Origin of the sequence: Mesobacillus thioparans (assembly GCF_965138835.1) — a bacterium.
Taxonomy (GTDB): domain Bacteria; phylum Bacillota; class Bacilli; order Bacillales; family Cytobacillaceae; genus Mesobacillus; species Mesobacillus thioparans.
This window is the reverse complement of sequence record NZ_CBCSFH010000001.1, coordinates 1-884,418: the sequence shown is the minus strand read 5'-3', so window position 1 is coordinate 884,418 and position 884,418 is coordinate 1. Positions and strand designations below refer to the sequence as shown.

Sequence of the window (884,418 nt, the reverse complement as noted above, 5' to 3'; positions counted from 1 at the left end):
AGATTTCCCATAGCGCAAGCTAGTAAGAACCCTGAAAGATGATCAGGTTGATAGGTCAGAGGTGGAAGCGCGGTGACGTGTGGAGCTGACTGATACTAATCGTTCGAGGACTTAACCAAATGATTACTCATTTCTCTTGTTTTCTTCTTACACATTATCTAGTTTTGAGGGAATAAAGACTTTCACAAAGTGAAATATCTTTTAAAAATTCTCTTGCAAAATGCATAAAAGACAGTATAATAGATATTGTCTCTAAAAAAAATGTCTGGTGGCGATGGCGAGAAGGTCACACCCGTTCCCATACCGAACACGGAAGTTAAGTTTCTCAGCGCCGATGGTAGTTGGGGGTTTCCCCCTGTGAGAGTAGGACGCCGCCGGGCAAGATGCATTTTACATCTTGTTTCAAAGATACGGATCGTGTATCCAGGTCGGAGAAATTATCACTATTCCGCAGTAGCTCAGTGGTAGAGCACTCGGCTGTTAACCGAGCGGTCGTAGGTTCGAATCCTACCTGCGGAGCCAATTTGGAGAGCTGTCCGAGAGGTCGAAGGAGCACGATTGGAAATCGTGTAGACGGTCAACGCTGTCTCAAGGGTTCGAATCCCTTGCTCTCCGCCATAGAAATTATATATCTGGCCCCTTGGTCAAGCGGTTAAGACACCGCCCTTTCACGGCGGTAACACGGGTTCGAATCCCGTAGGGGTCACCATTCACTTTAACAAAGCAACTTAATAATGGAGGATTAGCTCAGCTGGGAGAGCATCTGCCTTACAAGCAGAGGGTCGGCGGTTCGATCCCGTCATCCTCCACCATATAATTTCAAGAATAATATTATCGTCGCGGGGTGGAGCAACGAGCGTTACTTCACTGTATGAACTGCGAGTTGTACCGATTGAGCTGCTGCTTGAATAAGCATCCTGAGATCGGGACAGTCATTGCTCACTAAGAGCATAAACCAAATAATATTTTTATTATCGTCGCGGGGTGGAGCAGTCCGGTAGCTCGTCGGGCTCATAACCCGAAGGTCGCAGGTTCAAATCCTGCCCCCGCAATCTGGTCCCGTGGTGTAGCGGTTAACATGCCTGCCTGTCACGCAGGAGATCGCCGGTTCGATCCCGGTCGGGACCGCCATTTTTAATTAGGCTCAGTAGCTCAGTCGGTAGAGCAAGTTGCTCACATCGTTGAATAAGCTTCTGCGGCAACTTGCGAGAAAGACCGTAAGGTCATTCGAGCAAAGGACATAAGCCTAACAAAGTTTAGGTAACAATATTATATTGGCTCAGTAGCTCAGTCGGTAGAGCAAAGGACTGAAAATCCTTGTGTCGGCGGTTCGATTCCGTCCTGAGCCACCATTAATAATTAATTCCTGGCTGATCAGGAAAATGAGTAAATGGGTTTTTCAACATCGGAAATGATGTTATAATGGAGGGGTAGCGAAGTGGCTAAACGCGGCGGACTGTAAATCCGCTCCCTCAGGGTTCGGCGGTTCGAATCCGTCCCCCTCCACCATTTAACACAGGGGTATAGTTTAAAGGTAGAACGAAGGTCTCCAAAACCTTTGGTGTGGGTTCGATTCCTACTACCCCTGCCAATTTTATAATGGCGATTGTGGCGAAGTGGTTAACGCACCTGATTGTGGTTCAGGCATTCGTGGGTTCGATTCCCATCAGTCGCCCCATTATAATTCACAAATGTAATAATAAGAGCATACAATATATTGGGCTATAGCCAAGCGGTAAGGCATCGCACTTTGACTGCGACATGCGTTGGTTCGAATCCAGCTAGCCCAGCCATTTTTGCGGAAGTAGTTCAGTGGTAGAATACAACCTTGCCAAGGTTGGGGTCGCGGGTTCGAATCCCGTCTTCCGCTCCAATATAATATGGCGGCATAGCCAAGTGGTAAGGCAAAGGTCTGCAAAACCTTTATTCACCGGTTCAAATCCGGTTGCCGCCTCCACTAATCATTTAGTGGCAATAGCAGTACATGAAATCTTCATATGCCGGTGTGGCGGAATTGGCAGACGCGCACGACTCAAAATCGTGTTCCTTCTGGAGTGTCGGTTCGACCCCGACCACCGGTACCATCTTTATTTTAAACAGGATTTCCTGTTTTCTTTATTTTCATAAGATGTATGCGGGTGTAGTTTAGTGGTAAAACCTCAGCCTTCCAAGCTGATGATGAGGGTTCGATTCCCTTCACCCGCTCCATACATACGTGACTAACGCAGCATTTCGTTTCTTGAAAACGACGTGCTGCGTTTTTTCTTTGACTTTGTTTTAACTGAATGTTGATTTCACAGTGTTTGAAAAATAAACGGAACATTTCCGTTTAAATTGAAAACGCCCCATATCTTTTTAAAGATAATGGGCGTTATTCCGTTTATTTCATCCAAATCAATGGATTTCGTATTATTTATAGCAGTTAACCGGAAGATCTCCGCCTATTTGTGCTTTCTAAACATACTCCCATGACAATACCTGGAAATTCTCCGCTTATAACATCCATTAAACTCTGCAATGCATGATTATCCGAGAAGAAAAAAAGATGTCTTAGCATCCCACGATTGTATAAGTACCTGTTCCTCCATGTATCTGGTTGAACATGTTCATCAGCGATTCGGTCATCTTTTCCTTGCCTTGTGCAGGCGATGATGGCCTTAAATAGACAATCTGCAGCGCATTAGTTGTTTTTTCTGTCACGGCGGTTCTTTCTGAATCGACAAATGGGCTGCCGAATGGTCCTTGTTCATCCGCTGAAATCAGCAGGTCGGCCAGGTTATTAGCGCGTCCATTCAAACCTGTGTATTCTTCGTTTTCTTCACCTATTTTAATCGTTACATCGCCCACTAGCTTATCCATGTCATAAACGCCTATTGGAATCTGATATTCAAGTGAGAAGAAATTATTCAAATCTATTGCACTATGTACAGATTGAAGATAGTTCTGCTTCGAAATCCTTCGGTAGAGGGCTTCGGCCGAGTGTCTATATCGGTTTGGGTCTTTCCCTGTTGTTTTGAATATTCCTCGCCACTCTTTGATCCCTTCAAGCTCCGTTACGTTTTTATCCAGAAGGTCAAAATAGATTGATTCCTGGAAGAGCTGCAGTCTGCCTTTCAACATTTGCGGAGACTTTCCTACTTGTATATTCTTATACTGTATCATCCCGATCGTAAATCCGGGAATGAGGTCACATATCGCCCTGGAAACTTGAATTTCCATTGATTCCACCTCCAAATCTGCTTTAAAATAGTTTATCATAAAAGAGATTTGCTTTTAAATTATTGGATTCATATATAGATATCAATTGGAAAGGAGGGATCCGCAATGGATACAGCAATTTTGAAGAAGGATATCATTGCTTACAGCAAAACGATCGGCATCGATAAAATTGGTTTTGCGGCACCATCGACTTTTGAAGAGATGAAGGTCCGGTTATACAGGCAGCAGGAACTTCATTATCAATCCGGATTTGAGGAAAAGGATATTGAAAAGAGAACGGAGCCTGGCTTGATTTTTGACACTCCTAAATCAATCATTTCGATTGCTCTCGCTTATCCTTCAAAAATGAAGACGAAAGTGATCAGCAAGAAGGGTGAAAGGCGGGGAATCTTCTGCCGGGCCTCCTGGGGAACTGATTACCACGCTATCCTTAGGGACAGGCTGAAAAAACTCGAGGAATATATTGCTTTGAAAGTTCCCGAAGCACGCTTCAAATCGATGGTCGATACCGGTGAACTCGTTGACAGGGCTGTCGCAGAACGTGCGGGAATCGGCTGGAGCGGCAAGAATTGTTCAATCATCACACCGGAGTTCGGCTCATACGTCTATCTGGGGGAAATGATCACGAATATCCCGTTTGAGCCTGATCATCCGATGGAAGACCTCTGCGGCAGCTGTAACAAGTGTGTGGATGTCTGTCCTACAGGTGCGCTTGTACAGGGCGGCCAGCTTGATGCGCAAAAATGCATCGCGTTCGTGACTCAAACCAAGGGATTTTTAGCGGATGAATTCAGGGAGAAGCTTGGAAACCGTTTATATGGATGTGATACTTGCCAGACGGTTTGTCCTGAGAACAAAGGGAAGGATTTTCACTTCCATGAAGAAATGGAACCAGACCCTGAGATTGCGAAACCACTGCTTAAGCCACTGTTGACGATGAGCAACCGGGAGTTCAAAGATAGGTTCGGACATGTTTCAGGATCCTGGAGAGGAAAGAAGCCTATCCAGCGTAATGCAATCATTGCGCTCGCTCATTATAAGGATGATACTGCAGTGCCGGAACTAATAGCTGTGATGAAGAATGACCCAAGACCAGTCTTAAGAGGAACTGCAGCCTGGGCTCTTGGTAAAATTGGAGGAAGCGAAGCGAAAGATGCTTTGACTCTTGCTGTCGCTAAGGAAGAAGATGAAGAAGTTTTGCTCGAAATCAGGAAAGGGCTGGATTTTTTTAAGGAAGATTCCCAAGTGAATATGACAATGTAGACCGAATGGATTTTACTTTAATCCATTCTTTTTTTATGCCTGAAATTCCTTAGCCCTTCATAAACATGATAGGTGAAGGGAGAGATGAGTATGCGTGATCAACTGCAGGAACTGCTGGAACAGCGTGTCCTTCAATGTGTATCCATGCCTCGAAATCAATTGCATGAGTGTCCGGGCATTGAGTTGAAAAAGCAGAGCTTTTCAAACAGGTCTGCTGAAATTGTAAAAGCAAAAGGAGATGGCAGGATTCGGCGAAAATTGGAAGAGAAGGAAAATGCATCTGTGTTATATGATGTCCACTTTCAGTATTTGATCAAACAAAGAGGATTATTTTACATGGAGGAGGAAGTGGAAAAGAGGCGGGCTGAATTTTATAAAGGTGTCCTCGTGAAAGATGAGAAATTGAAAGAGAGTGAGCGGACTGAAGCTGGTGAAGAATCGCTGCCGGTCTTTACGCAAGAAACCGACGGACAGGACAGGAAGGGATTCAGATATGACAGGTTAAAGGCTGTCCAGTATGCTGAACGCTGGTGGAATGACTATAATCCTGCATATAAGAAATTTGAGGTGGATTGCACGAATTATATCTCGCAATGCCTGAATGTAGGCGGGGCGCCGATGCGGGGCTATCCAAACCGAAGCAATGGCTGGTGGATGCAGAATAATAACTGGAGTTTCACCTGGTCTGTTGCAAATGCGTTGCGCTGGCATATTCCCGGTTCAAAGTTCGGTTTAAGGGGAAGAGAGGTAAGCAGTGCCGAAAAGCTGAAGCTTGGGGATGTGATCTGCTACGATTTCCAGGGGGATGGCCGATTTGACCATACAACTATAGTTACCGGGCATGACGCCGACGGAATGCCGCTTGTCAACGCCCATACGTATAACAGCCGAATGAGGTACTGGGCATATGAGGATTCGACTGCCTATACCCCGAATATAAAGTATAAGTTCTTGACGATTACTGATGATCGTGATGAATGAAGGGAAGCTTGTCCTGGTCCAATTCTTTTGCTGTGAGGGAGTGAAATGGTATAATAGCTGTAGTTTTGATTAGAGGTGAAAGTCATGGCATTGCATGTTGTATTATACCAGCCGCTCATTCCAGCAAACACGGGCAATATTGCGCGCACCTGCGCTGGTACCGATACCGAGCTTCACTTGATCAGGCCGTTGGGATTTTCGACGGATGATAAGATGCTGAAGCGTGCCGGGTTGGATTATTGGGAACACGTGAAGATTCATTACTATGATTCGCTCGAGGATTTTTATCAGCAGAACGAGGGCGGAGAATTCTTTTACGTGACCAAATTTGGCAAAAAGGCGCATTCTGATTTTGATTATAGTGCAGTCGACCAGGAGTTCTTCTTTATTTTTGGCCGGGAGACAACCGGACTTCCCAAAGAAGTAATCGAAAGCAATATGGAGAGATGCCTGAGGCTGCCTATGAATGAAAATATCCGTTCTTTAAATCTGTCCAATACAGCCGCTATCCTGATTTATGAGGCGTTAAGACAGCAGGGTTATCGCGATTTGCGCAAATATTAGGAGGCCTTTTCAGGTCTCCTTTTTGGCATCACCAGAATTTAAGAAGGAGCTGAGAGAAGAATGAACAAGGTAATCGAATCCATTTTAAACCATCGCTCGGTAAGGAGCTTTAAAAATAAGGCGCTGGAGCGCGAGCAGATAGAAGCGATTGTAAAAAGTGCACAGGCAGCGTCTACATCAAGCTTCATCCAGGCGTATTCAATCATTGGCGTAACGGACCAGAAGAAAAAGGACAAGCTGTCTGAGATTGCCGGCAATCAGGCATATGTTGCGGCTAATGGCCATTTCTTTGTGTTTTGTGCGGATCTTCACCGCCATAAGGTCTTAGCTGAGATGGAAAATGCTGATTTGAATGATTCGATCGAGAGCACGGAGAAATTCATGGTTGCCCTGATCGACGCCGCACTGGCTGCCCAGAATGCCGCAGTTGCTGCTGAATCAATGGGTCTTGGAATTTGCTATATAGGCGGAATCCGCAATGACCTGGAAGCTGTTAAGGAAGTCTTGAAGACGCCTGAACATGTGATTCCCCTGTTTGGCATGGCGGTAGGTTATCCTGACCAGGAGACGGATATAAAGCCTCGTCTTGCAATGGAACATGTCTATATGGAAAATGAGTATCAGCAAGATGAGAGTTTGTATGAGAAACAGCTGCAAGATTATAATGAAACGACCTCGCAATACTACCGGGAAAGAACCGGTGGCAAACGTGAGGACACATGGACTGGGCAGATGGCAAAAATGCTCGGGCGCAAATCACGGATGTATATGAAGGGGTTTGTGGAAAAGCAGAATTTGAATAAAAAATAATTATGAAAGGCTCTTTTCTCAAACTTTGTTGCTATTGGCTACAAAATAGAATTGAATTACCTAAGATTGTTCACACAATTCAGAACTATTATGAGAAAAGAGCTTGCAAACTTAGTACCGACCTACAAAATGGCTATTATCACGTTAAAATCGGCTTTAGGATTTTAACAACCATCTTTACGAAAACAGCCTTATGAAAAAATAAAAAGCTGCCGGGTGGCAGCTTTTTATTTTTTTGTGATTCCCGGCTTATCATCGTAACCTGCAGTGAAGATTGCAGATAAGAATGTAATAGTTACACCAATAATCAGAATCAATTTCATGTATGTAAGCCTCCCTTTTATTCGTCTTTGTCCATATAGAAATTATTATAGCCTATTATCTCCGAACTGTGAAGGATAGGCTCCTTTTTTGCATCGGGAATTAAAAAAGACCATCAGGACTGCCCAACGAATACGCATGTTCAAATTGTTTGCTGCATAGAATTTATTAATCGTCTCTTGATAACGCTACATGGGGAGGTCCATATGGATATTTTAAAAAAGATTGAAATGTATCGCCAGGATGAAGAGAAGCTAAAGTGGGAAGGGACGTTCAGGGAGTATCTGGAAATAGTGAAGGAACAGCCATGGGTTGCTCAATCGGCACATTCTCGTGTATATAATATGATTAAAGACGCAGGGATTGAAAACGATAAAAGCAAGAAGCGCTATTCCTTCTTCAATTCACAGTTATTTGGTCTGGAGGAAGCATTGGAGAGGCTTGTCGAGGAGTATTTTCATCCGGCAGCGAAACGACTGGATGTCAGGAAGCGGATCCTGCTCCTGATGGGACCTGTGAGCGGCGGGAAGTCAACCCTGGTCACAATGCTTAAAAGAGGATTGGAAGCTTATTCGCACACTGACAGGGGAGCAATTTACGCTATTAAGGGTTGCCCTATGCATGAAGATCCGCTGCATATGATCCCGCATCATCTCCGCAAGGATTTCTATGATGAATATGGCATCAGGATTGAAGGCAATCTGTCGCCGCTGAATATGATGCGACTTGAACAGGAATATGGCGGCAGGATTGAAGATGTCATTGTTGAAAGGATCTTTTTCTCTGAAGATAAGCGGACAGGGATTGGCACATTCAGTCCATCTGATCCGAAGTCCCAGGATATTGCCGATTTGACAGGAAGCATCGATTTCTCCACAATCGCGGAATATGGTTCTGAATCCGATCCGCGTGCCTATCGTTTTGATGGTGAATTGAATAAGGCCAACCGCGGGATGATGGAGTTCCAGGAAATGCTGAAGTGTGATGAGAAATTCCTCTGGCATTTGCTGAGCCTGACGCAGGAAGGCAATTTTAAAGCCGGAAGATTCGCATTGATCAGCGCTGATGAGCTGATTGTAGCTCACACGAATGAAACAGAATACCGTTCGTTCATCTCCAATAAAAAGAACGAAGCGCTCCATTCACGGATTATCGTAATGCCGATACCATATAACTTAAAAGTTTCCGAGGAAGAGAAAATCTATGACAAGATGATCAGGGAGAGTGACGTGAATGATGTCCACATCGCCCCGCATACTTTAAGGGTGGCTGCGATGTTCACGATTCTTACACGTTTGAAGGATCCGAAAAAAGGTGACATCGACCTAATCAAGAAGATGAGATTATATGATGGAGAGAGTGTCGAAGGCTACAACAGGGCGGATGTAGAGGAACTGAAAAAAGAGCATCAGGATGAGGGAATGAGCGGAATTGACCCTCGATATGTCATTAACCGGATTTCTTCTACGATCATCAGGAAGGAAGTCAAGACGATCAATGCTTTAGATGTTCTGAGATCACTTAAGGAAGGACTTGACCAGCACCCTTCCATTACAGCTGAGACAAGAGAACGTTACCTTAACTATATTTCGATCGCACGCAAGGAATACGATGACATCGCGAAAAAAGAAGTGCAAAAGGCATTCGTCTATTCATACGAAGAATCAGCTAAAACGCTTATGGATAATTACCTTGATAATGTCGAGGCGTATTGCAATAAAGCGAAGATGCGTGATCAGCTGACTGGCGAGGAAATCAATCCGGATGAGAAGCTGATGCGCTCGATTGAGGAACAGATTGGCATTTCTGAAAATGCGAAGAAAGCATTCCGTGAAGAGATTTTAATCAGGATTTCAGCGTATGCGCGCAAAGGCAAGAGGTTTGATTACAATTCTCATGATCGTCTGCGTGAAGCAATCCAGAAAAAGCTATTTGCTGATCTGAAGGATGTTGTGAAGATCACGACTTCAACGAAAACTCCAGATGAGACACAGCTGAAGAAAATCAATAATGTTGTTGCAAGGCTGATTGATGAGCATGGCTACAATTCCACATCCGCCAATGAATTGCTGCGGTATGTCGGTAGCTTGTTAAATAGATAGTCAGAAAGGACCTGCAGCTTGCAGGTCCTTTCAGCTTGATGTACATGGGTTTAATTATACTCTATAGAGGGAATAGTACAGGCAAGAGGTGATCATGATGGCTAAAAAAGACTTAGGAAAAGAAGAGTTACCAAAAGACTATGTCCCTAAAAATAGTTCCATGGCACACAACGAAGAGGAAATTGAAGATCTTGGCAAGCAAATGGAACATCGCCGAAGTGGCGAAGTGTTAAAAGAGGAATATGATAAAGTACCGGATCCGATTCAATTTGATAAAGCGAATGACAAGAAATAACCTTTGCGAATTATGCAAAGGTTATTTTTTTTCTTGTAATTGAATCGACTTAATGTGTCCCGTATTGAATGAAGTGTACAATCGGTATCCCAGCAGCACCGGGGGATTTCACAGATAAAATGGGCTTGTCCAGCGCCAGTATATAGGGATAATTGTCAAAATTATTTGTAAATTATTTTGTCTTCTTGCATAAGATAGAGTAATACATTTCCCCCCGTGGTGAATGGCCATCGGGATATTGTATGAAATAAGATTGTCGTATGTTACTAAAAATGAAAATTTCAAAGGAGGGGTTGAAAATGACCGATGAAAGCAATCACCAGTTTGTGATTTCCCAGGAAGATTGGTCCCTCCACCGCAAAGGACATGACGATCAACAGCGCCATCAGGAAAAGGTGCAGGAAGCCATAAAGAGCAATCTGCCTGATTTGATCACAGAAGAGAACATTATCATGTCCAACGGCAGGGATGTCGTAAAGATTCCGATCAGGTCACTGGATGAGTACAAAATCCGTTATAACTATGATAAGAACAAACATGTAGGCCAGGGCAACGGGGATACGAAGGTTGGGGATGTTGTCGCCCGGGATGGCTCAGGCCAGCAGCAGGGGCCAGGCAAAGGCCAGGGAGCAGGAGACCAGGCTGGAGAAGATTATTATGAAGCTGAAGTATCAATGATGGAAATTGAGGAGGCCCTATTCAAAGAGCTGGAGCTTCCAAACCTCAAGAAGAAGGAAGATCAGGAACATCTGGTAGAAAACATTGAATTCAACGACATCAGGAAGACGGGGCTCATGGGAAATATCGATAAAAAGCGCACGATGATGTCAGCATACAAACGGAATGCGATGACCGGTAAGCCCGCTTTCCATCCAATCTACAAGGAGGACTTGAAATTCAAGACCTGGAATGAGGTTGTGAAGCCAGACTCAAAGGCTGTTGTGCTTGCAATGATGGATACGAGCGGCAGTATGGGACTCTGGGAAAAATATATGGCGAGGAGCTTTTTCTTCTGGATGACCCGTTTCCTTCGCTCAAAATATGAAACGGTCGAAATTGAATTCATCGCCCATCATACCGAAGCAAAGGTCGTATCCGAGGAAGACTTTTTCTCTAAAGGAGAAAGCGGCGGTACCATTTGTTCATCCGCCTATCGAAAAGCTTTAGAACTTATTGAATTGAAATACAATCCGAGCAAGTTTAATATTTACCCATTCCACTTTTCCGATGGTGATAACCTGACCTCCGACAATGCCCGCTGTGTGAAATTAGTTGAAGAACTGATGAAGGTCTCCAATATGTTCGGTTATGGAGAAGTCAATCAGTACAACCGCCACTCGACCCTTATGTCCGCGTATAAAAACATTAAAGATGAACATTTCAGATACTATATCCTCAAGCAAAAAGCTGATGTATTCCATGCCATGAAGAGCTTTTTCAAACAAGAAGAAAATAAAATGTACGCCTAATAAAAATCGGCAGGGTAGGATCCCTTGCCGATTTTTCCTGTTTATCTGTTTTTATTGGTGTTGAGTCCTGCAATTAAGTACAATGGGCAGAATTTTACGATCGACGTAAAAAATAGAACCAGGCCGGCGATACCAAGGTATTTAAGACCGCCATCAGCTAAAAAGAAAAAGGATACCAGCAATAGCCCAAGAATGGCACGAATGATCCGATCAGTGTTTCCAACATTTTTCTTCAATACAGACACCCCTATTTAACTTTTTTATAAGTTAAATATATCCGTTTCACGCGTAATCTCCTGTGACTTTTCACACTCATTAAAATTTCAATTGTGTTCATCACTATGAAATTAGGAATCTGTTATTTTTCGATGCCGATTGCCTGGCTTCCCATCTGCGCCCATGCCTTTTCGAATGGTATGCGCGGAACAGCCTTGTATCCAGTGTCAGCCAGAGGGTCGTTGATATAAATTGATTGTTCGTCATAGCCGACAATCAGTACACTATGCTCTTTGTACGTGATCTTGACATCCCCGGTGTTGGTTTTCCAGGTAGTGAACTCGGATTCTGGCAGAGGGGCAAAAGTGGAATTAATGATCACCCAGACCGGCGATCCGCTGTCAAGCAGCTCACTCACTGCCTTGAAGGGCTGACGGGTTACATCCTTCACCTTCCCCGGAATGTAGTTCTCCGCAAGGTTGGCGACTGGTCCGTGGTAAACGCCATAACCCGATTTGCTGAATGTATAAATATCACCGACGAATCCATCATAAGGGTTGCTTCGGACATAATTCGCATCTCGGAAGGGGATTTTAAATATTTCCTTTGCTAAAGTCATCTTATCAACGGCAATTCCTTCATATTGAAGCAGCATGGTCAGACTTGTCACTTCACACCCGCGCTGTAGTTCGGGAAGCTGGCTTACATGTGGAACTCCGTCAATGATTATTTTTTCTTCCTTATTCGTAAAATTTTTAAGAAGATTTTTATCTTCGATCTCTTTATTCACAAGATGAGTTTCAGTACGGGTGATTTTTGGTGCTTCTTCAGTTTTTGCCTCTGCTGTCGGATTTTCAATCGACCGTATTTTCTCTGCACCGAGGAAGGTGACAAGGAAAATGGCTCCTATTGATAATGCCCTGACAAATAATTTTTCATTCAAAATATCGACTCCTTACTACATCTCTCTATCAATCTTATACAAGTTTCGACATTGGTTCAATAGACTAATAGATTCTTAATGGGACATGGGAAAATCAAATTGAAGCATAAACAAAGAAATCCGCTTTTTTCAAGCGGACATAATTGCAAAACAAATTTGTACTAAATAGATTTGTACATTTTTGTTGATGTTTCAGGCCATACTAACTCTGTTATGAGTCAATCTTTTTTAAAAAACGTTAAATTATGTTAGGGTATTAAAGTGTCAAATTATAGAAGGGAGTTTTATAATGAAAAAGGATTCATCTGTTTTTTTCATATCGACCGGGATTTTGCTCCTGATGGTCCTGTTCGGTGTGTTGGTACCAAAAAAACTTGAAGCAGTTACGGCCAATATCCAGGCTTTCATCACTGATTCTTTGGGATGGTATTATTTAATTCTTGTATCATTAATTGTTATTATTTGTCTCTATTTCCTCATAAGTCCATTGGGGAAAATCAGATTAGGCAAGCAGGATGACCGTCCGGAATTTTCGACGCTGACCTGGTATGCGATGCTGTTCAGTGCCGGCATGGGAATTGGGCTGGTTTTCTGGGGTACTGCCGAGCCGATCAGCCACTTCATGGTATCGACACCGACAGGAGTAGAGCCGGGAACGAACCAGGCTATTCGTGATTCAATGAGATTCACATTTTTCCATTGGGGCATCCATGCATGGGCCATTTATGGAATCGTCGCTTTAGTTCTTGCGTATTTCAATTTCCGCCATGGAAAGCCTGGACTGATCAGTGCCACGCTCGGACCGATTTTAGGCGACCGTACTGAAGGGGCCGCTGGAAAAATAGTCGATGTTATTTCTGTTGTCGCGACGGTGATCGGTGTGGCAACAACTTTAGGATTTGGAGCTGTACAAATTAACGGGGGACTTTCTTACCTGTTTGGAATACCTACTGGTTTCATGGCTCAATTGTTGATTGTCCTGGTTGTCACGGTATTGTTCATGATTTCTGCATGGAGCGGACTTGGAAAAGGCATCAAGATTTTGAGTAATGTAAACATGATACTGGCAGCAATATTGCTGTTAGCCATGCTGATCCTTGGACCAACACAATTCATCCTTAATTTATTCACGAACACAATCGGAACCTACTTGCAGAACCTGCCTTCAATGAGCTTCCGTATTTCACCGCTGAATGAAGATGTGCGTTCATGGATAAATGGCTGGACCATTTTCTATTGGGCCTGGTGGATTGCTTGGGCACCATTTGTAGGGATTTTTATAGCTCGAGTTTCTAAAGGCCGTACAATCAGGGAATTTGTATTCGGTGTGCTGCTTGTTCCTTCCCTGATCGGCTTCTTATGGTTTTCAGCATTTGGCGGGTCAGCGATTATGCTGGAGAATGAGGGGATTGCGAAGATTTCTGATTTGGCCACTGAAGAAGCACTATTTGGCGTGTTCGCAAATTATCCAATGAGCACACTGTTATCGGTTCTTGCAATGATCCTAATTGGGACATTCTTCATCACTTCTGCGGATTCAGGAACATTTGTTTTAGGTATGATGACGACGAATGGATCACTAACACCCGGCAATAAGATCAAATTCACATGGGGAATCATGCTTGCGGCAATTTCCCTGGTACTGCTATATTCTGGCGGATTACAGGCGCTGCAGAATACAATGATTGTCGCTGCGCTGCCATTCTCCGTCATCATGGCGATGATGGCCTTCAGCTTAATCAAAGCATTAAGTAAAGAGGCAAGAGAACTTGGAATCGGTAAAATTCCAAAGCGAAAGCAGTAATAATGAAAAAGGTATCCTTTCCAATGTGAGAGGATACCTTTTTTGTGCTTCCAAAATTCGAACTAAATGTTCAAAAGAGCCTAATCATATGTAAAGATGTGGAGATTCATGAACATTTTGCTCTTTTTTAAAATGTAAATGTTTTCATATGATTTTTTTGCTAAAATGAAAGTATTGAATTTAAGTCATTTCCAAAGGTGATCAGAATGGAAAAAGAAAAATTATTGAAGATAATCGAGGCGGCAAAGCTGTATTACCTGCTGGATTATAACCAGAATGATATTGCGAAAGAACTGGGCGTGTCGCGGCCGACAGTCTCGAGGTTCCTTCAGATTGCGAAGCAGGAGGGCATTGTTGATATAAAGATCATGGATCCGACTGAGGATGTGGAGAATCTGTCTTTGCAGCTTGAACAAAAGTTTGGGCTCAAAAAAGCGATCGTTACCCATATTCCTCAATATGAGGACAGTGTCATCAAAACCTATCTAGGGGAAAAAGCGGCTTCTTTTTTGAATGAAGTAGTTGAACATGATGATATCATCGGCGTTACCTGGGGGACGACCCTGTATCACGTAGCTCTGGAACTGAAGCAAAAGCCATGTAAGAATGTTAAGGTGGTCCAGTTGAAAGGAGGCGTCAGCCACTCTGAGACAAATACATATGCGAATGAAATCCTGTATTTGTTCGGCAAGGCCTTCAACAGTGCACCCCACCACCTGCCACTTCCTGCAATCGTCGATCATGTCGTGGTGAAGCAGGCAATGGAGGCGGACAGGCATATCAAAAAAATCCTCGAAATGGGGAAGCAGTCCAACATCGCCGTCTATACAATCGGGCCGATTAAATCTGAATCACTATTGTTCCAGTTAGGCTATTTTACAGAAGATGACCTGCAAGTCATCTATTCGAAAGCAGTGGGGGATATTTGTTCCCGGTTCTTCGACAAGGACGGAAAGGTTTGCAACGAAAATCTCAATGCGCGAACATTGGGGATCGAGCTGGAAGAATTAAAGAAGAAAAAGTATTCTATTTTAGTGGCAGGCGGAGCCCATAAAATTGAAGGTATTTATGGTGCATTAAAAGGGAAGTATACTAATGTGCTTGTAACAGACCAATTCACAGCAAAGTTCCTATTAGATAAGTAAAGGTAAAGCATTGTATTCATTAACAAAAGCCATAAGGAACAAACAAATACCCGGTAGGTTTTCAGCCTTGCGGGTATTTTTGTCGAAAAAATGAAAAGGGATTATTTTCATTTTACATTTGTTCAAAAACGTATTTACAAAAGTTCTGTAGTTCTGATATATTTGCTATAGAAAGTTTAAGTTAAGCAAATGTAAACGGTTTAGTGAAATTTTTTTCAATTCATTTGTAAACGTTAACAAATTACACAACAAGAGGTGGGTCACAATGAATATTTTATGGGGTCTGATGGGAATTGCAGTCGTTTTGGGAATCGCATTCATTTTCTCAAATAACAAAAAATCCATCAATTTGCGCACAATCCTTGGTGGATTGGCAATCCAATTCATCTTCGCTTTCGCAGTACTGAAGTGGGAAACAGGAAAGCTGTTATTGAAAAAGCTCTCACTTGGTGTCAATGAAATCGTCAACTATACTGACGCTGGTGTACAATTCCTGTTCGGCGGATTGTTCCAGGCTGAAAATATCGGTTTCGTATTTGCTTTCCAAGTATTGACTGTTGTTATCTTCTTCTCATCTTTAATATCTGTACTTTACTACCTTGGAATCATGCAAGTAATCATCAAGATCCTTGGTGGAGCGCTTTCTAAATTGCTGGGAACGAGCAAAGCTGAATCACTATCAGCTGCAGCTAACATTTTCGTAGGGCAGACTGAAGCACCGCTTGTTGTTAAGCCGTATATTGCAAAAATGACTCAGTCTGAGTTGTTCGCAATCATGGTTGGTGGCCTGGCTTCTGTAGCAGGTTCTGTATTGATTGGTTATTCACTGTTAGGTGTTCCATTGGAATACTTGCTCGCAGCAAGCTTCATGGCTGCTCCGGCAGGTTTGGTAATGGCGAAGATCATGATTCCGGAAACAGAGAAGTCAGTAACTTCGGATGAACTGAAAATGGAAAAAGACACTGATTCAGCTAACGTCATCGATGCAGCCGCAAAGGGTGCCAGCACAGGTCTTCAATTAGCATTGAATATCGGCGCCATGTTGCTTGCGTTCATCGCATTGATTGCTTTGATCAACGGAATCATTGGGTTCATTGGAGGATTCTTCGGAGCTGGAAACTTAACTCTTGAAATGATTCTTGGCTATTTATTTGCTCCACTTGCCTTCGCAATCGGAGTTCCATGGGATGAAGCGATCAAGGCTGGCGGATTCATCGGCCAAAAATTAATCTTGAATGAATTTGTTGCATACTCTTCATTCGGACCGCAAATCGGTGAATTATCTGCTAAAACAGTAGCAATCATCAGCTTTGCGCTTTGTGGTTTCGCAAACGTTTCTTCAATGGGAATCCTGCTTGGCGGACTTGGAAGCCTTGCTCCAGAACGCCGTTCAGACATTGCAAGAATGGGTGTAAGATCCATCATCGCTGGTATGCTTGCTTCATTATTAAGCGCAGCAATGGCAGGAATGTTGTTATAATAAATGATTGAAAAGGGAGGGACTTGGTCCTTCTCTTTTTTTGCTTTGAGTTATAATAGAGGAAAACCGAACGGAAAGCTGTGATGATGAATGTGTTTAATTTTATTTGCTTATAAAGCGCATCCCCAATATAAGCTGATTGTCGCTGCAAATAGGGATGAAGCATACAAACGTGCCACGGCCCCAGCGGCTTTTTGGGAGGATGCCCCAGAGCTGCTGGCCGGACGTGACCTTGAAAAAAAGGGCACCTGGATGGGCGTGACCACTTCAGGGAGATTTGCTGCGCTGACAAATTACCGCGATTCAAGTGAACAGACTGCTGGAAAAAGGACTCGTGGCGAACTTGTGGCCGATTATCTGAAGGGAATGGATGATCCCGGGACATATCTGCAGAAAATGGCACAACGGCGTCTCGAATATCCTGGGTATAATCTTTTGGCTGGTGACATGGAAGAACTTTATTACTATTCGAATCGTGGAAATCAGCCCGTGAAAATAGAGCCTGGCATCCATGGGGTAAGCAACCACCTGCTCAATACCGATTGGCCGAAGGTGGAAAAAGGTAAAACAGGGCTGAAGAAAATATTATCTGAGGATTCGTCCGATTTGGCAGAAGAATTGTTCAGCCACCTGGAAAATGCCGATCCTGCACCTGATCATACTTTGCCTTCAACAGGTGTTTCACTCGAGTGGGAACGATTGCTGTCACCGATGTTCATTAAAAGCGAAGGATACGGGACAAGAAGCTCGACTGTCATATTAATGAATGAGGAAGAAATCTATTTCAACGAACGGGTTTTCACAGAAGGTCAGCGAACAAACCAGGAATTTTTCATAACGCTGTAAACAAAACAGACAACCACTTGAATGGTTGTCTGTTTTGATGAAATGCTGCTTTTGGAAACCATTAGAAGGGAAGCAGAACATGTGAAAAAACACCCTTTCTAAGCAAAGCTTTTAGCAGCTGATATATATTCCATCCTTAAATTTTCAATGATTTTCCTGACTGGGAGGATTTCTTTTATTTCACCCACCCTGGCACCAGCAAATACAAGGCCGTTCTCTACATCCCCTGCAACCGAGGTAAGCAGAGAGTCTAGTGTACAAAATTGATAGGAGCAATTCTTCAGGCAATCTCGGCATTTTTTGATTCTTAGTTTATCTGAAGTAGTAATTAGCCTGGTAAAATGATTGGCAATAGCCCGCCCGTGCAATCCTACAGTTGTTTTTACCAGCTGTAGGTCCTCTTCTGCAGCGGAGACGTATTTTTCCTTAAAGCTTTGCGGAGCATCACATTCCTCGCTGGCCACGAACCTTGTGCCCATTTGGACACCGGATGCGCCAAGTGATAAGGCCCTGGCGATATCAGTACCTGTCATAATTCCTCCGGCAGCAATGACAGGAATCGATACAGACTCAATAATGTCGGGGAGTATTTCAAATAACGGCTTGTCTGTCCCTAGATGCCCGCCTGCCTCGAATCCCTCCACGACTACTGCGGATGCACCCAGGCGTTCCGAGATTTTAGCTAGCTTCGCGGACGAGACGATCGAGATGACAGGGATGCCTGCCTGTCTGCCCCAAGAATACATATCCCTTGAGATTCCTGCACCAGAGATGATGAAATCAACTTTTTCATCCAATGCAGCCTTCATTTTTTCAGCAAAGTCGTTCATAGCAAACAAGACATTAACGCCAATATAACCCTTGCTCTCTGTTAGCTCCCTGGCCTTCCTGATATGTAACCGTAATTCCTCGGTCGAGATCCCTGTTCCGGAAATGATGCCAATGCCGCCTGAGTTTGCCACGGCAGATGCTAATCCGCTCAGTGAAATTCCAACCCCCATTCCTCCTTGCATGATTGGAACACTTGTGACCATATGACCGATTTTAAGCTCTGGAAAATTCATTTTACTACCCCTTTCACCTTTATTCTTTTGCAGTTTAACATGTGGGGGAATAAAAAGAAGTGATTTTTAGCACCAGATAATAAGTTTAGGTATAATAATTTAGTCATAATTTTTTTGCGGAAAAAAACCGCAGAATTCAGATTCTGCGGCTAACTACTTGGGTACTAATTAAAAATCAAAGTTATCAGGATCCGGTCCTACACGCTCGTCTTTGTTCAAGCTGTTCAAACGGTCCATATCCTCGGAAAATAGTTCGAAGTCAAAGATATCTGCATTTTCGATAATGCGGTGTTCCTTGATGGATTTTGGAATTGTCACTACGCCAGTTTGCAAATCCCAGCGAAGGATGATTTGAGCCGGTGATTTTCCATGCTTTTCGGCAATTTCGACAATCGTCGGTTCTGACAGAAGTTCACCCTGTTTCAATGGTGACCATGCTTCCATTTGAATACCTTCGGCTTTACAGAATTCGAGCAGCTCGGTCTGGGCCAAATGTGGATGATATTCAACCTGATTGACCATTGGCTTAACTTCTGCATCCGCCATCAAATCTTTTAGATGATGGACGTGGAAATTGCTGACACCGATTGCGCGGACACGGCCGTCTTTATATAGCTTTTCAAGAGCTTTCCATGTTTCTTTATATTTACCCTCAACAGGCCAGTGAATCAGGTAAAGATCTAGATAATCAAGGCCCAGCTTTTCCATGCTTGTCTCAAAAGCCTGAAGAGTGGATTCATAACCCTGATCCGAATTCCATACCTTTGTCGTGATAAATAACTCTTCACGAGGAACCCCAGCTTCTTTGAGTGCCTGGCCTACACCTTCCTCATTCTTGTATACAGCAGCAGTATCGATGCTTTTATAGCCATTCTTAAGGGCAGCTTTGACAGACTCAACAACTTCCGAACCTTCCTTCACCTTGAACACACCAAGGCCAAACCAAGGCATCTCGACTCCGTTATGTAATTTAGTGGTATCCTGGAGATTTTTTGGCATCCCATGCGCCTCCTCTTCTTATTAATACTTTTCTATCTTCTCACATTTTCGGATTTCTAAAAAGCAATGGGATCTGGAGGGAGGATTAAGGGATAAGTGTGGTTGAACACACTTGAACTTAAGTACAGGGGCAAGAAAGCGTCGGAATTTTGACAGGTGAGGGGTGATAGGGGTAAAAGCTGTCAAAAAAGCTTGGTTATTTTGACAGGTTAGGGGCGTTGGCAGTNAAAGCTGTCAANAAAGCTTNGTNATTTTGACAGGTTTGAGGTGATAGCAGTGAAAGCTGTCAAGAAAGNGNNGTTATTTTGACAGGTAAGGGGTGATAGCAGTAAAAGCTGTCAAGAAANNGTGGTTATTTTGACAGGTNAGGGGTGATAGCAGTAAAAGCTGTCAAGNAATCGTGGTTATTTTGACAGGTTATTGGTGATAGCAGTGAAAGCTGTCAAGAAATCGTGGTTATTTTGACAGGTTAGGGGTGATAGCAGTAAAAGCTGTCAAAATCAGGATGGGTTCTCAGCATATACCTGATGGACAATTCAAAGATCTGCCCCCCAACAGTCTTTCGTTTTAAGAAATGGGGTAAATTCACTTTATACGGTCATGTTGTGTTTTTATCATAAGGAGGGGAAGTATATGATCATTAAAGTGTTGGGAACGGATTGTGAAGAAGCGAGGGGACTTGAGAATAATATTAATAGGGCGATCCAGGAAGCTGGGGTCGCGGCTTTTGTTGAGATGATACAAGATTGTAAGGAAATCGAAAGGTATTCAGTTAATCGTACACCTGCTGTGGTCATTGATGAAAAAGTGGTCTCATCTGGCAAGCAGTTATCAGTTGAGGAGATAATGAGACTATTCTAGGAAATGATCAGGCCTCATTCACGGCCTGATTATTTTCCAGAAATGCCTTTGTGGCCCATAGTGAAATGAGCAGAATCAGTTCGAATCCGTTGGTCGCAGCATCGCTTTCCACTGGAAAGGGAACAGCACTTCCAATTCCCATAAGAATGACCCCGATGGCCATCCATTTCCACTTCCTTTTTTTCCAAAGGATGATGCCGGCAATTAGCAAGGCGGCTGTCACGCCGATGATCATGATTGGCGGACCATGAGAGCCTGCAGATTCATAGCTTAACACTCCAAAAGAGCGGTCAGGCTCCAGCTTGAGGTCTATCGTATTTTGTACAAGCTCGGAAATGACCATGGCCACTGTGAGAAATCCCGCAAAAAGCAGTCCGCCTCGCCCTTTTAACCAACTGAGGTTTGTCTTGCTAGCTGCCGCCCATGAAAATATGATCAGTAGTGGTGTGAAAATGGCATGGAACCAAAAACGCAAGAAGTTCATGTTCTTTAAAAAAGCGCCTTCGCCAATCATGCCTCCTAACGCAAGAACCAGGTTGTCATAGATCAGGCCGAACGTAACGAGCAAAAGTACATTCATCCATCTGAAAAATCCGGATTTGATTGAAGCTTTTAGTCCCCACAGGAATAAAATTAAGTAGATGAGGGAATATAATGCGTAGATATAAGGGTCCATGGAACATGTTCCTCCCAGTCGAGTTTATACCATTGTTCCCGTTGGGCCATGAGTAAAAACATGTGTCAATGTTATTAACTTTTTTATAGTTTCTAACAAATAAATCGTATTCTTAAAAATTACTAATAGTTTTATGAGGAAACTTCATATATCATGGGAATTGTAAGCATATTCATTGCTATATTTTTGACGGAGAACAGGAGAGAACATGACGACATTAAATAACATTGCATGGGTAACCGACAGTACATCTTCACTATCAGAAGAATTCATAAAAGAAAACCATATATACGTTGTGCCTTTAAGCATTATTTTCGGCGAAGAAGCCTATTTGGAGGGCGTTGATATTACAGCAGAGGATTTTTATCCAAAGCTTGCGGCTTCAAAGGTCCTGCCGAAAACATCGCAGCCAGCCATCGGTGAGTTTGTTGAACTCTACCAGAAGCTCAAGGAGCAATACAAGCATGCGATTGCGATTCACGCCTCAAGTGCCCTTACAGGAACTTACCAAGCTTCAGTAGCTGCATCCAGCATGGTGGATTTCAAAGTGGATGTCATTGACTCGAAAATTGGTTCCTTTCCATTGGGACGAATGGTTGAAAAGGGGATTGAGCTTCAAAAGGAAGGCAAGTCATATGATGAAATCGTGTCCCATTTAAGGACGCTGCCTGACAAGGCCAATCTGTATATGGCACCAGGAAGCCTGGAGCAGCTCCATAAAGGGGGCCGGCTCTCGACAACCCAGGTGATCATCGGCAGCTTGATCAAGCTGAAGCTGATTGTCAGGTTCGATGATGGGAAGGTTGTTCTGTTTGATAAGATCAGGACAGAAAGGAAAGTGAAGGAGCGCCTGTTCCAAATTTTAGAGGAGGCCTCTGGCAATGTAAGGGAAGCGAGTGTCATTCATGGAAATGTGCAGCAATTGGCAAACGAATGGCAAGCAGAACTTCAGCAGCGATTCCCGGATATCTCTTTTACAACGACTACATTCAGTCCGGTTGCAGGCACGCATACAGGGCAGGGCACAATCGGATTGGCATGGGTGAATGAATAGAACTTAATGAAAAGGAATCAGCCCGTGCAGGGCTGATTCCTTTTTAAATTGAAAGCCCGCAAGCTTAATAGCTGCGGGCTCTGCGTTGTTATACATATATAAAATAGCCGACAAACAGGAATCCCAGGACATACATAATCGGGTGGACATCTCTGAGCTTGCCCATTCCAAGCATCATCAATGGGTATAGAATGAAACCAAGCGCAATTCCTGTTGCGACGCTGAAGGTGAGCGGCATCATGATGATGGTCACAAAGGCAGGAATGATGACGGCAAGGTTACTCCAGTCGATCTTGCTGATTTCAGTTGCCATCAGCGCCCCAACAATAATCAGGGCTGGTGCAGTAACTTCCGGTGTAATCACGGATAGTACGGGTGAGAAAAACATGGCTGCCCCAAAGCAGGCCGCAATGATGACGGAAGTGAAGCCGGTGCGGCCGCCGACCGCGATACCTGCTGAAGATTCCACGAATGAAGCTGTTGTTGAAGTTCCAAGAACAGCACCGGCAACCGCCGAACCAGCATCAGCAAGCAGGGCACGGCCTGCATTCGGGATTTTATTATCCTTCATCAATCCGGCCTGGCTAGCTACGGCAATCAGAGCGCCAGCTGTATCGAAGAACGCAACGAACAGGAATGTGAAAATGACGGCAAGCACATCTGGTGAGAAAATATCACCTAAATGGTTAAAAACAACACCGAAAGTAGGCGAGATGTCAGGGACAGTGCCCACAACGGAATTGGGTTTTTCAATCAAGCCAGTAAAAATCCCGATGATTGTGGCAACGACCATTCCGTAAAAAATACCGCCCCTGATTCCGCGGGCCATCATGATCACACTGATGATGAAGCCGAACAAGGCAAGCAATACAGGTCCTGATGTAAGATTGCCGATCGATACAAACGTCGCTTCGCTGCCAACGATGATACCAGCATTTTTCAAGCCGATGAATGCGACGAAAAAGCCGATTCCTGCTGCAATCGCATGCTTCAAATCCTGCGGGATGACATTGATGATCTTTTCACGGATTTTCAGAAGGCTGAGGATGACGAACAGGACACCCGCAATGAAGACTCCTGTAAGGGCGACCTCCCATTCAACCCCCATTCCGATGCTGACGCTAAAAGTGAAAAAGGAATTCAAACCCATGCTCGGCGCGATGCCGATCGGAAAATTGGCAAGCAGCCCGATGAGCAATGAGCCGATGATAGCGGAAAGAGCAGTAGCTGTAAACACCGCTCCCTTGTCCATGCCAGCCTGGCTTAGGATCATCGGGTTCACGACAAGAATGTACGCCATCGACAAGAACGTCGTAATCCCGGCAAGTGTCTCTTGTTTGTAATTCGTGTTTCGCTCTGCGAACTGGAAAAAGTTTTTCATATGTGCTGTCCCCCTGGTTGTTTTTTTGAAATAAAAAACTCCGGCAGTGAATGCTGCCGGAGTACCACAAAGGACAAATAGATGCTAAAAAAGAATAGCAAATATTTCAGTCCCTTGTAGTCACGCTTTTTACGGTAGCATGGTAGAAACGTCCGAGCCATATTCTCGAACATATACAAGGAAAAATTATAGATTTAAATAATACTAGAGATCGTATCAGTTATTTTTTCCTAGGTCAATTGGATTTCCGGAAGTTTATCTATTTGATTTTTTCTGATTATTAGGATGATAACTGTAACAGCGAAATTGATTCGATGGTTAAATCCCTGCACTGGTATCGAAAGTCTCGCCATTATGGAGTTTTGACAACTTTTTGAATGAAATATGTGAATAAAAAATGAACTAATTCGCAAAACACCCCTGTTTGGTTTGCAACTTACTATAATGATAGTGTAATCCAAACGGAGGTGCCGATAATGAACGTAACGACGATTATTGAGTTGGAAAATCGGGAAGTTGAAAAGATGGCTGGCGCAAAACTGGTTTTTACTCAGGAGCAGGTTGATGCAAATATCGTGGAGACATGTGTAGATTGCTTTAAATATGAAGGTTCAGATGAATGCCTGGATTCGGATGATGCGATGCAAAAGGTGTTTGAAACTTTGAAAGCTGAAGGATTGATTCCTGAGGCAGTACAGGATTTCTCCTATGAGATGCCATCATGTGAGCGATTGAGAAAAGATGTTTACGAAGAACAGGACATGCCGCAAAAGGTCGTCCTGAGTTTCGCAATATAAAGAATGATAAAAAAGGAGTTCATGATGAACTCCTTTTTTAAAAGATAAGAAAGTATAATTTTCACTACGAGAATTGTCCAGCTCCAGCGCCTAGCCCCTCGAGTCGCTTCGGTCCGCCCAATGAAGTCAAAGAGCGACTTCACTGGTCGGCCCTCCAGCGCTTGTCGGGGCTGACCAAGGCGCTTGCGCTTTTCTCATCGAAAACGTGACTTTTGTCAAAGAGAAGCTGGAAGGAAACTTATATAATACTAAAAGAAAGCGCTTTCAATAAAGGGGGTGTAGCCGTGAAGCGTGGGGCGGATATTACCATCATTACCGGCCATTTCGGAAGCGGCAAAACCGAATTATGTATCAATCTGGCGTTAGAGGCAGCAATGGAGACTGAGAGAGTAGCAGTTGCAGACCTTGATATCGTCAATCCTTATTATCGTGCCAGGGATGCGAGGGCTATGTTTTTGGATAAAGGAATTGAATTGATCGCACCTGCCGAAAGACTTGCTGCTGCGGATTTGCCGATTGTTCCTGGCGATTTGGGCAGAGTGATTTATGATCCGTCGTATAATCTGATTGTCGATGCTGGCGGGGATAAGGATGGTGCGATGGCACTGGGGCAATTTTACAACGATTGGAAAGAACTGAAGCCAGAAGTACTGTTCATCCTGAATGCCAACCGTCCTTATGTAAGTACACTGGAAGGTGCAATGGACACCTTGAAGAAAATTGAAAAGGCGTCAAGGTTGAAGATCACCGGTATCATCAATAATTCAAATGTTGGCAATGAAACCACGATGGAGGATGTGACAAAGGGTTTACAGCTTAGTTCTGCGCTATGTGATCAGCTGGGGATTCCACTTTTGTACACGGTGGTGCCGCGGCATTTGGCAACCGAAGCAGTCGATATTGAAACGGCATCGCGAGTGAAGGTGATCTCCAGGTACTTGAAATTGCCGTGGGAAATGTAAAGGAGGCATATGCGATGAAGCAGAGAGTTATTTTTAACGATGAGACTTGTAAATCATGCAAGTTGTGTGTAAACGCTTGTCCGACAAATGTGATCTATCTGGCTGATTACTTGAATGAAAAGGGATACCGGCCAGCGGTTGTCACAGATCAGGATAACTGCATCAGTTGCGGAAAGTGCGCTCAGATGTGTCCGGATTCCGTAATCACTGTCTATAGGCCTGAAAAAGTTCGTAAATCTGTTTAGCAAAGGAGAGGTGACAATGGGGAAAGTACTGATGAAGGGTAACGAGGTAATCGCGGAAGCTGCTGTCCATGCGGGCTGCAAGTATTTTTTCGGTTATCCGATTACTCCGCAGAGTGAGCTTGTAGCCTATATGGCAAGAAGGCTTCCCGAGGTTGGCGGGTTATTTTTACAGGCGGAAAGTGAAGTGGCTGCCATCAATATGGTCTATGGTGCAGCAGGAACCGGAGTGCGCGTGATGACATCTTCTTCAAGCCCTGGCTTCAGCCTGAAGCAGGAAGGCATTTCCTATCTGGTCGGGGCCGAGCTGCCGGCGCTGATCGTGAATGTTGTTCGCGGAGGCCCTGGGCTTGGGAACATCCAGCCGGCGCAATCGGACTATTTCCAGGTTACAAAGGGCGGAGGGCATGGGGACTATCATACACCAGTCCTGGCGCCATCAACACTTCAGGAAATCATTGACCTGACGGAAGCAGCATTTGATATTGCCGACCGCTATAGGACGCCTGTCATCCTGCTTGGCGACGGCATGCTCGGACAGATGATGGAACCGGTTGAATTCAAGGAACTGAAGGAAAGGGAGCCGGAACAGAAGGAGTGGGCGACGACAGGAACCCGCGGGGACGGCAAGCCGAGGGTCATCACATCACTGGAACTAAATGCTGATGCCCTCGAAAAACGCAATGAACATCTTCAGAAAAAATTCGCGTTGATCCAGCAAAATGAAGTCAGATATGAGACATATGAAACAGAAGATGCGGAATATATCGTAACAGCTTATGGCACCGCTGCAAGGATTGCTATGAATGCAATCAATAAAGCACGCAAGGATGGACTGAAAATCGGCATGATCCGGCCAATTACATTATGGCCGTTCCCTGAAGTGCCGTTCGTTGAAACTCGAGACAGGGTGAAGGGCTATCTTTCAGTAGAGATGAGTGCCGGGCAGATGGTTGAGGATGTCAGGCTGGCTGTCAATGGCAAAGCACCTGTTTCATTTTTCGGCCGTACTGGCGGGGTAGTGCCGACCCAGGAAGAAATCTATGATCAAATCATCAAGCTGGCCGGGGGTGTTGAGGTATGACGATGAAAACAGTGTTCGAGAAAACAGCGGGCCTGACGGATACCCAGACCCATTACTGTCCTGGCTGCACCCATGGGATCATCCACAGGATGGTTGGAGAAGTGCTGGAAGAAATGGGCATCCTGGAGGATACGGTCGGAGTTGCATCTGTAGGCTGCTCGGTGCTGTCCTTTGAATATTTCAATTGTGATATGACGCAGGCGGCACATGGCCGGGCTCCTGCCGTAGCAACCGGAATCAAGCGTGTCCTCCCAGACCGGTTTGTTTTTACCTATCAGGGAGATGGCGACCTGGCTTCGATTGGGATTGCCGAGGCTGTCCATGCGGCGGCACGGGGAGAAAACATTACCGTCATCTTCGTCAACAACGCGATTTATGGGATGACAGGCGGACAGATGGCGCCGACTACCCTGATTGGCCAGAAAACCACGACGACTCCATTTGGACGCAATGCGAGTGTCCAGGGACTGCCGATCCGGGTTAGTGAGATGCTGTCTACACTTGATGGGACGGCTTTTATCGAGCGGGTTTCAACACATGATGTTCCGAACATCATAAAAACAAAAAAAGCAATTCGCAAAGCGTTTGAAACACAGAAGCAGGGGTTAGGCTTCTCGATGGTCGAGGTACTTTCAAGCTGTCCGACGAACTGGGGTCTGGATCCTAACGAATCACTAGATTGGATCAAGGACAATATGGTGCCTGCTTATCCTCTTGGTGTTTATAGGGACTCGCAGAAAGGGGATGTGCGCTGATGGAAGAAATCCTGATTGCCGGCTTTGGCGGCCAGGGGGTCATGTCTATGGGCCAGCTGATCGCCTACGCCGGAATGACAGAGGGCAAGTTTGTCTCATGGCTGCCATCCTACGGCCCTGAGCAGCGAGGCGGCACTGCCAACTGTGCAGTGGTGGTCAGCGAGCAGCAGGTGGGCTCGCCGCTTGTATCAAGACCAACGACGGCCATAGTCCTGAATAATCCTTCTTATGAAAAATTCGAGCCAGTCGTAAGGGCCGGAGGATTGCTCATTGTAAACTCCTCATTGATTTCAAAAAGATCGGAAAGAACCGACATCAGGGTATTGAATATCAACGGAACCGACAAGGCCAATGAACTTGGCAACCCAAAAGTCGCCAACATGATTTTGCTCGGTGCATTTTTGGAGGAGACAGGAATCCTGTCCGACGCATCAATACTCGAAGCATTGAAAAAGGTGCTTGCTCCTGAAAAACATACCCTATTGGAAATCAATCGCAAGGCGCTGGAACTAGGGCGGTCATTGACGAAGGTAACTGCGCCTTAGGTTGTGCTGTCAAAACGGGGAATAGCCGGCAATAGGAGATGAATGAGTTTATTCAAATGTAATATGTGACCGAATAGGGATTGAACCCGGGAACACGGTCACATAAAAGATGTGACCGAAAAGGGTGCGAACTCTGGATCACGGTCACATAATAGGATCGTCCACAACTTCAAAAACCGCTGCCAGTTCTACAAGGGCAGCGGTTTTAACGATGGAAGTTATTCTTGAGCTAATAGTTCGAGTATGAGTGGAACCGCTCCCTGGAGTGAAGGGGCTTTTTGGTCTGCACTTGTTTCTTCTGTTCCAATGAAGACGGTTTTGCAGCCTGCTTTTTTTCCGGCTTCGATATCACGTTCGTGGTCGCCGACCATGACGCTTCCTTCCAGGTTGATGTCATGTCTGCTGGCAAGGTCCAGGAGCATGCCGGCGTTCGGTTTTCGGCACTCGCAACCGGCTTTTGGCTTGTGTGGGCAGTAGGCGACCTCTTTGATATGGCCGCCATGCTCCTTGATCATTTCAATCATGGTGTCATGGATTTCGTGCAGTCGTTTTTCTTTTAAAAAGCCGAGCCCGACGCCTCCTTGGTTCGTGACTACATAGATTTCATAACCAGCTTTGCTCAGTTCTGCGACCGCTTCGGCTGCCCCTTCCAGCAGGTAGAGGTCTTCAGGGGTGTTGACGAATTTTACACGGTCAGATAGTACTTCATTGAGGACACCGTCCCTGTCCAAAAATATTGCTTTCTTTTTCATGTTGATCCTCCATTGTTCACAATTGTCTTTTCGGCCTTCTGGTGCCTGGAAACATAACGATTGCCGGTGATCCAGAACCGCCATGGATAGTCCCTCGCTTCCCCGGAGTTATCGATGCCGATTCTTTTGCCTGATGAAATGCTGTCAGGAACCGGACCCTGAGTGATGAAAAGTGGCTTCTTCGTCAAAGGATGACCGTAATCTGACATATTGATACCGAGCGCTTTCGTCAGTTTTCCTGGACCATTGGTGAGATTGGCCGATTCTGGCATGCCTCGCCGTTTGACCATTAAATCCAATCCTGATAATGGTTCCACTCCACGGATTAATACAGCTTCTGGTTTGCCTGGCTCTCCACTGACAACATTGAATAAAGTATGGGTATGCATGACATAAGTATAGGCCAGCCCCGCCTGATGGAACATAATCTCAGTCCTCGCTGTCCTGCGATTATCATAACTGTGTGCCGCCTGATCCATCGGGCCAATATAGGCTTCAGTCTCGACAATGATTCCAGCGGCTGTCCCTTCTTCGGTTTCTTTTACCAGGATGCATCCAAGCAGGGAAGAAGCCAAATCAAGTGTTGGCTGTTGAAAAAAATCTGTGTCCAGCGGTTTGGAAAAATTAAATGTGCCTTCCATGAAATCTCCTCATCTAATCGTTTTTACCTTTATACCCTACTATAGGAAGAAACAAAATTATCTGGCGGAAAAAATAGCAGTCAAGGCAAAGATGGTTTATAGTAACGTTAAAGCTATTCCAGGTTTAGTTTTTTTAAAGGGAGTTTATATTATGTGGAAAAAATGGATATTGGCTGGAGTGGCTGCTGCAGTCATCCTCCTTCTTGTTCCTTACAGCCTGCCGCTCATCTTTGCTTTTCTGACTGCGGTCATGCTTGAAGGAACGGTCCAATGGATTATAAAAAGATTTTCGTTCCGGCGTCTCCAAGCTGTATTGGCTGTATTTATCGGATTTGTCATGCTGCTGGGTGTGATTGGATATAATCTAGTCTCCATCATCGCACACCAGGCCGTAGCATTATCAGAAAAGACGCCTACTTTTGTTAAGGATTTCTACAGGACAGCGATCCTGCCGCTGATGCATAAATGGGAATTCTACTCGAAAGATTTCCCAGTTGAAGTCATTGCTCAAATCGAGGAGACAACTGAAAAAAACATTAACGCACTTGATTCCTTTCTTCAGCAATTCATTGCTGGGATGATCAATCTGCTGGCGGCAATCCCAGGATTCATGATCGAATTTCTTGTGTTTTTGATTGCGTTCTTCTTGTTCAGTCTAGAACTTCCCAACCTGAAAAGGAAATTTGAATCCCATTTGAAGGACCAAACCCGTCAAAAGGTTTTTCTTGTCGGCAGCGAATTAAACAAGGCAGGAATCGGATTTTTAAAAGCTCAGATCATCCTGAGTTTTGTTACCTTTGTAATGGCCATGGCTGGCATGAGTATATTAGGTGTGAAGTATACTGGCCTCCTGTCTCTATTGATTGTGGCGGTTGATATCCTGCCGATCCTCGGGACAGGGTCCGTACTTGTTCCCTGGGCTGTCATTGCGATACTGCAGGATAACCATTTTCTCGGGATAGGTTTGATTATCCTGTTTTTCGTCATTACTGTTGTCAGGAGGGTGATTGAGCCCAAGATCTATTCTTCAAGCCTTGGTATTTCTCCGCTCGCCTCTTTGATCAGTATGTACATCGGCCTGAAGCTGATGGGTATTGCCGGTATTTTTATCGGGCCGATCGTCGTGATTATCTTTGAAACCTTAAGGAAAGCAAAGGTGATCAGGCTCAATTTCAAGATTTAATGATTAGCTCCGATTCTTGGATAGCATGATATGATTACGCATAAATTATGTTTGTTATCAAGAAGGAGGGACGCAGAATGAATGTGGGCAGGGCTAAGGAAATAGTTGATTCCGCGGATTTGATCAATGTGACATATGATGGCACACCTGTCATCATCCAGCATGTTGACGAAAAAACAATGATGGCAAGGGTGTATTCAAAATCTGAGCCGGAAGTTGAAAAAGACGTGCCAGTCATAAACTTAATAGAAGATTAAAAACGGGAGATGATTATATCTCCCGTTTTTCCGTATTATATAGCGGCAAATCGATTTTAAATATGGTTCCATGTTCCAATTTGCTTTTCACCTCGATACTGCCGTTCATTTCATTGATGATATTGTAGACGACCATCATGCCAAGTCCGGTGCCTTTTTCAGCTTTGGTGGATAAATACGGCTCCCCGAGTCTGGCAATTTGCTGCTGGCTCATGCCGCAGCCTGTATCCTTTATGGAGATGGTGGCCTGCTTGGTTTCCGTTGTGCTGCAGCTAATCACCAGATCCCCGCCGTTTGGCATCGCCTCTATGCCATTTTTGATGATATTCAATATACACTGGTGGAATTTAGAAGCTTCCCCGGAAATATACATTCCCTCGATCAAATCCTTTTTTATGCTGACCGAGAAATGATTGGCGTAAGGAACGATGAGTTCAAGTGCTTTTTCAATTTCATTCTTCACACTGATGGAAGAGGCTATTCCTGATTGTGGTTTGGCGAAAGTGAGATAATCCTTTATGATCGTCTCAGCTCGATCAAGTTCATCGATGGCAGTATTCAGATAATATAGCCTTTTTTCTTCCTCTATTGAGGGGTCCTTCAGCATCTGCAGAAAACCTCTCGTTACGGTAAGCGGATTGCGGACTTCATGGCTGACACTCGCAGCCAGCTGGGAAACGACTTCAATTTTATCGGATTTAATCACAGCGTTATGCAGGACAAGGTTTTGCTTCATAATTTCAATATAATAAACAATAATGAAAATCCCAACTGATAGAGTAATACCGTATATGACCATGAAATGAGGATCACTAGGGTCATTAAAGACCGCGGTCTTCATCAAAAAAATCAGGATGGTATATGAAATTGCAACAGCCACAACTGTATAAAGCTTTTTAGTGAGAGGGAAGTTCCGGAATTTAAGGGATATGTATGATATGAAAACGGTGACGGTCAGCATATTGAAGAAATTGACCCATACACCATTGCCGCCCATTGGAATCCTTACCAGGTCAACAATCATGAAAAGGAGGATGCTTACAATCGGACCGCCATAGAGGCCGCCAACGACTACAGGAATCAATCGTAAATCAAACATGAAATGACTGTTGAACATCAGCGTGAAAGTCATGCAAAAAACGATCTGCGTTCCTGCTAATAAGACAATCAACGGTTTGGCATGTTTTTGATATAATGTTTTAAATTTGTATATGATAACATATTGGAAAACAAACGTAGTGATCAGGATGAAGATTAGATTCAATACAAGAACTGTTAATAGGTCCATTTCTAAATCCCCAGTCATCATGTGGGCTAAGGCCCCGAGTGAAAAGACGAATTATTCGGATATATTACTTTTACTTTAACATAAAAGTTGCCTGGCGTTTTTATTTTTGGAACGATTTGTTAAAAAAATCTTTTTATTTAATTCCATGCTTCACTATCCAAATAAAATGCGAAGAAAAAAGTCGGGGGAATTATTTATACTTGCATATAAAATGATGATATAAAGTCACTTTATATGCTAGATTAAAATTAATATAATTATTAATTGCGCGATTTATTGAGGTGTGGAAATTGACCAATGAAAAATATCAGGTGCTCCTGTTTGAAAAAATAAAAACACAGATTTTTAAATGGTTTGATACGAACAATTCAGAAGTAATCAGAAACGAAGATGTTTATAGTTTTTTGCACTCTTTGAAAGGTACGTCAGGTACCATCCAGTTAGGAGGACTATATCACCTGTCCTCAAGACTTCTGGATCAGCTTGAAGTGAAAGGGAAAGAGCAATGGCGAAAGTGTGAGCTTCGGGAATTTTTGTTCGAACTCGTCAGCCTGAGTTATCAGTACGAACATTTCAAGGAAACTGACCTGAAAAAAGTTGAACCTTCGGATATTGAACTCCCTCTGGTTCAAATGATTTGTGAGGATGTCTCAATGCTGATTCTCCTTAAGGAAGCTATGGAGGAGAACGGCTGGATGGTGATGGCGAGTTCAGACCCGGAGAAAGCACTCTCACTTTATTACGATCTTCAACCTGATTGTCTGGTTATCGATATCGATTTTACTGAAGCGGACGGATTTCAGATATTGGAAAAAATTCAGCAGCACAATCATAAGCAATTTGTTCCCAAAGTGATCCTCAGCAATGAAAATAATCGTCACACAAGAATCAGGGCATATGAAATGGGCGCTGATGACTTTATTGGCAAGCCTATTGATATAGAGGAATTCAGTGTCAGGATCAAAAGACAATTGGAAAGAAAGCATATTTTCGACCAATCTGTCCTGATTGATGAACTGACAAAGGTATATAATAGAAGATTTCTTTTCGATACGCTTGAGCGTTACTTAAAAGATCTGGAACGTACAAATAGTGTATTCTCAATCGCACTTTTGGATTTGGATTATTTCAAAAATATTAACGACTCATATGGTCATCTCATTGGTGATAAAGTGCTTGAAGCATTTGCTGACTTTTTGAAAGCAAAACTTAGAGGCAGCGACATTGTCTTCCGATATGGAGGGGAGGAATTTGTCATCCTGCTTCCACGGACAAATAGTCAAGAAGCAATCGACGTCATCGACCGGGTCTTGCAAGAATTTAAAACAATTCAATTTCACGAACAGGGAAAGACTTTTAATGTCAGCTTTTCTGCAGGGGTCTTTATGGTAGACAACCCAGCATTGGGAAGCCAGGATACCCTAAAAATGGCTGATCATGCATTATATGAAGCAAAGGAAAAAGGACGCTCAAGAGTTCATGGGGCCAATGTATCCGAACAGTCTGCGAATAATATCCTTCATGTATCGGTCATAGACGATGATGCGATTATTCGTACGCTGCTGGTCAGGGTCCTTCAAACAATCGATACAGAAAAAATAGAACTTGATATTAAAGCCTTCGAAAATGGAGAGAAATTCTTTGAATCAGAGCGTCTTACCGACAAGGGCAAGCATTTTCTTATCCTCGATGGTGTCATGCCTGTCATGGATGGAATTGAGGTTCTGGACAAAGTGAAAAATACCGCCCAATCCCGAGGAGTCCATGTCCTGATGCTCACTGGGAGAAAGTCGGAATATGACATCGCGCGAGCATTGAAGCTCGGCGCAGACGATTATGTGACAAAGCCATTCAGCATAACGGAACTGCAGGCAAGAATCCAGAGGCTGATCAAAAGGATGTTTTAAATGATCATAAATGATGATATTAAGTTTTTACTGACAGTCTTTGAGTGGCTGGTGGCCATTCTTATGTTCTTGCTAATTTATCTGGTTGCCAGGAAGGCATCGGAAAATCGCCTGCGTGAAAAAGTCGAGGAGTATAAAGGCCAAATGAATGATAAGGTCCTCCATTCCGTGCTGACGGGGGAGTTCCTGAGGTCCTTACAGGCAGATACGAAAGCTAAAAAGCTGGCTATTGAAGAACTATTAAGCAGATATTCGGACATTCTAGAAGGAACTGAAGAAAAGAAGAACCTCAATCTGCTTGCAGAAAGCATGCTTGGAGGAGATTATCGAAGGGCTTTGTCAAGTTACAGATGGAGCACCCGGATGAATGCACTTTTTCATATCGAAGCCTTCCAGATGGAAAGTTTAAAGGAAGACATTCAAGTCATGCTTAAGCGAAACAGGGTTACTAAAAAGGAGAAAATAAAGGGATTATCTTTTCTTGCTCAAATTCAGCATAAGGAAATCTACAAATTCGTTACGGAAGATTATAAGGATCTCTCTTATCTAGAGTACAGAAATATCCTATCCAGGCTGGATGAAAAAGGGCTCGAACACTTTATGCTCGGGTATCATTCCTGTCAGCTTCAATTGAAATTTGCCATCATTGATCTTGTTGGATGGAAAAAGAATCTGGCCTACCTGAACTTTGTGGAATCAATATTTTCCAATAGCAATGGCGAGGAGCGTGTTCGGGCCTTGAAGGCTCTTGCGTCAATTGGCCATACGAGAAATGAAGATAATTTCATCCCATTGATGAGTTCACCGAATTGGGAAGAACGAATGCTAGCCGCTAGATTGGCTGGGGAAATGAAATGTGATAAAGCCATTCAAGAATTGGTACGGCTTCTTCAGGACCCATCATGGTGGGTCCGGTCACAGGCAGGTCAATCCATCACCCGTTTTCCAGAAGGGAAAAAAATCCTCCATCAGGTCATTGAGTCAAGCAGTGATCCCTTTGCGAAAGACATGGCTTGGGAATGGATGAACAAAGGAGTCTATCAGTCATGAATCTTCAGGACATCGGTATTTATTTTTCCTGGTTCATTTTAATCTACATGTTAATTGTCATCACCTTTTATTCTGTTGTCATGCTTATATCCGTCGTTCAGTTAAGAAAGGAATACAGGCTTGATAGGGAGAAATCTTTCGGGGATTTTGCGGAAGACATTTATACAAAACCCGTATCCATCATTGTTCCGGCCTATAACGAGGAAACAGGGATTGTCCACAGTATCCGCTCCCTGCTCAGTATCAATTATCCAGTGTTTGAAATCATTGTAGTGAACGATGGTTCATCAGACCGTACAGTGGATGTGCTGATTGAGCAGTATGATATGAAAGAAATCAAAAAAGTAATTCGCAGGCAGGTTAATTCAAAACCTATAAAAAAAATCTATCAATCTCAAATACTCCCTAATTTGTTCCTCGTTGACAAGGATAACGGGGGAAAAGCTGATGCGCTTAATGCCGGGCTGAACTTTTCTCATTATCCATATATTTGTTCACTGGATGGAGATTCGGTTCTTGAAAGTGACGCATTCTTAAAGGTTATGAAACCTATCATTGAGTCAAATGAAGAAGTCATTGCCTCAGGCGGAAGCATCCGGATTGCCAATGGGTGTGAAATAAGGAATGGAGAAGTGTTGAAAATTGGATTATCCAAGAATCCTCTGGTCATCATGCAGGTAATCGAATATTTACGGGCTTTTTTGATGGGAAGGATTGGCCTGAGCAGACATAATTTGTTGTTGATCATCTCCGGTGCTTTTGGAGTTTTCTCTAAGCACTGGGTAGTCCAAGCGGGAGGATATAGATCCGATACCGTCGGGGAAGATATGGAGCTTGTTGTCCGAATCCATCGACTTCTGAAAGAAACACGGAAAAAGAAAAAAATTGTCTATGTACCGGACCCAGTGTGCTGGACGGAGGTTCCGGAAAGTACGAAATATTTAAAGCGTCAACGGCGAAGATGGCATAGAGGGCTTTTTCAAAGCCTATGGATTCACCGGAAGCTGACATTCAATCCGAGATATGGACTGATAGGGTTTGTTTCCTTCCCGTATTTCTGGATAGTGGAATTCCTAGGTCCTATCGTCGAGCTGTCGGGATATATTTATATCGTTATTTCCCTGTTTGTTGGCGGCATTTATCTTGAGTTTGCAATATTAATATTCCTGTTATCTTGTTTATATGGATCGATTTTTTCAGCATTTGCGATTTTGCTGGAGGAATGGAGCCTTAGAAAATATCCCAGGATTTCCGATTTGCTTAAGCTATTCCTGTATTCATTGACAGAAACCATCTGGTATCGGCCGCTTACTGTGTTCTGGCGCTGCCAGGGAATCTGGCAAATGCTCCGGGGGGAAAGCGGCTGGGGCGAAATGAAAAGAAAAGGTGTATCACGATGAAATTAATTTTCGAGAAACAATCCCATGTAATTGTCCTGGCTTTCGTTTTCTTAACCATTGCTGCTCTTTCAAGTCCCTTTTGGCTTTGGCAATTGAAACCCGAAGAAACACTGGATATTTTGATTGTAGATAAAACAGTCCCCGACAAAGATTATCAGGAACATAAAGGACTTACATGGGTTTTAAACAATGAAAAGTATAAAAAATCAGATGGCACTCATTATTCGGCTGCCACAGACTATATTGGATTCAAGCATATGAATCCGGACAATTTTTCTGGAGAAAAAATCCCAGATGAACTTGACGAGTATAAGGTCATTTATCTTGCTGACCTTTACGGCGTCTACGAAGAAGAGTTCCGCGGTGAAAATGAAACAGGAAGAAGATCCAATCAGCTGTATGGGGGATTGCAGCTTGAAGATGTAAAAGTATTGGAAAGAGAGCTGCTCGAAGGAAATAAGACTTTGATTTCAGAATTCAACACTTTCGGCAGTCCAACTGAAGAATCAGTAAGGAAGGAAATGACCAATTTGCTCAATGTCCGGTGGAGTGGATGGACAGGTCGTTATTTCACCAAACTTGAGGGGAAAGAAGTACCAAGTTGGATTATCACACAATATGAATCTCAAACAAAGAAATGGGATTTTACCGGATCAGGATTTGTTTTTGTCAACGAAGAAGATTATGTTGCAGTTCTGGACCAGACAAAGCTTACAGGGAACGGGCTGGATTTCAAGCTAACTGACAATGGTAAGGATCACTTCAGCTCCGACCTGGATACGAGCTACACCTACTGGTTCGATATTGTAGAGCCATTGAATGACAATGAGGTACTTGCCAGCTATCACCTTCCAATCAAAGATAAGAACAAAGCCGAATTAGAGGAATATGGGATACCAGAGCAGTTTCCTGCTGTCATCCATCACCAGAATCAAAAATACTCTGCCTATTATTTTGCCGGGGATTATGCAGATGAGGCAGAGGTTCCGGATATCTATCAGACGAAAGGATTAACTTCCTGGAAAAAAGCCGTCGAAGGAAAACGGTCTTTTTACTGGTCTGCATATGTACCAATGATGAAAGAAATCCTTTCGAACGGCTTACATGAGTCTTCCCGGGCGGCAGTTGCTCCTAAAGTTGTCACTGCTCGTGATATACAATATAACAGCAGCAACTCGGCCAATTCGATTCAAATCCAAAAGAATGGTAAATGGGAGGACATCCTGATTAAAGGCGTAAATATCGGGATGGGAAAGCCGGGAGCCTTTCCGGGTGAAGCGGCTATCACAAAGGAAGAGTACTTCCGCTGGTTCAAGCAGATTGGCAGCATGAATGCCAATGCGATCCGAATTTACACGCTGCACCCTCCTGAGTTTTATCAAGCTTTCTATGAATATAATCAGCTAGCAAAAGAACCTTTATATTTATTCCATGGTGCATGGGCGAATGAAGAACTCATTGTTGAATCACAGGATGCGTTCTCTCCTGAAGTAGTGAAGGATTTCAAGCGAGAGCTGAAGCAAATGGTGGATATTGTTCATGGAAATGCAGATATACCGTCAAGTCCCGGCCACGCTTCAGGAAAATATGAATTTGATATTTCCCCATATATTCTGGGATATATAATAGGAATAGAGTGGGATCCCGGGGCTGTCCTGAGCACAAACAATATAAATGATGGGATGAATCTATTCTCAGGAACATATTTCAAGACGAAGAATGCAGAGCCGTTTGAAAACTGGCTTGCGTCAATGATGGACTACACAGCTGAATATGAAACAGAGCAATATCAGTGGCAGCACAGTATTAGCTTCACGAATTGGGTTACGACGGATTTACTGGAACATCCGAGTGAGCCGCTTGAAACGGAAGACATGGTTTCAGTGAATCCTAACCATATCCAAAAAAACAAAGAGTTCAAGGCCGGAATGTTTGCCTCATATCATGTTTATCCCTACTATCCGGACTTTTTGAATTTTGATGAAACCTATCAGAATTACAAGGATCACCAGGGAAGAACGAACCATTACGCCGGTTACTTGCGAGACCTGATCCAGGCACATGATATGCCAGTCCTAATCGCAGAATTTGGTGTGCCTTCATCGAGAGGCCAGACTCATAAAAACGATTCTGGAATGAACCAGGGCTTCTTGAGCGAACAGCAGCAGGGTGAAATGAACAGCTTCATGTTCAATTCGATTGTTAACGAAGACGCTGCTGGGGGGCTGGTGTTCGCATGGCAGGATGAATGGTTTAAACGGACATGGAACACGATGGAATATGATAATCCAAACCGGCGGTCATTTTGGGCTAATCGCCAAACTAATGAACAAAATTTTGGGCTTCTGAGCTTTGAGCCTGGCAAGAAAAGTTTGCCGATGCTGGTTGATGGCAGAAAAGGTGACTGGCAAAAGAAAGGGATTCAACCTCTTGGTTATTCAAAAAATGGAGCGATTGAGAAAGTGTTCGCTGCCTCAGATGAATCATCCGTCTATTTCAGAATTGATTTGGCAAATCCTCTTGACTGGCGGAAACAGACCGGATACCTTTTCCTGGATACCATTCCTGGTCAGGGGCAACATCGAATCAAATTGGAAGATGATAAGGAAATAAATTCTGAACCTGGAATTGATTTTATGATTGAGCTTAAAGGACCAGAAAGATCCAGAATTCTAGTCGACAGCTATTATGACCCTTTCTATTACCAGTATGGGAACACTCTGAAAATGATACCAGAGGAAAGCAAGGCCGATGAAAAAAACAATGGCATTTTCCATCCGATTCGCCTGGCGCTTAATAAGGAGATGACGCTTCCTGTAGGTGGGAAGAAGTTACCGTTCCAGTCCTATGAAACAGGCAAATTAAAATTTGGCACTGGTAATCCTGCTGATAATAAATTCGATTCGCTGACCGATATAAGTATAAGTAATGACAATAAGACCGTGGAAATCAGGATTCCATGGCAGCTGCTAAATGTTAAGGATCCAAGTACGAAAGAGATCCTTGACGATCTTTACAAAACAGGCTTGACGGGAAGTAAAAACATCGACAGAATTGGCCTGGCTGCGACATGGATCTCGTCGGGAGAGGATGTTAATTACATGCCTGCAGATCAATCCAGTATAGATAGAATGTTCTTCTACGATTGGAAAGGTTGGGAAGAGCCACAATACCATGAACGTCTAAAAGAATCCTATAACATCATGAAAGAAACTTTTAAAAATGCACTGAACGAGGAGAACAATCGATGAAACGAATTTTGCTGGCCGAGGACGAAGAAATCTTAAGAATGCTGATCATGGATACCCTTGAAGAAGAAGATTATCAGGTGGTTGAGGCTTGTGACGGCCAGGAAGCCTTGAGCTTTTTGAAGAATGGAAAATATGATTTGATTGTGCTTGATTATATGATGCCGGTCTATTCCGGTCTCGAAATCATTGTGAAAATAAGGCAGAATGGAATCAATAAGGATGTCCCGATCATGATGCTTTCGGCAAAAAGCCAGCTTTCGGAGCAGGAACAAGTGATGGCGGCAGGGGCAGATTACTTTATGGCCAAGCCATTCAGTCCGCTCGAACTATTAGGAAAAGTGAGAGACATCTTAAATGAACAAAATAAAATTCAATAAAAATAGCATCGTCCGCCGATACATTGTCATGATGTCGGTTTTCATTACGGCATTCCTGGTGCTGGCAGGAATACTGCTATATTCCTTTTACCAGCTGAATGAAGAATATACTTCAAAAAACAGTCAGCTTGAGAAAAAAGAACGTATTGTACAAAGGATGGAAGGGTTTTTTATACAGGCCTTCATGGATGCCCGCGGTTACTTTGCCTATGGCACGGAAGATTTAAAAGAGAACACACTGAAGCAAGAGCCGCTGATCTTGGAGTACTTGGAGCAGCTTAAAGAAATGGAAGAAGAATATAAGGACCAGGTATTCCTAAGTAAGATTGACGAATTCAGAGAATATTATTTTGTTGAAGCTTTGCCTAAAGCTCTTGAAAATTATGAAAATGGGGATGTTGAGGCCGTCAAAGCGACAGCGAATGGCGGAGCAACAAAGAAGATTACGGCCATTATGGCAGACATCAACGTATATAATGCTGAAATCAATAACCAAATCGATGAGAACTTTCAGGAACTAAAGAAAATCCAGTCATATGTCCAGATAGGTTTTGTTGCTTTTATACTCGTATTCTTGTTTGTACTGCTGCGGATCACGCGACTGATGTTCAGTGAGATTGCCAGGCCCCTAGCCGGTTTTGCAGCAGCTGCCAATGAGATTGCCTATGGAAGGGATGCGGTCATTGAGGTTGAAAAAGACCGCAATGATGAACTTGGGGTACTTTCGATCGCCTTCAATCGCATGGTGGAAGGAATCCAGGAGAACGAACAAAACCTGCTGGCACAAAATGAAGAGCTAGTGGCCCAACAAGATGAGCTTCATGCACAGCAACTGGAGCTTCAAGAGGCTCTTGAGGTTGTAAAAAACAATGAGCAAAAGCTAAGCAGCCGGAATGAGCTGATCAATAAATTGGCTAATTCACTTGATAAGCAAGAGGTCCTGGAAAGTGCGGTCTTGCATATGTGCCCGATCATCGGTGCTGAAAAAGGGATTATAGCATTTATCGATGACCCATCATATGCGTCATATGGAATATCACCTGAAGGAGTCAAACAATTCAGGGACAATCTTCTGTTCAGCGGTGTGATTGACCGGTTGCAGATGGATCGAAAGCCTTTTGCGATGAAAAGGCAAGCCGAGGAAGAGGAGAAGGGTTTCCATACAGATCATATGCTTTCGTTTGACCTGTATATTCCAATCTTTTTATCAGGGAGAAAACTGATTGCTGTAATGGCCTTCAGCCGTTATGATGTACCTTTCGATAGCCGGATGATGGATGAATACGAGGCATTGGCCAAAAATGTAGGCATTGCGATGGACAAAATCAACTTATATCAAGCATCTGAAGAAGCCAGACGCTTAAATCAAGAAATCCTTGATACAATCCAGGAGGGTGTCCAGTTGGTCAATACAGAGGGGAACATTCTCCAGGTCAACAAAAAGTTCTGTGAGCTATTCGGATGTCCGGATCAGCTTAAAGATTTGGATGATTGTTCCTGGGCAGAATGGATTCTCTTACTGGAGAATACAATTGAAGATTCTGATGATTTCATCGAGTTTTTGAAATTAGAAATTGCCAGCCAGGAAAAATTCCCTTCAATTGAGCTTCAATACATCTACAGAAACAAAGAAGGAAAGGTATTCAAGGTATACTGTGAAGGACTCTTCGATGGAAATATGAAGTTAGGTACGATATTCGTACATCGCAATATGACAAAGGAATATGAAGTAGACAGGATCAAATCAGAATTTGTCAGTACTGTCAGTCATGAACTCCGGACTCCTCTGGCAAGCATTCTTGGTTTTACGGAATTGATGCTGACCAGAGACCTAAAAGCGGACCGTCAGAAAAAATACCTATCCACGATCCACAATGAAGCAGGAAGGCTGACGTCTTTAATCAATGAATTTCTGGATATCCAGAGGATGGAATCTGGGAAGCAGGCTTACGAGAAGGCACAGATAGCTATGCTGCCAATTATCAGGAAGGTCATCGAGCTTCAGAAAGTGCAATCCGAAAGGCATGAATTAACACTGGAGTTCCTTGGCGGCCATGACCTAGTCGTGGGGGATGCTGGGAAATTGGAGCAGGCACTGACAAATTTAATCGGTAATGCCATAAAATATTCACCAGATGGCGGAGAAGTCAAGATCATTGTTTTTGAGAAAAACAGCATGCTGAACATAGAAATTCAGGATGAAGGCTTGGGCATTCCTCCTGAAGCAATGGATAAGGTGTTTGAAAAGTTCTACCGGGTGGATAATTCCGACCGCCGATCGATTGGAGGAACAGGTTTAGGACTTGCCATCGTCAAAGAAATCATCCATGTCCATGATGGAGAAATAGAGGTCAGGTCAAAATATGGAGAGGGAAGTACCTTCACAATCACTCTGCCTGTTTCATCCTTTGACTGACCATAAGAGAAAGGCGGCTGAAATGCCGTCTTTTCTGCTGAATGAGACATCATAAATCACCAAGGCACAGAATCGCTGGTCGCAGTCGTAATAGTGGAAGCAGGTTTAGGAGAGACGCTATACTTATTGTACTGAAATACAGTGAAGGAGGAGCCAATATGTCAAAAAACACCTTAACCCTTTTCACCCGCCCTATGTGAACGGACTGCCAGGAGGCGAAGGAGTTTCTTTCGCAGAATCATATACCTTATGAAGAAATCAATGTACAGGATGAACCTGAAAACGAAAAGCAACTTAAAGAGATGACTGGGACCGTAATTGTTCCAGCATTTATTTTTACAAACACAAAGCTGCTGTTCTTGAAAAACCAAAAAATCTTGATCGGCTTTGAAAATAACAGAAGTGAAGTGGAAAAACTGGTCGAAATGGTGAAGTAGGAGTTGGAATGACAGAGGAAGGTGCCGCCTGGTATGCAGGCGGGCACCTTCTTTTAATTATATCTGGAATGGAACAAAATACTCCATCATAAAATACTATATATAAATTTTCGATAAGGAGGATATTTTTAATTCCGAGTTGACTTATCAGAATACCTGTATTATATTGAACAAAATAGAAAAACTTGGGAGGGGAAATTATGACTACAGGATTTGTGATTTTGAACATTGCAATCATGCTGGGCATTATAGCTATTCTTTTTTACTTGCAAAAAAAGCATGTGTCTTTTTCCAAAAGGGTATTCATAGCACTTGGAATCGGAATCATCTTCGGTTTCTTACTGCAATTCATTTATGGGGCGGGCTCCGAAATCATCACCAAGAGTACGGACTGGTTCGCAATCGTTGGCAGCGGATACGTTAAATTCCTGCAGATGGTTGTCATGCCGCTTGTGTTCATTTCTATTCTTACTGCTTTTACAAAGCTGAAACTGACCAATAATATTGGCAAAATCAGTACGCTGATCCTTGGCCTGCTGGTGGGTACCACCGCTGTAGCGGCCGCTGTTGGGATTGCCACTGCTGTTGGCTTCGATCTGGAAGCAGTACAGATCACGCAGGGAGATGCCGAGCAGGCGCGTGCAGCTGCACTGGAAGAAACATATGGCGGGATTGAGGGACGCACAATGCCGCAGCAAATTCTCGATCTCCTGCCTGCCAATCCATTCCTGGACTTCACAGGTGCAAGACCGACGTCAACAATATCTGTGGTGATTTTCGCTGCATTCCTGGGGATCGCATTCCTTGGAGTCAGAAGGAAGTCTCCGGAGCAGGCAGAGCTGTTCGCTAAAATTGTCGATGCTTTTTATGCAGTCATCATGAGAGTCGTGACTTTGATCCTGAGGCTGACCCCGTACGGTGTTCTTGCCATCATGACTAAGACAGTCGCTTTAAGCGATTTTGATGCAATCCTGAAATTGGGTAAGTTCGTTGCCGCTTCTTATGTGGCGCTTGCAATCATGTTCATCATCCACTTGCTATTATTGACGATTGCTGGATTGAACCCAGTCACTTATGTCAAAAAAGCATTTCCTGTGCTTGCATTTGCTTTCACTTCAAGGACGAGTGCAGGGGCATTGCCATTGAATATTAAAACGCAGCGCTCACTTGGTGTTCCAGAGGGCATTGCGAACTTTGCCGGATCCTTCGGCCTATCAATCGGACAAAACGGCTGTGCCGGAATTTATCCTGCGATGCTGGCAGTCATGATTGCGCCGACCGTTGGGATCAATCCATTGTCTCCATCATTCCTGGCGACAGTGATTGTGATCGTGGCGATCAGTTCCTTCGGTGTAGCCGGTGTTGGCGGAGGAGCCACATTCGCTGCATTGCTCGTGCTCTCTGCATTGAACCTGCCAGTCGGCCTTGCTGGCTTGCTGATCTCAATCGAGCCATTGATTGATATGGGACGCACAGCTGTAAACGTCAGCGGATCGATGACTTCCGGTATCCTGACAAGCAGAATCACAAAAGAAATCGATTCATCCATCTATACTGACATGAATCAAAAAATCGAAGCGGAAGCTTAAACATGTAAAGAAGCCAGCCAAGAGTAATTTGGCTGGCTTTTATATTATGAAGACTTGCCTGGAGAGTTTAACTAAGGAAATTAGCCGATCATGAGACAGAAGTTAGGTAATATTCTCTCTTTTGATCACGCACAAAGAAGTCATCAATCCTACACAAGTGATCGTAAGCAGAGAAAAAATGAATTTTTCCATGCCAATCACTTTTAATCCCGAAACAACCACTAATCCATCCAATAGGAAAATGAGGATTCCGACATTCACAGGGAAAAATTTATGAATCAATTGGGCCAGTAAATCCATTCCGCCAGTGCTTGTTTCATAGCGAAGCATCAGACCGATTCCGCAACCGACCAATATGCCACCCATGATTGCACTTGGCAAAATACCTAAGTGGATTGCTTTTCCAACAGGCGCGAACAAATCGATGGAGATACTTGACATCATCAAACCGGTCAAGCTATGGAAAAAGTATTTTCGTTCCAGGATATATGCCAAAAAATATAGTGGAACACTCATGATGATCATGGTCAGTCCTGTGGGGAATCCATAAAAATAATGAATGATCAGCCCAACCCCAATCATCCCCCCGTCGAGAAGATGGTGCGGCACTAAAAAACCATTCACTCCTACTCCAAGCAATAAACTTCCCACGATCACAGCAAGAATTTTTCCTGTCATCCCTATCACCAGCCTTGTCCGTCTCACACTATTATTATTGTGAAAAGACAATCCTTAGAACAGGCGATAAAAAAAGAACCCGCCATTGGCAGGTTCGATCTTCAATAAAATATGCAAGCTTTTCCTTAGTGAGGCAGGAAAGCTAGCTGGTAAAAGAACAATACTGCGAATACATAAAGCAGTGGGTGGACCTCACGCCATCTTCCTTTAACTACTTTTAAAAGAGGATAGGAAATGAAGCCAAGTGCGATTCCTGTAGCGATGCTTGATGTAAGCGGCATGCTCAGGATTATCAGAAAGGCAGGGAATGCTTCATCAAGTTCATCCCAGCTGATTTTTGAGATGCTTCCCATCATCAGGCTTCCGACAATGATCAATGCCGGAGCAGTAATAGCAGACAAGCCGGAAACCGCGCTTACCAGCGGACCGAAGAATGCAGCGAGAATGAACAGTCCCGCTACTGTCAGTGAAGTAAGACCAGTCCGTCCGCCTGCCGCCACACCTGAAGAAGATTCAATGTAAGCAGTCGTCGGGCTTGTCCCGAACATAGCGCCGGCAGCAGTAGCAATCGAGTCGGAAAGCAGTGCTTCCCGGGCGCGCGGCATAGAATTGCCCTTCATCAATCCAGCCTGGTGAGCTACACCGATCATCGTACCTGTCGTATCAAAAATAGTCACAAGGATAAACGAAAAGACGACAGCATACAAGCTGTTGTGGATAACATCCATCAAGGCGGTCCAAGGATTCAGGACAATCATTCCTTCAGGAAGCGATGGCATCGCCATGAAACCGTCATTAAAACTCAGTTGGCCAGTGAAAAAGGCAATCATGGCCGTAACAACCATCCCAAGGAAAAGGGCGCCATTTATGTTCAGTACCATTAAGATAAGCGTGATTGCAAGTCCAATTAAGGCAAGAAGTGCAGAAGGGGAATGCAGATCACCTAGTGCAACCAGGTTTGTCGGATGTGCCGTGATGATCCCTGTCAGGCGCAAGCCGATAAAAGCAATGAAGAGGCCGATTCCGGCAGTGATTCCGTGTTTCAGGTTGACAGGAATTGCTTCAATCAATTTTTCGCGGAAAGATGTCAGCGAAAGGATGACAAAGATTAAACCTGCGATAAATACAGCGGCAAATGCTGTTTCATAAGTAATATTCTGATGGTTGCCGACAACGGAATAGGCGAAGTAAGCATTCAAGCCCATGCCCGGAGCGATGGCAATCGGATAATTAGCAAATAAGGCCATCCATAACGTACCGATGACTGCAGCGATGATGGTCGCTGTGAAAACCTGTGCAAAGGGAACACCAGCATCAGCAAGGATGATTGGATTGACGACTACGATATAAACCATCGTGAAGAAGGTTGTTAACCCAGCCATCATTTCAGTTTTTATGGTTGTGTTGTTCTCTTTTAATTTAAACATGAGTTCCTCCAAAATACGAACGTTTTTTAGACACAATAAATATAATATTCGTTATTAGCGATTTTTACAAGGGTGAATTTAAAGAAAATCAAATATTTAAGGATAGAGGATTGTTTTTATAGACTAATCGTCATATAAGCCATAGTGTTTCCTTAATCCGTTAAAAGTAGGATGCTGAATTTTTCCTTCTCATAAGGGTATCTCTCGGGCAAAAAGATGCCCTTATAAATGGGGTTACCTTCTCATAAGGGTATCTCTTGGGCAAAAAGATGCCCTTATGTATGGGATTAACTTCACATAAGGGTAACTCTCGGGCAAAAAGATGCCCTTATGTATGGGATTACCTTCACATAAGGGTATCTCTCGGGCAAAAAGATACCCTTATGTATGGGATTACCTTCACATAAGGGGATCTCTCGGGGATAAAGATACCCTTATGGATCGGTTAACCTTCACATAAGGGTAACTCTCGGGCAAAAAGATACCCTTATGTATGGGATTACCTTCACATAAGGGTATCTCTCGGGGATAAAGATACCCTTATGGATCGGTTAACCTTCACATAAGGGTATCTCTCGAGCATAAAGATACCCTTATGAATCGGATAACCTTCTCAAAAGGGTATCTCTCGAGCAAAAAGATACCCTTATGTATGGGATTACCTTCACATAAGGGTATCTCTCGGGCAAAAAGATGCCCTTATAAATGGGGTTACCTTCTCATAAGGGTAACTCTTGGGCAAAAAGATGCCCTTATGTATGGGATTAACTTCACATAAGGGTAACTCTCGGGCAAAAAGATGCCCTTACGAAAAAAGACTGCAAGCAAGGAAGCTTTCTCCTGGTTACGTCTGCAGTCTAAAAGGTTATCTATTATTAAAATAATCTCTCGTCAACAATAAGCCTCCAATGTAAAGCGTAAGTGCGAAATATGCCGGGAGCAGGTGGATAAAATCGATATAACCGATATAGAAATGTGTGAGGATCCCTGCTGCAAATGCTGGGATTCCACCGATCAGGAATGTTCTCCATACCCAGGCTGAACCTTCGTGGAAACCCCATAAAGCCAGCGTCAGCACCAACAGCCCCACGCTGAATAGTGCACTGCCAAAGCCTGCGCGGTCGTGAGCGATGACAGGAATCAGCTTTTCGTTCAGAGCATTAAGCTGATCTGGCGTCATGCAAATATATTGAACATCGGTATCGACAAAGACTGATGTCGCTCCAATCAAGGAAATCATGATTCCTCCCATAACAAAAGAGAAGCCGAGAACGACGAACAATAGCTGTCCATATACTGCTTTTTTCCAGGCGCGATGGTTGGTTCGGTTTTTAGAGGCAGGCGGTTCATTCGCACCTCGGGTCTTTCTGAAGCCAATTAGATAAACAGGGAGCAGGATCAGCCAAAACAATCCATGCAGCCAGTCGAAATAACCAAATCCAAGGAAAAGCAATATCCCGAGGAAGCCTGTGATTGCCCCGATATTGAATGCTCTCCTCGTCCAATGGATCCCGTGTCTGATCCCATGGCGGGCAAGCTGCATATAGATAAACCCGCCTGAAATCATCGTACCGGCCAGTGTCATCCGATCGTGGGACATGAATTTATAGAGATTGGCGTTATAGGCAATCAGTTCAAGCCTGCTCATTTGCATGAAGGCTTCATCATAGAACAGGATCACCTTCGTCAAACTATAGAACAGGACGATGGAGCCGCCCATCAAAATAAACAATCCAAACAGCCAATACCATTGCCATCCTGGAAGATTAACACTTTCTTCCTCGCGGATATCAAGCATAGCTTCCTGGATCCTTTTTGGCAACCCAGGTCCTGATGCGACATAGCCTCCAGACAGAAAGACAAGCTCTGCTCCTGCTTCGAAGAGTTCAAGTGCATCAGCCGGTTCGGCAACTCCTCCAGAAGTCACGACTGGTAAGGAGATGTCTGTCTTTATCCTCGTTATTGCATGGACCAGGGAGCTCGTTTGCTGTAAAGGCAGGGCCTTCATGCCTGATGTAAGTACACTGTCTTCCTCCACCATGATTCCATCTGCAATTTGACTTGCCGCCTTCAGTTTCGGAAGTGCTTCAATTACCTCCGAATGTCTTACTGCTATAAGAATCGGTCTATTATTCAACACTGCTTTTAATTGTGAAAGGTCTTCCGGGCTTTTTATGCAGTCAATTTCTATTACAAATGCATCCCCAATGTCTTTGAAATGTCTGGCAATCGTTCCTGGTTCCTCTAGTCGGATGAGGACGGGTACTCTCATTTGTTTCTTTTTCAAATTGTCGAGTGTGGCCGTAAGTCCAATCGTCTGAAGGTTTTCTGGCAGAAGCAGTGCATCTTCTGTAGGTGTAAGTGATGCAGCTGGAGCAGGCTCCCGTGGGGAAACAGTAACAGGACCAACTTCAATTGCACCAAATCCAAGATTTTGGAATGCATGAGTACCGGTTATTTTGGGATCGATTTTGCAGCTTAATCCAATCGGGCTTTCGAAATGCAGCCCAAACAGATTTCGCGCCAATTTTCCTGAAGGACCCATATGGCCGAGAAACTCGATGAATGATTTTCCTCCAGGAACATTGGCGATTGCCGACATTCCCCGGTGGATGAATTCCCTGCCCGCATTTCCAGGGAGCCTCGATAGCCAAGGTTTAAATAGCGGGTGATAGGACCAATCAGGCATAATGACCTCCTGAATTTCAAGCTTTTATTTTATTTTAACGTAAATAGTCATTTTCGTGGCACAGGGATAAGAATATTTTCCAATTGTTACTAACAAAATGATCTCGTGAAAGTGTACGGGCTTGCATCGCTATGTAGCAAAAGCCAAAGTTTCGTTGCATGTACCGCATAAAATTAAAAGCTTCTAGCTAAAATAGTGGAGAAAATGGATTGTGGAGGTTAGGAAAATGGATTTGAACAGAGTGAAGCAAATATTATCATCATCTGCAGAAATCGATGTTATCTATAATGGTGCATCTGTCTGGATTGATCATTTAAATGAAGATGGTCGGACCGCGACTGTTCACCTGCGTGGGCCACTGGAAGAGAGAACATCCGTGGAGATTTCGGATCTGCACGAAAGATCTTGATGTAAAAGGATTGCCAGAAGTTATCGCCGCCGGTATGCAAATAAATGTACGGCGGTTTTTTACTATGGCATAATATATATAATACCTATAGTGGTTTATCTTCCATCATTTAAAGGTATTTTAAAATCGAAAGGAGAGATCAAATATGTTCCATCATACAATTGAAGTGGACAAGACAATGGATGAAGCGGTATCGGCACTTGAAACAAGCCTGAAAAATGAGAAATTCGGTGTCCTGTGGTCACTGAATATGAAGGAAACACTGGCTGGCAAAGGTGTAGAGCTAGACGGGGACTATATGATCCTTGAAGTATGCAATCCACATGAAGCGAAACGAGTCCTTGAGAAAAGTCCGCTCGTGAGCTATTTCCTTCCATGCAAAATTGTCGTCTATAAAGAAAATGGTTCAACGAAGATTGGACTTCCGAAACCTACAGAACTGATTAAATTTGTAGATAATGAAGATCTCCAGGGAATTGCCTCAGACATTGAAAACAGGCTGATTGGAGCAATTGACAGCATTAGATAGACATCGAAGAATAAACAAAGAAAGCCGAGGGAACGTTCCCTCGGCTTTTTAAGTATTCTAGAACAAAGCATTCAAGATATAGTAGGAAATGGCTGCAACGGTTGCGGAAATAGGCAATGTAATGACCCATGTAATAATCATCCGCTGAGCTGTAGTCCATTTTACGCCTTTCACCCTGTGGGCAGATCCGACACCCAAAATTGCAGAGGAAATAACATGAGTCGTGCTGACAGGCAGATGGATATAGGTTGCACCAAAAATGATCAGTGCGCCAGTTAAATCTGCTGCAACACCATTCACCGGGCGGATTTTCATGATGTTTCCGCCGACGGTCTTAATGATCTTCCAGCCGCCTATTGAGGTGCCGAGACCCATAGCAGTGGCACAGGCAAGCTGAACCCACCACGGAATATCATTTGTGGTCAGATAATTATTTGCAATCAACGCCATGGTAATGATCCCCATGGCTTTTTGCGCATCATTCGTTCCATGTGTAAAAGATTGCAGGGCGGCAGTCGCAACTTGGAAATAGCGAAAATTCCTATTCGTTTTTGCGAGATTGTTGTTTCTGAATACAACTTTAAAAATACTGTAAATAATAAATCCTATCGCAAAAGCAAGGAGCGGTGAAATAATCAACGCTTGAAGGATTTTAAGGAAGCCACTGTAATTTAACGCACTAAATCCTGATGCTGCGATTGCCGCACCGGCAATGGAACCGATGATCGCATGGGAAGAACTGCTCGGAATGCCATAATACCATGTCAGCAGGTTCCAAAAGATCGCAGCAAGCAACGCAGCTAAAATGACGATTGAACCATTTTCAAGAGTGAAAGGATCCACAATATCTTTGGTGATCGTTTTAGCTACGCCAGTGAACGTCATGGCTCCAACAAAGTTCATGATGGCAGCCATAAGAATGGCATGCCGTGGTTTCAGAGCCTTTGTCGATACGGAAGTGGCGATTGCATTTGCTGTATCATGAAAACCATTAATGAAGTCAAATGCAAGAGCCCCGATAACAATCAATACTGTTACTAAAAATACTGCATCCATTTTTCAGGCTCCTTACGCGTTTTTCATGACGATGCTTTCAAGTGTGTTTGCAACATCCTGGCAGCTGTCTGCGATTTCTTCTAGACCTTCATATATTTCCTTATACTGTATGATTCTGATTGGGTCTTTTTCAACCGAGAATAAGTGTTTAATAGACTGGCGAAGGATTCCATCGCATTTTGACTCAAGATCTTTAATGCGGATGGCATGTTCCCTGATTTGCTTAAGTTTCTTGGTTGTCAAAAGCTGGACGGCCTGTTCAATCTCGAAACAAGCACTCTTGATTGCTGCCACGAACTGCATCATGAACTCATCCGCTTTCATGATTGAATACATATCAAACAGGTTAGCGCATTGCTCCATTCCATCAAGCACATCGTCCATAGTCATTGAAAGGGCGAGAATGTCTTCTCGTTCGATAGGAGTGATGAATGCATTATTAAGCTCCATGATCACTTCATGAATCAATGTATCACCTTTTGTCTCCATATCCTTCATCTTTTCAGTGAAGATTTTTAAATCGCTTGCATTGTTGAGTTTATAATCAGCAAAATATTCACTGCTTTCTTTCAGATTTACGGAAATATCCGTAAGCAAAATTGCAAACTTGTCCTTTTTTCTGAAAACCATTATGGTCCCCCCACTGTTATCTTAATAAATTTTAAGAGCGAAATTCATTTTAGCTTAAAGATGTCGAAATATGAAGATGTTTGCGAAAAAATTTACATAAATTTAATAAAAACCTTGTTTCGACTTTTACAATCTTAACAAGAGGTTAATATTAATTTCTTTGTTTTTAAACCTCTGAATAGCCCATTTTTAAAAATTTAAATTGTCCGGCTGTTTAGGACAATTTTTTGCCGGGAACTTAGACATTGAGTGGAGTTAAAATATCGGCCAATGTGCCGTTTATATAGATTTAGCGGCTGCCTGACCGGCAGCCGTTTTGATTTGTAATTGATTCTGCTCAGGGATAAAATGGATGGAAAGGAGGGATTTCATGGCGAACAATTTTGGCAAAATTAAATTACATAATGGAGTTGAAATGCCTGTTTTGGGTTTGGGTGTCTACAAGGTCGAGGATGGGACACAGATTGAAGAAACGATTCATTCAGCGCTTGATTTTGGCTACCGGCTGATTGATACGGCCTCTTTTTACGAGAATGAAGAAGGTGTAGGAAGAGCGATCAGGAATAGCAGCGTACCAAGGGAAGAATTGTTTATAACCACAAAGGTCTGGAATTCTGAACAGGGATATGAAAATACATTGCGTGCATTCGATCAAAGCATGGAGAAACTGGAGCTTGACTATCTTGATCTATATCTGGTGCACTGGCCTGTAAAAGGGATGTATTTGGAGACGTGGCGCGCCCTCGAAAAACTTTATCAAGACGGGAAAGTAAAAGCTATTGGCGTCAGCAATTTTAAGACCCACCATTTGAAAGATCTCCTAAGTAATTGTCAAGAAAGGCCAGTCATCAATCAGGTTGAACTGCATCCATTGCTATTGCAGGCGGAGCTGCGAAATTTCTGCAGTCAACAAGATATTGTAGTGGAAGCCTGGTCGCCGCTCTCCAGAGGAAGGTTCCTGGATGAACCTATATTGAGGAGCATCGCCGAACGCCATGGAAAAACTCCGGCCCAAATCATATTAAGGTGGCACCTGCAGCATGAGATTATACCGATTCCAAAATCGATCACGCCTTCAAGGCTGAAAGAAAACGCCGAGGTATTTGATTTCCAGCTTAGCCAGCAAGAGATGGCAGAGATTGATGGACTCAACAAAAATCAGCGTTTCGGAGCTGATCCCGATCATATCGATTTTTAATATAGGCTCACGGACTGAATTTTTTAACAGTCCGTTTTTTATTTTTAAAAATGGTTACACTATAACAGAGAAAAAACCCGAAGAGATGTTTAAAAAAGGATTTTGACATTGCAGGTTTTAAAACAATCTGAGGGTGGTAATGTAGGTGTACAAGCAGAAAACAACAAGAATCAACAACTCAGATTGACTGCTTGTCTGCTGCAGAATCTCATGTTTAACATCACAGTTAAAGAGGTAAGATAAGATTAGAGCAAGCTGATTAGCTCCCGGGAAGCAAACTTCATCAGCACAGCCTAATTTTATAAAAACTGCAGTAAAAAAATGGGTGTAGGAACACCTGGCACTACTACTTTACATTACATTCACATCATAAGGAGGAAGAACAATTATGTTAAGTTTTCTTTGGGCATTAATTATTGGTGGTATTATTGGTTGGTTAGCAGGACTAATCCTTGGAAGAGATATTCCAGGCGGAGTAATTGGCAACATCATCGCAGGTTTCGTAGGTGCTTGGATTGGACAAGCAATTCTAGGTGACTGGGGACCAGTAGTTGCTGACTTTGCGATTCTTCCAGCATTGATCGGTGCAATTGCACTAGTATTCATCGTGAGCCTTGTAATGAAGAGCATGCGCAAAGCTGACTAATTATAAGGTTAAAAAGCCCTTCCACTTCGGAAGGGCTTTTTTGTGTGCATAATGGAGAAGGGCACAAGTTCATTTTGAATGTGGCGTAAATATCCCCAACAAAATATCAAATTTCATATGGATCAATATTAATGAAAATCGGTTCCTCGTCGATAAAAGGAGCATGGCATATTATTTTTTCCTGTGTAAACGGGTGGATGAATTCCATCTTTACAGCATGCAATGCCTGCCGGTAAAAAGTGTCACTTCCTCCGTACAGTTTGTCGCCTGCGAGCGGGTGTCCAATGGCGCTGAAGTGAACACGGATTTGATGGGTCCTCCCAGTATCCAGTGAACACTGGAGGAGGGAAAGGTTTTTCTGGTTGAGTTTTTCCAACACTTTAAAATGGGTGACTGCCTTCTGGCCTGTTGCGGATACTCTCCTTCTGGTCGCGTGATGACGATCCCGACCGATCGGTTTGTCGATTGTTCCTTTTTTCTGCCTGATGATTCCATCTGCCAGTGCAACGTAGGTTCTTTTGATGGAACGTTCCTCCAGCATCTTGTCCAGGATGGCGGCAATGAGAGGATTTTTTGCAAAAAGGACCGCTCCCGTCGTATCCCGGTCAAGTCTGTGAATATGGCGCGGGCGGTTGGTCTCGCCGCTTGCCTGCATATGGAATGCAGCAGCGTTTGCGAGTGTGCCTGTCTGGCCGTCTTCATTTGGATGGGTGTCCATTCCCGCGGGCTTATTGAAGACGATCAGGTGATCATCCTCATGAATGACCTCGACATCCAAATACTCAGGGATGAACGTCGGTTCTTCATCAGTGAAAAGTTCTAGGCTTAATCGTTCATTTTTACGCAAAGGAAGGGTCCAATCAGGGACCTGCCCGTTTAACAGGACGCTTTTTTCCATGCGGAAGGTATGGACCAGTTTTTTCGGTGCCTTCCAGACCTCCTTGAAAAGGGTTTCCAGCGTGTGTTTTTCCCATTCTTCGGGAACCGTGATTTCAAACCAGTTGCCTCTTTTGTTTGTGTGAATCATCATAATCTCCTTGTTTGTGTATGTATAGGATAAGATTCCATTTTACATAGGTTTTGTCAACTTTTACCGCCTGCATGGGCATAATTACCACCCTGTTTAACGGAATGGATATGTTATTCTAAGAATATATTACGATTAGATTACAAAGGGTTAAAAAAGGTGGGTCGATCATTGAAAATTGTTTATGCGTCTACGCCCGGACAGGAAGAAAAAGTGGTGGAGCTTGCAAATTATTTTTACTCTGATATCTTTCCATTATACTTCACGGATGAAGACATACATGAATTCGAAAGACTTGAAGTGTTACATACCAGACCGGAACAGTTCGAGAGGTTCAGTACACTGGGAGATGCTTTCCAGGTCATTACAAGTATGCAGACTTTGATCTCGATCCTGGAGTCTGGCCATATTCCCGAAAAATATCAGTCCATGTTCCGCAAAAATGTTCAGATCTTGACGGACTATGGGATTTGCTTTCCCTTCAATTACAGTCAGTTCTCTGAATCGAATCATGTCCATTTAGAGTATATCAGTACTTATACGAAAGCCGCCAACAGACTATTGCTATAAGAAGAAAACGCCTGCGAATTCGCAGGCGTTTTTCGTTATTTCAGAGTGTTCTCATTGAACCAATCTTTAAAAGAGGCTTCTTCCTGATAGCCAACAATCCGGTTTACTTCTTTTCCATCCTTGTACTGGACAATGGTTGGAGTCGATTCGATTCCGTAGTCATTCCAGCCTTGTTCGAATTCGAGCAGGTTGTATTGTACTAGATCAACATCCATATCCTTTGCCAGGGGTGCGACCACCGGAGTCGTACGGACACAATGCGGGCATGTTGGGCTAAAGAAATAAACTGTAACATCTTCTCCCGCTTCAAGCTTCTTATCAAGTTCGTCAGGCAGGATGATGTTTTGATAGTTTGGGTCATCCAACTGTTTGACGGTTTCAGGATGAAGCGTATTTTTTCCATATGGATTGCCTTCAGATTTCTCCTCATTTTGCGCTTTATTGACAAAGAATAAAGCTGCGAACAATCCTATGATAATGACCAAAAAAATGATAAGCTTTTTCAACTTAAGCTTCCTCCTTCGATTTCTTCCATATAACCAGGCTTAATGAAAAAATGATGATGAATGCGGTCAAGGCCAGGAATGGGATAGAGATAAAACCAAACCAATTGATGTATTGGCCCGTGCAGGGAACTCTTCCGCAGGTAACAGCATTATCGGCCATGAATGGCACTTTTTGCAATGAATAATGGTAAAGCGATATGAGTCCGCCGACAGCAGCCATGATCATTGTATAAAAAGAGATTTTATAATCTTTTTTCACAACGGCTATCCCCAGAATCAAGGCAAAAGGATACATCAGGATCCTCTGGTACCAGCAGAGCAGGCATGGTTCATACTGGCGGATTTCCGAAAAATACAGGCTGCCAAACATCGCAATGATGGAAGTGGCCCATGCTGCAAATAATAAGGTTTCTCTTGAATCTTTTTTCGATTCTTGCAAGCTAATCTCCCCTAAGCTATGTAATCTCAATTTAAATAGTTTCTACGGTTAAAACAATGATCTCTCATTATATCTTAAGGAAAGTAATAAAATATATCAATTAACATTATGTGAAATATTTTTTTCAATGAATCAGGAGAAGCTAAAGAAAGAGTGTTATTCTTGTTCATTTCGGGGTATAGGGATATGATGTAGTGCTTTTTTACATAATTTATTTCTACAAGACGATTTAGTTCCTTAAGAAAGGGTGCAATATATGACTGAACTGGATTTATCGAAATTTGAAAAAAAAATGATCATCCGCAATACGAAGCTTGAAGATATTGATGAAATCATCAAAATGCAGAATAGCTGCTTTCCTGGAATGGACCCTTGGAAGCGTGACCAGCTGGAAAGCCATCTTGAAATCTTTCCGGAAGGACAGTTCGTGGCGGAATATGACGGCAAGGTGGTTGGTTCCTGTTCCAGCCTGATTATCAACTTCGATGAATACGATGACCGCCACAGCTGGGATGACATCACGGATGAAGGATATATCACCAACCATAACCCAGATGGCTATAATTTATATGGAATTGAAGTCATGACCCATCCTGAATTCAGGAGGATGAAGGTGGGCTACCGTCTGTATGAGGCAAGAAAAGACCTCGCCAGGCAGATGAACCTGAAGAGTATCATCATCGGCGGCCGCATCCCTAATTACCATCTGCACGCGGAAGAAATGTCACCTCGTGAATATGTTAGGCAGGTCGCGTCGCATAAAATCTACGATCCTGTTCTATCATTCCAGCTAAGGAATGATTTCATATTAATGAGGATCAATCCGAATTATTTGCCGGACGATCTTCAATCGAACAAATATGCAACATTGATGGAATGGAATAATGTCGATTACCATCCGAAATCGAAGCGCTTTTTTAAAACAAGTAACCCGGTCCGCATTTGCGTTGTTCAGTATATGATGAGGCAAATTGAATCTTTTGAAGACTTTGCCCACCAGGTTGAGTACTTTACCGATGTCGCTTCGGATGCCGGCTCAGATTTTGCGGTGTTTCCGGAAATTTTCACGACACAGCTCATGTCCTTCATGAATGAAAAGTCACCTTCGCTGGCAGTCCGCCATGTTGCCGAATACACGGAACAATATATTGAACTTTTTACTGACCTGGCAGTCCGCTACAATGTCAACATCATCGGCGGCTCTCACTTTGTAAAAGAAGAAGATGAAGAAATCTATAATATTTCCTATCTGTTCCGACGCGACGGCACAATCGATAAGCAATACAAGCTTCACATCACACCGAATGAACGCAGATGGTGGGGTATCAGCCGGGGCGATGAATTGAAGGTGTTCGATACTGACTGCGGCAAAATCGCTATCCAGATCTGTTATGATATCGAGTTCCCTGAGCTTGCGAGAATTGCGACGGATATGGGAGCAAAAATCATCTTCACTCCTTTCTGTACGGAAGATCGCCAGGGATACCTCCGGGTCCGATACTGTGCCCAGGCAAGAGCGGTCGAGAACCAGATCTATACTGTCATCTCGGGCACAGTCGGAAACCTGCCGCAAACAGAAAACATGGATATCCAGTACGCGCAGTCCGGCATCTTCGCTCCATCCGATTTTGAATTTGCAAGAGACGGAATCGTTGGCGAAACGAACCCGAACATCGAAATGGTCATGATCGGCGATGTCGACCTCGAGATCCTCCGCCGCCAGCGCCAGGACGGAACAGTTCGGCAGCTGAAAGACCGCAGACACGATATTTATCGTATCCAGTACAAAAAGTAAATAGGCTGCAACACCTGGGGAGAACACTGTGAATTCCCCGGGTGTTTTTGTTGTGGATTGGTTTATGACAGCTCAACGATGTATTGGTGCCTTAAATCTGCACAGGCCTGAAAAATAGGTAACCAATAGGGCCGATTGAGACCCTGAATCTCCAGAAACNGGANAAAGAGGACACCAATGAAGCCGATTGGAACCTNGAATCTCCAGAAACAGGAAAAAGAGGACACCAATGAAGCCGATTGGNACCCTNAATCTCCAAAAATAGGAAAAATAGGTCACCAATAGGGCCGACTGGTGTCCTGAATCTCCAGAAATCGGAAAAAGGGGTTACCAATAAACTCCTTCAATAAAGTTTTCACGAATAAAGCAAGCTTCTTCAAATAAAAATCAACAAATATTATCAAAGAAGCTCTATCTGTTTTATAATTAGCTTTAAGATTAAAATCTTATTTTTCAGGAGGTCATTCGATGGATTGGAAGATGAAAGCGGACAAGTGGCTTGGTTTTGCCGGGCTTGATCCGGAACTAAAAACCGAACTTGATTCATTTAAGCAAAACGAGAAGCATTTAGAGGAAGTTTTTTATAAAAACCTGGAATTCGGAACTGGCGGAATGCGCGGTGAAATTGGCGCTGGAACCAATCGAATGAACTTATATACAGTTCGCAAGGCATCAGCCGGACTGGCAGCATACATAGAAGAACAAGGGAATGAAGCGAAGCAGCGCGGTGTGGCAATTGCCTATGATTCGCGTCATAAATCACCCGAATTTGCGATGGAGGCTGCTAAGACACTGGCAACGCGCGGCATCCAGACATATGTTTTTGAAGAATTAAGGCCTACTCCGGAGCTGTCATTCGCGGTACGCCACCTTCACGCTTATGCGGGTATCGTCATAACTGCGAGCCATAACCCTCCAGAGTACAATGGCTATAAAGTATATGGCCCGGACGGTGGACAGCTGCCGCCTGAAAGTGCAGATGAAGTCATTGATAAAGTGAATGAAATTGAAAATGAATTGTCAATCGAGGTAATGGACGAGCAGGAGTTGAAGGAAAATGGCTTGATCAAAATGATTGGGCCGGAAGTGGATCGTGCCTATCTTGAAAAGCTGATGACCATTTCCGAAAATCCTACATTATCGGATGAAACCAATGTGAAAGTGGTCTTCACCCCATTGCATGGAACCGCCAATATGCCGGTGCGGAATATACTGACGAACTTGAAGTACCAGAATGTTGTAGTTGTTAAAGAGCAGGAGCTTCCGGATCCTGAATTTTCGACAGTGAAAAGCCCGAATCCTGAAGAACATGCTGCATTTGAACTGGCAATCCGCGAAGGAAAGAAAATCGATGCTGATGTGCTGATCGCAACCGACCCAGATGCGGACCGCCTTGGAATCGCTGTTAAAGATGGAGATGGAGAGTACACCGTGCTGACAGGGAACCAGACGGGAGCACTGCTGCTGCACTATATTCTTTCGCAAAAAAAGGAAAAAGAGACGCTGCAGGCAAATGGAATCGTGTTAAAGACCATCGTGACGTCCGAACTTGGGCGCAAAATCGCTTCGTCATTCGGACTTGAGACTATTGATGTCCTGACAGGCTTCAAGTTCATCGCTGAAAAAATCAAACAATATGAGGAAACGGGAGAGTATAAGTTCCTGTTCGGATATGAAGAGAGCTACGGATATCTGATCGGCGACTTTGCCCGCGATAAAGACGCCGTCCAGGCAGCGATGCTTGCTGTCGAAGTTTGTGCCTATTATAAAAAGAAGGGCATGTCTTTGTATGAAGCACTGTTAAGTGTTTTTGAGAAGTATGGCTATTATCAGGAAGGTCTACGTTCCCTTACGTTAAAAGGAAAAGAAGGGGCAGAATTGATCCAGAAAACGCTAGGAGTCTTCCGTCAGGAGCCGCTCCAGCAGCTTGGCCAATTGAAAGTCACGATGGTGGAAGACTATCTAACAGGTGTAAGAGTGAATGAAAACAATGAGGAGGAAAGAATCCAGCTTCCATCCTCCAATGTCATTAAATACTATCTTGAAGATGGTTCATGGATGTGTCTGCGTCCATCAGGAACCGAACCGAAAATCAAGTTTTATTTCGGTGTGAATGACAAAAGCCTTTTGGAAAGCAAGCAAAAACTCAAGCAGGTCGAACAGGATTTCATGGACCTTGTTGAAAAGAAAATGGAAGCTGCCAAAAAACTTTAAGCGATCCAGCAGGGCTTCCCGGAAAAACATGACTGGCTGACCAATGCGACAGTCAATTGGCATAAGCATAGACATTTGAAGATCGAATAAATCTTCAAACATTCAGAATTAAAATATTGCTTAAAATAATTCCAATCCGAAGAGAGACAGTCTCTCTTCGGTTTTTTTTTCCTTTACGACTTTTGACCGAGAGACTATCAGACTTTTTTAGAAAGCGCAATTTTTCGAATAAAGATATAATAGATGGAAATGGGGGGATTTGCATGGCAGAAAATAATGCTGATTCCAATGTCAGCATTCTAAAGGAAATTGCAGAGTTGCTGAATGAGGGAACGGATCTTGACCGCGTCCTGTCAGAGGTGCTTAGGAGGCTTTTACATATTACCGGCTTGGAGACAGGCTGGATTTTTCTGATTGACGGACAGGTCGAATATCAACTGGCTGCAAAGTCCAAGCTGCCACCTGCATTATCCCAGAATGATTTCGGCCCCATGTGTGAGGGCGGCTGCTGGTGTGTGGACCGCTATCAGGATGGAAGATTGAATAAAGCGACGAATATCTTTGAATGTAAAAGGCTTGAGGATGCAATCAATAATAAAACGGGTGATACGAATGGCTTGACGCATCATGCGACCGTTCCATTGAGAGCTGGTGATGAGAAGTTCGGCGTCATGAATGTCGGCTCTCCACATAAGACACATTTTACACAAGAGGAGCTTGCCTTGCTGGAAGCAGTCGCATTCCAGATCGGTACTGCCATAAAAAGAATAAAACTTGCCCAGCAGGAGCAGGAACTGGCGCTGGCAGCTGAGCGAAACCGCTTGGCGAGGGACCTGCATGATTCTGTGAATCAGCTTCTTTTTTCTTTGAGTCTTACAGCAAGGGCTGGCATTGAAATGGCAGGAACACGGGAACTGAAAGACACTTTTTCCTACATACAGGACCTTGCCCAGGAAGCGCAGGGGGAGATGAGGGCGCTGATCTGGCAATTGCGTCCCCGCGGCCTTGAGAACGGAATCATTTGCGCGCTTGCCGGCTATGCGGAGATGCTGGATTTACAGCTGGACACAAAAGTGACAGGTGTTGCAAGCCTGCCTGGAAAAGTGGAAGAAGCACTTTGGAGGATTGGGCAGGAAGCTTTGGCTAACTGCAAAAAGCATGCTGGGACGAATATGGTTGGATTTTCGCTTGATACGACGAGTGACCAGGTAGAAATGAAGATACAGGATGAAGGCTGCGGTTTTAATTTTTACCGTGAAAAAGAGCTTCCGTCACTCGGTTTGAAAAGTATGCAAACACGTGCTTCGTCACTTGGGGGGATGGTTGATATCAAAAGTAAACATGGGGAAGGAACCTTGATTACCGTAAGGATCCCCATTTAAAAGGAGGAACACGGAATGGCGATTAAAGTCCTGATTGCGGATGACCATCATGTTGTCAGGAGGGGATTGGCTTTCTTCCTGAGGACACAAGAACAGCTTGAAATCGTTGGGGAAGCAAGCAATGGCAAGGAAGCGGTTGAGCTCGCGGACACGCTGAAACCCGATATGATTTTAATGGATTTAATCATGCCGGAGATGAACGGCATTGAAGCGACGAAAATCATCAAAGCAAAAAGTCCCGAAATCAAAATCATGATGCTGACTAGCTATTCAGATCAAGAGCATGTCATACCAGCCATTGAAGCGGGAGCATCCGGGTATCAGCTGAAGGATATCCAGCCGGATGAACTTGTCAGGTCGATCATAAGGATCATGGAAGGAGAAAACCAGCTGCATCCAAAAGCAACGTCACTCGTCTTAAAGCATCTTTCCGGAAACAGCCGCTCTGTCAGAAGACCGATTGATGAGCTGACTAAACGGGAGCTTGAAGTGCTAAAGGAAATTGCCAGCGGAAAAAGCAATAAAGAGATCGCGGCTGCCTTGTTTATTACAGAAAAGACCGTCAAGACCCATGTTTCTAATGTCCTGGCAAAATTGGAGCTGGCAGACAGGACCCAGGCAGCTCTGTATGCAGTCCGTAACCGCCTTGTGGATCAGGAGCCCCCTTCGGCTTAACAGAAAATTCCTGGGTGAAAACAGCATAAAAGAGAACAAACACGGCACCTTAATAGAGGTGGCCGTGTTATTTTTTGGTGGAATTCTCGGTTAAATCAAGCCGGTTACAGCGGTTTCCAGGCAGTCATCGCCGGCGGCTTTGTTTGCGTGGTCGATGTATCTAAGCAGTGAATACAGGCTTCTTTCAATGACAGTGTAATCTTTTTCAAAGTTGTAAGCGTGGAGAAAATGTTCAATCTTTTTTGCCAGGAATTGATCCTCGGTCCTGACCATCAAAATGAGCAGGTTATCCCATTGGGACCGGTGCGTGTAATATAATGCGCGGTCATAATCCGTTTTGTTCATTGTCAATCCTCCTTATGAGGAGTTGATAATATTATATGGATTTGTGTCGGGAACTTCCTCAGAAAATGTTGGACAACCTTGTTTACTGGGATTTTTAATATTTACCTGTATATCCGGCAAATTAAATGAACCGTGGATGAACAAGAATGTGAAGAGTGAAAAGGAGTGTTTTTATGAAGAAATTTGTTGTCTCGATGGCGATAATCATGCTTCTATCAGCGGGATTCCTGAGTATCGGCACTAATGCGCAAAGACCTGATTATGAAAAGTATGGCCGGATCGCAACCGCAGTGATCAAAGAGGATTTCCCTGGTGAGGAGGTACAGGATTATAAGTACATGGGCCGGAAACAAATTGATGATCAGCAGGTGCTCGACTCCTTTCAGTACAAAGTCAATGTCAATGGGAAACCTGTCTTCATGACGGTGCAAATCACACATGATTTGAAAAATGACCGATTGGTAAGCCTTAGCGTTACTGAACAACCGCAACAGTAAAGTTTTTAACCTGTTCATCTTTCTCCTTTTTTTCTCATACATTGTTGTAAGAGCTGAAAGGGGGAGAGATGGTGTCGGAAGAGCAGAAGTCACTTGAATATGCCATTTCTGAAATTACTGAAATAGCCAGGGGATTTGGGCTGGATTTTTATCCGATGCGATATGAAATTTGTCCTGCCGAGATCATTTATACATTTGGGGCATACGGGATGCCAACAAGGTTTTCCCATTGGAGTTTCGGAAAACAGTTTCATAAAATGAAGCTTCATTATGACCTGGGCCTGTCGAAGATTTATGAACTGGTGATCAATTCGAATCCTTGTTATGCTTTCCTGCTTGATTCAAATTCGCTGATCCAGAATAAGCTGATTGTTGCCCATGTCCTCGCACACTGCGATTTTTTCAAAAATAATGTCCGTTTCCAGAATACGAAAAGGGACATGGTTGAAAGCATGGCTGCAACTGCGGAAAGGATCCGCCAATATGAAATCGACCATGGGAAACAGGCGGTCGAGTCATTCCTCGATGCGGTTTTAGCGATTGAAGAGCATATCGATCCTTCCTTGATGAGGCCAAAGCTCTCATGGTCAGCGGAAGATGATGAAGATGATGATGAGCCATTAACAGCAGCCAGTCCATATGATGATCTTTGGAATCTTGATACAAGTAATGCGAAACCTAAAGAAACGAATAAGAAAAAGAAATTCCCGCCAAGGCCAGAAAAAGATCTACTCTTGTTCATCGAAAGCTACAGCCGGGAGCTGGAGGATTGGCAGCGGGATATCCTGACGATGATGCGGGAGGAAATGCTTTATTTCTGGCCGCAGCTGGAGACGAAAATCATGAACGAAGGTTGGGCATCTTACTGGCACCAGCGGATTTTACGTGAGATGGACCTGACCAGCGGCGAGTCGATCGAGTTCGCCAAATTGAATGCGGGTGTCGTCCAGCCGTCAAAGACAGGAATCAATCCATACTATCTGGGCATCAAAATTTTTGAAGATATCGAAGAGCGGTATGATAATCCGACTGAGGAGATGAAACGCCGAGGTGTCAAACCAGGTTCAGGCAGGGAAAAAATGTTCGAAGTCAGGGAGATTGAATCGGATATTTCATTTTTACGCAATTATCTGACCAAGGATCTGGTCATGCGAGAGGATATGTACCTTTTCCAAAAACAGGGTAGGGAGTACAAGGTCGTGGACAAAGCCTGGGAGCAGGTCCGTGACCAGCTTGTAAGCATGAGGGTGAATGGCGGGTTTCCTTATCTGACTGTGACAGATGGCGATTACCTTAAAAACGGGGAGCTATATATCACGCACGGCTTTGAAGGGATTGAACTGGATATAAAGTACCTTGAAAAAGTCCTCCCATATATCCATCAGCTTTGGGGCAGGAAGTGCCATATCGAAACGATGGTCGAGGGCAGGGCAATGCTTTATACGTATGATGGCAAAGGAGTCCACCGCAAATATTTATAAGGCCCGGACAAAACCGCTGATTATCAGCGGTTTTTTATGTGTGAAAAACATAATAATAAGGTAAATAAAATAGACGAGCTTTTAATTGAACCATTTTCACAAATACGTCATAATAATATATATGAGCATATATTCATATATAAAAAGGGGGCTATCCAATGGGTCATAATCATTCACACGGCCACAGCCATGGTCATGGCCATAGTCATACAAACAATAAAAAGGCATTATTCTGGTCTTTCCTTTTAATCTCAGCTTTTATGATTGTAGAGGTCGTCGGAGGCGTTCTCACAAACAGTCTTGCACTTCTCTCCGATGCCGGACATATGCTTTCTGATGCGGCTGCACTTGGGCTGAGTTTGTTCGCGATGAAGCTTGGCGAAAAAAAAGCAACTCACGCCAAGACATACGGATTCAAACGCTTCGAAATTATCGCGGCGGCCCTTAATGGCCTGACTTTGATCATCATTTCGGTATATATCTTTGTAGAAGCCTATCATCGCCTCGCGGATCCACCAGAAGTACAGAGTCTTGGAATGCTGACCATTTCGGTCATTGGCTTGGTGGTCAATATTATCGCAGCCTGGATTTTAATGCGCGGTGACAAAGAGGAGAATCTGAACGTCAGGAGTGCTTTTCTTCATGTCATAGGCGATATGCTGGGTTCGGTTGGAGCAATCATTGCAGCGCTGCTTATCTACTTTTTTGGCTGGGGCCTGGCGGACCCGATTGCAAGTGTCGCAGTGGCAATCCTGATCATCATCAGCGGCTGGAGAGTTACGAAGGATAGCTTCCACGTCTTGATGGAAGGCACACCTGAACAGATTAAACTGCAGGAAGTGAAAGAGGAAATCATGAAGATTCCAGAAGTGAAAGATGTGCACGACGTCCATGTTTGGTCGATCACATCAGGAGTGTTCATGCTTAGCGGCCATATTGCCGTCGAAGGGGAAGGAGCACATGACCGTGTCCTGCGAGCTGCGCAGAAACTGTTGCATGACCGTTTTGCTATCGACCATAGTACGCTCCAGGTCGAAGCGGAGGAACACGGATGCCCGTGTGCACATGGGCCTTGTAATTGACATAGGAAAGCTCGGATCGCTGCATACTGAATCAAAGATCTTTTTTGATAAGGGTACAAGGATCGTGACAAGCTTTATCAAAAAGCATGCCAGCCAATTCAGCATCAGTGATGGCTGGCATGTTCTATGCTTTGCCGCAGCAGGTCAATGACATGTTCGTCATCATGGGTGTAATAAAGGGTTGTGCCCTCTCTCCTGAATTTGACGAGCCTGAGGTTTTTTAAAAAGCGCAATTGATGTGATACGGTTGATTGCAGCAACGACAGTTTTTCGGCGATTTCGTTGACAGAATGTTCTCCCTGGAACAGCAGGTGAAGAATCCTCAGCCGGGTCGGGTCTGAAAGCGCCTTGAAGGTTTGTGTTACCATGAATAAGGTTTCCTCATCCAATTCAGCAGCTTCCTTTTTCTTTTCTTTCAATCTCATCAGCCTCCCGCTTTCATTATACCTCATCGCTTGCCTGGTGGTAGCACGGCAGTGAAATCTGCCTGTTGAACCTTAATGAATAACTGTTCCCATTCACGAGGAAAGATAAGACAGGCAGAAAAGCAGTTGAGCATATAAAGGGGAAGCGAGACCATCACGTGATAAAATTTAGATGATATGAGTTGAAAGAGGGGATTGGAATGGAAGAGAACAAAACACTTGAATCCAGGTATATCCAGCAGCATCTTGCGAACGAAAGAACCTATCTAGCCTGGGTCAGGACATCCATTGCCATTGTTGGTATTGGTTTTTTAGCGTCAAGCCTCCATTTTAATAATATCAAGTCAGTGAGCCAGCTTGCCGACACGATCGCTGTATTTGTCAGCATTTTTTCCCTGCTGATCGGGCTTACCATCCTGTTCCTTGCGACCATTCATTATTTTTCAGTGCAAAAAAATATAAACAGCCAAACCTTCGCGTCGGCAAATAGTCTGATAAAAGTTTCAACAGCCATTATCTTCTTTATTTTCATTTTGCTTGGATTGTATTTAATATCCATTTTATTTTAATTATGAACCTTATTATTGTTAGATCATTGTGCTGTTTTTCTTTGGTTTTTTATGCGTGACAAGACCATCGTAATTGGTGATATACAGATCGATTTCTGGCTGGGTATCAAGACAATGAGATTTCAACAGCTGATAATAATTCACCTTGTTCGAAGGATCATATGGCAGCACCGGGTACTCCTTGTAGTCCTTCACATATTGATCGACTGCTCTTTGGACTTTATCGATTGCTATCGCAAGATCCTTTTCATCCTCGGAAAAAATATCGTAGGTTTCCTTTGACATGTAAAACCTTTGTGATGGGATCCCTTTCAGAATGGGAGCTAGCTGTTCCATATCAATGCTGTTATCATCCTTAGCAAGAATCGTTCGGTATACACCTTTTGGCAGTTGGTCAGAGTAGGTCCTGACTGCCTGTCTAATTTCTTCCACGCTGGTTTCTATGGTTGGCCAGGACTCTTTTGTTTCGTCACTGCCCTGCTTTCTCCTGAGTGCAAACGAAATTTGTACCAGTCCGGCAATTGTACCCATAATTGTGAATAAAGGATACAAGTTAGCCAAAAGGTCAAAAAGATAGCCGATTATTGGCCAGACGATGGCAGATAGAGCTTTCATGACACCTGTTCCATTGGACAAGGTTCCTCCTTCACCTCTTTTTTTTCCAGTTTTCATTTTTAACTCCTCCTTTCGAAAATCCGTGACTGCTTTTATGGTTGATGCGTTGCCTCCATTAGTTTCAGAGTACTTAAAGTTCCATGTTTTTAGCCGATAAATAGATATATGGAATATAGTTTTCATGGAAGAATTTGATGTGGATGATAGGGGCTGAACAATTGAAAAGAAAGATGTTCCTACTTTCATTATATAAAATATTGCCATCCAGTGGGATGTTCGGTTTGAAAATTTAGAAAATTATTCTTTTTCTTCCCTCACTTCATTGCCGTTTATTGTATAATATTGAAAAAGGTTTGTACTTTTATCCGGATATTGTCGTCCGCACTAAATTAACCTGCTTTAAATAAAGACAGAAACGAGGGGCAGGATGGAGATTCCCCATATGTATATATTTGACATAAAAACAATAGCTTTGACCGTGGTCTTTTTGGTCATTTCATCAATGATGGCTGTTGAATTCAGCAGGCAGGTCAAAAAAAATACGGAGAGAAAAAAACGAAGAATCGCTTTGTATTCAATGCTCCTTGCATTCACATTTTTGTTGACACATATTTTTGTGATCATTTCATCAGGCGTTCCCTTTTCTACGGGCAATTTCTATTCATTCTTGCTGCTGTTCTATGCGATTTGCTCGATAGGAGCATATGCAGCTTTCAGCCTGGCGCAAAGAGAGATCACCAATACGCCGCAGTACATATTGACCAGTTTACTGATTGCCTCGAGCATCATGATTGCAGAGTATACAGCCTTCTTTTTCATTTTCAGCGATGCGATTGAGATTCATTGGACTTTAACAGTATTAACGTCTTTAATGGTGTCAGTCACATCATTTTCGCTGCTCAGGTTCCTGATGCAGATTACAAATGAAGATATTTATGAGTTCATAAAAAAATATAAATATTGGGGTAGTGTCTCCGGGGGGATTGCACTGGGCGGCATCCCTTATATCGTCTTGTCTTCGATGTTGCCGATAACGGAAGGGGCAGGAATCCAATCATTTTTGGCTCCATTCATTTATATGGCCCTGGCTAATTTATTTTTTATGCTCGTCCCAGATCTTTTTGGCGAAAAATTGATCATGAAGAATGTCCAATCCCATTTATCTTTATTCAGCCACAATCCCGATTCGGTCTTCAGGGTCGATTTGGAGGGAAGTATTCGGAATGTGAACAAAGAGGCTGTTGAGCTGACAGGCTATACGGCGAATGAACTTACCGGACTCCATTTTATCGAGTTGATTGGGAGCAGCGAAGAAGGAAAGAAAATCAGAAAATATTACAGGAAGGTGCTGAGCGGTGAGACAAAGGTGATTGAAACCACCTTGAAAAAAGCGGATGCGACCTTCGCAGAAGTGAGGATCACCGCTGTCAGGATCATCGTGAAAAATACGACTGTCGGTGTTTTTGGAATTGTCAGGGACATTACGGAACAGAAAAAGGCGGATAGATTGATTGAGTATCTTGCCTACCATGATGAACTGACGAATTTGCCGAACAGGCGCAATTTAGAGAAAGTGATGGCCAGGTTATTCATTAAGGATGAAACTTTTTCGTTGATTTACCTTGATTTTGACCGTTTTAAAAGGATCAATGATACGTTTGGCCACTCGTTCGGGGATAAGATTCTCGTGCAGATCGGCAGGGAACTTGAAAAGGTGATACCAGAGAGCTGCCTGGTTGCGAGAATTGGCGGAGATGAATTCGCTATTCTTGTGACGGAAGGGAATAAGCCGGAAGTAGTCGCAGCAGATGTTGTCAAGGCCTTCCAGACCCCGCTATATGCTGGAGGAATGGAGTTCCTGATTACGGCAAGTCTTGGGATTGCCCATTTTCCGGATGATACTAACGATCTTGAACTGCTCCTGAAGTATGCGGATATGGCTATGTATAAAGCAAAAGAAAACGGAACGAATAATTTCCAGTTTTTTGATGAGAGTATGGCTGACCAGGATGTCAACAAGTTTGAGCTGGAGAATGACTTGCGCAATGCGATCAATAATGATTCGCTTACCGTTTTCTATCAGCCAAAGTACAATTCGAACACGAATGAAATAACCGGGGCTGAAGCATTAGCGAGGTGGAAGCATCCTCGACATGGAATGATCCCTCCTGGAGTGTTCATCCCGATTGCCGAGGAGGCAAATTTGATCGTTCCGCTCGAAAGGATGATTATCAGGCAGGTGTTCAGGCAGCTTGTCGCCTGGAAAGAGCAGAAGTACGAGGTTCCGCGGACATCGATCAATATCTCGATCATCCATTTTTATCAGGAGGATTTCGTGAAATTCATGCAGAAATCGCTCAATGAGTATGATTTAGTGGGGGAATTGATCGAAATCGAGGTCACTGAAAGCATCATGATCAAGAAGGAAGACAGCATCAATGAACAGCTTCAGGCCCTCAGGGAAATTGGGATTGAAGTGAGCATCGATGACTTTGGCACAGGGTACAGCTCATTGAGCTATCTGAGCAAGCTTTCAGTCGACCGTCTGAAAATCGATCAAAGCTTCGTTTCCCATTCCCAGGAAAACCGCGAAATTATTTCAACAATCGTTTCCATGGCAACGAACCTTAAATTGAAGGTCATTGCCGAGGGTGTGGAGACAGAATCACAGATCGATTTGCTCAAATCACTGGGCTGCCAGGAAGTCCAGGGCTATTATTATTCGCCGCCTTTGCCATCGAATGAATATGAAACGATGATGAACAGGGAGTTCCTGGCGAATTAGAGGATTCTTTTGACTGTTCATTTCACATGTGATACTATTCCTAATATGAAAAGTCTTCTAGGGTTCCGCAGCAGCATTGCTGGCCTGGTCCGAGAGAGGACGCACAGGGTACCTGTGTACACGGAGGGACAAAAACCCGGGAGATATCGAATGATATCTCCCGGGTTTTTTAATGAAGGCATATTTCACTTTGATTGCTGCTTTACCCAGATACAACCTAATCGGATGGGGAAAACTATTCATATTAACCCAGGAGCAGTTTTATCTTAGGCGTTAACGCAACAAAATTTATGAAAAGAGCCTTATGAAAGGAGAGATCATTATGGCTTGGATTTTTTTGGTGATAGCTGGCATATTTGAAGTGGTATGGGCAATTGGCCTGAAATATACAGAAGGATTTACCAAAGTCGTTCCGTCAGTAATTACAGTGATAGGGATGGCAATAAGCTTTTATTTTTTATCCATGGCAGTCAAGACCTTGCCGATAGGAACAGCTTATGCCATCTGGACAGGAATTGGCGCAGCAGGTGCCGTCATCCTGGGAATCATTTTGTTTGGGGAACCACGAAACTTTTTAAGGCTGATGTTTGTCGCCTTCATTTTAATCGGGATCATTGGCCTGAAGGCAACATCCGGGAGCAATTGATCATGCAAAAAGCAGGCTGGCATTTCATGCAGTCTGTTTTTTTTGAATGTGTATTTGCAAATTTCACCAATTTATATTATGATGCCGATAGGTACCTTTTATTACTAGGTAGGTGATAGGATGTTTAATCGTGAACTTTTAAAAGGGAGCACATCCCTGGTGCTGCTTCAGCTGCTTAATGAACGGGATATGTATGGTTATGAGCTCGTGAAAGAATTGGATAAGAGGAGTGACCATAGTCTGCAGGTAAAAGAGGGGACTCTTTATCCAGCACTGCATAAACTTGAAAAGCAGGAGTACATTGAATTCTATTGGCAGGAGCAGGAAAAAGGTCCGGCAAGGAAGTATTACCGCATTACGAATGAGGGCAGAGCAGTCCTTATAGAGAAAACGGAAGAGTGGCAGCATTTCGTCAATGTCATGAACAAAGTGATCAGGAGAACAAAAAATGATCCAGTTAAAGACTGAATTCCTCGCAGAGCTTGACAGGCACTTAGGGAAGCATGCAGACAAAGACCAAATTTTAACGGAATACGATATCCATATCACAGAGATGCTGGAGGACTTAAGTGACACTCAAAGGGGAGGGGAAGAAGTAATCTCGGAACTTTATTCAAGACTGGGAACTCCTCAAGAAATTGCAGCAAGCTGGCGTGAAGAATTAGCGATGACACCAATGAAAACTCAATGGGTTTTCATTAGTGCTAATCTGCTTTTCTTTGTTGGAGGCATCATACTGACCCTGGTACATAATCTTTTCGAGTTCTCTTTCATTGACATGGCATGGCAAAACCTAACTTCTATACCTGCCGTGATCATCTTTCTATATCTCTTCTTTTGGGCGCTGCTTGGGTATGAGATTGGCAAAGGATTTGGCCATAAGGGGAGAAGATTGATGAAAAAAACGTTTATCCTGTCTATCCTGCCGAATCTAATTCTTATGAACCTGACATTGCTTAAGCTGATACCGCATGATTGGTTCCAGCCGCTGCTGAGCCCGGCATTCATTGTTATTTGTATTCTTTTTACAGCGTTATTGTATCCGGTTTGTTGGATTGGATATAGATGGGGGAAAAAGGCTTCCATCTAATTTTTTTGATTCACTACATAGTATTTCTATGTATATAGAATTATAAGGTTGTATTTTTTTGATTACATACCTAGTTATTCTAGGCGAAAGGAAGAATAAAATGGAATTGAATTTTAAAAAAGGAGACTGGATTTTTTTTCTGGTCTGTCTTGCTCTGGGAATCCTGGCTGAAAGGTCTTTCCTGCATGGAAACATTGGCTTGTCCTATCCAGTGTTCATCACGGTTTTTTATGGAGTGTTTTTCTGGAGGTATCGTTCATTTACCTTTACAAATAAAAAACTTGGCCTTTTAATGATTGTTTCAATTTGGATGCTGTCCTCGAGCTTTTTCCTGCATTCGAATATGATTTTATATATCTTGAACTTTCTTGTGATTCCAGTTATGGTCATCATTCAATTGGTGCTTGTAACTTATCCGGTTCAGAATCAGTGGCACAGGTGGCCATTCGTCCAGAAGCTCTTTTTGACAGTCGGTGCAGCCATAGCCTATGTCTACAGGTTCTTAATGCATGTCGCTAAATTTTCTGTCAGAGGGCTTGAAGAAAAAAAGAGTGCAACGCTGCGAAAAGTATTGATTGGTGTGGGTATTTCATTACCGCTATTGTTTGTGATCGTCAACCTGCTAGTCTCTGCTGACCAGCAATTCGGAAACCTTCTAGGAGCTTTCCCTCGATGGCTTTTGGGATTGAAGATAGAAGAGGAAGTGGCGCGGACGGTTGCAGTCATCATTTATACATTGGCGATCTTTGGCCTGCTACAGGTGCTTAGGATTAAACAGCCGGTGCCTGCCGATGACCCGAAGCCAACTGGAAAAGTAGCATGGGATAGCGTGATCAGCTTGACAGTGCTCACTTTATTGAATATTGTTTACCTCCTATTTGTAGCAGTACAATTTCAATACTTTTTCGGTGAGACATTAAAGGCCGGATATACGTATGCTGAATTTGCCCGAAGAGGATTCTTTGAACTTCTTTTTGTAACGATGCTGAATTTATTGATCATTACTACGATTGTTTCTTATGTCGAAAAATCGTCTAAATTTATTACCCTGTTCATTCGCTCTCTTCTTTCCCTGCTCGTTACTTTCAGCGGAGTGATGCTGTATTCAGCATTTTTACGCCTGCTTATGTATGAAGAGGCGTATGGATTTACCTTTGCCAGGGTACTCGCCCATTCCTTCATGGTGTTCCTGCTCGTGGTTTTATGTTACTCCTTAATGAGGATTTGGATGGAAAGACTCTCGCTTGTTCGCTTTTACATCATAGCCGCAATCATTTTTTATACAGTAATCAACACAATCCAGCTTGACCAATATATTGTTGATCGCAATCTTGAGCGATACTCAGAAACTGGTAAGATCGACATTTATTATTTGAATTCGTTGTCTTATGAAGGCGTAGAGGGTCTTGTGGAGCTTTATAAGCTTAATCCGGGCCATCCAGGTCTTTCAGACTTGCTGCTGCAAAGGAAGCAAGAATTCCTGGATTCAGAAGAAAGTTGGAATTCAATCAATATCTCCAGGAGAAGCGCTGAAAAAGCAATCAAGGACCTGGAGATACAGTGATCTTGAAATGTGGCTAAAATCAAAACAAATGCCTGCTTTGTTACCAGTTTTGTAACATATCGATGTGACTAATGATGATAAAATAATCTTAAGCCAAATAAAGGGGAGCCATGTAAAGTGGAAGGATTATCTGAAGTCATTAACCTGATTAAAGGTATTGAGAGTTCAATTGACTCATTGCATAAAAGAGCTGAAAGCATGGAGAAAAGGCTCGAACGTCTAGAGAAAGTCGATAGTATTGAGCATCGTGTAACATCAAACCAGATCGATATAACAGATATAAAAGACGCTCTTGAAAGAATGGAAGAAATGCAAAGCGCCAAGATTGAAAATATGTTAAAAGAATTGCTGAGCAAGGCAGAAATCAAAAACAACTCAGAATTCACCACAATCCATAAACGCCTCGATTCACATCTGTTGAAGTTGGGAAGGGTCGAGGAAGAAATCCTGATGGTCCAGCAGGAAAAATAGATCTTGTAGAGATTGCCGATGGCAGTCTCTTTTTAATTTATATAGACCTCCACAAAACTTTCATAAATGTTCAAACCCTTGCCACGCGTGGGGTAAGTAGGAATTCCATACTTTTAAATGTTCAGTTGTTCACAAAAAATTTGCCTTTGCTGGTCTTGGACGAAGGATGCCGGAGTTATGATTAAGGTGTAATCAAACATGGTCTGTTACTTAATAGAGTCTATTTTTCGAGGTGAGTGCTTTGAAATACGATTTAGTCCTTCTCCATGCACCGAGTGTATATGATTTCCGGGAAAATGCATTGCTGGCTGGCCCAATCAGCGATGTCGTCCCATCATCTCCAGTATTTGAAATGTATCCGATTGGGCTGACAAGTATTGCCGAATATTTGGAGCGGCAGGGACTGCGTGTGAAAATCATCAATATCGCAAATCGGATGCTGATGGATGAAAGCTTCGATGTGGAAAAGAAGCTGAAAAAAATCAAGACACGTGCCTTTGGGATTGACCTGCACTGGCTGCCACATGCACATGGCAGCATCGAGCTTGCCAAGATTGTCAAAAATCTTCACCCTCAGACCCCCATCGTTTTTGGCGGACTTTCTGCAACCTATTACCATAAGGAATTAATAGAATATCCATTCATTGATTTTGTCATGAGAGGCGATTCTACGGAAAAATTGATGCTGCTGTTGATTAAGTATTTGAAATACGGCACCCATCAGCTTGGCGGGATTCCCAACTTGACATGGAAGGATGGCGATACTCCGGTTTACAATCCACTGAGCCATGTTCCGGACAGTCTGGATGAATTTGATATACCCGGTTACCGGTATACAATCAAATCTGTGTTCAAGTATAAAAACTTCCTGGATCCGCTGCCGTACAATGGCTGGCTCCAATATCCAAACACAGCGATCCTCACAGCAAAGGGATGTACCCAGGGGTGCCTGATTTGCGGAGGCTCCAAGCAATCCTATAAGGATAATTGCAACCGGAAAGTGCTCGCCAAACGTTCCCCGGAGAAATTGATTGAGGATATTTTGTTCATTCAGCGCTTCAGCAGGGCGCCGATCTTCATCCTTCATGATATCCGCCAGGCAGGCAAAGAGTATGTCGATGAATTTTTTGAGCGCCTCAGTGAAATCAACCTTAAAAACGAACTGGTTTTTGAACTGTTCCAGTATGCCAATGAAGCGTTTTTTGAAAAAATCGAGAAGGCAGTGTCGAAGTACAGCATCGAATTGACCCTCGAAACTCATGATGAAAAGATCCGCCGTTTTAATGGGAAATTCAACTGCACGAATGCAAAAGTAATCGAAACGCTTCAGGCTGCATTGAAGCATAGCTGCAAAAAGATTGATATATTCTTCATGGTTGGCATTCCCCATCAGGATTACCAGAGTGCACTTGATAATGTTGATTTTTGCGAGGAAATCCAGAATGCCTGCGGCGATAAACGCTTATCATACTTTGTCGCCCCACTAGCGCCGTTCCTTGATCCGGCAAGCCCGGCTTTTGAAAACCCTGAGAAATACGGCTATAAGAAATTCTGCCACACCATCGAAGACCATAGGAAAGCAATCACCCAGCCTTCGTGGAAATACATGCTAAGCTTTGAAACTGATTATATGACCAGGGATGAAATAGTCCAGTCAACCTATGAATCTGCAAAAAAACTGAATGCATTCAAATTGAAACATGGCCTAGTCGACAAGAAGACGCATGATGAGGTCAATGAGAAAATAGCCAGGTCACTGGAGTATATCGAAAAAATCGATCAAATCGTTTCGCTGCCCGAAGCAGAAAAAAATCGCCAGCTTGCCCTGCTCAGCAAAGAAATGGAGGAGGTCAACAAGTACAGTATCTGCGGAAAGCATGAACTGAAATGGGAAGTCAAAAAGCACTATGCAAATATCTTCTCACTGACTGCAATCGGGCTTGAACTATTGGCAGAGGACATTGTAATCAATGTAAGGCAGCGATTCAACGCTTATAATAAACGAATCGCAGAAGCCTCAAAAAGCAGAACATGAACCACCTTTTAAAGCCGTCAGCTCATCCTGACGGCTTTTTATCTTCCCTGAAAAAAGGGAGTTCCGAACGATATCCTCAATCGGACGTGCATGAAAAATGTTTAAAATAGCTCCAAATGTGAAACATGTAAAAGAAATATCAACAGAAAGTGACTTTCGGATGGAGGATGTCATCAATGATAGAATTTTTAAAAAGAGGAAACAAGTCATCCGGAATTGCTGCGCTAGGGAATACGTTCCTTGCCATCATTAAAGGAGTTGCAGCGGTGATCAGCGGCAGTGGGACAATGATGGCGACGACTTTGCACTCGGTTGCGGATGCATTGAATCAATTATTCGTTTTCATCGGCAGTTCCATTTCAGAGAAGGAAGCAACCAGAAAATTTCCGACCGGATTTGGCAGGGTAGTGAATTTATTTGTCCTCATTGCCGTCATCATTATCTCAATCATGGCGTATGAAACGGTCATAAAAGGCTGGGAACTGATCCAGCACCCAAAAGCCTCTTCGAATATGTGGCTGAATATCCTGATCATGACAGTTTCTTTACTAGTAGATGGCAGCATACTGGTTAAGGCAATGAAGGAAATCTCTCATGAAACCAGAAGCGAAGCAAAAGGTTTCGGGATTGTGCCACATGCTTTTAAAAATGTTAGTCTTGCCTCACCGCCGACTAGACTCGTATTCTATGAGGATTTAATTGCTTCTTTTGGGGCGCTGGTCGCTTTGGCTTCTATCGTATTTGCTCATGTGACAGGATTTTATCTGCTCGATGGGATTGGAACCTTGATAATTGGCATCCTGCTGATCGGGATAGCCCTTAAAATCGGTTATGAAAATACCGTTGGGCTGATTGGTGTGGCTGCACCAAAGGTTGTTGAAAACCGCATTGCCCAGCTAATCCTGTCCGATCCCGATGTGGTCGACATCAATACCTTAAGGATTGTCCAGGAGGGCAGACAATACCATGTTGAGAGCTACCTCGAGCTTAGGAAAGGGCTGACGCTGGCTGATGCAGATGATATCAAGTTCAGGGTGAGGGACAATGTACTGGCAGACCCGGACGTTGACGATGTGATCATGGGAATCATTGAAGCAGATGATGTTCAGACGTGGAAAATGTAAATAGACGATGAAAACCCCGGTCAGAAAAAATCTGGCCGGGGTCTTTGTTTTCCAATATGCTTATGAGACAACTTCCGTTTTATTCAAAAGAAAATTTTCGGAGGGTTTCTCTATTTCAGGCTGTTTTGTAACCTCAATATACTTGATGTGATGCTCTTCCATCTCGATAATTTTAAAATTGTACTTACCGAAGCTGACTACATCGCCCTGTTTTACTTCGTAATTCTCGGTAAGCATCCAGCCGCCAAGAGTATCAACGTCTTCATCATTGATATCAAGGGAAAAGAGGTCATTTGCCTCGCTTACAAGCAATTTGGCATCAATGATATAGTGGCTTTCCTTGATTTTACGGATCATTGGCACTTCATCCATGTCAAACTCATCACGAATTTCCCCGACAATTTCTTCAAGGATATCTTCTACGGTGACAAGTCCTGAAGTACCCCCGTATTCATCCATTAAAATCGCCATGTGTATGCGTTCCTTTTGCATTTTCACAAGCAAATCATGGATAGGGATGCTGTCGATCACGCGGATGATCGGACGAATATATGAATCTATCGCTTTTTTGGCGCGTCCCTGGTCATGGATGAGATCGGTCATGACTTCCTTGATGTTGACGAGGCCGACAATATGGTCCTTATCACCGTCAATGACAGGATAACGGGTGAATTTTTCTTCCTTTACAATCTGGAGGATTGTCTCCAGTGGATCTTCCAAAGACAGGGAAATGATTTCCGTACGCGGCACCATGATTTCCTTGGCAACACGATTGTCGAATTCGAAGATTTTATTTACATACTTAAACTCTGACTGGTTGATTTCACCACTTTTATAGCTTTCAGACAGGATAATGCGAAGTTCTTCCTCAGAATGTGCCAGATCATTTTCAGAGGCAGGCTTAAGTCCGACAAGTCCGACTGCAAGGCGGGCAGATCCGTTTAAAAGCCATATGAAAGGATACATGAGCTTGTAAAACAGGATCAATGGTCCTGCTGTATTCAGCGATACCCATTCTGCTTTTTGGATCGCCAATGTTTTTGGCGCCAATTCGCCGATGACGACGTGCAGGAAAGTAATGATTGCAAAGGCAATGCCTACTGCCAGGATTTGGCCCAATGATTCGGAGATATCCAGGCTGATGAATAAAGGCTTAAGCAAATCAGCAATTGCAGGTTCACCCAGCCAGCCAATGCCAAGGGCAGTAATCGTGATTCCAAGCTGGCATGCTGAAAGATATTCATCCAGATTTGAAATGACTTTTTTCGCCAGTACAGCCTTTTTGCTGCCTTCTTCTATTAATTGATCTATTCTGGAACTTCGCACTTTAACGATCGCAAATTCTGATACGACAAAAAATGCCGTTAAAGCAATTAAAATGGCTATCCAAACCAAGTTAAATATGTCCAAATAAGTTCCCTTAGCCTGCAATACTGCAGGTAAGGAGTCACCTCCCAGTAAACTGAAAATTAAGCGTTTCTCAAGCTAGAATTGTTTAAATGATTTTTTTCAAGATTCTGCAACGGCCCATTTCCGTGCGGCTGGATCAGCCAGGGCCTATCTCCTGTTATGCTGTTCCGCCCGCTCGGCAGCTGTTACATTCTTGATACGATAGTTTGCCCCATCATACCACCTCAGCTTTTCGATTTAAATTTAATTATACCATATTCAGATTAAGTCCGGGGAACATTAATGTGATTGATAATAATGTATGAAACTGAAGCATAATGTATGAAGTTTATGTTCAATTATATTGGAAAATTCAGATTTTAACAATTTAATGGATTTATAAAGTGTAGAAAAATTTCCCAATGTAATATTATTCCTTTTTATATTATGTTTTACAAATTTGATTTGAAACTTATTTAAATATTCAGTAAGATTAATGAAAGGAGGGTGGACATGAGTAATCTTTTATCCAGTCTGGAAAGCAAGCTGCATATGCATGGGAATAGGAATGACCAAATATGGGTGGAACCATCGGCCGATTTTATCTGCAAAAGAACGCCTGATGGTCTCATTAAGTATGTCACACCTGCCGTTCAATCGATGCTTGGCTATGCCCCGGATGAATTAGTCGGAAGACTGTACACCTTATTCGTCCATGCGGAAGATTATAAAAGGATTGCCAATATCGCCATGCCTGATGGGGAGGAGGTATGCAGCCTGACATACCGTTTAAAGCGTAAAGATGGAATATACATCTGGGTGACTTCCCAAATTTCCGTCACACGCCATCCCGAAACGTATGAACCTTTTGAGTTTATTTGCGTAACAAGTGATGTTTCCGCAAAAATCAAAGCGGAACATTTCATCCTAGAATATGAGAAATTGAATGTTGTAGGCCAGCTTGCAGCCGGAATCGCGCATGAAATTAAGAATCCTTTGACAAGTCTTAAGGGTTTCATCCAGCTTATGCAAGCCGGTCAGGAATTGAATCACGGCTACTTAGCAATCATGGAAGAAGAAATCAAACGCATTGAAGCTGTCTCAAAAGAGCTAATGCTGATGGCGAAACCGCACAAATCAGATTTCAAACCCTTCGATATGAATGATTTGGCTGATCATGCCATCACGCTCCTGATGGCAGAAGCAGCGAAGAAGTGTGTCGAAATTACCAGGAAATCAACACTTGAGGATGGAATGTTTCTTTGCGATGGGAACAAAATCAAGCAGGTGCTGATTAATTTGCTTATGAATGCGATTGATGCGATGGAGCTGCCTGGACAGATCACTGTCGGGATTTCAAAATCAAAGGAAATTTTGGACATTGTGGTCGCTGACACCGGAAAAGGAATTCCCGAGGAAGATCTTGATAAGATCGGAAAACCATTTTTTACGACGAAGGAAAACGGGAATGGTCTCGGCCTGATGATCTGCCATAAAATCATTGAAGAGCATAATGGAAAGATGCGTGTTGAATCGAGTTCAAAAGGGACAACCTTCACCATCAGTCTGCCTATCCAGTAAGTGTCCTGCCAGCAATAAACGGAGTCCATCACCAGTTCTGTGCCAGTTTTTTTTATAGCACCTGTCCCGAAGACACTGGGCAATCAGAGAAATTAACTACCGGTTTTTCCACTCCCTGGCCAAAAGTCCATATACAACCAGGTCATGAAAATTTCCATTCAAGTATTCTCCGTCACGAATGACTCCTTCCTGGGTAAAACCAAGCTTAACAGGGATTGCCCTGCTTCTATGATTGTCCTTCCCGCATCTTATTTCAATTCTGTTCAGTCGATGCCCATAAAAAGCGTGATCAATCATTGCCTTCACGGTCCTTACCGTGATTCCCCTGCCTTGCCAATTTTCCGCTATATAATAGCCGATGCTTGCCTGGGAGTTGTTCCAGTCAATAGCATGAAGGCTGATACTTCCTGCCAGTACCCCTCTGTAACGTATCCCAAAATGAAAACTGCTTCCTTCCCGAGAACTTTTCTCCCACATTTGAATCACAGTGGATATTTGACCGGGAGAATGGATTCCATCAACCCATGGCATCCATTTCCGCAGGTAGCTCCGGTTTGAATCCAGCAGCCAAAACAGTTCCCCGGCTACCCGTGTATCAAACAGATGCAGGCTTAATTCAGGATCGGCTTTTAAAGAAAACATGTAATACCTCCTCTAAGAACCAGCAATGGGAATTGTTGGCTCCTGGTTTATTGAGAAAGAAAGAGGGAATAAAACTTTACATTCTTTTTTTACTTTTTATTACTGGGAGGAAAAATATGAAGCTGACAACAAAGATATTGATAGGTCTTGGACTGGGTGCCATGACCGGGCTGATCCTTAACATCTTTTCACCTGAATTATTCACTGTTTTAGATAAATTCTTATTCACGCCGCTGGGCAAAATATTCATAAACTTAATCAGCATGCTTGTTGTCCCTATTGTCCTGTTTTCAATCATTCTTGGGACAGCGGGGCTGGGTGATCCGAAGAAGCTTGGCAGGATCGGCTTGAAAACAGTAGTTTTCTTTTTAGGGACTACCGCAATTGCGATTTCAATTGGTTTAGCTCTGTCTTTCCTTATCAAGCCAGGATTGATGGGGAATTTCGATACGAGCGGAGCTAAATTCAAGGCCGAAGAAGCACCGCCGGTAAGTGATACCTTCTTAAATCTTATTCCATCGAACCCGTTCGAAGCACTGACAACAGGCAATATGCTGCAAGTCATTGTTTTTGCGATATTCATTGGAATCGCCTTGACTGCCCTGGGTGAGAGGACAAAAGGGATCCTGAACCTTATTGAACAGGGCAATGAGATCATGATGTATTTAGTAGGACTGGTGATGAAGTTCGCTCCATACGGAACGTTTGGTTTGATAGCGACCGCAATCGGGAGCCAGGGAATCGACGCCATGAAGGCGATGGGTGTATACATGCTGGTTGTTGTTCTTGCTCTTGTTGTACATGCACTCATTACTTATGGCTCTGGTGTATATTTCCTTGGCAAGAAGAATCCATTCTGGTTCTTCAAGCAATTCTCCCCGGCGATGGGCGTTGCCTTCAGTACTTCAAGCAGTAACGCAACGCTTCCTGTATCAATGGAGACTGCACAGAAGAATCTTCGTGTGCCCGAATCTGTTTCAAGCTTTGTCCAGCCGCTGGGAGCGACGATCAATATGGACGGAACGGCAATCATGCAAGGTGTAGCAACCGTCTTTATTGCACAGGTTTATGGAGCTGACCTTACAATGGCAGAGCTTCTGACAGTCGTCTTGACGGCGGTTCTGGCCAGCATTGGTACGGCAGGTGTTCCAGGTGTAGGCTTGATCATGCTGGCTATGGTTCTCCAATCAGTAGGGTTGCCAGTCGAAGGCATCGGACTGATCCTTGGAATCGACCGCCTCCTTGATATGGCTCGTACAGCAGTGAATATCACAGGTGACGCAGCATGTGCACTCATTGTCTCTGAATCTGAAAAAACACATGCCGTAAAGGCCGATAAAAGACAAGTGACCAGTCCGGCGGACAGCCGATCAATTGAATATACTGAATGAATGAAAGACCCTGCCGCTGCCGGCAGGGTCTTTTGTGTGCTTAGTTTTCTGATTTTATCAATGGCAAAAGCATAATGAAAGAGGTTTTATCCGGCTCTGAAGAACAGGCGAGAATTCCTTTATGCTTCTCGATTATTTCACGGCAGACAAACAATCCCAGGCCAGTTCCGAGTGTTTTCGTCGTCACGAAAGGCTCGAAAATCGTTTTCAGCAGCTGGTCGGGAATGACCGGTCCATTATTGGAAATTTCGATTTTTATATGGGTATCATTTACGAAAAATCCCTTTATTTCAATTTTAGGGTCATCGCGGTACTGGCTAAGTACATCAATCGCATTAAAAATGATATTGATCAGTACTTGTCTGATTTCATCTGCATATCCATATAAGTCCATATCATCGACTACTTCCTTGACAATCCGTACATTGGTATCGAGGATGCTGGGATACAGGAAATTTAGGACCTCATCAATCATTCGGTTCAATGAGAAAAGAGATTTTTCCTTTCCAATGAGTTCTTTTTTAGAAAGAAGCAGAAATTGTGAAATCCGGAAATTGAGTTGGTCAAGCTCGCTGGATATGATATCAAGATACTTCATATCTTCATGCTCGGATCTCAATAACTGGATAAATCCCTGGATGGAAGTCAGGGGATTGCGAAATTCATGGATAAAACTTGATGTCATCTGGCCGAGCAATGTCAGCCGGTCCTTATGTGTCGAATCGATGAATTGGTTTTTTTCTTCGATGATCTTGTTTTTCTGTTCATTGTAATAGGATACAGCGTAATACAGGAAGGTGTCGAAACAGTAATTGATCCGGTTGATGGACTCCTGCATCTCATCCCACTCCATATTCAATTTGTGCAGATGCTTGTAGAGTACGGAGCGCCCTGAATTGACATTGTAGACAAAATCGCCAATATTGATGTCAGCCCGTACGCGTTCCTCTCCTACCATGAAAGCGAGTTTTTGGAGATGCTCTTCCAAATCTTCATTTGTCTTGGAGAAGACAGAGAGAATGATTCCATACATTTTCTCAGCATTCTTGGTTATTTTTTCTTTATATGGATCATCTTCCGAGACGATGATTTCAACAGTCCAGTCGGCAATGAGTTGTTCCCTTTCACTAGTCAGGAAGCTAAGCAAACGGTTATCCGTAATTGGCAGCATTTTATTAAGTCCCCCAGTTTTTCTTTTCGGTATTAAAGATTCGAGGTGAAGAGAGAAATCCCTTTGTCGAAAAATAAGAACATCCGCAGAAAAGCGTCGAATAGTCAAAAACGTGACAAAAGACCGATATTTCAGGTGAAATTTGTCTATTCTTCTTCGACATGGAAAGGGGGTCAGAATGTTTGACTTGTGATTACTGCGAAGAAGTAGTATATTCATAGTGTAGAAACTAAATAATAACCACAAGGGGAGCTGCCAAAGTGCAGCTGAGAGTGAGCGGCCGAGTTCTTACCCTTTGAACCTGTTAGTTAATGCTAGCGAAGGAATGTGGATGCGATAGGAAAGCAATCATGGGAATCCTATATCGATCCCCTGATTGCTTTTTTTGTTTCTGAAGCAGAAAAGGCGTGTTAGAAACGGACCTCATTCTGAAAAGAAGGAGGAACAAAACATGAAACAAAAACAAACTCTCTTTTTAGTGGAAATTGCCGTATTTTCCGCACTGGCTTATTTGCTGGATTTATTCTCGGGATTTTTATTTTCGAGAATCTGGCCGCAAGGAGGTTCGGTATCCATCGCGATGGTGCCGGTATTCCTGATGGCATTCCGCTGGGGAATCAAAGGTGGGGCAATCACCGGTTTGCTGCTGGGACTATTGCAATTCATCCTCGGCTTCTCGCAAATATTCCATCCTGTCCAGGGGATCATCGATTATTTGGTGGCCTTCACTGTATTAGGAGTTGCCGGTATTTTTGCAAAACAGATCCAAGAGAGCATCAAGAATGGAAATAAGAAGAAATGGATTGGCTTGATCATAGCGGGTACATTCATTGGAAGCCTGCTTCGCTTTATCGCTCATTTCTTTTCCGGATGGGTCTTTTTCGGAGTATGGGCTCCAGAAGGACAGCCGGCTTGGCTATATTCACTCATCTATAACGGAACCTATATGATTCCAAGCATGATTTTAAGTGCAATTATCATCGTTCTTGTCATCGGCTATGCTCCGTCGAGGATGGTCAAATCAACTCTTGCAAGCAATAAAATGTGATACCCAGGAGAGCTGGCAATGTTCAGCTCTCTTTTTAATACCTCAATTATACCATATATGGTATATAATGAGGTTGGATCTTTAATCGAGAAAAATTGTCAATTCTATGGAGTTTGCTGAATTTACCTCTGCGAAAACGGCTTTTTGTGATTTATGTCACAGTGAAAGAGATGATAAACTGTTTAAATAAAGATAATCATTCTCAATTAGTAAACCAATATCAATGATATTCTGGTAAAATGAATCTAAGAAACTAAAAAAAAAGGTGATGGCTATGCTGGGAAATTTAAAGACTGGTGAAAAAGGCCGGATCATGAATATTGCTGGAACTGACAAATTTGTCAGAAGAAGATTGCTTGATTTCGGGATTGCTGAAGGATCAGAAGTGTGCATAAAATGCATTCTTCCTTTTGGGGGCCCGGTCATGGTGGAATCATGCGGCCAATGCATCGGTATCCGCCGCAAGGAAGCCTTACGGATCGAAGTGGAGCGAGTATGATGAACATTGCGCTTATCGGCAATCCGAATACCGGTAAAACTTCATTATTCAATAACTTAACAGGTTCATATGAATATGTTGGCAACTGGAGCGGAGTAACGGTCGAAAAGAAAGTTGGCCTTTTCAAGAACGGAAAAGACCAGCTGATTGATTTACCTGGAGTGTATACCCTCAATCCATTGTCTAAGGATGAAGGGGTGGTAACGAATTTCTTCCTGGAGGAATCATTCGAGAAACTGTTGAATATCCTGGATGCGTCTCAATTAAGGCGGAACTTGCACCTGACATTGCAGCTGCTGGAATACGGCGCACCAATTACAGTCGGATTGAATATGCTGGACGTGGCAAAAAACAGGGGCATCCAAATTGATATTGATAGGTTGTCAGAATCATTGGGAGTACATGTTGCTCCTGTCGTGGCAAGATCAGGCAAGGGCTGTAACGAACTTGCTAAGCTTGTGACAGGAGAAGTCAAGGGTTCTGGCAAGCCTAACCTTGTGTATTATGGAAAAGCGATAGAAGAGGGCATCCTTCAGCTTGGGAAGAAGTTGAATGGAAGGACTCGGCATCCTGTTCGCTGGCTAGCCCTTCAGCTGTTTGAAGGAAATCCTTATGTTAAAAACTACCTGACTGGCTATTTGCCATTGGATGAAATTGAATCACTTGTCGCCTCTGTCGCTGATACAGAGCAGCAGCAGTCAGGCAACAAACAGGCACTTGAACAGGTGATCCACCGCAAAAGAAGTGAAGCGATCGATAAAATTGTATCTGCTGCCACAACTAAACCGGACAATGGAAAAATACCGTTGACTGAGAAGGTTGATATGGTGGTGACGAACAAGTTCCTTGGGATTCCAATCTTTCTTGTCATGATGTATCTCATGTTCATGCTTACCTTCGACTGGCTCGGCTTCCCGCTGTCAGATGTATTGGATACATTCCTGTCCGGACCTGTGACAGCTGGGATTACGGCAGCACTGACCTGGGCGGGGGCATCTTCATTCATAAAAGACCTCGTGCTTGATGGAATTGTTGCAGGGGTAGGCGGAGTCCTGGTCTTTGTACCGCAAATCTTCATTTTGTTCTTTTTCATTTCGCTGCTTGAGGACTCTGGATATATGGCGCGTGTAGCGCTGGTTATGGACAGGTTGATGGAATCTGTCGGCCTCAACGGCAAGGCATTCATTCCGATGATGATCGGGTTTGGCTGCAATGTGCCAGGCATCATGGCAGCAAGGACCATTGAGACACCAAAAGAGAGATTGATGACGATTCTGCTGACGCCGCTGATGTCATGCTCAGCAAGGCTTCCTGTCTATGCTTTGTTTGTCGGTGCATTTTTCACAGGGCATAAGGCTGCAGTCGTTCTGAGTTTGTATGTCCTCGGTGTGGTGGTCGCGCTTATTCTGGCCAAGGTTTTTTCAAAGACACTATTAAAAGGGGAAACCTCCGTCTTCGTCATTGAACTGCCTCCCTACAGAATGCCGCAAGCAAAAGCGCTTTGGAGAAGCACCTGGGATAAAGGGAAAGGATTCGTGAAAAAAGCGGGTACCTTCATCTTTGCAGGCTCTGTCCTCATCTGGCTGCTCGCCTATGCAGGTCCGGAAGGCGTGAATGTCAGCATGGATGAAAGCTATCTGGCGCTTCTGGGAGGATTCTTTGCGCCTCTATTCGCTCCTATAGGATTCGGAACCTGGCAGGCAAGTGCTTCACTGTTCACCGGTTTCCTGGCGAAAGAAGCGATTATTTCTACCATGAATATTATCTATTTCGTCCCAGATGAAGCGAGTCTCCAGGGATTGCTGGCTGTCCATTATACGCCGCTTGCTGCCTATAGCTTCATGGTGTTCATCCTGCTGTATATTCCATGCCTCGCGACGACAGCGACGATTTACAAAGAAACTGGCTCAAAACGCTGGACCGCTTTTTCAATCGGCTATGCCCTGGCCATCGCATATCTTTTGTCGCTGGCCATCTACCAGGGCGGACTGCTGATGGGATTTAGCTAAAGCTGGAAGGAGGAAGGATACATGATTGCCAATATTATAATCGGCGGGGCTATTTTCGGATATGCCGGCTGGGCCTTCTACCGATTCATCAAGAAATCCAAAGAAGGAAAATGTGCTGCCTGCTCCCTCCAAAGCTCCTGTTCAAGCAGCTGCAGCATTAGCCAGAAAAAACAAATCAAATAATAAACAGGGGGTTCAGAATCGATACATTCTGGACCCTATTTTTTTCATCCGGAAATAAATCATGAGGCTTTTCTATCATTTCAGAATTAAAAAGTAAAAAGTATTTTGAATTTCGAACAAACAAGTGTAAAATTACACTAATAGAACTAAAAAGGGATGAAGCGGATGACCAGAGATGAAATCATAAACAGGGTTTCGGAAAAAGTGAGGGTTCTGAGGGCGGAAGTTGGCTATACACAGGATAAGATGGCTGACATCATCGGAATCTCGAAAAAAACACTTGTCCAAATTGAAAAAGGCAGGGCACAAGCCGGTTGGTCAACAGTCGTGACAATCTGTGCTTTGTTCAGGGAAACGGAGACCATCCGATTTTTGTTCGGCAATGAACCACTTGAGGTCCTTGAAACGATTGCACATGAAGGTACGGATTACCGAAAGGAAAAGACTTTGGGAGGAAAAGTCTGGTGGCGGGAAGTCGCCAGGGATGGCGGCTTTGTCATGCAGCAAAATATCCTGAGCCAGCATTACAGGATTCTCGATGAGGATGATTTTAGGATTTTCAGCAGCTTCGAAGAAACTGAAACGAGGGAGCGCTTAGAGGAACTTGCAGTTGAAGCGATGAACGAATAATGGAAAACAGCCGGGCACATGTACCCGGCTGTTTTTCGTTATTTCGCGATAAGCACATGGCAATGAGCGTTATTGGCAACTTTTTGGCTGACGCCTCCGAGGAGCTTCCGCTTGATGCCTTCATTCCCTGACTGTCCGATGATGATCAGATCTGCATCGACATCCTTTGCGAATTCCAATATGCCCTCCGCCGGGCTTCCCTCAAGGATTGAAAAGTCAGTGTCAGTATTGAGGACCTCCAGCTCAGCCTTTGCGTTATTGAAGGCTGTTTCCGCGCTATGGGTTATGATTGCGTGCTCAGATTTCCCGAAAGCACCTTGTTCTGTTGCCAAAGGCGGCACCTGGACCCCGTCTGCGGGAAAGCTGTTAATCGGAAGCGGTTCGATAGGGCGGTCAGTCGAGTCGACCAGCTCATTTCTTACTTTTTCTTCATATACATGTCCGACATACAGTTTGACACCTTCCAGGTTTCTAATAAAATCCTTAGTCAGTTGGAGGGCCTTTCGTGCCCCATCAGAATCATCGTAAGCGAGAACCACGTTTTTTATTCCAGCCATATTCATCTACCTCCAGGATTTGAATTTATCAATTACAGTTCATTACCCTTTTTTAAAAATAATTAACGCTATAAAATCATCCAGCATACCCTCATATTTCATCAAAGACAGGCGAATTTTGTTATAAATCTTTCAATCAAAAGATAAGGAGTGGCCTGTATGGGAATGGACTCTCAAAAGGGAATGCATCCGACGATTCGGAAATGCCTGCAGCACCTTGATGTCATACAAGCAGATGATAAAACAAAGCAAATCGTTTATATGTATATGGAAAACCTTGTCCGCGAAAAGGACAAGGCTGCTGCCTATCAGGAGCAGACAATCGAAGATGAAATCCAGAATCAATGAAAAGGCCAATCGATCATTTGTCGATTGGTCTTTTGTTTGTTTTTATCCATATGGATAGTCAGTTACGAAGCCCTGCTGTCAGGATAGTGAAGTCGAAGGTATATCTAAACATTGGCGAATCAAGTCTTTTTTCCTTGTAATTAGCCAATTTGTGTTAATCCTTTTGAAAAATGGGTAAAAGAAAGTGTCATATTTCTAAACTATTTTTTAAAAGGTTGGGGTGCTCAGTGAGCAAAAATTCAATGGTAACAAATTTATTAAGAGGCTGGAAAAGGTTACATATGACCCAGGTACTTGTGTTGTCTGTTTCAACAGCAGTACTTGCATTCCTGAGTTTTTTCCATGTGTATTCAGAGGGTGCTGACATCAGCGCATTGAATGACGACATGGCCCAGTCCACTGTCATATACGATGCCAATGGGGAGGTCGCCAGCAAGATTTCGGCCTTGAAGAATGAAGGGATCAAGATTGAAGACGTTCCGGACCATGTCAAAAATGCGGTCGTCGCGATCGAGGATCACCGGTTTTATGAACATGACGGCGTGGACCTTGTTGGGATTTCACGGGCTTTTGTACAGAATGTCAAGGCAGGCAGCGTAGTCGAAGGCGGAAGCACGATCACACAGCAGCTGACAAAGAATGCATTGCTAACGAGTGAAAAGACATACAAACGAAAGCTCGAAGAATTTTTCATGGCAAGGGAAATCGAGAAGCAATATTCGAAAGATGAAATCATGCAAATGTATCTGAATCGCATTTATTTTGGAAATGGTTCATGGGGCGTCAAAGAGGCGGCAATGGGTTACTTTGGCAAGGAAGTGAAGGACCTTTCCATAAGCGAAGCTGCCATGCTCGCAGGCCTGATCAAGGCACCATCTGCACTTGATCCGCACAAGAACTATGATAAAGCGATTGAGAGAAGAAATCTCGTCCTGAAAATGATGAATACCCAGGGTTTTATCAAGGACGAGGAATACAAAAAAGCAGTTGGAGAAAAAATTGCCCTCAATGAAAAAGGTGGGGATCCGTTACGCGGCCGCTATCCATTCTATGTAGACAGTGTCATTGATGAAGCAATCAAAAAATATGGCCTGACCCAGGAAGATGTGTTGACGGGCGGGCTGCAAATCTATACCGAACTGGATGTAACGATGCAGACAGCAGTGGAAGCGACTTACGCGAAGGATGAATTGTTCCCTGAAGGTACGGAAAAACAAATCGTCCAAAGCGGGGCTGTATTGGTCGACCCTAAATCCGGCGGCATCCGTGCCCTGGTAGGCGGCCGTGGTGAGCATGTATTCCGCGGTTATAATCGTGCCACACAACTAAAGGCACAGCCTGGCTCGACAATGAAGCCTCTTGCTGTATATGCGCCTGCGGTTGAAGAAGGCTGGGGCGTGACGGACATGCTCAAGGACGAGGAGATGGAATTTAAAGATTACAAGCCTCATAACTATAATGATAAATACAAAGGCGAAGTACCGATGTATGAAGCATTACGAGATTCATTGAATGTACCTTCCGTTTGGCTCCTAGATGAAATAGGCATTGCCAAAGGAATGGAATCAGTGAAGAATTTTGGCATCAATCTTGATCCACAGAACGACCGCAATCTTGGTCTCGCACTCGGTGGCTTATCAACTGGAGTATCTCCGGTGACAATGGCAGAGGCATACTCAGCGTTTGCCAATAATGGAGAGCGGCATGAAGCGCATGCGATAACAAAGATCGTCGATAAGGAAGGCAATACAATCGCAGAGTACAAGGGAAAGAAAAGCAAGGCAATCTCAAAAGAAACCGCTGAAAAAATGACGACGATGCTTCTTGGTGTCGTCCAGGATGGAACGGGAAAAGGTGCACAAATCCCTGGCAGAGAATTAGCTGGAAAAACGGGTTCTACCCAAGTTCCGATCAAAGGAGTCAATGGGACGAAAGACCAGTGGTTTGTCGGATATACTCCACAGCTTGTCGGCGCTGTGTGGGTTGGTTATGACAAGACAGATCAAGAACATTATTTAACAACCACAAGCAGTGAAGGGGCCGCACTGGTTTTCAAGGACTTTATGTCAGAGGCCCTGAAAAATACAAAAGCAGAATCGTTCAATGTTCCTCCACTTTCAAAATATATAGAAGAACACAAGAAGGAACAGCGTGCAAAGTCTGTAAAAGAATTGGAATCAAGGGTCAAGAAGGAATCAGAAAAGCTCAAGAAGCAATGGGAAGAAGCAAAAAAGAAGCTGAACAAGAAGAAAGATGAACCAAAAGCCGATGCAAAACAGAAAGAAGAAGAAAAAGTAGAAAAAAAGGAAAAAGAGAAGGAAAAAAAGGAAAAAGACAAAACAACTGATTCTGCCGCTGCAGCTACCACTACTGACAGCAAGGATACAAAAGATTCAGGAGATACAAAGGATAATGGAGACGAAGGTGGCACAGGCGATACAGGAGATAACGGTGGTGCAGGTGACACAGGAGGTGACGGAGACGGAGACGCTGGTGACACAGGCGATACCGGTGGTGACGGAGATGCCGGTGATGCTGGTGATACAGGCGATACCGGTGGTGACGGAGATGCTGGTGATACAGGTGACAGCGGAGGAACTGGCGACAGTGGATCAGGTGATAAAGATAGCAAAAACTAAAATAAAACAGCGCAGGAATCCTGCGCTGTTTTATTTTTGTACCTTTTTCGGATCCACACCACAACCATCGCACAGAGTACTGTGAGGCAGAGGAGAATGAAGACCATCGAAAGGTTGGAAACTTCAATACAGCAATAGTCATCCTATCATCATGCGGAGTACATCAATTCCCAAGCCAACAATCTTATATGATTGCAGAACCCAAAAAATTAAATTCCCTTTCTGGCCAGGCTGATAACGGCATAAAAAAGAGACTGCACACGATTGGCAGTCCCTTTTAGGGAATCACTTATAATAATCTTAATAGGAAACCGATCACGACGATTGCGCCGACGATCATTAATATTGTTCTTACCACTAAACTTCACCTCGACTATAGTATGTTCTGTTGCTGTGATTATATTTGAAAAGATTCTGTAGTTTCGATCAGGCGCTTGCGTTTTACCCTAAGTACAGAAGCTTCGTTTGTTAGTAGTTTTGTGAGCTGGTTTAATTGAGGCTCAACATCTGTACCTTCCATTATGATTTTCAAAGTTGTATCTGGTTCTACAGTCAACAGGAATGATACAAGTTTGGACAATGATGTAGCCTCAACAGCCTTCTGACGGCTGTATAAGTAAGTGATACAATCCAGTTTATTCGCAGCCTGATAAATCTCAAGCATCTTCTTCATTGTAAATCTCTTTTGGACCATAACATTAGATGACATAATTTCTTTCATTTATAGTTAACTCCTTTAATTAATCTATTTAAGTAGGTTAGTTGAATATTACCCTGTATTTACAGCTTGAAAACCTTTAATGATTAAAATGGGCGATGTTTGCAGAATTGGGGCGTGTTCATGAAACTGCAGCAATGTCGCTAAATATAAGTATTGGTTACCCGAAACACCAGAAACAGGAAAAAGAGNTAACCAATGAGCCNTATTGGNGNCCTGAAACNCCANAAACANGAAAAAGAGGTANCCAATAAGCCGTATTGGAGCCCGAAAACACCAGAAACAGGAAAAAGAGGTAACCAATAATCCCGAATCAATGCGACTAGCGACAACTTTCCCTAAAAAAACACCAACCTCCTTCAGCATAAGACCTTGGTGCAAATTAAATCCGTCTCAAGAAGGAGAATGAAACGGTCAGGAGAAAGATTCTTGCCGCAATGAAGTTGCGATACTATGAAGATACTAAATGAGTTATGAGGAGAAAAACTTATGAAAAAATTTGCGGATATTTTCAGGAACGGCAGCTTCACCAAGTTGTTTTTGGCAAACTTCACGTCCCAAATGGGCAGTACGATCGGTTTGACGGCTTTCATGTTTTACTTGCTTGACCGGTTCAGTTCCCAGCCTGTGTATGCGACGGTTACTGAATTGATGTATTCTTTACCGATGCTGGCAGTGTTTTTTATGATCGGGGTTTTTGCTGACAGGATGGACCGGCAAAAGATAGCTGTTTATTGTGATTATATCAGCGCCGGTCTATCGCTTGCTTTGATTGCGGCCATTTTTGTTGGCTGGATGCCATTGGTCTTTGCGGTACTTTTTTTTAGGAGCGCCATTCAAAAGTTCTTTTTCCCGGCTGAGCATGGTATGGTTCAGGGAATCCTGAAAAAAGAGGATTATACGACTGCCGCAGGGTTGAACCAGCTTGTCATGAGTCTGTTCATGCTGTTCGGCAATGGTCTTGGAGTCCTGGCTTACTGGTCAATTGGGATCTACGGCGCTATCTTGATTGATACAATATCGTTCATCATCAGTGCATTGCTGATCCAGAAAGCTGAGGTATCGATGGAGGCTAGGCTTCCAAATGGTCCACATAAACTGAAGGACCTGAACATCAAGATGGTTCTCAAGGATTTTAAACTTGGATTCTCCTATGTGCTGAGCAGCAAATTGCTGTTCACGCTGATCATTGGCTTCTTCATTTTTGGAATCGTCAATGGGGGATTCTCAGTCATGCCGATCTTCATCCTGAAGTATAAGCTGGCCCCAGAATCTTATGAGCAATACTCGATTGTCATTGGACTCGTGTTTGGCATCGGTGTGTTGATTGGCAGCTTCGTCGCTTCATTGCTTTCACAAAAGGTTAAACTCTATCATCTCATTTCGGCGGGGCTTCTTATTAGCGGCAGCTCCACAGCTCTTGCTTCCCTTCCGAATAACATCTATCTTTTCCTCGGCATCCTCTTTATCTCGGCATTGGCATTGCCGCTAATAAATGTGGGGATTGGCGGATGGCTGCCAAGCATCATCGATCCGAAAATGATGGGCAGGGTACAAGGGCTGATCAGCCCGTTGACCATGCTGTCCCAGTCGCTGACGCTTGCTTTCATTGCCTATAGCTTCCCGGTTTTGCTGACAATCGAAATGCTTTATTGGATAGTTGGCGGCTGCCTGGTATTAGTTGGCATATTTTATATGATTGCTTTGCCAAAACTCGCAGATGGAACGAACGCGGGAGTCGAACAGACCGCAGCAGAATCGGGAGTTTAGTGGAAAGTCCTTTGCGGGCTTTTTTTTTTGCCAAAAAAAACTTTTTTGAACGAATCTTTACTTCAGCCGTCTTATAAATAAATTATAATAGATAGAGAAAATTTTTTGGGGTGGCGGGGAAAGCGAGGCATGCTTTTATGGATGAAATGGAGTTAATCATTGAAGCGAAAAAAGGTGACCACCGTTCGTTTGCTGTGCTGTTCAGGAATCATTATCCCCTGCTGGTAAAATATCTGATGAAAATCACGATGAATCCTGATCTTGCGGAAGAGTTAGCACAGGCGACAATGGCGAAATGTGTGGAAAAGCTTCACTTATTCAATGGAAAATCAAAGTTCTCATCATGGCTCATCAGCATTGCAACAAATATGTATATCGACCAGCATCGGAAGAAAAAGCGCGAAAGAGAGTGGAATGATGGGGAAGCGGCATCTCGCAAGCTTCAATGGCATATGGAATCCAGGAATGAGGAATGGACAGACGCCTTGGCGGCATTATCCAAACTCACGGATGAAATGAGGATTCCTCTTATTCTTAAGCATTATTATGGGTATTCATATGATGAAATAGGTGAAATCTTAAAAATCGCCGCTGGTACTGCAAAGTCTAGAGTCCACCACGGGCTTTTAGCCGTTAGAAGGGAGCTGAAAGTAGATGAAAAATCAAAAGGGAATCTCGTCAAACGATGAGCAAATGGATCAGGAATTTTTTGAAACCATCAGCGCAATTCATAATGGGCTGGACAAATTGGATTCCGTGGACCCTTATACTCCTGATGAAAAGTGGTTTGAGCAAATGGTGCTGAATCAGCAGGAAGTTCAAAGAAGGAAGTTCCTCCGGGAGCTGACGTGGTTCATATTATGTGCCGGGCTGATTCTTGCGATGGTCATCTTCACCATGCTGGAAGTGCCGGTATTGTTCTATTTGCTCCAGACAATTACAGTGGCTGTCGCTGCTTTTTCTGGCTATAAAGGAATGCAGAAGCAGGTGGGCAGCTGATGAACGAGGAACTGTCCCCACTCATGATTGCTGTCGTTGTATCAATCTTATTGATCCAGAGCATTTTTCTGTTTACCAATGCCCGTAAGCATGGCCATAATTATTGGCTATGGGGGATTTTGGGACTGATCCAGGCACCAATGCCGCTGCTTTTTTACATGTTGTTTGTACGAAAGATTTCGCGCAGGAAATCTGGAAACCATTAAAAATGATGAAAAATACCGAAAAGTTAGAATTGACATGATTGCCATTAAGGTGATAACCTTACAAAGGAATGGAAAATATAACTAAAAGGAGGGTTACTGACATGAACATTGTAAAAATCGCAAGCTACAAACAATTGAATATCTGTAACCCATCCTTTTACGATAATTGACTTGTTAATCACTTTTCTATGAAGCAGAAGGCATGGGTTGCGCATTAGCGTGACGTGTGCCTTTTTCTGTCTTTATCCTGTGAGAGAGGACATATCGCATGCCGCGATATGTCTTTTTTTTTGCTGACAAGGCTTCCATTCAAAAAACACTATGAGGAGGAAACAAAATGGCAAACGCAAATGTTAAGAAATTAGTAAAAGAGGAACATCTGGAAAGCGGCTAGCCTGTTTTTTTTGAGTAATTTAGCGGTTGAATTTTATTCCGAGAAATGTCCAGCTCCAGCGTCTAGCCCCTCGTGTCGCTTGTCTGGTTACGCCTCCTAGAAACTCCGAAACTTCAACTCCGTCGGCAGAAGCAAAAAGCGCTTCTTTGTCGGAGTCTCCAGTTTCTGCGTTTCTGGACAGTCGGCTACACATTTCGGTTTCGGTCCGCCCAATGAAGTCAAAGATCGACTTCACCGGTCGGCCCTCCAGCGCTTGTCGGGGCTGATCAAGCCGCTTGCGCTTTTCGAGGAGAGGAGAGTGATTGATCATGTTATCAGTATTAAAAAAGTTAAGCTGGTTTTTCAAGGAAAACTGGAAGAGATATAGTGTTGCGATTACCTTGCTTATTTTTGTCGGCGTACTTGATGTACTTCCGCCAAAAATCGTCGGGATGGCGATTGATTCCATCCAGCTTGGCTCAATCAACAAGTCAGTGATATTAAAGTATATTGGCGCGCTGGCGCTGATTACGGTGGTCTCATATTTCATAACGTATATTTGGATGTATCAGTTATTCGGCGGGGCCTTCCTGATTGAACGGAAGCTGAGGAGCCGTTTCATGAAGCATATGCTGAAGATGACTCCGACGTTTTTTGAAAAGAACCGGACAGGTGACTTGATGGCAAGGGCGACGAATGATTTGAAGGCCATTTCAATCACGGCCGGTTTTGGCGTCTTGACTCTGGTCGATTCAAGCATTTTTATGCTGACCATTCTGCTCACGATGGGCATTTTCATCAGCTGGGAGTTGACGCTTGTCTCGATTATCCCGCTGCCATTCATGGCCTATCTGATCAATATTTATGGGAAAAGGATTCATTCCAAGTTCACGTCTGCCCAGGATGCTTTCGGAGAGCTGAATGACAGGGTTCTTGAATCCGTTTCAGGTGTCAGGGTCATCAGGGCCTATGTGCAGGAAAAAGCGGATGAGTCCAAATTCCACGAGTTGACGGAAGATGTCTATCACAAAAATGTAGAAGTGGCAAAAATTGATTCATTGTTTGAACCTACGATCAAAATCCTTGTCGGGCTGAGCTATCTAATTGGCCTCGGATACGGAGCATTCCTCGTCTTCCAGCAGAAACTCACGCTGGGGGAGCTGGTGAGTTTTAATGTTTATTTGGGCATGCTCATCTGGCCGATGTTCGCAATAGGTGAACTGATCAATGTCATGCAGCGCGGCAACGCTTCACTAGACCGCCTTAATGAAACATTGTCCTACAAGGAAGACGTTGCTGATCCGGTTAAGCCGGTGGAGGGCAATGAACCAGAATTTTTACAGATGTCTGAGTTAACATTCAAATATCCTTCTTCTAAAGTGAACAATCTAGATCAAATCAAGCTGCATCTGAATCGCGGCCAAACGCTCGGTGTCGTCGGCAAGACAGGCAGCGGCAAAACGACTTTGATCAAACAGCTGCTCAGGGAATATCCTGAAGGCAGTGGGAACCTGCTTGTGTCCGGTGTGCCAATCCAGGAACATAGCCTCAGGCAGACAAGGAGCTGGATGGGGTATGTCCCACAGGAAAACATCCTTTTTTCCCGTTCAGTCAAAGAAAATATCCTGTTCGGAAATCCGATGGCCACTGAAAAGGATTTGCAGGATATCATCGATTTGGCAGCTTTCCGTAAGGATCTCGAAATGCTGCCAGAAGGTTTGGAAACTCTTGTCGGTGAAAAGGGAGTCGCGCTTTCAGGGGGGCAAAAACAGCGGATTTCGATTGCACGCGCTTTGATCAAGGATCCGGAAATCCTGATTCTTGATGACTCGCTTTCGGCAGTCGATGCCAAAACCGAAAAGAAGATCATTGATAATATCCGCAAAGAGCGGAATGCCAAAACAACAATCATCACCACGCATCGATTGTCTGCTGTGGAGCATGCCGACCATATCGTCGTCCTTGAAGACGGGAGAATCTTGGAGGAGGGTACGCATGAACAATTGATGGCGGCCCAGGGCTGGTATTACACTCAATATATCATGCAGCAGGCAGAGGCAGTCGAAGAGGAGGTGCACTCCGTATGAGTACAGGAAAAAGACTGTTCCAATATGCTTTAAATTATAAAAAGATCATTTTAATAGCGCTTGCGATGCTGACTGTCGCTGTCGTCGCTGATCTTGCCGGCCCGTTCATCGCCAAGCGGATGATCGACCACCATATCCTTGGGATTGAATCGGTCTGGCACAAGACGGACACAGGCAGCGGAGCTGTAAAGTATAAAGACAACTTTTACACAAAAGAAGAAGTTGAGGGAGAAAGTGACTCTGCTCAAATTCTTCAGGTAGGCAGAAACTTTGTGTTTGTTGATTCAGAGATTGAATTCGATGGCAGCCGAAGCTATGATGAGGGTCTTTTGACGATCAATAAAGGTTCAAGGGCAGCTCAATATGAAGCGAAACTGCTGTCTGGTGAGGAACTAATGGCTTTTTACCGGCCAGAAATCCCGCAAATCATTAAGCTGCTGTCCTTTTATTTCGGTCTGCTGGTGATTGCGGCAATTTTCCAGTATGGCCAGAGATTCTATTTGCAAAAGTCGGCCAACCGGATCATCCAGAAGCTGAGAGAGGATGTTTTCCGGCAGATCCAGCGGCTGCCGATCCGTTATTTTGATAACCTGCCCGCTGGAAAGGTCGTCGCCAGGATCACGAACGATACAGAGGCGATACGTGAACTGTACGTAACCGTCCTGTCCACGTTCTTTACAAGTTTCATTTATATCACCGGCATCTATATTGCCTTGTTCATCCTGAATGCGAAGCTTGCGGCCATCTGTTTGCTGTTATTGCCTGTTCTGTTTGTCTGGGCAAAACTGTACCGCAAATATGCATCGAAATACAATCATGTGATCCGCTCCCGGGTTAGCGACATCAATGGAGTGATCAATGAATCGATACAGGGGATGAGCATCATCCAGGCGTTCGGACGTGAAAAAGAAACGCAGCAGGATTTTGAGAAACTCAATAAAGAACATTTCACCTATCAAAATAAGCTGCTGAGCCTGAATTCTTCAACTTCCCATAATCTTGTCGCGGTGTTAAGAAATACTGTCTTCGTCGCGTTTATCTGGTATTTCGGCGGTGAGGCCCTGCAGCCTTCATCTGCTATTTCACTGGGTATGCTATATGCGTTCGTCGATTATATCAACAGGCTTTTCAATCCTGTCCAGGGAATCGTAAATCAATTGGCCAACCTTGAGCAGGCACTGGTTGCCGGGGAGAGAGTTTTCAAACTGATGGATGAGGAAGGAATCGATGTCAGTGAAAAAGAGATTACCCGCTATAAAGGAAATGTGACCTTCGATCAAGTATCCTTCGCCTATAAGGAATGCGAATATGTTTTGAAGGATCTCAGTTTCGAAGCGAAACAGGGGGAGACTGTCGCTCTCGTCGGCCATACAGGGTCAGGCAAGAGTTCAATCATGAACCTGCTGTTCCGATTCTATGATCCCCAGGAAGGTAAAATCCTGATCGACGGGAAGGACATTTCCGAAATGCCAAGGCAGACACTGAGAAAGCATATGGGCATTGTCCTGCAGGATCCGTTCCTCTTCACAGGGACAATCGCTTCCAATGTCAGCCTTGATCATCCCGATATTTCCCGGGAAGCCGTCGAAGAAGCACTGCAAAGTGTCGGAGCTGACCGAGTCCTGAAAAACCTTGAAAATGGGTATGATGAGCCGGTCATCGAGAAGGGGAGTACACTTTCAAGCGGGCAAAGACAATTGATCTCTTTTGCCAGGGCCCTGGCTTTCGATCCGGCGATCCTGATCCTTGATGAGGCAACCTCAAGCATCGATACCGAGACCGAAGCAATCATCCAGGAAGCGATGGATGTCCTGAAGGAAGGGAGAACGACCTTCATCATTGCCCACAGGCTGTCGACGATCCGCAATGCGGACCAAATCCTGGTGCTGGATCGCGGCCGGATTGTCGAAAAAGGCAATCATGATCAGCTGATGGAACTGAAAGGGAAATATTTTCAAATGTACCAGCTGCAGCTTGGGAACAAAGTCAAGGCAGGTTAAAAAGGAATCCACACTCAATAAAATGGGTGTGGATTTTTATACGTGCTCAACTGCAAACACCCTGTGCGTTACCTCACTATGTTTCCTGTTTTTGTCACAGAATGTTGCGAAACCGGTCCGTTGACTGTGGTTTTCCTGTGGTAATTTAATAATAATCATATTAATTTCAGGAGGTTGTTTAGATGGCGGAATTCACAGTAACCTTAAGCATCGCGAGCATCATGATCCTGGGCTATTATATCGGATATGCAATCTATAAAGCATAACCTGAGGGGAAAATAGACATAATGAAAAGCGGAAGCAGCACTTGATGACTGCTTCCGCTTTTTTCGTCTGCTTACATGCACTTTTCTGTCATTCAAGCTGTAAAAAAGGTATCCTGAAAGCGAAAATGTTTTAAATGCTTAGATAAGTTAATAATTAGATTGAGGAGGGATATTTTTGTCAGAGTATCGGATTGAAAAGGACACAATAGGCGAAATCAAGGTGCCATCAGATAAATACTGGGGCGCACAAACTCAGCGAAGCAAACAGAATTTCAAGATTGGTACAGAAAAAATGCCAATAGAAGTCATTTATGCTTTTGCCGAGGTGAAGAAAGCGGCAGCCAGGGTGAATGCTGCTTCTGGAAAGTTAACAGAAACAAAAGCAAAGGCGATCGAGAAGGCCTGTGATGAAATTCTTGCCGGGCAATTCGATACGCATTTTCCGCTGGTCGTATGGCAGACGGGAAGCGGAACTCAATCTAATATGAATGTCAATGAAGTAGTCGCCAGGAGAGCGAACGAACTGCTTGCGGAACAGCAGGAGGAGGAGAAGGTCCATCCGAATGATGATGTGAATATGTCGCAGAGTTCGAACGATACATTCCCGACAGCGATGCATATCGCCGCGGTAAAAAAGGTGAGTGCTGAAGTATTGCCTGCACTGGAGCTCCTGAGGGGGACGCTGAAGAAAAAGGAACAGGAATTCAATGAAATCATCAAAATCGGCAGGACCCATCTCCAAGATGCGACTCCATTGACATTGGGTCAGGAAATTAGCGGATGGAGAGCGATGCTTGAAAAAGATGAACAAATGATCGGGGACGGTCTCAAGTATGTGAGGGATCTGGCCATAGGCGGGACGGCTGTCGGAACAGGAATCAATGCAGCGAAGGACTTTGGTGACCAGGTAGCGAGCCAGCTTGCCGACCAGACTGGCGAAGCATTCCGTACTTCACCGAACAAATTCCAGGCGCTTACTTCCCATGACGAAATCGTCTTCCTTCATGGAGCTTTAAAGGGTCTGGCAGCAGACTTGATGAAAATTGCCAATGATGTGCGTTGGCTAGCCAGCGGCCCGAGAAGCGGGATTGGCGAGCTCTCGATACCGGCGAATGAACCAGGCAGCTCCATCATGCCCGGCAAAGTCAATCCAACGCAAAGTGAAGCATTGACTATGGTGGCAACCCAGGTTTTCGGGAATGATTCAACAGTCGGATTTGCCGCGAGTCAGGGTAATTTTGAGTTGAATGTATTCAAGCCTGTCATCATCTATAACTTCCTGCAAAGCGCAAGACTGCTGGCAGATGGAATGCGATCTTTCAATGATAACTGTGCAGAAGGAATTGAAGCGAATCTGGACGTGATTGCTGGCCATGTTCACCGCTCTCTCATGCTTGTCACATCCTTGAACCCGCATATTGGCTATGAAAAAGCAGCAGAAATCGCCAAGCTTGCTTTCAAGGAAAACACAACCTTGAAGGAAGCGGCTATCAAGACAGGATATTTAACATCAGAGCAATATGATGAGTGGGTCAAGCCTGAAAAAATGATTTGATGTTTTTCCACTTGGGCGCTCTCCAGGGTGCCAATATGGGAAGACAAAGTCATTGGACTGGACAATTGTAAAGGCCCCCTGATGAAGGGGGCCTTAGCCATTCTTATTTTATTGTTTAATGCAATTTAGCGTGCAGATCCGCCAAGTTGTTGCTCAGCCATTTGCACAAGGCGCTTAGTGATTTCTCCACCAACTGAACCGTTAGCACGAGAAGTTGTTTCGCCGCCAAGCTGTACGCCAAATTCTGTTGCGATTTCGTACTTCATTTGATCAAGAGCTTGTTGAACACCAGGAACTAATAATTGATTAGAGTTGTTACTACTAGCCATTAATATTTCCTCCTTTGTGTTTTTCAGAGTTGTATTTGGGTTAGTATTGGAGTCGAACCAATCATGGCTTTTGCCATGCCGCCTGGGTTTAACCCATGATGAGGAATTTGGATGGGCTAGCCGGAATTGCACCGGCGCGCGTCATAGCTGCCTTCTAGGCTTAACCCAATGTCTTTATTCGTTGCTTGAGCTGCGTTTTTTTCTTTGTTGCTGCTTTATTAATAACTAGTATGTTTTGTTTCAAAAAGTTTATGCGCTGATCAATAAAGGTAATTAATACCATTGTTATCGCCCTACATAACCAATTTTAATCAACACAAACTATGGTTATCGATACAGGAGAAAGGAAGGAAAAAGGATGGGGATGTGCCCGATTTGCAATGGCTTCAGGAACGTCACTCTGCCATGTGCAAGCTGCAGCGGCAGCATGGAGAACAGCGGGAGGGAAGCAGACTTTTATGATGACTACAGTCCGTATATGCCAATTGATCAAATGAAGCTCGAAGATGGATATCCTGCTGATTATGCAGAGGAGGAATGCCCGCACTTGTTCAAATGTCCAAGCTGCGGAGCAAGCCAGGTGTTTTTGATCAAAGAATGATCCATGGAGAAGAAAGCAAAAAAAGCAACCGCAATGGTTGCTTTTTCACCTATTATGGACGGATCCTTACTTCTGTTTCTGCATCGAAGAAGTGAACCTTGTTCATATCGAATGCCAATTCAATCACCTGACCTGGAGTTACATCTGTGCGGGAATCCACACGTGCTACGAAATCCTGGCCTTCTAATTGTGAGTAAATCATTGTTTCTGCACCAGTCAATTCTGAAACTTCAACCGTTGCTTTGATTGTAGCTCCCTGTGAAGCATCGATGAATACTGGCTCGTCGTGCAGGTCTTCAGGTCTTACGCCGAGAATGATGTCTTTGCCTACATATCCTTGTGCACGAAGAACTTTCATTTTTCCTTCTGGAACGGCGATTGAGGAACTGTTCATTGTGAACTTTCCTTCTTCAAGCTTTCCAGTGAAGAAGTTCATGGATGGAGATCCGATGAATCCGCCAACGAAGACGTTTTCTGGATTTTCATAAACTTCTTTTGGTGCTCCAACCTGCTGGATGATGCCGTCTTTCATGACTACCAGGCGTGTGGCCATTGTCATCGCTTCAGTCTGGTCATGTGTTACGTAAATAGTTGTTGTATCCAGACGGCGGTGAAGCTTGGCAATTTCAGCACGCATCTGTACACGAAGTTTTGCATCAAGGTTTGATAATGGTTCGTCCATCAAGAATACCTTTGCGTCTCGGACAATCGCACGGCCTAATGCAACACGCTGGCGCTGACCGCCAGAAAGTGCTTTTGGCTTGCGGTCCAGGTAAGGTTCAAGACCAAGAATCTTTGCTGCCTCTTTAACGCGGCGGTCGATTTCATCCTTCGGGAACTTGCGAAGCTTCAATCCGAATGCCATGTTATCATATACAGTCATATGCGGATATAGAGCGTAGTTCTGGAAAACCATCGCGATGTCACGGTCTTTAGGAGGAACGTCGTTCACTCGCTTTCCGTCGATATAGAAATCGCCCTTTGAGATTTCCTCAAGACCAGCAATCATACGAAGTGTAGTCGATTTACCACAGCCAGATGGGCCAACGAATACGATGAATTCCTTGTCTTCAATGTGCAGATTGAAATCTTCTACTGCAGTTACTTTGTTATCATAAATTTTATAAATATTGTCTAATTTTAACTCGGCCATTTTTTTAAAGCCTCCCTGAATGTTTGTCTACAAGAACAGTTTAGCGAAAAGGCCATCCATTAATCATCAGCAGGATGCACAAAAAAATGAAAGCCCTTTTATGCAATTTGTTCAAAGCGACGAAATCATCCCATTTCTTTATAAAGGCCGGCAAGATAAACAACGATGGCTGCATCAAAATCCTTCAGCTGGACTCCGGTTTTTTCGGTGAACTTCTCCAATCTGTACTGAAGGGTATTACGGTGTACATACAATTTTTTAGCTGCGAGGGAGACATTTGAATTGCTTTCCAGGAACGTTTTGATGGTCACCATCAACTCTTTGTCCTCTCCAAATGCCTCGAGGATCGAATGAGAGAGAATATCCTGTAAATGATCCGGGAGCTGGGTTGACAAAAGCATCGGAAAGGCTTTTTCAAAGGTGAAAACATCGCTGCGATTCGTCAGTTCCGTTAATTCCTGGAATACCTGCTTCTCTTTTGTGAAGAAGTCTGGGAGCTGCCGGGAAATTGTCTGGAATTTTCCGATATAAAAAGAGATTTTTATGAAGAAGTCGCTTTCGAATGTGGAAGAAATCGATTGAAGCTCGTCCATTTCTTCGATGATTTCCTTCTTTTCTTCAATGATCATCCCATAGGAGTCCTTCATCCAGAGAATAGTATGGTCAGGGAAAAAGCCCTGCAATGCTTCATTGATTTCTGCTGTTTCAATGTGTGCTGCCTGGAGCTGGAATTGGATGAAACGGACTTCGTCACTAGCAGCCGCCGGTATCGCTCCTTCACGGAAAAGAAAATCATTCCACGCAAGTGCTTTGCCAGAAAGGACAGTGTCAGGTTCAGTTTTAATATATTGAAGCAGATTCTTAAGCAAGTCGAGTTGATCTTCCGAAATATGTTCCTTTGGGATGCTGATCCACAATGGTTCAGGACTGTTTTGTTGGAACAAGTGAAAGTCAAGTGATGGATGTTCTGGAAAATGATTGTGCGTGACAGAATCAGGAAAATAAGCTAATATTTTATTAATCATATAAGTATCCTCAGATTTAGTTTGATAAAAGCTGACATATCTTTTATTATAACAGGTGTGGCTTTTAATTGTGAATTCACTCACGGGATAAACTGGTAGAAAAAAGGAAAAAATATTGGTATAATAGATACAATACGGGGTACCGTAAGAGAGAGGTGCAGGGAATTGGAATACACACCAGAGATGAAAAATCGCTTGAAGCGTTTGGAAGGCCAAGTTCGAGGCGTTATACGCATGATGGAAGAAGAAAACCACTGCAAGGATGTTGTTACACAATTATCGGCAGTCCGTTCGGCAGTAGACCGTGCGATTGGTTTCATCGTGGCAAAGAACTTGGAATCATGCATCACTGAAGCAGCAAAGGAAGGCAAAGAAGCCGACGAAGCGATCAAAGATGCAGTCAATATGATTGTTAAAAGCAGATAAGACACCAGCATCCTTTTTAGGATGTGGTGTCTTTTTTTTGTATAGGTAAATATAAAAGCATTCTTGTATGGATGCTACATATGGGAGTCTTAATCCAGCTCCAGCGCCTAGCCAGTTTTCTCCCCTGAATAAACTTCCTCGAGTATCTTGCGATAAGCGTTAGCTTTGAGCAGCTCGAGACGCTTGGCTAGCTGCGGCTCCTAACTCCTCGAGACGTTTCGGTCCTGTCAATGAAGTCAAAGAACGACTTCACTGTCAGGCCCTCCAGCGCTTGTCGGGGCTGAACAAGGCGCTTGCGCTTTTTGTTCTTCCCTACTTATTAGGCGGATCTTCAAGGGGAAGTTCATGGCTTTCCCCGATATTAGGGGTATCGTCCAATCGATGGACAGTCCCGCCTGCCATCCCTTCGTTGATCATCCTGTCAACATCGACATAGGCTTTGTCACGTCCCTCATATTGCAGGTCCTCGATGAACTTTTTTTCATCCTTATGATTCATGTTGTCCTCCTTCAAAGCTTTTACGCTTAGAATGCCGGAAAGAATCCAGAAACATACAGATTATTTGTCATACACATGGAAAAGCATCAGCTCATGGACCTGTTCCTTCACCTGGTCGAGATCCGTGTCCAAAGGCTGTTCGGAAGTCCATTGAATATCCCCGTTCTGATGATAGATTCCCGTGAACTTCTGTTTTTTATAATAAAAGGAAAAATGCCAGCCGGGCATTTCTTTATTTTCGAATAATGTCTTGAATTGGAAATGAGTGATCACTTCGATTCCCTCCTGTTCGATTGTCATTACTACTATTATATAGCAATAGAGGACAGGGGAGGGGGATCAATCAGAAAATCCGGTTTTTCGAAAATATAAATCCGCCAGTGCCATGATTCTTTTTTCTTCAATTTGCGATTCATCAAAGCTCATTGGTTTTGAGTTCACTTCAAAAATGGCATATTCTCCTTCTTCAGTGAGCCCGGCATCGAGGGAGAATTCACCGAAATAGCCCAATTCTTCTGTCAGCAGCTGTCCGATTTCCTTTACGGCCCAGGCGAAAAATGCATCATGCCGCGGATTTCTCACTTGAATGTATGGCAGAAATACTCCGCCATTCGGCACGTGTGTGGTCAAGTCTTGTTTCTCTGATTGGCGGATGCCGATGCCTGTTACTTCATAACCATTCAGTCCATCGTGCGCATGGACGCGGAAATCGAACCGCTTGCCGCCGATAGCTGCTGCCTTGATCTCTTTTTGGGCGATATAATCGTGTGTTAACAGCTGTTTCGATTTTGCCTTCCAGAATTCCTTCATTCCGGGATAAACATGGCGATGGGAATGGCTCTCAAACTCGATTTGCCCGTGCGTTTGCCGCAGCCGGAAAATCCCGATGCCCTTTGAGGAAGAGGCAGGCTTCAGATAGATCCCCTGATGCTTTTCAAGGAATGCTGCCAGTTGGATCATCGTCTTAACGGCAATGCTTTCAGGCATTAGCTGCCTAAGTTTTCGGTGTCTCGCGAAAATGGTGTACAGCTTGTTTTTGTTGATGAAGGACGGGTTGAAAAAAGGGATCCCCATTGCTGACAGATAATTCACCGCGTCTTTGAAAGCCGGCTGCTGTTCACCCTTTCGAAATGGCACGCGATTAAAGACAAGATGGGGCAGCGGCGTCTTTACTGAAATCCATTTATTGGCTTCAGGCAAAAGTGTGAGCCCAGTAAGGCCATCCTTAACGACTGTTTCTGGGGGGAAAACAACAGCCATTCCGTTACGTTTCACCAGCGCCTCCTGCAGTGATTTGAAAAGTGAACCATTGCCTGCGAGTGACATGTTTTTGTTCATGGAGGTCATGATTCCAACGAGCGGGCCGAGATTACCCTGCTTGTTTTTTAATGTGAACCGGTGGGTGTGCTGTGGGACAGAGCTTGAAGGGGTGGATCTGATTTTGATTTTATTAAAGCCAAAGCTGATGTTTTCCTCAGCTTTGGCTTCATAGGTCCATTCCTTTGATTCGGTATGATAGCGGAGATTCATTGGAAAAGATCCTCAGGAGCTGTAATGGCTTTTTCCGCTAAAAATATGCCAAAGGAAAGGGAGAGCTTTCGGGTGAGCAGATCGAAATTCTTCAGCTTCGGGTGCTTGAAAATCGATCGGCCTGGTTTTGAGTTTGCTTCGAACAGCCATACCTTTCCTGACTTATCCATCCCCAGATCAAAACCAATCTCGCCTATGATCCCTTCCATGTTTTTTTCTAAAATAGAGCTAAGGATCAGCGATGCCTCCGTGAGTTTCTTTTCACAGGACTTCCGTTCTTCCTGGTCCTCGAATAACTCATCAAGTGATTTTACAATGCCGCCGTTGTTCACGTGAGTCGTGACACTTCCCTGGCCAGCAATTTTTGCGGCAATCGCCGCCACCTGCCACTGTCCGTATTCATCTTTATTTGTATGCACCCTGAAGTCGATCAGCCGTTTTTCGGACCTCAGCAGGCTGATGCCCTGCTGGACGATCATATGTGATAGGTTGCGCTTGTAAAAGACCTTCTTCATCAGCTTTTCAAGACTGTCAAACTTCGTTAACTTGTTGACCCCTTCCTGGTCCCGGTATCGGCAATAATAATGTCCGTTATGTTTGTCAAACAGGATTTGGTGGATTCCCAGGCCAAGGCTCCCATTTGCTGGTTTGACATAGACATTTCCATAGTTTGAAAGCATCCTTTCAATAACAGAAAAAGAAGAGAATTGATGTGTTTCAGGCAGGTACTCGACGGCTCTTTCATCCTGCTGCAGCCGTTCGAATACGTCTAGCTTGCTGAAGAAGCCAGGGTTATACCATGGGATCAGATAATCAGTCTGCATTCTCGCTTTTAAGCTGCGCAGCTCGGATTTTCTCTCTGTCTTCCTGTTTGGAAGGCGGTCGTACACGACATTCGGGAAAGGAACTTTTATTCTTAACCATTCGCCATCCACGAAGAAATACCCGTCAATCAATCCTTGTTCCCAGTCGATATGTTCCTCGCCAAAAACAAACGGAAGGGCGCCGACTGTTTTATTGACCGAGAGCAGCTTTGCGAAGAACATCGACCGTTCTCCGATTGGCCTCAAAGGGTAGGGTGTGAAACCTGAAGTGAGGATGCCAATCAGCGGACCGATAAACAGCGTTTGCTGGTCAATGAAAACATGGAGCGGAACCGACAAATCCGGCATGGAGAGCTCCTTCTGCACATCATTGCTGAGGACGATCACTTTTCTCCCTTTTGGATGTGGAGCGACTGTGACATCCAGCAGCTTATTGCCAAAAGCAACCCTTCTGATGTCTTTACTATTGGGAAGGTCGGCAGGGATGAAGACAAGCTGCTTGGAGTGGGTGATGATTTCAACAGGATATTTTTTTCTCATAAATGCTGTCCCTCTCTTTCTGGCAGGTTTTCTGTAAGTGACAAGGCATATTCCAGCGGTGCTTTGTAGAGAACTTCCCTCAGGTCCGGATTGACTGAGGAGATGACTTTTCTGCCAGGCTTTGAATTCGTATCTAGCACCCATAGCGCTTTGTCTTTCGAGACTCCAATATCGATGCCCAGCTCGAATAACCTTGGGAAGGATGCTTCAAGGATGCCCGGCAGCATCGAGATGATTTCGTCTAATTCAAATGAGATGAATTTCCTAGTTCGGAGATCCAGCGAACCTGCATATTCTTCGAATGTCTGGATTCCAGCGCCTGCAGCCAGGTTTGACAGGATGCCATCCTTATGGCCGCGGCGTATGCCCTTTCCTCGAAGGAGCCATTTGTCTTCCCAGTCCTTTTGCAGCAGCACTCTGATATCAAAAGGGCAGTTTTCAGAATCTGAGAGTTCGAGATAAGGCTGCATCATGTATTCGTTATTACTGCAAAGTCTGTCCAGCCAGGCCTCTGTCTCACTGCTCGATAGAAATTCTTTCTCTGCCAATCTGCCATCAGCATCTGCAGAGATCGTAAATTTTCTGCCGGAATTTTTAATTTTATAGATTCCGGCGCCGCCAGAACCGAAAACAGGTTTTAAGATTGCAACATTCCACTTTTTCAGCTGCGCGATTACAGCTTTTCCGCTGGCCGCAAGGATGGTCTCTGGGATATAGGGAGCCAGTGCGGACCTGGAGAGGACCTCATAAATGGTCCATTTATTTGGCAGTCCATTTCCCAGGAAGGTAATATCCTTCCGGTTTTTTAGCCATTTCACGATGGCCATGGACTGCTTCGATTCAAGGTCATTACCATAAAAACAACGGTCATAAATCATCATCGGCAGAGGGAACTCTGCCTTTACCCACTTTCCTTTTTTGTGGTCGAATTTCTCTCCGGCCACGACTTCGGTAATCGGATGGATTTTTGCCGGAGAAAACCTGAAGCAGGTGAAAGTGTCTGGATTCGCCCGTCTGGCAATCTCGGTAAAATAAGTTGTTTCACTTTTCAGTGATCGTGACATCATTCCAAATGAAATCATCTGCATATCTCCTTTTGGGCTAAGGCCGACATAGTCCATAGCAATGGTCAATAATGGCCTTAGTTGAAGGTCTGATTTTTGAGCCGCGCTCCTCAAAATTCTTGGAGGGTTTGGAGTTGGCTTCAATCAGCCACAAGCTTCCTTTAATGTCGATCCCAATATCGATCCCAAGCTCTGCATGGTGTCCTTCGGCATGCCGGCTGATGGTTTCGGCGGTTTCAAGCGCCAGCTCTTTCATCAGTGCGAGTTGATGGCGGGCCTGTTCTTTCCCGAAAATCAAGGCCAGCGTGTAGGCAGGCTTCATGACTTCGCCGCCGCGCGCAATATTGGAAACAAAGAACTGTTCAGCTGAAACCCTGGCTACGATCGATGTCACCTTCCAGAACTGCTGGGCATTTTTGTGGCAGAGAACCCGGAAATCCATGGTACGGCCATTCAACTCTGACAGCTGCAACCCTTGCTGGATGATGCAAAGCCTTTTTTCCACCAAAGGTGCAATAGAGCGAGCCAGTTCGCTGACCTGTTGATACGAAGGTAAATCTTTTGACGGCAGCGAGGACAATGAGGCATGGATCATGCCGTCTGCCTTGATGAGCTGGATAATATTGCGCCCCTGGCTTCCATGTACAGGCTTGATGTAGAGCTCATCATACTGCTGAAGCATTTTTTCGAGCGTACTTTCGCTGTAAAGATGTGTTTCCGGTATGAAGGACTGCAAATGGTCCTCTATCATTAAAAATTCATGGATTTCCCACTTGGAAAGAAAACGATGATTAAATATCTTTATTCCCAGAGCATCCAATTTATTTAAAAAACCCTTAAATCCTTTGCTGAATTCAGTTCTGCGGGAAGAGACCCGGTTGTAGATGACATCAGGTAAGGGGAGGGATCCTTTTTTCCATTCCTCGGCATCCTGATCGTAAAAAAAGCCCTCGACTCCATCTTCAGAAAAGCCTTTCAGTGAAAAAACATAGAAGCTTCCACCTGATTCCGAAATCCCCTGGTGGAGCTCTTCGCAAAAGGAATGGACCTTGCCGAAGTCCGGTCCGCTGTCTTCTTTTATTTCAGTCAGCAAAGCGATGACGGGCTGTGTTGATTGGCCTTCAAATTTAGCTGGCGTCATAGCTTCTCCTCATTTTCTTTAGGCCGCTTATGGAAACAGCCTATTGTAAAATAGGCAAACACACATATAGCATGTTATGAATAGTGGTGATTATTGGTGATTTTCATCAGGTGGGAAGTTTCCTGATAACCTGAACTTTTGGCATTGAGTAACATAGTTTGTTATAGTGTAGTGGAGCGTTTAACGGAGAAGGAGTGATTTGAATGGCAGTCAATCTTTACGATTCAGCCTACGAATTAGAAAAAGCAATCAGGAACAGTACGGAATACACCGAATTGAGACGACTTTATGATGCTGTGAACAACGACCCATCGGCAAAAACAATGTTTGAGAACTTCCGCAATATCCAGCTGCAGCTTCAGGAAAAGCAAATGACTGGACAGGAAATCACACAGGAAGAGGTAGAACAGGCGCAAAAGACGGTTGCATTGGTCCAGCAGCATGAACTTATTTCCAAGCTTATGGAAGCAGAGCAAAGAATGAGCATGGTCATCGCCGAGCTTAACAAGATCATCATGAAGCCTCTTGAAGAGCTTTACGGAAATCCAAACCAGCAGCAATAAGATTGAAGGAACTCCCGGCCGGTAATGGCAGGGAGTTTTTTTACTGTTGATGAGATTATAAAAGTATTTTTGTGTGGATAAGTACATTTGGGAGTCTTAATCCAGCTCCAGCGCCTAGCCCCTCGAGACGCTTCGGTCCTGCCAATGAAGTCAAAGAACAACTTCACTGTCAGGCCCTCCAGCGCTTGTCGGGGGCTGAACAAGGCGCTTGCGCTTTTTATTACTATTTACCCCCTTGTTCTATTCTTGCGGTTTCTATCATACAAGTTAAATAAGGACAAAAACACCGAAGAAATGGGGGCATAAACATGATTTACCGTCTTCTTGCGCTTAACGTGGATGGCACGATTCTCCAATCAAATGGGAGGCTCCATAAATCCACCAGGGATGCGATCGAGTACGTCCAGCAAAAAGGAGTCTACGTGACTCTAGTAACATCCAGAAGCTTTCCATCAGCCAAAAAAGTGGCAAAAGCGCTGAAAATAAATTCATTGCTCGTAACACATCTTGGATCCTATATTTCGCACGATCTTCGCAGTGACCCTGTATTTGAAAAAAGGATCCCAGAGGATGTCACTTTCCAGCTTGTCAGGTTCCTCGAAAGCTTTCCGTGCCAGATCCGCTTGGTCCACGAAAAGTTTTCGCTGGCTAATAAATATAAATTGAATCACAACCTGCTGGCAAAAACGGTATTCACTTCAGGTGATCCGATTTTCTACTCACAGCAATTCACTGATTCTATCAGTGAAACCCTTGTCAATGATCCTGTGTCGCCGCCAAAGATCGAGGTATACTTCGAGTATGAAGATGACCTCGCAGATGCACAGCAGGCAATAAACGGGATGTTTTCAGAAGTCTCACTTTCCAGGCTGAATGACTACCGACTCGATATCATGCCAGAAGGTGTTTCCAAGTTGAACGGCCTGATCCAGCTGGGTGAGCATCTGGGAATCCCATTGAAAGAAATGGTGGCGATCGGGGATGGAACCGATGATATAGAAATGATCGAAGCGTGCGGCCTGGGCGTCGCGATGTGGAATGCATCTCCAGAAGTGAAAAAGGCTGCAGACTGGGTAACCCGCTCCAATAACCAGCACGGCGTCAGTTACATGGTAAAGGAACACTTCCGCAAACAGCAGCCAATCGAGTTCCTGCGAAAAATGAATATTATCAAAATGTAAAAATCGTAAGCATGCCTGAGTTCGAATAAATCAGGCATGCTTTTGTTGTATTTTTGTCAGAGGAGGAAAACTGGTAGCTTTTGCACTGCCTTGACCTGTGAATCATAATTCTAGGCTGTTTTCGGAAAGATTGTTGTTAAAATCCTAAAGCCGATTTTAACGGGATGATAGCCATTTTGTATGTCGGTACTAAGTTTGCAAGCTCTTTTCTCATAATAAGCGTTAATTGTGTGAATAATCTTAAGTAATTTAATTTTATATTGTAGGCAATAGCAACAAAGTTTGAGAAAAGAGCCTAATTCTATTACACTTATTGAAGCATGTTTAATTGAAAAGGTGATAATACATGAGAATTCATATAAAAGGTATTGATGATGAAAGGTTCCAGCGCCCGCTGGGATTGATAGCGAATCTTTTTTTCGAGGAATCAGAAGTGATCCTGGGTGAAGCAGGTTCGGAAGTTGACGCGGTAATAGAATTTGAGGTTCATACTGAAAAGACCACCATTGTAAGAGCAGTGCTGGCCACAAAGGATGGAGACGTTTTTGCTGCGCAGGCGGATAAGGAAAATCCAGCAGGCCTAACCGAAAAAGAGGAATTCAAGCTGCTTAAAACAGTTGTCTCGAGAGCTTATCTGAAAGTGCTGCAGGACTGGACAGGTATCATCCAGAAGTGGGGAATCCTCACCGGTGTCCGGCCGACGAAGCTCTTGCACAAGAAACTTCGTGAAGGGACGGAGCAGGAAACGGCCCATAAAGAGCTGAAGGAGCAGTACCTGATTTCTGATGAAAAAATCAAGCTCATGCAGGATATCGTTGACCGCCAGCTGGCTGTTCTTCCTGATCTGTACAATCTGAAAAATGGTGTCAGCATCTATATCGGCATCCCGTTCTGCCCGACCAAATGTGCCTATTGCACATTCCCGGCATACGCAATCAACGGACGCCAGGGATCAGTCGATTCGTTCCTTGGCGGTCTGCACTATGAAATTCGCCAAATCGGCGACTGGCTGAAGAAGAATGACATCAAGATCACGACTGTTTATTATGGAGGCGGTACGCCGACATCAATTACAGCGGAAGAAATGGACATGCTCTATGAAGAGGTCCAGCAATCCTTCCCGGATGTGCAGAATATCAGGGAAGTAACGGTGGAAGCCGGACGTCCAGATACTATTACTCCTGAAAAACTGGAAGTCCTGAAAAAATGGAACATCGACCGCATCAGCATCAATCCACAGTCATACATCCAGGAAACGTTGAAGGCGATTGGCCGCCATCATACTGTGGAAGAAACGATTGATAAATTCCATCTCGCCCGCGAAATGGGAATGAACAATATCAATATGGATCTGATCATCGGCCTTCCAGGTGAGGGAACGGAGGAATTCGCCCATACACTGGCAGAAACAAAGAAACTGATGCCAGAATCTCTGACAGTCCATACCCTTTCTTTTAAAAGGGCATCCGAGATGACAAGGAACAAACAGAAATATAAGGTTGCAGACCGCATTGAAATCGAAAAAATGATGAGCATGGCGGAAACATGGACCCAGGAGCATGACTATGTGCCATATTATCTTTACAGGCAAAAGAATATTCTCGGGAATCTGGAGAATGTGGGCTATGCTTTCGCCGGGCAGGAAAGCCTGTACAATATCATCATCATGGAGGAACAGCAGACGATCATCGGTCTGGGCTGCGGCGCTTCCAGCAAATTCATCGATCCGGATACAGGCGTGATCACCCAGTTTTCAAACCCGAAGGATCCGAAGTCATATAACGACAGCTTTGAAGAATATGCTGACAAAAAGATTGAAATTCTTGATTCCTTGTTCAACAAAGCGAAAATTTAACATGAAAAGCTCCCGGATATACTTTCGGGAGCTTTTTTCGGCTTGTTGATGTAAGGAGTAACTAATTCAGCGGCCTGGGAAATTCAAAATTCATCAGCTGGACCAGTGCATTTCTTTAAAAAGTCTAAATAGTAAGAAAAAGGTTTTTAAATATAACATCTCCCTATATAATGAATATATACGGACTATTGGAGGGGATGAAGGTGGCGATTGAATTTTCAACGGACACTGTAAAATTAGGAATTGACGGGTGTGTAGCTGTCCTGGAATTGAACAGGCCCGATTCACTGAACGCACTGGATGTGGAAATGATCCGGGGAATCACGATGAACCTGAAAGAAATCTGCAAATCGGATGAAATCGATATCGTGGTGATAAAAGGTGCAGGCCGTGCGTTTTCGGCTGGCGGGGATATCAAAACCATGCTTTCGAATGCAAATGAAAGCGATTTCTACCATGTGATGGACGATATCCACGACATGATTGTCACCCTGTATAGCATGCCAAAGTTAACAATCAGCGCTGTAACAGGTGCTGCGGCTGGCCTGGGCTTCAGCCTTGCGCTTGCGTCAGACTACATTATCGCAGAGCCGTCTAGCAAGATTGCGATGAACTTTATTGGCATTGGCTTGATTCCTGATGGCGGAGGCCACTTCTTCATGGAAGAAAGGCTCGGAGAAACAAAGGCGAAGCAGATGATTTGGGATGGCAAGACGCTATCAGCCACAGAGGCACTCAGTCTCGGGCTCGTTGATGCAGTACCGGAAGATGATTTTAAAACAGCGGTCGACCAGAAAGTAGAGGAATGGCTGAACAAACCGGTACAGGCAATGATCAAAACCAAGAAAATCCTTGCCGAAAAAAACCGCCCTTCACTTCTGAAAATTCTTGAGTTGGAAAAGTATGGCCAATTTAAAATGCGCCAGACAGAAGATCATCAAGAAGGCATTAAAGCGTTCCTCGAAAAGAGAAAGCCAAACTTCAAAGGTAAATAAAAAAGCGAAGAGGAAATGTCCTCTTCGCTTTTCTTATGATCTAAGGTTGTATAGATTTCACTTCGAGAATTGTCCAGCTCCAGCGCCTAGCCAGTTTTCTCCCCTGAATAAACTTCCTCGAGTATCTTGCGATAAGCGTTAGCTTTGAGCAGCTCGAGACGCTAGGCTAGCTGCGGCTCCTAACTCCTCGAGACGTTTCGGTCCTGCCAATGAAGTCAAAGAACGACTTGACTGTCAGGCCCTCCAACGCTGGGCGGGGCTGACCAAGGCGCTGCCGCTTTTCTTATGGATGAAACAATACGAGCTTTCCTCTTGGAGAAGTGCAGCGGTGTGTCTTGTCGCTTAGGTTTTTTTCTTCAAGCATTTTTGCGCCGATTTCTTTTGCTTCGTCATCGTTCCCGGCCTGGAAGGATTCGTCAATCAGTTTTTCGCCATTTGGTTCGAACGCTGTCAGTTTATAAGTATCCATAACAAATTCCCCTTTGTTATAAAATTCTGATGATTACTATTATTTTTGCATAATTTTTTTAAATATGCAAAACAAAAAAACATCAAGATATGAAACTATTTCCAATCTGCCATCGTAGTATTATATTGGAGAAGGAGGAGAGCGAGTATGGTATTACAGCTCGATCGTGTCACGAAGAGATTTGGAAGCTTTACAGCAGTGAACCAGCTTTCACTTAATATCCCGGAAAAGGAAATGTTCGGATTCCTCGGTGCGAATGGTGCCGGTAAAACAACGACTTTCCGGATGATTCTTGGCCTGCTGGACGCATCAGAAGGAATGATTTCATGGGACGGAAAGCCGATCAATTATGATACCAGCAGCATTATAGGCTACCTGCCGGAGGAGAGAGGGCTTTATCCAAAGCTCAAGGTCCGCGACCAGATTGTCTATCTTGCAAGACTAAGAGGCATGCAGAAACAGGCTGCCCTGAAAGAACTTGATTATTGGCTGAACCGCTTTAAGGTTCCTGAATATGCAGACAAAAAGGTAGAGGAGCTTTCGAAGGGCAACCAGCAGAAAATCCAGTTCATTGCAGCTGTCATCCATAAGCCGAAGCTGCTGATCCTTGATGAGCCATTCAGCGGCCTGGATCCCGTGAATGTCGAACAGCTGAAGGAAGCGGTAGTAGAATTGAAGAATTCAGGGACAACGATTGTTTTTGCAAGCCACCGGATGGAGCATGTCGAGGAAATGTGTGAGCATATATGCATCATGCATAAAGGCAGCCCTGTTGTCCACGGATCGCTCAAGGAGATCAAAAGATCCTTTGGGAAAAAGAACCTCATCATCCATGCAGATTTCGACCCAGCTTTCCTGAAGGAATATCCTGGCGTGACAAAGGCGAAGCTGACAGCTGAGGGAATCCATCTGCAGATTACTGGTGAGCAAGTGGCACAGGATATTTTGGAAGAAATAGTAGGGAAAGGGTTTATCCGCAAGTTCGTTCTTGAAGAACCGAGCCTGAATGATATTTTCATAGAGAAGGTAGGTGCTTCATATGAATAATTTTTTTATCATCCTGATGCATACATATATGACCAAGCTTAAAACCAAATCCTTTTTGGTTACAACGATCCTCACCGTAGCGATCATGCTGGCACTGACCAATATGACCAATATTATCGACTTTTTCAACAAAGGCGGCGACGCTGATAAAATTGCCGTGATTGATGGCACCGGACAGCTATACGATCCGCTCAAAGAGCAGATGAAGATAATCAATGATGAGCTTATACTGGAAAAGTATGATGGGAATGAAAAAGACGCCAGGAAAGCGGTCGAGGATGGGGAATATAAGGGGATTCTTGAAGTGAAATTGAATGGCGACGAGCTTCCAGCCGCTTCATACAAAGCGATGAGCATTGCTGATTCTGCCATTCCTGCAGACCTGCAGGCAGCCTTGCAGCAGCTGAAAACGGCTATCGCTTCTACCCAGATCAACATTGCTCCGGAACAATTGGAAAAATTATATGCACCAGTTGAATTCGAAAAAGCGGCTCTTGAAGAGGATGCCAAGACGGAAGAAGAATTGAATCAGGCTCGAGGGCTAGTCTACGTCCTGCTCTTTATCATTTATTTTGCCGTCATCATGTACGCGAACATGATCGCCATGGAAGTCGCAACTGAAAAATCTTCACGTGTGATGGAAATCATGATATCCAGTGTATCGCCGATCAAGCAAATGTTTGCGAAGATCCTTGGGATTGGGCTGTTAAGCTTGACCCAGCTCGCCGCCCTTCTGTTAGTCGGATATTTTTCGATCAAACAGAATCTGGAGAATATGGAAGGCGGATTCTTCGAGTTTTTCGGCTTTGGAAATGTAGCTGGGAGCACGATTGCATACGCAGTGATTTTCTTCATATTAGGCTATTTTCTGTATGCGACAATGGCCGCGTTCCTTGGTTCTCTCGTCAGCAGGATTGAAGACGTTCAGCAAATGATCACGCCGATGACACTGCTTGTGGTCGCCGGATTCATGATGGCGATGTTTGGCTTAGGACAGCCTGAGGCACCGTTCGTAAAATATACATCGTTCATTCCGTTTTTCTCGCCGATGCTGATGTTCCTGCGGGTCGGCATGCTCAATATTCCTTTCTGGGAAATCGCCCTTTCAATCGGCATCCTGGTAGCGACAATCGCTTTCCTGGCCGTATTCGGCGCGAGGGTGTACCGCGGTGGAGTGCTCATGTACGGCAAATCGAATTCCTTTAAGGATATTAAAAAGGCACTTCAGTTAACGAAAAACGAATAATCGAACAAAAGCCGCAATTCATTTTGGATTGAGGCTTTTTTATACAGGAATTCCGATATGCCGAGTTGAATATTTAATGATATTCATATTGCCAGTTGTCCATTTTAATGAAGGAGAGTGTTCGAGGTTGAAACATATCATTGCAATGGGGGGCGGGGGATTCTCGATGGAACCGGAGAACCCGCTTTTGGATTTATATATACTTGGTCAGTCGGAAAAACTGAAGCCTAAGGTTTGCTTTGTGCCAACTGCAAGCGGGGATGCGGATGGCTATATCGAGAGGTTTTATACCGCTTTCCAATCACATGAATGCATCCCTGCACATCTATCCTTATTCAGGCCGCCGTCGAGAGACCTGGAAGCCTTTGTGATGGATCAGGACATTATATATGTTGGGGGAGGCAGCACAAAGAATCTCCTTGTTCTTTGGAAGGAATGGGGATTGGACGTCATTCTGCGCAAGGCATGGGAGCAAGGCATCATCATGGCAGGAGTCAGTGCCGGCTCAATTTGCTGGTTTGAAGAAGGTGTGACGGATTCTTATGGTGACGGCATGGAGCCTTTGAAGAGCCTTGGTTTTTTAAAGGGAAGCAATTGTCCCCATTATGACGGGGAAGCGGAGCGGCGTCCGGCTTATGAACAATTTGTCGCTTCAGGAAAGATCGCTGGCGGATTTGCCGCCGATGATAGCGCCGCTTTGCATTTTATCGGTGAAGAACTGGCCAGGGCAGTGAGTTCAAGGCCTGACGCAAAGGCCTATCATGTTAGTCTGGAAAATGGGAAAGCCACAGAAAAAGTGCTGGATACAATCTATCTTGGTTAAAGCTGAACTGCAGTTCCGGAAAGGGACTGCAGTTTTTTTGCAGCAATCGGGATAAGAACGTGCATTCGTATTTTTTGAGTGTTAAAATAAAGATGAAATCATGAACGGAAAGGAATATTCCATGAAACAGGTGAAGTTTTTACATACAGCCGACCTCCATCTGGACAGTCCGATGGTCGGCCTGAGGCATTTGCCAAAAGCCATTTTTGACCGGCTTCAGGAGAGCACTTTTAAAGCATTGAGCAATTTGACGGATGCCGCGATCAAACAGGAAGTCGACTTTGTTGTGATTGCCGGTGATCTGTACGATGGTGAAGACAGAAGCATCCGCGCCCAGGCTTTTCTTCGAAAGGAAATGACCCGGCTATGCGAAAAGGGGATCAAGGTCTATGCGATCCATGGGAACCATGACCACCTCGGATCCCGGTTCATGACAATCGATTTTCCTGACAATGTTCATTTCTTCAAGGACAATGTCGACACTGCCGTCTTCAGCAAGGAGGATGGCACACTAGTCCATTTATACGGTTTCAGCTATCCAGAACGTCATGTAATGGAGCGGTGGATCGAGAAATATCCAAAGGCTGATGGCGCTGATTTTCACATTGGCATGCTGCACGGCCATTTCGAGGGGACCAGTGATCATGGAAAGTACGCACCCTTCAGATTAACTGATCTTATCGGCAAAGGTTATGATTACTGGGCCCTTGGCCATATTCATAAAAGAGCGGTTCTATCTCATCAGCCGTATATTGTCTATCCAGGAAACTCACAGGGGCGAAATAGAAAGGAGCTCGGGGACAAAGGAGCGTCAATTGTCCATTTAACGGAGTCAGGGACAGAAATTTCTTTCATTGAAAGTGCTGATGTGATCTGGGATGAAATCGTCATTGATGCCCAGGAAGCTTCCGGGTTCAATATTCTTTATGACCAATGCCTGGCTGCGATTGATCAAAAAAGGAGAGAAGAAAAAGGAGTTTTGCTGGAGATTCGGATTGAACGCTTGAATTCCGGTCTGTCAGAGGTGATTCCGAAGTTAGCCAGCGGTGAATTGCTTGAACTGCTTCAGGAGAACGAAAAGGATGAGGAGTATTTTGTCTGGGTCCACAGGCTTCAGTATTCACAAGAACTCGTGATTGACCGGGGGAACTTGATCAAGCAAAGTGATTTTTATGAAGAATTATTCAGGACGATAGAACAGTATGACGATGTATCTGAATCTTTGTCTCCTTTATTCCAGCACAGCCAGGCGCGAAGGCATTTGGATATGCTGTCTGAAAGCGATCAGGAACAAATGGTCAAGGATGCTGAGCATCTCCTTCTCCGGCAGATGCTGGAAAGCCAATGAAAGGAGGCAAAGTGATGAAACTTATTGAACTGCATATATACGGATACGGCAGGCTTGAAGATTATGTGATCGAGTCGTTGGACAATTTCGAGGTTTTTTATGGTGAAAATGAAGCTGGAAAGTCGACAATCATGTCATTCATCCACAGTATCCTGTTCGGTTTTCCGGCCAGGCAGAGTTCGGAAATCCGATATGAGCCGAAAAATACGCCTAAGTATGGCGGGAAGATCAAAGCCTTTTTTCCTGACAGAGGAATCGCAGTCATCGAAAGGGTGAAAGGAAAGGCAGCAGGAGATGTGACTGTATCGCTGGAAGATGGAACGATTGGCGGGGAAGAGCTGCTGAGGGATCTGTTAAAACGAATGGATAAAAGCATTTTTCAGGGAATCTATTCCTTTAATGTACATGGTCTGCAAAATATCCATGGGATGAAAGGGGAAGATCTCGGCAGATATTTATTTTCGGCCGGAACAATTGGAACAGATAAACTCTTCAATACGGAAAGCTATCTGCTAAAGGAAATGGAGCAGCGTTTCAAACCAGGCGGGAGACGGCCGCTGTTAAATGAGAAACTCAAGGAGCTGAAGGAAGTCCAGGCTTCCCTGAAAAATGCTGAGCAGCAGAATGCACAGTATTCACAATGGGTGCACGAGAAAGAAGCTCTTGAAATTAAAATCGCCTCGCTCGAGAGTGAAATTGGCTTGAAGGAACAAAAATTATTGAAGCTGCGTGAATATAAGCGAAACGAAAAGCTGGTCATTGAAGCTGCCTCATTGGAAAGAAAAATCGAGGAGATAAATCATACATTTTTTCCGGAAGACGGTCTTAGCCGGCTTGAGAAATTGAACGAGCAGATAAAGCAAACCCAGGCAAGAGTGCTGGCATTGAAGGAGAAGCAGCAACATTACCAGGACGCATTGGAAAATAACAAACCAGATTTGGAACTGCTTGCCATGGACACAGAAATCGATGCCCGAATCGAAAATCTTCCCTTATATGATCAGCTTAAACAGGAAAAAAGACTGTTGGAATCAAAACTTGAAGAAATAACCGAAGAAACCAGCCTGCTTAATGACCAGCTTCATGCAGATTTCGATGAAGAAAGGATCCAGGAAATCAATACAAGCATCTTTATTAAGGATGAGGCGGAAAAACTGCAACTGTCACAGCAAAGATTAAGTGATAAGAAGCTGCAGCTCGAGGAAGAGTTTGAAGAAGAAAAACGTACACTTGCTGAGCTGGAAGCAAATGCCGACCAGGTAAAAAGGCAATTGCTTGATGACGATAGACGGATTCAGCTGATGAGTGAATTGGACCTTCTTGAAAATAGAGAGAGAATCCAGACCGAATGGCAGCATGTCACAGACCAGATTAAAGAGGTCAAAGCCAGGGAGGCAACTGATAAAAAAAGAATGATTAAGCAACAAAAGAAAGCCCGTCAGCAATCGTTCCTTCTCGGGGGGATTTTCCTCATAGTCTTAATCTGGGGAATCGTTAACGGCACCTGGCTTTTAGCGGGTGTCGGAGCCGCTGGATTGATTTTTCTGGTTGTTGGCCTGCTGCAGTCTGCAGATGGAACAGAACAGGATCATTCTGCGGAATCTCAGGTCCTGTCAAAGTTGATTGAGCGGGAGAAATCGCTGAAAGAAGCGATGAACAGCCAGCCGGGAGGAAATCTGTTCTCCACTAAGAGTCTGTTGGCGAAGGATGAAGAAGCCCGGCTACTCGAAACTGAGCTGAATATTAAAATTGGCCAGCAGCAGCAGCGTTTTGATAAAGTCGTCCAGCAATTTGAAGCATGGGAAGCAGATAACGCCTCCCTAAAACAGAAAAAGGGCGAACTATTGAAGCAATTGGGGCTGTCAAAGAATGAAGGGGCGATCAAGTTATTGGATGCCTATCATTTACTGGAAAAGCAAAAAGCATATTTCCGTGAAAGAAAGCGAACCAGAGAAAACCTGAGGGCAGTGACTGAATCATTGGCCGAAATGGAAGACAGCTTGAAAGTGCTGGCCTTACGTTTCCTGCAAAATGGAAATCTTCCTCCGATGGAAGCAGCAGGCTTATTGAAGCGGGCTTTACGGGAAGCAATGGAGCAGCAGGCGAAGTATCGGGAATTGGCATCAAAACTGAGTGAACTAGGTGAAGAACTGGCAGGACTTGAAAAGGAGGAGCTCGTTCTCAGGAAAGAGAAGATGGGATTATTCGTTCAGGCTGAAAGTGATGATGAGGATGAATTCAGGCTGAAGGCGAAGAATGCTGAACTGCTGAAAGGCTGGAAAGCAAGGCAGGAGGATATCAATCATCAACTTTTTGCTTCAGGCATAGGCGACAAAGACAGGGAAGAAATTCTTACTGGTATTTCCCTTGAGGAACAAATTGAGGGGAATACCTTGAAGCTGGACGCGTGCAAGCGGGATTTGACGAAGCAATTCGATTCCATTGCCGATGTAAAGCACAAAATGAAGATGATCGAAGAGGGGGGCGTTTATAGCGAACTGCTCCATAAATATCATCAGCTGCAGCACGAATTTGCTGAAGATGCGAAGGAATGGGGAAGGTATGCAGTCGCGAGGGACTTGCTCTCGAGGACAATCGGGCGCTATAAAGATGAGCGGATGCCGAAGATGCTTGCCAAGGCAGAAAGTTTCCTTTATGTTCTGACGGATGGCAGCTATCGTAAAATCATACCCCAGCCTTTTGGCAGCGGTTTTCTGATTGAAAGGAAGGATCATGTATTATTTGAAGCGAATGAGCTAAGCCAGGCAACGGCAGAACAAGTGTATGTATCGATCAGGCTGGCGCTAGCCGCTGTCCACCATGACCGCTATCCGTTCCCCATCATCATTGATGACAGCTTTGTCAATTTTGATCATAACAGGACAGCGCGCATCATCCAGCTGCTTAGGGAAATGAGCAAAGAAAACCAGATCCTGATTTTCACATGCCATCGTCATCTGCTTGACCATTTTTCAGATAAAGAAATCGTGCATCTGGGAGAAAAAAGCAAAAATGCAGTTTGAAATAGAAGGGTCTGAGAATCAGAACAATAGATTCTGTATGTTATACTGTTGCAGAGAGGAGAGGTCGGTTAACAATGAATAAAGGAATTTTGAATCATGAAACAGGGGATCAGGTGGAGTTGTTTTTACTGGTCAAACACTCTTCAAAAGGGATTGCCAGCAACGGAAAACCATTTTTGACACTTATCCTCCAGGACCAGAGCGGGGATATCGAAGCGAAGCTATGGGATGTATCCGCAGAAGATGAAACGATGTATTGTGCGGAAAGCATTGTGAAGGTGCAGGGAGACATCCAGAACTACCGAGGACGCAATCAGCTGAAAATCAGGCAAATTCGGCCTGCTTCTGAAGCTGACTCTGTAAAACTATCCGATTTTCTTGAAACAGCTCCTGTCAGCCAGGATGAAATGAGCAGTAAGCTTACACAATATATCTTTGAAATGAAAAACCCTAATATCCAGAGAATCACCAGACATCTATTGAAAAAGAACATGAACGCATTCATGGAATTTCCGGCAGCGACAAAGAATCATCATGAATTCGTGTCCGGCCTTGCTTATCATGTGACATCGATGCTGGACCTTGCGAAGTCAATCGCAACACTCTACCCAAGTCTTGATAAAGATCTTTTGTACGCCGGAGTCATCCTGCATGATCTTGGAAAAGTCATAGAGCTTTCTGGACCTATATCAACGACATACACAGTAGAAGGCAATCTGCTTGGACATATATCGATCATGGTCAACGAAATTGGCAAGGCAGCGGATGAACTCGGGATTTCAGGTGAAGAAGTAATCATCCTTCAACATATGGTCCTATCCCATCACGGCAAAGCAGAATGGGGCAGTCCAAAACCTCCGATGATCAAAGAGGCGGAAATCCTGCACTACATCGACAACCTCGATGCGAAAATGAACATGCTCGACCGAGCCCTTTCCAGGGTGAAACCAGGCGAATTCTCAGAAAGAGTATTTGCACTCGATAATCGGTCATTCTATAAGCCTGTATTCCATAAGTAAAATACTAAATCCCCTGCCAAATTGTGCAGGGGTTTATTTTGCTTTTTACTAGAGGTCATATTTTAACAAATGCCACATATATTTTCTGTAAGAGTTCAATTTGGACAACCTTTAAATGGAGGGTATGAAGAATGTCAATTCCAATCTGGGTAATAGCAGTCGCAGCAGGAATCGTATTCAGCGCGTTCATGGCGGTCAAAACAGGAAAAGAGGAAAGAGAACAAGAAATGGAAAGCATTGAACGAGAGGGCGAGCTCTATATGAAACGGCTCGAACGGGAAAAAGAACGGCGTGATTCAGCAGAAGCATAATAAAAAGCACTGGCTCCGAAATTTTCGGAGCCAGTGCTTTTTTATGAAATCAGCCTGTCCAATTATGGCTGTGTTGGTGCTTCTGCTTCAGGGAACTCTGCAGCACCCTTAAGGTCTTTATCCTTAATTTTAACGTTAGCTGCATCAAGCTCACGCTTCAGTACTTCCTGGATTTTATTAGAGTCAAGCTGGGCTAGCTTTAAGTCATACTCTAATTTATCCTTCATTTTATCGTATGATTCTTTTTCTTTCTTCTCTGTTACTTTGATGATGTGGAAGCCGTGCTGTGACTTGACCGGTCCGCTGATTTCATTCACGTCAAGGGCATAGGCAGCCTCTTCGAATTCAGGAACCATTTTGCCAGGGCCAAAGAATCCAAGGTCTCCGCCATTGGCAGCTGAACCAGGGTCTTGTGAATATTCTTTCGCCAGGTCTTCAAACTTCGCGCCTTCATCAAGTTTTTTCTTGACTTCCTTCGCTGTTTCTTCATCTTTTACAAGGATATGGCTCGCCTTGATTTCAGGCTTGTACTCCTCATAGCTTTTCTTCACCTCAGCTTCACTGACCTTCACATCTTTAAGGGCAGCTTTCTCCATAAGAAGCTGGTCTTTAAGGACTGCTTTTAACTCTTCTTCATCCTTAAGCTGGTTCTGCTGAAGAACTAACTCAAAGTTATCTCCTAACTCTTCTTTAAGCTCGGCCACTTTTTGGTCAACTTCTTTGTCAGTTACCTTATAGTTCTCTGAAAGAACTTTCTGGTAAAGCAGTTCCTGGAGCGCCTGCTCCCCATATTTTTCCTTCATTGATTGATAAAGTTCTTCTTTGGTAATATTGCCTGCTTTTGATTCAACGATTACTTCAGAAGAATCCGCATTATCATTACTGCATGCGCCTAATCCCATAACTCCGGCTGCAACCGTGAGGGAAATGATCATTTTTTTCATGGTGAACAACTCCTAAACAGAAAATTCGAGTGGCCGTTTTTTATCCACAAAGTCTACTATACCATATTTTAAATTTTCTACAAAAATTTAACGCTGGATTTTTTTTACTATTTTAACGAATGGGCGGATATCTATACCCTTTGCTCCAGTGTGCATAGGATGTAGGGAAGAGAAAAAAGGAGGTATTTGAATATGGGCTTCTATAATTCGGGATTTGCTTTGATAGTTGTCTTGTTCATTTTGTTGATTGTTGCGGGGGCAGCTTACCTATAAACAAGAAAATGCATGGAAAGCAGGATAACTGCCTATGCGTAAATGAACTTGCTTGAATAAGATATCATAACCACTTTGGAAGGAGGTGTTAATATGGGTGCAGGATACGGCGGCGGCTTTGCGTTAATTGTCGTGTTATTCATTCTGTTAATCATCGTGGGTGCAGCTTGGCTTTAATTTCTAATTAGGATATGGGGGTCATCTCGCCCCCCATATTTCTGGGATGTTAAGGCAAGTTCTTTAAGCAGAAAGGAGGAACCTCAATGTCTGGAGGAGGCTGTGGATACGGCGGCGGCTTTGCATTGCTCGTTGTCTTGTTCATTCTGTTAATCATCATCGGTGCTTCGTGGCTGTAAAATCAGATGGGGCGTTGCTTTCTGCATGCCTTGATCAAACAAAAAGCTCAATATGGAGAATGAAAATAAAAAGCGGTGAGGATATCCTCACCGCTTAGTTTATGTAATCGTAATTCAAGATTTCAACTTCGGGAAATGTCTGGATCCAGAGCCAGGTGATTTTCGTCCCTGGTGGAGCTTTCCTCGAGTGTCTTGCGAAAAGCGTCAGCTCTTAGCAGCTCGAGACGCTTTTCGTATGTAGTCACGTATACAGGATTTCAACGAAAGATGAAATCAGCAAAATGGTAACTAGGATATTGATCGTCCTGAAAATTTTAGCATGTTTGTCTGCCGGGATTTCCTTCTGGATGCAGAGGGAGTCTGTTAGCTTATTTATATAGAAAAGGATGAAGGCTGCAAAAAGGACAAACACGAATAAAATGGAGATCATCGAAGAATCCCTCCTTATCAATCTTTTTATCTTAAATACAATAACAAATATTCAAGGAAAAAGATAGTTTTTTATATGGCATATGATTAGCAAGTTAGAGGAGGAGGGAGAATGTTTTTTTCATCTGCTGAGAAAAAATCCTTTTGGGAATGTGAGATAATGAGCAATTAAAGTGAAGAACGAAAAGCGGAAGGAGTGATTTTACATCCGCTTTATAAGATGTTGTCAGTTGGCAGCACAGCCCAACTGCAGCCAGAGGAAGTAAACATAGTTAGTGGGTCTTCGGAGTAATTCCTTCCTCTATTTACGGAGTTAAACTGTGTTTGTCTATCTTAAGCAAACTCCTTCTCGGCTGGATCGATCTTTTTTAGCGTACCGTCTTCGTCAGTGAACTTTCTGTCGATATTCGAAAAGGATTTTTCGAAGATTTCCATGAAATCGTCGCCATAAATATTCCTGACAATCGCCATGATCTCAATGATATCAGGAAACTTCCCATACAGTTCCTTTAATGGCATCGCACCTGAAAAAACAGCATTTTTATCAGGTTCATAGCTTTCCATCAAAGCGAGTAATATGCTTTCCCCTTCTTCAGTTAGCTGGATATACGTATTCCTTTTGTCGCTTTCCTTTTTGGAAAACTTTAAATAGCCACGTTCTTCAAGTTTCTTTGAAAAGTTGAAGGCAGTGGAAACATGCATCACGCCAAATTTGGCAACATCAGAGATTGAAGCACCATTCAAGTGATAAGCAATCCATAAAATATGATGCTCATTGATATTCAGGTCGAACGGCTTGATCCATTGCTGCCAATCCTTTTCGACAGACTTCCAAAGGGCTTTGCTTAACTGGGCAACTCTCTGGCTAAACATCATAGCTTCTTTCATAGTATAATTGTTATCTCCCATTCTCATATTCACCTACTTTATTGTTTCTATTTTCATTATGCCAATAAAACAAAAATTAATAAAGATATAAATTTACAAAATTTTTTGAATTTGTTATTTTCCCACTAAAGTCTGGCTTAATTATGTAAAAAATTCAGTGGCAAACACAAAAATGGCATTTGCATAATATATTTTTCTTTATGGTAAAGGAAAATCCTTCCCATCGTAAAAATTTTAGTTGGCGGGAAGGATTTCTCCTTTTATTTTTCTTCTGTGTTGGCTGCCAGTTCGGACTCCAAATCAGAAATGGATTCTTCAAGCTCCTTGATATCTTCCTGGAGAGCCTTTTTATTTTCTTCAGTTTCAAGCTTCCACTCCCAAAGAGCGGTTTTTACATCGGTGACAAAAGTCTGGATGGAAGCCTTTCCTTCCTTGGAAGCAGAGGCTACCGTGTTTGTTAATTCGAGAACGGATTCTTTTATATCCTTTAGGGACCCGATATATTCATCCTTATTTGCCTTAAGCGTCCTCCGGGTCTCATAACCAGGCTTTGGCGCGGTGAGCAGCGTAGCGATTCCGGCTGCTGCCCCTCCGACAAGCATTCCCATTAGAACTGATTTTGCTTTCATGTTTTGACCACCTCGTCATTTTTTCTGTATATGTTCGATAAAAAGATGGAAATTCCTCTATTCCTTCTATATTTAATTTCCTATTCTCGGGCAAATAAACGTTTTATGCTTCATAGGCTCAAATTAACAGGCATAAAGATAAATTAGGCACATGTACAGAGGATGGAGAGGAGGGGAGCGGGGATTTTTACTAGTATCGTATTTTTCATCAGTATTGCTTTCTTTTTGGGGGCAGTCCATAATCTCCTTGCGTTGAAGAAACCAGGCATGTATCCTCCGAAGATGCTCGTGCGGAAAAGGGCTGGCACGTTCGCAGGCGGGGGAGCCATTTTCCTATTGCTCGGGATAATCATTTATTCATTCCAGTAATGAAAAAAAGCCCCTTTCCTCAGTATGAGGAAAGGGGCTCTAATGTTTAATGCACTTCTGCAAGTTTAGCTCGTTTAAAGATATTGGTTGCCACTGGATAAAGAATGGCCATGAACACTGTGTTAAATGCAGCTGCAGGGAGAACGACTCCCGCGAAAAGGGCAATGAACGGTCCAGGAAGGCCCACTAGGAAGTAAGCTGATCCAAGGAAAACGATTCCGGATACTATGGTTCCGATTGCCGTCAGGCCAGCTGCAATATATACAGATGACTTGAAGTTTTTCAACGCCAGAAGGACTGCCATGAAGACAAATGCCGTTACAGGCTTGTCGATGATATTTGGAATAAGTCCGCCAGGGAATGTAGTAGTCAGCCCTGAAATCAGACCAGTTACAGCTCCAACCAAGAATACACTTTTCTTATCAGGAAACAGTATGATACCGAGGAACATCATGGTCAGCATCATATCAGGCTTCATTCCAAGGATAAAACCAGGCACTACAGTGTGCAGTACTGCACCCATCCCGACCAACAGTGATAAAGCTACAAGATTCTTCGTATTCAATTCTCATCTCTCCTCTGCTATTCTAGCTAACTATTGCTTCTCCTGCAGTGCTCTCAATGCCTGCAGCGAAAAGCTTGGTATCATTATAACACATATTTTAGTTGAGTAAAGGGATAATATTCTGTTAATTTCTTAGTCTGAAATCATTCATGAATTTCGCCAGTTTTTCGACATGCTCGGTCGGGACGGCATTGTAAATGGAAGCCCTGCAGCCTCCCACAGACCTGTGGCCAGCCAAACCAATAAATCCTGATTTCTCAGCCTCATGGAGGAAGGTGGAGGTCAAGTCTTCATTTTCCAGGGTATAGGTGATATTCATCAATGAACGGCTTTCTTTTTCCGCATGGCCTTTATAGAACCCATCGCTGCTGTCAATCGCATCATAAAGCAACGATGCCTTTTCTTTATTCTGCAATTCAAGCTGTTTGACTCCGCCAATTGATTCGGCCCATTCAAGGACAAGCATCAGGAAATAAACCGACAGAGTGGGTGGGGTGTTATAAAGTGATTTTGAATCAGCATGGACCTGATAATTGAGCATCGAAGGCAAATCTGGCCTGGAACGTTTGAGCAGATCCTTTTGGATGATCACCACGGTGACGCCAGATGGTCCAAGATTTTTCTGCGCACCAGCGTAGATAAGTCCATATGAAGGTACATGAAGAGGACGGCTTAAAATGTCACTCGACATATCCGCAATTAAAGGAACGTTTACCTTTTTAGGCAGGTCATGCCACTGGGTTCCATAAATCGTGTTGTTCGTCGTGATGTGAAGGTAGGAAGAGTCAGGGTGTACATCGATTTCTGTGAAGCTGGGGATTGATTTATAGTTGGAAGATTTAGATGAAGCGATTGCCGCTGCACTCCCGATTTTTTGCGCTTCCTTCAAAGCCTTTTCAGACCATGTGCCAGTCAGGACATAGCCTGCAGCCGATCCTTCTTCAAGAAGATTCATCGGAACCATGGTGAATTGAAGGCTTGCACCGCCCTGGAGGAAAAGTACTTCGTAATCATCCGGGATGTTGAGGAGGCCTCGCAGCAATGACTTTGTCACTTCATTGATTGCTTCGAATTGCTTGCTGCGGTGACTGAGTTCCATGACTCCCATCCCGCTATCCTGGTAATTCATCATTTCTTTTTCCGCCCTCGCCAGCACAGCCTCAGGCAAGGCGGCAGGCCCGGCATTAAAATTCAGTGCACGTTTCAAGATCATCCCTCCGGAAAAATAAAATACAGTGATTCTTTAATGTGTTAAAGTTATTATCATGCTACCAGAAAAAGAAGGGAATTTCTAATATTTTCAGAAAAGTTTAAAAAAATTTCAAGAAGTTCGTTTTGCATTACATATGACGAAAAGAGCAAGATAGCTGTATGGACAGGTTCCCCATTGCTTTCTAGAAAAGGTCTATCGGACAAACGCGAGGGGAGGAAGGCAGAAAGTGTCCGATAGGAAGGCTCTATCGGACAAACGCGAGGGGAGGAAGGCAGAAAGTGTCCGATAGGAAGGCCCTATCGGACAAACACAAAGTGGGTAGCCAGAAAATTGTCCAATATAACAGTTGTTTCTAGCCAACAAAAAAACTCCCGCATGTGCGGAAGTCTAGATTTTACTGTTGATTTCGGCAGCGATTTTCTGGTAATCCTCTGCACTGTACTGATCCTGATGTGTTTTCCAGACAGCCCCGAAACCGTCTCCATTGCCGTAGCGAGGAATCAGATGTATATGGAAGTGGAAGACAGACTGGCCGGCTGCTTCGCCGTTGTTCTGGAGAACATTCAGCCCGATTGGGTCATAGGCAGCCTTAATCGCATTGGCAACTTTTGGAACAGCCTTAAAAACATTCGCTGCTACTTCATCCGTTAATTCATAGACATTTTCCTTATGTACTTTAGGGATGACAAGTGTATGTCCTTTTGTTACCTGGCTGATATCGAGGAATGCCAGTACATTTTCGTCCTCATACACCTTGCTTGAGGGAATGTCGCCATTGATGATCTTGCAAAAAATACAATCACTCATATGTTCCACCCTTTCCATTAATGATGTTTCTGGTATTTTATCACATTTTGCCAATAAACATAAAGAAAGAAAGGACAGGATCCGCATGGAATCCTGTCCCCTGAAGGGAAAAACGATTTACTGTTCATTGACGTTCTCAGCAGGTTTACCTTTGATAAACACCTCATTTGTCAATTCATTTGAATTTACAAAAATGATGGGTTATTCAGTACCTGGTTCAATCGGACCATCCCCTGTCTGCTTTAGTCGGTTTCACAACTTATAAAGCGGGAAGTGATCTGCGACACACACCTCATTTCAAAATGTGGAGTAGTGTTACTGAACGGCTGGGTTTACATTCACGTAGCGCAATGCAACCATCCCCTTGTTTGAACGTTTAAATCAGTGTGCTTATAAATCGAATTTATGTCTTTAACAGACACCTCATTTCGAATTATTGCTTGTTTCCCCTTCAAAAATTATGATGCCCCGATTGCCAGCTTATATGCGAAAAAAGTTCACCTTTTAGTTGAAACTTTTCCTAAATGAGATCCATTTGTTAAAATAACGGTACACGACTACGAACTGGAAGGGCGTTGAACATGTCTTTATTGGAAATTAACCAGGTTACCGGCGGATACACGAGGAATCCGGTCCTGAAAAATGTTAGCTTCACTGTCAATAAAAATGAGATTGTTGGCCTGATTGGCCTGAACGGTGCCGGAAAAAGTACGACGATCAAGCATGTGATTGGTTTGATGGAACCTCATCAGGGTGATATCAGGATCAATGGCAGGACATTCATCGAAGGGAAGGAAGAGTATAGGAAGGAATTCACATTCGTACCTGAAACGCCTATTCTTTACGATGAATTGACGCTTGAAGAACATCTGCGTCTTACTGCAATGGCTTATGGTCTGGAGGAAAAAGAATATGAGCGGCGGATCGATTCTTTATTAAAGGAATTCAGGATGAGTAAAAGGCTGAAGTGGTTCCCGGCTCATTTTTCTAAAGGAATGAAGCAAAAGGTGATGATCATGTGTGCATTCCTTGTACAGCCTTCACTCTATATTGTGGATGAGCCGTTTGTCGGCCTGGATCCGCTCGGAATTCAATCTTTGCTGGATTTGATGGACAAAATGAAGCAGAACGGCGCAGGAATTTTGATGTCGACACATATTCTGGCCACAGCTGAACGATACTGCGATCGTTTTGTGATCCTGCATAATGGAGAAGTGAGGGCACAGGGGACACTTGAGGAGTTGCGGGAACAGTTCAATATGGCCGGTGCCACCCTTGATGACCTGTATATCCAGCTGACAAAGGAAGAAGACTATGTTTAATCCTCAAGACTTATGGAAGGAGCGCTTCGGGACTTTTGCGAAGGAAACCGGGAGCTACCTCCGCTATATCTTTAATGGCCATTTAGTGATTGTCGTCCTGTTTTTACTGGGAACAGCGGCATTCTATTATCAGGAATGGATAAAAACACTGCAGCCTGACTTTCCTGCAGCATGGATCATTGCCGTCATTCTAGCCACAGCCCTTACATACAGTCCTTTCCAGACATTCCTGACTGAAGCGGATAAGATCTTTCTCTTGCCGCTTGAAACAAGGCTGGCTAATTATTTCAGGAAATCGGTCCTATTCAGCCTGAGCCTGCAGTCATATCTTTTGCTGATGGTGCTTGCGGTGCTGATGCCTCTCCACGTAAAAGTGCATGATGCAGACTTTAAGTCGTTTTTTATCCTGCTGGCAGCCGCTATCCTGATCAAGCTGGTCAATCTATTGATCCGCTGGCATGTCCAGCATTATATTGAAACAAGCGTGAAATTGACCGACAGCATCTTCAGATTCTTTATCAACACAGTGCTGGTTTATTTCATTTTCTCCGGAGCACAATTGATTTTTACAGCAGTCCCAGCGCTGATTTTAGTTTTCCTTTATATGTACTTTAAAAAACAGACTGCCGAAAAGGGACTGAAGTGGGAGCAATTGATCGAGGATGAAGAGAGGCGGATGAACGCGTTTTATCGTGTCGCCAATATGTTCACAGATGTTCCGAAGCTTCGTGACCGGACAAGGAGGCGCAAATGGCTCGATTGGCTGGTCAATGTGATTCCTTACCGGCAGGATTTCGCATACAGCCATCTTTATATAAGGACATTCGCAAGAGCCGGTGATTATTTTGGCCTGCTCGTCCGTCTTACCGTAATTGGAGGAGCCGCTCTTTATTTCCTCACCTACGGACCAGGCCAAATTATATTGGCCCTGCTTTTCATGTATTTGACTGGTTTTCAACTCTTGCCGTTATGGAACCATCACCAAAACAAGCTTTGGGTCAGCCTTTATCCTTTACAGGAAGAATTAAGGCGGAAATCCTTTACTAGCCTGCTGCTGGGCATAATGAGTTTTCAGGCAGCCATATTTGCTGGCATCATCCTTATTAAAGGAGATCTGGTATTCGGCGCCATCGCAATGGCTGCTGGAGCCGCCTTTGCGTTGTTCTTTGTCTATTTTTACAGTCTCAACAAGCTTAAATCATGACCATGAATAAAACCTCTTCGTAATGGCTGCTGGCTTTATGGAGAGGTTTTTTTGAAACCAAGCTGTTTCCAATACGTAAATAGTGGTACGAAAAGGAGTGAAAGCTGTGAATGAGTATGAGCTGAAGGCATATGATGAGGTGGCCGCCTGGAAGCGGAAGCTGAATAAACGCTCAGGGATCTTGGCGCGCGCCTCCAAAAAAGCGCAGACAAAAGTGAATCAGCTGATTCCGGAAAAAGTCCATCAAATCCTTACGGAAAGTATTAAAAACATGGTCAAGGCCACACTTGCCGGCTCGAATATAACGACCAAAAAACAGCAGGGTACAGGCTTGACCCTGGCCAGCAAGGATGAATTGCTGAACAAGAAACTCGAAGGATATAAAAGGACGGCAGCCGTTGAAGGGGCAGGCACTGGTGCTGGCGGAATATTGCTTGGGATGGCAGACTTTCCGCTGCTATTATCGATCAAAATGAAATTCCTGTTCGAAGCTGCTTCAATTTATGGCTTTGACACTTCTAAATATGAGGAAAGGCTGTTTATCCTCTATGTATTCCAGCTGGCGTTTTCAAGCGATGCCCAAAGGAAAGAGACTTTGGATGTGCTTGAAAATTGGGAAAGCCGGAAATCGGAACTGCTGGAACTCGATTGGCAGCAATTTCAACAGGAGTATAGGGATTATATCGATTTTACGAAAATGCTGCAGCTGCTGCCGGGGATTGGAGCAGTGGTAGGTGCATATGCGAATTACAATCTGCTGGACCAGCTTGGAGAAACTGCGCAGAATGCCTACCGAATGAGGATCCTGCAAACGCCGCCACAGATGTGAGAGGCTAAAAGTGTGTTCCATCATTTTCGCGAAAAATTAATAGACTGCAGACAATTGAGTTTGTCTGCAGCCTAAATGAGTAAAAGTTTCTTTCTTACGCTAATGTTTCCTGATGGTTATGCTGTTTCTTCGTCTGATAGTTCAATGCCGCTGAGCAAAGCGTTTTTGCGGCGATGAGCATGGCTTTTTCGTCAATATCGAATCTTGGATGGTGGTGGGGATAAGATTCAGCACTTTCTGGTTTTGCTCCTGTGAAAAAGAACGTCCCTTTCACATGCTGCAGATAGTAGGCAAAGTCTTCTCCGCCCATTTGCAGATCACTTTCCTCAATTTTGGTCACTTCCGGCACCTTTGAAGCACAATCGATCAGGAACTCGGTTTCTGCGGCGTGGTTCACGACGGCAGGATAGCCCTTATCATATACATAATCATAGCTGCAATCGGTTGCTAGACATGTTCCGTGAACAACCTTATCGATTTCGCCTGCGATAAAATCGCGGGTGTTTTCATTGAATGTCCTCACTGTGCCAATCAGCCTGGCTTTATCGGCGATGACGTTGAATGCATTTTCTGCCACAAACGAGCCGACGGTCACGACGGCAGAATCGACGGGATCCACACGTCTGCTGACGATTTGCTGCAAGTTTGAAACCAGCTGTGCCCCAGCAACAATCGCATCCTTTGTTTTATGCGGCTGCGCACCATGTCCGCCTTTACCCTGGATGGAAATCTCAAAACGGTCGGCTGCTGCCATGATCGGTCCGATGCGATATTGGACAGTCCCCGTTGGTTCAGTGGCCCAAAGATGGGTGCCGAAAATAACGTCGACTCCCTCAAGGCAGCCGTCTTCAATCATCGTAATGGCTCCGCCTGGTGCATACTCCTCAGCGTGCTGGTGAATCATCACATAAGTTCCGTGAAGATTTTCCCTTGCTTCATGCAATACTTTTGCTAGGACAAGCAATGCCGCTGTATGGCCATCATGTCCGCATGCATGCATGACGCCAGGAACGAGCGATTTATATGGGACATCCTTCTCATCCTGGATCGGAAGGGCGTCGAAATCGGCTCTAAGCGCAACTGTTTTGCCCGGCTTGCCTCCATGGATTTTTGCCACGACACCATTGCCGCCAACATTGGTTCGTACCTCAACCCCAAGTTTTTCATAAAATGCTGCGATATACCTCGCCGTGTTCTCCTCCTGGAAAGACAACTCTGGATGCTGGTGCATAAAGCGGCGAATTTCTACCATTTCCGGATAAAGGTTTTCTAGTTTCCTGAAAAGCTGATCCTGCAATTGGTTCATCCCCTTATGTATAATAGTTTGATAATTTAAATAATTATACCATGATTATAGAATAAAAACATTCTAGAATAACAGCAAAAGAAGCCCCCTAGAGAGGGAGCTTCATATATAAACGGTGCCAGAGGATGGCAGCCAGTATTTTGCGGCTAAATCAGGAACATTGCCACAATTGTCGTTACAACTAGCCCAATGGTGACCGGCAGGAGATTTCGTCTTGCAAGCTCGAATGGATCCACACCGCAAATGGCCGCTGCCGGAATCAGTGCCCATGGAACGAGTGTGCCGCCGCCGACCCAGATAGCGGCAATCTGTCCGAGTGCGGTGAGGGTTGCTGCACCAGCGCCTATGGCAGTCGAGAAAATAGCAGCGACTGATCCAGCAAGCGAGATGCCGGAGAATCCTGAGCCATCCAGACCGGTGATGGCTCCTACAGCCGTGAGTGTGACGGCCCCGACTTCCGCGTTAAGGGGAACGACTGAGGCAAGCGCCACCCCTAAGTCATTGACAATGCCCTGTGACGCCTCAGGCAGGAACTCACCGATGATTTTCAAGAAGCCGGAGTCGCCGAGATAGAAGAATGCGGCAATCGGGATGACAGCCCCAAAAACCTTGAATCCAAACTGGAAGCCCTCGATCAAATAGCTGGTCGTTTTTTCAAGTCCTTTGTTCTTATGCGCTGCGAGAGAGATCAGGAGCAGGATGAAAATTGAGGTCCCGCCAACAAGCGCAGTCGCATCGCCGCCCTGAAGGTCAAGGATGGACATTGCGGCAACATCCGCTGCGAATAATACTGGTATCAGGAGAGCGAAGAATTTCTTTGCACCATCAGTCAGCAAGGTTGGATCGCTCGTTTGCTTTAATTCAACTTCAAGTGAACCGCTGCTTTTCAATTTGCCGCTTTTCATGTCTCTTTTTAACAAGTAGAATGCGGTCACCGTGGTGACAACGCCCATGACAATGACCAGCGGGATACTGGCCTGGACGACCGAACTGACGGGAATGCCGGCAGCATCGGCAGTCAGCTTTGGAGCAGCCTGGATGACAAAATCACCGGACAAGGCAATTCCGTGCCCAAAGAGGTTCATAGCGACCGCTACACCAAGGGCAGGCAGCCCGACTCTTACTGCGACTGGTAAAAGGACTGCCCCCATCAAGGCTACTGCTGGAGATGGCCAGAAAAACCAGGATATGCACATCATGACAATCCCAATCGTCCAATATGCCAGTGCGGGTGTTTTGATCAATTTGGCGAATGGCGATATCATCGCATCGTTGATTCCTGTTACTGTAAGCGTCCTGCTCATCGCCACAATGATGGATATGACGAGAATGGTAGGCAGAAGCTCGGTAATGGCATATATGAAACTATTGAATACACTGCTGACCGAGCCGCTTAACGAGCCAGTCGCGACGATTGCCAATAAAAAGATCCCGATGATCGATACAAGCGTTGTATCTCTTTTCATGACCATGAACCCGATGATCAGGAAGATGAATAAAACATATATCCAATGAAGTGCCGTTAATTCTACAACCATTGAGTATTTCTCCCTTCTGATTGACGTACTGTTTCCGTCTGCGCTGAATAGGCAGATTACCTAATTAAGTACTACAGAATATGATGGAAGCAGAAAGGTGTGAGCAGGATTGGTAAAAAAATTCTCAGTCCCGGGACGGAGGCAGAAAACTCCTTTGGAGGGGAGAAAAAAGCTGTTCCATTCCTTAAAATATGTATAACAAGCAAGTTTACTAGTGAAAAAGATAGGAAATAAAGGGATTTTTTTAGATGAACAAGAATAAGAGAACAGGAAAGCAAGAAAGAAGGGAAAAGTGTTGCGTACTCGATCGGTAAATCAAATAGCAACGGCTGTCGTACTGGCAGGTCTGGGAATCATCCTTTTGCTCGTTAATTTAGGTGTCATTTCCTTGGAAATAAAAGAACTATTTGTCGTCTCTTATCCTTTTTTGTTATTGGTGTATGGACTGGTGGCACTTCTTCAGAAGAAGTTCGGATGGGGATTGTTCATTATAGTTTTTTCATCGCTTCTGGTCATGGACCGTCTTGATGTGATCAGCTTCAACTTCCTCGATGTGTGGAAGCTTTGGCCGCTGTTCCTGATTTATTTTGGTGTAAGCATGCTGACCGGGAAACGGAAGTTTAAAATCATCTACCAAACAGAACTGCCATCAGCAACTAAACTTGGGGATTTTCCCGATACTGAAGGGAATTCCACAAAGAAAATCCGGGGAGCATCAATTGGCAAAGTCACATTCAAAGAGCCGAACTGGGCAGTTGAACCAATGGATCTCTACAATATGGTCGGCGAATACTTCATTGATTTCAGCAAAGGGTTCATACCTGACAAAGAAACACCGATCAGGGTGAAAGGCTGGGTGGGGGAAGTGAAAATGCTCGTTCCAGAGGGGGTTCCGGTAAAAGTCAATGCAGTTGTCGGAGTCGGTGAAGTAAAGCTGTTTGATTATGCTCAGGAACAAATCAAACATGTAATTGCTTATAAATCAGATGATTACGATGAAGCCGTCAGGAAATTGAACATCACGATTGAATTGAAGATCGGTTCTGTCAGAATCGACCGGGTGTAGAGGTGAGGAAAATGACAAGTATCCGATTATGGTTTATCCAGACTTTCTTAATGATGGCGTTCATCACTTCCCTGATTCTCTTCATTGGCCTGCAAATCTTCATTTTCATTGTGCCTGACAGCGGCGTAACGACTTCAATGACCTTTTGGTTATGGCTATACAGCTTCATCATCATGTCAGCTGTGGGATTCTACTTCAGCTTGAGGGGGAGTTACACAATCAAAGGGCGACTCAGCGACATTTTATTATTGATCGCCACCTTGCGCAGAGGGAAATTCACAGAACGGATTATCACCGATGAAAAAGATGAAATCGGCCTGATCTCGGAGGAGCTTAACCAACTGTCTGAGTATCTTCAGGAGCAGGTCCACTCCTTGCAAAAGCTGGCAGAGGAAAAAACAGAACTGTCCAGGACAGCCAAATCAGCGGCAATCATGGAGGAAAGGCAAAGACTTGCGAGGGACTTGCACGATGTGGTCAGCCAGCAGCTGTTTGCGCTCAGCATGATGTCATCCGCTTCACTGCGATGGTTCGATCAGGAACCTGAAAAAGCCAGGCAGCAACTGGAACAGATTTCCGAGATTGCAGGCAAGGCCCAGGGAGAAATGCGTGCGCTCCTGCTGCACCTGAGGCCCGTCCAATTAAGCGGGGAGAGCCTTTGCGAAGGAATCGTTAAGCTTATTCAGGAATTGAAGCAAAAAACCAATCTTGCATTTGAGGCTAGTATCGATGAAATCGAAAATATTTCACAGGCAGCAGAAGAGCATATTTTTCGGATCGTCCAGGAAGCGCTGTCCAACATCCTGCGCCATGCGGATGCCGCGAAAGTGAAAATTATGCTTGCAGAAGAGAATCATACAATCCATCTATATATAGGCGATGATGGGAAGGGTTTCGATATCCATGAAGAAAAGATGGCATCTTACGGCTTGAAAACAATGCGGGAGCGTTGTGAACAAATTGGCGGTACCTATAATATACGGTCAAAAGAAAATGAAGGTACATATATAGAAATCAGGATACCTGCCATGAGGAGGGAATAGTAATGGGGAAAATCAGAGTGGTTGTGGTGGATGATCATGAAATGGTCCGAAAAGGAATCCTTTCCTATTTGGAGACCGAGCCGGGAATCGAGATTGTCGGGGAGGCGGACTGTGGTTTCAAGGCTGTATCACTGGTGAAGGACGTGAAGCCGGATGTCGTCCTCATGGATCTTTTAATGGAGAAAGGAACAGGGATTGAAGCAACGAGGGAAATATTAAGCTTTTATCCTGAATGCAAAATCATCATCATTACAAGCTTTTACGATGATGATCAGGTTTTCCCAGCAATTGAGGCAGGGGCATTCAGTTATATGCTGAAAACAGCGACGGCAGCTGAAGTGATTGCTGCAATTGAAAAAGCAGCCAGGGGAGAAACAGTGATTGAACCTAAGGTAGCCAATAAAATGATGCGAAAGCTGAGGCCGCAAGAGCGAAAGCCCCATGACGAACTGACAGAACGCGAGCTGGATGTCCTGAAATGTATCGGGGAAGGCATGACAAACCAGCAGATCAGCGAAGAATTGTTCATTGGTGTGAAAACAGTAAAGACCCATGTCTCGAACATACTCGGGAAATTGGGTTTATCAGACAGGACGCAGGCTGCTGTTTATGCAAACCGGAACGGATTTATCAAGCTGCCATAAGGAGGGGAGGGTGCCATAGTTGGCATCCTCTTTTATATGTAGGCTGGGAGCCGGCGGGGCTATAAAATAGAAAAAAGGCGTCTCCATCGACAGGATGGGGACGCCAAATTGAGACAATCATTCACCTTCAATATAATATTTTGATACATATGAGGCACTTTCGAAAATATTAGGTTTTGCACCATCAATTCCTGTCTCTGTGCCGCGATTCTTATGTGCATGTGCATATGCCTTGGATTTTTGCCAGTTCTCAAATGAGCTTTCATTTTCCCAGATGGTCAGGATGATGTAGGTATTGGAGCTCAATGGACGCAGAACACGGATGGCGACAAATCCAGGTTCGTTCTCAATCATCCTTGGCCGGTTCAGGAAGCGGTCCTCAAAAAGCGGCCTTCCTTCATCGGTTACCGGGATATTATTAAATACAGCAAAACCTTCCCGGCCAAGTGTGCCGGCAGAATCAATCACTTCATATTTCCTTGGCGAGCTGAATAAGGTTTTCCCTTCCGTCTCATGGACAAGGATGGACGATTCATTGCTGTTCATCAGGACCATGTTCTCGCCCTGGTGTTTCTCTTTTAACTTCAATAGAAAATCCGCTGTACCCGAAGTAATGAATAAATTCATCTTTTCACCTCATTTTAATTAGTGGCTCTGTTGAAGCACGACTTTATTTTTACTCCTGCTGATTGTAGTGGAAGGCGCGTAGACTCTGCGGGCTTAGCTGGTCAGAAGAGACCCCGCAGGAGTAAAGCGACGAGGAGGCTCAGCGCCAGCCCCGAGGAAGAATTGTTTATGAAAAAGACGGCAGTTGGCCTTTTTCATATTCTTCCCGCGGAAAGCGAAGCGCCTGGAACGAAAATCAACAGTTTGGATTAACAGAGCCTTTCTTCCTTCTATTATAATGATTTTCACAGCTTAATCTATTTTCCCTATTCAATTGAATCTAAAAACATGAATTTCGTCTAATTTTCAACAATTTAAAGCGTTTGCTATGAAATAGAAGCGTAAAAACGATATAGTGTAGATAGTTTGTTTTTTTAAAAGATGAAAAGTTCTGTTTTCCGTTTGGAAAATAGGTGTTTTTTATTTCAATCCTTTTATATTACAATGGAATACAGACATTATTGAAAGGTGGACCACACTTAATGAGCAAGATAATCAATGATACATTCTTAAAAGCAGCAAGAGGGGAAAAAACCGACCATGTCCCTGTATGGTATATGAGACAAGCTGGCCGTTCACAGCCTGAATATAGAGAAATCAAAGAAAAATATTCCTTGTTCGAAATCACACATCAGCCTGAACTTTGCGCATATGTCACAAGGCTGCCGGTAGAGCAGTATGGTGTTGATGCTGCCATCCTTTACAAAGATATCATGACTCCGCTTCCAGCTATGGGCGTTGACGTCGAAATCAAATCAGGCATCGGGCCAGTAATCTCGAATCCTATAACATCATTGTCAGATGTGGAGAAATTGGGCACAATCAATCCGGAGTCTGACATCCCGTATGTTCTTGATACTATCAAGCTTCTAACAGAAGAGCAGCTGTCTGTCCCGTTGATCGGTTTTTCCGGAGCGCCGTTCACGCTTGCAAGCTATATGATCGAAGGCGGACCTTCAAAGAACTACAATAAGACAAAGGCGTTCATGTATGCACAGCCGGTAGCATGGTACGCGCTGATGGACAAGCTTGGCGATATGGTGATTACCTATGTCAAATCCCAAATCAAAGCTGGAGCTAAAGCAATCCAGATTTTTGATTCATGGGTAGGCGCATTGAATGTCCAGGATTACCGCATCTTTATCAAACCGGTCATGAACAGGATTTTCTCGGAACTGAAGAACGAGAATGTGCCTTTGATCATGTTTGGTGTTGGCGCAAGCCACCTTGCCATGGAATGGCATGACCTACCGCTTGATGTAGTGGGCCTTGATTGGCGCCTGCAGATCAGCGAAGCCCGTGAGTTAGGCATTAATAAAACGGTCATGGGAAATCTCGACCCTGCGATCCTGCTTGCACCTTGGGATGTAATTGAAGAGAAGGCGAAAGCAATCCTTGATCAGGGTATGGCACAGCCAGGCTACATCTTTAACCTGGGACACGGTGTCTTCCCATCAGTGAACCCTGAAACGCTGAAAAAATTGACTGCATTCATCCATGAATACTCTGCTTCAAAGCTGGGCAGATAGTTTCTATTCTCCATCAGAGCATTAGATTTGGAATATTAGAGCTATTTTTGGCAGAATAAAAGCTTAGAGACTGGAAAAAGAGGTGCAATCATGACGAAGAAGAAGATGGGTTTGCTAGTGATGGCATATGGTACACCCTACAAAGAAGAAGATATTGAACGTTACTATACACATATCCGCCACGGACGCCCGCCGGCACCCGAAATGCTAGAAGATCTAAGAAATCGTTATGAAGCGATTGGCGGCATTTCTCCGCTAGCGAAAATCACTGTGGAACAAGGCGAGAAACTGGAACAGCATCTGAACAGCATCCAGGATGAAATCGAATTCAAGATGTATCTTGGATTGAAGCATATCGAGCCTTTTATCGAAGACGCTGTGAAGAAAATGAATAATGACGGAATTGAAGAGGCGGTCAGCATCGTCCTTGCTCCGCATTTCTCAACCTTCAGTGTAAAATCCTATAATGGCCGTGCAAAGGAAGAGGCTGCCAAACTGGGCGGGCCTGAGATCGTTTCCGTAGAAAGCTGGTATGATGAGCCAAAATTCATCAAGTACTGGTCTGACCGAGTGGCAAAAGCGTTTGCAGAAATGCCTGCAGATGAGAAGGAAAAATCAGTCCTCATCGTTTCTGCCCACAGCCTTCCGGAGAAAATCCTCCAGATGGGCGATCCATATCCTGAACAATTGAAGGAAACAGCTGACTTGATCGCCAAGCAGGCCGGTGTAAAGAATTACGCAGTAGGCTGGCAAAGCGCCGGTAACACACCGGAACCTTGGCTTGGACCGGATGTCCAGGATTTGACGAGAGAGCTGTTTGAGGAGCATGGCTATAAGGCATTCGTTTATGTGCCAGCTGGATTTGTGTCCGAACATCTTGAAGTACTATATGACAATGACTATGAATGCAAGGTCGTGACGGATGAAATCGGGGCCAGCTATTATAGGCCGCCAATGCCGAATGCAGAGCCGGAATTCATTGACGCAATGGCAGATGTCATTTTAAAGAAGCTGTCATCTTCAAGCTAAAACTAGTAAAAGAAGGCGATCTACCGTGACAGATAAGAAAAGAGTTGTAATTATAGGAGGCGGGATCACTGGTCTGGCTGCTGCGTATTATTTGCAAAAGCATGCCAGGGAAAACCAGCTTCCTTTGGATGTAAAGCTGGTGGAAGCCTCCCACCGTGTTGGCGGGAAAATGCAGACTTATGTAAAAGATGGCTTTGTGATCGAAAGAGGGCCTGATTCCTTTCTTGAAAGAAAAGAAAGTGCAGGCCGTCTGGCAAGGGAAGTCGGCTTAGGCGATAAATTAGTCAATAACAGTACGGGTAAATCATACGTGCTCCTGAAAGACAAGCTCCACCCTATACCAGGCGGTGCTGTGATGGGGATCCCCACTCAGATCGGTCCGTTCGTTACGACTGGATTGTTTTCATGGCCGGGCAAATTCCGTGCTGCCGGGGACTTCTTCATGCCGCCTTCCAAGGTAGAGGGAGACCAGTCGCTTGGCGAGTTTTTCCGTCGCAGACTTGGCGATGAAGTAGTCGAGAACTTGATTGAGCCTTTGCTCTCTGGCATTTACGCCGGGGATATTGATAACATGAGTCTATTGTCAACATTCCCGCAGTTTTATCAGACAGAGCAAAAATACGGAAGCCTGATTCTGGGCACAAAAAAATCGACACCTGCTCCTAAAAAGAAACCTGCCGAAGCCGGGCAGGCGAAGAAAAAGGGGATGTTCCTGACCATCACGTCCGGTCTTCAGTCATTTGTTGATGCGATTGAGTCGAAGCTTGAGGCCGGTTCTGTCATCAAGGGAATCCGTGTCGATAAAGTGAGCAAGCAGGAGAATGGGTACCGTTTGAGGCTGAGCAGCGGTGAAACACTGGATGCAGACAGCATCCTTGTGGCTGCACCGCATGAAGCCGCCTTGCATATGTTCGCGGATCATGAACACATCTTCGACCTGTTCCGGGACATGCCTTCAACATCAGTGGCAACAGTGGCCATGGCATTTCCGGAAAGTGTCATAAAAGAAGATATCGATGGCACGGGTTTCGTTGTCTCAAGGAACGGTGATTACACGATCACAGCCTGCACGTGGACCCACAAAAAGTGGCCGCATACGACACCGGAGGGAAAAGTCCTGCTCCGCCTGTATGTCGGCAGACCAGGTGATGAAGCAATTGTCGAGCTGTCGGATGATGAAATCATCAAGATTGCATTGGAAGATTTGAATAAAACAATGGACATTCAGGCGCAGCCAGACTTTGCCGTCGTTTCCCGCTGGAAGGAAGCAATGCCCCAGTATACGGTCGGACATAAGCAAAGAGTGGCCAATCTGAAGAGTGGCCTTGAAAAGGAACTTCCCGGCGTCTTTGTCGGAGGAAGCTCTTTTGAAGGAGTCGGTCTTCCCGACTGCATCGACCAGGGGGAAGCCGCGGTCGAAAAAATCCTTGGATTCTTGCAGCTTAATTAAGAAAAGCGCAAGCGCCTTGGTCAGCCCCGACAAGCGCTGGAGGGCCGACCGGTGAAGTCGTTCTTTGACTTCATTGGGCGGACAGAAGCGACTCGAGGGGCTAGGCGCTGGAGCTAGAGAATTCTCGAAGGCTTTCTTATTAACAAATAAAAAACCCTTTTCTAAGGGTTTTTTATTTTACACACTTGCCATAGTGTAAAAGATGTGATAAATTTATTGGTGACGAAATGACCGTTTTTCTCATTTGGTCATTTTATGGGGGTGTAATCATGGCAATCGACCGGAGACAACAGATTATTGATGCGGCCAACAACTCTTTTTCGCTCTATGGCTATAAGGCGACGACCATCGATCAAGTCGCAAAGCTGGCGAATGTCGGAAAAGGTACGATCTATACTTTTTTCAAAAATAAGGAACAGCTTTTTGATGAAATCATTAATGGCCTGATCAAGGAAATGGGAGAGGTCGCAAATGAGGCTGTTGACCCATCAGATTCTTTTTACGAAAACGTCCACAGAGCATTATATCGACTGCTTGAGTTTCGTAAAAAACATCAACTGACGATCAAGCTTTCCCAGGAAGCAAGGGATATTGGGACACCAGCAGTATTAGAGGTCATGGATAAGCTGGAATCCGCCATTCTCCGCTTCATCAAAGAAAGGGTCATCCAGGCAATCCAAAAGGGTGAGATTAAGGAGTGCGATCCGGAAATCACTTCATTCATCATGATGAAGCTTTACATCGCACTGATTTTTGACTGGGAAAAGAAAAACAAGCCGCTGGAAAAAGCGCAAATATCAGAGCTTTTTGAGTTCTATATTTTCAAAGGATTGTCTCATTAGGAGGGGGTCCTTATTTTCAGCAATTGAATGACCAAATGAACAATATGGTCACTTCACTTCAATAAGGAGGATAATAATGAAAAATAAACTATTCACCCAAGAACTACTTGCCATTTTTCGGAATAAGAAGCTTCTCATTCCAATCATTGCCGTCTTGTTCATTCCGGTTCTGTACAGTGGAATGTTCCTATGGGCATTCTGGGATCCGTATGAGCATCTTTCCGACCTTCCTGTAGCTGTTGTCAACAGCGATTCAGGATCAGAAATTGACGGTGAGAAGCTTGAACTCGGTAATGACCTTGTAGATAAGCTAAGGGAAAGCAACGATTTTGGTTTTGACTTTGTATCGGAGGAAGAAGGGACAAAAGGACTTGAGCAGCAAAAATATTATATGCTCATAAAAATTCCGAAAGGTTTCTCTGAAAATGCAACAACTTTGATGGATGAACATCCAGAAAAGCTCGAACTCGTTTATATTCCTAATGAAAGCTTCAACTTCCTATCTGCTCAGATAGGCGGAACAGCAGCAGAAAAAATCAAGGCTTCCGTATCCGAAAAGGTTTCTGAAACCTATGCGGAAACGATGTTTGACAAAATCAGCGAACTGGCAGATGGACTTGGCCAGGCAAGTGACGGAGCTTCCGAACTGAATGACGGTGCGGTCAAGCTTAAGGATGGAAGCCAGGAGCTTTATGACAATCTATCCGTGCTAGCCAGCAAGTCGATTGACTTCAACCAGGGAATGAACTCAGCTGATTCCGGTGCCAAAGAGTTAGCAAATGGAGCAGGAAAGCTCGCTGGTGGGCTTGGTCAATTGGAGGAAGGGGAAACGAAGCTCGAGGATGCTTCGGGCCAACTTCTGGCAGGCCAGAAAGATTTACAGACAGGAGCTTCACAAGTAAAGGCAGGTTTAGACAAGGCAAACAGCAAGATCCCAGAATTGATTGAGGGTACTAAACAACTTGAACAGGGATCCGAGAATCTCGGCCAAAAAATGACAGCCTGGAAAAATGGGGCTGACAATGCAGCTGGCGGAGCAGCGCAAGTTCATGCCGGTATCCAAGAGCTGCAAAAACAAATGGAGGCAATGGCGCCTGCAATAGCTGCAAATCCTGAAAATAAGGAACTTGCTGGTTCTGTGCAAAAACTAGCCGAAGCGCTTAAAGCACTGGAAGCTGGCAGTGCAAGTGTTGAGAATGGGACAGCACAACTTTCAGACTCAGCAGGTAAACTGGCTGCAGGTTCTGGGGAATTATCAGCTGGCTTGAATAAAGTCATTGCCGGACAGGGCGATCTGCAGCAGGGAATCTCGAAACTGGCAGCAGGCAGCGGGCAAGTGGAAACTGGTGCTATGAAACTGGCAGCCGGCCATGAAGAATTCCATTCGGGTCTTCAGCTGTTCGGTGACAAGCTGAGTGAGGCGAAAGCTGGTTCTGTTGAACTGGCAAATGGAAGTTCCAAGCTCGTTGGCGGAATCGATCAGCTTGCAGCTGGTTCCGCAGCTATGACTGACGGAGCAGACAAACTGGCATCTGGTGCAGGGAAATTGTCTGAAGGAAACTCCAAGGTGGCGGATGGAACCTCCGAACTTGCTGAAAAGCTTAAGGATGGAGCAGAAAAAGCAAAGGTGAATCCAGATGAGGAAACCTACAATATGCTTGCTGCACCAGTAAAACTGGCGAATGAAACATTCAAGTCAGTTCCGAACTATGGAACAGGATTTGCACCATATTTCTTATCTCTTGGGTTATTTGTTGGTGCATTGCTGCTTTCGATCGTATTCCCATTAAGGGAACCGGCTGGAGTCCCTTCAAGCGGTGCAAGCTGGTTCTTCAGTAAATTTGGCATCCTGGCCGGGATTGGCATATTGCAGGCACTTGCAGCCGATGCCATCCTTCTCATGGGGCTGGGACTAGACGTAGAAAGCGTTCCGCTATTCGTGGTCTTCTCCATTATCACAAGCCTGACTTTTATCGCACTGATTCAGTTCCTTGTGACATTGTTAGGGGACCCTGGCCGTTTTGTTGCCATCGTCATCCTGATTTTGCAGCTTACGACAAGCGCAGGAACATTCCCATTGGAATTGATTCCAGGCTTCTTGCAGAAGTTCAACGCGTATTTGCCAATGACTTATTCAGTCCAAGGATTCAAAGCTGTCATCTCAAGCGGGGATTTCAGTTTCATGTGGCAAAATGCAGCAATTTTAGGCGGATATATTTTAGTCCTTGCAGCAGGCACAGCGGTTTATTTCCATTGGATGTTCAAAAGGAAATTTACCGTATTAGCAGAAGAATAAAAAAAGGAAGCCAGCTCTTGAAAGAAAGAGCTGGCTTTTCATTTGCAGTTGATCACTGCGGGAAAGGGATTGTATTACACCCGGAAAACCGGGGAAGGAAAACGAAGTTTAAAACTTTCCTGGATCCATGCAACCATCGCATTTATTTCCATAACATTCGTGCTGCTCATCAATTGTTTCTCCACACTCTACACACTGCTTCTTTGGCAAGTTACGAAAGAACTCTACGACATTATCAATCATGCTGTTCCCTCCAATTGAGTAGTTGTTTTGGTACAGTTATTATATTAATTGTATTGTATTATAACAGAGCGCGAGCCGTCAATCATAATTTTCTGAAAAAATACCTAATGTGAAAAAATGGGCAAAATGGAGTATAGTGAAATTAAAAGCATGATACAAGGAGGCAGATCATTGAAGCTGACAATAATAGGATTCTGGGGAGGATATCCCAAGGCAAATGCAGCGAGTACAGGATATTTGCTGGAACATGAAGGTTTTAAGCTGATGATCGATTTTGGCAGCGGAGTACTGGCAAAAATGCAAAATTATGTACAGCCGGAAGAACTGGATGCATTGGTGCTTTCCCACTATCATCCTGACCATGTTGCTGACATCGGAGTGCTTCAGCATGCACGCCTGATACAGGGGTTTCTGGGCAAGAAATCATCTCAGCTGCCGATTTACGGACATACACAGGACAAGCAGGAGTTTGCGAAGCTTACATATAAAAACATTACAAAAGGGGTTGCTTACAATCCGGCTAAAAAGCTTGAGATCGGGCCTTTCACCATCTCCTTTATCCCTGCAGTCCATCCGGTCCCATGTTATGCAATGCGCATCGAAGCTGGCGGCAATTCCCTGGTGTATACAGCCGATACTTCCTATAAGGAAGAGTTCATTCCATTTGCATCCGGCGCTGATTTATTGCTTTCAGAATGCAACTTCTACGGTAACCAGGATGGCAAGGGCGCAGGGCATATGAACAGCTTAGATAACGGAAAACTCGCTAACCATGCGGGTGTTAAGCAGCTGGTCCTGACACACCTGCCGCATTATGGTGAAATCGACCAGCTCGTGTCCGAGGCTTCAACACTATTTTCCGGTCCGATCACCCTCGCGAGGGAAGGACTTGAACTAACCTTATAAAAGGAGAATCAACCATGTTATTTATCGATAATAAAGGGATCACGGATCCAAGGATCAACCTGGCAATTGAAGAATATGCCTTAAAGAATCTGGATATCAATGAAACCTACTTGCTGTTTTATATAAATGAACCTTCCATCATCATTGGCAAAAACCAGAACACGATCGAAGAAATCAATACGGAGTATGTCGAGAAAAATGGCATCCATGTCGTCCGCAGGTTATCAGGAGGCGGAGCTGTGTACCATGACCTTGGCAATTTGAATTTCAGCTTTATCACGAAGGATGACGGAGAAAGCTTCCATAACTTCAGGAAGTTTACGGAGCCAGTGGTGAACGCTCTGCGGAAGCTCGGCGTCAATGCGGAGCTAAGCGGCAGGAATGACTTGCTGGCCGAAGGAAGGAAGATATCCGGAAACGCCCAATTTTCAACTAGAGGGCGGATGTTCAGCCATGGTACTTTGCTGTTTGATTCAGAAATCGAAAGTGTTGTATCAGCACTTAACGTTAAAAAGGAAAAAATTGAATCGAAAGGAATCAAATCCATCCGAAGCCGGGTGGCGAACATCTCCGAGTTCCTTACTGAAAAAGTGACAATTCAAGAGTTCCGTTCCCTGTTGTTAAAAAATATCTTTGAAGGAATGGAAGAAATCCCAGAGTATGTCCTGACAGAACAGGACTGGGAGAAAATCCACGAGCTTTCGAAGGAAAGATACCAGAACTGGGATTGGAATTATGGTAAGTCGCCAAAATTCAACCTGCAGCACTCACACCGGTTCCCGGTCGGCCAGATTGATGTCCGCTTCGAAGTGGACAAGGGTATGATCGAAAACTGTAAAATCTACGGAGATTTCTTCGGTGTTGGTGATGTCACAGAAATAGAGGACAAGCTGACAGGATTGAGGTATGAGAGGTCAGCACTTGCTGCAGCATTGGATGATGTTGACACCAAACATTATTTCGGAAATATTTCTAAGGAAGATTTCATAAATCTCATCTATTAAAAGATTGAACGCGATGTCGATGACACCGCGTTTTTTTGTTTTCTTTTATAAAAATGTTAGAAAACTTGGACATTTTCCTTGAACCCATAATTTTCTTTCAATATAATATATTTAGAAAACTTTTCATAAGTTTGGTGATTGAATTCACCGCAAAGGGGGAAGGGAGTTATATGAATCTTTCATCACAGCTTCATCACACTGCCTCAATGCTGGGCGATAAGCCGGCATATTTTTTCATGGACAAAGCAAGTACCTATGCTGAACTGGATGCTGCTGTTACGAAATTTGCATCTGGCCTTGAAAAATTAGGGGTTAAAAAAGGCGATCATATCGCTATGCTGCTAGGAAACTCTCCACATTTTGTCATCAGTTTGTACGGAGCGCTTAGACTCGGTGCAACAGTCATTCCCATCAATCCGATATACACCGCAGATGAAATTGGCTATATCCTGAATAATGGCGATGTCAAGGTAGTCGTAGGCCTTGATCTGATGCTGCCGCTTGCTGAGAAAATGCATCAGCATCTGCCGGCAGTAGAATACTTTGTCATTGCTGAAACAGGCCAGAGTCAGATGTCTGAAGAAGACATGTCCAAGCTTTCCTTAAGTCCAAAATTGAAACCGTTTACACATGTTGTCGGTTCCGGCGATCTTGGCTTTAAAGGTCCTGAGTTGGATGAAGACGATGTTGCCATCATTCTTTATACATCTGGAACGACCGGAAAGCCTAAGGGTGCTATGCTTACCCACAAAAACCTTTATAGCAACGCCAAGGATGTAAGCGATTACCTGAGAATGAACGAAGATGACAAGGTGATCACCGCCTTGCCGATGTTCCATGTCTTCTGTTTGACGGTGGCCCTTAATGCGCCATTGATGAACGGCGGCACATTGTTGATCGTCCCTAGGTTCAGCCCGGCAGAAGTGTTCAGGATTGCCAGGGAGCACGAGGCAACTGTATTTGCAGGCGTACCGACCATGTACAATTTCCTTTTCCAGTATCCAGAAGGAAATCCGGATGATCTTAAGTCACTAAGGCTGTGCATTTCCGGAGGTGCTTCCCTTCCAGTCGCGCTGCTTCAGAATTTTGAGCGCAAATTCAACGTCATGGTTTCAGAAGGATATGGTTTGTCTGAGGCGTCACCAGTCACCTGCTTCAATCCGCTTGACCGTCCGCGCAAGGCAGGTTCAATCGGAACCTCGATCGTGAATGTTGAAAACAAGGTCGTCAATGAAATGGGAGATGAAGTGGCTCCAGGTGAAGTTGGCGAATTGATCGTCCGCGGTCCGAACGTTATGGCAGGCTATTATAAGATGCCGGAAGAAACATCTGCTACGATCAGGGACGGATGGCTATATACAGGAGACCTCGCCCGCATGGACGAAGAAGGTTATTTTTACATCGTTGACCGCAAGAAGGACTTGATTCTTGTCGGCGGCTACAATGTATATCCGCGCGAAGTCGAAGAAGTATTGTACAACCATCCTGACGTAGTCGAAGTTGCGGTTCTCGGAGTGCCGGATCCGAATTTCGGCGAAGCAGTAAGATGCTATGTCGTCAGCAAGAATCCTGATTTGACCGAAGAGCAGCTGCTTGAATATTGCCGCGAGCATCTGGCGAAATACAAGGTCCCAAGCGCGATTGAATTCCTTAAGGAACTGCCGAAGAATACAACCGGGAAAATTTTAAGAAGAGCGCTGAAAAATCAGGTTCTGCAAGGAAAATAAAGCTTATCCAAAAGAGGCGGGCGCCCGTGCCTGCCTCTTTTTCAGAATTAGGAAGGAATTTTTACTTTCAGCTAGAATGTCAATGTAGAAGGAGCTGATCATGATGGGAAATATCGATTTCCGATTGGAAGGGCATGCCGCAATTGTGACGTTGAATCGCCCCGACGCATTAAATGCATTTAACTATGACACACTCGACGAGTTACAGCGTGTTATTGAAGAAATCAGGACAAACCGTGATGCAAGGGTAGTGATTTTTACCGGAGCGGGTGAGAAGGCATTCAGCGTGGGTGCAGACTTGAAAGAACGCCGCACACTTTCCGATGAGGAAGTGAAGCGCAATATCTATAAAATCGGCGAGGTATTCACGATGGCAGACAACCTGCCGCAGCCGACAATCGCAGCAATCAATGGATTTGCCTTCGGAGGCGGGATGGAGCTTGCGCTGGCCTGTGATTTCCGGATGGCTGCTGCAGGTACACAAATGGGATTGACGGAAACGAGCCTGGCGATCATTCCGGGAGCAGGCGGTACCCAGCGGCTCCCAAGGCTGATCGGGCAGGCAAAAGCACTTGAGTTAATTTTGACTGCGCGCCGGCTAAAAGCGGAGGAGGCACTGGAATACGGCCTCGTCACAGCTGTCGTCAAAAAAGAGAGCTTGCTTGAGGAATGCATGAAGTTTGCCGAAATGATGCTGGCGAACGGCCCTGTCGCACTGCAGCAGGCAAAGTACGCGGTCAAGCAGGGAATGAACGGAGACCTCCAGACAGGACTGCAAATCGAGCGGAAAGCCTATGAAGTGACAATCCCGACAGAAGACCGGCTGGAAGCACTGGCAGCCTTCAGTGAAAAACGGAAGCCGAATTTTCAAGGGAAGTAATCGTACACGGCCGCGGCCGTGTTTTTTGATTGTTGCGATCTTATTGCCAGGAAAAACTTAGTTCAGATACCTATTGTTACTTTCTTTTTTGCTTCAGCTTGCTAACCGGCAGGAAATCTTCCGCTGAAAAGTATTTCGATAAAAGAAATACTTTTCCAAGCTGTTGGAAGTATGTATAATATATTTTAATTGATTAAAGGATTTTATTTTATACATAGTAATAGAAAGGCGGGAAGGTCGTGGAAAGTACATTGGCTGTTAAGCAGGCAACAGATTTTAAAAAAGGAATTCAATCAGGGCTCAGCATTGCGATAGGCTATATGCCGATTGCACTTACCTTTGGCTTGATCGCCAAGACAACCGGACTTGCGCTCGGTGAGACGGTCATGATGAGCATGCTCGTATTTGCGGGTGCTGCACAATACATTTCCTTAAGCCTTCTGGCGCAGGGAATCGGAATTTTTGAAGTTGTTCTCACTACCTTTATCGTGAATATCCGCCATTTCCTTATGTCTGCGTCCTTGAATGAGAAGGCTGAAGAGGATACGGTTGGGGCGAGGATGAGCTATTCCTTCGGGATTACCGATGAGACGTTTTCCGTTGCGGCCACGCTGGAGGGCACAGTCAATGCCGGGTATATGTTCGGCTTGAATCTCACTGCCTACTCCAGCTGGGTAGTCTTTTCAGGATTAGGCTATCTTGTCGGGTCCGGATTGCCGCAGACGCTTCAGGAAAGCATGTCCGTCGCATTGTATGCGATGTTTGTCGGCTTATTGGTTCCATCGATGAAAACCAATGTGAAAGTTATATACCTGGCAGCACTCGCTGCAGCGTTCAATTCGATTTTCACAATGGCGCAATTGATGTCCACAGGCTGGTCCATTGTGCTGGCGACACTTTTGTCAGCGATTCTTGTCGAGGCTGTAGAAACGTTCAAGAAAGGCAGGGGGACAGAAGCGAATGAGTAAAGAAATCATCATTATGATCATAGGCATGGCCGTCGTGACCTATATACCGAGGATGCTCCCATTCGTGATGTTCCGGGGAAAGGAGCTGCCCCCATTTTTACAGGGCGTCCTGAAGAATGTCCCATATGCAACGCTTGGAGCGCTGATCTTCCCCGCAATTCTGTTCATCCAGGAAGACATCTGGTACGGCCTGATCGGTGCTGCGGCTGCTTTTATCGTAGCGTTTATGGGAGCGAACGTCATTGTCGTCGTCATCGGTTCCATTTCCGTTCTGACTTTATATTCTTATTTTTTCTAGATCTGCAGATGTGCAGGTCTTTTTATTTTGCAAACGGAGTAAAAAAAGGGCTGGTTTGCAGCAAAAATAAATGAAATGTTGACAAGATGAATGAATAGATTATAATTATCTTTATTAAATCCGACTAAACTAATAAGTTTTATGAGAATAGGGTGATTAGCTTGTTCATAGAGATCAACAATGTTCACAAACAGTATGCAGACAAAAATAATCACCAGGTTGATATTTTAAAAGATATTAATCTAGGAGTGGATAAAGGTGAGTTTGTATCAATCCTCGGGCCATCGGGGTGCGGAAAATCCACGCTGCTATCGATTGTGGCAGGATTGACCCCGGCAACCGGCGGAGAAATCCTAGTTGCTGGGAAACAAATTACAAAGCCGGGAAAAGACAGGGGAATGGTCTTTCAGCAGGCAGCGTTATTTCCCTGGCTGAATGTGCTTGAAAATGTCATTTTTCCATTGAAGAAAGACATGCCAAAGAAGCAGGCAGAGGAGGAAGCGAAGAAGTATTTACAGATGGTTCAGCTCAGCAATTATCTGTCGCATTATCCTCATGAACTGTCGGGAGGCATGCAGCAGCGGGTGGCAATTGCCAGGGCGCTTGCTATGAACCCTGATACCCTTCTGATGGATGAACCATTTGGAGCGCTCGATGAACAAACACGTTCGCGGCTTCATGGTCAATTGGAAACCATCTGGTCGGAGACGCAAAAAACGATTTTGTTCGTAACCCACAGCATCTCTGAATCCATTAAGCTCTCAGATCGGATCATCGTGATGGGAACAAAGCCGGGCGTGATCCTGAAGGATATTAAAGTGGAGATTCCAAGGCCGCGCCACGATCATAAAAAAGAAATGGTCGAACTTGAAGAATACATCATGGGCTTCCTGAAGAAGGAAATCGATAAAGTCATCAGGGAGGAGCTTGCACATGAATCCTAATATCAAAAGAATCATATTTTTCACAGCATTGATTGCGTTCTGGTATACAGGAAGCAAGCTTGAATGGTGGCTGCCGATCATCCTTCCATCCCCGGAAAAAGTTCTGGATGCTCTTATAACCGGATTCCAGGATAAAACCTTGATCTATGACCTCGTTGCCAGCTTCAAAAGGCTTGCAATCGGGCTTGGCCTATCGTTGTTAATCGGCACGGGTCTCGGCGTCTTGCTCGCGAAATCCAAAACAGCGGATGAGACACTCGGGACAGTCGTCCTGGCGCTTCAAAGCGTACCAAGCATTGTATGGCTTCCGTTAGCGATCATGTGGTTCGGAATGAACGAAAAGGCTGTTATTTTCGTGGTTGTTCTCGGGGGAACGTTTGTTATGACGCTCAATATAAGAGTGGGGATAAAAAACGTTTCACCACTGTTCATAAAAGCGGCCAAAACAATGGGCGTAAATGGCTGGGATTTATATAGAAGAGTCATTTTTCCAGCGGCAATTCCTTATGTGGTAACCGGATCGAGACTCGCATGGGCATTCGCCTGGCGGGCATTGATGGCCGGCGAACTATTGAGCACAGGCCCAGGACTTGGGTACACACTCCGGTTTGCCTCAGACTTCGGAAATATGGCACTGGTGATAGGAGTCATTTTCATCATTGGCATTATTGGAACAATCGTAGACCAGCTTATATTCCAGCGCATCGAAAAATCGGTGCTCAATCGCTGGGGACTTGAATCTTAAAAATCAGGAGGGAATCACATGAAAAAAGCTTCGATCTTTTTGGCATTTTTAATGGCATTTGCGGTGCTGCTTGCGGGCTGCGGCTCTGGAGGAGCATCAAAAACCACGGGTGAAAAGAAAAAAATCGTCATCGGTTATTTCCCTAACATCAATCACGTACCTGCTATGGTGGCGAAAGACAAGGGCTACTTTGAGCAGCAGCTTGGCGATGGAACAACAATCGAATACAAAACCTTCGCTGAAGGGGGTTCATTCATGACCGCACTGAAGACCGGCGAAATCGATGCCGGTCTTGTAGGACCAGGCCCTGCGATGAACAACTTCTCAACAGGTGCTGATGTTAAAATCATTGCGGGTGCATCCACTGGCGGCACAGTTGTTCTGGCAAGAAAGGGAGTTGAAATCAATTCAGCAGAAGACTTCGCGGGCAAAACCTTCATCACTCCAGGAGTTGGCTGCACACATGATGTCCAGTATGAAACCTATCTTGAAGCAGAAGGCATCACATCCCAGCGTATCGGCGGTACAATGAAGCATCTGACCGGCCAGCCGGCACAATACGCAGCTATGCTGAAGTCTGGCAAAATTGACATCGCTGTAGCCCCTGAACCATGGGCTGCCGTCATTGAAAAAGAAACAGGCGCAGAAGTCGTCATCGGCTGGGATGAAGTATCATTCGGCGAGACACTTCCTGCTTCCGTTATGGTCACTTCCGGTAAAATGATCGACGAACAGCCGGAAACCGTCCAAAAAATAATCGATGCCCACAAAGAGGCTGTCGATTTCATCAACGAAAATCCAGCAGAAGCTCAGGAAATCACAATTAAAGACATCAAAGAAACAACAGGCCAGGAGCTGGAAAAAGATGTCGTCGAGCTTGCCTGGGACCGAATTGGCTTTACCTATGAAGTCGATGCGCAAGCCATCCAGGATTTCTCAGACTCATCTTACGCGTTGAAATTTTTAAAAGATAAACCAGATTTCAAAACATTGATTGACGACAGCTTCCTTAAATAAAACCGAGAGTACCAGGGTTTTTCCCTGGTGCTTTTTTGTTGTTTGAGTAACTTTTAGAATAAAACGGGGCAATGCGGTATTTTTTGATCATGCCAAGCCGAAAGATACCCTTATGTAAGCCAATCCTCCGCTATAAGGGTACCATTCAAGGTGAAAGATACCCTTATGCAAGCGCTAACTCCTTCATAAGGGTACCATTCAAGGTGAAAGATACCCTTATGCAAGCCAATCCCCCTACATAAGGGTACCATTCAAGGTGAAAGATACCCTTATGTAAGCGATAACTCCTCGATAAGGGTACCATTCAAGGTGAAAGATACCCTTATGTAAGCCATTCCCTCGTTATAAGGGCACCATTCAAGGTGAAAGATACCCTTATGTAAGCGATAACTCCTCGATAAGGGTACCATTCAAGGTGAAAGATACCCTTATATAAGCGATAACTCCTCCATAAGGGTACCATTCCAGCGGAAAGATACCCTAATGCAAGCAGATCCCCCTTCATAAGGGTACCATTCCAGCGGAAAGATACCCTTATGCAAGCAGATCCCCCTTCATAAGGGTACCATTCCAGCGGAAAGATACCCTTATGCAAGCCGATGCCCCTTCATAAGGGCACCTTTCAAGGCAAAAGATACCCTTATGCAAACGATAACTCCTTCATAAGGGCATCAATCAAGGCGAAAGATACCCTTATGCACGCCAATTCCCCTTCATAAGGGCACAATTCAAGAAAAAGATTCCCTTATGCCTGTATTGAAGGATCATTTTCCCACAAAGCATAGGAGCTGAAGATTCACCCGCCCAGCAATAACTTGTTCTATTTTTAGGACAAAGGATTAAAATAGTTATAGACATGGTTGTACGTAAAAGGGGGATAAGCTATGGCGAGAAAGATGGGTTTTTACGGAGTGGTCGCCTATGTGCTCTATGGTTTCGCGGTATACTGGTATTTATTTTACTTTGCAGATAGTAATCTTCCATTTGAGTTTGAGGGTACGAGGGCTGACCCTGCAACATTCCTGAACGGGAGAGAGCTAATGCTGAGCGAGGAATACTCGAAGGTCAGGAATTTATTGTTCTTCCTGTCAACGCCCTTTGAGTGGCTATTTTACTTTTTGATTCTGCTGCTTGGGCTCTCGAAAGCTTTTAAGAGATGGGGAGAAGAGACATCGAAAAACAAGTATGGCCAGACAGCGATTTATGTAATCTGGCTTTCGTTTTTTGCTTATATCGCTACTTTCCCTCTAAGTTACATTAGTTACACTCTATCCAGGACCTATAATATATCCACTCAGTCCTTTGCTTCCTGGATGAAGGATGAATTGATCGATTTCTGGGTCAACTATGCCATGATGTTCGTGATCGTGATTGTCCTGTACTGGCTGATGAACAAGTTCAAGAGATACTGGTGGCTGTTCGGGTGGCTGCTTTCTGTTCCGTTCACTTTGTTTATCATGTTCCTGCAGCCTGTTGTCATCGACCCACTGTACAATGATTTCACCCCGTTGAAAAATAAAGAGCTGGAGACCAAGATCCTGGACCTTGCCGGGCAGGCGAAAATCCCTGCTGAGCATGTATTCGAGGTGGATATGGCAGAAAAGACGAATTCCCTTAATGCCTATGTGACAGGAATCGGCTCCAATTCACGGATTGTCCTCTGGGATACGACATTGAATAAATTGGATGATGACCAGATTTTGTTCATTATGGCCCATGAAATGGCACATTACGTAGAGAAACACATATATATCGGTATTGCTGGATACTTGTTGCTGTCCCTGTTCGGCCTGTATTTTGTCTCGAGATTGATGAATTGGGCAATCAAGCGATGGGGAAGGGAATTCAAACTGGAGCACCCTGGTGACTTGAGGTCGCTGCCATTGTTCCTGATGTTCCTTTCGATGATCATGTTTGCCGCAAGTCCTGTCTCCAACCTTGTGTCGCGCTACCAGGAAACTCGTGCAGATCGGTATGCAATCGAAATGACGGATAACACCGATGCGGCGATTTCATCCTTCCAGGAGCTGACAAAGGCGGGACTCAGTCAGGTTAATCCGCCATTGCTGGTGAAAATCTTCCGCTACGGACATCCAACGATGCTGGAGAGGATTTCGAGGCTTGAAGAGTACGAAGTGGAAAAACGAAATGAACTGGAAAATGAATAGGAAATGAAGAAACCCTCAAGCCGAGGGTTTCTTTTTTGCGCTGAACGTATTTTAAAATAATAAAAAATCCCCATTATAGGGGATTTCACTCATCTAAGTTCCAAATTGTTTGTTGAGATCCTTCAATTCTTCCGTCAATGTGAAAAACAGGATTTTGTCTCGGTCATCTATCGCTTTATCGATTCTTGTCATCAGTTTTTCTTTTTTGGTATTCAACTGAATTTCTGATATCAGCATGTCAACATACAGGTCCAGAACAAATGATTCTTTGGCTTTTATGCGTTTCATCACACTGGCCTTCATCGTTTCGGAATACGATTTTTCTTTCATTGACCTCACCTCTTAGACCTTTTTTATATTATATGGAGGATTGAAAAGATAATCAACTAAATTTTTATAATTTTTAGAAAATTTTTAACAGGATATTATTTGTGGCTAAAAATAGAACTTTTTCTGTTTTTAAAGAAAATTTTAGCAATTATGTTAAAATAGGGTGTAAGGTATTTTTAGGAGGTGAAGGAATGACAGGGAACTCAAGGAATTTAGTAGAAGAATATGAAATAAATCCTTTTACGATGATCATTTTACCTGAAGAATACGGCAGCAGGGTTTACTCCAGGGTGATTGAGCTGGAGGAGGAGTATGTTTCCCCTTTCAGGCCGATAGATATTATCAAAAAAAGCTGCAGATATTTTGGCAGCAGTTACGAAGGCAGGAAAGAAGGGACTAAACAGCTTACCGGGATTACCCATAAAACTCCGATCATTGTCGACCCTATAAGCTCCATCTATTTCATGCCGACAAGCTCACCCACAAAACCGGACTGCATTTGGGTATCGCACGAGCATGTGTTATTCCATAGGAAAGTGGATGCCCAAAGTACACAAGTTACCTTCAGGAACAAGAAGTCGATGATTCTGCCGGTATCCCATCATTCATTCGAAAATCAGCTGCTTCGCACATCCATGCTGCGCACGAAATTCATGCAGCGGATGAAAGAAACTGAACGGAAAGCACTGTACCTTCTGCATGGTCCTAAATTCAATGAATCGCAAGGCTATCCTCAGGTCAATCTCGTCAGTGAGGTATATAAAGATTAAGCTAAGGAGTCCGGTTGATCAGCCGGATTCTTTTTCAATTGTTCCTAATGTCGGCTTGAAGCGTTTGAAAAGGTAGTGGATCATCAATTCCTGGACTTTGTTGCGGATGCGCGGATTGAAGTAATTATGGTGCTCTTCGTATCCTTTATAAATGAAGAGGAACATGGTGAAGGCATCATCCCGTTTTACTTCCTCCACCTTCAGCTGATTCTTTTTAAGGTAGGTTTTCACTTGTGCGAGCTCTTTCTGTACGGCTTTCATTGTTTCTTCGATTAGCTCCAAATAAGGCTTCTTTAATTTAAATGGACTATTTTCAACGACAGAAAGATCCCGATTGAGCACGACCAGCACCATCGGCAAATAGATGGCCTGTTCCATCATATCGCGGTCTTTTTCAGGAATCCTTGTCATTTTGCTCTGCCCCTTTGATATAAAATAAGAACATCTGTTCGTAATTATCGTAATGGATTTTGATCAGGATTTCAAGAGGATAAAAAATTTTTCTTATATTAACATCCTTTCCAAAATGACAGTAAACTTACAGTATGGCTGAATAAGGCGCCAAAAAGTTCTTCGAATGAAGCAGGAGAAAATATTTCAGATATCGAAATAATAAGGAGAAGCATTAATTTTACAGTGGAAGGATGACTGGCAGGATGGAAAAAAGATTGATCAAGGCAGAAGATTTATTTGAATTGAAATCCGTTACGGATCCTCAGTTTTCGCCGGATGGCAAAAAGTGTGTGTTTGTGCAGACTGAGATGTTGGAGAAGAAGAATGATTATGCCTCCAATCTATGCATAATTGATATAGAAAATGGCGGGGAGCCGAGACAATGGACATATGGGGAAAACCGCAGCCAATCTCCACGATGGTCACCGGACGGATCGAAGCTCGCATTCGTTTCGAACCGCAGCGGCAAGAGTCAAATTTTTGTCCTGGATTCAGCGGGCGGCGAGGCAAAGCAGGTGACTGATTTCAAGAATGGTGCCAGTGGCCCGGTATGGTCACCGGACGGTAAAAAAATTGCTTGTTCCGTCTCTTTAAAGCCGGATGAGGACTTGTTTGAGAAAGCAGACGAGAAGAAGGAAGACAAGAAACCTCAACCATTCGTTGCTGTCGAAATGAAATATAAATCAGATGCTGCCGGCTTTTGGGATGGGAAGTACAGGCAGACTGTCATCGTGAATGTTGAAGATGGCGAGGCCGAGCTGGTTGCAAAAGGCGAAGCAGACTACCATATGCAGTGCTGGTCTCCTGACGGCAATAGCCTTTTATTGTCGGCAGATGAGTCTCCGGAACGGGATTTTTCGTTCAAGAGTGACCTATTGCTGCTGGACATCAAGTCGGGAGACAAGACGAAAATCACCAATGGCAAAGGGTATTATGGCAATGCTGTGTTTTCTGTAGATGGAAAATACCTGGGCTATACAGGGCATGAGCGTGAGTTTGAGAATGCAACATTGAACCAGTTATGGGTCCGGAACATGGAGACCGGGCAAGTGCAGTGCATCACGGAAAACATGGACATCCTTGTCGGTGACGCTGTTGCCGCTGACTTCCAGCAGGGAGCCAACAGTCCGGGATTGATTTGGGGTGAAGATAGTGAAAGCCTTTATTTCCTGGCGACCGACCAGGGTAACACTGTCTTATATTTCGCTAACCTGAATGGAGAAGTTTACCCAGCACTCCTGGACCAGCAGCATGTATATGGGTACACACTTGACCGGAAAAATCAGAGGATTGTCGCAGCGATCAGCAATCCCGTGCTTCCAGGCGAACTGTTCCAGCTGGAAGTAACCACTGGTGAAATGAAGCAGCTTACTTCAGTGAACGAAAAGTTCCTGGAATCAATCACTTTATCTCAGCCAGACCAGATTTCGTTCCCGGCCAGTGACGGCACGGCGCTCAACGGATGGATCATGAAGCCGGCTGGATATGAAGAGGGCCAAAAATATCCGCTAATCGTTGAAATCCATGGCGGCCCGCATGCAATGTATGCAAACTCTTATTTCAATGAGTTCCAGGTCCTCGCGGCAGAAGGCTATGGAGTCCTTTATATCAATCCACGCGGCAGCCAGGGCTATGGACAGCAGTTCGTCAATGCTGTGCGCGGGGATTATGGCGGAGGTGACTATCAGGATGTCATGGATGCTGTCGATTATGCGCTATCCAACTATGATTTCATCGACAAGGAACGATTGGGAGTGACCGGCGGCAGCTATGGCGGATTCATGACCAACTGGATCGTCGGCCATACAGACATGTTCAAGGCAGCCGTCACCCAGCGTTCTATTTCGAACTGGATCAGCTTCTATGGTGTCAGTGACATCGGCTACTATTTTACCGAGTGGCAGATTCAGTCGGACCTCAGTGACCTGGAAACATTATGGAAGCACTCACCGCTGGCCTATGCGGATAAAATCAATACTCCGCTATTGATTCTTCACAGTGAAAAGGACTATCGCTGTCCGATCGAACAGGCTGAGCAGCTATTCATCGCCTTGAAGAGGCAGGGAAAGGAAACGAAGTTCATCCGCTTCCCTGAATCGAACCACGAACTGTCAAGAAGCGGAAAGCCGAACCTGCGCTTGAGCAGGCTTGCAGCGATTGTGGACTGGTTCAATGGCCATCTGTAAAATTTGATTACTTACTACCCGCGGCAAATACTCATGCCGCGGATTTTTTTTGAAAAATTCGCCAGAAAAGTTTAAGGTTATAGTAAAAGTAGGAACATACTAATAAAGACGTTTGCAATTACTATAATTCGGAAGGAATTTTAATATGAGATCTGATAAGTATCAGCATAAGAAAAAAAGAAGAAAAATCAGGTGGTCCAGCATTTTCCTGGTGCTGTTCCTCATTGTCGGAGCTGTGATGCTCTATTCCTATATGCAGTACCGCTCGGGAGTGAGTGGTTCAAAAGAGGCTGCTGATCAAAATAAACAGGAGTACCATTTCAATGGCGAGCGGGACCGAAACGGACTGACAAATATCCTGCTGATCGGCAGTGATGCCAGAGGGAAGGAAACTTCACGTTCGGATACGATCATGATTGCCAGTTATAATCCGGATACGGGGTCGTATAAATTAACCTCGATCATGAGGGACTCATATGTGGAGATACCGGGACACGGGATGAATAAGATCAATTCGGCATTTGCGATAGGCGGGCCGGAATTATTAAGGCAGACGATTAAAGAAAACTTCGATGTCAATCTTCAATATTATTCGATCGTTGATTTTGAAGGGTTTGTCCGTCTGATTGATGAGGCATTTCCCGAAGGTATTGAGGTCAATGTAGAAAAGAGAATGTCAGAAAACATTGGAGTTACCCTGGAACCAGGTGTTCAAAGACTGGACGGGAAACATTTACTCGGATATGTTCGTTTCCGTCATGACGCAGTAGGGGATTTTGGCCGAGTCGAACGCCAGCAAAAGGTGATAAAAGAGGTCGGCAAGGAGTTTGCCAGCATCCAGACGCTGCCGAAGCTTCCTAAACTCGTAGGAGTCGTTGCTCCGTTCATCAATACAAATATGGACACGGGTGATATTTTATTTATGGGGAAGGGCCTGATTTCAAAGGATAATCGGAATATCGACACCATGAGGATTCCGGTTGAGGGCTCATTCGAAAACCAGAGAGTGAGCGGGGCAGGAGCAGTGCTTGCGATCAATGTAGAGGAAAACAAACGTGCCCTTGAAGAATTTTTAACTAAATAGACAGCAGTTGCTAATTAGAGGTGTACAATCGACTCTATGAGGTAAATAGAAAATAAATATAAGGATTTCTAAGATGCTCGCGGCCCCTGAAGAGTCATTAGTTGTTGGACAAGGAGATTTCAATGGATGTTGAATGGATAAAAGAATGGTTTACAATTGAACACATTAACGAACTGCTAAGGGAATACCGTTCCTTTGGTCCGCTTCCTGGGATTTTGCTGCCGATGCTTGAAGCATTTTTGCCATTCCTGCCTTTGTTTTTATTTGTCATGGCGAATGCGAATGCATTTGGGCTGTGGCTTGGGTTTCTCTTTTCCTGGATCGGGGCGGTACTCGGGGCACTGCTCGTATTTTTGATTTTTCGCAATTATGGACAGGGACGCCTTCTCAGGTTCTTGCAGCGGCACCCAAAAGTACAGAAGGGGATGAATTGGATCGAGCGCCATGGATTCGGGCCGATTTTCCTGATGCTGTGCTTCCCTTTCACTCCCTCTGCCCTCGTCAATATTGTCGCCGGGCTTTCGAAAATCAGCATGGCCCAGTATATGCTTGCTGTCATAACGGGAAAAATGGTGATGATTTTTACTATCAGCTTCGTTGGCTATGATATTCGGGCGTTAATCACCAATCCGGCACGGACTGCCCTCGTTCTGTTGGTAATTGCCCTCCTGTGGTATATCGGCAAAAGAATTGAAGTAAAAATGAATATGAGTGTTCAAAAAAAAGATGAATGAAAACAGGACCAGGTTGACAGGTGGTGGATGCAGAGGATGAGAGAAGCAATGAAAAGAGAAGGTGCCGAGTGGATCAAAGCTTTTTCGATTGGAATCATCTTATTTGTCTTCATAAGGATTTTCTTTTTTTCCAATTATGTCGTTGAAGGGGAGTCGATGCTCCCGACTTTGGAGGACGGCAATAAGGTCGTCGTCAACAAGTTGGGATATGAGACGGAGGATCTAGAGCGGTTTGATGTGATCGTCTTTCATGCAAATGAAAAAGAAGACTTTGTGAAGCGTGTGATCGGGCTGCCGGGAGACCGGATCGAGTATCGAAAGGACAGGTTATTCATCAATGGAAAAAAAGTGGATGAACCATTTTTGAAGCAGTACCGTGAGGAATCTCCAGGAGGTTATTTGACCGGCGATTTTACTCTTGCGGATTTGACTGGAGTGGAAAGGGTGCCGGAAGGGAAATTATTTGTGCTTGGTGATAACCGCCTTGGCAGCTGGGACAGCAGACAGTTTGGATTCATTTCGGAAAAGCAGTTGGTCGGAAAGGTCAATCTGCGCTATTGGCCGCTTGAAGAAATGGATATAAAGTTTTGAGATTTGCTCTTAAGTGGAAAGACTCGCCAAATTTCGAGTCTTTTTTTATTGTCCGTATGCTAGACTAGCATCATTATTATGAAAACAGGGCGGAGATTATATGCAGGGTACATTGCCATTGATCAAAACAAAACTGATTGTCCCCAGTTTGCAGGAACAATGGATCAGGCGTGCGGATTTTTCGAAAAAAATGAAAGCGATTACCGAAAAGCGGCTGACCATCATCCAGGCAGGCGCCGGTTATGGGAAAAGTACGGCTCTCGCCATGCATGTCAGGGACCAAAACGAACAATGCTGCTGGTATACAATCACTTCTTCCGATGACGATATTCTCCCGTTTTTATCCTATCTGACGGCCTCGATCCAAACACTGTTCCCTGAATTTGGCCATGAGTTAACAGCTTATATGAAAAAGATGGACCGTTATATAAGGGAAGAAGAATTGAGTATGCTCTCTTCGCTTTTCATTAACGAATCCTTGCAAATAACTGCTCCGATCATCGTCATCCTGGATGACTTCCACGCAATCGAACATTCCTACCATATCAATGTCTGGATGGAAAAGCTGTTTGAGCATATGCCAGACCATCTGCATCTTGTCATTTCGACCAGGACGAAGCCAGGTTGGAAGGTTCTTGCCAAAATGAAGGCAAGGAATGAGTTGAATGAGATTTCGAAAAGCGATTTGATTTTTGGCAAGGAAGAAATTGAATTACTTCTTTCTGATTATTACCAGATAACAATCAGTGATGAACAAATCGACCAATTGTATAACATTACCGAAGGATGGGTCATCGCGGTCGGGATGATCGCCCAGCAGCTTCCGCATCTGCAGAGTCTTGATGACCTCTTGACGGAGCCTGCAAAGTCACTGGAGGACTTGTTTCAATACCTGGTTCATGAAGTTTTTTCGAAACAGCCTCCGATGATTCAGCAGTTCCTTGAGCAGACATGCATCTTCGAGGAGATCAGTTCGGAAGTTTGCGATCACATCCTTGGCATGAATGGCTCGCTCCAGATGCTGCAGCAGCTGACAGCGAAAAATCTGTTCATTCACCAGGTTGGCGAGAACCAGTTCCGCTATCATGCCCTTTTCCGTGAGTTCCTCGAGAACCGGCTTGTCACTAACCGGCCGGAGCAGTACCATTATTTAATTTTGAATAGTGGACGTTATTTTGAAAAGAACGGGCAGTGGGAAGAGGCTTTATACTGTTATGAAAAGGCAGGCCAATATGATGCCGCGGCAGCGATCATGGATGAACAGGGATTGCAACTGCTTGAAAGGGGCAAGCTCGAGAATCTGCAGGACCGGCTCGCGAAAATCCCGGTGGAAGATAAAAACCGCTATTGTTCCCTGCAATTCCTAGAAGGTGAGGTTTATCGCTACCGGTCCATGTACCAGCAGGCGGAAAAATGCTATGAGAAGGCGATCCAAACAGCTGAAAGTACCGGGGATGTGGAGTGGGAAAGCAGGGCGCTTGAGGGGAAAGCAAAAATATACCTTGATACAATCCAGCCTCTGAAAGCGGAGCGGATCCTGGCGAGAGCAATCGAACTCAGGGAAACAGCCAAGCTTGAAGGTACAGCGAAGGAAACAGGCAGGCTGTACAGGCTCCTTGCCGAAAACCTGATCAATTCCGGGCAGGCATTGAAAGCTGAGAAATGGATTGAACGGGCAAGGTCGATGGGTGTGGAGATCGAAGACGGGCATCTCGAAGCGCGTCTGTATCTTAGGACCGGTCGATTCGCTGAGACCCGGAGGATTTTAAAAGATCTCATAGGAGTGGAAAAGCTCCAGCTGCCTCAATCTCATCGTGAAACAGACCTGCTGCTCGCGTTGATAGAAGCTTTTACAGGGAATGGCATGCAGGCGAAGATGCTGGCACAGTCGGGCATTCAGCATGGAATCAACAGCAAGGCGCCATTTGTGGAAGCCTGCGGCTGGATCAGGATGGGGCATGCCGTTCAGCTGATTGATCAATATGACCTGGAGCTGGCAGAAAAGTGCTATGAAACTGCCCTTGATATCATGGGCAGGCTGAGCATAGAAAGAGGTAAAGCGGAACCGCTGATGGGCCTTTGCATTCTCTATGGGTCAAGACGGGAATATGAGCGTTCTGCCGAGGTTGGAAGGAAGGCGCTGCTTGAAACGGAACAGGTGAAGGATGTTTGGCTTTCGGCCCTGATCACGCTTTGCATGGCAATCTCGGCGATATACAACGACAGGTCCAAGGAGGCAGCCGAATTCCTCAGGAAAGGAGAGGAATTATTCAATCAGTGCGGAGATGAGTATGGCAAGATGCTGCTGTCATTCTGGCATTCAGTCCATCATTTCACAACAGGTGATGAAGAAGGCTTCAAAACGTCATTCGGAAGCTTTTTGAAAAGGATGAAGACCGGTGGATATGAGTTTTTCCTGAAAAAGAAGACGACATTTGGCCCACGGGACTTGCAAATCCTCTCCCCGATGCTGATTCTGGCATTGAAGCTGTCAATTGTTCCGGCCTATACAGAGAAGCTGGTGGAGGATCTGAAAATACCACGCCTGAATGCCCATCCAGGATATACATTAAGGGTCCAGACTCTGGGCCAATTCCGGCTATGGCTTGGGGACAGGGAAGTGGAGGACAGGAGCTGGCAAAGAGGGAAGGCGAAAGAGCTCTTCCAGCTTTTCCTGACAAAAAGGAATCAGTTCCTGATGAAAGAAGATATCTTTCAGCTGCTGTGGCCAGCATATGAGGATAAGAATGCAGACCGGGATTTCAAAGTCGCCTTGAATGCTTTGAACAATGTCCTTGAACCTGCCCGGAAGGCAAGGGCTGCCCCTTTTTTCATCATCAGGGATGGAACCGGATATGGAATTAATCCTCATGCGGCAATAGAGCTGGATTCACGCTTTTTCGAAGAATGGGCAGAAATTGGTCTGGAAGAGAAGGACACGGAAAAATCAATGGAGGAACTGGAGCGGGCATTGCATTTATATAATGGCGATTATCTTCCGGAACGGAGATATGAAGACTGGTGCATCAATGAACGGGAAAGGCTGCTGGTCTATTTTTTGCGCAGTGCGGAAAAGTTGGCGCAGCTGAATGTTAGACGGGAAAATTATGACTCTGCCATCCACTGGTGCCAAAAAATCCTCCACAAGGATCGAACATGGGAGGAAGCTTACAGGCTTTTGATGTTTTGCTATTATCGAAAAAACAATCGTCCCCAGGCAATCCGGTGGTATCGCAAATGCTGCGAAGTCCTGGAAGAAGAGCTCGGTGTCACCCCGCTGGAACCGACCAGGCATATGTATGATATGATCATCGAAGGAACGGACGCTTGAGTCTCTGAGGAGGAGAAGAGAATGGAAAGACAGATTCATAGTTCGCTAAAGGTACTGCTAGTTTCAGATCTTGATAGAGCGAAGAAATTTTATCGTGATGTATTAGGCTGCGAGGTAACAGACTGGTGGGTGATCCGGGATGGTTTTACAGGGCTTGGAATCAAGCTGCTGCAAGCAAACGACCCAAAGGATGTCAGGCCCAATCCTCCGTCAAAAGGGTCAGGTACTGGCTTTGACCTATATTGTTATGTTGAGAATTGGAAGGCGTTGGATGAAATTTATTATGAATTTAAATCAAAGGGTGCTCCGATTGCAATCGAGCCGTGGGTAGATGAAAATAATGGACCCTGGAAGGAATTTGCCGTCAAGGATCTTGATGGCTACTGTATCGCTTTTGGCGGCACCGATGAAACACAAGTATAGGTTCCGCTTATACAACCATTAAAACCCTGTCAAAATAACTTTTCAGCATCAGCCATCTTGCGGGATAAGTCATGGCAAAGTCATCTATCGATTGATTTGAATACATCAGCAGGCAATCCAGCTGTCTTTTATGAAACCGCAAGTCATAGAGCAGGGCATGCGGAATGGAATAGTGATCATTCAACTGATATGGATTCAGCTTTACTGGCTTTACTTTTTCCTTGCGGATGAAATCAGCCAGGGCGTTTTGTTGGATTTTCAAGCTCTCATCCCGGGTACATCCATTTATATGAATCTGTTCATTAATCAAATAGATTGCTTCCATAAAAAAATCCCCTCCGTATTTTTAGGCATTTAGTCCAATTATCGCCATAAAAATAGGAGGGGATACTTTTTTATTTAAGCTCTTTTCTCAAACTTTGTTGCTATTGGCTGCAAAATAGGATTGATTGACCTAAGATTGTTCACACATTTAACGAATATTATGAGAAAAGAGCTTGNAAACTTAGTACCGACATACGAAATGGCTATTACCACGTTAAAATCGGCTTTAGGATTTTAACAACAATCTTTACGAAAACAGCCTTTATTTAGGCTCTTTTCTCAAACTTTGTTGCTATTGGCTGCAAAATAGGATTGATTGGCCTAAGATTGTTCACACATTTAACGACTATTATGAGAAAAGAGCTTGCAAACTTAGTACCGACNTACGAAATGGCTATTACCACGTTAAAATCGGCTTTAGGATTTTAACAACAATCTTTACGAAAACAGCCTTCATTAAAACTTCCAAAGAAAACCATTGACGATGCCTGGTTTTATAGATGATTCCCGCAATGATATTCGCGGGAATGAACAAAGGATTCGACTGCAGGTTCATGTGCAGGACTTCCTCCTGGACAGGCATTTCCTCATATATTTCACTCTGTTTTTGATTCCGCTTTTTCTTTAGTTCTTCCATATTTTTATGTACCTGTATTGAATCGGTGTCATGATCGCAGTTGTGATCAGCAATGGCAAACTGAAAAGGATGAAAGAATTCAGAATATTAAATCCGTTGAAGTTGTCCCCCTTTAATTTCTTATACGGTAAAATCCCTAGAAGTTTCATATTTTTCAAATTCGCTGTAACTCATTTGTAACTGCATTTTTTTAAGATGATGTCAAAGCTTGTGGCTTTGATGGAACATTTTAAAGGGGGAGAGAAAATGAAAGCGGGTAAACGGAATTTTGTTTTATCTTTTATGCTCATTTTGGTCCTGTTGTTCACGAGTGCCTGTGGCGGATCGGGAACGGAGAAGTCAGGTGGAACAGAAGGAAAAGAAGGGAAGGATGAACCGAAAAACACTGAACCAATCAAAATCGGAGTTCTGGCATCGCAAACAGGCGGTCTTGAGGCTTATGGCAAGCAGACACTTCGCGGGTTCGAGCTTGGTTTGGAATATGCTACTGGTGGAACCAATGAGGTAGCCGGCCGTAAAATCGAATTCATTGTCGAAGATACGGAAACAAAACCAGAGGTAGCAGTACAGAAAGCGACAAAACTGCTTGAAGAAGATAAAGTTGACTTCCTTGTCGGTTCATCAAGCTCTGGTGACACACTCGCCGTTCTGCCATTGGCTGAAGAATATGAAAAAATCATGATTGTAGAGCCAGCGGTAGCAGACAGCATTACCGGTTCTGAATTCAATGAATACATTTTCCGCACCGCAAGGAACTCTTCACAGGATGCTGTTGCCGGTGCTGCGGCAATTGCCAAGAAAGGCGTGAAAATCGCCACTCTTGCACCGGATTATTCATTTGGCCGTGATGGCGTCTCAGCCTTCAAGGAAGCAGCAGAAAAACTTGGCGCTGAAATCATCCATGAAGAATATGCAGATCCAGCGGCAACGGATTTCACTTCGAACATCCAGAAAATCATGGACCAGAAGCCGGATTACTTATTCGTCGTCTGGGCTGGCGCCAACTCACCGTGGAACCAGATTGCTGACATGAAGGTCCAAGAAAAAGGCATCAAAATCTCTACGGGTGCTCCTGATATCGCGGCACTTTCAACGATGGAGCCGCTGATTGGGATGGAAGGCTTCACTGTTTATTATCATGACCTTCCGCAAAATGACATCAATAAATGGCTAGTGGATGAACATAAAAAACGCTTTAACGGTGAACTGCCTGACCTGTTCACTCCAGGAGGCATGACAGCTGCAATGGCAATCGTAGAAGCGCTGAAGAAAACCGATGGCGACGCAGACTCCAAGAAACTGATCAAAACAATGGAAGGCATGAGCTTCGACACACCGAAAGGCAAGATGACCTTCCGGGAAGAGGACCATCAGGCGCTCCAGTCATTATATGCCATCAAGCTTGAGAAAAAGGATGGAGTCAACTATCCAGTACCTGTCCTGATCCGCGAACTGTCACCGGAAGAAACAGCTCCTCCGGTGCGGAACTAATCAGAAAAGCGGAAGCGCCTTGGTCATCCTCGACAAGCGCTGGAGGGCAGACCAGTGAAGTCGCTTTTTGACTTCATTGGGCGGACCGAAGCGTCTCGAGGGGATAGGCGCTGGAGCTAGACAATTCTCGAAGTGAATTTTACACTTTCGTTTTAAAAAGTAACATAATGAACTTCGGTAAATCAGCCGGAGTTCATTATGCTTTTACTCCAACATTCTAAGGGTGGTGAACCAAAGCATGACGGCAATTCTCGAAACAAAAGATCTTAGCATTACATTTGGCGGCCATACTGCGGTGGACTCTGTCAGCATCTCGGTACCCCCTAACCATTTCAAATCGATCATCGGGCCGAACGGTGCAGGGAAGACCACTTTTTTTAATCTGTTAAGCGGTCAGCTCATTCCGACTGAAGGACAGGTCTTTTTTAAGGGCAATGAGATTACCAGGCTGTCACCGACAAAAAGGACGAGGGCCGGAATCGGCCGCTCCTTCCAGATCACCAATGTCTTTCCGAACCTGACGGTGATGGAAAATGTCCGTCTTGCCGTGCAGTCGCATGAGGGAGTCCGCTACCAAATGCTAAAACATTTCCGTTCATATAATCAATTCGAGAAGCAGGCAGAGGAGTGGCTGAAGCTGGTGCTGCTTGATGACAGGAAGGATGCACTTGCAAGGAATCTTGCCCACGGGGAAAAAAGAAAGCTTGAGATCGCGATGCTGCTTGCCTTGAACACAGAAGTGCTCTTGCTCGATGAACCGACAGCAGGAATGTCACTGGAAGAGGTTCCGGCCATTCTTGATGTCATCCGTAAAATCAAACAGCGGGGAGACAGGACAATTGTATTGATCGAGCACAAGATGGATATGATCATGGATCTTTCTGATACGATCATGGTTTTGTTCAACGGAGCCTTGCTTGCTGACGGCACTCCAGAAGAAATCATGAAAAATGAGACCGTCCAGTCTGCGTATTTAGGAGGTTTGCACAGTGAGCACGCTGCTAAAGCTTGATCAAATACAAACATTCATCGGCCAGTACCATATCCTTCAAGGAGTATCTTTTGAGGTGCCGAAAGGGGAAGTGACGGTACTTCTTGGCCGTAATGGTGCCGGAAAGACAACGACCCTCAGGACCATCATGGGATTGAACCCTGCTGCCAAAGGATCTGTATTATTTAAAGGTGAGGAAATCAAGAGCCTGCCAACTTACACAATCGCCAATAAAGGAATCGGTTATGTGCCTGAGGACCAGGGGATTTTTGCTGACCTGACCGTCGAAGAGAATATCAAGGTGGCCGTCAAGAAGGAAAATGACGAAACACGGCAGCGGCTTGAATGGATACTGGATCTGTTCCCCGATTTGAAAAAGTTCTGGAACAAGCCTGGCGGACTGCTGAGCGGAGGGCAAAAACAGATGCTGTCGATTGCCAGGGCCTATGTAAATAATAACGAATTGCTGCTGATCGACGAGCCAAGCAAGGGCCTCGCTCCGATTGTCGTCGAGAAGGTCATGGAATCGATCCAGCAAATGAAAGAAAAAACGACCATCATCCTCGTGGAGCAGAATTTCATGATGGCCAGCACGATTGGAGACAGCTTCTACATTATCGATGATGGCAGGACCGTTACGAACGGTTCGATGAATGTCCTGCGGGAAGATGAGGAAATGAGAAGGAAATACCTCGGGATTGCCTGAGAAAGGGGGAAGCAAGTGTGGATGTTTTGATTAACCTGAGCCTTAACGGCCTTGCCACAGGAATGCTGATCTTCCTTCTGGCAGCCGGTCTCACCTTGATTTTTGGCCTGATGGATGTGCTTAACTTTGCCCACGGCGGCTTGTTTGCCTGGGGAGCCTACAGCGGGGTTTGGATTTATACATCAACCGGCAGCTTCTTTGCCGGGATCATCGGTGCCATCCTTACGGGAATGGTTCTTGGAATCGTAACTGAACGATGGATCATCAAGCCGGTTTACGGCAACCATGTACAGCAGATTTTGATCACGCTCGGTTTGATGCTTGTTTTATCCGAAATGTTAAAAGTGATCTGGGGACCGAACCAGATTTCAGCAGCAACGCCTGATTACCTGTCAGGCAGCTGGGAGTTTGGCGGAATCATCATCATCAAATACCGTATGTTCATCATTGCCGTCGGGTTCGTGGTGTTCCTCGCCGTCCAATATTTACTGAAAAGGACGAAGATCGGTCTCGTCGTCCGTGCGGGTGTCATGAACAAAGAAATGGTTCAGTCGCTGGGTATCAATATACAAAAGGTTTTCATGTTCGTGTTCATGATTGGCGCAGGAATGGCTGCCCTCGGCGGAATGCTGCTCGGTCCATACTCGGGTGTGATTTATGCGGATATGGGCATGGAGTTCGCCATCCTCGCATTCATCGTTGTCGTCATCGGAGGCATGGGAAGCTTCACAGGCTCGGTGATGGCGGCAATTTTAGTCGGTCTGTCAGGTTCTTTCATGGCCTATTATGTACCGGATCTGGCCCTGGCGGCGAATATGCTGCTGATGGCAGTCGTTCTGATTTTCAGGCCTCAGGGCTTGTTCGGGGCAAAGGGGTGAAGAGGAAGTGACAAAGATGTTTTCAAATCGCATGAACGTATTGTATTTACTTGCTGCCGTATTTTTGGCGGTCCTCCCTTTTGTCTATGACTCAAGAAGCATGCTCATCCTGCTCTCCCAGGTCTTCATTTTTGCCGTGCTTGCGATGAGCTACGACATCCTGCTTGGATACACGGGCATCGTCTCCTTCGGCCATGCGATGTTCTTCGGGATTGGTGCTTACACGGTTGGCATCTTCATGAAAAGATTCGAACCGGAAACAAGCTATTTCTTGCTGGCAGTATTGGTCACAATTTTACTGACAGCGGTTGTCAGTTATTTTGTCGGCCTGCTGACGCTAAGATTGAAAAGCCATTTTTACGCGATGCTGACACTGGCCTTTGCCGGATTGTTCCTCGTGCTAGCTGAAAAGTGGCGGACAGTCACGTATGGAAATGATGGGTTCACATTCCGGGTTCCTGATTTTTTAAAGGACCGGACGGATTTTTACCTGATTTGCCTTGGGTCCATGGTTGTTGTGTTCATCTTATTGAAAAGGTTCACGAACTCGCCGCTCGGAAAAGTGCTGCTGGCCATCCGTGAAAATGAGCAGAGGACAGAGTCACTGGGATACAGCGTCCTGCAGTATAAGGTCATCGCGAGTGTCGTGTCCGGAGTGATTGCCGGGATTGCAGGGATTTTGTATGCCGTTTCCCTCAGGTTTGTCAACACGAGCGTGTTCACAATGGATATCACCCTCGATGCCTTGCTGATGACGATCATTGGCGGAGTCGGGACACTTGTAGGTGCCATCATTGGCGCCGGGATCATTGAATTCTCCCACCACTGGCTGACAGCGCTGGCAAAGGTTCACTGGATCTTTGAAAGATGGATCATCTTCTTCGGAATCATTTATATTCTGGCTGTCATGTTCTTCCCGATGGGGATTGTCGGTTCCTTAAAGAAATTGAAATTCAGCAGGAAAAAGAAAGAACCTGCTTCTGTAAATTCGGATGCCGTCAGTCAGGGGAAGTCATGATGGGAATGCAGCAAGTCACCTCATTTGTGCTCCGCTTCCAGCTTACAGACATTGAAGTCGGAAGCGGCAAAAAATATTGGCGTGTCAAAGTCACCCATGTGCAGGATGAAAAAGAAGCCTTGTTCCAATCAATCGATGAGGCGATGGCCTATATCAAGGAAATTGTAGGAGAGTGCTAGTTTTTACAGGAAGAGCATGAGCAAGGAGGGCTGAATACGTGCAAATCGGGATTGTCAGTACAGGAATCTATCTTCCGGAAACGTATATAACAGGAGCGGAAATTGCCCGGGCAGCAGGAATTCCGGAAATGGTTGTGGAAGAAAAAATGGGAATCAAGAAAAAGCCTGTTCCCGGTCCGGAAGACCATACGTGCGAGATGGGAATCAGGGCTGCGAAGGTGGCAATCGAAAAAGCAGGGATCGACCCGATGGAGATCGACCTGGTGATCTATATCGGTGAGGAATACAAGGAATATCCATTATGGACTGCCGGAATCAAGCTTAAGGAAGAAATCGGTGCTTATAATGCCTGGGCATTTGATACCGCATTGCGTTGCGGGACGACAGTCATGGCATTGAAACTTGCCAGGAGCATGATGCTGTCAGATCCTGATATCAAAACTGTGCTGCTGGCAGGGGGCTACAGGAATGGGGATTTCATAGACTACGAGAATCCGAGGACCCGGTTCATGTACAATCTTGGCGCTGGCGGAGGGGCGATATTACTGAAAAAGGGCCATCAGGAAAACCTGCTGCTCGAAACAGAAATGATCACTGACGGGTCTTTTTCCGAGGATGTCGTCGTGGTTGCCGGAGGAACGAAAAATCCGCTTTCGGCAGAAAATCTGGAGCGGGGTCTTTATCAGCTTGATGTCCTCGATCCTCAGGGAATGAAAGAAAGGCTGGAGAAAAAGTCGATGGCCAACTTCCTGAAGGTCATCCGCCGGTCTGTGAAAAAAAGCGGTTTTTCAGAAAAAGATATTTCATACATTGGGATGCTGCATATGAAGCGTTCCGCGCACCAGTTTGTTTTACAGGAATTAGGACTAGGTGAAGCAAATTCTATTTATCTCGAAGACTATGGACATATCGGCCAGATTGATCAGATCCTATCGCTGGAACTGGCTGAAAGGGCAGGGAAGCTGAAGAACGGGGATGTTGTAGTCCTTGTTAGTGCCGGGATCGGCTATGCATGGGGAGCAACAACTATACGCTGGGGGAAGGGTGAAGCTTGAATGGAGAGAACGGCTGTCGAATTGAAAAAGGTTGAATTGCGAAATGGTGAAAGCATTGCTTATCGGGAACGGGACGGCAGTGTGAAAAACGTGCTGCTGATCCATGGGAACATGACATCGTCGAAGCATTGGGATGTGCTGATTGATCAGATGGATCCGGAGTATAAAGTGTACGGAATGGACCTGAGGGGATTCGGAGGCTCGAGTTATCGCAAGCCGATCATGTCGATCAAGGATTTTTCCGATGATGTAAAGCTGTTTGTCGATGAGATCGGCTTAAAGAACTTTGCGCTCGTTGGCTGGTCGACCGGGGGAGCGGTAGGAATGCAGTTTGCCGCTGATTACCCTGGCTATTGCGAGAAACTTGTACTGCTCGCGTCTGCTTCAACAAGGGGCTATCCTTTCTTCGGCACGAGTCCGGAAGGCTTGCCTGATCTGGACAACCGCCTTATGACGTATGAGGATGTTAAGGCGGATACCGGAAAAACGATCGCTGTCCAGACAGCTTACGACGAGCAGAATAGAGGGTTTTTAAAAGCGATGTGGAATATGTTGATTTATACCGAGCGTCAGCCGGAAGCAGCACATTATGAAGAGTATGTCGATGATATGCTGACACAGCGGAATCTGGCAGAGGTCTATCATTCTCTCAATAGTTTCAATATCAGCGGTGTCGATAACGGTTTAGGGATGGGGACAGACCAGGTGAAGGATATCCAGATTCCGGTCCTTGTCCTCCGTGGTGACCGTGATCTGGTTGTCACAAGCAAGATGGCCGACGAAATAGTCGAGGACTTTGCAGGTCGTGCAAGATTTGCAGAGTTGAAGAATTGCGGCCATTCACCACTTGTGGACGATCTGGATCAGCTGCTTCGGCAGATCGACGGATTTTTAGCAGAATAGGAAGGTGTATTTATGAGATTGCAAGATAAAGTAGCGATCATTACCGGTGCGGCAAATGGAATTGGCCTTGCCGCAGCGAAAACCTTTGCCCGTGAAGGTGCACGGGTGGCAATGGCAGATTTTGATGAGGAAACAGGATCTCAGCGCGCAGCTGAGCTTAAAGCAGAAGGCTATGATGCGGCCTTTTTCCAAGTGAACGTTGCTGATAAGGATAGCGTGGATGACATGGTAAAGGATGTTCTGAGTCATTTTGGCAAGATTGATATTCTTGTAAATAATGCAGGGATCACAAAAGACGGGATGCTGCACAAGCTTGCCGTGGAGGATTTCCAGAAAGTTGTCGATGTCAACCTGACAGGCGTCTTCCATTGCGCTCAGGCCGTTGTCCCGGCAATGGTCCAGCAGGGATCAGGAAGGATCATCAATACCTCTTCCGTTTCCGGCATTTACGGCAATGTCGGCCAGACCAACTACGCAGCAACCAAAGCAGGTGTCGTCGGAATGACGAAAACATGGGCAAAAGAGCTCGGCCGTAAAGGAATCAACGTCAACGCCGTCGCCCCAGGATTCATAGAGACCGGCATGACAGCCAAAGTACCGGATAAAGTGATCGAGCAAATGAAAATGCTCGTTCCGCTCGGCAGGCTCGGCTTGCCGGAGGATATCGCCGACGCTTATCTCTTCCTGGCCTCAGATGAATCAAAATATGTGAATGGCACCACCCTCCATGTGGATGGCGGAATCATGATGTAACGTTGAAAAAGCGCAGTTGCTGCGCTTTTTTATTTTGGGAAGGTTGGTGAATAAATATTTCGACCGGGGATACTTGCAGCAGCCGTTAAATAAATCATCGCAACCGTATAATAGATCGAGCTAACCGTTAAATAAATCATCGCAACCGTATAATAAAACGAGCCAACCGTTAAATAAATCCTCCAGCCGTGAAAAAACCTTCCAACTGGTAATAAAAATCGATACAACAAGTATTAAAACTAACTGTTCCCATTGCAAAGGGCCAAAAAGCTCCCTGAAATACCAAAAATGCATTGCACTTTCAACCTTTTCAGTCTGATGGGGTTAACTTCCCGCCAAAAGTGGTAAATGGTATAAAAAAGATTGAGGTGCTGTATATGGAAGAGCAAAAACAAAGGTATTACTTTAATATAGAAAGCGGCGAGGTGTTGGATACGCCAGCAGATCAGGAGGGGCATTTCTTCACTTTGATTGCGACAGGTGAGGAAATCAAGGATTTGCGAGAGTATCTGGAAGCGAACTATAAGGCGGACTGGGCGACTTACGGAAATTCCCATTTGCATCCTTTCTCAGACCCTGATCGCGAACACGCAGAATATGATATGGCCTTGAAGGAGATTTACGCAATGGTTTACAGGTTAGGTGATGCCGAGGCAAAGAATCATGTGAGAAGCATGGGCATTTTATCAGAGGAAGAGTTAATTAAATAAGCGATCCGGACACCATGGCCATAATGGCTGTGGTGTTTTTTGCGCTCGTGTAACTATCCTGTAACTTCCGCTCTTTAAAATAAAATTCATCACGTCGAGAGAGGGAGAGATTGCGGTGAGGTGGGAGCTCGATTGGCTTGACTCAAGAGCGAGATTGACACCGGACGCTGCTGCGATCGCCGCTGCCGGTACAGATCAGGAATGGTCGTACAGGGAAGTCAATGAACGAGCCAGGGCAATCGCGGCATGGCTGCAGGGAAAGGGTGTCAAAAAAGGCGACAGGATTGCACTGCTTGCGCCGAACGGGGTCAGTTATTTTGATCTATTGTTCGCCTGTGGGAAAATCGGTGCTATTTTTGTGCCATTGAACTGGAGGCTATCCGTGGAGGAATTAGCCTTTATCATACAAGACAGTGAACCGGCGCTGCTGGCGTTCCATTCGAAATTCACAAAAGAAGTGACGATGGTCTGGGATCAAGCCGGCGAGTGCATCCAGATTGATGGTTCACAGTATCAGGATTTGATTGCTGGTCCGAAGCAAATCCAGCTTGTCGAAAAACTGGATGAAGAAGACCCGCTGGCGATGATCTATACCGGAGGGACGACTGGAAAACCAAAAGGGGCCGTTCTGTCACATCGGGCGATCATTTGGAACAGCATTTCGACCATCGCGAGCTGGAATCTGACAGGAGCAGACAAAACGATTACCTATTTGCCTTTATTCCACACCGGCGGGTTGAATGCATTGTCGATCCCAATCCTGATGGCAGGTGGGACCGTCGTGCTTGCGGATGATTTTATTCCGGAAAAAGCGATTGAATTTTTGATCAGGCATAAATGCACGATCGTCTTATTTGTGCCGACGATGCACCATATGCTGGTAAAATCAGAAAAGTTTCAGCAAGCGGAATTCATGGATATGAAATTGTTTTTATCCGGAGGGGCTCCATGCCCGCTCGATATCTATGAAGCTTATAAACAGAAGGGGCTGGCTTTCAAAGAGGGATACGGATTAACTGAGGCTGGCCCGAATAATTTTTTCATTGATCCTTCCGATGCGGATATAAAAAGAGGATCGGTCGGCAAACCGATGTTATTCACATCCATCAAGGTCATTAGAGATGATGGAAGCGATGCGCCAGCCGGTGAGATCGGCGAATTGGCCATCCGTGGCAAGCATGCCTTCTCGTATTATTGGAAAAATGACAGTGCGACCGAAAATACCTGGAAGGACGGATCGCTTCACACCGGCGATCTTGCCAGACAGGATGAAGAAGGCTATTTCTATATCGTCGGCAGGAAAAAGGAGATGATCATCACAGGCGGAGAGAATGTCTATCCCCTGGAAATCGAGCACTGGCTAAGCTCACATCCCTCCATCCGCGAAGCAGCGGTAATAGGTGTGGTCGATGAGAAATGGGGTGAAGCCGTGACGGCGTTCATCGTCCTTGAAACAGAAGCAGCGCTAAACGGAGAGAAAATTAAGGAATATTGCCGAAAAAAGCTGGCTGGCTTTAAAGTGCCGAAACAAATCCACTTCATCACCCAGATGCCAAAAACGCATGTCGGGAAAATCGACAAGAAGCAGTTAAAGGAAATGGCCAGTGAAAAACAGAAGCCAGTCAGCTGAAAAAGGCAATTAATTTTATTTTGAACGAAAGACTTTCCAAGTTATTAGACAGAGAACCCAAGCAAAAGTATAAACCAAACTTTCTGAGACCAATCAAAAGCATTTCAGCCGGCATTCGCTGACAGGAATGCTTTTTCTTTTACAAAAACACATAAAATAATATTGAAGAGGAACAAGAGCGACAGTAACAGCATGACACCCTGAAACGGTAATACAGCGGCGACTGGGGGAGCGAGGCTTGCGCCGGTCAGGAGGATGAACGAATAGAGCGACAGTGCCTTCGCCCGCTGGCTGCTGCCGTAGAACCCAATCAGTGTAATGACGGTGGGGATGACTAGTGAGATGGATGAAACAAAAAAGATGGAGAGAATGATCAGTGCGCTGGTCGTGTGCAGAAATAGCAGGATGAACGCGCTTGTGGAGCCGATTGCCAGGCCGAACATCAGTGTCTTCAGTGCACCCCATCTGTCCATCAATGACCCGGTGAATAGTGACAGGATCGCACCGATCAATCCTAAGAGGCGGATCAGCAACAGGTCAGATGCAGGTCCGGCAAAGAAACGCCCTATACCATCATAGAAAGCGATAATTGCAAACAGGAGCGAAAAGGTGATGATGTAACACTTCATCAACCGCGGCTCTTTTAATAATTGAAAAAATATCGTCCCCAGCGGTTTTGGTTCGACAGGCTGTGGTGACGATTCTTTCAGCAGGAAAAAGGCGAAAGAAAACAGAATTAAATAAACGGCAGCAAAGAAATAGAAGACGGCATTCCAGGAGAAACGTTCAGCCAGGAAGGCGCTGGCGACCTGGCCGAAGATGCCGGCAATTAAAAAGCCAGTGTTGATCAGGACCACAAGGATGGTTCTTTGCCGTGCAGTGAATAGGTCATATGAATAGGCAAATGCAACCGAAGCAAAAGTAGCCAGAGTCAACCCCTGCAGAGAACGGGTGAACCACAGGCTGATGGAACCGGCAGAAAAGCCGACAGCACATGTAGCTATAGCCGAGGCCAGCAAACCGAACACGAGGATTTTTCTCCGGCCTGTATAATCCGATACCGGACCGAACGAGAGCAGGCCACAGGCATAAAGAAAGGTGAACAGCCCGCCTGCGAGGACAACATGCGATTCAGGTATTCCAAGGCTATTCGATAGCACTGAATAAACGGGTATCAGTGTGTAGATATTGCTGGCAACCATGATAGCGCACAGCGTCAGTAGGATGGAAGCTTTATAAAAAAAGCTTAACGATTTCATTTTCATCACCTGCCACCTACAATATATGCAGCAGCCCAGTCCGATGAAGGTTGTTCATTTACACCTGGGAAGTGGCAAAAATTAACGGGCTCTTTGCTTTCAAATCAGTCTGTAAAAAAGGTATAATGGTATACATATAGAACAATTGTTTGGCAGAAAAAAGGCGCATGGGAGAGAAGCGCCTTTTTCGATTTTAGCAGGTTGATGATTTCATAGATGATTGCTTTTTGAACATTGTAATTGGATCAACGATGGCTCCTGTGGCCCTGCGAATAAGAAACAGGCACCGTGCACGTCGTGAAAACAATTAAGTTAAGCATTGAAGGTTGTTATTTTACTAGAAGAAAGGGGAAGTCAGATGTCTGTACGTTTAGTACTGGGGCGCTCGGGGAGCGGGAAAACCGAGCTGATCATGAAGGAAATGAAGGACAGGCTGGTTTCGGACCCTCAGGGGGATCCGGTTGTCTATCTTGTTCCGGAACAAATGTCTTTCCTGTCAGAATACAGATTATCCACCGACCCAGACCTTGGGGGAATGATAAGGGCGCAGGTATTCAGCTTTCCGCGCCTGGCATGGAGGGTGCTTCAAGAGACGGGAGGCTACACACGCCAGCATTTGGACAGCGTCGGGATCAGCATGATGATCCGCAAAATCATTGAAGACAAGAAAGAGGACCTGAAGATTTTCCAGAAGGCCGCAGATAAAAATGGGTTTATCCAGCAGATGGAGCAAATGCTGATCGAGTTCAAACGCTATGCGATCAACCCGGAAGAGCTTGCCGGCAAAATGGCAGAAGGCTCGGGGGGCAACCAGGCGTTAACGGATAAGGTCCACGACCTGGAGCTTGTATATAGACAGTTCGAGGATGAGTTGTTTGGTAAATATATAGATTCCGAGGATTATTTCAAGCTGCTTGCCGAAAAAATCCCAGCTTCTGAATATTTGAAAAATGCGGAAGTATACATTGACGGTTTTTACAGCTTCACACCGCTTGAACTGATGATCATTGATCAGCTGATTGCCACATCCAAAAGAGTGACGATTGCACTGCCGGTTGACAGGGATTTCAGGCATGAACAGCCTGACGAGCTTCATTTATTCAGGCTGACAGGCGAGACCTGCCAGACACTCTATGACATGATCCGGACAAAAGGCTATGAGCAAGAAGAAAATGTCGTGCTGTCTGAACAGCGGCGCTGGCAGGATGAATCCCTGAAGCATCTTGAAAGGGAATTCGATTCAAGGCCGGCTGTTCCGTATTCAGGCGAGGCGTCGATCCATATCGCACAGGCAGCCAATAGACGTGCCGAGCTAGAAGGGGTTGCCCGGAAAATAATTGGCCTGGCAAGGGAAGATGGCTACCGCTACCGTGATATCGCGGTTTTGATGCGAGGCAGTGAATACCGTGAAGTGCTGGAAACGATTTTCGAAGACTACGGACTTCCATTCTTTATCGACCAGAAACGGAATATGCTTCACCATCCATTGGTCGAGCTTGTCCGTTCAAGCCTGGAGACGGTCCTTGGGAACTGGCGATATGAGCCGATTTTCCGCGCCGTAAAGACAGATTTGCTGTTCCCTGAGGGTGCGGACCTGAACAGGATGCGTGAACAGATGGACGTCCTGGAGAATTATGTGCTTGCATATGGGATCCAGGGAGATAAATGGACGAAAAAGGATCACTGGAAATACCGGAGAATCCGCGGGCTCGAGTATGACAGTGTGGCCCAGACGGATGCAGAGAAGCAGACTGAACAGGAACTGAATGACCTGAAGCAGTTAATCACTGCTCCGCTTCTGCGGATGGCACGCCGCCTGAAACGGGCGGACACGGGAAGAAAGCTTTCTGAAGCGGTCTATCTCTTCCTGGAGGAGCTGGATATTCCTGCAAAGCTCGAAGCATGGAGACTCTCGGCCGAGCAGGAAGGAAGGCTGATTGAGGCAAGGGAGAATGAGCAAGCCTGGAATGCCGTGATCAATCTTCTTGACCAGTTCGTCGAAATGTTGGGAGACAGCAAGGTGGCACCGAAGCAGTTCGTTTCAATCCTTGATGCTGGCTTTGAGTCACTCAGGTTTTCGCTGATTCCTCCGGCGATCGATCAGGTACTGGTTGCCGACATAGAGAAAACAAGGCTTGCCGATGTGAAGGTTGCTTTTGTCATTGGCGTGAACGAAGGGGTTCTTCCTGCGAAGATGACCGAGGAAGGGATATTTGCGGATGACGACCGTGAGCTTTTGCAATCAAAAGGCCTGAAGCTTGCTCCAAGCAGCCGTACAAAGCTGCTGGATGAGAGTTTTACGGCATATAAGGCTTTTGTGACGCCTTCTGAGCAGCTTTATATCAGCTATCCGATTGCCAATGAAGAGGGGAAAGCGCTAATGCCTTCTTCCTTCATCAAGCGGATTTCGGATTTGTTCCCAGGGCATCAGACGCATTTCTTCCTGCCAGATCCATCGGAAATGCCGGAAGCAGAGCAGCTTGAATATGCTGCCGGCGAAAATATTGCCTTATCCTACCTGACAGCGCAGCTTCAGTTGAAGAAGCGGAATTACCCTGTCTATGATTTCTGGTGGGATGTGTACGATTATTATATGAAGAACAGCCGCTGGGCAGATACGGCCCGGAAGGTTCTTTCCAGCTTGTTTTATGAAAACAATACGAAGCAGCTGCCGGAATCCGTCACGAAAGAATTGTATGGCGATGAAATCCAAGCCAGTGTCTCCAGGATGGAGCTGTTCAACAGCTGTCCATTCTCGCATTATGTCCAGCATGGCCTGAAGCTGCGTGACCGACAGATATTCCGGCTTGAAGCTCCGGATATCGGCGATCTTTTCCACGCAGCATTGAAGGAAATCGCCGAGACGGTGATGGAGCAGAACCTTAGCTGGGCCCAGCTTACAAGGGCACAGGCTGAAGAATTGGCAAGGGATGCTGTGCAAAAGCTTGCTCCAAAACTGCAGAATGAAATCTTGCTGAGCTCGAACAGGCATCATTATATCAGGCAAAAACTTCAGAATATCATCAGCCGCGCATCGCTTGTTTTGAGTGAGCATGCAAAGGTCAGCGGATTCTCGCCAGTCGGTCTGGAACTCGGCTTCGGCCGCCAGGGAAAACTGCCTCCGCTCGGCTTCTCGTTAAAAAACGGCACGAAGATGGAGCTGATGGGCCGGATTGACCGTGTCGATAAAGCAGAGGACGGCCAGGGTGTATACCTGAGGGTGATTGATTACAAATCAAGCGTAAAGGATGTCAATCTGACAGAGGTTTATTACGGGGTGGCACTACAGATGCTCACCTACCTGGATATCATTATCACCCATTCACCATTGCTTGTCGGGAAACAGGCCGACCCTGCAGGTGTACTCTATTTCCATGTGCACAACCCGATCGTCAATGCTTCGAAAATGCTGACACTCGATGAAATAGAAGAAGAAATCCTCAAACGGTTTAAAATGAACGGATTGCTGCTGAGCGATGAAAATGTCATTCGGATGATGGACAATGGGCTAGATACGGGCAGTTCACAGATTATCTCAGCAGGTTTTAAAAAGGATGGCAGTCTGCTGAAGAGCTCGAAGGTTGCCAGCCGTGAGGATTTTGACCATTTACGCCAATTTGTGCGCCATAAGTATGTGGAGACCGGCAACAGGATTGTCAGCGGGATCGTTGATGTTGCTCCTTACAAACTCAAGGACCGGGCACCTTGTACATTCTGTTCGTTCAAGCCGGTATGCCAGTTTGACCAGGCAGTTGAATCGAATGACTTCAGGAAGCTTCCAGTCATTAAAAAGGAAGACCTGCTTCAGGAACTGAGAAAAGATGAAAGCCTGAAGGCAGACGATGGGCTGGCAATCGACTCTGTCAGACTTGAGAAGATCAAGAAGCTGGACATTCTGTCAGAAATTGGAGAGGAGGAAGAAGACCTTGGCTAAAATGAATATACCGCCAGTACCGGAAGGCGCGACGTGGACGGAAGATCAGTGGAAGGCGATCATGGCCTCAGGAAAGGATATCCTTGTCGCTGCTGCGGCCGGATCCGGTAAAACGGCAGTCCTGGTCGAGCGGATCATCAGGAAAATCACTTCAGAGAACAATCCGATTGACGTCGATGAGCTGCTGGTCGTAACGTTCACAAATGCATCTGCGGCTGAAATGCGCCACAGGATTGGTGAAGCACTCGAAAAAGCAATCGACAGCAGCCCTGATTCAATACATCTGAAAAAGCAGCTGAGCCTGTTGAATCGAGCGTCGATTTCAACGCTCCATTCCTTTTGCCTTGAAGTCATCAGGAAATATTACTATCTGATCGATGTCGACCCAGGCTTCAGGATCGCAGACGAAACCGAGGGTCAGCTTTTGCGGGACGAAGTGATTGAGGATCTTTTTGAAGAAGAATACGGAAAGGCGGATAATCAGCCATTTTTCAATCTGGTGGATGCGTTCACGAATGACCGCAGCGATGAAGGCTTGAAGGATATTATCGCTGACTTGTTTGACTTTGCCAGGTCCAATCCTTCTCCCGATGATTATCTTGATTCCATCGTTTCCATGTACGACGCAGCAAGCAGCGCTGCGATAGAGGATCTGCCGTTCATGAAGGTGTTGATCTCAGATATCGAGCTTCAGCTTCAGGGAGCGAAACAGCTTCTTGAAAAAGCGCTGGACATCTCCAGGATGCCAGGCGGACCGGCACCAAGGTCTGTCAATTTTACAGAAGACCTTCATGTGATCGATACATTGCTGGCTGCCGGTGAACAATCGTGGGGAGAGATGTTTGAAGCAATCCAGCTTGCCAATTTCGGCAGGGCAAAGACATGCCGCGGCGATGATTACAATAAGGATCTCGTCGATAAGGCGGCCAAGCTCCGGGACCGGGCAAAGAAAATTGTCCAGGATTTAAGAAATGAACTCTTTTCCAGGAAGCCAGAAAGCTTCCTGAAGGATATGCAGGAAATGAAGCCGCTGATCGCCGTGCTGATCGACCTCGTAAAAGAATTCTCGCGCAGGTTTGGAGAAGTGAAGCAGGAGCGCGGCCTCGTGGATTTTTCAGACCTTGAGCATTACACCCTTGAGATACTGACTGCCAAAAGCAATGATGAAAGTGGTTCACTTGCACAGCCTTCAGAAGCTGCACTGGCCTACCGCAATAAATTCAAGGAAGTGCTGGTGGATGAATACCAGGACACGAATATGGTTCAGGAAGCCATCCTCCAGCTGGTGACGGCAGAAGGGGAAGCAGCAGGGAATCTGTTCATGGTCGGGGACGTTAAACAGTCGATTTACAAATTTCGTCTTGCTGAGCCAAACCTTTTCCTCGGAAAGTACAACAGGTTCACAGCTGAGGGCGAAGATACCGGCTTGAAAATTGATCTCGCCAAGAACTTCAGGAGCCGAAGCGAAGTACTGGACGGCACCAATTATTTATTCAAACAGATCATGGGTGTGAAAGTCGGCGAAATCCATTACGATGATAATGCTGAATTGAAGAAAGGGGCTCCTTATCCTGAGGAGGATCCCTTCCCAGTCGAGCTGTTGCTGATTGATAAGGGAGAAGGCGCCTCATCAGACTCTGATTCCTCAGAAGAGAATGATGTTGCGGATACTGAATTCGAAGCTGAGGACCTTGAGCAGTCCCAGCTCGAAGCAAGACTGATGGCCAAGCATATCAAGGATATGGTAGAAGAGCGCCGAGGTGTGTATAATCCAAAAACGAAAACATCGAAGCCCGTGAATTATCGCGATATCGTCATCCTTCTTCGCTCCATGACCTGGGCTCCTCAAATCATGGAGGAATTCAAGCAGCAGGGAATCCCGATCTACGCAAACCTTTCGACCGGCTATTTCCAGGCGACAGAGGTTGCCGTCATGCTTTCTTTGCTGAAAGTAATCGACAATCCTTATCAGGATATCCCGCTTGCTGCAGTGCTGAGGTCTCCGATTGTAGGCCTGGATGAAGAGGAACTGGCCGTCATCAGGATCAGCCAGAAAAGAGGCTCGTTCTACGAGGCGTTGACTGCATTCTGTATCCAGAAGCCGACAATGGAAAATGAAGCCCTCCATGATAAGACAAGTCGTTTCTTGGAAGGCTTGAAAAAATGGAGAACATCCGCAAGACAAGGATCTGTTTCGGATTTAATCTGGCAATTATACAGGGAAACGAGGTTCTTCGACTTTGCAGGAGGGATGCCAGGCGGAAAACAACGCCAGGCGAATCTCAGAGCGCTTTATGATCGCGCAAGACAATATGAAGTAACGAGCTTCCGAGGCTTGTTCCGCTTTTTGCGCTTCATTGAACGGATGAGGGAGCGTGGCGATGATCTTGGTGCAGCAAGGGCACTGGGAGAACAGGAGGATGTCGTCAGGATCATGACGATCCACAGCAGCAAAGGACTGGAATTCCCAGTCGTTTTCGTCGCAGGGCTTGCCCGGAATTTCAATACAATGGACTTGAAGAAATTCTACATGCTCGATAAGGAATTCGGCTTCGCGGCAAAGTACATCAATCCTGAGAAACGAATTTCGTTTCCATCCCTGCCGCAGCTGGCATTCAAACGGAAGCAGAAAATGGAAATGCTTGCCGAGGAGATGCGCGTCCTTTATGTTGCTTTGACTCGTGCGAAGGAAAAGCTATACCTGATTGGTTCTGTGAAGGATGCAGATAAAACGATCAGCAAGTGGCAGGACGAAGCAAGCCATCCGGACTGGCTCCTTGATGAATATTTAAGGGCATCGGCATCAGGCTATATCGACTGGATAGGGCCAGCTGTGATCCGTCACAAGGATTGTGAGTCGATCAGGGGAAGTCAGGCTAGCCTGCATCCTGCACTCGGCGAAGAAATCAGCTTCCATCCATCCCGCTGGAAAATCGAGACGATTACTGCTGAGGAGGTCGTTTCGTATGCAGAGGAGAAAGCGGAAGAGCGCGAGAGCCTGATGGATCTTGTAGCAGCCGGCAAGGCTGTAAATCAGGTTTCGGAACTGGCCGATAAGGTCAATGAACAGCTTTCATGGAAATATCACTATAAAGAAGCGGCCAATCATCGCTCGAAACAGTCGGTAACCGAGCTGAAGCGCAATCATGAAACAAGGGATGAGGAGAGCGGAACACAGATCGTCCGCAAGTTTACGAAGCCGATCCTCAACCGGCCAAGGTTCATGCAGGAAAAGATGCTCACACCAGCAGAACGGGGAACCGCGATGCATATGGTCATGCAGCATATCGATCTTTCCAAGCCGATTACAGAAGCCAGCCTTGAATCACAGCTGGAACAAATGGTCGAGAAGGAACTGCTCTTCCCGGAACAGAAGGAGGCAGTCGATCGAAAATGGATTCTTGCCTTCTTTGATACCGTGATTGGCCAGCGGCTCCTTGGAGCAAACAAGGTTCGACGTGAGGTTCCATTTTATCTTTCATTGCCGGCAAAAGAGGTTTACCCTGATTGGCAGGGAGAAAATGAGCCGATTTTCATTCAGGGGGTCATCGACTGTATTTTCGAGGATGAAAAGGGGACTGTCCTGCTCGACTTCAAGACAGATGGCATCCATGATCGCTATAAGGGCGGTTTCGAACAGGCAAAACCAATCTTGGTGGATCGTTATCGAATCCAGATCAGCCTTTATGCCAAAGCGATACAACAAGTATGGAAAAAGCCTGTTGAAGAGAAATATCTTTATTTCTTCGATGGCGGCCATCTTTTGGAAATGAATTAGCTCTTAATGAAAGGAACCGGTTGATTGTGTATACAATCCAGCCGGTTCCTCTTTTTTTAACGTGAGACAGAAACCCAACTGATTAAGTAAATCCATGATGGGGAAATTACCAACAAGGCTTGCTGAAGGGGGGGATGTCAAATGGCAAAGAAAAATCATATCAGTACTTGTGAGTTATGCTCCAGGAATGAAGTAGTGGTCACGGTCCATCATCTGACACCGAGGGAAATGGGAGGAGCCCACATGCCAACTGCCAGCATTTGCATTCCTTGCCATAAACAAATACATGCTTTATTCACGAATGAGGAGCTGGCTGCGAATTTATATAGTATTGAATTGCTCCGCTCCCATCCGGAATTGCAGAAATTCCTGAAATGGATAAAAAGGCAGCCTTCTACAAGGCTGCCGAGAATTACAAAATCAAATGCTCGAAAACGGAAAAAGCGTTAGTTATTCCCTACTGTCGGCTGGTCAATCAGGTTGGCATCGAGAACATTGCTGGCGCTAAGTCCATTATTCGCGACAATGATACCGCCAGTATTGAATCCACCCTGTCCAGCGACTGTCTTTGTATTGCTTTTCGGCGAGATGAACAGTGTGTCGCCAAACTGTACTGTCCCGCCACCGACATTAAAGATTTGGACTGGACCTATGATTGCTGGCATTGAAAACATCCTTTTCTGCTATTCTACTGGGCGGTATTCATAGCCGGTCAAGGCTATGAAACCAAATTCAGAATCGCCCAAAAGTAAATGTGAATGGGAGTGGCCTTAAACCTCGGCCTTGATAAAACCATATGCATGCATCAATCGTTTCGTTCCGGACGCGGCAGCAGCTGCCGGATATGCTTTACCCTCGATTCCATCGTAACATTGCAGGTATTCCCAAGATGTACAACCGAAGAAGAAGATACACCAATGATGTCAATATTTCTGACCTTTAAAATAGGGTTAATATTCTGCGTTGAACTCATCAGTGTTTCAACTTCCGGTTGAAATGCAATAGGTTCAAAGAAAATCGGGTAGGAAGTATATTCACCTTCTTCATCAAAAAAGATTTCCGCTTCTCTTTGAACTGCCAGGGCTTTTGATATACCTGTGATTTGCTGGGAATCTCCAATCTGAAACACCGATGATAGGATAACGGAGTCAATTTTTATATGATCGACGGATGCGATTCTCTTGATCATCATCAAATTTTTGGCGAAAGCGGGACAAATGGCCCGATTATGAGTGACTCAGCAGGAGTATCGAAGGTAGCTGCCAGATTGATGTTTTCTGCATCCCCGACCATTAACAGAGAGGAACTTGAAACCCCGATGATCCTGATGTCTCCAACACAAATATCCCGGTTATAGACTTGAAAGTTCATTCTGAATTACCTTCCTTTACGTTATCTGGCAAATTTTTAAGGAACAGGAATACCCCATTCTGGATTTCCTGCTTGAGAAGTTCAATCACCTGTTCATTCATCCCAGAGCTGATTCCGGGAGCATTCTGATTTGAAGACCTCTCTTTTAAATGTGCGGAAACTCTGCCAGATAACTGTTTTTTGATATCTTCTTTAATAAACGTGAAGTAGGAGTCATCTACACTGATTCCCAGCTTCTCTTGTGCTTCGCGATATATACTTTCTAAATCCGTTTCAAGATATTGATGCAGTGCCGTTTCGATTTCGACGGTTCTTTTAAACAACTGCTTTCCGGGATTTGGTACATTGACCGCTTTTTGATCAACTGAAAAGTCGTCTATTCCTTCCAGGTCAGTCGGATTCAGGCCAATATTCAAAGTCCCTTCGAGGGTTTCAACTTTCAACTGGTCGAATTTGTACTCGATATTTCCAACTTGAACCGGGGGACGTTCCTTCAACACCGCAATTTCTTGCTTCATTTCCAGAACCATCTTCTCCAGTCTGGCTATTTTTTTGTCCTGGTGCTCTACATATAAATGCATCTTTTTAACGTATTCATAAAATTCAGCATTCAAATGAATCACCTCGATTCGAACCAGTTTTTTAAAGTCAAGAACGTCCAACAGGAGAGGATAATGGGACAGCAGGTGTTTCAAGCAAGTTATGTGCGTAACCATCACCTGACATGCCAGTATAGATTTGCGAAGGATGAATCGCTTCTGGAGCTGGCTCCTTAAAGCCGCCGGTATTATAAAGATTGGAAATCGGCTTGATCATCCCGACACTGCCAATTTGCAGAACAGAAGAGTTCGTGATGCCTTCTACTTTTAAAAAATTGATATTGATTGATTGTTGTATATAAAAATTCATCCGAATCACCCGCATCATGCGTTAAAATAGTTTCCTTGATCAACACCGTCTTGATCATAGGTATTCGTTGCACTTTGATTATTGTATACGGTCAACCCGTCACCGGTATTGAATGAGCCAGCTCCGGAAAAAGTTTTTGCATTGGAAACCGGGCTAATACTGTAAACATCGCCAATGTGGAATACAGCGCTGTTTCCAAGGGAGATGACCTGTGCGACTCCTACAATTGCTGGCATTGAGCAACACCCTTTGTTTAGATTTCTCTATTATCCTATGTGCCCAGATGAAGAATGTGATTAAAATGCCTATAAGTTTCAGTCTTAATTTTGTTATATAACAGATGAAATTATATATAACAGGATGGAAGATATGTTAATATATTTATATATTTAGAATTTTTAATCTCATTGTATGAGGAGGCAGATTATGAACGTTCCATTGCTGTTGAACCAGTTTCTAGATCGAGCAGTCTCGCTTTATGGAGACAAGAAAGCCATTTTTTCAGAGGACAGGGCGCTTACATATTCCCAGTTGAATGAGAGGGTCAACCGGCTATCGGATGGACTGAGAAAGCTCGGCGTTTGCAAAGGTGACCGGATTGCCTACCTTGCGCCAAATTCGATTGAAATGCTTGAAGGTTTTTATGGTGTATTTCAGGTTGGAGGGGTGATGGTGCCTTTGAACATCCGCCTGAAACCGGAGGATTATCTGTTCATCCTAAATCACAGTGAGTCCAAAGTGTTATTTGTCGATCAAGATTTATACCATCTGGTCCAGCCGATTAAGGACCAGCTTGAAACCGTCAAGGAAATCATTGTCCACTACAAGGAAGACAGCAATGAGGAAACCGGATACGATGATTGGCTTTTACAGAATTCTCCTGAGGCATTAAAGCGGGAAGAGCTGGATGAGAATGACGTTTGCAGCCTCCTCTACACAAGTGGAACAACCGGAAATCCCAAAGGAGTCATGCTTACCCACAGGAACAATTATCTGCACGCTCTAAGCACGATGCATCATTTGCGTGTCAGCGATGAAGACGTCCTGCTCCATGTCCTGCCGATGTTCCATGTGAATGGCTGGGGGTCCCCATTTTATTACACAGCAAACGGCGCTTCTCAGGTCTGCTTCCGCAAAACGACTCCGGAGGCGATTTTCGGCGCCCTGGAAAAACATAAAGTCAGCGTGATGCATATGGCACCGACAGTTTTGAATGCGCTGCTCCAGTATTATGAAAAAAATGTCCCGAATATTGAGCAGCAGGTGCGTGTTGTCATCGCTGGATCCGCACCGCCGCCAGCATTCGTCACACGTGTCGAAAAAGAACTTGGCTGGGAGTTCATCCAGGTATACGGCATGACCGAATCATCCCCGTTAAGTACAATTTCAACGGTCCGGTCACACCTGAAGGAACTGCCATTGAATGAACAGTATCGGATGAAAGCGAAGGCGGGCATCTCGATGATCGGCTGCCAGGTGAAGGTTGTGAACGACTATGGTGAAGAGGTTGCACATAATGGCAAGGAAATCGGAGAAGTGATCACGAGAAGCAATGGAGTCATGAAAGGCTACTGGAAAAATGAAGAGGCGACAATGGAAACAATCCGCAATGGCTGGCTCCATACCGGTGACATGGCGACGGTAGACGAGTACGGGAATATTGATATTGTTGACCGTAAAAAAGATGTCATAATCAGTGGCGGAGAGAATATTTCTTCCATAGAAGTCGAGGGAACATTGTATGACCATCCAGCTGTCCTTGAGGCTGCAGTCATCGCCGTCCCACATGAAAAATGGGGGGAGACTCCGCATGCATATGTCGTTTTACGTGAGCATGAACAGATCACGGAAAAGGATCTTATTTCATTTTCCAGGGAGAAACTGGCCCATTTCAAAGCCATTACCGGGGTAACCTTTGTTAAAGAACTGCCAAAGACAGCTTCCGGTAAAATCCAAAAAGTCCACTTGCGGAATGAATATTGGGAAACGAAGGGCAAAGCCGGAAGATTCGTGAATTAATAGATTGTGGGGGGATGCCGATTCGTGGTATCTCCTTTTCTATCAAAACATATAAGCGCGGTTAGCGGCTTTCCGTGTTGCCTTCTCCGTTCCTTTTGCTATGTTCACTGATAGTGTGATATACATAGAATATATGTTAAACATTGGATGGAATGAGGGGGAAGATGGAGATTAACGAAAGGGCATCAGGGAGGATCGTTTCGATTGACCGGATGCGCGGCTTTTCTTTATTAGGGATTTTTCTTGTCAACATGATTTCATTTCACTCACCGTATTTTTATATTGATCCTGAGACATGGTGGGATGGAAATATCAATCTATTTACATACCGGATCATCGATGTGTTGATCCAGGCAAGTTTTTATCCGTTGTTTGCGATGTTGTTCGGATATGGGCTGGTGATCCTAAGAGAGCGTATCCTCGATAAAGGTCTGAAGTTCACTCCGCTTGCCTTTAGAAGGCTTTCGCTGCTGCTGCTGATTGGATGCATCCATGCTTTTTTCATCTGGGAAGGAGATATTCTCATAACCTATGCAGTTTGTGGATTTGTCTTTCTTTTATTCTTGAAATGGAGCGCCAAAAGGTTGATGATTGCAGGTTTGATCATTTATATCGTTCCAAATGTGCTTCTCGTGTTGATGCTCGGTGCAGCCTCGGCAGTGGAAGGCGGGGCGGAGTTTTCGATGTATGATGAACAGACGGCAGCCCAGGCATTAGCTGTCTATCAAACTGGCAGCTTCACCGAAGTGACAGAGCAAAGGATGACAGAGTGGTATGAAAATAATAATCTCATGGGGTTCTTCTTTTATTTGATCACCATTCTCCCTTTGTTCATGATTGGAGCAAGTGCAGCCAAGATGAGGTTGTTCGAACAAGTGCACAGGAATAAGAAAAAGATTGGCACAGCTGCAGCCATCCTTGCCAGCCTGGGTCTGTTGATCAAGACAGTTCCGTATTTTTATGAAAAAACATTGATGACCGATTATGCCCAGGATATTTTTGGCGGAGTGATGCTGGCGATGGCTTATGCACTGATCATTGCCTTACTTTCCGAGAACAGGAAAATGGACAGGATCCTGTATCCGCTCGAAGCTGCCGGCAGGCTGTCAATCAGCAATTATTTATTCCAGTCCATCTTCTCAACGATGATTTTTTACAGTTACGGACTCGGTTACTATGGCAATGTCTCAATATTCGCGGGAACATTGTTGGCTCTTGCCATCTATGCAAGTCAATTAGCTGTCAGCAGCTGGTGGGTTAAAAGGTTTTATTATGGACCGGTCGAATGGCTATGGCGAAGCTGTACATATTTAAAGAAACAGCGTTTTAAAAAGGGTGCAGCCTGATGGAGAAGATCATGATCATTGGCAACGGGGGTGCGGGAAAATCCACATTTGCCAGAAAGCTAGGAAAAGCTCTTGCTAAAAAGGTATACCATCTTGATGCATTGTATTGGAAACCAGGGTGGGAAACGACAGAAAAGGATGAGTGGAAGGTTCTTTTAACAGAAATCATGGCAAAAGATTCATGGATCATGGATGGAAACTATGGAAGCACAATCGAGATGAGAGCGAGTGCAGCGGACACGATCATCTTCCTCGATTATTCTACTGCAAGATGCCTCTATGGAATTTTCAAAAGGCGTATCATGTATCATGGGAAGTCCAGGCCTGATATGAATGAAGGCTGTGAAGAAAAGCTTGATTGGACCTTCATAAAGTGGGTGGCAAAATACAAGCGTAAAAAAGCACCTGGGATCATTGCATTCCTCGATGAGATGAAAACATCAGGTAAAAAAGTTTATCATTTTACAAATCCTCGGAATACAGAGCATTTCATAAACGAAACATTGATTAAAGGGGGAAGTTGAAGTGAAATTCGTAACGATTAAAAATGAAAAAGGCCAATGGATCGGTATCGTGAATGATGAAGAAAGTCATGTGTTGCCATTGCAGGAAGTCCAGGAAAAAATGGACAGCGATGTATTCATTCCGGCTGACATGGTTGAAGCAATTTCGCTCGGTGATAAGTTTTATTATGATGCTGAAAAGGCAGTCCAATGGGTGAAGGATCATAATCTTGAAAGTGAACTCTCCGTTCCGCTTTCATTTGTTGAACTGCTCGCACCGATTCCACGTCCGGCCAAGAATATTTTCTGTGTCGGGAAAAATTACGCGGAGCATGCGATCGAAATGGGCAGCAAGGAAGATATCCCCGAGCATGTCATGGTATTTACTAAAGCACCTACGACGGTCACCGCCCATGAACAAAAAATTTTAACCCATAGTGAATTGACGGAGCAATTGGACTATGAAGGTGAACTGGCAGTTGTCATCGGCAAAAAAGGGAAAGGAATTAAAAGGGAAGAAGCACTGGACTACGTTTTTGGCTACACAATCATAAATGATGTCACAGCGCGCGACCTCCAGTCTAAGCATAAACAGTTTTTCATCGGAAAAAGCCTTGATACGACCTGTCCGATGGGACCATGGATTGTCCACAAATCAGCAATCGCCAATCCGAATAAACTGGATATCAAGACAACGGTGAATGGTGAAGTAAGACAGGACTCCAATACAGAAAACTTCATTTTCCCTGTTGAAGAAGTCATTGCCGTGCTGTCTCAGGGAATGACACTTGAACCGGGGGACATCATTGCGACTGGAACACCGGCAGGAGTGGGCAAAGGCTTCAAGCCGCCAAGATTCTTAAGATCCGACGATACTGTTGAAATCACGGTGGAAGGGATTGGGACGTTGAGGAATACGATGGCATCGTGTTAATGGGCCATAACGGACTCTCTTTGAAAAAAAGAGGGTCTTTTTTATTATTTTATTATAATATTAAAAATATTTTTTATTTTCAGTAATTTTAGAAGGATTTTGTACCCGTATGTGAGAATAATACTTGTGGCAGTGATTGAATACTCATTCATTCACTTTAATATAAATATTATAGAACTTATGGGGGAGTAAGAATGAATTGGTTTAGCTTGTTCCTGGCCCAAATGTCACAGCTTGCATCGAGTAAGGCTGTCCTCTACTCGGTTATAGCAGCTTTATTGGTGCCAATCGTCTATGGGGGGATTCTTCTGTCACCAGATTGGGGACCGTATGATAATCTCTCCAACTTGCCAGTTGCTGTTGTCAATAATGACGCAGGTGCCATGTCCGATGATGGACCTCTGAATGTAGGGGAAGATTTAGTAGCAGACTTGAAGAAAAGTAGTGATCTGGGTTGGAGATTTGTAGATTCAGAGCAAGCTGAAAAAGGGTTGCGCAACTTTGATTATTACATGGTAATTGAAATCCCCGAGGACTTCTCAGAAAGAGTGACAACCGTCCTTGACTCTGATCCTAAAAAACTGGAGCTAAATTACATCCAGAATGAGGGCCTGAATTTCATGGCTGCACAGGTGACAAGGAATGCTGCGGAAAAATTAAGGGAAAAGCTAGCCAATAAAATAACCGAAAAGTATACGAATAATATATTCAACAGTCTTGGCGGCGTATCTGAAGGGTTTAAAACAGCTGCTGATGGTTCTGAAAAACTATATGATGGAGCAGGTGAACTACATGATGGTACCGGCCAGCTTTTAGCCAGCCTCAACGAAAAGTCGGAAGATATCTCCAAACTTGCGGCGGGAACTCTTGAACTGAAGAGCGGTACTGGGCAATTGGCAGGAACGTTGGCAGGAAAACAAAGAGATATCTCCAAGCTGGCGAATGGTTCGAAGGAGCTTGCCGCAGGTACTGCTCAATTGGCAGGAAGCTTGAAATCTAAACAAAGCGATATTACGAAGCTTGCAAACGGCTCAAAAGATTTGAAAAATGGGACTGGTCTGCTGTTAAGCTCTCTTAATGAAAAATCCGCAGACATTTCCAAGCTGGCGGACGGATCAGCAGATGTAAATGCAGGGACTGGATTGCTTCTGCAAAAGCTTAAGGACGGACAGCCGGGCATTACACAATTGGCTGCGGGAGGTAAGCAGTTAGAAGGAAAAATGCCGGAACTTAAGGCTGGTACAGAAAGTGTTTTAGCTGGACTGCAGGGAGCGCAGCAGGCTGTAAAAAACCAGATTGGTCCAGGGACTACGGCAGTTGCAGGCGGAATCAGCGAAGTGATAACAAATTCACAAAACCTGGGGAAAAACCTTCAGGGCCTGACTGCACTACTCGAAGCATATCTTGCTAAAAACCCGGGGTTGAGCACAGACATTGATTTCTTAACTATTCTTAAAACAAGCCAAGGAATCCGGGATGCAGCCACAAATCCTGAAAATGCTGCTAAATTGCAAGAACTGCAAGCTGGAGCGAACCAGATTGCAGCAGCGTTCAATGAAAAAATTCCTGCAGAACAGGGATCACTGGCATCTGGAATTAATCAACTGGCAGAGGGACAGAAATTAATCAACACTGGAGTAACTGATTTAGCTGCAAAAGCCCCAGCCCTGGCTGAGGGAACAGCAAGTGTAGCCGCAGGCTGGGATGAAATGATCACCAAGGTCGGATTGCTTCATGATGGAACATCTCAAATAGCTGCAGGAAATAATTCAGTCAATGCTGGATGGGGAACCATCACAGCAGGAGTCAAGGAGCTTGATGGGGGAGCAGCGCTGGTTTCAGCAGGAAATCAAACGGTAGATAAAGGCTGGAAGGAGCTCGCCGCAGGGGCAACTAAAATCAATACAGGAGCAGCACAGGTCAGCGATGGAAATGCTACCGTAGATAAGGGATGGCGTGAGCTGACAGCTGGTGCTTCCAAGATTCATGCAGGAGTGGTCCAAGTCAGCGACGGAAATGTAAGTGTCGAAAAAGGCTGGGGAGATCTGACAACAGGTGTGACAAAATTGGATGACGGAGCAGGAAAGCTATATGCCGGTAGTGGAGAATTGTCTTCAGGATTGAAGGATGGTGCAGAAGAAACCGGTAAAATCCAGCCGAATGAAAAAAATATCGACATGTTCGCTTCTCCAGTAGAACTGAACAATGACAAGGTCAATGGGTATTCACTTTACAGAGATTCTACAGCCCCTTATGTGATGTCTCTTGCATTATTTGTGGGGATCTTGCTAATGTCGATGTTCATCAATTTCAAAAAGCCTGAAGAATTTCACGTATCCACTATGAACTGGTTCATCGTTAAATTTATGAATCTAGCTTCCTTAGCTGTGATCCAGGCAGTCCTTCTGTCATTCGTCGTTCTCGTGGTGTTGGGATTGCATGTTACAAACCCGGCAGGATTCATCATATTTTCAGTAATCGTCAGTATAGTATTTGCTGCCATTGTGATGTTCTTTGCCTTATTTGGCAATATTGGACGCTTTATTCTATTTGCATTAATCGTCATGCAGCTTTCTACAACAGGAGCGAATCTTCCAATTGATATGCTGCCTGAAAACCTTCGCAGCTTAAGTGTATATTTGCCATTCACCTATTCGATTTCAGGATTCAAGGCATTGATTTCATTAAATGATTTTGGATTGTCGATGTTGAACCTGGGTGTGCTTCTTGGCTTTATGGCACTCTTCATGTTGCTGTCAGGGATGGTTTATATTTTCAGGACCAAAGCGGAACCTAAACAAACAGATTTGGCGGTATAATGATTGAAGGCGCCCATAATTGGGCGTCTTTATTTTGGGTGATCAAAATAACACCATATACTTATGATTTTCTTTTTCATTGTGGTATGATATTTGAGAATTTACTATTAGGAGGACGGGTACATGATACATGCCCATATGACAGCCTGGTTTTTGGCTTTGGTTTTATTCTTCGTGGCACTGGGACTACATAAAAGCGGTAAGGAAAAAGGCGCGAAAATTGTCCAGATGGTCCTTAGATTGTTTTACGTGCTGATTCTACTGACTGGCTTCTGGCTTCTTTTCAGCATCAATATCAACATCATGTATGTATTGAAAGCAGCAGTTGGCCTTTGGGTCATCTCTATGCTTGAAATGATCTTGATCCGTACAAGAAAGAACGAAAAGGCATCTGTTCTGTGGATTCAATTCATAGTAGCAATCCTGCTAGTCCTATATCTAGGTTTTTCACTTCCACTTGGAACACAAATGTTCTAAAAGGATTTGTCGAAAAATAGCTGTCCAGAAATGGGCAGCTTTTCTTTTTTTGACATATCTTCACTCGAAGAAATATGGTAATTTAAGAGATAAGGGATATTGGAGAAATATAGAATATGGAGAATGCAATGGCTACGACAAAAAGCTGCGTTTACGAAAATGACAGACAACTTAATAGCTTTATAGAGAGCAATTCATTCAAAGAAAGTGCCAATTTATTGGTGCAAATTTTTTATAGAGAAGCTGAAAAGCTTAAGCACCTTCAGAAATTGCTTAAGAAGCAGCTTCCTCTGTCTGCAGTGTTGAGCTGTGAGGCCAGGGGCAGCTTTCATGATGAACATCCTTATCTTGTCTCTTTTACTGTTTTCAACAAAAGTGAAATCAATTCAAGCCTCCACGACGAGCATACGATTAGCACATTGACTAATTTGCTGGCAACTACGCAACAGGACATCCTTCACCTTAATGAGAGCCTTGAGGTTTCCGAGCAATATTATCGTTCATTATTTGACAACAATGGCGATTTTGTCTACTCAACAGATCTAAACGGGAATTTCACAAGTGTTAACCGGGCATTCAGGCGAACGTTCGGCTATGAAGAAGCTGAGCTGATTGGCAGGTCTGCGCTTGATTTTATCAATCCGGAAGACGTACCTCGCGCAAAAATGCATTTCATTCAGGCGCTGAAAGGAAAAGACCAGACCTATACAATCGAGATCCAGATCAAGAGTGGCGAGGCCCAGTTTTTCCAGATAAAAAATATCCCCATCACGGTCAACGGAGCATGTGTTGGAACGTATGGGATCGGCAGGAATATCACCCGCCAAAAAAAGACAGAGGAAAGAATCATCCAGCTTGCCTACTATGACCAGGATACAGGTTTGCCGAACAGGATGAGATTCACGGAACAGCTAGAGGAAATGATTCACCGCGCTAAGCATAATAAAGAACTGCTTGCCGTCCTGGTCATTGATATTGACCGCTTCAAGATCATCAATGACAGTCTTGGGCATTATGCGGGTGACATTGTTTTGAAGGAGCTGGCTGAAAGAATACAGAACAAAATGCCGAAGGGAGCCTATCTGGGCAGGTTCAGCGGTGATAAATTCACGATGCAGCTGACAGAGGATGTCAATATTGACCAGACGACCAGGATGGCAAGAGAATTACAAAAGCTTATATCCATGCCTCTTTATCACCAGGACCAGGAGTTCATTGTCACGGCAAGTATTGGAATCAGCTCCTTTCCGGGAGATGGCCTTGATGAGCACACCCTGCTGAAAAATGCCGATATTGCGATGAACCGTTCCAAGAATCAGGGCGGGAATAAGATCACTTATTTTTCAACCGGAATGAATGACCAGGCAATGGTACGTCTGGAGCTGGAAAGCTACTTAAGGAAAGCTTTGCAGAAAAATGAGTTCCATCTCTGCTATCAGCCGCTGCTGGACTTGCAAACAGGAGAAATCACTTGTACAGAAGCCCTTATCCGCTGGCAGCATCCTCATCTTGGACTAGTCTCCCCGGCGCAGTTCATTCCGCTCGCCGAGGAAACGGGATTGATTGAGGAGATTGGCGCATGGGTTTTGACGACAGCATGTGCACAGACAAAATACTGGCAGCAAAATGGATTCCCGAATCTCGGCATTTCCGTAAATGTCTCTGCCTATCAATTTCAGCAGCATGCTTTCATCGGCCAGGTGATTGAGGCTCTGAATGTTTCCGGGCTTGACCCTGGGTACCTCTCTTTGGAACTGACAGAAAGCGCGATGCTGAAGGATATCGTCTACAGCATTTCTGTGATGAAGTCATTACAGGAGCTTGGAGTGAAGGTATCAATCGATGATTTCGGGACAGGATACTCGTCACTAAGCTATTTACGCAATTTGCCGATTGATACGCTTAAAATCGATCAGTCCTTCATCAATAATCTGCATGACGATCCTTCCGATATTGCCATCGTCAAGGCGATCATCACCATGGGCCAGGGACTTGCAGTGAAGATTGTTGCTGAGGGCGTAGAAACACATGAACAGATGAACATTTTGAGGGATCTTGATTGCCATTATGCACAAGGTTACTATATCGAGAAACCGCTCGACACGGATGCCTTCGAAAAAGGCTTCAGGACGGTAGAGAATGTTGCCTACACGGTAAAATAAACTGCGATTTCGTAAACTTGGATCCTTTCACATGCTGTTTTTGTTTCTAACGAATATACGCGCATGTCCTCGTTGTGAAGCATCTGCGAAAAGAGCAAATAAGAAAAAGCCTGCATTCATCACCCGGATGCAGGCTTATTTCCGTTTATGAAATCCTCTCGATCACGGTCCGCTTCCCGTTGTTCAAGGTCAGTTCGAACCGGTCATTCTGGATTTCAAAATAGTCAAAGTGGTGCTGAACACTGCAGATGTATTCTTCGTTGTCGAAAATCAAAAAATTCACTCCCGACCTTCCATTTTCATAATCGAGGAATGTCAGGTGATTATAACAATAGATACAATCATAGATGGAGAAATTCAACGAATTCAATGTATTGATGAACTGGATAAACGCTTCGTCATTCAGTTCATCCAACAGACGTTCGAAAGAGTAAATCAGCTGCTTCCTTATCCTGATCATTTCCTGGTCTACAAGCGAAAATGTTTCGTTGCCAGTCTGGATGCTTCCGTTATCAAGCAAAAACCCCTTGCACCACTTGCTGTTTCGATGGACTTCAACTTCCTGGTGGATAAATTCCTCAACTAGTGCGGCTTCATCCGTTTCTTCATCAAAGAAAACCCATTGTGAATTAATATATTCTACTGTCCCGGCATTGAAAGACCGGGGCTGGAATTCAATTAGATTGCTTCGTTGTTGTCGATTCATTTGGATCCTCCGTTTATTGTCGCTCACCTTCTTTGTAGACAGATTTTAGCGAATTTATAACATGATTTAAAAGTTAGGCGATTAACCAGTTTAGATCCTGCTGCATAAGATGAGTAATGCTTAAGCGATTACCGCGTTTGAGAACGTATTTCATTGATCGGCAAAAAGTTCCGCTGAGAAGGGATGATCATAAATGTGTGGAATAACAGGCTGGGTAGACTATCGGAAAAATTTGGATCATGAGCGCAAGACCATTGCAAAAATGGCGGAAACTTTAAGTAAAAGAGGTCCTGATGATACCAATGTATGGACTTCACAACATGCTGCGCTTGGCCATAAGAGGCTGGTGGTTGTCGACCCCGAGGGAGGCAAGCAGCCAATGACCAGAGCACAGGGAGACAGCCGTTATACCATTTGTTATAACGGAGAACTGTATAATACCGAGGACCTCAGAAAAGCACTGCTATTAAAAGGATATTCTTTTAACGGCCATTCTGATACAGAGGTTTTGCTTACTTCTTTCATGGAATGGAAGGAAAATTGCCTTGAGCATTTAAATGGGATTTTCGCCTTTGCCGTTTGGGATCATCAGGAGGAAAAGCTGTTCATCGGACGTGACCGGCTTGGCGTGAAGCCGCTCTTTTATATTGAAACAGCGTCTGGTCTTATGTTTGCTTCTGAGCAAAAGGCATTGCTGGCACATCCAGAGGTGAAGGCAGAAGTAGACAGGGAAGGACTTTGCGAGGTTTTTGGGCTCGGTCCATCCCGTTCACCGGGAGCAGGGATTTTTAAAAATATGAAGGAACTGCGTCCCGGGCATGGACTCATTTTTTCAAAAAATGGGCTGAAGGTATGGAGATACTGGAACGTGAAAAGTGAAGAACACAAAGACAGTCTTGAAGAAACTTCCGAGAAGGTACGTGACCTGTTCACAGACGCCGTAACAAGGCAGCTCGTTTCCGATGTACCGCTTTGTACATTCCTTTCCGGCGGATTGGATTCAAGTGCCATCACGGCGATTGCCGCGAATCATTATAAAGCGGAAGGCAAGGGGAGCCTGCATACCTACTCGATCGATTATGAAGGCAACGATCTGTTTTTCAAGGAAAATGAGTTCCAGCCTAATGCGGATGCCTTCTGGATCAATAAAATGACGGAAACATTCGGGACCATTCATCATAACAGCGTCATCTCTCAGCACGATCTGGCAGCCTATCTGACAGAAGCCGTGCATGTCAGGGACCTGCCGGGAATGGCAGACATCGATTCATCATTGCTCTGGTTCTGCCGTGAAATCAAACAGGATTTTACAGTCGGCCTTTCAGGTGAATGTGCCGATGAAATCTTTGGCGGCTATCCGTGGTTCCACCGGGAGGATGACCTGAACCGGCAGGGATTCCCGTGGATGCGGTCCATTAATGAAAGGCAGAATATGCTGAGAGACCACTGGCGGAACAAATTGAATCTTGAAGATTATATGATGTCGAAATTCAATGAGACGATTGCAGAGGTTCCGGTACTTGATGGGGAGAATCAAAGCGATGCCAAACGGAGACAATTATTCTATTTAAATATCATCTGGTTCATGACCACCCTGCTCGACAGGAAAGACCGGATGAGCATGGGTGCGAGCCTCGAAGTAAGGGTGCCGTTTGCCGACCATCGCCTTGTAGAATATGTCTGGAATATCCCATGGGAAATGAAGATGCACGGCAACCGGGAAAAAGGAATCCTGCGCAAGGCCTTAGAAGGCACATTGCCTGATGAAGTATTATACCGGAAAAAGAGTCCATACCCGAAGACCCACCATCCGGCCTATACCCAGGCAGTGCAGGGAATGCTGTCAGATTTTATGGTCGATTCAAACAGTGCACTGCACGAATTTTTTGATAGAGCGACTCTGCAAAAAATGATCGAAACCGAAGGCGCCTCCTTCAAAGTGCCATGGTTCGGCCAGCTGATGACCGGCCCGCAGCTACTGGCACAGCTTGCCCAGATTCATATCTGGTTCAGGGATTATAATATTAATATTGCAGATTAAAAAAGCAAGCCCTGGATGTAGGGCTTGCATCAGACTTCAGGCGAATTCGATTTGCCTGAAGTTTTTTAAGGAATTGGAAAAAATCGTTGATAATTACCAATTCGCTATATAAATCAAAAAGTCGCTATAAAAATGGAAAACTCGCTATATAAATTAAAAAGTCGCTATAAAAAGGAAAATCCGCTATAAAATTGATTCATTTGATATAAATGACTGAAAATATTTGTCCGATTTTCCCTTTTGAAGGTGAGCAAGAACAATTTCATTTAGAAATTACATAATTTTATTTACTAACAAGCGTACTTTGTTCTATTTTGCAGTAACAAACGACTTTTTCACCCAAACCCGGGATCTCCAGCGCCACAGCATGAGCAGGCCGCGGAGCCATTCGTCGGCGATGAAGGCGATCCAGATGCCGACGAGGCCCATCTCCAGATAGATTCCTAGAAAATAGGAGAGTGTCACGCTGACTCCCCACATTGAGAGGATTCCCATATATACCGGGAATTTCACATCGCCCGCAGCCCTTAATGAACTGATCAGGACAAGATTGAATGATCTGCCTGGTTCAAGGATGATGGTAAGCAGGATCAGGATGCTGCCGAGTTCGATGATGCTGAGGTTATCAGTGAAGATTCCCAGCAGGTTTTTTGAAAAGAAAGAAACGGTCACTGCTGCAGCGATCGATATCATGATCGCGAGTTTCAAACTTTGTAATGCTCGTTTATAGGCGTTCTCAATTTCTTTTGCTCCGACCATATGGCCAATCAAAATCTGTGTACCCTGGCTGATCGCGATACTGAAAAGGAATATGAACATCATGACATTTTGCGTATAAACCTTTGCAGTCAGTGCCTGGGTTCCAAGAGTTGCGATAAAATACGTGATTACCATTTGTGAGCCATTGTAGCTAAGGTGCTCGCCGGCAGAAGGGATCCCGATATTGAGCAGGTTCCTTAAATGTTTTTTTGGAAAGCTGAACAGCATTGACCATGGCAGCGATCCGGGGACCCGCTTTGTCATGACATAAATGGCCGCCAGCAATCCGATGATCCGGCTGACAGTGGTTGAAATCGCCACACCTTCAACCCCGAGTACAGGAAAACCGAAGGGACCGAAGATGAAGAAATAGTTCCCGATGACATTCAGCACGTTCATTCCGATGGTGACATACATGATATCACGTGTGAAACCATAGCTGCGAATGATGCTGCTGACGGTCATGATCAGTGACTGGATGAACGAAAATCCACCGACAATCCGCAGATAGGAATTGGCTTCATTAAATAATTCTGGAGGAAGGTCCATCAGCTTCAGCAATTGTTCGCTAAAAAGGAATACAGCCCCACTAAGGATCAAACCGAATACTAGGTTAGCCCCGATAGAGACAGTGGATACCTCACGGGCCTCATCGTTCCGTTCAGCGCCGAGGTTCTGGGCCACAAGGATGGCTGTGCCTGTGGCGATAAATCCGAACATGACGATGACCATGGACAGGATTTGGTTGGAAACCCCAACTGCAGCCACAGAATTATCCGAGTACTGCGACAGCATCAGCGTGTCCGCATTCCCCATCAGCATATATAGCAATATTTCAATGAAAAGAGGCCATGTAATGGCAAATAACGATAGTTTAGCAGTTTTTGTCTTCATGATTTTTTATCTCCAAGTTGTAATCCTTTTATTATACAGACATTGGGAGGGATTTGAAGTGAAAATCCTTCGTTTTTCGAAAAAAATTGTTGGAAGCAAATACAATAATTTATTAAATAGGATTCTGAAACCTCTTTTATTCCCGCCAAAGCCAAGTTTATGAAAAGTGCATAAAAAAAGAGAAAACCCCTTCCCAAAACAGGAGAGGGGCCCATTATTTAAAATTGGAACAACGCGAATCCGTTTGCGGCAATCGCAGCTGACAGATCGTCGCTTTCAGCTGCATATTCTTCACCAGTATAGATATTGGTGATTTTTTTTCCGCTTAAATTAAAAGGCAGGTGATAATTTGTTTCTTCATCGCTCATATTCACGACGACCAAGATAGTGGACTCGCCGTTGGATTTCGTATAAGCAAAACAGCTGTTATGGTAATCGGAAGGGATGAAGTGCAGCTCACCTTCATTCGCCAGAAGAGGATAATCCCGGCGGAGGCGGATCATCCTCTGGACGTGTCCGAACATATCCTTGTTCTGATCCTCTTCATTCCACTTCATGCATTCGCGGCAGCCTGGATCCTGCGCGCCGCTCATGCCGATTTCATCTCCATAATAGATACACGGTGTACCGATGTATGAAAGCAGCACGGTAAAGATTTGTTTTACCTTGTCTTCATCGCCGCCGCATTCGGTAAGGATCCTTGGTGTGTCGTGGCTGCCAATCAGGTTGAAGGCGACTTCATTGACGTTTTTCGGATACATATGGTTAACGGTCGTCATGTTTTCAATGAATTCTTTTACCGTAATCGAATTCCGGGCAAACAAATTCAGGATGTTGGTCGTGAATGGATAATTCATGACAGCGTCGAACTGGTCACCGCGGAGCCAAGGCATCGAATCATGCCAGATTTCACCAAGGATATACAGTTCCGGCTTAATAGCCTTTACTTCTGATCGGAATTTTCTCCAGAATGAGTGGTCGACTTCATTCGCAACATCCAGTCTCCAGCCATCAATATCGAATTCACGCACCCAGTAGCGTCCGACTTCGAGAAGGTATTCAATCACCTCTGGGTTTTCAGTATTCAGCTTTGGCATCGCTTTTTCAAAAGCGAATGTGTCATACTGTGGCTTCGGCTCTGTCACAACCGGGAACTCCCAAATATGGAACCAATCCTTATAAGGAGAGTCTTGGCCTTTTTCCAACACATCCTGGAACTGAGGGAAATAGAAACCGCTATGGTTGAACACAGCATCTAGCATGACCTTGATTCCTTTTTCATGGCAAACCTGGATCAAACGCTTTAGCGTATCCTTATCACCAAATTGGGGATCAAGCTCCATGTAATCGATCGTATCGTATTTATGGTTCGAATAAGCCTTGAAAATCGGCGTAAAATAGATACCGGATATGCCAAGATCCGCCAGATAGTCGATGTTCTGGATGACGCCTTCGAGGTCACCCCCGAAAAAGTTATCTCTTTCAGGTGCTGCACTGCCCCATGGCAGAGCACCTTCGGGATCATTTGATGGATCGCCATTTCCGAATCTCTCAGGGAAGATTTGATACCAGACAGTATCTTTCACCCAGGAAGGGGCCCGGAATACATCAATATTGTTCAAGTATGGAAAAGCATAATAGAAGCCAGTATCCTCTGGGGGTTCTGAATAAAAGCCCTTTTCGGTCAGATAAACGGTTTCAGTGCCATCGTTCAATACAAATCCATAGCGCATCCTTCTGTAAGGCGGCTTTATCGAGACGAACCAATAATCGAATAACTGATCGGAGCCACTTTTGATCATCGAAACGGTATTGAAGTTCCATTTTCCATCACACCAATCATATGGATCGCCATTTAATAGGGAAACTTCCATTATGTCATCCTTTTTCGTTCGGATACGGATATGTAGTTCTTCATTAGTGCAAGCGTATGCATAATTATCTTTAGGGCGGTGATAGATCGCTTCTTTTAACAAGGAGGAATCATTCCTTTCATTATCTAATCCAGATTAAAACAAGGGTAGACCACCTATTTTGAAATGTCAATTATAAAAAGTGCGATTCACAAAAAATTAACCAAATCTTGACCCAGTTTAAAAAAAATAAAAAAACTAGTTGTCAAAATGAATTAAGTCTTTATAATAAGAGGTAGGTTGTGCAATCGTTTTCATAGACTTGCAAACAACATTACAAACGTTTGCACAGATTGGGAGACAATCTGCACAATGAAAAGCAATTACACATTTTTAGGAGGGGTATACACATGAAAAAAGCATTGTCAATTTTCATGATGCTGGTCTTGATGATCGGTGCTCTTGCTGCTTGTGGACCTAAAGAAGAAAACAAAGGTTCAGAAGGCAAAGGCGAAAAAACAGAAGATGCTTCTAAACCAGAGAAGCTGGTAGTTTGGGAAGACAAAGATAAGTCTGGCTGGCTTGAAAAAGTAGCTGCTGACTTCGAAAAAGAAAACGGAATCAAAATCGAGTTCAAAGAAGTAGAAATGGCTACTAAAATGAAAGAGCAATTACGTCTTGACGGTCCTGCTGGAACTGGCCCGGACATCATCACACTACCGCATGATCAGATCGGTGAACTTGCTGTTCAAGGTCACATTGCTGAACTGAACGTTAGCGATGATGTGAAAAAGACTTTCTCTGAATCTTCAATCGCTGCACAAACTTTCGATGGTAAATTATACGGACTTCCAAAGTCTGCTGAAACTCCAGTTTTCATTTACAACAAAGCTCTTATGACTGAAGTTCCTGCTACAATGGAAGATCTTTATGAATTCGCAAAAGCTAACACAAAAGACGGAAAGTACGGTTTCCTTGCACTTTGGGATAACTTCTACTTTGCACATGCTCCAATCGGCGGTAACGGCGGATATGTATTCGGGGAAAAAGACGGAGCTCTTAACCCTCAAGATCTTGGCTTGAACAACGAAGGTGCTGTAAAAGGTACTGAGTACATCCAGAAGTGGTACGCTGAAAAGTTATTCCCTAACGGAATCATCGGTGAAAACGGCGGATCTGCTATGGACGGTCTTTTCAACGAAGGTAATGTTGCTTCTGTAATGAACGGACCATGGGCATTCGGCGGCATGAAAGATGCTGGAATCGATTTCGGTGTTGCTCCATTCCCTAAATTCGCTGATGGCACTCCAATGAAAACCTTCATGGGTGTTAAAGGCTGGCACGTATCTTCATACTCTAAGAACCAAAAATGGGCTACTAAGTTCCTTGAGTTCATCACAAACGACGAAAATGCGAAATACCGTTTCGAACAAACTAATGAAGTTCCAACAAACGTAGCACTTGTTGACGATCCAGCAATCGCTGAAAACGAAGGCGCTAAAGCTGTTGCACTTCAGACTCAAGACGCAGTTCCAATGCCAAACATCCCTGAAATGGGTGAAGTTTGGTCACCAATGGCTAGCGCATTGCAAACAGTTGTAACTGGCAAAGCAGAGCCAAAAGCAGCTCTTGATTCAGCTGTGAAGCAAATCGAACAGAACATCAAGCAAAACCACTCAAAATAATAGCATCAATAGATATTGCAGTACCTCCTGAGGGGGGTACTGTTGTATTTTCCAAAGGAAAATTCCAGTTTCTGTGTTTTTTGTAGGCTCTTTTCTTAAACTTTGTTGCTATTGCCTACAAAATAGGAGTGAATTACTTAAGATTAGTCACGCAATTAATGCTTATTGTGAGAAAAGAACTTTCAAACTTAGTACCGACATACAAGACTACTATGATCACGTTAAAATCGGCTTTAGGATTTAACAACAATCTTTACGAAAACAGCCTTTTTGTAAGAGGCACGTGAAAAGTCACAAAGATTACGAAAACTGCAGTAAAAAAGTCTTTCATTGAGCAAACGGTTGCGCTAGAATAGAGATAAGTTAATCAGGTGCTTCATGAGATTGAAAACAATAGATTTCGGTATAATACAGAAATGGAGCGATCTTCTGTATGAATGACAATGTATTCGTTCTCATAAAGCATCTGATGCTTTTAAGAAGGCGGATTATCGCAGAGTTGTTGTCATCACAGGCTTGGTTATTCAAAATAAACCAGCTGCAGTGTGAACCAGCAATGTTTTCGAAAAGAGCCTAATCAATTATAGAAAGAGAAAGGGGAATATAGGATGAAAGAGAAGTCCTATCAAACCAACCACCGCAGAATAGCAACAGCCCTTTCGATCATTCCGGGGCTAGGACAGCTTTACAACAAACAAATTCTAAAGGGAATCGCTTTCCTGATCTTGACGGGTGCATTCTTCGGAGTGTTTTCGGATCTGCTTAACATGGGATTATGGGGTCTGTTCACACTGGGAGAACAAACGCCTAGAGACCACTCGATTTTCTTGCTGGTAAAAGGAATCCTGGCAGTCATCGTCCTGCTTTTTGGAATCGGTTTCTATCTCTTTAACCTGAATGACGCATACAAAGTCGGATTGATCAGAGACTCAGGGGAACGCATCACTACTGTTAAGGAGCAATACAATAACCTGATCGACAATGGTTTCCCTTATCTGATCATGTCACCGGGTTTCCTGCTACTGATTTTCGTTGTAGTTTTCCCAATCATTTTCGTCGTACTGCTCGCATTCACAAACTATGATTTGTACCATTCACCGCCAGCCAAATTGGTTGATTGGGTCGGGCTTAAAAACTTCTTTGATTTGTTCCAATTGGAATCATGGCGTCAGACATTCTTCTCTGTACTATCATGGACAATCATTTGGACATTTGTTGCAACAACATTCCAGGTAGGTTTGGGAATGTTCCTGGCCATTCTTGTCAACCAGAAGGATGTGAAAGGGAAGGCAATCATCAGGACAGTTTTCATCCTTCCTTGGGCAGTGCCGGCATTCGTATCAATCCTTGTATTCGCTGGTATGTTCAACGAATCATTCGGTGCCATCAACCGCGACATCCTGGGGATGTTTGGAATTGACCCGATTCCATGGATGACTGAAGCAGTGTATACGAAAATTGCTTTGATCATGATTCAAACATGGCTTGGATTCCCATTCATTTTTGCAATGACGACTGGGGTACTTCAGTCCATTCCGGAAGAATTGTATGAAGCTGCCACTGTAGACGGTGCGACAAACTTCCAGAAGTTCAAAAATATCACATTGCCATTGGTGCTTTTCGCAACAGCACCGATCCTGATCACACAGTATACTTTCAACTTCAATAACTTTAATATCATTTATCTCTTTAACGGCGGTGGACCTGCAGTGCCAGGCGCAAATGCCGGCGGAACAGACATCCTGATTTCGTGGATTTACAGCCTGACAATGACATCTGCACAGTATTCAAAAGCTGCTGCCATCACCATGCTGCTTTCCTTGATCGTAATTGGTGTAGCATTATGGCAGTTCAAGAGAACGAAATCATTCCAAGAAGAGGATATGATGTAATATGAGTATCAAACGACAGAAATATATCAGACTGACACTAACATATCTTGTGATTTTGGCCATGTTTGCCATCATTATCTATCCGCTCCTCTGGATTGTCGGTTCCTCCTTCAATCCGGGGCAAAGTTTATCGGGTTCAAGCATCATCCCGAAAAATGCAACCCTTTCACACTATAAGGAGCTTTTCGATACGAACCAAAGTGCTTACCTTTACTGGTACTGGAATTCTCTGAAGGTGAGTGTCTTGACGATGGTGTTCACTGTCATCCTTGTCAGCTTGACAGCTTACTCATTCTCACGTTATCGCTTCATCGGACGTAAAAACAGCTTGATGACATTCCTGATCCTGCAAATGATTCCAAACTTTGCAGCATTGATCGCAATTTTCATCCTTGCTTTATTGACTGGCCTGCTTGACACTCACTTAGGCCTGATCCTTGTGTATGTCGGAGGAGCAATCCCGATGAACACATGGCTCATGAAGGGCTATCTTGATACAATCCCTAAGGAGCTCGATGAATCAGCCAAAATGGACGGTGCTGGACACCTGCGAATCTTTTTCCAGATTGTCATGCCGCTAGCGACTCCAATCATCGCGGTTGTAGCATTGTTCGCGTTCATCGCACCATTCGGGGATTTCATCCTTGCACGGATCCTGCTTAGGACAGAAGAAAAGTACACACTTGCTGTTGGACTCTACGACATGGTAGCCAAACAGTTCGGTGCGCAATTCACGACTTTCGCAGCCGGGGCTGTCCTGATTGCCGTACCAATCGCAATCCTCTTCCTGTCATTCCAGAAATACTTTGTTTCTGGTTTGACGGCTGGCGGAACAAAAGGATAATCTATTAGGGCAGACAATTTTTAAGCAAAGGCCGAATTCGGCCTTTGCTTAAATTATGAGGAGGAGCGGAGATGAAAAAAAAGTTCATCTTCATCTTGATTCCGTTTCTTCTTTTTTACGCCCTCCCAGTAGGCGCAGTTGAAAAAGAAGGACGAAAATGGCAGGATGAAACAATTTATTTCCTAATGGTTGACCGTTTTAACAACGGTGACAATAGCAATGATTTCGACGTAGATGCGAATGACCCAAAAGCTTATCATGGAGGCGACTTCCAGGGAGTCATTGACGAATTGGACTATATCAAGGATATGGGGTTCACTGCGATTTGGCTGACGCCTGTTTTTGATAATGCCGATAAAGGCTACCATGGGTATTGGATCAAGGACTTCTATAATACAGAAGAACACTTTGGAAGCGTTGACAAATTCAAAGAACTTGTAAAAGAAGCACACAAACGCGATATCAAAATCATCCTTGATTTTGTCGTTAACCATGTCGCTCCTGATCATGAGTGGGTGAATGATCCTGCCAAGCAGGACTGGTTCCATGAAAAGCAGGATATCATTGACTGGAACAACCAGGATGAGCTGGAGAATAACTGGCTGTATGGGCTGCCGGATTTAGCACAGGAAAACCCGGAAACAAGGAAATATCTGCTGGATGCTGCTAAATGGTGGATTGAAGAAACGGATATCGACGGTTACAGACTTGATACCGTCCGCCACGTCCCGGTTGATTTCTGGGAAGATTTTTCAAAAGAAGTGAAGAGCGTCAAAGACGATTTTTACCTGATCGGCGAGGTATGGTCGGAGGATCCAAATTATATCGCTAAATATGATCAGGCGGGGATTGACGGTTTTGTTGATTTTCCATTGAATGAACAGCTGCGTACGGCCTTTGAAAAACCGGATCAGACATTGGACTGGCTATTGACTACGGCGAAAAGAAATAATGCAATCTATGAAAATCCCGAGCTGATGGGGAACTTTATCGATAATCATGACATGGTCCGCTTCACCAGGAAAGCGGTACAGAACAGGAATCATCCAGGTACGAGATGGAAAATGGCGCTGACCTATATGTATACTGCTCCTGGAATTCCGATTGTTTATTATGGAAGTGAAATAGCGCTTGATGGCGGAGAAGATCCGGATAACCGCAGGCAAATGAGCTTCAGGGCAGATAAAGAATTGATTGATTATATCACGAAAATTGGTGAGCTTAGGAACGACCTGCCTTCTTTAAGAAGAGGGGATCTGGAAGTTCTTTACGAAAAGAAAGGAATGGCTGTCTTCAAGCGCACCTATCAGGATGAAACAGCAGTCATTGCCATCAATAATACATCAAATACCCAGCAAGTCACTTTGACTGCCGATCAGCTTGAGGATGACAAGGAATTGCGCGGTTTGCTTGCGAACGACCTTGTCAGGAGCAAGGATGGGGAGTATAACCTTGCTCTTGAACGGGAAAAAGCAGAAATCTATGTCCTCGCCGAGAAAACAGGGTTGAACATACCTTATATAGCGGCAATGGGTGCTGTATATGTTGCCTTCTTCGGCTTCATTTTCCTTCTTTTTAAAAGAAGAAAGAGAAGTAAAGAATAGGGAAAATCAGTCCAAAACTTGGCTTGAAAAAATAAGCAAAAAAACTGGACAAATCATTTATAATAAAGATAAGGAATTTTTCTGGCAAAAGGGAGGGGAACTTAATGGCTGTTACTATAAAAGATGTTGCGAAGGTAGCAAATGTCGCGCCTTCAACTGTCTCTCGTGTTATCGCCAATAGTCCCAGGATCAGCGAAAAAACGAAGGAAAGAGTCAGGGAGGTTATGGACCAGCTTGGGTATCACCCAAACTTTATCGCCAGAAGCCTTGCTAGCCAATCAACCAGGGCAATAGGGCTTGTCATGCCGAGCTCGACTGATGTTGTCTTTCAGAACCCATTCTTTCCCACTGTCCTGACAGGGTTGAGTGAGGGGGCACATGCCAAACAATATGCTCTCCACATGACTACAGGGAAGACAGACGATGAAATCTTCGATGGTGTTGTCGCGATGGTTCAGGGTGGCAGAGTGGATGGTGTGGTTCTTTTATACTCTAAGGTAGAAGACAGGGTCATCTCCTATCTAAAAGAACGGGACTTTCCATTTGTCGTGATCGGCAAGCCGTTCAAGGATGACGAAAATACCAGTTATGTTGACAATGATAACTTCAAAGCTGGAAAAGAAGTGACTGAGCATTTGATACAGCTTGGCCATGACCGTATTGCCTTCATCGGCGGGAATCTCGATCTTGTTGTGACAGTGGAGCGCTTGCTAGGCTATGAAAAAGCTTTGAGAAACTCAGGAATCCAATTAGTTGATGAGTACATCATTAATAATGAATTCCTTCGTGAAAGCGGGCAGGATGCGGTCGAAATGCTGTTATCACTGGAGCAACCTCCAACAGCAATGGTCGTTGCCGATGACCTGATGGCATTGGGTGTATTGAATAAGCTTGATGAAGTAGGAATTGTGGTACCTAAAGACATCTCGATTGTGAGTTTCAATAACGTTTTGATTGCTGAGATGGCAAGACCGCCTCTTACATCCGTCGATATCAACATCTTTGATCTTGGATACCAGGCAGCCAAGAGCCTGATTCAAAGGATCGAGAATCCGGATGAACCAATCAAGCGGATTATTATCCCATTCAAAATTGTTACAAGATATTCCTGCGACCGTCCAAAAGAGACACTCGTATAAGCGAAAAGAGGCAAAGCGCTGCTTTGCCTCTTTCTTTTATCCATTTACAATCGTTCCGCCGTTGACGTGGATGGTCTGTCCGCTTACATAGGTGGAGTCATCACTACCGAGATAGACATATGCCGGTGCTAGTTCGAACGGCTGGCCAGCTCGTCCCATTGGCGAATTCGTTCCAAATTTCGCTACTTCCTCCGCCGTGAAGGTTGATGGGATAAGAGGCGTCCAGATCGGACCTGGTGCCACACTGTTGACACGTATGCCCTGTGACGCAAGAGACATGGCAAGGGAGCGCGTGAAAGAAACGATCGCACCTTTTGTTGACGAGTAATCAATCAGCTTCTCATGGCCCTTATAGGCCGTGATTGAGGAAGTGTTGATGATGGTGCTGCCTTTTTTAAGGTGAGGCAGGACAGCCTTAGTCAAATGGAAGATCGAGAACACATTCGTACGGAACGTCTTCTCAAGCTGTTCTGCAGAAATATCAAGCAGGCTTTTTTGCGGATGCTGCTCAGCAGCGTTATTGACAAGGATGTCAATTTTGCCGAACTCATCAAGTGTTTTCTTGGCAGCTTCCTCACAGAACTGCTCGTTTCCTACGTCGCCTGCCACCAGCAGGCATTTTTGGCCTTCCGCCTCAATAAGCTCCTTCGTCGTTTTAGCGTCATTATTTTCCTCAAGATAGACAATCGCTACATCTGCACCCTCTTTTGCATAATAGATGGCCACCGATTTGCCAATGCCACTATCTCCACCGGTGATCAAAGCAACCTTGCCAGATAACTTCCCGGATCCTTTATAATTTTCATCTACAGATTTAGGTTCAGGGTTCATCTCCGGCTCCGTACCAGGCTGATGATCCTGATGCTGAGGCGGAAATCCCTGCTTATTCTTCTCGTTAGCCATAAAACACGTCACTCCTTCTATTTGATTCAACCCTTATTAAATTCCTTTAAAATCCAGAGAAAAAACATGGAAATTCCTTCATGGTGAGTTGGAATCCCTTAATTAAGGATTGAAATGGGGAAAAGAAGTGATTTCTGTCCTTGGTGAGGGCGGTGATGGACAAAAGCACAGAGAAGGAACAAATTTCTGTCCGTCATGAAGGGGATGATGGACAAAAACACCGAGAAGTAACAAATTTCCGTCCGTCATGAAGGGAATGATGGACAAAGACACCGAGAAGGGACAGATTTCTGTCCGTCATGAAGATGATGATGGACAAAAACACAGAGAAGGAACAGATTTCATTCCGTCATGAAGAGGATGATGGACAAAAACACCGAGCGAAAGCAAAATTCTGTCCATCGTAAAGACGCTGACGGCCGAAAAGACAGGAATTTTATTCACTAAAAAGCGGCCCCATATAAGGAGCCGCTTCAATTTATTACTGAATTTTGTTTTTAAAGATAGAGTATGTCTTATAACCGCCAGTGAGGTTCTTGACTTTGTATCCATTTTGCTGAAGGATTCTGGATGCAAGGTAGCCTCTCAATCCAACCTGGCAGGTGATCAGGATTATTTCGTCTTTTGGAAGCTCGTCAAGACGGCTGCGAAGGTCATCTAACGGGATGTTCTTTGAGCCTTCAATCCTGCCTTGTGCGTGTTCTTTTTCGGTACGGACGTCGATCATGAACGCGCCTTCCTTGATGAGGTCATCCACCTCATAGTGCTGGACAGTTTCAATTATACCGTCAACAATATTGGATGCTACGTAACCAGCCATATTCACTGGGTCTTTAGCAGAAGAGAATGGTGGTGCATAAGCAAGCTCAAGCTCCTGAAGGTCATAGACGCTCAATCCGCCTTTGATCGCAGTTGCAATGACATCAATTCGCTTGTCGACACCATCTTTACCGACTGCCTGTGCACCGAAGAGCTTGCCTGTTTCTCTGTCAAAGATGACTTTGAGGGAGATTTGCTCTGCACCAGGATAATAGCCGGCATGTGAGAGCGGGTGAATATGGACCACTTCATATGGAATGCCAATTCTGCGCAGTAGCTTTTCACTGTTACCAGTAGTAGCTGCTGTCAATTCGAATACTTTAACGATGGAAGTACCGAGTGTTCCAGGGTACGCGATTTTGCGTCCGTTGATGTGGTGTCCGACGATATGTGCCTGACGGTTAGCAGGCCATGCCAGCGGAATCATCGTAGGCTGGCCATTGATATAGTCAGTCACTTCGATCGCGTCTCCCATTGCATAGATGGATTCATCAGAAGTCTGCAGATATTCATTTACCTTGATACCGCCGCGTTCTCCAAGGTCCAAGCCAGCATCTGCTGCAAGTTTGTTTTCTGGACGTACTCCGATTGACAGGATGATCAATTCAGCATCAAGGATTTTGCCGCTTTCAAGGACAACCTTTGTGCCATTTTCCTGTACATCTGTAATTCCATCGCCAAGGATCAGCTCAACGCCATTCTTTCTTAGCTCATCTTCCACGATTGCCGCCAGTTCTGGATCAACCGGACCCATTACCTGTGGGAGCTTCTCTACAAGAGTGACATTCACTCCGGCATGGATCAGGTTTTCAGCCATTTCAAGACCGATGAAGCCTCCGCCGATCACGACTGCATTCTTTGGTTTGTTGTCTTCGAGATAGGCTTTGATTTTATCCATATCAGGAATGTTTCTAAGCGTGAATACATTTGCGCTCTTCAATCCTTCGATTGGAGGAACGATTGGTTTTGCTCCTGGTGATAAAACAAGTACATCATAGCTTTCAGTGTATTCTTCACCAGTTTGAACATGTTTGATAGAAACAGTTTTCTCTTTACGGTTGATTGCAGTGACTTCAGAAAAATTTCGGATATCCAAGTTGTAGCGTGCATTCATGCCTTCAACAGTTTGCAAAAGCAATTTCTTGCGGTCTTCAATCACACCGCTGATATGATAAGGCAGTCCGCAGTTTGCAAAAGAAATGAATTCTCCTCTTTCGAAAAGAACGATTTCCGCTTTTTCATCAAGTCTTCTAAGTTTGGTTGCAGTAGTTGCTCCACCTGCTACGCCGCCTACGATTACGATTTTTTTACCCATTGTATTGTCATCCTTTCGGTTGTGAAATTAATGTGTTTTATACCCCTACTGGTATATTAACGTGAAAACAGGGAAAATCCAATAGAACTTTGTGAAGGATTTGTGAAAGTTAATTCAAATTCCTTATTCCAAACAGATAAATGTCACACCGAAATAATATACATTCATTTTAACGTGTAAATAGGATAATACCTTAGGTGGTTTGTGAACCATTCATGAACAATTGGAATTCCTTTCTAAAGCAGTCGGATATAAAACAAAAACGGACCATGTTAAACAAAGTCCGTTTTTGTTAGCCTATTTAGTTTTTCCTTGGTATTAGCGATAATTCACGAATTGCACATCAACAGTCAGATCGGCTTCCTTGACGGCAGCAATGATTTTCTGCAGATCATCGCGATTCTTCCCTGTGACGCGGACCTGGTCATCCTGCACCTGGCTCTTGACCTTCAGGCCGCTGTTTTTAATAAGTGTGTTGATTTTTTTTGCGTTTTCCTTGTCAATGCCCTGTACCAGCTTTGCTCTTTGTCGCACGGTTCCTCCAGAAGCACGCTCTACTTTTCCGTAGTCGAGATTCTTGACAGGAATCCCGCGTTTGATCATTTTGCTGAATAGAACATCCTTCAACTGGTCAAGCTTAAATTCATCATCGGAAATCAGGACGAGTTCTTCCTTATCCAGCGATATATCGCTTTTGCTTCCTTTAAAATCGTAACGGGTCTGGATTTCCTTCATTGCTATGCTGATGGCATTGGTGACTTCGGACATCTCTACTTTGGATACAATATCAAATGAGCTTTCTTTGGACATGGTTACCTCCGGATTATGTATTTTAGGCAGCGCCGGAGACATTGATTGTCCAGGCGCTTTCGCTTTTGCTTACATTATAGTAAAATATAGCAGTTCAAACAACTTTGCGTAACTCAGAAAAGATGTTAATAACAAGGCAGGAGGGAATTTAATGTCCTTGAATGAATATACAGGTCAGACTCTGGAACTGACCGTAGCGAGAATCGTGGATTTCGGTTATTTTTTAACAGATGGAGAAGAGGATGTCTTGCTCCACTCGAATGATACCGACCGGACCTTTGAAGAAGGGGATAAGGTAGAGGTATTCCTGTTTGTGGAATCAAGGGGCAGGCTGGCTGCCACTACACAGATTCCTAAGGTGCAAGTAGGACAATATGAGTGGGTATCGGTTGTCGATGTCAAGGATGGACTCGGAGTATTCCTAGATATCGGTATCAGTAAAGACATTCTGCTGGGTGAGGAAGACTTGCCGGTTGTAAGGTCGGTTTGGCCTCAAAAGGGGGACTTGCTGTATATAACGCTCCGCGTGAATCGCAGTAATATGATATACGCTCGGATGGCGACAGACCCTGTTATCCAGGATATTTCTGTTGCGGCCGACAGAAGTGCTTTCAATAAGAATGTACACGGCTATGTTTACCGCACAGCAAGGGTTGGCAGCTGGATGATCACCGCTGAAGGGTACAAAGGCTTTATCCATGAGTCACAGCGCCCTACAGAACCGCGGATCGGCGAGAAGGTCGAAGGCAGGATCATCGATGTAAAGCCGGACGGTTCCGTCAATATTTCACTGCTCCCGCGTAAGCAGGAGGCTCTTGATGAAGATGCCGAGAAAATCATGGCTTACCTTGATCAGAGGAATGGAGCAATGCCTTATCATGACAAGAGCATGGCTGAGGATATCCAGGAACGCTTCGGCATGAGCAAAGGCTCTTTCAAGCGTGCATTGGGCAGACTGATGAAGGAAGGCAAGGTATATCAGGAAGAGAATTGGACATATAAAAAAGAAAAATAGAGCCGGCTGGCTCTATTTTTTTACAAATGATCTGTCTTCTTGGAATATTCGTTCTTGCCAGCCTTCCTGTTCTTTTCACGCATCATATTTTTTTCATGGCGAAGGGCATTGTTGTCTTTTGCTTTTTTATCGTTATCAGATGTATGCGGCATAATAAAAACTCCTTTCAGGTTAGGTACATTTTATTTTTCCTAAAACCTGAAAGGAGTATGTAGTTAAGATGGCTGTTTATTTAAAAAGAAAATGGCGATAGTCCCTGGGCCGGTATGGGAACCGACGGCGGCACCAATCGATGTGATATAGACATCTTTTGCATGTAGTTCTTCAGTGATCATCTTCTTCATTTCATTTGCTGTTTCGAGGTCATCCGCGTGGCTGATGCCGACTACCTGTGCCTCAAAAGCCACTCCGCGTTCCTTCATTACTTCGATGATCCTGCGCAACAGCTTCTTTTTGCCGCGGATTTTTTCCATTGGAACCAATTTGCCGTCTTCGACATTGAGCAATGGTTTAATATTCAGGAGCCCGCCGACAAAGGCAGATGCTTTTGACACACGGCCGCCCTTTGCAAGGTGATCGAGGTCATCCACGGAAAATAAATGTTCCATATGCTCGCTATGGAACTGCACCGCTTTTACAATTTCCTCTTTCGAGTGGTTTTCCTTAGCTAAGCGGACTGCCTCCATGACAACAAGGCCTTGTCCAAGGGAAGCGCATTTAGTATCGATTACCGACAAGTTAAAATCCGGGTATTCTTCCTTAACCTGTTCGGCGATCATTACTGCCGTCTGATATGTTCCTGACAGTTCAGAAGAGAATGCTATGTAAATTCCATCCTGCTTATTCTCGGCCAATTCCGTAAATACTTCTTTAAAACCAGCAGGAGAAGCCTGTGAGGTTTTTGGAAGGTTGCCAGCTCGTATGGAATCATAAACTTGCTTAGGCTGGATTGTTCTGAGATCTTCATACTCTGATCCATCAATATGGACTTTTAATGGGAATAAAATTGCGCCATTTTCTTCATAAAAATCCAATGGCAAATCACATGCACTGTCAGCCATGATTTTTACTGACATCACTTTCACCTGCTTTCAACCTTATATGATAATAGTTTATCGGGAATATCGCAAAAAGACAATTAAATATAGTGATTTTCGGCAAAATAGGGGTACAGGAAGAATAGAAAAGAAAAAGGGGGATTTACATGGTCTGGTTGGAAACAAAAAAAATCATCATCGTGGTGATCGGTGCATTCCTGAATGCGTTGTCACTGAATTTCTTCTTAATTCCGGCAAATGTTTATGCAAGCGGCTTTACCGGTATTGCACAGCTCATTTCGAGCATACTTGGTGAATTTGCGCCATTTAATATATCTACCGGAATCCTGCTTTTACTGTTGAATATTCCCGTCACGATTCTTGGCTGGATGAAAGTAGGGAAATCATTCACCTTCTATAGCTTCATTTCAGTATTGCTTTCATCATTCTTCCTTGAAGTCCTTCCTGTAAAAGAAGTATCGAGTGATATCCTGCTGAATGCTGTTTTTGGAGGAGTCATTGCTGCGCTGGGTGTAGGGCTGACCCTGAAATGGGGGGCTTCGACTGGAGGTATGGACATTATTGCGATGGTTCTTTCCCGCATGAAGGATCGTCCGGTTGGTACATATTTCTTTACATTGAATGGCATCATTATAATGACAGCGGGTTATATCTTCGGCTGGGAAAATGCACTCTACACACTTGTGGCTCTTTATGTGTCGACACGGGTGATCGATGCAATCCATACCCGTCATGAAAAATTGACAGCGATGATCGTGACCAAGAAATCGGATGAATTAAAGAAAGCCATCCATGATAAGCTTGTCCGCGGCATTACCTTGCTTCCTGCGAAAGGAGCGTTCTCAGGGGAACAGAAAGAAATGCTGATCATTGTTATTACAAGGTATGAATTGTATGACCTTGAACATATCATCAAGGAAGTGGATCCACATGCTTTCACCAATATTGTAGAGACAGCCGGGATTTTCGGGTTTTTCAGGCGTGAATAAAAGTAGGAACGGGGGTTTATGATGAAGAAAATCAGCTTGTTGATCATTTTGCTTTTGATAGCCGTTGCACCGGCACTGGCGATCGGGGAGGAGAAGCAGACACCTGAACAGTCGGAGTTCAGTTTTTACATCGACCCATTAGCCGGTCCTGAACATGCTGAGTTTGAGCTCACCTTGCAAAACCTGGGCGAAGAAAGTCTGGTCTTTGAATTTCCAACCTCACAGAAGTATGAAATCATCGTAAAGGATGACCAAAAGAATACAGTCTATCAATTTTCAGAGGGCAAGGCATTCGCACAGGCTTTTGAAAAACTGAAGCTGAAACCGCACGAGTCGATTAAATGGCGGGAAAGCTGGGATTATAAAAAGGGTGAATCCCGGGTCAAAGAAGGAGAATACACAGTCACTGCCCAGGTAAAAGCCATAAGCGTCAACGGAAAAGCTGTTATGGACAAACAGCAGTTGACCGATAAAAAACAAATGTATATTCCAGGTGAAAATCCGGTATTTAAAGGCATCCATCCTGAAGGCAGCAAAGGCTCGTACAAAATTTTTGGGGAAGCGAGGCCAATCGACGGGAAGTTCTTCTATACCGTCGAGGACGGGCATAACGAGCTGATTGCTGAAACAGAAATTGTCCAACACTCAAAATATCCGGCCTGGACTCCTTTTACAATAGAGATTACCTTACCTGAAAGCAAGCTTCCCAAAAACGGGTCGCTCATTTTGAATCTTTACGAACGCAGCAAGGAAGGCGAAATCATCCACACGTATCCAGTATTGCTCGAAAGATTTGTCCCAAGGAAATAATGCAAGACAAAAGCTGGCGGGAATCCCGCCAGCTTTTGCTGTTACTGGTTTTCAATTGAATTCAACTCGTCCTGGAATGACCGCAGCTGCTCTTTTTCCGCCATCGTTGTATTGGCATATGCGGAAGATAGAGCATTTTTCGCTGTGCTGATGGCTGCAGATTGTTCCGCAGGCTCCGCAGTCTGAGCTAATTGGACAGCCTTCCTAGCTTCCTGAAAAAGCCTGTTTCCCATTTAAATCCCCCCTAAAGAGGACTCTCTGACATTCGCCATCTTTTGAGCTTCAGCTTCGGCATACGTGGTGTGGTAAGGGATTCTTTGAGAATGCTTGGAGACAGTATCTACCCCTTGCTGTACAAAACGCTTGGATTTATTGCTTTTACCCATCGTTTTACCCCTCCATCTACGAGCGAATTTTGAAACAGCGAATCTGGCTGCTTCAGTCATAGTATGCTCTTTTAGTGGAAAAACACTCGGTATAGGACCAGGTTCGATTTGGCAGGTTCAGGCAATTATTATCCGTAAAAATGAATGGATATTTCCATCCAGCCTTGCTATCGGACAAACAGAAGGGAAAGGGCAGGAAAAGTGTCCGATAGAGCCCTTCTATCGGACAAATGGAAGCAGAGGGAAAGCAAAAATGTCCGATAGTATTCATTCCTATCGGACAAATCACTTCATATTATTCTATAGTGCTTTCAAATTGAGCAAGTCGTTCAAATAGACACCAATTCCGTCTTCTTCATTCGTCAGGGTCATGTCGTTGGCGATATTTTTTACATCGTCAACAGCATTGCCCATCGCGATGCCCCGGCCTGCATATTCCAGCATCTCTAAATCATTGTCTTCATCGCCAAATGCAATGATTCGTTCAGAAGGGATTTGGAAGTAATCTGATGCCTTTTTTAATCCGACAGCTTTATTCAGGCCGTTTTTGACGATTTCGACGACGTGGAAAGGTGCTGCCCAGCTTCTATGGTCGATTACTTCTGCATGCACTTCAGAAAGGTGGGCGCGGATCTTACGAACATGCTCCTCATCTGAATGGATCAGCATACTGGTCGGCGATGTTTTAAGGTACCTTCTTAGATCACCGGTTGTTATATTGGGGTTTCCCAGGTTGAATATGTCCATCAATTTTTCATCATGGTAATGCACATAGACATCATCGATCACTTCGGCGATGATATTGTAAAACTTAAAGTCATCGAGCGCTTCAACAATGTCCTTGGCAACATCGATTGAAAGTGGGGAGTGGTGTACACCCCAGCTGCTGTCAAGCGGATGGTGGATGAACGCTCCATTGAAATTGACAATCGGTGTGTCCAGTTGTAGCTCATGGTAATACATTTCACTCGAGCGGAATGGTCTCCCGGTAGCGATCATCACTACATGACCTTCTTCCCGAGCTTTTTTGATGACGCGTTTGTTCCGTTCGGAAATCTTTTTATCATCTGTAAGTAATGTACCGTCCAGGTCTAAAGCGATTAAATGTTTTTCAGCCATAAATACTCCTTCTTCTCTCTGTTTTTTAAATCCTATGCGTATGATTGGCTCTTTTTTCATAAGAGTTCTACAATACATATATTGGATGGTGGTTAATTAATCCTTATAACCACTATGGTAACCATTTTACATTTAAATTGTAAATAAATCATATTACATAGTTTAAAGCGCGGTAAAATTTAAGGTCCGTTCACACAATTTGGAGGTTTAATCAGTGATTTTAGTCGAAAAGAAACGCATTCAACATATTCCCGTTCTCCATATCGCAAAACAAAACCAATTTTCAGATAGAATGCCCCTGATTGTTTTTCTGCATGGTTTTACAAGCACAATGGAACGAAACATGCATTATGCCTATCTTTATGCGGAAAAAGGTTTCAGAGTGATCATGCCCGAGGCAAAATACCATGGAAGCCGCAGTGAGGGGTTGTCAGAGATAGAACTTGGCTTCCATTTCTGGGAAATTGTCATGTCCTCCATCGAAGAGCTTTCCGTGATCAAAGCAGAATTGGTTGAAGAAGGTCTCGTTGACCATACCAGGATTGGTGTAGCCGGAACATCGATGGGCGGGATCACCACTCTGGGTGCGATGGCAAAGTATGAGTGGATCACGGCTGGTGTCAGTCTAATGGGGAATCCGTCATACGAGCAGTTTGCTTTGTGGCAGCTGAATGAAATGGAAAAGCGGAATGTGAAAATCAACATATCGAAGGAAGAAATTTCAGATTTGCTCAATCAGCTGAAACAGTACGACCTCAGCCAGCAGCCGGAAAAACTGAATAATCGTCCGTTATTATTCTGGCATGGCCGGATGGATCCTGTTGTACCGTATGAAGCTGCCTATCATTTTTATGAGCAAAACAGGAAAAACTATGAGGGTACAGTAGGGATGTTTAAGTTCATCACAGATGAACATGCTGGGCACAATGTATCAAACGCTGGTGTAGAGGCTTCGGCAGAGTGGTTTGCAAAGCATATTTGATGCCTTCCGCTTTTAATGGGAATGATTCATTGTTATGATAGATACAGGAAAAGCATTAATAAAGGAGTGTTCACCGATGGATGAAGAATTAAAAGAGAGCATGATGGGTGCGCTTGAGATGGTCGTTGACCCTGAACTTGGCGTTGATATCGTTAATTTAGGGCTAGTATATGATGTTGATTTGAATGAGGAAGGGCTGGCAACTGTAACGATGACCCTGACTTCAATGGGCTGCCCGCTTGCCGGCACCATTGTCGAGCAGGTAAAACTGGCACTTGCCGACCTGCCTGAAATCAAAGATACAGAAGTGAATATTGTCTTCAATCCTCCATGGTCAAAAGACATGATGTCACGTTACGCGAAAATTGCACTTGGTGTTAGAGATTAATCAGCCTTTCGAAACAGCAGGAAATCTCCTGCTGTTTTTTATTTGTTTTAAAGACCTAGGTCACAAAATTGTCATAGAAAAAGACAGATTGGCCATGATTTATGTGAGTTAGTTCACTTATCCATGTTGGTAACACTTATATACTTCTTGTATAGAAGTACTTAAGGAGGCGCCAATATGTTTGATAGAGATTTTAACAAAGACCCATTCATTGTGATTTGGGAACTTACAAGAGCCTGCCAGTTGAAATGCCTGCACTGCCGTGCGGAGGCACAATATAGAAGAGATCCGCGTGAACTGTCTTTCGAAGAGGGAAAAGCGCTGATTGATCAAATATATGAAATGAATAATCCGATGCTCGTATTCACAGGGGGCGACCCATTGATGAGGGAGGACGTTTTTGATATCGCCGAATACGCTGTGAAAAAGGGTGTCCGTGTATCGATGACACCAAGTGCAACGCCGAATGTTACGAAGGAAGCGATCGAAAAGGCGAAAGCGGTCGGACTTTCACGTTGGGCGTTCAGCATTGATGGGCCGACAGCAGAAGTCCATGATCATTTCAGAGGTACTGCAGGCTCGTTTGATCTAACGATGGAAAGAATCAAGTATTTGCATGAGCTTGAAATTCCGATTCAGATCAATACTGTTATTTCCCGCTACAATATAGACTATTTAGATGAGATGGCAAAAATGGTAGAAGATTTGGATTGTGTGCTGTGGAGTGTTTTCTTCCTGGTACCGACAGGGCGAGGCCAGGAAAAAGACATGATATCTCCTGTAGAGCATGAGAAAGTGTTCCAGTGGCTCTATGATTTGAGCAAACGGGTGAAGTTCGACATTAAAACAACAGCTGCCCAGCACTATCGCCGGGTTGTCATACAGCAAAAAATGCGCGAGGCGAAGGACCATACAGATGAAATCAACTACTTGACGGCGCTGACAAACGAAGGCTTGACCGGTTCGATCGATGGTCTTGGCAGGGCACCAAAAGGCGTGAATGATGGAAATGGGTTTGTATTCATATCCCATACAGGCGATGTCTACCCGAGCGGTCTGCTTCCTGTCAAAGCGGGGAATGTAAGGGAACAGCCTCTTGCTGAAATTTACCGGGAGTCCCCTATATTCAAATCACTGCGGAATCCTGATGAATACAAAGGGAAATGCGGGGTTTGTGAGTTCAGGCATGTATGCGGCGGATCACGTTCAAGGGCATATGCAATGACAGGAGACTACCTGGAGAGCGAACCGTTCTGCGTGTATATACCGAAAGCGCTAAGAAAACAAAAGCAGGAAAGCTAACAAAAGCAGGGAAAAGGAATGAAAAAAAGCAGCTCCGCGACAAGCGGGCTGCCTCATTATAGAAAAGCGAGTGAAGCCCGGCTTCACTCGCTTTTTATGTTAATCGATTGAACAGAAAACCGCCGGACAATTTTCGCAGCCAATTTCCTTGCGCAAGTAATCTACATCATGGATCAGGATTTTCCCTTTTTTAATGGAAATGATCCCTTCACGCTTCAAGTCGTTGAGGATCCGGTTTGTACTTTCACGGGATGTGCCGCAGAAATTAGCCAGTTCCTGGTTTGTTAACGGCAGGTCAATCAGGATACCGGTATCTTTATGGATACCATAGCTGTTCGTCATCCTGATCAAAGTGGAAAACAGCGCACCCTTTTTCCCATTAAGCACTAAATCACGGAATTTGGTCTGTGTCTTACGGAAGTGGTCGCTCATCCATTTCATGAATTCAAATGCGAGGGATGGATTATGGAAAATCTCCTTCTCGATGACATCTTTTCGGATTGCCGCAATTTTTGCATCTTCAAGGATCAATGCGCTAAGGAGATATTTCGGAGCATCTGTAAACAAGGTCAATTCTCCGCATAGATCATTTTCCCCGCAAATCCTTAAGGCAAGTTCACGGCCATCCTGGGTGACTTTGCTTATCTGGACCTTACCGCCAAGAATCAAATAAAGCTCTTCTGCCTCCATGCCTTCCTGGAACAAGTATGTGCCCTTCTTAACTTTGAATGTCCGGTCCGCGAATTGGAGCAATTCTTTAATTTCTATTGAATGAGTCACTTTAGTTGTGTTTGGCATGGTCATCACCCTTTTTTAAAATTTAATCATCCGTGGCTTTTTGTTATTGAACCAATAATAACATGCGGATAGTGTTAACTTAATGACGCATAAGGAATTGTCAAAATCTCGTCACATTCTTCGTTTGTTTTGTTCACATTTTCGAAACAAAGTTACTCTAGCTATATTATATCGGTAAAAAAACGCAGTTGATTCTGATGTTTGAAGACAACTGTGACAGTTTATTGAACAAAGAAACAGGAGTGAAGTTCTTCACATCGAAATGACCTTGATTTTTTTACGATTTATATAATTAAGCAACAATCGTCAAAAAAACTAGAAGGGAGAAAAATCATGCGCACACAAAAAAAGCAACTGCCGCTTCAAACTCTTAGTCTTGTTGCCGGTTTTATGGTATGGGTCATATTATCCGCACTAATGCCGTTCATTAAAGAGGATTTGATGCTGACTGAGAACGAAATCGCGATGGTTACGGCCATCCCTGTCGTCCTTGGTTCGGTCTTGAGGATCCCTATTGGATACTGGACAAACAAATATGGGGCCCGAAAACTTTTTTCCATCAGCTTCGCATTCCTGCTGTTTCCGGTATATTTCATCAGTCTGGCAGATTCCTATATTGACCTGCTGATCGGCGGTTTGCTGGTCGGGGTAAGCGGGGCAATCTTTTCTGTCGGCGTAACCTCCCTACCGAAATATTATCCGAAAGAACGTCATGGATTCGTGAACGGGATTTACGGGGCCGGCAACCTGGGAACTGCAGTGACGACTTTTTCGGCACCGGTCATTGCATCACAGATTGGCTGGCAGTCGACAGTCAGGCTTTACATGGTGCTTTTGGCTGCATTTGCACTGCTGAACTTTTTTCTTGGTGACAAAAATGAACCGAAAGTTGCCACGCCCCTCGGGGAGCAAATCAAAAGTGTATACAGGAATCAGAAGCTCTGGGCATTGAGCCTGTTTTACTTCTTAACATTCGGATCATTTGTTGCCTTTACGATTTATCTGCCGAATTTTCTCGTGTCACATTTTGAGCTTGATAAGGTAGATGCCGGTATCAGGACCGCTGGATTCATTGCCCTTGCTACATTCTTCAGGCCGATTGGCGGCTGGCTGGGTGATAAATTCAACTCATTTGTCATCTTGATGGTTGTTTTTGCCGGCATGACCATTTCAGGTATTTTGCTTTCGTTCACGCCTTCCCTGACCCTTTATACAATTGGCTGCCTCGCAGTCGCGATCAGTGCGGGTGTCGGCAACGGCACAGTCTTCAAGCTTGTGCCGCTGTATTTTTCAAAACAAGCGGGGATCGTGAATGGAATCGTGTCTGCAATGGGTGGATTGGGAGGCTTCTTCCCGCCGCTTATGCTGGCCTTCCTGTTCAATCTGACCGGACATTATGCCATCGGTTTCATGGCGCTGTCACAGATTGCGCTTGCCAGCCTGATCATCGTCATCTGGATGTACTATCAGGAGAAATTGAGCCTTGCGAAAAATGTCATCGACCATACAGCAGAAGGAATCATGATTACGGATGTGAAGGGCATGATTGAAAAGGTAAATCAGGCTTTCACCACTGTAACTGGCTATAATGCTGAGGAAGTCATTGGGAAAAACCCGAGCGTCCTGCGTTCGGGAAAGCATGGGGATGCTTTTTACAAGGAAATGTGGAAATCTATTAATGAAACTGGATTCTGGCAGGGGGAAATCTGGAACAAAAAGAAGAACGGAGTCATTTATCCTGAAATGCTTACCATCAGTCCGGTAAAAAATGAGGCAGGAGAAATCAAGAACTTTGTCGGCATCTTCAGTGAGCTCCCTGCAAAAAACAAATAGACCTTATGAAGTCTGCATCAAACCCTTGATGCAGCCTTCTAATTTAGATAATATGACAACATAGTGACATTTCTCAATAAAAACACTATCCTGGCAGTTTTTATGTTGTAATATATATATAAGGGTAAAATCTACTATTCTAAATAGAGGACTATTGATGTTACTGTGAGAATATTAACAGTTAACAATATTTGTAGCTGTTACAATGTCAATAATCAAAACTTCTATAATTGGAGTTGACACAGATGGTAAAAGGCATAATTAAGGACAAATTAAATAGACCGCTCCGCGACTTGCGTATTTCGGTTATAGATCGCTGTAATTTCCGCTGTCAGTATTGCATGCCTGCCGAGATTTTCGGGCCTGACTTTGCATTTTTGCCTAAGAGTGAATTGCTGTCATATGAAGAAATTGAAAGAGTAGCAAAATTGTTCATTGAACTGGGTGTTGAGAAAATCAGGCTCACAGGCGGCGAGCCTCTGATGCGGAAAGACTTGCCGATCCTTGTCAAGAAGCTCAATCAGATTGAGGGACTTCAGGATATCGCTCTGACAACGAATGGCGTCATGCTGCCTAAGTACGCTGAAGAACTTTTTGCAGCAGGCTTGAAGCGCGTGAATATCAGCCTGGATAGTTTAAAGGATGAACTGTTCGGCGAAATCAATGGCCGAAATGTTGGAGTAGGGCCGGTACTTAAAGGTATCGAAGCGGCTAAAAAGGCTGGGTTGGGCGTTAAGATCAACATGGTCGTCAAGAAAGGCCTGAATGATTCTGAGATTCTTCCGATGGCAGAATTCTGTAAGAAGGAAGGCTTGGAGCTCCGTTATATCGAATACATGGATGTCGGAAGCACAAACGGCTGGAAAATGGATGACGTCATTACCAAAAAGCAGATCCATGGAATGCTCAGTCAGCACCACGAACTTGAACCAGTTGATCCTGATTATTATGGTGAGGTCGCTAAAAAGTACCGTTACACAGGTACGGATATCAATGTGGGCTTCATCTCTTCGGTTTCTGAGTCCTTCTGCTCCAGCTGTACAAGATCTCGGTTATCGGCGAATGGCCAGGTGTTCACGTGCCTCTTCAATGGCAATGGCCATGATATCCGTGACTTCATGCGTGCTGGTGCTAGTGATGAGGAACTTCGCGAACGAATCACGGATATCTGGAACCATCGAACGGACCGTTATTCGGATGAACGCACAGCCGAAACAGTCGCAAAGAGAAAGAAAATCGAAATGTCCTATATCGGCGGCTAAAGACTCCTTCGGGGGTCTTTTTCTGTTTCTCTAGCTTTTTATCATGGCTGGATCATCAGCTGCCCCTGTATTTTGGGTATACTATGTTTCCAACCAAAAGGTTTATGGGTATACATGAACTACGATAAAATTAGTTGGAGATGCCGGATGCTAAAAAGAAGAATTGAATTTATATTTGTATTTATTTTAATGGCGTGTCTTTATATTATCTTTTTCACTGGCTACGGCCAGGCAATTAAAATTGCGGCAATCGCAGTTTACTCCCTGATCCTGTTTGTCAGCATCTATTCATTGATGCTGGAGAACCGTTCGGCACAGCACACACTGATGTGGATGTACGTCATGCTTTTATTCCCTGTTGCCGGGTATTTCTTTTACTTATTCTCAGGGCAGCTGTATTTAAAAGGGTATCTGTATAAAAGCAAGCGGACCAGGGATCGCGACCAATGGGAAAAGCTGATGAGGAATGAAGAGGCGAGGGATCTCTCCTTCTTGAACGAAAATCAGCTTTGCTTTGCCAAGTATGCAAAGAATTCGGCATTAAGTCCGATTACGACCGCTTCTAAAGCAAAAATCCTCAAGAATGGCGATGAGACTTTTTCGGAATTGAAAAAGAAATTGCGGGAAGCGGAAAAATTCATCCATATGGAATACTATATTTTCAGGTCTGACCGGCTTGGTAGGGAAATCATCGACATCCTGAAAGAAAAAGCAAGGCATGGTGTTGAGGTTTTATTCATGTTCGATGCTGCCGGCAGCATGAAGATTGCCGCGACTGACCTAAAGGAAATGCAGGATGCAGGCGTCAAGGCAGCGCCGTTTTCACCGCTTAAATACGGGTTCTTCAATCAAAAATTCAATTTCCGGAACCACCGGAAAATTGTCATCATTGATGGGGAAATCGGATTTGTCGGCGGATTGAATGTGGGTGTGGAATATCTCGGCGAAGATGAAAAGATGGGTTTCTGGCGCGATACCCATATGATGCTTACAGGAGAAGCTGTCTATACTCTTCACAATGTCTTCCTGCTGGATTGGGAATATGTCAGCGGTGAAAGGGTCCTTGAGAACCATGTGGCCGAGAAAAAGCTGCATGAAAGCGATGAACTGGATGGGGCGATCCAGGTAGTGCCAAGCGGGCCGGACATGCAGCAGGGGATCATGAGTGATTTTTACTATACAATGATGTCCTGTGCAACGAAGTCAATCTGGATTGCCACTCCTTATTTCGTTCCTGACGAAGCGATCCGGACGGCATTGAGGGTTGCCGCGGCCAAAGGAATAGAAGTAAAGATCATGGTGCCGGAAATAAATGATAGTTATCTGACCCAATACGCGAGCCGTTCCTATTTTTCGGAACTTCTGCGGAATGGAGCGGAAATTTACTCTTATAAAAAAGGGTTTTTGCACCAGAAGGTCATCATTGTCGACGGGAATATTGCATCAATCGGAACGGCTAATATGGACATGAGAAGCTTCCATCTGAACTTTGAGGTGAATGTCTTCCTGCTTGGTACAAGTTCCATAAGGGATCTCGTGGCGCATTATGAAGCGGACATTGAGGATTCAGAGAAAATCAGCGCAGTCCAATACCATAAACGAGGACTTTGGGAAAGAACGAAAGAATCTTTTGCCCGTCTGTTTTCAGGTGCACTATAGGCGAATCAGAAAAATGGCCCCATCGTGATGATGGGGCCATTTTTTTGTACTTTTTCCTAGGCAATGAACCTCGGGAATAGAATATTATTCTCAAGATGTACATGCATGAATGTGTGTGATTCCAATGCTTCAAGTCGCTTGTAGACTAAACGGTATGTTCCGCATGCATCGATTGGCGGATTGAAATCTTCCGTGATTTCGCGCAATTGTTTCAGGATTGAGCCTGCGTGATCATGTTCTTTTTCCAATTCCTTGATTTCGGAAATGATTCCAGCACGCTTTTCATCGTCAGCACTCTCAAGTTCCAAAAGCAGCGGGAATACTGTGGCTTCTTCTTTTGCGGTATGCTCCAAAAGCTCCGTCTTTAAAGCATAAAAGAGTTCATATACCTTCCCTAATTCCTGGTGGCGTTCACCATGGACCTTCGCTACTTTGGTTACATATGGGCTTAGCATTTTCAGTTCTTCCTCAAGCTCACGGTGGTATTTATTCTTGATATGCTCGATCAATTCTTCTGAGTCTGTTTCGGTCCATACCTCCATGTTTTCGGCTGTGCCATTATGCTTTCTGTATAGCTCCTCAAGCTGGATCATCAACTCAGGAACATCAAGGTTCTGTTCCATCGCTGCTTCTGATAGCGGACGGTTGCCGCCACAGCAAAAGTCGAGTCTGTTTTTCTTGAATAAATCACTGGATTGAGGAAATATATTGACAATATCTTTAACTAGTGAATGTTGATCAAAAGGCATGTTCATTTTTAAGAACCTCCATTATAAAATTTATACTGTTTACATACTCAGCATAAAGGAAATGTAGTTACTACTTGGTGATGTGTATCACACTTCACAAAAAATCTACATATTTTTAATAGTTTTTATGAGAGAATACTGTGAGGTTTGTTATGTATTCAATTTTACATTACTCTTATAATGAAAAGGGTAATCAAACAAGTTAAGCCTGCAATAGGAGCTGATTATATGTTAGAAAAAAGGAACCCTATCCCGATCGGAGAGGCAGTCAAGAAAGTAATGGAGCACAAGAAGAATGGCTCCACTGAATATGTTTCAATAAATGAAAGTTTCGGACGCTATTTATCAGAGGACCTGAAAGCGACCAGCGATGTTCCGCATTTTGACAGGGCGCCTTACGATGGCTATGCAATCAGGTCAGTCGATTCAGCGGATGCTTCACAAAACCAGTCCGTGGAATTTGAAGTTGTGGACCATATTGGGGCAGGGATGCTTACGGATAAGGAACTGGGTCCTTTCCAGGCTGTCAGGATCATGACTGGTGCCCAGATGCCAGTCGGCGGCGATGCCGTGGTCATGCTTGAGCTTGCAAAGGAAATCGAGCGTGATGGTAAGAAGTATATGGAGACGAAACGCAAGCATAACAAAGGAGACAATGTTTCCTATCGCGGCGAGGATGCAAAGGAAGGGGAGGTGCTTGTACAAAAAGGCACGTTCATCAATCCTGGAATCCAGGCGATGCTGGCGACTTTTGGCTATGCCCAGGTCCCTGTTGCGAAAAAACCGGTGATCGGTCTTTATGCCACCGGAACTGAGCTGCTTGATGTCCATGAGCCGCTTGAACCGGGAAAAATCCGCAACAGCAATTCCTATATGATCTCTGCGCAAATCCTTCGGGCGGGAGCTGAAGTTAAATATTTCGGTCAGCTGCCTGATGACTTTGACACTTGTTTTGATGCTGTGAGCAAAGCGGTGGAGGAAGTGGACCTGTTCATTACGACAGGAGGAGTTTCGGTAGGGGATTACGATTATTTGCCGGAAATTTATGCAAAGCTTGGAGCGGAAGTATTGTTCAATAAAGTTGCGATGCGTCCGGGAAGCGTGACGACTGTGGCCCAGCTTGATGGCAAGCTGCTGTTTGGCCTTTCTGGAAATCCATCTGCCTGCTACGTGGGATTCGAATTGTTCGCACGGCCGATCATCAGGACGATGCTGTTCACCGATAAACCACACCTCAGGAAAGAAATGGCGATTCTGGATGCGAATTTCCCTAAAGCAAATCCATTCACAAGATTTGTCAGGAGTGCCCTGACAATCGAAAACGGGAAGCTGGCAGTAACACCGAGTGGTCTGGATAAGTCGAATATCATCATGAGCTTGGCGGGCGCTAATTCACTCATGATTCTCCCGGGCGGGACAAGAGGTTTCGAAGAAGGAACTGAGGTTGAGGTCCTGATGCTCGAGGATCATGTTGGCAGTGACTGGCCTTGGTAAAACCAGTTCTATTCCAGGTGGCGGGATACCAGAACAGCGGGAAGACGACACTCAGCCTCAGTTTGATTCAGCAACTATCTGGAGCAGGCCTTAAGGTTGCAACGGTCAAGCATCATGGACATGGAGGAAAGCCGGATATTGTCGAGGAAAAGGATTCCGGCCGGCATATGAGCGCTGGCGCCGCCGTCTCCCTTGTGGAGGGGGGAGGCAGGCTCGTTCTTCATGCCGAAAACGGAAAATGGTCGCTGGCTGAAGAAATAGAGCTTTTATCCTGCTTCAAGACAGATGTCATCCTGATAGAAGGTTACAAAAGAGAGGGCTATCCCAAAGCAGTCATCCTGAGGGACGAAGAAGATTTAGAGTTATTGGACGTTCTTGACAATATCAAGCTAGTCTTTTATCGTGACCAGAAACTGGCAGATCTGGCGAAAGAACTTTCCTATCCTGTTTTTCAAATCGACGATGACAGAGGAGTTAATTGGGTTCTTGATTATATCTTCAAGCAAGTTTAGGTGGAAAGTAATTCTTTCCGCCTGTTTTTATGTCAAATTTGTTAGGATGGGCGACTTTTATCACTGTCACTTCACACTTGCGCAGTTAGAATGTTAATGAGGTTCGAAGTTTGTGTAATTTGTGTGAGGTGAGAGCGGTGGAAATGCATCAGATGTTTTTATGGATTGTCTACCCTTATACGGTAGTTGCTATAGTTGGAATGGGCATAGTCTGGCGTTATGATGCGTCAAGGGGTGAGGAGTCACGCTCAACAGCAGGAAAGTTCCTTCTGTTGGTGGTAAAAGTCATGATGGCCGCGAGTACAGCGACCGGTCTTGCGATCGTGCTTTCGAGCAGCATGGCAGATGAACTAGTCCTTCTGTTGAGATGGCTGATCAGTCTTGCACAGCTGGAGCCAGATATAAGCTTGATCCTGGAAATTTCCGTTCTTTCAAAGATCCATTTTGTCGTTGTGTTCTTATTCCTGTTAAGTCTGGCATTTACAAAGGAAATTTACTACCTTTTTAAGCCACATCAATATTTGAAGAAAATCTATCTGAAGCTTCAATATGAAAAAAGAGGATGAACTCTTGAGCTGCACGCCATTGGTTTTCAAATTCACCTGATGGCATGCAGCTTATTTAATTTCTGGCTTCCTTTTTGACAGTTCGGTGTCAGTTGAATACAGAGCCTCCAAAATGTGATGTGTTTCACTTATGGAATCTTCCGGCTGTTTTATAGTTAAGGCAGGAACCAAAAGGGAGTGTTCATTCATGAATTTATTTATGCCAAAACAGCATGGAGCCTGGGCGATGTTGATTATCCCTTTCTGGCTTGGAACAGCGGCAAGTGAGATCGTCTGGCAGCATATCCCGTTCTTCATTGGGTGGCTATTACTATATTTGGGAACATATCCGCTTCTGTTGATGTTCAAGAAAAAGAAAATCCCGTTTTATCGTAAATGGGCGCTGATCTATATAGTCCCATCATTAGTGTTTTTAATGGTCCCGTTATTCACGACTCCATCGATCATGTTCTTCGGATTTGCGATGATTCCATTCTTCATCCTTAATGCCTATTTCTCGGCTAAAAATAAAGACAGGGCACTGATGAATGATCTTAGTGCAACCATTGTTTTTTCCATCGCTGGTCTTGCTAGCAGTTATCTGCCTGGTGCAGAAATCAATCAGCAGAGTGTTCTCGTTTTTGCATCATGTATTCTATTTTTCACAGGAAGCACATTCTATGTGAAAACGATGATTCGCGAAAAGAAGAACCATCAATTCAAATGGATTTCCTGGACCTATCATTTGCTGGTCCCGGTTTTGTGGCTGGCAGCCGGAGAAGCGATTGTCGCCGTTGCGGCAGTGCCAAGCCTGATCAGAGCCGTCGGATTTTACGGCAGGCCGCTTAGTGTCATGCAGGTGGGAATCTATGAAATCGTGAACGCAGCATTGTTTTTCATCATCATGCTTTTCGCCATCCTGTAAATGAAAGGAAAGCCGCCAGGATCCTGGCGGCTTTCTTTAGGTGATATAGAATTTAAATTCGATTGTAATAAAAAAGCTCGAGCACTTGTCGGCTTACTAAAGCACTGGTGCTTTTTCTTATTCGATATTGCATATTTCAATCGGGCAGTTTTCGCAGTCGATTTCACGTTTCAGGCGATGTAGCGCATGTATGGTTATATACCCTTTGTCGATGGTGATAATTTCCTGTTTCCTGAGCTCGCTCAATAATCGGTTCACGACTTCTCGTGATGTGCCGCAGAAGTTTGCAAGTTCCTGATTTGTCAAAGAAACATCGATTTTCAGCCCGTCCTCGGTCTTCACACCAAAGCTGTTCACTAGTCGGATCAGTGTTGAGTATAATGCACCTTTTTTTCCATGCAGAACCAGATCCCTGAACCTTGTTTGCGATTTGCGATGCTGGAGAGAGAGCCACTTCACGAGTTCCAGCGCCAATGCGCTATCCTTTGAGATTTCATCCTCGAGCTGGTCCTTCTTAATGACCGCAACACTTCCGCTTTCAGAAGCCCTGGCATTCAGTATATGCTGCGAGGCAGGACTGAACAATGTCAACTCGCCAACCAGTTCACCGGCAGAGCACATTCTGATTGTCAGCTCGCGCCCGTCGGGAATCATTTTGCTGATCTGGAATTTACCGCTCTGGATGATGTACAACTCATTCGCAGAATTTCCCTCTTCAAAAAGGAAGCTTCCTTTATCGATATTTTTAATTTTATGGACTTTTTCAAACAGCCTATTCATATTTGGTGACAAGGTTGCAGCCGTCAACATGTGAATACCACCTTTTAAAGGGGAGTTTATACACCCGTCCGTATCTGATACTAATATTATTATATTGTAAATCATACAAAATCATCAATCCAATTGTGAAATGTTCACATATTGTTAATAATTTAGTTGCCTTTTTAGAGTCAAGTTTTTATAATAAGAAGAACTCAACTAATATTTATAAATAAATATGTTTATTTATGCATATTCTGAAAGGAGGAAAAACGTGAAGGCAGCGATTATCGGAACGACAGGTTATGGGGGAGGCGAACTGATCCGCATTCTTAACAATCATCCATCTTTCACCATCCATTCAGTACATACAACACGGGATGAGAAACCAGTATCTGCAGAATACCCCCATTTGACAGGCATTTTTGACAAAGTCCTCACAAGCATTGATCCTGATAAAATCGTCGAGGAAGCAGACATCGTCTTCCTGGCAACACCATCTAAGGTTTCTGGAGAACTTGTCGAAAGATTTATTAATCAAGATATAAAAGTAATCGACCTGTCCGGTGACTTGAGATTAAAGGATTCCGAAACTTATAGAAAATGGTATAAGTATGAAGCAGTCTCCAACTCCATCCTGGGTGAAGCAGTCTATGGCCTTAGCGAATGGAACAGGGAGCAGATTGCCAATGCGGACATTCTGGCTAATCCAGGTTGCTATCCAACTGCGGCGCTTCTCGGGCTGGCCCCGGTACTGGCGGAAAAAGTAATTGATCCAAAAAGCATTATCATTGATGCGAAATCTGGCATATCTGGTGCAGGCAGGTCGCCATCGTTAGGCACTTTGTATGCTGAGTTGAATGAAAATTTCAAAATTTACAAAGTCAACGAACATCAGCATATCCCGGAAATTGAACAACAGTTAAGTCTTTGGAATGGGAATGAGGTGAAAATAACCTTCAGCACACATCTAATTCCTGTTACGAGAGGGATTATGACGACCATGTATGTGAACCTTAAGGAAGAATGGGATACTTTGAGATTGCTGGATTTATATGAGGAAACATATTCTCGGCACCCTTTTGTAAGAGTCAGGAAGGAAGGAATCTTTCCGGCCGTGAAAGAAGTGAAAGGTTCGAATTACTGTGATATCGGCTTGCATGCGGACATCAGGACTGGAAGGCTGACGATCGTTTCGGTCATCGATAATTTAATGAAAGGCGCTGCAGGGCAGGCGGTCCAAAACGCTAATATCATGTTTGGATTGGAAGAGACGGCGGGCCTTGAAATGATGCCCCTGTATCCATAAAGGAGGATTATATGTACCAGGCATTGACAGACCAGAAGTTGATCAAAGAGATTCCTGACGGGGGGATCTTGACTCCAAAGGGGTTCAAGTGCGGCGGAATTCATGCGGGATTACGTTATAACAAGCTTGATTTAGGAATGATTGTAAGCGAGGCAGCGGCAAACTGTGCAGCAGTATACACGACAAGCCATTTCCAGGCTGCTCCGCTCGTCGTTACGCAGGAGAGCATCTCAAGCGACGGAGTTCTTCAGGCAGTCGTCGTCAACAGTGCATGTGCGAATGCCTGCACGGGCGAACAGGGCTATAAGGATGCACTGAGGATGCGGGCGCTGGCAGCGGAAAAATTAGGGATTCCTGAAACTCATGTCGCTGTTGCTTCCACAGGAGTCATCGGTGAGTTCATGCAAATGGAAAAAATTGAAGCGGGAATCGCAAAACTTGCTGTCGGGAACGATTCCGAACATGCAAAGGACTTTCAGACAGCGATTCTGACTACCGACCTTGTCATGAAACACGCCTGTTACTCTGCTGATATCGATGGATTGACAGTGTCGGTTGGAGGAGCAGCAAAGGGCTCCGGCATGATTCATCCGAATATGGCCACGATGCTCGGGTTTTTAACGACAGATGCGAATATATCAAGTGCAGATCTGACTTATGCACTACAAGAAGTAACCAATACAACCTTCAACCAGATTACGGTTGATGGCGATACATCGACAAACGATATGGTCCTTGTCATGGCAAATGGAGCTGCGGGGAATGAGCCTTTGAACCGTGATCATCCCGAATGGCTGATTTTTGTTGAGCTGCTAAAAGAAAGCTGTGCCAGCCTGGCTAAACAAATCGCGAGGGATGGGGAAGGGGCCACTAAACTGATTGAAATATCCGTAAGCGGCGCAATGTCAGATGAAGAGGCACGGATGATTGGCAAGCAAATAGCCGGCTCAAACCTCGTCAAGACCGCGGTTTACGGAGCGGATGCCAACTGGGGGAGGATCATTGGGGCAATCGGCCAAAGCCAGGCAACGGTAAATCCAAAAACTGTGGACATTTCACTTGGCGATCTCATCATGCTGAAGGAGGGTACACCGATTGCTTTCGATGAAGAAATCGCAAGGGAGTACCTGATGAACGACAAGGTGGAAATTTTCGTGGATCTCCATCTTGGTGAAGGCAAGGGGATGGCCTGGGGCTGTGACCTTTCATATGATTATGTGAAAATAAATGCAAGCTATCGGACATAAAGGGGCGGATTCTTTGGAAACTGTAGTCATGAAATGCGGCGGAAGTGTGCTGGATGAACTTGATGATCAATTCTTTACGAGTCTTAAAGATTTGATGACGGACGGTTATTATCCGGTCATCGTCCATGGTGGCGGGCCAGCGATCAATTCGATGCTTGATTTATATAAGATTGCTGCGGACTTTAAGGATGGTCTTAGGGTGACGTGCGAGAAGACGATGAAAATCGTTGAAATGGTCCTGTCAGGCCAGACCAACAGGCATCTGTGTGGCCTATTGATGAAGCAGGGATTCAAGGTTCTTGGAATTAATGGAAGCGATGGTTCCTGCCTGCAGGCCGAATATATTGATAAACAAGGACTGGGGTATGTAGGGAATATCAATAACGTTAATATTGACCTGATCATGATGGCAATCGAGTCAGGTTATATACCGGTCATCACTCCGATCGGTATCGCAGAGGATGGCTGCAAGCTGAATATCAATGGTGATTATGCTGCCGCATCCGTGGCAAAAGCCCTGAAGGCAGAACGGTGTGCTTTTGTGACCAATGTCGATGGCATCCTGATCAATGGTGAGCTGGTTTCTGAAATAACTGATCATGAGATAGAAAGCTATATTTCTGATGGAAGCATATATGGCGGGATGATACCAAAGGTGAATTCAGCATTAACCGCCACAGCTGCGGGTGTAGAGAAAGTGATGATCATTTCTGGCAAAAAGCCATTCTATAAAAATAACTGCTGGCATGGAACAGCGATTGCCGCAAAGGAAGGAGTGTTAAAATGAGTCACTTATTCCCGACTTACCAGAGATGGGAGATTGAGCCTGCGAAAGCAAGCGGGTCGGTCATATATGGAAAAGATGGACTTGAATATCTTGATTTTACTTCTGGAATTGGTGTTTGCAACCTGGGTCATCGTCCTGAAGCTGTGGAACAGGCTGTCAAAGAACAGCTGGAATTATTCTGGCATGTATCGAATCTTTTCCCGCAAAGCATCCAGGAAGAAGCGGCAGAAAAACTTGCGAAAGCATCCGGTTTGGATTGCGTGTTTTTTGCCAACAGCGGTGCAGAGGCAAATGAAGCAGCAATAAAACTGGCTAAAAAAGCCACCGGGAGGAAAAAGATCATTACGTTCCTTCAATCCTTCCATGGTCGGACGTTTGCTGGCATGGCAGCGACAGGTCAGGAAAAAATCAAGCATGGCTTCGGGAGAATGCTCGAAACATTTGTTCACCTGCCATTCAATGACCTGGAAGCTCTCAAAAATGAAATAGATTCCGATACAGCAGCCGTCATGATTGAAATTGTCCAGGGTGAAGGCGGGATCCACGTCGTGAATGAAGAATTTATCAAAGAGGCGGGCAACATCTGCAAAGAGAATGGTGTGCTTCTCATTGTCGATGAAATCCAGACGGGAATCGGGCGTACAGGTAAGCCCTTTGCCTTTCAGCATTTTGGAATTTCACCCGATATCATAACGGTTGCAAAAGGGCTTGGAAATGGATTGCCGATTGGTGCAGCCGTCGGTAAAGCGGAACTCAGAGAACATTTTGGCCCGGGAAGCCATGGTTCAACATTCGGAGGGAACCCGATCAGTACCGCGGCTGCTTCTGCTGTGATGGATATTATCTTTGAGGATGAATTCCTTAAAGGAGTATCTGCCAAGGGTGACACATTATTTCAACTGCTTGATAAGGAACTTGGCGGCTTGGAAGTGGTAACTGAAATCAGGGGCATCGGATTGATGGCCGGTATTGAATTATCTGCTGCAGTCCAGCCATTTCTTTCAGAGCTTAGGAAATCAGGATTGATCGCTTTGCCTGCGGGTGAAAAGGTGATCAGGCTTCTTCCGCCGCTGAATGTTCGTACTGAGGATTTGCAAAAAGCAGTAAATATAATAAAAGAAATCCTGATAAAACAAACTGTGACAGCTTAAAAGCTGTATATTTTTTAAAATAAAATGAATAAAAATTAGCTAATATAAATAATTATTCAACTGGAGAGGTGACGAATGAAAGGATATTTGCATCTGGCTGACGGCAAGAAATTTCAGGGAGCCCTGCATGGATCGCTTCCTGAAGCAGGAATCGCCGGTGAAATCGTATTTTTTACAGGAATGACAGGTTATCAGGAGGTGCTGACAGATCCTTCCTATAAAAATCAAATCATCGTGTTCACTTACCCGCTGATTGGCAACTATGGCATCAATGCTGAGGATTTTGAAAGCAAGAAGCCTCATGTTGCAGCGGTGATCGTCTGTGAAGCTGCCAAAGAAGCTTACCATTATGAAGCTCAGCATTCTTTTACCGAGTACCTTGAGAAATGGAATATTCCTGTCCTAGAACATATTGATACCCGGGAACTTGTAAAAAACATCCGTCAAAATGGCACAATGCCAGCGGTCCTGGCAGCAAGCGCTGAAAGTACCATATGCTGTGACACAATAGAAAGCCTGAAAGTAAAAGAGGTTTCAATCAAGTCACCGGTAACGATTGGAAGGGGCAATACCCACATTGTATTGGTCGATTATGGCTTCAAAAAGTCGATAGCTGATTATCTAGTTAAACAAAAATGCCTTGTTACAATCGTTCCCTATGATTATAGTGCGGAACAAATTTCGGCGCTGAAGCCTGATGGGGTGCTTTTATCAAATGGACCAGGAGATCCGAAAGAGTTGGTTGATCAGCTGCTGGAGATCAGGAAAGTGGCCGAATATTATCCGGTATTGGGAATTTGTCTCGGACATCAGCTGGCGGCCCTTGCTTTCGGAGGGGATACGAGGAAAATGCTGTTTGGGCATCGGGGTGCAAACCAGCCTGTGTTCGATGTGACAGGAAACCGAGTATTCATGTCATCACAAAACCACAGCTATGCGGTCGATCAAGGTAGTATCGAGCATACAGGTTTGAAAATACGTTTCCTGAATAAAAATGACCAGTCCATCGAGGGTCTTTATCATGAAAAACTGCCGCTGATGACCGTACAATTCCATCCTGAAGCGAGTCCGGGTCCTGAAGACAGCATCTTCATATTCGAAGAATTCATCAAAACAGTCAAATACAGAAAGCGGAGAGAAGTCAGCTATGCCTAAGGATACAAGTATTAAATCAATATTGGTCATTGGATCTGGCCCGATCATCATCGGCCAGGCAGCAGAATTTGATTATGCAGGAACACAGGCCTGCATCGCCCTGAAGGAGGAAGGCTACCGGGTCATCCTTGTCAACAATAACCCTGCCACGGTCATGACGGACCATGTATTTGCTGATGCAGTTTATTTTGAGCCAATGACAGTGGAAAGCGTAGAAAATATCATCAAAAAAGAAAAGCCTGATGGCATTCTCGGCACACTGGGCGGCCAGGCAGGATTAAATCTGGTTTTCAAGCTGAGTGAAGAAGGAATCCTCGAAAAATACCGTCTGAAAGTACTTGGCACTTCAGTGTCGAGCATCAAGCAGGGGGAGGACAGGGAAGCATTCCGCAGCCTGATGCACAAGCTGAATGAGCCAGTGCCGGAAAGCGAAATCGTACAAAAGGTGGAAGAAGCGGCTGCTTTTGCAGAAAGAATCGGTTTTCCGCTGATTGTCCGTCCAGCCTATACACTTGGCGGCACGGGGGGCGGAATTGCCGATAACATGGATGAATTACTGGCCCTTGTGTCGGGGGGATTGAATGAGAGCCCGATCAACCAATGTCTGGTGGAAAGAAGCATTGCCGGCTTCAAAGAAATTGAATATGAAATGATGCGTGATTCCGCGGGAACATGTATAGCGATTTGCAATATGGAAAATATCGATCCGGTCGGGATCCATACGGGTGACTCGATTGTCGTAGCACCTTCCCAAACGCTGACTGACCGGGAGTATCAAATGCTCAGGACATCAGCTGTGAAAATCATTTCTGCCTTGGGAATTGTCGGCGGCTGCAATATCCAGTTTGCCCTGGATCCCGAAAGCAAGAAATACTACTTGATTGAAGTGAATCCACGGGTCAGCCGATCGTCGGCGCTCGCATCCAAAGCGACAGGATACCCGATTGCCCGAATGGCTGCAAAGCTGGCTGTTGGATATAACCTCGCAGAGATCAAGAACCCGGTAACGGGCAATACATTTGCCAGCTATGAGCCGGCGCTCGATTATGTAGTCGTGAAAATCCCGAAATGGCCGTTCGAACAATTCCCGCAAATCGACCGGACCCTAGGGACGCAAATGAAGGCAACCGGGGAAGCGATGGCGATTGACAGAAGCTTTGAGCGTGCATTCATCAAAGCCGTCAGGTCCCTTAACATCAAAACCATGGACTTGAAGCTGCCTGCTATTGGGGATTATTCCGTTGAAGAGTTGTACACCCTTGCAGACAATCAGACAGACCAGCGGATATTTGCTTTGCTGGAACTGATGCGCAAAGGCGAAGGAATGATGTGTCTCCATGAAAAAACCAAAATTGATTTGTTCTTCCTGGCTAAATTCAATTCATTGATTGAAGTGGAGAAGAAGATTGAAAAATACAAGATCGAGACCATTTCTGCATCCGAGCTAAGAGCCTTAAAAGAAAGAGGTTTCAGCGATGCCTATCTGGCAGCAGTTTGGAATGTTGCAGAGAAAGCTGTCAGGGAACTGCGCAAGCAGCATAGTATTAGGCCTGCCTATAAGATGGTCGATACATGCGCTGCTGAATTTGAATCGGCTTCCAATTATTTTTACTCGAGCTATCTTGGAGAAAATGAGGCGATTGCCAAAAGTCGAAAGCGGAAGGTCCTCGTAATCGGAAGCGGCCCGATCAGCATCGGTCAGGGAATTGAGTTTGACTATTGCTCGGTTCACGGCGTCTTTGCCCTTAAGGAAGAAGGTATCGAAACGATCATGATCAATAACAATCCTGAAACAGTCAGCACAGATTTTGCGATTTCCGACAGGCTGTATTTCGAGCCATTAGGATTGGAAGATATCTTGAATGTGATTGAGCTTGAAGGAATTGATGAAGTCATCGTACAGCTCGGCGGGCAGACGGCTTTAAATCTTGCCAAAGGGCTTGAAGAAGAGGGAGTACAGCTGCTGGGAACAACCTCCGGGATAATTGATGTTTTTGAAGACAGAGATGAATTCTACAAACTGCTCGATAAATTGGACATTCCCCGGGTAAAAGGCGAGACAGCTGCTGACGAAGAAGAATTGAGGAATGCAGTCGAGCGTCTGGGATACCCAGTGCTAATCCGGCCATCGTATGTCATTGGCGGGCTGAATATGGTCGTAATTCATAACCACCAGGAGTTAAGCAATGTTCTGGAAGCAGGAAATATACAGTATCCGATACTGGTTGATCAGTATCTTGAAGCAAGTGAGGCAGAACTTGATCTCGCGGCGGATGGGGAGCATATTCTGATTCCGGCGATCATCGAGCATATTGAAAAGACAGGTGTCCATTCAGGGGACAGTTTTTGTATGATCCCGGCCCAAAGCTTCCCGCAGAAGACGAAACAACAAATGGAAGAATATGCCAAGAGAATCGTGAGCAGTTTAAAATATAAGGGCTTAATGAATATTCAGTTCATTGTGAAAGGTGATGACGTGTATTTACTTGAAGTCAACCCACGTTCAAGCAGGACGATGCCGATCGTTAGCAAGGTAGCCGGAGTGGATTTAGTGAAAAAAGCGACAAAAATATTGCTTGGGAAATACTTTTTGTCGAAAGACGAGATCAAACTTGATTCTGATGCACCTTTTGTTTGTGTTAAACATCCGGTCTTTTCGAATTTCGCGCTAAAAGGGCTTGATAGCAAAACCGGTCCGCAAATGATATCGACGGGAGAAGGGATCAGTGTAGGATCTTCTTTTCAAGAAGCCATCAATAAAAGTTTTCATTCGCTAAATGGAAAGAGTGTCCACGGGACGATTGCCATTGCTGATAAAAAGATTTTATCTCAATTGGAAAACGAGTTCCCTACTGTACAGTTTGGGGATATCGACAATGTAACTGATAATAACTTAATCGCTGCCTTGTATTGTCCTGGGACTTTGAAAGAGGATATCGCTCTAAGGGAGTGGGCTGTAAAGAACAGGAAGATCGTTTTGACCCAAAAGGAAACATTATATGCTCTGTTAAAAAGCCAATCCGTGCAATCCTGGAATGTAAAATCCCTTGGAGAATGGCTGACACAAAAAAACGAGGAAGTGATTGTAAAATGACAACATTGCAGCAGCTTGATATTAATTTAAAAGGCAAGGATTTATTAACTCTTGCTCATCTAGAAAAACATGCGATCCTGGCATTGCTGGAAAAGGCGATGATCCTTAAGGAGAAGACCCTTAATAAGCAGTTTGATCAGCCGCTAAAAGGGAAGATCTTAGGAATGATTTTTGATAAATCATCGACTCGAACCAGGGTTTCATTCGAGGTCGGCATGATCCAGCTTGGAGGCAGTGCCTTATATCTAAATGGCAATGATCTTCAGCTGGGGAGAGGCGAATCGCTAAGCGATACAGCCCAGGTTCTTTCACAATACCTGGATGGCATCATGATCAGGACTTTTTCGCATAAATCCGTAGAGGAGCTGGCACAGCATGCCGATATACCTGTCATTAACGGATTGACCGATTTATATCACCCGTGCCAGGCTCTGGCCGATCTGATGACGATATACGAAAAGAAGGGAAAGCTGGAAGGACTGAAGCTTGCATATATCGGTGATGGCAACAATGTCGCCCATTCTCTGATGATTGCCTGCACAAAAGTAGGGATCAACATATCGCTTGGATGTCCAAACGGGTATTACCCAGATCGCAACATTACATCGCTTTGTGAAAGCTTTGCAGCAAAGAGTGGTGCAAAACTCGTCATTACGGAATCGCCAACAGAAGCTGTGGCAGAAGCAGATGTCATCTATACAGATGTCTGGACCAGCATGGGACAGGAAGCCGAAAATGAACAAAGATTGAAGGATTTTCAAGATTTCCAGGTGAATGCTGAATTGATGGCAGCAGCAAAAGAAGATTACCTTTTCATGCACTGCCTGCCGGCGCATCGAGGGGAAGAAGTAGCTGCAGATGTGATTGACGGACAGCACTCAGTTGTCATTGAGCAGGCAGGAAATCGACTTCACGCCCAAAAAGCGCTGCTGGTGGAAATCTTGAAAGACTAGAGGATACAAATAAAACCGGCTAAATAGCCGGTTTTTACTTTTTATATGTGAGCAACATAAATTATGAAAAGAGGATAACAGCTGCACCAACAATGAAGCAATAAATCGCAAAATACTTCAGGTTTCCACGGGCCATGATGTTCATGAACCATTTTAAAGAGAAGTAAGAGGCAATCAATGAAGCGATAAATGCAAAAAAGTATGGCAGTGCCAGATCCTTTAGATAAGGGTCTTGTAAAATGTCAGAAAAACCAAGGATCATGCCACCGAAACTGACAGGAATGTACAACAGGAAGGAAAACCTGAGTGCTGTCTCCTGTTTCATACCAAGAGCCATTGCCGCAACAATCGTTGCACCCGAACGGCTGATTCCAGGTATGAGGGCCACAGCCTGTGCGAGACCGACAATAATCGCATCCCTAAAACTTAAATCACCGTCATTTTTTCGTCCTCGCAAATTCCGGATCATCCAAAGTGCAAAGCCCGTAACCAATAACGTAATGCCGACTGTTTTTATCGAAGCAAGATTTTTCTCAATGAAGTCGCCAAAAAGGATGCCGATGACCCCTGCAGGAATCGTTCCGACAATCAGGTAGATAATGAACATAAAGTCGGATTTCGCTTCAGGATCTTTATTCTTAAGATATGCCAGTCCATTGACAATTAATCGCCAGATATCTTCCCGATAGATGAATAATACAGCAAATAATGAAGCAGTATTTACTAACAGCGCAAAACTCATACCCTTGATTTCAAGCCCGAAAAAATGCTCGGCTATTTCAAGATGGCCGCTTGACGAAACGGGAATAGGCTCAGTGATCCCCTGGAATAAGCCTAATAATATGTATTTAATCAAATCAAAAAAATTCTCCATAACGTTTTATGTTCCCCCATGTTTTTTTAAAACCCATACAAACTAATGTACAACATATCACTTATTTTTGGAAGGATAAAATAAGCATTAATACTTTAGCTGGAAAAGCAAATAATATAACAGCCGGAATACTTATGAAGGAGGAAGGCAAATGGGTCAAAGTCATCAGTTCCGTGCCGGACAAAAGGCACCCAATAATGGTATTTATATTGAGATCGGCGAAACGGGGAGCAATGTCAACAACCCGCAAAAAATCAAACTGAAAGCCGGGGACCGTTTTCCTGAAAACTCAAACCATAATCGCCACTGGTCGTATATGCCGAAATTCAAATAAAAGCAATGAAGCCATCCAGTGCGGATGGCTTTACTTTATGGGAAATTTTATTATAATGAACTTAAAGGTCAAAAAAGGTCAAAGGAGTGGTTGGGTTGGATTTGAATAGAATGACGGAAAGCCTGCAGCAGGCATTTGTATCAGCCCAGACCCTGGCTGTTCAATATAATCACCAGGAAGTGGATGATACCCATCTTTTGCTTTCATTACTTGGACAAGAGGGCAACCTGGCTGCAACCTTACTGACAGGTTTGGGGCTGAACCTCGTGAATTATCAAGAAAACTTAAATACTATCCTTGCAAAAAAACCACAAGTTTCAGGCAGTGGAGTGGAGCAGGGAAAATTATATATCACCTCGACATTGCAAAAGGTTTTGGCTCAAGGTGAAAAGGAAATGAAACAGTTTGAGGACGAATATCTGTCGGTTGAACACGTTTTACTGGCAGCACTCGAAATCGCTGGTTCCGAGGCAGGGTCTGCCTTGAGGAATTCAGGTATAACCAGGACAAAACTGTTGGCGAGGATCAAAGAGGTTAGGGGGAATCAAAGAGTGACTTCACAAAACCCAGAGGCAACTTATGAAGTTTTAAAGAAATATGGACGTGACCTAGTTGAGGAAGTCCGTTCGGGAAAGGTTGATCCGGTAATCGGCCGGGATAGTGAAATACGCAATGTCATCCGGATCCTGTCCAGGAAAACGAAAAACAATCCTGTTTTGATCGGGGAACCTGGCGTCGGCAAGACTGCGATCGTCGAAGGTCTCGCGCAAAGGATCGTGCGTAAAGATGTTCCAGAGGGCTTGAAGGATAAGACAGTATTCTCACTGGATATGAGCGCGCTGATTGCTGGTGCGAAGTTCCGGGGCGAATTCGAAGAGAGATTGAAAGCCGTTTTGAATGAAGTGAAAAAGAGCGAAGGGAAAATCCTGCTGTTCATCGATGAACTCCATACCATCGTGGGGGCAGGGAAGACAGAAGGTGCAATGGATGCAGGCAATATGCTGAAGCCTATGCTTGCCCGAGGGGAGCTTCACTGCATTGGAGCGACTACACTGGATGAACATCGAAAATATATTGAAAAAGATCCTGCATTGGAACGAAGATTCCAGCAGGTACTGGTTCAAGAACCGGACGTCGAGGATACCGTTTCAATTTTACGCGGATTGAAAGAAAGGTTCGAAATCCACCATGGGGTGAACATCCATGACAGAGCCCTTGTTGCAGCTGCCACATTATCTGATCGGTATATTACGGACAGGTTCCTGCCTGACAAGGCGATTGACCTTGTTGATGAGGCGTGTGCACTGATCCGTACGGAAATTGATTCAATGCCTTCCGAACTTGATGAGGTAACCAGAAGGGTCATGCAGCTGGAAATCGAAGAAGCTGCATTGACAAAGGAAAAAGATGATGCCAGCCGGGAACGCCTGGAAATTCTTCGTAAGGAACTCGCGAATTTGCGGGAAAAAGCGAATGGAATGAAGGCAAGATGGCAGCAGGAAAAAGAGGGAATCCATAAGGTCCAGGAAAAACGTGAACTGCTTGAAAAACTGCGCCGTGAACTGGAAAAGGCTGAAAATGACTATGACCTGAACAAGGCTGCTGAATTAAGGCATGGCCGTATTCCTGCACTGGAAAAAGAACTGAAGGAATTGGAAGTCGAAGTTAGCAATAATGAAGGTGAAAGGCTTCTCCGTGAAGAAGTCACCGAAGAAGAAATTGCCGGTATCGTGTCACGCTGGACCGGCATCCCTGTGATGAAACTTGTTGAAGGAGAGCGCGAAAAGCTTCTTAAGCTTGAGAGTATCCTGCATGAACGCGTCGTTGGACAGGATGAAGCGGTATCGCTTGTAGCCGATGCCGTCCTCCGGGCAAGAGCTGGCATCAAGGATCCAAACAGGCCGATTGGCTCGTTCATTTTTCTTGGGCCTACCGGAGTTGGTAAAACGGAGTTGGCGAAGACGCTGGCACAATCCTTGTTCGACAGTGAAGAGCATATCATCCGAATAGATATGTCTGAGTATATGGAAAAGCATGCAGTTTCAAGGCTGATCGGAGCGCCTCCTGGATATGTCGGGTATGAAGAGGGAGGACAGCTGACAGAGGCTGTCAGAAGGAACCCGTATTCTGTCATCCTTCTTGACGAAGTCGAAAAGGCTCATCCTGAAGTATTCAATATCCTACTTCAAATGCTGGATGATGGCAGGGTAACCGACTCGCAAGGAAGAACGGTCGACTTTAAGAACACTGTAATCATCATGACATCCAATATTGGTTCACACTACCTGCTTGAGAGGCAGGAAGGAGCTGAGGACATCACTTCGGAAACAAGGGACCTCGTCATGTCCCAGCTGCGGAGCCATTTCCGTCCTGAATTCCTGAATCGTGTCGATGAAATCATTTTGTTCAAGCCGCTTGCATTGAATGAAATCAAGATGATCGTCGGAAAGTTGGTTTCAACTCTGCAGGGTAGGCTGGCAGATCAGCAGATCCAGCTTAATATCACAGATGAAGCCAAAGAGTTTTTAGCTGAACATGGTTTCGATCCGGTCTATGGTGCCAGACCGTTGAAGCGATTCATCCAGAGAAGCGTGGAAACAAGGCTTGCAAAAGGAATTATCGCAGGCAGGATCAAAGAGAAGAGCCGGGTAGAGATAGGAATTGAAAATGGGGACATTGCGTTGGTAGTTGAATAATAAAGAAAAAAGTCATCCAACTGGATGACTTTTTTATGTACTTTAATGACCGTGCTTCTCTTCTGATCCGCTAGGAAGGACTGCAGGAATCACGAGGATGATAACAGTCGCCACAACAGCAAGGATCGTGCTTTGGGCCAGGTCCAATCCAACGCCAATCATAGCGCCGGCAACATAATTCAACATTAAAACAAGAAGGAAGGTCCAGAATAGAGTCCAGAAATATTTCACGATTTTCACCTCTTACATTATTAAATCTTTTCTCATCTTACCATAAGCCATCTAAATTATAAATGAAATTTAAACAAAATGAAAAGCGTTTTCATGTAATCATTCGATTTTTATGCTCCGGGGAAGTAGTATATAGATAATAGAATTCAACGGTCTTTTTAGGTCCCGCGCAAAGTGATATAATCCTCGATCCATCTAAAGGTTTTAATGGAAAAATGGGCAAACTCCCGTTCATTTCATGTTAAATAACATAAAGTATTATGAATAATCTATAGGGAAGGGGTTGGTAAAAATGGAGCGCCGGAACTTTAAACTGGATACCGAATGGAATGTGATCCATTATCCTGAAAGACCAAATGGTTTCGGTATCCTTGCGATAGGAGATGAACGACATTTTGTGAACGCCAGGAGCAGTTTTTGGACACAGAATGAAGGTAAACGTTCAATGCTGAACATATGGAAAAATAAGGGATACACTGTTTTTTACTCCAATCTTTACGGCAAGCATTGGGGCAGTGAGAAGGCTGTCGATTTGGCGATGAGATTATGCACTCATATTGACCGCAATGAAATTTTGAATCCTTCCTTCCATATAGTCGCTGAGGGCATGGGGGCCCTGGTTGCCTTGAAACTCCTAGCCATCAGCGATCACAAGGTCAGATCCCTGGTTCTGATCAACCCAATCCTCTCATTGACTACCCACCTGGAACAGGAAAAAGAGAATAAGTTTTTTTATAAAAAGATTGTCGGAGAACTTGAATCTGCTTACGAAACCGATATTGAACATCTTCTACAGCAACTTCATTGCGAGAAAACAGGCGCCGAAGGATTCGATAAAGAAACGCCGGTGAAAATCATTCAGGTGTTGTCTGGAAACAGAGCTTACAAACAATCGAATATCCTCAAGGACTTATCCATTGAATGGGAAAAAGACGGTTTGCCTATTACCATAACTTACGTGCTTCCCGAGAAAAAACTCCAGTTGGGCATGCAAATCGTACAATTTCTGTCAAAACATGAGCAAGTCCTGTAACTCCTTGCAAATATTTTCAATATTAGATTCATAGGATACAAGAGAGTATCTGCAAGGAGGAATTTAAATGGAAAGGGCAGCTATTTTTGGAGTGTACGACTTTGTAGGCTATAGTCTTTGTCGGAATTTACTTGATCTTGGCATGGAAGTTGAAGGAATCTATCCCGCTCGTGAAAAAGAGGATCATTATACAGAAGAAAAACGTTTGGAAATTGGCAGGAATGCAAACTTCTCAGAAATCAGTCTAATAGATTGGCAAGGTGAAAAAGCAGTTGATACCGTTTTTGTCGCTTTGTTTGAAGCTTTCCTCTATCAGGACCGCACACAGGATTATTTCGAGGGACTTTTGGCGATACTGGAGTCTCGGCAAGATAAAAAGCAGCAGACAGTTTTGCTCCTTCCCGCATTTATGGCCGAGGAAAAAGTGAACCTGAAAGAACTGCATTCCGGCTTGCACGACCTGATCAATAACACTAAGTCTTCCGTTCTCATAATCTATCTGCCGACGATCTTTGGACCATGGCAGCCTGAGAAGTTTTTTTTCCATAAGGCGATGAGTCAGGCAGAAAGAGACAAAGGCGAACCGGTAGTCGATCCATGGGAATGGACGGTGGATTGTGTATATATTGATGATGTAGTTGAATTCATCAGGAAAATGGCGGAATCCGGCGAACAGGGACAGTATTTACTTGCAAGCGGAGAACACGACAGATGGAAAGTATGCGCACGGGAATTGCTTGGCCAGGACCCAGACGTGCCTGAAAGCCGAATTGCGAAATTAAAGATAAAAAGGGCTATTAAAGTCAAGAAAGTGGAAAGGAACGAGGAAGTAAGCCTGGGCTTAAGCAAACAAAGGGAGCAATATAGCCGGATAAAAGACAGCAGAGTATGAAGGGATTTTCCATTAATACTTTTCAAACCATACTCCACAGAGTAAAATGGTAAAAGATTCTTTTATCGGTTCCATTTTAATAAAGCGAACACTGCAGGATCATATAGAAATAGAACAGTGGCGCAAAAAGGAGATGCATCGGATGCTGAAACGTTTCGGGCTGATATTGTTAAGCCTTCTTTTGCTTGGAGGATGCGGACAACCTCTTGCATCCGGGAAGGTGAAGAAAGTCGGTCTGCTGGTGCCTGAAACTATTGATGATCAGGTGTGGGGGACAAAGGGGTATCGGGGTCTTCTGCAAATCCAGACCCGTCTGGGGGTTGATGTTTTTTTCAAGGAAGGCATGAACTCTCAAGAAGCAGTGGAGGAAGCTGTAAAGGAGTTCGACCGTAAAGGTGTGAATCTGATCTATGGACATGGCAATGAATATGCTGCCTTTTTCAATAAGATATCAGAGGAATATCCTGATATCCATTTCATCAGTTTTAATGGCGATGCCAGAATGAAGAACACGACGAGCCTGAACTTTGAGGGATATGCCATGGGCTTTTTTGGAGGAATGGTCGCAAGCCATATGTCTAAAACAGGCAATATCGCAATCATTGCAGCATATGAATGGCAGCCTGAAGTCGAAGGTTTTTATGATGGAGCCATTTTTGAAAAAAAGGATATGAAGGTCGATATCCGCTATGTTGGACACTGGGATGATGAAAAGAAAGCGCTCGATGATCTCGACGAAGCTTTGAACGACGGAGCGGATGTCATTTATCCTGCTGGGGACGGTTTTAATGTTCCCGTTTTAGAAAAAGTGAAGGATAGCGGCTTTTATGTAATTGGCTATATTTCTGACCAATCCGATTTTGGTAAGTCGACCGTTCTGACAAGTACCGTTCAGCATGTTGACGACTTGTATGAATTAACCGCTGAGAAGTACAATAAGGACGAACTTGAATCTGGCAATTTATCATTCGATTTTCAGGACGGCGTGATCACCCTTGGGAAATTCAGCCCCGAGGTCGATTCAGATTACCGCAAGAAGCTGAACAGTTATATCAATACTTATAAAAACACCGGTAAATTACCCAATCAATGATTCAAGACTATAGGAGGCAAAGAAACATGCAAAATAATGACAAGACAATGGAATTCATGCAGATTGCGATGAAATACCTGCCAGAAGCGCAGCAGAAATTGCAGGAAGCAGGCATTGAGTTGACAATGGACAATCTCCAGCCATTTTTCACTTTATTCACAAATGTTATGAATGAAGCGTATGAACTGGGAAAAGCAGACGCTGCAAAAGAATAAGATGACACTAAAAGCTGAGGCATGCCTCAGCTTTTATCTTTATCAATGATCTGGTCAAAAAAAGGCTTTACTTTGCCCAGCAGGGGCTTAAGATCCCTGGCTGAAGTGATCAGGGTATCAACATGATACATCACTGCATCTAAATCAATCTGGTCAAGGTACTTGCTTAAAGGGGAAGAAGGCTCAGCTGGGTGGTCTTTGTTTTCTGCTATGTCCCTCTGGCCGCCAAACATGAAGCGGTCAAAATGATCGATTTCCTCTCCAGACCCCGCACTGGCTTCTTGGTCATTTCTTCTGAGCTTGAAACCAAACAGGTCTCTTGCTCTTTCATCCTCCATTTTCGTTCCCGCCTTTCTCTCTCTTTATCCTTGTAAAATTCAGCAGCTGGTGGCTGGCATGTGGCTATTTTCAGACGGAATGTCCTCACTGTCAGTCTATGAAGAATGTAGTCATCTGGACTGGGTAAAAGCGGAATTCTTATTTTTCAGTTGCAGGAGGAGAGCAGTTTCTGATAAAATTAGTACCAAGTCATAATAATTGATAATAATTAAATGGTGTTAAATAGACAGAAATCATAAGATAAAGGAGATGGGTCCCATGAATGCAGGGATAACTGGGGTTGGGCGATACTTACCGGAGAATATTGTAACAAACCTTGATTTGGAAAAAACGATGGACACTTCGGATGAGTGGATCCGCTCAAGGACGGGGATTGAAGAAAGAAGAATCGCGAATGATGATATGGATACATCGGAATTAGCTTATCGTGCTGCAGCAGATGCTATTAAAAATGCGGGTATTTCTGCTGAAGAACTTGACTTGATCTTGGTCGCTACAGTAACTCCTGATCAGCCTTTCCCAACAGTGTCATGCATGCTCCAGGACCAGCTTGGTGCGAAAAAGGCTGCAGCAATGGACTTGAGTGCCGCATGCGCCGGATTCATGTATGGGTTGGTAACCGCAAAACAATTTATCGAAGCGGGCACTTATAAGTATGCTTTAATAGTAGGTGTTGAAAAACTATCCAAGATCACGGACTGGAATGACCGGAATACTGCTGTACTTTTTGGAGACGGTGCCGGAGCTGTGGTGATGGGGCCGGTTTCAGACGGAAAAGGAGTGCTTTCGTTTGAATTGGGTTCAGACGGATCCGGCGGAAAATATCTGTATCAGGACGACTATATCGTGATGAACGGCCGCGAAGTCTTCAAGTTTGCGGTAAGGCAAATGGGTGAGAGCAGCATCAATGTCCTTGAAAAAGCGGGACTTTCGAAAGAAGATGTAGATTTCCTGATTCCCCACCAGGCGAATATCAGAATTATGGAAGCGGCCCGCCAGCGGCTGGAGCTTCCGATTGAGAAGATGTCAAAAACAGTCCATAAATACGGCAATACATCTGCCGCTTCAATTCCGATTTCACTGTTTGAAGAACTGGAAGCAGGAAAAATCAAAGAAGGCGATGTCGTGGTCATGGTTGGTTTTGGCGGCGGCTTGACATGGGGAGCAATCGCCATGCGTTGGGGTAAGTAAGCATATTAACTCGAATTAAAATAAGAGATCAGATAAAGGAGATGCAATGAATGATGGAGAAACGCAGAGTCGTAGTTACTGGAATCGGGGCTGTTACGCCTCTTGGCAATGACGCAGAATCTACCTGGAAAAATATTTTGGAAGGTGTATCGGGAATCGGTCCGGTCACAAGGCTTAATGCCGATGATTTCCCGGCAAAGGTCGCAGCGGAAGTAAAAGAATTCAATGTGGAAAACTTCATTGACCGGAAAGATGCCCGGAAGATGGACCGCTTCACACATTATGCCGTTGCTGCATCCTTGATGGCAGTCAAAGACGCGGAGCTGGAAATTACCGACGAAATTGCTCCAAGAGTTGGTGTATGGATTGGATCTGGAATCGGCGGAATGGAAACATTCGAGCAGCAGCATGAAACATTCATGAATAGAGGGTATCGCAGGGTCAGCCCATTCTTCGTGCCAATGATGATTCCTGATATGGCAACAGGACAGGTATCAATCACACTTGGAGCAAGAGGTTTCAACTCCTGTACAGTCACAGCGTGTGCGACTGGAACAAACTCGATTGGTGATGCGTTCAAGGTCATCCAGCGCGGTGACGCTGATGTAATGGTAACCGGCGGAGCAGAAGCACCAATAACAAAAATGTCTTTTGCAGGATTCTGTGCAAATACGGCCTTATCGACAAATCAAGATCCACAGAATGCAAGCAGGCCGTTCGATAAGGACCGCGATGGTTTTGTCATGGGTGAAGGCGCCGGAATTGTCGTCCTTGAGGATTTAGAGCACGCATTGGCCCGTGGAGCAAAAATCTATGCTGAAATCGTCGGCTACGGCGCAACGGGGGATGCATACCATATAACCGCACCAGCTCCAGAAGGTGAAGGCGGCGCAAGAGCGATGAAAATGGCTCTTGATGATGCAGGGCTAGCACCAGAAGAAGTTGGTTATATCAATGCACATGGAACAAGCACTGAATATAATGATAAATATGAAACAATGGCGATCAAGACCGTCTTTGGCGAACAGGCTTACAAGCTCGCAGTCAGTTCAACAAAGTCGATGACCGGCCACTTGCTGGGAGCTGCTGGAGGGATTGAAGCCATATTCACCATCCTGGCTTTGAAGGATGGGATCCTTCCGCCGACGATCAACCTTGAAACGCCAGATCCAGAGTGTGACCTTGATTATGTGCCAAACACCGCACGCAGGCAGCAAGTAACCGCAGCAATCAGCAATTCGCTCGGTTTTGGCGGACATAACGCAACCATCGCATTCAGAAAATATGAAGCTTAATGAAACCAGAGGCAACCCCTCTCGTAATAGAAGCAGAAATCCTATCCAGGGTTTCTGCTTTTTTTTGTCCAAATCCTATCCGGTCCTCTCATCCCTCTTTTATTTCATATTCTAAATTGCTTAAATCTCCCTAATATCATTGATAAAGAAATAAAGCTACTTAATGCTTCTTTTAAAAAAAGTAATGAAAGTGTAATAAAAGCACTTGCATTCTAATAATTAATAATTATCAGAATGTTTTATTTAGGCCGATAGACCATTTTTCCACTATCAAAACATTGAGATGGGCGGTGTGCAGGAAACGTGACAGCCTTATTGGAGCTAAAGAATTTAAAAACTTATTTTAAAAGGAAAAAGACAATGATTCCCGCTGTTGACGGGGTGGACCTTGTCATCAATAAAGGTGAAACTGTCGCACTTGTTGGAGAGTCGGGATCCGGAAAAAGTATCACATCTCTATCAATCATGCGATTGATTCCTAGTCCGCCAGGGGAAATTGTGGACGGGCAGATCCATTTTGATGGCCAGGATCTTGTGAACGCCACTGAGGACGAGATGTGCAAGATCCGTGGCAATGATATTTCGATGATTTTTCAGGAACCGATGACTTCACTGAATCCGGTGCTTACCATCGGAGAACAAATCACGGAAGTCCTGACATACCATCAGGGACTGAATCAGGCGATGGCCAGGCAGAAAGCGATCGAGATGCTGGAACTCGTTGGTTTTTCCCGCGCTAAGGAAATCATCAATGATTATCCTCATCGGCTGTCGGGAGGAATGCGCCAGCGGGTGATGATTGCGATGGCCATGAGCTGCAACCCAAAACTTTTGATTGCGGATGAGCCGACCACAGCATTGGACGTAACCATCCAGGCGCAAATCCTGGACTTGATGAAGGATTTGAGCACAAAGTTCGATACCTCGATCCTGATCATTACCCACGACCTTGGGGTGGTTTCCGAAGTCGCGGACCGGGTTGTCGTCATGTACGCAGGCCAGGTTGTGGAAGAAGCGATGGTGGAGGATCTGTTTGAAAATCCACTTCACCCCTATACCGATGGCCTGATGGGTTCCATACCTTCAATAGACGAAGACCATGCACGGCTTGTATCTATAGAAGGAAATGTGCCATCACCAGAGAAACTGCCAAAAGGCTGCCGTTTCGCACCTCGTTGCCCGCAAGCTTTTGAGCGCTGTTTCAGTGAAATGCCAAGCCTTGTCAAGAAATATAATACTCGTTCTGTAAGGTGCTTTCTACATGACAGCAAGGAGGTGGAGAAATGATCTCAACAAGTGAATCACTGGTAGACAAAACCACTGAAGATAGCTCCGAAACCTTGCTTGAATTACAGGACTTAAAAAAACACTTCCCGATTAAAGCTGGACTAATGCAAAAGACAGTTGGTCATATAAAAGCAGTTGACGGAATAAATTTGAAGGTGAAAAAAGGAGAGACGCTTGGGATTGTCGGAGAATCAGGCTGTGGCAAATCGACTGTAGGCCGAACGATTATCAGGCTCTATGAACCTACCGATGGCAAAATCATATTCAATGGCAAGGATATCTCCCATCTTTCAGAGAGTGACCTGAGAAGGGATGTACGCAAAAATATCCAGATGATCTTCCAGGATCCATTTGCTTCACTTAATCCGAGGAAAACCTTGAGGTCGATCATCAGGGAACCTCTCGATACCCATCATCTGTATAAAAACAAAGAAAGGGATCAGCATGTTGAGAGCTTATTGGAAAAGGTAGGCCTCAATGCATCCTTTATCAATCGATATCCGCATGAATTTTCCGGAGGTCAGCGCCAGAGAATCGGAATAGCCCGAACACTGGCATTGAACCCGGAATTGATTATAGCTGATGAAGCGGTTTCCGCCCTGGACGTCTCGATTCAGGCACAGATCATCAATTTGATGGAGGACCTTCAGGAAGAATTCGGGCTAACTTATATTTTTATCTCCCATGACCTGAGCGTTGTCAGGCATATTAGTGACAGGGTTGGAGTCATGTATTTAGGCAAAATGATGGAACTAGCTTCAAAAGCTGACCTTTATTCAGAACCGCTCCACCCTTATACACAGGCACTGCTGTCAGCTGTTCCGGTTCCAAGAAAGAAAGGCGCCATGAAGCGTGAGCGCATCATCCTGAAAGGCGAGCTTCCCAGTCCATCGAATCCACCCAAAGGGTGTGTATTCCATACAAGGTGTCCTGCTGCATTTGATCTGTGCAGACAGGTGGATCCTGAATTCAAAGAAGTCAAGAACAATCATTTTGTTGCCTGCCATTTATATACATAGGGCAGCTTCAGGATTGAAGGGAGGAGATAGGAATACCTTTCTGCTTGTCTATAATACTAGTGAAAATTTAAGGGGGAAATGATGTGAAATTAAGAAAAGCTTCATGGTTATTAATCAGTCTTACCCTGATCCTGTCGATTTTCCTTACTGCGTGTACTGGAAATTCAGCCGAGGATCCGAAAAAAACTCCTGGAGATGATGGCAAAAAAGAAGAGGAAGCTTCCGGACCGCAGCAGGGTGGGGATTTAATCATTGGTTCCACAGGGGCGCCTACCGTTTTCAACCCGCTTTATTCAACTGATACATCAAGCTCTGACATCGAAGGGTTCATTTATGACAGCCTTGTGTCTTCTGATACTGAATTCAATCCGACGATGAGCATGGCTGAGTCAATCGATATCTCTGAAGATGGGCTTACCTTTACAGCAAAATTGAAAAAGGGAATCAAATGGCATGACGGTGAGGAGTTCACTGCGGATGACGTCGTGTTCACCTTCAGCATCCCGAAAGACCCTGACTATAATGGCGAGCGCGGTTCAGCTTTCGAATCAATGGAATCAGTCAAGAAAATTGATGATTATACTGTTGAGTTCAAGCTGAACAAGAAGGATGCTTCGTTCTATCCGGTTTCACTGAGCTACTATATCCTGCCTGAACACATCCTTAAAGACGTACCTGTAGCCGAGCTTGGTGAACATGAATTCAATACGAAAAAGCCGATTGGTACTGGTCCATTCAAATTCGTTGAATGGAAAGACGGAGAGTATGTAAAGGTAGAAGCATTCGATGATTACTTTAAAGGACGCCCTTATCTTGATACGCTCACCTATAAAATCGTTCCTGATATGGATGCCATGATCGCACAAATCCAGGCTGGAGATATTCATTTTGCAGCTGGTGTGCCTGGAACTGACATTGACACAGTCAAGTCATTCCCGGGCGTGAAGGTTGAGTCAGGTCTTGCTCTTTCCTACACATATCTGGGATACAACCAGAAGAATGACCTGTTCAAAGATAAAAAAGTCCGTCAGGCCATTACACACGCAATCGACAGGGAAGCAATCGTAAATTCTGTCATGAACGGTGACGGTAAAGTCGCTGATGTTCCAGAAAGTCCACTTTCATTTGCATACAATGACGATGTTCCGAAATTTGGATATGATGTCGAGAAAGCAAAATCTTTACTGGCTGACGCAGGCTGGAAGGATACAGATGGTGACGGGATCCTTGATAAGGACGGCAAGAAATTCTCGTTCACGGTAAAAACAAACCAGGGTAACAAGGTAAGGGAAGACATTGTCGTCGTCCTTCAGGAGCAATTGAAGGAAGTCGGTATCGAAGCGAAGCCTGAAATCGTTGAATGGAGTGCGTTCATCGAGCAAATTTCAGCTCCGAACTGGAATTATGATGCGCTTGTCCTTGGCTGGAGCTTGTCGACATTCCCGGATCAGTATGACATTTTCCACTCTAGCCAGATGGAAAAAGGCTTGAACTTCGTATGGTATTCAAATCCTAAGGCAGATAAGCTGATGGAAGAAGCGAAGCAGATCCTTGACCAGGATGAATACAAAGCAGCATATGCTGAAATCTATAAGATGCTGGCAGAAGACCAGCCATACACATTCCTGTACTATCCAAATGTCCACAGGGTCATGCCGGCTAATCTGGAAGGCTATGTATTCCACGCGAAGGATGACTTTTACGAAATCTCTAAATGGTGGCTGAAAAAATAGGAATCAGGATGGAAGGGGAAGGGAGAGTCCCTTCCCCTTCAGGTTTTCAGTATCACTTGCTGACAAGCCGCTTGCGCTTTTCTTATTATCTCTTAATTTCAAAAGGAGAATTGCTATGCTATCTTATATCATTCGCCGAATCCTGATGGCCATTCCTTTGCTGCTGGGGATTACAATCGTCTCTTTCGCCATCATGAAGCTGGCCCCCGGGGATCCTGCCAGCTTGATGATGGATCCGACGATCAGCCCAGAGGACAAGGCCAGGTTCATGGAAAGATACGGACTCAATGACCCTATCCATATCCAGTATTTGAAGTGGCTCGGAGCCATGCTTCAAGGGGACTTTGGCACTTCATTGATCCGCAAAGGTGTCCCTGTAATAGAAATGATCATGAACAGGATGCCGAATACAATTCTGTTAATGGTCGTTTCAACCTTGCTTGCATTGCTGATTTCGATTCCATTTGGAGTGATATCGGCTACCAGACCGTATTCAAAGCTCGACTATTCAGTGACGATTACATCGTTCCTCGGCGTCGCAACACCAAACTTTTTCCTCGGCTTGATTCTGATCATGGTTTTTGCCGTTCAGAATAATTGGTTTCCGACAGGAGGGGTCGCGACCCTGAATGCACCTTTCAGTCTCTGGGACAGGATCCACCACTTAATCATGCCGGCATTTGTTCTGGCAGCCGCAGATATGGCGGGACTGACACGTTATACGAGGTCAAGCATGATGGAAGTGATCAAGCAGGATTATATGAGGACTGCGAGAGCAAAAGGCTTCAAGGAAAACAAAGTCATCTATAAACATGGGCTTCGAAATGGACTGATCCCGGTCATCACCATTTTTGGACTGATGATTCCTTCCTTCATTGGGGGAGCGGTCATTGTTGAAAAAATCTTTACCTGGCCAGGGATTGGCTTGTTGTTTGTGGATTCTGCATTCCAGCGGGATTATCCGGTAATCATGGGTCTGACCGTCATCTCAGCAGTGTTTGTCGTAATCGGGAATTTAATCGCGGATATCCTGTACGCAATTTTTGATCCAAGGATCGAGTATTAAGGGGAGGTAAACATGGCAAAACCAAATCTAGCTGGAAATTCTTCAGGCAGTCTGGAAATGCAGGGTGTCAACACTTCGCATGACACAATGCTTGGGATCATTGTCAGGAAATTTGTGAAAAACAAGCTTGCTGTTTTTGGAGGCATTTTTCTGATCATCATCATTGCTGCTGCCCTATTAGCGCCATTTATTGCCCCGTTTTCACCTTCCAAACAGAATCTGCTGATCAAATTGCAGGCGCCGAACAGTGAGCACTGGCTTGGGACTGACAGGTTTGGCAGGGATGTTTTTTCCAGACTCTTATATGGTGCCAGAATCTCTCTGCTGGTCGGCTTTGCATCCGTACTTGGATCGATTACGATCGGCACCTTTCTTGGAGCAGTTGCTGGCTATGTAGGCGGGATTGTCGATGCGATGATTATGAGGTTCGTCGATATCATCCTTTCGATCCCATCCATATTCCTGTTGATTACCTTGGTCACGATTTTCAAACCGGGAGTGGATAAACTGATATTAATCTTCGCGCTTCTGGGATGGACAACTACTGCCAGGTTAGTCAGAGGTGAATTCCTCTCCCTAAGGTCGAGGGAATTTGTCCTTGCATCCAAAACAATAGGAACAAAAACGCCTACGATCATTTTCTCTCATATCCTGCCCAATGCCATGGGCCCGATCATCGTCTCGGCCACTCTGGCAGTAGGATATGTAATCCTGGCAGAATCAGGTCTGAGCTATCTGGGACTTGGCATTCAGCCGCCGCACGCCAGCTGGGGAAATATGCTGCAGGACGCACAGAATTTCACTATCCTGTTAAAATCATGGTGGTATCCATTGGCACCGGGATTGATGATCCTGCTTACTGTCATATGCTTCAACTTTGTCGGGGATGGAATGAGGGATGCGCTTGACCCGAAGATTAACGAATGATTTGAGGCTGCTGAACCTTTTAAATTTCATTACCATGCTTGATCAAGTAAAGCCAGGATTCCCCCTGGTTTTTTTGTTGGGAAAATTTTCGGTGCTATTTAGGCGAATTCCAGAACGGCTCGCTGTGAACTTCATAATATAGCTGTAAAGTTGATTTCTACGGAGGGAGTAAGATGGGGTAGTCAGGACGGACGAATGGTTGGAAAAAGACTTCAACAGCCCTAAGATAATCTGTGAGAAACTCCTTGCTTATTTTGGAGGGGATGCTGATGCGAAAAAGATTTACACTTATTTGAAGAACTTTGGCATGTACAAGCCAGAACACAGGAGCAAAAAGACTTTTGAAGAATTAAAAGCAAAAAAGTACTGGTCAGCAACAGAAAAGATTTTCCGTAAATATCAAAGGAAATGGAAGGGTCCCGATATTCCGATTTTTATTTTCCCGATGGATGTCTCGAATTCCAGATTGATGAAAGAAGGGAAAGGGAAGTCAGGCTTATCTTTTATTGATAAAATGTTCATTTTCCTGACACCACTGGAAGATGTGAAAGAACTGGAGGCGCTCTTTGTTCACGAATATCATCATGTGTGCAGGATGCAGGCCCAAAAGAAAAGTCCTGATGAATACACCCTGCTCGATTCAATCATCCTGGAAGGGCTGGCTGAACATGCGGTCGCAACTCATTGCGGTCTTGAATATACAGGAGATTGGAGCAGGCGGTATTCGACAAAAACCCTCGCTGGATTCTGGGAGGAAGAGCTTGAAAAAAAGCTGTCATTAACCCGGAGCGACCGAGAACATGACCAAATCCTGTTCGGGCTGGGAAGCAGGCCGAGACTGCTAGGATATGCAATGGGATATGAAATTGTAAAACAATATAAGCAACATGGAAATTTTACTGATAAAGCATCCTTCTACTCACCTGCCAAGGAATTTACAAAGTTGCTAAAATTTTAAAATTTTACTAAGCCCAAAAAAACCCTGTTATTTCAGGGTTTTTTATTAATTTAGAAAAGTTTTAAATTTCCCAATTGAAAAATAAGTATTGCAAATGTAACAAATCTGTAATAACATTTTATTAAAATATATAGAATTTGCAGAATATTTTATTATTTAAATGTGAGAAGGTGTCCCAATGAGCAACTATTCAATACATAATGAAGCACCTTTGTTGGAAGTCAAAAACCTGGAAACAGCATTCAATATCGATGGTGAGTTTTATAACGCTGTAGACAAGGTGAGTTTTGCTGTCAAACCAAGACAGATTGTCGGGGTTGTTGGCGAATCAGGGTGCGGGAAGTCAGTAATGAGTCTTTCAGTCATGCAGCTTCTTCCTAAAGGAGTTGGCAAGATCCGCGGAGGCGAAATTGTTTTTGAAGGCGTTCATCTTGAGAAGATGTCCGAAAAAGAAATGAATAAAATTCGCGGCCGTGATATCTCAATGATTTTCCAGGAACCAATGACATCGATGAATCCGGTGTTCACGATTGGGTTCCAGCTGCAGGAAGTTTTGTTCAACCATACGAAAATTTCCAAAGCGGAAGCAAGGCAAAAGAGCATAGCATTATTGAAGAGCGTCGGCATTTCTCGTCCTGAAAAACTGGTTGATGAGTATCCGCATCAATTGTCCGGAGGAATGAGACAAAGGGTCATGATCGCCATGGCGATTGCGAACCAGCCTAAGCTTCTTATAGCGGACGAGCCTACCACGGCATTGGATGTTACTGTCCAGGCACAGATACTCGAGTTGCTTAAGAGCATCCAGGAAGTAAATGATATGTCTGTCATCATGATCACGCACGATCTTGGCGTTGTCGCAGAGATGTGTGACGAGGTTATCGTTATGTATGCGGGCAGGATCGTTGAACGGGCAGATGTTGACACACTTTTCTATAACCCTAAGCATCCATACACTGAGCTGATGATGGGCGCAATTCCGAAAATGGATGAGGATAAGGAAGAATTGAGCTCAATCAAAGGGATTGTACCATCACTTAAGAATATGCCGGCAACCGGTTGCCGATTTGCAAACCGCTGCCCGAAAGCAATGCCAGAGTGTACAAGCATCACTCCACAGCTTGGAGAGGTTGAACAAGGTCATGAAGTGGCGTGCATTCTATATGAAGCAAGTATGCCAAAAGAAGGAGTCAAGGCATAATGAGCAATGCAACTATGATAGATAAAGAGAATTTGCTGGAAATCAAGAATCTTAAAACCTACTATCCTGTCAAAGGCGGTTTCTTCAGACGTACCATCGGCAATGTCAAAGCAGTCGATGATGTATCATTTGAAATCAAGAAGGGTGAAACACTTGGACTTGTAGGAGAATCAGGCTGTGGTAAATCAACAACAGGAAGGACAATCATCCGCCTGCTGAACGCCACAGAGGGAGCAATCCTCTTTGAAGGAAAGGATATCACCAAACTCAGAGGCAAAACTCTCCAGGCGATTCGCCAGGATATCCAAATGGTTTTCCAGGATCCATATGCTTCGCTTAATCCAATGCAAATGGTGGGGGACATCGTTTCCGAACCTATCAGGAACTTCAAGAATGTCAGCATGAAGGACTTGAAGGATGAAGTAATGGAGTTATTGAACAAAGTAGGTCTTCCTGAAGATGCTTATTATAAATACGCCCACGAATTTTCCGGCGGACAAAGACAAAGGATCGGCATTGCCAGGGCGCTGGCGTTGAGACCCAAACTCATCATTGCGGATGAGCCGGTATCAGCCCTTGACGTTTCTGTACAATCCCAGGTTCTCAATCTTTTGAAAGAACTTCAGAAGGAATTCGATCTTACTTTCTTATTCATCGCTCATGACCTTAGTGTCGTTAAACATATGAGTGACCGGATCGGCGTTATGTACCTCGGCAATATGGTTGAAATTGCCGACCGCAACAGCATGTATGCTGAGCCGCTCCACCCATATACCCAGGCTTTGATCTCAGCCATTCCAATGCCGGATCCGCGCAGGAAAAAAGAAAGGATCGTTCTTGAGGGAGACGTGCCAAGCCCACTGAACCCGCCGACAGGATGTCCGTTCCACCCGCGCTGCCCGGCTGCGATGGCAGAGTGTTCCCAAGTGAAGCCAGCTTTAAAGGAGGTGAAGCCAGGACACCGAGTTGCTTGCCACCTTTACTAGGGCATAATTTTTACAAAAAATAAAAGAAAAACGGGGGGAAAACAATGAAGAAACCATTGTTATTGCTAGCGATGCTAGTATTGGTTCTATCGACATTCCTTGCTGCGTGCAGCGGAGGAGACAAAGAAAAGACATCAACAACACCGAAAGACGGCGACAAAGACAACGCTGCAGAAGAATCAGGACCGCAGGATGGCGGTACATTGACTTACGCTTTAAGCTCTGAGTTCAAAGGCCTTTTGAACTGGAACTTCTACGATGCTGACGGCGACGATGACATCATCGCATTCTTCGATGATCCATTGATCGACTATGATGAAAACCTTAAGGCTGAGCCAAACATCGCAAGCTGGAAAACTGATGACAATAAAGTTTTCACATTCACTTTTGAAAAAGGCGTTAAATGGCACAATGGCGAAGAACTGACAGTTAATGACTGGGTATTCGCTATTGAAACAATCGCTAAACTTGGTGGAGAACACCAGCGCTGGTCTAATGTTAACACAATCGAAGGTGCTAAGGAATTCAACGAAGGAAAGGCTGACAAAATCTCTGGTCTTGAAGTAGTTGATGACTATACTTTGAAAATCACTTTTGACAAAGCACGCGTAAACAACCTTGAGAATGTTTGGGCTTACCCGCTTTCTCGCAAGGAATTCGAAGGAATCGATCCTAAAGACATGGCTGCTTCTGAGCAGGTCCGCACTAAGCCTGTTGGAACAGGTGCTTACAAGGTAACAAAGGTTATCCCTGGTGAATCAGTAGAGCTTACTCGTAACGAAGACTACTGGAAAGGCAAGCCGCACATCGAAAAGATCATTGTTAAAGTTATCGATACTTCACTTACAACTGGTGAACTTAAGAATGGAACACTTGACATGACTCCATTCCACCCAACAGTTCTTCCTGAAATCGAAGCACTTGACAATGTTGAAGTAGTAAAATATCCTGGCTTATCTTACTACTATATCGGATTCAAACTTGGTAAATATGATGGAAAGAAAAACGTAATGGACAAGGATAAGTACGCTAGCAAAGAATTGCGTCAGGCTATGCTTTTCGCTATCAACCGCCAAGAGTGGGTAGATGCATTCTTTAGTGGATTAGGAAAGCCGCTTAACCGTCCAATCCCATCTTCACACTGGATTGCAGCAGATAACAAAGATATGCCGATCCAATACGAATACAACCCAGAAAAGGCGAAAGAAATCCTTGATAAAGCTGGTTATGTTGACAAAGACGGAGATGGATTCCGTGAAGATCCAAAAGGTGAGAAATTCACTGTTAAATTCTCTCACTATGCAACTGGAAACCCAACTTTCGAAGCACGTGCTAAAGCTATGACTCAGTACTGGGAAGAAGTTGGCTTGAAATCTGAGCTTCAAATGACAGATGTTAACCTTTACTATGATCAACTTGAAAAAGATGACCCAGCTCTAGAAGTATTCTACGGCGGATGGGGAACTGGCTCTGATCCGGATCCACTTCCACTTTGGGGCATTGAATCTGTATGGAACTACCCTCGTTGGGTAAATGAAGATGCTCAAAAGCTTCTTGAAGATGCTGTTGACCTTGAAGTTGTTGGAACTGACACTGATAAGCGTAAGCAACTGTATGCTGACTGGCAGAAGATTTTCAACGAAGAAGTACCAGCACTTCCAATCCTTGAACTAGAAGAAGTTATGGCTGTTTCTAAGCGTGTTCAAGGCGTTAAGTTCGACGTTTCTGGTTCTAACTCACCTCATGAATGGTGGATCAAGCAATAATAGCTAAGTACCACCTATTCAGTTAAGGAGAATGCATATGCTTAAGTACAGTTTACGGCGCATACTCGGAATGATTCCTATGCTTTTCCTTATCTCCATCGTAGTGTTTTCCCTGGCGAAACTTATGCCAGGGGACTCACTCAGTGGGGAGATTGATCCGAACAATACGGATCCGGCATACATACAAGAGATGCGTGAGAAGCTTGGTTACAACGACCCAGTCCACATTCAGTATTTCACATGGATTTCTAACTTCATGCAGGGAGATTTCGGGAAATCAACCCGCTATAAAATCCCGGCGAGTGAAATCATTTCAGAACGTTTGCCTAATACTATATTCCTAGGTTTTACCAGTATTTTAATCACTTATATTCTTGCGTTTATCATGGGTATCTATGCCGGCAGGAAGCCATATACAATAGGCGATAATGCCATAGGAACCGCGAACTATATAGGATTGGCACTCCCTTCATTCGTTGCGGGTGTGTTCGCAATCTATTTCTTTTCATTCACTTTAGGCTGGTTCCCTTCAAATGGATCGGTTGATATCTCCACGACAGAAGGAACAGCTGCATATTGGATCAGCAAATTACACCATGTTTTCTTGCCAGCACTTGTATTAGGTCTACTGAGTACCGCAAGCTATACGCAATTCCTGCGTAATGACATTATAGAAAACAGTCGTAAGGACTTTGTAAGAACGGCACGTGCTAAAGGAACACCTGAAAAGAAAATCTACAATCAGCACATTTTACGTAACTCAATCATCCCGCTGATTACATTCCTTGGATTTGATATCGTTGCACTTGTCGGTGGAGCAATCATCACCGAAACGATCTTCACTTATCCTGGAATCGGTCAATTATTCTTGAACTCTGTCAGTCAAAGAGACTATCCAGTCCTCATGACATTGACTATGATGTTCTCATTCTTGACTTTGTTTGGAAACCTGGTTGCAGATATCCTATATGGAATCGTTGATCCAAGGATCAGGCTGGATTAAGGAGGATGGCTATGGAAGTTTCTACAGCAAAAAATACACAGATTAACCTGAAGCCGGAAAAAGGGTTGTCTCCTTGGGCCATTGCTCGCAAGAAGTTCATTAAGAACAAGCTTGCGATGACAAGTCTGATCTTTTTGATCATCGTTACCGTTGTCTCTTTCCTGGCTCCATACATTACGACAATTGACATCACTAAAATCAATATCGGTCAAATGTCCTTGAAGCCATCTGCAGAGCACTGGCTCGGAACAGATAAAAATGGCCGGGATGTTTTTACGAGATTGTTGTACGGTGGAAGGGTATCATTACTAGTCGGAATTAGCTGTACGCTATTCGTTATCTTTTTTGGAACAATTGTAGGATCGATCTCAGGATATTTCGGCGGAATCGTGGACAGCATGCTGATGCGTTTTACAGATTTTGTCCTGAACTTCCCATTCCTGGTATTCGTTATCGTATTAGCTACAATTTTCTATGGTAAAATCAATGGTCTTGTTATCCTGATCATGGTTATCAGCTTGCTGAGCTGGGGCGGGGTAGCACGTATCGTCCGAAGCAAGATCCTGGCGGAGAAAGAAAATGAATACATTCTTGCAGCCATTTCGATCGGATGCTCACCATTTAAAGTCATCACAAAGCATTTGCTTCCAAACGTCCTTTCTACAATCATCGTACAAGCAACAATCCTGTTCGCTTCCATGATTGTCGCAGAAACCGGACTAAGCTTCCTCGGATTCGGTGTACCATCCGAAATTCCATCATGGGGCAACATGCTTGCATTCGCAAATGAACCAGACGTATTACAGGGAAAGCCGTGGATCTGGATTCCACCAGCCCTCGCCATCACACTGACGATTTTGTCCATCAACTTCGTAGGTGAAGGCCTGAAAGACGCATTGAATCCAAGATCACGCCGTTAAAAAATCTACCATACACAGGTAGATTTTTTATTTTGGCCAATTTCAGGATTGAAGTTGTACATGTTGCCGAAAGGGTGCCGGGTTCGGACAAAACAACATGCTTGAGTGTTTGAAATGTCCGAAGTGGTGCGGGTTCGGACAAAACAGCAAGCTGGAGTGCTCGAAATGTCCGAAGTCCTCCAAGTTCGGACTTCAATGTTAAAAGTAACCGGGGCAATTAGTATAGTTACCTCCCCCAACTGCATGTACAATTAATTCTGCTTCCTGTACTGTCTTATCCACTTCCTTCATATGTATATAAAAATGGACAGGCCGGGGTGAGTACGTTGTATGATTTGAATGTCAATTGTGAAAAGAGCCAATTTGATGATTTTTAGGTTGTTTGTTTTGACGATTGGTTTTAGTTTGGCTGTCTCTGGGGGAATCAGCACGATCGCGTATTTGAATATGATTACTGCGGGTCACGGTGTGGATGAGTATTTAGCTTTTATATCGGGGAGGGTGGAGTGTTATCTTCTTCCTGCAGGAATTGGAGTGATCTGGCTGAGTATATATTGGCCACATCATCATGATGATTAAATTGATCTTCCTTTTAAGGAATAATTTTACTGAGTGCTGCCCATACTGATGGACAAACAGTTTCTTGAAGTGAGGGGTTATAAATCATGTTGTATCTTCATGATGTCTGGGTAAACTGGTTCGAAGGGGAAGAGAACGGCTATAATGTCTGCCATTTTCATGAATGGCGCAAGGACGATGGAGTGGAGCTGCTTGACCAGGTGCCTCTTCTGAAAATTGACCATTTGTTATTTAATTACATTGAAAATGATTTATCAGAGTTGCCTCAACAGCTTCTGGATGACATTTACCGCAAGGCATACTTAAGGAAGAATCATGAACGCACGCAGCTTGATTATTGTTTCGTTGTTTCCGATGGGACAGGAATCCTTGCCGTGGATACAATCGGCTATAATATCCCGATTCGCAAAAGCCGCCTGATTCCGAGACAGGAACAGCTGGTTTATGAAATGATTGAAAACCAGGATACTATTCAGTACGGTTTCAATGACCAAACTGCTTTGAAAGATTTTCATATCTTATCGCCAGCCCCGGATTTGATGAGGGGATTGACCCGTAAGGAAAGACAATTGAAGCAGTTATTATTCATGGCGATGGACCAGTTGAACTCTTCAAAAAACGTCGCTGAAGTTCGCTACTGGTTCACAGAATGGAAACCTGAACAATATGAAGAGATCCAACAGCTTTGCTTTGAGGAAGTATGGGAAAGATTATATGATGAAACAAAATTCGGCTGGTCAGGTAAACATGAGAATTTCTGTGAAAATATCATAAAAGGACAGGCATTCTTCGAAAAATTATGGGAGATGGAGCACGGTCCGAAGGTAAATTAGGAGCTGATTAATTCAGCTCTTTTTATTTTCAATAAAAGAAGAAGGAGCTGATACAAACCAGCTCCTTTTCTTCTTATTTTCTTTTACGGCCAAGGCCCATGGCGTTTTCCATTTTCTTGACCATCTTGCTTGCGACTTGGTTTGCCTTTTCAGCGCCGATGTCGAGGATTTCATCCAGTTCTGTGGAATCAATCAGTTCATAGTACTTTTTCTGGATCGGTTCGATCACATCCACTACAACCTTAGCAAGATCTGCTTTAAAATCTCCGTAACCTTTACCTTCATAATACTTTTCAAGATCAGTAACAGATTTATCGGTCAGAATGGAGTAAATTGAAAGAAGGTTCGAGATGCCTGGTTTGTTTTCTTTATCGTATTTCACGATTCCTTCTGAATCAGTAACCGCACTCTTGATTTTCTTTTCAATTTGTTTAGGATCATCCAGCATAGAAATGAATGCCTTGTTGTTCAGGTCAGATTTGCTCATTTTTTTCATCGGGTCTTGCAGAGACATTACCCTTGCTCCGACTTTTGCAATCCGGACTTCAGGAATGGTGAAAATGTCGTTATATTTTTTATTAAAGCGTTCGGCCAGATCCCTTGTCAGTTCAAGATGCTGTTTCTGGTCTTCGCCGACAGGAACCAAATCCGTTCCATATAGAAGGATGTCAGCTGCCATAAGGGGCGGGTACGTCAAAAGCCCTGCTGAAACGGCTTCTTTCCCTGAAGATTTATCCTTGAATTGGGTCATTCTTTCTAATTCGCCGATATAAGCAACACATTGCATCATCCATCCTGCCTGAGCGTGTGCCGGAACCTCTGATTGAATGAACAGGGTCACTTTTTCAGGATCGATTCCGGACGCGATGTACAATGCTGCAAGGCTTTTGATATTTTTGCGGAGCTGCAACCGGTCCTGTGGTACAGTAATCGCATGCTGGTCAACGATACAGAAATAGCATTTATACTCATCCTGCAATTCTGTGAATTGCTTCATAGCCCCGATATAATTGCCAAGTGTAATCGTGCCGCTCGGCTGGATGCCGGAAAAAATGGTTTGCATAAAAAATTCCTCCTTCTATTATGGTTCCTCTTTCCGAAAGTTAAAGAAAAAAAGAACGCAAAAAAGACCATTCGTCCCCTAAATTGTAGGGACGAATGGTCCGTGTTGCCACCCTAATTACTCACGAATGAGTCACTCTGCCCATGCTTATGCAGCATGGCTTCCTTTAACGCAGGATTTACGCCTGGATCTACTTAGGTTCGAACCAGAAGCTCGGAAGTCCATTCCAAATGCCAGGCTGTTTGTTTCCACCGACCACAAACTCTCTGCTAAGCCTTGAACAATTGTACTATTCTTCTTCATTGCTTTTAAAGATTTATTAAAAATGATTATAATCATATTTTTCAACATTAGCAAGAGAATCAGGATTTTATTACAAATAGTAAACATAAAGTGCTGCCAGCATAAAAGCGAAGTTCATGATCCCGATGATTAAAAGGGGGTTCGCATTGAAGGTGACCAATTCAGAAAGAGGTGTCATTTCCTCAAAGGCCTTTTTTTTCCCGCCTTCTTCCTTCTTTGCAAATACCGTCCGGAACGAATTTGACATTGTGTCGAAAAAACCAGAGTTGATTGTGTAGACAATTAATGAGGTGAATAACAGTGCACTTGCAATATAAAAGGAAATATTAATATAAGTTAGCAAGGTTAAATTCCTGTAATAGATGTAAGAAAGGAAGAGGACGACTAATTGCGATGAAAAAAAACCTAAAAAAATTTTCCCAACTCTATTGCTCATTTTATTGATTCTCCCTTGAATTGTTATTTTGTAATAGTAATATCTGTAATATTTTCATCAAAAAACTGAAATATTACAATAGGCAACATATTGATTTTCTTGCATAAAAGCTTATAAGTCACCATTATACCATATATCAATAAGGGAATTTATTACTATTGTTTCAATGTTGTAAATTTTTCTCTCAAAAATATTGAACATTTAATTTAATCTATGTATAATAGGGAATGTAAAAAGTTTTCAGAAAACAACAAAAAAGAGGGGGCAAAACTTTGAAAAAGTCAAAATTTTCATTGCTATTAGTTTTGACTCTAGTATTCTCTTTATTTCTGACTGCGTGCAGCGGAGATGGAGATAAGGATACTGGAAAAGACAAGCCTAGTGACGAGGGCACAAAAGGCGAAGAAACTGCAAACGTACCACAGGAATTAAGAATGTTGGATTCTTCCGAGATCCCAACTATGGACACTGTCCTTGCTGAAGGTTCTACAAGTTTCACTTACATAAACAACGTAGGTGAAGGTCTTTACCGCCTTGACCAGAACCACAAGCCAGTACCGGCACTTTCTGATGGCGAGCCTGAAATCAATGAAGATAAGACTGTTTACAAATTCACACTTCGTGATTCAAAATGGTCTAACGGCGAGCCTGTAACAGCTCAAGATTTCGTGTATGCTTGGCAGCGCGCAATCGACCCTGCAACTGCTTCTCCATATGGTCCTTACATGATGGGCGGCAAAATCAAGGGTGCTGCTGAAATCACTGAAGCTGGAGCTAAAAAGAAAGATTACGACCTTAATACACTTGGCGTAAAAGCTCTTGACGAAAAGACTTTGGAAGTAACTCTTGATAAGCCTGTAGTATATTGGGCTGACCTATTCGCTTTCCCAACATTCTATCCGCAAAACCAGAAGTTTGTTGAAGAGAAAGGCGATGCTTTCGCAAGCAATGCTGAAAACTTACTTTACAACGGACCTTTCAAGATGACTAAGTGGGAAGGTACTGATGCCACTGAGTGGGTACTTGAAAAGAACGAAGGTTACTGGAATGCTGATGATGTAACTCTTGAAAAAATCACTGTAAACGTAGTAAAAGATTCAAACTCTGCTGTAAACGCATTTGAAGCTGGCGAAACAGACATGACTGGATTGCTTTCTTCTGATATCGTTCCATCATACGAAGGCGACGAGCGTATGCTTAGCTGGATGGAGCCAACTGTATTCTGGATCAAGTTGAACCAGAAGAACGAAGCTCTTAAAAACGTGAACATCCGTAAAGCAATCGCAATGGGCTTCAACAAAGAAGACCTTGCAAAGAGCATCCTGAACAATGGTTCAGTTGCTGCTAACTATTTCGTACCAAAAGATTTCGTAACTCTTAACGGTGAAGATTTCCGTGAAGCGAACGGCGACCTTGTTACTTTCAATGCTGAAGAAGCTAAGAAGGCTTGGGAAGCTGGACTTAAAGAACTTGGCAAAGATAAGCTAGAACTTCGCTACCTTGGTGGAGACACTGAAGCAGCAAAGAAAACTGATGCATACATCAAGAACCAATTGGAAACTAACCTTCCAGGTTTGACTATCAAACTTGAAAGTGTTCCTTTCGCAGTACGTCTAGAGCGTGACAACGCTATGGATTATGATCTTCAATTCGCTGGATGGGGTCCTGACTACGGTAACGCATTGTCGTTCACTGACCTTTGGATCACTGATGGCGGAAGCAACAGAATGGGATACTCTAACCCTAAATATGATCAGTTGATCAAGGATGCTCAAGGCAAGCTAGCAACTGATGAAAAAGCTCAATGGGAAGCTCAACAGGAAGCTGAAAGAATCATGCTTGCTGAAGACTTTGGTCTAGCACCAGTTTACCAGCGTGCTGCTAACATCCTATTGAACCCAGGTGTTAAAGGTCTTGCGATCTACAACTACGGTCCTGACTATAACTTCCAATGGGTTAAGATCACTGAAGCAGAATAATAACTAAAGCAGTTTCTTATTTCAGAGTGTAATAATTCTGATGATAGAAAGAGAGTATATCTAGATATACTCTCTTTTTCCCTGTAAGGCATTTGTCGAACAATAGGGAAAATTGAAATAATATAGGAGGTGCACACTATGGGAAAATACCTGGTTAAAAGGATTCTCTTTATGATTTTAACTCTTTTCATTATTGCGTCCATAACGTTTTTCTTAATGAAAATCATACCTGGTACGCCATTTGCGAGTGCAGCTAAATTGCCGCCTGCACAATTGCAAATAATGAAAGCTAAGTATGGATTGGACCAGCCAGTGCCTGTACAATATGCTAAATATATTGGCAACCTGCTGCAAGGAGATCTGGGTATTTCATTTCAATTCAATAACACACCGGTAACGGACCTAATGATCAAGCGTCTTGGACCATCCATGCAATTAGGAGCTCAGGCTATGATTGTTGGTACCGTATTAGGCATCATGCTCGGTATATTTGCCGCTCTTAGACAAAATACATGGGTAGATTATAGTGCAACATTTATTGCAGTTTTGGGTAAGGCTGTGCCAAACTTTGTTTTTGCTGGTCTTCTTCAATATTTTATAGCTGTAAAATTAGGCTGGTTCCCAGTGCTATTCTGGAAAGGATTTGAATATACAATCCTCCCAACCATCGCATTATCTATTTTCCCAATAGCAATTTCAGCCCGATTCATGAGAACAGAAATGATTGAAGTTTTAGGGTCGGATTACATTCTTCTTGCTAAAGCAAAAGGTGCAAGTTACTATGAAATCGCAGTTAAACATGCTTTGAGGAACGCTCTTATTCCTTTGGTAACTGTACTCGGACCTTTAGCTATCTCTTTAATGACAGGTTCACTAGTAGTAGAAAAGATATTTGCTATTCCAGGATTAGGAGAGCAGTTTGTAAAATCTATTTACGTTAATGATTACCCTGTTATCATGGGAACAACCATTTTATTTGCTGCTTTATTTGTAGTTATCATCCTTGTCGTGGATATTCTTTATGGAATCATCGATCCACGTATCAGGCTGTCTGGAGGTAATAAGTAATGGCTGATTTTGAAGCGAACATTTCAAAAGATCGTTTTAGGCCAGCAGAAATCGATTCGGCCAAAAGCGAGGAAATCAACAAGCCAAGCTTAACCTTCTGGCAAGATGCTTGGATGCGTGTGCGTAAAAACAAAGCTGCACTGGCAAGTTTAATTGTTATGGTTCTACTTGTTTTAATGGCCTTCGTTGGTCCTTTAATTAGTGGAAAAGATTTTGATACACAAAAAGTCAGCCATAATAATTTGCCGCCAAGAATCCAGGGACTTGAAAATATCAGTTGGCTCCCTTTTGATGGGGTTAAAGTAAATAAAGCCGGCAAAGAAATTAATATGTATGAAGTCAAAAAAGTAGACGAGTATTATTGGTTTGGTACTGACGCGTTAGGACGTGACCTTTTCACACGTACTTGGAAGGGTACCCAAATCTCTTTGTATATTGCTTTCCTTGCAGCGCTGATTGATATGATTATTGGTGTTGCCTATGGAGCGGTTTCAGGGTATTATGGCGGTCGTCTGGACAATGTCATGCAAAGGATCACAGAAGTCCTTGTTGGTATTCCTACAATGATCGTTGTAATATTAATGATTCTTGTACTTCAGCCGGGTATCATCTCAATTACTGTCGCTCTGACAATAACGGGTTGGGTTGGAATGGCACGTGTTGTCCGTGCACAGGTTTTAAAGCTTAAGGAACAAGAGTTTGTTCTTGCATCTAAAACATTAGGAAATTCTGATGGGAAAATCATTTCCAAACATTTACTTCCTAACCTTGCAGGTGTCATCATTATTAACACAATGTTTACTATTCCAAACGCGATTTTCTTTGAAGCATTCCTAAGCTTTATTGGACTTGGTCTGCAGGACCCATTAGCTTCATTGGGTACTTTAATTGATGAAGGATTTAAAGTATTAAGATTGCATCCACATGAGATGATCATCCCAGCTGTCATCATCAGTCTTATCATGATTACATTCAATATGCTGGCAGACGGATTGCGTGATGCGCTTGATCCGAAAATGCGCGATTAAAAGGGCAGGTGAATATAATGGAAAATATTTTAGAGGTTAAAGATTTAAATATCTCCTTCCATACATTTGCGGGCGAAGTAAAAGCAATCCGCGGTGTGAATTTTGAACTGAAAAAGGGAGAAACCCTTGCTATTGTTGGAGAGTCTGGTTCAGGTAAATCAGTAACGACAAAGGCAATCATGAGGTTGCTGCCTCCAGGCAATTCCGAAATCAAGCAGGGAGAAATTTTGTTTGAAGGTAAAGATCTGACAAACTTAACCGACAGACAGATGCAAAAAATCCGCGGTAAGGATATCTCTATGATTTTCCAGGATCCAATGACTTCCTTGAATCCAACAATGACTGTTGGCAAGCAAATCATGGAACCGCTGATCAAGCATCAAAACATGAGTACATCTGCGGCAAGGGAACGGGCTGTTCAGCTGTTGAAGCTAGTCGGTATTCCTAAGCCGGAATTAAGGGTCAAGCAATATCCTCACCAATTTTCCGGTGGTATGAGACAAAGGGTCGTCATCGCGATTGCATTAGCATGTAATCCAAAGGTCTTAATTGCTGATGAGCCAACAACGGCGTTGGATGTAACCATCCAGGCACAGATTCTGGAATTGATGAAGGATCTGCAGAAAAAGATTGATACTTCTATTATCTTCATTACTCATGACCTTGGTGTTGTTGCGAACGTAGCAGACAGGGTTGCTGTAATGTATGGTGGCAAGATAGTTGAAATTGGGACTGTTGACGAAGTGTTTTACAATCCGCAGCATCCTTATACATGGGGATTGATTAGTTCGATGCCAAGCCTTGATGCTAAGGAAGAAGAGTTATATGCAATTCCTGGTACACCGCCAAACTTATTGCATCCGCCAAAGGGTGATGCCTTTGCGCCACGAAATGAATATGCAATGCAAATTGATCTAGAAGAACAGCCTCCAATGTTTAAAGTGTCCGATACACATTATGCTGCTACATGGCTGTTGCATCCGGATGCTCCGAAGGTAGAACCACCGGAAGCTGTGAAGAGCAGAATGCGCAAATTCATGGGCATGAAATAAACTGTAGGAGGAGGACTGGCTGATGGAAAATAGAGAAAAACTTCTTGAAATAAAGAATCTGAAGCAATACTTCAATATTGGTCAACCAAATGAAGTAAAAGCGATTGACGGAATTACTTTTGATATCTTTAAAGGAGAGACTCTTGGACTGGTTGGAGAATCAGGCTGTGGTAAGTCCACAACTGGACGCACAATCATCAGGCTTTACGATGCAACAGATGGAGAGGTCCTTTACAAAGGTGAAAACGTACACGGCAAGAAAAGTAAAAAAGATTTAAAGAAATTCAACCGAAGCATGCAAATGATTTTTCAGGATCCTTATGCATCTCTGAATCCAAGGATGAAAGTATCCGATGTTATTGCTGAAGGCATCGATATTCATGGGCTGGCAAAAAGCAAGAAGGAAAGAATGGAAAGGGTATATGAGCTGCTTGAAACAGTTGGCTTAAATAGAGAGCACGCCAACCGTTATCCTCACGAGTTCTCTGGCGGTCAAAGACAGCGTATCGGAATTGCCCGTGCACTTGCTGTTCAGCCGGAATTTATTATTGCAGATGAACCTATTTCAGCACTTGATGTTTCCATTCAGGCTCAGGTTGTCAACCTGATGAAGAAATTACAGCGCGAAAAAGGGTTAACATACTTGTTTATTGCACACGATCTTTCAATGGTTAAATATATCAGTGACAGAATTGGTGTAATGTACTTTGGTAAGCTGGTTGAATTAACGACCGCTGAAGAATTGTACAAAAATCCACTGCATCCATATACACAATCATTGCTATCGGCGATTCCGCTTCCAGATCCAGAATCTGAACGTACACGCCGCCGCAAAACTTATGATCCGAATGTACATCTGTATGCAGATGGTGAAGAAGTGAAAATGCGTGAGGTTGTTCCAGGGCATTACGTTTACTGTTCTGAGAAAGAACTCAAACAATATCAGCAACAACATGTCAAATAATCAAAGCGATCTCTTACCCTGAGATCGCTTTTTTTGCTTAATCGAAATTCAGGGAAAAAAATTCCATATGAAAATATTACTCTATAATATCTAAATCTGTCGAAAGTGGGTAAAATAGATATTATAATGGAAAAAAATGCTCGTTCTGAAAGGAGAGATGTTTGTGCAATTCAAAAAAATCGCAGCAGCAGCGCTTATGGCTGCCTCTTTTTCGCAAGCAAGCGGAATGGCCTATGCTGAGACAAAAACTCATGACTCAGAAAAACTGCCTATCAGGGAACATCAGTCTTTGGTCAGGGAGATCCCGAACCAGATGCCGAGGTTCAAATTTGATTCCGGCTATCACTTTGAGTATCCGGATGCTGTAAGAGGAATCTATGTGACAGGCAATTCAGCAGGAGGAGAAAAGTTTACTAGTCTTACAAAATTGGTTGATAGCACCGATCTTAATGCGATGGTGATCGATATAAAAGACGATCATGGTTTTCTTACATACAAACCTGATGAAGACTCTCCATTTAACGATATCGGAAAGCCTTATATCAAGGACCCCAAAAAAATGATGAAAACGCTGGAAGAAAAGCAAATCTATCCAATTGCAAGGGTGGTTGTTTTTAAAGATTCGGCCCTGGCAACTAAAAAGCCTGAGTGGTCATATAAGGATGGAAATGAAGTTTGGAAGAATGGAAGAGGAGAATCCTTTGTAAACCCATTTGTCAAAGATGTTTGGGAATACAATGTACAAATTGCAAAAGAGGCTGCAAAAATGGGTTTTCAGGAAATCCAGTTTGACTATGTCCGCTTCCCTGAGGGATTCGAACGGCGCGACAGCACCCTGAAGTACTCAATGGGAGATTATCAGGATATTGAAATGGATAATGTCCAAAAACGTGTCAAAGCGGTTACTGAATTCGTGGCATATGCACGTGAAGAGTTAAAACCGTATGATGTGAAAGTATCAGTCGATATTTTCGGCTATACCGCAACCCTTCCGGAAGCACCTGGCATAGGACAGAATTTCTCGAAAATCTCAGAGAATGTCGATGTCATTTCTTCAATGATTTATCCTAGCCATTGGACTTCTTATTTCGGAATTGCGAAGCCAGACACCCAGCCATACCATCTTGTTGAGGAATACGCAAAGATGGAGAAAAACAAACTGGCTGAATTAAAGACTCCGCCTTTATCCCGTCCATGGCTTCAGGATTTTACAGCATCGTGGCTTGGAAGCGGAAATTACATTGTCTATGGAAAAAAAGAAGTCGAAGACCAGATAAGGGCACTCAAAGATCAAGGCATCAATGAGTACTTACTATGGAATGCCAGCAACAGATATTCACAGAATGTTGATTACACACCTTAACAAACAAGAACAAAAAGCCTGGAGAGGATGAATTGGTCCTTCCAGGCTTTTCATATTATTAGATAATCAGCATGATAATAAGTTATAATTAGATGGCATGTGGATTACTTCTTGCTGCCGCCAACATTTTTCCAGCCGTTTTGCAATCTGGTTGACTGATCGACGAATTCATTTCTTTTATTCCCACTGAAGAATCGAGTGCCTATTCCGTTAGTGATGACACCAATTGTTGCGGTAATTCCCACGATCAGCAAAGCAACGATAGTTAAATCCATTATGTAACCGCCCATGATAAACCTCCACCTTTTTTTTTCACAATTTCATGATTGTGGCAAATATAAATGCATGATACGTACATCTTTATTTTAAAAGAATTGTAAGCGTATTAAAAGAACTTTATTTAGAAAAAATAATACGAGCATTTTGATCATGATTATATAAGAAAAGCTGGGTGCTTATCGGGATGGAATAAAAATGAAAAGGAGATAAGCCATGCATTGGTATGAAAAATTAAATCAGTATTTCCCGATAGAGGAAATGAAATCAAAGGAGCATATGGAAACTCTTTTAAAGGAACGGCCGGAAATTTATCATAAGGATGAAGGCCCGGGTCATGTCCTCATGTATGTTGAAACAGATGACTTTGTATTCATCGATTATCTGTTTGTCGCAAAGGAAACTCGCGGACAGGGACTGGGACATAAGCTGATTGACAAGCTGAAAGCGAAAGGCAAGCCGATCATCCTCGAAGTGGAGCCGGTAAATTATGAAGACACAGACACTGAAAAGCGTCTTCGTTTCTATAAAAGGGAAGGGTTTGAGCATGCCCGCACGGTTGGATATAGACGGAGGTCGCTGGCAACAAATGAAATCAATGAAATGGAAATTCTTTATTGGTCGCCGAACGAAGCTTCCGAAGATTTAGTGTATGAGGCAATGAAAAAAACCTATAACATGATTCACACCTACAAAGACAAAACATTCTACGGCGAATCGTACCAGCCAGTAGATGAAGTTTTGACGGTAGAAAACAAACGGGACGATTTACTGGAAGATCTATAAACACCGGCGCAACCTTGGACAATGGCCATGGTTGCGTTTTCATTTTGAGGGTTGTAATTGAGAATTAAAAATTTTATAAAAAAGGGTTTCAGCAATCGAATAGCGGGTAAATATAAATAAATTGTGAATTTGTGATCTAACGGACATAATCGCTGGGAATTTTACGAATATTTATATAGATTGGAATCAGAGGGAGATGAAAATTATTCATTTTTATTGAAACTTTTTTCTGTTTCATTCGTTATATATAAAGAAGAACAAAATTTCTTACATAGTCACCCGCGTTAAATTTATGAAAAGGATACCTTTTATCCTCCTCATGGTGTATAATAAACAATATAAATTATAAAATTATACTTATTATTATTTAATAAATGACAGTTCATTTGAGGCAAATAATATATAAGTAAATCTTAAGGAGTGTGAATTACCAATGGTCACTTTATACACTTCACCAAGTTGTACTTCATGCAGAAAAGCAAAATCATGGCTTGAAGAACATGAAATCCCATACACTGAAAGAAACATATTTTCTGAGCCTTTATCAATTGATGAAATAAAGGAAATACTTCGTATGACAGAGGATGGGACGGATGAAATCATCTCAACTCGTTCGAAGACATTCCAAAAACTAGACGTGAACTTAGAGACAATGCCTTTGCAGGAATTGTTCGAAGTAATCAAAGAAAACCCAGGGTTACTTCGCCGCCCAATCATCATCGACGAAAAGCGCCTGCAGGTTGGTTATAATGAAGATGAAATCAGACGCTTCCTTCCGCGAAAAGTCCGCACTTTCCAATTGCGCGAAGCACAGCGCTTAGTCAATTAAATTATAAAGCTCCCAACTTTGGGGGCTTTTTTTGATTATATGCCTCTTATAGACCTCCGCCATTCACATTCAAATGTGTAAATGTCCTTAAAACAAAAACCATTCATAAAACCATTTTAAAATGATTCCTTTCAAGCTTCATCTCGGACAGTCAGACAAATTGAAATCAACCCAAATTTCTGCTAAAATATAAAGAATACTTTAATTTTATACCTCCATTGCTCTTGTTTGACTTCGTGGATTTCCGAATATGATACGAAGTAAACCCGTACAATGATAAATCTGCCTTTTGTAAAAATGGGTGCGTATTTTATTTCCAAAATGGCTGATTATAACATAAAATGAAAGTACAAGATTATTCTATTTACCTTCCTTTAATAAAAACAAGGTGATTCAGACTCATTTATTAAGGGTAAAAGATAAGGACCAACTGCTTTTGGGGGTATTTAGTCCCTTCAAATCTTTGCCTGGAAGGGAGAGAAAGCGAATGGAGATCGAACGTATTAATGAGAATACGGTTAAGTTCTATATTTCATATATGGACATCGAGGAACGCGGGTTTGACAGGGAAGAAATCTGGTATAACCGCGACCGCAGTGAGGAACTGTTCTGGGAGATGATGGATGAAGTCCATGCTGAAGAAGAGTTTACTGTAGAAGGTCCATTATGGATCCAGGTCCAGGCCCTGGAAAAAGGTCTGGAGGTTTTAGTGACGAAAGCTCAATTATCGAAGGACGGGCCAAAATTTGAACTGCCGCTTCCAAACGATAAATTGAAAGATATGCCAGTCGATGAGCGAATCGAAGAGCTGCTTGACCATCAATTCAATTCAAAAGGATTTGAAGATGAGGAGCATACTTACGAGGATGATCTTGAATTCTTATTGCACTTCAAGGATTTCGAGGACGTCATCTCGCTATCAAAACGGCCGGGAACTGATAAAATCAAAACAAGCTTGTACAGTTATAATGACAAGTATTATCTATACATTGAATTTCCTGAGCAGGATTTCGAAGACGAAGAAGAAATTGATAATATTCTGAGCGTCCTTCTTGAATATGGCCAGGAATCGAGCATGACAATTCATCGTCTTGATGAATACGGCAACAAGATTATCGACAATGATGTATTCAATGTAATAAGGAAGCATTTTTCCTGATTGCAGGGCCGATTTCAGAGATGAAATCGGCTTTTTTAATCCAGATCCAGCACATAGGTCTTCGGGGTTCATCGATGCGCTCATTGAAGCCGTATAACGACTCGGCCTTCCGGCGTATGTCTGCTCAAAGCGAGATGCTTGCACTTTTTTTGATATAATTTGTATGAATCTTATCACATAATAGAAACGTATATATACAGTTGATTGGAAATCAGAAGCAGGAAAACAGGTGGTTACCATGAAGAATACAGTTCGAATCTTAACGTTTTTATTCATTTTGGCAGGTATATATTATTTGTTTTATGAAAAACTTGATGCTGTTTATCTGGGTTACATAAGTATTTTCATGACATTGACGGTAATTTTTATCATCTTTGTCATCTTCCTTGAAAATCGTCATCCAGCCCAGACTTTGACATGGATTGTTGTCCTCGGCGGTTTTCCGGTAGTAGGTTTTATTTTTTATTTGTTATTTGGCCGGAACCATCGGAAGGAGAAAATGTTCCGCCGCAAGTACTTTCTCGATAAACAAACATTCTCGCGATTCGAAGGAGACAGCGAAAGAGTGAATAAAGCGAGAATGCTTGAAATGGAAGAAGATCACCGGCGATTGTTCAATCTTGCCCAGAATCTCGGGAATAGCCCTATTTCCTTTGCGACTTCGACAAAGGTGCTTACGAATGGCGAGGAAACTTTCGCCCATATTCTTGAAGAATTAAAAAAGGCCACCCATCATATCCATATGGAATATTATATCGTCCGTGATGATGAGATTGGCCATGAAATCAAGAATGTGCTGATTGAAAAAGCGAAAAAAGGCGTAAAGGTCCGGTTCCTGTATGATTCCGTTGGCTCATGGAAGCTTTCGAAAAATTATATCGCCGACTTGACTGACGCAGGTGTGGAAGTGGTCGAATTTGGTCCTGTCCGTCTACCGTTCCTGAACAGTAAGTTCAACTTCCGCAATCACCGTAAAATCATTGTGATTGACGGGACAGTCGGATTCGTCGGAGGTTTGAATATCGGCGATGAGTACCTGGGAAGGAATAAGGATTTTGGCTTCTGGCGTGACACTCATCTGATGGCAAAAGGAGAAGCAGTGCGAAGCCTGCAGCTGATTTTCCTGCAAGATTGGTACTACATGACGAATAACAGCCTTTTGACGGCAGAGTATTTGTCACCTGCGCTTGAAGACAACACTCATGGCGGAGTACAGATGATTGCAGGAGGGCCAGACAATGAGTGGAGCGTAATCAAGAATATCTTCTTCTCGATGATTTCCTCGGCAGACAAATCAGTTTGGATTGCGTCACCGTATTTTATCCCTGATGAAGATATTTTCAGCGCGATCAAAGTCGCTGCCCTAAGCGGACTTGACGTCAGGCTGCTTGTCCCGAAAAGACCTGATAAAAAGATTGTTTTCTTCGCTTCGAGGTCCTATTTCCCCGAACTCCTTGAAGCCGGGGTAAAGATCTACGAATATGAAAAAGGATTCATGCACAGTAAAATCGTCATTGTCGACGGCCAGCTTGCTTCGATTGGCACGTCCAATATGGATATGAGAAGCTTCCACTTGAACTTCGAGGTCAATGCTTTCCTTTATAAAACAAGCAGTACCTTGAAACTGGTCGAGGAGTACCAAAATGATATCCAGAAATCAAATGCAATCGACCTAAACGATTTCAGTAATCGAAATATCGGTTACAGGCTCCTCGAATCAACTTCGAGACTTCTGTCACCCATGCTCTAGCAGCCCGGATTTAATCCGGGTTTTTTCTGTGAACATTTTGTTAATCATTTAAGTCATTAAAGGTTTTCACTCCTGAATTCCCGAATAGTAAGTGGAGGAAGGAGGCGGAAAATTTGCTGGTGGCAAATAAATTGAATGGCGAAGTATTTTCGCTCGCGAACGGCGTGACCAAAGAAGAATTGGAGAAGGTCAGGTCCAGGGAAAAGTTCTTCTGTCCGGAATGCGGCGACGAAGTAATCATGAAGCTCGGCAACAAAAAAATCTGGCATTTCTCCCATACAGCAAGCGGAAGCTGCCAATATGAATATGATCGAGAATCAGAGTATCACCTTTCCGGTAAGCTTAAATTGTATGATTGGCTAAAGAAACAGGGAATTCCGGCCGAACTTGAAAAGTTTGATCAGCAGATGAGACAAAAACCGGATATCGCCTTTGATTGGAACGGACAAAAATATGCAATTGAATTTCAATGTTCAGTGATCCCAGCAGATATTTTTGATAAAAGGACGAAAACCTATTATGCACATGGTGTGATACCAATATGGATCGCAGCCGAAAACCTGATCAAACGCAAATCCCATATGGTTGTATCTGTGAACCAATTCCTCTATCTATATCTGCGAAAACATCACCAGGCCTGGAATATTCCCGCTTTTTGCCCAATCTCAGGCCAACTCATCAACCTGTTCGGTTCCATCCCCATTTCTACAAGAAAAACGATCACAAAACTTGAAGTGAAAAGTCTGAGGAATTCTTCAATAGAGGACCTGTTAAATCCAAAATCAAAGCCATTTCCATTTATAAAGATCTGGCAAACAGAAAATCAAAAGCTGAAATCCCGTTATCTGATGAATCCCGGGGCATGGCAAAATCGTTTCCTAAAAGAATTGTACCGTAATCGTTTAAGCTTACTAACTCTTTCCCCTGTCCTTGGACTGCCCGTCCACTCGAGCCCCTATATAGAAACACCATCCCTCATCTGGCAAACATACCTCTATCTCGATGTCTTCCGTCATCATAAAGCAGGGGACTTCATCCATTATGCAAAGATCAAGACAGCGTTTGCTGACCGGATTAATATAGGCGATATCAAGCTGAGGATCCTGCCCGCTGCCGGACAGGGAGATGCCTGGGTAGCTTTAGCAGAATATGTTTTTCTTTTAACCAGAATTGGGTACTTGGAAAAGATAGATACGAGGACGGTGAAGATGCTTAAGGTTATTCAATTTCCTTCCTCAATCAACAGCCAGATGGAGGCTGAAGCCGATTTTTTTGCTGAGTATGAAAATAAAATCGTTCAATCAGTATTCCAATAACATGAAAAAAGAAATTAAAGAGTAAAATAAGGAAGTTACCGAAAAAACTTTTCATCCCCTTCGTTTTTTTTGAAGGAAATGAGCAGATATTATCGAATATATGATAGTAGAAAAGTTTTTCGAATTCCGAAATTTTGTGAGGAGGATCCATATGTCAAATGAATCAGCAGTAAAAAAATTGCCATCAAGAGATGAGACTGCCACTGAGAATACGTGGAGACTTGAAGATATTTTCGCAAGTGATGATGCCTGGGAAAAAGAATTCAATGAAGTGAAAGGCATGATTCCTTCTGTCCAGGAGTATCAGGGGAAACTAGGGGAAAGTGCCGGCGAGCTGTACGATGCCCTTCAATTGCAGGATAAGCTGCTTGAGCGTCTTGGCAGACTATATACATATGCACACATGCGCTATGACCAGGATACTACGAATTCTTTTTATCAAGGACTGGATGACCGGATCAAGAATCTCTATTCCCAGGCAGGAAGCGCCCTGGCATATATTGTGCCGGAAATCCTCGCTGTCGAAGAAGAAACAATCAAAGGCTTCTTGCGGGAGAAAGAAGAGCTGAAGCTTTATGAGCATGCATTGGAGGAAATCAATCTCCAGCGGCCGCATGTCCTTTCTGCCGAAGAAGAAGCGTTGCTTGCACAGGCAGGAGAGGTAATGAGCTCACCTTCAAACACCTTTGGCATGCTTAACAATGCGGATCTGGAATTCCCATCAATCAAGGATGAGAATGGGGAAGATGTGGAAATCACTCATGGCCGTTACATCCGTTTCCTTGAAAGTGAGGATCGCAGAGTACGTGAGGATGCTTTTAAAGCGGTATACAAAACGTATGGCAGCTTCAAAAATACTTTCTCCAGCACATTGAGCGGGAATGTCAAGAAGGATAATTTCAATGCAAGAATCCGCAAATATGATTCTGCCAGGCATGCTGCATTATCTGCGAACAATATCCCTGAAAGTGTATATGAGAACCTTGTCAACACGGTGAATGACAACCTGCACCTGCTTCACAGATACGTGAAGCTACGCAGGAAGGTACTGGGTCTCGAGAAGCTCCATATGTATGACCTTTACACACCGCTTGTTAAGGATGTTAAAATGGAAATCCCTTATGGAGAAGCAAAAGAATACGTCCTAAAGGGTTTAGCGCCTCTTGGTGATGAATATAACAACATCCTTAAAGAAGGATTCGAAAATCGCTGGGTGGATGTGTATGAGAATAAAGGAAAGCGAAGCGGAGCCTACTCTTCAGGCGCATATGGCACAAATCCATATATCCTGATGAACTGGCAGGACAATGTGAATAACTTATTCACGCTTGCCCATGAGTTCGGACATTCCGTACACAGCTACTATACAAGGAAAACGCAGCCGTATCCTTACGGCAATTACTCCATTTTCGTTGCTGAAGTGGCGTCAACCTGCAATGAAGCGTTATTGAATGATTATATGCTTAAGACCATCGATGACGAGCAGAAGCGTCTGTACCTACTGAATCATTATCTTGAAGGCTTCCGTGGAACAGTTTTCAGACAGACGATGTTTGCTGAATTTGAACATATGATCCACCAGAAAGCCCAGAATAACGAAGCACTGACAGCTGATGCACTGACAAAGGATTATTATGAGCTCAACAAAAAGTACTTCGGTGAAGAAGATATCATCATTGATGAAGAAATCGGTCTTGAATGGTCCAGGATTCCGCATTTCTACTACAATTACTATGTTTACCAGTATGCGACAGGCTTCAGTGCAGCGACAGCGCTGAGCAAACAAATCCTTGAAGAAGGACAGCCAGCCGTAGAGCGCTATATTGAATTCTTGAAATCAGGAAGCTCGGATTACCCGATCGAAGTCCTGAAAAAAGCAGGCGTCGATATGACAAGTTCGGAACCAATCGAGGAAGCCTTGAAGGTGTTCGAAGAAAAACTAAACGAAATGGAAGCACTGCTGTCCTAATATGAAAAAACGGCTGCATCATTGCAGCCGGTTGCTTTTCGTCTTTAGAATCCTTTGAACTTTTTTCGGTTATTTAAGTATATCAGTAAAATAAAAAGGGAGAAAAACAAGAGAGGGGAGGTCAAGTACAAAGGGATAAGGTGCATCAATCCCCCGATATGGAGTACAAAAGAAAAAAGTATGAACAATGCTATAAGGAAGAGACCGATTTTACCCACAAACATCACTCCGGATCACTTTATAATTGATATATATGCTTCTGTCCAGATAAAGATGAATGGTATTTGACAATATTGTGAAATAACACACAAGTGTATTGTTAAGGTGGGAATTCCTATGGTATATTTATGGCGTGAAGTTGATCACAAGCAAACATTTACCCCTTTGTTTGACCGTGAAAAATTTCTCCCATCCCCTTTGTTCGTATAAAATAGAAAAAAGGCCTTGCAGTTGGAGAGCTGCAAGGCCTTTTTCTGCGTGCATTGTAATCATTCAAGACGGCAACACCGATCCACAAAAAAAATGACCGTGCACCTGCACGGTCATCCTTCTAGATATCGCCAGAACATCCCGTATTTTGCCGGGATTTGTTCGACCTGTTGCTTTAACATTAGCTTCTTTAATTCTTTTTCAGCCTGGGGTACTGTCATATCGTATACAACAGCCACTTCCTTGGAGGCAACCATTTTGTACTGCTGCAAAAAGTGTTCCAGGCTTGGCGGCTGGGCTGCGTCCGGTTTCTGCTGGAGCATTTCTTCGAGAATCTGCACGTATACCTCATATGGATAGAGTCCGGTAATCTTGATGCCTTCTTCCTCAACATTGGCATTGAAAAAGACAAGCGTCGGGATTTCCTGGACATCCATTTCATTCGTGATTTTCAAATCACACTGGAATGCCTTTGCTGCTGTTTCAGAATGGATATCTGTGACGAATTCCTCAACGTCTAAGCCGACGCTTCTGGCACAGTTTTTAAGCACTTCAAAATTCGAGACATTCTGTTTTTCAAGAAACAACACTTCCTGGAGCTTGCGCAGGAATCTGATTCCCTTCTTTTTTCCCTGCAGTTCCGCCGATTTGATGGCAATCGATGCTAAATAAGGCGACGAAACAGGGTTTTCAAACCAAAGGGTTCCGTCACAGGACATGCCTGTTCTGCTTGCTGTCTTTTCCCAAAGTTCCGCAATTGTTTCGTAGCGTTTTCTCCGGTTCATGTTCAGGGTGGCAAGACGGCCGCTCAATATATGCCTGATTGAAAAATACCTGCCATATTCGATGTGCAGCTTTTTAATGATTGGCTCAAGGGCCCAACATTCAGGACAAAGCGGATCGACGAACATATAAATTTCTATAGGCTTCTTATCTAAGCTATGGCAGTATTCCGATGGGTCATAGCTTAAAAGATTTTCACGGCTGAGTCTCATGAGTTCTCACCGATTTCTTCATCTGGTGTATTGATCATATGCTGTGCGGTAAGATTGAGCCTGGCGTAAAAATCCTCCCTGACAGAGCCTTCGAGTCCCACTTCATCCATGGCCTCTGTCATGCAGGACAGCCACGCTTTCGCCCTAGTCGGCGTAATTTCGAACGGCAGATGTCTGGCGCGAAGCATTGGATGGCCATGTTCATTCGTATATAAGGGCGGCCCGCCTAAATATTGAGTCAGGAACTGCTTTTGTTTACGGGCAGTTTCCGTTAAGTCGTCCGGGAAAATAGGAGCAAGATCAGGATGCAATCCAACGCGGTGGTAAAAAGCATCGACCAGCCGGTGAAGTGTCCCTTCGCCAATGGCTTCGAATGGTAAGGTCTTATTCTCAACCATATTGATAACTCCTTTAAAATAGATTTTAGAAATTTCATTCTGCTTTGATAGTTATGCTATTTATTGTAGCAATGCTAAATTTATATCTCAAACAAATCGGCTTGTGTTCCGCGAAAACTGTCTTTTAGGTTAATTGATTTCAGTTTGCTTTACTAATTTACACAAAAAAACCGCCTGTTACCACTGACAGGCGGGCGAAAATAGTGGAAATATTATCCTTTTAACTATAATAAACGTCGGTGACTTTCCTGACGTAGTTCTGTGTTTCCTTGAATGGGGGAATTCCCCCATATTTATCAACATTACCGGGGCCAGCATTATATGCTGCAAGCGCGAGCTCGATATCATTGTTGTATCTGTCTAGCATTTGCCGAAGATATTTAGCTCCTCCAATAATATTGTCTGCCGGGTCAAAGACATTCTTTACACCCAGGCCTCTCGCTGTTGAAGGCATCAATTGCATCAACCCGGAGGCGCCAGCGTGGCTCACCGCATTGGGATTAAAATTGGATTCCTTTTGAATGACGGATTTGATCAGCTTAGCTGGTATATTGAACATAGCAGCCGCCTGGTCGATCATTCCATCAAAATCAGCATTATTCCTGGCCGCTACCCTTGTCAGTTGAATGGGTGGGAGCATTTGTGCGATGTTCTGTTTGTTTATATCATATGAGCTGACCGCTGCCTGAGCACTTTCGAACAGCTCTTCCAGCCTTGTTGCCGTGGCGCCAAGAGCATTGCTCTGGTCATTTAGAATGCCAGAAAGCATATCCTGAAAAAGGCCGTTTCCTGATTGGCCTGGGGCCTTATTGAAATTTTGAAGCGCCTGCAATTCAAGCATGGCTTTTAACTGATCAACATTCATCATGATTCTCCTGCCTGGTCTATTCTCTTAAAAGATTGTACTTTTTAGCGTAAAAGCGTTTGATCTTATTATCGGTTTGTCGAACAGGTATTTTTAGTTCTGTGAGTAAATTGGAATAATTTCGAAATCCCTCAGACTCATTTGTCACTTCATATTCTAGCTCAAAATCTTCTGTATTTAAATAGTAACTATGGTCCAGGACCAGCAATCCTTCTTTGTACTCAACCTCTGCGCGCACCGTTGTCAGCGAGCCGAAGTATTGAAGATGTTCTATATCCGAAATTAAATTCGATACAGCGTCCCTAACTTCACCTTCAGGCAACTTGCCTGTTTTCAAGCTTTGTTCTGCCTGGTCTGCAGAAAGGTTCTGGTTCGTTTCGAGCAACCCCTGTTTGGCAGGCTGTTTTAGCGTCATTTCAAAAGCATTGCCTTTCTCCCTGATCCTGAGGGCAGATCCTTTTTCCTTCAATGAGAATGAAGGTGTATCAAAATAATGGTTGATCTGTTTTTTAAAGTGTTCCGGCTCCAGCTTGAAGTAATTTGCCAGGAAGTTGAATTCTTCCTCTGTCAGCATGTTCTTGAATTCGATCTCGATATTCTGGCTCACAACACTCCGCCCTTTCCAATAAGCTGTCCTTATTATCTCGCGAAATCCTGTTTGCTTCAATCTTTAGTAGAAAATGGTTCGATATGATAAAATAAAAAAGATTATGGAGGTTGAAAAAATGAGTAAAAAGATTATCGTTACAGATGCAAAAGTAGAAAAAGATGAGCTCCTGCTTTATACAGACTTGGAGACAAACATAACAAGCCTTTCAGCAACAGGGCAAATGCTTGTGGATTCTGATCAATTATCCTTTATTTATATTGTTGATAATGAAGATGGATATCAATATGTCACCATTCCCGAATCTGCCTGGAGTGCGATTCAGCAAGGGATCCAGGGCGGGCTTGAAGTGTTTTTAACAAATGCCAGCGGCAAGCTGAAATTGGAAAGCTTCCGTGGTGAAATGGAATATCTGATTGAAAATATAACAGGGAACAGCAACTATGGAGAGGAAATGGTCACGAAAGTAGAACAGGTTTTTGCGGCACCCTCCGCTTAAGCTTTCGTGAAAAGAACCGGATGAGGTGACTGATGTGAAACACTGGGATCAATTTTTAGAACCTTACAAGCACGCTGTTGAGGAATTGAAGGTAAAGCTTAAAGGAATCAGGAGCCAATATGAGCTTCATTCCGACCATTCCCCGATTGAATTCGTCACAGGAAGGGTAAAGCCTATTGCAAGCATACTCGATAAAGCCCATCAAAAGGGGATTTCACTTGATAAACTCGATTCCGAAATGCAGGATATCGCCGGGTTGAGAATCATGTGCCAGTTCGTGGACGACATTAAGACAGTGGTGGAACAGTTGAGGAGTCGGAATGATTTTGAAATCATTGAGGAGAGGGATTATATCTCGCATAAAAAGGCAAGCGGATACCGCTCCTACCATGTAGTCATCCGTTATCCAGTCCAGACGATAAGGGGAGAAAAGAATATCCTTGCCGAAATCCAGATCAGGACGCTGGCCATGAATTTCTGGGCAACGGTGGAGCATTCATTGAACTATAAATACAAGGGGCTTTTTCCAGAAGATATTAAAACCAGGCTGCAGCGGGCAGCAGAGGCTGCGTTCCGCCTTGATGAAGAGATGTCGACAATCAGGGGAGAAATTCAAGACGCACAAGCATTTTTCACACGTAAAAAAGAAATGCAGCAGGATGGGAAGAAATAGTTAAAATCCGATATGCAGGGGTGTTTGAAACATGAAATTTGCGATCACATCAAAGGGGGATTCCCGGTCCAATACTTTGATGCATAAAATGAGGACGTATCTTTTGGACTTTGATTTAGAATATGATGAAGACCAGCCAGACATCTGTATATCTGTCGGTGGGGATGGCACGCTTTTGTATGCCTTCCATCGCTATAGCAGCAGGCTGGATAAAACCGCATTCATTGGAGTACATACAGGGCACCTTGGCTTTTACGCCGACTGGGTCCCAGAAGAAATCGAAAAACTCGTCATCGCCATCGCCAAAACGCCGTACCAAGTTATCGAATATCCGCTGCTTGAAGTCATCATCAGATACCAGCATGGCGGCAGGGAAACCAGGTATCTTGCCTTGAATGAGTCCACAGTTAAATCAGTAGATGGTACGCTTGTCATGGATGTCGAAATCAGAGGCCAGCATTTCGAGCGCTTCCGTGGAGATGGTTTATGCGTTTCCACGCCATCCGGAAGCACAGCCTATAACAAAGCATTGGGCGGAGCCATCCTGCATCCATCTCTGAGAGCGGTCCAGGTAGCAGAAATGGCATCAATCAACAACCGAGTGTTCCGGACTGTGGGATCTCCATTGATCCTGCCTGACCACCATACTTGTACACTGAAACCTGTCAACAGGCCTGATTTCCAGGTGACAGTGGACCACTTGACTTTATTGCATAAAGATGTGAAATCAATCCAATTCCGGGTAGCGGATGAAAAAATCCGATTCGCCCGATTCCGCCCTTTCCCATTCTGGAAAAGGGTGCATGATTCGTTTATCTCTGATAGTGATTAAGGGTGATTCCGGCCTTAGGGCAGGACGGAAATGTCTTTTAATGGACATTTCGACACTTGGGTACGGCTGAAATGTCTAAGGAAAGTGTTTTAATGGACATTTCAGCACTCGAGCACGCCCAAAATGTCCAAGAAACGTGTTTTAATGGACATTTCAGCACTTGAGCACGCCCGAAATGTCCAAGAANCNTGTTTTAATGGACATTTCAACGCCCGAGCACGCCCGAAATGTCCAAGAAACGTGTTTTAATGGACATTTCAGCACTTGAGCACGCCCGAAGTGTCCAAGAANCNTGTTTTAATGGACATTTCAACGCCCGAGCACGCCCGAAATGTCCAAGAAACCCGTTTTAATGGACATTTCAGCACTCGAGCACGCCCGAAATGTCCAAGAAACGTGTTTTAATGGACATTTCAGCACTCGAGCACGCCCGAAATGTCCAAGAAACCCGTTTAATAGACATTTCTAACCCCGAGTACAGCCAAAATGTCTAAGAACTCGAATTTAATGGACACTTTGACATGTCATTAACGAAACAACGCAGACAGGAGCCGCTGATATGGCGAAAAACTTCACACTGGAATTTACTGCCGGGATGAGTGATGAGGGAAAGATGCTCAGGGAATTTCTCAAGCAGATGGAAATTTCTAAATCCGCCCTGACTGATATTAAGTTCAAGGGCGGATTCATTTCCGTTAATGGCCAGGAAGTAAATGTCCGGTACATATTGAAGGCAGATGATTCTGTCAGGATTGAGTTCCCTCGTGAAATTCCTTCTGAAGGGATGAAGGGGGAGAAGATTCCATTGTCGATTCTTTATGAGGATGAGTATTTGCTGGTGGTCAATAAGGCCGCCGGGATGAATACGATCCCTTCGAGGGAGCATCCTTATGGGAGTCTGGCCAGCGGATTGATCGGATATTATGAAGATAACGGAATATCCGCGACTACCCATATTGTTACGAGGCTTGACAGGGATACTTCCGGGCTTGTCCTGATTGCAAAACATAGTCATGTCCATCATTTGCTAAGCAAGCAGCAGCGCGCCGGCGGTGTAAATCGCAGCTATGAGGCATTTGCTGAAGGAATCGTCGAGCAGGATGAGGGTACAATTGAAGCCCCGATTGCGAGGAAACCCGACAGCATCATCGAAAGAGAAGTGCATCCCAGTGGACAATACGCTTGTACTCTCTACAAGGTTGGCGAACGATATGGGGACTTTACCCATACACACCTCAGGCTAAAGACAGGAAGGACCCATCAAATCAGGGTGCATATGAGCTTAATTGGCCATCCGCTGCTGGGGGATACTTTATATGGCGGCGATAAAAGTAAAATATCGAGACAGGCATTGCATTGCCGGGAACTCATTTTCACCCATCCTATTTTTCATAAAAAAATGCATTTTACCTCAAGTCTTCCATTGGATATGCAGGAAGTGCTGGATAAGGGCAAGTCGGTGTAAACACCGACTTGCCTTTTTACATTTTTCTCAAATATTTCATCAGATATTTCCCTTGAAAAAATCAAATCATAAGTGGGTAATAAATGATATATGAAGGAGGAAACAGCACTTGAACATCTATAAACACGGAAAAATAATGGCAGTCTCTGCTGTCATGTTATTAGGTCTTGCAGCATGTAATAACAATAACGATGAAGCGATGGATTTGCGCGACAACCGGGTGACTACCCTGGGGAAAGACCAGGCAAGCTATTGGGATAATGATGCGAACAGAATAAAGCAACAAAGACGCAGAGCTGAAATAAATGCTGCCGACAGAAATACGAATAGAGCAAAGATTAACCAAGCCGGCATTAATTCAACAAGCGAAATCATGCAAATGCCTGATGGGTATATCACAGTAGACCCTAACTCATACAGCACTGGGATCCCAAGTTCTAAATATCCTCATACCGAAATGATGCAAGGCAGGTTGACATTAACAGAAGGTCAACAGGCAGATCTGAATAAAATGTTTGAAGATTTACAGGGCCGCACCAATGTTGAACTCCCTGATTTCCAAAAGGGAGGAATTCCTGCACCAGCAGAGGGAGCAGCTCCTGCGCCACAACAGAAAGCACCAGCACCAGAGCAGGGAACTCCAGCACCAGAGCAAGGAGCAGCGCCAGCCCCAGCACCANAGCAAGGAGCAGCGCCAGCCCCAGCACCAGAGCAAGGAGCAACGCCGGCACCTGAACAGGGAGCAGCGCCAGCACCTGAACAGGAAGCTGCACCGGCACCACAAGAACGACAAGCACCACAGCAGGAAGCTGCACCTGCTCCTGAGCAAAAAGCTGCACCAAGCGGGACGGAGATCAGTGATTTTGAATCAAAAGTCATTGACCTGACAAACGAACAGCGCCGTAAAAATGGTCTGCCAAACCTGCAGCCCGATACAGCTTTGAGTAACGTTGCACAGGAAAAATCAAATGATATGCAGGCAAAGAATTATTTCTCACATACGAGCCCTACCTATGGGTCACCGTTCGATATGATGAGGGATTTTGGCGTTTCTTATAATTCAGCTGGAGAGAACATTGCGATGGGACAGCAAAGTGCTGAAGAGGTCGTCAATGCATGGATGAACAGCGAGGGACACCGAAAAAACATCTTAAGTCCGAATTTCACCCATATTGGTGTTGGCCATACAACACAAGGCAACTATTGGACACAGATGTTCATCGGAAAATAACCATGAATTAGCTAACCACCTATGCCAGGTGGTTAGCTTGTTTCTTATATGGGTATTGATTATATCTCCCTGAATTTTTCGGAAACAAAAGGCATGGTGGAAGGAACAGACAGTAATTCCATTTCTGGGTAACGAAGAGCAGACAGTTTACCGCCAAAAACAGCTCCTGTATCGATATTATAGGTATTATTTACAATCCTCGGCTCCTTCACCGGTGTATGGCCGTAAACAATGATTGCCTTCCCTTGATAATCCTTCGCCCAATCACGCCGTACGGGAGTTCCATCTGGATTATTCTGGCCAGTGATGTCACCATAAAGGACAAAGGTTTTAACTTTTGAATGGTTTTTACCTATATAGTCTTCACGAATACCTGCATGGGCTATGACAAGCCTGCCTTCATCGAGTACATGGTACAAAGGAGATGAGTCATATAAACGGAGGAATTTCTCACGAAATGAATATTTCTGTTTTGAATCCAATGACAGAAACTCCGCAACCGTTGTCTCCAGTCCATGAGTCGTCTGAACTTTATTTCCTGACAGATATCGATACAGCTTATTGCAATGGTTTCCGGGAACATAGAAAGCGGTCTTTTTTTCCACCACCAGTTCCAAAACCAGCTCGGCGGTCTTTATCGATTCTGGCCCACGGTCTGTCAAGTCCCCGACAAAAGCAAGCTGTCGGCCGTCCGGGTGGACCGGAAGGCCAGAACCCCAGTCATATCCAAGCTTCTGGGTGAGTTCTGCGAATTCAGCATAACAGCCATGGATATCGCCAATAATATCAAGTCTCATGGGCAGTCCTCCTTTTATATATTTATCATTCCCGCTTGCTGAAAAAAAGACAAGTTTTAAATTGAAAAAGGGAATATTAAAGCATAGACAGTTATCAATACCATTCGTATAAATCACGATTTCTCATCTCAATTTTACGTGAAAAAGTGTAGATAAAAGACAAAGATTTCAATAAATGCTAGTATAATGAAATGTACATAAAGGAAAGGGGGTAAGGTGTATGTCTGAAGAACGCCAAGAATCGGCATCGAGGCAGAAAATTAATTCTGAACTGCTGCTGGAAGCACTTTACTCTGAGAAGATTGATGATTTCCGAGCTGAATTTCTGGACCTGCATCCGTACGATCAGGCTGAATTTTTCAGTGAACTCGAAGACGAAGATCGTGCGAAAGTGTATAACTTCCTCTCACCTGAAGAGATGGCTGATCTGTTTGAGAACCTGGAAGCAGATGAAGAGGATTTTAAAGATGTATTGGCGCAAATGAATCCTAACTACGCAGCCGACATGCTGTCAAATATGTATGCCGATGACGCGGTGGATGTCCTGAATGAGCTGGATAAAGACCAGGTTGCCAGTTATTTGACGATCATGGATGAGGAAGCGGCACAGGAAATCAAGGACTTGCTGCATTATGAAGAATACACAGCAGGAAGTATCATGACGACAGAATTCATTGCGATTTCTGCCAACCAGACGGTCAGGTCGGCCATGTATATCCTGAAAAAAGAAGCACCCCGCGCCGAGACGATTTACTATATTTTTGTTGTCGATGAGGAAAAAAGGCTAGCTGGGGTCATTTCCTTAAGGGACTTGATTGTGGCGGATGACGAGACAATGATTGGAGAGGTCATGAATGACCGGGTAGTCTCTGTTTCAGTTGGAGAGGACCAGGAAGAAGTAGCGCGGATGATGCGGGATTACAATTTTCTCGCTCTTCCAGTCGTGGACTTTCAAAATCATCTCCTGGGAATCATCACGGTCGATGATATCATTGACGTCATGGAAGAAGAGGCATCCGATGACTACTCTAAGCTGGCAGGTATCGCGGACCTTGACACTGTTGACCGGAATCCATTGGCAGCTGCTAAGAAGCGTCTGCCATGGCTGATCATTTTACTCTTCCTCGGGATGTTCACAGCGAGCCTAATTGGAAGGTTTGAAGAAACCCTGGATCAGGTCGCGATCCTGGCCGTATTCATTCCGCTTATTGCAGGGATGGCTGGTAATACTGGTACCCAGGCGCTGGCGGTAGCTGTCAGGGGAATTGCCACTGGAGACCTTGAAAAAGAAAACAAATGGAGCATTATCCTTAGGGAAGCTGGTACTGGTTTGATAACCGGTGCGGTATGCGGAATCCTGGTTGCATTTGTCGTTTATTTTTGGAAAGGTGAATTTTTCCTCGGGGTTTTAGTCGGCATATCAATCTTTGTAACACTGATTTTCGCTACACTGGCAGGTTCGCTTGTTCCGCTGCTTATGCACAGATTGAAGATTGACCCTGCAGTTGCGTCCGGTCCGTTCATCACGACCATTAATGATATTATCAGTATTTTGATTTATTTTGGAATCGCTACAGCTTTTATGAGTTATCTTATTTAATATGTAATGAATTTCTGTCCGTAACTGGTTTGCGGTTAATTCCACTATATAAAGGGGGGATGAGGATGGAACAGCATGCTTCGATTACATCGCTCGTAATCGTCATTATTGTTGCATTTTTAACACCTATTATTTTGCACCGCTTGAAATTGAGTTTTATACCTGTCGTTGTTGCTGAGATCATCATGGGTTTAATCATCGGAAAAAGCGGATTCAATATTGTCCATGAAGATGCATGGCTCAGCACCCTGTCAACACTGGGATTCTTGTTCCTGATGTTCCTGAGTGGGTTGGAAATTGACTTCACTGCTTTTTCAGGGGGGAAAAAGAAACGCAATTCAAAAGCCAACAGCAAAAAAGAACCAAATACATTTGTCGTGGCTTCGGTCATATTTGTTGGGATTTTCATTGCTTCGCTTGGATTGTCTTATTTATTCGTCCTGGCTGGGTTCATTGAGAACGTATTCCTGATGACACTGATTATCTCGACAATCTCTCTTGGTGTCGTTGTTCCTACGCTGAAGGATGCACATTTGATGAAAACGAATATAGGGCAGGTCATTTTATTGGTTGCAGTCATTGCGGACCTTGCAACGATGATCCTGCTTGCTGTCTTTGTTTCCATTTATGATACTGGCGGTGGAAATACATGGCTGCTGCTTGTTCTTTTTGGCGCTGGCGTAGCACTTTATTTTATCGGCCGATCCTTTAAAAATCGGACCTTCATCAATGCATTGTCGACTGGTACCACGCAGATTGGCACCCGTGCAGTCTTTGCCTTGATCATCCTGCTGGTTGCCATCTCAGAAACAGTTGGCGCGGAAAATATCCTTGGCGCATTTCTCGCAGGTGTCCTTGTTTCCCTGCTGGCTCCAGACCAGGAAATGGTCCACAAACTTGACTCATTTGGCTATGGCTTCCTGATTCCGATTTTCTTCGTAATGGTTGGGGTAGACCTGGACTTATGGTCATTGTTCAGTGAGAAAAAGCTATTATTACTCATACCGCTGCTTCTCTTGGCCTTATTCTTGTCAAAAATGGTCCCGGTCTATCTTTTGAAAAAATGGTACGACACGAAAACGGTCCTCGCCGCGGGATTCCTGTTGACTTCCACATTGTCCCTCGTGATTGCTGCGGCAACTATAGGTGAAAGGATGGAGATGATCACTCCGGAAATGAGTGGAACATTGATCCTTGTGGCAGTCATCTCCAGTGTGCTGACGCCAATTTTGTTCAAAAAGTTGTTCCCGCAGGAAACATCAGAGGAAGTTAAAGTCAAGGTGGCTTTCATTGGGGCTAATCAGATGACACTCCCGGTCTCAAGGGCACTGCAATCTTCCTTATATGAGCCGGTCATCTTCCATACAAAGCAGGATAAAGCGGAAAAACTGGCGGACACAGTATTTGAGATCGTTGAGATAGAGAACTATGAAATCGAAACTCTTGAAAAAGCTGAAGTATATGAAGCGGATATCATTGTCATATCCACCGGGGATCCAGATCTTAACGCAACTATCGCGGTCAGTGCGAAAGAACGCGGAGTTGAACGTGTCATTGCGAGAATTGAAAGTCCGGATCTTGCAGAAAAAGCACAGGAAGAAGGAATCGAAATATTTTCGGTCCTTCGTTCAACAGAGTCACTATTGCGTGCGATGATTGAATCACCAGGTGTCATGACCATCCTGACCCATCAGGAGAATTCGCTGCATGAAATCAGGATGCTGAATGATCATTTTGATGGTATGACCCTCAGAAGGTTCCCGTTTACGGGAGATGTCATCTTTGTACGGATCCTGCGTGAAAACGATTCGATTGTGCCTCATGGGGATACTGAACTTAGACTGAATGACAGGTTGATTGTCACAGGTTCAAAAGAATATGTAGATGAACTGAAAAGAGAACTGGAATTCTGTTTTTGGTGCTGATTTGAAACTAAACCCGCCATCCAGGCGGGTTTTTCTTTTCAAATGAATAAATATGGTGTAGAATTAGCACTAGGTACTAATAACTTGTATTAACAGGGGGATATTTTAAACATGACTCTTTCATTGAACGGTAAAACATATGTAGTAATGGGTGTAGCCAATAAAAGAAGCATCGCCTGGGGCATTGCTCAATCTCTCCACAATGCCGGTGCGAATTTGATTTTCACTTATGCTGGTGAACGTCTTGAAAAAAGTGTCCGCGAATTAGCAGAATCACTTGATAAGAACTATTTGGTTTTGCCATGCGACGTAACAAGTGATGAAGATGTAGCTAAATGTTTTAAAGAAATCAAGGAAGCAGCAGGATCGATTTACGGGGTTGCCCACTGTATCGCATTCGCAAACAAGGAAGAGCTGCAGGGTGACTATTTGAATGTGACCCGCGATGGTTTCCTGCTGGCTCATAATATCAGTGCTTATTCACTTACTGCTGTTGCCAAGGAAGCGAAGGAGCTGATGGCAGAAGGTGGAAGCATCGTGACCTTAACTTATCTTGGCGGCGAGCGCGCGATCCAGAACTACAATGTCATGGGAGTGGCAAAGGCCTCACTTGATGCAAGTGTCCGCTATCTTGCTGCCGATTTAGGAAAGCATAATATCCGTGTGAATTCGATTTCAGCTGGCCCTATCCGCACTTTGTCTGCTAAGGGTGTAAGTGATTTCAACTCTATTTTGAAGGAGATCGAGGAGAAAGCTCCGCTTCGACGCAATACTACTCCGGAAGAAGTAGGCGATACCGCTGTATTCCTTTTCAGCGACATGTCACGCGGCATCACTGGCGAGAACATCCATGTCGATTCTGGATTCCATATTTTATAGAAACACATGGCCCGCAACCTGAGCGGGCCTTATTTTTTTCCTCGATTTATGACTCCTTTCAACCAAAGCCATAAACGATTCCGGCACCTATCCTGGGCGGCCGCATACATATATGGTGAGCGAAGTTTTGGAGGTGCCGTAAATGGGAAGAAAGCGGAATCGTAAGCAATCTCCTTTGTTTTACATCAATCAGCCTGTTATTGATCTGCCCCAACCCGATATGCAAAAGAATTATAGTATTAAAAGTGAACCCGAAACGTCTGAAGTTCTGCTAGACCAGGATAATAACCCAGTAAATGATGAAATGAATGTTGAAGCAATGGAATCCTCTAAAGAGGAAGTCAACCACCTAGCAGAAGAAGAAGAAAACATTAAAACTGACCAATCCAAGGTCTCAGGGAAAAGAAGTTTCAATGATTATACACTGGAGGAAAAAATCAAGCATTTAAAGCTTGTCCCTTCATCTGTAGCGAAGGTGAAATACGAATTCGTTACAGTCGAAAGGAAATATAAAGGTTACTTTTTGGAATTAAAAGGAGACATATTGTTCATACATTCTGTAACTTCAAGAAAGAAAAGTGTCGGTATCCCTAAAGAAGACTTAATCGACATCAAAAGGATTGGGTTATAAAAATAGGCTTACCATTTAAGGTAAGCCTGATTTTACAGCTTATGGCTTATTGTGCAGTACCAGGAAGGCTGGAAAGTGGTGAAGCAGCAACCGGGTCCAGACATGTGACTGCACAGAAGCAATCCAAGTCTACAGTCAGGCAGATTCCAGTCCTGAAGAATTCGTTTCTTGCTCCGCCAGTCTGGATTTGCTCACAAGGAGTGTCGAAGCCTCCTCCTTCGTCACCGCGTGTGGCCAGCAGCTCAAGTTTAGCGCAGCAGTTATCATCCACAGAAGTTACACGGAAGAAGAATGAGCGGAAGCAGTCAAGTCTTTGTGGTCCGCCGCCAGTTGTGCGGATGCGAGTTCCAAATCCTTCGAACGGTGCACAGTCACCGCAATACAGAATTAACGGGATTGTATCCAAATCTGTCGTAGGAGTTTGTGCACCTGCAAGCAATTCCTGGATAGACTTATGACAGCTGACATCACAATCGTTGTCTACATCCACTTCATCCTGTGCATCAGCAACTGCCCTTAGCACTTCGCACACACAGTTATCGCCATCATGTTTCTTATTTTTGCAACCCATAATAAGTTCATCTCCTTTTTGTTGATATGACCTTTTGTCCTTAATAGAATATGAATTGCCCCCTTAATTGTGTGGGTGTTTGTCTAATTTTCATCACTTTGCAACAAAAATTATGAAAATAGCGGACAGGCACGTGCCTATCCATAGGGAATTGCCCAGCATAAGCTGTATGGAAACCAAATAATACAGGTGGGTGAGAATGTGGAGAGTTGGCTGGATTTGTTTCTTTTGGGGATGGCGAGCTTCCGTTTGACGCGGCTGATCGTATATGATCTGATTACTGAATTTCTCCGTAAGCCATTCCATGAAAATGTGACGGAAACACTCGAGGATGGGAGTACGGAAACCTATATAGAGATAAAAGGGGTGGGTTTGAGATATTGGATCGGTGAGCTGTTAAGCTGTCATTGGTGCACAGGCATTTGGGCAGCGGCAATCTTGTATGTGGGATATGAGTTATATCCAGCAGTCGCGATGCCGGTGACCACGATATTAGCCATTGCGGGAATTGCCTCATTAATCCAGCATGTCTTTATTAAAGATTAACCAGCAGGAATTAGTGACTCCGTCCAGAACCCCTGAGGATACTTGTTCATAAGCTATCATATGGACTCTAAATGAAGGGGTTGTCATCATGGAGGAAAAACAAAAAACGGATAGCCAACAAAGTTCGACAAGCAATCAAGATAAAACAGACACAACCCGCAGGAGACGCAAAAAACGCGGCTGTGGCTGCGGCAAAAAGAGAAAGCAAGCGTAAAGTTATCGTCTGCCACCTACTGGCAGGCGATTTTTGTATTTTTACGATCATATGGAAATAAAACCCGCAATAAAAAATTCATAAATTAGGTTTTGGACGTGGAAAATAATTTTAACCAATCAGATACTGCATAGAAAGGGGTTACCGATGAATATTAAACAGAAAATAAAAATGATTGCAGTGCTGGGAATGTTTGTAACCGGTATTGCGGGATGCTCTTCCTTCGGTAAGACATCTCCAGAAAGCAGGGCTTCGATGATCCAGTCGGTCAATCCTGATCCGGGAGCGACCAATGATCTTGAGGATAAGGATCTCGAACTCGCTGCGAGAGTTAAAAAAGATATAGCTGGTCTCGATGAAATTTTCGATGTCGCCGTCATCGCCGGGAAAGATGATACGCTTGTTGCCTATAAAGTAAAGCACATGGAGCGGTTCCACATGAAGGCGATAGAAAAGGAAATCAATAAGATGCTGGAAAAAAACTATCCTGGTGAAAATTTCATCGTATCGAGTGACTTCAAGATTTTTATTGAGGCGGTCGAGCTGCGTGAAAGAATGAAAGATCCGGCCTATCCTGATAAGAAAGCCGAAAAGGAGCTCCAGCGGATTATTTCACTGAAAAAAGAAATGACTTAAGAAAGGATGGGTGTGATGGGGGATAAAAAGAATCAGAAGATGACTCCGGAACAGCAGCAATACCAGCAGCTTGAACAGAAGCACGAGCTCAAGCGGCCGGTATTGAAGAATTGCATCAAGGCTTTTTTGGTCGGCGGACTGATCTGCGTAATTGGACAAGCGATCACTTATTTTTATATTTACTTCTTTAATTTTACCGAACAGACAGCCGGGAATCCGACGGTGGCTACAATGATTTTCATCTCGATGCTTTTGACAGGCTTCGGAGTTTACGACCGTATCGGTCAGTTTGCCGGTGCAGGCAGTGCAGTTCCGGTCACTGGATTCGGGAACTCGGTAATATCGGCAGCGATAGAACACCGAACGGAAGGATTTGTCCTTGGTGTTGGGGGAAATATGTTCAAGCTTGCCGGGAGCGTCATATTGTTCGGCGTCTTTGCGGCCTTTGTCGTTGCGCTGATCAAGACTTTATTGACAATGATGGGGGTGATTTAAATGTTGACTGGAAAGCAGTCATGGCAATTCAACAATAACCCGGTCATTGAATCGTGGGGCAATTCTGGGGGGCCCTTTGAGGCAGAAGGAAAGCTTGCAGCAGATTTCGATGTCCTTCATGAAGATTTATGGATGGGGGAGGAATCTTATGAGAAAGCTCATCGAGTCTTGCTTGAAGAGGCAATCAAATCAGCTTTGCAAAAAGGAGAATTCCAAAAAGAAGATATGCAATTCATGCTCGCCGGTGATCTGATTAACCAAATCACACCCACGAGCTTTGCCGCAAGAACAATGGCGATTCCATATTTCGGGCTCTTTGGGGCATGTTCCACCTCAATGGAGGGACTCGCGCTTGCATCTTTTATCATCAACTATCAGGGAGCACAGAAGGTGGTAACAGGTGCATCCAGCCACAATTCCGCGGCGGAAAAACAATTCAGGTACCCGACTGAATATGGCGGACAAAAGCCTCCGACTGCACAGTGGACAGTCACAGGTGCCGGTGCGGCAGTTTTGACAGATAACTCGGATAAACGCGGGAAAATTGTCACCACATCGGCTACTATCGGCAAGGTAATCGATATGGGATTATCGGATCCGTTTAATATGGGGGGAGCAATGGCCCCAGCAGCTGCTGATACGATCATCAACCATTTCAAGGATTTAAATCGTCAGCCGTCCTATTACGATTTAATCGTCACGGGCGATCTCGGAAGGATTGGCCAGGCTACTACATACGACCTGTTGCAGCAGGCTGGGCTTGGCATAACGAGAGAGCAGTTTCAGGATTGCGGACTGTTGATCTACAAAGAGGATCAGCCTGTTCAGTCTGGCGGCAGTGGTGCCGGCTGCTCAGCTTCCGTCTTGTATGGCCACTTATTGAACCAAATGAAAAATGGCATCTATAGGAAGATACTTGTTGTAGCTACAGGAGCATTGCTTTCGCCCCTTTCATTCCAGCAGAATGAAACAATACCTTGTATTGCTCATGCTGTAGCGATTGAAATGAAATAGAAAGGAGGAATTGAATTGCTGCCAATGTTTTTCTGGGCTTTTGTTGTCGGAGGTTTGATTTGTTTGTTTGGACAGCTGCTGTTCGATATCGGAAAATTGACACCTGGCCATACGATGAGTTTGCTAGTAGTGATTGGAGCAATCCTTGATGGCTTTGGACTATATGAGCCTTTAATTGACTTTGCAGGAGCAGGTGCTACCATTCCAATCACCAGCTTCGGAAACTCGCTCGTTCACGGTGCGTTACAGGAAGCTGAGCAGCATGGGCTGGTTGGTGTTTTGACTGGAATGTTCGAAATTACAAGCTCTGGTATATCGGCTGCTGTCATCTTCGGTTTTATCGGGGCGCTGATTTTTAAACCTAAAGGCTGATTCTATTTGGTGTAAGGGATGATCCAATGCCGGATATCTTAAGTACAATAATAAGGTCCATCTTATTGATCATTGGTCTATTCATCATTACTAAGCTTCTTGGCAAAAAGCAGTTATCTAGCCTGTCATTTTTTGAATATATTGTAGGGATTACTGTCGGGGATATTGCCGGTACTTTGGCAATGGACCCAGGCCTGAGTCTAAGGGATGGGATTACAAGCCTGATAGTATGGTCATTTATCCCGTTCGTCATTTCATTGATTTCCTTGAGAAGCAGGGCTTTTCGCAGGATTGTGGAGGGTAAGTCGACAACCTTCATTGAACATGGCAATATCATTGAAAAAAATATGCGCAACGAAAAATACAGCCTTGATGAACTGCTGGAGCAGCTCCGCAAGAAAAGTGTTTTTAAAGTAGCGGATGTAGAGTTCGCATCACTTGATTCAAATGGAGAACTGAGTGTCCTGTTAAAAAAGGAAAAACAACCATTGAAGTATGAGGACATCATCCACATTAAAGGGGATGACAATGTTCCGGTATCCTTGATCATGGACGGGGAAATTATTGAGGAGAATCTTCAGAAGGCAAAAGTAAATAAAGAACAGCTTTTGAAAAGGATTAAAGAGCAAGGCTATGAACAAGAAGAAGTTTTTTATGCGGAAATCGACATAAAAGGAGATATCAGTATAGATCTCTACGATGAGAATCCAACTTCCTATTTTCCAGAATTTGACCAGGTGTAATCCTGTTCTGCAAAATTGGGTAGGGGCTCGCCCATACAAATCCCAAACACCTCTCATATATTGTTAATGAGTAATCAAAAGTGAGGTGAAGAAGAATGGGCTACGGTTTTGGCGGCTTTTGTGGCGGCGGTTACGGCGGCGGCTACGGCGGTGGCGGTTATTACGGCTCCACATTCGTATTGATCGTCGTTTTATTCATTTTGTTGATTATTGTAGGAGCAAGCTTCTGCAACTAATTAAAAACAATGGCGAAAGCTGTTCCGCGTCGGAACAGCTTTTGCTGTTAAGGGCAAATAAATGATTCGCTCATTCGCTTTCACCATTTTTGGCTTCCTTCATACTATAGAGTAGTTAAAGAAGGAGGCGTGATTTTATATGGATAATAATTTTTTCAAGAATATAGAAAAGAAGACTGGCGTCAATATGAAGGATGTATTTGAGCTGGCTAATTCATTACAAAATGCGAACTTTAAAGATGAGAAAACTGTAAGAGGGGTAATCCGCCGCGTGTCTCAATTGGCCAACAAGCCTGTGAACAAGGAAATGGAAGACAAGATTGTTGAGTCTATCGTAAAGGATGGGAAGCAGCTGGACTTCAGCCAGATTTCCAAGATGATCAACAAAAAATGATCACATTCTTGAATGCCAAATCAGGACCTGAGTTTCGATCCCCAGGTCCTGATTTGGCATTTTTCTTATTTAATAGAGCAAGTACATAAAAGGCTGGTCTCACACTTAAATTGCCTGGCTTTCAACAAGCAAGGCTTTAAATTCTGCCGAGGAAACGGGAAGGGCTGGCTTTCCTGCCCCGTCTCCGATGCGGGACGGAAATGAACAGCCTTTTTTCTGCCCTTGTAACCGCTACATAAAGCAGGCGCCTCTCTTCTTCAAGGGGCTGGCGGTCTCCATTCCGGTATGCATCCAAAGCATAATCATGCGGAATGCTTCCGTCCACTGTTCCGATTATATAGACATTTTTGAACTCCAGGCCCTTGGAGCGGTGGATGGTACTCAGTGTAATGGCGTCAGAAATTGTTTTACTGCTCCGTTTGATTTCAGCATTCATGGCGATTATATGGTCAGCATGCTCAATGAAATCTGCAACGGATGTAAAGTTTCGGGCTGCCACTTTCAGGTCACGTACATCATCAGAACCTTTTTCAAGCTGATTTCCTTCATTGCCGCGTTTTTTTATGAAATCCTGATAACCCAGGTCCTTTTCCACAATGTCAATGGCAGCGACAGGGGGCAGGGCTGACAGGGACCTGACTAGTGGGATCAGCTTCTTCAACTTTTGTTCCTGGAAGGTGAAGCCAGTTTTCACGTGAGTGAGGGCTTCAAGCATGGAACAATCATTCAGGATGCTGTTTGCCTGTAAATCCCGAAAGGTAGCCTGTTTCAAAAAAAGCGAAGGAAGGATATTCTTGATTGCTTCTGAATCATCGGGATTCAAACTAAGCCGCAAAAAAGAGAGCATTCCTTTTACCATGAAACGTTCATAGAAGGATTCGATATCCTGGTCAAGCCGGAATGGCAGACTTGAATTGGCCAGCCTCTCGAATACCGCCCGGCTTGCAGCATTAGTCCTGAATAAAATCGCAAAATCGCCTGGACGCTCTCCCTGTTCAATCCGTTCTTTGATGTCTGTCAGGATCATCGTCGCTTCTTCTTCTTCATCGTAAGGATGGAAGACGACCGGCGGGCATTCACCTGAAAATTGAGCACGCATTTCTTTTTCATGACGATTGAGATTAGCTGAAATCAGTGTGTTGGCCGTCTCGACTATCTCGTGAGGCGAACGATAATTTTGGTTCAGGATGATTACTTCAGTATTTTTAAAATCCGCCTTGAAGTTCAGCAGGTAGGCTGGGTCACTTCCCCTAAAAGAGTAGATTGACTGGTCATCATCACCAACCGCACATACATTTCCGTGTTTGTTTGACAACATCTTAACTAGCTCATATTGTACTTTATTAATATCCTGGAACTCATCGATTAACAGATATTGAAAACGATTCTGATAGATTTCCAGAAGGGCTGGCTGATCCATGAATAGTTTATAGCATCCAATGAGCATGTCATCAAAATCAAATAATTTTTGCCTGTCCTTAGCAGATTCATAGTCTTTATACAGCAACGCAACCTTCTCTTCCCATGGTGATTCCGGCTTAACTTCATGAGGCATGATCAATGTATTCTTCCATAGACCGATCTGCTGGAGGGCGAGGTCATAGGCAAATTCCTTTTCATCGAGCTGGATCTTTCTGCCAGCTTCCTTCAGGATCTGTTCCCGCTGCCATTCCTTTTTCATCAGCTTGTCCGATGACCATTTCTCACGTTCATGAAAACAAAGAATTCTGTAGAAGATGCTGTGGAACGTACCGGATATCAGCCGGTTAACTTTAGCTGGCGACATGTTCGGATAATAGGCAATCCGCTTTTTCATCTCAGCGGCCGCTTTCGCCGTAAAAGTAACAAGCATGATCGAACCTGGATCTATGTTTTGTTCTTCAAGCATGAAGGCAGTCCTCGCGGTAAGAACCCTTGTCTTCCCGCTTCCCGCCCCGGCCAGAATCAATAATGGTCCGTCTGTTGACACAACCGCCTTTTCCTGATTCCCGTCAAAATAGATACCGGACTGTTTAAGCTGTTTTATGTAATCCAACTTGATGCCCGGCGTAACCGGCGGGAGAGATGTGAAAGGGGAGGTTACCTTGACTTCCCGTGGAAATATGAATTTATCTTCTTTTTCTGCCTCTGCTGTAATGGAACGGGACTTTGGGATTTTAAATCCATTTCGCTCTATATATTCTGTTTTCTCCGATTGCGGAGCCGATGGTGCAGGCAAACTTTCTTCCTGACAATCTTCTTTTCCCGAAAGATGATGGTAGAAATGCGGATGTTCCTGAATGCCAAGATAAAGACGGACAGGGCTTCCGCATACAGAACATGCAAGCATTCCTTTTTTTCCGTCATCATATAGCTTTTGATAATCACTGCGATCATATTGGTCAAGGCTGATTAGCTGCTGGTTATACTTAGCTGTTTTCATGTTTTCCCTCATCTCCGGCCAAAAAATAGCACAATCTTTATCATACCAGAATAGAATTTTTAACAAAAGATGTTTTCAGAATCAAAAATAAAGCCTGTACAGTAATAATCATAATTCCAGCGAGAGGATAATATTTTTTTAAATAGTAGTTTGCAACGGTCATAAACAGGGAAAAAGAGAAGAAGATTATAGTAAGAAATATACTAATCGTAAATGGGGGGATATCAAAAATGGGATACATTCTTCCAGTGACAAATTATCAATATATACAATATGCTGAGCGGGAAATCGGATTGGATTATGACCCGTTTATGATTAATAGTGTTAATCGAATCCGGAAAGAAGATCCGGTGCTGAAGGGACAGAAACAGCAAGAACAAGAAACAGCGCCCCTGCAGAAGCAGAAGGAGCAGCAGCCGGTGTCACGCATGCAGCTGGCAGCATCCGATTCAAGTCTCCCTGGAATGGACAGAATTTATAAGAAAAAGGTAAATCCAATGGTTGTCAGCCAGGCATATGCTGAAATAACAGGTAAGGGAAGGCACTACAGCGAGTCAATTTAACTAGCTGCAGTGCTTTTTTTATACGAAAACCCCCATTCGAATCAGAATGGGGGTTTTAGAATCATATGGATTTTTTCATTGTCTTATGTGGGATCCCTGCATCCATGAATTCCTCTGAAACCGTTTCATAGCCCAACCTGCTGTAAAAGGGAATGGCGTGTGTCTGTGCATTCAACTTCAAGGTTTTGATGCCATGAGACCTGGCATAATCCTCTATTTTATTCATGACAGCGACACCGGCGCCGGTTTTGCGGTTTCCTTTGAGTACACAAATTCGCTCCACCTTGCCGACTCCATCCAACACACGGAACCTGCCAGCGCCTGCCGGCTTGCTGTTATCATCATATAAGACAAAATGGACAGAGTCCGATTCGAATTGATCGATTTCTTCTTCTTCAGGTACGTTTTGCTCATGAATGAAAACCGTCTTGCGTACTTCAAACGCGTCTGCTAATTCTTGTTCGCTGTTTACAATTTTTACTTCCACGATAATTTATTCCTTTCCAAGCCTGAACGTTTCATATACTGTCCAAGAACCGTTATCCAGCTGGTACAGCAAATGGATGCGGTCGGCAGTATCATCGAATTGGACTTTCGTCATTCTTAATGATCCATAGACATCGGAGTGCTCGTCGTCCGACATTTTCTGCCCAATGGTGATGTGAGGCACAAAGTTATACTCCTGATCTCCATCGAAGGCAGAATTAAGTTCATTATGGAGTGAGTCTAACTCTTCAGGTGATTCAACCTTCAGGTATATGACATTATTTACGGGTTTAAATGATCCAATCTTCTTGATGTTTACGTTGACTGGTTTGAAATTCCTGGCAATCGAATCGATTTTATTGGCGATTTCCTTGATTTCCTCTTCTGTCGCTTCGAATGGCGATTTCAAAGTGATATGTGGCGGAATTAATGCATAATGTGGATCATAGCGTCTTCTCATTGAATTAGCATAATCCTGGATTTTCTTTGATGGAAAAATGACAATACCGAATTTCATCTTAATACCCCCGTTTCATTTTAGTGTTGCATTTCGTTCAGTTAAGAAAACCGAAATTATGATTTACCATTCATTATAACAAATTTTCGAAATATATAATATAAAGAAGCATTCATCAGGAAAACATTCTTTTCAATGCCCGCTTGAGGTCTGGCTGCCAATGTGTCCATGTATGGTCCCCGCGGAATTCTTCATAAAAATAGCCATATCCTTTATCATTGAATATTTTTGAGAGCTCCCTGTTTGGCGTGAGGAAATCCTTGTTTTTGGATGATGACGTCTTAACAAATGTTTCCTGTTCGCCAACCGTGTGATATATATTCAGCAATTCAGGATGACTGAAGTTCTTGACGGCTGAAAATACTTCTTCATTTACATATGGTGATTGAAGCAGTACTTTCCCAAAGGTGTGCGGATACTGGAGTGCTGCCAGCAATGAAACAGTTGCTGCAAGGGAATCCCCGATCAATGCCCGGCCCATTCCCATCTGGTAAGTTGGATAGCGTTCATCCAGATAAGGGACAAGCTCATGAGCTAGGAAGCGGATATAGGCTTGGTGCTGTTCTCCTTTTGGATGGTATTTTTGGCGCCGGTCTTCGACAGAATCATAGGGGATTCCAACGATGATGATGTTTTCAATTTCCTTTTTGCTGAGGAATTCATCTGCAATCCTGCCAATCCGTCCCAATTGGAAGTAATCGCGGCCGTCCTGTGCGATCAGCAAAGAATATTTATACAATGGGGAATAATTGGCGGGCAGGTATACCAGCATTGTGATTGCTTCACCCAGTTCCTTGCTTTGGAGTGTGATTTCTTCTATTTTACCCATAGGAAAATCCATGTATTTACCTCCGAATCCTTTAATTTGCTATTTTTCTTTTTTACCGTCAAAACGATTTTAGCATATGTATTTTCAAAAAGCTTTTAAGGAAAAGTATTTAAGTAGACAAGAGAGTAGTTAGCAAGTAACATGTTTGACAATTGTGTGAAGTCTTATGGTAGAATTATGGTGAACAATTATATATCAAAGGGGGAATTCTGATGAAAAAAAGAAAGTTTCTTTTATTCACTGCGCTTGTGCTAGTACTTTCTATGGTGCTATCAGCTTGCGGCAGCAGCTCTGACGAAAAGGGCGGAGAAGGAAAATCACAAGAAAAACCTAAATTCATGAGCATCCTTACTGGCGGTACGGGTGGTACATACTTCCCGCTTGGCGGATCATTTGCCAAGATTGTGTCTGATGCAACAGGGATCGATACAAATGCGGAAACAACTGGTGCATCTGCTGAAAACATGCAGAGCATTAAAGATGGAAAAGGTGAAATCGCCTTCACTCAAACAGATATCGCTTCTTATGCAACTGAAGGAAAGCTGATGTTTGATGGAAACAAAATCGATAATATTAAAGCAATCGGTACGCTATATCCTGAAACAATCCAAATCGTTACAACTGAAAAATCCGGCATCAAATCTGTCGAAGACCTGAAAGGCAAGAAAGTATCAATCGGTGCACCTGGTTCAGGTACAGCAGCGAATGCTGAACAAATCCTTGAAGTTTACGGTCTTTCTCTGAAAGATATCCAAAAGCAGGACTTAAGTTTTGATGAATCAGTAAGCGGAATCAAAGACGGCAATATTGATGCAGCTTTCGTTACAGCGGGAACACCAACTGCAGCTGTTGAAGAATTATCTGCAACTGAAAAAGTTGTTATCGTTCCAGTCGATGCTGACAAAGCTGAAAAATTGATTGAGAAGTATCCTTACTATGCAAAAGAAACAGTCCCATCTGGAACTTACAAAATGGCTTCAGAAGTTCCGACTGTGGCAGTTTTGGCGATGTTAGTCGTAAAAGCTGACCTGTCTGATGAAGTGGTTTACGATATCACAAAATCGATTTTCGAGAACCTTGATCAGGTAACGCACGCAAAAGCAAAACAAATCAAGCTTGAAAATGCACTGAACGGAGTAGGAATCGACGTTCACCCAGGTGCACAGAAGTACTATGATGAAAAAGGCGTAAAGGCTGCAGAATAGTGGATTGAACATGACCGGACAGTGTCTCCCAAAGGCATTGCCCGGTCAATTCATCTTTTCAACTTATAGGTTTTTTTTTACAGTGAAAAGCCGAAGAGGACGACCACATGGGTTAAGGCCCAGGCAGGATAGACCGAACTTCCAACCGGTCTATTTTTTACTGTTTGTATACACGTACTTTATCGGAGAGACATTGGACAGGCGAGGCTATTAATATGAATAAATCCAAGTTAAAAATAAACATCTTCGTTCTGTTGACCCTCATCATTTTTTTAGCAATTATCTCAATCAATATCCCTTTCAAAAAAGCTCTGGTTTTTCTGCAACCGGAAAATAATGATATACTCTGCTATGTACCGATCAGCGCAGGGGACCGGTTTAAAATAAAATATACGCACTCAATCCACTTATCAGATGTGATTGAAAGCTATGAAATCACGAAGGATGATCATATTCGCCAGTATGAACTTGAATATGAGGATTTTGCTATAGGTATGCCATCTGAAGCTGCGAGCGGTGAAAAATTCGTAATAGAGGATGGGAAATACTTCATTAAAAATATGGCCAGGGAATTTCCTCAGTTTGACCTCCGCCTTGGCCAGGTGCGGGCTAATCATACCCTGGTTTATGGTGACTTATGGTACCCGCTGTCGAAGGCAATCGAGCCAGGTACGAGGGTACGAATAAAAGTTGAAAAAATTAGTTTATTGAAGCAATTGGAAGGAGTGAATATCCTTGACGACAAATGAAGAAATTTTATCTCAAGAAAAACAACAAGAGCTTCTGGAAAAATATGACCCGGAGGCTGCAACAAGAAAACTGGCAGGTAAAATGGGATGGATCGTTTTCTTTGGCCTCCTTGCATTCTCGGTATTCCAGTTATACACCTCCATTTTCGGTGTGCTGACAGCCCAGCTTCAGCGATCCATTCACCTGGGATTTGCGCTCGCCCTGATTTTCTTGCTGTTTCCGGCAAGCAAGAAAAATATCAGGTCAAAAAAGGTAGCTTGGTATGATCTGCTATTAGCAGTGGTGGCCGTTGCGATTGGCGCATATTGGCCAATGATGATTGACGAACTCGTCAACCGTGTTGGCCGACTGACACCTATGGACTTTTATATCGGATTGGCCGCAATCCTCCTTGTTCTCGAGGCAACTCGCAGGACAGTCGGATTGCCGATCACGATCATCGCAGCTTTATTCATGGTCTATGCCCTGTATGGACCTTATATGCCAGGGTTCCTTGCCCACCGGGGCCTGGACCTGGAGTCTCTTGTACAGACGATGTTCTTTACTACAGAAGGGATTTTAGGGACACCGCTTGGAGTTTCATCAACATTTATCTTCCTGTTCCTGTTGTTCGGTGCATTCCTCGTCAAGACGGGTGTAGGACAATATTTCAATGATCTCGCTGTTGCTGTTGCCGGAAAGAGTACGGGTGGACCAGCGAAAGTAGCGATTTTCTCATCCGCCCTTCAAGGGACAATCAGCGGAAGCTCGGTTGCAAACGTAGTTACATCAGGATCATTTACGATTCCGATGATGAAAAAACTAGGGTATCGCAAAGAGTTTGCTGGTGCGGTAGAGGCAGCTGCTTCAACTGGGGGACAACTTATGCCGCCGATCATGGGTGCGGCAGCATTCCTGATGGTTGAATTCATTGGCGGCGGAATCACATATTGGGATATCGCCAAGGCTGCTACGATTCCTGCCTTGTTATATTTCACAGGCATTTGGATCATGACACACTTTGAGGCCAAAAGGATCGGCCTGAGAGGCTTGACCGATGAAGAAATGCCTGACAGGAAAGAAGTTCTGAAAAAGATTTATCTGCTGTTGCCGATTCTGATTGTCATCTTATTGATGGTAAGCGGAATGAGTATCATGCGTGCTGCATTATGGTCAATCCTGTCTACAATCGTTGTCAGTGCATTCAGCAAAGAAACAAGAATTGGATTTAAAGATGCCATTGATGCACTTGTAGATGGTGCGCGAACAGCGCTTGGAGTTGCGGCAGCGACTGCGGCTGCAGGTATCATTGTAGGAGTGGTAACAAAAACTGGCCTGGGACTGAAGCTTGCAAATGGATTGCTTGATCTTTCAGGCGGGTACCTGATCCCAACCCTGATGCTGACAATGGTTGCCGCCATCGTTCTGGGGATGGGTTCGCCGACAACGGCCAACTATGTCATCACCTCGACAATCGCGGCACCGGCCATCATTTTACTGGGTGTTCCGGATCTTTCTGCTCACTTATTTGTGTTCTATTTCGGGATCATTGCCGATATCACCCCTCCGGTTGCGCTGGCAGCCTTTGCTGCAGCCGGTGTTTCAGGCGGGGAACCGTTGCGTACCGGTGTGAATTCGGCCAAGCTTGCAATTGCCGCGTTCATCATACCTTACATGTTTGTATTGTCTCCACAGCTGCTGATGATCGACACAACCTGGACTTACCTCATCTGGGTAGTATTTTCAGCGATTTCCGGGATGCTTGCAATCGGTGCTGGCATAATCGGTTTCTGGATGCGTAAATTGTATTGGTGGGAGAGAGTGGTCGGAATCGTAGGTGGAATTATGCTGATCTATCCAGAGGGAATGACAGATATAATCGGCCTTGGTCTATTCGTACTGCTTGTAGCGCTTCAGTTCCTCATCAAGGATAAAAGTACTGTCAAACCAAATACAGCCAATTAATGAATGATGGAAAGGAGTCCTTTACAAGGGCTTCTTTTTTTTAGCTGCTTTTAAGGAACTTCTGTTTGTCTGGCATCACAGATAGGATGTTTTCTTTTTTGAACAGACGGTCAGCCTTTCTGAGAAAACAATATGCTTTAAAAAAACCTTCATGGATTTCTCTTACGATTATCCGCCGCTGAGTAATTTGCTTATTTGCAGCCATATAAATCATATTCACAGGAATTTTTTCGACAAGGGACTTTTCAAGAAGAAGATTCAAAGTGTTTCACTCCTTTGAGTTATTAATTATATTATACCCGAACACTCGTTCTTTATTCAATTACTTTAGAACGTTTGTTCGTAATTTATTTCTAGGAATCATGATATAATTTAAAATGGAGGTGTAAAGATGGAGAGTGAGATGCTTAAGATATTTGATCCGCAGGGGACTTGCCTTGGCAAAGCCACGAGGCATGAAGCGCATAAAGCTGGACACTGGCACGAGACATTTCATTGCTGGTTCACAGAGAGAATCAACGGGAAAGACTTTCTTTATTTTCAAATCCGGAGTTCCGTCAAAAAAGACTATCCAGACTTGCTTGACATAACTGCTGCAGGACATCTCCTTGCTGATGAAATACCTGTTGACGGACTGAGAGAAGTGAAAGAGGAACTTGGCATAGACCTGGCTTTTGAAGATTTACATACACTAGGAACAATCCATGATACACTGGTCAGTCCGGGATTCATTGACCGGGAACTATGCCATGTCTATTTGTACAAGGAACATCAGCCATTTGAAAATTTCCGGCTGCAAAAAGAGGAGGTCTCAGGAATCATGACCACGAGCCTTTCAGATTTTGAAGCCCTGTGGTTTGCCAACCGGAAAATTACGGTGAAAGGCTTCCAGGCAGGTGAAAATGGCGAAAAGAAACTTCATGAAATGCAGGTGGCGAAAAAAGATTTTGTACCCCATGAAGATGACTATATTCAAAGGGTAATCCATGGGATAAGAAATTCATAATCTATGTATATTTTATGCTGAAATATTATTGACATTATGGTGAATTCAGTATATATTAATAAATGTCCTAATCAAACAGGACAGCCTATAACGATTCCTTAGCTCAGCTGGGAGAGCGCTACCTTGACAGGGTAGAGGTCGCTGGTTCGAACCCAGTAGGAATCATACTTTTGGAAAAGCCTCCATTCCTTATAGATGAAAGGATGGAGGCTTTTTTTGTTTTTTTCAACACTTCTTTTAAAAGTTTTTGCTTATATACCAGACAAGTAGGCGTGATTTAATCAGCCACTACCTTATCAAACCTTATTGCTGTTTACAGTACAAAAAGTTCAGTTAAGTTCAATGCTTAACTGAACTTTTTTATATTAGGTACTGATATTATACCCTTCTTACTATTTCCCGTTAATTTAGAGTCATAATTTCATTTGAATTAGAAAAAATAAGGATTAGGAAAGGAGGGATAGCAAATGTCTTTGAAAAAGTGCGTTACAGGATTGATTTTTTTTCTTGCAATGTTTTTGGTTGTGACAACTTTTGGCATACAAGGCGGTTTTGCCGAAACGGGTGTTATAACTAAACCAATGGAGAATGTTAAGGTGATTGAGGTTGAGTTGAACGATGATTACTTTAATCCCAAAGAGATCACCATTTCAAACGAAACAACTACAACATTGATATTGAAAAACAAAGGGAAGAAAGAGCATACCTTTACAGTGGAGAAGCTTGGAATTGACATCGAGCTCCAGCCAGGAAAAGCAAAAAACATTTCTGTGAAACCAGAACAGAAGGGTACTTATGAATTGAAATGCCGGTACCATTTCCAGGAAGGTATGGTTGGGAAGGTAAATGTTAATTAAAAAGCAGGTACAATAATGTACTGAGTACCCAAAAAGTTAGAGTGAAATCTAACTTTTTGGGGTCACATCAATGCTCCCTTTTAGGTTTAAAATAGTAAGGATAGTTCCGCTTCTAATGATTATAAATAAAATGTACGGTAAGGCATATATCATTTAAGAGGAGGTGGAAAGTTGTATTTTTTTAAGCCTATTTCTAATGAAGTGCGTCTACCCCAACAAATATTCAAAAAACGCACAAAAACGATGAAGCTTATTTTGGGGTCATTTTTCACTTGTATTGCCGTGATTCTCCAGGCTGCTGGCGGCTTTTTACCAGGTATAGGATTATTTTTAAGTCCGCTAGCCACTGCACCTATTTTGTTATGTTCCATGTTTTCCCTGCCACTCGGGTTAATGTGCTACTTTCTAACCATTATATTGTTATTTATCCTGCAGCCAAGTGAAGTAATTGTATTCCCCTTTACAACAGGATTGTTGGGCCTTGGCATAGGAGCAGCATTTTACTTTTTTAGGAAGAGATTAAGCATTATTGCGACAGGTACAATTTTTTTAATGTTAGGAATTATAATTCTGCTATTTATCTTCGACTTTCCCGTTTTAGGCCCAGTGGTTTCAGATTCCTTTTCATTTCTTACAACCGTAGGAATCCTTTTATTTGCTTTCCTTTATAGCTGGTTATGGGTTGAAATTGCATTAAACATACTTAAAAGGTTAAAAATGTATTTATAATTTAGTGTCTGCTAAATCCTCGTACTATTGCCTAGCAGGTAAAGCCCGCAGAAGTCAGATAGGGTTTAAGATTCAAGGAATGATTTCAAAAATAGTACCCTGGTTAAAGTCTGTCACTTTCATCGAGCCATAAACCCCCAAATATAATCTGGTTTGGTCTAGATTCGCTCCCAAACTAACATAATAAGCAGATTCAGATCCAAAATTGTAGTCAGTTTCAATAACACTATAATCATTTAGTTTATAGTCTGGCCTTACCCTAGTATAAGCTAATACTCCTTTAACTGGAGTGGTCGATTCTTCTTTGCGGGCCAAATCGGTAAACACAACGCTTCCGGTTAAAGCCGGGATTCCTTTCCCCATATATGGATGGACCCCTGTAAGGGCAGTTCCCCCAAACTTATCTGGTCGTGAATCTTCATGATAATAACTAGTTAATGGCTGAATTCGCCTAACTGATGTCTCAATTGCTTCGTTGTAATAAACAATGGTTTTCTCATCCGAATTCGAATTAGCAGAGCAGACATTAATAATTGAAGTAGGAAATGCACCTTCCCAACCACGCCAGCCGAAGTTAATATACATTTCCTTAGTGGTCCTGGAGTTCAATACAAGTTCAGTAACCGGTATCGCTCTATAATGAACGAATGAAAAAATCGATTCTGCCAAATCCTGTCCGACATTCCCAACATATTTAATATAATGATAATATAATTCCTTTGAAATGATATCCCTGGTATATTGCGAACTCCTTTGGCAATTACCGTAAGAATTTCCTGAATTGGTGCAGGCAGTTCATTAAAGCGAGTGACTACGTGTGGGTTATTGAAAGATGTATTTTTAATTACATCAATTTCAATTATTTTACCGGCGATTTCCATATCATCCTGACTCAAATTAAATGGATCATAGCCTAAACCGCCATCTCCTGTTGTAAAAACCAGTTTTCCTGTTTCAGGTGAAAAGTTTAAGCTATTGACACCATTATGATTAAAAAAGGGCCTTCTTAAGTTCAGCAATGTGCGTCTTTTTTGAGGCTGTCCATCCGCTTGGAGAATCCATTCTTCTACTGTATCTATATGATCAAATTGAACTTCTCTATTAACCCATTTTCGATTCAGGGTGTTTGGGTCACAAGGGTCAGGCATGAAAGTTTCAGGAAGTGCACCTGGCCCTTGTGACCCAGCTACTGAATAATGAAGATAGAATAGGCCGTTGTAATTAAAATGGGGATGAAATGCAAGCCCTAATAATCCCCGTTCATCATATCCACCACCTTGAACACCAAGTTTAAGGACTTGCGGTCGAATATCTAAAAAAGTTTTAATGTCTCCGTTACCTATATAAAAAATTTCTCCTATTTGGGTTGCAATAAATAATCTTTCAATTGAGTCTCCCGGTAAGATGGCTGTTTTTATAACGGTGGGTAAATTGATCTTGCTTACAATGGGGTGTAAACTTACCTTAACTTTTTCCAATTAATGATTCACCTCAGCTTATTTTTTTCTTTTATAAGAATATGGTCAGGAATCCTCTAACAGTACCAGAATAGGGTCTTGGATATTAGGTTAAGACTTTTTCAGCTATAAGCAGCAGAACCAGCAGAACCAGGTAAATAAAGCTCAGATGAGAAATTTGTTTGGCTGGAGCTTTTCCTCATCCATTTCATTATTTTATAAATGCAGGTGGCCTATATAAGCTTTCCTGTTAGTGAATTGAGTATAAACCTTTATGAACGAGAGATTGGAAACACGATTTTCTCCGCAAAGCTGTGATGAATGACTTATACTGCTTTTTAGTAAAATTTATCATTTCCCCTGAATGATTCAGTTATCAAAGGAAACCATTAAATTAGTACACATTTTTGGAGGGATACGATGAAAACTTCTGATTTGCTTGTTCAATGTTTGGAAACGGAAGGAGTGAGGTACGTTTTTGGGATATTTGGCAAGGAAGTATTAGATATAGCTGACTCATTGTCCAAGTCAACTTCGATCCAATATGTTCCTGTTCGCCACGAGCAGGGGGCGGCATTTATGGCGGATGTCTATGGGAGGGTATCAGGTAAACCTGGAGTTTGCCTGGCTACCTTGGGTCCTGGTGCCACAAATTTATTAACAGGAGTGGCAAGCGCCACATTGGATGGCTCACCTGTTGTAGCGATAACTGGACAAGCCGGTATGGAAAGGCAGCATAAGCAATCTCATCAATTTATTGATGTGGTGAAAATCTTTGAACCAGCAACGAAATGGTCAGTCCAAATTAAACAGTCAGAAACGGTTCCAGAAATAATCCATAATGCCTTTCGGAAAGCAGCAAGTGAAAAGCCTGGAGCGGTACTTGTAGAGTTACCAGAGAACCTGGCATCAGAAGCAATATCCAGAATAGCTATGCCTAAAAGAGCTGCTCCAATTGTCGTTCCATCGATGGAGGAAATCGAAGAAATAGAATTAATTCTTAAACAGTCTCAAAAACCTTTTATCCTGATTGGGAACGGTGTAATCAGGCAAGGGGCTAGCGAAGGAGTCCTGAGTTTTGTCGAACAGCTTCAAGCACCGGTCGCAAACAGTTTTATGTCTAAGGGGGTTTTACCAAAAAATCATCCTCTAAACTACTTTACCTTTGGGTTCAAAGACAATGATTTAGTATCAGAGGGAATAGCCGCTGCAGACTTATTGATTGTGATTGGATTGGATCTGATTGAAAGCCTCCCGAAAAACTGGAATAAAAATAAAGTTCCAGTTGTGCATATTCATTCTCAAGAGGCAGAATATGATGAATACTATCCAGTTCGCAGTCAATTAATCGGTGATGTGAAACATATCTTTAAGCTTTTGGAAAATAAGGATATTCTTTCAAAAGAATGGCTCCCCTCCAACAGTCTTAAAGAAAGGATATTGCAAGAAAGTCAAGTTTACTGGAATGAAGAAACGATAAGTAAACAGTCTCTAATGACCAGGAATATTCTCCATATAATCGAAAAGCATACTGACGAAAACACTATTGTCCTATCTGATGTTGGTGAACATAAAATGAAAATAGCACGTCACTTCCAACCTGACTGGCCAGGACAATTAATCATTTCAAATGGACTGGCATCCATGGGAATTGCGTTGCCCGGATCTATAGGGGCAAAATTGGCTGCGCCAAATAAAAATCTAATATGTATAACAGGAGACGGAGGACTCTTGATGAACATTGGGGAAATCGAAACAGCAAAAAGATTAGGATTAGCTTTTGTGATCATTTGTCTGAATGATTCGATGCTGAAAATTGAAAAACAGATGATGGAAAAGCAGTTTGGCCACAGTTATGGTGTAAATTTCAGCAATCCGGATTTTGTTCAACTAGCAGGCAGCTTCGGGATTAAGGGTGTTAGGGCGAATAACCTTATCGAGCTTGACAACCTTCTTGCCCATGAAGTCTCATCACAGGATGGAATTATATTGATTGATGTACCAATCAGTGAGTAAAACATTTAGAATACGGCCTAGGCTTAACCTATTAGCTATTATGTATGCCTAAACGAAGGCAAAGACAAATGACACACGAATTGTACATAAATCGGCCAGACTTAATTATTTCCTTGTTTAAAATTGAAATAGAATGAATAACTAAGCGATAAAACCTTAATCTGTCAGCACTCTATTTATTTCATGGAACAAGTATTTTTCAGCTTGATTTAGACAAGGCAGAGGTCGCTGGTTCGAATCCAGTAGGAATTATAAAGCAAAAAGCCTGTAAAAGTCATTTGTTACAGGCTTTTTTACTCTACAAGAATGCATGCAGCTATCACATCATATTAGGCGGCAAGTGCCGATCTTTCATTACAGCTGGGAGGGTGTCATGGATATATGGAGGAGCAGCTTTCAGCTCTGGCTTTGGTCCGAATGGAGCCAGTCCTGACACAATGACATGCTGTCCGATTCATTCCTCTCAGGATCGCCTTTATGAATGGATCCTTCGCTGCTTCTTCCTGGGCGCCAACAGGTGCTCCATCCAAAAGCCTGGCAATCATTGTCGAAAGCATTTCAATATGGGCCAGTTCCTCAGTCCCTGTATCCATCAGCAAATCTCGATACTTTCCATCGCCGCGTGTATTCCACCCCAGAAACAAATATTGAAGAGCAACAGAAATTTCCCCGAATTGCCCTCCAAGCACTTCCTGGAGTTTTTTGCCGTAGACAGGATCAGGTCTTTCGGGCTTCGCCTTGTATTGTAACTCTTTTATATGGAAAAAACATAAAATTCCTTCCCCAACAAAAATGCATTCCCTCTTTTCTTATGTTCTTTAGCCGATTAAGAAACTTGACTCCACGTAGGACTAATTGATCATTGCTCAGCGTATCAAGAATAAGTTTTCCCTGTTCTTCCTGAGTTGGTTTCCATCATTTATCCAGTGGAACAGCAATAGAATGGAAATGGATACTAAATATTTGACCCTGGAGAAGGAATGGAGGGGATGAAAGATTTATTTTTTTTATAGAAAAGGAAAATCGCAAATAGATATTATTAAAGAGAAATTACGAAAAAGGCAAAATACTCATATGACAAAGAAACCGTCAGCCGAGGAAAGTAAAATCATAAACACTATAATGGAAAAAACGAAAGAACTGAACAAGAACAATATTACCCGCACGAAAGCATATCTGGATTTTTATTTGCGGTACCCGGAAATCCACTGGTCGTTCCTCGCTCATATGGTTTCCCGCAATGGTGGGTGGAGCATGAGCGACTTAAAGGGGGAGCTATTATCCAGGCTGCTCTCGAAAAAGGAAAAACAGTCGTACTTTTCTTTTCTTGAGAGGGGAAATTGGCTTATTTTCCAGGATGCATATCCGCAGCTGATGCTCTATGAGGAAAGCGTCAGGAAAAAGGAGCCGCTATTTTGGATGCTTCCTTCCTTAAATGTCTCATTTTTTATTGAAACCATCTGGGATCATTGCTGGGAAGAACCGAATTCACCGCTGCTTACAGAGGCTTTGATCATCAATGAACAGAACTATATTGAGAGAAGGGTCATTCAAAACGAGGTTTTTATCAAAGAGGTATTCAATACGCTGGAGTTTGATCTGCAGGATATGTTGTCTTTCAATCAAATTCTATTTCCCTATTCAGATTATGGAATGTTGAAACTTGCGGGCCAGACAGTGAATCAGTTTGAGTCATTAACAGAACGGATACGACTGGGAAAGAGGCTGTACTCGATTCTTTTTGGGGAAGATGTCTTGAACAAAACGGTAGAGTGGGCGAAGGAGCACCCCCATACTGGTTCGAGGATGGATTATTGGCCTGATATTTTCAGTCGGGTCCATGAAGGGATTCCAAGCCTCCAATATAAGATGAAACTGAAGTCCTGCCAGCTTCGGCCCGGGGCCAGAAGAATCTTCAGCCCCACCCTGCAGGATGTATGGAAGGATGTTAAGCACGAAGCGGCCGAGGCTGGCGAGTGGTTCGTAGACTTCAGTATCCTGGACATGTTAAAAGAAATGGATGGACCAGGGATTGGCAATATAGAATCTGATTACTGTCAAACACTTGAGAAGCTGGAGTTGGCGGCTTTTGCGAAGAAGGTGCTTTCAATATTGGATTAAGTGATAAATGATGCGCTTGGTTTTCCTGAACGCAATTATTTTAATATGAAACTGAGTTACTAATATCAAGGATGATTCATCTCGTGCTGATGGTGCGGTGCAGGCTGAAGATCTTCAATCCATTGGTCTCCGAGGAGATTTCCTGATAAAAGGTAAAGTGCAAGGACAATAAAAAAGATTGCTGGTTTAATAAAGTCTTTCATCGATTTTATCATCGAAGAAGAATCGAGGAAAATTTTAAATAGGAACAATGCTGATATTGATAATGATAAAAAGATGTTAATGAAGATCAAAGATTTTTCAGGCAGCAGCATTTCGCCAAGCATAGCCCCCATCATGCCGCCCATAATACCTGACATAAGGCCCTCAATTGATGTGACCGTATTGCATGACGCGCCTAAAATGCAGCCGCTGACGCCTCCAATCAATATGGATAGGAGGGTAGAACTGAAAAGATCACCGCGATAGACAGCGCCTAACAGAATGCCCAAAGTTAAGCCGGTATTCATACCCAAGTACATCGTGATCATCATCCCATTCATTCCAGACAGCCTGGTTCTATGGCGATGCAGCAATAAGGTGGAAACCAATATAAGTGCAGTTAGGGATAAAAATATATAAGCAGTGAAAATGTTCATCATCACTCCTCCTCTTCACCATCATATGAAAAGGAAGGACAGACCATGCATGAGAAAAAGCACCTTCTTAGGACAGGTGCTACTTCGCGGTTAACCGGTCAATTTAGGCCATTTATGGTTGCGGATGACATGGTAAATGGAAAGGCCATCACTGTAATTTTCGTCTCCATAATCGACTGGCAGCAAAGAAAAGGTTGCAATCCAGACAGAGAAATAAGAATAACGGACCCAAATCGGGTGAGGTTCAATTATATTTTGTGAGATGAGCAGGTTAAGCACAAGTACAGATCCGAGATTGAAAATTACTCCTCCAGCATGTACAAGAAAGTGGCTGAGCCTGTTATTCCATTTTAATTGTTCGTATTCACAAAAGGCATCCAAAAAATACATGCTATTTAAGATGAATGGGCCTTTTTGGAAAATTATTCTTCCCCTTCCCAGCGAAAATTTGAATTTGCCGCCGAATAGCCATGCGAAGAAGGAATGCCCTAATTCATGGATGAGTGAGACTATAGGATAGATGAATAAAAGTGCAAGTAGAAAACCTGTAAAATCTGAAAAGCCGAACATGAAGTCAAATCCCCCTTCTTAGAAATTTAAGTTGTGATGTACAAGTAATACCCGGGAGAGGTGGTCATAAACGAACGGGAAGACTGTAAAATATGACATATCATCCTTATTATTGTCAGTGTTAAGCAATATAAACCAAATCCGCCTATACCCATCTCGGGAGGAAGAATAGGATAATACTGAACAAAAAATACAGGAGGGAAAACAATGTCCGATAAAAAATCAGGAAAGGTGATCCACGTTGATCATCTCACCATCCATGCTAAAGATGTAAACATCATTCATGAAAGGTCAAGAGAACACCATGGGGAAAGAAGACATCCTTTGGATTTTTTCGGTCCTGGAAGAAGACGGGAGCGCAACATTGAGGAAGACCACCATAGGAAGGATGAAAGCAGCAGCCATGAGGGACATGAAGAAAGGCGGGGAGGTTTTAGGTGGTTCTAGAAGGTTGTTAATGACCTGTGAAGCTAAAATTCTTTTGTGAAGAATCCCTTGGCTTTAAAGCTTGTATGGATGATAGAACAATGCAGGATAAATACCTTCTATATAAATATTACAGCCTGCAGGATTAAATCCGCAGGCTGCTTCTATTTATGCATTTTTAAGCTGGTGCATCTAGTTCGTCTTCTTCAATCCGCTTTTCATAGTGTTCGACATCTTTGCGAGCGTTGAAGCGGTCAGCTTTTTCGAGTGTGACTGTGATGTTGTAGTCGGGAATCCCGGCGTACTTCTCATAACGTCCTCTTGGCAGCAGGAAGTTTCCTTCCGGGAAGTGGACCTGCACGTTGCCGCGAGTGATGTCGACGAATTTCGCCCTACCCTGGAAAACACCAAAGCCATTGTACAGCACGATTCCTTCTCCTTCAGCGATGCTAAGGTCCTGGGCATCCTCTGCATTCATCAGGACATCATAGCGTCCTGCACCGTTAAGTGGGTCGACTTCATTATAGACCATCGAATTGAACTGTTTTCCCCGGCGGGAGGTAACGATGAATTGGCCTTCCTTTTTGCCCAGTTCTGGGATGTCAACAGAGATCAGGTTCCCTCTGCCGTCCGGAGTAGGGCAGGTGCCATCCTCACATAACCAGGCGCCGCCCCATTGGAAAACGTCTCCCGCTTTTTTCAGGTGTTGAATTCCGTCATAATTAGGATTCGCCAGGGCGATTTCATTCCTGATTTCCTGAGCATCTTTAAAGTTCACCAGATGAGCTGTCACAGGTTTCACCCGCTTCGCTAGATCAATGTAGATCTTCCATTCCGCACGAGCTTCTTCAACCTGGTTTTTGTTGCCCTCGATTTCCGGACTGAAATAAACCATTCTCTCTGTAGAAGTGGACGTGCCGCCGCCTTCCTGTTCATAGCGTGTTTTGGCAGGGAGCACAAGGACAGCCTCTTTCGCATCTACAAGAGTCGAAGTATTTAGGATGATATCCTGGTGGACACGGATGTCCAGGTCGGATAATGCTTTTTCCACAAAATTCGGGTCTGGCATCGTTTCGAGGAAATTGCCGCCCGATAAGTAGTACATCTTGATTTTTCGTTCATGGTCCTCAGGTAGCAGGATGTTCTCAAGCGTCACTCCGACAATATCTCCTTGCCAATCAGGAAGATCAAATCCCCATAGCTTTTCGATCCGCTTAATGTTGTCTCCGTAGAAATCACCGCCTGGCAGAACAAAAGGATCTGCCCCCATTTCGCCGCTGCCCTGGACTGAGGAATGACCGCGGAAAGGCATCAGCCCTGCATGCTTTCGGCCAAGGTGACCGCGGAGCAGCGCCAGATTTGCCACTTGTGAAATATTATCGGTTGCGAATGAATGCATCGTCAAACCAAGTGCCCACGCATATACTGCATTCTTGCTGTTTGCGAGCAGTTCCGCCAACTCGATAATGCGTTCCTGTGTAATGCCGGAGGAAGCAACAATATCGTCCCAGGATTGTTCCTGGACCTTGGATTTCATTTCCTCGTACCCATTCACATGTTCTTCGACAAATTGATGGTTGATTGCTGAACCGTGCTTCGATTCTTCCATTTCAAACCAGTGCTTCATGATTCCATGCATGAAGGCGATATCCCCGCCGATATTTACCTGGTAGAAATCATCTGCGATCTTAGTGCCGAAAAGAGCCGATTCAGGATTAGAAGGAATCCAATACTTGTCCATTGCAGGTTCTTTATATGGATTGACGACGATAATTTTCGTCCCTTTTTTCTTGGCTTCGAGCATGTACTTCGATGAAACGGGGGAGCTGTTCGATGCGACGCTGCCCCAGAATAATAAAACATCGGTGCCTATCCAGTCCTGGTAATTTGAAGTCGACGCCCCAACGCCGATTGAGCGTTTCAACGCTGTTTTCGAAGGGGAATGGCAAATCCGGCTGGCATTGTCGATATTATTCGTTCCGAGAAAGCGGGAAACTTTTCCCGCAACATAATAGGATTCATTTGTGATCCCACGGCTTGTCAGGTAAAAAGCGTACTGTTTCGGGTCAAGTTTTTTCATTTTCTCAGCAATCATGTCCATGGCTTCATCCCAGGTGATGCGGGAAAATTTGCGCTCACCCTTTCGGCGGATCATTGGATAGGGAATGCGTCCCAGCTTGCGCAGCTGGGTGCTGTCATATTTTCTGAGTTCGTCAATGTCGGCGTGGAGGATTTCCGGTTCGATGGCACCGGCAGTATTCAGCCTTAGAACATTCAATCTTGTCGTACAAATATGCGGGCCAGTCAAAGTCTGGTCATGCAGGCCGGACACACCAAGTGCACAGCCATCGCATACACCTTTAGTCAGGATGTTGGTGGCATATCCGAAGTTGTCCCTATTGTCCCATAGAGTTTTCATTGTATCCCTTATATGTTTCGGCTTCACCTTTCCTAGCCCAAACGGAATAGGGCTGACCCAATGCTTTGGTGCAGGCATTGCCACTTTTTTCTGTGGTCCTGGATGTTTAGTTTTTCCCAATTTGAAACACTCCCATTTTAAATCTTTAAGTCGAAAAAAAAACCACCGTTTTCCGAATTAATACTTCGGAAATAAACGGTGGTTAGTCTTTAGCAGGGTCGCTGCCAAGTGCCATACCTGATCAGTTGTTGAATTTCGCCTGGATGTCTTCATCAAAAACAAAGATGGACATTCCGAAATCCCGATCGATATCTATGTCTACAAATAGTTCGACAAGCTTGCAGCCAAGGAATTCTTCCATTTCAAGCGGAGGATTCTTCCGGTACATTTCTTTCACCATTTCCGTCCTGGCTGCTCGCAGTGCCTGCTTGCCTTCATTAGCAGATGCAATGAACTTTTCAACTGGCGATAAATTTCCTTCCATTTCGCATATCGCCCACTTTTTGCAGAAGGTAGTGGTTATTTTGCTAGGCCCTTTGCCCATATGCTTTTTGCGGAAAGAACGGACCAAGTTGCTGAACTCTGCCTCGTATTTATTCATGTTATCCTCCTGTCATCCATAGAGGTTATAAGATGATTGGTATTTTACCATACTGTGAGGCGCTTGAGCCAGATATTTCTTGAATCGAAGCTTTTTAATTCTTTAAGAAAAAATTAACCAGCCAATCTTTCATTTGCTTCATTTTGGTCGCGGAGCTTTTTGATATCACGGCGAATCAAGATGGAAACCGCCAGGGCGACAACGAACAGTCCGCTGAAGAATGTCAGGCTTGATGCATAGCTTCCGGTAGTATCCTTCATCCATGCTGAAAACATTGGTCCTGCCAAGCCGGCAGCAGCCCAGGCCGTAAGGATGTAACCATGAATCGCACCTAGCTGTTTCGTGCCAAAAATATCGCCGATGAAGGCCGGAATAGCTGAAAAACCGCCGCCGTACATTGTGTACACTACTGCCAGCATGATCTGAAAAAGAAATGCTTCTTTTGTATGCGGCAACAGCATGAACAATACAATTTGAGTCGCAAAGAAAATCGTATACGTATTCGGACGTCCGATATAGTCAGAAATCGAAGCCCATGCAATACGGCCGAAGCCGTTGAATAGACCCATGATGCCAACGAGTGCTGCAGCTTCAGCTGTTGTCAGGCCAATACTTTCTTCTGCCAAAGGTTTTGCAGCCGAAAGAATGGCAATCCCGCAGGTGACGTTGATGAACAGCATGATCCATAGGTAGTAAAAGCGGGAAGTCTTAATGGCTTCGTTTGCAGTCAGCTGTGAAAGATCCTTTTTAACCTTTACTTTTCCAGCTCTAGCTTTTTCCTTGAAACCTTCAGGAACCCAATCAACAGGCGGCTTTTCAAGATACAGTGATGATAATGTCATGATTATGAAATAAGCTGCGCCTAAAATGTAAAAAGTATTGGCAGTTCCAACAGACTTGATCAAAGAATCCATGATTGGGCTGCTGATGGCGGCCGCGAATCCAAAACCCATGATCGCAAGTCCCGTGGCAAGTCCGCGTCTGTCAGGAAACCATTTAACCAAAGTAGAGACAGGAGCAATATAACCAACTCCAAGTCCAATACCACCTAAGACACCATATGTAATATACAATAATGGCAATGATCCAAGATTAACAGCAAGTCCAGAACCTAGAATACCTGCTCCAAAAAAGACTGCTGCTAGAAGGCCGGCTTTCCTTGGTCCGTGTTTTTCAACAAAATGGCCCAAGAACGCAGCTGATAGTCCTAAAAATAAAATGGCAAGGCTGAATGTGAATTGCACTTGCTTCGAACTCCAGCCGAACTCCTCGATCAATGGGTTAGTAAAGTTACTCCAGGCATAAACTGACCCGATGGAAATATGGATGCCAACTGCAGATGCTGCAATCAGCCACCGATTCTTCGTGTTTTTCATACTTTTTCCCCTTTGCTTAGTTAATTTCAATCTGCACATGGCTAAAAGTGATTGTCTCGGAATCTCCCATCCTATGATTCCTGGTATGTACATTTGTGTTGTCATCAAGCGCTTATACAGCCTAAAAAAAACAGAAAACCGCCAATCCCTCCAGCACTGCATTAAATCACACAGTACTTCTGAAGAAAGATTGACGGTTAGATTAAGCAGGTATCGCTACTCAATGGCCAACAGTTAATCGCTTACATTCCCTAACACCTTAACCGAAGACAGGGACGCTATCTCGAATCAAAATGTTACAGATTTGTGAACTTCGAAAAAATTTTATCACTTCTCAAATGCAGATGCAACACCTTTTAGACTTACCAAATCAATTTTACACTACAGTCGTGTTGTAAATTTTTCTTGAGAAAACGAAAAGACTGTGTTTAGATTTTAAGTATTCTCAAATTCTCAAGATTCAGGTGAAGGCTATGTTGGAAAATATGAGTGATAAATACACGATTACGAAATATCATGATGGACAATTCCAGGATGTAGAGGATGTCATTGTGAATGAGTTCCCGTTGACGATTTTTGTGAACGAAATGGAGTTCGCAACCATGGTCTGCACTCCGACTCATTTTGAGGAAATGGTTGTCGGCTTCCTGGCATCCGAAGGGGTGATCCGATCCTATAACGACATCCATTCACTCAGCATTGACGAAAGCAGGGGTTATGCTTACGTCATGCTAAAAGTGAATATGACAACGAACCAGGAATATTATTCAAAACGTTTTATTGGCTCATGCTGCGGGAAAAGCCGGCAGTTTTATTTTCACAATGATGCGAGGACAGCAAAGACATCGATGTCCAAAACGAGAATCACCGCGGCCCAGAGCATTGAACTTATGAACCAGATGCAGAACAATTCACAGGTTTTCCTTGAAACTGGCGGCGTACATAATGCAGCCCTCTGCTCTCCTGAAGAAATTATCGCGGTGAGGACGGATATTGGGCGCCATAACGCCCTCGATAAATTATATGGATATAGTATTTTAAATAGGGTACCAGTTAGGAATAAAATCATCGTTTTCAGCGGCCGGATTTCCTCGGAGGTTTTGTTGAAGGCAGCGAAGATTGGCGTCGGGATCGTCCTCTCAAAATCCGCACCAACAGATTTGGCAATCAAACTGGCCAAGGATTTGAACATCACGGCAGTTGGTTTTATCAGAGGGAAATCGTTCAATGTCTATTCTTGTCCAGAGAGAATTGTAGATTAATAGCTTTAGTGCTTTTGTCGTGCCATCTAATAACTTCATAAAAAAAATTTAGTGAAGCCAGGCTCTTTTTTAAGGGTTCTGGCTTTTTCCAGTATAATGTAATATTTCCGCACACCTTGTCGTACAAAGAAGAATCGAGAGTATAGATGAGTATATGGTGGGAAAAGGGAGGCTCACCAAGCTGAGTGCAGGAGAAGGTGGAATATCCTATGATTTCACGAATTATCAGATAATTTGAATTTTGAAAGTATATTACACGATTGTTACAATTATATTCATAAACATATTTTTGGATGTTTAGATTTTCATTGCCCAAAAGTACAAAAGAACTGTTTTCTAAAATAATAGTTTACTGTATGAGCCAAGCGGGTATATGAATTTTAGGGTGAATGTTGCGGTTTTTCATACATAGTTTTTGAAGACCGATTAACAGAATAAATATTTAAAGAAAATAATGATTATGAGGGGGAGTTTTAAACAGTGAAAAAAATTTTAACATTATTCATTCTAATGGTGACCATGATCGGTCTCCTGGCTGCTTGTGGCAGTGATGAAAAAACTTCTGGCGAAGGCGGAATGGACCTGGCTGAGAAGGGTAAGTTCACTTTTGCGTCATCTGGTGAGTTTAAGCCGTTCAGCGTAACGGATGGAAGCGGCAAGATGACCGGTTTTGACATCGATGTTGCAGAAGCAGTCGCAAAGGAACTCGGCCTTGAACCAAACCAAAAGAAGTTCAAGTTTGCCAGTATCGTTGAAGGGGTTAAGTCAGGACGCTTTGATGCTGCTGTTGCCAGCCATACCATCAATGAGGATCGTTTGAAGGCAGTTGATTTTTCAACACCATATTACTATTCTGGTCCGCAGATCTTTGTCAGACCTGACAGCGATGTTGAGAAGCTTTCTGATTTAGAAGGATTGGAAATTGCTGTTTCAAAAGGTTCTACTTACGCAAAGACAGCTGAAGAAGTGACAGATAATATTGTGCTTTATGACAGTGACGTAACAGCTCTGGAAGCGTTGGCCAATGGAAGGCACGACGCTGTTATAACGGACTTTATTACAGGTAAGGAAGCAATGGGTGCCGGCCTTAAAATTGAGGGCAAGGAGCTTCTTGGCCGAAGCGAACAGGCAATTGCCATAGCCAAAGACAACGATGAATTACTGAAAAAAGTCAACGAAGCATTGGAAACCTTGAGAGAAAATGGAACGTTGAAAGAAATCAGTGAAAAATATTTCGGTGAAGACATCACGGCTAAACCGGAGTAATAGGTTGTCAACCTGGGACGAATGTGCGGTATTACTGCACATTCGTTTCTGCTTAAAAACGATGTTTGCCAACAAGAGCAAACAAATGAAGCACGATAATGAGCCCACAGGGAGTTGAATGAATTTTGCCAAGTCTATCGCATGTTATAGAAGTATTTTTTGACACATACGACATTTTCCTCAAAGGCATGCTGCTCACATTGCAAGTTACTGCAATCTCGATTTTCATTGCTATTTTCATAGGATTGTTTTTTGCTTTCTTAAAAATATCAGGAGTTAAAGTGCTGGAATGGATTGCGGATGTCTATATTTATCTGGTCAGGGGAACTCCGTTGATCGTCCAGATTTTCATCTTCTATTTTGGTATGACCAATCTGAACATTTCTGCATTCTGGTCAGTGGCCCTAGGTCTTGCTTTCCACAATGGTGCCTATATCGCCGAGATTTTCAGGGGAACCATCCAGTCCATTGACAAAGGACAGATGGAAGCCGGCCGCTCACTTGGGATGAGCAGGACCCTTACTATGAGAAGAATCATCCTTCCGCAGGCTTTCCGTCGTGCCCTGCCTCCACTTGGGAATCAATTCATAATTGGTCTCAAGGATTCATCATTAGCAGCTTTCATAGGAATGTATGAATTATTCAATGTAGCGACAACAAAAGGTGCAAATGACTTCGACAATATGACGTATTTGCTCATTGTTGCCGTTTACTATCTATTCCTTGTTTACCTGATTTCTGTTCTTGTTGGATTGATTGAGAAAAAACTATCGGTAAGTGATTAAGGGGGAAACTATGTTGGACGGACGAGATATGATCAATGTGAAAAAATTGAATAAATCATTTGGCGACCTTCATGTTTTGAAGGATGTTGATATAACTGTAAAAGAAAGCGACGTGGTCTGCCTGATTGGCGCAAGCGGATCTGGTAAAAGTACCTTGCTGCGCTGCCTGAATTTCCTGGAAATCAAAGATAATGGCCAAATTATCATTGAAGGCGAGGAAATAAATGCTGATAGCCATGATGTGAATAAAGTACGCCAGAAAATCGGCATGGTATTTCAGCACTTTAACCTGTTTCCTCACAAAAACGTAATCGAAAACATTATAGAGGCTCCAGTCCATGTGAAGGGTGTCAGCAGGGAACAGGCGATCAAGGAAGCAAAGGAACTGCTTGCAAAGGTCGGACTGGCTGATAAAGAAAAAGTGTATCCATCAAAGCTGTCAGGCGGACAGAAGCAGAGGGTTGCAATCGCCAGGGCCCTTGCGATGAAACCTGACATCATGTTGTTTGATGAGCCAACATCGGCACTTGACCCTGAATTGGTCGGAGAAGTTTTGGCGACCATGAATGAGCTTGCGGAAGAAGGCATGACCATGGTTGTCGTAACACATGAAATGGGTTTTGCCCGAGAAGTGGCTGACTGGGTCGTTTATATGCATGGAGGCCGGATCGTTGAAGTTGGACACCCAGAGGAATTCTTTGAGAATCCAACTGAAGAACGTACCCGTGAATTCTTAAGCAATACATTTTAATGGATGAACGCTTAGGTCACTAAGCGTTCATTTTGCTTTCTTAGGGGTAGGCTATCTTCGTAAACTACCTTGCTATACATAAAGAGTGAAAACCGAAGTGTATGGGTTTGAAAAACAACAATGCATGAAAATTAAGTTTCGCTGTGGATAATCAAGTGAAATAAATTGCAGAATAATTACATACACGAAGCTGCATATATGTTTCTATGCATAATTTAAGAGACTACATATTACATAACTGAAAATCACAGAACTTTTGGAGGGTGACATGCTCAAAAATATATTATCTAACTTTGTTTTTACCGTCTCAGCTGCTGTGATCTTATTGTTCGTCGTAGTCGGGGCTGCCATGCCAGGGAAGTTTGGAGATGTAGCTGGTAAGTTGTTTGGTTTTACAACGGTTAATTTCGGCTGGTTCTATTTGCTGGCTGTGTTCATTATTGTTTTGTTCTTGATTGGACTGGCTGTTAGTAAGTATGGGGCAATCCGGCTGGGCGGTGAAGGTGAGCGGCCTGAATTCTCGTTTTTCACCTGGATTGGCATGCTTTTTTCAGCTGGATTCGGGGCAGGTCTTGTATTCTGGGGAATCGCAGAACCTATGAGCCACTTTTTCAACACTCCGTTCGCAGACATTGAAGGAGAATCCCGCAGTGCAGCAAGAGTTGCCATGGGCTATTCCTTTTTCCACTGGGGACTTAGTCAATGGTCCGTTTTTGCGATTGTAGGACTGGTAATCGGGTTCCTGCAATTCCGTAAGCAAAAGAACGGTTTGGTCTCTACTGCTCTAGAGCCAATTACAGGCACAAAGCCAGCAGTGAAAAATACAATAGATACACTTGCGGTTGTCGCAACGGTCATGGGGATCGCAACATCTGTCGGGCTTGGTGTCCTGCAAATGAATGGCGGATTGAATGCTGTGTTGGGGACTGGCAATTCAATCGGCATCCAAATGATCATCATTTTAATCATCTTCATTGCCTATATGATTTCCTCTTCAACCGGACTCGATAAAGGGATTGCGATGCTGAGCAATCTAAATCTTGGGATAGCCCTGGTTCTGCTTGTGTTCGTCCTGATTGCCGGTCCAACGGTCTTTATTATGGAAAGCTTCACACTCGCGATCGGGGATTATTTTGCTAACTTCATCCAATACAGCCTAAGGCTGCAGCCTTACCAAGAAGGAACCTGGACAAGGGATTGGACTATTTTCTACTGGGCATGGGCGATTGCCTGGTCGCCATTTGTCGGCGCATTCGTTGCCCGGGTTTCAAAGGGAAGAACCATACGCGAATACATTTTTGGAGTAATGGTGATCCCACCTGTCATTGCCTGCCTTTGGATTGCGGCATTCGGCGGGACTGCATTATGGAATGACCTTCATAACGACACAGGTATTGCTGCGGCAGTAGATGCGGATTTAACCTCTGCTTTATTCAAGACATTTGAAGTCCTGCCGTTTACGACCGTTTTATCGGTCTTATCAATCATCTTGATTTTTACATTCCTGGTAACATCCGCTGACTCTGCAACCTATATACTGGCAAGCATGACTACTTCAGGCTCCTTGAACCCGCCGCGATTTGCAAAAATCGTCTGGGGTTCTCTGATGGCGGCGATTTCCGCAGTTCTCTTATATGCAGGCGGACTTGAAGCGTTACAGACAGCTTCATTGATTGCAGCACTTCCATTCACCGTCCTGCTGCTGCTGTTGATGTTCGCCATCCTTAAGCTTCTTAAGAAAGAACCATTGCCTATCAGGCCGGCAGATTTAAGGAGATTCAGGAGACTTGAGAAAGCGGCAAGCAAGGAACAGGAGCAAAACAAAAAGTGATACAAGCATTCTTTCAATAGAAATATTAAGCAGTTCCAGACTGCAGAGAAGCCCGATTTTTCCAGGCTCCTCTGCAGTCTTTAGTTTTGGGAAAATTAACAAAAAAACAGATATTTAAAGGAAAGGCAGAATATCCGATATAATAACCATGTAACCAATATGAAATCCTAACAAAGGATGTTTGCCAGCGATGTTTATTATAAATTTTGATTATCGCCCGAAAGTGTTTCGTAAAATATTCGATGTATTTGTTGATCATCTTTAAAATATACATGGTGTATCATCGTATTGGCGGTACCAACAATTATAGGAGGAAAGAGAATGAGATTATCGATTTCACAAATTAAAAAGAAAGCCCTGGCGTCACTGAAAGGAAAATGGGGCATTAGTGCCGCCTTAACGTTCATTATCTTCTTGATCTCGACAATACTGCCGGGCATTGTAGAGGTTATCTTGAGTGGCGGTGTTACTGAGTGGGCGAATCAGACTGACACCCCTCTCATTGCAGATATGGTTAATATTCTTGTCTCTTTTTTATTTATTCCATTGACAGTTGCCACCTACTGGTTCTTTCTGGTCATTGCCAGGTGGAATAACCCAAAGATTTCTGAAGTCTTTGCCGTATATAAACAATGGGAGCTCTCACTGAAGGTTATCGGAACTTCCATCCTCGTCGGAATCTTCACAATCCTATGGTCTTTATTATTAATTATCCCAGGGATTATCAAAGGAATTTCCTATTCCCAAGTATTCTTCCTGCTCAAGGATAATCCTCAGCTCTCGGCACTAGAAGCAATCACTGAAAGTAAAACCAGAATGAAGGGGTACAAATGGAAATACTTCCTCCTAAATCTTAGTTTTATAGGGTGGGCATTCATTGCGGTTTTCACCCTTGGAATTGGATTCTTGTGGCTGGCTCCGTATGTAAGCACGGCAAATGCGACTTTTTATAATGAACTGATCGCTCCACAAGATCATGAAGATGCAAAGTCTCCTGATCTGGCAATCTGATTTTTCAGGCTCAGCTAAATTATAGCTGGGCTTTTTTTGACAGCGCCTGGACAGTTAATCTCATTTGGAAAATGCCAGATTCGCTTCTGCTCATTTTAATTCCAAGCAAGATAACTCCGTGAAACTTTTCAGGAATATTAAAGGATAATCAAGGAAACTGGCGAATAGTAATAAGTTCAGAAAGTTAGAGGAACGGAGGAAAAACTAGTGTTTGATATGTCTACGATATTTCTGGTGGATCAGAAAGAAGGGTTTACTCCGAACATCAGCCATTTGGTGTCGATGATGAATTATACGCGGAAAACCACTCTTGAGGCGGTTGAGGGTCTTTCTGCCGAAGAATTGGATTATCTTGTACATGATGAAGCAAACTCTATCGGGATGCTGCTGGGCCATATGGCTGCTGTTGAACGCGTGTATCAAATTATCACATTTGAAAAGCGCTTCCCCACTGAAGAAGAGGAACGAACTCTTTCTCCTGGATTGGAACTCGGCGAGAAAGGAAAAGAAGCCTTCAAAGGGTTTCCGCTTGAGCATTATCTTGAGGAGCTTCAAACGGTGCGGAATGAAACGTTTGAAAAATTCATGTCACTATCAGATGCTTGGTTGTTTGAGCAGACCGACTGGTGGTGGAACCAGCCTGGGAACAATTACTTCAAATGGTTCCATGTGTTTGAAGACGAAATCAACCATCGCGGCCAGATCAGGATGATTAAAAAAATGTACAGTAAAGAACTTGTAAGATAACATATCCGATGCCTGCGGAGAGGGTCGCAGGTTGTTTTCATTGTATATTGATTGAATAGTCAGATAATAGTACAATGGATTTAAAAAAGGGGCTTTATAATGATGAAGCAATATAAGGACTTTCTGTTATTTCCCGATATCAGTATCTTGATGGTTTTAGTTTTAACTGGCATCGGGATGTCAATATGGAGAGGCGTGACATGGTCCATGTTGTTATTTTTCATGACCGGAATGATTACATTCGCTTTGAGCGAATATTTTACCCACCGTTTTTTCTTTCATATCAAAGCACCGAAAAAACCATTATTCTTAAGGTTCATGAAAAGGATCCACTATGACCACCACACTGACCCGAACGATCTAAAGCTGTTGTTCCTGCCATTGTGGTACAGCCTTCCCGGCTTTTTGATCTTGTCGTCTCTAATTTATCTAGTTACGTTTAATCTAAGTCTGACAATTGCGTTTGGCACCGGGCTGATGGCCATGCTGCTGGTCTATGAGTGGAAGCATTATGTTGCCCACCGGCCGATTAAGCCAAGAACCAAATTCGGACGTTGGGTGAAAAAAGTCCATATTCTTCATCACTATAAAAACGAAAATTTCTGGTATGGTGTCAGCACACCTTTTGCCGATTACTTATTCGGGACTTTCCGGAATGAGAAGGATGTTGAAACGAGCAAAACAGCAAAGGATTTGGAAAAACGGGCATTATAGAAGAAAGCCTGTTCCCTCTATTAGGGAGCAGGCTTTCATTATGGATGTAAAAAGAATGAACTATTTTTCTACAAATTTTTAAAGTTTTGAAACTTATTACCAGTCCAATCGTATTACATATCAAGAAATAAATGGAATAAGGGAGGGTTCCGATTTCGATTTTAACAAGGGGTGAGGATTATGGAGATGTTTGGTACGCCATTAGAAACGATTTATTTATATGGATTGGTGATCTCGGGTGTTGTCACGATTCTTTATTTATTTTTCGGTGATGCCCTAGAAGGAATTACAGAAGGAATTCCTTTCGTGAATCCGACCTTGATTTTTTCATTCGTGACGATTTTTTCTGCAGGTGGATATTTAGGAGAAATATTCACAAGTTTGAACAGCATATTGATTGCTGGAGTTTCAGCCATTATTGCTCTTATTCTTGTCACTTTATTGAATGTGTTTGTATTGATTCCTTTATCGAATGCCGAGGAGTCACTTGTCTATAAAGAGAGCGACTTGCGGGGAAGAATTGGAACCGTCATCACCGGAATTCCGTCAGATGGCTATGGAGAAGTCTTGATCGAGAATATTAGCGGCCGCATCTCCAAACCGGCAGTCAGCTTCAATAACAGCAATATTCCTTATGGAAAAAAAGTACTCGTGATCGATATTGAAAACGGGGTACTGCAAGTGAAACTATATGAAGAATTAGAGACTTATATTTAGGAGGAGAAGGTATGGATTTAATGTTTATTGTTATTGGTTTTGTAGTATTTTTAATCATCGCATTGGTCGCGGTTTTCGTTTCCAAGTATAAAACAGCGGGACCGGATGAAGCCCTGATTGTAACGGGCAGTTTCCTCGGCAGCCGCAATGTGCACACAGATGAATCGAATAATAAGATAAAAATCATCAGGGGCGGCGGTACGTTCATCTTCCCAGTGTTCCAGCAGTCACGTCCACTCAGCCTGCTGTCCAGCAAGCTTGAAGTAACGACTCCGGAAGTTTACACAGAGCAAGGCGTGCCAGTAATGGCGGATGGAACAGCTATAATCAAAATTGGCGGGTCCATCAGTGAAATTGCAACGGCAGCTGAACAGTTCCTTGGCAAGACAAAAGAAGACAGGGAAAATGAAGCGAAGGAAGTTCTGGAAGGCCACTTGCGGTCAATCTTGGGGTCGATGACTGTAGAAGAGATCTATAAAAACCGTGATAAATTCTCCCAGGAAGTCCAGCGTGTCGCTTCCCAGGACCTTGCAAAAATGGGGTTAGTGATCGTTTCGTTTACGATCAAAGATGTCCGAGATAAAAATGGATACCTTGATTCGCTTGGTAAACCTAGAATTGCCCAGGTAAAACGTGATGCAGATATCGCCACTGCTGATGCGGAAAAAGAAACACGCATCAAGAAGGCCGAAGCAGATAAAGAAGCCAAGAAAGCCGAATTTGAACGTGCGACTGAAATCGCCGAAGCTGAAAAAATCAATGGGTTGAAAATGGCTGAATTCCGCCGTGAGCAGGACATTGCCAAGGCCCGTGCCGACCAGGCTTATGATCTGGAAAATGCCCGTGCACAGCAGGAAGTAACAGAACAGGAAATGCAAGTCAAGATCATCGAGCGCCAAAAGCAAATCGAGCTCGAGGAAAAAGAAATCCTCCGCCGTGAGCGCCAGTATGATTCAGAGGTCAAGAAAAAAGCCGATGCCGACCGTTATTCTGTTGAGCAATCCGCAGCTGCTGACAAAGCCAAACAAATCGCTGAAGCTGATGCAAATAAATATCGTATCGAAGCGATGGCTCGTGCCGAAGCAGAAAAAGTCCGTATGGATGGTCTTGCGAAAGCGGAAGCAGAAAGAGCTAAGGGTGAATCAGAAGCTGAAATCATCCGCCTGAAAGGTCTTGCAGAAGCAGAAGCGAAAGAGAAAATCGCAGAAGCATTCGAACAGTTCGGCCAGGCCGCAATCCTCGACATGATCGTTAAAATGCTTCCTGAATACGCGAAGCAAGTTGCAGCACCACTTGGCAACATTGACAAGATCACAGTTGTCGATACTGGCGGAAGCGACGCCAATGGAGGAGCGAACAAGGTAACAGGCTATGCCACAAACCTGATGTCGACACTTCAAGAATCACTTAAAGCTTCATCTGGAATCGACGTAAAAGAATTGATCGAAAACTTCTCAGGAAAAGCGAATGTCAGGCACAGCATCGATTCATTGACTGATGGGATTCGCGAAACCAAGACGAAAGCTGTGAAACAACAGGAAGAATAAGATGAAAACCCGTCAGGAGCAATGATTCTTGGCGGTTTTTTTTTGTATTCAGGTTCACCTAACCAGAATATTAACGATGAAAAAGTTAACGGAAAATTCACATTAATAAAATGCGATTTGGATTAAAATGAACTTAAAGAAAGGAAGTGGATTATGTTACTTAAAAAAAGAAGTGAGTCTAAGGAATTAGTAGTAATGCGCTATCTAAACACGCGAATGGAGTTGCCTGCCGGTGATAAATTCCAGCTTGCAAATCTGGAAAAGGGATACAAAGGAGAGATTAAATTTGACCGGATGACGGAAAATCTCTCTGAGGAAAGGTATATCATTGATGACATTCTACTCCAGGTAAGTAATTCTTATTTTCAAATTGATAAGCTTATAATCTCGGGGGGATTGATACACCTATTGGATGTGAAATATCATGAAGGTGATTTCTACTGGGAATCAGATAAATTTTACTCATTGAAAAGTGGCAAAGAATACAAAAACCCAGTCATACAATTAAAGCGAAGCGAGACACTCTTTCGCCAACTCCTTCAAAACCTCAAATTAAATTACCTCGTCCAGGCTTCAGTCGTATTCAACAACCCTGAATTCACCCTTTACCAAGCCCCCATGGACCAACCAATCATTTTACCAACTCAGGTTAATCGCTTTTTAAAGGAACTTAACGATACACCCTCCAAGTTGGACGAGAACCATAAAATACTCGCCCAAAAACTGCTCTCATTACACCATGATAAAAATCCGTATACCACTCTGCCTGAATACGATTACGAACAATTGGAAAAGGGAATGCACTGCCGGGGGTGTGGGTCATTTAATACAGCTATAAAAAAACGGCATCTAGTCTGCGGAAAGTGTGGAAGCTCTGAAAATGTGGAACAAGCAATCTATCAGCAAATAGAAGAATTCAAGATACTCTTTCCAGAAAGAAAGGTTACGGCAGAAAGTATCTATGACTGGTGCAATATAGATCTGAATAAGAGAAGGATAACCAGAGTCTTAAAAAAGTTCTATACAGCAACAGGAACCACGTCGGATACTTACTACAAATAATGTGTAGATACAAATTGGGAGAGCCTAAGAAGCCATACTTTTGAAGGAGATACAGGTTCGGACAAAACATGGATGCAAAGCCTGGAAATTGTCTGAAGCAGGTACAGGTTCGGACAAAACAGAGAAGGAAAGCCNTNAATTTGTCNGAAGNAGGTACAGGTTCGGACAAAANAGAGAAGCCCAGCCATAAATTTGTCTGAAGTAGGTNCAGGTTCGGACAAAAAAGAGAACCCAAGCCGTCAATTTGTCTGAATCAGGTACAGGTTCGGACAAAACGGAGAAGCAAAGCCATAAATATGTCTGAAGCAGGTGCAGGTTCGGACAAAACGGAGAAGCAAAGCCATTATATTGTCCGAACCTGTACACAAACCGACCACTTTTTATGTAATGAAGTTAGCCTGTTGGACGACTAATGACCGATCAAATAAAAATCGCCCGAGCCCCCTCCAACCAGCTCAGGCGAAAACTAAACTAATATTCTCTCCCCTCAGGCTTCAGCCAACTATCAAAATATCCTTTTGCCTGTGGATGGCCGGCCTTTTCGAAGTGCGTGATCACATCGTGGCCAGATGCATTTTTATTTGTGTACTCGTTTACATATTGTTTCAAGGCTTTATCAACTTTACCGGCTTTGACCAGATAGTCCAGTTCTGCATACATATTGTAGCCTTGTATGCCCATCATGACGGCATAATCATTTAAATTCTTAAAGTCATTCAGTGGGCTGCTTATGTATTGGCCTTCTTTTTGGATTCTTGCGATTTCTTCCTGCTGTTTTATTTGCTCTTCGGCCGAACTACTGGCGAGGTAGCCTCTTGCGCCCATGTAAGATTTCATTGAATAGCTGGCGAGAGTTTCATTCACCCATGGTTCTTTGTATCCATTGCTTCCGACTAATCCTGACAGCCATTGCCGGACCACTCCGTCTGTCATGCTAAGAGAAGTGAAGCTATTATCTGAGAAATTGTAACCAGGTGAAAAAATCATTCCCTGGTATGCCATTTGTGGGTTGCTTTCCCCAGTCCGAATAATATCCAGTTCTTTATAAGGCAATAGTGAATCGTAAAATTCCTCGAAAAAATCGATGGATTGGCCCGCACCCATTGCATTCCTGTTTGCAGTCTGCTGTTTGTCAATGGAAGGGCGGTACCACACATTCACTAAAGTATCATTTTGAGTCATGAATCGTTCAATTTGGTAGTACTGTTTATCCAAAAGGACGACAGAAAAGTCACGAACATTGTCTACATTAACATGATATTGCTGATTATCACCTGCGTTTTCAATTTTAGCTTTAGCTTCTTCTGCATTCGATAGAATTTCGAATTTAGCAGCAGCATTGATTGTCACATCATAATTGGCAGTTTCACTGTAAAAAGGGGTGCCAATTGGCGAATAAGGATCCAGATTCCAGCCGTTTTTATCATATACAGCCTGTGTTGGCAGGAAGTTTCCCAGCCATACTGCTGCATAATCATAGCTTGCATTGCTATAATTCACGGGGAGCTGAAAATTGAATTGAATGTCCAGCTCGGCTGTTGCCTTGTCAGCCCAATTCACCATCTTGATTTCTAAAATCGTTCCATCAATACTGTAATCAGCTTTCTGGTCATTCACTTTGATCTCCTCGATGTCTATCCAGCCAGGCGTCGGTGATGGACCTCGGATAAATTCCCATTCGGGTCCATCAATCGGTTCTTTAAACTGGTTAGGATACAGGTGGAAATAAATTTTTCCCTGGTCAGCCCCGGTGGTATTGGTGGTGGAGACATGCAGATTGCCATTCAAGGTTGCATTACCATCTAGATAAGTCAACTCAGCTTTATAATTGACCGGCTCATGCTCCTTATTGGTATAACTGTAACTAAATAAGTCTTTAGCTTTTTCCGGTTCAGCTGATACTCCCACACTGCTTTCTTCTTTCTTTGCCTTTTCATTACCGACCAACTCAGCGTATGAAAATAAACCCGCCCAAAGTACGAGCGATGCCGTCAATAATGTTGTGAAGACAGGCTTAGGGTATTCTATTACATAGCCTGCAGCCTTTCCCACAACCTTATCGGTAATGCGGTAAACCTTATATCGATTCAAATAACTCCGTGCATTCCTGAGCTTTTCACGAATTACATCACTAATATATTTCTGCTCACCACACTCCTCTTCAGGCTTCTCTGGGACGCCAACCAATACGAATGTTTTAGAAAGGCCGATATCATCTGATTTAACAACATCAACTGCCGTCGATCCAGCCCTTTGCGTGGCAGGCACTATCCCCGCAATATGGTCCTCGATCCCTTTTTTCATCCAGTTCACGGTGATTGCAATGAATGCGATGATCAAGACCGGACTGTAAAACATCCATGGCGCTCTCCTGATCAACCAGAAGTTTTGCCCCGCCATACCGGCAAGTTCGTTCGATATTGTGCGATAGATCAGCCGTGGTTCATTCGTCAGTGCCGTCGGGTGGGGTCCGCCAAGGTATAATGAGAAAATCCCCAGGAATGTTAAAAGCTGAAGCACCGATAAAATCTGCTGGGTGAACAATAACAGTAAATGGGGCTTGATATTTGGCCAGACATGCCTGACCAAAGTATGGAATTTACTTGCGCCCATCAGTGTAGAGCTCAGTACATACGGCTGCTTTTCGATTTCTCCCATCATGTCCAGGATAAAGTAATAGACTCCAGGAAGACCAATCATCATTAAAACCAGTATTTGGTACTCTAATATTACTTTTGCAGAAATTCCTAGTGGCATTGCAGCCACAGGGATGATCAGGATGATTCCGGCCAGCAATGGCGGGATATATCTGAATGGCCAAAAGAAGGCACTGAAATACCGTTTTAAGCCTGGATACCATAATGTCGTCAGCAACGCCAGCAGAATACCTGCAAAGATCCGAACAAAAGTGATGCCGATTACTGCCCCGAGTGTGTATTTCACCCCTACCAGCACCAGGTTCACCATGCTCCTTGCGCCTAAATCGGTTCCAAGCGGGAAGGTCAGGGAAGGTGGCGCTGGAGGCGCTGCGACAAATTTGCCGTTCTTATCAAAAATTAACGGTTCGTTGCTTTCAGGCATAGGTTCAGTGAACCAGCTGACCGCGAACAATAGAATCAGGATCGCAGCACCGATTTTAAAGTTCCTGTGTTTCAGGTTATTGATATATTGAAGAAGTGCAAGGAATCTATAAAATAAGTATTTAATTCCGACACTCAACCCTTTTATCGCTTTGTTCGTATTCATGGTTTTAAGTTCCGTTAATAACCTGACAAAGCCAGTTTTAATATTCTGGGGATTGCCTTTCATCTTCACTAGCTTAAGGATTCTGTTCATATATTCAACCCCCGTGCTTTCCCGGCATTTTTACCGAAAAAAGTTACCAGTCTCTCCACAATGAACACTGGGAGCATAAATACACCAACATAAAATAATATGCTGGCCGGTGAAGCTCCTTGTTCCATCATAAGGTTATACAGTTCCTGTATGTAACCATCCAGGATGAACATGTGTTCCACGAGGACCAGATTCGTTAACACAAGGTAGATGATTGTCTTGAAGTGTATGGACACTATCGGCACTATATTACGGGTCAGATGGGTAAACAGGAGCTGCATTTTCGACAAACCTTTCGCCTGTCCCAGCAGTATATAGTGTTTTTCGAATTCTTCCTCCATTATTTTTATCAGGAATTGCGCAAGAAACAATGAAGGGAGAATGGAGTTGATGATCATAGGGAAAATAAGCGGTTCCTTCCCGGCCAGCCCATACATGGTAACTATGCGGATGTGAAATTCCCGGTATAGCGTGAACAAGACCATCTGAATCATGAAAATAATGAGTAAATCAGGCAATCCCTCAAAAAAGTTCAGGAAATGTTTGACCTTGGAGCGATGAGAATAAGAGAGGTGCATAAATGCATAAGCGATCAAACTTCCTATGAAAATAGTGAATAGCAGACTTACAAAAATGATTTCTATGGAATATGTATACCTGTCGATTACCGTTTCACGGAACCAGCCTTCGAAAAATTGCCAGCTGGATGGCTTGATTAACTGCGTGGATGTTTCTGCCAGCCCTTTAAAAAAAGCGGACAGTTTGATGCCAAGGTGCTCACTATCGCCTCCTCTGAATGTAAAAAGCGCAGGAAATGACATAAAAAAGAGCAGACCCGCTACCGAGGTCAGGGATAATAGGATGTAATGAACTAACTTCTTCATAAGTCCTCCTCTGGAAAAAATTTCATTATATTTTTATTCGACGTAGTAAAATTATGAAAGGTTGCAAAAATTTAGAAATATTTATTAATAATTTTGTGATAATTGAAAAAACAATGTAATATAGATTATAATAAACCGACTGGATAGTTTATTTAAAAAACAGGGGGAGATCTCATGGAACAAAAAGTGATGAATCAACCAATCATTTCAGCACTAGAAAAATTCACCGAGCTGGATGAAAAAATTTCACATTTTAATAGTATTTCAGGCTTGCTCAGCTGGGACCAGAAAGTAATTGCCCCAAAGAAGGGCCGGCCTATTTTCGCCAAAGCCAGCAGTACATTAAGAACAGAAGCGTTCAAGCTGTCCGTATCGGAGGGGATGGGGGAACTCTTAAGCACGCTTTCTTCTCCTGAAGCAGAAGCATATCTTGATGAAGCAGCAAAAGCGAAGGTTCGTGAAAGGCTGAATTTTTATAACCGATCCAAAAGTATCCCGGCAGAGATGATCAAGGAATTTTCCGTGCTGACATCACAGGCGAATGATGCCTGGGAAGAGGCAAGGGAGAATAATGATTTTCAGCATTATCTGCCATACCTCGAAAGAATTGTGGACTTTAAAAGGAAGTCTGTTGAGATCTATGGATATGAGAATCATCCATATGATGCGCTGCTTGATGAATATGAGCCAGGGCTGACAGTCGAGAAGCTGGATCCTTTGTTTGATAAATTAAGAAAATCCAGTACGAATTTGCTTAAACGGATTCAAAACGCAACATATGAGCCACGCGTGGATATTTTTGAACAGGCCTTTTCCGTAGCTAAACAAAAAGAGTTCAACCGATATATCCTGCCGCTGATTGGCTTTGATATGAATGCCGGCAGACTGGATGAGACCGTTCATCCATTCGCACAGACGGTCAATACGGGAGATGTCCGGATTACCACCCGATATTTAGAAAATAATGTTCGCTCGGCCATTTTCGGCACGATTCATGAAGCTGGCCATGGTATTTATGAGCAGAACATCGATCAGCAGTTCGAGGATTCTGTCCTGCAGGAAGGGGCATCTTTTGGAATTCATGAGTCCCAGTCACGCTTCCTTGAAAACATGGTTGGCAGAAGCGAGGAATTCTGGAAACACTTTTATCCAAAGCTTCAGGAGCATTACCCTGAACAGCTTGGAAATGTCGGACTGGATGAATTCTACCGTGCCGTCAATTCGGTCCAGCCTTCATTCATCCGAGTCGAAGCAGATGAGCTGACATATAATCTGCATATCATGGTCCGTTACGAAATTGAAAAGGCATTGATTGCTGGGGAAATAGAAGCGAAGGACCTTCCAGCAATATGGAACTCAAAAATGAATGAATACTTAGGAGTTACACCTTCCAATGACAGCGAGGGAGTACTTCAGGATATTCACTGGTCGTTTGGCGGCTTTGGTTATTTCCCATCGTATTCTTTAGGGAATTTGTATGCAGCGCAGATCCTTAACAAGATTAAAGCGGATATACCTGAGTTTTACGGCAGCATAGAAAAAGGTGACTTTGCCGTGATCCAAAAATGGTTGAAGGAAAACATCCATCAATATGGGATGCTATATACTCCTAACGAACTGATCGTGAAAGCCACCGGAGAAGAACTGAATGCGGATTATCTGGTGGAATATTTGGAAGAAAAGTACAGCAAAGTATACAAACTATAATAGAAGCTGGAAATAGGGGTTAAGAATATGGCGCCAATTGTTTCAGAGGAGTATAAGGAAAGGAAGCGGCAGGAAATTTTGCAGAGTGCCCTTGCTTGTTTTGCCAAGAAGGGATTTGAATCATCAACTGTGGATGACATTGTCTCACAATCTGGCCTGAGCAAAGGGGCGATCTACAATTATTTCAAGAGCAAGGATGAAATTTACCTCGCCCTGATGGATGGCCAAACGAAAGAATCAGGCACAAAATTCTCGAAGGCAATTGCTGAACGACGGACTGCTTTGGAAAAGCTTGACTTTCTGGTTGATGCCTATCTGGATAATGACCCTAACGAGTTCGACAACAAAGACCAGGCACTTGTACATTTCGAGTTCAGGCTATATTCAACACGAAATCCTGAGTTAAAGGAAGTTTTGACAGAGAGATACAAAGATTTCTTTGTTGAATTGTTAACGGGAATCATCAAGGAAGGTCAGGAAGCAGGAGAATTCAACATTCAGCTTGAACCAGCCACTTATGCCGATATTTTTTGGGCGATGGTGAATGGAGTCACCTTGCAGGCGACGATCCTGAATGACTATGCATATAAAAGCATCTTAAAAGAGATGCGAACTATGTTCGTGGAAAAATTAAAGGCATAAGTAAAAAACCAGTGAGGTGCTCACTGGTTTTTTACTTTAAATCTAAGGCATTTTGTTTATAAGCTGATTTTTCTTTTAGCAGTTTTTTCAGCAGTGGTTTATTTTTCCGTGCAGATAAAATGTAAAGGAAATCACCTGCCATGATCACTGTAGTGCCTGTCGGTGCAATCAGTTTGCCATTGCGGATAATCGCATTTACAAGTGAGCCTTCTGGCAAGGAAATTTCCATCAATGTTTTTCCGACGATCGCATTGTCACTTTCCATTTCATATTCGATCATTTCAGCATCCGCTTTTCCAAGTGAGATTAGTTCAAGTGATTGCATTGGTGTTGTTTTCTTTGGTCCGTTCAATCCAAGTTTATTCGCTAACATGGGAATGGTGGCTCCCTGAATCAGGGCGCTTGTCAAAACGACGAAGAAGACAACATTGAAAATCTGATGGCTATCCTCGATTCCTGCCAGCAGTGGAAAGGTGGCCAGGATGATTGGGACTGCGCCTTTCAGTCCAGCCCAGGAAAGGAAAATCCGGTCTTTTATGGAATAATCCATTTTTATGGTCGAGATAAATACCGCTGCAGGCCTTGCTATTACCATCAGAATTAAGGATAGTAAAATTCCTTTTATTAAAATAGCCGGGTTGAATAGCTCAGAAGGGAATACGAGCAATCCAAGAATGACAAACATAAGGATTTGCATCATCCAGGCAAAGCCTTCTGAAAAACGGAAAATGGACTGGCGATATGCAATCTCCGCATTCCCGATGATGATCGCTGCAATGTATACAGCCAATAGGCCGCTGCCATTCAAGAACGCTGTCACTCCATAGGTCAGTAATGCAAAGGCAGTGGCAAAAACCGGGTACAGGCCGCTTGAATCAAGATTAATGGAGTTTAGCGCCTTAACTGCGACACGGCCAAATAGGATCCCTAAAATCAGCCCTAGTCCCATCTGTAAGAAGAAATCCCCGATCAGTTTCAGGATACTTGCATCAGGCAGGGTAATAAGTTCGATCATGGCAACAGTCAGAAACACAGCCATTGGATCATTTGATCCGGATTCTGCTTCGAGAGTCGATCCTAGTTTTGAAGAAATATTGTGGCCTTTGAGGACGGCGAAGACTGCCGCAGCGTCAGTTGACCCAACGATTGCCCCAAATAATATCGCTTCCAGCCAATCAACGCCCAGGATCATTTTCGCAGCGACGGCAACTATTCCAGAGGTAATTAACACTCCAAGCGTTGCCAGAGACAATGAAGGAACGATCACTGGCCTGACGTCTTTCCAATTTGTTTGCAAGCCGCCTTCAAACAGGATGATGACGAGAGCAATGACACCAATCATTTGCGCCATTGCTGCATTATCAAAATAGATGATGCCAAGGACATCGCTGCCCATGACCATCCCGACCATGATGAATAAAATTAGTGAGGGAACCCCCAGTCTGGTCGAAAATCTGGTCGTGATTACTCCGACAATGAATAAGAAAGCTAAAAGTAAAATGAACGAATCGGTACTCAGAACACTTTCATTCAATGAAAGACCCCCTTATAAGTTTATATTAATTGTGACTGTAACTGGCTGCTGGTCTAATCCGATGAAATGCATCGTTTCAGATGGAGATGAATGCTGAAGTCTTTTCTGGATAAGAGAAATGGCGACACCCTGGGAATAGGCATGGTAACCAAATGTCTTCCTGAGTGTGGTCATTCCGACAGGTTCCATCACCCCGGCCTCTTTTGCAGCTGCATTGATGATTCGGTAGGCCTGTTGTCTTGTTATTGGTTCGGAAGTTTTTCGTGATCTGAAAAGATAATCTGCACTATTCAGGGAATTTTCATTTAGATATCTTTTAAGAACCTTCCTTATTGATGCGTTTATATAGATAGGGGGATTGCTGTAATGGGGAATTGAAAGAAATGCTGCTACTTCTCTTTTTTCGTTGCAGACATCATCGACACGAAGGCTCAAAAGTTCCTGAAGCTTGATGCCGGTATTGATGCCCAGCAAGAAAAGACAATAATCCCTGCTGGAATGTGCCTCAAGATATCTCTTCATTTGATCAATGCGATTTTTGGATGTAATGGGGCTTACCGCCTGCATAATTTCACCACCTTATGTAACTTAATTATAAACTATTTTGGATTTTGTAACATATAAAATGCTTGGGAAGAGTTTTTTTGTTAAGACCTTGCCTAATGTTATAATGAATAGAATCATAAAAATTCGTCATTAATCTGGAGGCAATTATGCTAACTTTCGAACAAAAACTTTCAATCATTGAATCTTTTCCGGAACTGGAACGAAAAAGTGTTTCTTTGGGCCGTGTTAACTTTCATTATGCAGATAGCATTTACGACAAGAAAAATGTTGTATACCACTTACATCCAAATGGAAATGGGTTTGTCTATGGGGAATTTTTAGAAGGCTATGACTTCGATGCGAAGGGCATGGTGAATATCCGCGATTTCACTGCGAAAGAGCTAAAGTCGATCATAGAACTTTCGATTAAGTCGCTTTCACCTGACAGTACTATTGAATCAGCTATCATCGAGGACAATGAAGAAGAACGCTGGATCAATGCAGAAAACCACACACTGATTCTTGTCCATGAAGATGATATGTGGAATGTGTATGCTGGCCTGAACCTGGATGGTACATTTCTTTCTTACAATGAAGCCAAACAATATTTAGAAGAAGAAGGATTCAGGAAAAGATAAAAAGGATGCCCGCGGGCATCCTTTTTATTAGCTCTTTTCTCAAACTTTGTTGCTATTGACTACAAAATAGAATTAAATTACCCAAGATTAGTCACCCAATTAACGCTTATTATGAGAAAAGAGCTTGCAAACTTACTACCGTCATACAAAATGGCTATTAATCGGCTTTAGGATTTTAACAACGATCCTTACGAAAACAGCCTTTTATTATGAACTTTTTTCAGCAGAAGCTTACAATTTAAAACTTCCAGTCAGCTTTTCTAACTCCAATGCGGTTTTCTGGAGGATTTTAGTCGTTTCATTCACATTTTCCGCGACTTTCAACTGTTCCTGTGTAGATTGGTCTGTCTGGCTTGTACCTGCGGCAATTTGCTGGGATGCCTGTGAGACCGTATCGAGCGAGTTGGTGATTTGTTCAATGGCAATGACTTGCTGTTCGATTGCCGAAGCAATATTGCTGGAGTTGTCCTCAATCTCCAATGTTGTTTCATAGATTTCTTTAAGTGTATCCTTGGCGTGAACGGAAAGATTTTTATTGTATTGTACAGCTTCTTTTGTCTTGCTGATGTAAGCTACTGCATTTCGGGTGTTTTGAACATTTTCGTTAACGATGGTAATGATCGTTGAAGCTGATTTTGCGCTTTCTTCAGCAAGTTTCCTGACTTCGTTTGCGACTACCGCAAAACCTTTGCCATGTTCACCGGCCCTTGCAGCTTCTATGGCTGCGTTCAATGCAAGCAGGTTTGTCTGGTCAGAGATCGTGTTGATGATTTTAACAAACTGGGTGATTTTATCGGACTGTTTTTCCAGTTCGGTGATGATATCAGCCAGCTGATTGGTATTCTCGTCTACTGATTCCAGTCCTTCCAGCATTTCGTCGATTCTTTTCGTGCCTTCCCTGGATGTCGCAGTTGAATTTTTGGCGATATAGCTTGCTTGTTGTGCAGAAGCGTTGATTTCTTCGATCCCTGCGTTGATTTCCTCCAAAGTTGCCTGCATTTCCTCAATATTGGCATTTTGCTCCTGTGTGCTTGCCGCTGCCTGCTGGTTGGCTGCAGTCAATTCTCTGATCGCTTCCACGGAACTGGAAGACACCCTGGATAACCCCATTGTTTCGTTGGTTACTTCTTTAGTACTGGACTGTACCTGTGATACCAATGTGCGGAGGGAAGCAGTCATGATATTGATGCTTTCAGCCAGTGCACCAATCTCATCCTTTGAATGTACCTTAATGTCTTCCTGAGACAAATCACCATTAGCGATATTAGAAGTTAAATTTTTGATTTTGTTCAATGGCTTAATCAGTCTTGAAACAAGGAAATACATTGCTGCGCTTGAAAGGAGCAGGATAATGATGGATAGAACCCAAATTCCTGCAACTTCTCCATTGATCTTTTTATTGATTTGGGAAACATCGAATTCGACACCATATAAAGCGATGGTTTTTCCGCTCATATCGTTGATTGGCGCAAATCCGGTCATTTTTTCTCCTGTTCCCGATTTATATATTTCAGTGGTCGTTCTTTTGTTTTCCTTGAAAGCCTCCAGGGCGGCACGATCAAACTCTTTACCGCCTGAATACTGTGAGCCATATGTGAGTTCATCAGCCATCATGGCAGAATTCATAGTCGGGATGATGAATTTATCGCCATTCATGGTGATTAAATAAAGATTATGTATTAAGGGGTTCTCCTTCAGAATTTGATTCATTTGCTTTTGCATCGAAGTAACGCCAGGATTATTTTTAGATGGATTGCTGATGATCGTCTGGGCTTTACCGGCTGAAACCTGATCCGATAATAAGCTTGCAATCGTGGTGAGTTCTGCCTCCATTGAATCGAAATTACTGGACTTGATCGTATGCTGGGCATAGAACGTTGTTGTCATTGCAAGGACAAGTATCGAGATGATACTCCAGGATACAATTTTCAGTTTTAGACTCATATTCCTGTTGAGCAGTATACTGCCTGACTTTTTCTTTACCAATGTCTTCTTGACAGTGTTCTTCTTTTTCTTAAAGCGCAAATTGTCCACTCCCTCTGGTCTTCATAGACGAAATTATCGTTATTGTTATTTTCGGCAAAATTAGAAAATTGTTAAGCAAAAAGTACTGAAAAATGGTCGGATATTCAAAAAAAGATTAGGAATATGGGTCAAAAGTATTCAAAAACATTATCCTGATATATTAAGGCGTAATATCAAATACTAGGGATGTAATGATTCACGTTTTTTCCATATTATGCGTTAGCTGTTCCATATACGGGTATAATTTAAAAAATGATTCTATCCAATTTTCAGAAGTAAATGCATTAGGAGGTGAATGCCTTACAAACTGTAGGGCTTGCCCATTGATTATTACGAATTTGCTGTTACTTATCCTATTGATCGCATTGACCGGCTTTTTCGTGGCGACGGAGTTTGCGATTGTTAAAGTCAGGAGTTCAAGGATTGATCAGCTGATTGCTGAAGGAAAGAACGGTGCACAGTCTGCCAAACATGTGATTACGCATCTTGATGAATATCTCTCTGCCTGTCAGCTGGGAATCACGATTACCGCTCTTGGCCTTGGGTGGTTAGGGGAACCGACAGTCGAGGCGCTTCTCCATCCCATTTTTGAAAGCTTTAATCTAAATGCGTCATTATCCGGTCTTTTATCGTTCGCAATCGCATTTGCTTCAATCACTTTTTTGCATGTGGTCGTTGGGGAATTAGCTCCAAAAACGGTCGCCATCCAAAAAGCTGAATCCATCACAATGGCATTTTCAAAGCCAATCATCTTGTTTTATAAGATTATGTACCCCTTCATCTGGGCGCTGAATGGATCTGCCAGGCTCCTTGTCGGACTGTTTGGGTTGAAGCCAGCCTCAGAGCATGAAATGGCCCATTCCGAGGAAGAGCTGCGCATTCTTTTATCGGAAAGCTATGAAAGTGGAGAAATAAACCAGAATGAATTGAACTTCGTAAACAATATTTTTGAATTTGATGAACGGATCGCCAAGGAAATCATGGTCCCAAGAACTGAGATCGTTACGTTTGATATTACGGATGACATTGAAAAGATAATAGATGTGATCCAGAAAGAGAAATATACTCGTTATCCCGTGATCGATGGTGAAAAGGATAATATAGTAGGGATGATCAACATAAAGGAAATACTGACTGCCAAACTGACTCAAAAGGAACTTCAAAAAGAATCGATACTGTCCTCGTTCATTAAGCCCGTCATAAGAGTGATCGAGACGATCCCCATCCATGATTTGCTTGTGAAGATGCAGAAAGAACGCATTCACATGGCCATTCTGATCGATGAGTACGGAGGAACATCCGGCCTTGTGACCGTTGAGGATATCCTTGAAGAAATCGTCGGGGATATCCGTGATGAATTTGACGTGGACGAAATCGCGGAAATTAGAAAAGTGAAAGAAGACCATTATCTTTTCAGCTCAAGAGTGTTGATTGATGAAGTGAATGACCTGCTTGGTATCCATATTTCTGAAGAAGATGTCGATACAATTGGCGGCTGGTTCATGACAAAGAATATTGATGCCAAAATTGGCGACGAGATCGAGGAAGAAGGATACCTTTTCAGAATCATTGAAATTGATGAATATCATATCGCATATTTAGAGGTAACCAGGATCGAGGCTGAAATTAAACCGGTGTAAACCGGTTTTTTTCTATGTTATCGAATCTTCTCTTCAGGACTTTCATTTTGACTGCTTTTCCTGGATGTGGCTAATTTTGGCATATTTAATATTGTTTGAGGGGTTGACCATCCGGGGTAAGAATACACTACCGGTGCAGCCGGATGTAACTTACATTGAATTGGAGGAATTTAAAATGACTAAAAAAGTAGTTGGAGTTTATGATAATCAAACAGAATTAATTGAAGCGATTGAAGAGCATAAAAACAAGGGATATGCAGTGCAGGATTTTTCGATTATTGGGGATACAAATGACATTACCACTGCATTGGAAAGCAGGACAGGTGTAACGACGGAAAACCTTGGAACAGATAGGGAAGAACATCGAGAAGGAGGATTCTGGCAGAGCCTGATGACTGCATTCGATGCAGACCGAAATCTTGGCGGCAATGAACCGACTATTTCCGACCGTCTTGTTGGCCTTGGATTGACAGATGACGCTGCAAGGGAATATGAAGAGGATGTACGAGCTGGCCGTATCATTTTATTAGCAGAAACCAATGCTTCCGGCCTTGATGCTGCAGACACAGGCTATGTGGCGGATACATCCGTGACAGGAAACTATACTGATACAGACACATCCCTGACAGGTAACTATGAGAATACGGATGCAACTGTGACAGGAAACTATAAGGATACAGACACACCCGTCACAGGAAACTATGACGGTACAGATGAACAAACATTGAAATTAAGGGAAGAACAGCTGGATGTTTCCAAGGAACGTGTCCAGGCAGGAGAGGTCGAGGTGCACAAGGAAGTAGTCGAAGACCAGCAGAAGGTCAACATTCCGGTTACACGTGAGGAAGTATACATTGAAAAACGGGAGGTGAATGAAGCCGTTTCTGGCACTGACGCTACAATCGAAGATGATGAAACAATCCGCGTGCCGATCATGGAAGAAAAAGTTGAGGTCACTAAGAAGCCTGTTGTTTCTGAAGAGCTTGTCATCGGCAAGCGTGAAGTGACAGATACTGAACAGGTTGTCGAAAGTGTCAAGCGTGAGGAGGCTCATCTTGATTCGGATGACGACAGGGTCGTGAATGGCGGGGATCTTAACCGCAATGAGTTAAGGAATGATACGGATCTTGATCGCAATGACTTAAGAAACGATACGAATCTTAATCGTAATGAGTTCAGTAACGATACTGACCTTAATCGCAACGAATATAGGACCGATACGAATCTTGACCGCAATGGATTGAGAAATGATACGGACCTTAACCGAAATGAATTAAGAAACGATACAAATTTGGATCGTGACGGTTACAAAGATAAATAAGAAGATAAAAAAGAAAAGACGCCACAAGGGCGTCTTTTCTGCGTATTGAGGCGACTGACTGTACGCCACATCGTACATTTCCAATGAAGGAGTGTCAGTCGGCTTACACAATTCAGCTCATCGCTTGATTAATATATCATTTTAATTCATTGGACGCAAGAGGAATTTTTAGGAAGGAACCATCAGGTTTCAGTCCCTGGACCAATGGGGTAAGAAAAAGGGAAAACAAACAGAGAAAGGACACATCATGAAAAACAATAAGATTATTTTCACATTGGTAGTTGTATTTTTTTTGCTGGCTGCAGTCAGCATTTACGGGAAGACACAGGAAAAAAAGGAAGATGAGAGGCTGGTCATTGCATTCGGTGACTCGCTCACTTATGGTTATGGAGATGAAAAAGGTTCTGGATACATCGATACTCTTAATGCAAGACTTAATGATCAGAGCGAAGAAAAATTCACCTTTGATAACGAAGCTATTTATGGTCTTGAATCATCAGGAATCCTTGCACAAATGTCAGATGTCGGTATAAGAGGGAAAATTGATGAAGCAGATTATTTTATTGTTTATATCGGTACGAATGATTTGATTAACAGCAACGGTGGAAATTTAAAAAACCTGAAGCAAGAAGAAATTGCTAAAGGCAAGGAAGACTATCTGAAAAATCTGGATGCCATCATCAATATATTGACTGAAAAAAATGAGCAAGCACCGATCTTGCTTCTTGGACTTTATAATCCCTATCCCGACAGCAAGACAATCGAGGCTGTGATAGATGAATGGAATAATGATATCAATAATTTGATCAAAGACGAAAAACGCATCGTTTACATTCCAACCAATGACTTGTTTAAAGGAAAAAATAAAAAGCAGTATTTCAGTGATTCCCTCCATCTAAATGATAAAGGGTACAAGCTGGTCTCTGATCGTATTTTAGAAAAATACCAGTTCGAATAGGAATATGCCTGGCAAAATCATTGCCAGGTTTTTTTCAATTTCTCAATACATGAAACCTGAGGTGGTTCGAATTCGTACTATAATAGACTGAAAGAATAATTGAAAGGATTTTTACCGTGAAAACTAAATTATTCGGGAATGCTTCCGTCACTTTCCTGTTGGTTCTGGTTGTACTGGTCCTGTATTATCAGTTCCTGACAAGGCCAGAGATCAATGACGACGTTCCATTGCCTGAAGACCTCCATCCTATTGTCTTAGAGAATAAGGAGATGCTGGTTCAAAAAGCTGCTGATTCAGGGATCAGGATCATTGTGACAGATGGATTCAGGAGTTTCCAGGAACAGGATTCTTTATATGAAAAGGGAAGGACGGCAGACGGGCAAATTGTCACCCATGCAAAAGGCGGCGATTCTTATCATAATTTTGGGCTGGCAATTGACTTTGCGTTATTGAATCAGCAAGGTAATGCCTTATGGGATACTGCCTATGACGGCAATGGGAATGGAAAGTCCGATTGGATGGAGGTAATAGCTATTGCCAAGGGGCTTGGATTCCAATGGGGTGGAGATTGGAAGCATTTTAAGGATTATCCGCATTTAGAAATGAGATTTGGACTGACAATAGATGATTTGAAAAGAGGCAAACGCCCTCCGGGAGACTCGCTGACAGCATCACAAAATTAAACAAAAGCATCGGATATAGTTCCCTGTGAACTGCTCCGATGCTTTATTTGTTATTTTTGATGGGTGGCAGCAGAAACCTTTGAATAAGGCTTTCCAATCTTAAGGAATTGCTTGATCACGAGGCTGGGTCCTCCGAGCACGAAGAGGTAGCGCGCCTCAATGACCTGTTTCATCACAGCAGCGAATGTACCTGAGATTTTCAAGCCGAAGACCTTTCCAACAGCTGCCTTGTTTCCGATGGAAGCTACTGTGCCTTTATGATGATACTCGAAAGTTTTTAAGGTTTCCCCTCGAAGGCTAGCTATAATATTCGGACCGCAAAGTTCAGCCTGCTGAATGGCCACCTGTGCAGTTGGAGGAAGGGCATTTTTCTCATCCTTCATGAATAGCGCGGCATCGCCGATACAAAAGACATTTTCTACAGCTTTTACCCTTAAAAATTCATCGACCGGAATGCGTCCTCTTGAAGTTGGCAAGTCCAGTTTTTCCAGGAGGGTATTGCCGCGGACACCACCAGACCAGATCAATGTCCGGGACGGGAGTACTTCTCCATTGTCCAATTCAATGGAAGTTGGAGAACATTCAAGTATTTTTGTGGATGTCATTAATTCAACGTTGTTCTTCATTAAATAATTGGTTGTAAATTTAATCGCTTCTTGATCAAAACCTGGCAGAACTGTTGGAGAAGCTTCGATATTGATGATTCTTGTTTCGGATAAAGGAATATTATATGTGCGGCAAAGCTTTGGTAATGCTTCAACAAGTTCGCCAACCATTTCAATTCCAGTAAAGCCTGCCCCGGCAACCGCAATTGTCAGTCTTGAAGGATCAGAATCTTCCTTGTAAGCAGCCATCTGCCTTAGAATATGGTTGTAAATTGCTTTCGTGCTTTGGAAGCTTTTAATCTTAAAAGCATTTTCTTCTACACCTGGTATGCCAAAAGTAGTGACATCAAAACCAAGTGAAATCAGCAAGTAGTCATACTCGATTTCATCACCTGAATCGAGCCGGACTTTCTTTTCTTTGAAGTCGACATCCTGTACGTTTCCTTTTTTGAAATGTACCTTATCTGTTTTTAGCAGCTCAGGGATATGCAGTGTGATTTTGTCGTCCGAGGCCGTACCTGCACCAGTCTTATGCAGCTGGGTAGAAATATAATGGTAATCATGTTTATTGATCAACGTAACTTCGGCTTCACCGTTCCTGAGAGATTTTTCAAGCTGGCGGCTTGTAATCAGTCCGCCATATCCTGCACCTAGTATGACGATTTTGGGAGTACTCATTGTATTTCCTTCTTTCCGGCTAAATATTGTGAATAAATTCACATGGTGGAGCAAAAAAATAAAACACGTTGTTGGTTATCGAGATTTTTTTGTGAAAATATTCACATTCTTTATATCAATAGATTACAATAATACTATTTTGATATCAAGTCATATAATGCGATAGTTTTTACAAATGTTTGACAAAATACATCAAGTTCTTGACTGTAAAAAAAGAAAATGGAGAGGGGGATGCTCCCACTCTCCGCTTAATGTTTATAAGTATAAAACTTCAGGCTCGCCATTGTCGTTCATCAATCGAATACTATCAGGTTTTATTTCCAGTATGATGAAATCAGGGTCATTCGGGCTTTCAATCCATTTCTTCATTCTTTCGTTCCAGAATTTATCCTTCAAGCTTTGTTCTCCCCTGATCGCAGCCTTGCCCTGTACCTCAATATAGGCATCACCCATTCCATCCCCTTCATAGCCAAGCAGGATATGGACATTGTCATTCTTTTCAATTTCTTCAGCTTTATAAGTTTCCTTGCTTGTCGGGGTATACATTGTCAAGTCCTCATGGAAAAAAGTCATATAGCGTGTGTGTGGCTTATTATCCACTACTGTCGCAAGGGTCCCTACCTTAGACTCACCGAGGACCTTGGTGATTTTTTCTTTTAAAAGTTGATGATCCATATTGTTTCCTCCTTTGTATTTACGTACTTACTATTCTCTTCTTTAGCCAGGATAAACCAAAAAGCCCTGGAATCCCAGGGCGGTTACTATAAATCATTGTCAGTATCAACATTGTACTTCTTTTCACTTGAAGACGAATCCTTTGAATGATGTCCGTCTTTTTCTTCTTGCTTTTCCTGATTGAGGTCTTCCATTGGGATTGGGTCAACTGTCAATTCACTTTCGAATTGATCATGTAGGCTTTTCTTCCGGGTCTCATACTGTTCCGGGTTGTCCATGTTTTGAGTATTATCTACTGCTATGGGCTTTTTATCATCTTTTTTCACAACTTTTCACCTCTCTGGATAATGTCATAAGGATCTCGCATTTAAAGCTTAATTCTCAGATTGCTTCTTTTCCTGAGGTTTTACTGGATCCCTTTGAGGTTCAACATCCTTATTGTGTGCTTGTTTGTTCTCCTGTTCTGGTGATCCATCATTGTGTTTTTCTTCTGACATGAGAAAACCTCCTTTTACAAAGAAAATACCCTTTCACATGAATTCAAAACAATCTGCGGCTAAACACCTCATTAGTGCCTCCAATTAACAATTCTGTCCAATGTCTTTTAAGCCGGAAACCTTCATATAGTTAGAATGTATGTTTAATAATCGGAAGATGGAGGGGGAGCGTGATGATTATCATCCGGTTTCCAGATGCTGCAGGCAAGCAAAAGTTGCAGAATCTGTCTGGGAAGCAGAGGGAAATATACGACCATCTGGATCAAAGCCTGACTTTGTTTGAATATGACTCAACCTTTCAGCTCCTTTTTGAAATCAGTCTCAGGGAACAGATCATTGAAGCGGCACTGAAACTGAAAGAAGCTTCGGTGGCATTCACTTCGTTCAAATACTCTAAATTCAATCCCATTTATTGGACAAAAGGACCAAGAGGGTATCTTTTGAATCCCAATGTGCGCCCGTCTGATGCCATAGCGGATATTTTTGAAAACGGAGAGGAGTATGGCTTTGAATGCTCTACGGCGATGGTGATCATTTTTTACAAAGCTGTCCTCGAATCCATCAGGATTACGGATTTTAACTATCTGTTCAGGGGATTGCTTGTATGGAACTGGAATTATGACCCTGATTTAGCAATCATTACGCTGGAAGGGAGTGAGTTCATTCCCGGCGACGTGGTCTATTTCATGAATCCTGATTTTGAATTGCCAATCTGGCGCGGGGAAAACGCTGTTGTCCTTGGCAAGGGGTTGTATTATGGACATGGAATAGGAATTGGAACTGCTGACGAAATGATTGAGGCTCTAAATACGCTCCGAAAAAAGGGCTCGACAACATCTGCCTATATGCTTAAGCAGCATAGCAGGCTGAACTTTAAGTACTTGTCCCAGTTCTCCGGCAGATAATCCCAGAGAATAGTAAAAGGCTGGCTGGATTGCCGGTCTTTTTTTCTGCTTCTTTCTCCTCATTTTTTTAAAATGGATTTCTTATAGAATGTACGAGGCATAGTTTTAAAAATAGGGGGAATATAAAAAGAGACTTATTCTATACGTTTCTAGGTTCCGGATATGGAATTTATAGGCAGTTAAAAAGGGAGTTTTGGATATGAGATTATCAGAAGTGCTTGAAGCCCTCAGCGGCAGTTTGAAAAAATACATAAATGATTCAGATCCTAATTTGACAGGTATTCAAATGGATTCACGCAAGGTGAAGCCAGGGGATTTGTTTGTTGCGATTTCTGGTTTTCAAATTGATGGCCACCAGTTTATTCAAGAAGCGATTGACAAAGGAGCCGCTGCGGTCATTGGCGAACATGACCTTGAACTGGCTGTGCCCTATATCCAGGTATTTGACAGCCGGCTGGCTCTTGGAAGGGCGGCAAGCGCTTATTATCACCATCCGTCTAGGAAGCATACGGTGATTGGCGTCACAGGAACAAACGGCAAAACGACGGTCTCATATATTCTAAAGCATATTCTTGAGCACGCCGGAAGAAGCTGCTCTTTGCTCGGTACGGTGTCTTATATTATAAATGATGAAGTGTACAAGCCCTCGAATACCACTCCCGATGCATTGCAAATCCAGGAATTGATGGCAGCCAGCAATGATGAATTTGTTGTTCTTGAGGTATCTTCACATGCCTTGAAGCAATACAGAATTGAAGGATTGGAACTGGATTATGGTTTGTTCACGAACCTTTCCCATGATCATCTGGATTATCATCCGACGATTGAAGATTATTTCGAGGCCAAAACGCTTATGTACAATTACATGAAGCAAGAAGGGTCAGCAGTTGTCAGCAAGTTGTGCGAGTGGGGAGACAAGCTGGCCGATTTGTTGAGCGCCAAAGAGATTCCTGTCTATTCGATGGGTGATCACGAGTCAGATGATTTAAAAATAGAGAATATCAAACTAAACGGTGCAACCAGGTTTGAAGTGAGAGTGGGAGGGGTTGTTTATCCTTTGACATTGCCTTCTCCGGGGCTGCACAATGTCTATAATGCTGCGATGGCCTTTTTGACGGCAATTAAAATTGGCATTCATCCTGATGTGATTGCGGAGGCATTGAAGACATTCCCAGGAGTTCCTGGAAGGTTCGAAATGATCCCGCATCCAGATGGTGCAACCTTCATTGTCGATTATGCCCATACGACAGATGCCATTGAATATTGTCTGCATGCTGCACAGGAGCATGATGCCGCGAAGATAAAGCATATATTCGGTTTTCGCGGAGAGCGGGACAAAACGAAAAGGGAGGATATGGTCAGAGCGTCTGCGGAAATGAGTGATGAATTCATTTTGACATTTGATGACCTGAACGGTGTTTCTGTTGAGGAAATGGAGAATGAGTTAAAGGAGTTGAATGATCGGTTCGGGATGAATAAGGGAAGGATCATCACCGACAGGACGCTGGCCATCCAGGAAGCATGGGAAAACGCAAACCCCGGGGAATGGATCCTCATCACCGGCAAAGGACCTGAGGAATATCAGACAATGTATGAACTCCCAACCACCTCTGATAAAGATACGCTGTTATACTTACAAAAACAGCAAGAAAAAGAAAAAATAATCGGGTGAACGATCCGCAGGCTGTAAAAACTAAGCCTGCGGATTTTTTGAAAACTTAACCCACTTGCCAGTAATTGACACAATTTAGCCTTCTATTCATGACAAAAATATGAAATGTGAAGCAGAGCACTCCAAATATTTTCCACCATCTTTTATCATATAAGTAAAGGAACATCAGTCACGACTTCGCGAGAGGAGGTACTCAATATGGATAAAGTCGATATTTATAAAATGCTTGAAGAGGTAAAAGAGCCGATGCTTGGAGTCGATATTGTGAACCTTGGCCTCGTTTACGAAGTCAGTGTCAAGGACGATCGTGATGTGGAAATCGTGATGACTACCAGGAATGAGAATTGTATGCTTGCCGATTATATTGCCCTCTCTGCCCGGGAACATTTGACGGACCAGATGAAAATCCTCGAGCATATCGACATCAAAATGGTTTCCGCCCCAAAATGGACGAAGGACCGGATGACGAGATATGCAAAGTTTTTGCTGGACCTATAATATGCACATGCGAGATAAGATTGAAGCTCATACTGCGATCTTTTTTGCTTCTTTATGGATGAAAGTTGTCTTGGAATTTCTTCCATACCCCAATATAAGTTTACATTTGAACGAATTGTCTTTTAGAATGTGAGTTGGGGGAAAAATGGAGGCATCAATTATGATTTATAAAAAGATATCAGGAATCAGTATGTGGAAATTGAACAGGACATTAAAGAAACTGGCGTTTGCAAGGATGGAACTTGAGAAACAGATGCGGAAGGAACTGATCGTCGTCCTGTTGGAGCCAAAAAAGGATAATGTGCTTGCCAGTCCGGAGGAGAAAAAGGAAATTGAAAGGACTGTGCAGGAATTAAGCGGCTTTGAGACATTGAGGATCTGCCTGCTTGAAGATTGCAAGCCGGTATACATGGAAAAAATGACGAACAACGGAATATCAAGATGGCTGGAAATACCAGTGAATCCTTTGATTACATATGAATTTTTGTATGAGAACCAGGAAAACCAGGTGCAAAAAATTGGATAATGAGATGCAAAAAGAGGACCTACCGGGGTTCTCTTTTTTATTTTTAAATGGGCTAGTATTTTTTTTGGTGTTTAATTGCACAAATGTCCCGGGTTGAATAGGATATAGGGACACAAAAAAAGGAGGTTGTTACGATGTCAGATGGATGCGGCTACGGCGGAGGTTTTGCTTTGCTTGTTGTTTTGTTCATTCTTTTAATCATTATCGGAGCGTCTTGGGGTTTCGGTTATTAAAGTAAACTTCATTAGGAGGTTATAAAATGTACGGATATGGCGGATGCTGCGGATATGGCGGCTACGGCGTAGGAGGGGCTGGATACGGCAGCGGATTTGTATTGATCGTTGTGCTGTTTATCCTCTTGATCATCGTCGGCTGCTCATGCTATCGCTAATAATTATACTTTAAGCGCAGAGGTCACTCCAGATCAGCGCTTAAATTAGAAAAGATTGGAATGAATGATAAAAAGATGCTTGAGCCATTGGTTCAAGCATCTTTTTAATGCAAACTTTGGTTAAAAAGCACGATGAAAAATTATTGAATTCCTGTTATTTTTAGTTAAATTAAAAATATTCCGAAAATAGTGTTGCTTTTTTCGTGCTTGTTCGTCTAACTGTCTGAATAAGGGGGGAGAAATTTGAGCGATTATTACAGCATTCATTTCCAAAAGGTATACGAGGAGTACAGTGATAAGGTATTTGGCTATTTGTTGCTATTGACCGGAAAGAAGGAAGTCGCGGAAGATTTAACCCAGGAAACCTTTCTAAGAGTGTACAAGAACATCCATCAATTCAATGGAGACTCGCAAATTTTCACATGGCTGGTGAAAATAGCGCGAAATGTGGCGATTGACCACTTAAGGAGAGGGAGAAGGCTGCGTTTTTTTTCATTGGACCAGTTTTCTGTTCAATCAAGTCTGCCTTCTCCAGTAGAGATTATCGTAAAAGGAGAAAAGACATCGCTTCTTTATAAAGCGATCAAGGCATTGAAGCTAAGCTATCAGGAAGTGTTGATACTAAGGAAAATCAAGGAGTTTTCAATCAGGGAAACCGCTTTGATTCTTGGATGGAGCGAAAGCAAAGTGAAGATCACCACTTCGAGGGCAATGGCCGCCCTAAAAAAAGAGTTGAAGAGAAGAGGGGAACTAATTGAGGAAATCATTTGAACTAGAAGATCGCTTCAGTAATCTTAATAAGATACCAAGGTCGGAAATCCAAAAAAGGAAAACCTTTAATACAATCCTTCAAAACGGAAAGCCTGAAAGGCAACTGCACTGCATAATTAAAAATTGGACAGGCAGTTTCCTGACATTTGTAATGATCCTGTCCTGCGCTGCTTTCCTTTTCACTGAAGTCCAAACACCGGCACAAGATGTTCAAAGTGCTATCAAACCAGCGCAAATACTCGCGTCAAGCGTTCCGGTCATTTCGTATTTAACTAAATCCGATTCTGCAGACATGTTCAAACTTCACTCGAACTTGACCAGAAAGGGAGTAACCATTGTAGATGACGCCTTCTGGATGGAGACACTGAATAAGACAGTCAACGGCCATGGCAGCGTGGAGCAGCACCCATCATCTGACCAGGTGTATGATATATTGTTGATCTATGAAAACAGGAAGCCAGATAAATGCAAATTATGGATTGTCGATGACACGGTTTTTATCAAAAGAATAAAAGGACCACGCGTTTATACAATTGAAAAAGATAATTCCGAAAAAGTGATTGCAATGATCAGGGATATGGAAAAACAGGTTCAGTTTTGAGCCTTTTTTTTTTATGTTCAGATGAACCTTTCGAACTATTTTCAAGAAAAAACGTTTAGGGAGCCGAAGTAGGTGGTAATAGTGGGGTTGTACTTATAAATCAACTTGAATATACAGGGGGATCAGAGATGAAAAGGGGTCTAGCAGTACTTGCAGCAGCAGCCATGCTTATCGGCTTGCTGGCTGGATGCTCAGGGGAGCAAAGCGCAGAAGCGGAAAAAACGAAAGACGGGAAGGTAGTTGTTGATTTCTGGACATTCTGGGGGTCGGAAACACGCCGGCCGATCATTGAAAAGATCATTGACGATTACAACAATTCCCAGGATAAAGTTTTTGTTAAGCACACATTCCTGCCATGGGGTGATATCTGGACGAAGAATCTTGCGTCCGTTGCAGCAGGCAACCCGGCAGATGTCATCGTTAATGATATCAACACTGTTGCCCAGCGTGCTGAGAACAAGCAGGTTGAGGATTTAAGCGAGTATGTTGATGGTTCATTCAAGCAGCAGTTTTATCCACATCTTTGGGACACGGTTGAACATGAAGGAAAGACATACGCGGTACCTTTCAATACGGATACGCGCCTTCTTTTTTATAACAAAAAAGCTTTCGAGGAAGCAGGACTTGATCCCGAAAAGCCGCCAGCAACATGGGCTGAACTTGAAGAATATGCTCAAAAGTTAGATGTGAAAAATGGCAATAAATATGATCGCGTCGGTTTCTATCCACTTTGGGGAAGTCTTGGTGCTTCCAGTTGGATGATAAATGCAGATAATGGGAAAGGCTTCATCGAGGATGGAGAGCTGGCTATCAACACGCCAAAAAAAGTGGAAGCACTCAACTGGATTCTTGATTGGAAAGAGCGTCTTGGTGAAAAGACAGTACAGGCTTTTCAGGCGGAATTCGGAAGTGAGCAGTCCAATCCTTTCATCGCAGGAAAAGTAGCGATGTGGGTTGATGTCGGCACATTCTATACTCAATTACGAGATTATGGTCAGGACGTTGAATTTGGCGTTGCACCTATCCCAGCTAAAGAAGAAGGAAAAGGGAATTGGTCAGAAGGCGGCGGATTCGTAGTTGAAGTGCCAAAAGGATCCAAGCATCCAAAAGAAGCAATGGACTTCATAAAATATTTGACAGATGTGGAAGCACAGAAATATTGGGCAGTCAAAAACTATGACAATGTAGCGAATAAAGAAGCAGCCGAAGCAGCTCTGAACGAACTTGAAGGGCCGGATAAAATGGTCTATGAAGCTTCTGTCAAGAATCTGGATCAAACAAAGATGTTCCCGGTACCGGTTGAATATCCAGATTATCAGAGCAGATTGAATCCGCATATCGACAATGCCTTATTAGGGAAAACTTCTCCTGAAAAAGCATTGAAAAAAGCGGAAGAAGATATTGAAAAAATGAAGAAGTAAGGCAAGGAAAAGAGAAGGCGCGTTCCGCCCTTCTCTTTTTGATAAGGTTCTTTGGCATGGCTGGAAAGAGGTTTAGTTCCTTTTTCTGAATTATCGACCATTTACATTCAAATGCAACAAGGGGGTTTAGGAAGTATGAAGTCTTCGGAAAGTACATTAGTGCATACAGAAGCTGGGTCAAAAGTAACAGGGGAACGCAAAAGCAAAGAGGCCGCGAAAAGAAGGGGCCTTAGTAAACAAGCAAAGGATAATCTGGCTGGTTATTTATTCATCTCCCCATGGATCATAGGATTTCTCGGCCTGACTTTGGGGCCATTGCTGTTCAGTCTGGCTGCTAGTTTTACAGATTACAATATTACTTCAAAAATGAATTACATCGGTTTGGAAAACTATAAACGTATGTTTACAATGGACGATTTATTCCGCACTTCTCTTTTTAATACTCTTTATTATGTTATTTTCTCGGTGCCATTGACGACTGCGGGAGCAATTATCCTGGCTGTCCTGCTGAATCAGAAGATCAAGGGGATGAAGTTTTTCAGGACAATTTATTATCTGCCAGCTGTCTTATCCGGTGTGGCAGTATACTTCCTTTGGATGCAGCTCTTGAGTCCGTCGACCGGCCTGGTGAATACAATGCTTGCCTGGTTCGGGATCGATGGTCCTGCCTGGCTGTTTGATCCGGAATGGACCAAGCCTGCATTGCTGTTGATGAAAATGTGGAGTGTAGGCGGAGGGATGCTGCTATACCTTGCCATCATGCAGGGGGTTTCGCCCCAGATGTATGAAGCGGCAGACATTGAGGGAGCTTCACCTTGGCAAAAGTTTTTTCATATCACCTTGCCAATGATTTCCCCAATCATCTTTTTTGATGTCATCACAAGTACCATCGGGGCTTTCCAAATCTTCCAGGAAGCATATGTCATGACCGAGAACGGAAGCGGCGGCCCTGGAAATTCGCTATTATTCTATAATCTGCATATGTGGAACAATGCCTTTGAAATCTTTGACATGGGATATGCTTCGGCAATGGCATGGCTGTTGTTCATCATTGTGATGATCCTGACAGCAGTCAATATGAAACTCGGGAAAAGATGGGTGCATTATGAAGGGGGTGACGGAAAATGAGTACTGTGACCGCGCCAAAATTTTATGAGACTAAAAAGTTCAAAGATAGGGTTAGGATGACATTTGTGACATTGCTGCTATTAGCCGGCAGTACGCTGATACTGCTGCCATTATGGTGGATGATTTCGACTTCATTGAAGTCACCTGCTGAGATTGCGCAGTATCCTCCGACATTTTTCCCTAAGGAGTTCAATTTCAACAATTATATCAAAGCCTGGCAGACAGCGCCTTTTACTCGTTGGGCTTTGAATACGCTCTACCTTGCGACCGTCGGCACGATCGGAAGTGTGGTTGTCAACTCATTGGTTGCTTATGGCTTTGCAAAAATCAAATTCAAGGGCAGAAATATTCTATTTGTCCTCGTTCTCTCAACGATGCTAATCCCTGGATTTGTAACGATGGTTCCGCAATATATGCTGTTTTCCAAGCTTGGCTGGGTGAACACATACCTGCCTTTGCTGGTGCCGGCATTCCTCGGCAGTGCCTTTTTCATTTTCCTGCTCCGACAGTTCATGATGGGAATCCCGAATGAACTGATTGAGGCTGCCGTACTTGATGGAGCGGGCCATTTGCAGATCTGGTGGCACATCATGCTTCCTTTGACAAAGCCCGCTTTGATTACAGTAGCAATTTTCTCTTTTAATGGTGCTTGGAATGACCTGTTGGGGCCGCTGCTGTATATCAACGATGAAAGCAAGTACACTTTGCAGATTGGTCTGCAGACATTCAAAGGGACTGTCCAGACACAGTGGCATTACTTGATGGCAATGTCTGTCACGGTATTGCTCCCAGTCATTCTGTTATTCTTCTTTTTCCAAAAGTACTTCATTGAAGGCTCGAATATCTCATCCGGAACAAAGGGATGAAAAAAAGGATGCTGAAAAAATTCAGCATCCTTTTTTAAGGTTAATTAGTTACCGGGCAGGTGGTGAGCCATACGCCAGAGACACAGGTTCTATAACCATTATAGTAGGCATATTTTGTGCATTGCCAGCATGTGTAGCCCTCAGGGTTGATACCGGTCTTGCTTTTATAATCCTCTGTTGGATTATTCCTGTTCGAATTTTGTGCAGAAGAGGCGATGACAGAACCAGAGAAAACAAGCAACAAAACAAATGTCAACATGAATAGCTTTTGCATGATTCTTCCCCCTTATTAATTAATAATCAATAGAATATAGTAAACTTTGTAAAAAATTTACTATTACTTTAAGGTACGGAAGTGATCAATGAAATAGAATAGGACAAAATGTTTATTCGCCAAAAGCCATCTTTTGTACCGGGAATTTTCCCAAGAAAAAAGCCCGTGAAATTCGGGCTAGTTCAGGGTTGGTGTATTGTTTTCAGATAGAGTTTCTTCTATGATGACCTGGTTTCCTCCCTGATTTTCCTTCCAGAAACGGAATTTTTCCAAATCGTTGGTGATTTGTTTCAGAACGAATCCGATCACGGCAGCATCATCGACTATTCCAAGCCCGATGATAAAATCCGGTATCAGATCGATCGGAGAGACAAAATAAATGATAGCAGCAATGATGGTCATGAGTGATCCAGTTGGGATCTTCCGGTATTCTCCTCGTCGCCAGGCTCCGACTAAATCGAACAAAAGCTGGAGGTTGTCCCAACTTTCAGCAAGAGCCCCTTTGTTCTCATCAGCCTTTTTGCCGGCATCCTTTATTAGAGTATCTGTTTTTTCTGGCCGCTTGATATACTCTTTAGCTTTGGACTCAAATCTTTTATAGCCTTCTTCCAGTTTTTTTGTCCCTAACATGGAAAACATCCTTCCGTCTCAATTTCATTATTCTATATTTTTACCCTTTAACTTAGGCAATCAAAACAAATCTGTCAGCTGGTAATTTTTTTCACAAGCAGCATTCATCTCGCGGTGGCGGTTTTTATTGGTACGTTTGGGGAATGTAAAGGATGAATAAAATTATTGACTTATCTTGTATATACAAGTAAAATGAGAGCGTAAACATGATGTATATACAAGTGTTCTGAATCACAGCAATTTTTTTATATTTAATGAAAACGGTAACAGGAGGAGAGGTACTATGGATCGTAAAGCAGTTGAACAGATTGTTGAGGCTGTCGGCGGCAAAGAGAATATTTCCGCAGCTACTCATTGTGTGACAAGGCTTCGTTTTGCTTTAAAGGATGAAGGAAAAGTAAACAAGGATGAGCTGGAGAATAATGATCTTGTTAAAGGGTCGTTTTCTGCAAACGGACAATACCAGGTAGTCATTGGCCAGGGGCTTGTCGATAAGGTATATGCAGAAATGGTAGCGATTACGGGAATTGGGGAAGCCTCAAAACAAGATATCAAAGATGCGGCGGCGCAAAACTTGAACCCGCTGCAAAGGGCGATCAAGACACTTGCCGATATCTTCATTCCAATCCTGCCGGCGATCGTGACTGCCGGTCTATTAATGGGAATCAATAATATCCTGACAGGTAAGGATATTTTCTTTGAAGGAAAAGCGTTAATCGATGTATATACTGGATGGGCAGATTTTGCGAGCATCATCAACTTAATTGCCAATACGGCGTTCGTATTCCTGCCTGGTTTGATTGGCTGGAGTGCAGTCAATAAGTTCGGCGGAAATCCGCTTCTTGGTATTGTACTCGGACTCATGCTCGTCCATCCTGATTTGCTGAATGCCTGGGGATACGGGGAAGCGCAACAGAAAGGCGATATCCCTGCGTGGAATTTGTTTGGATTGACCATAGAGAAAGTCGGTTATCAGGGACAAGTATTGCCGGTCTTGCTGGCTTCCTATGTACTGGCGAAAATGGAGATCTTTTTGCGAAAGAAGATACCTGATGCATTCCAACTGCTGACAGTTGCTCCAATTTCGTTGCTTGTAACTGGATTTTTATCATTCATCGTGATCGGACCAATCACTTTTGCAATCGGAAACCTGATCACTGACGGTGTAGTCGGTATTTTCGATGCAGTGCCGGCAATTGGCGGATTGATTTACGGCGGTCTATATGCACCGCTTGTCATTACGGGTATGCACCATACCTTCCTTGCGGTTGATTTGCAGTTGATTGGTACAATTGGCGGAACATTCCTCTGGCCGATGGTCGCACTTTCAAACATCGCTCAGGGATCAGCGGCTTTTGCAATGATGTTCGCTGAAAAAGATAATGAAAAATTAAAAGGTCTTTCCATGACTTCAGCCATTTCTGCATGGCTTGGAATTACCGAGCCTGCCATGTTCGGTGTGAACCTGCGCTACAGATATCCGTTCATTGCGGCCATCATCGGTTCAGCAATTGCGGGAGTTGTCATCACGCTTCGCGGTGTAATGGCACCTTCGATTGGTGTCGGCGGTCTGCCTGCATTCCTGTCAATCTTCACAGAATTCTGGGGAGTATTCTTCATCGGAATGGGCATCGCGCTTGTAGTGCCATTTGTACTGACATTCATAATGGCCAAGACCAGAAAAAAGAAAGAAGCATAATTAATTGATTGATTGATTGATTGATCCTAATGGAGGTGGAAGTTTTATCATGACTGAACCATGGTGGAAAAAGTCGGTTGTCTATCAAATCTATCCGAAAAGTTTTTATGATACGACCGGCAATGGAACAGGCGACCTACCGGGGATTATCGCCAAACTGGATTATTTGAAGGAACTGGGTGTGGATGTAATCTGGCTTACGCCAATCTATGATTCACCTCAGCGGGATAACGGCTACGATATTAAGGATTATTTCAAGATATATGAAGAATATGGCACGATGGAAGACTTTGACCGACTTCTTGAAGAGGCCCATCAGCGCGGAATCAAGCTGATCATGGATATCGTTGTGAACCACTCGTCAACTGAGAATGAGTGGTTCCAGGATGCAAGGAAATCCAAGGACAGTCCATACCGGAATTATTATATTTGGAAAGACCCTAAAGAAGATGGAAGTGCCCCGACGAATTGGGAATCCAAGTTTGGCGGAAATGCCTGGCAGTACGATGAAGCGACCGGACAATACTATCTTCATTTATTCGATGTGACCCAGGCAGATTTGAACTGGGAAAATGAACAGCTTCGCAATGATGTATATGAAATGATGCATTTCTGGTTCAAGAAAGGCGTCGACGGCTTCAGGCTTGATGTCATCAATTTGATATCAAAGGATCAGGACTTCCCGGATGACTACGGTTCTGTGCCTCCTGGAGATGGCCGTAAATTTTACACGGATGGTCCGCGAGTACATGAGTATCTTCAGGAAATGAATCGGGAGGTATTCTCTAAGTATGACAGCATGACGGTCGGCGAGATGTCTTCGACAACGATTGAGAACTGCATCAAATACTCGAATCCAGAGCGAAATGAATTGAGCATGACATTCAATTTCCATCACTTGAAAGTCGATTATGAAAATGGTGATAAATGGACCCTCGCTGATTTTGATTTCCTCGCCTTAAAGCGGATTTTATCTGTATGGCAGGAAGAAATGCATAATGGCGGCGGCTGGAATGCGCTGTTCTGGTGCAACCATGATCAGCCGCGCATTGTCTCCCGTTATGGGAATGATGATGAATACCACCGTGAATCTGCCAAAATGCTTGGGACGGCAATCCATATGATGCAGGGTACTCCATATATTTATCAGGGGGAAGAAATCGGGATGACCAATCCTTATTTTGAAAAAATTGAGGATTACCGCGATGTAGAATCCTTGAATATGTATCAGATCAAAAAGGAAGAAGGAATGCCTGAAGAGGAAATCCTGAAAATCCTTCAGAGCAAGTCTCGTGACAACTCACGGACCCCTGTCCAGTGGAATGCCGAGGAACATGCAGGATTTACAAAAGGGACTCCATGGATTGATGCAGCGAAAAATTATCAGAGTGTGAATGTTGAAAATGCTCTCGCAGATGAAAATTCAGTGTTTTATCATTATAAGAAGCTGATCCAGCTGCGAAAGCAATACGATATCATCACCTATGGCGATTACCAGCTGATTCATGAAGAACATCCCGATATATTCGCATATGTCAGGAACGGACAGGATGAAAAGCTGCTTGTCGTGAACAACTTTTATGGAAAAGATACCGTGTTTGAATTGCCGGATACAGTACAAGCTGATGGCTATCATGCTGAAATCCTGCTTTCCAACTATGATGATACGAGTAAAGATATGTCACGGGTAAATCTTCGTCCATATGAATCCGTAGTGTATCACTTAACGAAATAAATGCTTGGTGGAGGCCTGATTGAGGCCTCCTTTTTTCTATTTATTGGAAAACGTAGAGAATAAGGATGTAACCGTAGAGATTATTATTCAGAAGGTCGTAGAGATTATGGTCGTAATTGTAGAGATTAATTGCAAAACTGTAGAGATTATGAGCTAAAGCGTAGAGATTGGACCGGCATTAAAGAAGTTCCTTATCAGGATACCTATTAATTCTCAACGAAAGTGTGCTGTTTGATGGAAAACGTACATTTTACCAGTGTGCTCCTGCATGTTTGATAACCTTTTCGGAGTGGAAAAAGCTAATATATTAATCCAATACGAAAAGGGGTTTGCAAAATGGTACCGATTCAATCAAATATAGATGGTAAAGAGATCACAATGGGAGATTTGAAGAAAAACCTTGAGCCGCTCGGCTTCACGGTGAATGGCAACTGGGAATATGACCATGCTTATATCGATTACAAGATGAACGATGACCATGGTGATCAGCAGTATGTCAGGATTCCTTTAAAGTCAACGGGCGGCCCGCTTGATGATGAGGGAACATTCGTCCAGATTGGGACACCGTTCCTCCTGGATCATCAATTTGAGACAGATGTGGACGAGGAAGGGAACGTAGGCGCGCTGACTGGTTCTTTCGACCAGTTCAAATCACCCGCCGACAAGGACGCTCCATTTCCGGAAGAACTTGTAGAACGCGGAAAAGTATTGATCAGCAAAGCTGAACAGGCTCTGGGCACTTTATAAGTAATAAAGACAGCTTCCGATTAGGGGAGCTGTCTATTCTTTTGTCATGGCTCTGTTAAACCAAATGTTGTTTTTACACCTGTTGATTGTACTGGAAGGCGCGTAGACTCCTGCGGGCGCAGCTGGTCAGGTGAGACCCCGCAGGAGCAAAGCGACGAGGAGGCTCAGCGCCAGCCCCGCGGAAAGCGAAGCGCCTGGAACGAAAATCAACAGTCTTGTTTGACAGAGCCATTGGAATTAGAAAAAATGATATACTAAAAAGCATAAGTTGTGATCTGGAGCGTGAGTATGTCAATGGAGAATAAGTTATATTATCAAGATGCTTACATAAAAAGCTTTACTGCAAAGCTGGTCAGGCAGGGTGCGGATGAGTCAGGCAGGAATTATGCGGTATTAACTCAAACAGCCTTTTACCCGACAGGCGGCGGACAGCCATTCGATACTGGCAGCCTCAATGGTGTAAAAGTAGTGGATGTCGAGGAGATTGACGGAGAGATACGCCATTACATAAAAGCACCACTCGATGAAGGCATGCCAATTGAAGGGGAAATTGATTGGAACCGCCGGTTTGACCATATGCAGCAGCATGCAGGACAGCATATTCTTTCGGCCGTTTTCGAGGAACTATATGGCTATAAAACGGTCAGTTTCCATTTAGGGAAAGATACCCTCACTATTGACCTGGTTACGGAAAATCTGTCTGTACAAGAAGCTGGAAGGGTAGAAGAACTGGCTAACCAGGTAATCCTCGAAAACCGTCACATCATCACTAAATGGGTCGATGAAGACGAACTAAAGCAATATAAACTCAGGAAAGCACTTTCAGTATCGGACAATATCAGGCTCGTCATCATACCTGAATTCGATTATAACGGCTGCGGAGGAACACATCCAAACAGCACAGCACAAGTCGGCCACTTGAAAATCCTCGGATGGGAACGACAGAAGAAAGTCATCCGTGTCGAGTTTGTATGTGGACAAAGAGTGTTGAACAAGCTCGGGCAAAAGCATGAAATCCTTAAAGAGCTGTCGGTATTGCTGAATGCACCTGAACAGGATATGGTTTCTGCTGTTAACAGGCTGCTTGGCCAGAAGAAAATATCCGAAAAATCATTCGAGGAAATGAAAGACCAATTATTAAAATATGAAGCAGCCGAATTGGCTGCGGCAAGCCAGGGAGAAATCATCAGCCATTTGTATCAAGGTAGAAGCATCCAGGAACTGCAAAAGCTTGCAAGGCTGCTCACTGCACTGGCTGAAGACAAGGTAATCATACTGGTGGCAGAGAACGAAGACAAACTCCAATTTGTATTTGCCCGGGGGAAGGATGCACCTGGTAACTTAAAAGAGTTGTCAGCCCATGCCCTGTCAATGATTGACGGCAAAGGCGGAGGCAGCGACCAGCTTGTGCAAGGGGGAGGCAGCCTGATTCCAGGCGACGAATTCATCAGGGAGATTTGTAAGAATATCCAGTAATTTGATCACATAATGAAAAAAATAGTTTGAATTTAGGTTAAATGACCCGGTTCTTAAGAAGTGATTTTAGCAGTGAAGGATGCTTTCGAATCAATATTTTTCAAATAACCTAAAAAACACCAACTAATAACCTATTTTTTACAGTGCAATTGGTTATAGATGAAAGTTTTACCATTTAAAAATAGGTTTAACTCCCTCATAATGGAATTCAACCAGAGAAATAGGGGGAATCAGAATGTATGAAATTGAGAGAGGATCTGTAGAAGAGGCAATCATGATCCTGCAAAATCTCGGTCTTAAAGTGAATGAATACGAGAAGACGAATTTAATGATTCCAGTAGACAAATATAAAGAGTTATTGGAATTCACGATTGCAGTAGCCAGGAAAACGAATGATATCACGGTCACAATCGATGAACTCATGAACGATATAGAAGCGAGAATGTAAAAACAGAAGAGCAGCCGAACGGCTGCTCTTCTATTTGGTCTGGGTTTTATCGATATACTCAAACAGGAACGACTGGCCATTCCGGTAAAAGCGAGGATCATAGACTCCAATTTTCTCCCCATCATCGACGATGACCACAAATGGCGACCATTCGTAAAGCGTCTTTGCTTCAGGCTTCTTCGCAAACAGCCTATCCAGGTCTGTTTCCTCAGCAGAGGTAAGTTCGTATTGCAGCTTTCTGTCGGTAAACAGATTATCCTGAAAAATTTTAACATCGCTTTCGTTTTTCGCTATCACTGTATATGTCCAGGGAATGAAGCCAGCTGAAAGGGCAATTTGCTTATAATCATTTTCATACTGATTATAGATTAACCAGCCCTGGACACTCTGGACAACAATGTGCAGCGCAATGAAAACCCATGCTAATTTAAAATAATAAGGGCCTTTCGCTTTATTTTTCCGGGAAGCAATGAAGGCCGTGCCAAGGATGACCCAGAATACAAAATCAATGATCGGGATCGTGCCGAAAGTGAGTCTAATGTTTGAATATGGTTCGAGATAGCCTGTTCCCCAGGCATTGAACAAATCACTCGTATCATGGATAAAGACGGCCAGCCAGCCCAGGGAAAATAATTTAGGATCTTTTATTTTAAATAAGAGAAAAGACAGCAGCACAAACAATAATGACCAGACTGGCGTCAGAAACACAGAGTGGGTGATGCCCCTGTGCCACATCTGATAAAGTCCTTCATTATCCCAAAATTGGGAAATGACGTCTATGTCGGGAATCTGGCTCGCCCCAACAGCTGTCAGCAAATAGGCACGCTTTTGCGTTTTCTCCATATGTTTTTTATCAACGGCGGCATATAAGGCTAAACCGAATAAAGTATGGGTAATTGAATCCACTTTTGCACCTCCTGAAACTTCATTATAATGCTTGCCGGGAAATATTTAAAAGTTCTGATATGCAATTGCAGGATTGCAAACTTTCCGTCAGAAAGATAAGATTAATTTTATGAGGAATTTTGCCTTTAAAGAGAAAGGAAACATCAAATCATGAAAAAATTACAAGATGAAGTATTATCGCGCAGAACGTTTGCGATTATATCCCACCCGGATGCCGGGAAAACGACGCTTACGGAGAAACTGCTGTTATTCGGCGGTGCAATCCGTGATGCTGGTACTGTGAAAGCGAAGAAAACAGGGAAGTTTGCGACGAGTGACTGGATGGAAATCGAGAAGCAGCGCGGAATTTCGGTAACCTCCAGTGTCATGCAATTCGATTATGACGGCTTCAAGGTGAACATCCTTGACACACCTGGTCACCAGGATTTCTCCGAGGACACCTACAGAACATTGACAGCTGTTGACAGTGCTGTGATGATCATCGACTCAGCAAAAGGGATTGAGGACCAGACGCTCAAGCTCTTCAAGGTCTGCCGCATGAGAGGGATCCCGATCTTCACTTTTATCAACAAGCTTGATCGCCAGGGTAAAGCGCCACTGGAATTATTAGCTGAACTTGAAGAAGTTCTTGGCATTGAATCATATCCAATGAACTGGCCGATTGGAATGGGAAAAGAGTTCCTCGGAATCTATGACCGTTTCAACAACCGGATCGAACAATTCCGGGTTGATGAAGACAAGCGTTTTATTTCTTTGAATGAAGAAGGCGAAATTGATGGGGACCATTCCATGAAAGAGTCTTCGTTGTATGACCAGACCTTAGAGGAAATCATGCTATTGGATGAAGCGGGAAATGAATTTTCAAAGGAACGGATTGTCGACGGCACCCTAACGCCGGTATTCTTCGGCAGTGCCTTGACGACTTTCGGTGTCCAGACATTCCTTGATTCCTATCTGCAATTTGCGCCTTCACCACAGCCAAGGAACTCTACGGCAGGAGAAATTGATCCTAAATCTGAGGAATTCTCAGGGTTTATTTTTAAAATCCAGGCCAACATGAACCCGGCCCACCGTGACAGGATTGCTTTCCTGCGCATTTGTTCTGGGAAGTTCGAGCGGGGAATGACTGTTCAGCTTAGCCGGACCGGAAAAACGATGAAACTTGCACAGTCTACCCAGTTCATGGCTGATGACCGCAGTACTGTTGAGGAAGCTGTAGCCGGCGACATCATCGGACTGTACGATCCAGGCACATACCAGATTGGCGATACAATCGTATCTGGCAAGGAAGGATTCCTATATGAAAAACTTCCGCAATTCACGCCTGAACTTTTTGTCAGGGTTTCAGCCAAGAACGTCATGAAACAAAAGCACTTCCATAAAGGAATCCAGCAGCTTGTCCAGGAAGGAGCCATCCAGCTGTTCAAGACATTGAAGACGGAAGAGTACCTCCTCGGTGCTGTCGGACAGCTCCAGTTCGAAGTATTCGAAGCCCGGATGCGGAATGAATATAATGTCGAAGTCCTTATGGAAAGACAAGGATCGAAAATCGCCCGCTGGATCGAAGGCGACGATGTGAACGAGAACCTGTCCAGCTCTCGAAGCCTGCTAGTGGCGGACCGCTTTGACAAAAAAGTATTCTTGTTCGAAAATGAATTTGCCTTAAGATGGTTCCAGGATAAGAACCCGGAAGTAAAACTTTATAATCCTATGGATGTATCTTAAGAAATCGAGTCGGCATTAATGGCCGGCTCTTTTTTTATGGATTTGGAATAGTACAAGCCACAGTTTTTTCTTGACGTGCTATTACTTTCATAATATAGTAATAGTATTCTATAACGCTTTTATGCATAAAAGCGTTTAAGTGGAAAAGATATATAGTGCTGACAGAACTTAGTAGAATCCCCGCGAGCAGCAAAAAGAAACTGGATGGGAGCTGAAAATCCAGGCGGTGGCAGATTCGAATTACACCTGTCTCAAAAAGCGCTTTTAATGAAGTGGGTAAACAAAAGTGTTTGCCAATTAGGGTGGTACCGCGGAGCTCCTTCGTCCCTAGTGTAGAGGAGTTTTTTGCAATTTACGACTAATTGGAGGAATCAGCATGATCCATCAAAATGAATCAATTACATTGAAAACATCCGAGGCGGCAGCGGTAATAATATTACTACTGGCTGGTATAAGCTATGGCATGATCAAACTTGAACTGATGCCTCATATTCCCGTCATAATGGGAATCATGGCGCTGATGATTTATGGATTATTGAAAAAAATAAAGATGGCCGATCTGGAAAAAAGTATGGTTGAAGGTGCGAAGGCAGGCCTTGGGGCTGTAATGATATTTTTCTTTATCGGGATGCTTGTCAGCAGCTGGATTGCTGCTGGTACCATTCCGACCCTGATATTTTTTGCATTTGATCTGGTCACTGGCAAATGGTTCTACGCAATTGTCTTTATCATCACATCCATAGTTGGTTTGAGCATAGGCAGTTCGTTGACCACTTCAGCGGTAATTGGGGTAGCCTTCATCACTGTTAGCGAAGCTCTTGGTTTCTCCCTGGCTATCACAGCAGGTGCAGTGATTTCAGGTGCCTTCCTGGGTGATAAAATGTCGCCGCTCTCTGATACGACGGTTCTGGCTTCATCCACTGTAAAGGTGGACTTGTTCGAACATATAAAAAATATGTCATGGACAACAGTCCCTGCGTTCTTCATTTCTCTAATTTTGTTTGGGATTCTATCACCTGACCTCAAGTCAGCGGATTTCACACAACTAGCGAATTTGCAGAACACCCTGGTAAAGATGAATCTTGTACACTGGTACTCTTTCATTCCGCTGGCTGTAATAGTGGTCTTGGCTTTAAAAAAGGTGTCATCAATTTTAACCCTGGCAGCAGGGACCCTCACAGCCATGGCAATCAGTATGTTCATTGTCCCTATGCAAGAATGGGGGGGCCTTCCTGGAATTTTATATTCCGGATATGTTTCGGAAAGCGGGAATGCTCAGCTGGATTCACTGTTATCAAGGGGCGGAATCGAAAGCATGTTTTTTTCCATATCACTTGTCCTGCTTGCCTTGAGCATGGGCGGATTGTTGTTCAAGCTTGGCGTCCTTCCCGCCTTATTGCAAGGGCTTGCCGGAAGTCTTGAAAAGGGGCCGGTACTCATCGGTTCAACTGCATTGTCTGCTCTAGGGATCAACTTGCTGATCGGTGAGCAATACCTCTCGATCCTTTTGACAGGGAATACCTTTGCAGACCATTTTGAAAAAGCGGGACTTCATCCGAAAAACCTGTCCCGTGTCCTCGAAGATGCAGGGACAGTCACAAATCCGCTTGTCCCCTGGAGTGTGTGCGGAGTCTTCCTCAGCAGCGTCCTCGGAGTCAGTACAATGGAGTATGTTCCGTTTGCATTCTTTTGCCTGCTGTCACCGGTTTTGACCCTTGCCGCAGGATTCACCGGAATAACATTATCAAAGATTGGGAAAAACGCGGTGGCTTAGGCTTCCGCGTTTTTTTAAATTTGGTTATGTGCCCGAAACCCAAGAGAATTGGAGATTTGGGTAATATAAAACCAGATTATGTACCCGAAACTCAGAGGAACGTAGGAATTGGGGAACATAANNCAAAATTATCTGCCCGTAACCACAAAAAACGATCAAGTTGGGGCACATCCCTAATGATAAATCATGGCGCAGTCAGGGTCTTAAAGTTTCATTAATCCGCTCATTCATTTAAAATGGAGGGTATGTTAAAAATTGTTCATATACATTGTATATTGGATAGTTGAATTATCCTTGATGCTTCACTATATTAAGAATGGTATCTTTTAAAAAATGTCCGGTCAGTCATAAGGTTTTACCGCCGAAAGGAGTTAGCGTATGAAAATCAGCAATTTTTCGATCAGGAGACCTGTTTTTACATTGGTTACGATGTTTTTGGTCTTGATTCTTGGGGTGGTTTCTTTGATGAGGATTCCTCTGAAACTCATTCCGGATATAAATCCGCCTGTTGGCGTGGTCGTGACCAATTACCAGGGAGCCAGTCCTGAAGAGGTCATGGAAAAGGTGACGAAGCCTTTGGAAGCGAATCTGGCCACGTTACCGGGAATCAAGACGATGACATCGACTTCACAGGAGGGTGCAAACCTGATTTTGATGCAGTTTTCCTGGACAACCAATATAGATGATATCCAGGATGAAGTCATCCAAAGGCTGGATATGACGCCTATTCCGGACGATGCGAATAAACCGAGGTTCATGAAGTTCGACCCGTCCCAGTTTCCCATCATCCAGCTATCGTTGAGCTCTGGAAAGGACGAATCTGCGCTTAGGGAACTCGCGGAAGAGCTTGAGCTGGAACTGACCAAGGTCGAAGGGGTCGCCAGTATCAATTTATCAGGTACTTCCGTTCGTGAAGTGCGGGTGGAACTGGACCAGGAGAAGTTGCGGGATTATAAACTGAGTCAGTCGGATATTGTTGACCTGATCAGGGCTAATGATGTTTCCATGCCAGGCGATACGATTTTGACAGACGGCAAAGAATTGACGACGAGGATCATCAGCAGTCTGGATTCATTGGACACATTGAAGAATCTGACGGTGTTCACCAATCCGGTGACGAAACAGAAGGTCAAACTGGCGGATGTCGGAAAGGTCGAACTGCAAAAGCAGGATGACCGGACGATTACGAGGACGAATCAGACCCCATCCGTGCTGCTGAGTGTCCTTCAACAATCTGATGCGAATACGGCAGAGGTTTCCAAAGCGTTCCTTGATGAACTGGAAACCTTGCTTAAAAAAGATAAATACGCTGGAATTAAGTCAGATGTACTCTTTGACCAGGGCGATTATATAAAACTTGCGATCGGCAATATTTCAAACTCGCTGATTGTCGGGGGACTTTTGGCGATGCTGGTGCTGTTCTTCTTCCTGAGAAATGTGAAGAGTCCGCTCATCATCGGGATTGCCATTCCGTATTCGGTTATTTTTACGTTCGTATTAATGTTTTTCGCTGATTTTACATTGAATATCATGACGCTTGGCGGCCTGGCACTCGGGATTGGGATGCTTGTGGATAATGCCATTGTCGTCATTGAAAATATTTACCGGCATCTGTCGATGGGCAAGGATCCGAAAACAGCAGCCAGAGATGGTTCCAGGGAAGTCGGAGCCGCAATAACTGCTTCGACTTTGACAACAGTTGCGGTGTTCTTGCCGGTAGTATTCATTTCTGGAATCATTGGGGAACTGTTCACAGAGTTTGCATTGACAATCTCGTTCAGTCTGTTTGCTTCATTAGTGGTGGCGTTGACAGTTGTCCCGATGCTGGCAAGCAGGCTGCTCAAGGCTCCGAAGAAAAATGTGGAAGCGAGAAGGCAGCGCTCCAGCTCGATGAGAGGATTGGAGAAATCGATTAGATGGGCTCTGCGTCATCGTTTTGCCGTCATTCTGATCACACTGCTGATGCTTGCCGGAGGCGGTTATGGGGTGACAACTGTCGGAACGCAGTTCATCCCGCCGACAGACGAAGGATTTTTCAGCATCAGGGTGAACCTAGAGAATGGGTCGGCGTTGACCGAGACAGAAAAAGTGCTGGCAGCTTTGGAGGATAAGCTGAAAGAGGAAGAAGATGTCGATGTATACGTGAGTTTGGTCGGCACAACCCAGGAGGCTTCCTTCAGAGGCACAACGAATGCGAATGTCGGGGAATTGTACGTGAAAATGGATGAGCTTGACGAAAGGGAAATCAGTACTTTCAAGTTTGTCGATGATGTGAAAAAGGATCTTGAGCAAGCTGCTGCTGAGGCAAACAGCAGTGCTGAGCTGAGTTTCAATCTCCAGTCCACATCAGGTTCAGCCCCAAACACACTTACATTCAGTGTTCGTGATTCCAGTGAAAAAAGGCTGAATGAATCGGTTGACAAAATATATGATTCCCTGAAGGAATTGGACGATGTCAATGAACTGACAACAAGCAAGAATGATACAGTCGAAGAGGTACAGATCACTGTTGACAGGGAAAAGGCACTCGTTCAGGGTCTGGCACCAGCGCAAGTTGCGATGGTTGTCAACAATGTGACAAGAGGGGATATGGCCACCCAAATGCCTGGAGAGGATGAAGAGATTCTCGGTGTCTATGTAGAATATGACAGCGATGTAACCCAGAATATCGCTAATCTAAAGAAGCTCCTGATTAAGAAGCCGGATGGCAATTATGTCTCACTTGGCCAGATTGCCAATATAGAGACCGGCAGCGGTCCTGTTAAAATCCAGAGAATCAATCAGCAGGGTGCGGTTGAATTAACAATGAAATACAAGTCTTCAACAAACCTTGGCGATATGTCCAAGCAAGTGGACAAAAAAATAGAAGAACTTGATTTGCCAGATGAAACCGAGATTGTATTCAGTGGGGACAGGGAACTGCTCGAATCCTCAATTGATGATTTGCTGCTTGCGTTCGTTCTCGCGATCATCCTGATCTATCTTGTCATGGCTGCCCAGTTTGAATCACTGAAGTATCCATTTGTCATCATGTTCACTGTGCCGCTGATGGTGATTGGTGTCGCGATTGCATTGACCGCAACCCAAACTCCAGTCAGCTTGACGGTTATTATCGGAATCATTGTCCTCGCAGGGATTGTCGTGAACAACGCGATTGTGATCGTCGATTATATCAATCAGAAGAAAGAACGCGGTCTGAATCCGCATGAGGCAATTGTTTTATCAGTAAAAGACCGGGCACGTCCAATCCTGATGACCGCGTTAACCACAATACTTGGATTGATCCCGCTTGCTCTCGGAATCGGGGAAGGGACAGAAATCAATCAGCCAATGGGAATCACCGTTATTGGAGGATTGATCAGCAGTACATTCCTGACACTATTCGTAATTCCGGTGGTCTACAGCTTTTTTGACAAGGACTATCGCAGAAGGAATAAAATGTATGCAACTCCAGATGGCCATCTTGTACCGGCCTATCTGCTGAAAGAGCATACAGAGTCTGAATATGAAGCTGGAACCGAACAGCGGACCGATACCTTCCAGAAGGGGAAATACACGAATGAAGAGATGGCAGGTATGCTTGAAGAACTTCTTCAACAGATAAAAGAAGAAGACTCGATTCAGGATTTTAGAAGAAGAAGATAAATGTGATGCCTGGCTGGAGTTAGCCGGGCATTTTCTTTTGTTCATTCAGTCCCAGCGCTTCCAGGGGCTGAACAAATTGCAACACGGGGCTGAGTACTTCACGATAAACGAGGGACTTCCGTAAGCAATCATACCCGATATCCATCGTATTTTTCAGAATAGTCAGCAAAGTTATTGCGGTTGTAAGCGCTTATCGGTAAAATATAGCTAATTACCGTTGAGGAGGACGTTCATGGAATACGGATATTTTTTCACTGGCTTTCCAGGGTTCATCAGCAATCAATTAATCAGGGAAGTGTTAAGGAGAAATGAGGGAAAAGGAAGGGTAAGTGTCCTGGTTTTGCCTGCTATGGCTGAGAAGGCAGAGGCGGAGCGGGCCTCTATTGTTCGGGATTTTAGCCTTGACGAGAGTCAATTCGAGGTGGTTACAGGTGATATAACGGTCCCAGGATTGGGCATTGATCCGGAAAAGGCTGATCAGCTTGCGCAGTCGGTCACCCATGTTTTCCACCTTGCAGCTATATATGATCTGGCAGTTCCAAAGGACATCGCTTACCGGGTGAATGTGGATGGAACCAGGAATGTGAATGACTGGGTGAAAGAACTTGAAAATATCCAGCGCTATACGTATTTCAGCACGGCTTATGTGGCTGGAAGCCGTGAGGGAATCCTATATGAAGACGAATTAATCAGGCCACCTGGCTTCAAGAACTTCTATGAGGAAACTAAATATGAAGCTGAAGTACTGGTGGACTCCCTGAAGTCAGAGGTTCCTGTCACCATCATCAGGCCAGGCATTGTAAAAGGGCATTCGAAAACAGGGGAGACGATAAAATTTGATGGCCCGTATTTCATCATGAATTTCATCGACCGGCTTCGGTTCATGCCTTTCCTGCCAAAGCTTGGAAAGGGCGATACAGTTGTCAATCTGGTACCTGTGGATTATATTATTGAAGCGACTACCTATTTGACATTTGCAGATGACGGGGCAGGCAAGACGTATCACCTTACGGATCCGAAACCATACAAAGTATCGGAGCTGTATGAAATGATGATGTTTGAATTGTTGAACAAGCAGCCGATCGGTTCCGTGCCTTTGTCGCTGGCGAAAGCGGGGCTTCAATTCAGGGGCTTGAGAAGGTATCTTGGGGTTGAAAAGGAAGCGCTCGATTATTTTACCTGGAAAGGCCGTTTCGACTCTTCCCAGGCCCAGGAAGACCTTAAGTGTTCAGGAATCCAATGCCCGGATTTCAGGGAAGGGATTGCGGCAATGGCAGCCTTTTACCGGGAAAATAAGCATAAGCCGCATTATCAAATAAACATAGTATAAAGACTTGAAAATATAGGCAGGTGAATGAATGTGCATCCAGTTGAAGAAGTACGGAGAATACCGGTTACATCCCCGGCAACAGGAAAAATAATTGCTGAAATCGAAGAGACGCCTGTACATGAAGTGCCGTTCTTTTACGAGCAGGGCAGGAAGGCATTCGCCAGTTGGAGTACTATGCCTATTCCAAATCGGATCGGTTTTTTAAGAAAGCTCAAACAGATGATAGTGAATGAGATGGAGGAGATTGCAAGGGTGATCTCTGATGATACAGGCAAGGTATTGACCGAATCAATCGTGGCTGATATTATGCCGACACTTGATGCGATCGACCATATCATCAGGCATGCTGAAAAGGTCCTGGGCAGGCAGAAAGTCAGGACACCATTGCTTCTGTTCGGCAAGAAATCATTCATCGAGTATATGCCTCGCGGAGTGGTGCTTGTGATTTCTCCATGGAATTATCCTTTGCAGCTGGCGATGGTTCCGATGATAAGTGCCCTGGCGGGTGGGAACTCTGTTATTTTAAAGCCCTCAGAGGTAACCCCGCTGGTCGGAAAGTATATCGAAGACCTTTTCAAGCGTTCAGGGTTCCCTGAAGGCACCATACAGGTGGCCCACGGTGGAAAAGAAGTAGGGGCCGCCTTCACTGCCGGGAAGCCAGATTATATCTTTTTCACAGGCTCTGTACGCACAGGAAAAATCATTCAGCAGCAGGCAGCTAAGGATTTAATCCCGACTACCCTTGAACTGGGAGGGAAGGATCCAATGATCGTATTCGGTGATGCCAACCTTGACAGGGCAGCAAAGGCAGCTGCATGGGGAGCTTTTACAAACAGCGGCCAGGTTTGCATGAGTGCGGAGAGGCTGTATGTTGAACGAACGGTTTATCCTGAATTCCTTGAGAAATTGCAGGGTGAAGTGCATTCACTGAGGCAAGGTGATGATATCGATGCAGATGTGGGGTCGATGACCTTTCCTGCCCAGAAGAACGTAGTTAGGGAGCAGCTGGATGAAGCCCTTCAGCGCGGAGCAAAATTGGTGACAGGGCTTAAACCCGAAGACTGGAAGGAAGGCATGTACCTGCCGCCAACAGTTGTTACGGACGTGGAACAGGATATGAAAATCATCCAGGACGAGACTTTCGGTCCTTTGCTTCCCGTGGTTCCGTTCGATACAGAAGAAGAGGCCATTGCCTATGCGAATGGCACTGCTTATGGGTTGAATGCAAGTGTTTGGACAAGGGACAGGGAGAAAGCGCGCCGCGTTTCTTCACGCCTTGTATCCGGCGCTGTCGTGATCAATGATGTCATCATCACTGTAGCCAATCATGGACTCCCGTTCGGTGGTGCAAAGGAAAGTGGCATTGGGCGATATCATTCTGAGGCAGGGCTGAGGATTTTTTGCCATGAAAAAGCCATCATGGAGGACAAAGGTTTCTTGAATTCAGAAATTCAATGGTATCCCTATAAAGGAAAGTATCCATTGTTCCTGAACCTATTCAAGAGTTATTTTTCAGAGAAAAGAGACTGGGTCACCTTTGCCAGGAACTATATCTCATTGCTAAGAAACAATAAGTAAATGGACACCGTCCCTATGATGCAGGGACGGTGTTTATTTTGATATTTCGCCGGATTTCCACGTAGATTTCCTGTTATTTTAGAATATTTTTTAACAATTAACTGGAAAAATGATAATTCAAGGCTCAATTTGGACAATCTAAAACAAGTAGAACAACGAAAAGGATATCAAAGACCTAATTCTTCACTGGACTTTGTAGGACATTGAAGAAATTTGGCAATCATACAAGGATAGCCCAATAAATTGTTTAAAGGATGAATCTTGTCGTGGCGATAAAAAAGAAATTAACCAAACTAGAAGCGGTAATGTGGAGCATCGCACTGCCTGGATTTGCCCAATTGCTGACGGGCAATCTTGTGAAGGGTATATTATTTGTTTTACTCGAGTTCCTTGTTAACGTGAAAAGTAATTTCAACGAAGGAATAATGTACAGCTTCCTTGGTGAGACGGGCATGGCCATGCAGGTGATGGATTTTCAATGGTTGATGTTTTACCCCTGTCTATATATGTTCGCCATATGGGATGCATATAGGAGCGTGATGCCGGAGGATGAAAAAATCACGTTTTTGCCTTTCGTTTTTTCGGCCTACTTCGTGACTGTTGGTTTGATGATCTCCCCGAAGATCAAGATGTTCGGGATTTTTCCCGGTCCTGTATTCCTGCCGATGATATTTGTCATTCCGGGTGTGCTTATTGGTCTTTTTATCAGGAAATTGGTTTTAAGGTACTATATCGATTGAACAGCGCTACATACTGCCCAGAAGAAATGGGGACAGATCTGGCCATTCCATAAATTAATAAAAGGCTGTTTTTGCATTGATTGTTGCTATGGTGATAGCAGCAAATTTTAAGGTAGAGCCTAAAAAAAAGAGTATATATGTTAATTCCGGTCGATAACTGACTGGAATTTTTTTATTTTTTTCAGCGAAACCCCCATAACCTTTCGAGTGCAAACGTAACCATGTAATGAAAAAAGCGGCCGCTCTTAAATACACATGAGGTGAACAGAGAATGAAAAAATTATCTAACCAAGAGATGAAGAAAATCGCAAAGAGTACTCTAGCTTTAGTGCTTGCTGGAACATTCACTTTTTCCCCAGTTGCAATGGCAGAAGAAAACCATTCTGATTTGGAAACGGTAGAAATGCAAAATGTCAGCCCGGAAGAAATTGAAGAAGCAAAATCCCAGGTGGAAGAACTGGAAGAAATAAATCCAACTTTGATCCCTGGAGACTTTTTCTACTTTGCGAAAATAGCATTAGAGAAAATCAGGCTTGCTTTTACATTCGATCAGTCTGAAGAAGCAGAATTGCTTGCTTCATACGCATCAGAACGATTAGCAGAAGCGGGGGCGCTGTTCGCTGAAGGAAAAGAAGAAGAAGCCCTTAAAGTGATCGAAGCGGCTGTTCAATATATGGAATCATCACAGGACATTGTCGACCAGGAAACCTCAAAAGATTCAGAAGAGGACATGGACGTTGACAATGGTGAAGATGGAACTGTTTCTGAAGAAGAAGGTGAAGAAACAGGAGATGAGGAGTCTGTTGACAAAGAGGGAAAACCAGCTGACGATGTTGATGCTGATGATCAAGGGGAAGAAAACGCAGACGAAGCTACAGAAGATGAAGTGGTTGCAGATGAAGACGAAGCTGTAAGTGAAAATCCTTTTGAGGAAATTGAAGGTATGCTCAGGCAGAACATCATTGCCTTAAAAGCGGCTATGGAGCATGTCGGCAATGAAAATGCAAAAGCTCAGCTTCAAAAGAACATTGACAAGACATACGCCAAGATGGCAAAGAAATTAGCAAAAATAGAAGAAAAGTATGGTGAAAAGCCAGAAGAAGAAAAGGAAACTGCTGAATCAGTCGAACTAGAACCAGTGGTAGAGCCGGACCTTCTTCCTGCGGATGAAACACCTGAAATCGAAGACCATGATGCAGACACTGAGAAAACAATGCCTGCTGATGATGATACTGTAGTTGCAGCTCCTGTGAAGGCTGGAAAAGGCAAAGCGAAGCAGGAACACAAGGCTGAAAAGGCTGCTGTGAAACAGGAGCGTAAAGAAGCTAAGCAACAGATGAAAGAAGAGAAGCACCTTGCTAAGCAAGTGAAGAAAGAAGAAAAGCGCCAGGCTAAGCAAGTAAAAAAAGAAGAAAAGCATCAGCCTGGGCAAGGGAAGAAAGAAGAAAAGAAAACAAGCAAAGCACAGCACGGGAATGGCCCTGGAAAAGGGCATGACAAAAATTAATACAGTTTGAACAATAGACTCGAAAAGATAGCCTGAAGCGGCTATCTTTTCACTGCCTAACCACAATAGATAAATTGACAGATATGATATAATGTGTGGAGGAAATGAGGTGAGGCTATTGCTAAGTTTATTGTTCATGGCAAAGAAAAAGCGCAGGCCGCTGGAAGAAACTGTTGAGAAAATCCACCAGGGGGATGCTGCACTTAGAGAAGAATTAATCGATTCTTACAAACCTTTTATTGCCAAGACTGTATCGTCTGTCTGCAAGAGGTACATACATGAGTCTGACGATGAATTTAGCATTGGCCTCATCGCCTTTAATGAGGCAATCCAGAAATATTCATCCGAAAAAGGAAATTCATTATTGAGTTTTGCAGAAGTCATGATCAAGCGCAGGGTGATTGATTATATCCGCCAGCAGAGCCGGAATCAAAACCTGAGCTTTAACCTTTCTAATGATCCGAATGAGGATGAGCAGCACCGCTCGACTCTTGAAGATGAACTTTCACTTGATGAGTTCCGGAAAAAGACAGAGCAGGAACTTAGAAGAGATGAAATCATCCAATTCCAAACGATATTATCTGATTTTGATTTGTCATTCCAGGACTTGCTGGAGCAGTCACCAAAGCATGCCGATGCCCGGAAAAATGCCATGCTCGTCGCAAAGGCGATGGTGGAAAATGAAGAGTTGAAAGGCTTGCTGCTAGAGAAAAAACGACTGCCAATCAAGCAATTGGAAGAAATGGTCAAAGTCAGCAGAAAAACAATAGAGAGAAACAGAAAATATATTATTGCCATTGCACTTATTTTAATTGGGGATTATGTGTATTTAAAGGATTATATTAAAGGGGTGCTGGAGACATGAGAAAAGGAGTAATCCTTGAAATCAATGATCTTTACCTAACATTGTTGACCCCCGAAGGCGAGTTTTTACGGGCCCGAAAGCTTCAACAAGATTATCAGGTAGGAGAAGAAATTCATTTTTTTCCTGAATCGGAAAAAGTAAAGCGAAAAAGATTTGACGTTTCATTTTTAAATAGTGTGAAGGTAAAAACGGTTATGCTGGCTGCTGTACTTATGCTCGTTATGGCTGCCGTTCTGCCTGTTTATCAGGACGGACAGGTTTATGCATATATGTCGATCGATGTAAATCCCAGCATAGAAATGGCCGTCAATGAAGATTTGAAGGTTCTTCAATTGAAAGGATACAATCCTGAAGGGAAGCAAATCATCAAGGAAATAGAAGGCTGGAAGAAGAAAGATGCTGGCATTGTGGCAAAGATGGTCCTTGATAAAATCGAAGCGCAAGGCTACTTCAAAACAAAGCATGAAGTCGTCATCGCCACAGTCCATACTGCAAAAGCAAAGAAGACTGTGGACCAGAAATTGGAACAAAAAATTGCTGGAATCAAAAAGACAACGAATGATGAAGACCTGAACCTTAAGGTTATGGAAGCAACGAATGAAGACAGGGAGAAGGCAATTAAGCAGGGCGTTTCGACCGGTGTGTATAAAGAAAAGCAAAAATCCCCAGTGCCAAAGCCAGTTTCAAAACCGGCTGTAAATGATAAGAAAACTGAGCCGAAGCCGGAAAAGAAGGTCCCAGTCCAACAGCCTGTAAGACAGGAGCCAGAGCAAGAAAAGAAGGAAGCACCCGGACAGCTAAAGAAAGACAAACCTGAGCCTCCAAAAGGCAATCCAAATTCAGAGCAGAGAAGGAACCCAGCTTCTGATAAAAATAAAGAGAAGAACAATTCGGGAATGAATGGCAATGGCCATTCTAATAACAAACATGTTAATAATAACAGCAATAAGCCCGATTACAACGGACACAAGTTCAATAATGGAAAAAACCAGAAAACCCACCAGAACCCAAAAGCGCATCAAAACCAGAAAGTGAACCAAAACCAGAAAGTGAACCAAAACCAGAAAAATGACCAAAGAGGGAAATCCGGGAACAAAAAAGATAACCCGGGAAAAAAATAACGAAATACAAAAGTCCGGAATTCATTTCCGGACTTTTTTCCATGTGATATTCAGTTTTGGGGTGTATTATTGTTGTTTTTGTCCTGATAGCTGTGCCTGCGCCTGCTGAACTAAACGTTTGGTGATTTCTCCTCCAACTGATCCGTTTGCTCTGGAAACAGTGTCTGAGCCCAGACTAACGCCGAATTCCTGTGCGATTTCATATTTCACCTGATCCATGAATTGCTCTACCCCAGGAACCAGCAATTTATTTGAATTTCGAGCCATGTTATCATCTCCTTTTTTAGGTATACAGAGAATGTTCTCTGTATGAATAGTTTGGACATTGCGCGCGAGTTCATGAATGGTAACTTTTATATCATGGATATTTTTGAACAGATCTACAAAATGCAAACTGGACAATTTCTCTTGAAAGCTGAAGAAATTCATCCAAAGTCGAGTATCAATATGAAAGGTAGATGGGAACTGCAGGAAAACTCTTTATTAATACCTTGAATTTCTTTATTATAGGTAGTAATGAACTGAGCTGAAAGGATATAAGTATGTGGATTAATATAAGAAGAAGGTTAAACAAATTATCTCCGGCACAAATTATTGTCGCGTATTATTTAATTGCAGTAATGGTTTCCATGAGTTTACTGAGCCTGCCTGTTGCCATTCAGCCCGGTGCAAAATGGACATTTATGGATGCCTTGTTCACTGCGGCAAGTGCTGTCAGTGTAACAGGCCTTTCGGTAGTCATCATTCACGACACCTTCACTGTTCCAGGAATCTTCATCCTTATGTTTGTGCTGCAGTTTGGCGGTATAGGCGTCATGGCGCTTGGCACCTTTTTTTGGCTGATCATCAGGAAGAAAATCGGCTTGAAAGAACGCAGGTTGATCATGATGGACCAGAACCAGACCAATATGTCCGGACTTGTTAAGATGCTGAAGGATATCCTGATCATCATCGTGATCATTGAATTGATGGGTGCTCTGCTTCTGGGATTGTATTTTCTGAAATACTTCCCAACATGGCAGGAGGCTTTTCTTCACGGTTTGTTTGCATCCGTAAGTGCTACAACCAATGGAGGCTTTGATATTACCGGTGCCTCCCTGATTCCGTACGCCCAGGATTATTTTGTTGTGACCATCAATATTCTTTTGATTACACTCGGGGCAATTGGTTTCCCTGTGTTGGTGGAGGTCAAAAGCTTCCTTTTCAGGAGAAAAAAACAAGGGCCTTTTCATTTTTCACTTTTCCTGAAAATCACAACGCTGATGTTTTTGATTCTCCTGATTTTCGGTACAATCGCTATTTGGGGTCTGGAATACAATCACTTCTTCTCCGATAAGTCGTGGCTAGATTCGTTCTTTTATGCTTTTTTTCAATCGGCGACAACAAGAAGTGGCGGTCTGTCCACAATGGATGTCAATGATTTTACTGACCCGACACTGTTCCTGATGGCAGCCTTGATGTTTATTGGGGCTTCACCAAGCTCTGTCGGCGGCGGGATCCGTACGACCACTTTTGCACTGAACCTCTTGTTCTTGTATCATTTTGCCCGAGGAAGAAGAGCCATCAAAATCTTCAACAGGGAACTGCACCAGGATGACATCATCAAATCCCTGGTTGTTTCCATTATGGCTGTCATTATTTGTTTTCTTGCTGTCATTATCATGATGGTGACAGAGGACCATGAACAGCTTGCGATCATTTTTGAAGTGGCGTCTGCATTTGGGACTACAGGGTTATCGATGGGAATCACACCCGATCTATCAAATATCGGCAAATTGGTGCTGATCATCCTGATGTTCATCGGAAGAGTAGGCGTCATTTCTTTCCTGCTGATCATTGGCGGAAAAACGACCAAGGAAAGCATTGCTTTTCCCAAGGAACGTGTGATAATTGGATAATGCAAAAAATCCGGGAAATTTCCCGGATTTTTTTAATCCTGGCCCTTGCTCACGTCTTTTGTAGGGTGCATGAATGGAAATCCTTGTGGTTTTCGCTTTTCCTCTAGCAGCTCCCTGTTTTCTGCTGTATTCCAGCCGATATCATTGGTAGGGTGTATCCAGTCTTCGCCAGCCATGACAGCAGGGTCCGTCTCATCCGACCAATTTTCCAGCGGTGAATCTTCAGATGCGTACAGGCTGTCTCCAATGATCACACCATGTTCGTTCTTGAAAGGTGCCTTCATTTCTATTCCAGTATCCTTGAAACTTGGAGCATTGATTTGATGAGGCAGTGTTTCCTCGATATCCAAAGGTTTCAGTTCACGATTTTTCTTCGCCATTTCTGCTCCTCCTTTTTTATGTTTAGCTTTTGTTGTAGGAAGCTTTTTATAAGACAGTTCCGTTTGTAAAATAAGGTAATCGAAACTGTACATAGCAAATCGCCGATTGAAAAAAATAAAGGATGGAGGTGGTTAGAATGGCAAAACGGAAGGCAGAAAGAAATGCTGTGGAAAAATATACAAACACACCTAAGAAAAATCTTCAGGAAAGTGAGTTTTCTGCTGAATTTGCCCATGGTGAGGACCCAGGGAAATTTGCGAACAGGAATTCAAAGCAGGGCAGGAAAGGACGAGCATGATGAAAAAGCATGAATTACGGCACCAAAAGCCTTTGAACGTTGAATTCGGCATGGAATTCGGCGATATGAACGCAGGGAAGTTTTATGAAAAGCCTTTTGCCGGTAAAAAGGCGAAAAGTAAAGCTGAAAAAGACTGCAAATAGAAAAAGCCGGCTGAATCAAGCCGGCTTAAAGTTTTCCTTTTTAAAAGGGAAGAAATAAGGTTTTTCAGATTTAGAATCAAAATAAACAAGGATGTGTGACGGTGAATTTTCAATAATTCCGTCTTCTGCCAGCTTTTCCAGATTGATCATGATATCCTCAAGCAGGGTATGTTTGTACAAATCCTTTTCATTAAGCTGCAAATCCAGGAACTTTTGGCCGAGGGTTCCAGGATTCTTGATGATTTCCCTGTAAAGTTCTGAACGCTGCTGCTTATCCGATGCCAGCTCCCACCATGGCTTGCGGGGCTTATATTTCATGCTCGCGAGATAATCGTATTTCATAAGGCTTACAATCTGCTCCAGTTGATCCACACCCTTTTCCTTGAGGAACTGGTATAGCCTTTTATATAAGTCTTCAAGCTGGTGACCGATCCTTGACCATCCTTTTGTTTCCCAATATGATCCGAATTCCTGGAAGAAGTCGAATGGGGATGGGAAGACGCTGGTGACCAGGAATTCAACGGTATGGTCCATCCTGTGATCATTCCAATATTTCTCAAGCACATCCTCAACCTGCTTGATCTTAATGATATCATTGAAATCAAGTACATTATTACCGAGGATTTCATATGGAGAATGGTCCATATAGATATAATCATGCTCAGGAGCTCTCAGCCTCAAGCCAGTCCCCCTCAGCATCTTCAGGAAGCCTAGCTGCAATTCTTCCGGCCTCATCGCAAACACATCATTGAAGGTTTTCTTGAACGATTGATAATCCTCTTCCGGCAAACCGGCGATCAAATCAAGGTGCTGGTCAATCTTGCCGCCTTCCTTGACCATTGTGACAGTCCGTTTCAGTTTATCGAAATTCTGTTTTCTCATGACAAGTTCATTTGTATAATCATTCGTGGACTGGACTCCGATTTCAAAGCGGAATAATCCTGCAGGAGCTTCCTCGTTCAGGAAGGCAATGACCTCAGGCCGCATGATGTCGGCAGTGATTTCGAATTGGAATACGGTCCCGGGGAGATGTTCATCGATCAGGAATCGGAACATTTCCATTGCGTAGCTCCTGCTGATATTGAAGGTCCTGTCCACAAACTTAATGGTCTTCGCACCTTTTTCCATTAAATAGCGGATGTCATCCTTGACCTTTTCCCTGTCAAAGTAACGGACCCCCACTTCAATGGAAGAGAGGCAGAATTGACAGCTGAATGGGCAGCCGCGGCTCGTTTCAATATAAGTGACCCTTTTGGCAAGATGGGCAACATCTTCTTCAAAGCGGTAAGGTGAGGGTAGTTCTTTTAAATCCAGCTTATTGCGCTGAGGGTTCAGCTTGATGCTGCCATCATGCCTGTAGGCTATGCCAGGTACTTCTGAAAAGTCATGTCCTGTTGAAACTCCTGTAAGAAGCTGTTTGAAAGTCTGTTCTCCCTCGCCGATGACAATCACATCGAACTCTGGCACTTCTTTCATCCAATCCTGGACATCATAAGTAACTTCAGGGCCGCCAACGACGATCAAGATGTCGGGATTGACTTTCTTGATCATTTTAATGACTTTGATCGTTTCTTCGATATTCCAAATATAGCAGCTGAAACCGATCAGATCAGGTTTCTTTTGAATCAGATCTGATACGATGTTGATCACAGGGTCTTTAATGGTGTATTCAACAATCTTCGCATCGAATTCTGGCTGAGCATATGCCTTAAGGTATCTGATAGCAAGATTCGTGTGTATATACTTCGCGTTTAGCGTTGTTAAGACGATATTCATGAAAAAAATCTCCTTTTAAAAAATCCACAGCAAGTCAATCTCCAATTATATCTCAGTTTAGACAAAAAAGACAGGCTGAATCCTGTTGAAGAAAAAGGAAAGAGCCATTCTCGGTGAATGGCTCTTTCCTTTTTTTGGCATATTACTGGCTCAACAGCTTCCGGCGATAGAAGCGTACGATGGCTGCAAACCTGATTTTTAGGCGGTTGATCCTGGATGTCTTGAATTCGATCAGCGGCTGGGCGAGAGCGGCCGCATATTTGCTTGAAAGCAAGAAAGTCAGTACCAGGGCGATGAATGCCAGCAGGATAAAACGTTCGGGACTGTGGAAAAAGTTCTGGACCTCGCTTTCGCGGAAGGTTCGGACAAAAAATCCATGCAGTAAATACACATAAAGTGTATTTTTCCCAAGGTCAGTAAAGAAATATTGCTTCTTTGGCACGATTGTCAGGAAACTGAATACCATCAGCAAACTTAAGAGGTAAAAACTTAAGCGTGTAAACATACTTGAAATCGATGCTGCTTCCATCATTGAATAAGGCTTAGAACCAAGGAGCCATTTATAGTCGATCTCAGGATTAAGGTAGAATCCTAAAAATACAACTGTGAAGGCAACAAGTGCTCCAATTTTAAAGGAAGGCCTGGTCAATATCTTGATATGGTCCTTCGTTAAGTGGTATCCAAGCAGAAACAACGGAAAGAACACGAATGTCCTGGAGAGACTTAAATAATTGGATATCCAGTCAACATAGCCCACGCCAAGTCCCAGTCCAAAAGCGATTAAAAGGCCGATTGGTGCGCTAAGCCTTGCAAAGCCAATCAACATGAGGTGCCAGCAGAACAAGCTGATCAAAAACCACAATGACCAGTGCGGATTCAGCGGATCGATCGTAAAGGTCGATTTGCTGTAGAGAAAATAGTAAAAAATTGAATAGATAAGCTGAAAAATGAAATATGGCAGAATTAATTTCTTTGCTATTTTCATTACATAACCCTTTTTATTGAAGCCTCTTGCGAAAAAGCCTGAAACAAGGATGAAGGCTGGCATATGGAATGTATAGATAACTTTATAAATATTGTAAATCATTTCATTGTCTTCAATGAACGAGCGCAAAAGATGGCCAAATACGACGAAAAAAATCAAGATGAACTTGGCGTTGTCAAAGTAGTAATCTCGTTGTTTCATATTTCCTCCCTTAATTAGAGACCCCCAAATAATCCTCAGTTATTTTTACCCTTTCCAGGTTAAAGACAAACCAGGCAATTTGCTCAAAATCAAGGATTCGATTCCTCTTTCAGGAGTGATTTCCTGAATCAGGATTTAATGCTGTATTAATACAATTTTATCTCTGTTATATAATATAAATCCATTATAGCATACGGATTAATTGAAATATTTTTGGGTGTGTTCTAATAAAAAAATGCAAATGTTTGATATATGTCACAGCTTAATAATTTTATTATCTATAAAATTAAAAGTGGGGAATGTTCAAATTCAATCACCTTAACAACAAAATGGGGAGGGAGATTATGTCTATCTTACCGAAGAAGAACGAATTAGGCTTTTATGAGATCCGACTTGAATCGATCGGAGGGCTTGGCGCAAACCTGGCCGGAAAGATGCTTGCCGAGGCAGGAGTCCTAGGTCTTGGGCTGAATGGGTCCAACTTTTCATCATATGGATCCGAAAAAAAAGGGTCGCCAGTGAAAAGTTTTGTGCGGTTCTGTGATCCGGAAACTGAAATAAGGGTACACAGTCCGATTGAAGAACCGCATGTCGTCGGGGTATTTCATGAAGCGCTCTATAAAATGGTTGATGTTGTCAGTGGTTTACGTCCGGATGGAATCCTGCTCGTGAATTCAACAAGGGATTTTGATGAAATCAAAAAAGATCTACAGCTGGAATATGGCACGCTAGCAATCGTCGATGCTCTTTCAATCGCAGTCGAAGAAAAAACAAAAGTGAATACAGCCATGCTTGGAGCATTGTATCGCATCATCGACTTCCTTGACCCGGAAGCAATGAAGAATGTCATCCGGAAAACCTTTGAAAAAAAATATCCTCACTTAGTCGAACCGAACATCAGGACGTTCGAGAGGGGTTATAATGCAGTTCAGTTCAAGACATACGAACTTGAAGAAGGTGCACAGGGCAAGGAATTCAAGCGGTCCATGCCGCTGCTGGGATATACAACGCAGGACATCGGCGGCGTCATCACCGCTCAGGCAAACAGTATCCTCAAAGATTTAAGCGGTTCCAGGCAGGGATTCTTGCCGCAATTCAACAAGGCGGATTGCATTAACTGCGCAGCTTGCGACACTGCTTGCCCTGATTATTGCTTTGTCTGGGAGGAAGGCGAAGACAAGCGCGGCCGAAAGCAAATGTTCCTGAAGGGAATCGATTATCAATATTGCAAAGGATGCCTGAAGTGCGTCGAAGCATGCCCGACAACAGCTTTAAGCGATCTGCGGGAAATGATTGGCTACGCAGAAGAAAATCAAGTGAAACATAACTATCCTTATGTGACTGGAGGGGTTTCTTGATGTCCATTCTTGAAGAAAATGTAAAAGCAATGAGCACAGCAGAACAGGTGACCACTTTTGAATCGGGAAATGAAATGGCGGCAATGGCAGCAGCTCAAATCAATTATCATATCATGGGCTATTTTCCAATAACCCCTTCAACTGAAGTCGCTCAGTATCTGGATCTGATGAAAGCCAGGGGAGAGCATGATATCAAATTGATCCCGGCCGATGGCGAGCATGGATCCGCTGGTATCTGTTATGGTGCTGCGGCAACAGGAGCGCGTGTGTTCAACGCAACAAGCGCTAACGGCCTGATGTATATGCTTGAGCAGCTGCCTGTCCAATCAGGAACGCGTTACCCGATGGTGCTGAACCTTGTTACCAGGTCGATCAGCGGCCCGCTCGATATCCGCGGCGACCATTCGGATCTGTATTTTGCCTTGAATACAGGATGGGTGATCCTGACAGCCCGGACTCCACAGGCAGTATATGATATGAATATCATGGCTCTGAAAATAGCAGAGCATTCAGATGTCCGCCTGCCGGTAATGGTTGCCTATGATGGCTTCTTTACATCCCATCAGAAGCGGAAGGTAAATTATTTTAAGGACCGTGCAGTTGTCCAGAAATTCGTTGGGGAGGCACCGACTGAATACAATTTTGCCCGAGATCCTAGGAAGCCGTTAACAATCGGAGCGCACATGAATGGCGACGACTTGATGAATAACCATTTCCAGCAATCAGAAGCCATTTACAGGGCTAAAGATGTTTATAAAGAAGTGGCTGCAGAATATGCAAAACTATCAGGGAGGAACTATGACATCCTTGACCTGTATAAAATGGAGGATGCAGATGTCGCATTGTTCCTCCTGAATTCCGCTGCGGAGTCTGCAAAGGATGTCGTTGATAGGCTGAGGGAGCAAGGAATCAAGGCCGGTGTCATCAGCCCCAATATCATCCGTCCATTCCCTGCAAAGGAAATCAGGGAAGCTTTAAAGAATGTGAAATCCCTGTTGGTTGGGGAAAGAGCTGATTCTTACGGCGGCCACGGTCCGAACCTGACGCATGAAATCAAGTCCGCGCTTCAGGAAGACAGGGACAATGAAACCATCGTCCAGAGCAGGGTGTTCGGCCTGGGCGGCAAGGACTTTTATGCAGATGATGCGGAAGCATTTTTCGCGATGGCGATTGATGCAATGGAAAAAGGTTACGCTGAAAAGCCGTTCGATTACTATGGTCATGTTCCCGGTGAACCTGAAAAAACGCTGAAGCCTGTGATTGAGCCTCAGCATGGCGATGTCTATAAATCAGGACTGATCCAGGTTACAAAGGATGAAGAGAAGAACAAACTGAACGTCAAAATCCCTCCTTTAAGGGCATTGACTTCAAAGCCAAAGCGAATAGCCTCAGGTCATGGCGCATGTCCTGGCTGCGGTATATTCGGCGGCCTTGAAATGTTCTTCAAAGGCATAGAAGGAGACCTGGTCATCCTGTTCCAGACAGGATGTGCATATGTAGTTACAACAGCATATCCTCACACATCTCATAAGCAGACGACGATCCATAACCTGTTCCAGAACGGGGCAGCAACATTGTCTGGTACGCTTGAAGCATTCCTTGAATTGAAGCGTCGCGGTGAAATCGAAGTGTCAGCAGATGCGACATTCGTGATGGTAACCGGTGATGGCGGAATGGATATCGGCATGGGTTCGGCTATCGGCACAGCCCTTCGCGGCCACAAGCTGATCATGCTTGAATATGATAATGAAGGATATATGAATACCGGTTCCCAGCTTTCCTATTCCACACCGTTTGGGCACATGACCAGCACTTCGAATGTTGGCAAGGCACAAAAAGGAAAGGCGTTCCACCATAAGGATACTGCCCAGATCATGGCATCGACCAATATACCTTATGTCTTCACGGGTACAGAGGCATTCCCTCAGGATCTTTTGAAAAAGGCTGCGAAGGCACAGTGGTATGCCCAGAATGTCGGAACTGTGTACGGAAAGCTGCTGATCACTTGCCCGCTAAACTGGAAATCCGAAGATCGCTATGGACAGACAATCGTCGAAGCAGCAGTAAACTCCAACTTCTTCCCGCTTTATGAAGTGGAGCAGGGCGTCACGAACATAACGTATGACCCTGAAGCAAAAAACAAGAAAATTCCTCTGTCAGATTGGCTGAAATATATGGGAAAAACAAAGCATTTGTTAAAAGAAGAAAACAAAGACATGCTTGTTGAATTCGAAGAAGAAGTCGAAAAAAGATGGCAGCGCATTAAGGCGAAGCACGAAAACGAATATTTATAAGACTTAAAGAAGCCGGGGCCTCCCGGCTTTTTTCATTTTTTCCGTGTCTGCAGAAAACCTCGTTAATAAACAGGAAAAAATCACGAAATTAAAGGGATTTTTAACATCGATGTAGAAATTACTAGAAAAATGGGAATCTGACAAGGAGGCTTTCTGGTGGGGAGTGCTAATGGACAGGATGATATTAAGGCACTGAAGGAAAAAATAGCCGCTTTAGAACAAGAAAATTCCTTATTAAAAGAGATCGCAAAAGACCAGCAAGCAGCCACAAACTGCTCTTTAGACGTGGCACCGGATGATAGTCATATAACTTTCGATGAAAGATTTCTCGAAGACAGAGGTTTATTAAAAAGTTTATTTAGAGAAGCGCTTGACGGCATAGTATTCTGGAGGAAATGCGGGCAGGTGATTGCTGCGAATGAAGCGACCTGCAACATTTTCGGTCTTACTCTGGATGAATTACTGAAACACAGGATTTCAGATTTTATTTATCAAAAAGATGAAAAATATCAGGCAATGAAAAGAAGTATCGAAGAAAAAGGCGCCTTGCGAGAGGAAGCGGTCTTCATGCTGCCAAACGGGGAAAAGCGGCTTTTGGAATTCACCGTCAAGCTCAATGCTGGGGACGGGTACCATATGACCATTGTGCGGGATGCAAGTGACCGTTACCGGATGGAACAGGAAATCCGCAAAAGTGAGGAAAGATTCAGGAAAATCTTCGAAGGATCGATCGAGGGCATGATTCTTTGGAATGAAAATTGCAAACGCTATGAAATCAATCCTTCCGGTATGGCGATGCTTGGATTGAAGTCTGAAGACCTAGAAGAAGAAAGTTTCCGGAAACTTTTCATCAGCCTTGGATTACCCGAGGGATTGCTTGATGAAAAATTTTTCGAGCTGTTGCGGAAAGGAAAGCTTGATGGGAGGATTGCCATCCCTTATGAAGATGGTGGTTTGGAGCATTTCGAGTACACGGTGACACGGCACCTGGTCGATAGCCTGAATTTGATTATTTTCAGGAATATCACTGAAAAAGTCGAAATGGAGACACAACTTCGAAAATCTGATACTTTGAATATACTTGGTGAGCTGGCGGCCGGTATAGCGCATGAAATCCGAAATCCAATGACTGCGCTCAAAGGATTCATCCAGCTTCTCGAGAACAGCACGGGTGACCAGTATTCCCTCTATTTCCAGGTAATCAAGTCCGAACTCCAGAGGATAGACTCGATCATCAATGAGTTCCTCATCCTTGCCAAGCCTCAAGTTATTAAATATGTCAAGGAAGATATCTCGAAGATCATGAAGGAGACCGTTGACCTTCTCACAGCGCAGGCAGTCCTTCATGACGTCCAGTTCAGGACATCTTATGATGAAAGTTTACCAAATCTACTTTGTGAACCGAACCAGTTGAAAAAGGTATTTATCAATATCCTGAAAAATGCCATCGAAGTCATGCCAAAAGGCGGATTCGTAAACGTTTCAATCAATAAGGCACCAGGGAACATGTTACATATTTCAATCAAGGATGAGGGCGAAGGTATTCCTGCCGATAAAATTGAAAAGCTCGGGGAACCATTCTACACAACAAAAGAAAGAGGAACCGGCCTTGGACTGATGGTCAGTTTCAAGATCATTGAAGAACATGGAGGCACGATAGAAGTGGAAAGTGAAGTTGGGCACGGGACAACTTTCCAACTGTATTTGCCAATCACTGAAGAAACGTCTGATTGAATCATTGATCAGACGTTTTTTTATGTAGTTTCTCAGGAGGGATGAGCTTTGTGAAGGAAAGAGGCCGCTTGCTACTGAAAACTTTTCAAAAAAAGCTTTTAATATTCTGGAAAATATTATATATTAGATATATACCTAATTAGATGTATGTAAAATATACAGGAGTGATATAATGCAGCTGGATAGAATAGTCGCTTTTCATAAAGCAATGGGCGACCCAACGAGGATCAGGATTGTTGCGCTGCTGGCCCGAGGCCCGCTTCATGGCCAGGCAATCGCCGGGAAATTAGGCCTTACGCCACCCACGATCACCCATCATATTAAAAAGTTGCGTGATGTCAATGTGATCATTGAGCGCAGGGATAAGAACACAATTTATTTCCATTTGAACGAGTCGGTCATCAAGCAGCAGACCCAGTCGCTTGGCAGGCTGATCATGAAAAAGGAAGAGGAGGTGGAAGCATTGATCGATCAGAATATCGAAAGGCAGAAGGTCATTGAAAATTTCATGACCAAAGAAGGTAAATTGAAAAATATCCCGGCCCAGAGGAAGAAGAAACTGCTGATTTTTGAATACATGGTCCGAGGCTTAAAAGTGGGTAAAAAATACCCGGAGAAAGAGCTGAACGAATATATTAAAAAGTTTCACGAAGACTATGCCACGATCAGGCGTGAGTTCATCATCAATCACTATATGTATCGTGAGAAGGGGATTTATGAATTGAACCCCGAGGAGATGTGGGCAAAACCAGAGTGATGGTTCCGATGTCTCAGCGAAAAAACCGCCAAAGGGGTTCCCAGGCGGTTTTTTAGGCTGGTTTCATGGATTAATACAATTCAGGCCGACGGTCAGTGAAAATAGGGATTTTGCTTCTAGCCTCTTTCACCTGGTCAAGGTCGATTTCCGCGAAAAGGATTTCTTCGCCTTCTCCGCCTTCAGCGATCACGTCACCCCATGGACCAATGACCATTGAATGGCCGGCAAAAGTATTGTTGGGGTCTGCGCCGGCACGGTTGCAGGCAATGACAAAGCACTGGTTTTCAATGGCACGGGCAATCAGCAAAGCGCGCCAGTGTTCTAGACGCTGGATCGGCCATTCTGCGACAATGAAGAGTGCTTCTACATCCTGGAGGGCATGGGCACGCACCCATTCAGGGAAACGGATGTCATAGCAAATCAGCCCTGCAAATTTATGGCCATCCAAAGAGAACAACCCTTTATCCTTCCCGGCTGCGAGATATAGGTGCTCATCCATGAGCCGGAACAGATGAAGCTTGCTGTATTTCCCGGCAAACTCACCTTCCTTGTCAAAAATGAGCATTGTATTTTCAATCCCCGCTTCGGTTTTGTTGGCGACGGAACCGCCAATAAAATGGGTTTGATGCTTCAGAGCTGCTTCATGGAAAAAAACTTTGGCCTCCTGTGCCCCTTCATCGGCTGTACCATCCAAATTGGCCAGGTCATATCCTGTTGTCCATAGCTCGGGGAGGACTACGATATCTGGTTTTTGAGAACTTGCCATGTCAATCATCCGGGATGCAGCATGATAGTTTTTTTCAGGGTTTCCAAAAGCAATATCCATTTGCAGGCATGCTATCTTGAATTTCATATAAGGTCAACTCCATACTTTCTGAAAATTATATCTTTACAAGTTACTATTTACGTTATATCATTTGTGACTAGAATTTCAAATTAAAAATTTCAAATATATAAAATTATTAAGCAGGTGAGAGAATGGAATTCGAACAGTCTGAGTTATTAAAAAGCCTGCCGAGACAGTTTTTTGCTTCACTCGTGCAAAAGGTGGGCTCATATACTGAAAAAGGAGCCGATGTCATCAACCTTGGACAGGGAAATCCTGACCAGCCGACACCAGACCATATTGTGAACAGATTAAAAACAGCTGCAGAAAATCCGCTGAACCACAAATATTCACCTTTCCGGGGCTTGCGTTCGTTAAAAGTAGCGGCAGCTGGGTTTTATAAAAGGGAATATGGCGTTGAACTTGACCCTGAAGAGGAAATTGCCATCCTGTTTGGCGGCAAGGCTGGCCTGGTTGAAATTCCTCAATGCTTGTTGAACCCTGGAGACTCGATACTTGTTCCGGATCCTGGCTATCCAGATTACTGGTCAGGAGTGGAGCTGGCAAGGGCAGAGATAATAAAAATGCCGCTAAGGGAAGAAAATGGCTTCCTTCCTGACTACTCAGAGTTGAGCTCAGAAGAACTCGCAAAGGCAAAATTGATGTTCCTGAATTACCCTAATAACCCTACTGGTGCAGTTGCGAATAAGGAATTCTTTGACGAAACAATAGAGCGGGCACAAAAAAACAAAATATGTATTGTGCACGATTTTGCCTATGGAGCGATTGGCTTTGACGGAAAACGCCCATATAGCTTTTTGCAGTCAGAGGGTGCGAAGGATGTCGGCATCGAGATTTATACTTTGTCAAAGACGTATAATATGGCAGGATGGCGAGTTGGCTTTGCTGCAGGCAACAAGAGTGTGATTGCCGCGATTAATTTACTGCAGGACCATATGTATGTCAGCTTGTTTGGTGCTATCCAGGAGGCGGCAGCCGAAGCATTGCTCGGATCACAGGAATGTGTGACGGAATTGAGTGATTTGTATGAATCAAGAAAGAACATACTCATTGACGGTTTGACGAATATCGGCTGGAAGGTCACTGCTCCGAAAGGGTCCTTTTTTGCCTGGCTTAAAATTCCAGAAGAATTCACCTCATCAGTGGATTTTGCTGACTTCCTCCTGGAAAAAGCACATATTGCCGTTGCACCGGGAATTGGCTTCGGCGAGCATGGGGAAGGCTATGTGCGGGTAGGACTTCTCACATCTGAACAGAGATTGAAGGAAGCAGTCAGCAGAATTGAAAACTTAGGAATTTTCAAAAAAAATATTGACAATGATTTGTGAACCTGACATAATCCTAATTAATAAATTTACTTTAACCAATTAAATAACTTAATTAAATTATTTTCTTATCAAGAGCAGGCGGAGGGACGAGCCCGATGAAGCCCGGCAACCGATCCAGCATAATGCTGGACACGGTGCTAATTCTTGCAGCGAAAGCTGAAAGATAAGAAGAGTTTAGTGAACGTCCTAACCTCTTCTTTTTGAAGAGGTTTTTTTTATGCCCCTGATTGACGGGGAAGAACAAGTTTTGGAAGGGGAAGATCTTCATGAGTGAAATTACAGCAACATACATAGTTCGTGACGCTAAGCATAATCCAGAGAAAAAAGCCGAGGGCATCGCACTTGGTTTGACAGTGGGTTCCTGGACAGACCTGCCGGAACTGGACCAAAGACAATTAAAAAAGCATAAAGGCAGAGTCGTTTCTGTTGAAGGAACCGGTCTGGATGTCAATTCGGATACAGTGGCGACCATCAAGATCGCATATCCGGCGGTCAATTTTTCTCCAGACCTGCCGGCCATTCTCACAACGGTATTTGGCAAGCTGTCGCTCGACGGAAAGATTAAGCTTGTCGATCTCGAATTCGGGGATGAATTGAAGAAAGCTTTTCCTGGTCCGCGATTCGGGATTGAAGGAATCCGCAATAAACTCGGAGTTTATGACAGGCCATTGCTAATGAGTATCTTCAAAGGTGTGATCGGCCGCGACCTTCCATTCCTGCTAGACCAGCTTAAAAAGCAAAGCCTGGGCGGAGTCGACCTGATCAAGGATGATGAAATCTTGTTTGAAAACGAGCTTGCTCCTTTTGAAAAGCGAATCATATCCGGTAAGCAGGTCCTTGCAGAAGTCTATGAAACTACCGGACACAGAACCCTGTATGCCGCCAATCTGACAGGCAGGACGACACAGCTGCGAGACAAGGCCAGAAAGGCAGCCGAGCTGGGAGCGGACGCATTGCTGTTCAATGTTTTTGCCTACGGACTTGATGTGCTGCAGGAGCTTAGGGAAGATGAAGAGATCGCTATTCCAATCATGGCCCATCCTGCCGTAAGCGGTGCGTTGACAGCTGCGGATGAATATGGTTTTTCCCATTCATTGCTGCTTGGGAAGCTTCTCCGCTATGCAGGTGCTGATTTCTCCTTGTTCCCATCTCCTTACGGCAGCGTTGCACTTGAAAAACAGCAGGCGCTTTCCATTGCTGAGGCATTGACCGCCGAGGATCAGTTCATGAGAACATTCCCTGTCCCATCTGCAGGAATCCATCCAGGCATGGTGCCTCTTCTTATTGAGGATTTTGGTTTGGATTCGATCATCAATGCTGGCGGCGGTGTTCATGGACACCCGGGCGGAGCTGAGGGCGGCGGAAAGGCCTTCAGGCAGGCAATTGAAACAGTTCTTGAAGGTAAAACACTTGAGGAAGGTGCCCTGGAATTCGAAGAACTGAAGTCAGCGTTAGATCTTTGGGGCTTAGCTAAGGCGGTGGCAAAATGAGCCAGCCAGTCATTTTCTGCGACTTCGATGGGACCGTGACCGAAAAGGATAATATTATAGCCATCATGAACGAGTTTGCTCCGGACGGCTGGGAAGAACAGAAGGAAGGGGTGCTGAATCGCACGATTTCCATCAGGGAAGGAGTCGGGAAAATGTTCTCCCTCCTTCCGGTCAGTCTGAAAGATGAAATCATTGAGTTTGCCATAAAGAATGCGAGGATCCGTCCCGGGTTCCAGGAATTCCTTGATTTTGCAGCAGAGGAAGGGATCCCAGTCTATATCGTCAGCGGCGGCATTGACTTTTTCATCGAACCGATCATTAATTCATTCGGACCGCTAGCCGGGGTCTTTTGCAATGGCTCTGATTTTTCCGGTGAAACAATAAAAATTGAATGGCCGAACAGCTGTGATGATCAATGTTCAAATGATTGCGGATGCTGTAAGCCATCCATTATGAGGAAGCTGGAGCATGACGGGATCAAAAAAATAGTCATCGGCGATTCCGTCACAGACCTTGAAGCGGCAAAACAGGCAGATATGGTATTTGCGCGAGATTACTTAAAAGATAAATGCGAAGAATGGAAGATTCCATATACGCCTTTCGGGACATTCCATGATTGTGTCGAAGCTCTTAAAATTCAGACAGGGGTGAGAGGATGAGCATTTTAGAAACAAAGTGGGAAGATCTGGCTGAAGTGAAAGCCGAATTGGCTGAGCGTGACTGGTTCATGGGAACGAGCGGGAATCTCGCGATCAAAGTCGCGGACGAACCGGTGCAATTCCTTGTGACTGCAAGTGGAAAAGATAAACGGAAAAGAACGGATGAGGATTTTTTGCTCGTTGACCAATTTGGACGGCCGGCAGAAGAAACGCACTTGAAGCCATCTGCCGAGACACTGCTCCATGTTGAGGTCTACAAGAAGACCAATGCCGGCTGCAGCCTGCACGTCCATACTATTGACAACAATGTGATTTCCGAGGTGTACGGTGACAGGGGGGAGATACAGTTCAAGGACCAGGAACTGATTAAGGCTTTTGATCTTTGGGAGGAAGATGCTGTTCTCAAAATTCCCATTATTCCAAATCATGCCCATATTCCAACACTGGCTAAAGCATTTTCCGAACACGTAAAAGGTGACACTGGAGCTGTACTGATCCGCAATCATGGTATTACCGTCTGGGGAAGGAATGCTTTTGAGGCGAAGAAAATCCTTGAAGCGACGGAGTTTTTATTCCGTTATCAATTAAGACTGCTTGAACATAAACCATTCCAACTGTTCAAAGTGGTGTAAATAAACGAATAAACAAAGCGACCTAAAAAAAGGAGAGATTCACATGGCATACATCGTAAAGCAGAGCACGCAGGAAAGAATTGTTGAGGAACAGCAAGTAGAAGCATTCCTGAATTCAAAGGAAGTCATTTATGAAAAATGGGAAATCGATAAGCTGCCAGCCAGCCTTCAGGAAAAGTTCCTGTTATCAGACGAAGAAAAACAGCAGATCCTTGATGTTTTCAAGACTGAAATTGATGATATCTCGGTACGAAGAGGTTATAAAGCACAGGACGTCATTTCGCTGTCTGACAATACGCCGAATCTTGACCAGCTGCTTGCCAATTTCAAGCAGGAGCACCACCATACAGATGATGAAGTAAGGTTCATTGTCAGCGGGCATGGTGTGTTCGTGATCCAGGGCAAAGACGGGGAATTCTTTGAAGTATTCCTGAATCCCGGAGACTTAATCTCTGTTCCTGAAAATACCCGCCATTATTTCACGCTACAGGATGACCGACAGGTAGTGGCAGTAAGGATTTTCGTGACGACTGAAGGCTGGGTGCCAATTTACGAAGATGAAAAAGCAAGCCAGTCATCATAAAAATTTGCAAACTTTGTCGAACAAAAAAAATTCAGGAATGAAAATTGTCTTATTTTGCGATTCTATTTACATTCATCCAGGCATTTGCAATAATTCTTCAAGTAATCTATTTATTTTATTAAGCAATTAAAGTAGTAGAGGAGATTTTTGAAGTGTATCAAACGCAAAATGCTTTAATGGGAGAAATTGATCGCGTCAGGGAAATGATGATTGCTGCTGCCGGGGAAACTGGATATACAAGTGATGAAACAGTGCGACTCAGCCAAGAACTAGACACCTTGATTTATGAATATCAGGCATTATGCAGGGAAACAGAAGTACAGCGTAAAAAAACAAGACTTCTTTTCAGACAGATCATCCTGCTTACAAAAAAACAATATATCTTGTCACATGCTTAAATACTCATATAAAGAATCAGGCCACCGCTGGCCATGGCGGTGGCTATTATATTTTAGCGGCCCCTTCGTCCCAGCTCTCAAAGTATTCCACCCTATTTCAAGGAAATCCACTAATGAAAAGCACGATTCAAAAAAATGTAACAATTTGCTCAAAATTTCACGAGAAAATGACTTTGTGTGATTTTTATCATATTTTTATAAGCTTATTTTATATATTTTTAACATAGAAAGGTTTATATCATCACATTCGCAATTACCTCGACATTATGTTGATTTCAAGATCATCCTTTTGATTTTATTCATTTGCTTCAATGATTAATCACATCCATGATTTTTAACCTCAAATCTTACTATCTTTTTAATCTTTGTTTTTCACTTTTCTAAATGTTGGTACTATGCTTGTAATGCGATTCATATATCGTACTACACAGCTTTTTATTTTTATAAGGCCGTGAGGGGATGTTCAGCTTCTTTAAAGATATGGTGAATTTCAGACATCATGGCCGTTTCATAAATAGTTGTTTCCTGGGTTATTCGTTCCTTCAGATGTAGATAGACGAACAGCAAAGTGATGGAAGATTTGTGTCCCTCTCTTTTAATGAGAACGAACTATAGAGGAAAACAGCTAAAAGTAACCGCTTACATGTTAATAGTTTTTCAAACCAAGGAGGGGAATAGAGAATATGCACATTGTCGTATGTGTCAAGCAAGTGCCCGATACAAAGATCATTAAAATCAATCCTAAGACGAATACCCTGGACAGGAGGAGCGCACCGGCAATCCTGAATCCTTATGATGCCCATGCTGTCCAGGAAGCGGTCAAGATCAAAAATAAAACTGGAGGAACGATTTCCGTTTTGTCCATGGGACCGCCCCAGGCAGTCGCCGTCATCAAGAAGAGCGTTGAAATTGGCGCAGATCAGGGTTACTTGATCTCTGACAGAGCGTTCGCCGGTGCAGATACACTGGCTACAAGCTATGCACTTTCCAAAGCGCTCGAGAAAATCTCGAAGGATAATCCAATCGACCTTGTGATCTGCGGTAAGCATGCGATCGATGGCGATACGGGCCAGGTTGGACCAGGGATTGCCCGGCGTCTTGATATACCACCGATTACCAATGTTATAGAAGTTTCAGAGGTTAATAAGGATGAAAAATATGTCCATATCAAACGGAAGCAAATCGATGGCTATGAGGTCCTGCAATCTCAGCTTCCATGTCTATTGACAGTCGAAAAAGAGATCAATGACATCGAGTATGCTCCGATGCCGAACATGATCATGGCTGCACGCTATGAACCTGTCATATGGTCAGTGAATGATCTTGAGGATGTAGATAAAACTCAGCTTGGTCTTAAGGGATCTCCAACGATCGTTGGGAAAATGTTCAGCCCGCCTAAGCTGGAAGGCGGAAAAAGACTGGAAGGAAGCCCGGATTCACAGGTGGAACAGCTGATGGGAATTTTGATGGAGCGAAAAGATTTATTGAAATTAAATACAGCCAACTCTTGATTCCGATTTTGAAGGGGGAATAAAAGGATGCTAGAAAACCAGGGAGTCTGGGTATTCATTGAAGTAAATGATGGGAAAATCGAAGGAGTGTCACTGGAATTGCTTGGTGCCGGAAGGAAGCTTGCAGACAAGCTGGAAGTTCCGTTAGCGGGTGTAATGCTTGGCGAAGGTGTCATGCCTCTTGCAAACGAAGTGATTTATGCTGGGGCAGATCAGGTATATGTAGTTGACCACCCCGTCCTGAAGGATTACCGGACAGAGTCATTCATGAAAGGTGTTTGTATACTGGCTGAAAAATATAAGCCTGAGATTTTCCTTTATGGTGCGACACCAAATGGAAAAGACTTGGCCAGTGCGGTTGCGACAGATTTAAGCACAGGGTTGACTGCCGATACAACAATGCTTGATGTAGATGTGGAAAAAAGGCTTCTTGAGGCAAGCCGTCCGGCATTCGGCGGGAATATCATGGCCACAATCCTATGTAAAAAACATCGGCCGCAAATGGCGACTGTGCGCCCTAAAGTCATGAAGGCCCTTGAACCAGACACTGGCCGTAAGGGAGTCATCATTGAGGAAGAACTCGAACTCAGGGAAGAGGATATGCGCACAAAAGTAATTAAAATTGTGAAGGACGTAACAAAAAAAGCAAGTCTGGCAGAAGCGCATGTCATCGTGGCAGGCGGAAAGGGCATGGGTGATATACAGGGTTTCCAGCTGATCCATGAACTGGCCGAAGTCATCGGTGCAAGCGTCGGCGGTACGAGGGATGTTGTTGAAGCAGGCTGGCTGAAGCATGACCAGCAAGTCGGACAGACGGGGGAGACCGTCACACCAAAGATTTACTTTGCAATCGGAATATCTGGAGCGATCCAGCACGTGGAGGGCATGAAAAATTCAGAATTGATCATTGCCATCAACAAGGATCCGAATGCACCGATTTTCGATGTCGCCACTTACGGCATAGTCGGTGATGCATTGGAAATTGTTCCAAAGCTGATCAAGCAGTTCAAAGAGCTCAGCAAAGAGAAGGGCGGGGAAATGAGCTATGTCTGAAAAATTTGATGTAATCATCGTAGGAGCCGGCCCTGCAGGAACATCATGTGCCTACAACTGTGCCAAAAACGGATTGAAAACATTGTTGATTGAACGCGGGGAGTATCCAGGCTCAAAGAACGTCATGGGTGGAGTACTTTACCGGAAGCAGATGGAAGACATCATTCCGGAGTTCTGGAAGGAAGCGCCGCTGGAAAGGCCCGTCGTTGAACAGCGGTTCTGGATGATGGATAAGGAATCAGTCGTCCAGCTAGGATATAAAGGTCTTGAATGGGCTGCCGAACCATATAATAACTTTACAGTACTGCGTGCCCAGTTTGACCAGTGGTTCGCAAAGAAGGCTGTCGAACAAGGGGCATTATTGATAAATGAAACAGTTGTTACCGAATGTATCGTTGAAAACGGAAAGGTGGTAGGCGTCCGTACCGACCGTCCAGATGGTGAAGTTTTTGCAGATGTCGTCGTGCTGGCAGACGGAGTCAACTCCCTGCTTTCCAAGCAGCTTGGCTTCCATCGTGAATTCCGCCCTGATGAGGTTGCCCTGACGGTTATGGAAGTCATCAATCTGCCGAAGGACAAAATCAATGAACGCTTCAACCTTGAAGGCAACCACGGGACGACAATCGAGATATTCGGAGATTCAACGAAAGGCAACCTTGGAACAGCCTTCTTATATACGAATAAAGAAAGCTTGAATATCGGGGTAGGCACCACTCTTTCCAGCATGATCAAAGCAAAGCTAAAACCTTACGAATTGCTGGATTACCTGAAGAAGCACCCAATGGTCCGTCCATATCTTGAAGGAGGAGAGTCTGCTGAATATCTTGCCCACTTGATTCCTGAAGGAGGCTTCAATTCCGTGCCGAGGGTTGCCGGTAACGGCGTGCTTGTCGTAGGTGACGCAGCCCAGCTGGTCAATGCCATCCACCGTGAGGGGTCCAATATGGCAATGGCTTCAGGGCAAATGGCTGCAGAAGCCATCGTTGATGCCAAAAAAGATGGAGACTTCAGTGAGAGGAGCCTGAACCGTTATAAGGAAGCCCTCTTCGGAAGCTTCATCATTAAAGACCTGGAAAAATACAAGGATGCAGCACACACCTTCGAGACATACCCGCAATATTTCAAGGAATACCTGCCGATGATGAATAAGGCGATGAGCAAATTCTTCACAGTCGATGGGACACCAAAGAGGGAGAAGCAAAAAGAAATCATGCGCAGCGTAACGGCGGAAAAAGGAACCTTTAAGGTAATGCAAGATATCTATCGTGCCTGGAAGGCGGTGAAATAATGTCAACAACAAACATCGAGGAAAAACAATTTCTTTTAAGGTTTAAGTGTGACACGAAATCGCATCTGACCGTCCTGGATCATGATGTCTGCATGACGCAGTGCCCTGATAAGCTTTGCACCGTATTTTGTCCGGCTGAAGTCTATAAATGGGAAGGGAAACGGATGCAGGTAGGCTATGAAGGCTGCCACGAATGCGGAAGCTGCCGGATCGGATGCCCATACCAGAACATTAAATGGGAATATCCAAAAGGCGGCCACGGAATCGTATTCAGGCTCGCGTAATATAAAAAAGCAAAAAAGCTGGCGACTGCATTAATGGTCGCCAGCTTTTGCTTTTTAAGTCGTTTCCTGCAATCAAAGAAACATCGAAGAAATATTGAGAATACATGTTAAATCCATTCTACAAGGGGTTATCTATGTAATTAAATGTTCTATATTCATCATATGTATGTTAATTCACAAGTGGGTGCAAAAAAGAGTGAAGCCAAAGGGTTGGGGTTTAGAGGGGGAGGTTAACTGATTTTTTCTTGCTGCTGTATCAAATGAAGTTCGTCGTTGCGGATTTCTTTTTCTATCGTCCGCGCTGCAAGCATGGCATCATCAAAGCGATCATACATTTCGGAAGCGTACACTGGTTTGCCGCCATCATAGATTCCCGATGAGTCTGATTTATAAATGGTGACATTCCAATGGAAAGATTCTTTGCCTTCTACCTGATGGCCCTGCAGCCCGATCATCAAATGGGTATAGAACAAGTCAGGCTGGATCCCGAGGAAGGATTCCTGGTCACATAGCCCTGCGGGGACAAGTGATTTACGATAAAATTCACGATATAAAGAGTTCTGCAATGTACGTTCACTCCTTTTACATTAAGCTATAAATTCATTATATGTAACGATCCTGGATATTTGAAGGCTAATTGTTAAAATTTTTAGAAATTTTAACGAAGTGTCATATTTCTTTCACAAATACCCTCGTGAAACCAAATTTGTGATTCCTATCACAACGTATAGCTTGATTGGTTTTTATAATGAAGATATCAAAATGTATAGGAGGCCGGTTGACATGACAGGCTGTATGAGCGGTTTGAACCAGGATTCAAGTTTTACATTAAGTGAAGGACTTCAACAGCTAAAGAATGAACACCCTCCATTATTGGATATGCTTGCGGACCTTTTGGAGCTTTCAAAAAGTGTTGAAGAAGGTGTACAAATGCAGGAAAGCTTTGCGAAACTGAAAGAGCAGGTCGTTGAATTCCTCGCTGAGCTGGAGCCTCATTCTGAGCGGGAAGAGGGCGTTTTGTTCGAGATGATGGCTGCTTATATCGGAAGGGAAATGGGACCAATAGCGGTGATGGAATATGAACATGATCAGGCAAAACGGTTCATCGGCACTTTCCTTCACAACACAAAGGCTGGCACTGCAGGACTCACAGCAGAGCAGATGGTTGCCAATGCACAGTTGATCAAAAATGCAAACTTCACATTGGTGAGCCATTTCTCAAAGGAAGAGAGCATCCTGTTCCCTATGGCAGAAAATATGTTCAGCGAAGAAGAAAAGCAGGAATTGGCTCAGCGCATCAACTTAATAAAATGACAAAAAAAGGGTGAAGCAGCGATTGCTTCACCCTTATCATGTAAAATTAAGCCTTTGTGATTGTGACCAGCTTAATGTCTTTTGTATCGAATTTATAAAAAACATCATCTTCACCGGTGAATTCAATCAAGCCTTCCTGGTCTTTGGCATCCTGGATGGCTTCAGAAATGTTTTCCACCTCGATTGGCCGTGAAACTTCAAAATCTTTTTCGAAAAAATAATTAATCTTAAACTTAGACATGATAATCTCCCTTCAATTCATCCTCACTATCTTTCTTTCCTTAACAGGAGCATGCCTAAACATAAAAAAAGCAGATGGAAAATTTTAATTGCCGATATTTTTTTACTTATTCCACTCTGCCAGTTGTTGGTCTGTCGGAAGGAATGTGGTCAGGATTCCAAGCAGGGGCAGGAATCCGACGCAGATTATCATCATTGGCATCCCGATCAAGTCAGCGAGATACCCAAGGCCGACAGACCCGATGGCGCCCATGCCGAATGCCAGTCCTACTGTCAGTCCGGCCATTGTTCCGATCTTGCCGGGAACAAGTTCCTGGGCATATACGACCGTGACTGAAAAGCTGGACATCAGGATAAAGCCGCTAATGGTCAACAGGAAGACCGCAACCGGAAGTGGCATGAATGGGATGATGGCCGACAAAGGGGCAGTCGCCATCATCGAAAGGAAAATGATTTTCTTCTTTCCAAAACGATCGGCAAGCGGGCCGCCAAAGAATGTACCGAACGCCCCTGCAACAAGGAAAGCAAACAGGAACATTTGTGCTTGCTTAATCGATAGCCCATATTTTTCAATCGCATAAAAAGCATAGAAATTCGTCATGCCTGAGATATACCAGGACCTTGCAAAGATCAAGAATAATATAAGGACAAGGGCGATTTTAATATTCCTGGAAATGCCTTTATTGATTTTATTGCTGGCTTTTCTGGTTCTTGCGGCGATTTTTTCAAAATCCAATTTGCGGTTGTACCATGTCGCGATATAGATGAGCAGACCAACGGCAATAGCAGCTACAAGCGTAAACCACACAGCTCCGAATTGGCCTAGCGGAACTAAAATCAAGGCAGTGATGAGCGGGGCAAGTGCCTGCCCGGAATTTCCGCCAACCTGATATATGGATTGTGCAAGGCCCCTGCGAGGACCAGCAGCCATATAGGCCACGCGCGAGCCTTCTGGATGGAAGACAGCTGAACCGAGGCCGATGAATAATACAGACAGAATGACCAATTCGAAACTAGACGCAAATGCCAGGCCGAGTACACCGAACATCGTCGAAGTAAGGCCGAGCGGAAGGGCGAATGGCATCGGTTTTTTGTCGGTTGCCATCCCAATCAAAGGCTGGAGGATGGAAGAAACGATGTTCAAGGAAAAAGCAATCATTCCAAGCTGGGTAAAAGAAAGGCCCATCGATTTCTCGAGGATCGGGAACATCGCCGGAATGACGGACTGGATGGAATCGTTCAATAAATGTACCAATCCGATGATAAAAAGTATCTTATATGCTGTCTCATTTTGATTTTGCATTCTTGCTCTGACAGCAGCTGCTGTTTGGCTCATGTTTTTCTCCTTTAAAAATTATTTCGGTTTCCTACATATCATTTTACAAAAAAAGTTACCAGATAAAAATAGCTTTTCAATTAAAATTTATGGTCTAATATAACTTGAGAATATACAGATTATTTAAAGGGGGAGATGGATACATGGAACAGACCGTGAATTCATTGATGACCGGGGATCTGCTGAATGATTTCCTGGAGCGTTTCGGATTAGAGGAAAAAGTGAAAAAGCTAGGGGATTTCGAGAATTATGTTTTTGAAACCTATAGAGAGGGACAGCCGTATATTTTGCGGATCACTCATAATACCCATCGCAATAAGGATGAGATTCTATCCGAACTCGACTGGATGAGACATTTATACCGTGAAGGCCTGTATGTGCCGGAGGTCTTTCCTTCGTTAAGCGGAAGTCTGGTTGAAGAAGCAGCAGCAGAGGATAGCAGTATTTTTTACGGATGTTTATACTCAAAAGCAGAGGGAAAGGCTGTCTCTGTCCGTTCAGAGGAGTTCAATCATGTACTGTTTGAAAAGTGGGGGGAAACGACGGGAAGGATGCACAGGGCAACCAGGGACTATCAGCCATCCGAAGGCATCAAAAGACGCAGCAGCTGGGATGAAGATGACCTACTTCAGGTTGAAAAGTATTATCCTGCTGAAGAGCGGGAATTGATCCAGAATGCACAAGTGGTAATCTCGGCTATTTCATCGCTTCCGAAAAATATCGATAATTTTGGAGTCATCCATACCGATATCCATTCCGGCAATTTCTTTTATGATGGGGAAGAGATTCATTTGTTTGATTTTGATGATGCCAGTTACCATTGGTTTGCATCCGACATCGCCATTCCTTTGTATTATTCCTTGCTTTATCCGATTCCCGCCAGTGAAAAAGAGGAGCGTCAGCGTTTTGGGCAAGCGTTTCTGGATTCATTCATCAAGGGGTACCAGAAAGGGAATCGGCTCCCGGAAGGATGGAAAGAGCAGGTCCCACTGTTCCTGATGCTTAGGGATGTTGTCCTGTATGCAGTCTTGCAAAAAAAAATCGCGCCAGAGGACAGAGACGAAAAATTGCTGGCGATGATGGATGAGATTGCGGAACGAATTAAATGTAAAGAGCCAATAATGGCAATCAGCTGAAGAATGGATCAACACAAAAAACACCAGAGAAACCGCTGCTGGTGTTTTCCTGTTTTTAATCGGAACCTTAGAAAGGAATAGATGCTGCTGCTTACCAGCCGCGGCTTGCTCCACCGCCGCCAGAGGAACCGCCTCCTCCTCCCCGGGGTCCACCACCACCGCCTCCGCCGCCTCTAGAAATGATCGACAAAAGCAAATAGGTAAGGGTACCGCCAAAGAAGGTGAAATCAAGGATGATTACGCCGATGACAATGATGATTAGCAGCCAGGAAGGAATGGGCAGATCCTGTTGCTGCTCGCCAGACTTCGGGGCGCTGCCATATTCGTTCGTACCTGATACCTCGTTTGCGAGTGCCTGGTACGTATTCATCACTGCCAGGTTTGGCTGGTTATTCTTCAGGTGGGGGATCGCATATTCATCAAGGATTCTCCCTGCCTTGCCATCGGGAATGACACCCTCAAGGCCATAACCAACCTCAATCCTGATTTTCTTTTCCTGCATGGCCATCACAAGCAGGACGCCATTATCATTTTCTTTCGTTCCGAGGCCAAATTTACGGTAGGCATCAACTGAAAATTCCTCGATGCTTCTCTCTCCAATTGAGTCTACCGTTAGAACAGCAATCTGTGATGTTGTCTGGTCATCTATCGAGCGGCCAATGGTTCGTAATTGGATTTCTTCATTTTCACTTAAAATGTTCGCGAAATCCTGGACATAGATATCTCCAACAGGTGCCGGTATCTCATTTGGTGCCGCGATTGCACCGGAAGGAAGCAGCAAGAGCAGGATGCCAAGCAGTACTGCCAAGCCGGGGAATCTATTGTGAGTCATCATCAGCCTCCAAAGTCAACCTCAGGGGCTTCCTGTGCCCGAGGGTCTGCTTTGAAATATTCCTTTTCGTCAAATCCTGTTATGTTTGCGATAAGGGCACCTGGAAATTGTTTAACCTTTTTATTATATATGGACACCTGGTCGTTATAATCCTTCCTCGCCACTGCCAGTCTGTTTTCGGTGCCGGCAAGTTCGTCCATCAATTGTGTGAATTGCTTGTCAGCTTTCAGGTCTGGATAGTTTTCCACCACAACTAACAATCTGCTCAATGCACCTGACAATTCAGCATTCGCGGTTGCCTGCTCTTCTGGTGTATTTGCGCCAGCCAGCCTTGCGCGGGCATCAGAGATCGATTGAATCACTTCTTTTTCATGTGATGCATATCCTTTGACTGAATTCACCAGATTCGGGATCAAGTCCAGCCTTCTCTGCAGCTGGTTCTCTACCTGGGCGTAGGCCCGATCGACATTCTCTTCTTCAGCGACAAAGTTATTGTAGCTGCCAACCCCCATCATGATGAAAATACCCAGTATTACCAATAAACCAATAACAATTCCTAACCCTTTTTTCATCCAAGACACTCCCAATTTTTTTGTTGTAGGCGATTTTCTTAAAAAGCGAAAATACCTTCAGTCTGTACAGATGACCGTATTTTTCCCTCATTATACAGGTTTTTAAACTTGTTGTAATTGATAATCTATTTTGGTGTTTCGCTCAGATGATGAAATGAAATAGTTTTTCATGATAAAATTAAGGGAATTACTGATAAAAACAACAAATTCAGATATACTCTAGTTATGGATTAGTCGTTAAAGGTAAAGGAATGAAGTGACGCATGAACAATGAGACAGAAAAATCTTTAAAATTATTTATCGTATTGTCCAGAGCATACCGGGCAGTTAACGAAAAAGTGAACAAAGTCATTCAAAAGAATGGACTGAACCCAACCGAGTTCGCCGTCCTCGAGCTTCTATACCATAAAGGGGAGCAGCCATTGCAGCAAATCGGCGGTAAGATCCTGCTGGCAAGCGGCAGTATCACCTATGTAGTCGATAAGCTCGAAGAAAAGGGTTTCTTGAATCGGGTTGCCTGTCCTAAAGATAGAAGGGTGACATACGCCAAAATCTCTGAAGACGGGAAAAAATTGATAGAAGAAATTTTTCCTGAACACAGTGCTTTGATTCACGAATTAATGGACAGCCTGTCAAACGCTGAAAAAGGCACTGCGATTGAGCTGTTAAAAAAACTGGGGCTTTCGGTAAGCAAATATTAAAAAGACGGCTAATGCCGTTTTTTTTGTTATCCTGGCAAAAATATTTAGAAAAGACATGTCATAAAACAGGAAAAAAGGGGCTTTCCGTAGAATAGGATGGAGATGGGGTGGATTTTCACCCTTATATAGATAAAGGGGGCAATACAATGAGATTCGAGGAATATACATATACACGACCGAATTTGGACGAAGTGACTGCCAAATTCGATCAGCTGCTCGAAGAATTCAAGAATGCCGGATCGGTTGAAGATCAAAGTGTGGCAATGGATGGGATCAACGAGTTGCGAAATGATGTTGGAACGATGTTCAATCTTTGCTATATCCGTCATTCGATTGATACGGATGATGAATTCTATAAGCAAGAACAGGATTTTCTTGATGAATTGGCACCAGAGGTAGAAGGTCTTGTGACAAAATATTATGAAGCACTTGTATCATCTCCATACCGTGACGAGCTTGAAGCGAAGTGGGGTAAGCAGCTGTTTGCTCTTGCTGACGCACAATTGAAGCAATTTTCACCTGAGATTGTTCCTTTGATGCAAAAGGAGAACAGGTTGTCCACTCAATATACAAAGCTTGTTGCTTCTGCCAAAATCATGTTCGAGGGCGAAGAAAGGACACTTGCTCAGCTTGATCCATTTACAGAGTCAAAAGACCGTGAAACAAGGAAAAAAGCCAGTGAAGCAAAATTCGCCTTCTTCTCCGAGCATGGCGAAGAATTTGACCGCATTTATGATGAGCTAGTCAAAGTAAGGACGGAAATGGCACATAAGCTTGGCTACAGCAACTTTGTCGAGCTGGCTTACTACCGGATGTTCCGTACCGATTATGACAGCAGCATGGTAGCGGCATTCCGTGATCAGGTCCATAAATACATCGTACCGGTCGCGACCAAGCTGAAGGATCGCCAGAAAAATCGGATCGGCGTCGATGAATTGAAATATTATGATGAGCCATTTGGTTTCAAGACGGGTAATGCTGCACCAAAGGGCAGCCCGGAATGGATCATTGAAAACGGCCAGAAGATGTATGATGAACTTTCCGCTGAAACAGGTGAGTTCTTCAAATATATGAACGACAATAACCTGATGGATCTCGTTGCCAAGAAAGGGAAAGCCGGCGGGGGCTACTGCACTTATATTGAAAACTATAAGTCACCGTTCATATTCTCGAATTTCAATGGAACATCCGGGGACATTGATGTCCTGACACACGAAGCGGGGCATGCCTTCCAGGTTTACTCAAGCCGCCATTTCGAGATTCCCGAATACAATTGGCCAACATATGAAGCATGTGAAATACACTCAATGAGCATGGAATTCTTCACATGGCCATGGATGGATTTATTTTTCAAAGAAGATACCGATAAATACAAATTCTCTCACCTGAGCAGCGGCTTACTGTTCCTGCCATATGGTGTTTCTGTAGACGAATTCCAGCACTGGGTTTACGAAAACCCTGAGGCGACACCTGCAGAGAGAAAACAGCAATGGCGCGAAATCGAGAAAAAATATCAGCCGCATAAAGATTATGATGGCAATGCCTATCTGGAAGAAGGTGGATTCTGGCAGCGTCAGGGCCATATTTATAACTCCCCATTCTACTATATTGATTACACGCTTGCACAAATATGTGCATTCCAATTCTGGAAGCGCTCAAGGGAAAACAAGGAAGAAGCGTGGAAAGATTACGCACGCCTTTGCCAGCTCGGCGGAAGCATGGCATTCACCGATCTTGTGAAGGAAGCGAACCTGATTTCACCGTTTGAAGAAGGCTGTGTCGAGTCAGTGATTGGCGAAATCGACAGCTGGCTGGAATCAGTCGAGGACAGTGAACTGTAAAAAGGAAAATGACGCCTGAGGGCAAGATTATAGACTGCAGCCAAACTTGATGGAAATCCAGTTTGGCTGCAGTTTTTTTTGTTTCTGTCTGCCTGCAATTGCGTTTTCTGGGATAAAAGGGGAGAGGTTATTGGTGCCCACTTTTTGAGGACCAGAAGAAAATAGGTAATCAATAGCCCTAATTGGTGCACACATTTTGAGGATTAGAAGAAAATAGGTCACCATTAGTCCATATTGGAACCCACTTTTGCGGATCAGGAGAAAATAGTTCACCATTAGCCCATGTTGGTGCCCACTTTTAAAGAATCCGACAAAAATAGGTCATCAATAGCCCTCCTGATAAATGAGCGCTAGAGGATTCGTGGCTTTTGGAATACAACATCTCTCGGATGGGGCATAACATGTTTTCCATCATGCTAATTCAATAAGAAAAGCCCGCAACGATATGCGGGCTTCACTTTTACATATTGCGCTCTTTTTTCACCTGTCTGAAAAAGAAGATTTCATAGATCACTGGGATCAGAATCAATGTCAGCAGGGTGGAGGAGGTGAGTCCTCCGATTACGGTTACTGCCAGCCCTTTTGAAATCAGGGTGCCTGATGAGGTAGTCAGTGCCAATGGAATCAATGCCGCGATTGTCGCAAAAGCGGTCATCAGGATTGGGCGGAGCCTTGTGATTCCTGCCTCGATCAACGCTTCACGTACAGGCATTCCTTTTTCAGTTCGGTTCTGGCCAATTCGGTCGACCATGACAATGGCATTGGTCGTAACGATTCCGATCAGCATCAGCAAGCCGATCATCACACTGACTGACATTGGCTCATCGGCAATCCACAATCCCAGCAGGGAACCGATTGGGACGAAGATCAGCGATGACAGGATGATGAACGGGATCCTTGCCTGCCCGAAGGTAATCAGCATCGTCAAGTAGACAAGCCCGATGGCCACAACCATGGCGATGCCCAGTTGAGTGAAGGTTTCAATCGTTTCATCGCTTCCACCGCCGCCTTCAAGGGAGACGCCATCTGGAAGGTCGAGGTCATTGTTGACACCGTCAATGACAGCGGTTGAAACGGCCCTGATGTCATTAGAATCGATCTGGGCAGAAACCCGGGCGAAGATTTTGCCATCCAGTTTCTGAATGGAGGTAAATGCTTCTGTCTCGGTGATCTTGGCGATTTCTGTGATTGGAACTGGTCCTTGCTGGGTGAAAATCATTGTATTCTTTAAATCTTCGATTGTTTCGGACTGCTCATCATAAGTAATCGAAACTTTTCGATCCTCGCCATCGAGCTGCATGGTGCCTGCATCAACGGGTTTTGTTTTATCAGTGATCGTGCCGAGAATCTGAAAGCCGGAGAGACCCAGTTGTGCTGTCTTCTCAGGGTTGATATCAACAAGTACCTGTTTCTGTTTTTCAGAAAAATTGTTAGACACGTATTTTAAGTCGTTCTGTTTGTTCATATAATCTTCGACTTTTGCTGCTGCATCCTGTAAGGCAGAAAGATCAGTAGAATATAAGTCGATATTTACATTGTTATTGGAAGGAGGACCTCCTGTTGACTGTTCCTGAATACCTATCTTTGCATCCGGTTCGATGGATAGGACGGTTTCTTCCATTTCTTTTTCGAGCATTGGAATGAATTCAGACACACTCACGCCTTCTCCAAGACTGATAAAATAGTTCGCCTGATTCTGGCGTTTTAGACCAGTCTGGAAGTCACGGCTTCCGATTCCAACGGTTACATCATTGATTTCTTTTTGTTCAGCGAACATATTCTCGACTTTCAACGAAATTTCATTCGTTTTTTCCAGTGTGGTTGAAGAAGGCAGCTGGAATGTAGCCACAAGCAGCTTTTGCTCTTCGTTCGGTATGAACGTGAAACCAAGTCCTTTGACAAGGAACCCTGAACCCGCAAGCAAAGCAATCGACAGGAAGATCACAAGCGTTTTATGGCTCAGGGACCACCTGATGGAAGAAGCATATGCTCTTTGGATTGCACCTTCTTTTTCTTCCTTTGGCACCCTCTTAAAAGAGAATTTAGCCAGGATCGGTACGATCGTGACGGCAACAATCAATGAAGCGAGCAGTGAAAATACTATCGTCAGTGCGAAAGGCAAGAAGAATTCTCCTGTGATTCCGCCGACAAGGCCGAGCGGCAAGAAAACTACAACGGTTGTAATCGTGGATGAGGTGATGGCCTTCAGGATTTCCTTTGTGGAATCCTGAATCAGATCATCTGTCATGCCCTGATTAGTTTTCCGTACTCTCCGGAAGATATTCTCAATGACGACGATGCTGTCATCGACGACACGTCCTACTGCCACAGCCATTCCGCCTAGGGTCATGATATTCAATGAAATATCAAGCTGGTTCAGGAAAATCGATGAAATCAGTAAGGACAGCGGGATGGAAACAATCGCGATAATCGTCGCCCGGAAATTCCTCAGGAAAATCAATACGGCAACTGAAGCGAACAGGGCCCCGAGCAATCCTTCCTTGACGAGCGTATTGACCGATTTTTCAATTCCTTCAGCAGAATCAAAGCCAATTGCGTATTCGAGGCGATCATCATAACTGTCAATGACAGATAAAACCTTCTCGGCAACCTCAACTGTATTCGCGTCCTGTTTTTTTGTAATAGCCATTGATAATGATTCTTTTTCGTTATAACGGGTAATTTCCGGTTTCTCGGTTACAACATCGATTGTAGCAATCTGACTCAGTTTTACCGGAGGAGCATCTGGTGCGAATTTTGATTTGATGACCAGATTTTCAAGCTCATTGATTTTTTCTATCTTTTCCTGCACCCGTACTGGCACCTGGATTTCGTTTTCATTCAGGTTTCCTGCAGGGAAGCTCAATCTTTTGGAATCGATTGTTTCTTTAATCTCATTCAAACTGAGCGCCAGCTGGGCTGCTTTTTTCTGGTCAACGGTGATCTGAAGGATATCTTCTGTCATGCCGCCAACAGAAACACTATTGATTCCCTGGATTTTATTCAATTCAGGAATGATTTCTTCGTTCACCAGCTGCTCCAGATCTTGATCACCTTTAGCGAACAATGAAATATTGAAGATCGGGAAAGTGCCAAACGAGAACCTGTTTACACTTGTCTGTACATTCTCAGGCAGTCCGGCTTCCTTAATGAAGGTGTTGACCTGCTGTTCAGCATCATCCAGCTGAGCATCAAAAGGGAATTCCAGATTGATGATAGCGATGCTTTCGAATGATGAGCTTTGCATTTTTTTAATGCCATCTATGCCTTTGAATTTTGTTTCTAGCTTCTCGGTTACTTGTTCATTGATATCCTGCGGAGATGCTCCTGGATAGATGACTTCCACAGAAAGCTGAGGAAATTCGATATTTGGCAGCAAGTCAACCTTTAGCCTGGTGAAGGAATATAGACCGCCAAGTATCAGTAAAAATGAAATGATGAATACGGCGAATGCATTTTTAAGACTGAATCTTGTCAAAAACCCCATTAATGATTACCTCTTTTCTATATAAAGCTATGACTCTATTCTATATGTCTTATATGTAGTTTTCATTTTTAAACTGTAAAAAAATAAAAAAAACCCGAAGCAGCTATACTTCGGGCATCAAATCATCATTATTTTTGCTTGATGGTAATCTGGTCATTTTCGATGACTGCTTCCAACTGGTTTGAATCTGGTGCTTCAAGGATGAAATCGGCAATTGAATCCTCCAGCTGTTCCTGGATGGAGCGACGGAGCGGGCGGGCACCGAATGCTGGATGGTATCCAAGTTCAGTAAGCTTTTCCTTCACTTCCAACGTCACTTCCAGGTTGATGTTCTGCTCTGCAAGTGTTCCTTTCAGTTCAGCAAGCATTAAGTCAACGATCTGGAGAAGGTGTTCCTTCTCGAGAGACTTGAATTCTATGATACTGTCGAAGCGGTTCAGGAATTCCGGCTTGAAGAATCCGCCAAGTGACTCGAGAATGCTTGATTCATTGACAGCATTACTTTGGTCAAAACCCACCTTGATGGTTTTATGGCCAACACCTGCGTTGCTTGTCATGATGATGACGGTATCTTTAAAGCTTACAGTCCGACCTTGGCTGTCAGTCAGACGCCCATCTTCGAGAATTTGCAAGAACATATGCTGTACATCAGGATGAGCTTTTTCGATTTCGTCCAGTAAAATGATGCTGTAGGGATTGCGTCGGACTTTTTCAGTCAACTGGCCAGCTTCGTCGTGGCCTACATACCCTGGAGGAGAACCAATCAGCTTCGATACGCTGTGCTTTTCCATATACTCACTCATGTCAAGACGGACCATTGCATCCTTTGAACCAAATAATTCCTCTGCCAAAGTCTTAGTCAGCTCCGTCTTACCGACACCAGTTGGGCCGACGAACAGGAATGAACCAATCGGACGGTTCTTTGATTTCAAACCTGCACGGCTGCGGCGGATTGCCTTGGCCACCTTTTTTACGGCGTCTTCTTGCCCGATGACCTTGCTGTTGAGGTTCGATGTTAGATTCTTCATTTTTTCCTGCTCATCTTCTTGAAGCTTGCCGACTGGAATGCCGGTCTTCTGCTCAATGATTTCCTGGATATGCTGGATGGTGACGATAGGGCGTTCAATATTGCTGTCATCATTGATCGCTTTTTCCAGCTTGATTTCTTCATCACGGAGCTTCGCGGCAGTTTCATAGTCTTCCTGCTTCAAGGCTTCTTCTTTTTCCCTTGCAATGGCAGCAAGGCGGTTCTCTGCATCATTTTTGTCTGTGTAGTCTGAGACAAGGTTCAGCCTGGAGCCTGCTTCATCCATTAAATCAATGGCTTTATCAGGAAGAAAACGGTCCTGGATGTAGCGATGAGAAAGCTGAACACAAGCATTTATTGCAACCTCATCAAAGTTAACCTGATGGAAGTCCTCATACTTGGATTGGATTCCTTTCAGGATCAGAATTGCTTCGTCCACTGTCGGTTCTAAAACATGGACCGGCTGGAAACGTCTTTCAAGCGCAGCATCTTTTTCGATTTGCCGGTATTCCTTCAGGGTTGTCGCACCGACTACCTGGAGTTCGCCGCGAGCAAGTGCGGGCTTAAGGATATTGCCTGCATCCATTGAGCCTTCTGCCGAGCCTGCACCAACAAGCTGGTGGATTTCATCGATGAATAGGATGATATTTTTTCGCGCTTGAAGTTCAGAAATCAATTGTTTCATCCGTTCTTCAAATTGGCCGCGGATTCCTGTGTTCGATACCATTGACGCGACATCAAGAAGATAGACTTCCTTATGCTTCAATTTCTCCGGTACAGAACCTTCAACAATCTTCAAGGCAAGTCCTTCGGCGATCGCTGTTTTACCAACACCTGGCTCACCGATCAATACTGGATTGTTTTTATTTCTTCTATTTAGAATTTCGATGACACGCTTCACTTCTTCGTCACGGCCAATTACCGGATCAATCAACCCTGTTTTGGCGATGTGAGTCAGGTTTTTGCCGTATTGGTCAATAAAGCCGTTCCCGCCCCCAGTTGACTTAGGTGCAGCAGCTTTGGAATTGTTAGGATCAGGGTTCATATTTCCAGGGACTTGTTTGAACATATCATTAAATGGCGAGCCCCCTAAGCCGTTAAATCCGGATATAGGGCTGCCGAATGAAGAACCTAATTTTTCTTTCTCTTTTATATAGCAGTCTTCACAGAGCATTAAATGCTTCTGGTTACCATTTAAGCTTACTTTCAATTGGATATTCGCATGTTTTTCCTGGCAATTTTGGCAAAGCATTTAAATTCCTCCTTCAAATTTATAAACATTTAACTTTGACCTAAGCAGTATTTGACTTTGACTAACTTTGATCAATATACCTTAATTATACTTTGACCTATTTTGACTTTCAAGTTGTTTGCCCATGGGAATTTATGGTAATTAAAAAAACTTCAGTTATACTCTCAACCTTGGAAAGGCCGGTTTTACTTTTTGAGGTGAAAGCAACTGCGTTCCTAAAGGAGCTTAATAAAAAGCTCGTCATGGTTTGTCTTTCCTTACATATATTGAAAAAGAGGGAGGGGAACGCTTTGAAAACAAATTGGGGTGCGGCCTTTCAAATTGCCGCCGTTTATGTCGGCACTGTGGTAGGAGCCGGCTTTGCGACCGGAAGGGAAATCGTTGAATTCTTCTCGCGATTTGGCTTGTTTGGGTTAATTGGAGTATTCATGGCTGGATACATTCTTACATATATGGGTGCAAAACTAATGCGGATTGCTGCGGCCATTGGAGCCAGTTCTTATGAAGAAATGAACGTCCATTTATTCGGCAGTTTTTTTGGAAGGATCATCAATATAATGATGCTATTCATGCTGCTTGGTGTATGCGCTGTTATGCTTTCAGGTGCAGGAGCAGTTTTTGAGGAGCAGCTCGGATTGACCAAATCACTAGGCATCTTCATTACCATTGCATTGTCGCTAGCTGTCATGGTAGTCGGATTGAAGGGCGTTTTTGCCGTAAATACATTTGTTGTGCCAATGATGATTCTCTTCAGCCTTATTCTTTTCTTCCTGTCCGTCAGATTACCAGGTTTCATCAATCAGATTGTGTTCATTCCATTTGCCGAGGACGGCTGGAAGGCAGTTATTGGCCCGTTTTCCTATACTGCCCTGAACCTGTCTCTCGCCCAGGCAGTGCTGGTGCCTGTAGCGGCAGAGATGAAGGATGATAATACAGTGAAGTGGGGAGGTATCCTTGGAGGGATTGCACTGACGTTGATCTTGCTTTCAAGTCACCTGACTTTGATCATGCTCCCGGGATTCGATACATTCGAGATTCCTATGGCAGTGGTCATGAAGCAGCTGGCAGCCGGGCTTTACTGGATATTTGTCTTAATTGTATACGGTGAGATCTTCACCTCCGTGATCGGCAATATTTATGGTCTGGAAAGGCAAATCAAAAAACATATCAAACTGCCAAGCATGCTCATCGTCTCTTTTCTATTCCTGATCTGTTATTTCATCAGCTTGATTGATTATGGAACACTACTTTCATTCCTGTATCCCGTTTTTGGCTATATCAGTTTAGTTTTCATCATTCTGCTATGGATGAAGCCAGTCAATCCGAAAAAGCGATAAAAAAAGAAGGGGTGATGCCCCTTCTTTTTTTGATCATTTTTCTTCCTTCATAATTGTCTTTGCCATCTGGATGAAAGCATCACGGTGGTCAGCGCCTTCTTTGGTGAAAAGAGTAAGTTTCAAAGGCTGTTCTTCATTTTTAATGAGGAAAGTGGTGACAATGTCACCTTCGTTTTTTGTTTCCATTCCCCAGGCATTGGTGAAAAATGGATCCTCAGGAGTTTCAGTTTCTTCTACCTCATCACCGACTGCAGCCAGCTGAGCCTTTGCATTTTCTTCAACCATTGGCCATTCTGCATCTGCCGGAAGCAATTCAATCCTCATAAAGATACTGTCATCCTCAGTCAACATCAGGACATCCTTGTTTGGTTCTTCAGCTGTCAATTCATAATCAGGCAAAACATACATTGAATAATTTTGGTTATCATTATACTTCAGAAAACCGGTTTGCTGTTGCTGTTCTCCGTTCAATGTATATTCAAGGTTCTGTTCCATGATCCGGATCAGGCCCGCATCCTTGTTCTTTTCCTTTTCTGCCGCTTGCTGATCTTGGTTCGATGTAGCTGGGGCGGATGCCTGCTGTGATTCAGGTGCCTGCTTTTCTGCTTTTTCTGACTGTTCACCTGAGCCGCAACCAGTGATGAATAATGCTGATAAGCCAATGAGTGCGATTGGTTTTACTAATTTTTTCATGTCAAATTACCCCCTGTCATTTCATTTGCTGCATTCTACAATTTTAGACGAAATAATAGAACGAATGTTACAATCCCTTAAAAAAATAACACGGACAAGGCTTTCCAGACAATAATGAAAATGACCCACGAGCCAACGTGGGTCATTTTCAATGCTACCCTAAAGGCAGGAAAACAAATAATAATAAATCAAAGACAATATGGGATACAATCACGAGCGGCAGGCTTCGTTTCCAGGCATATAAGAGACTCCATGCCAGGCCGGCGATCACTGCAGCTAAAATCAGGATGAGCTGTCCGGAATAAAAATGGACTGAAGCATATAAAAGCACAGATAAACCAATTGTCATTTTCATTCCAAAGTTTTGGCCCAGGCGTTTTTGGATAAATCCACGCCAGAAAATTTCCTCACCCGGGGCGATAATCAAAACAAGGACGATATAATGCCAGAATAATTCAGGAGAAAACCTGCTGTACAGGCGCGTAATTTGACCTGAAAAAGGCAGGTTGAGCAATTCGATGAATAAGCTTCCGAACCAGAAAAGGCCAAACAAACCTGCACCTGAAACAATACCTATCGTTAAATAAGAAAGTGTGGACGCTTTGTCCTCAATTTCCTCATGAATGATTGAAAAGCTGATAAGAATAAGCATTGAAGCTGTGAATATATACCAGAATACATTTTTATCCTCGAAGGTAAAAAACATAAGAAGATGTGCGATCAAAATGCCCAAAATCAGTCTGGGATCCGCCATCCATTTCTTCATTCTCGATAAACCCCTTTCCAGAAACAAAATTTATTGTACCAAATAATTCATGAAAGTTGTAAGGAAATGATTTCTACAAGATGGGGAATGTTAAGACAGAACGAAAAACGATGGGAGGGAAAATCATGTCTCAATCCAAACACGAGAAAGAGCGTAATTGGACAGTCCGTAAACAGGACCAGCATCCACATGGGAAAGTCAAGTCCTTCAAGGAATTGGCTGGCAAGGAAACAAAAGAATAGGTCATTTGTGCACATCTGAAAAAGGCAGGATGTTAAAAGAATGTATAACAAAGAAGAAAAAGCAGCCAAGGCTGCTTTTAACTTCCTGCGTTAGATATATTAATAGGCTGTTTCTTTTACAATTTTATAGTTTTTATGGTTGATTACCGTGCGCTGGTCTAATTCCAGATCCCTGAAATTGTTCATATAAGTCAAATCAACAATGACAGAATTCTCATTGACCTTTTCTACAACACCCTGTAATCCTTCTTTGAATTCGATTACATTTCCAACATCGGCTTTCTTCAAATAACCTCGCTCCTTCGTTATATTTCGAATTACTAACATTTTGCCTTAAATATCTTGAAGCGTAAAGGAAAAATTTTAAATGTTCACGAAATTTTCATATCTAAAAGTTAGAAAATTCAATTTATAATGTTCATTATATATAAAAATAACAATTCCATCCAGAGAAAAATTTGATTATTATTATTCAAATCGACAACTGACCTGTAGGAATTTGCAAATTCAACAATAGGAGATAAAATGGTTTTAGCTTAAACCTGATAAGGGGTGTTTAATATGGACAAGGAACAAGCTGAAAGGATGCTTGAAAGTTTGCAAAATAGAGAGGTTGAAGAAATCTTTGTTGCAAAGCAGGATTTTATGATTTTCCGGGAAGTGATTGTGAAAAGGAAAGATTTTAAACAATTCAGGGGTATTGCCCAAAGAGGCGGGGATGTCATTTATCAATATATGGATGAACCAAGAAGCTGACCCGATTTCAATGTTAATGAGTAAAATGCACTATACCTATTAGTGGAATAGTAGTAAAATATTAACATAGACTGATGAGGTGATCGCAGATGGAGACTATATGCCGCAAGAAAATAAAGGAAGACATCGAACAAAAACGCAGAGAAATGATATCCTCGGCAAAAGAAACAGGTTTTCTCAGCGTACAGACCATATCAGTCAGCCAGGAACTTGATCGCCTGTTAAATATTTTTCAGGAAAAAGTTCAGGCTTTGCCAAAATGAATGTTATAGGACACTTAAATCAGTGTCCTTTTTGCATATTGAATTACTTGAAAATTCACATATTTACCTGCTGATGATAAACTTCTCATAGGCTTATAAGAGAGATAAAACTATTATAGGGGGATTTGGGATGGAGTTGAGAGACAAGCTTGAACAGCTTAAGGAGGAAGTGAGTAAGATTGTAATAGGACGTGACCGGGAAGTGGAGATGATGTTGATTTCCCTACTGAATGACGGCCATATCCTTATGGAGAGTGTTCCGGGGACTGGAAAAACGCTTCTTGCGAAAACATTCGCAAACGTTATAGCCGGAAAGTTTTCCAGGGTACAATTTACACCGGATGTATTGCCAAGTGACATAACGGGCATCCAATTCTACAATCCGAAGCTTCAGGAGTTTGAATTAAAACCAGGCCCTGTGCTCACCAATATCCTGCTTGCCGATGAAATTAACCGTGCAACACCAAGGACTCAGTCCAGTCTGCTGGAAGCAATGGAGGAACATCAGGTCACAATTGATGGGCATACAATTCCGTTGAAAACTCCTTTCCTGGTAATAGCAACACAAAATCCGGTGGAGTCACAGCAAGGTACGTTCCAGCTGCCTGTTGCCCAGATGGACCGGTTCTTCATCAAACTTTCTCTTGGGTATCCAGATGCGAAAGAAGAAAGGGAAATGATCAAGAAGCACAGGTTCGGCACGGCAGCTGCAGAGATTAATGCTGTTTTAAAAGAGGAAGATTTCCGCTATCTTAAGCAGCAAATGAAGAATGTCAAATTGACCGATGTGGTTGAAGAGTATTTGGTGAAAATCACAAGGGAAACAAGGAATCATGGTTCAATTGAATTAGGAATCAGTCCGCGTGGAACGCTTGCTTTAGTAAAAGCTGCTCAAGGCAGGGCACTCGTACAGGGACGAAACTATGTGCTGCCGAATGATGTGAAGGACATGGCTCCATTTGTCCTGGCTCACAGAATCTATCTGTCTGCCGAGGCATCCCTGACGATGACACCGGAAAAAGTGGTAGAGGATTTGCTGGAATCAATCCCGCTTCCGGTTGAAGCTGAGGTTTAAAGCCATGCAATGGAAAAAAACTGTTATCGAGGATCGCTTTTTATCCATTCTGGTTTTCCTCGGCATTTTATTGATGGTCGCAAGCTTTTACATGAATTCATGGCTGATTTTCGGTGCAGGCCTTCTGATCCTCTTTTTGGCAATCGCCAACTCCTATTATTTAAAACATATAGGAGAAGGGCTGTACTTTGAAAACAATCGGAATCGCAACCGGTTTTTCATTGGAGACAGCGGGGAGTGGGACCTTCAGTTTTTCAATCAGGGCCTGCCAATCATGAAAGGGAATCTCTCGATCTATTTTGACAGTCCAGTTGTCCCAGCTTCAGCTGAATATCATATCCATCAATCAAGAGTAGATGTCAGCCTGCCATTTTCGATCGGACAAAAAGAGAAAATCAATATTCATATTCCTTTTCGTGCTGAAAAGCGAGGTCTATCGAAAATCAGGAAACTTGAGCTGCATATCCCGCATTTTTTCGGCTTCGGAGACACGATACTGGAGTTTACTGATGTGATCAATATGGAGACTCTTGTCTATCCGCAGCGGATAGCGGTTAATAATATTGATCGCCATAAATCTGTCAGGCCAGGAAGCAGTCCATCGATTTTCTCTGTTTTTGAGGATAATATGGGGCCGATCGGGACAAGGGATTATTTGCCGACAGACAGCTTTAACAGGATTAACTGGAAAGCAAGCGCGAGGCGAATGACCTTGCAGACAAAGGAATTTGAAAGAATCAATGAGGCAGGAGCTGTTATGTTGATCAATGTCACTGATGGATATTCGGTAACCAGTAAGCTTGAATTTTTAATGAGCAGTATAGCAGAGATGGGTTACTTTTTTCATCGCAACAACATCCCCTTCTCCCTTTGCATGAACATCAGGTCTGCTGGATCGACACCTTTTACCTATCTTCCATTAGGAACTGGAAAGGATCATCTCCAAAAGCTTCTGGATTTACTGGCGATTGCTGATTTTCATTCACCTACGATTCCTTATGAACAAATGCTGTTCTTCTATAAAAGGCATATGCCGGCGGCACCATTCATGGTTCATGCCGGAATTCACACACACCGGACAGATGGATATATGCAGGAGTGGTCAAGGGAAGGGGTGCAGCTTTTCGAATTGCGAGAGCATGATGAAGGCGGATACCTTGAGCCGCTAAAACCCAATTTAAAGGATGTGGCAGGCAAATGAATTTCCGTGTCTTGCATGTCTTTTTTCGCTTTTATATCGAATGGACCTTTGCGGGCCTGATTTTTGTAATCATGCATTTGCTATCCTCACAGCAGATCCCATTGGCTGCAGCGATGGGAATTAGCGCAACAGGCTCTTTGATTTTTGCGACCCTGTTGGACCAAAAACCGAATATAGCAAGGCCTATATATGTGCTGGTCATCTTACCGTTGATTCTGGTGCTTGGCAATGCAAGCGGCCTGTCTCTTTTTTACACAGGAGTCATCGCTGTACTGGTCTTTTGGAGAACCTTGAAATTCCACGAGGATTCCACAAGTCATTCTGAAAGTGTTTGGCTTGTCGTCACATTCCTCGTAGGTTTATTCGTTTCACCCCTTGGTTATTATTATGGCGGAAGCTATTTAACTCAGATCGCTTTTCTCTTGATCTTTCAGTTGCTGTTTGTCTTATCGGGACAATTTTTGCTGAAGTGGATGGATATTGAAACGGCTTCAAAAAGACTGTTCGCAGTCACTTTTTCCAGACTTCTTGGTGGAATCTTGCTTCTGGTTGCGATGTTGGCCTTTGGCAGGAATCTTCTAAAGGAAGTATTCTTTTTTGTCCTGCAGGCAATCGGATGGATTCTTTCCTTCTTGTTATATCCACTTTTCTCCTGGATTGCCTCACCTGCTTTACAGGAAAGGGCAAGTAAAGTCCTTTCAAACAGAAAGCCGCCTGTTGAAGACGATCCTACTTTCGAAAATGCCAAGCTTGGCTTTGATCCGAATTTCTGGGGACCCATCCTATTTGCGGTGGCAGTCATAATCGCTTTTTATTTTATTTATAAAAAGTCGAGCTTATTTAAGAAAGAAAACGGAACAGGTCAAATTCAGGTGGGTTATGTCACCACAGCCTCCTTGGATGATTCTTCACTGAACAACCTGCTATCAAGAAAACGGACTTCCGTGCCGGCCAATCAAATAAGGAGAGAGATCTTTCAACTGGAAAAATTCGCTCACAAAAGAGAGTTGGGCAGACTCAACCATGAAGCAATCAGCGAGTGGTTCGACAGGATCGGCATTCACTGTGATCACAGGACCATCCAGGCATATGAAAAAATCAGATATGGTGATGACAGGGAGGAACATATTGAAGCCTGGTTCAAAGAGGAAATCAAGAGCATCAAAAAACAGTTCATTGCACTTGAAAAACTTTACAAAGAAGAAAATAAAACAGGACTGAAAGGTACCTTAAGAAATGTTTTAAAACGAAATTAAAATCTTTTGTCACAATTTCGTTAAAATGAAAACGTTTTACTAAAAAAAATGCGTAAAACCTTTAAAAATCAAGGTTTTTTCATTGTCTAGACAAGAGTGAAATGCTATTCTTTTGTGTGGGATGCCAATCCATATTTCTGAGGAAATGATTGGAAACAATATATGGTGTGAAAGAACTGTACAAATGGGTAAAATACAAATATCATTTTGGCCAGGCCAGATTTTGACCTTTCGCTGAATTGAACCATTTAGTTTGGAAGGCATCATGTATGGTCATCTTAAACATCTATTTTAAAGGAGATTGATCTAGTATGGTACAAAAACAATTCAAGGTTGTTGCTGAAACAGGAATCCATGCTCGCCCTGCTACAATGCTTGTTCAGGCTGCAAGTAAGTTCGATTCAGAAATCCACTTAGAATATAAAGAAAAAAAGGTAAACCTTAAGTCAATCATGGGTGTAATGTCATTAGGAATCGGCCAGGGTGCAGATATCTCGATCATCGCAGAAGGAAGCGACGAGCAAGATGCTCTTAACACGCTTGAAGAAACTCTTAAAAGAGAAGGTTTAGCTGAATAATGGGCTTTCTCCAGGGGATTGCCGCTTCAAATGGCATTGCAATCGCTAAAGCCTATAAGCTTGTCGAGCCCGATTTTTCATTCGAAAAAAAATCTGTAGATGCCCCTGCTGAAGAGGTTGCCCGATTCCAGGCAGCGCTTCAGACAGCAAAATCTGAGCTCGAAAAGATCCGTGATCACGCCGGTACAGCTTTGGGTGCAGATAAAGCAGCGATTTTTGATGCACATCTTCTAGTTTTAAGTGATCCAGAACTGATTTCACCCATCGAAGATAAAATCACTACTGAAAACGTAAATGCGGAACACGCATTGAAGGAAACAGCTGATATGTTCATCGGCATGTTCGAATCCATGGACAATGAATATATGAAAGAACGTGCTGCAGATATTCGTGATGTAACCAAGCGGGTCCTGGCACATCTTTTGGGGATCCAAATTCCTAATCCGAGCATGATAGCCGAAGAAGTTGTCATTGTGGCCGAGGATTTGACTCCGTCCGATACTGCACAGTTGAACCGTCAGTTTGTAAAGGGTTTTACAACCAATATTGGCGGGCGTACATCACATTCCGCAATCATGGCTCGTTCCATGGAAATTCCTGCTGTTGTGGGCACGAAGGCAGCTACAGAAGAAATCAATAATGGCGATATCGTCGTTGTGGATGGATTGAAAGGTGAAGTCCATTTCAATCCGACTCCTGAGGTGCTTGAAGCGTACAAAAAGGTTCAGGAAGATTACGAGAAGCAAAAGGCAGAATGGGCAAAGCTTGTTAATGAAAAATCAGTAACAGCAGATGGCCATCATGTCGAACTTGCTGCGAATATCGGCACACCTAAAGACCTAAAAGGTGTTGTGGAAAATGGCGGCGAGGGAGTTGGACTGTACCGTACGGAATTCCTCTATATGGACAGGGATCAGCTTCCTACCGAAGAAGAACAATATACAGCATATAAGGCTGTTCTTGAAGGAATGGAAGGCAAGCCGGTTGTTGTCCGCACATTGGATATCGGCGGTGATAAAGAGCTTCCTTACCTTGATCTGCCAAAAGAAATGAATCCATTCCTTGGTTTCAGGGCGATCCGTCTTTGCCTTGAAGAAGTGGATATTTTCCGTACGCAACTGCGCGCTCTGTTGCGTGCCAGTGTACATGGCAACCTGAAAATCATGTTCCCGATGATTGCTACTCTTAATGAATTCAGGGAAGCAAAAGCAATGCTCGAAGAAGAGAAAGCTAAGCTTGTTCAGGAAGGCATCAAGGTTGCCGACCACATCGAACTTGGAATCATGGTCGAAATCCCTTCCACGGCTGTCCTTGCTGATCAGTTTGCGAAGGAAGTCGATTTCTTCAGCATTGGAACAAACGACCTGATTCAATATACGATGGCTGCTGACAGGATGAACCAGCAAGTATCTTACCTATATCAGCCGTACAATCCTTCCATCCTTCGGCTTGTGAAAATGGTCATCGAAGCCGCACATAAAGAAGGGAAATGGGCTGGTATGTGTGGAGAAATGGCTGGGGATGAAACGGCGATTCCAATCCTGATTGGGCTTGGTCTTGACGAGTTCTCCATGAGTGCTTCTTCCATCCTGAAGGCACGCACTTTGATCAGGAACTTGAACAAAGACGATATGGAAAAGCTTGCTTCTGAGGTGTTGAACATGAGCACAACAGAGGAAGTAGTAGAAGCAGTAAACAAAGCAGTGGTTTTGTAATATATTTGTAATATATAAAATGTTTTAACCTATATCAGGCGGGTATATATGAGTAAGCACTTTGGTTAGACTGAAAGTAAGCTAATCATTCTCATTTTCCCCCAGATTTGGCCGGCTGTTAATCAGCCGGCATTTTTTTATGAAAAAAAGCAAATTTACCTAGATTAAATTGGCGGGAAGTCTGGCAGTTGGGCTTCGAGAAATAGGGAAGAACAAGTTCGGACAGGTTTACATGTGAAAGCAGAAAAGCTGTCCGAAGCAAGAGCAAGTTGGGACAGGTTTGAAGGAAAAAACAGAAAAGCTGTCCGAAGCCAGGGCAAGTTCGGACAGGTTTGGAGAAAAAAGCAGAAAAGCTGTCTGAAGTCAGGGCAGCTTCTAAGCTTTAAAAGGGTTTTTCCACTCCATAAGCATTCCATAATTCAATGATTCTTCATCCTCCAAATAATTGGCTACAGGTTTTACCGGGGTACGGCCGCAGCGGAGCAGAAACGAAACGACTGGATCCTTCAATTCACCATCAAGTATTTTCTCTACATACTGGTCTATCGGCATCTGTGCAGCATAATGGTGATAACCCGGCATCCTTCCGCCACCCAAAAGTCTATCCAGTCCTAAATAAACTACTGTTTCATACATGGATTGCATCATCCATTTTCCAAGGCCCAGTTTTCGGTAGGCCGGGCTGATACAAATATCGACTATGTAAAGTGTATTGCCATTTGGGTCGTGATTCCGGATATAGCCATTATCTGTGATATCAGCCCAAGAATGATCTTCATCCCCATCTTTCAAATCAACAATCAGGCCAGTGATGGAGCCTGCAATCCTGCTATCGATTTCAACACATATCGCTCCTTCAGGGAACAAGCTGATGTGATTCGTCAGCTGATCTTCATTCCACCACAGGTCTTCTGGAAACGGCGGAGGGAAGGCTTCCTGCTGGACGCGGATTAACTTGGCAAAATCTTCCCTCGAATAATTCCTGATTGTCGCCTTGACCGGTTTATTATTGTCGTAAACATACATCTCTTTATAAAACATGTTCACACCTCGATAAGTCGTTATAACCACAGTATAAAAAGTTTGGGCAGCCAAGGTCAACTAGTGGTCCATTAATAAATATTTGAGCAAATTAATGTTTGAAGAGACCAAAGAAGGGGTAATATAAGGAGGCGCATAAAAATGGTAGATCGCTCTGGAGGCCGGGATTAATTTCTCGGCCTTTTTTAATTCTAATGTTAGAATATATTTAAAATTAAAAAGGGAAGAAGGAGTACATATGCTATCAAAAGAAGATACAGTGATTGGGTTCATCGGAACTGGTGTGATGGGGAAAAGCATGGCCGGTCATCTGCTTGATGCAGGCTATCAGCTTACTGTCTACACCAGAACAAAAGAAAAGGCAGCTGAATTGCTGGAAAAAGGCGCAGTCTGGTCAGAGTCACCACGTGAGGTTGCGCAAAAAGCAGACGTTATTTTTACTATTGTCGGTTACCCGTCAGATGTAGAAGAAGTTTATTTGGGCGAGGATGGACTCATCGGCAATGCGAAGCCAGGCAGTTATCTGATTGATATGACGACATCGACCCCATCCCTTGCAGTGAAAATTCATGAAAAAGCGAAAGAAAAAGGAATCCATGCGATTGATGCACCTGTTTCCGGCGGTGATGTCGGTGCGCGTGAAGCAAGGCTGGCGATCATGGTCGGCAGCGATGACGAGGCTTTCCTGGAAGTGGAACCGCTGCTTAATTTATTGGGCACGAATATAGTGCATCAGGGAGAGCCAGGTGCTGGCCAGCACACAAAGATGGCCAACCAGATTGCGATTGCTTCGAATATGATCGGTGTTTGTGAGGCAATCATCTACGCCGAGAGGGCCGGACTTGATCCAGAGACGGTATTGAAAAGCATTTCGACCGGTGCTGCAGGCAGCTGGTCACTGTCAAACCTGGCACCAAGGATGATAGCAGGCAATTTCGAGCCTGGTTTCTTCATCAAACATTTCATCAAGGACATGAAAATCGCCCTCGATGAAGCGAAACGGATGGACATGGAAGTGCCTGGCCTCTCGATGGCTCTTTCATTGTATGAGCAGCTCGCGGAAAAAGGCGAGGAAAACAGTGGCACGCAGGCGTTATATAATTACTGGAAACAATCATAATATTTGCTAGTCATAGACCCCTCCTTTGGTAAAGATACTAAACCTAAAGGAGGGGATTTCTATGGCTAAAAGGACAAAAAAGAATGATCCGCAGCAAAAGAACAAAAAGGGTTTCGACTCAGCTGTCATTGATTCTGAGTTCTCACATGAAATTGGCAGTGCAGCGACAAATAAAATCCATAAAGATAAAGCAAAAAAAGAGAAAGCTCCTAAGAATAACGGAAAATACAAGGGATAATAAAAAGCCGTTCCTGCTGGTGAGGAACGGCTTTCAAATTATTGTCGTAAATATCTTTCCAGACGGTCTAGTCCTTCTTTAAGCGTGTCCATTGAATAGGCATAGGAAAGGCGGAAATAACCCTCTCCAAATTCAGAGAAAGCACTTCCTGGAACAACTGCGAGCTTTGCTTCTTTGACTAAATCCATGCAAAAATCAAATGAAGAAATATTGTTTGCCGGAATTTTAATGAAAAAGTAGAACGCTCCTTCAGGCTTGATGACATCAAGGTTCATGGATTGGAGTCTTTTGAATACATAATCGCGCCTAATGGCATACTCCTCTTTCATTGGCAATGCGTCATCGATCCCCGCCGTCAAAGCCTCCAATGCAGCCATTTGTGAAATCGAAGTTGCACAAGTCACATTGTATTGATGTACTTTCAGAATATGTTTCGCCAGATATTCAGGCGCAAAAAGCATTCCTATCCGCCAGCCTGTCATCGAGTGGGATTTGGAAAGCCCGTTAATGACAATTGTCTTTTCCTTCAGGAATTGGGCAATAGAGACATGTTTCTGCTCGTAAACCAGTTCACTGTATATTTCATCAGCCAGTACAAAAATATCCTTATCCATCAGAAGTTGTGCAATTTCTTGGAGCTCGCTCTCATTCAGGCTGACCCCGGTAGGATTCGATGGGTATGGAAGGACGATACACCTTGTTTTTTCGGTAACCAGGCTCTCAATCAGTTCGACAGTCATCCGGAATCCAGTATTCCTGATATCCGCATAGATTGGAGTGGCACCGCAAAGCTTTATGATCGGTTCGTATCCTGGATAAACCGGTCCGGGAATGATGACTTCACAACCCTCCTCAAGGATGGTCCTAAAGGTGATATCAATCGCCTCACTCGCGCCTACGGTAATAATTGTTTCATGTTCAGCTGAATAGGAAACATGATATTTCCTTTTGTAAAAGTCTGCCGAGGCCTCTCTTAGCTGAATCAGCCCGGCGTTATGGGTATATGTAGTGATATTCTCCTCTATGGCCTGCTTGCCTGCATCTTTAACATGTTCTGGTGTTGGAAAGTCAGGCTGGCCGATGGTCAAAGAGACCATATCTTCCACATGCGCAACCATGTTGAAAAACTTCCTGATGCCTGATATCTCTATATTTTTTACCCGATTATTTATTAAATGTTCCACGAAAGACATCCCTCCAATGTTCCTTTTTATTTTACCATGTTAAAGGGGAAAGTTGTAAAATCCTAAGTGATGAAAAAAGGGTAAATGAACAAAGCAGCGAATATTATCTAGTTAGAATAGGAAAGGGGTGTTCCAATTGGAATTGCAACAAATCCAAAAACATTATTCAGAGTTCGATAGCTGGATCCAATCATTGAGGAACCTTGATGACAGTGAGTGGCATAAGCCTCTTGGTGAGGGAAAGTGGACGGTAGCTGCGGTAGTATCCCATCTGCTCTTCTGGGATGAATTTTCATTGAAGGAACGTTTTCCGTATTTTAAGGAAGATGCCGTTTTGCCATCTTTCCCTGATTTCCAGGATGTCAACGACAGGGCGCGTGAATATGCTGAAAAGAAAGCGTCAAAGGATCAAATCCTTGAGGAACTTCTTGCTGTCCGTCACCAGTTCCGTGAAATGCTTAAAAAAATGGATCAAGATGCGCTTGCCGTGTCCTTCAAGATTTCCGATCATCAAATGACGACTGGTACATATTTTGCTGACTTTATCTGGCATGACCTCCACCATCAAAAACAAGTAGACGCTGTGTTAGGAAGGACAATCGCAAATTGATTTTCTGTGGGCAAATCACTTTGGTTTGCCCTCTTTTTATTTCCCCTGAAATTGTTGTGAATTGCAGGCTTTGGTCCTTTTTGCTTAAGGCTGTTTTCGTAAAGAATGTTGTTAAAATCCCAAAGCCGATTTTAACGTGATAATAAGCTATTCTGTAGTTCGGAATAAAGTGTGCAGGCTCTTTTCTCTTAATTATCTATAATTTTGTGAAGAAATATATGTCATACAATCCAATTTTGTAACTAAAAAAACAAAGTTTGAGAAAAGAGCTTAGCTTAAAGGTTTTATCTAACCTGCCGATAATAGGTATATAGTACCCATTTTAATATAGAGAAGGTTGAACATGATGAATGATAATGGAATTTTACTAGAATCGGGAACGAATGAACTGGAAATTGTCGAGTTTGGCATCGGCCAGAATAAGTTTGCCATAAATGTTATGAAAGTGAAAGAAATCCTCAATCCGGTGGCGGTCGTGGAGATCCCGCAGTCGCATCCATTTGTAGAGGGAATCATGGAACTCAGGGGTGAAGTGCTTCCTGTCATCAATGTGGCAGCTGCTTTAGGACTGAAACAGTCTTCCCAGTCGCAGACGGATAAGTTCATTGTTGCAGAATTCAATCAGCAAAAGACGGTATTCCACGTGCATACTGTTTCACAGATCCATCGCATTTCATGGACTCAGATCGAGAAACCATCCGATCTCTATCAGGGACAGGAGAGCCAGGTGATCGGTGTGATCAAGCTCGCAGGAGAGATGGTGCTTTTCCTGGACTTTGAAAAAATCCTTCTTGAGATCAATCCCGATTCCGGGGTGAAAATCAGTGATGTCAAGAAGCTTGGTCCGAGGGAACGTTCCCTGAAAAAAATCGTGATTGCCGAAGATTCTGCAATGCTGAGAAAAATGCTTCATGACACTTTAAGTGAAGCAGGATTCGAGAACCTCGAGTTCTTTGAGAATGGCCAGGATGCAATTTCCTATCTTGAACACCTGGCAGGAAACCCACAAGAGTTCCCGGGTGCAGTCCAGCTGGTGATCACGGATATTGAAATGCCGCAGATGGATGGCCATCACCTCACCAAGAGGATAAAGGAGCATCCTATCCTGTCAGGCCTGCCGGTGATCATTTTTTCTTCGTTAATCACGAATGAACTGCGTCATAAGGGAAATGTTGTCGGTGCGGATGCCCAGATCAGCAAGCCGGAAATCGCTCAGCTGGTCCTGAAGATTGATGAATTGATCGTTTAGGAATAGCGGATTTAGTGGAGAAAAAAAGAAAGCTGGGCTCCCAGCTTTCTTTTATGGATATCTTTCGCCTAGTTTTTTGAAAACAGGCTTTACATATTTTCTAGTCCTGTCAGAAGTGGAAGCTTCCGGGGCCTCTTTTAACCCTGTATAGGATGACAATATTTTTTTTGCATTGGTCAATGATATCGATGCGCGCGGGTTCCTGACAGACTGGTCAAGCTTTCCCAGGTGGGGCAGCTGCTCAAAATCCTGTTTAGTTGGCGGGATATGGAATGTGTAATCCCCGCAAACCACCAGTACGTCTGACTGCTGCTGGCTGTTCCTTGGGTTGTTTGAGAAATGCAGGCCGGTTTTTCTGGCTTTCCCGTCCTTGATCATTTTTTTAATCGCATCATGTTTTAACTGATAAAGAAATTTCGGGTTAGGAGCAGTCTTGGCATGACGGTTCACTGTGAAGATAGCTTGCGAGAGGTTCTCGATCGTTGGACGGAGTTGGGGAATATTGTTCCTTTCATTTTTCAATTGGTTAGGCTCCTTTCTTAGTTAGGACATATGAAGTCCTTTTCAACCATGATTCTATTATAACCTTTATATGGCTATTTGAGAAATAGAAGCCTTTGGAGATAAGGATTATTAAGGTCTGATTATTACTTTTGTTCCATTTGGTACCTGCCTGGCCAATTCGAGAACATCTTTGTTATGCATTCTTATACACCCTTTTGAGACAGACTTGCCGATTGAAGCCGGGTTATTGGTTCCATGGATCCCGTATCCAAGTTTGGAAAGCGATAACCACATAACGCCATAAGGTCCTCCAGGGTTTGGTTCTCTGTTGACAATGACAAATTCTCCGACCGGGGTCTGTGTCAGCATTTTTCCGATGCCGACTGGATAGGTCTTCACGAGGCTGCCTGATCTGGATAAGCTGAGCCTTTTACCGGATAATGATACCGAGATTGAATATGGGATTGAAGCTGGATCAGGAAGTCCGGGAATGAAAATTCGCTGACCTGGATAAATGATCGCCGGGTTGGTGATCCCTGGATTGCCCGATAGGATTTGCCCGAGTGGGCGGCGGTAATTTGCTGCAATGACAGCTAAAGTCTCGCCCCTTTTAACAATATGATACATACAATCGCCTCCTCTTCTTAGCATATGCTGGTTGGGTGGGAAGGGTTTCTGTCGCTTCAGGGTGTCGATTTTTAGCGAAAATATGTAAATATTTAAAAAATAGTATCGTTTTTCCTTTTTCAAACAGGTAAAATAGGAGTATAAAACTATTTCGGATCATGGACCAGGTACGAATGTACTTCTGGAATGAGGATGGTTGGATGAATCAGATGAAGCAAACACGAATGACGACAAGGAGGAGCATACCTGCTCCAAATAAAATAGAACAGATGATTTCGGATATCATCTTTAAACATGTGAAGGATCTTGTTTTTATCATGAAGGTAGAACCAGGATTTCAATTCCGTTACTTATTTGCGAATGAAAACGGCCTTCTCCATGCAGGCTTGAACCCGTGCGATATTGGCAAGACAATGGAGGAAGTATTGTCGCTTGACCGCTTTAGCCCATTGCAAAAGCAATATGTAAAAGCTGTGAAGGGCGGAGAGGAAATCGTTTTCCATGATGAAGTCGATCTGGAAAATGAAAAACAGGTTTTGGGTGAAACGCTCCTGACCCCTGTCAAGAATGTGTCAGGGGAAGTGCAATATGTTGTAGCAGTCACCAGGGATATCACCGAAACGCTAAAGGAAAAGAACAGGTTGATTGACAGTGAGCAGCGCTATCGTTCACTCATTGACCATAATCTGGATGCTGTCTTTTCGATTGATCTGAAAGGGAAGATCCTTGATGTCAACCCTGCTGCGCAACTAATGACAGGCTATACAGTAAAGCAGCTCAAATCGAGGAAAATCACCAGTTTGATTTGTGATTCCGATTTGCTTCCATTCCAGGAATTGTTGACGGAAACGAAACTTGGAAATGCAAAGGAATCACTTGATTGCCGCTTCATGCACCGGAAAGGAAATTTCCTGACTGTTCATTTGAAGACCATCCCAATCGTGATCCATTCTGAGATAAGGGGCATGTATATCATCATCAGGGATCTTTCCGAGCAGGCTAAAAACACCGAGTTGATCAGATATATGGCATTCCATGACCAACTTACAGGCCTGCACAACAGAAGGGCACTTCTCGACCATCTGGATAATCTTGTGAAAAACAAACGGAAGCAAAGGACTCCGTTCGCCCTTCTCTTTCTTGATATCGATCGGTTCAAGTACCTGAATGATACATTGGGACATCTTGTAGGAGACCAGATTTTAAAACAGGTGGCCGATCGGCTGGTCGAAATCCAAAAAGAAAACTGTACTGTTTACAGACAGGGTGGAGATGAATTCACCATTGTCCTGGAGGAAACAGGCAGAATGGCCGCAGGTGAATTTGCCCAGAAAATATTATCAAGATTCAATGAGTCTTTTTATTTCAATTCCCAGGAGTATTATATAACACCGAGCATCGGAATCAGTCTATATCCCAACGACGGCAAGGATGCTGAATCATTGATCAAGTATGCGGATGAAGCATTATATAGTGTCAAAGACAAAGGGAAAGCCCACTACCAGTTTTATCGTTCAGACATGCAATCCACAGGCATCAATGTCATTACTCTTGAAGCCCATTTACGGAAAGCGATCGAGAGGGAAGAACTGGAACTGTATTATCAGCCTCAAGTGGACCTTACCACCAACGAGATATCCAGCTTTGAAGCTTTGCTTCGATGGAACAGCAGTGAATTGGGCTTTATTTCCCCGGCCGAATTCATTCCGCTCGCAGAAGATACCGGGTTGATCATTCCTATCGGCAACTGGGTAATTGACCAGGCATGCCGGCAGATAAAGGAATGGTCGGCGAAGTCAGGGAGGCCGATCAGGATTGCGGTCAATATATCTCCGAAGCAATTTTTGCAGCTGGATCTAGTCAGGGTGATCAAAAGTGCGATTGAGCGGCACAGTATAGACCCTTGCCTTCTGGAAATAGAGATCACTGAAGGTGCGATGCAGGATACGAAAGAGACGATCCCGACGCTGAAACGCTTGAAAAATCTGGGGATCAAGATATCAGTAGATGATTTTGGGACTGGCTATTCATCACTAAGTTATTTAAAGCAGTTTCCTATTGACGTATTGAAGATAGATCAAAGTTTCATAGGGGATATAAAGTACAACGGCAAGGATGCCGCCATCATCACAACCATTATCCACCTGGGAAAAAGCCTTGGCATGGAAGTGATTGCCGAAGGTGTTGAAGAACAGAGCCAGGTGGAATTCCTGACAAAGGCAGATTGCGAAAAAGCCCAGGGATTCTATTTTGCCAGACCGTTGAAGAAGGAAGAAGCAGAAGAAAAATTCATCGTGAAATCGAAAACAAGCAGCTGATCAGCTGCTTGTTTTTTCGTGGCGGAATGTAAATAATGTTAGTTCTGGCTGTGACAAAAACCTGAATGGAAGCCGGGTTGTCCCCAGCCCGCGATTGACATAAAGTCTCAATTCCTTGTTGGCTCCTGCGTCATAAAAGCCTTCCACATATTTTTCGGCAAACGGCGGGGTGACCAGTGGACCATAAAAGGGTATCTGGATTTGTCCGCCATGGCTGTGTCCGCTCAGCTGCAATTGGATAGCATATTGTGCTGCTTCATCTGCTTTGTCAGGGGCATGGGATAAGAGGATGGTGTATGAGTCTTCAGGGATTGTGGACATAGCCTCTGCCACATCGGGCTTTCCAAGCATGGCATCGTCAATGCCAGAAATCCAGATTGAACTGCCATCGAGAAGCTTTATAGAGGAGGCCTCGTTCATCAACAAGGTGAACCCAGACTGTTCCATGATTTGTTTATATAAATCGGAACCGTATCCTCCATGATCGTGATTTCCGTATACAGCAAATTTTCCGAAGGGAGCCTCAAGCTCGCTTAGCAAGGAAATGATTTTCTGTTTCTTACCTGAAAAGTTCCTGGGGTCATCGAGTAAATCGCCTGTGAAAAAAATCAAATCCGGGCCCTGACCATTGATCTCGGCAACCAGCTTCGCAAGCTGCTCAATTGTATATTGGAAACCAATATGAGTGTCGCTGAATTGGATGATTCTCATGCCATCGAACCCGGCAGGCAGCATGGCGCTCCTAATTGTATGGCGCGTGACATCGAGCATCCTCGGTTCGACTTCACGGGCATAGAAATAGCCGCCAGTGGTTAGTCCTGCTGCAGTCAGAATCGAGCCGACAGTCCTTTTTATAAACTTCCTCCTGGTGATTTGTTCAGACATAAAAATACCAACCTATCTCCGGATTTTCTCTACTATACTAGCAAACAAACCTTGAAAAAAGAAGTGCCATTTTCGGGAAGGAACTCTTTTGTGTGTTTCTTGAACATGACTTCAGGGAAGAGAAAGGAGAAGCATGACTTGTCCTTTCCGCAAAAAGAGGTGTTGTTGATGAAATATTATGATATGAGAATGGAAATGATGTTCATACCGATGAAAAATGGCTATTTAAAAGTTTATGTTTCAGGTTTTGACCGTTTAGGAACCTGGGGGAACTCGATCGCTGTCTTTAACGGTGTCTCGGCAACTGCAAATGGTTTCAATAAAAAACGGACAATCGTCCATTCAATTGCCAAGCTTCATAAATCGCTTGAGAAGAAAAGCAGAGGAAGTTAAAAGGGACAAAGCCGAAATGAAGTCCAGCCCTGTCCATGTTTTAACGGTAACTGACTGCTCTTGACTGCATTGCTTTCCATGTTTCGATAAACCGCTGTCTGTCAACGGCCACTTGTTTTCGGCCTGATAAAGGATCGTTCAAATAGACAGTAGTGTCATTGAAACCAACAAGGACGACTGCGTGTAAGTCGAGTGGCGTTTTTATGACTTCGCTGCCATGTGTCCAGGATTCCCAGCGGTCCGGAAGACGATAGTCTCCTGTCGTCCAAACGACAGCTGGATAACCGGAACCCACATGATTCAAAACAGTCTCAAAGTCTTTGCCGGTCAAATTCACTGCGCGGCCTGGAAGATAATGATTGATTAAATCTTCCATAGGCCGATCAAAAACTGCATATCCTGCTCGTTTCCCTGTCATATCTCCAACAAAGCCTTCTGCTGGATCACCCCAGCTTAGGATATCCCCATTCGCAGATCGCTTCAGCGGATCATTATCCTTTTTAATTTCATTAAAAAGCTTCATTTTATTTGTATCAGCTCCGGCATACTTCAGCACCATCGCCAGGCTGGTCACTTCACAACCATATTTCAATTCCGGATTTTGTTTGATCAAGGGTACATTCATCAGTACATTTTTAGCACGCTGTTGCTGCATCTCTGGTTTCGGGACCGCCAGTTCCTGAATCTGTGCAGGAACCTTTTTGATAACGATTGGTTCATGGTCTGACTTGAGTGTCTGGATTTGTTCATCGGCGGGCGAGCCGTGGCTGCATCCAAGCAATGGAAGAAGAATGCCAATGAAATGCCACGGTTTCATGTCATCATCCTTCCATAAGCTCTGTTATTATTTTTCGTCATCTGGATGCTTTTATGACTTGTGGAAAATGGAAACAGTGTAACTGAGGGAATCATATTGTGGTAAAATCGTTCATATCAAAATAATGGATAGGTGCACGGCATAGAACGTGAAGGGGGGTTCGATTTTTTTGGATGCTCTTGATATATTAACTGACCTTGAGCATGTGGTTCCGTATTTTCAGCCGATTTTCAATGCGGAAGAGCATAAAATCATTGGATACGAAATTTTGGGCCGTTATGTTGGCGCTCAGGAAGAAATAAGCCTGGGATCTTTTTTTGAGGATGACACGATACCGGAAGAATACCGTATTGAAGTTGAGAATGTCGTTTTCAGCAAAGCGCTGGAACTGGCCTCTTGCTCAGGTGGTGGCGACCTTCTTTGGTTCGTGAACAGGGATGCGGAATTGTTGATGCTGGATGACGGAGAAGGTTTTTTGCAATTGATCCTGTCCTTCCAGGAAAAAGGAATCCGTCCCGACCATATTGTCCTTGAAATTTCCGATCGCCATGTGCAGAGCCATATTGAACATTTGCTCAATTACTATAAAACCTATGGAATTAAAATCGCGATTGATAAAGTAGGAAGCGAAAGCAGTTATCTAAACCGTATAGCAGGAATTGAACCAGAGATACTGAAAATTGACATGTCCTCACTCCGCTCCAATAACGCCGGCCCGGCTTACCTGGATGTCCTTCACTCATTATCCATCCTTGCCCGTAAAATTGGCGCAGCTATATTGTTTGAGAACATTGAAACACCTTATCAGCTGCAATTTGCCTGGAAGAATGGAGGCAGGTTCTATCAAGGATTTTACTTGCAAAAACCCGATCATGAATTAGTGGACCGAGACATTCTCAAGGATAAGCTGAAGGACGAAATCCACGGGTTTATTTTTTCCGAGAAGAAGCGCCTTCAGTCTTTTTATGATTTGCGGATTGAATTGAACGGCAGGTTCCAGGAACTGATCAGCAAATATAAAAAAGATCAAAGTCCAAGTGAAGTACTAATGGCTTTCGGCGTTCGCATGGATGGGGTTGCCTTCCGGATGTACATTTGTGATGAAGACGGATTCCAGCGTTCGCCTAATCTCTATAAGGCAGGCGATGCGTGGGTCCTGCAGCCGGAATATGAAAATAAAAACTGGAGTTGGCGCCCATACTTCCTGGAGAATATCATCCGCATGAGAAGCGGAAAGAAGGGAATCCTGTCAGATCGCTACAGTGACATTGAAACAGGAGAAGTCATCAGGACTTTTTCACTGTCGTTTAACGAAAATGAATTCTTGTTTGTCGATTTATGTGCCTCTTTTTTGCATGTAAGGGAAGGGTTATTTTGACAGCTGGTATGACGAATAGGAAAGCGGATTAAGCACAATTTATATATACAGCCTTCTATAAAGGGGGATTTATATGAGTATCTATACAACCATGCTTTTATTAGCAGGTGCGGGTGTGCTGGCTGGCGGACTGTTCTATACCTGGGCATTTGGCAAGGGACAGAAAAGAACGCAGGGAAATCTCGATTCCCAGGTTCCAGGAGCCGTCCAGGAGCACGCCTATATCCGCAATCCAATCTTTTTAACCTATATCATTGTCCTTACAATTGCCTTGTTGTTCGTCGTTTATTTTGCAGTGACCACAGCCAGGTATTAACCTCCAAGTTTGGGGGTTATTTTTTTGCCCTGATAAACCAACAATTTTTTCACTATTTGCGTTAGTTCGAGTCAGTATAGGGTAATTTGAAAATAGAAGGCCACTTTTTATGTCAAATGCTGAAGTTATTTTACGATGGAATTTCATAATCATATAGGGAAAATGTTGGTAAAATTGTATGTACCAGTCATCAAGAAAGAGGGGGAGAAAATGGACAAGCACTCATTGCTATTATTCGTATTATTATTTGGATTTTTAGTTTTGTTGTTACCAGCCAATGCCTACGCCCAATCAGACCTGCAGGGCAGGGACGAAATTTTCGAATTCCTCGGGGAAGCTTTTGAATCGCAAGTTTCGTTAAGTGAGAGCGGCAGGACAATGGAGGAGATTGACAGCATCCTTAATCCTTATTTTACAGATGCGTACAAATCAAATTTCATTGAAGAAAACGTTGTCGGACAGGAGAATGAATTCCAGACTTATGGAACAGATTTTGCTCCATATTACATCCCTTTTTATGCTTTTTCTGAAAAGACCAAAGTGGTGGAAATGGAATCAGAGATTTATGTTGTGGAGTTTTTCCCTGCGACCACAGAAGGCCCGGTAGGGTATGAAGATCATTATGAAGGATTGAAGCTTGTCAAAGAAAAGGAAGGGTGGAAGGTTGCTGAATATTTGTATGACCAGGTGCCCCAGGAAGTAATCAATCAGGCATATCCTGAAAAAATGAAGAATCAGCAGGCTGCGAAACCCGAAAATGACGATGAGCCGTTCATTGGTGAAATTGTCTTCGGACCGAATTTCTCCACCTTGAAAACCTTCATGGAATTAGGAGTGGTATTCCGGAACGAAAGCAGGACTATCTTATTCGGGCTACTATAAGGGGCAGCAGGGGTGCACAAAAGTGCACCCCTGCTTTATTGTTTGCTGTTTCCCATAGATTGCTGCTTTCTTATTCTTTTATCTCCAGTACTTTTTTTAACCGCTCCAGATCGAACCCTGTGATGATTTCTTCCCCTATTACGATCGTAGGTGTCGAGTAGGAGTTGTAAGTGTGTGTTAGCTCCTGCCTGCTTCTTTCATCTTCATTGATGTTTTTCTCGGTAAATGAGAATCCAAATTCAGTCAGGAACATTTTAATGATTTTACAGGGAGGGCAATCGTGTTGCGTATATACGATGATGTCGTTCATGTTAATGCGTTCCTCCATTCAGTTTCATCAGGTAATGTGCAAGTCCCATCGAACTCACATTGATGTCAAGGTACAGCAGCTCATAGATGTGATGGTTGTCTGCCAGGCCTTGCTTTCGTAAGTGAGACTGTACTTTATCATAAAGATTTTTGGTAATATTTTCGACAAGTCTTATACGTTGATTTTCATCCGCAAAAACCTGTTTTGCTTCCTCGAGGAAAACATGGAGCCAATTCTCAACCTGCCTGAATGCTTCGGCCGGATTTTCAGACATGCCATAATGACCAAAATAGATTCTTTCGATTCCCAAGTCCATGAATCTGCTTATGGAGTGTAGCATTTTTTCAGGATCGAACTGGTTCGGCGAAGTTGTGGGAAGGTAGAATTCAATCCCTTCGCGGTCAAGCTGTGGATAGTAAATTCCGGCGGTATCCCCAGAAAATATTCCTTTCGTTAAGGGATGATAGACACCCAGGTGATGGTTGGCATGGCCGGGAGTATCTAGAAACTCCAGTGTCAGCTTCTCGCTGATCTTAAGTGTATCGCCCTTGCCTTTGACTATCAAGCGATCCTCCGGCACTTCAACGATTGGATCGAATAAGTCTGAAAACTTATCGCCATAAACCGCCTTTGCTCCCTGAATCAATCTGGATGGGTCAGCAAGATGCCTTGCCCCCTTGGGATGGACAATGACCATTGCATTTGGGCAGTGCGTCAGCATCAAACCTGCACCGCCAGCATGGTCGAGATGGATATGTGTAAGAATTATGTATGAAATATCTTCCGGGGAGATCCCAAGTGAATTCAAGCCTTCAAGAATATAGGGAATGGATGGACTGGCGGAAGTTTCAATCAGGGTAATCTCATCCTCAGCCAATACATAGGTTCCTGTACGTTCTTCCATCTTCAGGTCGTGATCATCGATTAAATAGACATTTTGTGATATTTGTAAGGGCTTTTTCAAAAAATCACTCCATTTCTCAAAGCTTTTACTTGTACATCGTCTGACATTATTTTATTCTGTTAATATTGACATGTAAAGAATTGTGTATAGAAAATTCTGAAATCATTTTACATGGATATAAATAAGCCAATTGCAAAATCTATTGTTAAGTTATTGGTTTTTGTCTTGAAAGGAGAGGGAGCATAATGTCACAGCTTCAGGGTATAATCACTCGTTTGAAGAATTTGCAAGAGCAGTCCAATGGAGGAGAACCTGCTCAACGCTTTTTTGAAGTGAATGGGGATCGCAAATGTCAGGTTACATACCATCCAAAAACGGAAACATATGAATTGGAAGTATACAATGACAAGGAAAAACCGAAGAAATACCAGTTCGATAACATCGACATGATTACGATTGAGATCTTTGACCTTATTCAGTAATCGCTCCATAACAAAAGGACCCATTTTTTGTGGTCCTTTTTTGTTCTTATAGGAAATAATAAAATCAATGTGGTTATCTGAATCCAGCTTCAGCGCCTGGTCACTTGAGACGCTTGCGCTTGTTATTGCAAAGAGCAAACGAATTAAAAGCACCACTAAATAATTTATGATAAAATGAAATGGAAAGAAATCCATTTTAGGGAGTTTTCGCCATGATAAGTCTTTACAGCGGTGAATTTTTGGGATTATCGGTTAAGGACCTGATGATTCCTTCTGAACGTGTAGCCCACGTCCAAGTCGGCAATAGTCTTGAGCACGCCCTCCTTGTCCTGACAAAGAGCGGATATACTGCCATTCCTGTACTGGATCCGCATTATCGTTTATTGGGATTGATCAGTACACCTATTATAATGGACTCCATTCTCGGACTAGAGAGAATTGAATTTGAACAGCTGGATACGAAAAAAGTTCAAAACGCGATGAATACAGAAATCCCCAGGATCAATGTCAATTCCACATTGCAATCTTCGCTGGATCTGCTGGTTGACCACCCGTTTTTATGCATTGAAGATGAATCAGGGATCTTTGAAGGAATTCTGACAAGACGGACCGTTTTGCTGAAACTGTCGAATCAGGTAAAAAGAAATAATAGAAAATAGTGCCTGAGGCAGCTCCCGGATACGGGAGCTGAATTTTTTACTTTTTGAGGTGTGTTTATGGGACAAGCTGAACAAAGGACGACGAAAAAAGAAACGAAGCGGCCTTACGTCCTGGCAACAGTCATGCTCGCCATGTTCATGGGAGCTGTGGAAGGGACCATTGTTTCCACCGCGATGCCGGCGATTGTCGGTGATCTAGGCGGTTTTGCTTTATATAGCTGGGTTTTCTCAGCTTACTTACTTATGAATGCTGTTACAGTCCTGATTTATGGGAAACTTTCAGATTTATTCGGAAGGAAACCTATTCTGACTTTTGGAATCATTATATTCTTGATCGGCTCCATCCTGTCCGGGACGGCAGAAACGATGGAGATGCTGATTTTATACCGGTTCATCCAGGGATTTGGCGCAGGTGCTGTCATGCCGATTGCCACAACCATCGTCGGGGACATCTATTCCAAGGAGGAAAGGGCAAAGGTACAGGGATACCTCTCAAGTGTGTGGGGAATTTCCGCCGTATCAGGTCCGGCACTTGGCGGCCTTCTTGTGGAATATGCAAGCTGGAGATACGTGTTTTGGATCAATGTCCCGCTTGGCATCCTGGCAATCGCGGGCCTTTGGTTATATCTTCATGAAAATATCGAGAAAAAGAAGCATAAGATCGATTATCCTGGAGCGATACTCCTGACAATCTCGATTAGTTCATTGATGATTGTCCTTGTAGAAGCTGGGGCGAACTGGGCCTGGGCTTCACCGGAAACCATCGGCTTGATCAGTCTGAGCGTCCTCGGATTCATTTTCTTCATTCTTCAGGAGAGAAGGGCAGAGGAGCCCATGATGCCATTCAATATCTGGCGGGAACAGTCCATCTTCATTGCAAATATGACTTCTTTGACTACAGGCGTCATGCTGATTGGCATCTCAAGCTTTTTGCCGGCATTCGTCCAGGGTGTCATGGAAAGGTCGCCGATTATAGCAGGCTTCACGCTGACAGCAATGTCGATTGGTTGGCCAATTGCTTCAGCTGCCAGTGGACGGCTGTTACTGAGTATCGGCTATCGTAAAACTTCCCTTTTTGGCGGGGTATCGCTGATCCTGGGAAGCATACTGTTTGTCACCTTGACACCTGAAGCTGGCCCGTTATGGGCTGCGGCAGGCTCGTTTTTCGTGGGTGTAGGGATGGGGCTGACAAGTACGGCTTTCATCGTTTCCATTCAAAATACGGTAGCCTGGCAGCAAAGAGGTATCGCCACAGCAGCCAATATGTTCATGAGGAATCTGGGGAATACAGTTGGTGCGGCCTTGCTCGGGGGCGTCCTCAACAGCAGCATCCTCAGCTATATGAAAAAGAATGGGGCAGATGGCCAGGATCTTTCAATTGATGCCGCTAATGTGCTGCTCAATGAGGCAGAACGGCAAAAGCTATCGGCTGGTATGAAAACGATGCTCCAGGACGCGCTGACAAACGCACTGCATTCGGTCTATATCGTTGTGTTCATATTCGCAATTGTCAGCTTGCTGTTCATCTTTTTCTTGCCAAAAGAAGAAAAAACTGCAGATTGATTTCATCTGCAGTTTTTTGTTTATAAAATAATCGATGCGAATGGTACTATATATATGAAAAACATTTAAAGAGGGTAAGCGATGTCATCAATTTCTGAATTCCATTTATTATCAGTGCTTGCACAGGAAATGAATATGAGGAAGGCGGCAGAAAGGCTGTTTGTCTCCCAGCCAGCCTTATCCCAACGCCTGCAATCAATCGAGAAGGACTGGGGCACGAAACTGTTCCTTCGCTCACAGAAGGGGCTGACTTTGACACCTTCAGGGGAAGTCGTACTCCAATTTGTCAATGAGACCATCGCCAGGGAAGAAAAGGCAAGGGAAAGCATCCATGCATTAAACTCCGAGGTGTATGGAACCCTTAAAATAGCAGTGGCGTCTATTGTCGGGCAAAATTGGCTGCCGCAGGTATTGAAGAAATATGTAAGCCGTTATCCACAGGCGAAAATCTCACTTGTCACCGGATGGAGCAGTGAAATATCCAGGGCACTGTATGAGGACCAAGTCCATATCGGAATCATCAGGGGAACCCCAGACTGGAAGGGTGTGAAGATCCACCTTTTCAAAGACAACCTGTACCTGGTTGACACGGAGATTACCAGTCCGGAGCAAGTCCTGGATACAGACCGGCCGTTCGTCCAATTTAAAAGTGATTCGAATTACTATCAGGAAATCCAGGATTGGTGGCTGCGGCAATTCCAGACAGCCCCTAAAAGAACAATCATAGTCGACCAGATCGAAACATGTAAGCAAATGACTTTCAATGGGATTGGCTATGCCATCCTGCCGGCCATTACACTAAATGGGGCTGAAAAGGATATCTTCAAAGTACCGCTCCATGATGAAAACAATGAACCGTTAGGAAGGGACACCTGGCTCCTGGGCTACGAATCAGCCTTCCAGTTAAAACAGGTACAGGCTTTCATTGAAATCGTCAAGGATCATATAGTTGATTCCAAGAAAAACGATAATTAGTTTTTCTTGTTTTAAAAACTTTTGTTTGTTAAAGTAATTTTTAGAAAAGGCTGTTTTCATATTCGATTGCTTTTGTACATATTAGCAAGTCGTCGACCAGAAGAGCCTGTGACAACACATACATAATTGGAGGTTAAGTAAATGAAAATGATGGATGCGAACGAAATTATTTCGTTCATTCAAAATAGCAAAAAAGCAACACCGGTGAAAGTTTATATCAAGGGAGATCTTGAAGGAATCGACTTTGGCGAGAATTCAAAAACTTTCATCTCTGGCAACAGCGGTGTCATCTTTGGTGAATGGGCTGAAATCAATCCGGCACTTGAAGCGAACCAGGCGAAAATCGAAGAGTTCGTCGTTGAAAATGACCGCAGGAACTCAGCCATCCCATTGCTTGATATGAAGAACATCAAAGCGCGCATTGAACCGGGCGCCATCATCAGGGACCAGGTTGAAATCGGTGATAACGCCGTAATTATGATGGGAGCATCCATCAACATCGGTGCCGTTATTGGCGAAGGCACCATGATTGATATGAATGTCGTTTTAGGCGGACGTGCCACAGTCGGAAAGAACTGCCATATCGGTGCAGGTTCAGTTCTTGCGGGTGTCATTGAGCCACCTTCAGCGAAGCCTGTCGTGGTTGAGGACGATGTAGTCATCGGTGCGAACGCAGTAGTTCTTGAAGGCGTAACGGTTGGAAAGGGTGCAGTTGTAGCTGCAGGCGCCATTGTCATCGACGATGTGCCTCCATACACAGTCGTAGCTGGAACACCAGCGCGCGTCATCAAGGAAATCGATGAAAAAACGAAATCAAAAACTGAAATTAAGCAGGAACTTCGCCAGCTTTAATAGCAAGCAGGAAAGAAAGCGTGGATAATTGGTCCGCGCTTTCTTTTATAAGGAGAGAATGATATGAACTGGGACGCGTTGATTAAAATTAGAAGAGATTTGCATCAGATTCCTGAACTCGGTTTCAAGGAATTCAAGACGCAGACTTATCTCCTTGATTATCTGAAGACTCTTTCACCTGACCGTATTGAGGTAAAGACCTGGAAAACTGGAATATTCGTCAAAATCAAAGGGATGAATCCGAAAAAGACGATCGGATACAGGGCAGATATCGACGGGCTGCCGATTACAGAAGCAACAGGGCTTGAATTCCAGTCCCTCCACCAGGGACAAATGCATGCTTGCGGCCATGATCTCCATATGACAATCGCGCTTGGGCTGATAACCTACTTTGTTGAAAACCCGATTGATGATCATTTGCTGTTTATTTTCCAGCCTGCGGAAGAAGGTCCGGGCGGCGCCGAACCAATGCTCAATACAGATATCATGCGTGAATGGAAACCGGATATGATCATTGCCCTGCACATTGCCCCTGAATACCCGGTTGGAACAATCGCAACAAGGGAAGGGCTGTTATTCGCGAACACTTCTGAACTGTTCATTGATCTGGAGGGGAAAGGTGGGCATGCTGCTTATCCTCATCAAACGAATGATATGGTTGTCGCTGCATGTGCACTTGTCAGCCAGCTTCAGTCGGTTGTCTCGCGGAATGTCGACCCACTCGACAGTGCGGTGATCACCATCGGCAAAATCACCGGTGGAACCGTACAGAATATCATCGCTGAAACTGCAAGGCTGGAAGGGACGATCAGGACGCTTTCTGTAGAATCAATGGCTAGAGTAAAGGAAAGGATTGAGGCACTCGTCAAAGGCATCGAAGTTGGCTATCAATGCAAAACGTCCATTGACTATGGAGCTATGTACCATCAGGTTTATAACCATGAAGAAATAGCCCGTGACTTTATCGCCTTTGCTGAAAAAAAGGAAAACATCGAAGTGGTCGTCTGCAATGAAGCGATGACTGGGGAAGACTTTGGCTATATGCTCAAAGAAATTCCGGGAATCATGTTCTGGCTTGGTGTTGACTCCGGATACGGCCTGCATCACTCAAGGCTGAATCCAGATGAAGAGGCGATCAAGACCGCCGTTCATTTATTGTCAGAGTATATTCAATATAAAAGTAAATAGATAGTGAATCTATCATTCAAAAAAGAGGTGTTCAATATGAGACTGCGTCAGCCCATGCCTGAAATATCAGGAGCCACTGAATGGCTGAATGGTGAGGTTTCCAGAGAACAGCTGGTCGGCAAAAAGCCTGCGCTGATCCACTTCTGGTCGATCAGCTGCCATCTATGCAAGGTGGCAATGCCTATGGTGAATGAACTCCGTGATACTTATGAAGACAAGTTGAATGTGATGGCTGTCCATATGCCCCGCTCAGAGCATGACATGAAAATGGATGAAATCAAACAGGCAGCAGCAGAGCATCAGATCAGCCAGCCCATCTTCATCGATGACGAGCTTAAATTGACGGATGCATTTGAAAACCAGTACGTCCCTGCCTACTATCTTTTCGATAAAAACGGTCTGTTAAGGCATTTTCAGGCAGGAGGAAGCGGAATGAAGATGCTTGAGAAACGGCTGGTCAGACTAATCGACGAAATAGAAAACAGCGATTGATGGTTGATCAACTCCTTACTCTTTCCGTCCCGGTATATCGGACATTTTTACAGAATTCCGGTGAGAACGTCCTATAGAGCCAGTCTAATGGACACTTTTGAAGGAAATCGCCAAGAGAATGTCCGATAAAGGCAGTCTAACGGACACTTTTTAAGGAAACCGTCGTGAGTACGTCCGATAGAGCCAGTCTAATGGACACTTTTGAAGGAATCGCCAAGAGAATGTCCGATAGAGCCAGTCTAATGGACACTTTTGGAGGAATCGCCAAGAGAATGTCCGATAGAGCCAGTCTAACGGACACTTTTTAAGGAAACCGTCATAAGAATGTCCGATAGAGCCTTCTATCGGACATTTTGCATTCATTCCTTTCGTTAGGGCAAGTGTCCGATTGCTCCGCTAAAACGGCTATTTATTATTTCACTTTCCTAGACCACAAAAAATCCCACACTCAAACTTCCTGTTCGTAAAATCAGATAATTCCTATATACAAAAAAATAAAAAAATTCTCAAAAAAGGCTGGAAAAATATTTCGAAACTCGATATATTAATGTATACGTGCCTTTTCTATTTGTTAAGCTTTTCCAAAGGGGGGAAATGAATGGAGACATTCAAAAAACTGAAAGAGTACTATTGGCCTTACAAAAATTACTTTATATGGTCGATTTTATTTATGTTGATCGTAACGGCTATCACGGTGGTCTATCCGATGATCCTGCAGCTTACGATTGACGAAGCCGTCATTGGCGGTAAGTATGACATGATTCCGCTCCTTGCGGGGGGATTCGTGGGATCTATGATCGTAAAAGGGGTTTGTACTTATATTTATCAATATACAGGGGACCTTTTCGGAATCCACTCTGTATATAAACTAAGGAATTCGCTTTATGAAAAGCTGCAATTTCTTTCCTTCCGATACTATGACAATGCGAAGACAGGGGATCTGATGTCACGGCTTACCGCTGATGTAGAGGGGTTCCGCTTTTTCCTAAGCTTCGGATTCTCAGAATTGATTCGTTTTGTCCTTTTGATCGGCATAAGTTTTTCGGTGATGTTCTATTACTCCATTCCACTGACGCTGGTGACGCTTGCGACCCTTCCTTTTCTTGCTGTGGTCGTCTATAAGTTCGACAAGGCAGTCCACCCTGCTTTCAGGGGAATCCGAAAATCATTTGGGAAACTGAATACTAAAGTACAGGAAAATATCAGCGGAATCAACACGGTAAAATCCCTGTCTCGTGAAGATTATGAGATTGGCAGATTCAATGATTCGAACGGCAATTATAAGGATCAATATCTATTCACATCTGAAATTTGGGCGAAGTATTTCCCGCTAATGGAGTTTCTCGGTAATTTGAGTGTTGTTCTGTTATTGGGTTACGGTGGTTTCCTAGTCATGGACGGATCACTCCTGCCTGGAGAGTTGGTCGCTTTTTACAGCCTTGTCTGGTACATCATGTGGCCAATCATGAACCTTGGATTCGTGGTGAATCTATTTTCGCAATCAAAGGCATCCGGTGAAAGATTATTGGAAATCCTTGAGGCTGACGATGAAATTGAAGAGAAGAGGGAAGCTCTTCAGATAGAGAAGCTTTCTGGGGAAGTGGAATTCGACCAGGTCACACTCCGTTATGGTGATGATGAAAATGCAGCGTTATATGATATTTCCTTCAAGGCAAAGCCAGGGCAGACAATCGGGCTGATTGGATCGACAGGGTCAGGGAAAACAAGCATAACCCAGCTGATGACAAGATTCTATGAGCCAGTTTCAGGCCAGGTTCTTATTGATGGCCGGGATATCAAGGAATATTCAGTTCGCTCACTCAGAAGCAATATCGGAATTGTCCTGCAGGAATCCTTCCTGTTTTCATCATCGATCAAAGCTAATATATCCTATGGAAACCCCGATGCGACCATGGATGAAATCATCGCAGCTGCCAAAAGGGCTCAGGCGCATAGCTTCATCATGGAGCTTCCGGATCAATATGATACGATTCTTGGCGAAAGAGGCATGGGACTTTCAGGAGGCCAAAAGCAACGGATCGCGATCGCCAGGGCAATTTGTGTCAATCCAAGCATTTTAATCCTGGATGATGCCACCAGTGCGGTTGATATGGAAACAGAGTTCAAAATCCAGAAAGCATTATTGGAAGTCATGAAGGGGCGGACGACGTTCATCATCGCACACCGTATTTCCTCTCTCAAACATGCAGATGAAATTCTTGTGCTCGAAAATGGATCGATTGCCGAGCGCGGGACCCATGAGCAATTGATCAAGAATGGCGGATCGTATCAAAAGATTTATGATATCCAGTTCAAAGACCGCCAAAAGGTGTCGCAAACTGGATGATGTCATTAGTCGTAATCAGCCAATCTCTAACAAACAGGAATTCAGGGGGGAAGGTTATTGAGCAGGAAAAGCAATTCTCAAGTTCTAAAAAGATTTCACTATTCTACTGACCAGATTATCGATAAGCCGTTTAACTGGAAACAGATGCTGCGGCTTTTCAGCTATATGATTCCATATAATAAGACGCTTGTGCCGCTGTCGATTGTGATGGTCCTGATCACAACAGCGGTAAGGCTCGTGATCCCAATACTGATTGGGATCTACACACTTGACAGGGCAGTGAAGAACAAGGATGCCACGATGCTTTTCTGGCTGGTCGCTATCATCGGAGGCTTGTATTCTGCGTCTTATGTCGCGAATATTTTCCGGATACGGTGGATGAATCAATTAGGCCAAAATGTCATTTATGATTTGCGGAAGCACTTGTTCACTCATGTGCAAAACCTTTCCCATCGATTTTTCGACCAGCGATCGGCTGGTTCGATACTGGTAAGGATCATGAATGACATCAATTCTCTGCAGGAATTGTTCACCAATGGTGTCATCAACCTGCTGATGGATATGGTTCTCCTGATTGGGATCTTCTTTATCCTGTTCTCGCTGAGTCCACAGCTAACATTGGCAATCATGATCATTTTGCCAATCATGTTCCTGATCTCGACTAAGCTGAGGAAGAATATCAGGCGCTCATGGCAGGATGTGCGCATGAAGCAATCAAAGCTGAATTCTCACTTGAATGAAAGCATACAGGGCATAAGGGTCACACAATCATTCACCCAGGAAAAAGAAAACATGGCCTTCTTTGATGGTGTCAATGATGAGACCTTCCAAAGCTGGAAGTCGGCTTCACAGAAAAATGCCATGTTCCGTCCGATGGTTGAATTGACAAATGCTCTTGGGACCGCAGTGCTGATCTGGTACGGAGCAAGCCTGATCCAAAATGATACCATCTCCATCGGGGTGTTCGTATCGTTTGCTTTCTATCTGGGGATGTTCTGGGAGCCTATCTCAAGGTTGGGGCAGGTGTATAACCAGCTGTTGATGGGAATGGCATCGTCTGAACGAATCTTTGAATTTCTTGATGAAAAGCCTATTGTCTCTGAAACAGATAATCCAATTGAACTGGATGACATGCGCGGTGACATAAAATTTGATAATGTTGTATTTTCTTATGATGAGAAACGGACTGCACTAAAAGGGATAAGCCTCGAAATGCAAGCCGGCCAGACCGTTGCTTTGGTAGGGCATACAGGTTCAGGAAAAACGACCATCGCCAATCTGATCAGCCGGTTCTATGATCCGACAGCGGGTAAGGTTTTGATTGATGGATATGACCTTAAAGATATTTCGATTGGCAGCCTGAGAAAACATATCAGCATCGTGTTGCAGGATACCTTCATTTTTTCCGGAACGATATACGATAACATCCTTTTCGGCAGACCGGATGCAACAGAAAAAGAAGTAAGGGCTGCTGCTGAAGCAGTAGGGGCTTCGGATTTCATTGAGAAACTGCCGAATGGCTATAAAACAGAGGTTGAAGAGCGCGGGAATATCCTCTCGGTTGGGGAACGGCAGCTTCTGTCGTTCGCCAGGGCATTGCTGGCGAATCCCCGGATCCTGATTATGGATGAAGCAACAGCAAGCATCGATACGGAAACAGAGGTGAAAATCCAGAAAGCCCTCAAGACATTGTTGAAAGGCAGGACTGCAATCATCATCGCCCACAGATTGTCGACCATCAGGGAAGCGGATAATATTTTCGTCTTGGAGAATGGTTTGATCATTGAGCGCGGCAATCATGACCAGCTGATGGAGATTCAGGGCGAATATCATCACCTTGTAAAAGCCCAATTCAATATGCTGGATGCAGGATAGAAAGTCTTCTTTTTGAAGGCTTTCTTTTTTTTGTAACATATATACAAAATTGCCGTCTATTACATAAAGATATGTATTCAAGGGGGACTTTCATTGTTGAAAAAGAATCTGCTATTGTTTATTTCGTTAATATTTTTGCTTGCCGGCTGCAGCGGGGGGACATCCAGTGAAAAAAGTGAAATGGACGAATCTGGAAATTCTGCCGAACTGGACAATGTCAGTGAGGACCGGGTCAGTTTTTCAGAAGGAAAAGAACAGGAACAGAACACTGGAGAAAAATCGAAATCCGATACTCGGGCGGGTGTGTCAGAAAAGGAAGCTGTAAGCCAGCGAATGGTCATTTTTAATGCGGAATTGGATATCACTGTGAAAAAATTTGAAAATGCGCGAAATGCACTCGAAGAGAAGGCCGGACGCTACAATGGTTATATTGTACAATCTGATTCAAACCGTTACGATGATAATCAGCAAAGCGGGACGATGACGTTCAGGATTCCTCAGGAGCATTTTCATGCGTTTTTGAATGATGCCGAGGGTTTGTCAGTCAAGGTCAATAATCGAAGAGTGAGCGGGCAGGATGTTACCGAGGAATATGTTGACCTCGAATCACGATTGAAATCGAAAAAGGCAGTGGAAGCCAGGCTGTTAGAATTCATGAAGGAAGCGCAAAAAACCGACGACCTGCTGAAGATATCATCAGATTTAGCGCAAGTCCAGGAAGACATCGATCAGATTGCAGGAAGAAAGAAATTCCTCGAAAATCAGACAGCCTATTCAACGGTGACGATCATTTTGCAGGAAAATCTTGTAGCGGTTCCGAAAATCGATAATGAAAATCTAAATACATGGCAGAAAATCAAAAAGCAATTCGCAGATAACATTAATATTTTGCTTGCTGCAGGCTCAGGAATCATTGTGTTCTTTGCAGGCAATCTCCCTATCCTCCTGATCGTAGGGATAATAGTTGCAGGTATCATTTATTTTGTCAGGAAGAAGAATAAGCCTCGCCAACAAAATAATATAGATTCAAATGGTTAAAAAAAGGCACTTCTCTCAAACTTTGTTGCTTTTGGCAGCAAAATTGAATTGAAAAACATATATTTCTACACAAAATTAAAGCTAATTAAGAGAAAAGAGCCTGCACACTTAATTCCGAACTAAAAAGTGGCTTATGGTCACGTTAAAATCGGTTTTAGGATTTTAACAACAATCTTTACGAAAACAGCTTTAAAAAAACCGTTGCGATAATCGCAACGGTTTTTTTTGCTATACCTCCATGATGATCGGCAGGATCATTGGGCGGCGTTTTGTCTTTTCGTATAGGAAAGGTGCAAGTGTATCAGTGATTTCATTTTTTATTTCAGACCACTGAGTAGTTTTTCTTTCCATCACTTTATTCAAGTGTTTACTGATCAAGCTTTGCGCATCATTGATCAGATCCCCGGATTCCCTCATATAGACAAATCCGCGTGAAATCAAATCTGGGCCAGCGGCAATCTTGAATTCCTTCATATTGATGCTTACGACTACAACGACAAGGCCTTCCTCCGAAAGAATACGTCGGTCGCGAAGGACGATGTTGCCGATGTCGCCTACACCGCTTCCGTCAATATACACATTGCCAGAAGGAATTTTGCCAGCGACACTCACTTCATTGTCGCCAAGAGCCAGAACTTCGCCATTATCCATAATGAAGCAGTTTTCTTCAGGCACTCCACAGTCGGCAGCAAGTTTGCTATGCATCTTCTGCATGCGGAATTCACCATGGATTGGCATGAAGTATTTTGGTTTGATCAGTCGCAGCATCAGTTTCTGCTCTTCCTGGCCGCCGTGGCCGGAAGTATGGATGTCATTCAATGAACCATGGATGACATCAGCACCTGCACGGGACAGCATGTTGATGGTCCTGTTGACGCTGATGGTATTTCCAGGGATCGGGGATGACGAGAATACGACTGTATCGCCAGGCTGAATCTGGATTTGGCGGTGTGTACCGTTCGCAATACGAGATAAAGCGGCCATTGGCTCGCCCTGGCTTCCGGTACAAAGGATCGTCACCTGGTTGGCAGGCATCCTGTTGATTTGCTGCGCATCGATGAAAGTATCCTTTGGAGCCGTGATATAGCCCAGTTCTTGCCCAATCGTGATCGCTGATTCCATGCTTCTGCCGAACACGGCAACTTTTCTGCCGTTTGCGACTGCTGCTTCGGTAACTTGCTGCAATCTATGTATGTTCGACGCAAAAGTAGCGAAAATCACCCGTCCATCCACTTTTCGGAAAATATCATGTATGCTCTCACCTACACGGCGTTCAGACATTGTAAAATGAGGCACCTCGGCATTTGTGCTGTCAGAAAGCAAGCAGAGCACGCCTTCTTTGCCGATTTCAGCCATTTTCGTCAAATTGGCTGGCTCACCTACTGGGGTGAAATCAAATTTAAAGTCACCAGTGTGGACGATTTGTCCAGGAGGTGTTTTTACAACGATCCCGTATGAATCTGGAATACTATGTGTCGTCCTGAAGAACGTAACCGATGTCTTGCGGAATTTGATGATATCATCTTCCTTGATCTCAATCAGTTTCGCTTTTCGAAGCAGGCCATGTTCTTCAAGCTTGTTCTTAATCAGGCCGAGCGCCAGTTTGCCGCCGTAGATCGGGACATTGATTTCACGAAGCAAGTAGGGAATGCCGCCGATGTGATCTTCATGGCCATGGGTAATGAAAAGGCCTTTGATCTTGTCCTCATTTTTTACAAGATAGGAATAGTCAGGGATGACATAATCAATTCCCAGCAATTCATCTTCAGGGAATTTAATGCCTGCATCAATCAAAATGATTTCATCCTGAAACTGCACGCCATACGTGTTCTTGCCGATCTCACCCAATCCACCGAGTGCAAAAACGGCTGTTTGGTCATTTTTTACGAATTTCATAAATTATTCGATCTCCAATACTTCAAAGTCTTCTTTTTGCTTTTCATACTCAAAGTAATTACCCTTAACTGCCTCGACATATTCGACATTATACTGGCGGTCAGCAATTTTAGTCCGTACTTCTCTTTCCGAGTCGGCTTCAACATAAATCGTCTGTGTCTTTTCGCGAACTGGTACTTGCTTGTTGGATTCCTGGAAGTAAACTTTAAAAATCATTAAAAATCTCTCTCCTTAAATATACTTTTCTATTTTACAGGATGTTCTTCATAAAACTGATTTCATCCACTGTCCATTCTGGCTGGATTTACAGTAAATACTATGCCAGAGTGTCGGGTGGCATTGAAATCAATTCGAACTCAGTCCTATATAAAAATGACAATGTTACCATTGTTATTATCAACCGTGCCGTGTTTTCCGCTATTAACCAATTTACAATAAGGAAGGAGCCCTTCGCAAGTTTGAAGGGCTCAAAAAGTTAAGCGATTGTTTTTTTACGAAGCAAATCTTTCCACTGTTTCAAAAGCTTTTTCCTTAGCTTCTTTAACATAGTGGATCATCTCCTTAATTCTTATTTTAAACTATCCTTGTCCAAAGTAAAGTAAACAAGGAAAAGTTTAGCAAAGATAATTTTTCAAATTCCTATCTTTTTGTTTATATTATATGATGAAATAGCAAATTTTTTCATGGATATTGATGGAATTACATAAATTGTCATTTATTTGACACAGTTTTATGCTGCGTTTTTCTGTACATGAACTCATCGATTTGATAGACTACCGAGATTACATAATTCTGCCCAAGAGGTAGGAAAATACATTCAAGCAGAGCATTGAAGGAGAATATTTCATGAGCAAAATCGTATTTTTTGATATTGATGGGACACTTTTGGACCATGATAAAAATTTGCCTGCCTCCACAAAAGAGGCACTTGAAAAGCTGAAGGAAAATGGGGTATTCGTGGCGATTGCGACGGGAAGGGCTCCATTTATGTTCGAAAATCTCAGGAAAGAGCTGGATATCGATTCTTTCGTAAGCTTTAATGGCCAATATGTTGTGTTTGAGGGAGAGCCCATTTACCAAAACCCACTGAACAATCATAAATTAGAGCAGCTTTACCTTGAAGCTTCAGACAAGGGTCACCCGGTCGTATTTATGAACCATCAGACGATGAAGTCCTCTGTAAAACACCACAATTTCATCGAAACAAGCCTGGGGGGATTGAAATTTGCCCATCCGGAACAGGATGACCGTTTTTATGTTGACAAGGACCTGTTCCAAACCCTTTTGTTCTGTGAAGAAGGGATGGAGGAATTCTACCGGGAGAATTATCCGGAATTCACCTTTATCAGATGGCATCCGTATTCAGTCGATATCCTTCCTGCGGGTGGTTCCAAAGCAGAAGGCATAAAGAAGATGGTCGAACGCTTAGGTTTCAATCCCGAGGATGTCTATGCATTTGGAGATGGCCTGAATGACCTTGAAATGCTGAAAGCGGCAGGAACAGGAGTTGCCATGGGCAACGCTGTACCGCAACTGAAGGAATTGGCGAATATGGTCACCAGCGATGTCGATGACAACGGTATATGGAATGGATTGAAAGAGTTGAAATTGATTTAGGGTAGGGGAATTCAAGATTAAAAGCAACGATCAATGTGAAAACAGCTTAACAAAAAAAGCCGAATCTGGATAGATTCGGCTTTTATCGTTCTACCGGGGTAGCATCTGGGACTTCGGCAAATGGATCCTGCTTATTGATATGGTCATAGAACATGATGCCATTGAGATGGTCGATTTCATGCTGGAATACGATAGCGGGAAGGCCTTTGAGGCGGATTTTCACTTCATTTCCTTCAAGGTCGAATCCTTTTACGGTTATTCGTGCATACCTGGGAACATATCCAGGGATCGACTCATCCACCGAGAGGCAGCCCTCACCAGCAGTCAGATACGATTTTTCCACTGAATGACTGATGATCTTAGGATTGAAAAGGGCATAGCTGATCAAGCTGTCTTTCTCATCTGACAAATGGACAGCGATCATTCGTTTAGTAACATTTATTTGCGGACCAGCAAGACCGATGCCCGGGCGAAGACCGTGTCTCTGGGCTACCTCAGGATCCTGGCTGTTCTTAACATATTCAATCAGGCTTTGGAGTATTGCTTTATCTTCCTGTGAAGGAGGCATGGAAACTTCTTCTGCGACTTTTCGAAGCGCAGGATGTCCATCACGAACGATATCATCCATCGTCAACATATATTTCACCTCTAGTATGTAATAATGTTAAGTCTAACAAATGTATGATGAAAAGTTAACTAGAAAACATGAAAAGGGAGAGGGATATGCATCCCTTCTCCCTTCACTTTTTCCAATTAGAACTTCCAGCATGCGCATCCGACGATGATCAGAAGGATAAACAACACAACAATCAAAGCGAATCCACCGCGATAACCTACTCCTGCAACAGGATAGCCACAACCATATCCGTATCCGTACATATGGAAACCTCCTCTATTGTATGATTCGCCCGCAATTCGGGTCGATTGCTATAGCCTATGCAAAAGAAACAAGAAGGTATAGGCTCATGCCCAAAGCATAAATTGCTTTATGGTTGAATATATTTAGGGAAAGGACAAACTTATTCCACTCCTGTTATGGAAAACACGAAATTTCATATCTATTGTCAAAACTCGCCGCAATCGCTATAGTAAAATTGGTATCTATGAGGAGGTTATTATTTTGTCCATAATGAAAAAAATAAGTTTGGCTATTATCATGATGGCTGGAGTTTTTAGTCTTGCAGGGTGTTTGGACAAGCAATCACCGGAGGAAAAGATGTTCGAAGAGCTTGAAAAGGTGGTTTCAATTGAAAAGACATTTGAGGATCAACAGGATCCGCTTGTAGAACTGGAAAAGAAGGAAAAGGAAATATATGAAAAGATCATATCTTTAGGAATGAAGGAATATGACGAAATTGTAAAGCTGGCTGATGAGGCATTGGCTAATGCCGACAAACGGGCTGAGCATATTGATAAGGAAAAAGAAAGTATCGACGAATCCCAAAAAGAATTCAAGAACATCGACCCAATTATCGAAGAGATTGAGGATTCCAGCCTCAAGAAGCAGGCAAATGAATTAAAGGCGACGATGAATGAACGGTATGAAATACATGAGGACCTCTACAAAAACTACAAACAGGGACTTCAATATGACAAAGAGCTTTATGAAATGCTGAAGGACAAGGAATTGAGCTTTGACAAGCTGGAAGAGCAAATCAATAAAGTCAATGAAATTTATGAAACGGTCCTCAAGGACAATCAGGAATTCAATGACAAAACAGATCAGTACAATAAAGAAAAACTGGCCTTTTATAAAAAAGCTGGAATAGAAGTAAGCCCGGATAAGAAAGAATAAGAACAGAACCAAAACCGCTTTGGAATCAAAAGCGGTTTTTTTTGCTTTTGGCTTGAAAGGGAGCGGATCTTGCTTTGCACTCCGGATTATTTAATGGATACAAACCTGATGTTCAGCATTAATACAGTTTGAATTAAAAGTAATTTATTATAGTACAGCCATTGCAGAAGAGTAATACAGTTACTTTTTCAGGATAATAACATAATGATGGTGATTAAAATTAAAAAAGATAAAACATAGTATTTGACGGAGGTATTTTCCTGATGTAAACTAAAAAACGAATGAGCGAATTGTATTACTCTGTTTATTGATTTTACTAATACAGAATTCAGGAAGCAGTAATGGAGAAATATAAGTTTTTTTATTGTGCATCTGTGGAAAACTATATAATGGTGTGTTCACAGGTTGATCCAGCAAAAATGCTTGGACCCCTTGTGTTCTGCTGTAAATAAGATGAACAGTTCAGCTCAAGATGTATTATAGAAACCCGGGGGAATTTATCCTCATTTTGGGTAACCTAATTTTTGTATATTTAATAAAATTTATGAGTTAGAAAGGAAGAGGTGGCTCTGATGGCATCTAAAACGAAAAACAACACTATTGATGCAAAGAAGCAGCTCGAAAAGATCGAAAGCCAATTTGAAATGTTCCAGATTTTAAATGAAGAAGGCGAAGTCGTTAATGAAGCGGCAATGCCTGAACTTTCGGACGAGCAATTACAAGAATTAATGAAGCGTATGGTTTATACAAGAATTTTGGACCAGCGTTCAATTTCATTGAACCGCCAGGGACGCCTTGGTTTCTACGCTCCAACAGCAGGGCAGGAAGCTTCCCAGCTTGCATCCCAATTCGCACTTGAAAAAGAAGACTTTATTCTTCCAGGATACCGTGATGTACCTCAGATGATCTGGCATGGCCTTCCGCTTACACAGGCATTCTTGTTCTCACGCGGCCACTTCAAGGGCAATCAGATTCCTGAAGGTGTAAACGTCATTTCACCTCAAATCATCATTGGTGCTCAATATATCCAGGCTGCAGGTGTTGCGCTTGGCATGAAAAAACGCGGAGCTCAAGCAGTAGCTGTAACGTACACAGGTGACGGCGGTTCATCACAGGGTGATTTCTACGAGGGAATCAACTTTGCGGGTGCGTATAAAGCTCCAGCAATCTTCTTCGTCCAGAATAACCGTTTTGCGATTTCAACTCCGGTTGAAAAGCAGACTTCTGCACAGACAATTGCTCAAAAAGCTGTTGCTGCAGGTATCCCTGGTATTCAGGTGGATGGAATGGACCCGCTTGCAGTTTATGCTGTAACTCTTGAAGCACGCCAGCGCGCTGTAAACGGAGAAGGTCCTACTTTGATTGAAACGATGACTTACCGTTATGGTCCTCATACCATGGCAGGTGATGACCCAACTCGTTACCGTACATCAGATTTGGACAATGAATGGGAAAAGAAAGATCCATTGGTTCGTTTCCGCAAGTTCCTTGAGAAGAAAAATCTTTGGACTGAAGAGTTGGAAAACGAAACAATCGAAAGAGCAAAAGAAGAAATCAAAAACGCTATCAAAGAAGCGGATGATACTCCTAAGCAAAAGGTAACTGACCTTATGGAAATCATGTATGAAGAAATGCCTGACTACTTAAAAGAACAGTATGAAATATATAAAGAGAAGGAGTCGAAGTAAGCCATGGCTCAAATGACTATGATTCAAGCAATTACAGACGCTCTTCGCGTAGAATTGAAAAATGATCCCAACGTCCTTGTATTCGGGGAAGACGTTGGCGTAAACGGCGGTGTATTCCGTGCGACTGAAGGCCTTCAAAATGAATTTGGTGAAGATCGTGTATTCGATACACCACTGGCGGAATCCGGTATCGGCGGATTGGCGATTGGTCTTGCGCTTCAAGGTTATCGTCCAGTTCCTGAAATCCAGTTCTTTGGTTTCGTTTTTGAAGTAATGGACTCCATTGCAGGGCAAATGGCTCGTATGCGTTACCGCTCTGGCGGCCGCTACAGCTCACCAGTGACGATCCGTTCACCATTCGGAGGAGGCGTACATACTCCAGAGATGCACGCTGACAGCCTTGAAGGAATGGTCGCACAACAGCCTGGCCTAAAAGTTGTCATTCCTTCAACTCCTTATGACGCAAAAGGATTATTGATTTCTGCGATCCGCGATAATGATCCTGTCATTTTCCTTGAGCACATGAAGCTTTATCGCTCATTCCGTCAAGAAGTTCCTGAAGAAGAGTACACAATTCCTCTTGGAAAAGCAGAAGTTAAGCGTGAAGGTAAAGACCTTTCCATCATCACTTACGGAGCAATGGTCCATGAATCACTGAAGGCAGCAGAAGAACTTGAAAAAGAAGGTCATTCTGTAGAAGTAATCGACTTAAGGACTGTAATGCCTTTCGATATCGAAACAATTGTCGCTTCAGTTGAAAAAACAGGAAGAGCGATTGTTGTGCAGGAAGCACAGAAACAAGCTGGTATGGCTGGACAGATCGTTGCCGAAATCAACGATCGCGCAATCCTTAGCCTTGAAGCTCCGGTATTGCGTGTAGCAGCTCCGGATACAGTATTTGCATTCTCTCAAGCAGAATCTGTTTGGCTCCCTAACTATAAAGATGTAATCGAAACAGCTAAGAAAGTACTTGAATTTTAATTAAGCAAACATGATCGAATAAACTTAGGAGGGTGAATTCCATTGGCATTCCAATTTAAGCTGCCAGATATCGGCGAAGGTATTCACGAAGGTGAAATCGTCAAATGGTTCGTAAAACCTGGCGATAAAGTTCAGGAAGACGATGTACTATGCGAAGTGCAGAATGATAAAGCGGTAGTTGAAATTCCTTCACCTGTCGCTGGTACAGTTGAAGAAGTTTTAGTTGAAGAAGGAACAGTTGCAACAGTAGGACAAGTCCTTGTGACATTCGATGCACCAGGATACGAGCATCTTAAATTCAAAGGTGAAGACGAAGATGCACCAGCTGAGCAGCCTAAACAAGAAAAGACAGAAGCTCAGGTACAGTCTACATTAGAGTCTGGCCAGGAAGTTAAAAAAGAAGCAGCAGAAGCTCCTGCACCTGCTGGCGGAACTGGCGCTGGCGCAGCAGCTGCACCACAGTCGGAAGTAGACCCTGACCGCCGAATCGTGGCAATGCCATCTGTCCGTAAATATGCACGTGAAAAAGGTGTTGATATTCGCCAGGTTGCTGGATCAGGCAAGAATGGCCGCATTATCAAAGCTGATGTCGACAACTTCCTAAGCGGAGGGGCTCCGGCAGCTGCACCACAAGCAGATCAAGCGCAGGCAGCTCATGCTGAAGAAGCACCTAAAGCTGCAGCGGCTCAGGCTATCCCAGAAGGACAATATCCTGAAACTCGTGAAAAGATGAGCGGTATCAGAAAAGCGATTGCCAAGGCAATGGTTAACTCTAAGCATACAGCTCCGCACGTTACATTAATGGACGAAGTGGATGTAACGGGGCTTGTTGCACACCGCAAGAAGTTCAAAGAAGTTGCTGCCGGAAAAGGAATCAAGCTTACATTCCTTCCATATGTGGTAAAAGCATTAACAAGTGCGCTTCGTGAATATCCAGCATTGAACACATCATTGGATGATGCTACAAGCGAAATCGTTCACAAGCACTATTACAACATCGGTATCGCTGCGGATACAGACAAAGGATTGCTTGTACCGGTCGTTAAAGATGCTGACCGTAAGTCTGTCTTCTCAATCTCTAATGAGATCAACGAACTTGCAGGAAAAGCTCGCGATGGCAAACTAGCACCAGATGAAATGAAAGGTGCATCTTGCACAATCACAAATATCGGTTCTGCCGGCGGACAATGGTTCACTCCGGTCATCAACCATCCGGAGGTTGCAATCCTTGGAATTGGCCGCATCGCAGAAAAGCCTGTAGTTAAAGATGGAGAAATCGTTGCTGCTCCTGTACTTGCACTTTCTCTAAGCTTCGATCACCGCATGATCGACGGTGCAACTGCACAGCATGCATTGAATCACATCAAGCGCCTGTTGAACGATCCAGAACTATTGTTAATGGAGGGGTAATAAATGGTAGTAGGAGATTTTCCAATCGAAACTGATACTCTTGTCATTGGTGCCGGACCTGGCGGATATGTGGCAGCGATTCGCGCTGCCCAGCTGGGCCAGAAAGTAACAATCGTAGAAAAAGCGACTTTGGGCGGTGTCTGCCTGAACGTCGGCTGTATTCCTTCTAAAGCTTTGATTTCTGCTGGACACAGATTTGAAAATGCAAAGCACTCAGAAGATATGGGCGTTATAGCTGAAAACGTTACGCTTGATTTTTCAAAAGTACAAGAGTTCAAAGCTGGAGTAGTCAAGAAATTGACTGGCGGTGTTGAAGGCTTATTGAAAGGCAACAAAATCGATATCGTTAAAGGCGAAGCGTACTTTGTGGATGCCAACACGATTCGTGTTATGGATGAAAATTCAGCACAGACATATACTTTCAAGAACGCTATCCTTGCTACTGGATCACGTCCAATCGAGATCCCGGCTTTCAAATTCTCTAAGCGTGTGCTTGATTCCACTGGTGCATTGAATCTTCAGGAACTTCCTGAGAGCATCGTTGTCATCGGCGGCGGATATATCGGCACAGAGCTTGGCGGTGCGTACGCAAGCTTCGGCACGAAGGTTACGATCCTTGAAGGCGCAGACGAAATCCTCAATGGTTTCGAGAAGCAAATGTCATCACTTGTGAAAAAGAACCTTAAGAAAAAGGGTGCTGAAGTGATCACGAAGGCACTTGCTAAAGGTGTTGAAGAAACTGACACTGGCGTAACTGTGACTTATGAAGTTAAAGGTGAAGTACAAAAAGTCGAAGCAGATTACGTATTTGTCATGGTAGGCAGAAAGCCTAACACTGACGAGTTGGGTCTTGAGCAAGTCGGAATTGAAATGACAGAACGTGGTGTCATCAAAATCGACAAGCAATGCCGTACCAATGTCAGCAACATCTACGCTATCGGAGACATCGTTGAAGGACCGCCGCTTGCTCATAAAGCATCTTACGAAGGTAAAATCGCTGCTGAGGCAATTGCTGGACATCCTTCAGAGATCGATTACCTTGCAATCCCGGCAGTCGTTTTCTCTGATCCGGAATTAGCTTCTGTTGGTTACTCAGAAAAAGAAGCAAAAGATGCTGGCTTAGACGTGAAAGCAGCGAAGTTCCCATTTGCAGCGAACGGCCGTGCACTTTCACTTAACCAGACAGATGGCTTCCTGAAGCTGATTACACGCAAAGAAGATGATATTGTAGTTGGTGCACAAATCGCTGGCCCTAATGCTTCCGATATGATTGCTGAACTTGGTTTGGCAATTGAAGCAGGCATGACAGCTGAAGACCTTGCAATGACCATCCACGCTCACCCAACATTAGGTGAAATTACGATGGAAGCTGCAGAAGTTGCGCTAGGAAATCCAATTCATATCGTAAAATAAAACAAAAAAATCCTTCCCAATCTGGGAAGGATTTTTTTAATCATTATTCAAAACAGCAGAGATGGGTTCTATGATCTGTTCTTTGGTGACACTTCCATTTACATTCGCGAGGACCTGGTCACGATGGACAATCAGGATGGCGGGGAACTTTTTCTCTTTAAGAAGATCATGGTACTGGTTAGCATTTGAAGCTGGAATGACAACAATGTTATTAAATTCTGCCGGGTATTCCTTCTTTAACTCTATGATTGCGTCATAGTAGGAAGATTCCTGCTTGTAATTCTTTTCATCTGAAAAGAAGACAACCTGCTTTATATCCTCATTCAGCACCAGTTTGTCTGAATTGTTGACTGGATTGCATGAAGCCGTGAGAAAAAGGAACGTAGCGACAAAAACAAAAGATAAGCCTTTCATTTATCTTTGCCTCACTTTTTTCTTATTATTTTTCCTCTGGGATAACTAGTTGTCCATATTCTATCACAGCAATTTCCAAAAGAATGGAATGTTATTGAATTGTTACATAAATGAAAAATATCCTTCCAAACAGTACATATACTAGTAAAAAGAATGGATGTTTAGCAGTTTGCAGGTCGGGAAAGATAAATTAGACATGGTGGTGGAGGGTTTGAAGGTGTATACGGTTTTATTGCTTCAATCACTCATATGGAGTGGGTATACCTTGACGGAATGGCTATCCAAACATGACCATCCGATTTATAATGGTATTATGTTCATTGTATTTTTTTATCTGGCAATAATAATCGGCAATTTTTTTATGAAGTCGGCAAGAAAAACTTTCTTGGTCACCATATTAAGTCTTGCTCTTTATGTGTCTTTCCATTTCACAATGTCTCTCATTGCATAATATTGTCCAGAGGGAATGCCATATAACCATCATTGTCAGCAAGGAAATTCCAACAGGAGGGGACAGTTTTGAATCGAACGTTTACACTGATGCTTACGGCATCTTTATTGCTAGCTGGCTGCAGTGCGGCTGAAAATGCCGCAAAACCAAAAGAGACTGATGAAGTAAACAAAGAACAAATCGACGCAGAGGAAGGCGCTGAGAGCGCAACGGAAAGCAGCGAAGCAGAGGAGGCAGAAGAAGCAACAGAAGAACAAGTTCCCGAGAGCACCGAAGTGGAACAAAGCACACCGAAGTATCGGATGAAAACGGATTTTTCGATAGAGAATATTGAAAATCCTGATGAAAAGATTGTTTTGTTGACGATTGACGACGCTCCTGATAAAAATGCTCTCGAAATGGCAAAGACGTTGAAGGAATTAGGAGTGAAAGCAATATTTTTCGTGAATGGGCATTTTCTTGATACGCCTGAAGAAGGAGAAGTCTTAAAGGAAATCCATCAGATGGGTTTCATGATTGGCAACCATACATATAATCACAAGTCATTGAAGGATTTATCAGAAGAACAGCAAAGAAAGGAAATCGTAGACCTGAATGATCGGGTGGAAGAGCTGATCGGCGAAAGACCGCAATTTTTCAGGGCGCCATTTGGGATGAATACGGATTACAGCAAGAAGCTCGCTGCTGACGAAAAAATGCTGGTGATGAACTGGACCTACGGATATGATTGGGAAAAAGACTATCAATCCAAGGAAGCATTGACTGATATCATGGTGAATTCACCATATCTGCGAAATGGCGGGAATTTGCTGATGCATGACAGGAAATGGACAAGCGAGGCATTGGGGGATATCGTGAAGGGGCTTCAAGACAAAGGCTATACTATTGTCGATCCTTCACTGATTGAAACTCCTGCAAATAGCGAAACGGCTGCTCAATAGCAGCCGTTTCGTTTTGGATTTCAGGAATTATTTACGAGGGTAAAAGTACATGATTCTTCCATTGAATAAATGCAGTTCACCCTGAAGTTTCTTCCCGATGAATTTGCTGAATTCATTTGCTTTTCCCTTATCGCCAGCAGTTGCAGTTGGAGGAAGGGTGATTTGTATGTATGATTGTTCGCGTTCCGAACCATCCTCATTGACAACGTTTTCTTTGTCGACACCAATCAGGATTGCATGATAACGGTCCTGGGAGGATTCAAGGTAAAACCAAGCACCTTTGCCATCTGCTTTTTCCTTCAGTTCATATGGGAAGGCTGAGTTTTCATAATTCCAGTCCACCTGATCGCCTGTTTTCGAGGTGATTTCTTTGTAGTAATTAAATAAATCTTTCAGTTCTTCTGTGGAAATGGCTTGCTGAGATGATGATGGAACAAGTTTTATATAAGCATTACTAGACATCGTCCAATCCCCTTTTCCTATCTATTCCTTCCCATTTTATCACTCCTGAAAAAGTGTTGACAATAGAATAAAAGCTTTTTAGCTTTACATGCACTTGCCTTTTTGTCAAAATTGAATTATAATAATATTCTAAATATTTAATTTTAAGGAGGAGGCATATGGAACTATTCGAAAAGCTTTATGATGAGCACGAAAAGGTTCATGTCAGGTTTGTGGGGTTCACCACGTATGACACCCGTTATGACTTTGGGATCGTGTATACCAATATGTTTTTCGGAAAACCGCTTGTAGTCTGCATGCAGACAGGGCGTTCAGCACTCCTCGACCCAAAGGACATAGAAGACGTAGAATATTTACAGAAAGCATTCCATATTACAGAAGTCCGGCAGGCTGAGGACCTAGCGCTGTTTTTTAATGAAGAATTGCCGACAGCCCCTTTCCAGACTCAATACGAATAAGAGTGTGAAGCGAACAGGCCTGCAGCAGGTCTGTTTTAATTTTGGGCAAAAATATTTTATAAAGAACCCCCCCTTTGGCGATTTTAATCAAGGATTCCTGCACGCTTATTAGCATAATTAGAAAAAATAGTACTGAAGATTAAAAGTGTCATACTAATTGCCCTGAATACATAAAAATAGTTTGAGTGCAGCAAAAAATACCTTTAAATAATAAAAGTGTTATACAATTTAGGCTTGAAATCTTAATAGTGTTATATTATTATATATTTAGAAGTTAATGAAGCGCTTTCAAAATTCAAAATGAAAAGGGGTTTGAAAAGATGGGCACGATCGTTTGTCAAACTTGCAATTCTACAATTGACCATTTCGAAGATGAGAAAGTAACAGTATTATATTCAAAAAAATGCAACTGCTGCGACCATGAAGGTGCAGAGGAAAGATAAGAATAGACAAAAGGGCATGCGCGATGGCATGCCCTTCTTTTTTGGTTAGGAAATTATAAAAGTATTTTGTGTGAATAACTACATATGGGAGTCTTAATCCAGATCCAGCGCCTAGCCCCTCGAGACGCTTGGCTAGCTGCGGCTCCTAACTCCTCGAGACGTTTCGGTCCTGCCAATGAAGTCAAAGAACGACTTCACTGTCAGGCCCTCCAGCGCTTGTCGGGGCTGAACAAGGCGCTTGCGCTTTTTTTGTTCTTATCTGATCGCTTTGTGTTCCTTGATCACTCGGAATGATTTAAGTTCATCATCCTCAGGTCCTTGTACAGGAAGCCCGGCTTCCATATTGGTCTTGATATATACAAGGTTTTCTTTGGTGATGATTTCGCCCGGTATGAATATTGGGATTCCTGGAGGATACACCATAACGAATTCAGCAATGATCCGTCCTTCTGATTCCTCGACAGGAACAACCTCTGTATCAGCATAAAATGCGTCTCTAGGCGTCAAAGCCAATAGTGGAATATCAGGAAGCATAACTTCGGCATGGACTTTTTCAGCCAGGTGGTGGAATTCCTTAGAAAGCTCACGCAATGCCTGAACAAGAATCTCTGCTTCTTTCTGCGTGTCACCAGGTGTGATGATGCACAGGATATTATATAAATCTGAAAGTTCAACTTCGATATTATATTTTTCACGAAGCCAGTTTTCAACCTCGTACCCAGTGATATTCAAATCTTTGATGCTGATGAGTACTTTTGTAGGATCAAAATCAAAGGTGGCATTTGTTCCAAGCAGGTCTTCACCAGGACAGTAGAGATGTTCAATTTCATTTACTTGTCCCCGGATCCATTGCGCCAATTTAATCGTCCTGCCGATGATTTCTCTTCCTTCAATGGCAAGCCTTCTCCGCGCTGTATCCAACGATGCAAGCAGCAGATAGGAAGTGGATGTGGTCGTCAGCATGCTGATAATGGATTGGACACGCTTGGCCGAAACCAGGCCTTCTTTTACATTCAGGATAGAGCTTTGGGTCATCGAACCGCCAAGCTTGTGCACGCTGGTGGCAGCCATATCGGCACCTGCCTGCATTGCTGACAGCGGGAGATCCTCATGGAAATGGATATGGACCCCATGAGCCTCATCCACCAATACCGGTACATCATAAGAATGAGCAATCTCAACAATCTTCTTTAAATCGGCTGCAAAACCGAAATAGGTTGGATTGATCACCAGCAAACCTTTTGCATCCGGATGCTGTTCAAGAGCCTTTTCAACGGAATCTGTTGAGATGCCGTGGGAAATACCCAACTTCTTATCGATCTCTGGGTGAATGAAGATCGGAATGGCGCCGGAAAAAACGATGGCAGACATGATTGATTTGTGCACGTTACGCGGAACGATGATTTTATCCCCAGGTCCGCAGACCGTCATGATCATCGTCATGATCGCGCCGCTTGTGCCCTGTACTGAAAAGAAAGTGTGGTCCGCGCCGAAAGCTTCAGCCGCCAGCTCCTGTGCCTGCTTGATGATTCCTTTAGGTGAATGGAGATCGTCAAGCGGTCCGATATTGATCAAGTCGATGGACAGGGCATTATCGCCGATGAATTCACGGAACTCAGGATCAATCCCGCTGCCTTTCTTATGGCCGGGTATATGAAATTGGATCGGATTCTTTTCTGCGTGTTTCAACAGGCTAGTAAATAGTGGTGTTTCGTTTTGTGACAATTGATGATCACACCTCTTTAATGTATTGGATTCCCTTTTTATAGGTTAATATAATTTTTCAGCTTTTAAAAAAATAAAACACATGCATTATAGCACTAAACAGGGTGTTTGCAAAGAATTTCATAATAACCAGAAAAACGGCATTCCTTCTACAAGAAAACAGGAAATAGAGCTTCTATTAGAGAAGTATTAATGATTCAACATGTGAAGGAGAGGTACTATGAACTGGAAAACAGATGTAACGAGCCTATTAGGAATACAATACCCGATTATCCAGGGAGGACTCGCTTATCTTGCATATTCTGAGCTTGCTGCTGCGGTATCGAATGCAGGAGGATTGGGCCAGATCACCGCGATGTCACTTCCTGACCCGGATGCATTGAGAAGGGAGATACATAAGGTAAGGGAGCTGACTGATCAGCCATTTGGAGTCAACTTTGCCATCGGCCAGCATGGAAGGCCTTTTTCGCATTACCTGGATGTCGCGATTGAAGAAGATGTTCCGGTTATTTCCATGACAGGAGGCAACCCGGCGCCAATCTTTGAACAGTTGAAAGGAACTTCTATAAAAAAATTGGTTCTGGTGGCAGCGAAGCGGCAGGCACAAAAAGCGGAAGAGCTGGGAGCAGACGCAGTTATGGTTGTCGGACAGGAAGGGGGCGGCCATCTTGGGAAGAGCGATATTGGAACGATGGTGCTGATTCCAGCTGTAGTCGATGCAGTCAGCATCCCGGTCATCGCTTCTGGTGGAATTGGAGATGGACGCGGCCTGATGGCAGCATTAAGCCTAGGGGCAGAGGGAATTGAGATGGGTACCCGCTTCATCGCTACAAAAGAATGCGTCCATGCGAATGAACTGTACAAGCAAAAGCTGGTGGAAGGAAGCGAAAATGATACGACTGTAATAAAAAAAACGCTTGGCATGCCGGCAAGAGCGATTGCCAATCCATTGACTGAAAGAATCCTTGAGATAGAGAAGCAAGGCGGTGGCTATGACGATCTAAAGGAATTGATAAGCGGGACTGCAAACCGAAAATATATCTATAATGGTGATGATGAAAATGGTTTTGGCTGGGCTGGACAGGTGATGGGATTGATCAAGGACTCGCCTACAGTCGCAGAGCTGTTTGATAGGATCATCAAAGAAGCAGAAGCTATCAGGACAACATGGAGGAGTTAAGGGGCTGCGGTGCTTGCGCTACCAGATAAATAACGGTACAATCGATTAACATAATAAAGGTGGCAGGGGCAGGCAGTTCCCTGGCACAGGAAAAAAGCAGGTGAGCACACATGGAATACCAGTATCCAATCGACCACACATGGTCGACTGATGAAATTGTCGATGTCATCCATTTTTACGAATGCATTGAAAAAGCATATGAAAAAGGAATTGAGCGCGACACTCTGCTTCTGGCATACAGACGATTTAAAGAAATCGTCCCGGGAAAAGCCCAGGAAAAGACACTTTTCAATGAATTTGAAGAAGTCAGCGGTTATGTCTCTTACCAGGCAGTTAAAGAAATCAAGCAAACCGGAACAGGCGAGAAGATCAATGTCGCCCCTAAAAAGACCAAAAGATGATTTGTTGAAACCAAAGAAAGAGCCCATGCTAAATGGGCTCTTTCTTATTGTCCAGCTCCGTCTGCCAATTCTTTGGAAAACTTGTCGAAAATGGGCGGTCGCCTGCGCATTTCATGGTTTATGCGATTCTATATAGGGGTAATGTTTCTTTAAATACAAACTCAATTTTTGAAAGCATTTCATCACCGCTTAACTTAATGGCTTCCTCGCGAGGAATGTTCAATCCGCAAAGGATTTCAGCCTTTTTTACAGTTTGGAGTCGCTGGAACATTGCCAGAAGATCTTCATTGGAAAGCTCGCCATGCATCGTGGCTTCCGGCTTCATATGATCGCCTGACCAATAGAAGTTCTTAGGAGTGCGGGCAAAAATAGAATGAAGATCCTTTTCAAGCTTTTTCCCGATTGCTTCCTTTTCAGGTGCTTCGTAGATCACGGCGAACCAGATGAAGACATGGGTTTCCCAGAGGCCAATTTGGAAATGAGGAAGCATTTTATATCCTCTTGGATTGCTTGCGAAAGCGACCCAAGTATCCTTAGGCGGGTTCTTTGTCCTTCTGGCATGTTTGGCGACATGATAATGCATTTCTTCGCCGGCAATATTTGAAAGCGTCGGGGCGAAGTGCTGGCCCAGTTGCTCCAGTTTAGGGCGGATCTGGGATTTTAAAGCCTCCATTCGTTCATCGAGACCGTCAATTTCAAAAACATCAAAATCTGCTTTTTCGAATCCTTGGAATGACAAAATAAAAACCTCCTAGTACTTTGTCAAATATTGTAGCAAAAGCTTATGAAAAATAGAAGCGGCAGGACTTTTCGGAGACCTGGGTAAACGCACATATTTGTACCACAGGCAGTTGGAGCTTCATACAATGAATAAAAAACTAGAAATTAATAGAGGAGTGTAAATAATGAAACAACTCATAAATTCAACGAGAAAAAGAAATGGTGAGCTGCAGAGAACAGCTGTACTTCGACTGGAAATGGATTATGAATTAGCGACACTTTTTGATGCAATGACTGAATCAGATAAACCGAAAATGAAAGAATGTAAACAGAAACTAGAAAGAATCAGACAAGAATTATTGCGTTTAAAGGCTTTGTAAGCAATAAACGCAAGGTGAAAGAAGAAGTTGGCAAATGCTTATTCAAACGGAATACTGCGGCAATCCAGACACTTGACGAACTCCTGTAATGCAGACGGAGTTCGTTTCTTATGTTTCTGAACTTGATCTGCTTGCATGTAATACACATGACAAGGGAAACCCTAATACTTGATGGAAATAGCGAAAATCCGATAAGCTAAAATAGATTCCTCATATAGTAAAAAATATTGGAACGGGGGAAAACTGAATGGGATATAACCTGAAAGAAATTGATACATATGCGAAAAACTGGATAAAAGAGGCTGGAGAGAACATCAGGGCTTCGTTTCCCAAAACATTGAATGTGACGTCCAAGTCGAATCCGAATGATCTTGTGACGGATATAGATCAAGCAACAGAGCAATATTTCATCAATAAAATCAAAGGGACATACCCTGACCACAAAATCTTAGGTGAAGAAGGGTATGGTGATGAGATCACCAGTTTATCTGGGGTGGTCTGGATAATAGACCCAATCGATGGAACAATGAATTTCATCCATCAGCAGCGGAACTTTGCAATCTCCATTGGCATTTACATCGATGGTGAAGGAATGATCGGTCTCATCTATGATGTCGTCCATGATGAACTTTACCATTGCATAAAGGGAAATGGCGTTTATCTAAACGAAAAGCCGATTCCTCAACTTACAGAAGCGAAAGTCAGTGAATCCATCCTTGCACTCAATGCAACCTGGGTCGCTCCAAATAAACGGATCGATCATCAATTGCTGATCCCTCTTGTCAAAGATGTAAGAGGGACCCGTTCCTATGGTTCAGCGGCGATGGAAATGGTCTATGTTGCTACTGGCAGGATTGATGCCTATATGACCCCAAGGCTTGCACCATGGGATATTGCTGCAGGGATCATCATGATCAAGGAGCTTGGCGGAGAGGCCACAGACCTCAGGGGAGAAGAGCTGGATATGCTGAAGCAGAATTCCTTGTTTGTGTCGAAACCTGGCCTGCATGGAGATATTTTGCGTAACTACCTGAAGGATGGAAAATGGTGAACCTGGCTTGGCGTCCATATTCAAGTTCTTATTCAGTTTTTTTACAGGAACTTGCGGAATCCAGCCGGAAATGGATGGAAAATGAGTTGAAAGGTCTGGATCTGCCTGATTATTTAATGCAGTATGAGGAACTGTCAGGTGAATGGAGGGTCTGGGAAAAAAGAGGCATCCCTGTTTCAGTCACTTTCCATGTGGAATCTGCTCCCTCCAATCAAAAGCCGTGGCTGGGTACGATCCTGGTAAAAGCAGATGAACGGAGAAGTGGAATCGCATCGACGATCCTGGACGAGCTTTCGGCTGAATTGAAAGCAAGCGGACATAAAGCTCTCTTCGCTGCAATTTTGATCGATGAATATGAATGGTCCAATTTTTTGACTGATTGCGGGTTTGAACAATTCAAAACAGAAGAAAATGAGGGCGAGACCTTTTTGATCATGGTCCGCCCTCTCGGTTGACCGGCTGCCAAACCAGCCGGTTTTATTTTTATCCTAAAGCTCTCCTGCTTCTCTCATCTGCTTTTTTTTCTTAAAACCGAAGCCCATTACAAACACAAGGGCGATGACACAGAAGATAGCACCGGCAATGCTTCGTTCACCGATGGCGATTCCTATCCCAATCATGCATGAAGCAGCTGCAAATGCGAAAAATAATAATGGCCATTTTATCTGTTTCAAAGGTGATTCCCCCATTCGACAATTAGTGCAATTAATAATATATTTAATTGTACAATAAAATGCTTTTAGGTTTCTACACTTATTGTGTTATAATATGTAAGTTGTGTAAAAAGCCAAAAGATAAATTATGATATTAAAGGCAGGGTGACTTTTTTGAAATTAAGAGAAGATATTAGAAATATAGCGATCATTGCCCACGTTGACCATGGTAAAACGACATTGGTCGACCAGCTTCTGAAGCAATCAGGTACTTTCCGTACAAATGAGCATGTCGAAGAGCGCGCAATGGATTCAAATGATTTGGAAAGAGAACGGGGAATCACGATCCTCGCGAAAAATACAGCAATTTCCTATAAAGATACACGTATTAACATTCTTGATACTCCTGGACACGCTGACTTTGGCGGCGAGGTTGAGCGTATCATGAAAATGGTTGACGGCGTCTTGCTTGTTGTCGATGCATACGAAGGCTGCATGCCGCAAACACGCTTTGTTTTGAAGAAGGCACTTGAACAGCATTTGACACCAATCGTGGTCGTGAACAAGATTGACCGTGATTTTGCTCGTCCTGCTGAGGTTGTTGATGAAGTCATTGACTTGTTTATCGAACTAGGTGCAGATGAGGATCAGCTTGAATTCCCAGTTGTTTATGCTTCTGCAATCAACGGAACAGCAAGCATGGACCCTGAAAAACAGGATGAAAATATGCAGTCATTATACGAGTCAATCATTGACCACATCCCTGCACCTGTTGATAACCGTGAAGAGCCTCTACAATTCCAGGTTGCCCTTCTTGACTATAATGACTATGTAGGTAGAATCGGTATCGGCCGTGTTTTCCGCGGTACAATGAAGGTTGGCCAGCAGGTAGCATTGATGAAGCTTGACGGTTCAGTTAAGCAATTCAGGGTTACAAAGATTTTTGGTTTCTTCGGACTGAAGCGCCAGGAAATCCAGGAAGCAAATGCTGGTGATCTAATTGCGGTTTCCGGAATGGAAGACATCAATGTTGGTGAAACGGTATGTCCATTCGACAATCAGGATCCACTTCCGGTTTTACGAATCGATGAGCCTACGCTGCAAATGACATTCCTAGTCAACAACAGTCCTTTCGCAGGACGCGAGGGTAAATACCTTACTGCGAGGAAAATCGAAGAAAGACTTCGCGCTCAGCTGCAAACGGACGTTAGTCTTAGAGTAGACAATACGGACTCACCTGATGAATGGATCGTTTCAGGCCGTGGTGAATTGCACCTGTCTATCCTGATCGAAAACATGCGCCGTGAAGGTTATGAACTTCAAGTATCAAAGCCTGAAGTTATCGTACGAGTAATTGATGGAGTAAGAAGTGAACCGGTAGAACGCGTTCAAATCGATGTTCCTGAAGAACACACTGGTTCCATTATGGAATCAATCGGTGCACGTAAAGGCGAAATGCTCGATATGATCAACAATGGAAGCGGCCAGGTTCGATTGATCTTCAACGTGCCGGCACGCGGACTGATCGGTTACACAACAGAATTTTTAACATTGACTCGCGGATATGGTATCATTAACCATACATTCGACAGCTATCAGCCAATGCTTCAGGGCCAGGTAGGCGGACGCCGCCAGGGTGTTCTCGTATCAATGGAATCCGGAAAATCATCTACTTATGGTATCATGCAGGTAGAAGACCGCGGAACGATTTTCGTTGAGCCAGGTACTGAAATTTATGAGGGCATGATTGTCGGTGAACACACTCGTGAAAATGACATCACAGTCAATATCACGAAGGTTAAGGCAGCAACAAATATCCGTTCTGCAAATAAAGACCAGACTTCTGTCATCAAGAAGCCAAGAATCATGACACTAGAAGAATCATTAGAGTACTTGAACGATGACGAGTATTGCGAAGTAACACCAGAATCAATCAGACTCCGCAAAAAGATTCTTGATAAGAATGAGCGCGAAAGACAGGCTAAAAAGAAGAAATTTGCTGAGGCTTAATTAAGTAGGGGGAAGAAGTATGGATGTAAGCCAAAGATTGTCATTTTTTGCAGCATTATTCAGGGTAGATGAAAATCCGACGGTTGGAATGTGGATGCTGTATCTCACAATTGCCGCTCTGAGCATCCTCGTTTATAAACTTGGATTTGCACAGAAGCTGCCAGTCCTGAAGAGTGTCATCATCTACGCATTTCTATTGCTGGGCTCTACAGTCCTGACCTTCCTCGCTATTTTCCTTCCCATTGCGGAAGGACTTGTGGTCGCTGCGCTCATCCTGATCATTTACAAGCTCAGGCTGCGCCAGCATAAAAAAGCAGAAGCAAACGTCAAATAGGAGTTGGGGAAATGAAATCACTCCAGGATGCAATATACAATTGGCTGACCATCAAAATCGTCAGCGACGCCCGGCCAGAAGATACAGCAGCAGCAGACACGACTCAACTGTTCGAGCAAATCCTTGCCGAAGAACATAAAGTCGAATCAAAAGAACTAAAACGGGACGCACTGATGTATTATGTCACAGTCGTGCAGGAAGGGAACTCCAAAGAGTACCGCTTCCCACGCGACCTGATCGAAGTCATGCTTGATCAAATCAGGCAGGAACCAGACAAATATGCGAACTACCCGGAAGAAGAATAGTGAAAAATCCGCCCAGAAATGGGCGGATTTTTTGCTGTTGAATAGAATTATGTGGGTTTGGATTTACTGATATAGCTGGGGCAGCGGCTAAGAATATAAAATAAAGACAGGTTGGTGGCTCAAAGCGGAAAAGTTGTCAAATAAGCATCGGATTCAGACAGGTTTGTGGCGCAAAGCAGAAAAGCTGTCAAAATAACGCGCTGATTCAGACAGGTTTGAGGTTCAAAGCAGAAAAGCTGTCTAAATAAGCACCGGATTCAGACAGGTTTGAGGTTCAAAGCAGAAAAGCTGTCAAAATAACGCGCTGATTCAGACAGGTTTGAGGAGAAAAGCCGAAAAGCTGTCTAAATAAGCACCGGATTCGGACAGGTTTGAGGTTCAAAGCAGAAAAGCTGTCAAAATAACGCCTAGATTCAGACAGGTTGGAGGCTAGAAGCGACAAAGCTGTCAAAAATACACCCGGCTTCGGACAGGTTCACAGTGCAAAGCAGAAAAGCTGTCAAAACACCACCAGGATTCAGACAGATTCCAGGCTACAACCCCAAAAGCTGTCTGAATCACCTTCAACAGATCTCGCCCCTACTATTATCAAGGGGTGCAAATCATCAAATATTGATCACCAGTCATCTTTCTCAACACGGCTGCGATACAGTTTGAAATTTCCGGTCGCAATCCGGTTGTTCGTTTTCTCGGCAATCCTTTTACTGCAGGGTTCACACATATATGTATGGATCGGGCGGTTACGTAGTCTTTTCGCCTGAAGGGTATCGCTGTTGATATTTTCGATTTTGTCGCATAATACACATTTGACTCTCATACTGGCACCTCTTATCAATAATTAGCTTACATAGCCTATTTGAGTTTGGATTATATTATAGTATATCATTGTTTAAAGCCGGAAAAAGGGGAATCGTTTGATTTGCCCCAAAATAACGGTTCGTAGTACTATTATGATAGTTTAAGGAGGGTGAATATGGCAAATCAAGTAGAACCAAAGTTAATTAAACCATTGTTCGATGAACTTCAAAAAGAGCGTTTTGTCACCTTGGCAACAGTGGACCATGAAACAGGCGGCCCTAATGTCAGCGCGATTTCATGGGTGCTTGCAAAGGACGAGGCAACTCTATATTTCGCAGTGGATAACCGCTCTCGAATCATCGAGAACATTAAAAGCAATGATAAGGCAGTCATCAACCTGATTGCAAATGAATCTACATATTCAATCAGCGGCACAGCGAGTGTCAAGCAGGAAAAGCTTGAAGGAGTACCGTTAAAGCTGGCTCTGGTAGAAATCAGTATCAGTGAAGTCAGGGACGTTATGTTTTACGGTTCGAAAATCGTTGCAGAACCTCAATACGATAAGACATACGATAAGGATGCAGCAGCGCGTCTTGACAATCAAGTAATGGATGCCATGAGAAAAGCTTAGTCAATAGACTAAGCTTTTTTTGTACCTTATTTATGATAGTTCGACTGTTTCTGCTGATCTTTTTCCAGCTGTTTCTTTTCGCCCTGATCAAGTTTCTTCTTCGGATCCTCTGTTGGACTATTCGTTTGCGGTTCAATCATGTCGGCAGGCACCTCTGGCATGACCCTGCCGGTGATATCCGCCAGTTCATTTAGTATTCCGATGATAGGCTTGCCATTCTTAATATCCTGTCCGATTTCCTTCAATCTTGCAGTGATGTCCGGGTCTGCCACGACAACTGCACTGGCACCGTGCGGGTCTTTCCTTAAAGCCTCAGCCACTGTATATTTGACTGTGTCCACTTCTGACCGCTCCATATTATCATTCACATCGATTCCGACGATCGCATACCGTCCTATCACTACCGCCGCGGCATCATCTACATCCGGAACATTTGTAGTCAAATCGACCAGATGGCGTGAGATCTTCTGACCGGATTGGCGGTCGACTCCTTCAATCGCACTATTCTGCACCTTGACCTTATGATTTCGATCGTTATCATTTGCGCTGTTCTGTCCATTGCATGCAGTCAATAGAAAAATTAGCGAGATAGCAGCAATCCATCTTATCATCATCAAATCCCTCCGGATATTTATTCTAAAAATAACACTAAACAATCTGCATCGTTATATAAAAAAAGAAATGCTCAAAGGTTATTGTGCAAAATATCTTCTATCTTTATTCAGAAAGTCATATATTTTACCAAAGTCCCGGCCAAGGCTGCCAAGTTGGCCTGAGCCGAGATCAAGAAGGCGGGAGGCATCAATTTGAGTAAAATATACGTACTGGATACAAACGTCTTATTACAGGATCCGCATGCAATCTTTTCCTTTCAAGACAATGAAGTTGTCATACCTGCTGTAGTTCTGGAGGAAGTGGATTCAAAGAAAAGATATATGGATGAAATCGGGCGCAATGCACGCCAGGTTTCGAGGCTTATAGACGGAATGAGGGAGACAGGGAAGCTTCACGAAAAAATCAATCTGGAAGGCGGAGGGACGCTCAGGATTGAGTTAAATCATCGTTCGTTCCATCAGCTTCAGGAAATATTTGTTGAAAAAACCAATGACAACCGGATACTGGCAGTGGCAAAAAACCTGAGTCTGGAAGAAGAAACAAAAGAAGATGGACGCCCGGTCATCCTGGTCAGCAAAGACGCGCTTGTAAGGGTAAAAGCAGATGCGATCGGCCTGATAGCAGAGGATTTCTTAAGCGACAGAGTTGTGGAACTGAACCATCTATATTCCGGCTATGCAGAGATATATCTGGAAATTGAAGTGCTTAACCGTTTTTATACAAAAGGAGAACTTGATTTCTCAGAACTAAAGGGACAAAACTTTTTTTATCCAAATCAGTTTGTGATCATGAAGGATATTCTTGGGAGTTCCGCATCGGCAATTGGGATGGTCGATACGAAGAATAAAAAAGTCAAAAAGCTTGTGTTCGATCAAGAGGGGAAACATTCATGGGGAATCAGGCCGAGAAATGTTCAGCAAATCATGGCAATGGAATTGCTTTTGCGGCAAGACATCCCTCTGATCACCCTGATTGGCCGGGCGGGAACGGGCAAAACTTTGCTCGCTTTAGCGACAGGTTTGCTCCAGACTGAAGATTTGAACATATTTAAGAAGTTGCTTGTCGCACGGCCGATTGTGCCTGTTGGCAAGGATCTTGGTTTTTTGCCAGGTGAAAAACAGGAGAAACTCAGGCCATGGATGCAGCCTATCTACGATAACTTGGAGTTCCTTTTCAATACGAAAAAACCGGGAGAGCTGGATGCAATCCTCGCAGGTATGGGTTCAATCGAGGTAGAAGCATTGACTTATATAAGGGGAAGAAGTATCCCTGACCAGTTCATCATCATTGATGAAGCACAGAACTTAACAAAGCATGAGATCAAGACGATCCTCACAAGGGTAGGGGAGCGGAGCAAGATCGTCCTGATGGGCGACCCTGACCAAATCGACCATCCATATCTGGATGCCTATAATAACGGATTAACGTATGTGGTTGAGAAATTCAAGGATCAGCAGATTTCCGGGCATGTCCAGCTTGTCAAAGGTGAAAGGTCGCCGCTTGCCCAGCTGGCTGCTGATATCTTAAAGTAGCATGAAGCTGAACAAATCATCGTGCAGCAAGATACAGCATAAGCAAAAATAAAAAACGGGCACCCTGCTGGATGCCCGTTCGTGTACCATACATATCATTGGACAGTAAAACCGGTTACATTCTTGATCGGGTGGTCTTGATTGGAGCCATCCCTGAAGTAAATATGCAATGGTCCGTCTTCCCTTAATGGCTTGCCGTCTTTTGAAAAACCGAGTATGATATCGGCTGCTTCTTCAAGAGGAATCACTGCCTGTTCGTTTTCACCGTATTCAATGACAATCTGCTTTGCCTCCTGCTCTGGTTCTGCGTTATCAAGAAATGGTTTCAAAGGAATCCCGAAAGTGCCTGTCAGGACTTTTTCTTTTTCGAATTTCACTTCAGTCTTGAGTGTCGGCGGATAAACGGCACCTTCCATGATTTCACGGTCCCAATGCCTGGAAACAGACTTTGTGTACTCCTCAAGATGATCTTCGCTTGCCTTCTCATCAATGAAATATGTATTCAAATCCACTTTTCTATCATCAAAAATCCATACACCAGAGTCCAAGGTGATTTTATATTTAACTTTTCCTTTGATAGGGATGATGGTTTCCATAATTTCCTCCTGCCTTTGTTCTGCTTGTTATTCTTTAAGTATAGCGATATTTGTCAGGGATGTCATTTTAGCTATACCGAATAGAAAAACCAATTAATTCTGTGTCCCTAATATTCTTGCATTTTTGTCCGCTTAAGGGTAAAATTTATAGATAGGATTGGGTAATCGCTCGGAAACGGGGGGATCAAGTTGGCGTCTGATATGATTATTAACCATCAGGAAAAAGCCCATGCCTTGTTAAAGGCTGACGCTGATAAAATATTAAAGCTGATCAAAGTGCAAATGGATAACCTCACAATGCCTCAATGCCCTCTTTATGAAGAGGTTTTGGATACGCAAATGTTTGGATTATCAAGAGAGATAGACTTTGCAGTAAGGCTCGGCTTAATCGAAGAATCAGATGGTAAAGTTATTCTTGACCAATTGGAAAGAGAACTTTCCATTTTGCATGAAGCTTCGTTAAAAAAATAAACCCTAAAAACTCAAACTTATCCTGAGGTGGATGTTTGGGTTTTTTTGTTTAAAGCTGTTTTCGTAAAGATTGTTGTTAAAATCCTAAAGCCGATTTTAACGTGATAATAGTCATTTTGTAGGTCGGTACTAAGTTTGCAAGCTCTTTTCTTATAATAAGCGTTAATTGTGTGACTAATCTTAGGTAAATCAATCCTATTTTGTAGGCAATAGCAACAAAGTTTGAGAAAAGAGTCTTGTTTAAAGTGAATAAGGAAACCCGTCGGAAATTTCCTTAGAAAATAACAGAGGCATGACTTTATTACATTTCGTTATAACTTTTCCTTAAACAAAGGCAGGATATTTCAACTTATAGTAGAATAGATTAAACAACTTAGAAGATGGGGAAGAGAGAATGTTAAAAAAAATACTGAAATCCTATGACTATTCATTGATCATTGTTGTGGTGCTCTTATGCTTGTTCGGACTTGTCATGGTTTACAGTGCCAGCATGGTCACCGCCATTCAAAGGTATGACTATCCAAGTGATTTTTTCTTTCAAAAACAAAAATTTAATTTGTTAGTTGCTTCTGTGTTGTTCATCACTACGGCATTATTCCCCTATAAGGCGATGAAAAGCACTAAATTATTGCTCCCGATGGTCGTGTTCATCCTGGGAGGACTAAGTGCATTGTTTTTATTTGGGAAGGTGACGAACAATGCTCTCAGTTGGTTTGAACTTGGTGCAAGAAGCCTTCAGCCATCAGAGTTTGCTAAATTGAGCGTGATTATTTACTTATCTGCGGTATATGCAAAAAAGCAGGCCTACATAAACCAGTTCAATAAAGGAGTAGTTCCGCCCCTTGTTTATTTGCTTCTGGTTTGCATGCTGGTTGCCATCCAGCCAGACTTCGGTACGGCAGCGATTATTTTTGGGATTGCTGCCACAATCATTATCTCTTCTGGAATGAGTTTAAGAAACATTACCAAGCTGATCGTATTCGGGCTGGCATTTCTGACGCCTTTTGTTATTTTCCTTCAGGATGAGATCTTCTCGGAAACAAGGCTGGGCAGAATTACTGCGTACAGCAATCCGTTCACAGACGAACAAAATACAGGGTACCATCTTGCCAATTCCTATTATGCAATTGGTTCAGGAGGACTTAAAGGACTAGGCCTTGGCGAAAGCGTGCAGAAGCTTGGATACCTTCCAGAGCCGCACACAGACTTCATCATCGCTGTCATCTCCGAGGAGTTAGGAATCTTTGGGGTAGGATTCGTGTTGCTGAGCCTGGGGTTCATCGTGTTGAAGGGTATCCATATCGGACTGAAGTGTAAAGATCCATTTGGAAGCTTGCTGGCAATAGGGATTTCGAGCATGATCGGGATCCAGTCGTTTGTCAACCTCGGTGGAGCTTCCGGCGTCATTCCGCTGACCGGGGTGCCGCTGCCATTTGTGAGCTATGGTGGTTCCTCTTTACTCCAGCTGGCCATAGCAACGGGAATTCTCGTCAATGTTTCGATGTTTGTTAATTACGAAGAGAAATACAAAAAGGACAAGACGTCCCAGCCAAAACCCGCTCCAGCGATGGTAAACCAGAACACATTCAAGTTCAGGTCGTAAATATAGGCTGTTTTCGTAAAGATTGTTGTTAAAATCCTAAAGCCGATTTTAACGTGATAATAACCCATTTTGTAGTTCGGAATTAAGTGTGCAGGCTCTTTTCTTCTTAATTAGCTCTAATTTTGTGAAGATATATATGTCTTTCAATTCAATTTTGTAGCCAAAAACAACAAAGTTTGAGAAAAGAGCCTAAATATAAAACAAAGAAGCTGCAGCGATCATTCGCTGCAGCTTCTTATTTTACAGTAGCCGTAGATAAGTCGGCGGCTGATTTATTCTGGACTCTTGCGGCATTTTTCTTGCTTCTCGATACAAGAAGGATGAAGTAACTGAAGACTCCAAACAATACTGAAATAAAGAAAGCATGTGCCAGTGCGATATACAAATTAAGTCTTGTATAAATGATCAGCGCTCCGGCTGTAACCTGAAGTGAAACGAGCACCATGGAGATGATCCAGCCCCAATATAATACCCTCTCGTGTTTGTAATGCTTTACGGTAATATATGTTACATAGGCGATCCAGATAAAAATGAATCCCGCTGCTGCCCGGTGACCCATCTGCACCCATTCATACAGGTTGGTCGGCAGGACGGAGCCGCCATTCGTACATAATGGCCAATCCTTGCAAACGAGGCTTGCATTCGTGTGTCTTACAAGTGCTCCGGTATAGACAACAATATAACTGTATACTGAAAGCCCGATAATATGGAACCTCATTCTCTTATCAATCACCAATTTTTCAGCCTCGAACTTCTTATCTACCTCAAAAATGAGCATAGTCAGCAGAAGGACGGCTGCGAAAGAAATAAGAGATATGCCGAAGTGAAGCGCGAGAACAAAATCGGATTGTCCCCAAACGACAGCTGCGGCGCCAATCAATGCCTGCAGAACAAGAAAGAAAAATGATAAAACAGCCAGGAACTTTGTTTCTCGTATATGGCCGATAGCCTTCCATGTCCAAATAGATAAGATAAGTACCATGAAACCGACGCTGCCCGACACCAATCTGTGGGCAAGTTCAATTACCAGTTCGGGAGTAATATCAGTAGGAACGAATTCACCGTTACATAACGGCCAGGACCTGCCACAGCCCATCCCGGATCCTGTTTTGGTAACCAGTGCTCCCCCGAGTAAAACAAAAAGCATCCCAATCGTGGTTAAAACAGCAAGCCACTTTAGGGAACGATTCATAATCATCACCTGCTCATTCAAAGTTCGATAAGTTGTCAAATTATAAACTTGACATGTATAATGAAAGAAACTTGTACAAAATAAAAAATTCTATTCCTATAATAACGAAGTTTGGCGAAAAAGAATAGAAAACAATACTTAAGATACTACACAATATATGTGTTTTTTTCAATACCAACTGTACGGGATGGACAATGAGATGTTTTACCGGTAAAATTCTCATGGCAACATCATCCCTGACAGAATGACAGACTACATACCAGCTTTATTGCATTCAAGAAAATATTATCCAAGAATATGTAAAACCACGTCTCCGACGGTCCTTTTAATAAACATCCAATTCTAATGAAAATTCCTTGCAATAAAAATGATCTTTATGGATAATGGCGGTAAGACACAAATTAGTCAAATTTTGTTCAAAAAAAATTCACAAAAAAGTTGTGAAGTGTGATTTAATATACAACGTAGGCTTTATTTTTCTACACAAACATTTAACAGCCTTTACACGTTGAGAATAGTGAAAACTATCTGGGATATAAATTTGAAAATACTCTTCTTTTTTTTGTAAAAATTCGTGTCAGGAATTTGGAAGAAAAGGAGATGGAGGAGGATATGGATGTCTAATTCAAAAGCTTTATCAGAAGCTGTATTGGAAAATGGACAGCCTGCAGTTGCGGAGAAGACGATGATGAAAGATTTTCTTGCACTAATCAAAGTAGGGATAGTAAATTCCAATGCGATGACAACTTTTACCGGGTTATGGCTCGCACTTCATTTTAGCGGTGCTCGATTCTTGGATAATATTGATTTAATCCTTGCGACGCTGATTGGTTCATCCTTGATCGTTGCCGGTTCATGCAGCCTGAATAATTATATCGACCGGGATATCGACCATTTGATGGAGCGGACAAAAGACCGCCCAACAGTCACCGGGAAAGTCCAGCCGGGAAAAGTGGCGTTGTTGAGCTTTTTGCTGATTGGCATCGGCACAGGCTTCTTGCTTACTACAACCATTACAGCTGCTGTAATCGGGCTGTTTGGAGTTTTTAGTTATGTTGTTCTATATACATTGTGGTCAAAAAGGCAATTTGTTTCCAACACTATTGTCGGCAGTATTTCAGGGGCTGTTCCGCCTTTAATTGGCTGGGCTGCAGTTGACGCAAACCTTGATATCATGGCCTGGATGCTTTTTGCCATCGTTTTTGTATGGCAGCCTCCGCATTTCTATGCCTTGGCCATGAGGAGAGCGGAAGAATACCGCGCAGCTGGGATTCCAATGCTTCCTGTCGTTAAAGGCTTCAAGGCGACGAAGAAATCGATTTACCTTTGGATTACGGCTTTATTGCCGCTTCCATTCTTCCTTCCTGAGCTTGGTATCTCATTCATGGTTCTGGCAACCGTCCTGAATATTGGTTGGATTGTATTGGGAATCTATCTAGAAAAGCTTAAAGATGATATTAAATGGGCAAAACTGATGTTTGTATATTCATTACAATACTTAACTGTCATGTTTGTCGCTATGGTAATTGTCACACTTATCTAACCTTCGTTAGGAGATTCACTCTTTGTTGAGAGAGGATTTTTCCATATATTTTAAAACCAAATTAATAAGATTTTTTACGAAAGAGGGGTTTAATTAAGCTATGAAGATGCTTGCTAAATGGCGTCTGCTATCATTGATCACATTGATGGCATTAGTCTTGTCAGGCTGTGGTGAGCCTTACTTGTCTGCTTTAAAACCTGCAGGTCAAGTTGCTCAATCCCAGTATGAACTCATGTTGTTGAGCACGGCGATTATGGTGGGAGTAATTGCTGTCGTCACAGTCATTTTTATTTATGTTGTCATGAAGTTCCGCAGGAAAAACGACAACGAAATTCCAAAGCAGGTTGAAGGAAGCCACAAGCTGGAGATCCTTTGGACTGTTATTCCGATCTTATTGCTTCTAATTCTAGCTGTCCCAACAGTTGCTGCAACATTCAAGTTTGCAGATGTGTCACCAATGGAAAAGAAAAATGCTGATGGAAAGACGGATGCTCTAGTAGTAAATGTCCGTGCAAATCTTTATTGGTGGGAATTCGAATATCCAAACGAAGAAATCATCACTAGCCAGGAATTGGTAGTGCCGACAGATGAAAAGGTTTACTTTAACCTGAAAGCATCTGATGTCAAGCACTCTTTCTGGATTCCTTCTGCCGGAGGAAAGATGGATACGAATACCGACAACGTCAATAAGTTCTGGCTTGAGTTTGATGGTAAAAAAGCTGATGAAGTGGGCGGACTTTTCTTCGGAAAATGTGCTGAACTTTGCGGCCCTTCACACGCATTGATGGACTTCAAAGTAAAGGCTATGCCTCGTGCTGAATTCGATCAATGGGTAGCAAGCATGAAAGCAGTAGAAGAACCTGCTAAGGCTGAAACAGCAACTGCTCAGCAAGGACAGGAAATCTTCAATAACAGCTGTATTGGTTGCCATGCAGTAACTCCTGCAAACACGGCTCCTGAAGCAGCACGCGTTGGTCCTAACCTGTCTAACTTCGGTGAACGTTCCCGTGTAGCTGGTGTTCTTGACCATTCTAAAGAAAATGTGAAGAAATGGCTTGAAGACCCAGAGGCTTATAAGCCAGCAAATAAGATGACTGGAAAGTATCCTGAACTCTCTCCAGAAGAGCTAGACGCATTGGCAGAGTATCTGATGGGCTTGAAAGTCCAGAAATAAAAGGGGATATGTTTGAAAGGGAGGTAAAACTGTGAGTACCTATACTCAGAAAAAAGGATTCGGCGCAACGTTATGGGACTTCCTGACAACGGTTGACCATAAGAAAATTGCCATCCTTTATCTAATCGCTGGCGGATTCTTCTTCCTTCTCGGAGGGCTTGAAGCGTTATTTATCCGTATCCAGCTTGCTGTACCAAATAACGATTTTGTTAGCGCGGGATTCTATAACGAAATCCTGACGATGCACGGAACGACGATGATCTTCCTTGCAGCGATGCCGCTTGTTTTTGCATTCATGAATGCCGTAATGCCACTCCAGATTGGTGCGCGTGACGTTGCGTTCCCATTCTTGAACTCTTTAGGATTCTGGTTATTCTTCTTTGGTGGAGTATTCCTTAACCTTTCATGGTTCCTTGGAGGAGCTCCAGATGCTGGTTGGACTTCTTACGCTTCATTATCGATCGCGTCTGAAACACATGGTATCGACTTTTACGCACTTGGTTTGCAGATTTCAGGTGCGGGTACACTAATCGGGGGGATTAACTTCCTCGTAACGATTGTTAACATGCGTGCACCGGGAATGACATATATGAGAATGCCGATGTTCACATGGACAACATTTGTAACATCTGCTTTGATCCTGTTCGCATTCCCTCCATTGACTGTTGGTCTTTTCTTATTGATTTTCGACCGTATGTTCGGTTCGAATTTCTTCCATGTAGCTAATGGCGGTAATACGATCATCTGGGAACACCTTTTCTGGATCTTTGGTCATCCGGAAGTTTATATCTTGATTTTGCCGGCTTTCGGTATTTTCTCTGAGATTTTCGCAATCTTCTCTAGAAAACGTCTATTTGGTTACTCATCCATGGTATTCGCGACTGTATTGATCGGTTTCCTTGGATTCATGGTTTGGGCTCACCATATGTTTACAACGGGTCTCGGACCAATTGCAAATGCGATTTTCGCTGTTGCAACAATGGCAATTGGTGTCCCAACAGGTATTAAAATTTTCAACTGGCTGTTCACGATGTGGGGAGGAAGCATTAAGTTCACAACTCCAATGCTTTGGGCAGTAGCCTTCATTCCTTCGTTTGTTGCTGGTGGTGTAACTGGTGTCATGCTTGCTTCTGCTGCTGCTGACTATCAGTATCACGACACGTATTTCGTTGTCGCTCACTTCCACTACGTAATCGTCGGTGGTGTTGTATTCGCGCTATTTGCAGGTGCTCACCTGTACTGGCCAAAAATGTTCGGAACAATGCTAAACGAAACTCTTGGAAAAATCACTTTCTGGTTATTCCTGATTGGTTTCCATTTAACATTCTTCATCCAGCACTTCCTTGGATTGATGGGGATGCCACGTCGTATCTTCACATTCCTTCCAGGACAGGGTCTTGAAACTGGAAACTTGATCAGTTCAATCGGTGCTGCATTCATGGCAGTAGCTGTTATCGTACTTTTGATCAATGTAGTGATTACAACTGTTAAAAACGAAAAGGTTGGGAATGACCCTTGGGGAGATGGCCGTACACTTGAGTGGGCTATCGCTTCACCGCCGCCATTCTACAACTTCAAACAGCTTCCGCTTGTACGCGGTCTTGATGCATACTGGCTTGAGAAAATGGAAGGCAAAAAGGCTATGACGCCTGCTGAACCACTTGGCGATATCCATATGCCGAATAATTCTTTCATTCCATTCGTAATCGCACTTGGCCTATTCATCGCAGCGTTCGGTGCAATGTACCGCGCTGAGACTAGCTGGGGCTTACTGGTACTGATTCTCGGAATGGCTGTAACATTAGGAGCAATGTTCGTACGCTCCATTAAAGATGATCATGGTTTCCATATTCATAAAGAAGACTTGATGGATGATGAAGATGATAAGGGGGTAAAGGCATAATGCAAGCTGAAGAAAAATTCACATATGAAACATGGCCTGCCGAGCCTGAAAAAGCAACCCTCGAAGCAAAGAACAAATTTTTGGGCTTTTGGTTCTTCCTTGGTGGAGAAACCGTTTTGTTCGCAACATTATTCGCGACTTACCTTGCATTGAAGGATAAAGTTCCGAGCGCTGACCATGCACTCGCAAAAGATATTTTCGAAATACCACTTGCTTTTGCAGCGACAATGCTGCTTTTAACAAGTTCTTTGACAAGTGTATATGCTATGTATCATATGAAGAATTTCAATTTCAAAAAGATGCAGCTTTGGCTTGGATTGACTGTTCTGCTTGGAGCAGCTTTCCTTGGACTTGAAATTTATGAGTTCAATCACTATGTACACGAATTTGGGCATACTTTTACTAGCAGTGCTTTCGGTTCTGCCTTCTATACTCTAGTAGGCTTCCACGGAGGTCACGTAGCATTTGGTTTGCTGTGGATCACGACTTTGATGGTCCGTAACTCCAAGCGTGGACTGAATCTCTATAACGCTCCTAAGTTTTATGTGGCCAGCCTTTACTGGCACTTCATCGACGTTGTATGGGTATTCATCTTCACGGTTGTATATCTAATGGGAATGGTGGGATAAACTGATGGCTAATCAACAACCAAGTTCAGGGAACCCAAGAGTGGACGTCGAATATCGCCGCAAAAAAAGCGCCGAAGAGATGAGATACCAAATCGTTTCCTTTGCATTGATGATTTTCTTGACACTTGTTGCCTTTGCTGCAGTTGGATATGAAGGATTCTCAGGCTGGTTCACAGTTCCGTTCATCCTGTTGCTTGCTGTAGTTCAAGTGATTTTCCAACTTTACTATTTCATGCACATGAGTCATAAAGGACATGAAGCTCCATCATTATTCCTGTATTCAGGAGTGCTTGTGGGTGCAGTAACGATCCTTGCTTTCAGTACAATCATCTGGTGGTAAACAAAAATATGACTTGAGGAGAAAATCGGCTGACTCAGCCGATTTTTTCTATGATAGTCGCTAGATTTGCATTTAATGGAAGTGCCGTTTCATTGATGTTGCATACCAATGGAAGTATAATGAGAGTAAAGTTCTAAAACATGACGGGGTGAAAAAAGATGCTTACTCTAGATATATTCGGATTCAGAGCCCTGTGGAGCCCGGTATTTTTGCTTGTGCTGGCTGCTCTATTAGCTGCTTATTATCTAATTGTGTTTAAATACTATGGTCGTTTTAAGGAAGGTACACGTGCAACACGAAAACAGGCTGTCTACTTTACCTCAGCGATAATTGTGCTGTATATCATCAAAGGCTCACCTGTTGATTTGATGGCCCATATCATGTTTTATATGCACATGATTCAAATGGCAATCCTTTACTTAGTCGTGCCGCCTCTATTGATTTTCGGCCTGCCTGATTGGCTGTGGAGGTCATTTCTTTCCCTTAAGGCTGTCGATCCGTTGTTCCGCTTTTTCACCAAGCCGCTGATTGCCTTGATCTTGTTTAATGGGATATTCTCGATTTACCATATTCCATTGATCTTTGACTTTGTCAAAACGGATATGTGGCTGCATGCAGGTTACACGGCAATACTATTTATACTTGCAATGTTCATGTGGTGGCCTTTAGTCAACAAATTGGAAGAGTACCAAACATTATCAGGCGTAAAAAAGATGGGATATATCTTTGCAGACGGTATATTGATCACCCCGGCATGCGCTCTTATCATTTTTGCGGATACACCAATGTATGCAACTTTTTCAGATCCGAATGCCTGGGGAGAAGCCCTGAAACTATGCGTACCGCCTTCAACGCTTTCTACCTTGAACCTGAGTGGTCCCGAAACCTTCAGTTCCATTTCGCTTTTGCATGACCAGCAGCTAGGCGGAGTAATTATGAAGGTCATTCAGGAAATTGTATATGGCATTTTCCTTGGATATGCGTTCTTCCAATGGTTCAGGAATGAAGAGGAACATCAGGCCGAACAGGATGCAATCAATCTTGCCAGCGCACCACAGCCAGTAAAATGAAATGATTTGTAAAAGCTTCCTTTTTTATGGAAGCTTTTATTTTTCACTTGATTTTTCACATTAATAAGCCAATCAAAGATTGAAAAATAGAGGCTTGTAACCTACAATTAACCTTATGGAGAAATAATGATTGAGAGGGAAAGTGAAATGTCGAATTTACCGATTCTGCCTACGATCAGCACGACGTTTATCGTGCTTAGTGCAATTACAGTGGCAATTGGCTGGGCCCAGATAAAACAAAGGAAGATTGAAAAGCACCGCAAGACAATGACTCTTGCCGGCATATTTGCGATCATCTTTTTTGTGATTTATGCTACAAGGACAATTTTCATTGGCAACACATCTTTTGGAGGGCCTGATGATATCAAAATCTATTACACAGTTTTTTTGATCTTCCATATCACACTTGCAACAATTGGTGCAGTGCTAGGAATCATCTCTCTCTATACAGGCTACAAGAACAAACTTGAACGCCATCGCAAGCTTGGGCCAGTCACAAGCATTGTCTGGTTTTTCACAGGAATAACAGGTGTCGCTGTTTATCTGCTTCTATATGTCTTTTATAAGGGCGGAGACACTACTTCAGTAATCAAAGCAATACTAGGGACATAATCACCAAAAACATTGCGTACAGCAATGTTTTTTCTTTTGCAGGTATTTCCTTTTCTGAAGGCGAATTTATTAAGTTGTATAAAGGGGGATTTAGCTGCATGGAAATAAGAGTGTTAACATCAGAAGATTATTTGAAGTCAATGAAATTATCAGAATATGCTTTTCAATATAAAGTGCCGGAAACTGATATACCTAAAAGACTGGAAACATTGAAAAAACATCGTTTGTTAGGAATTTTTGAAGGCGATGAGCTGGCTTCAAAGCTGCACATCCTATCGCTGAAAGTATTGCTTGGGGAAACAGAATGGAAAATGGGCGGAATCGCCGGAGTAGCAACATATCCTGAGCACCGGCGCAAAGGATATGTGAATGCCTTGATGAGAAAAGCGCTTGCTGATATGAATCAAGATGATTGTATTGTTTCTTTCCTTCATCCGTTCCAAATAGATTTCTACAGAAGGTTTGGCTGGGAAATCATTACAGATAACAGGAAAGTGACAGTGGAAAAAATCAATTTGCATCCAGTGGATCCTCAACCAGGAAAGATTGAGCGACATACAGAGAAGGGCCACACCGGAGAGATCGAAAAGGTGTACCGCCAATATGCTGCCATGCATAACGGGATGTTGGCAAGGGATGCTGAATGGTGGAAATCCAGTGTATACGGATCACAATTCGCCGCTGTTTATTACGATTCAGGAAATGTGGCAGCTGGATATCTCTTATATGAGGTTAAGGATAATATCATGAAGGTGGAGGAATACGTATCATTGACAAATGAAGCGAGAAAAGGACTCTGGAACTTCATTTGCCAGCATGATTCGATGGTGGACAAGGTGGAAGTGATGTTGTCCGTTCATGATCCGTTTCCGTATTTTTTAAAAGAGCCAAAACTGAAAACAGAAGTCTCGCCATATTTCATGGGAAGGATCGTCAATGCTGAAAAAGCTCTGTCCAGCTATCCATTCTTGCACAGCGACACTGACAGGAAAGTGTTCATTCACCTAGATGACCCCACTGCTCCCTGGAATACAGGCTCCTATTTAATCAGCCGTGAAGGAATCAAATTCTATCCTGTGAAAGAAGGCAGTTCCTGCGTTACTGAACCAAAACGAGGACTGCATATGAGCATCAATTCATTGACAGCTATATTGTTTGGTTACAAGCGGCCTCAGGAACTTTATGACCTCGAACTATTAAAAGGGGACATCGATGAAGTTAAACAGCTTGAGCAAATCACTCCCGCATTCAAGCCATTCTTTTATGACTTCTTTTAATTGTATTAACATAAAGCAGCAAAAACCCGGGTATTGACCCGGGTTTTTTGTGGTTAAATTTTGAATTTTAATTTGATGATGCCTGCTTCTTTCGCCGAGTTGAAAGCGATTAGCAGCAACGGCCCGATGATAAAGCCCATGAACCCAAAAAGCTTCAAGCCGAGATACATGGCTATCAATGTTGATAGCGGAGAAAGTCCAATCTGGCTGCCCATCACCTTTGGTTCGACTGTTCGCCTGATGATCAGCAAGATGACAGCCAGAACTGCAAGCTGGGTACCCAGGCCAATGTTTCCGGTGGCAAGGTGGAAAATAGACCACGGAGCAAGGATGACGATTGAACCGATCAGCGGGATGAAATCAATCATCCAGATGACTGCTGACATGACAATCGCGTATTCTGGCGTGATGAAAAGCAAACCGATCAATGCAACAATGAATATAATCACGCTGACCAGAAATTGGGCTTTTAGAAACCCGAACACTACATATGACAGGCGGGAAGTCATGAAGTGAACCTTGTCCGCCGTCCTTTCGGTTAAGTGACTATAAACACTTTTTCTTAAAGATGGAAGTTCCAGTAAGAAAAGGAATAGTGATATCAAATAGACAAGGAAGCTGATCAGGAAATTCGGAATATATGTCAACAATGCCTTTAAATTATCTATATTGATGAAAGCGATCATATCATTCTTGAGTTTATTCAAAAAGTCCTCAGCTCGGTTGCTGATTTCAGTGACTACCTCTCTGGGCAGGTCATTCGCGGCTTCTACAAACCTGTTTTCAGCCTTATACCAGGCATTGGTGATTTCATTTATATAGACAGGTGTATTATCAATAAGGTCGATTGCTTCTGTGACTGCGGTCGTTGTGAGGAAATAACCTGCAACCACGATCAGCAGGACAAATAGAAGGAAAATGACAAGAACAGCCAGCCTCCTGCCGCTCTTCAGCCTTTTTTGGAAATATACGACTGCCGGCTCAAGGAAAAGGGCAGTGATCAGTGCAGCGATCAATGGAATTGACACCGGAAGGATAATATACAGGATCGCTGCCACCAAAATGGTGATTAATGCAATAATAATCGTTCGTTTCGTGAAAATACCGGACAATTGGAACTCCTTTCTATACTCTTGAGGAGTATCTAGCTCTAAAAACAGTCAGTTATAGTCAAATCTGCAAAAAAACCTAAAAATTCCTTAACAATTAAATTATAGTACGCATTTAATATAAGAAACAACAAAAATCAGTTGTGCCAATTCGATTTTATTAAACTTTGCATTCCCGGACGGCCTGCTATTGCTGTAATGAGATGGGCAGTTAGTCATTCCCTGTCTATATGCCAGAAAATCATGTTTGATAACCAAAACCACTAGGGGTGAGGCAATGGAGAATTCTGGTAACATCATTCCTGCTCAATTTCAAGAGTTGTGCCGTGCCATTTGTGCGATTGTCCATGCCAATATCGATGAAGACGGATTTTTTTATCAATCTGTTATTAAAACAAGAATGCCCGCATTCCGGAGATCTGCTTTTAGCGATAATGGGGTGAAGTGTGAACTGAATCAGGGAAATGTGAATATAAAGGTATTTGTCAATGCTATGCTTGGGGAGCACTCGATCTATCATAATGCAAAGGAGCTTCAGCGCCGCATAGCAGAAGAAATCATCCTGTATACTTCTTTTTTGCCGAAAAAAATTGATGTGATCATCACTGGAGTAAAAGGAAAAAAGACGCAATGAAAGCGTCTTTTTTCCTTTTAAACTTAGATAGCAAATTTCTCGACTTCAGCTTTCACTTCATTCAGAAGCTTTTCACACTGGCTAACCAATGATTTAGGGAAGTGTTCACCTTCACCGTATTCAACACCATGTGGATAATAATGTTTGCCCAGCAGTGGAGTCATCAATTGAATGATGGCTTTGTGTGCTCCAACATCACCCTCGTGGATATGGCCCTGGACACGCAGATAATATGTACCTTCTTTGACAACCAGCTTTTTGTCATAAGTTACTCGCTCGTAATCCCATTGACCTTCACGTACAAGACCGTGCTCAAGCATAACCTCATCTAGACGGTTTAAATCGGCCTTCAGACTTTCGATACCTGTATTTTCGAATTTCATCCTTTTCCCTCCTAAAAACACACTGCAAAATTTACGCTTATAATAGAGTATATCTCAAATTTAATAATAGTAAAAATATGATTAAGTTGCAATGAATATAAAAGCGTTTTTAAGTGTTTTCATGAATTATTCACTTAAGCACACGGCAAGAATGCGAAATTCGTGTTTTTGGCATAATTAGCAAAATCCCGGCAACCATAATATCGAGAAGGTTAAGCATTGATCCATAAGGAGGAAAATAGTAGTGCGAAAAATCCGTGATATTATGACAACCGATGTAGAGGCATGTACCCTGCTGGATAATGTGTACGAAGTAGCAGTTAAAATGAAGGAACTGAATGTAGGAGCCATTCCCATTGTTGACTACGATAAACTTGTAGGCATGATCACCGATCGTGATATTGTCATCAGAGGAATCGCTGAAAAACACCCGCCTTCTTCAAAAGTTGAAAGTGTCATGAGTGACCATCTTGTTACCGCTACACCTGATATGTCCTCAAAAGAAGCAACGGCCCTGATGGCGGAACACCAGATCAGAAGGCTGCCTGTAGTCGAAGGGGACAAATTGGTAGGGATAGTAGCACTTGGTGATTTTGCTGTCGATGAACTGACTGATGAGCAGGCACACCAGGCTCTAACACAAATCTCTGAACCGGAAAATCACATGCAATAATTGTGGAAAGGCACTCACTTGGGTGCCTTTTTGCCTTAGCCAGAGCCGCAGAAGAATTATGGTGGATTCAATGTTGATAGACAGATTCTGGAGTGGAGAAAGAAAAGTGACCAACCTGTTAAAATGGCATGATTTTTATGGTGCGGATGGAACAGTTCTATTAAAAAGATCAGTATAAATGGTATAATAAAATCTAAAACGCTCATATAGTATAGAGAGATGAGCGTTTGCTGCTGGCAAGCTAAACGCTCAAAAAGGGGGGATCCATCTGCGAACAATTGGAAGAATATTAATTTTTGCCGCAATATTTCTATTTATAGGTTTATACATGGGTTATAACAAGGAAGAGAATGATGGATTGGTCATCGAACAGAACTCGACTCCCAAAGTGGATGAATCTCTTAAAAAGGATTCTGTGGAACAAAATATCAGTGAAGGAATTGAACAGCCCGGGCAAGGTGTAGCTGCTCTATTAGGGAAAGATATTGATGAACTTAAAAAGATGCTAGGCAATCCTTCGAGAGTTGACTTATCGGCTTATGGTTTTCACTGGTGGATATTCAACACCGACCCTGATCAATATATACAGGCTGGTGTCCTGAATGGCAAGGTTGTGACCGCCTATGGGATAGGCCCTAAGGTTGATGTACTGCCATTTAAAATTGGCCAGCCGATTGAAGAAGTTTTTTCAATGAATGTGATTGTACCAGAAGTGACATTCGAATATAATGGAAGCTCCTATAAATTCGAGCTATCGGAACAGGATATGAACACAAGGCCAGTCATCAAGATGGGCGACTATTTCGTACAGCTTTATATCGATAAATTCACAAGCTCTGTTTCCAGCATCCGGTATATGGACAAGGAAACGATCATCAAACAGCGGCCGTATGAAATGGTCTACAGGGGAACGCTGATCGAACCTCCTGTGTTATCCGAAGGGGACTGGGTCAGGATTGAAGCAGGGCTGGAGAAACAAATACTCGACATCACCAATGCCATCAGATCGAGACATGAACTTCAGCTACTGGAGTGGGACGAAAAAACGGCCGAGGTCGCCTATGCCCATAGCAAAGACATGGCTATCGAAGACTATTTTTCTCATGAGTCGGAAAAATACGGAGATCTGTCAGAAAGACTAAAAGCCGCAGATATATTATATGAAGTCGCCGGGGAAAACATCGCAGCAAACTATACAGATGCCCCAGCAGTAGTAGAAGGCTGGCTGAATAGTGAATCCCACCGTGAGGCACTGTTGAATGACGAATTCTCCCATCTTGGAGTAGGAGTATATCAAAAGCATTATACCCAGAACTTTTTGAAAATGTGGAATCAACAGTAATGGCAATCTTAATTATTCATATAATCATTAAAAGAAGGAGCATGCCATGGACGTCATGCCCCTTCCAGCAGGGTTCGGAATGGAATCATTCCGGGCTCTTTTTTTATTTTGTCTTAGGAGAAAAGCAGTTCTAACTCTGTGCGACTTCGGACAACTTTTGTGCTCTCAGGAGAAAAGCTGTCCGAACTAGAGGTGACTTCGGACAACTTAGGTGTTCGCAGGAGAAAAGCTGTCCGAACTAGAGGTGACTTCGGACAACTTATGAGCTCTCAGGAGAAAAGCTGTCCGAACTAGAGGTGACTTCAGACAGCTTTAGTGCTCCCAGAGGAAAAGCTGTCCGAACTACGGTCAACTTCAGACAGCTTTAGTGCTCCCAGAGGAAAAGCTGTCCGAACTACGGTCAACTTCAGACAGCTTTAATGCTCCCAGAGGAAAAGCTGTCCGAACTACGGTCAACTTCAGACAGCTTTAGTGCTCTCAGATGAAAAACTGTCCGAACTAGGGTCAACTTCGGACAGCTTTAGTGCTCCCAGAGGAAAAGCTGTCCGAACTACGGTCAACTTCAGACAGCTTTAGTGCTCCCAGAGGAAAAGCTGTCTGAACTAGGGGCAACTTCAGACAACTTTTGTGCTCTCAGACGAAAAGCTGTCCGAACAAGAGGTGACTTCGGACAACTTTGGTGTTCTCAGGAGAAAAGTTGTCCGAACAAGAGGTGACTTCGGACAACTTTGGTGATCTCAGGAGAAAAGCTGTCCGAACTGGAGGTGACTTCGGACAACTTTTGTGTTCTCAGGAGAAAAGCTGTCGGAACTGGAGGTGACTTCGGACAACTTTTGTGTTCTCAGGAGAAAAGCTGTCCGAACAAGAGGTGACTTCAGACAGCTTTAGTGCTCCCAGAGGAAAAGCTGTCCGAACTACGGTCAACTTCAGACAGCTTTAGTGCTCCCAGAGGAAAAGCTGTCCGAACTACGGTCAACTTCGGACAACTTTTGTGCTCTCAGACGAAAAGCTGTCCGAACCAATTAAGCTGCTTTTGCCAGTTCTTGAGCCGGTCCTGTGAAAAGTGTCAGCGACTGGAACCGAAAGCAAAAACTCGGATGAAAAACAAAAAAACTGCAGCTAACTCGGTTATCCTCGAGTTAATCTACAGTTTGAAAGCCCCACTAGTCTTTCCTGACCACCCGGTTGATGGAAAAGTAGCCATGCTTCCAGTTTCCATACAGATGCACGTTTTCTCCTTCCCTGAAGGTGGGAGGGATTGCCCCTTTTCTAAGAGGTGTTACTTTTTTTACCGTCAATTCTTTTAATCCGGTGTTGATTTTCAAAACGGCCACATGGTTGAATCGGTGATAGTAAAAACGTTCTTTGTGTTCAGTGACTTCATTGATTTTTCCGCTGACGACTGCTTCTTCTGGAATTTCCTCCAAAGCAATCCATTCCTGCTCATTTCGCTGCATTTCTTTTTTGGTCAGCCAATAAAAATAGGCAAGGATCAATGGAATCGCGATTGCTGTAACCATATATTAACCCCTTATTTATGCTGTTTCTCGATTACGAAAAAGCTTCCTGAAGAATGGGCTATTCTTTTGCCATCAGACCGGAATACGTCAGCTTCAAGGACGACGGTGCTCCGGCCTTTATGGATCAGCGAGGCCTTGCAATGGAGCTTGTCGCCGATTCCCGGTGCAAGGAAATGGATGTTAAGCTGTGATGTCACTGCTGCGTAGCCTTCCGGCAGCAGTCGGTTCGCCAGTGTCCCCATCGCTGTATCCAGTACAGTGGCGGTAAATCCGCCATGGACGATCCCTAGTGTATTGTCGAGCACGCTTGTAATCGGAATATCAATTTCGCACGTCTGGTCATCAAGTCTCCTGTCCATATGCAGCAGGCCATCGATATACGTACTGTTCTTGCCGCTTAATTTATTTTTGACTCCGGCCAGCACCGTTTTAAGTGCCTCTAATTCCTGTTCGCCCGATAGCGAGATGCATTCGTCCAAAAGTTGGTGCAAATCTTTTTCCACTATATTTATACCTCTTTCTAAATGGCTCTGTTTCTCGAATTCTTGCTCTGAATCATTATTTTAGCAAAGCCTTTTATTATGTTCTCTATTTTAACAATTTTGTTTTCATTTTGGAACTATTCAACGTTATCCTTCACCTTTCTTGGCGGATTTCATATGCTATTATAGGCATTTGTTACACTGTGAGGTGAAAGGCATGGCCAAAAAGAAACTCCACCCCTCTGTTGAAAAGTTCAAGGAATTTGTCAAAGCACACCCGGAACTGGCGCAGGAAGTACGTAAGGGTGAAACGACCTGGCAGGAAATGTTCGAGGATTGGTACTTGCTTGGTGAAGACGATCCACGATGGAATACAAAATCGGACAATAAAAAGGACAAGAAAAATGATGAGAAGGATCAGAAAACGGACTGGCTCGGTACCATCATGGGAGCAGTGAAGAATATGGACCCTGCGCAGGTACAAGGACAGATTAGCAATATCAGCCAGGCACTTGGGGCAATCCAGGGGGTGCTTTCCCAGTTCCAGGGGAAATCAGGCGGATCTTCAGGGGCAAGTAACTCAGGTCCAGCCCACCCCTTTTCATTCAGGAAAGATTAGAATGGAGGCGTAAGCATGCGAAAAGATGTCATGGACCAATTGCGATCAAATAAGGAATTGATTGAGTTCGTCCGAGCCCAGCCCCACTGGTACAGGAAGCTGAGCAGGGATCCAAGGGATTTGCATTCAGCCCAAATTGCTTCGCTGCATCATTTCGAAAAAACGATCCCTCATAAGGTCCAGAAGTTCTCCAACAATGTACAGATGGCGTCAATGATGATGCATATGTTCTCGAGCATGAATTCAAAATCATGATTAAGCTTCCTTCTCCAAGAAGGGAGCTTTGTTTTTCCAAACTGTAAAAGCCTTCGGACCAGATTCTTTCGCTTTTCTGGCAGTTTCATGGTAAAATGAGGTTCGGAGGTGATTCAGCATTGCTTGCTGTTACATCAGAAAGAGTACTATTATTGGAAGAAGCTGAACAATTGGTCAGCATGATTTTACAGTCTGATATTGCCGAATATTATCGGGAATGTTTATATAATGTTAAAAACAATGCGGAGACAAAAAGGAAGGTCCGTGAATTTGTGGATATGAAGGAACGCTATGAAGAGGTTCAGCGTTTCGGAAAATACCATCCTGATTATAAGGAAGTCATGGGCAAGATTCGCCTTGTTAAAAGAGAGCTCGATATGGATGAGGTAGTTGCCGAATTCAAGAAAGCGGAGAATGATTTACAAAGCCTTCTGGATGAGGTGAGCGTAATCATCGGCCGATCCGTTTCCGACAGCGTGAAGGTGCCGACCGGAAACCCGTTCTTTGAGAGCTCATGTAGCGGCGGCTGCGGCAGCGGTGGAAGCTGTGGATGCTCCGCATAAGATGAAAAGCATGGGTTTTTCCCATGCTTTTTGCTTAACTTAAAACTAGTATATGGGAAAAAATGATTGATGATTGAAAAAACTGGTTTTTGTATGCTAGACTAGTACAAAGCAAACGTTTACCGAAGGGGAAAAGAATATGATAGGACAGAGGCAGGGAATCATCGTCTGGCTGTATTCACTGAAACAGGCGAAGATGCTCAGAAGATTTGGCAATGTTCATTTTGTCTCAAAAAAGTTGAAATATGCCGTGATTTATTGCAATCTCGACGAGGCAGAGGGGCTTATGGAAAAGATCAAGTCATATTCATTCGTTAAAAAGGTGGAGCCTTCTTATAAACCATTCTTAAAGATGGAGTTTGAAAATTCTTCCCCTGACAAGGCAAAAGAATATGATTATAAGATGGGAATATAGTATTCATTTTAAAAAAGGCGGGGAATTCCCCGCCTTTTTTTTGCATGTCATGCTATTGTAGCGGCGGAATGTAATGGTTAAGTCTTAAGATGCCAATCAGATGCTGATAGTATAATTCCTTTTCGGCAAACATCGTGGATGGTTTGGCATCGAATTGAATGATTGTCTTGTCCAGTTCATCAGCCAGCTCATTGAACATGTCAAACCGCTTGTTCTTTAAGGTATGCGGGTTGGGTATGCCCTCCCTGCAGATATATAATGCCTGGAAATCCCCTGGGTTTGTGGGCTTAAGTACTACAATGAGGGAACTTACATCTTTATCATTTATTTTTGTATGGATTGCCATCAAGTGCATCAACCGATGTCGGTTTGCCCTGGCGGTTTCCATCAACTCGTATAGATCTGAATATCCTTCTCCAAGCTCGATAAAACGCTGAATCACTTTTTATATCCCCTTCCAACTTATCATTCCATCATACTTTACCATTTGCAGAGATGAATTTGAAGCAGTTCTGTTCATGGAGAATATAAAAATTCCCCTTACTCTCAGTCTTCGTTTTTGCTATTTTAATAGTAGGAGAAGATTGGAGAGTTATGAAAATGAAAAAACTAATGATCCTGATGACCACAGGATTTTTCTTCATGATTTGTGCAGCACTGTTGTGGCAGTGGAAAACTTTCTCAGAGAGTAAGCCTGTGAGCGTCGGATCCCCTGAAGGAATCACTCATGTTGCTGCCGTGAAACTGGATGCTGATGGATTTAGTATAGAGCAGACATATAGTAATCTGGATTCAGAACTGAAATATCATGCCATACTTCCGGCAAAGGCTATAGGCGTAACGTGCAGCAATGATAAAGGAAAACCTTGTGGCAATGAATGGACGAAAACAAATAAACTGGTTTTTGAGTACAGTATAGACTCTCCGCGAGGCAGTTCGATCCTCTTAAAGGATTGGCTGGTTGTTCTGGAGAAAACAGAGATTAAAAATACCAGAGTTGAAGTGGTCGATCAGTTTTTCAAAAAAGGGACCTGGGCCGCTGGACTTCCTCAGAGAGGCTATAAGCAGTTGGAACTTCTGCATTACTATGTATTTGAAGGCGTGAATCCTGCTCCCGCGTTGTATTGGCAGGAAAAGCCGCTATCAAAACGTTCTCTTCAAAACGGAATTGATTATTATTCTTCCCGGGCTGACCAGCTCATTTACCAGTTTGACAGTCTGGAGAAAATCGGCAGGAATCAGCATTTGACTGTAATCTTGCAAAATAACCAAGAAGCTCAGCAAGGGAATGGCCTGCTTATAGCAGGGAACCAGCACACTGAAAAGGAAATCGAACAGCTGGCGGCGGAGGCCCTTTTATCAGCAAAATTCAGGCCGGATGAGCCGGCATCAGCTTCGATTATCGATGTAATGGCTTCATTGGTGATAAAGCAGGAGCCTGGTGATCCTAAAAGCAAAAGATTGATGGAGGAACTGAACAACAACCTTGATGCAAAAGAATTGGCCGATTTTATTTCCTATTTTTCGCTGGCCGGAGCATTGGATATGGAAACCCTTGATGGGTATTTGTCTAAGCTGAAAGGGCTGGAGACCAACTTTTTCACATTGATTAGCCGAACGGATAAAGAGGTGCCATCTCTATATTTTACTGACCCAAGGAGAGTCGTCGTTAATGGAGTTGAAAAACCGGGTCTGGATGTGGTCATTAAAAATGGAAGGTCATTGTATCCATTAGCGGAAACGATGGACGCGCTTGGATACGTAACCAAAGCAGGTCCAGGCCTTGTGCCGCTTGAAATATCCTCCGCAGAGAGGACCTATGCTTTCAACTTGAACAATAATACGTTCACGATAGATGGCGAGAGCTTCGGGCTCCTAAAGAAACCTTTCCAGCAGCTGAATGGAGAATGGTATTTGGAGAAAGAATGGCTGAAGGCGATTTTTAAAATAGGAATTATCGAAAAGCAGGGAAGAATTCTGCTTGAACAATCGCACTAAATTCATCACTGGCATCCCTCCATTTCATGGAAGGGAGTACTCTTTTTCCTTTAGAACAGTGAACAAAAACAAAGCCTTGAGCCATTCAGGCTCAAGGCTTCCTTCTATGCACTGCAAGAGTGCTGAAGGCAAAGGGAGAGGAGAAACCGGAGGAAGAACTTATGGGGAAACGTAAGTCTTCTCCGCGGTTGGCAACAACATCCTCAAATTGATGTTGTTAAGCAACATTATTTCCATAATAGGAAGGGATATACACTCATTTGGTTAATTTTTTGAATGTGTGGTAGGATAAGGGAGTAATTTATACGTACATAGTAAAAAGCTTACATATTTGAGGAGTAATGAAATGAGAGTTGTATCAGGTGATTTGAAGGGCCGGGTCCTGAAAGCGGTACCCGGGACGTCTACAAGGCCTACTACTGATAAAGTGAAGGAAGCCTTGTTTAATATGATCGGTCCTTATTTTGCAGGAGGTCTGGGCCTTGACTTATTTGCCGGCAGTGGCGGTCTTGGAATTGAGGCACTCAGCAGAGGACTGGATCAGGTCATTTTTATCGATCGTGAAGGAAAGGCAATTCAGGTGATTAATGAGAACCTTAAATCCTGCGATCTGGAAGATAAGGCAGAAGTTTACCGTAATGACGCTGTCAGGGCCTTGAAAGCCATCCAGAAAAGAGAGCTGGTTTTCGATTATATTTTCCTGGACCCTCCTTACAAAAAACAACAGCTGGTCAAGCTCCTGGAAATGATTGAACAACAGGGACTTATCCATACGGAAGGTTTGATTGTCTGTGAGCATGCTTCAGAGATCAGGCTGCCTGAAAGAATAGGGAAACTGGTCCAAACCAGAAATGAGAAATATGGTATTATCGGAATAACTCTTTATAACGTTCATGAAGATGAGGGGGAAGTATAAGTGGCAAGAGTTGCTGTTTGTCCGGGCAGTTTCGACCCGATCACATACGGGCACTTGGATATCATCACAAGAGCTGCGAAGGTATTCGATGAACTGTATGTGGTCGTTTTGAATAATTCTTCCAAGAAACCGCTTTTTTCAGTAGAAGAAAGAATTGAGCTGATCGATCAGGTCACAAAGAATATCCCGAATGTAAAAGTGGATTCATTCCAGGGCCTGCTTGTCGAATATGCAGAGAGCGTCAATGCAAATGCCATTATCAGGGGTTTGCGCGCTGTTTCTGATTTTGAATATGAAATGCAAATCACTTCGATGAACAGGGTTTTGAATGACAAAATTGAGACCTTTTTCATCATGACGAATAACCAGTACTCCTTCCTGAGCTCAAGCATCGTTAAAGAGGTTGCGAAATATGACGGAAAAATCTCCGAATTGGTTCCTGCTGAGGTAGAGGAAGCGCTGCTGAAAAAATTCAATGAAGACAAAAAATAACGGGCAGAGATGCCCGTTATTTTTCTTGCAGGATACGGTTTCCGAGAATCCAAATGTAAATGAGCAAGCTGCCGATCGTAATCAGCGGCCCGGCCGTCGCCAGGAGGCTGTATGCGTCGGCCAGGCGGCTTCCCTCTGAAGCGAGATACTCCATTACCGGCAGGGCATTTGATGGCTGGCCATCCTGGAAAAAGCGTTCATAAACCGGTTTCCAAAGGATGAATGCATAAAAAGCAGCAAAGAATCCATGGATGATCCGGGCGAAAAAGAAAGGCTGGAAGCGGATGTCTGTCTGGGCGAGGATGCTTGCCACCTGTGCCTGAACGCTAAAACCGCTGAATGCAAGTATGAAGCTTGTTATGACGGCCTGATGCATCAAAGTTGCATCCTGGACCTGGCTGGTCATCTGGCTGCCCAGGGTGATCTCGAACAGGCCAGAGATAAATGGAAGGCTAAGCATGTCTGTCATCCCCATCATTCCGAGCATGATTTCAAGGAATTTGGCAAGGAAACCAGTAATGTGAATGTGGAATAACAGTTTATTGATAACCGAAAACAAGATGATGAAGCCGCCGATCATCAGCAGGGTCTGGATGGAAGACGTCACTGCATCACCGAGAAGTTTGCCAATCGGGCGGTTGTCCTTGATCCTTGTTCTGTGCAACGCTGCAAAGGCATCCCTGATGGACAAATTCCGTTCCTTATCCTTAGTAGTGCTTTCTTCGCTCCTCCCGTAGAACCTCATAATCAAACCTACGCTGATATTCCCAAGATAATGAGCCAGAGCGAGTATGACCCCAAGCTGGACATTGTAAAAGAAACCAACTGATACAGCACCGAATATGAAGAGGGGATTGGATGAATTTGTGAATGAAACTAATCTTTCTGCTTCAATTTTCGTCAGCTGCCCTTCCTGACGCATCCTTGCCGTCAGCTTGGCTCCTGCTGGAAAGCCCGAAGCCATTCCCATCGCCCAGACAAACCCGCCGACACCAGGTACCTTGAATAGAGGCCTCATCAAAGGTTCGAGAAGGACACCGATAAAACGGACGACACCAAACCCGATCAGCATTTCGGAAACGATGAAAAAAGGAAGGAGCGAAGGGAAGACAATTTCCCACCACATATTCAATCCCCTGATGGATGCGTCAAAGGATTCCTGGGGAAAGGCAATGAGCGAAACAGCCAGAAAGGTGACGGAGGCTGCAAGGAAAAGGGTTTTTAATCTTGATTTTAGCACTTAAAATTCTCCTTCCTGCGGTCGTGCTGTGAAACTTTTTTAAACAGTGGTAAAATAGAGGGAAACTCACCAGTGGGGTAATTTTCCATCCATCCCCTTATATGTACCTGGTCACTTAAGTGAAAAGCCCTGAGACTGGGCCAGTTTTTAATTATATTTTTTAACTGGAACATGATTAGTTGTCAGCCTTGTCCTCATATAAATCAATATACTCGCTGAACTTCAAATTAGACCAAGTTTAGCAGGTATCGATAAAAACATGGTTTTAAGGGAGGAAAAAGCTTTGGCAGGACCAAAGATCGGTTTAGCCCTGGGTTCAGGAGGGGCAAGAGGTTTTGCCCACCTGGGTGTTATAAAAGTTCTTCGGGATGAAGACATTCCCATTGATTTGATAGCCGGCAGCAGCATGGGGGCGCTTGTGGCATCATTCTACGGAGCAGGACTCGATGTTGAACGGCTCTATAAACTTTCCCGTGTATTCAAACGGAAATACTATCTCGATTTCACAGTGCCAAAGATGGGGTTTATCGCTGGGAAAAGAGTGAAGGAACTCATCAGGATCTTTACTCATGGCAAAATGATTGAGGAGCTGGATATTCCGATTGGAATTGTTGCAACAGATCTCATGTCGGGGGAAAAGGTGGTATTCAAGGAAGGCCCTGTGGCTGAAGCTGTAAGGGCAAGTATTGCAATCCCGGGAATTTTTGTGCCCGAGAAACTTGGGGGCAGATTATTCGTCGATGGAGGCGTTGTCGACCGGATCCCTGTTTCTGTCGCCAAGGAGATGGGAGCAGATATCGTCATCGCCGTTGATGTCTCAAGCGTGAAAATCAATGAGGATGTTACCTCTATTTTTGACGTCATCATGCAAAGTATCGATATCATGCAGATGGAGCTGGTCGCGAATCGGGAGGTTGCTTCCGATGTGATGCTCCGCCCGCCAGTTGAAATGTTCAATTCAAAAGCATTCACCAATATAGAAGAAATCATTGAGATTGGCGAAGAAGAAGCGAGGAAACATATAGATAAGATCAAACAATGCATTGGTCAATGGAAGGAGCCGCAAACAGAATGAGCAGAAAAAGGTCCATAGGGATTTCTATATTGGCAGCGATTTTAATCATGATCAGTGCTCTTTTTTACCTGCCATACTATGTAACAAAACCCGGAATGGCAAAAGAGCTGGAACCGATTGTCGAGGTAGAAGGCGGGTATAATGGCGAGGAAGGTGATTTCATGCTAACAACCGTCAGGATGGGCAGAGCCAATATATATGCCTACCTCATCGCCAAGTTAAGCAAATACCAGGAAATTTACCCAGTTGAAGATATAAGGGCCGAGGATGAAACGGATGAAGAGTACAATATCCGCCAGCTTCACATGATGGATAACTCTAAGACGTCAGCGATCGAAGTTGCTTATAAAAAGGCTGGGAAACCAGTGGAATATACTTATAAAGGAGTCTATGTACTAAGGACGATGGAGGGGATGCCGGCTCATGGCAAACTAAAGCCTGGCGACCTTGTATTCAAGGTGGACGGCAATCCCTTTTTATCATCCGAGGAATTTATTAAATATATCAGTTCGAAAAAACCGGGAGATACCGTCCAGCTTTCTTATAAGCGCAACGGAAAGTCCAATCAGGTGAAGATTCCACTGAAGGCACTTGATGATGGAAGTAATCGTCCAGTAGTAGGAATCCAGCTTGTGGATGACAAGGAAATTGATGTGGAACCGGATGTAACCGTGGAATCAGAGGAAATCGGCGGGCCGTCTGCAGGGCTGATGTTCTCCCTGGAGATTTACAATCAATTGGTTGAGGAAGATTTGACAAAAGGATATGAAATAGCTGGCACGGGGACAATGAGTACCGATGGAACCGTTGGAAGGATCGGCGGAATCCAGCAAAAAGTAGTAGCAGCTGATAAGGCGGATGCTGAAATCTTCTTTGCGCCATTTGAAAAAGGTGCAAAAGGCTCCAATTATGAAGAAGCACTTATTGCTGCAAAAGATATCAAAACAAAAATGAAAATCGTTCCAGTCGATACGTTTGAAGAAGCCGTATCCTATCTGGAGAATCTAAAAGAAAAATCACGCTGAGGCAGCGTGATTTTTTCTTAGCTTTTTAACATGATAGGCGGCTGGGCGAATTCTTCTGCCAGCAATTTTTCCTGGCCGCTGCCGTTTTGGCTAAGCGCATAGATTCTGGCGGCTCTCGTATCCAGTGTAAGATCAGGGTGTGAAAATGCTGAAAGCTTAGACACGAGAGGCAGGCTGAGATCCTTTTTCCTGATGTTCAAGTAGGCTCGCCCTTTTTCGGAAGCCCCTAATAACCTCAGGTAATCTACTTTGTATTTGGCGGTTTTCATTTGATCTTTTCTTGTATTGGTTAAAATGTGGAGACAGACTCTTTGCAGCCTTGTCCATGTATAACGCTTGGTCTTAATGGATTCCATGAATTGCTGGAAGCTGTTTGCGGCTGCCGCAGCCGCAAGCAATCTATTTTCCAGACCTTCTTCCACCTCATAGAACTCGTTCAATTCCTCAGGGGTGCTTTGCAGCAGCCTGTATTTTAAGAAAGGCCAGTAATTTTCCCAGGAATGGAATCCTCCAAACTCTTCCTTATAGCTGATCAGCTGTCTGTATGTCGAGTCTGGGACATATTGGCGGATGGCTTCCATTTCGCCTGAAGCCCCGAATAACGCCCTGCGAATGCTGGTCGCACTGGAAATCGTCGCTGAAGCAAAATGCTCATCATGGTAGCCAGCGCTTTTTCTGGTGATTGTCTGTGCCGTCATCTGGCTTTCCTGCCTGAGCATAGCTTGGATATAATGCATCCCCAAAATGTTATTCGGCTTTGATATATCAATGAAGCTTTCTGAAGGAGCGAGTGATTGAAATGCCAGTGCTATTGACTTTGGATAGCTATTTCCTTCAGCAGCATAAAATCTGATCTTTTCCTGAAAAAGATCATTGTTTGCCTCGAGGAATCTGACCGTCTGCCTGAAGGCTTCGAGATCTCCTGATTCACTTCCGAAGCACAATGTGTCACAGCCTGCTTCAGTCAGGATTGAGACAGCTCCTTCTGCGAAGATTTCAGCATGCTGAGTCGCAAACCGGTAGGGAAGTTCAAATACAATATCTACACCAGCATCGAGAGCCATTTTCGTCCTTGCCCACTTTGAAACAAGTGCAGGTTCACCGCGCTGAAGGAAATTCCCGCTCATGGCGGCGATGGCAATATCAGCTCCCGACTGTTCTTTAGCTTGCTGTAAATGGAATAGATGGCCATTATGGAAAGGATTATATTCAACGACGACACCAACAGCTTTCATTCTAGTACTCCTTCGTGTTATGATGGGTATTGCATTGTTTTGAAGTTTAGATTAATGTATTTATGTAAATTATAGTGTAAAGAAAAAATATTGACAAATGATTATGCGAAGGGCTATAATTACCTTTGTTGCCTTGGGGTGATTCTATGAAATGGACAATAAGTCAGATACAAAAACATCGAAATAAGGACTTTCTGATTGACGAGTATGTTCGGATGGACTCAATTAAGGAAACAGAACCGACGATCCGTGAGGTATCTCCCATCCATTTAACTGGAAGGGCGGATATCAGTGCCACGAGAGTGACATTCCATATCCGGATTGATGGTCATCTGATTCTGCCTTGTTCCCGGACACTGGTTGATGTAAAATATCCAATTGATGTGGAAACAATTGAAACTTTCATGCTAAACAGCTACGACTATGAAGCTGAAGAGGAAGTTCATCAAGTAACAGGCGATGTCATTGATCTTGAACCCATCATCAGGGAAATCTTGCTGGTCGAAGTGCCGATGCAAGTATTCTGTGATGATAGCGCTGGTCAAGAAGGCGCACCCCAGTCAGGTAAGGATTGGGAAGTAATCGAGGAACAGGAGAAATCCGAAAAACTTGATCCCCGGCTTGCCGGACTTGCAAAATTCTTTGAGGATTCTGAGGATTCCTCTGACTAATGAATTAAAAAAGAGCGTGGAGGTCCAGAAAAGGACTGGCCTTCATAAACTTTCTTATTCCTTTTAAGGAGGTGGGAAGAATGGCTGTACCATTTAGAAGAACGTCTAAAACTGCGAAAAGAAAACGCCGTACTCATTTTAAATTACAAGTTCCGGGTATGGTAGCATGCCCTAACTGCGGTGAAATGAAACTTGCTCACCGTGTGTGCAAAGCTTGCGGAACATACAAAGGAAAAGAAGTTGTAAACGACTAATTTTCACTCAGAAAAAGCACAGGATGCCGATGCATCTCTGTGCTTTTTTGTCTTAATTTGCTCCTTTATACAGAAAATTGATACAATTTAAAGGACTAGTTTTTTAGGAGGAGCAGGATGGATTCATGCATAATTTCAAAAGAAAAAGACGGGGTGCTGCTTTTTACGATCAACAGGCCCCGCATGAGGAATGCGATTAATTTTGACGTAATGGCAGGGCTGGAGTCAGCGATCGAAATGGCTGCAGATCAGGATGTTAAAATATTCGCCATCACAGGGGCCGGTGAGCAGGCCTTCTGTTCCGGAGGGGATTTAACTGCCTTCCATCAATTGAAGACAGAGGAGCAGGCGTACGGGATGCTTTCGAGGATGTCGGGAGTTTTATATAAGCTGCTGACACTGCCAAAACCAACTATTGCGATCGTTAATGGCTCTGCAGTAGGAGGAGGATGTGAAATAGCATCTGCCTGCGATTTCCGGATTGGAAAAGAGGGGATGAAAGCTGGATTCGTCCAGGCGAACCTGGCAATCACTACCGGATGGGGAGGGGGCACGATCCTCCTGGAAAGGCTTCCTAAAACTGCGTTTAGGATGCTGCTGGATGCAAGGGTCCACGATGCGGAAGAACTGATGGGACTTGGTTTCCTGGATCATATCTATAAAGAAGATCCTATCGATGCATGTCTTTCATTCATGAAAGGAAGCCTGAGTAAAGAGACAACAGTTTTAGAAGCCTATAAATCGTTAGTGAATAAAAAATGGGAGCAATTATCAATGAGAGAAAGGATGGAAGCGGAAGCCGCAAAATGTGCCGTGCTATGGGGAGAAGAAGCCCATCATAAGAAGGTGGACGAATTCATGAGCAAAAAAAATAAAAATAATTGATTGCTATTGGATGATATCAGTCTATCTTTCCTATTAGATGCATAAGAATGAATAAAAAACAATAGGAGGGATTTTCTGATGCCACTAACCCGTCAGGATGCCTGGTCACAGGACGAAGACTTATTGCTTGCTGAAGTAGTATTGCGAAATATCCGCGAAGGCGGCACGCAATTAAAAGCTTTTGAGGAAGTAGGGAAGCAGCTGTCAAGAACGGCTGCGGCCTGCGGTTTCCGTTGGAATTCCTATGTGAGAAAGCAATATAAATCAGGTATTGAACTAGCTAAGAAACAGCGAAAAGAAGCAAAAAAACAGGCGAAATCACAATCTCCTGCTGAAGAGATACAGGCTCCAGCAAGCGAAACGCCAAGCGCGGCCGAGGACAAACAGGTAAAACAATCGTCTCTCAGCATTGAAGCAGTAAAACAGTATCTTGACGACCTCTATGAAAAAGCGGGAGCTTTCAACAGTCAGGATGATCAGAAAGAAAAGATCCGCGGCCTGGAAAAGCAAATCTATTACTTGTCTGCTGAAAATGAAAAATTAGAGACAAAGCTCCGGTCGATGGAAGAAGATTATCGAGCCCTGATCGATATCATGGACCGGGCAAAAAAAAGAGTAGGCCCTAAAGGCGATGAAAAACAGCAGAAAATGAACTTTCAGGTAGAGGGAAAAGGAAACCTGGAGAAGGTTGAAAAGTAAAGAATGAGAAGCGCCTGCCATGTCTGGCAGGCGCTATTTTCATATTATTACTGCCCTTGTTCAGTTACACCGGCAGGATACCAGACAAGTGGATTTTCCCCACGGTCCCGCTCGACATCATAATGAACAGGCGTGAAGCCCATCTTTTCCCAGAAGTCCTGGGACTTGACTCTAGGGTTCGTCTTGATTGGCAAACCAAAACTTTTAGCAAATTCCACGAGCGCTTTTCCATAACCTTTGCCCTGGTAATCCGGAAGCACTTCAAGCTTCCAAAGTTCCAGATAATCCTGCGAAGGTTCAAAGTAGCGGTCAAATTGTTTCTTGACTTGATATAGGCTCATGCGTGCGACAAGCTTGTCGCCGAAATAAATGCCGTAGAACGGAGAATCACTATCATTTTCCACAATATTCGCTTCCAGATCCTCCAGCATTGAAAGCTCCTGGTGCCCGTACTCCTTGAATTTCTTGAATTCTTCCAGTGTTTTATAATTGATTTTAAGTTTCTCCACTTTTTTCACCATAATGCACTCCCCTTATCAAGCCGCCAATCAATGATTGAACATGCGCTTTTCCTAATTCTGAAAAAGGCAGCTGAAATTATTGTTTTTTAAGTTCTGTTTTTATTATATTATAAAAACATGAAAAATTCTGCATTTGAATTTTAGAAAGCGGTTCCAATTTTTGCAGGAAAAACACAGAATATTGTAGAATTTTATATAGTGAGCGTATTTTTTTACGGGAAAGGGGAAAAAGCGTGCAAAAAATATTGATTGCAAACAGAGGGGAAATAGCGCTTCGCATAATCCGTACTTGCCGTGAGCTTGGGGTGAAAACAGTGGCTGTCTATTCTGATGCTGATCAGGAGCTGCCATTTGTTAAAGAAGCTGATAGCGCTTTCCGGATTGGTGAGCCGCCTGTTCAGAAGTCTTATCTCAATTCAGATGAAATTTTGAGGATTGCAAAAGAAGAAAAAGTGGATGGCATCCATCCTGGTTATGGCTTTTTATCGGAAAACGCAGAGTTTGCCCGAAAAGTGAAAGAGGCAGGTTTGACCTTCATCGGTCCTGCTCCTGATACGATTGAAAAAATGGGCGATAAAATCGTCGCCAGATCTACGATGGAAGCTGCTGGTGTACCGGTAGTGCCCGGCAGTGACCAGGGAGTGAAAACGCTTGAGGACGCTGTCGCACTTGCAGAAGGAATTGGCTACCCTGTCATGCTGAAGGCAAGCGGCGGCGGAGGCGGGATCGGCATGGTGCTCTGTGAAAATGAGCAAGCGCTCGCTAAGAATTACGAGTCTACTAAAGGCAGGGCCAAGGCATACTTTGGCTCAGATGAAGTATTCATTGAAAAATACATCAAGAATGCCCGCCATGTTGAGGTGCAGATTTTTGGCGACAGCCACGGCAATCATGTACATATGTTCGAACGTGATTGCTCCATCCAGCGCCGTCACCAAAAAGTGATTGAAGAGGCACCTTCACCATTCTTACGGGAAGAAACGCGGCAAAAGATGTATGAAACAGCAGTGACAGCTGCCAGGGCCGTGGATTATGTGAACGCCGGCACGGTTGAATTCATTGTAGATGAAAATGAGAATTTCTACTTCCTCGAAATGAATACAAGATTGCAGGTAGAGCATCCGGTTACCGAAACAATAACCGGCCTCGACCTTGTGAAGTGGCAAATCCTCGTTGCTCGAGGGGAAAAATTGCCTCTGCTGCAGGATGAAATCGAGAAGAATGGGTCAGCGATTGAATTTCGTCTTTATGCGGAAGACCCAGTCAGGTTCTTGCCATCACCAGGTAAAATCACTGAGTTTTCATGGGAGGATCGCGAAGGAGTTCGAGTCGATGCCGGTTATGAATCAGGTTCGACAGTAACACCTTATTATGATCCAATGGTGGCGAAATGCATCGCTGCGGGAGCGACCCGCGAAGAAGCGATCCAGATTGCCCAGGAATTTTTTGCAAAAATGAAGCTCGAAGGAATTAAATCGAACGCTCCATTGTTTGTGGAAATCTTAGGTGAAGAAGGCTTTAAATCAGGAGAATACACAACAGCATACTTAACAGAAAGAAAATTGGCATCTAAATAGAGGAGGAAATGGATTATGAAAGAAATTACAGCAACGATGGCAGGTACAGTATTGAATGTAATGGTGACAGCGGGTGATTCTGTTGCGGAAGGCCAGGAAGTATTGATGCTCGAATCAATGAAAATGGAAATTCCTGTTGAAAGCCAGGCTGCAGGTACAGTGGCAGAAGTCAAGGTGAACATCGGCGATTTTGTCAATGAAGGCGATGTCTTGCTTGTAATGGAATAATTGGATTGTTAACGATGGAATTAAGGCCCCCTTATGAAGAAGGGATAAGGCTTCAAACGGGGGCAAATAACGTTCAAATGGACTTATGGAGTGAGAAAGCTCCATCACATAAGGTTTAGGAGGGGAACAATGACGACTGCAAAGACTTTAACGGATACATTACAGGAGAAAGTCCAGCAAATTGAAGCTGGCGGCCATCAGAAATACCATGACAAGCTGGCTGAGCAAAATAAGATGTTTGTAAGAGATCGCCTGAATCTATTATTTGATGAAGGAGTTTATGAGGAGGATGGCAAATTCGCCAATTTCCAGGCTGGCGATCTTCCTGCGGATGGAGTCGTGACTGCTATTGGCAAGATCGGCGGTCAGACTGTCTGTGTCATGGCGAATGATTCAACAGTAAAAGCAGGTTCATGGGGTGCCAGGACGGTTGAGAAAATCATCAGGATCCAGGAAACTGCAGAAAAGCTGAACGTGCCTTTATTGTATCTTGTCGACTCGGCAGGAGCCCGTATTACTGATCAGCTAGATATGTTCCCGAATAGAAGGGGAGCAGGAAAGATTTTTTATAATCAGGTGAAATTGTCCGGTGTGATCCCGCAAATCTGCCTTCTATTCGGGCCATCAGCAGCTGGCGGCGCCTATATTCCTGCGTTCTGTGACATCGTGATCATGGTCGACCAGAATGCTTCGATGTATCTTGGTTCTCCAAGGATGGCGGAAAAAGTCATTGGCGAAAAGGTCACATTGGAAGAAATGGGCGGCGCCCGCATGCACTGCTCTGTGAGCGGAGTAGGCGATATGCTTGTCTACAGTGAGCAGGAAGCCATTGAAGCGGCGAAGCGATATTTGAGTTACTTCCCTGCAAACTTCCAATCCAAAACAGAATTGGTTGAAGGAGTGGCTCCAAAGGCAGGAAGAAGCCTTGAAGAGATTGTCCCTTTGAATCAGAATGCTCCTTTCGACATGTATGAAGGAATCGAGGCGTTGATCGATGAGGGCAGTTTCTTCGAAATCAAAAAGCTGTTCGCCCCTGAAATCATAACCGGCCTTGCCCGCATCGACGGACGTGCAGTAGGAATCATTGCGAACCAGCCAAAGGTGAAAGGTGGAGTTTTATTCGTTGATTCGGCCGATAAGGCAGCAAAATTCATTACACTATGCGATGCCTTCCATATTCCATTGCTGTTCCTTGCCGATGTGCCAGGCTTCATGATTGGAACAAAGGTTGAAAGAGCGGGAATCATCCGCCACGGTGCGAAGCTGATTGCGGCGATGAGTTCGGCTACAGTACCAAAAATTTCTGTAGTTGTCCGAAAAGCATACGGTGCAGGCTTGTATGCGATGGCTGGGCCAGCATTCGAACCGGATTGCTGTATCGCGCTGCCGACTGCGCAAATTGCGGTCATGGGCCCTGAAGCAGCAGTGAACGCGGTATATTCGAATAAAATCAATCAAATACAAGACCCGAAAGAAAAAATCGCTTTTGTCCAGGAAAAGCACCAGGAATACAAAGAGAGCATTGACATCTATAAGCTTGCTTCCGAACTGATCGTGGACGATATCGTCGCTGCGAACGATTTGAGGAACGCGCTGATCGATCGCTTCAAATTATATGAAACAAAGGACATGGAGTTCAGCGTCAGGAAACATCCTGTCTATCCTGTCTAACAAAATGAAACGGAGATCCTAGAGGGTCTCCGTTTCATTTTGTTGGCATCTATCAAATTAAATGAAAAATCCTTAATCCTTTCTTCCTAAGCAGCAAATGTTTCTGCTAAAATATGACTTAAGATCTTTTATTGCTCAATAACAAGTGATAGATTTTCAGGAGATTCGCAAGCTGTTGCTGCGATGTTTCCTTCAATGAGGGGTTTTTATGAAGATAGCGGTAATTGGCGGCGGTTCATTAGGTTTATTATTCTCCTATTACATGAGTAAAAAGAACGATGTTTGTATCTATACAAGGACAAAGGAGCAAGCAGACCTGATCAAAAAAAATGGACTGCATCTTATAAATGGCGGCATAGCACAGCCGCCGCTTAAAGTTTCGGCTGCTCCTGTACAGGATTGGAAAGGCAATGAAGAACTTGCGATTGTAGCACTGAAGCAATATCAGCTCCCTGGGCTAATGGCTGTGCTAAAGGCGAATGCAAGAAGCAGCGTCCTTTTCCTTCAAAACGGCTACGGACATATTAAGTTGCTTTCGGAGATTTCAGCGCCTGATGTATTTGTGGGATCGGTCGAACACGGAGCAGTAAGAGCAAATGATTACACCGTTCATCATAATGGCATCGGAGTCACCAGAACGGCAGTATTCCGGGGGGATGCCAATCTTCTTCAAGAAATATCGTCGGTGGTGCCTGCCGATTTTCCAGTTCTTCTTGAACCAGACTATAAAGAAATGCTTATCAAGAAGCTGGTAGTCAATGCTGTGATCAACCCATTGACTGCGGTCCTGAAAGTCAGGAATGGTGAGCTGATAACTAATTCATTCTACTTTGAAATTTTCAAGCAGATGTTTGAGGAGTGTGCCCTTGTCCTTGGGCTGGAACATCACGAAGAGTACCTTCAGAACCTGATGTCGGTATGCGAAAAAACGGCAAATAACCATTCGTCCATGTATAAGGATGTTGAAAATGGCAGACAAACAGAAATTGATGCCATCCTTGGCTACTTGCTCGAATTATCAATAAGCAAAAATATCAAAGCTCCATTAATACATAACTATTATCATTGCATCAAGGGGAAGGAGCAAGAAAGGGAGGGAGCATGATGCCTGGATTCTTCTCCGCACTTGTTGCCGCATTGATCACAGTACCGATAATCGGGTACCTGGCTGTGTTCATCATCACAAAACAAATCACAGGGAACCACCGTCGTTCCGTCAATCTGGCCATTGACTTCAGCACTTTTTTGCTTGTCTTGTCTGTCCATTTTTTGATTCTTACCATATGGGGAAAATCCTTTTTGTGGCTTATTCTGATCATTTTGTTCGGCTTGGCGGCAATTTTCGTCTGGATTCATTGGCATTATAAAGAAGAAATCGTCCTGCCTAAAGTTTTCAAGGGTTTTTGGCGATTTAATTTTCTGCTTTTCAGTTCGGCCTATATCATTCTTGTGCTATTCGGATTGTATAAGCGGTTAATGTTCCTGTTTGCTTGACCCGATGTTGGACCCGGCTTTGCGGAGGTCCAGCATTTTTTTGATTTCTTCATGCCAAAATGGAGAGCAGAAACCATCTGCATAGCATGCTGACTAATCCCGGCTGATGGTTCGGTTCCTCCTAATCTAAAAAAAACCTTGATTTTAGAAATTTCGAAAGGCAAAGTTTTTTTCTTTTCATTTCAAACAATGCTATACTCATTACAGTAAAAATTGTTAACGAGAAAGGAAGTACAAGTTAATGGAGATGTTGAATCTCTCTCTTCCGGCTGCGAACCGGTTTGCGACAGATTACCTTGCTGGAAGCCCTGAACTTCAGCGCTTCTTTCATTATAATTTTACAGATAATCATTCATATGTTCATCGCCTGGATGAATTGAAAAATAGAAGTTTCATGAGACATGAACTTGCAGATCATATTCAGTCATTCATGTCCAGATATGCAGAATCCGACCGAATTGCCGAAAATATCGAGAAACTCAGGAAAGAAAACAGCGTTGCCGTCATTGGAGGCCAGCAGGCTGGTATCCTTACAGGGCCGCTGTATACGATTCATAAAGTGATATCGATTATCAAGCTTGCAGAACAAAAAGAGCAGGAGCTTGGTGTACCGGTCGTCCCGGTTTTCTGGATTGCAGGCGAAGATCACGACTACCAGGAAGTCAATCATGTATACGTCATGAAGGGCAACAGGCAGGAGAAATGGGTTTATCCCGAAAAGAATCTCGAGAAAAAGATGATTTCCGAAGTTTGTATCAACCGTGACCTGTGTTATTCCTGGGTTGAGGAAATCATTGAAACCTACGGCGAAACAAAATACACAAAAGATATATTATCCTTTGCCCTTGAATCATTGAAGAAGGCAGAATCCTTCGTGGACTTTTTCGCTACGATCATCATGGAGCTTTTCAAGGATTCAGGCTTGCTGATTGTTGATTCAGGTAATAAAGACCTGCGCAAGCTGGAAAAAGAATATTTTATCGATCAAATCAAAAACCACCGTGAAATCACTTCCGCAGTCCTAGGCCAGCAGGAAAAGACCAAAGCGGCAGGCTTTTCAAATATGATTGATATCAATGAAAATACAGCCAACCTGTTCTTTTATGATGAACATGTAAATGAACGGATCCTGCTCCAATTCGACCCACAAAGTGGAGGGTTTGCAGGTAAAAATGGCGAAGTCAGCTTCACATATGATGAACTGTTGGAGATTGCGAATGAATTCCCGGAAAAACTCAGCAATAATGTCGTGACCCGTCCATTAATGCAGGAATGGCTTTTCCCGACGCTTGCCTTCATTGGCGGCCCTGGTGAGATTGCCTACTGGGCTGAGCTGAAACTTGTCTTCGAACATTTCGGTGTCCAGATGCCTCCGCTCGTTCCGAGATTGAACATCACCTTCCTGGAAGGGTCGATTGAATCCGACCTGGATGAATTGAAACTGGATTTGAAAGAAGTCCTCATTTCAGGCACAAGCGGACATGAGTTAAAATTCATCGATTCATTGAAGGATCGCGAAGTAGAAGAATTATTCGGTCAGGTTAAAGGGATGCTGGCAGATCAATATCAAGTCATCCGTGAAAAATCCAATGGAATTGATCCGGTATTATTGCCGATGCTGCAGAAGAATGAATCCATCCTGCTGAATCAGATCAAATTCATGGAGGATAAAATTGTTGAGGCGATCTGCCGCAAGAATGATCATATCCTGCGAAAATTCTCGAGAGTGGAGAATGCACTCAGACCAGGCGGTGCACCGCAGGAAAGGGTATGGAATCCTTTCTATTACCTGAATAAATACGGTTTGGATCTCGTTCCGGAATTATTGAAATTGCAGTATAGCTTCGACGGTACCCATAAAATCATAAAATTGTAAGATGCAGCTCCATCCTTTTTGGATGGGGCTTATTTTTATTCCTGGTTGATTTCTTAAAATGCGGAAGAATGTGCGATTTTCGCAGGGGCTGGTGCAATTAATGTTGATGAGTATGCAATTAATAGAAGTCATCGCGCAATAATCGGCCTTGACTGTGCAATCAGCATGAATTTCACTGCAATTAATTAATGCATGTCCAGTAACTGGAAGTGAAAAAAACAAAAAAAGTATGAATTGACGAAGGAATTTAGGGTGGTGGGGAGAATATTTAAAATATGGTGGTGAAAAGTGGGGGAATGTGGTACATTGTATTTAGAAAGTGGGGGTAGTGGCATGTTCATGGGTGAATACCATCATAATGTTGATAGCAAAGGCCGATTGATCATCCCTGCCAAGGTCCGTGAAAACCTGGGAGAAATGTTCATTCTTACCCGTGGGCTTGACCAGTGTTTATTTGGCTACCCAGTTTCTGAATGGTCAGTGATTGAAGAAAAGCTAAAAGGACTTCCGCTGACTAAAAAAGATGCACGTGCATTTACCCGTTTTTTCTTTTCGGGTGCTACCGAGAGTGAAATTGACAAACAGGGGAGAGTCAATATCCCTTCCCCGCTGATGCAATACGCCAAGCTTGAGAAAGAATGTGTGATTTTAGGTGTTTCCAATCGAATTGAAATTTGGAGCAAAGCCATCTGGGAAGAATATTTCGCAGAATCTGAGGAATCTTTTGCTGAAATTGCGGAAAATATGATTGGATTTGATATTTAAGGGTAACATTATTCTGATATAATATTACCTGCTCCTCGATTGGAAAGGTGGATCATGATGTTCAAACATACAACAGTTTTACTGGAAGAAACAGTAGACGGGCTCAAAATCAAGCCTGACGGTACATACGTGGATTGCACTCTCGGTGGCGCAGGCCACAGTGAATTAATTTTGTCCAGGCTTTCGGAAAACGGAAAGCTGTACGCTTTCGACCAGGACGATGTCGCGATTGCGAATGCGAAAGAAAAGCTTGCTGCCTATGGCGACAGGCTGACAATCATTAAGAGCAATTTCCTTTACTTGCAGGAAGAGCTTGAAAAATTGGGTGTAACAGAAGTGGACGGAATTCTTTACGATTTGGGAGTTTCCTCACCTCAGTTAGATACTCCGGAACGCGGCTTCAGCTATCACCACGACGCTCCGCTTGATATGCGGATGGATCAGGATGCAGCATTGTCCGCTTATGATGTCATTAACGAATGGCCATATGAAAAATTGGTCAAAATCTTTTTCCAATACGGAGAAGAGAAGTTCTCAAAGCAGATTGCCCGCAAGATTGAGGCTGCAAGGGAAAACAAGCACATTGAAACCACCGGTGAACTTGTCGAGTTGATCAAGGATACAATTCCCGCACCTGCAAGGAGAAAAGGCGGACATCCCGCCAAAAGAATTTTCCAGGCAGTCAGGATCGCGGTCAATGATGAACTTGGCGTATTTGAAAAGTCACTGGAGCAGGCCATCGAGCTTCTATCCATAGGAGGAAGGATCAGTGTGATTACCTTCCACTCACTCGAAGACAGGATCTGTAAGGTGACCTTGAAAAAAGCGAGTGAAACACCACCGCTCCCGCACGGGCTGCCAATCATCCCTGAGGAATTCCAGCCTAAATTGAAATTGATTACAAGAAAACCAATCCTTCCGTCCGAGGAAGAGCTCGAGTTCAACAACCGGGCAAGATCGGCAAAATTGCGGATCGCTGAAAAAGTAAAAAAGTAATAAAAATATAAAAATTTCAGGAGGGAAAATGATGAGCAATCTGGCTACAAAATTGCAGCAGGAACAGCAGCATCGTACAGTCCAGGCACCAGCACAAGCACCGGCGAAAGCACCTGCGAGACGAAATTCGATTTTAACGCCCGGTGAAAAATTCCTGATGTTCGTCTTCGGAGCAATTGTCTGCTTCGGTGCAACATTCATGGTATCAAAACAGGCAGCCATTTATGAAGTCAACAAAGAAATCCAGATTATTGAAGGCGATATTCAGGAGCAGCAAAAGACAAATAGTGACCTTGAAGTCCAGATTAGCGAATTAAGTACCTATGAAAGAATCAAACAAGTGACAGAAAAACTTGGCCTAACATTGAATGAAAACAATGTTAAAGGTGTGGAAAACTAATGATCAAGAAACAGCCAAATATGAATGCAGGAGCAGCGGTATTATTCGTAATATTCAGCCTGCTCTTTTTTATCTTGATTTTCAGGTTTGTCTCCATCCAGGTCACAGGTGAAGTTCATGGACAGGCACTGGCAGCAAGAGCTCAGCAAAAATACTCGAATGAAAAGACAATCGAAGCGGTGAGAGGGACGATTTTTGACCGCAAAGGTGAAGTGGTTGCAGAGGATACCACTTCCTATACCATGGTCGCCATCCTTGATAAATCGGTGACAACGAATAAAAAGAAGCCGAAACATGTGAACGATCCTGCAAAAACAGCTGCTGTGCTGGCGAAATATATTGATATGAGTGAGTCAGACATATACAAAAGACTGACAAAAGAAAAAGCATGGCAGGTTGAATTCGGCAAGGCTGGACGGGATATTTCCCACCAGACGAAGCGGGAAATCGAAGAGGAGAAGCTTCCTGGAATTACTTTTTTAAGAGATTCAAAGAGATTTTACCCAAATGGGATGTTTTCATCGCATTTAGTCGGCTTTGTCGAAAAGGAAGAAACAGATGATAAAAAGACGGTGACTAAAGGAAAACTCGGCATCGAAAAAACCTGGAATGATGAATTGACTGGTGAAAATGGGTCCATCAGCTTCAAAAGTGATTTGTGGGGGTTCCTGCTTCCGGATGATAAAGAGAAAGTGACCCCGGCAAAAGATGGCCATGATATTTATTTGACGATTGACAAAAAAATCCAGACGTTTGTTGAAGATGCTGTCGATCGGGTTGATAAAGAATATAAGCCGAAGAAAATCCTGGTGGTGGTTGCAGACCCGAAATCTGGTGACATTCTCGCGATGGCGCAGCGGCCAAGCTTCCACCCGACAACCAGGGAAGGGTTGGATAAGAGCTGGCATAACGAGATTGTTGAAACTCCGATTGAGCCAGGATCGACAATGAAGATTTTTACTCTTGCGGCGGCGATTCAAGAGAAGAAGTGGAATCCGAATGAACGCTATAAATCGGGTTCCTATAAAGTTACTGAGAACTCGGTGGCGATTGGAGATCATAACAACCGGCAGGGGTGGGGAGCGATTTCTTATCTCGAAGGCATACAACGATCTTCAAATGTTGCCGTTGCAAAGCTTGTTAATGAAAAAATCGGCACGGATAAATTCCGGGAATACTTGACTGAATTTGGTTTTGATCAGCCGACTGGCATTGACCTCCCAAATGAAGCAGTTGGTAAAATTCAGTATAAATGGCCGGTTGAAAAAGTAACAGTCGCTTATGGCCAGGGTTCGACGTTTACACCTATTCAACTAATCCAGGCTGCAACCGCAGTAGCGAATGATGGGAAGATGATGAAGCCGCGGGTGATCGACAAGATTGTTGATCCAAATACAGGAGAGGTCATCAAAAAAGATGAGCCCAAATCTGTTGGCCAGCCTATCTCCGCTGCGACAGCGAAGGAAGTAAGAGAAGTATTGGGTACTGTTATAACAGGTGAACATGGTACAGGAAAGTCCTATGCAATCGATGGATATGAGGTTGCCGGAAAAACCGGAACCGCCAATCTTACCGAAAATGGGAAGTATCTGGGCGGCGCAAGTGATTACCTGTTTTCATTCCTGGGGATGGCTCCAAAGGACGATCCTAAGCTGATTGTCTATGTTGCAGTCCAGCAGCCGGAAATCGACCATTATTTCAAAGGCTCAATCCCGACTTCCATGATCTTTAAGCCTGTTATGCAGAGCAGCCTGCAGTACTTGAATATCAAGCCGGCGTCCATGGACAAGGCATATTCAAGCCCAGTTCCCGATGTTACAGGAATGGAACCGGGTGAAGCGAAGAAGCTGCTTGACTCCAAGGGGTTTGAGACCGTAGTGATTGGTGACGGAAATCAAGTACAGGAGCAATTGCCAAAAGGGGACATTGTCGCCCTTGAAGGGGAAAAGATCCTCCTAAAAGCATCCGGGGTGATGACATATCCTGACCTGACAGAATGGTCGCTAAGGGATGTCATGAAGCTTACCCAGATAACAGGGATTAAGCTGAATAAAGCCGGAAGTGGATACGTGACAAAACAGAGCATGAAACCAGGCTTGCCAATCAATGAAGGTGAAAACCTCATTGTCGAGCTCGAAACACCGCTCCAGCAATTCGAGAACTCCCTGAAAAAAGAAGAAGATAGCGAAGAAACAGAGGAAGTTGGCGGCTGAGCCCTTCCTCTGTTTTTTTTGTAAAAATAATCGACCGAAGTAGGTGCAGGTTCAGGTTCGACCAGCTTTTCGCCGGCAAGTAAGTAAGTAGTCCGAAGTTACGCCAGGTTCAGACAGCTTTACGCCGGTAAGCGCAAAAGTTGTCCGAAGTAGCCTCAGGTTCGGACAGCTTTACGCCGGTAAGCGCGAAAGCTGTCCGAAGTAGCCTCAGGTTCGGACAGCTTTACGCACGTAAGCACAAAAGTTGTCAGAAGTAGCCTCAGGTTCGGACAGCTTTACGCCGGTAAGCACGAAAGCTGTCCGAAGTAGCCTCAGGTTCGGNCAGCTTTTCGCACGTAAGCACAAAAGTTGTCNGAAGTAGCCTCAGGTTCGGACAGCTTTTCGCNNGTAAGCACAAAAGTTGTCTGAAGTAGCCTCTAGTTCGGACAGCTTTTCAACGGTAGGCACAAAAGTTGTCCGAAGTAGCCTCGAGTTCGGCCAGCTTTTCGCCGGTAAGCCCGAAAGTTGTCCGAAGTAGCCTCAGGTTCGGACAGCTTTTCAACGGTAAGCAACAAAGTTGTCTGAAGTTACGCAGGTTAAGCCCAACCCCCGCCTTCTATCTCAAAATCCATTCAAAGCACCTCCTGATGCCGCATCCGCGCAAGCTTGTCTCGACTTCTTGTTATATTCAAAATCGTACAAGCATATATTTGAACGAGTGTCATGGTTTTCATTGGAACAATTAAAGGGGAGGTTCGTTCAATATATGCGTGTATCAAATGTGACGGTCAGAAAAAGGCTGGCTCTCGTTCTGCTGATCGGGATTTTGGTGTTTTTCATCATAGATGTCCGGCTTGGCTATGTACAGTTCATGCTTGGTGATTTTTTGACAGGTAAGGCTAAGGACTCCTGGAGCAGGAATGTTCCGTTCGAACCTCAACGCGGGGAAATCACGGACAGGAATGGTGTGGCGCTTGCAACGAATATCAGTGCCCCGACTGTGTATGTGGTACCTCGCCAGGTGAAGGATCCTGAGGCGGCTGCGGAAATATTGGCGAAGGTGCTGGATATGCCGAAGGAAAAGGCCTACCAGCATATCACAAAAAAAGCCATGATCGAGAGAATACCAGAGGGCAGGAAAATATCGCACGAAAAAGCAAAAGAAATCAGGGCACTAGATATAAAAGGCGTGTATATAGGTGATGATTCCAAACGTCATTACCCATATGGAAGCTACCTGTCCCATGTGCTTGGTTTTGCGGGGGTAGATAACCAGGGGTTGATGGGGCTGGAACTCTACTATGACAAGGAGTTAAAAGGGAAAAAGGGATCTGTGCAGTTCTATGCAGATGCAAAACAGCAGCGGATGCACAATATGGCTGATGATTACGAGCCGCCGGTGGACGGGCTTGACCTGAAGCTGACGATCGACAGCCGGGTCCAGACAATTGTTGAGAGGGAATTGGATATCGCCCAGGCTAAATACAATCCGGATGGAATCATTGCGATTGCGATGAACCCTAAAAACGGGGAAATCCTTGCGATGTCCAGCAGACCGGATTTTGATCCTGCGAATTTCCGCAATGTCGCGCCTGAAGTCTATAACAGGAACTTGCCGATTTGGAGTACCTATGAACCTGGGTCGACATTCAAGATCGTGACCCTCGCGGCTGCTCTCCAGGAAGGAAAGGTCGACCTGGAAAAGGATCACTTCCATGATTCTGGTTCCGTCGAGGTGGCAGGCGCAAGGATTCGCTGCTGGAAAAAGGGTGGCCACGGAAGCCAATCCTTCCTTGAAGTTGTTGAGAATTCATGCAACCCAGGATTCGTCGAGCTAGGTGACAGGCTGGGGAAGGAAAAACTGTTCAAATATGTTAAGGATTTTGGGTTTGGTGAGAAAACAGGAATCGATCTCCAGGGAGAGGGGAAGGGGATTCTTTTTAACCTGGATAGAGTCGGACCGATTGAACAGGCAACAACGGCGTTCGGTCAGGGTGTGTCTGTGACACCGATTCAGCAGGTTGCTGCAGTTTCAGCCGCGGTTAATGGCGGTATACTTTATACACCGTATATTGCCAAAGAATTGATTGACCCAATTACTGGGGAGGTCGTCATGAAAAAGACACCGCAGGCAAAAAGAAGAGTCATTTCGGAAGAAACGTCGAAGGAAATCAGGCATGCGCTTGAAAGTGTCGTTGCCAAGGGTTCGGGCAAAAACGCCTATGTAGACTCTTACAGGGTTGGCGGCAAGACAGGAACAGCGCAGAAAGCAAAAGATGGACGTTACCTTGAAAATAACCATATCGTTTCCTTCATAGGATTTGCGCCTGCGGACGATCCGCAAATTGTGATTTATGTCGCCGTTGACAATCCAAAGGGGACTGTCCAGTTCGGCGGAGTTGTTGCCGCTCCGATTGTCGGGGATATCATGGAAGACAGCCTGAGAGCGATGGAGGTACCACCGAGGAAGGAACAGATCGAGAAAGAACTCACATGGCTGGATACACCTATGGTGGAAGTTCCTGACCTGATCGGCTTATCCAAGACCGAACTGAGGCAGCAGTTGATCAATTTGAAACTTGATATCGCAGGGGATGGGGAAAAGGTAGTCAAACAGCTCCCTTCTCCAGGAGTGAAAATCAAGGAAGGGTCCACGATAAGGGTATATATGAATGATTGACCTGAATCCGTTGATTTAGGGAATAGACGCTAGCAGGCGGCGGCAGGATCGAGATCCGCCGCTGCTTTTGTATGCAGAACATCTTCAAACTCCTAGATTTGCATTCTGCTCAGTATCCTGCTGTAAGGAACCTCCTTGCTAAAAATTGCAGACCACCCTTCCTGTTTTTGGCTTATTTGCTTTTTCAAGAGAGGATAGAAAGAAGTACTGCTCTCGGGAAGCTTTCAGGTGATGTTCCTAGATCGGATAAACAAAATATTCTAAAAAACCAGATACATTTTCTTCCCTTTTGGTGTGAAGAGCGTTCAATAAAAAGGGCTTGTACTTTTCACCTCAACAATGGCTAATTTTAGCCTAATCATGTAAAATAGGAGTCGCCATGTTGTTTGAGAGGATTTGATATTTATGAAATTACACGAATTGATCGGTTATTTGCACCCGTTCGTGGATTACAAGGGAGAAAATCCCGAAATTACTTCGATTGAAAATGATAACCGCCGAGTGACGCCTGGAAGTTTATTCATTTGCATAAAAGGCTATACAGTTGATGGCCATGATTTTGCAGCCGCGGCTGTGAAAAATGGAGCTGCAGCTGTTCTTGCTGAGCGTGAGCTTCCTGTCAATGTACCGGTGATTGTTGTAAAGGACACGATGAGGGCGATGGCAGTGCTTGCCGATGCTTTTTACGGTCAGCCGAGCCAGAAGCTGCATATGGTTGGGATTACAGGGACGAACGGAAAAACGACAACGAGCCATATTATTGAAAAGATTTTTAAGGATGCCGGGCAAATAACCGGTTTAATCGGCACGATGTATACAAAAATCGGCGAACAGACCTTTGAAGTGAAGAACACCACGCCAGAAAGTCTGACACTTCAGAAGACGTTCAAGAAAATGGTAGACGAACAAGTCGATACCGCTGTGATGGAGGTATCCTCACACGCACTCGTATACGGCCGTGTCCATGGTACAGATTATAATGTTGCTGTGTTTACGAATTTGACCCAGGACCATCTCGATTACCATAAGACCATGGATGAATATAAGAAGGCAAAAGGCCTGCTGTTTTCGCAGCTTGGCAATGCTTTTAACCATGAAAACCCGAAATTCGCGGTCTTGAATGCAGATGATCCGGCAAGTGAGGAATTCGCGATGCTGACCACTGCCCATTTATTGACCTATGGTATTGATAATCATGCGGATCTGCAGGCAACCAATATCTCAATGACTGCCAGCGGCACATCATTTGATTTAGTCAGTCCATTTGGTGTAAGAAAAGTGAACATTCAGCTGATCGGCAAATTCAGCATCTACAATGTTCTTGCAAGTATTGGCGCTGCTCTTGTATCCGGAATTTCCCTTGAGGTCATCATTGACTCTGTTGAAAGTGTCAAAGGAGTTTCCGGAAGGTTCGAAGTAGTTGATGCAGGACAGGATTTCTCTGTCATTGTAGACTATGCCCACACTCCGGACAGTCTGGAAAATGTCCTCAAGACCGTGCAGCAGTTTGCTCAAAAGAAGATTTATTGTGTAGTTGGCTGCGGCGGTGATCGCGACCGCACGAAACGGCCGCTCATGGCGAAAATCGCCTGTGAGTATTCAACAGATGCCATTTTCACCTCTGATAACCCCCGCAGCGAGGATCCGGAGGAAATCATCAAGGATATGGAAGAAGGAGTCAAGGGAGAAGTTTATACTTCGATCATCGACAGAAAAGAAGCGATCCACCATGCCATAAAAAATGCCGGTGCTGGAGATGTAATCCTGATTGCGGGTAAGGGACATGAAACGTATCAGCAAATAGGAGACAGAACGTTTGAATTTGATGACAGGATTGTAGCGCGTGAGGCGATAGAGGAGAGGTAATATGCTGACATACCAGGAAGTTTCGAGACTGTTTTCCAAGGCGACTGGAATTAAAGAGGATATGATCCGCTTTCACACTGTAAGCAGCCTGGCGGAGGCTGAACAGCCAAAGGGACTGTTTGTTCCGGTATCAGAACAATCCGGAACACTGCAGGAAGCAATTTCGAACGGTGCCGTGGCAGCGCTATGGCCTGAGGGAGTAAAAGTGCCGGCATATGCTCCAAATCACTTCCCGATTTTTTATACACAAGATAATTTGAAAGGCTTAGAGGAAATCATGAATTCATATTATAACTATTTATCACAACACGAAGAAACCAGGGAAAGAACGAAATTCATTTTCCCTGACAAAGGACTTCTTAATGAAGCGGATGAAACATATGATATAGCTGTGATGGCCGAAAAGATCAATGGATACGGCAGCAATCAGAGTAAGGCAGGTGAGGAATAAAATGCTGGAGCAAGTTATCTTTTTCACAATCTTGATGGGTTTTCTAATAACGGTCCTGCTATCGCCAGTATTCATTCCTTTCCTGAGAAGGCTTAAATTCGGCCAGAGCATCAGAGAGGAAGGACCGAAATCACACCAGAAAAAGACAGGAACACCGACAATGGGCGGTGTCATGATTTTAATTTCGATTTCGATCACGACACTTGTTATGACTGGGAAGTTCTCACAGCCATCTGTGGAAACCTACCTCTTGCTATTTGTCACTCTGGGATTCGGGCTCCTCGGTTTCATGGATGATTTTATCAAGGTCGTCATGAAACGTAATCTTGGTTTGACGTCCAAGCAAAAATTGCTTGGCCAAATCATTATTTCCGTCATATTTTTCTTCATATTCAACCAAAGTGATTTTTCAACAGTAGTCAGCATCCCTTTAACCAATCTTTCCTTCGATCTCGGGTGGGGATATGCACTGTTCATCATTTTTTGGATGGTCGGCTTTTCAAATGCTGTTAACCTGACGGACGGGCTTGACGGGCTGGTTTCCGGTACAGCAGCAATCGCATTTGGCGCATTTGCTGTCCTGGCCTGGAACCAATCGCAATATGAGCTGTCGATTTTTTCCGTTGCGGTTGTAGGCGCAGTTCTTGGATTCCTTGTCTTTAACGCCCATCCAGCGAAAGTGTTCATGGGAGATACCGGTTCTCTTGCTTTGGGCGGTGCGATTGCAACTGTTGCCATCCTGGCGAAGCTTGAAATCATCCTGATCATCATTGGCGGTATCTTCGTCATCGAAACATTATCCGTGATCCTTCAGGTTATTTCATTCAAGACAACAGGAAAAAGGATTTTCAGGATGAGTCCGCTGCATCACCACTATGAATTGATTGGGTGGTCGGAATGGCGGGTGGTCGTGACCTTCTGGACGGTCGGCCTTCTTTTTGCGATCCTAGGAATTTATATTGAGGTGTGGATCTAGATGAAACATATTAAAACCTATCAACATAAAAAAATTCTTGTACTTGGCCTTGCCAAGAGCGGAGTCAGCGCTGCTGCTTTGCTACATAAACTGGGCGCTTTCGTTACAGTCAATGACAGCAAGCCATTATCTGAAAACCCGGAAGCGCAGGGATTGCTTGAACAGGGAATCAAGGTTGTCTGCGGAAGTCACCCGATTGAATTGATGGACGAAGGGTTCGAACTGGTCGTCAAGAATCCGGGAATCCCGTATTATAATCCAATGATCCAAAAGGCAGAAGAAAACGGGATACCGATCATTACTGAAGTTGAACTTGCTTATCAGATATCCGAGGCACCACTTGTAGGCATCACTGGTACAAACGGTAAAACCACGACAACGACACTGATTTTTGAAATGCTTGAAGCCGGCAACAAAAAGCCGCTGATCGCAGGTAATATCGGCACGGTTGCTTCGGGTGTTGCCCAGGATGCAACTGAGGAAAATACAATCGTCATCGAACTTTCCTCTTTTCAGCTTATGGGAGTCGATCATTTCAGGCCGAAGATTGCCGTGATAACCAATTTGTACGATGCGCATCTTGATTATCATGGTACAAGGGATGAATATATTGCAGCGAAAGCGCTGATCACGAAGAACCAGACCGAGGAAGACTATTTGATCGTGAACGCAGATCAGGAAGAAGTCATGAACATCGCTCGTACTTCGAAAGCTCAGATTGTGCCTTTTTCGACGAAAAAAGTCCTGGACAGCGGAGCTTATGTTAAGGATGGCTGGATTTGCTTCAACGGTGAACAAATCATGGAAACGAAGGATATTGTATTACCGGGTAAGCATAATCTCGAGAATATCCTGTCTGCTGTAGCGGCGACATTGCTCTCTGGTGCTGATCAAGATGGAATCTATAAGGTGCTTACATCCTTTGCTGGTGTCCGCCACCGGCTTCAATATGTCGACAATATCGCCGGCCGGAAATTTTATAATGACTCAAAGGCAACGAATATCCTGGCAACTGAAAATGCCCTTGCGGCTTTTGCGGATCCAATTGTGCTGCTTGCCGGCGGACTGGACAGAGGGAATACATTTGATGAACTGATCCCCTCTTTGAAAAACGTCAAGGCGCTGATCACTTTTGGACAGACTGCAGAAAAAGTAGGACAGGCTGGGCGTGAGGCAGGAATAAAAACAATCCTCACCGTCGATAATGTGGAAAAGGCCGTTCCCGTGGCATTTGAACATTCAGTACCTGGAGATGTCATCCTGCTCTCACCGGCATGTGCCAGCTGGGACCAATATAAAACTTTTGAAGTCAGGGGAGACATGTTTATAGAGGCCGTGCATAAGCTTAAGTAAGGGCTTGTCTTGAACAACATGACTCAGGTGCCTGGCCACATGCAGGCTGGATGGGAAGCGGCATATGAGCCCTAAATCATACAGCCGAGGTGTATTGCTTTGCCAACGAAAAAAACGACTCCAGACATATTCCTGATGATTGTTACCTTTGCGCTTTTGACTGTGGGACTGATCATGGTATACAGCGCAAGTGCTGTCTGGGCAGACTATAAGTTTAATGACTCTTTCTTTTTTGCGAAACGGCAAATGCTGTTTGCGGGAGTTGGAATCATTGCGATGTTTTTTATCATGAATATTGACTACTGGACGTGGCGGACATGGTCAAAGGTCATCCTGATTGTCTGTTTTGTCCTGTTGATCCTGGTATTGATCCCCGGTATCGGGAATGTGCGGAATGGATCAAGGAGCTGGATTGGCGTAGGCGCCTTTTCGGTACAGCCCTCAGAGTTCATGAAAATTGCGATGATCGCTTATCTCGCTAAATTTTTGTCAGAGAACCAGAAAGCGATCACTTCGTTCAAAAAGGGGCTCGTCCCTTCATTAGGACTCGTCTTTTTGGCATTCGGCCTGATCATGCTGCAGCCGGACCTCGGTACGGGAACAGTCATGGTCGGCACTTCAGTTGTCATCATTTTTATCGCTGGAGCAAGGATCAGTCATTTCGTGGGTCTGGGACTCCTCGGTGTTGCAGGTTTTGTTGGCTTGATTGCGTCTGCGCCTTACAGGATCAAACGGATCACTTCCTTCCTTGACCCGTGGCAGGATCCGCTTGGGAGCGGATTTCAAATGATTCAATCACTCTATGCCATAGGGCCTGGAGGATTGTTCGGACTGGGGCTGGGCCAGAGCCGGCAGAAGTTCTTTTATCTTCCGGAGCCTCAGACAGATTTTATCTTCGCGATTCTTGCAGAAGAACTTGGATTCATTGGAGGTTCATTGATTCTTCTTTTATTCTCACTGCTGCTCTGGAGGGGAATCAGGATTGCGCTCGGGGCACCGGATTTGTTCGGTACATTTCTTGCGACTGGGATCATTGCGATGATTGCGATCCAGGTCATGATCAATATTGGAGTTGTTACGGGCCTCATGCCTGTAACGGGCATCACGCTCCCTTTCCTCAGCTACGGGGGCTCTTCCCTGACATTGATGCTGATGGCGGTTGGAGTGCTGCTGAATATCAGCCGCCACTCCAGGTATTAAGCTATTCACAAACAAAAGACCCTGCATCAGGGTCTTTTGTTTGTGGTAGAGTATTTTTGAGATCAATACATGATTTTACCGTCAACGATCATGACCTGATATGGTTTGCATTAATTAAGACATAATCGCTGAATATGTTAGGAATATAGATATGTTCATGCTATATTACATTTAAATAACAATATCTTTAAAAACTGTACTGGAGTTTAGAATATAGTAGAATAGGGTAAAACCGGGGAGTGCCTTTTAAAGGACAGTTTTTGACGATTATTTCTGCCATTACCCATGAATGTGAAGTGTGTCAGTATGCCAAACACATGGCTGGAAGGAATAAAAAAAAGAGATAAGTTGCTGAGGTGTGGAAAATGAAGATTGCAGTTAGCGGCGGCGGTACAGGAGGACACATTTATCCTGCGCTTGCACTGATCAGGGAGATTCAAAAAAAGGATGAAAAAGTCGAGTTTCTCTACATAGGAACAGAAAAGGGACTTGAAAGCAAGCTCGTGCCGAGGGAGAATGTTCCTTTTAAATCAATACATATTACAGGCTTTAAACGAAAAATATCTTTTGAAAATGTAAAAACAGTAATGCGATTCCTGAAGGGCGTCAGGGATAGTAAAAAGATGCTGAAGGAATTCAACCCAGATGTTGTCATCGGGACAGGCGGATATGTGTGTGGCCCGGTTGTCTATGCTGCCGCAAAAATGGGCATACCAACCATTATCCATGAACAAAACAGCATTCCGGGATTGACCAATAAATTCCTTAGCCGCTACGTTGATAAGATCGCAATCTGCTTCGAGGATGCTCGTCAGTTCTTCCCGGAACAAAAGGTCGAATTGACAGGCAATCCCCGGGCATCTGAAGTATTGGGACAGGACGGGATCAAGGGAAGGCTATCAGCAGGACTTAAGCTGAAGGTTCCAACAGTGCTTATCTTCGGTGGAAGCAGAGGTGCAAGGCCGATTAATGAAGCAGTCGTTAAAAGCCTTACAGAATTAAGCAGTAAGCCATACCAAGTATTATATGTGACAGGTGATGTGCATTTCGAAGAAGTCCAGAAAGAAGTGGAATTGGTCGGGAATCCAGAAAATGTGATCATCAAGCCATTCATCCACAATATGCCCGAAGTGCTGGCCGGTGTTGATTTAACCGTAGCAAGGGCAGGAGCGACTACACTTGCTGAACTGACATCTCTGGGAATACCAAGCGTACTGATTCCAAGCCCATATGTAACAGACAATCACCAGGAAAAGAATGCTCGCGCACTGAGTGAGAACGGAGCTGCACGGCTTTTGCTTGAAAAGGACCTGACTGGGCCGAAGCTGGTAGAGAGTATTGATCAGATACTTGGACAGGAACTGAAACTGGCAGATATGAAAAAAGCAGCGAAGAAACTTGGTATACCCGATGCAGCCCAAAGGCTCTATCGTTTGATGGAGGAACTGGCGGCAAAGTAGCCTATAGGCATGGAGCTGCATAAACTGGTTGATAAAAGGCTGTATCGTGAAAGGAAGGTAATTAATTTGAAGGATCTAGCTATCAAACTTAGAGAAATGAATGTCGGATCGTTAAAGGAAAACGAGCCGCTCGCAAACCATACATCCATGAAAATTGGCGGTCCCGCAGACTTACTTATTGAGCCTTCGTCAATAGAAAATCTGAAAAAGGCAGTGGAAGCCATCAAGGAATCAGGAGTCAAATTGACAGTGATCGGCAGAGGGTCCAATCTCCTTGTTTCAGACAAAGGAATTGAGGGAGCAGTTATTAAACTTGGTTCCGGGCTTGATGATCTGGAGATTGAAGGTACAAAAGTGACCGTTGGAGGCGGCCTTTCACTTGTGAACTTTGCGATTACCATCAGCCGCAAAGGTCTGTCAGGACTTGAATTCGCCGGAGGAATTCCTGGATCAATCGGCGGCGCTGTATATATGAATGCAGGGGCCCACGGGTCAGATATCTCACAAATCCTCGAAAAAGCATATGTTTTATTTGAGGATGGTTCCCTCGAATGGCTTTCAAAGGAAGAAATGAGATTTTCCTACCGGACCTCAGTCCTTCAAAAGGAAAGACCTGGAATCGTGGTTGCTGCGGTATTCCAGCTGAAGGAAGGGAATAAGGAGGAAATCGTGGCAGAGCTGCAGAAAAACAAGGATTATCGCAAAGAGACCCAGCCATACAATTTTCCAAGCTGCGGCAGTGTTTTTAGGAATCCCCTTCCTGACCATGCGGGTAATTTAATTGAAAAATCTGGCTTGAAGGGTCATCAGATCGGCGGTGCACAAATCTCTGAACTTCATGCGAATTTCATTGTGAATAAAGGAAATGCCAAAGCTGAGGATGTACTCGGCCTGATTCAGCATGTCAAGGATACAGTCCTTGATTTGCACGGTGTGAAAATGGAGACAGAGGTAGAAATTATCGGCCGGAAATAGCGGAAAATGATTCAGGGCTGTCAAATTTTGTGATATAATATTTCATTAGATTAGGATGCAAAGACGGCATGAAACTACCTCGTGCCGTTGGTCTTTCTAACGATATTAATGGACAAGGCACAATCCTGATGAAATACGATAAATGATGGCTTTAACCTGCGAGACTGTAATCATAGATGTTTTCCTTTAAGGAATGGGTTCAGCCGATAAAGAGGGGATCGATAATGGATAAGGGGAAAATCGTCTCAATTGAAGACCGGATTCCTAAGCTGAAACATCAGAGGCGGAAGAAGGCCAATCGCAGGCTGATCATGCTGCTTGCTTTATTTTTCATTTTGATTGCAGGTATTATTTATTTCCAGTCACCATTGAGTAAGGTGAAGGAGATCACTGTTTCAGGAAATCATTCCTATACTTCAAAGCAAATCATCGGAAAAAGCGGGTTGTCACTGGAGTCGAATATCTGGAAGGTCGATAGGGGAGAGATTGAAAAGAAGCTCGAGAAAATCGAGGAAGTCGAGAAAGCGACTGTCAATGTCAAATTGCCCAATAGAGTGACTATCAAGGTTAAGGAATACGACAGGCTTGCTTACATATCGGAAGGGAAAGGTTTCTACCCAGTCCTTGAAAATGGACATATACTCGGTAAAAAACAAATCGAGGAAATTCCTGTGAATGCACCAATCCTGATAGGTTTTAAAGAAGGAAAGGTACTGGATGAAATGCTTGCTTCCCTTAAAGAATTACCTGAGGTAGTCATCAATTCAATTTCTGAGATCCACTCAAACCCGGTGAAAACGGACAAATACCTTGTTAAGCTGTATATGAACGATGGCTTTGAAGTGAATGCGACACTCAGGACTTTTTCGGAAAAAATGGCGCATTATCCTTCAATAGTCAGCCAGCTAGACCCTGATAAAAAGGGAGTGATTGATCTCGAAGTTGGCTCTTATTTTAAAGCATATGAAGCAGAGGAAGCTGAAGAAGTTGAAATTGAACAAGAAAATGAACAGTAACCGTGTAGTTCTTTCAATCGTTTTCCTGGTCCTGGGCTTCATGGTCGCTTTTTCATTCCGCGTCACCCAGGATGACGGGGACAATGGCAAGAGATTGACGGACAGGCAGTGGAAGCAGCACCTGAGCCTGAGGAACCAGTTGATTGAAGAAGAAGAAAAGAACCGTGAACTTCAAAAAGAATTGAACGCCAAGCAGGAAAAGGTAAGGGAAATTGAAACCAGCCTGTCAAAGGAAGCACAAGTGTTTTTCAACATGGCGGAAGACGCTGAAAAATACCGGATGTTCCTCGGCAAAGTAAAGGTCCAAGGAAAAGGTGTGAAAGTGACTCTCGCTGATGGAGAGTATGATCCAGACGAAGAGAATATCAATAATTATCTTGTCCACGAACATCATGTTTTCAAGGTGATTAATGAGCTCTATATCTCAGGAGCAGCGGCAATCTCTGTGAACGGTCAAAGAATCGCGCACAATTCTTATATTTTATGTACTGGCCCTGTGATCACGGTTGATGGCTACCAGCATCCTGCCCCTTTTGAAATCACTGCGATTGGTGACCCCGATGTCCTATCCTCCGCGCTAAATATTACCGGTGGGGTTAAAGACCAGCTGGTTAATGACCAGATTGTTTTTTCAATGGAAAAAATGACGGATATTACGATGGAGCCAATACTGGGAAAATGACGTTGGCCGTCTTTTCAATTGGTGAGAAGAAAATGCCTTTTGTGGCATCTTGAAAGAAAGAAATAAGAAGGCCTTAAAGAAAGCAAGGTGAAATACAATGGGCCGACCTAAGAATCTCAGCTTCAGCTTGATCGCTGCTATTATCGGTTTAATGGTCGCCATTCAGTTCCAAACTGTCAGGGAACCCAAAGTCAGGGATACACGTGACACGTGGCAGCTTCGGGAAGATTTAATGAAAGAGAAGGCAATGCAGTCCAGGCTGCTCCTCGAAATCAGATCGAACGAAGAAAAAATTGCCAAATACGAAACTGAACGGCAGCAAAGCAAAGAAGAAGTGCTGCGTGAAACACTCGCCGAATTGAAGGATGAAGCAGGCCTTGCTGAGGTTAAAGGTCCTGGACTCTCCTTGTCGATTGAACCAGCTTTCAACCTGATTGTCGAAGGGGACAAAGCCCCTTCTGTTTCTCCCGACCTGCTGAAGCGGCTCTTGAATGAGTTGAATATGTATGGCGCAAAGCATGTTTCAGTCGATGGGGAGAGAGTCATCAATACTACTGTCATTCGGGATATCAACAGGGTGACGAAAATAAACAACCATCCCCTGAACCGTTTTCCTATTGAAGTGAAAGTCGTTGTGGAGAATGGGGATGCAGCTGAAAAATTATACAACCGTATGAAGGTTTCAACAGTGGCCGAGGATTTTTTCATTGATAATCTGGAAGTTAAAGTGAACAGGCCTGTGGGAGACATGGTCGTGCCTGCTTATCAGGATACAATCAGGATCAGGTACATGGAGTCCGCCAAAACAGATAAAGGGGGAGACAACGGATAATGTGGCTTCCAATAATGGGGTTGATCATCGGTGCCATCATAGGCTTGCTGACCGATATCCGCATCCCTGAAGAATACTCGAATTATTTATCGATTGCGATCCTTGCAGCCCTCGATACATTGTTTGGCGGGATCCGTGCCCAGCTTCAAAATATTTATGATGAAAAAGTTTTTGTATCTGGTTTCTTTTTTAATATAGTATTGGCAGCAAGTTTAGCTTTTCTAGGTGTTCATCTTGGTGTAGACTTGTATTTAGCAGCAGTTTTTGCCTTCGGGGTTAGGCTGTTTCAGAATATAGCGGTCATCAGAAGAATAATATTGACAAAATGGTCAACGACAAGTGAAAAGTAGAAAAAAAAATGGTATTTTAAAAGGGAAATATTTAATTGTGACGAATAAAGTAATGTAATTAAAAAAGAAACGCAATTAGATAACAAAGTGGAAATTGTTGTTCAAACATTAGGAATTGTTGAAGGAGGTGCCACAGAATGAACAGCAATGATATATACGTCAGTCTTGACATCGGTACATCCAGTGTTAAGGTTATCATTGGGGAAATGGTCAATGACACATTGAATATAATTGGTGTTGGCAATGTGAAGTCCGAAGGGTTAAGGAAGGGCTCCATTGTTGATATAGATGAAACCGTTCATTCTATTAAAAGGGCAATTGAACAGGCTGAAAGAATGATAGGTTTGAAGATTAACCAGGTGATTGTAGGTGTCACCGGAAATCATGTTTCACTTTTGCCATGCCATGGTGTGGTTGCGGTTTCCAGCGACAATCGCGAAATTACAAATGAGGATGTTGCGAGAGTCATTGATGCTGCACAGGTGGTTTCAATCCCGCCTGAGCGAGAGATAATAGACGTGATTCCAAAGCAATTTATCGTTGACGGTCTTGATGAGATCAATGATCCAAGAGGCATGATCGGTGTCAGGCTTGAAATGGAAGGAACGATCATTACCGGTTCAAAGACAATCTTACATAATACTCTTCGTTGTGTTGAGCGTGCTGGACTTGAAATTGTTGATATCGGCCTTCAGCCGCTTGCTGCAGGTGCATTCGCACTTTCAAAGGATGAAAAGAATATGGGTGTCGCGATGATTGATATCGGCGGCGGTTCTACGACAGTCGCTGTGTTCGAAAACGGACACTTAAGAGGTACATCTGTCATACCGGTTGGAGGGGACCATATTACAAAGGACCTTTCAATTGGTTTGCGCACAACGACCGAAGAAGCGGATCAATTGAAATTAAAGCATGGACATGCTTTTTATGACCATGCTTCTGAAGAAGAGGTATTCGAAGTATCCATCATCGGCAGTGACCAGCAGCAGCAGTTCAACCAGCTGGAAGTGGCCGACATCATTGAAGCGAGAATGGAAGAAATCTTTTCCCTTGTCCAGGATGAGTTGAAAAACATGAACATCAGGGACCTGCCTGGCGGGTTTGTCCTTACAGGGGGAACAGCCAATATGCAGGGAGTCCTGGAGCTTGCCCAGGATATTTTCCAGAGCAGGGTAAGAATCGCTATTCCGGACTATATTGGCGTCAGGGAACCTCAATATACGACTGCTGTAGGCTTGATCCAATTTGCTTATAGAAACGCAAAATTAAAAGGGAAGAAAATGGAAGCTGCTTTTAGTGAATTAGAACCGAAAGAAAAAAGAGCTCAAAAACAGCCGCATCCAAAATCGAAGCCTGAGAAACAGCCTGAAGAAAAAGTCACCTCAAGAATGAAAAAATTTCTTGGCTACTTTTTTGAATAATCAGAGCTAACAGGAAATCGACGAATTAGGAGGATTTGTCATGTTGGAATTTGATACAAATTTAGATTCACTTGCTACTATAAAAGTTATCGGTGTTGGCGGCGGCGGAAATAATGCGGTTAACCGAATGATCGAACACGGTGTTCAGGGTGTGGAATTCATTGCGGTTAATACAGACGCACAGGCGTTGAACCTTTCCAAAGCTGAAATCAGAATGCAAATCGGTGCAAAGCTTACCCGCGGTCTTGGCGCTGGTGCCAATCCTGAAGTAGGGAAGAAGGCTGCCGAAGAAAGCAAAGAACAAATTGAAGAAGTGCTAAAAGGCGCTGACATGGTGTTCGTTACTGCCGGCATGGGTGGAGGAACAGGAACAGGTGCTGCACCGGTAATTGCACAGATCGCTAAGGATCTTGGAGCGTTAACGGTAGGTGTTGTTACACGCCCATTCACTTTTGAAGGCCGCAAGCGTGCTGGACAAGCTGGCGGTGGAATAGGTGCAATGAAGGAAGCGGTAGACACACTGATCGTCATTCCAAACGACCGCTTGCTTGAGATTGTCGACAAAAGTACACCTATGCTTGAAGCGTTCCGTGAAGCGGATAACGTTCTTCGCCAGGGTGTTCAGGGTATTTCTGACCTAATTGCTACTCCTGGTTTGATCAACCTTGACTTTGCTGACGTAAAAACAATCATGTCCAATAAAGGTTCAGCCCTAATGGGTATTGGGGTTGCTGCAGGTGAAAACCGTGCTACTGAAGCAGCCAAAAAAGCAATTTCATCTCCATTGCTTGAAACATCACTTGATGGAGCCCAGGGCGTGCTGATGAACATTACAGGCGGCACTAATCTGAGCCTTTATGAAGTTCAGGAAGCGGCTGATATTGTTGCTACTGCTTCTGACCAGGATGTAAACATGATCTTCGGTTCCGTCATTAATGAAACATTGAAAGATGAAATCATTGTCACTGTGATCGCTACAGGCTTCAATGAGGAAGTCGTCCAGCCAAAACCGACAAGACCTGGTTTTGGGGGCCAGCAGAAGCCAGGCCTGGGCGCCCTCAAGCGCGAACAGCCAAAACGCGAAGAAATTCAGCAGGAAACACCACGAAGCAATCAATCTTCACAGGGTGATGATGCTCTGGATATTCCAACATTCCTGCGCAACCGCAACAGAAGAAGTTAATTATACGACACAAGACATATGGGGCATAGCCGTAACGGCTATGCCTTTTTTATTTGCAGCAAATCTACCATGGGATTTTAAAATTGTTGTTAGCACAACAAATAAGAATGTGAAGAAGTAGTCATACATACTATCAAATCAAGGTTCTTTAAACGTGTGGCACGAAAAATCAGAAAATTGACAAAATCCGAACGGATAAGTGAAAATCTCTGTTGTTTTGGTGCCAGAATGTGACAGACTTCATATCTCAATGACGATATACTTTTTCGTAACGGAATGATAGAGCAAGAGGCAATCTTGTATCATTTGCAGCGATCTTGCTCGGTGCCTATCGTATTGCCATTAGAAAATCCCGGGTCATGGGAATTCAGCAAGAATCTGCGCAGCTGATCCTTGTGGCTGGAGAAAATGTGTCGAAGGGGCATAAAGGCGCCTGCTATTCTGTACAGGGGGATGAGAGGTGAAGGTCTATCTGGATGTAATCTGGGCGTTGAATCTTTTATTTGATACGTTCCTTCTATATTTGACTGCCATCATCCTGAAGAGGCAGATCAAGCTCTGGCGTTTGGCGGCAGGAGGAGCTATTGGTTCATTGCTCATTATATTATCGATAACGCCATTTCATGCGGCAGCCGGACATCCGGCCGGGAAATTGCTCTTTTCGATTTTGATGGTACTAGCAGCTTTTGGCTATAAAAGAATGCGTTTTTTCATTAAAGCACTTATGACATTTTATGTCGCGACTTTCCTGCTTGGCGGTACTTTGACAGGTGTCCATTATTTCATCCAATTTGATATGGATTTGGCTTCAAATGTCGCTATGAACCATATTAAAGGATTTGGCGACCCTGTCAGCTGGCTGTTTGTGTTATTGGGTTTTCCGCTGGCCTGGCATTTTTCCAGACGGAATATAGAACAGTTTGAAATGACTAAGATTCAATATGATTCACTTGCTGATGTGGAAGTGGAATTCATGGAGATGCATTTTAAGGTGAGGGGATTGATTGACAGCGGTAACCAGCTGTATGACCCGATTTCTAAATTACCGGTCATGATTTTATCCATCAACCACTGTTTGGACAGCATACCAGAAGAAATTAAAAAGATAGCCGAGAACCCTGATTGTGTCTTGTCAGGGGATGGACAATTTTCACAGAAGTTAGAGAATCGGATGAGAATCATTCCATGCAAAGTCGTCGGACAAGAGCACCAGTTAATCATCGCCTTTCAGCCTGAACAAATCAGCATCAACACGGACGAGGGCATTTACAGGGCAGAAAAGAGCCTGATATCCTTCACTATCCAGGAATTATCGGGAGATGGAAGCTTCCAGTCCATTATCCATCCTAAAATGCTTGCGGGTATGGCAAGGTCAGCGCAGTCGGTGAAGGTAAGCTAATATTACTATACTCAGAAATACATAATTTAGAAGGAGGACAATCAATGAAAAATTTACGGCTGCGATTATCCTATTACTGGTATAAGTTATTAATTAAACTAGGCTTGAAAACAGATGAAATATATTATATCGGCGGTAGCGAAGCGTTGCCCCCTCCTTTAACGAAAGAAGAGGAAGAAGTGCTGTTGAACAAACTTCCAAACGGGGATAAAGCAGCGAGGTCGATTCTGATCGAGAGAAATCTGCGGCTGGTCGTTTACATTGCCCGTAAATTCGAGAACACTGGAATAAACATTGAAGACCTGATCAGTATCGGCACAATCGGGCTGATCAAGGCGGTCAATACATTCAACCCTGAGAAGAAAATCAAGCTGGCTACCTATGCCTCCAGGTGCATCGAAAATGAAATCCTTATGTATCTGCGGAGGAATAATAAACTTCGTTCGGAGGTTTCTTTCGATGAACCGCTGAATATCGATTGGGATGGAAATGAACTGCTTTTGTCCGATGTTCTTGGTACGGATGATGATATCATAACGAAGGATCTTGAATCGAATGTCGATAAAAAGTTGCTGGTAAAAGCACTGCAGCAGCTTTCCGACCGTGAAAAGCAGATCATGGAATTGCGTTTTGGCCTTGGCAGCGGCGAGGAAAAGACACAAAAGGATGTAGCCGATATGCTGGGTATTTCGCAGTCTTATATTTCCCGTCTGGAAAAGAGAATCATTAAACGCTTAAGAAAAGAATTCAATAAAATGGTATAGCAGAAAAATTTTCTCAACAAAAATTTTCACTTTAAAATATTGATAACTAAGCGGTTTGTCTGGCAGATTCTGTCTTTTTAAGTACCAGCCTCACGGTAATCAGTGCATATTTTTCCTTCCTGCGGAGATACTGAATTTTGACAGCAGCTCCTGTGAGGAGGGAAAAGATTGACACGAAACAAAGTTGAAATTTGCGGTGTTGATACATCAAAGCTTCCCGTTCTGAAAAACGAGGAAATGAGAAAACTTTTTAGAGAGATGCAAAGCGGTGACATCACAGCAAGAGAAAAACTAGTGAATGGGAACCTAAGGCTTGTTTTGAGTGTGATCCAGCGTTTTAACAACCGGGGCGAGTTTGTCGACGATCTGTTTCAGGTCGGGTGTATAGGCCTTATGAAGTCCATTGATAATTTTGATCTGGGACAGAATGTAAAGTTTTCAACCTATGCCGTCCCGATGATCATCGGTGAAATCAGACGGTATTTAAGAGATAATAATCCAATCAGAGTCTCTCGATCACTCAGGGATATAGCGTACAAAGCACTTCAAGTACGCGAAAGGCTGATGAGTGAGGCTTCCAGGGAGCCGACTGCTGAAGAAATTGCAAAGGTCCTTGAAGTACCGCATGAAGAGATTGTTTTCGCCCTCGATGCAATCCAGGACCCCGTTTCATTATTCGAGCCGATCTATAATGACGGCGGAGATCCAATCTTTGTGATGGACCAATTAAGTGATGAACGGAACAAGGATACGAACTGGATTGAGGAGATTGCCCTGAAAGAAGGGATGAGACGCCTAAATGAAAGGGAAAAATTGATTTTAAGGAAAAGGTTCTTCCAGGGCAAGACACAAATGGAGGTTGCCGATGAAATCGGTATTTCTCAGGCACAAGTATCCCGCCTTGAAAAAGCAGCCATCAAACAAATGAATAAGAATATCCAGAGCTAAGCTGCCTTAAAGGGCAGCTTTTTCAATTTTTGGAGGCTCTCCGGCAATCATAGATCTTTTCCTGATTCATATAATGCTATAAGGGGCAGAAAACGCCACAGTGAAATCCGGAGGGATCTGAATGGTAAAGGTTACCGAGTTTCAAGTGAAAGACGTCGTGAATGTATCGGATGGTAAAAGACTAGGGAGCATTGAGGATTTTGAAATCAATCTGAATACCGGGAAAATCGAGGCGGTCGTCATCGGGAGTTCCGGCAAGGTGCTGGGTTTCTTCGGGAAGGAAGATGAAGTTGTCATTCCATGGAGGAATATCCTGAAAATAGGTGAAGATGTCATTTTGGTCCGCTATAAGGACAGTGGGGAATATCTCCAGCAGGGTGATGGTGACGAGTAGCACCGTAATACTGTTGTATTGCGGGTTGTATGTGATAAACTAGACAAAAACGTGTGAGGTAGAAAGTTATGGAGCCATTCATCTTAGGAAGTCAGGAATTTTTTAGAATAAAAGAGTGGATGGAGCGATTTCCTGGACTTGAGGCTGGGTTCACGACAAAGAATGGCGGAGTGAGCCAGCTTCAGGCTTTTTCAGGGTTGAACTTCGGCTTCCATGTCGGTGATGAGCATTCATCTGTCTGCGAAAATCGTCTCCTTCTGGCTGAAAAAATCGATTTTCCGCTTTCGAGCTGGGTCGGCGCGGAACAGACACATGACATCCGGATTGGAAAAATCGACAAAGCCGATCAGGGAAAAGGCTCAAGCGATTATGAATCTTCTTTTGCCGGGACGGATGGTTTTCTGACATCAGAGCAGGGCATCCTGTTGACGCTTTGTTATGCAGACTGTGTACCGCTTTACTTTATCGATCCAGAAACCAGGTTGATCGGCGTCGCGCATGCTGGGTGGAAAGGCACGGTGCAGGGAATTGCAGCTGAAATGATCAGCAAATTTAAGCAAAATGGTGCGAAAGAAGAAAAAATTTCTGCCATTATAGGCCCATCAATATGCAAAAAATGTTATATTGTTGATGAGAGAGTCGTCAACTTAGTGAAAAATATACTAGATGGTGTCGAGAACATGCCATATAATCAAGTTAGTGAAGGTCAATATTCTCTCGATTTGAAAGAATTAAACCGCCAGATTTTGATGAAAGCCGGATTGAAAGCGGGAAACATAGAAGTAACCGATTATTGTACAAGCTGCCATGGTGAGCACTTTTATTCCCATAGAAGGGATGAAGGGAATGCTGGCCGAATGATGGCGTACATTGGCTGGAAGGAGGATAGCCGTCCATAATGAATGTTGCAGAGAATCTGGAGGTTATCCAGAGGGAAATAGTAAATGCCTGTAAAGACGCGGGCCGGAACGCAGATGAGGTGAAAATCATCGCCGTGACGAAATATGTCTCCCCGAAGAGGGCGCAGGAAGCGATCGACGCAGGTGTGCTCCATCTCGGTGAAAACAGGAACGAGGGATTGCTCGATAAAATCAGCCATCTGCAGGACAAGCCTGTTTGGCATTTCATCGGAACATTGCAGACTAGAAAAGTAAAAAACATTATAGATCATGTTACATATATACATTCACTGGACAGGCTGTCACTGGCAAAAGAAATTAACAAGCGTGCTGGTTCAAAGGTGAACTGCCTCATCCAGGTCAACGCATCTGGGGAAGAGAGCAAGCATGGCCTCGATCCAGAGGATGTTATCGCCTTTGTTCAGGACTTGAAGCAGTACACCAATATCGAAGTAAGCGGATTGATGACGATGGCACCATTGACTGAAGACGAACAAGTAATAAGGGATTCCTTCAGGAAACTGAAAATCCTGCAGTCTGAGATACAGAAGCTTGAACTGAAGTATGCTCCATGCCATGAACTGTCGATGGGAATGTCGAATGATTTTAAAATAGCGGTTGAGGAAGGTTCCACTATGGTGCGAATCGGAACAGCCCTGGTAGGCAATGAATCGGAGGTGCAATAATATGAGCTTAAAATCAAAAATTAAGACATTTTTTTTCCTTGAAGATGAATATGACTATAATGATGAGGAAATGCTCGAAGAAGAAATTGAACCGCTCAAGTCTAACAAACAGCCAGTCCAGCAAAAACAGAATGTGGTAAGCCTTCAGAGTGTGCAAAAATCGTCAAAGGTAATCCTGATGGAACCAAGGATGTATGCCGAAGCCCAGGAAATTGCAGACCATCTGAAGAACCGCCGGGCTGTGGTCGTGAATTTGCAGCGAATCGAGCAGGACCAGGCAAGGAGGATTGTCGATTTCCTCAGCGGAACCGTTTATGCAATCAGCGGTGATATCCAGCGGATCGGCATGAATATCTTTTTATGTACCCCGGATAATGTGGAAGTGACAGGGAATATTTCTGAGCTGATGCAGGAGCGGGATTACCAAGAGTCGAGGTGGTAGGTTAATGGATATAGTGATTGGATTAATAGCTCAATTAGTGGGGATTTATCAGTGGGCATTGATAATTTATATTTTCATGTCCTGGTTCCCAAATGCAAGGGAAACAGCAATCGGACAATTTTTGGCCCGGATTTGCGAGCCGTTTTTGGAGCCGTTCCGCAGGATCGTGCCTTCCATTGGCATGATTGACATTTCGCCAATCGTGGCGTTCCTGGTATTGCGATTTGCCGTAAGCGGCTTATACCAGTTGGCCGCATGGTTTTAATAGGGTCAATTTCCTGCAGGGTCTGATACAGGCCCTGCTTATTTTCTATCAAGGTCTTAAAGGAGTACAGTATGAGTATCTACCAGCATTTCCGTCCTGAGGAACGGGAATTTATCGACCAGGTGATTAACTGGAAAGAATATGTAGAACAAAATTATGCCCCAAAGCTGACGGACTTTTTGGACCCAAGGGAGCAGCAAATACTTGGGACTGTCATCGGTAAACATCCTGATGTGAAATGGGAATTGTTTGGAGGCGCTGCGGCAACTGAGAGAAAACGGGCATTTCTATTTCCGGAGTATTTGGAGGCGAAACAAGAGGATTTCCAGGTAAAGCTCTTTGGCATTGATTATGCTAAGAAGTTTGTGAACATCGAACATCGTCAAGTACTCGGAAGCCTGATGTCCCTCGGTTTAAAGAGGGGGAAGTTCGGAGACATACTGATTGATGGCGACAAGGTCCAGTTTTTTGCAGCTGCCGAAATAGCCGACTATATCAGGCTGCAGCTTGAATCTGTCGGCAGGGCATCCATCAGCCTCACAGAGCTTCCACTCGAAGTGGCAGCATCAATTGATGATGAATGGAATGAAATGAATACCACAGTCTCATCATTGCGACTGGATACCGTAATGTCGGCGCTATTCAATCTTTCCAGGCAAAAATCCCAGCTGTTGATCCAGCATGGACATGTGAAAGTCAATTGGACAGCTGTCGAGAATACCGCATTCGAGTGTGGGGAGGCTGACGTCATCTCTGCACGTGGCTATGGTCGCGCGAAAATCATCACGATAGAAGGAAAAACAAAAAAAGATAAATATCGAGTTATTGCCGGGAGAAAAAAATAATTATATAGTAAAGAAGAAGGATTTTTAGTGTTTTTGTCGAATCATAGCTTTAAGTACATAAAGGATGAAACTAAATGGGAGGTGGCGTAATGCCTTTAACGCCGTTAGATATACACAACAAAGAATTCAATAAGGGATTTCGCGGGTATGATGAAGATGAAGTGAATGAGTTCCTTGATCAGGTCATCAAGGACTACGAACTAATAATCCGTGAAAAAAAGGAAATGGAAGAAAAGCTGAATGAAATGAATTCCAGGCTTGGCCATTTTACAAATATAGAAGAAACCTTGAATAAATCAATCGTTATTGCCCAGGAAGCTGGGGAAGAAGTCCGCCGCAATGCTCAAAAAGAGGCAAAGCTGATCGTTAAGGAAGCGGAAAAGAACGCAGACAGGATCATCAATGAATCATTGTCAAAGGCACGTAAAATTGCTTTGGAAATCGAAGAATTGAAGAAGCAGTCCAAAGTATTCAGGACAAGATTCAAGATGCTGATCGAAGCACAGCTTGATATGCTTAACACTGATGACTGGGATCACCTGCTTGAATATGAATTGGATTCAACAGAATTAAAAGCGACAGCGAGAGAAGAAGAAGACTCACTGGCTTGACGCAGGCACGCTGTTTCGCATATAATTTCATAACAAAGTGCAATAGATGAAAGAAACGATGACAGGGACAGTATGGCGTTCCAGTTGCTTGCTTTTTCAGCGAAATGGGGAAGGTGGAAGCCCATTGCAAGCGGATAGCCAGAAGATCACCCGGTAGTTCCGAGCTGAACATCCTGACAGGATCAGTAAGTGCAGGCGTGACATTCGCGTTAAGGATGCTAAGAGGATAGGACGGTTCAAGTCTTATCTATTTAGGGTGGTACCGCGGGAATACAAACCTTCTCGTCCCTTTTTAGGGATGAGGAGGTTTTTTATTTTTTCTGGATCATTTTTTTCATGAATTTGCAACGGTAATAATAGGAGGATCATAAAATGGAGTACAAAGACACTTTACTCATGCCAAAGACCGAGTTTCCAATGCGCGGAAACCTTCCGAACAGGGAACCTGAAATCCAGGCAAAATGGGAAGAAATGAATATTTATGAAAAGGTTCAAAAACACACGGCAGATCGCCCGCTGTTCATCCTGCATGATGGACCTCCATACGCAAACGGTGATATCCATATGGGCCACGCACTGAATAAAATCCTCAAAGATTTTATCGTCCGTTATAAATCAATGAGCGGTTTTTGCTCGCCATACGTACCTGGCTGGGACACTCATGGATTGCCGATCGAGCAGGCATTGACAAACAAAGGTGTAAAGCGCAAGGAAATGACAGTAGCGGAGTTCAGGAAGCTTTGTGAAGAGTATGCTTACCAGCAGATTGACAACCAGCGTGAACAGTTCAAGCGTTTGGGTGTTCGTGGTGACTGGGATAACCCATATATCACTTTGAAGCCAGAATACGAGGCACAACAAATCAAAGTATTCGGCGAAATGGCGAAAAAGGGATACATCTATAAAGGCAAGAAGCCGGTTTACTGGTCTCCATCAAGTGAATCTGCACTTGCAGAAGCTGAAATCGAGTATCAGGATAAGCGTTCTGCTTCCATCTACGTTGGCTTCCCTGTAAAAGACGGAAAGGGAGTTCTTGACCAGGATGTTGAAATCATCATCTGGACGACTACTCCATGGACGATCCCAGCAAACCTTGGAATCTCAGTACATCCTGAGTTGACATACGTTGTCGTAGAAGCTGATGGAAGGAAATTCCTCGTAGCTGAAGAATTGCTTGAGGCTGTTACGAACGAAATCGGGTGGGAAAATGCTGTGACACTTAAGAAAGTTGCTGGTAAAGAACTAGAAGGTGTTCTTGCGAAGCATCCATTGTACGGTCGCGATTCCCTTGTCATGCTAGGTGACCATGTAACGACCGATGCTGGTACAGGATGTGTCCACACTGCACCTGGACACGGGGAAGATGATTTCCATGTCGGCCAGAAGTATGGTCTTGAAGTTTTATGCCCGGTTGATGACAAAGGAGTCATGACAGCTGAAGCTGAAGGTTTTGAAGGTTTATTCTACGATCAGGCAAACAAGCCAATAACAGAAAAGCTTGAAGAAGCAGGCGCATTACTGAAGCTGAGCTTCATCACTCACTCTTATCCGCATGACTGGAGAACAAAGAAACCTGTCATCTTCCGTGCAACAGCACAGTGGTTCGCATCCATCAAGGACTTCCGCGGAGAATTGCTAAAAGCTGTTGAAGAAACGAAATGGGTTCCGGCATGGGGCGAGACTAGACTATTCAATATGGTGCGTGACCGCGGTGACTGGTGTATTTCCCGTCAGCGTGCATGGGGCGTTCCGATTCCGGTATTCTACGCTGAGAACGGCCAGGAAATCATCACGGATGAAACAATCGAGCATGTATCAAACCTCTTCCGTGAACACGGTTCAAACATCTGGTTCAAAAAAGAAGCGAAGGAATTGCTGCCTGAAGGCTTCAACCATCCTGGCAGCCCGAATGGCCAGTTTACGAAAGAAACTGACATCATGGATGTTTGGTTCGATTCGGGATCATCCCACCAGGCAGTGCTTGTCGAGCGTGATGACCTGCAGCGTCCTGCAGACCTTTACCTTGAAGGTTCTGACCAGTACCGCGGCTGGTTCAACTCATCTCTATCAACTGGAGTAGCTGTCACAGGCAAAGCACCATACAAAGGCGTATTGAGCCATGGTTTTGCTCTTGATGGCGAAGGCCGCAAGATGAGTAAATCAATCGGTAACGTCGTTGTTCCTGCCAAGGTCATGAATCAGCTTGGAGCAGACATCCTCCGTCTATGGGTTGCATCCGTCGATTATCAATCCGATGTACGTGTTTCTGATCCGATCCTTAAACAGGTTGCTGAAGTATACCGTAAAATCCGCAATACGTTCAGATTCCTGCTTGGAAACCTGTCAGACTTCAACCCAGAAACTGATGCGGTGCCATTCGAACAGCTGCGTGAAGTTGACCAGTTCATGCTTGTGAAACTTAATAAATTGATCAAATATGTGCGGAATGCCTATGACAATTATGAATTCGCGGGTGTATACCATGCGGTAAACAACTTCTGTACGTTAGACTTGAGTGCATTCTATCTTGATTTTGCGAAAGATGTCCTTTACATCGAGGCAGCTGATAACCAGGAGCGCCGCGCAATCCAGACCGTATTGCACGAAAGCTTGCTTGCATTGGTGAAGCTGACTGCTCCAATCCTGTCTCATACTGCTGACGAAGTTTGGGCTTTCATACCTTCTGCCAAGGAAGACAGCGTCCAGCTGACAGATATGCCTGAAGCAAAAGAAGTCGCAAACGCTGAAGCACTTGAGAAGAAGTGGAATGCATTCATGAAACTTCGTGATGATGTCCTGAAAGCTCTGGAAGAAGCAAGAAATGGAAAAGTAATCGGAAAGTCACTGACTGCCAAAGTATCTTTATATGTCAATGACAGCACGAAAGAACTTCTTGACTCCATTTCGGAAAACTTAAGCCAGCTGTTCATCGTTTCAGATTTCGAGGTTGCCGGAAGCTACGACCAGGCGCCTGAAAATGCGATCAAGCTTGAGAATGCAGCGATTGTTGTCACAAAAGCGGAAGGCGAAACATGCGAAAGATGCTGGGTTGTCACTCCGGAAGTTGGCAAGGTGGAAGGACATCCAACACTTTGCGAACGCTGTGCAACGGTTGTAAAAGAAAATTACTAATTAATATATTTAAAACTCCGGGTTTTCGAACCCGGAGTTTTTTTATCCATGCCAAATATCTTCCTTCTCCGGTAAAACTTTAACTGAGTCAGCAAAAGGCAACGGGAAATAATAGCTGTAAACAGGAACGGGGGCAGATATATGAAAGGTAATCTTGATTACATTTACAGCGAGCTCCGCGAAACAAGAACAGAATTGTTGACGTACCTGAATTATGGCCAGAAGGATGAAAGGATTTTACAATTTATTAAAGATGAACTTCGCGATATCGAATCAGCACTGGAGAAAATGGATAATGGCGAGTATGGAAAATGTGAAATATCGGGAGAATACCTGCCATATGAGTTTTTGCAGACAATCCCAACAGCAAGGTCTGCAGGTGAATTGGAGCAAATAGAACAATACTGCAGGAAACCGATCTATTCGTGATTGATTTTTGTCTATCAGCACTGAAATGTGCATGGTTAAAGCTGGGAACTGCGAAAAATCATTGAAAATTTCCAAGTCGCCAATAAAAATCGATTATCGCCAATAAACCGGGCAATATCGCCAATAAAATAAAATTTTCGCAAAAAAAACAATTAAAATCGCCAATAAAAAAAAGCAGTTCAAATACCGTAAAGATCGGCAGAACATACAGCTGCTTTTAACTGAATATTTCCGTAACAGGTGTTTTACCAGCTAAGAATCCCAGCAACTATACTAAAACTGATAATATCTGTCGTTTTAATTCTATATGTGCTAAAATGCAAAGGTAATGTATGAATTGCTTTTGATGTGGAGGGTACCTTTGTGTTTTATTACATACTTGCGCTGTTTGTAATTTTGCTTGATCAGTTCACTAAGTGGTTAATTGTTAAAAACATGGAGCTTGGAGATAGCATAAAGGTTATTGAGAATTTCTTGTATATCACTTCTCACCGCAACCGTGGTGCTGCATGGGGGATCCTGCAAGGGCAAATGTGGTTCTTTTATGTCATTACCATTGCAGTGGTGCTTGGCCTTGTCATTTATATTCAAAAGGCAGCTAAGGGTAAGCTGCTGCTGGGAGTTTCGCTTGGTTTCATGCTAGGCGGGGCGATTGGGAATTTTATCGACAGGGTATACCGGAAAGAAGTCGTTGATTTTGTCAACACTTATATTTTTGGATACGATTTCCCTATTTTCAATATCGCAGACTCCGCACTTGTCATTGGAGTGGGTCTGTTGATGATTGATATGATCAGGGAAGAGAGAGAGGCGAAAAAGAAAGCTTATGGAGAAAATGGAACACACCATCAGTGAGGAACAAGCTGGTGACAGGATAGATAAAGTCGTATCAACATTGGACCCCGAGTGGTCAAGAAGCCAGGTCCAGCAATGGATCAAGGAAGGCAATGTTCTGGTAAACGGAGCGCAAGTAAAAACAAACTATAAGTGCAGCCTGGATGACAATCTTGAAATCAGCATTCCGGAACCTGAAATCCTGGATGTCATTCCTGAAGAGATGGATCTTGAAATTTATTACGAGGACCATGATGTCCTTGTAGTAAACAAGCCTAAAGGGATGGTTGTCCACCCTGCACCAGGCCATATGACCGGCACGCTTGTGAATGGCCTTATGGCGCATTGCAAGGATCTGTCAGGAATCAATGGTGTATTGCGCCCAGGTATCGTCCACAGGATCGATAAGGATACATCAGGCCTGCTGATGGTCGCAAAAAATGACATGGCACATGAGAGCCTGGTTAACCAGCTTGTCGCTAAATCGGTTACCCGAAAATATAAAGCTCTTGTCCATGGAAATATCCAGCATGACCATGGTACCATCGACGCTCCGCTTGGACGTGACACGAAGGACCGCCAGAGCATGACAGTTGTCGATAATGGAAAACATGCTGTGACGCATTTCAATGTGCTCGAGCGTTTCCAAGACTTCACTTTGGTTGAGTGCCAGCTGGAAACAGGCAGGACTCACCAGATTCGTGTCCATATGAAATACATCGGTTATCCTCTTGCAGGAGATCCGAAATATGGCCCTAAAAAGACACTTGATCTTGGCGGACAGGCACTGCATGCCGGAATACTTGGATTTGATCACCCGAGAACAGCTGAGTATCTTGAATTTGAAGCGCCGATTCCTGAATATTTCACAGAGCTTTTGAATGAATTAAGAGAAAATCGTTGACAAAGTTCAACAAGTATCTTAAGATGACTATAGTTTAATAAGTCCTTTAAAGACAGTCCCGTGAGGCTGAGAAGGAAACGGATCTGCAACAGGCATAATTGTATGCCTTGCTGCAAATGACTCTACACGTTTACCCTCTTGCTGGAACTGGCAGGAGGGTTTTTTACTTAAATCCGTTTTCAAACCATAGAAAGAGAAGGAGTGAAAACAAATGTCTGAAAAAGCGGTTGTCCTGGACAACCAGGGAATTCGCCGGGCGTTGACAAGGATTGCCCATGAAATTATTGAAAGAAACAAAGGGATCGAACATTGTGTCCTGGTTGGCATCCGTACTAGGGGGATTTACATCGCCAACAGGCTCGCAGAGAGGATCCGCGAGATCGAAGGGGCGGAAATGCCGGTGGGGGAACTTGATATCACCCTGTACCGCGATGACCTGACTACGAAAACGATCGACCAAGAGCCTGAAGTAAAAGGCTCGGATATTCCGGTCGACATATCGAACAAAAAAGTCATCCTTGTGGACGATGTACTCTACACAGGCAGGACAGTCCGCGCCGCGATGGATGCGTTGATTGACATTGGCCGTCCCGCGACCATCCAGCTTGCAGTGCTGGTTGACAGAGGACACAGGGAGCTGCCGATCCGGGCAGACTTTGTAGGCAAAAACATCCCGACCTCAAGTTCGGAAAAAATTGTGGTTGAACTGCAGGAAGTGGATGAAGAAGATCGCGTAACCATTTTTGAAAAATAAATAGTGCCCTTTTAATAACAGTCCAGAGAGGCTGGAAAGGGGGAGCATATCGCCGATGGCTTTGTGCGGGCTTTTTTACCCACCCTCTTTGCATCCACTCACTGGCAAAGAGGGTTTTCTTTTAACTAAAAGAGAGGGGACAATAAAGATGAATGACAAACCAATCCTGGACATTAAAGACGTTCCATCACCCTTCCAATGGGTGACCTTAAGCCTACAGCACTTATTCGCCATGTTCGGCGCAACGATCCTTGTACCATATCTGGTCGGGTTAAGCCCGGCAATCGCCTTGATCTCAAGCGGACTTGGGACGATCGCCTTCCTGATCATCACCAAATTCCAGGTACCAGCTTACCTGGGATCCTCCTTCGCTTTTATCACACCCGTAATCGCGGCCAAAGCAGGCGGCGGACCGGGAGCAGCCATGGTCGGGACATTCCTTGCAGGCCTTGTATATGGAATTGTCGCCTTGATCATCAAGAAAGCCGGCTACCGCTGGATCATGCGCCTGCTTCCTCCAGTAGTAGTTGGACCGGTCATCATTGTAATTGGTCTCTCACTGGCAGGTGTCGCAGTTGATATGGCGATGAATCAGCCTGGTACCAGCAATTACAGCCTGATCCATTTTTCAGCAGCTTTGGTGACACTGGCAGCAACGATCATCTTCACGATTTATGGTAAAGGAATGCTGAGCATGATTCCGATACTGGGCGGGATTGTCGTCGGATACCTATACTCCATGGCAATCGGAATCGTCGACTTAAGCGGGGTAAAAGCTGCAAAAATCTTTGAAATGCCCGATTTCATCTTCCCGTTTGTCAATTACGATGTCAGCATCAGCGGCAAACTCGTCATGCTGATGGTTCCAGTAGCAATCGTAACAATATCAGAGCATATCGGCCACCAGCTTGTACTGAGCAAGGTTGTCGGAAAAGATTATATTAAAGATCCTGGCCTGCACCGCTCCATCCTTGGGGACGGAATGGCAACGATGATTTCCGGACTGATCGGCGGCCCGCCAAAGACAACTTACGGCGAAAATATCGGTGTACTGGCAATCACAAGAGTATACAGTGTCTATGTCCTGCTTGGAGCAGCCGTCATCGCGACAGTCTTCGGTTTCATCGGTAAAATCACTGCACTGATCAGCTCGATTCCTACACCAGTAATGGGCGGCGTGTCCATCCTGCTGTTCGGAATCATCGCCTCATCAGGTTTGAGAATGCTGGTAGACAGCAAAATTGACTTTGGCAATACCCGCAATCTAGTCGTCTCATCGGTCATCCTTGTGATCGGAATCGGCGGAGCTTTCATCAAGGTAAATGAAAACTTCGAAATCCACGGTATGGCATTAGCTGCATTGATTGGTGTCATCCTGAACATTGTCCTGCCTGGACGCCCAGAAATCCAGGAAGATATGTTTGAACTTGAATCTGAAAAAAAAACTGAGTTAAAGAACGATGTAGCATAGTTCCACCTTTTAAAAAGGTCCAGAGAGGCCTGAAAGGGTGTTATGAGCGAACCGGCTTATTCAGCGTACACATAAACTCGCGATCTTGCGGATTTATGCCGGATAGTTCATGTTAAAGCACCCTGTTGAACAGACAGGGTGCTTTTTTTATACATAAGGAGGCGGGATGGTTATGAAATGGGATCTGCTGACAACATCGAAGCTGAGCACAACTGAAATACAGGAAATCCTCAAAAGTGCATCGGGTTTTGCCAGGGGGGAAAGCTGGCAGCCAAAGAACAGGCTTTTTATCAGTAATTTGTTTTTTGAACCGAGCACACGGACAAAAACAAGTTTCGAGATCGCGGAACGAAAGTTGGGGCTCGAGGTGATTCCATTCGAGGTACAGACGTCAAGCGTCTTAAAAGGCGAGACATTGTACGATACCGTCAGGACACTTGAAGCGATCGGAACGGACGCCGTCGTGATCAGGCACAGTGCTGACAACTATTTCGCTGAGCTGGAAAAAGGCATCTCAATCCCGATCATCAATGGCGGCGATGGCAGGGGGCATCATCCTACTCAATCCTTGCTTGACCTGATGACTATTCAGCAGGAATTCGGAAGCTTCACAGGTCTGAAAGTAGCCATCATCGGGGATATCCTTCACAGCCGGGTCGCAAGATCCAATGCCGATGCCCTGGTGAGACTCGGAGCCAGCGTCATTTTTTCAGGACCTGAAGATTGGGTGGACATTCAAGGTCTCCCTCAAGGCTGTGAGTATATGGAAGTGGATGATGCAATCCGGGAGGCAGATGTTGTCATGCTGCTCCGTGTCCAGCATGAACGGCATGACGGAAAGCTCCTTTTTGAAAAAAATGATTACCATAATCGCTTCGGCTTAACGGTCGAACGAGAAAAGCAGATGAAAAAAGAAAGTATCATACTACATCCCGCACCGGTAAATCGCGGAGTGGAAATAGCAGATGGATTGGTGGAGTGTTCCAGATCAAGGATCTTCAAGCAGATGGAAAATGGTGTATACATCAGAATGGCTGTATTGAAAAGGGCACTTGAAAACAGGAATGGGGGAAGGGAAGATGTCAATGCTAATCAAAAATGGCAAGCTACTTACTGAAAACGGGTTTGAAAAAGTTGATATTTTAATAGAAAATGGAAAAATTTCAAAAGTAGAACCACAAATTTCCACTGATGCAGAAGAAATGATCGATGCAGCCGGAAAGCTTGTCGCACCAGGGCTGATTGACCTGCATATCCACCTTCGTGAGCCAGGCGGCGAAAAGAAAGAAACAATTGCGACCGGAACACTTGCAGCGGCGAAAGGCGGATTTACAACCGTGGCTGCCATGCCGAACACTAGGCCCGTACCGGACAATAAAACCCAGATGGAATGGCTGCAGGAAAGGATCCATGAAACTGCTTCTGTAAGGGTGTTGCCATATGCTTCGATCACTGTTCGCCAACTGGGCCAGGAGCTCACCAATTTCGCTGAACTGAAAGAAGTAGGTGCCTTCGCACTGACTGATGACGGAGTAGGAGTCCAGTCAGCAGGAATGATGCTTGAAGCGATGAAAAGAGCTGCAAAGCTTGATATGGCTGTCGTCGCTCACTGTGAGGACAATACACTGATCAACAAAGGCTCGCTTCATGAGGGGAAAAAAGCTGCAGAACTGGGAATCAACGGAATCCCTTCAGTATGCGAGTCGGTACATATCGCCAGGGATATCCTGCTTGCTGAAGAAGCTGGCTGCCATTACCATGTCTGCCATATCAGCACGAAGGAATCCGTCAGGACGGTGCGTGATGCGAAACGATATGGCATCAAAGTCACCGCAGAAGTTACACCGCACCATTTGCTGTTAAGTGAAGAGGATATACCTGGAAATGATGCCAATTTTAAAATGAATCCTCCGCTAAGGAGCAAAGCAGATCAGGATGCTTTAGTCGAAGGATTGCTCGATGGCACGATCGATTTTATCGCTACAGACCACGCGCCGCATACCAGCGGGGAAAAGGCGGAGGGAATCGAACTTGCGCCATTCGGGATTGTCGGGCTGGAAACGGCATTCCCGCTTCTATATACACATCTTGTTGAAAAAAATGTCCTCACACTAAAGGAACTGGTTGACTTTTTGACCGTCAAGCCTGCAAAAGCATTCGGGCTGCCATATGGGGAATTGAAGCCTGGTAGTGCTGCAGACGTCGTATTGATTGACCTGGAACAGGAAAAAGAAATCAATCCAGATGAATTTTTATCAAAAGGAAAGAATACACCGTTCGGCGGCTGGAACTGTAAGGGATGGCCTGTGCTGACGATCGCTGAAGGAAAGATAGTCTGGGAAAAGGGAGTTGTTAAGGCATGAAGAAGCAGCTGATATTGGAAGATGGAACAGTTTTTGTGGGAAAAGGCTTTGGAAGTGAAACAGAGACGACAGGTGAGGTTGTTTTCAATACCGGTATGACCGGCTATCAGGAAATCCTGTCAGATCCATCCTACTGCGGCCAAATCGTGACCTTGACCTATCCCTTGATTGGAAATTACGGAATCAACAGGGATGATTTTGAGTCGATCAACCCGGCAGTTCAAGGATTAATCGTCAAGGAAAATGCTGAGTTCCCTTCTAACTGGCGTACTGAACTGTCTTTGCACGATTACCTCAAAATGAAAAAAATTCCCGGGATTGCCGGAATCGACACTAGGAAACTGACAAAAATCATTCGCCAGCATGGCACATTGAAGGGCATGATTTGCGGTATCGAGGAGGATGCCGAAGAGATTGTCGCAAAACTGAGAATGAAAGACCTGCCTAATGATCAGGTGAAGCAAGTTTCGACGAAAACTCCATATCCAAGTCCTGGACGCGGCCACCGGATCGTCCTGGTCGATTTTGGGCTGAAACACGGAATCTTAAGGGAGCTGAATAACCGTGACTGCGATGTGATTGTCGTTCCATACAATACGACTGCCGAAGAGATTCTCAGCCTTAGCCCGGATGGCATCATGCTGTCAAATGGACCTGGGGATCCAAAGGACGTCCCGGAGGCAATCGAAATGATCCAGGGCTTGCTAGGCAAGGTGCCGCTGTTTGGGATCTGCCTTGGGCATCAGCTGTTCGCGCTTGCATGCGGGGCCAATACCGAAAAAATGAAATTCGGCCATCGAGGTTCAAACCATCCAGTTAAGGATCTGCGGATAGGAAAAGTGGCACTAACATCGCAGAATCATGGATACACGGTAAAAGCAGATTCAGTAACGGGAACAGACTTGGAGGTCACACATATTGCCCTTAATGATGGCACCATCGAAGGCCTCGCACATAAAAATGTCGCGGCATTCACAGTCCAGTATCATCCCGAGGCATCACCAGGACCGGAGGATGCAAATGGCTTGTTCAATCAATTCATGGAGTTAGTTGAAGCAGAAAAAAAGGAGGCTGTCGCACATGCCAAAGCGTAAAGATGTACAGACAATTTTAGTCATAGGTTCAGGGCCGATCATCATCGGCCAGGCGGCGGAATTCGATTATGCAGGCACACAGGCCTGTATCGCATTGAGGGAGGAAGGCTACAAGGTCATCCTTGTCAATTCCAATCCGGCGACCATCATGACGGATACGGAAATCGCCGATGTCGTTTATATAGAACCCCTTACCCTGGAGTTTGTATCAAGAATTATCCGTAAGGAGCGCCCGGATGCACTCCTTCCTACCCTTGGCGGCCAGACCGGCTTGAACCTGGCTGTCGAACTGGCCAATGCCGGAGTATTGGAAGAATGCGGCGTACAAATCCTCGGAACCAAGCTTGAAGCGATCAACCAGGCTGAGGACAGGGAGCTGTTCAGGAGTCTGATGCACGAGCTGGGACAGCCGGTTCCAGACAGCGAAATCATCCACAGCCTTGAAGAGGCGTATGCATTCGTTGAACAGATCGGTTATCCGGTGATTGTCCGACCTGCTTTTACAATGGGAGGAACTGGCGGCGGAATCTGCAGCAATGAAAAAGAATTGATTGAAATCGTGACAAGCGGTATTAAAAACAGCCCGGTAGGACAATGCCTGCTGGAGAAAAGCATAGCCGGATACAAGGAAATTGAGTATGAAGTGATGCGTGACAGCAATGATAATGCCATTGTAGTGTGCAATATGGAGAATTTCGATCCAGTTGGCGTCCACACAGGGGATTCAATCGTCGTCGCACCAAGCCAGACATTAAGTGACCGTGAATACCAGCTGCTCAGGAACGCAAGCCTGAAAATCATCAGGGCACTCAAAATCGAGGGCGGCTGCAATGTGCAGCTGGCACTTGACCCAGACAGCTTCAATTACTATGTAATCGAGGTGAACCCACGTGTCAGCCGGTCGTCTGCACTGGCTTCCAAGGCGACAGGATACCCGATTGCCAAGCTGGCTGCAAAGATCGCGATAGGGTTGACACTCGATGAAATGCTGAATCCGGTCACAGGCAAAACATATGCCTGCTTTGAACCGGCACTGGATTATGTCGTGACCAAAATCCCGCGTTGGCCATTCGATAAGTTCGAATCTGCCAACCGTACACTCGGAACGCAAATGAAAGCTACCGGAGAAGTCATGGCAATTGGCAGGAATTTTGAAGAATCCTTGCTAAAGGCGATTCGTTCGCTTGAAGCGGATGTCACTCACCTTTCGTTGAACAATAAAGATGAAATCGATGATGCCTTGCTTGAAAAAAGGATCCGCAAGGCCGGGGATGAGCGGCTATTTTATCTGGCGGAAGCGATCAGGAGAGGAATTACAATCGAAACTCTGCATAGCTGGAGCAAAATCGACTTATTCTTCCTATATAAATTAGAGAAATTAATAGCTTTCGAAGAGGAACTGGCAGCACAGCCATTCGAGCTCGAAACAGCCAAGACTGCAAAACAAAAAGGTTTTGCCGATAAGGTCATCGCCAACTTGTGGAAGGTGACAGAAAAAGAAGTATACCATTGGCGCTTAGATAATAAGCTGATTCCCGTCTTCAAGATGGTCGACACTTGTGCAGCTGAATTCGAATCTGGCACTCCATATTTCTATGGCACATATGAAGAAGAGAATGAATCGATTGTGACGGAAAAGCCAAGCGTCATCGTACTGGGGTCTGGTCCAATCAGGATCGGCCAGGGAATCGAATTCGACTATGCAACCGTCCACTCTGTCAAAGCCATCAAAGAGGCAGGTTATGAGGCGATCATAGTCAATAACAACCCGGAAACGGTGTCTACCGATTTCAGCATCTCTGATAAATTGTACTTTGAACCACTTACAATTGAAGATGTCATGAACATCGTGAACCTGGAGAAGCCGATTGGCGCGGTTGTCCAATTCGGGGGACAGACAGCTATCAATCTAGCATCGAAGCTGGTGGACAGAGGCGTGAAAATCCTAGGCACAAGCCTTGAGGACCTCGATCGTGCCGAAGACAGAGACAAATTTGAACATGCGCTTTCAGACCTGGACATTCCACTGCCAAAAGGAAGCACGGCAAAATCAGTCGAAGAAGCAGCCGCAATCGCTGCAAAAATCGGGTATCCAGTTCTCGTCCGCCCATCCTATGTACTCGGCGGCAGAGCCATGGAAATCGTCTATAAGGAAGAAGAGCTTCTCCATTATATGAAAAATGCTGTCAAAGTGAATCCGGAGTATCCTGTCCTGATCGACCGCTACTTGACTGGTAAAGAAGTTGAGGTTGATGCGATTTCCGATGGCAAAAATGTATTGATTCCTGGGATCATGGAGCACATCGAAAGAGCCGGCGTCCACTCAGGCGATTCAATCGGCGTCTATCCGCCGCAAAGTCTGAGTGAAGAAATTAAGCAAAAGCTGGTATCTTACACGATCGATCTTGCAAGGGGACTTAACATCATCGGCTTGCTGAACATCCAGTATGTAATCGCGAATGAAGAGGTTTTTGTCCTGGAAGTCAATCCGCGTTCAAGCAGGACGGTTCCATTCCTGAGCAAGATCACGAATGTGCCAATGGCCAAAATCGCGACAAAAGTGATCCTTGGACAGAGCATCGAAGACCAGGGCTACCAGACAGGACTTGTACCAGAGCAAGAGGGAGTGTTTGTCAAAGTACCGGTGTTTTCCTTTGAGAAACTGCGCCGAGTCGACATCACGCTTGGACCAGAAATGAAATCGACAGGGGAAGTAATGGGCAAGGATACAACACTTGAAAAAGCTCTGTATAAAGGTATGATCGCTGCCGGAATGAAATTCAAGGAGTTCGGAACTGTGCTGCTGACAGTGGCGGATAAAGATAAAGAAGAGGCACTGGTTTTAGCCAGAAGGTTCTCGAGTATCGGCTATCAGCTGATGGCTACCGAGGGCACGGCAAAATACCTTCAAGATAACGGAATCAAAGTCAAAACAGTCGGCAAGATTGGCTCTCAAGGCCAGAACCTGATTGATGTCATCCGTAAAGGCGAAGCCCAGATGGTCATCAATACGCTGACAAAAGGAAAACAGCCTGAACGCGATGGCTTCAGGATCCGCCGTGAATCAGTTGAAAATGGTGTACCTTGCCTGACTTCACTGGATACAGCAAAAGCGATATTAAGAGTCATTGAATCAATGACCTTCTCTGCGGATGCCCTAAAACCGATGGAGGCAGCCAAAGAAGGTGTCCTCTCATGATCAGGCAGGAAATCTGCAAAGTGGTCAGCAACAGACAAATTGCCGACAATATCTTTGAACTAGTGCTGAGAGGTAATCTATCCGCAGAGATGAACCAGCCTGGACAATTTGTCCATGTAAAGACTGCTGAAGGATTCGATCCACTCCTGCGCCGTCCGATCAGCATTGCTTCAATCAATGATGGAACATTCACAATCATATACAGAAGGCAGGGAAGAGGCACTTCCCTGCTTGCCGAAAAATACGCCGGAATGCCGGTCGATGTCCTCGGCCCGCTGGGAAATGGGTTCCCGGTGGGGGAGGCAATGCCCGGGCAAACCGCAATCCTGGTTGGGGGCGGAGTTGGAGTACCTCCTATGTACGAGCTGGCTAAACAGCTTGCCAAAAACGGGGTGAAGGTGATCAGCATTATCGGGTTCCAATCAGCAGATGCTGTTTTTTATGAAAAAGAGCTTGGCGATTTTGGCGAAGTGTATGTCGCGACCGTTGATGGGTCTCACGGGAGGAAAGGGTTTGTGACAGATATTCTTGAAGGCCTCAACGCGGATATTATTTACGCTTGCGGTCCGACTCCTATGCTTAGAGCAATCGAGAATGGAAATTATGCGGCGAAAACCTACCTGTCGCTCGAAGAACGGATGGGCTGCGGCATCGGCGCGTGCTTCGCCTGTGTTTGCCATACGCAAGACGATCCAAAAGGATTCTCATATAAAAAGGTTTGCAGCGACGGACCGGTATTTAAAGCAGGGGAGGTTGTCATATGAGTTCACTATCAATCGAGCTGCCTGGACTTCATCTGAAGAATCCAGTCATGCCTGCATCGGGCTGTTTCGGCTTTGGCAGGGAGTTCAGCCAGCTGTACGACCTGAGTCTGCTTGGGGCCATCATGATCAAAGCAACTACTCCCGAACCACGCTTTGGAAATCCTACCCCAAGGGTCGCGGAAACACCAGGCGGGATGCTGAATGCCATCGGCCTGCAAAACCCTGGTCTTGAAAAGGTGTTCAATGAGGAACTGCCTTGGCTCGATCAATTTCATGTTCCGATCATTGCAAACATAGCCGGTTCTACGGAAGATGATTACGTCGCTGTCGCTGAACAGCTGTCAAAGGCACCGAATGTAAGCGCGCTTGAACTGAACATCTCCTGTCCGAATGTCAAAACTGGCGGAATCGCTTTTGGTACTGATCCTGAAATGGCAAAGGCGCTGACAAAAAAGGTAAAAGAAGTATCCGAAGTGCCTGTATATGTGAAGCTTTCCCCTAATGTTACTGACATCGTCAGCATAGCGAAGGCCGTTGAGAATGGCGGGGCTGACGGAATCACAATGATCAATACATTGCTTGGAATGAGACTCGACCTGGCTACAGGTCAGCCGATCCTTGCGAATAAGACGGGAGGGTTATCCGGCCCATCTGTAAAACCAGTAGCCATCAGGATGATTTATGAAGTCAGCCAGCACGTATCCATCCCGGTCATCGGCATGGGCGGCATCCAGTCAGCTGAGGACGTGGTTGAATTTTTCCTTGCGGGAGCAAGTGCGGCCGCAGTAGGAACCCAGAATTTCGTTGATCCATTCATTTGCCCGAAAATCATTGAAGAATTGCCTGAACTACTGACCAGGCTGGGTGCAGAACATATTTCCGAGTTGACGGGAAGGAGCTGGAAGAAGAATGAAAGACTCGCTTATTATCGCCCTTGATTTTCCAGACAAGGGACAGGTGCTGGATTTTCTTGTGCCATTCGGAACTGAACAGCTTTTTGTCAAAGTTGGAATGGAACTCTTTTATTCCGAGGGACCATCCATCATTGAGGAGTTAAAAAAGCAGAACCATAAAATTTTCCTCGATTTGAAGCTTCATGACATTCCCAATACAGTGAAAAGTGCGATGAAGGTCCTGGCGGGTTTAGGCTGTGACCTTGTCAATGTCCACGCTGCTGGCGGTTCGGAAATGATGGCAGCGGCTCTCGAAGGTCTGGATGCAGGCACGCCATCGGGTCTTAAGCGCCCTGAATGTATTGCTGTAACACAGCTGACAAGTACATCCGCAGTCCAGGTCAATGAGGAACAGCTAATCGGTGTTTCCTTGCAGGAATCCGTGCTGAATTACGCGGAATTAGCGAAAAAGGCAGGTTTGGATGGAGTTGTCTGTTCACCACATGAAGCCGGCATGATTCATGGCCGCTTAGGAACGAAATTCCTTACCGTCACACCGGGAATCCGTCCAGTGGAAAGCGGGCAGCAGGACCAGAAGCGGACAGCAACCCCTGGGTTCGCCAGAGAACAAGGAATCTCGGCAATCGTCGTTGGCAGGCCGATCACCCTTGCTGTGGACCCTCTTGAGAGCTACCTTAAGATTAAAAATGACTGGAAGGGTGTAAGAATATGAAAAAAGAAATCGCAGAATCGTTGCTTGAAATTGAGGCGGTAAGCTTGCAGCCAGATCATCCATTCACATGGTCGTCAGGACTGAAATCACCTATCTACTGTGACAATAGACTGACACTCTCTTATCCTGAAGTCCGGAGAAAAGTGGCCGAGGGATTGAAGGATCTCATCGAGCTGCATTTCCCGGAGACAGACATGGTTGCGGGAACAGCTACTGCCGGAATCCCTCACGCTGCCTGGGTTAGTGAACTGCTGGATCTTCCAATGTGTTATGTCCGTTCTAAAGCAAAGGGACATGGAAAAGGCAATCAGATTGAAGGCAAGGTGACAGAAGGGCAGAAGGTTGTGGTCGTAGAGGATTTGATTTCAACTGGAGGCAGTGTGATCGAAGCCGTACAGGCGTTGCGGAACGCCGGCTGTCAGGTGCTTGGAGTAGTCTCGATTTTTACATACCAACTGGAAAAAGGAGAACAGCAGCTGAAATCGGACAATATTGAAGCCTACTCCTTGACCGATTTCAGTACACTGGCAAAAATCGCAGAACAAAAAGGATTGATCACGCAGGAGAACCTAATCAGTCTGGAAGAATGGAAACAGGATCCAGCTGAATGGGGAACAGCTAAAAACTCCTGATCCACGCCAAAACAGAAGAGAACCTGCCGGGCTTGCCGGCAGGTTCTTCTATCTCTACATTAAATTATAAAACCATTTTTGTGTGGATAACTACATAAGGGAGTCTTAATCCAGCTCCAGCGCCTAGCCCCTCGAGACGCTTGTCTAGTGTCGCCTCCTAGAAACTCCGAAACTTCAACTCCGCCCGCAGAAGCAAAAAGCGCTTCTTTGTCGGAGTCTCCAGTTTCTGCGTTTCTGGGCAGTCGGCTATACTTTTCGATTTCGGTCCTGCCAATGAAGTCAAAGAACGACTTCACTGGCAGGCCCTCCAGCGCTTGTCGGGGCTGAACAAGGCGCTTGCGCTTTTTGTTCTTCATTGCTTCAATTTCAAAATCACATCTTCATCCGGTGTGACATAAACGGTCTGCTGCTGTTCATAAATGACGAATCCAGGTTTTGCACCGGCCGGCTTCTTAACATGGCGGACCCTGGTGAAATCGACTGGAACGGAGCTTGAATTCCTTGCTTTGCTGAAATAAGCAGCAATCTGGGCAGCCTCAAGGATGACATCTTCAGCCGGCTCTTTGCTTCGGATCACGACATGTGATCCGGGAATGTCTTTTGTGTGCAGCCAGATTTCATCCCGGGCTGCAACTTTATTCGTCAAATAATCATTTTGCTTATTATTTTTCCCGACGAGGATGTCTGTTCCGTCAGTGGAACGATATTTTTCAAGGACAGGTTTCATGTTCTGTTTATTTTTACTGCCTTTATTCTGTCTCGCCCGGATATATCCGCCTTCGACCAATTCCTCCCTGATCTCTTCAATATCCTTTGGCGAAGCTGCTTCAACCTGCTGCAGCAGGGAATCGAAATAGGCAACTTCGTCCTGTGCCAGGCGAATTTGCTCTTTTACGATATTTACGGAGTTCTTGGCCTTTTGATACTTCGTAAAATATTTTTGTGCATTTTCCGATGGCGTTTTCCGCGGATCCAAAGGAATGGTGATGGAAGCTCCGTCCTCATCATAATAATTAACGACCGAAATCTCTTTCATTCCCTTTTGTGCCATAAAGATATTCGCGGTCAGTAATTCTCCGAAAAGCTGGAACTGCTCTGCCTTTTTCGCATCCTCCAGGGTTGCTTCAAGCTTCTTGATTTTCTTCTCGTTCTTTTCTTTTTCATTCGCCAGCAGACGTTCAAGGTCATTTCCCTGTTGCTTGACACGGTCGCGCTCAGCTTTTCCAAAATAATAGCGGTCAAGCAGCTGGCTCAGCGTTTCGAAGGATTTTGTCTCTCCCTGCAAATGTTCAAGCGGGAGCAGGTAAAAGGCCTCCTTGTTGCTTCCATAGGTTACAGCCGGCTTGTAATGATGATTTTTCATCTCTTCCATCATGGCGACAAAAGCTTTTGGAAGGGTTGTCCGGTTGACGAGCCCTGCCTTGAAGGTGATTTCTCTTGCAAGAACCGGCGATACCCCCGCAAAATTTGCAACCAGCTGCTTATCGATTTTACCCGCGTTGAAATCAACCACGCGAAGAACATCTTCTTCCACAGCTTCAAGCGGGTTCAGTTTTTCCTGTTGAGGAGGCATAATGTATTCCTGGCCAGGCATGATCGCCCGGTGTGAATTCACAGCGAAAGAAATATGCTTGATGCTGTCAAGAATGACATTCCTGTTCTTATCCACAATGATGATGTTGCTGTGGCGCCCCATGATCTCGACAATCAGCTGTTTGTATGAAATATCGCCGATTTCATTCCGGCCTTTCACTTCGAAAATGATCATCCGGTCAAGTCCTGCCTGCTTGATATCTTCGATGATGAAGCCCTCAAGATGTTTTCGCAACAGCATGCAGAACATTGGAGGCTCATTGGGATTATCATATTGCTCATTGGTGATCTGGACCCTGGCATAGCTCGGATGAGCAGACAGCAGCAGCTTGTGGTTGACACCGTTCGCTCTCACCGCAAGGATGATTTCGTTTTTAAATGGCTGGTGTATTTTATTGATCCTTCCCCCTTTAAGCATCGAGGAAAGTTCGTGTGTGATCGCTCTAGTAAATAATCCGTCAAATGACATTTGAATTACATCCTTTTCTATTATCTGGCATGTCGTGGTAAAAGCAGGTTATTTGTTTGGTTCAGGTTTTATATTGTCCAGCTCCAGCGCCTAGCCCCTCAAGACGTTTCGGTCCCAATGAAGTCAAAGAGCGACTTCAATGGTCGGCGCTCCAACGCTTGTCGGGGCTGACCAAGGCGCTTCCGCTTTTATATTGTCCAGCTCCAGCGCCTAGCCCCTCGAGACGTTTCGGTCCGCCCAATGAAGTCAAAGAGCGACTTCAATGGTCGGCCCTCCAACGCTTGTCGGGGCTGACCAAGGCGCTTCCGCTTTTATATTGTCCAGCTGCGGCTCCTAACTCCTCGAGTCGCTTCGGTCCTGCCAATGAAGTCAAAGAACGACTTCACTGGCAGGCCCTCCAGCGCTTGTCGGAGTTAAGCAGTCACCTCCGCTTTTATATCTATTAAACATCTTATCATTTTTTTGGACAGGGCTGAATAAGCTTTCTTTAGAGTAGGACAAACAAGGAGGAAGTGTGATGGCCCCATGAAGTTCCATGAGATGAATGAACAGGAAATTGCTAGTGCCTTAAGAACAGATTTTACAGAAGGATTGGATGAAAAGGAAGTAAAACGCAGACGCGAACAGCATGGGTATAATGCTCTGGCGGAAGGCGAAAAGCAATCCGCTTTGTTGTTATTCTTCAGCCAGTTCAAGGATTTTATGGTGCTAGTCCTTTTGGCGGCAACGTTAATATCAGGCCTTCTAGGTGAAATGGTCGATGCAATCGCGATCATCGCCATCGTTCTGGTAAATGGAATATTGGGATTTTTCCAGGAAAGGAAGGCGGAGAAATCACTTGATGCCTTGAAGGAACTTTCTGCACCACAGGTCCATGTGTTAAGGGATCGTGAGTGGATCAAGATTCCATCCAAGGAAGTCGTACCAGGAGATATCCTGAAATTTACAAGCGGCGACAGGATCGGCGCGGATATCCGTCTGATTGAATCCTGGAGTCTTGAGATTGAGGAATCAGCACTGACTGGGGAATCAGTTCCAGTCCAAAAAAGCACTACGCCATTAAGGATTCCGAACCCGGGGCTTGGCGATATGGAGAATATGGGTTTCATGGGTACGATGGTCACAAGGGGAAGTGGTACCGGTGTGGTCGTTGCTACCGGAATGAAAACGGCAATGGGCCAAATCGCCGACTTGCTGCAAACCGCTGAAGCCCAGGAAACACCTCTTCAGCGAAGACTGGAGCAATTGGGGAAAATCCTGATTACAGCTGCACTATTCCTGACATTGCTCGTTGTAGGGATCGGTGTTCTTCAAGGGCATGATCTGTATACCATGTTCCTGGCAGGAGTCAGCCTTGCTGTGGCAGCGATTCCGGAAGGGCTGCCGGCCATCGTCACTGTTGCATTGTCACTGGGTGTCCAGAGGATGATCAGAAAGAATGCAATCGTCCGGAAATTGCCTGCAGTGGAGACGCTCGGCTGTGCATCTGTCATCTGCTCGGATAAGACAGGAACGATGACGCAAAACAAAATGACCGTTACCCATTTATGGAGCGGCAGCAAAACCTGGAGAGTGGATGGGGGCGGTTATTCCCCGACAGGCTTGTTTTTCCACCAAGACAAAAGTATCGATCCACAAAGCGAAAAATCACTTCAACAGCTGCTGACCTTCGGGATGCTGTGCAATCATGCCGAGATGGTTGAAAAAGAAGGCGAGTACACAATCGATGGCGACCCGACCGAAGGAGCGCTGCTGGTTGCCGCTATGAAGGCAGGATTCAATAAGAAAAGTCTTCTAGAGCAATTTGAAATCGTCAATGAGTTCCCATTCGATTCGAAGCGGAAAATGATGAGTATGATTGTCAAGGATAAAACAGGAAGAAAGTTTGCTGTCGTCAAGGGAGCACCGGATGTCTTGATCGGATTGAGTGACAGCATTCTCTGGGAAGAAAGACAGCAGCGGTTAACGAAGGAATTGACTGCAAAAGTCCAGGGAGCGATCGACGAACTGGCAGGGAACGCATTAAGGACCATTGCAATTGCGTTCAAGCCAATTCCACAGGGAACTGTGATCCTCCATGAAAACGAAGCTGAAAAGGAATTGACTTTCATCGGTCTGCAAGGCATGATCGATCCGCCTCGCCCTGAAGTGAAGACGGCTGTGAAAGAATGCCGTGATGCAGGTATCAAAACTGTCATGATCACAGGAGATCATGTCATCACGGCAAAGGCAATCGCCAAGCAGTTGGGGATTTTAACAAAAGACAGCAAGGTTATCGAAGGCAAGGCTTTAACGGAAATGTCTGTTTCTGAGCTTGAGGATATTGTTGACGATGTTTCGGTTTTTGCCCGAGTATCGCCGGAGCATAAATTGAAAATCGTAAAGGCACTGCAAAACAGAGGGCATATCGTAGCGATGACAGGTGACGGGGTGAACGATGCACCGGCCATCAAAGCGGCAGATATTGGTGTGGCGATGGGAATTACGGGTACAGATGTCGCGAAGGAAGCTTCATCACTTGTACTCCTGGACGATAACTTTGCCACCATCAAAGCTGCAATCAAAGAAGGCCGAAATATCTATGAAAACATCCGGAAGTTCATCCGCTATCTTCTTGCCTCGAATGTAGGCGAGATTTTGGTCATGCTCTTCGCGATGATTCTTGGGTTGCCACTCCCGCTCGTTCCGATTCAAATCCTCTGGGTGAACCTGGTGACAGACGGACTGCCAGCAATGGCTCTGGGGCTTGATCAGCCGGAGGACGATGTGATGAAGAGAAATCCACGTCATCCCAAGGAAGGCGTGTTCTCACGCGGATTAGGGTGGAAGGTTGTTTCGAGGGGATTCCTGATTGGTCTTGTAACGTTGATCGCCTTCATGGTTGTATATAAAAGGAATCCTGATGAGCTTATTTACGCCCAGACGATTGCCTTCACAACCCTAGTCATGGCCCAGCTCATCCATGTGTTTGACTGCCGGAGTGAAAAATCGATCTTTGCACGCAATCCATTCGGGAACAAATATCTAGTCTGGGCAGTGATCTCCTCGCTGGTTTTGGTCCTTGGCGTCATTTATTCACCTGTCTTGCAGCCGATTTTCCATACTGTGCCGATCTTGCCGACTGACTGGCTGCTGATTATAGGCTTATCAGCCGTTCCAACATTTTTGCTCGCCGGGACATTTTTTGCAAGAAAAACAAAGAGAAATATGATATAATCCGTTAGGTAATAGAGAAGGCTCTATTGCCTTTCTTTTTTTTTACATATATTACCCGTTCCATGGGTCAACAGGAAACTCGACTTTTTGGAGAGATTGGATGTGTCTGGAATGGTCGTCAGTATGACTGGGTTTGGCAGGAGCAAGGCAGAATCTGAACGTTGCAGTGTCACGGTCGAGGTGAAGACGGTCAATCACCGTTTTTGTGAATTTCATATTCGGATGCCGCGGCAACTGCTGAAAACAGAAGAAAAAATCAAGAAGAAACTTGGCGAACATATAAAAAGAGGGAGAGTCGAAGTATTTGTCACTTTGGAAGGCGAAGGGGTCGTCAGCCGGAGTGTACATATTGACTGGGAAGCCCTTGACGAATTTGTCGATAACATATCCGAGATTAAAAACAGGTACAGTTTAACTGGAGACTTAGAAATCCGTGATATTGTCAGCAGGGATGACATCATCCATATTGAAGAAAAGGAAGCCGAGAATGACGAGCTGGATATGCTGGTCCTCTCTGCGGTTGATGAGGCCGGCCATAAGCTGCTAGAAATGCGCAGGCATGAAGGTGCAGCTCTTCAAAAGGATGTCTTGAAATATATAAGTCTGATGTCAAATCATATTTTGCGTGTAAAGCAGTTTGCTCCTGATGTTGTGGAGCAGTATCGTGAGAGGCTGAGAAAGAAGATGGCTGACTTCCTTGCAGGCGATGCAGCTGATGACAGGATCATGACTGAAGCAGCTTTTTTTGCTGATAAAGCGGATATAAGCGAAGAGATTGCCAGGCTGGAAAGTCATCTGAGCCAATTCAATGAAATCCTTAAGGTGGATGAGCCCCTGGGAAGGAAGCTTGATTTCCTGCTCCAGGAAATGAATCGAGAAGTCAACACGATTGGATCCAAAGCGAATGATTCAAAGATTGCCAGGGAAGTTGTCGAGATGAAAAGTCTCCTTGAAAAGGTTAAGGAACAAGTGCAAAATATAGAGTAGCGTTTAGAAAAGGCCGTGAAGGGCCAAAATAATTAACTGATGATTGGGGGACCATCATGGCAATTAAGCTTATCAACATAGGCTTCGGCAATATTGTTTCAGCTAACAGGATCATTTCAATCGTAAGTCCTGAATCGGCTCCGATCAAACGGATCATCCAGGATGCGCGTGACCGGGGATCTCTAATAGATGCTACATATGGAAGAAGGACAAGGGCTGTCATCGTCATGGACAGCGACCATGTCATTCTCTCTGCGGTACAGCCGGAAACGGTGGCACACCGCTTGAATGACCGGGATGATATTATTGATGAAGGGTAGGACGTCTTAATGCAGGAAAAAGGATTGTTGATTGTGCTTTCAGGACCATCCGGGGTAGGAAAAGGTACGGTGCGGAAAGAGTTATTTTCCCAGCCGGATACTGCTTTTGAATATTCCGTGTCCGCGACAACGCGGCTTCCGCGTGAAGGAGAACGGAATGGAGTCGATTATTTCTTTAAAACTAGGGAAGAATTTGAAGGGATGATCAGGGAGGACCAATTGCTTGAGTATGCAGAGTTTGTAGGTAATTACTACGGTACTCCTGTTGAATACGTCCGTGAAACTCTTGATGCGGGGAAGGATGTTTTTCTTGAAATAGAAGTTCAGGGAGCGAGCCAGGTAAGGAAGAAATTCCCTGAGGGCCTGTTCATCTTCCTTGCGCCGCCTAGCCTTTCAGAACTGGAAAGCCGAATCGTTACAAGGGGAACTGAGACGGAAGATATCATCAGAGGCAGAATGAAAGCTGCAAGAGAAGAACTGGAAATGATGGAATTATATGACTATGTTGTTGAAAACGACCAGGTCGAGAGAGCAGCCGCGCGTGTCAAGTCGATTGTCGTTGCTGAACACTGCCGCCGGGAACGAGTTCAACACCGTTATAAAAAAATGCTGGAGGTAGAATAAATGCTTTATCCTTCTATTGATTCTTTAATGACTAAAATTGACTCAAAGTATTCGCTAGTATCGGTTGCGGCCAAACGTGCACGCAGCATGCAGGTTCATATGGACCCAAAAATTGAAAAGTATGTTTCCAACAAATTCGTCGGAAAAGCACTTGAAGAAATCAACGCAGAAAAGCTTCACTTCAAGACAGCCGGAAGCCACGAAGAGCTCAATATCAACGAATAACACCGCGATAACAACCTATTTATTGGGTTGTTATTTTTTTGTTTAGCGGATTTATGTTGTGGCCGAATCTTGCCTATTTCATGCGTATTCTGTGAAAAAATGTTATAGTTCTATCATAATGATAGATTGTTATAAAATGGGGGTTCTCTGACATGCTGAACGGTAAAAAGATTCTATTGGGCGTAACCGGCGGGATTGCTGTATATAAAGGCGCTGCGCTGACTAGCAAATTGACCCAGGCTGGTGCAGAGGTAAAAGTAATCCTGAGTGAATCAGCAGCGAAATTTGTCACTCCGCTCACCTTCCAGGCTTTGTCCAGAAGTGAGGTTTATACAGATACTTTCGATGAAAAAAAACCTGAAAATATCGCTCATATCCATTTGGCGGATTGGGCTGACCTGATCATCGTTGCGCCTGCTACAGCCAATATCATCGGCAAGCTGGCCAACGGAATCGCTGACAATATGATTTCGACGACATTGCTGGCAGCGACTGCTCCTGTATGGATTGCCCCTGCCATGAATGTCCATATGTACCAGCATCCAGCTGTTACAAAAAATATGGACACGCTCAGGAGCTTCGGCTATGAATTCATTGAACCAGGCGAAGGCTATCTGGCATGTGGATACACAGGGAAAGGCCGCCTGGAGGAACCGGAGACGATTGTGGAGCGAGCCAGCCAGTTTTTTAAAACTGAAAGTAGGGATCTTTCTGGAAAGACTGTTTTGATCACTGCCGGTCCTACAAGGGAAAAAATCGATCCCGTCAGGTTCCTGACCAATCATTCAACCGGCAAAATGGGTTATGCCATTGCCGGGGAAGCAGTAAGGATGGGAGCGAAAGTCATCCTCGTTTCCGGTCCGGTTTCACTTGCTCCGCCAAAAGGAGCAGAAGTCATCAAAGTTGAAAGCGCCGAGGAAATGTATCAGACAGCACTCGCACACTTTGCGGAAGCGGATGTCCTGATTGGAACCGCGGCTGTAGCAGATTACCGGCCTAAATATATATTTGATGAAAAGATGAAGAAAAAAGAAGGCGACCAGGCTCTTGAACTTGAACGGACGAAGGACATCCTTTTTGAACTGGGACAAAGAAAAGAGGCGCAGGTCATCGTTGGATTTGCAGCGGAAACCAATGATGTCGAAAAGCATGCTATGGGCAAACTCACGAGGAAAAATGCTGACATGATCGTGGCAAATGATGTCAAGCAGGCAGGGGCCGGTTTCGGAGCCGATACGAATATTGTCACCATTTATAAGAAAGATGGCAGTAAGGACGAGCTGCCCCTGATGGCTAAAACGGAGGTTGCCCGCCGGCTCCTCTCAGAAGTCGTCCTGCTTTTAAAAAAGGATGAAAGCAAATGAATATAGCAAGTGTTATCGTCGATGTACCTGCAAAGCAGACAGACAAAACGTTTGACTATAAAATCCCTGATCATCTCCTGGATGTCATAAAGCCTGGAACAAGGGTCATCGTGCCCTTTGGACCGCGTAAAATCCAGGGATTTGTTACAGAACTCAAAGATCAGTCCAGTTTTTCGAAGCTGCGGTCCATCGTTGAACCGCTGGATTTGACTCCGGTATTGAATGAGGAGCTTCTGCAGTTGGGGGAATGGCTGACAGAACACACATTAAGCTATAAAATTTCCTCTTACCAGGTAATGCTGCCAGCTGCCCTTAAAGCAAAATATGAAAAAAAAATCATGCTGGCTAAAGGTACTGTTGTAAGCGAACTGCCAGGGAATCTTGCGGAGTCCTTCAAAGAAAAAAGTGAACTCAAATGGGACGATGCCGTTGCTAAGGGGCTTGTCCAGCAGCTGCAAAAGGAAGCAGCTGCCGGCAGGATTGATGTTGTCTATCAAGTAAAGGACAGGGTGCGCAAGAAACGGCTCAAACATGTCTATCCTGCAATTGTTCCAGAAGAACTGAAAGAAGCAAGAAACAAGCTTTCATCACAGGCTTCAGGACAGCAGGCTGTGATTGATTTCTTTCTGGAGCATCCTGAACCTGTGGAACAGAGGCTGCTCCTCTCCACTCTTGGAATCTCCCAGGCATCGATTACATCGCTCGCCAAAAAGGAGATTGTGAAAGTCGAAGAGCTGGAGGTTTACAGAGATCCTTATGCAGAGCGGAAATTCGAACGTAAAACAGCCCTTGAATTGACTGCTGAGCAAGAAAATGCTATCATTCCAATTCTTTCTTCGATTGAAAAGGAGCTTCATGAAGTCTTCCTTTTATATGGAGTCACAGGGAGCGGCAAGACGGAAATCTATTTGCAGTCGATCCAGGAGGTCTTGCGCAAGGGCAAAGAAGCAATCGTGCTTGTGCCAGAAATCTCATTGACTCCCCAAATGGTCACCCGTTTCAAGGAGCGGTTCGGCGACCTGGTTGCTGTCATGCACAGCGGACTTTCTGCAGGTGAGAAATATGATGAGTGGCGGAAAATCCAGCGCAAGGAAGTCAAGGTTGTCGTAGGGGCAAGGTCAGCTATTTTTGCTCCATTCGAGAACCTGGGTATCATCATCATTGATGAAGAGCATGAAACAAGCTACAAGCAGGAAGAAAATCCGCGCTACCATGCCAGGGATGTTGCGATTCAGCGTGCTAAAACGTATGCATGTCCGGTCGTTCTCGGAAGCGCAACGCCATCACTCGAATCCTTTGCCAGGGCGCAAAAAGGCCGATACACTTTGCTGTCTCTGCCGAAAAGGATGAACAACCAGGCCCTGCCTGCGGTTGAGATCGTTGATATGCGGGAGGAGCTGCGAACTGGCAATCGCTCGATGTTTTCGGTTAAGCTATTCGAAAAAATTAAAGACCGGATTGAGAGAAAGGAACAGACTGTCCTGTTCCTTAATAAACGAGGACATTCCTCTTTTGTGATGTGCCGTGATTGCGGCTACGTGATGAATTGTCCACATTGCGATATCACGCTGACTTATCACCGATACAATGAACAGATGAAATGCCATTACTGCGGGTATGAAGACAGGGTGCCGACAATTTGCCCTGAATGTAATAGTGAACATATCCGCTATTTCGGGACCGGCACCCAAAAAGTCGAGGAAGAACTGCTCAAGCTGATTCCTGAAGCGAGGATCATCAGGATGGATGTCGATACGACGGGACGCAAGGGGTCTCACGAGAAGCTCTTGACTGCTTTCCAGGAAGGGCAGGCAGATATATTATTAGGAACCCAGATGATTGCAAAGGGCCTTGATTTTCCCAATATTACGCTTGTAGGCGTGCTTTCGGCAGACACGATGCTGAACCTGCCTGATTTCCGATCTTCGGAAAAAACATTCCAGCTTCTGACCCAGGTCAGCGGTCGTGCTGGAAGGCACAAGCTTCCGGGTGAGGTGGTCATTCAGACTTATACACCTGAGCACTATAGTGTTGAGCTGGCAGGGACCCAGGATTACGACCGATTTTACCAGCAGGAAATGCTGATGCGGAAGGTACATCAATACCCGCCGTTTTATTATCTTTCCCTTGTGACGGTCAGTCATGAAGAGTTGATGAAAGTGGTATCGGTCACCGAGAAAATTGCTAAATTCATCACTTCCAGACTGTCAAAGGATGCAGTGGTACTCGGTCCGGTTGCATCACCGATCCCTCGCATCAACGATAGATATCGTTATCAATGTCTGATAAAATACAAAAAGGAACCAGAACTTAGCACAGCGCTAAAAACCATACTGGATCAATACCAGCAGGAAATGGGATCAGGCGGGCTGCAGATTTCCGTCGACCTGAACCCTTACATCCTGATGTAATGATTCATTTTTTGGAAGACTGTTTTCGTAAAGGTTGTTGTTAAAATCTTAAAGCCGATTTTAACGTGATAATAGCTATTTTGAATGTCTTACTACTAAGTTTGCAAGCTCTATTCTCATAATAGTTGTTAATTAGGTGAATAATCTTAGGTAATTATCCTATTTTGCAGGCAATAGCAACAAAGTTTGAGAATAGAGCCCTATGGAAATATGAAAGTTTACGGTAAAAGCTGATTGAACAAGCTAATACTATATTTAAATGGAATTATTGGAGGATTTATTTTGGCAGTTAGGAAAATAGTTACCTACCCGGCAGAAATTTTGGAGCAGGAGTGCGAAACAGTCACCGTATTTGATAAAAAGCTGGCCAAACTGCTGGATGATATGTACGAAACAATGATTGAGTTTGATGGAGTCGGCCTCGCCGCCCCTCAGATTGATATAAAGAAACAAATTGCGATTGTCGATATCGATGATGAGCATGGGACGATTGAGATGATCAACCCGGTGGTCCTTGAAACCAGTGGCGAGCAGACCGGTCCGGAAGGATGCTTGAGTTTTCCAGGCTTATACGGTGAAGTAACCAGGCCGAATCAGGTGAAAGTGAGAGCCCAAAACCGTAAGGGGAAGACCTTTGAAATCGAAGCAGAAGAGTTTTTAGCAAGGGCGATCCTGCATGAAATCGACCATCTGCACGGTGTGTTATTTACCACGAAAGTGTCTAAATATATGGAAGAAGCTGATCTAGAGGAGTTGAACCAGGAATGACAAGAATCGTATTTATGGGAACTCCAGACTTTTCAGTACCGGTTTTGCGAAGACTGGTAGAGGAAGGTTACGAGGTGGTCGGTGTCGTCACGCAGCCTGATCGCCCTGTTGGCAGGAAACGGGTCCTGACTCCGCCTCCTGTCAAAGCGGAAGCAGTGAAACATGGCATCCCGGTCTACCAGCCGGAAAAAATCCGCCAGAAGGAAGAATTGGATAAAATCTTAGCACTTGAACCAGATTTAATTGTCACGGCGGCATTTGGGCAGATTTTGCCAAACCAGCTGCTGGAAGCACCAAAGTATGGCTGTATCAATGTCCATGCCTCTCTGTTGCCGGAACTGCGCGGAGGTGCACCAATCCATTACGCAATCATCGAGGGAAAAGAGAAAACGGGAATCACGATTATGTATATGGTTGAAAAGCTTGACGCAGGCGACATCCTGACACAAGTCGAAGTTCCGATCACGGAAACTGATACAGTTGGTTCATTGCACGATAAAATGAGCCCTGCCGGGGCAGACCTTTTATCTGAGACGGTTCCCAAGCTTTTAAATGGGGAGATCAATTCAGTTCCGCAAAATGATGCCGAAGCGACTTTTGCTTGGAATATCAAGCGTGAACAGGAGAAAATCGACTGGACCAAACCGGGACGCCAAATCTATAACCATATCCGCGGCATGAATCCCTGGCCTGTTGCCTATACGACAATGGATGGTGCGGTGATGAAGATCTGGAGTTCGGTGAAGACGGACTATAAAGGAAGCGGACAAGCCGGGACTATCGTCAAGATTGAAGATGACGGCTTTATCGTAGCAACCGGAGATGAAACAGCCATTAAGATTACAGAGCTTCAGCCCGCTGGCAAGAAAAAGATGGACGCTAAACAATTCCTGCTTGGGGCAGGGTCGAACTTTGAGCCCGGCGTCAGGTTAGGAGACTGGAATGAGTAAAAAGAAAAATGTCAGGGATACTGCAGTGCAGCTCCTGGAAACAATCGAAAAGAACCAGGCATACAGCAATTTGCTTCTGAACAATGCGATTGAAAAAAATGAAATCAATCCTATCGATGTTGGCTTGTTGACTGAGTTGGTGTACGGGACTTTACAACGAAAGATGACTCTCGATTTCTACCTTAAGCCATTCATCGAGAAAAACAAGAAGTTGCAAACATGGGTGGTCAATCTGTTGCGGATGACTGTTTATCAGATGGTGTATTTAGATAAAATACCAGACAGGGCAGCAATTTTCGAAGCAGTTGAAATTTCCAAGCGTCGGGGACATAAAGGAATTGCGAGTCTGGTGAACGGCGTCCTTAGGAGCATTCAGCGGAATGGACTTCCGTCTCTTGATTCGATTACCGATCCTGCGGAAAGAATATCTATTGAGACAAGCCACCCGATATGGTTAGTCAGAAGGTGGGTCGGCCAGTTCGGAATTGAAAAGACCAAGGAAATGTGTGAAGTGAACCTGACTGCCCCGCTGCAGACAGGAAGAGTCAATTTGACAAGGATTTCCCGTGAGGAATGCCTGGAATTGCTGGCGGAAGAAGGCTTTGAAGTGGAACCCAGCCCGATACTGCCGGAAGCAATCAAATGCCTCCGAGGCAATCTCGCCTCTTCAAAGGCATTTAAATATGGTTTGTTGACAATTCAGGATGAGAGTTCTATGCTGGTTGCCCACGCACTCGGCATTGAGGAAGAGGAAGTGATCCTCGATGCATGTGCGGCACCAGGGGGGAAATCCTCTCATATTGCAGAGAAGCTTGGCAACAGCGGTAAAGTGATCTCACTGGACCTTCACGAGCATAAGGTCAAGCTGATTTCCCAGAATGCCGAACGTCTCGGCCTCGAAAATATTGAAGCACAAAAAATGGACAGCCGAGAGGCATCGCAAAGATTCGAGCATGAATCGATTGACCGTGTTTTGCTTGATGCTCCCTGCTCAGGATTGGGCGTAATGAGACGGAAGCCTGATATGAAATATACGAAGAAAGAACAGGATCTCAGCCAGTTGAAAACAATCCAGCTGAGCCTTCTGGAATCAGTCGCGCCATTGCTTAAAGATGGCGGTACGCTTGTCTATAGCACTTGCACAGTAGATCGGGAAGAAAACCAGGAAGTAATAGAAATATTTTTACGCGAGCACCCTGAATTCTCAGGAGATCCAACACTTGCAGAAAGAATGCCAGAGGCAATCAGGCCATTGATCAACGGCTTCGATGTCCAGATTCTTCCTCAGGATTTTGGCTCTGATGGGTTTTATATTGCTTGTTTGAGAAAGAAGGTAGAATAACATGGAACAGGAAAAATCAACTAGAACATCAGCAGCACAAGAATCAGTCAAGAAATCCATTTATTCACTTCAGCTTCACGAACTGAAAGACTGGCTGAAGGAACAAGGAGATAAGCCATTCAGGGCAGAACAAATCTTTGACTGGCTGTACAAGAAGAGAGCTGCCTCATTCGAGGATATGTCCAATCTGTCAAAGGCTTTACGGGACAAGCTGGAACAGCATTTTGTGCTGACAACCCTGAGTACGATCATCCAGCAGACATCATCAGACGGAACCATCAAGTTCCTGTTTGAACTGCATGACGGCGTATCAATTGAAACAGTGCTTATGAGGCATGAATATGGAAATTCCGTATGTGTGACAACACAGGTTGGCTGCCGAATTGGCTGTACGTTCTGTGCTTCGACACTTGGCGGCTTGAAAAGGAATCTGGAAGCAGGAGAAATCGTTGCCCAGGTCGTAAAGGTACAACAGGCTCTTGATGAAACAGACGAGAGAGTAAGCTCGATCGTCATCATGGGAATCGGTGAACCGTTCGATAACTACGACAATATGCTTTCATTCCTGAAAATCATGAACCATGAAAAAGGCATGAACATCGGAGCCCGACATATTACCGTATCAACCAGCGGGATCATTCCGAAGATTTATGAATTTGCGGATGAAAACATGCAAATCAATTTTGCGATCTCACTGCATGCACCAAATACCGAGCTTCGCAGCAGATTGATGCCGATCAACCGTGCATACAAGCTTCCTGACCTAATGGATGCGGTCCGTTATTATGTCAACAAAACAGGGCGCAGGATCAGCTTCGAATATGGTCTTTTTGGCGGCGTGAATGATCAGGTGGAGCACGCCGAAGAGCTTGCGAATCTGGTAAAAGGCTTAAAGTGCCATATCAATTTAATTCCGGTCAACTATGTACCTGAACGCGATTACGTAAGAACACCTAAGAGCCAGATCTTCAAATTCGAGCGCACTCTTCGCGACCGCGGAGTGAATGTAACAATAAGAAGAGAACAAGGGCATGACATTGAAGCAGCTTGCGGACAACTTCGGGCAAAAGAAAGAAAAGAAGAGACGAGGTGACAAGATGAAGGCTGTTTTCATGACAGACAGGGGAAAGGTCCGGCTGCATAATGAAGACAATGGCGGCATCTTTATGAACTCTCACGGACAGCGCCTTGCCATCGTAGCAGATGGCATGGGCGGCCACCGTGCGGGAGATGTAGCCAGTGAAATGACAATCCAGCATCTGAAGGTTCTCTGGGAAAAGTCAACGAAGATACATACAGCAGAACAAGCAGAACAGTGGCTGCAGCAATCTGTTTCACAAGTGAATCAAGAAATTTATCAGCATTCATTAAATCATACGGAATGTGAAGGCATGGGCACGACCATAGTTGCTGCCATTTGCACCAACCTGTTTGCAACCGTCGTGAATATCGGTGACAGCCGCTGTTATTTACAGAATGAAACAGGGTTCAAACAATTGACGGAGGATCATTCCCTTGTCAATGAACTAGTACGTTCCGGACAGATTTCGAAAGAAGATGCAGAGCATCATCCTCGTAAAAATGTTCTATTAAGGGCCCTTGGAACAGAAGAATCCGTGGAGATGGACATTAAGACCATCATCTTTGAAGAGGAAGACATGCTATTGCTTTGTTCGGATGGGCTATCCAATAAAGTGACCGAGGAAGAAATGGAAAGCATCATCAACGACAAGAGCATGTCCATGGAAGAGAAAGCGGCAGAATACATCAAAAGGGCCAATCAGTATGGCGGCGAAGATAATATAACTCTTGCTATCGTCGAATACCAGGAATTCAACGAGGGCAGGTGAATAATATGATCATCGGAAAAAGAATCAGCGGTCGTTATAAAATCAAGGATATGATCGGCGGCGGTGGCATGGCGAATGTCTACCTTGCACATGACATGATCCTTGACAGGGATGTTGCGGTCAAGATGCTCCGTCTTGATTTTGCCAATGATGATGAATTCATCCGCAGGTTCCATAGAGAGGCACAATCTGCAACGAGCCTTACCCAACAGAACATCGTCAGTATATATGATGTCGGGGAAGAGGACGGACTATACTATATCGTGATGGAATATGTCGATGGCCAGACACTGAAGCAATACATACAGCAGCATGCACCAGTTCCTGTTGAGGAAGCACTGGACATCATGAAACAGCTGACATCCGCGATTTCACATGCCCATCACAATCATATTGTCCATCGTGATATCAAGCCGCATAATATTTTGATCGACAGCAGCGGTACTGTGAAAATCACCGATTTTGGGATTGCAATGGCATTGAGTGCTACAAGCATCACGCAAACAAATTCGGTGCTCGGATCGGTGCATTATCTGTCACCTGAACAAGCGAGAGGCGGCATGGCAAACAAGAAATCGGATATCTACTCAATCGGGATCGTCATGTTCGAATTGCTGACGGGGAGACTGCCGTTTTCTGGTGAATCTGCTGTTTCCATCGCATTGAAGCATCTTCAGTCGGAAACACCTTCTTTAAAAAGATGGAATCCGCAAATTCCACAGAGTGTTGAGAATATCGTGCTCAAGGCCACTGCGAAGGATCCATTCCATCGATACGACGATGTAGATGAAATGGAAGAGGATTTAAGGACAGCGCTTGACAGCAACCGTCTGAATGAGAGCAAGTTTGTCATACCGGAGGACGATGAAGCGACCAAAGCGATTCCTATTATAACGAATGACCGGCCTTATCATAATCTTGATGAAACGATTATCCGCAAAGATGCGCTAAATAACAATGAACAGCAAACTAAAGACAAACCTGTGAAAAAGAAGAAAAAGAAATGGCCAATCATTTTAACTGTTTTGTTTTTGCTCATTCTTTCTGCGGGTATTGTCATGGTGACCATAGGGCCAGACCTTTTTGGGCCAAAAGAGAAGGACGTCCCGGACGTTACCGGAATGGAAGTCGATGAAGCAGTTGCCGAATTGATGTCTGCCGGATTCATCATTGGTGACAAAAAAGAAATCAGTGATCAGGAAATCGAAAAAGATCATGTCATACGGACCAATCCAAAGGCCGGTAAGATGATGAAAGAGGGCAATAAAATTGATCTTTATATCAGTACCGGCAAGGAAGAAATTGAGTTATCGGATTATACAGGCAGAATGTACGATGATGTGGTGAGGCTGCTCGAAGCAAAGAACTTTGGAAAACCTGTAAAAAATGAAATCCATGATGACAGTGAACCTGGCACGATCTTAAAACAATTTCCTCCGGGCGGGGAGTTTGTCATCCCTGATGAAACGGAAATGGAATTCACCGTCAGTATTGGACCAGAATTGATAAAACTTGAAGACCTGAGCGGTTACAATGAAAAAGCGCTCAATAATTATATCCAGATGTATGGTTTTGACAAAGAGAGCACGGAAGATTTCCATGAAAGTGTTCCTGAGGGGGCAGTCATTTCCCAAGAACCAGCACCTGGAACTGAGCTGAAAAAAGGAAGTAAAGTTAAAGTTGTCATTTCTAAAGGTCCTGAGCAGATACCACCTAAGGTCGTCAAGGAAAAGATCAATATTCAATATGAGCCTGCAGAGCCGGACCAAGAGCAATCCATTCAGATTTATGTCGATGATTTGGAGCACAGCATTTCAGTTCCCTATGACTCATTTGTAATAACAGAAAACAGGGAATATGAAATCGAACTCAGGATTCCGGCAGGCGGAAAAGCATCCTATATGGTAATGCGGGATAACAATATGATCCTTAGTGATGAGGTCCCATATCCAGAAGACTAACAGACAGGGAGTGTTGCTATGCCTGAGGGCAAAATTATCAAGGCGCTGAGCGGGTTTTATTATGTTGCCAATGAGGATGGTGTAGTGCAATGCCGCGGCAGAGGGATCTTTCGCAAGAATAAGGTTACACCCCTTGTTGGTGACGAGGTGGTTTTTCAGGCTGAGAATGACACGGAAGGTTATATCCTGGAAGTCAAGGGGCGCAAAAATGAACTGGTCCGTCCGCCGATTGCGAATGTTGACCAGGCCATCCTTGTTTTTTCAGCTGTTGAACCCGGCTTCAGTACAGCCTTGCTAGACCGTTTTTTGGTTCTCGTGGAATATAACCAGATTGAACCCCTAATCTGCATTACGAAAATGGATTTGACCAGTGAAGAGGAGAAAACCCGTCTCGAAGAATATGCAGGAGATTATCGGAACGCTGGCTATGAAGTTATTTTTACTTCCTCTGAAACTTCTGAGGGTCTGGAAAAATTAAGACCCCATATTGAAGGGAAGATTTCTGTATTTGCCGGTCAATCTGGAGTTGGGAAGTCATCGCTGCTTAATGCCATCCGACCAGACCTGGAGTTGAAAACCGATGATATTTCTTCCCATCTAGGACGGGGGAAACATACAACAAGGCATGTTGAATTGATTACCGTCAACAATGGTCTCGTAGCGGACACACCGGGCTTCAGTTCACTGGAGTTTACTGATATTGAGGCAGAGGAGCTGAATTCATGCTTCCCGGACATCGCTGAGATCAGCGAGGATTGCAAGTTCCGCGGCTGTCTTCACATGGCAGAGCCCAAATGTGCAGTCAAAGCAGCAGTCGAGTCAGGAACTCTGCCTGAATACAGGTATGAGCATTATAGAGACTTTTTGTTAGAAATCAAAGATAGAAAGCCGAGGTATTGATTAATGGTTAAGATCGCACCTTCAATCTTATCAGCCGACTTTGCCCGTCTTGGCGAAGAAATAAAGGATGTCGAGCGTGGCGGAGCCGATTATATCCATGTGGATGTAATGGATGGGCATTTCGTGCCGAATATCACGATCGGACCCCTGATTGTCGAGGCAATCAGGCCGGTTACAAAGCTTCCCCTTGACGTTCACCTGATGATCGAGAACCCGGACCAATATATCGAAGCATTTGCCAAGGCAGGTGCCAATTATATCACCGTCCATGTGGAAGCATGCAGGCATCTGCACAGGACCATCCAATTGATTAAATCAACAGGGGTCAAGGCAGGCGTCGTCTTAAATCCTGCTACACCAGTAGAAAGCCTGAAGCATATTATCGAGGATATTGACATGGTTCTGCTTATGTCAGTCAATCCTGGGTTTGGCGGGCAGAAGTTCATCTCTTCAATTCTTCCAAAAATCAGGCACGTCAAAGAACTGGCTGATTCACTGAATCCAGGCCTGGAAATCGAGGTCGACGGCGGAGTGAACGAGGAGACAGCGAAGCTTGTGATTGAAGCAGGGGCGAATGTTCTGGTAGCGGGTTCGGCAATCTTCAATAAAGAAGACAGAGAAGCCGCGATCTCAAGCTTGAGACCATAAAGAAAAGCCAGCCTTACAGAGGCTGGCTTTTCTTCAATAAAGGGAATCTGTAACCTGAAATAAAGGAGATCTTTAAATGAAAATTAACCTGGTAGCTGGCGGACCGCGGAAGCTGATACCTGATTTCCATCTTTACGAAGAGGAAAATGTGATTTGGGTAGGGATCGATAGGGGTGTATTCTATTTATTAGAAGCAGGGGTCCATCCCACGGCAGCATTTGGGGATTTTGATTCCGTTTCCGAACAAGAAATGGCAAGCATTGAAAAGGCGGTTGCTGACCTGAAAAAATTCAAGCCTGAAAAAGATGAAACGGATTTGGAGCTGGCACTAAACTGGGCTATTGGCCAGAACCCGGAGTCGATTGCAATATTTGGCGCGACAGGGGGCCGCATTGACCATTTCATGGCCAATGTCCAGCTGCTTGTCAGGCCTCTTGAGGAGGGTGCTCCTGCCCTTATCCAGATCATCGATACACAAAATATTTTATATATAAAAAAACCAGGCAACTACACAGTTGAGCCGATTGATGAGTTTAAGTATATTTCCTTCCTTCCAGTCACACCGTCAGTCTCCGGACTTTCGCTTGAAAATTTCAAATACCCATTAAATGATTGTCATATTCCGATGGGCTCCACACTATGTATTAGTAATGAACTTATTAGAGGTCATGGTACTTTTTCTTTTTCCGAAGGCATATTATTAGTAGTAAGGAGCAGGGATTGAAATGTCTTCATTAGCTCAGCGTTCTTTTCGGGTTTGTGATTTCTTCTCCTGAAAGGAGCAAATTTTGTATACCCGGGAATATACTATAGGGATACAGAAAGAAGACTGGTTTGTGAGAGATGGTGAGGAGGGACGGTATGAGATTCTATACAATCAAACTGCCTAGATTTTTGGGTGGCCTCGTACGGGCGATGTTAGGTGCATTTAAAAAGGATTAAAAACCATTTTAGCGTGAAGGATAATCAAAGATTGAAAACCGATATGCAAGCATTTGGCACCCTGGTGACGGGGTGCTGTTATTTTTTCATGAAATGGGCAGAATGAACAGAAGGATGGACGTACTGGATTCCGGTAATAAAAAAAAGGCACCCTTTAAGGATGCCGTGCAGTTTCCTTCCGGCTGATTGAGCCAGGCAGTACATCTGCGGTTTTTAATTATACGCGTTCAACTTTACCTGATCTTAAAGCTCTTGCAGATACCCAAACACGCTTAGGCTTACCGTCTACAAGAATACGTACTTTTTGAAGGTTAGCACCCCATGTACGCTTGTTAGCGTTCATTGCGTGGGAGCGTGCGTTACCAGAACGAGTTGATTTACCAGTTACTACACATTTACGTGGCATATGATTTCCCTCCTAACTGACAAAAGCGGTTACTATTTTTTACTGCAATTATTTGCATATCGTCAGAATTGCGAATGAAACATGATAACCTCTTCTCTGACATACTTTAATAATTTATCATAGAAATTTCCCATTTGCAATACTTCCGGCAAAAGCTATAAAGAAAAAAACCTTGACATATAGTTAAGATTCTTGCTGAATAATAAAGGGAAGGGCAGAATAACTTTAAAAATTGATTAGCTTATAGTAAAATAACTGTAGCATAATGCTATTTTTTCCAAAGGGGGAACGAGTCATGTCCATCGAGCTAAAAACGAAGTACGGACAAATTGATATATCAAATGATGTCATTGCAACAATTGCAGGCGGTGCAGCAGTTGATTGTTATGGTATTGTCGGGATGGCTTCAAAGAATCAGATCAAGGACGGATTAACAGATATCCTGCGCAGGGAGAATTTCACACGCGGAGTCATCGTTCGCCAGGAAAACGAAGAAGTACATATCGATATGTATATTATTGTGAGCTATGGGACGAAAATTTCCGAGGTTGCCCACAATGTCCAATCAAAGGTTAAGTACACTCTTGATAAAACTGTAGGGCTGGCAGTTGACTCGGTCAATATTTACGTTCAGGGAGTTCGTGTAACGAACCCGTAAGAGGAGGAAAGATTTGTGTCTATTAATGTTCTAGACGGAAAACGTTTTGCGGAGATGGTGATTCAGGGTGCCAACCATTTGGCGGCGAATGCCAAGTATGTCGACGCGTTGAACGTCTTCCCTGTTCCTGATGGTGATACGGGAACAAATATGAATTTATCCATGACTTCCGGTGCCAAGGAAGTAAAGAACAATGTACAGGAACATATCGGGAAGGTAGGTTCCGCGCTTGCCAAAGGTTTGCTTATGGGAGCAAGGGGCAACTCAGGAGTCATCCTTTCCCAACTGTTCCGCGGATTTGCGAAAGCCATTGAAACAAAGCCGACCGTTACATCTGTTGAATTTGCAGCTGCTTTAAACGCGGGTGTGGAGACTGCCTATAAGGCAGTCATGAAACCGGTTGAGGGTACGATCTTAACAGTGGCCAAAGATGCTGCAAGGCATGCTGTTGCAGCAGCACCAAACCACGACAGCATTGATGGACTTATGGAAGAGGTTCTTAAAGAAGCAAAGGCTTCATTGAATCGCACACCAGATTTGCTGCCGGTCCTGAAGGAAGTTGGAGTAGTGGACAGTGGCGGACAAGGACTTGTCTTCGTTTATGAAGGCTTCCTTGCAGAATTGAAGGGTGAGAAGCTTCCTGATTCCCCATCTGCCATGCCTAACATGAATGATCTTGTCAGCGCTGAACATCATAAGAGCGTGCAGAGCCACATGAATACAGAGGACATCGAATTTGGCTATTGTACTGAATTCATGGTCAGGCTTGAAGGGAAAGAAGCATTCTCTGAAGAGGATTTCCGTCAGGATTTGAGCAAATATGGAGACTCTCTTCTTGTCATTTCCGATGAAGAGGTCGTAAAAGTACATATCCACTCAGAACAGCCTGGCGATGTTCTGTCATATGGACAAAAGTATGGAAGCCTCATCAATATGAAAATCGAAAATATGCGCCAGCAGCATACGGATATTATCGGTGAACCGACAACACCTTTGCGTACACAGACGACTGCGTCAAAGAAAGAAAAGCAGGAATACGGAATCGTCGCTGTCTCGATGGGATCCGGCATTGCTGAGCTTTTCCGCAGCATTGGTGCAAACGCCGTGATCGAAGGCGGCCAGACGATGAACCCGAGCACCGAGGACATCATCAAAGCTGTCAAAGAGGTCAATGCACGAAAGGTCATCATCCTGCCGAACAATAAAAACATCATCATGGCTGCAGAACAGGCTGCTGAGGTAGCAGAGGAAGAAGTGGTGGTCATCCCTTCAAAAACTGTGCCGCAGGGAATGACAGCATTGCTCTCATTCAATCCATCAGCCGATCCGGCAGCAAATAAAGATGTGATGTCAGAAGCGATGCAGCATGTGAAGACGGGCCAGCTGACTTATGCAGTCCGTGACACGAGCATCGATGGACTTGAGATCTCAACTGGAGATTTCATGGGCCTTGCCGATGGAAAGATTGTCTTGAAAGATCAGGATAAAGTCAAAGCAGCGAAAGAATTGCTGGACCAGATGATCGATGAAGACACGGAAATCCTGACCATCCTTAAAGGGGAAGACGCATCAGATGATGATGTCAATTCCATTGTTGAGTTTGTTGAAGGAAAATATGGCGACGTAGAAATTGAAGTCCATAACGGCGAACAGCCATTATACGCCTTCATCTTCGCAATCGAATAAATAATTCCGGTATGTGAGACTCTCAGGCTGGACAAATAAAATTGCTATATGATACTAAGAAATAGAAGGGGATTCCCCTTCTATTTCGTTTTGTTTATAACAGGATTGTCTCCAGTAACATATATGAAAAGAGAAACGTAAGAGCAGCTGAAGGATCAGATGTATATGGTGGCCAGGTAAAAGTGGAAAAAGCAGAGGAATTGCCTGGCCTTGTCTGACCTCCGGGCAAATTGATACAAAAATAGCACTCCAGAAACAGCGTAAGGAGGGGGAGCGGCAGCACCGATTGGCCGGAAGCTGGAGGCCAAGGGTTTCGGCACACCGCTTGAACAATGTGAATGAACAATTAAAGCAACCAGTAACAGCAATCAAGGGAATCGGCAGTGAAATGGCGGAGACTCTGGCGGATATGCACATCAGGACTGTCGGTGATTTGCTCGAATACTTCCCGTATCGGTATGAAGATTATCGGCTTAAGGATCTGGCGGAAGTAAAGCATGACGAAAGAGTCACGGTAGAGGGCAAAGTTCACAGTGAGCCGGCACTCGTTTATTACGGACGCAAAAAGAATCGGCTTACTGTCAGGCTGCTAGTGGGCCGTTACTTAATCATTGTTACTTTCTTCAACCAGCCTTATTTAAAACAAAAAATCACCATCGGAGAGACGATTACAGTCACGGGGAAATGGGACCAGCACAGACAGACGATCACTGCAAGCCAAATGTCTGTGGGAGAGAGAGCTCAAAGCCAGGATTTCGAACCGGTTTATGCAGTAAAAGGAAAAATGACCGTTAAAACGATCAGGAGGCTGATCAAGCAGGCTTTTTCCCAGTTCGGGCATGAGATAGAGGAGGTTTTGCCTTCTGAGCTCCTGCAAAAATATAAGCTGCTGAACCGCAGGGATGCCTTAAGAATCATGCACCTTCCTTCTGGTTCTGATGAGATGAAGCAGGCGAGAAGGCGATTTGTTTATGAGGAGTTCCTTTTATTCCAGCTTAAGATGCAGTCTTTGCGGAAACTGGAACGGGAGCAGAGTCCGGGGATTGTCTTTTCCTATCAATTGGACAAGCTGAAAGAATTCATTAGCGGGCTGCCATTCCCGTTAACAGGAGCCCAAAAACGGGTAGTCAATGAGATCCTCGGGGACATGAAATCGCCTTACCGTATGAACCGTCTTCTTCAAGGTGATGTTGGTTCAGGTAAAACGGTAGTCGCAGCGATTGCCCTGTATGCAGCAAAAACAGCTGGCTATCAAGGTGCCTTGATGGTCCCGACGGAAATATTGGCTGAACAACACTCCCAGTCCCTGACCCAGTTGCTTGAGCCGTTCGGTGTAAAAGCGGCCCTGCTGACAAGCTCGGTAAAGGGAAAGCGCAGGAGAGAAATGCTTGAGCAATTGAAGAACGGGGAAATTGATGTCCTGATTGGCACGCATGCCTTGATTCAGGACGAAGTCGACTTTAAAAGCCTCGGACTCGTAATCACAGATGAGCAGCATCGGTTTGGAGTTGAACAAAGGCGAGTTCTTAGGGAGAAAGGTGAAAATCCGGATGTCCTGTTCATGACCGCGACACCAATCCCGAGGACATTGGCAATCACGGTCTTTGGTGAAATGGATGTCTCGGTGATCGATGAAATGCCGGCTGGCCGCAAGACAATCGAAACGTATTGGGCTAAGCATGAGATGCTTGAGCGGGTGCTATCCTTCATGGAAAAGGAACTGGCTAAAGGGAGACAGGCATATGTGATCTGTCCATTGATTGAGGAGTCAGATAAGCTTGATGTCCAGAATGCCATCGATGTCCACAGCACCCTGAGCTTCTATTTTAAGGACCGTTATCAAGTCGGATTGATGCATGGCCGTCTTCATTCAGATGAAAAAGACCAGGTAATGAAGGCGTTCAGTGAAAATGAAGTCCAAGTGCTCGTCTCCACGACCGTCGTCGAAGTGGGTGTGAATGTCCCAAATGCCACGGTGATGCTCATATATGATGCAGAAAGATTTGGCCTGTCCCAGCTCCACCAGCTTAGAGGCAGGGTTGGCCGCGGCAGTGACCAATCATATTGCATTTTGCTCGCCGACCCGAAAAGTGAAGTCGGGAAAGAACGCATGAAAATCATGTCTGAAACCAATGATGGTTTTGTTCTAAGTGAAAAGGACCTTGAGCTGCGCGGCCCTGGAGATTTCTTTGGGAAAAAACAAAGCGGCCTGCCTGAATTCAAAGTGGCGGACATGGTCCATGATTACCGCGCTTTGGAAACAGCTAGGAATGATGCCTCCTTGCTGGTGCAGTCAGAAGCGTTCTGGCAAAGCGAAAATTATCGGGCATTGCGCGAGTATCTTACAGAGTCTGGTGCCCTGGCAAATGAAAAACTGGATTGATTCAACCCAATCTATTTATTTTTAGAAGAATGATAGAGCGGAAGCAGTCATCTGCTTCCGTTTTTTAATAGTTAAGAAAGTATAAAATTCACTTCGAAGATTGTTCAGTTCCAACACTTGTCGGGGCTGACCAAGGCGCTTGCGCTTTTCTGATATAAATATTTCTTCTTGCAATCTTTTTTTATAATATATATACTACTATTAGTACCTAGTCTTAATAGCTCGGGCGGTGTTTTTTAGATGAAACGCAACAAAAAAGAACGGCAGTCACTGCTGACTGATACGATAAAAGATAATCCATTCATTACAGATGAAGAGCTGGCTGAAAAATTTGCTGTCAGCATTCAGACGATAAGGCTGGACAGACTCGAATTGTCTATTCCTGAACTTAGGGAGAGGATCAAGAACGTTGCTGAAAAACGTTTTGAAGATGAAGTCCGTTCATTACCACTCGAAGAAGTGATTGGAGAAATAATAGATATTGAGCTTGATCAAAATGCGATTTCCATACTTGATATAAAAAGAGAACATGTTTTCAAACGGAATAAAATCGCCAGAGGCCACCATTTATTTGCCCAGGCGAATTCTTTGGCTGTTGCTGTGATCAATGATGAATTGGCGCTGACAGCAAAATCGAACATCCAGTTTACCAGATCGGTTAAAGAAGGTGAACGGGTCATCGCCAAAGCGAGGGTCACAAAAATCGATAGTGATAATGGGCGGACAATCGTAGAAGTGATGAGTTACGTCAATAATGAACTTGTCTTCAAAGGTGAATTTGAAATGTATAGATCAAATAATGATAAGTAAGGGATGAAAAGCAATGAGGCTTGCAGTAGATGCGATGGGCGGAGACAATGCACCAAAAGAAATCGTCCTTGGCGCAATGAAAGCAGTAGAAAACTTCAAAGACATACAGATCCTCCTTGTCGGTGACGAGAAAAAAATCAGGGAGCATTTGACGACCGAAGAGAGGGTTGAAATCCTGCATACCGAAGAGGTCATCCTTGGAACAGATGAACCTGTGCGGGCTGTTCGCCGTAAAAAAACAGCTTCTTTGGTTCTTGCAGCACAGCAGGTAGCAGACGGGAAGGCAGATGCCTGCATTTCAGCCGGAAACACGGGAGCATTGATGGCTGCCGGATTGTTTGTAGTCGGCCGGATCAATGGAATAGAGCGGCCGGCACTTGCTCCGACACTTCCGACGATTGGCGGCGAAGGCTTCCTGCTTCTCGATGTAGGGGCAAATGCTGATGCCAAGCCAGAGCATCTTGTCCAATATGCGATCATGGGTTCGATTTACAGTGAGAAAGCAAGGGGGATTGAACGCCCGCGGGTTGGACTTCTGAATATCGGCACAGAAGAAAAGAAGGGGAATGAACTGGTAAGAAGCACCTTCGATTTACTGAAACAGGCAGATATCAATTTCATCGGCAATGTGGAATCGAGAGACTTGCTCGATGGTGTGGCAGATGTGGTCGTTGCAGACGGATTCACTGGCAATATGGTGCTGAAGACAATTGAAGGAACGGCAATGTCAGTGTTTAAAATGCTGAAATCAGCCCTGACTTCAAGCTTCAAGAGTAAGATGGCTGCTGCAGTCCTGAAGCCTGACCTCGTTCAGTTGAAAAATAAGATGGATTATACCGAATATGGTGGTGCCGGATTGTTCGGATTAAAGGCTCCAGTCATTAAGGCACATGGATCTTCGGATGCGAATGCCGTTTTCAATTCCATCCGACAGGCTAGAGAAATGGTCGAAAAAGATGTTTCAGGTACGATCAGGGCGGCGGTTGAAAAGACCGGAGGCGTCATTCAGTAGGATCGATTGGATAAAATAAACGATAAAGGGGAATCTTTCATGGGGAAAATCGCGTTTTTATTTCCAGGACAAGGGTCACAGACAGTAGGCATGGGACAGGCACTTGCACAGTCGGAGCAGGAAGTGTCTGAAACATTTACAAAAGCGGATGAAGTCCTTGGGGAGTCTTTGAGTCATTTGATTTTTGAAGGCCCGCAGGAGAAGCTGACGCTCACGACAAATGCTCAGCCTGCATTGCTGACGACAAGCATCGCCATCTTGGAATATTTCAGCCAGTTTGGGATCAAACCGGATTTTACCGCAGGCCATAGCCTTGGGGAATATTCGGCACTTGTCGCATCGGGCGCCTTATCTTTTGAGGATGCTGTTCATGCTGTCCGCAAACGTGGTGAATTCATGGAAGAAGCGGTGCCAAATGGAGAAGGCACGATGGCAGCCGTTCTTGGCATGGACCGCGATAAGCTAATGGATGTGACCGAGACTGTTTCGGCGGGTGGGAATCCTGTTCAGCTGGCCAACTTGAATTGCCCGGGGCAAATTGTCATCTCGGGTTCCAAAGCTGGTGTGGAAGAAGCAGCTGTCAAAGCGAAGGAAGCCGGAGCCAAACGGGTCATTCCTTTGGATGTGAGCGGGCCGTTCCATTCCTCACTAATGAAACCGGCAGCTGAAAGATTTGAAGCTGTCCTCGACAGTATTTCACTGAAGGATGCCTCGATCCCGGTAATCGGCAATGTGACCGCCGAACCGATGACAGAAGCAGCCGAAATCAAAAAGAGACTGGTAGAACAGCTCTATTCTCCGGTACTTTGGGAGGATTCCGTCTCAAAGATGCTTGAACTCGGAGTTGATACTTTTATAGAAATCGGACCTGGAAAGGTATTATCCGGTCTAGTAAAAAAAGTGAACCGTTCTGCAAGGACATTTGCTATCTATGATGCAGAAACTTGTGGAGCTGCGGTGACAGCATTGAAGGAGGAGAAGGAATGAGACTAGAAGGTAAAATAGCGCTCGTAACAGGCGCTTCGCGTGGAATTGGCAGGGAAATCGCCTTTGAACTTGCCCGGGAAGGTGCCTCGGTTGCTGTCAATTATGCCGGCAGCGAAGCGAAAGCGCTGGAAGTGGTCGATGGCATCAAAGCGATGGGACGGGATGCTTTTGCGATTCAGGCCGATGTTTCCAGTTCCGACTCAGTCACTGAGATGGTAAAAGAAACAATCGAACATTTCGGGAAGCTTGACATACTCGTCAACAATGCGGGTATTACAAAAGATAACCTGTTGATGAGAATGAAAGAATCCGAATGGGATGATGTCATCAATATTAACCTTAAAGGGGTCTTCCTTTGCACGAAAGCCGTCACAAGGCAAATGATGAAGCAAAGAAGCGGCAGGATCATCAATATTTCATCGATTGTCGGTGTCAGCGGTAATCCTGGGCAGGCGAATTACGTTGCGGCAAAATCCGGAGTGATCGGACTGACGAAAACAACTGCGAAGGAATTATCGTCAAGAGGAATCACTGTCAACGCCATTGCGCCAGGCTTTATCACGACTGACATGACTGATAAGCTGAATGAAGAAGTCAAGTCGGAAATGCTGAAGCAGATTCCATTGGCGCGTTTTGGAGAGCCAAAGGATATTGCCCGGACTGTTATCTTCCTCGCATCTGAAGACGGTGCCTATATGACAGGCCAAACACTCCACGTCGATGGCGGCATGGTCATGTAGAGTTTGGAACAAAAATAAAGTTTTGGCAGCCATTTATTAATTAGATAAAATCATCTATAATGGCTTGAGGGGAGGTGAACGAGCATGGCAGACGTTTTAGAACGCGTAACAAAAATTATTGTTGACCGTTTGGGAGTTGATGAATCTCAAGTAACTTTAGAAGCATCTTTTAAAGATGATCTAGGTGCTGATTCCCTTGATGTTGTTGAATTGGTCATGGAATTGGAAGACGAATTCGACATGGAAATTTCCGATGATGACGCTGAGAAAATCGGTACAGTTGGTGACGCTGTGAACTACATAAATAGCCAAGTGTAATTGTTGAGTTTACTGAGAAGCTCCGTTTTTAAAAAACGGGGCTTTCTTCTGTAAATAAAGCTCTTGGCTCTCATTGATAAGGAATCTGCTGGAATCAAACCAAGTTTTTTTGCTTTATGGACAATATTTTTTGTAAACTGTTAGTAGTCTGTATAGAATTGCAAAATCGGCAATTCATGTAATGACAGCTTTAATTTATGAGCAAGGTGGAATAAATCATGCGCAATAATGGCAGAGAAAGAGAAAAAAAGAATATCCGCGCAAAGGACCTGAAATTCAAAGAATTCCAGGATAGAATCGGAATTCATTTTGAGAATGACAAGCTATTAAAACAGGCTTTTACCCATTCATCCTATGTGAATGAGCATCGCAGGAAACCCCATGAGGATAATGAAAGACTGGAATTTCTCGGGGACGCTGTGTTGGAACTGACTGTATCCCAATTTTTATTTAAAAAATACCCGATGATGAGCGAGGGTGAATTGACAAAGCTTCGGGCTGCTGTCGTTTGTGAACCGTCGCTTGTGGCCTTTGCCAATGAATTGGTCTTTGGTGAACTGGTGTTACTGGGCAAAGGTGAGGAGATGACAGGCGGAAGGACAAGGCCAGCACTTCTGGCTGATGTTTTCGAGGCATTCATCGGCGCTTTGTACCTTGATAAAGGAATCGATACAGTCACGACATTTCTGGAAGAAATCGTCTTTCCAAAAATCAATGCCGGTGCTTTTTCTCATGTGATGGATTTTAAGAGCCAGCTTCAGGAACTCGTCCAGCGCGATGCCGCAGGCTCGCTGGAATACAAAATCATGAAGGAGATTGGCCCAGCGCACAGCAGGGAGTTCGAATCCCGTGTTTACCTGAATGGCCAAGAGTTGGGTACTGGTACAGGCCGCTCCAAGAAGGAAGCGGAGCAGCATGCTGCCCAGATGGCTCTTGAAAAGCTGAAGTCCCACATAGAGGCTGCTCCGGAACAGGACGGAAAATAGGCCACAAGGCTTTTTAAAGCAATTTAACTGATTCCACTAGGAGAAAAGTCCAACTGCGTTTAGCCAGTTTCACCCACGAGCTGGCTCTAGGGAATGCTGCAAAAAACTTATGTTGGTGCAGCTCGAGTTGCTTTTCTAATGACATCTCAGAAAAAGTTTAACAGGAAAGGGAGAGCCATATTGTTTTTAAAAAGATTAGATGTGGTCGGCTTTAAATCGTTCGCCGAGAGAATCTCTGTGGAATTCGTTCCAGGCGTGACCGCTGTCGTGGGACCGAATGGAAGCGGTAAGAGCAATATCACCGATTCCATTCGCTGGGTCCTGGGGGAACAATCAGCCCGGTCACTCCGGGGCGCAAAAATGGAAGACATCATTTTTGCCGGCAGTGATTCACGGAAACCGCTGAATTTTGCAGAAGTTACATTAACCCTCGACAACGAGGACCAGTCATTACCGCTTGATTACAACGAAGTGAGCGTAACAAGGCGTGTATACCGTTCAGGAGACAGCGAATATTTAATCAATAAACAGAATTGCAGGCTGAAGGATATTGTCGATTTATTCATGGATTCCGGACTTGGCCGCGAAGCCTTCTCGATCATCAGCCAGGGAAGAGTTGAAGAAATCCTTAACAGCAAGCCTGAAGAACGACGGACGATCTTTGAGGAAGCGGCTGGTGTCCTAAAGTATAAGTCCCGGAAGAAAAAAGCGGAAAGCAAGCTATTTGAAACCCAGGAGAACTTGAACCGTGTAACCGACATCATCCATGAGCTGGAAGGCCAGGTCGAGCCATTAAAAATCCAGGCTTCGATTGCTAAGGATTATCTTCAGCAAAAGGAAGAACTGGAAAAGATCGAAGTAGCGCTGACAGCGTATGAAATCGAGGATTTGCATGCCAGGTGGGAACAGCTTTCCAGGCAGCTGGAGCAGCATAAAGAAGATGAGATCAAACAGTCGGCCGTTCTGCAGAAAAAAGAAGCGGAAATTGAAAAAATGAGAGATCAGTTAGCTGCACTGGATGAATCGGTCAGCGACCTTCAGAATGTCCTTCTGCATGCAAGCGAGGAGCTTGAAAAGCTGGAAGGCAGAAGGGAAGTCCTCAAGGAACGAAAAAAGAATGCATCACAAAATAAAGGCCAGCTTGAAAAGAATATTGAGGAACTGACATACTCGATTTCCAGACTTGAAGAACAGAAGGCAGAATATGAGCAATCTGTATCTGAGCTGGCGGCTGAGGCGGCTGCACTGCAGAAAGAGCTCAAGGAAAAGCAAGAGCAATTAACGCTCTATAGCGAAGATGTCGAGCTAAAGATCGATTCAATCAAAAGTGATTATATCGAGGTACTGAACGAGCAAGCCGGTGCCAAAAATGAAAAAATCTATATCGGGCAGCAGCTGCAGCAGCATGCAGCCAAGGGGTCTAGACTGGATCATGATAATGATCGGTTTGTATCGATCCGCGATGAAATCAACGATAAAAAAGCAGGGATCGAGAAGAAGGCTGCTTCTGCACAGCTAGAATTGGAAGAGCAGGCAAAGCTCTATTTTGAAGAACAAAGGAAACTTGAATCTCTGAGAAGCAATTATGAGAAGCAAGAAAAAACACTTTATCAAGCCTATCAGTTCCTCCAGCAGGCGAAATCAAAGAAAGAAATGCTCGAGGAAATGGAAGAAGACTATTCAGGCTTCTTCCAGGGAGTAAAAGAGGTGTTGAAAGCAAGAAATACCCGTCTTCATGGGGTAGAGGGAGCCATTGCTGAACTGATTCATGTGCCCAAGCAATATGAAACGGCAATTGAAACGGCTCTTGGCGGAGCAATGCAGCATATTGTCGTCCAGACGGAAGAAAATGCACGGACTGCGATCCAGTATCTTAAGCAAAAATCATTCGGGAGGGCAACCTTCCTGCCCCTCAGCATCATCAAGGGCAAGTATCTGGCGAGCTCACAGCTTTCGCTTCTTTCAGGACACAGCGCCTATATCGGAACTGCCGCTGATTTGATCCAGAATGATCAAAAATATGCCGAGGTCATCAAGAACCTCCTCGGTAATGTCGTGATTGCCAGGGATCTGAAAGGTGCAAACGAAATAGCGAAAATGCTGCAATACCGCAGCAGGATCGTCACCCTTGAAGGCGATGTAGTCAACCCTGGCGGATCAATGACCGGCGGTGCAGTGAAGCAAAAATCATCATCCTTATTAAGCCGTAAAGGTGAATTGGAGGATTTGACCACAAAGCTTGCTGACATGGAAGAGAAAACCAGAACGCTGGAATCACGGGTGAAAGCATTGAAGGCTGACACGCAATCAAGCGAAGCGAGGCTTGAAGAACTCAGGAAAACCGGAGAAGAGCTTCGCTTCAGACAGCAGGCCCTGAAAGGCGATCTCCGCGAGGTCGAGCTGGAACAGAAAAATATCAATGAGCGTCTGTCGGTCTATGATTCGGAAAAGACTCAGCTTGATACAGACAAGGAAAAGCTTGAATCAAGATTGGTCGAACTGGATGAGCTGCTGGCAAAGTATCAGCAGACACTGCTTCAATATGATAAAGAAATAGAAAGACTGACAGAGCTGAAAAACTCGAATTCTACCTCCAAGGATACGCTTGTTTCTGAGATAGGTGATTTGAAAATCAGCCTCGCTGCAAAGAAAGAACAGCTTTCGCATGTGAAGGAGAAACTGGATTCGGCAAGCTTACAGGCAGAAGAGCAATCAGAAAAATTGTCTGTGCTGAAAGAAGACCTGTCCCTTCTTTCTTCGGAGATGACTGATAGCTCCTCTGGTGAAACTCAGCTGGAGGAAGCAGCTAAGCGGAAGTTCCAGGATAAAAATGAAACACTGAAGCTGATTGCATCCAGAAGACATGAGCGACTGGAGCTGCAGAACAGACTTGAGGACGATGAATTGGAGTCGAAGGAGCTTAGAAGGCTGCAAAAAGGCATCAATGAAGTGCTCAAGGATGAGGAAGTGAAATTGAACAGGCTTGATGTTGAACTGGACAATAAGCTTGCCCATCTTCGCGAAGAGTACCTGCTTTCCTATGAGGGTGCCAAGGAGCAGTATCCGCTGACAATCCCGGCTGATGAAGCGAGAAGGAAAGTGAAGCTGATCAAACTGGCGATTGACGAGCTCGGGACTGTCAATCTTGGCGCCATTGAAGAATATGAGCGGGTATCTGAGCGTTATGAATTCCTGCTGGAGCAGAAGAATGACCTTCAGGAAGCTAAAGACACTCTATTCCTTGTCATCGAAGAAATGGACCATGAAATGAAAAAGCGTTTCGAGCAAACATTCACGGGAATCCGCTCACACTTCGAGCCGGTATTCCAGGCATTGTTCGGCGGCGGAAGAGCAGACCTGCGGCTGACCCAGCCTGATGATCTGTTGAACACAGGTGTTGAAATTGTCGCACAGCCACCGGGGAAAAAGCTTCAAAACCTCGGGCTGCTGTCTGGCGGTGAGCGCGCATTGACGGCAATTGCACTGCTGTTCTCAATCCTGAAGGTACGCCCAGTCCCATTCTGCATCCTCGATGAAGTGGAAGCGGCATTGGATGAAGCCAATGTGTACCGATTCGCTCAATACTTGAAAAAATACCGTGATGAAACGCAATTTATCGTCATCACCCACCGCAAGGGTACAATGGAGGAAGCGGATGTACTGTATGGTGTCACTATGCAGGAATCGGGTGTCTCCAAGCTTGTGTCCGTCCGGCTGGAAGATTCGAAAGAACTTGTGAAAATGTAATGAGAGAGGCGATGGACCGTGAGTTTTTTTAAGAAGTTAAAAGAAAAATTTACGACACAGACAGAGAGTGTCACAGAGAAATTCCGCGAAGGCTTGACGAAAACGAGAGATAATTTCTCGAATAAAGTGAATGACCTTGTATCCCGTTATCGCAAGGTCGATGAAGAATTTTTCGAAGAGCTTGAAGAAATCCTCATCCAGGCGGATGTTGGTTTTGAAACGGTGATGGAGTTAGTCGAAGAGCTGAAGAAAGAGGTTAAGCGCCGCAACATCCAGGACACGAAAGATGTGCAGGGTGTCATTTCCGAGAAGCTTGTTGAAATCTATGAAAACGGATCTGCCGATGAATCCTTCCAGCTGAATATCCAGGAAGATGGATTGACAGTTATCTTATTTGTTGGTGTCAATGGCGTCGGCAAAACAACGACCATCGGTAAACTGGCCCATAAATTCAAGAGTGAAGGAAAGAATGTCCTTCTTGCTGCAGGGGATACATTCCGTGCAGGAGCTATCGAGCAGCTTGAGGTCTGGGGAGAGCGTGTCGGAGTGGATGTCATCAAGCAGGCAGAAGGTTCCGACCCTGCGGCTGTCATGTATGATGCTGTCCAGTCAGCGAAATCACGTAAAGCTGATATCCTGATTTGTGATACGGCCGGACGTCTTCAAAACAAGGTCAACCTGATGAAGGAGCTTGAGAAGGTTAAGCGTGTCATTGAACGAGAAGTGACCGGCGCTCCTCATGAGGTATTGCTCGTATTGGATGCCACCACCGGCCAGAACGCACTGATCCAGGCCAAGACGTTCAAGGAAGCGACAGATGTCAGCGGCATCGTTCTGACCAAGCTTGACGGGACTGCGAAGGGTGGTATTGTCCTTGCCATCCGCAATGAACTGAATATCCCGGTGAAGTTTGTCGGTCTTGGCGAAAAGATGGATGACCTCCAGGAATTCGACCCTGAAAGATATGTTTATGGCCTGTTTGCTGACCTTGTCGAGGAAGATGAAATGGCGGAAGAATCTTGATTTACAGGCGAATTGCTGTAAAGAACTTATCTTGACAGGGAAGATGAACCTGTGTAAACTCTTAATGTAAAGGTTTTTCACTTAACATGGGGGAATTGAAATGCTTGAGAAAACGAACCGCATGAATTATTTGTATGATTTTTATCAGGCATTACTGACTCCAAAACAAAGCAGTTATATGGCTCTATACTATCTTGATGATTACTCTCTTGGAGAAATTGCCGAAGAGTATGATGTTAGCCGCCAGGCTGTATATGACAACATCAAACGTACCGAAGCGATGCTTGAGGAGTACGAAGAGAAGTTGTTGTTGTTCGAAAAATTCCAGAAACGAAGCGAGCTAATCACAAAAATGAAACAGCTTGCGAGCGATGGAGAGAACAGCGTTTTAGCTGAAATGATAGCCGAGCTTGAGAAATTAGACTAGGGAGGCACATGATATGGCATTTGAAGGATTGGCCGACCGACTGCAAAATACAATGCAAAAGATCCGCGGAAAAGGCAAGGTCACAGAAGCGGATGTAAAAGAAATGATGCGAGAGGTCCGTCTGGCACTTCTTGAAGCCGACGTTAACTTTAAGGTTGTCAAAGACTTCGTGAAGAAGGTCACTGAAAGGGCCATTGGCCAGGAGGTCGTAAAGAGCCTGACTCCGGGCCAGCAGGTCATCAAGGTTGTTAAAGAAGAACTAACCGAGTTGATGGGCGGAGAACAAAGCAAGATTGCTGCCTCCAATCGCCCGCCGACTGTGATCATGATGGTCGGGCTTCAAGGTGCAGGTAAAACGACAACAACCGGAAAGCTGGCAAATCTCCTTCGCAAAAAATATAACCGCAAGCCATTGCTTGTAGCGGCTGATATCTACCGCCCTGCTGCCATTAAGCAGCTAGAGACACTCGGCAAGCAATTGAGCATGCCGGTATTCTCGCTGGGAGACCAGGTCAGCCCGGTTGAAATTGCTAAGCAGGCAATTGCCAAAGCGAAGGAAGACCACAATGATTATGTCCTCATCGATACGGCAGGCCGTCTTCATGTGGATGAAAACCTGATGGATGAGCTTAAGCAAATCAAGGAGCTTACCAAACCAGACGAAATCTTCCTTGTCGTCGATGCGATGACAGGACAGGATGCCGTCAATGTTGCCCAGAGCTTCAATGAACAGCTCGGCCTGACTGGTGTCGTCCTGACGAAGCTGGACGGTGATACACGAGGCGGTGCTGCGCTTTCCATCCGCGCCGTCACCAATACGCCGATTAAATTTGTCGGTCTCGGTGAAAAGCTGGATGCCCTGGAAGCATTCCACCCTGAAAGGATGGCGTCCAGGATCCTGGGAATGGGTGACGTGCTGACTCTGATCGAGAAGGCACAGGCAAACGTCGATGAAGAAAAGGCGAAAGAACTTGAGAAGAAAATGCGTACTGCATCATTTACCCTCGATGACTTCCTGGATCAGCTTGGCCAGGTGAGGAAGATGGGACCATTGGATGAAATCCTGAAAATGATGCCTGGTGCGAATAAAATCAAGGGCATGAACAATCTTCAAATCGACGAGAAGCAAATCTCGCATGTCGAGGCGATCATCCAGTCGATGACCGCCAACGAAAAAACTCATCCGGAAATCATCAATGCCAACAGGCGCAAACGGATCGCGAAAGGAAGCGGGACCTCCATCCAGGAAGTGAACCGTCTTCTGAAGCAATTCGAAGATATGAAAAAGATGATGAAACAGATGACGAACATGCAGCAAAAAGGCAAGAAAAAAGGCGGTTTCAAGCTGCCGTTCAACCCTTTTTAACTTGTAAATTCAGGTATTTTCAGTCTGTAAAGAAAAAACCCTTTACAAGCTGTTTTCAATTTGGTATTATTCTATCTTGTGTGAAACTATTCGGAGGTGCTTATTTAAAATGGCAGTAAAAATTCGTTTAAAGCGTATGGGAGCTAAGAAGTCTCCTTTCTATCGTATTGTAGTAGCTGATTCCCGTTCACCACGTGACGGCCGTTTCATCGAGTCTGTAGGAACTTACAACCCTGTTGCTCAACCAGCTGTGGTTGAACTTAACGAAGAGTTGGTTCTTAAGTGGCTTAACGACGGAGCTAAACCATCTGATACAGTGCGTAACTTGTTCTCTAAGCAAGGTATCATGGAAAAATTCCACAACTCAAAGCTTAGCAAGTAATTGTGGACACGCCCATGAAAGAATTAATCGAGACGATCGTGAAGCCACTTGTTGATTTTCCTGAAGATGTCCATGTAAATGAACATGAAGAGGATCAGCGCGTTACCTATAAGCTTTCCGTCAACAAAAGTGATATGGGCAAAGTTATTGGGAAGCAGGGACGCGTTGCAAAGGCGATTCGAACAGTAGTCTATGCAGCAGGGTCATCACAGCAAAAGAAGATTTTCTTGGAAATCGTCGAATGACAATCAGCTGCGCAAGCAGAAGGTAGTTAACTCTATAATGATTGTTCTGAAGGGAGGGGTAACCCTCCTTTTTTCTATTTGCAGGAAATAAGGTATAATAGATAATTGATATTGCAGTGACCACTAGGTTGAATTGTTATCTGTGCAACATAATAGGCTGTGACCAGGTTGGCTTTAAGGAGGGAATGCTTTGAAGGTACTGCAAACAATCATTGTCAAACAGGTACTGACAGAAGAAAGCAAGGAAAAAATCCACCAAAAATACCACTCCAGAAAGCTTCAGCTGCAGAAGGAATGCGATCAACTGAGATTTGAACTGAAGAAGCTAGAAAAATCAAAGAAGTTTTCGCCTGAAACATTGAAAAAGCATTTTGAACAAGAAATAAAAGTCCATAAAGAGAAAATCAAGCTCCTGGATTTTCAAATAGAACAACTACATATTCTTCCGCTTGGGAGTGAAATTAAAGAGACGGAGCTTCAAGGGATTGTCGAAGTTAGTGTTGGCGATCAATGGGATGAGTTTCTTTCAGGAAAGACTATTATTGTGAAAGATGGCATCGTGGCCGAAATACGCGAGAGGTGATTGTGAAATGGAAAAGTATTTTAATGTCGGAAAGATCGTAAATACGCATGGCATTCGCGGCGAGGTTAGGGTGATTTCAAGGACCGACTTTCCAGAGGAACGCTATAAGATAGGGAATACATTATTGTTATTCATGCCGGGTTCCAAAGAGCCGGAGGAATTGATCGTTAAAAGCCACAGAACCCATAAAAATTTCAACCTGCTGACATTTGAAGGTTTCGACAATGTCAATCAGGTTGAAAGATTGAGGGACGGCATCCTTAAGGTTCCAGAAACACAGCGCGGCACACTTGAGGAAGGCGAGTTTTATTTCCAGGATATCATCGGCTGCACCATGTTTACAACTGAGGGTGAAGAGCTCGGCAAAGTCATCGAAATCCTCACTCCTGGTGCCAATGATGTCTGGGTTGTTAAGGGAAGCAAAGGCAAGGAACTTCTGATCCCTTATATTGAGGACATCGTGAAAAAAGTCGATGTCAAAGAAAAGATGATTGTGATTGAACCGATGGAAGGGCTCCTCTCATGATGAATATCGATGTTCTGTCCATTTTCCCGGAAATGTTCGAGGGCGTGTTGGGCCAGTCGATCTTAAAAAAGGCGGCTGAAAAGGGAGCGGCCAAGTATAATGTCGTCAACTTCCGTGATTATGCCGATAACAAGCATCAGACCGTCGATGATTATCCATATGGAGGGGGCGCCGGAATGGTCTTGAAGCCCCAGCCTATATTTGATGCCGTAGCTGGCTTAAAAGAACGTGCGAAAAGCACTTCGCCAAGAGTCATCCTCATGTGTCCCCAGGGAGAAAGGTATACCCAGAAGAAAGCGGAGGAGTTGGCGAAAGAAGAGCACTTGATTTTCATCTGCGGCCATTACGAGGGATATGACGAACGTATCCGTGAACATGTCATCACCGATGAGATTTCAATCGGAGATTACGTCCTGACCGGAGGAGAGCTTGGAGCGATGGTTGTCATCGACAGTGTCGTAAGGCTGCTTCCCGGTGTGCTCGGCAGTGAAGAGTCCCATATCCAGGATTCTTTCAGCACAGGCCTTCTCGAGCACCCACACTATACAAGACCGGCAGAATTCCGGGGCATGAAGGTTCCGGATGTGCTCGTCTCCGGCAACCATAAGCTGATTGAGGAGTGGCGGATGAAAGAAAGCTTGAGAAGGACGCTGAACCGGAGGCCTGATTTACTCGAGGATGCAGATTTGTCGGACCAGCAAAAAAAATGGCTGGATGAGCTGATAAAACTTAATGAATAATATTGCAGTGAGTGCCTGTTTATGTTAAGATACTTCTTGTGGCTAAAAGCAATCGTGCTATAGGTCACTTATAACAATGTTCCGCTGCAATGAAAGTGTGCAAGAGCATTCGTGGGAGGAGTTGAAAACGATGCAACAATTAATCGAAGAAATCACAAAAGCACAACTTCGCACTGATCTTCCATCTTTCCGTCCTGGTGACACAGTACGTGTACACGTTAAGGTTGTTGAAGGAACTCGCGAACGTATCCAGTTGTTTGAAGGTGTAGTGATTAAGCGTCGTGGTGGTGGAATCAGCGAAACTTTTACAGTTCGTAAGATCTCTTACGGAGTAGGCGTTGAGCGTACTTTCCCTGTTAACACACCTAAAATTGCGAAGCTTGAAGTTATCCGCCGCGGTAAAGTCCGCCGTGCGAAACTTTACTACCTGCGTAACCTGCGCGGTAAGAAAGCTCGTATCAAAGAAATTCGATAAGAATGAATGTCAAAAAGGAGCTTGCCTAGCCAAGCTCCTTTTTCATTACAAAATCCCGGAATTAAAATTTATTTAAAAAAATCATCGCCCATCGTGTTTATCTTGACTGACTTATGTAAAATAAAGTTATGTACTCAAACTACATTTATTTTGGAATGGTGGGAAAAGAATGGCCGAAAAAAAGAAGAATGAACTTTGGGAATGGACAAAAGCACTGCTGATTGCTGTCGTGCTGGCAGCCGTGATCCGCTACTTTTTATTTGCCCCGATCGTAGTGGACGGATTATCGATGATGCCGACTCTCCATGACCAGGACCGGATGATCGTGAATAAGTTGAGCTATAAGGTCGGTGAGCCTGAAAGATTCGATATCATTGTCTTTCATGCACCCGAAAACAAAGATTACATAAAAAGAGTCATCGGCCTTCCAGGCGATAAAATAGAATACAAAAATGACACGCTGTATGTGAATGGCAAAGCATATGAAGAACCATACTTGGAAGAATATAAAAAACAAGTCATCGATGGGCCACTCACAGACCCATTCACGCTGGAAGAGAAGATTGGCAGGGAAACGGTCCCTGAAGGCCATCTTTTCGTCATGGGCGATAACCGCCGTTTCAGCAAGGACAGCCGGCACATTGGCACAGTGCCATTCGAAAAAGTGCTCGGAAAAACTAACGTCATATACTGGCCAATCGAGGATTTACGCACAATAGACTAGTAAATCAACTGGCGCCGTATTGAAAGATGCAAACAGATAGGAGGTGGCTGCTATGACGATCCAATGGTTTCCAGGCCATATGGCCAAGGCTCGCAGAGAGGTCACGGAAAAATTAAAGCTTGTCGATGTCATATTTGAACTGGTGGATGCCAGGATACCTTACTCATCCCGGAATCCGATGATTGATGAAATCATCCAGCATAAACCCAGAATAGTTTTATTGAACAAAGCGGATATGGCCGACAAAGCTGTCACAGATAAGTGGCTTCGCTATTATCGCGAAAAAGGAATTACCGCACTTGCGATCAACTCACAAGCTGGGACGGGATTGAAGCAAATTGTCCAGGAATCAAAGGTCCTGCTGAAGGATAAATTTGACAGGCTGAAATCCAAAGGAGTCAAACCGAGAGCGATTCGGGCGATGATTGTCGGCATTCCGAACGCAGGGAAGTCAACATTGATCAATCGCCTTGCCGGGAAAAATATCGCACAGACCGGGAACAGACCGGGTGTGACGAAAGCCCAGCAGTGGATCAAGGTAGGAAAAGAACTTGAACTCCTTGATACGCCGGGAATCCTCTGGCCGAAGTTTGAGGATCAGGAAGTAGGGACCAAGCTCGCCGTAACAGGGGCGATCAAGGATACCATCCTGAATCTTCAGGACCTGGCTGTATATGCTTTGAGGTTCTTGGAAAAACATTATCCAGAACGTCTTCAGGAGAGGTACAAGCTGTCTGAACTTCCAGAGGAGATCGTGGAGCTATTTGATCAAATCGGTGATTTTCGAGGCTGCAGAATGCCTGGCGGCTACGTGGATTATGATAAAGTCGCCGAGCTTGTGATCAGGGAGATACGAACAGAAAAATTGGGTCCACTTTCCTTTGAACGCCCTGAGGATCTAAACAAAGTAGATGAGATAGAAAGTTAAACCTGAAAATAAAGGTCCTGAGCCCAGGGCCTTTATTTTTGGTTTAGACTGCCGATACATAATAAAGAAGCATTTTAGGAGAAATTTTTATGGAGAAATATACAGTTGGTGAAATTGAACAGCAGCTTTTCGGGAAAGAGAAAGTAAACAAAGAAACCGTGAAAGAGTTAAAAAAGGATGGCCGCAAAGGGGTGCAGCAGCTTATCCTGAAGTGGGAAAAGCAAGAAGAGCAAAAAAAGAAAATACACAGCCAGTTCATCGAGATGACTTCATTTGAAAGACAGTATCAGACCCAGGGTTACCAGTACATCGCAGGGATAGATGAAGCAGGACGCGGGCCGCTTGCTGGACCGGTTGTGGCTGGTGCTGTCATCCTGCCGAAGGACTTTTACCTTCCGGGCCTGAATGATTCTAAGAAACTGACAGAAGCGAAAAGGGAAGAATACTTCAAAATCATTCAGGACGAAGCCCTAGCTATCGGGGTCGGAATCATCGAAGCGGCAGAGATAGATGAAATCAACATACTTCAGGCCAGCAAAAAAGCGATGCTTCATGCAGTAGCCCAATTGGGAATCAATCCTGATTTTCTTTTAATTGATGCAGTCAAGCTGGATACGCCTTATCCTTATGAAGCACTGATCAAAGGGGATGCCAGAAGTATTTCAATAGCGGCAGCCTCAATCATTGCTAAAGTGACGCGTGACCGGCTGATGAGGGAGCTTGGAATACTATTCCCGCAATATGGCTTCCAGGCAAATATGGGTTATGGAACCGCAGAACATTTGAACGCCTTAAGGGAATACGGTGTAACAGACCATCACCGGAAAACATTCGCTCCCGTAAGAGAGTGTATCAAGTAGAACTTGGCAAAGCGGGTGAACCATGGAAACAGGAGCACTGAAAAGTTTATTTAACCAAAAAACAACGCAGCAGACAAAAATAGCCGAATTGCGACCAGGGCAGATTATCAATGGGAAAATCGTAAAGCTTTATCCTGATCAAGTAGCGGAGGTTCAAATCGGGAATCAGAAAATGGTAGCTCAGTTAGAAGTGCCGTTATCTGCAAACGAACGCTATTGGTTTCAGGTTCTGCCCGGTGAAGGAAAGGTCCACTTGAAGCTGATCAGTTCAAGCGCCGATGAGAAGGGCCAGCCAGGAAACCTGACCAGGATCCTATCTGAATTCGGCTTGCAGCCAACAAAGGAAAATCTGGATCTTGCCCATTTTTTCATCAAGGAACAACTTCCTGTCAATAGTGAGCTTCTTAAACTCGCATCAGAGTGGTTAAAGGCGGTCGATTCCCGGACTGCAGGACAGGATGCCATTAAGATGCTGCTGACAAGGGGCATGCCTGTAACCAGGGCTGCTTTTGAGGCACTTTATACAGCGACGAAGGAACAGTCCCTGGTCGTGCTTATGGAACAGCTCGGAACTTCCCTGGAGGCAGCAGATGAGACAGATACAGTTGCAAGCCTGAGAAAGCTATTGAATGAGATGCTGCCAGCAAACAGGGATAGATCCTCAGCAGCCGCGCTGAAACATCTCGCTGCAGTATGGCTCAGCGGCAATGGCAAGGTAAACGAAGCTGCACTTCAGCTGCTACAACAGTTTGAGGCGGTACCAGCGAAACTCGATGAACGCGCGGTTTTGCAAAAGCTGTTATCGAACCTTCAAAACCTTGATGCAGAAGAGAATCTGCCAGAAGGATTGAAGCTAATAAAAACGGTGTTGACGCTCATGGAGAAAGGTGACAATTTGTCCGCAAAACAAATGTTGGCAAGAATCATCACGGATAAAAGCTTTCCTGTTGACGATATCGCAGATTCGCTTCATTTCATTTTCAACAGGACAAATGGCAAAGAAACATCTGGGCAACCAGGACTGCTGTCCATTAAACAGTTATTATCACAATTGGATGTCAGCGGAAAACTGCCCCTACTGCTCAAGGAGGAGGCAGACTGGGGACAAGCAGGGTTGAAACTGCTAGAGGCTGCAGGAAGACAGCAGCAAGCAAGTAAAGGGGGCATACATGCCCAGCTGTTATCGGAAGCGGCTGGCAAAGCAGAGCCGGCACCTGCACTTCAGGAAAATGGATTAGTTCTTCTGTCGGATGCAAGGATAAAAGGGTTCCTTTCTGCCCTCGGGCTTTCTTACGAACACCATCTTAGTGAAGTCATGAAGGATGGCGAGGTGGGGAAAACGCAAGTCCCAGATACGCTTAAATCACTGACACTTCGATTGTTGGCTGAAAATCCTCCACAGGCTGTCAGAGATGCTGCAGAACCGCTGTTAAATAAACTGACCAGCTTCCAGCTGCTGTCACAGGAAGCAGGCCCCATTCAACAGCTTGTGGTCCAAGTCCCGTTATTACTGGGAGGGAAGACAAGTGAACTCTCGATGCAGTGGAGTGGAAAAAGGACTGAAGACGGCAAGATAGACGCTGATTTCTGTCGTGTCCTCTTTTACCTGAACCTACAGCACCTTGACGATACCATTATCGATATGCAGGTCCAGAATCGAGTCATGAGCATACAGATTTTCAATGATCAGCCTAATTTGAAGAAAATGGCCGAACAGCTGACGCCGCTATTGAAAAAGAAGTTATCTGAACTGGAATATAAATTATCGTCCGTTCACTTCCATGTCCCTGGAACTTCGAAGCCTGGCAGTAATCAGCGCAGTCTCACAGACTTATACGGCCAAAAAGAATATTACGGAGTGGATATTAAAATATGAAAACTCCAAAGCATACAAGAAAGACAGCAGTAGCACTCGGGTATAACGCAGGAAGCATGGAAGCACCGAAAGTGATGGCGAAGGGAAAGGGCCTAGTTGCTGAGCAAATCATCGAAAAAGCAAAGAATCATGACATCCCCATCCAGGAAGATCCTTCACTTGTGGAAGTTTTGTCGCAGCTGGAATTAAATGAAAGAATACCAGAAGAATTATACCAGGCAGTGGCCGAGGTTTTTTCCTTTATCTATCATCTTGACCAGCAGGCAGGAAAATAAATTAATATTTTCGATCAGAACAAAAATAGTTTTTTGGGTCGGGAATTTCAAGACTAAAAGCCGGGAAAGGTTATTCTCCCGGCTTTTTCGCATAGCATAAAATCACGATGATACTTTTTTACAATATTTAAAAAGGGCAAATATTTGAATCATAAAGGTAGACAATCAATATTTCATTATATAAAATGAAAGCGCAGTCTATTTTTTAAAAATTTAAATGAATTATATTTTCTACTTAGGGAATCATTTTCAGGCCGTCTGATGGCCATGAAACGAACTGATTTTCCTAATAGATAGGAGGATGGGAAATGAATGTCCATGAGTATCAAGGAAAAGAAATCCTCAGAAAATATGGGGTAAAAGTACCTAATGGGAAGGTTGCTTTTACAGTTGATGAAGCTGTTGAAGCAGCTAAAGAGCTTGGTTCGTCAGTAGTAGTCGTAAAAGCTCAGATCCATGCCGGCGGAAGGGGTAAAGCTGGCGGTGTCAAGGTTGCCAAGAACCTTGATGAAGTACGTACATATGCTTCTGAGATCTTAGGCAAGACACTGGTCACTCACCAGACTGGTCCAGAAGGCAAGGAAGTTAAGCGCCTGTTGATCGAAGAAGGCTGTGACATCAAGAAGGAGTACTATGTAGGACTTGTTCTTGACCGTGCTACTTCCCGTGTTGTACTAATGGCTTCAGAAGAAGGCGGAACGGAAATCGAAGAGGTTGCAGAAGCAACTCCTGAGAAAATCTTCAAAGAAGAGATCGATCCTGTTGTAGGCCTAATGCCATACCAGGCTCGCCGCATTGCGTTCAATATCAACATCCCTAAAGAGCTTGTCAACCAGGCTGTTAAGTTCATGATGGGTCTTTACAACGCTTATATTGAAAAAGATTGCTCAATTGCAGAGATCAACCCACTTGTTGTTACAGGCGACGGACAGGTTATGGCGCTTGATGCTAAATTGAATTTTGACGCGAATGCTCTATACCGCCAAAAAGATATTCTTGAATACCGTGACCTTGAGGAAGAAGATGCAAAGGAAATCGAGGCTTCAAAGTATGACCTAAGCTATATTTCCCTTGATGGAAACATCGGCTGCATGGTTAACGGTGCCGGACTTGCGATGGCAACGATGGACATCGTCAAGCATTACGGCGGCGACCCGGCCAACTTCCTTGATGTTGGGGGCGGTGCAACTGCAGAGAAAGTAACGGAAGCATTCAAAATCATCCTTTCAGATCCAAATGTTAAGGGTATCTTTGTTAATATCTTCGGCGGCATCATGAAATGTGACGTCATCGCTACGGGTGTCGTGGAAGCAGCCAAGCAGGTCGGCCTTGAAGTTCCGCTTGTAGTCCGCCTGGAAGGTACTAATGTTGATCTTGGAAAACAGATTCTGAACGAGTCTGGCTTGAATATCATTGCTGCTGAATCTATGGCAGACGGCGCTGAAAAAATCGTTTCATTAGTTAAGTAGGATCGAAAGGAGAGAATTTGACGTGAGCGTATTCATTAATAAAGATACAAAGGTCATTGTTCAAGGGATTACGGGTTCTACAGCCCTTTTCCATACAAAACAAATGCTTGAATATGGTACAAAAATTGTTGGGGGAACATCTCCGGGCAAGGGCGGTAAAGAAGTAGAAGGCGTTCCTGTATTCAACACTGTAAAAGAAGCTGTTGAATCTACCGGTGCTAACGCGTCTGTCATCTATGTACCAGCTCCTTTCGCAGCAGATGCGATCATCGAGGCTGTGGATGCTGAGCTTGATCTGGCAATCTGTATCACTGAACATATCCCGGTATTGGATATGGTCAAGGTAAAACGGTATATGGAAGGCAAGAAGACTCGCCTGGTAGGCCCTAACTGCCCTGGTGTCATCACTCCTGAAGAGTGCAAAATCGGCATCATGCCTGGTTATATCCATACTAAAGGACATGTCGGTGTTGTATCCCGTTCCGGAACATTGACGTATGAAGCTGTACATCAGTTGACACAGGCTGGAATCGGCCAGTCTACCGCTGTAGGTATCGGCGGAGACCCTGTCAACGGCACAAACTTCATCGATGTTTTAAAAGCATTCAATGAAGATCCAGAAACATACGCTGTCATCATGATTGGTGAAATCGGCGGAACTGCTGAAGAAGAAGCGGCTGAGTGGGTCAAGGCTAACATGACCAAACCAGTTGTCGGCTTCATCGGCGGAAGAACTGCACCTCCAGGAAAGCGCATGGGCCATGCTGGTGCAATCATTTCTGGCGGAAAAGGTACAGCAGACGAAAAGATCCGTGTCATGAACGAATGCGGTATCCAGGTTGCTGATACTCCTTCCGTAATGGGTGAAACGCTGATCGGCGTATTGAAGGAACAAGGTTTGTACGAAAAGTGCAAAACACACTAATATAATCAATCAGGCAGTCCCTCTGAACAGAGGGGCTGTTTATTAATCCGGGGGAGAAGAAAATGGACGAAGTTAAAAGGAAACTGATCCAGCTTGTCCACAGCAGACATGCCAGCTGGAAAGCGATCTACTCAATCCTGAAATACCATACATCCGGTAATATTAATGAAGAAACTTTCTATGACCTCGATCATCATCCTCGAATAAAACAACTCCAACGAGACCATCTGTTAATTTCTGCCGAACGACTTATTTACCAATACACCTCACAGAACATCCATCTGGTTACCATTCTTGATGATGAATATCCTGAAAGACTCAAGACAATCTATCAGCCACCCTGGGTACTTTTTGCAAAGGGGGACCTCTCACTGTTAAAAATGAACAAGACCCTGGCTGTCGTTGGCTCCAGGAATGCGACAGAATATGGATTTAAGTCAATTGATTACTTGTTTCCCTTATTGATAGAGAAGAACACCCTGATTGTCAGTGGACTTGCCAAAGGGATTGATGCGCATGCCCATAAGTCGGCGATCAAGCTTGGCGGAAACACAATCGGCGTCATTGCCGGAGGTTTTCATCATCTGTATCCGAAAGAAAATAGCAAGCTCGCAGAATATATGATGAAAGAGCAGCTGGTGTTATCGGAATATCCACCTGAGACTTACCCGGCGAAATGGCATTTTCCGATGCGCAACAGGATTATCAGCGGCCTGTCTGAGGGTACACTGGTTATTGAGGCAAGGAAGAAGAGCGGCTCATTAATCACCGCTGATTTTGCCTTGAATGATGGCCGAAATGTGTTTGCTGTTCCCGGAAGTATTCTGACACCAGATTCCGACGGAGTCCACTATTTGATTCAACAAGGTGCCAAATTGATCAAAAGTCCAGAAGACATCCTCGAGGAACTTGGAAACTAATGTGGAATGATAACAAAAGAATTGTATATAATGCTTAAAAAAAAGCAGGAAATATCGAGGGTGTAGAAGAATGTTTTGAGTAATAGAGGTGGCTGAAATTGGCCCTTTTTGGAAGAAGTTTGCGAATTTAGATCAGAAATTGCAACAAAAAGGTTGAAATAATTTTCAATCTGTTATACATTTTGCATCAGGTATTTTAAAATCCCCAAATTAGATGAAACCGTTTACTTTTAGGGTGAATTTGACAATTTTAAGATATGTATATAATAATTAATGATAATTTTATACCTCTAAGGAGGACAATTGGATGTCGGAATTTTTAGTAATCGTCGAATCGCCGGCAAAGGCTAAGACGATCGAGCGTTATCTAGGAAAAAAATATAAAGTGAAAGCTTCCATGGGCCACTTGATAGATTTGCCCAAAAGCCAAATGGGAATCGATACGGAAAATAACTATAACCCAAAATACATTACAATCAGGGGCAAGGGTCCTGTACTGAAAGAATTGAAAACTGCCGCAAAAAAGGCAAAGAAAGTCTATCTCGCGGCTGACCCCGACAGAGAAGGGGAAGCGATTGCCTGGCATCTAGCACAAAGCCTTGCCGTTGATGTTCATTCCGATTGCCGGGTAGTATTCAATGAGATTACCAAGGACGCCATCAAGGAATCTTTCAAACACCCAAGGGCGATCAATATGGACCTTGTAGACGCCCAGCAGGCACGACGTGCATTAGACAGGCTGGTGGGATACAATATCAGCCCGCTACTCTGGAAAAAAGTAAAGAAAGGGCTGAGCGCAGGGCGCGTTCAATCCGTCGCGCTAAGGATGATCATCGACCGTGAAAAAGAAATCGCGGCATTCGAGCCGGAGGAATATTGGACAATCGGTGCTGAATTCCTCAAAGGCAAAAATGCTTTCGAAGCTTCCTTCTATGGAATTGGCAAACAAAAAGCAGAATTGAAGTCTGAGGACGATGTGAAAAACATCCTCAAGCAAGTGAAGGGGAACAAATTCTCAGTAGATTCAGTGACGAAGAAGGAAAGAAAGAGAAACCCTGCACCACCATTCATCACTTCTTCATTGCAGCAAGAAGCAGCAAGAAAACTTAACTTCCGCGCCAAGAAGACTATGATGCTTGCCCAGCAGCTTTATGAAGGAATCGATCTCGGGAAAGAAGGAACAGTCGGTTTGATTACATATATGAGAACGGACTCTACGAGGATTTCCGAGCTTGCCCAGGGAGAGGCAAGAGAGTATATCATTGGCGAATATGGTGAAAAGTTCGTCCAAACCGAGCCAAGAAAAGAGAAGAAACAGTCAAACGCCCAAGATGCTCACGAAGCGATCAGGCCGACGAGCACTTTGAAAGTTCCAGAGAAGATAAAGGAATTTCTCTCAAGGGACCAGTACAGGCTTTACAAGCTGATCTGGGAACGCTTCGTGGCCAGCCAGATGGCTTCTGCGGTCATGGATACGATGAGCGTCGATTTAAGGAATGGGGAAATTACTTTCCGTGCGACAGGATCGAAGGTTAAATTCCCTGGTTTCATGAAGGTGTATGTTGAAGGATCGGATGACCAGGTTGAGGAAAAAGACAAATTCCTTCCTGACCTTAAGGAAGGAGACGAGGTCACCAAGAAAGATATCGAACCGAAGCAGCACTTTACCCAGCCGCCTCCAAGGTATACGGAAGCCAGGCTCGTCAGGACGCTTGAAGAAATGGGAATCGGCCGGCCGTCAACATATGCGCCAACACTCGATACCATCCAGAAAAGAGGATATGTATCCCTCGATAATAAGCGATTTGTGCCGACAGAACTTGGCGAGGTCATCCATGAATTGATGATTGAGTTCTTCCCGGAAATCTTGGATCTCGAGTTCACAGCCAAAATGGAGGAGAATCTTGACCATGTCGAGGAAGGTAAAATCAATTGGGTCAAGGTCATTGATGATTTCTATCGGGATTTTGAAAAGAGCCTTGAAGTAGCTGAGAAAGAAATGCAGGAAATCGAAATCAAGGATGAGCCTGCCGGCGAGGATTGTGACCAATGCGGTTCGCCGATGGTATTTAAGATGGGCCGGTACGGCAAGTTCATGGCCTGCAGCAATTTCCCGGAATGCCGGAACACGAAGGCAATTGTCAAAGATATCGGAGTCAAATGCCCGAAATGTGAAGAAGGAAACATCATCGAGCGAAAAAGCAAGAAACGCCGCATCTTCTTTGGCTGTGACCGCTATCCTGAATGCGACTTCCTATCCTGGGACAAACCGCTTGCAAGAAAATGCCCGAAATGCGAAAATATGCTTGTTGAGAAGAAGCTTAAAAAGGGTGTCCAGGTTCAGTGTACAGAATGTGATTACAAAGAAGAACCACAAAGCTAGAGTGAGCCATAGGCTCACTCTTTATGTTTGTAAAGAAGTTGTCGGGGCTGACCAAGGCGCTTCCGTTTTTATAAAATGAAACTTTTTTCTTTCTTTTTCGTAAATAAAGGTGCAAAATGATACAGGTGTCAGGGAAAAGTAAGTAAGATGGAGTATATAATAGAAGCTTTATGTTAAGGCAGATGGTATAATAAGCTTTTTGATCATGCTGTAATAGGAATCGGCCTGATCTTGAAGCATTACATACTGCAAAAAGCTGATTTTACACTAATCGATGACTTTTAATGCAATGGAGGAAATAGATATGACGGAAGCAACAGTAAATGTCATTGGTGCCGGTCTTGCCGGAAGTGAAGCTGCATGGCAGCTTGCCGAGAGAGGTATCAAAGTCAACTTGTATGAAATGAGGCCGGTAAAGCAGACACCTGCCCACCATACTGATAAATTTGCTGAGCTCGTGTGCAGTAATTCTTTGCGCGCGAATACTTTGACAAATGCGGTAGGAGTATTAAAGGAAGAAATGAGAATCCTAAACTCTGTCATCATCGGAGCAGCTGATGCATGTGCTGTACCAGCTGGAGGTGCTCTGGCAGTCGACCGTCATGAGTTTGCCGCTCACGTAACGAATTCTGTTAAAGAACATCCTAATGTAACGGTCTTTAATGAAGAAATCACTGAAATTCCGGAAGGGCCCACAGTCATTGCCACAGGACCATTGACCACAGCTGATTTGTCTGAACAATTGAAGCAGCTGACCGGAGAAGAATATCTATATTTTTATGATGCTGCTGCGCCGATCATTGAAAAGGATAGTATCGATATGGATAAAGTTTATCTGAAGTCCAGATATGATAAAGGGGAAGCTGCCTACCTTAATTGTCCGATGACGGAAGAGGAATTCGACAAATTTTACGAAGCCTTGATCTCCGCTGAAACGGTGCCTTTGAAGGAATTCGAAAAAGAGATCTTTTTTGAAGGGTGCATGCCTATCGAGGTAATGGCTCAACGTGGTCGAAAAACGATGTTGTTTGGTCCGTTGAAGCCAGTCGGTCTTGAGGATCCAAGAACAGGAAAAAGGCCATATGCTGTTATCCAGCTGCGCCAGGATGATGCTGCAGGCACCCTATACAATATAGTCGGCTTCCAGACACATTTGAAATGGGGTCCTCAAAAAGAGGTACTCAACTTGATACCTGGTCTGGAGAATGCTGAAATTGTCCGATATGGTGTCATGCACCGCAACACGTTCATCAACTCTCCAAAAGTCCTTAAAGCAACGTATCAATTCAGGAACAGAGAGGATTTGTTCTTTGCTGGACAAATGACCGGTGTTGAGGGTTATGTAGAATCTGCTGCCAGCGGGCTGATTGCAGGAATCAATGCGGCGCGCCTTGTCAAAGGAGAAGATCCGGTTGAGTTCCCTCATGAAACAGCGATGGGCAGCATGGCGAGATATATTACAACAACCAACGCGAAAAATTTCCAGCCGATGAACGCAAACTTTGGTCTTTTCCCTGATCTTCCGGAGAAAATAAGGGCCAAGCAGGAACGTAATGAAAAGCATGCTTCCAGAGCATTGGAAACAATTCAGAAATTTGTGAAAAATTTGTAATTTTTATTGCGAGGGCTATATAAATATGATACTATTTAGTAGCCCTTGTGAGGTGAAATGATGGAAGCAAATGTGAACAATTCTTTAAAGTTATTTATTGAATATTTACAAATCGAGAAAAACTACTCACAATATACAATTGAACATTATCAACATGATATTAGGGAATTTTTCTTGTTCATGTCTGAACAAGGGCTGACAAGTCTGGATGATGTAGAGTATGCTGACACAAGAATTTACCTTACAAAGTTATTTGACCAGCAGCTTTCCAGAAAATCGGTCGCACGGAAAATTTCCTGCATGCGCAGCTTTTATAAGTTTTTGCTCCGAGAGAAGATGGTCGGTGATAATCCATTTTCACTTGTATCCATCCCGAAACTGGAAAAGCGCCTGCCAGATTTTTTTTATGAAGAGGAACTATCGCAGCTATTCAATGCATGTGAATCCGAGACAGCATTAGGGAAAAGGAACAAGGCTCTGCTGGAATTGCTTTATGCGACCGGAATCCGTGTAGGTGAGTGCTGTAAAATCCAGGTGAAGGAAATGGATTTATCGCTTTCGACTGTTTTGATTCATGGAAAAAGGAAAAAGGATCGATATGTGCCCTTCGGGAGTTTTGCTCAGGATGCGATTGAAGACTACATAAAGAATGGAAGGCCGGATCTGCTCAAGGGAAAGGATGACCATGGCCATTTGTTCGTGAATTTCCGTGGTGGGCCACTTACAGACAGGGGAATCAGGGAAGTCCTGAATAAACTGATCGAAAAGTCTGCCCTTACAGGGAAGATCCATCCGCATAAATTGCGTCATACCTTTGCGACACATATGATGAGCAATGGAGCAGATATGAGGACTGTCCAGGAGCTGCTCGGCCATGCCTTCCTGTCTTCGACACAGGTATATACCCATGTTACAAAGGAACACTTACGCAGTATTTATATGTCACACCACCCGAGGGCATAAGCCAAAAGGAGGACGAAAAGATGTCGGAATTCCATTCCACAACGATATTTGCTGTTCAACATAAAGGGCAATGCGCCATGTCAGGCGATGGTCAGGTTACCATGGGCAATGCCGTAGTGATGAAACACACAGCGAAGAAGGTCCGGAAGTTGTTTAATGGTAAAGTAATCGCAGGTTTTGCCGGTTCGGTAGCGGATGCGTTCACCTTGTTTGAAAAGTTCGAAGGCAAGCTGGAGGAATATAACGGCAATCTTCAAAGGGCTGCCGTGGAACTCGCCAAACAGTGGAGGAGTGACAAAGTCCTCCGACAGCTTGAAGCCATGCTGATTGTCATGAATGAAAGTGATATGCTTCTCATTTCCGGAACTGGTGAAGTAATCGAACCGGATGACGGCATTCTTGCAATTGGTTCGGGCGGGAATTACGCTTTGTCTGCTGGCCGTGCATTAAAGCAATATGCTGGAGAACATTTGACAGCTAAAGAAATCGCGAAGTCTTCATTGGAAATTGCAGCTGATATTTGTGTCTACACAAACCACAATATCATTGTGGAAGAACTGTAATGAAAAAAGGAGTGATGAGTGTGAAACAAACAACAAATTTAACTCCAAGGCAGATCGTTGAAAAGCTGGACCAGTATATAATCGGGCAAAAGGATGCAAAAAAAGCGGTGGCAGTAGCCCTTAGGAACAGATACCGCCGTGGATTGCTCGCTGAGGATATCAGAGATGAAATCATTCCCAAGAACATCCTGATGATTGGACCTACAGGAGTAGGTAAAACGGAGATAGCCAGAAGGATGGCTAAATTGGTTGGCGCTCCTTTCGTTAAGGTTGAGGCGACTAAATTTACCGAAGTCGGCTATGTCGGACGTGATGTCGAGTCAATGGTCAGGGATCTGGTCGAAACTTCAATCAGACTTGTAAAAGAAGAAAAGATGGAGAAAGTCAAGGAACCGGCGGAAGAGAATGCAAACCGCCGCCTGGTAGAGTTGCTTGTCCCATCAGCGAAAAAATCAGTAAACTACAAAAATCCTCTGGAAATGCTCTTTGGCGGCAGCCAGCAGCAGCCTGAGCAAGAAACAAATCAGTCTGAGGATATGGGGTTATTTGAAAAACGGAAAGTCATCAAGCAAAGGCTCGAACAAGGAGAGCTTGAAGATGAGCTGGTAACAGTTGAAGTCGATGAGCAAGCGCCTTCGATGTTTGATATGCTTCAGGGTTCAGGAATGGAACAAATGGGCATGAACATGCAGGATGCCTTAAGTGGCCTGATGCCGAAGAAACGGAAGAAACGAAAGCTTCCAGTACGAGAGGCAAGGAAATTGCTGATCAATGAGGAAGCCCAAAAACTGATCGATATGGATGAAGTAACCCAGGAAGCAACATCCCGCGCTGAGCAGGCAGGTATCATTTTCATTGATGAAATTGACAAGATTGCCAGCAAGAATTCCGGCGGTTCTAGTGCTGATGTTTCCCGGGAAGGTGTGCAAAGGGACATCCTGCCGGTCGTGGAAGGGTCGACAGTCAATACGAAATATGGTCCGGTAAAAACAGACCACATCTTATTCGTAGCTGCAGGCGCTTTCCATATGGCAAAACCTTCCGATCTGATACCTGAACTGCAAGGCCGTTTCCCGATCAGGGTAGAGCTGACAAAACTGACCGTCGAGGATTTCTACAGAATCCTCGTTGAGCCAGACAATGCACTGACAAAGCAATATGAAGCTTTATTGGAAACTGAAGGTATACAAATTGAATTTTCTGACGATGCTATTCGTAAGATAGCTGAAGTCGCATACGAAGTGAACCAGAATACAGATAATATTGGAGCGAGAAGACTGCAGACGATCCTTGAGAAGCTTCTTGAAGATCTGAGCTTTGAAGCCCCGGATATCAATCTGGAAAAGGTAGCGATCACCCCGCAATATGTTGAAGAAAAATTGGGCGCAATCTCAAGAAATAAAGATTTGAGCCAGTTCATCTTATAAAGGTATTTCGTTTTAATGCATACGCAATAGGGTAGACAAATAAAGGCTGCCTATTATGCTGAAGCATTAAAACTAGCCAGTATTAAAATAAATGTTATTTGTTTGAAGCAAATAGGAGGAAGAAATAATGGACTTACTATCAAAAACTAGAAAAATTAATGCACTGCTCCAAAAAGCTGCGGGTAAACCGGTGAATTTCAAAGAAATGTCAGAGACACTAAGTGAAGTAATCGAGGCGAATATCTTTGTTGTAAGCCGCAGAGGGAAGCTGCTTGGCTTCGCCATCAACCAGCAAATCGAGAACGAGCGCATGGTTAAAATGCTTGAAGATCGTCAATTCCCTGAAGAGTATACAAAGAATCTTTTCAATATCCAGGAGACTTCTCCGAACTTGGACGTTGACAGTGAGTACACAGCATTCCCTGTCGAAAACAGAGAGCTTTTCAAGAATGGATTAACAACGATCGTGCCAATCATCGGTGGCGGTGAGCGACTCGGTACATTGATCCTTGCTCGTCTGCAAGAACAGTTCCATGATGATGATTTAATCCTGGCTGAATACGGTGCAACTGTTGTTGGGATGGAAATCCTCCGTGAAAAGGCAGAGGAAATCGAGGGTGAAGCACGCAGCAAGGCTGTCGTACAGATGGCAATCAGCTCACTATCCTACAGCGAACTTGAAGCAATAGAGCATATCTTTGAAGAGCTTAACGGCAAAGAAGGCTTGCTTGTTGCATCTAAAATCGCTGATCGAGTCGGCATCACTCGTTCAGTTATCGTAAACGCATTGCGCAAGCTTGAAAGCGCAGGCGTCATTGAATCACGTTCTTTAGGAATGAAAGGAACATACATTAAAGTACTGAACGATAAGTTCTTGTTTGAACTTGAAAAACTAAAGAATAACTAAAAAGAAAATCCGCTGATTCCAGCGGATTTTTTTTTTGCAGATTTGAACATTCATTCAAGAAAGATTCACGGCTGAATTATTACAAAAAGATTTCGATTTTTTTACACAGCGCAATTCATCAGCAGTTTATAAATGTTAAAAATAAAGAAAATAATGGAAGGAAATAAAATAAATGATAGTCATTTAATCCTAATGGTTTGAGATTTGAGTGATATTAACTAATCCTAAACTCCTGTTTCTATTTGAATTTTCTTTGAAAAATTGGTGAGTTTTTATAAAAATATCAATAAAAGTAAACGTATAGGCCTTTTGGCCTGTTTTGTAAAATGAGCATTATGCATGATAAAAATTAACGGAAAGTACATAGACAGATTATTTCAGATTCTTTACAATTAGGGATAGAATGACGGAATTCACCAAGGAATTACAAATTTCAGCAAAATATGCCTGTTTTGTAAATTGAGAGGTGCAAAAAATGAAATTGTTTTCTAATACTGTGTCAACGCTGGAACATGCGCTGAACTACTCTTCTGCAAAGCAGAAAGTTATTTCTCAAAATATTGCTAATGTTGATACGCCGAATTATAAAGCGAAGGATGTGTCTTTCAAAGCGGTATTCCAGGAAGCGATGGGGCAATCCTTTCAAGCACGTAAATCGGACTCCCGGCACTATGATTTCAGCAGCAGGCCAAGCCATAAGGCTGGAGTCATCAACAAATCGAACGTCAATTATAACGAAAATGGGAATAGCGTTGATTTGGATAAAGAAATGGCCGATATGGCAACGAATCAAATTTACTTCAATGCACTGACCGAGAGGATCAATGGGAAATTCAATACGCTTCAAACTGTGATCAGGGGAGGTAAATAGGGATGACAATCTTTCATAGCATGAACACGACAGCCTCTGCGTTAACGGCTCAGCGTCTGCGAATGGACGTCATTTCCTCCAATATGGCGAATGTCGATTCCACCAGAGGAGTCAATGGAGAACCTTACCGCAGGAAGATGGTCGTCATGCAGCCTAAGGAAGGAAGCTTCTCTTCATTCCTCAATAAAGCAATGGGAAGTCCAGACGGCTCTGGCGCAGGAGATGGAGTGAAAGTAACAAGAATCATAGAGGACAGGGAAAACCCGCTTAAAATGGTATATGATCCGGAGCATCCCGATGCTGATGCAGATGGTTATGTTGCATATCCCAATGTCGATCCATTAAGAGAGATGGTGGACTTGATAAGCGCGACCCGCTCATATGAAGCAAACGTCACGGTTTTCAACGCATCCAAGGGCATGATGATGAAAGCACTTGAAATCGGAAAGTAAGGAGATAACTAAATGAACTCAGCTGGGATCAATGCAATAACCCAAATGGTCAGACCATTTGAAACAAAAGGGTCTACTCCCACACCTACACCATACGAAGCACAGAAAAGTTTTTCGTCCGTACTTAAGCAATCAATTGAAAATTTAAATGAAACTCAGCTTCAATCCGATGCACTGACAGAAAAACTGGCCCGCGGAGAGAATGTTGACCTTCACCAGGTGATGATCGCAAGCCAGAAGGCAAGCATAACACTTCAGGCAACCATGGAAGTCAGAAACAAAGTGATCGAAGCATATCAAGAAATGATGAGAATGCAAGTTTAATATTATTGGCTAAAAACTAAGATTAGAGCGGTTATTAGCTGTATAAAAAGAAGAGACTTAATAACCGGGGGATTGAAATGAAAGAAACCGTTCAAAAGTATATACATACAATGAAGGATTTCTGGCAGGGGCGCACCAGAAAGCAGAAAATAACTATTGGCGCGTCAATCATCTTCGTGTTGACAGTTGCCGTGCTTACAGCATTTTTTGCAACAAGGACTTCCCTTGTCCCGCTTTATAGCAATCTTTCACCTGCGGAGACAGGAACAATCAAAGAAAGCCTGGATGCCAGGGGCATTAAATCAGAAATCACTGACGGCGGAAAAACCATCATGGTTCCCGAAGAGGCAGTCGACAGCCTGAAGGTTGAGCTGGCAGCAGAAGGGATTCCCAAATCAGGCAGCATTGATTACTCCTTCTTTAGCCAGAACGCAGGCATGGGCATGACAGATAATGAGTTCAATGTGCTGAAACTTGAAGCGATGCAAACGGAATTGGCCAATCTGATGAAAGGCATCGATGGAGTAAATGATGCCAAGGTAATGATCAACCTGCCCGAAAAAGGGATATTCGTCAGCGATAATGCGGAGCCAGCTTCGGCATCCATCGTCCTTAATACAAGTCCAGGCTATCAATTCAAGGACGAACAGATCACTGCCTTGTACCATCTGGTAGCCAAAAGTGTTCCGAATCTTCCTACTGATAATATCGTCATCATGAATCAGTTTTTTGAGTATTTTGATTTAAAAAATGAAAAAAATTCCAGTGGCGCTACCTTTGCATCACAACATGAAATTAAAAAGGAAATTGAAAGAGACGTGCAGAGGCAGGTCCAGAATATGCTCGGCACCCTTATGGGCCATGACAAGGTCGTGGTCTCAGTCACTGCCGATATAGACTTTACCCAGGAAAACAGGGAAGAAAACATCGTAGAGCCAGTTGATAAAGAAAATATGGAAGGGATTGCAATCAGCGCACAGCGGATTACAGAAACCTTCACCGGCAATGCTGACCAGGCCGGAGGGATTCCTGAGGGTGGCAATCCTGGGGAAACGACTGGTTCCCAATATCTCGAGGGAGCGACCGGGAACGGCGATTACGAACGAGTCGAAGAAACAATTAATAATGAGGTAAGCAGGATCCGTAAAGAGATAACCGAAAGTCCTTACAAGGTCCGCGACTTGGGAATTCAGGTTATGGTAGAACCGCCGACTCCTGATGATCCTAACTCATTGCCTCAGGAACGAAAAGAGGATATCACAAAAATCCTCGGTACGATTATCAGGACAACCATTGATAAAGATGCTCTTGGAACAGAGCTGACAGATCAGGCGATCGAGGACAAGGTTGTCGTTTCTGTCCAGCCGTTCAACGGAAAGGTCACCTTCGATAATAAGGTTGTCGAAAAACTCCCTTGGTGGGTTTACCTGATCGGCGGATTATTGCTCGCGGCAATCGTGATCCTGTTGCTGCTATTCATGAGATCCAGAAAGAATAGAGTGGAAGAAGAAGAGTATGTAATGGAAGAGAAGTATGAACCAATTCGTGTTCCTGATGTGAACAGGGAATTTGAAACAGAAGGCACAATGAAGAAGAAACAGCTGGAAAAAATGGCAAAAGAAAAACCAGAGGATTTCGCGAAGCTGTTGCGCACATGGATTTCTGAGGATTAGGAGGAGGACCAACCGTGAGGAAAGACCAAAAAGAATTAACCGGAAAACAAAAGGCAGCAATCCTCCTGATCTCACTTGGACCGGATGTTTCTGCTTCAGTTTATAAGCATTTAAGTGAAGAAGAAATCGAAAAACTGACCCTGGAAATATCCGGAGTTAAAAAAGTCGATTCCATTGCGAAGGAAGAGATCATGGAGGAATTCCATAATATCGCTTTGGCACAGGATTATATCACCCAGGGCGGGATTGGATATGCAAAGACGGTCCTTGAAAAGGCATTGGGAACAGACCAGGCGGCTGTGATCATAAACAGGCTGACGTCTTCTCTCCAGGTGAGGCCGTTTGATTTCGCCCGCAAAGCTGATGCCGGACAGATACTGAATTTCATTCAAAATGAGCATCCGCAAACAATCGCACTTATCCTTTCTTATTTGGACTCTGCCCAGGCTGGCCAGATTTTATCGGAACTGCCTCAGGAAGTGCAGGCTGATATCGCCCGCCGTATTGCGGTCATGGACAGTACCTCACCAGAAATCATCAATGAGGTGGAGCAAATCCTTGAAAGAAAACTGTCGGCTACCGTCACTCAGGACTATACACAAACCGGCGGCATCGAAGCTGTGGTCGATGTATTGAACGGTGTCGACCGTGCAACCGAGCGCACGATCCTTGATGCACTGGAAATCCAGGATCCTGAATTGGCAGAGGAAATCAAAAAGCGGATGTTTGTATTCGAAGATATCGTCACATTGGATAATCGCGCCATCCAGCGTGTCATCCGCGATTGTGAAAATGAGGATCTCATGCTTGCCCTTAAGGTTTCAAGTGATGAGGTTAAAGAAATTGTCTTCAAAAATATGTCCAAGCGAATGGTGGAAACCTTCCAGGATGAAATGGAATACATGGGCCCAGTGAGGCTGCGTGATGTGGAAGAGGCACAATCAAGGATTGTCGCCATCATCCGACGCTTGGAGGAAGCCGGTGAAATCGTCATCGCCCGCGGCGGAGGAGATGATATCATTGTCTAGGCTGATTAAGTCACAGTATACCAGTGCTATGCAAGCAGAAAAGAAAGTCATCTCGATCAGGATGCTGGAAACTTCTGCAGAAGCGGATGCTTCATCTCCCGTATTCACTCATACAGAGGAAGAGAGGAAGAAAATCCTCGACCATGCTGCGAAGGAAGCAGATTACATTGTGTCAAAGGCAAAGGAAGAAGCAGATTTTATCCGTCAGCAAATTGAGCTTGAGAAGCAGGAGTGGGAGCAGCAAAGGAACATGCTTGCTGATGAAGCCAGGCAATCCGGTCTTGAACAAGGGTATCAGGAAGGCAGACAGCAAGGCTACGAAGAATACCGTCAGACCATTATGTTCGCACAAGAAACGGTTGATGCAGCGAAACAGGACTACCAGAACCATATTGACTCATCGGAAAAAGTGATTCTCGATCTTGGGGTTAAAATCGCAGGGAAGATCATTGGAGAAAAGCTGGCTGCAGATGATGGGTTCCTTCCACTTGTGAAAAGAGCCTTGAAAAATGCAAGAGATTATAAGGATATTCAGCTTCATGTCCATCCAACCCATTACCAGGAATTGCTTGCCCACAAAGAGGAATTGATCGCTATTTTTCCAAAAGAGATTGTGTTCTACATCTTCCCAGATGATGAACTGGAAGAAACGGCATGCATGATCGAATCTGAAAATGGCAGGATTGATGCTAGTGTGGACAGCCAGTTGGAGGAAATCAAGAATAAACTGTTCGAGATTCTGGAGAGTGAACTATAGTGAAGGCTGAGGATTTATTGCATCATGTCGACTCGTTGGATAGCTTCAAGCGTTATGGCAGGGTCAAGCGGGTAGTTGGCTTGATGATCGAATCTCAAGGTCCGGAAAGTTCAATCGGAGATGTTTGTTTCATCCATGTAGGCACAAAGAAGAAACGGAAAATTCAGGCTGAGGTCGTCGGATTTAAAGATGAAAATGTTATTCTGATGCCTTATACATCTCTTCATGATATCTCGCCTGGAAGTCTTGTGGAAACTACAATGAAACCACTTGAAATAAAAGCTGGACCGGGTTTGATTGGGAAAGTCGTTGATTCTCTGGGAGTCCCATTGGATCAATCCAGTCTTCCTAAAGGACTTGCACCGGTTCCAACGGAGCAAGATCCACCCAACCCTTTGAGCAGGCCGCCAATCTCAGAACCAATCGAAGTTGGGGTCAGGATGATTGACAGTCTGCTGACAGTTGGCAATGGCCAGCGTGTTGGGATATTTGCGGGTAGTGGTGTTGGAAAAAGCACCTTGCTTGGCATGATTGCCAGGAACACAACAGCGGATTTGAATGTCATCGGGCTGATTGGGGAACGGGGAAGGGAAGTCAGGGAATTCATTGAACGCGATTTAGGTCCTGAAGGTTTAAAGCGTTCGATTGTAGTTGTCGCAACATCAGATCAGCCGGCGTTGATGCGGATCAAAGGGGCTTATACAGCAACAGCAATCGCAGAATATTTTCGCGATAAAGGCCTGAATGTCATGCTCATGATGGACTCTGTTACAAGGGTCGCGATGGCACAGCGTGAAGTTGGCCTTGCGGTCGGCGAACCTCCAACGACAAAAGGTTACACTCCATCGGTGTTCGCGATTCTCTCTAGGCTTCTTGAAAGGACTGGAACCAATGAATTAGGGTCAATCACCGGATTCTACACTGTACTTGTTGACGGAGATGACATGAATGAGCCGATTGCAGATACAGTACGGGGGATATTGGATGGCCATTTTGTTCTGGACAGGGACTTAGCCAATAAAGGCCAGTACCCTGCGGTGAATGTCCTAAAAAGCATCAGCAGGATCATGAACAATATTGTCAGCGATGAGCATGTAAAGGCAGCTGAGAGATTGAGGGAATTATTAAGCACCTATATTAACTCTGAAGATTTGATCAATATCGGTGCATATAAGAAAGGCACATCAGCGGAAATCGATGAAGCAATAATAAGACACCCTCAAATACTTAACTTCTTGAAGCAGAGTACGAATGAAAAGGTCTCAATCAATGAGAGTGTAGAGGCTCTATTGCAGCTAGTAAGGAAAGGTTGATCGTTCGATGCGTTATCAATACAAATTTGATAAAATCCTTTCTCTTAAGTCAAGAGAAATGGACGAGGCACAAGTCGTATATCAGGAATCAGTCAAAAAGTTCGAAGATGCGGCTGAAAGTCTTTATGAACTCTTGAAGAAAAAAGAGGATTTAGAAACTTTCCAGTCAGACAGGCTTCTCGGTGGTTTGCCTGTCCAGGAAATACGACATCATCAACAATTCATCGGCAATCTTGAAAAATCGATTGCCCATTATCAAAAAGTTGTGATGAACGCGAGAAATATGATGAACTTTCAGCAAATGCAACTGATGGAAAAAAACAGGGAAGTCAAAAAGTACGAAAAAATCAAAGAGAAAGACCATCTCCAGTTCATAGCGAATGAAAAGTATGCCGAGAGCCGGATGATGGACGAAGTCTCGATTCAGCAATACATGAACCGGGAAATTAGGTGATTAAATGGCAGAGAGTATGGAGGAAAAAGAAAACCAGCGTGAGAGTAAGTTCCAGGGATTTTTGCTCGTAGTAGCAATCCCGATTTTATTTGCGATTGTCGTTGCTTTGGTTACCCTTTCCTTTCTCGGAATCAATATTTTTGAAACAGCAAAGGATATTGGCGGAAAGGTCCCATTCCTATCAGAGATCGTGAAAGAGGAGAAGCAGCCATCCGTTGAGGAGTTCCAAAAGAATATCGTCAGTCTTGAAGCAGAGATAAAAGATCGTGAAGCAAAAGTTGAACAGCTTCAGTCCAAAATCGACAGCAGGGATACACAGCTTAAAAGGATTGAGCTCGAGAAAGCCCAGCTTCAGGCACAGATAGAGGAATTGACTGCAATCCAGGAAGAAAATAAACGAGCCTTCCGTGAAATTGTTAAGACGTATGAAACAATGTCAGCCAAGAGTGCGGCACCGATTATTTCCAAGATGAAAACAGAGGAAGCGGTAAAAATCCTGTCAAATATTAAACCCGAATCACTTGCTGCAATCATGGAGAAACTTCCAGCAGATGAAGCTGCTAAGTATACGGAATTATTGACGAACGAAACGGGAAGGAATTAATAGCCGCATTTTTGAAAGGAGGTGAAAATATGGAAATTGGAGGTCTTGGGTTCTTTAATAGTGTCGCGGCCGTGAAACAGCCTGCATCAGGCAACAATGAAAATGGCGGCGGTTTTGCCGGCATGATGGCAGCGGTCCTATCCGGAGCAAATGGCACAAAGACTGCTGACATATCAGGACAGGATTCGAAATCATTAGAGAGCCTGGCAGATTTGGCTGGATTTTTGAACACTGAGGACCTATTGGATTTGGAAGATGGACTGAAGCTGATGGAATCTCTAATGGCAGATTCAGAAAATCTATTAGGACAAGCTCTTTCCCATTTTGGAATCAGCGTGGATCAAGTTCAGCTTCTACTCGAGAAATGGTCTGGGATCAATGAGGGAAAAACAGAAAATGTTCCTGAAGATGAATTGCTGGCGTCTCTTGCAGCGATGCTCGCTGGTATCGCAAATTTGCCGAAAAATGAACTTGTCGCAAAGATTGATAGCAAAGATGTTGAGACCATCAAGGCTTTAAAGCTGTTTGAACTGATGTCGAAATATGCTGACGGCTATGAAACCAAGGAGGCTGCATCGCTGAAAGTATCAATGCAGAATCTTGGTGAAGGTTTGACCAGCCTTTTGAAAGCTGACAACGGAAGTGGCCGAACAGATTATCTGCAAAATCGATTTACCCAGTTAGCCAGAGAGTTAAACCTGTTGAGTGCAAAAAAGACTGCTTTTTCGGAAACGTATAGTTTTTCCGAGACGGGAACATCCATTAAGACCGATGGCCAAACAGGAGCTGTCACATTCCTCCCGCAAATGGCAAGAGCTGAACAGCTGACATTGATGATGAATAGTCCTGAAAGACCGGTTTCGGCAGAGCAATTGATGAAACAATTCGAGTCCATACTCTCCAGGTCCCAATTCATCAATAGCGGCGGAACACAAAAACTATTCATTAAATTGTTTCCGGAACACCTTGGCAGCATTCGGGTAGAGCTTTTCCAAAAGGACCAGACGATGATGGCAAGGATCATTACAACTTCTGGCACCGCTAAAGAAACGCTGGAGTCCCAGATCAACGGTCTTAAACAGGCTTTTGCTGCACAAAACCTTTCAGTCGATAGAATCGAAGTATCTCAGCAACAGGCGCAACAAGAACGTTTCCCTAATAGAGATTCCCAGCATCAGGAAAGACAGCAGGACAACAGGGAGCCGGAAAAATCAGAAGATCAAGGGAATTTTACCCTTTCCTTCGAGGAAGCACTGCTAAATACAGAAGCATAGGAGAAAGACAATGGTAAATTCAATTAATTCTTCTTATCTGCTATCAAATCTTCAAAAAAACAGGAAAGCCGGTTCGGATATTCTCGGAAAAGATGATTTTTTGAAGATCCTGATGACCCAGCTTCAGAACCAGGACCCAATGAATCCGATGCAGGATAAAGATTTCATAGCCCAAATGGCCACATTCTCTACTCTCGAGCAAATTACGAATATGGGGAAATCAATCGACCGGTTTGTACAGGCAGAACAGCAAAACAAAATGATTTCTTACAGCCAGTTTGTAGGCAAGGAAATCACATGGCATAAGATTGATGAAGCAGATGGCAAGGAGAGAATCCAGCAAGGAACTGGAAAGGTTGCCTCTGTCCAGTTCAAGGAAGATACCGTTTCATTTATTCTGGAGGATGGTACCGTCCTGGAGCCTTCCAACATTTCGCAAATCAATGAGCTATCAAGTGAAAACCATATGCTGCAGGCAAGCATGTTGATTGGCAAATCCATTACCTACCTGGATGAAAATAAACAAGAGAAAACAGCTAATGTCCTGTCTGTATCCTTCAAAAATGGAAAGACAGCCTATTTGCTCGATGATGAAAATCAAACAAGTATCATATCTTCACAAATCACTAAAATTCAATGACCTAAGGAAGTGGTGTAATGGATAAAACAAATTTTCGTCCACTTCATTCACTGCCTGTCAACAGGACAAACCAAAAACCTGTAAAAGCCAATAAGTTTACGCAAACACCTTTTTCCTTGCAATTGCAAAATGCCATCCAATCAAAGAATGGACTGACAATTAGCAAGCATGCAACTGAACGGCTGGAGCAGCGGGGAATCAGCATATCCCAGGAACGCTGGAACAGGATTGAGGAGAAAGTCAGTCAGGCAAAGGCCAAGGGCGTGAGTGATTCGCTTGTCCTGCTGAAAGACGCAGCGCTGATTGTCAGTGCGAAAAACAACACCGTCATCACCGCGATGGGAAGGCAGGAAGCGGCAGAACAAATCTTCACCAATATAAATGGAACAATCGTTATGGAAAATTAAAATACTGAATGGCTGGACCTTCATGGAGGCCTGGGCTGTGGACCGATTGAAGCAGCCCCTAAATCGAAAGGAGTTTTACTAGTTATGCTTCGTTCAATGTACTCAGGAATCAGCGGAATGAAAAACTTCCAGACAAAACTTGATGTCATCGGAAACAACATCGCCAATGTAAATACATTCGGCTTCAAAAAAGGCCGTGTCACATTTAAGGATACTATGAATCAAACCATCTCCGGAGCTAGTGCAGCGACGCAGAATAAAGGCGGAAAGAACCCGATGCAGGTAGGTCTGGGTTCAACAATCGCCAGCATCGATATGATCGATACTCAATCAAGCTTGCAAACCACAGGACGTGCGCTTGACCTTGCTATATCGGGAGATGGCTACTTCGTCGTGAAGCAAGGACAAGCCCAGATGTATACACGTGCCGGAAACTTTTATCTGGATGATAATGGGACGCTCGTAACTGGCGATGGGTTGAAGGTACAATCTTATAACAAAATTGGACAGCTGGAAGATATCACTGTAAACGTTAATGCATTATTGCCTGCTAAAGTTACTACGGAGTTAGAAATGAAAGGTAATCTGCCTAAAGATGCAAAAGGAGCTTCTGAACTGCTTCAGCAATTTAAGGTAGTGGATAATGATGGAATTGAGCATGTGTTGGATATGACTATAAGTCCTGACACAGCTAATGGGGGCGCGGCTAGTGGTAATTGGAAAATATCATTCATTGATAAGTCACTTCCTTTAGACCCTAACTATAAACCTGTAGAAATTAAGGTTCCTAGTAATGGTATTGAGAATGTTAATTTATCAATTAACAAAAATGGTGTTGCTACTCCTTTCACAGTTAAACTTCCACTTCAAGGTCTAACAATAGAAGGCGGCAGCATGGACGCTAACGTATACCCTGACGGCAACACCCAGGGTGCTCTTGAAAGCTTCAATATCGGATCTACTGGTGAAATCAACGGAGTATTCTCGAATGGATTAGTCCTCACTCTTGGACAACTTGCACTCGCTAAATTCAGCAACCCGTCAGGTCTGACGAAAGCAGCAAACAATACATTCCAGGAATCTGTGAACTCGGGTACAGCAAACATCAATGTGGCTGGTGAAGGTCGCGGATCGATCGCGGCTGGTGCACTTGAAATGTCAAATGTGGATCTCTCTGAAGAGTTCACAGAAATGATTACGGCTCAGCGCGGTTTCCAGGCGAATACAAGAATCATTACTACATCTGATGAAATCCTCCAGGAGCTCGTGAACTTAAAACGATAGATTAAGAGAGGAGCAGGGCTGAAAGGGCGATCCTTTTGGCCCCTGTGGATAATAGTGATAAAAGTAACGAAATTGAATGGTAAATCGTTCATGATCAATTCATTATTTATTGAAACGATTGAGGCTTTTCCGGATACGACGATCACGCTTACCAATGGCCGAAAGTATGTTGTCAGGGAAAGTGAAAAAGATGTGGCGATTTTAATCAAGGAATATTACCAGAGTATCGGCCTGATGGGAGGCCGATTGTTGGAGGAACGGGATCATGAAGAATAATAAACTGGTAATGATTATGACAGTCATGCTGGTAGCCATCCTGCTCGTAGGGACAGTCGCAGTTGTAGCAGTCATGAAGCTTAAAGCTGGTGATGGCGAGAAGGAACCAAGCATTGAAGAGGTGCTGGAAGCTTCGGTAGATATACCAGAGGTAACAACGAACCTTGCTTCGAATGATTTCATCAAGATTTCATTCAAGATTGAAACAGATGGCAAAAAAGCAAAGGCAGAACTCGAGAAGAGGGATTTCCAGGTCAAGAACCTGATTATCTATGAACTATCCGAGAAGAAGGCAGAAGAACTGCAAGGCAAGGAAGGCAAGATGAACCTTGAAGAATCTCTCAAAGTGAAGTTGAATGACCTGATGCAGGATGGAAAAATCAAGAAGGTCTACATAACAGGTTCTCTCCTCCAGTAACAGAATGAAAATTATTACCGTAAACGTATGGAGGTGAAGAGAATGTCGGGAGAGGTATTATCGCAAAGTGAAATAGATGCTTTGCTGTCCGCCCTGTCAACAGGAGAAATGGATGCGGATGAACTAAAGAAGGAACAGGTAGAAAAAAGGGTGAAAGTCTATGATTTCCGGAGAGCGTTGCGCTTCTCAAAGGATCAAATCCGCAGCCTGACCCGGATTCACGAAAACTTTGCCAGGCTGTTGACTACTTTTTTCTCTGCGCAGTTAAGAACATATGTCAATATCAGTGTAGCATCAGCCGACCAGATTCCTTATGAAGAATTCATTCGGTCGATTCCGAAAATGACGATATTGAATGCATTCGATGTAGAACCGCTTGAAGGCAGGATCCTCATGGAAGTCAATCCGAACATTGCTTATGCCATGATGGATCGTCTGCTTGGCGGAAGGGGCACAAGCCACAACAAAGTTGATAGTTTGACAGAGATCGAAACCAAGATTATGTCGAACATGTTTGAAAAAGCTTTTGAGAATTTCAGGGAGGCATGGGGTTCGATTTCAGATATCGATCCTCAGCTTTCGGAATTTGAAATCAATCCGCAGTTTTTGCAAATGGTTTCTCCAAACGAAACTGTCGTTGTCATTTCCTTGAATACGACGATTGGAGAAGCGAGCGGAATGATCAATATATGTATCCCGCATGTAGTCCTTGAACCGATCATACCTAAACTGTCAGTGAAATATTGGATGCAGTCGGATAAGAAACAAAGCTTACCTATCGAAAATTCAGTACTGCAGAAAGAAATCCAAAAGGCTGATGTTTCAGTTACAGCAGAGATAGGATCGTCTGAAATTTCGATCCAGGATTTCCTGATGCTGGATATCGGTGATGTGATTGAATTGAATCAGCAGATTGACCAGCCTTTACTGATAAAAGTCGGAGATATCCCTAAATTTGTAGGACAGCCAGGGAAATTGAACAAAAAGTTAGCCATTCAAGTGTTTGATACATTTAAGGGGGGAGACGATGATGGTGAGCGATGACATGTTATCTCAAGATGAAATTGATGCGCTTCTGAGGGGAACATCTGATGAGGCGGAAGAAACTGAAAGTGTGATTGATGTAGATGACTATTTTTCTTTTATGGAGAGAGACGCTCTTGGAGAAATAGGGAATATTTCATTCGGCAGCTCGGCTACGGCACTGTCCACGCTGTTGAACCAAAAGGTTGAAATCAATACACCTACGGTGACAGTGGTACACAAGTCGAAGCTCGAAGATGAATTCCCAGATCCGTATGTGGCCGTTCAGGTCCATTATACAGAAGGATTCATCGGCAGCAATATGCTTGTGATCCAGCAAAATGACGCAGCGATCATTGCAGACTTAATGCTCGGCGGAGATGGAATGAATCCAAGGGAATTGCTTGATGAGATCCAGCTTAGTGCAGTCCAGGAAGCAATGAACCAAATGATGGGTTCAGCAGCAACCTCGATGTCGACTGTGTTCAGCAAGAGGGTAGATATTTCGCCTCCAAATATCAATCTATTAAATGTGATTGAAGGAGAAGGTACAGATTCTATTCCTGCAGATGATATTTTAGTGAAGGTATCATTCTCTTTGAAAATTGGAAGTTTAATTGATTCAAACATCATGCAGCTTCTGCCGGTAACTTTTGCGAAAAGCCTTGTTGATGAATTATTGAACCCAGGTGGTTCAGGTACCGTACAGCAAGAAGATGCTGCACCTCCAATACCGCAGCTCAGCCAGCCATCGGCAGTGCAAAGCAATCCTTATGAACAAGAGCAGCACCAAAATGCAGCTCAACCTCAGGCGTTCCAGCAGCCGGAATATCAGCACCAGCAGGAACAGGTCTATTACCAGCCTCAGGCACAGCAAAATATGCCGCAAGGATTTGGATACAATCCACAACCGATGCAGCAGGGGCCACAGCATTATGGCGGCGGCAATGTGATGGCCGGTAGCCAGCCGACGGTCCAGCCGGCAGTCTTCTCAAGTTTCGAGACAGTGCAAGGCCAGCAGGCTGAAACAAAGAACCTGGATATGCTGCTTGATATTCCCTTACAGGTGACTGTGGAATTGGGAAGGACGAAACGTTCCGTAAGAGACATCCTTGAACTTGGTTCCGGTTCGATCATTGAATTGGATAAACTGGCAGGCGAGCCAGTCGATATCCTGGTGAACAACCGCTTGATTGCCCAAGGGGAAGTAGTTGTCATAGATGAGAATTTTGGAGTCCGGGTTACAGATATTATCAGCCAGAGCGATCGAATTAAAAAATTGAAATAATCTACAGGAGGAATTCCAATGGCTAACAAAATTTTAGTCGTAGACGATGCGGCTTTCATGAGAATGATGATCAAGGATATTTTGACCAAGAACGGATTTGAGGTGGTTGCGGAAGCAGCTGATGGAGCCCAGGCGCTTGAAAAATATAAAGAGTTCCAGCCGGATCTTGTCACAATGGATATTACAATGCCGGAGATGGACGGAATTACTTCTTTGAAAGAAATCAAGAAAATCAATCCCAATGCAAAGGTCATCATGTGTTCTGCAATGGGCCAGCAGGCAATGGTCATTGATGCCATCCAGGCAGGAGCAAAAGATTTCATCGTGAAGCCATTCCAGGCAGATCGTGTTATTGAAGCGATTTCCAAGACATTAGGATAATGGACTTATTTATCTATTTTAGAGGGTGCGGCAATTGTTAAGACTAATCAGAACTGCCTCGGCCATTCTTATCTTATTAGCTGCTCTGTTCAGTCCAGTTGGCATGACTAACGCAGAGCAGCTGAATAAAAGTGTGAAGGATTGCTTGAAAGACCAGTCTTGTAATGATGGACAGGCAGATAAAACAACAAAAATATCAGACGATGAAAGATCCTCTCAGGTAGGGGTAAGTTTCCTGGATTTTGTCAGGATGATCCTTGCTACAGTCTTTGTGGCAGCATTAATATATTTTCTTCTCAAATTCATCAATAAGAAAAGTATGTCATACAAAAGCTCTCAGCTTGTTGAGAACCTTGGTGGCACAAGCCTCGGAGCCAACAGGTCTGTCCAGATCGTAAAGGCGGGAAACCGGCTTTTGATTGTAGGTGTGGGAGAAAATATTCAGCTGTTGAGAGAAATAGACGATCCAGAAGAGTACGATCAAGTCATCCAGGAGTATAACAATAAAATGGAACAGCTCATGCAGCCAAGCGATATTGTGACAAAGTTGCTTAAAAGAGCGAAAAAAGATGGCAGCGATCCACAAAGTTCCAACTTTTCCGCATTGCTTAAGAGCCAGCTGAATGACATGGCAAGCGGACGAAAGAAGATGCTTGAGGAGATACAAAAGAAAGGGTCAAAGAAAGATGAATGAGTTCATGGAGTTTTTCAACAGCAGTGATCCAGAAAGTGTATCTACATCAGTAAAACTGATGCTCTTGCTGACTGTCCTTTCGATTGCGCCTGGCATCTTGATTCTAATGACCAGTTTTACAAGGATCATCATCGTTCTTTCCTTTGTCAGAACGGCGCTTGCCACTCAGCAAATGCCGCCTAACCAGGTGCTGGTAGGCCTTGCGATGTTCCTGTCATTCTTCATCATGGCACCTACGTTCCAGGAAGTGAATGAACAGGCACTGACGCCGTTATTTAATGATGAAATCAATTTGGAGCAGGCATATGACAGGGCATCCATCCCTTTCAAGGAGTTCATGAGCGCACATACGAGACAGAAGGACCTGGCATTATTCCTTCAATATGCCAAGGCGGACACCCCTGAATCTGTGCAGGACATTCCCTTGACGGCACTGGTCCCGGCTTTTGCGATCAGTGAAATCAAAACGGCATTCCAGATTGGTTTTATGATTTTCATCCCTTTCCTTGTGATTGATATGGTAGTGGCAAGTGTCCTGATGTCAATGGGGATGATGATGCTGCCGCCGGTAATGATTTCTCTGCCGTTTAAGATCCTCCTGTTTGTCATGGTGGATGGCTGGTATTTGGTCGTGAAATCATTATTACAAAGTTTTTAAGCAGGTGATTGATAATGACAGCAGAATCGGTAATTTCAATAGCCGAACGAGGGATTTATACAGTTTTAATGATATCAGGACCATTGTTGATTTTGGCGCTTGTAGTTGGATTAGTTGTCAGTATTTTTCAGGCAACCACACAAATACAGGAACAGACACTTGCTTTCGTCCCGAAGATTGTTGCAGTCCTCATCGGTGTTATTTTTTTCGGACCATGGATGCTCAGCCATATGCTTTCCTATGCAACAGAGATCTTTTCAAATCTTACAAGGTTCGTAGGCTGATGGAATGCTAGATTTCATTCCTTTGTTTCCGGCTTTCCTGCTGATTTTTGTCCGGGTGACTTCATTCTTCCTGATGATGCCGTTATTTTCATATCGGACGATTCCGGCAACACATAAAATCGGTCTTGGTTTCATGCTATCCATTATCATGTTTTCCTCAATCGGTGCCCCTGAGGTGGAGATTGACAGCGTCTATTTCACGTTAGTGATCAAGGAGGCACTGGTTGGATTATTCATCGGGTTCATTGCAGCGTTGATGATGTCTGCCATCCAGATTGCCGGCGGCTTCATAGATTTCCAGATGGGATTTGCGATCGCGAATGTCATCGATCCCCAAACAGGAGCACAGAGTCCGTTGATGGGACAATATTTATATACAATCGCCTTATTGTTTTTGCTGACCGTCAATGGCCATCATTTACTGATGGACGGTATTTTTTACAGTTATAATTTCATACCGATTGATCAGCTGATGATTCCATTCGGCAATGAAAACATTGCCGAATTCGTGATTCTTTCATTCAATAAGATGTTCATCATAGCCTTCCAGATGTCCCTGCCTGTTGTGGGCACACTGTTTCTGGTAGACGTTGCACTGGGGATCGTGGCAAGGACCGTTCCGCAGCTGAATATATTCGTTGTTGGCCTGCCAATTAAAATCGGAGTCAGTTTTCTGGTCCTTATAGCGGTGATGGGTGTGCTGATTGCGGTCACATCGGATCTTGTTTCGACAACACTCGCGACGATGCGGGGTTTGATGGAACTGATGGGGAGAGCATAATATGAATTTTTTGACATTGGACCTTCAATTTTTCGCAGGTGAAAAAACTGAAAAAGCGACTCCCAAAAAAAGGCAGGATGCCCGGAAAAAAGGGCAGGTGGCCAAAAGCCAGGATGTCAATACGGCGATCGTCCTGCTTGCTGTGTTCCTGTTTTTGATGTTTTTTGGAAGGACGATGGCTGAGAGATTGATTGGAGTGCTCCGTCACGCACTGCAAAACTATATGTTCATGGAATTGACTGCAAATAATATTGAATCGATTGTGATTGAAATACTTGGTGAACTGGTCTTTTTCCTTGGGCCGGTCATGGCCATTGCCTTGATCGCAGGGGTAGCCGCCAATTATATGCAGGTCGGCTTTATGTTTTCCACTGAGGCTATCCAGATGAAACTGGAGAAAATCAATCCGATCAGCGGCTTCAAAAGGATTTTCTCGATGAGGGCGATTGTCGAAATGCTTAAATCGATCCTTAAAATCACCTTCATTGGATTGATTGCTTTTTCCGTCCTCTGGATGAAGATGGATGAAGTGTTGCTGCTGGCCAATAAAAGCGTCGGTGCCGCAATCGCCACGATTGCCGGGCTAACACTTCAAATGGGGCTTTTTGCTTCCGGAGCATTGCTATTTTTATCATTATTGGACTATTTGTACCAAAAATATGATTATGAAAAAAGTATCCGTATGTCTAAGCAAGATATGAAGGATGAGTATAAGAACATTGAGGGTGACCCGCTCATCAAATCAAAGATCAAGCAAAAGCAAAGAGAGATGGCAATGCGGCGGATGATGCAAGAAGTCCCTAAAGCAGATGTGGTCATTACAAATCCCACACACTACGCAATTGCGTTGAAGTATGATGAACAGAAGTCGGATGCCCCGGTTGTAGTTGCCAAAGGCGTTGATTTTGTTGCCCAGAAAATTAAACTGATTGCCAAAGAAAACGAAATCATGACTGTTGAAAATCGCCCGTTAGCCAGGGCCTTATACAGTCAGGCTGAAATCGGCGATGCCATCCCTGAGGAGTTTTTTAAGGCTGTTGCCGAGATTCTGGCTTATGTGTATCAAACAAAAAATAAAGTGCTGTAATTGTCAAGGTATGCAGTGTTTAGGAGAGAAGTAGTATGTCAGCAAGAGACCTGTCCGTCCTGCTTAGTGTCATTTTAATCGTAGCCATGTTGATCATTCCATTTCCGTCATGGCTGTTAAGTGTCCTGATCATGGTAAATATCTCGATCGCACTGCTGGTGCTTTTGAACACAATGAATATGACCGAGCCGCTGCAGTTTTCTGTATTTCCTTCACTGCTGCTGTTGCTGACCTTATTCCGACTTGGTCTGAATGTATCGACGACCAGGTCAATCCTGTCTAAAGGGGAAGCTGGAGGCGTTGTGGAAACATTCGGGACATTCGTAGTTGGCGGCAATGTTGTCGTCGGTATGGTGGTATTCCTGATTTTGATCATCATCCAGTTTGTCGTCATCACAAAAGGGTCCGAGCGTGTATCAGAAGTGGCAGCAAGATTCACCCTTGATGCGATGCCCGGAAAGCAAATGAGTATCGATGCCGATTTGAATGCAGGAATGATTTCTGAACAGCAGGCACGCGAACGACGTGAAAAAGTCAGCAGGGAAGCAGACTTCTACGGAGCAATGGATGGTGCGAGCAAATTCGTCAAAGGCGACGCCATTGCGGGAATCATCATCGTCCTGATCAACTTGATTTTCGGTATTGTCATAGGCATGACCCAGCAGGGATTGGGCATAGGCGATGCAGCGACGAAATATTCACTTCTGACTGTCGGTGATGGGATTGTCAGCCAAATTCCAGCATTATTGATTTCAACTGCGACAGGTATCGTCGTAACACGGGCAGCATCTGATGGTAATCTGGGAATGGATATTACTGGACAATTATTAGCCTATCCGAAGATGCTCTACGTAGCAGGTGCGACAATTTTCCTTCTCGGACTTTTCACCCCTATTCACGATATGCTGACAATCCCGATTGCAGCTTTGATGGTATTTGGCGGTTATTCATTCTCGCGCATCACTGAACCTGATCAACAGCAGCTTCAGGAGATGGAAGAAGATATCCAGATGGATGAAATGAAGAGCCCGGAAAGTGTTGTCAATCTGTTGAATGTGGATCCTATAGAATTTGAATTTGGCTATGGCTTGATTCCACTGGCAGACGCCAACCAGGGGGGAGACCTTCTTGACAGGATTGTCATGATCAGGAGACAGCTTGCCATCGAACTGGGACTCGTGATCCCTGTAGTCAGGATCCGTGATAATATCCAGCTTCAGCCGAATGAATACAGGCTGAAAATCAAAGGAAATGAATTGGCAAGAGGTGAATTGCTGCTCGATCATTATCTCGCCATGAGCCCTGGAATCGAGGACGAATCAATTGAGGGAATCGATACGGTAGAACCTAGCTTTGGCTTGCCGGCTAAATGGATTACTGAAGAGATGAAGGAGCAGGCTGAAATTTTTGGCTATACGGTAGTTGATCCACCTTCAGTCGTTTCCACTCACATTACGGAAGTGATCAAGGCAAATGCCCACGAACTTCTTGGTCGACAGGAAACAAAGCAGCTGATTGACCACCTTCGGGAGAGTTATCCAATTCTGGTGGAGGAAGCTACGCCAAATCCTCTTTCAGTCGGCGAAATCCAGAAGGTGCTTGGCAAGCTTCTTAAGGAGAACGTCTCAATCAGGAACCTGCCGATCATCTTTGAAACACTTGCGGATTATGGAAAGGTCACAACAGATACAGATATCCTTGCCGAGTATGTACGCCAGGCACTTGCAAGGCAGATTACGAACCAGTATTCCAGAAACGGAGAAACACTTAAGGTCATCACATTGTCAGGCAGGGTAGAAAAAATGATTGCCGAAGGTGTCCAGCAAACGGAACACGGGAATTATCTATCGCTTGATCCAGCGGTTTCCCAGGGAATCCTTGAATCTGTTGCAAGCCAGGTGGAGCAGCTGAGCATCATGGAACAGACGCCGATCATCCTCTGCTCTCCAGCAGTAAGGATGTATGTGCGCCAGTTGACTGAAAGATACTTTGCTCAGATCCCGGTATTGTCCTATAACGAACTTGAAGCGAATGTCGAAGTCCAAAGTGTCGGAGTGGTGAATATAGAATGAAAGTAAAAAAATATACAGCTTCATCCATGCCAGAGGCAATGAAACAGGTTAGGTCCGAGCTTGGCAGCGATGCAGTGATCCTGAATTCACGCGTCGTACAGACAGGAGGCTTCATGGGCTTCTTCAAGAAAAACAGCATTGAGGTCATCGCCGCAATTGATCCAGACACTGAGATGGCTCCAAAAACCGTCAGTTTGGATAAACCGAAGGCATATACTCAGCCTTCGATAAAAGCAGAAGGACCTAAAACGGATTTCAACCACGATAAAAAGAGAACTGGGTTGTCGTTAACTCCAGTGGCGGACAAAGAATTGCTAAAGGAAATATCCCAGCTGAAAGAGATGCTGAAATCATCAGGCAGCACAGATGCAATTTCACTACCGGAGCCTGTCAGCAGACATCTCCATCACTTAAGGAATCAGGATGTGGATCAGCATATCATCGATGAATTATCTGGAGTCCTGCTTGAAAAATGGTATCTGAACGGAGCGGCAGCAAGTGAAGATGACGTTGCTGAATGGAGTGCTGAAGCCATTCAGCAAAGGTTGGCTGAGCTTTCTTTCGGAGGGGTTTCCTTCAAAAAGAAGTTCGTCAATGTGATTGGACCGACAGGCGTAGGAAAAACGACTACACTGGCAAAAATCGCAGCGGAATGTGTTCTGAAGCATCAAAAGAGTGTGGCTTTCATTACGACGGACACCTATCGGATCGCTGCAATCGAGCAGCTGAAGACATATGCGAAAATTCTCGATGTGCCGATCGAGGTTTGCTACAACCTGGATGATTTCAAAGCGGCGACCGGGAAGTTTTCGCAATATGACGTGGTCTTTATTGATACAGCTGGACGGAATTTCAGGAATCAAAAATATGTGGATGATTTGAAAGATGTCATAGATTTTAATGAGGAAATGGAAACCTTCTTGGTATTGGCGCTAACATCAAAACAAAAGGATATGGAGGAAATACGCAAACAATTTTCCCTTATCCATATCAACAAATATATCTTCACTAAACTTGATGAAACATCCGTTTATGGTTCAATGCTCAATATGGCAGACAAGTTTTCGACGGGGATTGCCTATTTGACCAATGGACAGGATGTTCCGGATGACTTAATCGGTGCCAGCCCTGAGATTACAGCCAATACGATTATTGGAGCAAACAACTATGAGTGACCAGGCAGAAAAGCTAAGAAACCGGTTAAGGACGAATATTCAAACCAATGAAGCAAAGACCCTTGCTGTGGTAAGCGGAAAGGGAGGAGTTGGGAAATCGAATTTTTCCCTTAACTTTTCGATTTCACTGGCAAAACAGGGGAAAAAGGTATTGTTGTTCGACTTGGATATCGGAATGGGAAACATCGAGATTTTAATGGGCAAGCATTCTTCGTTGTCAATCGCAGACTTCCTTGCAGGAACAGCGTCGATGGAAGAAGTTATTTTTCAAGGCCCCCATGGTGTTGAATATATTTCAGGCGGGACTGGCTTGAGCCAGCTGATCAGGATGGATAAGGAAAGTGTCGAATATTTCATCTCAAGCTTAAGCGATGTATTAAAAAAATATGATTATCTTATTTTTGATATGGGAGCGGGTTTGAATGAAGAAACTCTCTCGATCCTTCTATCAGTAAACGAAATTTTCGTGATTACCACAACTGAGCCGACCTCCTTGATGGATGCCTATGCCACCATGAAATACATCCATCTAGCCGATTCCGGGCTGCCCTTTTATCTAGTCGTCAACAGGGCTGGATCTGTAAAGGAAGGCAACGAAACGATGGCAAGGCTTGAGGATGTACTTGAAAAATTTCTTGGCAGGACACCAATCAAGCTCGGGATGCTTCCGGATGATAAAACCGTCCAGGAAGCAGTAAAACGGCAAATTCCTTTTGTATTGTTCAATGAACGGTCACAAGCTTCAAAGGGAATGGGCGAAATTATCGAAAAATATATCAATAAAGAGAGCTACAATGCCGAAAAGAGAGATAACAGGAGTTTTACAGCTAGATTGAAGCAATTCCTTTTCGAAAGGTAGTGGTCGAGTGGCAAAAATTAGAGTTCTCATCGTAGATGATTCAGCTTTCATGCGGAAGCTGATCAACGACTTTCTATCAGAACACCATGAGATTGAAGTTATTGGCTCGGCGCGGAACGGAGAGGATGCAATCAAGAAATTCCGGGAAATGCGCCCCGACGTTATAACACTTGATGTCGAAATGCCAAAGCTAAATGGTCTCGAAGTTTTGAAAGTGATCATGGAGGAACGCCCGCTGCCTGTAGTCATGCTATCAAGCACGACAAAAGAAGGCGCGGACACGACGCTGCAGGCAATCCAGGCAGGTGCAGTGGATTTCGTGGCAAAGCCTTCAGGTTCCATATCGATTGATCTACATAAAATCAAAACAGAATTAATCCAGAAAGTGTTGTCTGCAAGCAAGGCGAATCTATCAAAAATAAACAGCCAGAACGAGCCAAGAATGGCCAGAAAACCGCTTGCCGATCCAGCACAACAAAAGAAAAACGCATCAGGAGATCTTTACAGCAAAAGGTTCAGTCAAGAATCAAAAAAAATCGTATGCATCGGAACTTCGACAGGAGGGCCGAGGGCTCTGCAGCAAGTTTTAACAGCTCTCCCAAAAGATATAGGGGTGCCAGTGCTTGTTGTTCAGCACATGCCGCCCGGCTTTACAAAGTCCCTGGCCAGCCGGCTGGATTCCTTGAGCCAGATTTCCGTCAAGGAAGCGGAAGACGGAGAACTCCTGCAAAAAGGCACAGCATATATTGCTCCCGGCGGATTTCATCTTGAGGTCAAGAATGTTGGTCCGGCACTGGCAATCAGCCTTGGGCAATCTCCACCGCGAAATGGCCATCGGCCTTCCGTGGATGTAATGTTCGAGTCGGTCAGTGCCATCAAGAATTACTCAAAGATCGCAGTCATCATGACCGGGATGGGTGCGGATGGCTCGAGAGGACTTGTTGAATTAAAGAAGAATGGCGTCGTAAAGGCGATTGCCGAATCGCAAGAAACATCGATTGTATTCGGGATGCCAAAAGCAGCGATTGCAACGAACATGGTTGACGAAGTGGCAAATGTCGATCATATTGCAGAAACGATCATGCAATATATTTAATGCCGGAGGTGCGGTGCACATGGAATTAAATCAATATCTTGAAGTGTTTATCGAAGAAAGTAAAGAACATTTACAGAGCTGTAATGAGCAACTGCTGGAGCTGGAGAAGAATCCCCAGGATCTATCGATCATTAATGAAATTTTCAGATCTGCCCATACCTTAAAAGGGATGTCTGCGACGATGGGATATGAAGATCTCGCAAGCCTGACGCATCAAATGGAAAATGTCCTGGACGCAATCCGCAATAATCGTTTGTTCACGACCCCTGAAATCCTCGATGTCATTTTTATGGCTGTTGATCATCTCGAGGAGATGGTAGAGTCGATTGCAGGCGGAGGAGATGGGAAAAAGGACGTCACCGAAACAGTTGAAAAGCTGAAGTTGATCGAAAAAGGAGAGCCTTTGTCACAGTCGGCGAATTCTGAAGTAGCGGCTGCGGCAACCATGGAAGCTACCCCAAAATCGAGCTATGATGAATTTGAAATGACAGTTTTAAAGCAGTCTAAAGAGCAGGGATTCGGTGTGTATGAAATTGAAATCGGATTGCGTGAGGATTGCCTGCTGAAAGCTGCACGGGTGTACATGGTATTTGAAGTATTAGAAAAAATCGGAGAGGTCATCAAAGCGAATCCTTCAGTTGAACAGTTAGAGGAAGAGCAATTTGATGACGAGTTTTCTGTAACGTTCATCTCCAGGGAAAATCCTGAGGATATCAAGGGCAAGATCATGAAGGTTTCTGAGGTTGTCAAAACGGATGTTAGGCCAATCGAATTCAATGAAGAAAATCCAGACGTAAATATCGTATCGCCTGAAAAAACAATCAACGCAGATACCGCAAATACGCCTGCCGCTGATCCGTCTCCAGCCAATCTCATTCAGGAAGCGTCGCCTGAAAAAGAGGCTAAGAGCAGTGTTAAACAACAGACAAGCAGCAGCAAAACAATTCGAGTAAATATCGAACGGCTCGACATCCTGATGAATCTATTCGAAGAATTAGTCATCGACCGCGGAAGATTGGAGCAAATATCCAAGGAATTGGAGAATGGTGAACTGACCGAGACGGTAGAGCGGATGTCAAGGATTTCAGGAGACTTGCAGAATATCATTCTGAATATGCGGATGGTGCAGGTGGAAACAGTATTCAATCGTTTCCCGAGAATGATCCGTCAGCTTGCGAGGGACTTGAATAAAAAAATCAACCTTGAAATCGTCGGAGCTGAGACAGAATTAGACCGTACTGTAATTGATGAAATCGGCGACCCACTTGTGCACTTACTGCGAAATTCTGTAGACCATGGCATCGAATCGCCGGAAATCCGCAGGGCCAAAGGCAAAAATGAGGAAGGAACCGTTGTGCTGCGCGCGTTCCACAGCGGAAACCACGTGTTCATTGAAATTGAAGACGATGGTGCAGGAATTAACAGGGAAAAAATATTGCAGAAGGCCATCAGCAAGGGAATCATAACGGAGCAATCCGCTGCTGGGTTTACGGATAAACAAGCCTATGAATTGATTCTTTCATCAGGTTTTTCTACAGCTGAAACCATTTCGGATATCTCAGGCCGCGGAGTAGGGCTGGATGTTGTGAAAAATACGATTGAATCACTGGGAGGTTCTATTTCGATTGATTCAAGGGAGAATCAGGGAACGATCTTCTCGATTCAGCTTCCGCTTACATTATCGATCATTTCGGTGATGTTAGTGGAAATCCAGAAGGAAAAATTCGCTATTCCGCTGTCTTCGATCATTGAGACAGCAATTATAAAGGATTCTGAAATCATGAATGCCCATAATCAAAAGGTGATCGATTTCAGAGGCAAGGTCGTGCCGCTGCTATTCCTAAAAGACATCTTCGAGGTTCCTTATGAAGGTGAGGAAGATCAATTCCACTCTGTCATAATCGTACGAAAAGGAGATAAAATGGCCGGATTGATTGTCGACTCCTTCATCGGCCAGCAGGAAGTAGTCCTTAAATCACTGGGAAATTACTTAACCAATGTATTTGCGATTTCCGGAGCAACGATTCTTGGTGATGGCCAGGTAGCATTGATTGTCGATTGCAACGCATTGATTAAATAGATTCCTTGACATGATTAAGACGATATTTTAGGAGTGATGAAGATGGCTGAAACTCTGGTTTCGGATTTGAAAGTAATCGTTTTTCAATTGAATGAAAAAGAATATGCGGTCCCTGTGAGCCAGGTGAAATCGATTGAAAAAATCATGCATATCACAAGAGTGCCTCATGCGAACCCATTCGTGAAAGGGGTTATGAACCTTAGAGGTGTGGTGACCCCGCTATTGGATCTGCGCGTAAGATTCGGCATGGAGCAACAAAATTATTCCGACAGTACCCGAGTTATCATTGTTGCGGACGATGATAAAGAAGTCGGTCTGATCGTGGATGGAGCGAACGATGTCATCGATATACCTTCAAGCATGATCGAACCTCCTCCAGAAGTGGTAGGTCTGGCTGCAGAGGGTTTCATTAAAGGGGTTGCGAACCTCGAAAGAAGATTATTGATCCTAATCGATTTGGATAAAATCCTTGAGTCCGATAAAGTAAAAGCTTTATAGGCAGGAAGGGAATCAGGCTATGACTTTTCTAAAAAATATTTCGGACATTCACCTTGATATTTTAAAAGAGGTTGGAAATATTGGGGCTGGCCATGCTGCTACAGCCTTATCGACTTTAATGAATAAAAAGATTGATATGACAGTGCCCAGTGTCAGGGTAGTGTCTTTCGACGAAGTGATGGAACTGGCAGGAGGCGCTGATAATGTCGTAGCGAGCGTTTTCCTCAGGATCGAGGGGGAGGCTCCAGGGAGTATGTTTTTTATCCTTCCGCTCCCCCAGGCAGAAAAATATATCCGCCAGCTGACAAAGAACCAGTCATTCACATTTTCCGATGTCCAGGACAATGACATTGAGCTGGCCATGTCGGCACTTCAGGAATTAGGGAATATTTTATCGGGTTCCTATCTGTCTTCTTTGTCCGATTTCACGCATTTGAGCCTGTATCCATCTGTTCCTGCCCTTAGTGTTGATATGGTGGGGGCAGTCATCACTTTCGGGCTGCTGGAATTATCGCAGGTAAGTGATTATGCGATTGTGATTGACACGGCCCTGGATGAAGAAGATGCCAAGCTGCCAGAAAGCGTGAGGGGCCATTTCTTCTTATTGCCTGACCCGGATTCATTCCATATCATTTTTTCGGCACTGGGAGTAAAGGTCGATGCATAAAACAGCAGAAATCATTAAAGTAGGCATTGCTGACATGAATATCGTGAAAGCACCTGACTTGATTCGGACCACTGGTCTGGGGTCATGTGTCGGTGTTGTGCTCTATGATCAGGCGAAAGAACTGGCAGGCATGGCTCATGTTATGCTGCCGGATTCCTCCCTGTCGCGCACAGAGCCGCTGAACAAGGCGAAATTCGCCAATACTGCGATCAAGGAATTATTCGAAATCTTGATGAAGTCAGGGGCAAGACAGGCAGTCATTAAAGCGAAGATTGCCGGCGGCGCCCAAATGTTCCAATTTTCAGGCAGCAGCGACATGATGAGAATTGGCCCCAGGAATGTAGAGGCAGTTTTACAGGAGTTGAAAGAACTCCGGATTCCGGTCATAGCCCACGATGTAGGCGGAAATAGCGGCAGGACCATTGAATTCGATCCGAAGACTGGTTTAATGCAAATCAGGACTGTGAATAAAGGGAATAGTGAGATTTGAATTGGAAAGCAGCATAGAATAATGCGTGATGCGCGTGAGGAGGATGACAATGGTACGAGGATCCACTTCGGAAGAACAGGTAACATGGGATAAATGGGTACAATCCCGTGATCCGGATGCGGGGAATTTGCTGATAAAAAAATATATGCCACTTGTTTCCTACCATGTGCAAAGAATCTCTGTAAGTCTTCCGAAAAGCGTTTCCAGGGATGATTTAAGAAGTCTGGGAATGATTGGCTTATATGATGCTCTGGAAAAATTCGATCCAAACAGGGATCTGAAGTTCGATACATATTCTTCATTTCGGATTCGCGGGGCGATTTTGGACGGATTGAGAAAGGAAGACTGGCTCCCAAGAAGTACCCGGGAAAAAGCAAAGAAAATAGATGCAGCAATTGAGAGACTCGAACAGCGATTCATGCGAAATGCGACCATCGAGGAAATCGCCAGTGAATTGAATATGGATGAAACTGAAATATATACGACAATAAATGAACATTTTTTCGCGAATGTACTCTCGATAGATGAGCATCCGAATGAAAATGATGAACGTGACAATCAGTCATTCGTGATCAAGGACGACAAGGCTGATATCCCCGAAGAAAAGCTCATTAAATCCGAGATGCTCGAAGAGGTTGCAGAAAAGATCTCGAAATTGAATGATAAAGAGCAACTAGTGCTGAGTTTATTTTACAAAGAAGAATTGACATTGACGGAAATAGGGCAAGTCATGAACTTGTCTACCTCCAGGATTTCACAGATTCATTCGAAGGCAATCTTTAAATTGAGAAAATGGCTGGAGTCAGCCTGATAGAAGGCAGGAGATGGGTGTGGCGACGGAATATATACTGAGGATATCCAATGACAGGCTTTCCGCTGAACTGGAACTCGATATCCACGACCATGAGTATTCTATATCTGTTGGAAATCTAATGAGTATCCTGGAGAAGGAGAGTATAATTTTCGGTATTAAAATGGATGTTTTGGCGCAAATTGCCGAAAGTCCTGCTTCCGTTGAATATCCCGTGATCATTGCGAATGGTATGCCGAATTTGGATGGAGAAGATTCCTATTTACGCAGTGAACTGGAACAAACCGGCTTGAATGAACAGAAAGTGTTTAATTTCCGTTCGGTCTTGCAGATCCCCTCTGTAAAAAAAAGGCAGCTACTTGCAACTGTTGTTCCACCTGTCGATGGAACACCGGGGAAGGATGTAACCGGGAGGGTTGTTCCTGCAAAGCCAGGCCGCCCGCTAAGGATCAAAGCAGGGAAAAATGTGATTTTTGAGTCAGGCCAATTCTATGCAGCCTGTGATGGACAGGTCAGTATTACCCAAAAATCGATTTCCGTCAATCCTGTTTACGAGGTCAAAGGTGACCTTGATTTGAGAACAGGGAATTTGGACTTTGTTGGCAATATCGTCATTAAAGGCAATGTTCCCAGCGGTTATGAACTGAAAGCAGGCGGTGACATCATCGTTGATGGACTTGTTGAAGCAGCCAATCTCCAGGCAGGAGGCAATATTGTCATTAAAGGCGGAGTTGCTGGAGCGCTGAAGGGGAAGGTGACCGCTGATGGGAGTGTATTCGCGAATTTCCTTAATCAGGCCAATGTAAAAGCTGGGCAGGATATCATCGTCAAGTCGTCCATACTGCACAGTAAATTGACAGCTGCCGGAAATGTGGACTGCCATACCGGAACCATCATCGGAGGAACAATTTCGGCTGCGCGGGATATTTCGGTCAAGGAATTGGGCAATGAGCTTTTTACCAAAACAGAGTTAGCTGTTGGCTGGGATCCATTGCTTGAGAAATCAGAACAGGAAACAAATGCATCGATTGAAACTGCCAAAATGAATATACGGAAACTGACAGAAATTGAACTCAAGCTTGCAGAACTTGGCAGGCGGGCAGGTACACTGACGAACGAGCAGAGGCAAATGATTGCGAAACAGCGGAATACCAGGCTGAAAGTTGAACAATCCCTGGGGGAACTGCTGGCGGATCTTGAGTTTTTGCAGCTTGAAAAACAGGATCGGCTGAATTCATGCTTATCCGTATATGATAAAGTATTCCCTAACACAAAGGTGTATTTCGGCAAATATGCATTCCTGACAAACCAGATATACAAAAAGGTGAGCTTCTATCTTGATAATAGTGAGATAATGATTCATCCTATTGCAAAAGTCGAAACTTCACAAATAAGGAAGTGACATGATGAGCCTCAAAGCAATCGAAATGCAGATTGCTCTTCCGAGGACACATGATGCCGGCAAAATACAGGAGCAACTTCAACAGCGGGGACAGCATCTTCAGGAACATGCGGCACAAAGTGTGACGAAGGAAGATGATTTAAAACGCAAGACGGTGGTTAAAAACGCCCAGAAGCAGGAAGCACGCCTGAATCAGGAGGACGGCCGCTCAGGCCGCCAACAGCAAAATGGCAGGAATGGTCAAAAGAACAAGGATGACCAAAACGTACAGCCTCACCACCCATATAAAGGGAAGGTGATTGATTACAGCGGATAGAGGGATATTATGACCACTTTTCTACTACTCTTAAGCCTCATATTGAACGCGGCAGCAATCTTCGCAATTATCCTATTATATTTACGCCAAAACCGGCTTGTGGAAGCAGAAAAAAAGCAGGGAAAAATCATCAGCGAAATGGAAGAGATCTTCTCGTCCTATCTTTTTGAATTGAAGGAAGAGAATGATAAGTTTCTTGAGTTAATGGCGAACACCAATGTACAAATACAGCAAGACGATGCAGGAAAGCCTGTTGATGAAGCAGCTGATATGGGATCATTTCAGTCCCTGGATCACACTGACGATGAAGTCCGACTGCAGCGCCCAGGCAAAGGGATATCCTATCATGCTGCAAGACAGGCATATAACAAAAACAGTGAAACAATCAACGTGCCCAATGAAGATACGGATGAGGTTGATTTCGACAGCACCGAGCCAGTGATTTCAGTTCCTGAAGCAAATGAAATGAGCTTTGTAGAAAAGGTTGCGGCCATGAGAAAGCAGGGGCTGACGATCGAAGAAATTGCCAGGGAGCTGGATAAAGGGAAAACCGAGATCGAACTTTTACTTAAATTTCGGCAAAATAAGCAAGAATAACTTGAATGTCCTTTTTATTTATGCTATATTATCTCATGGTGTTAATACACACGTTCATTGATTTGGCCAGATGGTGCTGTTACGTCAGTTCCTGGCTGAAGATGAGATGGACGGAGGAAATCAAAACCATTAGGAGGAAACACAATGTCAGTAATTTCTATGAAGCAACTGCTTGAAGCTGGTGTACACTTCGGTCACCAGACTCGCCGTTGGAACCCAAAGATGAAGAAGTATATCTTCACTGAGCGTAACGGCATCTACATCATCGACCTTCAAAAGACTGTTAAGAAGGTTGAAGAAGCTTACAATTACGTGAAGGAGCTTGCTGGAAACGGCGGTACAGTTCTTTTCGTAGGTACAAAGAAACAAGCTCAGGATTCTGTTAAAGAAGAAGCAACACGCTCTGGTATGTACTATGTGAACCAGCGCTGGTTGGGTGGAACTTTAACAAACTTCGAAACAATCCAAAAGCGTATCTCTCGTCTTAAGAACATTGAAAGAATGTCTGAAGATGGAACTTTTGAAGTACTTCCTAAAAAAGAAGTAGTTCAATTGAAGAAAGAGCAAGAGCGTTTAGAAAAGTTCTTGGGCGGAATCAAGGACATGAAGGGCCTTCCAGATGCTCTTTTCATCATTGACCCACGCAAAGAGCGCATCGCTGTTGCTGAAGCACACAAATTGAACATTCCTATCGTGGGAATTGTTGATACAAACTGTGATCCAGACGAAATCGACGTAGTTATCCCTGCGAACGATGACGCGATCCGCGCAGTTAAATTGCTTACATCTAAAATGGCTGATGCTATTATCGAAGCGAAGCAAGGCGAAGAAACTACAGAAGCTGTAGAAGCTTAATTTTAAAAAAGGTGATATAGGGAAGCACCCTTTATCACCTTTTTTTAAGACTTATATTCCGTATGGCCCCCAAGTGGGTTTATATTGGCGAAATCAAGTTAAAATAAAGTATAGTTACATATAACCGAGATTTTAGGAGGAATTTCATTATGGCAATTACTGCACAGATGGTTAAAGAATTGCGCGAAAAAACTGGCGCTGGTATGATGGATTGCAAAAAGGCACTTCAGGAAACAAACGGTGACATGGAACAAGCGATCGATTTCCTTCGTGAAAAAGGGATTGCGAAAGCTGCTAAGAAAGCAGACCGCATTGCTGCTGAAGGTACAACTTACATCCTTGTAGAAGGCAATGAAGCTGTAATCCTTGAAGTGAACTCTGAAACGGATTTCGTAGCAAAGAACGAAGGCTTCCAGGTTCTTGTTAAGGAAATCGCTGAGCACCTTCTTAAAAACAAGCCTGCATCTGTTGAAGAAGCTAACGCTCAAACAATGGAAAACGGCGAAACAGTTGAAGGCCGCATTCATTCTGCTATGGCTAAAATTGGTGAAAAGTTATCTCTTCGCCGTTTTGAAGTCAAGACTAAAACTGACAGCGATGCATTCGGTGCATACCTTCACATGGGCGGCCGCATTGGCGTATTGTCCGTTCTTGAAGGAACTACTGACGAAGCAGCTGCTAAAGACATTTCCATGCACATCGCTGCATTGAACCCTAAATATGTATCACGTGACGAAGTATCCCAAGAAGAAGTTGAGCATGAGCGTCAAATCCTTACTCAACAAGCTCTTAACGAAGGCAAGCCAGAAAATATCGTTGCTAAAATGGTTGAAGGCCGCCTAAGCAAATATTTCGAAGATGTTTGTGTTCTTGACCAGGCTTTCGTTAAGAATCCTGATCAAAAAGTACGCCAGTTTGTTGAATCAAAAGGCGGAACACTTCGTGAGTTTACTCGTTACGAAGTAGGCGAAGGCATCGAAAAGCGTGAAGATAACTTTGCTGAAGAAGTAATGAACCAAGTAAACAAGAAATAATTTTAACTAGCCTATGTAATTGCAGGGAACACTACAGTGTTCCCTGTTTTTGGACATAGCTTTAGTTAGGCTTTTTAACGTGAGCATACACTTGTATTCGTGAAGCCTAAATTTACATATGGAGGTACCCTATGACAAGCCCTAAATACAAAAGAGTTGTTTTAAAGTTAAGTGGAGAAGCATTAGCCGGAGAACAAGGATTTGGCATCAATCCGTCGGTAATCAAAAATGTTGCAGACCAGGTAAAGGAGATTGCTGAACTGGATGTGGAAGTCGCTGTAGTAGTAGGCGGAGGAAACATCTGGAGAGGCAAAATCGGTGAAGAAATGGGAATGGACAGAGCGACGGCAGACTATATGGGCATGCTTGCTACCGTCATGAATTCCCTGTCATTGCAGGACAGTCTGGAACTAGCGGGAATCGAGACGAGGGTTCAAACTTCCATCGAAATGCGACAGGTTGCAGAACCGTATATCAGAAGAAGAGCAATAAGACATCTCGAGAAGAAACGCGTAGTCATTTTTGCAGCAGGAACCGGAAATCCGTACTTCTCAACGGACACTACAGCTGCCTTGCGCGCTGCTGAGATCGAAGCGGATGTGATCCTTATGGCTAAGAATAACGTAGATGGCGTGTACTCAGCTGATCCGCGAGTTGACAAGAACGCTACTAAATATGAAGAACTTTCATACCTCGATGTGCTCAAGGAAGGTCTCGCTGTCATGGATTCAACAGCTTCATCTTTGTGTATGGATAATGATATCCCGTTGATTGTATTCTCAATCATGGAAAAAGGTAATATTAAACGAGCAGTTATGGGCGAAACAATCGGAACAACAGTGAGGGGGAAAAATTAATGCCAAAACAAGCCATTGCTAACTCAAAAGAAAGAATGTCAAAAGCGATTCAATCTTACACTCGCGAACTTGCGAGCATCCGTGCAGGGAGAGCTAGCGCATCTCTGCTAGATAGAATCCAGGTCGACTATTATGGAGCGCCGACTCCAGTCAATCAACTTGCTGGTATCTCAGTTCCTGAAGCTCGTCTTTTAGTTATCCAGCCATACGATAAGTCAATCCTTGGTGAAATCGAAAAAGCAATCCTTAAATCTGACTTGGGACTGAATCCTTCCAACGATGGATCCATTATCAGAATCGCGATCCCTCAGTTGACTGAGGAACGCCGTAAAGAACTGGCGAAGCTCGTTAAGAAGGAAGCTGAAGAGGCAAAGGTCGCTGTCAGGAACGTCCGCCGTGATGGAAACGAAGACCTGAAAAAACTCGAGAAAAACGGAGAAATCACCGAAGATGATCTTCGCGGATATTCTGATGATATTCAAAAGCTTACTGATGAACATATCGCCAAAATCGATCAGATTGCAAAAGACAAAGAAAAAGAAATCATGGAAGTTTAATTCCAGGCAGTGCACGTCATCGAAAACCCTCTGTTTTCCAGGGGGTTTTTTCTCTATACATAATAGTGGCACATCAGGTGCTGACAGATGTCTTCGCGATTGAAGATTTCAGCAATTTTCCTAATGAACAAACAAATTTTCGCAAAGTAAATGAAACGATGAGTTTACGTAAACGGCCTGAATGATAGAATATAATAATATTGGCTGTATTATTCTGTTTCAACCCTGAACAACATAGTCTGTATATAAGGCTGCTATTGATCTGGCGCAGACTGAAGGAAATAATATCACGCATAGTCCATCCGTTTATAGAGATATCTTCATTCTTTTTTGGTATGATAGTGGCATATGGAAAAGAAAGAGAGAAGACCAGGATTACTCTATGGCTTTTGGTGAGCAGTCCAGCTTCAGCACCAAACTTTTCCGGGAAGAATCAGCCAGGCTGATTGGTGCTAAAGATAATCTTTTGGGGGAGCTGTCACAATGTTAAACAAAATGAATCCGTGGAAGAAGGATCCAAGTCCTTCCGGTTTCCAAGAGCGTAAACTTCAGATAAAAGACCATCAAGTTCCGTCCCATGTGGCAATCATCATGGATGGGAACGGGCGCTGGGCCAAAAAACGAGCATTGCCCCGTGTAGCTGGCCATCATGAAGGAATGAAGGTTGTCCGCAAAATAACCAAGCTAGCCAATGAACTTGGGGTCAAGACGCTGACTGTATATGCGTTCTCTACCGAAAACTGGAAAAGGCCGAAAATGGAAGTCGATTTCCTGATGAAGCTTCCGGAAGAATTCCTGGGTACCTTTCTTCCTGAATTGATTGAAGAAAATGTCCGGGTCGATATGATCGGATATATGGATAAGCTTCCTGAGCATACGAAAAAAGCGGTCGGGAAAGCGATGGAGGATACTAAGGACAATACAGGCCTTGTGCTGAACTTTGCCCTTAATTACGGGAGCAGGGCAGAAATTTTAGATGGTGTCAAAAAAGTGATGGAAGATGTCAAAAATGGCAAGCTTTCGGAAGATGATTTAACCGAAGAAGCGTTTTCTTCCTACTTGATGACCAGGGAGTTGGGTGACCCCGATTTGCTGATCAGGACAAGTGGAGAAATCCGATTGAGCAATTTCATGCTTTGGCAGCTTGCCTATACCGAGTTCTGGTTCACGGACGTCCTTTGGCCAGACTTTAACGAAAAACATTTTATTGAAGCAGTAGAAGCATTCCAGGGCCGCCAGCGGCGTTTTGGAGGAGTATAAAAAAGGTGTGAATAAGTAAATGAAGCAAAGAATCATTACAGCAATCATAGCAGCAGCTATCTTTCTTCCAGTCGTGATTTTCGGAGGCTGGCCATTCATTGCAATGGTATATTTAATCGCTTCCGTTGCCTTATATGAAGCGCTGAAAATGAAGCAGTTGAATCTTTTCTCGGTGCCGGGGATTCTCTCCCTGATCCTATTATGGATTTTCCTGATTCCCAGTCAGTACAGCAGCTTTCTAGATGAGATAGATTATACAAAATTAGAGCTTTTCTTCCTTGGAGTACTTTTGTTTTTGACTTACACTGTCATTACAAAAAACCGCTTCACTTTTGAAGATGTAGCCTTTTCGATTATGTCGACTCTTTATGTCGGACTTGGTTTTTACTTCTTCATTGAAACCCGTGAAGCCAACCTGATCTATGTATTTTATTCTCTATTTATCATTTGGGCGACCGATTCAGGGGCATATTTTATCGGAAGGGCTATTGGCAAACGTAAGCTTTGGCCAGAAATCAGCCCAAACAAGACAACAGAGGGCTTTTTTGGCGGTATAGCATCCGCGCTGGTTGTTGCTCTGCTGTTCAGCATATTCGGTGAAATGGAAGTATCGGCGATCATCCTGTTGGCTGCGACGGCATTCTTATCAGTTTTTGGACAAATAGGGGATCTTGTCGAGTCTGCGCTCAAACGCCATTACAATGTAAAAGACTCAGGAAACATCCTTCCTGGACATGGCGGCATGCTAGACAGGTTTGACAGCCTGCTGTTTGTCTGGCCATTAATCCACTTAATCCATCTGCTGTAATTGACTTTCAGGCAGAATGAACTAAAAGCATGATCATTACGGGTGTGTACTTTACCCGTTTAAGATATTAGGAGTGAAAGAATTGTGAAGAGAATCAGCTTGTTGGGTGCGACAGGATCGATTGGAATCCAGACACTGGATGTCATCAGGGAGCATCCTGAGGAGTTCAAACTCGTTTCGATGTCTGCCGGCCGGAACATGGAGCTTTGCAGACAGATCATCAATGAATTTCAGCCGGAACTGGTTTCGGTACAAGAGAAGGATGACGCTGAACGTTTAAAGCCGGAATTCCCATCTGTAAAAATAGTATATGGCCTGGAAGGCCTTGAAGAAACCGCAGTCTTTCCTAAGGCGGATGTACTTGTCAATGCAGTGCTTGGCAGTGTAGGGCTAAAGCCGACACTCGAAGCAATCCGATCAGGCAAAACCATTGCGATTGCCAATAAGGAAACGCTTGTGACGGCAGGCCATATCGTTATGGAAGAAGCAAGACGGCATAATGTGGCCATCCTTCCGGTCGACAGTGAACACTCTGCGATCTTTCAGGCTTTACAGGGTGAAAAAGAAAAAAATATTGAACGGTTGATCCTTACAGCATCTGGTGGAAGCTTCAGGGACCGCACGAGGGAAGAACTGCATGGTGTGACAAAGTCAGATGCTCTTAACCATCCAAACTGGTCGATGGGAGCAAAAATTACGATTGATTCTGCGACAATGATGAACAAAGGGTTGGAGGTCATTGAAGCACACTGGCTATTTTCTCTTCCCTATGACGATATTTCAGTTCTGCTTCATCGTGAGAGCATCATCCATTCAATGGTTGAATTCCATGACACCAGTATCATCGCCCAGCTCGGGACACCAGATATGAAAGTGCCAATTCAGTATGCTCTTACATACCCTGACCGGCTCCCGTTTGTGTCAGGAACAAGGCTGAACCTGGCCGAAATAGGAAAGCTCCACTTCAAGGAGATGGATCTTGAGCGCTTCCGCTGCCTGAAATTCGCTTATGATGCCGGGCGGGCAGGAGGCACGATGCCGGCGGTGATGAATGCCGCAAACGAAGCAGCGGTTGCCGCCTTTTTGGAAGACAGAATCACTTTCCTGCAAATAGAAGAACTCATAGAAAGAGCAATGGAAAACCATAGCATCATCGAAACACCAGGCCTGGAAACAATTCAACAGGTTGACAGAGAGACAAGAAACTTTGTAAATTCGCTAGTATAAAGGTGAGTCTCACAAAGTGGATTCTATCCTTAAAAAAGGTGGTTAGATAATTTGAATACAGTTATTGCATTCATTGTCATTTTTGGCGCCCTTGTATTCTTCCATGAACTTGGGCATCTGATATTCGCCAAACGGGCCGGTATCCTGTGCCGTGAATTCGCGATTGGATTCGGGCCTAAAGTCTTCTCGCATAAGAAAAATGAAACGGTCTATACGATCCGTCTCCTTCCTATCGGAGGATTTGTGAGAATGGCTGGCGAAGACCCGGAAATGATAGAAATCAAGCCAGGACACAGAGTGGGTTTGCTTTTTAATAAGAGTGATGAAGTCCAAAAAATTATTCTTACGAACAAGGAAAAGTATGCTGATGCAAGAATCATCGAAGTTGAAAAAGCGGATATTGAACATGAGCTTTTTCTTAAAGGCTACGAGGAGGGAGAGGACGACAGCCTGCTGAAATCCTTTCCAGTCAGTAAAACCGCCGTACTGGTCGAAAACGGTGTAGAAACACAGATTGCTCCATTTGACAGGCAATTCGCTTCAAAGACGCTTGGTCAAAGGACGATGGCAATTTTCGCAGGACCGATGATGAATTTTATCCTGGCAATGGTCATTTTTATTATCATCGCCCTGTTTCAGGGGATACCTTCAAATGAACCGATACTTGGAAAGCTTACACCTGACGGCAGTGCCCTTAAAGCGGGGCTTCAGGAAGGTGATATTGTCAACAGCATTGAAGGGTCAGAAGTATCAAGCTGGCAGGATGTTGTCGAGATCATTCGCAAAAGCCCTGGAAATGAACTGGACTTTTCGATTATTCGCGAAGGAAAGAGTATGGAGCTGCCAGTCACACCTGAAGCAAAAGACGTAGAAGGTGAAAAAATCGGTTTGATCGGGGTTTACAGTCCTGTAGAGAAATCGCCGTTAAAATCAATCACATATGGCATCAAAGAAACATATTACTGGACAACCGAAATCTTCTCAATGCTTGGCAAACTGCTGACTGGTCAATTTTCAATAGATGCTTTGTCAGGACCGGTAGGGATTTATGTTTCCACTGATACTGTGGCCAAGTCAGGAATCTTCTATCTTATGAAATGGGCTGGGATCCTCAGCATCAACCTCGGAATTATGAACTTGCTTCCATTCCCGGCTCTGGATGGGGGCAGGCTGACCTTCTTTGCAGTCGAGGCACTTAGAGGAAAACCGATTGATAAACAAAAAGAAGGCATGGTCCACTTCATTGGATTCGCATTATTGATGCTGCTGATGCTTGTGGTCACATGGAATGATATCCAAAGGTTTTTCCTGTAAAGAACAATTTAAATCAACTTCCTGCCCGGGACCATCGGGCAGGAACATTTTTTCGAAAGATATGAAATTATCATAATGAGGTGTTATTCAATGAAGCAAAGTATGTCGCTTATCCCTACTTTAAGAGAAGTACCAGCCGACGCAGATGTTAAAAGCCATCAGCTGTTGCTAAGAGCGGGATTCATCCGTCAAAACGCTAGCGGTGTCTATACATACATGCCTTTGGGGCGAAAAGTCCTGCAAAAAGTGGAGGCAATCATCAGGGAAGAAATGAACCATGCAGGTGCAGCAGAGGTATTTATGCCTGCGCTCCAGCAAGCGGAACTATGGCAGGAATCAGGCCGCTGGTATTCATATGGCCCTGAGCTGATGAGATTAAAAGACAGGCACGATCGTGAGTTCGCCCTCGGCGCAACTCATGAGGAAGTCATCACCAGCCTTGTCCGTGATGAGGTAAAATCTTATAAGCGCCTGCCGCTGACACTTTACCAGATCCAGACGAAATTCCGCGACGAAAAGCGTCCAAGATTCGGACTCCTTCGCGGCCGCGAATTCATCATGAAGGATGCATATTCCTTCCATGCAACTCAGGAAAGTCTTGATGAGGTATATGAGCGCATCTTCCAGGCATACTCCAATGTGTTCAGCCGCTGTGGCCTGAATTTCCGTGCGGTCATTGCTGATTCAGGAGCAATGGGTGGAAAGGACACCCATGAGTTCATGGTTCTTTCAGAGATTGGTGAGGATACTATTGCCTACTCGGATACTTCCGAATATGCTGCCAATATCGAAATGACACCTGTAACGGCTGTTTATGAGAAGAGCAATGAGCCAGTTAAGGAACTTGCGAAGGTACACACTGAAAACAAGAAGACAATCGAAGAAGTGTCTTCCTTCCTTAATGTTGAAGCGAAAGATTGCATCAAGTCCTTGCTGTTCAAAGTGGATGATCGCTATGTCCTTGTTTTAGTCCGCGGCGATCATGATGTGAACGATATCAAGTTGAAAAATCACTTAGAAGCTTCAGTTGTAGAGCTTGCAGACACTGCGACAACCAAAGAGGTCCTTGGCTGCTCAGTAGGATCATTAGGACCAGTCCGAGTCGACAGCGTCGAGGTAATTGCCGACAATGCCGTACAGGCAATGGTCAATGGAGTCTGTGGAGCCAATGAAGAAGATTATCATTATACAAATGTTAATCCCGAACGCGACTTCAAGGTTGCAGCCTATACCGACCTGCGCTTCATCAAGGAAGGAGACCCTTCTCCAGATGGACAGGGAACAATCGTCTTCGCGAAGGGGATTGAAGTCGGGCATGTATTCAAGCTTGGCACGAGATATAGTGAGGCGATGAATGCTGAAATCCTTGATGAAAATGGAAGGTCAAAGCCGATGATCATGGGCTGTTATGGTATCGGGGTATCCCGTACAATGGCGGCAGTCGCGGAGCAGTTCAATGACGAAAACGGACTTGTATGGCCAACGAATATCTCTCCATTCGATGTCCATCTTATCGCTATCAACATGAAGGACAGTGCCCAGGCAGAACTGGCTGAAGAACTGTATTCCAGCCTGCAGCAAGCAGGTATGGAAATCCTGATGGATGATCGACAGGAGCGCCCAGGAGTGAAATTCGCTGATTCAGACCTGATTGGTTTGCCTGTAAGGGTTACAGTCGGCAAGAAAGCAAGCGAAGGAATCGTTGAAGTCAAAATCCGTAAAAACGGCGAAATGCAGGAAGTTCATAAAGACGACCTGGCGGAATCTTTGAAGAATATCTTAAAAGAACTATAAGCAGAAGGCGGATCCTTTTTAAAGGGTCCGCTTTTTTAAGATTCTCGATGTTAACTGGAGTGTTTTAGCAAAAATTGGAAAATGGCGCAATTTTAGTAGTTTTTTGATGTATTTTTGCTTTGCTTTGAAAGATTAATGCACATATTTAAGAAAATATTAGCTTTTCTTAAGAAATTATCACTCATGTTTAAGAAATAATTTTTCCAGTACGCGTAATCTCCTCTTGCATCCGCGTAAACCACCCATATGCAGCCTCTTCACTCCCTAAGCGCCATCTCTTCACTTCACATTGTCAAAATTCTTTACATTCTCTCAATAATTCGTAGAGTTTGTGTACAATCTGGATAAAATATATTTTTATTGATTAGGAGAAATGGAAATATCAAACACAGGTAACGGTACAAACAATTTATGTTATAATAACCTTTGCTATTAAACACGGAGATATCCAACTAGAGTTGTTTTTAAACGGGCAAATTCGCCCGATAGATAGAATTCAAGCTTTTCAGATGGGAGAGAAAATAAACATGAGTGATCTTTCGTCAGGGAAAAAAGAAAGGTTTCAGCTCCTGCTGCAGCAGCTGCAGCTTACAGAAGACGCCATTGTCAGGCAGTTTGAAAATGCTGAAATTGACCGGGTCATAATCGAAAAGCAGGCAAGGAAATGGCATTTCTTTTTCCAATTTGAAAGAATCATTCCTTGTCAGCTTTTTAGCAGCTTCGCAGAAAAACTGGAGCAGACTTTTTCACATATTGCAAAAATATCCTACTCGGTGAAAGTGCTGGAGCAGTCGATCAGCGAACAGCAAATCCTTGATTACTGGAAGGTTAGCATCAAGGAAATCGACGGAATCGCACCTCCATTGTTGAAACTCCTGAATGAACAGGTACCGAAAGTCCAGGGAACCAAAATCATTTTAACAGCCAGGAATGAAGCAGAAGGGCTGGCTGTTAAAAGGAAATATGGAGGCATTATTGCCGATATCTATCAAGGCTTCGGTTTTCCGACATTGACGGTGGATACTGTCGTCAGTGAAGAACAAACTTCAGACGAATATGAAAAATTCATGAAGGCAAAAGAGAAGGAAGACCAGGAACGCGGATTAATGGCGATGATTGAAATGCAGAAGAAGGAAGCGGAAAAAGCGCAGGGTGATGGACCAGCACAGGATGGGCCAGTAACCATCGGGCTGACAATCAAAGATGATGCTGATTTCCGCAAGCTTGAGGACATCGTCGATGAAGAGCGCCGCGTAGCCGTCGAGGGATATGTATTCTTTGCCGAGACAAAAGAGCTTCGCAGCGGCAGGACGCTACTGACTTTCAAGATTACCGATTACACCAGTTCTATCATGGTCAAAATGTTCTCTCGAGATAAGGAAGATGCTGCTATCTACCAGCGCATATCAAAAGGAATGTGGCTGAAGGTAAGGGGAAGCATCCAGAACGACACCTTTGTCCGTGATCTAGTCATGATCGGAAATGACGTGAATGAAATCAAACCTAAAGGAAGAATCGATTCTGCGCCAGAAGGGGAAAAAAGAGTCGAGCTTCACCTGCACAGTCCGATGAGCCAGATGGATGCAGTCACTCCTGTAAGCTCACTGGTCGCCCAGGCGGCTAAGTGGGGACATAAAGCCGTTGCGATCACGGACCACGCAGTCGTCCAATCATACCCGGAGGCATATGGCGCCGGAAAGAAAAATGATATCAAAATCCTTTATGGAGTCGAAATTAACCTCGTCGACGATGGGGTGCCGATTGCCTATAATGACGCACATCGATTGCTTGCTGAAGATACGTATGTCGTTTTTGACGTCGAGACTACTGGTCTCTCAGCCGTATACGATACAATCATCGAACTTGCAGCGGTCAAAATACGGGGCGGGGAAATCATTGACCGATTCGAATCCTTCGCCAATCCACATCATCGATTGTCTGCCACGACGATCAACCTGACCGGCATAACCGATGATATGGTCCGAAATGCACCGGAGGTTAGTGAAGTCCTGCAAAGATTCCATGATTGGACAGAAGATAGTGTCCTCGTTGCCCACAATGCATCATTCGATATGGGATTTCTGAATGTCGGCTATAAAAAGATCGGGATAGGAAAAGCTCCTAATCCAGTCATCGATACATTGGAGTTAGGCCGCTTCCTGTATCCTGACATGAAGAACCATAGATTGAATACCCTTGCCAAGAAATTCGATATTGAATTGACACAGCATCACCGTGCGATTTATGATGCCGAAGCAACTGGGTACCTATTATTGAAAATGCTGAAGGATGCTTCTGAAAAAGGACTGGAATACCATGACCAGCTTAATGACAATATGGGTCAGGGGAAAGCTTTCCAGAGAGCGCGTCCACATCATGCAACATTGCTCGCCCAGAATGAAGTTGGCATGAAAAATATTTTTAAATTAGTATCAATTGCACATATTGATTATTTTTACCGCGTGCCACGGATTCCGAGATCTGTTTTAAATAAACACCGAGAAGGTATCCTCATAGGATCGGGCTGCGATAAAGGTGAAGTATTCGAGGGAATGATGCAAAAAGGACCAGAAGAGGTTGAAGAGGCAGCACATTTCTATGACTATCTAGAAGTTCATCCCAAAGCTGTTTACGCCCATCTTTTAGAGTTGGAATTGGTGCGTGACCAAAAAGCGCTAGAAGATATAATTACAAATATCGTCAAGCTCGGTGAAAAGCTTGAACTGCCCGTAGTAGCTACAGGAAATGTACACTACTTGAATGAGAATGATAAAATATACCGCAAAATTCTCGTCAATTCCCAGGGTGGCGCAAATCCTCTGAACCGCCATGAGCTTCCTGACGTGCATTTCAGGACCACGAATGAAATGCTGGACGCCTTTAAGTTTTTGGGTGAGGAAAAAGCAAAAGAGATTGTCGTTGAAAATACGAACAAGATTGCAGACATGATCGATGTCATAAAACCGATCAAAGACGATCTTTACACTCCGAAAATTGAAGGCGCCGATGAAGAAATGCGCAGCATGAGTTACGGAATGGCCCGCAGCATTTATGGGGAGGACCTTCCTGAAATCGTTGAAGCTCGTCTTGAAAAAGAATTGAAGAGTATCATCGACAACGGATTTGCTGTTATCTATTTGATTTCTCATAAGCTAGTTAAAAAGTCATTGGATGATGGCTATCTAGTAGGTTCCCGTGGTTCGGTAGGTTCTTCCTTTGTTGCGACGATGACCGAAATCACAGAGGTCAATCCGCTTCCGCCGCATTATGTATGTCCTAAGTGCAAGAAGTCGGAGTTCTTCAATGATGGATCGGTCGGTTCAGGGTTCGACCTTCCTGACAAGGACTGTCCGGATTGCGGTATTAAATATAAAAAAGACGGTCACGACATTCCGTTTGAAACCTTCCTTGGCTTCAAAGGGGACAAGGTGCCCGATATCGACTTGAACTTCTCGGGTGAATACCAGCCGCGCGCCCATAACTACACGAAAGTCCTATTTGGTGAGGATTATGTTTACCGCGCAGGAACAATTGGTACAGTTGCGGATAAAACAGCATATGGTTATGTAAAAGGCTACCAGGGGGACAATAATCTCCAGCTTCGCGGGGCAGAAATAGACCGCCTTGCATCTGGATGCACAGGTGTCAAACGGACTACCGGACAGCACCCTGGCGGAATCATCGTAGTGCCGGATTACATGGATATTTTTGATTTTTCGCCGATCCAATTCCCGGCTGACAGCAGCACGTCGGAGTGGAAAACAACTCATTTCGATTTCCACTCGATACATGATAACTTGTTGAAGCTGGATATTCTCGGTCACGATGACCCGACCGTAATCAGGATGCTTCAGGATTTAAGCGGAATTGACCCTAAGACAATTCCAACTGACGACCCTGAAGTCATGAAGATATTCAGTGGTACAGAATCTATCGGTGTTACAGCGGAACAAATCATGTCGAAGACTGGATCGCTTGGGATTCCGGAGTTCGGTACACGCTTCGTGCGCCAGATGCTTGAAGATACGAAACCGACAACATTCTCGGAGCTTGTCCAGATCTCCGGGCTTTCCCACGGAACGGACGTATGGCTCGGCAATGCCCAGGAATTGATCCATAACAATATCTGTAACCTTAGCGAGGTAATCGGCTGCCGTGATGATATCATGGTTTACCTGATCTACCAGGGCCTTGAGCCGGCATTTGCCTTTAAGATCATGGAATCTGTCCGTAAAGGTAAAGGCCTGACGGACGAAATGGAAGAGGAAATGCGGAAAAACAAGGTGCCGGAATGGTATATTGATTCCTGTAAAAAGATCAAGTATATGTTCCCTAAAGCCCACGCGGCTGCTTATGTTTTGATGGCTGTACGGATTGCGTATTTCAAAGTGCACCATCCGCTCATGTATTATGCAGCATACTTCACAGTCAGGGCAGATGACTTTGATGTTGACGCAATGGTTCGCGGATCAGAGAGCATCCGGGCAGTGATCGAGGAGATCAGTGCCAAGGGACTTGAAGCATCCACAAAGGAAAAGAACCTGATGACCGTCATGGAACTGGCGCTTGAAATGTGTGAACGCGGTTTTGGGTTCGCGAAAGTGGATTTATACAAATCAAGTGCAACAGAATTCATCATTGAAGGCGATAAATTGATTCCGCCGTTCAATGCGATCCCCGGACTCGGTACAAACGCTGCAATCAACATCGTCAAGTCGCGTGAACAAGGAGAGTTCCTGTCAAAAGAAGACCTCCAGCAGCGCGGGAAGATTTCAAAGACAATCCTGGAATACCTCGACAATCATGGCTGCCTGGAAGGAATGCCCGACCAGAACCAATTGTCCTTATTCTAAAGCAGTTCCATCAGGATAATATCTCTTCGAATGAATAAAATAGACTCCGGTCACGGAGTCTATTTTTATTAGACAAAAAACCATTGGTTAACTGCATGAAATCAACGTTAAGACACCCTTTATTTGCAATAAATATCTGGTTATGTTATATTTTTATTGGAAATACTAAGGATAACTCTGGCAGATGAGAGTGGGGCAACCCGCTCTTTCTTGTTTGTTAAGCACTTTTTCGTGGGATAATAACCAAAAAAGTATGAACTCATGTTATGTCAAAGGAGGGATTTTATGAGCAAGGTTACAGAAGTAGTGGAAGAGCTAGTAACTCCCATCTTAAATGAAAATAACTTGGAATTGGTAGACATTGAATACGTCAAAGAGGGAAAGAACTGGTTCCTGCGCGTATACATTGATAAGGACAACGGAATTGATATCGAGGAATGCGGCATCGTCAGTGAGCGCCTTAGCGAGAAGCTTGATGCCATTGATCCAATCCCGCATAACTACTTTTTGGAAGTCTCCTCACCAGGTGCAGAACGGCCTTTGAAAAAGGAAAAAGATTATCAAAAAGCCATCGGCAAGAATGTTTTTATTAAGACGTATGAACCTATTGACGGGGAAAAGGCGTTCGAAGGCGTCCTGGCCGATTATAATGGTGAAACCGTAACTGTGGAAATGAAAATTAAAACCCGCAAGAAAACAGTTGAAATACCTTTTGATAAGATTGCCAGCGCAAGGCTTGCAGTCACTTTTTCATAATCTGACCAGAAAAATCTTCAGTTAAATATTTTAAAGGCCGATTTGGATCATTCAGGTTACATAGTTTCTGAAAAAAGCCTTAAAAAGATGGGTAGTTAAAAAAGGGGGATTTATATCTCATGAGCAGCGAATTGTTGGATGCTCTTACAATTCTTGAAAAAGAAAAGGGAATTTCGAGGGACGTATTAATTGATGCAATCGAAGCAGCACTTATTTCTGCGTATCGCCGCAACTTCAACCAGGCCCAGAACGTTCGTATCGATTTGAATTTGGGTAATGGTTCAATGCGTGTTTTTGCCAGAAAGGAAGTTGTTGACGAAGTCTTCGATCCACGCCTGGAGATTTCCATTGAAGAAGCACAGAAAATCAATCCTAACTATGTGGTAGAAGATGTTGTTGAACTGGAAGTCACGCCAAAGGACTTTGGCCGAATTGCTGCCCAGACTGCCAAACAAGTGGTCACCCAGCGTGTCCGTGAAGCTGAAAGAGGCATCATCTATTCTGAATTCATCGATCGTGAAGAAGATATCATGACAGGCATCGTACAGCGTCAGGATCCAAAGTTCATCTATGTGAGCCTTGGTAAAATCGAAGCGATCCTGCCAGCGAATGAGCAAATGCCTAACGAACATTACAAGCCTCATGACCGCATCAAAGTTTTCATCACCAAGGTTGAAAAAACCACTAAAGGTCCACAAATTTTCGTTTCCAGAACCCACCCGGGACTGTTGAAGAGGCTTTTCGAAATTGAAGTACCTGAAATTTATGACGGCACTGTTGAAATAAAGTCAGTTGCACGTGAAGCAGGAGACCGTTCAAAGATCTCTGTCCATTCTGATAACACAGAAGTGGACCCAGTTGGTTCATGTGTCGGTCCTCGCGGAAATCGTGTTCAGGCTGTCGTCAATGAACTTAAAGGCGAAAAGATAGACATCGTAAAGTGGTCTGAGGATCCAGTAGTATTTGTTGCAAATGCATTGAGCCCTTCAAAGGTACTCGATGTCATTGTCAATGAAGAAGAAAAAGCGACAACGGTCATTGTTCCTGACTATCAACTGTCACTGGCGATCGGAAAGCGCGGACAAAACGCACGTCTTGCCGCCAAGCTGACTGGATGGAAAATTGACATCAAGGCAGAAACTGACGCAAGGGAGTCCGGGATTTATCCGCGCGACAATGAGCCGCTTTTGACTGCTGATGATGATTATGAAGATGAAGACATCGATTAATGTGAGGTGAATGATCGTGAACAGACAGAAGAAGGTTCCTATGCGAAAATGTGTCGCTACCGGTGAAATGAGACCGAAAAAAGAACTAGTTCGCATCGTTCGCTCCAAAGAAGGAGAAGTCTCCGTCGATCTGACAGGCAAGAAATCGGGCCGCGGAGCTTACCTTTCAAAAGATAAAGAAGCAGTGGAATTAGCAAGGAAACGAAATATATTGTCCAAGCAGCTTGAAACCCAAGTGGACGATGCAATATATGATGAGCTGAATGACCTCATCGAAAAGGAGAGCAGACGATCCTGATGAATTCTAATCAATGGATGTCACTGCTTGGTTTAGCCAATCGAGCGCGGAAAATTATTTCAGGGGAAGAGCTTTCCGTCAAAGAAATCAGAAGCGGAAAAGCGAAACTCATTTTGCTTTCAGCGGATGCATCCGCAAATACTACAAAGAAGATTACCGACAAGTGCAATTCCTATAACGTTCCCTGCAAGGTGGTTCAGGACAGGTACCAGCTTGGCCAGGCGATTGGGAAGGATGCCCGTGTTGTAGTAGCCCTGTTGGACGAGGGTTTTGCAAAAAAACTGTTGACGTTGCTCGATTAATTCTAGCGGGGGTGAAGATATGAGTAAAACACGCGTTTATGAATATGCAAAAAAGCATAATTTATCGAGTAAAGACGTGATTGTAAAATTAAAAGAAATGAACATCGAGGTTTCCAACCATATGACGGCAATGGAAGAGGATACTGTCAAGAAGCTTGATTCGATATACCAAAAGAAAGATGGCAATCAGCCAGCGAAAAAGCCGCAACAAAATCAATCAAAGGCTCCTCAGGGCGACAAACAAGGCCAGAACCGCAACCAGGGCGGCCAAAAGCCAAATCAGGGCCAGAATCGCAATCAAGCCCAAAGCCAGCAAAGAAACAATAATGGCCAGCAAAAACCTCAGCTAAAGACGACTGCCAGCGCATTTTCTGATGACGAGCGTCGTGCGACAACACCTGAGAAGGTAAAAACTTCAGCGACAGCTAAAAAGCCGGGCAATTCACAGCCGTTCAATAAGAACAACAACAAGAACAAACAAAACAACAGGAACAGAAACCAGCAGAACCAAAATAAAGGCAGACAGAACCAGCAGCAAGCGCCACAGCAGCCGAAAAAAGTTAAAGAACTTCCCTCAAAGATCACTTTCAGCGAATCTTTGACAGTTGCTGAACTAGGTAAAAAACTTAACCGTGAGCCATCGGAAATCATCAAGAAATTATTTATGCTTGGTGTCATGGCTACAATCAACCAGGACCTGGACAAGGATGCAATTGAATTGATTGCGACTGATTATGGTGTTGAAGTTGAAGAAGAAATCAAGATTGATGCAACTGACCTTGAGGTATACTTCACAGAAGATGATGAAGCTTCAATGGTGGAAAGACCATCAGTTGTTACGATTATGGGTCACGTTGACCATGGTAAAACAACTTTGCTTGATTCCATCCGCAACACGAAAGTGACTGCAGGTGAAGCAGGCGGTATCACTCAGCACATCGGTGCTTATCAGGTTGAAGACAACGGCAAAAAAATCACATTCCTTGATACACCAGGTCACGCAGCGTTCACGACAATGCGAGCTCGTGGAGCAAAGATTACTGATATTACAATCCTTGTCGTAGCAGCAGATGACGGTGTCAAGCCACAGACAGTAGAAGCATTGAACCATGCGAAAGCTGCTGAGGTACCGATCATCGTAGCGGTAAACAAAATGGATAAAGAGTCTGCAAACCCTGACCGAGTCATGCAGGAATTGACAGAGTATGGGCTGGTACCAGAAGCATGGGGCGGCGAAACAATTTTCGTTCCAATTTCCGCGCTTACTGGCGAAGGTATCGACAGCTTGCTTGAAATGATTCTGCTTGTTGGTGAAGTGGAAGAATACAAAGCTAATCCAAACAGAAACGCAATCGGTACTGTTATTGAAGCACAGCTTGATAAAGGCCGTGGATCTGTTGCCACATTGCTTGTACAGAATGGTACATTGAAGATTGGCGACCCGATTGTTGTCGGAAACACATTCGGTCGTGTCCGTGCGATGGTAAATGATTTAGGACGCCGCGTTAAAGAAGCTGGTCCATCAGCGCCAGTTGAAATTACTGGTCTTAACGATGTTCCTCAGGCTGGTGACCGTTTTGTTGTATTTGAAGACGAAAAAACAGCACGCCAGATTGGTGAAGTACGTTCACAAGAAGCATTGCAGGCACAGCGCAGTGAAAAAACGCGCGTCAGCCTCGATACATTGTTTGAACATATGAAACAAGGGGAAATGAAAGATCTAAATCTAATTATTAAAGCCGACGTCCAAGGTTCAGTTGAAGCACTTGCAGCAGCATTGCAGAAACTGGATGTGGAAGGTGTAAATGTAAGAATCATTCACACTGGTGTTGGTGCGATCAATGAGTCTGACATCACACTTGCAGCAGCTTCCAATGGTATCGTCATCGGTTTCAACGTCCGTCCAGATAATAATGCGAAACGTGCAGCAGAGTCTGAAAGCGTCGATATCCGACTTCACCGTATTATCTATAAGGTGATCGAAGAAATCGAATCAGCGATGAAGGGTATGCTAGATCCGGTTTATGCTGAGAAAATCATTGGCCAGGCTGAAGTACGCCAGACTTTCAAAGTATCAAAAATCGGAACGATTGCCGGCTCTTATGTTACTGATGGAAAGATCACGCGTGACAGCGGCGTTCGCTTGATTCGTGACGGAGTCGTCATTTTTGAAGGGGAAGTCGATGCGCTGAAGCGTTTCAAAGATGATGCCAAGGAAGTAGCACAGGGATATGAGTGCGGTATTACCATTAAAAACTTCAAAGACGTCAAGGAAGGCGATGTAATTGAAGCATATATCATGGAAGAAGTGGAACGTTAATGGTAGTAGGCTTAGCAGCCTGTGAGTGCATCATCTATGATGCTCATTCTCTAAAAGAAAAGAGAGCTGTACTGCAGCGGATTATCACAAGGCTGAAGCAAAAGTTCAACGTCTCAGTTTCGGAAGTTGAGCATCACGATGTCTGGCAGCGGACAACAATTGCGATTGCCGCTGTCTCGTCATCAAAGGTGGCGACCGAAAGAGAGCTTCACAATGCCTTGAAAATGATTGATTCTTTTCCAGAGATCGAACGTACCATCACCGACATAGAATGGCTTTGATTAAAGAGGTGATTGAAAATGGGTCATAGAGTAAATCGTGTTGGCGAACAAATGAAAAAAGAATTAGGCGATATCATCAGCCGTAAAATCAAGGATCCGCGAGTAGGTTTCGTGACCGTGACAGATGTCCAGGTTACCGGGGACCTCCAGCAGGCGAAAGTGTATATCTCTGTTTTAGGAGACGAACAACAGAGGGAAGACACTCTAAAAGGATTGGCAAAGGCCAAAGGCTTCATCAGGACAGAAATCGGCCAGCGAATCCGTCTTAGAAAAACACCTGAGCTGATCTTTGAATTTGATGAAACAATGGCATACGGAAATCGCATCAATTCGCTGATCCATGAGCTGCAAAGAGAAGAACAGCCTGGAGAAGAAGAACAAGATAAAGATACTGACTAATGTTTATATAGTCAGGAAATTTAACCGAAAAAAATGGATAGACAAAACGTCTATCCATTTTTTTCGAGATTTTTTATTTTTAATACATAGAAACTCAAGGAGGAAGGGATATGGAAGGGATTCTGCCTCTTTTTAAACCAGCTGGAATGACTTCGCATGATTGTGTGTTCAAGCTCAGGAAGCTGCTTAGGACTAAGAAGGTGGGCCATACAGGTACCTTGGACCCCGATGTTACGGGGGTTCTGCCAATCTGTGTCGGCAAGGCAACAAAAATAGCAGAATATATTACAGATGCAGGAAAAGCTTATGAGGGTGAAGTCACCCTTGGATTCACCACAACCACCGAAGATGCTTCAGGAGAAAAAGTGGATGAAAAGCCAGTGGACCGGACGATCACAAAAAAGGAAATAAAAAATGTCCTTCAGTCACTTGTGGGTGAAATTGAACAGACTCCACCCATGTATTCGGCGGTAAAAGTGAATGGGAAGAAACTTTATGAATATGCGAGACAGGGAATCGAGGTCGAGCGGCCAACAAGGAAAGTGACAATCTATAGCATCGAGCTGCTCGATGATCGGGATGCATATGAAGGTGAGCAAGTCAGCTTTAAATTCAGGGTATCATGCAGCAAAGGTACATACATCCGGACCCTGGCTGTAACGATTGGTGAGAAATTAGGGTATCCGGCACATATGTCTTCGCTGGTCAGAATCCAGTCTGCATCCTTTTCTTTGGAAGATTGCTTTACATTCGGACAGCTTGAGGAAATGGCGGAGGAAGCAAGGCTTGAAGCGGCCTTATACCCTTTGGAGACTGGTATTTCTTATTTGCCGAAATATCGCATTAATGATAAAGTAGCAGAGAAAGTGAAAAATGGGGCATTGCTTCAAATTCCAAAGGAACTTGAAGGGGTTGAAGGCCCTGTTGTAGCAGAAACAGAAGACGGAAAAGCGCTCGCCATTTACAGGGCACATCCAACCAAACATGGGATGATGAAACCTGACAAAGTATTGAGAAATGAGCAATAAAAAGTATTGCCGCATTAGGATACAAAATCAGCGATCAATATTAAGTCCTGATTGAAAGAGCAGCTAGGTCAGAAAAGGTGAGTTAAATCGTGGAATTGATTAAGCTAAACCATCCTCATGGGTATAAAATAGAAGACTTTCCGGCAATGGCCATCGCATTAGGCTATTTCGACGGAGTCCACCTGGGCCACCAACGGGTGATCTGGGAAGCGAAAAAAGTGGCTGAAGACAAAGGGATCAAGAGTGCGGTCATGACATTTGATCCCCACCCTTCTGTCGTGCTCGGTAAAAGCGTGCAACATGTGGAATATATCACTCCATTGGAAGAAAAAGCACGATTGATTGAAGAAATGGGAGTCGATTACTTATTTGTGATTAGTTTCACGACTGAGTTCTCTGGTCTATTGCCCCAGGAGTTCATAGACCAATATGTCATTGGGCTGAATGTCCATCACGTCGTTGCCGGCTTTGACTATTCGTATGGGAAGATGGGGAAGGGAAATATGGAAACAATCCAGTTCCATTCCAGGTCGAAATTTGATTTTACGGTAGTGTCCAAATTGTCAACTCCAAAGGACGAAAAGGTAAGCTCTACCATAATCCGCGGTTTCTTACGGGATGGAAAAGTTGATGATATGCCCGAATTGCTTGGCAGATATTATACAACAAGCGGGATTGTTATCAATGGAGAGCGAAGAGGACGCACAATCGGTTTTCCAACAGCGAACGTGCTGATGGATGACCAATACATCCTCCCGCCGACAGGTGTGTATGCTGTGAAAATCCAGGTTAACGGCAAATGGCATGAAGGTGTCTGCAATGTCGGCTATAAACCGACCTTCCATCAGGAGAAAAAAGCAAAACCATCGATAGAGGTCCATATCTTTCAATTCAATAAAGAAATTTACGGGGAATCAGCAAGCATCGAGTGGCACCTCCGGCTTAGAAGTGAACGAAAATTTGAGGGGATCCAGCAGCTTGTCGCCCAAATCGAAAAAGATAAGCAAGAAGCAATCCTTTACTTTGAAAAAAACAAGGGTTAGACTTGCTTTTTGTCGTAAAAAGATGTATTCTTATTAACGTATCAAAAACCAACCTTTGCTTGGCAAGTCGAGTCACCGACGCTTGCTCGGTAACAGGGGATTATTAAATTGGAGGTGAACACGGATGGCAATCACAAAAGCACGTAAAAACGAACTTATCAATGAATTCAAGGTTCACGAAAGTGACACTGGATCTCCAGAAGTTCAAATCGCTGTCCTTACTGCAGAAATCAACACATTGAACGATCACTTACGCGTTCACAAAAAGGACCACCACTCACGTCGCGGTCTTCTAAAGATGGTAGGTAAGCGTCGTAATCTTTTGACTTACCTTCGTAACAAGGATGTTGCTCGTTACCGCGAGTTAATCAACAAGCTTGGTCTACGTAGATAGTCTGTAAAAGCGGGATTTATCCCGCTTTTTTATTAGGCAATTTTTTTGTCCTTTACATAACCTTTGATTGATATGAAGTACTCTTTTTTTGGAGATAATATAACATAAAAGACTTTTTAACTTGACTCGCTTTAAAGTCCTGTTGATGGACGAGCTTACATCATGGGCGGGATAAGGCAGTTTATGGTTTTATCATTGTTTATTAAGGTATATTGGTTATATGACAAGCATGTTTAAATAAATACCCGGGTACAGCCAGGGTGTATTTAATGGTAGAGAGGGGCTAAAAAAGCATGGTACAAGAAAAACAAAGTTTTTCCTTTGACTGGGCAGGGCGCAAGCTGACAGTCGAAATCGGACAGCTAGCGAAGCAGGCGAATGGTGCAGTCCTAGTCCGTTATGGAGATACAGCTGTATTAAGTACAGCAACTGCGTCAAAAGAACCGAAGAATCTGGATTTCTTCCCTTTGACTGTGAATTATGAAGAAAGATTATATGCTGTCGGGAAAATCCCTGGCGGTTTCATTAAGCGAGAAGGCCGACCTAGCGAGAAAGCGATCCTTGCAAGCCGTTTGATCGACCGTCCAATCCGTCCGTTATTCCCGGATGGATTCCGTAATGATGTCCAGGTAATCAGCATTGTCATGAGTGTCGATCAAAACTGTTCATCTGAAATGGCTGCAATGTTTGGTTCATCTTTGGCACTTTCAGTTTCTGATATCCCATTTGGAGGACCAATCGCTGGTGTTACTGTCGGAAGGATCGATGGTAAATTCGTAGTCAATCCGTCTGTTGAAGAAACAGAAAAAAGTGATATGCACCTGGTAGTGGCAGGTACAATGGATGCAATCAACATGGTTGAAGCAGGCGCTGAAGAGGTACCTGAAGAAGTGATGCTCGAAGCAATCATGTTCGGACATGACGAAATCAAGCGTTTGATTGCGTTCCAACAGGAAATCGTCGCACAGGTTGGAAAAGAAAAAAGAGAAATTAAACTTTTTGAATTAGATAAAGAGCTTGAAGCTGAAGTTCGCGGAGTATGTGAGCAGGATATGATTTCTGCAATCCAGGTACAGGAAAAGCACGCTCGCGAAGATGCGATCAAAGAAGTGAAGAATGCTGTCGTTACCCGCTATGAAGAGCAGGAAGCGGATGATGACAAGCTTAAGCAAGTGAAACAAATCCTTGATAAAATTGTCAAAGGCGAAGTTCGCCGCTTGATTACAGAAGAAAAAGTACGTCCAGACGGCCGTGGAGTCGATGAAATCCGACCGCTTTCTTCTGAAGTAGGCTTGCTTCCTAGAACACATGGTTCTGGATTGTTCACAAGGGGACAAACTCAGGCACTAAGCATCTGTACGCTTGGCGCAATGGGTGATGTTCAGATCCTGGACGGTCTTGGAATCGAAGAAGAAAAACGATTTATGCACCATTACAATTTCCCGTTATTCTCTGTTGGTGAAACAGGTCCAATCCGTGGGCCGGGACGACGTGAAATCGGGCACGGAGCACTTGGTGAAAGAGCTCTTGAGCCTGTCATTCCGAATGAGAAAGATTTCCCGTACACTGTCCGTCTTGTATCTGAAGTACTTGAATCAAATGGTTCTACTTCGCAAGCAAGTATTTGTGCTAGCACATTAGCACTTATGGATGCAGGGGTGCCAATCAAAGCTCCGGTTGCGGGTATTGCAATGGGTCTGATCAAATCTGGAGAACATTATTCTATTCTTTCGGATATCCAGGGTATGGAAGACCACCTTGGAGATATGGACTTTAAAGTTGCTGGAACCGCAAAAGGTGTAACAGCCTTGCAGATGGATATCAAGATTGAAGGATTATCCCGTGAGATTCTTGAAGAAGCATTACAACAGGCGAAAAAAGGCCGCATGCATATTCTTGAATCCATGCTGGCAACGATCAAAGAACCACGTGAACAGCTTTCAAAATATGCACCAAAAATCATCACTATGTGGATTAAACCTGATAAAATCCGTGACGTCATTGGGCCAAGCGGTAAACAAATCAACAAGATCATCGAAGAAACTGGCGTAAAAATTGATATCGAACAAGATGGTACGGTATTTATTGGCTCAGTAGATGAAGAAATGATTCAAAGAGCGAAGAAGATCATTGAAGACATTGTCCGTGAAGTTGAAGTTGGAGAAATGTACCTTGGAAAGGTCCGCCGTATTGAAAAGTTCGGTGCGTTTGTGGAAATCTTCCCTGGTAAAGATGGTCTGGTCCATATCTCTGAGCTTGCTGAAGAACGAGTGGGCAAAGTTGAAGATGTTCTGAAGCTTGGCGATGAACTCCTTGTTAAGGTCACCGAAATTGACAAACAAGGAAGAGTAAATCTTTCACGCAAAGCAGTATTAAAGGAACAGCGCGAAAAAGCTGAAAAACAATCATAATAGTGCACAAAAAGGCCGGGGAACCCCCGGCCTTTTTGTGTATGTGAGCAAATCACTCTCGTTCTACCTTGTCCTGCTGCTTCATAAAGTAAAATAAGGCCCTCTGTGATCGATGTCCGACACCATAAAGCTTTGGAGGCCTAAGAGAAGAGGAGGCACAAAGAATGAGGATGAGAATGAGAATGAGAAAATTGGCACTGGTTTTTGTCATGCTGATTGCAGCCTGGACCATGGTGAATAATCCATTTTCCCATACATATGTAGCAGGTCTTAAAACGGGGACAATGGCTGTATCTGGACATGAAGATTCCTTGATGGCTGAAATTGAAATGAAGGCTGAGGAATATGAGGTTGAACCTTCTGACGCGAGGAAGGATCCAGTCTGGAAAGTTATCCCTGGTTATAACGGATTAAAAGTTGATGTGAAAAAATCATATGAAAAGATGAAAAAAGATGGGAAATTCAATCCGGATAAGCTTGTCTTTGAACAGGTACCGCCTGAAATCCATTTACGTGACTTGCCGCCACAGGCTGTCTACAAAGGACATCCTGAAAAGCCGATGGTCAGTTTTATCATCAATGTGGCATGGGGGAATGAGTATCTCACCGGAATGCTTGCAACATTGAAAAAGCATAATGTCACCGCAAGTTTTTTCCTGGAGGGAAGATGGGTAAAAAATAATCCAGGGTTGGCAAAAATGATTGCCGATGCAGGGCATGAAATCGGCAACCACTCTTTCACACATCCGGATATGAAACAACTATCAGGCGCTAAAATCAATGAAGAAATCCGTAAGACCAACGAGGTCATTGAGGCAGTTACAGGTGTACAGACTAAATGGTTTGCCCCTCCCAGCGGTTCTTATAAAGACGAAGTGGTTCAAATTGCCGCAGCCCATCAATTAGGCACTGTGATGTGGAGCGTGGATACAATCGACTGGCAGAAACCCAGCCAGGAAAAGCTGATCAGCAGGGTAATGGGGAAGGTTCATAATGGTGCGCTGATTCTGATGCATCCAACGGAGTCGACTGCTTCATCGCTTGACCAGCTGATTACGCAAATCAAGGCGAAGGGATTGCAAATTGGGACAGTATCTGAAATGTTAAGTGAAAAAAGGATCGTACCTGCAAAAAACATGAAAGAATAGCATTGTATTTGGAAAAAGTAAGTTAAATGGACTATACTAAGTAAATGCAGTAGTTTTAGCAGCAGGTTCCAGAGGAGGAATATAATGATAAAGAAATATACATGCCAAAACGGTGTAAGAATTGTACTTGAAGAAATCCCGACAGTCCGTTCGGTAGCAATCGGAGTCTGGATCGGTACAGGATCCCGTAATGAAAATCCTGAGAACAACGGAATTTCCCATTTCCTTGAACATATGTTTTTTAAAGGTACAAAGACGAGATCTGCCAGAGACATCGCCGAGTCATTCGACAGCATTGGCGGACAGGTGAATGCCTTCACCTCAAAGGAATACACTTGCTATTACGCAAAAGTACTAGATAATCATGCACAGTATGCCCTCGAGGTATTGGCCGATATGTTCTTCCATTCTACTTTTGATTCGGAAGAATTGAATAAAGAAAAGAATGTAGTCAATGAAGAAATCAAGATGTATGAAGATACTCCTGATGATATCGTCCATGATTTGCTCAGTCAGGCCATCTATGGCAATCATCCGCTAGCGTATCCAATCCTTGGGACTGAGGAAACGCTCCAAAGCTTTACAGGAGAAAAATTGGAGCAGTACATGCATGATATGTATAGACCGGAAAATGTGGTTATTTCAATTGCAGGCAATGTCCCTGAATCGTTCATTAAAAGTGCAGAAAAATTCTTTGGCTCATACGAAGCAAGCAAAGAAAAGATGGAATACATCAAACCGGAATTCCATTCGAAACAAGTATCCCGCAAGAAAGAGACGGAGCAAGCCCACCTTTGTCTTGGATTCGAAGGGCTTCAAATCGGCCATTCTGACGTGTACAACCTGATCGTCCTGAATAATGTACTCGGCGGCAGCATGAGCAGCAGGTTATTCCAGGATGTCCGGGAACAACGCGGCCTTGCCTATTCGGTATTTTCCTATCATTCCGCATACCGGGATAGCGGAATGGTGACCATTTATGGCGGTACAGGTGCGAATCAGCTGAACGTCCTGTATGAAACAATCCAGGAAACATTGGCGAAGCTTCGCGCTGATGGAATAACGGAGAAAGAACTTAATAACAGCAAGGAACAACTTAAAGGCAGTCTGATGTTAAGCCTTGAGAGCACAAATAGCCGCATGAGCAGGAATGGGAAAAATGAGCTTCTGCTCGGAAGACACCGTTCCCTTGATGAAATCGTCGAACAAATTGACCAGGTGACAAAGGAACGTGTTGACGGCATGGCCAATGATATCTTCACGGATCAATACTCCGTTTCCCTGATCAGTCCGAGCGGCGAGCTCCCAACCCAATAAAAAATACCCAGGACAGCAGTTTCTTCAAGAAGCTGCTGTTTTTATATTCTAAAAAGGCAGCCGCAATGATACATATAGAATAAGGACAAAGTGACGGGGAGGTTCATCATGAAACTGAGTGAACTTGGCGGCAAAGAAATTGTCGACGTGAAAAGGGCTGAAAGATTAGGGGTACTTGGTCAAACAGATTTGGAAATCAATGAAAGAACCGGGCAGATCGAAGCATTGATCATTCCATCATTGAAATGGTTTGGCCTCCGCAAGCAATCCGGAGAGGTAAGGGTACCGTGGAAGCACATCAAGAAAATAGGTTCGGATATGATCATCATTGACATACCAGATCATGAAGAATAAAAGCGGGCTTAATGCCGGCTTATTTTTTTTGCGGATGAAAGGATGATTGAATTCGCCGTCGAATGAACGGCATTTCTTTCATGGAAAACTCACCTATTCCGCGTTTGATACATATGATGTTGAAGTAGTTCATGTTGAATAGAAATTTTTAATCCAGGATTAATGGAAAAGAAGGTGATTGTTCTCATGCTGACAGGAATGCAAATCGCGGTTATCGGCGGTGATGCGAGACAGCTGGAGATTATTCGCAAGCTGACAGAGCTTGATGCAAAGCTTTCTTTAATAGGCTTCGAGCAGTTGGACCATGCTTTCACAGGTGCCTCAAAAGAAAAGATAGATGAAGTGGATTTTTCAGTACAGGATGCGTTGATCCTGCCTGTTCCCGGAACCAGCCTTGAGGGTCAGGTCGAAACCATTTTTTCAAATGAAAGAGTAGTGCTCATAAAAGAAATGCTTGAACGGACTCCAGAACACTGTACGGTTTATTCTGGCATCTCAAACGCGTACTTGACCGGGATTGCCAGCCAGGCAAACCGCAAACTGGTACAGCTTTTCTCCCGGGATGATGTAGCCATCTATAACTCGATTCCAACGGTGGAAGGAACGATCATGATGGCAATCCAGCACACAGATTTTACGATTCATGGTTCCAGGGTCGCTGTTCTCGGACTTGGCAGAGTAGGGATGAGTGTTGCGAGAACCTTCCATGCGCTTGGAGCAAAGGTTAAAGTAGGTGCCCGGAAAAGCGAGCATATTGCAAGGATTACGGAAATGGGATTAGAACCTTTCCTTTTATCAGACATAAGCAAGGCAGTTTCAGATAGCGATATTTGCATTAATACCATTCCACATCAAATCGTTACAGCTTCCGTCATTTCGAGGATGCCTGCACATACGCTGATCATTGACCTTGCATCCAAACCAGGTGGAACGGATTTTCGCTATGCAGAAAAACGCGGAATCAAAGCTTTGCTTGCGCCAGGTTTGCCGGGAATCGTAGCACCAAAAACAGCCGGGCAGATTTTAGCGAATGTTCTTTCTCAACTGCTTATGGAAGACTTTTCTAACCGAAAGGAGAAAGAAGTATGAGTTTACAAGGAAAAAAGATCGGATTTGGATTGACAGGTTCGCATTGTACGTACGACGCTGTTTTTCCGGAAATAGAAAAATTAGTGAATGCTGGTGCAGAGGTTTTGCCTGTTGTCACATTCACCGTCAAAAATACAGAAACACGTTTTGGAAAGGGAGAGGATTGGGTACAGCGGATTGAAGAGCTTACTGGCAATAAGGTGATCGACTCGATTGTGAAGGCAGAGCCTCTTGGCCCGAAGATCCCGCTGGATTGCATGGTCATTGCACCTCTTACCGGCAACTCCATGAGCAAATTCGCAAATGCCATGACAGATTCTCCAGTTCTGATGGCGGCGAAAGCAACCTTAAGAAACCAAAAGCCAGTAGTGCTTGGCATTTCCACGAACGATGCTTTGGGACTCAATGGTGTTAATCTGATGAGGCTGATGGCAACCAAGAATATTTACATGATTCCTTTCGGCCAGGATGACCCGGTAAAAAAACCAAATTCAATGGTTGCGAGAATGGAGATGCTCTCTGAGACAGTTCTGGAAGCGATGGAAGGCAAGCAGCTTCAGCCAGTGCTGGTTGAGCGTTATAAAGACTAAGGGATTTTCGGGAAGGATACCGTCAAATCAGCAAAATCGATGACAAATGAGAGGGTTATACAAACTGGAAACGCTTTTCTCCGGCAGTGAAGCAAAATGTTTCTTTCCTTAACGATTGAATATGATAAAATATAGGATAATATACAAGGCGGTTTTTAAGAAAAGGGTTCTATTTTCTAGTAAACAGAGAATAGTCAGCAATCTGCGCCTGGCCTGTTTCCATCCCGTGAGAGCCTACTCGGATATCTTGCGGAAAGCATTGAATCGAGATGCTGGAAATGTATCGGGGCTGACCGCAGCGTTTGCGCTTTTCATTACCGCCGTAATACTTATGTTCAAACAACCGGCATGTGCCGGATATGAAAACGATAATGGCAGTGGAAGGGGAAACAGTTTATGTCAGAGAGAAAAGGTTACCGAGTAGCAGTAGTGGGAGCAACAGGGGCTGTTGGCCAGCAAATGATCCAGACACTTGAGAACAGGGATTTTCCTGTTTCAGAACTTTTATTGCTGTCTTCAGCTAGATCTGCTGGTACTAAGTTTCAATATAAAGGAAAAGAAATAACGGTCCAGGAAGCAAAACCTGAAAGCTTTAAAGGGGTGGATATTGCTCTTTTCAGTGCTGGAGGAAGTGTCTCGAAACAATTGGCGCCGGAAGCAGTAAAACGTGGAGCGATTGTTGTCGACAATACAAGTGCTTTCAGGATGGATGAGAATACCCCGCTGGTTGTACCAGAAGTGAACGAAGAAGATTTGCATAATCATAATGGAATCATTGCCAATCCGAACTGCTCGACGATCCAGATGGTGGTAGCATTGGAGCCGCTGCGCAAGAAATACGGTCTGGATAAAATCATCGTCTCAACCTATCAGGCAGTATCTGGTGCAGGTGCAGCAGCGGTGGAGGAGCTGGAAGAACAAACTCGCGCAATCCTTGATGGCAAAGAGTATGAGCCAAAGCTCCTTCCTGTCAAGTCTGCGGATAAGCATTACCAGATTGCCTTCAATGCAATCCCGCAAATTGATACATTCGTTGAGAATGGATTCACATATGAAGAAATGAAAATGATCAATGAAACGAAGAAAATCATGCATATGCCTGAGCTTCAGGTTGCAGCTACATGTGTGCGCCTGCCTGTAGGCACAGGCCATTCAGAATCAGTGTATATTGAAATAGGAGAAGGCGGAGTGACCGCATCAGAAGTAAAGGAATTACTGGCGAATTCACCTGGAGTAGTGCTTCAGGACGATCCAGAACAGCAATTATATCCAATGCCTGCATTCTCTGTCGGTAAAAATGATGTATTCGTGGGCCGGATCAGGAAGGACCTTGATCACGATAAAGGCTTCCATATGTGGGTCGTATCAGATAACCTCCTTAAAGGCGCTGCGTGGAACTCTGTCCAGATTGCTGAAAGCCTTGTGAAGCTGGGACTTGTAAAATAAATAGGCTCTTTTCATAAACTTTGTTGCTATTGCCTACAAAATAGGATTGAATGACATAATGTTATTCACACAATTAAAGCTTATTATGAGAAAAGAGCTTGCAAACTTAGTACCGACATTCAAAATGGCTATTATCGCGTTAAAATCGGCTTTAGGATTTTAACAACAATCTTTACGAAAACAGCCAATAATAATTTATCTTAATTGGTTAATGACAGAATTTCTGAGGTGTTACGATGAAAATAATCGTTCAAAAATTTGGCGGTACGTCTGTTCGTGATGAGCAAAGCCGCAGTCACGCAATAGGCCATATCAAAAATGCAATTGAAGATGGTTACAAAGCAGTTGTGGTTGTCTCGGCGATGGGCAGGAAAGGTGATCCTTACGCCACAGACACCCTCCTCAGCCTGATTGGCGGCAATGAGAGCAAAATCAGCAAGCGAGAGTATGACCTGCTGCTGTCATGCGGGGAAACGATTTCGAGTGTCGTTTTTACCAATATGCTGATTGAAAATGGCATCAATGCAACGGCGTTGACCGGTGCACAGGCAGGGTTCAGGACGAACAGTGAGCATACGAACGCAAGGATCCTGGATATGAAGTGTGACCGTTTGCTGCGGGAACTGGACCATGTTGATGTTGTCGTTGTAGCTGGATTCCAGGGAGCAGCCAAAAATGGAGACGTGACAACGATCGGAAGAGGCGGCAGTGATACGTCCGCAGCTGCGTTAGGCGCAGCCCTGAATGCTGAATGGATCGATATTTTCACCGATGTGGAAGGAATCATGACAGCAGATCCCCGCATTGCTGATAATGCACGGCCACTTTCAGTGGTGACCTATACAGAGGTTTGCAATATGGCATACCAGGGCGCGAAGGTCATCCACCCTCGTGCTGTGGAAATTGCCATGCAGGCAAAAGTGCCGATCAGGATCAGGTCAACCTATTCTGATGGCCTTGGAACATTGGTCACAACGCTTAATCGTGAAAATAAAGGCACTGATATCAAGGAGCGTCCTGTTACAGGCATCGCCCATGTTTCGAATGTCAGCCAAATCAAAGTTTTTGCCAAAAAGGATCAATACAATCTACAATCAGAAGTGTTCAAGGCAATGGCTAACGAAAACATAAGCGTCGATTTCATCAATATTTCTCCGAATGGCGTAGTATATACGGTACTGGATGAAATGACAGACCGGGCGGTAAAAGTCCTCGAAGGATTAGGCCACACTCCGCAAATCGAGAAGAATTGTGCGAAGGTCTCTGTCGTAGGCGCAGGGATGGCAGGTGTTCCGGGTGTGACTTCGAAGATTGTCACAGCATTATCCGAAAAGGGCATTCGCATCCTCCAATCCGCTGACAGCCACACAACCATTTGGGTTCTGGTCAAACAGGAGGACTTGGGAAAGGCAGTGAATGCACTTCATGATGCTTTCCAGCTCGAAGAAGAAACAATAGAGTTCGAAAGGCACGATATATAAAATGGCTTTCAGTCCTTGCCGGCTGAAGCTTTCGAGAATAGGAGTGAACAGGAATGGTTCAATTCGGAAGAGTATCTACAGCAATGGTGACCCCGTTTGATCATAAAGGTCACATTGATTTCGCAAAAACAACCCAGCTAATAAACCATTTGATTACGAACGGCACCGATTCACTTGTGGTTGCAGGGACTACAGGTGAGTCTCCCACTCTTTCAAAGGAAGAAAAAATCGCCTTATTTCAGCACGTCGTTAAAGTTGTGGACAAAAGAGTCCCTGTCATTGCTGGAACAGGCAGCAACAACACTTATGCTACGATCGAATTGACGAAAAAAGCCGAAGAAATCGGTGTGGACGCGGTGATGATCGTTGCCCCGTATTATAACAAGCCAAACCAGGAAGGTCTCTATCTGCATTTCAAGGCAGCAGCTGAAGCTACTTCGTTGCCAGTGATGGTGTATAACATCCCGGGCAGGTCAGTAGTCAACATCCTGCCTGAAACGGTGATCAAGCTGGCAGAAATCCCGAATATCGTAGCTGTCAAGGAAGCGAGCGGCGACCTGAACGCGATGACAAAAATCATTGCCAGCACACCTGATGATTTCCTTCTTTACAGCGGTGACGACGGGTTGACACTCCCAGTGCTTGCAATCGGCGGGTCCGGTATCGTCTCGGTAGCATCACATGTGATCGGTAACGAAATGCAGGCAATGGTTGAATCATTCTTCAGCGGAAGAAACGAGGATGCAGCCAAACTGCACCAGCGTCTCCTTCCAATCATGCAAGGCCTGTTTGCCGCACCAAGCCCTGGACCAGTCAAAACCGCATTGCAGCTGAAAGGACTCGACGTCGGCTCAGTGCGCTTGCCAATGGTTCCATTGACAGAACAAGAAAGAACAGCGGTAGCGAAATTATTCGAATAGAACAAAGGCCAGCCTGAAGAGGCTGTCCTTTTTTATTGTTTAGAGCAAAAACTTTTTTTTTCGTAACTCAAGCACACTTACTGTAAACGCTATTTTTTACCAGTAACAATCAACCAAGTTTTTATAAATACAGATGCCATCTTCTTGGTTAAGAAAAGGGCTTACACTCGCTTGATCTGCATTGATGCAAATCTGGGATTGAGTACAAATTAAGATATTAAAGTACTGATCCGCATTTCCAGGACGAATGAGATTAAGCTTAACATCGAGGTCTGGTCAAGAGAATGTCCAATAGAGCCATTCTAACGGACACTTTTNNGGAAAATCNTCANGAGTTTGTCCAANANANGTCTTCTAANGGACACTTTCTGGGGAAATGTCCTGGTTTTGTCCGATAGAACCATTCAAATGCCTATCAGCTTTATAAAAATAACGGATGTCCATATGTAACAGTTATTAAAGTAAACATGCTGAACGATGCGTTTGCGCTTTTTGTTCCTGTATTTAAGTTTTTTCATTTTTTTCCAGCCCTGGGTATAGCCATCCTCTAATGATCGAGAGCTGCAGAATAAAGTTGTAAAGGCTTTCAGTCATCAAGTATAATGATTTTAACAAATATCGTTCGGGAAACACTAAATAGGAGGAGCAGGGAATTGATAAAAAAGATAAATGAAAATATAAAAATCATTGCGCTTGGTGGCGTAGGGGAAATCGGCAAGAATATGTATGTCACCGAAGTGGACAATGATATTTTTGTGGTGGATGCCGGGTTGATGTTTCCGGAAGATGAAATGCTGGGAATTGACATTGTCATTCCGGACTTTACATACTTGATTGCTAATAAGGAGAGAGTAAAAGCGATTTTCCTGACTCATGGCCATGAAGACCATATCGGAGCGCTGACCTACCTCCTGCGGAAAATCAACGTACCTGTATATGGAACGAAGCTAACCCTTGCACTTGTAAAGGAAAAAATGAAGGAGCAGGAATTTGCCGGCAAAGTTGAATTTCATGAAATTACGGCAGATACCGAACTGGACTTTGGCGTGGTTTCCGTTTCATTTTTCAGGACAAATCATAGTATTCCCGACTCAGTCGGAATTTGCATCCATACATCAGAAGGGGCAATCGTACATACAGGTGACTTTAAATTCGACCAGGCAGCAGCCCCACTGTATAAACCGGATATCGGCAGGATGGCTGCCATTGGCGAACGAGGAGTGCTCTGTCTTCTGTCGGACAGCACAGAAGCCGAAAGGCCAGGTTACACTCCTTCTGAAACCACCGTCGTTGAAGAGCTATCCAATGTTTTTTATAATGCACAGGGCAGGATCATTGCCGCCTGCTTTGCTTCTGATCTAAACAGGATCCAGCATCTTTTCAATAGTGCAGCTTTGCATGGCCGCAAGGTAGCGGTGGTAGGAAAAAGCTTGGAAAAAGTGTATGATATCGCGTTGGAGCTCGGCTATCTCCAAGTTGAAAGTGACTTGCTCATTAAGCTAGAGGATCTTAAAAGGTTTGGCGATGAAGAAGTGGTTATTTTAACGACAGGCAGCCAGGGTGAGCCTATTGAAGCCCTGCAGAAAATGGCTAAGCAAGGACATCCTCAGGTGAATATCCGTGAAGGGGATACAGTCCTGTTCGCTGCCTCCCCGCTTAGGGGAAGTGAAGTATCCATCTACAAAACGATGGATATGCTTTTCCGCGCAGGTGCAAACGTAGTGGCGAGCAGGAAAAGCGTCCAGGTTTCAAGCCATGGAAGCCAGGAAGAACTGAAATTTATGATCAACCTGATGAATCCTAAATTCTTCGTTCCAGTGCACGGTGAATATAAGATGCTGAAAGCACATAAAAAAGTGGCACAGTCCTGTGGAATTCCGGAAGAGAATATATTCATACCTGACCGTGGAGACGTAATTGAGGTTTCAGGCGGAAAAATGAAGTCCACAGAAAAAGTGCAGGCAGGGAACATCTTGATTGATGGAATCGGAGTAGGAGATGTAGGGAACATTGTCCTTCGTGACCGCAGACTGCTTTCACAGGATGGTGTCCTGATTGTTGTTGTAACCCTGAATAAAATCGAGAAGAAAATCGCTGCCGGCCCGGAAATTATTTCGCGCGGGTTCGTCTACGTTCGCGAATCGGAAAAACTGATGGCCGAGTCAGCCACGCTTATAAGGGAAATCGTTGAAAAAAAACTTTTAAAAGAACCATTCGACTGGAATGGCTCGAAGCAGGATATCCGCGATTCCCTGCATCAATATTTATTCGAAAAAACAAAACGCCGCCCGATGATCATGCCGATTTTAATGGAAGTTAAATAATCAATGTAAAGTACTGGCTTCTGCCAGTGCTTTTTTGTGCTGGTTGATTTTTCGGATGAAAACATCCTTCGACAAAACTGCTTCCGGAATGAAATTGATGATGATGTTCATACTAAAATTATCATGCCTGAAGGGAGCATACAAGGATGGAAAAGGAAATGAACATGAACATGAACAGTGCAGAAACCCAGGAAGGACAGCAAGGACAAGAGGGGGAACAGGAAAATAAACCATCAGGCCTTCTTGAAAAGATCCAGCAGCTGGGCCAGACGAATGTACCGCAGCTGTCCCAGGATTCGAAAATCCATTGCTTGACGATTGTAGGCCAAATCGAAGGCCATATGCAGCTGCCGCCCCACAACAAGACGACAAAGTATGAACATCTTATCCCGCAGCTTGTTGCCATTGAGCAGAACCAGAATATCGAGGGCCTTCTGGTCATCCTTAACACGGTTGGTGGAGACGTTGAAGCGGGTCTTGCCATTTCAGAGATGCTTGCTTCCCTTTCGAAGCCGACAGTCTCAATCGTGTTGGGAGGAGGCCATTCAATCGGTGTGCCGATTGCAGTTTCCTGTGATTACTCTTTTATCGCTGAAACAGCGACGATGACCATTCATCCAATCAGATTGACCGGCCTGGTAATTGGGGTTCCTGCAACCTTTGAATACCTGGACAAAATGCAAGAGAGAGTTGTTAATTTCGTGACGAAGCATTCGAACATTCCTGAGGAAAAATTCAAAGAGCTTATGTTTGCCAAAGGAAACCTGACCAGAGACATTGGAACAAATGTCGTTGGACAAGATGCAGTAGAAATGGGCTTGATCCATGAAGTGGGCGGCATCGGACAGGCAATGAAGAAGCTTAATGAACTGATCGATATAAACAAGCCAAAGACAGAAGTGATCGTACAATGATCTTGTATACAATGATGCCACATGAACAGGTATTCCCTTATACCGAAGAAGCAGCGTCCAATCAGGTAATGATATCCTACAATGGAATCCCGCTAATGGCTGAATGGACAGAAAACCAGGAATACAGGGTAGTCAGGGTAATGAGTACTGACCCCAATCACTATATGGACCCGATATGCAGACCTGGGGCGACCCTTTCACTTACCTAGACTGTTTCTGTTTCGCAGTTTATAAAACGAAGTGCCGTTTCAACTGGTAATTATGATATAATATGGTTACACTCAGCATTGGGCAGCCGGATAGGCTGCTTTTCTTCTTACTGAAGTTTGAAGGTGAAATTTATTGATTATGCTGTAAGTGAAGCTATATAGATCAGGTGATATAATGGCCAAAAAGAAAAGACGGCAATCGAGAAAGAAGAGTGCAGTAAAAACAACCGTTCAATATGAACTTTCCGGGTTAGCCCTGCTCGCATTGGCCATCATCGCGATGGCAAATCTGGGCGCAGTCGGAAGAACAATCGTGATGTTTTTCCGCTTTTTCTTCGGCGAATGGTATATGCTCAGTCTTGTTGGACTGGTTGTATTTAGCATCTTTATCATGTGGAAAAGAAGACTCCCATTCATTTTCCACACCAAATTGATTGGTACATATTTAATTATGAGTGCGATTTTGCTGCTCAGTCATGTGACGTTGTTTGAACTCTTATCCAATGGCGGAAAGTTTGAAGACCCGAGTGTCATCAAGAATACCTTTGATTTATTTGTCATGGAGGCGAAAGGCGAGACTAGCACAACAGATCTAGGCGGAGGAATGATCGGCGCAGTGATGTTTGCCTTGTTTTACTATTTATTCGATGCCGCAGGCTCCCAGCTGATTGCATTTCTTTTGATCATCATTGGTGCGATTCTCGTAACTGGCAGGACATTTACTGAAGTTGCAGCTAAAATCGTTGCGCCGATTGGCGGCTTCATCAGAGATCAATGGCTTTCATTCATTGAGGACCTGAAGCAATGGAAAGAAAATCAGCAGCAAAAGAAATCAGTCCAAAACAAAGAAGCTAAAAAGGCTAAAAATGAAGGTAAGCAGACAATCATGGAAGAGGAATCTGCGGAGAGGACCATTGACATTCCAGTGGAACCGGCTCCAGAACCAATCATCTCCAGCTTTGCAGAGCGAGCATATGCTGCTCCGGCAGAAACATCAGTACAGCAGCCGCAAAAGAAAGCGAAAGCTGATAACGATTCCGCAGAAGATGGGGAAGACTTGCAGCAGCCGATAACTTTTACAGAGGTAGAGAATACCTCATATGAGCTGCCGCCGATTGATTTATTGAAACTGCCAAATAAGACCGACCAAAGCGGCGAATATGAGATGATCCATGCAAATGCGGCGAAGCTCGAGCGGACATTCCATAGTTTTGGGGTGAAAGCCAGGGTTACCCAGGTGCATCTTGGGCCCGCCGTTACGAAATATGAAGTCCATCCAGATGTCGGAGTGAAGGTCAGCAGGATTGTGAGCCTGAATGACGACCTGGCGCTTGCCCTGGCTGCCAAGGATATCAGGATCGAGGCGCCAATTCCAGGTAAATCCGCTATCGGGATAGAAGTTCCGAACTCTGAGGTGGCAGTGGTTTCTTTACGGGAGGTCATTGAATCAAAGCAGAACAATAAACCTGGGTCAAAGCTCCAGATTGGACTTGGACGAGATATTACAGGAGAAGCAGTGCTGGCAGAATTGAATAAGATGCCCCATCTACTCGTTGCCGGAGCGACAGGCAGCGGAAAGAGTGTCTGTATTAACGGCATCATCACAAGTATCCTGATGAGGGCTAAGCCTCATGAGGTCAAGCTGATGATGATTGACCCCAAAATGGTTGAACTGAATGTCTATAATGGTGTCCCTCATTTGCTTGCGCCAGTGGTAACGGATGCGAAAAAAGCATCACAGGCACTCAAAAAAGTGGTCAATGAGATGGAAAGGCGTTACGAGCTCTTCTCACATACCGGAACAAGAAACATAGAAGGCTATAATGAATATATCAAGCGGTACAATAATGAGGAAGAAGCCAACCAGCCGCTCCTGCCTTTCATTGTAGTCATCGTGGACGAGCTTGCAGACTTAATGATGGTTGCATCCTCTGATGTCGAGGATTCGATTACACGGCTGGCACAGATGGCACGTGCTGCAGGAATCCATTTGATCATCGCTACCCAAAGGCCTTCTGTCGATGTTATTACCGGCGTGATCAAAGCGAACATTCCTTCAAGAATTGCGTTTGCCGTATCCTCCATGACAGACTCGAGGACAATCCTTGATATGGGCGGTGCAGAGAAGCTGCTGGGAAGAGGGGACATGCTTTTCCTTCCGGTTGGCGCGTCGAAGCCTGTAAGGGTACAGGGAGCATTTTTATCCGATGAAGAGGTAGAAGAGGTAGTGAACTATGTAATCGGACAACAGAAGGCACAGTACCAAGAGGAAATGATTCCTGAGGATGTTCCAGAGAATACTTCTGAAGTCGAGGATGATTTATACAGTGATGCGGTGGACCTTGTCGTAGAGATGCAGACGGCCTCTGTTTCTATGCTGCAGAGAAGGTTCAGGATCGGATATTCACGTGCTGCCAGACTGATTGATGAGATGGAGCTTCGCGGAATTGTCGGGCCATATGAAGGCAGCAAACCACGGACCGTTCTCGTAGCTAAGTCTGAGGAAGCATGATGAATAATCTGGAATATGAAAAAAGTCGGATGCGTGCATCCGGCTTTTTTTGTTCGGACTAGGAAAATAGTATTTGATATGAATAATAGTGTCATACTATTAAAAACGCTTTCAAACTACAATCATACCAGAAAAATAGGTTTATTGTCCCGGAAAAAATGACAATTTTGGTCTTTCTAGCTTTTTTCGACAAAATGTTGAAACGCTATTTATTTATCCTTCAAAAAGTGTTATAGTATTTTCGATTAGTAGGAATGCTATACATCAGAGGTCTGATGTCTTTGAGCAAAGGGTTGGAGGAAAGCCTCATGTCGATCAAATCAGATAACCGGCACCTGTATTTACAAGTAATCGATCATCTGAAGCAGGACATTCAAAAGGGTGTTTATAAAGAAAGAGAAAAACTCCCATCTGAATTCGATCTTGCCAAACAGCTTGGCGTAAGCAGAGCTACACTAAGGGAAGCGTTGCGGATCCTTGAAGAAGAAAATGTCATTATCCGCCGTCATGGTGTAGGGACTTTCGTTAATGCCAAACCATTGTTTTCATCAGGAATCGAGCAGCTTAACAGTGTAACCGCAATGATTGAACAGGCCGGGATGAAGCCAGGGACCATCTTTTTGAATTCAACGACAACCGGGCCAACGGAAGAGGATATCCGTCGTTTTTCATGTTCCATCGATGATGAAATCACTTTGATTGAACGAGTTCGGACCGCAAATGGGGAGCCAGTTGTCTATTGTCTGGACAAAATCCCCGGAAACATCCTGTCCGGTGACTTTTCACATGAAGATGAATCACTGCTTCATCTGCTTGAAGTCATGTCGAACCGGAAAGTTACATATGCGGTCGCGCAAATCGAGCCGATAGGCTACCATGAAAAGATTTCACCCATACTGGAATGTGAACCTGAAACAGCCCTGCTTGTTTTAAAGCAGATGCATTTCGATGAAAATGACGTGCCGATCCTTTATTCGGTAAATTACTTTAAAGCCGATAAGTTCAGTTTCCATGTCCTGAGAAAAAGAGTTTAATTTTTTCAGAGTTATGAAAACGCTATCTGTTCGGTTTTACAGAACATTCCTGCGAAATCCAACAAACATTCTCTGGGGGGTACAAACCTTGAAAAAGCGTAAATTTGGTTTGGTAATGTCATTGCTTTTAGCAGCAGGCACAATGTTAGCCGGCTGTGGCAGCGATAGCGATGATAAAGGCAGCGACAATGGCAAAAAGTCAGATTTAAAAGTTGGTATGGTAACTGATGCTGGTACAATTGATGATAAATCATTCAACCAGGGAACATGGGAAGGGATCCTGAAGGCTAAAGACGAATTCGGTGTAGACTCTAAGTACCTTAAGCCTGCAGGAACTACTGAAGCTGAGTACTTAAAAGAAATGGGTAACCTTTACGACGCTGGATATAAGTTCATCGTTACACCAGGCTTTAAGTTCGAAACTGCTGTTTTCCAAGCCCAAGATAAATATAAAGATGCTAAGTTCGTCATTCTTGACGGAAATCCACATAATGGAGACTACAACCCTGTGGTAAAAGATAACACAGTTGCTGTATTCTTCGCAGAGCACGAATCAGGCTTCCTTGCTGGTGTAGCAGCTGCTCTTGAATTAAAAGACGGTGAAGCTGGCTTCATCGGCGGTATGGAAATCCCTGCTGTACAGAAGTTCAACTGGGGCTTCCAGCAAGGTCTTAAGTACGCAAACGAAAACCTGGGAACAAACGTAGCAATCAAGAAAGAAAACGTTATTTACCAAGGTTCATTTGATAACGCTGCTGCTGGCGGACAAATTGCTGCTCAATACTATGACCGTGGCGTGGATGTAATCTTCACAGCTGCTGGCGGTGTTGGAGTAGGCGCTATTAAAGAAGCCAAGGACCGTGCTAAGTCAGGCGAAAAAGTTTGGATCGTTGGTGTAGACGTTGACCAGTACGAAGATGGTAAGTACGAAGGCGACAAGTCAGTAATCCTGACTTCTGCAATGAAGAAGCTTGACCAGGTTTCTTATGACATGGTCCAGGCTGAACTAGATGGCAAATTCCCTGGCGGAAAGACTCTTACTTTCGATGCCAAGAACGATGGTATCGGTCTTCCTGAAAAGAACCCTAACCTAAGCGATGAAACAGTTAGCAAGGTTAAAGAGGTTTATGAAAAAATCAAGTCTGAAGAAGTTAAAGTCTCTGCTGAACAAGGAGATTTGTTTAAGTAAAATAGAGTGAAAGAGACGGTTCTTTCCGTCTCTTTTCTCTATTAACGTCTAAACGGTAAAATTTTGAAATAATGACTTGAATATTTTCAATCTTTCAAAATTCTTTTACTATGTTACCTGAAGTTCTGTTCCAGTATAGGGGACTCCCTATTTTAAAAAGGTATAGAGTCTAATACAAAGGTGAGTGCTACTATGAGTTATGTTGTAGAAATGTTAAATATCCGGAAAGAGTTCCCGGGTATCGTAGCCAACGATAATATCACCCTTACATTAAAAAAAGGGGAAATCCATGCACTATTAGGGGAAAATGGTGCAGGTAAATCAACCTTGATGGGTGTTTTATTCGGGATGTATCAGCCTGAGCTAGGCATGATTAAAGTGAATGGAAAAGAAGTGCGCATCACGAATCCTAATGTGGCTAACCGTTTAGGAATTGGGATGGTGCACCAGCACTTTAAACTGGTTGAAAATTTTACCGTAACAGAAAATATCATACTGGGCAGCGAGCCGCTTAAAGGCATGGTGCTTGATATCGACAAAGCAGCAAAAAGAATAGAAGAATTATCAAAGCATTACGGATTGAATGTAGATCCTCACGCCAAAATTGAAGATATTTCAGTAGGTATGCAGCAAAGGGTAGAAATCTTAAAGATGCTTTACAGAGAAGCAGACGTCTTGATATTGGATGAACCAACAGCTGTTCTTACACCAGCAGAAATTGATGAATTAATGAAGATTATGCGCAATCTTATTAAAGAAGGAAAGTCTATCATCATAATTACTCATAAACTGAAAGAAATTAAAGCAGTAGCTGACCGCTGTACGGTAATTCGCCGTGGAAAGGGAATCGGCACTGTCAATGTGGCTGAAGCAAGTGAGGCAAGCCTTGCAGAAATGATGGTAGGACGCCATGTTTCATTCAAAGTGGATAAGAAAGAAAGTACTCCTGGAGAGGTAGTACTTAAAATAGATTCTCTATCTGTGAAAAACAATAGAAAAGTAATGGGGCTTAAAGATTTCTCACTTGAAGTTCGTACTGGTGAGATCGTAGGACTCGCCGGGGTCGAAGGCAATGGCCAAACGGAGCTCATTGAAGCAATTACAGGTTTAAGAAAAGCGGAATCAGGCTCCATCCAAATTGATGGCAAAGAGATCATCGACTTGCCTGTTCGTGAAAGACTTGAAAAAGGAATGAGCCATATTCCTGAAGACAGGCACAAACGGGGACTGGTTCTGGATTATTCCTTACAGGAAAATATGGTTCTGCAAATCTATAACAAGAAGCCTTTCTCGAAAAATGGCATCCTGAACAAAAACGCTATGAAAACGTATGCTCAAAACATCCTGACAAACTTTGATGTCCGTTCAGGCGAGGGTGCAGTCTCGATTGCAAGGACACTATCAGGCGGCAATCAGCAAAAAGCGATCATCGGAAGGGAACTTGAGCTGGATCCAAAGCTTCTGATTTGTGTACAGCCTACTCGCGGTCTGGACGTAGGATCCATTGAATATATCCATAAGAGAATCGTAGAACACCGTGATAAAGGGAATGCAGTATTGCTTGTTTCTCTTGAGCTGGATGAAATCTTGCAGCTATCCGACCGTATTGCCATCGTTAACAACGGTGAACTGGTCGGAACAGTGATTGCAGCTGAAACGAACGAAAATGAAGTTGGTCTAATGATGGCAGGCGTGGCTAAGGAGAGAAGCATATGAGACATACCATCGTATCTATAATATCCATTTTATTAGGACTGGTGGCCGGGGGGATCCTGATGCTCTTCATCGGAAGCAACCCGATCGAAGGCTATTCCTATCTTCTTCAAGGAGCCTTGAAAAACCTTGAGCGTATCGGGAATACATTAGCGACGGCAACTCCACTGGTATTTACCGGTCTGTCCGTTGCTTTTGCATTCCGTACTGGTTTGTTCAACATTGGTGCTTCCGGACAGATGTTAGTTGGTGGCTTACTGGCTTCAGCTGTTGGTCTGACATATGACTTTTCAAGACCAGTCCTTCTTTTGGTCATGATTTTGGTTGGGATGCTTGGCGGAGCGCTTTGGGCATTCGTTCCTGGATTGCTGAAGGCAAAGTTCAATGTTCATGAGGTTGTATCGACAATCATGATGAACTGGATTGCTTATTGGACAATCTATTATGTGATTCCTGGATACTTCAAAGGGGAATTCCTTGAGACTGAATCCAAGAAGCTGGCAGAATCCGCTACCCTGCGTACACCTTGGCTGACAGATATGTTCCAGGGATCATACATCAATCTCGGCTTATTCCTGGCTGTTATTGCAGTAATCATCATTGCATTCATTATCGATAAAACGACTTTAGGTTATGAGTTAAAGGCTGTAGGTTTTAATAGATTTGCAGCTGAATATGCAGGCATGAAGGTAAATCGCAATATCATTTTATCAATGTTGATTTCAGGTGCTCTAGCCGGACTCGGAGGAGTAGCGCTTTACACAGGTAATGCTTCAAGTATCCAAATCGGGATCCTGCCATCACAGGGATATGATGGAATTGCAGTCGCATTGCTAGGAGCGAATAATCCAATTGGTGTATTCTTCGCCGCTGTATTATTCGGTATCCTTTATTCCGGAACAGGCTTTATGAATGCGATGACTGAAATCCCGCCTGAATTGGCGAACACAATCATTGCCATCATTATCTACTTTGCAGCGACAAGTGTACTGATTGAGCGCATGCTGAACAAATTCAAGAAGAGAAGCTCAAACCGAAAAGACAAAAGTGGTCCTGTAGTCGAGAAGGGAGATTCCTAAGATGTGGCATATTATAGAACAAATATTTCCTTACGCGATTGTCTTTACAATTCCTCTTCTGATTACAGCCCTGGGCGGTCTTTTTAGTGAGCGAAGCGGAATTGTCAATATTGCCCTTGAAGGATTAATGATTATTGGTGCTTTCTCTGGCGCTTTATCCATACATTATTTGAGCGGGGTAATCGAAAACAATACACTCGTTCTTTGGCTGGGATTATTGGCTGCTGTAGTAGCAGGCATCCTGTTTTCAATTTTGCATGCATTTGCGAGCATTAACTTGAATGCAGACCAAATCATCAGTGGTACGGCAATCAATTTGATTGCGACTGCCTTGACGATTTTCCTTGCGAGAAATATGACAGGAAGCGGTAATATCCGCATCACCAGCGGTTTCACACCGTCCAATGTTCCATTCTTGTCTGATATCCCGGTTATTGGAGATCTTTTCTTTACAAAAACATATCCGACTACCTGGTTTGTATTGGCAATTCTTTTTATCAGTTCGTTTGTCCTTTACAAAACAAAATTCGGCCTGCGCCTGAGATCATGTGGTGAATTCCCACAGGCAGCAGAGGCGGCAGGAATAAATGTTCGCAGAATCCGTTATAGCGGAGTACTGATTTCCGGTGCTTTTGCTGGTCTGGGCGGAGCTTTGATCATTGTGACTTACGCTGGTGAATTCACTGGTACTGTATCTGGTCTTGGTTTCCTTGCATTGGCCTCCTTGATCTTCGGTCAGTGGAAGCCGCTTGGCGTATTGGCAGCCACATTCTTCTTTGGTTTTGCCAGTACAATTGCGAACGTATCACAGGTTATTCCCGAATTGGCTGTCATCCCGCCAATTCTCCTGAAGATTTTCCCTTATGTCGTAACGCTGATCGCGTTGGTCATCTTCTCTAAGTCTTCACAGGCTCCAAAAGCCGTCGGTGAAACGTTCGACAGCGGAAAACGATAAGTTTAGACAAAGAGGTGCCTTTATAAAGGTGCCTCTTTTTTACATTCATGCGGTAGATCATTTTTTTAAAATTTTTAAAAATGATAACTTTTCAATAAAAAAAGGAAAATGCATATTAAATTTAGAATTTTGTAAACTGTTATGGTAGAATAAAGGAAAATGCTGGTTAAAAATAATAGCGGTAAGAGGTCTATAAGATGAAGCTATCATTATATTTGGATGACCGTGAAACAGAGAAGATTTTTTCTTATTTACGCTGGATTTTCCTTGGTATAGGTGTCCTTGTTTTTTATTACCCACCTCTCGCTGACAGACTGGATTTTACGGAAGAGTCCTTCCCGCTTCTTTTAGCAGTGGGATTCATTTATATGGCCTCAGCCCAGATTGCCCTGATCAAGCTGCCTCCTGGCAATGAATATTTTTCACTGCTGACAAAAGCAGGTATTGTATTCGACTATATTGCACTCATCTGGCTGCTCGTCTTAACCAGGGGAATCATGTCTCCGCTATTTCCGATTTCATACTTGCTTGTCATGCATGCGACGATTTATTGGAGAACAAAGGGTGCGATTTTGTCCTCTGCCTTTTTAACTCTTGGATACAGCACCATTTATGTTGCGCAGGGCCATTTCGAGTTCTATACTTCCTTTGTGTTTATCCTGAACCTCGCGTTCATCTGGGTCGTAGGTGTGTTTGGTTCCCTTATTGTCATAAGGGAAAGAAAGCATCTCAAGCAAAAGGAAATTTTCCATGGACTGATGTTCACCGATTATCTCACGGGTCTATACAACCATCGGCACTTCCAGGAACAGTTGAGGATGCTTACTGTCAATAAGGAAGATTTCATGCTTGTCATGGGGGATATTGATTATTTTAAGCAGGTGAATGACCAATTTGGCCACTTGACTGGTGATGGAATATTGAAGCGGATAGGATTGATTTTTCAAGAATTGGCCGATCGCCATTCCGCACAGGCATTTCGTTATGGTGGAGAAGAGTTTGCGTTCCTGCTTCCTTTAATGGATGAAATGAAACAAATTGCCTTTTTTGAAGATCTATATTCAATTCTGGCGGCTGAGGAATTTACCGAGGATTGTAAAACCGTTACGATGAGCTTCGGGATCGCTTCTTCCAAAACAGAGGCATTGCCTGATAAGCTATTAGGCTATACAGATCAGCTCTTGTACAGTGCGAAGGCTGCTGGCAGGAATCAGGTGAAATTTGAAACAGGTTATACATATCGGTTTGCTGCTGCTGATTCAGAGGTTGCCGCGGCAAAGCTAGACCAATAAGAAGCTCCCCATTTTGAGGGGAGCTTTTGCTTTCAAATGTAATTGAATTGGCAATTGCTTGAATTAGACAATTAAGGAAAGGTATAGTTAGAGTGTATTTAAAGGAATATTAAATATGGGCCTCTCAACGTATACATATAATAAAGATGTTTTGAAGGATTTCAAATAGTGAAGAATGAATAGTGAAATACTACTCATCGCGTTCCCACTAAAGGAGGATTTAAATGGCTGTCATTTCAGAAACAATCAAGGATATGAAGGGTTACAAGCTTCACATCGTAAAAACAGCAAAGTTCAAGACAAACACAATTGTCTGGAAGATGAAAACACCTTTGACGAGCGAAAACGTAACAAAACGTGCTTTGCTTCCTTATGTGCTCCAGAGCAGCTCAAAGGCATACGAGTCAACGTCAAAGCTGCGCTCCTATTTAGATGAACTTTATGGTGCAAATCTTTATGTTGATGTATCCAAGAAAGGGGAGTACCAGGTCATTAGCTTCTCGCTAGAAATCGCGAATGAAAAATTCCTTAGTGACCCAGAGCCTTTACTGAAAAAAGGGATGGAACTGATCGCGGAAATCCTCGTGAACCCTCTGGCGGAAAACGAGGCTTTTGATAAAGATACGGTCGAGAAGGAAAAGCGCACGCTTAAACAGAGAATCCAGGCTGTTTATGATGATAAAATGCGCTACTCCAATTTCAGGCTTGTTCAGGAAATGTGTGAAGGTGAGCCGTATGCATTGCATGTGAATGGAGAAATAGACGATATTCCCCGGATTAATGAGAGGAATTTGTATGAGTATTACAAACAGGCTTTTGCTGAAGATGAAATGGACTTATACATTATCGGCGATGTGAATGAAGACGAAGTCCAATCTGCTGCTGGCGAACTGCTTCAATTCGAGGATCGGGTCCCTGTGAATGCGGGAACACATCAAGCGGGCAGCAAGGAAGTAAAGACTGTAAAAGACAGGGAAGATGTCAAACAAGGCAAGCTGAATATCGGCTACCGGACAAATGTGCTGTATGGAGATAAGGATTATTACGCACTGCAAGTCTTCAATGGTATTTTTGGCGGATTTTCACATTCCAAGTTATTCTTGAATGTCCGCGAAAAAAACAGCCTCGCTTATTATGTCGCAAGCCGTCTTGAAAGCCATAAAGGTTTGATGATGGTCATGTCTGGGATAGAATTCGAAAATTTTGAGCTTGCTGTTAAAATAATCCGTGAACAAATGGAAGCCATGCAAGCCGGCGATTTTACCGATCAGGAAGTTGAACAGACAAAAGCTGTGATCGAAAATCAAATGCTTGAAACAATGGATACAGCAAGAGGAATGGTCGAGGTCCTGTATCACAATGTTGTCTCCGGTCAAAATGTAAATCTCGACGACTGGCTGCAGGGAATGAGTAAAACCACAAAAGAAGAAATCGCAGATGTAGCCAAAAAGGTCCAGCTTGACACGGTTTACTTCTTAACTGGATTGGAGGCGGACAAATAATGGAGAAGATCACTTTTGAACAGCTTCAGGAAGAAATGTACTATGAAAAGCTGGATAATGGACTTGATGTCTACATTCTTCCGAAAAAAGGATTCAACAAAACCTATGCTACTTTTACAACGAAATACGGATCAATCGATAATCACTTCCTTCCTCCCGGAAAGGATGAATACGTCAAGGTCCCTGATGGCATCGCCCACTTCCTTGAGCATAAATTATTCGAAAAGGAAGATGGAGATGTATTTCAGCAGTTCAGCAAGCAGGGAGCATCTGCGAATGCCTTCACATCATTCACGAGGACAGCATATCTATTTTCAAGTACCTCAAATGTGGAGAAAAACCTTAAAACACTGATTGACTTCGTTCAAGAGCCTTATTTCACGGAGAAAACAGTTGAGAAGGAAAAGGGGATCATCGGGCAGGAAATCACGATGTATGATGACAATCCTGATTGGAGGCTGTATTTCGGGCTTATACAGAATATGTATAAAAACCACCCTGTAAGCATCGATATCGCGGGTACCATTGAATCGATCTCCCATATAACGAAAGATATGCTGTATGAATGCTATGAAACATTCTACCATCCAAGCAATATGCTGCTGTTTGTCGTTGGTCCTGTCAATCCCGATGAGATCATGGGTTTGATCAAAGACAACCAGAGCAAGAAGGACTATAAGAACAAGCCTGAAATCCAGCGGAAATTTGATGCGGAACAGGCTGGAGTCGCTGAAAAGAAACAGGTACTTAAAATGAATGTCCAAACATCAAAATGCCTTGTTGGAATCAAAGCAGGCAACCCGACTGAATCAGGCAGCGAAATGCTGAAGAATGAGCTTTCGGTAAACGTTCTGCTCGATATGCTTTTTGGGAAAAGCTCCGAAAACTACACAGAATTGTACAGTTCAGGACTGATTGATGACACGTTTTCCTATGACTATTCACAGGAGCAAGGCTTTGGTTTTGCGATGGTTGGCGGGGACACAAATGAGCCAGATGTGCTGGCCAGCAAGCTAGAAGAGATGCTGAAGGAAGCGAAGTCTGGTCAGGGACTTACTGCAGATAGTCTTGAAAGGACAAAAAAGAAAAAGATTGGTGCATTCCTAAGGGCAGTGAATTCACCAGAATATATCGCAAATCAATTCACGCGTTACGCTTTCAATGATATGGATTTGTTCGATGTGGTTCCAGTACTTGAAAGCCTGACGATGGACGATCTTAACCAGGCAGCAGATCGGCTGATATCAGAAGACCGATTCACAGTCTGCCAGGTAGTGCCGAAGGGGAAGTAACAGACATAGTAAATGTGTGCGCCGGGGAATACCGGCGCATATTTAATTAGAATATTGGAGAGGTAAAAAGATATGAAAAAATTCGCACTCGTAACTGGTGCAAGCGGGGCAATCGGCAAAGCAATCTCCATCAGACTGGCATCCGCAGGTTATTCACTCTATCTGCACTACAATCAGAATCAGCAGGGAATCGATGAGCTGCTCCGCAAGATTGGCTCATTTGGCGGGGAATATATACCGGTCAAGGCCGATTTGGCCTCAAAGACTGGATACCTTGATTTAGCAAACCAGATATTTTCGATCGATGCCATCGTACATAATGCCGGAAATGCTTTATATGGCCTTCTCGAAGACTTGGAAGAAGAAGAAACAGATGCCTTGATCCAAATCCATGTCACGGCTCCGCTTCTATTAACAAAAAAGCTAATTCCAAAATTGCGGCAGAAACAAAATGGGAGTATTGTGATCGTCTCATCGATATGGGGCCAGACAGGAGCGTCGTATGAGGTGGCCTACTCAACGGTAAAGGGAGCGCAGCTGGCATTTGCGAAAGCCCTTAGCAAAGAGCTGGCACCTTCTAAGATTAGGGTGAATGCAGTTGCGCCAGGGGCAATCCAGACTCCAATGGTGGAAGGATTCACCCTCGAGGAGCTTGAAGCGATGGCTTCAGAAATCCCTTCAGGCCGTCTTGGCACCCCTGAGGAAGTGGCCAATGGAGTGGATTTTCTTTTATCGGAGCAATCCTCCTATATTACCGGACAGGTTCTGGCAATCAATGGCGGCTGGCTGACCTGAACCATTTGTGACAAATTTTCAAATCCTGCGCTGCGATGAATAATTCTCCGGAAACGAATGCAAAATAACCTTGTACTATTTTAGACAAGGAGGTTGTAAATATGTCTGTACTGGAAAATTGGAATCAGTGGAAAGACTTCCTGGGAGACCGTCTTCATCAGGCGCAGGATCAAGGAATGCATAAAGAAGTAATGGGTGATCTTGCCTACCAGATCGGTGACTATCTTGCAAAGAACGTCGACCCTAAAAACGAACAGGAAAGAGTTCTTTCAGACCTTTGGTCAGTGGCAAGCCCAGATGAACAGCACGCTATCGCCACGATGATGGTAAAGCTTGTTCAAAACAACGGAAGTAAATAGGAGAGTTTGATGAAGAGGGGACTTATATTCCTCTCTTTTTTTATTTTAAACATTCCCTAGCAGACCCTTTGGGCCAGTTTTCATTTCTGGCTTGTTTTTCCTTTCATCTTCTTTGAAAATCATATATTATAGAAGCTAGATATTCGATGTCAAAATGTGTCGCAATTATTGGCTGAAAGCAGAGGAGGAGAATGATGGAAAAGAAAGAATGGTACTTGGAATATGAAATAATGATTAACCGTCCAGGACTGCTAGGTGATATTTCCTCTTTGCTTGGAATGCTGTCCATCAATATTGTAACGATCAATGGTGTGGATGAAGGCAGGCGTGGCCTTTTGATCCTTGCGAAAGACGATGACCAAATTGAGAGACTTGAGTCAATTTTAAATACTATGGATACAATAAGGGTAATTAAAATCAGGGAGCCAAAGCTGCGTGACCGGATGGCGGTCAGACATGGCAGATACATACAACGTGATGCTGACGATAAAAAAACATTCCGGTTTGTGAGGGATGAGCTTGGACTGCTTGTCGATTTTATGGCAGAATTGTTTAAGATGGAGGGCCACAAACTGATTGGCATCCGCGGAATGCCGCGCGTCGGCAAGACAGAATCGGTTGTGGCATCGAGTGTATGTGCCAATAAAAGATGGCTGTTCGTTTCCTCTACATTATTGAAGCAGACGATCCGCAATCAGTTGATTGAAGATGAATACAATGCTGATAACTTGTTTATCATCGATGGCATCGTATCAACAAGGAGAGCCAATGAAAAGCACTGGCAGCTTGTCAGGGAAATCATGCGTCTTCCTGCAGTCAAGGTAGTCGAACATCCTGATATTTTTGTACAGAACACGGAATATACATTGGATGATTTTGATTATATTATCGAATTAAGAAATAATCCCGAAGAGGAAATCGTATATGATATGGTCCAGAAGAATCACATGTTCACTGATTCTGATTTTGGAGGATTTGATTTTTAACAGTATTGGAAGGTGTTATCGTGTCTGAGTTAGGAATTATTTTAAAGGAAGCCCGTGAAGCAAAAGGTCTCAGCCTGGACGAACTGCAATCGATCACGAAAATTCAAAAGCGTTATCTCCTGGGCATTGAAGAGGGAAACTATTCAATGATGCCAGGTAAATTCTACGTGCGGGCATTCATCAAACAATATGCCGAAGCCGTGGGCCTTGATCCGGACCAGCTTTTTGAACAGCATAAATCCGAAATCCCATCTACATACAATGAAGAGTTGCCAGAACAGCTTTCCCGAGTACAATCGAGGAAGAGTCTTTCACCAGAAACTTCTAAGGTTCTGAATGTACTTCCGAAAATATTGATTATCATCTTCATTATTGGCGCGATTGCTCTCGTGTGGTATTTGATTGTCAAAAACGCAGGCGATGACGCAGGTCATCCAGCCGACACCAATAAGAGCCAGCCAATAGTTGAAGAGCCAGCTGGGAGTTCGGATGAATCCGCAGATAACTCTTCAAACGAAGAAGATGCGGCTGAAGAGGAACCTGCTGCTGAAGAAGCAGCACCTGAAACTCCTGCACAAGAGCTGGCAGTCGCTTCGAACAGTGGCAAAAATACGGTTTACGAACTTAAGAATACCGATCAATTTGTTATCAAGATCGTTTCACTGGGAGAAACGTGGGTCGGCCTTTCCAATGGCTCTGGGAAATCGATCTTCCAGGGTGTGCTCGTTAAGGACAAGAATGAAAGCCAGACAGAGGATATGACCGGTGAAACAGAAGCGGTCATAAATGTCGGGCGCGCACCTGATACGGAAATTTACGTAAATGACCAGAAGCTTGAGTACGAAGTTCCGCCAGAAAAAGTGATGACTCAGCTGATCACGATCAAGTTTGTAAAATAGCAACAAAATAATATTGCAGCCCGATTACAAACTGCTGCAGCAAAAATGCCCGTATGGACGTTTGTTTATACGGGCTATACTATTAGTGCCCGGTGCCGGGGTTAGTCGGTGCAGTTCGAGGTGCTTGCGACAGGCATATTTAATGTCGTTTTTTACATATTGGATATAATGAAGAAGTCAGCCAAATGGCTGTGTAATTTACATCTGGAGGAATAAGGATATGAACTTGCCAAATAAAATTACGGTTTCACGAATTTTATTGATTCCGTTATTCATGATCGTGATGATTGTTCCATTTTCCTGGGGCGAGATTGCCTTGCTTGGAACGACAATGCCGGTCACTCATTTAGTAGGGGCGTTGATTTATATTTTCGCTTCTGTTACAGACTGGGTGGATGGTTATCTTGCACGGAAACACAATCTCGTTACGAATCTGGGGAAATTCCTTGATCCGCTGGCGGATAAACTGCTGGTCTCCTCGGCATTGATCGTGCTTGTTGAACTTGGGTATGCCCCAGCATGGATCGTCATCATCATCATCAGCAGGGAGTTTGCCGTGACAGGGCTTCGTTTATTGCTTGCAGGAGGCGGCGAGGTTGTTGCGGCCAAAATGCCTGGAAAAATCAAAATGTGGGCGCAAACTGTCGCAATCTCCGCTTTGTTGCTGCATAATATCATTTTTGAAGCTTTCTCAATCCCATTTGCCGATTTCGCTTTATGGGTGGCAATGTTCTTCACAATCTGGTCTGGATGGGACTATTTTGCCAAGAACAAGCAAATTTTCAGCAATTCTAAATAATTCATTTGCCAGGAGGATGTCTAATGAATGCAGAAATCATAGCAGTTGGATCTGAATTGCTGCTTGGGCAAATTGTCAACACAAACGCCAGGTTCCTGTCGAGGCAGCTTGCAGATCTCGGAGTCAATGTTTTCTATCACACGGTTGTCGGTGATAATTCTGATAGGCTCAAAAGTGCAATTAAAATTGCCCAGGAACGTGCAGAACTGATCATTTTCACTGGCGGTCTTGGGCCAACCAAAGACGACCTTACCAAAGATACGATTGCCGCTCAGCTCGGAAAGAAATTGGTGCTTGATGAGGAGGCCATGAGGTCGATCGAACTGTACTTTGAAAAAACGAACAGGGTAATGACCGATAATAACAGGAAGCAGGCTTTAGTGATTGAAGAATCCATTATCCTTAAAAATGAAAATGGCATGGCTCCGGGCATGTTCCTGACAACTGCTGACCATAAGTATATGCTTTTGCCAGGTCCTCCTTCTGAAATGGAGCCCATGTTCATGAAATATGGCCAGGCAGCCATTGCTGGCATATATGGCAGCCAGGCAAGGATTGAATCAAGGGTGCTTCGCTTCTTTGGAATCGGTGAGGCAGCATTGGAAGCACAAATAGAGGATCTAATCGATCAGCAGAGCAACCCGACTATTGCTCCGCTGGCAGGGGATGGCGAAGTCACTCTGAGGCTTACAGCAAGAGATGATGCCGCGGGCACTGCCCAGTCATTGATTGATAAAGTCGAAGCGGCAATCATGGACAGAGTCGGCGAGTATTTTTATGGTTACGACGAAACCTCGCTAATATTGGAACTTTCCAAACTATTAAAAAGCAAGAACTTGACGATATCAGCAGCCGAAAGCCTGACAGGCGGGTTGTTCCAGCAGGAACTGACCTCTGTTTCAGGAGCTAGCGGCCTTTTCAAGGGCGGGATTGTCTGCTACTCTAATGAAGCTAAAATAGGGCTTGTGAATGTCAGCCCTGCAACGATAGAAAAGTTCGGGGCTGTAAGCAGGGAATGTGCAGAAGAGCTGGCAGTTAATATTGCAGCGGTTTCCAACTCGGATATCGGCATCAGCTTTACCGGTGTGGCAGGCCCGGATTCCCTTGAAGGCCATCCGGCTGGAACGGTTTTCATCGGTGTATATGTAAAGGGGCTGCCAGTCCATGGGGAAAAACTGAGCTTGAGCGGTTCCCGGACAGCAATCAGGAACAGGTCAGTTAAGTTTGGCTGCCAGCTGCTAATTCATAGATTAACAGAAACACGGAAGTGATTTGCTTCTGTGTTTTTTTATTATTTCACCGGAAAACCGAATAGGCAGAGTTCTTGCCGAAATTGTGTTTTAAACGGTCTATTCCTGTTCAAAACCAGTGAAAAAACCTATGAAAATTCAATTTTCAGGATTATTCCTGCTTCAAAAAAAACGAATAAACGTTCGATTTTTTGATAGACAAACAGCATGGAAAAAGGTATAGTAATAGTAGGCTTTAAATAAGAGATTTGCGGACAGGCAGTATGCTGTTTCGTTTTTATATAAAAGGAGGAAGATTGAGTGAGTGATCGTCAAGCGGCATTAGATATGGCATTAAAACAAATCGAAAAGCAATTTGGTAAAGGCTCGGTTATGAAGTTGGGTGAGAAGACTGACACTAAGGTTTCTACATCCCCTAGTGGTTCCCTTGCGCTGGATGTAGCACTGGGAATAGGCGGTTATCCTCGCGGACGTGTTATTGAGATCTATGGACCTGAAAGTTCAGGTAAAACAACTGTTGCGCTTCATGCGATTGCTGAAGTACAGGCTAATGGAGGCCAGGCGGCGTTCATCGACGCTGAACATGCGCTGGATCCTGTATATGCACAGAAGCTCGGTGTAAACATCGATGAACTTCTTCTTTCACAGCCGGATACAGGAGAGCAGGCGCTGGAAATCGCTGAAGCTCTTGTGCGAAGTGGAGCGATTGATATTATCGTTGTTGACTCCGTTGCAGCTCTTGTTCCTAAGGCTGAAATTGAAGGTGAAATGGGTGATTCCCACGTCGGACTTCAAGCTCGTTTGATGTCACAGGCACTTCGTAAACTTTCCGGAGCAATCAACAAATCGAAGACTCTCGCCATCTTCATCAACCAGATTCGTGAAAAAGTTGGCGTTATGTTCGGTAATCCTGAAACTACACCTGGCGGCCGCGCTTTAAAGTTCTATTCAAGTGTGCGTCTTGAAGTGCGCCGTGCAGAAACATTGAAGCAGGGCAATGAAATGGTCGGTAACAAAACGAAGATCAAAGTTGTCAAGAACAAGGTTGCTCCGCCGTTCCGTACAGCTGAAGTGGATATCATGTACGGCGAAGGGATTTCCAAAGAAGGGGAAATCATCGACATTGGTTCAGAGCTTGATATCGTCGACAAGAGCGGTTCATGGTATTCCTATAACGGTGAACGTCTTGGACAGGGAAGGGAAAATGCAAAGATCTTCCTTAAAGAAAACCCGTCCCTCCGTCTTGAAATCCAGAAGAAGATCCGTGACCACTACGGTCTCGATGGCGAATTCTCTGTGACTGAAACAGACGAAGACCAGGAAGAACTTCCACTGGATTAATAGATTTAGAATAAGAGTCATCAAGGTCTCCTCAATACCAGGAGGCCTTTTTGGTATGAATTTCCCGCAAAAATATGAATTGATTGAATAATTAAGCAAAATCCAAGGTATCCTTATGGGACAAACCCTTGACAATAAAATTTGGCAGCTTTACAATTAAAAATGTATATTTTACATTTTCATGGTATTAAAAACGTTTAAAAGCATTAGAGCTGTATGTTGATGCTTGTAACAATGTACATGCCGACACTTTAAAAAACGTAACACAAGTTCATAGCAAGAGGAGGTGAAAATGATGGATCTAATTATTTCAATCATCTCCATTTTGCTTGGCCTATTCGTCGGTGCAGTTGTTGGCTATTTTTATCGTAAATCCGTTGCGGAAGCAAAAATTGCAGGTGCCAAAAACGCCGCAGAACAAATTGTTGAAGATGCGAAGCGTGAAGCAGAGGCTATGAAGAAAGAATCCCTGCTGGAGGCTAAGGATGAAAATCACAAACTGCGCACTGAAGCAGAGCGTGAGATTCGTGAACGAAGAAATGAACTGCAAAAACAAGAAAATCGTTTATTGCAAAAAGAGGAGAATCTTGATCGAAAAGATGATTCGTTGAACAAACGAGAGAATCTTTTAGAGAGAAAAGATGACGCTCTTACCAAAAGACAACAGCATATTGAAGAGATGGAAAGCAAAGTGGACGAGATGGTACGAAATCAGCAGGCTGAACTGGAACGCATCTCGAGCTTAACGCGTGATGAGGCTAAATCCATCATTTTGGAGCGTACTGAGCAAGAACTTGCTCACGACATTGCATTAATGATTAAGGAAAACGAAAACAGGGCGAAAGAAGAATCCGATAAGAAAGCGAAAGAAGTACTTTCACTTGCCATCCAAAGATGCGCAGCTGACCATGTCGCTGAAACGACTGTGTCGGTCGTGAATCTTCCGAATGATGAAATGAAAGGACGCATTATCGGACGTGAGGGACGGAATATCCGCACCCTGGAAACGTTGACGGGAATAGACCTCATAATTGATGATACTCCGGAAGCTGTTATATTATCCGGATTTGACCCAATCAGACGTGAAACAGCCCGATTAGCTCTTGAAAAGCTTGTCCAGGATGGACGTATTCATCCGGCCCGAATCGAAGAAATGGTTGAGAAGGCACGCCGAGAAGTGGATGAACATATTCGTGAGGTTGGGGAACAGACGACCTTCGAAGTGGGAGTACATGGGCTGCATCCAGACCTGATCAAAATTCTTGGCCGCTTGAAGTATCGTACAAGCTACGGACAGAATGTTCTAAAGCATTCCATGGAAGTAGCCCAATTGTCTGGATTGCTTGCTGCAGAGCTAGGTGAAGATGAAACACTGGCTCGCAGGGCAGGACTCCTGCATGACATTGGAAAGGCAATCGACCATGAAGTAGAAGGCAGCCACGTTGAAATCGGCGTGGAACTGGCTACGAAGTACAAGGAGCACCCTGTTGTCATCAACAGTATTGCATCCCACCATGGCGATACCGAGCCTACTTCAATCATCGCAGTTTTAGTTGCTGCTGCTGATGCATTATCAGCTGCAAGGCCAGGTGCCCGCAGCGAAGCGCTTGAAAATTATATCCGCCGTCTTGAAAGACTCGAAGAAATCTCGGAATCCTATGAAGGAGTCGAGAAATCATTCGCCATTCAGGCGGGAAGAGAAATCAGGATCATGGTTAGACCTGATCAAATCGATGACTTGCAGGCACACCGCCTCGCCCGTGATATCCGCAAGAAAATCGAGGAAGAACTCGATTATCCGGGACATATCAAGGTTACAGTCATCCGTGAAACACGTGCAGTTGAATACGCAAAATAAAGCAAAGCGGTGCCTAGGCGCCGCTTTTTATATTGTGGTCACTTTGCTGGTTTTCCTCTAATCTCGATGTTATGATACAATTTTTATATAAATAACTTAAAGGCAGGAATGAATATTAATGAGAATTTTATTTGTAGGGGATGTTGTAGGTTCCCCTGGCAGGGATATGGTTACTGAATACCTGCCTAAACTAAAAGGGAAATTTCGTCCGACTGTAACAATCATAAATGGTGAAAACGCAGCGAGCGGCAAAGGCATTACCGAAAAGATTTACCGCCAATTTCTCGAGCAGGGCGCACAGGCTGTCACTTTAGGCAACCATGCCTGGGATAATCGTGATATTTTTGAATTTATTGATTCTGCTAAATATCTCGTCAGGCCTGCTAATTTTCCGGAAGAGGTTCCTGGGAAAGGAATTGTTTATTTAAAGATCAACCAGGAAGAGCTGGCAATCATAAATTTGCAGGGCCGTACATTCCTCGCGCCAATAGACTGCCCATTCAAGAAAGCAGATGAATTGATCGAGGAAGCGAGAAAACGGACTTCACTTATTTTCGTCGATTTCCATGCAGAGGCAACAAGCGAAAAGCAGGCAATGGGCTGGTATCTTGATGGAAGGGTTTCTGCTGTGGTCGGAACCCATACGCATGTGCAGACTGCCGATGACCGAATTCTGCCTTCTGGTACCGCATTTCTGACCGATGTAGGCATGACAGGACCGTATGACGGCATATTGGGAGTAGAAAAGGAAGCAGTGCTAAGAAGGTTTATGACAAGCCTGCCAACCCGTTTCGAAGTAGCCAAGGACGGAAGGAACCAGCTATCAGCAGTATTGATCGATTTGGATAAGAAAACTGGCAAAGCAGTGAAAATACAGAAAATCCTTATTAATGATGATCACCCTTTTTATGAATAGCTAATTTTTTAACAAGCCTATATGACTGCAGTAGAACTTATTCGAGTTTTGCTGCAGTTTTTTATATGCGCTGAATTGGGTAATTAGGAGACGTATTGAATTTGGGGAAAGATACCCTTATGAAGAGNGANNAGTGCNNATAAGGNCANCATTCCNNCNGAAAGATACCCTTATGAAGGAGAAAGCCCCCGCATAAGGTCACCATTCCGCCCGAAAGATACCCTTATCAAGAGTAAAATCCCCGCATAAGGACACCATTCCCCCAAAAAAAGCACCTCCCTGAAGATCCGCCCGCTTAAAAAGGGAATCTACCGAAGATCCATCCCATCCCTTAAAAGTCACCTATAAAAACCGAATCATCGGCATCACTTGCAATGCTTTTTTTTAACTGAAGGTCATATGTGGGCTTCCTCCTGAATATAGTAGCAGTGGAACAGACTAACCTGGATGTCCACATGGGGCATCTAGTACGGGATAAAATAAGGAGGAGCCAGGAATGGATATATTAAAAGTTTCAGCAAAATCTAATCCTAATTCTGTAGCTGGTGCGCTTGCTGGAGTACTGCGCGAAAGAGGGGGCGCAGAAATTCAGGCAATTGGGGCGGGTGCATTAAATCAGGCCGTTAAGGCAGTAGCGATCGCAAGAGGGTTCGTAGCACCTAGCGGCGTTGATTTAATTTGCATCCCGGCATTTACTGATATCCTGATTGATGGCGAAGAGCGGACAGCCATTAAATTGATTGTTGAACCCCGATAATCTTAAACAAAACATATAGGGAATGGATATACTCGCCTGTTTGCATGTGCAAGCAGGTTTCTTTTATTTTCTTGTATAATAGGCGCAAGGGGGAGTTCTTTTGAAAATTTATGATGGTCATTGTGATGTTCTCTATAAATTATTTATGGACCCGACGCTTGATTATGTAAATGCATCGGAATTACAGGTCAATTTGGAAAAGTTAAATGCTTCTGGTACGAAGGTACAGTTGTTTGCCATTTATGTACCGGAATCGGTTCATCCAGATCTGAAATTCGAAGCCGCACTTACGATGGTGGATTTATTTTACGAAAAACTTCTATCGCCAAATCCCCAAATGAAGCTGGTGGCAAACAGGGCTGATATAAAGGGTCTTGCTGAACAGGAGATAGGGGCCGTGCTTACTCTCGAAGGGTGTGATGCCATTGGACAGGATCTCTTGAAGTTGCGCACGCTGATACGACTTGGAGTCCGTTCGGTAGGATTGACGTGGAACTTTGGAAATTATTGCGCGGACGGGGCTATGGAGGAACGGGGGGCCGGGCTGACGAAATTTGGCCGGCAGGTTGTCCAGCTGCTTAATGAAACGGGAACAGCCTGTGATGTCTCCCATCTATCCGAGAGGGGATTCTGGGATGTGCTGGAAGTTTCAGACCGTGTGTTTGCGTCTCATTCAAACAGTTTTAAAATATGCCAGCATCCGCGGAACTTGAGGGATGACCAAATCAAAGCGCTGATCGAGCGGGATTCTGTCATGGGCATCACCTTTGTCCCGGAATTCCTATCAGGTAAAAAGGAATCGGCATCGATTGATGATATACTCCGCCATCTCGAACATGTCTGTGCTCTCGGCGGCGAGAATCATGTAGGCTTCGGTTCCGATTTTGACGGTATAGATTTCACGGTGAAGAATCTATCCGGAAATGATCAATATGAGAACCTTTGGAACGAATTGCAAAAATATTATTCTGATATACAAGTTAGAAAGTTCCTTTTTGACAATATGGCTACCAAACTTCCGTTGCAAAATGGCTGAAATCAATAGACACAACAGGATTCAGGCCATGAAAAAAGGGGACGGCGAGCAGGAAACTTAAAATATTTTAACAAATAAAAAAATATTCATATTTTCGTCAATAATTATTCTGAAAGGGTTGCTTTTTTTTTCACATAGGTCTAGAATTGAAAGCGTTTAGTACCATCCATTTACTAGATTTGACAGTGATTTTTCAAGAGATACCCGCTAAATTCTAGTGAATTACTTGGAAAAGTGCTACACTTAATAACGAAGCGTTTTTACATATTTTTTTACGTATCTAAAGGGGTGTAAGAGATGATCAATCAACTTTCATGGAAAGTTGGCGGACAGCAGGGAGAAGGAATTGAATCTACCGGGGAAATTTTCTCTATTGCTTTGAACCGTCTAGGCTACTACTTGTATGGCTACCGTCACTTTTCATCACGTATCAAGGGCGGACACACAAATAACAAGATTCGAGTAAGCACTACAGAGGTTCGATCTATTTCTGACGATTTAGATATTCTTGTAGCTTTCGACCAGGAAACGATCGATGTGAACTACAAGGAATTGCATGAGAGAGGCGTCATTTTAGCTGATGCGAAGTTTGACCCTAAAAAGCCAGAAGATACTCAAGCTGCATTGTATGCGGTTCCATTTACGGAAATGGCTACAGAACTTGGAACATCTCTTATGAAGAACATGGTCGCAATTGGTGCGACAAGCGCAATCCTTGACCTGGATATCCAGGTGTTCGAGGAAGTCGTCCAGGAAATCTTCGGACGCAAAGGACAACAGGTTGTCGATAAAAACATGGAAGCCATTAAAGCTGGCTACGAATATACGAAGGAAAAACTGGCTGGTGCTGAGACAATGCAGCTTGAGAAGGCTGATGGTCAAAAACGCCTGTTCATGATCGGCAATGACGCAATCGCGATGGGAGCAGTAGCAGGTGGATGCCGTTTCATGGCTGCATATCCAATCACACCGGCTTCAGAAATCATGGAATATCTGATTAAGAAGCTGCCTGCTCTTGGCGGAACTGTCATCCAGACAGAAGATGAAATCGCTGCAGCAACAATGGCGATCGGCGCCAACTATGGCGGTGTCCGTGCGATCACTGCTTCCGCAGGACCTGGCCTTTCATTGAAAATGGAAGCGATCGGCCTTGCCGGAATCACTGAAACTCCGCTTGTTATCGTTGATACACAGCGCGGCGGCCCATCAACAGGTCTTCCTACTAAACAGGAACAATCAGACCTTATGGCGATGATTTATGGTACACACGGTGAAATTCCTAAGATTGTCATGGCTCCAAGTACAGTCCAGGAAGCATTCTATGATGCAGCTGAAGCGTTCAACCTTGCTGAAGAATATCAGTGCCCGGTTATCCTCCTGACTGACCTTCAGCTTTCACTTGGAAAGCAGACGGTTGAGCCGCTTAACTTTGATAAAGTGGAAATCCGCCGTGGCAAGCTGGCGAATGAAGAACTTCCTGAAATTGAAAACAAAGGCTACTTCAAGCGTTATGAAGTAACAGAAGATGGCGTTTCGCCACGTGTAATCCCAGGCATGAAGAACGGAATTCACCATGTGACTGGTGTTGAGCATGATGAAACAGGAAAGCCTTCAGAATCTGCTGCGAACCGTATTGCCCAGATGGATAAGCGTTTCCGCAAAGTCAGCAATCTGAAGTTCGATACGCCAATCCATAAAAATGCTCCGCATGAGGAAGCTGATCTGTTAATCGTAGGTTTCAACTCTACAAGAGGTGCAATCGAAGAGGCTATGGGAAGACTTGAGAACGATGGTTTGAAAGTAAACCACGCTCATGTACGTTTGATTCACCCATTCCCTGCAGATGAAATGATGCAGCTTGTAAACTCTGCTAAGAAAGTGGCAGTTATTGAAAACAATGCGACAGGACAGCTGGCAAACATCATGAAGATGAACGTCGGAGGACATGACAAGATCCACAAGATCCTCAAGTACGACGGAAATCCATTCTTGCCGCAGGAAGTCCACACAAAATGCAAGGAGTTGTTCTAGGATGGCGACTTTTAAAGAATTTCGCAATAATGTAAAACCAAACTGGTGCCCAGGCTGCGGCGACTTCTCTGTACAAGCTGCCATGCAGCGTGCTGCTGCCAACGTTGGCCTTGAGCCTGAAAACCTGGCTGTTATCTCTGGTATTGGCTGTTCTGGCCGTATCTCTGGATATATCAATTCTTACGGCTTCCACGGAATCCATGGCCGTGCACTTCCAATTGCACAGGGCGTTAAGATGGCGAACCGTGATTTGACTGTTATCGCTTCAGGCGGGGACGGAGACGGCTTCGCGATCGGTATGGGACATACAGTCCATGCGATCCGCCGTAACATCAATATCACTTACATCGTCATGGACAACCAGATTTACGGTCTGACAAAGGGACAAACTTCCCCGCGTTCGGCTGCTGGGTTCAAGACAAAGTCAACTCCAGCGGGTTCTATTGAGCAAGCAATCTCACCTATGGAATTGGCATTGACAGCCGGTGCTACATTCGTCGCACAAAGCTTCTCAACAGACCTGAAAGACTTGACAGCTCTTATTGAAGCTGGAATCAAGCATGAAGGTTTCTCACTCATCAACGTATTCAGCCCTTGTGTGACATACAACAAGGTGAACACTTACGATTGGTTCAAGGAAAACCTGACAAAGCTGAGCGACGTTGAAGGATACGATCCATCAAATCGTGAAGCTGCCATGCAGACTTTGATGGAACATAACGGACTGGTTACAGGCCTAATCTATCAAAATACTGAGCGAAAATCTTATCAGGAGCTGGTTAGCGGCTATTCTGAAACTCCGCTTTCAAAAGCAGACCTTAAGCTTGATCAGGCTCATTTTGATAAGCTTGTTGCTGAATTCATGTAATGAATCAGCTCGATTGAATAAAACCCCAATCACTGGATTGGGGTTTTATTTTTCAATGATAATAGGAAGCTTGAAACATGCGATTTTTAAGCTGGCAGTGATAAGAATCACTACCACAATGGAAGCAATAAGGTAATATGGTTGAGTCGGCTTTTTTTATCATGAATGCTGTATTTCTAATGCCTGCTATTGTGTTCATTGATTCAAGAGTTTATACTATTATAATGTGTATATTTAATAATTTCAGGGTAGAATAGCGCCCTTTTTGCAAGTAGAATGCCGTTCGGCAGGCTTCCCTGGACAATAACGGAAGGTGCCTGCACGCTTTCTAATGAAAGGAGATCTGTCATGAACGAAAACCAACGCTTGGAAGGACAGCAAGTACAAACTGAAAATTCTTCGGACAAAAAATCCAGCAAGGATTATAGTAAGTACTTTGAAACTGTATATACAGCTCCTTCTTTGAAGGATGCGAAAAAGCGCGGAAAAGAAGAGGTAACGTACCATAAGGACTTTGACATCCCCGAGGAATTCATCGGGATGGGTCAAGGCCGCAAATTCTATATCCGTACGTATGGATGCCAGATGAACGAACATGATACTGAAGTCATGGCTGGTATTTTTCTTGGTTTGGGATATGAGCCTACTGACAGTGTCGAGGATGCGAATGTCATTCTGCTGAATACATGCGCGATCCGGGAAAATGCAGAAAACAAGGTGTTTGGTGAGCTTGGTCATTTGAAACATCTTAAGCGGGAAAAACCAGACCTTCTGCTGGGAGTATGCGGCTGCATGTCCCAGGAAGAATCTGTCGTTAACAAAATCCTGAAAACCTATAACCAGGTTGATATGATTTTTGGAACGCATAATATCCATCGCCTGCCAAATATCCTTCAGGAAGCATACATGTCCAAAGAGATGGTCGTTGAAGTTTGGTCGAAGGAAGGGGACGTAATCGAAAACCTTCCGAAGGTACGCCGCGGCAACATCAAAGCATGGGTTAACATCATGTATGGCTGCGATAAGTTCTGCACATACTGCATCGTGCCTTATACACGAGGCAAAGAGCGAAGCCGCCGTCCTGAGGACATCATCCAGGAAGTCCGTCAGCTTGCGGCACAGGGCTATCAGGAAATTACCCTGCTTGGCCAGAACGTAAACGCATATGGTAAGGATTTTACAGACATCGAGTATGGTCTAGGTGACTTGATGGATGAAATGCGCAAGATCGATATCCCACGTGTCCGTTTTACAACCAGCCATCCTCGTGATTTTGACGATTACCTGATAGAAGTCCTGGCCAAAGGCGGAAACCTGATGGACCATATCCATCTTCCAGTGCAATCAGGTTCTACCGATGTACTGAAAATTATGGCCCGGAAGTATACTCGTGAACAGTATCTTGAACTTGTTCGCAAGATCAAAGCTGCCATTCCGAATGTCACATTAACTACAGATATTATCGTGGGCTATCCAAATGAGACGGACGAGCAATTCGAGGAAACTATGTCACTTGTTCGTGAAGTAGGATATGAAGCAGCTTATACATTCATTTACTCTCCAAGGGAAGGCACACCTGCCGCGAAAATGCAGGATAATGTTCCGATGGTAGTGAAGAAGGCGCGATTGCAGCGTCTGAATGCACTTGTGAATGAACAGTCTGCCCAGTCGATGAAAAAGTATCAGGACCAGATTGTAGAGGTACTGGTCGAAGGGGAAAGCAAAAACAATCCTGATGTACTTGCAGGATATACAAGCAAGATGAAGCTTGTCAATTTTGTCGGGCCTAAGTCGGCAATCGGCAAAATCGTCAAGGTAAAGATCACGAATGCAAAAACATGGTCTTTAAACGGGGAAATGGTAGTAGAAAACGAACCAGTTGAGGTGAATTAAGTTGGCTAAATACAATAAAGATGACATTATCGCGCGCTCAAGAGAAATCGCACGAATGATTGCGGAAACAGAAGAAGTGGACTTTTTCAAGCGCGCAGAAGCACAAATCCATGAAAATGAAAAAGTAAGAACGCTCATTTCTTCTATAAAAGGTCTCCAAAAACAAGCTGTGAACTTCCAGCATTACGGAAAAACAGAAGCTTTGAAAAAGACCGAAGAAAAAATCGCTTCTCTGGAAGCTCAGCTTGACGCAATTCCGGTAGTGCAGGAATTCAAGCAATCGCAGATTGACGTAAATGACCTGCTGCAGATGGTGGCAACGACAATTTCCAATACTGTTACAGATGAAATCGTCGTTTCAACCGGAGGAGATATCCTCCGCGGCGAAACAGGCGCTTCCCTTCAGAACGGAGCAAGCTGCCACACTCACGAACATTAAATCACTAGTTTATAACAAGGCATCTGTTTTATGGCAGGTGTCTTTTTTATGGATAAAAAGGGCTTTCCCTATGTCACTTTAAAATCAATAATTTTTCCTTCTTCCCCCTGGTTCTCACCCAAAACATTCTCCGGTGACTGCTCAAATCTATTGCCCATCATCTTTCATCAATCGGGAACATTCATCGCCTGTGGGCATACAATGAACTATGCCTAAGTTTTTAACAGCGGTTCTAAAATTAATCGCACACTAGTCTAATATCACGCATAGGATGAATTGAAAAAGATTGAGGAGGTTTCGCTCGCATGGGAGATTACAGAGAGATTATTACGAAAGCCGTCGTAGCGAAAGGACGTAAATTCACACAGTCCAATCATACGATCAACCCATCGCATCATCCAAGCAGCATTCTTGGCGCTTGGGTCATAAACCATAAGTACAAGGCAAAGAAAGTAGGGAAAGTGGTTGAGGTAAACGGGTCTTACGAAGCCAACATCTGGTACTCCTTTGATGATAATACAAAAACAGAAGTAGTCACGGAGAAAGTAACTTACTGCGACGTCATCAAGCTTAAGTACCGTGATCAGGATTGCATGGATGACCATGATGTGCTCGTTGAAGTCCTTCAGCAGCCAAACTGCATCGAAGCCGTTATTTCGCCAAATGGCAACAAAATCATCGTTCACGTCGAGAGGGAATTCCTTGTCGAAGTCATCGGTGAAACAAAGGTTTGCGTCGTCACTCATCCAGGTGGATGTGACTGTGATGATGACGAGTGGGGCCACGGAGTCGATGATGATGAGTTTGAAGACTTGAATCCAGACTTCCTTCTGGGTGAGGAAGAATAACATCGAACTAGGAAGCTTGTACTTCCTAGTTTTTTTTACGTTAAAAACCTTAAAAAAGCAGCATCCTCGCCGGCTCACAGGGTGGATGCTGCTTCACTGCGAAAGTCTTATAAGAAGAAGTTCGGTTCTTCAACAGAGCTGCATATTGGACAGGTTTCTTTTGTGTCCCAGGAATGGAAAAGGGAATGGCATCTTTTACAGCTATTTTTGATTACAGGAAATGTATCTTCGGTACTTTTGTGGATGTTGTAATGGATTTGCACCGAATTCGTTTTGCAAATATCACTGCAAAGACCGCAGCCGCTGCAGTTATGGTCTGTAAGTTTCAGTGAATCATCCACAAAGCTGAATACATTAGAAGGACAAATTGCAAAACAGGCCTCGCATAAAGTACAATCTTCCTGTTTCAAGCTTACTTCATAAAATGACCACCCTGAATATAGGTTAGAAGTTTTGAAGCTGCTTTCATTGAAACGCCATTTAATAGGAGTCATAGAAGAAAGAAGAGTCTTTTTGCTGTCTGAAGTAAGCTTTGCAAAAAGCGCACGTCTTGATATTCTCGACTGCTCCTCTTTTTCCAGCTTCACTTCGTTGACAATGGACAGTCGCTCTAATTCCATTTCCTCGAGAATTGCATTTGTCTGTTTGACCTTCTCCATTATCTCGCCACGCATCAAAGCGTCATGGACAACTCGTATTCCCTTCTTATGATAGTAAAGAAGTTCAACAACTGTTGGTAAAGCAGAATCCCCCTCCAATAAAAGAAAGTTTCGAATGGTCCTCCTGACGGGTGATTGCCCTTTGATCGCCTGGACTGGGCAAACCGTGATACACATGCCGCATGTTGTGCATGATTCTTTGCTAATATATATGTCTCCATTTTCCACACATATGGATTCTGTGGGGCATTCACCTATACAGGCTGTACAGGAACTTAAGTGGCTGATCTTTCTAGTACAGGCGGAAGAGATCTCCATTTCATAACTCAGGCTTTCAATCCAATTGCCAATTAGAGACATTCAAGGTCACCTCAATATTCTTTAATCCTACACTATCATTCTACGATTAAAGTCTTTTAAAAAAGGCGTGTTCGTCAGAAATTCATATAGATGTAAAGGAATGTTCACAGACCCTCTAGCATGAAAAGCGAAAAAAAGTAGTACTGAGCAGACATAGAACATTAATTTGTGGGAATTTTAGTGAAACTCCTCCAATCTTATTAGGTGAAATCCTTTACATACTAAGAGGCTATTCTCCACAGAATGTTTATTGTTTCACAAACTTGGTTGCCATATAGTGAAGATGTAATGAAAGGTGGTGTAACCAGATGGTTGAAACAATCAATAAAAAAGCCGGGAAAGCGTTGGTTTTTACCATTTTTGCAAATCTATATAAACCTCCTGCTTTGGAGTTTTGGGCTCAAATCGAGCAGAACCATTTACTGAAAGACCTTGTGGAAATGGTCAATGATTTGTATGGATTCGAAAGTTCATTAGATGGAATCTTGCCAGATGACTACGAGCATTTTTGCACTATACATAAAAAGGCGATCGGGTATGCAGAAGAGAAAGCCGTTTTTCCGATAGAATCGCTCTATAAACGATGGACACAGGATGAAACTTGTACTCTGCCTTTTGCACGTGAAAAGGGTTACCTGCAAGGTGATTCTGCGATGCATATTATGTTCATTCTAAATGAGCTGCAAATGGAGATTCCTTCTCTGTACCGGGGCATTCCTGATCATTTGTCCATTTTGCTAGAACTGGCAGCATACTTCATCGACCATGCTCCTGAAAATTCCAGTAGAGAGTTCATTGAGGATCACCTGGATTGGCTGGCCGAATTTGAGATTCAACTAAAAGAAAAAGCAGCCCATCCTTTTTATGAAGAGATTACTGGTTTTTTAATAAAAGTAATTGAAGCTCAGCAAAAAATGAGTGATTAAAAGGGCTGTTACCTAAAGGTGGTGATGCTTTCAGTGCGAGCGATGAGACGATTGCAAGGAGGAAAGGCTGGTTTAAAACTGTACAAGATTTACGAAGCTTCCTGCCTGGCTGAAGGCGGAAAAGGGTCAAGACAAAAAGGAGGGCTAGAATAATGCTAGATACAAAACTATCAAGGCGCAGATTCATTAAAGCTTCAGCAGCGACTGCTGCCCTGGCATCTGCGGGTACTGTCGGATTTAATGAATGGTCCAAAGAATATGTAAAAGCTGGTGCTAACACGGAAATTAAAGAAATTGCCAGTACATGCAATGCCTGCTCGAGCAAATGCGGAATGGTCGGGCACATCAAGAATGGACGTCTTTGGAAGCTTACAGGGCATCCGGATCATCCATCCGTTTTCCAAAGGCAAGCTTTGTGCCAGAGGTCATGGATATGCGACGGTTGTTTATTCTCAAGACAGGCTGACCCAGCCATTGAAACGGGTTGGAAAGAATAAATTCGAGCCTATTACCTGGGATCAGGCGTATAAAGAAATTGCTGAAAAATTGACAAAGATCATCAAAGAGCATGGTCCGCAGGCAGTGGCGCTCACAGAAGACCCAAGGGCTTCTGGGAAATTCTATTCTCCGCGCTTCATCAATGCGCTTGGCTCGGCAAATTATTATACACATCATGTCGTTTGTTCTAACTCACGAGATGCCGGTTTCCTCCATACGGTTGGAGTAACTGCTACGAGTGCTGACATCAGCAATGCAAAATATATCATGTTCATTGGCAGGAGCTACGGTGATGGAATCCGTCCGAGTTCTGTCCAGTCATTGGCAGCTGCCCGGGACAATGGAGCAAAGATTGTTATTGTGGATCCGCGATTGAATAACACAGGCAATCTCGCCACTGAATGGCTGGCCATTCGTCCAGGGACAGACCTTGCCCTTGTGCTGGCGATGTCACATGTTTTAATCAAGGAAAACCTCCATGATTTCGCGTTCATTAAAAAGTATACAATCGGTTTTGAAGCATATGCAAAAGAATTGGTTAAGTACACGCCTCAATGGGCTGAAGGCATCACTGGGATTCCTGCTGACGATATCACCCGCATTGCAATCGAAATGGGTAAAGCGAAGCCGAAAGCTCTAATCGAACAATCGTGGAGAGGCGCGTTTGGCTGCAACTATGAAAATAGCACAGAAACCGGCCGTGCCGTCGCCATGTTCAATGCTTTACTAGGAAATTACCAGCAAAAAGGCGGAAGTATTTTTGGAGCTAAACCTCATATGGGAACTTTAGATGAGGCGAAATATCCAAACCCGAAAGAGCCAGAGGCACCAAAGGCCGGCAAAAAGGAATTTCCACTTGCCTATCATAGTAACGGTGTTGCAACGATCGTCGCGAAAGAAGCCCTTTCAAAAATGGATCTTGTGGTTGCGATTGATGTCCAAATGTCTGAAACGGCTCAATTGGCGCACTATGTCCTTCCGGAAGTCACCTATATCGAGCGTGATGAGGTAATTGAAGAGTTACCTGGTAAAGTGCCGGGCATCGCTTTGAGACAGAAAATGGTCGATAAAGTCCATCCGGAGACAAAACCAATCCATGAGATNTACACAGAGTTAGCGAAAGCTTGCGGTGTCGGCCAATATTTCAATTTCACTCTGGATGAATTGAACAAAGCGATGCTTGCCCCGACAGGTATTTCATATAAGCAACTGAGGGAAAAAGGAACCATCATGTTCCCTGCCGAGGAAATTGCGATGGGGGAAATGCCGAAATTAAAGACCCCATCTGGAAAAATTGAATTTTTCAGTGAAACGTATAAAGAGGCCGGCTTTAACCCCATAGTCGAATGGATCGAGCCTAAAGTAAGTCCTGCAGATGATTCGTTCAGGTTGATCACAGGCAAGCAGGCGATCCACAGCCACACCCAAACTGCGAATATCCCAATTTTGATGCAGATTACTAAAGATTATGATTTAGAAAGAATCTGGATTAATCCTGTACGTGCAAAAAAGCTGGGAATAAAGGATGGCGATATGGTCGAAGTGAAATCCAGTGAAGCCACAAGCAAAGTCCGCGCGAAAGTAACTGAAAAAATCCATCCAGAAGCAATATTTGTTCCAAGCCACTACGGTATAACATCCAAGGATTTAAAAACCGGCTACGGGGTGGGCTTTGGCTACATGGAGCATGTACCGTTCGATTTTGAAAAATGGAGCGGATCAGGAAATATCCACGAAGTAATCGTGAAGGTTAGGAAGGTGAATGGCTGATGGCACGCTATGGAATGGTAATAGACACAAGAAAATGCGTCGGCTGTTACGCATGCCGGGTAAGCTGCCAGATGCAGAATGAACTTCCCGTGGAAGAATCCTTTATTAAATTTTACGAAAAAGAAACTGGTGTTTTCCCTAACGTCAAGAATGAAATCATCCCAGTGCAATGTCAGCACTGTGAAGATGCACCATGTGTAAGTGTCTGCCCGACTAAGGCTACCTACACGACAGATGAAGGCATTGTACTCGTAGACTCTGAAAAATGTATAGGCTGCAAGTATTGTATGGTAGCTTGCCATTATGGTGCCAGAACACAGAGTCACGAGACGGGAGTAGTGGAAAAATGTCGTTTCTGTACTGAGCTTGTTGCGGAAGGAAAGCAGCCTGCCTGTGTGACTACTTGTATTAGCAACGCCCGGATATTCGGTGACCTAGATGATCCGAACAGTGAAGTATCAAAGGCTATTGTGAAATTGAATGCGAAGCCTTTAAGACCGGATTTAGGAAAGGCAAAAATTTACTACGTGAGGTGATTATAATGGTTTGGGGAACGATTATCGCAGCTTATTTATTCCTGGCCGGTCTAAGTGCCGGGGCGTTTTTAACATCTTCCTATGCTGCAAGGAAATACCCTGATGCGGTTGCCGTCCGTTTTGTCGGCAGGCTGATCAGTCCAATCCTGATGGGAATAGGTCTTTTGCTTCTCATCGTCGATGCCGAGGCAGGTCTGAAAGATCCATTGCGCTTCATCTATCTATTTACGAATTTCAATTCAGTCATGACAATCGGAACTTACTTCATCAGCTTTTTCATGATGGCTGCCGCCTACATGGCCTTGATGGAATTATTGAAAAAGGACACAAACAAAATCATTGAGTATATCGGCATGGTATTTGCGGTGGCAACTGCGATTTACACTGGCTTCCTGATTGGTGTCATCGGTGCTGTACCACTTTGGAACACGGCCATTTTGCCCATCCTGTTTGTAGTATCTGCCTTCTCAACCGGAATTGCCGGCACAATGCTAGTGGCCTCTTTTATCGATAAGAAGGTCATCCATCATGTGATGTCCATCAAAAAAATCCACTTTACGCTGCTGATTTCGGAAGTCTTCCTGATCTTCACGATGTTCCTGATTACATCTTCCACCAACGAATCGGCTGCCCAATCTGTATCCATGCTGCTGACTGGTGAATACAGTGCTGTTTTCTGGATTGGTTTGATTGCGATCGGGCTGATGCTGCCAATCATCATCGAAGGCCTGGAGTTATTCAACTTTAAAAATTTGAACACCAGCCAGGCGGGATTGGAGGTTGCAGCAGGAGGTTCAAATAGAATTACCGCAACCCTCATAACCGAGAGTGCCGTCCTCGCAGGAGGCTTCATCCTTCGTTATCTATTGCTCGCTGCAGCAGTACCGGTCATCTTTTTATAAGAGTAAAAGAACAAGCGTGAGGTCTTGAAATAAGACTTCACGCTTTTTAATTTGTCTGTTTTTCTCTTCGGACGAAAAAAGCATAATCAGTTGAAAATGTCCGAAGTAACGGTATGTTCGGACAAAACCCCGGCATCAACAGCTAGAAATGTCCGAAGTAGGTGTAAGTTCGGACAAAATTTATGCGTCAGCAGTAGGAAATGTCCGAAGTAGGTGCAAGTTCGGACAAAATTCCAGCATCAACAGCTCGCCGGCTGCAGAAGAAGGACCTCCCAAAACCAAAACCATAGCTAAACCGATTCCCAGGTTCAACTTATTGACATTTAAAGGGATTTCTAGCGATAATATCTTAAAATGCACCTCATGAACTGAGGGGATATGAATATGATAATCTTTGGTAAAAAGGAAGCAGACATCTATTACAAATGGAGACCAGGTGTATATGGATTAATTTTGGACGATAGAAATCAAATCGCCTTGATCCGGACAGATGAAGGGATGTATTTCCTTCCGGGTGGCGGCCTGGAGGATGGTGAAACTCACGAAGAATGTCTCGTCAGGGAAGTAATAGAAGAAACAGGGATGATTCCTGAAGTCGGTGAATGGATTGGCACTGCGAATCAATATTTTTACTCGATTAATGATCAACAGCATTATTTTTCAAAAGGAGATTTCTATCTAGCTCATATTGCAGGAGAGACGGAAGGCCCTGCTGAATTGGACCATCATCTAGAATGGAAAGAGCCTGAAGCGGCCCTCAAACAACTTTTCCACGAGCACCAGCGCTGGGCAGTCAGAAGAGTCCTTAGAAGAAAAAGAAGTCACCAGGCGCATCCACTATGATTATTAGTGTTATAGGGTGAAACCCGTGTATTTGGGACAATCAAACACCCCAAATTACCTCTTTTCTTTCACTCCTTCTTAGTGTTAATGTTAGCTTAATCACCTTTTCCTTAATTATTTATAGTTTGATGGAAGCCATAAGTGGGAAAATATTTCTTATACCAGGAAAGTATAATGAGGGTGATTATGAATATCAACTATGAATTTCAGATCTTCTACGAAGAATTGAGAAAGCTGAAGAAAGATTTTCAGCGTTGTGAAGACATGTCAATTAAGAAATCAATTGCCAATGATATTGAACTTTTGGAAAATGTGCTTAAAGTAATCTGAAAAAATGAAGCAGGAGATATACTATGGATAAACAAATTACTGAACCAGAATTCCTATCTTTCTGTGAAACTGCCACGCCAATCGAGGTAGTTGAAAAGCTCACGAACCATAACATCCGCGGACTTGAGAATATTGCGCTTCGTTCGATTTCAACGCGGAACAAGCTTCCGGCTAATGTTGTGAATCTTTTAGTTGCATATTTTTACGATCACTATGGTAACCAGGTATATAATCGGAATGACCTGGCACGGCTTTATGATTACTGGGGTTCAAAGGACGTCAGGACAATGGCCAAGGCCGTTGAAATGGTCCAGCAGGAGGATATTGAGGAAGTCCTTAAGACATTAAAATAAGTGGTTTTGGGAACAGACTGTATTCAGTCTGTTTTTTTTTGAAGGAAAATAGCCTTTAAACTTGAAATGATATAGAAAACATAGAAAGCAGGGTGGTAATTTGCTAAAGGATTCCCAAATAAAAATTGCAGATATGGATGATGGCCAAAAGGTAGTGAAATTTTTAAAACAAATCGCACAGTGGATGTTCGACAATGATATCAATCAATGGAGATACCTTCTTAGTGGCGGCGACGATGAAGAAATCCTGGAAGCAGTAAACAATAAGGAAACTTATATCGTTTTACATGATGATGAACTGATTGCCACCTTCACCATTTCGGAAAATCAGAGTGAATGGGACCAACATATATTTGGTGAAGATGCTGCCCAGGATTCATTATATTTGCACCGATTGGCCATTTCTCCAGAATTGATCGGAACAGGAGTGGGAGGAGAACTTTTGGGGTGGATTTTTAAAAATATAACTGCAGACAAATCCTTTCTTAAAATAGATTGCGTTGCGGATAACAGGAAATTGAATCGGTTCTATAGGGGCCACGGTTTTGAATACATTGGCGAAACTGACCACCATAGCAAATACCAGAAAAAACTATACCGTTGAATCAAAAGGTCCTTTTTGGGCCTTTTTTTGCTGAAGCCATTCGAAGATTTCACTCAATGTTAATAATCGAAAGACTTTAGGTGCAAGAAGAGAGGGTACAATGGAGTTGTAAAGAGACCGCAGTTGTGAGGGATTGTTATGTTGATGCAAACAGAATTTTTGGCAGACATTGTTAATCACCTGCCTGAGGGTATGATTGTCATGGACACAGAGCGAAGGATCCATTACCTCAATGAGAAGGCTCTACATATGACGGGTTGGAAGCTTGGAGATACGGTGCCATACTGTACCTATTGCCAGGAACGTGAAGTGAATGACGGTGAGAACCGCTGCATTCTTACAGCTGATGAGCCCATACCTTCTTTTAACTCCCATCTGGCTGTATATGAAGGACTTGAAGAGTTTGAAATGTCATTAAAAAAATTGATGATCGCCGACAGAACTTATTATGTGCTCCGGATCAGACAGCCTGTCAAAAATGAAAACAGTGAACGGGCCCGGTTCCATGAGCTGCTTGTCCAGGAAACCCTGCTTGCCCAGGAGGCGGAGCGAAAAAGGATTGCTAGGGAATTGCATGACCACATCGGGCAAAGCGTTTACAGCATTTTCCTTGGGCTGGAAGTCATAAAACAGGGAATCAATGATGAGAAATATCAGCATCACCTTTTCAATATGATGAATGTCATGGAAAAAACGCTTGATAATATCAAACAGCTGACCAAAAGCCTCCGTCCTGAAATTGTCTATGATATCGGCCTCGAAAAATCTCTGCGACAGGCAGTAAAGGACTGGCGAAAACTTTATCAGATAGAGATTTTTCTGGAATTGGCACTGGACAAAGAACAGGAGCTCGATCCCGAGAAACAGCTTCATTTATTCAGGATCATCCAAGAAAGTATCACCAATGCGGTTCGCCACGGAAAAGCAACCTATGTCTCCATTCATTTAAAAACCTATTATCAATATGTCTTCTTCAACTTATACGACAACGGGAATGGATTTTTGGCGGAAGGCTGTAGTAAGAAAGGACTTGGCCTTAAACATATGTATGAGCGCTGCAAAATGCTTGATGGAGATATCAAATGGCTCAGTAAAGAAGGCGGCCCGACAAGAGTGGAAGGATTTGTTTCCTTGGTCAAGCCGGAAGGAGAGAGGGAAAGTGAACTTAATGATTGTCGATGACCACGAGATTGTCAGGGATGGATTAAGCATGCTCCTTCAGCAATCATATTGCATCGATGGAAGGGTCTGTGCCTGTGATGGTTACGAAGCTGTGAAAGCTGCTGAACATTTTCCGGCAGACCTTGTCCTGCTGGACCTCTCAATGCCGGGCGGATTGGATGGGATGTCAACTCTCGAAAGGTTGAGGAAATTACTGCCTGAGTCCAAGATTGTCATCTTCTCGATGCACGATGATATCGGCTACCAGAAAAAAGCTTATGAGGCAGGAGCTGACGGTTTCTTAATCAAACAGCTGAAGCGGGATGACCTCATCCAGTCTCTGGATCAAATCCTGGCAAACCAGAAGGTGTTCGATACACATGTGTGGGAAGATGATTCAGAAGGGAATCATTTCAATTTGGTCGATCTCCCGATAACGAAGCGTGAAAAGGAAGTTTTCGTCCTTACAGTTAAAGGCTATTCACAGAAGGATATTGCTGAAAGGCTGGATATATCGGTTAAAACCGTCGAAAACCACCGGCAAAAAATCGGAGAGAAGCTGGGTACCCACAAACGGTATGAGTGGGTAGAAACGGCCAGGAAATACAATGTATTCCAAACTTAAACAGGGCATTTAAATGTCCTGTTTTTTTGTTCTCTGCAGTTCAATCCTGAATCCATTGTAATTATTTCAGGAAAAGTTCATATTTTTATTGGGAATTATTTCATGTGGAGAAGATATTTGAGATAATGAAAGAATAATAGTCCGAAAGCAGGTGTTTTGTTTTGCAAGTACTTCAAGTGAATCAGGTAACGAAGAGATTCAAAGACTTTGAGGCTGTTAAAGATGTCTCTTTTTCTGTTAATAAAGGTGAATCATTTGGCCTTCTTGGGCCTAATGGTGCTGGTAAGACAACGACAATCCAGATGGTTTCAGGACTGTTTCCGCCAAGTTCGGGAAACATTGAGATTGCTGGTATTGATATGGTCAGGCAGCCAAAAAAGGGCCAGGGATATTTAGGCATTGTCCCTCAGGAAATTGCTCTCTATCAAACAATGAGTGCAAGGGAAAACCTTGCTTTTTGGGGAAGGATGTACGGTCTAAAGGGACAAAACCTGCAAAAAAGGATTAACGATGTGCTGGAAATCATCGGGCTGGCTGACCGGGAGAAGGAAAAGGTTGAGACTTTTTCGGGTGGAATGAAGCGAAGAGTCAATATTGGTGCTGCCATTTTACATAACCCTGAATTATTAATAATGGATGAGCCTACTGTGGGTATCGATCCCCAGTCGCGGAGCCATATTCTTGAAACAGTAAAAAAGCTGAATCAGGAAGGAATGACTGTCATTTATACAAGTCATTATATGGAGGAAGTCGAGTACCTTTGTGAAAAAATTGGCATTATGGATCATGGGAAATTCATCACTTCCGGAACGATCTCTGAATTAAGAGAAACAATCGGTGATCGTTGCCGAATTGTCATGAATTTTTCGGGAGATCATCAACATGAAGAAATGAAGAAGACCCTGAGTCCATTAGTGCCTGAACAAGATCTGGCTATTAAAGATAGTGAACTAGCCATCTTCCATAATGAGCCGCAAAAAGTCTTGAGTGAATTGATACAGACAGTTACTGGAGCGGGCTATGAAATCACATCTGTCGAGATCGTTGAACCGAATCTTGAAAGTGTCTTTCTCCATTTGACTGGACGAAGCTTAAGGGACTGAGGGGGGATTATCATGGGATTTTGGTGGCTGGCATTGAAGGATGCGCTCTTGATAGGAAGAGATAAAAAAGCGTTGCTGACACTTATCTTCATGCCGATTTTATTGATTGGTATTCTTGGTGCAGCATTCGGCAATATGATGGGGAATGATGAAGAGGCTCCTATTAAGAAATTCAAGATCGGGATTGTCAATCTTGATGAAGGGGCACTTGGCAAGGTTTTAGAGGATGAAGTCTTCAAGGAAGGACTGCCTGATCTTATCTCTGCTGAGGCAAAGGGCGAAACCGAATTGAAAGATCAATTAAAGCAGCAGGAAATCTCTGTAGGAGTCATCCTTCCTCGAAGTTTTTCGAATCATATCATTTTAGGTGAAGAATCAAAGGTTAGAATCATCTCCATCCCGTCCGCTGTCATCCAGTCAACGATCGTGGAGAGCATTGTGCTGCAATTTGCACAGGGTGCTGCTGTAAATGTGGCAGCCGTAAAGACATCGAGTCCGCCAGACTCTGGTAAGTCCATTCCTGCATTGGCCACAACTGACAGTGACTCATTCGAACTTGTCGAAGAGGTGGGTGTGAAGCAGGAACAGAAGCCTGTTGGCTCGTTCCAGTATTATGCAGCAGGTATGGGAGTGATGTTCTTGCTTATGACCGTCATTACAGGTGTAAGCGCGATGATTGAAGAGAAGGAACAAGACGTTTACAATCGCCTGCTGATCACTAAATTAACAAATACTGAATACCTTGGAGGCAAATTCATCGGTTTGCTGTTCATGTCGTCGATCCAATTTTTCATCATCATCATCGGAACAAGATACCTGTACGGCGTTGATTGGGGAGATTCGATGCTGGGTGTCATGGCAGTTGGGCTGTCATTCGTTTTTAGCGCATGCGGGCTGGGAGTCCTTCTGGGCACGCTTGTTAAAACAGAGAAAACGTTCAATGCGGCAGGTATGCTTGGCACACAAATCATGGCGGCTGTTGGGGGGAGCATGGTCCCGTTATATATTTTTCCGGATTGGATGAACTCAGTCGTGAAAATCCTACCTAATGCCCTTGCCCTCCAGACGTTCCTTGAGCTGATGACCGGCGCAGATGTGTGGCAAGTATTGGCGGAAGCGGGTATTTTAATCGCCATCGGAGTCGGTGCGCTTGTACTTGCGTTCGTATCCCTTTCGGTAAAAGGGAGGGCTTCACATGCTTAAAGTGAGTTCCATTGCGATGTTGCATCTGAAAAACATGTTCAAGACACCTTCTGCCATCATATTAATGTTTGGGATGCCAATGATGTTCAGCTTGATTTTTGGAGGAATTGGCTCGGATGGCTCCTCTGAAAAAAATAAGCCAGTAGTCATGGTCGTAGAATCAAAAGAGGATGCGAATGCTTCGATCATGAAGCTTTTATCCTCAAACAGCCAGTACAAATGGCAGCTGGCTGATGAAAAACAAGCAAGAGATTCGGTCGAAAACCAGACAGCAATCGCCGCTGTGGTCATGGCCGAATCGATGATCGGGAATTATGACCAGGAAAAACCACTTTTTCAAATGATTGTCCAAAGGAAGACCCAGGAGTATCTTGCCTTGAATAATTATGTCAAAGGAGTCGGAAGGACAGTTGCCCAGTCATTTGAAATCAACGCTAGTCAGGGAATGGATACAGCGTTTGAAATGATCGGCGAAGTGGCAGAGAAGGAACCTGTCAAAGTCAGCAGGGAAATATCCAAAAAAGAAGAATCAGAATCAGAGTCAGTCGGGATGTTGGCGATTGGTTTTACCATCATGTTCATGATGTTTGGAATTTCTGGTGCTGCTTCGGCCATCCTTGACGAGAGGATCGGCGGAACCTGGCAGCGGCTGCTCACATCACCTGCTGCAAAAGCGCAGGTGATGTCAGGGTATTTAATATCATACTTCTTGATGGGAGCCATTCAATTATCCGTCCTGATGGCGGTGATGAGTCTGATTTATGGTTCTTCATGGGGAAGTCTAGTGTATTTCGTTCCATTTGCGGCATTGGTGATCATTACGATCGTAGGCTTTGGCTTGATGATGGCAGGCCTTGTGAAAACAAGACAACAGTCGGGGGCACTGAGTGCGGTGCTGATTGTCAGTACATGCATGCTCGGCGGAGTCTATTGGCCGCTCGAGATCGTTCCGGAATTCATGCAGCAGATTGCCAAAGCAGTGCCTCAGAGCTGGATGATCACAGGATTCCGTGAAATCGTCAGCGGCAGCCTTTATACCCCGGCGATCGTAAACTCCACATTAGTATTGCTTGCTTTCAGTACGATTTTTTTTACCATCGGTTTAAGGAAAATGAAATTTGATTGAAGATTGCCAGTCCATTTATGGACTGGTAATTCTTTTTAAGTGGATTCTATCGAAAATTATATTTCGTCGAGTTATAATAGATATTTAGAGTAAGAGTCGAAACAGCGAGCTCTTTCGATTGCGATTAAAGGTGAAAGAGTGCAGAAACATTTAAACAGAGACGGTGTATTGTCCGCAATTAAAAACAAGCAATTGAAATGGCAAAAGCGGGACACCTTTTACACAGTACAATAACGCAAAGTGAATTTTGGAGGATAATATGGCTGCATATACCCCTATGATCAAACAATACCTGCAAGTGAAGGCAGATTACCAGGATGCCTTTTTATTTTTCCGTCTGGGAGATTTTTATGAAATGTTCTTTGAGGATGCGCTGAAGGCATCCCAGGAGCTTGAGATCACACTTACCAGCAGAGAGGGCGGCGGTGAGGAGCGGATTCCGATGTGCGGGGTGCCTTACCATTCTGCTCCTAACTACATCGAACAGTTGATAAACAAAGGCTATAAAGTCGCCATCTGTGAACAGACTGAAGACCCGAAGACAGCCAAAGGCGTCGTTAAACGGGAAGTGGTCCAGTTGATCACGCCTGGAACGGTGATGGAAGGCCGAGGTCTACTGGAAAAAGAGAATAATTTCATTGCCACTGTATCGGTATTTTCAACTAATCAGTACGGATTTGCCTGCAGCGACCTTTCAACAGGAGAAAGCAGGGCCACATTGATTAATGGAAGTATTGATGAATTGATTAATGAATTATCGATGTCGGGGGCAAAGGAAGTGGTCATTGAAAGCACACTTTCTCCGGAAATCCAGAAAAAGCTCAAGGAACGCTCCATACTGGCCCTTTCAATTGAGGATAACAGTGAAGTAAAAGAGAGTTTTTCAGATTTGTTTACGGAACTGGATCATGAGGCACTGAACACCACTGCCTCAAGATTGTTCAATTATCTGTACCGAACCCAGAAGCGAAGCCTTGATCACCTGCAAAAAGTTACAGTTTACCACGTTCAGCAATATATGAAGATCGATTATTTTTCCAAACGAAATTTAGAGCTGACTGAAACAATCCGGTCCACAGCGAAAAAAGGCACGCTTTTGTGGCTGCTCGATGAGACGATGACAGCGATGGGCGGAAGGATGCTGAAGCAATGGATCAACAGGCCGCTGATTGACAAGTCCGAGATTGGCCGCAGGCAGGATTTGGTCAAATTATTCGTCGGTCAGTTTTTTGAACGCCAGGAGTTGCGGGAAAAACTGAAGGACGTATACGATTTGGAACGTCTGGCAGGCCGCGTTGCTTTTGGCAATTTGAACCCAAGAGACTTGATGCAGCTGAAAAGATCATTGCTGCAGGTGCCGGTGCTGAAAGATATTTTGGAGAACCTTCATCACGAAGAAGCTTCCAGGATGGCTGAGAGGCTTGATCCTTGTGAGGAAGCGGCCGATTTGCTTGAACAGGCAATCGTGGAAAATCCTCCTATCTCTGTAAAAGAGGGGAACATCATTCGTGATGGTTATGACCAGCAGCTGGATCAGTATCGTGATGCCAGCCGCAATGGGAAGACATGGATTGCGATGCTTGAGCGCGAGGAGCGCGAAAAAACAGGGATTAAATCGCTTAAAGTAGGCTATAACCGGGTGTTTGGCTACTACATCGAAGTGACCAGGGCGAATTTGCATTTACTGCAGGAAGGGCAGTATGAAAGAAAGCAGACTCTTTCGAATGCAGAGCGTTTCATCACACCTGAGCTGAAGGAAAAGGAAGAATTGATCCTTGCAGCCGAGGAAAAAAGTGTCGAACTTGAGTACCAGCTATTCACAGGCATCCGTGAGACAATCAAAGAATATATTCCGAGATTGCAGGGACTTGCGAAGGCCCTCAGTGAACTGGATGTCCTGCTTGGGTTCGCAGAGCTCAGTGAACAAAGGCATTATGCCAGACCAGTATTCTCTGCTGACAGAAAAATTTATCTGAAGGACGGACGCCACCCCGTGGTCGAAAAAGTCATGGACGTGCAGGAATATGTACCTAATGACTGCTATATGGATAATGGACGAGAAGTCCTGCTAATCACCGGTCCGAATATGTCTGGTAAAAGCACTTATATGCGCCAGGTGGCATTGACAGCCATCATGGCCCAAATTGGCTGTTTTGTCCCTGCTGCCGAGGCGGAGCTGCCGATTTTTGACCAGGTGTTCACCAGAATCGGGGCCGCTGACGATCTTGTTTCGGGTCAAAGTACCTTCATGGTCGAAATGCTTGAAGCGAGGAACGCGATCATCAATGCCTCAAGCGACAGCCTGATCCTGTTCGATGAGATTGGCAGGGGAACCTCCACATATGATGGTATGGCTCTTGCACAGGCAATGATAGAATACATCCATGATAAAATAGGCGCGAAAACATTGTTCTCTACGCATTATCATGAATTGACTACCCTTGAAATGGATTTGCATAAATTGAAAAATGTCCATGTCAGCGCGGTGGAGCAAAACGGCAAGGTCGTTTTCCTCCATAAAATCAGGGAAGGCGCCGCAGATAAAAGTTACGGTATTCACGTTGCTCAGCTGGCCGAATTGCCGCCGGAGCTGATCGAACGAGCTGCGGAAATTCTGCAGATCCTTGAGCAGACAGACAATCAGGTTTCCATTAATATTAAACATGAAAATATCCAGGATGCAGTACCGGAAACAGTGGAGGAAGATCAAAGTGTGCTTCAGGCCAGGGAAACAGCCGCTGCAGCACAACTATCATTTTTCGATGAAGAGCCTGGACAACAGAAAACCAGTAGGGCAAGCAAGAAGGAAAAGCAGGTCCTCGATCAGTTGACAGGACTAGAAATTCTGGACATGACCCCGTTGCAGGCGATGAATATGCTTTATGAATTGCAAAAAAAGCTTCGGAAGTAATGAGCAATAGTAGATTTTTTTAACGCAAGATTGCTCCGCAGCAATCCTGGTTCCATGAACTCTGGAGGTGAAGAAATGGGAAAAATCATGCAGCTCGATGATGCTCTATCGAATAAAATCGCAGCCGGTGAAGTTGTAGAACGGCCGGCTTCCGTCGTAAAGGAACTGCTCGAGAACGCGATTGATGCCAACAGTACTGTGATTGAAATCGATCTGGAAGAAGCAGGTCTCGCGAGGATTCGGATCACGGATAATGGTGATGGCATTGAGGAAGACGATGTCCTAGTCGCCTTCCAGAGGCATGCTACCAGCAAAATCAAGAATGAGAACGACTTGTTCCGAATCCGGACGCTCGGGTTCAGGGGAGAGGCACTGCCAAGTATCGCCTCTGTGTCAAGACTGGAAATGAAGACTTCCACTGGAATGGAAGGCAATAAAGTGTTGATTGAAGGCGGCAAAGTACAATCGATAGAAAAAGCAGACAGCCGAAAAGGAACGGATATCAGTATCTCTGACCTGTTTTTCAACACACCGGCACGCCTCAAATATATGAAGACCATCCATACCGAGCTTGGCAATATCACCGATGTCGTGAATCGCCTCGCACTGGCGAACCCGAATATCTCATTCAGGCTTGTCCACAATGGACGACAGCTACTAAAGACCACCGGAAATGGAGACGTCCGCCAGGTGCTCGCAGCCATATATGGCATCAATATGATCAAATCGATGATTCCCATTTCAGGGGAGTCACTGGATTATAAAATAAGCGGCTATATTTCTATGCCTGAGATCACAAGGGCATCGAGGAACTATATATCGACAATGATCAATGGACGTTTCATTAAGAATTATGCGCTGGTGAAAGCTATTCAGGAAGGGTATCATACCCTGCTCCCAATCGGGCGTTATCCTGTCGTCCTGCTGAATATCGAAATGGACCCGCTGCTCATTGACGTGAACGTCCATCCTTCAAAAATGGAGGTTCGATTGAGCAAGGAACAGGAACTTAATCACCTCGTGTCCAGTGTGATCAAGGATGCTTTCAAGACGAAAGAGCTGATTCCAGCAGGGTTTGTTGCCCAGAAACAGGAAAAGCCAAAATCGGAACAAACTTTTATGGAGCTTGACCACATGGAACATCCTGCTAACCAGCAGGCTAATGGACAACCTCCTTTGGCCAGCAATCCATTCGTCGAGGGAAAAGTGGCAGATCTGGGCGAGCGCTACAAAGCAGCAGGACAGCATGAATTTCCTAAAACTGAGCCGCCAAACTGGCAAAATGCTTTTGTTGCCCAGGAGCCCTTCTTGGACATGAAGTTTAACTCGCAGGAAGAACATCATGATGTTCAAATCACAAGCGTGGATGAAAACGAGGACTCGATCGAAGAGCAAGAATCTCCATCACAGGTATTTGCGTCCCGCGTTCCTCCTTTATATCCAATCGGACAGATGCACGGAACATATATACTTGCCCAGAATGACCGTGGCTTATATATCATTGACCAGCATGCTGCCCAGGAACGGATCAAATATGAATATTTCAGGGAAAAGGTAGGACAAGTGGCGACGGAGCTGCAGGAAATGCTCGTGCCGATCACCCTTGAATATTCAGCCGATGAATGCATTAAAATTAGTGAATACCAGCATGAGCTTGAGAAGGTCGGTGTATTCCTGGAGCCATTTGGCTACAACAGTTTCATCGTCCGCTCACATCCTCAGTGGCTCCCTCACGGAGAGGAACAAGAGCTGATCGAGGACATGATTGAACAGCTTTTGCTGATGAAAAAGGTGGACATTAAAAAGCTGAGGGAGGAAGCGGCAATCATGATGAGCTGCAAAGCATCCATCAAAGCGAATCATCATTTGCGGATGGATGAAATCCAGGCCCTGCTTGATGAACTCCGCCGCTCATCAGACCCGTTCACATGCCCCCACGGCAGACCCATCATCGTCCATTATTCAACATATGAAATGGAAAAGATGTTCAAAAGAGTGATGTAGTGTCAGAAACAGTGTTTCCCACAAGGAGACACTGTTTTTTTATACAATAAAATTTCATTTAAAGGATAAAAAACACTTTATTTCCAGTGTAATTTAGTGTAATATTACACCAATAGAAAAATAATTCAAAATAATCATCCGTTTCATCTGTTTTTTATATGATAGAAGAAAGGGGGCGATGCATTGTTAGTGTTTTCGTTATTATTCACATTCATGCCAGTAGTTGTATTGATTTTCATCGTTGCATTTGCGGTCAAAAATAAGGAGCAGGGGGGAGAAAAAGTGGTTAGACATTTATACACTTATCTGGTTTTATTTGCAACATTGATGATGGTTATTGGTGGAGGGGTGTCCATTTTCATGGCAGCGGCAGATCTTGCAAGCCCAACAGGCTATTATCAAAGTTATACGGATTATAAGCAGAATACATTAGTAGGTAAAATCGAAGGTTCAAAAACGGAAATAAGCGAAGAAGAAATGCGTAGTAATTATGAAGTTTATGTAAAAGAGGAACAAAAGCGGGAAAAAGACAGATCAATTAATCAAATCATCAAGAGCCTTGGTTTTATTGTCATTCCACTTCCGGTTTTCCTTTATTTCAACAGAATTAGGAAGCAGCAATCTGAGTGAACCTCCTGAAGAGGCTTTTTGGATACAGCTTCACAGTCATAATAAAAGACCGCTATTTTCCTTCATAGCGGTCTTTTCCTTGATATTGAGTTTATCTTACAGCTGGCTGAAGTTTATGGATATACTGCAAGGCTTTGCCGGTTCCGATTGCTACAGATTCCAGCGGATTTGGAGCGATATGGACTGGTACCACCATTTCGCTTCCTAGCCAGTCCTGTATGCCGTTCAGCAATGCGCCGCCTCCTGAAAGGATGACGCCGCGGTCGACGATATCACCGCTCAGTTCAGCAGGGCAATCCTCTAAAGTCGCACGAATGGCTTCCATGATATGAAGGAGGGATTCCTTGATAGCATCCCTGATTTCAAATGAATTGAGTGTAACAGTCTTTGGAAGTCCTGTTACGAGGTCACGGCCGCGGATGTCCATTTCCATTTTCTCATGGTCCACAAGCGCGTATCCGATTTCCATTTTGATTCGCTCTGCAGTTCTTTCCCCAATCAGTACATTGTATTCCTTGCGTACATATTGAACGATATCCTCGTCCAGTCTGTCTCCGGCGATCCGGATGGAGTGGCAGGCAACGACGCCTCCGTAAGAGATGATCGCTACTTCAGTCGTACCTCCGCCAATATCGACAACAACGTTCGCCACTGGTTCATCAACCGGAAGGCCAGCACCGATTGCTGCCGCTACAGGCTCCTCAATCAGATGGACCTTTTTTGCGCCAGCGTTCCTAACAGCATCCTGTATTGCACGACGTTCGACGCTTGTTGATCCAGAAGGAGTACAGACGACCACATCTGGTTTGCGTAGTGAAAAACCGCCTTTTTTGGAAGCTTTCTTCATGATTTGTTTCAGCATTTCGGTTGTCACATCAAAATCTGCAATCACACCGTCTTTCAATGGACGGATGGCAACGATCTTGCCAGGGGTCTTTCCGATCATTTCCTTCGCTTCCTTGCCGACCGCAAGAACATTTTTCGTTTCAGTATCAATCGCCACAACTGAAGGCTCGTTGAGAGCGACACCTTTATTTTTACTATATACTAGAGTATTGGCAGTACCTAAATCAATTCCGATTTCTGTAGTTGATAACATATTTGTTCACCCAGTTCCCTAAAAATTATTAAACCATCATAAACTTCTATTAAACTATCATGATTTTGGGGGTGTAAGGGCTTTTGTTACCGAATCGTTATCTAACTGTAAAGGTTGAGGAAAATTTTATCAAGAAATGATATAGGAGAATAATACTTGTAAAATAGGGGTATAATGCATAGATGTTCAACTGCTTTCTACTTAATGGTAAAATAAACTTATGATGTCAGGGAATGGTATCTGACACCCTCAATGAAAAGGCAGTGTGAAATTTTTTGGATGAGAAACAGAAACTGATTGTATTAATTGGGCCAACTGCTGTTGGCAAAACAAAGTTAAGCATCGAACTTGCGAAAAAGTACAATGGCGAAATCATCAGCGGGGATTCCATGCAAATTTACAAAGGCATGGATATCGGCACAGCTAAGATCAGCCAGGAAGAAAAGGAAGGAATCCGCCATCATCTGATTGACGTGAAGGAACCCAATGAAAACTTTTCAACAGCGGAGTTCCAGGAAATCGTCAGAAAGAAAATACAGGAAATCAGCGGACGCGGAAAAATGCCGATGATTGTAGGCGGGACCGGTTTATATATTCAGTCCGCCATTTATGATTATCATTTTACCGAAGCACCTTCAGACCTTGATTTCCGCAGCGGGTTAGAGGAAGAGGCGGAAGAAAAAGGCCCGGAATATTTACATGGGAAACTGGAAAGTGTTGACCCGGATAGCGCCTCCAGAATTCATCCCAATAATATCCGCCGCGTCATCAGGGCGCTTGAAATCATCCACTGTACGGGTAAAACTGCTGGAGAACTGCAGGCAAACCAGTCGCCAGAGATGGTGTATGATACAGCGATCATTGGGCTGACAATGGAGAGGGAGCTGCTTTACAGCCGAATCAACCTGCGTGTCGACCTTATGATGGAGCAAGGTCTTCTTGATGAAGTAAAGTATTTTTATGACAAAGGGTTGAAGGAATGTCAATCAATCCAGGCAATAGGGTACAAAGAGCTTTATGAATACTTTGATGGGAAGGTTAACCTAAGTGGAGCAATCGAGAATTTGAAACAAAATTCTCGCCGTTATGCAAAAAGGCAGCTAACCTGGTTTCGAAACAAGATGAATGTGGAATGGTTTGATATGTCAGAGTCTAACGACGCTGAAAAAAAATTCGCTGAAATTTCCCAGTTCATTGAAGGAAAGCTCAAGATAAAAGCGAATACATAATAATAGAGATAAAAGAGGAGGATCCCGCCCATGAAACAAGTGAACATTCAGGACCAGTATTTAAATCAGCTACGCAAGGACAACATCAATGTGACCGTATTTTTATTGAACGGATTTCAGCTGAGAGGCCAAATAAAAGGATTTGACAACTTCACAGTCCTGTTTGAATCCGAAGGTAAACAGCAGCTTGTTTATAAACATGCCATTTCAACCTTTGCGCCGCAAAAAAATGTGCAGATTGATTTCGATGGTCAGGCTTAATTGAATAGTGTACAAAGGAAACCCGCTGACTGCGGGTTTTTTCTATGTCCCTTAGAGGTAAGCGGTAGATAAGTAAAAGATTTAATGTTTATGATTAAAATGAATTCCTGAGTCTTTGAATACATATAAATATAGAAGTTTTATTTCTTGGGAAACCGCAGAATCCGACAACAATGGAATTTTGTCGCTCTTCTCACTCTCCCAAAATCAATATCTAAGAATTTTATAAACTCGAAAATGCTCTTCATAATACAAAGGTTAATATCACAAATACAGTTATGATGCGTATATTGTTTCCAGAATGAGAGGTGAAATCTTTGGACCAACCGCTTCGCAAGAAAAACAACGGTCAAATCAGCATTGTATTGAACGCCCAGAAAAGGAAGGCGTTGACGAAGGAATTGCCTGAGTCGCAGCTGGTTCCAAAGTCAATCCCGCAGGAGCACACAGCTTTAAAGGAAATTGAAGAAGAGCTTGGTGCCCTGGTTGGCATGGAAGAAATGAAAAGGATGATCAAAGAAATCTACGCCTGGATCTATGTGAACAAAAAGCGTGAAGAGATGGGCCTGAAAGCTGGAAAACAAGCTCTTCATATGATGTTTAAGGGAAATCCGGGAACAGGAAAAACAACGGTGGCGCGGATTATCGGAAAGCTTTTCCTCAAGATGAATGTCCTGTCTAAAGGGCACCTGATCGAAGCAGAGAGAGCTGACCTTGTAGGGGAATATATCGGACACACAGCGCAAAAAACAAGGGATTTAATAAAGAAAGCGATGGGAGGAATCCTGTTCATTGATGAGGCCTATTCACTCGGCCGTGGAGGAGAGAAGGACTTCGGCAAGGAAGCGATTGATACTCTGGTAAAGCATATGGAGGATAAGCAGCATGAATTCATACTAATTCTTGCCGGCTATTCGCGTGAAATGGATTTTTTCCTGACCTTGAATCCTGGCCTTCATTCAAGATTTCCGCTGGTCATTGACTTTACCGATTACTCCATCGAACAGTTGATGGAAATCGGCCAGCGGATGCTGAAGGAAAGGGAGTATAGCTTGAGCCATGAGGCCGAGCGGAAACTAAGGGAACATCTTGTAACGGTAAAATCGACCATTGGGGCGGCAGCGTTCTCGAACGGACGCTATGTCAGGAATGTGATCGAGAAGTCGATTCGAGCCCAGGCAATGCGCCTGCTTATGCAGAATCAATATGACCGGCATGAACTGATGACGCTGCGCAGTAACGATCTCGTTTTTTCGGATGAGCAAAAGGGGAAATAATGTCAGCAACATTGTTGACATTATTTTTTACTTTTGATAATATACCCGTATGGGTATATTAAATTTCTTGGGGGTATTAAAAATGAACGAAATCACTGTTTACACAACGAATACATGTCCATATTGCACGATGCTTAAGAATTTTCTCGATGATAAAGGGATTGCATACAAAGAAGTGAACGTCCAGCAAGACCCGATTGCAGCACAAAGGCTAGTCAATGCAACAGGACAAATGGGAGTGCCTCAATCCAATGTCAATGGAAACTGGGTATTAGGATTTGACCCGAATTCCATCATGTCATTTCTGAAATAATACAATGCAAAGGGATTCCGCTGAGCTGGAATCCTTTTTTTATGACTTCAAAAATCTGACCGATTTACAGAGGAATTGGACAAACTATAATGGGCGTGTTTAAAATTTGCTCAATAGGGTAAATACAATGGGGTTTAACTGAGTGGATATAATATTGGTTCAAGCCAATTATACAGAGATAAAGGGGTTAAAGAATGATGGGGTATGAATATAATTATACGATTAAAGGCATTGATTTTGGATGGGATTTAGAATCAGGAAAATTCATCTTTGAAGGAGATGATGCTGTCCTTTTTTGGATTTCTTCCGCTATGAAAACGTTTTTTGATACAATCGAAGAAATTTCAGGAGAAGAAGCATCCAACCTTGTGTTTGAATCCACGGGGTTCCGCCAGGGCCTTGTAGTGGGTCAGTATTTTGAAAAAATGAAAGAAGTCACTGTGGCAGAAGCAGCAGAGATGATCACCAATACATATGCTTCAGCAGGATGGGGCTTGACCATTATCAAGGATTTGGATTTCGAGACGAAAACTTTTACAGCAATTATGAAGGACAGCTGGGAGCATAAAGTCAATGTCGCACAGGGAAAGAAAAAGGGAGGCAGCTTCCTGCCCGCCCATTATGCAGGTGTGTTTTCCGGTTTATTCGGAACGAATATCTGGTATGAGATCAAACAGCATCAACTTGAAGGCCACGAGTACAGTATAATCGATTACTTCCCTGCCGATGTGACCATTGCTGATAATATCCATCAGCTGGCCCGGAAAAAGGAATCCGAGCAAATCAGGAAGCTGGAATCCCTGGTCGAGGAGAAAACATCTGAGTTAAAAGATTTGGTCCATAAGCTTTCTTCTCCGATCATCCCTGTCCTTGAAGGGGTTGTTGTTGTACCGCTGATTGGGAAATATGACGAAGAAAGGGCAGATCAGCTGATTGTGAAAACACTGAATAAGCTTCCGTCCTATAAAGCAAGTTATCTTGTCCTTGACCTAACAGGGTTGGACCAGGAAATCGGACCACATGCCGTTAGTCTCATTGAGAAAATCGGTTCAGCTGCACGGCTCATCGGTACGAAGACGATTCTTGTCGGCATTTCATCCACGCTGGGAATCGAAATTACACAGTCCAATATCAACCTCGCCAAATTCGATTGCTTCCAGACCCTGCAGCATGGCATCCACTATGCAATCGGCCAGATGGGGCGGAAAATCATCTAGTTATTCAAACAGCCATACAAAAAGCAGAGCCCATCATTAGGCTCTGCTTATTTTAGCTGTCCATTAGTTAACGCCCAGCTTCCGGACGGGCAAATGCCACTTATACGTATAAGAGAGAACGCGAAGTGCCGTGATGGCAATGAATAGTCCATAAAGTTCGACTGCTTTGTCGGCCATTCCGAGTCCAATGACAAGGCCGGCAAGCACCGCCCATACCGCGTAGATTTCTGCTTTCAATACCAAGGGTTTTCTGCCTGCCAGCAGGTCGCGGAGGATTCCCCCGCCGCTGCCGGTCAAAACAGCGGCTACGATTACTGCGCTCAATGGATGGCCCATTTTGGAAGCGTAAATGGCTCCCTGGATCGCAAAAGCCGCAAGCCCAATGGCATCAAAGAAGTTTCCCCATCGCTGCCAGTGTTTTAAAAGGTTGCGGGGAAACAGGAATACGATTGTGATTGACAGCAGCGCCAAATTAAAGAAAATTCCCTGATCCCAAATCGCGGAAACGGGAACCCCGATAAGGAGGTTACGGATTGCACCGCCTCCAAAGGCAGTCACGATTCCTAATATATAAACTCCGAAGATGTCGTATTCTTCTTCCATCGCAATGATGGCACCGCTGATTGCGAAGGCTACTGTACCGATCATGCTGAGAACTTCCCATGTCATCCTTTTTTCTCCTCTTGTTAAAATGATGTCTTGATACTAAAATATGAAAATGCAAACATATTGATTTTATCATGAATGTTCCAATTTACAATGGATTTTTCCTCTGTTTACAAAATTTTTAATTGGCATTGTATTTTGGTATGATGTCTTTAGCTATATAAGGAGAGAAGGGTGCTATGTGGAACAGGATAATGTATTCGAAAAAGTCATTCTTGTAGGCTGCCAGACGACGGAGGAAGATGATCTTCGTTTTCAATACTCAATGGAGGAACTTGAATCACTGACGGAAACCGCGAAAGGAAATGTCCTGATGCAGGTTGTCCAAAAGCGGCCAAAGATCCATCCTGCTACATACATAGGAAAAGGCAAGGTAGAAGAACTGCAGGCGATGGTAGATGAATTGGAGCCGGACCTGATTATATTCAATGATGAGCTTTCGCCCAGCCAGAACCGCAATCTGTCGTCTGGTTTGAATGCCAGGATCATCGACCGGACGCAGCTAATCCTCGACATATTCGCACAGAGGGCAAGGTCGAAGGAAGGAAAGCTCCAGGTCGAACTTGCCCAGCTGCAGTACCTGCTTCCGCGACTTGGCGGGCAGGGGGTAGAAATGTCAAGGCTCGGTGCCGGAATCGGGACGAGAGGACCAGGGGAAACAAAACTGGAATCTGACCGGCGCCATATACGCAGACGGATTGACGATATCAAAAGCCAGCTGTCTGTCATCGTCCAGCATCGTGACCGTTACAGGGAAAGAAGGAAAAAGAACAAGGCTTTCCAGATTGCGCTTGTCGGTTACACGAATGCCGGTAAATCAACATTGTTCAACCGTTTGACTGAAGCGGATTCATTCGAGGAAAACCAGCTGTTCGCAACGCTGGATCCAATGACAAGGAAGGCGATTTTGCCGAGCGGTTTTACAGCACTGCTGACAGACACGGTCGGATTCATTCAAGATCTGCCCACCACTCTGATAGCCGCATTCCGTTCCACGCTGGAAGAGGTGAGTGAAGCTGATTTGCTCCTTCATGTTGTCGACATGTCTAACGAGGATTATTTTTCCCATCAACAGACCGTCAATAAACTGCTGGAGGATCTGGACGTCCATCAGATACCCCAGATTACGGTATACAATAAACAGGATATCGCCCATCGGGATTTTGTGCCTAACGCCCAGAACGAGACGGCATTCATTAGTGCCTTCAGTGAAGAAGACCGAAGAAACCTGCTGCTGAAAATCGAGCAGTCAATCATAGAGATGATGGAGCCTTTCCACGTCCTCGTACCATCCGATGAGGGGAAATTGCTTGCACAGCTGAAAAATGAGACCATTCTCCGTGAGCTTGCCTTTGACGAAGAAAAGCAAGTCTACGTATGCAGAGGATTTTCTTTGACTGACCATCAAATAACGGGACAGCTGAAACGATTTTCACTTTAAAATGATTTATTAGATAGGAGAGCAACATGTTCACACAATTGAAGAACGGGCATTTGCTGCAGCCGCTTGTCAAAGAAGTGGAGCAGCAAATCGCCGGAAAGCATAAGAAAATAGAAGAACGGATCGACGGCAATCAATTCAGGGTACTGCAAAGCTTCCAGAACCATCGGGTAAGTGATTCCCATTTCATTCCGACAACTGGTTACGGCTATGACGATGCCGGGCGCGAAACCCTTGAAAAAATCTATGCAGATGTATTCGGTGCTGAAGCAGGACTTGTCCGCCCGCAGATCATTTCTGGGACCCACGCCATTTCGATTGCGTTGTTTGGGATCCTCCGTCCTGGAGATGAGCTTTTATATATCACTGGAAAACCTTATGATACGCTTGAAGAAATTGTCGGCATTCGCGGAACAGGAAACGGTTCCTTGAAGGAATTCGGCATTGCCTATAATACTGTCGACCTTGCAGAAAATGGAGAGATCGACTGGCATGCTGTAGAAATGGCAATCAAGCCTGAAACGAAAATGATTGGCATCCAGCGCTCAAAAGGCTATGCAACGAGACCATCGTTCACTGTCGAACAAATTGGGGAAATGATCAGGTTTGTGAAGGAAATCAAATCAGATGTCATCGTGTTTGTCGACAATTGCTATGGTGAGTTTGTGGAAGAGCAGGAGCCATGCCATATTGGAGCAGACCTGATGGCAGGGTCGCTGATCAAGAATCCTGGAGGAGGAATTGCCAAGACTGGCGGTTACATCGTTGGCAAGACACAATATGTTGAGTCATGTTCGTACCGGATGACTTCTCCGGGAATCGGTGCTGAAGCAGGAGCCTCCCTGTATTCTTTGCAGGAAATGTACCAGGGCTTTTTCATGGCTCCGCATATTGTTGCCCAGGCGTTGAAGGGTGCTGTGTTCACGGCTGCAATGCTTGATCGCTTAGGAATGAACTCTTACCCTAAATGGGATGCAGAGCGCACGGATTTGATACAATCTGTCCAATTCGATGACCGTGATAAAATGGTTGCCTTTTGCCAGGCCATTCAGTATGCATCCCCGATCAATTCTCATGTGACTGCCCATCCGGCTTATATGCCTGGTTATGAAGATGATGTCATCATGGCTGCTGGTACATTCATCCAGGGAGCAAGCATAGAATTGACTGCAGATGGACCAATCAGGCCGCCTTATGTAGCGTATGTCCAGGGGGGCTTGACTTATTCACATGTGAAGATGGCGGTTCTCATTGCGATCGATTCTTTGATCGAAAAAGGTTTAATAATGATGAAATAGGTAAATATACAACAGGACGCTTATTAAATTGGTCCTGTTGTTTTTTTATGAATTTTCATGTCAGATAATCTTACATATGTTTGACAACATACCTTACATTGAATATAATAAGATTATCTTAAGAGGGAAGGAGGAGGAATCATATGGGCGGAAGTGAAATTCGCCGGAATATGCCACTCTTCAGCATCGGGATTGTCATGCAGCTGACAGATTTGACCGCCAGGCAAATCCGTTACTACGAAGAGCATGAATTGATTTCTCCGGCTAGAACCGAAGGAAACAAACGACTCTTTTCCTTGAATGATATAGACAAACTATTAGAAATCAAAGATTTGATTGACCAGGGTGTCAACATGGCAGGCATCAAGAAGATATTCAATGTAAAACAAGAGGCAGACATGAGTGCTGCTGAGAAGAAACAAGCAGAAAAAACGAGACGGGATCTTTCCGATGCAGATCTAAGGAAATTGCTTCGCAAAGAACTGCTCCAGGCAGGCCGGTTTAATCGTTCAACAGACCGAGGCGACATGTCGAGATTTTTTCACTAATGTTTTATTGATAAAGCTGACAAAAATAGTTTAAATTTTAGGAGGAAATTCAGAATGGCTAGGAAGTACACAAGAGAAGATATTATTCGTTTATCAAAAGAAGAAAATGTAAAATTCATTCGCTTGCAGTTCACTGACATTTTAGGAACAATCAAGAACGTTGAGATTCCAATCAGCCAGCTTGAAAAAGCGCTTGATAACAAAATGATGTTCGACGGTTCTTCAATTGAAGGTTTCGTTCGAATCGAAGAGTCTGACATGTACCTGATTCCTGATCTGGACACATGGGTTATCTTCCCTTGGACAGCAGAAAAGGGTAAAGTTGCCCGCTTGATCTGTGATATCAAAAATGCTGATAACACACCATTTGCTGGTGACCCACGAGGTAACCTGAAGCGTATCCTGAAGGAAATGGAAGAGCTAGGGTTCACGAACTTCAATCTTGGGCCTGAACCGGAATTTTTCCTATTCAAGCTTGATGTAAATGGAGAGCCAACACTGGAATTGAACGACAATGGCGGATACTTTGACCTTGCACCGACTGACCTTGGTGAAAACTGCCGCCGTGATATCGTGCTGGAACTTGAAGAAATGGGCTTCGAAATTGAAGCTTCACACCATGAGGTTGCTCCAGGACAGCACGAAATCGACTTTAAATATGCAGATGCTTTGACAGCTTGTGACCAGATCCAGACTTTCAAGCTTGTTGTTAAAACAATCGCCCGCAAGCATGGCCTTCACGCAACATTCATGCCGAAACCATTATTCGGAGTGAACGGATCTGGAATGCACTGCAATATGTCTTTATTCCGCAACGGCGAGAATTCATTCTATGATCCATCTGACAAGAAGCTAGAGCTAAGCGAAACCGCATACCAGTTCATCGCTGGAACTCTGAAACACGCTTCTGGATTTACAGCTGTAACAAACCCGACTGTAAACTCATATAAGCGCCTGGTTCCTGGCTATGAAGCACCTTGCTATGTTGCATGGTCTGCTAAAAACCGCTCACCATTGATTCGTATCCCGGCATCACGCGGAATGAGCACACGTGTTGAGGTCCGCAGTGTTGACCCGGCAGCAAACCCATACCTTGCAATGGCAGTATTACTTGCAGCAGGACTAGATGGAATCAAGAACAAATTGACTCCTCCGGCATCAGTAGACCGCAACATCTACGTGATGAACAAGGAAGAGCGCGTAGAAGAAGGAATCGACGATCTGCCGCCAACATTGGCAGCTGCTCTTGACCAGCTGAAAAAGAACGAAGTCATCAGCGCTGCACTCGGCGATCACATCCTAGAACACTTCATCGAAGCGAAAGAAATCGAATGGGATATGTTCCGCACACAAGTTCACCCTTGGGAACGCGAACAGTATATGAGCATGTATTAATAGGAATCAAATGGTCTCTTGATATTATATCAAGAGGCCTTTTTTTGATTGTTAGAAAGGCAGAAATCAGGATCATGTAAAAGAGGAAGGTGACAAAAACGGATCCGGTATTCACTACGATTTTACCAACGAACATTACGCTCTTATAAAGAAACACTACGCTTTATCAAAGACCACTACGTTTTTCCACGGAATCACTACGAATTTCACATTAATCACTACGAAATCCTCACAAATCACTCATTTTTCCGCCGGTTGGATAAATTCCTTCCCTAAAAATTAAAATTTTCAGAAAAATAATTGACTTTTTCCTATTTACACGTTATCTTTGTTTTAAAATATATAACACATTTATTGTGTTACGGTAATATAACGTTATATAAATAAAATTTTATGTAATACAGGGGGCGGAATCTTGATCTTACATGAAATCGAAACGAAGAGCCGTGAGTTTATTGAGGAAATCCAGCTGCAAAGACTTAAGTCAGTAGTCGAAATAGTTGCCCTAAGAGTACCGTTCTACCAGAAGAAATTCGAAAAAGCCAATTTTTCTCCTGAAATGCTGAACAGTCTAGAAGATTTGGAAGCGCTTCCTTTTACTGATAAGCAAGATTTGCGTGACAACTATCCATTTGGATTATTCGCTGTTCCCCAGAGTGAACTGGTGAGAATTCACGCCTCATCTGGAACAAGTGGAAAGCCGACAGTTGTAGGCTATACCCAGAATGATATTGACATGTGGGGAGAAATCGTCGCAAGGGCAATCGCTCTCGCAGGCGGCGAACCAGGGAAGTTCCTCCACAACGCCTATGGATATGGCCTTTTTACAGGCGGCCTGGGGCTTCATTATGGAAGTGAAAAGCTGGGAATGGTGACTGTGCCGGTATCTGGAGGCAATACCAAGAGACAAATCATGCTGATAGAAGATTTTAAACCGGAAGTCATCTGCGGGACTCCTTCATACATTCTGAACATTGCTGAGACGATGGAGGAAATGGGCAAGGATCCTCGTAATACATCACTGAAATATGGAATTTTCGGTGCGGAGCCCTGGTCGGAAGAAATGAGAAGAACGCTGGAAGAGAAGTTGGGAATCAAAGCATGTGATATTTACGGACTTAGTGAAGTGATTGGGCCTGGAGTCGCGAACGAGTGCCATGAAGCACAGGCAGGGCTCCATGTCGCGGAAGATCATTTTTATGTAGAAGTCATTGATCCTGAAACCTTAAAGCCTGTAGCGGACGGGGAGGAAGGGGAACTGGTCTTCACGAGCCTGACGAAGGAAGCTTTTCCTGTGATCCGTTACCGGACAGGAGATATCGCGTCGTTGACGAGGGATAAATGCAGCTGTGGCAGGACAACGGTAAGAATGTCGCGCGTCAAGGGCAGAATCGACGACATGCTGATTATCAATGGTGTCAATGTCTTTCCTTCACAAATCGAACACTGCATGCTGACAGTCCCGGAACTTGCACCACATTACCAGATTCAAATTTTACAGAAGCGGACGTTAAAGGTTCTGGAACTGCATGTTGAGATGAATGAGGAATACTTCTCCCTGATTGGTGAGGATCCAATTTCCGATATGGTTTATCAGCTCGAGCAGAGGATTCAATCACTGTTGAAAAGCCAGTGCCTGATTTCGATGGAGGTGCGTGTGCACCGTCCGAAGACCATCCCGCGTTCTGAAGGGAAAGCAGTCCGAATCATCGATAAAACAAAGGAACCGATTGGATCGGAATCATAAGGAGGTAAAGCAGCATGGAAAATACACTTTCTTTCGACCAGCTGACCGAAGAAGAAAAATATCGGCATTTTATGAAACGGATTGAAGCTGGTGAAAAGATCGAGGCGGATGACTGGATGCCGCAAGACTATCGGATGACGCTGATCAAGCTGATTTCAATGCATGGCATTAGTGAAATAATGGGGGCGCTGCCTGAAAAAGAATGGGTGCCCAAAGCCCCTTCCTTAAAAAGAAAGCTTGGAATCATGGCAAAGGTGCAGGATGAAATGGGCCACGGACAGCTGCTGTTAAGGGTGGCGGAGGATCTGATGGAGCCTCTCGGGAAATCACGGGAAAACATCATCGAAGATCTGCTTTCAGGTGACCTTAAGTTTCACAACGTATTCCATATGGAAGCTAAGACCTGGGGAGATGCGGGTTTGATCGGGTGGCTTGTGGACGGAGCGGCGATTATTACTCAGACGAATATGCTTGATGCTTCTTATGGTCCATATGCAAGGGCATTGAAACGCATATGTGCTGAGGAGGTTTTCCACGCCCAGCATGGAGAGGCGATCATCATGGCGCTCGCTGAAGGAACAGACGAGCAAAGGGCGATGATCCAGGATTCGATTGACCGCTGGTGGGAAGCACTATTGATGTTCTTTGGACCAGGGGATGCTTCGACAACTGGAACTTCGAAACAAGATACGACGATTAAATACAGAATCCGTACCAAAACAAATGAAGACTTGCGCCAGGACTTTTTCACAAAGTATATCCCGAGGGTCCTTTCACTTGGCCTGAAGCTTCCTGATGAAACCATGCACTTTGACCAGGAGTCTGGCATGTGGCAATACAAGCAGCCAGATTGGAGCAAGTTCAAGCAAATCATCAAGAACAACGGGCCTAAATCAAAGGATCGACTCCGATTAAGGGAGATTTCCTACAGCAACAATAAATGGGTGATCGACGCGTTAAGCGCTAAAGCATAAAACAGATGGGGCAGATTAATCTGCCTTCTGATTTCCAGGGAAAGGGGATGAATTGATGTCTGGGAAAGGATTTTACCAGGAGTTTGAAGTCTTCAGCAAGCGGACAGATACATCGCCGATGCAATATCAGTTCTCATTGCTCGCTCCGAACCATGAGCTGGCGCTGGTTATGGCACAGGAAAACTTTATGCGCCGCGAACCAGTTGCCGATATTTGGGTGGTAAAACGGGATGATGTAAGAAAGATGTCGCTCGAGGAACGCCAAACATTGCAAAGGCTCGATAATAAGGACTACCGCAATACGAAAGGCTATGGCTATTTGAAAAAGAAATGGCGCCATTATGAGCAGGAAATGCTAGATGAAAAAGAAATTCTGTCATGGGGAGGGAAACAGGAGAAATGAGATATGCACTTGAAGATGCACTGAAAAACGAAGCTTACCGTGATGCTGCCTTGGAGCTCCTGTTCCAGCTGGCCGATGACGATTTCATCCTTGCCTATCGTGGCTCGGAATGGCTTGGCCTTGCCCCACACATTGAGGAAGATGTCGCATTTTCCTCCATCAGCCAGGATACGATGGGACACGCAGCGATTTTCTACCAGCTTCTGAGTGATCTCGGAGCGGGTGATCCTGACAGACTTGCCCATGCGAGACCGGCAGCTGAACGAAAGAATGCGGTCCTGCTGGAAAAGGTGAATGGTCCTGGAACCTATTTGACAGAACCTCACTATGACTGGGCATTCGCGGTTGTCAGGAACTTTTTTTACGCCCAGGCCAAGAAAGTGAAAATTGAATCATTGAAGAACTCTTCGTACCAGCCACTGGGCGAGGCCGCTGTCAAGATCAATATGGAGCTATACTATCATTTATTGCACTGGAAGACCTGGTTTTCACAGCTTGTCAGTGCTGGAGGAGAAGCAAGGTCAAGGATGGAAGCTGCCATGGAAGCAGTGTTTGAAGAACTTGATGGCCTGTTTTCCTTAGGGGCAAAAGGTGAAGAGTTTGCGAAACATAGCTTGATAGATTCTGAGGCAGCACTGAAGGCCAACTGGGTACAATTGATGTCGCCATTGTTTGAGTCACTTGACCTGGAGATGCCGAAGAGTTTCGGGATGAAAGGCGGAAATGGGCGAAATGGCGAGCATACAGCAGATTTAGAGACGGCCCTTGATACATTGGGTGAGGTTTATAACTTTGATCCGGCAGCGAGCTGGTGATGATAGATGCTGAGGGATAAGGTTTACGAGGCACTGCAAACTGTTAAGGATCCTGAAATCGATAGTGTTTCAATTATCGAGCTTGGCATGGTAGAAGAGCTCCAAGTCCTGCCGGATGCCATTTTGATCAAGCTTTTGCCGACATTCATGGGGTGCCCGGCGCTTGATATCATCAAAAACAATGTTGTCAAAGCCGTTTCAGCGATAGGCGGAGTCGAAAAGGTAGAAGTGGAATTTATTTTCCACCCGCCATGGACCTCTGATCGCGTCAGCGGAATTGGCAGGGAGAAGCTCAAGGAATTCGGCATAGCCCCGCCGCCGAGGCATATGGCGGAAACAGGTGAGTGGCAGGCAGATTGCCCATATTGCGGCTCGACATATACAACAATGGAAAACCTCTTTGGTCCGACAGCCTGTCGCAGTATACTCTACTGCAAGTCTTGCAAAAATCCATTTGAGGCAATGAAACCGGTATCAACCTTGATGTGACCTAAAATGTCAGATCAATTGAATAATAGCTCCAAGAATCTGCGCATATATTCACTTTGGTGTTAAAACATTGATTTTACAAAAGGGAGAGATTATTAATGGTAAAACTAATCGCAATCTACAAGCATCCACAGGACAAAGAGGCATTTGACAAGCATTATTTTGAAACGCATGCACCGCTGACTGCCAAAATCCCGGGACTTCGCAAAATGGATGTAACCCGTATTGTCGGCAGCCCAATGGGTGGGGAAGGCAAATATTATTTAATGTGCGAAATGTACTATGACGATCATGAAGCGCTGAAGGCTGGCATGAAATCAGCAGAAGGAAAGGCGTCCGGAAAGGATGTCATGAGCTTTGCAGGTGACCTGGTCACGATGATGATCGGTGAAGAAGTGAATGAATAAAAACTTTGAGCTGATTGAAACATCTGTCAAAGGGGAAGTTGGCCTGATTGAGCTTAACCGCCCAAAAGTTCTCAATGCCCTGAACAGGCAAATGGTTTCAGAGGTTCTGTCCGCGATGGAAGATTACGATAATGATCCAAAAGTTAAAGTCATCGTCCTCGCAGGAAAAGGAAGGGCTTTTGCAGCAGGGGCGGATATCGACGAAATGATGGATGCCGATGCCATCAGCATGGAAACATTGAACCAGTTTACCGACTGGGATCGATTAGCCTGGATCAAGAAGCCAGTCATCGGTGCTGTCCACGGATTCGCGCTTGGAGGTGCGTTTGAACTGGCACTTTGCTGCGATATGCTGTTTGCTGCTGAAAATGCAGAGTTCGGATTCCCGGAAATCAATCTGGGTGTGATGCCTGGTGCCGGGGGAACACAGCGCCTGACTAAGCTTGTCGGCAAAACGAAAGCAATGGAATGGGTCCTAAGCGGCAAGCGGATTACTGCAAAAGAAGCTCTGCATTACGGAATTATCAATTCGACCTTCTCAGAGGAAGTATTGATGGAGGAAACGCTGAAATTTGCGGATACAATTGCAATGCAGGCCCCAATCGCCGTCAGGCTGATCAAGGAATCAGTCTTGAAGGCAGTGGACTATTCTCTGTACGAAGGCATGCAATATGAGCGCAAGAATTTCTATATGCTTTTTGCCACTGAAGACCAGAAGGAAGGCATGAAGGCTTTCAAGGAAAAGCGGAAGCCGGAATTCAAGGGAAGATAAGGGGGTACATAGCTGTGTTCGAACCCGTTTTGTATGAAGTGCGGAACAAGGTAGCCTACATCACCCTGAACCGCCCTGATAAATTGAATGCCTTCACAGAGCAGCTGAACAGGGAGATCCAGTCGGCAATCAAGAATGCATCAAGGGACAAAGAAGTCCGGGTCCTGGTCATCACTGGTGCAGGCCGGGCATTCTGTTCGGGAGAGGATTTGGCTGGAGTGTCTGATGACATGGACCACGGGGAAGTCCTTCGAAAAAGATATAACCCAATGCTGCTTGAATTGGACCGCTGTGAAAAACCGGTGATTGCCGCTGTCAATGGTGTAGCCGCCGGTGCCGGCATGAGCCTTGCGCTTGCCTGCGATTTCCGGGTCGCTTCAGAAAAAGCCAGTTTTGTAGAAGCATTTATCCATGTCGGCCTCGTGCCTGATGCAGGAAACCTTTATTACCTGCCTCGTTTGATCGGTCATGCAAAAGCAATGGAACTGGCTGTTTTTGGTGAGAAGCTTCCTGCTGAAAAGGCAAAGGAACTGGGACTGGTAACTGAAGTCTACTCATTGGATAACTGGAATGAAAATGTCGCGGCTTTTGCAGAAAGGTTTGCCGGTATGCCAACGAAGGCAATCGGCCTGATTAAAAGAAATCTGAAAGCCAGCTGGCATTCAAGCTTTGAAGATTATCTTGAAAGAGATGCCCAGAGCCAGCGGATTGCCGGACAGACAGCTGACCATAAGGAAGGCGTCCTGGCGTTCATGGAAAAAAGAAAACCAGTTTTCAAAGGTGAATAAACGATCAATCCACTAAAAGGAGATGTTACGCGTGACAACAGTAAAAGAACAAAAATTCGAACCAATGGCGGTAAAACGCGAGACATATCAGCTGATTATCAATGGAGGTCGCCAGGACAGCGCGAATGGCGAAACATATAAGGTATATAATCCTGCTACTGGCGAAGAAATCGCCACCGTTGCCAAAGCTTCTAAAGAGGATGCGGAGCTTGCCGTCCAGGCAGCACGAAACGCATTCGATTTCGGGAAATGGCGCCATTTCCCTGTCAACAAGCGTTCCAGGACTCTTAATAAAATCGCATCCATTATGCGCTCCCGTTTTAATGAATTAGTAGAATTGGAGATTCTTGATACTGGTAAATCTCTCGCTGCGGCACAGGGACAGGTTATGCAGGCTATTGAAGATTTCGAGTTTTACGCAGGTGCGATCGTCAGCCACCGCGGTGCTGTCAACAGCATGCCTGGTGCCTTCCAGAATATCACTGAAAAAGAGCCGGTTGGGGTATGTGCCCAGATCATTCCTTGGAATTATCCATTGATGATGGCGGCATGGAAAGTTGCTCCCGCAATTGCTGTCGGCTGCTCCGTGATCATTAAGCCAGCTTCCCTGACACCTTTGACGGCCATCGTCCTTGGTGAAATCTGCATCGAAGCTGGTGTACCAGAAGGTGTAGTGAACGTTATTCCAGGTTCCGGCTCTGTTGTCGGAAACTATCTCGTCGAACACGATAAAGTCGACAAAGTTGCATTCACAGGCTCAACGCCAATCGGCAAGGATATCATGGCTCGAGCTTCCCAGACTCTTAAGCGCGTAACACTTGAGCTTGGCGGAAAATCACCAAGCATTGTTTTCAACGATGCTGACATTGATGCTGCAGTAGATGGATCCCTGTTCGGAATCTTCTATAATACTGGCCAATCATGTGAAGCCCGTTCACGCTTATATGTCCATGAAGACGTATACGATGAATTCATCGAGAAATTCGTGGCAAAAACAAAGCAGCTAAAGCTTGGCAATCCTTTCGATAAAGAAACACATGTCGGAGCTGTCATCAGTGAAGATCAGCTGAATGTAATCGAAGGATATGTGAAATCAGCTGTTGAAGATGGTGCTAAAGTTTTGACTGGAGGAAAGGCTGCCAATCTGGAAGGCTATGAAAATGGCTATTGGTATGAGCCTACCATCATTGCTGAAACAAACCACAGCATGAAAGCTGTTAAAGAAGAAATTTTCGGACCGGTTGTAGTCGTCATGAAGTTCAAGGACGAAAAAGAAGCAGTCAAACTGGCCAACGACAGTGAATATGGCCTTGGTTCTGCAATCTGGACGAAGGATTACGGCAGAGCGACTAGGGTTTCCAAGCAGATCCAGGCAGGAATCGTGATGGTCAACTGCCCATTCTCGGCATTCCCGGGCACGCCATTCGGGGGCTACAAGCAATCTGGTTTCGGCCGCGAACTTTGCATTGAAACACTAGATTTATATACAGAAACAAAGAGTATCGTCTCTTACTACGGCAGCCGCCCGCTAAACCCGTTTAACGTATAAAAAATGAGGCGAGCACTCCTCTATTCGGGTGCTCGCCTTTCAGTTTTTATCACAAGGAGGAAATTGTATGAAGAAACTCGTTGTTATCGGTTCAGGTGTAATGGGCAGAGGCATCGCCTACGTCAGCTGCCTGGGCGGATTTGAAACTGTGCTGATCGATGTTGATGAAAAACAACTTTACAAGGCGAAACAGGAAATCAACAGCATTTTTGAAAAAGGGATTTCTCGAGGTAAAGTAAGTCCCCACGATGCAGAGTCAGCAAAATCAAAATTGAAGTATTCGAACTTCCTCGCTGAAAACGTGAAGGATGCGGATCTAATAATTGAAGCAGTCCCGGAAAAAATCGATATTAAAAAGACGATTTTTGAAGTGATTGATCAGCATGCACCGGCAGACTGCCTGTTTGCATCCAACACATCGACAATGAGCCCTACGGAAATCGCCTCTTTTACAAAGCGTCCTGAAAAGGTCATCGTGATGCATTTCTTCAACCCGGTCCATAAAATGCCGCTCGTTGAAATCATCCGCGGTCTTGAAACAAGCGATGAAACGGCAGAGGCAATCCAGCAGGCCGCCATCCAAATGGGCAAAGAAACGGTAATTGTCAATGAATTCCCCGGTTTCGTGACCAGCCGGATCAGTGCGCTTGTCGGGAACGAAGCGTTTTATATGCTGCAGGAAGGATTGGGCACTCCTGAGGATATCGATAAGGCGATAAAGCTGGGACTGAACTATCCAATGGGACCATTTGAATTGGGCGACCTTGTAGGTCTTGATACTCGCCTGAATAACTTGAAATACCTTCATGAGAAACTCGGTGAAAAATATCGTCCGGCACCATTGCTTGAGCAATATGTAAAAGCCGGCCGCCTTGGCAGGAAGACCGGACGCGGTGTGTATGATTATCGGGAATCAGTGACGACAAAATAGAGGAGGATGAGGATGAGAGAAGTTGTGATTGTAGATGCAGTCAGGACACCGATTGGAAGATACAACGGAAGCCTCCGCCAGATCCGTCCGGATGATTTAGGTGCGGTTGTCATCAAGGCATTGGTCGAGCGCAATCCAGCAGTGCCTGCCGCTGGAATTGAAGAAGTTGTATTGGGCAATGCCAACCAGGCTGGTGAGGATAACCGGAACGTTGCGAGGATGTCAGGACTGTTGGCTGGTCTGCCTGTAGAGGTTGCTGGGACAACGATCAACCGTTTATGCGGGTCCGGACTCGATGCGGTCAACTATGCGGCAAGAGCAATCCTGGCTGGGGAAGGCGATATATTCATTGCCGGGGGAACGGAAAGCATGACAAGGGCCCCGTTTGTGATGGCAAAGCCTGAAAAAGAGTTTCCGCGCGGCAATATGGAGATGTTTGATACAACAATCGGCTGGCGTTTCGTCAACAGCAGGCTGAAAGAGATGTACGGAACGGACAGCATGCCGGAGACTGCGGAGAATGTTGCGAAAAAATATAGCATCACACGTGAAGCTCAGGATGAGTTTGCAGCAGAAAGCCAGCTTCGCGCTCAAAAGGCAATGGAGGCAGGGAAGTTTGAAAATGAAATTGTCCCTGTTGTATATGAAGATAAAAAAGGCAACAAGACGGTAATTGACACCGACGAACATCCAAGGCCAGGCACGACAATGGAGAAATTGTCCAAGTTGAAGCCGTTGTTCAAGGATGGTTCGGTTACAGCCGGGAATGCCTCCGGTGTTAATGATGGCGCATCTGCGCTGCTGCTTATGAGCCGCGAGAAGGCTGAAGAGCTGGGGTTGAAGCCGCTGGCTAAATATGTGGTGTCAGCAACTGCGGGCCTTGAGCCGTCCATCATGGGAATGGGACCGGTTTATGCTGTACAGAAAGCATTGAAACGAGCGAAATTGTCTGTTGACGAAATCGATTTGATCGAGCTGAACGAAGCATTCGCTGCCCAATCCCTCGGCTGCATCCAGGAGCTGGGATTGGACCAGTCTAAAGTCAATGTCAATGGCGGGGCAATTGCCTTTGGCCATCCGCTAGGTGCAAGCGGTGCACGGATTTTGACGACCCTTTTATATGAAATGAAAAAACGTGATTCCCGGTACGGACTTGCGACGATGTGTGTCGGCGTTGGCCAGGGAATCGCGACAATTATCGAGAATTTAGGAGAGAAATAAATGAACAACATCAAATTCCAGAAAGAACAGCATATCGCATATGTCACGATCGACCGTCCGGAATCATTGAATTGCTTCAATTATGAAACATTAATGGAGCTTGGTGACCTGGTAGACAAACTGCATACAGATTTGGATGTAAGAGTGGTCATTTTTACAGGCGCTGGAGAGAAGGCATTCAGTGCCGGGGCGGATTTAAAGGAAAGAAAGCATCTGACCGATGCGGAAGTGCACAGGAATGTGAAAAAAATTCGTGATGTTTTCAGCGCAGTTGCCGAGCTGCCGCAGCCGACCATTGCCGCTGTCAATGGATTTGCTTTTGGCGGAGGATTCGAATTGATGCTGGCCTGTGATTTTAAAATTGCCGCAGATTCTGCCCTGATGGGAATGACAGAAGTTAGCTGGGGAATCATCCCGGGTGCAGGCGGTACTCAGCGTCTGTCAAGGCTGATTGGAGAAATGAAGGCTAAGGAATTGATTTTAACAGCAAGGAAAATCTCAGCTGAGAATGCGTATGAGCTGGGGATTCTTACTGCGGTTACACCAAAAGTGGAAGTCATGGCTGCCTGCAAGGAGCTCGCCGAGGAAATCCTTCAGAATGCACCGATTGCGGTGAGGCAGGCGAAGTATGCGATCCAGCATGGCAGCAGTACGGATCTGCAGACTGGTCTCGCCATCGAATCGAAAGCATATGAGGTCACAATTCCAACAAAAGACCGTGTGGAAGCATTGAACGCATTCAGTGAAAAACGCAAGCCGGTTTTCACTGCTCAATAATCCATAGGGAGAAATCCCTATGGTTTTTTCACATTTCAGCACATTATTTTTGCAAAATAATGATTATACTGTAAAATATTTTATAACGGATTTATTACGACTATTAAAAACGAATGAGGATGACAGAGGCTTGAATACACGATCAATGATTTTCACCCTTTACGGTGACTATATTTCCCACTATGGCAGCAAGATTTGGATTGGCAGTCTGATCAGGCTGCTAAATGAATTTGGACACAATGACCAGTCTGTAAGGGCTGCAATTTCACGCATGAATAAGCAGGGATGGGTGCAGGCAGAGAAAATCGGGAACAAAAGTTATTACTCGCTGACACCGCGCGGCCAGAAAAGGATTGACGAAGCAGGTAAGCGTATTTTCAAATTGAAGCCAGAAGAATGGGACGGCAAATGGAGAATCCTGATGTATACGATTCCCGAGGAGATCCGCAACGTCCGGGACGAACTGCGTAAAGAACTGATTTGGAGCGGATTCGGTTCGATGTCGAACAGCTTCTGGATTTCGGCCAACAACCTTGAAAGACAGGTCAAGGACTTGATTGAGAAATATGAAATTGAACAATATGTCGATTTTTTCGTTGCCGAATACAAGGGCCCGCATGAAAACCAGCGCCTGGTCGAAAAAAGCTGGGACCTTGTTGAAATCAACGCAAAGTATCAGGAATTCATCAGTGAATACAGCCAGAAATACATCATCGACAAAAACAAGATTCAAAAAGGCAGCATGACCGATGCAGAGTGCTTCGTCGAACGGACAAAGCTGGTCCATGAATACAGGAAGTTCCTCTTCTTTGACCCGGGTCTTCCTGAAGAACTCCTGCCGGAGAAATGGCTCGGCAGCCATGCAGCAGCACTGTTCAGTGAATACTACAAGGAACTCGCCGAACCAGCATCCCGCTTCTTTGAATCCGTGTTTAAAGACGGCAATGAAATTAAGCACAAAGACATTGACTATAACGTCATGGACCACCCGTATATCTTAGAATAGCATCAAGCCATCCACGATCAGTCCTGGATGGCTTTCTTTTGTTATCTGTGGAATACACAAGTAGCCGCAAGTTCGGACAGGTATCGGGAGGATAAGCGAAAAGCTGTCCGAAGTAGCCCCAAGTTCGGACNNGNTTNGGNGAAGAAGAGGAAAAGCTGTCCGAAGTAGNNCCAAGTTCGGACAGGTTTAGAGGAAAAAGGAGAAAAGCTGTCTGAAGTAGCCCCAAGTTCGGACAGGTTTNGGNGAAGAAGAGGAAAAGCTGTCCGAAGTAGCCCCAAGTTCGGACAGGTTNAGGGGAAGAAGAGGAAAAGCTGTCCGAATTAGGTAGTCATCCTGGACTCCCCATCTCCTGCAGAAGTGACCAAAGAGAATAAAAGCAGAGTAGTTGAGGCAAATTCTTTTTGCAGGCAATCTTAAAAGAAGTATGATAAGTTTAAAAAAAACAATATTTTGGAGGAGAGATACATATGCAAGACAAAGAGACTTTGAAGCAAGAGATTCTGGACGCTTTCAATTTCAGGCATGCCACGAAGCAATTTGATCCGAGCAAAAAGATTCCGGATGAAGATTTCCGTTTTATCCTGGAGACTGCGCAGTTATCTCCTAGTTCTTTTGGTTTTGAACCTTGGCGATTTCTTGTTGTCCAGAGTGAAGAGCTTCGTGAGAAAGTTAAGAATACGGCCTGGGGGGCTTTTGGCAAGCTTCCGGAAGCAAGCCATTTTGTGATTATCCTTGCGAGGACGAAAGCTGATACGAAATATGACTCTGAGTACCTGCAAGATCATTTTAAAAATAAGAAGAAGATGCCTGAAGACTTCATGGCCAATTATCTGAAGCGAATCGAGGAATTCCAAAAGACTGATTTTAATTTGCTTGATGGTGATCGTCCGTTATTTGATTGGGCTTGCAAGCAAACATATATTGCCCTGGCCAATATGATGACGGCTGCTGCTCAAATCAGCATTGATTCATGTCCGATTGAAGGCTTTAATTATGAAAACATGAACAAGCTGCTTGAAGATGAAGGGTTGCTTGAAGAAGGCCACTTTGGCATTTCGGTTATGTGTGCGTTTGGTTATCGCGTCAATGAACCAAAACCGAAAACTAGAAGGCCACTGGATGACATCGTTAAGTGGGTTTAAAGGGAAAGCGAAAGCCTGGCCAATGCCAGGCTTTTTCCAATTACTTTGTTTCTTTTAGCGATTCTCGGTATTCCTTGCCCTTTTGGACATATGTATCGATGGAAAGCTGGATCAGCTCTAAATCTTTTTCGCCGATTTCCCGAACCACTTTTCCCGGTGCACCCACTACCAGTGAGCGTGGCGGAATCTTCTTCCCGGCAGGTATCAGGGTATTGGCCCCAATGATGCATTCCTCCCCGATTTCCGCTCCGTCCAGGATTGTGGACCCCATTCCGATGATACATCTTTTCCTGACCGTACAGCCATGGAGGATCGCATTGTGGCCAACAGTCACCTCTTCTTCAATGACAAGTGGTGAGCCTTCATACAGATGGCAGGTTACATTGTCCTGGATACTGCAGCTTTCGCCTATTGTGATTGTATCCTCATCTCCCCGCAAAACCGCATTGAACCAGACGCTTGAATTTTTTCCAATCTTCACGTCTCCAATAATATAGCTTCCCGGTGCCTGGAACACCGTTTCGTGTAGTGATGGCTTTTTCTCTAAATAAGATAAAATCACAATTCCCTCTCCTTTTCTTAATTGTCTTAATTTTAAAATTAGTATAACATTAATAATACGAAGGGGGAATTTTTGTGAATGGAATCACTTCTGTTCTCGGCATAAAATATCCAATCATCCAGGGGGGAATGGGAAACATCAGCAATGCGGCATTGACAGCTGCTGTTTCAGAGGCTGGCGGATTAGGAACCATTGGAGCCGGAACGATGTCTGCAGATGAAGTTGAACAAATTATTCTGGAAACCAAAACAAGGACCCAAAAGCCTTTTTCAGTCAATATTGCTTTAAGTGTATCGCCAAATGCAGTGGAAATCCTCAAGCTGGCAGTCAAACATGGGGTAAAAATCGTCACTTTATCAGCTGGTAACCCCGCACCTTTCATTCCTAAGCTTAAAGAGGCTGGCATCAAGATCATAACCGTCGTTGCATCAGTTAAGCAGGCAAAAAAAGCGGAAGCTGCTGGAGCAGATGTTTTAGTGGCAGAAGGATTTGAAGCTGCAGGGATCAACTCGAACCTGGAAACGACAACCTTGGCGCTTATCCCGCAGATTGTCGCCCAGGTAAACATTCCTGTCGTCGCGGCTGGCGGAATTGGGGACGGAAAAGGGCTGGCTTCCATGTTGGCACTTGGAGCAAGCGGTGTCCAAATGGGAACCCGTTTTATCGCCACAAAGGAAGCTCCATTCCATGAAGTTTATAAACAAAAGCTATTGCAAGCAAATGATTATGAAACAGTTATTGTCGGCCGGTCTGTTGGAAAAATAAGAAGGCTGCTTAATACCTCATATGCAGGAAAGCTGCTGGAGGCGGAAAAACAAGGGATCACGCCTGAGGAATTTGCAGAACTGACAACGGAGGACATACATAAAAAAGGTGCACTTGAAGGAAACGAAGAAAAAGGGTTCATGAATGGCGGCCAGGTTTCAGGACTGATCTCCGACATCCCAACTGTACAGGAATTGCTTGATCGGATGGTAACGGAAGCAAAAGAACGACTGAAAATCTCAGGAGCTTTATTATAATTTCACGAGGCATGCTTCCAAAAAAGAGGCATGCTTTTTATTTTGAACGAAAAATTTAAATTAATCAGAAAAAAATAATAAATACACCTTTACTTTTATGCATAAAAGCGGTAAAGTAACCGAAAGAACAATATTATATTTGAAGAATAAATGATATTAGAGCGAAAGGGAGGAAAAACATTCCTAAAATCTCAACATACTAAATTTTCGGAATATTATTGACACTATAATGAGCTGGTGTTAATATAACGTTATATTTACGGTGTCTATAGTAGATATCATACTTTTTGGAATCGCTTTCATTTTAAAACTGACTCACTAGGGAACTATGGAGCATTCCGGCTGTCTTCAAAATACAAACATACATATGTCAAAGCCGGTTTATAAAAAATCAAGGGGGATTAATATGAAAAAATCAGTAAAAGCTATTTCTCTTGTACTTGCCAGTGCTTTGCTAATGGCTGGCTGCGGAGGAAAGGAATCATCCAATGGTTCAGCAGGGAAGGATCAGTACAAAATCGGTTTGACTCAATTCGCGGAGCATCCATCTCTTGATGCTGCGACCGAAGGCTTCAAAAAAGCTCTGGAAGACAAGGGCTTTAAAGAAGGTGAAAATGTAAAGTATGATTTCCAAAATGCACAGGCTGATATGAACAATACGGCAACGATTGCCAACAATTTTGTCGGTGACAAAGTCGACCTGATTTTTGCCAACGCGACTCCAAGCGCAGTAGCAGCACTCAATGCAACAAAGGATATTCCAATTATCTTCACCTCTGTCACAGACCCGGTGGGAGCAGGACTTGTTGAAGCATTCGACAAGCCAGGCGATAATATCACCGGAACGACTGATAACCATCCGGATGCAACGAAAAAGACAATTGACTTTATGACGAACGAAATCGGAGCAAAGAAAATAGGTGTCATCTACAATGCTGGTGAACAAAACTCCGAAGTTCAGCTGAAGGAAGTGAAAAAGCTTGCTGAAGCAAATGGTGCGAAAGTAGTTGAAGCATCCATTTCAACATCAGCCGAAGTAAAGCAGGCAGCTGAGTCATTAGTCGGCCGTGTGGATGCGATTTATGTTCCTACTGACAATACTGTCGTATCTGCTCTGGAGTCAGTAATTTCAGTTGCAGACGGTAAAAAAATCCCTCTGTTTGTTGGTGAGCTGGATTCCATGAAGCGCGGGGCAGTGGCTGCCAGCGGATTCAATTACTATGATATCGGCTATCAATCAGGCCTTATGGCTGCAGAAATTCTATCAGGCAACAAGAAAGCTTCTGAAATTCCGGTCGAACTTCCAAAATCATTGACACTGACGATCAACAAAAAGGCCGCTGAGGCACAGGGTGTTGAAGTCAAGGAAGCATGGGGAGACAACGCAGAGTTTTACGAAGAATAAGAGAAAGGATGATTCAACTTGTTTACTTCAATATTTGGAGCATTTGAGTCAGGCATAATATATGCGATCATGGCTCTGGGCGTATACTTATCCTTTCGGGTTCTGGATTTTCCGGATTTGACGGTCGACGGCAGCTTCGTAACTGGAGCTGCGGTTGCCGCGATCATGATCGTGAATGGCGCTAATCCATTTGCTGCAACAATGGTGGCAATGGTTGCCGGATTCATCGCAGGCTGCCTGACCGGTGTGATTCATACTGTCGGCAAGGTCAATGCATTACTATCAGGGATCCTGATGATGATCGCCTTGTATTCTATCAATCTTAGAATTATGGGCAAATCGAATGTGCCGCTGTTGAACACCGATACTGCAATGACCTCTGTGAGAGACTTTTTTGAAAAAACAGGGATCGATGGCTTCTTCAATGGCATGCTGACAGCGGTAGGATTGGGCGACAGTCTCCCGCGTACATGGGGAATCCTGTTGTTCATGGTATTCGTTACCTTTGCGATTAAATTCCTTACAGATGCATTCCTGAAAACAGAAATCGGACTTGCAATCCGGGCAACAGGCGATAACAAAAGGATGATCCGCAGTTTTTCTTCAAACACGAATCTGATGATCATCCTTGGCCTCGGCCTTTCGAATGCGATGGTAGCATTTTCAGGTGCACTGATTGCCCAGCAGGGTGGATTCGCGGACGTAGGCATGGGGATCGGGATGATCATCATCGGCCTTGCTTCCGTCATTATCGGTGAAGCGCTGTTCGGAACAAAATCGATTGCCAGGACAACATTCGCTGTTATTGGCGGTTCGATTATCTATCGGATCGTGGTAACACTGGCACTAAGGGTAGAGTTCCTTGAACCAGGCGACATGAAACTGATTACAGCAGTAATTGTCATCCTGGCCCTGACTGCTCCGAAGATGATTGAAAGCTACAAAGAGAAAAAGCGGAAGGTCAAAAGACAGCTTGAGAACATGCAGATCGTAGCTGTTCCTTCTGAAGGAAAGGGTGAGGCTGGTGCTGCACTTAAATCAGATTCATAGAGTTTTTAACGAAGGCACTCCAGATGAGAAGATCGCCCTGGATAATATCAATCTCACTTTGAAAAAGGGTGATTTTGTTACCGTCATCGGCAGTAACGGCGCCGGTAAGTCCACGCTGATGAATATCATTTCCGGTGTGATGATTCCTGACCATGGAAAAGTGGAATTGGATGGTAAGGATGTCACCTATATGACCGAGTACAACCGGTCCAAAATGATCGGGCGTGTCTTCCAGGATCCAATGGCCGGCACGGCTCCAAGCATGACAATCGAAGAAAACCTGGCGATTGCGTACTCAAGGAACAAGCGGCGCACTCTTGGCCGTGGGGTGACAAAAAAACGGCGCGAGCTTTTCAAGGAAGTATTGGAATCCCTGCACTTAGGACTTGAGAACCGATTGAATGCCAAAGTCGGATTGCTGTCAGGCGGTGAGCGTCAGGCTTTATCCCTGCTGATGGCCACATTCACCGAGCCGTCCATGCTCTTATTGGATGAGCACACGGCAGCACTTGACCCTTCTAGGGCAGAGCTAATCACAAACCTGACAAAAGAAATCGTCGATAAATACCATCTCACAACATTGATGGTCACACACAACATGCAGCAAGCCCTCGACCTCGGCAACAGGCTGATCATGATGGATAAAGGACAGATCATCCTCGAAGTCAATGAAGAACAAAAAGCAAAGCTGACAATCGAAGACCTGCTGAATGAATTCCAGCGGATCCGCGGAACGAAAATGGCAAGTGACAGAGCGCTGCTCAGCTAAAAAAATCAACCAGCTAAAGAATAGCTGGTTGATTTTTTTATGTTTAAAAAGAACGGTAAAATATTATATCAGAATTATTTTTAAGAAAATACCAAAATTTCTTACAATTTATTGACCATTTATTTAACGGAATGTTATGATAACGTTAAATAAACGTTATACATATTTGCAACTTGGAAAGGTGGGATATGATGCGAGATGGCTTAAAAGCAGGGCATACGGCCTCCATCGAGGTCATTGTTACACCAGATATGTTTGCCCGCTTTGAGGGAAAGCTTGTCCATCCGGTATACTCGACGGTATCAATGGTATATCACATGGAATGGGCATCTAGACAAATTATACTTCCCTTTTTAGAAGATGATGAGGAGGGAATGGGCGGATCTGTGACCGTCAAGCATATAGCTCCTTGTATTGAAGGGGCTGAAGTGGTCATTACAGCGACAGTCACGGACCTGCAGGACAATACGATCCTTACGAATGTCAGGGCCGAAACCAAAGGCCGTTTGGTTGGTGTTGGGGAAGTGAAGCAAGTGGTCCTTCCCAAAGCCAGGATAACTGAATTATTGACAGGCAGCTAAAAATTTTTGCGCACAAATGTAAGCGCTAACATGGTTTAACGGAATAAAGGGGGAAAGAAACATGGATATGTTTGAACAAATTCGTGAACACGAGCAGGTTGTGTTCTGTAATGATGAAGCGACAGGGTTAAAGGCAATTATTGCAATACACAGCACAAGATTAGGGCCGGCGCTTGGCGGCTGCCGCATGTATCCTTATAAATCAGTCGATGATGCTCTTGAAGATGTACTGCGCTTATCAAAAGGTATGACCTACAAATGTGCTGCTGCAGATGTTGATTTCGGCGGCGGGAAGGCTGTCATCATCGGCGACCCTACAAAGGATAAGAGCCCGGAATTGTTCAGGGCATTCGGCCAGTTTGTCGAGTCCATCCAGGGACGTTTCTATACAGGGACAGACATGGGGACCGACCCGGAGGATTTTGTCCATGCATTGAAGGAAACGAATTGTATCGTTGGCGTTGATGAGGTTTATGGAGGCAGCGGTGATTCTTCTGTGCCGACTGCGCAGGGAGTCATCTTTGGATTGCAGGCAACGAGCAAAGCTCTGTGGGATACGGATGATCTGTCTGGCAAATCCTATGCCATCCAGGGTCTGGGCAAGGTCGGCTACAAGGTAGCAGAGTATCTGCTTGAAAATGGTGCAGATCTGTACGTAACAGATATCAATCAAAAAGCGATCGACCAGATTGTCCAGAAAGCGAAGGAAATGGGAGCAGGGATCAAGGTTGTGGGCAGCGAGGAAATTTATTCACAGCCTGCCGATATCTTCATTCCATGTGCTATGGGAGGAATCATAAATGACGACACGATTCCTCAGCTGCAGGTAAAAGCGGTAGTCGGCTCTGCAAACAATCAGCTGAAGGAAGAACGCCATGGCCATTCCCTCCAGGAAAAAGGGATTCTGTATGCACCTGATTATATCGTCAATGCCGGCGGTTTGATCCAGGTAGCGGATGAACTTTATTCACCGAACAAAGAGCGCGTCCTTAAAAAGACAAAAGCAATCTATAATTCTCTTTTGAATGTATATAGCCATGCTGAACGAGAAGGAATCACCACAATGGAAGCAGCAAATAAATTCTGTGAAAACCGGATAGAAGCAAGGACAAGAAGGAACAGCTTCTTTTCGCATATGAAACGTCCTAAATGGGCAGTGAGAATGTAATAGAATCATAGGAATTCAGTTTGTTTTTTTTACTTTTCTAACTTTAAAAAATTCAGTGCGATTTTTAAAAAAAGGGTGAGCACATGGATAAGGATTTTCCAATTTTACAAGTGGTGGACCAAAACGGAAACATAGTGTCCGAGGAATATAAATATTTGGTGACCGAAGATCGAGTGAAGCAGTTTTACACGGAAATGGTAAGAATCCGGACGCTCGACAGAAAATCAGTAAGCCTGCAGCGCCAGGGAAGGATTGGGACATACGCCCCATTCGAAGGCCAGGAGGCTTCCCAGGTTGGAACAGCTCTTGCGCTAGATAGTGATGATTGGATGTTCCCGACTTACCGCGATCATGGTGCAGCTATGGTGTTCGGCCATTCACTGCGCAATATCCTGCTGTTTTGGAATGGGCGAAACGAAGGCTGTGTCCCGCCGGATGGTAAAAAGATATTCCCGCCGGCCATACCGATTGCGACCCAAATCCCTCATGCAGCTGGAGCAGCGTTCGCTGAAAAACAAAAAGGCACAAAGAATGCAGCCATTTGTTATTTCGGTGATGGAGCCACGTCGGAAGGGGATTTTCATGAAGGGCTGAATTTTGCCAGCGTATTTAAATCTCCGGTCGTTTATTTCTGCCAGAACAACCAGTATGCGATTTCAGTGCCCATTAGCAAGCAGATGAATTCGGCCACGATTGCGCAAAAAGCGCTGGCCTATGATATGCCTGGAGTGAGGGTGGATGGCAATGATGTTTTTGCCGTATTCATCGAAACTGAAAAGGCGCTTGAACGGGCACGCAATGGCGAAGGGCCAACATTGATTGAGGCGATGACATGGCGCTATGGTTCCCATACAACAGCAGATGACGCTTCCAAATACCGTGACCAGAATGAAAGTGCAATGAAGCGGATGGAAACGGACCCGCTGCTCAGGCTGGAACGCTGGCTGAAGAATGAAGGCCTTTATGATGAAACATGGGCAAAAGAAATCGAAGAGCAGGCTGCGTCAGAAATTGATGCCGCAGTGAAGGAAATGGAGAGTTTCCCAGCTGCAGATCCGTCAGTGATCTTTGATTATGTTTTTGAAAAGCCAACATGGACAATCGAGAAGCAAAAGCGGAAGTACCTTGAATTGATCGGGGGTGAGGCTTGATGGAAACTGCAGTTCAGACCAAGACCTTGACGCTGGTCCAGGCGATTACCGATGGGCTGGACACGATGCTGGCAGAAAAGCATGAGGTCATACTCCTTGGTGAAGACATTGGTAAAAACGGAGGAGTATTCCGTGCGACTGATGGTCTTCAGGAGAAATATGGCGAGGAACGTGTGATTGATACACCCCTAAGTGAAGCAGGTTTTGTCGGTGCTGCCATTGGAATGGCGGCCAATGGTTTCAGGCCTGTGGTGGAAATACAGTTTCTGGGATTCATTTATCCAGCATACGAACAAATCATGACCCATGCTTCTAGACTGAGAATGCGCACGATGGGCCATTATACAGTGCCGATGGTCATTCGCGCTCCTTATGGAGCAGGTGTCCGGGCTCCTGAAATTCATTGTGACAGCACGGAATCAATTTTTACCCACATGCCAGGTATCAAGGTAGTATGCCCATCCAATCCATATGACGCAAAAGGGCTGATGATTGCCGCGATTGAAGATCCCGATCCTGTTCTTTTTTTGGAGCCGATGCGCAGCTACCGATCATCCCGTGATGAAGTACCTGAAGGGAAATATACTGTTGAAATTGGCAAAGGCAAGAAGTTGACTGAAGGCGAGGACGTGACGGTCATTTCCTGGGGCGCTATGGTTCCTGTAGCCATGAAGGCTGTCGAGGAGATGAAGGGTAAAGGAGTTCAATGCGAGCTCCTCGACCTCAGGACACTTTATCCGATCGATAAGGACCTTGTCATAGAATCAGTCCAGAAAACGGGACGCACCGTCATTGTCCATGAAGCACATGAAACAGGCGGCACGGGAAGTGATTTGATCTCATTGATCAATGATGAAGCATTTCTTTACCAAAAAGCGCCGGCTGAAAGAGTAACAGGCTTTGATACGCCAGTTCCATACTTTGGATTTGAAAACCACTATCTGCCGACCCCGAGAAGAGTCGCAGCAGCAATCGAGAAAGTGATGAAGTTTTAGGAGGCTTGCCGATGGTTGAAGTGAAACTCCACGACATTGGAGAGGGGATGACCGAAGCGGACATCAATTGTTACCTGGTGAAGCCTGGCGACTTCGTCAAGGCCGACGATCCGTTGGTTGAAGTCCAGACCGACAAGATGACCGCTGAGATTCCGGCACCCTGTTCAGGTGTTATAAAAGAATTATTGTTGAAACAAGGACAAACGGTGAAAGTAGGGACGTCACTATTGATAATCGAGGATCAATCCGCGCAGATGGAAAACGGGAATCTGCAAAAAGCCAAAGAAACTGGAGCTGCGATAACAGCTTCTGCACCAGCAGCAGTAGATGTTCTTGACAGGCCTGCAGAGCCTGTGGTTCCCGTTGGTGTCAGTGTTCGTTTAGGCAGGATACTCGCTTCTCCGTACACGAGGAAAATCGCACGGGAAAATGGTGTGAACATCATGGAGGTCATCGGGACTGGACCGGCTGGCCGGATCACGGACCAGGATGTATTGGCTTTTGTCAGTTTACGGGACAGCAAAGCTGCGAATGGTTCGGAAGCTGGTTTCGAACAGCAGCTTGCGAAGGTTTCGCAACCAGGTTCCGAACAGGAGGCTCCGAGTGTCTCGGAAGCAGGTTCCGAAAGTCGGGCTATGAAGGTTTCGGAAGGTGGTTCTGAAGAGACAGGCAGACGCCATTCCAATCATCTGGCTGAGGCTGCAAAAGCAGATGCTGAAGATGCACAGAATGATACTGTGAACACTTCCGGAGATATCCTGCCATTCCGAGGACGCCGAAAGCAGATTGCGAAAAAGATGGTTCAGTCTCTGTATACCATTCCGCATTGCACCCATTTCGAGGAAGTGGATGTCAGTGAATTGATCACCTTAAGGGAAGAGATCAAGGCAGCAGGAAATTCAATTTCAGCGACTGCCTTCTTTATAAAAGCCCTTTCGATCGGGCTGAAAGAATTTCCGGTGTTCAATGGAAAGCTGGATGAAGAGAATGAAAGCATCCAGCTGCTTCGTGAACATCATATCGGAATTGCCGTCGACACTCCAGAAGGACTGATTGTCCCGGTCATCAGGAATGTCGAGAAAAAGAACCTGAAACAAATTCATCAAGAGATGAAGCAGCTGACAAAGCTTGCCCTTGATGACAAGCTCAAGGTCAAGGATATCTCGGGTGGTACATTCACGGTGAGCAATGTTGGACCGCTTGGAGGCAGCATCGGCGCAACCCCGATCATCCAGCATCCGCAGACAGCGCTAGTTTCTTTCCATAAAACAAAGAAACGTCCTATCGTGACGGAACAAGATGAAATTGCGATCCGGTCGATCATGAATCTGTCTATGGCTTTTGACCACAGGGTTGCCGATGGTGCAACAGCGGTAGCATTTACAAACCGCTTCGCCCAGCTGATCGAGAATCCGAAGATGATGCTGCTTGAGTTGATGTAATCCAATAAGAATTCTTCACCACATAAAAGCATTATAGCTTTACATCGCACTCTTGAGAGAGCGGATAGAATTACTATAAGATTATTTTAAATATTGTAAATATTTTTAACAGGAGGTTTTATGATGCAAGAGAAGGTAATGGTATCTGGCCAGACAAAAGAAGATTTTTTTCCGGTGCAGGATGTAGATTATTTGGAGCTTTATGTAGGCAATGCCAAACAGGCATCACATTTTTTTCAGACAGCTTTCGGCTTTAAAGTAGTAGCTTATTCCGGCCTTGAAACAGGGAACCGCGAAACGACATCCTACGTGCTGCAGCAGCGCAAAATCCGCCTTGTGGTAACTGGAACCTATAATGACTCATCCCGTGTAGCACAGTTTGTGAAAACACACGGCGATGGCGTGAAGGATATCGCACTGGCAGTGGATGATGTCGAGAAGGCCTACGAGGGAGCGGTCAGCCGCGGAGCGATCGCAATCCAGCCGCCGCATGAGGTATCGGATGAACATGGTGTCCTGAAGAAGGCAATCATCGGTACATACGGTGATACGATCCATACATTGGTTGAGCGGAAGGATTATAAAGGTCTTTTCATGCCAGGATTTGTTGAACATACAACAACAGTTCCGGTCAATGACGCAGGCTTCATCGGCATCGACCATGTTGTCGGAAATGTTGAGAGAATGGAAGAATGGGTCAATTATTACGCGAACGTAATGGGCTTCAAGGAAATGAAGCACTTCACAGATAAGGATATTGTGACTGAGTATTCAGCGCTAATGTCCAAGGTTATGCATAATGGCGGCCGCATCAAATTCCCGATCAATGAGCCGGCTGAAGGAAAGCGCAAATCACAGATCCAGGAATACCTTGAATTCTATAATGGTCCTGGCGTCCAGCACCTTGCTATTTTGACAGAGGATATTGTCAGCACGGTATCACAATTGCGCAAAAACGGCGTCGAGTTCCTGAGCACTCCGGATTCTTACTATGAAATGCTGTTAGAGCGTGTTGGTGAAATTGACGAAGAAATCGAGAAGCTGAAAGAGCTTAGTATTCTAGTGGACCGAGATGATGAGGGCTATCTGCTGCAAATCTTCACGAAGCCAATCGTCGACCGCCCGACTCTTTTCATCGAAATCATCCAGCGTAAAGGCGCGAGAGGATTTGGGGAAGGAAACTTCAAGGCTCTATTCGAATCGATCGAACGTGAACAGGAACGACGCGGCAATCTATAAAGACCGGGATAAAAGGGGGCGGATTGCTCCCTTTTGTCATAAACGGCGACTTGAAAGATGGGGGATGAACATGAAGGTAAATGCTAGAGCAGAACTTGAAGGGATCACACCATATGCCCTCGGCCAGACAATAGAGGAAATCAAGGAACAATATAAGCTTACAACAGTAAGGAAACTATCAGATAACGAAAATGTGTATGGCACATCACCAAAGGTGCGAGAAGCGATCCTGCGGGCATCAGCGGATCTGGCATTCTATCCAGATGGAATGACCTCTGGCATCACTGAAAAGCTGTCAGCACATTATGGATTGGGACCGGAGCGCTTTCTTGTTTCGAATGGATCGGAGGAAATCATCCGGCTGCTGACACGTGCCTATATCGATAAAAATGATGAAGCGGTTATGGCGGAAGTGACGTTCCCCCGCTATAAAACGAATGTCCTCATAGAAGGCGGAAAAGTTGTCACAGTCCCGATGATCGAAGGACGGCATGCCATGAAGTCAATGCTTGAAGCCATCACTGAAAAAACAAAGCTGGTATTTGTCTGTAATCCCAACAATCCAACAGGTACGATTGTTGCGAAACAGGAGCTGCTTTCTTTTATCGGCAATGTGCCATCAAATGTATTGATTGTCATGGATGAAGCCTATTTTGAATACACCGATTCCAAGGATTTTCTGGATACGATGCCTCTGCTTGAACAATACGAAAATCTCGTCATCTTAAGGACTTTCTCGAAAATCTATGGACTTGCGAGCCTGCGTATAGGTTATGGAGTTATGCATAAAGAAATCGCGAAAGAGCTTCATAAAGTCAGGGATGTTTTCAATGTGAATCAGCTAGCACAGACGGCAGCCATGGCAGCAATTGAGGATCAGGATTTCGTGAAGGATTGCGCAGCAAAAAATAGGGCAGAACGGGAATTCCTCCGTGAAAAGTTCAAGGAGTTGGAGATTGAGAGTTTTCCATCACAATCGAATTTTCTGTTTGCTTATACGAACACTCCCGTCATCCAGACACTGACAGAGAATGGCATCCTTGTCCGCCAAATGCACCTTCCCGGCTATAAGGAAGCGTTCAGGATCACACTTGGCACCCGTGAGGACCATGAATTCATCCTGCAAGTTATCAGCCAGCTTTTTCACGAAAGGGCGGTGTAGGATTTGGAGATCAAAACAGACAGTCTTGAATGGAAAGACGCATATAAGCTTTTGCAGGGTTCCGTGCTGCCTCGCCCAATCGCGTTCGTTTCAAGCCAAGATGAAAAAGGAACTACCAATCTGGCACCTTTTAGTTTTTTTACCGTCATCAGTGCCAATCCGATGATGGTCTGCTTTTCCCCGATGAGACGGGGGACGGATGGAGCGAAGAAAGATACATTGAACAATATCGAAGCAACGAAACAGTTTGTCATTAATATCGTCAGTGAAGATTTCGTCCAGCAAATGAATGATTGTGCAACTGAATTCCCGGCGGATGTCGATGAGTTCAAGGCCTCTGGTCTGACCAAGACCGAAAGTGCGGCTGTAAAACCCCCACGTGTCCGGGAGTCGAAGGTCCACCTAGAGTGTGAACTTGATCAGGTCCTCCATTTCGGCCAGGACGAAGCTGGTGCCGGCAGCCTGGTCATCGGGAAAGTCGTGCATGTGCATGTTGAAGATGACTTGTACGAAAATGGACGGATCAATTCGGAAAAATTAAACCCGGTCGGCAGGCTGGCTGGCGCAACTTACACATTGCCACTTGCCAAGACTTTTGAGCTGCAAAGGAAATAGGTGATGACATGAAATTCATAACGTTTTTGAAAAAAGATGGTTCCATCCGCGCCGGCTGGATTAATCCGCGCAATGAAGCGGTCGATATGCATGAAGCATCCAATGGGCATTTGCCGGACAATATGCTCTCATTCCTAGAAAATCATGAGGAACATTTGAAATATATCCAACAGAATCAAGCGCTATTGGACAGTGAGACGGGGACATATCCGCTGGATGAAGTCAGGTTGAAAGCGCCGCTGCATAACCCGAAGAGCGTCCGTGATTTCTACGCCTTCGAACAGCATGTAAAAACCGCCCGGGAGAACCGCGGACTTGAGATGATCCCGGAATGGTATGAGATTCCCGTTTTTTATTTTACCAACCACCTCGCAATCAAGGATCCCGAAGAAGAAATCAGGCGTCCGCGAACATGCGAATGGCTGGATTACGAGCTTGAAATCGCGTGTGTCATCGGCAAAGAAGGCCGCAACATAAAAGCGGAAGATGCCGAACAGCATATTTTTGGCTTCATGGTCATGAATGACTGGAGTGCGCGCGATCTTCAGAGGAAGGAAATGAAGGTCGGCCTAGGTCCGGCAAAAGGAAAGGATTTCGCCACATCCTTCGGTCCATATCTCGTAACGAAGGATGAGCTGGAATCACACAAAGCCGGCAAAGGATATGACCTGCAAATGAAAGCAAGAGTGAATGGCAGAGAGCTCTCCACAGGCAATATGAAGGATCTTTATTATTCCTTCGGAGAGATGATTGAACGTGCTTCGGCGGGCACGACGCTTTACCCTGGTGAGGTGATTGGCTCAGGTACTGTCGGAACAGGCTGCATCCTCGAGCTTGGCACAGATGTGCACCGCTGGCTGGATCCTGGCGATGAAGTCGAACTTGAGATTGAGGGACTGGGAGTCCTTAAAAATAAAATTAAAGAAGACTAGAAAGAAGGTGGATTCATGTACTACCGTCAGATGGGAGAAATCCCGAAGAAACGCCATACCATTTTTAAAAATGAAGATGGTTCGCTGTTCCGTGAGCAGGTGATGGGAACGAAAGGCTTTTCCGGTACTCAGTCGATCCTCTATCACCACCATATGCCTACTGAAGTAGTTAAAAGCGAATTGATCGGCAGCTATTTGCCTGAATATGAGGAGCAAGGATCGCTGAACCACAGGCATTTTTTGACTGACCAAATCACAAAAACTGGTGACGCCTTAAGTGGAAGAGACTATATTCTCGGTAACGACGATTTATTGATAGGCTTTGCGAATATTACTGAGCCAATGAAACAATTTTACCGTAATGGCGATGGAGATGAAATGTTCTTTTTCCATCATGGAACAGGCAAGGTGGAGACAATGTTCGGGACATTGACATACCGTCCAGGTGACTACGTCGTTATTCCGATCGGCACAATGTATCGAGTTGTTCCGGATGGTTCAGAAATGACCAAGGCGCTCATTGTTGAATCGTTCAGCCAGATTACGACGCCGCGCCGCTATCGCAATGAATATGGCCAGCTGCTTGAGCACAGTCCATTTTGCGAGCGCGATATCCGCGGACCGGAAAATTTGGAAACTGTCTCTGAAAAAGGAGAACACGAGGTCATCACAAAGACGCGCGGGCATCTTCACCGCCATGTGTTGAACCATCATCCGCTTGATGTCGTCGGCTGGGATGGCTATCTGTATCCATGGGCGTTCAATATCGAGGACTTCGAGCCAATCACTGGCCGGATCCACCAGCCGCCGCCGGTCCACCAGACATTCGAGGGACATAACTATGTTATATGTTCATTCGTACCGAGGCTATATGATTATCATCCCGAGGCGATTCCGGCGCCATACTACCATAGCAACGTCAACAGCGATGAGTTGTTGTACTATGTTGAAGGCAACTTCATGAGCCGGAAAGGCATCAAGGAAGGTTCGATCACCCTGCACCCAAGCGGAATCCCGCATGGACCGCATCCGGGCAAGACAGAGGCAAGCATCGGCAAAAAAGAAACACTCGAGCTTGCTGTGATGATTGATACATTCCGCCCGCTGAAAACCGTTAAAAAAGCAAAGGATATCGAAGACGACCAGTATATGTATACATGGATCGAAAAATAAGAAGAAAAGGTCAATTCGCCGGGAGGTGGATTGGCCTTTTTATATGATTGGCGACTTGGAAAAAATCCGCGTTTTTTTCCAAGTCGCCAATAAAAATAGATTTTCGCCAATAAAAAAAATTTATCGCCAATAAAGAGGGGATTATCGCCAATAAAATTGTGAACTTCGCCAATAAAATGGAATTTTCGCCAATAAGCCGATTCCCCTTCTAAATATGGGTAAAGAAAGTAAGGGTAAATCCCCTTCAAGACGAAATAATCCGAAAATCAATGGGCAATACTAACAAAATCGATTACGTTTAGGAGGATTTAATGTGACTTTATCTATCTTTGCCCTGGGAGGCATCAATGAGATCGGCAAAAATATGTATGTTGTCCAGTATGAGGACGATATTTTTGTGATTGATTGCGGCGCCAAGTTTCCTGATGAGAGTTTGCTCGGAATCGATTTGATCATCCCGGAAATGACTTATCTGGAGGAAAACAGGGAAAAAATCCGCGGCCTGGTTGTGACACATGGCCACGAGGATCATATCGGCGGTGTTCCTTATTTTTTCAAAAAGCTGAAAGCGCCTGTATATGCGACTGATTTCACATTGGGATTGATTGAGCTGAAACTCAGTGAGCACAAGTTGTTAAGGGGTACAGAATTAAAGAAAATCAATTCAGATTCAGAACTGGATTTCGGCAAGATCAAGGTTTCTTTTTTCAAAGTTAGCCACAGCATACCGGATTGCCTTGGCATTGTATTCCACACTCCAGAAGGGAATGTCGTCCATACAGGAGACTTCAAATTCGATCTGACCCCTGCGAATGATGAACAATCAGAAATCCATAAAATGGCGAGGATTGGGACAGAAGGTGTCATTGCATTGCTTTCTGAGAGCACAAATGCTGAGCGGACAGGATTGACGCCATCTGAACGGATGGTTGCCGGTCATTTGGAAGAGGCGTTCATGAAGGCGGAAGGCAAAATATTTGTTTCAACTTTCGCTTCAAATGTGAACAGAATACAGCAGGTTGTCGAAGCAGCAATTAAAACAGACAGGAAGCTCGCTTTGCTGGGTCGAAGTATGGTGAATGTTGTGGATGTAGCAATCGAAAGAGGATACTTGAATGTCCCTGAAGGGATGTTGATTCAGCCACAGGTTGTCGACCAGTTGGACCCGGGCAAGGTGGCGATTCTTTGTACAGGCAGCCAGGGGGAACCGATGGCGGCACTGTCCAGGCTGTCCACAGGGAATTACCGTGATGTCAGCATATATCCAGGTGATACGGTCATCATGGCGGCGTCCCCGATTCCAGGAAATGAAAAAGATGTATCCAAGATCATCGACAACTTATTCAAGCTCGGTGCCAAAGTCATTTACGGATCAGGCAGCACAACGGGCATGCATGTTTCTGGGCATGGCTACCAGGAAGACCTCAAGCTGATGCTGACATTGATGAAACCGAAATATTTCATCCCGATTCACGGAGAATACAGGATGCTTCACCATCACCGCTTGCTGGCAGAATCTGTCGGAGTGGAAAGAGGGCACACATTCATTATCAAAAATGGGGATATCGTTGACATTGAAAATGGTGAAGCACGCCAGACCCGGAATATTCCGGCTGGGGACACATATGTGGATGGCGTGAGTGTCGGTGACGTTGGTGAAATCGTGCTCAGGGACCGAAAACAGCTTTCCGAGGATGGCATGCTGGTGATTGTCCTGACTTTAAGCAAGGCAGAGCGGAAAATTATTTCCGGGCCGGATACGATTTCAAGAGGCTTTGTGTTTGTGAAAAACTCGGAGGACCTGATGCGCGATGTGAATAGTCTCGTCACGAAAACCGTAACTGAACTGCAGGAGGATAACGTCCACCGCTGGAATGTCATCAAGCAGGGAATCAAAAAAGCGGTCGGCCAGCATATTTTCCAGCAAACCCGAAGGAAGCCGATGATCCTGCCGATTATCATTGAGATTTAACCAGGTACTGCACAAGTATCTGGTTTTTTGATTGACATAACACTAAATGGTGTTATAAATTTAAAAGTGACACAAAAAGGTGTTATAAATACATTGGAGGTCAAACCATGACAATACAACCCGAAATCCGTAAAACAATTCTTTTGAATGCGCCAATTGAAAAAGTGTGGAAAGCAGTTGCCACATCAGAAGGGATGGCAGCGTGGTGGATGCCGAATACATTCGAACCGGAACTTGGCAAAGAGTTTATTCTTCACGCAGGACCTTTTGGTGATTCACCATGCAAGGTGACAGAATTAGAGCCGCCGAATCGTCTCGGTTTTGACTGGGGAAAGGATTGGCATCTTGTATTTGAGTTAAGCGATCTTGATGGCAAGACCGAATTTACTTTAATCCACTCCGGCTGGGATCCTGAAACGGTTACTGAATTCGGCCAGCCACACACAATTGTCCAGGGTATCATGGATAATGGCTGGGATAAGATCGTCAAAGAAGCACTTCCTTCCTATATCGAGGGTTAACATGCCAGCTTCTCAAGCGAGACATGATGTGTTCCAGGCTGTCGCGGATCCGACTCGCCGAAAAATATTGAAGCTGCTTGCCGAAAAGGAGATGCCGATTGCCTCGATAACGGAAAGATTCCCGATAACCAGGACTGCCGTCAATAAGCATTTATTTGTGCTATCAGAAGCGGGGCTCGTCACCAGCAGGAAAATTGGACGGGAAACACGTTACGAATTGCAGCCAGAACCGCTTCGTGAATTGCAGGAATGGCTCTCCTTTTTTGAAATCTATTGGGATAACAAATTGTCGGCACTGAAAAACTTTGTGGAATCTGATGAAGATTAGGAGGCAATCACATGGAAAAAGCAACCCCGTTTTTAATGTTCGAAGGGAATGCTGAAGAAGCAATGAAGTATTATACTTCGCTAATCGAGGAGGATTCCGAAATCACCTCGATATCAAGGTATGGAGAAAATGGACCCGGAAAGGAAGGTAGCGTCATCCAGGCGACGTTTACCTTGAAAGGGCAGGAATTCATGTGCATCGACAGCAATATCCAACACGAATTCACTTTTACACCATCTTTTTCAATCTTCCTTACCTGCAGTTCGGAAGCTGAACTTGATCATTTATTTAAAAAACTGTCTGAAGATGGTTCAGTATTAATGCCTTTAGGGGATTATTCCTTCAGCAAAAAATTCGCCTGGACAGTCGACAAGTTTGGCGTCTCCTGGCAATTGAATCTGCCTAATTAGTCCTTGCAAGCATGGAGAATTCCTCCATGCTTTTTTACATTCCTGCTTAACAAATGTCGTGATAAAGTCTACACTAATAATTATTGATTAATGCATCTGCAAGGAGGGAAGCAGTCCATGGAAATCAAACTGAATCAAAAACTCATCAAGGATTTATGCGGAACTGTTTCCTTCAAACGCGGGGATGCATTTTACCGTGCGGATAAAGTGAAGTTTACCGAATACAGTGCCAATCGTGCAGAAGCAATCGTGTCAGGCGCAGATGACTTCCATGTCACAATCATGAGTACCGGAGATGGACGTTTTCAGACTGAGTGCTCATGTCCGAAGCTTGCATCTGTCAAACAAGAGTGCCAGCATGTAGCGTCTGTCCTGATTGCGATTCTCGATGAACAAAAGCAGGGAAGTACAAACAGGACCATACCAACGAAAAACGATCTTGCTGATGGAGTGCTCGCCATCTTCACTGAAGAGCCGAGAAGGACAAGCGGCCATCAGCTGCATTTTGAAACGCGAAGGATATTGAATACTCAGTTCATAATCAAGCCACTGAAAGGCAGCAGCCACGAGGATTTGCTGGGTGTCTCTATCAGCCTGGGGCCTGTAAAAGTTGATGATTTGGCGGGATTTTTACTCAGTATAGCGAAACGAGAGCAGGCAACAATTTCTCCTCTGTTCCAATACGATCCACGACTCCATTGCTTTCAAAATGATACCGATTCTGTCATTATACTGCTGACCCAAATTGTACTGGATGGAGATCTGGCTATCAATGAAGAGGAAGATCCTTCTATCTTGATCATTCCGCCATCTTTTTGGCAGCAAATTATCCATCTGCTTAGGAAGGTGCCAGATGTAAGACTGGAAAGTGGAGGCGAACTTGAAGATTTCATGGTTACCAATGATAAGCTTCCGCTGGAATTCAATTTTGAAAAAAATACCGGGAGTGACTATTCTTTAAAAATTGTTGGCATCCATGATCTGACTGTTTTTGATAAATATAATGTAGTTTTGGTTAATGCCCGATTAGTCGAGCTTAGCCCGGAGGATTTCAGCCGTTTGCATGAACTGAAAAACATGCTGGAAAAATCAAATGCAGACAGCATTCCGATTTTACAGGATCAAATGGGTTTCTTCGTGGAAAAAGTCGTTCCGGGCCTGCGCCGTATTGGCGAGGTGAAAATCGATGGCGACATGGCGAAGCAATTCCTGACAGACCCCTTGGTGGCGAAGCTGTACCTTGACCGGGTCAATAATCGCTTGCTGGCTGGACTTGAATTCCAGTATGGCAATATTGTTTTCAATCCGCTCGAGGACAGGGAACCCCGGGTGAATTCATTGTTGATCCGTGATGTTGAAAAAGAAGATGTGATCATGGAATTAATGGACGAAAGTTCTTTTGCCAAAACAGACGGCGGTTATTTTTTGCACAATGAAGAACTCGAATATGAATTCCTTTATCATGTGCTGCCGAAACTCCAGAAATTCGTACAGGTCTACGCTACTACTGCGATCAGGAACAGGATATTCAGGGAGCCAGCCAGACCGCAAATCCGTGTGAAGGTAAAAAAAGAACGGACAAACTGGCTTGAGTTCAAGTTTGAAATGGATGGGATACCCGAAAAGCAAATCCGGGATGTCCTGGAAGCACTGGAAGAGAAACAAAAGTATTTCCGGTTGCGCAATGGGATGCTCATGTCGCTTGAAACACGCGAATGGGAAGAAATCCAGCGCTTCCTTAAAGCAGGGCCGGTCCAGGCAGAGGACCTGGGAAAAGGGTTGAATATGCCGATCATACGGGGAATGCAGATGCTGGATTCGGTCGATGATCAATCGATGATTCTTGCAGAAGAATCATTTCGGAAATTTTTAGAGGAAATCACCCTTCCATCTGAAGCTAAATTCGTGATTCCTGAAAAATTGGAGCCAATATTGCGTGAATACCAAAAGCAGGGCTACCAGTGGCTGAAAACAATCGCAAGCTATGGTTTCGGAGGCATTCTTGCTGATGACATGGGGCTGGGGAAAACACTGCAAAGCATCACTTATATAGCATCAGAACTCGCAGATGTTAGGAACCGGAACCTGCCGATTCTGATTGTTTGTCCATCATCACTGGTCTATAACTGGCTGAGTGAATTCTTGAAATTCACACCGGAAACAGAGGCAGTGATCATCGACGGACATAAAAACGAACGGGCCAGACTATTGACAGATGTTTCGGAAATGGATGTCGTCATCACGTCTTACATGCTGTTAAGACAAGACATCCACTTATATGAAAGAATGAAGTTTCATACGGTCTTTTTCGACGAAGCACAAGCCTTCAAGAATCCGCTGACACAAACGGCAAAGGCGGTTATGAATATCAAGGCAGAGCACCGATTTGCATTGACTGGAACGCCGATTGAAAACTCAACAGAAGAATTGTGGTCCATTTTCAGGGTAGTGTTCCCGGAGTTATTCCAGGGATTGAAGGAATACAGCCATCTGACAAGCAAGACAATCGCACGCAGAATCCGGCCATTCTTGCTCCGGAGAGTGAAAGAGGACGTACTTGGAGAGCTGCCTGAAAAAATTGAATCCATCGATCGAGTGGAATTGCTGCCTGAACAAAAGAAACTCTACGCAGCATATCTGGCAAAGCTTCGTCATCAAACCTTGAAGCAGTTTGATAAGAACACAATCAGGAAAAATCGCATCAAAATCCTCGCCGGATTGACAAGGCTCAGGCAAATATGCTGCCACCCCGCCCTTTTTGTCGATGGCTATAAAGGAAGCTCTGCAAAGTTTGAGCAATTGAAGAAAATAATCGAGGAATCCAGGTATGCCGGCAGAAGAGTACTGATTTTCTCGCAGTATACAAAGATGCTGAGTTTGATTGCGAGGGAGTTAGCGTATCAGGGCATTCCCTATTTTTACCTGGATGGACAGACGCCATCGGAAGACAGGGTCGAAACATGCGAAAAGTTCAATGCCGGAGAGCGGGAATTCTTCCTGATTTCATTGAAAGCTGGAGGGACAGGCTTGAACCTGACAGGAGCCGATACTGTCATCCTCTATGATTTATGGTGGAATCCAGCCGTTGAAGAGCAGGCTGCCGACCGGGCACACCGTATGGGTCAGAAAAATAAAGTCCAGGTCATCAAATTGATTTCAAAAGGCACGATTGAAGAGAAGATGAATGAGCTGCAGGAGAAAAAGCGAAATATGATTGAAGAAATCATTGAAGAAAAATCCTCAGCTGCCCTTACAGAAGAGGATATCCGTGAAATCCTTATGCTGTAGAGTCTGGAGAGTTAAAGCTTTAACAAAGTTCTAATTAAGCCGATAATAATCTGTGAGCCAAGCTTTAGCATTATGCAGATAGAGGAGAGATTATTTTGGCTAATAAAGGACTGAACGTAGGCAAGCAAGCACCTGATTTCTTGTTGCCTGGGACAAATCATACAAATTATCGTTTATCGGATTATTTAAGCCAGCCTGTCATTCTTATATTCTTAAGGGGCACTTGGTGACCGAACTGCCGAAATCAGCTGGTCCAGCTGAATGAACATTATGATTTCCTGAAAGAAAAAGGGTTTCAAGTACTGGGAATTGCAGGCCAGAATCTTAAGGGGATTCAGTCGTACGTTGACAAAGAAGGAATAAAAATTCCGATTCTGTCTGATGAAACCAGGGAAATCATTAAAAAGTATGAAGTATTTGTCCCTATTAAATGGGATAGTTTCAGGATTGCGATTCCAAGCACCTATATTTTGGATGAAGAACATGTCATCCGGTACAGCTATATAGGAGATTCTCAATTCGACCGCCCGGAGCTGGAAGAGATTTTCAGCAAAGTGGAAGAAGTGCGTACTCCTGGCAAAACCGGGGAAGAAACAGAGGACACAAACCAGACTGCTGTTTTTGTGGGGGCAATGAGGGAGACATTCCATGACATTGTATTGTCCACTCACACAATACAGAGCAGTGTCAAACACAACCTCTCGTCCATTCATGACTTGGAAGATCAGTTAACACAGAACAAAGAAGCATTATCAAAATTTTTTTCAGTGTTTGAGCAAATGGAATTACAGATTAATCAATACAGCGAATCGATCCATGAGGTAGTTCAAGGGTCTGTTGCTGTCATTGAGGATAACAGGAAGGCATCCGACCATATGAAACAAACATCTGAACTGCTGAAGGAACTGGTCGGTTTGACACAAACGATTGGAAGCATCAGCTCGACCATATCTTCGATTTCTGCCCAAACAAAAATCCTGGCACTGAATGCTTCAATCGAAGCGGCAAGGGCGGGAGAGCATGGCAAGGGTTTTTCAGTGGTGGCAAAAGAAGTAGGAAAGCTGGCTGCTGCCTCTGCAGATGCATCACAAAACATTTCTATACAATTGGAAGAAATCGAAAACAAAATCAGTTCAAGTTTCTCTTCATTTAACGACTTTGACGGTCTGATGCAGCAAATAGACTTGAAGGTAAAGTCACAAAACAAGGAACTGGAGAATATCTCCTCGGGCATCATTTCCATAAAGGCCGAAAGCACCTCCCTTGCGGATCGGCTGCGGAAAATCACCGAACTGGAAGAAGCTCAACAGCAAAAGATAGGCTCTGTAAAACAACAGGAACTGAATATATCTTCCGAAATAAATGGCATCCATCGGGATATGGAGGAAAACAATAAGCTCCTGCTTGAACTCGACCAGAGACTGCAATAACATGAAAACGCCCCTTTGACAGAAACAAAGGGGCTTTTAATATTCAATATTTAGCTTCGTTATCCAGGTAAGACCTGAGTGTCTGCTGTAAAGTTCCTCTGGTATCTGCCTTTTGATCCAGGTTGATTCCAGTATGGATCATTTGCCTCACAAGTTCAGGCCTCATCCCGGTAATGACCGCTTTAGAGCCCATCATCGCAACACCGTTCAACACTTTTTGGAAATGGTCAATGACGTTCATTTCCATATCCGCAATTCCGGACAGATCCATGATTAGCGTTTGGACTTTCAGTCTGGAAATATCCATCAGGACTTTCTCTTCGATAATTTGCATTCTGTAATCATCAATCATCCCAATAAGAGGAAGTACTGCAACAGTAGCACTGACAGGGATGATAGGGACGGAAAGATGTTCAACCAATTTACGCTGTGAATTGAGCAGTTCATCCTTGTACTTTGTATAAGTTAAGAAGAAAGTATTCAGGAATTGGTCTACCTGGTCATTGATGTTTTTCTCCAGCTGGAAAAAATCCTCGCGGTTGGTAACATTATTATGCAATTGGTCAAATTGATTCAGAAATTGCCATAACGTCCGGCGGATTGCCTGAATCCATTCCAGTTTGAAGGCAACAGTCAAAGAATGCTCTGCCCAGGCTATCCCTTCTTGTTCAGCAAAAGCGATCAGGTCCTCTTCCTGCTGTTCAACTATGTAAACAATCAATTTTTCTGCATTCTTTAACAGGTCAATATTCCCTTTTTGAAGGATTTCATGAATCTTAGTCGCAACATTCACTGCTTCTGATAACAATTTTCCTTCAAATTGTTCTCTATTTGCTTTAATGAAATCTGTTATCTCTTTTTGATTAAAAGTGGATTCCATTTCTATGTACACTCCTCGATCAGATACTTTAGTGTATTTAACAACACGGTTATAGGTAAAACTGTTCCTTTTAAAACTGTAACAAAACAGGGGGACAAACACAAATAATTAAAAGCTTGTTTCCTATAATTAAAGGATAAATCAAAAAATTAAAGAAGTATAATAAAAAGTATTTTATAGAGGAGGAAAAATTAATGGGGTGGTTGCTCATAGTCATCATCGCTTATTTGCCGATCATTTACCGGATCCATCGGCGGCTTGATTTTTTAGAAAAAGAAGTTGAACGGTTGAATCAAAACAACGGCAGCCGGCGAATCGAATAGTAATTGTTTGTATGCAGCTAGTTTATGTTGATTATAAAGTTATTATGTAAAGTGGTTCCGGAAGGGTGAAATTAGTACATGAAACATGAACAAGAAATGTTCATCCTGCTGCAGGAATGGGCACAGCGTGATGAAAATATTCGCATGGTCCTGCTGACTAGTTCACGGGCCAATCCGCACGCTTTCACAGATATCTTTACCGACTATGATTTCGAGATTTTCGTAGAGGATTTAGATGCTTTTATCAGTCACGATGGGTGGCTCGATCAGTTTGGTTCGCTTATCAAGAAAGTGGCTTTGCAGGATGGAAACTGGCGCACGAGACTCGTACTTTACGAGGATGGAACAAAGATCGATTTTCAGATTTCAACCAGTGATCACATACAACGTCTTGCTGAATTTACAGAGCTGCCGGCAAAATATGATAATGGTTTCAAAGTCTTGTTGGACAAAGACGGTTTCGCTAAAAAAATCCCCGCTCCTTCCTATAAGGCATATATCACCAGAAAGCCTTCTGAAGAAATATACGCTGATAGCATCAACAGTTTTTGGGGAGATACGGCATACGTAGCGAACAGCCTGTGGCGTGATGAACTGTATTTTGCCAAATACATGCTCGACAACGTGATACGATTTAATTACCTTCAGCCAGCCATTGAATGGTATCTTGGCGTAAAGCATGATTGGAGCATCAATCCTAATAAGTTCGGGCGCTGGTTCAAACGTTACCTGGATTCTGAAACATGGGCGGAATTGGAGGCGACTTATGCAGGAGCAGGCATCGAGGAAAACTGGGAAGCCCTCTTCCGTACTGCTGACCTGTTCAGCCGCCTGGCACAGGAAGTTGGGGAGAGTTTAGGATATCAGTATCCCATTGAATGTGAGCGGAAAATGAGGGAGTACTTGTTGAAAGTCAGGAATTTGCCAGCAGATGCGGAAAGCTTTAAGGCATAGCGGATAAAAGGCTGCCATGAGGTTTCATGACAGCCTTTCTATAATTCTTAAAGGTTCATCGGTACGCATTGAATAACGAGAAGAAAGCCCTTGAAAAAAATTCCACAATAAGGTTGAGAATTTTTCAACTAATGGTAAAATTATCTAAAATATTAATATGTTTATCATCGGTTTAATTTTATATTTTTATAGATGTGAAGGAGTAAATTAAGGAATGTTAACTTTAAAGCCAATTACAAAGGACAACTGGGAGGACGCAATAGAGTTAAAAGTGAAGGAAGACCAAAAACATTTTATGGCCTCAAATTTATATTCAATTGCTGAAGTCCAGTTCCTTGACCAGTTCCAGGCTTCCGGAATTTATGAAGGCGAGAAGATGGTGGGTTTTGCGATGTACGGTATCGACCCGGATGATAATAACTATTGGATATATCGTTTGATGGTCGATGAGGCGCACCAGGGAAAGGGGCTTGGAACAGAAGCGGTAAAATTGATCGTTAACGAGATCAGAATGATAAACACTGCTGGAATTCCGCTCATCATGATCGGCTACAACCAGGATAACGCAGGTGCAAGAGCAACTTACATAAAAGCCGGCTTTGTCGAGACAGAAGTCGCACCATGGGGAGAGCAGCTGGCTGCCTATAGACTGAACAAAAATATCAAGTAACGGACAAAAATCAGAGACTACAAGACAAAAGTGTCCGTCATCAAGGCTGTAACGGACAAAAAAGAAAGATTCCATGACAGAANTGTCCGTTATCGAGGGTGTAATGGACAAAAATCAGANACTACAAGACAAAAGTGTCCGTCATCAAGGCTGTAATGGACAAAAATGAGAGAATGCAAGCCAAAAGTGTCCGTCATGATTAGTTAGTAGCCTTCAAGAAACCAGACTGAACGTTTTTTTGGAGTCCAGATAAAATGTAGAAAATTAAATCATTGTTAGGAGAGGAAAACTAGTGGCAGATGGGGTCTATTTAGTAAAACCTAATATAGAGCTGGAAGAGGAATACCTAGATTTCTACAATGAATGGAAAGAAAGCGGAGAAGATATGATTCCATGGGTCATTTCCAAGGACCCAGCGGATTTTGCCGGCATGGTCCAATTCTTGCTGGATAATGAAAAAGGGGTCAATATTCCGAAAGGCTGGGTTAAAGACTCAACATACTGGCTTGTAAACGATAACAAAAAAGTATTGGGTGTAGTGAATATCAGGCATGGCCTTACTGAGAAGCTTTTCAACATTGGTGGCCATATCGGCTATGGAATCCGGCCGAGTGAAAGGCGTAAAGGCCATGCGACGAACATCTTGGCATATTCACTGGAAAAAACAAAGGAATTAGGGATCGATAAAGTCCTTGTTGTTTGTGATGCGGACAATATCGGATCTGCAAGAACAATAATCAATAATGGCGGAGTCGAGGATGCCAGCTTTACTGAGGAAGATGGCAATGTAGTTAAGAGGTTTTGGATTGAGAAATGATTAACTTAACACCATGATCAAGGTTTTAAGCAAAGCTGTATAATCAGCTGTAACCTGCTGCTCATCGAATTGTCAGGCTGGCTTCATTTATTAAGTTCGTTCCTGTATGTTGAGTCAATTGTCAGGTTTATTGTCTAATTTACTATACGAAATGATCCGTGCTGCAAGGCTTGCTAATGAACCAAGAAAGGCACTTCCAACTATATCGGAAGGATAATGGTGTCCAACCCAGATTCTCGATAAACCTGTAAGAGCAGACATCCACATCATGATTGTCCCCAGGGTCCGGTGGTACATCAGGACAGTGGTAGAGACGGTGAAAGCGAGCATTGTATGCTTGCTGGGAAAGGAAGAATCCGTTTTTGACGGAATAAGAATTCCAATACGCCGTTTCATGAATGGGCGCGGTTTGAAATAAAATAAATGGATGAAGAATTGGGCAGCCAAGCTGAAGGCCACTGACAGGCCCGTTTCAAGCGCGATTTTTTTGTTGAATCGATTTTTGAACAGAATCACTACAATGATGAAAAGGTAAACATAGCGTACACGATTCGAAATTAGGATCATTAGTTTATCCGCGGTTGAAAAGCGGCCGGAAAGTCTGTTGATCAGCTGGAAAAGTATAAGGTCCATCATGGTTCTCCTCAATGTTTTAATCTTACTTTTCCCTGGCTGTTGACAAAAATGTATGAAAAAAAGGAGAGGATATGGAATGGGCGCACAGATGGTCTACAAAGAAGCGTTTAAAGCTGTTGGAGTTAAATGGGTCGGCACTTTTGAACAGGCGGCCAGAGGAGAAATTAAGAATTTCCATCACGAATTCCTTAAAAGGAAGAATGAAGTTAAACATGCTGTCGATGCTGAAAACATTATTGGGCTATCTTACCACATAACAGAAAAAGGCTTTACATATTATCTTGCCCTTGAAGTGGAAGATACGCAGTCTATACCTGATGGAATGGAGCTTATTACGGTTTCGGCGCATACATTTGCCAGCTTGGGATATAAGGGATCAGCAGTGCATGAAGCATATACAAGCTTGTACACTTGGGTGAAACAAAATGGATATACTTTAAAGCATGGTGATTTGGAACATCTGGAAGAGTATCCGGGAAGTTTTGATCCTTTAACAGATGTACCTGAACTGAAGATTCATATTCCAATTATGATTTAGCATGGAATTTAAAAGGGATTTTTATAAGAAGGGAATGTTTGGGGATAAAAGGGCTGGCTTAAAATTTCCCAAGTTCATTTTTATCAAAAAAAAACAAGCACTCTGGAAGCTGCTTGACCAGTGGCGTTAGCAAACTTCTTTCTCTCAGGCCGAGGTATTGGTTTTTTCATTGCCAATATCCTCCCGGTTAGTGTTACCGCTGCTTATTCGAAATAATTCCAGTCCTCTGAGCAAGGCATCCCCTCCAAAACCAGCCATAATGGACATTAAGAATACCCGCAGCATCGAGTCAGCCTCGGATGAGACTACCAACAGTGCTGCTGCTAAAGATCCTGTAAGTATTTCTTCAAGAAAACCGAGGTAGATGAATTTCTTTGTTTTTCTAGGCATGATGATCTTGCCGCGTTTTCTCACATGTGCTGTCAGTCCAACAAATCCACCAATGACCATTGCGAAAATCATGTTTTCTAACAAATTGATCACTCTCCTAAAGTCCAGATTTTTGTTGGTCGACCTTAGGTAAATCTGGATGTATTACTATTATACAAGTAGTAATGGTGGAAAAGTATGCGTAAATTTATCGAATTTTCTGTATATTTAAATAGTAAATAATATGTGTAACTTTTTGGAAGATGTTGAAATTTCGCCCTAATCAAATAAGTTACAGGGCTAAAGTCATAAAGAAACAGTTTCACAAGGGTGTCTGAAGCAAAAAGAGGGAATTGTTTTGAAGGAGCATAAAATGTTTATTTTAAATGTTGAAGGTGCGATCCAGAGCGAGGGAAAATGGCTCATCATTGAGAGAAGTACTAAGGAAGAACACGCTGGAGGGCAATTATCACTTGTTGGTGGCACGGTAGAAAACGAAGGATTTTCTAAAGACTTGCTTGAGCGGACCCTGAAGAGGGAGATGTTAGAGGAAGTCGGGATCGGAATTAACGAAAAGATGAATTATCTGCGAAGCAGTTCATTTGTTCTGCCTGACGGGAGAGAAGTTCTCGACATAGTGTTCCATTGTGTGATTGAATCGGGAGACCCATTTGCAAAAAGTCCGGATGAAGTGGAGGCGATATATTGGATGACAGCAGAAGAAATTTATGCGCATCCAAAGGCTCCAATCTGGTTAAAGGAAAGCATTGAGGAAGCCGAGCGTTATGTTCATTCTTTAAAAATGAAGGCCACCAGTTAAGGTGGCTATATTTTTGCCGAAAAAAGGAAATATCAGGTCGAATATAGAATAAGTTAAGGAATTTCATCGTTGAATTGAGAGGTTTGTCTTGTGGAAATTATAGAAGATTTAGTCAGTGAAATTGTGTCGAAGGCAGAGCATAGTGACCGTTTGATCATTGGCTTAGACGGGCTTAGCCGTTCAGGCAAAACGACCATTGCAAAGAATATGGCGGCAATGCTGGAAGAAACCGATATCCAAATCGGGATGATCCATTTGGATGACCATATTGTCGATCGAACGAAAAGATATGGTACCGGCCAAGCGGAATGGAAGGAGTATTATTTCCTTCAATGGGAAGTGGAACATCTGAGGGAAATATTGTTTGGAAAGCTCAAAGACGACAATGAGCTTGTGCTTCCGTTCTATGATGATCAACTGGATCAACAAGTATATAAAAAACTTAACTTAACGGGGAAGAAGATTGTTTTGGTCGAAGGGATTTTCCTGCAGCGGGAAGAGTGGAAAGAGCAACTGGACTATACCATTTTTATCGACTGCCCTCGCCAAATTAGATTTGAGAGGGAAAATGCCCGAACTCGGGAGAATACTGGAAAATTTGAGAATAGATATTGGAAAGCGGAGGATTATTATCTCGAAAAGCTCAATCCGAAGGTAAAAGCCGATAAAGTCATAACATGTCATCAATTGATGAAAGGTGATTTTGAATGAATTGGAAAAGAATATTTAGCTTTGGCAGGGATTCAAAACAATACATAAATATTGCTGAAATTGAGATTTCTGACGAGGTGCTGACGACCATTAGTAAATTCACCGGCGGCAGGTTGAAGCCATTTTATAAAACAGATTTGTATAGAGATAAGAGGGGAGAAAAAATAGGAGTCTGTGTCGAGGTAAAACAGGATCAAGCGGAAGAATTTGTGACAGAAATGAGAGAGGAAATGCAGGAATTAGGATACCTTCCTTTTATCTGTGATTCCGAACATAACAAAGTGTGTATCAGCCAGGTTTCGCACCAGTTTGACATCCTTAAAATCCAGCAAACAAATGGAGATAACTATGACATTAGCAACGAAATGGTCATTTCCAAACTAAAGGAGTGGCATCACAGGTATCCATTTACCATCATAGGCGCCGATCTTGACTGGGTGGAAGCTTCATTCCAGGGGATTCCTAATGGAAAGGAATTAAGGTCCTTTGCCACTGAAATGTATCAATTCTGTCCAGACATCGTTGAGCAGGGGGCAGGTTCGATCAATGGATTAATGGAAGAATTGAAAGAGTCGAAGAAATTATTTTTATGGTGGGACTGATCATCTTTGAGGGGGAGTTTTATGGTTACGGAAATCTCTGAGAAGTTTAAAAATTTTGCTGTTCATGAATGCAGGGGGTCAAGTCCTCTTTATGAATCTCTTTCATTAAAAATTGCTGAAAATCGGGAGATGCTTGGTCTTGCAAGTAAAGCGAGGGCAGGCCAGCCGGTGCCGAATTTGCTTTTGGGGGCGGTACATTATCTGCTGATGAAAGATTATGAGCATCCACTTGCAGAATACTATCCAAGTTTGTCAGATGATCCCCGGTCTGCTGAGGAAGCTTTTGCCGCATTCGTTGATTTTTGTCGGCATTATACAGATGAAATCACTCAAATCATAAATAGCAAAATCGTACAGACCAATGAAGTCAGGCGCTGTGCTTACCTTTTCCCCCTTTTCAGCCATATTTTCTCAATGGTCCAAAAACCGATGGCATTGATTGAAATCGGGACTAGTGCAGGCTTGCAGCTTTTCCTGGATCAATATAGCTATTCCTATGGGACAGGTCAAAATTATGGGGAATCTGATTCGCCTGTTCACTTAACATCGGTAATTGAAAGTGAAAATAAGCTATTCAGTGATCTCAACATTCCAGAAGTGAAGACCAGGATTGGAATCGACCTGCATATCAACGATGTTAAAAATATGGAGGATTATCTTTGGCTTAAAGCTCTCATCTGGCCGGAACATCATGAAAGGCGAGAACTGTTTGAAAAAGCAGCAAACTTTGTCGCTACCCAGTCTATGAGATTAATAGAAGGGGATGGAGTAGAATTGCTCAGCTCAATCGCAGCCGAAATACCGGAAGACCAGGTGATTTGCGTTTTTCATACCCATGTTGCCAACCAAATGCCTGACACAACCAAGAAAAAGCTCTTAAACCAAATAAAAGAGATTGGTGAACGAAGGGACAACTTCCATATTTACAATAATATATACGATCAAAGGCTCCATCTGGATTACTATCTGGATGGGAAAGAAAGTCTCAATACAATCGGGGAAACCGATGGTCATGGCCGCTGGTTCAGACTGAACCTTTAGAACGCTTCAAATTTACCAGGTAAGGTGAGATAAATGGAGAAAGATCCCTTTTTTATTGAGTATTTTTTTATGGGTGTAATTGTTCTGTATTCATTGTATCTATTTATTTTCAGTAACTCAGTGAAAGGGCTGGAGGAGGAAATCACCGAGAAAATGAAGGCACTGCCAATTGCCATCCTCATTCGGTATTTGATGTTCCTGGCTTTTAACTCTTATTTTGCCAATATGCTTTTTGACATCAGCTGGCTGTTGTGGATCTGTCTATTTTCAGTGATTGGCTTATGGATTATCTTGACTGATCATAAATTAACTATATCTTATTTTATTTTGAATTTTGTATTGCTTTTTTTCTTTTTTACAGCCGGTGTACCGACGCATCAAGACTCATTTAAGGATTACATCAGCGATCATACAGAATACGAGTGTCTTGCGCTTGAATGTGTAAAGGTGAAAGAGGTAATCGAGGAAGAGACAGTAAAAACAGAAATAAAAACTCATTCTATAGTGGGTTATTCATTTGATTGGTATCTGCTTTTCGCCAGAGGAAACATAAGCCTTCAGGATGAGGAAGGGAATATAGAGGTACTTGAAGGCACAAACATTGGCGGTTTGTGGCTGCTGAATAAATGATGATTGGAGTTTAAATACTGTATTTTTGGGAGGGCAAGGAGATGTCGGGAACAATATTTTGGCTGCTGGTGGGTGCATCGGGAATTCTTTTGATATTCGGATTGGTCAACAAATCCTGGAAAGCGCTCATTGGGAGCGGGGTAGCTGTACTTCTGCCATCCCTTTATTTTTTGGGAGCCGAAAACTGGTTACGCGTTTTGGCTTTGGTCCCTCTGTTTCCAATTGGGTTAGGAATTTTCTATGCAAAACTCCATAGTAAACAATAATTGTTTTTCGAATCTGGTTAGCTTGATAGATAAAACTTAAATACTGGGAGAAATACGATGGAATTTCGTTTAGCAACAAAGCAGGACATACAGCACCTCATCAAGATGAGGTGGGATTTTGCACTCGAGGATTACCCGAAAATGGGAGAAGGAATTGAGTATCGTTCTTTTGAAAAAGAATGCCAACATTTTCTTGAAACTGCATTGGAAAACGGAAGGTGGTTTGTTTGGGTTGCGGAAAAAGAAGGGGAAATCATTTCACATATTTATATTGAATTGATCGAGAAGGTTCCTCGCCCCGGCAGGATCACAAAACCGTTCGCATACATGACAAATGTTTATACTGTGCCGGCATATAGAGGGAAGGGTGTTGGAAGTGAATTGTTATCGATAGTTAACTCCTGGGTTGAAGAGAATAAGTTCGAGTTCATAATTGTTTGGCCAAGCGATAAAAGTATCAATTTCTACGGAAAAAATGGATACACTCATTGCCAAGAGCCAATGGAAAGGCATTTTTAGTCGGTTTTATTTTAAGAATAATCTAATTTATTTGAAACTTTATGTCCTTTTACGCGTAAAGTAGGTATCTGGTAAAAGGAGGAAAGAGTTATGGCCCAATTAACCTTCAAATCCGAGAATACCTCGAATATTATTCTTGTTTCAGCCATCATTCTGATCATCAGCAGCTTATTCATGCCTCTTGTTTTCGTTTATTTTATACAGGATTATCTATACCTGACAAAAGATAAGTGGTTTTATGTGACACCGCCATCAGCTTACATTCTGTTTATGGTCGGCATGCTTTGGCTTGCTGTCACGCTGCTCCTTTATTTGTTTGTTCAATGGAAATTCGATTGGAAAGGGTTCAAGTGGCTCACTATTCTTCTTATGTTTGGATGTATACCTTTCTTTATGTTCAGTATTTCGAATTATTACTATCTGAATGACGAGGGATTGCATTTTAATGAAGCGAAAAGTTTCAATGAAATCCAGTCTTATGGCTGGAAGGATCTTAAGGAAGCGAAGGAGATCTTCGTCAAAACCAAAGGAGTAACTGTTTCGGATCATTATATGTTCACCACCAGCGATGGAAATGTGATCAAATTGCCAAATAACAGCAAGGTAGCATTTAACAAGCAAAGAATTATGGAGAAACTGGAGGAATACAATATTCCGCTAACTAATAATATGGGAGATTTATATGAATAAGCCAGTGCTAGAAAGAAGGTACGGTGATAGAGCCGATTGGAAACGGGTAATCCAGAGAAAGTTTCATCAGGAACTTATTGAAGATGAAGGCTTCCGAGGATATGTCACTTCATTGAAAGTGAATAAAGTCACCGAACCATTATTTTTCCAATACGAAGATAAAAAGGTTTGCATAGTAAACAATGGCTATACCTGGCTACAACATTTTCCAGAAGGACAATGCCATTGCGTCACTACCATGTTTAATGCCAGGGGGGAGGTTGTTCAGTGGTATATCGATATTTGTCTTCAAAATGGGCTTGAAAACAAAAGGCCTTATTGGGATGACCTGTTTCTGGATATTATCATAATTCCAAACGGAGAAGTCTACTATAAAGATCATGATGAACTTGAGAAAGCACTTTTAACTGGAGCGATCAATGAGGATTTATATCACATCGCAATAACCGAGGCCGAGCAAATTAAGAAACTGATAGAAACAAATGAATTTAAATTGTTTCAATTGACCAGGGTCCATAAAGAGTATTTTGATCGGAAGGATTTAGATTTACTCAAGTAATATTTAAAGGATGATAAACTCCATTATGTTCGTTAAAACATATAGTTACAGCATTAAGCCAGAGCGTGAAAGAGATTACCTTGATATCCAAGTTAAATCGGAGCAAATATATTCTCGTTTCACCAATAAACAGACTATTTACTTGCAAAATAGGGCAGACAGTTCCAAGTGGATTGAGATGCACATCTATCAGGATGAAAAAAGCTATACTCACAGTATTCATTCAGTTGACCAACTGCCTGAAATCCAGGAATTGTATAAGCGTTTCCTTGAAGTCATTACTTCAGCGGAAGAATTAAAAGTAGCTGATTATAACCAGGTTTTTTTAGGCCATTATTCATAAATGTACCATTCTTTATACCATATTAACTAAATTCACTGGTCCTTCACTAAAATAAAAACGAGGAATTCAAATGAAAAATCTTGTTATCGCAACAATCATTATAATCATTTTCACGACTGGTTGCAGTCCGAAGTTCCAACCGGAATTAACCAGGGTCGATGTGCAAAAAATAACCAAGGATGGCATGAAGGACGGTGAGGAAAGAATAATTGCCAAAAAAGATGAGCTGCACAAAATAGAGCAGGCATTTGATGAAATTAAGTGGTCCCCAAAGACGAAGGCGGATATGGCAAGGAAAGAAGATGTATTGGCGATTTTCTTCATCCAGGAAGAGAAAAATATGCCTGAGAGTTTGTATGAATACCGAATCTGGTTTAAGGGAGAGTCTGCAACAATAATCAGCAACAAGGAAAATGAAGCGTATGGAAGATTAACAGATAAAACGGAAGTTCGTGAATTAAAATCTGCATTGCTGCTAGGTGAATAGGTCGTTGGTTTTAGTGTCACAAAAAAGAAAAAGTGCCAATACGGACACTTTTTTCAGCTTACAGCATTGAAAGCTGGGGGATATTCGATTTTACCTTCCAATCCATTCAATGAGCCATACTCAAGCTCGATTGCCATGAACACTTCATCTGGTACAGGGAAGGGAGCTTGGATACCGAAATTTTTCGAGGGCTGAAACCCGAATTTAGGGTAAAAGTTAGGATGGCCCAGTACAAATACATGCTGATATCCTAAAGACTTGCATTTTTTCAGGCCTTCCGTGACGAGTGCTGAACCGATTCCGCTATTTTGATATTCTGGCTTCACGGCCATTGGAGCGAGACTCATAGTTGGAATCACACCTTGGTTAGTAACAAGGCTGATTACGCTGAAAAGAATATGTCCGATGATCTCGCCTTTCTCATCAACAGCTACCAGGCTTAAGGCTGGAATGAAATGTTCAGAATCCCTGATCAGTTCAACCAAACGGGCTTCATTTTCACCATTTTCAAAAGCCGCTCGATTTAGAACGCTGATACCATGGATATCGTGAATGTCTTCCGGGCGAATAATATAATCAACGCTTTTCATATTTTTTATACTCCCTCCACACCATATTAGAAGTTTTGGATTCTGAATCAGAAAACTCCCTGTAATAAAGCTTTTCATTTTCACCTGATATTGAGTCGATATCATTTAACAACCTAACTAGAAATTCTCTATCTTTGTTGATTTGGTCTTCAATTTGTGTGTATTCCCTGCCATTTTTTATACTCTTTGCTAAGTCCGTATAATGGTCAGCAAGTTGATCCCACATTGTACCTAACGTTGAGATCTTTCCATTCATCATATGGTACTGTCTGCCCTGATTAGACAGTTCCCCGAGATGAACGGCAAATGTGAATTCGCCATCTTCTTCATTCAAGATCTTTATCCATGTGGCCGGAACAGCATCGTTCTCCAGTAGAAATATAGAGTCCCTTACTTTCCGCTGGAAATCAGATCCTGCCTGTATTTCTAGGTCAGAGATTCTTTTATACTGATAAAGATTGAGTAAGATCAATGCTGCGAGAACGAATATGGTCATGTACATAAAATTTTTAGATTTCATATGACGACTCCTTTCTATACAGTCTGAAATAATAATAGCAGAAAATTCCAAAAGAGTAATTAGAATTTTTACCAGAATGAATTCTTTCACGTACAGCACTTTTTTCTGTTATGATTAAAGCTGGCTTTTAGCCAGAATCAATTTTCAAGGAGAACCTGAATGACAAAAAACCTTCCATTTACCATCACTAAAAATGATACATTCTTTGATTTATTAGGAGATTACATTGGTGATGTTTTTTATGATATTTTGCCTGAAAAGGGCTATGAGTTGCGCGACGAACAGATTTATATGGCTTTCCAGGTGGAACAGGCCTTTAAGAACAAAGGAATTGTGTTTGCGGAAGCTGGTGTAGGTACAGGAAAGACCTTCGTATACCTGATTTACGCGATTCTCTATGCTCGTTATATGGGGAAGCCTGCGATTGTATCCTGCTCAGATGAAACGCTGATTGAACAGCTCGTAAAAGAGGGCGGAGATATCGAGAAACTCGAACAGGCATTAGGACTCAAGGTGGACGTCAGGCTTGCAAAAGCAAGGGAGCAATATGTATGTGTCAAGAAGCTTGATGAGCTTTCCAACACTTCTGACGACATGGAAGTTCTTGATGTCCATGACCAGCTGCCTGACTTTATTTTTGATGAAGGCATTTCAATGAATTCGTTCAGCCGTTATGGTGACCGGAAGGAATATCCATGGGTCACGAATGAAAAATGGTCCCAGATGGCCTGGGATCCGCTCCAGCAATGTTCGACGTGCAGCTGGCGCCATCGCTGTGGACAAACATTGAATCGTGATTACTATCGACATGCCGGAGACTTGATTATTTGCTCGCATGATTTTTACATGGAACATGTCTGGACAAAAGAATCACGCAAAAGAGAGGGCCAGATGCCATTGCTGCCAGAAGCAAGTACCGTCATATTCGATGAAGGCCATTTGCTTGAATTCGCAGCACAAAAAGGACTGACTTACAGATTTAATTCGCAAACTCTGACGACTGTGTTAACAGGTTATATGCACCAGGATGTCCGGGAGGAATCTCTTTATCTAATCGAGGATATTATAGAGCTGCATGATTCATGGTTCGACCTGCTGGTTGAGAACTCGACTGCTGTTGAGGGTTCGAATCGGAAAGAAGTTGCTAAGCATCCTGCGATCAGGAAAACAGCTGAAACTTTGGAAAAGAAGGTCAGCGAATTAATGGACCAGCTGGTATTTGACGCAGAAATGTTCCTGATTGATGAATACCACTTGAAAATCATGGAAGAATACCTCGAGTTTTTCGCGTATGGTCTATCGATTTTCCTGAAGAATGATGAAGGGATTTTCTGGCTTGAAGAGAATGAAGTCCAATCTTCACTCGTGATCATGCCTCGCCTGGTAGAGGACATCTTGAAAAAAGAAGTTTTTGCACAAAATATCCCTTTTGTGTTCTCATCAGCAACTCTATCCCAGGCAGGGGACTTCAACTATATAGCCAGGAGTCTTGGGATTGAAAAATATTCTTCTTTCACGGTAGCTTCACCATTTGATTATGAAGAGCAAATGGAAATTAGAGCACATATCAGGGATGACGAAAATCAAAAGTGGGAGCAGATAGGTACGGATTTGCGAACTTCCAATGGAAGTTCCCTGGTTTTGTTTTCTTCCATGCAGGAAATGGAAAGGTTCAGAATATGGTCCGATCAACAGGAATGGAATTTTGCCATCCTGTTTGAAGGCGACCGCGAAATCAGTGAAACCGTAAAAGACTTCCAGAATGTCACCAGCTCTGTACTTTGCTCATACAGTCTATGGGAAGGTCTTGATGTTCCAGGTGAATCTTTGAAACAGGTTATTATCGCTTCATTGCCATTCCCGCCTCATGACCCGGTCTTCCAGGCAAAACGGAAGCATGCGGCCAACCCTGCAGCAGAAGTTGACGTTCCATACATGCTGCTTCGATTAAGACAGGGTATAGGCCGGCTGATCAGAAGCAGCCAGGATCAAGGTGTCGTGCACTTGTGGATTACCGGCGCACAAAAAGCAGAATTCATGAAAGAAATAACAGGAGTGCTACCTGTAAAAGAAATCCATTAAGATAAAAAAATCCCGAAAGGTCTAAGCCTTTCGGGATTTTTTGAGAAAAATTAGTTTCTGCATCCGCATTTTCTATGATCGCGGCCGCGATCATTCTCATCTTGTGCACCAGCAACCAAATCATTGATGATGCATCGACGGACAGCACGGCAGAGGTCATCAAAATCAACAGTCGCCCTTACCTGGTTATTGTTGCGGTTAGGAAAGAAAACTCCTGCGACGTCGTTGTTATTCCGGTTGTTTCCCATTCGAGACTCAACTCCTTTCCAAAAAGAAATGTTTGCTTACACGATATCTTATTCGGAAAAGGGACAAGTTGTCCGGGCTTGTATCTATTTTTGATGGCGAATGTGCTCTTCTCATAGAATCATTTAAAGAATGAAAGTTTAATAGAACGAAAAAAAGCAAGCGGAGCCCGCTTGCTTTTTAGTGCATATGACGGTAGACACCGATGACTTTACCAAGAATCGATACATTACGAAGGATGATCGGTTCCATTGAGGAATTTTCCGGCTGGAGCCTGAAATAGTCCTTCTCCTTGAAGAAACGTTTGACAGTAGCTTCGTCATCCTCTGTCATTGCTACTACGATATCTCCATTATTGGCTGTCTTTTGCTGCTTGACGATTACGTAGTCCCCATCAAGGATCCCAGCTTCAATCATACTGTCACCCATGATTTCCAGCATGAAAACCTGCTCATCATGAGGAACCAGACGGTCTGGTAGAGGGAAGTATTCTTCTACATTCTCGATTGCCGTTATTGGCATACCGGCTGTAACTTTACCGACAACAGGCACGTTGATAACATTATATTTAGGGATACGGGTTTCATCTTCAATTTCCAGAATTTCAATTGCGCGCGGTTTTGTAGGGTCCCGTCGGATCAGCCCTTTGCTTTCGAGCCTTGCAAGGTGGCCGTGTACAGTAGAACTTGATGCCAGTCCAACTGCTTCACCGATTTCGCGTACGGATGGCGGATATCCTTTTTTCTTGACTTCACCTTTAATGAATTCAAATATATCTTGTTGCCGCTTTGATAACTTTGTCATTTTCACGCACCTCGTATATTTTCTTGTCCTAATTATACCATGTCTATCCCACAGATACAAACATAAGTTCGAATTTCAAGTTGACACGAAACAAATGTTCGTATTATAATAAAATCAAATAAGCGAACATATATTCGTTAAGGAGTGTCGGACATGAAAAAAATATGGGATAACTATTCTTACGCCTTGATCCTTCTTGCTGTCAGCGTGATTTTTTCACTCGTGGCAAAAGCACATTTAAATAACGAGGAAGCATACATAACTGTTACTATAGAAGAAGGACAATCACTGTGGGAGATCGCTGAGACATATGCCAGTGAACATCATTTGTCAAAAAATGAATTCGTGAGCTGGGTAGAAAAAGAAAATGGGATCGTAGGCGAACGGGTCTTTCCAGGAGATGAACTTGTCATCCCGGTAAGAGATGAATATGTGGAACCTACTCAGATTGCCGGAGCAGAAAGATAATTTGTACATAGAATAAGGTGACAGCATGAAAGCGATTATTTATTGCCGGGTAAGTACTACGAAGGAAACACAGGAAACATCGCTTGCCAGGCAGGAGGAAGAATTACTCCGTCTTGCAGAAGACTGTGGATTCGAAGTGATGAGTATCATTAAGGAACAAGCCAGTGGGTATGACCTTGAAAGGGACGGGATCCTCGAACTTCTGGAGTTGATCAAGGACAAGTCGGTCAATGCCGTATTGATTCAGGATGAGACCAGGCTTGGAAGAGGAAATGCAAAGGTTGCGATCCTTCACTGCATTCTCAAGGAGAACGTTAAGTTATACAGCATCTCCCACAGTGGGGAACTTCAACTATCTGAATCGGATTCCATGGTACTCCAGATTGTCAGCATGGTGGAAGAGTATCAGAGGAAGATCCATAACATAAAAATCAAACGCGGAATGAAACGTGCGGTCGACCATGGTTACAAGCCTCAGCGCAATCTCAAAAACCAGGGTGAACATTCCGGCAGGGATAGAAAAGACATGCCGATTGCGGAAATTGTCAGGCTGCGGAATAATGGACTTACTTTTGCTGAAATTGCCGCGACTCTTAAAGGATTCGGCTACAATGTTTCCAAGGCGACAGTCAATCGAAGATATCTTGAGTATATCGAGACAAATGAGGAATGAGGCTCCTTTCTTGTAAAACTCAAAAAAATTTAGTAAGATATCATTTGACGTACTTTTTTACAAAGGAGATTTACAATGCTATCAAGTGATAAAATTGCTAGAATCAATGAGCTGGCGAGGAAAGCAAAAACATCGAAGCTGACTGAAGAAGAAGCAAAGGAACAGACGAAGCTTCGCGCAGAATATCTCCAATCATTCCGTTCTTCTATGCTTAATACGCTCAAGGGAGTTACCATTGTCGATCCAGAGGGCAATGATGTAACACCTGAAAAATTAAAAGAAGAAAAAATGAAGAATAAACTTCATTAATATATTCAGATTGGAATACATGAGAGAATGTATTCCATTTTTATTTTGGCAGCATTGGAGAGAGCACAATTGAAATCGGATGTTTTATGCGATGGCTGAAGTGGAAAATCAGCAATGTTATAGATAATAATGTCCCTTAGCTTATAAGTCGCAAACTGTCTTCTGTCTTCTTCAGGACTGATCAATTACATAACTACAGCTAGTATGTGTCAAAATAAATAACAATACGGCCTTTTCTGTCTCCTTCAGGCATAATTTGTTGTATAATAATTTCTCTCGCTATAATATTAAGGATGTAGCCAGTACCTATAGAAAGGATGTATTTAATGTTTAAAGAAATTGATATGCTTTCAATTGATTCCATTCGTACGTTATCGATTGATGCGATTGAAAAAGCGAATTCAGGCCACCCAGGCATGCCGATGGGGGCTGCACCGATGGCTTACACATTATGGACGCGATACATGAACATCAACCCTAAGAATCCTGAATGGTTCAACCGAGACCGTTTTGTCTTGTCTGCCGGCCATGGTTCTATGCTGCTTTACAGCTTACTGCACCTGGCAGGTTATGATTTATCCATGGAAGATATTAAGCAATTCCGTCAGTGGGGAAGCAAGACACCAGGACACCCTGAGTTTGGACACACTGCCGGTGTAGATGCAACAACTGGACCGCTTGGCCAGGGAATTGCCATGGCAGTAGGTATGGCAATGGCTGAACGTCACCTTGCTTCTGCCTATAACAAAGATAACTATACTATCGTTGATCACTATACATATACCATTTGCGGTGATGGCGATCTAATGGAAGGTGTTTCAGCTGAAGCAGCTTCCCTTGCAGCTCACCTGAAATTGGGCAAGATGATTGTCCTTTACGATTCAAATGATATATCACTTGATGGCGACCTTAATAAGTCATTCTCCGAAAGCATTGAAGGACGTTTCAAGGCGTATGGATGGCAATATATCCGCGTTGAAGATGGCAACAACCTGGAAGAAATCGCAAGAGCGATCGAGGAAGCGAAAACTGATTCAGACCGTCCGACCATGATTGAAGTTAAGACCGTCATTGGATATGGATCACCGAACCTATCTGGTAAATCAGATGTTCACGGAGCTCCGCTTGGCGCAGATGAATTGAAGCTGACTAAGGAAGCTTACAAGTGGACTTTTGAAGAGGACTTCCATGTACCAAGTGAAGTTTATGATCACTTTAAACAGCAAATCGCTGAAAAAGGTGAACAAACAGAACAAGCATGGAATGAACAATTCACTCAATATAAGAGTGAGTATCCAGAACTAGGTGCCCAGCTTGAAAAAGCCATGAAGGGTGAGTTAGTAGAAGGATGGGATAAAGACATTCCTGTATACGAAGAAGGCAAGAGCCTTGCTAGCCGTGCATCTTCTGGTGAAGCACTTAACGGCATTGCGAAAAACCTTCCTTACTTGATCGGAGGATCTGCTGACCTTGCTGGATCAAACAAAACGATGATCAAGGGAACAGGTGACTTCTTCCCAGGTTCATTCGAAGGCCGCAACATCTGGTTCGGCGTACGTGAATTCGCAATGGGAGCAGCTATGAACGGTATGGCACTCCACGGCGGCTTGAAGGTGTTTGGCGGAACATTCTTCGTATTCTCTGATTACCTGAAGCCGGCAATCAGACTTGCTGCGTTAATGGGCTTGCCTGTAACCTATGTGTTCACACATGACAGCATCGCCGTAGGAGAAGATGGTCCAACCCACGAACCAGTTGAACAGCTTGCTGGACTACGCGCCATGCCAAACCTGTCTGTAATTCGTCCTGCAGATGGCAACGAAACAGCAGCAGCATGGAAGCTGGCAATTGAATCGACTAAGAATCCTACAGCTCTAGTGCTGACTCGCCAAAACTTGCCGACAATCAAGAATACGGACAAGAATGCATACGAAGGCGTATCAAAAGGTGCTTATGTCATTTCTCCAGCTGGAAAAGAAACTGCAGATGCACTTCTTCTTGCAGCAGGTTCAGAAGTTGGTCTGGCTGTAAAAGCACAAGAAGCTCTTGCTTCAGAAGGAATAGATGTTGCTGTTGTCAGCATGCCTGCATGGGATCGCTTCGAGCAGCAATCAAAGGAATACAAAGAAAGTGTCATTCCAAAGTCTGTCAAGAAGCGCCTTGGAATCGAAATGGGATCTTCATTAGGCTGGCACCGTTATGTTGGTGACGAGGGAGAAGTACTTGCGATCGATACTTTTGGTGCCTCTGCTCCAGGAGAAAAAATCATGGAAGAGTACGGATTCTCTGTCAACAATGTAGTTGCACGTGTTAAAGCATTGATTGAACAAAACTAAAATTATCGTGATAAAGAGCACGTAACCATTAATGGTTGCGTGCTCTTTTTGATTTGGAAATTATTAGTGAGGATTTATGTTAAAATCAATTTGGCTTAATATCGATCAATACGCTTGATCGCAAGAGCATAACTATTATAAAATTTTTCGTTTCTGTGCAACCAGAAAGGAATTGTTATCGCCTAAAGAATAGAAACAAACAAGGAGGTGCTGCTTTTGGAACAGTCAGAATTGATGCAGCGAATCAGGATTGGAGATGAATCTGCTTTCGCTGAGTTATTGAATCCCCTGATTGAAAAAGCATATAAAACAAGTTACAGTATTGTCCGGTCAAAGGAAGAAGCAGAAGAAGTCGTCCAAAATGCAATGCTAGAAGCATATCGAAATATTATAGCCGGAAAGGAAATCATGTATTTTACCACCTGGTTTTACAAACTAGTCTCCCATCGTTCGATCGATAACATAAGAAAGAATGCAAGACTGAAAGAAACGGTAATTGAAATGGAAACGCTAAAGGATCAACGTGGAGTTATGGAAACTGTTCTTGAAGATGAAATTCAACTCGAGATCAGTCAAGGCATCCAGTCACTCAAGAACGGTGATTATCGGAATGTATTGCTCCTTTACTACTATCAGGATTTCACCATTCAAGAAGTTTCTGAAATGCTAGGCATGAAAACTTCAACAGTCAAATCACATCTTCACAGGGCCAGGAAAGCACTCAAAAACAAGTTGATGGAAAATCAAATAATAGGGGTGAGCACTCAATGAAAAATGAGGACATGATGATCAAAAAGGAGCTAGAAGAAGATTTGAAGAAGATTGAGGTGCCATCTTCACTATACGATTTTGCCAAGAACATTAAAGTAGAGGCAGAACCAAAGAAGGCCGCTGACAAGATAAGAAGAAAAAGAATGTTCCCATTTGCTGCAGCCGCAGTAATAACATTAGGGGTAATAACCGGCTCAGCATTTCTCAATCCTTCTGTTGCAGAAATGGCTTCTAAAATCCCTTATCTTGGTCAGGTATTCAAGACGAAATCTGTTGATGTAATGCTTTGGGAAGCGCTAGAGAAGGAAGGGTATGAAAATTTTACTCTAGGGATGACCCCGGGCGAAGTGACTAGATTTGAAATCAGTTTAGAAGGTTCTGAAAAGGACGCTGACCGGGAACGAGAGAAAATCACCGCGGTCACAGAGAAGGTTCTGAAAAGTAAAGGTTATGATTCCTATAAGATTAAAGTGAGTTCATATATTCCTGAAGTTACTCCCATTACAAAGGAGGAAGAGGGAATGACTGAACTGGGTGAAAAACTTGAAGCTGATCTAAAGAGTGCTGGGTATGAGATCATTTATGTAAATCCATTCAACAGCAAAATTGAGGTTGCAATACCAATTACAGAGAATAGAGCAGGCGAAATCAAACAACTGACAACTGAATCAGTGAAAACCTATGGGTTCGACAAGGATGTATTCATAGAAAGCGTTGATATTGAAAAAGAGAAACGGGAAAACATATGGATGGATTATTTAAGAAACATACATGAGGGACTTGCACTCAAAAAAGAATATCATGTGACAGGATACAGCTATTCATACAAACAAAATAAATTGAAAATGATGATAAAAACTAACCTGGCAGCTGGGGATTTGGAAGCCGAAGAGACAGTTAAAAAAATTCGAGATGAAATCAACAAATTTATCAACAGCGAAAAGCCGAATTCCATAGTAAAAGATGATGAATACGAGTTAATAGTCGAAGATAAGAATGGAAAAGAACTGCCTTATTGAAAAAACAAGGAAAAAAGCGGACTCTTCCGCTTTTTTTACTTGTCTATCCTAATGAAATGAAAATAGCCTTCTTTAAGTTAAAATTGAATAGAGAGACAGTAAATGGTAAAATATATTCGAACTAATGTTCTAAAAAAAGAAAGAGGTGCTGTTATGGTAACAGGAATTGTCCCTTACATAGTAACGAACGGGAATGGCCAGGAAGCAGTCAAGTTTTATCAGGAGGCATTAGGAGCAGAAGTAATCAGTCTCCAAACTTTTGGAGATATGCCTGCAAACCCTGATCATCCTCTTCCTGAAGAAGCGAAAAACCGAGTGTTGAACGCCCAAATGAAAATTGGTGGTGCAGGCATTATGCTATCAGATACATTCCCTGGCCATCCATATCAGCTTGGTTCCCAGGTAACAATCGCGATTATGTTGGATGATGCTGAGGAAGCAAAAGAGATCTTTGATAAATTGCAAGTGGACGGAAAGGTAACAATGCCCCTTCAGGAAACCTTCTGGAGCCCGGCTTACGGCCAGGTGACCGACAAGTTTGGCATCGAGTGGCAAGTATCAACAGAAAGTAATAAGTAATCCCGGGCTGGGCTGCAGATGCAGCCTAGCTATTTTATTTACATAAAGAGGTTGAATGGAAGGACAAAGTGGAATCAATAGTTATATCAACTAAGTTAAATAGGAGGAAATAGGTTATGCCGGGAAAGTATGAAGGTAAGACTATCATTATCACAGGCGGTTCTAATGGAATTGGCAAAGGAATTGCCAGAGCATTTGCACAAGAACATGCGAATGTTTGTATCGCAGACATTGATGAATCCAGGGGAAAAGAAATGATATCTGACCTAAAAGAGATCGGCGGACAAGCAAGCTTTTATCAAACAGATGTCAGAAAAGAAAAAGACATTGTCAATCTTGTGGATAGTGTGTTAAGTGATTTTGGGAAGATCGATGTATTGATCAATAATGCCGGGGTGTCGAGATTCAAGCCGCTGTTCGAGCTGACTACTGAAGAGTGGGAGGATGTTGTATTTACCAATCTCAGGAGTGTATTTATCGGCTCACGGGAAGCTGCAAGAAGGATGGATAAAGACGGACGGATCATTAATATCGCGTCAACAAGGGCAACTATGTCTGAACCGAATTCCGAAGCGTATGCTTCCTCTAAAGGTGGAATTGTTGCGCTTACCCACGCTCTAGCCGCTTCGCTTCAAGAGAAAGGCATCACAGTGAACTCTATAAGCCCGGGCTGGATTCAGACAGTGGATTACGATGAATTGCGGGAGAAAGACCATCTGCAGCATTGGTCAAATCGTGTTGGAAAACCGGAGGATATCGCGAGGGCATGCCTGTATTTAGCGGATCCTGAAAATGATTTTATCAATGGCCAGGACATGATCATCGATGGAGGAATGACTCGTAAAATGATATATGAAGAATAAAAAAGAAAGGGAGTTGCTAAATTCGATAGCGCTCCCTTTTAACTTCATGAGAATTTATATAAAATAGAGGAAGAAAACATTTGGGAGAGAAGTTCTAAAATGAAATACTCAAAAAAGAAACCGAACAAGAGAAAGCAGATCCAACGAAATTTCAATCTCGCAATCCTATTGTTTGTTGCCTTCCTAGGTTTCTTCCTTTTTGATAGATTCCTTGATTTATATAATCAGAGTTTAAAGAAAATCAATGTAGGTGTGAGCAGTTCAATTGGCGACGTAGCGAAATATACCCCGATGATTGAAGAGGAATTGAAAAAGGTCGGCCTCGAGGAACACACTGTAACTGTTGCCGCACTAATGATGCAGGAAAGCAAAGGGAAGGGCGGCGATCCCATGCAAGCGTCCGAATCCATGGGGTTGGCACCTAATACGATCCAGGACCCGCAACAGAGCATACAGCAGGGTGTGAAGTATTTTCAAAGGGTTATGAATTACGGTGAAAAGATGCAAGTGGATTTTCCGACTGTTATCCAGGCATATAATATGGGAATCGGCTATATCGATTATGTTGCTCAAAATGGCAATAAGCACAGCGAGGAACTGGCAAAGAAATTTTCAATGATCCAGGTCGAGAAAAATCCGCAAACCTATAATTGCGGAGGCAACACGAATAATTTCCGCTATCCATATTGCTACGGCGATTTTACCTACAGCACTAAAGTGGCAAAGCACATGGAAAGCATTTCTGTCAGCAGTCCAGCTGGAATAAGTAAATCCTCACGAAAAACTTCATTTTAACTATACATCAGCGACCAAAAAACCACCCGGACAATGGGTGGTTTTTTCATAAATAAATATTTCCAATATGCAGGAAAATAGATTGATCTTGGGAAATATATTAGGAATAACTACCCATAATAATAATTAGGAGGTGTATCGTATGTTTGAGTATGGCAAGGATATTCCGTTAGAGGGTGCTTTGGTAAGCCAGGATGGCCAGCAGGAAAAAGCTGTTGAACAGCAAATCAGCAAAGGAACCATTTTCAGCTTTGAACACCGTAAGGATATTCCATTGGACGGAGTTAAATAAACAGTAAAAAAAGCCTGGAGACAGGCTTTTTTTGTTGCTCTAAAATTGTTTTGCCAGTTCGTTGGCGCGTTGGATTGCTTGCTGCTTGATTTCCTCTGCTTTGTCAGGCATAGCTGCCATTCCTTCGATTGCAAGTGTTTCGGCATCCTCTACTCCCATGAATGCGAGGACCGTGCGCAGGTAACGGTCGCCAAATTCCATTTCTTTTGCAGTTCCTTCTGAGTAAATACCGCCGCGTGCCTGGATATGGAGGGCTTTCTTGCCGCCGAGCAGCCCCACAGGTCCCTCTGCTGTATATTTAAACGTTTTTCCTGCAATTGCGATATTATCGATGTAAGCCTTCATTTTAGGAGGGAAGCTGAAGTTCCAAAATGGAGTTACAAAGACATACTTGTCTCCCGCAACGAACTGATCAGTCAGAGTGTTGATTGCGCTAACTTTGTGCTTTTCCTCGTCACTAAGATGTTCGAATGCGGAACCTTTCTGTAACTTGCCCCAGCCGCTGAAAACATCTGTATCGATAAACGGTACGTCCATTTTATAAAGGTCGAGTCTGACCACTTCATCTTCAGGATTGTTTTCGCGGTAAGCTTTAATGAATTCTTCACCAACCGATAAACTGAATGATTCCTCAACCGGTTTTGGGTTCGCAGTAATATAAAGTACAGTAGCCATGTATAGTCATCCTTTCTCTTTCAAAGTAACATTGATATATTCCCCTGAACAAGAACGAGTATTCCTCTTTTTCTGGAAATATGGTGGTAACTGCTAAATTCGTGACAACGGAATAAGGGAAATTTATAATAAAATGTAAGAAAGTTTTGAATTCGACAGGATTAGTGGATATTTTCGGCATCATTAGACAAACGCAGACCGATTGGTTTTCTATAATAAAGACAAAAGCTTGTCTGCAGAGGAGGGGATCACGTGAGATCCTATCAGCTATATCTAATTGAAGATGAATTTGCCTCCCATTATTTCGGAAGAGAACGGATGTTTTATCAATTGTTTTTAGAAAATAGTCAAGCTAAAGGTTATTTGAAATCAATCACATCTAAACAGGTAGACTTTGTGACGAGGCCGATTCCTGCTCTTAGAATACATCAGCTGCTGCATCAGCAGCTCTCAAAGACACAAGGATTTTATGTTGAGAACGGAACCTATGTATATGAAAACAAAACAAACGATAGTTCTGCCATTCTCAGGGTCCATGATAGATGGCTGGAGCTGGATTCCCATGGCCAGGTAGACACTGAAACAGTCTTCTTTGAAATCCTCCGCAAATGTGAATCATCCTTCCTTGCAATCGATCTTGAATCAAATAAATATGGTTGGCTGAAGCCAATCAAAGAGCGGAAATACGTGTAATTTTATCAAAAGCGGCTCCTAGAGACAGCTTTTTAATGGAATATGACAAAAAAGTTCATTAAAGAGTGTTTTTGATAGAGAAAAAAATACACAGATATTGTATAATAGCTGTTGGTTTAGTACACTGTATGTTAGACAACATGAAGGAGGAAGTTTTTATGGTATGGCAATTTATTCTAGTCGGTATACTGGCATTGGTTGTCGGTGTAGCGCTAGGATTTTTCATTGCTCGTAAATACATGGAGAGCTACTTAAAGAAAAATCCGCCAATCAATGAACAAATGCTAAAAATGATGATGATGCAAATGGGTATGAAACCATCCCAGAAGAAAATCAATCAAATGATGTCAGCAATGAATAAGCAGACAGGAAAATAATAAAGAAGGACAAGCACTCAATCTTCATGATGGGTGCTTTTCTTATTGTTTGTGGTTTTAATGGACATTTTGGAGCGGCCCAGAAGATGAAATGTCTAAGAAACAGTGTTTAATGGACATTTTGGAGNGGCTAAGAAGNTGAAATGTCTAAGAAACTCCCTTGCTTTTCAGAAGTATTTCTTGAATGTGCCTATCCAACTAATCAACAAAAATAACGCCAACAATAGGCGTTATTTTTGTTTATCTCCGGCCTTCTTTTTAACTCCTTGCTGAAAAATCGAGTCAAAAAACTCATCGGCTGTTTCCAATGTTCCGCCGTGCATTTGTCCGTCTGCACCTCGTTTGTTTTTATCACCATTAACGGGATTATGGATTCTGACCATTTAAAAGCACCTCCTGAAATTAGCCTTTGTCATGGCTGAGCATTTTAACCGGCGAAAGTAATTGTGAAACTTTGGCAGGATATCTTGTGACTGATAAAGAATATATGTCCCTAACAAACATAAAAAGGGGAACAGAGATGTATTAATATTTTAACGGACTGGTTATCCGGGAAGGAACGCATGGAGTTCCTGCGGATCAGGTTGAGAAGTTGTTCCAGGGCGCTGGGTGGGCAGGTAATATACCCGATTGGCAAAAAGAGAAGTCTTCACTGATCTTTAGGGATTCTACCTGGGCGTTCACGGTGTGGGACCAAAATGAGATGGTTGGTATGGTCAGAGTTATTTCCGATCAAATTATGGCTGCGAATATTATGGACCTGGCAGTTCTTTCAGAGTACGGGGGGAAAGGCATCGGAAGGAAGCTTGTGCAATTATGTCTTCAGAAATTGCCTCATGGAGACTGGTTCGCCCATACTTCCGCGAACAACTTCAGTTTTTATGAAAAGTGCGGTTTCGAGGTTAAGGATTTTTCTCAGAACGGAACTTGCGCATATTATGGATATATTCAGGCAAAAAAAGACGGGGATCGGTAAGAAAGCGGGTATCTGATCACCGAAACTCAAGATTTATGGATCGATTTGATATTTCGTTCATACCCTTTATGGTATAATTGGAATATCATTTTACGGAAAGAGAGAGCTGAAGAAATGTCTAAACAATATGATGATGCAGCAGCGGCGGAGAGTCAGCCCGAGTGGCTGCAAGCTTATGTTGAATCACCCGAAAAGCAGAAGGCTTTATACAAGAGAACCTTATTAATCGTTGTCCTATCCCAAATTTTTGGCGGTGCCGGTCTCGCTGCCGGAATTACGGTAGGTGCTTTGCTGGCCAAGGATATGCTTGGTACAGACACTGTGGCCGGACTTCCGACCGCCCTTTTCACTTTAGGATCAGCTGGTGCAGCACTCGTTGTCGGACGCCTTTCCCAGCAGTATGGCCGGCGCGCCGGGCTCGCTTCTGGATTTTTGACAGGTGGAATAGGTGCTATAGGCGTCATTATCGCTGCTGTTACCAATAATGTATATCTGCTGTTTGCCGCTCTGTTGGTTTATGGTGCAGGTAGTGCGACCAATTTGCAGGCTCGTTATGCAGGCACCGATTTGGCCAGTGCGAAACAGCGTGCAACAGCTGTCAGTATTGCGATGGTTTCGACAACATTTGGTGCTGTGGCCGGGCCGAACCTAGTCGATGTGATGGGAAAATTCGCAATATCGGTAGGAGTTCCCGCTTTATCCGGCCCATTCATTTTGGCCGCCGCAGCTTATATAGTTGCAGGTCTGGTCCTCTTATTTTTCCTTCGTCCTGATCCATTTGTCGTTGCACGGGCAATAGCGTTGGCAGAACGGAATGCCAGAGTCACAAGCCGCGAATTCATCGAGGAAGAAGAAGCAACAGATAAACGGGGTATTGCTGTTGCTGCACTGATCATGGTACTGACCCAGATGGTGATGGTGGCTATCATGACCATGACTCCAGTGCATATGGGCAGGCATGGCCATGGATTGAGTGCTGTCGGGATGGTCATCGGTTTCCATATCGGGGCCATGTATCTTCCATCTTTACTGACAGGAGTGCTTGTGGATAAAATCGGACGCGCGGCAATGGCTGTTGCCTCAGGAGTTACATTGCTCGCTTCAGGCATTATGGCTGCATATGCCCCGGGTGAGTCCATGCTCTGGATTACCCTGGCCCTCATCTTGCTGGGGCTGGGCTGGAACTTTGGGCTGATCAGCGGTACAGCATTGCTTGTCGATGCAACCAATCCAACCAACCGGGCAAAAATGCAGGGCACCATTGATGTTATGGTCGCTTTGTCAGGAGCGTCTGGCGGAATGTTATCAGGCATGGTCGTCGCTAATTCGAGCTTTGCGTTCTTATCGTTGGCAGGCGGAGTGCTATCCCTGGTGTTAATACCATTTGTGATTTGGTCGAATAGAAATTGAGGAGTCTTTTCCAAAATGAATTTGGTCCGAGGTATTAAATAACTTGTTTACAGGGATCAAATTTGCGTATGAATTGGTTTCCCTTTTTTTCTATAAAAATGGTTCTTTTAGCACCAACTTTTACATGAAATTCGTCCTGCGACTTCATAAAACCCGCCGACCGGCAGACAGCCGTAGCTTCTTTCTGAATCATAAGGATAAATAGAATAAGGGGATACATATGAGTTATTACGTTAAAGTAATTCTAGGTTTCATAGCCCTGGATTTATATTTGAACTTGGGAATTGCTAAATCAAGCCAATTTTATATTCAGGTAATATTAGTGCTTTTGTTTTTCCCATTATTGAAGGGGATTTTAACGCTTACCAAAGTAAAAGAGTATAAAAAGATTGGAATAAATTTTCATCAAAATTGGTGGAAAAATATGATGATTGGGTTTATGCTCGGTTTTTCGTTTTGGCTCATGAAGTACATACTCGTATATCTTTTCGGTGGATTTAAGATTGCAGGTGTAATGCCGTTCCCAAAGATGATTACATCACTTCTTATGATAATGCTCATATTTTTAGTCGGATCCTTTTTAAATGACATCATCGTGCGGGGGTTTGTTTTTGGGCATTTAATAGGGAAAATACCTGTGAGATGGGTGTTCATAATTTCCCTTCTGCTTTATTCCCTCGACGACACATGGAATGAAGGGTTCAGTATGTCCAACACGGTGTTTTCTCTTATCCTCGGGTTATCATTGACCTATGCAATTTTTAAAACCGGGTCACTTTGGTTGAATACCGGCATTCACTGGGGGTTGAACGTCTGCTATGGCATTTTTAACGGCCCTCTCGGCAGCACGGATGGGGGAATTATCATCACGAAGTATGAACAGTCAACCATATTTCTAGAAATGATCGGCTACATTGTACCTTTCGTGATGTTTTTGTTCGTATATTTGCTTCGAAACAAGTTTGAAAGAGAAAAGTGCTAGGAAGTTTTTATGAATGTGCGCAAGAATATGTCAATTGCTTTTTTTTACCGAAAGCTTTTTAGGAATTATAATGATTAATGGTGAACATAACTGATAAAATTCTTGAAAGTGTGATTTGATGAAAAAATTAGTCCTGCTAAGTGATGTCAGCATTAATAATCCTGCTCTAGTCAGCAGAATCAGGGAGTTACTTTCTACAAGGCCTTTTAAGCTTGCTTATGTTCCTTCGAAAACTGATAAGGAAAGAAGGTATTTTGCTAAAGGGAAGCAGGAGTTGGAGAGGCTGGGTGTTTCGGACTTCTTATATTTCGATGTCGACCAGGAGTTCGATGAAAGAAAGCTGGAAGAATTCAAACGTTGTGACGGCATTTTTTTGTCTGGTGGAAATACGTTCTCATTTTTAAAAATTCTACAGGAACGGAATATGCTAACACTGATAAAGAAGATGGCACTAGAGGGGAAGCCATTAATCGGTGTCAGTGCAGGAAGCATAATCATGACCATGTCCATTAAAATAGCTGCATTTCTTGATGAAAACGAAGTGAAATTAGATGATTTGCATGGTCTGGAACTTGTCGGGTTCGAATTCGTGCCTCATTGGGGCGATCCAGAAGTTAATCCGGAAAAGCTATTGGAATATTCCGCCCTAAATGATGAACGAATATATCTATGTAACGATGGAGATGGGATCGTCATCGATAACGGCAATATCGAAATTTATGGAGAACTGCAGCAGATTCGAAACGGGCATAGGAAAAAGGCATTGTAATTGCACAATGCCTTTTGTTTATACCAGTTCTTTTATCTTTGAAACGACGTCCTTGGGGCTGAATGGCTTTAAGATGTATTCGCTGGCACCTAATTCTTCTCCGCGTTTAAGGTCCTGCGCCTCCCCTTTGGCAGAAAGCATGATCACGGGTGTAGATTTGGTCTTCCTGATTTCCTCCAACACTGAAAATCCATCCATCCCGGGCATTAAAATGTCTAGGATGATAATATCGAATGATTCATGCTTTGCTTTTTCCAATGCTTCTATTCCATTGTTAGCAACATCGACCACGAAAGACTCCCTTTCCAGGTACATCTTTAACAAATGGCTAATCCGCTGCTCATCCTCAGCAACCAGTACTCTCTTTCCCATATTTTCCCCCTGAAAGTTCTTTGTTTAATGTAAGTATACACTATTGTGGTGTTGTTTTCTTGTCTGCTAGGAGTGTGATCACGATAAAATTTATTGATTTCGAATATTGTGTGTGCTATTATGTGACCTATAATATTTTAATTCATACTATACTTATAGGAATTATATAAATTAAAAGCGGGTGACGAATATGGGCAGGGAATTTATCCCATTGTTTGATGATTGGGCAGAAAATTATGACCAGACAGTGGCTGGCCACGATGCTGAATATAAAGAAGTATTCGAAGATTATGATAGAATATTACAAGCAGTAGCATCGAAGTCAAAAGGGACCGTTCTGGAATTTGGAGTAGGCACAGGAAATCTTACGGAAAAGTTGATCTCATTAGGAAGAGTGGTTTTCGGTGTCGAGCCTTCAAAAGTAATGAGGGAGAAAACGAAAGCGAGATTTTTGGATATTGACTTATATGACGGGGATTTTATTCAGTTCCCTGAATTGCCCCAAAAAGTTGATTCAATCGTCAGCACCTATGCTTTTCACCATCTGACAGATGAAGAAAAGGATATCGCCATCAAACTTTATAGCGACATATTAGGTGACGAAGGAAAGATTGTATTTGCTGATACCGCTTTTTTAGATGAGAAGGATCGCAAAGATCGTCATCGAATCGTAAAACAGCAGGGTTTCGAAAATCTCCTTGAAGACCTCGAACGAGAGTATTATACGACTCTTGAAGTACTGAAACATCTTTTCCAAAAAAACGGTTTTGAGGTTCGTTTTGAAAAGATGAATCCCTATGTTTGGCTGATGGAGGCTGTTAAGAAAAACAAAAATTAAAGACAGTATTGGAGAGTTGCAGCAATGAGAATTGGAATTATCGGTGCAATGGATGAAGAAGTGGATTTGCTTCGCAGTAAAATGGCAGACATCGAAGAGATTAATCTTGCCGGAAGTGAATTTTACAATGGCAAGATTGATAACCAGGAAGTTGTACTGCTAAAGTCGGGAATTGGGAAAGTAAATGCGGCAATGGGAACAGCCTTGTTGATTGAAAAGTTCCAGCCTGATGTCATCATCAATACAGGTTCTGCCGGTGGCTTCCACAAAGAGCTGAATGTCGGGGATGTCGTCATCTCGACAGAGGTAAGGCACCATGACGTAGACGTTACAATCTTCGGGTATGAATATGGCCAGGTGCCAAGAATGCCTGCCTTTTTTTCACCGGATGACAAACTGGTAACTGTCGCTGAAAAAAGTGCAGAAAAAATCAATGACATTCAGGTCGTGAAGGGCTTGATTGCATCAGGTGATTCTTTTATGAGCGACCCTGAGAGGGTTGAATTCGTCAGGAGCAAGCTGCCTCAATTGTATGCTGCGGAAATGGAAGCAGCAGCAATCGCCCAGGTTGCCCATCAATTCGAAGTGCCATTTGTCATCATCAGGTCTTTATCAGACATTGCTGGGAAGGACTCGAATGTTTCGTTCGACCAATTCCTTGAAACGGCCGCTAAAAATTCTGCAGAACTAATTTTACTAATGTTAGAGGAGCTGAAGAAGTAATGGTTAAGAAAATGAATGTAGAAAGCTTTAATCTGGATCATACGAAAGTCGTAGCACCTTATGTCAGGCTTGCGGGAACGACTCAGGGGGCGAGTGGGGACGTCATTCATAAGTATGACATCCGCTTCTGCCAGCCGAACAAGGAGCATATGGAAATGCCTGGTCTCCACTCACTTGAGCATTTAATGGCTGAGAATATCCGCAACCATCATGATACAGTTGTCGACATCAGCCCAATGGGATGCCAGACTGGATTCTACCTTTCTGTGATCAATCATGATGATTACGACAATATCCTCGAGGTACTGGAAAAGACTTTAAAAGATGTACTTGAGGCAGATGAGGTACCCGCGTGCAACGAAATCCAGTGCGGCTGGGCGGCAAGCCACAGCTTAGAGGGAGCTAAAGAAATCGCTGCGAAAATGCTGGAAAAGAAAGATGAATGGCGCCAGGTTTTTGCTGAATAAGGAGAGTTAAAAACAATGACGGTTTACCGCAGTATCCATGAATTGATTGGAAATACGCCGATGATCGAACTGACTCAATTCGATCTGCCAGCCGGGGTTCAACTTTTTGCAAAGCTGGAATACCTGAATCCGGGCGGCAGTATTAAAGACCGCCTCGGAATCGAATTTATCAATGGGGCATTTTGTACCGGGAAATTGGCAGCAGGTGGGACATTGATTGAGCCGACTGCTGGAAATACTGGTATCGGGCTTGCATTGGCGGCGATCAATAAAGGCATTAATGTAGTCTTTGTGGTTCCGGAAAAATTCAGTATCGAAAAGCAGGCGATCATGAAGGCGCTAGGAGCAAAAATCATCCACACACCGACTTCAGAAGGAATGGAGGGTGCCATCCGAAAAGCAGAGCAGCTACTTTCGGAGATCCCCAATTCCTATTCGCCGTCGCAATTTTCCAATCCAGCCAACCCCGAAACCTATTATAAAACATTGGGACCCGAAATTTGGGAAGACCTGGATGGAGAGATTGATATTTTCGTAGCTGGTGCCGGTACTGGAGGGACTTTCATGGGTACTGCAAGGTTTTTAAAAGAGAAGGATCCAACAGTAAAGACCGTCATTGTTGAACCAGAAGGATCCATTCTAAACGGGGGTGCAGCTGGTTCTCATAAAACAGAAGGCATAGGGATGGAATTTCTTCCTACTTATATGGACACTTCTTATTTTGATGAGATTTACACTGTCTTAGACCAAGATGCATTTGATCGTGTGAAAGAACTTGCGGCTAATGAAGGAATACTTGCTGCGAGTTCATCTGGCTCAGCTCTTCATGCAGCTTTACAGGAAGCACGGAAAGCCCCTCCAGGCACCAAAATCGTAACCATCTTTCCTGATGGAAGCGAGCGTTATTTAAGCAAAAAAATATACGAGGGGGGAATTTAAATGAAACGCAAAACAAAACTAATCCACGGTGGAATTCCGGGTGACAAGACCACTGGTGCTGTATCCTTTCCAATATACCAGGTAAGTACTTACAAACAAGAAGGTGTCGGGGTTCATAGCGGCTATGAATATTCACGGACAGGGAACCCGACGAGATTTGCCCTAGAGGAACTAATCAAGGATCTGGAAGATGGGAACCGAGGATTTGCTTTTGGCTCAGGAATGGCGGCGATTACTGCCGTAATGATGTTATTCGATTCAGGTGACCATATTGTCCTGACCGATGACGTTTATGGCGGAACCTATCGGGTCATGAATAAAGTTCTCAACAGGGTTGGCATAGAATCAACATTTGTGGACACAACTGACCTGGAGGCTGTCAGATCGGCTATCCAGCCAAACACAAAGGCCTTATATATCGAGACACCAACAAACCCGCTTTTGAAGGTCACCGATATTAAAGCAAGTGCACAACTGGCAAAAGAACATGGTTTGCTGACCATCGTTGACAATACCTTCAGCACGCCATACTGGCAAACCCCATTGAATTTAGGCGCAGATATCGTCCTACATTCGGCCACTAAATATCTCGGCGGCCATAGTGATGTGGTAGCAGGTCTGGTTGTCGTGAATGATGAACAGCTCGCGGAAGATCTTCATTTTGTCCAAAACTCTACCGGTGGGATTTTAGGGCCTCAGGATTCCTGGCTGCTGGTCAGGGGAATCAAGACATTGGGCCTGCGGATGGAAGCACATGAGGCGAACACAAAGAAAATCGTCGAGTTTCTTTCTGGTCATGAGAAAGTAGAAAGAGTCTATTACCCAGGTCTAGAATCCCATCCACAGCACTCAATCGCAAAGGAGCAGGCAGACGGATTTGGCGGAATGGTGAGCTTTGACGTAGGAAGTGCAGAAAAAGCAGCGGAGGTTCTCAGTCGAGTCCAATACTTCACACTTGCTGAAAGCCTCGGAGCAGTCGAAAGTTTGATTTCTGTTCCCGCAAAAATGACCCACGCCTCCATTCCGGCAGAGAGAAGGGCTGAGTTGGGAATCACCGACGGCCTGATCCGTATATCTGTCGGGATTGAAGATGTGGAGGATTTGCTAGAGGATTTGAAGCAGGCTTTACAATAGAAGGAAGCTAGTCTGTTAAGCTCTGAAAATGTGATTAATTAGCTTGATTGGCGTCGTTAAAATCCTATATTAGGGAAATAGTGCAACCAATAGAGCTCATTGGAACACTGGAAATCCAGTATTAGGGAAATGGNGTNACCAATAGAGCTTATTGGAACACTGGAAATCCAGTATTAGGGAAATGGTGTAACCAATANAGCTTATTGGGACACGGAAAATCCAGTATTAGGAAAAAAGTGTAACCAATAGAGCTCATTGGGACACTAATAATCCAGTATCAGGAAAATGGAGTAACCAATAGAGCTGATTGGAGCACCAAAAATCCAGATACAGTAAAAACAAGTCACCAATAAAACGGCTTTCATTCCATAGAAAAGAGGCACCAATACGCTTGGCGCCTCTTTCTTCCATTTCTACAAACCTATGAAGCTTTTTGTCCGGCAAAGGTAGGTTCCTTAACTGCTTTAGTCTCTTTGAAAACATTAAAAACGAGATTCAATGCGATGGCTGTCAGGCTTCCGGCGACGATTCCGTTGTCTGTCAGGATGCGGATGCTGGATGGCATCTGTGAAAATAACTCTGGTACGGCTGTGACTCCGAGTCCCATTCCGACAGAGCATGCGATGATCAATAGGTTTTCCTGTGAAGAGAATTCCACTTTGCTGAGCATCTTGATTCCGTAGGCAACGACCATACCGAACATCGCGACCATTGCTCCGCCGAGTACTGGAGTTGGGATGATCGTGGTCAGCGCGCCAATTTTAGGCATCAATCCGAGGAGAACCAGGAAGAACCCTGCTGTATAGATGACATTCTTTGACTTAACCCCTGACATTTGCAGGAGGCCAACATTTTGCGAATATGTTGTATAAGGGAAGGCGTTAAAGAATGCACCAAGGATGATTGCGAGCCCTTCTGCACGATAACCATTCTCCAGATCTTTTTCCTCTAACTTTTCATCACATATATCTCCGAGTGCAAAGTAGACTCCTGTGGATTCCACTAAACTAACCACTGCAACTAGGATCATCGTCAGGATGGCGGATACCTCGAATGTAGGAAGTCCGAAGTAAAAAGGAGCTGGCATGTGGAACCACGATGCTTCCTTAACAGCTGAAAAATCAACCATTCCCATAAAATAGGCAACAACTGTTCCTGCAGCCAGTCCAAGCAAAATGGCTATGGCACGGATAAATCCTTTGAAGAAACGGAATAGAACAATAATGAAAAGCAATGTCCCAAAAGCAAGGCTGATATTTGAGAGGGAACCAAAGTCAGGACTTCCCTGGCCGCCTGCCATATTATTCATGGCAACTGGAATCAGGGTGATTCCGATGATCGTGACCACAGATCCGGTGACAACAGGTGGGAAAAACCGGACCAGCTTCCCAAAGAACTTTGATATAGCAACTACGAAAATTCCTGAAATCAGAATCGACCCATAGATTGCTGAGATACCGTATTGCCCGCCAATGGCAATCATCGGTCCTACTGCTGTAAAAGTACAGCCAAGCATGACTGGAAGGCCGATTCCGAAAAACTTGTTCCGCCAAACCTGAAGGAGGGTAGCGATGCCGCACATGAAAATATCGATTGAAACCAAATACGTTAGTTGTTCCCCTGAAAGCCCAAGCGCGCCGCCAACAATCAGAGGGACGATGACCGCGCCTGCGTACATAGCCAAAACATGCTGGATTCCTAAAGAAGCAATTTTAAATGGATTCTGTTTCATCGTGTTAGTTCCGCCTTTCCTTCTTCAGTAATTTCAAATTCTACGATGCCGTTTTTAAGTGAATGAATGACCGCAAGTGATTCAACCCGGTAGCCTTCTTCCCGCAACAGGCGGCCGCCATCCTGGAATCCTTTTTCAATTACGATTCCAAAACCTGCAATCGATGCTCTGGCTTTGTTCACTATCTCTGCCAGTCCCAATGCCGCTTGTCCATTTGCCAGAAAATCATCAATAATTAACACCTTATCATTCTCGCTCAGGAATTTACTCGACACAGAGATCTCATTGCTCTCTTGCTTCGTAAAAGAGTAAACAGATGCTGTAATCAGATCATTTACGAGAGTAAGAGACTTTCTTTTCCTTGCAAAAACAACTGGTACCTGTAAGTGGAGTCCTGCCATGACAGCCGGTGCGATACCGGAAGATTCAATGGTTACGATTTTCGTAATCCCTGATCCAGAAAATCTTCTGGCAAACTCTGATCCGATTTCATTCATAAGATCCGGATCGATCTGATGATTCAGGAAAGAGTCCACTTTTAGAATGGATGACGAAAGGACACTCCCATCGTTTTTGATTTTTTCAATTAGCTGTTCCATGTTAATCCTCCTCTTTTTATCCGAGCCGATAAAAAAAGCCCGAAGTCCATGCATTCACGTCATAACTGAGTGAAGCAATGGTCTTGGGCTTTTGAATTGCAGCTGCAGACAAGAAGAGGGCAGAATTTGCCTCTTCCATTGCTCACTCATAGTCAGATCATTTACGGTAATCCGGTAGAAACTTGCAGGCCATATCCCTGCGATTATATGAGTGAATGAATTAAGTTATAGTCATTATAACACCATTTTTGCATTCTTCAACCACTAAAACCGTATTTTCGTATTTAAATTACTAGGTAATGTTCGCTTTTTAGCCAAATAACTTTAAGGATTCGAAATTCATAAAAGAAAAAATCTTCCCCATTTTACAAATATTTGATAAACTATTTAAGCATTTGAGGTGTATGGGGGATATACATATGAGCGTATTCAAGGATTTATTATGGTACTTTAAGTCAGAGAAAAAAGCTTACCTAACAGGGGTTTTCCTGTTGCTGTTCGTAGCACTGCTCCAGCTTGTGCCGCCCCGGGTGATCGGGATTATCGTAGATGAAATTACGAACGGGACTCTTACGGCAGGAAAGCTGGGCAAATGGATTGTCGTGCTGGCGGCTTCGGGATTGGCGATGTATTCGCTCCGTTATTACTGGAGAATCATGATTTTCGGTTCAGCGGTAAAACTGTCCCGATTGTTAAGGAACCGTTTGTATGCGCATTTCACGAGTATGTCGCAGTCCTTTTACCAGAAAAGAAGGACAGGGGATTTGATGGCCCATGCAACCAATGATTTGTCCGCAATCCAGCAGACGGCAGGTGCAGGTGTCCTGACGTTCGTTGACTCAGTTTCCACCGGCGGGTTTGTCATCATTACCATGGCAGCGACCATCAGCTGGAAGCTGACCTTGATCGCCTTGATTCCAATGCCATTCATGGCCATGCTGACAAGCTGGTACGGAACCATGCTTCATAAAAGATTCCATAAGGCTCAGGAAGCATTTTCCGATCTGAATGACAAGACACAGGAAAGCATCACAGGCATAAAAGTAATTAAAACCTTTGGCCAGGAAAGCGAAGATATCGAGGATTTTCGAAAGCAGTCCGAGGATGTCGTGAACAAGAACATCTCGGTTGCAAAAGTGGATGCTCTATTTGACCCAACAATCTCCATCATAGTCGGGATCTCTTTTTTCCTGTCAATTGCGTTTGGATCTAGATATGTACTGAACGGAGAGTTGACGATCGGGCAGCTGGTTTCCTTTACATCCTATCTCGGACTATTGGTTTGGCCGATGCTGGCATTCGGCTGGTTTTTCAATATTGTCGAGCGTGGGCGGGCGTCGTATGACCGTGTCTCTGCATTGCTTGATGAAAAGATCGACATTCAGGACAAAGCCGATGCCCTGGATATCGTGCCAGAGGGAGATATTCAATATAATATTGAATCATTTGTTTATCCGGGTGACCCCGAACCGATTTTGAAAAAAGTCAAATTTGGGCTAGGAAAAGGACAGACACTAGGAATTGTCGGAAAAACGGGAGCAGGAAAGACTACACTGCTGAAACTGCTGATCAGGGAATTCGACCTTTCGAATGGCAGCATCGCCATTGGCGGCAGGAATATCGAGGACTATAAGATTGACCGGCTGAGGCAGGCAATCGGCTATGTTCCTCAGGATCATTTCCTTTTTTCAGCCACAGTCGAGGAAAACATCGCTTTTGCAAATCCATCTGTCGAGAAGGATGTCATTCATAATTCGGCCAAAGTGGCGAACATCCATGATGACATACTTGAATTTACTGATGGCTACAAGACGGTGGTTGGGGAGCGCGGCGTATCTCTCTCAGGAGGGCAAAAGCAACGGATTTCCATTGCGCGTGCCCTCGTTATGAATCCTGAAATCCTGATTCTCGACGATTCGCTGTCAGCAGTCGATGCAAAGACCGAGGAACAGATTCTTTCTGCATTGAAAGAGAACCGGAAAGGTAAAACAACGATTATCACTGCTCATCGATTGAGTGCGATCCATCATGCCGACTTGATCCTTGTCCTTGAAGAGGGCCGAATAGCTGAACGCGGGACACATGATCAGCTAATGGAGCAAGATGGCTGGTACAAGGACATGTATTTGAGGCAGCAGCTTGAAGAACTCGTCGAGCAGGGAGGGTGACCATGGAAAAAATGCCTGTATTAAACGCAAAAGAGCAGCGGTCGGTGCTGTTCCGGCTTCTTGCATATGCTAAGCCGCATGTAAAAATGATTTCTATTGCCTTTGGATTCCTGCTGCTTGCGACTGTCGGGGATGTCCTCGGGCCGATTTTAGTGAAAATTTTCATCGATGATTATCTGAGGGAAGGCTATTTGCCTTTCGAACCGTTATTGCTGCTCGGGTCAGCTTACATCGGGATCCAAATCCTCAATGTGCTTGTTTCCTATTTTCAGCTTTTGAAGTTCCAGGAAATCGCGCTGAAAATTATCCAGCAGATGAGGATTGATGTCTTCACGAAGGTCCAGCAATTAGGGTTGAAGTATTTTGATAAAACGCCCGCAGGCTCGCTTGTATCAAGGGTCACGAATGATACTGAGGCGATCAAGGATATGTTTGTCAGTGTGATAGCGACCTTTATCCAGAGCGGGATCTTGTTGTTGGGTATTTTCGTGGCGATGTTCATCCTGAACGTCAAACTGGCTTTGTTCACGATGCTCATTTTGCCGTTCATTGTGTTCATCATGAGCTTGTATCGTAAGTTGAGCTCGAAGTTTTATCAGGATATGCGTGAGCGGCTCAGCCAATTGAATGCCAAGCTCAGTGAATCACTCCAGGGAATGTCTATCATACAGATGTTCCGCCAGGAGGAAAGGCTGAAAAAGGAATTCGGTGATATCAATGATAAGCATTTCGAGGCCGGGATGAGGAACATCAAGGCAGACGGGCTGCTTTTGCGCCCTGCGGTTGACCTCGTGTATATTCTTGCGTTGATCATCGTGCTCAGCTTTTTCGGGATCACTTCCTTTGACAGCCCGATTGAAATCGGGGTCCTCTATGCATTCATCAATTATCTGGACCGTTTTTTCGAACCGGTGAACAATATGATGATGCGACTTTCCATGTACCAGCAGGCGATTGTTGCTGCTTCACGGGTGTTCAAGCTGCTTGATGAAGAGGAGCTTGCACCGGCACAGACTGGAACGGAATCGGACAAAATCAATGATGGCAAAATCGAATTCAAGGATGTTAGTTTTTCCTATGATGGCAAGCGGGATGTCCTGAAAAACATCAGTTTTACTGTAAAACCTGGGGAGACGATTGCTTTTGTTGGTCACACCGGGAGCGGCAAGAGCTCGATCATCAATCTGCTGATGCGATTCTATGAATTTGAGCGCGGCGAGATTTTGGTCGATGACCATTCCATCAAGAATTATCCGGTGAAAGAGCTGCGGGATAAGATGGGCCTCGTGCTGCAGGATCCATTCTTATTCTATGGTACGATTGGGGATAATGTCAGGCTGCATAATCAGGCTTTGAGTGATAAGGATATCAAGCAGGCGGCTGAATTCGTCCAGGCAGATGCTTTCATCGACAAGCTTGAAAATGGTTATGGACATAAGGTTACGGAGAGAGGATCGACTTTTTCGAGTGGACAAAGGCAGCTAATCGCATTCGCCAGGACAATCGCCGCGAATCCGAAGGTCCTTGTTCTCGACGAAGCAACGGCAAATATCGATACCGAAACGGAAGAAGCTATCCAGACAGCACTCGCGAAAATGCGAAAGGGCAGGACAACGATTGCCATCGCACACCGGCTGTCAACCATACAGGATGCAGACCAGATCATCGTCCTTCATCACGGGAAAATCGTTGAGCGCGGGACACATCAGGAATTGATATCCCACCAGGGGCTTTACCATAAGATGTACCTGCTTCAGAATGGTTCAGTTGAACGGTTAGAGGATGTTGTGGGATAATAAAAAAATAAAACAGCTACAACGCCTGCTGCGTTTAGCTGTTTTTTTAATGTGCTGGAATTTTTTTAATATAGACGCGATTATATTCATTCAACAGTTCGTCGAGTTCCTGGCTGTAATGAATGGCGATCGTTGAATTCAAACCGTTCTTTGAGGCGATTTCAATCAGCTCTTCCCGCTTTTTCTCTATAAGGGTAATCAGTTGCTCTTTAGACAATGTGAAAATCCTCTCTGTTATATGTTTCAACAGTATATTATGTAAAATCGTTATAAATATAGAAATTATTACAAGTGCTATATTATTATATAGCATATACTGGGAAATTTCAAAAGAAACATTTGTAAAATATTTTCCTGTAAAAATAAGACACTAAAGTTTATTACCCAATTTTTTAAAAGTTAAACATCATTTTTATAGAATTAATAAATTGTTCACAGTTCAACTATGATAATAGTGAAAATAATTTGTTAAAATGGGATTATCGAATATGGACTGGAGATGGAAAGATGTCAGATATCAATATTTTTATCGCTATGGGAGCCGGCTTCCTTAGCTTTATTTCTCCATGCTGTTTGCCGCTTTATCCCGCATTTTTATCCTATATTACAGGAATGTCGGTCGGTGAACTGAAAAGTGAAAACGCCATGCTACAGAGACGGAGCCTGTTCCATACATTATTTTTCCTGCTCGGCTTCTCGGTGATTTTCATCGCAATTGGCTTTGGAACCTCGTTCATTGGCCAGTTCTTCATCCAATACCAAGATCTGATCCGTCAGCTTGGCGCGATATTCATTGTGGCTTTCGGTCTGATTGTAATTGGCTTCTTTAAGCCAGAGTTCCTGATGAAAGACAGGAAGATTGAGTTCAAGAATCGACCATCCGGTTACTTTGGATCGTCATTGATCGGTATGGCATTTGCTGCAGGCTGGACACCTTGTACCGGACCAATTCTTGCATCAGTCATCCTGCTTGCAAGCTCGAACCCGGGATCAGGCATGCTTTATATGATTGCGTATACTCTCGGATTTGCCATTCCGTTCTTCATTCTTTCTTTTTTCATCGGAAAAATGCAGTGGATTCGCAAGCATAATGTAAAAATTGTGAAAATCGGCGGTTATATCATGATTCTCGTAGGTATCATGCTATTCTTTGACTGGATGACAAAATTAATTTCAATTCTTTCCATGCTGTTTGGCGATTTTTCAGGGTTTTAGCAAATATTGACCCCGCGTTTTTATATATGAGAATTTTGTCGGTGTCTTTACATTGAAAATAATGACTATTTATAGTTATATAGTAATTAGGGGAAATTTAACAGATTAATATACTTGTTGTGATTGTCGGGGAGGATACAGCAATGGCCAGAATTTTGATAGTTGACGACGCAAAGTTTATGAGGATCACCTTAACCAATATTCTGAAGAAAGCGGATCACGAAATAGTAGGAGAAGCTGAAAACGGACGTGAGGCAGTCATGCTGTATCGCGAGCTTAAGCCCGATCTTGTGACAATGGATATAACAATGCCTGAAATGAGCGGTCTCGATGCTGTAAAAGAAATCAAAAAGGATTTCAAGGATGCAAAAATCATCATGTGTTCAGCGATGGGCCAGCAGAAGATGGTGGTAGATGCCATCGAAGCGGGAGCGAAGGATTTTATTGTGAAGCCATTCGATGATTCCCAGGTAGTCGACTCAGTATCAAGAGTCCTAAGATAAATAATAGCCATTTAAGTGTATCTTAAATGGCTATTTTTCATTATAATATTAGTGTAATCTAAAAATAAGGGATGAAATATAGATGAATTATGTTTTGGCATCTACAGTTGGCGCTGTTGGCATGGCGATCTTTGTGACAGCTATGAGAATGAAGGCAGCCAAAAAACCAGCATCAGCCAAGAAAATCATTTTGCCGCCAATTTTCATGAGTACTGGTGCCCTCATGTTTATCTTCCCGATGTTTCGGGTGCACTTTTTACAGATCATTGAGGCACTTTCAGTAGGAATGTTATTCTCAATCCTGCTGATTAAAACTTCGCAATTCGAAGTGCGCGGCCGGGAAATCTTTCTTAAAAGGTCCAAGGCATTTGTTTTCATATTAATTGGTCTGTTGATAGTCCGCGTAATCGCAAAGCTCGTACTCAGCAGCACCATCGATGTTGGCGAACTGAGCGGTATGTTCTGGATCCTTGCATTTGGAATGATCGTACCATGGCGGGTTGCGATGTATCTGCAGTACAAGAAGCTGCATAATGAAATTCACGGATGACCAGCAAGATCAATATCGACTCAATTGGAATCCTCTCGCATATTGCGAGGGGATTTTTGCATTTAGTTATTTTTTTACAGTCAAAATAGCTTTATTATAAAAAATGGATATTCACCAAATTTATGGAATGTTATGATAATAGTAAGTCTCCATAAGGAGAGATATTTGGTGGATATGGAAAATCTTCAAGCGGTTTTTATCTAAAGGACTATGGGCAGAGGTGCAGCCTGACTATATTGCCGATAATTTGAACGATGCGATTAGCTGGCTAACTGTGGAGGAGTGAGGAAATGACAATCATCATTGCCATCTTGTTATTTGCTTTCATGATTGATTTTACGAAGCTGAGAAAGCAGAATGAGAAAATGATCGAGCAGAATGACAAGATTATCTCTTTGCTTGAAGAGCAAGTGAATAGAGGTAAGGAATGAAGGGTCCAAAAATAAAGCTTTGGGTGATAATCTCTGGATTCATCGTTGGTTTTTATCTAAGTAGAATGGTCGGGATGGCGAAATCTTTTCAAGGTGAATTTAATGAGCTGACAGGTGAGAATTCAAGCCTTTTTGTGATTGCCAAATCATTTGTCAACAAGAACTTTGACAGTGAACTGGAAAAAGAATATAAAGCTGCAGGCATGAACCAGCAGTATAAACATGTTTCCATTTACTATCAGGAAGAGGACAAAGTTCTGATTCCCTTGACCATCGAAACGCTGGAATGGGCTGAGGATAAGTCTGCAGAACTTTTTGGCAGTACTAAAAACGTTCCCATCGATATGATTTTTATGAGTAAGGAGGATATTGTAAAGAATTCTAATATTAAGGCTGCTTCCGGATATTATTCTGATTTTGAAAAGGTCCTTGCTGTAAGTGTTGACCCTGAGTCCGTGGAAGGGATTTTACAGGAGCTAGAAACACCGCTGTATTTCTTTCAAAAATCAATTTTGCATGAGTATGCCCATTACGCCACTTTCAATAAAATAGAGAAAGCGGAAACCTTAGGATCCCTTTTTCCAACCTGGTTCCTTGAAGGTATAGCTGAATATGTGGGAAACGACAAAACAGAAGTTGGCATCGGCTTAACTCCATACGAAGCACAGCCACTTGAAAAGATCAGCTGGGACAATGATTTTCAAGAAGTGCGTCATGATGGTATCTCAGAACCCTATTTACAAAGTTATTTTACTGTGAATTATTTGGTCCAAGAATATGGAACAGGTGTTGTGGATGAATTGATTTATAGAACAAAAGAAACAGAGGATTTTTATGAAGCGCTGGAACAGCTGACTGGTAAGCCGGTAACTGTTTTCGAACAGGATGTTTTAAAATATTATCAAAGATTGGATCGCGTCAGATGAGAACAGAGGAGGGAGTCCATGTTAAGCAAACAGGGCTTTGATTTATGGGCGGATGGCTATGACAAGACCGTGCAGGTAAGTGAGGAAAATGATTTATATCCATTCGCCGGATATAGAGCGATTTTAAATACGATGTTTAATGAAGTGCTGGGGCAAGAAAATGCGAGGGTTCTGGATATCGGTTTCGGTACAGGAGTTTTAACATCCAGGCTGTATGACCATGGACATCAGATCGATGGAATTGATTTTTCATCAAAAATGATCGCACTTGCTCAACCCAAGATGCCAAATGCCAACTTGGTCGAATGGGATATTACCAACGGACTTCCTGAGGACATTCAGGAAAAGAAGTATGATTACATTATCAGTACATATGCATTGCATCATTTAACCGACGAGGAAAAAGGACGGTTTATTTTAAGGTTATTGCCAATGCTTAAAGAGGAAGGCAAAATTCTGATTGGGGACATAGCTTTTGCCTCCAGACAGCAGTTAGAATCCTGCAAATATGACAGCAAAGAATATTGGGATGATGATGAGTTTTACTTTGTTTTTGAAGAATTGCATTCGATGTTGAAAGACGAAAGCAAGTTGGAGTTCCAGGCGCTTTCCCACTGTGGCGGTATCATCATAATAACTAGAAAATATTAATTTGACTTAGCACTCCCCGATTGGGTGGTGCTATTTATTTGGTTCTGGCCTTCCGTCATAGCCCTAATGATGGACAAAAAGAGCGAGAAAGAAAGGAAAAGTGTCCGTTATAGCATTGATGACGGACAGAAAGAGCGAGTATGAGAGGAAAAGTGTCCATCATAGCCCTGATGATGGACAGAAAAACCGGGAATGAGAAGAAAAGTGTCCGTCAATGGCCTGATGATGGACAAAAAGAGCGGGAAAGAAAGGAAAAGTGTCCGTCATAGCACTCGATGTAGGTAAATATCTATTTAAATTTGGAAAAAAGAAGGATATGTCAAGATGCTGTCGAATCTTGTTTAACTAGAAAATTTTTACCTATCGGAGGGTGTCATGAGATATATTCAAGATTTACGGAAGGTGGTTGGCCACCAGCCGCTTATTTTAGTGGGAACAGCAGTGGCAGTGATCAACGAAGCTGGAGAGTTTTTATTGCAGAAACGACACGACGGACAATGGGGCGTTCCAGGGGGCTTTCTTGAATTAGGAGAGTCAACAGAGGATGCAGGCAGACGTGAAGTGTTCGAAGAGACAGGATTAGAAATAGGAAAGCTTAAGTTGGTTGGAGTTTTCTCTGGTAAAGAGCACTATGTAAAGCTGCCAAACGGGGATGAGTTTTATTCGGTTACGATTGCGTATATGACAAGGGATATTAAAGGTGGAGAATTGAAAGCAGATGGAGTGGAAACGAAAGAGGCCCGCTTTTTTCATGTGAATGATTTGCCTGAGAAGCTTAACCCGATGATTAAGAATCTTATGAAGCAATTTGCGCTTACAGTCTAGGGTCAGGCAGGAGATATTCTCCCAGGCCAACGTCAAAGTCTTCCTATCCCTGAATCTCGGCTGGCAAAGGAATTGCACAGTTTTTACATAGGGGAGGAAAAATGATGGACGCGACATTTTACATGGAAAAGACAATTTTTAACTATCGTGTCGCAGCTGTGATGATCGTTAACAATCACGTGCTCATACATAAGCAGGCAGACGATGATCACTGGGCTCTGCCAGGTGGCAGGGTTACGGTGATGGAAGATTCACAAACAAGCATTGTAAGAGAAGTGAAGGAAGAATTGGCGATAGACGTCAAAGTAGACCGACTTCTCTGGTTCACCGAAAACTTCTTTGACTACAACAATAGAAATTTTCATGAAATTGGCTTGTATTATCATGTATCACCAACGGAAGGCAGCTTTGATTTTCAAGCGGAAGCGTTCTTTGGAGAAGAAGGAGAACGCCTGGTCTATCAATGGGTGCCAATCAGCCAGCTTGAAAATATTAAGCTGTATCCCGAGTTTATCAGAACCTCCCTTAATGAATTGCCAGAAACTCCTCAGCATTTAATTGTAAAGCAGTATAGTATCAGAGCTGGTGAGTGAACGAGGTACTTGGTTGGTGAAAAGAAATGGAGGGGCAAAATGGAATTCTATAATTTCAAAAAGGACATTGGAGTAAATATCACAAAATTCGATTCGAATTTTGTGATGTCAAGGATTGTAAGGACAGTGAACGCAACCCATATTGGGTTTATGTATCTCGACCCGGATGGGATCATCGGTTTTCATCAGGCAACCATGCCGCAGCTTTTGCTGGTGGTAAGCGGCTCCGGCGTGGTTCGAGGGGAATCGGAAGAGTACTTTAAAGTAGAGCCTGGAACTGCGGTATTTTGGCAAAAAGGCGAATGGCATGAAACAAAGACAGACAGAGGATTAACAGCATTTGTAATAGAAAGCGAAGAGTTGAATCCGGGATCTTATATGGCAAAAGTGGAAACGTGATTTACGGCTTGAATGTAAAGAGAAGTTTTCACTGGAAAATGGGGAATGGATTGACTACTGTATCTAATCCAAAAATAGGAGGTAGGAAGGTTTAGAAATAGATCAAACCTTCCAGCCATTTTATTTAAGAACATGGATAATAAAGGGTCTTTGTTTAAACTACTATTTTCAAAGCTTCTAAAACTATTGAAACATGCAGGTCATCCTTCATGGATTCCAAAGAATGCCATAGTACTTCATTTAAAGTTTGGTCCTCGCCATACTCTGGGTCGCATCCGAGAAAAGGTTCTTGATCGTTCAGCTGGCGGACCAGGAAACACCGTTCTTCACCACCACTGTATTGGCCAGTGAACAGATAATCGACAACTTCTACTTCTAAATTCACTTCTTCTTTAACTTCTCGTACTACAGCTTCTTCGTATGTCTCTCCACCCTCTAAACCACCGCCTGGAAGGGTCCAAAACTCTCCATCCGGATAGACGTGTTTGGTCATGAGGATATTATTGTCATTAATGATAGCAGCAAAAGCTCTTGGTCTGGTCAATAGGTAGCACCTCGATATAGGTTGAATTTTCATAATTTTACCATAACTGTTACCTATGAAATTTCATAAAGTGAAAAGCAGCTTTCAAAAAAATTCCATCAGACAAACCGGAGCGTGTAGCGGGAAAAATTGTCCGATAGACGTGCTCTAACGGACGAATCCGAGCGTGCAAGAGGGAAAATTGTCCGATAGACAGGCTCTAACGGACGAACCCAAGCGTGCAAGAGGGAAAATTGTCCGATAGACAGGCTCTAACGACCAAATCGAAGCGTGAAGCGTGAAAAAATGTCCGATAGAAGGGCTCTAACGGTCAAATCGAAGCGAGCAGGGTGAAAAGGAGTCCGATAGACAGGCTCTATCGGACAAACCGGAGCCGACAGCCGAGAGAAGTGTCCGATAGAATAGAAGAATTCTGCCGTACCAAACTAAATAGTAATTAATGAAAGAAAGCTTAATCAAGGATTAGATAGAAAGGAGCGAGGCAGATGTCTTTGGCAATAAACAAGCCTGCAGTAACTATTATCGGCGCTGGGATTGGCGGATTATCTGCGGCGATTGCCTTGCAGCAACAGGGAGTGAAGGTAAAAGTCTTTGAAAAAGCTACAGAGCTAACAGAAACAGGTGCAGGCATTGTGCTTGCAGCCAATGCGATTAAGGCATTGGAAAAGTTAGGGGTTGCCAATCAGGTACGTCAGTGGGGTTCACCAGTCAAGAAGGCGGAAATACGAACTTCTGATGGCAAGCTTATCGTGAACATGCCGGTCCATCAACAGGCAGAACGGTATGGAACATATAGTTATTTGATTTATCGCCCAGATCTGCAAAGGATTTTATATGAAAATTTAAAACCTGACACCGTTGTGTTTGGTAAAAAGTTTTCAGGAATGGAGCAGGATCTGAAGAAATGCACTAGTTTTTTTGAAGATGGTGAGAAGGATACGGCGGATCTTCTCATTGGAGCTGATGGGGTTCACTCTCGAGTTAGAAAGGAAATAGTTGAGGATTCTCCTTTGCGTTATTCGGGTTTCACCGCTTTCCGGGGGATTTCATATTTTGCGGATGAACGTTTTCCAGAGGAGCTTGGCGGAGGCTTTGAGGCATGGGGAAGAGGGAAGAGATTCGGTTTTTCACATTTAGGGAAGGGCCGAGTGTTTTGGTTCGCAGCAGTGAACATGCCGGAAGGGACTTTCACAGCACTTGCAAAAAAGAAAAAAACTGTTTTACACCATTTTCACAGGTGGTGGGGCCCTATCGAAGCGGTCATTGATTCAACTGAAGATTCAAAAATCCTTGTGCATGAGATTTTTGACCGAAAGCCAGTTGATAGTTGGCATAAGGGAAGAGCTGTACTTCTGGGAGATGCGGCACATCCGATGCTGCCGAATCTCGGTCAGGGCGGAGCGCAGGCCATGGAGGATGCGCTAATCCTTAAAAATTGTCTAAAACAAAATCCAGCGGAAATTGAACAAGCACTGAATCAATATGAGCATTTGAGGCGCGCCCGTACGAAAAAAATTGTCCAGAGCTCCAGAATGATGGCGGAAATGATGCAACTCGAGAATTCGGCAGCTATTAGACTGCGAAATCATCTGCTAAGGAAGACTCCAGATGCAATTAAAATCAAAAGACTTGATTGGGTTCTTGGATATAATGCGGCAGATCTCATTGAAAGATGATTTGAAATGGAGGAAAGGAAATTGATTTTTGAACTGACTTATCAAGTGCGAGTGACAGATTTCGAAGAAGGATTTCGCTGGTATAAAACGTTACTTAATAAAGAGCCGGATTTTACACCTCATGAAGGATTTGCTGAATGGGAGTTGATGCCAGGGGCATGGCTTCAGGTAGCTGAAGGAATACCTTCAGAAGGAAGCGGACCATTGCGTTTAGGTGTCAGGTCTATAGAGGAGGAACGATCGCGATTAGTCAAAGATCTAGGAGTTAACCTATTTGAGATTTATGAGAGAAAAGAAGTTCCTGTAAAGTGGGCGACATTTTCCGATCCTTGGGGAAATCAGATTGGTTTCTTTGAATATATATATGAGAGTGAAATGCATAAAAGAGTAACTGCCATTTTAAGAAGCAAGGAATAAAGGAGTTGCTAGAGTAGTTGAAATATATCGAGGCCGGCATAGGAAACAAATGGGTGGTACGAACTGAAATTGAAATGGAGGACGGAAACGAATATGAAGTCCGGGGAATCCAGGGCCCCATTAATTTTCATTCAGCGTATGTAAGATTCTGGCTGTGGAAAACAGTGATCATATTGGATTCTAGAGAGGGTTTTAAAAAGGGACATAAGAACGATAAGAACTTCAAACTCCTATTAGGAATCGTATGCAGATAGTAGGCTTGTTTAAAAGGGGAGAGAACATAATTTTATATTGGGGGGAGTTCTTGATGTCAGTGGCTAAAAAAGAAACAGTATCTCTGCAGTTTTATAAAGATGAATTTAAAAGTTTTTTAGTGAATTACAGCTTGCTTGATGCACAGAAGAGATTCACTGCTCTTCCTGCAGACGCTTTGGAAAAATGTGAGGAAGAAACAGAACGGCATCCTGTTGTCATTCTTTATGATGAGCAGCCGGCGGGATTTTTTGTGCTTCATGGATGGGATGGCGTAAAGGCTTACAGTGAAAACCAGAACGCAATGCTGTTGAGAGCTTATTCCATCAATCTTCCTTACCAGGGAAAAGGAATTGCTTCAGGGTCAATCAGGTTATTGAAGCAATTTGCAAAAGAACACTTTCCTTTAGTGAATGAAATAATATTGGCTGTTAACCTCTCGAATATTATGGCGCAAAATGTTTACAAGAAAGGCGGCTTCATTGACCAGGGTAAAAGGGCTATGGGAAGAGAAGGAGAAATGTTTATCTACCATTTGCAACTAGAGGAATTTTAATCATTAAAATTACGCAGGGAAATGATATATCAAGCATGAATGAAGGGAGGAAAAGGCTATGCCTGAAATCAAGCAGTGTTCAGAAATCAAACTAGTAGGCATCAGGGTTTTGTGCCCGGGTGATGACTATATTAAGGAAATTCCGAAGGCATCAAAACACTTAAATGAGCGAGCAGATGAAATCAAGAATGTGAAAAATCTATCTTTGCAGTATGGTGCTTTTGTTGTCGATAATTTAGCTGACGAGGAGGATGGTTATTGGGTTTGTGTAGAAGTATCAGACTTTGAGGACATTCCTGATGACATGGTGACCTTGAGCATTCCCGAACAAAAGTATGCAATTTTACAATATAAAGGCTCTAATAAAAAAATCCGGGAAGCATATAGCGAGCTTCATCAATGGACTCATGAACAAGGCTTCAAAAGGTTAACGGCTAAATGGCATTTGGAAGTGTTTCATGATTGGTCAAATCCTGACGAAATTGAAGTGGAACTGATGGATGCGATAAAATAATTGGATTAATTTGAATCTTTTTCCTAATATTTTCGTAAGAATATATAAGCGTTGAGTGAATAGTGAGGGGAGGATGGCTCATGATAGAAGAACCAATGGGAATGGATTTTATGTTTACGTTTGGCCCTATTTTTATAGGAGCGATCTTTATATTGGTATTTGGCATTATCATTTTTACGATTATCAAAGGCATAGGTACCTGGAGTAAAAATAACCAATCTCCACGCCTGAATTCGTTCGCGAAAGTAGTGACAAAAAGAACGAGCGTACGTGGCGGTGGAGAAACTAGAGCGCATAATGTTTATTATGTGACCTTCGAGTTTGATAGTGGAGACAGATTGGAGCTTCATGTAAACGGCCAGGAATACGGCCAGTTGGTTGAAGGTGATGATGGAGAACTGACCTTTCAAGGAACGCGTTATTTGGGTTTTACAAGACACTAATAATAATGATTTTTTTGGAAAAAGGACCAAACCAGCCGGGTTTGGTCTTTTTCATGTTTCAACCCTACAATTCTTTTGTACTGCGTACGTAATAACAGCATTCAATAAAATTCCATCTTTAGGGGATAATGCATATTAAAAGGTAAAAAAAGAAGGTGAGACCTTGCCACGGAAAGCAGAAGAAACCCCAGAGGACCAAGAAGTTGAGGGTCTGGAAAAAGAAACCCAGCACAAAGAAAGTAATGAAATAGAAAGAGTTAACCATATGCTGGCAGCCGTACTTAATTATATTTCCGATGATGAAGTCGAGGTTATAGATATCGAATATTTGCTAAACAACACGGAGGGTCTGCGGGAGTGGTGGGATCAATACCGTGAAAGGAATAGAAAGGAGATCGAAGAGGAAATTTCACAAGCACTCGGAGGCCTTTCGATTGAGGAGTTAGAGGAACTAAGGGAGAAAATCAAGGGGAAAGAGGAGGAATAGCGTAGATAGTTGATGTGGTGTTTAGATGAATACAATGGTTGAAAAATCTGGTTAAAGCCAATTTGGTTAATGCACTCTCGTATTGGGGAGTGCTTTTTTAGTGTTAAAAATGGAATATATAAACAAATAAGAAGGGGATATCTGTGAAATAGAGAATCTTTATAATAGGGGTGAGGAGATTGAATAACCAATTAATTAGAGTCGGGACAATTTACATACCGGTATTGGAACCAGCGATGTCAGCGGTTTGGTATAAGGACATGCTTGGTGCAAGATTAAATTATCTGGACAAAGACAAGGCAATCATGGACTTGGCTGATATCAGTCTGTTTTTGGTGAAGTCTCCGGGTGAAAGTTCAAATTTCAGGGATGTAAATGGTGCGGAAAGGTTCATTCTTACATTTGAAGTTGATGGGCAGGACGCTCTTGAAGCAATGCATTCTGATTTTATTGAACGAGGTATAAAAGTCGGTGAGATCGAAAACCGCGGACATGCTGGCCGTAATTTTATTTTTTATGATTTTGACGGAAATAAATTCGATGTATGGAGTGAACTTAGCAAAAAATATAAAAAGAGGATGGCAGCGGAATCACTATGAAGTTTGTTTTGATATTTGGACCGCAGGCGGTCGGGAAAATGACAGTGGGGAATGAACTGGAAAAAATAACAGATCTAAAACTTTTTCATAATCATATGACGATTGAACTGGTAAATCCCTTTTTTGATTATGGGACAAAGGAAGGGAAACGGCTTGTTGGCCTGTTTAGAGAAGAACTCTTCAAAGCGATGGCAAAAAGTGATCAAAGCGGAATGATTTTCACCTATGTCTGGGCGTTTGATATGAAGGAAGATTGGGAGTACGTTGAGAAAGTTTGCCGGTTATTCGAGTCAGAAGGCGGCACAGTGTATTTTGTTGAGCTTGAGGCAGAAGTGGAAGAAAGACTGGAACGAAACAAAAGTGCCTACCGGGTGGCGCAAAAACCCTCCAAGCGAAACATCGAGTGGTCGGAAAACGAATTGTTGAAATCAATGGATCAATATCGCTTAAATTCATATGAAGGTGAAATTAAACGAGACAACTATATAAGAATAAATAACACTAATTTGACTGCAGCCGAGGTTGCCAGTCGTGTCAAACACCATTTTAATTTGTGACTGGGAAAACCAATAAATGAAAGAAATTATACTGGAATTGGCTGCGTTTTGTTGTTCAAAGGGTCAAATGATGCAATGGAGGCGGAAACTTATGAGCGGTGGCCAAATTTTATTCGCAGATCTTCTGGGGGATGCAATTGAGTTCGTCAAACTTCCTGAACAAGGATGTACCTCTGAAGTTAGGAAAGTTGGTACACCTGATGGCATTTATATTATGAAAAGTGCGACTAAATTCAAATATCGAGAATGGTTAAAGTCGGAGGCAGAAGTGCTTCAAGCTTTATCCTGTCAAAATTCCATTCCTGTTCCGAAGTATTTTGATTTCATTGAGGAAGAGGATGCAAGTCATCTACTGATGTCTTTCGAGGATGGAATTACATTGACTGCGGCAATAAAAAATGCCGGAACAATGAAGGAAAAACAAAGGCTGGTAAGGAGTTTTGGTCAGTTTATCAACCTGCTACATGAGCAGGAAGCCGTTTTAGAATCAGAAACAGACTGGCTTAAAACCCAGTTAGCCAGGGCTCGCGTATACGCTGAGTCAGGACAGGCTGATGGAGCTTAACATTATTGAGACAGTTGGAAAGTGATCAACCGCAGAAGGTAAAACAAACGACCATCCATGGAGACTGCACCACAGATAATGAATTGGTCGTGGATGGGGAAGTCAGCTTGTTTATCGATGTTGCTGGTATGACACTTGGGGACCCTCGTTATGATGAATCTTTGGCGATTCGGAAATTCAGGGATATGCCGGAATTACTGGCTTCTTTTTACGAAGGATATACCCGATATCGAATATCAGATAACGAGTTCCGTTACTTTGAAGAAGGTTTATATGAATTCTTTTAGGAGGGCCAACAATGTGTCAGGTTGTGAACAAGGAATTTAAAGTGATTGGGATGAAACATAGTGGGCCATTTGAAAGCTATGCACAGCTGGTACCTCAGGCGGCGCGTCAATCATTACAGCGTATGCCAAATTATAAGGGGACCGAAGTGACAGTTTATGAGCCAAAAGAAAATAACAATCATGTTGAAGGGACATTTTATGTAGGAATTTGCGTGGAGGATAAGCCTGTATCCTTGCCGGAGGAAATGGAATTCTTAGAAATTCAGCATACTTACGGAATGATCTCCGGGCATGGGAACGAGATGGGGAAATTGTATTCAACACTTGATGAGTGGATTGATGGACAGGGATATCAAAAGGAACTGGACGGAAACTACATAATTGAAACCTATCATCCTATTGAGAATGATATAGAAATGGTAGAAATCTATATTCCTATTAACTCCTAATATGATAAAATATCGAAGATTTAACTTCTTAAGGTAATGGAGGGTTTTTATGGAGTATAGAGGGGCATCAGCTTATGAGGAAGAGGAATTTTTCAAGAATTACATGAAGCGCAGAACACGGCCTGAAAGTCCAAACAATAGTATAGAAAAACCAATCTTGCTCGAATTGATTGGAAATGTGAACGGTAAAAAAATATTCGACCTGGGTTGCGGCGATGCGGAGATTGGTGTTGAGCTGCTAGGAAGAGATGCCGAGGCATATGTAGGCTTGGAAGGCTCGGAAAATATGGCCCGTGTTGGAGTGGAACATTTGAAAGGCACTGCTGGCCAGGTTTTGCACTCAACAATGGAGGAATGGCGACCACAGGCAGAGGAGTATGATTTAGTCATTTCCCGTTTTGCACTCCATTATTTAGAAGATTTAGGCAGTGTTTTTACAAAGGTTCATGACTCACTGATGCCCGGCGGAAGGTTCGTATTCAGCGTTCAGCACCCAGTACTGACTGCATCCTCGAAAAGTGCAGAAGGCAGCGGCAGAAGAACTGACTGGGTCGTGGATGATTATTTCAACCAGGGAGAACGCGCTGAACCGTGGATCGGGGAAAAGGTGATCAAATACCATCGGACAGTCGAAGGGTACTTCAAGCTCTTATTGGAAACCCGTTTTATGGTAGAGGATTTGAGAGAAGGGACTCCGAAAGCCGAAAACTTCTCCACCAGGGAAGAATATGAGCGGAGGATGAGGATTCCGCTCGTATTGATGTTCGCTTGCAGGAAGCTGGGGTGATTGGCATTGAAATCCGACCAGCAGAAATAAAGGATATCAGTGAAATCCTGTCTGTTTTAAATGCAGCTTCGCTGGCCCTACATCAAAAAGGTGTGAACCAATGGGATTATCCATGGGATGAAAACCAGCTGCTGGAACAGCTTGGATTCTTATATGTAGTATCCGTTGACGGGAATATTATCGGGACATTTGGCATTAAAGATGTGAGGCAATGGCATGTTGAGGGAGAAGTAAAATACTTATACCAAATAGCCATACACCCTGAATACCAGGGGAAGGGATACGGTGCGACTCTTGTATCCTGGGCATGTCAAAAAGCACGCAGTTATGCCGAAAGACTGTATCTGGATTGCTGGGCAGGAAATGAAAAATTAAAAAGCTTTTATCGTGAAAATGGCTTTGACTATGTCGGCGATTTTCCTGAGGAAGACTATTACATAAGCATTTTTAGATGCAGGGAGGGGTAGTATGGAAAACCCTTTCAAAGAAATCTTCGATATTATGCAACATGATTATTAGGATTGGCCAGAGTAATTAATAATTTTGTAAAAGTAGACTTTACTGCAGAGTTATAGTTGGTAGAAGATAACATTGCTACATTTTTATAGGGAAAACGGTAAAAAGTTTACAAAATAGCCGAATTTGTTTAATTTGATCTTTACAATACTGTGCTAAAGTATAGATGTAGGTGATCTCATAATTTAAGGAGTGTTGGCGATGGTCTTTAAAGTCATCATAAATTTCTTATTGGTATGTGCCCACTTCTATCTGCTTTAACAGATGTTAAAAAAATCTTAACAAATTGAGGCAATGGATTTTATCTTTCTCTATTAATATAAATATTAGGCAGGATAGCAAGTGTGGCTATCAAGGCAATCAGCGAAGGTGGGGCTGATTGTTTTTTTGTTGAGTGAAAATGTTAATTTCATCAATGATATATTAGTGATGATGGGTTTTAATGGACATTTCAGAAAGGGAGGCCAGTCAAAATGTCTAAGAANNNGGTTTTAATGGACATTTCAGAGAGGAATGCCAGTTAAAATGTCTAAGAAAGTGGATTTAATGGACATTTCAGAGAGGAATGCCNNTCAAAATGTCTAAGAAAGTAGATTTAATGGACATTTGGGTTCAAGAATAAGTTCTCCCTTTCTTTATTTCTGTATAATCGTAATGTTTTGCTAGTATTCTGCTAATCCTTTTGTTATCGGGGATTATATTGCACCACTCTTTTATAGATGGGGTAGTTATTGGACGGGCTGGAAAAAGCAACCTAAATTCATCTATACTTCTTAAGACTGCAAGTTCGACTTTTTCTTTATGTCCGCAATCTTTACAGAATATTTGTTGTCCTGCTGTTTCCACCGAAAACGACTCACATCCCAAACAAGTAATTCCTTTCGTAAGTTCATCATAGTGAAAGTTAGGCAGTTTATTAGATGGGCTTTCAATTTGATGAAGGGAGACTAGTTTATTCGCGAGTTTGTAATGGTTGGTGGATACTTTTCCCGGTTGGTTATTGAGATGATTGTGTAGTCGTTTGATTTGGGTGGGAAAAATGAATGGTAGGTCGGGTTGTGCCTGGTACAGTGTGAACTCGGGGTTAATGAAGACGACCGAACCTTGAAGCTTAAAGTTGTAGCCAAGTTGATTCAATAGCTTCTTAAAAAGCAGTTTAGTGCGATTGAGTTGATCGAGGGGATTTTTAATGGATGCCCCGGTTATAAGTGAGGTTAGTCCATCTTGTTTGTACAGGTAATCTCCGTGGTTATTCTTTATTTCAAAAATGTACAAGGTGTCAGCGAATATAATTAATGTATCGATCTGAAAGGTTGCTTTTTCTATTTCGAGCAGCAATTCGTTCAGGATTAAACAACTGTTTGTCAGTGTCCCTGTCAGGGAATCGAATTGTAATTCGCCTTGATATCCTTTATCCAGATTTGATAGGTACCTTTTCTCTTCATCCGATAACTCCAGTCTCTTGTTTAACACCCTCAATTTCGATAAAATAATTGGTTCCACGCGCTCTTTGAAAGCCACAATCATCTTCCTTCCTGTAATTAGTCAAGATAATCATACTATTTTACCAAACTAAAAATATTGAATTTTTTGTGAATTGTACAAGCCTATATGAATACAATGATAAGACCACTTGATTCAGTCAGGAGGAGTCGAGATGTCATTGAAGGTTTATGCAATTTTGCTGAAAGTACTTGGCCTGGCCGTTTTTCTTGTACCGATGTTCTTGAAGGGGATGGGATACATTGCGACCATTTCACCTTCAGTTATGTTTAGTTTAATTGCTATTGGGGTCGTCCTATTGATTGTAGGGAATGTGTGTGAGGCGAAGGCGATGCGGTCCGGTGCTTATGGCAGACGGAGGAGAAGAATAAAGTGAGAAACGAGTTTCAGCATCTGAAACTCGTTATTTTTTTAACGAAAGAATGAACCAAACCAGCAAGTAGATGTAACCCGCAATCGTGAAAATAGCCCAAAGTGCGCCATGCGTGAATTCCATTGCTAAAAATTCGAATTCATTCATATCAAGGGGCCTGCCGATGCTGTTCATCAGGCTGACCATTGGTACAGAAATGATTAAGAAAATCGCGATCACTGCAAGAGAAACCTGTTGTTTCTTGATAACCCTATAAATCGCCCTAACGAAAATTGACATTAAAAGCAAATAGTAGATGATCCAGAATCCTATCTCTATCATGTATATCCCTCCCTCAAGAATTCTACCATTTTTTCGTGTTAAATTGTGGTAGAATTGGTTGAGAGGTGAGTGGTTTGGTAATAAATATTTGGTTGATGATCATTTTGGCGGTTGCGTTTCTCGCTGCAGTTGGAGCGTGGCTAAATACGAGACTAATCCTGAAAGAATTGGTTGTAATCAAAGCACATATCGGTATAAAAGAAGAAAGAACACCGTCAGTTTTGGACAACGATCTCGACAAAGACTAATTGACAGGGTGAAAGACAGTGACAAAAATACATATGATCGGCGGCCCGGGAAGCGGTAAAACCTACATAGCGGCAAAACTTTCAAAAATGCTCGGGGTTCCAAGGCATGATTTGGACAGTATATTTTGGGATCAAGATTCCGAGTTTTTCGGTTCACAGACGCCTCCGGTAAAAAGGGGCGAAAAGCTGAACAAGCTTTTATCAGAGGATAAGTGGATCATCGAAGGCGTGTATTATAGCTGGCTTGAAGAAAGCTTCAGGCATGCTGACTATATTTTTGTGTTCAAGGCGAATGTATTCGTTCGCGACTGGAGAATTCTGAAAAGGTTTATTTTAAGAAAAGTAAAGCTGGCACCTTCCCCACGAAAAGAGAATCTGAAGACGCTGATCGAGTTGCTAAAATGGAACCACCAATATGATGGCAACAATCTCGTAGAGGCCATCAAACTGATGAAGCCGTACAAAGACAAAGTCATCATACTGACGAAGAGTGATGATGTATTCAAGCTTTTCGTCAAGCGGAAAAAGAAATCGTCCGGAGGAGCAGCTTAACACAAGAAAAAAACTGCCTTACACTAAGGCAGTTTTAAAACAGGCTCTCAAAAGGAGCCGTGCTGATTTGTTTTTCAGCAAGCCGCTTTCGCAAAAACTTATGGTCACGCTTTGGCGTGGCCAGGATATAGCCGCGGATGACAAGTTCCTGAGTGATCTTGTCCGCATTTTCCTTTAGTGCAAGCTCACCAATCTTGCCGGCAATCTTGTGTCTTGCCACATCCCTGAACAACTCAGGAACCGGACTAACCAAATCTTCGAGCAATGCCTTCTGGTCATCGGACCATAGATGGCTCGTCTGCTTCACATAATACTCTTCCCAGTCCATATCCGATTTGCCGTCGTCCTTAGGCAGTTTTTTCAAAAACTTGCGGAACATGAAATAGCCGCCAATCGCGAATAAGCCAACCAATACTACGACCCAGAATAAAATAAACCACAAAAACCAACCTTCAAGCTGATACATAACCCTTCACCCACGCATTTCTAATATCTTTTCTTATTATAGTATCAGCAGTCAAGGGAAGACAAGTCTTGTGACAATTTGAGTAACTCTCTTGTAAAATCGACAGCTTGTAAGTATAATAGACCTTGTTCTTCAAATGGGGCTGAATGGGGTACTGGTGTCCTCCACGGTCTTCAAAACCGCTTGTGACCTGCGTGCCAGGTTAGCTGGGTTCGATTCCCAGGCGGTCCCGCCAAACATACATAAATTACTAACCGCTCAGAATGCTGGGCGGTTTTTTGTGTGAAGGATCAGAAAGGGGTACAGTAATGCAATTTTTCTTTGATCATCTTGTTTGGTTCTTTAAGAATCCAGAGAAAGCAATTTCTCCCATAAACCAAAAAGGACTTCATGTTGTGAAGGGTGGCCGTCATGAATCTTGGGGAACATATAATACCCTAACTTATTTTGGTTTAAGTTATATTGAATTTTTAGGAATTGAAAATCTATCGATCGCTGAAAAACATAATGAAAATCGATTGATTACTCAAATCGTTGAACAGTTAGCAAAAGAAAGTCGGGAAGGTCCTGCTAAAGTCGCAATCCGAACAAATCAAATAGAAGAACTAGCAATAAAACTTAAGACAGAAGGACTTATAGTATATGGGCCGCTAACTGGGGAGAGAGTTCGTGCTGATGGTCAATTAATCAGATGGTCATTGTTATTCCCTGAGTACGCGGAAAACAAGGTTCCTTTACCGTTTTTCATTCAATGGGAAAAATCAGATGAAGAAAGGTATTCTGAATTAGAGGAACAAAGAGTCATAGGATCACACATAATTGGCCAACCAAAGTTGGAAAGTGTTGGATTTGTCGTAAATGATCTGGATCAAACACCGGAAATTTGGAGGAAATTGTTCGGCCTTAAACAAGGTGAGGAGTATATTGATACGGAACTCAATGCCCGTTGCAGAATTTTAGAATTGGACAGAACTAATTTATTATTTTTCACACCAATTGGAGACGGCCCGGCTGCTAAGGTATTAAAAGAAAAAGGGGAGACTCCTTTTTTAGTGAACCTAACTGACACGAATCAAAGTCAATTTTTTGAACTGTTGGATGGTTATTGGAAGTTTCGTTAATAACATTGAGATTGAAAAAGACCCTTTCACATTTATTTCGAACAACGAAGTTTTTTTCTTGTTTTGAAAGGAGATTGACTCACTTTGTCGAAATAGTTACTTTATTACTTACTACATAAGGAGGATTTTTTCATGCAGTTTAACGATTATCCATATACAAGGCCAAATCTTGAAGAGGTGGAGGGGAACTTTAATAAATTGCTAGAGAGGTTCAAGTCTGCTGAGTCCTTTGAGATTCAGGACGGAGTAATGAAAGAGATCAATGAGTCACGCTCTGAGTTTGAAAGCATGAGGCAGATTGTTCAAATTCGTCAGACGATTGATACAACGGATGAGTTTTATAAGAAAGAAAAGGATTTTTTCAATGAAGTAGGACCTGCCTACAAGGGTCTAATCACGAAGTATTATGAGGCACTTACAGGTTCTGAATTCCGCTCTCAGTTAGAAGAAAAATGGGGTAAGCAGTTATTTTTACTATCTGACAGTCAATTAAAGACATTCTCTCCTGATGTGTTGAAAGACATGCAGGAAGAAAACAAACTGGTTAGTGAGTATGTTGATTTACTTGCTTCAGCTAAAATTCCGTTTGATGGGGAAGTAAAAAATCTTGCTCAATTAGTTCCTTATCAGCAATCAGCTGATCGTACCATTAGGAAGGAATCAAATGAAGCGAAGTACAGCTTTTTCGTTGAGCATGCCGATCAATTAGATGATTTATACGACAAGCTTGTTAAAGTACGGACTAATATTGCAAAGAAGCTAGGATTCTCTTCTTTTACAGAGCTAGCTTATGTTCGACTTTCTCGTACTGATTATGATGCTGAAATGGTAGCAAAATTCCGTGACCAAGTAAAAGAGTACATCGTTCCTTTAGCTACAAAACTAAAACAAAGGCAGCAGAAACGAATTGGTGTCGACACATTTAAATATTACGATGACAGCTTCAGCTTTAAGACAGGAAATCCTGATCCTAAAGGAGATGCAGAGTGGATTGTACATCAAGCCAAGAAAATGTATGAGGAAATGTCACCTGAAACGAATGACTTTTACACTTATATGTTAGAAAACAACCTGATGGACCTATTAAGTAAAGCAGGTAAGGCTGGCGGTGGATATTGCACCTATATTAGCAAACATAAGTCACCATACATATTCGCAAACTTTAATGGAACAAAAGGTGATGTTCGTGTTTTAAAACATGAAGTGGGACATGCGTTCCAAGTATTTGAAAGTCGTAGGTTTGAAGTGCCTGAGTACGCGTTCCCTACACTAGAAGCGTGTGAAATCCATTCAATGAGTATGGAATTCTTTGCTTGGCCTTGGATGGACCTATTCTTCGAGGAAGATACGGATAAGTACAAGTTCTCTCACTTAAGTGAAGCGGTCCTGTTTATTCCTTATGGTGTGGCAGTCGACGAATTCCAGCATTTTGTGTATGCCAACCCGGAAGCAACTCCAGCGGAGCGCAAGCAAGCTTGGAGAGAAGTCGAGAAGAAGTACCTGCCACATCGTGACTATGAAGGAAATGACTTCTTGGAAAACGGTGGTTTCTGGCAACAGCAGGGACACATTTATAAGGTTCCTTTCTACTATATTGATTACACACTAGCTCAAATTTGTGCGTTGCAATTCTGGAAACGCACGCAGGAAAATACAGAGGATGCCTGGAAAGATTACCTGCACCTATGTAAGCAAGGCGGAAGCCAATCATTCACAGAGCTTGTAAAAGAAGCGAATTTGATTTCTCCATTTGAAGATGGTTGTGTGAAATCTGTGATTGATGAGATTGAAGCTTATTTGGATACAGTTGATGATAAGGCTCTTTAATTAAGTAATAAAGTAAAAACTTAATAAGTATTTATATAAGGAGATTGGTCACTTTAGGAGGGCACATCTCCTTTTTTTTGTGCTTTCTTCAAACAAAACCAACTAAGTGAAACAAGAAAAATTGGTGTGTGACAGTCACTATTTATATTATTAATGCCGCTTTAAATCGTGTATCTTTCAATTTTGAACCAATTAACTGAAAAAGGATTGTGACATTTTCTCAATACATACGTCTATTCATTATAAGGTGTAATTTTTATCCAAAATAGGTATCTTGTACTGAAAATTACTGAATGGATGTGAGGGTCAAATGAAAAAAATGTTAAAATTCCTTTTTTATTTTATTTTAATCTTTTCGCTAGCTTCCTGTAATATGCAAGATAATGAAAATGGCAGCCCTAAAGCCAATGGAGAATCTCCGTCAGCAGGCAAAGAAAGGCCTAAACCTATTGTAAAGGGTGTGAGGGATGTTGATGTCTTGAATACTCATGGAAGCATTGATGGGATCGAAAGGATGCAGCGTTTCTATGAAGATATGAAGAGTGGGGAGTCATCAGATTTACGTATCGTGTTCTACACGATTGAAGGGGATCCAATTGTGAAGGATTTGAAATATAACGGGGAGTCTCTTGAGGTGAAAAATGATTCGACCCGTGATACATATGGTAGTGGGGAAATAGAAACGATTAGCTGCGGCCAATTGATCGAAGAAGTGAATCCTACCAATACCTCTTACATAGCAACTGATTGTAAAGAAGTTCCATACGGGATGGAGGAAATCATAGAAATTGAATATAACGTGAGCCAACAGGATTTGTTTGAAATTGACTTAAAGTACGGAGAGAATCTTGAGAACGAAATCAATACGAAAACCGCCACCATAAAAAAGAAAAACGGTGTTACGGAACCGTTTCATATGAATGAAAATGTGAAGCAAGAAATGTATAATAGACTAGTTTTTGCGAATTATTTAGGTGAAAAAGGAGGTCTTTCCTCCTGTGATCAGCCGGACGCTATAAAATACAATTTAAAGGTGTATATAAATGGTGGGCAGCAGGAAATTAGCTGGAAGGAATGTGATGACAGCCAGGAGGGGCTGAAATTTACAAAGATTGCTAATTATATTATTGCGCAGTCTGACCAGAAACAAACAGAAAAACCGGAAGTAATTGTTCAAGGCTATGTGCTAGAACGTGAGAACAACACTCTGTTAATTGGAGAAGAATTAAATAAGCTGGATTATGAATGGATGAAAGACGAAATAAAGCAGATGGACATGGATTCATTTATATTTAATTTTACCGTATTAGAAGGAGTTCCTGTTGAAGAGTACCAACTTGGTGATAAAATTCGAGCAACAATAGACGGTAACATCATCGGATCGAAGCCAGGAAGAGCCAAAGTGAAAGAAATTAAAAAAATAAAGTAGGTTCGATTCACACACACACCCACCAAAATTCATAAGTGAGTAAGCGCTCAGTATACTGGGTGGTTTTTGTAAGAAGATAAGTTGCTCTATGTCCAACTTGGCAATGTGAAATTTTGTATTTAGAAGTTTAAGGAACATCATGCTTTTGATGGGTTTTCGGCTTGGGATTCTGAGTAGTCCATTATAAAAGACATACCAACTTTTATAATAGGGCTATTGCCTATTGTAATCCTTAATCATTTGTTTCATTTTATTATGATGAAAGGTGCATTGTAATCACGCTCGATAAGATGGTATGGGGATTGCTGAGTTGAAAATTAGAAAAATGGAATATGGAGAAATAGAGACTGTTAGGAATCTAAGGTTGGAAAGTTATCAAGGGTATGAACAATTTGTTTCAAAAGAGCATTAGGCAGCTGGTAGTGTCGTTTTGTTTCCAGCATCCATTCAGGCTTATGAATGGAACGAAAATATTCAGGATTATCCTGAGGTGCGTATGCTTTCTGTTAAACCTATGATTCGCAGCAAAGGGATTGGCGGAGCACTAGTCGAACATTGTATAAAGGTTTCAAAAGAAGAAAATAATTCACATATCGGCCTACATACAGCTTCTTTCATGAAAAAAGCAATATCGCTGTATGAGAGAAGGGGATTTGAACGGATACCTGAACTTGATTTGGAACCAATGAATGATGGAATTATTGTAAAAGCCTTCAAAATGGATTTGAAAAAGGACTCTTTATGAGTTCTTTTTTTCTGGAAAATAAACGTTGAAGTAATTCTCCTATGGATATTTTAATGACGAGGACGAACTTGTGTTTATTGAATTAAGTGCAATTTCTGAGATGAAAAAAGAAAAAGGGAGTTCCTTAATGGACTCCCCTAATGATGAGACATTGTTTCTATGTCTTCATTGGTTATTTTTCATCTCCTAAAAACTTCTCCATAACATCTTCATTTCGGTCAAAATCAACCTCCAGCACTTCTCCAACTCCTTCATAACGTTCATTCTCGAAACTGCCGTCTTCGGGAAGGCGCATGGTTTGTATTTCTCCGGTTTCATTGGTCAGGATGTCTTTTCCGATGGTCAGGAGTGTGGATGTTTCAATATCGGTATCGACATATGAACCTAAAACTTTTAATAATTCGGGGAGCTTGGCCACGCTGTTAAGGCTTATGGCTTCGTCTTTCAGTTTTGAGACTACTTCCTGCTGTCTTTGGACTCGTCCGAAGTCGCTTAACCTGTCCTTGCGGAAACGGACATATCCTAATAGTTCTTCTCCATGCAGCTGTTGTGTTCCTTGTTCGAGGGTCATCCCGATTCCTTCAGACATTTCATATGGTATGTCTACTTGAATTCCGTTTGGGACAAGGAGGTCGACTGCTTTTACGAAGCCTTTAAAATCTACGACCGCATAATGATGGATGTCGAGACCCAAATTCATTTTTATCGTTTTCCTGAGTAATTCGGGACCGCCGAATGAGTAGGCAGCATTTAATTTTTGCTGTCCGTGTCCAGGTATTTTCACATACATATCCCTCATGAGCGAGATCAGTTTTACCTTATGCGTTTTCGGGTTGTAATGAGCAACCATGATAGAATCTGTCCGTGCTGCTTTTTCTCCGCGAGAGTCACTCCCCAGTAAAAGGACATTCACTGCCTCTTGGGTATTCTTCTCTCCTTGAAACGATTCTGCTTCAGCCTTTTTTAATGGTTGGTTGAATGCTTGATAAGTTCCTTCTATGTAATGAAATACGGTAAAAAGACCAACAGTAAAGATCCCAATGATCAGCAGTGCGCCAACCACTCGTCCCCATCTGATTTTTCTGGCTTTCTTTTTTGTCACTATAACACCACCCGGTTGAACTTTCTCTTTTTACCAGAAGTGCCATTATCCCATAAAAAGATTTCAGTTAGTAGTAATTTAGGTTACAGTTGTTTGAAATTCTGTTAACAGAGTTTTTGATTTAAAGAGGTCATAATAGAATTCGAATATGTTTATGTGAAATTTAATTCGATTACTGTTTCACTGCAAATTGTTCCAGCAAGAATAAAAGCGGTTTATACAAAGCTAACTTCCCTAAGTAAAAGTGCGCTGGCATTATAGGCAGCTGAAAGCCCGGATCTATTGATCGCCTCTTTTTTAACTGCTTTAAACGGCAGCATAACCTTGAGTGGTTTTTTAAATGGCGAAATGGAAAGGGTGACAGTTTCATTGTCTAACCATTTTGCATGGATCGGTTTTTCCCCAGCAAAGAAGAATCTCTGCGGAAACCCATTCCGGTAAAAATAATGCTCTTTGTCTTTTGGTGTTCCAGGTTCATTGAGGCAAATGTACAATGAGAGATTGTCGCAGAATTTTAATAGATTTAAATGGAAAGAGAGGACCTTGTCATGTATAATCTGTAATTCTTTCAGTAAGAGCTGCTGTCTTTGTTTTTCTTCGTTCCAAAAATTCTTACCAATCGTGCTTGTTGCATCTTCAAGGAAGGAGGCATAATGGAGGCTGCATAGCAAGCCGGCGTAAGGATCCATCTGCAGGACTTCATCGATCCCTCTTTTGTAAAAGGCAAGTTTGGGGCTGCCAGGGTAATCCATGAATGAGTAGGGCTGCTGGGTTTGTTCGTTCCATAAAGGGTCTTTGTCAGCCTCAATCCAACATCGATCATGCTCTCGTACAGCGAGAACCACAGACTCCTTCCTGTCTAATCCCTCAAAATAATCATCTCTCCAATTTACAGCAGCTTGCATAGAAATCCTGGCATGGTCATGCTGGGCAACCATGATGAAATCTTTTTCTCGTTCATTAATGATCATGTCAATCACCCCTTAGTTTATTATTCGAAATTATTTGGAAAACTACTAAAATTTAAGTATTTAAGGTATTTCAAAAATAATGATATACTTTTTAAGGAAAAGATGCTCGCGCTTGTGTTTTTTAGTGTTGCTGCGAAAGTATCTTCTCTGTCTTTTTGGATCCTATAATAGGGCATATGTTACTGCGCTCGTTTATACTACTAATAAAGAATCCTATTTTAATCATCAATCACTCTGTACTCCTTTTGGTAACTTGACTTATTTAGAAAAGGAAGTTTCTCATATGAATGTATTTCAAAAGCTTTTTTCAAAACAAAAGAAAGTGAACATCGAATTTTGTCAGCGCAATTTAGAGCAGTTTTTAAAAGAAGAACATTACGTTGAATATAATGAATTCTTGAGTCGGAAAAATGTGAATTATAAGGAGTTCGAATGCCAGAGCAGATGCAAGGAATGCCGGTTATCTCCATATGCGATGGTTGAGGGAGAGTTTGTGAGTGCAGATAATTCCGGTGAATTGCTTAAGAAAATGGCTCAATATTTAGATTGAAAACCGCTCAGGGACATTACCTGAGCGGTTTTCTTATTCTATTTAGAAGTGCTTGTTTTATTAAAGTGCTTTAGTAATTCTGTCAGAACCTGACTGTAGCTGGATAGGCGTTCCTGGATTCTGCCTGGGTAGGCGGTTTCGATGAAAGCGAGTGTGTCGTTTTCAGTGTGCCAGACACCGCCATATTCCATCGTTTGCTCATATCCGTCCAAATCGCCAATTTCCCAATTAGTAGATTCCAAGTAAGCAAATGGGATGCCAAGCTCATTAAACGGAGCGTGGTCGCTCCAGTCACCTGTTGTTCCTGCTGGATAGTGTTCATTCAGACCTGGATTTATGCCGATATCAAGCTTTCTTTTTTCTGCAATTTTCAAAGCTTGTTCCCTGATGAAGCCTGCATCACCCGCGCTGCCGTGGATGTACATTTTGTCGCCAACAGCAAGACTGTCGAGGTTGATCATTCCAACCGTGTTGTTAATTTCGGCTGCTGTCATTTGGCTTGCATAAAAATTCGAACCATTCAAACCACCTTCCTCTGCTCCGAAAGCGATAAATACGATGGAATATGGAGTTGATACCTTTTCCAGGACCTGTGCTGCTTCAAGCATCACCCCAACTCCAGATGCGTTATCATCTGCACCCTTGCCAGTCTTAACTGAATCATAATGAGCGCCTACAATGATTTGTTGAGGTGATTTGCCTTTTTTGTATGCAATCACATTCGAAGAAGAGAGTGATGTACCCTTTTTTGTAAAAGAAAACTCCTGCACATCTGGGGTGTAACCTATCTCTTCAAATTGTTTCTTAATATACTCTTTTGCCAAACTTTCTCCGTCGGTACCAGTCACTCGGCTGCCTATTTCTTCAGATAAATACTTAGTATGTTCATAGGCGAGTGCTCCAGGTTTATGTACGACAGACGGGGCATACGCCCAGGCACTTCCTGAGGCAGAGAGTAACAGAACAAAAGCAGCTAGAATGGACCAAATCGATTTCTTCATAGAATTTCCTCCTTTTATATAAAAATACAACAATACGCATAATTATAAATTAACTTAATGTTTATAAAAACAGACTATTTTCCTAGATTTGTATAAATTTGCGGCATAAAGCATATTTTGATTTGAGGGAGGGGAGGAACTTGAATTTTGAAATGCAAAAAACCAACCTATTAGCTGAAAATATCAGGGGTTTTTCCGACTTTGTCCAAAAATGCTATCGGGAGAAATCGGGATTGATTTTAAATCACGATAAATTGTATCAGGTAAGGTCGTGGGTAGAAGAGTATAAATTTCAGTCGCTAGCTGCTGAACTGAAAAGGATTAATATGTTTGAATGGGATGAAAAATACACATTATTGCTGGTCGACAGGTTCAGAAAAGGATTTAGTATTATTGAACGCTATGTTGAAAATAACTCTGATGATCTATTTATTTTGACTGCTCGAATGCATACGTTGAAAAATTGTTTAAATTGGTTTAGACACGAACATCAACCAAAATAGAAGCACCGCACGGAGGGACTCGCGTGCGGTGTTTTGTGTTTAATGGTCGTGCCCGCCGCCAGGACTTACCGGAAGAGCATATTCTGGGATCGCATCATAGACAGCAGTATCTGCATTTTCAACAGAGCCATCTGCAATGCTGTTCAACACGGCCATCACTGGAACTTTTGCCGTTTCCTTTAACATCCCGTTTTGTTTTTGGCCAAGTGTCTGGGTTTGTCCTTTTATTTCAATTAGCATTGTTGCTGTACCATTCAGCTGGATGGCGCCTAGACCCGAACCCGGATAGTTGACCGTAGGGTATTTTTGAATGGCTCCGTAAGATGAATTTCCTCGTTGCAAGGATTCATATGCTACTGCATTTACTTTTTTGCTTAATGCCAATACTTCAGGGTCCAGGTCATAAGTTTTCTCACTGAAAGGATCTCTGTATGGCTTGGTCGTGAATTGCGCGAGCAGCTGTATGGATACGGAACGGCTGTCATCTTCAGAAAGGCGATTGAATCCGCGGTGATGCAGGTCAATTGCAACGTCCGGATTCAGTTCCTTAACCAGTTTTGTCAGTGCACGTGTTTCTGGAGAGAAGACCAGCGATGCCCGAGAACCATTGTTTGTGCCTCTTTCATTTAAAATACTTGCTACTTTGGCCGGATCCTTGCTGATTTCTTCACTTACGTCAAATTCATAGTCTGGATGAAAATCTCGGTTCAGGTCAAATCCTGGAATTCCATAGACAACTTTGCCCTCATTATTTTGTCCTCGTTCGCTTCCTTCAGCATTATAATACCACGGGGCATTCGTGCCGGAAGGGAGACCCAGTTCCTCTGGATTCCAGGTTTGATGGGAGTATCGAGTTGGAAACGGCTTCCCTTCATACAGATTGGCAGTACCGTCCGGATTGATCCGCGGAACAAACCAGACACTGACTTTATCCAGAATATTTTTCGCTTCTTGTCCACCAGCTGCCAGCTTTTGCATTAATTCAACAGCTGCCTCGGTTCCAAGTGTCTCATTGCCATGGATCTGAGTATAAATTAATACCCGCTTTTTATCCGGATCATTGTCCCCGAATTTGCTGACGTATAACGGATAGCCGTCATTAGAAGCACCGAATTGCTCCAGGACCATCCTGCCATTGGAGGCTTTTTCTATCTGTATTAATTTTTTTTCGAGTTGCTCATTCGACATAAGGCTTTCAAAAGAAAGATTCTGTTCATCCTGAACCCATGGACCATTTGGGGTTGTTGTTGAGTCTGCGAAACTTGGAACGGTTGTTCCCAGCAGAGAAGCAGAAATCAAACCGGTAGTCAGTATGTAACCTAGTACTTTTTTCTTTTTCATTCAATCTTCCTCCTCCTTGTTAATAGTTTCCAAAACATCTTAACATGAGGATAACAGGAATAATATATTTATTCTGAATTTTTAGAAAAACGGTTATTTAGTCATACGAAATAGATAGGAAATTCGATTCAAGTATTATAAATCTGTAACAAAGTTTACGAGAGACCATAATGGCGTAATAATAGATACAGTTTTTACCCTTCTTGGTATAAGTTAAAGTTTAACCCAATGATTCACTAGTGTGATATGATGGTAAGCCTGTTAGCCTATTAAAGGGCCTGTAGAGTCTAATAAACCAAACAGGAGGTTTACTATGAAAAAAATTCTTATGCTGGTTTCAATCCTAACATTAGTTATTGGTTCATATACAGTGTATGCTGCGGAAACAACAAAAACCAATCAGGCGGATACATTGAAAACGAAAAAGGTGGATGTTGACGTCAAGGAGTCTTCAATCACGGATAAGCGTTTCATTAAGGAAGAGGAAGTGAAACTTCTTGCACGCCTTGTCCACGCGGAAGCAAAAGGTGAGCCATATGAAGGCAAGGTGGCTGTGGCGGAAGTTGTCTTGAACCGTGTGGAGAACGAACAATTTCCTGATACTGTAAAAGAAGTCATTTACCAAAAAAACGCATTCCAGCCGGTCCAAAATGGTGCAATCAATAAACCGGCGAGTGAAGAAGCGATCAAAGCAGTTGAAGATGCACTGGAACATGAGAATAAAACAGATTGCCTTTACTTCTATAATCCGGAAACAGCAACAAGCAAATGGATTTTCACTCGTGATGTCGTAAAGACGATCGGGAAACATGCATTTGCCATCTAAAAGCGCGTACAGCATAAAGGCTGCGCGCTTTTTTGCTTTTTAAAAGAGATAAAACCTGGGAGCCAGCACATCCGCCACAGTATTATCATTTTTATTAACGGGAAAATTATTATAAAATAAGACTTACCAATTAGTGGAACGAGGGTGGTCTGGTGAAAAAGTATTCGGTAGCAATAACACTGGCTATATCAATGCTTTCATTGATATTGATGTTGTTTGGTCTTGGATGGACAATTCAGAACCAATTTTTCAGCAAAGGAGCAACAGGTGCGATAGAACAGGCAAAGTCCGTAGGGGATGTACCAGCAGAAAAAGACGCCAAGGTAATTGTCGCTCTTGGAGATTCGCTGACCAGGGGAACTGGGGACGACAAAGGGAAGGGTTACATTGGCTATCTGGTCGATGAGCTAGAAGAAAAATCAGATGAAAAAATCTCAATACATAACTACGGAGTCAAAGGTTATCGATCCAATCAACTGCTGGAACAGTTGAAACAGAGTGAAATCCGGAGGAAAATCCAGAATGCGGATTACATATTAATCACGATTGGCGGAAATGACCTGTTCCAGAGCGGACAAACGTTTTTAGAGATGGATGAAAAGAAAATTGCCCAGACGAAGGAAGAGTATCTTAAAAATCTTGATTCGATCCTGACAGAATTGCGAAGCTTGAATGATTCAGCAGTCATTTTCCATATTGGTTTGTATAACCCGTTCATCGATTTGAATGATTCAGCAGCGACCACGAAAATTGTCCGTGACTGGAATTACGAGACCAATAAGCTTCTTGATGAGCGGCAGAAAGCGATTTATGTACCGACCTTCGATTTGTTCCAGCTGAGTGTGAACGACTATTTATACACAGATAAATTTCATCCCAATGCAGAGGGATACAGACTGATTGCGGAACGGGTCGCGTCTTTGATTACATGGTAAGGGGGGAGAAGGATGAGTGAGATTACGCTGTCTGTAAAAGGGCTGAGAAAAACAATCGGCAAAAAAGAAATCATCAAAGGAATCGACTTTGATTTAAGAAGAGGGGAAGTCTTTGGATTTCTAGGTCCCAATGGAGCGGGCAAAACGACGACCATCCGCATGCTTGTCGGATTGATCAGGCCAAGTGCCGGGACAATTGAAATAGGCGGTTATAATGTAAGGAAGAATTTTACGAAAGCAATGTCGCAGATGGGCTGTATCGTGGAAAACCCCGAACTCTATTCCTATTTGACAGGCTGGGAGAATCTTGAGCATTTTGCCAGGATGCTTCCTGAAGTGGATCGGGACCACATGGATTATGTCGTCAAGCTCGTACGCCTGGAAGAACGGATCCACGACCTGGTCAAGACGTATTCCCTCGGGATGCGCCAGCGTCTCGGAATAGCACAGGCTTTGCTTGGCAAGCCGAAGGTGCTGATCCTTGACGAGCCGACAAACGGACTGGACCCAATGGGCATAAGGGAAATGCGGAACTTTATCCGTTATTTGGCGGAGGAAGAAGGGTTGACCGTTCTTGTATCAAGCCATCTGTTGAGTGAGATCCAGCTGATGTGTGATCGGGTTGCTATAATTTCGAGAGGCTCGGTTATCAAAGTCGATTATGTGGAAAACCTTTTGGCTTTGCAGGAAAAAGTCATCTGGCAGGCAGAACCGCAAGATTTAGCTAAAGAGATCTTAATTGGAGTCACAGATGTTCTGGATGGTCCTGATGGAGCAATTATCACCCCTTATATAGAAACTCAATCAGCAAAATGGAACCAGATGTTGGTCGAAAAAGGGGTTCAAGTGAATGCGATGAACAGGAAATTGCCTGCGCTTGAAGATCTGTTCCTTGAGTTGACTGGAGGTGAATCGATTGATTAACCTGGTCAGGAATGAGATGCTGAAAATCGTCCGCAAAAAGAGGATCCTGATAGTGGCGGGAATCATCGCAGTTTTGGTCGCCCTTTTTACTTATTCACAGTACAGGGAAATTGAAAGACGGCTTGAACGTTTCGGTGACGTAGATTGGCGGACGACCTTGCAGCAGCAGATCATCGATACGCAAAACAGGGTAACAAGCAGCGGGATTTCTGATGAGTGGAAAAGCGAGCTGCAGCTTAGAATCCAGCAGCAGCAGTATTATCTTGATAACAATGTGAACCCGATGGAGCCTGGTGCGCCAAGCTTTGCGAGGGTGTTCGCCGAGCACTCGATCAACTTGTTCCTGCCATTGATGATCATGGTGGTCGCGGCGGATATCGTTTCTTCTGAGCGAACTGCAGGAACGGTAAAGCTGCTGTTGACACGCCCGGTCAAGCGCTGGAAAATACTGATGAGCAAATACATTTCATTGATTTTGTCCGTTTCGATCATCGTCGTCCTGTTTGGAGTGCTCTCCTTTCTGATATCCGGGCTCATATTTGGTTATCAAGGATGGACAGCACCAGTAATCACCGGGTTCAGTGTTGAAGGGAATGCGTTGAACACGAACGCAGTCCAGATGATTCCGCAGTGGCAGTATCTGTTGATGGAGTTCAGTCTCGTCTGGTTTGTGGCGCTGATTGTAGGCACCATCACCTTCATGCTATCCGTACTGATCCGTAATACACCAGCCGGAATGGGCGTCATGCTCGCCGCGCTTATTTCAGGAGCTATACTCAGCACAATGGTTTCCTCATGGGAGTCCGCAAAATACTTGTTCATGATCAATCTAAATCTGACAGGATACCTATCCGGCCAGGCACCGCCGATCGAAGGAATGTCACTGGGCTTTTCACTGGTGGTGCTGGCTATTTGGGGATTAGCGGCCTTAATCGTTTCATTTGCTGTGTTTATTAGGCAGGATATCTATTAAAATAATCAAACCCTGGCCGAATTTGGTCGGGGTTTGATCATTTGGCGATAGTTTCGGTTATTAACTTAGAGATATAGACGGTTAGAGAGAATATATAGACGGTTGTCGGTTTTTTTTTAACGGTTAGAAAGAATATATTAACGGTTGTCGCGTTTTTTTAAACGGTTAGAAAGAATTATTCGAAGGTTGAAAGGGTTTTTAGGAGCAGAAAAATATTTAAAAAATCCTGCAATCACGAATCGCAGGATTTTCTATTCACAGCTTGCGCACCCTGAAATTATTCTGCAATACTGGCCAATTCTGCGGAAAAGAGGGCCCAAGCACCCAATAACTTACACCGCGCAATCCGTATTCTTTTACCGTGTCGTATCTTGCTTGCACGCTTCTGGCATCTTCGTACCATACTTCATGCTGCTGTCCGTTTGCGTCTGTATAGCGGAAGAAGGGTGATTGATATTGATCGTCGAACTGTATGTTCACACCCTGCTGTGCGGCAAGCTCAACTGCTCCTTTTGGACTTAGTGTCTTTGCATAGGTTCCCTGCTCCCACGGGATGTTCCAATTCCTGCCATACAAAGGCACACCCATCAATATTTTTTCACGCGGAATGGCTGTGACTGCATAGTCCAAAACTTTCTTCACTTCGTTAATCGGCGCGATTGCCCATGGCCTGCCGCCGGACCAGCCCCATTCATACGTCATGATGATTACAAAATCGACTATTTGTCCATGTGCATTATAGTCGTGGGCTTCATACAGCAAGCCCTGCTGGTCGGCTCTTTGTTTCGGAGCCAGGGCGGTCGAGACGGTATAACCCGCGGGATGCATGCGGGCAACGGCTTTTCGGAGAAAGTTATTGTAGTTTTCTCGGTCTTCGGGATACACGTACTCGAAATCTATATTCAGTCCCATATAACCTTTTTCTTTCATTTCAGCTAGTGCATTGGCAAGTAGTGTGTCTTGTACAGCTGGATTTCGCAGGATGGCAGCTGCCTGGTCTGAATTGAACGAGCCATCCGCTTCATTTGTGATTGTGAGCAGAGGGGATGTGTTAGTCCTTTTTGCAGCCTGAAGAATATTTGAATCCTGCAGTTCGATCAATTCACCGCTTTCACCCACCTTATAGGAAAAAGGCGATAGATAGGTGAAAAGAGAGCCATATTTTAAGACAGTTTGACTTCCTGCTTCACTCATCCTGGTAATATAGGCATTAACCTCGATTACTGGTTTTGCAGGAGCAGGTATCCTCAAAACATCCCCTGGGTAAATAAGAGTGGGGTTCGAAATATTATTTGCCTCAGAAATTTGGTTAACTGTCACTCCATATCGCTGTGCAATTGCCCAAAGGTTCTCCCCGGACTGAATCCTATGTAAAAAATAAGGGAATTTAAGCAACTGGCCAACAAAGATCAATGACGTGTCCGCTATATTATTATAGCTTGCGAGTTCCTGGAGATTCACTCCGTAACGGGAGGCGATTGACCATAAGCTGTCACCCTGCTGGACAACATATTCCCTGTAATTCTCCGGGATCACAAGCGACTGTCCGACTACTAATACATTTGGATTATCGAGTTCATTCGCTAATATGATTTGATCAATCGTTGTCTTGTATCCCTGTGCAATTTTCCACAGACTATCCCCCGGTCTAACGACATGTATATTCACAGTTGATCATCTCCCAATTAATCGTCCCTTTTATCAAGATATGCGCGTAAAAGCTGTCCTATTTTTCAAAGAGGTAAATTCTGAAAATTGAGAATAAGACGTATGCTTTTAGCCGGGTTAGTATATAATAGGTAGAAAACTAGAAAGACAAAAGGGGAAAATGGTATGGTGACGTACGGAACTTTTTTACGATTGGTAGAAGAGGCAGAGAAGTTGAATTGCAAGGTGATTTATGACTCCAAGAAAAAAATCAATTTTAATCCTAATATGTCCATAACGATTCCATTGTCGACCACACTTGAAAATGTATATGCTTTCGCACATGAAATTGGTCATCTAATTGATTTTGTGAAAGGTGAGCTTGATTATGAAAAATGGCTGAATGATTGGTCCTACAGGATCACGGCGGAGATGAGTGCCTGGGTTCATGCCTACAAAATCCTTAAAGACTTAAATGTACCGCTGGATGGGTGGAAGGATCATGTCGATTCAAAGCTCTCGACTTATTTTAAATATCATGAAGTGACTGCATAGACTGGCTTAGGCTGGTCTTTTTTTATGAAAAAATAAAAACGGACTGGTTTACGAACGTTTGTTCGGGATATAATGAAAGTAAGTAATCCCGAAAGGATGGTCAGCATGAGAATACGAGACAGAGGAAAGCTGAAATTTATGCCAGCACATTTTATGCCGGAGCATCGCGCCTTATTGAGAGAACTCGCCCGGGATGAATTAAGACAGCCGCATCCGCTTCTCGACGAATACGAAATCCAGGAAATGGAGAACAAGATTTGCTGCGCGATGGAATATACATACCCAGTCATCATCTCCAAATGGGCGGACGGCTTTACATATGAAGAAAAAGGGCATATCCATTTTCTCGATCCCATCCGGAAGGAGGTTCGGATGGTCACTGAAGATGGCAGCGCAATTGCCATCAATTTTGATGATATTGTCGCTGTAGAGGTAGACAAAAGGGTAAAATGAACGAGAGGTGATTACAATGAATGAAAAGCAATTGGTTGGCGAGAAGGCGGTTGAGTATATCAAGGATGGAATGGTGGTTGGACTCGGGACTGGTTCCACCGTTTATTATACTATTAAAAAACTCGGTGAATTGGTAAAAGGCGGGCTGAAAATCAAAGGAGTGCCGACTTCGGAGCTAACGGCGGCACTCGCGAATGAAGAAGGAATTCCTTTGGTCGATTTGAAGGAAATAGAAGCCCTCGATGTTGCCATTGACGGAGCAGATCAGGTAGATTCACATTTAAATTTGATAAAAGGCGGCGGCGGAGCGCTTTTGAGGGAGAAAATTATTGCAAACGCTGCTTCCATTTTTATTGTGGTTGCTGATTCTTCTAAAGTCGTAAACCAGCTCGGTGCATTTCCACTGCCCGTGGAGGTCGTCCAGTTTGGCGTTGATATGACATCAAGGAAAGTCGCCTGCCTTGGGTGTGTACCAAAGTTAAGAGTCAGGGAAGGCCAACCATTCATCACGGATAATGGGAATTACATACTGGATTGTGACTTTAAACGAATTGAATCTCCCGCTGAACTTGAGATGAAGCTGAACATGATCCCGGGTGTTGTGGAGAATGGGCTGTTTGTAAATTCGGCTTCCAGGGTGATAACGGTCGAGAATAACGAAGTAATCGAGAGTGTAAAGTAGGGATGGAGAAGGATATTAAGGAATATTGTAATTGATATAGATAGAAAAGATCCGCGATACTTAAATTATGTGTCGCTTTTTTTCTGCTTTTGAAGGGAAAGCATGTTCGGTTATAGAAATATGGTATAGACCAAGTTATTGAAGGAGTAGGAAGATGAAGGAATATAAAGTAAAAACCTATGAAGAAGCAGTAAGCGTAATCCAGGAGCTAGGTTCCTGCCTTTGGCACCGCTAGTGAAGGGATTCCCCGCATTAAATACAATCACAATACCTGATTCGTGGCATTCAGATACCGAGTTCGACCCCTGGAGTTGGCGGACTAAGTTTTCGGTGGATGGCAGGGCTTGTTATGGAAAATTTTTAAAGAAGAAGTCTATCCTTGTTTCTCCTGAGCTATTGCCGTATTTTAAGGCCGTTCTTGGCCATCATGAACCGGTTGAAGAACGCTATCAACATGGCAATGTCTATAGAGAGGCCTTAAGTCTTTATGATTTCGTCAAACAGGACGAGGGAATCGATACAAGGGAACTAAGGACTCGGGCAGGATTCAGGGCTAAAGAGAAGAAGAAAGCCTTTGAAAATGCCTTATTAGAACTTCAGGGATCGATGGACATTGTCATTTCGGGAATCAAGGAAAAAGTGAATTCAGAAGGAGAGAGTAACGGCTGGAGCAGCACCTCCTTTGAAACCTATGAATCCTGGGCAGGCAGGAATAAGATCAACCCAGTCGATATAGATAAAGATCGTGCAAGGGAGTATTTAGTTTCCCATTTTAATAAGGTTACAGGAAGTGAACAAATCAGAAAACTCGAGAAAATGTTTTTATAAGGAGTTGGTGAGTAATGGAAAAGAAAGCCCTATTGGTAATAGATGTCCAGAATGAAATGTTTCAGGAAGGGAACGAAGTCTTCAAAGGGAAAGAACTGCTTAGAGGAATGAAAAAAATAATAGATCGAGCCCGTTCTATGGGAATAGCGGTAATATACATCCAACACAATGAACCAGCTGGGCACTCTTTGGAGTATGGGACCTACATGTGGGAAATACATTCTGAAATTACTCCTCAAGAGGGTGATATCATCGTACAAAAAAGCACTCCTGATTCATTTTTCAAGACAAAATTAGAAGAGGAATTAAAAGAAAAGGGTATTGAACATTTAATTTTATTCGGGATTCAGACCGAAATTTGTGTCGATACGACCTGTCGCAGTGCATTCAGCAAAGGATACAAAGTCAGTTTAGTATCCGATTTGCATAGCACTTGGCCGACCAGTGAATTATCAGCCCAGCAGATTATAAACCACCATAACGGAGTGTTACGCTGGTTTGCTGATGTGAAAACTAGTGATGAAATAAGATTTGATTCCTTATCATAAGTGAATAAAGTCAGTGGAGTTCCTTTTACAATATCCCAGTTCTCGTTGGATTTTTGTAATAAGAAAAGGTAATCAGGAAAAGATATGTAAAGCAAACATTTAAAAAAGGAATGGTACTATACATGGAGGCTTTTCCGATTATCCACACGAATTTTTGGGATGCTGTGATCGCTGTACCGGTTGTGGTTTTGGCGACACAGCTTTTGAAAATTTTGCTTCACGCGCGTAAGGCTTATGTTCCTGGTATTGCTAATCTGCTTGGCTTAATGATTTCTATTTTCATTGCTCACCCGCATAATCTCTGGGCTGGCGTATTCATGGGTTTCTTCTATGGAAATGCAGCAGTTGGGGTTTACTCTTCCATTAAAACGCAAATATTGGCATATAGGGGCGGAGAGGAAAAAGCCTAAAAGGTTTCCGGAATGCAGGCAATCTCGAGTATTTTGAGATTGTCTACAGTCCTTTTTTTATGCCTAAAAAGCATGGCTTCATGAGTGCCGATTAACTTTCGGCTTCACAATGGAAGGATTTCGGTCCCTGAAGAAAGAATATAGTAGGAATTGTTAGGAGGGATTGATTTGCCTGAAAGCAGGATTCATCCATATTTATTTGCAGTACTTGTCGTTGCGACTACCTTTCTGATGGGCTCTTCTTTTACAGTCGGTAAAATCGGCTTAACGTATGTTTCCCCTTTATTATTGGTGGGATTAAGGTTCACGATTGCGGGACTATTGATGGCTATGTTAGTCAGGAAGAAACCTTTGCCCGCAAAGCTTGCTGACTGGGGAAGGATTTTTGGCATTGGCTTGATGCAAACAGCGGGTGTCATGGGCTGTATCTTCCTTAGCTTACGGACAATCACAGCGGGGGAATCTTCTATTCTAACCTTTACCAATCCTTTGATGGTGGTGGTTATGGGAACGATTTTCCTGGGGATCCGCTATAGGCTCCTCCAATGGATCGGGGCAATTGTCGGCTTTCTAGGTGTGTTTATTACTTTGGGATTTCATTTGCAATTGACCACGGGTACGCTTCTAGGTCTGGGAGCAGCGGTTTCATGGTCGATTGGCACCATCTTGATCAAACAATGGGGAAGCCGCTTCAATGTCTGGGTGTTGACCGCCTACCAGATGTTATTTGGAGGCACCATTCTTTTAGTGATGGGGCTTACGATGGAAACACCGAGGCTTGCGATCAATCCGATTTCTATTTCGATTATCTTATGGTTGGCCATCATGGCGTCAATCGTCCAGTTTGCAATCTGGTTTTACCTAATTAATCTAGGGGATCCTGGGAAGACCAGTGCTTTCCTGTTCCTTGCTCCATTTTTCGGAGTTCTTTCCGGCTGGGTGCTGCTGGATGAAGTCGTGCAATGGTATGTTTATGCTGGGGGAGCATTGATTTTTACAGGGATTTTCCTGGTGAATTGGACGTTTGCAAAGAAAACGAGTTTAGTCACCGAAAAAGTTGGGTAAAAAGACCTTGATTTTCAAATGGTTAAATCATCCTTTAAACCTATATTCAGGTAATGATATTTAATTAAAAAACATTCTCAACTATAATGAAAACTATGGAAAACTTCACCAACCCATTGGTGGTGTTGTGTGTAAATTTTTAAACAGGAAGTGAAGGTCCATGTCTTCAAAAATTATCTTCAACATCAATCAGGTTAATCATTCAGCTTCAAGCTTGAGCCATACAATCGGCAGGATCCAGAGCATCCAGAATCGCGTCGCAGGTGTTAGTAGCAGTGTGGATCCGCGAATTATGGGACGCAATGGCATCAGCGGCCAGTTTCGTCGTGCTTCTGCATCATTTGATCGGATCGAAACGCATATGAAGCAGTTGAAATCTTTCACCGTTCAATCCGCCGATCGATACGGAAATTCAGAAAACCGGGTGAATCGCCAGGCAGACGCTGTCAATAAGGCTATTGAAGCGGCGAGAAAGCAGATTGATGGGCACTTTGCCAGTAATTTATATGAAACGTACAATAACACCTATGGCAGATGGGTGGATTTCCTGCATGGTGCACAATATTCGGCTGGGGCTGGACTCATGCACTTGCTTGGATTCAGGTTCTCGGATATTGATGGAGTACTGCGCAAGTTCCAGGTAGTCGATGATGCTTTACTCGGTAAGATGCGGTTGCCTATGGCTAGCATGATTCATAAGGTCGAGAGCTCAAGATTAAATATGCTTGCCAGATTGATGGTGAGCCCTACAAGAGCTTTTGGCAAAAAAACATTGTCAGAACTAATATACAAAAGGACAGCTAACTATTTTCCGAAGGACATCGTAGGTCTCAGTAACAGCGTTTCCAAGCTAATTGCTGAAGGCAAAACCGGGACGTTGCTCAATGCAGTAAAAAATAATGCGGGTAGCGTATTGAAAAACGGGTTGAGGCTCGGGAAATCAAATGCAGCACTTGCTGTACTAATAACAGCAGGAGCAGAGACAATTGGCGCAGGACTTAAAATTACAGAAAATTATAACATGTATAGCGGTGAAAAGTTGAAAGAAGAAAACGCTAAAGTGGTAGGCAGTGCAGTATATAAAACTACGGTTGTATCTGCAACCTCTGTTGCTGGAGCAGTAGCAGGCGGAGCTCTCCTCAGTGTTTTTGGGCCTGTAGGTACTGTTGTGGGTGCTTCGATCGGCGGTTTCGTTGGCAGCTGGGTTGGCGATAAGATTGCCGGTAGTACTCCTGCATGGGTTGATAAAACAGCTCTCCACTTTAAAGATGGGATTCATAAAGGAACTGAGGCTATTGCTTCCGGTGTTAGCAAGGTGAAGGATGGATTTAATGATGTAAAAGAACATGCTTCAGGCCTGTTAAGCGGAGCAAAATTAATCCTTGGGTTTGGAGGCTAGGGGGAAACATGAATAAAATTACACTTTCAATCGAGGAATTAATTTATTGTTTTTACAATGAAGGATATTTTGAACATGGGAACGCATTGAAGCAGGTTTATTTCGGAGAGCTGGACGATGAGAAAATGGACCTATTGCTTCAAATTACAACACGTTCACTCCTTTCTAAAAGCCTTTTAGTATACGAAAATCATAAATTCATGTTAGTGGAAGAGCTTGCAGAGGTCATTTCCATGTTAAATTACTCAAACCAATCAATCAAAGCTTCCCGTCATGGGGAAGACGGCGGGGAGGAGTCTGTCTCCTTCCATTTTAACGAGAAGACCGTCTTGCAGCATTCTTTGCTTTATGATGAGCAAGTGCATGTTTTTGAAAAAGTAACCGCAGAAACAGCGGCAGAGATTATTTCTGAATTTTACCGATTAATTAATCATAGTAGTGGCAACGGATTTGAACTAAGCCAGGGTGAATTTGAACAATTGCTGGACTCACTGGAGGATAACCAAAAACTTTTTGAACTTCCCGTACTCCATGGGGAAAAACAGAAATTCTATGAAACTCTTAAAACAACAAATGGAATGTTAAATACTCTGTTATTCATGGAGTTTACTGAACAAAAGGAGCCCGTAGCCAAGAACGTCGTGTTATTTACGAATGACAACAAGAATAACTGGGTCATTGAAAAAAATGAGGATGTCTTTATTGTCAACCTGTGTAATAGTTCTAAAGTTATTCAATTAATCAAAGAAAATGTCTTAGAGTCATTGGAAAAGGTGCCATATGGAGAATGAGATTCAAGAAAATAATATAAAAGTTTACGATGATCGAGTCGAAGTAGTCTATACAAGCGGGGGAGCAGGCTGTCTATTGACTGCAGGTGGAATCATGTTCTTAGCGTCCCTCTTTATCTTATTTTACATAGTCCCTACATCAGGGATAGTAAGAGCTTTTATAGGAGTTATAATTGGCGGCATTGGCTTTTTATTTGTCAGCACAATGTTGATAAAAGTTCTAAGAGCTATACTCACCGGAAAAGCAGTATATACAATCCAAGATGGTTATTTAAAAGGGAAGAGCAAGGCAGTCCGTATTAATGATATCACTGATATTAAATGGGCTGGCAGTTCATTGAAGTATCTGGCAATCAAAACGACAAACAAAAAGACCATCAAGTTATCCTCTTATAATCTGGTTCCTGAAGAAAAAGTAAATAAGGTAATAAATGATTATGTCATTCCTAAGGCCAACCCTGAGTTAAAGAGGAATTGGGAAAAACGTTTTGGAAATATAGGTGCATGATTTTTTTATTAATACTAAGCTTGTAGAGCTAAATATTATCTCTGCAAGCTTTTTTATTGAAGGTTATGGATCAATGAGGTGAATATAGTGGAAGAAAATAACATCAAAATTACAGATAGCAAAATAGAAATCGTCTATACGAATCCAGGTGCGGGCTGCATGGTGTCATCTGCGTTATTTGGGACGATGCTTTCTGCCTTTGTACTGTTTGTTGTAGCACCTGATTCAGGGATTATAAGGGGCTTTTTAAGCATCCTCATCGGAATAATTGGACTAATTTTTTCAGGCTCCATCCTACTCAAGTTAATAAGTGTTATTCTATCAGGTAAGAGCTTGTTCATTATTGAGTCTGGAATGTTAAAAGGTAGGACGGATAGTGTTCCAATTAATGAAATAAAAGATATTAAATGGGGCGGCTCCAGTTTAAAGTATCTCGTTGCCAAAACCACAAACAACAATAAATTCAAATTTCCAACTTATAACCTTGTAGGTGAAGAAAAGGTAAACCAGGTTATAACAGATTATGTAATTCCTCATGCGAATCCTGAATTAAAGCGAAATTGGGAAAAACGCAAGGGCAACAACGGAGCCCGAGTTTAAAGAAGCCTGCAGAAACAAGAGATTGGCATAAATGGAATAGCATAATAAAGGGTGGAAGTTATTTATCTATAAAAATTTAAATGTCAAAGGGTGATTAAAATAATGTGCAGATTTTACAAGAAAATAAAAAGTCTATTTTGGGAGTTGGTTACCTTATTTTTTTTCATCATTTTTTTAATTTCCTCCATTTCTTTTTTTATGGAACGTGACATAATTTATGGATTGATTCTTTTCTTTTTAATGCCTTTGCCGTTTGGAATAAGTTTAATGTTCTTTTCTGACTTAAGAGGAAAAAAGCATAGGGCAATTTGAGCTTGTGGCTTGTGGATTTTTATTTTCAAGCTTATTTTTGTATGTATTACTGTAATATAACGTATAAATGGTCGGGCAGCCGAAAGTATGTTTTGCATATACTGAAAAAAGTAAAAAAATCATAAGGCCGTATCTTTTCTCTCCCACAATCCGTTTAATGTGCAGAGAGGTTCAAAGGAGTGAACAGAATGTCGATCGACAAGCTTAGGAATGTGAATGCTGATAAGGGATCCGAAATCACGAGCCATTATCAAAGCCTGCAGCGATATTGCCGATTTTTAACCCAGAGCAGCTGGGATGGCGATGATCTTTCGCAGGAGGTTACGATGAAGGCAATCCATAATTATGAGCCATCCCAGATCAGCGGTGCCTTACTGAAAAAAATGGCCTATCACCAGTGGGTGGATACAATCAGGAAGCACAGCCGTGAAGTGGCGGGAATCCCGGAAAATCTCGGATCGAGCACTCAAGGGAATGTGATCGATACGGTGGAGATGCTTTTGTCAAAATTAACGCCGAAGCAGGCGGTCATTTTGGTTTTAAAGGAAGCGTTTCGATTTCAGTCGCGTGAAATTGCCGAGCTGATAGGATCAACGGAAATGGCCGTTAAAGCTGCGCTTCACAGGGCAAGGAAGAGGCTTGATAAGGATAGCAGCCTGCGAGAACTGGACCAGAATTTAAGCGATGACGAAGAAAATCTTCTGTCAGACCTGCTTTGCGAATCGCTGCAATCTGAGGACCCGTCCGTTCTGTTGGAAAACATCCAGGAGATTCCGGCGCTTGCTGCATCCGTTCCGGAAATGTCATTGCATTCACCGTCTCGTTCACCTCTCTTTACTTTCAAAATGGCTGCATAAGCAGGAAAGGGAGGAACAAAGTGAGTACAATTCCTTATGTCATTGAGCAATCTAACCGTGGCGAGCGTTCATACGATATTTATTCCCGTTTGTTGAAAGACCGCATCATCATGATTGGTGATGAGATTAACGACCAGGTCGCCAACAGTGTCATTGCCCAGCTGTTATTTCTTGAAGCGGATAATCCTGACAAAGATATTTCCATCTACATCAACAGTCCTGGAGGTTCAACAACGGCTGGCTTCGCGATTTTTGATACGATGGAATACATCAAACCCGATATCAGCACCATCTGTATTGGAATGGCAGCATCGTTTGGTGCAATGCTTTTGCTTGCCGGCACAAAAGGAAAAAGATTCGCACTGCCAAACAGCGAAATCATGATCCATCAGCCGCTTGGTGGAGCCAGAGGCCAGGCAACAGAAATAGAGATTTCCGCTAAAAGAATCCTGAAGCTTCGAGACCATGTAAATAAGTTAATATCAGAACGCACTGGTCAGCCAATGGAAAAAATCGAAAAAGACACTGACCGCGATTATTTCATGAGTGCACAGGAAGCTTTGGAGTACGGGATTATTGATAAGATTATTACACGGACATAGAGATGAAAGGGCTGCTCTGGCAGCTCTTTTTGTTTTGAGCTGCATGGCAGCTCATTTTTTTATTTTTTTCTAGAACTGATAAAGTGAAACTGTTATAATCAATTTTATATTTAAAAAATTCAGAGGAATCAACTTCCATGAGTGCATCATGAATCATTGAACAGTAAAGGGGAATGTCCATGAATATTTACGGATCAGAAAAAATTAGAAGGATGACATCAAGTATTTTTCAGGAAGTGGTAGACAGGAAGCAGGATGCGATCTTGAACGGCAAGGATGTCATTGATTTAAGTATTGGAAGTCCGGATTTCCAGCCGCCAGCATTTGTGATGGAAACACTGGCGGAATATTCAATGGACCCAGCTAAATATGGGTATACGTTAAAGGGAATCGCTGAGTTTAATGAAGCAGTGAAGTTTTTTTACAGCCAGCGATATTCCGTTGAGCTTGATGAGAAAACAGAAGTATTGCAGTTGATGGGTTCACAGGATGGGCTTGCGCATCTGGCGACTGCGATAGTCGATCCAGGAGATTATGTACTGGTACCAGATCCAGGATATCCAATCTATGAAGCTAGCGTAACAATTGCTGGAGGGGAAATCTATCCTATGCCTCTATTGGAGGAAAATAAATTCCTGCCTCAGTTAAATGAGATTCCAGAGGAAGTTTTACAGAAAACAAAAATGATGATATTGAGCTATCCGGGAAATCCAGTTACTGCACTTGCCGACAGGGCCTTCTTTGAAGAGGTAGTTGCATTTGCCGGGGTACATAATATTCTAGTGGTCCATGATTTTGCTTATTCTGAATTGATTTATGACGGAAATCCTCAAATAAGTTTCCTGTCGGTTCCAGGTGCCAAGGAAGTTGGCGTTGAGTTCAATTCACTTTCAAAAACCTTCAATATGGCTGGCTGCCGTATTGGTTATGTTGCTGGCAATGCACAGGTCATAAATCTTCTGGCATCATTCAAATCACACATTGATTATGGGGTATTCTATCCGATCCAAAAGGCAGCGATTGCTGCACTGACATCTGACTATTCGTTTCTTGATCATCAGTTAAAGCAATATGAAGCACGACGGGATGCTTTGGTAGCAGGTTTCAGGAACAGCGGATGGCAGGTAGCCAATTCTCCGGCAACGATGTTTGTCTGGGCTAAAATCCCTGCTGGATGGAAGTCTCGCGAGTTTGCCTTCAAGTTGATTGAAGAGGAAGGGATTGTTGTGGTTCCAGGTGACGCCTTCGGAAAGCAGGGAGAAGGCTATGTCAGGATTGCCATGGTACAGCCACCCGAAAGACTGCAAGAAGCGGCACAGCGGGTGAATAAGTTTTTGCTGGGCTTTCCGGTAGGAAGTTAAGATTTTTTTAAATACACAACTACTTACGGAATATGGGGCAGTTGCCAAGCTCCGTTAGACTTCGAAGCAGGGAAAACCCCTGCTGTTTTATTTCAGGACGGGGGAAATTGGTTACTATAATTTTTACAATTTATGGTAATGGGGAGTAGTAGAGAAATGACTAACCAAATGATAAAAAATAACCTGACGGCTGATTGTGAAAGCTGCTTTGGATTATGCTGTGTGGCTCTGCCATATGCGAAATCAGCGGACTTTCCGGTTGATAAAGATATCGGTTCGCCTTGCAGGAATTTGCAGGAAGATTTCCGCTGTGGAATTCATAAACAACTTAGGAAAAAAGGCTACAAAGGGTGTACTGTATACGAATGCTTTGGGGCTGGTCAAAAAGTTTCCCAAATCACATATAACGGACTTGATTGGCGGAAACAGCCAGATAAGGCAAAGGAAATGTTTGATGTTTTCCCCATCATGCAGCAGCTTCATGAAATGCTTTGCTACCTGAAGGAAGCACAGACATTGGAAGAGGCCATACCACTTCAATTAAAGCTTCAGGATATTTATGTAAAAATAGAACAGCTTACCTACCTGGAGGCTGCTGACATTCTCACTTTGGATATCCCCGCCTATCGAGTAGTTGTAAACGAACTGCTGTTACAGACAAGTGAATTGGTCCGAAGCAATGTCAGAAGCACGAAAAAAACAAATGGCAAGAATTTGCTTGGGGCAAAGTTGAGACGCGCGGACCTAAAAGGCTCTGATTTCCGTGGAGCTTTGCTGATTGCTGCTGATCTCAGAGAAGCCGACCTAAGAGTATGTGATTTTATAGGTGCTGATATGAGGGATGCTAATTTAAGCGGAGCCAATCTCGAAGGGAGCTTTTTTCTGACTCAGGCCCAAATTAACTCGTCAAAGGGAAATGATGAAACCAAATTGCCTTATACATTGAAAAGACCCAAGCATTGGTGAAGTAAAAGAAGGAGATAGAGGTGACTGCTTTTGTGACTCTGATTGGAAGTATCTTCAGTATGCTGGCGGTTGTTTTTTGGTGAAAATATTTGGAATGTAAGTTATCTTTGTTAATTTTTGGAATTATGGATATTTTTTGAAACATTTGAGGTCTTCCTCCGTATTAAAAAGTAAAGGGGGAGAGCAGATGAAAAAGTTGTCATTTTTTCTTATAATCATTGTGCTGTTGCTGTTCGGTTGTCAGCAAAAACAAAATGGGGCGCTCGACACTGATAAACTTGAGAAAGCTGAACAAACCGGGAATGCCACCGAGGAACAATTGAAAAGTATCCCCATCCCTTATAATGTACCTTCCATAAAAGTAGGTTTAGAAGCTTTGCCATTTGAATTAAAGCCGCCTAAGGAACTTCCTTTTGACGCCATGCCTCTGAAAATGCCCATTGAAGATTTCAAGCATGATGGGAAAGAGTTACAAGTCGATTTAATGAGTGTTTCAAAAAACAAAGATGATAAAGTTATACTTATGATTTCCGTCCATAACTTTAAAGTAGAGTACGCCGAGTCGCTAGGAGAAGAAGTTCAAATAACCAAGGGAGTAGCAGGTTATTATAACGGAACTCTTTCGTTTGAAAAAGATGGTATCTATTATAATGTTGGCTACACCAATCCAAATATATCAGAAGAACAGATAAAAGAAGATACAATAGCTATTGCAGAGCAAATGTTGTAAAGACAAGAGAACGCATGCTGATTGCGTTCTTTTTGATGTAAAAGATGTTATAGATATGGTAGTTAATAAAATAGAGGTCGTTTAGGGAAGAAAAAATGCTCTGTAAAACTGAGCACTTTTACACTAAAAGATTGGCCTTTAAAATACGTTCGATTTCTTTACGAGTTTGAGTGCCTCTTTCGAGAAAAAGTAACCGAAAGTAGAGTGCTTTCAAGAATTGATTTAAGTTAGTATTCTTCCGAAAAAAAGTTGGTGAAAAGCCATTGCTGGCTCTGATTTCTGTTACTTCATCCGAAAGTTCAGAAACCCAATCTTTTAAAATGTTTTCATTCATTTCCTTTTCCAAAAGAGAAATTATGACAGAAATCAGCCGCTCATCTTCCTCGTCCACATAAGCTGTTTCTATTAAAATGCATCTCCTGATAGTATCCAGACATTCGCTTGCCAAAGTCTTATCGAACAAAGGGTGCTTAACGGATTCATCCAGCAAATCGGCACCATGAGCGATGCTATGGGCCCAGCCTTTTTCCTCGACATATCCCCGTGTATCTTCTTCCTCAAGAAGATATTTCATGCTGCTTTCAATTGTTTTTTTGACGGTATCCTCAGATAGGAATCGCTCTTTGCGATCTTTTCCTAAAACGAGAGCAACCACCAATGAAGAAAATGCCCTGGTAAATACCGAGTCATCGTTTTCTGACCCTATGCTTAAAAATAAATGGTTTGGATCAAGGCATGTTTGGAGTAAATAATCCATTTGCTGATGATTTAAATAATCTTGGTTAATGATGTAATAAAATGTGGTATAAATCAGTTTGTCCCTTAATTCCGGATCAATCGAGCCAATATAATCAACCATATGTTCAATAAGTGTATCGAGGTCTTTATGTATTATCGTTTCAGGGTTATTAAAATCCAATCCTTTTAGTTCTTTCTTCAAAGAGTCGGTCGTTACCAAACTATTCATCCTCCATTCTAGTAAATATTTTACCATGTATTTCAAATTTGACTAGAAATGAACATGGTATTTTTGTAGCGTTGTTTTTGTATCTATCTCAAATATTTACTGATGACCTGTCTATCCCTTTATCTCTCACTACAAATTAATACTCAAAAGGATTTTCCTCCGAAAATAAAAAACTCTTGCAAAAGGCAAGAGTTTTCTAATCTATTCAGGATTCTGCTGTTTCCTTTGAGGTGAGCAATAACAGAATCGTCCATTCAATGCAAAACAGCGTGAAGCCTAAAAGAAGATCCAGTATTTTCTCTCGCATTTCCGCCAACTCCTTGAAGTGATTTACAACTTAATTATAGGTTCATAGTAAGTTGAAGAGTTGGCAAGAATATGTGTAATAGATGAACAAAAGAAAGATAATCTGTGAACAATAAATGGCCCTCTAATTTGAGGGCCACTTGTTGTTTTAATTTCCTGTTACCAGGTATCACCGCGCTCTTTCTTGAGTTCCTTCATTTTCGCCACCCAGTCGTCGACTCTTTGCTTGATTTCTTTGCTTTTTGCATCTGCTTTTTCACGATTGGTTTTGGACATGGTGTAGTGGAGTTCCTTCATTCCTTCACTCCGTTCAAATCCCCAATCCCGGAGTTCAGAATACTGTTCATCGGTGATCCAGTCATTTTCGGACATGATGGCAGCCGCGTTGATGATTCGGTGTGCTTCTTTTCTTCCGATCGTCCATAACTCGAGCGGATATTTTTCTGCCACTTTGTATTCCTCGACCATATCCCATCCGTCCGGCGCCATCGTGAAGGCGAAGGCGAGGTCGAGTGTGGATGGCAGCCATTCGTATTGGATCGTGTTTTTCAATTCTTCAGGATTGTCTGCTTTGAAATATTCACCGTTTCCGGCTTCAGCAACAGCTTTGAGTTGATCTTCAGCTTTGCTGTCTACATCGAATCCAATGATGTTGACTGAATGATTTGAGCTATTTGCCACAAGGTCCTTACTTGCCTGAACTGGGTCTCCATCACAGGTTTCAGCGCCATCGCTGACGATATAGATGGTTACACTTCCTTCATGGCCAGCGCTCATCTCGGCCGCTTTTTCGATGGCTCCTGCGAGCGGAGTCCAGCCTTTGCTCTCAAATGAGTCGACGGCCCCATTGAAGTTTTCCTTCGAGTATTTACCCATAGGATAAACCTCTTCGATTCCAGAACAGGATGTTTCTTTATCGGAATCTGAATCTGATCCCTGGTGGCCATAGACGACAAGGGAGACTTCTGCAGACTGACCGATGGTTTTGGCAAAGCTTTTCACGGCATCTTTGGCGATATCCATCTTTACTCGGCCTTCAGACTGCTGCAGCATGCTGGAGCTTGCATCAAGCAGGATGATCGCTTTCTCTTCGGCTTTTGTTTCCTCTGCGCCTTCCGACTTTTCAGGGTCTGGTAAAAAAGGCTCTTCAAAATAAGGCTCATACGCATTAGCTTTTTCGATTACCTCCTGATAATGGGGGCTTGCAAGTAACGAAATAAGGCCTTTTTTTATGGTTTCCAGGTCATCTGTCCCCTGAGCTAATTGATCGAGCTCTTCCGGAAGCTTGTTTTTAAGTTCAGGCTCCAGCTCTGGAGTGGTGAAACCGATATCCTCAATATCCTTTTCATATGTAAGGTCATCCATCATTGTACCAGGCTTTAATACCATTAGGTTTTCCTCTGAAACGTCAAGCTTGATCTCCTTCAAGTGTCCTGGCAGCTCCGGCTTGACAGCTTCCTCTTTAACATCCTCTTTCGGAGGCGTTTCGGCAACTACTTCTTCATCAGGTTCATCATTATTGCATGCAGTAAGAAAAAGCGAAATGAATAGTAAAAATACGAGCGAATGTCGTTTCACGATAATCCTCCTCTTCGCCGTTTCAATTATGTATAAAAACTTCTTCATAGAGTTTAACATGTTTTGCGGGGGGATTTGAAGTAATTTCCATGATGGAACCATATCAAGAGTGATAAATAATTAAATGACCCAAAATTTTATTTTGACCGAAAGAAAGGAAGGAGAGGGGAATATCTGAAGGTTTTGACCGAAGAGTAAGCAATAAAGCGCAGGAGCTTCCTGCGCTTTAATGATTTTTACCAAGGAATTTGAGTACCCGGTGATAAGGGCATTTGGACAAAGAACTATTATCATCCCTCAGGAAGTATTGCCTCCATTCAAAATTTTCCTCTGCTCCGTAAGTGTTCAGATCAGGATGAATAGAAATGCTGTCATATTTCGCCAGCCGTTTTCTCACCTGTGCCTTGATCCTCTTTGCATAGCTTTTAGATTTATTGAATTCCTGGAGCACCCATCTCGGTGTAATCGCGAGCATCATTACGTCAAAATGTCTGCTTTTCCGGTTTTTGTGTGCCGGTGTAGCACAATATATAAAATATTTTTCGCCATTGAAGCAAAATTCCCAGATAGGATCATAGGGATCTTGAGGTATACCCTCTGGCCAGTCGAATTCATCCAACCCACTTAACCCTGAAAGATGCTCCCAGAAAAGTTGTTCGAATTCTTCTACAGATACATCCTTCATTTCTTTTGGCGTTTCATAGAAAATTATCAAAGAAGTATAATTGCCAAACCCCCTTGATTGCTCTGTAAAGCTAGATAACAAACTAGCAATTTCATTTATCGTCGTGTCCCTCCTTGGACTGCCGACAAACCCATATTTTAACTGATTCATTGAGAATCCAATTGTTGCCGGTATGCAGGGAAAAGGCCTTTCCTTATCCCCCATTTTAGCGAAGAATTTGTCCAGTGCGTCTTGCTCCCATGCCAGCAACTGATCCCGGGAGGAGGAGCCATGTGTATACAAGCCGTTCATCATAGTCACCTCCAATTGCTTCTACACTATATTCAAAGCATGGTGTATAGGGTAGATGTCCCAGGGCAATTGGGCAGGTACCCAATAATTATAAAAACAAGGAAAGAAATTAATTGTAATATTCTGATTAATTTATTATAATTTTCATAGTGGTTATAGTAATACCTATATAGGTATATTAGGGTAATCTAATTTAGCAGGGATGGTGGATGAGGTGAATTATAAGGTAGTAATTGTCGGTGGTGGATCAGTTGGTATTTCGGTAGCGGCCAGGCTTGTTAAAGGTGAACCGGATTTAAAAGCGAAGATTCTTATTGTTGACCCAGCCAAAAAGCATTATTATCAACCACTGTGGACACTTGCTGGCGCCGGTGCGGTTAAAAAGGAAGTTACAGTAAAAGACCAGCAATCACTAATACCCGATGGGGTTGAACTGCTTCAGGAAGCTGTTACTTCAATTGATGCTGATTCGAACAGTCTCTCGGCAGGAAACGGGATAAAAATTCATTATGACTTTCTCGTCATGGCTGCCGGCATCCAAATCAACTGGGAGAAAATCAAAGGATTAAAAGAATCTATCGGCAGGGATGGTGTCTGCAGCAATTATTCGTACGATTATGTTGATTCGACCTGGGAAAGCATTCAGAATTTCAAAGGAGGCAATGCCATTTTCACACACCCGAACACACCAATCAAATGTGGCGGTGCACCTCAGAAAATCATGTACCTTGCTGATGATGCCTTCAGAAAAGCTGGTGTCAGAGAAACGGGCGAGATTATTTTCGCATCAGCTTCTGACAGTATTTTTGCAGTAAAGAAATACGCAAATACACTCGAACAGGTCATAACCAGGAAAGGGATTGCCACTAAATATAAAATGAACTTAATCGAAGTGGATTCAGCCAATAAACTTGCAGTTTTTGAAGATTCAGGGACAGGACAAACGGAAAAAATTCCTTACAGTATGCTTCATGTTGTCCCCCCAATGTCAGCACCCGATTTCATTGCAGAGAGTCAATTGGCTGATGCTGGAGGATGGGTAGATGTTGATTCGAAAACACTGCAGTCAAAAAAATATCCAAATGTCTTTGGTGTAGGGGATTGCGCTAACCTTCCGACCTCAAAAACGGGTGCAGCAATCAGGAAACAGGCACCAGTCGCAGCAGGAAACTTGCTAAGCTTTATGAAAAATCAACCGTTGAAACTCTCTTACGATGGATATACTTCATGTCCGCTGATTACGGGCTATAATAAATTGGTGCTGGCTGAATTCTTGTATGAAAATAAACCAGCCGAAACCTTCCCGTTCGATCAATCTAAAGAACGTTACAGCATGTATCTACTAAAGAAAAATATCCTTCCTGTCATGTATTGGAAAGGTATGTTAAAGGGTATTATGTAATAAGAAAGACTCTACCTATCTACATTACCCGTCATTTTAGGAAGCAGCTTCGAAAAAAACTTCGAGATTATTAGGATAAGTTTTTCGTCCAATCTTAAGACAGCCTTTTTATATAAGTTAAAGAGTCGGCAGCAAGGAAATGCTGCCGGCATTTTTATGTGCTCTCATTAGTTTCAATTTGGCATAATAGGATAAATGTTAATATATAGTAAGGTTGAGTTAGGAGGAGTTTCCATGCAGCCTGTGATTTTATTTGATGGAGTTTGCAATTTTTGCGATGCCAGTGTCCAGTTCATTCTGGAACGTGACAGGAATGAAACATTCCTGTTCGCATCCCTTCAGAGTGATGCCGGCCAGAAATTGCTAAAGGAACACGATGTATCTGATGATGTGGACAGCATGGTTCTGATTGAGGATGGAAAAGTCTATTATAAGTCAGCCGCCGCGCTGCGAATCAGCCGCCATCTTGACGGTGCCTGGAAACTGCTCTACATTTTGATCCTCGTACCGGCACCATTAAGGAATATGGTGTATGACCTTATTGCCAAAAATCGATTCAAATGGTTCGGCCAGAAGGATAGCTGTATGCTGCCGCCGCCGAATGTAAGAAGAAGATTTTTATAAAGAAAAGAACGGAAAAGCAGGTAAAATTGATATGCTCCCCTTTAGGTAGACAGATTAAAAATAAAATCTGTTTACTTAATGGGGAGTTTTTATTATGTCAAAAAGGGCCTTTCCACTCCAAGATAAAATTAAGATTATAAAGGCATTG

878 protein-coding genes, 17 tRNA genes, 2 rRNA genes, 5 pseudogenes, 5 riboswitches and 2 other annotated features are annotated in these 884,418 nt (G+C 43.9%); of the genes and pseudogenes, 719 read left to right on the top strand and 183 right to left on the bottom strand.

All coding sequences use genetic code 11. The features are described from left to right. The 17 genes from ACNAZ4_RS04510 to ACNAZ4_RS04430 form a co-directional block, all read left to right on the top strand. Positions 1-119, top strand: a 23S ribosomal RNA gene (locus ACNAZ4_RS04510); the annotation flags it as partial. Between the two features lie 145 nt (positions 120-264). After that, positions 265-380, top strand: a 5S ribosomal RNA gene (rrf, locus tag ACNAZ4_RS04505). A 67-nt stretch (positions 381-447) separates the two neighbouring features. Continuing rightward, positions 448-522 (top strand) — tRNA-Asn (locus tag ACNAZ4_RS04500). A 4-nt stretch (positions 523-526) separates the two neighbouring features. After that, positions 527-618: transfer RNA gene (locus ACNAZ4_RS04495), tRNA-Ser, on the top strand. 16 nt (positions 619-634) lie between these two features. After that, positions 635-709, top strand: a tRNA-Glu gene (locus ACNAZ4_RS04490). Positions 710-736: 27 nt separating this feature from the next. Further along, positions 737-812 (top strand) — tRNA-Val (locus ACNAZ4_RS04485). A gap of 166 nt (positions 813-978) precedes the next feature. Beyond that, positions 979-1,052 (top strand) — tRNA-Met (locus ACNAZ4_RS04480). 3 nt (positions 1,053-1,055) lie between these two features. Further along, a tRNA-Asp gene (locus ACNAZ4_RS04475) sits at positions 1,056-1,131 on the top strand. A gap of 145 nt (positions 1,132-1,276) precedes the next feature. Further along, a tRNA-Phe gene (locus tag ACNAZ4_RS04470) sits at positions 1,277-1,352 on the top strand. 72 nt (positions 1,353-1,424) lie between these two features. Continuing rightward, positions 1,425-1,509: transfer RNA gene (locus ACNAZ4_RS04465), tRNA-Tyr, on the top strand. Positions 1,510-1,517: 8 nt separating this feature from the next. Beyond that, a tRNA-Trp gene (locus ACNAZ4_RS04460) sits at positions 1,518-1,591 on the top strand. Between the two features lie 11 nt (positions 1,592-1,602). Further along, a tRNA-His gene (locus ACNAZ4_RS04455) sits at positions 1,603-1,678 on the top strand. Between the two features lie 40 nt (positions 1,679-1,718). Continuing rightward, positions 1,719-1,793: transfer RNA gene (locus ACNAZ4_RS04450), tRNA-Gln, on the top strand. Between the two features lie 5 nt (positions 1,794-1,798). Further along, positions 1,799-1,873: transfer RNA gene (locus tag ACNAZ4_RS04445), tRNA-Gly, on the top strand. Positions 1,874-1,882: 9 nt separating this feature from the next. Continuing rightward, positions 1,883-1,957 (top strand) — tRNA-Cys (locus ACNAZ4_RS04440). 42 nt (positions 1,958-1,999) lie between these two features. Beyond that, a tRNA-Leu gene (locus ACNAZ4_RS04435) sits at positions 2,000-2,084 on the top strand. Positions 2,085-2,134: 50 nt separating this feature from the next. Then, positions 2,135-2,208: transfer RNA gene (locus tag ACNAZ4_RS04430), tRNA-Gly, on the top strand. Between the two features lie 342 nt (positions 2,209-2,550). Here ACNAZ4_RS04430 and ACNAZ4_RS04425 read toward each other — a convergent pair. Beyond that, on the bottom strand, positions 2,551-3,219 hold the full coding sequence (locus ACNAZ4_RS04425) for a B3/B4 domain-containing protein (RefSeq protein WP_415812964.1): 669 nt from the start codon (positions 3,217-3,219) through the stop codon (positions 2,551-2,553). A 105-nt stretch (positions 3,220-3,324) separates the two neighbouring features. On the opposite strand from ACNAZ4_RS04425, the gene queG reads away from it, so the two are divergent. From queG to yhbH, 7 genes are all read left to right on the top strand, one after another. Further along, on the top strand, positions 3,325-4,482 hold the full coding sequence (gene queG, locus ACNAZ4_RS04420) for a tRNA epoxyqueuosine(34) reductase QueG (protein ID WP_415812963.1): 1,158 nt from the start codon (positions 3,325-3,327) through the stop codon (positions 4,480-4,482). 90 nt (positions 4,483-4,572) lie between these two features. Continuing rightward, positions 4,573-5,463, top strand: coding sequence for an amidase domain-containing protein (locus ACNAZ4_RS04415; protein ID WP_415812962.1), 891 nt, complete (start codon positions 4,573-4,575; stop codon positions 5,461-5,463). An 84-nt stretch (positions 5,464-5,547) separates the two neighbouring features. Further along, the gene (gene trmL, locus ACNAZ4_RS04410; protein WP_415812961.1) at positions 5,548-6,027 is read left to right on the top strand and encodes a tRNA (uridine(34)/cytosine(34)/5-carboxymethylaminomethyluridine(34)-2'-O)-methyltransferase TrmL; all 480 of its coding nucleotides are present in this window, start codon (positions 5,548-5,550) and stop codon (positions 6,025-6,027) included. A gap of 60 nt (positions 6,028-6,087) precedes the next feature. After that, positions 6,088-6,837, top strand: a complete 750-nt coding sequence (gene nfsA, locus ACNAZ4_RS04405; RefSeq protein WP_415812960.1) for an oxygen-insensitive NADPH nitroreductase — start codon at positions 6,088-6,090, stop codon at positions 6,835-6,837. Between the two features lie 527 nt (positions 6,838-7,364). Then, positions 7,365-9,260, top strand: a complete 1,896-nt coding sequence (locus tag ACNAZ4_RS04400) for a PrkA family serine protein kinase (protein ID WP_415812959.1) — start codon at positions 7,365-7,367, stop codon at positions 9,258-9,260. 94 nt (positions 9,261-9,354) lie between these two features. Next, positions 9,355-9,555, top strand: coding sequence for a hypothetical protein (locus tag ACNAZ4_RS04395; protein ID WP_415812958.1), 201 nt, complete (start codon positions 9,355-9,357; stop codon positions 9,553-9,555). 299 nt (positions 9,556-9,854) lie between these two features. Beyond that, complete coding sequence (yhbH, locus tag ACNAZ4_RS04390) at positions 9,855-11,024, top strand: sporulation protein YhbH (protein ID WP_415812957.1); 1,170 nt, start codon at positions 9,855-9,857, stop codon at positions 11,022-11,024. A 41-nt stretch (positions 11,025-11,065) separates the two neighbouring features. Here the strand turns inward: yhbH and ACNAZ4_RS04385 are convergent, their stop codons facing one another. Together ACNAZ4_RS04385 and ACNAZ4_RS04380 are read right to left on the bottom strand one after the other, a co-directional pair. Next, positions 11,066-11,260 (bottom strand): YgaP family membrane protein, encoded by a 195-nt coding sequence (locus ACNAZ4_RS04385; RefSeq protein ID WP_415812956.1) that lies wholly within the window; start codon positions 11,258-11,260, stop codon positions 11,066-11,068. Between the two features lie 122 nt (positions 11,261-11,382). Continuing rightward, entirely contained in the window at positions 11,383-12,183 is an 801-nt protein-coding gene (locus ACNAZ4_RS04380; protein ID WP_415812955.1) for a C39 family peptidase, read from the bottom strand. Between the two features lie 289 nt (positions 12,184-12,472). On the opposite strand from ACNAZ4_RS04380, the gene ACNAZ4_RS04375 reads away from it, so the two are divergent. The 4 genes from ACNAZ4_RS04375 to ACNAZ4_RS04360 all read left to right on the top strand — a co-directional run bounded on the left by ACNAZ4_RS04375 (position 12,473) and on the right by ACNAZ4_RS04360 (position 17,458). Beyond that, positions 12,473-13,987, top strand: coding sequence for a glycine betaine uptake BCCT transporter (locus ACNAZ4_RS04375; protein WP_415812954.1), 1,515 nt, complete (start codon positions 12,473-12,475; stop codon positions 13,985-13,987). Between the two features lie 206 nt (positions 13,988-14,193). After that, positions 14,194-15,132 carry a sugar-binding transcriptional regulator gene (locus ACNAZ4_RS04370; RefSeq protein ID WP_415812952.1) on the top strand — a complete coding sequence of 313 codons (939 nt, stop codon included), beginning with the start codon at positions 14,194-14,196 and terminating at the stop codon, positions 15,130-15,132. A gap of 265 nt (positions 15,133-15,397) precedes the next feature. Next, entirely contained in the window at positions 15,398-16,612 is a 1,215-nt protein-coding gene (locus ACNAZ4_RS04365; protein WP_415812951.1) for a NupC/NupG family nucleoside CNT transporter, read from the top strand. A 90-nt stretch (positions 16,613-16,702) separates the two neighbouring features. Beyond that, entirely contained in the window at positions 16,703-17,458 is a 756-nt protein-coding gene (locus ACNAZ4_RS04360; RefSeq protein WP_415812950.1) for an NRDE family protein, read from the top strand. A gap of 98 nt (positions 17,459-17,556) precedes the next feature. Here ACNAZ4_RS04360 and ACNAZ4_RS04355 read toward each other — a convergent pair whose 3' ends face one another. Together ACNAZ4_RS04355 and ACNAZ4_RS04350 are read right to left on the bottom strand one after the other, a co-directional pair. Next, positions 17,557-18,522, bottom strand: a complete 966-nt coding sequence (locus tag ACNAZ4_RS04355; protein ID WP_415812949.1) for an NAD(P)H-dependent flavin oxidoreductase — start codon at positions 18,520-18,522, stop codon at positions 17,557-17,559. Between the two features lie 168 nt (positions 18,523-18,690). Continuing rightward, positions 18,691-19,521 (bottom strand): aldo/keto reductase, encoded by an 831-nt coding sequence (locus tag ACNAZ4_RS04350; protein WP_415812948.1) that lies wholly within the window; start codon positions 19,519-19,521, stop codon positions 18,691-18,693. 633 nt (positions 19,522-20,154) lie between these two features. Here ACNAZ4_RS04350 and ACNAZ4_RS04345 point away from each other — a divergent pair. Continuing rightward, complete coding sequence (locus tag ACNAZ4_RS04345; RefSeq protein WP_415812947.1) at positions 20,155-20,382, top strand: thioredoxin family protein; 228 nt, start codon at positions 20,155-20,157, stop codon at positions 20,380-20,382. A gap of 7 nt (positions 20,383-20,389) precedes the next feature. Here ACNAZ4_RS04345 and ACNAZ4_RS04340 read toward each other — a convergent pair whose 3' ends face one another. After that, positions 20,390-21,058 carry a hypothetical protein gene (locus ACNAZ4_RS04340; RefSeq protein WP_415812945.1) on the bottom strand — a complete coding sequence of 223 codons (669 nt, stop codon included), beginning with the start codon at positions 21,056-21,058 and terminating at the stop codon, positions 20,390-20,392. A 208-nt stretch (positions 21,059-21,266) separates the two neighbouring features. Between ACNAZ4_RS04340 and ACNAZ4_RS04335 the strand changes: the two genes are divergently transcribed. After that, positions 21,267-22,112: a DegV family protein gene (locus tag ACNAZ4_RS04335; RefSeq protein WP_415812944.1), complete on the top strand. Its 846-nt coding sequence runs from the start codon at positions 21,267-21,269 to the stop codon at positions 22,110-22,112. A gap of 88 nt (positions 22,113-22,200) precedes the next feature. Here ACNAZ4_RS04335 and ACNAZ4_RS04330 read toward each other — a convergent pair whose 3' ends face one another. Further along, positions 22,201-23,493: an NCS2 family permease gene (locus tag ACNAZ4_RS04330; RefSeq protein WP_415812942.1), complete on the bottom strand. Its 1,293-nt coding sequence runs from the start codon at positions 23,491-23,493 to the stop codon at positions 22,201-22,203. Positions 23,494-23,590: 97 nt separating this feature from the next. Further along, positions 23,591-23,692, bottom strand: a riboswitch (purine riboswitch). A 277-nt stretch (positions 23,693-23,969) separates the two neighbouring features. Here ACNAZ4_RS04330 and ACNAZ4_RS04325 point away from each other — a divergent pair. The 6 genes from ACNAZ4_RS04325 (at position 23,970) to ACNAZ4_RS04300 (ending at position 27,878) form a co-directional block, all read left to right on the top strand. Further along, positions 23,970-24,290 carry a hypothetical protein gene (locus tag ACNAZ4_RS04325; protein WP_415812941.1) on the top strand — a complete coding sequence of 107 codons (321 nt, stop codon included), beginning with the start codon at positions 23,970-23,972 and terminating at the stop codon, positions 24,288-24,290. Between the two features lie 284 nt (positions 24,291-24,574). Further along, on the top strand, positions 24,575-25,252 hold the full coding sequence (locus tag ACNAZ4_RS04320) for a nucleotide-binding protein (RefSeq protein WP_415812940.1): 678 nt from the start codon (positions 24,575-24,577) through the stop codon (positions 25,250-25,252). A 14-nt stretch (positions 25,253-25,266) separates the two neighbouring features. After that, positions 25,267-25,497, top strand: coding sequence for a 4Fe-4S binding protein (locus tag ACNAZ4_RS04315; RefSeq protein ID WP_415812938.1), 231 nt, complete (start codon positions 25,267-25,269; stop codon positions 25,495-25,497). Positions 25,498-25,513: 16 nt separating this feature from the next. Further along, the gene (locus ACNAZ4_RS04310) at positions 25,514-26,578 is read left to right on the top strand and encodes a 3-methyl-2-oxobutanoate dehydrogenase subunit VorB (RefSeq protein WP_415812937.1); all 1,065 of its coding nucleotides are present in this window, start codon (positions 25,514-25,516) and stop codon (positions 26,576-26,578) included. Continuing rightward, entirely contained in the window at positions 26,575-27,333 is a 759-nt protein-coding gene (locus ACNAZ4_RS04305; protein ID WP_415812936.1) for a thiamine pyrophosphate-dependent enzyme, read from the top strand. The genes ACNAZ4_RS04310 and ACNAZ4_RS04305 overlap by 4 nt, the downstream gene beginning before the upstream one ends. Next, on the top strand, positions 27,333-27,878 hold the full coding sequence (locus ACNAZ4_RS04300) for a 2-oxoacid:acceptor oxidoreductase family protein (RefSeq protein ID WP_415812935.1): 546 nt from the start codon (positions 27,333-27,335) through the stop codon (positions 27,876-27,878). The genes ACNAZ4_RS04305 and ACNAZ4_RS04300 overlap by 1 nt, the downstream gene beginning before the upstream one ends. Before the next feature lie 218 nt (positions 27,879-28,096). Here ACNAZ4_RS04300 and ACNAZ4_RS04295 read toward each other — a convergent pair whose 3' ends face one another. Further along, positions 28,097-28,630 (bottom strand): D-glycero-alpha-D-manno-heptose-1,7-bisphosphate 7-phosphatase, encoded by a 534-nt coding sequence (locus ACNAZ4_RS04295; protein ID WP_415812934.1) that lies wholly within the window; start codon positions 28,628-28,630, stop codon positions 28,097-28,099. Then, positions 28,627-29,271: a DNA-3-methyladenine glycosylase gene (locus ACNAZ4_RS04290; protein WP_415812933.1), complete on the bottom strand. Its 645-nt coding sequence runs from the start codon at positions 29,269-29,271 to the stop codon at positions 28,627-28,629. Before ACNAZ4_RS04290 ends, ACNAZ4_RS04295 begins: the two co-directional genes overlap by 4 nt. 151 nt (positions 29,272-29,422) lie before the next feature. On the opposite strand from ACNAZ4_RS04290, the gene ytvI (ACNAZ4_RS04285) reads away from it, so the two are divergent. Both ytvI (ACNAZ4_RS04285) and ACNAZ4_RS04280 read left to right on the top strand, forming a co-directional pair. After that, entirely contained in the window at positions 29,423-30,454 is a 1,032-nt protein-coding gene (gene ytvI / locus ACNAZ4_RS04285) for a sporulation integral membrane protein YtvI (protein ID WP_415812932.1), read from the top strand. Positions 30,455-30,531: 77 nt separating this feature from the next. Then, positions 30,532-30,711, top strand: a complete 180-nt coding sequence (locus ACNAZ4_RS04280; RefSeq protein WP_415812931.1) for an H-type small acid-soluble spore protein — start codon at positions 30,532-30,534, stop codon at positions 30,709-30,711. Between the two features lie 13 nt (positions 30,712-30,724). On the opposite strand, the gene ACNAZ4_RS04275 is transcribed toward ACNAZ4_RS04280, so the two are convergent. Further along, on the bottom strand, positions 30,725-31,999 hold the full coding sequence (locus tag ACNAZ4_RS04275; RefSeq protein ID WP_415812930.1) for an ATP-binding protein: 1,275 nt from the start codon (positions 31,997-31,999) through the stop codon (positions 30,725-30,727). A gap of 281 nt (positions 32,000-32,280) precedes the next feature. Here ACNAZ4_RS04275 and ACNAZ4_RS04270 point away from each other — a divergent pair, with 281 nt between their 5' ends. The 8 genes and pseudogenes from ACNAZ4_RS04270 (at position 32,281) to ACNAZ4_RS04235 (ending at position 44,426) form a co-directional block, all read left to right on the top strand. Further along, complete coding sequence (locus ACNAZ4_RS04270; RefSeq protein WP_415812929.1) at positions 32,281-33,906, top strand: GGDEF domain-containing response regulator; 1,626 nt, start codon at positions 32,281-32,283, stop codon at positions 33,904-33,906. Beyond that, positions 33,907-34,956: a HEAT repeat domain-containing protein gene (locus tag ACNAZ4_RS04265; RefSeq protein ID WP_415812928.1), complete on the top strand. Its 1,050-nt coding sequence runs from the start codon at positions 33,907-33,909 to the stop codon at positions 34,954-34,956. Further along, the gene (locus tag ACNAZ4_RS04260; RefSeq protein WP_415812927.1) at positions 34,953-36,356 is read left to right on the top strand and encodes a glycosyltransferase family 2 protein; all 1,404 of its coding nucleotides are present in this window, start codon (positions 34,953-34,955) and stop codon (positions 36,354-36,356) included. Before ACNAZ4_RS04265 ends, ACNAZ4_RS04260 begins: the two co-directional genes overlap by 4 nt. After that, entirely contained in the window at positions 36,353-39,607 is a 3,255-nt protein-coding gene (locus ACNAZ4_RS04255) for a hypothetical protein (RefSeq protein ID WP_415812926.1), read from the top strand. Before ACNAZ4_RS04260 ends, ACNAZ4_RS04255 begins: the two co-directional genes overlap by 4 nt. Next, entirely contained in the window at positions 39,604-39,984 is a 381-nt protein-coding gene (locus ACNAZ4_RS04250; protein WP_415812925.1) for a response regulator transcription factor, read from the top strand. The genes ACNAZ4_RS04255 and ACNAZ4_RS04250 overlap by 4 nt, the downstream gene beginning before the upstream one ends. Further along, a complete protein-coding gene (locus ACNAZ4_RS04245) occupies positions 39,962-42,400 on the top strand; it encodes an ATP-binding protein (protein WP_415812923.1) in 2,439 nt (812 codons plus the stop codon). Before ACNAZ4_RS04250 ends, ACNAZ4_RS04245 begins: the two co-directional genes overlap by 23 nt. Positions 42,401-42,615: 215 nt before the next feature. Next, a pseudogene (locus tag ACNAZ4_RS04240) lies at positions 42,616-42,837 on the top strand (glutaredoxin family protein); the annotation flags it as partial. 200 nt (positions 42,838-43,037) lie between these two features. After that, positions 43,038-44,426 carry an L-cystine transporter gene (locus ACNAZ4_RS04235; protein WP_415812922.1) on the top strand — a complete coding sequence of 463 codons (1,389 nt, stop codon included), beginning with the start codon at positions 43,038-43,040 and terminating at the stop codon, positions 44,424-44,426. A gap of 102 nt (positions 44,427-44,528) precedes the next feature. Here ACNAZ4_RS04235 and ACNAZ4_RS04230 read toward each other — a convergent pair whose 3' ends face one another. The 3 genes from ACNAZ4_RS04230 to ACNAZ4_RS04220 all read right to left on the bottom strand — a co-directional run bounded on the left by ACNAZ4_RS04230 (position 44,529) and on the right by ACNAZ4_RS04220 (position 49,220). Next, positions 44,529-45,104, bottom strand: a complete 576-nt coding sequence (locus tag ACNAZ4_RS04230) for a YitT family protein (protein ID WP_415812920.1) — start codon at positions 45,102-45,104, stop codon at positions 44,529-44,531. 125 nt (positions 45,105-45,229) lie between these two features. Next, positions 45,230-46,531, bottom strand: a complete 1,302-nt coding sequence (locus ACNAZ4_RS04225) for an NCS2 family permease (protein ID WP_415812919.1) — start codon at positions 46,529-46,531, stop codon at positions 45,230-45,232. Positions 46,532-47,396: 865 nt separating this feature from the next. Beyond that, a complete protein-coding gene (locus ACNAZ4_RS04220) occupies positions 47,397-49,220 on the bottom strand; it encodes a dihydroorotate dehydrogenase (RefSeq protein ID WP_415812918.1) in 1,824 nt (607 codons plus the stop codon). Positions 49,221-49,446: 226 nt separating this feature from the next. On the opposite strand from ACNAZ4_RS04220, the gene ACNAZ4_RS04215 reads away from it, so the two are divergent. Together ACNAZ4_RS04215 and ACNAZ4_RS04210 are read left to right on the top strand one after the other, a co-directional pair. Continuing rightward, entirely contained in the window at positions 49,447-49,629 is a 183-nt protein-coding gene (locus tag ACNAZ4_RS04215; protein ID WP_415812917.1) for an H-type small acid-soluble spore protein, read from the top strand. Between the two features lie 145 nt (positions 49,630-49,774). Beyond that, the gene (locus ACNAZ4_RS04210) at positions 49,775-50,158 is read left to right on the top strand and encodes a DUF302 domain-containing protein (protein WP_415812916.1); all 384 of its coding nucleotides are present in this window, start codon (positions 49,775-49,777) and stop codon (positions 50,156-50,158) included. A 57-nt stretch (positions 50,159-50,215) separates the two neighbouring features. Here the strand turns inward: ACNAZ4_RS04210 and ACNAZ4_RS04205 are convergent, their stop codons facing one another. Then, complete coding sequence (locus tag ACNAZ4_RS04205) at positions 50,216-51,214, bottom strand: inorganic phosphate transporter (protein WP_415812915.1); 999 nt, start codon at positions 51,212-51,214, stop codon at positions 50,216-50,218. Between the two features lie 12 nt (positions 51,215-51,226). After that, on the bottom strand, positions 51,227-51,844 hold the full coding sequence (locus ACNAZ4_RS04200) for a DUF47 domain-containing protein (protein ID WP_415812913.1): 618 nt from the start codon (positions 51,842-51,844) through the stop codon (positions 51,227-51,229). Between the two features lie 370 nt (positions 51,845-52,214). Here ACNAZ4_RS04200 and ACNAZ4_RS04195 point away from each other — a divergent pair, with 370 nt between their 5' ends. Then, positions 52,215-53,042 carry an aldo/keto reductase gene (locus tag ACNAZ4_RS04195; protein WP_415812912.1) on the top strand — a complete coding sequence of 276 codons (828 nt, stop codon included), beginning with the start codon at positions 52,215-52,217 and terminating at the stop codon, positions 53,040-53,042. A 388-nt stretch (positions 53,043-53,430) separates the two neighbouring features. Next, positions 53,431-53,688 carry a GlsB/YeaQ/YmgE family stress response membrane protein gene (locus ACNAZ4_RS04190; protein ID WP_415812911.1) on the top strand — a complete coding sequence of 86 codons (258 nt, stop codon included), beginning with the start codon at positions 53,431-53,433 and terminating at the stop codon, positions 53,686-53,688. Between the two features lie 106 nt (positions 53,689-53,794). Here the strand turns inward: ACNAZ4_RS04190 and ACNAZ4_RS04185 are convergent, their stop codons facing one another. Further along, positions 53,795-54,715 carry an RluA family pseudouridine synthase gene (locus ACNAZ4_RS04185; protein WP_415812910.1) on the bottom strand — a complete coding sequence of 307 codons (921 nt, stop codon included), beginning with the start codon at positions 54,713-54,715 and terminating at the stop codon, positions 53,795-53,797. A 171-nt stretch (positions 54,716-54,886) separates the two neighbouring features. Between ACNAZ4_RS04185 and ACNAZ4_RS04180 the strand changes: the two genes are divergently transcribed. After that, the gene (locus ACNAZ4_RS04180; RefSeq protein WP_415812909.1) at positions 54,887-55,285 is read left to right on the top strand and encodes a YhcU family protein; all 399 of its coding nucleotides are present in this window, start codon (positions 54,887-54,889) and stop codon (positions 55,283-55,285) included. Positions 55,286-55,320: 35 nt separating this feature from the next. Here the strand turns inward: ACNAZ4_RS04180 and ACNAZ4_RS04175 are convergent, their stop codons facing one another. Continuing rightward, complete coding sequence (locus ACNAZ4_RS04175) at positions 55,321-55,791, bottom strand: thioredoxin family protein (RefSeq protein WP_415812908.1); 471 nt, start codon at positions 55,789-55,791, stop codon at positions 55,321-55,323. A 1-nt stretch (position 55,792) separates the two neighbouring features. After that, positions 55,793-56,230, bottom strand: a complete 438-nt coding sequence (locus tag ACNAZ4_RS04170) for a disulfide oxidoreductase (RefSeq protein WP_415812907.1) — start codon at positions 56,228-56,230, stop codon at positions 55,793-55,795. A gap of 256 nt (positions 56,231-56,486) precedes the next feature. Between ACNAZ4_RS04170 and ACNAZ4_RS04165 the strand changes: the two genes are divergently transcribed. The 4 genes from ACNAZ4_RS04165 to ACNAZ4_RS04150 all read left to right on the top strand — a co-directional run bounded on the left by ACNAZ4_RS04165 (position 56,487) and on the right by ACNAZ4_RS04150 (position 62,296). Continuing rightward, positions 56,487-58,025: a GNAT family N-acetyltransferase gene (locus tag ACNAZ4_RS04165; RefSeq protein ID WP_415812906.1), complete on the top strand. Its 1,539-nt coding sequence runs from the start codon at positions 56,487-56,489 to the stop codon at positions 58,023-58,025. Positions 58,026-58,493: 468 nt separating this feature from the next. After that, positions 58,494-60,239: a phospho-sugar mutase gene (locus ACNAZ4_RS04160; protein WP_415812905.1), complete on the top strand. Its 1,746-nt coding sequence runs from the start codon at positions 58,494-58,496 to the stop codon at positions 60,237-60,239. Positions 60,240-60,502: 263 nt separating this feature from the next. Next, the gene (locus tag ACNAZ4_RS04155; protein ID WP_415812904.1) at positions 60,503-61,621 is read left to right on the top strand and encodes a GAF domain-containing sensor histidine kinase; all 1,119 of its coding nucleotides are present in this window, start codon (positions 60,503-60,505) and stop codon (positions 61,619-61,621) included. 15 nt (positions 61,622-61,636) lie between these two features. After that, entirely contained in the window at positions 61,637-62,296 is a 660-nt protein-coding gene (locus ACNAZ4_RS04150) for a response regulator (RefSeq protein ID WP_415812903.1), read from the top strand. A 90-nt stretch (positions 62,297-62,386) separates the two neighbouring features. Here the strand turns inward: ACNAZ4_RS04150 and ACNAZ4_RS04145 are convergent, their stop codons facing one another. After that, positions 62,387-62,641: a YhdB family protein gene (locus tag ACNAZ4_RS04145; protein WP_415812902.1), complete on the bottom strand. Its 255-nt coding sequence runs from the start codon at positions 62,639-62,641 to the stop codon at positions 62,387-62,389. A 173-nt stretch (positions 62,642-62,814) separates the two neighbouring features. Here ACNAZ4_RS04145 and ACNAZ4_RS04140 point away from each other — a divergent pair, with 173 nt between their 5' ends. The 3 genes from ACNAZ4_RS04140 to ACNAZ4_RS04130 all read left to right on the top strand — a co-directional run bounded on the left by ACNAZ4_RS04140 (position 62,815) and on the right by ACNAZ4_RS04130 (position 65,701). Further along, positions 62,815-63,138, top strand: a complete 324-nt coding sequence (locus tag ACNAZ4_RS04140) for a DUF3889 domain-containing protein (RefSeq protein ID WP_415812901.1) — start codon at positions 62,815-62,817, stop codon at positions 63,136-63,138. 68 nt (positions 63,139-63,206) lie between these two features. Beyond that, positions 63,207-64,619: a SpoVR family protein gene (locus ACNAZ4_RS04135; RefSeq protein WP_415812900.1), complete on the top strand. Its 1,413-nt coding sequence runs from the start codon at positions 63,207-63,209 to the stop codon at positions 64,617-64,619. Positions 64,620-64,777: 158 nt separating this feature from the next. Further along, entirely contained in the window at positions 64,778-65,701 is a 924-nt protein-coding gene (locus ACNAZ4_RS04130; RefSeq protein ID WP_415812899.1) for a cation diffusion facilitator family transporter, read from the top strand. Between the two features lie 104 nt (positions 65,702-65,805). Here ACNAZ4_RS04130 and ACNAZ4_RS04125 read toward each other — a convergent pair whose 3' ends face one another. Continuing rightward, entirely contained in the window at positions 65,806-66,069 is a 264-nt protein-coding gene (locus ACNAZ4_RS04125) for an ArsR/SmtB family transcription factor (protein WP_415813012.1), read from the bottom strand. Between the two features lie 257 nt (positions 66,070-66,326). Between ACNAZ4_RS04125 and ACNAZ4_RS04120 the strand changes: the two genes are divergently transcribed. Further along, positions 66,327-66,695 (top strand): YidH family protein, encoded by a 369-nt coding sequence (locus tag ACNAZ4_RS04120; RefSeq protein ID WP_415812898.1) that lies wholly within the window; start codon positions 66,327-66,329, stop codon positions 66,693-66,695. Positions 66,696-66,713: 18 nt separating this feature from the next. Here ACNAZ4_RS04120 and ACNAZ4_RS04115 read toward each other — a convergent pair whose 3' ends face one another. Continuing rightward, positions 66,714-67,367, bottom strand: a complete 654-nt coding sequence (locus tag ACNAZ4_RS04115) for a DUF3939 domain-containing protein (protein WP_415812896.1) — start codon at positions 67,365-67,367, stop codon at positions 66,714-66,716. Positions 67,368-67,752: 385 nt separating this feature from the next. On the opposite strand from ACNAZ4_RS04115, the gene ACNAZ4_RS04110 reads away from it, so the two are divergent. The 8 genes from ACNAZ4_RS04110 to ACNAZ4_RS04075 all read left to right on the top strand — a co-directional run bounded on the left by ACNAZ4_RS04110 (position 67,753) and on the right by ACNAZ4_RS04075 (position 77,025). Further along, entirely contained in the window at positions 67,753-70,095 is a 2,343-nt protein-coding gene (locus tag ACNAZ4_RS04110; RefSeq protein WP_415812895.1) for a sensor domain-containing protein, read from the top strand. Positions 70,096-70,141: 46 nt separating this feature from the next. Continuing rightward, positions 70,142-70,240, top strand: a riboswitch (guanidine-I (ykkC/yxkD leader). A 177-nt stretch (positions 70,241-70,417) separates the two neighbouring features. Then, positions 70,418-70,741, top strand: a complete 324-nt coding sequence (gene sugE / locus ACNAZ4_RS04105; RefSeq protein ID WP_415812894.1) for a quaternary ammonium compound efflux SMR transporter SugE — start codon at positions 70,418-70,420, stop codon at positions 70,739-70,741. Positions 70,742-70,861: 120 nt separating this feature from the next. Next, entirely contained in the window at positions 70,862-71,209 is a 348-nt protein-coding gene (locus ACNAZ4_RS04100) for a PadR family transcriptional regulator (protein WP_415812893.1), read from the top strand. After that, complete coding sequence (locus tag ACNAZ4_RS04095; RefSeq protein ID WP_415812892.1) at positions 71,190-71,831, top strand: HAAS signaling domain-containing protein; 642 nt, start codon at positions 71,190-71,192, stop codon at positions 71,829-71,831. Before ACNAZ4_RS04100 ends, ACNAZ4_RS04095 begins: the two co-directional genes overlap by 20 nt. A 100-nt stretch (positions 71,832-71,931) precedes the next feature. Beyond that, entirely contained in the window at positions 71,932-73,395 is a 1,464-nt protein-coding gene (locus ACNAZ4_RS04090) for a DUF4153 domain-containing protein (RefSeq protein WP_415812891.1), read from the top strand. Between the two features lie 117 nt (positions 73,396-73,512). Further along, positions 73,513-73,866 carry a hypothetical protein gene (locus tag ACNAZ4_RS04085; RefSeq protein WP_415812890.1) on the top strand — a complete coding sequence of 118 codons (354 nt, stop codon included), beginning with the start codon at positions 73,513-73,515 and terminating at the stop codon, positions 73,864-73,866. A 241-nt stretch (positions 73,867-74,107) separates the two neighbouring features. Beyond that, the gene (locus ACNAZ4_RS04080) at positions 74,108-75,901 is read left to right on the top strand and encodes a TIGR04190 family B12-binding domain/radical SAM domain protein (RefSeq protein ID WP_415812889.1); all 1,794 of its coding nucleotides are present in this window, start codon (positions 74,108-74,110) and stop codon (positions 75,899-75,901) included. A 167-nt stretch (positions 75,902-76,068) separates the two neighbouring features. Beyond that, positions 76,069-77,025, top strand: a complete 957-nt coding sequence (locus ACNAZ4_RS04075; protein ID WP_415812888.1) for a cation diffusion facilitator family transporter — start codon at positions 76,069-76,071, stop codon at positions 77,023-77,025. A 60-nt stretch (positions 77,026-77,085) separates the two neighbouring features. On the opposite strand, the gene ACNAZ4_RS04070 is transcribed toward ACNAZ4_RS04075, so the two are convergent. Next, positions 77,086-78,435 carry a hemolysin family protein gene (locus ACNAZ4_RS04070; protein ID WP_415812887.1) on the bottom strand — a complete coding sequence of 450 codons (1,350 nt, stop codon included), beginning with the start codon at positions 78,433-78,435 and terminating at the stop codon, positions 77,086-77,088. A 492-nt stretch (positions 78,436-78,927) separates the two neighbouring features. On the opposite strand from ACNAZ4_RS04070, the gene ACNAZ4_RS04065 reads away from it, so the two are divergent. Then, on the top strand, positions 78,928-79,995 hold the full coding sequence (locus tag ACNAZ4_RS04065) for an ATP-binding protein (RefSeq protein ID WP_415812886.1): 1,068 nt from the start codon (positions 78,928-78,930) through the stop codon (positions 79,993-79,995). 96 nt (positions 79,996-80,091) lie between these two features. On the opposite strand, the gene ACNAZ4_RS04060 is transcribed toward ACNAZ4_RS04065, so the two are convergent. Continuing rightward, the gene (locus tag ACNAZ4_RS04060) at positions 80,092-80,637 is read right to left on the bottom strand and encodes a GNAT family N-acetyltransferase (RefSeq protein WP_415812885.1); all 546 of its coding nucleotides are present in this window, start codon (positions 80,635-80,637) and stop codon (positions 80,092-80,094) included. Between the two features lie 116 nt (positions 80,638-80,753). On the opposite strand from ACNAZ4_RS04060, the gene ACNAZ4_RS04055 reads away from it, so the two are divergent. Further along, on the top strand, positions 80,754-82,028 hold the full coding sequence (locus ACNAZ4_RS04055) for a dicarboxylate/amino acid:cation symporter (protein WP_415812884.1): 1,275 nt from the start codon (positions 80,754-80,756) through the stop codon (positions 82,026-82,028). A gap of 40 nt (positions 82,029-82,068) precedes the next feature. On the opposite strand, the gene ACNAZ4_RS04050 is transcribed toward ACNAZ4_RS04055, so the two are convergent. Beyond that, positions 82,069-83,199, bottom strand: coding sequence for a histidine kinase N-terminal domain-containing protein (locus ACNAZ4_RS04050; protein ID WP_415812883.1), 1,131 nt, complete (start codon positions 83,197-83,199; stop codon positions 82,069-82,071). A gap of 235 nt (positions 83,200-83,434) precedes the next feature. Beyond that, positions 83,435-83,542, top strand: a riboswitch (TPP riboswitch). A gap of 108 nt (positions 83,543-83,650) precedes the next feature. On the opposite strand from ACNAZ4_RS04050, the gene thiT reads away from it, so the two are divergent. The 5 genes from thiT (at position 83,651) to ACNAZ4_RS04025 (ending at position 87,568) form a co-directional block, all read left to right on the top strand. Beyond that, positions 83,651-84,247, top strand: coding sequence for an energy-coupled thiamine transporter ThiT (gene thiT, locus ACNAZ4_RS04045; protein WP_415812882.1), 597 nt, complete (start codon positions 83,651-83,653; stop codon positions 84,245-84,247). A gap of 274 nt (positions 84,248-84,521) precedes the next feature. Continuing rightward, positions 84,522-84,746, top strand: a complete 225-nt coding sequence (locus ACNAZ4_RS04040; protein WP_052807019.1) for a FeoA family protein — start codon at positions 84,522-84,524, stop codon at positions 84,744-84,746. Further along, complete coding sequence (gene feoB / locus ACNAZ4_RS04035) at positions 84,746-86,755, top strand: ferrous iron transport protein B (RefSeq protein WP_415813011.1); 2,010 nt, start codon at positions 84,746-84,748, stop codon at positions 86,753-86,755. Before ACNAZ4_RS04040 ends, feoB begins: the two co-directional genes overlap by 1 nt. A gap of 21 nt (positions 86,756-86,776) precedes the next feature. Further along, positions 86,777-86,938: a FeoB-associated Cys-rich membrane protein gene (locus ACNAZ4_RS04030; protein ID WP_415812881.1), complete on the top strand. Its 162-nt coding sequence runs from the start codon at positions 86,777-86,779 to the stop codon at positions 86,936-86,938. A 165-nt stretch (positions 86,939-87,103) separates the two neighbouring features. After that, complete coding sequence (locus tag ACNAZ4_RS04025) at positions 87,104-87,568, top strand: helix-turn-helix transcriptional regulator (RefSeq protein ID WP_415812880.1); 465 nt, start codon at positions 87,104-87,106, stop codon at positions 87,566-87,568. Positions 87,569-87,606: 38 nt separating this feature from the next. Here the strand turns inward: ACNAZ4_RS04025 and ACNAZ4_RS04020 are convergent, their stop codons facing one another. Further along, entirely contained in the window at positions 87,607-88,125 is a 519-nt protein-coding gene (locus ACNAZ4_RS04020; protein WP_415812879.1) for a universal stress protein, read from the bottom strand. A 159-nt stretch (positions 88,126-88,284) separates the two neighbouring features. Here ACNAZ4_RS04020 and ACNAZ4_RS04015 point away from each other — a divergent pair, with 159 nt between their 5' ends. Continuing rightward, positions 88,285-88,473 (top strand): hypothetical protein, encoded by a 189-nt coding sequence (locus tag ACNAZ4_RS04015; RefSeq protein WP_415812878.1) that lies wholly within the window; start codon positions 88,285-88,287, stop codon positions 88,471-88,473. Between the two features lie 242 nt (positions 88,474-88,715). Beyond that, complete coding sequence (locus ACNAZ4_RS04010) at positions 88,716-91,112, top strand: transglycosylase domain-containing protein (protein ID WP_415813010.1); 2,397 nt, start codon at positions 88,716-88,718, stop codon at positions 91,110-91,112. A gap of 397 nt (positions 91,113-91,509) precedes the next feature. Here ACNAZ4_RS04010 and ACNAZ4_RS04005 read toward each other — a convergent pair whose 3' ends face one another. After that, positions 91,510-91,785 carry an HPr family phosphocarrier protein gene (locus tag ACNAZ4_RS04005; protein ID WP_415812877.1) on the bottom strand — a complete coding sequence of 92 codons (276 nt, stop codon included), beginning with the start codon at positions 91,783-91,785 and terminating at the stop codon, positions 91,510-91,512. A 534-nt stretch (positions 91,786-92,319) separates the two neighbouring features. Here ACNAZ4_RS04005 and ACNAZ4_RS04000 point away from each other — a divergent pair. The 7 genes from ACNAZ4_RS04000 to fumC all read left to right on the top strand — a co-directional run bounded on the left by ACNAZ4_RS04000 (position 92,320) and on the right by fumC (position 101,086). Further along, on the top strand, positions 92,320-93,600 hold the full coding sequence (locus ACNAZ4_RS04000; RefSeq protein ID WP_415812876.1) for an MFS transporter: 1,281 nt from the start codon (positions 92,320-92,322) through the stop codon (positions 93,598-93,600). 137 nt (positions 93,601-93,737) lie between these two features. Next, positions 93,738-94,289, top strand: coding sequence for an RNA polymerase sigma factor SigY (gene sigY / locus ACNAZ4_RS03995; protein ID WP_415812875.1), 552 nt, complete (start codon positions 93,738-93,740; stop codon positions 94,287-94,289). Beyond that, positions 94,255-94,599, top strand: coding sequence for a YxlC family protein (locus ACNAZ4_RS03990; protein ID WP_415812874.1), 345 nt, complete (start codon positions 94,255-94,257; stop codon positions 94,597-94,599). The genes sigY and ACNAZ4_RS03990 overlap by 35 nt, the downstream gene beginning before the upstream one ends. Continuing rightward, entirely contained in the window at positions 94,599-94,805 is a 207-nt protein-coding gene (locus ACNAZ4_RS03985) for a sigma-Y antisigma factor component (protein ID WP_415812873.1), read from the top strand. The genes ACNAZ4_RS03990 and ACNAZ4_RS03985 overlap by 1 nt, the downstream gene beginning before the upstream one ends. A gap of 702 nt (positions 94,806-95,507) precedes the next feature. Beyond that, positions 95,508-97,265, top strand: a complete 1,758-nt coding sequence (locus ACNAZ4_RS03980) for an ABC transporter ATP-binding protein (RefSeq protein ID WP_415812872.1) — start codon at positions 95,508-95,510, stop codon at positions 97,263-97,265. Continuing rightward, on the top strand, positions 97,262-99,265 hold the full coding sequence (locus tag ACNAZ4_RS03975; RefSeq protein WP_415812871.1) for an ABC transporter ATP-binding protein: 2,004 nt from the start codon (positions 97,262-97,264) through the stop codon (positions 99,263-99,265). The genes ACNAZ4_RS03980 and ACNAZ4_RS03975 overlap by 4 nt, the downstream gene beginning before the upstream one ends. Positions 99,266-99,706: 441 nt before the next feature. Continuing rightward, on the top strand, positions 99,707-101,086 hold the full coding sequence (fumC, locus tag ACNAZ4_RS03970; protein WP_415812870.1) for a class II fumarate hydratase: 1,380 nt from the start codon (positions 99,707-99,709) through the stop codon (positions 101,084-101,086). Between the two features lie 125 nt (positions 101,087-101,211). Here the strand turns inward: fumC and ACNAZ4_RS03965 are convergent, their stop codons facing one another. Continuing rightward, positions 101,212-101,415, bottom strand: a complete 204-nt coding sequence (locus ACNAZ4_RS03965; RefSeq protein ID WP_023615428.1) for an alpha/beta-type small acid-soluble spore protein — start codon at positions 101,413-101,415, stop codon at positions 101,212-101,214. Between the two features lie 358 nt (positions 101,416-101,773). Between ACNAZ4_RS03965 and ACNAZ4_RS03960 the strand changes: the two genes are divergently transcribed. Continuing rightward, the gene (locus ACNAZ4_RS03960; protein ID WP_415812868.1) at positions 101,774-102,016 is read left to right on the top strand and encodes a hypothetical protein; all 243 of its coding nucleotides are present in this window, start codon (positions 101,774-101,776) and stop codon (positions 102,014-102,016) included. 52 nt (positions 102,017-102,068) lie between these two features. Here ACNAZ4_RS03960 and ACNAZ4_RS03955 read toward each other — a convergent pair whose 3' ends face one another. Together ACNAZ4_RS03955 and ACNAZ4_RS03950 are read right to left on the bottom strand one after the other, a co-directional pair. Then, positions 102,069-103,169: an ABC transporter ATP-binding protein gene (locus tag ACNAZ4_RS03955; RefSeq protein ID WP_415812867.1), complete on the bottom strand. Its 1,101-nt coding sequence runs from the start codon at positions 103,167-103,169 to the stop codon at positions 102,069-102,071. A 125-nt stretch (positions 103,170-103,294) separates the two neighbouring features. Next, positions 103,295-104,194 carry a PucR family transcriptional regulator gene (locus tag ACNAZ4_RS03950; protein ID WP_415812866.1) on the bottom strand — a complete coding sequence of 300 codons (900 nt, stop codon included), beginning with the start codon at positions 104,192-104,194 and terminating at the stop codon, positions 103,295-103,297. Positions 104,195-104,359: 165 nt separating this feature from the next. Between ACNAZ4_RS03950 and ACNAZ4_RS03945 the strand changes: the two genes are divergently transcribed. Further along, positions 104,360-104,620 carry a metal-sensitive transcriptional regulator gene (locus ACNAZ4_RS03945; RefSeq protein ID WP_079507876.1) on the top strand — a complete coding sequence of 87 codons (261 nt, stop codon included), beginning with the start codon at positions 104,360-104,362 and terminating at the stop codon, positions 104,618-104,620. 312 nt (positions 104,621-104,932) lie between these two features. On the opposite strand, the gene ACNAZ4_RS03940 is transcribed toward ACNAZ4_RS03945, so the two are convergent. The 6 genes from ACNAZ4_RS03940 to ACNAZ4_RS03915 all read right to left on the bottom strand — a co-directional run bounded on the left by ACNAZ4_RS03940 (position 104,933) and on the right by ACNAZ4_RS03915 (position 110,217). Then, positions 104,933-105,118 carry a hypothetical protein gene (locus ACNAZ4_RS03940; protein WP_415812865.1) on the bottom strand — a complete coding sequence of 62 codons (186 nt, stop codon included), beginning with the start codon at positions 105,116-105,118 and terminating at the stop codon, positions 104,933-104,935. Between the two features lie 60 nt (positions 105,119-105,178). Continuing rightward, positions 105,179-105,391 (bottom strand): YheE family protein, encoded by a 213-nt coding sequence (locus tag ACNAZ4_RS03935; protein WP_415812864.1) that lies wholly within the window; start codon positions 105,389-105,391, stop codon positions 105,179-105,181. Positions 105,392-105,457: 66 nt separating this feature from the next. Next, entirely contained in the window at positions 105,458-106,648 is a 1,191-nt protein-coding gene (locus ACNAZ4_RS03930; protein WP_415812863.1) for a YheC/YheD family endospore coat-associated protein, read from the bottom strand. Continuing rightward, positions 106,645-108,012 (bottom strand): YheC/YheD family endospore coat-associated protein, encoded by a 1,368-nt coding sequence (locus ACNAZ4_RS03925; protein ID WP_415812862.1) that lies wholly within the window; start codon positions 108,010-108,012, stop codon positions 106,645-106,647. Before ACNAZ4_RS03925 ends, ACNAZ4_RS03930 begins: the two co-directional genes overlap by 4 nt. After that, the gene (locus tag ACNAZ4_RS03920) at positions 108,009-109,094 is read right to left on the bottom strand and encodes a YheC/YheD family endospore coat-associated protein (RefSeq protein ID WP_415812861.1); all 1,086 of its coding nucleotides are present in this window, start codon (positions 109,092-109,094) and stop codon (positions 108,009-108,011) included. The genes ACNAZ4_RS03925 and ACNAZ4_RS03920 overlap by 4 nt, the downstream gene beginning before the upstream one ends. A gap of 19 nt (positions 109,095-109,113) precedes the next feature. Next, positions 109,114-110,217 (bottom strand): YheC/YheD family endospore coat-associated protein, encoded by a 1,104-nt coding sequence (locus tag ACNAZ4_RS03915; protein ID WP_415812860.1) that lies wholly within the window; start codon positions 110,215-110,217, stop codon positions 109,114-109,116. Between the two features lie 203 nt (positions 110,218-110,420). Here ACNAZ4_RS03915 and ACNAZ4_RS03910 point away from each other — a divergent pair, with 203 nt between their 5' ends. From ACNAZ4_RS03910 to ACNAZ4_RS03895, 4 genes are all read left to right on the top strand, one after another. Next, positions 110,421-110,780, top strand: a complete 360-nt coding sequence (locus ACNAZ4_RS03910) for a YlbF/YmcA family competence regulator (RefSeq protein ID WP_415812859.1) — start codon at positions 110,421-110,423, stop codon at positions 110,778-110,780. Positions 110,781-111,088: 308 nt separating this feature from the next. Then, a complete protein-coding gene (locus ACNAZ4_RS03905) occupies positions 111,089-111,961 on the top strand; it encodes a Cof-type HAD-IIB family hydrolase (protein WP_415812858.1) in 873 nt (290 codons plus the stop codon). A 346-nt stretch (positions 111,962-112,307) separates the two neighbouring features. After that, the gene (locus ACNAZ4_RS03900) at positions 112,308-113,816 is read left to right on the top strand and encodes a coproporphyrinogen III oxidase (RefSeq protein WP_415812857.1); all 1,509 of its coding nucleotides are present in this window, start codon (positions 112,308-112,310) and stop codon (positions 113,814-113,816) included. Positions 113,817-114,013: 197 nt separating this feature from the next. Further along, complete coding sequence (locus tag ACNAZ4_RS03895) at positions 114,014-114,811, top strand: enoyl-CoA hydratase (protein WP_415812856.1); 798 nt, start codon at positions 114,014-114,016, stop codon at positions 114,809-114,811. A gap of 283 nt (positions 114,812-115,094) precedes the next feature. Here the strand turns inward: ACNAZ4_RS03895 and ACNAZ4_RS03890 are convergent, their stop codons facing one another. After that, complete coding sequence (locus tag ACNAZ4_RS03890) at positions 115,095-115,280, bottom strand: YhzD family protein (RefSeq protein ID WP_415812855.1); 186 nt, start codon at positions 115,278-115,280, stop codon at positions 115,095-115,097. A 147-nt stretch (positions 115,281-115,427) separates the two neighbouring features. Between ACNAZ4_RS03890 and ACNAZ4_RS03885 the strand changes: the two genes are divergently transcribed. The 7 genes from ACNAZ4_RS03885 to ACNAZ4_RS03855 all read left to right on the top strand — a co-directional run bounded on the left by ACNAZ4_RS03885 (position 115,428) and on the right by ACNAZ4_RS03855 (position 124,097). Next, positions 115,428-116,327 (top strand): ABC transporter ATP-binding protein, encoded by a 900-nt coding sequence (locus tag ACNAZ4_RS03885; RefSeq protein ID WP_415812854.1) that lies wholly within the window; start codon positions 115,428-115,430, stop codon positions 116,325-116,327. After that, complete coding sequence (locus ACNAZ4_RS03880) at positions 116,320-117,573, top strand: ABC transporter permease (RefSeq protein WP_415812853.1); 1,254 nt, start codon at positions 116,320-116,322, stop codon at positions 117,571-117,573. Before ACNAZ4_RS03885 ends, ACNAZ4_RS03880 begins: the two co-directional genes overlap by 8 nt. 127 nt (positions 117,574-117,700) lie before the next feature. Further along, complete coding sequence (locus tag ACNAZ4_RS03875) at positions 117,701-118,396, top strand: Type 1 glutamine amidotransferase-like domain-containing protein (RefSeq protein WP_415812852.1); 696 nt, start codon at positions 117,701-117,703, stop codon at positions 118,394-118,396. Positions 118,397-118,496: 100 nt separating this feature from the next. Continuing rightward, the gene (locus tag ACNAZ4_RS03870; RefSeq protein ID WP_415812851.1) at positions 118,497-119,744 is read left to right on the top strand and encodes a metallophosphoesterase family protein; all 1,248 of its coding nucleotides are present in this window, start codon (positions 118,497-118,499) and stop codon (positions 119,742-119,744) included. Between the two features lie 14 nt (positions 119,745-119,758). Continuing rightward, on the top strand, positions 119,759-122,767 hold the full coding sequence (locus tag ACNAZ4_RS03865; protein WP_415812850.1) for an ATP-binding protein: 3,009 nt from the start codon (positions 119,759-119,761) through the stop codon (positions 122,765-122,767). Between the two features lie 74 nt (positions 122,768-122,841). Further along, a complete protein-coding gene (gene yhaM / locus ACNAZ4_RS03860) occupies positions 122,842-123,786 on the top strand; it encodes a 3'-5' exoribonuclease YhaM (protein WP_415812849.1) in 945 nt (314 codons plus the stop codon). Between the two features lie 131 nt (positions 123,787-123,917). Continuing rightward, positions 123,918-124,097, top strand: a complete 180-nt coding sequence (locus tag ACNAZ4_RS03855; protein ID WP_415812848.1) for a sporulation YhaL family protein — start codon at positions 123,918-123,920, stop codon at positions 124,095-124,097. A gap of 62 nt (positions 124,098-124,159) precedes the next feature. Here the strand turns inward: ACNAZ4_RS03855 and ACNAZ4_RS03850 are convergent, their stop codons facing one another. Continuing rightward, positions 124,160-125,041 carry a peptidylprolyl isomerase gene (locus ACNAZ4_RS03850; protein WP_415812847.1) on the bottom strand — a complete coding sequence of 294 codons (882 nt, stop codon included), beginning with the start codon at positions 125,039-125,041 and terminating at the stop codon, positions 124,160-124,162. 192 nt (positions 125,042-125,233) lie between these two features. On the opposite strand from ACNAZ4_RS03850, the gene ACNAZ4_RS03845 reads away from it, so the two are divergent. The 3 genes from ACNAZ4_RS03845 to ACNAZ4_RS03835 all read left to right on the top strand — a co-directional run bounded on the left by ACNAZ4_RS03845 (position 125,234) and on the right by ACNAZ4_RS03835 (position 125,670). Next, positions 125,234-125,314 (top strand): YjcZ family sporulation protein, encoded by an 81-nt coding sequence (locus ACNAZ4_RS03845; protein ID WP_415813008.1) that lies wholly within the window; start codon positions 125,234-125,236, stop codon positions 125,312-125,314. 93 nt (positions 125,315-125,407) lie between these two features. Further along, entirely contained in the window at positions 125,408-125,491 is an 84-nt protein-coding gene (locus tag ACNAZ4_RS03840) for a YjcZ family sporulation protein (RefSeq protein WP_064503397.1), read from the top strand. 86 nt (positions 125,492-125,577) lie between these two features. After that, positions 125,578-125,670, top strand: coding sequence for a YjcZ family sporulation protein (locus ACNAZ4_RS03835; RefSeq protein WP_102261746.1), 93 nt, complete (start codon positions 125,578-125,580; stop codon positions 125,668-125,670). A 241-nt stretch (positions 125,671-125,911) separates the two neighbouring features. On the opposite strand, the gene ACNAZ4_RS03830 is transcribed toward ACNAZ4_RS03835, so the two are convergent. From ACNAZ4_RS03830 to ACNAZ4_RS03820, 3 genes are all read right to left on the bottom strand, one after another. Beyond that, positions 125,912-126,100 carry a hypothetical protein gene (locus tag ACNAZ4_RS03830; RefSeq protein ID WP_415812846.1) on the bottom strand — a complete coding sequence of 63 codons (189 nt, stop codon included), beginning with the start codon at positions 126,098-126,100 and terminating at the stop codon, positions 125,912-125,914. A 332-nt stretch (positions 126,101-126,432) separates the two neighbouring features. Continuing rightward, positions 126,433-127,008 carry an HTH-type transcriptional regulator Hpr gene (locus ACNAZ4_RS03825; RefSeq protein WP_415812845.1) on the bottom strand — a complete coding sequence of 192 codons (576 nt, stop codon included), beginning with the start codon at positions 127,006-127,008 and terminating at the stop codon, positions 126,433-126,435. A gap of 239 nt (positions 127,009-127,247) precedes the next feature. Further along, positions 127,248-127,616 carry a YtxH domain-containing protein gene (locus ACNAZ4_RS03820; RefSeq protein WP_415812844.1) on the bottom strand — a complete coding sequence of 123 codons (369 nt, stop codon included), beginning with the start codon at positions 127,614-127,616 and terminating at the stop codon, positions 127,248-127,250. 162 nt (positions 127,617-127,778) lie between these two features. Here ACNAZ4_RS03820 and ACNAZ4_RS03815 point away from each other — a divergent pair, with 162 nt between their 5' ends. Next, entirely contained in the window at positions 127,779-127,985 is a 207-nt protein-coding gene (locus tag ACNAZ4_RS03815) for a hypothetical protein (protein WP_415812843.1), read from the top strand. 46 nt (positions 127,986-128,031) lie between these two features. On the opposite strand, the gene ACNAZ4_RS03810 is transcribed toward ACNAZ4_RS03815, so the two are convergent. The 3 genes from ACNAZ4_RS03810 to ACNAZ4_RS03800 form a co-directional block, all read right to left on the bottom strand. Beyond that, positions 128,032-128,550, bottom strand: a complete 519-nt coding sequence (locus tag ACNAZ4_RS03810) for a tryptophan transporter (protein WP_415812842.1) — start codon at positions 128,548-128,550, stop codon at positions 128,032-128,034. A gap of 124 nt (positions 128,551-128,674) precedes the next feature. Continuing rightward, positions 128,675-129,757 (bottom strand): 3-phosphoserine/phosphohydroxythreonine transaminase, encoded by a 1,083-nt coding sequence (gene serC, locus ACNAZ4_RS03805; protein WP_415812841.1) that lies wholly within the window; start codon positions 129,755-129,757, stop codon positions 128,675-128,677. 393 nt (positions 129,758-130,150) lie between these two features. Beyond that, positions 130,151-130,570, bottom strand: coding sequence for an HIT family protein (locus ACNAZ4_RS03800; protein WP_415812840.1), 420 nt, complete (start codon positions 130,568-130,570; stop codon positions 130,151-130,153). A 581-nt stretch (positions 130,571-131,151) separates the two neighbouring features. On the opposite strand from ACNAZ4_RS03800, the gene ACNAZ4_RS03795 reads away from it, so the two are divergent. The 3 genes from ACNAZ4_RS03795 (at position 131,152) to ACNAZ4_RS03785 (ending at position 133,925) form a co-directional block, all read left to right on the top strand. Beyond that, the gene (locus ACNAZ4_RS03795) at positions 131,152-131,892 is read left to right on the top strand and encodes an ABC transporter ATP-binding protein (protein ID WP_415812839.1); all 741 of its coding nucleotides are present in this window, start codon (positions 131,152-131,154) and stop codon (positions 131,890-131,892) included. Further along, positions 131,885-133,096, top strand: coding sequence for an ABC transporter permease (locus ACNAZ4_RS03790; protein ID WP_415812838.1), 1,212 nt, complete (start codon positions 131,885-131,887; stop codon positions 133,094-133,096). The genes ACNAZ4_RS03795 and ACNAZ4_RS03790 overlap by 8 nt, the downstream gene beginning before the upstream one ends. Before the next feature lie 106 nt (positions 133,097-133,202). Continuing rightward, positions 133,203-133,925, top strand: a complete 723-nt coding sequence (locus tag ACNAZ4_RS03785) for an EcsC family protein (protein ID WP_415812837.1) — start codon at positions 133,203-133,205, stop codon at positions 133,923-133,925. Between the two features lie 94 nt (positions 133,926-134,019). Here the strand turns inward: ACNAZ4_RS03785 and ACNAZ4_RS03780 are convergent, their stop codons facing one another. Both ACNAZ4_RS03780 and ACNAZ4_RS03775 read right to left on the bottom strand, forming a co-directional pair. Continuing rightward, positions 134,020-135,222, bottom strand: a complete 1,203-nt coding sequence (locus ACNAZ4_RS03780; RefSeq protein ID WP_415812836.1) for a M20 family metallopeptidase — start codon at positions 135,220-135,222, stop codon at positions 134,020-134,022. 155 nt (positions 135,223-135,377) lie between these two features. Next, entirely contained in the window at positions 135,378-136,769 is a 1,392-nt protein-coding gene (locus ACNAZ4_RS03775) for a hypothetical protein (RefSeq protein ID WP_415812835.1), read from the bottom strand. Between the two features lie 295 nt (positions 136,770-137,064). Here ACNAZ4_RS03775 and liaF point away from each other — a divergent pair, with 295 nt between their 5' ends. The 3 genes from liaF to ACNAZ4_RS03760 are packed head-to-tail and all read left to right on the top strand — an operon-like array spanning position 137,065 to position 139,522. Next, entirely contained in the window at positions 137,065-137,835 is a 771-nt protein-coding gene (liaF, locus tag ACNAZ4_RS03770; RefSeq protein ID WP_415812834.1) for a cell wall-active antibiotics response protein LiaF, read from the top strand. Positions 137,836-137,846: 11 nt separating this feature from the next. After that, a complete protein-coding gene (locus ACNAZ4_RS03765) occupies positions 137,847-138,878 on the top strand; it encodes a sensor histidine kinase (protein ID WP_415812833.1) in 1,032 nt (343 codons plus the stop codon). Positions 138,879-138,880: 2 nt separating this feature from the next. Beyond that, positions 138,881-139,522, top strand: coding sequence for a response regulator (locus ACNAZ4_RS03760; RefSeq protein WP_415812832.1), 642 nt, complete (start codon positions 138,881-138,883; stop codon positions 139,520-139,522). 117 nt (positions 139,523-139,639) lie between these two features. Here the strand turns inward: ACNAZ4_RS03760 and ACNAZ4_RS03755 are convergent, their stop codons facing one another. Beyond that, complete coding sequence (locus ACNAZ4_RS03755) at positions 139,640-140,149, bottom strand: antibiotic biosynthesis monooxygenase family protein (protein ID WP_415812831.1); 510 nt, start codon at positions 140,147-140,149, stop codon at positions 139,640-139,642. A gap of 521 nt (positions 140,150-140,670) precedes the next feature. On the opposite strand from ACNAZ4_RS03755, the gene hemE reads away from it, so the two are divergent. The 5 genes from hemE (at position 140,671) to ACNAZ4_RS03730 (ending at position 147,334) form a co-directional block, all read left to right on the top strand. Beyond that, the gene (gene hemE, locus ACNAZ4_RS03750) at positions 140,671-141,717 is read left to right on the top strand and encodes a uroporphyrinogen decarboxylase (protein ID WP_415812830.1); all 1,047 of its coding nucleotides are present in this window, start codon (positions 140,671-140,673) and stop codon (positions 141,715-141,717) included. Positions 141,718-141,807: 90 nt separating this feature from the next. Continuing rightward, on the top strand, positions 141,808-142,746 hold the full coding sequence (gene hemH / locus ACNAZ4_RS03745) for a ferrochelatase (protein ID WP_415812829.1): 939 nt from the start codon (positions 141,808-141,810) through the stop codon (positions 142,744-142,746). Positions 142,747-142,771: 25 nt separating this feature from the next. Next, entirely contained in the window at positions 142,772-144,196 is a 1,425-nt protein-coding gene (gene hemY / locus ACNAZ4_RS03740) for a protoporphyrinogen oxidase (protein ID WP_415812828.1), read from the top strand. A 269-nt stretch (positions 144,197-144,465) separates the two neighbouring features. Then, a complete protein-coding gene (locus tag ACNAZ4_RS03735) occupies positions 144,466-145,038 on the top strand; it encodes a TetR/AcrR family transcriptional regulator (protein WP_415812827.1) in 573 nt (190 codons plus the stop codon). Between the two features lie 76 nt (positions 145,039-145,114). After that, positions 145,115-147,334, top strand: a complete 2,220-nt coding sequence (locus ACNAZ4_RS03730) for a YhgE/Pip family protein (protein WP_415812826.1) — start codon at positions 145,115-145,117, stop codon at positions 147,332-147,334. A 108-nt stretch (positions 147,335-147,442) separates the two neighbouring features. Here the strand turns inward: ACNAZ4_RS03730 and yhfH are convergent, their stop codons facing one another. Further along, on the bottom strand, positions 147,443-147,577 hold the full coding sequence (yhfH, locus tag ACNAZ4_RS03725) for a protein YhfH (RefSeq protein WP_415812825.1): 135 nt from the start codon (positions 147,575-147,577) through the stop codon (positions 147,443-147,445). Between the two features lie 171 nt (positions 147,578-147,748). On the opposite strand from yhfH, the gene ACNAZ4_RS03720 reads away from it, so the two are divergent. The 10 genes from ACNAZ4_RS03720 (at position 147,749) to ACNAZ4_RS03675 (ending at position 158,234) form a co-directional block, all read left to right on the top strand. Continuing rightward, positions 147,749-148,483 (top strand): MBL fold metallo-hydrolase, encoded by a 735-nt coding sequence (locus ACNAZ4_RS03720; RefSeq protein ID WP_415812824.1) that lies wholly within the window; start codon positions 147,749-147,751, stop codon positions 148,481-148,483. A gap of 14 nt (positions 148,484-148,497) precedes the next feature. Beyond that, complete coding sequence (locus ACNAZ4_RS03715; RefSeq protein WP_415812823.1) at positions 148,498-149,487, top strand: lipoate--protein ligase; 990 nt, start codon at positions 148,498-148,500, stop codon at positions 149,485-149,487. Positions 149,488-149,657: 170 nt separating this feature from the next. Continuing rightward, on the top strand, positions 149,658-151,214 hold the full coding sequence (locus ACNAZ4_RS03710; RefSeq protein ID WP_415812822.1) for a fatty acid--CoA ligase family protein: 1,557 nt from the start codon (positions 149,658-149,660) through the stop codon (positions 151,212-151,214). A 103-nt stretch (positions 151,215-151,317) separates the two neighbouring features. Continuing rightward, positions 151,318-152,094, top strand: coding sequence for an enoyl-CoA hydratase-related protein (locus ACNAZ4_RS03705; protein ID WP_415813007.1), 777 nt, complete (start codon positions 151,318-151,320; stop codon positions 152,092-152,094). A gap of 239 nt (positions 152,095-152,333) precedes the next feature. Beyond that, positions 152,334-153,062: an AzlC family ABC transporter permease gene (locus ACNAZ4_RS03700; protein WP_415812821.1), complete on the top strand. Its 729-nt coding sequence runs from the start codon at positions 152,334-152,336 to the stop codon at positions 153,060-153,062. Continuing rightward, entirely contained in the window at positions 153,055-153,360 is a 306-nt protein-coding gene (locus ACNAZ4_RS03695) for an AzlD domain-containing protein (protein WP_311074628.1), read from the top strand. Before ACNAZ4_RS03700 ends, ACNAZ4_RS03695 begins: the two co-directional genes overlap by 8 nt. Before the next feature lie 161 nt (positions 153,361-153,521). Further along, the gene (locus ACNAZ4_RS03690) at positions 153,522-154,304 is read left to right on the top strand and encodes an ABC transporter ATP-binding protein (RefSeq protein ID WP_415812820.1); all 783 of its coding nucleotides are present in this window, start codon (positions 153,522-153,524) and stop codon (positions 154,302-154,304) included. After that, positions 154,294-155,049 carry an ABC transporter permease gene (locus ACNAZ4_RS03685; RefSeq protein WP_415812819.1) on the top strand — a complete coding sequence of 252 codons (756 nt, stop codon included), beginning with the start codon at positions 154,294-154,296 and terminating at the stop codon, positions 155,047-155,049. The genes ACNAZ4_RS03690 and ACNAZ4_RS03685 overlap by 11 nt, the downstream gene beginning before the upstream one ends. 18 nt (positions 155,050-155,067) lie before the next feature. Continuing rightward, positions 155,068-156,066 carry an aliphatic sulfonate ABC transporter substrate-binding protein gene (locus ACNAZ4_RS03680; protein ID WP_415812818.1) on the top strand — a complete coding sequence of 333 codons (999 nt, stop codon included), beginning with the start codon at positions 155,068-155,070 and terminating at the stop codon, positions 156,064-156,066. 884 nt (positions 156,067-156,950) lie between these two features. Then, positions 156,951-158,234, top strand: a complete 1,284-nt coding sequence (locus ACNAZ4_RS03675) for a M48 family metallopeptidase (RefSeq protein WP_415812817.1) — start codon at positions 156,951-156,953, stop codon at positions 158,232-158,234. 93 nt (positions 158,235-158,327) lie between these two features. On the opposite strand, the gene ACNAZ4_RS03670 is transcribed toward ACNAZ4_RS03675, so the two are convergent. Then, entirely contained in the window at positions 158,328-158,564 is a 237-nt protein-coding gene (locus tag ACNAZ4_RS03670) for an IDEAL domain-containing protein (protein ID WP_415812816.1), read from the bottom strand. A 191-nt stretch (positions 158,565-158,755) separates the two neighbouring features. Between ACNAZ4_RS03670 and ACNAZ4_RS03665 the strand changes: the two genes are divergently transcribed. Next, positions 158,756-159,334 (top strand): competence protein ComK, encoded by a 579-nt coding sequence (locus tag ACNAZ4_RS03665; RefSeq protein WP_415812815.1) that lies wholly within the window; start codon positions 158,756-158,758, stop codon positions 159,332-159,334. An 18-nt stretch (positions 159,335-159,352) separates the two neighbouring features. Here the strand turns inward: ACNAZ4_RS03665 and ACNAZ4_RS03660 are convergent, their stop codons facing one another. Continuing rightward, entirely contained in the window at positions 159,353-159,745 is a 393-nt protein-coding gene (locus ACNAZ4_RS03660; RefSeq protein WP_415812814.1) for a hypothetical protein, read from the bottom strand. A 245-nt stretch (positions 159,746-159,990) separates the two neighbouring features. On the opposite strand from ACNAZ4_RS03660, the gene ACNAZ4_RS03655 reads away from it, so the two are divergent. From ACNAZ4_RS03655 to ACNAZ4_RS03630, 6 genes are all read left to right on the top strand, one after another. Next, positions 159,991-161,973: a S9 family peptidase gene (locus tag ACNAZ4_RS03655; RefSeq protein WP_415812813.1), complete on the top strand. Its 1,983-nt coding sequence runs from the start codon at positions 159,991-159,993 to the stop codon at positions 161,971-161,973. A 145-nt stretch (positions 161,974-162,118) separates the two neighbouring features. Next, complete coding sequence (locus ACNAZ4_RS03650; RefSeq protein WP_415812812.1) at positions 162,119-163,057, top strand: LCP family protein; 939 nt, start codon at positions 162,119-162,121, stop codon at positions 163,055-163,057. A 122-nt stretch (positions 163,058-163,179) separates the two neighbouring features. Further along, positions 163,180-163,791, top strand: a complete 612-nt coding sequence (locus ACNAZ4_RS03645; RefSeq protein WP_415812811.1) for a TVP38/TMEM64 family protein — start codon at positions 163,180-163,182, stop codon at positions 163,789-163,791. Between the two features lie 36 nt (positions 163,792-163,827). After that, positions 163,828-164,382, top strand: coding sequence for a signal peptidase I (lepB, locus tag ACNAZ4_RS03640; protein WP_415812810.1), 555 nt, complete (start codon positions 163,828-163,830; stop codon positions 164,380-164,382). Positions 164,383-164,482: 100 nt separating this feature from the next. After that, complete coding sequence (locus tag ACNAZ4_RS03635) at positions 164,483-167,713, top strand: BTAD domain-containing putative transcriptional regulator (RefSeq protein WP_415812809.1); 3,231 nt, start codon at positions 164,483-164,485, stop codon at positions 167,711-167,713. Between the two features lie 21 nt (positions 167,714-167,734). Beyond that, on the top strand, positions 167,735-168,136 hold the full coding sequence (locus ACNAZ4_RS03630; RefSeq protein WP_415812808.1) for a VOC family protein: 402 nt from the start codon (positions 167,735-167,737) through the stop codon (positions 168,134-168,136). Positions 168,137-168,143: 7 nt separating this feature from the next. On the opposite strand, the gene ACNAZ4_RS03625 is transcribed toward ACNAZ4_RS03630, so the two are convergent. Both ACNAZ4_RS03625 and ACNAZ4_RS03620 read right to left on the bottom strand, forming a co-directional pair. Next, positions 168,144-168,461, bottom strand: coding sequence for a hypothetical protein (locus ACNAZ4_RS03625; RefSeq protein ID WP_415812807.1), 318 nt, complete (start codon positions 168,459-168,461; stop codon positions 168,144-168,146). Between the two features lie 396 nt (positions 168,462-168,857). Then, a complete protein-coding gene (locus tag ACNAZ4_RS03620; protein WP_415812806.1) occupies positions 168,858-169,097 on the bottom strand; it encodes a DUF3949 domain-containing protein in 240 nt (79 codons plus the stop codon). 282 nt (positions 169,098-169,379) lie between these two features. On the opposite strand from ACNAZ4_RS03620, the gene ACNAZ4_RS03615 reads away from it, so the two are divergent. From ACNAZ4_RS03615 to ACNAZ4_RS03565, 11 genes are all read left to right on the top strand, one after another. Next, complete coding sequence (locus tag ACNAZ4_RS03615; RefSeq protein ID WP_415813006.1) at positions 169,380-170,588, top strand: substrate-binding domain-containing protein; 1,209 nt, start codon at positions 169,380-169,382, stop codon at positions 170,586-170,588. A 238-nt stretch (positions 170,589-170,826) separates the two neighbouring features. Then, the gene (locus ACNAZ4_RS03610; RefSeq protein ID WP_415812805.1) at positions 170,827-171,600 is read left to right on the top strand and encodes an ABC transporter ATP-binding protein; all 774 of its coding nucleotides are present in this window, start codon (positions 170,827-170,829) and stop codon (positions 171,598-171,600) included. After that, the gene (locus tag ACNAZ4_RS03605) at positions 171,578-172,285 is read left to right on the top strand and encodes an ABC transporter ATP-binding protein (RefSeq protein WP_415812804.1); all 708 of its coding nucleotides are present in this window, start codon (positions 171,578-171,580) and stop codon (positions 172,283-172,285) included. The genes ACNAZ4_RS03610 and ACNAZ4_RS03605 overlap by 23 nt, the downstream gene beginning before the upstream one ends. A gap of 17 nt (positions 172,286-172,302) precedes the next feature. Continuing rightward, positions 172,303-173,163, top strand: coding sequence for a branched-chain amino acid ABC transporter permease (locus ACNAZ4_RS03600; protein WP_415812802.1), 861 nt, complete (start codon positions 172,303-172,305; stop codon positions 173,161-173,163). 16 nt (positions 173,164-173,179) lie between these two features. After that, a complete protein-coding gene (locus ACNAZ4_RS03595) occupies positions 173,180-174,181 on the top strand; it encodes a branched-chain amino acid ABC transporter permease (RefSeq protein ID WP_415813005.1) in 1,002 nt (333 codons plus the stop codon). After that, a complete protein-coding gene (locus ACNAZ4_RS03590) occupies positions 174,178-174,360 on the top strand; it encodes a hypothetical protein (RefSeq protein WP_415812801.1) in 183 nt (60 codons plus the stop codon). Before ACNAZ4_RS03595 ends, ACNAZ4_RS03590 begins: the two co-directional genes overlap by 4 nt. 38 nt (positions 174,361-174,398) lie before the next feature. Further along, on the top strand, positions 174,399-175,415 hold the full coding sequence (locus tag ACNAZ4_RS03585) for a 3-oxoacyl-ACP synthase (RefSeq protein WP_415812800.1): 1,017 nt from the start codon (positions 174,399-174,401) through the stop codon (positions 175,413-175,415). Continuing rightward, a complete protein-coding gene (phaZ, locus tag ACNAZ4_RS03580; RefSeq protein WP_415812799.1) occupies positions 175,416-176,318 on the top strand; it encodes an intracellular short-chain-length polyhydroxyalkanoate depolymerase in 903 nt (300 codons plus the stop codon). A 12-nt stretch (positions 176,319-176,330) separates the two neighbouring features. Continuing rightward, positions 176,331-177,071 (top strand): 3-oxoacyl-ACP reductase FabG, encoded by a 741-nt coding sequence (gene fabG, locus ACNAZ4_RS03575; RefSeq protein WP_415812798.1) that lies wholly within the window; start codon positions 176,331-176,333, stop codon positions 177,069-177,071. A gap of 377 nt (positions 177,072-177,448) precedes the next feature. Beyond that, on the top strand, positions 177,449-177,781 hold the full coding sequence (locus ACNAZ4_RS03570; protein ID WP_415812797.1) for a hydrolase: 333 nt from the start codon (positions 177,449-177,451) through the stop codon (positions 177,779-177,781). Between the two features lie 115 nt (positions 177,782-177,896). Continuing rightward, positions 177,897-179,411: an acyl-CoA synthetase gene (locus tag ACNAZ4_RS03565; protein ID WP_415812796.1), complete on the top strand. Its 1,515-nt coding sequence runs from the start codon at positions 177,897-177,899 to the stop codon at positions 179,409-179,411. Between the two features lie 104 nt (positions 179,412-179,515). Here the strand turns inward: ACNAZ4_RS03565 and ACNAZ4_RS03560 are convergent, their stop codons facing one another. Then, positions 179,516-180,676, bottom strand: coding sequence for an MFS transporter (locus tag ACNAZ4_RS03560; RefSeq protein WP_415812795.1), 1,161 nt, complete (start codon positions 180,674-180,676; stop codon positions 179,516-179,518). A 352-nt stretch (positions 180,677-181,028) separates the two neighbouring features. On the opposite strand from ACNAZ4_RS03560, the gene addB reads away from it, so the two are divergent. From addB to ACNAZ4_RS03545, 3 genes are all read left to right on the top strand, one after another. Continuing rightward, a complete protein-coding gene (addB, locus tag ACNAZ4_RS03555; RefSeq protein WP_415812794.1) occupies positions 181,029-184,604 on the top strand; it encodes a helicase-exonuclease AddAB subunit AddB in 3,576 nt (1,191 codons plus the stop codon). A gap of 1 nt (position 184,605) precedes the next feature. Next, the gene (addA, locus tag ACNAZ4_RS03550; RefSeq protein ID WP_415813004.1) at positions 184,606-188,382 is read left to right on the top strand and encodes a helicase-exonuclease AddAB subunit AddA; all 3,777 of its coding nucleotides are present in this window, start codon (positions 184,606-184,608) and stop codon (positions 188,380-188,382) included. A 141-nt stretch (positions 188,383-188,523) separates the two neighbouring features. Beyond that, positions 188,524-188,832, top strand: coding sequence for an HNH endonuclease (locus ACNAZ4_RS03545; RefSeq protein WP_415812793.1), 309 nt, complete (start codon positions 188,524-188,526; stop codon positions 188,830-188,832). Here the strand turns inward: ACNAZ4_RS03545 and ACNAZ4_RS03540 are convergent. The 6 genes from ACNAZ4_RS03540 to ACNAZ4_RS03515 form a co-directional block, all read right to left on the bottom strand. Beyond that, the gene (locus ACNAZ4_RS03540) at positions 188,829-189,047 is read right to left on the bottom strand and encodes a spore germination protein (protein ID WP_415812792.1); all 219 of its coding nucleotides are present in this window, start codon (positions 189,045-189,047) and stop codon (positions 188,829-188,831) included. The two genes, ACNAZ4_RS03545 and ACNAZ4_RS03540, sit on opposite strands and share 4 nt — an antisense overlap. Positions 189,048-189,187: 140 nt before the next feature. Further along, on the bottom strand, positions 189,188-189,574 hold the full coding sequence (locus tag ACNAZ4_RS03535; RefSeq protein WP_415812791.1) for a spore germination protein GerPE: 387 nt from the start codon (positions 189,572-189,574) through the stop codon (positions 189,188-189,190). Continuing rightward, the gene (locus tag ACNAZ4_RS03530) at positions 189,574-189,753 is read right to left on the bottom strand and encodes a spore gernimation protein GerPD (RefSeq protein ID WP_415812790.1); all 180 of its coding nucleotides are present in this window, start codon (positions 189,751-189,753) and stop codon (positions 189,574-189,576) included. Before ACNAZ4_RS03530 ends, ACNAZ4_RS03535 begins: the two co-directional genes overlap by 1 nt. Continuing rightward, the gene (gene gerPC / locus ACNAZ4_RS03525; protein WP_415812789.1) at positions 189,750-190,376 is read right to left on the bottom strand and encodes a spore germination protein GerPC; all 627 of its coding nucleotides are present in this window, start codon (positions 190,374-190,376) and stop codon (positions 189,750-189,752) included. Before gerPC ends, ACNAZ4_RS03530 begins: the two co-directional genes overlap by 4 nt. Positions 190,377-190,401: 25 nt before the next feature. Continuing rightward, a complete protein-coding gene (locus tag ACNAZ4_RS03520) occupies positions 190,402-190,662 on the bottom strand; it encodes a spore germination protein GerPB (RefSeq protein ID WP_415812788.1) in 261 nt (86 codons plus the stop codon). A 14-nt stretch (positions 190,663-190,676) separates the two neighbouring features. Beyond that, positions 190,677-190,898 (bottom strand): spore germination protein, encoded by a 222-nt coding sequence (locus tag ACNAZ4_RS03515; RefSeq protein ID WP_415812787.1) that lies wholly within the window; start codon positions 190,896-190,898, stop codon positions 190,677-190,679. 190 nt (positions 190,899-191,088) lie between these two features. Between ACNAZ4_RS03515 and ACNAZ4_RS03510 the strand changes: the two genes are divergently transcribed. The 7 genes from ACNAZ4_RS03510 (at position 191,089) to ACNAZ4_RS03480 (ending at position 200,922) form a co-directional block, all read left to right on the top strand. Continuing rightward, positions 191,089-192,681 carry a long-chain-fatty-acid--CoA ligase gene (locus ACNAZ4_RS03510; RefSeq protein WP_415812786.1) on the top strand — a complete coding sequence of 531 codons (1,593 nt, stop codon included), beginning with the start codon at positions 191,089-191,091 and terminating at the stop codon, positions 192,679-192,681. A gap of 164 nt (positions 192,682-192,845) precedes the next feature. Further along, positions 192,846-194,027 carry a DUF418 domain-containing protein gene (locus ACNAZ4_RS03505; protein WP_415812785.1) on the top strand — a complete coding sequence of 394 codons (1,182 nt, stop codon included), beginning with the start codon at positions 192,846-192,848 and terminating at the stop codon, positions 194,025-194,027. Then, a complete protein-coding gene (locus ACNAZ4_RS03500) occupies positions 194,027-194,551 on the top strand; it encodes a DNA topology modulation protein (RefSeq protein ID WP_415812784.1) in 525 nt (174 codons plus the stop codon). Before ACNAZ4_RS03505 ends, ACNAZ4_RS03500 begins: the two co-directional genes overlap by 1 nt. 1 nt (position 194,552) lies before the next feature. After that, positions 194,553-195,464 (top strand): fumarylacetoacetate hydrolase family protein, encoded by a 912-nt coding sequence (locus ACNAZ4_RS03495; RefSeq protein ID WP_415812783.1) that lies wholly within the window; start codon positions 194,553-194,555, stop codon positions 195,462-195,464. A gap of 194 nt (positions 195,465-195,658) precedes the next feature. Next, positions 195,659-198,283: a YhgE/Pip family protein gene (locus ACNAZ4_RS03490; RefSeq protein ID WP_415812782.1), complete on the top strand. Its 2,625-nt coding sequence runs from the start codon at positions 195,659-195,661 to the stop codon at positions 198,281-198,283. Between the two features lie 123 nt (positions 198,284-198,406). Further along, on the top strand, positions 198,407-198,760 hold the full coding sequence (locus tag ACNAZ4_RS03485) for a YisL family protein (RefSeq protein ID WP_415812781.1): 354 nt from the start codon (positions 198,407-198,409) through the stop codon (positions 198,758-198,760). Between the two features lie 128 nt (positions 198,761-198,888). Then, entirely contained in the window at positions 198,889-200,922 is a 2,034-nt protein-coding gene (locus ACNAZ4_RS03480; RefSeq protein WP_415812780.1) for a putative bifunctional diguanylate cyclase/phosphodiesterase, read from the top strand. 145 nt (positions 200,923-201,067) lie between these two features. On the opposite strand, the gene ACNAZ4_RS03475 is transcribed toward ACNAZ4_RS03480, so the two are convergent. Next, complete coding sequence (locus tag ACNAZ4_RS03475; RefSeq protein WP_415812779.1) at positions 201,068-201,628, bottom strand: DUF2777 domain-containing protein; 561 nt, start codon at positions 201,626-201,628, stop codon at positions 201,068-201,070. Positions 201,629-201,821: 193 nt separating this feature from the next. Here ACNAZ4_RS03475 and asnB point away from each other — a divergent pair, with 193 nt between their 5' ends. Then, a complete protein-coding gene (asnB, locus tag ACNAZ4_RS03470) occupies positions 201,822-203,669 on the top strand; it encodes an asparagine synthase (glutamine-hydrolyzing) (protein WP_415812778.1) in 1,848 nt (615 codons plus the stop codon). A 309-nt stretch (positions 203,670-203,978) separates the two neighbouring features. On the opposite strand, the gene ACNAZ4_RS03465 is transcribed toward asnB, so the two are convergent. Both ACNAZ4_RS03465 and ACNAZ4_RS03460 read right to left on the bottom strand, forming a co-directional pair. Then, a complete protein-coding gene (locus tag ACNAZ4_RS03465; protein ID WP_415812777.1) occupies positions 203,979-205,322 on the bottom strand; it encodes an MATE family efflux transporter in 1,344 nt (447 codons plus the stop codon). 218 nt (positions 205,323-205,540) lie between these two features. After that, the gene (locus ACNAZ4_RS03460; protein WP_415812776.1) at positions 205,541-207,298 is read right to left on the bottom strand and encodes an alpha-glycosidase; all 1,758 of its coding nucleotides are present in this window, start codon (positions 207,296-207,298) and stop codon (positions 205,541-205,543) included. Between the two features lie 287 nt (positions 207,299-207,585). On the opposite strand from ACNAZ4_RS03460, the gene ACNAZ4_RS03455 reads away from it, so the two are divergent. The 5 genes from ACNAZ4_RS03455 (at position 207,586) to ACNAZ4_RS03435 (ending at position 214,339) form a co-directional block, all read left to right on the top strand. Further along, complete coding sequence (locus ACNAZ4_RS03455) at positions 207,586-208,860, top strand: sugar ABC transporter substrate-binding protein (RefSeq protein ID WP_415812775.1); 1,275 nt, start codon at positions 207,586-207,588, stop codon at positions 208,858-208,860. Between the two features lie 608 nt (positions 208,861-209,468). Continuing rightward, positions 209,469-210,752 (top strand): ABC transporter permease subunit, encoded by a 1,284-nt coding sequence (locus ACNAZ4_RS03450; RefSeq protein ID WP_415812774.1) that lies wholly within the window; start codon positions 209,469-209,471, stop codon positions 210,750-210,752. Between the two features lies 1 nt (position 210,753). Further along, positions 210,754-211,596: a sugar ABC transporter permease gene (locus ACNAZ4_RS03445; RefSeq protein WP_415812773.1), complete on the top strand. Its 843-nt coding sequence runs from the start codon at positions 210,754-210,756 to the stop codon at positions 211,594-211,596. Between the two features lie 71 nt (positions 211,597-211,667). Next, on the top strand, positions 211,668-213,200 hold the full coding sequence (locus ACNAZ4_RS03440) for an alpha-amylase family glycosyl hydrolase (protein ID WP_415812772.1): 1,533 nt from the start codon (positions 211,668-211,670) through the stop codon (positions 213,198-213,200). A 104-nt stretch (positions 213,201-213,304) separates the two neighbouring features. Beyond that, positions 213,305-214,339 (top strand): LacI family DNA-binding transcriptional regulator, encoded by a 1,035-nt coding sequence (locus ACNAZ4_RS03435; protein ID WP_415812771.1) that lies wholly within the window; start codon positions 213,305-213,307, stop codon positions 214,337-214,339. 36 nt (positions 214,340-214,375) lie between these two features. On the opposite strand, the gene ACNAZ4_RS03430 is transcribed toward ACNAZ4_RS03435, so the two are convergent. The 3 genes from ACNAZ4_RS03430 to ACNAZ4_RS03420 all read right to left on the bottom strand — a co-directional run bounded on the left by ACNAZ4_RS03430 (position 214,376) and on the right by ACNAZ4_RS03420 (position 218,186). After that, positions 214,376-215,242, bottom strand: coding sequence for an SDR family oxidoreductase (locus tag ACNAZ4_RS03430; protein WP_415812770.1), 867 nt, complete (start codon positions 215,240-215,242; stop codon positions 214,376-214,378). A gap of 481 nt (positions 215,243-215,723) precedes the next feature. Then, positions 215,724-217,376, bottom strand: a complete 1,653-nt coding sequence (locus ACNAZ4_RS03425; RefSeq protein ID WP_415812769.1) for a CoA-disulfide reductase — start codon at positions 217,374-217,376, stop codon at positions 215,724-215,726. Between the two features lie 318 nt (positions 217,377-217,694). Further along, positions 217,695-218,186, bottom strand: a complete 492-nt coding sequence (locus ACNAZ4_RS03420) for a YajQ family cyclic di-GMP-binding protein (RefSeq protein ID WP_415812768.1) — start codon at positions 218,184-218,186, stop codon at positions 217,695-217,697. Positions 218,187-218,337: 151 nt separating this feature from the next. On the opposite strand from ACNAZ4_RS03420, the gene ACNAZ4_RS03415 reads away from it, so the two are divergent. After that, the gene (locus ACNAZ4_RS03415) at positions 218,338-219,201 is read left to right on the top strand and encodes a CvfB family protein (RefSeq protein WP_415812767.1); all 864 of its coding nucleotides are present in this window, start codon (positions 218,338-218,340) and stop codon (positions 219,199-219,201) included. A 20-nt stretch (positions 219,202-219,221) separates the two neighbouring features. On the opposite strand, the gene ACNAZ4_RS03410 is transcribed toward ACNAZ4_RS03415, so the two are convergent. After that, the gene (locus ACNAZ4_RS03410) at positions 219,222-219,353 is read right to left on the bottom strand and encodes a DUF3941 domain-containing protein (protein ID WP_125478228.1); all 132 of its coding nucleotides are present in this window, start codon (positions 219,351-219,353) and stop codon (positions 219,222-219,224) included. A gap of 63 nt (positions 219,354-219,416) precedes the next feature. After that, positions 219,417-220,277 carry a DegV family protein gene (locus tag ACNAZ4_RS03405; RefSeq protein ID WP_415812766.1) on the bottom strand — a complete coding sequence of 287 codons (861 nt, stop codon included), beginning with the start codon at positions 220,275-220,277 and terminating at the stop codon, positions 219,417-219,419. A 128-nt stretch (positions 220,278-220,405) separates the two neighbouring features. Here ACNAZ4_RS03405 and ACNAZ4_RS03400 point away from each other — a divergent pair, with 128 nt between their 5' ends. Then, a complete protein-coding gene (locus ACNAZ4_RS03400) occupies positions 220,406-221,248 on the top strand; it encodes a YitT family protein (protein ID WP_415812765.1) in 843 nt (280 codons plus the stop codon). A gap of 18 nt (positions 221,249-221,266) precedes the next feature. Continuing rightward, the gene (locus ACNAZ4_RS03395) at positions 221,267-222,058 is read left to right on the top strand and encodes a BsuPI-related putative proteinase inhibitor (RefSeq protein ID WP_415812764.1); all 792 of its coding nucleotides are present in this window, start codon (positions 221,267-221,269) and stop codon (positions 222,056-222,058) included. A 41-nt stretch (positions 222,059-222,099) separates the two neighbouring features. Here ACNAZ4_RS03395 and ACNAZ4_RS03390 read toward each other — a convergent pair whose 3' ends face one another. The 3 genes from ACNAZ4_RS03390 to ACNAZ4_RS03380 form a co-directional block, all read right to left on the bottom strand. Continuing rightward, on the bottom strand, positions 222,100-222,291 hold the full coding sequence (locus ACNAZ4_RS03390; protein ID WP_415812763.1) for a DUF3813 domain-containing protein: 192 nt from the start codon (positions 222,289-222,291) through the stop codon (positions 222,100-222,102). Next, complete coding sequence (locus ACNAZ4_RS03385; RefSeq protein ID WP_198528153.1) at positions 222,292-222,444, bottom strand: hypothetical protein; 153 nt, start codon at positions 222,442-222,444, stop codon at positions 222,292-222,294. A 300-nt stretch (positions 222,445-222,744) separates the two neighbouring features. Continuing rightward, positions 222,745-223,563 (bottom strand): Cof-type HAD-IIB family hydrolase, encoded by an 819-nt coding sequence (locus ACNAZ4_RS03380; RefSeq protein ID WP_415812762.1) that lies wholly within the window; start codon positions 223,561-223,563, stop codon positions 222,745-222,747. Positions 223,564-223,777: 214 nt separating this feature from the next. On the opposite strand from ACNAZ4_RS03380, the gene ACNAZ4_RS03375 reads away from it, so the two are divergent. The 3 genes from ACNAZ4_RS03375 to ACNAZ4_RS03365 all read left to right on the top strand — a co-directional run bounded on the left by ACNAZ4_RS03375 (position 223,778) and on the right by ACNAZ4_RS03365 (position 226,235). Next, positions 223,778-224,545, top strand: a complete 768-nt coding sequence (locus ACNAZ4_RS03375) for a prolyl oligopeptidase family serine peptidase (protein WP_415812761.1) — start codon at positions 223,778-223,780, stop codon at positions 224,543-224,545. Positions 224,546-224,621: 76 nt separating this feature from the next. Continuing rightward, entirely contained in the window at positions 224,622-224,933 is a 312-nt protein-coding gene (locus ACNAZ4_RS03370; protein WP_415812760.1) for a metal-sulfur cluster assembly factor, read from the top strand. A 177-nt stretch (positions 224,934-225,110) separates the two neighbouring features. Continuing rightward, positions 225,111-226,235 carry a TIGR04053 family radical SAM/SPASM domain-containing protein gene (locus tag ACNAZ4_RS03365; protein WP_415812759.1) on the top strand — a complete coding sequence of 375 codons (1,125 nt, stop codon included), beginning with the start codon at positions 225,111-225,113 and terminating at the stop codon, positions 226,233-226,235. Positions 226,236-226,334: 99 nt separating this feature from the next. Here ACNAZ4_RS03365 and ACNAZ4_RS03360 read toward each other — a convergent pair whose 3' ends face one another. After that, positions 226,335-227,033, bottom strand: coding sequence for a Crp/Fnr family transcriptional regulator (locus tag ACNAZ4_RS03360; protein ID WP_415812758.1), 699 nt, complete (start codon positions 227,031-227,033; stop codon positions 226,335-226,337). 333 nt (positions 227,034-227,366) lie between these two features. On the opposite strand from ACNAZ4_RS03360, the gene ACNAZ4_RS03355 reads away from it, so the two are divergent. The 3 genes from ACNAZ4_RS03355 to cls (ACNAZ4_RS03345) all read left to right on the top strand — a co-directional run bounded on the left by ACNAZ4_RS03355 (position 227,367) and on the right by cls (ACNAZ4_RS03345) (position 231,787). After that, the gene (locus ACNAZ4_RS03355) at positions 227,367-228,866 is read left to right on the top strand and encodes a nitrate/nitrite transporter (RefSeq protein WP_415812757.1); all 1,500 of its coding nucleotides are present in this window, start codon (positions 227,367-227,369) and stop codon (positions 228,864-228,866) included. Positions 228,867-229,111: 245 nt separating this feature from the next. After that, positions 229,112-230,128, top strand: a complete 1,017-nt coding sequence (gene moaA / locus ACNAZ4_RS03350) for a GTP 3',8-cyclase MoaA (protein ID WP_415812756.1) — start codon at positions 229,112-229,114, stop codon at positions 230,126-230,128. A gap of 147 nt (positions 230,129-230,275) precedes the next feature. After that, positions 230,276-231,787, top strand: a complete 1,512-nt coding sequence (cls, locus tag ACNAZ4_RS03345; RefSeq protein ID WP_415812755.1) for a cardiolipin synthase — start codon at positions 230,276-230,278, stop codon at positions 231,785-231,787. Between the two features lie 56 nt (positions 231,788-231,843). On the opposite strand, the gene ric is transcribed toward cls (ACNAZ4_RS03345), so the two are convergent. Then, a complete protein-coding gene (gene ric, locus ACNAZ4_RS03340) occupies positions 231,844-232,542 on the bottom strand; it encodes an iron-sulfur cluster repair di-iron protein (RefSeq protein ID WP_415812754.1) in 699 nt (232 codons plus the stop codon). Between the two features lie 222 nt (positions 232,543-232,764). On the opposite strand from ric, the gene ACNAZ4_RS03335 reads away from it, so the two are divergent. From ACNAZ4_RS03335 to ACNAZ4_RS03320, 4 genes are all read left to right on the top strand, one after another. Then, the gene (locus ACNAZ4_RS03335; protein ID WP_415812753.1) at positions 232,765-234,030 is read left to right on the top strand and encodes a molybdopterin molybdotransferase MoeA; all 1,266 of its coding nucleotides are present in this window, start codon (positions 232,765-232,767) and stop codon (positions 234,028-234,030) included. Then, positions 234,024-234,542, top strand: a complete 519-nt coding sequence (mobB, locus tag ACNAZ4_RS03330; RefSeq protein WP_415812752.1) for a molybdopterin-guanine dinucleotide biosynthesis protein B — start codon at positions 234,024-234,026, stop codon at positions 234,540-234,542. The genes ACNAZ4_RS03335 and mobB overlap by 7 nt, the downstream gene beginning before the upstream one ends. A gap of 143 nt (positions 234,543-234,685) precedes the next feature. Then, complete coding sequence (locus ACNAZ4_RS03325) at positions 234,686-235,108, top strand: respiratory nitrate reductase subunit gamma (RefSeq protein ID WP_415813003.1); 423 nt, start codon at positions 234,686-234,688, stop codon at positions 235,106-235,108. A gap of 187 nt (positions 235,109-235,295) precedes the next feature. After that, entirely contained in the window at positions 235,296-236,012 is a 717-nt protein-coding gene (locus tag ACNAZ4_RS03320) for a YwiC-like family protein (RefSeq protein WP_415812751.1), read from the top strand. A gap of 117 nt (positions 236,013-236,129) precedes the next feature. Here the strand turns inward: ACNAZ4_RS03320 and ACNAZ4_RS03315 are convergent, their stop codons facing one another. Continuing rightward, complete coding sequence (locus ACNAZ4_RS03315) at positions 236,130-236,822, bottom strand: Crp/Fnr family transcriptional regulator (RefSeq protein ID WP_415812750.1); 693 nt, start codon at positions 236,820-236,822, stop codon at positions 236,130-236,132. Between the two features lie 223 nt (positions 236,823-237,045). Between ACNAZ4_RS03315 and argC the strand changes: the two genes are divergently transcribed. The 7 genes from argC (at position 237,046) to argF (ending at position 246,467) form a co-directional block, all read left to right on the top strand. Further along, the gene (gene argC / locus ACNAZ4_RS03310; RefSeq protein ID WP_415812749.1) at positions 237,046-238,080 is read left to right on the top strand and encodes an N-acetyl-gamma-glutamyl-phosphate reductase; all 1,035 of its coding nucleotides are present in this window, start codon (positions 237,046-237,048) and stop codon (positions 238,078-238,080) included. A gap of 11 nt (positions 238,081-238,091) precedes the next feature. Continuing rightward, positions 238,092-239,327: a bifunctional ornithine acetyltransferase/N-acetylglutamate synthase gene (gene argJ, locus ACNAZ4_RS03305; RefSeq protein ID WP_415812748.1), complete on the top strand. Its 1,236-nt coding sequence runs from the start codon at positions 238,092-238,094 to the stop codon at positions 239,325-239,327. Between the two features lie 13 nt (positions 239,328-239,340). Next, positions 239,341-240,114, top strand: coding sequence for an acetylglutamate kinase (gene argB / locus ACNAZ4_RS03300; RefSeq protein ID WP_415812747.1), 774 nt, complete (start codon positions 239,341-239,343; stop codon positions 240,112-240,114). Continuing rightward, on the top strand, positions 240,111-241,265 hold the full coding sequence (locus ACNAZ4_RS03295; protein WP_415812746.1) for an acetylornithine transaminase: 1,155 nt from the start codon (positions 240,111-240,113) through the stop codon (positions 241,263-241,265). Before argB ends, ACNAZ4_RS03295 begins: the two co-directional genes overlap by 4 nt. A gap of 75 nt (positions 241,266-241,340) precedes the next feature. Continuing rightward, positions 241,341-242,420, top strand: a complete 1,080-nt coding sequence (locus ACNAZ4_RS03290) for a carbamoyl phosphate synthase small subunit (RefSeq protein ID WP_415812745.1) — start codon at positions 241,341-241,343, stop codon at positions 242,418-242,420. After that, positions 242,413-245,514 (top strand): carbamoyl phosphate synthase large subunit, encoded by a 3,102-nt coding sequence (locus tag ACNAZ4_RS03285; protein ID WP_415812744.1) that lies wholly within the window; start codon positions 242,413-242,415, stop codon positions 245,512-245,514. The genes ACNAZ4_RS03290 and ACNAZ4_RS03285 overlap by 8 nt, the downstream gene beginning before the upstream one ends. Beyond that, positions 245,511-246,467: an ornithine carbamoyltransferase gene (argF, locus tag ACNAZ4_RS03280; RefSeq protein WP_415812743.1), complete on the top strand. Its 957-nt coding sequence runs from the start codon at positions 245,511-245,513 to the stop codon at positions 246,465-246,467. Before ACNAZ4_RS03285 ends, argF begins: the two co-directional genes overlap by 4 nt. 61 nt (positions 246,468-246,528) lie before the next feature. Here the strand turns inward: argF and ACNAZ4_RS03275 are convergent, their stop codons facing one another. Further along, positions 246,529-247,341 (bottom strand): undecaprenyl-diphosphate phosphatase, encoded by an 813-nt coding sequence (locus tag ACNAZ4_RS03275; RefSeq protein WP_415812742.1) that lies wholly within the window; start codon positions 247,339-247,341, stop codon positions 246,529-246,531. Between the two features lie 151 nt (positions 247,342-247,492). On the opposite strand from ACNAZ4_RS03275, the gene ACNAZ4_RS03270 reads away from it, so the two are divergent. Next, positions 247,493-247,675 (top strand): YjzC family protein, encoded by a 183-nt coding sequence (locus tag ACNAZ4_RS03270; RefSeq protein ID WP_415812741.1) that lies wholly within the window; start codon positions 247,493-247,495, stop codon positions 247,673-247,675. Between the two features lie 110 nt (positions 247,676-247,785). Further along, positions 247,786-250,371, top strand: coding sequence for an ATP-dependent chaperone ClpB (clpB, locus tag ACNAZ4_RS03265; RefSeq protein ID WP_415813002.1), 2,586 nt, complete (start codon positions 247,786-247,788; stop codon positions 250,369-250,371). Positions 250,372-250,413: 42 nt separating this feature from the next. Here clpB and ACNAZ4_RS03260 read toward each other — a convergent pair whose 3' ends face one another. Continuing rightward, positions 250,414-250,602, bottom strand: coding sequence for a YjzD family protein (locus tag ACNAZ4_RS03260; RefSeq protein WP_415812740.1), 189 nt, complete (start codon positions 250,600-250,602; stop codon positions 250,414-250,416). Positions 250,603-250,894: 292 nt separating this feature from the next. Between ACNAZ4_RS03260 and ACNAZ4_RS03255 the strand changes: the two genes are divergently transcribed. From ACNAZ4_RS03255 to ACNAZ4_RS03240, 4 genes are all read left to right on the top strand, one after another. Further along, positions 250,895-251,635, top strand: a complete 741-nt coding sequence (locus tag ACNAZ4_RS03255) for an alpha/beta hydrolase (RefSeq protein ID WP_415812739.1) — start codon at positions 250,895-250,897, stop codon at positions 251,633-251,635. A gap of 67 nt (positions 251,636-251,702) precedes the next feature. After that, positions 251,703-252,527, top strand: coding sequence for an NAD-dependent epimerase/dehydratase family protein (locus ACNAZ4_RS03250; RefSeq protein ID WP_415812738.1), 825 nt, complete (start codon positions 251,703-251,705; stop codon positions 252,525-252,527). 142 nt (positions 252,528-252,669) lie between these two features. Then, positions 252,670-253,620, top strand: coding sequence for a BMP family ABC transporter substrate-binding protein (locus tag ACNAZ4_RS03245; RefSeq protein ID WP_415812737.1), 951 nt, complete (start codon positions 252,670-252,672; stop codon positions 253,618-253,620). 26 nt (positions 253,621-253,646) lie between these two features. Continuing rightward, on the top strand, positions 253,647-253,835 hold the full coding sequence (locus ACNAZ4_RS03240; RefSeq protein ID WP_213366099.1) for a ComZ family protein: 189 nt from the start codon (positions 253,647-253,649) through the stop codon (positions 253,833-253,835). A gap of 26 nt (positions 253,836-253,861) precedes the next feature. Here the strand turns inward: ACNAZ4_RS03240 and ACNAZ4_RS03235 are convergent, their stop codons facing one another. Then, positions 253,862-254,173 carry a hypothetical protein gene (locus ACNAZ4_RS03235; protein WP_415812736.1) on the bottom strand — a complete coding sequence of 104 codons (312 nt, stop codon included), beginning with the start codon at positions 254,171-254,173 and terminating at the stop codon, positions 253,862-253,864. Positions 254,174-254,432: 259 nt separating this feature from the next. Here ACNAZ4_RS03235 and ACNAZ4_RS03230 point away from each other — a divergent pair, with 259 nt between their 5' ends. The 15 genes from ACNAZ4_RS03230 to ACNAZ4_RS03160 all read left to right on the top strand — a co-directional run bounded on the left by ACNAZ4_RS03230 (position 254,433) and on the right by ACNAZ4_RS03160 (position 270,938). Next, on the top strand, positions 254,433-255,365 hold the full coding sequence (locus ACNAZ4_RS03230) for a beta-ketoacyl-ACP synthase III (protein WP_415812735.1): 933 nt from the start codon (positions 254,433-254,435) through the stop codon (positions 255,363-255,365). A gap of 53 nt (positions 255,366-255,418) precedes the next feature. After that, positions 255,419-256,660 (top strand): beta-ketoacyl-ACP synthase II, encoded by a 1,242-nt coding sequence (gene fabF / locus ACNAZ4_RS03225; protein ID WP_415813001.1) that lies wholly within the window; start codon positions 255,419-255,421, stop codon positions 256,658-256,660. 303 nt (positions 256,661-256,963) lie between these two features. Next, entirely contained in the window at positions 256,964-257,947 is a 984-nt protein-coding gene (locus ACNAZ4_RS03220; protein ID WP_415812734.1) for an ABC transporter ATP-binding protein, read from the top strand. After that, the gene (locus ACNAZ4_RS03215; RefSeq protein ID WP_415812733.1) at positions 257,944-258,966 is read left to right on the top strand and encodes an ABC transporter ATP-binding protein; all 1,023 of its coding nucleotides are present in this window, start codon (positions 257,944-257,946) and stop codon (positions 258,964-258,966) included. The genes ACNAZ4_RS03220 and ACNAZ4_RS03215 overlap by 4 nt, the downstream gene beginning before the upstream one ends. Positions 258,967-259,049: 83 nt before the next feature. Further along, on the top strand, positions 259,050-260,699 hold the full coding sequence (locus ACNAZ4_RS03210; RefSeq protein WP_415812732.1) for a peptide-binding protein: 1,650 nt from the start codon (positions 259,050-259,052) through the stop codon (positions 260,697-260,699). A 115-nt stretch (positions 260,700-260,814) separates the two neighbouring features. Further along, entirely contained in the window at positions 260,815-261,765 is a 951-nt protein-coding gene (locus tag ACNAZ4_RS03205) for an ABC transporter permease (protein ID WP_144474548.1), read from the top strand. 57 nt (positions 261,766-261,822) lie between these two features. Beyond that, the gene (opp4C, locus tag ACNAZ4_RS03200; RefSeq protein ID WP_415813000.1) at positions 261,823-262,692 is read left to right on the top strand and encodes an oligopeptide ABC transporter permease; all 870 of its coding nucleotides are present in this window, start codon (positions 261,823-261,825) and stop codon (positions 262,690-262,692) included. 199 nt (positions 262,693-262,891) lie between these two features. Then, entirely contained in the window at positions 262,892-263,650 is a 759-nt protein-coding gene (locus ACNAZ4_RS03195; protein WP_415812731.1) for a DUF2268 domain-containing putative Zn-dependent protease, read from the top strand. A 178-nt stretch (positions 263,651-263,828) separates the two neighbouring features. Continuing rightward, positions 263,829-264,851, top strand: coding sequence for an ABC transporter ATP-binding protein (locus tag ACNAZ4_RS03190; protein WP_415812730.1), 1,023 nt, complete (start codon positions 263,829-263,831; stop codon positions 264,849-264,851). Further along, entirely contained in the window at positions 264,851-265,837 is a 987-nt protein-coding gene (locus ACNAZ4_RS03185) for an ABC transporter ATP-binding protein (protein WP_415812729.1), read from the top strand. The genes ACNAZ4_RS03190 and ACNAZ4_RS03185 overlap by 1 nt, the downstream gene beginning before the upstream one ends. 44 nt (positions 265,838-265,881) lie before the next feature. Beyond that, a complete protein-coding gene (gene opp4A / locus ACNAZ4_RS03180) occupies positions 265,882-267,603 on the top strand; it encodes an oligopeptide ABC transporter substrate-binding protein (protein ID WP_415812728.1) in 1,722 nt (573 codons plus the stop codon). 37 nt (positions 267,604-267,640) lie between these two features. Continuing rightward, positions 267,641-268,606, top strand: coding sequence for an oligopeptide ABC transporter permease (opp4B, locus tag ACNAZ4_RS03175; RefSeq protein ID WP_415812727.1), 966 nt, complete (start codon positions 267,641-267,643; stop codon positions 268,604-268,606). A gap of 11 nt (positions 268,607-268,617) precedes the next feature. Then, on the top strand, positions 268,618-269,526 hold the full coding sequence (gene opp4C / locus ACNAZ4_RS03170; RefSeq protein WP_415812726.1) for an oligopeptide ABC transporter permease: 909 nt from the start codon (positions 268,618-268,620) through the stop codon (positions 269,524-269,526). A 366-nt stretch (positions 269,527-269,892) separates the two neighbouring features. Next, entirely contained in the window at positions 269,893-270,105 is a 213-nt protein-coding gene (locus ACNAZ4_RS03165) for a hypothetical protein (RefSeq protein WP_415812725.1), read from the top strand. 86 nt (positions 270,106-270,191) lie between these two features. Next, the gene (locus ACNAZ4_RS03160; RefSeq protein ID WP_415812724.1) at positions 270,192-270,938 is read left to right on the top strand and encodes a YjbA family protein; all 747 of its coding nucleotides are present in this window, start codon (positions 270,192-270,194) and stop codon (positions 270,936-270,938) included. Positions 270,939-271,011: 73 nt separating this feature from the next. Here the strand turns inward: ACNAZ4_RS03160 and trpS are convergent, their stop codons facing one another. Both trpS and ACNAZ4_RS03150 read right to left on the bottom strand, forming a co-directional pair. Beyond that, positions 271,012-272,001, bottom strand: a complete 990-nt coding sequence (gene trpS, locus ACNAZ4_RS03155) for a tryptophan--tRNA ligase (RefSeq protein WP_415812723.1) — start codon at positions 271,999-272,001, stop codon at positions 271,012-271,014. An 84-nt stretch (positions 272,002-272,085) separates the two neighbouring features. Then, positions 272,086-272,313 (bottom strand) — a binding site (T-box leader). Positions 272,314-272,374: 61 nt separating this feature from the next. After that, entirely contained in the window at positions 272,375-272,740 is a 366-nt protein-coding gene (locus ACNAZ4_RS03150) for a DUF3899 domain-containing protein (protein WP_415812722.1), read from the bottom strand. A 272-nt stretch (positions 272,741-273,012) separates the two neighbouring features. Here ACNAZ4_RS03150 and ACNAZ4_RS03145 point away from each other — a divergent pair, with 272 nt between their 5' ends. From ACNAZ4_RS03145 to ACNAZ4_RS03120, 6 genes are all read left to right on the top strand, one after another. Beyond that, complete coding sequence (locus ACNAZ4_RS03145) at positions 273,013-274,719, top strand: peptide ABC transporter substrate-binding protein (RefSeq protein ID WP_415812721.1); 1,707 nt, start codon at positions 273,013-273,015, stop codon at positions 274,717-274,719. A 138-nt stretch (positions 274,720-274,857) separates the two neighbouring features. Continuing rightward, a complete protein-coding gene (gene opp3b, locus ACNAZ4_RS03140) occupies positions 274,858-275,787 on the top strand; it encodes an oligopeptide ABC transporter permease (RefSeq protein ID WP_415812720.1) in 930 nt (309 codons plus the stop codon). Next, positions 275,787-276,815, top strand: coding sequence for an oligopeptide ABC transporter permease (gene opp3C / locus ACNAZ4_RS03135; protein WP_415812719.1), 1,029 nt, complete (start codon positions 275,787-275,789; stop codon positions 276,813-276,815). Before opp3b ends, opp3C begins: the two co-directional genes overlap by 1 nt. Positions 276,816-276,832: 17 nt before the next feature. Then, positions 276,833-277,867 (top strand): ABC transporter ATP-binding protein, encoded by a 1,035-nt coding sequence (locus tag ACNAZ4_RS03130; RefSeq protein ID WP_415812718.1) that lies wholly within the window; start codon positions 276,833-276,835, stop codon positions 277,865-277,867. A 22-nt stretch (positions 277,868-277,889) separates the two neighbouring features. Further along, positions 277,890-278,831 carry an ABC transporter ATP-binding protein gene (locus ACNAZ4_RS03125; RefSeq protein WP_415812717.1) on the top strand — a complete coding sequence of 314 codons (942 nt, stop codon included), beginning with the start codon at positions 277,890-277,892 and terminating at the stop codon, positions 278,829-278,831. A 226-nt stretch (positions 278,832-279,057) separates the two neighbouring features. Next, entirely contained in the window at positions 279,058-280,194 is a 1,137-nt protein-coding gene (locus ACNAZ4_RS03120) for a putative glycoside hydrolase (protein ID WP_415812999.1), read from the top strand. Positions 280,195-280,298: 104 nt separating this feature from the next. Here the strand turns inward: ACNAZ4_RS03120 and ACNAZ4_RS03115 are convergent, their stop codons facing one another. Beyond that, positions 280,299-280,484: a hypothetical protein gene (locus tag ACNAZ4_RS03115; protein WP_415812716.1), complete on the bottom strand. Its 186-nt coding sequence runs from the start codon at positions 280,482-280,484 to the stop codon at positions 280,299-280,301. 202 nt (positions 280,485-280,686) lie between these two features. Here ACNAZ4_RS03115 and ACNAZ4_RS03110 point away from each other — a divergent pair, with 202 nt between their 5' ends. From ACNAZ4_RS03110 to pepF, 6 genes are all read left to right on the top strand, one after another. Continuing rightward, a complete protein-coding gene (locus tag ACNAZ4_RS03110) occupies positions 280,687-281,256 on the top strand; it encodes a GNAT family N-acetyltransferase (RefSeq protein WP_415812715.1) in 570 nt (189 codons plus the stop codon). 433 nt (positions 281,257-281,689) lie between these two features. Continuing rightward, a complete protein-coding gene (spxA, locus tag ACNAZ4_RS03105; RefSeq protein WP_079508109.1) occupies positions 281,690-282,085 on the top strand; it encodes a transcriptional regulator SpxA in 396 nt (131 codons plus the stop codon). Between the two features lie 487 nt (positions 282,086-282,572). Further along, a complete protein-coding gene (gene mecA / locus ACNAZ4_RS03100) occupies positions 282,573-283,244 on the top strand; it encodes an adaptor protein MecA (RefSeq protein WP_415812714.1) in 672 nt (223 codons plus the stop codon). Between the two features lie 238 nt (positions 283,245-283,482). After that, positions 283,483-284,994, top strand: coding sequence for a cardiolipin synthase (gene cls / locus ACNAZ4_RS03095; protein WP_415812713.1), 1,512 nt, complete (start codon positions 283,483-283,485; stop codon positions 284,992-284,994). 119 nt (positions 284,995-285,113) lie between these two features. Beyond that, entirely contained in the window at positions 285,114-286,310 is a 1,197-nt protein-coding gene (locus ACNAZ4_RS03090; protein WP_415812998.1) for a competence protein CoiA, read from the top strand. Between the two features lie 151 nt (positions 286,311-286,461). Then, positions 286,462-288,279, top strand: a complete 1,818-nt coding sequence (gene pepF / locus ACNAZ4_RS03085) for an oligoendopeptidase F (protein WP_415812712.1) — start codon at positions 286,462-286,464, stop codon at positions 288,277-288,279. A gap of 542 nt (positions 288,280-288,821) precedes the next feature. On the opposite strand, the gene ACNAZ4_RS03080 is transcribed toward pepF, so the two are convergent. From ACNAZ4_RS03080 to ACNAZ4_RS03065, 4 genes are all read right to left on the bottom strand, one after another. Then, the gene (locus ACNAZ4_RS03080; protein ID WP_415812711.1) at positions 288,822-289,703 is read right to left on the bottom strand and encodes a ClpXP adapter SpxH family protein; all 882 of its coding nucleotides are present in this window, start codon (positions 289,701-289,703) and stop codon (positions 288,822-288,824) included. Further along, positions 289,700-290,101, bottom strand: coding sequence for a globin domain-containing protein (locus tag ACNAZ4_RS03075; RefSeq protein ID WP_415812710.1), 402 nt, complete (start codon positions 290,099-290,101; stop codon positions 289,700-289,702). The genes ACNAZ4_RS03080 and ACNAZ4_RS03075 overlap by 4 nt, the downstream gene beginning before the upstream one ends. 220 nt (positions 290,102-290,321) lie before the next feature. Beyond that, positions 290,322-290,966 (bottom strand): lytic transglycosylase domain-containing protein, encoded by a 645-nt coding sequence (locus ACNAZ4_RS03070; RefSeq protein WP_415812997.1) that lies wholly within the window; start codon positions 290,964-290,966, stop codon positions 290,322-290,324. Between the two features lie 19 nt (positions 290,967-290,985). Next, complete coding sequence (locus tag ACNAZ4_RS03065) at positions 290,986-291,573, bottom strand: CYTH domain-containing protein (RefSeq protein ID WP_415812709.1); 588 nt, start codon at positions 291,571-291,573, stop codon at positions 290,986-290,988. Between the two features lie 118 nt (positions 291,574-291,691). Between ACNAZ4_RS03065 and ACNAZ4_RS03060 the strand changes: the two genes are divergently transcribed. The 5 genes from ACNAZ4_RS03060 to ACNAZ4_RS03040 form a co-directional block, all read left to right on the top strand. After that, positions 291,692-292,072, top strand: coding sequence for a UPF0738 family protein (locus ACNAZ4_RS03060; RefSeq protein WP_415812708.1), 381 nt, complete (start codon positions 291,692-291,694; stop codon positions 292,070-292,072). A gap of 34 nt (positions 292,073-292,106) precedes the next feature. Beyond that, complete coding sequence (locus tag ACNAZ4_RS03055) at positions 292,107-292,745, top strand: GTP pyrophosphokinase (RefSeq protein WP_415812707.1); 639 nt, start codon at positions 292,107-292,109, stop codon at positions 292,743-292,745. A gap of 31 nt (positions 292,746-292,776) precedes the next feature. Next, on the top strand, positions 292,777-293,577 hold the full coding sequence (locus ACNAZ4_RS03050; RefSeq protein ID WP_415812706.1) for an NAD kinase: 801 nt from the start codon (positions 292,777-292,779) through the stop codon (positions 293,575-293,577). Between the two features lie 559 nt (positions 293,578-294,136). Further along, complete coding sequence (locus ACNAZ4_RS03045; RefSeq protein ID WP_415812705.1) at positions 294,137-295,042, top strand: RluA family pseudouridine synthase; 906 nt, start codon at positions 294,137-294,139, stop codon at positions 295,040-295,042. Between the two features lie 680 nt (positions 295,043-295,722). Beyond that, positions 295,723-296,273: CAP domain-containing protein (locus ACNAZ4_RS03040; RefSeq protein WP_415812704.1), on the top strand; the 551-nt coding region annotated here is incomplete at its 5' end. Positions 296,274-296,332: 59 nt separating this feature from the next. Here the strand turns inward: ACNAZ4_RS03040 and prpE are convergent. Beyond that, positions 296,333-297,070 (bottom strand): bis(5'-nucleosyl)-tetraphosphatase PrpE, encoded by a 738-nt coding sequence (gene prpE / locus ACNAZ4_RS03035; RefSeq protein ID WP_415812703.1) that lies wholly within the window; start codon positions 297,068-297,070, stop codon positions 296,333-296,335. 220 nt (positions 297,071-297,290) lie between these two features. Between prpE and mgtE the strand changes: the two genes are divergently transcribed. From mgtE to ACNAZ4_RS03015, 4 genes are all read left to right on the top strand, one after another. Beyond that, complete coding sequence (gene mgtE, locus ACNAZ4_RS03030; protein ID WP_415812702.1) at positions 297,291-298,670, top strand: magnesium transporter; 1,380 nt, start codon at positions 297,291-297,293, stop codon at positions 298,668-298,670. A 65-nt stretch (positions 298,671-298,735) separates the two neighbouring features. Continuing rightward, on the top strand, positions 298,736-300,595 hold the full coding sequence (locus ACNAZ4_RS03025; protein ID WP_415812701.1) for a monovalent cation:proton antiporter family protein: 1,860 nt from the start codon (positions 298,736-298,738) through the stop codon (positions 300,593-300,595). Positions 300,596-300,706: 111 nt separating this feature from the next. Beyond that, positions 300,707-301,474 (top strand): enoyl-ACP reductase FabI, encoded by a 768-nt coding sequence (gene fabI, locus ACNAZ4_RS03020; protein WP_415812700.1) that lies wholly within the window; start codon positions 300,707-300,709, stop codon positions 301,472-301,474. 142 nt (positions 301,475-301,616) lie between these two features. Continuing rightward, positions 301,617-302,105 (top strand): CotO family spore coat protein, encoded by a 489-nt coding sequence (locus tag ACNAZ4_RS03015; RefSeq protein ID WP_415812699.1) that lies wholly within the window; start codon positions 301,617-301,619, stop codon positions 302,103-302,105. Between the two features lie 46 nt (positions 302,106-302,151). Here the strand turns inward: ACNAZ4_RS03015 and ACNAZ4_RS03010 are convergent, their stop codons facing one another. Beyond that, positions 302,152-302,676, bottom strand: coding sequence for a CotY/CotZ family spore coat protein (locus ACNAZ4_RS03010; RefSeq protein WP_415812698.1), 525 nt, complete (start codon positions 302,674-302,676; stop codon positions 302,152-302,154). Between the two features lie 234 nt (positions 302,677-302,910). On the opposite strand from ACNAZ4_RS03010, the gene ACNAZ4_RS03005 reads away from it, so the two are divergent. The 9 genes from ACNAZ4_RS03005 (at position 302,911) to spoVIF (ending at position 307,326) form a co-directional block, all read left to right on the top strand. After that, on the top strand, positions 302,911-303,222 hold the full coding sequence (locus ACNAZ4_RS03005) for a DUF1360 domain-containing protein (RefSeq protein WP_415812996.1): 312 nt from the start codon (positions 302,911-302,913) through the stop codon (positions 303,220-303,222). Positions 303,223-303,310: 88 nt separating this feature from the next. Beyond that, positions 303,311-303,436 carry a hypothetical protein gene (locus ACNAZ4_RS03000; RefSeq protein WP_415812697.1) on the top strand — a complete coding sequence of 42 codons (126 nt, stop codon included), beginning with the start codon at positions 303,311-303,313 and terminating at the stop codon, positions 303,434-303,436. A gap of 147 nt (positions 303,437-303,583) precedes the next feature. Beyond that, on the top strand, positions 303,584-304,072 hold the full coding sequence (locus tag ACNAZ4_RS02995; RefSeq protein ID WP_415812696.1) for a YhcN/YlaJ family sporulation lipoprotein: 489 nt from the start codon (positions 303,584-303,586) through the stop codon (positions 304,070-304,072). A gap of 15 nt (positions 304,073-304,087) precedes the next feature. Next, positions 304,088-304,567: a stage V sporulation protein AC gene (gene spoVAC / locus ACNAZ4_RS02990; protein WP_415812695.1), complete on the top strand. Its 480-nt coding sequence runs from the start codon at positions 304,088-304,090 to the stop codon at positions 304,565-304,567. Continuing rightward, positions 304,568-305,581 carry a stage V sporulation protein AD gene (spoVAD, locus tag ACNAZ4_RS02985; protein WP_415812694.1) on the top strand — a complete coding sequence of 338 codons (1,014 nt, stop codon included), beginning with the start codon at positions 304,568-304,570 and terminating at the stop codon, positions 305,579-305,581. A 15-nt stretch (positions 305,582-305,596) separates the two neighbouring features. Further along, on the top strand, positions 305,597-305,953 hold the full coding sequence (spoVAE, locus tag ACNAZ4_RS02980; protein ID WP_415812693.1) for a stage V sporulation protein AE: 357 nt from the start codon (positions 305,597-305,599) through the stop codon (positions 305,951-305,953). Positions 305,954-305,979: 26 nt separating this feature from the next. Then, positions 305,980-306,696 (top strand): DUF421 domain-containing protein, encoded by a 717-nt coding sequence (locus ACNAZ4_RS02975; RefSeq protein WP_415812692.1) that lies wholly within the window; start codon positions 305,980-305,982, stop codon positions 306,694-306,696. A gap of 95 nt (positions 306,697-306,791) precedes the next feature. Then, positions 306,792-306,932 (top strand): YjcZ family sporulation protein, encoded by a 141-nt coding sequence (locus ACNAZ4_RS02970; protein ID WP_415812691.1) that lies wholly within the window; start codon positions 306,792-306,794, stop codon positions 306,930-306,932. Positions 306,933-307,071: 139 nt separating this feature from the next. Then, positions 307,072-307,326: a sporulation-specific transcription regulator SpoVIF gene (gene spoVIF, locus ACNAZ4_RS02965; protein WP_144474590.1), complete on the top strand. Its 255-nt coding sequence runs from the start codon at positions 307,072-307,074 to the stop codon at positions 307,324-307,326. 136 nt (positions 307,327-307,462) lie between these two features. Here spoVIF and ACNAZ4_RS02960 read toward each other — a convergent pair whose 3' ends face one another. Next, on the bottom strand, positions 307,463-309,748 hold the full coding sequence (locus ACNAZ4_RS02960) for a UvrD-helicase domain-containing protein (protein WP_415812690.1): 2,286 nt from the start codon (positions 309,746-309,748) through the stop codon (positions 307,463-307,465). A 230-nt stretch (positions 309,749-309,978) separates the two neighbouring features. Between ACNAZ4_RS02960 and ACNAZ4_RS02955 the strand changes: the two genes are divergently transcribed. Continuing rightward, a complete protein-coding gene (locus ACNAZ4_RS02955; protein WP_415812689.1) occupies positions 309,979-310,311 on the top strand; it encodes a hypothetical protein in 333 nt (110 codons plus the stop codon). A 61-nt stretch (positions 310,312-310,372) separates the two neighbouring features. On the opposite strand, the gene ACNAZ4_RS02950 is transcribed toward ACNAZ4_RS02955, so the two are convergent. The 3 genes from ACNAZ4_RS02950 to ACNAZ4_RS02940 form a co-directional block, all read right to left on the bottom strand. Next, complete coding sequence (locus ACNAZ4_RS02950) at positions 310,373-310,798, bottom strand: GNAT family N-acetyltransferase (protein ID WP_415812688.1); 426 nt, start codon at positions 310,796-310,798, stop codon at positions 310,373-310,375. A 6-nt stretch (positions 310,799-310,804) separates the two neighbouring features. Further along, positions 310,805-311,314 carry a YjcG family protein gene (locus ACNAZ4_RS02945; protein ID WP_415812687.1) on the bottom strand — a complete coding sequence of 170 codons (510 nt, stop codon included), beginning with the start codon at positions 311,312-311,314 and terminating at the stop codon, positions 310,805-310,807. Between the two features lie 115 nt (positions 311,315-311,429). Further along, a complete protein-coding gene (locus tag ACNAZ4_RS02940) occupies positions 311,430-312,155 on the bottom strand; it encodes an alpha/beta hydrolase (RefSeq protein WP_415812686.1) in 726 nt (241 codons plus the stop codon). A gap of 200 nt (positions 312,156-312,355) precedes the next feature. On the opposite strand from ACNAZ4_RS02940, the gene ACNAZ4_RS02935 reads away from it, so the two are divergent. From ACNAZ4_RS02935 to ACNAZ4_RS02905, 7 genes are all read left to right on the top strand, one after another. Then, a complete protein-coding gene (locus ACNAZ4_RS02935; RefSeq protein WP_415812685.1) occupies positions 312,356-313,348 on the top strand; it encodes a TAXI family TRAP transporter solute-binding subunit in 993 nt (330 codons plus the stop codon). A 215-nt stretch (positions 313,349-313,563) separates the two neighbouring features. Then, positions 313,564-314,097 (top strand): DUF1850 domain-containing protein, encoded by a 534-nt coding sequence (locus ACNAZ4_RS02930; RefSeq protein ID WP_415812684.1) that lies wholly within the window; start codon positions 313,564-313,566, stop codon positions 314,095-314,097. Then, complete coding sequence (locus ACNAZ4_RS02925; RefSeq protein ID WP_415812683.1) at positions 314,084-316,042, top strand: TRAP transporter permease; 1,959 nt, start codon at positions 314,084-314,086, stop codon at positions 316,040-316,042. The genes ACNAZ4_RS02930 and ACNAZ4_RS02925 overlap by 14 nt, the downstream gene beginning before the upstream one ends. 391 nt (positions 316,043-316,433) lie before the next feature. Continuing rightward, entirely contained in the window at positions 316,434-317,048 is a 615-nt protein-coding gene (locus tag ACNAZ4_RS02920; RefSeq protein ID WP_415812682.1) for an NUDIX hydrolase, read from the top strand. Between the two features lie 92 nt (positions 317,049-317,140). Next, positions 317,141-317,213, top strand: a tRNA-Val gene (locus ACNAZ4_RS02915). 302 nt (positions 317,214-317,515) lie between these two features. Further along, positions 317,516-317,905 carry a cupredoxin domain-containing protein gene (locus ACNAZ4_RS02910; RefSeq protein ID WP_415812681.1) on the top strand — a complete coding sequence of 130 codons (390 nt, stop codon included), beginning with the start codon at positions 317,516-317,518 and terminating at the stop codon, positions 317,903-317,905. A 171-nt stretch (positions 317,906-318,076) separates the two neighbouring features. Further along, positions 318,077-318,634: a YybS family protein gene (locus tag ACNAZ4_RS02905; RefSeq protein WP_415812680.1), complete on the top strand. Its 558-nt coding sequence runs from the start codon at positions 318,077-318,079 to the stop codon at positions 318,632-318,634. Between the two features lie 72 nt (positions 318,635-318,706). On the opposite strand, the pseudogene ACNAZ4_RS02900 reads toward ACNAZ4_RS02905, so the two are convergent. Further along, positions 318,707-320,112: pseudogene (locus ACNAZ4_RS02900) on the bottom strand (PQQ-dependent sugar dehydrogenase). Positions 320,113-320,511: 399 nt separating this feature from the next. Here ACNAZ4_RS02900 and ACNAZ4_RS02895 point away from each other — a divergent pair. Further along, positions 320,512-322,107, top strand: coding sequence for an acetolactate synthase large subunit (locus ACNAZ4_RS02895; protein WP_415812679.1), 1,596 nt, complete (start codon positions 320,512-320,514; stop codon positions 322,105-322,107). A 424-nt stretch (positions 322,108-322,531) separates the two neighbouring features. Here ACNAZ4_RS02895 and ACNAZ4_RS02890 read toward each other — a convergent pair. After that, positions 322,532-322,883, bottom strand: a pseudogene (locus tag ACNAZ4_RS02890) (manganese catalase family protein); the annotation flags it as partial. A 298-nt stretch (positions 322,884-323,181) separates the two neighbouring features. Here ACNAZ4_RS02890 and ACNAZ4_RS02885 point away from each other — a divergent pair. Further along, on the top strand, positions 323,182-324,228 hold the full coding sequence (locus ACNAZ4_RS02885; RefSeq protein ID WP_415812678.1) for a DUF2515 domain-containing protein: 1,047 nt from the start codon (positions 323,182-323,184) through the stop codon (positions 324,226-324,228). A 65-nt stretch (positions 324,229-324,293) separates the two neighbouring features. On the opposite strand, the gene ACNAZ4_RS02880 is transcribed toward ACNAZ4_RS02885, so the two are convergent. Then, the gene (locus tag ACNAZ4_RS02880; RefSeq protein WP_415812677.1) at positions 324,294-324,869 is read right to left on the bottom strand and encodes a hypothetical protein; all 576 of its coding nucleotides are present in this window, start codon (positions 324,867-324,869) and stop codon (positions 324,294-324,296) included. Between the two features lie 87 nt (positions 324,870-324,956). Then, positions 324,957-325,436: a hypothetical protein gene (locus ACNAZ4_RS02875; protein ID WP_415812676.1), complete on the bottom strand. Its 480-nt coding sequence runs from the start codon at positions 325,434-325,436 to the stop codon at positions 324,957-324,959. A 207-nt stretch (positions 325,437-325,643) separates the two neighbouring features. Here ACNAZ4_RS02875 and ACNAZ4_RS02870 point away from each other — a divergent pair, with 207 nt between their 5' ends. Beyond that, positions 325,644-325,883: a hypothetical protein gene (locus ACNAZ4_RS02870; RefSeq protein WP_415812675.1), complete on the top strand. Its 240-nt coding sequence runs from the start codon at positions 325,644-325,646 to the stop codon at positions 325,881-325,883. A gap of 157 nt (positions 325,884-326,040) precedes the next feature. Here the strand turns inward: ACNAZ4_RS02870 and ACNAZ4_RS02865 are convergent, their stop codons facing one another. The 3 genes from ACNAZ4_RS02865 to ACNAZ4_RS02855 all read right to left on the bottom strand — a co-directional run bounded on the left by ACNAZ4_RS02865 (position 326,041) and on the right by ACNAZ4_RS02855 (position 330,258). Next, positions 326,041-328,401, bottom strand: coding sequence for an FdhF/YdeP family oxidoreductase (locus ACNAZ4_RS02865; RefSeq protein ID WP_415812674.1), 2,361 nt, complete (start codon positions 328,399-328,401; stop codon positions 326,041-326,043). A gap of 121 nt (positions 328,402-328,522) precedes the next feature. After that, positions 328,523-328,882 (bottom strand): Na-translocating system protein MpsC family protein, encoded by a 360-nt coding sequence (locus ACNAZ4_RS02860; protein WP_144474610.1) that lies wholly within the window; start codon positions 328,880-328,882, stop codon positions 328,523-328,525. A gap of 113 nt (positions 328,883-328,995) precedes the next feature. Next, positions 328,996-330,258: an L-lactate MFS transporter gene (locus ACNAZ4_RS02855; RefSeq protein ID WP_415812673.1), complete on the bottom strand. Its 1,263-nt coding sequence runs from the start codon at positions 330,256-330,258 to the stop codon at positions 328,996-328,998. Between the two features lie 473 nt (positions 330,259-330,731). Here ACNAZ4_RS02855 and fdhD point away from each other — a divergent pair, with 473 nt between their 5' ends. The 11 genes from fdhD (at position 330,732) to ACNAZ4_RS02800 (ending at position 341,951) form a co-directional block, all read left to right on the top strand. After that, the gene (gene fdhD / locus ACNAZ4_RS02850) at positions 330,732-331,520 is read left to right on the top strand and encodes a formate dehydrogenase accessory sulfurtransferase FdhD (protein WP_415812672.1); all 789 of its coding nucleotides are present in this window, start codon (positions 330,732-330,734) and stop codon (positions 331,518-331,520) included. A 510-nt stretch (positions 331,521-332,030) separates the two neighbouring features. Then, the gene (locus ACNAZ4_RS02845; RefSeq protein ID WP_415812995.1) at positions 332,031-332,786 is read left to right on the top strand and encodes a transporter substrate-binding domain-containing protein; all 756 of its coding nucleotides are present in this window, start codon (positions 332,031-332,033) and stop codon (positions 332,784-332,786) included. Between the two features lie 125 nt (positions 332,787-332,911). Then, on the top strand, positions 332,912-333,571 hold the full coding sequence (locus ACNAZ4_RS02840) for an amino acid ABC transporter permease (protein ID WP_415812671.1): 660 nt from the start codon (positions 332,912-332,914) through the stop codon (positions 333,569-333,571). 10 nt (positions 333,572-333,581) lie between these two features. Beyond that, positions 333,582-334,322 carry an amino acid ABC transporter ATP-binding protein gene (locus ACNAZ4_RS02835; protein ID WP_415812670.1) on the top strand — a complete coding sequence of 247 codons (741 nt, stop codon included), beginning with the start codon at positions 333,582-333,584 and terminating at the stop codon, positions 334,320-334,322. A gap of 268 nt (positions 334,323-334,590) precedes the next feature. Further along, complete coding sequence (locus tag ACNAZ4_RS02830; RefSeq protein ID WP_415812669.1) at positions 334,591-336,153, top strand: BCCT family transporter; 1,563 nt, start codon at positions 334,591-334,593, stop codon at positions 336,151-336,153. 321 nt (positions 336,154-336,474) lie between these two features. Further along, on the top strand, positions 336,475-337,164 hold the full coding sequence (locus tag ACNAZ4_RS02825; protein WP_415812668.1) for a DUF975 family protein: 690 nt from the start codon (positions 336,475-336,477) through the stop codon (positions 337,162-337,164). 216 nt (positions 337,165-337,380) lie between these two features. Next, a complete protein-coding gene (locus tag ACNAZ4_RS02820; protein WP_415812994.1) occupies positions 337,381-337,911 on the top strand; it encodes a DinB family protein in 531 nt (176 codons plus the stop codon). A gap of 99 nt (positions 337,912-338,010) precedes the next feature. Next, complete coding sequence (locus tag ACNAZ4_RS02815) at positions 338,011-338,625, top strand: sterol desaturase family protein (protein ID WP_415812667.1); 615 nt, start codon at positions 338,011-338,013, stop codon at positions 338,623-338,625. 180 nt (positions 338,626-338,805) lie between these two features. Further along, positions 338,806-339,342 (top strand): NfeD family protein, encoded by a 537-nt coding sequence (locus ACNAZ4_RS02810; protein ID WP_415812666.1) that lies wholly within the window; start codon positions 338,806-338,808, stop codon positions 339,340-339,342. A gap of 11 nt (positions 339,343-339,353) precedes the next feature. Next, positions 339,354-340,889 (top strand): SPFH domain-containing protein, encoded by a 1,536-nt coding sequence (locus tag ACNAZ4_RS02805; protein ID WP_415812665.1) that lies wholly within the window; start codon positions 339,354-339,356, stop codon positions 340,887-340,889. A 153-nt stretch (positions 340,890-341,042) separates the two neighbouring features. After that, complete coding sequence (locus tag ACNAZ4_RS02800; RefSeq protein WP_415812664.1) at positions 341,043-341,951, top strand: nuclease-related domain-containing protein; 909 nt, start codon at positions 341,043-341,045, stop codon at positions 341,949-341,951. A 471-nt stretch (positions 341,952-342,422) separates the two neighbouring features. On the opposite strand, the gene ACNAZ4_RS02795 is transcribed toward ACNAZ4_RS02800, so the two are convergent. Together ACNAZ4_RS02795 and ACNAZ4_RS02790 are read right to left on the bottom strand one after the other, a co-directional pair. Continuing rightward, positions 342,423-345,287: an ABC transporter permease subunit gene (locus ACNAZ4_RS02795; RefSeq protein WP_415812663.1), complete on the bottom strand. Its 2,865-nt coding sequence runs from the start codon at positions 345,285-345,287 to the stop codon at positions 342,423-342,425. Next, complete coding sequence (locus ACNAZ4_RS02790) at positions 345,284-346,171, bottom strand: ABC transporter permease (protein ID WP_415812662.1); 888 nt, start codon at positions 346,169-346,171, stop codon at positions 345,284-345,286. Before ACNAZ4_RS02790 ends, ACNAZ4_RS02795 begins: the two co-directional genes overlap by 4 nt. Positions 346,172-346,345: 174 nt before the next feature. On the opposite strand from ACNAZ4_RS02790, the gene ACNAZ4_RS02785 reads away from it, so the two are divergent. Beyond that, positions 346,346-347,878 (top strand): carboxypeptidase M32, encoded by a 1,533-nt coding sequence (locus ACNAZ4_RS02785; RefSeq protein ID WP_415812661.1) that lies wholly within the window; start codon positions 346,346-346,348, stop codon positions 347,876-347,878. Positions 347,879-347,905: 27 nt separating this feature from the next. Continuing rightward, positions 347,906-348,520, top strand: a complete 615-nt coding sequence (locus tag ACNAZ4_RS02780) for a TetR/AcrR family transcriptional regulator (protein ID WP_415812660.1) — start codon at positions 347,906-347,908, stop codon at positions 348,518-348,520. A 31-nt stretch (positions 348,521-348,551) separates the two neighbouring features. Here ACNAZ4_RS02780 and ACNAZ4_RS02775 read toward each other — a convergent pair whose 3' ends face one another. Beyond that, positions 348,552-350,054: a potassium/proton antiporter gene (locus tag ACNAZ4_RS02775; RefSeq protein ID WP_415812659.1), complete on the bottom strand. Its 1,503-nt coding sequence runs from the start codon at positions 350,052-350,054 to the stop codon at positions 348,552-348,554. A 12-nt stretch (positions 350,055-350,066) separates the two neighbouring features. Further along, a complete protein-coding gene (locus ACNAZ4_RS02770; RefSeq protein ID WP_415812658.1) occupies positions 350,067-350,621 on the bottom strand; it encodes a tyrosine-type recombinase/integrase in 555 nt (184 codons plus the stop codon). 146 nt (positions 350,622-350,767) lie between these two features. Between ACNAZ4_RS02770 and ACNAZ4_RS02765 the strand changes: the two genes are divergently transcribed. Next, the gene (locus ACNAZ4_RS02765; protein WP_415812657.1) at positions 350,768-351,238 is read left to right on the top strand and encodes a hypothetical protein; all 471 of its coding nucleotides are present in this window, start codon (positions 350,768-350,770) and stop codon (positions 351,236-351,238) included. A 231-nt stretch (positions 351,239-351,469) separates the two neighbouring features. On the opposite strand, the gene ACNAZ4_RS02760 is transcribed toward ACNAZ4_RS02765, so the two are convergent. After that, positions 351,470-353,263, bottom strand: a complete 1,794-nt coding sequence (locus tag ACNAZ4_RS02760) for a methyl-accepting chemotaxis protein (protein ID WP_415812656.1) — start codon at positions 353,261-353,263, stop codon at positions 351,470-351,472. A 323-nt stretch (positions 353,264-353,586) separates the two neighbouring features. Here ACNAZ4_RS02760 and ACNAZ4_RS02755 point away from each other — a divergent pair, with 323 nt between their 5' ends. From ACNAZ4_RS02755 to ACNAZ4_RS02740, 4 genes are all read left to right on the top strand, one after another. Further along, on the top strand, positions 353,587-354,903 hold the full coding sequence (locus ACNAZ4_RS02755; RefSeq protein ID WP_415812655.1) for a hemolysin family protein: 1,317 nt from the start codon (positions 353,587-353,589) through the stop codon (positions 354,901-354,903). 175 nt (positions 354,904-355,078) lie between these two features. After that, positions 355,079-356,224 carry a YsnF/AvaK domain-containing protein gene (locus tag ACNAZ4_RS02750; protein ID WP_415812654.1) on the top strand — a complete coding sequence of 382 codons (1,146 nt, stop codon included), beginning with the start codon at positions 355,079-355,081 and terminating at the stop codon, positions 356,222-356,224. Between the two features lie 247 nt (positions 356,225-356,471). Further along, positions 356,472-357,182, top strand: coding sequence for a GDSL-type esterase/lipase family protein (locus ACNAZ4_RS02745; protein ID WP_415812653.1), 711 nt, complete (start codon positions 356,472-356,474; stop codon positions 357,180-357,182). Between the two features lie 116 nt (positions 357,183-357,298). Then, positions 357,299-357,865 (top strand): M15 family metallopeptidase, encoded by a 567-nt coding sequence (locus ACNAZ4_RS02740; RefSeq protein WP_415812652.1) that lies wholly within the window; start codon positions 357,299-357,301, stop codon positions 357,863-357,865. Between the two features lie 50 nt (positions 357,866-357,915). Here ACNAZ4_RS02740 and ACNAZ4_RS02735 read toward each other — a convergent pair whose 3' ends face one another. From ACNAZ4_RS02735 to ACNAZ4_RS02720, 4 genes are all read right to left on the bottom strand, one after another. Then, positions 357,916-359,148 carry an NAD(P)/FAD-dependent oxidoreductase gene (locus tag ACNAZ4_RS02735; protein WP_415812651.1) on the bottom strand — a complete coding sequence of 411 codons (1,233 nt, stop codon included), beginning with the start codon at positions 359,146-359,148 and terminating at the stop codon, positions 357,916-357,918. 255 nt (positions 359,149-359,403) lie between these two features. Then, complete coding sequence (locus tag ACNAZ4_RS02730) at positions 359,404-359,823, bottom strand: pyridoxamine 5'-phosphate oxidase family protein (protein WP_415812650.1); 420 nt, start codon at positions 359,821-359,823, stop codon at positions 359,404-359,406. Positions 359,824-359,909: 86 nt separating this feature from the next. Beyond that, positions 359,910-360,101 (bottom strand): hypothetical protein, encoded by a 192-nt coding sequence (locus ACNAZ4_RS02725; RefSeq protein ID WP_415812993.1) that lies wholly within the window; start codon positions 360,099-360,101, stop codon positions 359,910-359,912. 96 nt (positions 360,102-360,197) lie between these two features. Next, on the bottom strand, positions 360,198-360,320 hold the full coding sequence (locus ACNAZ4_RS02720; RefSeq protein ID WP_415812649.1) for a hypothetical protein: 123 nt from the start codon (positions 360,318-360,320) through the stop codon (positions 360,198-360,200). Positions 360,321-360,493: 173 nt separating this feature from the next. Between ACNAZ4_RS02720 and ACNAZ4_RS02715 the strand changes: the two genes are divergently transcribed. The 11 genes from ACNAZ4_RS02715 (at position 360,494) to ACNAZ4_RS02665 (ending at position 369,099) form a co-directional block, all read left to right on the top strand. Beyond that, positions 360,494-361,225, top strand: a complete 732-nt coding sequence (locus ACNAZ4_RS02715) for a protein-glutamine gamma-glutamyltransferase (RefSeq protein WP_415812648.1) — start codon at positions 360,494-360,496, stop codon at positions 361,223-361,225. A gap of 199 nt (positions 361,226-361,424) precedes the next feature. After that, a complete protein-coding gene (locus ACNAZ4_RS02710) occupies positions 361,425-362,897 on the top strand; it encodes a UDP-N-acetylmuramoyl-L-alanyl-D-glutamate--2,6-diaminopimelate ligase (protein ID WP_415812647.1) in 1,473 nt (490 codons plus the stop codon). Between the two features lie 198 nt (positions 362,898-363,095). Continuing rightward, entirely contained in the window at positions 363,096-363,395 is a 300-nt protein-coding gene (locus ACNAZ4_RS02705; RefSeq protein ID WP_415812646.1) for a metal-sulfur cluster assembly factor, read from the top strand. Between the two features lie 160 nt (positions 363,396-363,555). Continuing rightward, positions 363,556-363,921, top strand: coding sequence for a hypothetical protein (locus tag ACNAZ4_RS02700; RefSeq protein ID WP_415812645.1), 366 nt, complete (start codon positions 363,556-363,558; stop codon positions 363,919-363,921). A gap of 134 nt (positions 363,922-364,055) precedes the next feature. Beyond that, positions 364,056-364,154 carry a YjcZ family sporulation protein gene (locus ACNAZ4_RS02695; RefSeq protein WP_079508178.1) on the top strand — a complete coding sequence of 33 codons (99 nt, stop codon included), beginning with the start codon at positions 364,056-364,058 and terminating at the stop codon, positions 364,152-364,154. Between the two features lie 26 nt (positions 364,155-364,180). Then, a complete protein-coding gene (locus ACNAZ4_RS02690; protein ID WP_415812644.1) occupies positions 364,181-364,312 on the top strand; it encodes a YjcZ family sporulation protein in 132 nt (43 codons plus the stop codon). Positions 364,313-364,555: 243 nt separating this feature from the next. Then, a complete protein-coding gene (locus ACNAZ4_RS02685; RefSeq protein WP_415812643.1) occupies positions 364,556-365,083 on the top strand; it encodes an RNA polymerase sigma factor in 528 nt (175 codons plus the stop codon). Beyond that, positions 365,067-365,684, top strand: coding sequence for a hypothetical protein (locus ACNAZ4_RS02680; protein ID WP_415812642.1), 618 nt, complete (start codon positions 365,067-365,069; stop codon positions 365,682-365,684). Before ACNAZ4_RS02685 ends, ACNAZ4_RS02680 begins: the two co-directional genes overlap by 17 nt. A gap of 128 nt (positions 365,685-365,812) precedes the next feature. After that, positions 365,813-367,105: an ABC transporter substrate-binding protein gene (locus ACNAZ4_RS02675; protein WP_415812641.1), complete on the top strand. Its 1,293-nt coding sequence runs from the start codon at positions 365,813-365,815 to the stop codon at positions 367,103-367,105. 135 nt (positions 367,106-367,240) lie between these two features. Beyond that, the gene (locus tag ACNAZ4_RS02670; protein ID WP_415812640.1) at positions 367,241-368,233 is read left to right on the top strand and encodes a carbohydrate ABC transporter permease; all 993 of its coding nucleotides are present in this window, start codon (positions 367,241-367,243) and stop codon (positions 368,231-368,233) included. Beyond that, entirely contained in the window at positions 368,230-369,099 is an 870-nt protein-coding gene (locus ACNAZ4_RS02665) for a carbohydrate ABC transporter permease (RefSeq protein WP_415812639.1), read from the top strand. The genes ACNAZ4_RS02670 and ACNAZ4_RS02665 overlap by 4 nt, the downstream gene beginning before the upstream one ends. A 40-nt stretch (positions 369,100-369,139) precedes the next feature. On the opposite strand, the gene ACNAZ4_RS02660 is transcribed toward ACNAZ4_RS02665, so the two are convergent. Continuing rightward, positions 369,140-369,373 carry a hypothetical protein gene (locus ACNAZ4_RS02660; protein WP_415812638.1) on the bottom strand — a complete coding sequence of 78 codons (234 nt, stop codon included), beginning with the start codon at positions 369,371-369,373 and terminating at the stop codon, positions 369,140-369,142. A 177-nt stretch (positions 369,374-369,550) separates the two neighbouring features. Continuing rightward, entirely contained in the window at positions 369,551-370,003 is a 453-nt protein-coding gene (locus ACNAZ4_RS02655) for a YkvA family protein (RefSeq protein WP_415812637.1), read from the bottom strand. A 283-nt stretch (positions 370,004-370,286) separates the two neighbouring features. Here ACNAZ4_RS02655 and treP point away from each other — a divergent pair, with 283 nt between their 5' ends. From treP to ACNAZ4_RS02630, 5 genes are all read left to right on the top strand, one after another. Continuing rightward, positions 370,287-371,702, top strand: coding sequence for a PTS system trehalose-specific EIIBC component (gene treP / locus ACNAZ4_RS02650; protein ID WP_415812636.1), 1,416 nt, complete (start codon positions 370,287-370,289; stop codon positions 371,700-371,702). Positions 371,703-371,751: 49 nt separating this feature from the next. After that, positions 371,752-373,437: an alpha,alpha-phosphotrehalase gene (treC, locus tag ACNAZ4_RS02645; protein ID WP_415812635.1), complete on the top strand. Its 1,686-nt coding sequence runs from the start codon at positions 371,752-371,754 to the stop codon at positions 373,435-373,437. Between the two features lie 336 nt (positions 373,438-373,773). Further along, a complete protein-coding gene (locus ACNAZ4_RS02640; RefSeq protein ID WP_415812634.1) occupies positions 373,774-374,184 on the top strand; it encodes a YugN family protein in 411 nt (136 codons plus the stop codon). Positions 374,185-374,478: 294 nt separating this feature from the next. Continuing rightward, positions 374,479-375,660, top strand: a complete 1,182-nt coding sequence (locus tag ACNAZ4_RS02635; RefSeq protein ID WP_415812632.1) for an alanyl-tRNA editing protein — start codon at positions 374,479-374,481, stop codon at positions 375,658-375,660. A 235-nt stretch (positions 375,661-375,895) separates the two neighbouring features. Beyond that, entirely contained in the window at positions 375,896-376,108 is a 213-nt protein-coding gene (locus ACNAZ4_RS02630; RefSeq protein WP_415812631.1) for a hypothetical protein, read from the top strand. Positions 376,109-376,138: 30 nt separating this feature from the next. Here the strand turns inward: ACNAZ4_RS02630 and ACNAZ4_RS02625 are convergent, their stop codons facing one another. Beyond that, the gene (locus tag ACNAZ4_RS02625) at positions 376,139-377,014 is read right to left on the bottom strand and encodes a metal-dependent hydrolase (protein WP_415812630.1); all 876 of its coding nucleotides are present in this window, start codon (positions 377,012-377,014) and stop codon (positions 376,139-376,141) included. Positions 377,015-377,164: 150 nt separating this feature from the next. Between ACNAZ4_RS02625 and ACNAZ4_RS02620 the strand changes: the two genes are divergently transcribed. From ACNAZ4_RS02620 to ACNAZ4_RS02580, 9 genes are all read left to right on the top strand, one after another. Continuing rightward, positions 377,165-378,739, top strand: a complete 1,575-nt coding sequence (locus tag ACNAZ4_RS02620) for a peptide chain release factor 3 (protein ID WP_415812629.1) — start codon at positions 377,165-377,167, stop codon at positions 378,737-378,739. 376 nt (positions 378,740-379,115) lie between these two features. Next, on the top strand, positions 379,116-380,513 hold the full coding sequence (nhaC, locus tag ACNAZ4_RS02615; protein ID WP_415812628.1) for a Na+/H+ antiporter NhaC: 1,398 nt from the start codon (positions 379,116-379,118) through the stop codon (positions 380,511-380,513). Between the two features lie 378 nt (positions 380,514-380,891). Further along, positions 380,892-384,158 carry an efflux RND transporter permease subunit gene (locus tag ACNAZ4_RS02610; RefSeq protein ID WP_415812627.1) on the top strand — a complete coding sequence of 1,089 codons (3,267 nt, stop codon included), beginning with the start codon at positions 380,892-380,894 and terminating at the stop codon, positions 384,156-384,158. A 232-nt stretch (positions 384,159-384,390) separates the two neighbouring features. Continuing rightward, on the top strand, positions 384,391-385,488 hold the full coding sequence (locus ACNAZ4_RS02605) for an SDR family oxidoreductase (protein WP_415812626.1): 1,098 nt from the start codon (positions 384,391-384,393) through the stop codon (positions 385,486-385,488). A gap of 24 nt (positions 385,489-385,512) precedes the next feature. Beyond that, positions 385,513-387,066, top strand: a complete 1,554-nt coding sequence (locus ACNAZ4_RS02600) for an aldehyde dehydrogenase family protein (protein WP_415812625.1) — start codon at positions 385,513-385,515, stop codon at positions 387,064-387,066. 254 nt (positions 387,067-387,320) lie between these two features. Beyond that, complete coding sequence (locus ACNAZ4_RS02595) at positions 387,321-387,806, top strand: hypothetical protein (RefSeq protein ID WP_415812624.1); 486 nt, start codon at positions 387,321-387,323, stop codon at positions 387,804-387,806. A gap of 271 nt (positions 387,807-388,077) precedes the next feature. After that, entirely contained in the window at positions 388,078-389,313 is a 1,236-nt protein-coding gene (locus ACNAZ4_RS02590; RefSeq protein WP_415812623.1) for a DUF5667 domain-containing protein, read from the top strand. A gap of 118 nt (positions 389,314-389,431) precedes the next feature. Further along, a complete protein-coding gene (gene sigI / locus ACNAZ4_RS02585) occupies positions 389,432-390,178 on the top strand; it encodes an RNA polymerase sigma factor SigI (protein WP_415812992.1) in 747 nt (248 codons plus the stop codon). Then, a complete protein-coding gene (locus ACNAZ4_RS02580; RefSeq protein ID WP_415812622.1) occupies positions 390,175-391,299 on the top strand; it encodes an anti-sigma factor domain-containing protein in 1,125 nt (374 codons plus the stop codon). The genes sigI and ACNAZ4_RS02580 overlap by 4 nt, the downstream gene beginning before the upstream one ends. 66 nt (positions 391,300-391,365) lie before the next feature. Here ACNAZ4_RS02580 and ACNAZ4_RS02575 read toward each other — a convergent pair whose 3' ends face one another. Beyond that, the gene (locus ACNAZ4_RS02575) at positions 391,366-391,566 is read right to left on the bottom strand and encodes a small, acid-soluble spore protein, alpha/beta type (protein WP_415801692.1); all 201 of its coding nucleotides are present in this window, start codon (positions 391,564-391,566) and stop codon (positions 391,366-391,368) included. Positions 391,567-391,841: 275 nt separating this feature from the next. On the opposite strand from ACNAZ4_RS02575, the gene ACNAZ4_RS02570 reads away from it, so the two are divergent. Next, the gene (locus ACNAZ4_RS02570; RefSeq protein ID WP_415812621.1) at positions 391,842-393,197 is read left to right on the top strand and encodes a TrkH family potassium uptake protein; all 1,356 of its coding nucleotides are present in this window, start codon (positions 391,842-391,844) and stop codon (positions 393,195-393,197) included. 32 nt (positions 393,198-393,229) lie between these two features. Here the strand turns inward: ACNAZ4_RS02570 and ACNAZ4_RS02565 are convergent, their stop codons facing one another. Further along, positions 393,230-393,577: a DUF3905 domain-containing protein gene (locus tag ACNAZ4_RS02565; RefSeq protein WP_415812620.1), complete on the bottom strand. Its 348-nt coding sequence runs from the start codon at positions 393,575-393,577 to the stop codon at positions 393,230-393,232. A 137-nt stretch (positions 393,578-393,714) separates the two neighbouring features. Between ACNAZ4_RS02565 and ACNAZ4_RS02560 the strand changes: the two genes are divergently transcribed. Together ACNAZ4_RS02560 and ACNAZ4_RS02555 are read left to right on the top strand one after the other, a co-directional pair. Continuing rightward, complete coding sequence (locus tag ACNAZ4_RS02560; RefSeq protein ID WP_415812619.1) at positions 393,715-393,876, top strand: hypothetical protein; 162 nt, start codon at positions 393,715-393,717, stop codon at positions 393,874-393,876. Beyond that, positions 393,873-394,019 (top strand): hypothetical protein, encoded by a 147-nt coding sequence (locus tag ACNAZ4_RS02555; protein WP_415812618.1) that lies wholly within the window; start codon positions 393,873-393,875, stop codon positions 394,017-394,019. The genes ACNAZ4_RS02560 and ACNAZ4_RS02555 overlap by 4 nt, the downstream gene beginning before the upstream one ends. A 15-nt stretch (positions 394,020-394,034) precedes the next feature. Here ACNAZ4_RS02555 and ACNAZ4_RS02550 read toward each other — a convergent pair whose 3' ends face one another. Together ACNAZ4_RS02550 and ACNAZ4_RS02545 are read right to left on the bottom strand one after the other, a co-directional pair. Then, positions 394,035-395,795 carry a B12-binding domain-containing radical SAM protein gene (locus tag ACNAZ4_RS02550; protein ID WP_415812617.1) on the bottom strand — a complete coding sequence of 587 codons (1,761 nt, stop codon included), beginning with the start codon at positions 395,793-395,795 and terminating at the stop codon, positions 394,035-394,037. Between the two features lie 142 nt (positions 395,796-395,937). After that, the gene (locus ACNAZ4_RS02545) at positions 395,938-396,981 is read right to left on the bottom strand and encodes an acyltransferase family protein (protein ID WP_415812616.1); all 1,044 of its coding nucleotides are present in this window, start codon (positions 396,979-396,981) and stop codon (positions 395,938-395,940) included. A 344-nt stretch (positions 396,982-397,325) separates the two neighbouring features. Here ACNAZ4_RS02545 and ACNAZ4_RS02540 point away from each other — a divergent pair, with 344 nt between their 5' ends. The 4 genes from ACNAZ4_RS02540 (at position 397,326) to ACNAZ4_RS02525 (ending at position 403,124) form a co-directional block, all read left to right on the top strand. Further along, a complete protein-coding gene (locus tag ACNAZ4_RS02540; RefSeq protein WP_415812615.1) occupies positions 397,326-398,339 on the top strand; it encodes a 2-oxoacid:acceptor oxidoreductase family protein in 1,014 nt (337 codons plus the stop codon). After that, positions 398,339-400,633: a thiamine pyrophosphate-dependent enzyme gene (locus tag ACNAZ4_RS02535; RefSeq protein WP_415812614.1), complete on the top strand. Its 2,295-nt coding sequence runs from the start codon at positions 398,339-398,341 to the stop codon at positions 400,631-400,633. The genes ACNAZ4_RS02540 and ACNAZ4_RS02535 overlap by 1 nt, the downstream gene beginning before the upstream one ends. Positions 400,634-400,789: 156 nt before the next feature. Beyond that, positions 400,790-402,367, top strand: a complete 1,578-nt coding sequence (locus ACNAZ4_RS02530) for an ATP-binding protein (RefSeq protein WP_415812613.1) — start codon at positions 400,790-400,792, stop codon at positions 402,365-402,367. Between the two features lie 172 nt (positions 402,368-402,539). After that, positions 402,540-403,124, top strand: a complete 585-nt coding sequence (locus ACNAZ4_RS02525; protein WP_415812612.1) for a DUF2087 domain-containing protein — start codon at positions 402,540-402,542, stop codon at positions 403,122-403,124. Positions 403,125-403,194: 70 nt separating this feature from the next. Here the strand turns inward: ACNAZ4_RS02525 and ACNAZ4_RS02520 are convergent, their stop codons facing one another. Next, a complete protein-coding gene (locus ACNAZ4_RS02520; protein WP_415812611.1) occupies positions 403,195-403,977 on the bottom strand; it encodes a carbon-nitrogen family hydrolase in 783 nt (260 codons plus the stop codon). A gap of 125 nt (positions 403,978-404,102) precedes the next feature. Here ACNAZ4_RS02520 and ACNAZ4_RS02515 point away from each other — a divergent pair, with 125 nt between their 5' ends. The 10 genes from ACNAZ4_RS02515 to ACNAZ4_RS02470 all read left to right on the top strand — a co-directional run bounded on the left by ACNAZ4_RS02515 (position 404,103) and on the right by ACNAZ4_RS02470 (position 413,197). After that, positions 404,103-405,299: a pyridoxal phosphate-dependent aminotransferase gene (locus ACNAZ4_RS02515; protein WP_415812610.1), complete on the top strand. Its 1,197-nt coding sequence runs from the start codon at positions 404,103-404,105 to the stop codon at positions 405,297-405,299. Positions 405,300-405,361: 62 nt separating this feature from the next. Next, positions 405,362-405,469: riboswitch (SAM riboswitch) on the top strand. A 96-nt stretch (positions 405,470-405,565) separates the two neighbouring features. Continuing rightward, positions 405,566-406,789, top strand: coding sequence for a 2,3-diketo-5-methylthiopentyl-1-phosphate enolase (gene mtnW / locus ACNAZ4_RS02510; protein ID WP_415812609.1), 1,224 nt, complete (start codon positions 405,566-405,568; stop codon positions 406,787-406,789). Next, positions 406,786-407,448, top strand: coding sequence for a 2-hydroxy-3-keto-5-methylthiopentenyl-1-phosphate phosphatase (locus ACNAZ4_RS02505; protein WP_415812608.1), 663 nt, complete (start codon positions 406,786-406,788; stop codon positions 407,446-407,448). The genes mtnW and ACNAZ4_RS02505 overlap by 4 nt, the downstream gene beginning before the upstream one ends. Then, positions 407,445-408,080: a methylthioribulose 1-phosphate dehydratase gene (locus ACNAZ4_RS02500; RefSeq protein WP_415812607.1), complete on the top strand. Its 636-nt coding sequence runs from the start codon at positions 407,445-407,447 to the stop codon at positions 408,078-408,080. The genes ACNAZ4_RS02505 and ACNAZ4_RS02500 overlap by 4 nt, the downstream gene beginning before the upstream one ends. A 43-nt stretch (positions 408,081-408,123) precedes the next feature. Continuing rightward, positions 408,124-408,663: a 1,2-dihydroxy-3-keto-5-methylthiopentene dioxygenase gene (locus ACNAZ4_RS02495; protein WP_415812606.1), complete on the top strand. Its 540-nt coding sequence runs from the start codon at positions 408,124-408,126 to the stop codon at positions 408,661-408,663. A 152-nt stretch (positions 408,664-408,815) separates the two neighbouring features. Continuing rightward, a complete protein-coding gene (locus ACNAZ4_RS02490) occupies positions 408,816-409,061 on the top strand; it encodes an aspartyl-phosphate phosphatase Spo0E family protein (RefSeq protein ID WP_415812605.1) in 246 nt (81 codons plus the stop codon). 683 nt (positions 409,062-409,744) lie between these two features. Further along, a complete protein-coding gene (locus tag ACNAZ4_RS02485) occupies positions 409,745-410,572 on the top strand; it encodes an electron transfer flavoprotein subunit beta/FixA family protein (protein ID WP_415812604.1) in 828 nt (275 codons plus the stop codon). Positions 410,573-410,599: 27 nt separating this feature from the next. Continuing rightward, on the top strand, positions 410,600-411,625 hold the full coding sequence (locus ACNAZ4_RS02480; protein WP_415812603.1) for an electron transfer flavoprotein subunit alpha/FixB family protein: 1,026 nt from the start codon (positions 410,600-410,602) through the stop codon (positions 411,623-411,625). Beyond that, the gene (locus ACNAZ4_RS02475) at positions 411,618-412,913 is read left to right on the top strand and encodes an FAD-dependent oxidoreductase (RefSeq protein ID WP_415812602.1); all 1,296 of its coding nucleotides are present in this window, start codon (positions 411,618-411,620) and stop codon (positions 412,911-412,913) included. Before ACNAZ4_RS02480 ends, ACNAZ4_RS02475 begins: the two co-directional genes overlap by 8 nt. Continuing rightward, the gene (locus tag ACNAZ4_RS02470) at positions 412,913-413,197 is read left to right on the top strand and encodes a ferredoxin family protein (protein ID WP_023615122.1); all 285 of its coding nucleotides are present in this window, start codon (positions 412,913-412,915) and stop codon (positions 413,195-413,197) included. The genes ACNAZ4_RS02475 and ACNAZ4_RS02470 overlap by 1 nt, the downstream gene beginning before the upstream one ends. 230 nt (positions 413,198-413,427) lie before the next feature. Here ACNAZ4_RS02470 and ACNAZ4_RS02465 read toward each other — a convergent pair whose 3' ends face one another. Beyond that, a complete protein-coding gene (locus ACNAZ4_RS02465) occupies positions 413,428-413,763 on the bottom strand; it encodes a hypothetical protein (protein WP_415812601.1) in 336 nt (111 codons plus the stop codon). 217 nt (positions 413,764-413,980) lie between these two features. Here ACNAZ4_RS02465 and ACNAZ4_RS02460 point away from each other — a divergent pair, with 217 nt between their 5' ends. After that, positions 413,981-414,511, top strand: a complete 531-nt coding sequence (locus tag ACNAZ4_RS02460) for a hemerythrin domain-containing protein (RefSeq protein WP_415812600.1) — start codon at positions 413,981-413,983, stop codon at positions 414,509-414,511. Between the two features lie 46 nt (positions 414,512-414,557). On the opposite strand, the gene ACNAZ4_RS02455 is transcribed toward ACNAZ4_RS02460, so the two are convergent. Both ACNAZ4_RS02455 and ACNAZ4_RS02450 read right to left on the bottom strand, forming a co-directional pair. Beyond that, positions 414,558-414,752, bottom strand: a complete 195-nt coding sequence (locus tag ACNAZ4_RS02455; RefSeq protein WP_415812599.1) for a hypothetical protein — start codon at positions 414,750-414,752, stop codon at positions 414,558-414,560. Positions 414,753-414,854: 102 nt separating this feature from the next. Next, positions 414,855-416,087, bottom strand: a complete 1,233-nt coding sequence (locus ACNAZ4_RS02450; RefSeq protein ID WP_415812598.1) for an MFS transporter — start codon at positions 416,085-416,087, stop codon at positions 414,855-414,857. 143 nt (positions 416,088-416,230) lie between these two features. Here ACNAZ4_RS02450 and ACNAZ4_RS02445 point away from each other — a divergent pair, with 143 nt between their 5' ends. Next, positions 416,231-417,223 (top strand): phosphotransferase enzyme family protein, encoded by a 993-nt coding sequence (locus tag ACNAZ4_RS02445; protein ID WP_415812597.1) that lies wholly within the window; start codon positions 416,231-416,233, stop codon positions 417,221-417,223. Positions 417,224-417,314: 91 nt separating this feature from the next. Here the strand turns inward: ACNAZ4_RS02445 and ACNAZ4_RS02440 are convergent, their stop codons facing one another. Both ACNAZ4_RS02440 and ACNAZ4_RS02435 read right to left on the bottom strand, forming a co-directional pair. Then, entirely contained in the window at positions 417,315-418,058 is a 744-nt protein-coding gene (locus ACNAZ4_RS02440; protein ID WP_415812595.1) for a TPM domain-containing protein, read from the bottom strand. Continuing rightward, the gene (locus tag ACNAZ4_RS02435) at positions 418,058-418,627 is read right to left on the bottom strand and encodes a LemA family protein (protein ID WP_415812594.1); all 570 of its coding nucleotides are present in this window, start codon (positions 418,625-418,627) and stop codon (positions 418,058-418,060) included. Before ACNAZ4_RS02435 ends, ACNAZ4_RS02440 begins: the two co-directional genes overlap by 1 nt. Positions 418,628-418,890: 263 nt before the next feature. On the opposite strand from ACNAZ4_RS02435, the gene ACNAZ4_RS02430 reads away from it, so the two are divergent. Continuing rightward, on the top strand, positions 418,891-419,328 hold the full coding sequence (locus tag ACNAZ4_RS02430; protein WP_415812593.1) for a MarR family winged helix-turn-helix transcriptional regulator: 438 nt from the start codon (positions 418,891-418,893) through the stop codon (positions 419,326-419,328). A 146-nt stretch (positions 419,329-419,474) separates the two neighbouring features. After that, positions 419,475-421,169: a M3 family oligoendopeptidase gene (locus tag ACNAZ4_RS02425; protein ID WP_415812592.1), complete on the top strand. Its 1,695-nt coding sequence runs from the start codon at positions 419,475-419,477 to the stop codon at positions 421,167-421,169. A gap of 460 nt (positions 421,170-421,629) precedes the next feature. Here the strand turns inward: ACNAZ4_RS02425 and ACNAZ4_RS02420 are convergent, their stop codons facing one another. Beyond that, positions 421,630-424,656, bottom strand: a complete 3,027-nt coding sequence (locus ACNAZ4_RS02420) for an efflux RND transporter permease subunit (RefSeq protein WP_415812591.1) — start codon at positions 424,654-424,656, stop codon at positions 421,630-421,632. 128 nt (positions 424,657-424,784) lie between these two features. Continuing rightward, the gene (locus tag ACNAZ4_RS02415) at positions 424,785-426,935 is read right to left on the bottom strand and encodes an ATP-dependent Clp protease ATP-binding subunit (RefSeq protein WP_415812590.1); all 2,151 of its coding nucleotides are present in this window, start codon (positions 426,933-426,935) and stop codon (positions 424,785-424,787) included. 290 nt (positions 426,936-427,225) lie between these two features. Between ACNAZ4_RS02415 and ACNAZ4_RS02410 the strand changes: the two genes are divergently transcribed. Continuing rightward, the gene (locus ACNAZ4_RS02410; RefSeq protein WP_415812589.1) at positions 427,226-428,272 is read left to right on the top strand and encodes a YkvI family membrane protein; all 1,047 of its coding nucleotides are present in this window, start codon (positions 427,226-427,228) and stop codon (positions 428,270-428,272) included. Between the two features lie 33 nt (positions 428,273-428,305). Here ACNAZ4_RS02410 and ACNAZ4_RS02405 read toward each other — a convergent pair whose 3' ends face one another. Next, positions 428,306-428,965: a flagellar basal body-associated FliL family protein gene (locus ACNAZ4_RS02405; RefSeq protein ID WP_415812588.1), complete on the bottom strand. Its 660-nt coding sequence runs from the start codon at positions 428,963-428,965 to the stop codon at positions 428,306-428,308. Between the two features lie 154 nt (positions 428,966-429,119). After that, positions 429,120-429,731, bottom strand: a complete 612-nt coding sequence (locus ACNAZ4_RS02400) for a CPBP family intramembrane glutamic endopeptidase (protein WP_415812587.1) — start codon at positions 429,729-429,731, stop codon at positions 429,120-429,122. A 125-nt stretch (positions 429,732-429,856) separates the two neighbouring features. Here ACNAZ4_RS02400 and ACNAZ4_RS02395 point away from each other — a divergent pair, with 125 nt between their 5' ends. Continuing rightward, on the top strand, positions 429,857-429,973 hold the full coding sequence (locus ACNAZ4_RS02395) for a DUF6254 family protein (protein ID WP_415812586.1): 117 nt from the start codon (positions 429,857-429,859) through the stop codon (positions 429,971-429,973). Positions 429,974-430,072: 99 nt separating this feature from the next. On the opposite strand, the gene ACNAZ4_RS02390 is transcribed toward ACNAZ4_RS02395, so the two are convergent. Next, the gene (locus tag ACNAZ4_RS02390; RefSeq protein ID WP_102262010.1) at positions 430,073-430,261 is read right to left on the bottom strand and encodes a YkvS family protein; all 189 of its coding nucleotides are present in this window, start codon (positions 430,259-430,261) and stop codon (positions 430,073-430,075) included. A 273-nt stretch (positions 430,262-430,534) separates the two neighbouring features. Here ACNAZ4_RS02390 and ACNAZ4_RS02385 point away from each other — a divergent pair, with 273 nt between their 5' ends. The 7 genes from ACNAZ4_RS02385 to ptsP all read left to right on the top strand — a co-directional run bounded on the left by ACNAZ4_RS02385 (position 430,535) and on the right by ptsP (position 436,817). Beyond that, a complete protein-coding gene (locus tag ACNAZ4_RS02385; RefSeq protein WP_415812585.1) occupies positions 430,535-430,729 on the top strand; it encodes a hypothetical protein in 195 nt (64 codons plus the stop codon). Between the two features lie 89 nt (positions 430,730-430,818). Then, complete coding sequence (locus tag ACNAZ4_RS02380; RefSeq protein ID WP_415812584.1) at positions 430,819-430,992, top strand: Spo0E family sporulation regulatory protein-aspartic acid phosphatase; 174 nt, start codon at positions 430,819-430,821, stop codon at positions 430,990-430,992. A 130-nt stretch (positions 430,993-431,122) separates the two neighbouring features. After that, positions 431,123-432,067 (top strand): AAA family ATPase, encoded by a 945-nt coding sequence (locus ACNAZ4_RS02375; protein ID WP_415812583.1) that lies wholly within the window; start codon positions 431,123-431,125, stop codon positions 432,065-432,067. Between the two features lie 4 nt (positions 432,068-432,071). Beyond that, positions 432,072-433,268: a DUF58 domain-containing protein gene (locus ACNAZ4_RS02370; RefSeq protein ID WP_415812582.1), complete on the top strand. Its 1,197-nt coding sequence runs from the start codon at positions 432,072-432,074 to the stop codon at positions 433,266-433,268. Next, on the top strand, positions 433,265-434,524 hold the full coding sequence (locus tag ACNAZ4_RS02365; RefSeq protein ID WP_415812581.1) for a hypothetical protein: 1,260 nt from the start codon (positions 433,265-433,267) through the stop codon (positions 434,522-434,524). Before ACNAZ4_RS02370 ends, ACNAZ4_RS02365 begins: the two co-directional genes overlap by 4 nt. Before the next feature lie 311 nt (positions 434,525-434,835). After that, the gene (locus ACNAZ4_RS02360) at positions 434,836-435,102 is read left to right on the top strand and encodes a phosphocarrier protein HPr (RefSeq protein WP_415812580.1); all 267 of its coding nucleotides are present in this window, start codon (positions 434,836-434,838) and stop codon (positions 435,100-435,102) included. After that, positions 435,102-436,817, top strand: coding sequence for a phosphoenolpyruvate--protein phosphotransferase (ptsP, locus tag ACNAZ4_RS02355; RefSeq protein WP_415812579.1), 1,716 nt, complete (start codon positions 435,102-435,104; stop codon positions 436,815-436,817). The genes ACNAZ4_RS02360 and ptsP overlap by 1 nt, the downstream gene beginning before the upstream one ends. 375 nt (positions 436,818-437,192) lie before the next feature. Here ptsP and ACNAZ4_RS02350 read toward each other — a convergent pair whose 3' ends face one another. Further along, a complete protein-coding gene (locus ACNAZ4_RS02350) occupies positions 437,193-437,858 on the bottom strand; it encodes a GNAT family N-acetyltransferase (protein WP_415812578.1) in 666 nt (221 codons plus the stop codon). Between the two features lie 238 nt (positions 437,859-438,096). On the opposite strand from ACNAZ4_RS02350, the gene ACNAZ4_RS02345 reads away from it, so the two are divergent. Together ACNAZ4_RS02345 and ACNAZ4_RS02340 are read left to right on the top strand one after the other, a co-directional pair. Then, on the top strand, positions 438,097-438,978 hold the full coding sequence (locus tag ACNAZ4_RS02345; RefSeq protein WP_415812577.1) for an NAD(P)-dependent oxidoreductase: 882 nt from the start codon (positions 438,097-438,099) through the stop codon (positions 438,976-438,978). 61 nt (positions 438,979-439,039) lie between these two features. Continuing rightward, entirely contained in the window at positions 439,040-439,216 is a 177-nt protein-coding gene (locus ACNAZ4_RS02340; protein ID WP_167831916.1) for a hypothetical protein, read from the top strand. A 38-nt stretch (positions 439,217-439,254) separates the two neighbouring features. On the opposite strand, the gene ACNAZ4_RS02335 is transcribed toward ACNAZ4_RS02340, so the two are convergent. Next, complete coding sequence (locus ACNAZ4_RS02335; protein ID WP_415812576.1) at positions 439,255-440,400, bottom strand: aminotransferase A; 1,146 nt, start codon at positions 440,398-440,400, stop codon at positions 439,255-439,257. Positions 440,401-440,527: 127 nt separating this feature from the next. On the opposite strand from ACNAZ4_RS02335, the gene ACNAZ4_RS02330 reads away from it, so the two are divergent. Both ACNAZ4_RS02330 and ACNAZ4_RS02325 read left to right on the top strand, forming a co-directional pair. After that, on the top strand, positions 440,528-441,010 hold the full coding sequence (locus ACNAZ4_RS02330; protein WP_415812575.1) for a DinB family protein: 483 nt from the start codon (positions 440,528-440,530) through the stop codon (positions 441,008-441,010). A gap of 343 nt (positions 441,011-441,353) precedes the next feature. After that, positions 441,354-442,259 carry a chemotaxis protein gene (locus tag ACNAZ4_RS02325; protein ID WP_415812574.1) on the top strand — a complete coding sequence of 302 codons (906 nt, stop codon included), beginning with the start codon at positions 441,354-441,356 and terminating at the stop codon, positions 442,257-442,259. A 51-nt stretch (positions 442,260-442,310) separates the two neighbouring features. On the opposite strand, the gene ACNAZ4_RS02320 is transcribed toward ACNAZ4_RS02325, so the two are convergent. Continuing rightward, entirely contained in the window at positions 442,311-442,781 is a 471-nt protein-coding gene (locus ACNAZ4_RS02320; protein ID WP_415812573.1) for a YkyB family protein, read from the bottom strand. Between the two features lie 111 nt (positions 442,782-442,892). After that, positions 442,893-443,390, bottom strand: a complete 498-nt coding sequence (locus ACNAZ4_RS02315) for a L,D-transpeptidase family protein (protein WP_415812572.1) — start codon at positions 443,388-443,390, stop codon at positions 442,893-442,895. A gap of 200 nt (positions 443,391-443,590) precedes the next feature. Between ACNAZ4_RS02315 and ACNAZ4_RS02310 the strand changes: the two genes are divergently transcribed. Next, positions 443,591-445,708, top strand: coding sequence for an EAL domain-containing protein (locus ACNAZ4_RS02310; protein WP_415812571.1), 2,118 nt, complete (start codon positions 443,591-443,593; stop codon positions 445,706-445,708). Here the strand turns inward: ACNAZ4_RS02310 and ACNAZ4_RS02305 are convergent, their stop codons facing one another. Beyond that, complete coding sequence (locus tag ACNAZ4_RS02305) at positions 445,709-446,593, bottom strand: metallophosphoesterase (protein WP_415812569.1); 885 nt, start codon at positions 446,591-446,593, stop codon at positions 445,709-445,711. Positions 446,594-446,761: 168 nt separating this feature from the next. Between ACNAZ4_RS02305 and ACNAZ4_RS02300 the strand changes: the two genes are divergently transcribed. Next, positions 446,762-446,986 (top strand): hypothetical protein, encoded by a 225-nt coding sequence (locus tag ACNAZ4_RS02300; RefSeq protein ID WP_415812568.1) that lies wholly within the window; start codon positions 446,762-446,764, stop codon positions 446,984-446,986. A 40-nt stretch (positions 446,987-447,026) separates the two neighbouring features. Here ACNAZ4_RS02300 and ACNAZ4_RS02295 read toward each other — a convergent pair whose 3' ends face one another. Further along, complete coding sequence (locus ACNAZ4_RS02295) at positions 447,027-447,803, bottom strand: C39 family peptidase (protein ID WP_415812567.1); 777 nt, start codon at positions 447,801-447,803, stop codon at positions 447,027-447,029. Positions 447,804-447,972: 169 nt separating this feature from the next. Here ACNAZ4_RS02295 and ACNAZ4_RS02290 point away from each other — a divergent pair, with 169 nt between their 5' ends. The 3 genes from ACNAZ4_RS02290 to ACNAZ4_RS02280 all read left to right on the top strand — a co-directional run bounded on the left by ACNAZ4_RS02290 (position 447,973) and on the right by ACNAZ4_RS02280 (position 450,379). Then, entirely contained in the window at positions 447,973-449,181 is a 1,209-nt protein-coding gene (locus ACNAZ4_RS02290) for an EAL domain-containing protein (RefSeq protein WP_415812566.1), read from the top strand. 73 nt (positions 449,182-449,254) lie between these two features. Beyond that, positions 449,255-449,497 (top strand): hypothetical protein, encoded by a 243-nt coding sequence (locus ACNAZ4_RS02285; RefSeq protein ID WP_415812565.1) that lies wholly within the window; start codon positions 449,255-449,257, stop codon positions 449,495-449,497. Between the two features lie 135 nt (positions 449,498-449,632). After that, entirely contained in the window at positions 449,633-450,379 is a 747-nt protein-coding gene (locus ACNAZ4_RS02280) for a DUF3993 domain-containing protein (protein ID WP_415812564.1), read from the top strand. 70 nt (positions 450,380-450,449) lie between these two features. Here the strand turns inward: ACNAZ4_RS02280 and ACNAZ4_RS02275 are convergent, their stop codons facing one another. Together ACNAZ4_RS02275 and ACNAZ4_RS02270 are read right to left on the bottom strand one after the other, a co-directional pair. After that, positions 450,450-450,689, bottom strand: a complete 240-nt coding sequence (locus tag ACNAZ4_RS02275) for a glutaredoxin family protein (RefSeq protein ID WP_415812563.1) — start codon at positions 450,687-450,689, stop codon at positions 450,450-450,452. Position 450,690: 1 nt separating this feature from the next. Continuing rightward, entirely contained in the window at positions 450,691-451,653 is a 963-nt protein-coding gene (locus ACNAZ4_RS02270; RefSeq protein ID WP_415812562.1) for an MBL fold metallo-hydrolase, read from the bottom strand. A 185-nt stretch (positions 451,654-451,838) separates the two neighbouring features. On the opposite strand from ACNAZ4_RS02270, the gene ACNAZ4_RS02265 reads away from it, so the two are divergent. The 10 genes from ACNAZ4_RS02265 to ACNAZ4_RS02220 all read left to right on the top strand — a co-directional run bounded on the left by ACNAZ4_RS02265 (position 451,839) and on the right by ACNAZ4_RS02220 (position 463,064). Continuing rightward, positions 451,839-452,075 carry a YkuJ family protein gene (locus ACNAZ4_RS02265; RefSeq protein WP_415812561.1) on the top strand — a complete coding sequence of 79 codons (237 nt, stop codon included), beginning with the start codon at positions 451,839-451,841 and terminating at the stop codon, positions 452,073-452,075. A gap of 212 nt (positions 452,076-452,287) precedes the next feature. Then, positions 452,288-452,734, top strand: coding sequence for a cyclic-di-AMP-binding protein CbpB (gene cbpB / locus ACNAZ4_RS02260; protein ID WP_415812560.1), 447 nt, complete (start codon positions 452,288-452,290; stop codon positions 452,732-452,734). Between the two features lie 57 nt (positions 452,735-452,791). Beyond that, positions 452,792-454,297 carry an MDR family MFS transporter gene (locus tag ACNAZ4_RS02255; protein WP_415812559.1) on the top strand — a complete coding sequence of 502 codons (1,506 nt, stop codon included), beginning with the start codon at positions 452,792-452,794 and terminating at the stop codon, positions 454,295-454,297. Positions 454,298-454,378: 81 nt separating this feature from the next. After that, positions 454,379-455,272, top strand: coding sequence for a LysR family transcriptional regulator (locus tag ACNAZ4_RS02250; RefSeq protein WP_415812558.1), 894 nt, complete (start codon positions 454,379-454,381; stop codon positions 455,270-455,272). Positions 455,273-455,413: 141 nt separating this feature from the next. Further along, entirely contained in the window at positions 455,414-456,124 is a 711-nt protein-coding gene (gene dapD, locus ACNAZ4_RS02245) for a 2,3,4,5-tetrahydropyridine-2,6-dicarboxylate N-acetyltransferase (RefSeq protein ID WP_415812557.1), read from the top strand. Positions 456,125-456,187: 63 nt separating this feature from the next. Beyond that, complete coding sequence (locus tag ACNAZ4_RS02240) at positions 456,188-457,312, top strand: N-acetyldiaminopimelate deacetylase (RefSeq protein ID WP_415812556.1); 1,125 nt, start codon at positions 456,188-456,190, stop codon at positions 457,310-457,312. A 36-nt stretch (positions 457,313-457,348) separates the two neighbouring features. Continuing rightward, positions 457,349-457,804: a TlpA family protein disulfide reductase gene (locus ACNAZ4_RS02235; RefSeq protein ID WP_415812555.1), complete on the top strand. Its 456-nt coding sequence runs from the start codon at positions 457,349-457,351 to the stop codon at positions 457,802-457,804. Positions 457,805-458,402: 598 nt separating this feature from the next. Continuing rightward, positions 458,403-460,151 carry an ABC transporter ATP-binding protein gene (locus tag ACNAZ4_RS02230; protein ID WP_415812554.1) on the top strand — a complete coding sequence of 583 codons (1,749 nt, stop codon included), beginning with the start codon at positions 458,403-458,405 and terminating at the stop codon, positions 460,149-460,151. A 57-nt stretch (positions 460,152-460,208) separates the two neighbouring features. Beyond that, a complete protein-coding gene (locus ACNAZ4_RS02225; protein WP_415812553.1) occupies positions 460,209-462,026 on the top strand; it encodes an ABC transporter ATP-binding protein in 1,818 nt (605 codons plus the stop codon). 93 nt (positions 462,027-462,119) lie between these two features. Continuing rightward, on the top strand, positions 462,120-463,064 hold the full coding sequence (locus ACNAZ4_RS02220) for a DUF4349 domain-containing protein (protein ID WP_415812552.1): 945 nt from the start codon (positions 462,120-462,122) through the stop codon (positions 463,062-463,064). A gap of 228 nt (positions 463,065-463,292) precedes the next feature. On the opposite strand, the gene rnjA is transcribed toward ACNAZ4_RS02220, so the two are convergent. Together rnjA and ACNAZ4_RS02210 are read right to left on the bottom strand one after the other, a co-directional pair. Beyond that, positions 463,293-464,960, bottom strand: coding sequence for a ribonuclease J1 (gene rnjA, locus ACNAZ4_RS02215; protein ID WP_415812551.1), 1,668 nt, complete (start codon positions 464,958-464,960; stop codon positions 463,293-463,295). Between the two features lie 3 nt (positions 464,961-464,963). Beyond that, on the bottom strand, positions 464,964-465,176 hold the full coding sequence (locus ACNAZ4_RS02210) for a DNA-dependent RNA polymerase subunit epsilon (protein ID WP_415812549.1): 213 nt from the start codon (positions 465,174-465,176) through the stop codon (positions 464,964-464,966). A gap of 630 nt (positions 465,177-465,806) precedes the next feature. On the opposite strand from ACNAZ4_RS02210, the gene ACNAZ4_RS02205 reads away from it, so the two are divergent. Beyond that, the gene (locus tag ACNAZ4_RS02205) at positions 465,807-466,577 is read left to right on the top strand and encodes a Cof-type HAD-IIB family hydrolase (RefSeq protein WP_415812548.1); all 771 of its coding nucleotides are present in this window, start codon (positions 465,807-465,809) and stop codon (positions 466,575-466,577) included. 82 nt (positions 466,578-466,659) lie between these two features. Here ACNAZ4_RS02205 and def (ACNAZ4_RS02200) read toward each other — a convergent pair whose 3' ends face one another. Together def (ACNAZ4_RS02200) and ACNAZ4_RS02195 are read right to left on the bottom strand one after the other, a co-directional pair. After that, on the bottom strand, positions 466,660-467,214 hold the full coding sequence (gene def / locus ACNAZ4_RS02200; RefSeq protein ID WP_415812547.1) for a peptide deformylase: 555 nt from the start codon (positions 467,212-467,214) through the stop codon (positions 466,660-466,662). A 116-nt stretch (positions 467,215-467,330) separates the two neighbouring features. Then, positions 467,331-467,456 (bottom strand): YjcZ family sporulation protein, encoded by a 126-nt coding sequence (locus tag ACNAZ4_RS02195; RefSeq protein ID WP_415812546.1) that lies wholly within the window; start codon positions 467,454-467,456, stop codon positions 467,331-467,333. A gap of 250 nt (positions 467,457-467,706) precedes the next feature. Between ACNAZ4_RS02195 and ACNAZ4_RS02190 the strand changes: the two genes are divergently transcribed. The 5 genes from ACNAZ4_RS02190 (at position 467,707) to lpdA (ending at position 473,864) form a co-directional block, all read left to right on the top strand. Further along, positions 467,707-468,372: a YkyA family protein gene (locus tag ACNAZ4_RS02190; protein ID WP_415812991.1), complete on the top strand. Its 666-nt coding sequence runs from the start codon at positions 467,707-467,709 to the stop codon at positions 468,370-468,372. Positions 468,373-468,944: 572 nt separating this feature from the next. Further along, entirely contained in the window at positions 468,945-470,060 is a 1,116-nt protein-coding gene (gene pdhA / locus ACNAZ4_RS02185; protein WP_415812545.1) for a pyruvate dehydrogenase (acetyl-transferring) E1 component subunit alpha, read from the top strand. Positions 470,061-470,063: 3 nt separating this feature from the next. Then, positions 470,064-471,041: an alpha-ketoacid dehydrogenase subunit beta gene (locus tag ACNAZ4_RS02180; RefSeq protein ID WP_415812544.1), complete on the top strand. Its 978-nt coding sequence runs from the start codon at positions 470,064-470,066 to the stop codon at positions 471,039-471,041. A gap of 42 nt (positions 471,042-471,083) precedes the next feature. Then, entirely contained in the window at positions 471,084-472,451 is a 1,368-nt protein-coding gene (locus ACNAZ4_RS02175) for a dihydrolipoamide acetyltransferase family protein (RefSeq protein WP_415812543.1), read from the top strand. A 3-nt stretch (positions 472,452-472,454) separates the two neighbouring features. Then, on the top strand, positions 472,455-473,864 hold the full coding sequence (gene lpdA, locus ACNAZ4_RS02170) for a dihydrolipoyl dehydrogenase (protein WP_415812542.1): 1,410 nt from the start codon (positions 472,455-472,457) through the stop codon (positions 473,862-473,864). Between the two features lie 36 nt (positions 473,865-473,900). Here the strand turns inward: lpdA and ACNAZ4_RS02165 are convergent, their stop codons facing one another. Then, entirely contained in the window at positions 473,901-474,278 is a 378-nt protein-coding gene (locus tag ACNAZ4_RS02165; protein WP_415812541.1) for a small peptidoglycan-associated lipoprotein, read from the bottom strand. A 519-nt stretch (positions 474,279-474,797) separates the two neighbouring features. Between ACNAZ4_RS02165 and ACNAZ4_RS02160 the strand changes: the two genes are divergently transcribed. Then, complete coding sequence (locus tag ACNAZ4_RS02160) at positions 474,798-475,670, top strand: polysaccharide deacetylase family protein (RefSeq protein ID WP_415812540.1); 873 nt, start codon at positions 474,798-474,800, stop codon at positions 475,668-475,670. A 27-nt stretch (positions 475,671-475,697) separates the two neighbouring features. Here ACNAZ4_RS02160 and ACNAZ4_RS02155 read toward each other — a convergent pair whose 3' ends face one another. Then, positions 475,698-476,132 (bottom strand): DUF1885 family protein, encoded by a 435-nt coding sequence (locus ACNAZ4_RS02155; protein ID WP_415812539.1) that lies wholly within the window; start codon positions 476,130-476,132, stop codon positions 475,698-475,700. Between the two features lie 158 nt (positions 476,133-476,290). On the opposite strand from ACNAZ4_RS02155, the gene ACNAZ4_RS02150 reads away from it, so the two are divergent. Then, positions 476,291-476,590 (top strand): DUF3055 domain-containing protein, encoded by a 300-nt coding sequence (locus tag ACNAZ4_RS02150; RefSeq protein ID WP_415812538.1) that lies wholly within the window; start codon positions 476,291-476,293, stop codon positions 476,588-476,590. 320 nt (positions 476,591-476,910) lie between these two features. Further along, positions 476,911-477,033 (top strand): GapA-binding peptide SR1P, encoded by a 123-nt coding sequence (locus ACNAZ4_RS02145; RefSeq protein WP_079508283.1) that lies wholly within the window; start codon positions 476,911-476,913, stop codon positions 477,031-477,033. Between the two features lie 255 nt (positions 477,034-477,288). Here ACNAZ4_RS02145 and ACNAZ4_RS02140 read toward each other — a convergent pair whose 3' ends face one another. Then, positions 477,289-478,758, bottom strand: a complete 1,470-nt coding sequence (locus tag ACNAZ4_RS02140; protein ID WP_415812537.1) for an aminotransferase class I/II-fold pyridoxal phosphate-dependent enzyme — start codon at positions 478,756-478,758, stop codon at positions 477,289-477,291. Positions 478,759-478,978: 220 nt separating this feature from the next. On the opposite strand from ACNAZ4_RS02140, the gene ACNAZ4_RS02135 reads away from it, so the two are divergent. Beyond that, a complete protein-coding gene (locus ACNAZ4_RS02135) occupies positions 478,979-479,938 on the top strand; it encodes an NAD(P)H-dependent flavin oxidoreductase (protein WP_415812536.1) in 960 nt (319 codons plus the stop codon). Positions 479,939-480,048: 110 nt separating this feature from the next. Next, the gene (locus ACNAZ4_RS02130) at positions 480,049-480,339 is read left to right on the top strand and encodes a UPF0223 family protein (protein WP_415812535.1); all 291 of its coding nucleotides are present in this window, start codon (positions 480,049-480,051) and stop codon (positions 480,337-480,339) included. A gap of 118 nt (positions 480,340-480,457) precedes the next feature. Here ACNAZ4_RS02130 and ACNAZ4_RS02125 read toward each other — a convergent pair whose 3' ends face one another. Further along, positions 480,458-481,078 (bottom strand): YktB family protein, encoded by a 621-nt coding sequence (locus tag ACNAZ4_RS02125; RefSeq protein ID WP_415812534.1) that lies wholly within the window; start codon positions 481,076-481,078, stop codon positions 480,458-480,460. A gap of 166 nt (positions 481,079-481,244) precedes the next feature. Here ACNAZ4_RS02125 and ACNAZ4_RS02120 point away from each other — a divergent pair, with 166 nt between their 5' ends. The 3 genes from ACNAZ4_RS02120 to ACNAZ4_RS02110 all read left to right on the top strand — a co-directional run bounded on the left by ACNAZ4_RS02120 (position 481,245) and on the right by ACNAZ4_RS02110 (position 482,945). Further along, on the top strand, positions 481,245-481,439 hold the full coding sequence (locus ACNAZ4_RS02120) for a hypothetical protein (RefSeq protein WP_079508291.1): 195 nt from the start codon (positions 481,245-481,247) through the stop codon (positions 481,437-481,439). Positions 481,440-481,686: 247 nt separating this feature from the next. Then, the gene (locus ACNAZ4_RS02115) at positions 481,687-482,490 is read left to right on the top strand and encodes an inositol monophosphatase family protein (RefSeq protein ID WP_415812533.1); all 804 of its coding nucleotides are present in this window, start codon (positions 481,687-481,689) and stop codon (positions 482,488-482,490) included. Continuing rightward, the gene (locus ACNAZ4_RS02110) at positions 482,484-482,945 is read left to right on the top strand and encodes a GNAT family N-acetyltransferase (RefSeq protein ID WP_415812532.1); all 462 of its coding nucleotides are present in this window, start codon (positions 482,484-482,486) and stop codon (positions 482,943-482,945) included. Before ACNAZ4_RS02115 ends, ACNAZ4_RS02110 begins: the two co-directional genes overlap by 7 nt. 33 nt (positions 482,946-482,978) lie before the next feature. On the opposite strand, the gene ACNAZ4_RS02105 is transcribed toward ACNAZ4_RS02110, so the two are convergent. Then, a complete protein-coding gene (locus ACNAZ4_RS02105) occupies positions 482,979-483,164 on the bottom strand; it encodes a YlaF family protein (protein ID WP_415812531.1) in 186 nt (61 codons plus the stop codon). Positions 483,165-483,317: 153 nt separating this feature from the next. Here ACNAZ4_RS02105 and typA point away from each other — a divergent pair, with 153 nt between their 5' ends. From typA to ACNAZ4_RS02090, 3 genes are read left to right on the top strand one after another with little or no spacing between them, the layout of a single operon-like run. Then, positions 483,318-485,153 (top strand): translational GTPase TypA, encoded by a 1,836-nt coding sequence (gene typA, locus ACNAZ4_RS02100; protein WP_415812530.1) that lies wholly within the window; start codon positions 483,318-483,320, stop codon positions 485,151-485,153. A gap of 19 nt (positions 485,154-485,172) precedes the next feature. Further along, the gene (locus tag ACNAZ4_RS02095; RefSeq protein ID WP_415812529.1) at positions 485,173-485,487 is read left to right on the top strand and encodes a YlaH-like family protein; all 315 of its coding nucleotides are present in this window, start codon (positions 485,173-485,175) and stop codon (positions 485,485-485,487) included. An 11-nt stretch (positions 485,488-485,498) separates the two neighbouring features. Beyond that, the gene (locus tag ACNAZ4_RS02090; RefSeq protein WP_415812528.1) at positions 485,499-485,792 is read left to right on the top strand and encodes a hypothetical protein; all 294 of its coding nucleotides are present in this window, start codon (positions 485,499-485,501) and stop codon (positions 485,790-485,792) included. Positions 485,793-486,408: 616 nt separating this feature from the next. Here ACNAZ4_RS02090 and ACNAZ4_RS02085 read toward each other — a convergent pair. Continuing rightward, on the bottom strand, positions 486,409-486,609 hold the full coding sequence (locus tag ACNAZ4_RS02085) for a YlaI family protein (protein WP_415812527.1): 201 nt from the start codon (positions 486,607-486,609) through the stop codon (positions 486,409-486,411). Positions 486,610-486,765: 156 nt separating this feature from the next. On the opposite strand from ACNAZ4_RS02085, the gene ACNAZ4_RS02080 reads away from it, so the two are divergent. Then, the gene (locus tag ACNAZ4_RS02080) at positions 486,766-487,221 is read left to right on the top strand and encodes a pyridoxamine 5'-phosphate oxidase family protein (protein ID WP_415812526.1); all 456 of its coding nucleotides are present in this window, start codon (positions 486,766-486,768) and stop codon (positions 487,219-487,221) included. Positions 487,222-487,247: 26 nt separating this feature from the next. On the opposite strand, the gene ACNAZ4_RS02075 is transcribed toward ACNAZ4_RS02080, so the two are convergent. Then, entirely contained in the window at positions 487,248-487,835 is a 588-nt protein-coding gene (locus tag ACNAZ4_RS02075) for a YhcN/YlaJ family sporulation lipoprotein (RefSeq protein ID WP_415812525.1), read from the bottom strand. 192 nt (positions 487,836-488,027) lie between these two features. Here ACNAZ4_RS02075 and ACNAZ4_RS02070 point away from each other — a divergent pair, with 192 nt between their 5' ends. Beyond that, positions 488,028-489,368: a PhoH family protein gene (locus ACNAZ4_RS02070; protein ID WP_415812524.1), complete on the top strand. Its 1,341-nt coding sequence runs from the start codon at positions 488,028-488,030 to the stop codon at positions 489,366-489,368. A 95-nt stretch (positions 489,369-489,463) separates the two neighbouring features. On the opposite strand, the gene ACNAZ4_RS02065 is transcribed toward ACNAZ4_RS02070, so the two are convergent. Then, positions 489,464-489,964 carry a peptidyl-prolyl cis-trans isomerase gene (locus ACNAZ4_RS02065; RefSeq protein WP_415812523.1) on the bottom strand — a complete coding sequence of 167 codons (501 nt, stop codon included), beginning with the start codon at positions 489,962-489,964 and terminating at the stop codon, positions 489,464-489,466. Between the two features lie 189 nt (positions 489,965-490,153). On the opposite strand from ACNAZ4_RS02065, the gene ACNAZ4_RS02060 reads away from it, so the two are divergent. Further along, complete coding sequence (locus ACNAZ4_RS02060; RefSeq protein WP_415812522.1) at positions 490,154-490,435, top strand: Fpa/YlaN family protein; 282 nt, start codon at positions 490,154-490,156, stop codon at positions 490,433-490,435. Positions 490,436-490,829: 394 nt separating this feature from the next. Beyond that, on the top strand, positions 490,830-492,038 hold the full coding sequence (locus tag ACNAZ4_RS02055) for an FtsW/RodA/SpoVE family cell cycle protein (protein WP_415812521.1): 1,209 nt from the start codon (positions 490,830-490,832) through the stop codon (positions 492,036-492,038). Between the two features lie 235 nt (positions 492,039-492,273). On the opposite strand, the gene ACNAZ4_RS02050 is transcribed toward ACNAZ4_RS02055, so the two are convergent. Next, complete coding sequence (locus ACNAZ4_RS02050; RefSeq protein WP_415812520.1) at positions 492,274-493,230, bottom strand: COX15/CtaA family protein; 957 nt, start codon at positions 493,228-493,230, stop codon at positions 492,274-492,276. Between the two features lie 616 nt (positions 493,231-493,846). Here ACNAZ4_RS02050 and cyoE point away from each other — a divergent pair. The 8 genes from cyoE to ACNAZ4_RS02010 all read left to right on the top strand — a co-directional run bounded on the left by cyoE (position 493,847) and on the right by ACNAZ4_RS02010 (position 501,778). Further along, positions 493,847-494,773: a heme o synthase gene (cyoE, locus tag ACNAZ4_RS02045; protein ID WP_415812519.1), complete on the top strand. Its 927-nt coding sequence runs from the start codon at positions 493,847-493,849 to the stop codon at positions 494,771-494,773. Positions 494,774-494,873: 100 nt separating this feature from the next. Continuing rightward, positions 494,874-495,947 (top strand): cytochrome c oxidase subunit II, encoded by a 1,074-nt coding sequence (gene coxB / locus ACNAZ4_RS02040; RefSeq protein WP_415812518.1) that lies wholly within the window; start codon positions 494,874-494,876, stop codon positions 495,945-495,947. 31 nt (positions 495,948-495,978) lie between these two features. Beyond that, positions 495,979-497,850 carry a cytochrome c oxidase subunit I gene (ctaD, locus tag ACNAZ4_RS02035; protein ID WP_415812517.1) on the top strand — a complete coding sequence of 624 codons (1,872 nt, stop codon included), beginning with the start codon at positions 495,979-495,981 and terminating at the stop codon, positions 497,848-497,850. After that, positions 497,850-498,479 (top strand): cytochrome (ubi)quinol oxidase subunit III, encoded by a 630-nt coding sequence (locus tag ACNAZ4_RS02030; RefSeq protein ID WP_415812516.1) that lies wholly within the window; start codon positions 497,850-497,852, stop codon positions 498,477-498,479. Before ctaD ends, ACNAZ4_RS02030 begins: the two co-directional genes overlap by 1 nt. Positions 498,480-498,483: 4 nt before the next feature. Next, complete coding sequence (gene ctaF, locus ACNAZ4_RS02025) at positions 498,484-498,819, top strand: cytochrome c oxidase subunit IVB (protein WP_415812515.1); 336 nt, start codon at positions 498,484-498,486, stop codon at positions 498,817-498,819. Positions 498,820-498,977: 158 nt separating this feature from the next. Next, complete coding sequence (ctaG, locus tag ACNAZ4_RS02020) at positions 498,978-499,889, top strand: cytochrome c oxidase assembly factor CtaG (RefSeq protein ID WP_415812514.1); 912 nt, start codon at positions 498,978-498,980, stop codon at positions 499,887-499,889. A gap of 147 nt (positions 499,890-500,036) precedes the next feature. Beyond that, on the top strand, positions 500,037-500,501 hold the full coding sequence (locus ACNAZ4_RS02015) for a DUF420 domain-containing protein (protein ID WP_415812513.1): 465 nt from the start codon (positions 500,037-500,039) through the stop codon (positions 500,499-500,501). A gap of 98 nt (positions 500,502-500,599) precedes the next feature. Continuing rightward, positions 500,600-501,778: a GNAT family N-acetyltransferase gene (locus ACNAZ4_RS02010; RefSeq protein WP_415812512.1), complete on the top strand. Its 1,179-nt coding sequence runs from the start codon at positions 500,600-500,602 to the stop codon at positions 501,776-501,778. Between the two features lie 53 nt (positions 501,779-501,831). Here the strand turns inward: ACNAZ4_RS02010 and ytvI (ACNAZ4_RS02005) are convergent, their stop codons facing one another. Beyond that, positions 501,832-502,890, bottom strand: coding sequence for a sporulation integral membrane protein YtvI (gene ytvI, locus ACNAZ4_RS02005; RefSeq protein WP_415812511.1), 1,059 nt, complete (start codon positions 502,888-502,890; stop codon positions 501,832-501,834). Between the two features lie 274 nt (positions 502,891-503,164). Between ytvI (ACNAZ4_RS02005) and ACNAZ4_RS02000 the strand changes: the two genes are divergently transcribed. Continuing rightward, positions 503,165-503,521 carry a hypothetical protein gene (locus tag ACNAZ4_RS02000; RefSeq protein ID WP_415812510.1) on the top strand — a complete coding sequence of 119 codons (357 nt, stop codon included), beginning with the start codon at positions 503,165-503,167 and terminating at the stop codon, positions 503,519-503,521. A gap of 23 nt (positions 503,522-503,544) precedes the next feature. Here the strand turns inward: ACNAZ4_RS02000 and ACNAZ4_RS01995 are convergent, their stop codons facing one another. Continuing rightward, positions 503,545-503,904: a YugN family protein gene (locus tag ACNAZ4_RS01995; protein ID WP_415812509.1), complete on the bottom strand. Its 360-nt coding sequence runs from the start codon at positions 503,902-503,904 to the stop codon at positions 503,545-503,547. Positions 503,905-504,148: 244 nt separating this feature from the next. Between ACNAZ4_RS01995 and ACNAZ4_RS01990 the strand changes: the two genes are divergently transcribed. Further along, a complete protein-coding gene (locus ACNAZ4_RS01990; RefSeq protein WP_415812508.1) occupies positions 504,149-504,577 on the top strand; it encodes a CBS domain-containing protein in 429 nt (142 codons plus the stop codon). A 328-nt stretch (positions 504,578-504,905) separates the two neighbouring features. Next, positions 504,906-505,919, top strand: a complete 1,014-nt coding sequence (locus ACNAZ4_RS01985) for a CAP domain-containing protein (protein WP_415812507.1) — start codon at positions 504,906-504,908, stop codon at positions 505,917-505,919. 1,163 nt (positions 505,920-507,082) lie between these two features. Here ACNAZ4_RS01985 and ACNAZ4_RS01980 read toward each other — a convergent pair. Both ACNAZ4_RS01980 and ACNAZ4_RS01975 read right to left on the bottom strand, forming a co-directional pair. Then, the gene (locus tag ACNAZ4_RS01980) at positions 507,083-507,439 is read right to left on the bottom strand and encodes a hypothetical protein (RefSeq protein ID WP_415812506.1); all 357 of its coding nucleotides are present in this window, start codon (positions 507,437-507,439) and stop codon (positions 507,083-507,085) included. Positions 507,440-507,450: 11 nt separating this feature from the next. Next, on the bottom strand, positions 507,451-507,942 hold the full coding sequence (locus ACNAZ4_RS01975) for a PaaI family thioesterase (RefSeq protein ID WP_415812505.1): 492 nt from the start codon (positions 507,940-507,942) through the stop codon (positions 507,451-507,453). A 196-nt stretch (positions 507,943-508,138) separates the two neighbouring features. On the opposite strand from ACNAZ4_RS01975, the gene ACNAZ4_RS01970 reads away from it, so the two are divergent. The 4 genes from ACNAZ4_RS01970 to ACNAZ4_RS01955 all read left to right on the top strand — a co-directional run bounded on the left by ACNAZ4_RS01970 (position 508,139) and on the right by ACNAZ4_RS01955 (position 509,773). Next, positions 508,139-508,540: a YlbD family protein gene (locus tag ACNAZ4_RS01970; protein WP_415812504.1), complete on the top strand. Its 402-nt coding sequence runs from the start codon at positions 508,139-508,141 to the stop codon at positions 508,538-508,540. A 15-nt stretch (positions 508,541-508,555) separates the two neighbouring features. Then, positions 508,556-508,795: a YlbE-like family protein gene (locus tag ACNAZ4_RS01965; protein ID WP_415812503.1), complete on the top strand. Its 240-nt coding sequence runs from the start codon at positions 508,556-508,558 to the stop codon at positions 508,793-508,795. 95 nt (positions 508,796-508,890) lie between these two features. Continuing rightward, complete coding sequence (locus ACNAZ4_RS01960) at positions 508,891-509,358, top strand: YlbF/YmcA family competence regulator (protein ID WP_415812502.1); 468 nt, start codon at positions 508,891-508,893, stop codon at positions 509,356-509,358. 139 nt (positions 509,359-509,497) lie between these two features. Next, positions 509,498-509,773 carry a YlbG family protein gene (locus ACNAZ4_RS01955; protein ID WP_144474770.1) on the top strand — a complete coding sequence of 92 codons (276 nt, stop codon included), beginning with the start codon at positions 509,498-509,500 and terminating at the stop codon, positions 509,771-509,773. Between the two features lie 52 nt (positions 509,774-509,825). On the opposite strand, the gene ACNAZ4_RS01950 is transcribed toward ACNAZ4_RS01955, so the two are convergent. Continuing rightward, the gene (locus tag ACNAZ4_RS01950; RefSeq protein ID WP_415812501.1) at positions 509,826-510,215 is read right to left on the bottom strand and encodes a DUF7147 family protein; all 390 of its coding nucleotides are present in this window, start codon (positions 510,213-510,215) and stop codon (positions 509,826-509,828) included. Positions 510,216-510,373: 158 nt separating this feature from the next. Between ACNAZ4_RS01950 and ACNAZ4_RS01945 the strand changes: the two genes are divergently transcribed. From ACNAZ4_RS01945 to coaD, 3 genes are all read left to right on the top strand, one after another. Beyond that, positions 510,374-511,771: a hypothetical protein gene (locus ACNAZ4_RS01945; RefSeq protein ID WP_415812500.1), complete on the top strand. Its 1,398-nt coding sequence runs from the start codon at positions 510,374-510,376 to the stop codon at positions 511,769-511,771. 346 nt (positions 511,772-512,117) lie between these two features. Next, positions 512,118-512,687, top strand: coding sequence for a 16S rRNA (guanine(966)-N(2))-methyltransferase RsmD (gene rsmD, locus ACNAZ4_RS01940; protein WP_415812499.1), 570 nt, complete (start codon positions 512,118-512,120; stop codon positions 512,685-512,687). Then, positions 512,688-513,179 carry a pantetheine-phosphate adenylyltransferase gene (coaD, locus tag ACNAZ4_RS01935; protein WP_415812498.1) on the top strand — a complete coding sequence of 164 codons (492 nt, stop codon included), beginning with the start codon at positions 512,688-512,690 and terminating at the stop codon, positions 513,177-513,179. It abuts the gene before it with no gap. A gap of 16 nt (positions 513,180-513,195) precedes the next feature. On the opposite strand, the gene ylbJ is transcribed toward coaD, so the two are convergent. Further along, a complete protein-coding gene (gene ylbJ, locus ACNAZ4_RS01930; protein WP_415812497.1) occupies positions 513,196-514,419 on the bottom strand; it encodes a sporulation integral membrane protein YlbJ in 1,224 nt (407 codons plus the stop codon). 283 nt (positions 514,420-514,702) lie between these two features. On the opposite strand from ylbJ, the gene ACNAZ4_RS01925 reads away from it, so the two are divergent. Both ACNAZ4_RS01925 and ACNAZ4_RS01920 read left to right on the top strand, forming a co-directional pair. Next, positions 514,703-515,494 (top strand): patatin-like phospholipase family protein, encoded by a 792-nt coding sequence (locus ACNAZ4_RS01925; RefSeq protein ID WP_415812496.1) that lies wholly within the window; start codon positions 514,703-514,705, stop codon positions 515,492-515,494. After that, positions 515,491-516,519: a SepM family pheromone-processing serine protease gene (locus tag ACNAZ4_RS01920; RefSeq protein ID WP_415812495.1), complete on the top strand. Its 1,029-nt coding sequence runs from the start codon at positions 515,491-515,493 to the stop codon at positions 516,517-516,519. Before ACNAZ4_RS01925 ends, ACNAZ4_RS01920 begins: the two co-directional genes overlap by 4 nt. Before the next feature lie 17 nt (positions 516,520-516,536). Here ACNAZ4_RS01920 and ACNAZ4_RS01915 read toward each other — a convergent pair whose 3' ends face one another. Beyond that, positions 516,537-517,754 carry a nucleotidyltransferase gene (locus ACNAZ4_RS01915; protein ID WP_415812494.1) on the bottom strand — a complete coding sequence of 406 codons (1,218 nt, stop codon included), beginning with the start codon at positions 517,752-517,754 and terminating at the stop codon, positions 516,537-516,539. A gap of 146 nt (positions 517,755-517,900) precedes the next feature. Between ACNAZ4_RS01915 and ACNAZ4_RS01910 the strand changes: the two genes are divergently transcribed. The 4 genes from ACNAZ4_RS01910 (at position 517,901) to ACNAZ4_RS01895 (ending at position 520,263) form a co-directional block, all read left to right on the top strand. Beyond that, complete coding sequence (locus ACNAZ4_RS01910; RefSeq protein ID WP_415812493.1) at positions 517,901-518,425, top strand: YceD family protein; 525 nt, start codon at positions 517,901-517,903, stop codon at positions 518,423-518,425. 80 nt (positions 518,426-518,505) lie between these two features. After that, positions 518,506-518,679 carry a 50S ribosomal protein L32 gene (gene rpmF, locus ACNAZ4_RS01905; RefSeq protein ID WP_023615018.1) on the top strand — a complete coding sequence of 58 codons (174 nt, stop codon included), beginning with the start codon at positions 518,506-518,508 and terminating at the stop codon, positions 518,677-518,679. A gap of 117 nt (positions 518,680-518,796) precedes the next feature. Continuing rightward, positions 518,797-519,564, top strand: a complete 768-nt coding sequence (locus tag ACNAZ4_RS01900) for an enoyl-CoA hydratase/isomerase family protein (RefSeq protein ID WP_415812492.1) — start codon at positions 518,797-518,799, stop codon at positions 519,562-519,564. 78 nt (positions 519,565-519,642) lie between these two features. Next, positions 519,643-520,263: an RsfA family transcriptional regulator gene (locus ACNAZ4_RS01895; protein WP_415812491.1), complete on the top strand. Its 621-nt coding sequence runs from the start codon at positions 519,643-519,645 to the stop codon at positions 520,261-520,263. Positions 520,264-520,310: 47 nt separating this feature from the next. Here the strand turns inward: ACNAZ4_RS01895 and ACNAZ4_RS01890 are convergent, their stop codons facing one another. Beyond that, positions 520,311-520,784 (bottom strand): N-acetyltransferase, encoded by a 474-nt coding sequence (locus ACNAZ4_RS01890; RefSeq protein ID WP_415812490.1) that lies wholly within the window; start codon positions 520,782-520,784, stop codon positions 520,311-520,313. Positions 520,785-521,017: 233 nt separating this feature from the next. Here ACNAZ4_RS01890 and ACNAZ4_RS01885 point away from each other — a divergent pair, with 233 nt between their 5' ends. From ACNAZ4_RS01885 to pyrE, 48 genes are all read left to right on the top strand, one after another. Beyond that, a complete protein-coding gene (locus tag ACNAZ4_RS01885; protein WP_415812489.1) occupies positions 521,018-522,361 on the top strand; it encodes an acetyl-CoA carboxylase biotin carboxylase subunit in 1,344 nt (447 codons plus the stop codon). A 15-nt stretch (positions 522,362-522,376) separates the two neighbouring features. Continuing rightward, positions 522,377-522,589: an acetyl-CoA carboxylase biotin carboxyl carrier protein subunit gene (locus ACNAZ4_RS01880; RefSeq protein ID WP_415812488.1), complete on the top strand. Its 213-nt coding sequence runs from the start codon at positions 522,377-522,379 to the stop codon at positions 522,587-522,589. A gap of 129 nt (positions 522,590-522,718) precedes the next feature. Continuing rightward, entirely contained in the window at positions 522,719-524,260 is a 1,542-nt protein-coding gene (locus tag ACNAZ4_RS01875; RefSeq protein WP_415812487.1) for an acyl-CoA carboxylase subunit beta, read from the top strand. 208 nt (positions 524,261-524,468) lie between these two features. Further along, complete coding sequence (locus tag ACNAZ4_RS01870; protein ID WP_415812486.1) at positions 524,469-525,365, top strand: 2-dehydropantoate 2-reductase; 897 nt, start codon at positions 524,469-524,471, stop codon at positions 525,363-525,365. Continuing rightward, complete coding sequence (locus tag ACNAZ4_RS01865; protein WP_415812485.1) at positions 525,362-525,754, top strand: DUF3397 domain-containing protein; 393 nt, start codon at positions 525,362-525,364, stop codon at positions 525,752-525,754. Before ACNAZ4_RS01870 ends, ACNAZ4_RS01865 begins: the two co-directional genes overlap by 4 nt. 241 nt (positions 525,755-525,995) lie before the next feature. Beyond that, on the top strand, positions 525,996-527,630 hold the full coding sequence (bshC, locus tag ACNAZ4_RS01860; protein ID WP_415812484.1) for a bacillithiol biosynthesis cysteine-adding enzyme BshC: 1,635 nt from the start codon (positions 525,996-525,998) through the stop codon (positions 527,628-527,630). Between the two features lie 333 nt (positions 527,631-527,963). Continuing rightward, a complete protein-coding gene (mraZ, locus tag ACNAZ4_RS01855; RefSeq protein ID WP_102262102.1) occupies positions 527,964-528,395 on the top strand; it encodes a division/cell wall cluster transcriptional repressor MraZ in 432 nt (143 codons plus the stop codon). A 57-nt stretch (positions 528,396-528,452) separates the two neighbouring features. Continuing rightward, positions 528,453-529,391, top strand: a complete 939-nt coding sequence (gene rsmH, locus ACNAZ4_RS01850; RefSeq protein ID WP_415812990.1) for a 16S rRNA (cytosine(1402)-N(4))-methyltransferase RsmH — start codon at positions 528,453-528,455, stop codon at positions 529,389-529,391. 28 nt (positions 529,392-529,419) lie between these two features. After that, on the top strand, positions 529,420-529,791 hold the full coding sequence (gene ftsL, locus ACNAZ4_RS01845) for a cell division protein FtsL (RefSeq protein WP_415812483.1): 372 nt from the start codon (positions 529,420-529,422) through the stop codon (positions 529,789-529,791). Beyond that, positions 529,791-532,004 (top strand): penicillin-binding protein, encoded by a 2,214-nt coding sequence (locus ACNAZ4_RS01840; RefSeq protein WP_415812482.1) that lies wholly within the window; start codon positions 529,791-529,793, stop codon positions 532,002-532,004. The genes ftsL and ACNAZ4_RS01840 overlap by 1 nt, the downstream gene beginning before the upstream one ends. Positions 532,005-532,749: 745 nt before the next feature. Further along, positions 532,750-534,663, top strand: a complete 1,914-nt coding sequence (locus tag ACNAZ4_RS01835; RefSeq protein ID WP_415812481.1) for a stage V sporulation protein D — start codon at positions 532,750-532,752, stop codon at positions 534,661-534,663. Positions 534,664-535,068: 405 nt separating this feature from the next. After that, positions 535,069-536,529 (top strand): UDP-N-acetylmuramoyl-L-alanyl-D-glutamate--2,6-diaminopimelate ligase, encoded by a 1,461-nt coding sequence (locus ACNAZ4_RS01830; RefSeq protein ID WP_415812480.1) that lies wholly within the window; start codon positions 535,069-535,071, stop codon positions 536,527-536,529. A gap of 1 nt (position 536,530) precedes the next feature. Beyond that, positions 536,531-536,980, top strand: a complete 450-nt coding sequence (locus ACNAZ4_RS01825) for a hypothetical protein (RefSeq protein WP_415812479.1) — start codon at positions 536,531-536,533, stop codon at positions 536,978-536,980. 1 nt (position 536,981) lies between these two features. Then, positions 536,982-537,956: a phospho-N-acetylmuramoyl-pentapeptide-transferase gene (mraY, locus tag ACNAZ4_RS01820; protein WP_415812478.1), complete on the top strand. Its 975-nt coding sequence runs from the start codon at positions 536,982-536,984 to the stop codon at positions 537,954-537,956. After that, entirely contained in the window at positions 537,957-539,309 is a 1,353-nt protein-coding gene (murD, locus tag ACNAZ4_RS01815) for a UDP-N-acetylmuramoyl-L-alanine--D-glutamate ligase (RefSeq protein ID WP_415812477.1), read from the top strand. Between the two features lie 99 nt (positions 539,310-539,408). Next, positions 539,409-540,509 carry a stage V sporulation protein E gene (gene spoVE, locus ACNAZ4_RS01810; protein ID WP_415812476.1) on the top strand — a complete coding sequence of 367 codons (1,101 nt, stop codon included), beginning with the start codon at positions 539,409-539,411 and terminating at the stop codon, positions 540,507-540,509. 365 nt (positions 540,510-540,874) lie between these two features. Beyond that, complete coding sequence (gene murG, locus ACNAZ4_RS01805; protein ID WP_415812475.1) at positions 540,875-541,969, top strand: undecaprenyldiphospho-muramoylpentapeptide beta-N-acetylglucosaminyltransferase; 1,095 nt, start codon at positions 540,875-540,877, stop codon at positions 541,967-541,969. A 96-nt stretch (positions 541,970-542,065) separates the two neighbouring features. Continuing rightward, positions 542,066-542,944 carry a UDP-N-acetylmuramate dehydrogenase gene (gene murB / locus ACNAZ4_RS01800; protein WP_415812989.1) on the top strand — a complete coding sequence of 293 codons (879 nt, stop codon included), beginning with the start codon at positions 542,066-542,068 and terminating at the stop codon, positions 542,942-542,944. A 224-nt stretch (positions 542,945-543,168) separates the two neighbouring features. Continuing rightward, entirely contained in the window at positions 543,169-543,960 is a 792-nt protein-coding gene (locus ACNAZ4_RS01795) for a cell division protein FtsQ/DivIB (RefSeq protein ID WP_415812474.1), read from the top strand. Then, positions 543,908-544,642 carry a DUF881 domain-containing protein gene (locus ACNAZ4_RS01790; protein ID WP_415812987.1) on the top strand — a complete coding sequence of 245 codons (735 nt, stop codon included), beginning with the start codon at positions 543,908-543,910 and terminating at the stop codon, positions 544,640-544,642. Before ACNAZ4_RS01795 ends, ACNAZ4_RS01790 begins: the two co-directional genes overlap by 53 nt. Positions 544,643-544,739: 97 nt before the next feature. Further along, entirely contained in the window at positions 544,740-545,474 is a 735-nt protein-coding gene (locus ACNAZ4_RS01785) for a DUF881 domain-containing protein (RefSeq protein ID WP_415812473.1), read from the top strand. Continuing rightward, a complete protein-coding gene (locus ACNAZ4_RS01780; RefSeq protein ID WP_415812472.1) occupies positions 545,474-545,824 on the top strand; it encodes a small basic family protein in 351 nt (116 codons plus the stop codon). The genes ACNAZ4_RS01785 and ACNAZ4_RS01780 overlap by 1 nt, the downstream gene beginning before the upstream one ends. A gap of 137 nt (positions 545,825-545,961) precedes the next feature. Continuing rightward, entirely contained in the window at positions 545,962-547,245 is a 1,284-nt protein-coding gene (gene ftsA, locus ACNAZ4_RS01775) for a cell division protein FtsA (protein ID WP_415812471.1), read from the top strand. Positions 547,246-547,285: 40 nt separating this feature from the next. Then, positions 547,286-548,428: a cell division protein FtsZ gene (ftsZ, locus tag ACNAZ4_RS01770; RefSeq protein WP_415812470.1), complete on the top strand. Its 1,143-nt coding sequence runs from the start codon at positions 547,286-547,288 to the stop codon at positions 548,426-548,428. Positions 548,429-548,888: 460 nt separating this feature from the next. Next, positions 548,889-549,827, top strand: coding sequence for a sigma-E processing peptidase SpoIIGA (gene spoIIGA / locus ACNAZ4_RS01765; RefSeq protein ID WP_415812469.1), 939 nt, complete (start codon positions 548,889-548,891; stop codon positions 549,825-549,827). A 44-nt stretch (positions 549,828-549,871) separates the two neighbouring features. Continuing rightward, positions 549,872-550,591, top strand: a complete 720-nt coding sequence (sigE, locus tag ACNAZ4_RS01760) for an RNA polymerase sporulation sigma factor SigE (RefSeq protein ID WP_207498508.1) — start codon at positions 549,872-549,874, stop codon at positions 550,589-550,591. Between the two features lie 168 nt (positions 550,592-550,759). Next, positions 550,760-551,539 (top strand): RNA polymerase sporulation sigma factor SigG, encoded by a 780-nt coding sequence (sigG, locus tag ACNAZ4_RS01755; RefSeq protein WP_079508357.1) that lies wholly within the window; start codon positions 550,760-550,762, stop codon positions 551,537-551,539. 121 nt (positions 551,540-551,660) lie between these two features. Then, a complete protein-coding gene (locus tag ACNAZ4_RS01750) occupies positions 551,661-551,933 on the top strand; it encodes a YlmC/YmxH family sporulation protein (protein WP_415812468.1) in 273 nt (90 codons plus the stop codon). 68 nt (positions 551,934-552,001) lie between these two features. After that, complete coding sequence (gene pgeF / locus ACNAZ4_RS01745) at positions 552,002-552,832, top strand: peptidoglycan editing factor PgeF (protein WP_415812467.1); 831 nt, start codon at positions 552,002-552,004, stop codon at positions 552,830-552,832. Beyond that, positions 552,832-553,518 (top strand): YggS family pyridoxal phosphate-dependent enzyme, encoded by a 687-nt coding sequence (locus ACNAZ4_RS01740; RefSeq protein WP_415812465.1) that lies wholly within the window; start codon positions 552,832-552,834, stop codon positions 553,516-553,518. Before pgeF ends, ACNAZ4_RS01740 begins: the two co-directional genes overlap by 1 nt. Before the next feature lies 1 nt (position 553,519). Beyond that, positions 553,520-553,960 carry a cell division protein SepF gene (locus ACNAZ4_RS01735; protein ID WP_415812464.1) on the top strand — a complete coding sequence of 147 codons (441 nt, stop codon included), beginning with the start codon at positions 553,520-553,522 and terminating at the stop codon, positions 553,958-553,960. Positions 553,961-553,964: 4 nt separating this feature from the next. After that, complete coding sequence (locus ACNAZ4_RS01730; RefSeq protein ID WP_415812463.1) at positions 553,965-554,225, top strand: YggT family protein; 261 nt, start codon at positions 553,965-553,967, stop codon at positions 554,223-554,225. Positions 554,226-554,296: 71 nt separating this feature from the next. After that, on the top strand, positions 554,297-555,070 hold the full coding sequence (locus tag ACNAZ4_RS01725) for a YlmH family RNA-binding protein (protein WP_415812462.1): 774 nt from the start codon (positions 554,297-554,299) through the stop codon (positions 555,068-555,070). An 89-nt stretch (positions 555,071-555,159) separates the two neighbouring features. Continuing rightward, positions 555,160-555,681 carry a DivIVA domain-containing protein gene (locus ACNAZ4_RS01720; RefSeq protein ID WP_144474810.1) on the top strand — a complete coding sequence of 174 codons (522 nt, stop codon included), beginning with the start codon at positions 555,160-555,162 and terminating at the stop codon, positions 555,679-555,681. Positions 555,682-555,730: 49 nt separating this feature from the next. Beyond that, positions 555,731-555,974: a binding site (T-box leader), on the top strand. 79 nt (positions 555,975-556,053) lie between these two features. Further along, positions 556,054-558,813, top strand: a complete 2,760-nt coding sequence (gene ileS / locus ACNAZ4_RS01715; RefSeq protein ID WP_415812461.1) for an isoleucine--tRNA ligase — start codon at positions 556,054-556,056, stop codon at positions 558,811-558,813. A 141-nt stretch (positions 558,814-558,954) separates the two neighbouring features. Continuing rightward, on the top strand, positions 558,955-559,242 hold the full coding sequence (locus ACNAZ4_RS01710) for a TraR/DksA C4-type zinc finger protein (RefSeq protein WP_415812460.1): 288 nt from the start codon (positions 558,955-558,957) through the stop codon (positions 559,240-559,242). A gap of 363 nt (positions 559,243-559,605) precedes the next feature. Then, complete coding sequence (gene lspA, locus ACNAZ4_RS01705; RefSeq protein WP_415812459.1) at positions 559,606-560,097, top strand: signal peptidase II; 492 nt, start codon at positions 559,606-559,608, stop codon at positions 560,095-560,097. Then, positions 560,069-560,980 (top strand): RluA family pseudouridine synthase, encoded by a 912-nt coding sequence (locus ACNAZ4_RS01700; RefSeq protein ID WP_415812458.1) that lies wholly within the window; start codon positions 560,069-560,071, stop codon positions 560,978-560,980. Before lspA ends, ACNAZ4_RS01700 begins: the two co-directional genes overlap by 29 nt. Positions 560,981-561,191: 211 nt before the next feature. Next, positions 561,192-561,734 carry a bifunctional pyr operon transcriptional regulator/uracil phosphoribosyltransferase PyrR gene (pyrR, locus tag ACNAZ4_RS01695; protein ID WP_415812457.1) on the top strand — a complete coding sequence of 181 codons (543 nt, stop codon included), beginning with the start codon at positions 561,192-561,194 and terminating at the stop codon, positions 561,732-561,734. Positions 561,735-561,882: 148 nt separating this feature from the next. Further along, positions 561,883-563,205, top strand: a complete 1,323-nt coding sequence (locus ACNAZ4_RS01690) for a solute carrier family 23 protein (protein ID WP_415812456.1) — start codon at positions 561,883-561,885, stop codon at positions 563,203-563,205. Positions 563,206-563,371: 166 nt separating this feature from the next. Next, a complete protein-coding gene (locus ACNAZ4_RS01685) occupies positions 563,372-564,322 on the top strand; it encodes an aspartate carbamoyltransferase catalytic subunit (RefSeq protein WP_415812455.1) in 951 nt (316 codons plus the stop codon). Then, positions 564,285-565,568, top strand: coding sequence for a dihydroorotase (locus tag ACNAZ4_RS01680; RefSeq protein WP_415812454.1), 1,284 nt, complete (start codon positions 564,285-564,287; stop codon positions 565,566-565,568). The genes ACNAZ4_RS01685 and ACNAZ4_RS01680 overlap by 38 nt, the downstream gene beginning before the upstream one ends. Next, complete coding sequence (locus tag ACNAZ4_RS01675) at positions 565,565-566,662, top strand: carbamoyl phosphate synthase small subunit (RefSeq protein ID WP_415812453.1); 1,098 nt, start codon at positions 565,565-565,567, stop codon at positions 566,660-566,662. The genes ACNAZ4_RS01680 and ACNAZ4_RS01675 overlap by 4 nt, the downstream gene beginning before the upstream one ends. Then, entirely contained in the window at positions 566,649-569,861 is a 3,213-nt protein-coding gene (carB, locus tag ACNAZ4_RS01670) for a carbamoyl-phosphate synthase large subunit (protein ID WP_415812452.1), read from the top strand. Before ACNAZ4_RS01675 ends, carB begins: the two co-directional genes overlap by 14 nt. Continuing rightward, positions 569,861-570,625, top strand: coding sequence for a dihydroorotate dehydrogenase electron transfer subunit (locus ACNAZ4_RS01665; protein WP_415812985.1), 765 nt, complete (start codon positions 569,861-569,863; stop codon positions 570,623-570,625). The genes carB and ACNAZ4_RS01665 overlap by 1 nt, the downstream gene beginning before the upstream one ends. After that, on the top strand, positions 570,622-571,563 hold the full coding sequence (locus tag ACNAZ4_RS01660; RefSeq protein ID WP_415812451.1) for a dihydroorotate dehydrogenase: 942 nt from the start codon (positions 570,622-570,624) through the stop codon (positions 571,561-571,563). Before ACNAZ4_RS01665 ends, ACNAZ4_RS01660 begins: the two co-directional genes overlap by 4 nt. After that, a complete protein-coding gene (pyrF, locus tag ACNAZ4_RS01655) occupies positions 571,535-572,251 on the top strand; it encodes an orotidine-5'-phosphate decarboxylase (RefSeq protein WP_415812450.1) in 717 nt (238 codons plus the stop codon). The genes ACNAZ4_RS01660 and pyrF overlap by 29 nt, the downstream gene beginning before the upstream one ends. Then, positions 572,248-572,883: an orotate phosphoribosyltransferase gene (gene pyrE, locus ACNAZ4_RS01650; RefSeq protein WP_415812449.1), complete on the top strand. Its 636-nt coding sequence runs from the start codon at positions 572,248-572,250 to the stop codon at positions 572,881-572,883. The genes pyrF and pyrE overlap by 4 nt, the downstream gene beginning before the upstream one ends. Positions 572,884-573,235: 352 nt before the next feature. Here pyrE and ACNAZ4_RS01645 read toward each other — a convergent pair whose 3' ends face one another. Next, a complete protein-coding gene (locus ACNAZ4_RS01645) occupies positions 573,236-574,945 on the bottom strand; it encodes an Rqc2 family fibronectin-binding protein (RefSeq protein ID WP_415812448.1) in 1,710 nt (569 codons plus the stop codon). Between the two features lie 525 nt (positions 574,946-575,470). Here ACNAZ4_RS01645 and ACNAZ4_RS01640 point away from each other — a divergent pair. The 17 genes from ACNAZ4_RS01640 to spoVM all read left to right on the top strand — a co-directional run bounded on the left by ACNAZ4_RS01640 (position 575,471) and on the right by spoVM (position 593,453). Continuing rightward, positions 575,471-578,161, top strand: coding sequence for a calcium-translocating P-type ATPase, SERCA-type (locus tag ACNAZ4_RS01640; protein ID WP_415812447.1), 2,691 nt, complete (start codon positions 575,471-575,473; stop codon positions 578,159-578,161). A gap of 111 nt (positions 578,162-578,272) precedes the next feature. Further along, positions 578,273-579,148, top strand: a complete 876-nt coding sequence (locus tag ACNAZ4_RS01635) for a YicC/YloC family endoribonuclease (RefSeq protein ID WP_415812984.1) — start codon at positions 578,273-578,275, stop codon at positions 579,146-579,148. A gap of 56 nt (positions 579,149-579,204) precedes the next feature. Next, on the top strand, positions 579,205-579,468 hold the full coding sequence (gene remA, locus ACNAZ4_RS01630) for an extracellular matrix/biofilm regulator RemA (protein WP_023614949.1): 264 nt from the start codon (positions 579,205-579,207) through the stop codon (positions 579,466-579,468). Positions 579,469-579,477: 9 nt separating this feature from the next. After that, entirely contained in the window at positions 579,478-580,092 is a 615-nt protein-coding gene (gmk, locus tag ACNAZ4_RS01625; RefSeq protein ID WP_415812446.1) for a guanylate kinase, read from the top strand. Then, the gene (rpoZ, locus tag ACNAZ4_RS01620) at positions 580,093-580,317 is read left to right on the top strand and encodes a DNA-directed RNA polymerase subunit omega (protein WP_214703939.1); all 225 of its coding nucleotides are present in this window, start codon (positions 580,093-580,095) and stop codon (positions 580,315-580,317) included. It begins immediately after the preceding gene. Between the two features lie 152 nt (positions 580,318-580,469). Next, positions 580,470-581,681, top strand: a complete 1,212-nt coding sequence (gene coaBC / locus ACNAZ4_RS01615) for a bifunctional phosphopantothenoylcysteine decarboxylase/phosphopantothenate--cysteine ligase CoaBC (protein WP_415812444.1) — start codon at positions 580,470-580,472, stop codon at positions 581,679-581,681. Further along, complete coding sequence (priA, locus tag ACNAZ4_RS01610) at positions 581,678-584,092, top strand: primosomal protein N' (RefSeq protein WP_415812443.1); 2,415 nt, start codon at positions 581,678-581,680, stop codon at positions 584,090-584,092. The genes coaBC and priA overlap by 4 nt, the downstream gene beginning before the upstream one ends. Positions 584,093-584,374: 282 nt before the next feature. Next, positions 584,375-584,860 carry a peptide deformylase gene (gene def / locus ACNAZ4_RS01605; protein ID WP_415812442.1) on the top strand — a complete coding sequence of 162 codons (486 nt, stop codon included), beginning with the start codon at positions 584,375-584,377 and terminating at the stop codon, positions 584,858-584,860. Further along, positions 584,857-585,810, top strand: coding sequence for a methionyl-tRNA formyltransferase (gene fmt, locus ACNAZ4_RS01600; protein ID WP_415812441.1), 954 nt, complete (start codon positions 584,857-584,859; stop codon positions 585,808-585,810). The genes def (ACNAZ4_RS01605) and fmt overlap by 4 nt, the downstream gene beginning before the upstream one ends. Beyond that, entirely contained in the window at positions 585,803-587,152 is a 1,350-nt protein-coding gene (gene rsmB, locus ACNAZ4_RS01595) for a 16S rRNA (cytosine(967)-C(5))-methyltransferase RsmB (protein WP_415812440.1), read from the top strand. Before fmt ends, rsmB begins: the two co-directional genes overlap by 8 nt. Before the next feature lies 1 nt (position 587,153). Beyond that, complete coding sequence (rlmN, locus tag ACNAZ4_RS01590; RefSeq protein WP_415812439.1) at positions 587,154-588,245, top strand: dual-specificity RNA methyltransferase RlmN; 1,092 nt, start codon at positions 587,154-587,156, stop codon at positions 588,243-588,245. A 4-nt stretch (positions 588,246-588,249) separates the two neighbouring features. Continuing rightward, positions 588,250-589,002, top strand: a complete 753-nt coding sequence (locus ACNAZ4_RS01585) for a Stp1/IreP family PP2C-type Ser/Thr phosphatase (RefSeq protein WP_415812983.1) — start codon at positions 588,250-588,252, stop codon at positions 589,000-589,002. A gap of 5 nt (positions 589,003-589,007) precedes the next feature. Then, positions 589,008-590,963, top strand: coding sequence for a Stk1 family PASTA domain-containing Ser/Thr kinase (gene pknB, locus ACNAZ4_RS01580; protein ID WP_415812438.1), 1,956 nt, complete (start codon positions 589,008-589,010; stop codon positions 590,961-590,963). A gap of 18 nt (positions 590,964-590,981) precedes the next feature. Then, positions 590,982-591,863 carry a ribosome small subunit-dependent GTPase A gene (gene rsgA / locus ACNAZ4_RS01575; RefSeq protein ID WP_415812437.1) on the top strand — a complete coding sequence of 294 codons (882 nt, stop codon included), beginning with the start codon at positions 590,982-590,984 and terminating at the stop codon, positions 591,861-591,863. 3 nt (positions 591,864-591,866) lie between these two features. Then, complete coding sequence (gene rpe / locus ACNAZ4_RS01570; protein ID WP_415812436.1) at positions 591,867-592,511, top strand: ribulose-phosphate 3-epimerase; 645 nt, start codon at positions 591,867-591,869, stop codon at positions 592,509-592,511. A gap of 76 nt (positions 592,512-592,587) precedes the next feature. Then, a complete protein-coding gene (locus ACNAZ4_RS01565) occupies positions 592,588-593,235 on the top strand; it encodes a thiamine diphosphokinase (protein ID WP_415812435.1) in 648 nt (215 codons plus the stop codon). Between the two features lie 137 nt (positions 593,236-593,372). Further along, positions 593,373-593,453 carry a stage V sporulation protein SpoVM gene (spoVM, locus tag ACNAZ4_RS01560; protein WP_144475002.1) on the top strand — a complete coding sequence of 27 codons (81 nt, stop codon included), beginning with the start codon at positions 593,373-593,375 and terminating at the stop codon, positions 593,451-593,453. Positions 593,454-593,670: 217 nt separating this feature from the next. Here spoVM and rpmB read toward each other — a convergent pair whose 3' ends face one another. Further along, on the bottom strand, positions 593,671-593,859 hold the full coding sequence (rpmB, locus tag ACNAZ4_RS01555) for a 50S ribosomal protein L28 (protein WP_023614934.1): 189 nt from the start codon (positions 593,857-593,859) through the stop codon (positions 593,671-593,673). A 295-nt stretch (positions 593,860-594,154) separates the two neighbouring features. Here rpmB and ACNAZ4_RS01550 point away from each other — a divergent pair, with 295 nt between their 5' ends. The 125 genes from ACNAZ4_RS01550 (at position 594,155) to ACNAZ4_RS00930 (ending at position 725,274) form a co-directional block, all read left to right on the top strand. Further along, complete coding sequence (locus ACNAZ4_RS01550) at positions 594,155-594,517, top strand: Asp23/Gls24 family envelope stress response protein (RefSeq protein WP_041965977.1); 363 nt, start codon at positions 594,155-594,157, stop codon at positions 594,515-594,517. Between the two features lie 15 nt (positions 594,518-594,532). Next, positions 594,533-596,203, top strand: coding sequence for a DAK2 domain-containing protein (locus ACNAZ4_RS01545; RefSeq protein WP_415812434.1), 1,671 nt, complete (start codon positions 594,533-594,535; stop codon positions 596,201-596,203). Between the two features lie 286 nt (positions 596,204-596,489). Then, positions 596,490-598,586, top strand: coding sequence for an ATP-dependent DNA helicase RecG (gene recG, locus ACNAZ4_RS01540; protein ID WP_415812433.1), 2,097 nt, complete (start codon positions 596,490-596,492; stop codon positions 598,584-598,586). 240 nt (positions 598,587-598,826) lie between these two features. Further along, on the top strand, positions 598,827-599,396 hold the full coding sequence (fapR, locus tag ACNAZ4_RS01535) for a transcription factor FapR (protein ID WP_415812432.1): 570 nt from the start codon (positions 598,827-598,829) through the stop codon (positions 599,394-599,396). A 13-nt stretch (positions 599,397-599,409) separates the two neighbouring features. Then, the gene (plsX, locus tag ACNAZ4_RS01530) at positions 599,410-600,408 is read left to right on the top strand and encodes a phosphate acyltransferase PlsX (protein ID WP_415812431.1); all 999 of its coding nucleotides are present in this window, start codon (positions 599,410-599,412) and stop codon (positions 600,406-600,408) included. Positions 600,409-600,447: 39 nt separating this feature from the next. After that, positions 600,448-601,395 (top strand): ACP S-malonyltransferase, encoded by a 948-nt coding sequence (gene fabD / locus ACNAZ4_RS01525; RefSeq protein WP_415812430.1) that lies wholly within the window; start codon positions 600,448-600,450, stop codon positions 601,393-601,395. Beyond that, positions 601,392-602,135, top strand: a complete 744-nt coding sequence (gene fabG, locus ACNAZ4_RS01520; RefSeq protein ID WP_415812429.1) for a 3-oxoacyl-[acyl-carrier-protein] reductase — start codon at positions 601,392-601,394, stop codon at positions 602,133-602,135. The genes fabD and fabG (ACNAZ4_RS01520) overlap by 4 nt, the downstream gene beginning before the upstream one ends. Before the next feature lie 84 nt (positions 602,136-602,219). Continuing rightward, a complete protein-coding gene (locus ACNAZ4_RS01515; RefSeq protein WP_415812428.1) occupies positions 602,220-602,453 on the top strand; it encodes an acyl carrier protein in 234 nt (77 codons plus the stop codon). 218 nt (positions 602,454-602,671) lie between these two features. Further along, positions 602,672-603,439: a ribonuclease III gene (rnc, locus tag ACNAZ4_RS01510; protein ID WP_415812427.1), complete on the top strand. Its 768-nt coding sequence runs from the start codon at positions 602,672-602,674 to the stop codon at positions 603,437-603,439. A gap of 180 nt (positions 603,440-603,619) precedes the next feature. Next, positions 603,620-607,186 (top strand): chromosome segregation protein SMC, encoded by a 3,567-nt coding sequence (smc, locus tag ACNAZ4_RS01505; RefSeq protein WP_415812426.1) that lies wholly within the window; start codon positions 603,620-603,622, stop codon positions 607,184-607,186. 18 nt (positions 607,187-607,204) lie between these two features. Then, entirely contained in the window at positions 607,205-608,209 is a 1,005-nt protein-coding gene (gene ftsY, locus ACNAZ4_RS01500) for a signal recognition particle-docking protein FtsY (RefSeq protein ID WP_415812425.1), read from the top strand. A 100-nt stretch (positions 608,210-608,309) separates the two neighbouring features. Further along, complete coding sequence (locus ACNAZ4_RS01495) at positions 608,310-608,636, top strand: putative DNA-binding protein (RefSeq protein ID WP_415812424.1); 327 nt, start codon at positions 608,310-608,312, stop codon at positions 608,634-608,636. A gap of 13 nt (positions 608,637-608,649) precedes the next feature. After that, positions 608,650-610,002, top strand: coding sequence for a signal recognition particle protein (ffh, locus tag ACNAZ4_RS01490; protein WP_415812423.1), 1,353 nt, complete (start codon positions 608,650-608,652; stop codon positions 610,000-610,002). 109 nt (positions 610,003-610,111) lie between these two features. After that, positions 610,112-610,384: a 30S ribosomal protein S16 gene (rpsP, locus tag ACNAZ4_RS01485; RefSeq protein ID WP_415812422.1), complete on the top strand. Its 273-nt coding sequence runs from the start codon at positions 610,112-610,114 to the stop codon at positions 610,382-610,384. Between the two features lie 14 nt (positions 610,385-610,398). After that, positions 610,399-610,629, top strand: coding sequence for a KH domain-containing protein (locus ACNAZ4_RS01480; protein ID WP_023614919.1), 231 nt, complete (start codon positions 610,399-610,401; stop codon positions 610,627-610,629). Positions 610,630-610,819: 190 nt separating this feature from the next. Then, the gene (locus ACNAZ4_RS01475) at positions 610,820-611,212 is read left to right on the top strand and encodes a YlqD family protein (RefSeq protein WP_415812421.1); all 393 of its coding nucleotides are present in this window, start codon (positions 610,820-610,822) and stop codon (positions 611,210-611,212) included. Positions 611,213-611,219: 7 nt separating this feature from the next. Then, positions 611,220-611,738: a ribosome maturation factor RimM gene (gene rimM, locus ACNAZ4_RS01470; RefSeq protein WP_415812420.1), complete on the top strand. Its 519-nt coding sequence runs from the start codon at positions 611,220-611,222 to the stop codon at positions 611,736-611,738. Continuing rightward, positions 611,738-612,478 carry a tRNA (guanosine(37)-N1)-methyltransferase TrmD gene (trmD, locus tag ACNAZ4_RS01465; protein ID WP_415812982.1) on the top strand — a complete coding sequence of 247 codons (741 nt, stop codon included), beginning with the start codon at positions 611,738-611,740 and terminating at the stop codon, positions 612,476-612,478. Before rimM ends, trmD begins: the two co-directional genes overlap by 1 nt. Positions 612,479-612,608: 130 nt before the next feature. Next, positions 612,609-612,953 (top strand): 50S ribosomal protein L19, encoded by a 345-nt coding sequence (rplS, locus tag ACNAZ4_RS01460; RefSeq protein WP_041964491.1) that lies wholly within the window; start codon positions 612,609-612,611, stop codon positions 612,951-612,953. Positions 612,954-613,122: 169 nt separating this feature from the next. After that, entirely contained in the window at positions 613,123-613,677 is a 555-nt protein-coding gene (gene lepB, locus ACNAZ4_RS01455) for a signal peptidase I (protein ID WP_415812419.1), read from the top strand. A gap of 52 nt (positions 613,678-613,729) precedes the next feature. After that, positions 613,730-614,605 (top strand): ribosome biogenesis GTPase YlqF, encoded by an 876-nt coding sequence (gene ylqF, locus ACNAZ4_RS01450; RefSeq protein ID WP_415812418.1) that lies wholly within the window; start codon positions 613,730-613,732, stop codon positions 614,603-614,605. A gap of 89 nt (positions 614,606-614,694) precedes the next feature. Continuing rightward, positions 614,695-615,465: a ribonuclease HII gene (locus tag ACNAZ4_RS01445; RefSeq protein WP_415812417.1), complete on the top strand. Its 771-nt coding sequence runs from the start codon at positions 614,695-614,697 to the stop codon at positions 615,463-615,465. Between the two features lie 22 nt (positions 615,466-615,487). Further along, entirely contained in the window at positions 615,488-617,341 is a 1,854-nt protein-coding gene (locus ACNAZ4_RS01440; protein WP_415812416.1) for a hypothetical protein, read from the top strand. Further along, positions 617,338-617,616, top strand: coding sequence for an EscU/YscU/HrcU family type III secretion system export apparatus switch protein (locus tag ACNAZ4_RS01435; protein WP_415812415.1), 279 nt, complete (start codon positions 617,338-617,340; stop codon positions 617,614-617,616). Before ACNAZ4_RS01440 ends, ACNAZ4_RS01435 begins: the two co-directional genes overlap by 4 nt. Before the next feature lie 308 nt (positions 617,617-617,924). Then, the gene (gene sucC, locus ACNAZ4_RS01430; protein ID WP_415812414.1) at positions 617,925-619,085 is read left to right on the top strand and encodes an ADP-forming succinate--CoA ligase subunit beta; all 1,161 of its coding nucleotides are present in this window, start codon (positions 617,925-617,927) and stop codon (positions 619,083-619,085) included. Between the two features lie 22 nt (positions 619,086-619,107). Next, a complete protein-coding gene (gene sucD, locus ACNAZ4_RS01425; protein ID WP_415812413.1) occupies positions 619,108-620,010 on the top strand; it encodes a succinate--CoA ligase subunit alpha in 903 nt (300 codons plus the stop codon). 62 nt (positions 620,011-620,072) lie between these two features. Next, positions 620,073-620,930 carry a DNA-processing protein DprA gene (gene dprA / locus ACNAZ4_RS01420; RefSeq protein ID WP_415812412.1) on the top strand — a complete coding sequence of 286 codons (858 nt, stop codon included), beginning with the start codon at positions 620,073-620,075 and terminating at the stop codon, positions 620,928-620,930. Between the two features lie 307 nt (positions 620,931-621,237). Then, entirely contained in the window at positions 621,238-623,313 is a 2,076-nt protein-coding gene (gene topA / locus ACNAZ4_RS01415; protein WP_415812411.1) for a type I DNA topoisomerase, read from the top strand. 304 nt (positions 623,314-623,617) lie between these two features. Beyond that, the gene (trmFO, locus tag ACNAZ4_RS01410) at positions 623,618-624,925 is read left to right on the top strand and encodes an FADH(2)-oxidizing methylenetetrahydrofolate--tRNA-(uracil(54)-C(5))-methyltransferase TrmFO (RefSeq protein ID WP_415812410.1); all 1,308 of its coding nucleotides are present in this window, start codon (positions 623,618-623,620) and stop codon (positions 624,923-624,925) included. A gap of 60 nt (positions 624,926-624,985) precedes the next feature. After that, positions 624,986-625,888 carry a tyrosine recombinase XerC gene (xerC, locus tag ACNAZ4_RS01405; RefSeq protein ID WP_415812981.1) on the top strand — a complete coding sequence of 301 codons (903 nt, stop codon included), beginning with the start codon at positions 624,986-624,988 and terminating at the stop codon, positions 625,886-625,888. Positions 625,889-625,908: 20 nt separating this feature from the next. Then, entirely contained in the window at positions 625,909-626,451 is a 543-nt protein-coding gene (gene hslV / locus ACNAZ4_RS01400; protein WP_415812409.1) for an ATP-dependent protease subunit HslV, read from the top strand. Between the two features lie 20 nt (positions 626,452-626,471). Further along, on the top strand, positions 626,472-627,878 hold the full coding sequence (gene hslU, locus ACNAZ4_RS01395) for an HslU--HslV peptidase ATPase subunit (protein WP_415812408.1): 1,407 nt from the start codon (positions 626,472-626,474) through the stop codon (positions 627,876-627,878). A 127-nt stretch (positions 627,879-628,005) separates the two neighbouring features. Continuing rightward, positions 628,006-628,785, top strand: a complete 780-nt coding sequence (gene codY / locus ACNAZ4_RS01390) for a GTP-sensing pleiotropic transcriptional regulator CodY (protein WP_415812407.1) — start codon at positions 628,006-628,008, stop codon at positions 628,783-628,785. A 475-nt stretch (positions 628,786-629,260) separates the two neighbouring features. After that, entirely contained in the window at positions 629,261-629,656 is a 396-nt protein-coding gene (gene flgB, locus ACNAZ4_RS01385) for a flagellar basal body rod protein FlgB (protein ID WP_415812406.1), read from the top strand. 2 nt (positions 629,657-629,658) lie between these two features. Then, complete coding sequence (gene flgC, locus ACNAZ4_RS01380) at positions 629,659-630,108, top strand: flagellar basal body rod protein FlgC (protein WP_415812405.1); 450 nt, start codon at positions 629,659-629,661, stop codon at positions 630,106-630,108. Positions 630,109-630,153: 45 nt separating this feature from the next. After that, positions 630,154-630,432, top strand: coding sequence for a flagellar hook-basal body complex protein FliE (fliE, locus tag ACNAZ4_RS01375; protein ID WP_415812980.1), 279 nt, complete (start codon positions 630,154-630,156; stop codon positions 630,430-630,432). Positions 630,433-630,509: 77 nt separating this feature from the next. Next, positions 630,510-632,105, top strand: coding sequence for a flagellar basal-body MS-ring/collar protein FliF (gene fliF, locus ACNAZ4_RS01370; protein WP_415812404.1), 1,596 nt, complete (start codon positions 630,510-630,512; stop codon positions 632,103-632,105). Positions 632,106-632,119: 14 nt separating this feature from the next. Continuing rightward, entirely contained in the window at positions 632,120-633,133 is a 1,014-nt protein-coding gene (gene fliG / locus ACNAZ4_RS01365) for a flagellar motor switch protein FliG (protein ID WP_415812403.1), read from the top strand. Then, positions 633,117-633,890, top strand: a complete 774-nt coding sequence (gene fliH / locus ACNAZ4_RS01360) for a flagellar assembly protein FliH (RefSeq protein WP_415812979.1) — start codon at positions 633,117-633,119, stop codon at positions 633,888-633,890. The genes fliG and fliH overlap by 17 nt, the downstream gene beginning before the upstream one ends. Further along, entirely contained in the window at positions 633,890-635,203 is a 1,314-nt protein-coding gene (gene fliI, locus ACNAZ4_RS01355; protein ID WP_415812402.1) for a flagellar protein export ATPase FliI, read from the top strand. The genes fliH and fliI overlap by 1 nt, the downstream gene beginning before the upstream one ends. Positions 635,204-635,210: 7 nt before the next feature. Continuing rightward, complete coding sequence (fliJ, locus tag ACNAZ4_RS01350) at positions 635,211-635,657, top strand: flagellar export protein FliJ (protein WP_415812401.1); 447 nt, start codon at positions 635,211-635,213, stop codon at positions 635,655-635,657. 4 nt (positions 635,658-635,661) lie between these two features. Continuing rightward, positions 635,662-636,261: a MotE family protein gene (locus ACNAZ4_RS01345; protein ID WP_415812400.1), complete on the top strand. Its 600-nt coding sequence runs from the start codon at positions 635,662-635,664 to the stop codon at positions 636,259-636,261. Between the two features lie 29 nt (positions 636,262-636,290). Then, a complete protein-coding gene (locus ACNAZ4_RS01340; RefSeq protein ID WP_415812399.1) occupies positions 636,291-637,535 on the top strand; it encodes a flagellar hook-length control protein FliK in 1,245 nt (414 codons plus the stop codon). Between the two features lie 10 nt (positions 637,536-637,545). Then, positions 637,546-638,175: a flagellar hook assembly protein FlgD gene (gene flgD, locus ACNAZ4_RS01335; RefSeq protein WP_415812398.1), complete on the top strand. Its 630-nt coding sequence runs from the start codon at positions 637,546-637,548 to the stop codon at positions 638,173-638,175. A 17-nt stretch (positions 638,176-638,192) separates the two neighbouring features. After that, positions 638,193-638,582: a TIGR02530 family flagellar biosynthesis protein gene (locus ACNAZ4_RS01330; protein ID WP_415812397.1), complete on the top strand. Its 390-nt coding sequence runs from the start codon at positions 638,193-638,195 to the stop codon at positions 638,580-638,582. Positions 638,583-638,666: 84 nt separating this feature from the next. After that, positions 638,667-639,866, top strand: coding sequence for a flagellar hook protein FlgE (locus tag ACNAZ4_RS01325; RefSeq protein WP_415812396.1), 1,200 nt, complete (start codon positions 638,667-638,669; stop codon positions 639,864-639,866). A gap of 54 nt (positions 639,867-639,920) precedes the next feature. Then, positions 639,921-640,142 carry a flagellar FlbD family protein gene (locus tag ACNAZ4_RS01320; RefSeq protein WP_415812395.1) on the top strand — a complete coding sequence of 74 codons (222 nt, stop codon included), beginning with the start codon at positions 639,921-639,923 and terminating at the stop codon, positions 640,140-640,142. Further along, positions 640,132-640,560: a flagellar basal body-associated protein FliL gene (gene fliL, locus ACNAZ4_RS01315; protein ID WP_415812394.1), complete on the top strand. Its 429-nt coding sequence runs from the start codon at positions 640,132-640,134 to the stop codon at positions 640,558-640,560. The genes ACNAZ4_RS01320 and fliL overlap by 11 nt, the downstream gene beginning before the upstream one ends. Before the next feature lie 42 nt (positions 640,561-640,602). Further along, the gene (gene fliM, locus ACNAZ4_RS01310) at positions 640,603-641,604 is read left to right on the top strand and encodes a flagellar motor switch protein FliM (RefSeq protein ID WP_415812393.1); all 1,002 of its coding nucleotides are present in this window, start codon (positions 640,603-640,605) and stop codon (positions 641,602-641,604) included. Beyond that, entirely contained in the window at positions 641,591-642,871 is a 1,281-nt protein-coding gene (fliY, locus tag ACNAZ4_RS01305; RefSeq protein WP_415812978.1) for a flagellar motor switch phosphatase FliY, read from the top strand. Before fliM ends, fliY begins: the two co-directional genes overlap by 14 nt. An 18-nt stretch (positions 642,872-642,889) precedes the next feature. After that, positions 642,890-643,252 (top strand): response regulator, encoded by a 363-nt coding sequence (locus ACNAZ4_RS01300; RefSeq protein WP_079508438.1) that lies wholly within the window; start codon positions 642,890-642,892, stop codon positions 643,250-643,252. Between the two features lie 25 nt (positions 643,253-643,277). Further along, positions 643,278-643,946, top strand: coding sequence for a flagellar biosynthetic protein FliO (locus ACNAZ4_RS01295; RefSeq protein WP_415812392.1), 669 nt, complete (start codon positions 643,278-643,280; stop codon positions 643,944-643,946). Beyond that, complete coding sequence (fliP, locus tag ACNAZ4_RS01290; RefSeq protein WP_415812391.1) at positions 643,939-644,604, top strand: flagellar type III secretion system pore protein FliP; 666 nt, start codon at positions 643,939-643,941, stop codon at positions 644,602-644,604. Before ACNAZ4_RS01295 ends, fliP begins: the two co-directional genes overlap by 8 nt. A gap of 14 nt (positions 644,605-644,618) precedes the next feature. After that, complete coding sequence (gene fliQ / locus ACNAZ4_RS01285) at positions 644,619-644,888, top strand: flagellar biosynthesis protein FliQ (protein ID WP_415812390.1); 270 nt, start codon at positions 644,619-644,621, stop codon at positions 644,886-644,888. Positions 644,889-644,892: 4 nt separating this feature from the next. After that, a complete protein-coding gene (gene fliR / locus ACNAZ4_RS01280) occupies positions 644,893-645,669 on the top strand; it encodes a flagellar biosynthetic protein FliR (protein WP_415812389.1) in 777 nt (258 codons plus the stop codon). Position 645,670: 1 nt separating this feature from the next. Next, the gene (flhB, locus tag ACNAZ4_RS01275) at positions 645,671-646,756 is read left to right on the top strand and encodes a flagellar biosynthesis protein FlhB (protein WP_415812387.1); all 1,086 of its coding nucleotides are present in this window, start codon (positions 645,671-645,673) and stop codon (positions 646,754-646,756) included. Between the two features lie 35 nt (positions 646,757-646,791). Next, positions 646,792-648,828 carry a flagellar biosynthesis protein FlhA gene (flhA, locus tag ACNAZ4_RS01270; protein WP_415812386.1) on the top strand — a complete coding sequence of 679 codons (2,037 nt, stop codon included), beginning with the start codon at positions 646,792-646,794 and terminating at the stop codon, positions 648,826-648,828. After that, entirely contained in the window at positions 648,825-650,003 is a 1,179-nt protein-coding gene (flhF, locus tag ACNAZ4_RS01265; RefSeq protein ID WP_415812385.1) for a flagellar biosynthesis protein FlhF, read from the top strand. Before flhA ends, flhF begins: the two co-directional genes overlap by 4 nt. Next, entirely contained in the window at positions 649,996-650,862 is an 867-nt protein-coding gene (locus tag ACNAZ4_RS01260) for a MinD/ParA family protein (RefSeq protein ID WP_415812384.1), read from the top strand. The genes flhF and ACNAZ4_RS01260 overlap by 8 nt, the downstream gene beginning before the upstream one ends. 7 nt (positions 650,863-650,869) lie before the next feature. Beyond that, positions 650,870-651,958 (top strand): protein-glutamate methylesterase/protein-glutamine glutaminase, encoded by a 1,089-nt coding sequence (locus ACNAZ4_RS01255; RefSeq protein ID WP_415812383.1) that lies wholly within the window; start codon positions 650,870-650,872, stop codon positions 651,956-651,958. Between the two features lie 19 nt (positions 651,959-651,977). After that, entirely contained in the window at positions 651,978-654,038 is a 2,061-nt protein-coding gene (locus tag ACNAZ4_RS01250) for a chemotaxis protein CheW (RefSeq protein ID WP_415812382.1), read from the top strand. 42 nt (positions 654,039-654,080) lie between these two features. Next, positions 654,081-654,536, top strand: coding sequence for a chemotaxis protein CheW (locus ACNAZ4_RS01245; RefSeq protein WP_415812381.1), 456 nt, complete (start codon positions 654,081-654,083; stop codon positions 654,534-654,536). Between the two features lie 19 nt (positions 654,537-654,555). Further along, positions 654,556-655,203 (top strand): chemotaxis protein CheC, encoded by a 648-nt coding sequence (locus ACNAZ4_RS01240; RefSeq protein WP_415812380.1) that lies wholly within the window; start codon positions 654,556-654,558, stop codon positions 655,201-655,203. Further along, positions 655,196-655,693 (top strand): chemotaxis protein CheD, encoded by a 498-nt coding sequence (locus tag ACNAZ4_RS01235; protein WP_415812379.1) that lies wholly within the window; start codon positions 655,196-655,198, stop codon positions 655,691-655,693. The genes ACNAZ4_RS01240 and ACNAZ4_RS01235 overlap by 8 nt, the downstream gene beginning before the upstream one ends. A 49-nt stretch (positions 655,694-655,742) precedes the next feature. Then, positions 655,743-656,504, top strand: coding sequence for a FliA/WhiG family RNA polymerase sigma factor (locus ACNAZ4_RS01230; RefSeq protein WP_415812378.1), 762 nt, complete (start codon positions 655,743-655,745; stop codon positions 656,502-656,504). A 13-nt stretch (positions 656,505-656,517) separates the two neighbouring features. Continuing rightward, on the top strand, positions 656,518-657,906 hold the full coding sequence (locus tag ACNAZ4_RS01225) for a DUF342 domain-containing protein (RefSeq protein ID WP_415812377.1): 1,389 nt from the start codon (positions 656,518-656,520) through the stop codon (positions 657,904-657,906). Position 657,907: 1 nt separating this feature from the next. Then, positions 657,908-658,222 (top strand): hypothetical protein, encoded by a 315-nt coding sequence (locus ACNAZ4_RS01220; RefSeq protein WP_415812376.1) that lies wholly within the window; start codon positions 657,908-657,910, stop codon positions 658,220-658,222. A 9-nt stretch (positions 658,223-658,231) separates the two neighbouring features. After that, entirely contained in the window at positions 658,232-658,819 is a 588-nt protein-coding gene (locus tag ACNAZ4_RS01215; RefSeq protein WP_415812375.1) for a hypothetical protein, read from the top strand. A 144-nt stretch (positions 658,820-658,963) separates the two neighbouring features. Next, a complete protein-coding gene (gene rpsB, locus ACNAZ4_RS01210; protein WP_415812374.1) occupies positions 658,964-659,674 on the top strand; it encodes a 30S ribosomal protein S2 in 711 nt (236 codons plus the stop codon). Between the two features lie 149 nt (positions 659,675-659,823). Then, complete coding sequence (gene tsf, locus ACNAZ4_RS01205) at positions 659,824-660,708, top strand: translation elongation factor Ts (protein ID WP_415812373.1); 885 nt, start codon at positions 659,824-659,826, stop codon at positions 660,706-660,708. Positions 660,709-660,839: 131 nt separating this feature from the next. Beyond that, positions 660,840-661,565 carry a UMP kinase gene (pyrH, locus tag ACNAZ4_RS01200; RefSeq protein WP_415812372.1) on the top strand — a complete coding sequence of 242 codons (726 nt, stop codon included), beginning with the start codon at positions 660,840-660,842 and terminating at the stop codon, positions 661,563-661,565. Next, positions 661,565-662,122, top strand: a complete 558-nt coding sequence (frr, locus tag ACNAZ4_RS01195) for a ribosome recycling factor (protein WP_415812371.1) — start codon at positions 661,565-661,567, stop codon at positions 662,120-662,122. Before pyrH ends, frr begins: the two co-directional genes overlap by 1 nt. A 483-nt stretch (positions 662,123-662,605) precedes the next feature. Then, positions 662,606-663,382: an isoprenyl transferase gene (locus tag ACNAZ4_RS01190; RefSeq protein WP_415812370.1), complete on the top strand. Its 777-nt coding sequence runs from the start codon at positions 662,606-662,608 to the stop codon at positions 663,380-663,382. 19 nt (positions 663,383-663,401) lie between these two features. Next, positions 663,402-664,190, top strand: a complete 789-nt coding sequence (locus ACNAZ4_RS01185) for a phosphatidate cytidylyltransferase (RefSeq protein WP_415812369.1) — start codon at positions 663,402-663,404, stop codon at positions 664,188-664,190. An 84-nt stretch (positions 664,191-664,274) separates the two neighbouring features. Further along, positions 664,275-665,417, top strand: coding sequence for a 1-deoxy-D-xylulose-5-phosphate reductoisomerase (locus tag ACNAZ4_RS01180; protein ID WP_415812368.1), 1,143 nt, complete (start codon positions 664,275-664,277; stop codon positions 665,415-665,417). A 51-nt stretch (positions 665,418-665,468) separates the two neighbouring features. Next, the gene (rseP, locus tag ACNAZ4_RS01175; RefSeq protein WP_415812367.1) at positions 665,469-666,731 is read left to right on the top strand and encodes an RIP metalloprotease RseP; all 1,263 of its coding nucleotides are present in this window, start codon (positions 665,469-665,471) and stop codon (positions 666,729-666,731) included. A 90-nt stretch (positions 666,732-666,821) separates the two neighbouring features. Then, positions 666,822-668,525, top strand: coding sequence for a proline--tRNA ligase (locus tag ACNAZ4_RS01170; RefSeq protein ID WP_415812366.1), 1,704 nt, complete (start codon positions 666,822-666,824; stop codon positions 668,523-668,525). A gap of 527 nt (positions 668,526-669,052) precedes the next feature. Then, complete coding sequence (locus ACNAZ4_RS01165) at positions 669,053-673,378, top strand: PolC-type DNA polymerase III (protein ID WP_415812365.1); 4,326 nt, start codon at positions 669,053-669,055, stop codon at positions 673,376-673,378. Positions 673,379-673,663: 285 nt separating this feature from the next. Continuing rightward, positions 673,664-674,134, top strand: coding sequence for a ribosome maturation factor RimP (gene rimP / locus ACNAZ4_RS01160; RefSeq protein WP_415812364.1), 471 nt, complete (start codon positions 673,664-673,666; stop codon positions 674,132-674,134). 119 nt (positions 674,135-674,253) lie between these two features. Then, on the top strand, positions 674,254-675,363 hold the full coding sequence (gene nusA / locus ACNAZ4_RS01155) for a transcription termination factor NusA (protein WP_415812363.1): 1,110 nt from the start codon (positions 674,254-674,256) through the stop codon (positions 675,361-675,363). Positions 675,364-675,379: 16 nt separating this feature from the next. Next, positions 675,380-675,661 (top strand): RNase P modulator RnpM, encoded by a 282-nt coding sequence (gene rnpM / locus ACNAZ4_RS01150; RefSeq protein ID WP_415812362.1) that lies wholly within the window; start codon positions 675,380-675,382, stop codon positions 675,659-675,661. Continuing rightward, the gene (locus tag ACNAZ4_RS01145) at positions 675,661-675,963 is read left to right on the top strand and encodes a YlxQ family RNA-binding protein (RefSeq protein WP_415812361.1); all 303 of its coding nucleotides are present in this window, start codon (positions 675,661-675,663) and stop codon (positions 675,961-675,963) included. The genes rnpM and ACNAZ4_RS01145 overlap by 1 nt, the downstream gene beginning before the upstream one ends. Before the next feature lie 19 nt (positions 675,964-675,982). Further along, a complete protein-coding gene (gene infB, locus ACNAZ4_RS01140) occupies positions 675,983-678,283 on the top strand; it encodes a translation initiation factor IF-2 (protein WP_415812360.1) in 2,301 nt (766 codons plus the stop codon). Further along, on the top strand, positions 678,283-678,564 hold the full coding sequence (locus ACNAZ4_RS01135) for a DUF503 domain-containing protein (RefSeq protein ID WP_415812359.1): 282 nt from the start codon (positions 678,283-678,285) through the stop codon (positions 678,562-678,564). The genes infB and ACNAZ4_RS01135 overlap by 1 nt, the downstream gene beginning before the upstream one ends. A gap of 18 nt (positions 678,565-678,582) precedes the next feature. After that, a complete protein-coding gene (rbfA, locus tag ACNAZ4_RS01130; protein WP_214704115.1) occupies positions 678,583-678,963 on the top strand; it encodes a 30S ribosome-binding factor RbfA in 381 nt (126 codons plus the stop codon). Positions 678,964-679,073: 110 nt separating this feature from the next. Further along, complete coding sequence (gene truB / locus ACNAZ4_RS01125) at positions 679,074-679,991, top strand: tRNA pseudouridine(55) synthase TruB (RefSeq protein WP_415812358.1); 918 nt, start codon at positions 679,074-679,076, stop codon at positions 679,989-679,991. Positions 679,992-680,080: 89 nt separating this feature from the next. After that, positions 680,081-681,034 carry a bifunctional riboflavin kinase/FAD synthetase gene (gene ribF, locus ACNAZ4_RS01120; protein ID WP_415812357.1) on the top strand — a complete coding sequence of 318 codons (954 nt, stop codon included), beginning with the start codon at positions 680,081-680,083 and terminating at the stop codon, positions 681,032-681,034. A gap of 124 nt (positions 681,035-681,158) precedes the next feature. Then, positions 681,159-681,428, top strand: coding sequence for a 30S ribosomal protein S15 (rpsO, locus tag ACNAZ4_RS01115; protein WP_214704121.1), 270 nt, complete (start codon positions 681,159-681,161; stop codon positions 681,426-681,428). A gap of 293 nt (positions 681,429-681,721) precedes the next feature. Further along, complete coding sequence (gene pnp / locus ACNAZ4_RS01110; RefSeq protein ID WP_415812355.1) at positions 681,722-683,839, top strand: polyribonucleotide nucleotidyltransferase; 2,118 nt, start codon at positions 681,722-681,724, stop codon at positions 683,837-683,839. 182 nt (positions 683,840-684,021) lie between these two features. Then, positions 684,022-684,987 (top strand): polysaccharide deacetylase family protein, encoded by a 966-nt coding sequence (locus tag ACNAZ4_RS01105; protein WP_415812977.1) that lies wholly within the window; start codon positions 684,022-684,024, stop codon positions 684,985-684,987. Between the two features lie 84 nt (positions 684,988-685,071). Beyond that, complete coding sequence (locus ACNAZ4_RS01100) at positions 685,072-686,304, top strand: M16 family metallopeptidase (RefSeq protein WP_415812354.1); 1,233 nt, start codon at positions 685,072-685,074, stop codon at positions 686,302-686,304. A 108-nt stretch (positions 686,305-686,412) separates the two neighbouring features. Beyond that, positions 686,413-686,658 (top strand): YlmC/YmxH family sporulation protein, encoded by a 246-nt coding sequence (locus ACNAZ4_RS01095; RefSeq protein ID WP_415812353.1) that lies wholly within the window; start codon positions 686,413-686,415, stop codon positions 686,656-686,658. A 186-nt stretch (positions 686,659-686,844) separates the two neighbouring features. Beyond that, a complete protein-coding gene (dpaA, locus tag ACNAZ4_RS01090) occupies positions 686,845-687,747 on the top strand; it encodes a dipicolinic acid synthetase subunit A (RefSeq protein WP_415812352.1) in 903 nt (300 codons plus the stop codon). After that, on the top strand, positions 687,744-688,337 hold the full coding sequence (locus ACNAZ4_RS01085; protein WP_415812351.1) for a dipicolinate synthase subunit B: 594 nt from the start codon (positions 687,744-687,746) through the stop codon (positions 688,335-688,337). Before dpaA ends, ACNAZ4_RS01085 begins: the two co-directional genes overlap by 4 nt. A 396-nt stretch (positions 688,338-688,733) precedes the next feature. Continuing rightward, positions 688,734-689,783, top strand: a complete 1,050-nt coding sequence (asd, locus tag ACNAZ4_RS01080) for an aspartate-semialdehyde dehydrogenase (protein WP_415812350.1) — start codon at positions 688,734-688,736, stop codon at positions 689,781-689,783. A gap of 236 nt (positions 689,784-690,019) precedes the next feature. Next, positions 690,020-691,264 (top strand): aspartate kinase, encoded by a 1,245-nt coding sequence (gene dapG, locus ACNAZ4_RS01075; protein ID WP_415812349.1) that lies wholly within the window; start codon positions 690,020-690,022, stop codon positions 691,262-691,264. Between the two features lie 53 nt (positions 691,265-691,317). Then, the gene (gene dapA, locus ACNAZ4_RS01070) at positions 691,318-692,184 is read left to right on the top strand and encodes a 4-hydroxy-tetrahydrodipicolinate synthase (RefSeq protein ID WP_415812348.1); all 867 of its coding nucleotides are present in this window, start codon (positions 691,318-691,320) and stop codon (positions 692,182-692,184) included. A 653-nt stretch (positions 692,185-692,837) separates the two neighbouring features. After that, positions 692,838-694,508 carry a ribonuclease J gene (locus ACNAZ4_RS01065; RefSeq protein ID WP_415812347.1) on the top strand — a complete coding sequence of 557 codons (1,671 nt, stop codon included), beginning with the start codon at positions 692,838-692,840 and terminating at the stop codon, positions 694,506-694,508. Positions 694,509-694,678: 170 nt separating this feature from the next. Further along, positions 694,679-695,422 (top strand): ClpP family protease, encoded by a 744-nt coding sequence (locus tag ACNAZ4_RS01060; RefSeq protein WP_415812976.1) that lies wholly within the window; start codon positions 694,679-694,681, stop codon positions 695,420-695,422. Then, on the top strand, positions 695,419-695,631 hold the full coding sequence (locus ACNAZ4_RS01055; RefSeq protein ID WP_415812346.1) for a YlzJ-like family protein: 213 nt from the start codon (positions 695,419-695,421) through the stop codon (positions 695,629-695,631). Before ACNAZ4_RS01060 ends, ACNAZ4_RS01055 begins: the two co-directional genes overlap by 4 nt. 175 nt (positions 695,632-695,806) lie before the next feature. Then, positions 695,807-698,143 (top strand): FtsK/SpoIIIE family DNA translocase, encoded by a 2,337-nt coding sequence (locus ACNAZ4_RS01050; protein WP_415812345.1) that lies wholly within the window; start codon positions 695,807-695,809, stop codon positions 698,141-698,143. A 308-nt stretch (positions 698,144-698,451) separates the two neighbouring features. Beyond that, positions 698,452-699,177 carry a GntR family transcriptional regulator gene (locus ACNAZ4_RS01045; protein WP_415812344.1) on the top strand — a complete coding sequence of 242 codons (726 nt, stop codon included), beginning with the start codon at positions 698,452-698,454 and terminating at the stop codon, positions 699,175-699,177. Between the two features lie 88 nt (positions 699,178-699,265). Continuing rightward, the gene (locus tag ACNAZ4_RS01040) at positions 699,266-700,366 is read left to right on the top strand and encodes a BMP family lipoprotein (protein ID WP_415812343.1); all 1,101 of its coding nucleotides are present in this window, start codon (positions 699,266-699,268) and stop codon (positions 700,364-700,366) included. Positions 700,367-700,558: 192 nt separating this feature from the next. Continuing rightward, complete coding sequence (locus ACNAZ4_RS01035; RefSeq protein ID WP_415812342.1) at positions 700,559-702,082, top strand: ABC transporter ATP-binding protein; 1,524 nt, start codon at positions 700,559-700,561, stop codon at positions 702,080-702,082. Then, positions 702,079-703,158 (top strand): ABC transporter permease, encoded by a 1,080-nt coding sequence (locus tag ACNAZ4_RS01030; protein ID WP_415812341.1) that lies wholly within the window; start codon positions 702,079-702,081, stop codon positions 703,156-703,158. The genes ACNAZ4_RS01035 and ACNAZ4_RS01030 overlap by 4 nt, the downstream gene beginning before the upstream one ends. A 1-nt stretch (position 703,159) precedes the next feature. Next, entirely contained in the window at positions 703,160-704,113 is a 954-nt protein-coding gene (locus ACNAZ4_RS01025) for an ABC transporter permease (protein WP_415812340.1), read from the top strand. A gap of 197 nt (positions 704,114-704,310) precedes the next feature. Then, a complete protein-coding gene (locus tag ACNAZ4_RS01020) occupies positions 704,311-705,405 on the top strand; it encodes a GGDEF domain-containing protein (RefSeq protein ID WP_415812339.1) in 1,095 nt (364 codons plus the stop codon). A gap of 224 nt (positions 705,406-705,629) precedes the next feature. Next, positions 705,630-706,907 (top strand): EF-P 5-aminopentanol modification-associated protein YfmF, encoded by a 1,278-nt coding sequence (gene yfmF, locus ACNAZ4_RS01015; RefSeq protein ID WP_415812338.1) that lies wholly within the window; start codon positions 705,630-705,632, stop codon positions 706,905-706,907. Beyond that, positions 706,907-708,199, top strand: coding sequence for an EF-P 5-aminopentanol modification-associated protein YfmH (gene yfmH / locus ACNAZ4_RS01010; RefSeq protein ID WP_415812337.1), 1,293 nt, complete (start codon positions 706,907-706,909; stop codon positions 708,197-708,199). Before yfmF ends, yfmH begins: the two co-directional genes overlap by 1 nt. A 72-nt stretch (positions 708,200-708,271) precedes the next feature. After that, the gene (gene ymfI, locus ACNAZ4_RS01005) at positions 708,272-708,994 is read left to right on the top strand and encodes an elongation factor P 5-aminopentanone reductase (RefSeq protein WP_415812336.1); all 723 of its coding nucleotides are present in this window, start codon (positions 708,272-708,274) and stop codon (positions 708,992-708,994) included. 101 nt (positions 708,995-709,095) lie between these two features. Next, positions 709,096-709,353: a DUF3243 domain-containing protein gene (locus ACNAZ4_RS01000; RefSeq protein WP_415812335.1), complete on the top strand. Its 258-nt coding sequence runs from the start codon at positions 709,096-709,098 to the stop codon at positions 709,351-709,353. A gap of 194 nt (positions 709,354-709,547) precedes the next feature. Beyond that, positions 709,548-710,339 carry a DUF3388 domain-containing protein gene (locus ACNAZ4_RS00995; protein ID WP_415812334.1) on the top strand — a complete coding sequence of 264 codons (792 nt, stop codon included), beginning with the start codon at positions 709,548-709,550 and terminating at the stop codon, positions 710,337-710,339. 20 nt (positions 710,340-710,359) lie between these two features. After that, on the top strand, positions 710,360-711,238 hold the full coding sequence (locus ACNAZ4_RS00990; protein WP_415812333.1) for a helix-turn-helix domain-containing protein: 879 nt from the start codon (positions 710,360-710,362) through the stop codon (positions 711,236-711,238). Between the two features lie 220 nt (positions 711,239-711,458). After that, positions 711,459-712,037, top strand: coding sequence for a CDP-diacylglycerol--glycerol-3-phosphate 3-phosphatidyltransferase (pgsA, locus tag ACNAZ4_RS00985; protein WP_415812332.1), 579 nt, complete (start codon positions 711,459-711,461; stop codon positions 712,035-712,037). Positions 712,038-712,060: 23 nt separating this feature from the next. Further along, positions 712,061-713,308 carry a competence/damage-inducible protein A gene (locus ACNAZ4_RS00980; RefSeq protein WP_415812331.1) on the top strand — a complete coding sequence of 416 codons (1,248 nt, stop codon included), beginning with the start codon at positions 712,061-712,063 and terminating at the stop codon, positions 713,306-713,308. 279 nt (positions 713,309-713,587) lie between these two features. Next, positions 713,588-714,628 carry a recombinase RecA gene (gene recA, locus ACNAZ4_RS00975; protein ID WP_415812330.1) on the top strand — a complete coding sequence of 347 codons (1,041 nt, stop codon included), beginning with the start codon at positions 713,588-713,590 and terminating at the stop codon, positions 714,626-714,628. Between the two features lie 295 nt (positions 714,629-714,923). Beyond that, positions 714,924-716,486, top strand: coding sequence for a ribonuclease Y (rny, locus tag ACNAZ4_RS00970; RefSeq protein WP_415812975.1), 1,563 nt, complete (start codon positions 714,924-714,926; stop codon positions 716,484-716,486). Between the two features lie 118 nt (positions 716,487-716,604). Continuing rightward, a complete protein-coding gene (locus tag ACNAZ4_RS00965; protein ID WP_415812329.1) occupies positions 716,605-717,402 on the top strand; it encodes a TIGR00282 family metallophosphoesterase in 798 nt (265 codons plus the stop codon). A 496-nt stretch (positions 717,403-717,898) separates the two neighbouring features. After that, a complete protein-coding gene (gene spoVS, locus ACNAZ4_RS00960; RefSeq protein ID WP_079508506.1) occupies positions 717,899-718,159 on the top strand; it encodes a stage V sporulation protein SpoVS in 261 nt (86 codons plus the stop codon). A 100-nt stretch (positions 718,160-718,259) separates the two neighbouring features. Continuing rightward, positions 718,260-719,195, top strand: coding sequence for a dipeptidase (locus tag ACNAZ4_RS00955; RefSeq protein WP_415812328.1), 936 nt, complete (start codon positions 718,260-718,262; stop codon positions 719,193-719,195). Between the two features lie 297 nt (positions 719,196-719,492). Next, on the top strand, positions 719,493-721,226 hold the full coding sequence (locus ACNAZ4_RS00950) for a 2-oxoacid:acceptor oxidoreductase subunit alpha (RefSeq protein ID WP_415812327.1): 1,734 nt from the start codon (positions 719,493-719,495) through the stop codon (positions 721,224-721,226). A gap of 1 nt (position 721,227) precedes the next feature. Then, positions 721,228-722,094, top strand: coding sequence for a 2-oxoacid:ferredoxin oxidoreductase subunit beta (locus ACNAZ4_RS00945; RefSeq protein ID WP_415812326.1), 867 nt, complete (start codon positions 721,228-721,230; stop codon positions 722,092-722,094). 348 nt (positions 722,095-722,442) lie between these two features. Then, positions 722,443-723,987, top strand: a complete 1,545-nt coding sequence (miaB, locus tag ACNAZ4_RS00940; RefSeq protein WP_415812325.1) for a tRNA (N6-isopentenyl adenosine(37)-C2)-methylthiotransferase MiaB — start codon at positions 722,443-722,445, stop codon at positions 723,985-723,987. 1 nt (position 723,988) lies between these two features. Further along, a complete protein-coding gene (locus ACNAZ4_RS00935) occupies positions 723,989-724,426 on the top strand; it encodes a YlbF/YmcA family competence regulator (RefSeq protein WP_415812324.1) in 438 nt (145 codons plus the stop codon). 305 nt (positions 724,427-724,731) lie between these two features. Then, positions 724,732-725,274, top strand: coding sequence for an outer spore coat protein CotE (locus tag ACNAZ4_RS00930; RefSeq protein ID WP_415812323.1), 543 nt, complete (start codon positions 724,732-724,734; stop codon positions 725,272-725,274). A gap of 107 nt (positions 725,275-725,381) precedes the next feature. Here the strand turns inward: ACNAZ4_RS00930 and ACNAZ4_RS00925 are convergent, their stop codons facing one another. Next, positions 725,382-725,933, bottom strand: a complete 552-nt coding sequence (locus tag ACNAZ4_RS00925) for a DUF362 domain-containing protein (RefSeq protein WP_415812974.1) — start codon at positions 725,931-725,933, stop codon at positions 725,382-725,384. Between the two features lie 150 nt (positions 725,934-726,083). After that, positions 726,084-726,251: pseudogene (locus tag ACNAZ4_RS00920) on the bottom strand (4Fe-4S binding protein); the annotation flags it as partial. A gap of 350 nt (positions 726,252-726,601) precedes the next feature. Here ACNAZ4_RS00920 and ACNAZ4_RS00915 point away from each other — a divergent pair. From ACNAZ4_RS00915 to ACNAZ4_RS00830, 18 genes and pseudogenes are all read left to right on the top strand, one after another. Beyond that, positions 726,602-727,219, top strand: coding sequence for a molecular chaperone TorD family protein (locus ACNAZ4_RS00915; RefSeq protein ID WP_415812322.1), 618 nt, complete (start codon positions 726,602-726,604; stop codon positions 727,217-727,219). A gap of 152 nt (positions 727,220-727,371) precedes the next feature. Then, positions 727,372-727,716 carry a twin-arginine translocation signal domain-containing protein gene (locus ACNAZ4_RS00910; protein ID WP_415812321.1) on the top strand — a complete coding sequence of 115 codons (345 nt, stop codon included), beginning with the start codon at positions 727,372-727,374 and terminating at the stop codon, positions 727,714-727,716. After that, positions 727,694-728,820 (top strand): annotated as a pseudogene (locus ACNAZ4_RS00905) (molybdopterin-dependent oxidoreductase); the annotation flags it as partial. The gene ACNAZ4_RS00910 and the pseudogene ACNAZ4_RS00905, both read left to right, overlap by 23 nt. Position 728,821: 1 nt before the next feature. Then, positions 728,822-729,487: molybdopterin dinucleotide binding domain-containing protein (locus tag ACNAZ4_RS00900; protein ID WP_415812320.1), on the top strand; the 666-nt coding region annotated here is incomplete at its 5' end. Beyond that, positions 729,487-730,023, top strand: a complete 537-nt coding sequence (locus tag ACNAZ4_RS00895) for a 4Fe-4S dicluster domain-containing protein (RefSeq protein ID WP_415812319.1) — start codon at positions 729,487-729,489, stop codon at positions 730,021-730,023. The genes ACNAZ4_RS00900 and ACNAZ4_RS00895, both read left to right, overlap by 1 nt. 5 nt (positions 730,024-730,028) lie before the next feature. After that, on the top strand, positions 730,029-730,925 hold the full coding sequence (nrfD, locus tag ACNAZ4_RS00890) for an NrfD/PsrC family molybdoenzyme membrane anchor subunit (protein WP_415812318.1): 897 nt from the start codon (positions 730,029-730,031) through the stop codon (positions 730,923-730,925). 384 nt (positions 730,926-731,309) lie between these two features. Continuing rightward, entirely contained in the window at positions 731,310-731,768 is a 459-nt protein-coding gene (locus ACNAZ4_RS00885; protein ID WP_415812317.1) for an NUDIX domain-containing protein, read from the top strand. A gap of 186 nt (positions 731,769-731,954) precedes the next feature. Further along, the gene (locus ACNAZ4_RS00880) at positions 731,955-732,098 is read left to right on the top strand and encodes a hypothetical protein (RefSeq protein WP_415812316.1); all 144 of its coding nucleotides are present in this window, start codon (positions 731,955-731,957) and stop codon (positions 732,096-732,098) included. Positions 732,099-732,121: 23 nt separating this feature from the next. Further along, positions 732,122-732,451, top strand: a complete 330-nt coding sequence (locus tag ACNAZ4_RS00875) for a hypothetical protein (RefSeq protein WP_415812315.1) — start codon at positions 732,122-732,124, stop codon at positions 732,449-732,451. Between the two features lie 100 nt (positions 732,452-732,551). Further along, positions 732,552-733,055, top strand: coding sequence for a GNAT family N-acetyltransferase (locus tag ACNAZ4_RS00870; RefSeq protein WP_415812314.1), 504 nt, complete (start codon positions 732,552-732,554; stop codon positions 733,053-733,055). Between the two features lie 138 nt (positions 733,056-733,193). Then, the gene (locus ACNAZ4_RS00865; RefSeq protein ID WP_415812313.1) at positions 733,194-734,237 is read left to right on the top strand and encodes a sensor histidine kinase; all 1,044 of its coding nucleotides are present in this window, start codon (positions 733,194-733,196) and stop codon (positions 734,235-734,237) included. After that, positions 734,224-734,841 carry a response regulator transcription factor gene (locus tag ACNAZ4_RS00860; protein WP_415812973.1) on the top strand — a complete coding sequence of 206 codons (618 nt, stop codon included), beginning with the start codon at positions 734,224-734,226 and terminating at the stop codon, positions 734,839-734,841. The genes ACNAZ4_RS00865 and ACNAZ4_RS00860 overlap by 14 nt, the downstream gene beginning before the upstream one ends. Positions 734,842-735,002: 161 nt before the next feature. Then, positions 735,003-735,944 (top strand): ABC transporter ATP-binding protein, encoded by a 942-nt coding sequence (locus ACNAZ4_RS00855; protein WP_415812312.1) that lies wholly within the window; start codon positions 735,003-735,005, stop codon positions 735,942-735,944. Between the two features lie 12 nt (positions 735,945-735,956). After that, positions 735,957-737,147: an ABC transporter permease gene (locus tag ACNAZ4_RS00850; protein ID WP_415812311.1), complete on the top strand. Its 1,191-nt coding sequence runs from the start codon at positions 735,957-735,959 to the stop codon at positions 737,145-737,147. Further along, positions 737,140-738,273 (top strand): ABC transporter permease, encoded by a 1,134-nt coding sequence (locus tag ACNAZ4_RS00845; protein WP_415812310.1) that lies wholly within the window; start codon positions 737,140-737,142, stop codon positions 738,271-738,273. The genes ACNAZ4_RS00850 and ACNAZ4_RS00845 overlap by 8 nt, the downstream gene beginning before the upstream one ends. A 259-nt stretch (positions 738,274-738,532) precedes the next feature. After that, positions 738,533-741,184 (top strand): DNA mismatch repair protein MutS, encoded by a 2,652-nt coding sequence (gene mutS / locus ACNAZ4_RS00840; protein WP_415812309.1) that lies wholly within the window; start codon positions 738,533-738,535, stop codon positions 741,182-741,184. 75 nt (positions 741,185-741,259) lie between these two features. Then, positions 741,260-743,188 (top strand): DNA mismatch repair endonuclease MutL, encoded by a 1,929-nt coding sequence (mutL, locus tag ACNAZ4_RS00835; protein ID WP_415812308.1) that lies wholly within the window; start codon positions 741,260-741,262, stop codon positions 743,186-743,188. A gap of 189 nt (positions 743,189-743,377) precedes the next feature. Further along, positions 743,378-743,818, top strand: a complete 441-nt coding sequence (locus tag ACNAZ4_RS00830; RefSeq protein WP_415812972.1) for a hypothetical protein — start codon at positions 743,378-743,380, stop codon at positions 743,816-743,818. 91 nt (positions 743,819-743,909) lie between these two features. Here ACNAZ4_RS00830 and mreBH read toward each other — a convergent pair whose 3' ends face one another. Next, entirely contained in the window at positions 743,910-744,917 is a 1,008-nt protein-coding gene (mreBH, locus tag ACNAZ4_RS00825; RefSeq protein WP_415812307.1) for a rod-share determining protein MreBH, read from the bottom strand. A gap of 275 nt (positions 744,918-745,192) precedes the next feature. Here mreBH and miaA point away from each other — a divergent pair, with 275 nt between their 5' ends. The 5 genes from miaA (at position 745,193) to ACNAZ4_RS00800 (ending at position 749,214) form a co-directional block, all read left to right on the top strand. Continuing rightward, entirely contained in the window at positions 745,193-746,146 is a 954-nt protein-coding gene (gene miaA, locus ACNAZ4_RS00820) for a tRNA (adenosine(37)-N6)-dimethylallyltransferase MiaA (RefSeq protein WP_415812306.1), read from the top strand. Positions 746,147-746,176: 30 nt separating this feature from the next. Continuing rightward, positions 746,177-746,407, top strand: a complete 231-nt coding sequence (gene hfq / locus ACNAZ4_RS00815) for an RNA chaperone Hfq (protein WP_415812305.1) — start codon at positions 746,177-746,179, stop codon at positions 746,405-746,407. 317 nt (positions 746,408-746,724) lie between these two features. Beyond that, complete coding sequence (gene spoVK, locus ACNAZ4_RS00810) at positions 746,725-747,684, top strand: stage V sporulation protein K (RefSeq protein ID WP_415812304.1); 960 nt, start codon at positions 746,725-746,727, stop codon at positions 747,682-747,684. An 82-nt stretch (positions 747,685-747,766) separates the two neighbouring features. After that, a complete protein-coding gene (locus ACNAZ4_RS00805; RefSeq protein WP_415812303.1) occupies positions 747,767-747,997 on the top strand; it encodes a glutaredoxin family protein in 231 nt (76 codons plus the stop codon). 197 nt (positions 747,998-748,194) lie between these two features. Then, positions 748,195-749,214, top strand: coding sequence for an STAS domain-containing protein (locus ACNAZ4_RS00800; RefSeq protein WP_415812971.1), 1,020 nt, complete (start codon positions 748,195-748,197; stop codon positions 749,212-749,214). A gap of 63 nt (positions 749,215-749,277) precedes the next feature. On the opposite strand, the gene ACNAZ4_RS00795 is transcribed toward ACNAZ4_RS00800, so the two are convergent. Further along, positions 749,278-749,883 (bottom strand): trimeric intracellular cation channel family protein, encoded by a 606-nt coding sequence (locus tag ACNAZ4_RS00795; protein WP_415812302.1) that lies wholly within the window; start codon positions 749,881-749,883, stop codon positions 749,278-749,280. Between the two features lie 178 nt (positions 749,884-750,061). Here ACNAZ4_RS00795 and hflX point away from each other — a divergent pair, with 178 nt between their 5' ends. The 18 genes from hflX to ACNAZ4_RS00705 all read left to right on the top strand — a co-directional run bounded on the left by hflX (position 750,062) and on the right by ACNAZ4_RS00705 (position 767,583). After that, positions 750,062-751,321 (top strand): GTPase HflX, encoded by a 1,260-nt coding sequence (gene hflX / locus ACNAZ4_RS00790; RefSeq protein ID WP_415812301.1) that lies wholly within the window; start codon positions 750,062-750,064, stop codon positions 751,319-751,321. A gap of 26 nt (positions 751,322-751,347) precedes the next feature. Beyond that, positions 751,348-752,619 carry a methionine gamma-lyase family protein gene (locus ACNAZ4_RS00785; protein WP_415812300.1) on the top strand — a complete coding sequence of 424 codons (1,272 nt, stop codon included), beginning with the start codon at positions 751,348-751,350 and terminating at the stop codon, positions 752,617-752,619. Positions 752,620-752,762: 143 nt separating this feature from the next. Then, entirely contained in the window at positions 752,763-753,167 is a 405-nt protein-coding gene (locus ACNAZ4_RS00780; RefSeq protein ID WP_214704243.1) for a MerR family transcriptional regulator, read from the top strand. 54 nt (positions 753,168-753,221) lie between these two features. Beyond that, positions 753,222-754,562, top strand: coding sequence for a type I glutamate--ammonia ligase (gene glnA / locus ACNAZ4_RS00775; RefSeq protein WP_415812299.1), 1,341 nt, complete (start codon positions 753,222-753,224; stop codon positions 754,560-754,562). Positions 754,563-754,977: 415 nt separating this feature from the next. Beyond that, on the top strand, positions 754,978-756,309 hold the full coding sequence (locus ACNAZ4_RS00770; protein WP_415812298.1) for a phenylacetate--CoA ligase family protein: 1,332 nt from the start codon (positions 754,978-754,980) through the stop codon (positions 756,307-756,309). Positions 756,310-756,323: 14 nt separating this feature from the next. After that, positions 756,324-757,283, top strand: a complete 960-nt coding sequence (gene paaA / locus ACNAZ4_RS00765) for a 1,2-phenylacetyl-CoA epoxidase subunit PaaA (protein ID WP_415812297.1) — start codon at positions 756,324-756,326, stop codon at positions 757,281-757,283. A 55-nt stretch (positions 757,284-757,338) separates the two neighbouring features. Further along, a complete protein-coding gene (paaB, locus tag ACNAZ4_RS00760; protein ID WP_415812296.1) occupies positions 757,339-757,686 on the top strand; it encodes a 1,2-phenylacetyl-CoA epoxidase subunit PaaB in 348 nt (115 codons plus the stop codon). Then, positions 757,683-758,501 (top strand): 1,2-phenylacetyl-CoA epoxidase subunit PaaC, encoded by an 819-nt coding sequence (paaC, locus tag ACNAZ4_RS00755; RefSeq protein ID WP_415812295.1) that lies wholly within the window; start codon positions 757,683-757,685, stop codon positions 758,499-758,501. Before paaB ends, paaC begins: the two co-directional genes overlap by 4 nt. Positions 758,502-758,507: 6 nt before the next feature. After that, positions 758,508-758,990, top strand: a complete 483-nt coding sequence (gene paaD / locus ACNAZ4_RS00750) for a 1,2-phenylacetyl-CoA epoxidase subunit PaaD (RefSeq protein ID WP_415812294.1) — start codon at positions 758,508-758,510, stop codon at positions 758,988-758,990. 98 nt (positions 758,991-759,088) lie between these two features. Beyond that, positions 759,089-759,397, top strand: a complete 309-nt coding sequence (locus tag ACNAZ4_RS00745; RefSeq protein ID WP_214704267.1) for an EthD family reductase — start codon at positions 759,089-759,091, stop codon at positions 759,395-759,397. After that, a complete protein-coding gene (locus tag ACNAZ4_RS00740; protein ID WP_415812293.1) occupies positions 759,390-760,169 on the top strand; it encodes an enoyl-CoA hydratase-related protein in 780 nt (259 codons plus the stop codon). Before ACNAZ4_RS00745 ends, ACNAZ4_RS00740 begins: the two co-directional genes overlap by 8 nt. A gap of 14 nt (positions 760,170-760,183) precedes the next feature. After that, a complete protein-coding gene (locus ACNAZ4_RS00735; RefSeq protein ID WP_415812292.1) occupies positions 760,184-760,957 on the top strand; it encodes an enoyl-CoA hydratase-related protein in 774 nt (257 codons plus the stop codon). Positions 760,958-760,988: 31 nt separating this feature from the next. Continuing rightward, positions 760,989-762,506, top strand: a complete 1,518-nt coding sequence (locus tag ACNAZ4_RS00730; protein ID WP_415812291.1) for an aldehyde dehydrogenase family protein — start codon at positions 760,989-760,991, stop codon at positions 762,504-762,506. A 67-nt stretch (positions 762,507-762,573) separates the two neighbouring features. Beyond that, the gene (locus ACNAZ4_RS00725; RefSeq protein WP_415812290.1) at positions 762,574-763,437 is read left to right on the top strand and encodes a 3-hydroxyacyl-CoA dehydrogenase; all 864 of its coding nucleotides are present in this window, start codon (positions 762,574-762,576) and stop codon (positions 763,435-763,437) included. 12 nt (positions 763,438-763,449) lie between these two features. Beyond that, positions 763,450-764,658 (top strand): 3-oxoadipyl-CoA thiolase, encoded by a 1,209-nt coding sequence (gene pcaF / locus ACNAZ4_RS00720; RefSeq protein WP_415812289.1) that lies wholly within the window; start codon positions 763,450-763,452, stop codon positions 764,656-764,658. Then, positions 764,659-765,435: an enoyl-CoA hydratase-related protein gene (locus ACNAZ4_RS00715; protein ID WP_415812288.1), complete on the top strand. Its 777-nt coding sequence runs from the start codon at positions 764,659-764,661 to the stop codon at positions 765,433-765,435. 130 nt (positions 765,436-765,565) lie between these two features. Further along, entirely contained in the window at positions 765,566-766,441 is an 876-nt protein-coding gene (paaX, locus tag ACNAZ4_RS00710; protein ID WP_415812287.1) for a phenylacetic acid degradation operon negative regulatory protein PaaX, read from the top strand. Between the two features lie 467 nt (positions 766,442-766,908). Then, on the top strand, positions 766,909-767,583 hold the full coding sequence (locus ACNAZ4_RS00705) for an NAD(P)H-dependent oxidoreductase (RefSeq protein ID WP_415812286.1): 675 nt from the start codon (positions 766,909-766,911) through the stop codon (positions 767,581-767,583). Between the two features lie 40 nt (positions 767,584-767,623). Here the strand turns inward: ACNAZ4_RS00705 and ACNAZ4_RS00700 are convergent, their stop codons facing one another. Next, a complete protein-coding gene (locus ACNAZ4_RS00700) occupies positions 767,624-768,145 on the bottom strand; it encodes a gamma carbonic anhydrase family protein (protein ID WP_415812285.1) in 522 nt (173 codons plus the stop codon). Positions 768,146-768,219: 74 nt separating this feature from the next. Here ACNAZ4_RS00700 and ACNAZ4_RS00695 point away from each other — a divergent pair, with 74 nt between their 5' ends. From ACNAZ4_RS00695 to ACNAZ4_RS00600, 20 genes are all read left to right on the top strand, one after another. Beyond that, complete coding sequence (locus ACNAZ4_RS00695; protein WP_415812284.1) at positions 768,220-769,167, top strand: NAD(P)H-dependent flavin oxidoreductase; 948 nt, start codon at positions 768,220-768,222, stop codon at positions 769,165-769,167. Positions 769,168-769,573: 406 nt separating this feature from the next. Then, positions 769,574-770,572 carry an ABC transporter substrate-binding protein gene (locus ACNAZ4_RS00690; RefSeq protein WP_415812283.1) on the top strand — a complete coding sequence of 333 codons (999 nt, stop codon included), beginning with the start codon at positions 769,574-769,576 and terminating at the stop codon, positions 770,570-770,572. Between the two features lie 18 nt (positions 770,573-770,590). Further along, entirely contained in the window at positions 770,591-771,622 is a 1,032-nt protein-coding gene (locus ACNAZ4_RS00685) for an ABC transporter permease (RefSeq protein ID WP_415812282.1), read from the top strand. Continuing rightward, positions 771,597-772,391 carry an ABC transporter ATP-binding protein gene (locus ACNAZ4_RS00680; protein ID WP_415812281.1) on the top strand — a complete coding sequence of 265 codons (795 nt, stop codon included), beginning with the start codon at positions 771,597-771,599 and terminating at the stop codon, positions 772,389-772,391. The genes ACNAZ4_RS00685 and ACNAZ4_RS00680 overlap by 26 nt, the downstream gene beginning before the upstream one ends. 191 nt (positions 772,392-772,582) lie before the next feature. Next, positions 772,583-772,972, top strand: coding sequence for a thioesterase family protein (locus tag ACNAZ4_RS00675; RefSeq protein WP_415812970.1), 390 nt, complete (start codon positions 772,583-772,585; stop codon positions 772,970-772,972). 61 nt (positions 772,973-773,033) lie between these two features. Next, complete coding sequence (locus ACNAZ4_RS00670) at positions 773,034-774,140, top strand: Leu/Phe/Val dehydrogenase (RefSeq protein ID WP_415812280.1); 1,107 nt, start codon at positions 773,034-773,036, stop codon at positions 774,138-774,140. Between the two features lie 83 nt (positions 774,141-774,223). Continuing rightward, on the top strand, positions 774,224-775,291 hold the full coding sequence (gene pdhA / locus ACNAZ4_RS00665; RefSeq protein WP_415812279.1) for a pyruvate dehydrogenase (acetyl-transferring) E1 component subunit alpha: 1,068 nt from the start codon (positions 774,224-774,226) through the stop codon (positions 775,289-775,291). Further along, on the top strand, positions 775,291-776,286 hold the full coding sequence (locus ACNAZ4_RS00660; protein ID WP_415812277.1) for an alpha-ketoacid dehydrogenase subunit beta: 996 nt from the start codon (positions 775,291-775,293) through the stop codon (positions 776,284-776,286). The genes pdhA (ACNAZ4_RS00665) and ACNAZ4_RS00660 overlap by 1 nt, the downstream gene beginning before the upstream one ends. An 11-nt stretch (positions 776,287-776,297) precedes the next feature. After that, positions 776,298-777,728, top strand: a complete 1,431-nt coding sequence (locus ACNAZ4_RS00655) for a dihydrolipoamide acetyltransferase family protein (RefSeq protein ID WP_415812276.1) — start codon at positions 776,298-776,300, stop codon at positions 777,726-777,728. Positions 777,729-777,848: 120 nt separating this feature from the next. Further along, complete coding sequence (gene hppD, locus ACNAZ4_RS00650; RefSeq protein WP_415812275.1) at positions 777,849-778,967, top strand: 4-hydroxyphenylpyruvate dioxygenase; 1,119 nt, start codon at positions 777,849-777,851, stop codon at positions 778,965-778,967. 70 nt (positions 778,968-779,037) lie between these two features. After that, a complete protein-coding gene (gene hisC / locus ACNAZ4_RS00645; RefSeq protein WP_415812274.1) occupies positions 779,038-780,129 on the top strand; it encodes a histidinol-phosphate transaminase in 1,092 nt (363 codons plus the stop codon). Positions 780,130-780,132: 3 nt separating this feature from the next. Then, complete coding sequence (locus ACNAZ4_RS00640) at positions 780,133-780,744, top strand: flavin reductase family protein (RefSeq protein ID WP_415812273.1); 612 nt, start codon at positions 780,133-780,135, stop codon at positions 780,742-780,744. Positions 780,745-780,752: 8 nt separating this feature from the next. After that, positions 780,753-781,676 (top strand): fumarylacetoacetate hydrolase family protein, encoded by a 924-nt coding sequence (locus tag ACNAZ4_RS00635; protein ID WP_415812272.1) that lies wholly within the window; start codon positions 780,753-780,755, stop codon positions 781,674-781,676. A gap of 15 nt (positions 781,677-781,691) precedes the next feature. Further along, positions 781,692-782,849: a homogentisate 1,2-dioxygenase gene (locus ACNAZ4_RS00630; protein ID WP_415812271.1), complete on the top strand. Its 1,158-nt coding sequence runs from the start codon at positions 781,692-781,694 to the stop codon at positions 782,847-782,849. Positions 782,850-783,213: 364 nt separating this feature from the next. Continuing rightward, the gene (locus tag ACNAZ4_RS00625) at positions 783,214-784,821 is read left to right on the top strand and encodes a ribonuclease J (RefSeq protein WP_415812969.1); all 1,608 of its coding nucleotides are present in this window, start codon (positions 783,214-783,216) and stop codon (positions 784,819-784,821) included. Positions 784,822-784,928: 107 nt separating this feature from the next. Next, positions 784,929-785,342, top strand: a complete 414-nt coding sequence (locus ACNAZ4_RS00620; protein ID WP_415812270.1) for an SRPBCC family protein — start codon at positions 784,929-784,931, stop codon at positions 785,340-785,342. A gap of 1 nt (position 785,343) precedes the next feature. After that, the gene (locus ACNAZ4_RS00615) at positions 785,344-785,670 is read left to right on the top strand and encodes an ArsR/SmtB family transcription factor (protein ID WP_415812269.1); all 327 of its coding nucleotides are present in this window, start codon (positions 785,344-785,346) and stop codon (positions 785,668-785,670) included. Between the two features lie 11 nt (positions 785,671-785,681). Next, entirely contained in the window at positions 785,682-786,080 is a 399-nt protein-coding gene (locus ACNAZ4_RS00610; RefSeq protein ID WP_415812268.1) for a VOC family protein, read from the top strand. A gap of 117 nt (positions 786,081-786,197) precedes the next feature. Continuing rightward, entirely contained in the window at positions 786,198-789,368 is a 3,171-nt protein-coding gene (locus ACNAZ4_RS00605) for a DEAD/DEAH box helicase (RefSeq protein WP_415812267.1), read from the top strand. 95 nt (positions 789,369-789,463) lie between these two features. Beyond that, complete coding sequence (locus ACNAZ4_RS00600) at positions 789,464-790,798, top strand: redoxin domain-containing protein (RefSeq protein WP_415812968.1); 1,335 nt, start codon at positions 789,464-789,466, stop codon at positions 790,796-790,798. A 43-nt stretch (positions 790,799-790,841) separates the two neighbouring features. Here ACNAZ4_RS00600 and ACNAZ4_RS00595 read toward each other — a convergent pair whose 3' ends face one another. Then, positions 790,842-791,678 (bottom strand): STAS domain-containing protein, encoded by an 837-nt coding sequence (locus tag ACNAZ4_RS00595; RefSeq protein WP_415812266.1) that lies wholly within the window; start codon positions 791,676-791,678, stop codon positions 790,842-790,844. A gap of 194 nt (positions 791,679-791,872) precedes the next feature. On the opposite strand from ACNAZ4_RS00595, the gene ACNAZ4_RS00590 reads away from it, so the two are divergent. The 4 genes from ACNAZ4_RS00590 (at position 791,873) to ACNAZ4_RS00575 (ending at position 794,442) form a co-directional block, all read left to right on the top strand. Beyond that, on the top strand, positions 791,873-792,001 hold the full coding sequence (locus ACNAZ4_RS00590; RefSeq protein WP_415812265.1) for a hypothetical protein: 129 nt from the start codon (positions 791,873-791,875) through the stop codon (positions 791,999-792,001). Positions 792,002-792,079: 78 nt separating this feature from the next. Beyond that, positions 792,080-792,955: an aminoglycoside 6-adenylyltransferase gene (locus ACNAZ4_RS00585; RefSeq protein WP_415812264.1), complete on the top strand. Its 876-nt coding sequence runs from the start codon at positions 792,080-792,082 to the stop codon at positions 792,953-792,955. 214 nt (positions 792,956-793,169) lie between these two features. Then, positions 793,170-793,625, top strand: coding sequence for a GNAT family N-acetyltransferase (locus tag ACNAZ4_RS00580; RefSeq protein WP_415812262.1), 456 nt, complete (start codon positions 793,170-793,172; stop codon positions 793,623-793,625). A gap of 292 nt (positions 793,626-793,917) precedes the next feature. Continuing rightward, positions 793,918-794,442, top strand: a complete 525-nt coding sequence (locus ACNAZ4_RS00575; protein WP_415812261.1) for a GNAT family N-acetyltransferase — start codon at positions 793,918-793,920, stop codon at positions 794,440-794,442. Between the two features lie 114 nt (positions 794,443-794,556). Here ACNAZ4_RS00575 and ACNAZ4_RS00570 read toward each other — a convergent pair whose 3' ends face one another. Further along, complete coding sequence (locus tag ACNAZ4_RS00570) at positions 794,557-795,075, bottom strand: undecaprenyl-diphosphatase (protein ID WP_415812260.1); 519 nt, start codon at positions 795,073-795,075, stop codon at positions 794,557-794,559. A gap of 79 nt (positions 795,076-795,154) precedes the next feature. Between ACNAZ4_RS00570 and ACNAZ4_RS00565 the strand changes: the two genes are divergently transcribed. After that, positions 795,155-795,616: a GyrI-like domain-containing protein gene (locus ACNAZ4_RS00565; protein WP_415812259.1), complete on the top strand. Its 462-nt coding sequence runs from the start codon at positions 795,155-795,157 to the stop codon at positions 795,614-795,616. A 144-nt stretch (positions 795,617-795,760) separates the two neighbouring features. Here ACNAZ4_RS00565 and ACNAZ4_RS00560 read toward each other — a convergent pair whose 3' ends face one another. Further along, complete coding sequence (locus tag ACNAZ4_RS00560) at positions 795,761-796,090, bottom strand: DUF4257 domain-containing protein (RefSeq protein ID WP_415812258.1); 330 nt, start codon at positions 796,088-796,090, stop codon at positions 795,761-795,763. Positions 796,091-796,358: 268 nt separating this feature from the next. On the opposite strand from ACNAZ4_RS00560, the gene ACNAZ4_RS00555 reads away from it, so the two are divergent. From ACNAZ4_RS00555 to ACNAZ4_RS00510, 10 genes are all read left to right on the top strand, one after another. Further along, positions 796,359-796,805 (top strand): NUDIX hydrolase, encoded by a 447-nt coding sequence (locus tag ACNAZ4_RS00555; RefSeq protein WP_415812257.1) that lies wholly within the window; start codon positions 796,359-796,361, stop codon positions 796,803-796,805. Between the two features lie 90 nt (positions 796,806-796,895). Continuing rightward, complete coding sequence (locus tag ACNAZ4_RS00550; protein ID WP_415812256.1) at positions 796,896-797,516, top strand: kinase; 621 nt, start codon at positions 796,896-796,898, stop codon at positions 797,514-797,516. Continuing rightward, entirely contained in the window at positions 797,513-798,118 is a 606-nt protein-coding gene (locus ACNAZ4_RS00545; RefSeq protein WP_415812255.1) for a DUF4253 domain-containing protein, read from the top strand. Before ACNAZ4_RS00550 ends, ACNAZ4_RS00545 begins: the two co-directional genes overlap by 4 nt. Before the next feature lie 21 nt (positions 798,119-798,139). Further along, positions 798,140-799,159, top strand: coding sequence for a DUF2332 domain-containing protein (locus ACNAZ4_RS00540; RefSeq protein WP_415812254.1), 1,020 nt, complete (start codon positions 798,140-798,142; stop codon positions 799,157-799,159). Between the two features lie 69 nt (positions 799,160-799,228). Beyond that, positions 799,229-799,789 (top strand): hypothetical protein, encoded by a 561-nt coding sequence (locus ACNAZ4_RS00535; protein WP_415812253.1) that lies wholly within the window; start codon positions 799,229-799,231, stop codon positions 799,787-799,789. 323 nt (positions 799,790-800,112) lie between these two features. Beyond that, a complete protein-coding gene (locus ACNAZ4_RS00530) occupies positions 800,113-800,574 on the top strand; it encodes a GNAT family N-acetyltransferase (protein WP_415812252.1) in 462 nt (153 codons plus the stop codon). Positions 800,575-800,664: 90 nt separating this feature from the next. Beyond that, positions 800,665-801,264, top strand: a complete 600-nt coding sequence (locus ACNAZ4_RS00525) for a hypothetical protein (protein ID WP_415812251.1) — start codon at positions 800,665-800,667, stop codon at positions 801,262-801,264. Then, positions 801,257-801,823 (top strand): ribonuclease FAU-1 family protein, encoded by a 567-nt coding sequence (locus ACNAZ4_RS00520; RefSeq protein ID WP_415812250.1) that lies wholly within the window; start codon positions 801,257-801,259, stop codon positions 801,821-801,823. The genes ACNAZ4_RS00525 and ACNAZ4_RS00520 overlap by 8 nt, the downstream gene beginning before the upstream one ends. Before the next feature lie 25 nt (positions 801,824-801,848). Continuing rightward, positions 801,849-802,166, top strand: a complete 318-nt coding sequence (locus ACNAZ4_RS00515) for a hypothetical protein (protein WP_415812248.1) — start codon at positions 801,849-801,851, stop codon at positions 802,164-802,166. Between the two features lie 70 nt (positions 802,167-802,236). Continuing rightward, positions 802,237-802,653, top strand: coding sequence for a hypothetical protein (locus tag ACNAZ4_RS00510; RefSeq protein ID WP_415812247.1), 417 nt, complete (start codon positions 802,237-802,239; stop codon positions 802,651-802,653). A gap of 53 nt (positions 802,654-802,706) precedes the next feature. Here the strand turns inward: ACNAZ4_RS00510 and ACNAZ4_RS00505 are convergent, their stop codons facing one another. Continuing rightward, positions 802,707-803,243, bottom strand: a complete 537-nt coding sequence (locus ACNAZ4_RS00505) for a GNAT family N-acetyltransferase (RefSeq protein ID WP_415812246.1) — start codon at positions 803,241-803,243, stop codon at positions 802,707-802,709. Next, entirely contained in the window at positions 803,230-803,763 is a 534-nt protein-coding gene (locus ACNAZ4_RS00500) for a hypothetical protein (protein ID WP_415812245.1), read from the bottom strand. Before ACNAZ4_RS00500 ends, ACNAZ4_RS00505 begins: the two co-directional genes overlap by 14 nt. Before the next feature lie 159 nt (positions 803,764-803,922). Here ACNAZ4_RS00500 and ACNAZ4_RS00495 point away from each other — a divergent pair, with 159 nt between their 5' ends. Further along, positions 803,923-805,845, top strand: coding sequence for an ATP-dependent DNA helicase (locus ACNAZ4_RS00495; RefSeq protein WP_415812244.1), 1,923 nt, complete (start codon positions 803,923-803,925; stop codon positions 805,843-805,845). Positions 805,846-805,895: 50 nt separating this feature from the next. Here ACNAZ4_RS00495 and ACNAZ4_RS00490 read toward each other — a convergent pair whose 3' ends face one another. Both ACNAZ4_RS00490 and lexA read right to left on the bottom strand, forming a co-directional pair. Next, complete coding sequence (locus ACNAZ4_RS00490; RefSeq protein WP_415812243.1) at positions 805,896-806,093, bottom strand: hypothetical protein; 198 nt, start codon at positions 806,091-806,093, stop codon at positions 805,896-805,898. Positions 806,094-806,271: 178 nt separating this feature from the next. Beyond that, entirely contained in the window at positions 806,272-806,895 is a 624-nt protein-coding gene (gene lexA / locus ACNAZ4_RS00485; protein ID WP_415812242.1) for a transcriptional repressor LexA, read from the bottom strand. 153 nt (positions 806,896-807,048) lie between these two features. On the opposite strand from lexA, the gene yneA reads away from it, so the two are divergent. From yneA to ACNAZ4_RS00435, 10 genes are all read left to right on the top strand, one after another. Beyond that, positions 807,049-807,363, top strand: coding sequence for a cell division suppressor protein YneA (gene yneA, locus ACNAZ4_RS00480; RefSeq protein WP_415812241.1), 315 nt, complete (start codon positions 807,049-807,051; stop codon positions 807,361-807,363). A gap of 25 nt (positions 807,364-807,388) precedes the next feature. Then, positions 807,389-808,036: a YneB family resolvase-like protein gene (locus tag ACNAZ4_RS00475; protein WP_415812240.1), complete on the top strand. Its 648-nt coding sequence runs from the start codon at positions 807,389-807,391 to the stop codon at positions 808,034-808,036. A 75-nt stretch (positions 808,037-808,111) separates the two neighbouring features. After that, complete coding sequence (locus ACNAZ4_RS00470; RefSeq protein ID WP_415812239.1) at positions 808,112-808,345, top strand: DUF896 domain-containing protein; 234 nt, start codon at positions 808,112-808,114, stop codon at positions 808,343-808,345. Between the two features lie 326 nt (positions 808,346-808,671). Then, positions 808,672-810,681, top strand: a complete 2,010-nt coding sequence (gene tkt, locus ACNAZ4_RS00465) for a transketolase (protein WP_415812238.1) — start codon at positions 808,672-808,674, stop codon at positions 810,679-810,681. Positions 810,682-810,897: 216 nt separating this feature from the next. Beyond that, positions 810,898-811,452 carry an RNA polymerase sigma factor gene (locus ACNAZ4_RS00460; protein ID WP_415812237.1) on the top strand — a complete coding sequence of 185 codons (555 nt, stop codon included), beginning with the start codon at positions 810,898-810,900 and terminating at the stop codon, positions 811,450-811,452. Further along, positions 811,449-812,471 (top strand): hypothetical protein, encoded by a 1,023-nt coding sequence (locus ACNAZ4_RS00455; protein WP_415812236.1) that lies wholly within the window; start codon positions 811,449-811,451, stop codon positions 812,469-812,471. The genes ACNAZ4_RS00460 and ACNAZ4_RS00455 overlap by 4 nt, the downstream gene beginning before the upstream one ends. Positions 812,472-812,624: 153 nt before the next feature. Beyond that, a complete protein-coding gene (locus ACNAZ4_RS00450) occupies positions 812,625-813,050 on the top strand; it encodes a VOC family protein (protein WP_415812235.1) in 426 nt (141 codons plus the stop codon). 116 nt (positions 813,051-813,166) lie between these two features. Continuing rightward, the gene (locus ACNAZ4_RS00445; protein ID WP_415812234.1) at positions 813,167-813,913 is read left to right on the top strand and encodes an SDR family NAD(P)-dependent oxidoreductase; all 747 of its coding nucleotides are present in this window, start codon (positions 813,167-813,169) and stop codon (positions 813,911-813,913) included. A gap of 99 nt (positions 813,914-814,012) precedes the next feature. After that, positions 814,013-814,708 (top strand): lysozyme family protein, encoded by a 696-nt coding sequence (locus ACNAZ4_RS00440; RefSeq protein WP_415812233.1) that lies wholly within the window; start codon positions 814,013-814,015, stop codon positions 814,706-814,708. A gap of 142 nt (positions 814,709-814,850) precedes the next feature. Beyond that, complete coding sequence (locus ACNAZ4_RS00435) at positions 814,851-815,000, top strand: hypothetical protein (RefSeq protein WP_415812232.1); 150 nt, start codon at positions 814,851-814,853, stop codon at positions 814,998-815,000. A gap of 39 nt (positions 815,001-815,039) precedes the next feature. On the opposite strand, the gene ACNAZ4_RS00430 is transcribed toward ACNAZ4_RS00435, so the two are convergent. Continuing rightward, complete coding sequence (locus ACNAZ4_RS00430) at positions 815,040-815,675, bottom strand: FMN-dependent NADH-azoreductase (protein ID WP_415812231.1); 636 nt, start codon at positions 815,673-815,675, stop codon at positions 815,040-815,042. A 252-nt stretch (positions 815,676-815,927) separates the two neighbouring features. On the opposite strand from ACNAZ4_RS00430, the gene sirA reads away from it, so the two are divergent. Both sirA and ACNAZ4_RS00420 read left to right on the top strand, forming a co-directional pair. After that, complete coding sequence (sirA, locus tag ACNAZ4_RS00425) at positions 815,928-816,368, top strand: sporulation inhibitor of replication protein SirA (RefSeq protein ID WP_415812230.1); 441 nt, start codon at positions 815,928-815,930, stop codon at positions 816,366-816,368. Between the two features lie 158 nt (positions 816,369-816,526). Then, positions 816,527-816,745, top strand: a complete 219-nt coding sequence (locus tag ACNAZ4_RS00420) for a YneF family protein (protein ID WP_415812229.1) — start codon at positions 816,527-816,529, stop codon at positions 816,743-816,745. A gap of 230 nt (positions 816,746-816,975) precedes the next feature. Here the strand turns inward: ACNAZ4_RS00420 and ACNAZ4_RS00415 are convergent, their stop codons facing one another. Continuing rightward, complete coding sequence (locus tag ACNAZ4_RS00415) at positions 816,976-817,128, bottom strand: hypothetical protein (protein WP_415812228.1); 153 nt, start codon at positions 817,126-817,128, stop codon at positions 816,976-816,978. Between the two features lie 158 nt (positions 817,129-817,286). Between ACNAZ4_RS00415 and ACNAZ4_RS00410 the strand changes: the two genes are divergently transcribed. The 4 genes from ACNAZ4_RS00410 (at position 817,287) to ACNAZ4_RS00395 (ending at position 820,882) form a co-directional block, all read left to right on the top strand. After that, the gene (locus tag ACNAZ4_RS00410; RefSeq protein WP_415812966.1) at positions 817,287-817,721 is read left to right on the top strand and encodes a GNAT family N-acetyltransferase; all 435 of its coding nucleotides are present in this window, start codon (positions 817,287-817,289) and stop codon (positions 817,719-817,721) included. Between the two features lie 114 nt (positions 817,722-817,835). After that, complete coding sequence (locus ACNAZ4_RS00405; RefSeq protein ID WP_415812227.1) at positions 817,836-819,131, top strand: MFS transporter; 1,296 nt, start codon at positions 817,836-817,838, stop codon at positions 819,129-819,131. Positions 819,132-819,555: 424 nt separating this feature from the next. Then, positions 819,556-820,113: a CPBP family intramembrane glutamic endopeptidase gene (locus ACNAZ4_RS00400; RefSeq protein ID WP_415812226.1), complete on the top strand. Its 558-nt coding sequence runs from the start codon at positions 819,556-819,558 to the stop codon at positions 820,111-820,113. A 118-nt stretch (positions 820,114-820,231) separates the two neighbouring features. Beyond that, positions 820,232-820,882, top strand: a complete 651-nt coding sequence (locus ACNAZ4_RS00395; protein ID WP_415812225.1) for a Type 1 glutamine amidotransferase-like domain-containing protein — start codon at positions 820,232-820,234, stop codon at positions 820,880-820,882. Between the two features lie 18 nt (positions 820,883-820,900). Here ACNAZ4_RS00395 and ACNAZ4_RS00390 read toward each other — a convergent pair whose 3' ends face one another. Continuing rightward, entirely contained in the window at positions 820,901-821,254 is a 354-nt protein-coding gene (locus ACNAZ4_RS00390) for a response regulator transcription factor (protein WP_415812224.1), read from the bottom strand. 190 nt (positions 821,255-821,444) lie between these two features. Between ACNAZ4_RS00390 and ACNAZ4_RS00385 the strand changes: the two genes are divergently transcribed. From ACNAZ4_RS00385 to ACNAZ4_RS00365, 5 genes are read left to right on the top strand one after another with little or no spacing between them, the layout of a single operon-like run. Further along, the gene (locus tag ACNAZ4_RS00385; protein ID WP_415812223.1) at positions 821,445-822,092 is read left to right on the top strand and encodes a class I SAM-dependent DNA methyltransferase; all 648 of its coding nucleotides are present in this window, start codon (positions 821,445-821,447) and stop codon (positions 822,090-822,092) included. Positions 822,093-822,116: 24 nt separating this feature from the next. Continuing rightward, positions 822,117-822,815 carry a 5'-methylthioadenosine/S-adenosylhomocysteine nucleosidase gene (gene mtnN, locus ACNAZ4_RS00380; protein ID WP_415812222.1) on the top strand — a complete coding sequence of 233 codons (699 nt, stop codon included), beginning with the start codon at positions 822,117-822,119 and terminating at the stop codon, positions 822,813-822,815. Next, entirely contained in the window at positions 822,815-823,282 is a 468-nt protein-coding gene (locus ACNAZ4_RS00375) for an S-ribosylhomocysteine lyase (RefSeq protein WP_415812221.1), read from the top strand. Before mtnN ends, ACNAZ4_RS00375 begins: the two co-directional genes overlap by 1 nt. Before the next feature lie 15 nt (positions 823,283-823,297). Continuing rightward, positions 823,298-824,221: a PLP-dependent cysteine synthase family protein gene (locus ACNAZ4_RS00370; RefSeq protein ID WP_415812220.1), complete on the top strand. Its 924-nt coding sequence runs from the start codon at positions 823,298-823,300 to the stop codon at positions 824,219-824,221. Then, on the top strand, positions 824,222-825,355 hold the full coding sequence (locus tag ACNAZ4_RS00365; RefSeq protein WP_415812219.1) for a bifunctional cystathionine gamma-lyase/homocysteine desulfhydrase: 1,134 nt from the start codon (positions 824,222-824,224) through the stop codon (positions 825,353-825,355). 421 nt (positions 825,356-825,776) lie between these two features. Here ACNAZ4_RS00365 and ACNAZ4_RS00360 read toward each other — a convergent pair whose 3' ends face one another. Together ACNAZ4_RS00360 and ACNAZ4_RS00355 are read right to left on the bottom strand one after the other, a co-directional pair. Next, positions 825,777-827,087 carry a nucleobase:cation symporter-2 family protein gene (locus ACNAZ4_RS00360; RefSeq protein ID WP_415812218.1) on the bottom strand — a complete coding sequence of 437 codons (1,311 nt, stop codon included), beginning with the start codon at positions 827,085-827,087 and terminating at the stop codon, positions 825,777-825,779. Then, the gene (locus ACNAZ4_RS00355) at positions 827,084-827,686 is read right to left on the bottom strand and encodes a xanthine phosphoribosyltransferase (RefSeq protein WP_415812217.1); all 603 of its coding nucleotides are present in this window, start codon (positions 827,684-827,686) and stop codon (positions 827,084-827,086) included. The genes ACNAZ4_RS00360 and ACNAZ4_RS00355 overlap by 4 nt, the downstream gene beginning before the upstream one ends. A 129-nt stretch (positions 827,687-827,815) precedes the next feature. Beyond that, positions 827,816-827,917: riboswitch (purine riboswitch) on the bottom strand. A 188-nt stretch (positions 827,918-828,105) separates the two neighbouring features. Here ACNAZ4_RS00355 and ACNAZ4_RS00350 point away from each other — a divergent pair. Beyond that, on the top strand, positions 828,106-829,854 hold the full coding sequence (locus tag ACNAZ4_RS00350; RefSeq protein ID WP_415812216.1) for an ABC transporter transmembrane domain-containing protein: 1,749 nt from the start codon (positions 828,106-828,108) through the stop codon (positions 829,852-829,854). A 2-nt stretch (positions 829,855-829,856) separates the two neighbouring features. After that, positions 829,857-831,650: an ABC transporter ATP-binding protein gene (locus tag ACNAZ4_RS00345; RefSeq protein ID WP_415812215.1), complete on the top strand. Its 1,794-nt coding sequence runs from the start codon at positions 829,857-829,859 to the stop codon at positions 831,648-831,650. 46 nt (positions 831,651-831,696) lie between these two features. Here ACNAZ4_RS00345 and ACNAZ4_RS00340 read toward each other — a convergent pair whose 3' ends face one another. Then, positions 831,697-831,867 (bottom strand): aspartyl-phosphate phosphatase Spo0E family protein, encoded by a 171-nt coding sequence (locus ACNAZ4_RS00340; protein WP_214707077.1) that lies wholly within the window; start codon positions 831,865-831,867, stop codon positions 831,697-831,699. A 290-nt stretch (positions 831,868-832,157) separates the two neighbouring features. On the opposite strand from ACNAZ4_RS00340, the gene ACNAZ4_RS00335 reads away from it, so the two are divergent. From ACNAZ4_RS00335 to ACNAZ4_RS00290, 10 genes are all read left to right on the top strand, one after another. Beyond that, complete coding sequence (locus tag ACNAZ4_RS00335) at positions 832,158-832,865, top strand: cytochrome c biogenesis CcdA family protein (RefSeq protein ID WP_415812214.1); 708 nt, start codon at positions 832,158-832,160, stop codon at positions 832,863-832,865. Positions 832,866-833,008: 143 nt separating this feature from the next. Beyond that, positions 833,009-833,368 (top strand): response regulator, encoded by a 360-nt coding sequence (locus ACNAZ4_RS00330; RefSeq protein ID WP_415812213.1) that lies wholly within the window; start codon positions 833,009-833,011, stop codon positions 833,366-833,368. An 82-nt stretch (positions 833,369-833,450) separates the two neighbouring features. Next, on the top strand, positions 833,451-833,918 hold the full coding sequence (locus tag ACNAZ4_RS00325) for a CcdC family protein (RefSeq protein ID WP_415812212.1): 468 nt from the start codon (positions 833,451-833,453) through the stop codon (positions 833,916-833,918). 290 nt (positions 833,919-834,208) lie between these two features. Then, positions 834,209-834,349: a hypothetical protein gene (locus ACNAZ4_RS00320; protein WP_415812211.1), complete on the top strand. Its 141-nt coding sequence runs from the start codon at positions 834,209-834,211 to the stop codon at positions 834,347-834,349. Next, positions 834,346-835,275, top strand: coding sequence for a hypothetical protein (locus ACNAZ4_RS00315; RefSeq protein WP_415812210.1), 930 nt, complete (start codon positions 834,346-834,348; stop codon positions 835,273-835,275). The genes ACNAZ4_RS00320 and ACNAZ4_RS00315 overlap by 4 nt, the downstream gene beginning before the upstream one ends. An 18-nt stretch (positions 835,276-835,293) precedes the next feature. Beyond that, entirely contained in the window at positions 835,294-835,926 is a 633-nt protein-coding gene (locus tag ACNAZ4_RS00310) for a class I SAM-dependent methyltransferase (RefSeq protein ID WP_415812209.1), read from the top strand. Between the two features lie 140 nt (positions 835,927-836,066). After that, complete coding sequence (locus ACNAZ4_RS00305; protein WP_415812208.1) at positions 836,067-836,195, top strand: hypothetical protein; 129 nt, start codon at positions 836,067-836,069, stop codon at positions 836,193-836,195. A gap of 106 nt (positions 836,196-836,301) precedes the next feature. Beyond that, positions 836,302-836,751 carry an NUDIX hydrolase gene (locus tag ACNAZ4_RS00300; RefSeq protein ID WP_415812207.1) on the top strand — a complete coding sequence of 150 codons (450 nt, stop codon included), beginning with the start codon at positions 836,302-836,304 and terminating at the stop codon, positions 836,749-836,751. Positions 836,752-836,852: 101 nt separating this feature from the next. Continuing rightward, on the top strand, positions 836,853-837,344 hold the full coding sequence (locus ACNAZ4_RS00295; RefSeq protein WP_415812206.1) for an NUDIX hydrolase: 492 nt from the start codon (positions 836,853-836,855) through the stop codon (positions 837,342-837,344). Positions 837,345-837,383: 39 nt separating this feature from the next. Then, positions 837,384-837,743: a cupin gene (locus tag ACNAZ4_RS00290; protein ID WP_415812205.1), complete on the top strand. Its 360-nt coding sequence runs from the start codon at positions 837,384-837,386 to the stop codon at positions 837,741-837,743. A gap of 154 nt (positions 837,744-837,897) precedes the next feature. On the opposite strand, the gene ACNAZ4_RS00285 is transcribed toward ACNAZ4_RS00290, so the two are convergent. Then, positions 837,898-838,287 (bottom strand): NUDIX domain-containing protein, encoded by a 390-nt coding sequence (locus ACNAZ4_RS00285; RefSeq protein ID WP_415812204.1) that lies wholly within the window; start codon positions 838,285-838,287, stop codon positions 837,898-837,900. 485 nt (positions 838,288-838,772) lie between these two features. On the opposite strand from ACNAZ4_RS00285, the gene ACNAZ4_RS00280 reads away from it, so the two are divergent. From ACNAZ4_RS00280 to ACNAZ4_RS00215, 14 genes are all read left to right on the top strand, one after another. Further along, a complete protein-coding gene (locus tag ACNAZ4_RS00280) occupies positions 838,773-839,963 on the top strand; it encodes an FAD-dependent monooxygenase (RefSeq protein WP_415812203.1) in 1,191 nt (396 codons plus the stop codon). Between the two features lie 21 nt (positions 839,964-839,984). Next, entirely contained in the window at positions 839,985-840,380 is a 396-nt protein-coding gene (locus tag ACNAZ4_RS00275) for a VOC family protein (RefSeq protein ID WP_415812202.1), read from the top strand. 17 nt (positions 840,381-840,397) lie between these two features. After that, on the top strand, positions 840,398-840,634 hold the full coding sequence (locus ACNAZ4_RS00270; protein ID WP_415812201.1) for a DUF3977 family protein: 237 nt from the start codon (positions 840,398-840,400) through the stop codon (positions 840,632-840,634). Positions 840,635-840,687: 53 nt separating this feature from the next. Continuing rightward, positions 840,688-841,188, top strand: a complete 501-nt coding sequence (locus tag ACNAZ4_RS00265) for a GNAT family N-acetyltransferase (RefSeq protein ID WP_415812200.1) — start codon at positions 840,688-840,690, stop codon at positions 841,186-841,188. A 58-nt stretch (positions 841,189-841,246) separates the two neighbouring features. Next, positions 841,247-841,702 carry a GyrI-like domain-containing protein gene (locus tag ACNAZ4_RS00260; protein WP_415812199.1) on the top strand — a complete coding sequence of 152 codons (456 nt, stop codon included), beginning with the start codon at positions 841,247-841,249 and terminating at the stop codon, positions 841,700-841,702. 80 nt (positions 841,703-841,782) lie between these two features. Further along, complete coding sequence (locus tag ACNAZ4_RS00255; protein ID WP_415812198.1) at positions 841,783-842,145, top strand: DUF2500 domain-containing protein; 363 nt, start codon at positions 841,783-841,785, stop codon at positions 842,143-842,145. Between the two features lie 163 nt (positions 842,146-842,308). After that, on the top strand, positions 842,309-842,632 hold the full coding sequence (locus ACNAZ4_RS00250) for a hypothetical protein (RefSeq protein WP_415812196.1): 324 nt from the start codon (positions 842,309-842,311) through the stop codon (positions 842,630-842,632). A 179-nt stretch (positions 842,633-842,811) separates the two neighbouring features. Then, positions 842,812-843,231 (top strand): VOC family protein, encoded by a 420-nt coding sequence (locus ACNAZ4_RS00245; RefSeq protein WP_415812195.1) that lies wholly within the window; start codon positions 842,812-842,814, stop codon positions 843,229-843,231. Next, positions 843,228-843,788, top strand: coding sequence for a DEAD/DEAH box helicase family protein (locus ACNAZ4_RS00240; RefSeq protein ID WP_415812194.1), 561 nt, complete (start codon positions 843,228-843,230; stop codon positions 843,786-843,788). Before ACNAZ4_RS00245 ends, ACNAZ4_RS00240 begins: the two co-directional genes overlap by 4 nt. 16 nt (positions 843,789-843,804) lie before the next feature. Further along, on the top strand, positions 843,805-844,353 hold the full coding sequence (locus ACNAZ4_RS00235; RefSeq protein WP_415812193.1) for a phosphotransferase: 549 nt from the start codon (positions 843,805-843,807) through the stop codon (positions 844,351-844,353). Between the two features lie 5 nt (positions 844,354-844,358). Next, on the top strand, positions 844,359-844,640 hold the full coding sequence (locus ACNAZ4_RS00230; protein ID WP_415812192.1) for a phosphotransferase: 282 nt from the start codon (positions 844,359-844,361) through the stop codon (positions 844,638-844,640). Positions 844,641-844,651: 11 nt separating this feature from the next. Continuing rightward, on the top strand, positions 844,652-845,089 hold the full coding sequence (locus ACNAZ4_RS00225) for a GyrI-like domain-containing protein (protein WP_415812191.1): 438 nt from the start codon (positions 844,652-844,654) through the stop codon (positions 845,087-845,089). 49 nt (positions 845,090-845,138) lie between these two features. After that, positions 845,139-845,876: a class I SAM-dependent methyltransferase gene (locus ACNAZ4_RS00220; protein WP_415812190.1), complete on the top strand. Its 738-nt coding sequence runs from the start codon at positions 845,139-845,141 to the stop codon at positions 845,874-845,876. Then, the gene (locus ACNAZ4_RS00215; protein WP_415812189.1) at positions 845,873-846,343 is read left to right on the top strand and encodes a GNAT family N-acetyltransferase; all 471 of its coding nucleotides are present in this window, start codon (positions 845,873-845,875) and stop codon (positions 846,341-846,343) included. Before ACNAZ4_RS00220 ends, ACNAZ4_RS00215 begins: the two co-directional genes overlap by 4 nt. 661 nt (positions 846,344-847,004) lie before the next feature. Here the strand turns inward: ACNAZ4_RS00215 and ACNAZ4_RS00210 are convergent. Further along, a complete protein-coding gene (locus ACNAZ4_RS00210; protein ID WP_415812187.1) occupies positions 847,005-847,913 on the bottom strand; it encodes a nuclease-related domain-containing protein in 909 nt (302 codons plus the stop codon). Between the two features lie 136 nt (positions 847,914-848,049). On the opposite strand from ACNAZ4_RS00210, the gene ACNAZ4_RS00205 reads away from it, so the two are divergent. After that, positions 848,050-848,271 carry a hypothetical protein gene (locus tag ACNAZ4_RS00205; protein ID WP_415812186.1) on the top strand — a complete coding sequence of 74 codons (222 nt, stop codon included), beginning with the start codon at positions 848,050-848,052 and terminating at the stop codon, positions 848,269-848,271. Positions 848,272-848,298: 27 nt separating this feature from the next. On the opposite strand, the gene ACNAZ4_RS00200 is transcribed toward ACNAZ4_RS00205, so the two are convergent. Next, positions 848,299-848,589: a hypothetical protein gene (locus ACNAZ4_RS00200; RefSeq protein ID WP_415812185.1), complete on the bottom strand. Its 291-nt coding sequence runs from the start codon at positions 848,587-848,589 to the stop codon at positions 848,299-848,301. A 266-nt stretch (positions 848,590-848,855) separates the two neighbouring features. On the opposite strand from ACNAZ4_RS00200, the gene ACNAZ4_RS00195 reads away from it, so the two are divergent. Then, positions 848,856-849,389: a P-loop NTPase family protein gene (locus ACNAZ4_RS00195; RefSeq protein WP_415812184.1), complete on the top strand. Its 534-nt coding sequence runs from the start codon at positions 848,856-848,858 to the stop codon at positions 849,387-849,389. A gap of 34 nt (positions 849,390-849,423) precedes the next feature. Here ACNAZ4_RS00195 and ACNAZ4_RS00190 read toward each other — a convergent pair whose 3' ends face one another. Beyond that, positions 849,424-849,855 carry a DUF2621 domain-containing protein gene (locus tag ACNAZ4_RS00190; protein WP_415812183.1) on the bottom strand — a complete coding sequence of 144 codons (432 nt, stop codon included), beginning with the start codon at positions 849,853-849,855 and terminating at the stop codon, positions 849,424-849,426. Positions 849,856-849,993: 138 nt separating this feature from the next. Between ACNAZ4_RS00190 and ACNAZ4_RS00185 the strand changes: the two genes are divergently transcribed. The 5 genes from ACNAZ4_RS00185 to ACNAZ4_RS00165 all read left to right on the top strand — a co-directional run bounded on the left by ACNAZ4_RS00185 (position 849,994) and on the right by ACNAZ4_RS00165 (position 854,977). Beyond that, positions 849,994-850,090: transfer RNA gene (locus tag ACNAZ4_RS00185), tRNA-Sec, on the top strand. A gap of 73 nt (positions 850,091-850,163) precedes the next feature. Then, positions 850,164-850,976, top strand: coding sequence for a VOC family protein (locus tag ACNAZ4_RS00180; RefSeq protein ID WP_415812182.1), 813 nt, complete (start codon positions 850,164-850,166; stop codon positions 850,974-850,976). Between the two features lie 132 nt (positions 850,977-851,108). Next, a complete protein-coding gene (locus tag ACNAZ4_RS00175) occupies positions 851,109-852,803 on the top strand; it encodes a M3 family oligoendopeptidase (RefSeq protein ID WP_415812181.1) in 1,695 nt (564 codons plus the stop codon). 310 nt (positions 852,804-853,113) lie between these two features. After that, complete coding sequence (locus ACNAZ4_RS00170; RefSeq protein ID WP_415812180.1) at positions 853,114-854,232, top strand: DUF4362 domain-containing protein; 1,119 nt, start codon at positions 853,114-853,116, stop codon at positions 854,230-854,232. A gap of 430 nt (positions 854,233-854,662) precedes the next feature. Then, on the top strand, positions 854,663-854,977 hold the full coding sequence (locus tag ACNAZ4_RS00165; RefSeq protein ID WP_415812179.1) for a GNAT family N-acetyltransferase: 315 nt from the start codon (positions 854,663-854,665) through the stop codon (positions 854,975-854,977). Positions 854,978-855,149: 172 nt separating this feature from the next. On the opposite strand, the gene ACNAZ4_RS00160 is transcribed toward ACNAZ4_RS00165, so the two are convergent. Further along, positions 855,150-856,079: an LCP family protein gene (locus ACNAZ4_RS00160; RefSeq protein ID WP_415812178.1), complete on the bottom strand. Its 930-nt coding sequence runs from the start codon at positions 856,077-856,079 to the stop codon at positions 855,150-855,152. 215 nt (positions 856,080-856,294) lie between these two features. Continuing rightward, positions 856,295-857,050, bottom strand: coding sequence for a DUF3891 family protein (locus ACNAZ4_RS00155; RefSeq protein WP_415812177.1), 756 nt, complete (start codon positions 857,048-857,050; stop codon positions 856,295-856,297). A 283-nt stretch (positions 857,051-857,333) separates the two neighbouring features. Here ACNAZ4_RS00155 and ACNAZ4_RS00150 point away from each other — a divergent pair, with 283 nt between their 5' ends. Continuing rightward, positions 857,334-857,600, top strand: coding sequence for a DUF1450 domain-containing protein (locus tag ACNAZ4_RS00150; RefSeq protein ID WP_415812176.1), 267 nt, complete (start codon positions 857,334-857,336; stop codon positions 857,598-857,600). A gap of 38 nt (positions 857,601-857,638) precedes the next feature. Here the strand turns inward: ACNAZ4_RS00150 and ACNAZ4_RS00145 are convergent, their stop codons facing one another. Next, positions 857,639-858,601, bottom strand: coding sequence for a M20/M25/M40 family metallo-hydrolase (locus tag ACNAZ4_RS00145; RefSeq protein WP_415812175.1), 963 nt, complete (start codon positions 858,599-858,601; stop codon positions 857,639-857,641). 140 nt (positions 858,602-858,741) lie between these two features. Here ACNAZ4_RS00145 and ACNAZ4_RS00140 point away from each other — a divergent pair, with 140 nt between their 5' ends. Further along, the gene (locus ACNAZ4_RS00140) at positions 858,742-859,104 is read left to right on the top strand and encodes a hypothetical protein (protein ID WP_415812174.1); all 363 of its coding nucleotides are present in this window, start codon (positions 858,742-858,744) and stop codon (positions 859,102-859,104) included. Positions 859,105-859,143: 39 nt separating this feature from the next. Here ACNAZ4_RS00140 and ACNAZ4_RS00135 read toward each other — a convergent pair whose 3' ends face one another. Further along, positions 859,144-860,445, bottom strand: a complete 1,302-nt coding sequence (locus ACNAZ4_RS00135; RefSeq protein ID WP_415812173.1) for a M14 family zinc carboxypeptidase — start codon at positions 860,443-860,445, stop codon at positions 859,144-859,146. 313 nt (positions 860,446-860,758) lie between these two features. On the opposite strand from ACNAZ4_RS00135, the gene ACNAZ4_RS00130 reads away from it, so the two are divergent. The 4 genes from ACNAZ4_RS00130 to ACNAZ4_RS00115 all read left to right on the top strand — a co-directional run bounded on the left by ACNAZ4_RS00130 (position 860,759) and on the right by ACNAZ4_RS00115 (position 864,103). Further along, positions 860,759-861,271 carry a cell wall hydrolase gene (locus tag ACNAZ4_RS00130; protein ID WP_415812172.1) on the top strand — a complete coding sequence of 171 codons (513 nt, stop codon included), beginning with the start codon at positions 860,759-860,761 and terminating at the stop codon, positions 861,269-861,271. Between the two features lie 152 nt (positions 861,272-861,423). Beyond that, positions 861,424-862,206 carry an SGNH/GDSL hydrolase family protein gene (locus tag ACNAZ4_RS00125; protein ID WP_415812171.1) on the top strand — a complete coding sequence of 261 codons (783 nt, stop codon included), beginning with the start codon at positions 861,424-861,426 and terminating at the stop codon, positions 862,204-862,206. 12 nt (positions 862,207-862,218) lie between these two features. Beyond that, entirely contained in the window at positions 862,219-863,130 is a 912-nt protein-coding gene (locus ACNAZ4_RS00120) for an ABC transporter ATP-binding protein (protein WP_415812170.1), read from the top strand. Continuing rightward, positions 863,123-864,103: an ABC transporter permease subunit gene (locus tag ACNAZ4_RS00115; RefSeq protein WP_415812169.1), complete on the top strand. Its 981-nt coding sequence runs from the start codon at positions 863,123-863,125 to the stop codon at positions 864,101-864,103. The genes ACNAZ4_RS00120 and ACNAZ4_RS00115 overlap by 8 nt, the downstream gene beginning before the upstream one ends. Positions 864,104-864,358: 255 nt before the next feature. On the opposite strand, the gene ACNAZ4_RS00110 is transcribed toward ACNAZ4_RS00115, so the two are convergent. Further along, complete coding sequence (locus ACNAZ4_RS00110; RefSeq protein ID WP_415812168.1) at positions 864,359-865,771, bottom strand: LysM peptidoglycan-binding domain-containing protein; 1,413 nt, start codon at positions 865,769-865,771, stop codon at positions 864,359-864,361. Positions 865,772-865,936: 165 nt separating this feature from the next. Between ACNAZ4_RS00110 and ACNAZ4_RS00105 the strand changes: the two genes are divergently transcribed. From ACNAZ4_RS00105 to ACNAZ4_RS00030, 16 genes are all read left to right on the top strand, one after another. After that, complete coding sequence (locus ACNAZ4_RS00105; protein WP_415812167.1) at positions 865,937-866,305, top strand: hypothetical protein; 369 nt, start codon at positions 865,937-865,939, stop codon at positions 866,303-866,305. Between the two features lie 105 nt (positions 866,306-866,410). Further along, on the top strand, positions 866,411-866,758 hold the full coding sequence (locus ACNAZ4_RS00100) for a YolD-like family protein (RefSeq protein ID WP_415812166.1): 348 nt from the start codon (positions 866,411-866,413) through the stop codon (positions 866,756-866,758). 16 nt (positions 866,759-866,774) lie between these two features. Further along, positions 866,775-867,440 (top strand): ribose-5-phosphate isomerase RpiA, encoded by a 666-nt coding sequence (gene rpiA / locus ACNAZ4_RS00095; protein WP_415812165.1) that lies wholly within the window; start codon positions 866,775-866,777, stop codon positions 867,438-867,440. Between the two features lie 222 nt (positions 867,441-867,662). Next, positions 867,663-868,268: an AlkZ-related protein gene (locus ACNAZ4_RS00090; protein WP_415812164.1), complete on the top strand. Its 606-nt coding sequence runs from the start codon at positions 867,663-867,665 to the stop codon at positions 868,266-868,268. A 14-nt stretch (positions 868,269-868,282) separates the two neighbouring features. Continuing rightward, entirely contained in the window at positions 868,283-868,816 is a 534-nt protein-coding gene (locus tag ACNAZ4_RS00085; protein ID WP_415812163.1) for a cysteine hydrolase family protein, read from the top strand. A gap of 122 nt (positions 868,817-868,938) precedes the next feature. Continuing rightward, complete coding sequence (locus ACNAZ4_RS00080) at positions 868,939-869,226, top strand: hypothetical protein (RefSeq protein WP_415812162.1); 288 nt, start codon at positions 868,939-868,941, stop codon at positions 869,224-869,226. A gap of 183 nt (positions 869,227-869,409) precedes the next feature. Beyond that, positions 869,410-870,291: a DMT family transporter gene (locus tag ACNAZ4_RS00075; protein WP_415812965.1), complete on the top strand. Its 882-nt coding sequence runs from the start codon at positions 869,410-869,412 to the stop codon at positions 870,289-870,291. A 160-nt stretch (positions 870,292-870,451) separates the two neighbouring features. Then, a complete protein-coding gene (locus tag ACNAZ4_RS00070; RefSeq protein ID WP_415812161.1) occupies positions 870,452-871,690 on the top strand; it encodes a hypothetical protein in 1,239 nt (412 codons plus the stop codon). Positions 871,691-871,698: 8 nt separating this feature from the next. After that, a complete protein-coding gene (locus tag ACNAZ4_RS00065) occupies positions 871,699-872,481 on the top strand; it encodes a hypothetical protein (RefSeq protein WP_415812160.1) in 783 nt (260 codons plus the stop codon). Next, positions 872,471-872,989, top strand: coding sequence for a DUF5381 family protein (locus ACNAZ4_RS00060; RefSeq protein ID WP_415812159.1), 519 nt, complete (start codon positions 872,471-872,473; stop codon positions 872,987-872,989). Before ACNAZ4_RS00065 ends, ACNAZ4_RS00060 begins: the two co-directional genes overlap by 11 nt. An 87-nt stretch (positions 872,990-873,076) precedes the next feature. Continuing rightward, positions 873,077-873,589, top strand: a complete 513-nt coding sequence (locus ACNAZ4_RS00055) for a DUF5381 family protein (RefSeq protein ID WP_415812158.1) — start codon at positions 873,077-873,079, stop codon at positions 873,587-873,589. A gap of 500 nt (positions 873,590-874,089) precedes the next feature. Then, complete coding sequence (locus ACNAZ4_RS00050) at positions 874,090-874,758, top strand: sigma-70 family RNA polymerase sigma factor (RefSeq protein WP_415812157.1); 669 nt, start codon at positions 874,090-874,092, stop codon at positions 874,756-874,758. A gap of 20 nt (positions 874,759-874,778) precedes the next feature. Then, the gene (clpP, locus tag ACNAZ4_RS00045; protein WP_415812156.1) at positions 874,779-875,360 is read left to right on the top strand and encodes an ATP-dependent Clp endopeptidase proteolytic subunit ClpP; all 582 of its coding nucleotides are present in this window, start codon (positions 874,779-874,781) and stop codon (positions 875,358-875,360) included. Between the two features lie 179 nt (positions 875,361-875,539). Next, a complete protein-coding gene (locus ACNAZ4_RS00040; RefSeq protein WP_415812155.1) occupies positions 875,540-876,721 on the top strand; it encodes an LL-diaminopimelate aminotransferase in 1,182 nt (393 codons plus the stop codon). A 156-nt stretch (positions 876,722-876,877) separates the two neighbouring features. Then, on the top strand, positions 876,878-877,687 hold the full coding sequence (locus ACNAZ4_RS00035) for a pentapeptide repeat-containing protein (protein WP_415812154.1): 810 nt from the start codon (positions 876,878-876,880) through the stop codon (positions 877,685-877,687). Positions 877,688-877,874: 187 nt separating this feature from the next. Continuing rightward, positions 877,875-878,417 (top strand): hypothetical protein, encoded by a 543-nt coding sequence (locus tag ACNAZ4_RS00030; RefSeq protein WP_415812153.1) that lies wholly within the window; start codon positions 877,875-877,877, stop codon positions 878,415-878,417. Positions 878,418-878,535: 118 nt separating this feature from the next. Here ACNAZ4_RS00030 and ACNAZ4_RS00025 read toward each other — a convergent pair whose 3' ends face one another. The 3 genes from ACNAZ4_RS00025 to ACNAZ4_RS00015 form a co-directional block, all read right to left on the bottom strand. Continuing rightward, entirely contained in the window at positions 878,536-879,384 is an 849-nt protein-coding gene (locus tag ACNAZ4_RS00025) for a DUF2785 domain-containing protein (protein ID WP_415812152.1), read from the bottom strand. 465 nt (positions 879,385-879,849) lie between these two features. Further along, a complete protein-coding gene (locus tag ACNAZ4_RS00020) occupies positions 879,850-881,268 on the bottom strand; it encodes a vWA domain-containing protein (RefSeq protein ID WP_415812151.1) in 1,419 nt (472 codons plus the stop codon). Positions 881,269-881,494: 226 nt separating this feature from the next. Next, complete coding sequence (locus ACNAZ4_RS00015; protein WP_415812150.1) at positions 881,495-882,247, bottom strand: YqcI/YcgG family protein; 753 nt, start codon at positions 882,245-882,247, stop codon at positions 881,495-881,497. A gap of 199 nt (positions 882,248-882,446) precedes the next feature. Between ACNAZ4_RS00015 and ACNAZ4_RS00010 the strand changes: the two genes are divergently transcribed. Next, positions 882,447-883,646 carry an NAD(P)/FAD-dependent oxidoreductase gene (locus ACNAZ4_RS00010; RefSeq protein WP_415812149.1) on the top strand — a complete coding sequence of 400 codons (1,200 nt, stop codon included), beginning with the start codon at positions 882,447-882,449 and terminating at the stop codon, positions 883,644-883,646. 234 nt (positions 883,647-883,880) lie between these two features. Beyond that, positions 883,881-884,270: a thiol-disulfide oxidoreductase DCC family protein gene (locus tag ACNAZ4_RS00005; protein ID WP_415812148.1), complete on the top strand. Its 390-nt coding sequence runs from the start codon at positions 883,881-883,883 to the stop codon at positions 884,268-884,270. The last annotated feature ends 148 nt before the right edge of the window (positions 884,271-884,418 follow it).

Excerpts from the sequence above, each read along its gene's own strand:
- ACNAZ4_RS01435 (WP_415812415.1), top strand. The coding sequence starts at position 617,338 with ATGAAAACTCCAAAGCATACAAGAAAGACAGCAGTAGCACTCGGGTAT.
- rimP (WP_415812364.1), top strand. The coding sequence starts at position 673,664 with ATGAGCAAGGTTACAGAAGTAGTGGAAGAGCTAGTAACTCCCATCTTA.
- ACNAZ4_RS04075 (WP_415812888.1), top strand. The coding sequence starts at position 76,069 with ATGTCATCAATGATAGAATTTTTAAAAAGAGGAAACAAGTCATCCGGA.
- mutS (WP_415812309.1), top strand. The coding sequence starts at position 738,533 with ATGGCTGCATATACCCCTATGATCAAACAATACCTGCAAGTGAAGGCA.
- flhF (WP_415812385.1), top strand. The coding sequence starts at position 648,825 with ATGAAAGTAAAAAAATATACAGCTTCATCCATGCCAGAGGCAATGAAA.
- ACNAZ4_RS02595 (WP_415812624.1), top strand. The coding sequence starts at position 387,321 with ATGAATCTTGTCGTGGCGATAAAAAAGAAATTAACCAAACTAGAAGCG.
- ACNAZ4_RS02945 (WP_415812687.1), bottom strand. The coding sequence starts at position 311,314 with ATGAAATTCGGTATTGTCATTTTTCCATCAAAGAAAATCCAGGATTAT.
- ACNAZ4_RS03190 (WP_415812730.1), top strand. The coding sequence starts at position 263,829 with ATGAGCAACTATTCAATACATAATGAAGCACCTTTGTTGGAAGTCAAA.
- ACNAZ4_RS00315 (WP_415812210.1), top strand. The coding sequence starts at position 834,346 with ATGAAGGGTCCAAAAATAAAGCTTTGGGTGATAATCTCTGGATTCATC.
- ACNAZ4_RS02885 (WP_415812678.1), top strand. The coding sequence starts at position 323,182 with ATGACAAAGAAACCGTCAGCCGAGGAAAGTAAAATCATAAACACTATA.
- carB (WP_415812452.1), top strand. The coding sequence starts at position 566,649 with ATGCCAAAGCGTAAAGATGTACAGACAATTTTAGTCATAGGTTCAGGG.
- sucC (WP_415812414.1), top strand. The coding sequence starts at position 617,925 with ATGAATGTCCATGAGTATCAAGGAAAAGAAATCCTCAGAAAATATGGG.
- ACNAZ4_RS01345 (WP_415812400.1), top strand. The coding sequence starts at position 635,662 with ATGGCAGAGAGTATGGAGGAAAAAGAAAACCAGCGTGAGAGTAAGTTC.
- ACNAZ4_RS03385 (WP_198528153.1), bottom strand. The coding sequence starts at position 222,444 with ATGGGTAAAAGCAATAAATCCAAGCGTTTTGTACAGCAAGGGGTAGAT.
- ACNAZ4_RS02145 (WP_079508283.1), top strand. The coding sequence starts at position 476,911 with ATGGGCACGATCGTTTGTCAAACTTGCAATTCTACAATTGACCATTTC.
- ACNAZ4_RS03060 (WP_415812708.1), top strand. The coding sequence starts at position 291,692 with ATGAGTAAAAAGATTATCGTTACAGATGCAAAAGTAGAAAAAGATGAG.
- ACNAZ4_RS00390 (WP_415812224.1), bottom strand. The coding sequence starts at position 821,254 with ATGGGAAAGAGAGTACTGGTTGCTGAGGATGAGCAGCGGATTAGCCAT.
- ACNAZ4_RS01145 (WP_415812361.1), top strand. The coding sequence starts at position 675,661 with ATGAATTCTAATCAATGGATGTCACTGCTTGGTTTAGCCAATCGAGCG.
- nrfD (WP_415812318.1), top strand. The coding sequence starts at position 730,029 with ATGGTTTGGGGAACGATTATCGCAGCTTATTTATTCCTGGCCGGTCTA.
- ACNAZ4_RS02785 (WP_415812661.1), top strand. The coding sequence starts at position 346,346 with ATGGAACAAAAAGTGATGAATCAACCAATCATTTCAGCACTAGAAAAA.
- ACNAZ4_RS04400 (WP_415812959.1), top strand. The coding sequence starts at position 7,365 with ATGGATATTTTAAAAAAGATTGAAATGTATCGCCAGGATGAAGAGAAG.
- fliY (WP_415812978.1), top strand. The coding sequence starts at position 641,591 with ATGGTGAGCGATGACATGTTATCTCAAGATGAAATTGATGCGCTTCTG.
- ric (WP_415812754.1), bottom strand. The coding sequence starts at position 232,542 with ATGAACATGCCTTTTGATCAACATTCACTAGTTAAAGATATTGTCAAT.
- ACNAZ4_RS01970 (WP_415812504.1), top strand. The coding sequence starts at position 508,139 with ATGGCCAAAAAGAAACTCCACCCCTCTGTTGAAAAGTTCAAGGAATTT.
- ACNAZ4_RS00490 (WP_415812243.1), bottom strand. The coding sequence starts at position 806,093 with ATGGGAAACAACCGGAATAACAACGACGTCGCAGGAGTTTTCTTTCCT.
- ACNAZ4_RS03390 (WP_415812763.1), bottom strand. The coding sequence starts at position 222,291 with ATGGGAAACAGGCTTTTTCAGGAAGCTAGGAAGGCTGTCCAATTAGCT.
- ACNAZ4_RS01750 (WP_415812468.1), top strand. The coding sequence starts at position 551,661 with ATGGTAAAGGTTACCGAGTTTCAAGTGAAAGACGTCGTGAATGTATCG.
- ACNAZ4_RS03985 (WP_415812873.1), top strand. The coding sequence starts at position 94,599 with ATGAACGAGGAACTGTCCCCACTCATGATTGCTGTCGTTGTATCAATC.
- ACNAZ4_RS03775 (WP_415812835.1), bottom strand. The coding sequence starts at position 136,769 with ATGGTTGTAGAATTAACGGCACTTCATTGGATATATGTTTTATTCATC.
- ACNAZ4_RS01880 (WP_415812488.1), top strand. The coding sequence starts at position 522,377 with ATGAAAGAAATTACAGCAACGATGGCAGGTACAGTATTGAATGTAATG.
- ACNAZ4_RS00510 (WP_415812247.1), top strand. The coding sequence starts at position 802,237 with ATGAAAAATCTTGTTATCGCAACAATCATTATAATCATTTTCACGACT.
- ACNAZ4_RS01955 (WP_144474770.1), top strand. The coding sequence starts at position 509,498 with ATGATAGGACAGAGGCAGGGAATCATCGTCTGGCTGTATTCACTGAAA.
- ACNAZ4_RS03915 (WP_415812860.1), bottom strand. The coding sequence starts at position 110,217 with ATGACGCCAGCTAAATTTGAAGGCCAATCAACACAGCCCGTCATCGCT.
- cls (WP_415812755.1), top strand. The coding sequence starts at position 230,276 with ATGCTAAAAAGAAGAATTGAATTTATATTTGTATTTATTTTAATGGCG.
- ACNAZ4_RS03520 (WP_415812788.1), bottom strand. The coding sequence starts at position 190,662 with ATGAATTTTTATATACAACAATCAATCAATATCAATTTTTTAAAAGTA.
- ACNAZ4_RS00435 (WP_415812232.1), top strand. The coding sequence starts at position 814,851 with ATGTTTGAGTATGGCAAGGATATTCCGTTAGAGGGTGCTTTGGTAAGC.
- ACNAZ4_RS01185 (WP_415812369.1), top strand. The coding sequence starts at position 663,402 with ATGAAGCAAAGAATCATTACAGCAATCATAGCAGCAGCTATCTTTCTT.
- mreBH (WP_415812307.1), bottom strand. The coding sequence starts at position 744,917 with ATGTTATCAACTACAGAAATCGGAATTGATTTAGGTACTGCCAATACT.
- ACNAZ4_RS00330 (WP_415812213.1), top strand. The coding sequence starts at position 833,009 with ATGGCCAGAATTTTGATAGTTGACGACGCAAAGTTTATGAGGATCACC.
- pepF (WP_415812712.1), top strand. The coding sequence starts at position 286,462 with ATGTCAAATGAATCAGCAGTAAAAAAATTGCCATCAAGAGATGAGACT.
- ACNAZ4_RS04250 (WP_415812925.1), top strand. The coding sequence starts at position 39,604 with ATGAAACGAATTTTGCTGGCCGAGGACGAAGAAATCTTAAGAATGCTG.
- rpmB (WP_023614934.1), bottom strand. The coding sequence starts at position 593,859 with ATGCCACGTAAATGTGTAGTAACTGGTAAATCAACTCGTTCTGGTAAC.
- ACNAZ4_RS00085 (WP_415812163.1), top strand. The coding sequence starts at position 868,283 with ATGGAAAAGAAAGCCCTATTGGTAATAGATGTCCAGAATGAAATGTTT.
- ACNAZ4_RS02825 (WP_415812668.1), top strand. The coding sequence starts at position 336,475 with ATGAGATTATCGATTTCACAAATTAAAAAGAAAGCCCTGGCGTCACTG.
- ACNAZ4_RS01565 (WP_415812435.1), top strand. The coding sequence starts at position 592,588 with ATGAAAATTAACCTGGTAGCTGGCGGACCGCGGAAGCTGATACCTGAT.
- pyrR (WP_415812457.1), top strand. The coding sequence starts at position 561,192 with ATGTCTGAAAAAGCGGTTGTCCTGGACAACCAGGGAATTCGCCGGGCG.
- ACNAZ4_RS01640 (WP_415812447.1), top strand. The coding sequence starts at position 575,471 with ATGAAGTTCCATGAGATGAATGAACAGGAAATTGCTAGTGCCTTAAGA.
- dapG (WP_415812349.1), top strand. The coding sequence starts at position 690,020 with ATGAAAATAATCGTTCAAAAATTTGGCGGTACGTCTGTTCGTGATGAG.
- ACNAZ4_RS02660 (WP_415812638.1), bottom strand. The coding sequence starts at position 369,373 with ATGCAAAAGCTATTCATGTTGACATTTGTTTTGTTGCTTGTTTTCTCT.
- ACNAZ4_RS02895 (WP_415812679.1), top strand. The coding sequence starts at position 320,512 with ATGAAAACTTCTGATTTGCTTGTTCAATGTTTGGAAACGGAAGGAGTG.
- ACNAZ4_RS03045 (WP_415812705.1), top strand. The coding sequence starts at position 294,137 with ATGGCGAAAAACTTCACACTGGAATTTACTGCCGGGATGAGTGATGAG.
- cbpB (WP_415812560.1), top strand. The coding sequence starts at position 452,288 with ATGATAAGTCTTTACAGCGGTGAATTTTTGGGATTATCGGTTAAGGAC.
- ACNAZ4_RS03005 (WP_415812996.1), top strand. The coding sequence starts at position 302,911 with ATGGCGAGCTTCCGTTTGACGCGGCTGATCGTATATGATCTGATTACT.
- ACNAZ4_RS01830 (WP_415812480.1), top strand. The coding sequence starts at position 535,069 with ATGAAATTACACGAATTGATCGGTTATTTGCACCCGTTCGTGGATTAC.
- ACNAZ4_RS00875 (WP_415812315.1), top strand. The coding sequence starts at position 732,122 with ATGGATAAACAAATTACTGAACCAGAATTCCTATCTTTCTGTGAAACT.
- ACNAZ4_RS02300 (WP_415812568.1), top strand. The coding sequence starts at position 446,762 with ATGAAATATTATGATATGAGAATGGAAATGATGTTCATACCGATGAAA.
- ACNAZ4_RS04300 (WP_415812935.1), top strand. The coding sequence starts at position 27,333 with ATGGAAGAAATCCTGATTGCCGGCTTTGGCGGCCAGGGGGTCATGTCT.
- ACNAZ4_RS01030 (WP_415812341.1), top strand. The coding sequence starts at position 702,079 with ATGAGACATACCATCGTATCTATAATATCCATTTTATTAGGACTGGTG.
- ACNAZ4_RS03230 (WP_415812735.1), top strand. The coding sequence starts at position 254,433 with ATGAATGCAGGGATAACTGGGGTTGGGCGATACTTACCGGAGAATATT.
- ACNAZ4_RS03975 (WP_415812871.1), top strand. The coding sequence starts at position 97,262 with ATGAGTACAGGAAAAAGACTGTTCCAATATGCTTTAAATTATAAAAAG.
- ACNAZ4_RS03610 (WP_415812805.1), top strand. The coding sequence starts at position 170,827 with ATGACGGCAATTCTCGAAACAAAAGATCTTAGCATTACATTTGGCGGC.
- ACNAZ4_RS03295 (WP_415812746.1), top strand. The coding sequence starts at position 240,111 with ATGAGTCACTTATTCCCGACTTACCAGAGATGGGAGATTGAGCCTGCG.
- ACNAZ4_RS02880 (WP_415812677.1), bottom strand. The coding sequence starts at position 324,869 with ATGATGAACATTTTCACTGCTTATATATTTTTATCCCTAACTGCACTT.
- ACNAZ4_RS00120 (WP_415812170.1), top strand. The coding sequence starts at position 862,219 with ATGAGTGAGATTACGCTGTCTGTAAAAGGGCTGAGAAAAACAATCGGC.
- ACNAZ4_RS01220 (WP_415812376.1), top strand. The coding sequence starts at position 657,908 with ATGATGAGCCTCAAAGCAATCGAAATGCAGATTGCTCTTCCGAGGACA.
- ACNAZ4_RS00865 (WP_415812313.1), top strand. The coding sequence starts at position 733,194 with ATGTTGATGCAAACAGAATTTTTGGCAGACATTGTTAATCACCTGCCT.
- ACNAZ4_RS02480 (WP_415812603.1), top strand. The coding sequence starts at position 410,600 with ATGCTAGAAAACCAGGGAGTCTGGGTATTCATTGAAGTAAATGATGGG.
- ACNAZ4_RS01225 (WP_415812377.1), top strand. The coding sequence starts at position 656,518 with ATGGGTGTGGCGACGGAATATATACTGAGGATATCCAATGACAGGCTT.
- ACNAZ4_RS00130 (WP_415812172.1), top strand. The coding sequence starts at position 860,759 with ATGAAAAAAATTCTTATGCTGGTTTCAATCCTAACATTAGTTATTGGT.
- ACNAZ4_RS02345 (WP_415812577.1), top strand. The coding sequence starts at position 438,097 with ATGCTATCAAAAGAAGATACAGTGATTGGGTTCATCGGAACTGGTGTG.
- ACNAZ4_RS03705 (WP_415813007.1), top strand. The coding sequence starts at position 151,318 with ATGGGAAATATCGATTTCCGATTGGAAGGGCATGCCGCAATTGTGACG.
- ACNAZ4_RS02845 (WP_415812995.1), top strand. The coding sequence starts at position 332,031 with ATGGTGACCATGATCGGTCTCCTGGCTGCTTGTGGCAGTGATGAAAAA.
- ACNAZ4_RS00310 (WP_415812209.1), top strand. The coding sequence starts at position 835,294 with ATGTTAAGCAAACAGGGCTTTGATTTATGGGCGGATGGCTATGACAAG.
- thiT (WP_415812882.1), top strand. The coding sequence starts at position 83,651 with ATGAAACAAAAACAAACTCTCTTTTTAGTGGAAATTGCCGTATTTTCC.
- ACNAZ4_RS00040 (WP_415812155.1), top strand. The coding sequence starts at position 875,540 with ATGAATATTTACGGATCAGAAAAAATTAGAAGGATGACATCAAGTATT.
- ACNAZ4_RS00745 (WP_214704267.1), top strand. The coding sequence starts at position 759,089 with ATGGTAAAACTAATCGCAATCTACAAGCATCCACAGGACAAAGAGGCA.
- ACNAZ4_RS03430 (WP_415812770.1), bottom strand. The coding sequence starts at position 215,242 with ATGGCTAACGAGAAGAATAAGCAGGGATTTCCGCCTCAGCATCAGGAT.
- lpdA (WP_415812542.1), top strand. The coding sequence starts at position 472,455 with ATGGTAGTAGGAGATTTTCCAATCGAAACTGATACTCTTGTCATTGGT.
- ACNAZ4_RS02150 (WP_415812538.1), top strand. The coding sequence starts at position 476,291 with ATGGAACTATTCGAAAAGCTTTATGATGAGCACGAAAAGGTTCATGTC.
- rbfA (WP_214704115.1), top strand. The coding sequence starts at position 678,583 with ATGGGTCATAGAGTAAATCGTGTTGGCGAACAAATGAAAAAAGAATTA.
- flgB (WP_415812406.1), top strand. The coding sequence starts at position 629,261 with ATGAAATTGTTTTCTAATACTGTGTCAACGCTGGAACATGCGCTGAAC.
- rsmD (WP_415812499.1), top strand. The coding sequence starts at position 512,118 with ATGAGAGTTGTATCAGGTGATTTGAAGGGCCGGGTCCTGAAAGCGGTA.
- rplS (WP_041964491.1), top strand. The coding sequence starts at position 612,609 with ATGCAACAATTAATCGAAGAAATCACAAAAGCACAACTTCGCACTGAT.
- ACNAZ4_RS02810 (WP_415812666.1), top strand. The coding sequence starts at position 338,806 with ATGGAGATGTTTGGTACGCCATTAGAAACGATTTATTTATATGGATTG.
- ACNAZ4_RS01965 (WP_415812503.1), top strand. The coding sequence starts at position 508,556 with ATGCGAAAAGATGTCATGGACCAATTGCGATCAAATAAGGAATTGATT.
- ACNAZ4_RS01235 (WP_415812379.1), top strand. The coding sequence starts at position 655,196 with ATGCATAAAACAGCAGAAATCATTAAAGTAGGCATTGCTGACATGAAT.
- ACNAZ4_RS01690 (WP_415812456.1), top strand. The coding sequence starts at position 561,883 with ATGAATGACAAACCAATCCTGGACATTAAAGACGTTCCATCACCCTTC.
- ACNAZ4_RS04020 (WP_415812879.1), bottom strand. The coding sequence starts at position 88,125 with ATGGCTGGAATAAAAAACGTGGTTCTCGCTTACGATGATTCTGATGGG.
- trpS (WP_415812723.1), bottom strand. The coding sequence starts at position 272,001 with ATGCAAACCATTTTTTCCGGCATCCAGCCGAGCGGCACGATTACACTT.
- lexA (WP_415812242.1), bottom strand. The coding sequence starts at position 806,895 with ATGACAAAGTTATCAAAGCGGCAACAAGATATATTTGAATTCATTAAA.
- ACNAZ4_RS02935 (WP_415812685.1), top strand. The coding sequence starts at position 312,356 with ATGAAAAAAAGAAAGTTTCTTTTATTCACTGCGCTTGTGCTAGTACTT.
- ACNAZ4_RS02940 (WP_415812686.1), bottom strand. The coding sequence starts at position 312,155 with ATGGATTTTCCTATGGGTAAAATAGAAGAAATCACACTCCAAAGCAAG.
- ACNAZ4_RS01835 (WP_415812481.1), top strand. The coding sequence starts at position 532,750 with ATGCGTGTATCAAATGTGACGGTCAGAAAAAGGCTGGCTCTCGTTCTG.
- pgeF (WP_415812467.1), top strand. The coding sequence starts at position 552,002 with ATGGAGCCATTCATCTTAGGAAGTCAGGAATTTTTTAGAATAAAAGAG.
- pyrH (WP_415812372.1), top strand. The coding sequence starts at position 660,840 with ATGACAAGCCCTAAATACAAAAGAGTTGTTTTAAAGTTAAGTGGAGAA.
- ACNAZ4_RS03245 (WP_415812737.1), top strand. The coding sequence starts at position 252,670 with ATGCTGAAACGTTTCGGGCTGATATTGTTAAGCCTTCTTTTGCTTGGA.
- ACNAZ4_RS04150 (WP_415812903.1), top strand. The coding sequence starts at position 61,637 with ATGGCGATTAAAGTCCTGATTGCGGATGACCATCATGTTGTCAGGAGG.
- ACNAZ4_RS03545 (WP_415812793.1), top strand. The coding sequence starts at position 188,524 with ATGGCAAAGAAAAATCATATCAGTACTTGTGAGTTATGCTCCAGGAAT.
- ACNAZ4_RS03050 (WP_415812706.1), top strand. The coding sequence starts at position 292,777 with ATGAAATTTGCGATCACATCAAAGGGGGATTCCCGGTCCAATACTTTG.
- ACNAZ4_RS03830 (WP_415812846.1), bottom strand. The coding sequence starts at position 126,100 with ATGATCTCCATTTTATTCGTGTTTGTCCTTTTTGCAGCCTTCATCCTT.
- ACNAZ4_RS01980 (WP_415812506.1), bottom strand. The coding sequence starts at position 507,439 with ATGGTTACAGCAATCGCGATTCCATTGATCCTTGCCTATTTTTATTGG.
- ACNAZ4_RS03835 (WP_102261746.1), top strand. The coding sequence starts at position 125,578 with ATGTCTGGAGGAGGCTGTGGATACGGCGGCGGCTTTGCATTGCTCGTT.
- ACNAZ4_RS01995 (WP_415812509.1), bottom strand. The coding sequence starts at position 503,904 with ATGAAATTCGAAAATACAGGTATCGAAAGTCTGAAGGCCGATTTAAAC.
- ACNAZ4_RS00980 (WP_415812331.1), top strand. The coding sequence starts at position 712,061 with ATGAATGCAGAAATCATAGCAGTTGGATCTGAATTGCTGCTTGGGCAA.
- ACNAZ4_RS02395 (WP_415812586.1), top strand. The coding sequence starts at position 429,857 with ATGTCTCAATCCAAACACGAGAAAGAGCGTAATTGGACAGTCCGTAAA.
- ACNAZ4_RS00450 (WP_415812235.1), top strand. The coding sequence starts at position 812,625 with ATGGTAACAGGAATTGTCCCTTACATAGTAACGAACGGGAATGGCCAG.
- ACNAZ4_RS04275 (WP_415812930.1), bottom strand. The coding sequence starts at position 31,999 with ATGGACCTATTAACAGTTCTTGTATTGAATCTAATCTTCATCCTGATC.
- opp4B (WP_415812727.1), top strand. The coding sequence starts at position 267,641 with ATGCTTAAGTACAGTTTACGGCGCATACTCGGAATGATTCCTATGCTT.
- infB (WP_415812360.1), top strand. The coding sequence starts at position 675,983 with ATGAGTAAAACACGCGTTTATGAATATGCAAAAAAGCATAATTTATCG.
- flhB (WP_415812387.1), top strand. The coding sequence starts at position 645,671 with ATGAATTTTTTGACATTGGACCTTCAATTTTTCGCAGGTGAAAAAACT.
- ACNAZ4_RS01240 (WP_415812380.1), top strand. The coding sequence starts at position 654,556 with ATGACTTTTCTAAAAAATATTTCGGACATTCACCTTGATATTTTAAAA.
- ACNAZ4_RS00395 (WP_415812225.1), top strand. The coding sequence starts at position 820,232 with ATGAAAAAATTAGTCCTGCTAAGTGATGTCAGCATTAATAATCCTGCT.
- ACNAZ4_RS00030 (WP_415812153.1), top strand. The coding sequence starts at position 877,875 with ATGAAAAAGTTGTCATTTTTTCTTATAATCATTGTGCTGTTGCTGTTC.
- ACNAZ4_RS02415 (WP_415812590.1), bottom strand. The coding sequence starts at position 426,935 with ATGCTTTGCCAAAATTGCCAGGAAAAACATGCGAATATCCAATTGAAA.
- opp4C (WP_415812726.1), top strand. The coding sequence starts at position 268,618 with ATGGAAGTTTCTACAGCAAAAAATACACAGATTAACCTGAAGCCGGAA.
- ACNAZ4_RS02305 (WP_415812569.1), bottom strand. The coding sequence starts at position 446,593 with ATGTCTGAACAAATCACCAGGAGGAAGTTTATAAAAAGGACTGTCGGC.
- ACNAZ4_RS01440 (WP_415812416.1), top strand. The coding sequence starts at position 615,488 with ATGGAAACAGGAGCACTGAAAAGTTTATTTAACCAAAAAACAACGCAG.
- ACNAZ4_RS03680 (WP_415812818.1), top strand. The coding sequence starts at position 155,068 with ATGAAAAAAGCTTCGATCTTTTTGGCATTTTTAATGGCATTTGCGGTG.
- ACNAZ4_RS00475 (WP_415812240.1), top strand. The coding sequence starts at position 807,389 with ATGAAAGCGATTATTTATTGCCGGGTAAGTACTACGAAGGAAACACAG.
- ACNAZ4_RS00220 (WP_415812190.1), top strand. The coding sequence starts at position 845,139 with ATGGAGTATAGAGGGGCATCAGCTTATGAGGAAGAGGAATTTTTCAAG.
- ACNAZ4_RS02550 (WP_415812617.1), bottom strand. The coding sequence starts at position 395,795 with ATGAATATCGTCTTAACAACGCTAAACGCGAAGTATATACACACGAAT.
- treP (WP_415812636.1), top strand. The coding sequence starts at position 370,287 with ATGGATCGTAAAGCAGTTGAACAGATTGTTGAGGCTGTCGGCGGCAAA.
- ACNAZ4_RS00670 (WP_415812280.1), top strand. The coding sequence starts at position 773,034 with ATGGATATGTTTGAACAAATTCGTGAACACGAGCAGGTTGTGTTCTGT.
- ACNAZ4_RS00785 (WP_415812300.1), top strand. The coding sequence starts at position 751,348 with ATGTTCACACAATTGAAGAACGGGCATTTGCTGCAGCCGCTTGTCAAA.
- ACNAZ4_RS00255 (WP_415812198.1), top strand. The coding sequence starts at position 841,783 with ATGATAGAAGAACCAATGGGAATGGATTTTATGTTTACGTTTGGCCCT.
- ACNAZ4_RS03405 (WP_415812766.1), bottom strand. The coding sequence starts at position 220,277 with ATGTCAGTAAAAATCATGGCTGACAGTGCATGTGATTTGCCATTGGAT.
- ACNAZ4_RS01790 (WP_415812987.1), top strand. The coding sequence starts at position 543,908 with ATGAAGCAGAGGAAGCTGAAGAAGTTGAAATTGAACAAGAAAATGAAC.
- ACNAZ4_RS02450 (WP_415812598.1), bottom strand. The coding sequence starts at position 416,087 with ATGAGCCAAACAGCAGCTGCTGTCAGAGCAAGAATGCAAAATCAAAAT.
- ACNAZ4_RS01085 (WP_415812351.1), top strand. The coding sequence starts at position 687,744 with ATGAGTTTACAAGGAAAAAAGATCGGATTTGGATTGACAGGTTCGCAT.
- ACNAZ4_RS02090 (WP_415812528.1), top strand. The coding sequence starts at position 485,499 with ATGAAATCACTCCAGGATGCAATATACAATTGGCTGACCATCAAAATC.
- ACNAZ4_RS01300 (WP_079508438.1), top strand. The coding sequence starts at position 642,890 with ATGGCTAACAAAATTTTAGTCGTAGACGATGCGGCTTTCATGAGAATG.
- ACNAZ4_RS00260 (WP_415812199.1), top strand. The coding sequence starts at position 841,247 with ATGCCTGAAATCAAGCAGTGTTCAGAAATCAAACTAGTAGGCATCAGG.
- ACNAZ4_RS00445 (WP_415812234.1), top strand. The coding sequence starts at position 813,167 with ATGCCGGGAAAGTATGAAGGTAAGACTATCATTATCACAGGCGGTTCT.
- ACNAZ4_RS03650 (WP_415812812.1), top strand. The coding sequence starts at position 162,119 with ATGAGATCTGATAAGTATCAGCATAAGAAAAAAAGAAGAAAAATCAGG.
- rpsB (WP_415812374.1), top strand. The coding sequence starts at position 658,964 with ATGTCAGTAATTTCTATGAAGCAACTGCTTGAAGCTGGTGTACACTTC.
- ACNAZ4_RS01920 (WP_415812495.1), top strand. The coding sequence starts at position 515,491 with ATGAGCAGAAAAAGGTCCATAGGGATTTCTATATTGGCAGCGATTTTA.
- ACNAZ4_RS02235 (WP_415812555.1), top strand. The coding sequence starts at position 457,349 with ATGAGACTGCGTCAGCCCATGCCTGAAATATCAGGAGCCACTGAATGG.
- ACNAZ4_RS03670 (WP_415812816.1), bottom strand. The coding sequence starts at position 158,564 with ATGAAAGAAAAATCGTATTCCGAAACGATGAAGGCCAGTGTGATGAAA.
- ACNAZ4_RS04015 (WP_415812878.1), top strand. The coding sequence starts at position 88,285 with ATGGGAATGGACTCTCAAAAGGGAATGCATCCGACGATTCGGAAATGC.
- ACNAZ4_RS01730 (WP_415812463.1), top strand. The coding sequence starts at position 553,965 with ATGGATATAGTGATTGGATTAATAGCTCAATTAGTGGGGATTTATCAG.
- ACNAZ4_RS04260 (WP_415812927.1), top strand. The coding sequence starts at position 34,953 with ATGAATCTTCAGGACATCGGTATTTATTTTTCCTGGTTCATTTTAATC.
- ACNAZ4_RS04005 (WP_415812877.1), bottom strand. The coding sequence starts at position 91,785 with ATGAAGAAGATGCTTGAGATTTATCAGGCTGCGAATAAACTGGATTGT.
- hppD (WP_415812275.1), top strand. The coding sequence starts at position 777,849 with ATGATGCAAGAGAAGGTAATGGTATCTGGCCAGACAAAAGAAGATTTT.
- ACNAZ4_RS03730 (WP_415812826.1), top strand. The coding sequence starts at position 145,115 with ATGAAAAATAAACTATTCACCCAAGAACTACTTGCCATTTTTCGGAAT.
- ACNAZ4_RS00590 (WP_415812265.1), top strand. The coding sequence starts at position 791,873 with ATGGGGTGGTTGCTCATAGTCATCATCGCTTATTTGCCGATCATTTAC.
- ACNAZ4_RS04340 (WP_415812945.1), bottom strand. The coding sequence starts at position 21,058 with ATGGACCCTTATATCTACGCATTATATTCCCTCATCTACTTAATTTTA.
- ACNAZ4_RS04210 (WP_415812916.1), top strand. The coding sequence starts at position 49,775 with ATGTTCCATCATACAATTGAAGTGGACAAGACAATGGATGAAGCGGTA.
- ACNAZ4_RS02535 (WP_415812614.1), top strand. The coding sequence starts at position 398,339 with ATGTCCATTCTTGAAGAAAATGTAAAAGCAATGAGCACAGCAGAACAG.
- rpoZ (WP_214703939.1), top strand. The coding sequence starts at position 580,093 with ATGCTTTATCCTTCTATTGATTCTTTAATGACTAAAATTGACTCAAAG.
- ACNAZ4_RS00610 (WP_415812268.1), top strand. The coding sequence starts at position 785,682 with ATGGAAAAAGCAACCCCGTTTTTAATGTTCGAAGGGAATGCTGAAGAA.
- ACNAZ4_RS00295 (WP_415812206.1), top strand. The coding sequence starts at position 836,853 with ATGATGGACGCGACATTTTACATGGAAAAGACAATTTTTAACTATCGT.
- phaZ (WP_415812799.1), top strand. The coding sequence starts at position 175,416 with ATGGAGAGAACGGCTGTCGAATTGAAAAAGGTTGAATTGCGAAATGGT.
- fliR (WP_415812389.1), top strand. The coding sequence starts at position 644,893 with ATGCTAGATTTCATTCCTTTGTTTCCGGCTTTCCTGCTGATTTTTGTC.
- ACNAZ4_RS00325 (WP_415812212.1), top strand. The coding sequence starts at position 833,451 with ATGAATTATGTTTTGGCATCTACAGTTGGCGCTGTTGGCATGGCGATC.
- ACNAZ4_RS00850 (WP_415812311.1), top strand. The coding sequence starts at position 735,957 with ATGGGATTTTGGTGGCTGGCATTGAAGGATGCGCTCTTGATAGGAAGA.
- ACNAZ4_RS02560 (WP_415812619.1), top strand. The coding sequence starts at position 393,715 with ATGGCAAAACGGAAGGCAGAAAGAAATGCTGTGGAAAAATATACAAAC.
- ACNAZ4_RS01945 (WP_415812500.1), top strand. The coding sequence starts at position 510,374 with ATGAAAAAACTAATGATCCTGATGACCACAGGATTTTTCTTCATGATT.
- murG (WP_415812475.1), top strand. The coding sequence starts at position 540,875 with ATGAAGATTGCAGTTAGCGGCGGCGGTACAGGAGGACACATTTATCCT.
- ACNAZ4_RS00495 (WP_415812244.1), top strand. The coding sequence starts at position 803,923 with ATGACAAAAAACCTTCCATTTACCATCACTAAAAATGATACATTCTTT.
- ACNAZ4_RS03455 (WP_415812775.1), top strand. The coding sequence starts at position 207,586 with ATGAAAAAAGCATTGTCAATTTTCATGATGCTGGTCTTGATGATCGGT.
- ACNAZ4_RS00100 (WP_415812166.1), top strand. The coding sequence starts at position 866,411 with ATGAGAATACGAGACAGAGGAAAGCTGAAATTTATGCCAGCACATTTT.
- ACNAZ4_RS00430 (WP_415812231.1), bottom strand. The coding sequence starts at position 815,675 with ATGGCTACTGTACTTTATATTACTGCGAACCCAAAACCGGTTGAGGAA.
- ACNAZ4_RS00635 (WP_415812272.1), top strand. The coding sequence starts at position 780,753 with ATGAAATTCATAACGTTTTTGAAAAAAGATGGTTCCATCCGCGCCGGC.
- dapA (WP_415812348.1), top strand. The coding sequence starts at position 691,318 with ATGGTTCAATTCGGAAGAGTATCTACAGCAATGGTGACCCCGTTTGAT.
- ACNAZ4_RS04050 (WP_415812883.1), bottom strand. The coding sequence starts at position 83,199 with ATGCTGCCAATTACGGATAACCGTTTGCTTAGCTTCCTGACTAGTGAA.
- opp3b (WP_415812720.1), top strand. The coding sequence starts at position 274,858 with ATGGGAAAATACCTGGTTAAAAGGATTCTCTTTATGATTTTAACTCTT.
- ACNAZ4_RS00025 (WP_415812152.1), bottom strand. The coding sequence starts at position 879,384 with ATGAATAGTTTGGTAACGACCGACTCTTTGAAGAAAGAACTAAAAGGA.
- ACNAZ4_RS03400 (WP_415812765.1), top strand. The coding sequence starts at position 220,406 with ATGGTCTGGTTGGAAACAAAAAAAATCATCATCGTGGTGATCGGTGCA.
- ACNAZ4_RS03840 (WP_064503397.1), top strand. The coding sequence starts at position 125,408 with ATGGGTGCAGGATACGGCGGCGGCTTTGCGTTAATTGTCGTGTTATTC.
- ACNAZ4_RS00995 (WP_415812334.1), top strand. The coding sequence starts at position 709,548 with ATGGAAAAGAAAGAATGGTACTTGGAATATGAAATAATGATTAACCGT.
- ftsA (WP_415812471.1), top strand. The coding sequence starts at position 545,962 with ATGAACAGCAATGATATATACGTCAGTCTTGACATCGGTACATCCAGT.
- ACNAZ4_RS00205 (WP_415812186.1), top strand. The coding sequence starts at position 848,050 with ATGTCATTGAAGGTTTATGCAATTTTGCTGAAAGTACTTGGCCTGGCC.
- ACNAZ4_RS00675 (WP_415812970.1), top strand. The coding sequence starts at position 772,583 with ATGCGAGATGGCTTAAAAGCAGGGCATACGGCCTCCATCGAGGTCATT.
- ACNAZ4_RS03290 (WP_415812745.1), top strand. The coding sequence starts at position 241,341 with ATGAAAGGATATTTGCATCTGGCTGACGGCAAGAAATTTCAGGGAGCC.
- ACNAZ4_RS02820 (WP_415812994.1), top strand. The coding sequence starts at position 337,381 with ATGTCTACGATATTTCTGGTGGATCAGAAAGAAGGGTTTACTCCGAAC.
- fabG (WP_415812798.1), top strand. The coding sequence starts at position 176,331 with ATGAGATTGCAAGATAAAGTAGCGATCATTACCGGTGCGGCAAATGGA.
- ACNAZ4_RS02430 (WP_415812593.1), top strand. The coding sequence starts at position 418,891 with ATGAACAATGAGACAGAAAAATCTTTAAAATTATTTATCGTATTGTCC.
- pgsA (WP_415812332.1), top strand. The coding sequence starts at position 711,459 with ATGAACTTGCCAAATAAAATTACGGTTTCACGAATTTTATTGATTCCG.
- trmFO (WP_415812410.1), top strand. The coding sequence starts at position 623,618 with ATGACGGAAGCAACAGTAAATGTCATTGGTGCCGGTCTTGCCGGAAGT.
- ACNAZ4_RS03715 (WP_415812823.1), top strand. The coding sequence starts at position 148,498 with ATGTTATTTATCGATAATAAAGGGATCACGGATCCAAGGATCAACCTG.
- ACNAZ4_RS02710 (WP_415812647.1), top strand. The coding sequence starts at position 361,425 with ATGAGATTATCAGAAGTGCTTGAAGCCCTCAGCGGCAGTTTGAAAAAA.
- spoVM (WP_144475002.1), top strand. The coding sequence starts at position 593,373 with ATGAGATTCTATACAATCAAACTGCCTAGATTTTTGGGTGGCCTCGTA.
- ACNAZ4_RS02205 (WP_415812548.1), top strand. The coding sequence starts at position 465,807 with ATGAGCAAAATCGTATTTTTTGATATTGATGGGACACTTTTGGACCAT.
- ACNAZ4_RS02280 (WP_415812564.1), top strand. The coding sequence starts at position 449,633 with ATGGAATTTCATAATCATATAGGGAAAATGTTGGTAAAATTGTATGTA.
- ACNAZ4_RS03615 (WP_415813006.1), top strand. The coding sequence starts at position 169,380 with ATGCTCATTTTGGTCCTGTTGTTCACGAGTGCCTGTGGCGGATCGGGA.
- fliJ (WP_415812401.1), top strand. The coding sequence starts at position 635,211 with ATGCGTTATCAATACAAATTTGATAAAATCCTTTCTCTTAAGTCAAGA.
- plsX (WP_415812431.1), top strand. The coding sequence starts at position 599,410 with ATGAGGCTTGCAGTAGATGCGATGGGCGGAGACAATGCACCAAAAGAA.
- ACNAZ4_RS02815 (WP_415812667.1), top strand. The coding sequence starts at position 338,011 with ATGATGAAGCAATATAAGGACTTTCTGTTATTTCCCGATATCAGTATC.
- hemH (WP_415812829.1), top strand. The coding sequence starts at position 141,808 with ATGACGAAGAAGAAGATGGGTTTGCTAGTGATGGCATATGGTACACCC.
- ACNAZ4_RS03660 (WP_415812814.1), bottom strand. The coding sequence starts at position 159,745 with ATGACAAGGATTCCTGAAAAAGACCGCGATATGATGGAACAGGCCATC.
- ACNAZ4_RS03075 (WP_415812710.1), bottom strand. The coding sequence starts at position 290,101 with ATGGTTGAGAATAAGACCTTACCATTCGAAGCCATTGGCGAAGGGACA.
- ACNAZ4_RS03655 (WP_415812813.1), top strand. The coding sequence starts at position 159,991 with ATGGAAAAAAGATTGATCAAGGCAGAAGATTTATTTGAATTGAAATCC.
- ACNAZ4_RS04135 (WP_415812900.1), top strand. The coding sequence starts at position 63,207 with ATGGTGTCGGAAGAGCAGAAGTCACTTGAATATGCCATTTCTGAAATT.
- ACNAZ4_RS00200 (WP_415812185.1), bottom strand. The coding sequence starts at position 848,589 with ATGATAGAGATAGGATTCTGGATCATCTACTATTTGCTTTTAATGTCA.
- ACNAZ4_RS02525 (WP_415812612.1), top strand. The coding sequence starts at position 402,540 with ATGCAGCTGGATAGAATAGTCGCTTTTCATAAAGCAATGGGCGACCCA.
- ACNAZ4_RS01785 (WP_415812473.1), top strand. The coding sequence starts at position 544,740 with ATGGGCCGACCTAAGAATCTCAGCTTCAGCTTGATCGCTGCTATTATC.
- ACNAZ4_RS04190 (WP_415812911.1), top strand. The coding sequence starts at position 53,431 with ATGTTAAGTTTTCTTTGGGCATTAATTATTGGTGGTATTATTGGTTGG.
- ACNAZ4_RS02455 (WP_415812599.1), bottom strand. The coding sequence starts at position 414,752 with ATGTCTAAGTTTAAGATTAATTATTTTTTCGAAAAAGATTTTGAAGTT.
- ACNAZ4_RS01095 (WP_415812353.1), top strand. The coding sequence starts at position 686,413 with ATGAAACTGAGTGAACTTGGCGGCAAAGAAATTGTCGACGTGAAAAGG.
- ACNAZ4_RS02600 (WP_415812625.1), top strand. The coding sequence starts at position 385,513 with ATGAATGTGCATCCAGTTGAAGAAGTACGGAGAATACCGGTTACATCC.
- ACNAZ4_RS04255 (WP_415812926.1), top strand. The coding sequence starts at position 36,353 with ATGAAATTAATTTTCGAGAAACAATCCCATGTAATTGTCCTGGCTTTC.
- ACNAZ4_RS03015 (WP_415812699.1), top strand. The coding sequence starts at position 301,617 with ATGGGAAGAAAGCGGAATCGTAAGCAATCTCCTTTGTTTTACATCAAT.
- ACNAZ4_RS04265 (WP_415812928.1), top strand. The coding sequence starts at position 33,907 with ATGATCATAAATGATGATATTAAGTTTTTACTGACAGTCTTTGAGTGG.
- paaD (WP_415812294.1), top strand. The coding sequence starts at position 758,508 with ATGCTGAGGGATAAGGTTTACGAGGCACTGCAAACTGTTAAGGATCCT.
- ACNAZ4_RS01445 (WP_415812417.1), top strand. The coding sequence starts at position 614,695 with ATGGAGAAATATACAGTTGGTGAAATTGAACAGCAGCTTTTCGGGAAA.
- ACNAZ4_RS02460 (WP_415812600.1), top strand. The coding sequence starts at position 413,981 with ATGACAGGCTGTATGAGCGGTTTGAACCAGGATTCAAGTTTTACATTA.
- spoVAC (WP_415812695.1), top strand. The coding sequence starts at position 304,088 with ATGGGGGATAAAAAGAATCAGAAGATGACTCCGGAACAGCAGCAATAC.
- ACNAZ4_RS03910 (WP_415812859.1), top strand. The coding sequence starts at position 110,421 with ATGGCAGTCAATCTTTACGATTCAGCCTACGAATTAGAAAAAGCAATC.
- ACNAZ4_RS03530 (WP_415812790.1), bottom strand. The coding sequence starts at position 189,753 with ATGAACTTTCAAGTCTATAACCGGGATATTTGTGTTGGAGACATCAGG.
- ACNAZ4_RS04055 (WP_415812884.1), top strand. The coding sequence starts at position 80,754 with ATGAAGCTGACAACAAAGATATTGATAGGTCTTGGACTGGGTGCCATG.
- ACNAZ4_RS00175 (WP_415812181.1), top strand. The coding sequence starts at position 851,109 with ATGCAGTTTAACGATTATCCATATACAAGGCCAAATCTTGAAGAGGTG.
- ACNAZ4_RS02360 (WP_415812580.1), top strand. The coding sequence starts at position 434,836 with ATGGTACAAAAACAATTCAAGGTTGTTGCTGAAACAGGAATCCATGCT.
- ACNAZ4_RS00845 (WP_415812310.1), top strand. The coding sequence starts at position 737,140 with ATGCTTAAAGTGAGTTCCATTGCGATGTTGCATCTGAAAAACATGTTC.
- ACNAZ4_RS00690 (WP_415812283.1), top strand. The coding sequence starts at position 769,574 with ATGAAAAAATCAGTAAAAGCTATTTCTCTTGTACTTGCCAGTGCTTTG.
- ACNAZ4_RS03480 (WP_415812780.1), top strand. The coding sequence starts at position 198,889 with ATGGCTACGACAAAAAGCTGCGTTTACGAAAATGACAGACAACTTAAT.
- ACNAZ4_RS03130 (WP_415812718.1), top strand. The coding sequence starts at position 276,833 with ATGGAAAATATTTTAGAGGTTAAAGATTTAAATATCTCCTTCCATACA.
- paaC (WP_415812295.1), top strand. The coding sequence starts at position 757,683 with ATGAGATATGCACTTGAAGATGCACTGAAAAACGAAGCTTACCGTGAT.
- ACNAZ4_RS01230 (WP_415812378.1), top strand. The coding sequence starts at position 655,743 with ATGGTACGAGGATCCACTTCGGAAGAACAGGTAACATGGGATAAATGG.
- ACNAZ4_RS03315 (WP_415812750.1), bottom strand. The coding sequence starts at position 236,822 with ATGTTGACGGCTGCAACCTTGTCACCAAATATGAATAGGCTGTTTGAA.
- ACNAZ4_RS04090 (WP_415812891.1), top strand. The coding sequence starts at position 71,932 with ATGGAATTGAATTTTAAAAAAGGAGACTGGATTTTTTTTCTGGTCTGT.
- codY (WP_415812407.1), top strand. The coding sequence starts at position 628,006 with ATGGACTTACTATCAAAAACTAGAAAAATTAATGCACTGCTCCAAAAA.
- ACNAZ4_RS01645 (WP_415812448.1), bottom strand. The coding sequence starts at position 574,945 with ATGTCATTTGACGGATTATTTACTAGAGCGATCACACACGAACTTTCC.
- ACNAZ4_RS01825 (WP_415812479.1), top strand. The coding sequence starts at position 536,531 with ATGCTGACATACCAGGAAGTTTCGAGACTGTTTTCCAAGGCGACTGGA.
- ACNAZ4_RS02295 (WP_415812567.1), bottom strand. The coding sequence starts at position 447,803 with ATGAAACCGTGGCATTTCATTGGCATTCTTCTTCCATTGCTTGGATGC.
- tkt (WP_415812238.1), top strand. The coding sequence starts at position 808,672 with ATGTTTAAAGAAATTGATATGCTTTCAATTGATTCCATTCGTACGTTA.
- ACNAZ4_RS02700 (WP_415812645.1), top strand. The coding sequence starts at position 363,556 with ATGATTTATAAAAAGATATCAGGAATCAGTATGTGGAAATTGAACAGG.
- ACNAZ4_RS01515 (WP_415812428.1), top strand. The coding sequence starts at position 602,220 with ATGGCAGACGTTTTAGAACGCGTAACAAAAATTATTGTTGACCGTTTG.
- ACNAZ4_RS02255 (WP_415812559.1), top strand. The coding sequence starts at position 452,792 with ATGGGACAAGCTGAACAAAGGACGACGAAAAAAGAAACGAAGCGGCCT.
- ACNAZ4_RS03905 (WP_415812858.1), top strand. The coding sequence starts at position 111,089 with ATGATTTACCGTCTTCTTGCGCTTAACGTGGATGGCACGATTCTCCAA.
- ACNAZ4_RS00895 (WP_415812319.1), top strand. The coding sequence starts at position 729,487 with ATGGCACGCTATGGAATGGTAATAGACACAAGAAAATGCGTCGGCTGT.
- ACNAZ4_RS03255 (WP_415812739.1), top strand. The coding sequence starts at position 250,895 with ATGGAGCGCCGGAACTTTAAACTGGATACCGAATGGAATGTGATCCAT.
- rpsP (WP_415812422.1), top strand. The coding sequence starts at position 610,112 with ATGGCAGTAAAAATTCGTTTAAAGCGTATGGGAGCTAAGAAGTCTCCT.
- ACNAZ4_RS01675 (WP_415812453.1), top strand. The coding sequence starts at position 565,565 with ATGAAGAAGCAGCTGATATTGGAAGATGGAACAGTTTTTGTGGGAAAA.
- ACNAZ4_RS04310 (WP_415812937.1), top strand. The coding sequence starts at position 25,514 with ATGGGGAAAGTACTGATGAAGGGTAACGAGGTAATCGCGGAAGCTGCT.
- murB (WP_415812989.1), top strand. The coding sequence starts at position 542,066 with ATGAATGTCGGATCGTTAAAGGAAAACGAGCCGCTCGCAAACCATACA.
- ACNAZ4_RS01870 (WP_415812486.1), top strand. The coding sequence starts at position 524,469 with ATGAAGATAGCGGTAATTGGCGGCGGTTCATTAGGTTTATTATTCTCC.
- ACNAZ4_RS04235 (WP_415812922.1), top strand. The coding sequence starts at position 43,038 with ATGACTACAGGATTTGTGATTTTGAACATTGCAATCATGCTGGGCATT.
- ftsZ (WP_415812470.1), top strand. The coding sequence starts at position 547,286 with ATGTTGGAATTTGATACAAATTTAGATTCACTTGCTACTATAAAAGTT.
- ACNAZ4_RS01725 (WP_415812462.1), top strand. The coding sequence starts at position 554,297 with ATGAGTATCTACCAGCATTTCCGTCCTGAGGAACGGGAATTTATCGAC.
- ACNAZ4_RS00010 (WP_415812149.1), top strand. The coding sequence starts at position 882,447 with ATGGTGGATGAGGTGAATTATAAGGTAGTAATTGTCGGTGGTGGATCA.
- ACNAZ4_RS03885 (WP_415812854.1), top strand. The coding sequence starts at position 115,428 with ATGGTATTACAGCTCGATCGTGTCACGAAGAGATTTGGAAGCTTTACA.
- truB (WP_415812358.1), top strand. The coding sequence starts at position 679,074 with ATGGAAGGGATTCTGCCTCTTTTTAAACCAGCTGGAATGACTTCGCAT.
- ACNAZ4_RS02475 (WP_415812602.1), top strand. The coding sequence starts at position 411,618 with ATGTCTGAAAAATTTGATGTAATCATCGTAGGAGCCGGCCCTGCAGGA.
- rsmH (WP_415812990.1), top strand. The coding sequence starts at position 528,453 with ATGTTCAAACATACAACAGTTTTACTGGAAGAAACAGTAGACGGGCTC.
- fabD (WP_415812430.1), top strand. The coding sequence starts at position 600,448 with ATGGGGAAAATCGCGTTTTTATTTCCAGGACAAGGGTCACAGACAGTA.
- argJ (WP_415812748.1), top strand. The coding sequence starts at position 238,092 with ATGTACCAGGCATTGACAGACCAGAAGTTGATCAAAGAGATTCCTGAC.
- ACNAZ4_RS00375 (WP_415812221.1), top strand. The coding sequence starts at position 822,815 with ATGGTTAAGAAAATGAATGTAGAAAGCTTTAATCTGGATCATACGAAA.
- ACNAZ4_RS03185 (WP_415812729.1), top strand. The coding sequence starts at position 264,851 with ATGAGCAATGCAACTATGATAGATAAAGAGAATTTGCTGGAAATCAAG.
- ACNAZ4_RS02675 (WP_415812641.1), top strand. The coding sequence starts at position 365,813 with ATGAAAAGGGGTCTAGCAGTACTTGCAGCAGCAGCCATGCTTATCGGC.
- ACNAZ4_RS03790 (WP_415812838.1), top strand. The coding sequence starts at position 131,885 with ATGTTTAATCCTCAAGACTTATGGAAGGAGCGCTTCGGGACTTTTGCG.
- ACNAZ4_RS04225 (WP_415812919.1), bottom strand. The coding sequence starts at position 46,531 with ATGTTTAAATTAAAAGAGAACAACACAACCATAAAAACTGAAATGATG.
- ACNAZ4_RS04230 (WP_415812920.1), bottom strand. The coding sequence starts at position 45,104 with ATGACAGGAAAAATTCTTGCTGTGATCGTGGGAAGTTTATTGCTTGGA.
- yfmH (WP_415812337.1), top strand. The coding sequence starts at position 706,907 with ATGGAGAAGATCACTTTTGAACAGCTTCAGGAAGAAATGTACTATGAA.
- coaBC (WP_415812444.1), top strand. The coding sequence starts at position 580,470 with ATGCTGAACGGTAAAAAGATTCTATTGGGCGTAACCGGCGGGATTGCT.
- ACNAZ4_RS04355 (WP_415812949.1), bottom strand. The coding sequence starts at position 18,522 with ATGAATTTTCCAGAGCTTAAAATCGGTCATATGGTCACAAGTGTTCCA.
- ymfI (WP_415812336.1), top strand. The coding sequence starts at position 708,272 with ATGAAAAAATTCGCACTCGTAACTGGTGCAAGCGGGGCAATCGGCAAA.
- ACNAZ4_RS02695 (WP_079508178.1), top strand. The coding sequence starts at position 364,056 with ATGTCAGATGGATGCGGCTACGGCGGAGGTTTTGCTTTGCTTGTTGTT.
- ACNAZ4_RS00190 (WP_415812183.1), bottom strand. The coding sequence starts at position 849,855 with ATGTATCAGCTTGAAGGTTGGTTTTTGTGGTTTATTTTATTCTGGGTC.
- ACNAZ4_RS04125 (WP_415813012.1), bottom strand. The coding sequence starts at position 66,069 with ATGGTAACACAAACCTTCAAGGCGCTTTCAGACCCGACCCGGCTGAGG.
- ffh (WP_415812423.1), top strand. The coding sequence starts at position 608,650 with ATGGCATTTGAAGGATTGGCCGACCGACTGCAAAATACAATGCAAAAG.
- ACNAZ4_RS00570 (WP_415812260.1), bottom strand. The coding sequence starts at position 795,075 with ATGGACCTTATACTTTTCCAGCTGATCAACAGACTTTCCGGCCGCTTT.
- ACNAZ4_RS03825 (WP_415812845.1), bottom strand. The coding sequence starts at position 127,008 with ATGGGAGATAACAATTATACTATGAAAGAAGCTATGATGTTTAGCCAG.
- nhaC (WP_415812628.1), top strand. The coding sequence starts at position 379,116 with ATGATCCATCAAAATGAATCAATTACATTGAAAACATCCGAGGCGGCA.
- ACNAZ4_RS00965 (WP_415812329.1), top strand. The coding sequence starts at position 716,605 with ATGAGAATTTTATTTGTAGGGGATGTTGTAGGTTCCCCTGGCAGGGAT.
- ACNAZ4_RS03120 (WP_415812999.1), top strand. The coding sequence starts at position 279,058 with ATGGCCTATGCTGAGACAAAAACTCATGACTCAGAAAAACTGCCTATC.
- ACNAZ4_RS01915 (WP_415812494.1), bottom strand. The coding sequence starts at position 517,754 with ATGAAAGCTGTTGGTGTCGTCGTTGAATATAATCCTTTCCATAATGGC.
- ACNAZ4_RS00070 (WP_415812161.1), top strand. The coding sequence starts at position 870,452 with ATGTCTTCAAAAATTATCTTCAACATCAATCAGGTTAATCATTCAGCT.
- ACNAZ4_RS00235 (WP_415812193.1), top strand. The coding sequence starts at position 843,805 with ATGAAAGAAATTATACTGGAATTGGCTGCGTTTTGTTGTTCAAAGGGT.
- priA (WP_415812443.1), top strand. The coding sequence starts at position 581,678 with ATGAATATAGCAAGTGTTATCGTCGATGTACCTGCAAAGCAGACAGAC.
- spxA (WP_079508109.1), top strand. The coding sequence starts at position 281,690 with ATGGTCACTTTATACACTTCACCAAGTTGTACTTCATGCAGAAAAGCA.
- ACNAZ4_RS00355 (WP_415812217.1), bottom strand. The coding sequence starts at position 827,686 with ATGGAACAGCTAATTGAAAAAATCAAAAACGATGGGAGTGTCCTTTCG.
- ACNAZ4_RS04010 (WP_415813010.1), top strand. The coding sequence starts at position 88,716 with ATGGTAACAAATTTATTAAGAGGCTGGAAAAGGTTACATATGACCCAG.
- ACNAZ4_RS01100 (WP_415812354.1), top strand. The coding sequence starts at position 685,072 with ATGATAAAGAAATATACATGCCAAAACGGTGTAAGAATTGTACTTGAA.
- ACNAZ4_RS02375 (WP_415812583.1), top strand. The coding sequence starts at position 431,123 with ATGGAGTTGAGAGACAAGCTTGAACAGCTTAAGGAGGAAGTGAGTAAG.
- ACNAZ4_RS00520 (WP_415812250.1), top strand. The coding sequence starts at position 801,257 with ATGAATAAGCCAGTGCTAGAAAGAAGGTACGGTGATAGAGCCGATTGG.
- ACNAZ4_RS00615 (WP_415812269.1), top strand. The coding sequence starts at position 785,344 with ATGCCAGCTTCTCAAGCGAGACATGATGTGTTCCAGGCTGTCGCGGAT.
- ACNAZ4_RS02095 (WP_415812529.1), top strand. The coding sequence starts at position 485,173 with ATGGATGTAAGCCAAAGATTGTCATTTTTTGCAGCATTATTCAGGGTA.
- ACNAZ4_RS01060 (WP_415812976.1), top strand. The coding sequence starts at position 694,679 with ATGAACAGTGCAGAAACCCAGGAAGGACAGCAAGGACAAGAGGGGGAA.
- lepB (WP_415812810.1), top strand. The coding sequence starts at position 163,828 with ATGAGAGAAGCAATGAAAAGAGAAGGTGCCGAGTGGATCAAAGCTTTT.
- ACNAZ4_RS03880 (WP_415812853.1), top strand. The coding sequence starts at position 116,320 with ATGAATAATTTTTTTATCATCCTGATGCATACATATATGACCAAGCTT.
- ACNAZ4_RS03755 (WP_415812831.1), bottom strand. The coding sequence starts at position 140,149 with ATGAATTTATTCATTACTTCGGGTACAGCGGATTTTCTATTGAAGTTA.
- ACNAZ4_RS01700 (WP_415812458.1), top strand. The coding sequence starts at position 560,069 with ATGGAGAAAATGGAACACACCATCAGTGAGGAACAAGCTGGTGACAGG.
- ACNAZ4_RS01245 (WP_415812381.1), top strand. The coding sequence starts at position 654,081 with ATGGCTGAAACTCTGGTTTCGGATTTGAAAGTAATCGTTTTTCAATTG.
- ACNAZ4_RS02705 (WP_415812646.1), top strand. The coding sequence starts at position 363,096 with ATGGATAAAGTCGATATTTATAAAATGCTTGAAGAGGTAAAAGAGCCG.
- ACNAZ4_RS00335 (WP_415812214.1), top strand. The coding sequence starts at position 832,158 with ATGTCAGATATCAATATTTTTATCGCTATGGGAGCCGGCTTCCTTAGC.
- ACNAZ4_RS02010 (WP_415812512.1), top strand. The coding sequence starts at position 500,600 with ATGGAAATAAGAGTGTTAACATCAGAAGATTATTTGAAGTCAATGAAA.
- ACNAZ4_RS03630 (WP_415812808.1), top strand. The coding sequence starts at position 167,735 with ATGGAAAGACAGATTCATAGTTCGCTAAAGGTACTGCTAGTTTCAGAT.
- ACNAZ4_RS02080 (WP_415812526.1), top strand. The coding sequence starts at position 486,766 with ATGGCAAATCAAGTAGAACCAAAGTTAATTAAACCATTGTTCGATGAA.
- ACNAZ4_RS03675 (WP_415812817.1), top strand. The coding sequence starts at position 156,951 with ATGGCGAGAAAGATGGGTTTTTACGGAGTGGTCGCCTATGTGCTCTAT.
- ACNAZ4_RS02930 (WP_415812684.1), top strand. The coding sequence starts at position 313,564 with ATGAATAAATCCAAGTTAAAAATAAACATCTTCGTTCTGTTGACCCTC.
- ACNAZ4_RS01585 (WP_415812983.1), top strand. The coding sequence starts at position 588,250 with ATGAAGGCTGTTTTCATGACAGACAGGGGAAAGGTCCGGCTGCATAAT.
- ACNAZ4_RS01895 (WP_415812491.1), top strand. The coding sequence starts at position 519,643 with ATGCCACTAACCCGTCAGGATGCCTGGTCACAGGACGAAGACTTATTG.
- ACNAZ4_RS03250 (WP_415812738.1), top strand. The coding sequence starts at position 251,703 with ATGGAAAGGGCAGCTATTTTTGGAGTGTACGACTTTGTAGGCTATAGT.
- ACNAZ4_RS03410 (WP_125478228.1), bottom strand. The coding sequence starts at position 219,353 with ATGCCGCATACATCTGATAACGATAAAAAAGCAAAAGACAACAATGCC.
- ACNAZ4_RS00035 (WP_415812154.1), top strand. The coding sequence starts at position 876,878 with ATGACTAACCAAATGATAAAAAATAACCTGACGGCTGATTGTGAAAGC.
- addA (WP_415813004.1), top strand. The coding sequence starts at position 184,606 with ATGAATATACCGCCAGTACCGGAAGGCGCGACGTGGACGGAAGATCAG.
- ACNAZ4_RS01250 (WP_415812382.1), top strand. The coding sequence starts at position 651,978 with ATGGAATTAAATCAATATCTTGAAGTGTTTATCGAAGAAAGTAAAGAA.
- ACNAZ4_RS02995 (WP_415812696.1), top strand. The coding sequence starts at position 303,584 with ATGAATATTAAACAGAAAATAAAAATGATTGCAGTGCTGGGAATGTTT.
- ACNAZ4_RS01170 (WP_415812366.1), top strand. The coding sequence starts at position 666,822 with ATGAAGCAAAGTATGTCGCTTATCCCTACTTTAAGAGAAGTACCAGCC.
- ACNAZ4_RS02610 (WP_415812627.1), top strand. The coding sequence starts at position 380,892 with ATGAAAATCAGCAATTTTTCGATCAGGAGACCTGTTTTTACATTGGTT.
- ACNAZ4_RS03205 (WP_144474548.1), top strand. The coding sequence starts at position 260,815 with ATGCTATCTTATATCATTCGCCGAATCCTGATGGCCATTCCTTTGCTG.
- ACNAZ4_RS02570 (WP_415812621.1), top strand. The coding sequence starts at position 391,842 with ATGTGGATTAATATAAGAAGAAGGTTAAACAAATTATCTCCGGCACAA.
- ctaG (WP_415812514.1), top strand. The coding sequence starts at position 498,978 with ATGCTTACTCTAGATATATTCGGATTCAGAGCCCTGTGGAGCCCGGTA.
- fapR (WP_415812432.1), top strand. The coding sequence starts at position 598,827 with ATGAAACGCAACAAAAAAGAACGGCAGTCACTGCTGACTGATACGATA.
- asd (WP_415812350.1), top strand. The coding sequence starts at position 688,734 with ATGTCAGAGAGAAAAGGTTACCGAGTAGCAGTAGTGGGAGCAACAGGG.
- fliQ (WP_415812390.1), top strand. The coding sequence starts at position 644,619 with ATGACAGCAGAATCGGTAATTTCAATAGCCGAACGAGGGATTTATACA.
- ACNAZ4_RS02690 (WP_415812644.1), top strand. The coding sequence starts at position 364,181 with ATGTACGGATATGGCGGATGCTGCGGATATGGCGGCTACGGCGTAGGA.
- ACNAZ4_RS00515 (WP_415812248.1), top strand. The coding sequence starts at position 801,849 with ATGTTCGTTAAAACATATAGTTACAGCATTAAGCCAGAGCGTGAAAGA.
- ACNAZ4_RS02165 (WP_415812541.1), bottom strand. The coding sequence starts at position 474,278 with ATGAAAGGCTTATCTTTTGTTTTTGTCGCTACGTTCCTTTTTCTCACG.
- ACNAZ4_RS03125 (WP_415812717.1), top strand. The coding sequence starts at position 277,890 with ATGGAAAATAGAGAAAAACTTCTTGAAATAAAGAATCTGAAGCAATAC.
- ACNAZ4_RS00925 (WP_415812974.1), bottom strand. The coding sequence starts at position 725,933 with ATGGAGAAGGTCAAACAGACAAATGCAATTCTCGAGGAAATGGAATTA.
- rpsO (WP_214704121.1), top strand. The coding sequence starts at position 681,159 with ATGGCAATCACAAAAGCACGTAAAAACGAACTTATCAATGAATTCAAG.
- ACNAZ4_RS00780 (WP_214704243.1), top strand. The coding sequence starts at position 752,763 with ATGGGCGGAAGTGAAATTCGCCGGAATATGCCACTCTTCAGCATCGGG.
- ACNAZ4_RS00060 (WP_415812159.1), top strand. The coding sequence starts at position 872,471 with ATGGAGAATGAGATTCAAGAAAATAATATAAAAGTTTACGATGATCGA.
- ACNAZ4_RS00005 (WP_415812148.1), top strand. The coding sequence starts at position 883,881 with ATGCAGCCTGTGATTTTATTTGATGGAGTTTGCAATTTTTGCGATGCC.
- ACNAZ4_RS02620 (WP_415812629.1), top strand. The coding sequence starts at position 377,165 with ATGAAAAAATTACAAGATGAAGTATTATCGCGCAGAACGTTTGCGATT.
- ACNAZ4_RS00715 (WP_415812288.1), top strand. The coding sequence starts at position 764,659 with ATGAACAACATCAAATTCCAGAAAGAACAGCATATCGCATATGTCACG.
- ACNAZ4_RS00415 (WP_415812228.1), bottom strand. The coding sequence starts at position 817,128 with ATGGTCAGAATCCATAATCCCGTTAATGGTGATAAAAACAAACGAGGT.
- ACNAZ4_RS00290 (WP_415812205.1), top strand. The coding sequence starts at position 837,384 with ATGGAATTCTATAATTTCAAAAAGGACATTGGAGTAAATATCACAAAA.
- ACNAZ4_RS01740 (WP_415812465.1), top strand. The coding sequence starts at position 552,832 with ATGAATGTTGCAGAGAATCTGGAGGTTATCCAGAGGGAAATAGTAAAT.
- ACNAZ4_RS03845 (WP_415813008.1), top strand. The coding sequence starts at position 125,234 with ATGGGCTTCTATAATTCGGGATTTGCTTTGATAGTTGTCTTGTTCATT.
- ACNAZ4_RS02240 (WP_415812556.1), top strand. The coding sequence starts at position 456,188 with ATGAACTGGGACGCGTTGATTAAAATTAGAAGAGATTTGCATCAGATT.
- ACNAZ4_RS00265 (WP_415812200.1), top strand. The coding sequence starts at position 840,688 with ATGTCAGTGGCTAAAAAAGAAACAGTATCTCTGCAGTTTTATAAAGAT.
- ACNAZ4_RS01135 (WP_415812359.1), top strand. The coding sequence starts at position 678,283 with ATGGTAGTAGGCTTAGCAGCCTGTGAGTGCATCATCTATGATGCTCAT.
- ACNAZ4_RS02050 (WP_415812520.1), bottom strand. The coding sequence starts at position 493,230 with ATGAATCGTTCCCTAAAGTGGCTTGCTGTTTTAACCACGATTGGGATG.
- ACNAZ4_RS01000 (WP_415812335.1), top strand. The coding sequence starts at position 709,096 with ATGTCTGTACTGGAAAATTGGAATCAGTGGAAAGACTTCCTGGGAGAC.
- ACNAZ4_RS02440 (WP_415812595.1), bottom strand. The coding sequence starts at position 418,058 with ATGATGACTCACAATAGATTCCCCGGCTTGGCAGTACTGCTTGGCATC.
- miaB (WP_415812325.1), top strand. The coding sequence starts at position 722,443 with ATGAACGAAAACCAACGCTTGGAAGGACAGCAAGTACAAACTGAAAAT.
- ACNAZ4_RS01735 (WP_415812464.1), top strand. The coding sequence starts at position 553,520 with ATGAGCTTAAAATCAAAAATTAAGACATTTTTTTTCCTTGAAGATGAA.
- rpe (WP_415812436.1), top strand. The coding sequence starts at position 591,867 with ATGGTTAAGATCGCACCTTCAATCTTATCAGCCGACTTTGCCCGTCTT.
- flgD (WP_415812398.1), top strand. The coding sequence starts at position 637,546 with ATGGTAAATTCAATTAATTCTTCTTATCTGCTATCAAATCTTCAAAAA.
- rpiA (WP_415812165.1), top strand. The coding sequence starts at position 866,775 with ATGAATGAAAAGCAATTGGTTGGCGAGAAGGCGGTTGAGTATATCAAG.
- rnc (WP_415812427.1), top strand. The coding sequence starts at position 602,672 with ATGCGCAATAATGGCAGAGAAAGAGAAAAAAAGAATATCCGCGCAAAG.
- fabF (WP_415813001.1), top strand. The coding sequence starts at position 255,419 with ATGGAGAAACGCAGAGTCGTAGTTACTGGAATCGGGGCTGTTACGCCT.
- ACNAZ4_RS02085 (WP_415812527.1), bottom strand. The coding sequence starts at position 486,609 with ATGAGAGTCAAATGTGTATTATGCGACAAAATCGAAAATATCAACAGC.
- ACNAZ4_RS02750 (WP_415812654.1), top strand. The coding sequence starts at position 355,079 with ATGACTAAAAAAGTAGTTGGAGTTTATGATAATCAAACAGAATTAATT.
- ACNAZ4_RS02155 (WP_415812539.1), bottom strand. The coding sequence starts at position 476,132 with ATGTCTAGTAATGCTTATATAAAACTTGTTCCATCATCATCTCAGCAA.
- hfq (WP_415812305.1), top strand. The coding sequence starts at position 746,177 with ATGAAACAAGTGAACATTCAGGACCAGTATTTAAATCAGCTACGCAAG.
- ACNAZ4_RS04415 (WP_415812962.1), top strand. The coding sequence starts at position 4,573 with ATGCGTGATCAACTGCAGGAACTGCTGGAACAGCGTGTCCTTCAATGT.
- ACNAZ4_RS03445 (WP_415812773.1), top strand. The coding sequence starts at position 210,754 with ATGAGTATCAAACGACAGAAATATATCAGACTGACACTAACATATCTT.
- ACNAZ4_RS03795 (WP_415812839.1), top strand. The coding sequence starts at position 131,152 with ATGTCTTTATTGGAAATTAACCAGGTTACCGGCGGATACACGAGGAAT.
- ACNAZ4_RS02210 (WP_415812549.1), bottom strand. The coding sequence starts at position 465,176 with ATGATTTTTAAAGTTTACTTCCAGGAATCCAACAAGCAAGTACCAGTT.
- ACNAZ4_RS00300 (WP_415812207.1), top strand. The coding sequence starts at position 836,302 with ATGAGATATATTCAAGATTTACGGAAGGTGGTTGGCCACCAGCCGCTT.
- ACNAZ4_RS02555 (WP_415812618.1), top strand. The coding sequence starts at position 393,873 with ATGATGAAAAAGCATGAATTACGGCACCAAAAGCCTTTGAACGTTGAA.
- ACNAZ4_RS01325 (WP_415812396.1), top strand. The coding sequence starts at position 638,667 with ATGCTTCGTTCAATGTACTCAGGAATCAGCGGAATGAAAAACTTCCAG.
- ACNAZ4_RS03010 (WP_415812698.1), bottom strand. The coding sequence starts at position 302,676 with ATGGGTTGCAAAAATAAGAAACATGATGGCGATAACTGTGTGTGCGAA.
- ACNAZ4_RS02630 (WP_415812631.1), top strand. The coding sequence starts at position 375,896 with ATGTATGAAATTGAGAGAGGATCTGTAGAAGAGGCAATCATGATCCTG.
- ACNAZ4_RS01550 (WP_041965977.1), top strand. The coding sequence starts at position 594,155 with ATGTCCATCGAGCTAAAAACGAAGTACGGACAAATTGATATATCAAAT.
- ACNAZ4_RS03955 (WP_415812867.1), bottom strand. The coding sequence starts at position 103,169 with ATGGCCGAGTTAAAATTAGACAATATTTATAAAATTTATGATAACAAA.
- sigY (WP_415812875.1), top strand. The coding sequence starts at position 93,738 with ATGGATGAAATGGAGTTAATCATTGAAGCGAAAAAAGGTGACCACCGT.
- ACNAZ4_RS00370 (WP_415812220.1), top strand. The coding sequence starts at position 823,298 with ATGACGGTTTACCGCAGTATCCATGAATTGATTGGAAATACGCCGATG.
- ACNAZ4_RS03070 (WP_415812997.1), bottom strand. The coding sequence starts at position 290,966 with ATGAATGTTGATCAGTTAAAAGCCATGCTTGAATTGCAGGCGCTTCAA.
- ACNAZ4_RS02285 (WP_415812565.1), top strand. The coding sequence starts at position 449,255 with ATGAGTATCTATACAACCATGCTTTTATTAGCAGGTGCGGGTGTGCTG.
- ACNAZ4_RS03960 (WP_415812868.1), top strand. The coding sequence starts at position 101,774 with ATGGGGATGTGCCCGATTTGCAATGGCTTCAGGAACGTCACTCTGCCA.
- ACNAZ4_RS03950 (WP_415812866.1), bottom strand. The coding sequence starts at position 104,194 with ATGATTAATAAAATATTAGCTTATTTTCCTGATTCTGTCACGCACAAT.
- ACNAZ4_RS03820 (WP_415812844.1), bottom strand. The coding sequence starts at position 127,616 with ATGAAAGCAAAATCAGTTCTAATGGGAATGCTTGTCGGAGGGGCAGCA.
- ACNAZ4_RS01045 (WP_415812344.1), top strand. The coding sequence starts at position 698,452 with ATGTCGATCAAATCAGATAACCGGCACCTGTATTTACAAGTAATCGAT.
- ACNAZ4_RS02975 (WP_415812692.1), top strand. The coding sequence starts at position 305,980 with ATGCCGGATATCTTAAGTACAATAATAAGGTCCATCTTATTGATCATT.
- ACNAZ4_RS03150 (WP_415812722.1), bottom strand. The coding sequence starts at position 272,740 with ATGAGCAATAGAGTTGGGAAAATTTTTTTAGGTTTTTTTTCATCGCAA.
- argF (WP_415812743.1), top strand. The coding sequence starts at position 245,511 with ATGACAACATTGCAGCAGCTTGATATTAATTTAAAAGGCAAGGATTTA.
- ACNAZ4_RS00620 (WP_415812270.1), top strand. The coding sequence starts at position 784,929 with ATGACAATACAACCCGAAATCCGTAAAACAATTCTTTTGAATGCGCCA.
- ACNAZ4_RS04000 (WP_415812876.1), top strand. The coding sequence starts at position 92,320 with ATGAAAAAATTTGCGGATATTTTCAGGAACGGCAGCTTCACCAAGTTG.
- ACNAZ4_RS02370 (WP_415812582.1), top strand. The coding sequence starts at position 432,072 with ATGCAATGGAAAAAAACTGTTATCGAGGATCGCTTTTTATCCATTCTG.
- ACNAZ4_RS02180 (WP_415812544.1), top strand. The coding sequence starts at position 470,064 with ATGGCTCAAATGACTATGATTCAAGCAATTACAGACGCTCTTCGCGTA.
- mtnN (WP_415812222.1), top strand. The coding sequence starts at position 822,117 with ATGAGAATTGGAATTATCGGTGCAATGGATGAAGAAGTGGATTTGCTT.
- ACNAZ4_RS02275 (WP_415812563.1), bottom strand. The coding sequence starts at position 450,689 with ATGAACGACATCATCGTATATACGCAACACGATTGCCCTCCCTGTAAA.
- ACNAZ4_RS02870 (WP_415812675.1), top strand. The coding sequence starts at position 325,644 with ATGTCCGATAAAAAATCAGGAAAGGTGATCCACGTTGATCATCTCACC.
- ACNAZ4_RS03635 (WP_415812809.1), top strand. The coding sequence starts at position 164,483 with ATGCAGGGTACATTGCCATTGATCAAAACAAAACTGATTGTCCCCAGT.
- ACNAZ4_RS03435 (WP_415812771.1), top strand. The coding sequence starts at position 213,305 with ATGGCTGTTACTATAAAAGATGTTGCGAAGGTAGCAAATGTCGCGCCT.
- ACNAZ4_RS04395 (WP_415812958.1), top strand. The coding sequence starts at position 9,355 with ATGATGGCTAAAAAAGACTTAGGAAAAGAAGAGTTACCAAAAGACTAT.
- ACNAZ4_RS00530 (WP_415812252.1), top strand. The coding sequence starts at position 800,113 with ATGGAATTTCGTTTAGCAACAAAGCAGGACATACAGCACCTCATCAAG.
- ACNAZ4_RS00795 (WP_415812302.1), bottom strand. The coding sequence starts at position 749,883 with ATGACATGGGAAGTTCTCAGCATGATCGGTACAGTAGCCTTCGCAATC.
- ACNAZ4_RS03515 (WP_415812787.1), bottom strand. The coding sequence starts at position 190,898 with ATGCCAGCAATTGTAGGAGTCGCACAGGTCATCTCCCTTGGAAACAGC.
- rpmF (WP_023615018.1), top strand. The coding sequence starts at position 518,506 with ATGGCTGTACCATTTAGAAGAACGTCTAAAACTGCGAAAAGAAAACGC.
- ACNAZ4_RS00135 (WP_415812173.1), bottom strand. The coding sequence starts at position 860,445 with ATGAAAAAGAAAAAAGTACTAGGTTACATACTGACTACCGGTTTGATT.
- ACNAZ4_RS04215 (WP_415812917.1), top strand. The coding sequence starts at position 49,447 with ATGGATTTGAACAGAGTGAAGCAAATATTATCATCATCTGCAGAAATC.
- ACNAZ4_RS04220 (WP_415812918.1), bottom strand. The coding sequence starts at position 49,220 with ATGCCTGATTGGTCCTATCACCCGCTATTTAAACCTTGGCTATCGAGG.
- ACNAZ4_RS02745 (WP_415812653.1), top strand. The coding sequence starts at position 356,472 with ATGAAAAACAATAAGATTATTTTCACATTGGTAGTTGTATTTTTTTTG.
- dpaA (WP_415812352.1), top strand. The coding sequence starts at position 686,845 with ATGCTGACAGGAATGCAAATCGCGGTTATCGGCGGTGATGCGAGACAG.
- ACNAZ4_RS02670 (WP_415812640.1), top strand. The coding sequence starts at position 367,241 with ATGAAGTCTTCGGAAAGTACATTAGTGCATACAGAAGCTGGGTCAAAA.
- ACNAZ4_RS00305 (WP_415812208.1), top strand. The coding sequence starts at position 836,067 with ATGAGAGGAAAAGTGTCCATCATAGCCCTGATGATGGACAGAAAAACC.
- ACNAZ4_RS04360 (WP_415812950.1), top strand. The coding sequence starts at position 16,703 with ATGTGTTTAATTTTATTTGCTTATAAAGCGCATCCCCAATATAAGCTG.
- pnp (WP_415812355.1), top strand. The coding sequence starts at position 681,722 with ATGGTACAAGAAAAACAAAGTTTTTCCTTTGACTGGGCAGGGCGCAAG.
- hisC (WP_415812274.1), top strand. The coding sequence starts at position 779,038 with ATGAAGGTAAATGCTAGAGCAGAACTTGAAGGGATCACACCATATGCC.
- ACNAZ4_RS03270 (WP_415812741.1), top strand. The coding sequence starts at position 247,493 with ATGGGTCAAAGTCATCAGTTCCGTGCCGGACAAAAGGCACCCAATAAT.
- ACNAZ4_RS02350 (WP_415812578.1), bottom strand. The coding sequence starts at position 437,858 with ATGTTTTATAAAGAGATGTATGTTTACGACAATAATAAACCGGTCAAG.
- ACNAZ4_RS01190 (WP_415812370.1), top strand. The coding sequence starts at position 662,606 with ATGTTAAACAAAATGAATCCGTGGAAGAAGGATCCAAGTCCTTCCGGT.
- ACNAZ4_RS00525 (WP_415812251.1), top strand. The coding sequence starts at position 800,665 with ATGGCCCAATTAACCTTCAAATCCGAGAATACCTCGAATATTATTCTT.
- ACNAZ4_RS01480 (WP_023614919.1), top strand. The coding sequence starts at position 610,399 with ATGAAAGAATTAATCGAGACGATCGTGAAGCCACTTGTTGATTTTCCT.
- ACNAZ4_RS00225 (WP_415812191.1), top strand. The coding sequence starts at position 844,652 with ATGTGTCAGGTTGTGAACAAGGAATTTAAAGTGATTGGGATGAAACAT.
- frr (WP_415812371.1), top strand. The coding sequence starts at position 661,565 with ATGCCAAAACAAGCCATTGCTAACTCAAAAGAAAGAATGTCAAAAGCG.
- ACNAZ4_RS02960 (WP_415812690.1), bottom strand. The coding sequence starts at position 309,748 with ATGAAAACAGCTAAGTATAACCAGCAGCTAATCAGCCTTGACCAATAT.
- ACNAZ4_RS02540 (WP_415812615.1), top strand. The coding sequence starts at position 397,326 with ATGTCTATCTTACCGAAGAAGAACGAATTAGGCTTTTATGAGATCCGA.
- ACNAZ4_RS00105 (WP_415812167.1), top strand. The coding sequence starts at position 865,937 with ATGGTGACGTACGGAACTTTTTTACGATTGGTAGAAGAGGCAGAGAAG.
- ACNAZ4_RS04365 (WP_415812951.1), top strand. The coding sequence starts at position 15,398 with ATGAATATTTTATGGGGTCTGATGGGAATTGCAGTCGTTTTGGGAATC.
- ACNAZ4_RS01685 (WP_415812455.1), top strand. The coding sequence starts at position 563,372 with ATGGTTATGAAATGGGATCTGCTGACAACATCGAAGCTGAGCACAACT.
- ACNAZ4_RS00860 (WP_415812973.1), top strand. The coding sequence starts at position 734,224 with ATGATTGTCGATGACCACGAGATTGTCAGGGATGGATTAAGCATGCTC.
- ACNAZ4_RS04375 (WP_415812954.1), top strand. The coding sequence starts at position 12,473 with ATGAAAAAGGATTCATCTGTTTTTTTCATATCGACCGGGATTTTGCTC.
- opp4A (WP_415812728.1), top strand. The coding sequence starts at position 265,882 with ATGAAGAAACCATTGTTATTGCTAGCGATGCTAGTATTGGTTCTATCG.
- ACNAZ4_RS02190 (WP_415812991.1), top strand. The coding sequence starts at position 467,707 with ATGAAAAAAATAAGTTTGGCTATTATCATGATGGCTGGAGTTTTTAGT.
- ACNAZ4_RS01710 (WP_415812460.1), top strand. The coding sequence starts at position 558,955 with ATGAAAGGTAATCTTGATTACATTTACAGCGAGCTCCGCGAAACAAGA.
- ACNAZ4_RS00705 (WP_415812286.1), top strand. The coding sequence starts at position 766,909 with ATGCAAGACAAAGAGACTTTGAAGCAAGAGATTCTGGACGCTTTCAAT.
- ACNAZ4_RS04195 (WP_415812912.1), top strand. The coding sequence starts at position 52,215 with ATGGCGAACAATTTTGGCAAAATTAAATTACATAATGGAGTTGAAATG.
- yfmF (WP_415812338.1), top strand. The coding sequence starts at position 705,630 with ATGGCTGTCATTTCAGAAACAATCAAGGATATGAAGGGTTACAAGCTT.
- ACNAZ4_RS00155 (WP_415812177.1), bottom strand. The coding sequence starts at position 857,050 with ATGATCATTAATGAACGAGAAAAAGATTTCATCATGGTTGCCCAGCAT.
- ACNAZ4_RS02665 (WP_415812639.1), top strand. The coding sequence starts at position 368,230 with ATGAGTACTGTGACCGCGCCAAAATTTTATGAGACTAAAAAGTTCAAA.
- ACNAZ4_RS01875 (WP_415812487.1), top strand. The coding sequence starts at position 522,719 with ATGACGACTGCAAAGACTTTAACGGATACATTACAGGAGAAAGTCCAG.
- ACNAZ4_RS02515 (WP_415812610.1), top strand. The coding sequence starts at position 404,103 with ATGGAATTCGAACAGTCTGAGTTATTAAAAAGCCTGCCGAGACAGTTT.
- ACNAZ4_RS02505 (WP_415812608.1), top strand. The coding sequence starts at position 406,786 with ATGAGCCAGCCAGTCATTTTCTGCGACTTCGATGGGACCGTGACCGAA.
- ACNAZ4_RS02385 (WP_415812585.1), top strand. The coding sequence starts at position 430,535 with ATGGACAAGGAACAAGCTGAAAGGATGCTTGAAAGTTTGCAAAATAGA.
- ACNAZ4_RS01495 (WP_415812424.1), top strand. The coding sequence starts at position 608,310 with ATGCTTGAGAAAACGAACCGCATGAATTATTTGTATGATTTTTATCAG.
- ACNAZ4_RS02920 (WP_415812682.1), top strand. The coding sequence starts at position 316,434 with ATGGAGAGTGAGATGCTTAAGATATTTGATCCGCAGGGGACTTGCCTT.
- ACNAZ4_RS04325 (WP_415812941.1), top strand. The coding sequence starts at position 23,970 with ATGAACGTAACGACGATTATTGAGTTGGAAAATCGGGAAGTTGAAAAG.
- ACNAZ4_RS03980 (WP_415812872.1), top strand. The coding sequence starts at position 95,508 with ATGTTATCAGTATTAAAAAAGTTAAGCTGGTTTTTCAAGGAAAACTGG.
- ACNAZ4_RS03665 (WP_415812815.1), top strand. The coding sequence starts at position 158,756 with ATGACAGGGAACTCAAGGAATTTAGTAGAAGAATATGAAATAAATCCT.
- ACNAZ4_RS04025 (WP_415812880.1), top strand. The coding sequence starts at position 87,104 with ATGACCAGAGATGAAATCATAAACAGGGTTTCGGAAAAAGTGAGGGTT.
- ACNAZ4_RS03165 (WP_415812725.1), top strand. The coding sequence starts at position 269,893 with ATGATTTTTAGGTTGTTTGTTTTGACGATTGGTTTTAGTTTGGCTGTC.
- ACNAZ4_RS04290 (WP_415812933.1), bottom strand. The coding sequence starts at position 29,271 with ATGGAAGGCACATTTAATTTTTCCAAACCGCTGGACACAGATTTTTTT.
- ACNAZ4_RS04115 (WP_415812896.1), bottom strand. The coding sequence starts at position 67,367 with ATGAAAACTGGAAAAAAAAGAGGTGAAGGAGGAACCTTGTCCAATGGA.
- fliL (WP_415812394.1), top strand. The coding sequence starts at position 640,132 with ATGAAGAATAATAAACTGGTAATGATTATGACAGTCATGCTGGTAGCC.
- ACNAZ4_RS01960 (WP_415812502.1), top strand. The coding sequence starts at position 508,891 with ATGAGGTTCGGAGGTGATTCAGCATTGCTTGCTGTTACATCAGAAAGA.
- fliH (WP_415812979.1), top strand. The coding sequence starts at position 633,117 with ATGATATCATTGTCTAGGCTGATTAAGTCACAGTATACCAGTGCTATG.
- ACNAZ4_RS04425 (WP_415812964.1), bottom strand. The coding sequence starts at position 3,219 with ATGGAAATTCAAGTTTCCAGGGCGATATGTGACCTCATTCCCGGATTT.
- ACNAZ4_RS04155 (WP_415812904.1), top strand. The coding sequence starts at position 60,503 with ATGGCAGAAAATAATGCTGATTCCAATGTCAGCATTCTAAAGGAAATT.
- ACNAZ4_RS03490 (WP_415812782.1), top strand. The coding sequence starts at position 195,659 with ATGAATTGGTTTAGCTTGTTCCTGGCCCAAATGTCACAGCTTGCATCG.
- ACNAZ4_RS03115 (WP_415812716.1), bottom strand. The coding sequence starts at position 280,484 with ATGGGCGGTTACATAATGGATTTAACTATCGTTGCTTTGCTGATCGTG.
- ACNAZ4_RS00150 (WP_415812176.1), top strand. The coding sequence starts at position 857,334 with ATGAATGTATTTCAAAAGCTTTTTTCAAAACAAAAGAAAGTGAACATC.
- ACNAZ4_RS03710 (WP_415812822.1), top strand. The coding sequence starts at position 149,658 with ATGAATCTTTCATCACAGCTTCATCACACTGCCTCAATGCTGGGCGAT.
- ACNAZ4_RS00630 (WP_415812271.1), top strand. The coding sequence starts at position 781,692 with ATGTACTACCGTCAGATGGGAGAAATCCCGAAGAAACGCCATACCATT.
- ACNAZ4_RS03275 (WP_415812742.1), bottom strand. The coding sequence starts at position 247,341 with ATGGAGAATTTTTTTGATTTGATTAAATACATATTATTAGGCTTATTC.
- ACNAZ4_RS03215 (WP_415812733.1), top strand. The coding sequence starts at position 257,944 with ATGATCTCAACAAGTGAATCACTGGTAGACAAAACCACTGAAGATAGC.
- ACNAZ4_RS04100 (WP_415812893.1), top strand. The coding sequence starts at position 70,862 with ATGTTTAATCGTGAACTTTTAAAAGGGAGCACATCCCTGGTGCTGCTT.
- ACNAZ4_RS02875 (WP_415812676.1), bottom strand. The coding sequence starts at position 325,436 with ATGTTCGGCTTTTCAGATTTTACAGGTTTTCTACTTGCACTTTTATTC.
- topA (WP_415812411.1), top strand. The coding sequence starts at position 621,238 with ATGTCGGAATTTTTAGTAATCGTCGAATCGCCGGCAAAGGCTAAGACG.
- sugE (WP_415812894.1), top strand. The coding sequence starts at position 70,418 with ATGGCTTGGATTTTTTTGGTGATAGCTGGCATATTTGAAGTGGTATGG.
- trmL (WP_415812961.1), top strand. The coding sequence starts at position 5,548 with ATGGCATTGCATGTTGTATTATACCAGCCGCTCATTCCAGCAAACACG.
- ACNAZ4_RS00585 (WP_415812264.1), top strand. The coding sequence starts at position 792,080 with ATGAAACATGAACAAGAAATGTTCATCCTGCTGCAGGAATGGGCACAG.
- ACNAZ4_RS04305 (WP_415812936.1), top strand. The coding sequence starts at position 26,575 with ATGACGATGAAAACAGTGTTCGAGAAAACAGCGGGCCTGACGGATACC.
- ACNAZ4_RS04110 (WP_415812895.1), top strand. The coding sequence starts at position 67,753 with ATGTATATATTTGACATAAAAACAATAGCTTTGACCGTGGTCTTTTTG.
- ACNAZ4_RS00655 (WP_415812276.1), top strand. The coding sequence starts at position 776,298 with ATGGTTGAAGTGAAACTCCACGACATTGGAGAGGGGATGACCGAAGCG.
- ACNAZ4_RS00660 (WP_415812277.1), top strand. The coding sequence starts at position 775,291 with ATGGAAACTGCAGTTCAGACCAAGACCTTGACGCTGGTCCAGGCGATT.
- ctaF (WP_415812515.1), top strand. The coding sequence starts at position 498,484 with ATGGCTAATCAACAACCAAGTTCAGGGAACCCAAGAGTGGACGTCGAA.
- fdhD (WP_415812672.1), top strand. The coding sequence starts at position 330,732 with ATGTTGGAAAATATGAGTGATAAATACACGATTACGAAATATCATGAT.
- paaA (WP_415812297.1), top strand. The coding sequence starts at position 756,324 with ATGGAAAATACACTTTCTTTCGACCAGCTGACCGAAGAAGAAAAATAT.
- ACNAZ4_RS00170 (WP_415812180.1), top strand. The coding sequence starts at position 853,114 with ATGAAAAAAATGTTAAAATTCCTTTTTTATTTTATTTTAATCTTTTCG.
- ACNAZ4_RS04350 (WP_415812948.1), bottom strand. The coding sequence starts at position 19,521 with ATGCCAAAAAATCTCCAGGATACCACTAAATTACATAACGGAGTCGAG.
- ACNAZ4_RS03870 (WP_415812851.1), top strand. The coding sequence starts at position 118,497 with ATGAACGGAAAGGAATATTCCATGAAACAGGTGAAGTTTTTACATACA.
- ACNAZ4_RS04140 (WP_415812901.1), top strand. The coding sequence starts at position 62,815 with ATGAAGAAATTTGTTGTCTCGATGGCGATAATCATGCTTCTATCAGCG.
- ACNAZ4_RS00180 (WP_415812182.1), top strand. The coding sequence starts at position 850,164 with ATGCAATTTTTCTTTGATCATCTTGTTTGGTTCTTTAAGAATCCAGAG.
- ACNAZ4_RS02765 (WP_415812657.1), top strand. The coding sequence starts at position 350,768 with ATGCTAACTTTCGAACAAAAACTTTCAATCATTGAATCTTTTCCGGAA.
- ACNAZ4_RS00545 (WP_415812255.1), top strand. The coding sequence starts at position 797,513 with ATGAATTGGAAAAGAATATTTAGCTTTGGCAGGGATTCAAAACAATAC.
- ACNAZ4_RS02030 (WP_415812516.1), top strand. The coding sequence starts at position 497,850 with ATGCAAGCTGAAGAAAAATTCACATATGAAACATGGCCTGCCGAGCCT.
- ACNAZ4_RS03595 (WP_415813005.1), top strand. The coding sequence starts at position 173,180 with ATGTTTTCAAATCGCATGAACGTATTGTATTTACTTGCTGCCGTATTT.
- rlmN (WP_415812439.1), top strand. The coding sequence starts at position 587,154 with ATGGAACAGGAAAAATCAACTAGAACATCAGCAGCACAAGAATCAGTC.
- ACNAZ4_RS03855 (WP_415812848.1), top strand. The coding sequence starts at position 123,918 with ATGTCAATTCCAATCTGGGTAATAGCAGTCGCAGCAGGAATCGTATTC.
- xerC (WP_415812981.1), top strand. The coding sequence starts at position 624,986 with ATGGAAGCAAATGTGAACAATTCTTTAAAGTTATTTATTGAATATTTA.
- ACNAZ4_RS03625 (WP_415812807.1), bottom strand. The coding sequence starts at position 168,461 with ATGGAAGCAATCTATTTGATTAATGAACAGATTCATATAAATGGATGT.
- prpE (WP_415812703.1), bottom strand. The coding sequence starts at position 297,070 with ATGAGACTTGATATTATTGGCGATATCCATGGCTGTTATGCTGAATTC.
- def (WP_415812547.1), bottom strand. The coding sequence starts at position 467,214 with ATGTTGACGATGGATGATATCGTTCGTGATGGACATCCTGCGCTTCGA.
- pdhA (WP_415812279.1), top strand. The coding sequence starts at position 774,224 with ATGGATAAGGATTTTCCAATTTTACAAGTGGTGGACCAAAACGGAAAC.
- ACNAZ4_RS02640 (WP_415812634.1), top strand. The coding sequence starts at position 373,774 with ATGGTACCGATTCAATCAAATATAGATGGTAAAGAGATCACAATGGGA.
- ACNAZ4_RS00080 (WP_415812162.1), top strand. The coding sequence starts at position 868,939 with ATGGAGGCTTTTCCGATTATCCACACGAATTTTTGGGATGCTGTGATC.
- ACNAZ4_RS00420 (WP_415812229.1), top strand. The coding sequence starts at position 816,527 with ATGGTATGGCAATTTATTCTAGTCGGTATACTGGCATTGGTTGTCGGT.
- ACNAZ4_RS02730 (WP_415812650.1), bottom strand. The coding sequence starts at position 359,823 with ATGGATCATCAACTTTTAAAAGAAAAAATCACCAAGGTCCTCGGTGAG.
- mraY (WP_415812478.1), top strand. The coding sequence starts at position 536,982 with ATGCTGGAGCAAGTTATCTTTTTCACAATCTTGATGGGTTTTCTAATA.
- ACNAZ4_RS03240 (WP_213366099.1), top strand. The coding sequence starts at position 253,647 with ATGCAAAATAATGACAAGACAATGGAATTCATGCAGATTGCGATGAAA.
- treC (WP_415812635.1), top strand. The coding sequence starts at position 371,752 with ATGACTGAACCATGGTGGAAAAAGTCGGTTGTCTATCAAATCTATCCG.
- ACNAZ4_RS00455 (WP_415812236.1), top strand. The coding sequence starts at position 811,449 with ATGAAAAATGAGGACATGATGATCAAAAAGGAGCTAGAAGAAGATTTG.
- moaA (WP_415812756.1), top strand. The coding sequence starts at position 229,112 with ATGGTAAAAGGCATAATTAAGGACAAATTAAATAGACCGCTCCGCGAC.
- pknB (WP_415812438.1), top strand. The coding sequence starts at position 589,008 with ATGATCATCGGAAAAAGAATCAGCGGTCGTTATAAAATCAAGGATATG.
- ACNAZ4_RS00945 (WP_415812326.1), top strand. The coding sequence starts at position 721,228 with ATGGCGACTTTTAAAGAATTTCGCAATAATGTAAAACCAAACTGGTGC.
- pcaF (WP_415812289.1), top strand. The coding sequence starts at position 763,450 with ATGAGAGAAGTTGTGATTGTAGATGCAGTCAGGACACCGATTGGAAGA.
- ACNAZ4_RS01985 (WP_415812507.1), top strand. The coding sequence starts at position 504,906 with ATGGGTTATAACAAGGAAGAGAATGATGGATTGGTCATCGAACAGAAC.
- ACNAZ4_RS04165 (WP_415812906.1), top strand. The coding sequence starts at position 56,487 with ATGACTGAACTGGATTTATCGAAATTTGAAAAAAAAATGATCATCCGC.
- ACNAZ4_RS00605 (WP_415812267.1), top strand. The coding sequence starts at position 786,198 with ATGGAAATCAAACTGAATCAAAAACTCATCAAGGATTTATGCGGAACT.
- ACNAZ4_RS02075 (WP_415812525.1), bottom strand. The coding sequence starts at position 487,835 with ATGATGATAAGATGGATTGCTGCTATCTCGCTAATTTTTCTATTGACT.
- ACNAZ4_RS03380 (WP_415812762.1), bottom strand. The coding sequence starts at position 223,563 with ATGGCTGAAAAACATTTAATCGCTTTAGACCTGGACGGTACATTACTT.
- ACNAZ4_RS02055 (WP_415812521.1), top strand. The coding sequence starts at position 490,830 with ATGTTAAAAAAAATACTGAAATCCTATGACTATTCATTGATCATTGTT.
- ACNAZ4_RS00930 (WP_415812323.1), top strand. The coding sequence starts at position 724,732 with ATGGGAGATTACAGAGAGATTATTACGAAAGCCGTCGTAGCGAAAGGA.
- ACNAZ4_RS01025 (WP_415812340.1), top strand. The coding sequence starts at position 703,160 with ATGTGGCATATTATAGAACAAATATTTCCTTACGCGATTGTCTTTACA.
- ACNAZ4_RS00535 (WP_415812253.1), top strand. The coding sequence starts at position 799,229 with ATGGGTGTAATTGTTCTGTATTCATTGTATCTATTTATTTTCAGTAAC.
- ACNAZ4_RS03540 (WP_415812792.1), bottom strand. The coding sequence starts at position 189,047 with ATGCCAGCAATCATAGGTCCAGTCCAAATCTTTAATGTCGGTGGCGGG.
- ACNAZ4_RS02800 (WP_415812664.1), top strand. The coding sequence starts at position 341,043 with ATGTTACTTAAAAAAAGAAGTGAGTCTAAGGAATTAGTAGTAATGCGC.
- ACNAZ4_RS04145 (WP_415812902.1), bottom strand. The coding sequence starts at position 62,641 with ATGAACAAAACGGATTATGACCGCGCATTATATTACACGCACCGGTCC.
- murD (WP_415812477.1), top strand. The coding sequence starts at position 537,957 with ATGAAACATATTAAAACCTATCAACATAAAAAAATTCTTGTACTTGGC.
- ACNAZ4_RS03415 (WP_415812767.1), top strand. The coding sequence starts at position 218,338 with ATGTCCTTGAATGAATATACAGGTCAGACTCTGGAACTGACCGTAGCG.
- dprA (WP_415812412.1), top strand. The coding sequence starts at position 620,073 with ATGGACGAAGTTAAAAGGAAACTGATCCAGCTTGTCCACAGCAGACAT.
- tsf (WP_415812373.1), top strand. The coding sequence starts at position 659,824 with ATGGCAATTACTGCACAGATGGTTAAAGAATTGCGCGAAAAAACTGGC.
- ileS (WP_415812461.1), top strand. The coding sequence starts at position 556,054 with ATGGAGTACAAAGACACTTTACTCATGCCAAAGACCGAGTTTCCAATG.
- ACNAZ4_RS01635 (WP_415812984.1), top strand. The coding sequence starts at position 578,273 with ATGGTCGTCAGTATGACTGGGTTTGGCAGGAGCAAGGCAGAATCTGAA.
- hemE (WP_415812830.1), top strand. The coding sequence starts at position 140,671 with ATGAGCAAGATAATCAATGATACATTCTTAAAAGCAGCAAGAGGGGAA.
- ACNAZ4_RS01890 (WP_415812490.1), bottom strand. The coding sequence starts at position 520,784 with ATGGTGAAAAAAGTGGAGAAACTTAAAATCAATTATAAAACACTGGAA.
- ACNAZ4_RS00500 (WP_415812245.1), bottom strand. The coding sequence starts at position 803,763 with ATGAAATCTAAAAATTTTATGTACATGACCATATTCGTTCTCGCAGCA.
- ACNAZ4_RS03440 (WP_415812772.1), top strand. The coding sequence starts at position 211,668 with ATGAAAAAAAAGTTCATCTTCATCTTGATTCCGTTTCTTCTTTTTTAC.
- ACNAZ4_RS02420 (WP_415812591.1), bottom strand. The coding sequence starts at position 424,656 with ATGGGGTTTTTGACAAGATTCAGTCTTAAAAATGCATTCGCCGTATTC.
- ftsL (WP_415812483.1), top strand. The coding sequence starts at position 529,420 with ATGATGAGCAATCTGGCTACAAAATTGCAGCAGGAACAGCAGCATCGT.
- ACNAZ4_RS04345 (WP_415812947.1), top strand. The coding sequence starts at position 20,155 with ATGATCATTAAAGTGTTGGGAACGGATTGTGAAGAAGCGAGGGGACTT.
- fmt (WP_415812441.1), top strand. The coding sequence starts at position 584,857 with ATGACAAGAATCGTATTTATGGGAACTCCAGACTTTTCAGTACCGGTT.
- ACNAZ4_RS03370 (WP_415812760.1), top strand. The coding sequence starts at position 224,622 with ATGGATGAAGAATTAAAAGAGAGCATGATGGGTGCGCTTGAGATGGTC.
- ACNAZ4_RS03590 (WP_415812801.1), top strand. The coding sequence starts at position 174,178 with ATGATGGGAATGCAGCAAGTCACCTCATTTGTGCTCCGCTTCCAGCTT.
- ACNAZ4_RS03990 (WP_415812874.1), top strand. The coding sequence starts at position 94,255 with ATGAAAAATCAAAAGGGAATCTCGTCAAACGATGAGCAAATGGATCAG.
- ACNAZ4_RS02910 (WP_415812681.1), top strand. The coding sequence starts at position 317,516 with ATGTCTTTGAAAAAGTGCGTTACAGGATTGATTTTTTTTCTTGCAATG.
- yhbH (WP_415812957.1), top strand. The coding sequence starts at position 9,855 with ATGACCGATGAAAGCAATCACCAGTTTGTGATTTCCCAGGAAGATTGG.
- ACNAZ4_RS03815 (WP_415812843.1), top strand. The coding sequence starts at position 127,779 with ATGGAGAGGAGGGGAGCGGGGATTTTTACTAGTATCGTATTTTTCATC.
- ACNAZ4_RS01340 (WP_415812399.1), top strand. The coding sequence starts at position 636,291 with ATGGAAATTGGAGGTCTTGGGTTCTTTAATAGTGTCGCGGCCGTGAAA.
- ACNAZ4_RS01865 (WP_415812485.1), top strand. The coding sequence starts at position 525,362 with ATGATGCCTGGATTCTTCTCCGCACTTGTTGCCGCATTGATCACAGTA.
- ACNAZ4_RS03560 (WP_415812795.1), bottom strand. The coding sequence starts at position 180,676 with ATGAAAATGAAATCGTTAAGCTTTTTTTATAAAGCTTCCATCCTACTG.
- ACNAZ4_RS04280 (WP_415812931.1), top strand. The coding sequence starts at position 30,532 with ATGAATGTGGGCAGGGCTAAGGAAATAGTTGATTCCGCGGATTTGATC.
- ACNAZ4_RS02545 (WP_415812616.1), bottom strand. The coding sequence starts at position 396,981 with ATGAAACAACGAGATTACTACTTTGACAACGCCAAGTTCATCTTGATT.
- ACNAZ4_RS04030 (WP_415812881.1), top strand. The coding sequence starts at position 86,777 with ATGATTGCCAATATTATAATCGGCGGGGCTATTTTCGGATATGCCGGC.
- sigE (WP_207498508.1), top strand. The coding sequence starts at position 549,872 with ATGAAAAATTTACGGCTGCGATTATCCTATTACTGGTATAAGTTATTA.
- ACNAZ4_RS04370 (WP_415812952.1), top strand. The coding sequence starts at position 14,194 with ATGGAAAAAGAAAAATTATTGAAGATAATCGAGGCGGCAAAGCTGTAT.
- ACNAZ4_RS02110 (WP_415812532.1), top strand. The coding sequence starts at position 482,484 with ATGGTGAACCTGGCTTGGCGTCCATATTCAAGTTCTTATTCAGTTTTT.
- ACNAZ4_RS02400 (WP_415812587.1), bottom strand. The coding sequence starts at position 429,731 with ATGAAGAAATGGATGGCGGATCCCAGACTGATTTTGGGCATTTTGATC.
- ACNAZ4_RS02790 (WP_415812662.1), bottom strand. The coding sequence starts at position 346,171 with ATGAAGAAGTTAGTTCATTACATCCTATTATCCCTGACCTCGGTAGCG.
- ACNAZ4_RS04335 (WP_415812944.1), top strand. The coding sequence starts at position 21,267 with ATGACGACATTAAATAACATTGCATGGGTAACCGACAGTACATCTTCA.
- ACNAZ4_RS01795 (WP_415812474.1), top strand. The coding sequence starts at position 543,169 with ATGGATAAGGGGAAAATCGTCTCAATTGAAGACCGGATTCCTAAGCTG.
- ACNAZ4_RS01660 (WP_415812451.1), top strand. The coding sequence starts at position 570,622 with ATGAGTTCACTATCAATCGAGCTGCCTGGACTTCATCTGAAGAATCCA.
- ACNAZ4_RS00595 (WP_415812266.1), bottom strand. The coding sequence starts at position 791,678 with ATGGAATCCACTTTTAATCAAAAAGAGATAACAGATTTCATTAAAGCA.
- ACNAZ4_RS00365 (WP_415812219.1), top strand. The coding sequence starts at position 824,222 with ATGAAACGCAAAACAAAACTAATCCACGGTGGAATTCCGGGTGACAAG.
- ACNAZ4_RS03465 (WP_415812777.1), bottom strand. The coding sequence starts at position 205,322 with ATGAAGACAAAAACTGCTAAACTATCGTTATTTGCCATTACATGGCCT.
- mtnW (WP_415812609.1), top strand. The coding sequence starts at position 405,566 with ATGAGTGAAATTACAGCAACATACATAGTTCGTGACGCTAAGCATAAT.
- spoVAD (WP_415812694.1), top strand. The coding sequence starts at position 304,568 with ATGTTGACTGGAAAGCAGTCATGGCAATTCAACAATAACCCGGTCATT.
- ACNAZ4_RS02265 (WP_415812561.1), top strand. The coding sequence starts at position 451,839 with ATGTCACAGCTTCAGGGTATAATCACTCGTTTGAAGAATTTGCAAGAG.
- ptsP (WP_415812579.1), top strand. The coding sequence starts at position 435,102 with ATGGGCTTTCTCCAGGGGATTGCCGCTTCAAATGGCATTGCAATCGCT.
- ACNAZ4_RS02325 (WP_415812574.1), top strand. The coding sequence starts at position 441,354 with ATGATGAATGATAATGGAATTTTACTAGAATCGGGAACGAATGAACTG.
- ACNAZ4_RS03450 (WP_415812774.1), top strand. The coding sequence starts at position 209,469 with ATGAAAGAGAAGTCCTATCAAACCAACCACCGCAGAATAGCAACAGCC.
- ACNAZ4_RS02735 (WP_415812651.1), bottom strand. The coding sequence starts at position 359,148 with ATGAGTACTCCCAAAATCGTCATACTAGGTGCAGGATATGGCGGACTG.
- ACNAZ4_RS00320 (WP_415812211.1), top strand. The coding sequence starts at position 834,209 with ATGACAATCATCATTGCCATCTTGTTATTTGCTTTCATGATTGATTTT.
- ACNAZ4_RS02520 (WP_415812611.1), bottom strand. The coding sequence starts at position 403,977 with ATGAAATTCAAGATAGCATGCCTGCAAATGGATATTGCTTTTGGAAAC.
- ACNAZ4_RS00440 (WP_415812233.1), top strand. The coding sequence starts at position 814,013 with ATGAAATACTCAAAAAAGAAACCGAACAAGAGAAAGCAGATCCAACGA.
- ACNAZ4_RS02365 (WP_415812581.1), top strand. The coding sequence starts at position 433,265 with ATGAATTTCCGTGTCTTGCATGTCTTTTTTCGCTTTTATATCGAATGG.
- glnA (WP_415812299.1), top strand. The coding sequence starts at position 753,222 with ATGGCTAGGAAGTACACAAGAGAAGATATTATTCGTTTATCAAAAGAA.
- ACNAZ4_RS04200 (WP_415812913.1), bottom strand. The coding sequence starts at position 51,844 with ATGGTTTTCAGAAAAAAGGACAAGTTTGCAATTTTGCTTACGGATATT.
- ACNAZ4_RS00880 (WP_415812316.1), top strand. The coding sequence starts at position 731,955 with ATGAATATCAACTATGAATTTCAGATCTTCTACGAAGAATTGAGAAAG.
- fliF (WP_415812404.1), top strand. The coding sequence starts at position 630,510 with ATGAAAGAAACCGTTCAAAAGTATATACATACAATGAAGGATTTCTGG.
- ACNAZ4_RS00800 (WP_415812971.1), top strand. The coding sequence starts at position 748,195 with ATGGGGTATGAATATAATTATACGATTAAAGGCATTGATTTTGGATGG.
- ACNAZ4_RS04120 (WP_415812898.1), top strand. The coding sequence starts at position 66,327 with ATGGAAGAGAACAAAACACTTGAATCCAGGTATATCCAGCAGCATCTT.
- ACNAZ4_RS00885 (WP_415812317.1), top strand. The coding sequence starts at position 731,310 with ATGATAATCTTTGGTAAAAAGGAAGCAGACATCTATTACAAATGGAGA.
- ACNAZ4_RS04060 (WP_415812885.1), bottom strand. The coding sequence starts at position 80,637 with ATGTTTTCTTTAAAAGCCGATCCTGAATTAAGCCTGCATCTGTTTGAT.
- ACNAZ4_RS02715 (WP_415812648.1), top strand. The coding sequence starts at position 360,494 with ATGATTATCATCCGGTTTCCAGATGCTGCAGGCAAGCAAAAGTTGCAG.
- flhA (WP_415812386.1), top strand. The coding sequence starts at position 646,792 with ATGTCAGCAAGAGACCTGTCCGTCCTGCTTAGTGTCATTTTAATCGTA.
- ACNAZ4_RS01035 (WP_415812342.1), top strand. The coding sequence starts at position 700,559 with ATGAGTTATGTTGTAGAAATGTTAAATATCCGGAAAGAGTTCCCGGGT.
- ACNAZ4_RS02500 (WP_415812607.1), top strand. The coding sequence starts at position 407,445 with ATGAGCATTTTAGAAACAAAGTGGGAAGATCTGGCTGAAGTGAAAGCC.
- ACNAZ4_RS03620 (WP_415812806.1), bottom strand. The coding sequence starts at position 169,097 with ATGGAAGAACTAAAGAAAAAGCGGAATCAAAAACAGAGTGAAATATAT.
- ACNAZ4_RS03395 (WP_415812764.1), top strand. The coding sequence starts at position 221,267 with ATGATGAAGAAAATCAGCTTGTTGATCATTTTGCTTTTGATAGCCGTT.
- ACNAZ4_RS00555 (WP_415812257.1), top strand. The coding sequence starts at position 796,359 with ATGTTTATTTTAAATGTTGAAGGTGCGATCCAGAGCGAGGGAAAATGG.
- ACNAZ4_RS01910 (WP_415812493.1), top strand. The coding sequence starts at position 517,901 with ATGAAATGGACAATAAGTCAGATACAAAAACATCGAAATAAGGACTTT.
- ACNAZ4_RS03365 (WP_415812759.1), top strand. The coding sequence starts at position 225,111 with ATGTTTGATAGAGATTTTAACAAAGACCCATTCATTGTGATTTGGGAA.
- ACNAZ4_RS04330 (WP_415812942.1), bottom strand. The coding sequence starts at position 23,493 with ATGAAAAACTTTTTCCAGTTCGCAGAGCGAAACACGAATTACAAACAA.
- hslV (WP_415812409.1), top strand. The coding sequence starts at position 625,909 with ATGTCGGAATTCCATTCCACAACGATATTTGCTGTTCAACATAAAGGG.
- ACNAZ4_RS00065 (WP_415812160.1), top strand. The coding sequence starts at position 871,699 with ATGAATAAAATTACACTTTCAATCGAGGAATTAATTTATTGTTTTTAC.
- ACNAZ4_RS00950 (WP_415812327.1), top strand. The coding sequence starts at position 719,493 with ATGATCAATCAACTTTCATGGAAAGTTGGCGGACAGCAGGGAGAAGGA.
- ACNAZ4_RS02720 (WP_415812649.1), bottom strand. The coding sequence starts at position 360,320 with ATGTCAGAAGAAAAACACAATGATGGATCACCAGAACAGGAGAACAAA.
- ACNAZ4_RS03080 (WP_415812711.1), bottom strand. The coding sequence starts at position 289,703 with ATGAGACTCAGCCGTGAAAATCTTTTAAGCTATGACCCATCGGAATAC.
- fliM (WP_415812393.1), top strand. The coding sequence starts at position 640,603 with ATGTCGGGAGAGGTATTATCGCAAAGTGAAATAGATGCTTTGCTGTCC.
- rsgA (WP_415812437.1), top strand. The coding sequence starts at position 590,982 with ATGCCTGAGGGCAAAATTATCAAGGCGCTGAGCGGGTTTTATTATGTT.
- ACNAZ4_RS01260 (WP_415812384.1), top strand. The coding sequence starts at position 649,996 with ATGAGTGACCAGGCAGAAAAGCTAAGAAACCGGTTAAGGACGAATATT.
- ACNAZ4_RS00350 (WP_415812216.1), top strand. The coding sequence starts at position 828,106 with ATGAGCGTATTCAAGGATTTATTATGGTACTTTAAGTCAGAGAAAAAA.
- ACNAZ4_RS00505 (WP_415812246.1), bottom strand. The coding sequence starts at position 803,243 with ATGAAAAGCGTTGATTATATTATTCGCCCGGAAGACATTCACGATATC.
- ACNAZ4_RS03865 (WP_415812850.1), top strand. The coding sequence starts at position 119,759 with ATGAAACTTATTGAACTGCATATATACGGATACGGCAGGCTTGAAGAT.
- ACNAZ4_RS03485 (WP_415812781.1), top strand. The coding sequence starts at position 198,407 with ATGATACATGCCCATATGACAGCCTGGTTTTTGGCTTTGGTTTTATTC.
- lepB (WP_415812419.1), top strand. The coding sequence starts at position 613,123 with ATGGCCGAAAAAAAGAAGAATGAACTTTGGGAATGGACAAAAGCACTG.
- nusA (WP_415812363.1), top strand. The coding sequence starts at position 674,254 with ATGAGCAGCGAATTGTTGGATGCTCTTACAATTCTTGAAAAAGAAAAG.
- fliP (WP_415812391.1), top strand. The coding sequence starts at position 643,939 with ATGAATGAGTTCATGGAGTTTTTCAACAGCAGTGATCCAGAAAGTGTA.
- ACNAZ4_RS03800 (WP_415812840.1), bottom strand. The coding sequence starts at position 130,570 with ATGAGTGATTGTATTTTTTGCAAGATCATCAATGGCGACATTCCCTCA.
- ACNAZ4_RS04315 (WP_415812938.1), top strand. The coding sequence starts at position 25,267 with ATGAAGCAGAGAGTTATTTTTAACGATGAGACTTGTAAATCATGCAAG.
- ACNAZ4_RS03850 (WP_415812847.1), bottom strand. The coding sequence starts at position 125,041 with ATGAAAAAAATGATCATTTCCCTCACGGTTGCAGCCGGAGTTATGGGA.
- ACNAZ4_RS01680 (WP_415812454.1), top strand. The coding sequence starts at position 564,285 with ATGTCAATGCTAATCAAAAATGGCAAGCTACTTACTGAAAACGGGTTT.
- ACNAZ4_RS02565 (WP_415812620.1), bottom strand. The coding sequence starts at position 393,577 with ATGGCGAAGAAAAATCGTGAACTGAAACCTTTGGATATCGAGGAAACA.
- spoVS (WP_079508506.1), top strand. The coding sequence starts at position 717,899 with ATGGATATATTAAAAGTTTCAGCAAAATCTAATCCTAATTCTGTAGCT.
- ACNAZ4_RS04160 (WP_415812905.1), top strand. The coding sequence starts at position 58,494 with ATGGATTGGAAGATGAAAGCGGACAAGTGGCTTGGTTTTGCCGGGCTT.
- ACNAZ4_RS03500 (WP_415812784.1), top strand. The coding sequence starts at position 194,027 with ATGGAGAAGATCATGATCATTGGCAACGGGGGTGCGGGAAAATCCACA.
- ACNAZ4_RS01330 (WP_415812397.1), top strand. The coding sequence starts at position 638,193 with ATGGATAAAACAAATTTTCGTCCACTTCATTCACTGCCTGTCAACAGG.
- ACNAZ4_RS01055 (WP_415812346.1), top strand. The coding sequence starts at position 695,419 with ATGATCTTGTATACAATGATGCCACATGAACAGGTATTCCCTTATACC.
- fliE (WP_415812980.1), top strand. The coding sequence starts at position 630,154 with ATGGTCAGACCATTTGAAACAAAAGGGTCTACTCCCACACCTACACCA.
- ACNAZ4_RS03965 (WP_023615428.1), bottom strand. The coding sequence starts at position 101,415 with ATGGCTAGTAGTAACAACTCTAATCAATTATTAGTTCCTGGTGTTCAA.
- ACNAZ4_RS02495 (WP_415812606.1), top strand. The coding sequence starts at position 408,124 with ATGGCATACATCGTAAAGCAGAGCACGCAGGAAAGAATTGTTGAGGAA.
- ACNAZ4_RS03235 (WP_415812736.1), bottom strand. The coding sequence starts at position 254,173 with ATGGAGGATGAAAGAGCAAGAGACCTGTTTGGTTTCAAGCTCAGAAGA.
- ACNAZ4_RS02770 (WP_415812658.1), bottom strand. The coding sequence starts at position 350,621 with ATGCAGGCGGTAAGCCCCATTACATCCAAAAATCGCATTGATCAAATG.
- nfsA (WP_415812960.1), top strand. The coding sequence starts at position 6,088 with ATGAACAAGGTAATCGAATCCATTTTAAACCATCGCTCGGTAAGGAGC.
- ACNAZ4_RS02955 (WP_415812689.1), top strand. The coding sequence starts at position 309,979 with ATGGGATACATTCTTCCAGTGACAAATTATCAATATATACAATATGCT.
- ACNAZ4_RS02970 (WP_415812691.1), top strand. The coding sequence starts at position 306,792 with ATGGGCTACGGTTTTGGCGGCTTTTGTGGCGGCGGTTACGGCGGCGGC.
- ACNAZ4_RS02135 (WP_415812536.1), top strand. The coding sequence starts at position 478,979 with ATGAACTGGAAAACAGATGTAACGAGCCTATTAGGAATACAATACCCG.
- ACNAZ4_RS02065 (WP_415812523.1), bottom strand. The coding sequence starts at position 489,964 with ATGGAAACCATCATCCCTATCAAAGGAAAAGTTAAATATAAAATCACC.
- ACNAZ4_RS02315 (WP_415812572.1), bottom strand. The coding sequence starts at position 443,390 with ATGTATCATATTGTTAAAAGGGGCGAGACTTTAGCTGTCATTGCAGCA.
- ACNAZ4_RS00910 (WP_415812321.1), top strand. The coding sequence starts at position 727,372 with ATGCTAGATACAAAACTATCAAGGCGCAGATTCATTAAAGCTTCAGCA.
- yneA (WP_415812241.1), top strand. The coding sequence starts at position 807,049 with ATGAAAAAAATATGGGATAACTATTCTTACGCCTTGATCCTTCTTGCT.
- opp4C (WP_415813000.1), top strand. The coding sequence starts at position 261,823 with ATGCAGGGTGTCAACACTTCGCATGACACAATGCTTGGGATCATTGTC.
- ACNAZ4_RS03695 (WP_311074628.1), top strand. The coding sequence starts at position 153,055 with ATGAGTAAAGAAATCATCATTATGATCATAGGCATGGCCGTCGTGACC.
- ACNAZ4_RS00360 (WP_415812218.1), bottom strand. The coding sequence starts at position 827,087 with ATGAAACAGAATCCATTTAAAATTGCTTCTTTAGGAATCCAGCATGTT.
- cls (WP_415812713.1), top strand. The coding sequence starts at position 283,483 with ATGAAGAATACAGTTCGAATCTTAACGTTTTTATTCATTTTGGCAGGT.
- ACNAZ4_RS02485 (WP_415812604.1), top strand. The coding sequence starts at position 409,745 with ATGCACATTGTCGTATGTGTCAAGCAAGTGCCCGATACAAAGATCATT.
- mutL (WP_415812308.1), top strand. The coding sequence starts at position 741,260 with ATGGGAAAAATCATGCAGCTCGATGATGCTCTATCGAATAAAATCGCA.
- ACNAZ4_RS00405 (WP_415812227.1), top strand. The coding sequence starts at position 817,836 with ATGTCTAAACAATATGATGATGCAGCAGCGGCGGAGAGTCAGCCCGAG.
- ACNAZ4_RS02590 (WP_415812623.1), top strand. The coding sequence starts at position 388,078 with ATGAAAAAATTATCTAACCAAGAGATGAAGAAAATCGCAAAGAGTACT.
- ACNAZ4_RS03475 (WP_415812779.1), bottom strand. The coding sequence starts at position 201,628 with ATGAATCGACAACAACGAAGCAATCTAATTGAATTCCAGCCCCGGTCT.
- ACNAZ4_RS02425 (WP_415812592.1), top strand. The coding sequence starts at position 419,475 with ATGAGATTCGAGGAATATACATATACACGACCGAATTTGGACGAAGTG.
- ACNAZ4_RS04295 (WP_415812934.1), bottom strand. The coding sequence starts at position 28,630 with ATGAAAAAGAAAGCAATATTTTTGGACAGGGACGGTGTCCTCAATGAA.
- spoVIF (WP_144474590.1), top strand. The coding sequence starts at position 307,072 with ATGGATAATAATTTTTTCAAGAATATAGAAAAGAAGACTGGCGTCAAT.
- feoB (WP_415813011.1), top strand. The coding sequence starts at position 84,746 with ATGAACATTGCGCTTATCGGCAATCCGAATACCGGTAAAACTTCATTA.
- ACNAZ4_RS02830 (WP_415812669.1), top strand. The coding sequence starts at position 334,591 with ATGCTCAAAAATATATTATCTAACTTTGTTTTTACCGTCTCAGCTGCT.
- ACNAZ4_RS00805 (WP_415812303.1), top strand. The coding sequence starts at position 747,767 with ATGAACGAAATCACTGTTTACACAACGAATACATGTCCATATTGCACG.
- fabG (WP_415812429.1), top strand. The coding sequence starts at position 601,392 with ATGAGACTAGAAGGTAAAATAGCGCTCGTAACAGGCGCTTCGCGTGGA.
- ACNAZ4_RS01780 (WP_415812472.1), top strand. The coding sequence starts at position 545,474 with ATGTGGCTTCCAATAATGGGGTTGATCATCGGTGCCATCATAGGCTTG.
- ACNAZ4_RS00345 (WP_415812215.1), top strand. The coding sequence starts at position 829,857 with ATGGAAAAAATGCCTGTATTAAACGCAAAAGAGCAGCGGTCGGTGCTG.
- ACNAZ4_RS03765 (WP_415812833.1), top strand. The coding sequence starts at position 137,847 with ATGACAAGTATCCGATTATGGTTTATCCAGACTTTCTTAATGATGGCG.
- ACNAZ4_RS02445 (WP_415812597.1), top strand. The coding sequence starts at position 416,231 with ATGGAACAGACCGTGAATTCATTGATGACCGGGGATCTGCTGAATGAT.
- ACNAZ4_RS03685 (WP_415812819.1), top strand. The coding sequence starts at position 154,294 with ATGAATCCTAATATCAAAAGAATCATATTTTTCACAGCATTGATTGCG.
- ACNAZ4_RS03570 (WP_415812797.1), top strand. The coding sequence starts at position 177,449 with ATGGAAGAGCAAAAACAAAGGTATTACTTTAATATAGAAAGCGGCGAG.
- ACNAZ4_RS02435 (WP_415812594.1), bottom strand. The coding sequence starts at position 418,627 with ATGAAAAAAGGGTTAGGAATTGTTATTGGTTTATTGGTAATACTGGGT.
- ACNAZ4_RS03425 (WP_415812769.1), bottom strand. The coding sequence starts at position 217,376 with ATGGGTAAAAAAATCGTAATCGTAGGCGGCGTAGCAGGTGGAGCAACT.
- mraZ (WP_102262102.1), top strand. The coding sequence starts at position 527,964 with ATGTTCATGGGTGAATACCATCATAATGTTGATAGCAAAGGCCGATTG.
- rny (WP_415812975.1), top strand. The coding sequence starts at position 714,924 with ATGGATCTAATTATTTCAATCATCTCCATTTTGCTTGGCCTATTCGTC.
- ACNAZ4_RS01215 (WP_415812375.1), top strand. The coding sequence starts at position 658,232 with ATGACCACTTTTCTACTACTCTTAAGCCTCATATTGAACGCGGCAGCA.
- ACNAZ4_RS03335 (WP_415812753.1), top strand. The coding sequence starts at position 232,765 with ATGTTAGAAAAAAGGAACCCTATCCCGATCGGAGAGGCAGTCAAGAAA.
- ACNAZ4_RS00915 (WP_415812322.1), top strand. The coding sequence starts at position 726,602 with ATGGTTGAAACAATCAATAAAAAAGCCGGGAAAGCGTTGGTTTTTACC.
- trmD (WP_415812982.1), top strand. The coding sequence starts at position 611,738 with ATGAATATCGATGTTCTGTCCATTTTCCCGGAAATGTTCGAGGGCGTG.
- pyrE (WP_415812449.1), top strand. The coding sequence starts at position 572,248 with ATGAAAAAAGAAATCGCAGAATCGTTGCTTGAAATTGAGGCGGTAAGC.
- ACNAZ4_RS02655 (WP_415812637.1), bottom strand. The coding sequence starts at position 370,003 with ATGTTAGGGACAAAAAAACTGGAAGAAGGCTATAAAAGATTTGAGTCC.
- paaB (WP_415812296.1), top strand. The coding sequence starts at position 757,339 with ATGTCTGGGAAAGGATTTTACCAGGAGTTTGAAGTCTTCAGCAAGCGG.
- ACNAZ4_RS03325 (WP_415813003.1), top strand. The coding sequence starts at position 234,686 with ATGCATCAGATGTTTTTATGGATTGTCTACCCTTATACGGTAGTTGCT.
- pyrF (WP_415812450.1), top strand. The coding sequence starts at position 571,535 with ATGAAAGACTCGCTTATTATCGCCCTTGATTTTCCAGACAAGGGACAG.
- opp3C (WP_415812719.1), top strand. The coding sequence starts at position 275,787 with ATGGCTGATTTTGAAGCGAACATTTCAAAAGATCGTTTTAGGCCAGCA.
- ACNAZ4_RS00145 (WP_415812175.1), bottom strand. The coding sequence starts at position 858,601 with ATGAAGAAATCGATTTGGTCCATTCTAGCTGCTTTTGTTCTGTTACTC.
- ACNAZ4_RS02470 (WP_023615122.1), top strand. The coding sequence starts at position 412,913 with ATGTCAACAACAAACATCGAGGAAAAACAATTTCTTTTAAGGTTTAAG.
- rnjA (WP_415812551.1), bottom strand. The coding sequence starts at position 464,960 with ATGAAATTCGTAAAAAATGACCAAACAGCCGTTTTTGCACTCGGTGGA.
- ACNAZ4_RS03890 (WP_415812855.1), bottom strand. The coding sequence starts at position 115,280 with ATGGATACTTATAAACTGACAGCGTTCGAACCAAATGGCGAAAAACTG.
- ACNAZ4_RS02120 (WP_079508291.1), top strand. The coding sequence starts at position 481,245 with ATGAAACAACTCATAAATTCAACGAGAAAAAGAAATGGTGAGCTGCAG.
- ACNAZ4_RS03505 (WP_415812785.1), top strand. The coding sequence starts at position 192,846 with ATGGAGATTAACGAAAGGGCATCAGGGAGGATCGTTTCGATTGACCGG.
- ACNAZ4_RS01840 (WP_415812482.1), top strand. The coding sequence starts at position 529,791 with ATGATCAAGAAACAGCCAAATATGAATGCAGGAGCAGCGGTATTATTC.
- cyoE (WP_415812519.1), top strand. The coding sequence starts at position 493,847 with ATGTCTAATTCAAAAGCTTTATCAGAAGCTGTATTGGAAAATGGACAG.
- dapD (WP_415812557.1), top strand. The coding sequence starts at position 455,414 with ATGAAAATGATGGATGCGAACGAAATTATTTCGTTCATTCAAAATAGC.
- ACNAZ4_RS04130 (WP_415812899.1), top strand. The coding sequence starts at position 64,778 with ATGGGTCATAATCATTCACACGGCCACAGCCATGGTCATGGCCATAGT.
- ACNAZ4_RS03285 (WP_415812744.1), top strand. The coding sequence starts at position 242,413 with ATGCCTAAGGATACAAGTATTAAATCAATATTGGTCATTGGATCTGGC.
- ACNAZ4_RS00740 (WP_415812293.1), top strand. The coding sequence starts at position 759,390 with ATGAATAAAAACTTTGAGCTGATTGAAACATCTGTCAAAGGGGAAGTT.
- ACNAZ4_RS02000 (WP_415812510.1), top strand. The coding sequence starts at position 503,165 with ATGGAGAATTCTGGTAACATCATTCCTGCTCAATTTCAAGAGTTGTGC.
- ACNAZ4_RS03900 (WP_415812857.1), top strand. The coding sequence starts at position 112,308 with ATGAGAATTCATATAAAAGGTATTGATGATGAAAGGTTCCAGCGCCCG.
- ACNAZ4_RS02340 (WP_167831916.1), top strand. The coding sequence starts at position 439,040 with ATGGCTAAAAGGACAAAAAAGAATGATCCGCAGCAAAAGAACAAAAAG.
- ACNAZ4_RS02015 (WP_415812513.1), top strand. The coding sequence starts at position 500,037 with ATGTCGAATTTACCGATTCTGCCTACGATCAGCACGACGTTTATCGTG.
- yhaM (WP_415812849.1), top strand. The coding sequence starts at position 122,842 with ATGAATAAAGGAATTTTGAATCATGAAACAGGGGATCAGGTGGAGTTG.
- asnB (WP_415812778.1), top strand. The coding sequence starts at position 201,822 with ATGTGTGGAATAACAGGCTGGGTAGACTATCGGAAAAATTTGGATCAT.
- mecA (WP_415812714.1), top strand. The coding sequence starts at position 282,573 with ATGGAGATCGAACGTATTAATGAGAATACGGTTAAGTTCTATATTTCA.
- ACNAZ4_RS02405 (WP_415812588.1), bottom strand. The coding sequence starts at position 428,965 with ATGAAAAAATTAGTAAAACCAATCGCACTCATTGGCTTATCAGCATTA.
- ACNAZ4_RS04040 (WP_052807019.1), top strand. The coding sequence starts at position 84,522 with ATGCTGGGAAATTTAAAGACTGGTGAAAAAGGCCGGATCATGAATATT.
- ACNAZ4_RS03160 (WP_415812724.1), top strand. The coding sequence starts at position 270,192 with ATGTTGTATCTTCATGATGTCTGGGTAAACTGGTTCGAAGGGGAAGAG.
- ACNAZ4_RS03025 (WP_415812701.1), top strand. The coding sequence starts at position 298,736 with ATGGAACAGCATGCTTCGATTACATCGCTCGTAATCGTCATTATTGTT.
- ACNAZ4_RS03510 (WP_415812786.1), top strand. The coding sequence starts at position 191,089 with ATGAACGTTCCATTGCTGTTGAACCAGTTTCTAGATCGAGCAGTCTCG.
- ACNAZ4_RS01105 (WP_415812977.1), top strand. The coding sequence starts at position 684,022 with ATGAGAAAATTGGCACTGGTTTTTGTCATGCTGATTGCAGCCTGGACC.
- ACNAZ4_RS02250 (WP_415812558.1), top strand. The coding sequence starts at position 454,379 with ATGTCATCAATTTCTGAATTCCATTTATTATCAGTGCTTGCACAGGAA.
- fabI (WP_415812700.1), top strand. The coding sequence starts at position 300,707 with ATGACTCTTTCATTGAACGGTAAAACATATGTAGTAATGGGTGTAGCC.
- ACNAZ4_RS00580 (WP_415812262.1), top strand. The coding sequence starts at position 793,170 with ATGTTAACTTTAAAGCCAATTACAAAGGACAACTGGGAGGACGCAATA.
- ACNAZ4_RS03735 (WP_415812827.1), top strand. The coding sequence starts at position 144,466 with ATGGCAATCGACCGGAGACAACAGATTATTGATGCGGCCAACAACTCT.
- ACNAZ4_RS02795 (WP_415812663.1), bottom strand. The coding sequence starts at position 345,287 with ATGAACAGAATCCTTAAGCTAGTGAAGATGAAAGGCAATCCCCAGAAT.
- ACNAZ4_RS03940 (WP_415812865.1), bottom strand. The coding sequence starts at position 105,118 with ATGAATCATAAGGATGAAAAAAAGTTCATCGAGGACCTGCAATATGAG.
- ACNAZ4_RS00565 (WP_415812259.1), top strand. The coding sequence starts at position 795,155 with ATGGGCGCACAGATGGTCTACAAAGAAGCGTTTAAAGCTGTTGGAGTT.
- ACNAZ4_RS00470 (WP_415812239.1), top strand. The coding sequence starts at position 808,112 with ATGCTATCAAGTGATAAAATTGCTAGAATCAATGAGCTGGCGAGGAAA.
- mgtE (WP_415812702.1), top strand. The coding sequence starts at position 297,291 with ATGTCTGAAGAACGCCAAGAATCGGCATCGAGGCAGAAAATTAATTCT.
- ACNAZ4_RS02860 (WP_144474610.1), bottom strand. The coding sequence starts at position 328,882 with ATGAATAAATACGAGGCAGAGTTCAGCAACTTGGTCCGTTCTTTCCGC.
- ACNAZ4_RS00540 (WP_415812254.1), top strand. The coding sequence starts at position 798,140 with ATGGTTACGGAAATCTCTGAGAAGTTTAAAAATTTTGCTGTTCATGAA.
- ACNAZ4_RS04245 (WP_415812923.1), top strand. The coding sequence starts at position 39,962 with ATGAACAAAATAAAATTCAATAAAAATAGCATCGTCCGCCGATACATT.
- flgC (WP_415812405.1), top strand. The coding sequence starts at position 629,659 with ATGACAATCTTTCATAGCATGAACACGACAGCCTCTGCGTTAACGGCT.
- queG (WP_415812963.1), top strand. The coding sequence starts at position 3,325 with ATGGATACAGCAATTTTGAAGAAGGATATCATTGCTTACAGCAAAACG.
- ACNAZ4_RS01720 (WP_144474810.1), top strand. The coding sequence starts at position 555,160 with ATGCCTTTAACGCCGTTAGATATACACAACAAAGAATTCAATAAGGGA.
- ACNAZ4_RS04065 (WP_415812886.1), top strand. The coding sequence starts at position 78,928 with ATGAGTAATCTTTTATCCAGTCTGGAAAGCAAGCTGCATATGCATGGG.
- rsmB (WP_415812440.1), top strand. The coding sequence starts at position 585,803 with ATGAGTAAAAAGAAAAATGTCAGGGATACTGCAGTGCAGCTCCTGGAA.
- ACNAZ4_RS00240 (WP_415812194.1), top strand. The coding sequence starts at position 843,228 with ATGAAGTTTGTTTTGATATTTGGACCGCAGGCGGTCGGGAAAATGACA.
- ACNAZ4_RS03930 (WP_415812863.1), bottom strand. The coding sequence starts at position 106,648 with ATGAATCTCCGCTATCATACCGAATCAAAGGAATGGACCTATGAAGCC.
- ACNAZ4_RS02805 (WP_415812665.1), top strand. The coding sequence starts at position 339,354 with ATGGATTTAATGTTTATTGTTATTGGTTTTGTAGTATTTTTAATCATC.
- ACNAZ4_RS03360 (WP_415812758.1), bottom strand. The coding sequence starts at position 227,033 with ATGCCAAACACAACTAAAGTGACTCATTCAATAGAAATTAAAGAATTG.
- ylqF (WP_415812418.1), top strand. The coding sequence starts at position 613,730 with ATGACGATCCAATGGTTTCCAGGCCATATGGCCAAGGCTCGCAGAGAG.
- ACNAZ4_RS02605 (WP_415812626.1), top strand. The coding sequence starts at position 384,391 with ATGGAATACGGATATTTTTTCACTGGCTTTCCAGGGTTCATCAGCAAT.
- ACNAZ4_RS03355 (WP_415812757.1), top strand. The coding sequence starts at position 227,367 with ATGCGCACACAAAAAAAGCAACTGCCGCTTCAAACTCTTAGTCTTGTT.
- ACNAZ4_RS01900 (WP_415812492.1), top strand. The coding sequence starts at position 518,797 with ATGGATTCATGCATAATTTCAAAAGAAAAAGACGGGGTGCTGCTTTTT.
- ACNAZ4_RS03895 (WP_415812856.1), top strand. The coding sequence starts at position 114,014 with ATGAAGGTGGCGATTGAATTTTCAACGGACACTGTAAAATTAGGAATT.
- ACNAZ4_RS04205 (WP_415812915.1), bottom strand. The coding sequence starts at position 51,214 with ATGGATGCAGTATTTTTAGTAACAGTATTGATTGTTATCGGGGCTCTT.
- ACNAZ4_RS03920 (WP_415812861.1), bottom strand. The coding sequence starts at position 109,094 with ATGATTTCATTTGGAATGATGTCACGATCACTGAAAAGTGAAACAACT.
- pdhA (WP_415812545.1), top strand. The coding sequence starts at position 468,945 with ATGGCATCTAAAACGAAAAACAACACTATTGATGCAAAGAAGCAGCTC.
- ACNAZ4_RS02230 (WP_415812554.1), top strand. The coding sequence starts at position 458,403 with ATGGAGACATTCAAAAAACTGAAAGAGTACTATTGGCCTTACAAAAAT.
- ACNAZ4_RS03925 (WP_415812862.1), bottom strand. The coding sequence starts at position 108,012 with ATGAGAAAAAAATATCCTGTTGAAATCATCACCCACTCCAAGCAGCTT.
- gmk (WP_415812446.1), top strand. The coding sequence starts at position 579,478 with ATGCAGGAAAAAGGATTGTTGATTGTGCTTTCAGGACCATCCGGGGTA.
- ACNAZ4_RS01050 (WP_415812345.1), top strand. The coding sequence starts at position 695,807 with ATGGCCAAAAAGAAAAGACGGCAATCGAGAAAGAAGAGTGCAGTAAAA.
- ACNAZ4_RS02195 (WP_415812546.1), bottom strand. The coding sequence starts at position 467,456 with ATGTACGGATACGGATATGGTTGTGGCTATCCTGTTGCAGGAGTAGGT.
- ACNAZ4_RS00050 (WP_415812157.1), top strand. The coding sequence starts at position 874,090 with ATGTCGATCGACAAGCTTAGGAATGTGAATGCTGATAAGGGATCCGAA.
- ACNAZ4_RS03420 (WP_415812768.1), bottom strand. The coding sequence starts at position 218,186 with ATGTCCAAAGAAAGCTCATTTGATATTGTATCCAAAGTAGAGATGTCC.
- ACNAZ4_RS03110 (WP_415812715.1), top strand. The coding sequence starts at position 280,687 with ATGCATTGGTATGAAAAATTAAATCAGTATTTCCCGATAGAGGAAATG.
- ACNAZ4_RS04095 (WP_415812892.1), top strand. The coding sequence starts at position 71,190 with ATGATCCAGTTAAAGACTGAATTCCTCGCAGAGCTTGACAGGCACTTA.
- ACNAZ4_RS02835 (WP_415812670.1), top strand. The coding sequence starts at position 333,582 with ATGTTGGACGGACGAGATATGATCAATGTGAAAAAATTGAATAAATCA.
- ACNAZ4_RS02380 (WP_415812584.1), top strand. The coding sequence starts at position 430,819 with ATGGAGACTATATGCCGCAAGAAAATAAAGGAAGACATCGAACAAAAA.
- ACNAZ4_RS02130 (WP_415812535.1), top strand. The coding sequence starts at position 480,049 with ATGGAATACCAGTATCCAATCGACCACACATGGTCGACTGATGAAATT.
- yhfH (WP_415812825.1), bottom strand. The coding sequence starts at position 147,577 with ATGATTGATAATGTCGTAGAGTTCTTTCGTAACTTGCCAAAGAAGCAG.
- ACNAZ4_RS01165 (WP_415812365.1), top strand. The coding sequence starts at position 669,053 with ATGAGTGATCTTTCGTCAGGGAAAAAAGAAAGGTTTCAGCTCCTGCTG.
- ACNAZ4_RS02310 (WP_415812571.1), top strand. The coding sequence starts at position 443,591 with ATGAATCAGATGAAGCAAACACGAATGACGACAAGGAGGAGCATACCT.
- coxB (WP_415812518.1), top strand. The coding sequence starts at position 494,874 with ATGAAGATGCTTGCTAAATGGCGTCTGCTATCATTGATCACATTGATG.
- addB (WP_415812794.1), top strand. The coding sequence starts at position 181,029 with ATGTCTGTACGTTTAGTACTGGGGCGCTCGGGGAGCGGGAAAACCGAG.
- ACNAZ4_RS00625 (WP_415812969.1), top strand. The coding sequence starts at position 783,214 with ATGTATGTTGTCCAGTATGAGGACGATATTTTTGTGATTGATTGCGGC.
- ACNAZ4_RS00015 (WP_415812150.1), bottom strand. The coding sequence starts at position 882,247 with ATGATGAACGGCTTGTATACACATGGCTCCTCCTCCCGGGATCAGTTG.
- ACNAZ4_RS03535 (WP_415812791.1), bottom strand. The coding sequence starts at position 189,574 with ATGATGATCAAGAGAATCGCATCCGTCGATCATATAAAAATTGACTCC.
- ACNAZ4_RS03320 (WP_415812751.1), top strand. The coding sequence starts at position 235,296 with ATGAATTTATTTATGCCAAAACAGCATGGAGCCTGGGCGATGTTGATT.
- ACNAZ4_RS00385 (WP_415812223.1), top strand. The coding sequence starts at position 821,445 with ATGGGCAGGGAATTTATCCCATTGTTTGATGATTGGGCAGAAAATTAT.
- remA (WP_023614949.1), top strand. The coding sequence starts at position 579,205 with ATGGCAATTAAGCTTATCAACATAGGCTTCGGCAATATTGTTTCAGCT.
- ACNAZ4_RS00725 (WP_415812290.1), top strand. The coding sequence starts at position 762,574 with ATGAAGAAACTCGTTGTTATCGGTTCAGGTGTAATGGGCAGAGGCATC.
- ACNAZ4_RS01020 (WP_415812339.1), top strand. The coding sequence starts at position 704,311 with ATGAAGCTATCATTATATTTGGATGACCGTGAAACAGAGAAGATTTTT.
- ACNAZ4_RS03000 (WP_415812697.1), top strand. The coding sequence starts at position 303,311 with ATGGAGGAAAAACAAAAAACGGATAGCCAACAAAGTTCGACAAGCAAT.
- ACNAZ4_RS00400 (WP_415812226.1), top strand. The coding sequence starts at position 819,556 with ATGATGATTGGGTTTATGCTCGGTTTTTCGTTTTGGCTCATGAAGTAC.
- ACNAZ4_RS02725 (WP_415812993.1), bottom strand. The coding sequence starts at position 360,101 with ATGGACAACCCGGAACAGTATGAGACCCGGAAGAAAAGCCTACATGAT.
- ACNAZ4_RS02580 (WP_415812622.1), top strand. The coding sequence starts at position 390,175 with ATGAGAAAAGGAGTAATCCTTGAAATCAATGATCTTTACCTAACATTG.
- ACNAZ4_RS03645 (WP_415812811.1), top strand. The coding sequence starts at position 163,180 with ATGGATGTTGAATGGATAAAAGAATGGTTTACAATTGAACACATTAAC.
- ACNAZ4_RS02780 (WP_415812660.1), top strand. The coding sequence starts at position 347,906 with ATGGCGCCAATTGTTTCAGAGGAGTATAAGGAAAGGAAGCGGCAGGAA.
- ACNAZ4_RS02635 (WP_415812632.1), top strand. The coding sequence starts at position 374,479 with ATGGAGAATAAGTTATATTATCAAGATGCTTACATAAAAAGCTTTACT.
- ACNAZ4_RS03760 (WP_415812832.1), top strand. The coding sequence starts at position 138,881 with ATGGGGAAAATCAGAGTGGTTGTGGTGGATGATCATGAAATGGTCCGA.
- bshC (WP_415812484.1), top strand. The coding sequence starts at position 525,996 with ATGGAGATGTTGAATCTCTCTCTTCCGGCTGCGAACCGGTTTGCGACA.
- ACNAZ4_RS02575 (WP_415801692.1), bottom strand. The coding sequence starts at position 391,566 with ATGGCTCGAAATTCAAATAAATTGCTGGTTCCTGGGGTAGAGCAATTC.
- ACNAZ4_RS04185 (WP_415812910.1), bottom strand. The coding sequence starts at position 54,715 with ATGATTCACACAAACAAAAGAGGCAACTGGTTTGAAATCACGGTTCCC.
- clpB (WP_415813002.1), top strand. The coding sequence starts at position 247,786 with ATGACGGAAAGCCTGCAGCAGGCATTTGTATCAGCCCAGACCCTGGCT.
- ytvI (WP_415812932.1), top strand. The coding sequence starts at position 29,423 with ATGTGGAAAAAATGGATATTGGCTGGAGTGGCTGCTGCAGTCATCCTC.
- ACNAZ4_RS02855 (WP_415812673.1), bottom strand. The coding sequence starts at position 330,258 with ATGAAAAACACGAAGAATCGGTGGCTGATTGCAGCATCTGCAGTTGGC.
- ACNAZ4_RS00280 (WP_415812203.1), top strand. The coding sequence starts at position 838,773 with ATGTCTTTGGCAATAAACAAGCCTGCAGTAACTATTATCGGCGCTGGG.
- rimM (WP_415812420.1), top strand. The coding sequence starts at position 611,220 with ATGGAAAAGTATTTTAATGTCGGAAAGATCGTAAATACGCATGGCATT.
- ACNAZ4_RS02115 (WP_415812533.1), top strand. The coding sequence starts at position 481,687 with ATGGGATATAACCTGAAAGAAATTGATACATATGCGAAAAACTGGATA.